At 36.8% G+C, this 922,746-nt stretch carries 862 protein-coding genes, 14 tRNA genes, 3 rRNA genes, 6 pseudogenes and 1 riboswitch (2 of these 886 only partly in view); of the genes and pseudogenes, 449 read left to right on the top strand and 436 right to left on the bottom strand.

What is annotated here, in order from left to right; all coding sequences use genetic code 11:
* The 4 genes from FORMB_RS10005 to FORMB_RS09990 all read right to left on the bottom strand — a co-directional run.
* Positions 1-328, bottom strand: partial view of a M20/M25/M40 family metallo-hydrolase gene (locus tag FORMB_RS10005; protein WP_069677320.1) — the beginning only. The gene continues 1,076 nt to the left of window position 1, outside the view; only the first 328 of its 1,404 coding nucleotides appear in the window; it begins with the start codon at positions 326-328; its stop codon lies off the left edge, out of view.
* A gap of 71 nt (positions 329-399) precedes the next feature.
* Positions 400-1,563: a sigma-54-dependent transcriptional regulator gene (locus FORMB_RS10000; protein WP_069677319.1), complete on the bottom strand. Its 1,164-nt coding sequence runs from the start codon at positions 1,561-1,563 to the stop codon at positions 400-402.
* Positions 1,564-1,604: 41 nt separating this feature from the next.
* Positions 1,605-2,909, bottom strand: a complete 1,305-nt coding sequence (locus FORMB_RS09995; RefSeq protein WP_069677318.1) for an ABC transporter permease — start codon at positions 2,907-2,909, stop codon at positions 1,605-1,607.
* Positions 2,906-3,838, bottom strand: coding sequence for an ABC transporter ATP-binding protein (locus FORMB_RS09990; RefSeq protein ID WP_069677317.1), 933 nt, complete (start codon positions 3,836-3,838; stop codon positions 2,906-2,908). Before FORMB_RS09990 ends, FORMB_RS09995 begins: the two co-directional genes overlap by 4 nt.
* A 411-nt stretch (positions 3,839-4,249) precedes the next feature.
* Between FORMB_RS09990 and FORMB_RS09985 the strand changes: the two genes are divergently transcribed.
* The 4 genes from FORMB_RS09985 to FORMB_RS09970 all read left to right on the top strand — a co-directional run bounded on the left by FORMB_RS09985 (position 4,250) and on the right by FORMB_RS09970 (position 5,893).
* Positions 4,250-4,585 (top strand): hypothetical protein, encoded by a 336-nt coding sequence (locus FORMB_RS09985; protein WP_069677316.1) that lies wholly within the window; start codon positions 4,250-4,252, stop codon positions 4,583-4,585.
* Positions 4,586-4,599: 14 nt separating this feature from the next.
* On the top strand, positions 4,600-4,887 hold the full coding sequence (locus FORMB_RS09980) for a hypothetical protein (protein ID WP_069677315.1): 288 nt from the start codon (positions 4,600-4,602) through the stop codon (positions 4,885-4,887).
* Between the two features lie 152 nt (positions 4,888-5,039).
* Entirely contained in the window at positions 5,040-5,384 is a 345-nt protein-coding gene (locus FORMB_RS09975; RefSeq protein ID WP_069677314.1) for a hypothetical protein, read from the top strand.
* A gap of 119 nt (positions 5,385-5,503) precedes the next feature.
* On the top strand, positions 5,504-5,893 hold the full coding sequence (locus FORMB_RS09970) for a hypothetical protein (RefSeq protein WP_069677313.1): 390 nt from the start codon (positions 5,504-5,506) through the stop codon (positions 5,891-5,893).
* A 22-nt stretch (positions 5,894-5,915) separates the two neighbouring features.
* On the opposite strand, the gene FORMB_RS09965 is transcribed toward FORMB_RS09970, so the two are convergent.
* Positions 5,916-6,911: an IS110 family transposase gene (locus FORMB_RS09965; RefSeq protein ID WP_069677312.1), complete on the bottom strand. Its 996-nt coding sequence runs from the start codon at positions 6,909-6,911 to the stop codon at positions 5,916-5,918.
* Between the two features lie 620 nt (positions 6,912-7,531).
* Positions 7,532-8,602 carry a methyltransferase gene (locus FORMB_RS09960; RefSeq protein WP_069677311.1) on the bottom strand — a complete coding sequence of 357 codons (1,071 nt, stop codon included), beginning with the start codon at positions 8,600-8,602 and terminating at the stop codon, positions 7,532-7,534.
* 304 nt (positions 8,603-8,906) lie between these two features.
* On the opposite strand from FORMB_RS09960, the gene FORMB_RS09955 reads away from it, so the two are divergent.
* The 4 genes from FORMB_RS09955 to FORMB_RS09940 all read left to right on the top strand — a co-directional run bounded on the left by FORMB_RS09955 (position 8,907) and on the right by FORMB_RS09940 (position 12,222).
* Positions 8,907-9,374, top strand: coding sequence for a Dps family protein (locus FORMB_RS09955; RefSeq protein WP_069677310.1), 468 nt, complete (start codon positions 8,907-8,909; stop codon positions 9,372-9,374).
* 21 nt (positions 9,375-9,395) lie between these two features.
* Positions 9,396-10,373, top strand: coding sequence for a DUF6624 domain-containing protein (locus tag FORMB_RS09950; protein WP_069677309.1), 978 nt, complete (start codon positions 9,396-9,398; stop codon positions 10,371-10,373).
* A 190-nt stretch (positions 10,374-10,563) separates the two neighbouring features.
* Positions 10,564-11,391 carry a hypothetical protein gene (locus tag FORMB_RS09945; RefSeq protein WP_069677308.1) on the top strand — a complete coding sequence of 276 codons (828 nt, stop codon included), beginning with the start codon at positions 10,564-10,566 and terminating at the stop codon, positions 11,389-11,391.
* Between the two features lie 144 nt (positions 11,392-11,535).
* Complete coding sequence (locus FORMB_RS09940; protein ID WP_069677307.1) at positions 11,536-12,222, top strand: tetratricopeptide repeat protein; 687 nt, start codon at positions 11,536-11,538, stop codon at positions 12,220-12,222.
* On the opposite strand, the gene trhA is transcribed toward FORMB_RS09940, so the two are convergent.
* From trhA to FORMB_RS09910, 6 genes are all read right to left on the bottom strand, one after another.
* Positions 12,178-12,819 (bottom strand): PAQR family membrane homeostasis protein TrhA, encoded by a 642-nt coding sequence (trhA, locus tag FORMB_RS09935; protein WP_069677306.1) that lies wholly within the window; start codon positions 12,817-12,819, stop codon positions 12,178-12,180. The two genes, FORMB_RS09940 and trhA, sit on opposite strands and share 45 nt — an antisense overlap.
* A 21-nt stretch (positions 12,820-12,840) precedes the next feature.
* Entirely contained in the window at positions 12,841-13,956 is a 1,116-nt protein-coding gene (dnaJ, locus tag FORMB_RS09930) for a molecular chaperone DnaJ (RefSeq protein ID WP_069677305.1), read from the bottom strand.
* Between the two features lie 31 nt (positions 13,957-13,987).
* Positions 13,988-14,524, bottom strand: coding sequence for a nucleotide exchange factor GrpE (locus tag FORMB_RS09925; RefSeq protein ID WP_069677304.1), 537 nt, complete (start codon positions 14,522-14,524; stop codon positions 13,988-13,990).
* A 146-nt stretch (positions 14,525-14,670) separates the two neighbouring features.
* Positions 14,671-15,582: a TIGR01777 family oxidoreductase gene (locus FORMB_RS09920; RefSeq protein ID WP_069677303.1), complete on the bottom strand. Its 912-nt coding sequence runs from the start codon at positions 15,580-15,582 to the stop codon at positions 14,671-14,673.
* A gap of 93 nt (positions 15,583-15,675) precedes the next feature.
* Positions 15,676-16,359: a tRNA (5-methylaminomethyl-2-thiouridine)(34)-methyltransferase MnmD gene (gene mnmD, locus FORMB_RS09915; RefSeq protein ID WP_069677302.1), complete on the bottom strand. Its 684-nt coding sequence runs from the start codon at positions 16,357-16,359 to the stop codon at positions 15,676-15,678.
* A gap of 2 nt (positions 16,360-16,361) precedes the next feature.
* A complete protein-coding gene (locus FORMB_RS09910) occupies positions 16,362-16,859 on the bottom strand; it encodes a DUF4920 domain-containing protein (RefSeq protein ID WP_069677301.1) in 498 nt (165 codons plus the stop codon).
* A 113-nt stretch (positions 16,860-16,972) separates the two neighbouring features.
* Between FORMB_RS09910 and FORMB_RS09905 the strand changes: the two genes are divergently transcribed.
* Positions 16,973-18,025 carry a branched-chain amino acid aminotransferase gene (locus FORMB_RS09905; protein WP_069677300.1) on the top strand — a complete coding sequence of 351 codons (1,053 nt, stop codon included), beginning with the start codon at positions 16,973-16,975 and terminating at the stop codon, positions 18,023-18,025.
* Between the two features lie 3 nt (positions 18,026-18,028).
* Here the strand turns inward: FORMB_RS09905 and FORMB_RS09900 are convergent, their stop codons facing one another.
* Positions 18,029-18,415 (bottom strand): nucleoside triphosphate pyrophosphohydrolase family protein, encoded by a 387-nt coding sequence (locus FORMB_RS09900; RefSeq protein ID WP_069677299.1) that lies wholly within the window; start codon positions 18,413-18,415, stop codon positions 18,029-18,031.
* A 112-nt stretch (positions 18,416-18,527) separates the two neighbouring features.
* Between FORMB_RS09900 and FORMB_RS09895 the strand changes: the two genes are divergently transcribed.
* On the top strand, positions 18,528-18,716 hold the full coding sequence (locus FORMB_RS09895) for a hypothetical protein (protein ID WP_069677298.1): 189 nt from the start codon (positions 18,528-18,530) through the stop codon (positions 18,714-18,716).
* A 58-nt stretch (positions 18,717-18,774) separates the two neighbouring features.
* On the opposite strand, the gene FORMB_RS09890 is transcribed toward FORMB_RS09895, so the two are convergent.
* The gene (locus tag FORMB_RS09890; protein WP_069677297.1) at positions 18,775-20,826 is read right to left on the bottom strand and encodes a dipeptidyl-peptidase 3 family protein; all 2,052 of its coding nucleotides are present in this window, start codon (positions 20,824-20,826) and stop codon (positions 18,775-18,777) included.
* A 254-nt stretch (positions 20,827-21,080) separates the two neighbouring features.
* Here FORMB_RS09890 and crcB point away from each other — a divergent pair, with 254 nt between their 5' ends.
* Positions 21,081-21,452, top strand: a complete 372-nt coding sequence (gene crcB, locus FORMB_RS09885) for a fluoride efflux transporter CrcB (protein WP_069677296.1) — start codon at positions 21,081-21,083, stop codon at positions 21,450-21,452.
* Here the strand turns inward: crcB and FORMB_RS09880 are convergent.
* Both FORMB_RS09880 and FORMB_RS09875 read right to left on the bottom strand, forming a co-directional pair.
* Positions 21,449-22,060 carry a DUF1684 domain-containing protein gene (locus FORMB_RS09880; RefSeq protein ID WP_069677295.1) on the bottom strand — a complete coding sequence of 204 codons (612 nt, stop codon included), beginning with the start codon at positions 22,058-22,060 and terminating at the stop codon, positions 21,449-21,451. The two genes, crcB and FORMB_RS09880, sit on opposite strands and share 4 nt — an antisense overlap.
* A 41-nt stretch (positions 22,061-22,101) precedes the next feature.
* Complete coding sequence (locus FORMB_RS09875; protein ID WP_069677294.1) at positions 22,102-22,542, bottom strand: Lrp/AsnC family transcriptional regulator; 441 nt, start codon at positions 22,540-22,542, stop codon at positions 22,102-22,104.
* A 118-nt stretch (positions 22,543-22,660) separates the two neighbouring features.
* On the opposite strand from FORMB_RS09875, the gene FORMB_RS09870 reads away from it, so the two are divergent.
* Positions 22,661-23,053 carry a hypothetical protein gene (locus FORMB_RS09870; protein WP_069677293.1) on the top strand — a complete coding sequence of 131 codons (393 nt, stop codon included), beginning with the start codon at positions 22,661-22,663 and terminating at the stop codon, positions 23,051-23,053.
* Positions 23,054-23,065: 12 nt separating this feature from the next.
* Here FORMB_RS09870 and pyrF read toward each other — a convergent pair whose 3' ends face one another.
* The 4 genes from pyrF to FORMB_RS09850 all read right to left on the bottom strand — a co-directional run bounded on the left by pyrF (position 23,066) and on the right by FORMB_RS09850 (position 28,846).
* Positions 23,066-23,884, bottom strand: a complete 819-nt coding sequence (gene pyrF, locus FORMB_RS09865; protein ID WP_069677292.1) for an orotidine-5'-phosphate decarboxylase — start codon at positions 23,882-23,884, stop codon at positions 23,066-23,068.
* Between the two features lie 6 nt (positions 23,885-23,890).
* Complete coding sequence (gene prfA, locus FORMB_RS09860; protein ID WP_069677291.1) at positions 23,891-24,967, bottom strand: peptide chain release factor 1; 1,077 nt, start codon at positions 24,965-24,967, stop codon at positions 23,891-23,893.
* A gap of 65 nt (positions 24,968-25,032) precedes the next feature.
* On the bottom strand, positions 25,033-26,211 hold the full coding sequence (locus tag FORMB_RS09855; protein WP_069677290.1) for an AIR synthase related protein: 1,179 nt from the start codon (positions 26,209-26,211) through the stop codon (positions 25,033-25,035).
* Positions 26,212-26,659: 448 nt separating this feature from the next.
* Positions 26,660-28,846, bottom strand: coding sequence for a glutamine synthetase III family protein (locus FORMB_RS09850; protein ID WP_069677289.1), 2,187 nt, complete (start codon positions 28,844-28,846; stop codon positions 26,660-26,662).
* A gap of 253 nt (positions 28,847-29,099) precedes the next feature.
* On the opposite strand from FORMB_RS09850, the gene FORMB_RS09845 reads away from it, so the two are divergent.
* The 10 genes from FORMB_RS09845 (at position 29,100) to FORMB_RS09800 (ending at position 37,672) form a co-directional block, all read left to right on the top strand.
* The gene (locus tag FORMB_RS09845) at positions 29,100-30,122 is read left to right on the top strand and encodes a glutamine synthetase beta-grasp domain-containing protein (protein WP_069677288.1); all 1,023 of its coding nucleotides are present in this window, start codon (positions 29,100-29,102) and stop codon (positions 30,120-30,122) included.
* 241 nt (positions 30,123-30,363) lie between these two features.
* Positions 30,364-30,720 carry an RDD family protein gene (locus FORMB_RS09840; protein ID WP_069677287.1) on the top strand — a complete coding sequence of 119 codons (357 nt, stop codon included), beginning with the start codon at positions 30,364-30,366 and terminating at the stop codon, positions 30,718-30,720.
* A 24-nt stretch (positions 30,721-30,744) separates the two neighbouring features.
* Positions 30,745-30,972 (top strand): hypothetical protein, encoded by a 228-nt coding sequence (locus tag FORMB_RS09835; RefSeq protein ID WP_069677286.1) that lies wholly within the window; start codon positions 30,745-30,747, stop codon positions 30,970-30,972.
* 311 nt (positions 30,973-31,283) lie between these two features.
* Positions 31,284-32,132 carry a T9SS type A sorting domain-containing protein gene (locus FORMB_RS09825; protein WP_069677284.1) on the top strand — a complete coding sequence of 283 codons (849 nt, stop codon included), beginning with the start codon at positions 31,284-31,286 and terminating at the stop codon, positions 32,130-32,132.
* A 41-nt stretch (positions 32,133-32,173) separates the two neighbouring features.
* A complete protein-coding gene (locus FORMB_RS09820; protein WP_069677283.1) occupies positions 32,174-32,575 on the top strand; it encodes a hypothetical protein in 402 nt (133 codons plus the stop codon).
* A gap of 98 nt (positions 32,576-32,673) precedes the next feature.
* Positions 32,674-33,507, top strand: a complete 834-nt coding sequence (locus tag FORMB_RS09815) for a sulfurtransferase (protein WP_069677282.1) — start codon at positions 32,674-32,676, stop codon at positions 33,505-33,507.
* A 254-nt stretch (positions 33,508-33,761) separates the two neighbouring features.
* Positions 33,762-34,487: a LytR/AlgR family response regulator transcription factor gene (locus FORMB_RS09810; protein WP_069677281.1), complete on the top strand. Its 726-nt coding sequence runs from the start codon at positions 33,762-33,764 to the stop codon at positions 34,485-34,487.
* A 209-nt stretch (positions 34,488-34,696) separates the two neighbouring features.
* The gene (locus FORMB_RS13035; RefSeq protein ID WP_157498138.1) at positions 34,697-34,858 is read left to right on the top strand and encodes a hypothetical protein; all 162 of its coding nucleotides are present in this window, start codon (positions 34,697-34,699) and stop codon (positions 34,856-34,858) included.
* An 82-nt stretch (positions 34,859-34,940) separates the two neighbouring features.
* Entirely contained in the window at positions 34,941-36,977 is a 2,037-nt protein-coding gene (locus tag FORMB_RS09805) for a tetratricopeptide repeat-containing sensor histidine kinase (RefSeq protein WP_157498136.1), read from the top strand.
* A gap of 11 nt (positions 36,978-36,988) precedes the next feature.
* Positions 36,989-37,672, top strand: a complete 684-nt coding sequence (locus FORMB_RS09800) for a response regulator transcription factor (protein ID WP_069677279.1) — start codon at positions 36,989-36,991, stop codon at positions 37,670-37,672.
* A gap of 336 nt (positions 37,673-38,008) precedes the next feature.
* Here the strand turns inward: FORMB_RS09800 and FORMB_RS09790 are convergent, their stop codons facing one another.
* A complete protein-coding gene (locus FORMB_RS09790; protein WP_231925535.1) occupies positions 38,009-38,698 on the bottom strand; it encodes a GNAT family N-acetyltransferase in 690 nt (229 codons plus the stop codon).
* Positions 38,699-38,870: 172 nt separating this feature from the next.
* On the opposite strand from FORMB_RS09790, the gene FORMB_RS13170 reads away from it, so the two are divergent.
* Positions 38,871-39,047 carry a hypothetical protein gene (locus tag FORMB_RS13170; RefSeq protein WP_197493465.1) on the top strand — a complete coding sequence of 59 codons (177 nt, stop codon included), beginning with the start codon at positions 38,871-38,873 and terminating at the stop codon, positions 39,045-39,047.
* Positions 39,048-39,191: 144 nt separating this feature from the next.
* Positions 39,192-39,965: a CDP-alcohol phosphatidyltransferase family protein gene (locus FORMB_RS09785; RefSeq protein ID WP_069677276.1), complete on the top strand. Its 774-nt coding sequence runs from the start codon at positions 39,192-39,194 to the stop codon at positions 39,963-39,965.
* Here the strand turns inward: FORMB_RS09785 and hemL are convergent.
* The 3 genes from hemL to FORMB_RS09770 are packed head-to-tail and all read right to left on the bottom strand — an operon-like array spanning position 39,960 to position 42,899.
* Positions 39,960-41,246 (bottom strand): glutamate-1-semialdehyde 2,1-aminomutase, encoded by a 1,287-nt coding sequence (gene hemL / locus FORMB_RS09780; protein WP_069677275.1) that lies wholly within the window; start codon positions 41,244-41,246, stop codon positions 39,960-39,962. The genes FORMB_RS09785 and hemL overlap by 6 nt on opposite strands.
* Before the next feature lie 4 nt (positions 41,247-41,250).
* Positions 41,251-42,006: a glucosaminidase domain-containing protein gene (locus tag FORMB_RS09775; RefSeq protein ID WP_069677274.1), complete on the bottom strand. Its 756-nt coding sequence runs from the start codon at positions 42,004-42,006 to the stop codon at positions 41,251-41,253.
* 2 nt (positions 42,007-42,008) lie between these two features.
* On the bottom strand, positions 42,009-42,899 hold the full coding sequence (locus FORMB_RS09770) for a 1-aminocyclopropane-1-carboxylate deaminase/D-cysteine desulfhydrase (protein WP_069677273.1): 891 nt from the start codon (positions 42,897-42,899) through the stop codon (positions 42,009-42,011).
* 121 nt (positions 42,900-43,020) lie between these two features.
* On the opposite strand from FORMB_RS09770, the gene FORMB_RS13165 reads away from it, so the two are divergent.
* The 3 genes from FORMB_RS13165 to FORMB_RS09760 are packed head-to-tail and all read left to right on the top strand — an operon-like array spanning position 43,021 to position 45,746.
* The gene (locus FORMB_RS13165; RefSeq protein WP_197493464.1) at positions 43,021-43,191 is read left to right on the top strand and encodes a DUF5522 domain-containing protein; all 171 of its coding nucleotides are present in this window, start codon (positions 43,021-43,023) and stop codon (positions 43,189-43,191) included.
* Positions 43,188-45,188 (top strand): urocanate hydratase, encoded by a 2,001-nt coding sequence (locus FORMB_RS09765; protein ID WP_069677272.1) that lies wholly within the window; start codon positions 43,188-43,190, stop codon positions 45,186-45,188. The genes FORMB_RS13165 and FORMB_RS09765 overlap by 4 nt, the downstream gene beginning before the upstream one ends.
* A gap of 21 nt (positions 45,189-45,209) precedes the next feature.
* The gene (locus tag FORMB_RS09760; RefSeq protein ID WP_069677271.1) at positions 45,210-45,746 is read left to right on the top strand and encodes a DUF4136 domain-containing protein; all 537 of its coding nucleotides are present in this window, start codon (positions 45,210-45,212) and stop codon (positions 45,744-45,746) included.
* Here the strand turns inward: FORMB_RS09760 and FORMB_RS09755 are convergent.
* A complete protein-coding gene (locus tag FORMB_RS09755; RefSeq protein WP_069677270.1) occupies positions 45,743-46,831 on the bottom strand; it encodes an ABC transporter permease in 1,089 nt (362 codons plus the stop codon). The genes FORMB_RS09760 and FORMB_RS09755 overlap by 4 nt on opposite strands.
* 6 nt (positions 46,832-46,837) lie before the next feature.
* On the bottom strand, positions 46,838-48,943 hold the full coding sequence (locus FORMB_RS09750) for a carboxy terminal-processing peptidase (RefSeq protein WP_069677269.1): 2,106 nt from the start codon (positions 48,941-48,943) through the stop codon (positions 46,838-46,840).
* Positions 48,944-49,102: 159 nt separating this feature from the next.
* Between FORMB_RS09750 and surE the strand changes: the two genes are divergently transcribed.
* From surE to FORMB_RS09730, 4 genes are all read left to right on the top strand, one after another.
* Positions 49,103-49,879, top strand: a complete 777-nt coding sequence (gene surE / locus FORMB_RS09745; protein WP_069677268.1) for a 5'/3'-nucleotidase SurE — start codon at positions 49,103-49,105, stop codon at positions 49,877-49,879.
* The gene (locus FORMB_RS09740; protein WP_069677267.1) at positions 49,872-50,165 is read left to right on the top strand and encodes a hypothetical protein; all 294 of its coding nucleotides are present in this window, start codon (positions 49,872-49,874) and stop codon (positions 50,163-50,165) included. Before surE ends, FORMB_RS09740 begins: the two co-directional genes overlap by 8 nt.
* Positions 50,166-51,278 (top strand): lipid-A-disaccharide synthase, encoded by a 1,113-nt coding sequence (lpxB, locus tag FORMB_RS09735; RefSeq protein ID WP_069677266.1) that lies wholly within the window; start codon positions 50,166-50,168, stop codon positions 51,276-51,278.
* A gap of 143 nt (positions 51,279-51,421) precedes the next feature.
* A complete protein-coding gene (locus FORMB_RS09730) occupies positions 51,422-53,383 on the top strand; it encodes a ComEC/Rec2 family competence protein (protein ID WP_197493463.1) in 1,962 nt (653 codons plus the stop codon).
* Here the strand turns inward: FORMB_RS09730 and FORMB_RS09725 are convergent, their stop codons facing one another.
* The 5 genes from FORMB_RS09725 to FORMB_RS09705 all read right to left on the bottom strand — a co-directional run bounded on the left by FORMB_RS09725 (position 53,384) and on the right by FORMB_RS09705 (position 60,296).
* Positions 53,384-53,929 carry a thioredoxin family protein gene (locus FORMB_RS09725; protein WP_069677960.1) on the bottom strand — a complete coding sequence of 182 codons (546 nt, stop codon included), beginning with the start codon at positions 53,927-53,929 and terminating at the stop codon, positions 53,384-53,386.
* Positions 53,930-54,075: 146 nt separating this feature from the next.
* Positions 54,076-55,824 (bottom strand): peptide MFS transporter, encoded by a 1,749-nt coding sequence (locus tag FORMB_RS09720; protein ID WP_069677264.1) that lies wholly within the window; start codon positions 55,822-55,824, stop codon positions 54,076-54,078.
* 75 nt (positions 55,825-55,899) lie between these two features.
* Positions 55,900-56,454 (bottom strand): GNAT family N-acetyltransferase, encoded by a 555-nt coding sequence (locus tag FORMB_RS09715; protein WP_069677263.1) that lies wholly within the window; start codon positions 56,452-56,454, stop codon positions 55,900-55,902.
* 74 nt (positions 56,455-56,528) lie between these two features.
* Positions 56,529-58,067 (bottom strand): peptide MFS transporter, encoded by a 1,539-nt coding sequence (locus FORMB_RS09710; protein ID WP_069677262.1) that lies wholly within the window; start codon positions 58,065-58,067, stop codon positions 56,529-56,531.
* A gap of 39 nt (positions 58,068-58,106) precedes the next feature.
* Positions 58,107-60,296, bottom strand: a complete 2,190-nt coding sequence (locus FORMB_RS09705; RefSeq protein WP_069677261.1) for a S9 family peptidase — start codon at positions 60,294-60,296, stop codon at positions 58,107-58,109.
* Between the two features lie 150 nt (positions 60,297-60,446).
* Between FORMB_RS09705 and FORMB_RS09700 the strand changes: the two genes are divergently transcribed.
* Both FORMB_RS09700 and FORMB_RS09695 read left to right on the top strand, forming a co-directional pair.
* Positions 60,447-61,730 (top strand): hydroxymethylglutaryl-CoA reductase, degradative, encoded by a 1,284-nt coding sequence (locus tag FORMB_RS09700; RefSeq protein ID WP_069677260.1) that lies wholly within the window; start codon positions 60,447-60,449, stop codon positions 61,728-61,730.
* The gene (locus FORMB_RS09695; protein WP_069677259.1) at positions 61,730-62,638 is read left to right on the top strand and encodes a GYDIA family GHMP kinase; all 909 of its coding nucleotides are present in this window, start codon (positions 61,730-61,732) and stop codon (positions 62,636-62,638) included. The genes FORMB_RS09700 and FORMB_RS09695 overlap by 1 nt, the downstream gene beginning before the upstream one ends.
* Positions 62,639-62,848: 210 nt before the next feature.
* On the opposite strand, the gene FORMB_RS09690 is transcribed toward FORMB_RS09695, so the two are convergent.
* The 12 genes from FORMB_RS09690 to FORMB_RS09635 form a co-directional block, all read right to left on the bottom strand.
* Positions 62,849-63,139 (bottom strand): type II toxin-antitoxin system RelE/ParE family toxin, encoded by a 291-nt coding sequence (locus FORMB_RS09690; RefSeq protein ID WP_069677258.1) that lies wholly within the window; start codon positions 63,137-63,139, stop codon positions 62,849-62,851.
* Positions 63,139-63,372, bottom strand: coding sequence for a ribbon-helix-helix domain-containing protein (locus FORMB_RS09685; RefSeq protein ID WP_069677257.1), 234 nt, complete (start codon positions 63,370-63,372; stop codon positions 63,139-63,141). Before FORMB_RS09685 ends, FORMB_RS09690 begins: the two co-directional genes overlap by 1 nt.
* A gap of 287 nt (positions 63,373-63,659) precedes the next feature.
* The gene (locus FORMB_RS09680) at positions 63,660-64,700 is read right to left on the bottom strand and encodes a Fic family protein (protein ID WP_069677256.1); all 1,041 of its coding nucleotides are present in this window, start codon (positions 64,698-64,700) and stop codon (positions 63,660-63,662) included.
* Between the two features lie 252 nt (positions 64,701-64,952).
* Positions 64,953-65,432, bottom strand: a complete 480-nt coding sequence (locus tag FORMB_RS09675) for a hypothetical protein (protein WP_069677255.1) — start codon at positions 65,430-65,432, stop codon at positions 64,953-64,955.
* A 196-nt stretch (positions 65,433-65,628) separates the two neighbouring features.
* Positions 65,629-66,216: a porin family protein gene (locus tag FORMB_RS09670; RefSeq protein ID WP_069677254.1), complete on the bottom strand. Its 588-nt coding sequence runs from the start codon at positions 66,214-66,216 to the stop codon at positions 65,629-65,631.
* A 602-nt stretch (positions 66,217-66,818) separates the two neighbouring features.
* Positions 66,819-68,966: a peptidylprolyl isomerase gene (locus FORMB_RS09665; RefSeq protein ID WP_069677253.1), complete on the bottom strand. Its 2,148-nt coding sequence runs from the start codon at positions 68,964-68,966 to the stop codon at positions 66,819-66,821.
* 99 nt (positions 68,967-69,065) lie between these two features.
* Positions 69,066-70,355, bottom strand: a complete 1,290-nt coding sequence (locus FORMB_RS09660) for a hemolysin family protein (protein WP_069677252.1) — start codon at positions 70,353-70,355, stop codon at positions 69,066-69,068.
* Between the two features lie 2 nt (positions 70,356-70,357).
* The gene (locus tag FORMB_RS09655) at positions 70,358-70,549 is read right to left on the bottom strand and encodes a hypothetical protein (protein WP_069677251.1); all 192 of its coding nucleotides are present in this window, start codon (positions 70,547-70,549) and stop codon (positions 70,358-70,360) included.
* 49 nt (positions 70,550-70,598) lie between these two features.
* Positions 70,599-71,153: an LPS export ABC transporter periplasmic protein LptC gene (gene lptC / locus FORMB_RS09650; RefSeq protein WP_069677250.1), complete on the bottom strand. Its 555-nt coding sequence runs from the start codon at positions 71,151-71,153 to the stop codon at positions 70,599-70,601.
* Entirely contained in the window at positions 71,153-72,532 is a 1,380-nt protein-coding gene (locus tag FORMB_RS09645; RefSeq protein WP_069677249.1) for a tetratricopeptide repeat protein, read from the bottom strand. The genes lptC and FORMB_RS09645 overlap by 1 nt, the downstream gene beginning before the upstream one ends.
* Before the next feature lie 68 nt (positions 72,533-72,600).
* Positions 72,601-73,908 carry a hypothetical protein gene (locus tag FORMB_RS09640; RefSeq protein WP_069677248.1) on the bottom strand — a complete coding sequence of 436 codons (1,308 nt, stop codon included), beginning with the start codon at positions 73,906-73,908 and terminating at the stop codon, positions 72,601-72,603.
* Complete coding sequence (locus tag FORMB_RS09635; RefSeq protein WP_069677247.1) at positions 73,908-74,636, bottom strand: type III pantothenate kinase; 729 nt, start codon at positions 74,634-74,636, stop codon at positions 73,908-73,910. Before FORMB_RS09635 ends, FORMB_RS09640 begins: the two co-directional genes overlap by 1 nt.
* Positions 74,637-74,736: 100 nt before the next feature.
* Here FORMB_RS09635 and FORMB_RS09630 point away from each other — a divergent pair.
* The 4 genes from FORMB_RS09630 to FORMB_RS09615 all read left to right on the top strand — a co-directional run bounded on the left by FORMB_RS09630 (position 74,737) and on the right by FORMB_RS09615 (position 81,280).
* Positions 74,737-74,809 (top strand) — tRNA-Phe (locus FORMB_RS09630).
* A gap of 294 nt (positions 74,810-75,103) precedes the next feature.
* On the top strand, positions 75,104-75,637 hold the full coding sequence (locus FORMB_RS09625; RefSeq protein ID WP_069677246.1) for a hypothetical protein: 534 nt from the start codon (positions 75,104-75,106) through the stop codon (positions 75,635-75,637).
* A gap of 65 nt (positions 75,638-75,702) precedes the next feature.
* Positions 75,703-79,098 carry a T9SS type A sorting domain-containing protein gene (locus tag FORMB_RS09620; protein WP_069677245.1) on the top strand — a complete coding sequence of 1,132 codons (3,396 nt, stop codon included), beginning with the start codon at positions 75,703-75,705 and terminating at the stop codon, positions 79,096-79,098.
* A gap of 124 nt (positions 79,099-79,222) precedes the next feature.
* A complete protein-coding gene (locus tag FORMB_RS09615) occupies positions 79,223-81,280 on the top strand; it encodes a M13 family metallopeptidase (RefSeq protein ID WP_069677959.1) in 2,058 nt (685 codons plus the stop codon).
* A 181-nt stretch (positions 81,281-81,461) separates the two neighbouring features.
* Here FORMB_RS09615 and FORMB_RS09610 read toward each other — a convergent pair whose 3' ends face one another.
* Both FORMB_RS09610 and FORMB_RS09605 read right to left on the bottom strand, forming a co-directional pair.
* Positions 81,462-82,163, bottom strand: a complete 702-nt coding sequence (locus FORMB_RS09610; protein ID WP_069677244.1) for a hypothetical protein — start codon at positions 82,161-82,163, stop codon at positions 81,462-81,464.
* A gap of 642 nt (positions 82,164-82,805) precedes the next feature.
* Positions 82,806-83,153, bottom strand: a complete 348-nt coding sequence (locus FORMB_RS09605; RefSeq protein WP_069677243.1) for a hypothetical protein — start codon at positions 83,151-83,153, stop codon at positions 82,806-82,808.
* Between the two features lie 455 nt (positions 83,154-83,608).
* Between FORMB_RS09605 and FORMB_RS09600 the strand changes: the two genes are divergently transcribed.
* A complete protein-coding gene (locus FORMB_RS09600) occupies positions 83,609-83,947 on the top strand; it encodes a single-stranded DNA-binding protein (RefSeq protein ID WP_069677242.1) in 339 nt (112 codons plus the stop codon).
* Positions 83,948-84,158: 211 nt separating this feature from the next.
* Here FORMB_RS09600 and FORMB_RS09595 read toward each other — a convergent pair.
* Positions 84,159-84,955, bottom strand: a pseudogene (locus tag FORMB_RS09595) (virulence RhuM family protein).
* Between the two features lie 449 nt (positions 84,956-85,404).
* On the opposite strand from FORMB_RS09595, the gene FORMB_RS13160 reads away from it, so the two are divergent.
* On the top strand, positions 85,405-85,581 hold the full coding sequence (locus tag FORMB_RS13160) for a hypothetical protein (RefSeq protein ID WP_197493461.1): 177 nt from the start codon (positions 85,405-85,407) through the stop codon (positions 85,579-85,581).
* Positions 85,582-85,594: 13 nt separating this feature from the next.
* Here the strand turns inward: FORMB_RS13160 and FORMB_RS09585 are convergent, their stop codons facing one another.
* The 12 genes from FORMB_RS09585 to metG form a co-directional block, all read right to left on the bottom strand.
* Positions 85,595-86,593 (bottom strand): LacI family DNA-binding transcriptional regulator, encoded by a 999-nt coding sequence (locus FORMB_RS09585; protein ID WP_069677240.1) that lies wholly within the window; start codon positions 86,591-86,593, stop codon positions 85,595-85,597.
* Between the two features lie 301 nt (positions 86,594-86,894).
* Positions 86,895-87,047, bottom strand: a complete 153-nt coding sequence (locus FORMB_RS13030; RefSeq protein ID WP_157498134.1) for a hypothetical protein — start codon at positions 87,045-87,047, stop codon at positions 86,895-86,897.
* Positions 87,048-87,163: 116 nt separating this feature from the next.
* Complete coding sequence (locus tag FORMB_RS09580; protein ID WP_069677239.1) at positions 87,164-87,382, bottom strand: hypothetical protein; 219 nt, start codon at positions 87,380-87,382, stop codon at positions 87,164-87,166.
* A gap of 864 nt (positions 87,383-88,246) precedes the next feature.
* Complete coding sequence (locus FORMB_RS09575) at positions 88,247-88,546, bottom strand: GIY-YIG nuclease family protein (protein ID WP_069677238.1); 300 nt, start codon at positions 88,544-88,546, stop codon at positions 88,247-88,249.
* 614 nt (positions 88,547-89,160) lie between these two features.
* Positions 89,161-90,735, bottom strand: a complete 1,575-nt coding sequence (locus FORMB_RS09570; protein ID WP_083243949.1) for a sialate O-acetylesterase — start codon at positions 90,733-90,735, stop codon at positions 89,161-89,163.
* Positions 90,736-90,939: 204 nt separating this feature from the next.
* Positions 90,940-92,292 (bottom strand): peroxiredoxin family protein, encoded by a 1,353-nt coding sequence (locus tag FORMB_RS09565; protein WP_083243948.1) that lies wholly within the window; start codon positions 92,290-92,292, stop codon positions 90,940-90,942.
* Between the two features lie 441 nt (positions 92,293-92,733).
* Positions 92,734-93,564 carry an FISUMP domain-containing protein gene (locus FORMB_RS09560; RefSeq protein ID WP_083243947.1) on the bottom strand — a complete coding sequence of 277 codons (831 nt, stop codon included), beginning with the start codon at positions 93,562-93,564 and terminating at the stop codon, positions 92,734-92,736.
* A 52-nt stretch (positions 93,565-93,616) separates the two neighbouring features.
* Positions 93,617-94,600: a hypothetical protein gene (locus tag FORMB_RS09555; protein WP_069677234.1), complete on the bottom strand. Its 984-nt coding sequence runs from the start codon at positions 94,598-94,600 to the stop codon at positions 93,617-93,619.
* A gap of 176 nt (positions 94,601-94,776) precedes the next feature.
* Positions 94,777-95,385: a hypothetical protein gene (locus tag FORMB_RS09550; protein WP_069677233.1), complete on the bottom strand. Its 609-nt coding sequence runs from the start codon at positions 95,383-95,385 to the stop codon at positions 94,777-94,779.
* A gap of 885 nt (positions 95,386-96,270) precedes the next feature.
* Complete coding sequence (locus tag FORMB_RS09545; protein WP_069677232.1) at positions 96,271-96,579, bottom strand: type II toxin-antitoxin system RelE/ParE family toxin; 309 nt, start codon at positions 96,577-96,579, stop codon at positions 96,271-96,273.
* Complete coding sequence (locus FORMB_RS09540) at positions 96,579-96,812, bottom strand: type II toxin-antitoxin system ParD family antitoxin (RefSeq protein WP_069677231.1); 234 nt, start codon at positions 96,810-96,812, stop codon at positions 96,579-96,581. Before FORMB_RS09540 ends, FORMB_RS09545 begins: the two co-directional genes overlap by 1 nt.
* A 1,173-nt stretch (positions 96,813-97,985) precedes the next feature.
* Entirely contained in the window at positions 97,986-100,037 is a 2,052-nt protein-coding gene (gene metG, locus FORMB_RS09535) for a methionine--tRNA ligase (protein WP_069677230.1), read from the bottom strand.
* A gap of 161 nt (positions 100,038-100,198) precedes the next feature.
* On the opposite strand from metG, the gene FORMB_RS09530 reads away from it, so the two are divergent.
* From FORMB_RS09530 to FORMB_RS09510, 5 genes are all read left to right on the top strand, one after another.
* Positions 100,199-101,161, top strand: coding sequence for a S66 peptidase family protein (locus FORMB_RS09530; protein ID WP_231925534.1), 963 nt, complete (start codon positions 100,199-100,201; stop codon positions 101,159-101,161).
* Between the two features lie 7 nt (positions 101,162-101,168).
* Complete coding sequence (locus FORMB_RS09525) at positions 101,169-101,492, top strand: antibiotic biosynthesis monooxygenase family protein (RefSeq protein ID WP_197493460.1); 324 nt, start codon at positions 101,169-101,171, stop codon at positions 101,490-101,492.
* A gap of 199 nt (positions 101,493-101,691) precedes the next feature.
* Complete coding sequence (locus FORMB_RS09520) at positions 101,692-103,029, top strand: ATP-binding protein (protein WP_069677228.1); 1,338 nt, start codon at positions 101,692-101,694, stop codon at positions 103,027-103,029.
* A 144-nt stretch (positions 103,030-103,173) separates the two neighbouring features.
* Entirely contained in the window at positions 103,174-103,419 is a 246-nt protein-coding gene (locus FORMB_RS09515) for an antibiotic biosynthesis monooxygenase family protein (protein WP_157498132.1), read from the top strand.
* Positions 103,420-103,421: 2 nt separating this feature from the next.
* Positions 103,422-103,781, top strand: coding sequence for a YraN family protein (locus tag FORMB_RS09510; RefSeq protein WP_069677226.1), 360 nt, complete (start codon positions 103,422-103,424; stop codon positions 103,779-103,781).
* On the opposite strand, the gene FORMB_RS09505 is transcribed toward FORMB_RS09510, so the two are convergent.
* Entirely contained in the window at positions 103,772-105,097 is a 1,326-nt protein-coding gene (locus FORMB_RS09505) for a TlpA family protein disulfide reductase (protein ID WP_069677225.1), read from the bottom strand. The two genes, FORMB_RS09510 and FORMB_RS09505, sit on opposite strands and share 10 nt — an antisense overlap.
* Before the next feature lie 54 nt (positions 105,098-105,151).
* Positions 105,152-108,496 carry a transcription-repair coupling factor gene (gene mfd / locus FORMB_RS09500; RefSeq protein ID WP_069677224.1) on the bottom strand — a complete coding sequence of 1,115 codons (3,345 nt, stop codon included), beginning with the start codon at positions 108,494-108,496 and terminating at the stop codon, positions 105,152-105,154.
* 130 nt (positions 108,497-108,626) lie between these two features.
* Between mfd and FORMB_RS09495 the strand changes: the two genes are divergently transcribed.
* Complete coding sequence (locus FORMB_RS09495) at positions 108,627-109,055, top strand: TerB family tellurite resistance protein (RefSeq protein WP_069677223.1); 429 nt, start codon at positions 108,627-108,629, stop codon at positions 109,053-109,055.
* On the opposite strand, the gene FORMB_RS13280 is transcribed toward FORMB_RS09495, so the two are convergent.
* Positions 109,052-109,177, bottom strand: a complete 126-nt coding sequence (locus FORMB_RS13280) for a hypothetical protein (protein ID WP_257784852.1) — start codon at positions 109,175-109,177, stop codon at positions 109,052-109,054. The two genes, FORMB_RS09495 and FORMB_RS13280, sit on opposite strands and share 4 nt — an antisense overlap.
* Before the next feature lie 89 nt (positions 109,178-109,266).
* The gene (locus FORMB_RS09490; RefSeq protein ID WP_069677222.1) at positions 109,267-110,151 is read right to left on the bottom strand and encodes an acyl-CoA thioesterase; all 885 of its coding nucleotides are present in this window, start codon (positions 110,149-110,151) and stop codon (positions 109,267-109,269) included.
* Positions 110,152-110,268: 117 nt separating this feature from the next.
* Here FORMB_RS09490 and FORMB_RS09485 point away from each other — a divergent pair, with 117 nt between their 5' ends.
* A complete protein-coding gene (locus FORMB_RS09485) occupies positions 110,269-110,766 on the top strand; it encodes a DUF456 domain-containing protein (protein WP_069677221.1) in 498 nt (165 codons plus the stop codon).
* An 85-nt stretch (positions 110,767-110,851) separates the two neighbouring features.
* Positions 110,852-113,086, top strand: coding sequence for a M1 family metallopeptidase (locus FORMB_RS09480; protein ID WP_069677220.1), 2,235 nt, complete (start codon positions 110,852-110,854; stop codon positions 113,084-113,086).
* A 261-nt stretch (positions 113,087-113,347) separates the two neighbouring features.
* Here the strand turns inward: FORMB_RS09480 and FORMB_RS09475 are convergent, their stop codons facing one another.
* The 6 genes from FORMB_RS09475 to dnaE all read right to left on the bottom strand — a co-directional run bounded on the left by FORMB_RS09475 (position 113,348) and on the right by dnaE (position 122,582).
* Positions 113,348-114,421, bottom strand: coding sequence for a Fic family protein (locus FORMB_RS09475; protein ID WP_069677219.1), 1,074 nt, complete (start codon positions 114,419-114,421; stop codon positions 113,348-113,350).
* A gap of 243 nt (positions 114,422-114,664) precedes the next feature.
* Positions 114,665-116,209: a Fic family protein gene (locus tag FORMB_RS09470; protein WP_069677218.1), complete on the bottom strand. Its 1,545-nt coding sequence runs from the start codon at positions 116,207-116,209 to the stop codon at positions 114,665-114,667.
* Positions 116,210-116,602: 393 nt separating this feature from the next.
* A tRNA-Asp gene (locus FORMB_RS09465) sits at positions 116,603-116,676 on the bottom strand.
* 82 nt (positions 116,677-116,758) lie between these two features.
* Positions 116,759-117,688, bottom strand: coding sequence for a DUF58 domain-containing protein (locus tag FORMB_RS09460; protein WP_069677217.1), 930 nt, complete (start codon positions 117,686-117,688; stop codon positions 116,759-116,761).
* 66 nt (positions 117,689-117,754) lie between these two features.
* Positions 117,755-118,072: a thioredoxin gene (gene trxA / locus FORMB_RS09455; protein ID WP_069677216.1), complete on the bottom strand. Its 318-nt coding sequence runs from the start codon at positions 118,070-118,072 to the stop codon at positions 117,755-117,757.
* Between the two features lie 124 nt (positions 118,073-118,196).
* Positions 118,197-122,582, bottom strand: a complete 4,386-nt coding sequence (dnaE, locus tag FORMB_RS09450) for a DNA polymerase III subunit alpha (protein WP_069677215.1) — start codon at positions 122,580-122,582, stop codon at positions 118,197-118,199.
* Positions 122,583-123,308: 726 nt separating this feature from the next.
* Between dnaE and FORMB_RS09445 the strand changes: the two genes are divergently transcribed.
* Both FORMB_RS09445 and FORMB_RS09440 read left to right on the top strand, forming a co-directional pair.
* Positions 123,309-124,478 (top strand): ATP-binding protein, encoded by a 1,170-nt coding sequence (locus FORMB_RS09445; protein WP_069677214.1) that lies wholly within the window; start codon positions 123,309-123,311, stop codon positions 124,476-124,478.
* A 272-nt stretch (positions 124,479-124,750) separates the two neighbouring features.
* Positions 124,751-125,719, top strand: coding sequence for a class I SAM-dependent methyltransferase (locus tag FORMB_RS09440; protein WP_069677213.1), 969 nt, complete (start codon positions 124,751-124,753; stop codon positions 125,717-125,719).
* 81 nt (positions 125,720-125,800) lie between these two features.
* Here the strand turns inward: FORMB_RS09440 and FORMB_RS13275 are convergent, their stop codons facing one another.
* Positions 125,801-125,935 (bottom strand): hypothetical protein, encoded by a 135-nt coding sequence (locus tag FORMB_RS13275; protein ID WP_257784851.1) that lies wholly within the window; start codon positions 125,933-125,935, stop codon positions 125,801-125,803.
* Positions 125,936-126,063: 128 nt separating this feature from the next.
* Between FORMB_RS13275 and FORMB_RS09435 the strand changes: the two genes are divergently transcribed.
* Both FORMB_RS09435 and FORMB_RS09430 read left to right on the top strand, forming a co-directional pair.
* A complete protein-coding gene (locus FORMB_RS09435) occupies positions 126,064-126,432 on the top strand; it encodes a DUF2200 domain-containing protein (RefSeq protein ID WP_069677212.1) in 369 nt (122 codons plus the stop codon).
* A 14-nt stretch (positions 126,433-126,446) separates the two neighbouring features.
* Entirely contained in the window at positions 126,447-126,893 is a 447-nt protein-coding gene (locus FORMB_RS09430) for a DUF1801 domain-containing protein (protein ID WP_069677211.1), read from the top strand.
* A gap of 117 nt (positions 126,894-127,010) precedes the next feature.
* On the opposite strand, the gene FORMB_RS09425 is transcribed toward FORMB_RS09430, so the two are convergent.
* Positions 127,011-127,490: a DUF6252 family protein gene (locus tag FORMB_RS09425; RefSeq protein ID WP_069677210.1), complete on the bottom strand. Its 480-nt coding sequence runs from the start codon at positions 127,488-127,490 to the stop codon at positions 127,011-127,013.
* Between the two features lie 168 nt (positions 127,491-127,658).
* On the opposite strand from FORMB_RS09425, the gene FORMB_RS09420 reads away from it, so the two are divergent.
* From FORMB_RS09420 to FORMB_RS09400, 5 genes are all read left to right on the top strand, one after another.
* Positions 127,659-128,279 carry a 30S ribosomal protein S16 gene (locus FORMB_RS09420; protein ID WP_069677209.1) on the top strand — a complete coding sequence of 207 codons (621 nt, stop codon included), beginning with the start codon at positions 127,659-127,661 and terminating at the stop codon, positions 128,277-128,279.
* A gap of 68 nt (positions 128,280-128,347) precedes the next feature.
* Positions 128,348-128,875 (top strand): ribosome maturation factor RimM, encoded by a 528-nt coding sequence (gene rimM / locus FORMB_RS09415; protein WP_069677208.1) that lies wholly within the window; start codon positions 128,348-128,350, stop codon positions 128,873-128,875.
* Positions 128,875-129,588: a tRNA1(Val) (adenine(37)-N6)-methyltransferase gene (locus FORMB_RS09410; protein ID WP_069677207.1), complete on the top strand. Its 714-nt coding sequence runs from the start codon at positions 128,875-128,877 to the stop codon at positions 129,586-129,588. Before rimM ends, FORMB_RS09410 begins: the two co-directional genes overlap by 1 nt.
* 90 nt (positions 129,589-129,678) lie before the next feature.
* Complete coding sequence (locus FORMB_RS09405) at positions 129,679-130,857, top strand: acyl-CoA dehydrogenase family protein (protein ID WP_069677206.1); 1,179 nt, start codon at positions 129,679-129,681, stop codon at positions 130,855-130,857.
* A gap of 16 nt (positions 130,858-130,873) precedes the next feature.
* Entirely contained in the window at positions 130,874-131,608 is a 735-nt protein-coding gene (locus tag FORMB_RS09400; RefSeq protein WP_069677957.1) for an SGNH/GDSL hydrolase family protein, read from the top strand.
* 21 nt (positions 131,609-131,629) lie between these two features.
* Here the strand turns inward: FORMB_RS09400 and FORMB_RS09395 are convergent, their stop codons facing one another.
* The 9 genes from FORMB_RS09395 to FORMB_RS09355 form a co-directional block, all read right to left on the bottom strand.
* On the bottom strand, positions 131,630-131,962 hold the full coding sequence (locus FORMB_RS09395) for a 2Fe-2S iron-sulfur cluster-binding protein (RefSeq protein WP_069677205.1): 333 nt from the start codon (positions 131,960-131,962) through the stop codon (positions 131,630-131,632).
* Complete coding sequence (locus tag FORMB_RS09390) at positions 131,962-133,017, bottom strand: NAD(P)/FAD-dependent oxidoreductase (RefSeq protein WP_069677204.1); 1,056 nt, start codon at positions 133,015-133,017, stop codon at positions 131,962-131,964. Before FORMB_RS09390 ends, FORMB_RS09395 begins: the two co-directional genes overlap by 1 nt.
* A 3-nt stretch (positions 133,018-133,020) precedes the next feature.
* Entirely contained in the window at positions 133,021-133,263 is a 243-nt protein-coding gene (locus FORMB_RS09385; protein WP_069677203.1) for a NifU family protein, read from the bottom strand.
* Between the two features lie 5 nt (positions 133,264-133,268).
* Positions 133,269-134,402, bottom strand: a complete 1,134-nt coding sequence (locus FORMB_RS09380) for an Mrp/NBP35 family ATP-binding protein (RefSeq protein WP_069677202.1) — start codon at positions 134,400-134,402, stop codon at positions 133,269-133,271.
* 90 nt (positions 134,403-134,492) lie between these two features.
* Positions 134,493-134,819 (bottom strand): MGMT family protein, encoded by a 327-nt coding sequence (locus tag FORMB_RS09375; RefSeq protein ID WP_069677201.1) that lies wholly within the window; start codon positions 134,817-134,819, stop codon positions 134,493-134,495.
* Positions 134,820-134,824: 5 nt separating this feature from the next.
* Positions 134,825-135,454 carry a LysE family translocator gene (locus FORMB_RS09370; RefSeq protein ID WP_069677200.1) on the bottom strand — a complete coding sequence of 210 codons (630 nt, stop codon included), beginning with the start codon at positions 135,452-135,454 and terminating at the stop codon, positions 134,825-134,827.
* A gap of 3 nt (positions 135,455-135,457) precedes the next feature.
* Positions 135,458-136,132: a tRNA (guanosine(46)-N7)-methyltransferase TrmB gene (gene trmB, locus FORMB_RS09365; protein WP_069677956.1), complete on the bottom strand. Its 675-nt coding sequence runs from the start codon at positions 136,130-136,132 to the stop codon at positions 135,458-135,460.
* A gap of 40 nt (positions 136,133-136,172) precedes the next feature.
* On the bottom strand, positions 136,173-137,219 hold the full coding sequence (locus tag FORMB_RS09360) for a sensor histidine kinase (RefSeq protein WP_069677199.1): 1,047 nt from the start codon (positions 137,217-137,219) through the stop codon (positions 136,173-136,175).
* A complete protein-coding gene (locus FORMB_RS09355) occupies positions 137,219-137,908 on the bottom strand; it encodes a response regulator transcription factor (protein WP_069677198.1) in 690 nt (229 codons plus the stop codon). The genes FORMB_RS09360 and FORMB_RS09355 overlap by 1 nt, the downstream gene beginning before the upstream one ends.
* 225 nt (positions 137,909-138,133) lie before the next feature.
* Between FORMB_RS09355 and FORMB_RS09350 the strand changes: the two genes are divergently transcribed.
* The 3 genes from FORMB_RS09350 (at position 138,134) to FORMB_RS09340 (ending at position 142,863) form a co-directional block, all read left to right on the top strand.
* A complete protein-coding gene (locus FORMB_RS09350) occupies positions 138,134-139,846 on the top strand; it encodes a T9SS type A sorting domain-containing protein (RefSeq protein WP_157498130.1) in 1,713 nt (570 codons plus the stop codon).
* Between the two features lie 236 nt (positions 139,847-140,082).
* On the top strand, positions 140,083-141,795 hold the full coding sequence (locus FORMB_RS09345) for a T9SS type A sorting domain-containing protein (protein WP_069677196.1): 1,713 nt from the start codon (positions 140,083-140,085) through the stop codon (positions 141,793-141,795).
* 87 nt (positions 141,796-141,882) lie between these two features.
* Positions 141,883-142,863 (top strand): LuxE/PaaK family acyltransferase, encoded by a 981-nt coding sequence (locus FORMB_RS09340; protein ID WP_197493459.1) that lies wholly within the window; start codon positions 141,883-141,885, stop codon positions 142,861-142,863.
* Here the strand turns inward: FORMB_RS09340 and tyrS are convergent.
* Positions 142,860-144,155 (bottom strand): tyrosine--tRNA ligase, encoded by a 1,296-nt coding sequence (gene tyrS, locus FORMB_RS09335; RefSeq protein WP_069677195.1) that lies wholly within the window; start codon positions 144,153-144,155, stop codon positions 142,860-142,862. The genes FORMB_RS09340 and tyrS overlap by 4 nt on opposite strands.
* 74 nt (positions 144,156-144,229) lie before the next feature.
* Here tyrS and FORMB_RS09330 point away from each other — a divergent pair, with 74 nt between their 5' ends.
* Positions 144,230-145,240 carry an NAD-dependent epimerase/dehydratase family protein gene (locus FORMB_RS09330; RefSeq protein WP_069677194.1) on the top strand — a complete coding sequence of 337 codons (1,011 nt, stop codon included), beginning with the start codon at positions 144,230-144,232 and terminating at the stop codon, positions 145,238-145,240.
* Here FORMB_RS09330 and FORMB_RS09325 read toward each other — a convergent pair.
* From FORMB_RS09325 to FORMB_RS09315, 3 genes are read right to left on the bottom strand one after another with little or no spacing between them, the layout of a single operon-like run.
* Complete coding sequence (locus FORMB_RS09325) at positions 145,182-145,667, bottom strand: DUF4296 domain-containing protein (protein ID WP_069677193.1); 486 nt, start codon at positions 145,665-145,667, stop codon at positions 145,182-145,184. The two genes, FORMB_RS09330 and FORMB_RS09325, sit on opposite strands and share 59 nt — an antisense overlap.
* Positions 145,664-147,010 carry a dihydroorotase gene (locus FORMB_RS09320; RefSeq protein ID WP_069677192.1) on the bottom strand — a complete coding sequence of 449 codons (1,347 nt, stop codon included), beginning with the start codon at positions 147,008-147,010 and terminating at the stop codon, positions 145,664-145,666. The genes FORMB_RS09325 and FORMB_RS09320 overlap by 4 nt, the downstream gene beginning before the upstream one ends.
* Positions 147,011-147,736, bottom strand: coding sequence for a polyprenol monophosphomannose synthase (locus tag FORMB_RS09315; RefSeq protein WP_069677191.1), 726 nt, complete (start codon positions 147,734-147,736; stop codon positions 147,011-147,013). It lies immediately after the preceding gene.
* 75 nt (positions 147,737-147,811) lie between these two features.
* Here FORMB_RS09315 and FORMB_RS09310 point away from each other — a divergent pair, with 75 nt between their 5' ends.
* The 3 genes from FORMB_RS09310 to FORMB_RS09300 all read left to right on the top strand — a co-directional run bounded on the left by FORMB_RS09310 (position 147,812) and on the right by FORMB_RS09300 (position 150,259).
* On the top strand, positions 147,812-148,453 hold the full coding sequence (locus FORMB_RS09310; protein WP_069677190.1) for a DUF4271 domain-containing protein: 642 nt from the start codon (positions 147,812-147,814) through the stop codon (positions 148,451-148,453).
* 32 nt (positions 148,454-148,485) lie between these two features.
* The gene (locus FORMB_RS09305) at positions 148,486-149,232 is read left to right on the top strand and encodes a uroporphyrinogen-III synthase (protein WP_069677189.1); all 747 of its coding nucleotides are present in this window, start codon (positions 148,486-148,488) and stop codon (positions 149,230-149,232) included.
* Positions 149,233-149,386: 154 nt separating this feature from the next.
* A complete protein-coding gene (locus FORMB_RS09300; protein WP_069677188.1) occupies positions 149,387-150,259 on the top strand; it encodes a hypothetical protein in 873 nt (290 codons plus the stop codon).
* Between the two features lie 36 nt (positions 150,260-150,295).
* Here FORMB_RS09300 and FORMB_RS09295 read toward each other — a convergent pair whose 3' ends face one another.
* Positions 150,296-150,487 (bottom strand): hypothetical protein, encoded by a 192-nt coding sequence (locus tag FORMB_RS09295; protein WP_069677187.1) that lies wholly within the window; start codon positions 150,485-150,487, stop codon positions 150,296-150,298.
* Between the two features lie 44 nt (positions 150,488-150,531).
* Positions 150,532-151,467: a calcium/sodium antiporter gene (locus tag FORMB_RS09290; protein WP_069677186.1), complete on the bottom strand. Its 936-nt coding sequence runs from the start codon at positions 151,465-151,467 to the stop codon at positions 150,532-150,534.
* An 81-nt stretch (positions 151,468-151,548) separates the two neighbouring features.
* On the opposite strand from FORMB_RS09290, the gene FORMB_RS09285 reads away from it, so the two are divergent.
* Positions 151,549-151,704: an SsrA-binding protein gene (locus FORMB_RS09285; protein ID WP_069677185.1), complete on the top strand. Its 156-nt coding sequence runs from the start codon at positions 151,549-151,551 to the stop codon at positions 151,702-151,704.
* Here the strand turns inward: FORMB_RS09285 and FORMB_RS09280 are convergent.
* Positions 151,701-152,228 (bottom strand): adenine phosphoribosyltransferase, encoded by a 528-nt coding sequence (locus tag FORMB_RS09280; RefSeq protein ID WP_069677184.1) that lies wholly within the window; start codon positions 152,226-152,228, stop codon positions 151,701-151,703. The genes FORMB_RS09285 and FORMB_RS09280 overlap by 4 nt on opposite strands.
* Positions 152,229-152,256: 28 nt before the next feature.
* The gene (locus FORMB_RS09275; RefSeq protein WP_069677183.1) at positions 152,257-152,958 is read right to left on the bottom strand and encodes a Crp/Fnr family transcriptional regulator; all 702 of its coding nucleotides are present in this window, start codon (positions 152,956-152,958) and stop codon (positions 152,257-152,259) included.
* A gap of 173 nt (positions 152,959-153,131) precedes the next feature.
* Here FORMB_RS09275 and FORMB_RS09270 point away from each other — a divergent pair, with 173 nt between their 5' ends.
* The 9 genes from FORMB_RS09270 to FORMB_RS09230 all read left to right on the top strand — a co-directional run bounded on the left by FORMB_RS09270 (position 153,132) and on the right by FORMB_RS09230 (position 162,135).
* Entirely contained in the window at positions 153,132-155,552 is a 2,421-nt protein-coding gene (locus FORMB_RS09270) for a heavy metal translocating P-type ATPase (protein ID WP_069677182.1), read from the top strand.
* A gap of 97 nt (positions 155,553-155,649) precedes the next feature.
* Positions 155,650-155,859 (top strand): cbb3-type cytochrome oxidase assembly protein CcoS, encoded by a 210-nt coding sequence (gene ccoS, locus FORMB_RS09265; protein ID WP_069677181.1) that lies wholly within the window; start codon positions 155,650-155,652, stop codon positions 155,857-155,859.
* Positions 155,860-155,861: 2 nt separating this feature from the next.
* A complete protein-coding gene (gene ccoN, locus FORMB_RS09260; protein WP_069677180.1) occupies positions 155,862-158,066 on the top strand; it encodes a cytochrome-c oxidase, cbb3-type subunit I in 2,205 nt (734 codons plus the stop codon).
* A 3-nt stretch (positions 158,067-158,069) separates the two neighbouring features.
* Positions 158,070-158,267, top strand: coding sequence for a CcoQ/FixQ family Cbb3-type cytochrome c oxidase assembly chaperone (locus FORMB_RS09255; protein ID WP_069677179.1), 198 nt, complete (start codon positions 158,070-158,072; stop codon positions 158,265-158,267).
* Entirely contained in the window at positions 158,264-159,145 is an 882-nt protein-coding gene (locus FORMB_RS09250) for a cbb3-type cytochrome c oxidase N-terminal domain-containing protein (RefSeq protein WP_069677178.1), read from the top strand. The genes FORMB_RS09255 and FORMB_RS09250 overlap by 4 nt, the downstream gene beginning before the upstream one ends.
* 82 nt (positions 159,146-159,227) lie before the next feature.
* Entirely contained in the window at positions 159,228-159,545 is a 318-nt protein-coding gene (locus tag FORMB_RS09245; protein ID WP_231925533.1) for a hypothetical protein, read from the top strand.
* The gene (ccoG, locus tag FORMB_RS09240) at positions 159,545-160,966 is read left to right on the top strand and encodes a cytochrome c oxidase accessory protein CcoG (RefSeq protein ID WP_069677177.1); all 1,422 of its coding nucleotides are present in this window, start codon (positions 159,545-159,547) and stop codon (positions 160,964-160,966) included. The genes FORMB_RS09245 and ccoG overlap by 1 nt, the downstream gene beginning before the upstream one ends.
* Before the next feature lie 6 nt (positions 160,967-160,972).
* Positions 160,973-161,428, top strand: a complete 456-nt coding sequence (locus FORMB_RS09235; RefSeq protein WP_335583321.1) for a FixH family protein — start codon at positions 160,973-160,975, stop codon at positions 161,426-161,428.
* Positions 161,428-162,135, top strand: a complete 708-nt coding sequence (locus FORMB_RS09230; RefSeq protein WP_069677176.1) for a sulfite exporter TauE/SafE family protein — start codon at positions 161,428-161,430, stop codon at positions 162,133-162,135. Before FORMB_RS09235 ends, FORMB_RS09230 begins: the two co-directional genes overlap by 1 nt.
* 24 nt (positions 162,136-162,159) lie before the next feature.
* On the opposite strand, the gene galE is transcribed toward FORMB_RS09230, so the two are convergent.
* The 6 genes from galE to FORMB_RS09200 form a co-directional block, all read right to left on the bottom strand.
* Positions 162,160-163,188, bottom strand: a complete 1,029-nt coding sequence (galE, locus tag FORMB_RS09225; protein WP_069677175.1) for a UDP-glucose 4-epimerase GalE — start codon at positions 163,186-163,188, stop codon at positions 162,160-162,162.
* Between the two features lie 120 nt (positions 163,189-163,308).
* Positions 163,309-163,662, bottom strand: a complete 354-nt coding sequence (locus FORMB_RS09220) for a hypothetical protein (RefSeq protein ID WP_069677174.1) — start codon at positions 163,660-163,662, stop codon at positions 163,309-163,311.
* A gap of 770 nt (positions 163,663-164,432) precedes the next feature.
* Positions 164,433-165,800 carry an ATP-binding protein gene (locus FORMB_RS09210; protein ID WP_157498128.1) on the bottom strand — a complete coding sequence of 456 codons (1,368 nt, stop codon included), beginning with the start codon at positions 165,798-165,800 and terminating at the stop codon, positions 164,433-164,435.
* Between the two features lie 443 nt (positions 165,801-166,243).
* Entirely contained in the window at positions 166,244-166,375 is a 132-nt protein-coding gene (locus FORMB_RS13270; RefSeq protein ID WP_257784849.1) for a hypothetical protein, read from the bottom strand.
* Positions 166,372-166,827 carry a hypothetical protein gene (locus FORMB_RS09205; RefSeq protein ID WP_069677172.1) on the bottom strand — a complete coding sequence of 152 codons (456 nt, stop codon included), beginning with the start codon at positions 166,825-166,827 and terminating at the stop codon, positions 166,372-166,374. The genes FORMB_RS13270 and FORMB_RS09205 overlap by 4 nt, the downstream gene beginning before the upstream one ends.
* 29 nt (positions 166,828-166,856) lie before the next feature.
* The gene (locus tag FORMB_RS09200; RefSeq protein ID WP_157498126.1) at positions 166,857-167,138 is read right to left on the bottom strand and encodes a hypothetical protein; all 282 of its coding nucleotides are present in this window, start codon (positions 167,136-167,138) and stop codon (positions 166,857-166,859) included.
* A gap of 189 nt (positions 167,139-167,327) precedes the next feature.
* Between FORMB_RS09200 and FORMB_RS09195 the strand changes: the two genes are divergently transcribed.
* From FORMB_RS09195 to FORMB_RS08950, 52 genes are all read left to right on the top strand, one after another.
* Positions 167,328-167,597 carry a hypothetical protein gene (locus tag FORMB_RS09195; protein WP_069677170.1) on the top strand — a complete coding sequence of 90 codons (270 nt, stop codon included), beginning with the start codon at positions 167,328-167,330 and terminating at the stop codon, positions 167,595-167,597.
* A gap of 26 nt (positions 167,598-167,623) precedes the next feature.
* Positions 167,624-168,214 (top strand): helix-turn-helix transcriptional regulator, encoded by a 591-nt coding sequence (locus FORMB_RS09190; protein WP_069677169.1) that lies wholly within the window; start codon positions 167,624-167,626, stop codon positions 168,212-168,214.
* A gap of 206 nt (positions 168,215-168,420) precedes the next feature.
* Positions 168,421-168,624, top strand: coding sequence for a hypothetical protein (locus tag FORMB_RS13025; protein WP_157498124.1), 204 nt, complete (start codon positions 168,421-168,423; stop codon positions 168,622-168,624).
* The gene (locus FORMB_RS13020; RefSeq protein ID WP_157498122.1) at positions 168,615-168,779 is read left to right on the top strand and encodes a hypothetical protein; all 165 of its coding nucleotides are present in this window, start codon (positions 168,615-168,617) and stop codon (positions 168,777-168,779) included. Before FORMB_RS13025 ends, FORMB_RS13020 begins: the two co-directional genes overlap by 10 nt.
* The gene (locus FORMB_RS09185; RefSeq protein ID WP_069677168.1) at positions 168,779-168,982 is read left to right on the top strand and encodes a hypothetical protein; all 204 of its coding nucleotides are present in this window, start codon (positions 168,779-168,781) and stop codon (positions 168,980-168,982) included. Before FORMB_RS13020 ends, FORMB_RS09185 begins: the two co-directional genes overlap by 1 nt.
* Before the next feature lie 113 nt (positions 168,983-169,095).
* Positions 169,096-172,551 (top strand): DNA primase, encoded by a 3,456-nt coding sequence (gene dnaG / locus FORMB_RS09180; RefSeq protein WP_069677167.1) that lies wholly within the window; start codon positions 169,096-169,098, stop codon positions 172,549-172,551.
* Positions 172,548-172,805, top strand: a complete 258-nt coding sequence (locus FORMB_RS09175) for a hypothetical protein (RefSeq protein WP_069677166.1) — start codon at positions 172,548-172,550, stop codon at positions 172,803-172,805. The genes dnaG (FORMB_RS09180) and FORMB_RS09175 overlap by 4 nt, the downstream gene beginning before the upstream one ends.
* Positions 172,786-173,154: a hypothetical protein gene (locus FORMB_RS09170; RefSeq protein ID WP_069677165.1), complete on the top strand. Its 369-nt coding sequence runs from the start codon at positions 172,786-172,788 to the stop codon at positions 173,152-173,154. The genes FORMB_RS09175 and FORMB_RS09170 overlap by 20 nt, the downstream gene beginning before the upstream one ends.
* A 102-nt stretch (positions 173,155-173,256) precedes the next feature.
* A complete protein-coding gene (locus FORMB_RS09165) occupies positions 173,257-173,595 on the top strand; it encodes a hypothetical protein (RefSeq protein WP_069677164.1) in 339 nt (112 codons plus the stop codon).
* 225 nt (positions 173,596-173,820) lie between these two features.
* On the top strand, positions 173,821-174,261 hold the full coding sequence (locus tag FORMB_RS09160; protein ID WP_157498120.1) for a hypothetical protein: 441 nt from the start codon (positions 173,821-173,823) through the stop codon (positions 174,259-174,261).
* 62 nt (positions 174,262-174,323) lie between these two features.
* Positions 174,324-174,470, top strand: coding sequence for a hypothetical protein (locus FORMB_RS09155; protein ID WP_157498119.1), 147 nt, complete (start codon positions 174,324-174,326; stop codon positions 174,468-174,470).
* A gap of 31 nt (positions 174,471-174,501) precedes the next feature.
* Entirely contained in the window at positions 174,502-174,864 is a 363-nt protein-coding gene (locus tag FORMB_RS09150; RefSeq protein WP_197493458.1) for a hypothetical protein, read from the top strand.
* Between the two features lie 89 nt (positions 174,865-174,953).
* Positions 174,954-175,157 carry a hypothetical protein gene (locus tag FORMB_RS09145; RefSeq protein WP_069677161.1) on the top strand — a complete coding sequence of 68 codons (204 nt, stop codon included), beginning with the start codon at positions 174,954-174,956 and terminating at the stop codon, positions 175,155-175,157.
* Between the two features lie 411 nt (positions 175,158-175,568).
* On the top strand, positions 175,569-175,841 hold the full coding sequence (locus FORMB_RS09140; protein ID WP_069677160.1) for a hypothetical protein: 273 nt from the start codon (positions 175,569-175,571) through the stop codon (positions 175,839-175,841).
* A complete protein-coding gene (locus tag FORMB_RS09135) occupies positions 175,842-176,105 on the top strand; it encodes a helix-turn-helix domain-containing protein (RefSeq protein WP_069677159.1) in 264 nt (87 codons plus the stop codon). It begins immediately after the preceding gene.
* 113 nt (positions 176,106-176,218) lie between these two features.
* Complete coding sequence (locus tag FORMB_RS09130) at positions 176,219-176,440, top strand: hypothetical protein (RefSeq protein WP_069677158.1); 222 nt, start codon at positions 176,219-176,221, stop codon at positions 176,438-176,440.
* Positions 176,441-176,497: 57 nt separating this feature from the next.
* Positions 176,498-176,818, top strand: coding sequence for a hypothetical protein (locus FORMB_RS09125; RefSeq protein WP_069677157.1), 321 nt, complete (start codon positions 176,498-176,500; stop codon positions 176,816-176,818).
* Positions 176,819-176,937: 119 nt separating this feature from the next.
* Positions 176,938-177,426: a hypothetical protein gene (locus tag FORMB_RS09120; protein WP_157498118.1), complete on the top strand. Its 489-nt coding sequence runs from the start codon at positions 176,938-176,940 to the stop codon at positions 177,424-177,426.
* A gap of 76 nt (positions 177,427-177,502) precedes the next feature.
* A complete protein-coding gene (locus tag FORMB_RS09115; RefSeq protein WP_069677155.1) occupies positions 177,503-177,742 on the top strand; it encodes a hypothetical protein in 240 nt (79 codons plus the stop codon).
* 628 nt (positions 177,743-178,370) lie between these two features.
* Entirely contained in the window at positions 178,371-178,616 is a 246-nt protein-coding gene (locus FORMB_RS09110) for a hypothetical protein (protein ID WP_069677154.1), read from the top strand.
* A gap of 40 nt (positions 178,617-178,656) precedes the next feature.
* Positions 178,657-179,151 (top strand): hypothetical protein, encoded by a 495-nt coding sequence (locus tag FORMB_RS09105; RefSeq protein ID WP_069677153.1) that lies wholly within the window; start codon positions 178,657-178,659, stop codon positions 179,149-179,151.
* A gap of 74 nt (positions 179,152-179,225) precedes the next feature.
* The gene (locus tag FORMB_RS09100; protein WP_069677152.1) at positions 179,226-179,699 is read left to right on the top strand and encodes a hypothetical protein; all 474 of its coding nucleotides are present in this window, start codon (positions 179,226-179,228) and stop codon (positions 179,697-179,699) included.
* Between the two features lie 77 nt (positions 179,700-179,776).
* Positions 179,777-181,099 carry a S49 family peptidase gene (locus FORMB_RS09095; protein ID WP_069677151.1) on the top strand — a complete coding sequence of 441 codons (1,323 nt, stop codon included), beginning with the start codon at positions 179,777-179,779 and terminating at the stop codon, positions 181,097-181,099.
* An 18-nt stretch (positions 181,100-181,117) separates the two neighbouring features.
* Positions 181,118-182,071, top strand: a complete 954-nt coding sequence (locus tag FORMB_RS09090) for a hypothetical protein (RefSeq protein ID WP_069677150.1) — start codon at positions 181,118-181,120, stop codon at positions 182,069-182,071.
* Positions 182,072-182,095: 24 nt separating this feature from the next.
* Entirely contained in the window at positions 182,096-182,557 is a 462-nt protein-coding gene (locus FORMB_RS09085; protein ID WP_069677149.1) for a hypothetical protein, read from the top strand.
* A gap of 1 nt (position 182,558) precedes the next feature.
* Positions 182,559-183,125 (top strand): hypothetical protein, encoded by a 567-nt coding sequence (locus FORMB_RS09080; protein ID WP_069677148.1) that lies wholly within the window; start codon positions 182,559-182,561, stop codon positions 183,123-183,125.
* Positions 183,126-183,260: 135 nt separating this feature from the next.
* Positions 183,261-183,713 carry a hypothetical protein gene (locus tag FORMB_RS09075; protein ID WP_157498117.1) on the top strand — a complete coding sequence of 151 codons (453 nt, stop codon included), beginning with the start codon at positions 183,261-183,263 and terminating at the stop codon, positions 183,711-183,713.
* A gap of 92 nt (positions 183,714-183,805) precedes the next feature.
* Positions 183,806-184,522, top strand: a complete 717-nt coding sequence (locus FORMB_RS09070; protein WP_069677146.1) for a hypothetical protein — start codon at positions 183,806-183,808, stop codon at positions 184,520-184,522.
* A complete protein-coding gene (locus tag FORMB_RS09065; RefSeq protein ID WP_069677145.1) occupies positions 184,519-184,908 on the top strand; it encodes a ParB N-terminal domain-containing protein in 390 nt (129 codons plus the stop codon). The genes FORMB_RS09070 and FORMB_RS09065 overlap by 4 nt, the downstream gene beginning before the upstream one ends.
* A gap of 65 nt (positions 184,909-184,973) precedes the next feature.
* Entirely contained in the window at positions 184,974-185,543 is a 570-nt protein-coding gene (locus FORMB_RS09060) for a hypothetical protein (RefSeq protein ID WP_069677144.1), read from the top strand.
* Positions 185,536-187,053, top strand: a complete 1,518-nt coding sequence (locus tag FORMB_RS09055) for a hypothetical protein (RefSeq protein WP_069677950.1) — start codon at positions 185,536-185,538, stop codon at positions 187,051-187,053. Before FORMB_RS09060 ends, FORMB_RS09055 begins: the two co-directional genes overlap by 8 nt.
* 312 nt (positions 187,054-187,365) lie before the next feature.
* Positions 187,366-187,707: a hypothetical protein gene (locus FORMB_RS09050; RefSeq protein WP_069677143.1), complete on the top strand. Its 342-nt coding sequence runs from the start codon at positions 187,366-187,368 to the stop codon at positions 187,705-187,707.
* Positions 187,707-189,056: a hypothetical protein gene (locus tag FORMB_RS09045; RefSeq protein ID WP_069677142.1), complete on the top strand. Its 1,350-nt coding sequence runs from the start codon at positions 187,707-187,709 to the stop codon at positions 189,054-189,056. The genes FORMB_RS09050 and FORMB_RS09045 overlap by 1 nt, the downstream gene beginning before the upstream one ends.
* Entirely contained in the window at positions 189,053-190,006 is a 954-nt protein-coding gene (locus FORMB_RS09040; RefSeq protein ID WP_069677141.1) for a DUF6712 family protein, read from the top strand. Before FORMB_RS09045 ends, FORMB_RS09040 begins: the two co-directional genes overlap by 4 nt.
* A gap of 163 nt (positions 190,007-190,169) precedes the next feature.
* Positions 190,170-190,562, top strand: a complete 393-nt coding sequence (locus tag FORMB_RS09035) for a hypothetical protein (RefSeq protein WP_069677140.1) — start codon at positions 190,170-190,172, stop codon at positions 190,560-190,562.
* 12 nt (positions 190,563-190,574) lie between these two features.
* Entirely contained in the window at positions 190,575-191,033 is a 459-nt protein-coding gene (locus tag FORMB_RS09030; RefSeq protein WP_069677139.1) for a hypothetical protein, read from the top strand.
* A 19-nt stretch (positions 191,034-191,052) separates the two neighbouring features.
* Positions 191,053-193,923: a hypothetical protein gene (locus FORMB_RS09025; RefSeq protein WP_069677138.1), complete on the top strand. Its 2,871-nt coding sequence runs from the start codon at positions 191,053-191,055 to the stop codon at positions 193,921-193,923.
* Between the two features lie 19 nt (positions 193,924-193,942).
* Positions 193,943-195,319 carry a hypothetical protein gene (locus FORMB_RS09020; RefSeq protein ID WP_069677137.1) on the top strand — a complete coding sequence of 459 codons (1,377 nt, stop codon included), beginning with the start codon at positions 193,943-193,945 and terminating at the stop codon, positions 195,317-195,319.
* 12 nt (positions 195,320-195,331) lie between these two features.
* Positions 195,332-195,712: a hypothetical protein gene (locus FORMB_RS09015; protein WP_069677136.1), complete on the top strand. Its 381-nt coding sequence runs from the start codon at positions 195,332-195,334 to the stop codon at positions 195,710-195,712.
* Complete coding sequence (locus tag FORMB_RS09010) at positions 195,712-196,038, top strand: hypothetical protein (RefSeq protein ID WP_069677135.1); 327 nt, start codon at positions 195,712-195,714, stop codon at positions 196,036-196,038. Before FORMB_RS09015 ends, FORMB_RS09010 begins: the two co-directional genes overlap by 1 nt.
* Positions 196,039-196,473: a hypothetical protein gene (locus FORMB_RS09005; RefSeq protein WP_069677134.1), complete on the top strand. Its 435-nt coding sequence runs from the start codon at positions 196,039-196,041 to the stop codon at positions 196,471-196,473.
* Positions 196,470-196,925, top strand: a complete 456-nt coding sequence (locus FORMB_RS09000) for a hypothetical protein (RefSeq protein WP_069677133.1) — start codon at positions 196,470-196,472, stop codon at positions 196,923-196,925. The genes FORMB_RS09005 and FORMB_RS09000 overlap by 4 nt, the downstream gene beginning before the upstream one ends.
* Before the next feature lie 3 nt (positions 196,926-196,928).
* Positions 196,929-197,672 carry a hypothetical protein gene (locus tag FORMB_RS08995; protein WP_069677132.1) on the top strand — a complete coding sequence of 248 codons (744 nt, stop codon included), beginning with the start codon at positions 196,929-196,931 and terminating at the stop codon, positions 197,670-197,672.
* Entirely contained in the window at positions 197,665-198,183 is a 519-nt protein-coding gene (locus FORMB_RS08990) for a hypothetical protein (protein ID WP_069677131.1), read from the top strand. The genes FORMB_RS08995 and FORMB_RS08990 overlap by 8 nt, the downstream gene beginning before the upstream one ends.
* A gap of 377 nt (positions 198,184-198,560) precedes the next feature.
* Positions 198,561-198,746: a hypothetical protein gene (locus tag FORMB_RS08985; RefSeq protein WP_069677130.1), complete on the top strand. Its 186-nt coding sequence runs from the start codon at positions 198,561-198,563 to the stop codon at positions 198,744-198,746.
* A 71-nt stretch (positions 198,747-198,817) separates the two neighbouring features.
* Positions 198,818-199,552, top strand: coding sequence for a hypothetical protein (locus FORMB_RS08980; protein ID WP_069677129.1), 735 nt, complete (start codon positions 198,818-198,820; stop codon positions 199,550-199,552).
* 161 nt (positions 199,553-199,713) lie between these two features.
* On the top strand, positions 199,714-199,995 hold the full coding sequence (locus tag FORMB_RS08975; protein ID WP_069677128.1) for a hypothetical protein: 282 nt from the start codon (positions 199,714-199,716) through the stop codon (positions 199,993-199,995).
* The gene (locus FORMB_RS08970) at positions 199,988-200,173 is read left to right on the top strand and encodes a hypothetical protein (protein ID WP_069677127.1); all 186 of its coding nucleotides are present in this window, start codon (positions 199,988-199,990) and stop codon (positions 200,171-200,173) included. Before FORMB_RS08975 ends, FORMB_RS08970 begins: the two co-directional genes overlap by 8 nt.
* Before the next feature lie 88 nt (positions 200,174-200,261).
* A complete protein-coding gene (locus FORMB_RS08965; protein WP_069677126.1) occupies positions 200,262-200,636 on the top strand; it encodes a hypothetical protein in 375 nt (124 codons plus the stop codon).
* On the top strand, positions 200,636-203,413 hold the full coding sequence (locus FORMB_RS08960) for a hypothetical protein (protein WP_069677125.1): 2,778 nt from the start codon (positions 200,636-200,638) through the stop codon (positions 203,411-203,413). The genes FORMB_RS08965 and FORMB_RS08960 overlap by 1 nt, the downstream gene beginning before the upstream one ends.
* Positions 203,410-204,477 (top strand): hypothetical protein, encoded by a 1,068-nt coding sequence (locus FORMB_RS08955; protein ID WP_069677124.1) that lies wholly within the window; start codon positions 203,410-203,412, stop codon positions 204,475-204,477. Before FORMB_RS08960 ends, FORMB_RS08955 begins: the two co-directional genes overlap by 4 nt.
* A complete protein-coding gene (locus FORMB_RS08950) occupies positions 204,449-206,917 on the top strand; it encodes a hypothetical protein (protein WP_069677123.1) in 2,469 nt (822 codons plus the stop codon). Before FORMB_RS08955 ends, FORMB_RS08950 begins: the two co-directional genes overlap by 29 nt.
* Here FORMB_RS08950 and FORMB_RS08945 read toward each other — a convergent pair.
* Entirely contained in the window at positions 206,894-208,111 is a 1,218-nt protein-coding gene (locus FORMB_RS08945) for a site-specific integrase (RefSeq protein ID WP_069677122.1), read from the bottom strand. The two genes, FORMB_RS08950 and FORMB_RS08945, sit on opposite strands and share 24 nt — an antisense overlap.
* A 94-nt stretch (positions 208,112-208,205) precedes the next feature.
* A tRNA-Arg gene (locus tag FORMB_RS08940) sits at positions 208,206-208,279 on the bottom strand.
* 103 nt (positions 208,280-208,382) lie between these two features.
* On the opposite strand from FORMB_RS08940, the gene FORMB_RS08935 reads away from it, so the two are divergent.
* Positions 208,383-209,795: an MBL fold metallo-hydrolase gene (locus tag FORMB_RS08935; protein WP_069677121.1), complete on the top strand. Its 1,413-nt coding sequence runs from the start codon at positions 208,383-208,385 to the stop codon at positions 209,793-209,795.
* A 40-nt stretch (positions 209,796-209,835) separates the two neighbouring features.
* Positions 209,836-209,916, top strand: a pseudogene (locus FORMB_RS13360) (hypothetical protein); the annotation flags it as partial.
* Here FORMB_RS13360 and FORMB_RS08930 read toward each other — a convergent pair.
* From FORMB_RS08930 to FORMB_RS08900, 7 genes are read right to left on the bottom strand one after another with little or no spacing between them, the layout of a single operon-like run.
* A complete protein-coding gene (locus FORMB_RS08930) occupies positions 209,913-210,188 on the bottom strand; it encodes an ATP-dependent Clp protease adaptor ClpS (protein ID WP_069677120.1) in 276 nt (91 codons plus the stop codon). The pseudogene FORMB_RS13360 and the gene FORMB_RS08930 sit on opposite strands and share 4 nt — an antisense overlap.
* Positions 210,185-211,027, bottom strand: a complete 843-nt coding sequence (gene prmA / locus FORMB_RS08925; protein WP_069677119.1) for a 50S ribosomal protein L11 methyltransferase — start codon at positions 211,025-211,027, stop codon at positions 210,185-210,187. The genes FORMB_RS08930 and prmA overlap by 4 nt, the downstream gene beginning before the upstream one ends.
* Positions 211,028-211,029: 2 nt before the next feature.
* The gene (tpiA, locus tag FORMB_RS08920) at positions 211,030-211,779 is read right to left on the bottom strand and encodes a triose-phosphate isomerase (RefSeq protein ID WP_069677118.1); all 750 of its coding nucleotides are present in this window, start codon (positions 211,777-211,779) and stop codon (positions 211,030-211,032) included.
* A complete protein-coding gene (locus FORMB_RS08915) occupies positions 211,776-212,264 on the bottom strand; it encodes a TlpA family protein disulfide reductase (protein ID WP_069677117.1) in 489 nt (162 codons plus the stop codon). Before FORMB_RS08915 ends, tpiA begins: the two co-directional genes overlap by 4 nt.
* Positions 212,265-212,277: 13 nt before the next feature.
* Entirely contained in the window at positions 212,278-213,357 is a 1,080-nt protein-coding gene (locus FORMB_RS08910; protein ID WP_069677116.1) for an ABC transporter permease, read from the bottom strand.
* 5 nt (positions 213,358-213,362) lie between these two features.
* Positions 213,363-214,457: a BT_3928 family protein gene (locus FORMB_RS08905; protein WP_069677115.1), complete on the bottom strand. Its 1,095-nt coding sequence runs from the start codon at positions 214,455-214,457 to the stop codon at positions 213,363-213,365.
* A 1-nt stretch (position 214,458) separates the two neighbouring features.
* Positions 214,459-214,998, bottom strand: a complete 540-nt coding sequence (locus FORMB_RS08900) for a DUF1599 domain-containing protein (RefSeq protein ID WP_069677114.1) — start codon at positions 214,996-214,998, stop codon at positions 214,459-214,461.
* 105 nt (positions 214,999-215,103) lie between these two features.
* On the opposite strand from FORMB_RS08900, the gene folP reads away from it, so the two are divergent.
* Together folP and cdaA are read left to right on the top strand one after the other, a co-directional pair.
* On the top strand, positions 215,104-215,928 hold the full coding sequence (folP, locus tag FORMB_RS08895; RefSeq protein WP_069677949.1) for a dihydropteroate synthase: 825 nt from the start codon (positions 215,104-215,106) through the stop codon (positions 215,926-215,928).
* 53 nt (positions 215,929-215,981) lie between these two features.
* On the top strand, positions 215,982-216,767 hold the full coding sequence (cdaA, locus tag FORMB_RS08890; RefSeq protein WP_069677113.1) for a diadenylate cyclase CdaA: 786 nt from the start codon (positions 215,982-215,984) through the stop codon (positions 216,765-216,767).
* Between the two features lie 2 nt (positions 216,768-216,769).
* Here cdaA and FORMB_RS08885 read toward each other — a convergent pair whose 3' ends face one another.
* The gene (locus tag FORMB_RS08885) at positions 216,770-218,539 is read right to left on the bottom strand and encodes an ABC transporter ATP-binding protein (RefSeq protein ID WP_069677112.1); all 1,770 of its coding nucleotides are present in this window, start codon (positions 218,537-218,539) and stop codon (positions 216,770-216,772) included.
* Entirely contained in the window at positions 218,529-219,275 is a 747-nt protein-coding gene (gene truA / locus FORMB_RS08880; protein ID WP_069677111.1) for a tRNA pseudouridine(38-40) synthase TruA, read from the bottom strand. Before truA ends, FORMB_RS08885 begins: the two co-directional genes overlap by 11 nt.
* 80 nt (positions 219,276-219,355) lie before the next feature.
* Here truA and FORMB_RS08875 point away from each other — a divergent pair, with 80 nt between their 5' ends.
* Positions 219,356-219,853 carry a metallophosphoesterase family protein gene (locus FORMB_RS08875; RefSeq protein WP_069677110.1) on the top strand — a complete coding sequence of 166 codons (498 nt, stop codon included), beginning with the start codon at positions 219,356-219,358 and terminating at the stop codon, positions 219,851-219,853.
* Positions 219,854-219,905: 52 nt separating this feature from the next.
* Here the strand turns inward: FORMB_RS08875 and FORMB_RS08870 are convergent, their stop codons facing one another.
* Positions 219,906-220,313 (bottom strand): DUF4293 domain-containing protein, encoded by a 408-nt coding sequence (locus tag FORMB_RS08870; protein ID WP_069677948.1) that lies wholly within the window; start codon positions 220,311-220,313, stop codon positions 219,906-219,908.
* A 210-nt stretch (positions 220,314-220,523) separates the two neighbouring features.
* Here FORMB_RS08870 and rho point away from each other — a divergent pair, with 210 nt between their 5' ends.
* A complete protein-coding gene (gene rho, locus FORMB_RS08865; protein WP_069677109.1) occupies positions 220,524-222,269 on the top strand; it encodes a transcription termination factor Rho in 1,746 nt (581 codons plus the stop codon).
* A gap of 132 nt (positions 222,270-222,401) precedes the next feature.
* Here rho and FORMB_RS08860 read toward each other — a convergent pair whose 3' ends face one another.
* From FORMB_RS08860 to proS, 4 genes are all read right to left on the bottom strand, one after another.
* Positions 222,402-223,427 carry a glycoside hydrolase family 113 gene (locus tag FORMB_RS08860; RefSeq protein ID WP_069677108.1) on the bottom strand — a complete coding sequence of 342 codons (1,026 nt, stop codon included), beginning with the start codon at positions 223,425-223,427 and terminating at the stop codon, positions 222,402-222,404.
* Between the two features lie 823 nt (positions 223,428-224,250).
* Positions 224,251-224,502, bottom strand: coding sequence for a 30S ribosomal protein S20 (gene rpsT / locus FORMB_RS08855; RefSeq protein ID WP_069677107.1), 252 nt, complete (start codon positions 224,500-224,502; stop codon positions 224,251-224,253).
* A 31-nt stretch (positions 224,503-224,533) separates the two neighbouring features.
* Positions 224,534-224,605 (bottom strand) — tRNA-Glu (locus FORMB_RS08850).
* Between the two features lie 140 nt (positions 224,606-224,745).
* Positions 224,746-226,224: a proline--tRNA ligase gene (gene proS / locus FORMB_RS08845; RefSeq protein WP_069677106.1), complete on the bottom strand. Its 1,479-nt coding sequence runs from the start codon at positions 226,222-226,224 to the stop codon at positions 224,746-224,748.
* 103 nt (positions 226,225-226,327) lie between these two features.
* Here proS and FORMB_RS08840 point away from each other — a divergent pair, with 103 nt between their 5' ends.
* Complete coding sequence (locus FORMB_RS08840; RefSeq protein ID WP_069677105.1) at positions 226,328-227,329, top strand: hypothetical protein; 1,002 nt, start codon at positions 226,328-226,330, stop codon at positions 227,327-227,329.
* 17 nt (positions 227,330-227,346) lie between these two features.
* A complete protein-coding gene (locus FORMB_RS08835) occupies positions 227,347-228,861 on the top strand; it encodes an OmpP1/FadL family transporter (protein ID WP_069677104.1) in 1,515 nt (504 codons plus the stop codon).
* A 77-nt stretch (positions 228,862-228,938) separates the two neighbouring features.
* Here the strand turns inward: FORMB_RS08835 and FORMB_RS08830 are convergent, their stop codons facing one another.
* Together FORMB_RS08830 and FORMB_RS08825 are read right to left on the bottom strand one after the other, a co-directional pair.
* On the bottom strand, positions 228,939-235,103 hold the full coding sequence (locus FORMB_RS08830; protein WP_069677103.1) for a T9SS type B sorting domain-containing protein: 6,165 nt from the start codon (positions 235,101-235,103) through the stop codon (positions 228,939-228,941).
* A 3-nt stretch (positions 235,104-235,106) separates the two neighbouring features.
* A complete protein-coding gene (locus FORMB_RS08825) occupies positions 235,107-235,583 on the bottom strand; it encodes a hypothetical protein (protein WP_069677102.1) in 477 nt (158 codons plus the stop codon).
* A 240-nt stretch (positions 235,584-235,823) separates the two neighbouring features.
* Here FORMB_RS08825 and folE point away from each other — a divergent pair, with 240 nt between their 5' ends.
* The 4 genes from folE (at position 235,824) to lgt (ending at position 239,137) form a co-directional block, all read left to right on the top strand.
* Entirely contained in the window at positions 235,824-236,501 is a 678-nt protein-coding gene (gene folE, locus FORMB_RS08820; RefSeq protein WP_069677101.1) for a GTP cyclohydrolase I FolE, read from the top strand.
* Between the two features lie 11 nt (positions 236,502-236,512).
* Positions 236,513-237,994: a cysteine--tRNA ligase gene (cysS, locus tag FORMB_RS08815; protein WP_069677100.1), complete on the top strand. Its 1,482-nt coding sequence runs from the start codon at positions 236,513-236,515 to the stop codon at positions 237,992-237,994.
* 5 nt (positions 237,995-237,999) lie between these two features.
* On the top strand, positions 238,000-238,227 hold the full coding sequence (yidD, locus tag FORMB_RS12870; RefSeq protein WP_083243945.1) for a membrane protein insertion efficiency factor YidD: 228 nt from the start codon (positions 238,000-238,002) through the stop codon (positions 238,225-238,227).
* Positions 238,228-238,303: 76 nt separating this feature from the next.
* Positions 238,304-239,137 carry a prolipoprotein diacylglyceryl transferase gene (lgt, locus tag FORMB_RS08810; RefSeq protein WP_069677099.1) on the top strand — a complete coding sequence of 278 codons (834 nt, stop codon included), beginning with the start codon at positions 238,304-238,306 and terminating at the stop codon, positions 239,135-239,137.
* A gap of 71 nt (positions 239,138-239,208) precedes the next feature.
* Here lgt and FORMB_RS08805 read toward each other — a convergent pair whose 3' ends face one another.
* The 6 genes from FORMB_RS08805 to asnB all read right to left on the bottom strand — a co-directional run bounded on the left by FORMB_RS08805 (position 239,209) and on the right by asnB (position 249,481).
* The gene (locus tag FORMB_RS08805) at positions 239,209-240,279 is read right to left on the bottom strand and encodes a Fic family protein (RefSeq protein WP_069677098.1); all 1,071 of its coding nucleotides are present in this window, start codon (positions 240,277-240,279) and stop codon (positions 239,209-239,211) included.
* A gap of 157 nt (positions 240,280-240,436) precedes the next feature.
* Positions 240,437-243,430, bottom strand: coding sequence for a protein translocase subunit SecDF (secDF, locus tag FORMB_RS08800; RefSeq protein WP_069677097.1), 2,994 nt, complete (start codon positions 243,428-243,430; stop codon positions 240,437-240,439).
* A 150-nt stretch (positions 243,431-243,580) separates the two neighbouring features.
* On the bottom strand, positions 243,581-244,507 hold the full coding sequence (mdh, locus tag FORMB_RS08795; protein ID WP_069677096.1) for a malate dehydrogenase: 927 nt from the start codon (positions 244,505-244,507) through the stop codon (positions 243,581-243,583).
* A 28-nt stretch (positions 244,508-244,535) separates the two neighbouring features.
* Positions 244,536-245,588, bottom strand: coding sequence for a DUF6588 family protein (locus FORMB_RS08790; protein WP_069677095.1), 1,053 nt, complete (start codon positions 245,586-245,588; stop codon positions 244,536-244,538).
* A 24-nt stretch (positions 245,589-245,612) separates the two neighbouring features.
* Complete coding sequence (gyrB, locus tag FORMB_RS08785; protein ID WP_069677094.1) at positions 245,613-247,553, bottom strand: DNA topoisomerase (ATP-hydrolyzing) subunit B; 1,941 nt, start codon at positions 247,551-247,553, stop codon at positions 245,613-245,615.
* A gap of 260 nt (positions 247,554-247,813) precedes the next feature.
* Positions 247,814-249,481, bottom strand: coding sequence for an asparagine synthase B (gene asnB, locus FORMB_RS08780; RefSeq protein WP_069677093.1), 1,668 nt, complete (start codon positions 249,479-249,481; stop codon positions 247,814-247,816).
* A 568-nt stretch (positions 249,482-250,049) separates the two neighbouring features.
* Between asnB and FORMB_RS08775 the strand changes: the two genes are divergently transcribed.
* The 4 genes from FORMB_RS08775 (at position 250,050) to FORMB_RS08760 (ending at position 254,796) form a co-directional block, all read left to right on the top strand.
* Positions 250,050-252,029 carry a hypothetical protein gene (locus tag FORMB_RS08775; protein WP_069677092.1) on the top strand — a complete coding sequence of 660 codons (1,980 nt, stop codon included), beginning with the start codon at positions 250,050-250,052 and terminating at the stop codon, positions 252,027-252,029.
* 20 nt (positions 252,030-252,049) lie between these two features.
* Positions 252,050-252,721 carry a hypothetical protein gene (locus FORMB_RS08770; protein WP_069677091.1) on the top strand — a complete coding sequence of 224 codons (672 nt, stop codon included), beginning with the start codon at positions 252,050-252,052 and terminating at the stop codon, positions 252,719-252,721.
* 111 nt (positions 252,722-252,832) lie between these two features.
* Positions 252,833-254,005 (top strand): tetratricopeptide repeat protein, encoded by a 1,173-nt coding sequence (locus FORMB_RS08765; RefSeq protein ID WP_069677090.1) that lies wholly within the window; start codon positions 252,833-252,835, stop codon positions 254,003-254,005.
* 167 nt (positions 254,006-254,172) lie between these two features.
* Entirely contained in the window at positions 254,173-254,796 is a 624-nt protein-coding gene (locus FORMB_RS08760) for a hypothetical protein (protein ID WP_069677089.1), read from the top strand.
* A gap of 52 nt (positions 254,797-254,848) precedes the next feature.
* On the opposite strand, the gene FORMB_RS08755 is transcribed toward FORMB_RS08760, so the two are convergent.
* Positions 254,849-255,481 carry a 7-carboxy-7-deazaguanine synthase QueE gene (locus FORMB_RS08755; RefSeq protein ID WP_069677088.1) on the bottom strand — a complete coding sequence of 211 codons (633 nt, stop codon included), beginning with the start codon at positions 255,479-255,481 and terminating at the stop codon, positions 254,849-254,851.
* A gap of 79 nt (positions 255,482-255,560) precedes the next feature.
* Between FORMB_RS08755 and FORMB_RS08750 the strand changes: the two genes are divergently transcribed.
* The 5 genes from FORMB_RS08750 to FORMB_RS08730 are packed head-to-tail and all read left to right on the top strand — an operon-like array spanning position 255,561 to position 258,508.
* The gene (locus tag FORMB_RS08750; RefSeq protein ID WP_231925532.1) at positions 255,561-256,136 is read left to right on the top strand and encodes a hypothetical protein; all 576 of its coding nucleotides are present in this window, start codon (positions 255,561-255,563) and stop codon (positions 256,134-256,136) included.
* A 3-nt stretch (positions 256,137-256,139) separates the two neighbouring features.
* On the top strand, positions 256,140-256,505 hold the full coding sequence (locus FORMB_RS08745; protein ID WP_069677086.1) for a cupin domain-containing protein: 366 nt from the start codon (positions 256,140-256,142) through the stop codon (positions 256,503-256,505).
* A complete protein-coding gene (locus FORMB_RS08740) occupies positions 256,502-257,335 on the top strand; it encodes an alpha/beta hydrolase (protein WP_069677085.1) in 834 nt (277 codons plus the stop codon). Before FORMB_RS08745 ends, FORMB_RS08740 begins: the two co-directional genes overlap by 4 nt.
* A gap of 19 nt (positions 257,336-257,354) precedes the next feature.
* The gene (rluF, locus tag FORMB_RS08735) at positions 257,355-258,086 is read left to right on the top strand and encodes a 23S rRNA pseudouridine(2604) synthase RluF (RefSeq protein ID WP_069677084.1); all 732 of its coding nucleotides are present in this window, start codon (positions 257,355-257,357) and stop codon (positions 258,084-258,086) included.
* Positions 258,086-258,508, top strand: a complete 423-nt coding sequence (locus tag FORMB_RS08730; RefSeq protein WP_069677083.1) for a VOC family protein — start codon at positions 258,086-258,088, stop codon at positions 258,506-258,508. The genes rluF and FORMB_RS08730 overlap by 1 nt, the downstream gene beginning before the upstream one ends.
* On the opposite strand, the gene folD is transcribed toward FORMB_RS08730, so the two are convergent.
* The 5 genes from folD to FORMB_RS08705 all read right to left on the bottom strand — a co-directional run bounded on the left by folD (position 258,501) and on the right by FORMB_RS08705 (position 263,369).
* Entirely contained in the window at positions 258,501-259,391 is an 891-nt protein-coding gene (gene folD / locus FORMB_RS08725; RefSeq protein ID WP_069677082.1) for a bifunctional methylenetetrahydrofolate dehydrogenase/methenyltetrahydrofolate cyclohydrolase FolD, read from the bottom strand. The genes FORMB_RS08730 and folD overlap by 8 nt on opposite strands.
* A 24-nt stretch (positions 259,392-259,415) precedes the next feature.
* Entirely contained in the window at positions 259,416-260,747 is a 1,332-nt protein-coding gene (gene ffh, locus FORMB_RS08720; RefSeq protein ID WP_069677081.1) for a signal recognition particle protein, read from the bottom strand.
* Between the two features lie 108 nt (positions 260,748-260,855).
* Complete coding sequence (locus FORMB_RS08715; protein ID WP_069677080.1) at positions 260,856-261,545, bottom strand: SDR family NAD(P)-dependent oxidoreductase; 690 nt, start codon at positions 261,543-261,545, stop codon at positions 260,856-260,858.
* A 95-nt stretch (positions 261,546-261,640) separates the two neighbouring features.
* Positions 261,641-262,585, bottom strand: a complete 945-nt coding sequence (locus FORMB_RS08710; protein WP_069677947.1) for a M20/M25/M40 family metallo-hydrolase — start codon at positions 262,583-262,585, stop codon at positions 261,641-261,643.
* Between the two features lie 49 nt (positions 262,586-262,634).
* On the bottom strand, positions 262,635-263,369 hold the full coding sequence (locus FORMB_RS08705) for a YwaF family protein (protein WP_069677079.1): 735 nt from the start codon (positions 263,367-263,369) through the stop codon (positions 262,635-262,637).
* An 83-nt stretch (positions 263,370-263,452) separates the two neighbouring features.
* Between FORMB_RS08705 and FORMB_RS08700 the strand changes: the two genes are divergently transcribed.
* A tRNA-Val gene (locus FORMB_RS08700) sits at positions 263,453-263,527 on the top strand.
* 144 nt (positions 263,528-263,671) lie between these two features.
* Here FORMB_RS08700 and FORMB_RS08695 read toward each other — a convergent pair.
* Entirely contained in the window at positions 263,672-264,955 is a 1,284-nt protein-coding gene (locus FORMB_RS08695) for a UDP-N-acetylmuramoyl-tripeptide--D-alanyl-D-alanine ligase (protein WP_069677078.1), read from the bottom strand.
* 69 nt (positions 264,956-265,024) lie between these two features.
* Positions 265,025-266,692, bottom strand: coding sequence for a gliding motility lipoprotein GldJ (gene gldJ, locus FORMB_RS08690; RefSeq protein WP_069677077.1), 1,668 nt, complete (start codon positions 266,690-266,692; stop codon positions 265,025-265,027).
* Between the two features lie 194 nt (positions 266,693-266,886).
* On the opposite strand from gldJ, the gene porU reads away from it, so the two are divergent.
* The 9 genes from porU (at position 266,887) to FORMB_RS08645 (ending at position 280,089) form a co-directional block, all read left to right on the top strand.
* Positions 266,887-270,756 carry a type IX secretion system sortase PorU gene (porU, locus tag FORMB_RS08685; protein WP_231925531.1) on the top strand — a complete coding sequence of 1,290 codons (3,870 nt, stop codon included), beginning with the start codon at positions 266,887-266,889 and terminating at the stop codon, positions 270,754-270,756.
* Positions 270,757-270,797: 41 nt separating this feature from the next.
* Complete coding sequence (gene porV / locus FORMB_RS08680; RefSeq protein ID WP_069677076.1) at positions 270,798-272,060, top strand: type IX secretion system outer membrane channel protein PorV; 1,263 nt, start codon at positions 270,798-270,800, stop codon at positions 272,058-272,060.
* A gap of 110 nt (positions 272,061-272,170) precedes the next feature.
* Entirely contained in the window at positions 272,171-272,653 is a 483-nt protein-coding gene (locus FORMB_RS08675) for a cytidine deaminase (protein WP_069677075.1), read from the top strand.
* A 91-nt stretch (positions 272,654-272,744) separates the two neighbouring features.
* Positions 272,745-273,743, top strand: a complete 999-nt coding sequence (gene pdhA / locus FORMB_RS08670) for a pyruvate dehydrogenase (acetyl-transferring) E1 component subunit alpha (protein WP_069677074.1) — start codon at positions 272,745-272,747, stop codon at positions 273,741-273,743.
* Between the two features lie 3 nt (positions 273,744-273,746).
* Positions 273,747-275,363 (top strand): pyruvate dehydrogenase complex dihydrolipoamide acetyltransferase, encoded by a 1,617-nt coding sequence (locus FORMB_RS08665; RefSeq protein ID WP_069677073.1) that lies wholly within the window; start codon positions 273,747-273,749, stop codon positions 275,361-275,363.
* 176 nt (positions 275,364-275,539) lie between these two features.
* Positions 275,540-277,384: a hypothetical protein gene (locus FORMB_RS08660; RefSeq protein ID WP_157498116.1), complete on the top strand. Its 1,845-nt coding sequence runs from the start codon at positions 275,540-275,542 to the stop codon at positions 277,382-277,384.
* A gap of 375 nt (positions 277,385-277,759) precedes the next feature.
* A complete protein-coding gene (locus tag FORMB_RS08655) occupies positions 277,760-278,458 on the top strand; it encodes a T9SS type A sorting domain-containing protein (RefSeq protein WP_069677071.1) in 699 nt (232 codons plus the stop codon).
* Positions 278,455-279,630 (top strand): putative metal-binding motif-containing protein, encoded by a 1,176-nt coding sequence (locus FORMB_RS08650; RefSeq protein WP_069677070.1) that lies wholly within the window; start codon positions 278,455-278,457, stop codon positions 279,628-279,630. Before FORMB_RS08655 ends, FORMB_RS08650 begins: the two co-directional genes overlap by 4 nt.
* Positions 279,631-279,759: 129 nt before the next feature.
* Positions 279,760-280,089: a hypothetical protein gene (locus FORMB_RS08645; protein ID WP_069677069.1), complete on the top strand. Its 330-nt coding sequence runs from the start codon at positions 279,760-279,762 to the stop codon at positions 280,087-280,089.
* A gap of 371 nt (positions 280,090-280,460) precedes the next feature.
* Here the strand turns inward: FORMB_RS08645 and FORMB_RS08640 are convergent.
* From FORMB_RS08640 to FORMB_RS08610, 7 genes are all read right to left on the bottom strand, one after another.
* Positions 280,461-280,535, bottom strand: a tRNA-Val gene (locus tag FORMB_RS08640).
* A 61-nt stretch (positions 280,536-280,596) separates the two neighbouring features.
* Positions 280,597-281,814, bottom strand: a complete 1,218-nt coding sequence (locus FORMB_RS08635; RefSeq protein ID WP_069677068.1) for a bifunctional folylpolyglutamate synthase/dihydrofolate synthase — start codon at positions 281,812-281,814, stop codon at positions 280,597-280,599.
* Complete coding sequence (locus FORMB_RS08630; RefSeq protein ID WP_069677067.1) at positions 281,815-282,732, bottom strand: energy transducer TonB; 918 nt, start codon at positions 282,730-282,732, stop codon at positions 281,815-281,817.
* 1 nt (position 282,733) lies between these two features.
* Positions 282,734-283,126, bottom strand: coding sequence for an ExbD/TolR family protein (locus FORMB_RS08625; RefSeq protein WP_069677066.1), 393 nt, complete (start codon positions 283,124-283,126; stop codon positions 282,734-282,736).
* Between the two features lies 1 nt (position 283,127).
* Positions 283,128-283,820: a MotA/TolQ/ExbB proton channel family protein gene (locus FORMB_RS08620; RefSeq protein WP_197493457.1), complete on the bottom strand. Its 693-nt coding sequence runs from the start codon at positions 283,818-283,820 to the stop codon at positions 283,128-283,130.
* Positions 283,821-283,876: 56 nt separating this feature from the next.
* Positions 283,877-285,268, bottom strand: a complete 1,392-nt coding sequence (gene nhaD, locus FORMB_RS08615; protein ID WP_069677065.1) for a sodium:proton antiporter NhaD — start codon at positions 285,266-285,268, stop codon at positions 283,877-283,879.
* Positions 285,269-285,354: 86 nt separating this feature from the next.
* Positions 285,355-286,449, bottom strand: coding sequence for an anhydro-N-acetylmuramic acid kinase (locus FORMB_RS08610; protein WP_069677064.1), 1,095 nt, complete (start codon positions 286,447-286,449; stop codon positions 285,355-285,357).
* 74 nt (positions 286,450-286,523) lie between these two features.
* Between FORMB_RS08610 and FORMB_RS08605 the strand changes: the two genes are divergently transcribed.
* From FORMB_RS08605 to FORMB_RS08435, 34 genes and pseudogenes are all read left to right on the top strand, one after another.
* A complete protein-coding gene (locus FORMB_RS08605; protein WP_069677944.1) occupies positions 286,524-287,666 on the top strand; it encodes an acyl-CoA dehydrogenase in 1,143 nt (380 codons plus the stop codon).
* A 514-nt stretch (positions 287,667-288,180) separates the two neighbouring features.
* Positions 288,181-288,780: a hypothetical protein gene (locus FORMB_RS08600; protein WP_157498115.1), complete on the top strand. Its 600-nt coding sequence runs from the start codon at positions 288,181-288,183 to the stop codon at positions 288,778-288,780.
* Between the two features lie 69 nt (positions 288,781-288,849).
* Complete coding sequence (locus FORMB_RS08595) at positions 288,850-289,236, top strand: hypothetical protein (RefSeq protein WP_069677062.1); 387 nt, start codon at positions 288,850-288,852, stop codon at positions 289,234-289,236.
* A gap of 58 nt (positions 289,237-289,294) precedes the next feature.
* The gene (locus FORMB_RS08590) at positions 289,295-289,912 is read left to right on the top strand and encodes a hypothetical protein (RefSeq protein ID WP_069677061.1); all 618 of its coding nucleotides are present in this window, start codon (positions 289,295-289,297) and stop codon (positions 289,910-289,912) included.
* Between the two features lie 54 nt (positions 289,913-289,966).
* Positions 289,967-292,024 (top strand): DUF3857 domain-containing transglutaminase family protein, encoded by a 2,058-nt coding sequence (locus tag FORMB_RS08585; protein ID WP_069677060.1) that lies wholly within the window; start codon positions 289,967-289,969, stop codon positions 292,022-292,024.
* A gap of 30 nt (positions 292,025-292,054) precedes the next feature.
* Positions 292,055-292,912, top strand: a complete 858-nt coding sequence (locus tag FORMB_RS08580; RefSeq protein WP_069677059.1) for a bile acid:sodium symporter family protein — start codon at positions 292,055-292,057, stop codon at positions 292,910-292,912.
* Between the two features lie 126 nt (positions 292,913-293,038).
* On the top strand, positions 293,039-294,001 hold the full coding sequence (locus tag FORMB_RS08575) for a DUF6268 family outer membrane beta-barrel protein (protein ID WP_069677058.1): 963 nt from the start codon (positions 293,039-293,041) through the stop codon (positions 293,999-294,001).
* A gap of 21 nt (positions 294,002-294,022) precedes the next feature.
* Positions 294,023-295,075: an AI-2E family transporter gene (locus tag FORMB_RS08570; RefSeq protein ID WP_069677057.1), complete on the top strand. Its 1,053-nt coding sequence runs from the start codon at positions 294,023-294,025 to the stop codon at positions 295,073-295,075.
* Positions 295,076-295,209: 134 nt separating this feature from the next.
* Positions 295,210-295,908 (top strand): YARHG domain-containing protein, encoded by a 699-nt coding sequence (locus FORMB_RS08565; RefSeq protein ID WP_157498114.1) that lies wholly within the window; start codon positions 295,210-295,212, stop codon positions 295,906-295,908.
* 213 nt (positions 295,909-296,121) lie between these two features.
* Complete coding sequence (locus tag FORMB_RS08560; RefSeq protein ID WP_157498113.1) at positions 296,122-297,039, top strand: hypothetical protein; 918 nt, start codon at positions 296,122-296,124, stop codon at positions 297,037-297,039.
* 83 nt (positions 297,040-297,122) lie between these two features.
* A complete protein-coding gene (locus tag FORMB_RS08555) occupies positions 297,123-297,347 on the top strand; it encodes a hypothetical protein (protein WP_069677054.1) in 225 nt (74 codons plus the stop codon).
* 81 nt (positions 297,348-297,428) lie between these two features.
* A complete protein-coding gene (locus FORMB_RS08550) occupies positions 297,429-298,154 on the top strand; it encodes a diphthine--ammonia ligase (RefSeq protein ID WP_069677053.1) in 726 nt (241 codons plus the stop codon).
* 159 nt (positions 298,155-298,313) lie between these two features.
* The gene (locus FORMB_RS08545; RefSeq protein WP_069677052.1) at positions 298,314-299,435 is read left to right on the top strand and encodes an inorganic phosphate transporter; all 1,122 of its coding nucleotides are present in this window, start codon (positions 298,314-298,316) and stop codon (positions 299,433-299,435) included.
* Positions 299,436-299,476: 41 nt separating this feature from the next.
* A complete protein-coding gene (locus FORMB_RS08540; protein WP_069677051.1) occupies positions 299,477-300,541 on the top strand; it encodes a glycoside hydrolase family 113 in 1,065 nt (354 codons plus the stop codon).
* Between the two features lie 29 nt (positions 300,542-300,570).
* A pseudogene (locus FORMB_RS08535) lies at positions 300,571-300,951 on the top strand (DUF2200 domain-containing protein).
* A gap of 5 nt (positions 300,952-300,956) precedes the next feature.
* Positions 300,957-301,760: a type 1 glutamine amidotransferase domain-containing protein gene (locus FORMB_RS08530; protein ID WP_069677050.1), complete on the top strand. Its 804-nt coding sequence runs from the start codon at positions 300,957-300,959 to the stop codon at positions 301,758-301,760.
* Positions 301,753-302,514, top strand: a complete 762-nt coding sequence (locus FORMB_RS08525) for a DUF6090 family protein (RefSeq protein WP_069677049.1) — start codon at positions 301,753-301,755, stop codon at positions 302,512-302,514. The genes FORMB_RS08530 and FORMB_RS08525 overlap by 8 nt, the downstream gene beginning before the upstream one ends.
* 20 nt (positions 302,515-302,534) lie before the next feature.
* A complete protein-coding gene (locus tag FORMB_RS08520; RefSeq protein WP_069677048.1) occupies positions 302,535-302,966 on the top strand; it encodes a hypothetical protein in 432 nt (143 codons plus the stop codon).
* 47 nt (positions 302,967-303,013) lie between these two features.
* Entirely contained in the window at positions 303,014-304,516 is a 1,503-nt protein-coding gene (locus tag FORMB_RS08515) for a hypothetical protein (protein WP_157498112.1), read from the top strand.
* 58 nt (positions 304,517-304,574) lie between these two features.
* A complete protein-coding gene (locus tag FORMB_RS08510) occupies positions 304,575-305,834 on the top strand; it encodes a T9SS type A sorting domain-containing protein (protein ID WP_069677046.1) in 1,260 nt (419 codons plus the stop codon).
* A gap of 22 nt (positions 305,835-305,856) precedes the next feature.
* Complete coding sequence (locus FORMB_RS12865) at positions 305,857-306,348, top strand: VOC family protein (RefSeq protein ID WP_335583335.1); 492 nt, start codon at positions 305,857-305,859, stop codon at positions 306,346-306,348.
* Position 306,349: 1 nt separating this feature from the next.
* On the top strand, positions 306,350-308,110 hold the full coding sequence (locus tag FORMB_RS08500; protein ID WP_069677044.1) for an HSP90 family protein: 1,761 nt from the start codon (positions 306,350-306,352) through the stop codon (positions 308,108-308,110).
* Between the two features lie 6 nt (positions 308,111-308,116).
* Positions 308,117-309,205: a hypothetical protein gene (locus tag FORMB_RS08495; RefSeq protein WP_069677043.1), complete on the top strand. Its 1,089-nt coding sequence runs from the start codon at positions 308,117-308,119 to the stop codon at positions 309,203-309,205.
* A gap of 331 nt (positions 309,206-309,536) precedes the next feature.
* Positions 309,537-309,740 carry a hypothetical protein gene (locus tag FORMB_RS08485; protein ID WP_069677041.1) on the top strand — a complete coding sequence of 68 codons (204 nt, stop codon included), beginning with the start codon at positions 309,537-309,539 and terminating at the stop codon, positions 309,738-309,740.
* 73 nt (positions 309,741-309,813) lie between these two features.
* Positions 309,814-310,194, top strand: coding sequence for a hypothetical protein (locus FORMB_RS08480; protein WP_157498110.1), 381 nt, complete (start codon positions 309,814-309,816; stop codon positions 310,192-310,194).
* 92 nt (positions 310,195-310,286) lie between these two features.
* On the top strand, positions 310,287-311,036 hold the full coding sequence (locus FORMB_RS08475) for a phosphatase PAP2 family protein (RefSeq protein WP_069677039.1): 750 nt from the start codon (positions 310,287-310,289) through the stop codon (positions 311,034-311,036).
* 37 nt (positions 311,037-311,073) lie between these two features.
* Complete coding sequence (locus tag FORMB_RS08470; RefSeq protein ID WP_083243943.1) at positions 311,074-312,051, top strand: phosphatase PAP2 family protein; 978 nt, start codon at positions 311,074-311,076, stop codon at positions 312,049-312,051.
* Between the two features lie 147 nt (positions 312,052-312,198).
* On the top strand, positions 312,199-314,247 hold the full coding sequence (locus tag FORMB_RS08465) for a carboxy terminal-processing peptidase (RefSeq protein WP_069677038.1): 2,049 nt from the start codon (positions 312,199-312,201) through the stop codon (positions 314,245-314,247).
* 4 nt (positions 314,248-314,251) lie between these two features.
* Positions 314,252-315,286 (top strand): LIC11966 family surface protein, encoded by a 1,035-nt coding sequence (locus FORMB_RS08460; RefSeq protein WP_157498109.1) that lies wholly within the window; start codon positions 314,252-314,254, stop codon positions 315,284-315,286.
* A 75-nt stretch (positions 315,287-315,361) separates the two neighbouring features.
* Complete coding sequence (locus tag FORMB_RS08455) at positions 315,362-316,324, top strand: hypothetical protein (protein ID WP_069677036.1); 963 nt, start codon at positions 315,362-315,364, stop codon at positions 316,322-316,324.
* A gap of 209 nt (positions 316,325-316,533) precedes the next feature.
* Positions 316,534-318,375, top strand: coding sequence for a PLP-dependent transferase (locus tag FORMB_RS08450; protein WP_069677942.1), 1,842 nt, complete (start codon positions 316,534-316,536; stop codon positions 318,373-318,375).
* A 427-nt stretch (positions 318,376-318,802) separates the two neighbouring features.
* Positions 318,803-319,291: an RDD family protein gene (locus tag FORMB_RS08445; RefSeq protein ID WP_069677035.1), complete on the top strand. Its 489-nt coding sequence runs from the start codon at positions 318,803-318,805 to the stop codon at positions 319,289-319,291.
* Between the two features lie 101 nt (positions 319,292-319,392).
* Positions 319,393-319,971, top strand: a complete 579-nt coding sequence (locus FORMB_RS08440) for a hypothetical protein (protein WP_069677034.1) — start codon at positions 319,393-319,395, stop codon at positions 319,969-319,971.
* A 12-nt stretch (positions 319,972-319,983) separates the two neighbouring features.
* Positions 319,984-320,364: a DUF2750 domain-containing protein gene (locus tag FORMB_RS08435; RefSeq protein ID WP_069677033.1), complete on the top strand. Its 381-nt coding sequence runs from the start codon at positions 319,984-319,986 to the stop codon at positions 320,362-320,364.
* Between the two features lie 353 nt (positions 320,365-320,717).
* Here the strand turns inward: FORMB_RS08435 and rrf are convergent.
* The 6 genes from rrf to FORMB_RS08400 all read right to left on the bottom strand — a co-directional run bounded on the left by rrf (position 320,718) and on the right by FORMB_RS08400 (position 328,342).
* Positions 320,718-320,825, bottom strand: a 5S ribosomal RNA gene (rrf, locus tag FORMB_RS08430).
* A 138-nt stretch (positions 320,826-320,963) separates the two neighbouring features.
* Positions 320,964-323,796, bottom strand: a 23S ribosomal RNA gene (locus tag FORMB_RS08425).
* A gap of 177 nt (positions 323,797-323,973) precedes the next feature.
* Positions 323,974-324,047: transfer RNA gene (locus FORMB_RS08420), tRNA-Ala, on the bottom strand.
* A gap of 215 nt (positions 324,048-324,262) precedes the next feature.
* Positions 324,263-324,336, bottom strand: a tRNA-Ile gene (locus FORMB_RS08415).
* 92 nt (positions 324,337-324,428) lie between these two features.
* Positions 324,429-325,948, bottom strand: a 16S ribosomal RNA gene (locus tag FORMB_RS08410).
* Together the 16S, 23S and 5S rRNA genes with 2 tRNA genes alongside form the textbook arrangement of a ribosomal RNA operon.
* Positions 325,949-326,371: 423 nt before the next feature.
* Positions 326,372-328,342 (bottom strand): putative porin, encoded by a 1,971-nt coding sequence (locus FORMB_RS08400; protein WP_069677031.1) that lies wholly within the window; start codon positions 328,340-328,342, stop codon positions 326,372-326,374.
* 119 nt (positions 328,343-328,461) lie between these two features.
* Between FORMB_RS08400 and FORMB_RS08395 the strand changes: the two genes are divergently transcribed.
* Both FORMB_RS08395 and FORMB_RS08390 read left to right on the top strand, forming a co-directional pair.
* The gene (locus tag FORMB_RS08395) at positions 328,462-329,040 is read left to right on the top strand and encodes a ribonuclease HII (protein WP_069677030.1); all 579 of its coding nucleotides are present in this window, start codon (positions 328,462-328,464) and stop codon (positions 329,038-329,040) included.
* A gap of 58 nt (positions 329,041-329,098) precedes the next feature.
* Positions 329,099-331,423, top strand: coding sequence for a hypothetical protein (locus FORMB_RS08390; RefSeq protein ID WP_069677029.1), 2,325 nt, complete (start codon positions 329,099-329,101; stop codon positions 331,421-331,423).
* On the opposite strand, the gene lipB is transcribed toward FORMB_RS08390, so the two are convergent.
* Both lipB and FORMB_RS12860 read right to left on the bottom strand, forming a co-directional pair.
* Positions 331,420-332,118, bottom strand: coding sequence for a lipoyl(octanoyl) transferase LipB (lipB, locus tag FORMB_RS08385; RefSeq protein WP_069677028.1), 699 nt, complete (start codon positions 332,116-332,118; stop codon positions 331,420-331,422). The two genes, FORMB_RS08390 and lipB, sit on opposite strands and share 4 nt — an antisense overlap.
* A gap of 19 nt (positions 332,119-332,137) precedes the next feature.
* Complete coding sequence (locus FORMB_RS12860; RefSeq protein WP_083243942.1) at positions 332,138-332,296, bottom strand: YqaE/Pmp3 family membrane protein; 159 nt, start codon at positions 332,294-332,296, stop codon at positions 332,138-332,140.
* A 144-nt stretch (positions 332,297-332,440) separates the two neighbouring features.
* Here FORMB_RS12860 and lysS point away from each other — a divergent pair, with 144 nt between their 5' ends.
* The gene (gene lysS / locus FORMB_RS08375; RefSeq protein ID WP_069677026.1) at positions 332,441-334,138 is read left to right on the top strand and encodes a lysine--tRNA ligase; all 1,698 of its coding nucleotides are present in this window, start codon (positions 332,441-332,443) and stop codon (positions 334,136-334,138) included.
* A gap of 91 nt (positions 334,139-334,229) precedes the next feature.
* The gene (locus FORMB_RS08370; RefSeq protein WP_069677025.1) at positions 334,230-336,722 is read left to right on the top strand and encodes a zinc-dependent metalloprotease; all 2,493 of its coding nucleotides are present in this window, start codon (positions 334,230-334,232) and stop codon (positions 336,720-336,722) included.
* 181 nt (positions 336,723-336,903) lie between these two features.
* Here the strand turns inward: FORMB_RS08370 and FORMB_RS08365 are convergent, their stop codons facing one another.
* Complete coding sequence (locus FORMB_RS08365) at positions 336,904-337,797, bottom strand: hypothetical protein (protein WP_069677024.1); 894 nt, start codon at positions 337,795-337,797, stop codon at positions 336,904-336,906.
* A gap of 249 nt (positions 337,798-338,046) precedes the next feature.
* Here FORMB_RS08365 and FORMB_RS08360 point away from each other — a divergent pair, with 249 nt between their 5' ends.
* From FORMB_RS08360 to FORMB_RS08330, 7 genes are all read left to right on the top strand, one after another.
* Positions 338,047-338,682 (top strand): Crp/Fnr family transcriptional regulator, encoded by a 636-nt coding sequence (locus FORMB_RS08360; RefSeq protein WP_069677023.1) that lies wholly within the window; start codon positions 338,047-338,049, stop codon positions 338,680-338,682.
* A 14-nt stretch (positions 338,683-338,696) separates the two neighbouring features.
* Complete coding sequence (locus tag FORMB_RS08355; RefSeq protein ID WP_069677022.1) at positions 338,697-339,506, top strand: sulfite exporter TauE/SafE family protein; 810 nt, start codon at positions 338,697-338,699, stop codon at positions 339,504-339,506.
* An 88-nt stretch (positions 339,507-339,594) separates the two neighbouring features.
* Positions 339,595-341,004 (top strand): MBL fold metallo-hydrolase, encoded by a 1,410-nt coding sequence (locus tag FORMB_RS08350; RefSeq protein ID WP_069677021.1) that lies wholly within the window; start codon positions 339,595-339,597, stop codon positions 341,002-341,004.
* A gap of 83 nt (positions 341,005-341,087) precedes the next feature.
* Positions 341,088-341,645, top strand: a complete 558-nt coding sequence (locus FORMB_RS08345) for a YeeE/YedE family protein (RefSeq protein WP_069677020.1) — start codon at positions 341,088-341,090, stop codon at positions 341,643-341,645.
* Between the two features lie 3 nt (positions 341,646-341,648).
* Positions 341,649-342,062, top strand: a complete 414-nt coding sequence (locus FORMB_RS08340; RefSeq protein ID WP_069677019.1) for a DUF6691 family protein — start codon at positions 341,649-341,651, stop codon at positions 342,060-342,062.
* 79 nt (positions 342,063-342,141) lie between these two features.
* On the top strand, positions 342,142-343,083 hold the full coding sequence (locus tag FORMB_RS08335) for a DUF5011 domain-containing protein (RefSeq protein WP_069677018.1): 942 nt from the start codon (positions 342,142-342,144) through the stop codon (positions 343,081-343,083).
* 212 nt (positions 343,084-343,295) lie between these two features.
* On the top strand, positions 343,296-343,997 hold the full coding sequence (locus FORMB_RS08330) for a hypothetical protein (RefSeq protein ID WP_069677017.1): 702 nt from the start codon (positions 343,296-343,298) through the stop codon (positions 343,995-343,997).
* A gap of 100 nt (positions 343,998-344,097) precedes the next feature.
* Here the strand turns inward: FORMB_RS08330 and FORMB_RS08325 are convergent, their stop codons facing one another.
* Positions 344,098-345,657, bottom strand: a complete 1,560-nt coding sequence (locus tag FORMB_RS08325) for an NAD(P)/FAD-dependent oxidoreductase (protein WP_069677016.1) — start codon at positions 345,655-345,657, stop codon at positions 344,098-344,100.
* A gap of 249 nt (positions 345,658-345,906) precedes the next feature.
* Here FORMB_RS08325 and FORMB_RS13250 point away from each other — a divergent pair, with 249 nt between their 5' ends.
* The 4 genes from FORMB_RS13250 to FORMB_RS13355 all read left to right on the top strand — a co-directional run bounded on the left by FORMB_RS13250 (position 345,907) and on the right by FORMB_RS13355 (position 350,935).
* Entirely contained in the window at positions 345,907-349,626 is a 3,720-nt protein-coding gene (locus FORMB_RS13250) for an Eco57I restriction-modification methylase domain-containing protein (RefSeq protein ID WP_231925529.1), read from the top strand.
* A 133-nt stretch (positions 349,627-349,759) separates the two neighbouring features.
* Positions 349,760-350,194, top strand: a complete 435-nt coding sequence (locus FORMB_RS08315) for a winged helix-turn-helix transcriptional regulator (RefSeq protein ID WP_069677015.1) — start codon at positions 349,760-349,762, stop codon at positions 350,192-350,194.
* Positions 350,195-350,430: 236 nt separating this feature from the next.
* Complete coding sequence (locus tag FORMB_RS08310; protein WP_069677014.1) at positions 350,431-350,652, top strand: hypothetical protein; 222 nt, start codon at positions 350,431-350,433, stop codon at positions 350,650-350,652.
* A 31-nt stretch (positions 350,653-350,683) separates the two neighbouring features.
* Entirely contained in the window at positions 350,684-350,935 is a 252-nt protein-coding gene (locus tag FORMB_RS13355) for a type II toxin-antitoxin system RelE/ParE family toxin (RefSeq protein ID WP_083243941.1), read from the top strand.
* A gap of 212 nt (positions 350,936-351,147) precedes the next feature.
* Here FORMB_RS13355 and FORMB_RS08305 read toward each other — a convergent pair whose 3' ends face one another.
* The 6 genes from FORMB_RS08305 to FORMB_RS08285 all read right to left on the bottom strand — a co-directional run bounded on the left by FORMB_RS08305 (position 351,148) and on the right by FORMB_RS08285 (position 353,968).
* Positions 351,148-351,348 (bottom strand): helix-turn-helix transcriptional regulator, encoded by a 201-nt coding sequence (locus FORMB_RS08305; protein ID WP_069677013.1) that lies wholly within the window; start codon positions 351,346-351,348, stop codon positions 351,148-351,150.
* Positions 351,345-351,740, bottom strand: a complete 396-nt coding sequence (locus tag FORMB_RS08300; protein ID WP_231925528.1) for a hypothetical protein — start codon at positions 351,738-351,740, stop codon at positions 351,345-351,347. Before FORMB_RS08300 ends, FORMB_RS08305 begins: the two co-directional genes overlap by 4 nt.
* Before the next feature lies 1 nt (position 351,741).
* Complete coding sequence (locus tag FORMB_RS13155) at positions 351,742-351,894, bottom strand: hypothetical protein (RefSeq protein ID WP_197493456.1); 153 nt, start codon at positions 351,892-351,894, stop codon at positions 351,742-351,744.
* 265 nt (positions 351,895-352,159) lie between these two features.
* Positions 352,160-352,429 carry a hypothetical protein gene (locus FORMB_RS08295; protein ID WP_069677012.1) on the bottom strand — a complete coding sequence of 90 codons (270 nt, stop codon included), beginning with the start codon at positions 352,427-352,429 and terminating at the stop codon, positions 352,160-352,162.
* A gap of 321 nt (positions 352,430-352,750) precedes the next feature.
* Positions 352,751-353,284 (bottom strand): hypothetical protein, encoded by a 534-nt coding sequence (locus FORMB_RS08290; RefSeq protein ID WP_069677011.1) that lies wholly within the window; start codon positions 353,282-353,284, stop codon positions 352,751-352,753.
* A gap of 9 nt (positions 353,285-353,293) precedes the next feature.
* Positions 353,294-353,968: a helix-turn-helix domain-containing protein gene (locus tag FORMB_RS08285; RefSeq protein WP_069677010.1), complete on the bottom strand. Its 675-nt coding sequence runs from the start codon at positions 353,966-353,968 to the stop codon at positions 353,294-353,296.
* Between the two features lie 126 nt (positions 353,969-354,094).
* Here FORMB_RS08285 and FORMB_RS08280 point away from each other — a divergent pair, with 126 nt between their 5' ends.
* The 18 genes from FORMB_RS08280 (at position 354,095) to FORMB_RS08195 (ending at position 367,866) form a co-directional block, all read left to right on the top strand.
* The gene (locus tag FORMB_RS08280; protein ID WP_157498108.1) at positions 354,095-354,460 is read left to right on the top strand and encodes a hypothetical protein; all 366 of its coding nucleotides are present in this window, start codon (positions 354,095-354,097) and stop codon (positions 354,458-354,460) included.
* Between the two features lie 84 nt (positions 354,461-354,544).
* Positions 354,545-354,820, top strand: coding sequence for a hypothetical protein (locus tag FORMB_RS08275; protein WP_069677008.1), 276 nt, complete (start codon positions 354,545-354,547; stop codon positions 354,818-354,820).
* Between the two features lie 12 nt (positions 354,821-354,832).
* Positions 354,833-355,120, top strand: a complete 288-nt coding sequence (locus FORMB_RS08270; protein ID WP_069677007.1) for a hypothetical protein — start codon at positions 354,833-354,835, stop codon at positions 355,118-355,120.
* Positions 355,120-355,305 carry a hypothetical protein gene (locus FORMB_RS08265; RefSeq protein ID WP_069677006.1) on the top strand — a complete coding sequence of 62 codons (186 nt, stop codon included), beginning with the start codon at positions 355,120-355,122 and terminating at the stop codon, positions 355,303-355,305. The genes FORMB_RS08270 and FORMB_RS08265 overlap by 1 nt, the downstream gene beginning before the upstream one ends.
* Positions 355,306-355,514: 209 nt before the next feature.
* Positions 355,515-356,288 (top strand): Rad52/Rad22 family DNA repair protein, encoded by a 774-nt coding sequence (locus FORMB_RS08260; RefSeq protein WP_069677005.1) that lies wholly within the window; start codon positions 355,515-355,517, stop codon positions 356,286-356,288.
* A gap of 2 nt (positions 356,289-356,290) precedes the next feature.
* Complete coding sequence (locus tag FORMB_RS08255; RefSeq protein ID WP_069677004.1) at positions 356,291-356,734, top strand: hypothetical protein; 444 nt, start codon at positions 356,291-356,293, stop codon at positions 356,732-356,734.
* Positions 356,734-358,026, top strand: a complete 1,293-nt coding sequence (locus FORMB_RS08250) for a hypothetical protein (protein ID WP_069677003.1) — start codon at positions 356,734-356,736, stop codon at positions 358,024-358,026. Before FORMB_RS08255 ends, FORMB_RS08250 begins: the two co-directional genes overlap by 1 nt.
* On the top strand, positions 358,023-358,436 hold the full coding sequence (locus FORMB_RS08245; protein ID WP_069677002.1) for a DUF1367 family protein: 414 nt from the start codon (positions 358,023-358,025) through the stop codon (positions 358,434-358,436). The genes FORMB_RS08250 and FORMB_RS08245 overlap by 4 nt, the downstream gene beginning before the upstream one ends.
* Before the next feature lie 19 nt (positions 358,437-358,455).
* Positions 358,456-358,821, top strand: a complete 366-nt coding sequence (locus tag FORMB_RS08240) for a hypothetical protein (protein ID WP_069677001.1) — start codon at positions 358,456-358,458, stop codon at positions 358,819-358,821.
* Positions 358,822-359,027: 206 nt separating this feature from the next.
* The gene (locus FORMB_RS08235) at positions 359,028-359,282 is read left to right on the top strand and encodes a hypothetical protein (protein WP_069677000.1); all 255 of its coding nucleotides are present in this window, start codon (positions 359,028-359,030) and stop codon (positions 359,280-359,282) included.
* Entirely contained in the window at positions 359,279-359,665 is a 387-nt protein-coding gene (locus FORMB_RS08230; RefSeq protein WP_069676999.1) for a hypothetical protein, read from the top strand. Before FORMB_RS08235 ends, FORMB_RS08230 begins: the two co-directional genes overlap by 4 nt.
* A 3-nt stretch (positions 359,666-359,668) precedes the next feature.
* A complete protein-coding gene (locus FORMB_RS08225) occupies positions 359,669-360,220 on the top strand; it encodes a hypothetical protein (RefSeq protein ID WP_069676998.1) in 552 nt (183 codons plus the stop codon).
* Between the two features lie 15 nt (positions 360,221-360,235).
* A complete protein-coding gene (locus FORMB_RS08220; RefSeq protein WP_083243940.1) occupies positions 360,236-361,885 on the top strand; it encodes a DEAD/DEAH box helicase in 1,650 nt (549 codons plus the stop codon).
* A gap of 1 nt (position 361,886) precedes the next feature.
* Positions 361,887-362,534, top strand: coding sequence for a hypothetical protein (locus tag FORMB_RS08215; RefSeq protein WP_069676997.1), 648 nt, complete (start codon positions 361,887-361,889; stop codon positions 362,532-362,534).
* On the top strand, positions 362,531-364,309 hold the full coding sequence (locus tag FORMB_RS08210) for a toprim domain-containing protein (RefSeq protein ID WP_069676996.1): 1,779 nt from the start codon (positions 362,531-362,533) through the stop codon (positions 364,307-364,309). The genes FORMB_RS08215 and FORMB_RS08210 overlap by 4 nt, the downstream gene beginning before the upstream one ends.
* On the top strand, positions 364,306-364,581 hold the full coding sequence (locus FORMB_RS13150; protein WP_069676995.1) for a hypothetical protein: 276 nt from the start codon (positions 364,306-364,308) through the stop codon (positions 364,579-364,581). The genes FORMB_RS08210 and FORMB_RS13150 overlap by 4 nt, the downstream gene beginning before the upstream one ends.
* On the top strand, positions 364,559-367,084 hold the full coding sequence (locus tag FORMB_RS08200; protein ID WP_069676994.1) for a DNA methyltransferase: 2,526 nt from the start codon (positions 364,559-364,561) through the stop codon (positions 367,082-367,084). The genes FORMB_RS13150 and FORMB_RS08200 overlap by 23 nt, the downstream gene beginning before the upstream one ends.
* A gap of 2 nt (positions 367,085-367,086) precedes the next feature.
* Positions 367,087-367,866: a hypothetical protein gene (locus tag FORMB_RS08195; protein ID WP_069676993.1), complete on the top strand. Its 780-nt coding sequence runs from the start codon at positions 367,087-367,089 to the stop codon at positions 367,864-367,866.
* On the opposite strand, the gene FORMB_RS08190 is transcribed toward FORMB_RS08195, so the two are convergent.
* The gene (locus tag FORMB_RS08190) at positions 367,855-368,718 is read right to left on the bottom strand and encodes a PIN domain-containing protein (protein ID WP_069676992.1); all 864 of its coding nucleotides are present in this window, start codon (positions 368,716-368,718) and stop codon (positions 367,855-367,857) included. The two genes, FORMB_RS08195 and FORMB_RS08190, sit on opposite strands and share 12 nt — an antisense overlap.
* A 406-nt stretch (positions 368,719-369,124) precedes the next feature.
* Between FORMB_RS08190 and FORMB_RS08180 the strand changes: the two genes are divergently transcribed.
* The 24 genes from FORMB_RS08180 to FORMB_RS08060 all read left to right on the top strand — a co-directional run bounded on the left by FORMB_RS08180 (position 369,125) and on the right by FORMB_RS08060 (position 384,486).
* A complete protein-coding gene (locus FORMB_RS08180) occupies positions 369,125-369,562 on the top strand; it encodes a recombination protein NinG (protein WP_069676990.1) in 438 nt (145 codons plus the stop codon).
* Positions 369,559-370,167 carry a ParB/RepB/Spo0J family partition protein gene (locus FORMB_RS08175; RefSeq protein ID WP_069676989.1) on the top strand — a complete coding sequence of 203 codons (609 nt, stop codon included), beginning with the start codon at positions 369,559-369,561 and terminating at the stop codon, positions 370,165-370,167. The genes FORMB_RS08180 and FORMB_RS08175 overlap by 4 nt, the downstream gene beginning before the upstream one ends.
* Positions 370,151-370,846 carry a hypothetical protein gene (locus tag FORMB_RS08170; RefSeq protein WP_069676988.1) on the top strand — a complete coding sequence of 232 codons (696 nt, stop codon included), beginning with the start codon at positions 370,151-370,153 and terminating at the stop codon, positions 370,844-370,846. Before FORMB_RS08175 ends, FORMB_RS08170 begins: the two co-directional genes overlap by 17 nt.
* A complete protein-coding gene (locus FORMB_RS08165) occupies positions 370,843-371,646 on the top strand; it encodes a hypothetical protein (RefSeq protein WP_069676987.1) in 804 nt (267 codons plus the stop codon). The genes FORMB_RS08170 and FORMB_RS08165 overlap by 4 nt, the downstream gene beginning before the upstream one ends.
* 62 nt (positions 371,647-371,708) lie before the next feature.
* A complete protein-coding gene (locus FORMB_RS08160) occupies positions 371,709-371,903 on the top strand; it encodes a hypothetical protein (RefSeq protein WP_157498107.1) in 195 nt (64 codons plus the stop codon).
* Positions 371,904-371,958: 55 nt separating this feature from the next.
* Complete coding sequence (locus FORMB_RS08155; protein WP_069676985.1) at positions 371,959-372,372, top strand: DUF5681 domain-containing protein; 414 nt, start codon at positions 371,959-371,961, stop codon at positions 372,370-372,372.
* The gene (gene terL, locus FORMB_RS08150) at positions 372,356-374,875 is read left to right on the top strand and encodes a phage terminase large subunit (RefSeq protein WP_069676984.1); all 2,520 of its coding nucleotides are present in this window, start codon (positions 372,356-372,358) and stop codon (positions 374,873-374,875) included. The genes FORMB_RS08155 and terL overlap by 17 nt, the downstream gene beginning before the upstream one ends.
* Before the next feature lie 10 nt (positions 374,876-374,885).
* On the top strand, positions 374,886-376,265 hold the full coding sequence (locus tag FORMB_RS08145) for a phage portal protein (protein WP_069676983.1): 1,380 nt from the start codon (positions 374,886-374,888) through the stop codon (positions 376,263-376,265).
* Between the two features lie 178 nt (positions 376,266-376,443).
* A complete protein-coding gene (locus FORMB_RS08135; protein WP_069676981.1) occupies positions 376,444-376,656 on the top strand; it encodes a hypothetical protein in 213 nt (70 codons plus the stop codon).
* Positions 376,646-376,999: an NTF2-like N-terminal transpeptidase domain-containing protein gene (locus FORMB_RS08130; protein ID WP_069676980.1), complete on the top strand. Its 354-nt coding sequence runs from the start codon at positions 376,646-376,648 to the stop codon at positions 376,997-376,999. Before FORMB_RS08135 ends, FORMB_RS08130 begins: the two co-directional genes overlap by 11 nt.
* Positions 377,000-377,251: a hypothetical protein gene (locus FORMB_RS08125; RefSeq protein ID WP_069676979.1), complete on the top strand. Its 252-nt coding sequence runs from the start codon at positions 377,000-377,002 to the stop codon at positions 377,249-377,251.
* A 1-nt stretch (position 377,252) separates the two neighbouring features.
* Positions 377,253-377,531, top strand: a complete 279-nt coding sequence (locus FORMB_RS08120; protein ID WP_069676978.1) for a hypothetical protein — start codon at positions 377,253-377,255, stop codon at positions 377,529-377,531.
* The gene (locus FORMB_RS08115; protein ID WP_069676977.1) at positions 377,524-378,570 is read left to right on the top strand and encodes a hypothetical protein; all 1,047 of its coding nucleotides are present in this window, start codon (positions 377,524-377,526) and stop codon (positions 378,568-378,570) included. The genes FORMB_RS08120 and FORMB_RS08115 overlap by 8 nt, the downstream gene beginning before the upstream one ends.
* A complete protein-coding gene (locus FORMB_RS08110; RefSeq protein ID WP_069676976.1) occupies positions 378,554-378,892 on the top strand; it encodes a hypothetical protein in 339 nt (112 codons plus the stop codon). Before FORMB_RS08115 ends, FORMB_RS08110 begins: the two co-directional genes overlap by 17 nt.
* A gap of 72 nt (positions 378,893-378,964) precedes the next feature.
* Entirely contained in the window at positions 378,965-379,651 is a 687-nt protein-coding gene (locus FORMB_RS08105) for a hypothetical protein (RefSeq protein ID WP_069676975.1), read from the top strand.
* A gap of 16 nt (positions 379,652-379,667) precedes the next feature.
* A complete protein-coding gene (locus FORMB_RS08100; RefSeq protein ID WP_069676974.1) occupies positions 379,668-380,039 on the top strand; it encodes a hypothetical protein in 372 nt (123 codons plus the stop codon).
* Position 380,040: 1 nt separating this feature from the next.
* A complete protein-coding gene (locus FORMB_RS08095; RefSeq protein WP_069676973.1) occupies positions 380,041-381,339 on the top strand; it encodes a major capsid protein in 1,299 nt (432 codons plus the stop codon).
* Positions 381,339-381,665, top strand: coding sequence for a DUF6706 family protein (locus FORMB_RS08090; RefSeq protein ID WP_069676972.1), 327 nt, complete (start codon positions 381,339-381,341; stop codon positions 381,663-381,665). The genes FORMB_RS08095 and FORMB_RS08090 overlap by 1 nt, the downstream gene beginning before the upstream one ends.
* The gene (locus FORMB_RS08085; protein ID WP_069676971.1) at positions 381,658-381,939 is read left to right on the top strand and encodes a hypothetical protein; all 282 of its coding nucleotides are present in this window, start codon (positions 381,658-381,660) and stop codon (positions 381,937-381,939) included. Before FORMB_RS08090 ends, FORMB_RS08085 begins: the two co-directional genes overlap by 8 nt.
* Positions 381,927-382,355, top strand: coding sequence for a hypothetical protein (locus FORMB_RS08080; protein ID WP_083243937.1), 429 nt, complete (start codon positions 381,927-381,929; stop codon positions 382,353-382,355). Before FORMB_RS08085 ends, FORMB_RS08080 begins: the two co-directional genes overlap by 13 nt.
* The gene (locus FORMB_RS08075; RefSeq protein WP_157498105.1) at positions 382,345-382,731 is read left to right on the top strand and encodes a hypothetical protein; all 387 of its coding nucleotides are present in this window, start codon (positions 382,345-382,347) and stop codon (positions 382,729-382,731) included. Before FORMB_RS08080 ends, FORMB_RS08075 begins: the two co-directional genes overlap by 11 nt.
* A 3-nt stretch (positions 382,732-382,734) precedes the next feature.
* Entirely contained in the window at positions 382,735-383,244 is a 510-nt protein-coding gene (locus tag FORMB_RS08070; protein WP_069676969.1) for a hypothetical protein, read from the top strand.
* A 39-nt stretch (positions 383,245-383,283) separates the two neighbouring features.
* Positions 383,284-383,757: a hypothetical protein gene (locus tag FORMB_RS08065; protein ID WP_069676968.1), complete on the top strand. Its 474-nt coding sequence runs from the start codon at positions 383,284-383,286 to the stop codon at positions 383,755-383,757.
* Positions 383,758-383,916: 159 nt separating this feature from the next.
* A complete protein-coding gene (locus FORMB_RS08060; protein ID WP_069676967.1) occupies positions 383,917-384,486 on the top strand; it encodes a hypothetical protein in 570 nt (189 codons plus the stop codon).
* Here the strand turns inward: FORMB_RS08060 and FORMB_RS08055 are convergent.
* Positions 384,476-384,919 carry a hypothetical protein gene (locus FORMB_RS08055; protein ID WP_069676966.1) on the bottom strand — a complete coding sequence of 148 codons (444 nt, stop codon included), beginning with the start codon at positions 384,917-384,919 and terminating at the stop codon, positions 384,476-384,478. The two genes, FORMB_RS08060 and FORMB_RS08055, sit on opposite strands and share 11 nt — an antisense overlap.
* 86 nt (positions 384,920-385,005) lie before the next feature.
* Between FORMB_RS08055 and FORMB_RS08050 the strand changes: the two genes are divergently transcribed.
* From FORMB_RS08050 to FORMB_RS07990, 13 genes are all read left to right on the top strand, one after another.
* Complete coding sequence (locus tag FORMB_RS08050; protein ID WP_069676965.1) at positions 385,006-388,755, top strand: phage tail tape measure protein; 3,750 nt, start codon at positions 385,006-385,008, stop codon at positions 388,753-388,755.
* Between the two features lie 4 nt (positions 388,756-388,759).
* A complete protein-coding gene (locus FORMB_RS08045; protein WP_069676964.1) occupies positions 388,760-389,008 on the top strand; it encodes a hypothetical protein in 249 nt (82 codons plus the stop codon).
* Positions 389,008-389,814: a hypothetical protein gene (locus tag FORMB_RS08040; protein ID WP_069676963.1), complete on the top strand. Its 807-nt coding sequence runs from the start codon at positions 389,008-389,010 to the stop codon at positions 389,812-389,814. Before FORMB_RS08045 ends, FORMB_RS08040 begins: the two co-directional genes overlap by 1 nt.
* A 7-nt stretch (positions 389,815-389,821) precedes the next feature.
* The gene (locus FORMB_RS08035; protein WP_069676962.1) at positions 389,822-390,448 is read left to right on the top strand and encodes a hypothetical protein; all 627 of its coding nucleotides are present in this window, start codon (positions 389,822-389,824) and stop codon (positions 390,446-390,448) included.
* Entirely contained in the window at positions 390,445-390,954 is a 510-nt protein-coding gene (locus FORMB_RS08030) for a hypothetical protein (RefSeq protein ID WP_069676961.1), read from the top strand. The genes FORMB_RS08035 and FORMB_RS08030 overlap by 4 nt, the downstream gene beginning before the upstream one ends.
* Positions 390,954-394,601, top strand: coding sequence for a phage tail protein (locus FORMB_RS13145; RefSeq protein WP_069676960.1), 3,648 nt, complete (start codon positions 390,954-390,956; stop codon positions 394,599-394,601). The genes FORMB_RS08030 and FORMB_RS13145 overlap by 1 nt, the downstream gene beginning before the upstream one ends.
* Positions 394,598-394,912, top strand: a complete 315-nt coding sequence (locus tag FORMB_RS13245; protein ID WP_069676959.1) for a hypothetical protein — start codon at positions 394,598-394,600, stop codon at positions 394,910-394,912. The genes FORMB_RS13145 and FORMB_RS13245 overlap by 4 nt, the downstream gene beginning before the upstream one ends.
* A 93-nt stretch (positions 394,913-395,005) precedes the next feature.
* Positions 395,006-395,578, top strand: a complete 573-nt coding sequence (locus tag FORMB_RS08015) for a hypothetical protein (protein WP_069676958.1) — start codon at positions 395,006-395,008, stop codon at positions 395,576-395,578.
* Positions 395,578-395,967 (top strand): hypothetical protein, encoded by a 390-nt coding sequence (locus tag FORMB_RS08010; protein WP_069676957.1) that lies wholly within the window; start codon positions 395,578-395,580, stop codon positions 395,965-395,967. Before FORMB_RS08015 ends, FORMB_RS08010 begins: the two co-directional genes overlap by 1 nt.
* Entirely contained in the window at positions 395,948-396,313 is a 366-nt protein-coding gene (locus tag FORMB_RS08005) for a hypothetical protein (protein WP_157498104.1), read from the top strand. Before FORMB_RS08010 ends, FORMB_RS08005 begins: the two co-directional genes overlap by 20 nt.
* On the top strand, positions 396,297-396,884 hold the full coding sequence (locus FORMB_RS08000) for a hypothetical protein (RefSeq protein WP_069676955.1): 588 nt from the start codon (positions 396,297-396,299) through the stop codon (positions 396,882-396,884). Before FORMB_RS08005 ends, FORMB_RS08000 begins: the two co-directional genes overlap by 17 nt.
* A gap of 11 nt (positions 396,885-396,895) precedes the next feature.
* Positions 396,896-397,216, top strand: a complete 321-nt coding sequence (locus FORMB_RS07995; RefSeq protein ID WP_069676954.1) for a thioredoxin family protein — start codon at positions 396,896-396,898, stop codon at positions 397,214-397,216.
* Between the two features lie 2 nt (positions 397,217-397,218).
* A complete protein-coding gene (locus FORMB_RS07990) occupies positions 397,219-397,833 on the top strand; it encodes a hypothetical protein (RefSeq protein WP_069676953.1) in 615 nt (204 codons plus the stop codon).
* On the opposite strand, the gene FORMB_RS07985 is transcribed toward FORMB_RS07990, so the two are convergent.
* The 7 genes and pseudogenes from FORMB_RS07985 to FORMB_RS07955 form a co-directional block, all read right to left on the bottom strand.
* A complete protein-coding gene (locus FORMB_RS07985; protein WP_069676952.1) occupies positions 397,834-399,009 on the bottom strand; it encodes a helix-turn-helix domain-containing protein in 1,176 nt (391 codons plus the stop codon).
* Between the two features lie 2 nt (positions 399,010-399,011).
* Complete coding sequence (locus tag FORMB_RS07980; protein WP_069676951.1) at positions 399,012-400,301, bottom strand: tyrosine-type recombinase/integrase; 1,290 nt, start codon at positions 400,299-400,301, stop codon at positions 399,012-399,014.
* Positions 400,302-400,368: 67 nt separating this feature from the next.
* Positions 400,369-400,441: transfer RNA gene (locus FORMB_RS07975), tRNA-Met, on the bottom strand.
* Positions 400,442-400,648: 207 nt separating this feature from the next.
* Complete coding sequence (locus FORMB_RS07970) at positions 400,649-401,185, bottom strand: hypothetical protein (protein ID WP_069676950.1); 537 nt, start codon at positions 401,183-401,185, stop codon at positions 400,649-400,651.
* Between the two features lie 172 nt (positions 401,186-401,357).
* A pseudogene (locus FORMB_RS07965) lies at positions 401,358-401,492 on the bottom strand (transcriptional repressor); the annotation flags it as partial.
* A 5-nt stretch (positions 401,493-401,497) separates the two neighbouring features.
* Positions 401,498-403,657: a TonB-dependent receptor gene (locus FORMB_RS07960; protein WP_231925527.1), complete on the bottom strand. Its 2,160-nt coding sequence runs from the start codon at positions 403,655-403,657 to the stop codon at positions 401,498-401,500.
* Positions 403,658-403,732: 75 nt separating this feature from the next.
* Positions 403,733-404,050 carry a DUF6660 family protein gene (locus tag FORMB_RS07955; protein WP_069676948.1) on the bottom strand — a complete coding sequence of 106 codons (318 nt, stop codon included), beginning with the start codon at positions 404,048-404,050 and terminating at the stop codon, positions 403,733-403,735.
* A gap of 875 nt (positions 404,051-404,925) precedes the next feature.
* Here FORMB_RS07955 and FORMB_RS07950 point away from each other — a divergent pair.
* Positions 404,926-405,558 (top strand): recombinase family protein, encoded by a 633-nt coding sequence (locus FORMB_RS07950; protein WP_069676947.1) that lies wholly within the window; start codon positions 404,926-404,928, stop codon positions 405,556-405,558.
* A gap of 599 nt (positions 405,559-406,157) precedes the next feature.
* Here FORMB_RS07950 and FORMB_RS13005 read toward each other — a convergent pair.
* Positions 406,158-406,355 (bottom strand): hypothetical protein, encoded by a 198-nt coding sequence (locus FORMB_RS13005; protein WP_157498103.1) that lies wholly within the window; start codon positions 406,353-406,355, stop codon positions 406,158-406,160.
* 285 nt (positions 406,356-406,640) lie between these two features.
* Between FORMB_RS13005 and FORMB_RS07940 the strand changes: the two genes are divergently transcribed.
* The 4 genes from FORMB_RS07940 to FORMB_RS07920 all read left to right on the top strand — a co-directional run bounded on the left by FORMB_RS07940 (position 406,641) and on the right by FORMB_RS07920 (position 412,118).
* Complete coding sequence (locus FORMB_RS07940; RefSeq protein ID WP_157498102.1) at positions 406,641-407,264, top strand: hypothetical protein; 624 nt, start codon at positions 406,641-406,643, stop codon at positions 407,262-407,264.
* A 123-nt stretch (positions 407,265-407,387) separates the two neighbouring features.
* Positions 407,388-408,920, top strand: coding sequence for a DNA methyltransferase (locus FORMB_RS07935; RefSeq protein ID WP_069676944.1), 1,533 nt, complete (start codon positions 407,388-407,390; stop codon positions 408,918-408,920).
* A 12-nt stretch (positions 408,921-408,932) separates the two neighbouring features.
* Positions 408,933-410,483 carry a hypothetical protein gene (locus tag FORMB_RS07930; RefSeq protein WP_197493455.1) on the top strand — a complete coding sequence of 517 codons (1,551 nt, stop codon included), beginning with the start codon at positions 408,933-408,935 and terminating at the stop codon, positions 410,481-410,483.
* Between the two features lie 807 nt (positions 410,484-411,290).
* Positions 411,291-412,118: a tyrosine-type recombinase/integrase gene (locus FORMB_RS07920; RefSeq protein WP_197493454.1), complete on the top strand. Its 828-nt coding sequence runs from the start codon at positions 411,291-411,293 to the stop codon at positions 412,116-412,118.
* Positions 412,119-412,330: 212 nt separating this feature from the next.
* Here the strand turns inward: FORMB_RS07920 and FORMB_RS12840 are convergent, their stop codons facing one another.
* Together FORMB_RS12840 and FORMB_RS07915 are read right to left on the bottom strand one after the other, a co-directional pair.
* On the bottom strand, positions 412,331-412,513 hold the full coding sequence (locus tag FORMB_RS12840) for a CPXCG motif-containing cysteine-rich protein (RefSeq protein ID WP_083243935.1): 183 nt from the start codon (positions 412,511-412,513) through the stop codon (positions 412,331-412,333).
* The gene (locus FORMB_RS07915) at positions 412,513-414,426 is read right to left on the bottom strand and encodes an ABC-F family ATP-binding cassette domain-containing protein (protein ID WP_069676940.1); all 1,914 of its coding nucleotides are present in this window, start codon (positions 414,424-414,426) and stop codon (positions 412,513-412,515) included. The genes FORMB_RS12840 and FORMB_RS07915 overlap by 1 nt, the downstream gene beginning before the upstream one ends.
* A gap of 73 nt (positions 414,427-414,499) precedes the next feature.
* Between FORMB_RS07915 and FORMB_RS07910 the strand changes: the two genes are divergently transcribed.
* On the top strand, positions 414,500-414,886 hold the full coding sequence (locus FORMB_RS07910) for a DUF983 domain-containing protein (protein ID WP_069677938.1): 387 nt from the start codon (positions 414,500-414,502) through the stop codon (positions 414,884-414,886).
* Here FORMB_RS07910 and FORMB_RS07905 read toward each other — a convergent pair whose 3' ends face one another.
* The 8 genes from FORMB_RS07905 to FORMB_RS07870 all read right to left on the bottom strand — a co-directional run bounded on the left by FORMB_RS07905 (position 414,887) and on the right by FORMB_RS07870 (position 425,557).
* Positions 414,887-415,927 carry an NAD(P)/FAD-dependent oxidoreductase gene (locus FORMB_RS07905; protein WP_069676939.1) on the bottom strand — a complete coding sequence of 347 codons (1,041 nt, stop codon included), beginning with the start codon at positions 415,925-415,927 and terminating at the stop codon, positions 414,887-414,889.
* Positions 415,928-415,999: 72 nt separating this feature from the next.
* Entirely contained in the window at positions 416,000-417,217 is a 1,218-nt protein-coding gene (gene gldN, locus FORMB_RS13240; RefSeq protein ID WP_069676938.1) for a type IX secretion system ring protein PorN/GldN, read from the bottom strand.
* A gap of 7 nt (positions 417,218-417,224) precedes the next feature.
* Positions 417,225-418,805, bottom strand: a complete 1,581-nt coding sequence (gldM, locus tag FORMB_RS07895; RefSeq protein ID WP_069676937.1) for a type IX secretion system motor protein PorM/GldM — start codon at positions 418,803-418,805, stop codon at positions 417,225-417,227.
* Positions 418,806-418,858: 53 nt separating this feature from the next.
* Positions 418,859-419,488 carry a type IX secretion system motor protein PorL/GldL gene (gene gldL, locus FORMB_RS07890; RefSeq protein ID WP_069676936.1) on the bottom strand — a complete coding sequence of 210 codons (630 nt, stop codon included), beginning with the start codon at positions 419,486-419,488 and terminating at the stop codon, positions 418,859-418,861.
* A gap of 48 nt (positions 419,489-419,536) precedes the next feature.
* Positions 419,537-420,886, bottom strand: a complete 1,350-nt coding sequence (gene gldK, locus FORMB_RS07885; protein WP_069676935.1) for a type IX secretion system lipoprotein PorK/GldK — start codon at positions 420,884-420,886, stop codon at positions 419,537-419,539.
* Between the two features lie 132 nt (positions 420,887-421,018).
* Entirely contained in the window at positions 421,019-422,176 is a 1,158-nt protein-coding gene (locus tag FORMB_RS07880) for a formimidoylglutamase (RefSeq protein WP_069676934.1), read from the bottom strand.
* Complete coding sequence (gene topA, locus FORMB_RS07875) at positions 422,176-424,653, bottom strand: type I DNA topoisomerase (RefSeq protein WP_069676933.1); 2,478 nt, start codon at positions 424,651-424,653, stop codon at positions 422,176-422,178. The genes FORMB_RS07880 and topA overlap by 1 nt, the downstream gene beginning before the upstream one ends.
* Before the next feature lie 127 nt (positions 424,654-424,780).
* On the bottom strand, positions 424,781-425,557 hold the full coding sequence (locus tag FORMB_RS07870) for a hypothetical protein (RefSeq protein ID WP_069676932.1): 777 nt from the start codon (positions 425,555-425,557) through the stop codon (positions 424,781-424,783).
* Between the two features lie 152 nt (positions 425,558-425,709).
* On the opposite strand from FORMB_RS07870, the gene miaB reads away from it, so the two are divergent.
* From miaB to groL, 7 genes are all read left to right on the top strand, one after another.
* Positions 425,710-427,155 (top strand): tRNA (N6-isopentenyl adenosine(37)-C2)-methylthiotransferase MiaB, encoded by a 1,446-nt coding sequence (miaB, locus tag FORMB_RS07865; protein ID WP_069676931.1) that lies wholly within the window; start codon positions 425,710-425,712, stop codon positions 427,153-427,155.
* Between the two features lie 2 nt (positions 427,156-427,157).
* Positions 427,158-428,423: a sigma 54-interacting transcriptional regulator gene (locus FORMB_RS07860; RefSeq protein WP_069676930.1), complete on the top strand. Its 1,266-nt coding sequence runs from the start codon at positions 427,158-427,160 to the stop codon at positions 428,421-428,423.
* On the top strand, positions 428,413-428,925 hold the full coding sequence (locus FORMB_RS07855; protein WP_069676929.1) for an LptE family protein: 513 nt from the start codon (positions 428,413-428,415) through the stop codon (positions 428,923-428,925). Before FORMB_RS07860 ends, FORMB_RS07855 begins: the two co-directional genes overlap by 11 nt.
* A 4-nt stretch (positions 428,926-428,929) precedes the next feature.
* Complete coding sequence (locus FORMB_RS07850; protein WP_069676928.1) at positions 428,930-429,697, top strand: hypothetical protein; 768 nt, start codon at positions 428,930-428,932, stop codon at positions 429,695-429,697.
* On the top strand, positions 429,697-430,062 hold the full coding sequence (gene secG, locus FORMB_RS07845; RefSeq protein ID WP_069676927.1) for a preprotein translocase subunit SecG: 366 nt from the start codon (positions 429,697-429,699) through the stop codon (positions 430,060-430,062). The genes FORMB_RS07850 and secG overlap by 1 nt, the downstream gene beginning before the upstream one ends.
* A gap of 141 nt (positions 430,063-430,203) precedes the next feature.
* The gene (locus FORMB_RS07840) at positions 430,204-430,479 is read left to right on the top strand and encodes a co-chaperone GroES (protein WP_069676926.1); all 276 of its coding nucleotides are present in this window, start codon (positions 430,204-430,206) and stop codon (positions 430,477-430,479) included.
* A 19-nt stretch (positions 430,480-430,498) separates the two neighbouring features.
* On the top strand, positions 430,499-432,127 hold the full coding sequence (gene groL / locus FORMB_RS07835) for a chaperonin GroEL (RefSeq protein WP_069676925.1): 1,629 nt from the start codon (positions 430,499-430,501) through the stop codon (positions 432,125-432,127).
* Positions 432,128-432,381: 254 nt separating this feature from the next.
* Here the strand turns inward: groL and FORMB_RS07830 are convergent, their stop codons facing one another.
* The 6 genes from FORMB_RS07830 to FORMB_RS07805 all read right to left on the bottom strand — a co-directional run bounded on the left by FORMB_RS07830 (position 432,382) and on the right by FORMB_RS07805 (position 439,266).
* Positions 432,382-432,627, bottom strand: coding sequence for a hypothetical protein (locus FORMB_RS07830; RefSeq protein WP_069676924.1), 246 nt, complete (start codon positions 432,625-432,627; stop codon positions 432,382-432,384).
* Between the two features lie 110 nt (positions 432,628-432,737).
* Positions 432,738-433,091 (bottom strand): heavy-metal-associated domain-containing protein, encoded by a 354-nt coding sequence (locus tag FORMB_RS07825; protein WP_069676923.1) that lies wholly within the window; start codon positions 433,089-433,091, stop codon positions 432,738-432,740.
* Positions 433,092-433,111: 20 nt separating this feature from the next.
* Entirely contained in the window at positions 433,112-435,349 is a 2,238-nt protein-coding gene (locus tag FORMB_RS07820; RefSeq protein ID WP_069676922.1) for a TonB-dependent receptor, read from the bottom strand.
* 82 nt (positions 435,350-435,431) lie between these two features.
* On the bottom strand, positions 435,432-435,845 hold the full coding sequence (locus FORMB_RS07815) for an HYC_CC_PP family protein (protein ID WP_069676921.1): 414 nt from the start codon (positions 435,843-435,845) through the stop codon (positions 435,432-435,434).
* Between the two features lie 126 nt (positions 435,846-435,971).
* Entirely contained in the window at positions 435,972-437,288 is a 1,317-nt protein-coding gene (locus FORMB_RS07810; protein WP_069676920.1) for a hypothetical protein, read from the bottom strand.
* Between the two features lie 640 nt (positions 437,289-437,928).
* Positions 437,929-439,266, bottom strand: a complete 1,338-nt coding sequence (locus FORMB_RS07805; protein WP_157498100.1) for a hypothetical protein — start codon at positions 439,264-439,266, stop codon at positions 437,929-437,931.
* Positions 439,267-439,557: 291 nt separating this feature from the next.
* Here FORMB_RS07805 and FORMB_RS07795 point away from each other — a divergent pair, with 291 nt between their 5' ends.
* From FORMB_RS07795 to rodA, 7 genes are all read left to right on the top strand, one after another.
* The gene (locus tag FORMB_RS07795; protein WP_069677937.1) at positions 439,558-440,010 is read left to right on the top strand and encodes a GAF domain-containing protein; all 453 of its coding nucleotides are present in this window, start codon (positions 439,558-439,560) and stop codon (positions 440,008-440,010) included.
* Positions 440,011-440,121: 111 nt separating this feature from the next.
* Positions 440,122-441,654, top strand: a complete 1,533-nt coding sequence (gene purH / locus FORMB_RS07790) for a bifunctional phosphoribosylaminoimidazolecarboxamide formyltransferase/IMP cyclohydrolase (protein WP_069676917.1) — start codon at positions 440,122-440,124, stop codon at positions 441,652-441,654.
* Between the two features lie 98 nt (positions 441,655-441,752).
* Positions 441,753-442,781 carry a rod shape-determining protein gene (locus tag FORMB_RS07785; protein WP_069676916.1) on the top strand — a complete coding sequence of 343 codons (1,029 nt, stop codon included), beginning with the start codon at positions 441,753-441,755 and terminating at the stop codon, positions 442,779-442,781.
* Positions 442,782-442,791: 10 nt separating this feature from the next.
* Complete coding sequence (gene mreC / locus FORMB_RS07780) at positions 442,792-443,598, top strand: rod shape-determining protein MreC (protein WP_069676915.1); 807 nt, start codon at positions 442,792-442,794, stop codon at positions 443,596-443,598.
* Entirely contained in the window at positions 443,591-444,097 is a 507-nt protein-coding gene (mreD, locus tag FORMB_RS07775) for a rod shape-determining protein MreD (protein ID WP_069676914.1), read from the top strand. The genes mreC and mreD overlap by 8 nt, the downstream gene beginning before the upstream one ends.
* Entirely contained in the window at positions 444,094-445,959 is a 1,866-nt protein-coding gene (mrdA, locus tag FORMB_RS07770) for a penicillin-binding protein 2 (protein ID WP_069676913.1), read from the top strand. Before mreD ends, mrdA begins: the two co-directional genes overlap by 4 nt.
* Positions 445,956-447,236, top strand: coding sequence for a rod shape-determining protein RodA (rodA, locus tag FORMB_RS07765; protein WP_069676912.1), 1,281 nt, complete (start codon positions 445,956-445,958; stop codon positions 447,234-447,236). Before mrdA ends, rodA begins: the two co-directional genes overlap by 4 nt.
* A gap of 1 nt (position 447,237) precedes the next feature.
* Here the strand turns inward: rodA and gldC are convergent, their stop codons facing one another.
* Together gldC and gldB are read right to left on the bottom strand one after the other, a co-directional pair.
* Positions 447,238-447,573: a gliding motility protein GldC gene (gene gldC, locus FORMB_RS07760; protein WP_069676911.1), complete on the bottom strand. Its 336-nt coding sequence runs from the start codon at positions 447,571-447,573 to the stop codon at positions 447,238-447,240.
* Positions 447,573-448,565: a gliding motility lipoprotein GldB gene (gldB, locus tag FORMB_RS07755; protein WP_069676910.1), complete on the bottom strand. Its 993-nt coding sequence runs from the start codon at positions 448,563-448,565 to the stop codon at positions 447,573-447,575. The genes gldC and gldB overlap by 1 nt, the downstream gene beginning before the upstream one ends.
* Before the next feature lie 246 nt (positions 448,566-448,811).
* Here gldB and nadE point away from each other — a divergent pair, with 246 nt between their 5' ends.
* A complete protein-coding gene (gene nadE, locus FORMB_RS07750; protein WP_069676909.1) occupies positions 448,812-449,600 on the top strand; it encodes an NAD(+) synthase in 789 nt (262 codons plus the stop codon).
* A gap of 6 nt (positions 449,601-449,606) precedes the next feature.
* The gene (locus FORMB_RS07745) at positions 449,607-450,230 is read left to right on the top strand and encodes a response regulator (protein WP_069676908.1); all 624 of its coding nucleotides are present in this window, start codon (positions 449,607-449,609) and stop codon (positions 450,228-450,230) included.
* Between the two features lie 3 nt (positions 450,231-450,233).
* On the opposite strand, the gene dnaG (FORMB_RS07740) is transcribed toward FORMB_RS07745, so the two are convergent.
* Positions 450,234-452,186, bottom strand: a complete 1,953-nt coding sequence (gene dnaG / locus FORMB_RS07740; protein WP_069677936.1) for a DNA primase — start codon at positions 452,184-452,186, stop codon at positions 450,234-450,236.
* Between the two features lie 92 nt (positions 452,187-452,278).
* Between dnaG (FORMB_RS07740) and FORMB_RS07735 the strand changes: the two genes are divergently transcribed.
* Complete coding sequence (locus FORMB_RS07735) at positions 452,279-453,553, top strand: aryl-sulfate sulfotransferase (protein WP_069677935.1); 1,275 nt, start codon at positions 452,279-452,281, stop codon at positions 453,551-453,553.
* Positions 453,554-453,558: 5 nt separating this feature from the next.
* Here the strand turns inward: FORMB_RS07735 and FORMB_RS07730 are convergent, their stop codons facing one another.
* The gene (locus tag FORMB_RS07730; protein ID WP_069677934.1) at positions 453,559-454,536 is read right to left on the bottom strand and encodes a polyprenyl synthetase family protein; all 978 of its coding nucleotides are present in this window, start codon (positions 454,534-454,536) and stop codon (positions 453,559-453,561) included.
* A gap of 247 nt (positions 454,537-454,783) precedes the next feature.
* Between FORMB_RS07730 and FORMB_RS07725 the strand changes: the two genes are divergently transcribed.
* Entirely contained in the window at positions 454,784-455,629 is an 846-nt protein-coding gene (locus FORMB_RS07725) for a T9SS type A sorting domain-containing protein (protein ID WP_069676907.1), read from the top strand.
* 187 nt (positions 455,630-455,816) lie between these two features.
* On the opposite strand, the gene metF is transcribed toward FORMB_RS07725, so the two are convergent.
* The 15 genes from metF to FORMB_RS07650 form a co-directional block, all read right to left on the bottom strand.
* Positions 455,817-456,770: a methylenetetrahydrofolate reductase [NAD(P)H] gene (gene metF / locus FORMB_RS07720; RefSeq protein ID WP_069676906.1), complete on the bottom strand. Its 954-nt coding sequence runs from the start codon at positions 456,768-456,770 to the stop codon at positions 455,817-455,819.
* 10 nt (positions 456,771-456,780) lie between these two features.
* Positions 456,781-459,459 (bottom strand): methionine synthase, encoded by a 2,679-nt coding sequence (metH, locus tag FORMB_RS07715; protein WP_069676905.1) that lies wholly within the window; start codon positions 459,457-459,459, stop codon positions 456,781-456,783.
* Positions 459,460-459,461: 2 nt separating this feature from the next.
* Positions 459,462-460,460, bottom strand: a complete 999-nt coding sequence (locus tag FORMB_RS07710; protein WP_069676904.1) for a homocysteine S-methyltransferase family protein — start codon at positions 460,458-460,460, stop codon at positions 459,462-459,464.
* Between the two features lie 24 nt (positions 460,461-460,484).
* Positions 460,485-461,534 carry an NAD(P)/FAD-dependent oxidoreductase gene (locus FORMB_RS07705; RefSeq protein ID WP_069676903.1) on the bottom strand — a complete coding sequence of 350 codons (1,050 nt, stop codon included), beginning with the start codon at positions 461,532-461,534 and terminating at the stop codon, positions 460,485-460,487.
* Positions 461,535-461,539: 5 nt separating this feature from the next.
* Positions 461,540-462,121 (bottom strand): precorrin-2 dehydrogenase/sirohydrochlorin ferrochelatase family protein, encoded by a 582-nt coding sequence (locus FORMB_RS07700; protein WP_069676902.1) that lies wholly within the window; start codon positions 462,119-462,121, stop codon positions 461,540-461,542.
* Positions 462,111-462,923 carry a uroporphyrinogen-III C-methyltransferase gene (cobA, locus tag FORMB_RS07695; protein WP_069676901.1) on the bottom strand — a complete coding sequence of 271 codons (813 nt, stop codon included), beginning with the start codon at positions 462,921-462,923 and terminating at the stop codon, positions 462,111-462,113. The genes FORMB_RS07700 and cobA overlap by 11 nt, the downstream gene beginning before the upstream one ends.
* Positions 462,907-464,994, bottom strand: coding sequence for a HEPN domain-containing protein (locus tag FORMB_RS07690; protein ID WP_069676900.1), 2,088 nt, complete (start codon positions 464,992-464,994; stop codon positions 462,907-462,909). The genes cobA and FORMB_RS07690 overlap by 17 nt, the downstream gene beginning before the upstream one ends.
* A gap of 8 nt (positions 464,995-465,002) precedes the next feature.
* Positions 465,003-466,250: a sulfate adenylyltransferase subunit 1 gene (locus FORMB_RS07685; protein WP_069676899.1), complete on the bottom strand. Its 1,248-nt coding sequence runs from the start codon at positions 466,248-466,250 to the stop codon at positions 465,003-465,005.
* Between the two features lie 59 nt (positions 466,251-466,309).
* Positions 466,310-467,212: a sulfate adenylyltransferase subunit CysD gene (gene cysD, locus FORMB_RS07680; protein WP_069677933.1), complete on the bottom strand. Its 903-nt coding sequence runs from the start codon at positions 467,210-467,212 to the stop codon at positions 466,310-466,312.
* A gap of 11 nt (positions 467,213-467,223) precedes the next feature.
* Entirely contained in the window at positions 467,224-467,832 is a 609-nt protein-coding gene (locus FORMB_RS07675; RefSeq protein WP_069676898.1) for a phosphoadenosine phosphosulfate reductase domain-containing protein, read from the bottom strand.
* A gap of 9 nt (positions 467,833-467,841) precedes the next feature.
* Positions 467,842-468,084, bottom strand: a complete 243-nt coding sequence (locus FORMB_RS07670) for a DUF2061 domain-containing protein (protein ID WP_442856535.1) — start codon at positions 468,082-468,084, stop codon at positions 467,842-467,844.
* A gap of 54 nt (positions 468,085-468,138) precedes the next feature.
* The gene (locus FORMB_RS07665; protein WP_069676896.1) at positions 468,139-469,305 is read right to left on the bottom strand and encodes a trans-sulfuration enzyme family protein; all 1,167 of its coding nucleotides are present in this window, start codon (positions 469,303-469,305) and stop codon (positions 468,139-468,141) included.
* A gap of 27 nt (positions 469,306-469,332) precedes the next feature.
* Positions 469,333-470,313 carry an alpha/beta fold hydrolase gene (locus FORMB_RS07660; RefSeq protein WP_069676895.1) on the bottom strand — a complete coding sequence of 327 codons (981 nt, stop codon included), beginning with the start codon at positions 470,311-470,313 and terminating at the stop codon, positions 469,333-469,335.
* Between the two features lie 18 nt (positions 470,314-470,331).
* On the bottom strand, positions 470,332-471,621 hold the full coding sequence (locus FORMB_RS07655) for an O-acetylhomoserine aminocarboxypropyltransferase/cysteine synthase family protein (RefSeq protein ID WP_069676894.1): 1,290 nt from the start codon (positions 471,619-471,621) through the stop codon (positions 470,332-470,334).
* Between the two features lie 121 nt (positions 471,622-471,742).
* Positions 471,743-471,864, bottom strand: a riboswitch (SAM riboswitch).
* 77 nt (positions 471,865-471,941) lie between these two features.
* A complete protein-coding gene (locus FORMB_RS07650) occupies positions 471,942-473,492 on the bottom strand; it encodes a hypothetical protein (protein WP_069676893.1) in 1,551 nt (516 codons plus the stop codon).
* A 147-nt stretch (positions 473,493-473,639) separates the two neighbouring features.
* Here FORMB_RS07650 and FORMB_RS07645 point away from each other — a divergent pair, with 147 nt between their 5' ends.
* The 5 genes from FORMB_RS07645 to FORMB_RS07625 all read left to right on the top strand — a co-directional run bounded on the left by FORMB_RS07645 (position 473,640) and on the right by FORMB_RS07625 (position 478,745).
* The gene (locus tag FORMB_RS07645; RefSeq protein WP_083243934.1) at positions 473,640-474,800 is read left to right on the top strand and encodes a 2-isopropylmalate synthase; all 1,161 of its coding nucleotides are present in this window, start codon (positions 473,640-473,642) and stop codon (positions 474,798-474,800) included.
* Between the two features lie 17 nt (positions 474,801-474,817).
* Positions 474,818-476,200, top strand: a complete 1,383-nt coding sequence (gene leuC, locus FORMB_RS07640) for a 3-isopropylmalate dehydratase large subunit (protein ID WP_069676892.1) — start codon at positions 474,818-474,820, stop codon at positions 476,198-476,200.
* Positions 476,200-476,790, top strand: coding sequence for a 3-isopropylmalate dehydratase small subunit (gene leuD / locus FORMB_RS07635; protein ID WP_069676891.1), 591 nt, complete (start codon positions 476,200-476,202; stop codon positions 476,788-476,790). Before leuC ends, leuD begins: the two co-directional genes overlap by 1 nt.
* A 1-nt stretch (position 476,791) precedes the next feature.
* Complete coding sequence (gene leuB, locus FORMB_RS07630) at positions 476,792-477,910, top strand: 3-isopropylmalate dehydrogenase (RefSeq protein ID WP_069676890.1); 1,119 nt, start codon at positions 476,792-476,794, stop codon at positions 477,908-477,910.
* Positions 477,911-478,256: 346 nt separating this feature from the next.
* On the top strand, positions 478,257-478,745 hold the full coding sequence (locus tag FORMB_RS07625; protein ID WP_069676889.1) for a hypothetical protein: 489 nt from the start codon (positions 478,257-478,259) through the stop codon (positions 478,743-478,745).
* A gap of 121 nt (positions 478,746-478,866) precedes the next feature.
* Here the strand turns inward: FORMB_RS07625 and FORMB_RS07620 are convergent, their stop codons facing one another.
* Both FORMB_RS07620 and FORMB_RS07615 read right to left on the bottom strand, forming a co-directional pair.
* The gene (locus FORMB_RS07620) at positions 478,867-480,414 is read right to left on the bottom strand and encodes an Rne/Rng family ribonuclease (protein ID WP_069676888.1); all 1,548 of its coding nucleotides are present in this window, start codon (positions 480,412-480,414) and stop codon (positions 478,867-478,869) included.
* Positions 480,415-480,794: 380 nt separating this feature from the next.
* A complete protein-coding gene (locus tag FORMB_RS07615) occupies positions 480,795-481,085 on the bottom strand; it encodes an HU family DNA-binding protein (protein ID WP_069676887.1) in 291 nt (96 codons plus the stop codon).
* Between the two features lie 132 nt (positions 481,086-481,217).
* On the opposite strand from FORMB_RS07615, the gene mutY reads away from it, so the two are divergent.
* The 4 genes from mutY to gldD all read left to right on the top strand — a co-directional run bounded on the left by mutY (position 481,218) and on the right by gldD (position 484,682).
* Positions 481,218-482,258: an A/G-specific adenine glycosylase gene (gene mutY / locus FORMB_RS07610; protein WP_069676886.1), complete on the top strand. Its 1,041-nt coding sequence runs from the start codon at positions 481,218-481,220 to the stop codon at positions 482,256-482,258.
* Between the two features lie 78 nt (positions 482,259-482,336).
* On the top strand, positions 482,337-482,777 hold the full coding sequence (locus FORMB_RS07605) for a single-stranded DNA-binding protein (protein WP_069676885.1): 441 nt from the start codon (positions 482,337-482,339) through the stop codon (positions 482,775-482,777).
* A 22-nt stretch (positions 482,778-482,799) separates the two neighbouring features.
* The gene (gene gldE / locus FORMB_RS07600; protein WP_069676884.1) at positions 482,800-484,122 is read left to right on the top strand and encodes a gliding motility-associated protein GldE; all 1,323 of its coding nucleotides are present in this window, start codon (positions 482,800-482,802) and stop codon (positions 484,120-484,122) included.
* Positions 484,122-484,682, top strand: a complete 561-nt coding sequence (gene gldD / locus FORMB_RS07595; RefSeq protein ID WP_069676883.1) for a gliding motility lipoprotein GldD — start codon at positions 484,122-484,124, stop codon at positions 484,680-484,682. Before gldE ends, gldD begins: the two co-directional genes overlap by 1 nt.
* 3 nt (positions 484,683-484,685) lie before the next feature.
* On the opposite strand, the gene thiL is transcribed toward gldD, so the two are convergent.
* On the bottom strand, positions 484,686-485,744 hold the full coding sequence (gene thiL, locus FORMB_RS07590) for a thiamine-phosphate kinase (protein ID WP_069676882.1): 1,059 nt from the start codon (positions 485,742-485,744) through the stop codon (positions 484,686-484,688).
* 124 nt (positions 485,745-485,868) lie between these two features.
* On the opposite strand from thiL, the gene FORMB_RS07585 reads away from it, so the two are divergent.
* From FORMB_RS07585 to FORMB_RS07515, 15 genes are all read left to right on the top strand, one after another.
* A complete protein-coding gene (locus FORMB_RS07585; RefSeq protein ID WP_069676881.1) occupies positions 485,869-487,446 on the top strand; it encodes a choice-of-anchor B family protein in 1,578 nt (525 codons plus the stop codon).
* Between the two features lie 5 nt (positions 487,447-487,451).
* The gene (locus FORMB_RS07580) at positions 487,452-488,795 is read left to right on the top strand and encodes a hypothetical protein (RefSeq protein ID WP_069676880.1); all 1,344 of its coding nucleotides are present in this window, start codon (positions 487,452-487,454) and stop codon (positions 488,793-488,795) included.
* Positions 488,792-489,562: an MbnP family protein gene (locus tag FORMB_RS07575; RefSeq protein WP_069676879.1), complete on the top strand. Its 771-nt coding sequence runs from the start codon at positions 488,792-488,794 to the stop codon at positions 489,560-489,562. Before FORMB_RS07580 ends, FORMB_RS07575 begins: the two co-directional genes overlap by 4 nt.
* 6 nt (positions 489,563-489,568) lie before the next feature.
* Positions 489,569-490,645, top strand: coding sequence for a cytochrome-c peroxidase (locus FORMB_RS07570; protein WP_083243933.1), 1,077 nt, complete (start codon positions 489,569-489,571; stop codon positions 490,643-490,645).
* A 105-nt stretch (positions 490,646-490,750) separates the two neighbouring features.
* Positions 490,751-491,080 (top strand): HesB/IscA family protein, encoded by a 330-nt coding sequence (locus tag FORMB_RS07565; RefSeq protein ID WP_069676878.1) that lies wholly within the window; start codon positions 490,751-490,753, stop codon positions 491,078-491,080.
* Between the two features lie 18 nt (positions 491,081-491,098).
* Complete coding sequence (gene sufB / locus FORMB_RS07560) at positions 491,099-492,547, top strand: Fe-S cluster assembly protein SufB (RefSeq protein WP_069676877.1); 1,449 nt, start codon at positions 491,099-491,101, stop codon at positions 492,545-492,547.
* Between the two features lie 10 nt (positions 492,548-492,557).
* Positions 492,558-492,932 (top strand): hypothetical protein, encoded by a 375-nt coding sequence (locus tag FORMB_RS07555; RefSeq protein WP_157498097.1) that lies wholly within the window; start codon positions 492,558-492,560, stop codon positions 492,930-492,932.
* Positions 492,933-492,934: 2 nt separating this feature from the next.
* Positions 492,935-493,687, top strand: coding sequence for a Fe-S cluster assembly ATPase SufC (gene sufC, locus FORMB_RS07550; protein ID WP_069676875.1), 753 nt, complete (start codon positions 492,935-492,937; stop codon positions 493,685-493,687).
* A 17-nt stretch (positions 493,688-493,704) separates the two neighbouring features.
* Positions 493,705-495,021, top strand: coding sequence for a Fe-S cluster assembly protein SufD (gene sufD, locus FORMB_RS07545; protein WP_069676874.1), 1,317 nt, complete (start codon positions 493,705-493,707; stop codon positions 495,019-495,021).
* Positions 495,021-496,259, top strand: coding sequence for an aminotransferase class V-fold PLP-dependent enzyme (locus FORMB_RS07540; RefSeq protein ID WP_069676873.1), 1,239 nt, complete (start codon positions 495,021-495,023; stop codon positions 496,257-496,259). The genes sufD and FORMB_RS07540 overlap by 1 nt, the downstream gene beginning before the upstream one ends.
* Before the next feature lie 69 nt (positions 496,260-496,328).
* Complete coding sequence (locus FORMB_RS07535; RefSeq protein WP_069676872.1) at positions 496,329-496,784, top strand: hypothetical protein; 456 nt, start codon at positions 496,329-496,331, stop codon at positions 496,782-496,784.
* A 164-nt stretch (positions 496,785-496,948) separates the two neighbouring features.
* A complete protein-coding gene (locus tag FORMB_RS07530) occupies positions 496,949-497,374 on the top strand; it encodes a SufE family protein (protein WP_069676871.1) in 426 nt (141 codons plus the stop codon).
* The gene (locus FORMB_RS07525; protein WP_069676870.1) at positions 497,371-497,697 is read left to right on the top strand and encodes a DUF59 domain-containing protein; all 327 of its coding nucleotides are present in this window, start codon (positions 497,371-497,373) and stop codon (positions 497,695-497,697) included. Before FORMB_RS07530 ends, FORMB_RS07525 begins: the two co-directional genes overlap by 4 nt.
* 2 nt (positions 497,698-497,699) lie before the next feature.
* Complete coding sequence (locus FORMB_RS07520) at positions 497,700-498,206, top strand: DUF2480 family protein (RefSeq protein ID WP_069676869.1); 507 nt, start codon at positions 497,700-497,702, stop codon at positions 498,204-498,206.
* 86 nt (positions 498,207-498,292) lie between these two features.
* Entirely contained in the window at positions 498,293-499,147 is an 855-nt protein-coding gene (locus FORMB_RS07515; protein ID WP_069676868.1) for a DUF3078 domain-containing protein, read from the top strand.
* Positions 499,148-499,354: 207 nt separating this feature from the next.
* Here FORMB_RS07515 and hflX read toward each other — a convergent pair whose 3' ends face one another.
* The gene (gene hflX / locus FORMB_RS07510; protein WP_069676867.1) at positions 499,355-500,569 is read right to left on the bottom strand and encodes a GTPase HflX; all 1,215 of its coding nucleotides are present in this window, start codon (positions 500,567-500,569) and stop codon (positions 499,355-499,357) included.
* 190 nt (positions 500,570-500,759) lie between these two features.
* Here hflX and FORMB_RS07505 point away from each other — a divergent pair, with 190 nt between their 5' ends.
* From FORMB_RS07505 to FORMB_RS07455, 10 genes are all read left to right on the top strand, one after another.
* The gene (locus FORMB_RS07505; RefSeq protein ID WP_083243932.1) at positions 500,760-503,522 is read left to right on the top strand and encodes a fibronectin type III domain-containing protein; all 2,763 of its coding nucleotides are present in this window, start codon (positions 500,760-500,762) and stop codon (positions 503,520-503,522) included.
* A complete protein-coding gene (locus FORMB_RS07500) occupies positions 503,462-507,772 on the top strand; it encodes a gliding motility-associated C-terminal domain-containing protein (RefSeq protein WP_231925580.1) in 4,311 nt (1,436 codons plus the stop codon). The genes FORMB_RS07505 and FORMB_RS07500 overlap by 61 nt, the downstream gene beginning before the upstream one ends.
* A 21-nt stretch (positions 507,773-507,793) precedes the next feature.
* Positions 507,794-508,711 (top strand): PorP/SprF family type IX secretion system membrane protein, encoded by a 918-nt coding sequence (locus tag FORMB_RS07495; protein ID WP_069676864.1) that lies wholly within the window; start codon positions 507,794-507,796, stop codon positions 508,709-508,711.
* A gap of 20 nt (positions 508,712-508,731) precedes the next feature.
* Entirely contained in the window at positions 508,732-510,645 is a 1,914-nt protein-coding gene (locus tag FORMB_RS07490) for an OmpA family protein (protein WP_069676863.1), read from the top strand.
* A 534-nt stretch (positions 510,646-511,179) separates the two neighbouring features.
* Complete coding sequence (locus tag FORMB_RS07485; protein WP_069676862.1) at positions 511,180-512,760, top strand: hypothetical protein; 1,581 nt, start codon at positions 511,180-511,182, stop codon at positions 512,758-512,760.
* Positions 512,761-512,997: 237 nt separating this feature from the next.
* Entirely contained in the window at positions 512,998-513,645 is a 648-nt protein-coding gene (locus FORMB_RS07480; protein WP_069676861.1) for a hypothetical protein, read from the top strand.
* A 638-nt stretch (positions 513,646-514,283) separates the two neighbouring features.
* Entirely contained in the window at positions 514,284-514,508 is a 225-nt protein-coding gene (locus FORMB_RS07470; protein ID WP_069676859.1) for a hypothetical protein, read from the top strand.
* A gap of 59 nt (positions 514,509-514,567) precedes the next feature.
* The gene (locus FORMB_RS07465; protein ID WP_069676858.1) at positions 514,568-515,017 is read left to right on the top strand and encodes a protease complex subunit PrcB family protein; all 450 of its coding nucleotides are present in this window, start codon (positions 514,568-514,570) and stop codon (positions 515,015-515,017) included.
* 129 nt (positions 515,018-515,146) lie between these two features.
* Positions 515,147-515,599 carry a protease complex subunit PrcB family protein gene (locus tag FORMB_RS07460; protein WP_069676857.1) on the top strand — a complete coding sequence of 151 codons (453 nt, stop codon included), beginning with the start codon at positions 515,147-515,149 and terminating at the stop codon, positions 515,597-515,599.
* 38 nt (positions 515,600-515,637) lie between these two features.
* Complete coding sequence (locus tag FORMB_RS07455) at positions 515,638-516,030, top strand: hypothetical protein (protein WP_069676856.1); 393 nt, start codon at positions 515,638-515,640, stop codon at positions 516,028-516,030.
* A 122-nt stretch (positions 516,031-516,152) separates the two neighbouring features.
* Here the strand turns inward: FORMB_RS07455 and FORMB_RS07450 are convergent, their stop codons facing one another.
* Genes FORMB_RS07450 through FORMB_RS07440 form a run of 3 tightly spaced genes read right to left on the bottom strand, consistent with a single transcriptional unit; the run spans position 516,153 to position 520,781 of the window.
* A complete protein-coding gene (locus FORMB_RS07450) occupies positions 516,153-516,530 on the bottom strand; it encodes a hypothetical protein (RefSeq protein WP_069676855.1) in 378 nt (125 codons plus the stop codon).
* A 57-nt stretch (positions 516,531-516,587) separates the two neighbouring features.
* Positions 516,588-518,003: a DUF5689 domain-containing protein gene (locus FORMB_RS07445; RefSeq protein WP_069676854.1), complete on the bottom strand. Its 1,416-nt coding sequence runs from the start codon at positions 518,001-518,003 to the stop codon at positions 516,588-516,590.
* Positions 518,004-518,024: 21 nt separating this feature from the next.
* The gene (locus tag FORMB_RS07440; protein ID WP_157498096.1) at positions 518,025-520,781 is read right to left on the bottom strand and encodes a TonB-dependent receptor; all 2,757 of its coding nucleotides are present in this window, start codon (positions 520,779-520,781) and stop codon (positions 518,025-518,027) included.
* A gap of 112 nt (positions 520,782-520,893) precedes the next feature.
* Between FORMB_RS07440 and FORMB_RS07435 the strand changes: the two genes are divergently transcribed.
* From FORMB_RS07435 to FORMB_RS07420, 4 genes are all read left to right on the top strand, one after another.
* Positions 520,894-521,952 (top strand): endonuclease/exonuclease/phosphatase family protein, encoded by a 1,059-nt coding sequence (locus tag FORMB_RS07435; protein ID WP_069676853.1) that lies wholly within the window; start codon positions 520,894-520,896, stop codon positions 521,950-521,952.
* 284 nt (positions 521,953-522,236) lie between these two features.
* Positions 522,237-523,394 carry a helix-turn-helix domain-containing protein gene (locus FORMB_RS07430; protein WP_069676852.1) on the top strand — a complete coding sequence of 386 codons (1,158 nt, stop codon included), beginning with the start codon at positions 522,237-522,239 and terminating at the stop codon, positions 523,392-523,394.
* An 80-nt stretch (positions 523,395-523,474) separates the two neighbouring features.
* On the top strand, positions 523,475-525,295 hold the full coding sequence (locus tag FORMB_RS07425; RefSeq protein WP_069676851.1) for a hypothetical protein: 1,821 nt from the start codon (positions 523,475-523,477) through the stop codon (positions 525,293-525,295).
* 15 nt (positions 525,296-525,310) lie between these two features.
* Positions 525,311-525,772 carry a hypothetical protein gene (locus FORMB_RS07420; RefSeq protein ID WP_157498095.1) on the top strand — a complete coding sequence of 154 codons (462 nt, stop codon included), beginning with the start codon at positions 525,311-525,313 and terminating at the stop codon, positions 525,770-525,772.
* A gap of 68 nt (positions 525,773-525,840) precedes the next feature.
* Here FORMB_RS07420 and FORMB_RS07415 read toward each other — a convergent pair whose 3' ends face one another.
* From FORMB_RS07415 to uvrC, 10 genes are all read right to left on the bottom strand, one after another.
* The gene (locus FORMB_RS07415) at positions 525,841-526,272 is read right to left on the bottom strand and encodes a hypothetical protein (protein ID WP_069676849.1); all 432 of its coding nucleotides are present in this window, start codon (positions 526,270-526,272) and stop codon (positions 525,841-525,843) included.
* A gap of 42 nt (positions 526,273-526,314) precedes the next feature.
* Positions 526,315-527,679 carry an endonuclease gene (locus FORMB_RS07410; protein ID WP_069676848.1) on the bottom strand — a complete coding sequence of 455 codons (1,365 nt, stop codon included), beginning with the start codon at positions 527,677-527,679 and terminating at the stop codon, positions 526,315-526,317.
* A gap of 82 nt (positions 527,680-527,761) precedes the next feature.
* Complete coding sequence (locus FORMB_RS07405) at positions 527,762-528,871, bottom strand: hypothetical protein (RefSeq protein WP_069676847.1); 1,110 nt, start codon at positions 528,869-528,871, stop codon at positions 527,762-527,764.
* 11 nt (positions 528,872-528,882) lie between these two features.
* A complete protein-coding gene (locus FORMB_RS07400) occupies positions 528,883-531,432 on the bottom strand; it encodes a TonB-dependent receptor (RefSeq protein WP_069676846.1) in 2,550 nt (849 codons plus the stop codon).
* A 124-nt stretch (positions 531,433-531,556) separates the two neighbouring features.
* A complete protein-coding gene (gene pgi, locus FORMB_RS07395) occupies positions 531,557-533,176 on the bottom strand; it encodes a glucose-6-phosphate isomerase (RefSeq protein ID WP_069676845.1) in 1,620 nt (539 codons plus the stop codon).
* A 23-nt stretch (positions 533,177-533,199) separates the two neighbouring features.
* Positions 533,200-534,483, bottom strand: coding sequence for a peptidoglycan DD-metalloendopeptidase family protein (locus FORMB_RS07390; protein ID WP_231925526.1), 1,284 nt, complete (start codon positions 534,481-534,483; stop codon positions 533,200-533,202).
* Positions 534,449-535,384: a tryptophan 2,3-dioxygenase family protein gene (locus tag FORMB_RS07385; RefSeq protein ID WP_069676844.1), complete on the bottom strand. Its 936-nt coding sequence runs from the start codon at positions 535,382-535,384 to the stop codon at positions 534,449-534,451. Before FORMB_RS07385 ends, FORMB_RS07390 begins: the two co-directional genes overlap by 35 nt.
* Positions 535,385-535,390: 6 nt before the next feature.
* Positions 535,391-536,167 (bottom strand): DUF3108 domain-containing protein, encoded by a 777-nt coding sequence (locus FORMB_RS07380; protein ID WP_069676843.1) that lies wholly within the window; start codon positions 536,165-536,167, stop codon positions 535,391-535,393.
* Between the two features lie 127 nt (positions 536,168-536,294).
* Entirely contained in the window at positions 536,295-538,517 is a 2,223-nt protein-coding gene (locus tag FORMB_RS07375; protein WP_069676842.1) for a patatin-like phospholipase family protein, read from the bottom strand.
* On the bottom strand, positions 538,510-540,312 hold the full coding sequence (gene uvrC / locus FORMB_RS07370) for an excinuclease ABC subunit UvrC (protein WP_069676841.1): 1,803 nt from the start codon (positions 540,310-540,312) through the stop codon (positions 538,510-538,512). The genes FORMB_RS07375 and uvrC overlap by 8 nt, the downstream gene beginning before the upstream one ends.
* Before the next feature lie 85 nt (positions 540,313-540,397).
* On the opposite strand from uvrC, the gene rimK reads away from it, so the two are divergent.
* Positions 540,398-541,276, top strand: a complete 879-nt coding sequence (rimK, locus tag FORMB_RS07365) for a 30S ribosomal protein S6--L-glutamate ligase (protein WP_069676840.1) — start codon at positions 540,398-540,400, stop codon at positions 541,274-541,276.
* Positions 541,277-541,312: 36 nt separating this feature from the next.
* On the top strand, positions 541,313-541,876 hold the full coding sequence (locus FORMB_RS07360) for a 5-formyltetrahydrofolate cyclo-ligase (protein WP_069676839.1): 564 nt from the start codon (positions 541,313-541,315) through the stop codon (positions 541,874-541,876).
* Here FORMB_RS07360 and FORMB_RS07355 read toward each other — a convergent pair.
* The 3 genes from FORMB_RS07355 to ileS are packed head-to-tail and all read right to left on the bottom strand — an operon-like array spanning position 541,873 to position 546,294.
* Positions 541,873-542,499 carry a lipoprotein signal peptidase gene (locus FORMB_RS07355; protein ID WP_069676838.1) on the bottom strand — a complete coding sequence of 209 codons (627 nt, stop codon included), beginning with the start codon at positions 542,497-542,499 and terminating at the stop codon, positions 541,873-541,875. The two genes, FORMB_RS07360 and FORMB_RS07355, sit on opposite strands and share 4 nt — an antisense overlap.
* Positions 542,500-542,503: 4 nt before the next feature.
* The gene (locus FORMB_RS07350) at positions 542,504-542,884 is read right to left on the bottom strand and encodes a TraR/DksA family transcriptional regulator (RefSeq protein ID WP_069676837.1); all 381 of its coding nucleotides are present in this window, start codon (positions 542,882-542,884) and stop codon (positions 542,504-542,506) included.
* A 2-nt stretch (positions 542,885-542,886) separates the two neighbouring features.
* Positions 542,887-546,294, bottom strand: a complete 3,408-nt coding sequence (ileS, locus tag FORMB_RS07345; protein WP_069676836.1) for an isoleucine--tRNA ligase — start codon at positions 546,292-546,294, stop codon at positions 542,887-542,889.
* A 170-nt stretch (positions 546,295-546,464) separates the two neighbouring features.
* Here ileS and FORMB_RS07340 point away from each other — a divergent pair, with 170 nt between their 5' ends.
* Entirely contained in the window at positions 546,465-547,073 is a 609-nt protein-coding gene (locus FORMB_RS07340) for a hypothetical protein (RefSeq protein WP_069676835.1), read from the top strand.
* Here FORMB_RS07340 and FORMB_RS07335 read toward each other — a convergent pair.
* The 8 genes from FORMB_RS07335 to FORMB_RS07300 form a co-directional block, all read right to left on the bottom strand.
* Positions 547,068-547,751 (bottom strand): porin family protein, encoded by a 684-nt coding sequence (locus FORMB_RS07335; RefSeq protein ID WP_069676834.1) that lies wholly within the window; start codon positions 547,749-547,751, stop codon positions 547,068-547,070. The two genes, FORMB_RS07340 and FORMB_RS07335, sit on opposite strands and share 6 nt — an antisense overlap.
* A gap of 86 nt (positions 547,752-547,837) precedes the next feature.
* Complete coding sequence (locus tag FORMB_RS07330) at positions 547,838-548,317, bottom strand: ExbD/TolR family protein (protein WP_069676833.1); 480 nt, start codon at positions 548,315-548,317, stop codon at positions 547,838-547,840.
* Between the two features lie 25 nt (positions 548,318-548,342).
* Positions 548,343-548,948: an ExbD/TolR family protein gene (locus tag FORMB_RS07325; protein ID WP_069676832.1), complete on the bottom strand. Its 606-nt coding sequence runs from the start codon at positions 548,946-548,948 to the stop codon at positions 548,343-548,345.
* 1 nt (position 548,949) lies between these two features.
* On the bottom strand, positions 548,950-549,390 hold the full coding sequence (locus FORMB_RS07320) for a hypothetical protein (protein WP_069676831.1): 441 nt from the start codon (positions 549,388-549,390) through the stop codon (positions 548,950-548,952).
* A 28-nt stretch (positions 549,391-549,418) separates the two neighbouring features.
* On the bottom strand, positions 549,419-550,204 hold the full coding sequence (locus tag FORMB_RS07315) for a MotA/TolQ/ExbB proton channel family protein (RefSeq protein WP_069676830.1): 786 nt from the start codon (positions 550,202-550,204) through the stop codon (positions 549,419-549,421).
* Between the two features lie 189 nt (positions 550,205-550,393).
* Positions 550,394-550,478 (bottom strand) — tRNA-Ser (locus FORMB_RS07310).
* 68 nt (positions 550,479-550,546) lie between these two features.
* The gene (locus FORMB_RS07305; RefSeq protein WP_069676829.1) at positions 550,547-551,569 is read right to left on the bottom strand and encodes an asparaginase; all 1,023 of its coding nucleotides are present in this window, start codon (positions 551,567-551,569) and stop codon (positions 550,547-550,549) included.
* 5 nt (positions 551,570-551,574) lie between these two features.
* The gene (locus FORMB_RS07300) at positions 551,575-552,342 is read right to left on the bottom strand and encodes a TatD family hydrolase (protein ID WP_069676828.1); all 768 of its coding nucleotides are present in this window, start codon (positions 552,340-552,342) and stop codon (positions 551,575-551,577) included.
* 49 nt (positions 552,343-552,391) lie between these two features.
* On the opposite strand from FORMB_RS07300, the gene FORMB_RS07295 reads away from it, so the two are divergent.
* The gene (locus FORMB_RS07295; protein WP_069676827.1) at positions 552,392-552,847 is read left to right on the top strand and encodes a retropepsin-like aspartic protease; all 456 of its coding nucleotides are present in this window, start codon (positions 552,392-552,394) and stop codon (positions 552,845-552,847) included.
* A 67-nt stretch (positions 552,848-552,914) separates the two neighbouring features.
* Here the strand turns inward: FORMB_RS07295 and FORMB_RS07290 are convergent, their stop codons facing one another.
* The 21 genes and pseudogenes from FORMB_RS07290 to FORMB_RS07190 form a co-directional block, all read right to left on the bottom strand.
* On the bottom strand, positions 552,915-553,499 hold the full coding sequence (locus FORMB_RS07290; protein WP_157498094.1) for a hypothetical protein: 585 nt from the start codon (positions 553,497-553,499) through the stop codon (positions 552,915-552,917).
* A 36-nt stretch (positions 553,500-553,535) separates the two neighbouring features.
* The gene (locus FORMB_RS07285; protein WP_069676825.1) at positions 553,536-554,312 is read right to left on the bottom strand and encodes an energy transducer TonB; all 777 of its coding nucleotides are present in this window, start codon (positions 554,310-554,312) and stop codon (positions 553,536-553,538) included.
* 95 nt (positions 554,313-554,407) lie between these two features.
* Positions 554,408-555,154, bottom strand: a complete 747-nt coding sequence (locus FORMB_RS07280; RefSeq protein WP_069676824.1) for an energy transducer TonB — start codon at positions 555,152-555,154, stop codon at positions 554,408-554,410.
* 100 nt (positions 555,155-555,254) lie between these two features.
* Positions 555,255-555,971, bottom strand: a complete 717-nt coding sequence (locus FORMB_RS07275; RefSeq protein ID WP_069676823.1) for an energy transducer TonB — start codon at positions 555,969-555,971, stop codon at positions 555,255-555,257.
* Positions 555,972-556,030: 59 nt separating this feature from the next.
* Positions 556,031-556,387: a VanZ family protein gene (locus FORMB_RS07270; RefSeq protein WP_197493453.1), complete on the bottom strand. Its 357-nt coding sequence runs from the start codon at positions 556,385-556,387 to the stop codon at positions 556,031-556,033.
* Positions 556,388-556,394: 7 nt separating this feature from the next.
* Positions 556,395-556,775, bottom strand: a complete 381-nt coding sequence (gene gcvH, locus FORMB_RS07265) for a glycine cleavage system protein GcvH (protein WP_069676821.1) — start codon at positions 556,773-556,775, stop codon at positions 556,395-556,397.
* Between the two features lie 27 nt (positions 556,776-556,802).
* Positions 556,803-564,179 carry a cell surface protein SprA gene (gene sprA / locus FORMB_RS07260; RefSeq protein ID WP_442856534.1) on the bottom strand — a complete coding sequence of 2,459 codons (7,377 nt, stop codon included), beginning with the start codon at positions 564,177-564,179 and terminating at the stop codon, positions 556,803-556,805.
* Between the two features lie 11 nt (positions 564,180-564,190).
* Entirely contained in the window at positions 564,191-564,772 is a 582-nt protein-coding gene (ruvA, locus tag FORMB_RS07255) for a Holliday junction branch migration protein RuvA (protein ID WP_069676819.1), read from the bottom strand.
* 78 nt (positions 564,773-564,850) lie between these two features.
* Positions 564,851-567,133 (bottom strand): NADP-dependent malic enzyme, encoded by a 2,283-nt coding sequence (locus FORMB_RS07250; protein WP_069676818.1) that lies wholly within the window; start codon positions 567,131-567,133, stop codon positions 564,851-564,853.
* A 122-nt stretch (positions 567,134-567,255) separates the two neighbouring features.
* Positions 567,256-568,953, bottom strand: a complete 1,698-nt coding sequence (gene ggt, locus FORMB_RS07245) for a gamma-glutamyltransferase (protein ID WP_069677929.1) — start codon at positions 568,951-568,953, stop codon at positions 567,256-567,258.
* A 55-nt stretch (positions 568,954-569,008) separates the two neighbouring features.
* Entirely contained in the window at positions 569,009-569,932 is a 924-nt protein-coding gene (gene queG, locus FORMB_RS07240; protein ID WP_069676817.1) for a tRNA epoxyqueuosine(34) reductase QueG, read from the bottom strand.
* 178 nt (positions 569,933-570,110) lie between these two features.
* A pseudogene (locus FORMB_RS07235) lies at positions 570,111-570,423 on the bottom strand (GIY-YIG nuclease family protein).
* 57 nt (positions 570,424-570,480) lie between these two features.
* Positions 570,481-571,503: a Holliday junction branch migration DNA helicase RuvB gene (gene ruvB, locus FORMB_RS07230; RefSeq protein ID WP_069676816.1), complete on the bottom strand. Its 1,023-nt coding sequence runs from the start codon at positions 571,501-571,503 to the stop codon at positions 570,481-570,483.
* A 73-nt stretch (positions 571,504-571,576) separates the two neighbouring features.
* A complete protein-coding gene (locus FORMB_RS07225) occupies positions 571,577-573,370 on the bottom strand; it encodes a cytochrome c oxidase subunit I (RefSeq protein WP_069676815.1) in 1,794 nt (597 codons plus the stop codon).
* 28 nt (positions 573,371-573,398) lie between these two features.
* Entirely contained in the window at positions 573,399-574,469 is a 1,071-nt protein-coding gene (locus FORMB_RS07220) for a cytochrome c oxidase subunit II (RefSeq protein WP_069676814.1), read from the bottom strand.
* A 28-nt stretch (positions 574,470-574,497) separates the two neighbouring features.
* Positions 574,498-575,898 (bottom strand): quinol:cytochrome C oxidoreductase, encoded by a 1,401-nt coding sequence (locus FORMB_RS07215; protein WP_069676813.1) that lies wholly within the window; start codon positions 575,896-575,898, stop codon positions 574,498-574,500.
* A gap of 24 nt (positions 575,899-575,922) precedes the next feature.
* Positions 575,923-576,474, bottom strand: a complete 552-nt coding sequence (locus FORMB_RS07210; RefSeq protein ID WP_069676812.1) for a c-type cytochrome — start codon at positions 576,472-576,474, stop codon at positions 575,923-575,925.
* Between the two features lie 4 nt (positions 576,475-576,478).
* Entirely contained in the window at positions 576,479-577,012 is a 534-nt protein-coding gene (locus FORMB_RS07205; protein WP_069676811.1) for a DUF3341 domain-containing protein, read from the bottom strand.
* Between the two features lie 3 nt (positions 577,013-577,015).
* Complete coding sequence (gene nrfD / locus FORMB_RS07200; protein ID WP_069676810.1) at positions 577,016-578,482, bottom strand: NrfD/PsrC family molybdoenzyme membrane anchor subunit; 1,467 nt, start codon at positions 578,480-578,482, stop codon at positions 577,016-577,018.
* 26 nt (positions 578,483-578,508) lie between these two features.
* Positions 578,509-581,628, bottom strand: coding sequence for a TAT-variant-translocated molybdopterin oxidoreductase (locus FORMB_RS07195; protein WP_069676809.1), 3,120 nt, complete (start codon positions 581,626-581,628; stop codon positions 578,509-578,511).
* Between the two features lie 37 nt (positions 581,629-581,665).
* The gene (locus tag FORMB_RS07190) at positions 581,666-583,000 is read right to left on the bottom strand and encodes a c-type cytochrome (protein ID WP_157498093.1); all 1,335 of its coding nucleotides are present in this window, start codon (positions 582,998-583,000) and stop codon (positions 581,666-581,668) included.
* A 167-nt stretch (positions 583,001-583,167) separates the two neighbouring features.
* Between FORMB_RS07190 and FORMB_RS07185 the strand changes: the two genes are divergently transcribed.
* Positions 583,168-583,530: a hypothetical protein gene (locus FORMB_RS07185; protein ID WP_069676808.1), complete on the top strand. Its 363-nt coding sequence runs from the start codon at positions 583,168-583,170 to the stop codon at positions 583,528-583,530.
* Between the two features lie 16 nt (positions 583,531-583,546).
* On the opposite strand, the gene FORMB_RS07180 is transcribed toward FORMB_RS07185, so the two are convergent.
* From FORMB_RS07180 to FORMB_RS07155, 6 genes are all read right to left on the bottom strand, one after another.
* A complete protein-coding gene (locus FORMB_RS07180; protein ID WP_069676807.1) occupies positions 583,547-584,236 on the bottom strand; it encodes a T9SS type A sorting domain-containing protein in 690 nt (229 codons plus the stop codon).
* A 6-nt stretch (positions 584,237-584,242) separates the two neighbouring features.
* Positions 584,243-584,827, bottom strand: a complete 585-nt coding sequence (locus tag FORMB_RS07175) for a phage tail protein (protein ID WP_335583320.1) — start codon at positions 584,825-584,827, stop codon at positions 584,243-584,245.
* 218 nt (positions 584,828-585,045) lie between these two features.
* Positions 585,046-587,928: a translation initiation factor IF-2 gene (gene infB / locus FORMB_RS07170; RefSeq protein ID WP_069676806.1), complete on the bottom strand. Its 2,883-nt coding sequence runs from the start codon at positions 587,926-587,928 to the stop codon at positions 585,046-585,048.
* Positions 587,929-588,015: 87 nt separating this feature from the next.
* The gene (gene nusA, locus FORMB_RS07165) at positions 588,016-589,248 is read right to left on the bottom strand and encodes a transcription termination factor NusA (RefSeq protein WP_069676805.1); all 1,233 of its coding nucleotides are present in this window, start codon (positions 589,246-589,248) and stop codon (positions 588,016-588,018) included.
* Between the two features lie 15 nt (positions 589,249-589,263).
* Positions 589,264-589,728: a ribosome assembly cofactor RimP gene (gene rimP / locus FORMB_RS07160; protein WP_069676804.1), complete on the bottom strand. Its 465-nt coding sequence runs from the start codon at positions 589,726-589,728 to the stop codon at positions 589,264-589,266.
* 110 nt (positions 589,729-589,838) lie between these two features.
* Positions 589,839-589,911: transfer RNA gene (locus tag FORMB_RS07155), tRNA-Gln, on the bottom strand.
* Positions 589,912-590,039: 128 nt separating this feature from the next.
* On the opposite strand from FORMB_RS07155, the gene FORMB_RS07150 reads away from it, so the two are divergent.
* The 4 genes from FORMB_RS07150 to FORMB_RS07135 all read left to right on the top strand — a co-directional run bounded on the left by FORMB_RS07150 (position 590,040) and on the right by FORMB_RS07135 (position 594,668).
* A complete protein-coding gene (locus FORMB_RS07150; protein WP_069676803.1) occupies positions 590,040-590,609 on the top strand; it encodes a hypothetical protein in 570 nt (189 codons plus the stop codon).
* Complete coding sequence (locus FORMB_RS07145) at positions 590,602-590,892, top strand: winged helix-turn-helix domain-containing protein (RefSeq protein ID WP_069676802.1); 291 nt, start codon at positions 590,602-590,604, stop codon at positions 590,890-590,892. Before FORMB_RS07150 ends, FORMB_RS07145 begins: the two co-directional genes overlap by 8 nt.
* A 2-nt stretch (positions 590,893-590,894) precedes the next feature.
* The gene (locus tag FORMB_RS07140) at positions 590,895-591,281 is read left to right on the top strand and encodes a DUF2306 domain-containing protein (protein WP_069676801.1); all 387 of its coding nucleotides are present in this window, start codon (positions 590,895-590,897) and stop codon (positions 591,279-591,281) included.
* A gap of 102 nt (positions 591,282-591,383) precedes the next feature.
* Entirely contained in the window at positions 591,384-594,668 is a 3,285-nt protein-coding gene (locus FORMB_RS07135) for a glycosyltransferase family 117 protein (protein WP_069676800.1), read from the top strand.
* A gap of 25 nt (positions 594,669-594,693) precedes the next feature.
* Here FORMB_RS07135 and FORMB_RS07130 read toward each other — a convergent pair whose 3' ends face one another.
* Both FORMB_RS07130 and FORMB_RS07125 read right to left on the bottom strand, forming a co-directional pair.
* Entirely contained in the window at positions 594,694-594,990 is a 297-nt protein-coding gene (locus tag FORMB_RS07130) for a thioredoxin family protein (RefSeq protein ID WP_069676799.1), read from the bottom strand.
* A 108-nt stretch (positions 594,991-595,098) separates the two neighbouring features.
* Positions 595,099-596,331, bottom strand: a complete 1,233-nt coding sequence (locus tag FORMB_RS07125; RefSeq protein WP_069676798.1) for a metallophosphoesterase — start codon at positions 596,329-596,331, stop codon at positions 595,099-595,101.
* A gap of 152 nt (positions 596,332-596,483) precedes the next feature.
* Between FORMB_RS07125 and FORMB_RS07120 the strand changes: the two genes are divergently transcribed.
* From FORMB_RS07120 to FORMB_RS07090, 7 genes are all read left to right on the top strand, one after another.
* Entirely contained in the window at positions 596,484-598,157 is a 1,674-nt protein-coding gene (locus FORMB_RS07120; RefSeq protein WP_069676797.1) for an MFS transporter, read from the top strand.
* A gap of 1 nt (position 598,158) precedes the next feature.
* On the top strand, positions 598,159-599,157 hold the full coding sequence (locus FORMB_RS07115) for an isoaspartyl peptidase/L-asparaginase family protein (protein WP_069676796.1): 999 nt from the start codon (positions 598,159-598,161) through the stop codon (positions 599,155-599,157).
* An 11-nt stretch (positions 599,158-599,168) separates the two neighbouring features.
* Complete coding sequence (gene polA, locus FORMB_RS07110) at positions 599,169-602,009, top strand: DNA polymerase I (protein WP_069676795.1); 2,841 nt, start codon at positions 599,169-599,171, stop codon at positions 602,007-602,009.
* A gap of 418 nt (positions 602,010-602,427) precedes the next feature.
* Positions 602,428-602,727 carry an antibiotic biosynthesis monooxygenase family protein gene (locus tag FORMB_RS07105; protein WP_069676794.1) on the top strand — a complete coding sequence of 100 codons (300 nt, stop codon included), beginning with the start codon at positions 602,428-602,430 and terminating at the stop codon, positions 602,725-602,727.
* Positions 602,728-602,731: 4 nt separating this feature from the next.
* Positions 602,732-603,187: a VOC family protein gene (locus FORMB_RS07100; RefSeq protein WP_069676793.1), complete on the top strand. Its 456-nt coding sequence runs from the start codon at positions 602,732-602,734 to the stop codon at positions 603,185-603,187.
* Between the two features lie 94 nt (positions 603,188-603,281).
* Positions 603,282-603,548: a hypothetical protein gene (locus FORMB_RS07095; RefSeq protein ID WP_069676792.1), complete on the top strand. Its 267-nt coding sequence runs from the start codon at positions 603,282-603,284 to the stop codon at positions 603,546-603,548.
* A gap of 89 nt (positions 603,549-603,637) precedes the next feature.
* On the top strand, positions 603,638-604,165 hold the full coding sequence (locus FORMB_RS07090; RefSeq protein WP_231925524.1) for a hypothetical protein: 528 nt from the start codon (positions 603,638-603,640) through the stop codon (positions 604,163-604,165).
* Between the two features lie 61 nt (positions 604,166-604,226).
* Here FORMB_RS07090 and odhB read toward each other — a convergent pair whose 3' ends face one another.
* Entirely contained in the window at positions 604,227-605,438 is a 1,212-nt protein-coding gene (gene odhB, locus FORMB_RS07085) for a 2-oxoglutarate dehydrogenase complex dihydrolipoyllysine-residue succinyltransferase (protein ID WP_069676790.1), read from the bottom strand.
* Between the two features lie 7 nt (positions 605,439-605,445).
* Entirely contained in the window at positions 605,446-608,214 is a 2,769-nt protein-coding gene (locus FORMB_RS07080) for a 2-oxoglutarate dehydrogenase E1 component (RefSeq protein WP_069676789.1), read from the bottom strand.
* A 283-nt stretch (positions 608,215-608,497) separates the two neighbouring features.
* On the opposite strand from FORMB_RS07080, the gene nirK reads away from it, so the two are divergent.
* The 4 genes from nirK (at position 608,498) to FORMB_RS07060 (ending at position 612,774) form a co-directional block, all read left to right on the top strand.
* Entirely contained in the window at positions 608,498-609,937 is a 1,440-nt protein-coding gene (nirK, locus tag FORMB_RS07075; RefSeq protein WP_231925523.1) for a copper-containing nitrite reductase, read from the top strand.
* A gap of 83 nt (positions 609,938-610,020) precedes the next feature.
* Positions 610,021-610,719, top strand: coding sequence for a formylglycine-generating enzyme family protein (locus tag FORMB_RS07070; protein WP_083243927.1), 699 nt, complete (start codon positions 610,021-610,023; stop codon positions 610,717-610,719).
* Between the two features lie 6 nt (positions 610,720-610,725).
* Positions 610,726-611,451 carry an SCO family protein gene (locus tag FORMB_RS07065; RefSeq protein WP_069676786.1) on the top strand — a complete coding sequence of 242 codons (726 nt, stop codon included), beginning with the start codon at positions 610,726-610,728 and terminating at the stop codon, positions 611,449-611,451.
* A gap of 63 nt (positions 611,452-611,514) precedes the next feature.
* Positions 611,515-612,774, top strand: coding sequence for an alginate export family protein (locus FORMB_RS07060; protein WP_069676785.1), 1,260 nt, complete (start codon positions 611,515-611,517; stop codon positions 612,772-612,774).
* Positions 612,775-612,834: 60 nt separating this feature from the next.
* Here the strand turns inward: FORMB_RS07060 and FORMB_RS07055 are convergent, their stop codons facing one another.
* Together FORMB_RS07055 and FORMB_RS07050 are read right to left on the bottom strand one after the other, a co-directional pair.
* Positions 612,835-613,182: a hypothetical protein gene (locus tag FORMB_RS07055; RefSeq protein ID WP_069676784.1), complete on the bottom strand. Its 348-nt coding sequence runs from the start codon at positions 613,180-613,182 to the stop codon at positions 612,835-612,837.
* Positions 613,182-614,156 carry a polyprenyl synthetase family protein gene (locus tag FORMB_RS07050; RefSeq protein WP_069676783.1) on the bottom strand — a complete coding sequence of 325 codons (975 nt, stop codon included), beginning with the start codon at positions 614,154-614,156 and terminating at the stop codon, positions 613,182-613,184. Before FORMB_RS07050 ends, FORMB_RS07055 begins: the two co-directional genes overlap by 1 nt.
* A 125-nt stretch (positions 614,157-614,281) precedes the next feature.
* On the opposite strand from FORMB_RS07050, the gene FORMB_RS07045 reads away from it, so the two are divergent.
* The 6 genes from FORMB_RS07045 to FORMB_RS07020 are packed head-to-tail and all read left to right on the top strand — an operon-like array spanning position 614,282 to position 622,714.
* A complete protein-coding gene (locus tag FORMB_RS07045; protein WP_069676782.1) occupies positions 614,282-614,899 on the top strand; it encodes a TetR/AcrR family transcriptional regulator in 618 nt (205 codons plus the stop codon).
* Complete coding sequence (locus FORMB_RS07040) at positions 614,889-616,229, top strand: TolC family protein (RefSeq protein WP_069676781.1); 1,341 nt, start codon at positions 614,889-614,891, stop codon at positions 616,227-616,229. Before FORMB_RS07045 ends, FORMB_RS07040 begins: the two co-directional genes overlap by 11 nt.
* Positions 616,230-616,233: 4 nt before the next feature.
* Positions 616,234-617,391 (top strand): efflux RND transporter periplasmic adaptor subunit, encoded by a 1,158-nt coding sequence (locus FORMB_RS07035; protein WP_083243926.1) that lies wholly within the window; start codon positions 616,234-616,236, stop codon positions 617,389-617,391.
* A gap of 6 nt (positions 617,392-617,397) precedes the next feature.
* Complete coding sequence (locus FORMB_RS07030) at positions 617,398-620,658, top strand: efflux RND transporter permease subunit (protein WP_069676779.1); 3,261 nt, start codon at positions 617,398-617,400, stop codon at positions 620,656-620,658.
* 52 nt (positions 620,659-620,710) lie between these two features.
* On the top strand, positions 620,711-622,462 hold the full coding sequence (gene aspS / locus FORMB_RS07025) for an aspartate--tRNA ligase (RefSeq protein WP_069676778.1): 1,752 nt from the start codon (positions 620,711-620,713) through the stop codon (positions 622,460-622,462).
* 15 nt (positions 622,463-622,477) lie between these two features.
* Positions 622,478-622,714 carry a hypothetical protein gene (locus FORMB_RS07020; protein WP_069676777.1) on the top strand — a complete coding sequence of 79 codons (237 nt, stop codon included), beginning with the start codon at positions 622,478-622,480 and terminating at the stop codon, positions 622,712-622,714.
* A gap of 3 nt (positions 622,715-622,717) precedes the next feature.
* Here the strand turns inward: FORMB_RS07020 and FORMB_RS07015 are convergent, their stop codons facing one another.
* Positions 622,718-623,167 carry a nucleoside deaminase gene (locus FORMB_RS07015; RefSeq protein ID WP_069676776.1) on the bottom strand — a complete coding sequence of 150 codons (450 nt, stop codon included), beginning with the start codon at positions 623,165-623,167 and terminating at the stop codon, positions 622,718-622,720.
* 38 nt (positions 623,168-623,205) lie between these two features.
* Here FORMB_RS07015 and dxs point away from each other — a divergent pair, with 38 nt between their 5' ends.
* On the top strand, positions 623,206-624,960 hold the full coding sequence (dxs, locus tag FORMB_RS07010; RefSeq protein ID WP_069676775.1) for a 1-deoxy-D-xylulose-5-phosphate synthase: 1,755 nt from the start codon (positions 623,206-623,208) through the stop codon (positions 624,958-624,960).
* Positions 624,961-625,014: 54 nt separating this feature from the next.
* On the opposite strand, the gene FORMB_RS07005 is transcribed toward dxs, so the two are convergent.
* From FORMB_RS07005 to FORMB_RS06985, 5 genes are all read right to left on the bottom strand, one after another.
* On the bottom strand, positions 625,015-625,989 hold the full coding sequence (locus FORMB_RS07005; RefSeq protein WP_069676774.1) for a T9SS type A sorting domain-containing protein: 975 nt from the start codon (positions 625,987-625,989) through the stop codon (positions 625,015-625,017).
* A gap of 53 nt (positions 625,990-626,042) precedes the next feature.
* A complete protein-coding gene (locus tag FORMB_RS07000) occupies positions 626,043-628,175 on the bottom strand; it encodes a WD40/YVTN/BNR-like repeat-containing protein (protein WP_069676773.1) in 2,133 nt (710 codons plus the stop codon).
* Between the two features lie 159 nt (positions 628,176-628,334).
* Positions 628,335-628,826, bottom strand: coding sequence for a hypothetical protein (locus tag FORMB_RS06995; RefSeq protein ID WP_157498091.1), 492 nt, complete (start codon positions 628,824-628,826; stop codon positions 628,335-628,337).
* A 10-nt stretch (positions 628,827-628,836) separates the two neighbouring features.
* Positions 628,837-631,512 (bottom strand): T9SS type A sorting domain-containing protein, encoded by a 2,676-nt coding sequence (locus tag FORMB_RS13235; protein WP_069676771.1) that lies wholly within the window; start codon positions 631,510-631,512, stop codon positions 628,837-628,839.
* 55 nt (positions 631,513-631,567) lie between these two features.
* The gene (locus FORMB_RS06985) at positions 631,568-632,908 is read right to left on the bottom strand and encodes a deoxyguanosinetriphosphate triphosphohydrolase (protein ID WP_069676770.1); all 1,341 of its coding nucleotides are present in this window, start codon (positions 632,906-632,908) and stop codon (positions 631,568-631,570) included.
* A 185-nt stretch (positions 632,909-633,093) separates the two neighbouring features.
* Between FORMB_RS06985 and FORMB_RS06980 the strand changes: the two genes are divergently transcribed.
* Entirely contained in the window at positions 633,094-634,344 is a 1,251-nt protein-coding gene (locus tag FORMB_RS06980) for a hypothetical protein (protein WP_069676769.1), read from the top strand.
* Positions 634,345-634,421: 77 nt separating this feature from the next.
* Complete coding sequence (locus FORMB_RS06975; protein ID WP_069676768.1) at positions 634,422-637,256, top strand: TonB-dependent receptor; 2,835 nt, start codon at positions 634,422-634,424, stop codon at positions 637,254-637,256.
* A 73-nt stretch (positions 637,257-637,329) separates the two neighbouring features.
* Here FORMB_RS06975 and FORMB_RS06970 read toward each other — a convergent pair whose 3' ends face one another.
* Together FORMB_RS06970 and FORMB_RS13000 are read right to left on the bottom strand one after the other, a co-directional pair.
* Positions 637,330-637,689, bottom strand: coding sequence for a toxin-antitoxin system YwqK family antitoxin (locus tag FORMB_RS06970; protein WP_069676767.1), 360 nt, complete (start codon positions 637,687-637,689; stop codon positions 637,330-637,332).
* A 109-nt stretch (positions 637,690-637,798) separates the two neighbouring features.
* Positions 637,799-637,936 carry a hypothetical protein gene (locus FORMB_RS13000; protein ID WP_157498090.1) on the bottom strand — a complete coding sequence of 46 codons (138 nt, stop codon included), beginning with the start codon at positions 637,934-637,936 and terminating at the stop codon, positions 637,799-637,801.
* Between the two features lie 240 nt (positions 637,937-638,176).
* Here FORMB_RS13000 and FORMB_RS06965 point away from each other — a divergent pair, with 240 nt between their 5' ends.
* The 4 genes from FORMB_RS06965 to FORMB_RS06950 all read left to right on the top strand — a co-directional run bounded on the left by FORMB_RS06965 (position 638,177) and on the right by FORMB_RS06950 (position 643,826).
* The gene (locus FORMB_RS06965) at positions 638,177-639,382 is read left to right on the top strand and encodes a porin (protein ID WP_069676766.1); all 1,206 of its coding nucleotides are present in this window, start codon (positions 638,177-638,179) and stop codon (positions 639,380-639,382) included.
* A 69-nt stretch (positions 639,383-639,451) separates the two neighbouring features.
* The gene (locus FORMB_RS06960) at positions 639,452-641,752 is read left to right on the top strand and encodes an inorganic phosphate transporter (RefSeq protein ID WP_069676765.1); all 2,301 of its coding nucleotides are present in this window, start codon (positions 639,452-639,454) and stop codon (positions 641,750-641,752) included.
* Positions 641,753-642,161: 409 nt separating this feature from the next.
* Entirely contained in the window at positions 642,162-643,463 is a 1,302-nt protein-coding gene (locus FORMB_RS06955) for a Kelch repeat-containing protein (RefSeq protein ID WP_069676764.1), read from the top strand.
* Positions 643,464-643,616: 153 nt separating this feature from the next.
* Positions 643,617-643,826, top strand: a complete 210-nt coding sequence (locus FORMB_RS06950; RefSeq protein WP_069676763.1) for a hypothetical protein — start codon at positions 643,617-643,619, stop codon at positions 643,824-643,826.
* Positions 643,827-643,974: 148 nt separating this feature from the next.
* Here the strand turns inward: FORMB_RS06950 and FORMB_RS12995 are convergent, their stop codons facing one another.
* The 8 genes from FORMB_RS12995 to FORMB_RS06920 form a co-directional block, all read right to left on the bottom strand.
* Complete coding sequence (locus tag FORMB_RS12995; RefSeq protein WP_157498088.1) at positions 643,975-644,115, bottom strand: hypothetical protein; 141 nt, start codon at positions 644,113-644,115, stop codon at positions 643,975-643,977.
* Positions 644,116-644,348: 233 nt separating this feature from the next.
* The gene (locus FORMB_RS06945) at positions 644,349-644,915 is read right to left on the bottom strand and encodes a hypothetical protein (RefSeq protein WP_069676762.1); all 567 of its coding nucleotides are present in this window, start codon (positions 644,913-644,915) and stop codon (positions 644,349-644,351) included.
* A 21-nt stretch (positions 644,916-644,936) separates the two neighbouring features.
* On the bottom strand, positions 644,937-646,817 hold the full coding sequence (locus tag FORMB_RS06940) for an RHS repeat-associated core domain-containing protein (protein ID WP_157498089.1): 1,881 nt from the start codon (positions 646,815-646,817) through the stop codon (positions 644,937-644,939).
* An 81-nt stretch (positions 646,818-646,898) separates the two neighbouring features.
* The gene (locus FORMB_RS06935; RefSeq protein WP_069676760.1) at positions 646,899-647,117 is read right to left on the bottom strand and encodes a hypothetical protein; all 219 of its coding nucleotides are present in this window, start codon (positions 647,115-647,117) and stop codon (positions 646,899-646,901) included.
* A 223-nt stretch (positions 647,118-647,340) separates the two neighbouring features.
* Positions 647,341-647,481, bottom strand: coding sequence for a hypothetical protein (locus FORMB_RS12990; RefSeq protein ID WP_157498088.1), 141 nt, complete (start codon positions 647,479-647,481; stop codon positions 647,341-647,343).
* A gap of 207 nt (positions 647,482-647,688) precedes the next feature.
* Entirely contained in the window at positions 647,689-650,202 is a 2,514-nt protein-coding gene (locus FORMB_RS06930) for a ribonucleoside-diphosphate reductase subunit alpha (RefSeq protein ID WP_069676759.1), read from the bottom strand.
* Between the two features lie 190 nt (positions 650,203-650,392).
* Positions 650,393-651,373, bottom strand: a complete 981-nt coding sequence (locus FORMB_RS06925) for a ribonucleotide-diphosphate reductase subunit beta (protein ID WP_069676758.1) — start codon at positions 651,371-651,373, stop codon at positions 650,393-650,395.
* 313 nt (positions 651,374-651,686) lie between these two features.
* Positions 651,687-652,259: a DUF3109 family protein gene (locus FORMB_RS06920; protein ID WP_069676757.1), complete on the bottom strand. Its 573-nt coding sequence runs from the start codon at positions 652,257-652,259 to the stop codon at positions 651,687-651,689.
* 109 nt (positions 652,260-652,368) lie between these two features.
* Between FORMB_RS06920 and FORMB_RS06915 the strand changes: the two genes are divergently transcribed.
* Together FORMB_RS06915 and FORMB_RS06910 are read left to right on the top strand one after the other, a co-directional pair.
* Positions 652,369-652,947: a MarC family protein gene (locus FORMB_RS06915; RefSeq protein WP_069676756.1), complete on the top strand. Its 579-nt coding sequence runs from the start codon at positions 652,369-652,371 to the stop codon at positions 652,945-652,947.
* 1 nt (position 652,948) lies between these two features.
* Positions 652,949-653,152 carry a hypothetical protein gene (locus tag FORMB_RS06910; protein WP_069676755.1) on the top strand — a complete coding sequence of 68 codons (204 nt, stop codon included), beginning with the start codon at positions 652,949-652,951 and terminating at the stop codon, positions 653,150-653,152.
* Here the strand turns inward: FORMB_RS06910 and FORMB_RS06905 are convergent.
* The 8 genes from FORMB_RS06905 to FORMB_RS06870 form a co-directional block, all read right to left on the bottom strand.
* The gene (locus FORMB_RS06905) at positions 653,149-654,747 is read right to left on the bottom strand and encodes a S41 family peptidase (protein WP_069676754.1); all 1,599 of its coding nucleotides are present in this window, start codon (positions 654,745-654,747) and stop codon (positions 653,149-653,151) included. The two genes, FORMB_RS06910 and FORMB_RS06905, sit on opposite strands and share 4 nt — an antisense overlap.
* Positions 654,748-654,751: 4 nt before the next feature.
* Positions 654,752-655,174 (bottom strand): deoxycytidylate deaminase, encoded by a 423-nt coding sequence (locus FORMB_RS06900; protein ID WP_069676753.1) that lies wholly within the window; start codon positions 655,172-655,174, stop codon positions 654,752-654,754.
* Positions 655,175-655,194: 20 nt separating this feature from the next.
* Positions 655,195-655,785, bottom strand: a complete 591-nt coding sequence (locus FORMB_RS06895; protein WP_069676752.1) for a HupE/UreJ family protein — start codon at positions 655,783-655,785, stop codon at positions 655,195-655,197.
* Positions 655,786-655,848: 63 nt separating this feature from the next.
* Positions 655,849-657,879 carry a protein-disulfide reductase DsbD family protein gene (locus FORMB_RS06890; protein WP_069676751.1) on the bottom strand — a complete coding sequence of 677 codons (2,031 nt, stop codon included), beginning with the start codon at positions 657,877-657,879 and terminating at the stop codon, positions 655,849-655,851.
* A 173-nt stretch (positions 657,880-658,052) separates the two neighbouring features.
* Entirely contained in the window at positions 658,053-659,396 is a 1,344-nt protein-coding gene (locus FORMB_RS06885) for an MFS transporter (protein WP_069676750.1), read from the bottom strand.
* A gap of 164 nt (positions 659,397-659,560) precedes the next feature.
* A complete protein-coding gene (locus tag FORMB_RS06880) occupies positions 659,561-661,108 on the bottom strand; it encodes a RagB/SusD family nutrient uptake outer membrane protein (RefSeq protein ID WP_069676749.1) in 1,548 nt (515 codons plus the stop codon).
* Positions 661,109-661,114: 6 nt separating this feature from the next.
* On the bottom strand, positions 661,115-664,495 hold the full coding sequence (locus FORMB_RS06875) for a TonB-dependent receptor (protein WP_083243925.1): 3,381 nt from the start codon (positions 664,493-664,495) through the stop codon (positions 661,115-661,117).
* Between the two features lie 215 nt (positions 664,496-664,710).
* A complete protein-coding gene (locus tag FORMB_RS06870; RefSeq protein ID WP_069676748.1) occupies positions 664,711-665,853 on the bottom strand; it encodes a FecR family protein in 1,143 nt (380 codons plus the stop codon).
* A 116-nt stretch (positions 665,854-665,969) separates the two neighbouring features.
* On the opposite strand from FORMB_RS06870, the gene FORMB_RS06865 reads away from it, so the two are divergent.
* The 3 genes from FORMB_RS06865 to FORMB_RS06855 are packed head-to-tail and all read left to right on the top strand — an operon-like array spanning position 665,970 to position 667,884.
* Positions 665,970-666,551, top strand: coding sequence for an RNA polymerase sigma factor (locus FORMB_RS06865; protein WP_069676747.1), 582 nt, complete (start codon positions 665,970-665,972; stop codon positions 666,549-666,551).
* 29 nt (positions 666,552-666,580) lie between these two features.
* A complete protein-coding gene (locus tag FORMB_RS13140; protein WP_069676746.1) occupies positions 666,581-666,976 on the top strand; it encodes a transposase in 396 nt (131 codons plus the stop codon).
* The gene (locus FORMB_RS06855; RefSeq protein ID WP_197493510.1) at positions 666,976-667,884 is read left to right on the top strand and encodes an IS3 family transposase; all 909 of its coding nucleotides are present in this window, start codon (positions 666,976-666,978) and stop codon (positions 667,882-667,884) included. Before FORMB_RS13140 ends, FORMB_RS06855 begins: the two co-directional genes overlap by 1 nt.
* Positions 667,885-668,063: 179 nt before the next feature.
* On the opposite strand, the gene FORMB_RS06850 is transcribed toward FORMB_RS06855, so the two are convergent.
* The 7 genes from FORMB_RS06850 to FORMB_RS06820 form a co-directional block, all read right to left on the bottom strand.
* Positions 668,064-668,972: a nuclear transport factor 2 family protein gene (locus FORMB_RS06850; protein ID WP_069676744.1), complete on the bottom strand. Its 909-nt coding sequence runs from the start codon at positions 668,970-668,972 to the stop codon at positions 668,064-668,066.
* 73 nt (positions 668,973-669,045) lie between these two features.
* The gene (locus FORMB_RS06845) at positions 669,046-669,477 is read right to left on the bottom strand and encodes a winged helix-turn-helix transcriptional regulator (protein ID WP_069676743.1); all 432 of its coding nucleotides are present in this window, start codon (positions 669,475-669,477) and stop codon (positions 669,046-669,048) included.
* A gap of 126 nt (positions 669,478-669,603) precedes the next feature.
* Entirely contained in the window at positions 669,604-670,374 is a 771-nt protein-coding gene (locus FORMB_RS06840; RefSeq protein ID WP_069676742.1) for a hypothetical protein, read from the bottom strand.
* A gap of 31 nt (positions 670,375-670,405) precedes the next feature.
* On the bottom strand, positions 670,406-671,164 hold the full coding sequence (locus tag FORMB_RS06835; RefSeq protein WP_069676741.1) for a hypothetical protein: 759 nt from the start codon (positions 671,162-671,164) through the stop codon (positions 670,406-670,408).
* A gap of 94 nt (positions 671,165-671,258) precedes the next feature.
* Positions 671,259-671,333 (bottom strand) — tRNA-Pro (locus FORMB_RS06830).
* A gap of 16 nt (positions 671,334-671,349) precedes the next feature.
* Positions 671,350-672,537: a glycine C-acetyltransferase gene (gene kbl, locus FORMB_RS06825; protein WP_069676740.1), complete on the bottom strand. Its 1,188-nt coding sequence runs from the start codon at positions 672,535-672,537 to the stop codon at positions 671,350-671,352.
* A gap of 19 nt (positions 672,538-672,556) precedes the next feature.
* Complete coding sequence (locus tag FORMB_RS06820; protein WP_069676739.1) at positions 672,557-673,495, bottom strand: NAD-dependent epimerase/dehydratase family protein; 939 nt, start codon at positions 673,493-673,495, stop codon at positions 672,557-672,559.
* Positions 673,496-673,666: 171 nt separating this feature from the next.
* Between FORMB_RS06820 and FORMB_RS06815 the strand changes: the two genes are divergently transcribed.
* Positions 673,667-674,128, top strand: a complete 462-nt coding sequence (locus FORMB_RS06815; protein ID WP_069676738.1) for an Lrp/AsnC family transcriptional regulator — start codon at positions 673,667-673,669, stop codon at positions 674,126-674,128.
* Between the two features lie 337 nt (positions 674,129-674,465).
* Here FORMB_RS06815 and FORMB_RS06810 read toward each other — a convergent pair whose 3' ends face one another.
* Complete coding sequence (locus FORMB_RS06810) at positions 674,466-674,771, bottom strand: GIY-YIG nuclease family protein (RefSeq protein ID WP_069676737.1); 306 nt, start codon at positions 674,769-674,771, stop codon at positions 674,466-674,468.
* A 429-nt stretch (positions 674,772-675,200) separates the two neighbouring features.
* Between FORMB_RS06810 and purU the strand changes: the two genes are divergently transcribed.
* Both purU and FORMB_RS06800 read left to right on the top strand, forming a co-directional pair.
* Positions 675,201-676,055, top strand: coding sequence for a formyltetrahydrofolate deformylase (gene purU, locus FORMB_RS06805; RefSeq protein ID WP_069677925.1), 855 nt, complete (start codon positions 675,201-675,203; stop codon positions 676,053-676,055).
* A gap of 29 nt (positions 676,056-676,084) precedes the next feature.
* Positions 676,085-676,270 (top strand): CDGSH iron-sulfur domain-containing protein, encoded by a 186-nt coding sequence (locus FORMB_RS06800; protein ID WP_069676736.1) that lies wholly within the window; start codon positions 676,085-676,087, stop codon positions 676,268-676,270.
* A gap of 223 nt (positions 676,271-676,493) precedes the next feature.
* Here FORMB_RS06800 and FORMB_RS06795 read toward each other — a convergent pair whose 3' ends face one another.
* From FORMB_RS06795 to rseP, 13 genes are all read right to left on the bottom strand, one after another.
* A complete protein-coding gene (locus FORMB_RS06795; RefSeq protein WP_069676735.1) occupies positions 676,494-677,018 on the bottom strand; it encodes a hypothetical protein in 525 nt (174 codons plus the stop codon).
* 134 nt (positions 677,019-677,152) lie between these two features.
* Positions 677,153-677,656, bottom strand: coding sequence for an ester cyclase (locus FORMB_RS06790; protein ID WP_069677924.1), 504 nt, complete (start codon positions 677,654-677,656; stop codon positions 677,153-677,155).
* Between the two features lie 283 nt (positions 677,657-677,939).
* Positions 677,940-678,404 (bottom strand): CBS domain-containing protein, encoded by a 465-nt coding sequence (locus tag FORMB_RS06785; RefSeq protein WP_069677923.1) that lies wholly within the window; start codon positions 678,402-678,404, stop codon positions 677,940-677,942.
* Between the two features lie 176 nt (positions 678,405-678,580).
* Positions 678,581-678,991, bottom strand: coding sequence for a heavy-metal-associated domain-containing protein (locus FORMB_RS06780; RefSeq protein ID WP_069676734.1), 411 nt, complete (start codon positions 678,989-678,991; stop codon positions 678,581-678,583).
* A gap of 22 nt (positions 678,992-679,013) precedes the next feature.
* Entirely contained in the window at positions 679,014-680,777 is a 1,764-nt protein-coding gene (locus FORMB_RS06775) for an efflux RND transporter periplasmic adaptor subunit (protein WP_069676733.1), read from the bottom strand.
* 3 nt (positions 680,778-680,780) lie between these two features.
* Positions 680,781-683,270: a heavy metal translocating P-type ATPase gene (locus FORMB_RS06770; protein WP_069676732.1), complete on the bottom strand. Its 2,490-nt coding sequence runs from the start codon at positions 683,268-683,270 to the stop codon at positions 680,781-680,783.
* 77 nt (positions 683,271-683,347) lie between these two features.
* Positions 683,348-683,599, bottom strand: a complete 252-nt coding sequence (locus FORMB_RS06765) for a heavy metal-binding domain-containing protein (RefSeq protein ID WP_069676731.1) — start codon at positions 683,597-683,599, stop codon at positions 683,348-683,350.
* Positions 683,600-683,612: 13 nt separating this feature from the next.
* A complete protein-coding gene (locus FORMB_RS06760; RefSeq protein ID WP_231925522.1) occupies positions 683,613-684,989 on the bottom strand; it encodes a TolC family protein in 1,377 nt (458 codons plus the stop codon).
* Between the two features lie 31 nt (positions 684,990-685,020).
* Positions 685,021-685,374, bottom strand: a complete 354-nt coding sequence (locus FORMB_RS06755) for a four helix bundle protein (protein ID WP_069676730.1) — start codon at positions 685,372-685,374, stop codon at positions 685,021-685,023.
* Between the two features lie 48 nt (positions 685,375-685,422).
* Positions 685,423-689,181 carry an efflux RND transporter permease subunit gene (locus FORMB_RS06750; protein WP_069676729.1) on the bottom strand — a complete coding sequence of 1,253 codons (3,759 nt, stop codon included), beginning with the start codon at positions 689,179-689,181 and terminating at the stop codon, positions 685,423-685,425.
* Positions 689,182-689,282: 101 nt separating this feature from the next.
* Positions 689,283-689,699: an HYC_CC_PP family protein gene (locus tag FORMB_RS06745; protein ID WP_083243924.1), complete on the bottom strand. Its 417-nt coding sequence runs from the start codon at positions 689,697-689,699 to the stop codon at positions 689,283-689,285.
* Positions 689,700-689,901: 202 nt separating this feature from the next.
* Positions 689,902-689,975, bottom strand: a tRNA-Asn gene (locus tag FORMB_RS06740).
* A gap of 71 nt (positions 689,976-690,046) precedes the next feature.
* The gene (gene rseP, locus FORMB_RS06735; RefSeq protein WP_069676727.1) at positions 690,047-691,387 is read right to left on the bottom strand and encodes an RIP metalloprotease RseP; all 1,341 of its coding nucleotides are present in this window, start codon (positions 691,385-691,387) and stop codon (positions 690,047-690,049) included.
* 141 nt (positions 691,388-691,528) lie between these two features.
* On the opposite strand from rseP, the gene FORMB_RS06730 reads away from it, so the two are divergent.
* From FORMB_RS06730 to FORMB_RS12825, 4 genes are read left to right on the top strand one after another with little or no spacing between them, the layout of a single operon-like run.
* Positions 691,529-692,203 (top strand): SCO family protein, encoded by a 675-nt coding sequence (locus tag FORMB_RS06730; RefSeq protein ID WP_069676726.1) that lies wholly within the window; start codon positions 691,529-691,531, stop codon positions 692,201-692,203.
* A 43-nt stretch (positions 692,204-692,246) separates the two neighbouring features.
* Positions 692,247-692,480 (top strand): FeoA family protein, encoded by a 234-nt coding sequence (locus FORMB_RS06725; protein WP_069676725.1) that lies wholly within the window; start codon positions 692,247-692,249, stop codon positions 692,478-692,480.
* Positions 692,473-694,572 (top strand): ferrous iron transport protein B, encoded by a 2,100-nt coding sequence (feoB, locus tag FORMB_RS06720; protein WP_069676724.1) that lies wholly within the window; start codon positions 692,473-692,475, stop codon positions 694,570-694,572. Before FORMB_RS06725 ends, feoB begins: the two co-directional genes overlap by 8 nt.
* Before the next feature lie 4 nt (positions 694,573-694,576).
* Complete coding sequence (locus tag FORMB_RS12825; protein ID WP_083243923.1) at positions 694,577-694,708, top strand: FeoB-associated Cys-rich membrane protein; 132 nt, start codon at positions 694,577-694,579, stop codon at positions 694,706-694,708.
* Here FORMB_RS12825 and FORMB_RS06715 read toward each other — a convergent pair.
* Both FORMB_RS06715 and FORMB_RS06710 read right to left on the bottom strand, forming a co-directional pair.
* Positions 694,705-695,526 (bottom strand): ZIP family metal transporter, encoded by an 822-nt coding sequence (locus FORMB_RS06715; protein WP_069676723.1) that lies wholly within the window; start codon positions 695,524-695,526, stop codon positions 694,705-694,707. The genes FORMB_RS12825 and FORMB_RS06715 overlap by 4 nt on opposite strands.
* 26 nt (positions 695,527-695,552) lie before the next feature.
* The gene (locus FORMB_RS06710; protein ID WP_069676722.1) at positions 695,553-696,278 is read right to left on the bottom strand and encodes a TerB family tellurite resistance protein; all 726 of its coding nucleotides are present in this window, start codon (positions 696,276-696,278) and stop codon (positions 695,553-695,555) included.
* 176 nt (positions 696,279-696,454) lie between these two features.
* Here FORMB_RS06710 and FORMB_RS06705 point away from each other — a divergent pair, with 176 nt between their 5' ends.
* The gene (locus tag FORMB_RS06705) at positions 696,455-696,865 is read left to right on the top strand and encodes a BrxA/BrxB family bacilliredoxin (RefSeq protein ID WP_069676721.1); all 411 of its coding nucleotides are present in this window, start codon (positions 696,455-696,457) and stop codon (positions 696,863-696,865) included.
* A 127-nt stretch (positions 696,866-696,992) separates the two neighbouring features.
* On the opposite strand, the gene radA is transcribed toward FORMB_RS06705, so the two are convergent.
* Genes radA through panC form a run of 5 tightly spaced genes read right to left on the bottom strand, consistent with a single transcriptional unit; the run spans position 696,993 to position 701,751 of the window.
* A complete protein-coding gene (gene radA, locus FORMB_RS06700) occupies positions 696,993-698,354 on the bottom strand; it encodes a DNA repair protein RadA (protein WP_069676720.1) in 1,362 nt (453 codons plus the stop codon).
* Positions 698,354-699,499 (bottom strand): alpha/beta hydrolase, encoded by a 1,146-nt coding sequence (locus tag FORMB_RS06695; protein WP_069676719.1) that lies wholly within the window; start codon positions 699,497-699,499, stop codon positions 698,354-698,356. The genes radA and FORMB_RS06695 overlap by 1 nt, the downstream gene beginning before the upstream one ends.
* A 58-nt stretch (positions 699,500-699,557) precedes the next feature.
* On the bottom strand, positions 699,558-700,529 hold the full coding sequence (locus FORMB_RS06690; RefSeq protein WP_069676718.1) for a lysylphosphatidylglycerol synthase transmembrane domain-containing protein: 972 nt from the start codon (positions 700,527-700,529) through the stop codon (positions 699,558-699,560).
* Positions 700,530-700,533: 4 nt separating this feature from the next.
* On the bottom strand, positions 700,534-700,884 hold the full coding sequence (panD, locus tag FORMB_RS06685; RefSeq protein ID WP_069676717.1) for an aspartate 1-decarboxylase: 351 nt from the start codon (positions 700,882-700,884) through the stop codon (positions 700,534-700,536).
* A 15-nt stretch (positions 700,885-700,899) separates the two neighbouring features.
* Positions 700,900-701,751, bottom strand: a complete 852-nt coding sequence (panC, locus tag FORMB_RS06680) for a pantoate--beta-alanine ligase (RefSeq protein WP_069676716.1) — start codon at positions 701,749-701,751, stop codon at positions 700,900-700,902.
* 107 nt (positions 701,752-701,858) lie between these two features.
* On the opposite strand from panC, the gene FORMB_RS06675 reads away from it, so the two are divergent.
* From FORMB_RS06675 to glmS, 3 genes are read left to right on the top strand one after another with little or no spacing between them, the layout of a single operon-like run.
* Positions 701,859-702,677 carry a glycogen/starch synthase gene (locus FORMB_RS06675; RefSeq protein WP_069676715.1) on the top strand — a complete coding sequence of 273 codons (819 nt, stop codon included), beginning with the start codon at positions 701,859-701,861 and terminating at the stop codon, positions 702,675-702,677.
* A gap of 1 nt (position 702,678) precedes the next feature.
* The gene (locus tag FORMB_RS06670) at positions 702,679-704,367 is read left to right on the top strand and encodes a DUF4270 domain-containing protein (RefSeq protein ID WP_083243922.1); all 1,689 of its coding nucleotides are present in this window, start codon (positions 702,679-702,681) and stop codon (positions 704,365-704,367) included.
* Between the two features lie 5 nt (positions 704,368-704,372).
* Complete coding sequence (gene glmS, locus FORMB_RS06665; RefSeq protein ID WP_069676713.1) at positions 704,373-706,220, top strand: glutamine--fructose-6-phosphate transaminase (isomerizing); 1,848 nt, start codon at positions 704,373-704,375, stop codon at positions 706,218-706,220.
* 11 nt (positions 706,221-706,231) lie between these two features.
* Here the strand turns inward: glmS and FORMB_RS06660 are convergent, their stop codons facing one another.
* A complete protein-coding gene (locus FORMB_RS06660; protein WP_069676712.1) occupies positions 706,232-706,423 on the bottom strand; it encodes a helix-turn-helix transcriptional regulator in 192 nt (63 codons plus the stop codon).
* Positions 706,420-706,878: a hypothetical protein gene (locus tag FORMB_RS06655; RefSeq protein ID WP_069676711.1), complete on the bottom strand. Its 459-nt coding sequence runs from the start codon at positions 706,876-706,878 to the stop codon at positions 706,420-706,422. The genes FORMB_RS06660 and FORMB_RS06655 overlap by 4 nt, the downstream gene beginning before the upstream one ends.
* Before the next feature lie 328 nt (positions 706,879-707,206).
* Between FORMB_RS06655 and FORMB_RS06650 the strand changes: the two genes are divergently transcribed.
* The 4 genes from FORMB_RS06650 (at position 707,207) to FORMB_RS06635 (ending at position 713,497) form a co-directional block, all read left to right on the top strand.
* The gene (locus FORMB_RS06650; protein ID WP_069676710.1) at positions 707,207-709,987 is read left to right on the top strand and encodes a TonB-dependent receptor; all 2,781 of its coding nucleotides are present in this window, start codon (positions 707,207-707,209) and stop codon (positions 709,985-709,987) included.
* 11 nt (positions 709,988-709,998) lie between these two features.
* On the top strand, positions 709,999-711,525 hold the full coding sequence (locus FORMB_RS06645; protein WP_069676709.1) for a G-D-S-L family lipolytic protein: 1,527 nt from the start codon (positions 709,999-710,001) through the stop codon (positions 711,523-711,525).
* Between the two features lie 177 nt (positions 711,526-711,702).
* Positions 711,703-713,211: a F0F1 ATP synthase subunit beta gene (atpD, locus tag FORMB_RS06640; protein ID WP_069676708.1), complete on the top strand. Its 1,509-nt coding sequence runs from the start codon at positions 711,703-711,705 to the stop codon at positions 713,209-713,211.
* Between the two features lie 10 nt (positions 713,212-713,221).
* Positions 713,222-713,497, top strand: coding sequence for a FoF1 ATP synthase subunit delta/epsilon (locus tag FORMB_RS06635; RefSeq protein WP_069676707.1), 276 nt, complete (start codon positions 713,222-713,224; stop codon positions 713,495-713,497).
* Between the two features lie 112 nt (positions 713,498-713,609).
* On the opposite strand, the gene FORMB_RS06630 is transcribed toward FORMB_RS06635, so the two are convergent.
* The 8 genes from FORMB_RS06630 to FORMB_RS06595 form a co-directional block, all read right to left on the bottom strand.
* Positions 713,610-713,909 carry a helix-turn-helix domain-containing protein gene (locus FORMB_RS06630; protein ID WP_069676706.1) on the bottom strand — a complete coding sequence of 100 codons (300 nt, stop codon included), beginning with the start codon at positions 713,907-713,909 and terminating at the stop codon, positions 713,610-713,612.
* A 72-nt stretch (positions 713,910-713,981) separates the two neighbouring features.
* A complete protein-coding gene (locus FORMB_RS06625; RefSeq protein WP_157498087.1) occupies positions 713,982-714,248 on the bottom strand; it encodes a type II toxin-antitoxin system RelE/ParE family toxin in 267 nt (88 codons plus the stop codon).
* Positions 714,249-714,382: 134 nt separating this feature from the next.
* Positions 714,383-715,165, bottom strand: coding sequence for an enoyl-CoA hydratase/isomerase family protein (locus tag FORMB_RS06620; RefSeq protein WP_069676705.1), 783 nt, complete (start codon positions 715,163-715,165; stop codon positions 714,383-714,385).
* The gene (locus FORMB_RS06615) at positions 715,155-716,621 is read right to left on the bottom strand and encodes a sensor histidine kinase (RefSeq protein ID WP_231925521.1); all 1,467 of its coding nucleotides are present in this window, start codon (positions 716,619-716,621) and stop codon (positions 715,155-715,157) included. The genes FORMB_RS06620 and FORMB_RS06615 overlap by 11 nt, the downstream gene beginning before the upstream one ends.
* A gap of 53 nt (positions 716,622-716,674) precedes the next feature.
* Positions 716,675-717,211, bottom strand: a complete 537-nt coding sequence (locus FORMB_RS06610; RefSeq protein ID WP_069676704.1) for a CopD family protein — start codon at positions 717,209-717,211, stop codon at positions 716,675-716,677.
* 2 nt (positions 717,212-717,213) lie between these two features.
* The gene (locus FORMB_RS06605; RefSeq protein WP_069676703.1) at positions 717,214-718,563 is read right to left on the bottom strand and encodes an MATE family efflux transporter; all 1,350 of its coding nucleotides are present in this window, start codon (positions 718,561-718,563) and stop codon (positions 717,214-717,216) included.
* A gap of 10 nt (positions 718,564-718,573) precedes the next feature.
* Positions 718,574-719,590, bottom strand: a complete 1,017-nt coding sequence (gene hemH / locus FORMB_RS06600; RefSeq protein WP_069676702.1) for a ferrochelatase — start codon at positions 719,588-719,590, stop codon at positions 718,574-718,576.
* Positions 719,591-719,597: 7 nt separating this feature from the next.
* A complete protein-coding gene (locus FORMB_RS06595; protein ID WP_069677920.1) occupies positions 719,598-720,488 on the bottom strand; it encodes a helix-turn-helix transcriptional regulator in 891 nt (296 codons plus the stop codon).
* Between the two features lie 202 nt (positions 720,489-720,690).
* On the opposite strand from FORMB_RS06595, the gene hemA reads away from it, so the two are divergent.
* From hemA to FORMB_RS06545, 10 genes are all read left to right on the top strand, one after another.
* The gene (gene hemA / locus FORMB_RS06590) at positions 720,691-721,950 is read left to right on the top strand and encodes a glutamyl-tRNA reductase (protein WP_069676701.1); all 1,260 of its coding nucleotides are present in this window, start codon (positions 720,691-720,693) and stop codon (positions 721,948-721,950) included.
* Positions 721,943-723,517, top strand: coding sequence for a hydroxymethylbilane synthase (hemC, locus tag FORMB_RS06585; RefSeq protein ID WP_069676700.1), 1,575 nt, complete (start codon positions 721,943-721,945; stop codon positions 723,515-723,517). The genes hemA and hemC overlap by 8 nt, the downstream gene beginning before the upstream one ends.
* 5 nt (positions 723,518-723,522) lie before the next feature.
* Positions 723,523-724,548, top strand: coding sequence for a uroporphyrinogen decarboxylase (gene hemE, locus FORMB_RS06580; protein ID WP_069676699.1), 1,026 nt, complete (start codon positions 723,523-723,525; stop codon positions 724,546-724,548).
* A gap of 113 nt (positions 724,549-724,661) precedes the next feature.
* Positions 724,662-725,564, top strand: coding sequence for an oxygen-dependent coproporphyrinogen oxidase (gene hemF / locus FORMB_RS06575; protein WP_069677919.1), 903 nt, complete (start codon positions 724,662-724,664; stop codon positions 725,562-725,564).
* 2 nt (positions 725,565-725,566) lie between these two features.
* Positions 725,567-726,556, top strand: a complete 990-nt coding sequence (gene hemB / locus FORMB_RS06570) for a porphobilinogen synthase (RefSeq protein ID WP_069676698.1) — start codon at positions 725,567-725,569, stop codon at positions 726,554-726,556.
* 84 nt (positions 726,557-726,640) lie between these two features.
* Entirely contained in the window at positions 726,641-727,333 is a 693-nt protein-coding gene (locus tag FORMB_RS06565; protein WP_069676697.1) for an Ig-like domain-containing protein, read from the top strand.
* Positions 727,334-727,346: 13 nt separating this feature from the next.
* Positions 727,347-728,210 (top strand): hypothetical protein, encoded by an 864-nt coding sequence (locus FORMB_RS06560; protein ID WP_157498086.1) that lies wholly within the window; start codon positions 727,347-727,349, stop codon positions 728,208-728,210.
* A 56-nt stretch (positions 728,211-728,266) separates the two neighbouring features.
* Positions 728,267-729,427: a serine hydrolase domain-containing protein gene (locus FORMB_RS06555; protein WP_069676695.1), complete on the top strand. Its 1,161-nt coding sequence runs from the start codon at positions 728,267-728,269 to the stop codon at positions 729,425-729,427.
* Positions 729,405-730,118, top strand: a complete 714-nt coding sequence (locus FORMB_RS06550; RefSeq protein WP_069676694.1) for a 3'-5' exonuclease — start codon at positions 729,405-729,407, stop codon at positions 730,116-730,118. Before FORMB_RS06555 ends, FORMB_RS06550 begins: the two co-directional genes overlap by 23 nt.
* A 3-nt stretch (positions 730,119-730,121) precedes the next feature.
* Positions 730,122-731,813: an ABC transporter ATP-binding protein gene (locus FORMB_RS06545; RefSeq protein ID WP_069676693.1), complete on the top strand. Its 1,692-nt coding sequence runs from the start codon at positions 730,122-730,124 to the stop codon at positions 731,811-731,813.
* A gap of 288 nt (positions 731,814-732,101) precedes the next feature.
* Here the strand turns inward: FORMB_RS06545 and FORMB_RS06540 are convergent, their stop codons facing one another.
* From FORMB_RS06540 to trhO, 12 genes are all read right to left on the bottom strand, one after another.
* The gene (locus FORMB_RS06540; protein ID WP_069676692.1) at positions 732,102-732,989 is read right to left on the bottom strand and encodes a hypothetical protein; all 888 of its coding nucleotides are present in this window, start codon (positions 732,987-732,989) and stop codon (positions 732,102-732,104) included.
* Positions 732,990-733,014: 25 nt separating this feature from the next.
* Positions 733,015-735,027 carry a hypothetical protein gene (locus FORMB_RS06535; protein WP_069676691.1) on the bottom strand — a complete coding sequence of 671 codons (2,013 nt, stop codon included), beginning with the start codon at positions 735,025-735,027 and terminating at the stop codon, positions 733,015-733,017.
* Between the two features lie 19 nt (positions 735,028-735,046).
* Complete coding sequence (locus tag FORMB_RS06530; protein WP_069676690.1) at positions 735,047-736,531, bottom strand: RagB/SusD family nutrient uptake outer membrane protein; 1,485 nt, start codon at positions 736,529-736,531, stop codon at positions 735,047-735,049.
* Positions 736,532-736,540: 9 nt separating this feature from the next.
* A complete protein-coding gene (locus FORMB_RS06525; RefSeq protein ID WP_069676689.1) occupies positions 736,541-739,555 on the bottom strand; it encodes a SusC/RagA family TonB-linked outer membrane protein in 3,015 nt (1,004 codons plus the stop codon).
* A gap of 447 nt (positions 739,556-740,002) precedes the next feature.
* The gene (locus tag FORMB_RS13350) at positions 740,003-740,248 is read right to left on the bottom strand and encodes a type II toxin-antitoxin system RelE/ParE family toxin (protein WP_197493452.1); all 246 of its coding nucleotides are present in this window, start codon (positions 740,246-740,248) and stop codon (positions 740,003-740,005) included.
* Positions 740,249-740,300: 52 nt separating this feature from the next.
* The gene (locus FORMB_RS06515) at positions 740,301-740,531 is read right to left on the bottom strand and encodes a hypothetical protein (protein ID WP_069676688.1); all 231 of its coding nucleotides are present in this window, start codon (positions 740,529-740,531) and stop codon (positions 740,301-740,303) included.
* A 112-nt stretch (positions 740,532-740,643) separates the two neighbouring features.
* Positions 740,644-741,297 carry a 3-oxoacid CoA-transferase subunit B gene (locus FORMB_RS06510; protein ID WP_069676687.1) on the bottom strand — a complete coding sequence of 218 codons (654 nt, stop codon included), beginning with the start codon at positions 741,295-741,297 and terminating at the stop codon, positions 740,644-740,646.
* Positions 741,298-741,299: 2 nt separating this feature from the next.
* A complete protein-coding gene (locus FORMB_RS06505) occupies positions 741,300-742,001 on the bottom strand; it encodes a CoA transferase subunit A (protein WP_069676686.1) in 702 nt (233 codons plus the stop codon).
* Between the two features lie 56 nt (positions 742,002-742,057).
* Entirely contained in the window at positions 742,058-744,397 is a 2,340-nt protein-coding gene (locus FORMB_RS06500; RefSeq protein WP_069676685.1) for a penicillin-binding protein 1A, read from the bottom strand.
* A gap of 5 nt (positions 744,398-744,402) precedes the next feature.
* Positions 744,403-744,900, bottom strand: coding sequence for a gliding motility lipoprotein GldH (locus FORMB_RS06495; RefSeq protein ID WP_069676684.1), 498 nt, complete (start codon positions 744,898-744,900; stop codon positions 744,403-744,405).
* Positions 744,890-746,080, bottom strand: a complete 1,191-nt coding sequence (locus FORMB_RS06490) for a PSP1 domain-containing protein (protein ID WP_069676683.1) — start codon at positions 746,078-746,080, stop codon at positions 744,890-744,892. The genes FORMB_RS06495 and FORMB_RS06490 overlap by 11 nt, the downstream gene beginning before the upstream one ends.
* Before the next feature lie 162 nt (positions 746,081-746,242).
* Positions 746,243-747,310 (bottom strand): oxygen-dependent tRNA uridine(34) hydroxylase TrhO, encoded by a 1,068-nt coding sequence (gene trhO / locus FORMB_RS06485; protein WP_069676682.1) that lies wholly within the window; start codon positions 747,308-747,310, stop codon positions 746,243-746,245.
* Between the two features lie 181 nt (positions 747,311-747,491).
* Between trhO and recA the strand changes: the two genes are divergently transcribed.
* Positions 747,492-748,496 carry a recombinase RecA gene (recA, locus tag FORMB_RS06480; RefSeq protein ID WP_069676681.1) on the top strand — a complete coding sequence of 335 codons (1,005 nt, stop codon included), beginning with the start codon at positions 747,492-747,494 and terminating at the stop codon, positions 748,494-748,496.
* Positions 748,497-748,671: 175 nt separating this feature from the next.
* Here the strand turns inward: recA and FORMB_RS06475 are convergent, their stop codons facing one another.
* Positions 748,672-749,415 carry a lysophospholipid acyltransferase family protein gene (locus tag FORMB_RS06475; RefSeq protein ID WP_069676680.1) on the bottom strand — a complete coding sequence of 248 codons (744 nt, stop codon included), beginning with the start codon at positions 749,413-749,415 and terminating at the stop codon, positions 748,672-748,674.
* Between the two features lie 322 nt (positions 749,416-749,737).
* Here FORMB_RS06475 and FORMB_RS06470 point away from each other — a divergent pair, with 322 nt between their 5' ends.
* Positions 749,738-750,424 (top strand): hypothetical protein, encoded by a 687-nt coding sequence (locus FORMB_RS06470; protein WP_069676679.1) that lies wholly within the window; start codon positions 749,738-749,740, stop codon positions 750,422-750,424.
* Positions 750,425-750,555: 131 nt separating this feature from the next.
* On the opposite strand, the gene FORMB_RS06465 is transcribed toward FORMB_RS06470, so the two are convergent.
* Positions 750,556-751,719 (bottom strand): ATP-binding protein, encoded by a 1,164-nt coding sequence (locus tag FORMB_RS06465; RefSeq protein ID WP_069676678.1) that lies wholly within the window; start codon positions 751,717-751,719, stop codon positions 750,556-750,558.
* 305 nt (positions 751,720-752,024) lie between these two features.
* On the opposite strand from FORMB_RS06465, the gene FORMB_RS06460 reads away from it, so the two are divergent.
* From FORMB_RS06460 to trpS, 3 genes are all read left to right on the top strand, one after another.
* Complete coding sequence (locus tag FORMB_RS06460; protein ID WP_069676677.1) at positions 752,025-752,369, top strand: DUF3024 domain-containing protein; 345 nt, start codon at positions 752,025-752,027, stop codon at positions 752,367-752,369.
* The gene (locus FORMB_RS06455; RefSeq protein WP_069676676.1) at positions 752,362-752,796 is read left to right on the top strand and encodes a UPF0158 family protein; all 435 of its coding nucleotides are present in this window, start codon (positions 752,362-752,364) and stop codon (positions 752,794-752,796) included. The genes FORMB_RS06460 and FORMB_RS06455 overlap by 8 nt, the downstream gene beginning before the upstream one ends.
* Before the next feature lie 86 nt (positions 752,797-752,882).
* Complete coding sequence (gene trpS, locus FORMB_RS06450; protein WP_069676675.1) at positions 752,883-753,851, top strand: tryptophan--tRNA ligase; 969 nt, start codon at positions 752,883-752,885, stop codon at positions 753,849-753,851.
* On the opposite strand, the gene dprA is transcribed toward trpS, so the two are convergent.
* Complete coding sequence (gene dprA, locus FORMB_RS06445) at positions 753,848-754,948, bottom strand: DNA-processing protein DprA (protein WP_069676674.1); 1,101 nt, start codon at positions 754,946-754,948, stop codon at positions 753,848-753,850. The two genes, trpS and dprA, sit on opposite strands and share 4 nt — an antisense overlap.
* 166 nt (positions 754,949-755,114) lie before the next feature.
* Between dprA and FORMB_RS06440 the strand changes: the two genes are divergently transcribed.
* The 3 genes from FORMB_RS06440 to FORMB_RS06430 all read left to right on the top strand — a co-directional run bounded on the left by FORMB_RS06440 (position 755,115) and on the right by FORMB_RS06430 (position 757,425).
* Positions 755,115-755,846 (top strand): Bax inhibitor-1/YccA family protein, encoded by a 732-nt coding sequence (locus FORMB_RS06440; RefSeq protein WP_197493451.1) that lies wholly within the window; start codon positions 755,115-755,117, stop codon positions 755,844-755,846.
* A 61-nt stretch (positions 755,847-755,907) separates the two neighbouring features.
* The gene (locus tag FORMB_RS06435) at positions 755,908-756,843 is read left to right on the top strand and encodes an SPOR domain-containing protein (RefSeq protein ID WP_069676673.1); all 936 of its coding nucleotides are present in this window, start codon (positions 755,908-755,910) and stop codon (positions 756,841-756,843) included.
* Positions 756,844-756,915: 72 nt separating this feature from the next.
* The gene (locus FORMB_RS06430) at positions 756,916-757,425 is read left to right on the top strand and encodes an acyl-CoA thioesterase (protein WP_069676672.1); all 510 of its coding nucleotides are present in this window, start codon (positions 756,916-756,918) and stop codon (positions 757,423-757,425) included.
* 4 nt (positions 757,426-757,429) lie between these two features.
* Here FORMB_RS06430 and FORMB_RS06425 read toward each other — a convergent pair whose 3' ends face one another.
* The 7 genes from FORMB_RS06425 to FORMB_RS06395 all read right to left on the bottom strand — a co-directional run bounded on the left by FORMB_RS06425 (position 757,430) and on the right by FORMB_RS06395 (position 764,003).
* Positions 757,430-758,659: a murein hydrolase activator EnvC family protein gene (locus FORMB_RS06425; protein ID WP_069676671.1), complete on the bottom strand. Its 1,230-nt coding sequence runs from the start codon at positions 758,657-758,659 to the stop codon at positions 757,430-757,432.
* Positions 758,656-759,432, bottom strand: a complete 777-nt coding sequence (locus FORMB_RS06420) for a DUF4292 domain-containing protein (protein ID WP_069676670.1) — start codon at positions 759,430-759,432, stop codon at positions 758,656-758,658. The genes FORMB_RS06425 and FORMB_RS06420 overlap by 4 nt, the downstream gene beginning before the upstream one ends.
* Complete coding sequence (locus FORMB_RS06415) at positions 759,432-760,787, bottom strand: tetratricopeptide repeat protein (protein ID WP_069676669.1); 1,356 nt, start codon at positions 760,785-760,787, stop codon at positions 759,432-759,434. The genes FORMB_RS06420 and FORMB_RS06415 overlap by 1 nt, the downstream gene beginning before the upstream one ends.
* Positions 760,787-761,218 (bottom strand): dUTP diphosphatase, encoded by a 432-nt coding sequence (gene dut / locus FORMB_RS06410; RefSeq protein ID WP_069676668.1) that lies wholly within the window; start codon positions 761,216-761,218, stop codon positions 760,787-760,789. The genes FORMB_RS06415 and dut overlap by 1 nt, the downstream gene beginning before the upstream one ends.
* Complete coding sequence (locus FORMB_RS06405; protein ID WP_069676667.1) at positions 761,208-762,680, bottom strand: lipopolysaccharide biosynthesis protein; 1,473 nt, start codon at positions 762,678-762,680, stop codon at positions 761,208-761,210. Before FORMB_RS06405 ends, dut begins: the two co-directional genes overlap by 11 nt.
* Before the next feature lie 59 nt (positions 762,681-762,739).
* Complete coding sequence (locus FORMB_RS06400) at positions 762,740-763,243, bottom strand: hypothetical protein (RefSeq protein WP_069676666.1); 504 nt, start codon at positions 763,241-763,243, stop codon at positions 762,740-762,742.
* A 136-nt stretch (positions 763,244-763,379) separates the two neighbouring features.
* Entirely contained in the window at positions 763,380-764,003 is a 624-nt protein-coding gene (locus FORMB_RS06395) for an autotransporter domain-containing protein (RefSeq protein WP_069676665.1), read from the bottom strand.
* Positions 764,004-764,110: 107 nt separating this feature from the next.
* On the opposite strand from FORMB_RS06395, the gene FORMB_RS13345 reads away from it, so the two are divergent.
* From FORMB_RS13345 to FORMB_RS06355, 8 genes are all read left to right on the top strand, one after another.
* Positions 764,111-764,332: an HTH domain-containing protein gene (locus FORMB_RS13345; protein WP_083243920.1), complete on the top strand. Its 222-nt coding sequence runs from the start codon at positions 764,111-764,113 to the stop codon at positions 764,330-764,332.
* Between the two features lie 133 nt (positions 764,333-764,465).
* Positions 764,466-764,672, top strand: a complete 207-nt coding sequence (locus FORMB_RS06385; protein WP_069676664.1) for a hypothetical protein — start codon at positions 764,466-764,468, stop codon at positions 764,670-764,672.
* A 59-nt stretch (positions 764,673-764,731) separates the two neighbouring features.
* On the top strand, positions 764,732-765,325 hold the full coding sequence (locus FORMB_RS06380; RefSeq protein WP_069676663.1) for a CPBP family intramembrane glutamic endopeptidase: 594 nt from the start codon (positions 764,732-764,734) through the stop codon (positions 765,323-765,325).
* Positions 765,326-765,337: 12 nt separating this feature from the next.
* The gene (locus tag FORMB_RS06375) at positions 765,338-765,565 is read left to right on the top strand and encodes a hypothetical protein (protein WP_069676662.1); all 228 of its coding nucleotides are present in this window, start codon (positions 765,338-765,340) and stop codon (positions 765,563-765,565) included.
* Between the two features lie 121 nt (positions 765,566-765,686).
* On the top strand, positions 765,687-766,460 hold the full coding sequence (locus FORMB_RS06370) for a hypothetical protein (protein WP_157498085.1): 774 nt from the start codon (positions 765,687-765,689) through the stop codon (positions 766,458-766,460).
* Positions 766,453-767,262, top strand: a complete 810-nt coding sequence (locus FORMB_RS06365) for a tetratricopeptide repeat protein (protein ID WP_069676660.1) — start codon at positions 766,453-766,455, stop codon at positions 767,260-767,262. The genes FORMB_RS06370 and FORMB_RS06365 overlap by 8 nt, the downstream gene beginning before the upstream one ends.
* A gap of 57 nt (positions 767,263-767,319) precedes the next feature.
* On the top strand, positions 767,320-767,853 hold the full coding sequence (locus FORMB_RS06360) for a hypothetical protein (RefSeq protein ID WP_069676659.1): 534 nt from the start codon (positions 767,320-767,322) through the stop codon (positions 767,851-767,853).
* Between the two features lie 15 nt (positions 767,854-767,868).
* On the top strand, positions 767,869-768,435 hold the full coding sequence (locus tag FORMB_RS06355; RefSeq protein WP_069676658.1) for a hypothetical protein: 567 nt from the start codon (positions 767,869-767,871) through the stop codon (positions 768,433-768,435).
* A gap of 96 nt (positions 768,436-768,531) precedes the next feature.
* On the opposite strand, the gene atpG is transcribed toward FORMB_RS06355, so the two are convergent.
* The 11 genes from atpG to porW all read right to left on the bottom strand — a co-directional run bounded on the left by atpG (position 768,532) and on the right by porW (position 777,546).
* Entirely contained in the window at positions 768,532-769,386 is an 855-nt protein-coding gene (gene atpG / locus FORMB_RS06350; RefSeq protein WP_069676657.1) for an ATP synthase F1 subunit gamma, read from the bottom strand.
* Positions 769,387-769,408: 22 nt separating this feature from the next.
* Positions 769,409-769,633, bottom strand: a complete 225-nt coding sequence (locus FORMB_RS06345) for a four helix bundle protein (protein WP_335583319.1) — start codon at positions 769,631-769,633, stop codon at positions 769,409-769,411.
* A gap of 186 nt (positions 769,634-769,819) precedes the next feature.
* Positions 769,820-771,400, bottom strand: a complete 1,581-nt coding sequence (gene atpA, locus FORMB_RS06340) for a F0F1 ATP synthase subunit alpha (RefSeq protein ID WP_069676656.1) — start codon at positions 771,398-771,400, stop codon at positions 769,820-769,822.
* A 41-nt stretch (positions 771,401-771,441) separates the two neighbouring features.
* Positions 771,442-771,978, bottom strand: a complete 537-nt coding sequence (gene atpH, locus FORMB_RS06335) for an ATP synthase F1 subunit delta (RefSeq protein ID WP_069676655.1) — start codon at positions 771,976-771,978, stop codon at positions 771,442-771,444.
* Between the two features lie 6 nt (positions 771,979-771,984).
* The gene (locus tag FORMB_RS06330; RefSeq protein WP_069677916.1) at positions 771,985-772,479 is read right to left on the bottom strand and encodes a F0F1 ATP synthase subunit B; all 495 of its coding nucleotides are present in this window, start codon (positions 772,477-772,479) and stop codon (positions 771,985-771,987) included.
* A 77-nt stretch (positions 772,480-772,556) separates the two neighbouring features.
* A complete protein-coding gene (atpE, locus tag FORMB_RS06325) occupies positions 772,557-772,769 on the bottom strand; it encodes an ATP synthase F0 subunit C (protein WP_069676654.1) in 213 nt (70 codons plus the stop codon).
* A 19-nt stretch (positions 772,770-772,788) separates the two neighbouring features.
* Positions 772,789-773,865 carry a F0F1 ATP synthase subunit A gene (gene atpB / locus FORMB_RS06320; RefSeq protein WP_069677915.1) on the bottom strand — a complete coding sequence of 359 codons (1,077 nt, stop codon included), beginning with the start codon at positions 773,863-773,865 and terminating at the stop codon, positions 772,789-772,791.
* Positions 773,866-773,951: 86 nt separating this feature from the next.
* Positions 773,952-774,383, bottom strand: coding sequence for a hypothetical protein (locus FORMB_RS06315; protein WP_069676653.1), 432 nt, complete (start codon positions 774,381-774,383; stop codon positions 773,952-773,954).
* Entirely contained in the window at positions 774,384-774,599 is a 216-nt protein-coding gene (locus FORMB_RS06310) for an AtpZ/AtpI family protein (RefSeq protein ID WP_157498084.1), read from the bottom strand. It lies immediately after the preceding gene.
* Positions 774,583-775,008 (bottom strand): bactofilin family protein, encoded by a 426-nt coding sequence (locus tag FORMB_RS06305; protein ID WP_069676651.1) that lies wholly within the window; start codon positions 775,006-775,008, stop codon positions 774,583-774,585. Before FORMB_RS06305 ends, FORMB_RS06310 begins: the two co-directional genes overlap by 17 nt.
* Positions 775,009-775,020: 12 nt before the next feature.
* The gene (porW, locus tag FORMB_RS06300) at positions 775,021-777,546 is read right to left on the bottom strand and encodes a type IX secretion system periplasmic lipoprotein PorW/SprE (RefSeq protein ID WP_069676650.1); all 2,526 of its coding nucleotides are present in this window, start codon (positions 777,544-777,546) and stop codon (positions 775,021-775,023) included.
* A gap of 197 nt (positions 777,547-777,743) precedes the next feature.
* On the opposite strand from porW, the gene FORMB_RS06295 reads away from it, so the two are divergent.
* Entirely contained in the window at positions 777,744-778,796 is a 1,053-nt protein-coding gene (locus FORMB_RS06295; RefSeq protein WP_069676649.1) for a 2Fe-2S iron-sulfur cluster-binding protein, read from the top strand.
* Here FORMB_RS06295 and FORMB_RS06290 read toward each other — a convergent pair.
* The 3 genes from FORMB_RS06290 to FORMB_RS06280 are packed head-to-tail and all read right to left on the bottom strand — an operon-like array spanning position 778,793 to position 781,345.
* Positions 778,793-779,767 carry a glycosyltransferase family 9 protein gene (locus FORMB_RS06290; RefSeq protein WP_069676648.1) on the bottom strand — a complete coding sequence of 325 codons (975 nt, stop codon included), beginning with the start codon at positions 779,765-779,767 and terminating at the stop codon, positions 778,793-778,795. The genes FORMB_RS06295 and FORMB_RS06290 overlap by 4 nt on opposite strands.
* A 51-nt stretch (positions 779,768-779,818) precedes the next feature.
* Positions 779,819-780,427 carry a DUF4254 domain-containing protein gene (locus FORMB_RS06285; RefSeq protein ID WP_069676647.1) on the bottom strand — a complete coding sequence of 203 codons (609 nt, stop codon included), beginning with the start codon at positions 780,425-780,427 and terminating at the stop codon, positions 779,819-779,821.
* 42 nt (positions 780,428-780,469) lie between these two features.
* The gene (locus FORMB_RS06280; protein ID WP_157498083.1) at positions 780,470-781,345 is read right to left on the bottom strand and encodes a DUF6427 family protein; all 876 of its coding nucleotides are present in this window, start codon (positions 781,343-781,345) and stop codon (positions 780,470-780,472) included.
* A 181-nt stretch (positions 781,346-781,526) separates the two neighbouring features.
* On the opposite strand from FORMB_RS06280, the gene FORMB_RS06275 reads away from it, so the two are divergent.
* Positions 781,527-781,754: a DUF6341 family protein gene (locus tag FORMB_RS06275; protein ID WP_069676645.1), complete on the top strand. Its 228-nt coding sequence runs from the start codon at positions 781,527-781,529 to the stop codon at positions 781,752-781,754.
* On the opposite strand, the gene purD is transcribed toward FORMB_RS06275, so the two are convergent.
* From purD to FORMB_RS06140, 27 genes are all read right to left on the bottom strand, one after another.
* On the bottom strand, positions 781,749-783,020 hold the full coding sequence (gene purD, locus FORMB_RS06270; protein WP_069676644.1) for a phosphoribosylamine--glycine ligase: 1,272 nt from the start codon (positions 783,018-783,020) through the stop codon (positions 781,749-781,751). The genes FORMB_RS06275 and purD overlap by 6 nt on opposite strands.
* A gap of 13 nt (positions 783,021-783,033) precedes the next feature.
* Positions 783,034-784,326, bottom strand: a complete 1,293-nt coding sequence (locus FORMB_RS06265; RefSeq protein ID WP_335583334.1) for an exopolysaccharide biosynthesis polyprenyl glycosylphosphotransferase — start codon at positions 784,324-784,326, stop codon at positions 783,034-783,036.
* 66 nt (positions 784,327-784,392) lie between these two features.
* Entirely contained in the window at positions 784,393-785,382 is a 990-nt protein-coding gene (locus FORMB_RS06260) for a UDP-glucuronic acid decarboxylase family protein (RefSeq protein ID WP_069676642.1), read from the bottom strand.
* Between the two features lie 204 nt (positions 785,383-785,586).
* Positions 785,587-786,738, bottom strand: coding sequence for a glycosyltransferase (locus tag FORMB_RS06255; RefSeq protein ID WP_069676641.1), 1,152 nt, complete (start codon positions 786,736-786,738; stop codon positions 785,587-785,589).
* Position 786,739: 1 nt separating this feature from the next.
* A complete protein-coding gene (locus FORMB_RS06250) occupies positions 786,740-787,738 on the bottom strand; it encodes an NAD-dependent epimerase/dehydratase family protein (protein WP_069676640.1) in 999 nt (332 codons plus the stop codon).
* Between the two features lie 65 nt (positions 787,739-787,803).
* The gene (locus tag FORMB_RS06245) at positions 787,804-789,051 is read right to left on the bottom strand and encodes an O-antigen polymerase (RefSeq protein ID WP_069676639.1); all 1,248 of its coding nucleotides are present in this window, start codon (positions 789,049-789,051) and stop codon (positions 787,804-787,806) included.
* An 85-nt stretch (positions 789,052-789,136) separates the two neighbouring features.
* Positions 789,137-790,339, bottom strand: a complete 1,203-nt coding sequence (locus FORMB_RS06240) for an O-antigen ligase family protein (RefSeq protein ID WP_069676638.1) — start codon at positions 790,337-790,339, stop codon at positions 789,137-789,139.
* On the bottom strand, positions 790,332-791,543 hold the full coding sequence (locus tag FORMB_RS06235) for an O-antigen polymerase (protein ID WP_069676637.1): 1,212 nt from the start codon (positions 791,541-791,543) through the stop codon (positions 790,332-790,334). Before FORMB_RS06235 ends, FORMB_RS06240 begins: the two co-directional genes overlap by 8 nt.
* Before the next feature lie 6 nt (positions 791,544-791,549).
* Positions 791,550-792,584: a polysialyltransferase family glycosyltransferase gene (locus tag FORMB_RS06230; RefSeq protein WP_069676636.1), complete on the bottom strand. Its 1,035-nt coding sequence runs from the start codon at positions 792,582-792,584 to the stop codon at positions 791,550-791,552.
* Positions 792,581-793,825: an oligosaccharide flippase family protein gene (locus FORMB_RS06225; RefSeq protein ID WP_069676635.1), complete on the bottom strand. Its 1,245-nt coding sequence runs from the start codon at positions 793,823-793,825 to the stop codon at positions 792,581-792,583. The genes FORMB_RS06230 and FORMB_RS06225 overlap by 4 nt, the downstream gene beginning before the upstream one ends.
* Before the next feature lie 170 nt (positions 793,826-793,995).
* Positions 793,996-795,048, bottom strand: coding sequence for a pseudaminic acid synthase (gene pseI, locus FORMB_RS06220; RefSeq protein WP_069676634.1), 1,053 nt, complete (start codon positions 795,046-795,048; stop codon positions 793,996-793,998).
* Positions 795,049-795,051: 3 nt separating this feature from the next.
* Positions 795,052-795,990, bottom strand: coding sequence for an ATP-grasp domain-containing protein (locus FORMB_RS06215; protein ID WP_069676633.1), 939 nt, complete (start codon positions 795,988-795,990; stop codon positions 795,052-795,054).
* Positions 795,980-796,699, bottom strand: coding sequence for a metallophosphoesterase family protein (locus tag FORMB_RS06210; protein WP_069676632.1), 720 nt, complete (start codon positions 796,697-796,699; stop codon positions 795,980-795,982). Before FORMB_RS06210 ends, FORMB_RS06215 begins: the two co-directional genes overlap by 11 nt.
* A gap of 1 nt (position 796,700) precedes the next feature.
* Entirely contained in the window at positions 796,701-797,396 is a 696-nt protein-coding gene (locus FORMB_RS06205) for an SDR family NAD(P)-dependent oxidoreductase (protein ID WP_069676631.1), read from the bottom strand.
* A gap of 9 nt (positions 797,397-797,405) precedes the next feature.
* Positions 797,406-798,401 carry a PseG/SpsG family protein gene (locus FORMB_RS06200; RefSeq protein WP_069676630.1) on the bottom strand — a complete coding sequence of 332 codons (996 nt, stop codon included), beginning with the start codon at positions 798,399-798,401 and terminating at the stop codon, positions 797,406-797,408.
* On the bottom strand, positions 798,401-799,714 hold the full coding sequence (locus FORMB_RS13135) for an aminotransferase class III-fold pyridoxal phosphate-dependent enzyme (RefSeq protein ID WP_069676629.1): 1,314 nt from the start codon (positions 799,712-799,714) through the stop codon (positions 798,401-798,403). Before FORMB_RS13135 ends, FORMB_RS06200 begins: the two co-directional genes overlap by 1 nt.
* 33 nt (positions 799,715-799,747) lie before the next feature.
* On the bottom strand, positions 799,748-800,512 hold the full coding sequence (locus FORMB_RS13130; protein ID WP_069676628.1) for a cytidylyltransferase domain-containing protein: 765 nt from the start codon (positions 800,510-800,512) through the stop codon (positions 799,748-799,750).
* 1 nt (position 800,513) lies between these two features.
* Positions 800,514-801,389, bottom strand: coding sequence for an aldo/keto reductase (locus FORMB_RS06185; protein WP_069676627.1), 876 nt, complete (start codon positions 801,387-801,389; stop codon positions 800,514-800,516).
* The gene (locus FORMB_RS06180; RefSeq protein WP_069676626.1) at positions 801,382-801,906 is read right to left on the bottom strand and encodes a GNAT family N-acetyltransferase; all 525 of its coding nucleotides are present in this window, start codon (positions 801,904-801,906) and stop codon (positions 801,382-801,384) included. The genes FORMB_RS06185 and FORMB_RS06180 overlap by 8 nt, the downstream gene beginning before the upstream one ends.
* Positions 801,903-803,045 carry a UDP-4-amino-4,6-dideoxy-N-acetyl-beta-L-altrosamine transaminase gene (gene pseC, locus FORMB_RS06175; RefSeq protein WP_069676625.1) on the bottom strand — a complete coding sequence of 381 codons (1,143 nt, stop codon included), beginning with the start codon at positions 803,043-803,045 and terminating at the stop codon, positions 801,903-801,905. Before pseC ends, FORMB_RS06180 begins: the two co-directional genes overlap by 4 nt.
* Positions 803,045-804,073, bottom strand: coding sequence for a UDP-N-acetylglucosamine 4,6-dehydratase (inverting) (gene pseB / locus FORMB_RS06170; RefSeq protein ID WP_069676624.1), 1,029 nt, complete (start codon positions 804,071-804,073; stop codon positions 803,045-803,047). Before pseB ends, pseC begins: the two co-directional genes overlap by 1 nt.
* 10 nt (positions 804,074-804,083) lie before the next feature.
* Positions 804,084-804,947 (bottom strand): dTDP-4-dehydrorhamnose reductase, encoded by an 864-nt coding sequence (gene rfbD, locus FORMB_RS06165; protein WP_069676623.1) that lies wholly within the window; start codon positions 804,945-804,947, stop codon positions 804,084-804,086.
* Complete coding sequence (rfbC, locus tag FORMB_RS06160; RefSeq protein ID WP_069676622.1) at positions 804,944-805,489, bottom strand: dTDP-4-dehydrorhamnose 3,5-epimerase; 546 nt, start codon at positions 805,487-805,489, stop codon at positions 804,944-804,946. Before rfbC ends, rfbD begins: the two co-directional genes overlap by 4 nt.
* Positions 805,490-805,513: 24 nt before the next feature.
* Positions 805,514-806,602 (bottom strand): hypothetical protein, encoded by a 1,089-nt coding sequence (locus FORMB_RS06155; RefSeq protein ID WP_069676621.1) that lies wholly within the window; start codon positions 806,600-806,602, stop codon positions 805,514-805,516.
* Positions 806,603-806,611: 9 nt separating this feature from the next.
* Complete coding sequence (locus FORMB_RS06150; protein WP_069676620.1) at positions 806,612-808,297, bottom strand: DUF6909 family protein; 1,686 nt, start codon at positions 808,295-808,297, stop codon at positions 806,612-806,614.
* Positions 808,298-808,315: 18 nt separating this feature from the next.
* Positions 808,316-809,818: a GH3 auxin-responsive promoter family protein gene (locus FORMB_RS06145; RefSeq protein WP_069676619.1), complete on the bottom strand. Its 1,503-nt coding sequence runs from the start codon at positions 809,816-809,818 to the stop codon at positions 808,316-808,318.
* 11 nt (positions 809,819-809,829) lie between these two features.
* Positions 809,830-810,696 carry a M23 family metallopeptidase gene (locus tag FORMB_RS06140; protein ID WP_069676618.1) on the bottom strand — a complete coding sequence of 289 codons (867 nt, stop codon included), beginning with the start codon at positions 810,694-810,696 and terminating at the stop codon, positions 809,830-809,832.
* 117 nt (positions 810,697-810,813) lie between these two features.
* Between FORMB_RS06140 and FORMB_RS06135 the strand changes: the two genes are divergently transcribed.
* Complete coding sequence (locus FORMB_RS06135; RefSeq protein ID WP_069676617.1) at positions 810,814-811,008, top strand: Sec-independent protein translocase subunit TatA/TatB; 195 nt, start codon at positions 810,814-810,816, stop codon at positions 811,006-811,008.
* 38 nt (positions 811,009-811,046) lie between these two features.
* Here FORMB_RS06135 and FORMB_RS06130 read toward each other — a convergent pair whose 3' ends face one another.
* The 3 genes from FORMB_RS06130 to FORMB_RS06120 are packed head-to-tail and all read right to left on the bottom strand — an operon-like array spanning position 811,047 to position 814,760.
* Entirely contained in the window at positions 811,047-812,024 is a 978-nt protein-coding gene (locus tag FORMB_RS06130; RefSeq protein WP_069676616.1) for a DUF4837 family protein, read from the bottom strand.
* Positions 812,025-812,035: 11 nt separating this feature from the next.
* Complete coding sequence (locus FORMB_RS06125; protein ID WP_069676615.1) at positions 812,036-813,520, bottom strand: LysM peptidoglycan-binding domain-containing protein; 1,485 nt, start codon at positions 813,518-813,520, stop codon at positions 812,036-812,038.
* Positions 813,521-813,572: 52 nt separating this feature from the next.
* Entirely contained in the window at positions 813,573-814,760 is a 1,188-nt protein-coding gene (locus tag FORMB_RS06120) for a phosphoglycerate kinase (RefSeq protein WP_069676614.1), read from the bottom strand.
* 189 nt (positions 814,761-814,949) lie between these two features.
* Between FORMB_RS06120 and FORMB_RS06115 the strand changes: the two genes are divergently transcribed.
* On the top strand, positions 814,950-816,077 hold the full coding sequence (locus tag FORMB_RS06115; protein WP_069676613.1) for a DNA polymerase III subunit: 1,128 nt from the start codon (positions 814,950-814,952) through the stop codon (positions 816,075-816,077).
* Here FORMB_RS06115 and FORMB_RS06110 read toward each other — a convergent pair.
* From FORMB_RS06110 to FORMB_RS06090, 5 genes are all read right to left on the bottom strand, one after another.
* Positions 816,074-816,586: an OmpH family outer membrane protein gene (locus FORMB_RS06110; RefSeq protein WP_069676612.1), complete on the bottom strand. Its 513-nt coding sequence runs from the start codon at positions 816,584-816,586 to the stop codon at positions 816,074-816,076. The two genes, FORMB_RS06115 and FORMB_RS06110, sit on opposite strands and share 4 nt — an antisense overlap.
* Positions 816,587-816,812: 226 nt before the next feature.
* Positions 816,813-817,667: a class I SAM-dependent methyltransferase gene (locus FORMB_RS06105; RefSeq protein WP_069676611.1), complete on the bottom strand. Its 855-nt coding sequence runs from the start codon at positions 817,665-817,667 to the stop codon at positions 816,813-816,815.
* 30 nt (positions 817,668-817,697) lie between these two features.
* Positions 817,698-819,569: a tRNA uridine-5-carboxymethylaminomethyl(34) synthesis enzyme MnmG gene (gene mnmG / locus FORMB_RS06100; RefSeq protein WP_069676610.1), complete on the bottom strand. Its 1,872-nt coding sequence runs from the start codon at positions 819,567-819,569 to the stop codon at positions 817,698-817,700.
* 67 nt (positions 819,570-819,636) lie between these two features.
* Positions 819,637-820,050, bottom strand: a complete 414-nt coding sequence (gene ybeY / locus FORMB_RS06095) for an rRNA maturation RNase YbeY (protein WP_069676609.1) — start codon at positions 820,048-820,050, stop codon at positions 819,637-819,639.
* A complete protein-coding gene (locus tag FORMB_RS06090) occupies positions 820,043-823,477 on the bottom strand; it encodes a DUF4175 family protein (RefSeq protein ID WP_069676608.1) in 3,435 nt (1,144 codons plus the stop codon). Before FORMB_RS06090 ends, ybeY begins: the two co-directional genes overlap by 8 nt.
* Before the next feature lie 395 nt (positions 823,478-823,872).
* Between FORMB_RS06090 and FORMB_RS06085 the strand changes: the two genes are divergently transcribed.
* The 16 genes from FORMB_RS06085 (at position 823,873) to FORMB_RS06010 (ending at position 842,908) form a co-directional block, all read left to right on the top strand.
* Positions 823,873-824,880 carry a DUF4421 family protein gene (locus tag FORMB_RS06085; RefSeq protein ID WP_069676607.1) on the top strand — a complete coding sequence of 336 codons (1,008 nt, stop codon included), beginning with the start codon at positions 823,873-823,875 and terminating at the stop codon, positions 824,878-824,880.
* Between the two features lie 409 nt (positions 824,881-825,289).
* Positions 825,290-826,021: a T9SS type A sorting domain-containing protein gene (locus FORMB_RS06075; RefSeq protein ID WP_083243918.1), complete on the top strand. Its 732-nt coding sequence runs from the start codon at positions 825,290-825,292 to the stop codon at positions 826,019-826,021.
* A 187-nt stretch (positions 826,022-826,208) separates the two neighbouring features.
* Positions 826,209-826,349, top strand: coding sequence for a hypothetical protein (locus FORMB_RS12985; protein WP_157498082.1), 141 nt, complete (start codon positions 826,209-826,211; stop codon positions 826,347-826,349).
* A 19-nt stretch (positions 826,350-826,368) separates the two neighbouring features.
* Positions 826,369-826,860 carry a condensin complex protein MksE gene (locus FORMB_RS06070; protein WP_157498081.1) on the top strand — a complete coding sequence of 164 codons (492 nt, stop codon included), beginning with the start codon at positions 826,369-826,371 and terminating at the stop codon, positions 826,858-826,860.
* Positions 826,861-826,922: 62 nt separating this feature from the next.
* A complete protein-coding gene (locus FORMB_RS06065; RefSeq protein ID WP_069676603.1) occupies positions 826,923-827,654 on the top strand; it encodes a DUF6088 family protein in 732 nt (243 codons plus the stop codon).
* Positions 827,651-828,634 carry a nucleotidyl transferase AbiEii/AbiGii toxin family protein gene (locus FORMB_RS06060; RefSeq protein WP_069676602.1) on the top strand — a complete coding sequence of 328 codons (984 nt, stop codon included), beginning with the start codon at positions 827,651-827,653 and terminating at the stop codon, positions 828,632-828,634. Before FORMB_RS06065 ends, FORMB_RS06060 begins: the two co-directional genes overlap by 4 nt.
* 531 nt (positions 828,635-829,165) lie before the next feature.
* Complete coding sequence (gene gltX, locus FORMB_RS06055; RefSeq protein WP_069676601.1) at positions 829,166-830,683, top strand: glutamate--tRNA ligase; 1,518 nt, start codon at positions 829,166-829,168, stop codon at positions 830,681-830,683.
* Between the two features lie 71 nt (positions 830,684-830,754).
* Positions 830,755-832,551 (top strand): translation elongation factor 4, encoded by a 1,797-nt coding sequence (gene lepA, locus FORMB_RS06050; RefSeq protein ID WP_069676600.1) that lies wholly within the window; start codon positions 830,755-830,757, stop codon positions 832,549-832,551.
* Between the two features lie 70 nt (positions 832,552-832,621).
* Positions 832,622-833,470 (top strand): universal stress protein, encoded by an 849-nt coding sequence (locus tag FORMB_RS06045; RefSeq protein WP_069676599.1) that lies wholly within the window; start codon positions 832,622-832,624, stop codon positions 833,468-833,470.
* Positions 833,467-835,662 carry a SulP family inorganic anion transporter gene (locus FORMB_RS06040; protein ID WP_069676598.1) on the top strand — a complete coding sequence of 732 codons (2,196 nt, stop codon included), beginning with the start codon at positions 833,467-833,469 and terminating at the stop codon, positions 835,660-835,662. Before FORMB_RS06045 ends, FORMB_RS06040 begins: the two co-directional genes overlap by 4 nt.
* A 1-nt stretch (position 835,663) precedes the next feature.
* Complete coding sequence (locus FORMB_RS06035) at positions 835,664-836,521, top strand: MBL fold metallo-hydrolase (protein WP_069676597.1); 858 nt, start codon at positions 835,664-835,666, stop codon at positions 836,519-836,521.
* Between the two features lie 11 nt (positions 836,522-836,532).
* Entirely contained in the window at positions 836,533-838,146 is a 1,614-nt protein-coding gene (locus FORMB_RS06030) for a S8 family peptidase (RefSeq protein WP_069676596.1), read from the top strand.
* A gap of 96 nt (positions 838,147-838,242) precedes the next feature.
* Positions 838,243-840,069 (top strand): M1 family metallopeptidase, encoded by a 1,827-nt coding sequence (locus tag FORMB_RS06025; RefSeq protein WP_069676595.1) that lies wholly within the window; start codon positions 838,243-838,245, stop codon positions 840,067-840,069.
* Between the two features lie 3 nt (positions 840,070-840,072).
* Entirely contained in the window at positions 840,073-840,426 is a 354-nt protein-coding gene (gene rnpA / locus FORMB_RS06020) for a ribonuclease P protein component (protein ID WP_069676594.1), read from the top strand.
* Entirely contained in the window at positions 840,410-842,041 is a 1,632-nt protein-coding gene (locus tag FORMB_RS06015) for a S41 family peptidase (protein ID WP_069676593.1), read from the top strand. The genes rnpA and FORMB_RS06015 overlap by 17 nt, the downstream gene beginning before the upstream one ends.
* Positions 842,042-842,110: 69 nt before the next feature.
* Entirely contained in the window at positions 842,111-842,908 is a 798-nt protein-coding gene (locus FORMB_RS06010) for an OmpA family protein (protein WP_231925574.1), read from the top strand.
* Here FORMB_RS06010 and FORMB_RS06005 read toward each other — a convergent pair.
* From FORMB_RS06005 to rpiB, 3 genes are read right to left on the bottom strand one after another with little or no spacing between them, the layout of a single operon-like run.
* The gene (locus FORMB_RS06005; protein ID WP_069676591.1) at positions 842,905-843,348 is read right to left on the bottom strand and encodes a GNAT family N-acetyltransferase; all 444 of its coding nucleotides are present in this window, start codon (positions 843,346-843,348) and stop codon (positions 842,905-842,907) included. The two genes, FORMB_RS06010 and FORMB_RS06005, sit on opposite strands and share 4 nt — an antisense overlap.
* 3 nt (positions 843,349-843,351) lie before the next feature.
* Positions 843,352-844,254: a cation diffusion facilitator family transporter gene (locus FORMB_RS06000; protein ID WP_069676590.1), complete on the bottom strand. Its 903-nt coding sequence runs from the start codon at positions 844,252-844,254 to the stop codon at positions 843,352-843,354.
* 6 nt (positions 844,255-844,260) lie between these two features.
* The gene (gene rpiB, locus FORMB_RS05995) at positions 844,261-844,692 is read right to left on the bottom strand and encodes a ribose 5-phosphate isomerase B (RefSeq protein WP_069676589.1); all 432 of its coding nucleotides are present in this window, start codon (positions 844,690-844,692) and stop codon (positions 844,261-844,263) included.
* 544 nt (positions 844,693-845,236) lie between these two features.
* Between rpiB and rnr the strand changes: the two genes are divergently transcribed.
* The 3 genes from rnr (at position 845,237) to FORMB_RS05980 (ending at position 848,888) form a co-directional block, all read left to right on the top strand.
* Entirely contained in the window at positions 845,237-847,405 is a 2,169-nt protein-coding gene (rnr, locus tag FORMB_RS05990; RefSeq protein ID WP_069676588.1) for a ribonuclease R, read from the top strand.
* 112 nt (positions 847,406-847,517) lie between these two features.
* Positions 847,518-848,189 carry a head GIN domain-containing protein gene (locus tag FORMB_RS05985; protein ID WP_069676587.1) on the top strand — a complete coding sequence of 224 codons (672 nt, stop codon included), beginning with the start codon at positions 847,518-847,520 and terminating at the stop codon, positions 848,187-848,189.
* Positions 848,190-848,216: 27 nt separating this feature from the next.
* Positions 848,217-848,888, top strand: a complete 672-nt coding sequence (locus FORMB_RS05980) for a LysE family translocator (RefSeq protein WP_069676586.1) — start codon at positions 848,217-848,219, stop codon at positions 848,886-848,888.
* 39 nt (positions 848,889-848,927) lie between these two features.
* Here the strand turns inward: FORMB_RS05980 and FORMB_RS05975 are convergent.
* Positions 848,928-848,998: transfer RNA gene (locus FORMB_RS05975), tRNA-Cys, on the bottom strand.
* 136 nt (positions 848,999-849,134) lie between these two features.
* Complete coding sequence (gene folB, locus FORMB_RS05970) at positions 849,135-849,491, bottom strand: dihydroneopterin aldolase (RefSeq protein WP_069676585.1); 357 nt, start codon at positions 849,489-849,491, stop codon at positions 849,135-849,137.
* Positions 849,492-849,599: 108 nt separating this feature from the next.
* Here folB and FORMB_RS05965 point away from each other — a divergent pair, with 108 nt between their 5' ends.
* Positions 849,600-851,630: a glutamine--tRNA ligase/YqeY domain fusion protein gene (locus FORMB_RS05965; protein ID WP_069676584.1), complete on the top strand. Its 2,031-nt coding sequence runs from the start codon at positions 849,600-849,602 to the stop codon at positions 851,628-851,630.
* A 274-nt stretch (positions 851,631-851,904) separates the two neighbouring features.
* Positions 851,905-852,798, top strand: coding sequence for an anti-sigma factor (locus FORMB_RS05960; protein ID WP_069676583.1), 894 nt, complete (start codon positions 851,905-851,907; stop codon positions 852,796-852,798).
* A gap of 151 nt (positions 852,799-852,949) precedes the next feature.
* On the opposite strand, the gene FORMB_RS05955 is transcribed toward FORMB_RS05960, so the two are convergent.
* The 3 genes from FORMB_RS05955 to FORMB_RS05945 form a co-directional block, all read right to left on the bottom strand.
* On the bottom strand, positions 852,950-853,879 hold the full coding sequence (locus FORMB_RS05955) for an SPFH domain-containing protein (protein WP_069676582.1): 930 nt from the start codon (positions 853,877-853,879) through the stop codon (positions 852,950-852,952).
* 95 nt (positions 853,880-853,974) lie between these two features.
* Complete coding sequence (locus FORMB_RS05950) at positions 853,975-854,886, bottom strand: ABC transporter ATP-binding protein (RefSeq protein WP_069676581.1); 912 nt, start codon at positions 854,884-854,886, stop codon at positions 853,975-853,977.
* Positions 854,887-854,894: 8 nt separating this feature from the next.
* Positions 854,895-855,881, bottom strand: coding sequence for an aspartate-semialdehyde dehydrogenase (locus tag FORMB_RS05945; protein ID WP_069676580.1), 987 nt, complete (start codon positions 855,879-855,881; stop codon positions 854,895-854,897).
* 213 nt (positions 855,882-856,094) lie between these two features.
* Between FORMB_RS05945 and FORMB_RS05940 the strand changes: the two genes are divergently transcribed.
* Together FORMB_RS05940 and FORMB_RS05935 are read left to right on the top strand one after the other, a co-directional pair.
* The gene (locus FORMB_RS05940) at positions 856,095-856,337 is read left to right on the top strand and encodes a type II toxin-antitoxin system ParD family antitoxin (protein ID WP_069676579.1); all 243 of its coding nucleotides are present in this window, start codon (positions 856,095-856,097) and stop codon (positions 856,335-856,337) included.
* The gene (locus FORMB_RS05935) at positions 856,334-856,636 is read left to right on the top strand and encodes a type II toxin-antitoxin system RelE/ParE family toxin (RefSeq protein ID WP_069676578.1); all 303 of its coding nucleotides are present in this window, start codon (positions 856,334-856,336) and stop codon (positions 856,634-856,636) included. Before FORMB_RS05940 ends, FORMB_RS05935 begins: the two co-directional genes overlap by 4 nt.
* 18 nt (positions 856,637-856,654) lie before the next feature.
* On the opposite strand, the gene alr is transcribed toward FORMB_RS05935, so the two are convergent.
* Entirely contained in the window at positions 856,655-857,764 is a 1,110-nt protein-coding gene (alr, locus tag FORMB_RS05930) for an alanine racemase (protein WP_069677914.1), read from the bottom strand.
* Entirely contained in the window at positions 857,757-858,404 is a 648-nt protein-coding gene (locus FORMB_RS05925) for a thymidine kinase (RefSeq protein ID WP_069676577.1), read from the bottom strand. Before FORMB_RS05925 ends, alr begins: the two co-directional genes overlap by 8 nt.
* Positions 858,405-858,561: 157 nt before the next feature.
* Here FORMB_RS05925 and FORMB_RS05920 point away from each other — a divergent pair, with 157 nt between their 5' ends.
* Both FORMB_RS05920 and FORMB_RS05915 read left to right on the top strand, forming a co-directional pair.
* The gene (locus tag FORMB_RS05920; RefSeq protein WP_069676576.1) at positions 858,562-859,338 is read left to right on the top strand and encodes a hypothetical protein; all 777 of its coding nucleotides are present in this window, start codon (positions 858,562-858,564) and stop codon (positions 859,336-859,338) included.
* A 66-nt stretch (positions 859,339-859,404) separates the two neighbouring features.
* Entirely contained in the window at positions 859,405-860,406 is a 1,002-nt protein-coding gene (locus FORMB_RS05915) for an NAD(P)H-dependent glycerol-3-phosphate dehydrogenase (RefSeq protein WP_069676575.1), read from the top strand.
* Between the two features lie 2 nt (positions 860,407-860,408).
* On the opposite strand, the gene FORMB_RS05910 is transcribed toward FORMB_RS05915, so the two are convergent.
* From FORMB_RS05910 to FORMB_RS05900, 3 genes are read right to left on the bottom strand one after another with little or no spacing between them, the layout of a single operon-like run.
* Positions 860,409-860,804 carry a hypothetical protein gene (locus FORMB_RS05910; protein ID WP_069676574.1) on the bottom strand — a complete coding sequence of 132 codons (396 nt, stop codon included), beginning with the start codon at positions 860,802-860,804 and terminating at the stop codon, positions 860,409-860,411.
* A 9-nt stretch (positions 860,805-860,813) separates the two neighbouring features.
* Positions 860,814-861,833, bottom strand: coding sequence for a phenylalanine--tRNA ligase subunit alpha (pheS, locus tag FORMB_RS05905; protein ID WP_069676573.1), 1,020 nt, complete (start codon positions 861,831-861,833; stop codon positions 860,814-860,816).
* A gap of 34 nt (positions 861,834-861,867) precedes the next feature.
* The gene (locus tag FORMB_RS05900; protein WP_069676572.1) at positions 861,868-862,224 is read right to left on the bottom strand and encodes a hypothetical protein; all 357 of its coding nucleotides are present in this window, start codon (positions 862,222-862,224) and stop codon (positions 861,868-861,870) included.
* A 103-nt stretch (positions 862,225-862,327) separates the two neighbouring features.
* On the opposite strand from FORMB_RS05900, the gene FORMB_RS05895 reads away from it, so the two are divergent.
* Entirely contained in the window at positions 862,328-862,861 is a 534-nt protein-coding gene (locus FORMB_RS05895; RefSeq protein ID WP_069676571.1) for a CvpA family protein, read from the top strand.
* 8 nt (positions 862,862-862,869) lie between these two features.
* Here FORMB_RS05895 and FORMB_RS05890 read toward each other — a convergent pair whose 3' ends face one another.
* The 10 genes from FORMB_RS05890 to FORMB_RS05845 all read right to left on the bottom strand — a co-directional run bounded on the left by FORMB_RS05890 (position 862,870) and on the right by FORMB_RS05845 (position 874,169).
* Positions 862,870-864,711 (bottom strand): SulP family inorganic anion transporter, encoded by a 1,842-nt coding sequence (locus FORMB_RS05890; RefSeq protein WP_157498080.1) that lies wholly within the window; start codon positions 864,709-864,711, stop codon positions 862,870-862,872.
* Between the two features lie 63 nt (positions 864,712-864,774).
* Complete coding sequence (locus FORMB_RS05885) at positions 864,775-865,089, bottom strand: hypothetical protein (protein ID WP_069676569.1); 315 nt, start codon at positions 865,087-865,089, stop codon at positions 864,775-864,777.
* A 50-nt stretch (positions 865,090-865,139) separates the two neighbouring features.
* Positions 865,140-865,886, bottom strand: a complete 747-nt coding sequence (locus FORMB_RS05880) for a tetratricopeptide repeat protein (RefSeq protein ID WP_069676568.1) — start codon at positions 865,884-865,886, stop codon at positions 865,140-865,142.
* Between the two features lie 4 nt (positions 865,887-865,890).
* Positions 865,891-867,645: a BatD family protein gene (locus FORMB_RS05875; protein WP_069676567.1), complete on the bottom strand. Its 1,755-nt coding sequence runs from the start codon at positions 867,643-867,645 to the stop codon at positions 865,891-865,893.
* Positions 867,646-867,648: 3 nt separating this feature from the next.
* On the bottom strand, positions 867,649-868,527 hold the full coding sequence (locus FORMB_RS05870) for a tetratricopeptide repeat protein (RefSeq protein WP_231925573.1): 879 nt from the start codon (positions 868,525-868,527) through the stop codon (positions 867,649-867,651).
* Complete coding sequence (locus tag FORMB_RS05865) at positions 868,524-869,561, bottom strand: vWA domain-containing protein (RefSeq protein ID WP_069676565.1); 1,038 nt, start codon at positions 869,559-869,561, stop codon at positions 868,524-868,526. Before FORMB_RS05865 ends, FORMB_RS05870 begins: the two co-directional genes overlap by 4 nt.
* Complete coding sequence (locus tag FORMB_RS05860) at positions 869,562-870,560, bottom strand: vWA domain-containing protein (protein ID WP_069676564.1); 999 nt, start codon at positions 870,558-870,560, stop codon at positions 869,562-869,564.
* Complete coding sequence (locus FORMB_RS05855) at positions 870,560-872,230, bottom strand: hypothetical protein (protein ID WP_069676563.1); 1,671 nt, start codon at positions 872,228-872,230, stop codon at positions 870,560-870,562. The genes FORMB_RS05860 and FORMB_RS05855 overlap by 1 nt, the downstream gene beginning before the upstream one ends.
* Positions 872,231-872,237: 7 nt before the next feature.
* Positions 872,238-873,104 (bottom strand): DUF58 domain-containing protein, encoded by an 867-nt coding sequence (locus tag FORMB_RS05850; protein WP_069676562.1) that lies wholly within the window; start codon positions 873,102-873,104, stop codon positions 872,238-872,240.
* 60 nt (positions 873,105-873,164) lie between these two features.
* Positions 873,165-874,169: an AAA family ATPase gene (locus tag FORMB_RS05845; protein WP_069676561.1), complete on the bottom strand. Its 1,005-nt coding sequence runs from the start codon at positions 874,167-874,169 to the stop codon at positions 873,165-873,167.
* 157 nt (positions 874,170-874,326) lie between these two features.
* Here FORMB_RS05845 and FORMB_RS05840 point away from each other — a divergent pair, with 157 nt between their 5' ends.
* Positions 874,327-875,202 carry an aldo/keto reductase gene (locus FORMB_RS05840; protein WP_069676560.1) on the top strand — a complete coding sequence of 292 codons (876 nt, stop codon included), beginning with the start codon at positions 874,327-874,329 and terminating at the stop codon, positions 875,200-875,202.
* An 11-nt stretch (positions 875,203-875,213) separates the two neighbouring features.
* The gene (locus FORMB_RS05835; protein WP_069676559.1) at positions 875,214-876,353 is read left to right on the top strand and encodes an ATP-binding protein; all 1,140 of its coding nucleotides are present in this window, start codon (positions 875,214-875,216) and stop codon (positions 876,351-876,353) included.
* 43 nt (positions 876,354-876,396) lie between these two features.
* Here FORMB_RS05835 and FORMB_RS05830 read toward each other — a convergent pair whose 3' ends face one another.
* The 3 genes from FORMB_RS05830 to FORMB_RS05820 all read right to left on the bottom strand — a co-directional run bounded on the left by FORMB_RS05830 (position 876,397) and on the right by FORMB_RS05820 (position 878,043).
* Entirely contained in the window at positions 876,397-877,044 is a 648-nt protein-coding gene (locus tag FORMB_RS05830; RefSeq protein WP_069676558.1) for a nucleotidyl transferase AbiEii/AbiGii toxin family protein, read from the bottom strand.
* A gap of 4 nt (positions 877,045-877,048) precedes the next feature.
* Entirely contained in the window at positions 877,049-877,558 is a 510-nt protein-coding gene (locus FORMB_RS05825) for a HigA family addiction module antitoxin (protein ID WP_069676557.1), read from the bottom strand.
* Between the two features lie 284 nt (positions 877,559-877,842).
* On the bottom strand, positions 877,843-878,043 hold the full coding sequence (locus FORMB_RS05820) for a SymE family type I addiction module toxin (RefSeq protein ID WP_069676556.1): 201 nt from the start codon (positions 878,041-878,043) through the stop codon (positions 877,843-877,845).
* 53 nt (positions 878,044-878,096) lie between these two features.
* Here FORMB_RS05820 and FORMB_RS05815 point away from each other — a divergent pair, with 53 nt between their 5' ends.
* Positions 878,097-878,354: a helix-turn-helix domain-containing protein gene (locus tag FORMB_RS05815; RefSeq protein WP_231925572.1), complete on the top strand. Its 258-nt coding sequence runs from the start codon at positions 878,097-878,099 to the stop codon at positions 878,352-878,354.
* Here the strand turns inward: FORMB_RS05815 and FORMB_RS05810 are convergent.
* Together FORMB_RS05810 and FORMB_RS05805 are read right to left on the bottom strand one after the other, a co-directional pair.
* The gene (locus FORMB_RS05810; RefSeq protein ID WP_069676554.1) at positions 878,340-878,576 is read right to left on the bottom strand and encodes a hypothetical protein; all 237 of its coding nucleotides are present in this window, start codon (positions 878,574-878,576) and stop codon (positions 878,340-878,342) included. The genes FORMB_RS05815 and FORMB_RS05810 overlap by 15 nt on opposite strands.
* Before the next feature lie 3 nt (positions 878,577-878,579).
* Positions 878,580-878,906, bottom strand: a complete 327-nt coding sequence (locus FORMB_RS05805; RefSeq protein ID WP_069676553.1) for a hypothetical protein — start codon at positions 878,904-878,906, stop codon at positions 878,580-878,582.
* A gap of 137 nt (positions 878,907-879,043) precedes the next feature.
* Between FORMB_RS05805 and FORMB_RS05800 the strand changes: the two are divergent.
* A pseudogene (locus tag FORMB_RS05800) lies at positions 879,044-880,520 on the top strand (IS1182 family transposase); the annotation flags it as partial.
* Positions 880,521-880,946: 426 nt separating this feature from the next.
* Here the strand turns inward: FORMB_RS05800 and FORMB_RS05790 are convergent.
* From FORMB_RS05790 to FORMB_RS05745, 11 genes are all read right to left on the bottom strand, one after another.
* Complete coding sequence (locus FORMB_RS05790) at positions 880,947-881,435, bottom strand: hypothetical protein (protein ID WP_069676551.1); 489 nt, start codon at positions 881,433-881,435, stop codon at positions 880,947-880,949.
* 171 nt (positions 881,436-881,606) lie between these two features.
* Positions 881,607-881,837: an Imm53 family immunity protein gene (locus FORMB_RS13340; protein WP_442856533.1), complete on the bottom strand. Its 231-nt coding sequence runs from the start codon at positions 881,835-881,837 to the stop codon at positions 881,607-881,609.
* A 21-nt stretch (positions 881,838-881,858) separates the two neighbouring features.
* The gene (locus FORMB_RS05785) at positions 881,859-882,146 is read right to left on the bottom strand and encodes an Imm32 family immunity protein (RefSeq protein ID WP_069676550.1); all 288 of its coding nucleotides are present in this window, start codon (positions 882,144-882,146) and stop codon (positions 881,859-881,861) included.
* Between the two features lie 26 nt (positions 882,147-882,172).
* The gene (locus FORMB_RS05780; RefSeq protein WP_069676549.1) at positions 882,173-882,706 is read right to left on the bottom strand and encodes a hypothetical protein; all 534 of its coding nucleotides are present in this window, start codon (positions 882,704-882,706) and stop codon (positions 882,173-882,175) included.
* 158 nt (positions 882,707-882,864) lie between these two features.
* The gene (locus tag FORMB_RS05775; RefSeq protein WP_069676548.1) at positions 882,865-883,350 is read right to left on the bottom strand and encodes a hypothetical protein; all 486 of its coding nucleotides are present in this window, start codon (positions 883,348-883,350) and stop codon (positions 882,865-882,867) included.
* A 10-nt stretch (positions 883,351-883,360) separates the two neighbouring features.
* The gene (locus FORMB_RS05770) at positions 883,361-883,891 is read right to left on the bottom strand and encodes a hypothetical protein (protein WP_069676547.1); all 531 of its coding nucleotides are present in this window, start codon (positions 883,889-883,891) and stop codon (positions 883,361-883,363) included.
* Between the two features lie 10 nt (positions 883,892-883,901).
* Positions 883,902-884,504, bottom strand: a complete 603-nt coding sequence (locus FORMB_RS05765; RefSeq protein WP_197493507.1) for a DUF4240 domain-containing protein — start codon at positions 884,502-884,504, stop codon at positions 883,902-883,904.
* A gap of 353 nt (positions 884,505-884,857) precedes the next feature.
* Entirely contained in the window at positions 884,858-885,457 is a 600-nt protein-coding gene (locus tag FORMB_RS05760) for a hypothetical protein (protein ID WP_069676546.1), read from the bottom strand.
* A gap of 56 nt (positions 885,458-885,513) precedes the next feature.
* Positions 885,514-886,677, bottom strand: a complete 1,164-nt coding sequence (xerA, locus tag FORMB_RS05755) for a site-specific tyrosine recombinase/integron integrase (RefSeq protein WP_069676545.1) — start codon at positions 886,675-886,677, stop codon at positions 885,514-885,516.
* 102 nt (positions 886,678-886,779) lie between these two features.
* The gene (gene amaB / locus FORMB_RS05750; RefSeq protein ID WP_069677912.1) at positions 886,780-888,333 is read right to left on the bottom strand and encodes an L-piperidine-6-carboxylate dehydrogenase; all 1,554 of its coding nucleotides are present in this window, start codon (positions 888,331-888,333) and stop codon (positions 886,780-886,782) included.
* A gap of 73 nt (positions 888,334-888,406) precedes the next feature.
* Positions 888,407-888,877, bottom strand: coding sequence for a CYTH domain-containing protein (locus FORMB_RS05745; RefSeq protein ID WP_069676544.1), 471 nt, complete (start codon positions 888,875-888,877; stop codon positions 888,407-888,409).
* Between the two features lie 258 nt (positions 888,878-889,135).
* On the opposite strand from FORMB_RS05745, the gene FORMB_RS05740 reads away from it, so the two are divergent.
* The gene (locus tag FORMB_RS05740) at positions 889,136-891,715 is read left to right on the top strand and encodes a phosphoenolpyruvate carboxylase (protein ID WP_069676543.1); all 2,580 of its coding nucleotides are present in this window, start codon (positions 889,136-889,138) and stop codon (positions 891,713-891,715) included.
* 77 nt (positions 891,716-891,792) lie between these two features.
* On the opposite strand, the gene FORMB_RS05735 is transcribed toward FORMB_RS05740, so the two are convergent.
* From FORMB_RS05735 to FORMB_RS05720, 4 genes are all read right to left on the bottom strand, one after another.
* On the bottom strand, positions 891,793-893,034 hold the full coding sequence (locus FORMB_RS05735; protein ID WP_069676542.1) for an ammonium transporter: 1,242 nt from the start codon (positions 893,032-893,034) through the stop codon (positions 891,793-891,795).
* A 5-nt stretch (positions 893,035-893,039) separates the two neighbouring features.
* Positions 893,040-893,378 (bottom strand): P-II family nitrogen regulator, encoded by a 339-nt coding sequence (locus FORMB_RS05730; protein WP_069676541.1) that lies wholly within the window; start codon positions 893,376-893,378, stop codon positions 893,040-893,042.
* 259 nt (positions 893,379-893,637) lie between these two features.
* Complete coding sequence (locus tag FORMB_RS05725; protein WP_197493506.1) at positions 893,638-894,927, bottom strand: ammonium transporter; 1,290 nt, start codon at positions 894,925-894,927, stop codon at positions 893,638-893,640.
* Positions 894,928-894,959: 32 nt separating this feature from the next.
* Positions 894,960-895,937, bottom strand: a complete 978-nt coding sequence (locus FORMB_RS05720) for an outer membrane beta-barrel protein (protein ID WP_069676540.1) — start codon at positions 895,935-895,937, stop codon at positions 894,960-894,962.
* 410 nt (positions 895,938-896,347) lie between these two features.
* Between FORMB_RS05720 and gltB the strand changes: the two genes are divergently transcribed.
* The 7 genes from gltB (at position 896,348) to ilvA (ending at position 909,277) form a co-directional block, all read left to right on the top strand.
* Positions 896,348-900,844, top strand: a complete 4,497-nt coding sequence (gene gltB / locus FORMB_RS05715; protein ID WP_069676539.1) for a glutamate synthase large subunit — start codon at positions 896,348-896,350, stop codon at positions 900,842-900,844.
* A gap of 2 nt (positions 900,845-900,846) precedes the next feature.
* A complete protein-coding gene (locus tag FORMB_RS05710; protein ID WP_069676538.1) occupies positions 900,847-902,313 on the top strand; it encodes a glutamate synthase subunit beta in 1,467 nt (488 codons plus the stop codon).
* Positions 902,314-902,569: 256 nt separating this feature from the next.
* Complete coding sequence (gene ilvD, locus FORMB_RS05705; protein ID WP_069676537.1) at positions 902,570-904,249, top strand: dihydroxy-acid dehydratase; 1,680 nt, start codon at positions 902,570-902,572, stop codon at positions 904,247-904,249.
* A 9-nt stretch (positions 904,250-904,258) separates the two neighbouring features.
* Positions 904,259-905,992: a biosynthetic-type acetolactate synthase large subunit gene (ilvB, locus tag FORMB_RS05700; RefSeq protein ID WP_069676536.1), complete on the top strand. Its 1,734-nt coding sequence runs from the start codon at positions 904,259-904,261 to the stop codon at positions 905,990-905,992.
* Between the two features lie 2 nt (positions 905,993-905,994).
* Positions 905,995-906,525, top strand: a complete 531-nt coding sequence (gene ilvN, locus FORMB_RS05695) for an acetolactate synthase small subunit (protein ID WP_069676535.1) — start codon at positions 905,995-905,997, stop codon at positions 906,523-906,525.
* 5 nt (positions 906,526-906,530) lie between these two features.
* Entirely contained in the window at positions 906,531-908,009 is a 1,479-nt protein-coding gene (gene ilvC, locus FORMB_RS05690) for a ketol-acid reductoisomerase (RefSeq protein WP_069676534.1), read from the top strand.
* 5 nt (positions 908,010-908,014) lie between these two features.
* Positions 908,015-909,277 carry a threonine ammonia-lyase IlvA gene (gene ilvA, locus FORMB_RS05685; protein ID WP_069676533.1) on the top strand — a complete coding sequence of 421 codons (1,263 nt, stop codon included), beginning with the start codon at positions 908,015-908,017 and terminating at the stop codon, positions 909,275-909,277.
* Between the two features lie 24 nt (positions 909,278-909,301).
* On the opposite strand, the gene pyk is transcribed toward ilvA, so the two are convergent.
* The 5 genes from pyk to FORMB_RS05660 all read right to left on the bottom strand — a co-directional run bounded on the left by pyk (position 909,302) and on the right by FORMB_RS05660 (position 913,597).
* Complete coding sequence (pyk, locus tag FORMB_RS05680) at positions 909,302-910,750, bottom strand: pyruvate kinase (RefSeq protein WP_069676532.1); 1,449 nt, start codon at positions 910,748-910,750, stop codon at positions 909,302-909,304.
* The gene (locus FORMB_RS05675; RefSeq protein ID WP_069676531.1) at positions 910,750-911,232 is read right to left on the bottom strand and encodes an IPExxxVDY family protein; all 483 of its coding nucleotides are present in this window, start codon (positions 911,230-911,232) and stop codon (positions 910,750-910,752) included. Before FORMB_RS05675 ends, pyk begins: the two co-directional genes overlap by 1 nt.
* Before the next feature lie 117 nt (positions 911,233-911,349).
* Positions 911,350-912,090, bottom strand: a complete 741-nt coding sequence (locus FORMB_RS05670) for a ribonuclease III family protein (RefSeq protein ID WP_157498079.1) — start codon at positions 912,088-912,090, stop codon at positions 911,350-911,352.
* Positions 912,091-912,096: 6 nt separating this feature from the next.
* Positions 912,097-913,347, bottom strand: a complete 1,251-nt coding sequence (gene fabF / locus FORMB_RS05665; protein ID WP_069676530.1) for a beta-ketoacyl-ACP synthase II — start codon at positions 913,345-913,347, stop codon at positions 912,097-912,099.
* 16 nt (positions 913,348-913,363) lie between these two features.
* Positions 913,364-913,597, bottom strand: coding sequence for an acyl carrier protein (locus FORMB_RS05660; RefSeq protein ID WP_013869581.1), 234 nt, complete (start codon positions 913,595-913,597; stop codon positions 913,364-913,366).
* A 179-nt stretch (positions 913,598-913,776) separates the two neighbouring features.
* On the opposite strand from FORMB_RS05660, the gene purN reads away from it, so the two are divergent.
* From purN to FORMB_RS05640, 4 genes are all read left to right on the top strand, one after another.
* Positions 913,777-914,343 carry a phosphoribosylglycinamide formyltransferase gene (purN, locus tag FORMB_RS05655; protein WP_069676529.1) on the top strand — a complete coding sequence of 189 codons (567 nt, stop codon included), beginning with the start codon at positions 913,777-913,779 and terminating at the stop codon, positions 914,341-914,343.
* Positions 914,336-914,977, top strand: a complete 642-nt coding sequence (locus FORMB_RS05650; RefSeq protein ID WP_069676528.1) for a ribonuclease H1 domain-containing protein — start codon at positions 914,336-914,338, stop codon at positions 914,975-914,977. Before purN ends, FORMB_RS05650 begins: the two co-directional genes overlap by 8 nt.
* 81 nt (positions 914,978-915,058) lie before the next feature.
* A complete protein-coding gene (locus FORMB_RS05645; RefSeq protein WP_069676527.1) occupies positions 915,059-915,988 on the top strand; it encodes a PfkB family carbohydrate kinase in 930 nt (309 codons plus the stop codon).
* Between the two features lie 65 nt (positions 915,989-916,053).
* The gene (locus FORMB_RS05640; protein WP_069676526.1) at positions 916,054-917,952 is read left to right on the top strand and encodes an amidophosphoribosyltransferase; all 1,899 of its coding nucleotides are present in this window, start codon (positions 916,054-916,056) and stop codon (positions 917,950-917,952) included.
* Positions 917,953-918,126: 174 nt separating this feature from the next.
* On the opposite strand, the gene FORMB_RS05635 is transcribed toward FORMB_RS05640, so the two are convergent.
* Positions 918,127-918,735: a superoxide dismutase gene (locus FORMB_RS05635; protein WP_069676525.1), complete on the bottom strand. Its 609-nt coding sequence runs from the start codon at positions 918,733-918,735 to the stop codon at positions 918,127-918,129.
* A gap of 108 nt (positions 918,736-918,843) precedes the next feature.
* Between FORMB_RS05635 and FORMB_RS05630 the strand changes: the two genes are divergently transcribed.
* Together FORMB_RS05630 and FORMB_RS05625 are read left to right on the top strand one after the other, a co-directional pair.
* Positions 918,844-921,975 carry a UvrD-helicase domain-containing protein gene (locus FORMB_RS05630; RefSeq protein WP_069676524.1) on the top strand — a complete coding sequence of 1,044 codons (3,132 nt, stop codon included), beginning with the start codon at positions 918,844-918,846 and terminating at the stop codon, positions 921,973-921,975.
* A 146-nt stretch (positions 921,976-922,121) separates the two neighbouring features.
* Positions 922,122-922,746: the 5' end (the start) of an OmpA family protein gene (locus FORMB_RS05625; protein WP_069676523.1), read on the top strand. It continues 803 nt past the right edge of the window; 625 of the gene's 1,428 nt are visible here — the first part of the coding sequence; its start codon is at positions 922,122-922,124; the stop codon falls past the right edge of the window.

Genomic DNA, 922,746 nt, shown 5'->3' with positions numbered 1-922,746 from the left:
TATTCACAGAAATAGTTTTCCCAGGCGCCGTTTCTATATAGGCAAATTCAGGCGTACCTCGCACCCATTTTGGCACCATGACAGGTTGCAACCAAACACGGTCGAGGCCTAATTTTTCTAATTCTTCTTTGGTATATTCAACTGCCAATTCGGCATTTAAAGATCCTGATAAACGGCCTCCAATTTCGTTAGATAAATAATCTAACCATTGGTAACTTTGACCATTGGTTAAGGTGTTTTTATAGATTGTTTTGATATAATCTGCATCGGATTGCGCATTCAAACCGAGCGTTAAAAAACAGAAAATAATGAGTGCTAGGTATTTCATAATCTAAATTTTATAAAAGTAAAACTAAGCCATGTAAATGAATCTAGTGTTAAGATTGACACAAAACTTGATTATTTACTCACAAATGCCTTGACATCTGCAACGGTAACTTCCGCTTCTCCAAGAATAATAAGCCGTTCAACCACATTTCTTAACTCCCTGATATTTCCTGTCCAATCATAGGCTTTAAGCAATTTAAGCGCTTCTGCCGAAAAACTCTTTTTAGCGGTTCCTTGTTCCGAGGCAATTTTATTTGCAAAATAATCGACCAATACAGGAATGTCATCTCTACGATCGTTTAGTGGCGGTACTTTAATTAAAATAACTGCCAAACGGTGGTATAAGTCTTCACGGAAACGTCCTTCTGATATTTCTGTTTTAAGGTTTTTATTTGTAGCAGCAATCACCCGCACATCTACTTTGATGTCTTTATCACTCCCAACACGTTGGATGCGACTTTCTTGCAGAGCACGTAATACTTTTGCTTGCGCGGAGAGGCTCATATCCCCTATTTCATCAAGAAAAATAGTCCCTTTATTGGCGGCTTCAAACTTTCCTGCACGGTCTTTATGAGCGCTTGTAAATGCGCCTTTAATATGCCCAAACAATTCACTTTCAATTAGTTCACTAGGAATTGCCGCACAATTCACTTCAATCATAGGCCCTTTGGCGCGGTCACTTTTTTGGTGCAACCAATGGGCTACTAATTCTTTTCCAGTACCATTAGGTCCTGTCACCAATACGCGTGCTTCGGTAGGCGCTACTTTATCAATAATTGATTTGATGGTCTCAATTTCGGGGCTGTTACCAACCATTTCGTATTGTTTGCTGACTTTCCGTTTGAGACGTTTATTTTCGACCACCAATTGTTTGCGGTCCAGTGCATTTCGAATGGTATTCAGCAGACGGTTCAAGTCGGGTGGTTTTGAAATATAATCATAGGCACCCATGCGCATGGTGTTCACAGCCGTGTCTAAATCGCCATGCCCTGAAATCATCACCATCGGAATTTCTGGTTTGATTTTTTTGACTGCTTCCAGAACTTCAACTCCGTCCATTTTGGGCATTTTAATATCACACAATACCAAATCAAAATCGTCTTTTTTAATCATTTCGGTACCGACCAAGCCATCTTCGGCTTCAAACACTTGGTATTGAGCATTCTCTTCCGTCAGTATTTTGACAAGGACACGACGGATGGAGGCTTCATCTTCAATGATTAAAATTCTAGACATTTGGTGTTGATTTAGTATGCATTAATAACGTTTCATTCAAATTAATATTTCAACCATTTATAAAGTTCTTTATAGGTTGGCTTTTTGCCATGCATCAAGATTCCAATACGGTAGATTTTTGCGGCGAACCATACTGTAACTACAAAGCTCATTATCAAAATTAAAAGCGAGGCGATTTGTTCCCATAACGGAACACCAAACGGAATCCGCATCAACATCACCACAGGAGAGGTAAATGGTATAAATGAAAATACGGTTGAAATGGTGCCATGCGGATCTTCAATCACGGTAAACACTCCCACATAAACCCCTATAATCAAGGGTATCAATACGGGAATCATAAATTGTTGGGTGTCCGTTTCGTTGTCCACCGCAGCACCAATGGCCGCATATAACGAACTGTACAACAGATATCCTCCTATAAAAAATAAGATAAACGCCACTATTAAATTCCCAATTGGAAGGGCGCTAAATTCATTGACAATCATTTGAATTTTGTCGGTGGATTCTGGATTTGAAAGCGTTTCATTTACCATGTCTTGTTGCGGACTTTGAGACAAGTCAACTCCAAAAATGGCAGATGCTGAGAAAAGTAAAATAGCACCTAAAACAATCCAAGTGGTAACTTGTGTAATTCCTGCTAAAGAGGTCCCAATAATTTTCCCCATCATCAGTTGGATGGGTTTTACTGAGGAAATAATTACTTCGATAATACGGCTGGTTTTTTCTTCAATCACACTGCGCATGATCATGTTTCCATAGATAATGATAAACATAAATAACAAATAGCCAGCTGCACCGCCAAAGATCAATTTCATAACACTCCCCACCTTGGAAGTTTTTACGCCTTCAAAGCTTTCTTGATTGATTTCGATATTGGTTTTAGAGGATTCAATGAGTGCTAAATCAACTCCTTCATTTTGTAATTTTAGTTCGGATAATTTGTTTTCGATTTTCGATTCCAAAGAAGATATAAATGAAAGGGAAGGCGATTCTTCAGAATAAAACCGAATGGCGCTCGACACCGTTTCTAAAGGGGTGTTAGGAATGTGAAGCAAGCCATAAGCGCCTTCTTGATTGGCGAGTGTTTTGGCAGTTTCCAAATCAACTTCAGAAAGGTGGTTAAAAATTGTTTGATCGTTAGTTTTGAAGGATTCCGAAAGGAAATCCGTTTCGTCTAAAACATAGATGGTACGGACAGTATCGTTATTGACACTCGACAAATAGCCTACAAATAAAAACAGGGCTATCATAATGAGGGGCGTCAAAAATGTCATGAGTATAAACGATTTGTTGCGCACTTTAGTCAGATACTCACGTTTGATAATTAGTGGAAGGTGATTCATGACTTGTTATTTTGGATGGTTTGAATAAAAATATCACTCGCATTTGGAATTAATTCATTGAAATGGAGCACTTGTGCTTGCGACGTTAAAAACGTCAATAAATCATTGGAGGTCCCTTCTGACCCTAATGAAATATTCAGTTTTAAATCATCATGCAGGGATTTAAAATCTGCTGGAGTGACTTTAAATTTCGATTTAATGATTTGTTCTAATGCGCGTTTGTTGTCTGTCAGCAGCCCTACTTCAAAAGAATTTGTTTTATAATGTCGTTTGATGTCGTTTAGTTTGCCATCTAATATTTTTTTGGATTCATGAATTAGGGCGATATGATCACACAATTCTTCCACCGATTCCATTCGGTGGGTGGAGAAAATAACGGTTGCGCCTTCATCTCTCAATTGCAAAATTTCGTCTTTTATAAGATTGGCGTTGATGGGGTCAAATCCCGAAAACGGCTCGTCAAAAATCAACAGTTTGGGTTGGTGTAAAACGGTGACTACAAACTGAATTTTTTGCGCCATTCCTTTGGAGAGTTCTTCTACTTTTTTGTCCCACCAATGGCCTATTTCTAGTTTGTCAAACCAGTATTTTAAGCGCTTCTTCGCTTCCGAATACGACAAGCCTTTGAGTTGTGCCAAATACAAGGCTTGCTCCCCGACTTTCATGGATTTATACAGCCCACGTTCTTCTGGCAAATAGCCTATGTATTGCACATGGTGAGACTGTAAAGGTTCCCCATCTAAAAAAACCGATCCGGTGTCGGGCATGGTAATTTGATTGATGATTCTAATGAGGGTGGTTTTCCCGGCGCCATTGGGACCTAACAATCCAAAAATACTGTGTTTGGGTACTTGTATAGAGACGGCGTCCAAGGCTTGGAACTCACCGAAATATTTTGAAACTTCTTTGGTTTCTAAAAGGTTACTCATTTAATGTGTTTTGGTATAAGACGTAACAATATAAGAAAAGTTACACTGAAAAAGTAAAACTGTCACTATTAATTTAGGACTGTTAACATCACATATATTTTTGGATGTACGGATTTTATATATATATTTACAACGGACTTAGACCTCAAATCTGTTTCTTCATTTTAACCAATTCAACTTTTTAGTAAGATATTAGAGTGCTGTATTTATACAGTGTTGTGTGAGTATGTGATGTTTTTAAAAGTTAATTGAGCAGCATAGTTGTTGAATTAATTTCTATAAACTTAAGGTTATGAATACAAAAAATGAAAAATGATAAACGAGAACAAAAGTTCCTGTTATCCGGAAATAGAGACGTATAAATAGGAGGTTTGTTCTCCATATAACGAGTTAGCAACAAGCTTAAAAAACATGGGATACAAGAAAGTATGTTTAGATTGCAGAAAAGCTTTTAATCGACCAATAAACTTGGAGAAAGAAAATAAATCGATTTGTCCTCAATGTGAAAATCCAATGACTGAATTATATCATTTATTTCAACCACCGAAGCAAACTGAAAAAAAGAAATGGGAAGTTGTTAAGTATTTGGTGGAAAATGGATTTCGATATTACCACGTTTGGGAAACTATTAATAGGAATTCAAAAGGAGAGATAACCAGTTACCAGAATTATACAAAATATCCTGACAACATGAATGATGCAAAAGAGTTTGTTGAAAAATATCAAGATCAAGCTTTAAAACAATAAAGTCCTATTTTAATATGACAGAAGAAGAATTAAAGGAAATAGAGGAAAGGTGTCTATCTGGAACCAAAGGACCCTGGATACCTATGATTGAAGGAATTACTCATACTTGTGGTGACGACTTTATAATGATTGGCGTAAAAGATGCTGATGATTACGAAAATTTATCAAGAGGAAATGATCTTTATTTATCGGATGGAAATAATGAAGATTTGAATTTTGTAGCAAATGCGAAACAAGACATACCAAAACTGATTGCAGAAATAAGAAAATTAAAGGAGAAATTAAATAAAGTCAGTTGCTAACAGCACCTAATATCACATGGCCGCGTTAGGGTCATTAATGAAAAGATGTAGTAAATTTGAAAGTACAATAAATCAACATAAACTTGAGTAGCAAACGGCCACGTGCCATAGCTGCAACACGTTGTAAATAATACCCAAACTGACCGCAGAAAATGAATTTAGACGAGTTAGCAAATAACATTCGGAAAATTTCAAAAGAAGATTCCATTCAAAAACTAGCTGATAATTTAGAAGGCTGGAAAACTGACGAAAGAAATGCGATTGAATTAGGGGAAAATATCGAACGTTTTCTTGGAAATACTTGGATTATAAAGCTAACGGACTTTGATAAAGTTTATGGAATGTGGACTGAATTTAAAAACTCTGCAATTGATGGAATTGGTGGAATGACAATGAATGAAAGACTATATTGGTTCGGAGCATTTGACTTATTCGACAATGCAAAAACCGAATCCGAACGAAAAAAGATATATGGAAAATTAATGGCTGCAAAATGAAAGAAGAAATTAAATTGACTTTAGCGGCAGAACCCAGCTCCGCAAAGCCTCCTGACTTAGCGGGATAAAAAATGAATTCAAACTAAAAATTATCAATAAATATATATACATAAAAAACAATGGGGATTTTAGATAAACTTTTCGGAAGTAACAAGAATTCAGTTTCTAAAACAAATGAACAGAAAATTGAACACGCAGTTATTATTTATTTCAACAATGGAATTAAAGGAATGGATGAAATTTACGAATTAAGTGATGAACTCAGAACTATTATTGAGAAAAATAATTTGGGTGAATTTGATGGACACGAGGTTGCTATAGATAATAGTGATGGATCTTTATATATGTACGGGCCAAATGCAGAATTATTATTTAAGGGAATTAAATCTACATTAGAAAAAACCCGTTTTTTAAATGGAGCGGAAGCTGTATTAAGATTTGGACCTCCTGAAGAAGGAGTAAAAGAAATTACAGTTGAAATAAAACCCGCTGCGTATTCTATGACTTAAACAAATAAAATTTCAATTAATTTTAAGCTGCATATTTCATAAAATCAACGTAAGGTGAATTTCTTTTAATCACAGCAAACATTCTAGCTATTAGCTTATTTCTAATTATGTTAATAGTACTCATTTTGCTTTTACCAAGCTCTAATCTTCTTTCATAAAAGGTTTTTATTTCTAAGTTATATTGCAGGGATCCTTTAGCCCCTAAATCCAACAAGCTTTTCATCTTTTTGTTGGCTAGGTTGCTCACTTTTGTTTTCCCTCTGATACTGGTTCCTGAAACGTTTGGAAATGGAGCTACTCCGCAGTAGGAAGCAAATTGTCTGTGTGTTTTAAATTTTGTAAATCCTTCTGTTAAAACAATGGTATAAAGTGCTATCTGTGGGCCGACTCCCTTGATACTTGTTACTAATTCATATTGGTTTTTCAACCCTTGATCACTTTTAACAACTTTGTCCATTTCTTGCTCTATTTCAGAAATATATTTGGATAAACTTTTAATGCTTTTTTCTAAAATTTTAAATACAATTTCGTTGTCTTTTCTGATGTAAACTAACTTGTATTCCTTCAGTAAAGCTTTATCACCAGACCTTTGTTTTACTTTTGTTTCTCTTAATGCTAAAAGTGTTTTCAGTGATTTTAATTCTTTTGAGGGTAATTTACAGGGACTTATTTCATCTCTCAATCTATATCCATATCGGGCTATTGAGCGAGAGTCAACCCTGTCATCTTTTCCTCTTACAATTCCTAAAGAACGTTTTATTTCAAGACCAGGGACCATCGAAAAAGAAATATTCTCCTTGGTTAAATAAACAGCTAATCTGTGAGAATAAAGTCCGGTATGTTCAAAGACAAATAATACATTTTCAGGACTGAAAGGACTTTGTTTAAATACCCAGTTCACCATTTTTTTAAAATCTTTTACTGTGTTTTCAAACTTACAATAAGCCTTGTTTGAATGGACGGTCACATCAATAGTAAGCTTGCTAACATCAATGCCAATTGTTTCTTTAATTTTCATACTTTTGTTATTAAGTTAATAAAATGATTACATTGACTAAAACCTTTAATGAGGCTGATTGAAATTCTATTTGGTCCTTTTGTAATCGAAATAAAAGAATGGGGACTAATACGCAACATAGTTCTGTAGCTAGCAAAGTCTAAAGTTCACCCCATTCTTTTTTATTAACAAGATAATAGTTATTTTCTAAAATGTAAATCTAAAGGCAAAGTCTCCCGACTTCGCGCAACATAAATAAAAAAATATAGAGAATCCGTTTTGAATGCTAACAGAAAATTGAATACTGGAAACACTAAACAAACAACTCAAAGTCGGGAAATCGAAGATTCGACGAAGTCAAACTTTACGCAAATGGGGAATTAAATTTTTAAATATGAACAAGAAAAACATAAAAAATAGTTTTCTATGTGGAATAGGGTATGCTATTGGAATGTCAGCATTTCATTATTTTAAAAATGGTGAATTTAGTGTTTGGGATTTCCTATTTTATTTCACATTTTTTGGAACTAGTTTGTGGTTGATTAATCGAAATAAATATAAAAAACAGTAAACACAGTGTCTTAAAAATAGACCGTAAACGCCAGCTAGCGCCACGCTTTAGCGTGGTGACATAGAACAACCTACAAATGCCTCAACACCCACAGCTCTACTTCTTCGGACGCACGCCAATGTTGGTCGCGTTTGGTTTTGTCGGAAGCAACTTTAACAGGTCTTTTAAGACATTTTTCCAATTGAAATCTACCACCACTGGCAAGTTCTTTTTCAATAGGATGATCGGTTGTAGCCTTTGTAATTTGCGCTAAATTAGAAAATATCACAACCAATTTTCCATCTGAAGAGAGGCGTTGTTTGGCCGCCTCAAAAAACTTAGGAAAAAGCGTTTCGTTGTAATAAATGGCTTCGTCATTTTTATCTAAGTTATGAGCTGCTGGCAACCAAGGAGGATTAAAAACAATCAACTCGCTGGGTTTTTCCCATTTTCCAAAAAGAGATCCAAAATCGAGTTCTACTTTACGAGACAGCTTTGTGTCGCCCATAAATTCTTTGAGCCCTACAATCGCATTGGGATTGGTGTCGGTTCCAAATACTTTTTGGAAGCCGTGTTTCACCATCTGAAAGGACAAAACACCACTTCCAATTCCTACATCGATGGCGGATTTTTTAGGACCTTCGTACCGTTTTAGCCAATTGTCAAAAAGAATCAAATGGTCAAAACGGGTTGGGAAATACGTCCCGTAATAGGGATGTATTTTATTTCGCAATACGGGAACCGTAATCCCGTTTTGGTACCACTGCCACGCACTGTTCAATCCTTGAACTTTAGGGAAAGGCAACAAGAATTCACTGGCTTCTGGATAAAATGTTTCTAGCCAACCAATAGAAGGTGCTTTTTTAACGACCAATTTATGATCTGCAATTTCGATTAAAATAAGCTTGGACAATTTTCGATATGCATCTCTATAAGCACGTTGTTCTTTAAAAGAAGTTCCTGAGAATTTTCGTTTTAGATGGGTTTGCAACTCCTTCAAAAGTGTCAGTCCATTGCTGTAAAAGGCGGTAATCAATACGGGCCTTCCCGATTCTAAAGATCGAATCGTCCCTTTCACATCTGAAGAGCGATTGAACAACTCTAATTGTGCTTTTGAACTCGTAATGGGAGTTGGCTTATTTATATCGTTTATTGTAATCATGTGGCGTTTTTAGTAGCGTCGTATAAGAAAAATACAACTGCGACAAAGATACTTTTTTAAACTCCATTCTATAGCGATCTTCTAGAAGATCGAATCGTAGGAATTGAATTTAGCAAACGTTAAATTTCTGATTTAATTTGAAATACAATTTTATTTTCTTAAATTTATCTCAGATTTAGATCCCAAATCTATTTCTTCAGAACTAATTGAATCAAGAGTAAGATATTTTTATTGTAAATTTTAAACCGTTTTCAACGCTATTTAAGCGAGGATTAGAGGGATTTAACAAATTAAATATAAACACATGAAAAACATCATTGGATTAGACAAAGAAAAAGCGACTGAACTGAGTCGAGAATTAAATGACTTATTGGCAAACTACCAATTGTTTTACCAAAACCTAAGAGGATTGCACTGGAACATCAAAGGGAAAGAATTCTTCGAACTGCATGTTAAGTTTGAAGAATTTTACAATGATGCTGTACTAAAAGTAGATGAAATTGCAGAACGTATTTTAACACTTGAAGGAGAACCGTTTCACACCTATTCAGACTATCTACAAACGGCTGAAATAAAGGAAGAAAAAAACATTGTCAACGGAAAAAAAGGGGTTGAAATTATTATAAATAATTTTAAGATTTTGATCGCTAAGGAACGAGCCATTCTGTCCCTTGCCTCAAATACAGACGATGAAGGAACCGTCAGTTTAATGAGTGATTACATTTCTCAAACTGAAAAAACATTGTGGATGCTGAATTCTTATTTGAGTTAAAAAAACAATAAAAACAAAGACATGAAAACAAGAATTTTAATTACAGTCATTGGGCTTTTAATGTTTAATCAAACATTTGGTCAAGAGAAACAGACCTATTCTGAATTAATCAAAGAAGCATGGGATTTATACGACTCAAAAGAATATTTAAAATCGGGTGAAAAATATGCAGAAGCATTAGTTGGTATGAAAAGTACTGAAAAAGGAAGAGACCGATATAACGCTGCTTGTTCATGGGCTTTAGCAAATAACATTGATGCTTCATTTGTTCAATTATTTAAAATTGCTAAAAATGGTAACTACACCAATCTTGGACATATTACGACAGATTCAGATTTAAACTCACTGCATTCAGACAAAAGATGGGAAGAAGTCATCCGTATTGTTACAAAAAATAAAGAAATCGCAGAAAAAGATTTAGACAAACCTTTGGTTGCTACTCTTGACTTAATCTTCAAAGAAGATCAAAGCTATAGAAGGCAAATTGGAGAAATAAAAGAAAAATATGGCAGACAATCAGAAGAGATGAAAGCACATTGGAAAATTATAGGTGAGAAAGATTCTATAAATCTCATCAAAATTGAAAAAATCCTTAATGAAAGAGGTTGGTTAGGTACCGACATCATTGGTCGGCAAGGCAATAATACACTATTCTTGGTGATTCAACATTCTGACCTTGAAACTCAACTTAAATATTTACCAATGATGAGAGAAGCCGTCACTAAAGGAAATGCACGCGGAAGTAGTTTGGCTCTTTTAGAAGATAGAGTTGCATTAAGGCAAGGTAAACGACAAATTTATGGAAGTCAAATACATACAGATAAAGACACAAAAGAAAAATATGTAGCACCATTAATTGACCCAGAAAATGTAGATGTTAAACGCTCTGAAGTTGGACTTGGACCCCTTGCTGATTATGTGGGACGTTTTGGTTTTACATGGGATCTTGAAAAACATAAAGAGAGAGTCAAAAAAATGGAAGCTGAAAAAGAAAACTAACTAAGTTTATCTGTGGTTGCTAGCATAACACTTGCATGAATGGTACAAATTGAGAACACTAAAACCAGAAAGCACAAGCAAAATGCTTAGAAAAAAGAGTGACACAATACACGCTGATATAAGACGTATTGTGACCCTCGACAAAAAATATAAAGGATAAACAACACTAGTTGAAGTAAAGTAGAAAATAATGTTAGATAAAAAAGCAAAACAGATTTTATTTAAATCATTTTGGGAAAATGGTTGGGTTGACTCTAAAGATAGACAACTATCAAAAGAGGATTTTGAATATGCTAAATCAAAGGGCTTGATGTTTGAACCTTTAAACATTAGTCACAATGAATGCATAGAAAAAATTATACTCATTAAGGATAAAATTAGTATAGAAAACATTTCTAAAGCATTTCTAAGTAGCCTTTCTTCAAAAAGACTTGAGTTACGTTCTTCATTATCAACTTATTTTTTAGCTAATAAGTTTACAAAACACAAATATTCGCCAGTTATATCAGGAACTTCTTATGTGGATGGAAAGCCTAAATTTCATTCCTACACTTGTGAAATTTGTAAGGAAGTACAATATGGTGTTATTGGAGATGAAAAGTACGAAGAACAAGATTTAAACGTACTTAACTTTGAAAGGTTAAAGTGGGGAGGTATTCGACACGGAGATTTAGTATATATATTATTTGATTTACAACAGTTTGAAAGAGAACAAATTCAAGAACCGTTGAAAGAGGATGTTGATATTTTAAAAAACATTCTAAGAACTATTGAAACCTCTGGTGCAAATGATTATCCCGGAAAGTTAGAAACAAGACTAAAAGATACACTAAAATCAAGTAAAACGGAAAGGGAAGTTTTGATTGAAATTTTAGCAGCAATTGGAATACTAAAACCCAAAAGTTACGACAGACCCATTAGAGGAAAGAATGACTGGACTTTCGCTGAATATTGGAGAGGAGAAGATAAATATGATTTAGATACAGTAAATAAATATTTTGGTAGTTATCTGAAATAAAAACTGGTTACAACAATAGTAATCGTTGCACAAGCTAGCTCGAGCAAATACTCCAGAACATTTTAGATCTAAAAACTAAAACCACTAAACAAACGCTAGTAGAAGGTTTGGTAAATTTGACCGATAAATTTTAAATAAAACACTATGAATGAGTGGTTTAGAAGAAAAACGTGGACTGAAAAAGATGAAACAGAGTTTTTTGTTAAACTTAAAAGAGCTAGAAAAGATGGTCGAGCACAGTATTTGAAAATTCAGGCAATAGAACTAATACGAACAAAAGGCAAAAGACAACTTCAAGCAGCTGAAATTCTTTTGAATAAAATACTAACAGAATACCCTGATGATAAATTAAATAAAAGTCAAACCTTAAATTCATTAGGAGAAATTTATGCTTCCTATAAAAATTACGACAAGGCTATAGAATATTTTAACCAAGCCTTGAATTTTGAAAAAGAATTTCCTAACGTAAAAACGACTGCATATTTGAATTTTTCAGAAACTGTTGTACGAACAGAAAGGTACGATTTATATAGTGAAGTGGAAAATATACTTACACTAGAATTAAAAGAAAACGGAATATTTTTCCCAATACAAAAATATATAGCTTTCTCGGTTCTATCCGTTATTTATGAATATAAAGGAGACAGACTAAAATCTGAATTTTACAGCAATCTCGCTGAAGAAAATGCTACTGCTCAAACAAATGAACTTTGGAATCCAAGGAAACGAAAATATGGAGTTGTTAACGAAAGAAAAAAATGGCTAGACAAACTCATAAAAAAAAACCTAAACAACCCCCAAAACACTAAAAAAGTGACACACACTTCCTAGCACCACAAACACATGAAAAATAGCGTGGTTGTAGGGAAGTTTTTTTATGGAGTACAGGACTGCTCCAATCGTATAAAAGACGCCTCCTGCAAATAAGAGTTGTAAGCCTTCGGTTGTAAAACGTTCCATCAGCGGATTGATTACAAACATAATTTGCCAGCCCATCAAAAGATACAGAGCTGTGGAGAGTTTGTCAAACCGTCCTGTAAAAAACAGTTTTAAGATTATTCCGATAAGCGCAAACGTCCACGTGAACCCAAAAATAATCCAACCCAACGATCCTTCTAAAACGAGTATGGTAAAGGGTGTGTAAGTTCCTGCTATCAACACATAGATGGCTGCATGGTCAAAAATATTCAGTTTTCTTCTGAGGCGAGGGTCTTTAGCAGCATGGTAAAACGTGGAGGCTGCGTATAAAATAACTAAACTCAATCCGTAAATGACGAGACTCGCAGGTTTCCAAAAGCCCTCATAGTGAAAGGATTTAAGGATTAGAAAACACAATCCAACAACACTTAGCAAAAGTCCAAATGCATGGGTGATGACATTCAATCGTTCCTCTTTTTTAGAATAGTGGTGATTTAATTTTTCACTCATACGTGTCAGTGCTTAAATTCCCTAAGAAAACATATCCTTCACCTTTTCAAAAAACGATTTATCCGAGCTTTCTGGTTTTGGTGAAAAATGCTCATCCGTTTTCATTTTTTCGAAAAAGGATTTTTGTTCTTTACTCAAGGTTTTTGGTGTCCACACGTTGATATGCACCAACAAATCGCCACGGCTATAGCCATTGATATTTGGAATTCCTTTCCCTCTAAGACGTAGTATTTTACCAGACTGTACCCCTGCTTCAATTTTCAAACGGACTTTGCCAGTCACGGTATCAATTTCAATAGACGATCCTAAAATTGCATCAGGCAAACTCACATACAAATCATAATGCAAGTTATCCCCTTCACGCTGTAGGGTTGGATGGGTTTCTTCTGTAATAGCGACTAATAAATCGCCAGAAATCCCATTCCCAGGAGCGGCATTTCCTTTGCCTGTCACTTTTAGCTGCATGCCATCAACAACACCAGCCGGTATTTTTATGGAAACTGTTTCCTCTTCCACCACAAATCCTTGCGAATCTGAATTTGGAGGGCGTTTGTCGATACTTTGTCCCGTACCGCCACAAGCATTACATGGAGATGCGGTTTGCATACGTCCTAAAATGGTATTGGTGATTCGCGTCACTTGCCCTTGTCCATTACAAGTAGAACAGGTTCTGTACGTCACTCCTTTAGCTTGGGTTTTTCGTTTGACTTTGACTTTCTTTTCAACACCGTTCGCAATTTCTTCAAGGGTTAATTTCACACGAATACGAAGGTTACTGCCTTTCATCACTCGCTGACGTTGTCCGCCACCGAAACCTCCGAAACCACCTCCGCCACCACCGCCGAAAATATCGCCGAACTGACTAAAGATGTCATCCATATTCATGTGACCACCACCACCGCCGTGACCACCTTCAAACGCTCGATGACCATATTGATCAAAACGTGCTTTTTTGTCAGCATCACTTAATATTTCATAAGCTTCTGCAGCTTCTTTAAATTTATCTTCAGCTGTTTTATCATCTGGATTTTTATCCGGGTGATATTTGACTGCCATTTTTCGGTAAGCTTTTTTTATCTCTGCAGCAGAGGCACTTTTGTTAATGCCTAATATGTCGTAATAATCGCGTTTTGCCATTTCGGTATTGTACTTTTATATCTTAATTAAATTAGTTTCCAATCACTACTTTTGGAAAACGAATCACTTTATCCCCTAGCTTGTAACCTTTTTCAATCACATCAATGATTTTTCCTTTCATATCTTCTGTTGGAGCTGGAATTTGGGTGATTGCTTCATGGTTGTCTGCATTAAATACATCTCCAGAACGAACCTCAACAAGCTCCAACCCTTTTTGCTCAAGCGTCGAAGATAATTTGTTTTTAATCAGCTCTACGCCTTTTGAAAGTTCAGTCGCTTCACTTTTAGACATTTCTAACAAGGCACGGTCAAAATCATCTACTACGGGCAACAACGCCTTGATGACATCTTGGCTTGCCGTAGAAAATAATTCAATCCGCTCTTTTGTCGTACGTCGCTTGTAGTTTTCAAACTCGGCAAACAGACGTAAAAACTTGTCTTTTTCTTGTGCTAAATCGGCTGTCAATTGTTCCTCTACGGAAAGTTCAACAGTTGGTTCTGTAGCCGTTTCATTTGCTGTATTTTCTTCTGGAAGTTCTACTTCCACTTTGGTATCTTTTTTACTCATCGTATGTATAAACGCGTTGGGTGATTAATTTTTGTTTTATAACCAATGGCAAAAGTACTGCCATTATTAATAAAATGTCAAAATGTCACAAAGTATTTTTGTGATCTAAGCTTGTTTAAAATAGTATTTGTAATCAAACGACCGATTTAGGCAATCAAATCTTCTAAAGCGGGTTCAAGTTCTAGGTAGTTAAACTTAAAACCTGCCTCTTGAATTTTAGCGGCACAAACGCGTTGACTTTCCAATGCAATGGCACGCATTTCGCCCAACATGAGTTGGAGGGCAAACTCAGGAACATTGGGCAATACCAACGGACGCTGAAGGATTTTAGCGATTAATTTTGTGAGTTCTGTTTGTTGTACAGGATTTGGTGCCACGGCATTGTAAACCCCTTCTAATTTTGATTCCAATACAAACATAAATAAACGCACTAAATCATCAATATGGATCCAAGATTGCCATTGATCTCCAGAACCTAAAGCGGCACCGAAATAGTTTTTAATCGGCCCCATAATTTTAGGCAATGCACCTTCATGCGTATCCAATACAATTCCAATGCGCAAAGCCGTTGTTTTGACATCGAGAGACTGAAAAGGTTTTAAACTGCCTTCCCAAGACTTCACAACGCTTCGTAAAAAACTGGCGTCTGTTCCTTGAAATTTTTCGTCGTAATAACGTGTTTTAGAATCTGGATAGATTCCAATCGCACTTGCAGAAATGATATGTTTGACAGTAAATTTATGGGTTTCAATACTTGAATGCAACAAAGCCAATGCTTCTGTTCGGCTGGACAGAATAGATGCTTTGTTTGCATTGCTCCAACGTTGGGCAATGGAAGATCCTGCTAAATTAAGAATCACTTCTACCCCTTCAAAACAAGCAACATCGATTGTATCTTCTTGTGGATTCCAATAAAATCCTTTGTAGTTTGTTTGAGACTCCATCTTGGATTTCCGAGTGGTTAAATAATGTACCGTATAGCCATCGGCTAAGCATTGTTTTACCAACGCTTTTCCTACCAATCCAGTAGCTCCAGTAATTAATAGTGTTTGTCCCATCCTCACAAAATTAGTGATAACACCTTCTAAAAAAATGAATTGAGATAGGTTTAACAATACTTTAAGCTTCCTACCCTCATAATTAGGGAAACACTAACAACCTTCTGAAGGTTTGGTAGCTCTTAACATTTCCCGTTTTCCTGGGGGACCTTCCAAACGTTCAACCACAAATCCGACGGCCTGCATCGCACGACGCACACTGCCTTTGGCTGCATAAGTGACTAAAACACCGTTATTTTTTAAGGCATTAAACACGATTCTGAAAATAGGTTCTGTCCATAACTCCGGTTGAACCCGTGCACCAAACGCATCAAAATAAATGAGATCAAATGCATTTTCATCTTTTATATCTGTGAAAAACTGTTGTCGTTTTTTTAAGGAGAAATGAGAAATAACAGAATGTAATTCTTCCCAAGAAACCTCATGTAATGCATCAAAAACAGTTTGTTGATCTGGATCGATTAGAGATGCATAATTTAATTGCGACAATTCTTCTGCCAAAACAGGATATGCTTCGACCCCTTCATAGTGAATTTGAACGCCCTGCGTTTGCGCTTCTAAAGCCGTCACAAATGCATTGAGCCCAGTTCCAAATCCAATTTCAAGAATATGAACAGCTGTTGGCTTGTATGAATTCAGAAAATGATGCAATCCTGTTTTAATAAACACATGTTGCGATTCTTGAATGGCGCCATGAATGGAATGGTATTGCTCGTCCCAATCTTCAATTTGAATGGTTTTTGAACCATCTGAAGTGGTAATAATACTTCGTTTCAAAACTAATTTGCTAAAAGCACACCATCCGCTTCAAAACTATAGGTGAGTTCTGGAGCTACAATGGCTTCAATTTCCAATTCTGAGGCACCTGCATCTTCGGCATAATGCTTTAAATCTTCGACAGAAGTTTCTGAAATAGTAGCGAATCCATTGATAATTACATCTCCTTTCGCATCCAAAGGCATGAAAAATCCATAATCTTTAAAACGGACCATGAGGTCTTTTTCGTCGCCCAAATCAAGGGTCATCCAACAACCTTTTTTGGCACATACTTCTTTGATTGTCCCCTGTACTTTCGTGAACAAAGTATCTGTTTTTTTCATCGTTAAAAATGAAGTTGCTAATTCGTTCATTGGAAGTACCGATTGTGCATCCAAAGCAGCGCCGTACTCCTCATAGACGGTCGAGTCCACTTGTATGGGGGACTGTGCCGGTTCTGCCTTTTGCTTACAGGAATGTAATGAGAGGATTGCTATAAATATTAGAAGGTTGTTTTTCATTTGTTTGGTTTAAATTTTAAATAACGCATAAATATAAGAAGTTTTGAAAGAATGATATTGTCGAAACATTTATTTCTGTAAATTTGTAGGCACGAAATGTTTAAAGCCAACAAATGAATACAATCAAAGTAACTCCTACAACCACATCAAAAATCGATAGCATTGATTTTAAAAATCTTGGATTTGGAACCGTTTTTTCTGACCATATGTTGGTCTGTGATTATAAGAATGGTGCCTGGAGCACTCCTGAAATTGTACCTTTTCAACCGATTTCATTAATGCCTTCTGCAAAGATTTTTCATTACGGACAATCTATTTTTGAAGGAATGAAGGCTTATAAAGACACGGACAAAAAAACATGGTTGTTTCGTCCGGATGAAAACTTTAAACGTTTTAATATTTCTGCCAAACGTTTGTCAATTCCCGAATTACCAGAAGCGGTATTTATGGAAGGCTTAAAAGCATTGCTTAAGGTGGACGAACAATGGATTCCTACACAGGACGGAAGCTCACTATACATCAGACCTATCATTTTTGCTACAGGCGAAGGCTTCCATGCCTCTCCAGCAGATGCTTATAAATTTATGATTTGCACAGCCCCTTCGGGAGCCTATTTTGCAGGAAAAGTTAAAGTACTTATTGAACAAAATTATTCCCGTTCTGCAAATGGAGGTGTAGGATATGCAAAGGCAGGTGGTAATTATGCTGGGCAGTTTTACCCCACGCAATTAGCGATTGACAAAGGGTATGACCAAGTGATTTGGACGGATGACAATACGCATGAATATATTGAAGAAGCAGGCGCGATGAATATATTTGTTCGAATTAACGATACGCTTATCACAGGACCAACGAGTGACCGAATTTTGGATGGCATCACAAGAAAAAGTATTCTTGACATTGCCAAAGACGAAGGTATTAAGGTTGAAGTCCGAAAATTCACCGTCACCGAAATTGTCGAAGCCTCTAAAAACGGCAGTTTAAAAGAAATGTTTGGTGCAGGAACGGCCGCCGTTATTTCTCCAATTGCGACTTTTGGATTTAAAGATACCGATTACGACTTGCCAGAACTTGAAAACCCAGTGGCGTTGCAATTAAAAAAACGCATCATGGACATTCAAACAAACAAAGCGGAAGATTTATTTGGCTGGACTGTAAACGTATAAATTCTAAGACTCCAAAATCTCTTGGATATTGGGCTTAAAATAATGAGGACCTTTCAGTACTTTTCCGTCTTCGCGGTAAATAGGTTGACCATCCTCGCCTAATTTGCTCATATTGCTGCGTTGAATTTCCTCAAAAACAGCTTCTATTTTGTGCTGCATTCCATGCTCAATAATTGTCCCACAAAGAATATAAAGCATATCCCCTAAGGCATCGGCAACCTCTACCATATCGTTGTTATTGGCAGCTTCTAAATATTCTTCATTTTCTTCTTTCATTAGATCAAAACGAAGGGTGTTTTTCGCAGTGCCTAAATCGGCTTTTTGAATGGTACTATAGCCAATTTTGAAGGCTTCGTGGAATTCTTGAACTGCTTTTATTTTAGATTTCATATGTGTGTGTGTTATACATTTTAACGCCTCAAAGAAGAGGGATCAAACATGCTGTGATTCTTATAATTTTTTATAAATTTGACTGAATTTATAAGCCTAAAAATACACAATTATGTTCAGTCAAGGACAACTTACTTTCGGAATCCTATTTGCAATTGTTTTTATGGGTGTTATCATCTATGCTTACCGCAAAGATTTTAACCTTCATCAAAAATATTACAAAGGAAGTTTATGGGTTTTGTTGGCTTTTCTTGGTTTTATTACAGGCATTGCTGCTATCAAATTTATTTTAGGCTACTAAAAAAAGCCACTTACCTTTTAAGATAAGTGACTTTTCAATAGTATTGAACTAAATCTCCTTAGTTGACTTCTGGCAAAAAGCCGTAGTTCTCAGAGTAATACAACATCTGACCTACAAAACTCTCTACATACTTTACCTCAATTGAAGTAATCACACCCTCGGCATCTGTTTGTGGCACCAACACTGGATTCACAAAACCACCATAGGCTGCGGATTTAAATTGTTTGTTACGCTCTAAAACTTCTGCATGGATCACTTGGTTCACTTTCACGCCATACCCTTCTACTAAGTCTTGCACTGCTGCAAAATCACCTTCAGATTTGATACGCTGAGTTTCACGCAATAACTGACCGAATAAATCGTGTAGTTTTTCATAATCATTGATATTGAAATACGTCTTCCCATCACGGGTTACTTTTTCAATCACATTGTCCTTAAGTCCTTTTTCATACGCCCAAGCACTCACCCACTGACGGTTTCTCATGTGCGCTTCTTCTACATCATCTCCTAAGTTTAAACGAATCAATTGAGTCATTAAACCATTTCTGATATAGCCATCAAAAGCCGCCATTCCAACAGCTTTCCAATCCTCAACCAACCCTAACTCTTGTAGTTTTGGATTGTATAAGTAATAAAGACCTACTAAATCAGCACGTCCTTCTTCTAATGTGGACGCATAGTTTTTTAAGGTTTCTTTGGTTTCACCAACACCTGGGTTTAATTGTCCCGATGCATGCCCCACAACTTCGTGAAGTGCCGTGTGTAGCTTATCGCCTAGTTGACCGTATTTTTTCTCTAGCTCATATTCTTCATCGTCATGTACAAATTCTTTAAGTCTTCCAGAACTTCCAGAATTGTTATACGCATTTGTGATGTTTCCTAAAGAAACGGACTTACTTCCAACCTCAGCACGAATCCAGTTCGCATTTGGAAGGTTCACCCCAATCGGAGTCGTTGGCGAAGCATCTCCTGCTTCTCCTGCAACATTGACCGTTTTATAGCTCACGCCTACAACATTTTCCTTTTTATGTTCTGGAAATAACGGTGAGTTGTCCTCAAACCATTGTGCGTTTTTAGACAAGACTTCCATTTTTGCAGACATGTCGAAATCTTTAATTTGAACAATTGTTTCGTAAGAACCTCTGTACCCTAAAGGATCGTTATAAACTTCGATGAAACTATTGATATAATCAATATTACCTTCCGTTGCGGCAGTCCATGCCACATTATAATCGTCCCATGTTTGTAAATCGCCTGTATTGTAATATTTTATGAGCAACCCTAAAGCATCGCCTTGTGCTTGATTCTCTGCAACCCCTTTGGCCAATTCTAACCACTTGACAATTTCATCAATTGCTGCACCATACAATCCACCAGATTTATACACACGTTCTTGTAACTCACCATTGACTTTTACAAGCTGTGAATTTAAACCATGAGATAAAGGCTTTTTAGGATTTGGAGATTTTATTTTAGAATAAAACGATTCTACATCTGCGTTTGTCACACCAGGTCCGTAGAAGTTAACAGCAGAAGCTGCTACGTTGTCTACCCCTTTGGCTTGATTTACTTTCTTAGCATCTACATCATTAAAAATCACTTCAAAAGCTTCGCCTTTTAAAACCGTATTTGATTCGGCTAAAATAGAGGTTAGATATTCCGAAGAAAAATCAGGTTTCATTTTTGCATTGCTATAATGGTGATGAATTCCGTTACTGAACCAAACACGTTTCATATAAACTTCAAAAGCCATCCAATCTGCTGTGGTTTTATCCCCCTTAAAATTAGTATAAACACTTTCGAGGGCGGTACGAATGGTTAAATTATGTCGGTAATTTTGATCCCACATAATGTCACGACCTGACAAACCTGCTTTGGTTAAATAGTAAACAAGTTTTTGTTCTTTCAATGTTAAATTTTCCCACCCTGGGATTTGATAACGTAATACTTTTAGGTCTGCAAATTGCTCGACCATGACAGGAAAATTTTCTTCAGCACTTACTGTGATGAAGTTGGAATCCATAACTTCTGAGTTGTTCTCAGTTTTGCAAGACCAAAAAAATTGAGCTAATACAATCGAGCACAATGCGATTTTAGATAATAGTTTCATTTGATTTTAATTTTAAGTTTAATAGTTTGTTTGAGAGATAATTCAAATATCCACGAATATAATGTATTTTCATTAACTAATAAAAATCATTTTTGGTTGTTACTAAGAAATCTATTTTTAATTTAGCGGAAAGTATAAATAAATGAACCATCCATCACTTAATATTGATACCCAGGGAAATAATCAGATGGATATAACATACTTGCACTGAGCGCAGTCGAAGTGTGACCTTAAAAAACAATAAATAAAAACACATGAAGCAAGTTTTATTAGTCTTTATAGGCGGTGGCGTTGGAAGTGCACTGCGATATCTGGTCGGAAAATTTTTAAAGACTTCCGCTTCAGGGTTTCCTTGGGGTACTTTTTCTGTAAACTTGTTAGGCAGTCTGCTCATCGGAATCTTGATGGGGGTTGCCTTAAAAAACAGCAGTCTCTCCGAGAATCAAACCTTGCTTTTAATCACCGGATTTTGTGGTGGTTTCACCACCTTTTCAGCCTTTGCGTATGAAAATCAAGTGTTTCTAAAAGAAGGTGATTTTACCAGCTTTTTCATCTATACCTTGGGTTCTATTGGACTTGGACTTGCAGCCGTATTTATAGGACTTTTTATCTCCAAAAGTTTTTAATGATCTTTAAAGCGTTTGACACCTGCATTCATTTTTAGAGGAAGGTAATTTTCTCTCGGCACAATTGGGCAAGAGTATTTTTCATTGTACGCACAGTAGGGATTGTAAGATTTATTAAAATCAATTGTCAACTGGTTTCCTTCAGGAATAGTCAAATCAATATAGCGCCCACCACCATAGGTTTCCGTTCCGTTTGTGTCATCCAAAAAAGGAAGAAACAAATAGTCTGAATCAGCTTCATCATCTGGGTCTGGTGCGCCTTGATATACATTTAATTTATAAGACTCCTTATTAATAGTGAACGACAAAATTCCAAAAATGCGTTCTTTGGTCACTCGCTTAGTGGTAGTTTTCATATCAAAAAAAGGCGTGTTTGGCGTGCGCTTCAACTGCGCTTCTACAACAAACAGAGAATCAATTGGGAAAAACACAAGCCCTTCAAACGCTTTTAAATCTTTGGATTTTAAGGGCGATTTAGAGGCGTCTTTAAAAAAGCTGTTTTGTTGTGTTTGAAATTCCGACTGTGCTTTTAAAGGTCGTTTTTGAGATTGACAACCTACAAAAATTAAGAGTGCTACTGCACTGAAAAAAATAGATTTTGTTTTCATCTGGGTGTGTTTTTATTGTTTGTTTATGTATAAAAATACAATTACTTTTTTAATATGGGACGATTTGACACCACATTTGAGAGAATAATTTGAGTTTTGGTTTCTCCGTATGTAATCAGTTGGTCAATCAGTTTTTCGAGGTGACGTTGATTTTGAAGCACCACTTCCATCACAATGTTTTCATTTCCAGTAATGCGGTAACAGTTAATGACTTCGTCCAAGGTTTTCACTTTGTGTAAAAAGGGTTGAAGTCGTCCCATAAATGCCCGGACAGTAATCAGGGCTCTGAAATCATAGCCTAACTCAAAATGAGAGACTTTGGCATAATAGCCATCTATAATACCTGCATCTTCCAATTTTTTGATACGTTCTGTAACCGCAGGGGACGTTATTCCAACTTGGTTGGCGATGGATGTATTAGAAACGCGTGCATTGCATTGCAGTTGTTCTAAAATTTTGGAATGTAAAGCATCTAACTTCATATTTAAAGTATTTCTGATAAAAATATTAAAAATTAAATAAATAAACACATATTACTTTAAATATTAAATATAGACTCCTCTTTTTTGCTCTAATTTTGAGGTAATTATTATTTTAATTATGACGTTTCAAAGTTCTTCAGAATTGAATACAGCTTTTTATAAAAAAGCAGTGGAAATAGGATCTCTTTCTAAAGTAATCTCAGATTATTTGAGAGCCGATCTTTCAGTTTTGAAATCCAACGGACGCGAAGATACCAACATCTATTTTTCAGGCGATATCATTCGTCAATCAGATTCATTAGCCCCTGAGATTATGAAAGCCGCACAAGAGCCGTTTTCAGAACAGAAACATAAGCATGCCGAAACCTTAAAATGGCTCACCAACGGATTGTTTGTCAACTGCCGTCGTTTGGAAAAATGCAATAGTGATGGGCGTGAGTTTATGTCCATTCTCAATAGAGAATTAAAAAAATTCAAGAAACTTCAGAAAACTTGGATGCTGACTATTTAAGAAAGTTTGTGTTTAATTTTCAGGCATTAAGGCTGCCATTTCCAATTGTAGGGTTTTCGCTTTTTGAGCTGCTTGTGTCGCAAAGTCACGATCCGAACACGCATAAATAATCCCTCTGGAAGAATTTACTAAAAGTCCAATATCAGAATTCATTCCGTATTTGCAGACCTCAGCCAAACTACCGCCTTGCGCACCAACGCCTGGTACTAATAAAAAACTATTGGGGACTATCTTTCTGATTTCAGCAAAATAAGATGCTTTGGTCGCACCCACTACATACATTAAGTTTTTGGAGTTCTTCCACCCTTTTGAGGTTTCTAGTACGGATTGATAAAGCGGTTTCCCATCTGTTGTAAGCGTTTGAAAATCATAAGCACCGGCATTGGATGTTAAGGCCAGCATAATGGTATGCTTATCTTGAAATTCTAAAAAAGGTTCAATCGAATCTTTGCCCATATAAGGTGCAACTGTGACACTGTCAAACGCTAAATCTTCAAAAAAGGCCTTGGCGTACATGCTGCTAGTATTTCCAATATCGCCGCGTTTGGCGTCGGCAATTGTAAAAATCTCAGGGTAATTCGTATTCAGATAGGTAATTGTTTTTTGAAGCGACTTCCAACCTTTTAAGCCATAGGCTTCATAAAACGCCGTATTCGGTTTATAAGCCACACACAACTGATGGGTAGCATCTATAATTGCTTTATTAAACTCAAAAATAGGGTCTTCTAATTCTAATAAATGAGTTGGTATTTTAGACAAATCGACGTCCAACCCGATACAAAGAAAGGATTGCTTTTTTTTGATTTCAGAAACAAGTGTTTGAGTCGTCATATACAATTAGATTGCGCCAGTATCTGCTTTGAGTTTTTCGGTGTTTTCTGCCATCATGAGTTCACTGATGATTTTCTGGATATCGCCGTTAATAATGTTTGACAAATCATACAATGTCAATCCAATACGGTGTTCAGTAACGCGTCCTTGCGGATAGTTGTAAGTTCTAATTTTGGCACTTCGATCCCCTGAAGATACCATGCTCATTCGTTTCTCAGAATCTGCGGCTTGTTTTTTAGCCAATTCCATTTCATACAAACGAGACCTTAATACTTTCAGTGCTTTTTCTAAATTTTTATGAGATGATTTTTGATCTTGACAACTTACAATCATACCCGTTGGTTCGTGGTGTAATTTGATCGCTGAATAGGTGGTATTAACCGACTGACCCCCAGGCCCTGTAGAAGTGGTACGCTCAATTCTGACTTCTGTCATGTCGAGTTGTACATCAAATTCTTCTGCTTCTGGCAATACAATCACGGAGGCTGCACTTGTATGCACACGTCCTTGGGTTTCTGTTTGTGGTACACGTTGCACACGGTGTACGCCTGCTTCAAATTTTAGAGTGCCATATACATCTTCACCGCTGACTTCAAAAATAACTTCTTTAAAACCGCCGGATGTTCCGTGGTTAAAATCTACAATATCAACTCTCCAACCTTTAGACTCACAATATTTTGTGTACATACGATGCAGGTCTCCAGCAAAAATACTGGCTTCATCTCCACCGGCTCCAGCACGAATTTCCATCACTACATTTTTAGCGTCATCTGGATCTTTTGGAATTAAAAGCACTCTCATTTCTTCTTCAAGGGCAGGAATTTGAGCCTTGGCTTCTTCCATTTGCATCTTGGCCATTTCAACCATTTCAGCATCACTCCCATCCGATATGATTTCTTGAGCTTCTTCGACATTAGACATTAAGGCCTCATAAACAAGACCTTTGTCAACCATCTTTTTTAAATCTTTGTATTCTTTATTTAGCTGCACATAGCGTTTCTGATCCGATATAATATCCGGCTGGATGATCAAATCATTTATTTCATCGAAACGTTGCTTAACTATTTGTATTTTTTCTAACATCTACTTGGAGAATTATGTTGCAAAAGTACTGTTTTTTATGGATTCAGAGGGGTTGAATTGCGTCCCTAATACTCAAACGTCCCAAACGCACTTTGAATGGTCAGTTTTTTGGTGTCTGCAGCTTCAACACGACCTATTATTTGAGCGTCCACATTGTATGATTTTGAGATGGCTATAATGGCATCTGCAATGTCAGGTTGTACATAGAGTTCCATGCGGTGGCCACAATTAAATACTTGATACATTTCTTTCCAATCGGTATTGGATTGTTCTTGTATCAGCTTAAACAGTGGTGGCACTGCAAACATATTGTCTTTAATAATATGTAAGTCTTCTACAAAATGAAGAATTTTAGTTTGAGCTCCTCCACTACAATGCACCATTCCGTGAATTGAATCGGAAGTATAACGCTCTAAAATTGTTTTGATAATCGGTGCATAGGTTCGTGTTGGCGACAATACTAACTTCCCTGCATCAATAGGAGAATCTTCAACGGCATCGGTTAACTTTACCTGTCCAGAATACACCAATTCTTTAGGAACCGCCGCATCATAACTTTCGGGATATTTGTCTGCTAAATAGTGTCCAAATACATCATGCCTTGCAGAAGTCAATCCATTACTTCCCATGCCTCCATTATAGGTTGTTTCATAGGTTGCTTGACCAAAAGAAGCCAGACCAACAATCACATCGCCGGGCTGTATATTCGCATTGTCAATAACTTTGTTTCGGGGCATTCTGGCAGTCACTGTGGAATCGACAATGATAGTTCTGACCAAATCTCCAACATCTGCTGTTTCACCACCAGTAGCGTGAATGGTCACTCCAAACCCCTTAAGGTCTTCTATGAGTTCTTCAGTACCATTGATAATGGCTGAAAGCACCCCGCCTGGAATGACATTTTTATTACGTCCTATAGTGGAAGATAGCATGATATGATCGGTAGCACCGACACATAACAAATCATCGATATTCATAATGAGCGCATCTTGAGCGATGCCTTTCCAAACCGAAATATCACCGGTTTCTTTCCAATACATATAGGCTAAAGAACTTTTGGTCCCCGCACCATCGGCGTGCATAATGAGACAATAATCTTCGTCGTTTGTTAAATGATCGGGCACAATTTTACAAAAGGCTTGTGGGAACAATCCTTTGTCTATATTTTTAATCGCGTTATGTACATCTTCTTTGGATGCCGAAACCCCTCGTTGTGCATAGCGTTTACTTATCTCGTTGCCCATAAAAATTATTTGTTATGCAAAAATAAGAAAGTATTTAAGAAAAAGGCTAAAGAGAAAAGAAAATAGAGTAAAGAGAATAGAATAGAGAGGAAAGAAAAAAGAGTCAAGATGCAGGATGCAATATGAGTAGTAACTTAATTCTTTGCTCATAATTTTTTTTTAGTTTTCTGCACTTCGACTGCGCCTAACTTCGACAGGCTCAGTGTGATGTTAGATATTCGAAATAGTCTGTTCTCATAAAACAGATTGCCGCGCTTTAACAATGTAAAACACAAAGAAGACTACACGCATAACAAGGGGCTTAAGCCCCTTGAGACCCAATACTGAGAACACTTAGCTTTCGTTTTAATTCTTAATACTTTGTTACTTTATACTTAATACTCATTTTTCTATACTCTCTTCTCTTTTTTCTCAATACTTTGTACTCCCTACTTAATACTCATTTGTCTTACTTCGTAAAAAGCAATTCACGGTACTTGGCTAACGGCCATAATTCGTCATCGATCAAGAGTTCTAACTTGTCACAATGGTATCGAATATCATCAAACAGTGGCTTCACTTGGTTACAATAAATCGCTGCTTTTTTGGTCGTATCTTTAACAGTATTGGCTTTTTTACGCGCGTTGGTCATGGTGGTTACACCCGAGTTAATCGCTTCGATTCGTTGGGATATATCTGCAATTAACACCAACTGTTCGCTGGCATATTTCTTAAAGTCTTTACCGAAAATATCTTTTAGTCCTTTGACATTATCAATCAGAATATTTTGATATTTAACCGCTGTTGGAATCACATGATTTCGGGCTATATCTCCTAAGGTTCGCCCTTCGATTTGAATAATATGTACGTATTCTTCAATTTCTATCTCGTAACGTGCTTCGATCTCGACCTTATTCATGACATTTAAGCCTTCATAAAGTGCGATGGTTTTAGGATCAATTTTGATTTTAAGTGCCTCTGGCGTATTTTTATTATTACTCAAACCTCTTTTTTCGGCTTCAGCTTGCCAGTCATCGCCATACCCATTTCCTTCAAAAAGAATATTTCGAGAGGTTTTAATGTATTCTCTTAAAACATTAAATATGGCTTCATCTTTTTTCAATCCTTTTGTTGCAATGAGCGCATCTGCTTCGGATTTAAAATCAATGAGTTGACGTGCCACAATCGAATTTAAAACGGTCATCGGATTGGCGCAATTAGCGGTGGAACCTACGGCACGAAATTCGAATTTATTACCAGTAAACGCAAATGAAGAGGTTCGATTCCGATCGGTATTATCTAATAAAATCTCAGGGATTTTTCCAACTACATTCAGTTTTAAATCTGTTTTTTCTTCTGGAGATAATTTTCCTTTGGTGACTCCTTCCAATTCATGAAGTACTTTAGAAAGTTGGGCTCCTATAAATACAGACATAATTGCTGGCGGTGCTTCATTGGCTCCAAGACGGTGGTCGTTGGTGGCTGAAGCAATCGATGCGCGAAGCAATTCTTCATTGTCGTGAACCGCTTTAATGGTATTGACAAAAAATGTAAGAAACTGCAAATTGCTCATCGGCGTTTTTCCAGGGGCTAATAAATTAATTCCTGTATCGGTGCTTAAACTCCAGTTGTTATGTTTCCCAGATCCATTGACACCAGCAAATGGCTTTTCATGAAATAGGACTTTAAAATGATGACGGTCGGCAACTTTTTGCATGACGTCCATGACTAGTGAGTTGTGGTCAACTGCTAAGTTAGCTTCTTCATAAATGGGTGCCAACTCAAATTGGTTGGGTGCAACTTCATTATGGCGTGTTTTTACGGGAATACCTAGCAACATAGATTCTGTTTCTAAGTCACGCATAAAGTTTAAGGCACGTGCTGGGATGGTTCCAAAATAATGGTCATCCAGTTGTTGATCTTTTGCAGAGCTATGTCCTAAAAGTGTACGCCCCGTCATTTCTATATCTGGACGAGAGGCCACTAAAGCTTTATCAATCAAAAAATATTCTTGTTCCCATCCTAAAGAGGCAGTTACTTTTTTGACCGTTTTATCAAAATAACGAGCGACGTCAGTCGCTGCATGATCGACGGCATTCAGTGCGCGTAATAAAGGTGTTTTATAATCCAAAGCTTCTCCTGTGTACGCTACAAAAACAGTCGGAATACAAAGTGTGGTTCCAAAAATAAAGGCTGGAGAGGTTGGGTCCCAAGCGGTATAACCACGGGCTTCAAACGTATTTCGAATGCCTCCATTAGGAAAGGAAGATGCGTCTGGTTCTTGTTGAACGAGTTGATTTCCTTCAAAACGCTCAAGGGATTCGCCATTGCCTAGGGTTTCAAAAAAGGCATCGTGTTTTTCGGCAGTAGCTCCTGTCAAAGGTTGAAACCAGTGTGTATAATGTGTGACGCCTTTGGCCATGGCCCAATCTTTCATAGAAGAGGCAATCTGATCGGCGATGGGACGGTTGATTTTATCTCCTTTATTAATTGCCAACATAAGACTGTTCAGCGCTTCTTTGGTCAAAAATTGACGCATGGTTTTAAATCCAAAAACATTGGCTCCGAAAATTTCGGATTGTTTGGCTTCTTTAGCAACTAAGGTTGGGGGGCGGTCTAAAGACTGTTTGAGAGCATGAAATCTAAGTGTTGACATAAGTAACTGGTTTTAAGTGAAAATCTTAGTACAAAAATAAAATATTAGCGGCAGAAATAAGCGTTCGGCAAAATATTTATTAACAAATATAAAATTTATCTAGTCTTAAAATATGAAAAATATAATGAAACCCTTAAAAATATAGGGTATTCAATAAAAATATATAAGTGTTAATAAAATCTACCCTTAAAAAAATAGAGTAACTATCATTAGTTTTATATTTGTTGTGATTATTTTAAACATTTAAAAAATTATGGCAAAAATTAAATTAGAATATATTTGGTTAGATGGATATTATCCAACTCAGAATATGAGAAGTAAAACTAAAGTTGAAGAACATGAAAACTTTCAGGGAACTATAGAGGAATTAGAGAATTGGTCTTTTGATGGTTCATCAACAAGGCAAGCCTCTGGTGGTGCTTCTGATTGTTTGTTAAAACCGGTTGCAATCTATCCAGATCCTGCAAGAATTAATGGTTTTTTGGTCATGACTGAAGTTTTGAATGCAGATGGTACGCCTCACGTTTCTAACGGCAGAGCTACTATTGAGGATGAAGACAATGATTTCTGGTTTGGTTTTGAGCAAGAGTATTTTATCATGGATACAAAAACACAATTGCCATTAGGATTCCCAATTGGAGGCTACCCTGCACCACAAGGAATGTACTATTGTTCAGTTGGTGGATTACATACACACGGAAGAAATTTAGTCGAAGAACATGCTGATTTATGTATTGATGCTGGCTTAAATTTTGAAGGAATAAATCAAGAAGTAGCATCCGGACAATGGGAATTCCAATTGTTTGCTAAAGGAGCTAAACAAGCGGGTGATGAAATTTGGATTGCTCGTTACTTACTAGATCGTTTAACAGAAAAGTATGGTTACTATATTGATTACCATCCAAAACCATTAGGAAAAGACATGGATTGGAATGGTTCCGGAATGCATGCAAACTTCTCAAATACAATTTTAAGAACTTGTGGAGATAAAGAGGTATATGCTAAAATTTGTGAAGCATTTAGACCTGTTGTAAAAGAACATATCGAAGTTTATGGTGAGTTTAACGACCAACGTTTAACTGGTTTACACGAAACGGCTGCAATCACCGATTTCTCTTGGGGAGTTTCAGATAGAGGCGCTTCAATTCGTATTCCAATTATTGCTGTTGAAAAAGGCTGGAAAGGCTGGTTAGAAGACAGAAGACCGGCTTCAAATGGAGATCCTTATAAGATTGCAGGACGTATCATTAAAACGGTAAAGTCTGCTAAGATTTAATCACTCCTTCTTTTACTTACTTATAAAACGCTTGCATAATTTGCAAGCGTTTTTTTTTTGATTGATTTTTTTATTATATTTATGAAATATTATAACCAATTTAACTAACTGTCATTCTTTATGAATTACAGTTAATCAGTAGTCCTCATTTTATAAGTTTAAACCTAGTCCTATAGCTCTGCTACAGATCGTTTTGAACATTCAAAAACCTAAATGAGTACCTAACTATAATTTGAAAGTTATGAAAAAACGCGTCCGTTTATACAATTTCCTTATTGACTCTGCACTGTTTTTTGTGGTCGTAATAATTTTTTCAGCCCTATTAAAGGACTATGTTGCAGAGGAATATTTGAAATATGTCATGATCCCACTGTACTACCTGTATTATTTCATTATGGAGTGGACTACAGGGCAAACCGTTGGTAAAATGATCACCAAATCAAAAGTCGTAAACTGTGGCACGGATGAAAAACCTAAATTTTCAAGCATCCTTATAAGAACCCTATGTCGCTTAATCCCTATTGATTTCTTCTCCTATTTATTTATACCCATGGGGATTCATGATCGGGTATCCAAAACAGAATTAAAACAATTTTAACCATAACTATTAAATTACATTGAAATGAAAAAAATGAAAAATGTTGCTGCAATCGGACTCGTTGCACTAATGATGACAAGTTGTGCTACCGTTTTTGGCGGAAAAGTAACGGCACATCAAAAAACAAAGCCTGCTGCAGGTGAAGAACAAAGAGAAATTAGAGTAGGTGCATTAATTGCCGATCTTTTACTTTTTTGGCCAGGAACAATCGTTGATTTTGCAACGGGTGCGATCTACAGACCAAAAAACTAAATTTACGAGCTTGTCATCGACAAGTGGGCACAACGTTTCTTTTAAAAGATTCTCAGTTGCCTTGTGAATTTTAACTCAATTTTTAAAAACGCTTGCAGCAATTGCAAGCGTTTTTTTTGTGGTAATTATTTTTTTACTACATTTATAGCAGACTTAGACCCCAAATCCAATTCTTCAAAACAAATAAAAAACTGTGTAAGCGATTATTTGACTGTAACTATTAACCCTAAAGTGGGATCTATTGGGAGCTATTTGAGTATAGAAACCAACATGCAATTATGACATTAAAATAAACCTTAAAATCAAATATTATGAAAACAAAAATAGTAGCAATGATAATACTCTCCTCTGTCATGGGACATTATTTAGCAACCGGACAATGTGCAAACAGCTCAAATGTGGACTCATTTGTATATAATGGACAAACGTATGAAGTCATTAAAGAACCTAAAAATTGGGCTGATGCAGCGAGTTGTGCAGTACAAAGAGGTGGTGTTTTGGCAGAAATTAATAATGCTTCTGAACAGAGTGCCATTTATACAGCGCTAAATTCAAATACGAGCATCACTTTAAGCAGTACAACTGCACAAGATGGCGGTGGCAAAGCTTATGTTTGGATTGGAGGAAATGATATAACTACTGAGGGCAACTGGGTTTTGAATGGCAACAACGACGCTAGCAGTACTCAGTTTTGGATGGGCACAACTTCTGGAAATGCTGTAAATGGGCTTTATAATCATTGGGGATCTGCTGGATCTTCTGAACCTGACGATTACAATAATAACCAAGATGCACTTGGCCTCTCTTTGGAGGCATGGCCAAATGGTAATGCTGGAGAATGGAATGATTTAAACCAAGCCAATACATTGTATTATCTCGTAGAACATTCATCGATACTTGGAGTAAACGACCGAGAATTTAATACTAGAACCAAACTGTTTCCAAATCCAGTTATCGATGCTTTAACCATCGTAACAGATGGATTAGATCTACTTGATGTGGTGGTTATCAATCCATTGGGACAAGAACTACTCACTCTAAATATGGAAGAAAAAATGAATGCAACAAAAATTGATTTTTCAACATTTAGCAATGGTATGTACCTAGTTAAAATGCGTTTAAAAAACGGAAACACTCTTATAAAGCAAGTGGTTAAATAATGTAATGTATCAATAACGCAACTAAAATTAAAAAATAAAACATGGAAAATTTAAATGAAAATAAAAACAATCCAAAACAAAGACATGGATGCGTAACTGCTTGGTTAATTTTAATCATTATTGGATCTTCACTTTCATCTCTTGTATATCTTTTTGCTGGTAATAAGGTGGCTCAAAGTTACCCTGATGGAATATCTAGTTCAATGTTGATTCTTTTAGCTGTACTGGGAATAGGGAATGTGATTTTTGCTATCCTTTTATTTAAATGGAAAAAAATTGGGTTTTGGGGATTTGTTTCAAATAGTATTGCTGCGTCATTCATTAATGTTAGCATTGGACTGAACATTGGACAATCATTTATTGGACTTATAGGTATCGCTGTTTTATATGGTGTTTTGCAAATTAAAAAAGACGATTTAGCTGCATGGAAAAATCTAGAATAAGCTAGATAATCAAGTAAACTTGTTGCTAACTCATAACAAAAATTTAAAAAGAACCACTCATAATTTACCCGGAATTGAATTTTAACTGAATTCCCAAAATGAACGAAATCGTATCCATCGAATGGTTGCATCAGAACTTGAATCACCCCGATTTAATTGTACTGGATGCGAGTCTTCAAACGACTGCTGAAGGGAATATTGCACACATTCATTTAAAAACCATTCTAGGAGCGCGCTACTTTGATCTCAAAAATAACTTTTCTGACCCTAACAGTTCACTTCCCAATACTCTCCCAAATGAAACACAGTTTGAGACTGAATGCCAAAAATTAGGCATCCGTCGGAATTCAAAAATTGTGGTGTTTGATTCTTTAGGAATCTATTCGAGTCCACGCGTTTGGTGGCTATTTAAGTTGATGGGGCATCACGAAATCTCTGTGTTAGACGGTGGACTTCCCGCTTGGATTGATAGTGGTTATTCAACAGAAACCAGAAGACCTAAACACCATGAACTTGGCGATTTTAAAGCGGCACTTCAAACTAAATATATCAAAAACTATCAAGATGTATTCGACAATGTACACACAAAAACATTCACTATTGTGGATGCGCGTTCAGAAGGACGATTTAATGGCAGTGCTGATGAACCTCGAAAACATTTGAAAAGCGGACACATCCCTGACTCGATTAATATTCCTTATGGTGAAGTGCTTGCGAATGGGAAATTCAAAACCGCATCTGAATTACAAACAGTGTTTAACAGAAAATGTGACGACCAAAAAGAATTGGTTTTTAGTTGTGGCTCTGGGCTTACCGCTTGTATTGTGATGCTCGCCAATGTGATTGCATTTAATAAAAGCAGGACTATTTATGACGGCTCATGGACGGAATGGGCAGAGCGTCAAAATCTAAAAACTGACGTTTTGCGGTAGTTGATTTTTGCTTTAAAAAGGTGTTTTTGACTAATTCAAACAACTAAAAATATACAATCGGAATGTTATTAGAACTTAAAAAGGCTTATGTAAAATTAGAAACCTCTTCGAGAAAAGGCGTTAATTACAACATTTATTTTTAGCACAAATAAGGCTTTTTAACGATTTACAAAAAGTAAGGTTTTCCCTTACTTTTTGTAAGGCATAATTGAATGCTTATTTCATTTTGAGTGATTAAATTGCATGTTAAAGTTATGGCAATAGAATGTTTAGTTATTGAAGATGATAAAAGCATGGTTGATCTTATACTAACCGTGGGGAACGATTTTGACCAAACCTCATTTAATTATGTGGGTGAAGAACAAGAAACAGCCTTAAATATGATTTTAGAAATCAAGCCCAAGATTATTTTCATAAACATTGAATCCGTTAAAATTAATTTTCTGGAGTTTTTTTATGAAATATCCCAGTATGTAAAAGACATGCCCAAACTTATAGCACTCGCTACAACCAAAGAAAGTGCGTATGATGCTTTTCAATATAATTTCTCGCTTTACCTATTAAAACCATTGACCGAGTACACGATTAGAAAGAATCTTTTGTCAATTCTTGAAAAGATCCCTACAAAAAAAGCTGAATCTCTTTGCTTAAAATCAAATAAAGATTTTCATTACTTAGACATTTCTAACATTCTTTATCTAAAAGCCGATAACAATACAACCGACTTTTTTATGAACGATGGCAAAGTGATCAATTCCTATAAAACTCTGAAAGTTTTTGAGCAATCACTGCCTGAAAATTTTTACAGAATACATAAAAGTTACATTATTAATATAGACAGCATTTCCAGAGTTCATTTTGGAAAATCGATGTGCATTATTAAAAATCAACATAAAATCCCCTTTACGAAAACCTTTATAGACAACATCAACACGATGAATAAAGTACTGTCAGACAGTGCCATGTTTACATTAAAGTAATTTCCCTATACAAAATAAAGATTTCCCTAATAAGTATAAGACAGTTACTAAAACCTTGTAAAATATATATTTAACTCGAAAATATAATTTTATATTTGTATCAGGATAGTCCTATAAGTCCAATTAATACGCGATTAATTGTGAATTATTTTACAAAACCCATGCCGTAATTACGGCACAAAAAAAAACTTAACCCTAAAATTTATATTATGAAAACTTTAAAAGTAATTTTCTCTCTATTTGCACTGACTCTTTTTTTATCTTCTTGCACACCACAAGCTTTAGACGACGACCAAAACACCAATGCTGTTGAAGACATCCAAGCAACAGGTGGTGAAAACACTAGCACTCATAACGGCAGCAAAGGATAATTCATAGAACTTCATAGAAAAAAGCCTTTAATAGATGGATCTATTAGAGGTTTTTTAGTAATTTGCACCAAAGCCCCCTCTTTTGAACCTAAAACGCGTATCTCTATTTTTTGCTCTTTGCTTTGTCTTCGTGCTGGTGGTGCGGTTCTGCGGGAATCCGCCTAAGACAGCAGATTCTCCTTTATCCCCTTCAAAAAACGACAGTGTTGCCACTTGGATCCGTGCATCCAAAAATGACTCCTATGCTTTACAAGAGCGAAAACAATTTTTAATAAAAGCCTACCACATTGTTAAAGCATCACAAATTGATACGGTACAGACACGGAAGTTAACGACGATTGCCTATCAGAACTTAAAGTTGGGCGACACCACATTGTTTAAAAACCGAACCAACGAAGCATTGGCTCTCGCCACCCGAATTAACGATTCGTTTGCCATGGGAGATGCCCACTGGAATTACGCAAGCTATTATACAAATAGAGCTATTTATGACAGTGCCTATCAACACTTTGATACTGCAAATAAATATTTTGACAAAAGCGGCTATGTTTATGAATCGGCAAATATGCAGTATGGTATGGCATTTATCAAAGGGCGCTTCAAAGATTATTCTGGCAGCGAGGTACTGACCTTTATGGCGATTAAAAAATTTAAACAAATAGAAGATTATAAATCTTTGTATTCATGCTATGATCATTTAGGGCAATTGCAAAACGATATTTACGAATATGACAAAGCCCTGTATTATTATGATAGAGCTTCAGAATATTTAGAGGAATTTGATAATAATCAAACCCAATTCCAAGCCAGCCTAAACAACATAGGCATTACATATCTGAAAAAAGAAGAGTATTCCAGAGCTTTACAAAATTTTAATACCCTCTTAGAAAACGATCGTTTAAAGCTAGACAATAAAGATTCCTATGCCCGCGCCCTGGACAACCAAGCCTATTGCAAACTGTTAATGAAAGACACCCTTCATATTGCAAAACAGCTCAACGAGGCCTTGCACATTAGAGATAGTCTAGATGATAAATCTGGAATTCTCATTAGTAAAATACATTTAGTACGTTATTACACCTATGCCCAAGACAGCGTGAAAGCTATTGCAGTTGCTAAAGAAGCCAATCGATTGGCAGAGGAAATCAGAAACAGCAGAGACTATTTGGAGTCCTTATCGATTTTAGCAAATTTAGACCCAAAAAATTCCGCTGTCTATTTAAAAAGACACATTGATTACAGCGATAGCTTGCAAATTATAGAGCGAAAAATTCAAAATAAATTTACCCGAATAGCATTTGAAACCGATGAATATATCCAAGAAACCGAACGTCTTGAAGGACAAAAAGTATGGATTTCAATCATAAGTTCTGTGGTTATGTTAGTAATAGCGTTGTTATTTTTAATTTGGCGGCAAAAGGTAAGACATAGTTTGTTGTTGTTTGAAAATGAACAACAACAAGTGAATGAACAGATTTACTTAATCAGCTTAAAACAACAAGAAAAATTAGAAAACGAAAAAATAAAAGAGCGCAATCGGATTTCAGAAGAATTGCATGATGGTGTGTTGGGTAAATTATTTGGAACACGAATGAACCTTGGGTTTTTAGCAATTGAAGGCGATAAAAAAACATTAAAACAACATCAATTATATATAGATGAGTTACAAACAATCGAAAAAGAAATACGCGATGTGTCTCATGAATTAAGTGACAATTTTGACAACTCTCAAATTAATTTTTTGATTATTATTAATGAGGTCTTAGAAACAAATAGCAAACTAGGTGACTTTAAATTTGAGCTCAATCCTGACGAATCAATTGATTGGATACAGGTCAACCAAATCATTAAAATAAACCTATACCGGATTTTACAAGAGGCCTTACAAAACATCATTAAACACGCGCAAGCTAAAAATGTAATTATATCCTTTGATACTGATGAGAGCAAAATAATTATGAAAATTAAAGATGATGGGGTTGGTTTCGATTGCAAAAAAAAACGAAAAGGAATCGGCATGAAAAATATGACATCCAGAATAAAAAAATTAAAGGGGGTATTCACAGTTTTATCTGAACCCACTAAAGGCACGCTACTGACAATCCAAATTCCTATATAAATCTTATAAATATGAAATCAAAAAAATATTTTGTACTCATCATAGATGACCATCCCTTGATAACAGAGGCATACATCACGGCTTTAGATTATTACAGCAAACACAATGAGACCGTCGATTTTTCAATTAAAACAGCGAATGATTGTGACAGTGGACGTTTACTAATAAAGAGGGCTCTGAAATCAGAGGAGCACAAATACATAGTGTTTTTAGATATAAAGTTACCACCATCAAGGGATGGTGAAATTCTCTCAGGTGAAGATTTGGGATTGCTCATAAGAGACCAATTACCGAATCCAAGAATCATAGTTTCTACCACATTTAACGACAATTTTCGTGTACATAATATTCTTAAAAACATCAACCCCGAAGGGCTTTTAATAAAAAATGACATTACACCTCTTGAGCTTTTAGAAACCATTCGCATTGTAATCAACGACCCTCCTTACTATAGCAAAACAGTGTTAAAGTTACTTCGCGATCAAGTTGTAAATGATTTTATTCTGGACAATTATGATCGTAAAATATTGTATGAGCTATCGATTGGCACACGAATGAAAGACCTTCCAAATATATTACCACTTTCAATCGCAAGCATAGAAAAAAGAAAACGTAACCTTAAAAGTATGTTCAATGTGAAAAAACTAGATGATAGACAACTCATAGTTTCGGCTAGAGAGAAAGGGTTTATATAGGGAGGGCTTTTAATAAAAAATGACATTACACCTCTTGAGCTTTTAGAAACCATTCGCATTGTAATCAACGACCCTCCTTACTATAGCAAAACAGTGTTAAAGTTACTTCGCGATCAAGTTGTAAATGATTTTATTCTGGACAATTATGATCGTAAAATATTGTATGAGCTATCGATTGGCACACGAATGAAAGACCTTCCAAATATATTACCACTTTCAATCGCAAGCATAGAAAAAAGAAAACGTAACCTTAAAAGTATGTTCAATGTGAAAAAACTAGATGATAGACAACTCATAGTTTCGGCTAGAGAGAAAGGGTTTATATAGGGAATGAAATCATTTGCTACAATAAAGCCACCAATTCATATCACGACTAATTTTATAACCTAATTTTTCATAAAGCGGTATGGCCGTATTTCCTTTATCAGTATGCAAAACAGGAAGTTTGTGCTGTTTTAAAATTTCTTTTGTGGTATGTGCAACCAGCTGTTTTGCAAACCCTCTTCTTTTATAATCGGGATGTGTAACCACTGCACTGACCTCAATAAAATCATCTGACTGCATACGTTGACCCGAAATTGAAACAAGCTTTTGATCCTTAAATATCCCAAAAAAACTACCCATATCAAAAGATTTTTTTTGATAATACCCTGGCATCACCAACCATATTAATTCATAAATCTCGTCGATGTGTTGTTCTGTTAATGGAACAATGTTTTCTGTGATTTCAATAGCGACTAAATTCTCTAAAACCATCTGGCAGCCATCAATTTTTTTTTCTAGAAATACGGTATTGCTATCTATTAGCGGCGTTTCATGTTCTGAAACTAAAAAGAAATTTTTAGATAATTTTGAATATTCATTTAAGGCCTTAGCAGTTTTGGTAACATCCGTAAAAGCCCCAAATGTACAGACATCTGGATGGTAAAAATGAACACCATCATATTCAATAATAAACTTGTTATGAGTCTCCTTTAAGGAGAACCACACAGGGTTTTTTAATTTTTTCTCTAAAGACGTCATCATAAATATAAAAACTTGCAAAAACTGCAGACCTACAAATATATAGCTTTTTAAAAACAACTAATGCTAACATGGGGATTGTATTTGGGGGATTGAGAATAGAATAAAAGAGAAAGATTCTTCTAGTTCTATTTCATTACCTACTTTAGCAGTTAAATTTTACAAACACTTACACATGAAACCCGAAAAAAAAACAACATTAGGGGCTGCTTACGGAGTCGCTTTTGGAGTTATCATTGGCGCACTGACAGATAATATTGGGTTATGGCTAAGTTTAGGTATCGCAATTGGCTGTGGAATAGGTAGTTATTTAGATCAACAAGAGAAGGGAAATACGAACGACCCCAAATAGTAACCTTCTTAAAACAGTCGCACAACTAAACAGTGCTCATTTATTTTAAGCCGCATTAGACTGGTATATTTGTAAAATAAAAGTCCAAAAAATGATTGTACATTTGGGAGCTTATATAATTAACCAATTTACAACCGGCTAGGCATGGCAAAACTTCCAAAACAATACCAGTTTTTAGACTTATCCGACTACGGTCGTACTGCAGGCAATTGGATTGCGAGCCAACTTAAAAACACGAGAGCGACGCCAATTCATGTGACAACACTTTTTATTGTTGCAGGGCTCATTGCTATTTGGTGTATGCTCAATGGACACTACAAAACAGCTGCCTTTTTTATCATCTTAAAATCTATTTTGGACGCCGCCGACGGAGAGTTGTCTCGACTAAAAAATACGCCATCTTATACAGGGCGCTACTACGACTCTATTGCCGATTTTGTTCTTAATTTTTGTTTCTTACTCGCCTTTTGGCACATCACAGAAGGCTCTATAATCTATATGTTAATTGCCTTTTTTGGAATTCAATTACAAGGTACGGTGTACAACTATTATTATGTGATTTTAAGAAACGCCGTAGAAGGCGATTCCACCAGTCGGATTTTTGAAGATGCAGCACCAAAAGCACTCAAAGGCGAAAGCCAACGCACGGTGAATATATTTTATAAAATCTACGATATTCTATACATCACCTTTGACAAGATCATGTATTATATGGATAAAAACGCCAGTGACAGTCCTCCTTTTCCAAAGTGGTTTATGACACTCGTATCAATGTACGGCCTTGGATTTCAACTTTTGTTTATGGCAGTCATGCTAGCCTTTCAACTAGAAGCTTATGTGATTCCCTTTTTTATTGGCTACTCCGCCTTGATAATCGTATTTGTCGGTATTCGAAAGTTAGTGTTGAAACCCTTATAAGTTCGGAGCAATTTTGGTAACCGCCGCAATCGTTTCGTCCAAATCTTCGTAGGTTAATGCATCTGTAATAAACCAGGTTTCAAAAGCACTGGGTGCAATATAAATTCCCGCGTCAAGAAGCCCATGAAAAAAGGTTTTAAAACGTTCATTGTTTCCTTCTGCAGCCGTTTCAAAATCGACCACTGGAGTTTCAGAAAAATGAATCGAAATCATAGATCCTATTCGGTTAATTGTATGTGTGATGTTATGAGCCGTTAAACTCGCTGCAATCCCTTTATGTAAGTATTCTGTTTTCTGAGCTAAGCGTTCAAAAACTTCCGCATCAGACTCTAAAGCCTGCAACATGGCATAACCTGCCGCCATAGCTAAGGGATTCCCACTCAAAGTTCCTGCTTGATACACAGGACCTAAAGGAGCTAAATGACTCATAATTTCGTGGCGTGCTGCAAAAGCACCAACGGGCAATCCACCCCCAATCACTTTTCCAAAACACACAATATCCGCATTCACGCCATACAGTTCTTGAACCCCACCGCGTGCCAAACGAAAACCGGTCATCACCTCATCAAATACTAAAACAGAACCATGTGCATCACACAAGGCACGAAGACCTTCTAAAAATCCCGAATCTGGCGGAATACAACCCATATTTCCTGCAACAGGTTCCACAATGATACACGCGATTTCAGAAGGGTTGGCCTCAAAAATAGCAGCAACGGCTTCTAAATTATTATAAGGTGCTAGAAGCGTGTCTTTGGCAGTGCCTTCCGTCACCCCTGGACTGTTAGGACTTCCAAAAGTAACCGCACCACTCCCCGCTTGAATCAAAAAAGAATCTGAATGACCATGGTAACAGCCTGCAAATTTGATGATTTTTTCTTTTCCTGAGAATCCACGCGCCAAACGCACGGCACTCATACAGGCCTCAGTTCCTGAATTCACAAATCGAATTTGATCAATATTGGGCACCATTGACACTGCCAATTCCGCTATTTTAGTTTCAATTTCTGTAGGCATTCCAAAAGAAGTTCCCAATTGGGCTTTCTCTATGACCGCCTCAATGACAGGTGGAAATGCATGCCCCAAAACCATCGGCCCCCAAGAATTGATATAATCAATAAGTCGGTTGCCATCGGCATCATACAAATAAGCACCCTTCGCTTTGTTTACAAAAATAGGCGTTCCACCAACGGCTTTAAAAGCACGTACTGGAGAATTAACACCCCCCGGAATCACCTCCGAAGCGGCTCTGAATAATTGACTACTGCGTTGGTATTTCATGAAATTAGTTTGAAGTAATGATAAGTTTTTGCCCAATGGTTAAATCTGTTGACTTGAGATTATTTTGTCGTTTGATCGCATCCACTGTCGTATTGTATAATTTAGAAATGGAATACAACGTATCGCCCTTTCTGATCGTATGACGTTTTTTTGTGGTTTTGGAAGTCGTCTGTTTTTTGGAACGTGAATTTTTTGACTTTGTATCAAATTTATAAAGCTCATAACGCTCAATTAAAGAAATGAGTTTTTGAGGGTATTTTGGATCGGTTGCATAGCCCGCTTTCCGGAGACCTCTCGCCCATCCTTTATAATCATCTTTTCTTAATTTGAACAATGCAGCATAGCGCTTACGATAGGCTAAAAATTCCGAATGGTCTCTAAAAGATTGACTCGGGTCTTTGTATTTCCTGAAACATTCTTGATCTTTATCATCATCATGGTAAACGCGAGCGCCGGTCCAATCGTGGCATTTGATCCCAAAATGATTATTTGCCAATCGTGCCAAACGTCCTTTTCCAGATCCAGATTCTAAAATTCCTTGTGCCAAAGTGATACTCGCTGGAATATCAAATAATTGCATTTCTTTGACAGCAGCTTGTTTGAAATACGCAATGTATTCCAAAGTATTATTGATAACAGGCGTTTTTTTAGAAGCCTTGACCACCACTTTTGGAGGAGTTGGTCGGTCTTTCACCTTTTTGCGCGACCCACAACTGGTAACTAAAAATCCTAATAAAATAAAAGTTATAATGCGGTTCATATCTAAATTATTGTTTCTAATTGTTTTTGTTTCAATCTTAAATTCATTCCCTCTATGCCTTGCAATCCTCCCGTATGAATTGCCAAAACTTTGGCGTCTTTTGGGATTTCACCCGTGTGAATCGCATCAAAAATACCATACATCATTTTAGCGGTATAAACAGGGTCTAAAGGAATCTTGAAAGTGGTTTTAAAGTGGTTCATAAATGTTATTAATTTAGAATCCACTTTGGCATAGCCTCCAAAATGATAGGCTTCCCACAATTCCCAATTAGACTGTGTGGCAAATTTACAAATATCTTCGTTTAAAAAACCGCCTTTAAGGGCTGGAAATCCAATAATTTTTTGGGTGGGTAAACTCGAGTTTATAAGCCCTGCGATGGTACCGCCCGTTCCTACGGCACAACAAATGGTATCAAAAGCATGATCTTCTTCTGTTAAAATTTCTTCACAGCCTTTAATAGCGAGCGCATTAGTGCCCCCTTCAGGTATGATATAGAAATTCTCAAAGCTTTCTAAAAGCGTCTTTAAATACGCTGGATCTGTTTTTTGTTTATAAACCGATCGTGAGACAAACTCTAAATGCATCCCGCAAGATTGTGCATATTTCAAGGTCGAATTCAAATCGATTTTTGAGGCTAACTCATCCCCTCTAATAATCCCTACCGTAGGAATTTTTAAGGCCAGACCTGCTGCCGCTGTGGCCGCAATATGATTTGAAAATGCGCCACCAAAGGTGAGAATACCTTTATAATTCTCGGATTGGGCTTTCTGTAAATTATACTTTAGCTTTCTATATTTATTTCCCGACACTGTAGGGTGAATCAAATAATCTGGCTTCAATGAAACCTGAGTATTTAAACGGATATTTTCTAACGTTTTGATAGAGAGCATTGCTGTAAAAACTGAAATGTAAAAATACTAAATACTTTAATGATAGTGTTCAGCATAGAACTAATAAAGCAAAAAACCGTCAAAAATTGTGTGTCTAAAATTTAGATTATCTTTGTTAACTATGAAAAAATACATCCCTATAGAAACAGACGATTACTACCTCACAGCAGAAGGGTATCGTTGTTTTACAGCTCAATACCACCTCAAACGCGGCTATTGCTGTGAGAGTGGATGCAAGCATTGCCCCTATGGATATAACACCCAAACGAACACACAAAATCTAACAAAATGAACGCGATAGAACTTACATTTAAAGAGGAGGTTTTAGAAGGAATTCCAGCGACGTTGCCCCAAAAAAGGACGTATGACAGCAGCTATAACCATGCTCCGAAACGAAAATCGATTTTAAGTGCGGAAGAAACTAAACTGGCTTTGAAAAATGCGTTGCGTTATTTTGATAAAAAACACCATGCAATTCTTATTGAAGAATTCAAAAACGAATTGGAGACGTATGGGCGTATTTATATGTACCGCTTCCGCCCTACCCATAAAATAGTGGCGCGTCCCATTGACGACTATCCCGCCAATAGCAAACAAGCCGCCGCCATCATGTTGATGATTCAAAATAATTTGGATGATGCCATCGCACAACACCCGCACGAATTGATTACTTACGGAGGCAATGGCAGCGTGTTTTCAAATTGGGCACAATACCGACTGACAATGCAGTATTTGTCACAAATGACCGACACCCAAACATTGGTTATGTATTCTGGGCATCCCATGGGATTATTCCCGTCTCACTCAGAAGCACCAAGAGTGGTGGTCACCAACGGTATGATGATTCCTAACTATTCAAAACCTGATGACTGGGAGAAATTTAATGCCTTAGGCGTGTCTCAATACGGTCAAATGACCGCTGGTAGTTATATGTACATTGGTCCTCAAGGCATTGTTCATGGCACTACAATTACAGTATTGAATGCTTTTAGAAAAATAAAAAAATCACCTCTTGGAAATATCTTTTTGACCGCAGGTTTAGGAGGCATGAGTGGTGCGCAACCAAAAGCAGGAAACATTGCAGGCTGTATTACCGTCTGTGCTGAAGTAAACGAGAAAGCAATTTACACCCGCCATTCACAAGGTTGGGTTGATGAAGTTTTTACCGATTTAGAAGTGCTCGTTCAACGCGTTCGCAAAGCAAAAAGTGATAAAGAAATTGTATCTCTTGCGTATTTAGGAAATGTGATTGATGTGTGGGAAGGATTTTACGAATCTGACATTCATGTAGATTTAGGAAGCGATCAAACGTCCTTACACAATCCGTGGGCTGGAGGCTATTACCCTGCCGGAATGGGTTATGAGGAAGCCAATATATTGATGGGGACAGACCCAGAATTGTTTAAAGAAAAGGTAAAAGCATCCTTAAGACGTCATGCTGCCATTGTTCAAAAACATACGGATAAGGGTACGTATTTCTTTGATTATGGAAATGCGTTTTTATTAGAAGCTTCGCGTGCGGGCGCAGATATTATGGCGGAAAACGGGATTGATTTTAAGTATCCGAGTTATGTTCAGGACATTATGGGCCCGATGTGTTTTGATTATGGATTTGGGCCTTTTCGATGGGTATGTGCTTCAGGAACTCCAGAAGATCTCGCGAAAACGGATGCCATCGCGTGTCGTGTTTTAGAGGAACTTAAGAAAAAAGCTCCGCAGGAAATTCAACAACAAATGACGGACAATATCCAGTGGATCAAAGGGGCGCAAGACCATAAACTGGTTGTTGGATCGCAAGCACGGATTTTATATGCCGATGCTGAAGGGCGTATGAAAATTGCAGAAGCCTTTAATACAGCCATTGCCAACAAAGAAATTGGCACGGTCATATTGGGACGTGATCACCACGATGTGTCAGGAACGGATTCCCCTTATAGAGAAACGAGTAATATTTATGATGGCTCTCAATTCACGGCAGACATGGCCATTCAAAATGTGATAGGCGATAGTTTTCGGGGTGCCACCTGGGTAAGCATCCATAATGGCGGCGGTGTTGGCTGGGGCGAAGTGATCAATGGCGGCTTTGGTATGGTTCTTGATGGTACTGCAGAAGCAGACAGGCGTTTAAAATCCATGTTGTTCTGGGATGTCAATAATGGCATTGCACGACGGAACTGGGCTCGAAATGAAGGCGCCATCTTTGCGATTAAACGGGCGATGGAAACTGAACCACTTTTAAAAATAACAATCCCAAACAGTGTAGATGAATCACTTTTGGAAAAACTATAAATAACCAATAAACATAAAGACATGAAAACTAAAACACTCTCTTTTGTAATCGCCCTCCTCTTTCTAACCTCTTGTCAGTCGGTACGTGTGGTGACGGATTATGATAAAGTAGCTCCTTTCAAAACCTATAAAACCTTTGGCTTTCATAAAGAAGGTGTGGACCGTGCAGAAATTAGCGATTTAGACAAACGTCGTATTTTAGGTGCTATTGAAACGGCACTTCTTGAAAAAGGCTTTACAAAATCAGACACACCCGACTTGCTTGTCAACTTTTTTACGAAAGAAAAACAAGAAATTAATATCTATAATAACAACTACAATTCTTTTGGGTATGGTTGGGGTTGGGCTCGCGGCCCTTATTTAGGAACACATTACAATGTTTCAAATTCGACTCAAGGCACCTTGTATATTGATTTGATTGATACGACGCGAAAAGAACTCATTTGGCAAGGAATTGGACGTGGGAATTTAACATCCAGTGTGAAGCATAAAGACGAACGTATCAATACTTTTGTGACTTCAATTTTGTGTAGCTATCCTCCCGAAATAGAACTTTAAGATTTTACATCCAAAGCATCTCTCAAAGAGTTTCCGATCAGCATAAACGCCATGACTAAACTCATGATGCAAAGCCCCGGAATGAGTGCTAAATAGGGTTTCCCTAAAATGATATAGTTATAATGATCTTTGATCATCGCACCCCAACTAGACATGGGAGGTTGTGCCCCAATGCCTAAAAAACTGAGTCCACTTTCAATCAGAATAGCCGCTGCAAAATTAGCTGCCGAAATGACAATAACAGGGGCTAATATGTTTGGTAAAATATGTTTTAATATAATTCTGAAATCTGTGTAGCCTAATGCACGTGCTGCAGTGACGTATTGCATTTCTTTGACGCTCATCACCTGCCCTCTTACAATTCTGGCCACCTCCACCCACATGGTAAGTCCAACTGCAATAAACACTTGCCAAAACCCTTTCCCCAAAGCCAACGTAATTGCAATGACCAAAAGCAGCGTAGGGATTGACCAAGTCACATTAATGATCCACATAATCAGTTTGTCCCATTTACCTCCAAAATAACCTGCAATACTTCCGAGTAAAATTCCGATAAGAAGCGAAATAAAAACGGCCACAAAACCAATTGAAAATGAAATTCGAGCACCAACTAAAATTCGACTCAAAAGATCCCGTCCATACTTGTCGGTTCCAAAATAGAATGTTTTTTGAGTGACAAAAGGGCGTAGTGAAGCTTCAATATCAGACGGAATATTCACCGTTTTCTCTAAACCCTCAAGGCCTTCTGAGGCGTATTCCACATATTTTATTTGATGGGGTTCAGATTCATAAGATGTAATCGGAATTTCCGAAGATGGATTTGTGCTACCAAAAAAAACACGGTTCAAAAAACCTTGATCGTTCTTTAAGGTGTTTGGAACCACAAGCATTTCTACTGTAAACCCCGGTTGTTTCGAGTGGATCGATAAATGCATTTGATTGGCAAACTGAGAATTGTCTGGGGCTAACACATAAGCAAAAACAGAAATGAATGCCAGAAAAATAATAAACCAAAAACTAAAAACACCCCAAAAACTTTTTTTGAATTTCTGGAGTGCTAACGTTGTTAATCCTTGTTTTTTCATGCTCAATTAATCTTTAACCTGTGATAGTTTATCGATTTTATAAGAACTTTTTAAATCACTTAGTACATTAATCGCTTCTTCCATATAAATGTCTTTGCTAAGATTTTCATGCCAACGTGTGCGATTGATTTTGAAAACAGAATCCTGCTCCATTAAAGGACGCTCGTAGGGTAACGACTCAAATGTTAAATCTGTTTGGTATTCTGATAAGACATCATAACGTTTTGCCTCTGTTTCATTCAATTCAATATCTTGTGAATATTTTGAAAAATTGAGTGGATAAACCGATTGATCTCTCATGGTTTTGATCCAACGCGCATTGTCATCAATAAGCTTAATTTCTGAACTCGAATTCATGCGGTTTTTACTGTTTTGAATCGTCGTCTCATAGTCAAAAGTACTTTCCAACACCTTATAATTTGCGGGTGCAATTTCGTCCCATTCAAGTGGATTGTCTTGATCTTTTTCTCCAATATCGATGTAACTGTAACGGTCTGGAACGACCACATCACTTTTAACACCTTCTAGCTGGGTTGAGCCTCCATTAATTCGGTAGTATTTTTGAGTTGTAAATTTGAAAGCGCCCATGTCTCCATTGGTATTACTTCGAATCATACGGTTTAAATCAACAATGTTTTGAACCGTGCCTTTTCCGTAGGTTTGTTTGCTCCCAATCACAATGGCACGTTTATAGTCTTGCATGGCTGCGGCTAAAATTTCCGAAGCAGAAGCGGATAACTCATTGACTAAAATAACAAGAGGCCCATCCCATTCAATGGATCGATCTGTATCTTTTAGAACTTCTTTGTCTTCCCCCGTAGAACGCACCTGAACGATTGGACCTTCATCTATAAATAAGCCTCCCATATCAACGACCGTTTTTAAAGAACCGCCACCGTTATTTCTTAAATCTAAGACCAGCCCTTGCATGCCCTCAGCCTTCAATCGTTCAATTTCTTTTTTTACGTCCGTTGCAGCATTTCTACTGTTAATATCTTCAAAATCTATATAGAATTTGGGGAGATTTATAACACCAAATTTAGCACCCTCTTTTTCAACGATGGTCGATTTTGCATAGGTTTCTTCAAGTTCAATTTCGTCTCTTGGGATACTTAAGTCTTCAACGGTGCCATCCACTTTTTTAAGCGTGAGAATCACATTCGTTCCTTTTGGACCTTTGATGAGTTTGACAGCATCATCCAATCGCATCCCCACCACATTCACGGCTTCTAGCTCATCTTCTTGACGGACTTTCAAAATGATATCTCCAACTTCTAGTTTGTTCTGACGCCATGCAGAGCCTCCAGAAATAAGTTCTGTAATACTAATTTCATCCATTCGTTTTTGAAGACGCGCCCCAATTCCTTCGTATTTTCCAGACATTTGAGCATCAAAACGGTCCTTGTCTTTAGGAGCGAAATAAAACGTGTGTGGATCAAATTCTTCAGCAATCGCATTGATATACATTGACAACCAATCTTCACGTCTCAGATCATCGATATAACTAGCAGTTTCATTTAAGGATTTCAAAGTGGTTTCTCTTGCTTCAACTTCTAATTCTGTATTAGATTTTTTTGTTTCTTTTTCATCAGTGACTAAATCGTGATAATTTGAAAGTGTAGAAAATTTAAGCTGTTTTCGCCAGTTGTCTTTCATTTCAGATTTGGAAGCCGCATAGGATTTATTCTCATAATCGGTATTGAAGGTTTCCTCTAAATCATAATCAAAAGGCGTGTCTAAAACTTGGCTGTAAACCTTTCTAGATTCTTCAATTCGTGTCAATAAGCGTTTATACACAAGATTGAAAAAACTCACATCATGGTTTAAAATTTGATTATCTAAATCGGTTTTATAGCTTTCAAATTCATTAATATCAGATTGATAAAAATAATTCTTGAACGGATCCACTTGATTTAAAAAGCTCATATAAAGACCTTCCGAAAAGGCATCGTTTATATCCTTTGGCTCAAAATGACCTTCTTCTAATAGATAGGTAATCAGTTGCATTAAAAGCTTGTCTTTGTCAGGGTCATCAAAAGATTTTGACGTAAAGCTACAAGACGCAAATGCGATAAGAATGGAGACTAAAAAAATATTGATATTTCGCTTCATGTGGATAAACTGTTTTTAGGGACTCATAAATAATATTCTAAAATATAAGAAAAAATTATGCCAACCTTATGGAATGGTAATAATTTTTTGTTAAAGCGTCTAAAATCATCAAATAAGCTACAAATTACTTACTTTTGTAGGAACTTAAACGCAACATAAATGACAAAAAGACCTTTGATTTTGGTCACCAATGATGATGGCATCACTGCACCGGGAATACGTACTTTGATAAAAGTCATGAATACGATTGGAGACGTTATCGTTGTGGCACCTGACAGTCCACAAAGTGCCATGGGACACGCGATCACTATTAACGATACTTTGTATTGTAAAAGAGAACGGATTGATAAGGGGCCTCAAACAGAATACAGTACTTCAGGAACGCCTGCGGATTGTGTGAAGTTAGCGGTGCATGAACTCTTGGACCGCAAACCAGACTTATGTGTTTCAGGCGTGAACCACGGATCAAATTCTTCTGTGAATGTGATTTATTCAGGGACTATGAGTGCCGCAATTGAAGCGGGTATGGAAGGGATTCCTGCGATTGGATTTTCACTTTTAGATTATAAATGGGAAGCCGATTTTAGTCAAATTGAGTCGTTTATAAAAACCGTCTCTTTACAGGTTTTAAACCAAGGATTACAAAAAGGCATTATTCTAAATGTGAACTTTCCAAAACTTTTAGAAAACGAGATAAAAGGCATCCGCGTGTGCCGACAAGCCAATGCGAATTGGATTGAAAAATTTGACAAACGTCAGACTCCTTTGGGTCGGGATTATTACTGGCTGACTGGTGAGTTTAATAACCTAGATAAAGGAGAGGATACTGACGAATGGGCGTTAGAAAACGGCTTTGTTTCTGTGGTACCTGTCCACTATGATTTGACCGCACATCACTACATTCAAGAATTAAATAAATGGGATTTCAATGAATAAAAAAGAACTTTTACAAGGGTTTATAGTAGGCCTTTTCGCAAATATAATTGGGCTCGTAATAGCAGCCGTTGTCTTGGGTAAATTATCGGGGCGTTCAGATACTATTCTTAAAGTTTTAGAGACTGCTCAAACCGAGGGGTTCATGGGTAAACTCATTAGTTTAGGTGCCATTCTGAATTTAATTTGTTTCTTTTATTTTATTCGTAAACGGCAGGATGCTCGAGCAGGAGGCGTTTTGACAGCTACTATTATAATTGCACTCGCAACCTTTTTAATTAGATCTTAAATGAAGTATTACATTATTGCTGGAGAAGCCTCAGGAGATTTGCATGCTGCAAACCTGATGAAAGCCCTTAAAAAAACAGATGTGAATGCAGAATTCAGGTTTTGGGGTGGTGACTTGATGCAAAATGTAGGGGGCACCTTGGTGAAGCATTACAAAGAATTGGCTTTTATGGGCTTTTTTGAAGTGGTGATGAACCTAAGAACAATCACCAAAAATTTATCCTTTTGTAAAAAAGACATTGAGTACTACCAACCCGATTGTCTGATCTTTATTGATTACCCAGGGTTCAATATGCGCATTGCGAAGTGGGCAAAAATTGAAGGCTTTAAAACTCATTATTATATTTCTCCACAAATTTGGGCTTGGAAAGAAAATCGGATCACTGCCATCAAGCGCGATGTCGATAAAATGTATGTCATTCTCCCTTTTGAAAAAGAGTTTTATGAAGACAAACACGGCATGCCTGTCACATTTGTAGGGCACCCACTTATCGATGCCATTGCCGACAGAACTCCTGTGGATGAAACGGCGTTTCGCAAAACACATCAACTCAACGAAAAACCCATTATTGCGCTCTTACCAGGCAGTCGAAAACAAGAAATTAACAAGATGCTCGCGGGGATGCTGAGCATTGTAAAAACCTTTAGTGACTATCAATTTGTAATTGCAGGAGCGCCGAGTCAGGATCCTGAATTTTACAGCTCGTTTATTGCAAACGAAAACGTGTATTTTGTGGAAAACTGCACTTACGATTTATTAAGCGTCTCTCATGCTGCCTTGGTGACTTCAGGAACCGCTACTTTAGAAACTGCCTTGTTTAAAGTGCCAGAAGTGGTTTGCTATAAGTCGAGTTGGATTTCGTATCAGATTGGAAGACAGTTGGTGAAATTGAAATTTATTTCCTTGGTGAATTTGATTTTAAATAAAGAGGTTGTGACCGAATTAATTCAAGGGGATTTTAACTCAGAACGGATTGCAAAAGAGCTTTCTTCTATTTTGGAAGGCCCTGTTCGTGAGGCTCAATTTGAGGCCTATCATGAACTTGAAACAAAACTTGGAGGACCAGGTGCCAGTAAAAATGTTGCAGAATTAATTTATAATTCGTTAAATTAGAGGTTTAAAATTAAACCCTAATCTAAACCTGCTTCGAATCCATTCATAATGGTTCGGCTTTTTTTCGTACAATGAAGGCCTTTCATTACCCCCTATTAAAACTTACCATTTTTCTCGCGATTGGCATTCTAATCAGCGATTATATGGTTGTTCCCATACCTCTAATTTTAGGAGGGATCGGCTTCATTCTCTTTGTATTAATCGGAATACATTTTTATTGTAAAAAGCACCGCAAAACATTGTATTGGCCATCGCTGATGGTACTTATAATGATGGTATTACTTGGTGTATTTGTCTCTAAAATACATTCCTCAAAATTCTCTAAAACTCATTATTCCCATCTAGAAACCATCGCGGAAGAGCATTTACACCAACTTGAATTTATAGTCAAAAAACGATTAAAACCGAACACTTATAACCACCGCTATTATGTGGAACTTTTAAAAGTTAATTCCACTCTGGCATCAGGAACACTGTTGATTAATTTGAGTAAGGAATCAAACACAGCAAACTTTAATGTGAATGAAAAAATTTTAACCACAGCATCTCTTAAAGAGGTGAACGCACCTCTAAACCCCTATCAATTTGATTATAAAAACTATCTGAAGCGCCTGGGGATTTACCGTCAAGTGTTTCTGAAAGACCAAATTGTTTTAGCCATTCCACAATCGCCAACTACCATTACAGCCTATGCTGAAACCATTCGTGAAGCGTTGAACAAACGCCTCAAAGAGCTGCCTTTCAAACCGATTGAACGCGCCTTTATAAAGGCCTTACTTTTGGGGCAACGCCAAGATATTACTTCTGATGTGTACGAGGCTTACTCGAAAGCGGGAGCCATTCACATTCTTGCCATTTCAGGACTTCACATTGGGATTCTGTTGTTAATTCTTCAATTTATACTGAATCCTTTACTGTATTTTGGACAAGGAGAATTTGTGCGTTTGCTTATCGTTCTTTGTGTTTTGTGGAGCTTTGCTGTGATGGCGGGCTTGTCCCCTTCAGTAGTCAGAGCGGTGACGATGTTTAGTTTGTTTGCAATCGTAAGGGGATTAAAACGGTCTTCAAATTCGTTAAACATCTTAGCTGTGTCAGCATTTATACTTTTATTGGTACGGCCTGGATTTTGTTTTGATGTGGGATTTCAACTCAGTTATGCAGCGGTCGCCTCCATTATCATTGTGAAGCCTGTTTTAGATTCGTGGGGGAGTTTTAAAAACCGGGTTGGCAATTGGTTTCTTGATTTACTCAAAGTATCCATCGCCGCTCAAATAGGTGTTTTGCCCTTGAGTCTCTATTATTTTCATCAATTTCCGGGCTTATTTTTTGTGACCAATATGGTCGTCGTTCCCTGTCTGATCGTTATACTTGGTTTGGGAATTGCAACCATGATTTTAGCCGTAGTTTACAAACCTCCAGAATTTTTAGTACACACTTTAGCATGGATTATTCAATCGATGAATCGGTTTGTGGAATGGGTGGCATCTAAAGAAACCTTTCTGTTTGAACAAATTTCATTTGATTTAACCGCTCTTGTGATTAGTTACCTCATCCTGTTTTTACTTGGTATTTTTTATCATAAAAAAACGTTTAAAAACCTTCTGATTTTGGGAATCTGCATCCTCAGTTTTCAAGTCTTTGTAAAACAGATCCCGGCACTGATATCTAAAAATTCATTTGTTGTTTTTCATAAATCCAGACACAGCGTTTTTGGATTGCAGTCCAACCAACATCTTGAGATTCATCACGATTTAGACAGCATAAACAATCAGCGTATGATAGATAATTATAAAATTGGTGCCGGGATTAAAACCCAATCTACAGATTCCATTCAACGTCTCTATAAAATTGACGACAAGCTGCTGTTGGTAGTGGACAGTCTTGGGGTTTATACTGTTAAAAGTATCAAGCCGCAGTGGGTTTTATTGAGACAATCTCCAAAAATAAACTTAAACCGTTTGATTGACAGCCTGCAGCCTGAATTAATTATTTGGGATGGGAGTAATTACAGAACCTATCAAGAGCGCTGGAAGTTGACGTGTGAAGCAAAAAAAATCCCGTTTCATCAAACAAGTGAAAAGGGATTTTTTAGAGTTGATTATTAACTAAGGCATAAAAGAAGGCACAAACGCTTTGTAGTAGCCATTAAATGCCTCTTGGTTGTTCATCTCTTTATAGGTATCGTCTTTAAATAATTTCAAATACAATTCCAGTTGCTGTGCTGTTTGATATCCGGGAATTGGAGCGAGTAATTCTGCATCTAAGCCTAAAAACACCATGGTTGGATAGGCGTTGACTCCTAAAAAGCGCGTCAGTTCGTGTTGGCTATTTCGGCGTTTGGCCATCTCAGGTTTATAATTTGGATTTGAAAATTTTTGATCTTTAAAATTGACAACCTCATTCCCTTCTGCATTGAATTTAACTGCGTAATAATGTTCGTTGACAAAAGCAATCAAGTCTTTATTGGTGAAGGTATTTCTATCCAACATTTTGCAAGGTCCACACCAAGAGGTGTACATATCAATCAGAATTTTTTTAGGTGCTTTTTGTTGCAATGCAAGGGCTTCGTCCATACTTACCCAATTGATAGTTTGTGCAAAAAGTGTTGTAGTCCCCAATAAGAGAACTACAACTATGATACATTTTTTCATCTGTTTATTTTTATTGTTTTTAACGGTCACATGTGCCTGCCTGCCGCAGGCAGATTCGCTATTAATCATTTCCCTAAATGACAACACTTTAACATGCTCGGTTCATTTTTATATTTTTTTAATAGGTAACAAATATAATACCAAAATTAACGAACACCATGCATTAATTTCTTAATTACAGGATATAGTAGCGCAGACAGTACTCCGAGTCCAACAGCGACTGCTGTTAAAATCCAGAAGAAATAGCTCAAACCTTCAGATTGGGCAATGCCTTCAGACGCTTCTCCAAACACTCCGGCTAACTTCATTCCAATTGCAACAGCTAAATACCAGATTCCAAACATCATGGCAATCATGCGGCCTGGAACTAATTTACTGACGTAAGACAAGGCAACTGGTGAAATACACAATTCGCCCATGGTATGAAAGAAGTACACCATAATCAACCAAATCATACTGACAGAAGCTGTTTTTGCTCCGGGCTCAATAGACGATGCGCCAATGGCAACACAGGCCATTCCGATTCCTAATAAAACCATTCCTATCGCATATTTCATGTTGGCATTTGGATTGTATTTACTTTCCCACCACCTCGAAAATAAGGGTGCAAACGCAATGATGAACAAGGAGTTTAAAACCCCAAACCAAGAGGCGGGTACTTCTGCAATTTCTTTTCCGAATTCAACGGATAGCATCCAAAGGGCGATGGCCCAAATGATGATAAAACTAACCGCTAAAAAGATATTTGAGAGTGCATATTTTGAAAATGTTTTTTTGAATAGTAACCATAAAACCCCAGTGATAATCCCCAAAGGAATGACGGTCATAAGGGTATTGACAATTTTAAAAATAAAGGCTGAATTTCCTTCTAGGATGCGCTGGGTATAATCCCGTGCAAAAATGGTTAAGGAACTTGGTGCTTGTTCAAAAATAGCCCAAAAGAAAATCGTGATAAAGGCGAAAAACATCACGGCCAACATACGGTCGCGTGTGATTCTGTCGTACTTAGGAATTCGGATCACTAACAGCAACACAAACAGCCCTAAAGCGGATAGAATTGCGAGGTTAGAACCTTCCATTCCAAACATGCTAAAATCAAATAAATTATAAGCGCCTTCTGATATTTTAGAGATGGGATCGTTAAAAATCCACGAGATCCCCAAAAGTCCTGCGACTGCTATCAATACTAATTGAAGCTGTGTAAACGGGTTGAGCTTCGGCTCGTCTGCACTGAGCTCTATCGCTGCAGTATCCACCTTTACAGGTTTTGTTCCGATATCGCCAAAAATGTTTTGAGCAAACCAAAATTGAAGGAGTCCAAACAACATGAAAATTCCTGCCAAGCCAAAGCCCCAACGCCAGCCTACTTGTTCACCTAGATATCCACACAACAGAATTCCTAAAAAAGCACCTGCATTGACACCCATATAAAAAATGGTGTAAGCTCCATCTTTTTTCTCGTCTTTTCCTTTGTACATTTCAGAGATGATTGAGGTCATGTTTGGTTTAAAAAACCCACTTCCAAAGACTAATAAGGTCAGCCCTAAATAGATGAAAAACGGTGTTTCAATTGCCATGGCGCCGTGGCCCAATGTCATGAGTAATGCACCGATGACAACGGCGTAGCGATAGCCAATTTTTTTATCTGCAAAATAGCCTCCTAATAGGGTCGATAAATAGACCAGTGAGGTGTAAGTACCAAAAATTGCATAGGCATGCTCACGAGGCCAGCCCCAGCCACCATCAAGGAGTGATGCGGTGAAAAACATAACGAGCAAGGCTCGCATTCCGTAGTAGGAAAAACGTTCCCACATCTCGGTAAAAAATAATACAAAAAGTCCCGCTGGATGCCCCAAGACTTTGTCTTTGAACATGTCATTAATATCAATACTCATAATTGGTTAATTGGTTAATTGGTTAATTGGTTAATTTACTAAATTCGATTCACTATTAGACACTTTGAATAAAATTTATTTTTTCTTTCTTTCGTCAGTTTCAAGGATTGAATATTCAAAATTATCCGACCACCCTGATTTCAAAGGCAATACTTGTCTTAGGCGTCCTTCTCGTATCATTCCTGCTTTCTCTAAAACTTTAAAAGAGGCTGTATTATCTACTGCACAGCCGGCTTCAATGCGGTGTAATTTGAGCGTCTCAAAACCAAAATTTAGGATTGCTTTTAACGATTCTGTTGCGTAGCCTTTGTTCCAATAATCTGAATGTATTTTATACCAGACCTCAGCTCTTTTGTATTTCTTATTGCCGAGTTTTAGTCCAAACAAACCCATGAATGTTCCGTTTGATTTGTTGTCAATTGCAAACGTATAATTTTTTATTTCATTCAATTGATTCTCTAAAATCCACGGTTCGATTATGGACTTGGTTTCTTCAATATTTTCTGGAATTCCCAACGCATTATAGGCATCTGTTTCTGGCAAAGAATGTAGATTGTGGATTGACTCTAAATCTAATACGTCGATCAATCTTAATTTTATTCTTTCAGTAAGTATTTCGGTTTTGTCCATGTATTTAAATTACGAACGACTTTGCAAAAAAAAACCTCATAGAAAATGATCTATGAGGTTTGTAATGTTTTATGTTATTCTGCGATTGAAGCGTCTAACAGTCTTTCGTTGTCTTCGGCACCATGCGTTAAACGTTTTAATGGTTTCAGTAATGCAATTACTAATAATCCAAAGGCTACTGTAAAGATTACAATTCCAGTAAAGATAGTGTACTCTCCAAAGTGTTCTGATTTCTCACCTAAAATACCTGCAACTTTACCTCCAAGTCCAGTGGCTGCAAAATACAGTCCCATCATTAAAGATGCATATTTAACGGGTGCTAGTTTGGTTACGAATGATAAGGATACAGGAGAAGAACACAACTCTCCAATGGTATGGAATAAATAAGCTAGAACCAACCATTGCATTCCAGAACTTCCGTTCGCATCGTATTCTCTTACGGCTAAAATCATAAATACAAACCCTAAGCCCATAATTATTGTTCCCGTTGCCATTTTAAATAAAGAGGAGGCTTCTTTGTTTTTAAGTTTTCGTTTTGCCCAAATGTTTGCGACCCAAACGGCCAGTAATATGATAAATCCAGCATTTAAACCTTGAAACATTGGCGTTGGTATTAAGTAGCCAAGTAGCATTCTATCTGTTTTTGTTTCTGTGTAAACACTCATTAATCCACCTGCTTGCTCAAAAGCGCCCCAGAAAACAATGACTAATAAAAAAGAAAGTAATAAGACTAAAAAACGGTCTTTTAATATTTGTGTTTCTAAACTTTTAAAAATCATCATTAATAATCCTACAACAAATGAAAGGAAGATAAACAAAGCTCCATAACCCCAATGGTCAACGCCTTCAAAAGTAAATCCTGAGTATAGAGACAGTGCTAATAAAATGACTAGAACTGCTAATTGAGCAGGTGATTTAAAAATATTTGAGAATATTTTAACTAAAGAAACATCATTTTTCATTTCTTCAACTGTAGGTTTATTTCCTACATGACTAATGTATTTTTGTCCCCAAACATACACCAGTAAACCTAATAACATTGCAATTCCGGCTAAACCAAAACCAGCATGCCATCCCCATTTGGCTACAACAAGTCCGATAACGGACGTTGCTAATAAAGAACCTAAATTAATTCCGATATAGAAAATACTAAACCCTTTATCACGTCTTATGTCCCCTTTTTTATAAAGACCTCCAACCATTGTGGAGATATTAGGTTTTAAACAACCGACTCCTAAAATAATCAAACTCAAACCTGTAAAGAATGCCCATTCGGCCTCAATAGCTAAGGTTCCATGACCTAAACATAAAATGACAGCGCCAAGCATAACCGTTTTTCTCTGACCCAAGACTTTATCGGCTAAAATACCTCCAGGAATTGATATTACATATACCAACATAACATACCAACCATACAGTTGATACGCTTCAAGTTTTGACCAACTCAATCCAGGGCCATCTATGTGAGAGGCTTCAGCAATCATATAAATAACCAAGATAGCGCGCATTCCATAGTAAGAAAACCGTTCCCACATCTCCGTGAAAAATAGTACATATAATCCAACGGGGTGTCCCCAGAGTTCTTTTTGATTTGCAGTAGTTGTAGTTGACATAAATTTAATGTTAGTTAGTAAATTGTTTATTGGTTAATTTTAGTTCATTCGTTTATCGCCTAATTTTTCATGTAAAAAATTGGTCATCTTAGTGTATAAATGCATGGTGGTATTTCCGCCATAGATGCCGTGGTTTTTATCGGGATAAATGGCCCAATCAAATTGTTTGTCCGCTTGAATCAAAGCTTCTACCATGCGCATCGTGTGTTGTACATGCACGTTGTCATCACCCGAGCCATGCACTAAAAGGTAATCGCCTTTTAACAATTCTGGATAATTAAATGGAGAGTTTTCATCGTATCCATTTGGATTTTCTTGAGGCGTTCGCATAAAACGTTCAGTATAAATAGTGTCGTAAAAACGCCAGCTTGTCACCGGAGCAACCGCAATGGCCATTTTAAAAACATCGTTCCCTTTCAGTAAACAATTGGTACTCATATGACCGCCGTAACTCCACCCCCAAATTCCAATGCGACTTTCGTCTATATAGGATAACTCTGAAATTTGTTTTGCGGCTTGAATTTGATCTTCAGTTTCGTATTTGACTAGATTTAAATAGGTCATTTTTTTGAAATCGGCTCCTTTGAAGCCTGTTCCTCGTCCATCTACACAAGCCACAATATAACCTTGTTGGGCTAAATATTGATGCCAATAATCGCGTGAACTGTACCATCTGTTAGCTACTTGTTGCGACCCCGGCCCTGAGTATTGAAACATTAAAAGTGGGTAGGATTTTGACGGATCAAAATCGGCGGGTTTGAGCATCCACATATTCAAATCGTTTCCATTGACGTTAATGGTACTGAATTCTTTGTTAGAAAACTTATAAGTCCCTAGTGTTTCTAAAAGTGCCGAATTGTCTTTGATATTTTTAACCAGTCTGCCGGATTTAGAATCGTTTAATGTAAATTTTTGAGGCGTGGTAGCATTGGAATAGGTTTTGATAAAGTAGGTGAAATCTGCACTAAAAGAAGCATCATTTGTTCCTTCCTCTAAAGAGAGTCGTTTTTTGTTTTTACCATTCAATCGGATTGAATAGATATCTCGATTGATAGAACCATTTTCTACCGATTGATAATAAATAGTTTTAGCTGATTCATTGTACCCATAATAGGCAGTGACTTCCCAGTTGCCTTTTGTGACTTGATTTTTTAACTTCCCTTCTTTGGTGTAGTGATAAATATGATTGTACCCATCTTTTTCGCTGGTCCAGATAAAGCTGTAGTCTTTTAGAAACGTCAAATTATCCGTCACATCCACATAGGCGTCGTCTTTTTCAGAAAGCACTAAATCGGCTTTGTTCGTTGTTGGATTGATCATCCAAAGGTCCAAAGTATTTTGATGCCTGTTCATATATTGAGCGGACAGAATATTTGCATCTTTTGTCCATTTAATTCGAGGAATATAAAAATCGTTATAGTCCTTAGACAATGCAACCGTTGAAATTTGATCCGCGCTTAAATCGTAGAAATGAAGTGATACTTCAGCATTTTTCTCCCCTGCTTTCGGGTACTTGAATACTTCTTGAGTTTGATACAAGTCAGTCCCATAAATATCCATTGAAAATTCAGGAACTTCGGTTTCGTCAAAACGAATAAACGCAATTTTATTGCTGGAAGCATTCCACTCAAAAGCCCTTACGAAAGCAAATTCTTCCTCGTAAACCCAATCCGTAATTCCATTAATGATTTTGTTTTTCTCTCCATCAAAGGTGATTTGTTTTGTGGTTCCAGAGATAAGGTCTTTTATAAATATATTGTTCTTTCGTCCATAAGCGACTTTGGTGCCATCTGGAGAAAAAGCAGGTTCTTGAATTTTATCTTCAGAAATTTTTTCGAGACTTTCAGAATTGATATTATATACATAAAAAATTCCGAAAGCAGAATACCGAAATATAGGTTCTGTTTCGGTTTCTAAAATCACTTGACGCTCATCGTCACTAAACGTGTAATTTGTGAAATACGGAATTGCATCCATCGATTGAGAGCTTGCAATGGTTTTTACTTTGGATAAAGTTTTGTAATCGTATAAATCAATGGAAGTCGATCGTGCCGATCTGTCAAAATTCAAAACTGAATATTGCTGTCCATTGTTCATCGAATGCAAAGCGGTCATGCCCTGCGTTCTGAAAGTGCCATCCCAAATTTGATCCAATGAAATGGTTTTCTTTTGAGCGGTCGCTGTCAAAATAAACAGACAACTGAGTAGGTAGATAAAAGGAGATTTCATTTTTTAGAGAATTTTTGATAATATTAGGTCAAGTTTACTAAAAAATTAGCAGAAAACCTGAGATAATAACAGATAAATACGCAATTAGAATAATTGCAGCTCCATAATAATATGAAGAATAGTATCTTTGTGTTTCTAAAACAGACACACATGGAGAATTCCGTTTCTGGATTTTCAAAGTTTACAAAAGCTGAAAAAATTGATTGGTTGATCGCAAATCATTTTCAAAATAATCCAAAAGCGAAAGCCGATTTGGAACGGTATTGGAATACGGATGAAGTGCTCCAAAAGCTTCATGACGAGTTTACTGAAAATACAATTTCTAATTTCTACCTGCCTTTTGGAGTGGCTCCAAATTTTTTGATTAACGATAAAATGTACGTCATTCCAATGACGATCGAAGAAAGTTCGGTAGTTGCGGCGGCAAGTAATGCTGCAAAATTTTGGATGGAACGCGGGGGCTTCAAAGCAGAAGTGCTATCGACTACCAAAGTAGGTCAGGTTCATTTTATGTTTCATGGAGCATTTTCTGAATTGGAAGCTCTTTTTAAAACGATAAAACCACAACTTTTCGAAGAAACGAAAGCCATCACCAAAAACATGGAGGCGCGTGGCGGTGGTATTTTAGACATCGCATTGATGGACAAAACAGAAAAACTTTCAGGCTACTACCAGTTGCATACCACCTTTGAAACGAAAGATGCCATGGGAGCAAATTTCATCAATTCTTGTTTGGAGCAAATTGCAACGACCTTCAAAAGTTGTTCTAAAGACATTCAGGTGGTGATGAGTATTTTATCCAATTATGTGCCGGATTGCTTGGTACGTGCTGAAGTGAGTTGCAAGGTAGATGCGCTCGCAACAAACACCTATACAGGTCAAGAATTTGCAGATACTTTTCTGCAAGCCGTACGCATAGCCGAAATAGAACCTTACCGTGCAGTGACGCATAACAAAGGAATTATGAACGGCGTAGATTCGGTGGTCTTAGCCACAGGAAATGACTTTAGAGCAGTGGAAGCGGGCGTACATGCATACGCGGCACGCTCGGGAAGTTATTCGAGTTTAACGCATGCTTCTATAGAAGATGGGGCGTTTAAATTTTGGATTGAATTGCCGCTGGCGCTCGGTACTGTGGGTGGGCTGACAGGTTTGCATCCACTGGTAAAAACAGCCTTGGAATTATTAGGAAAACCTTCCGCTAAAGAATTAATGGAGATTGTTGCCGTGGCTGGATTGGCTCAAAATTTTGCGGCTTTAAAATCCCTCACGACGACGGGCATTCAACAAGGACATATGAAAATGCACTTGCTTAATATATTGAATCAATTTGAAGCGAATGCTACTGAAAAGATACACTTAATCGAACATTTCAAAACCCATACGGTGACCCACAGTGCGGTGGTGGAAGCAATTGAAAATTTAAGAGCCTAATGCAAACGTTTTACAGTCATGGGAAATTATTGATCAGTGCAGAATATGCGGTCTTAGATGGTGCTTTGGCTCTGGCATTGCCTACTAAATTTGGGCAATCCTTATCAGTTGAATCGACTTCTGAAAATACAATCCTTTGGAAAAGCATTTCCAATGAAGGCACTGTTTGGTTTGAAGCAAAATTCACGATTGATGCTGCTTTAAAAATATCCACAACAGATACTTCAGACATTGCCGTTCGTCTCGTGCAAGTTTTGGACGCTTTACAACAGTTGAACCCTTTGCTTTTTGAAACGCATAAAGGCTATGCATTAACTTCTACCTTAGAATTTCCTGAAAATTGGGGATTGGGGTCTTCCTCTACTTTAATTAATAATTTAGCAAAATGGGCAAAAGTAGATGCTTTTGAATTACTGGCACTGACTTTTGGTGGCAGTGGATTTGACATTGCTTGCGCACAACAGGAAACAGGTGTTTTATATCAGTTAGAAAAAGGAAAACCAACGGTCAAACCAGTGGAGTTTTTACCTCCATTTTCAGATGCTTTATTTTTTGTGCATCGGAATCAAAAACAAAACAGTAGAGATGGGATTCAAGCCTATAAAACACTGACTGCAAATCAATCCCTTGATTTTTCGGCACTGAATGGCTTGACTTTAGACCTCTTAAATTGTACAGACTTAAAAACCTTTGAATCGCTGATTGAACAGCATGAAGGTTATATCTCTACGCTCATCCAACAACCGCCTTTAAAAGAGGCCTTGTTTTCGGATTATGAGGGCGCTATTAAGAGTTTGGGCGCTTGGGGTGGTGACTTCTTCCTAGCAACCGGAAACGCAGCTGCTATAGAGTATTTTAAGGCCAAAGGTTATACGACGGTTGTTGGGTATTCAGAAATGATTTTGTAAAAAAAGAGGGCGTTTTTGAGTTCTTTTATATCGTTGTTGTATATGTTTTGTTTTTTAAGCATCTAATGACGCAAAATACAACCGAAACCTGTCTGCCGCAGGCAAGGTAGCAAATCCGACCTGCCACGCTTTAATTTAGAGGACTTTCGCTAATAGGCAAAAAGCCAGCAATAAAGTTTATACGGAATTGGCAACTGTAATTTTTCCGCGTTATAAAATATTCTTTAAATCTTGTTTTCCAATTATTGACATAATTTCAACACTATTATTATCACCTATTTTGTAATAAATACTATCAGAACCACAAACACACCGTCTATAATCAGTCTTTATGTACTCGACTGATTCAAATGAAAATGGATTTTTTGATATACTATCAAAATATTCAAAGAATGAATCAAAATATTTATCAGCTTGAGTCATTCCAAATTTGTCAACTCCATATCGGTGAATTCTTATTAAGTCTTCTTTCGCTAAATTACTTAGTTTATAATTTGCCATTAAATCACGGATTTCGATTCCGCTAATATTTGTTCTTTACTCAAATTCGTAAATCCGCTATTTTCAGCTTTCTCCAATTTAGCACTTATCCAATCAATTTTCCTTTGCTGTTTTCTTGCTTGCCTAATTAAATCGTTCACCAATTCACTTTTAGTAGAATATTCTTTTTTGTCCACTTGACTTTTTAACCACTCGTCATTTGGTTCAGTGAAAGAAATACTTTGCCTTGCCATACTGTTTTGTTTTGGTGCTAATATGCACCAAAAAAGTTAATTTAGCAAATTAATCTTCAATTTAAGCCTTGGTTTTTATAGTTGCCAACGTGTTTGTATATGGTTTGTTGCGGTTAGCCTAAGCTGGGGTCACGCTGTTGGCATGATACCGTTAACAAATTCATTAGTATATGTTCTACTCATTTATTTCTCTTTACTCGTTTTGTTTCGCATAGTGGGAATTGGCGGTGTTGCAACAGCGAGTCGCAGTACAAATGACACTTTGTTAAAGCTCGTTTTTTATCATTCTAAAAATAAGTATTCACTGCAAATTCAAATTGATTGATAAATATCTCTTTAAAACTTGAAATATTATTCTGTTCATAAAATATCAACATTGCTTTTTTATAATCAATCGAGTCAACAGTCCTGAACGACAAAGGACAATAACTTTCATTCATCAGGATTGCATTACTTACGATTCTTGCTGTTCTTTTATTTCCGTCCATAAATGGCTGGATGTACGAAATCAGCACCAATGAAATTAATGCTTTTTCAAATACATTTTCTTTTATGTTTATCACATCACATGCATTCCTTAAAGCTTCTAATATTTGAAATTCATTGTCTAGCGGTCGATAGTTAGTTCCAGAAATACCTACCCGTCTTTTTCTGAGATTTCGTTCTACGGCAAGTTCTTTTATTAATATACTGTGTATATCTTCAATTTTTGAAACAGATAGAGGAAGTAAATAATCTGGATTATCTGTAATGAAATCCAAAGCATCCTTATGATTTAAAAGCATTGTTGCCTCTTCTCTTGTTTTGCCCGATGCAGTTTCTTTTTCCTTTAACAATCTTTCTGTTTCTAAAAGAGAATAAGTATTGCCTTCAATTTGAGAAGATTTCCAGCTTAAGTCTATCGCCAATCTTTCTAGCTCATTTTTGTACTCAATGTTTGAAAGTTGCGCAATATTATATTTATAATCGTTATGAAGTAATGATAGTTTTTCCAGTTCATTTTTAGTGAATACACTATGTCTTTTTAGTACTTGATTTATAACTTCAAAATTGAAATTTTGTTTTATTTCACGTTGGTCAATCTCTTTTTTGTAATATTTTTCAACATCAACAGGTTGAATCAGCTCATATACCGGTGAAATTAGATATTTAGTTCCTTTACCTTTTCCTTTGGTTATAATGTAATTTTCAGAAACTAATTTTGATAAAGCCCTTTTTAGAGTAGCATAACTCAATTCCACAGAGATACTATCAAACACCTCTTTTGATGAACATTCTACTCTTGATTTTATAGTTGCAATTATTTCTGTCTCTCTTGATGTAATCATGATTTACTTATTTAGCTCATAAAGATAGTGTTTTTAGCTCAATTTTAATTAACACTTGAGCTTTATAGTTTATCTAAATGAGCTATAACGTCCGAAATAAGGCGTCTCGCTTGTGCCGTTAACAAATTCATTAGTATATGTTCTACTCATTTATTTCTCTTTGCTCGTTTTGTTTCGCTTACTGGGCACCACGCTAAAGCGTGGCTCGAGGGGGTTTTTTTGTAGCTCAGTTCTTTGTTCTGTTTAGTGTTTTTAATATCTAACTTTAAATTTATTTCCATTTTCCAAACCAAAAATAGATTTTAAAATTCTGATTAATTCTTTATGAATAAATTCAATTTCATTTATTGTTGTCAAGTTATACCATTTTGTATAATTAGGCGAAACATTTCCGTCATTATCTTTTTCGTTCGGTTTTGAAAACTCAAGATTTAAAATTTCCTCAATTTGATTTTCGGAGTATTTTTTAGTTTCATTCAGAAATTCATTACTCACAATTTCTGAATAAAATTCCTTACTATTTACAAAACCTTTATATTGGATATAATAAGAGTCAAATTCAATAATCAAATGTTCCAAATTCGGGTTTTTCGATAATATTTGTATGAAATCTTTCTCAAATTTTTCTTTTTCAGTTTCCCATTTATAGGTTTTTAATTTTCCGAAATTGCGCTTTTTAAATATCGCTAAAATTCCGATTATAACTATTAAAACTCCAATTATTATTTTCACTTTCTGTTCGTTTTTTGCATTACACACAAGTTTTGTATATGGTTTGTGGCGGTTAGCCTAAGCTGGCGTCACGCTGTTGGCGTGATGCCGTTAACAAATTCATTAGTATATGTTCTACTCATTTATTTCTCTTTGCTCGTTTTGTTTCGCTTACTGGGCATGAGCAAAAGCGTGGCGCAAGCGGGGTTACAAAACGTTATTTATTCAACAGTTTTTCTAAATTCAAATTCAGAGCTAAAATTCCGCAAAATATTTTTCTGTCATTTCCTAGAACATCATATAAAGCTGTCAATCCATAATCAAGTCGTAATTCCAATTCTAAAAATTCGTAAATTGAAGTTCCAGCTCCAAGTTGTAATCCAATATTACTGTTTTCAAAATTATCCTTAACATCTTCACCGTCAAATTCGGCATTTAGTAAAAATGAGAACCTTGGTCCAAAAAGAAGATAAAATCCATCACTGTAATTATCTCCAAAACTGTATTTGAAGCTTGTGCTAATATCTAAAAATCCAAAATCTACAACTTCTCCAACAGCTAAAGTTTTTTGGTTAAAAGCTATTAGTGCTTTTGCTCCAATATTTTCAGTAAATCCATAATCAGCAAATCCGCCTAAATAAAGTTTGAATTTCTTTGTTCCTGCTTCATTACGTATTGTGCTATTCAAAGCACTATTAGAGTATATTTCATTAATATTTCCACCTAATGTTATTCCATAAATCAGTTCTTGGGCTTGTGAAATTAAAGCAGTAAAAAGTAGGATTCCTGTAATAATTTTTTTCATAAAATTTGGTTTTAATGTTTTGTAACTTGTAAATATCCGCACTCCTTTCGATAGACTCAAGGAACGTGCCTTTATTTCTTTTACATATCAGTGTCTTATTTTATTTGCAAAATATTTTTGCTCAGACAACTATAAACCTCTGTAGTTTATAAAACGTATTTCAATAAAATTAGATCTAAAACTTCGGTTAAATTGCGTATTGAAGATTTAGATTTGGGGTCCAATGTTATCAAATTTACACGATTTTTTGAGATAACAAAAAAATAGGGTCTAATTTTAATAGATGAATCTAAAATGGTTTTATAAAAACTAAGCTTTTTCTGTATTCTCAATTACTATTCGCCAAGAAATAAATATTTCTAACTATCGAAACTAAGACTATAGGAAAGGGGGTTGCTTTGTCAATCTGAATTTATTTCAGATTCTAAAACAAAATAAATTTCAAAAAATTGAGATTCTGAAATAAATCCAGAATGACAGATTTTCTACTTTTTAGACAGCTTAAAAATTACCTATGTGGCTAGACTCTCTACTAGATTTTAAAGCATAAAAAAAAGGACCCATTTCTGAGTCCTCTTATATCTAGTATTTTAATGTGCTACTTAGTAAAACGTCGCTCTGTTATCTTCGATATCAGATGCTTCCTTCAGTGCATTGTAAAGTTGTGTATTGACAGCACTTGACTTGGCTTGACCTACACGGTTTGCAGATGCTTGATAATTTGGCAACGGCTCAGCAGGTGTTAACTTTGTCAATTGAATTGCATAGACGCCGTTGGCACCAACGATTAATTTTGAGGTGGCTCCTTCTGCTAAACCAAAAGCCGTTCCGATGACTTTAGGCTCTCTTCCTGCTCCTGAAAGCGTTGGATTTTTCATGTTTACAGCCAGGGCTGTTTTAACCGTCTGTCCTTCGTCAGAAGCAATCGCTTCTAAAGTGGTTGCAGTAATACGGTCTTTGATAAGTTCCGCTTTCTTTTCTTTTCTGATTTCTGGAAGTGCTGTAATGGATGCTTTTTCAACACTCATTAATCCGGCTTCATTGACAGCTGTTACCTTAGCAACTACAAAACCACCTCCTGATGTATTGAAACTTTTAAAGTCTCCTACTTCAACACCCTCTTCAAAAGACCATCTTACAATAGCTCTCTGAACACCAAGACCTGGAATTGTTTCGTCCAATTCTTTAATGCTGCTTACTGGGGATGTTGTATAGTTATTTTCTTTTGCAACTTCATTGAAATCCGCATTGGCAACCGCGATTTCAAATTTAGATTTATCTGTAAAGACGCCATCTATTGTTTTAATTGATGGCTCAATCTCTTGTACGATCGTTGCGATTTTAAATGCTTCTTGTTTTTTTCCTTGATCTAAGATTTCAATAATATGATATCCAAAGTCTGTTTTTACAACGCCTAAACTTCCTTTAGGGTTCTCAAAAGCATAGGCTTTAAATTCTTCTGCAAATGCGTCTGTATAAGCAAATTCAATAACGCCTTCTTTTTCGTTGCTCACTTTATCAGATGATAAAGACAGTAAATTTTTGAATTTAGAACGTTTAGAACGAATCACTTTATAAATACTATCGGCAGTCGTTTTTGCTTGTGCATCTGTTTTGGTAACTGAGGCATCTGCACGAACCGTCCCAACAAATGGAATCAGGATGTGACGAACTTTCGTAGAATCTGACATCATTTTTTTAGCCACTTGTTTTGACAACTTGTACGCTGCTCCATCTTTATAAGGTCCAAAAACTTCATTTGATTTCAACCCTGTGATTTGATCTGCAACAGTCGTTGGAAAGCTAGATGCAAACACATATGCATCGTTATATTTAACTGATGAATTGGCATTTACAAAGGCTTTTACATCTGTTGTATTTTGAAAGCCTACCACTGTTTCGTTGGCTTTGGCAGCTTCATTAAATTCTACTTTATCAGCAATAAGGGCTGTTAAATCCGCTTGGATTTGCTGCTCATCTTCTAAAGAAGCTACTTCTTTAAACTGAACATAGACTAAATCTCTTGAAGCTTCAACCTTGTATTTGCTTGGATTTGCTTTGACATAGCTTGCAACTTCCGATTTCTTAACCGACACTAAACTGTCTGCAATAGACGTAAAAGGAATTTGAACATATTTAATATCTGCTTTGTCATTTTCTAACACATACTCTAACTCACCTTCTGTAAGGGTTCCAATAACACCTGCTTTCACAAGGTTAAAATACGTTTGTTGAACGCCTGTTTGAGAAATACTTTGTTCAAAATCAGTCCATGCTTTATAGTTCACAGCACTTCCGTTCAGCGTGGTTGTTTCTGGAGCTATGGCTTTTAGGTTTGCAATAAATTCGTTGAGCTTGTCTTCATCAAATAAACCAGCTTCATTTTTGAATTCTTCAAAAGATCCTAAGTTTTGTTTTAACAATTGACGCATATAGTCTCTTTCAATGGAGATTCCAACAGCATCGTATTGCGTTTGCATGACTTTGTTTCTTACTTCTTGATCCCAAACGCGGTTCATTGCTTGGGTGTTTGATACAGAACCACCAGACTGGCGTTGGATGTTTTCAACTTGATTCATGAATGCATCCCGTTCAATGTCTTCGCCATTAATCGTTGCGACAACGGTTTGCGATTTACCTGAAGACCCTAGGTTTTGAAATATATCTCCAATAATGAATGAAAATAATGCAAGAGCGATGATAATGATCAAGAATATAGAGCGTTGTCTAATTTTATTTAAAACTGCCATTTGTAGTGTGTGTTATTTTTTTAATATAGTGGACGAAAATACCAATTTCTTTGAAATAATAAAAGGAGAAAAGAATATAATTCAACGAAGGGGGTTAAATTAAATTTCTTCTAAGATTTCAAGCTGTACTAATTCGATTTTAGTATTGGATACTTCCTTGATGGTGAAATGAAATTGTTCAATTCTAATTTCTTGATTTTTCTCTGGTATTTCTTCGGTATGATTGACAATAAACCCTCCGAGAGTTTCGTAGTTTTCACTTTCGGGAAGTTCAAGTTTGTAGGTTTCATTGATATGATCCACTTCTATCCGTGCTGAGAATATGTAGGTGTTCTCATTCGTTTTTTCTTCAATAAGCTCGAACGTATCGTGCTCATCTTCAATTTCACCAACTAATTCTTCAATAACATCTTCCACAGTCATAATCCCCGAAGTTCCGCCATATTCATCTAAAACAACGGCTAGACTCTTGCGTTTTTTAATTAAGACGTTCAACACATCTTTTGCGAACATGGTTTCCGGCACATATTCTACTGGCCTTAACATTGATTTTATATTTTTTGGATCTTTAAATAAATCAAATGAATGAACGTAACCCAAAATATCGTCAATGGTTGTTTTGTACACCAGTATTTTTGAATGGCCTGTTTGGGTAAACAATTCGTTAAGATTATTGATAGAATCATGAATTTCGATGGCAGTCAACTCTGTACGAGGGACCATGACCTCTCTGGATTTTACTTCCGAAAATTCAAGGGCATTTTGAAAAATCTGAATTTCACTATCGATCGTATCGTGGGCTTCTACGGACTCCATTTGTTCGCTAATATAATTGCCCAGCTCTACTTTGGTAAATGCTAATTGAACCTGATCTCCTTCTGTTTTAAATAGATATTTTAGGATGACATCTGAAATCCATATTACAAAATCGGATACAAAAGAAAATAGAACATAAAACAGATACGCAGGAACCGCAAATAACTTTAGTAATGAGTTGGCATAAACCTGAAAAAATACCTTTGGCAGAAACTCCGCAGTCACCAATATAATAAGGGTTGAAATGACGGTTTGCGTCAGTAAGCTTAACTCCGTAAAGAGATAGTTAATAAGTGTACTAGAAGATGGCAAATAGGATGCAAACCACTCTACGAGCATATCTCCCATATAAAATCCATAAATCACAAGGGCTATATTGTTTCCAATAAGCATGGTTGCTATAAACTTGGACGGTTTTGCTGTGATTTTGGTTAATAATGTTGACAGTAACCCCCCTTGTTTTTTCTCAATTTCAATATGAATTTTGTTTGAGGAGACATACGCAATTTCCATTCCTGAAAAGAAAGCAGATAAAATCAAACTAAAAACAATAATCAAGAGGTCTCCGGTCATGACTACAATTTACCGCGATCTTGAAATCGCTTCTTAAATTTTTTACGAAAGAAAAACATCGCGACAGCTAACACAGAAAAGAACAAAGATATATAGGCTGCATTTCGGTCGTTGTTCCATTTGTCAATGGCATCAAAAAGAAACAAGGCAGCAAACCCTAAATATAGATACTGTAGAATTGAAAGAATTTTCATTTTTATAGAGTTAAGTTAACGACCAAAATTAGTGGAGTAAATATACGAATTATTCATCAATAAAGATGCGCCCATTCACTTCAAGGACTTGCGCGTTGGTGAAATTTTTGTTGGAATCAAATCCAATTCCGTTGGTGATATAGTCTTTGGTTCTGAATTTTACAGGTTGATTGGTAAATAGCCATTCCTTTTTTTGATCGTAGAAAAGTTGTTCTGTAAATAGGGTATCGTTGGTGGATGTTGTCAAAACCACATTGCCTTTCAGATCGATTAGATCGGTTTTCTCATACACAATCGCATGGTCAGAAGTTACCGTATTTTTATTTTGGTCATCATCAAAAAGAGTGAGGTCGATGCCCTCTGGAAATTTATAAAACGGAAACTCACGGTTTGTAAAGTTGACCATTTTTGGACTCACCAAAATGACTGTGAGGCGGCCTGAGTCTGTGTATTTTGTGTTGATGTCCTGAGCGATCGACAGTGGGGCGTAAGTGGCAATATCAAGCCCCTGTACTTCTTTTAGGGTATTGTTACAAGAAAAAAACATCGCTACCACAGCAAGTGGAACGCTATTTTTTAATAGTATGTTAGAATCAAATTTCATTAAAGCGAAGGTACCGTTACCGAACGTTGAATCCAACATCCAACTTTGATGACTTGACTTGCACGGCCCGAAGAAAATATTTCACTTTTTGTCGGTGCCTTGGCTTCATAATTTGCAATAGATTTTGCAGCATTTTTCTTCATTGTTGGGTCTATGCGTCCTGCTTTCGCAGCTTCTTTAGCGGCTAACCAATAGACAGCTCTTTTTGAAAAATTATCCGTTCCACAATTATTGGCACTTTTAGCATACATCGCTGCAATGGCAAGGTGGGCTCTTCCCATACTTGGGTTTGCTCTTAGGGCTTTCATAAAGTAAGTTCTTGCCTGACCGTAACGCCCTTTCTTTTTGAAATTTGTAGCGATTTTATATAAGATTCTTGACTTCTCAAAGTTATCAGATTCCAGCTCAACAGCTTGGTTGTAGTAACTCAAAGCTTCTGAGCTCTTTCCTGCTTTGTCTTTTAAGATTCCTAAATAAAATGCGGTATCCGCATTTGGTTCTAATGCATTTTTTTGTTCTACAATCTTCACAAACAACGGATCGTCGTTACATTCTTTTGCATACATTCTGTTCATGGCACGCTGCAACCAAACTCCGTCATTTTTAAATTCTTCAAAATCTCTTTGATACAATGGAATCAAGTTTTCGCAATTGGCTCTGGCACCCAATTTGGTGTCAATACTCCCCGCAATTTTATCATAAGCTCTTAAATAGCTATCATACGATTTAAGTTTACGTGCGTCTTTTTTACTCAATTCTTTAACCACACCTTCTTCATCTAAATATGCGTTTCGCTTATTGGTATAGTTTTTAACTTCAAACTCAATTTTTTCGCTAATGTCATCGTACTTGGAAAACAATTGCTGTGCCGTTTTTGCTTCGGAATCGTAAAGGTCCACCATCAATGAAAAGTAAGTGTACAGACTCTTTGGGTTTGTAAACGTTTTGGCATCGGTCGTATAAGCAGTGTCAAAACCAGTATAAAGCGCTTCGTTTGTTTTGTTTAAAATTTTTCTGTAATCATATTCCATCTGGCAGGCTTTTGCCATGTAGGCACCAGTTGGAGTGACGTTTGGAAAAACAGCTTTACGCTCTTCCCAAAGTTTCAACATATCGTTGACGAAGCTAATTTTCTCTTCGCCTTCAGAATTGTCAATCTTATAATCTAGGATACGTTCTCCATAAACAAAAATTGCTTTGTTAAATTTTGGATTTCGTTTTCTAATTTCCATCCATGGCGTGTATGCCGCTGTGTAGTTTTTAGACTTGGCTAATTCACTAAAAATAGAAAGGGTTTCTATATCCTGCTCGTTCTGTGCAGAGATTGTAGTGATGCTTAAAAAAAGGAATGCGATTAAAAGGGTGATTTTCGTTTTCATTAGGCTGTTTTTATATTTATTTCAGATACTTTGGGCTATTTTATAAAGCCATTTGGTTGTATTCTTGATTAATTAAATTTTCGTTTTTCAAACCAGCGATCGTTTAAAGATAAGCTCATCTGAAATTTTACAAAATTTTCTTTCACTAAATTGGCGGTATTAACTCCGCGTGTACCAATCTCAAAACCAACATTTGCATTTGAGAATATACGTCCAACTGGAAGTCCTACTCCAAAAGATATGCCAAACTCTTTGATGTCTTCATTATTTATCCGCAACCCTGTATCTTCAAAACGAATCCCTGTTCTGTAAACGATCCGTTTCCAGTAGCGATTAAAAGAATCAAATTTTGGAATATAAAACCCTCCTACAGCAATTGTGGAGGCATCTTCATAAGTTGCATTGTCAATAGATAGAAGTCGATTGGAAAATTGACTTGCTTTGAGGAAGGTGTATTCAACCCCTGCAAACCATTTTCTGGGGGTTCCTACCCCTAAACCAAAAGATGTTTTAGAAGGTAATGTCAATTTAGTGGTCTCTAAATTAAAAACAGACAAATCAACTTCTGATATATTAATTGTAAATTCTTGTTGCGTTGTAGGATCAATTACGATTGTTGAATAGGCTCGGCTATTGGCTGAAGTCAGTTCGGAGCTTGGCGAATAAGTTGCCGAAGCGGTCACCTCTAAGTTTGGCTTTATGAGTTTTGAGAAGATCAATCCAAAGTTGTAAGTAAGCCCGCCTAAATCTGATCTATTCTGTTCTCTTGACTGATACTGTAACAACTCACCTTGTGTATTATACCCAAAAGCAATATTCGTATTTTTTATATTTCCAAAATTATAACTGGCATCTACTCCCAATCTAAAATCTTCAGACAGTTGGTATCCAAATCCTAAAAAGACTCTATTTAATCCCCCTTCACCTCTGTATTTATATTGAAGAACATCGTCAGCATCCGTTGACTGTAATTTATAACCTACGGAAGAATGAGGCAAGACACCAAATCCTGCTCCAAATTTCCCAAGCGGAACGGCTATTGCCAAATAATCCAACGAAGATGTACTTGACTTATCAGTTTGTGAACCGCTAGAAAGCTTTACCTCAGAATGACTTCCCCCTATTGTATATTTTATAGGTTTGGCTTCATTATTAAAAGACTTTAAATTTTTACCAGCAAAGGAAGCTGGATTTCGAAGGTTGATATGGATACTGTCAGAATACACGCTTAATCCTCCCATGGACTGGTTTTCTACTGTGCCCTTAAATTTTAAACTTCCGATGCCATAAAATGAATAAGGAGAACTTGAACCCTGTTGTGCAAAAGATAGACTTGAAAAAACAACCGTTATAAGTATTAAAAACTTTTTTATCATTAGTTTGAATTAAATTCTAGTAAAAAATTAAGCCCTTCTAAAAGAAAATTTGAATTCGCAAATATGCTAATTTTAAATTGCTTACACAAGAAATCTGTGTCTCCGCCTGTTAAAATAACTGTTAAATCTGGATATTTATTTTGATACACCTTAATAGTACTCTCTATTTCATGTAAGACTCCATGGACAACTCCAGAGTGAATCGAGGCTTCGGTAGAGCTCCCAATGCGTTGATTGGGGATGGTTTTTTGGAGGGATGGTAAGTTTGACGTAAATGCTTCTAGTGATTTATAACGCATCTCTACTCCAGGTGAAATAGCGCCGCCTAGATAGTTTTGGTCGGCATCCATAAAATCATAGGTAATGCAACTCCCGGCATCGATCACCAAAACGTTCTTATTAGGAGACTGTTTGACCACCGCTGCCATAAGGGCTAAACGGTCCACACCCAAAGTGAGTGGCGTATCGTAGCAGTTTTTAAAAGGCACCTTAAAAGAAGCCTCTAAAATTTTGATGGGTAGCAACTTTTGGAGCGTCTCCACCTCCAAATTGTCCATAGTTTTTACCGTTGACAGCAGACCATGTTTGATTTCAGAGAACTTTTCAAGTAATTTTTCAACCTCCATAACCACCTCTTTAGTGGAAATCGTTTGAACCTCTATTATTTTATCTAATTGAAAAACAGCCAGTTTGGTTGTTGTATTTCCAATGTCAATTATCAAATTCATCTTTCTCATTTAGACTGTAAATCTACAAAACCATTTTTTATAAAATTTTACTTTGCGAATATTAAAATTGCGTTATATTTGCAACCGCATTATGCGAGGAGGTGCCTTAGCTCAGTTGGTAGAGCAATGGACTGAAAATCCATGTGTCCCTGGTTCGATTCCTGGAGGCACCACTTTTAAAACTCATAACAATCTATTTTATAGAAAGTTGTGAGTTTTTTGTTTTTAATAGATGCTTACCAAGGTGCTTATAAAAACTTTAAAGAAAAATTATCTGATTTTGACAACAGGAAACCAGAACAACTTCTTTTACAAATAGCCTATCAAAAATCTACTTAAATCCTATCACAAATGATAGGGTTTCTGTGAAATAATCTACAACGCTATTTTATATTCAATATCCATATTATGTATTTCAATTATTTAGTTGGATATTTGTGATGGATATTAAACCTTAACAAAGCGTAGTGATTTTACAATTTAAAAAAAACAGAGTTCTTTATTCCATTCTAAGCTTTTGTGCACTTCTGTGGATTCAAAGCTGTAAAGAAGCACCTGCTAAATCACCTGCACTACCTCAGGTTAATAGAGTACTCGATACGCTAGAAGAAGCTCCAGAACAAGATACTCCTGTTTCAAACAGTTCAGTGCCCGAAGAATTTTCGGACTGGCCCAACTACCCCCTTTTAGATACCGCCATAAAAAACCTTAAAAATGGCGATCCTATCTTTTTCAAACAACCCATTGAAGATATAAATCAACTGTTTTTAGACATTAAAAAAAGCGTCCCTAAATCCTTAAAAACAAACAGTATTTTGGCACGTGTTAAAGTCACCGAAACCTTAGCTCGTAAATTACACGAACTTTACAGTGTGGAGGATACAGACTTAAAGGAAGCCGAACAGACAAAAGTCAATCTCATTAAATCACATACCAATTTAATATTTCAAATAAATAAAACGCGCGAAAAAGAAGCGCAACGCATTACAAAACCAATTTAATTTTTTACACTAAACCGTATTCTTAAAAAGAAGACAAACTATATTAACCAACCAATTTAACTATTATGAGAACTCTTCTTATTGTACTCTGTACCTTTTACTGTCTTTTTTCCAATGCGCAAGTCGATTCTGGAACGCCTTGGATGAAAGGCCTGAAAAACACCAAAGCCAATCCTTTAACATTCAAAGAAATTGTCGATGCCGGAAACACCTATTGGGAAACCCGTGACACAGACGTTAAAGGAAGTGGATACAAACCCTTCAAACGTTGGGAGTCCTTTTGGCAAAATTATGTGAATGCCGGTGGGTTTTTACCAACCTCTCAAGAATTGTGGGACGTATGGGAAGCTAAAAATTCTCAGAAATCACAACGACGTTCAACGGCTGTAAGAACCGATGAAAGTGATTGGGAATCTATGGGGCCCACTGATTTTTTAAATCGATCGACTAACAGTGCAAACCTTGGTCGTGTCAATACCATCATTGTGGATCCAGACAATTCAGATGTTATTTATGTTGGATCGCCTGCAGGTGGGATTTGGAAATCCACAGATGCGGGGGCTACGTACATTCCTTTGACGGACTTCTTACCTCAAATTGGGGTTTCTGGAATCGCTATCGATCCAAGCAATACAGACATTCTTTACATCGCCACTGGCGATGATGACTATAACAGTTCTACAAGTGTAGGAATTTGGAAATCAACAGATGCAGGTGCCAATTGGCAGCAAACAGGAATGAATCCTACGAACACGCCATACAGAACCTCTGAAATCTATATAAACCCAGACAATACCAACATGCTTTGGGTTGCAACCAGTAATGGGATTTTTAAATCTGTAAATGGTGGTGATGACTGGACAAACAAACAATCTGGTAGTTTTAGAGACCTCAAAGTAAAACCTAATAATTCAAATATCATTTATGCAACTACGAATGATGAATTTTACAAATCCACAGATGCAGGGGAAACGTTTACACAAATTACAGAGGGACTGCCAACGACTTCAGGACGTCTTTTTATTGATATCACGCCAGCGAATGGCAACCTTGTTTATATGGTGGCATCAAATTCAGATAGCACCTACCAAGGAATTTACAAATCATCTGACAGTGGTACAACTTTTACACAAATGGAGAACACTGTTAATATCTTTGAAGGAGATCAATCCTGGTATGATTTAGCCATTGCTGTTTCTAACACCAATGAAAATGAAATTTATGTGGGCTGTTTAAATGTCTGGAAATCGAGTGATGGAGGGGATTCATTTTCACAACTTAATCAGTGGTACAGCCGAACCGAATCATACACCCACGCTGACATTCATTTCATCCGCGCTTTTAATGGTAGCATATTTGTAGGCTCCGATGGAGGTATTTTTGAATCGACAGATGCAGGTAGCACATTTACGGATTTGTCTCCAGGATTGGGAATTAGTCAGTTTTATAGAATTTCTGTATCCAAACAAGATTCAAATAAAATGGCAGGAGGACTTCAGGACAATGGAGGTTTTGGACGGGATCAACAATGGAGTAATTACCATGGAGGAGATGGGATGGAAGGAGTGGTTGATCCTAACAACGATAACATCTATTATGGTTTTACGCAGCGCGGTGGTAGTCTAAACATAAACACTAATTCAGGTCAAAATGGAAGTACGAATGGTTATGGAGCTCCCACTAATGAAGTAGGAAACTGGATTACTCCACTTTCAATAAACAAAGACAGTGAATTGTATGCCGGCTATGGCAGCGTTTACAACTTTGGTTCAGCCGGTTGGACCAAAATCTCAGATACTTTTGAAGCTAATATTGAGGTTTTAGAACTCGACCCTATCAACTCAGATATTATGTATGTAAGTTTTTCTTATTATGACGATGTGAATAGTAGCGTACATCATGAACTTCATAAAAGTGTAAATCATGGTGTTACATTTTCACTGATTCAAGATTTTACAAGTAATATCACGTCCATTGAAGTTAATAACAATGACAATACCATCCTTTACATCACCACAAGCGGAGGTGATGGAAAGGTTTATAGATCTACGGATCAAGGGAGTAATTTTACAGACATCACAGGAACGCTTCCTAATGTTACAAAAAACATTATCAAACACCAGCCTTTCTCCCCAACTAATGCGCTATACCTTGGGACAAGCTTAGGCGTTTACAGATACGACGACACTACAAACGATTGGGGTCTTTTTGAAACAAACCTTCCAAATACTGATGTCAGAGATTTAAGTATCAACATCCCAGACTATAATATTACTGCGGCAACTCACGGACGTGGCATTTGGCGAAGTGATTTGCAGACCGAAGCTTTAGCAGCTAACGATATTTTTTTAATTGCTATTGAGAACCCAATAAGTATGCAACTCAATTGCGGAGCAGTCGCTCCACAATTAAGGGTACTAAATAATGGACAAAATAGCATAAACACTGTTGACATTACCTATACTCTTGACGGTGGAAATGAGATACCACTCTCATGGTTTGGAGCCATCGCCTCCCAAGCGACCGCTATTTTGGACTTAGGTGACATGACTTTAGCCGCAGGAATCCATACGCTATCTGCGACAACTACCATTAACAATGATTCTTTCACCAACAACAACAGTGCTGAAATTACGTTTTATGTGAATGAAACTAGCGAAACTGGAACAGTAAATATGTTTGAAAATACCAGTGACGAACTTATTGTTATTAATGAGTCTGGAGATGTTTGGCAACGTGGAACTCCTACCGGAACTCTACTTAATGAAACGGCATCCGGAACAAATGTCTATGCCACTAACTTGAGTGGCAATTATGCAGACAACTCAAAAGGCTACCTTGTGTCTAATTGTTACGACTTGACTACCATTGCGAATCCAGAATTGAATTTTCAAATGGCGTTCGATTTAGAATCAGACTACGACGTCGCCTATGTTCAGTATTCAACAAACCAAGGAGTTGATTGGAATGTACTAGGAACCGCAGAAGATTTTAACTGGTACAATAGCAGTTTAGCTAATTGTGCTAACTGTGTTGGCGAACAATGGACTGGAACCGATAGCACTCTCACACCATACTCTTACGACCTAGCAGCTTTTAGCTCAGAATCTAATATGATTTTTAGAATGGTATTTCATTCAGACCAAATGGTGAATAATGAAGGCGTTGTTATCGATGACTTGTTTGTGTATGGCACTACATTGGATGCTGATAATTTTCAAATCGACCAAATTTCAGTATATCCAAATCCATCCAAAGATGTGTTTTATGTTAAATTAAATAACAGCACTCCTTTTGATCTTCGTGTCACGGACATCACTGGAAAAGTCGTGTACACTAAAAAACAAATTAATTCTGGAGCGCCATTTCCATTGCAAATGGAAGCCTACTCCAGTGGGATCTATTTTTTACAAATTGAAGCAAACAACCAACAAACCACTCGAAAGCTCATCTTAAATTAGTCCTAAAAAATATACTATACAGCATTTTGTAAAATTAAACTTATGTTAATTGTTTTGTTTAACTGTAACATTTTTAGTTATTTGGGAGACTACTATGTATAACGATCACTTAAAAAGTAAACACATGAACTTAAAACACCTAACCGTACTCTGTGCATTTGGCCTCTTGAGCTTCCATGCCTGCAAGAACGAACCGAAAAATCAGTTCTCAGAAGCTGAAAAAATTCCTGGAATCATCTTGGAAAACATGGACACCTCTGTGAATCCAAAAGACAACTTTTATGACTATGTCAATGGAAATTGGATGAAAACCAATACCATTCCGGATGACGAATCGCGATGGGGTGGTTTTGGAGTGCTTCGGAAATCAACACGTAAAGATGTGCTTGATATTATAAAAACCTCTAAAGAACTCGGTACTTATGAAGAAGGCTCCGATCAGAAGAAAGCCTTGTTAATGTTTGAATCAGAACTGGATTCTGTCGCCAGAACAACAACGGGCATCACTCCTATTGTTCCCCTTTTAGAGGCGATTAACAGCATTCAAAACATCGCAGACATGCAAACCGTCTATGCAAAAACAATCGGGGTTTCAGCCCCTTTTGCAGGCATTGGTGCTGAAGCAGACCTGAACGATAGCAGTATGAATACCGCTTGGGTATTTCCTGGAGGCTTAGGACTGCAACGCGACTACTATTTAGATCAAGATTCAAAAACAAAAGAAATTAGAGGCCAATATTTAGATCATGTTGCCCGTATGTTTCAATTTATAAATTATGATGAAGCCACTGCTCAAGCAGCAGCAGAACGCGTACTTGCTTTAGAAACACAACTGGCAGAACCTCGTTTGGACAAGGTACAAAGGCGTGACATTCGTAACTTTAACAATCCACGTTCTATAGAAGAGTTGAGTACCATCACTCCAGAAATCGATTGGAACAAGTTCATTAAGGACATGGGAGTTACGCAAGCTTTAGACACTGTTTTAGTGATGCAACCAACCTATATGAAAGCTTTAAACACCTTCCTTAGCACCACGCCTATTGAAGACGTTAAAACCTTAATGATTTGGAGCACTCTAGACAATGCAGCGGGCTATTTAAGTCCAGAGATTGAAACTGCCAATTGGGAATTTTACAGCAAAACATTGAGTGGATCCAAAGCACAACGCGCCGCAGAAGAACGTGCCCTCGGAACCGTTAACGGATCTGTAGGAGAAGCCATTGGAAAACTGTATGTGGAAGCTAAATTCCCACCAGAAGCCAAAGCAAAAGCTGAAAAAATGATTGCGAATGTCATCAAGGCATTTCAAAATAGAATACAAGTATTGGATTGGATGAGTGATGAAACCAAAGCCAAAGCCGTTGAAAAACTCGATAAATTCACCGTTAAAATCGCCTACCCAGACGAGTGGGAAGATTATTCTGAATTGCAAATCAAAGAAGGCAATAGCTACGCCGAAAATATGATGGCTGTTTCTCAATGGAGTGTGAATAAAAATATTTCTGAAATTGGGCAGCCCGTTGACAAATCGGAATGGGGCATGCCTCCACAAACAGTGAATGCCTATTTCAATCCTTTAAACAATGAAATTGTATTTCCAGCAGCTATTTTACAGCCTCCATTCTATAATTATACCGCTGATGAAGCCGTTAATTATGGTGGTATTGGAGCCGTAATTGGACATGAAATTTCACATGCGTTTGATGATTCTGGTGCGCGATTTGATGGCGATGGAAACGTGAACAACTGGTGGACAGACAAAGATTTAACCGAATTTGAAAAACGTGGCAATGCCTTGGCAGAACAGTACAGTGCCATTCAAGTAATGGACAGTGTGTATATCAATGGGAAATTTACTTTGGGTGAAAACATTGGAGATTTAGGAGGCGTACTTGGTGCCTATGACGGACTTCAACTCTTTTTTGATGCCAATGGACGACCAGAAGACATTGATGGATTTACAGCAGAACAACGCTTCTTTATGTCTTGGGCAACCGTTTGGAGAACCTTGACGCGTGAAGATGCTTTAAGACGACAAATAAAAACCGATCCCCATTCGCCAGGGATTCAGCGCGCAACGCAGCCGCTAAAAAATATTGATGCTTTTTATGAGGCTTTCGATATCAAAGAAGGTGATAAAATGTACCTACCCGAAGAACAACGCGTTCGGATTTGGTAATTTTTAATACCACAAAAAAAACAGGCTGTCTGAAAAGACTTTGTTTTGTCAATCTGAACTTGTTTCAGATTGACAAAACAAATTGATTTCCAATACTCTGAGATTCTGAAATAAATTCAGAATGACAGGTTTATTTACTTTTCAGACAGCCTCTTTTTTTATGCTTATTTTTTAAAAAAACTTACTCTGTTTTTGGAGCTTCTTTTTGTGCGCGTATCGCATCAATAGCTAAGTTTGCCATATTAAAATTAGGCGCTAATTGTAAGGCTTCATTTAAGATTAAAATAGAAGCATCGTGATTTGTTTCTGGATTCTCTCTAAATTTAGCGATCGCTTTTAAATACATAAACCCTGCCAAAACTGGTACTTGATACGGCGTTTGTGTTTCATAGTAAGGCTTCATCATATCGGTTGTAGCATTGGCTATTCCGTAGGTTATGTTTAAAGATGCCCCTGTAAGATCATCCGTTTGGATTTTCAAATCCGCTAATTCATAAGCAAGAGAAACAGTTCGTTTTTGCTTGTAAAGAACTTCATAGTGTTCAATGGCACGTTTGGGCTCGTTGAGAGATTTCAAACTAACGGCTTTCACTTCAGTTGCTAAATTGGTGTCTGATTCTAACAGTTCAACTCCAATTAGATTTAAAGCTTGTACATACTTCCCTTCGTTCATATAAAGCGCTGCTAACGTATCTTTACGTTTTACGTTGGGTTCTAATAAAACGAGGTGAGTCATCGCATTAATCACACCTTGGATATCGCCTTGTTGTTGCATCTGAGCATAAAAGGCCTTGTAATGAGCTACTAAGGTCGTCTGGTTTTGTGCCTGAATTTGCATTGAAAAACAAAGGGCTAGTAAGATTGTGTATTTTAATTGTTTCATTTTTATAAAATTTTGATTCAAAAGTAATCGATTTTTTGAAAGTAAGTTGATTTTTCATTCGCTTTTAAGCAAAAAAAAACACCACGAGGGTGGTGTTTTTCCAAAATTAACCAATTTAACTTTTTAGTAATAAGTAGATATTACGTTCACCAAATATATATAACCTTTACAGTTCTTACAACCGTCATGTACCGAACGGACGTTTAACGTAATAAACGGGCGTATTTAATGTATAAACGGAATGCGTGTTCGCTTTTAAGAAAAAAAAAACACCACGAATGTGGTGTTTTTCAAAATTAACCAATTTAACTTTTAATAATATAAAGATATTATACACTTCAAATATACATACCCTTTACAGTTCTTACAATCACTATGTAACGAACGGACAATTCATGTAATAAACGGACGTATTTAATGTATAAACGGAACGTGTGTTCGTTTTAAAACAAAAAAAACATCACGAATGTGATGTTTTTTCAAAATTAACCAATTTAACTTTTAAGTAAGATATTAAATTACATACGTCAAATATATACAGCCTTTAAACTCCTCGCAACGCTCATGTAACCAACGGTCAAATGACGTAACAAACGGGGGTTTTGGGGGGGTAAACGGAATAATGAATCGTTTTGAACTACACTATTCTCGTTTCACCAACGCATAATAATGGTTTTCTAAGGGCAAATAACCTTGGTCGTACACAAAATAGTAAACCGTCCCTGACTTTGTTGTATAAATACTGGTGAAATAATTAAAGTCAAACCCTGCTGAAATAAGTTTATCCCGTGTCGATTTTGTTTTTTGATGCGGATTCAGAGCTTCCAGAATACGCCAATTTTTTCGCAATCGGTTGTTGATATTTCGGATCAGGTTTTTCTGGTCTTTATTCACACGGTTGTTATAGCTATTGCGACAGCCATCACTACAAAATTTCTTGTCCGTTCGTCCAATAATTGGATCGTTACACTCTGGGCATTGCTTTTTCATGTATATCTATTTATTGTTTTTTAAAGGTCACATGGTGCATCCATTTTAAGCATTTTTATTGAGTATCAAGTTTTAGTGATGGATGGTTCATGTATATCTATTTATTGTTTTTCAAAGGTCACATGGTGCATCCATTTTAAGCATTTTTATTGAATATCAAATTTTAGTAATGGATGGTTCATGTATATCTATTTATTGTTTTTCAAAGGTCACATGGTGCATCCATTTTAAGCATTTTTATTGAGTATCAAGTTTTAGTGATGGATGGTTCATGTCAATTGATTTCTGGTTACAGACCCGAAATATACTAAAAATTTATTCAATTACAAACGACTACAAGTAATTACAAACGAAATTAAATAGGTAATTACCGACTAACATTTGGATAGCATCACATCTTTGCAGTGTCGAATCGTTCGATAGTAAAACTGTTATAACCTTAAAATTATTTTATCATGAACACACTCAGAAACAAAGTACAGTTAATTGGAAACTTGGGAAATGACCCAGAAATTATCACTTTAGACAGTGGAAAAAAATTAGCAAAATTTTCATTAGCAACAAACGAGTATTACAAAGATGCCGATGGACAAAAACAAACCAAAACAGATTGGCATAATCTCGTTGCATGGAACAAAACTGCTGAAATCATTGAAAACTACGTCACCAAAGGCAAAGAAATTGCGGTTGAAGGCAAATTAACTTCCAGAAGCTATGAAACCAAAGAAGGCGAAAAACGTTACATCACAGAAGTGGTGGTGAATGAAGTTCTAATGTTGGGAAACAAACAGTAAGAAAGTTTACTTCTGATAAGAAAAAGAGAGTTCCACTGGGACTCTCTTTTTAATTTTATAACACATAAGAACACAGTCAGAGTAACAAAACAACATATCATGACAATTAAAAAAGAATTATCTGATTTAGAGGCTAAAGTTACTATAGGGTGAAAATATTTAGTATTCTCTTTAAAGCACTTCATTAAACGATCCTTATACAAAAGAAAGTTTATTTTTTCTTTAACTGTTTTGTTGTAGCATCTATTTGTTTGATAAAATGTTCCTCTACCTTACTTAAAGCTTCTTTAGCCTTTTGTTTAAATTTTTCATACTCGCCATGTGCTTTATCAATGGCTTTTTTATGACTAACACTCCCTGCATTATCAAGCACCTTATTTCCTGTCATTTTTAAAAAATCATCAAGACGTACAATCCAATCGTGCATATACATAGGCTTGCGATTCAAAGCTTGTAACTCTGCGATTTCAAGATATGCAGTAACAATTCGATTTAAGACATCGAGTTCTTCATTATTAAGATAATTTTTTGCAATTTCCGTTTACTTTTAATTGGTTTTTCTCCTTTGTAATTGGTTAATCCTAGTTGCTTGGCATTGGCATTTACTCGTTTATAAATAATTTCGGATGCAGTATTGCCATGGACTGCCCAGTGCATTTTATTTTGAATGGTCTTAAAAAAAGTTTTTGACTCTTCTACTTGTGAATCGTAGTCAATACTGGTTGCATAGATATCTAATACCTTACGCCAAAATACTTTTTCAGATGAGCGAATATCTCTGATTCGTTCTAGCAACTCATCAAAATAATTACCTCCTCCTGCTTCTTTTAATAGGTCATCATTCATTGTAAAACCTTTGATGATATATTCTTTAAGTCGTGCGGTTGCCCATTTACGAAACTGTACTCCCCTGTGAGATTTTACACGATAGCCTACTGAAATAATCACATCAAGGTTGTATATATTGGTTGGTTTGGTAGAAAAATCGGAAATTCCGATTTTTCTCATTGAAGCTTCTTTTTCAAGTTCTCCTTCCTTAAAAATGTTTAAAATATGTTCATTAATGGTAGAACGTGATTTTTGAAATAATTCACTCAATTGTTCTATGGTGAGCCATACCGTTTCATTATCTAAACGTGTTTGTATTTTAGTTTGCCCATCTTCAGTTTGATAAATGATAATTTCTGATTGCATAAGTTTATTATTCTTAAGTTATTATCTTTCCATAAGATAAAGATAGTCTATGTTTTATTGTATCAAATATAGGATTTTGTGAGAAGTAAAGCCCTCGTATAAATAACAATTTTTGTAATCATAGAATACTCGAAAACAAAAAGTTTTTTTAGAATGAATTTATCAATTTCTACTTCGTCTCTAAAGTGCATTTGCTAACGAAATATAGATTTTTTATATTTACAACAACTAAGAACACAATCAGAGTAACAAAACAACATATCATGACAATTAAAAAAGAATTATCTGATTTAGAGGCTAAAGTTACTAAAGGGTTGAAGATTGCGCATACAAAAATGATTGAATTTAAGAAGTTTAAAAAAACGCCCATAGTAATTTCCCAGAATGGAAAAGTAATTGAAGTTACTCCCGAAGAAATGGCATTAGAAACTGAAAAATGAAATATCCTGTTTTTTAAGACGAATCGCGTACCGACAAAGTAGAACTGATCACCACTTGCTGAATCTCCTTAGATTTGGTTCTGATGGACTCCACAATCATGCGTGCTGCTGCATTCCCAATCGTATAACTGTGTTGATTGATCGTCGTTAATTCTGGCGTAAGGTTGTGTGCCATACGCTCGCTAACATAACCAATCACCGCCACATCCTTTGGAATTTGCTTTCCAGAAATTTTCACCGCTTTTAAGGCCGCCAAAGACGCATCGGTGTCCAATGCAATAATGGCATCAACAGGGTGGGCATTTAAATACTCCACCATCACGGCACCTGCCTGCTGTTCGTCCGACTCCAAAACAGTAGGCGTAAAACCAGCCGCTTTCATCGCTTTCAAATAGCCTTGTGTCCGTTGTTTTCCAACGTTCAACTTATGAATTGTAGAGAGTAACACAATGTTTTTTCGATCCGAACTAATCAGTTTTTGAGTGGCTTCGGACAAAGCTGTAAAATCATTGGTGGTCACTTTTCCGCAGTTTACAGAATCAATCACGCGGTCAAACATCACAACCGATTTGCCATTTTCCATCACATTCGTAAAATGATCGTAATTTTGTAAACTCTGTGTTTCTTCACAAACCGCCACTATAAAACCATCCACAACACCATTGGACAACATATTAAATGTTTCCACTTCCTTGGCATGGGATTCTTTGGTGAGACACACAATAATATTAAAATTAGTTTCCGAAATCAGACTTTCAATGCCATACAAAGCCCGTGCAAAAAAACTATTTTGAACACTCGGAATCACCACCGCAATGGTATTGGTTTTTCCAGATTTAAGACCCACTGCAATTTTATTTGGCTGATAGTTGTGCAACTTTGCCATCTCCACAATGCGTTTTTTGGTCACATCACTGATCTCATGGCTGTCATTCAACGCTTTGGAAATGGTTGAAATAGACACCCCTAAGATAGATGACAATTGTTTTAAGGTAATGTTTGATCCCGCCATAAAAGCATTTTAAATAATGAAGGCTAAGGTAGTATAACCAAAAGTAGCAACAAAATTTAAAACTATAGAAAAAAACTGATAAGTGGAAAGCGGAAAGTGAAAAATCTTGAACCCTGGTTCATTACTTTATTATTATTTAAAAGGTCAGACATGTAAGCCTTAATACGCATTCATCTTACGTCCTACGTCCCTTTTCGTCTTAAGTCATATTCCACTTTTAACTTTCCACTTACTACTTCCCATTTTTCACTTTTAACTTTTAACTTTTAACTTTGTGCTTACTACTTCCCATTTTTCACTTTTAACTTTTAACTTTTAACTTTGTGCTTACTACTTCCCATTTTTCACTTTTAACTTTTAACTTTGTGCTTACTACTTCCCATTTTTCACTTTTATCTTCATCACTTCCCATTATTAACTTTTCACTTTCCATTTTCCATTTACTAATTCCCATTTTTCACTTCTCCATTTACCACGCTTTAGCGTGGCGTTCACTTTTTTCAAAAGCAGGCAGTGCCGATTCTCCATTATAATCAAATATTTTGAATCGGCTTTCGAAACAGGGTCTAGTCAGTCTATTCCCGCTCCCGCGGTACAGAGGACTTGCCCCATAGTTCCTGCTTCATTATTTTTATCATTCATAAATTCATCTATTTGTGTAAATCCCGTAACAGCGCGTTTTAGAGTTGGTTGGGTTAAATGTTCCATCTGAAAATTCAGAGTGTCACCATACATGGAAGGAATTTTAACAAACACCTCAAATGCATGGCTTTCTCCGTCTCTAAACATCAAAACTTAATACTGTTTAAAATTTAACTATTATACTACATCAAAATAATTTCTAATTCTAGCACTCTTTTGGTCTATTTCTTAATATAACTTTTCTATAACCATGGAGTTAAAAGAAATAATTTATTTATATTTTGTTAATTTTTATGTTAATTTTCTTAAACAAAGAAAGCTATAAAACCAGACCCCTAAAAGCGTCATGTAACAAACGGCACATTGACGTAACCTAGGTACTGTTTCGTGTAAGGAACGGGAATTTGAGATAAAACCAAGACGAAGTAACACACTGCCGTCATTACGAGGACGAAGGACGAAGTAACACACTCCCGTCATTACGAGGAGGTACGACGAAGTAATCTGTTGAACACATACAACTACTTTTGAACAGATTGCCGCACTTCGTTCGCAATGACAATACACTCCCGTCATTACGAGGACGAAGGACGAAGTAACACACTGCCGTCATTACGAGGACGAAGGACGAAGTAATCTGTTGAACACATACAACTACTTTTGAACAGATTGCCGTACTTCGTTCGCAATGACAATACACTCCCGTCATTACGAGGACGCAGGACGAAGTAATCTGTTGAACACATACAACTCCTTATAAACAGATTGCCGCACTTCGTTCGCAATGACAATACACACCCGTCATTACGAGGAGGTACGACGAAGTAATCTGTTGAACACATACAACTCCTTATAAACAGATTGCCGCACTTCGTTCGCAATGACAATACACTCCCGTCATTACGAGGAGGTACGACGAAGTAATCTGTTGAACATCGAACTCCTTTTGAACAGATTGCCGCGCTGCGCTCGCAATGACAATACACAAAAGACGCAATGACAATACACGCGTTAATCAAAACAGAACACCCAACCCTCACTTAAATCCAACCAATCTGGATTCTCTAAATTTATCAATGCTTCTTTACGTTTTCGGTTTCCTGCTTTTAGTTGTTTCTCTCTACCGATTGCTTCTACAATACTATCAAAAGCCTCAACATAGACCAGTTGATCACAATTGTATCTGGAAGTAAAGCCCTTATATACTTTCGTTTTGTGTTGGTAGATTCGTTTTAATAAATAGCTTGTAACACCAATATAAATGACCGTATGATTCTTGTTTGTTAAAAAATATACATGTGATTTTTGCATTTTTATTGATTTTATAAATAGATTGCCGCACTTCGTTCGCAATGACAATACACACCCGTCATTACGAGGAGGTACGACGAAGTAATCTGTTGAACATCGAACTCCTAATAAACAGATTGCCGCACTTCGTTCGCAATGACAATACACTCCCGTCATTACGAGGATGCAGGACGAAGTAATCTGTTGAACACATACAACTCCTTATAAACAGATTGCCGCACTTCGTTCGCAATGACAATACACTCCCGTCATTACGAGGACGCAGGACGAAGTAATCTGTTGAACACTTACGAGTCCTTTTAATGAGCTTACCTACCGAAGGTAGGATTGCAGCGTTGGCTTGCCCCAAAAAGGCTTCCATATTAAATTTCCCAACAGTATTTTGGAATGGGCTGCGGGTAATAGGTGTAGGTCATAATGTTTGGTAAAGGTTTTTAAAAACATAACATTTTGAGGTTATAGGTTGCTGTAAAATAGACCGCTAAGGGCTGGGGTATAAAACACCCCCCCAGAAGGGGGTCCGTTTGGTATACTTATTTTTTTTATCCGTTCATTTCGAGTTTTTTCATGAAATTGCAATTGCAAAATTTATCAATATACAATATACTTTATTTCTAAAAATTACCTATTAAAACATCTTTAAAACTTAACATTCCATTGTTGTTTTGGTTAAAAATATATGGCACTGTTGCCTGAGACTCTCCTAAATAAGTCAGTTTAGCGTTACTTTCTGTTGCTGCTGTTGAGAGGGTTAACGTCACTAAATTACCACTAAGACTTATGCTTGTTACGGTTGAACTACTATTTTCTATTAAAAAGTCATCTTCCATACCACTTCCCATGGTATATGTATCAGATGCAGGTACCAGCTGAAATGTAATCGTTGTTTTACTCGCATCACCGAATTTCACATTGCTCACATTGGGAGAATAGATTCCAGCGCTTGATGTAGCGTCGTAATATTTAAAATCTAAAATATCATACAAACGATCTGCCAAAACCTCATATCCATTGGTGTTGTAATAATGACAATTATCGGAACCTTGTAAAGCCCCATTAGTAGAAATCGTTGTTAGGTTACTATACGTGTTTTGCAAACCTCTATGTGCTTCTGGTATCTGTGATGTAATTGAAACACCACATCCTTTATGCACCTGAAAAACATAATAGCTATCCGGGTTGTAATCTTCTTCCCAATCTTGGTACAAGGCATCAAATAAATTGGTATAGTAACTTAAACTTTGATAACCATCACTTTCACCTTGATACCAAACAATAGAAGTGACATCTGTGGGGTCATAACCCGCGTACTTATACCGAGTTAATAATTGACCATAATTGGTAGCAGTATTATCGGGATCACTATCGTTTCTTTGGAAGAACGATATAGGTCTTCCTCCTTCACCGCCATTTAAGACCAACACAGGGATGTTCTCATTCGTAACAATCTGTTCTGCAAACCAATACCCGATGCCACCAAGTGCAGCAGGGCGTATTACTGTAATGGTACTTGTAAAATTGTTAGGACTAGCAAAAGTTCTTATGTAGGGGTTGGTAAATGGAAAGGTTCCAACACTAGAACTATGAGTTACGATATTAGATTGCCCAGTTACTATATAGATGTCTCCTGAAGCGATGTTATCTGCTTGCTTTAGGATTTGACCTGTATTCGATTTTACAACAAATTTATAACTTGCCAGTTCTGCATTAATCGTTGGGCTAAAGCTAAATGTATAATTACCAAAATTATCTGTATTGCTAAGAACTTCTGTTGTTGTAGAAAGCAATGAATTGTTCCTGAACACTTCTAATGAAATACTGCTAATACTAGACGACGAAGCAATTCTCCCAGATATTGGCACTACAGATGAATTAAGAGCCTTGTCTCTTTTATAAATCTTATTATTTATTGGAAAAGCAGTAAATACAAAAACGGATGACAATTGATATGAACCAGAAAGACTCATAAAAGAAAAACCATTAAATATATAAATCGACTTCGGGGAACAATCTGTACAATATACCATTGACCCTTCTGTAGGAGTTAAGGCCTCTATTTGTACTTTTGTCACAAGTGGTAGAATCAGCGTTGTATTTACTTGTAGGTTGTCTATTTTTTTCACTTGTGCAAAACCAAAGACCGTCATTGCCATAAGGCAAAGTGTTAAAAATAAGTTCTTGTTTTTCATTATTTTAATTATTGTTTTTACTCGGTTTAAAATAACTCCTAATAAACAGATTGCCGCACTGCGCCTACCTACCGGTAGGTAAACCTACCTTCGGCAGGAAATCTCGCAATGACAGGTTCTATTTTCTTTTCACTCACAACTCATCACTCATCACTCATCACTCATCACTCATCACTCATCACTCATCACTCATCACTCATCACTTTAAAACTTAGTATCTATCCACGCATTGGCATGTCCTACCGAATTGGGATGCACCAAAATTTTGTTGTTTTCATCTAACAAAAAATAGGTGGGAGTCCCCGAAATACAATACGCTTTTGCAGCTTCTGTGTCCCAACCCTTAAAATCGCAAAACGTTTGCCAGGGCGCATTTTTATAGGCGGTTTCAAAAGCAGCTTTGTCTGTATCTATACTGATATAAATAATTTCCACATTTTTGGTTTTCCAAGCAGCATAGTGTTTTAGTAGTTCTAAAGCATCGGTTTTACAAGAAGGACACCAACTCGCACCAAACACTACTAATTTATTGGTTTTCAAATCGCTTAACTTTTGTTTATTTTCAAAAGTAATATCGGGTGCTGTAGCTCCCACTTTTAGCTTGCGATAGCGTTCTAATTTCAACACTAAATTGGCGTCTAAAACCCCATAGGAATTATTTAATAAATACAGCGATACATATTCTGAAGCTTTAAACAAACTACGTTTTTCAAAATAATTAAATAAATTATTAGATACTGTATTTAACAAACTATCATTTTCTTGTAAGTTGTCTATAAGGTATTTAGAACTTAAATTCATTTGCACATTAATACTATCTATGGATTGCCCCATATTTTCTAGTAAGAAATAGTGCCCTTCTATCAGCTCTTTAAACAAACCAGATGTTTTAAAATTTGGGTGCTTAAAATCGATACTTCTAAACTGTTGGATGTTTTGTGGTATGCGTTCTGTGTATTTGTTGTAGGTTTTTGGCATTTCATTTACCAGCGTACGCATAGGTATAAACCAACGCAAATAACTATCTGCATCTAATTGCTTTAAAAAATCGGTGTCTTTTTGCTCCAAGCGTGCAATTTCTGTAGTTATTCGGTTTGCCAACTGGGTTTGGTTTTGCAATTCTTTTTGGTCTTGGTAAAGTGGTTGCAAATACTTTAAAGCTACCCAAGCCGCTTCTCTAATACCACGTGCTTTGGCATAGTTTAAAAACAAGGTGTTGTTGTTACTATTGCGATACACCAAACTGTCTGACTCTGTTATATGAGTGCCTTTTAGTTGTATGCTTGGTTCTGTAAGCATCAGTACCAAACTATTATTATCTTGGGTATTTAGAACCCCCATTCCTTTATAGTCTTTTGGGTACTCAAGTACAAAATTTCCTGTACTATCCGCAACAGTTGTTGCCAATTCTAACCTTTCATCATAATTAAATCCTGTTAAGCGGATCTGTTGCCCTGCATGCGCTGTAAGGGTAGCGCTTATGGATTGCGATTGAACACTACCGCTTGTAGTTACCACCATTAGTAACAGCATCATTTGTTTCTTCATCATTTTCATTTTAATATCGTTTTAAATTCGTGTTCTTTTCTATTTTCTATGCTCTATGCTCTTTTTTCTTAATACTTAATACTTAGTACTCATTACTTTTTAGTCTTACGTCTTGTAACTCTTAACTCATAACTCATAACTCTTAACTTTTAACTCTTCACTTTTAACTCTTCACTTTTAACTCATAACTCTTAACTCTTCACTTTTCACTTTTCACTTTTAACTCTTAACTTTTAACTCATAACTCTTAACTCTTCACTTTTCACTTTTCACTTTTCACTTTTAACTTTTAACTTTCCACTTTCCACTTTCCACTTTCCACTTTCATCTTAATACTTTTTAAACAAAAACCACCGCAACTCAATGCGATGGTCTTTAATTTTAGTACTTAAGACTGCTGAGTCTTTTTTTAGTCTTGACTCTTGACTCTTGACTCTTGTCTCTTTTTTATTAATCCTTAATGCAACGTACACTAAAGCCGTAAGCACGAGGGAGACTGTACATGGTGGCATCACTGCTACTGAAGCCTAGGCGGCGAGCGTAAGTACCACTAACCGTACTTGACCAATAGCCGCCGGTGCTACCCAAGTTGCCGAGCGCACCATTAATGAAGTGGCGGTAACCAGCAACTGGAAGTTTAAGTGCGGTAAAAGCACCTGCATTATTTTTTGTTGCCCAAGTATTACGTTCTGCTTGCCACTCAGAACCACTAGGTACTCTATAGCCTGCAGGACAAGGGTCGTTTACAGAAAGTTCTCCATACCAACGGTTACCATCTTGTGTAGATAACCAATCATTAGGAATGGTGATACTGGTAATAAAATTTGCACCTTCTGCACCCGCAGCTACAGGGCCAGCAGCAGTTGCGCTAGTACGTATTTGGTGCCCATCATCTTTTCTACCCCATTGGTATAAATCTCCATAAGAGGCTGCATCTGAAGAACTTGTTGCTACAGAAGCTGCACCAAGGTTTTTGTCCATCCATATTTTACCGGTAGGCGAAAATATCTCACCCGCTGCAAGGATAACTCCTGCAGTTAGCCCTCCTCCTATAGTTGCAAAGCTAGATCCATCAGCCACATAAAGCCATTTTGGAGAACAATCCGTACAATACACCATCAAGCCTGCTGTGGGAGTTAAGGCATCCATTTGTACTTTAGTCACAACGGGTGGAGTCATCGTTGTATTTACTTGTAGGTTGTCTATTTTTTGCACTTGTGCAAAACTAAAGACCGTCATTGCCATAAGGCAAAGGGTTAAAAATAAGTTCTTGTTTTTCATGGTTTAAATTATTAATTATTAATTCTTTATTGTTTTTATTGGGTTTAAAAATTTAGTTGACTACCGTATAAAGGATCTTCCCACCAGAAGCGGGTGTGGCTGCAAATTGTACTGTAAAAGAACCTGCTGCAATCGCCGTAATGGCGTGGTTAATAATTTCGTTGCTACTATTTTGGTAGCTGACGGTGACAACAGAAGTTGCACTAATATTGGTATTGCTAATTGTAAATGCGGCATTGGTACCATCGGTTGCTTGTGTGCCTTTTAATACAGAGGCTACTGCAAACCCAAAGTCTAACACAGCAGCGGCTGTGGTGCCTGAGTTGGAAACAGTGGGCGTGGCGCCTGCTGCTAATGTAGATACAGTACCTACCGCGACTGTTGCGGCTGCTCCGGCTGTTCCGGCTGGACCTGTGGCTCCTGTAACCACACTCACATTGGCGGTTGGAAATACGTAGTTAAGAAATCCTGCGGCATCGGGTGTGGCTGCAAAAGTCACATCAAAGGAAGTACCCGCAGTTCGGTTGTTAATGTTTACAGAAGTAACATTCCCTGCAGCATCTTCATAGGTTGCTAATATAGGAGAACCTGCTGCACTTGGCGTGTTAGAATCGGTAACGGTATAAACGCCGTTGGCTCCTGCAGTAATACTGCTGATAGCAACACGATTGGCAACCAATCCAGCTGATGAAGCGCTTCCACCACCAATTGACTTCCATACAGGAACTGTACTGTCATAATAGTAATAACCAGCTGCAGTCACATTGATCGTTTTAGCCGTGGATGTTCCGACGGCTGCTGTTACATAGACAATGGCTCCGTTTTGATCTGTGGTGTACACAGCATCTTTGGCTTTCAGCTGATCACCTGTAAGGCGTGGCGCTATGATACCATCTACGCTTGTGGCAGTAGCTGCATCACCACTAACATCTAGTGAGGCTTTGGGATCGGTGGTGCCTACCCCTACTTGCGCAAAGGACATCAGCCCTGATGCTACAAACAGCACCATTAATAGTTGTTGTTTTAAATGTTTCATTATAATTATTGTTTTATGGTTAAGTATGAAGTTTTGGACTTCGGGTTAAAAAATTGTTTGTTTTTTTTGGTTGTTGTTCAATACACACGCACTTCAGATTCTCATTTATCATTTGAGGCGTTTTACGTGACATAAAGAATTAGATTTGCTTAATACTGACTCCCTAATTCTTGCTATTAAACCGCTTTTGGTGGAGGGGTGGAGGGTTTAAAGTTCCAATTATAATTAGTGTGTATGAAGGTTACAAAGTTGGAACGCTGTATAAAGTCCAACACTACAGAATTGGTAGTTGGAGGTGTTTTGGGTTCTATAAATTGTAAGAAGGGTTGTATGTTCAGAAACGCCAAAGGATTTGAAGTTTCAAATTGGGTGTTGTACACCAATGGTCCTTGTGGCGTTGTAAGAATTCCTGCAGACTGACCTAAAACAAGCGACGTAGGATTTGGAAGTGTTATGGGGTGAAGCAGTGTCAGTTGTCCGTGGGCAACGTGCAGTTGGTTTTGAATGTTGAAGGCGGTTTGGAGTTGTACCAAATCGGCGTTTTCAATATGCAGTGTTGGAAGTTCCAAAACATCTTGGCTACTGGTCAGACGTTGTTTGGATGCACTGTTGAGTATAAGTGCGCCCTCACCAAGGAATGGGGCATTAATTTGATTGCTAGATTCTTGAGAACTGAGAACGGCTTGTGGACTTCCCAAACTGAGGGTCGTGCCTTCCTGCACATACAACTGTGCAAAACCATAAAGACTGAATAAAACCAAAAGTAAGGTAAAGTTTTGACGCATGTAATATTTATGTTTCTTTGACAAAGAAAATGAGAAGCCCTAGCAGTTCAAAACACCATGTAACAAACGGCACATTGACGTAATAAGCGGTTCAAAAGGCGTAAGGAACGGGATTTAAGAGGTGTTAAAATGAGCGGTTTTTAAAGGGAAAAAGCAGTTCAAAAGAAGAAAAACCTCAGAGAAGGTAAGGGAAATCCTTACTAAAAGTCTGTTTTTGCCTTACTTTTAGTAAGGGAGATGTATGGATTTAAGAAGTGGACGCCACGCTAAAGCGTGGTAAATGGAAAACGAGAAGTGAGAAGTGAGAAAAAAGAGAATAGAAAATAGACAACACACACGTCATTACTAAGGATTTCGATTCTGATCGAACAACAATCAGACCAATGACATAGTTACCAAAAGTCCATAAAAAAAAGCCCATCCAAATAAATGAACAGACTTTTTTCCTTTGAGTACTAAATTCGAACCTACTTAATTGAACGAATTATGACAAATAAAGTTATTAATCTCCTAAACTAAAAACATCATGTAACAAACGGCACATTGACGTAATAAAACAAGGCAATGGTGTAAGGAACGGGAATTTGAGGCAAAACGGATAAGTTAAAAGTGATAAGTGATAAGTGATAAGTGATAAGTGATAAGTGATAAGTGATAAGTGATAAGTGATAAGTGATAAGTGATAAATGATAAGTTAAAAGTGAAGAGTTATGAGTTATGAGTTATGAGTTATGAGTTACGAGTTACAAGAATCAAGACGTAAGACGTAAGACTAAAGGGACGTAAGACTAAAGAGTATTAAGTATTAAGACGAAGTAATCTGTTGAATCTAAAACTTGTGCTGAACAGATTGCCGCGCTGTACGAACAATGACGTAACAAAATATTATTTTTTAAAATGTTTGGGGATCTCTTTTTGTCCGTGAAGCACTCTTACAATTCTAATACAAGTCTCCATAATTCTATAAAACACACTACGGGATTGTTCTGAAATACTATAGAGACCCCTCTTTATTTCAGGGCGTTTTCTTCCTATTTCTGGATTTAAAACCAATGTATTAAAAAGAATTTCTAATGCGTTAAGATATTCTACAGCTTGATTAAATCCATGAGCTTTCTCAGTATACTCAAAAATTTCATCTAAATCAATATCGGCTTCTTGAGACAGTTGATAATGAGTTATCTTGCTTCTCATTAGCGTACTTTTTTCTGACGTTTTTCATTAATTATATCTGTAACCGTACGCTTGCTTGTGGGACCATTCCACCCCTTTTCAATTTCAGCTCTTAAATCCATAATAACACGGTGTCTATAGACTTCATGTAAACGCAAAGCATCTCGAACGAGTTCACTTGCATTTTGAAAATCTCCAGATTCTACTTGATTTGAGATATAATCTTTTTGTTTTTGTGTGAGACTTACATTCATTTTATTTCATTTTAGCGATGTATCAAATATAATAAAAATATCTATATATGCCAAATATGGACATCCTATCGAACAACGTCCCTCAGCATAAGACTTGAGCTGATGACTAAATTCTTAAACCATTACAAGGGGCTTAAGCCACTTGACAAGCCCCCCTGCTAATTTTTGCGACTCTTTCATCCAACAGAATCCACAAAAAAAGCTCCTCCAAATTAATGGAGAGACTTTTTTATCTGAAATGAATTTACCTTACAAATTCAAGTACAATTAAGCAATTAAATCCAAAATATAAAAACACTATGTAACAAACGGCTGATTGACGTAACAAACGGTCATATAGTGTAAGGAACGGGATTTTTTTGTTTTCAAACCCCTGATTTTAAGCGTTTTATTACCTTACTTTTGGTAAGGGAAACGCATGAGCTACGGAGGTCTGGGGTGGTAAATGGAAAACGAAAAGTTAAAAATGAAGAATTTTGAGGAGGAAAGAAAATAGAGTAAAGTGTACTAAGTATCGAGTATGAAGATGAAAATGGAAAGAACAAAGAATCAAGAATCAAGAACAAAGAAAATAGAAAATAGAAAAGAGAGAATAGAAAAGAGAGAATAGAAAAGAGAGAATAGAAAAGAGAGTAAAGACTAAAGAGTACTAAGTATCGAGTATGAAGATGAAAATGGAAAGAACAAAGAAAATAGAAAATAGAAAAGAGAGAATAGAAAAGAGAGAATAGAAAAGAGAGTAAAGACTAAAGAGTACTAAGTATCGAGTATGAAGTATGAAGATGAAAATGGAAAGAACAAAGAATCAAGACTAAAGAGAGCTAGAGCGTAAGACTGATGTTAATTTTTGCGACTCTTTCTCCAAACGGAATCCACAAAAAAAGCCCCTCCAAATTAATGGAGAGACTTTTTTATCTGAAATGAATTTACCTTACAAATTCAAGTACAATTAAGCAATTAAATCCAAAATATAAAAACACTATGTAACAAACAGCTGATTGACGTAATAAACGGGCAAATAATGGACGGAACGGGATTTTTTTGTTTTCAAACCCCTGATTTTAAGCGTTTTATTACCTTACTTTTGGTAAGGGAAACGCATGAGCTACGGAGGTCTGGGGTGGTGAAAAAAGTGAACGCCACGCTAAAGCGTGGCGTTCACTTTAAACTTCCCTAACTAATCTTCAACCCATTCGCAGTTTCCTGTGCTACATCTGGATTGACAAAAACAAGTTTTCCTTCGGGGGTTTCGGTCATTAAAATCATTCCCTGACTTTCGACGCCACGCAACGCACGCGGGGCGAGATTCACCAAAACAGTGACACGTTTCCCGATCACAGATTCCGCAGTGAAACTCTCGGCAATCCCTGAAACAATGGTCCGCACATCAATGCCTGTATCCACTTGAAGTACCAATAATTTTTTGGCTTTAGGCATTTTTTCAGCCGAAATAATGGTTCCCACACGGAGGTCTAACTTTGAAAAATCTTCAAAAGCAACCGTCTCTTTTTGAGGCTCTACCACTTTATTGGCAATGGTGTTTGCTAATTTACTTTGAGCTAATTTTTCTAACTGCTGCTCAATCTCAGCATCTTCAATTTTAGCAAACAACAGTTCTGCTTTTCCTATTTGGTGAGTAGGTTCTAAAAGAGGTTCCCCACTTTGTACCATTGCCCAAGAGTGAGGTGGCAACTGAAGCATTGTTTTTAGTTTTTGAGACGATGCTGGTAAAAATGGTTCGGACACCACGGCCAAAGCTGCCGAAATCTGAAGCGCGACATACATAATGGTTTGCACACGTTCCGGATCGGTTTTAATGACTTTCCACGGCTCTTCATCCGCCAAATATTTATTTCCCAGTCGGGCAAGGTTCATCAATTCTTGACTTGCTTCTCTAAAACGGTAACGCTCTATCGATTTTGAGAGCGTTGCAGGAAAGGCTTTTACTTTTTCTAAAGTTTCGGTATCAATTTCAGAAAACGCCTTTGGACTTGGCACACTGCCTTCATAATATTTATTGGTCAATACAAGAACTCTATTAATGAAGTTTCCAAAAATAGCCACCAGCTCGTTATTATTACGTGCTTGAAAATCTTTCCACGTAAAGTCGTTGTCTTTTGTTTCGGGTGCCGTAGCCGTTAATACATACCGCAGCACATCCTGTTTTTCAGGAAAATCTTTTAAATAGTCGGGCAACCACACCGCCCAGTTTTTGGAGGTGGATAGTTTTTGACCTTCGAGGTTTAAAAATTCGTTGGCAGGCACATTTTTGGGAAGGATATAACTCCCTTCCGCTTTGAGCATTGCTGGAAACATAATACAGTGAAATACAATATTATCCTTTCCTATAAAATGAACCAGTGTAGTGTCTTTATCTTTCCAATACGGTTCCCAATCCTTACCTTCGCGTTGGGCCCATTCTTTGGTAGAAGAGATGTATCCGATAGGCGCATCAAACCACACATACAACACTTTTCCGTTGCCACCCTCCACAGGAACAGGAATGCCCCAGTCCAAATCGCGAGTCACGGCACGCGGGCGCAAACCATCGTCAATCCATGATTTGCATTGCCCATAAACATTGGGTTTCCAGTCGGCTTTATGCCTGTCTAAAATCCATTCTTTTAAAAAAGCTTCGTGTTTGTCTAGTGGTAAAAACCAGTGTTTTGTTTCTTTTAAAGAGGGAACTGCACCCGTGATGGCGGATTTTGGGTTGATTAAATCCGTGGCATTGTGGGTTGTTCCACACGCCTCACACTGATCGCCATAACTTTCTTCATTGCCACATTTTGGGCAAGTCCCAACCACAAAGCGATCGGCCAAAAACTGATTGGCTTCCGCATCGTATAATTGAGCAGTGGTTTCTTCAATAAAATCGCCTTTATCATACAGCGTTTTAAAAAATTCAGAAGCCGTCTCGTGATGAATTTTCCCAGAAGTTCTGGAGTAATTATCAAACGAAATTCCAAAATCTTCAAAAGAGGTTTTGATATTCGCATGAAAACGATCGACAATATCTTGTGGGGTCACGCCTTCCTTTTTAGCCTTAATGGTAATGGGTACACCGTGCTCATCACTTCCACAAATAAAAGCCACATCGTGCCCTTGTAAGCGTAAGTAACGTGCATAGATATCCGCAGGCACATACACCCCCGCCAAATGGCCGATATGAATGGGTCCATTCGTGTAAGGTAAAGCGGCAGTAATGGTAAAACGTTTTGACATTGTATCTGAATTATTCGTACAAAAATACATATAATTACGTCCAATTTGAAACAGAATTTTATAGAAATTCCTATCTTTACAAAAAGCCCTTCAAAATGATGCTTAATACTTTAATGTGGTGCCTTTTAATACTGATCCATTCAGAACCAAACAAGACGCTTATGAACTCCTCAAACACATCCTCTTTTACTTCTCATAAATCCTTAGAAATGATTCGCCCTTCCTATTTAAAATCAGGAGACACGGTTGCCGTGCTTGCGCCAGCAGGTATTTTAAAACAAGATGCCGAAGTGATTCAAAAAACCAAAACCCTCTTAAATAGTTGGGGATTGGAAGTCGTTTTTGGAGACCACCTCCAAACAAAATCACATCATTTTGCAGGAACCGACGCCCAACGCTGCAGCGACATGCAAACCGCCTTGGACAACCCAAACATCAAAGCCATTTGGTGTGCACGCGGCGGCTATGGTACTTTACGAATTATAGATAATTTGGATTTTGAAGGTTTTAAAATCCATCCCAAATGGATCGTTGGCTATTCAGATGTAACGGTATTGCACAATGCTTTAAACAACATGGGATATGAGAGTCTGCACGCTATGATGTGCATCAACCTCACCGATGATGCTACCGCCATAAAACACTCTGTTTCGACCTTAAAATCTGCACTTTTTGGAACTCTAAAAAGTTATGAAATTGAAGGATATTCTGACAACAAATCAGGAGATGCAATGGGGCCACTTGTAGGCGGAAATTTATCTTTATTAACCGCCGCCTTAGGAAGTGACACACAACTTGATACCAAAGGAAAAATTATTTTTATCGAGGAAATTGGCGAACACAAATACCATATCGATCGACAGTTACAAAGCTTGAAACGTGCGGGTTATTTTAAGCACTGTGCCGGTGTGATTATTGGCGATATGAGTCAACTGAAAACCAACAATCCTGCTTGGGGACAATCCATTGAAGCTTTGATTTTGGAGGTACTCAAAGATACGGATATACCCGTCGCCTTTGGATTTCCTGCAGGACATGAATTTGAAAATCGTGCCCTCTATTTTGGACGTAAAATTCAACTCCATGTGACCAAATCAAAAACGCGGGTCTTATTTGTAGAGTAAACTTTTTATGATGATTTCAAACACACCCCCACCCCCCTATTACGCCGTTATTTTCACTTCTGTAAGAACAAATGACAACGAAGGCTATGCCGAAACGGATGCGCTTATGAGTGAACTCGCTCTTCAACAAGACGGTTTTTTGGGCATGGAACATGCCAGTTCCGAGATTGGAATCACCATATCCTATTGGCGCGATGTAGAATCCATCAAACACTGGAAAGACAATTTGGACCATCAAAAAGCACAGATTAAAGGACAAAAAACATGGTATAGCCAGTACAAAGTGCGTATTGCCAAAGTAGAACGCGACTATGATTTTCTAAAAAAATAACAATGTCTGATTCTTACAATCGTGGTATTTCTGGAGAAGGCATGGCGGTGCAACTTCTACGACTCTTTTACGCTAAGCTGTCCCTTATAACGGATGTGTTGTTACCACGCTAAAAACGATGAACAAATGCAGTTTATATTTTATGTTTAAAAATTATCATACCTTTGATTTTAAAGATGGATTCTATTAGGATAAGAACATGCCTGAACAACAAAACATAGAATGGAAACAATCGTGGCGAGATGAATATCTGCAATGGATTAGTGGATTTGCTAATGCCAATGGTGGTGTTTTATATGTAGGTAAAGATGACAATGGAAATGTAGTTGGAGTTGATAAGTATAAAAAACTTATGGACGAGTTGCCTAACAAAATTAAAGATACGACTGGTATTGTTTGTGATGTGAATTTACATGAAGAAAACGATAACTATTTTATTGAAATAGCAGTTGAATCATTTTCCTCTCCTGTGTCATATAAAGGGAAATTCTACTTAAGAAGCGGTAGTACGAATCAATTATTAAATAGTACCGCTTTAGAAGATTTTTTGTTGAAGAAAAAGAACCTGACGTGGGATGCTGTCACTATGGATAACGCATCTATTGAAGATATTAATCTTGAGGCTGTCGAATCCTTTAAAAAGAAAGCCATTGATACCGGAAGATTACCCTCGATTGGTTACGATACCGATACAGAAACTGTTTTGAGAAAACTTGAATTAGTTAACCAAAGTGGTAGGTATACCAGAGCTGCATTGTTATTGTTCGGGAAAAATCCACAACGATATTACACTACTGCCTATTTGAAAATAGGTAAGTTCGGCAATTCACCGTCAGATTTAATTACTCAAGACGTTGTTGAAACCAATGCTTTTGAATTGGCGGACAAGACACTTGAACTACTCAATTCGAAATACATTTTTAGAAATATTAAATATGAAGGGCTTAGCAGAAAAGAACCGCCAGAGTATCCATACGATGCCATTCGAGAAATTTTATTTAACGCAATCATACACAAAAAATACGGAATCTCTCCGATAACTGTAAAGGTTTATAATGATAGAATTTCTATTTCAAATTTTGGAGAACTGCCAGAAAGTTTGACTCTTGATGACTTGTGGAAAGACCATCGTTCAATTCCTAGAAATAGATTGATGGCAAATGTGTTTTATAAAGGAGGGCATATTGAAGCTTGGGGTCGTGGCACATTGAAAATAATTGAAGAATGCAAAAACTATGGACTGTTAGAGCCACTTATTGAAGAGCGGCAAGGTGGTGTAACTGTAACCCTATTTAAGGATATTTACAACGAACACTATTTATCGAAATTAGACCTCAATGAGAGGCAAGTAAAAGCGATTCGATATATTAAGGAAAATAAAGTTATAACAAATAAGACTTATAGAGAGATGTTTGATATTACAGACAGGACTGTGTTAAGGGATATTGAAGAACTTGTTGAATTTAAAATGTTTAAAAAAATTGGTAATGGAAGGGCTACGAAGTATGTTATTAATGTAGAAGGCTATGAATATTAAACGGTTAAAAAAATAGGTATTAAAATGTCGGGATTAGTGTCGGGATTAAACCCTTGTTTATTAGGGGTTAAGTCTAGAGTTATCGAAATTAATGTCGGGTAAATGTCGGGTTTAATAATTCTTAAAAAGATGAAAAAATATTAATTGAGTTGTCTAAAATCACATATTGAATCTGTACCAAATTTAAGGTTGGCATACTCAAAAAAAGAGAGAAAGCCCTTAAAAAAGAGGTGGACACTATCCTATTGGCGCGATGTAGAATCCATCAAACACTGGAAAGACAATTTGGACCATCAAAAAGCACAGATTAAAGGACAAAAAACATGGTATAGCCAGTACAAAGTGCGTATTGCCAAAGTAGAACGCGACTATGATTTTCTAAAAAAATAACAATGTCTGATTCTTACAATCGTGGTATTTCTGGAGAAGGCATGGCGGTGGAGTATCTGATCTCTAAAGGCTATCGGATTTTAGCGCAAAACTTTCGCTATCTAAAAGGCGAGGTGGATATTTTGGCACAAAAAGACAACTGTTTGGCAGCGGTAGAAGTCAAAACCCGGAGTACTTCCGACTTTGGAGCGCCCGAAGAATTTCTGAAACCTGCACAAATACAACGCATTATCAAAACAGTGGATTATTTTGTGACGTCCAGAGATTTAGAAGTTGAAGTGCGTTTTGATATCATCGCGATTGTACTCACAGATCAAGGTTCTGAATTGGAGCATATTGAAAATGCATTTTATCACTTTTGATCCAACACTGCTTTCAAATCTTTCAATAAATAGGGCTTCGCTGTAATGACTTTAGAAGCATCCAACACAAAATAGGTTGGAGTTGCCTGAATGTCATAGCTTTTTGTGATGGCATGCGCCCATTTTCCTTCGGCAATACTGTGTGTGAATTTCGACCAAGGCTGGATGGTTTCTGTCCATTGTTTCGGACCTGCCTCGATCCCAATGGCAACCACTTCGATGTTTTTTTCAGGGTGATTGGAAATATACGCATGGACTTCGGGAAGTTCGTTTAAACAATGGGGACAATCGCTACTCCAAAAAATCAACAGATAAGTCGTTGCACCCTCTATGTCATAAAGAGTCGTTTTTGACATGACCGAAGGATTTTCTATTATAAAATCAGGTGCTTTCTCCCCTATCGCAATCTGTATAAACGTTTCTAAAGACGTAATCAATTCCGTGTCATTTGCTTGTTTCGCCAAAGGCAGCACATAAATTTTGGTGAGATACACTGCCAAAGCATCGTGTCCCGCCGTGATGAGAGCTTCTCTCAAAGTATTTAGGGTTGTCAATTGGTAGGACACATCGGTTGTTCCTAAGTCCTTAAAAACCGCATCAATATTGGCTTGATATCCCTGAAATGAAGGTGTTCCAGAAAGATGCATTCGGAGTATATAATCCAGTGATTTATCGACTATAAAATTAGAACTTTGGAGGATGGTATCTTGAAAATCAATGGCTTTAAAATAATTCGCTTTCACATTTGAAATATAGGTGTTTGCTGTTTCTACCGTGTTAGGAATATAGGGCTTGCTGGCGGCTATAAAATGTGCAGCGATCGTTCCTTTGGACAGCGCTTCGTACGAATTTTGAAGGCTGTCTATTTTTTGAACGCGGTGTTTATAAATCAAAGCATCCATGGTCGGTTGTGCGTACAGTTGCATTAATTCGTTATGAGCAAAAGCCATTGATTGAGTATAGCCTTGCAGTAGCTGATTTTCTTTGGAATTGGTAAATACAACTCCTGTTTCGTTATCAAAATTAAATTCAACCGCTTCGGTTCCGTTGTATATAAACTCAAAATTATGTTCGGATTGTGGGAGGGCATAGACCAACTTATAAAGCCCCGCAGGAACAGATGCGCCAAGGTCAATTTGCATTTCGCCTTGTGCGTTCACGCTGCCATAACTCACATAGGTCGCATTGCCCGCCGAAAGCTGATACAACATGGTCGCTTTGAATTTACTGGCAGGCGAAAAAACGCCTTTGACCTGTTGTTGTGCCATCCCTAAAAAAGGACTGATAAGACTGAAATAAAGAAGGTATTTAAACATAGGGCTTACTATTTATAAGCTCAAATATAATCATCTTCCGACAAAAACCAAGTGTTATGTCAAGATTGGTTTTAAGGCTTCTAGCCCTTGTTGCACCGAATTGATCTTAGAAAAACTCATCAACAAACGCAGCCCGAGACGCATTTGTTTTTCTTTCACAGTACAGGTTTCTGGATGTGCTTGAACGTATTGCAATACTTTTGAAAAATGAATGCTTTGGTAAAAACGACTTTCTTGATCACTGATAAAATAGCCCACTAATTTGTGGTTTTTCATGACAATTTTCTCGAAGCCTAAAGTCGTTGCCAACCACTTGATACGCACACTGTCTAAAAGGTCTACTACCTGCGTTGGAAGTGCGCCAAATCGATCGATTAAATCCCGTTCAAAGAGTTGTAAATCAGCTTCGTTTTTCAAGGTATTTAGTTGGGTGTACAAACTTAAACGCTCGGTAATATTGTTGATGTAATCATCTGGAAATAACAAAGAAAAGTCGGTGTCAATAGTGACATCTCTTACAAATTCCTTGGTGTTTATATCTTCATTATAAAGCGACTTGAACTCGGTTTCTTTGAGTTCTTCAATGGCTTCATTCAGTATTTTTTGATAGGTTTCAAATCCAATATCATTGATAAATCCACTTTGCTCGCCTCCCAACAAATCGCCAGCGCCTCGAATTTCCAAATCTTTCATGGCAATATTAAATCCACTTCCAAGAGCAGTGTATTGCTCAAGAGCTGAAATACGTTTGCGCGCCTCATCCGTCATGGCATGAAAATCGGGTGTAATAAAATAACAAAACGCTTTCTTGTTACTTCGACCGACACGGCCCCGCATTTGGTGTAAATCACTCAGTCCAAAATTATTGGCATTGTTAATGAAAATCGTATTGGCATTGGGTACATCCAAACCACTTTCGACAATGGTGGTACTGACCAAAACATCAAACTCTCCACTCATAAAATCGAGCATGAGTTGTTCCAACTTCCGCCCTTCCATTTGACCATGCCCCACACGGATTTTGGCATCGGGCACCAGACGTTGTAAAAGCCCAGCGACTTCTTTAATGTTCTCAATACGGTTGTGAATAAAATAAACTTGTCCCGCCCGTTGAATTTCATATTGAATCGCATCCCGAATAACTTCTTCATTCAAACGAATAACAATACTGTCAATCGGAAAACGGTTGGGTGGTGGCGTTGTAATAACCGATAAATCCCGTGCTGCCATCAAACTAAATTGAAGCGTTCGAGGAATTGGGGTCGCAGTGAGCGTGAGCACATCTACATTGTCTTTAAGGGTTTTGAGTTTTTCTTTGACTGCCACTCCAAATTTTTGCTCCTCATCGACAATTAACAACCCTAAATCTTTAAATTTCACGGATTTATTGACCAATTGATGCGTGCCAATAATGATGTCCAAACTCCCAGATTCTAACTGTTCTAAGGTCTCTTTGCGTTGTTTGGTGGTTTTGAAACGGTTGATATAATCAACTCTGACAGGAAAATCTTTCAAACGTGCCTTAAAGGTTTTGGCATGCTGAAACGCCAGAATGGTGGTCGGCACCAAAATGGCAACTTGTTTTCCATTGTCAACAGCTTTAAAAGCGGCTCTCAGAGCAACTTCGGTTTTTCCAAACCCTACATCGCCACAAATCAAACGGTCCATAGGGCGTTCGCTTTCCATATCCGCTTTGATATCGGCTGTGGCAGTAATTTGATCGGGCGTATCCTCAAACACAAAAGAGGCTTCCAATTCAAGCTGCATCGAAGTATCTGGGTTGTATCTAAAACCCGTTTCTAACTTGCGCTTGGCATAGAGTTTTATCAGATTGAAAGCAATTTCTTTAACCCTTGATTTGGTTTTTTGCTTCAATACTTTCCAGGCCTTACTACCTAGCTTATAAATTTTAGGAGACTTTCCGTCTTTCCCATTAAATTTTGTGATTTTATGAAGGGCGTGAATGCTTAAATATAAGATGTCACGTTCGCCATAAAACAGTTTGATGGCTTCTTGTTTTTTGCCTTCTACATCAATTTTTTGCAAGCCTCCAAACTTTCCAATCCCATGGTCAATATGGGTGATGTAATCCCCGATTTCGAGTTTGGTTAATTCTTGAAGAGTAATGGATTGCTTTTTGGAAAACCCGTTTTTGAGGTGAAATTTATGGTAACGTTCAAAAATCTGATGATCGGTATAACAGACCATTTTTTTATCGTGATCGATAAATCCTTGGTACAAAGACAACACAATGGTTTGACACTGCACATCTTCATCTACGGTTTCAAAAATATCATAAAACCGCTGGGCTTGTTGGGCATTGGAACAACAAATATAATTTTGATACCCCATATCGTGATGGGTATTTAAATCTTCAATAATCAGATTAAACTGTTTATTAAATGAGGGTTGAGGACTGACTTGAACCTCCAATTGCTGTTCCTTTTTAGTTGCTAAAACAGCGGTCGTTCCAAATTCAACCACCGAGAAATCCAACAACTGCGATTTGAAATTAGCAGACGTGCAAAACAAATCTTCCGGTCGGCTGTGCTTAAGGGTCGCCGACAATTCATTATACGCCTCGGAAGCTTTTTCTTGAAGCGTATCTGTTGCTGCTAAAAATGCAGGAATATTTTTAGTAAACACCACCGTATTTGAAGCAATATATTCTAAAAACCCTTGGCGTGTTTCATTGAGCAATTTATGCTCGATATTGGGAATGATTTGAAGTTTTTTAATTGGTTTTATCGAGAGTTGCGATTCAATATCAAACGTTCGAACACTGTCCACTTCGTCGCCGAAAAATTCAATTCGGTAGGGCTCGTCATGCGAAAATGAAAACACATCTACAATCCCACCCCGCACAGAGAATTCGCCTGGCTCCGTGACAAAATCAACGCGTTTAAACTGGTATTCAAAAAGGACTTCGTTGAAAAAATCTAAACTCAATTCTTCACCCACCGCTACCTTAAACGTTGATTTTTCAAGTTCTTTTCTGGACAACACTTTTTCAAAAAGCGCTTCGGGATAGGTAACAATGAGTGCTGGTTTTTTTTGAGAATTGATACGGTTCAATACCTCAGCGCGCAACAACACATTGGCGTTGTCTGTCTCCTCAATTTGATAGGGTCTGCGATAGCTTCCTGGATAGAACAAGACTTCTTTGTCATCGAGTAACACCTCCAAATCGTTCAAGTAATAGGCCGCTTCTTCCTTGGTATCAAAAATTAACAAAAAGGGGTGCTTGGCGGTTTTAAACACACTGGCTATTGTGAAGGACAACGAAGAGCCTAAAGCGCCTTTTAAATGTGTTTTTTCTTTGGACTTGGATATGGCAGTGCTCAGATTTTGATGAATCAAAGACTGTTCAAACTTTTGAGAAAGAATGGTTTTACTCAATTAGAAAATTTTTGCAAAGATATAATAATAGTCTTTGAATTTGATTTTTATTAAGAGTTAATCCTTTTAAAAAATCAAACTAAAATTCAAAAAAAACATGTAAGTTTGTGTACCTAAATTTATATAACCTATGTCCTTTTCAGACCTATTTAATAGTGGTTTCACCACTCGAAATCAAGATCATTTTGCTTCCATTGTGAGAGTCGCTTTTAGTGACAACATCATAAGCCAAGAAGAAAAAGATTTTTTAGACCGCCTTGCTCACAACTTAGGTATCTCAAAAGAAACCTATTTAAGCATTTTTAAAAATTACAAATTGCACCCCATCAATCCCCCAATATCGCAAGCGTCACGCATTGAGCGCTTGTATGATTTGGCACGGATGGTGTATGCCGATGACATCAAAGATGCGCACGAAGTGACGATGCTTCGCAAAATAGCCATTGGACTGGGATTTCAGACGGAGACGGTTTCAGAAGTCGTCAATACTTCCTTAAAATTGATAGCTGACAAGGTCGACTTTGAGACGTTTCAAAAAGAAATGAAGCGAGTTTTTTAAATATACAATTCTTTTAAATCTACAAAGTCAGCATATCCCTCTTGTTTATGTTGATGCCAGGCCTCGAGTTCTTGAGGCTTTAAATCTTCAATAGAAATTTTTACTAAAATTGTAGTCATCATTCTAAATTTTATACCCAAAGTTACAAAAAATCTATTAAAAAACCCAAATAGAAATATCCTTCTAAAGACAAAAAAGTAAAGTATTTAAATTAAATAGTCCCAACTTTCGACCCTTGATCCAAGATCCGCATCAAGCCTTCTTGAGCAACGGAGGCAATTAAATTTCCTTTGGAGTCAAAAATACTCCCTCTTGAAAACCCTCTCGAATTAGAAGCACTCGGACTGTCGATGGCGTACAAAAGCCATTCACTGATATCAAAATCGCGGTGGAACCACAACGCATGATCTAAGCTGGTATAAAACACTTCTTTAGAGTTTAAAAATTCGCGATGCGGCATGGATGCAGGACGTAAAATATTATAGTCCGAAGCATAGGCCAACAACTGGTGTTGAAGCGGAATATTGGTCGCGAGTTCTTCACAAGTCTTGAACCAGATATTGTCATAAGGCGGACTGTTTTTAACCAATTTGGTAAGCATATTATCAACGGGCTTAAATTCAAATACTTTGGGTAAAAAGGCCTTGTAACGCTTGTAGGTATCTGGAATGACCTCCTTAAATTGTTCTATTTGTTTATGGCTATCCATCAATTCTTCTGGAGGAAATACATTGGGCATCGAAATTTGATGGTCAACTCCTTCTTGTTTTAATTGAAAGGATGCAGACATATTAAAGATTGCCTTTTCATTTTGAAAAGCAACCACACGACGGGTGGTGAAACTGCCACCATCTCTGATGATATCAACTTCATATTTTATGGGAATATCAATGTTTCCACCCAAAATAAAATAGCCGTGCATGGAATGTGCATAGCGATCTTCAGGAACGGTTTGATAGGCGGCATGCAGAGATTGTGCCAACACTTGACCCCCAAAAACACGGCCCCACGGCGCTTGATAATTTTTTCCGATATAGGTGTTGCTGTTGATTTTTTCAAGCGTTAACAACTCAATAAGTTCCTTAAGGGATTCCATAGTTTAATATTTGCTGCAAAAATAGTCATTTGTGTATAAAATGACTTTTAAATTCTTTTAACAAACTGTTAAATTTTGTAACATTGGAGCACCCTTAGAGTCTAATAAATAAAACGTATGGATATTTTCTTAATTATAGTCGCTGCCTCCTTAATGGTTCTAGGAATCGTTGGAAGCTTTTTGCCTGTTTTACCAGGGCCTTTTACAAGTTGGATCGGGCTTTTGGTGTTGTACTTAATGCCCGAAATTGAGGTCAGTGTTGTAACGCTTATTATAACGCTGATTGTGGCTGTTTTAATCTGGATTTTAGATTACATCATTCCAGCCATCGGCACGAAGAAATTTGGCGGCACCAGAGCAGGAATGATTGGTACTACCCTTGGACTCATCATTGGCTTGCTGGCTCCAATTCCTGGCGGTATTATTATCGGACCTTTTGTAGGTGCTTTCGTTGGAGAATTGATAAACAAAGCCGATTCCAGAACCGCCTTGAAAGCTGCCTTTGGAAGTTTGTTAGGATTCTTAACCTCTGCGTTTATTAAATTCGTGGTGGCTATCATCTATTTAGGTGTTTTTATCTCTATAATTTGGGAGCATCGATCCGTCGTATTTTAACATCCAATCGCTTTTAACAAAATTTTTAATCAATATTTTATAAATTATATTAAATTCACCATCTAATAACACAAATTTTATTACTATGAACAAGTATTTTTCTATTCTACTTTGTGGTTTATTTCTCTTGTCGTCATCCCTGATAGCACAAGAAAAAGAACCTTCTAACTACAACTATAACGATGCTTTTGGGCATGATTTTTATAGTAAAAATGGGACTGCAACGCGTTCAGCGAGCGGAAAACCAGGACATGCCTATTGGCAAAACAGCGCCGATTACAGTATCGACGTGAACTTAAACGAAACTACGAAAGAAATTTCGGGGTCGGAAACCATTACTTACACAAACAACAGTCCAGATGCATTGGATTTTTTGTGGATGCAATTGGATCAAAATTTATTTAAACTCGATTCTCGTGGAAAGGCGATTGTTCCCTTACGTGGAAGCCGAAATGGCGACAAGGGTCAAGATTTTGATGGGGGTTACGGCATCAACACCATCAAACTTATTTACAATAAAGGACGGCGTTCTACAGAAGTGAATACTACTTACACAATTGTAGATACACGTATGAAAGTCAATCTTCCTACTGCCTTAGAAGCGAATGGCGGAACCGTTGGAATCAAAATCGATTTCTCATTTACGTCTCCTGATTATGGATCGGATCGAATGGGTGTTTTAGAAACCAAAAATGGCCGTATTTTCACTTTGGCACAATGGTATCCTAGAATGAGTGTTTATGACGATGTGAGTGGATGGAACACACTTCCGTACTTAGGTGCAGGTGAGTTCTATTTGGAATACGGAACTTTTGATGTCAACATTACAGCACCCGCAACTCACTTGGTAGTATGTTCAGGAGCGCTTTTAAATCCTTCTGAAGTCTATACTGCTGAACAGCAAAATAGATTAAAAACAGCAGAAGCAAGCGATGCGACTGTGATGATTCGATCGGAATCGGAAGTGACGCAACCAAGCTCACGACCATCCAATACAGCGACCCTCACATGGAAGTTTAGAATTGAAAATGCGAGAGATGTCGCTTGGGCGTCTTCTGCTTCTTTTATTTTAGATGCTGCACGTATCAACTTACCGAGCGGAAAGAAAACCATCGCCATGTCTGCATACCCTGTAGAAAGTGTAGGAGAAGATGCTTGGACACGTTCTACAGAATACACGAAAGCTTCTATTGAGCATTACTCTGAGAAATGGCTTGAATATCCTTACCCTGCAGCGATTAACGTTGCTGGAAACGAAGGCGGTATGGAATACCCAGGAATTGTATTTTGTAATTTTGAATCAAAAACAGAGCGTTTATGGGGTGTGACGGATCATGAATTTGGACACATTTGGTTTCCAATGATTGTCGGATCTAACGAACGTTTACACGCTTGGATGGATGAAGGGTTCAATACCTTTATTAATTCTCTAAGTACCGCAGCATTTAATAACGGAGAATATGAAGAGCCTAAATCAAATATGCACCGTATGTCTAGTGTGTTTGTGAATGACAGACTCGAACCGATTTACACATCTCCAGATAACTTAAAAGAACGAAACTTAGGTATTTTGGCCTACTACAAGCCAGGTACAGGACTGGTACTATTGCGTGAGCAAATCCTAGGCCCTGAACGTTTTGATGAAGCCTTTACGGCCTATATCGATCGTTGGGCTTACAAACACCCGACGCCAGATGATTTCTTTAGAACCATGGAAAATGTATCAGGAGAAGACTTAAGGTGGTTTTGGAGGTCTTGGTTCATTAACAGCTGGAAATTAGATCAAGCGGTGACTGAGGTTAAATATGTTAAAAATGACCCAACGCAAGGTGCGATCATTACGATTGAAAATTTAGAGAAAATGCCGATGCCGGTGGTTATTGAAATCAAAACTAAAAGCGGAACAGTGACCCGAAAAACACTGCCTGTTGAGATTTGGAAACGCAATGTGTCTTGGTCCTTTAAAGTAGATACAACAGAAGAGTTGTCAAGAGTGGTGATTGATCCCGACTTTGCATTGCCAGATTCAAATACAAAAAATAACAAATGGAAATCCACAGATGGCACTGCTAGTGTAGAGATTTTAACGGACTATTTAGGGGATTATACGGCTCCAGGTTTCCCGATGAAAGTAACTGCTGTTGAAGCAAATGGAATCCTTGAATTACACCTTGAAGGCGAAGAACCTTTACCTTTAGAAAGTGAAGGTAATGGTGAATTTTCTGTGGGTGAAGCTGGAATTAAAGTTCAATTTAATGCTGAGAAAACTGGGTTTAAATTGGATCTCGGTGGTCAAGTTTTTGAGTTTACAAAGAGCTAAGATTTATAAAACAATTTATTAAAAAAAAGACTGTCTGAAAAGGCAGTCTTTTTTTTGCGTTTATTTGGTAATGACGCTAATATTTTTAACTTTATATATCTACTTGTTTAACGGATTTGTGTATGATTGGTTGCGTATTTCAAGTACCTAATTTAGTAAACACAAACCGAACCTGCCTGCCGCAGGCAAGGTAGAAAATCCGGTAGGATTTTCGTAAGTAAGCTGGAACAAAAGCAATTAATTGTACACGGCTTGTTGTACTTAGTGCTTTTTCAATATTTCTATCAATTTTGTGTTTACGTAGACGTTTTCTCTTCCAATTTTTTGAGAAGCTAATATTCCAATTTCTTCCATTTTTTTTAAATATCTTGAAGCAGCTTTTCTCTCAACGTTTAATCTTTCTACTACAAACTCTATTTTAGAATACGGTTGTTCAAATAGTAATTCAATTAATTCTTTTCTATAAATTTTCGGTTCTTTTTCTTGTGCAAATAGTATAGTTTCATCTAATAGTATTTTTATAGAATTTATTTTCTCAATAGTTCTGTTTGATGTTACTTCAACAGCTTTCAGCATATAAATTATATATTCAGACCATTCGTTTGTGTTATTAACTGTATTTAGCAAACGGTAATAATCTGCTTTATTTTCGTTGATATATGAACTTAAATATACAATAGGAATGTCTAAAAGATCGTTTATAATTAAGTATAGAATGTTTAGAATTCTTCCTGTCCTTCCATTTCCATCATAAAAAGGGTGAATACTTTCAAACTGATAATGTAAAATTGCTAAATTAATTAATGGGTTTAAATCATTCTGTTTAACATTAAAATGTTCTAAGAAATTACCTAATAAATCTAAAATTTCGTCTTTTTCTTGTGGTGGAGTATAGACAATTTTTCCAGTTTTATCATTTTTTAATACAGTTCCAGCCATTGAGCGAATTCCTGCATTATTTTCGATAATGGTTTTTTGAATTGTTTCAATATCCTTTAACTTTAAAAACCCTTGTTTTTTCATTAACTCGAAACCTGAAAAAATGGCACTCCTATAATTTATAACCTCTTTAATTTGAGTTGGTTGTTTTGTGTTTGTTGCTAGAGCTTTGTATAGTTCATCTTGAGTTGTAATAATATTTTCTATTTCTGAACTATCTTTAGCTTCCTGTAAAACAACTGCATTAATTAACATTTCCTGATTAGGAATAGTTTTAGCAATTCCTTTTAATTCTCCTAATGAATTTGAAGATTTACTCAATTGACGAAGAATTTCAATTGTTTCTACTTTCTCTCTTTTTGGAGGAAGTTTTACAAGTTTCTTGTTATCGGACATTTTATCTCTAATGACTATTATGTGTACCAAAAATACAAAAAATAGTTCAAATAAAAGTAATATGTGACTTTTTGTCCCGCATTAAGTACAACTATAGAGTATGTAGACTTGGGAAAGGGCTGAACATAAAAAAAAGCTCCATTTTCAGGAAAGCTTCTCACCGGCTTGTCGCGAAATACATGTAATCGTTTTATTGTCAATACACTACTTCTTATTTACTATTTGTACTTTTTTAACTTAGACCTACTTAGCTATTGGCTCACCCTTTAATCCAGCACCCACCAAATAGGCCAAGTATTCAGCAAATGGTTTTATATCTTGACCAAAACTAGCATGCTCTAGAGCATTCATATATCTATCCCGTTCTTCAACTGGGATTACAGTCCAAGGGTAGCCTCCAGAAGCAAGCATAGTATTCATTAAAAACCTCCCCATACGTCCGTTACCATCCATATATGGATGTGTATATACAAAAATAAAATGCCCTAATACGGCTCTTACGCTCGCCTCTTTTTCATTTTCCAATAATTCAAAGAGCAACGGCATGACATCACGGACACCTTCTTTGTTTATGGGTGTGTGTTTGGATTGGCTTATATAAACCTGTCCATTTCTGTATCCAGCTAAATCTGAAACTTTCAGTAAACCAACTGCGACGCTAGGAGAAAACAATTCTCGATACCAATCTCCATGATCTCTATCAACTACTGTTCCTGAATTTTCAGCTGTTAAAATTTGAATTACACTTTCTTTTACAGCCTTAAATGCCTGCCAATAACCCCGTGCAGCCATGGCATCTTTTTGTTTACGATCTGCTTCATTCTCTTTTGCATCCCACGCACCGCTTCTCACGCGTTCAATTAATTCAATGCTTACGGTATATCGTTCTATAGATAAAGAATGGTAAGCATCTGTTGTGTAGATTTCCTCTATACCCTTCATATAGGCATTCGCATCTTTCGACATCCCCGTAGCTTTTGGAAATACGTCTATGACATCTTTTCTCATGGCTTCCCACATCAATTTAATGCGATTCACATAAGGTGAACGCTCCCTTAAATCAAGCTTAATTGGTGTAGATGTTCCAAATGGATCCGTTTCCCTAACATCATAGTCAGCCGATTTCATGGTTTTTAAAATAGTGTCCGCAATCTTTTCATGTCCTATATTTCTATAAGCACCAACCAATCTGCCTGCAATAGTAGAATGTCCCCCATCAAGTAGAATAGTTAATAGTTCAGAAGCATCTTTAATCATTAGTAATGCTGTTCGCACTTCTATCGCTTGTCTGGTAAATATTGAAGGTGTAGAATGTACTATAGATGATGGCAGGTTCACAATTCTAATACCGTGCTTTTCTTCTATTTCAGCAATATTTGGTAAAGGCGATTTCATGACAAATAAAGAGGTGCCAAATAATAAAGAAGTGGGTGAATTATTTCCTTTTGAGGAGCGTATGATTAGTTGTGTTGGGACAGCGTTATTTCCGGCATGAAGCAAAAGAGATTGTTCCGCTGACACACAGTAATCATCCCCATAACGATCTTCTAAATATCTTGAACAAAACCCCCAAAAAGAAGAGTACCAGAAAGTCGTATCTCCTTTTTGTGTATCATGAGGAGCTACAAGATACCACCCTTTAATGACCTCTCGAATAAATCCATTTTTAACCAACCGCTCTCTATGTCCTCTGGTTAAATCAGATGCTTTTATCGCAATCAAACCTCGATCTTGTATCGCCTTTAGTTTTTCTAATGATTTTGCTAATTTCTCTCCTGGAGTTGCCATTTTTTTTAAATTAAATTCGTGACAATATTATTAATTACTGTTGTGTGATTATTATTATTTGATGTTGTGTTATAGTTATTAATTAACGCTGTGTGATTATTATTAATTAGTGCAAATATATAATATATCGTTGTAAACCCAATATAAATAATGCTAAATTTCACGGAGAGGATCTCTCAATAGACTAAAATTCATCTATAATATAAGCATACTACTTCGAAGATTGTAAAATGGAAATAGACATTATTTCACTGTACAAAGACTGTACAAAATAAAAAAAGCCCTCCATTTTCAGGAAAGCTTCTCACTGGTTTGTCACAAACCACGGATAATCATTTGATTATCACAACACAACGTCTTATTTACTATATGCATCTTTTGAAAGATACTTAGCGGTCTGGACGGGACTCGAACCCGCGACCCCCTGCGTGACAGGCAGGTATTCTAACCAACTGAACTACCAAACCGTTGCGTTATTGCGGTTGCAAATATACACTGCATTTTTCATTACACAACTATTTTTGACTTTATTTTCAACTAAAATGAAAATTAAATAAATTTCTGTCGCTCCACCATATACGTGGTCAGGATTTTGTCGAATCCTTCTTGAATATCGACCCCTACATAATTGATTTTATACTGCCCACACTTCAAACGTAAGTCCTTGAAATAGGACGCTATAGCAGCCTCGTAATTGGCTTGAACTGATTCTGGATACAAATCCACAGACCCGCCAGTTTCCACATCCACAAAGCGCTTGGGTGCATTGTCAAATTTAAAATTATACTCCGTGGCTTTGTCATAAACATGAAATAACACCAATTCGTGCTTGTTATATTTTAAATGACGCAGCGCTTCAAACAGTTGTTCCTGCTCCTGATCAGACTGAAACATATCTGTAAACAAAAAAATCAAGGAACGGCGGTGAAGCTTTTCAGCAATTTCATGCAAGACCTCGTATGTTTTGGTGCCTACTTCCTTTTGAGGGCTACTCACCGTGGTGTTTAAACGGTCCATAAGCATTTGATGGTGGCGTTCACTCCCTTTTTCTGGGGCGTAGTAGTCAATGGCATCTGAATAGACGCTCAGACCCACCGCATCGCGTTGTTTTTTTAGAAGCTGCATCATCGCCGCAGCCGCCAAAGCTGAAAAACTAACTTTATTTAATTGGTTGATGGAGGGTTGATTGCATTTCGGATAATGCATAGAGCTGCTATTATCGACAATCAAATGACAACGCAAGTTGGTTTCTTCGTCATAGCGTTTGGTGTACAGTTTGTCGGTTTTGGCAAACAACTTCCAATCGATATGGCGCGTACTTTCGCCATTGTTGTAAATTTTATGCTCGGCAAATTCCGCCGAAAACCCATGAAAAGGACTTTTATGCATGCCAGAAATAAAGCCCTCTACAATGGATTTAGCTAATAAATCAAAGTTTAAAAACCCGGAGGCTTCTTGTAATTCCTTTTGAATATCCATAGGCTCTAAACTAAAAAAGGTTTGCCAATAAGACAAACCTTTTTAATATTCTTTTTAAAAGATGTTTTACAACAAGGCATCAATCGCTTCAGTATAAACGTTTTTTGGAGAAACCCCTACTTGACGCCCTACAACTTCACCGTTTTGAAATACCAACACCGTTGGAATATTTCGCACGCCATATTTAGCTGCAAATTCTTGGTTTGCATCGACATCTACTTTTCCTACAACAGCTTTGTCGCCATATTCTGTACTGATTTCTTCGATGATAGGCCCTACCATTCGACAAGGACCGCACCATGCTGCCCAAAAATCAACCAAGACAGGTTTTGTACTTTTTAAAACTGTTTCTTCAAAATTCGCGTCTGTGATTTCTAATGCCATAATATTATTATTTTAAATGATAGTTATTAATTACTGAGTCACAAAATTAATTAAAAATATAACTAAATCACAGCGGGGCACGATTTGTTTTACTTATGATTGGATTGTAGATTGCTATAAACCCTTAATTTAATTTATAAAACACCTCTTGCGCTTTCAATTCTTCCAACAATTCTTGCGATATTTTAATTTTTTGTAAGCGACTGCTCATTTCTAATTTCAACTCCTCCTCATCGTCATAAACTACAAATTTCAGGTTGTGATTTCCCGAGTGCATTTGTAGAAGTTCTTTAATGCTTTGAATTTTTTCTTCGGAGATTTCTTTTATATTTAATTGGATGGATAGTTTTTTAGCATAGGACTCCATGATGTCATGAAGCAGCTGAAAACTATTGAATTGCAAGCGCGGATCGCCCTTAGCCCCCGTATCCCGATTGGTCCAACCTTCTTTAATTAAGGCGCGCACAAACACAAAATTATTATGCATCAAAAAGTGTTTAAATTTCAAATACTCTTCCCCAAAGATTCGAAATTCGTGGGTGTTCATATAATCTTCTATGACAAACGTGCCCCAGCCTTTTCCTTGTTTGCTCACACGGTGCTGCACATCGGTCACCACACCTCCAAAAGAAATTTCTTTATTTATAAAAGTTGGCATGTCACGAAACACAGAAATATCGCCATTACAGAAATTTTGCATTTCGAGTTTAAAATCATCCAAAGGATGTCCAGAAATATAAATTCCTACGACTTCTTTTTCTCGGGCGAGTTTTTCCATCGTTCCCCATGTTTCACAAGGCGGAATTTCGGGTTCTTCTATCTGAACATCGCTCGATTCTCCAAACAAACTGACTTGCGCCGAGTTTTTATTTTCTTGATAGCGATTGGCATATTTAATGGTTTTTTCTAAGAAGGTCACTCCATCTCCTTCGTCCTGAAAATACTGTGCTCGATGGGTGTTTGGAAAACAATCAAATCCGCCAGCATTGGCTAAGTTTTCAAATGCTTTTTTATTGGCTGCTCTTAAATCGATGCGTTTTGCCAAATCAAAAATAGACTTGTACGGCCCTTCATTTTTACGTTCTTCCACAATGGTTTTTACTGCTCCATGACCCACGCCTTTTATGGCACCCATTCCAAAACGTACTGCATTGTCTTGATTTACTGAAAATTTATAATAACTCTCATTGACATCCGGCCCCAATACATTTAATTTCATACGTTTACATTCTTCCATAAAGAAGGTCACTTGCTTGATATCGTTCATATTATTGGACAAGACCGCTGCCATGTATTCCGCAGGGTAATGCGCTTTTAAGTACGCCGTTTGATAGGCAATCCACGCATAACAAGTGGAGTGAGATTTATTAAAGGCATAACTGGCAAATTTTTCCCAATCCGTCCAAATTTTCTCTAATTTATCGGCAGCCATCCCTTTGGCGGCAGCTTGGTTGATAAACTTCGGTTTCATTTTATCGAGTACCGAAATTTGCTTTTTACCCATGGCTTTACGCAAGACATCGGCTTCACCCTTTGTGAAGTCAGCTAGCTTTTGCGACAAAAGCATTACTTGCTCTTGGTACACCGTAATCCCATAAGTTTCTTTCAGGTATTCTTCCATTTCTGGAAGGTCATAGCTAATCTCTTCATCGCCTTGTTTCCGACGAATAAAACTAGGAATGTATTCAATTGGACCCGGTCGATACAAGGCATTCATTGCAATTAAATCTGCAAAAACAGTGGGTTTCAAGTCTCGCATGTGCTTTTGCATTCCCGGAGATTCATACTGAAATACACCGACAGTCTCCCCGCGTTGGAATAATTCATAAGTCAATTCGTCATCCAACGGAAAATGATCGGGATCCAGTGTGATGTCGTGTTTTGCTTTGACAATTTTAACAGTGTCTTTTATAAGTGTTAAGGTTTTTAAGCCTAAGAAATCCATTTTTAACAGTCCTGCATCTTCTACCACGGAGTTGTCAAACTGGGTCACGTAAAGATCGGAATCTTTGGCGGTGGCAATGGGTACGTAATTGGTAATATCTCCGGGCGTAATAATCACCCCACAAGCATGAATTCCTGTATTTCTAAGCGAACCTTCCAACACTTGCGCCTGATTGATCGTTTCAGCTTCCAAGTCGTCGCCATCGGACAAATTGAGCAACTGATTGATCAGCTCCATATCTTCGGATCTGAATTTCGCTTTCAACTCCTTTTCAGGGGTGTTAAAAATTTTGTGCAGCTTCGCCATATTGGGAATCAACTTCGCAATACGATCGGCATCTCCTAATGGTAAATCCAATACTCGAGCGGTATCTCTAATAGACGATTTGGCAGCCATCGTACCATACGTAATAATTTGAGCCACTTGACTCGATCCATATTTTTGGATGACATAATCCATGACGCGACCACGGCCTTCATCGTCAAAATCAATATCGATATCGGGCATGCTCACACGATCTGGATTTAAGAAACGCTCAAAAAGTAAATCGTATTTGATGGGGTCAATATTGGTGATCCAAAGGCAATAGGCAACCACAGAACCTGCTGCCGATCCACGGCCGGGTCCTACCGATACATCCATGGAACGTGCCACCCGAATAAAATCTTCTACAATTAGAAAATACCCTGGATAGCCGGTGTTTTCAATGGTTTTTAACTCAAAATCAAGACGTTCTTTTATGTCATCTGTGAGTTCTCCATAGCGTTTTTCGGCCCCTATATAAGTCAAATGTCTTAAATACGCATTTTCACCAAAGTTACTGCCATCCACAGCATCCGCTGGATTGACGAATTCTTGAGGAATGTCGAACTTCGGTAGTAAAACATCCCGTGCCAATTCATAAGGTTCAATTTTATCGACCACTTCTTGAATGTTCACAATCGCCTCGGGAACATCTTTAAAAAGTGACTTCATTTCCTCCGAAGATTTGAAATAATACTCTTGATTTGGCAATCCATAACGGTATCCACGACCACGACCTATGGGGGTGGCTTGCTTTTCGCCATCTTTTACACACAACAAAATATCATGCGCATTGGCATCTTCTTGATTGATGTAATAGGTGTTATTGGTTGCTACTAATTTGATGGCATGTTTTTGGGCGAGACTGATCAAAACAGGATTGACACGGTCTTCATCTTCTTGTTTGTGGCGCATGAGCTCCACATACAAATCCGCTCCAAATTTCTCTTTCCACCACAAGAGGGCTTCTTCGGCTTGACGCTCGCCAACATTTAATATTTTGGATGGCACTTCGCCGTATAAGTTTCCCGTCAGAACAATTAAATCTTCTTTGTAGGTTTCGACGATAGTTCGGTCAATTCTTGGTAAATAATAAAAACCATCGGTATAGGCCTTGGACGACATTTTTACTAAGTTGTGATAGCCTTTTTTGGTTTTTGCTAAAAAGACGACTTGGTAGCCATTGTCTTTTTGAGATTTGTTGGTATGGTCTTCACAGACGAAAAATTCACAGCCTACAATTCCTTTAATTTCTTGTGCATCCGCAGGTTCATTAGCTTCTAAGGCAAGTTTATTTTTTTCGCGAATGTCTCTGTTATAGTTGCCTATTTCTTTGACAAAATGAAAGGCTCCCATCATGTTTCCATGATCGGTAAGGGCGACGGCTGGCATCTCATTATCCGATGCTGCGGCAACTAAATTCTTGATACTGATGGTCGATTGTAAGACTGAAAACTGAGAATGGTTATGCAAATGTACCACTTCCGCATCGTTGAGGATTTCCGGAACTTCCGTCGTAATTTTTTGAGGAGTTACCGACTCTTTTTCTTGTTGGATTCGCGCCGCAATTTTAGCGGATTCTTGTTTGAGGTTGACATGTTTTAAACCAATCGGAGTGATCTCCTCTGGATTTTCTAACTGAAAGCGCTCGTAATAATCGTTGGTTGCTTGCAGCTTGTCAATCGTAAATTCTTTACGTCGAATCAATTCTAAAAAACAACGGGTAGTGGCTTCTACATCAGCGGTGGCATTGTGCGCCTCTCCAAAGGGTTTATGAAATAAAAACTGGTGCAATTCCGTCAGCGTTGGCAATTTGAACTTCCCTCCGCGTCCGCCAGGAATCTGACACATGGACGCGGTTTTTTCGGTACAAGTATCTAAAACGGGCAGCTCACTCAAAGGCGATGCAACTTGCAGTCGGTGAAACTCACAGCCCATAATGTTCAAATCAAAACCTAAATTTTGACCTACCACAAAGGTGGTTTTGGAGAGTGCGACATTGAATAATTCCAACACTTCGGAAAGTGCCAAACCTTGCTCGGTTGCTAATTCTGTGGAGATGCCGTGAATTTTTTCGGCATCGTAAGGGATATTGAAGCCGTCGGGGCGTATTAAATAATCTTGATGCTCGATACAGTTTCCGAGGTCGTCATGCAATTGCCATGCAATCTGGATGCAGCGAGGCCAATTATCAACGTCGTTAATGGGCGCATTCCAACGCTTTGGCAAGCCGGTAGTTTCGGTATCAAAAATTAAATACATAGGTGTGTTATAAGCTATAAACGGAATCCTAAATATAAAACTATTTAGGGGTTTGTGTGGCCCTACCAACTAATAATTATGAACAAATTCATACAGGCTTATTGTGAACATAAAGACGATAAAATATTGTAACATAATTCACTCTTGTTTCATGATTTAAAACATAAATTGAACACAATCAATTATTTATGTTAAAATTTGATGTTTTTTTGGGTGTTTGATATTTATTTTATAGGTTTAACTGATTTTAGTCCCCAAATCTGAATCTTCATAAAAGCCATTTGACCAAAAGTAAGATGAGGGGCCACTGACAATTGCACCTCTTTGTAGAGTCTCTTTATTTTTAAATGGGACTCTCACTAGCGAAGCTGTGGGCAGTTTGCAGGAAAGTACAGGTTTAAAATTAGTGAAAGTTGAATGAAAAATATACTAATAAGACCGCATAAATTCAAAATCCAGAACGTCACTGCGTATAGCGCGGGGATAAACTAAAAAAGGCTGAAAACATCACGGGGAAGTTCTAAAGAAAGTGGCTCATTTTTTTGGTGCTAAAAATAGTTCAAAAGGAAAATATACCACACTAATAAGTTTGACGTTTATTATTTTCTTGTCATTGACAATCCAAGTAAAAAAACAATTAATTGCACTTCTGTTTGAGCATTAATTAAAATAATTGTTGATTTCGATGTGCATTTTGTATCTTTGTGAACTATAACTTGCGAAGCCATGAGAATACTTTATCAGAAATTTGAAACACTTTTACAAAATACAACCACAGATTTTAAACGTTATCTGTACGAGAAAATTTCTTGGGATAGTCGTATGGTCGGAATTATTGGTCCTCGTGGAGTTGGTAAAACGACCATGATTCTTCAATATATCAAAGAAAATTTAGACAATAAAAAAGCATTGTATGTATCTGCAGATGACATGTATTTCAGTGAAAATAAACTTACTGAATTGGCTGATGACTTCTATAAAAATGCAGGTGAGTATTTATTCATCGATGAAATACACAAATACAATGATTGGTCGCGTGAATTAAAAAATATTTATGATTCATATCCTACTTTAAAGGTTGTATTTACAGGCTCGTCGGTTCTTGATATACTAAAAGGTTCAGCAGACTTAAGTCGCCGTGCTTTAATTTACAAATTACAAGGTCTCTCATTTCGGGAATATTTAAACTATTTTCATAATTACGAAATAGGAGTTTATTCGTTAGAACAAATAATCAATAACGAAGTGAAACTTGAAAACATTAAACACCCGCTACCATTATTTAATGACTATCTACTAAATGGATACTATCCTTTTGGAAATGAAAGTGAGATGAATTTACGTTTAGGACAAATCATTGTACAAACCTTAGAAACAGATATTCCACAATATGCAAACCTTAATGTTGGAACAAGTCGTAAGCTAAAACAATTGCTTTCTATTATTGCTGAAAGTGTACCATTTAAACCTAATTTTTCCAAGATTTCAAAAATCATTAATGTAAGTAGAAATTCTTTAGACGATTATTTCTCTTATATGGAAAAGGCGGGACTTATAGGGCAGTTGAGAAATGACACAAGTGGTATTCGTGGATTGGGAAAAGTTGATAAAGTTTATTTAGATAATACTAATATCATTTTTAATTTGGCTGGAGAAAAATCAAATGCAGGAAATTTACGAGAAACCTTTTTCTTTAATCAAATGCGACTTAAAAATGATGTGATTTCTTCAAAAAAAGCTGATTTTTCCATTGATAATTATACGTTTGAAGTTGGAGGTAAAAACAAACACCAAAAACAAATTGAGAAAGATGGAAAATCATTTGTAGTAAAGGATGATATTGAATTTGGGTACTTAAACGTAATTCCTCTATGGGCATTTGGATTAAATTACTAAAAGAACAAAGCTTATGAGAATGCCAGGAGTTAACACAAGCTACGCTTCATCGCCGCGCTCTACCAAATAGCGGTCGTTGTAGGAGTTAGGTAAATAGCTATTTATTACCTTGAGGTAGTATCGAACAAAACAGTGCATATCAAGTCGCTACAACGTAATTTGATACTATTTTTTGTCTTTTTAATTAATCGCATCAAAGATGCATAAATTCAAAAACCAGAACGTCACTGCGTATAGCACGGCGTTACCACACATACAAACAGACAAGCTATATGGATAACAAACATTTTCAGAAAGAAGATAATTTATTAAACGATTTAATTAGCATTAAAAACGTTTTTAATTTGAATTCCTTTAAAAAACAAAAAATTGATGATTCAATAATTAAGAAATACTATAAATATAGTAGCTTAGCCTTCAGTCTCTTTCATTCAAAAGAAGGGTCTGTTCATATGGCTATAAATTATGATGGAATTTATAATATTGAAGGGTATTATACACAAGCAGTTGAAATTAGTCACTTAGTAAAAAAAAATAATAAAGTTCTAGAACTTGGGTGCGGAAAAGGATTTAACTCGAAAATATTAGCAGAAAAGCACAACTTTTCTAAGTTTTATGGTATTGATATTTCAGAAACACAGCTAAATTATGCGAAGAAAAAAGAGAAACAATTTGATAATTTAAATTTTAATTATGGAAGTTTTCAAGATATTCCATTTAATGATAATTCCTTTGATATAGTTTTTGCAGTGGAAACTCTTTGTCATTCTGAAAATATAGAAATTTTGATGAAAGAAGTTAACAGAATTCTTAAAAAAGGAGGTAAGTTTATTATCTATGATGCTTTTAGAGTTACAGATATTGAAGGTAAGAGTCATTTAATGAAAGAAAGTGTGTCATTATGTGAAAAAGCTCTCGCTGTAAATAAATTTCATAAGATTTCATATTGGATAGAAGTCTCTAAAATAAAAGGTTTTGAAATAAACACCAATGAAGATAAATCATTAGCAATTATGCCAAATCTTAAAAGACTTTATAAAGGTTCTAAAAAATATTTGAAAAATAAATTTTTAGCTAAAATGATTCTTTTATGCCTGCCTTCTTATTTGGTTAGAAATTCTATTTCTGGAATTATAATGCCCTATACAATTATGAAAAAAACACATAGTTATAACAAAATAATAATGACTAAGACGTGTGATAACAACGGTAACCGTTGTACAAGTCCTCTAAAAAAGTGAAAAATCTTCCTTTTCAAGTCGATGTATGAGATGCCTTACTAAAAAATGAGTGTACTGTATTGTTTTTTCGAAGGGCTTACGCTAGACCAAAACACCTTTATAAAGAGGGGTATTTCTAAAAAAAACAAAAGCAAGTGATTTTGCCTCACTTCTTACCAGTTTCTGAGTGAGCGTTCCAAAAACAGGTTCTACGGTGCTTTGACGTTTTCGCTTCATATAACGTCCTTGTTTGCTGTGCACTCGGGCATTGTTTCGCTCATATTCGTGATGCCTTTAACTCAAAACCCAAAACGTCGCGGCGTATAACGCGGCGTTAGCACCAAATAAGTCAAAATCAAATAAAGATGAAAGTAACAGCCGAAAAAAATGAAAAAGTTGCAAAAATGATATTTGCATCTATTTATCCACTTTACCTGAATAGATTGGTAAAAAATGGAAGAACCAAGGATGAACTAAACCAAGTAATCGAATGGTTAACTGGATTTGATGAAGGTAAATTACAAGCACTTATCGACGATAAAGTAACTTTTAGAACATTTTTTCAAAAAGCTAAAATACATCCAAACGCACACTTGATTAAAGGAGTCGTTTGTGGGTATCGAATTGAAGAAATAGAGGATGAATTTGAATTGTATAAACAATGCAGACGTATGGAAAAGCTAATTGATGAATTGGCAAAAGGTAGAAAGATGGAAAAAATTTTAAGGCAATAATCAAAATCGGAATTATGGCCAAAACAAAGACAACTTACACAGGAGAAAACGTCACTGATTTCATAAACTCATACGTTGATAACGAACAGAAAAAAGTGGATAGTTTTCGTTTGATCGAATTGATGCAGGAATGGTCTAATGCTGAACCCAAAATGTGGGGGCCGACAATTATCGGATTCGACAACTACCATTACAAATATGCAAGCGGACACGAAGGCGATGCGCCAGTTCTTGGATTTTCACCGAGAAAAGTAGCGTTCTCGCTCTACGTTTATTCTGATACAAAAAAAAGTGAATTATTATTAGCTGAACTCGGTAAATTCAAAATGGGAAAGGCTTGTGTTTATGTGAAAAGACTTTCTGACATCAATATTTCGGTTTTAAAAGAACTCTGCATAGAATCAATTAAATACATTAACGAGCATCACGAATGTTCTTGCAGAATAAAACAAACCAGTTAACGCCCGTTCATGCACGAAATCGAAGATTCGACGAAGTCTATCCCTTCGTGTGACACCAATTTCTTGCAAAGTTTGACTGCGTCGAATCTTCGATTTCCCGACTTAGCGAAATACCCCCTACAACGTTCCTTCCGTAACAGGCAATTTATAAATCACCCCTTCTGAAAAATTCATAACGCGTTCGCCGTCGGCAGTGTAAGCATTAAAATAAAAAGTACCTGTAACGGTTCCTGTGACTGTATTTAGTTCGTCAATAATGATCGCACCATCACTCACATACACAATGCTTGCATTGCCGTTATTGTTGGTGGAATATGAAAATTCATCTTCAGAATACGTCACTAAAGCCGTGGTATTTTCCCCTAAAGGAAACGTTCCTAAAGCCACAGTAGGGATTTGAAGCGTCATGGTTCCATACCCATCCGATCCCGTGAATGTAAGTGTACCATCGGCAGCTACCACCACTGTAGATGCGGAAGACCGCCATGTGAAATCACCGTTTTTTAAACCTTGCAAAGCAGGTAAACTCGATTGGATATTATCTTGACACCCAAAAAGGGTCAATACTATAAGTAGGGACATGAGGAGTTTTTTCATAACTAAAGTTCTTTTTTAAAAAGGGACAGAATTCATCAATAATCGGTCACTTTGATATCTGGATTCAAAAGTATAAAAAAAATAAACAAAAGATTGTAGAAAGTAAAAATATAGTATATTTGCGCTCTCATTAATAACCGAGGTCGAGAACCTCACAAATTAATTATTATGCCAGTAAAAATTAGATTACAAAGACACGGTAAAAAAGGAAAACCTTTTTACTGGATCGTAGCAGCCGATGCTCGTTCAAAAAGAGATGGTAAATACCTTGAGAAATTAGGAACTTACAATCCAAACTTCAACCCTGCACAAATTGAACTTGATATTGACGGGACTGTAAAATGGCTTCAAAATGGAGCACAACCTACAGATACTGCAAAGTCAATTTTATCTTACAGAGGTGCAATGTTGAAAAATCACCTTGTTGGTGGTGTTCGTAAAGGCGCTTTAACTGAAGAGCAAGCAGAAGCTAAGTTTCAAGCTTGGGTAGATGATAAAACATCTAAAGTAGATGCTAAGAAAAGTGATTTAGAAAAAGCTAAAGACGCTGAAGTTACTAGAATATTTGAAGCTGAAAAAGCAACCAATGAAGCACGTATTGCTGCTGCTGCACCTGTTGTAGAAGAAGTAATTGAAGAAGCGGCTCCTATTGTTGAAGAAGCTGCACCTGAAGTTGTTGCCGAGGAAGCTCCAGCTGTTGAGGCTGCTGCTGAAGAAGCTCCAGCTGTTGAAGTGGCTCCTGCAACTGAAGAAGCGACTCCAGAAGCACCAGCTACTGAAGAAAAATAAAAAAATAAAATTTTTTTATACCTTTAAAACCTGGCAATTTTTGTCAGGTTTTTTTTATGCATTAAATCATGACAAAAGAAGACTGTTTTTATTTAGGGAAAATCGTGAAAAAGTATAGTTTCAAAGGAGAACTCCTCGCAAAACTAGACACCGATCAACCCGACATTTACGAAAACTTAGATGCTATTTTCATCGAAGTGAATGGAACTTTGATTCCTTTTTTTATTGAAAAATCGCAACTGCATAAATCGGATTTACTCCGACTTAAGTTTGACGACGTTACTAACGAAGCCGACGCAGATGCCTTAATGAAATGCGATCTCTACTTGCCTTTAGATTTGCTACCAAAACTGGACGGCACGAAGTTTTATTTTCATGAAATTATTGGCTATCAATTGAACGATGAGAGTTTTGGGCCTGTAGGCACCGTCAAAGGTGTGAATGATTCTACCTCTCAAGCCTTGTTTGAAGTGGACCGAGAAGGGATTGAAATCTTGATTCCTATGAATGACGATTTTATTAAAAACCTAGATCGCGAAGCCAAAACAATTACGGTCAACACCCCTCCGGGTTTGATTGAATTATACTTAGAATAATGTCGAAGCCCTTTCGATTCAAACAGTTCAGCGTTTCACAAGAATACTGTGCGATGAAAATTGGGACGGATTCCGTCTTATTAGGTGCTTGGGCACGTTTGGACTCACAACCCAATTCCATCTTAGATATTGGTGCTGGTACAGGCGTTTTAGCATTGATGCTGGCACAACGAAGCGGAGCCGAACTTATCGACGCAATCGAAATTGACGATGCCGCCTACGAGCAATGTGTTGGAAATTTTGAAGCCTCCGATTGGGGCGATCGTTTGTTTTGTTACCATGCATCACTGGATGAATTTACAGAAGAAATCGAAGATCAATATGACTTGATTATTTCAAACCCACCTTTCTATACAGACACCTTTAAAACAGAAAATGAGGAACGCAACAAGGCACGTTTTGAAGATGCCATGCCTTTCACTGAACTTCTAAAATCGGTTTCTAAATTACTATCCCCTACGGGACAGTTCAATCTGGTGATTCCGTTTAGTGAAGAAAATTCGTTTATTGAGTTGGCAGCAAAAGAAGGTTTATACCCCTCTCATATCTTACAAGTCAGAGGACAAGAATCAAGCCCTGTAAAGCGCAGTTTGATTTGTTTTACGTTTGAAAAACAAACCATCAAAACACAGGAACTCATTATTGAGATCGCCCGTCATCAGTACACAAAAGAATATACCAATCTGACCAAAGATTTTTATTTAAAATTGTAGAATTTTCAAGTGGAATAAGTATTTTTGTATATATATTATCTAATTCTCATTTTTGAATATCTAAAATTGAATTAAAAACAAAAAGTACCGATGAAAGCAGATTTATTTGAAGCACCTGACTATTACAATATAGATGATTTATTATCTGAAGAGCACAAACTCGTAAGAAGTGCAGCTCGTGACTGGGTCAAAAGAGATGTCTCTCCTATTATAGAAGAGTATGCGCAACGCGCAGAATTTCCAACTCAGATTATTGGAGGTTTAGCAGAAATTGGTGCCTTTGGACCTTACATCCCCACAGAATATGGTGGTGCAGGCTTGGATCAAATTTCTTATGGATTGATCATGCAAGAAATCGAACGTGGTGATTCTGGTGTACGAAGTACCGCATCCGTGCAATCGTCCTTAGTCATGTATCCTATCTGGAAATATGGAAATGAAGAACAGCGTCAAAAATATTTGCCAAAACTTGCAAGTGGCGAGTGGATTGGTTGTTTTGGATTGACGGAACCCGATCACGGAAGTAACCCTGGCGGAATGACCACTAATTTTAAAGATATGGGCGACCATTATCTTTTAAATGGTGCGAAGATGTGGATTTCAAACTCTCCAATTGCGAACGTCGCAGTTGTCTGGGCAAAAAATGAAGAAGGCCGTATTCACGGACTGATTGTAGAACGGGATATGGAAGGGTTTACAACTCCTGAAACGCACAACAAATGGTCGTTACGTGCAAGCTCAACAGGCGAGCTTATTTTTGATAATGTTAAAATTCCAAAAGAAAACTTATTACCTAATAAATCTGGACTCGGCGCACCACTCGGTTGCTTGGATTCAGCGCGTTACGGAATCGCTTGGGGTGCCATTGGTGCCGCAATGGACTGTTACGATACCGCTTTAAGATATAGCAAAGAACGCATTCAATTTGGCAAACCAATTGGTCAATTTCAGTTGCAACAAAAGAAACTTTCGGAGATGATTACCGAAATTACCAAAGCACAATTATTAACATGGCGTTTGGGCGTATTGAGAAATGAAGACCGTGCAACGACCGCACAAATCTCAATGGCAAAACGAAACAATGTGGACATGGCTATAAAAATTGCACGCGAAGCCCGACAAATGTTAGGCGGCATGGGCATTAGCGGCGAATACAGTATTATGCGTCATTCTATGAACCTAGAAAGTGTGATCACTTATGAAGGGACACATGATATCCATTTATTAATCACAGGATTTGACATCACAGGTTTGAATGCCTTTAAATAAATTTATTTTTATAAATATGCGTCTAAAAACAATTGTACTCACACTGATAGTAGGACTTGCGTTTTTGGGATGTAATTCATGTACGGACTCCCCCACCCCTGCTGAGAGTTCTGACCCAGAAATTCAAACTCCAGCGGATCCCCAAAACTTCAAACTCATTGCGCTTGGCGACAGTTATACCATTGGGCAAAGTGTTTGTGAAAGCTGTCGGTTTCCAGCACAGTTAAAAGACAGTTTACAAGAACGCTTTACAGTACTTGATACTTTTAATCTTGAAATCATAGCACAAACAGGTTGGACTACCAGCAACCTGAAAAACGCCATTTCTACAGCTGAACCTCCAACTGATTTTGATTTGGCCACGCTTTTGATAGGCGTTAATAATCAATATCAAAACAAACCGTTTGAACTTTACGAAACTGAATTTGTAGAACTTGTGACTACCGCCATTTCACTCATTGGAGGCGATGCTTCAAAACTAATAGTAGTCTCGATTCCAGATTATGCATACACGCCATTCGGTCAAGGCAGCAACGCCCTAAACATTAGCACTCAACTCGAATTGTACAACTCATTTGCACAAACCTATTGTACGGACAACAACTTAAAATACGTGTACATCACTGATATTACGCAGGAAGGATTGAACAATCCAGCACTGGTTGCTTCAGATAACCTACATCCCTCAGCACTTGCTTATACCAAATTCGTAGAGCGGATTTTGCCCTTAGCATTGGATATTTTAGAATAAATTTTGTTTGAAAAACGAGAGTTAATCTTCGGGAGCTAACTCAATTTCAAGACCTTCCATTTCTGGGGTGATTTGAATCTGGCATCCCAAACGGCTGTTCGGTTTAACATTAAAAGCTTCACTTAGCATGGCTTCTTCTTCATCTTGCATTTCACGAAGGGAATGCTCCGTTAAAACATAGCATTGGCAAGAGGCGCACATCGCCATCCCTCCACAAATTCCGATAGTGCCTTCAGGCGCTAATTCATACAACCGAACCACTTCCATCAAGTTTAAAGCCATATCAACTGGGGCGGCGATTTCATGTAATTGTCCATCACGATCTGTGATTTTTATTTGTACATCTTGATCCATTAATTTATTGATTTTACAACGGCTTTTGGGGCTTCTTTACGAGTCCCATCAAAACCATCAATTCCACTTACAGTGGTGTATTTTAAAACATAGCGCTTCCCAGGGTTTATAATCTGATAAGCTGCCTGACACATGAGGGTGGCCTCGTGGAAACCACAGAGGATAAGTTTTAGTTTTCCGGGGTAGGTATTGACATCTCCTATAGCAAAAACACCCGGTATATTTGTTTGATAATCAAGGGCATTATTCACCTTGATTGCATTTTTTTCAATTTCTAAACCCCAATCGCCAATAGGTCCCAATTTTGGAGACAGTCCAAATAAGGGGATAAAGCTATCCGTTTCTATTCGGATAGGCGCTTCTCCAGACTTGGTTACTTCGATTGCTTCCAGCTGGGTGTCTCCATATAAAGCAGTCACTTCCGCAGGCGTAATCATATTGATCTTAGCTGAATTTTTTAATTCTTGAACTTTATCAACTGAATCTAAAGCCCCTCGGAATTCATTCCGTCGGTGAATTAAAGTGACTTCACTTGCAACCTCACTTAAAAAAATACTCCAATCCAAAGCAGAGTCACCCCCACCCGAAATGACTACTTTTTTATTTCGATAGACTTCAGGGTCTTTGATCATATAAGCGACGCCTTTATCTTCGTAAAACTCTATGTTTTCAAGCTTTGGTTTGCGGGGTTCAAAACTACCAAGCCCCCCTGCAATCGCTACTACGGGCGCCTTGTGTTGCGTTCCTTTGTTAGTGGTGACAACAAAGGAACCATCGGCTTGCTTTTCGATGGTCTCAGCGCGTTCGCCCAACGTAAAACCGGGCTCAAATTGTTTGCATTGCTCCAATAATTTATCGGTGAGATCGCCCGCCAAAATTTCGGGATATGCTGGAATGTCGTATATCGGTTTTTTGGGATAAATTTCAGAACACTGTCCGCCAGCTTGTGGCAAGGCATCAATTAAATGACACTTCATTTTTAGAAGTCCTGCTTCAAACACTGTAAACAACCCTGTAGGCCCTGCACCTATAATTAAAATATCCGTTTCAATCATTTTTTAATCTTCAATATTTATGACCGACTGAATTTGTGGTGCATATTTTTTTATGGTCATTTCAACGCCAGACTTGAGGGTCATTTGATTGACACTGCAAGAAGAACAAGCACCGACTAACTGCACTTTGACCACTTCATCATTTTCGATGGCAATGAGATTGATATTACCGCCATCATTTTCAAGATATGGACGGATTTCATCTAAAGCTTTTTGAACATTTAGTCTAATTTCTTCTGAACTCATAGCCTTTATTTTTTGACCGCAGAACAGCCTGCCATCGTGGTTATTTTAATTGCATCTGTAGGAGGCAATGCTGTATTTCTACGCACTACTTCTTGCGCTACATTTTGAGTGATTGTATTGAAAGCTGCTTCAATAGGAGTGTGCTCTTGCATGGCGGCTGGTCGGCCTAAATCTCCTGCTTCTCTGACACTCTGTACCAAAGGAATTTCTCCTAAAAATGGAATCTTTAAATCTTCGGCCAAATGCTTCGCACCTTCTTTTCCGAATAAAAAATATTTGTTATCCGGCAATTCTTCTGGAGTGAAATAGGCCATATTTTCAATGATTCCTAAAACGGGCACATTGATACTTTCTTGTTGAAACATGGCAACGCCTTTTTTGGCATCGGCAAGTGCCACGGTTTGTGGAGTACTTACCACGACCGCGCCTGTGATTGGTAGGGATTGCATAATACTCAAATGAATGTCTCCTGTTCCCGGAGGTAAATCAATAAGAAGAAAATCCAATTCTCCCCAAGCTGCATCAAAAATCATTTGATTCAATGCTTTTGAAGCCATCGGCCCTCTCCAAACAACCGCTTGATCGGACTTTGTGAAAAATCCTATGGATAAAATTTTAACACCGTAACTTTCAACAGGTTTCATTTTTGATTTTCCATCAACATTGACCGCAAGAGGTTTTTCGTTTTGGACATCAAACATAATAGGAATGGATGGCCCATAAATATCGGCATCTAAAATCCCTACTTTGAATCCCATTTTGGAAAGTGTCACTGCAAGGTTCGAAGTCACGGTCGATTTACCAACGCCTCCTTTTCCAGAAGCAACGGCGACTATATTCTGAATTCCAGGAATGGTCTTCCCTTTGATTTCATTTTTAGGTTGAGTTACTGCTTCCACTTTTACATTCACTTGAATTTTTGCTTTGGCATATACCAACTCATGAATGGTTTTGAGGATGTCAACTTCCGTTCGTTTTTTGGCTTGTAGGCTTGGATTGGAAATGGTGATGTCCACAATGACCTCATCTGCAAAAACCATTATATTTTTGACAGCTTTGCTTTCGATCATATTTTGACCTTCGCCTGGAACTGTGATCGTTTTGAGCGCTTGCTCAATATCTTGTTTGTTAAATTTCAAAGTTTCTAATTTAGATGGATTCTAAAGTACAAATATACAGTGAAATGTTTTAAAACAGAAGTGGATTTTAGGAAATGATACACTATAAAACTAGAGTTCTTTTGCAGGATCCCAAAACACAGCTTCAAATTCTTGAATTTGGTTGTCTATAATCTGTAAGCCTTCGTTTTCTAATAATTGCTGCATCAGGTTGGTGCCTTCAAAATGGTGTTTTCCAGTCAATAGACCTATTCGGTTCACCACTCGATGTGCGGGGACATCTTTCCCGTGAGAAGCCGTCATGGCATAACCAACCATGCGTGCACTTCGCGCAGCCCCAAGGTAAGTGGCAATGGCACCATAACTAGTGACTCGACCATAAGGAATTTGGCGCGCTACCTCGTAACATTTATCAAAAAAATGAGGTTCTGTGTGCATATAAACTAGGGGGTCTTTAGGATGTTTATCAAGGTCGTAATCGAGACGATTGCGGTAATAATTCCAATGCTATAATTCATCCGCTTGGGCGATGTGATTTTTGAACTTTTAATTTTATCAAAAAATAATATGTAAATATAAAGGGCTATAAAAGTTCCTGAAGTTGCGCCTGCAATATAGGATCCTATAGAGAGATTGTCCAATGAAAGTAATTGGTATGACAACAATGTTGTGACGATATACGCTTGATAGGGAATCGGAAATACATTAAGGGCAGACATCAATATACCTTGAAAAAAGCGACTTTTTTTGCTTTTAAAAGTGTCAACTTCTTGGGGGGTTGCATTGCTTTTGGCTAGGAGAAAAAAGTAGATTGAAATTAAAATAAAAAGAACCAATGCAACTCGTTTTAGAACATCAATCACATCGGGGTGTTGGTTCAAGTATTTGGCAAATATCAATGCTAAATAGGTTTGAACGCCTACAATGACACAAACACCAATCGAGAACACAAAGCCTCGGACGTGCCCTTCTTTTAGGCTGATTTTGGCCGCCGACATATTGAGCATTCCGGGAGGAATGACTCCGACAAAAGCGAACGAAAGACCCAAAAGAAATACAATAGATATATCCAAAATTTAATTGATTTTAAATCTAATATACGTAATTGCTTTTTGAGTGGCTAAATACTGGTTTTCATAAAAGGTTTGAATGGCAGTCACTTCTTCGGGGCTGCCTTCTTGGCGGTACACATCGTGGTTGGCATATTGCACCTCATGTCCTTGTCCATGCAAAAGCCCTAAGGTATAGCCGTGCATGAATTCGCTGTCTGTTTTTAGATGCACGATCCCATCATCGTTTAGGATATTTTTATAACGTTTCAAAAACGCATCGTTGGTCATTCTGTGTTTGGTACGCTTGTATTTTATTTGTGGGTCTGGAAATGTAATCCAGATTTCATCGACCTCATTTGTCGCGAACAGTTGTTCTACCAATTCTATTTGCGCACGAATAAAAGCCACATTGGGAAGCTCGTTTTCAATGGCGGTTTTGGCGCCTCTCCAAAATCGGGCGCCTTTAATATCGATTCCAATAAAATTTTTATTGGGATAGCGTTCCGCAAGTCCCACGGTATATTCGCCTTTTCCACATCCGAGTTCTAAGACCAACGGATTGTTGTTTTTAAAAAATTGCTGATTCCATTGTCCCTTAAGCGGATAGACCGCATCGACTAAATCTTCGCGTTTGGGTTGAAATACATTGTGAAATGTATCGTTTTCATTGAATCGTTTGAGTTTATTTTTACTGCCCACTTCTAATAATTTTTGGCAAAAATACGGAAAGTAATCTGGATTACTCGTTTTGTTTTTGAAGTGTAAAGGAGAATTCACTTCCAATCCCAAATTTGCTTTCCACATAGATCTTTTCCTCGTGGGCTTCAATGATGTGTTTTACGATGGACAAGCCAAGACCAGAACCGCCTTCTTCTCGAGAGCCACTTTTATCGACGCGATAAAAACGCTCAAACAGCCGCGTTAAATGGCTACTTTCGACGCCTTCGCCATTATCAGTCACTCGAACAATGAGTTTGTCCGAATTTAAATTTTCTACACTAATTTCGGTGGTACCATTTTGATGTCCGTATTTAATAGAGTTGACCACCAAATTGGTAAGCACCTGCTGGATGCGTTGACGATCGGCAGTCACCAAAATAGGGACTGGATAATTTGTATCTAATAATAAGGAGATGTTTTTCTTTTCTGCTTTAATTTCGAGCAAATCAAACACATTGGTGATGGATTCAATGATGTTGAATGTTTCAAGGGTGAGGTTCGCATCGCCCACTTCTAGTTTGGTAATCATGTCTAAATCCTTCACAATATAGATCAATCGGTCGACGCCTTTATCAGCCCGTTTGAGATATTTATCTCTAATTTTTGGGTCGTCTGCTGCGCCATCAATCAGTGTTGAAATATACCCTTGCACTGTAAAAAGCGGGGTTTTCAGTTCGTGAGACACATTGCCTATAAATTCTTTTCGGTATTCTTCTCGGATTTTTAAGGCCTCTAATTCTAATTTTTTGTTCTTGGCATAGGTGTCAATTTCTTTAGACAAGCTTTCCATATCGGTAGTGATTGGACTGGTATTAAAAGAAGCTGCATCTAAAAGTGTTAGATCTCTGTAGATGTTTTTGATACTATTAAAGACATAAGTTTCAAGTCGTAAATGAAGGATTAGATAAGTCAACATAAACGAACAGAGGAACCAGAATAAAAGAAAAGACGCTTCTACGTGGGAAAAGCTAAACAAAAAAACACCCAATAAGAGCGTTTGTGTAACCGTTATGAACAACGCTGTTAGTATAGAAAATTTATGAGAGTTTTTAATTTTAGTGTCCATCAAGATTGAAACTTATACCCTACTCCTTTGATTGTTTTAAAAGAATCATCTCCAATTTTTTCGCGCAGTTTTCGGATGTGTACATCAATGGTTCGCCCACCAACAACGACTTCATTTCCCCATACTTTATCGAGAATTTCGTCTCTTTTAAATACTTTCCCAGGTTTGGATGCGAGCAAAGATAACAATTCAAATTCTTTTCGTGGCAACACAATTTCGACGCCTTTAGAAATGATTTTATAAGCTTCTCTGTCGATGGTTAAATCACCTATGTTCATCACTTCTGAATTTACTTCGGGCGCAGCATCGTTCAGACGTCTGAGTAACGATTTGATTTTACTGACCAACACTTTTGGTTTGATGGGTTTTGTAATGTAATCATCGGCTCCTGCTTCAAATCCAGCGACTTGGGAATAATCTTCGCCACGCGCGGTTAAAAAAGTGATAATGGTATTTTTTAGTTCGGGAAGGGTTCGGATTTTTTCACAGGCTTCGATGCCATCCATTTCGGGCATCATCACATCCATAATAATCAGATGCGGTTGGTGTTTTTTAGCTTTTTTCACGGCTTCGATACCATTAAAAGCTGTTGAAATGTGATAACCTTCCGCTGATAGATTATAACTTAAAATCTCTAAGATATCTGGCTCATCATCAACCAACAGGATTTTTATAGACGCGTTACTCATTTATTTAAAGTATCATATTTTTTATAAAGATAGGAAAATTACGTGCCGTAACGAAACATATAAATTTAATAACACTTTAGTAACAACATGATAATGTTAATATAACGAACCGAGAATCTCATAAATTGTTGATAATAAATTGTTAAGTAATTAGGAAACTATTTAATATTTGTTTAATCTTTTCTATATTTGAGTCAACAAAATTTAACCAAAAACTTTTTAATTATGAAAAAAATTTACATTTTATTATTAGCGCTTACAATTTCGACCCTGTCTTTTGGGCAAGAAATAATGCTCAACGGCGATTTTGAATCTTGGGACGATGCAAACACTCCAACAAGTTTTACGAAAATAGAGAACACAGAACAAGAAACAGTAGAATTCCACGGAGGTGCTAACTCTGCAAAACATACTGGAGGAACAAAAGATCTTGGACAAACAATTACCGGTATAATTCCTGGTGCTTCTTACACGATCTCACTTTGGTACAAAGTTGCTTCTGGAGATGAGACTACCGCTAGAATTTGGAGTTACTGGAAAGCTGCTGGAGAAAGTATAAATGACAATGCTAGTGAATTACGAGGTCCAAATGATGCTTATTTTAGTAATAATGCTGGTGCATGGACACAGTACACAACCACTGTAACTGCTCCTGCGGCAGCGGACGGTTTCTATTTTGAAGTCAGAACTTACTCTGGTGGTGTCGTTTATTGGGATGATTTCTCAGTATTTAAAGAATCGGTAGCCAATCCTGCTTTATCCATTGTATCTCCAGGATCTGGAGATTATGCTGAAGGTGAAGATGTGGACGTTACTTTAAGTATTCAAAATTTTAATGTCGCTAATGGCACTGGTGATGGACATATTAATTACTCCGTTGATGGCGGTGCTAGTGTGACTCAATATGACACAACCCCTATTGCTTTAACTGGATTGTCTTATGGATCTCACAGTATATCTGTAGAACTTGTGGATAATAGTGATGCTTCACTTTCAACGCCTGTAACTGCAACTTCAACGTTTACTACTTACCAAAGTCAACTACTTCCATTTGTAGAAAGTTTCACATATACAGCAGGAGAAAATTTAGGAGATCAACAAGTTTGGACCAACTACTTTTCTGGTGATGAGGTATTAACAGAAAATGGCAGCCTTTCTTACTTAGGAACTGCAGGGCTTGCAGGTTCAATTTCATTTGATGGTACAGGAAAAGATCCTGTTGTACATTACACTCCTACGAGTACAGGTTCAATATATGCTAGTTTTTTACTTAAAGTGACTGCTTTTGATGCCGCTGCAGTTGATGGGTATTTTGGTGTTTTAAGAACGGATAGCGGAAGTTATATTTCTAGACTTTGGATTTCTCCAACAAGCGCAACTAGCTATAGAATTGGAATCAGTGCTGGTGGTGCTTTAACTCAAGTAGATGCACCTACAACTGATTACGCATTGAACGAAACGATCTTAGTCGTATTTAGTTATGACCTTGATAACAACACTACAAGTGCATGGATAAACAAAGGGGACGAAGTAGAGCCAACTGCTGATATTACTGAAGTTTCAACTTCTACTAACAACACGCTAAGTCAGTTTATGGTTCGTCAGGATTCAGCAACTGAAACACCTTCAATCGTTATGGATGAGTTAAGATTAGGAACTTCATGGGATGATGTTTATAACGTATTATCAACAGAGACTCCTAAGGCTCTAAACGCATTCAACTTGTATCCTAACCCAGCCAAGAGTGGTTTTGTAAACATCTCTTCAACTGGATCGGAAACTGTACAAGCGAATGTATTTGACATTCTTGGAAAACAAGTTCTTAATGCTTCTGTAGCAAATGGACGCTTAAATGTATCAACTCTTAACACAGGAGTTTACATTGTGAAGCTGACACAAGGGGCTGCAACAACTACTAAAAAATTGATTATTCAGTAATCTAAATTTTTTAAATACTTTTAAAGAGCGTTGCCAGTTGGCAACGCTCTTTTTGTTTTAGGTATTTTTTGTTTTAATTATTTATAAATACTTTAAACACTATGTCGAGGTATCTAAACTCAATGGCGCTAAAACCCCATAAGTCACTGATAATAAATTGTTAACGAATTATTAAAAAATTTGAGAATTTGGGATCATTTTTTAATTTCGGGAAATCCTTTTTAAAATCTATCCGCATGAACCAGTTCTACACCCTGATCTTATCACTTATAATGACGACCCTGTCTTTTGGACAAGTGATCAACGAGGTAGATACTGACACTCCTGGGACGGATACTGCTGAGTTTATTGAAATTAAACACACTCCTAACACAGCCCTTGACGGTCTTGTGGTGGTTTTATACAACGGAAGTAACGACTCCAGTTATGCCGCTTATGATTTGGATGGGAAATCTACGGGTGCTAACGGCTTATTTATTCTAGCAAACACTGCTCTTGCTACAGCTTCTGATATTGATTTAGGGACTTCAAATAAGATTCAAAACGGTGCCGATGCCGTCGCCATATATACAGGGAATGCCAGTGATTTCCCAAATGGAACCGCAGTAACTAATGCAAACTTATTGAGTGGTGTTGTATATGATACCGCTGACGCAGATGACACTGGTTTATTGGCTGTTATTGGAGGTGTTCAATACAACGAAAAAGAAAATGCTTCAAGCGTTACCCAATCTGTTCAAAGAAAACCGGATGGCACTTATGAAGTCAAGAATATCACATTCAGACAAGATAATAATGCTACTACTTGTGACTTAAATTTAACAAGCATCAATACCACTTGCGACGCTGTCACTTCAGGGACTGACTCCTATACCGCTAAGGTCGCTTTTATCGGAGGCGGAACGTCTTCCTATACGGTCATGTCGAGTGCTGGGTCTGTCGATTTGACAAGTGGGAACCCAACATCGGATGCAACTGGAACAATTACAATCACAGGCATCAGTGAAGGGGTGGACATTGTGTTAAGCGTTCAAGACGGAGCTATCTGTAATTTGAGTTCTAGTATCTCTTCACCCGTTTGTGTGCCCGCACTCCCCTTACCTATTTCAGAAAACTTTACGTATATTGATGGAAGCCTTGTTGGAAACAGTAGCTGGAAAACGAGCGGAGGTACCGCTAGAGACCTTTTGGTGAACTCTGGAAAAGCAGTCGTACAACACGGGACACCAAGTGAAGATGTTGTACTGCCAATTATAGCTGTTTCGGGTACAATTTATTTTGGATTTGATTTTTCTGTCATTTTTCAAATGGCACCAATATCGGGAGCAGACAATGAGTATTTTGCACTATTGAAAGGCTCTAGCTTCAGAGCTAAAGTGGATATTGTTCCTCCATCCAGCACAGGTGATTTCTCTGTTGGAATTGCAACAGTTGCCAATACAGCAAATTCCGTTTGGGCGACCGATCTTAGTTTTGATACAGACTATAGGATCATTGTAAAATATGACCAAGATCTTAATATTGCAACGCTATGGATTGATGCCGCTTCTGAAGGAGACACGTCTATACTGGGGGAAGATGCTGCAGATCCAGGTACATCAATAAGTTCCTTTGGACTTAGACAATCTGATTCCAGTACAAATGAGGGTGTTTTGATTGATAACTTAAAAATCTCTGAGACTTTTGCAGGAGTAACATTGGCATCAACTAAATTCGAGACAAATGAATTCAACCTATACCCAAACCCCACAAAAGGGAGTTCTGTAAACATAACTTCAAATAACCCTGGAGCCATTCAAGCAACAGTGTTTAATGTCCTTGGAAAGCGAGTCCTTAATGCTTTGGTCGTGAATGATCGCTTGAATGTATCAACGCTTAACAAAGGGATGTACGTTATAAAGCTAACTCAAAATGAAACAAGCAGTACCAAAAAATTGATTATTCAATAATTCATTTTTAAAATAATTTAAAAGAGCGTTGCCCGATGGTAACGCTCTTTAATTTTTAGCTATTTTTGTTTTGGAATATTAATGTACATGAACATCAACAATTCAATTTTCAACATCCAATCCGAAGCCGATTTTAAAGCCATCGCTTTAGACGTGTTCAAATTTCAATTTGAACATAATTCGGTCTATCGCTCGTTTTGTGATTTACTTTATATACACCCAAGTGAAGTCAACTCTGTAGAACAGATTCCCTTTTTACCGATTGAATTTTTCAAAACCCATACCATTGTATCCACTAACAAAGCAGCGGAAGCCACGTTTACAAGCAGTGGCACCACAGGGAGTGTGTTGAGCAAACACCATGTGAGTGATTTGGAGGTTTACAAACAAAGTTTTAGAAGTGGGTTCAAATCGTTTTATGGAAACATTGAAAACTACACTGTATTAGCACTGTTACCTTCTTATTTGGAGCGCGAAGGCTCGTCTTTGGTCTATATGGCTAATGACATGATTGAACAGTCCAAACAGCCTGAAAGTGGATTTTATCTGCACGATTTAGAAGCCCTGAAAAATACCTTAATTGCCCTAGAAGCTAAAGGTCAAAAAACCTTGCTCATGGGGGTTTCTTATGCGTTATTAGATTTGATTGAAGCGCATTCATTCAAATTAAAACACACCATCATCATGGAAACGGGTGGTATGAAAGGCCAACGAAAAGAACTTGTGAAATCGGAATTACATGAAATTTTGAAACAAGGATTTGGCGTGGACAGCATTCATAGCGAATACGGAATGACGGAGTTGTTGTCGCAAGCCTACTCTAAAGGAAATGGTGTTTTTGACACACCACCATGGATGAAAATTCTGACAAGAGATCCAGAAGATGCACTGACCATTCAACCAATTGGAAAATCAGGTGGGGTGAATATTGTTGACTTGGCTAACATCAATTCCTGTGCGTTTATTGCCACTCAAGATTTAGGTAAAATGAAGCCCGATGGCAGTTTTGAAATTTTAGGTCGCTTTGATCAGTCCGACATTAGAGGCTGTAATTTGATGGTGCTTTAAACCACTCGAATGATAAAGGTGCTGCGTTTCCCACGATTGATAATCACATAGGTATCGTTAATCAAATCAGAACTTGAAATCTTATAGTCCTCTCCTACTTTTTCTTTATTCACCGAAATTGAATTTTCTTTTAATGCCCGACGCGCTTCGCCATTGGAGGCTAAAAAATTTGTTTCTGCGGAGAGTGCAGCGATCATATCTAAACCAGATTCTAAAAGTGTTTTTGAAACATCCGCCGTTGGAACGCCTTCAAATACATCTAAAAAAGTGGCTTCATCCAAAGTTTGAATGTCTGCTTTAAACGATTTACTGTATAAAATAGTAGAGGCTTTTTCAGCATTTTCAAAATCAGCTTGACTGTGCACCATCGTAGTGATTTCTTGTGCCAAACGTTTTTGGAGTTGTCTTAAATGGGGTTGTTCTTTATGTGCTTCAATGAGCGATTTAATCTCTTCTTCTTCTAAAAACGTAAATATTTTAATGTATTTTTCGGCATCATCATCACTGGAATTTAACCAATATTGATAAAATTTATAAGGCGAAGTTCGTTTGGCATCTAACCATACATTTCCACCTTCACTTTTTCCAAATTTTGAACCGTCTGATTTTGTGATCAAAGGACAGGTAATTGCAAATCCTTTTCCATTTCCTACACGTCTGATGAGTTCCGTACCTGTGGTAATATTTCCCCATTGGTCGCTACCGCCCATCTGAATGGTACAGTCGTGTGCCTTAAATAAATGAAGGAAATCATAGCCTTGTACCAATTGATAGGTGAACTCTGTAAAACTCATCCCATCGGAACTTTCTGCTGAAATTCTGTTTTTCACAGAATCTTTCGCCATCATGTAGTTGACTGTAATATGCTTTCCTACATCTCTAATAAAAGCTAAAAATGAAAAGTCTTTCATCCAGTCGTAATTATTGACAAGGACGGCGGCATTTTTTTCACCGCTATCAAAATCTAAAAAATGAGCAAGTTGACTTTTTATGGCTTCTTGGTTGTGACGCAGTGTTTTTTCGTCTAGAAAATTTCGTTCCGTCGATTTCCCTGAAGGATCTCCAATCATTCCAGTAGCTCCTCCAACCAAGGCAAATGGCTTGTGTCCACATTGTTGGTAGTGCGCCAACAGCATGATTGGTACAAGGTTTCCTATGTGTAGAGAGTCCGCAGTGGGGTCAAAACCGACATAAGCACTTCTCATTTGTTCTAACAAATGTTCTTCTGCTCCGGGCATAACATCATGGATCATTCCTCTCCAACCTAAGACTTCAATAAAATTACTGGCCATTCTAATAAATTTAATTAAGACAAAGATAACAGATTCATTAGCGACGAGAAAAGAAAAAATAGTAATTTAGTGGTATGATATTAGTCACGGGAGGTACAGGATTGGTCGGAAGTCATTTGTTGTTTGAACTTACAAAGTCTCAACAAAAGATTTGCGCCCTCTATCGTAGCCAAAAAACTATTGAAAAGGTGAAGCACATCTTCTCTTATTACACAGATTCTGTTGATGCTCAGTTTGATAGAATTGAGTGGGTCCAGTCTGATTTAAATGACCTTCCAAAACTTGCTGAAGCTTTTAAAGGCGTAACGCATGTGTACCATTGTGCCGCCTTAATTTCATTTGACCCAAACGATTATTATAAATTACGAGAAACAAATATTTCAGGAACCGCAAACATTGTAAATCTGAGTGTTATTAACGGCATTCAGAAATTGTGCTATGTGAGTTCTGTCGCCACGATGGGGTATGATCCTGTGAAAATAACGGAAGAAACGACATGGAATCCAGAAGACCATCAAAGTGTGTATGCGATTACAAAGTATGAAGCTGAAATGGAAGTTTGGCGTGGTATTCAAGAAGGTGTTCCAAGTGTGATTGTGAACCCTGGCGTGATTTTAGGCCCTGGGTTTTTTCGTTCTGGAAGTGGTGGTTTGTTTAAGCGTGTTTACAAGGGACTTCGCTATGTCACAGAAGGCGTTTCTGGCTATGTGGGTGTCACTGATGTTATAAAAGGAATGGTTTCTTTAATGAATAGCGACCGCAAAAATGAACGTTATATTATGGTTGCAGAGAACCTTTCTTTTTTAGATTTCACAACATTAATTTCAAACGCTTTCAAACTAGCGCCTCCCAAAAAGATAGCGCGTAAATGGATGCTCTCTTTCGCATGGCGACTGGATTGGTTGAAACATAAATTAAGAGGTAAAAAAAGACTCCTTACTAAAAATCTGAGTAAAACTTTAAGGAGTAAAAGCTATTACAGTTCAAATAAATTTTTAGAGTCTGAAACCGAGTTTAAATTTAATCCTATTTCTTCGGTCGTTTCTGAAGTGTGTCAAATTTTTTCGAAGGACGTTTCAGTTTAGATTCAAATTTCATTTGACGCTCACTATTCAAGGGGTCAATTTTAGTTTTCTTACGCTCTCTAATGGAATCCTTAATACGTTTTTTCTCTTCAAGCAGCGCTTCGTATTCCGTTTTTTGAGTTGTTAGTTTCAACTCTAACTTCTCATATATAGATTTATAAGTATCACTTTTAAAGGTGTAATAAGCGTTGCTTTCTGCAAACTGAAGACTGTCAATATTATGTTTTTCATAAACATAGGCTTGAGGGTTATTGATGTTCTTTTGTAGTAATTGTTTATTCACTCCTTTTGCAGAATTGATAAGCACTACATCATATAGTATTTCAACCATTTGATCTTCCGAAATCAAATTAGACGGTTTTTTCATATCTAAGTTTTCACAGGACATAAAAAACAAAATACTGATTGCTAAAAGGACTGTTTTCATCTGTTAAATGTTAAACGCATGGCTGCATTATGGTTTGTAAAATTTGCATTTTCATACACAACCGTCCCGTTGAGGATGGTGTGTGTGACACGAGACTTAAAGGTTGAACCTTCAAAAGGCGACCACCCACATTTGTATAGACAATTATCTTTAGTTACTGTCCAAGGATTGTTTGGGTTCACAAGTACTAAATCGGCAAAATACCCTTCTTTAATATAGCCTCTTTTTTCAATTTGAAATAATATTGCAGGATTATGGCACATTTTCTCCACCATTTTTTCAATCGAGATCCGTCCGTTGTGATGGGCTTCCATCATGGCTACTAGCGCATGTTGTACAAGCGGCCCGCCAGAAGGTGCTTTGGTATAGGTGTTTGATTTTTCTTCAAGGGTATGCGGTGCATGATCGGATGCAATCACATCAATTTTATCGTTCAAAAGGGCTTTCCACAATGCATCTCTATCGTTGGCTGATTTTACGGCAGGATTCCATTTGATAAAAGTGCCTTTTTTGTCATAATCTTCATCTGAAAACCACAGGTGATGTACACAAACCTCAGCGGTGATTTTTTTATCTTTTAGTGGTTTTTTGTTTGAAAACAAAGCCGTTTCTTTTGCTGTTGAAAGATGAAACACGTGCAAGCGAGCCCCTGTTTTTTTTGCCAAGGCAATCGCTTTTGACGATGAAATATAACAGGCTTCTGCACTTCTAATTTCTGGATGACAGTTGATAGGAATGTCTTCGCCATAGCGCTCCAAATAAAGAGCCGTATTTTTTTTGATGGTGTCTTCGTCCTCACAATGAACGGATATCAATAAGTCGGTGCTTTTAAATATTTTTTCTAAAACTTCTGAATTGTCAACAAGCATATTCCCTGTTGAGGATCCTAAGAACAATTTAAGCCCTGCGACTTTAAGCGGATCTACTTTTAATATTTCGTCCAAGTTATCATTCGTGCCACCAAACATAAATGAGTAGTTTGCAGACGATGTATTTGCAGCAATCTGAAACTTGTCTTCTAATTTCTCAATGGTAGTGGCTTGCGGATTGGTGTTTGGCATCTCAATAAAAGAGGTGATCCCGCCTGCAATTGCTGCTCTGGATTCTGTTTCAATCGTGGCTTTGTGTGTCAAACCGGGCTCTCTAAAGTGTACTTGATCGTCAATAACCCCTGGAATAAGATAATTATTTTCTGCATCAATAACCGTGATATTGGAGTTTTTAACACTGATGGAGCTTGAAATTTCTTTGATATATTGATCCTCAATTAACACATCGCCCTCGAAGATCTCACCTTCGTTGACAATACGCGCATTTTTTATGAGTATAGATTTTTTGTGCATTTATGATGTTCCTAAAATTGTTTTTAATCGCATTTTGATGACTCCTAGAATAGCTTCTTTTATGATGCCTTTGTTCAGCTTAGAAACTCCATAGCGTCGGTCGGTAAAGATAATTGGGATTTCTTTGATACTAAAGTTTTTTTTGTACGCAGTATATTTCATTTCAATTTGAAATGCGTAACCAATAAATTTTATAGCCTCCAAATCGATGGTCTCAAGAACCTTTCGTTTGTAACACACAAAACCTGCAGTGGGATCGAGGACTTTCATCCCTGTAATAATGCGAACATAGAGTGAGGCACCATAGGAAAGTAAGACTCTTGCTAAAGGCCAATTGACAACATTCACCCCTTTGATGTAACGCGACCCTACAGCCACATCTGCATTCTGTAACTTACAGGCGTCATAAAGTCGTTGAAGATCCTGAGGGTTGTGAGAAAAATCGGCATCCATCTCAAAAATAAATTCATAGGAACGACTCAAACACCATTTAAATCCTTCAATATAGGCAGTGCCTAATCCCTGTTTTCCACTTCGTTTTAGTAAAAAAAGACGGTCAGCATAAGTACCTTGAAGCGCTTCTACTTTTTGAGCCGTTTGATCTGGTGAATTATCATCTACAACCAACACATGAACCTCTTTATATTGAGAAAACACAGCCGCTAGGATGCCCTCAATATTTTCAATTTCGTTATAGGTAGGTATGATGACAATGGCGTCTTGCATTCAGTAGAAAAATTTTAGCAAAAGTAAGATATTTTTAGCGGACTCTTTTTATAAATATTCTTCATAGATTTGTGTATGCTTAGAGAGGTTCTATTTAACGATTTATATACTACAATTATTGTATTTAGTCTTGCTATTATTGTAAGTGCTAAGCTTTTAAATTTCAATCGATTTACAGACTTTTTAAGACTCTTTGGGAACTCCAATTATTTGAGAATCTATTTCAAGGATCATAAGTTTTTGGATCCTTTTGACATCGTATTGTTTATAAATTTCTGCATCAACGGTTCGCTTATCGGGATACTTACCTACAGGCATTTCGTACAGAATCTAGAAATAGACGCCCTACTGTTTCTAAAACTCGCAGGCATACTAGGAGCTGGAGCACTGCTCAAGATTTTGTTAGAATTAGGAATTGGTTATTTATTTAACATTCCAAAATTGTTTCATAGTTATGTATTTCAACAAATTAGTTTTTTAAACTTTTTGGGGGTTGTGTTACTTCCTCTCAATTCCTTATTAATATTTGGAGTCCCAAACAACCACACATTGTTAGTCCTGATATTGGTGATTTCTGGGTTAATTCTATTGATAGGATTGATAAAATCGATTAAAACGCATCAAAAACTACTTATCAATAATTTATTTTATTTTATTTTGTATCTTTGCACTCTCGAAATTGGGCCATACATACTATTGTGTAAGCTATTTTCGTAAGATATAAATTAACCTTTTAGAGTAATTGATCTATGAAAGTAAAAACAATTTTGGTGTCTCAACCCGAACCAAAAGTAGAAAACTCTCCTTACTTCGATTTGCAAGACAGGCAAAAAGTAAAAATTGATTTCCGTCCCTTTATTCATGTGGAAGGGGTCACAGCTAAAGAAGTGCGATTACAAAAAGTTGATTTTTCAAGTTATACTGCAATCATTATGACGAGCAGAAATGCTATAGATCATTTCTTTAGAGTTGCTGAAGAAATGCGTTTTAAAGTGCCAGATAGCATGAAATATTTCTGCCAATCGGAAGCAGTTGCTTTTTATTTACAAAAATATGTAGTGTATCGTAAGCGTAAAATTTATGTTGGTACACGTAATTTTCAGGACCTTTCTCCACTCATCAAAAAATACAAAGAAGAGAAATTTTTATTACCCTCTTCTGATAAACTAAAACCGATCGTTCCAATAATGCTGAACGAACTTGGAGTGAAGTGGAAACAAGCCGTGTTTTATAATACCGTCATCAGTGATTTATCTGATTTAGCAGATGTGTATTATGACATCTTGGTGTTTTTCAGTCCTTCTGGAATTGATTCTTTATTTCACAACTTTCCAAACTTCAAACAAAATGATACGCGAATCGCTGTGTTTGGCAATACGACCGTAAAAGCGGTTGAAAATAAAGGCCTTCGTGTGGATATTTCTGCACCAACTACCGAAATGCCTTCAATGACAATGGCCTTGAATAAATACATTCAAAACGTTAATAAAAAATAAATTCTTTATCCTTACAATTTTTAAAAACCTGCTCTACGAGTGGGTTTTTTGTTTTTAAGAAGTATTCATTATATCAATTTAAAATAGCAGAAGATTTTTTTTAAGATTTCTTGTTTTGATTTTTTTTCTATATTTACATCAAATTCAAAGCGTTATGAGCCCTCTAAAACCTATTTTATTTTTATTTGTATTAAGTATTTTTAGTTGTTCAAATGAAACCTACGACGAAGGTGAAGATCCAGACATCGAAGTGACAGATCCTGATCCAGACCCAGATCCTTTAAATTATACGCCAACCACACTAGGAGATTATTGGATTTATGACGTGGAAAGCACGAGTGCTGACACTCCTGCAATGAATTTCACAGGAACGGATTCTTTATATATAGCAACCTCAACGGCGAGTTCTTTTACATACCAAGCAAACAGTGGCATGGCTGCACTTGGTACAATGAATACTCTTTTAGTCAACGGAAGTTTGTCTAAAACCGCAACTACCTTAAAATACACGGGAACATTAGATATTCCTCTTGACATTCCTCTCACTCAAATGCCTGCAATTAATGACCTGACGATTTTAGACTTAGACGCTTCTGACGGGGAAGTCCTATCCGATATGTCAAATAGTTTTTCTGAAATTATTGACATCCAAGGCACCATGGTTCCGATTGAAATAAGTTATTCCTTAACCACTAAAAAAGAGAATTTCTACCCAACGACCTCCGTGAATGGCATGACGTACACAAATGTGTATGAGGCGACCTTAAAACTTAACATATCAGTCACAGGTACAGTTATAATTTTTGGAACGAGCCAAACCATCAACGTTATCCAACCTCAAGATGTTTTAACCGTTCGTTATTATTATGGCGGCGATATTGGTCTTCTTCGTACTGAAAGCACACAAGGATTTCAGCTGAGTAATGAAGTCATTTTACTGATCCAACAATTAGGTGCAACGGGCACAGTTGCAACTTCATCAACCACAACGAGTACAGAAGAATTAAGTAGTTATATGATTAATTAATCTTTTCTAAGTGATTTTATTAAAATCTACTTGTCATTAAAGATTACAACTCATATCCGCACCACAACACATTGGCGACTTGATTTTACCCTCACACTTTGGACATTTAGACACTTGAACTTGTGAACCATCTGGAAGATCAATCATTCCGTTTTCTAAAGGTACATCACAGTTTCCACAGCTCGCTTTGACAGCCATTCCACATTCTTTACATTCATAAGTATTCATAGTATTTTATTTTAAATTATTGTTTTATTAAATTAATTTTAAGCTTAAGAAAATACGGCATAAATAAAAACACCATACAGAAAGACCAGTAAAAACCCTTCTATTTTTTTAATTTCATGCCCTTTAAAAATCAATGCTAATGGGAATAAAAGCCCGGCAAATACGAGCATCCAAATAATATCTCTTGAAAGAATTTCAGCATCTTCAACTACTATCGGTTTGATCATCGCTGTCAGTCCAAGAACAGAACCAATATTAAAAATATTAGAGCCTATTAAATTCCCTAAAGAAATTGCTTTTTCTTTTCGAAGCACGGCAATCACAGAAGCTGCAAGTTCAGGAATACTCGTGCCGACCGCAATGACGGAGACCGAAATTACCGCCTCACTCACTCCTATTTTTTGAGCGATCACAACAGCACCGTCAACCAACCATTTGGCGCCAAAATACAAGGCAACACCACCAATAATTAACCATATTACGATTTTGAAATTAGAGATCATCGTCAAGGCATCCATAGAATCATCGGCTTCAATTCCTTCTGATCTTTTAAGCGAATAGGCAATAAAAAGAAGTAAACTAAGAAACAAAACTGCGCCTTCAACGGCGTCTAATTTTAGGTCGTTACTTAAGAAATAATAAAAAGCAAACGAAAAAACCATCAGTGCAGGCCAGTTGATTTTATAAAATGTTTTATCCACATAAATCGTTCCTATCAAAGCGGTAATTCCAAGAACCAATCCAATATTGGCAATATTGGAACCAATAACATTATTAATCGCAATAGATGGGGACTCATTTAAGGCGGCGTTTAAACTGACTAGAAGTTCTGGAAGCGAGGTGGCGAAAGATACGACGGTGAGTCCAATCACCATTTTAGAAATATTGAGCTTAAACGACAAGGCAACAGATGCACGTACCAAAAATTCACCCCCTATAACCAGAAGACCAAATCCAAACAGCATCCAAACAACATCCATACGTTTATTTATTTTTTACGAAGATAAATCTAAGATATGAAATTTGTGTAAAATTAGAAGAAGAATTTCTATTTTTGGAGTATGAATTCAAAAGCAGTTTTTAAAACCCTCGCAAAAGTCAATAAATGGATCCTTCCAAGTTTGACTAAAAAACGAATTGATCTTAGCAAAGCAACAAAATTACAAATGGCGTTATTTGGTTGGCGGCTGTATGTGACCAAAAAAGCGTTGGATTAATAACGCATCGCAGCAAAGACAGGGTAAGCTCCTATTTTTTTAGAGCCTTCAAGAAAATCAAGTTTCATGATAAAATTACATTGAACAATCTGACCGCCTAAAGATTCTACCATTTTACACACCGCTTCAGCAGTGCCTCCAGTGGCGAAGACGTCATCATGAATTAAAATTTTATCTCCCGATTGTATCGCATCCTCATGCAGTTCCAATACATCCGACCCATATTCTAAATCAAAAGATTGAGTAATCACTTTACGAGGCAATTTCCCTGGTTTTCGAACGGGCACAAACGGCACGTTTAGGGACTGAGCTAACAGCATTCCAAAGAAAAAACCGCGTGCTTCAATAGCCACAACTTTGTCTATTTGTTTATTTTTTAGCTCCGACAGAAGCGACTCTAGGCAGAGACTTACGCCTTCTGGACTTTCGAGTAACGAAGTGATGTCTTTAAATATAATTCCCTTTTTCGGAAAATCGGGAACATCCGTGATGTATGATTTTAAATCTTGTGTGTGGTCTTTCATTAATGAAGTGAGTGTTGAATTTTAATATCTATCTATTTTCTGCGAGTTTCAAAAGCGCATTATGGTCTTCTATTTTAATGCGTTTACCTTCTGTAAAAATCCATCCTTGTTTTTTGAAGCTCGTCAATGTTCGAATACAGGTTTCTTTGGCGGTTCCTACAATATTTGCAATATCCTCTCTAGTCAGTGTCATTGCGATAAAGCCATTAGCATCGACTCCAAAATTTTCATCAAGGTATAGTATCGCCTCAGCCAAACGCTGTTTGACGGTTTTTTGAGCAATATTGACAATCACATTATCCGCAAACTTAAGGTCTTTTGCCATTTGAAGAAGGATTGCTTTTGCAAAACCAGGATTGTCATTAATACTTTCCAGTAGATGAACTTTAGGAATAAAGCAGACTTCCATATCGTTGACAGCAAAAGCACTTAGATTCGTTTTTTCTTCTGTAATAACGGAGCGTTGTCCTAAGACCTCCCCACGAGTAGCTATTTTGATGATGGTGTCTTTTCCATTATCGCTCATTTTAGAAAGCTTGGACACGCCATTACGAACACAAAAAACACCATTTAGCTTTTCACCTTCCTCAAATATAGCCTCTCCTTTTTTTATGGACTTAGAAATTTTACTGTCTGAAATACGCTTTAATTGATCCTTATTAAGAGACTTCTGCGCGTTTAATTGCCTTACTAGGCAATTCTCACATCGGTCATCTTTATAGTTTTCCATGTAATAAAAGTAACATTATTAATATAATTTGGAAGAAAAAAGTGTTAAATTTTTAAAATAAATAGAATTTACAGGGAGGGTCTTCAAATATAAAAGGGTGACTAAAGTCATCTTTTTTAAAGATGCTTATCTACATATTTGTAAATGAATTTATAACCTAACTTAGATATCCTATGGATGTGTGTTTCCATTGCGGCGATGAATGTACAATCACTGCCATCATGCATCAAGACCATTGTTTTTGTTGTTATGGCTGCAAAACCGTTTTTGATATTTTAAACGAAAACGACCTGTCGTATTATTACGAATTGGAAACATCACCAGGAAGTATTCCCTCAAAATTTGATGGCAAGTTTGATTATCTGAAAAATGAAACAATTGCTAAAAAGCTTCTAGAGTTTGACGAGCTCTCTACAAAAATAGTCTCGTTTGTCATTCCATCCATCCACTGCAGTTCTTGTATTTGGATCCTCGAAAATTTAAATAAATTAAACCCTGATATAAAAACCACACAAGTAAATTTTCCTAAGAAAAAGGTTCGGGTTAGCTTCGACTCAGAAAAATTAACGCTTCACCAACTTGTTCTTATACTCTGTAAAATTGGCTACGAACCTAATATATCCCTAAACGATTCCGACGCCAAAACACCTGCCATCAATCGGAGTCTTATTTATAAATTAGGGGCCGCTGGTTTTGCGTTTGGGAACATTATGTTTTTGTCGTTTCCTGAATATTTTGAAGTATCCGAGTTTTGGTTGGACCGCTATAAACCTGTGTTTAGATGGCTGATTTTAATATTTTCAATTCCTGTCGCATTCTATTCAGGGAGTGATTATTTAGTTTCGGCCTACAAAAGTATCCGCTCTAAACTCTTAAATATCGACGTTCCTATTGCCATCGGTATTTTGGTGCTTTTCATACGCTCAGCTGTTGAGATTACAATGAACTGGGGTTCTGGATTTTTGGACAGTATGGCTGGATTGGTGTTTTTCTTATTGTTGGGTAAGTTTTTTCAACAAAAAACCTATGCCTTTCTCTCTTTCGAAAGGGATTACAAATCTTACTTTCCGATTGCGGTCACCCGATTGACAAAAAACAATACTTCTAAAGATCACAAAGGTTCTCAAGAAGAGCAAGCACAAGTTTATGATTTAGTGGCGGGCGATAGAATCATCATTAGAAATAACGAATTGATTCCTGTGGATGGCGTCTTAATTAGGGGAACTGTTTTAATAGATTACAGCTTTGTTACCGGCGAGGCTGACCTGGTTTCTAAACAACCCGGAGAACACTTATTTGCTGGCGGACGACAGCAAAGTGGCGTGATCGAAATGGACGTCTTAAAATCTGTTGAACAAAGTTATCTCACCCAACTGTGGTCCAATGAAATTTTTAGTAAAAACGGCAAAAGTAGTTTTCAAACCTTCACAAATCAAATAAGCAAACGGTTTACGATAAGCATTCTGAGTATTGCTCTTTTAGCAACTCTCTTTTGGTTGATTTACAACCCTTCACTAGCACTGACTGTTTTTACGGCCGTACTCATTGTTGCCTGCCCTTGTGCCATTGCACTTGCAGCTCCTTTTACACTTGGAAATCTGTTACGCATTTTTGGAACCCATAAATGTTACGTCAAAAACAGTGGTGTGATTGAACAACTTGCGAATGTTGACACCGTTGTCTTTGACAAAACAGGCACACTTACTACAAACTATAAAAATGTAATTACCTATGAAGGCATCGAACTTACAGAAGAAGAGCAGTCCTTACTGACCTCCACCCTTCGTGCCTCCAACCATCCTTTGAGTCGCTCCTTATACCATTTACTTCTGGAACATAACATTCACACCCTCGATGATTTTCAGGAAGAAATCGGACAAGGAATTATTGGAGTTCTCGATCAAAATAAAATCAAAGTTGGTTCCTATGCGTTTGTGGCGAGTGACCAATCTGAATGTAATCAAGCAACACAAAATCAAACCACCGTACATATCAGTACAAACGATACTTATAAAGGTTGCTATATTTTCTATAACGACTATCGCAAAGGCATGCAAAACGTGTTTCAATCACTGGCGAAAAACTGTAAACTTGCGGTACTTTCTGGAGATAATGAAGGCGAAAAAAACCATTTAAATGAGATACTTCCTCCACATACTGATCTTGTTTTCAATCAGAAACCAATCGATAAACTCAATTATATAAAAGCACTGCAAGCAAAGGGCCAAAATGTACTGATGGTTGGTGATGGTTTAAATGACGCGGGTGCACTTGCGCAAAGCGATGTTGGGCTGGTAATTTCAGAAAATATCAATGTATTTTCACCTGCTTGTGACGGTATTTTAGAGGCCACTCGCTTTAAAGACATTCCAGCATTTATCACACTGTCCCGAAAAGGAAAAAAGGTCATTATGTATGCCTTTATTTTCTCATTGTGCTACAACCTTATCGGCTTGGGCTTTGCGGTTTCAGGACATCTAGAACCGATTGTTGCCGCTATTCTGATGCCTTTAAGTTCCATAAGTATTGTCCTATTTACCACCATTTACACATACAGCCTTGGAAGGAAATTTAATCGAAACACAAACGAATGACATTTGAAACTATTTTATAAATAAATACCAAAGCTGACAAAAGTCATCTTTTAAAAAAATCATCAATGGTAATTTCGCATCCTAATTTAAAACAACTATGAGTATTATTTATTTACTTCTAGCAATAAGTGTGATTGTCGCCCTCCTCTTTTTTGTCGCCTTTATCATATCGGTAAAAAGCGGTCAGTATGACGACACTTACACCCCCTCTGTGCGCATGCTTTTTGAAGATGAAGTCATCAAAGAAAAGCCTCAAATCGCTCCCAAAACCAACGAACAAACACTAATGACTGACCAACTAAAGTAACTATGGAATTACAGAAATTTTATTACGACAACAAGATTGTAAGTAAATTTATCATCGCCACCATGCTCTGGGGCATTGTAGGGATGAGTATTGGGCTTCTTTTGGCCTTTATGTTTTTATTTCCCAATCTCACAGATGGCATATCATGGCTGAGTTTTGGACGTTTGCGTCCCTTACATACCAACGCCGTGATTTTCGCATTTGTTGGAAACGCCATTTTTGCGGGCGTCTATTATTCTTCCCAACGTTTGCTTAAAGCCCGAATGTGGAAAGACTGGTTAAGCAATTTAAATTTTTGGGGATGGCAAGCCATTATCGTCGGCGCAGCAATTACACTGCCGTTAGGCTATACAACTTCCAAAGAATATGCAGAATTAGAATGGCCCTTTGACATTGCGATTGCATTAATTTGGGTGGCTTTTGGTGCCAATTTAATAGGAACAATTTTAAAAAGAAGACAGCGACACTTGTACGTTGCTATCTGGTTTTATTTAGGAACCTTTGTAACGGTTGCCGTATTACACATCGTTAACAGTATGGAGATTCCTGTCAGTGCGCTCAAAAGTTATTCGATGTATGCGGGCGTACAAGATGCGTTGGTACAATGGTGGTATGGACACAATGCGGTGGCATTCTTTTTAACCACCCCATTTCTTGGATTGATGTATTATTTTGTACCGAAGGCTGCCAACAGACCTGTATATTCCTATAAATTATCCATCGTTCACTTCTGGTCCTTAATATTCATTTATATATGGGCAGGACCCCATCACCTTCTCTATTCTACCCTACCCGATTGGGCACAAAACCTTGGGGTTGCTTTTTCAATCATGCTAATTGCGCCGTCTTGGGGTGGGATGATTAATGGACTCCTCACCTTGCGAGGGGCGTGGGACAAAGTCCGTACCGATCCTGTTTTAAAATTTATGGTGGTTGCCATCACTGGCTATGGAATGGCCACTTTTGAAGGGCCGATGCTCTCTCTTAAAAATGTAAACGCTATTGCGCACTTTAGCGATTGGGTGATTGCACACGTTCATGTGGGAGCATTGGCATGGAACGGCTTCTTAATATTTGGAATGGTTTATTGGATGGTTCCCAAATTATTCAAAACAACACTGTGGTCCACCAAACTTGCGAACTGGCATTTTTGGATCGGGACGTTAGGAATTATTATGTACGCTTTACCAATGTATGTGGCAGGATTTATTCAGGCTTCTATGTGGAAACAATTCAATCCAGATGGAACGCTTACGTATGGTAATTTTTTAGAAACAGTCACGGAAATCATTCCAATGTATTGGATGCGAGCTATTGGCGGTACCATGTTTATTGTAGGCGCGTTAATAGGTGTTTACAATATTATAAAAACCGCTAGAGCAGGCTCTAAAGTCACCGATGAACTTGCCGAAGCAGCATCACTTCAAAAAGTCACGAAGAAGCGAACTTCAAAAGAAGCGTACCACACTTGGTTGGAAAGACGCCCTGTGAAATTAACCATTTTTGCAACCATCGCCATTCTCATTGGTGGGGTAGTACAAATCATACCTTCCTTAATTGTGGATGATTACATCCCTGTAATTTCGAGTGTTAAACCTTATACACCTTTAGAGTTAGAAGGTCGAGATATTTATATCCGAGAGGGTTGTGTGGGCTGTCACTCTCAAATGGTACGTCCTTTCAGAAGTGAAGTCGAACGCTATGGCGAATATGCCAAAGCGGGCGAGTTTGTGTACGACCACCCCTTTCTTTGGGGAAGCAAACGGACGGGGCCTGACCTCTTACGTATCGGTGGGAAATACAGTGACAACTGGCATTTGAACCATTTCTACGACCCACAAACGACCTCATCAGGTTCTATTATGCCCGCTTATAAATGGCTTATTAATAGTGAATTAGATAAAAGCGATACGGAAGCGAAAATGGAAGCGATGGTCTCACTTGGGGTTCCATATACAGAAGAAGAAATAGAAGGGGCTCAACAATGGATGCTAGAACAAGGCACTGAAATAGAGCGAAATTTATACAACGATCCCGATTTTGCAAAAACCTATGAAGCGGACAAGAAATATGCACAACAAAATGATGAAGATTTTATTGAAATGCGCAACCGTGAAGTGGTCGCATTGATAGCATATTTGCAACGTCTTGGAACCGATATAAAAATACAAACGGGTGCTACATCCCTAATAGATTTAAATAAATAAGCTATGTTAAAATATGTAAAAGGAAACCTAGAGAACATTGATGGCGTACAAATTTACCCCATGATTTCATTACTTATATTCTTCATTTTTTTTGTGGTGCTATTCTGGTGGGTGGCTACCGCAAATAAAGCACATATTGAAGAAGTGAGTAACCTCCCTTTAAATGACGATACTATCAACCCAAATCAATCACTGTTATGAAAACAACCGCATCATTTTTAAGGGTTTTTGGAGTCGCCCTCATTGGATTTCTATTTTTGAACTGGATTGGCACTACCGATGAAACCTCTTCCTTTATTGAACAACCTTGGCTGTGGGGGATCTATGGGTTTATCATTTTTGTGCATATTGCAGGAGAAATATGTGTGGGTGCTTTGCAAAGGATTCTATACCAAACGCTATCACCCGAAGCCAAAAAGAGATATGACGAAAAAGCTGCCTTAAAAAAAGCAAACCAATTCACATGGTTCAAAGAAACATACAAAGCTGCTTTAGGCAGCAAAGCCGTCGAAGAAGAGTTTGAAATTATTTTAGATCACAACTACGATGGCATCCGAGAATTGGACAACAAATTACCGCCGTGGTGGGTCTATGGTTTTTATGGCACTATTTTATTTGCCGTTGTGTATCTCGTACGTTTTGAAGTATTGAACGATTACAATCAAATTGAAGAATACGAAATTGCGGTTGCTGACGCAAAAATAGAAGTTGAAAAATGGAAAAAAACTGCTAAAAATCTAGTGGATGCAAGTACCGTCACCCTGCTCACAGAAAGTGGAGATTTAAAAGCGGGTAAAACTATTTTTACAACGAACTGTGCGGTGTGTCACAAAGCAGATGGCGGTGGCGGAATTGGCTCTAACCTAGCCGATGAACACTGGATATTAGGAGGCGGTATTAAAAACATTTTTAATACCATTTCAGAAGGAGGCCGAAGTGGAAAAGGAATGATTGCTTGGAAAAACGAATTAAAACCTTTGGAAAGAGCGCAAGTAGCCAGTTATGTATTGAGTTTTCAAGGAACCACGCCTGCCGAACCTAAAGACGCTGAAGGCGAATTATGGGTGGATCCAGAGTGAGGAAAATCAATGATAATAAAATTAAAGAAATCGTATTTGACACTATAAACTTAAAATTGTGATGAGAATTTAAAACAACCCGATGCTAGTCATAAATGAAATATCCGAATCGCTCTCAAAAAGCAAAAAACCGCTTATCAAGCAAATCTATGATAAAGCGGACAAAACACTCCTTGTCATCGGGTTGCGGAGGGGTGTTGAATTGCCAGAAAATCTAACCACTTCTAAAGCAAAAATCATGGTGGTACAAGGGGAAATCGATTTTAATACGGCAACGTCTAGTTATCGACTGGAACGCTTCGATTCTTTTGAGATTCCTCCAGACACAAAGCATTCGGTAGTCGGAGTTTTTGATGCCATTTTCCTACTCCTTTTAAGAAAATCGAACAAGACCCCATAATGGCAGAACAAGGACAAGATAATTTCAGAGATACAATTGGAACCTTAAACACCGAAGGGAAACGCGCTTGGGTATTTCCTAAAAAACCAGATGGAAAGTGGTATGACTACCGCAAATATGTAAGCTATGTTTTACTTGTATTTTTATTTGCGGCACCCTTTGTCAAAATAGGTGGCAATCAATTTTTGATGTTTAATGTGCTAGAGCGGCGATTTAATATTTTCGGGATTCCATTTTGGCCACAAGACTTTCACCTCTTTGTGATTATGATGATTGTTGGGGTGGTATTTGTCATTTTATTTACGGTCGCCTTTGGGCGTATATTTTGCGGTTGGATTTGCCCTCAAACCATTTTTATGGAAATGGTTTTTAGAAGAATTGAATACTGGATTGATGGAGATAGAGGCAAACAAATCCGCTTATCAAAAATGCCCTGGAACGCTGAAAAAATAAAAAAAAGGGTGCTCAAATGGATCGTATTTTTTATCATCTCCTTCCTAATTGCTAATGTGTTTCTTGCCTATCTCATAGGGAGCGACGAACTGTTAGGCTACATATCAGATGGACCTTTAAAACATCAAAGCACACTTATTTCTCTCCTTATTTTCACTGCTGTTTTCTACTTTATTTTTGCTTGGTTTCGAGAACAAGTGTGTATAATTGTGTGTCCGTATGGACGCTTGCAAGGGGTGTTGCTAGACAACAAATCCATTGTAGTTGCATACGACCATAAACGGGGTGAAAAAGAAGCGGGACGGGCGAAGTTTAAAAAAAACGAAGAGCGACCCGAAACGGGCAAAGGCGATTGTATTGATTGTTTTGCATGTGTGCACGTCTGCCCCACTGGCATTGACATTCGGAATGGCACGCAGTTAGAGTGCATCAATTGTACCGCCTGTATTGATGCTTGCGACTATATGATGGAAGCAGTTGATTTGCCCAAAGGACTCATTCGGTACGACAGTGAAGACGCAATTGAAAAGAAAGAAGAGTTCAGTTTTACGCCACGCCTCAAAGGCTATACGGCAGTCTTGGCGATTGTCACAGTAGTACTCATTGGGATGCTTTTTTTGCGCAATGATGTAGAAGCACAGTTTCTTAGATTGCCTGGGGAATTGTATGAACACAAAGAAAATAATATCATCAGTAATGTCTATACCTATAAAATTTTCAATAAAACCGTTGCGGATATCGATGGAATTCGGTTTGAATTGCTATCCCATAAAGGGACTATAAAACTAGTGTCTCACAGTGATTTTACAATAGAAAAAGAAAAATTTGCCGAAGGCACATTGTTTATAGAAATAAATGCCGCCGCCTTAACGGGCGACAAAGACCGATTGAAAATAGGGATTTATAGTGGTGAGCGGCTGATTGAAACCATCACCACCGCCTTTTTAGGACCTAGAAGTTATAAATAAAAACAGATGAAAAAAATGAAATGGAATTGGGGAACAGGAATTGTATTTGTAATGCTGGGGTTTATTAGCTTTATTCTCTACTTTGTAATTACAATGAGTACGGATGAAAAATTCAGTCATGATCTGGTCACAGAGGATTATTATGCCAAAGAAATGGCGTATCAAAACGAGATCGATGCGGAAACAAATACGCAAAATCTTATCGAAAAAATAGAGAGTAAAAAAGTACCAACTGGATGGCTGATTGTATTCCCTACAGAATTTGATACCTCAAAAATTAAAGGAACCATTGCGCTCTACAGACCTTCTAATCAGCAGTTGGATTTTGAATTACCACTCATTTTTAAGGATCGTAAACTACACATTCCAGATAAAAATTTGATAGGTGGCCGTTGGAACATTACCATTGACTGGATTTATCAAGATAAAGCGTTTATGTATAAAGAAAAAATCGTGTATTAATGTTGTGGTCAGCACTTGTCCTCGGGTTGTTAGGAAGTTTCCATTGTATTGGAATGTGTGGCCCAATTGCGTTTTTATTACCTCTTGATCGCACAAACAGAAGCAAGCGCATTTTTCAATTACTAAGCTATCATATAGGACGATTGTTCACCTATGGACTGCTGGGTTTTGTGTTTGGACTGCTAGGAAAAAGTCTGAATTTATTTGGCATTCAACAGCAATTATCCATTTTTATTGGCGTGAGTATGATTGTGATGATTTTAATCCCTTCAAAAATATTCAGTCAATATAATTTTTCAAAGCCATTGTATGCGCTCGTCGCAAAATTGAAAAGTGCGATGGGTGTACATTTGAAAAAAAAGAGTTCTAAAACCTTTTTTGTATTGGGGTTTTTAAACGGTTTGTTGCCTTGTGGATTGGTTTATATGGCGGTGTTTGGTTCCTTGGCAAGTGGTGGCGCGACGTATGGTGCCTTGTATCTTGTGCTGTTTGGACTGGGTACCGTTCCGTTGATGACGGTTGCAATTTATCTAGGGAATTTTTTAAAAGGAAAAGCAAAACAAAACATCTTAAAAGCCATTCCCGTGTTTGTCGTGGTTATTGGCTTATTATTTATTCTGCGCGGAATGGGGCTGGGGATTAAATACATATCGCCTTCAGAAATGGTCACAGAACAACAAATCGATTCACAATACGACTGCCATTAACTCTTAAAATAGTTGTGTAAATTATTAAAGCTCGTTTCTAAGGTTTTGTTCCCAAGTCCATGAAGACTGAATCATCTCTTGTAAACCACGGGTTGCTTCCCAATTCAGCACCTGTTTCGCCAAGGCTGTAGATGCAAACATTTCGGGGACATCGCCAGGTCTTCGCTCTGTGATTTCATAGTTTAATGGGCTTCCACTCACCGCTTCAAAAGCTTTGATCATTTCGAGTACCGAGTACCCTTTTCCTGTTCCCAAATTAAAAACTTCTAGGGGTTGAGTGGACGATGGATCGAGGAGTCTTTGGAGTGCTTTTAAATGAGCGTCTGCTAAATCCACCACGTGGATGTAATCTCTAATGGGCGTGCCATCTTTGGTTGGATAATCATTTCCGAATACCATTAGTTTTTCTCTCACACCTGCAGCTGTTTGTGTGATATAAGGCATTAAATTATTTGGGATTCCTGTGGGGAACTCCCCTATTTGTCCGGATTCATGCGCTCCAATAGGATTAAAATAACGCAATGAAATGACGGATATCTCTGATTGTGAATTGGTGAAATCTTCTAGAATTTCTTCTGCAATTTTTTTAGTATTTCCATAAGGAGAAAATGAACGTTGGGTAGGGGCATCTTCGGTAATGGGCATTGTGGAAGGGTTTCCATAAACGGTTGCCGAAGACGAGAAAATAAGGTGATTGATGCCATTATCTTGCTGCGCTTTCAATGTATTGATTAATGAAAAAAGATTGTTTTGATAATACATCAACGGATTTTGAATGGATTCCGCCACTGCTTTATGGGCTGCAAAATGAATGACTGCCTTTGCATCTTTATGGGTTTTAAAAACAGCTTGGGTTGCTTCAGAAGATTTCAAATCGACCTGTTCAAAATGAGGTCTAACGCCTGTAATTTTTTCAATTCGATCTAAAATTTGAACATTGGAATTTGACAAATCATCAAGGATCACCACCTCATAATTGTGGTTAATCAATGTGATGACTGTATGGGACCCAATGTAACCACAACCGCCTGTAACAATAATTTTTTCTTGCATCTGTATATTAAAACTCAAAGATAGTTAACTGGTTTTATATTTTGAAGGAAAATATCAAATCGTGTGGATTTGTAAAAAAAAATGTTTGATAGTGGAGAAACATTTGACTTAATCAGAAACTTATTGATCCGTTTTTTTTAAGTTCTCGATGCTTTCTTGCAAAGATTTATTTTTGGTCTTTAATATTAAGTTTTTTTCAATTTGGTCGTAAAGCATTTCTTTAACCTCTTTTCCGTAATTTGAATGAGGTTCATTTACAATATTTGTGTCCGATAAAAGCATATCGCCTTCATCAAAAAGCAACCATTTCACGTTTAAATCTTTATAATTATCTAAAATAATAGCTAATTTGTCCGTCCCAAAAGACTTTCCAGAGTCTAAAAAGCCATTAGAAAATTTACAAGTCCTACAAAACCAAGTGGGCTTTATATTCTTATAATTAAGATATTGCAATATTTTTTCTTTATGCGTCATTAAATAATTAGATAATTATTTTTATTTTTTAGATATTTATATTATATTTGCAACAGTAATACATCAGTAAAGTAACAGAAAAAAATGAAATAAAAAAATAGAATTTTTCTATGATTAATAAGTCGGACAGAGAATCAATAAAGAGCGTTATCGGACATCCATATGCATCTCTCATTCAAAAGGAATTAATTGATAGTAACGAATTTAATAAAGTTGGTGCGCCCTACTCTAAAGGACATATCACTAATGTAATGAACGGTGAAAAACATAAGATCATTGAAGCGGCTATTTACAGAGTTGTCAAAAAGTGTTTGAAAATTCAAAAAAAAAGAAGATTCCTAATCAATAAAAAAAACGCGGATGTAACTGCAATCTCGAAACTTTAAATTATTCGCAAAAAATTAAATCTATGGTTAACTATTACAAAATTACAACTTTTAGTCCTTATCCGCAAATCAATGAATTTAGGACTCAGGCGTTAAGGTTTTTGAGATTCATAAAACGATAAATTAAGACACATGATAATAATTATTTATATTGTACTACTTATGGGCTACGGCACTTTAATAAGCATCTATTATCAAGATAAAAAGTATAAAACTGCAGCTATATGGGCTTTAATGTTTTTATGTGTTATTTATTTAATGATCGAAACATATATCAAAGGCTACTCTCTGGACTTTATATGAAATCAACACCTTTACAAATTCAAAAATGCAAGCTCATTATTTTGAGCTTGCTTTGTTTTTAAATGACCTAGGTCGGATTAATTATGTTTTAGATAATTGATAGTTTTTTATAAAATAGGTGACATAGTGAGGAATTAGGCTTCCTAAATAGTAAGGTAGATTCATCAGTAAGTATGGGGTTCCGCTGGGTGTTTTTGTTTCTTGTATTGAAAACTCCCCTGCAAACATCCTAATAGCATAGGGATGATTTGTGCGTTCTATAAATTGATGAAGTGATTTTAATGAGCCCGTACTTCCTGATTTAATTTCAATTGGAATTAGCTTTCCATCCATCGCAAAGACCAAATCCACCTCAGATGATGCTTGCTTTTTTTCTCTTACCCAAAAACTAGGTAATTCGGACTTATTACTTTGGATAGAAATGATTTCCTGAGTTACAATATGTGGTACAATAGCACCTTTATAACTTTGGCTTAAATCTTCTAAAACCAACATCTCTGCTCGAATACCTAAAATATGATTAAGTATGCCCGTATCCAAAAATTGCAGTCTAGGTGATTTTTTTAAATCTGGTATTATAGGAAGTTCGGTAGCAGTCGTTGGATAAATAAGTTGAATAACCTTTGCTTGATGTAAATTCCGCATTGCTTCGCCAACCTCTCTTGAGCGATAGTTAGAATTGCCAAAATTTTGGAATTTAATTCGCTCATCAACAGCATATGCCGCTGATGACATAATATGCTTAATCACATTTTTGGCCGTTGTATTCGTTGTATATTTTTCTGAATCACTAATGTAGGAACTCCAAATACTCTCATAAATAGAGGAGAGATCGACGATACTGTTACTTTTGGCAAATTGACTAACTACTTCTGGCATTCCACCTATAATGGTGTATTTATTGAACAAATCGAGTAACGTTTTATGAGCAACGTTATTTATAGGAATATTATTTAGTTGTTCTAGACCTGTACTGTGATCAATTGCTTCTAAATATTCTATAAAATTAAAAGGATATAGATATAAAAACTCAACTCTTCCTACAGGGAAACTTTTAACATTTTTAAGTGCAAATTCGAGTAAAGAACCTGCTGCTATAACATGAAGATCAGGAGCCTCTTCATAAAAATATCGCAAAAGCTGTATTGCTTTTGGCTGTTCTTGTATCTCATCAATGAAAAGTATTGTATTACCGATATCTTTCGAAATGATGTTATTTGAAATAAATAGAGCTTCAATGATTGTATTTACATTATCCGTTTGTTCAAAGTACTGGCTATCTGCTTTTTTCTCTAAGTTAAGGTATAAGCGATTTTTATAAGTTTTTGAAAAGGCATTGATCAAAGTAGTTTTCCCAACTTGTCTTGCACCTCTAACAATTAAAGGTTTTCGATTGGATTTGATTTTCCATTTATGCAATTGTGCTGTAAGATGTCTTTTTAAAATCAAAATATACTATGTTATAAAGTAAGTGCAAATATAATATATTTTGTAACAAAGTAAGGGTTGTTTTTTAGTCTTTTTGTATCAAAGTAAATAGTGATCTTTATTTGAGCGGTCATATATTACACCCATTTTAATCATTTTATTGAGTATCAAGTGTGACCTCGGCAAGAGTATTCCATGATCTTGACAAAGCTCCGTAGTCTAAATAGAAAGCCAAAAATCATAGATTTTTATTTTTGTTTCTGCTTGAAAACTCTAATAAAAAAACAAGCTCTTTATTTTTACTTCTAAGGAACTTAACAAGATTATTCCATGATCTTGACAAAGCTCCGCTTTGAGAATAGTACAAACAAAAAAACACTCAAGCAAGCTTGGTGTTTTTTTTGTTTGTACTATTCATTCGTGACCTCGGCAAGGTTATAATGTACCATTTTTGATATTGACTATCAGTTAGTTATATTCTCATTGGGAATCTGTTGGGACAAACGCTCTTTTTTGAGTAGTTTCTCGATGGCTAAAGAAAGTCCGTCGTCTTCGTTTTCGGTGATCTTAAATGATATTGAATTCTCGTTTTTCATTTCTTTTTTTTCTTTTTACCAAATAACTTAATTACTTTCCTTTTTGTTAGCCAGCCCGAGAGACCAGATATACCATTTTTAGAGAAATCCATATTCATATTTACAATTCCAACTGCTTTAATAAAATGGAGCTTTAAAACACCTTCAGGCAATTCTATAAAAACGTCATCTTTTGGTGGTTTATTAAATCCTTCAATTATTAGGTTATATAAATTTTCAAAAGCATTGTCTATATCGTCAAATTCAAAAGATTTGTATTCCGTTAAATGGGTGTAATTTATATCTCTAAAAGTAAATCTATAAGTGTTATTTGCCTTCTCACAAAAAAATTCTGTAACAGCAAAGTTACCAACTTTGCCAATTCTTGTTGGTTTGGTGACTTCTATTTTTTTAATTTGAGCATAACCAAAACTCATAAAAAGTAAAAGGACGGCTGTAATTGTGTTTCTCATAATAAGTAGGTATTAAATTAGGGGGTTATTTATTCATTTTTAATTAATAATTGTTTTTTTAAGGTTTTCAGTTCCTGTCTTAACTCGGAATTTTCATTATTAAGTATCATGTAATTTTCTACGACATCTAAGTATTTCGCTTTAAAATCGGGCGTATTGGACGACTCATGAACCGCATTTGTGGGGGTTTTCACTTGGCCAGTGATTAACCATTCTAAATTAATGTCTGGAAAATGAGTATATAATTTTACTATTGCGTCAGAATTTATGGGCCTATCTATGGCAGAACCTTTAAAACTTCCGTCTGTCATTTGAATTATTTTATATAATTTCTCATAGCTAATGTTCTTGTCTTTAGCTATTTGACGTATTCTTTTTTTAATATTAGTAAAATTATTTACCATAAATTTGGATACTAGTATATTTATATGCTATATTTGTGTCAGTAATACGTCAGTAAAGTAAAAGAAAAAAACGAAACAAACAAATAGGGTTTTTCCATGATAACAGCCACAGACAAAGAATCGATTAAAAACATCATAGGGTATCGATGCGCTCCTTTGATTCAAGAAGAATTGAATACTTCTAAAGAGTTTAACAAGGGCGGTCAGTCCTACTCAACCAGTCATATTACAAATGTGATGAATGGTGAAAGCCATGATGTAATTGAGGCAGCTATATATAGAGTCGTTGATAAACGATTAGCACTACAACAAAAAAGAGAAAACTTATTGCATAAAAAATCCGCAGCTGGAACTGCGGATGTTTAATTTTTATTAATCAAATTCTTAAACCTATGATTAACAATGTCAAAATTACAAATTTTAAAGCTTACCCACAAATTGCTGGGCTCATGCCTAATGATTCAAACCTTGAATTTATTGGCGTCCGAAAAACAAAGCAAGTCCTTTGGATGCAAAATGGGAATAATCACTACTTCAGTGATTTGCCTTTGTACTATTATACACTTCTAAAAAACGCGTATTTAAAAGACCATACGGCCATTGCTTTTTTGTCCGAAGTGTCTGATAAGTTACGTACACAAGTAGAATTGTACACTTATTATATGTACGGAAGCCTCGACGCAACTCCAGACATCAAAAACGGGAAACTAGCCCCATCCGAAAACTTTAGAGACTCCCGGAACTGTCCTAGCTTGTTATGGGATTCAAAAAATATAAACATCAAAAATCATGTTTTCACACCTCGCCAATTGGTGATCGTTGATTTTATAGCCGATAACCTCCCAGACAAAGCCATTGCGGCCGCGCTTGGGGTGACTACCAAAACACTAGACTTTCATAAGTCTCGACTGTTTAGGGCCCTTGGGGTGACGACTAAAACGGAATTACTCTATTTATCAATTCAGTATAAAATTATAGCATGATGGGCAATTGTATAATGTGTAATAGTAATAATTTAGAGCAAGTTGCAAATCATTGTTCTGATGGATATAACAGCTTTAGTTGTCATGACTGCGGAGCATCGTTTGCAAATTAATATAACCAAAAAGGCTAAAAAAAGTTAACCAATTTGGGGCAGATAGGGAGTTTATAAGCCTTCTCTCTATCATCCCAAATAAAAATAAAAATCATGAACCACCTATTTATATTTATTGTACTTCAAATTATTTGGATTGCGATGCTTGTTTTTTATGCCATTCAGTTTATAAATCATTTTAAAAGAAATGAAAAAAAATGGTTGGTGATCTGGGGTGTACCGGGGATTGCTATCGGGGTTTTTACGTGCTATAATGCATACTGTTTGTATCAAGAAATACTTCAATTATGGTCATAGAAATTAAAAAAACAGGCGACGACACCTACTCCATCAATGGAAAGGAAGTGTACAGAGACAGTAATTCTAATTTAATCACCAGAACGCCCAATGAATTCAAACCTTCTGAAGTGAAAGCTTTTAGCGCGTTTCTGAAAAGTGAAACTAAAAAATAATGAGCATAATCACGTATATAAACAACCGCATCGACGAGCTGAAGCATCAGATGAGTTTGACCGACCAAGACAAGAATATTAGCTCTAAAGACAAAAAAGGGTTAAATGATTATTATAGAACTAAACTAAACCGCTATGTCAACATACAAAAGAAACTTACAAAAACGATTGAAGTTAAGGCGGAAATTCTCAACCCCGATTGAAAACAAAATTGAGAAGCGTTTAAAATTATCCGTCTTTAATACCACTCAAAAAGCGGTGTTTTTACCTAAGATGAACGTCCAAGAATATTATAATACACTAGTAAAATCAAAGAATGAGTTATAGCAACGCATCCATAGACAGAGTTAGAGAATCCGACATCGTAAAAACGATTGCTAATTTTGTGGAATTAAAAAAAGCCGGAAGTAATTATAAATGCAAGTCTCCTTTTGCAACAGAAAAAACAGCTTCGTTTGTGGTATCTCCAGTAAAACAGATTTTTAAATGCTATTCCACTGGCTTTGGTGGTGATGGGATTGCATTTGTCATGCAACATGAATCTGTAGATTTTTTGGATGCGGTGAGAATCATTTCTAAAATTCACAACATTTTTTTGGATGAAGAAGCTGTGACTCCAGAAGTTCAACGACAAAGGGATATTAAAACAGAAATGTACACGCTTACAAAACAAGCAAATCGCAGTTTTGTGAACGCGTTCCGAAAATTGAAACCGTCGCACTGGGCAAAGCAAATGATAGCCGATCGAGGTTTTGACGAGGACAGTCTTATCAATTTTGAAATAGGGTACAGTTGCGACCAAAACAAGCTGACTAAATGGGCGATTGAAAAAGCCACTGTTGGGACGGCCAAAGAATTAGGGTTGATAAAAACAAAAGAATCTTCTACCTACGATTTTTTTAGAAGCCGCCTCATGTTTCCAATCCACAACGAAAAAGGATCCGTTGTTGGTTTTGGCGGCCGTCAGTCGAACGATCCAAAACTTGACTCGAGTTATAAATATTTGAATTCAAAGGAAAATCCAATATATGACAAATCTTCGATTTTATACGGGTTGTACCAAGCAAAGCGAACGATTAACAAGCTCGGTGCGGTCATTCTAACGGAGGGTTATACGGATGTAATTGCCATGCACCAGCACAATTGCGAAAACACGGTAGCATCGTGCGGTACGGCTCTGACAACGAAACATGTGCAGCTTTTAAAAAAATATGCTGAAGAAGTTATTTTATTGCGCGATGGTGACCCAGCAGGCTTACGGACGATGCTCAAAAAAGATGGTGATATTGATTTGTGTCTGTCTTATGGATTGAATGTATCGATCTGCATCCTCCCGGATGGAGAAGATCCAGACAGCTTTGCACGGATTCAGTTAGATATGCATACTTGGATCAACGACAACAAACAGGATGCCGTGTTGTATAAAGCGTCTCAATTTGAAATGATTCGCGATCGGTATCAAGCAGATTTGGACTCAACTACAAAACAGTTTGATTTGTTGATTGAAGAAGAATTGAATGTTAAAATTGATTTAACGGATTTGAAAGGCGATGAACTGAAAGCCGCCAAAGAAACAAACAAAGATGTTTCCAAAAATATTAGACAACTGAAAGCCCAAAAAACACAAGAATTAAGTGAGGTACAAAAAATTGATCCTTACAAAAAAGCGAAGGCGGTGACGGATGTGGCTGAAACCTTATTTTTAATAAAGCATGAGGTAAAACGGACGGAGTATGTGAAGCAAGTTGCAAAATTATTGCAAATTGGAGCCACTACGCTCAAGGCTGAAATTGGAAAGTTTGAAGTAAAATCCACGGAGGTCAAAGAAACTGAAGGCGGCAAGCTTTCGATGCGTGGGGTTCGTTTGCCTGATGGTGCAGATAAAGATGAATATATGGAAGGTCATGGATTTGTAACGGTTGGCAATTCTTACCATTTCCAAAGAACCACAAACACCACCTTTTTTCAAGGGACTACTTTTAAGATGGAACCCCTGTTCCATATACAAGGAGATAAGGAAAACAAACGCCTTTGTGAAATCACTAATTTAAGAGGCAAAAAGAAACTGATTGATTTTGATAGTGATATGCTTGCAAATTTCAATGATTTTAGAAAATACCTTTTTCGTATTGGCGGTTTCATGTTTTTGACTCATAATGGTGTACGAACAGAACATTTTGACAAATTTGTGTATCGATTTGAAGAAGAATTTGAACCGGCACTCGAGCTGCTGACGATGGGATGGAATACCAAAGGTTTTTATGCCTTTGCGAATGGGGTGTTTTGGGAAGGGAAATTCAGATCGGTTAATAAATACGGCATCATGAATTTAGAAGGAATTGATGCGGTTGAAAACGAATATAATCAAAAAATAGATAATTATTATTCTCCGGCATTTTCAGTGATGCATCAAGACAACCAACAGGGCGATGACAAGTACGAGAATGACCGGTATTTTGTTTATAAGGAGTCTGGTATTACGTTAGAGGATTGGCAGAAACAAATGATTCTTGTTTTTAAAGAGAAAGGCATTACTGGTATTCTCTTTAATTTTGGGGCGTTGTTTCGGGATCTCTTTTTGGCGCATTACGATTTTTTCCCTTTGTTGGGTGGTTTTGGTGAAAAGGATTCTGGAAAATCGGGGTTTGGAAAGATCCTGCAAAACTTCTTTTATTATCGGTTGCCAGCTCTGGATTTGACACAAGCCACACACGTTGGGTTGTCTCGGAGGCTCACCCGGACTACGAATGCAGTTAATTTTTGTGACGAATATAAGGATAAGGCGGTACGTCCGGAGGTTGCGGATCTATTGATGGGGGTTTGGAATGGAAACGGACGGGAGAAAGGAAACGGCGTTGGAACGAACCGAAGTTCGATTGACAAAATTAATTCTGCGGTTTATTATGCCGGACAGTTTATGCCAACGTATAATGAAAATGCACTGGCTACTCGAACTATATCGCAGTTGTTTTTGTTGGACAAAGTAAAAGGTTTTACTGCTGAAGAGAAGTCTGAATATAATAAATTATTGAACTGGAGTAATTCTGGGATCAGTAGTTTGGTGGTTAAAATTGTGAAGCATCGATCGTATTTTGAGCAAAGGTTGCCATTGGTCCACGCTGAAACGGAGCGGCATTTAAAAAAGCTTCTAAGCTCAGAAACGTATCAGGAGCGTATGTTCGGAAATGTTTCGATGCTTTATACCACTTATGCTATTTTAAAGGATAAAATAAAATTTCCATTTACGGAAGCTGAAGTTGAAACGCTTTGTGTGAAATTGATTATTGATAATTCTGAATTGATTTCGGATAGTAATGGACTCACTGAATTCTGGAACATTGTGACATATATGTTTGAACACGGAATGATTAATGATAAAAAAGATTTTAAAATTGATACAGATCCGACTTTTAATCTTACTGAAAACAGAAGAAAGGTTGAGTACAAAAACAGCAACGGCGATCAAATTTTGTATTTGCGCTTAAAGACCGTTTATCAAGACTATAACAAAGAAGCAACCAAGCGCGAAGGAATTGATGTGATTGGACAGACCACGCTGCGCAGTTATTTTAAATCGCGCCCTTATTTTATTGGTCTGGTTCCTTCCAAACATTTTGGGGCGGCAGGATCTCAGAGTTGTTATGCTTTCAATTACACTATGATGCGTAAAAATGGACTGGTCACGTTGGAACAAAATACGGACAGAGACCCCGAGGACGAAGATCCCGGGTTGTTTAGTAAAGAATTAACAGACATAAAAGCAGATATATGAATCTCCAACAAAGTCAACGTATGGCGTTTTGTAACGCTTTAGGCATCCGCATTTACCCAGTGCCTTGCGGCGTGTTCTATTTTTTAGTGGTTGAGTTCAATGAGCTTAAAGATTTCTCGTTAGGGGCTTCTAAAATCATTGAAGGTAAAAAAATGTACCACTCTAAAGGCACGGAATGGACTGAAAAAATACACGAAGGATATGCGCATTATTTTGATGCTCAAAAGAAAATTGATGAACAAAAAAACATCTAAAATGAAATATACAGATCAAGAACTCAACGAACAGCTTGAATTCATTAGCAATATACAAGATGAATTAATTCAAGGTTTCAGATATAAACAAAACAGGTCCCTAGATTATTATGCTATTGCTGGATTGAAACGTAAGGGATTTGAGTTTAAGACTCCTTTGGAATTTAGTGATTTTATCAAAGAACGCTGTAAATGCGTTGACTATGCCTCTGTAAAAAAACGGTTTTATTCTGTGGATGGAGTGCCTTTTTTATTGCACAGATATAAAACAGAACTAATTACGGACCCAACGATTACTGGAGACCCTTATACGGTGGTTGCTAATTTTGGGAGTTTTAAGTTTTTATAACGAAAAGCATATAAAAAGTAGCGTGTTAAAGCACGGAAATTAATAAATATAAACAGGCCATCCTCACTTTATTTTTTTGAAGCGTTGGCCATAAAACCAAAAATGATGAATAAAATTGAATTAAAACCGAAGTATGTGGCCGAGAAATTTAACAACCAAAAGGAATTTGACCAATGGTTGGCCAAGACAACTTTTAAAGAACTGATACTTGCAGATTTAGGCCACGATATGCAAAAAATTTGGGTGGCCGAAAGTGGGGAAATATTACATTGTGACTTTCACTCTAGGTTGTATAATGGCAAATTTGTTAATATGGTCGAACTATCTGAATTTTGCCCACTTGAAATTTTAGAAGATGGCCAATGGATTAGAAAGATGGGTTTATTAGTTGACGAAATTAAAAGCGTTGGCCAAGAAAATAAAGTACTGGCCGAAAGTTGATTAAAAAGTAATGGCCAAGCTATTTTTTATATGCAGTGTTGTGAACTGGCCGCCCTTTTCACAACACTTGCGTATAGATTGGCGGCTTGTTTACAACTACCGTATATGCCAACAAAAGTCCGTATTAACGGATCTATGTGTGGGGATAACACAACTTTTATCGACAAAGCTTTTAATTACTTTAAATCAGTCGTATATTACTGGTATAACCTTAAAACATATACTATGAAAACTAAATTAACATTTAGCAACAGAGAATTAGCAGGAGAATACAAAGCCACTTTAATTGATGAAGTAAAAAAGGTGTCAAATAACAACAAAATGAAATTAGAAGAGCAAGTATGTAATGCCGAATTTGCGAAAGAATTGAAAGAATTAGGTGTAAAACAAGAATCAAAGTTTTATTGGGAACACGGTGAAGATGCTCCCGAACCTTATTTAATTACAGATGAAAGCGAACTGCAACTTGAAGATGGCTATAATGTAGAAAACTCCTCTGCTTTTACAGTTGCCGAACTTGGTGTATTGCTATTGGAAAAAGTAGAAAAATATTCTGTTTATGTGTTCCCTGAAAATCTTTGGAATGGTAGAGATGAAAATGGAACGGCAGAAGGAAGTAATGAGGCGAATTTGCGAGCAATAATGTTGATTAGAGCTTTATCGTAGCCTTGCAGTTAACGGTGCGCAGATATGGGTTGATTATTTACGGATTTAAAAAGACTAAACAAATGGAATTTACAAAACAAGAAAAAAGTGCTTTAGAATGGTTATTCATTAAAGGAATGGAGATAACTAACAGCGATAAAAAGTATGAGGTATTTGATAAAATGTACGAAAGATTAGTAAATAATTTGCCTATATCCGGCCAAGTATAAAAATCTGGCCGCCACGACAAACGCTGAAATTATGCACTGGCTTTTCAGCGGCTTGTTTTTATACATTGTTGTAGCCAGTGCCTTAAACGAAAATTTAATTATGAAAACTGGAATTGAATTAATTGCCGAAGAAAGGCAGCGACAAATTGAAAAAGAAGGCTGGACACCCGAACACGATGCACAGCACAATACTGGTGATTTAGCACACGCAGCAGCAGCTTATGCTTCTGCTGAACTTTACAGGAGAACCACATCAGAAGGTTATGACAGCACACCACATATTTGGCCATTTGAAAGAAAGTGGTGGAAACCGACACCTGAAGATCGTATTCGTGAACTTCAAAAAGCTGGTGCGTTGATAGCTGCCGAGATTGATAGACTTAAAGCTCTTTAGGCATTAGCTACAACGCTAAATCTATAATGCGTTTCAATGCATTTATAGATAATGTTAGCAACTGATGAACGGATTAAAAAAAACGAAATATGAAATCAAAAGAAATAGATAAAGGATGGGTAATAGCTTCCATGAACGGAACATTTATATTACCATACACATTTGAAAGAACAAGAACCGCTTCAATTGAAAAGTGGATGAAGCTATGGAATGGTGAAAGATGTTCTTGGCTAAAATTTAAACGAGAAGGTTACAAGTGTATAAAAGCCAAACAAACCACCGAAATTGAGTGAATTTGTGGCTAACTACCGTATATGCGTACTAAAAGGTGTCTTAACGGGTATATATCACGGGATAACACAACTTTTATCGAGTGTTTCAAGGCTTGGAATATAAACAAAAAAGCAAAACACCTATTTTAAAACATGAAAACATTGATCACACTTTTTACAATAGAAATGATAGCTCTAATCATCTTCATAGGAACGAGATGGACAAAAAAAGAGTAAAAACCTTTAAATAATATTCAATAAAACATCTTATTTATTGATAATTCCATAAAAAGCATTAAAATACTAAAGTTTTTTCAAATAAAACTTGTATATATTTAAGTTAACACGTATCTTCGAAGTGTTGCAAGGAAGCAACTACCTTAAATTAAATGTAATAATTATTAAAAAAAATAACCCAAAAACCCAAAAATTATGAAAAATTACAAATTAGTGTGGAGAAACGAAAATTCACAAGAACTAGACTTAAATTATGGTAACGCAAAAATCAAAACAGAATTTGACGACTTAAAAGACGCTTACAATGCTTTTAAAAAACTAGATGTAAATAGTTTTGATTTTAAAGAGGGACATGAGTATGAGCTATGTAAGATTGTTGATGGCGAACATACAGATTGGAGCGATGAAGAGTTGAAATCAATTAATCAACCTCTGAATACTTGGATAACAAAAACTAAAAAAGCATAAATGAAAAACTACAAGCAAGCATCAAAAGTAGGGCAGCAGCTAATCATGTCCTACTTAAAAAAAAGAATGAAGGAAAAAAAAGTAACCATCAGAAAGCTCGTGGTGATCCTAGAAGTAAGCGAGCCTACTTTGATAGGTTATTTCAAAATCAAAACACCAATGCCGCTAGGTGTGTACTTAGAGATATGTGGGGCTTTAGACTTAAGACCTTATCTCATTCCATCGGAAAGTGACAACACCGAAATGAAAAGAATGTTTTTTTAGTTAAATATTTTGATTACTCTATAAGAATCACCCGCTCCGCAAAGTATCCCGACTTAGCGAAGTAACGGAATTGTATATGAAATGTGCGGAAAATAAGCACGAAATTTAATAAAATGAAACAGACCATCATAAAATATTTAATGCGCCAATTAAACCACAACCAAGATTGTGCAGGCAGTAATGTTTGTGGCATAAACAACCCTGAATTAGATACAATAGAAAAGAAGCAATACGCTGAAGATTTAAAGCAGAACATTGCAGAAATTGAAGAACTTATAAAATGCATTAAATATTTACAACCTAAACCTCGCAAAAAAGCAATAACCAAAGCATAGTTTATAACGGTGCGCAGATATGGGTTGATTATTTACGGATTTAAAAAGACTAAACAAATGGAATTTACAAAACAAGAAAAAAGTGCTTTAGAATGGTTATTCATTAAAGGAATGGAGATAACTAACAGCGATAAAAAGTATGAGGTATTTGATAAAATGTACGAAAGATTAGTAAATAATTTGCCTATATCCGATGTTATAAAACCGTTACCGTTGGTTGAAGAAGGCGAGAAATTAGAATACTGTTGTTTAGGTTTTCCAAATGATTGGTACGACATCCCAGTTGGGATTACAAACATGAAACACTTTGACCCCTTAAAAATAAGGAAAAGAAAACCGAATGGTGAAACAGAAACCGTATATGACACTACCAAATAAGGTAATGTTTTATAACGGCTCTGGGCTATGATTTCGTGCCTATACAAAACGAACTATCAAATTAAATACTAACATTAGCAAGGGATGAATTATAGCCCTTGCTAGCAACTTTTAAAATTATGGGTAATTACCTAGATGGCATAGGAAAAGAATTTTGTTTGCATTGTAAAAAGCACCGAACACCAGAAGGTCACGATGGGTGTATTGGCACTTTAAAAAATGTTATGAACGCTTGTTGTGGACACGGAGAAACTAAAGTGGCGTATGTGCAGTTTAATCACGAAAGATATAAAGAACAACCAAACAAAATTAGGATAGATGGCAAAGAAGCACTTGCTTATATCGAAGCAAACAAGATAGTAGTACTAAGCTTAATTAGAAACGAAATGAAACAAAAAGAATATACAGGTGTAAAAACTAGAGATAATAAAAAAATATATGTTGGCGATAAAGTAGATACGGTTCAAGGCTCTGTATTTACCGTAGTAAAATTGGAACATATTAGCGGAATAAAATATGCCTTGCACGATGGTAAACGACCTTATGATTTAGAGCCTTTTATGTCTCCTAATCTCTGGTTGGTAGAAGAAGGTAGTGCTTGTAGTTAACGGATGGTGGTATGGTTAGTTGGGGATTAGATACCGACAACCTACAGATTTAGTAGAAATTTAATAAATATAACAAATGATGAATAACGCAGAAAAACCCCAATTAACTATACCACGTGTTAAGCACTGGCTCTTAACTCGAAAATGGTTATGGAAAAAAGTAGTGTTTGACAATGGAATAGTAGGAGGAAATTATCACAGACACGACCATAAATTATTACCATACTGTCAAGGGATGGGAGATAATGGCAAACACGGGGATGTTAATACAGCAATAAAATGGACAATCGAAGCACTCAATAGAGCTTGTGCTTAACTACCGTATATGTCAACAAAAGTCCGTATTAACGGAGCTATGTGTCGGGATAATACAGCTTTTATCGATCGCTAACAATGAATTAAAAATCCTTTTCAAAACCGCCCTCGGGCGGTTTTTTTAGTTAGAGATCCTATGAACCCATAAACCAGTGGCGCGTGCTGTGGTCCTATTTATATCCCTTCCATCCCATCCATTCAATTCCATCCAAAAACCCAAACCCCCACACCCCCATATTTAAAAAAACTAGTAAAACTAAAAACCATTGGGATTAACCGTTCATTTGTTCATTTGTTCCAAGATTGTATTTATTATTTACTATAACTATTTAATTATTAAGTAGTTAAGTATGTATTTAATCTATTAATTTTATATTAAAAATCTTGGAACAAAATGAACAGCGTTTTTATTGTTCCAAGATTTCTTGGAACATGGATTGTGTCGTTCATTATGTTCCAAGATAAAAATAAAGGCGTTCATAGGTGTAACTGTTTTATTATCAGTATTTTAAGTAGAATCTTGGAACAAATGAACGGTTTGCTTTGAAAATGAGCCCTACTCAAAAAACTGTCCTATTTTATTTTTTTGGAGCGAAGTATGTTTGTAAGAACTTAAAAAAATATACAAAATGGCAACTGAAAAATTAGTAACAGTCAAAAAAAGAGTCTCAAAATTGGTGAAAAAGGTACCGACTCTGGTTTTGGTGGATGTGAAAACCGATGGTACTTTAGCTGCTTCTTTAAAAATTATTGAAACTTTAAAAAAACAAGGCGTTTCTTATTTTGAAGTGCAATATCCTACTACTGGAACAAAAAGGACATTTAAAAAACTCATTTCTGGGAAAAGTTATGAGATAAAAAGTACAGGAATTTAGTAGAATTTCGTATCTTAATAGCTTATAAATCAGATTGTTTATGAGTAAATTAGTAACGCTTCACGTTCCTGTAAAATCGTATTTAAAAAAATATTTGACGGCAAAATATGGGACTGAGCATTGTGTGAGTCGAAAATCTTGGCTTGGTAGGTATTTGGTTAATTTGTTGGACAAACAATACAGAAAATCAAAGGAACACATTCCCGGATTGGATTTTTATTCGCTCGGGATTCCATCTTCCATAGTGAAAGATGTCGGGTTTGATATTAATGGTCTTAAATTAAAGGACCTTGCAGAAATGATTCATAAGGTGTTTTTGAATGATTTATATGGTTATATCGAAGTCTCTGTTGGTAGTGGTTTGAAGTTTTTTAATTCCGACCACGATTCTATCAATAAACAAAATACGGTGCGTGCGATCTCTCAGTTTTTGAGACATTACGACATTCACGAGGATGAAATTAGTGCTGATACTTTATATAAAGGATTTTACAGGGATCGTAAAATGGACAAAAATGATAATAAAGAGCTTTAAAAACAGATATGTACAAAGGAAAACGGGTCGGACATTTTTCGGTAAACTTTTTTTTGTCCTAAAATTAAATTGAAATGGCAGATATAAATACCTCTTTAAACGAACAGCCAGGCGGTTGGTTTAGTTTTAATATATATGAAATTGACCATGTAACGAGTTGCCCTGACTTGCTGACCAATGCCAATGCCTCCAGTATTGTTATTAATCCTCCTACGGATCACATTGATATTTTGCCCGTCCGAGAGTCTATAAAAATCCGAGAAACATCCAAAAAAACAAAGGCTGGAGTTGTCTATAATATTAAAGGAGAATTTACGTGTCAAATTCAGACGAAAGAATTGGATACGTATTTGAATAAACGAATACATAAAAAAGTGATTTTGGTTGGGATTAAGCATTTTGGACAACAAAAAATATATGGTTCTAAAAAGTGTCCGTTGGCTTTGGAATATCAATTGGTTAATGGAATTAAGTACGAGGATGGCTCTGCAATTAAAGTGCTTGTATCTGGAAAAATTCCACAGAAACCCGTGTTTATCAATGATTAAAGTCCCTCTTATTTTTGTGTCCTATTTTAAAAAGTAGGGTGAAGCTATGTTTGTAACGTGCAAAAAGCATGTTATAAATGAATTTAAATAATTTACATTCTTTAGTTGGTGGTCGTTGGTTTATAAATGAATCCTACGGACATACATTGTTACCTTCTCTATATTCCATTTTAAGTGGAAAAATGCCAGCTTCAAATAAAGAAGATTTTATTTCTGAAGAATTTATAGTGCAAGGATCTGTTTCTGTTTCTGCTCAAACATTTAATAACCAAACCAATAAAGATGGTTATGTTTTAGTCGTTTCTTTAAAAAATCCAATTTTTAAATACAATCAAGAATGTGGTCCTAATGGGACTAAGACCAAACAGCAAATAATGGCTCGACACGAGTCGGATCCGAATTGTAAGGGTGTTGTTTTAGATATTGATAGCGGTGGCGGTCAAGTTTCAGGAACGCCTGAATTTCACGATTTTATTAAAAACTATTCAAAACCTGTTGTTTCTTATACCGATGGTTTGATGTGTAGTGCTGCTTATTATATAGGCAGTGCTGCGAGTCATGTTGTTGCCAATAAACGTGCTGATTCTATTGGCAGTATTGGAGCGATGACAAGTTTTGTTAATATGAAAGGCTTCTATGAAAAAAAAGGAGCTAAGGTGATTACAGAATATGCTACAAAATCAACTGACAAAAATAAAGACTTTGAGGACTTATTGAACGGTGACCCTAAAGGTTATATAAAAAATGTTTTAGATCCTATTGTCGACACATTTCATAACGATATGACTTCAGTTAGAAGTAATTTAAACGAATCCGTTTTGTCCGGTGGCGTTTATAATGCTGAAGATTCATTGTCAAACGGTCTAATCGACCAGATTGGAACCTTACAAACTGCAATTGATAAAGTTTTTGAACTGTCAAAAACGACTCCAAATAATTCAAATAAAAATAACTCTAAAAAAAATACAATGAGCGATTTAAAAGTGCCTTTAATAGAGGCAGTCATCGGAAGTTCTTTTGCTGAAGGAGAAACCGAACAGGGCATCATTTTGACGGATGCACAAGCCACTGCGCTTGAAAACCGATTGTCTGAAAATGACACGGCAATAGCTACGGCGGCGACTGAAGCCACTGCTTTAGATGAAAAAATAACAGGCTTAACCGCTACGAGTACAACGGTTACAACAGCGATCCAAAATGCTTTGGCAACTGCTGAAGTAGAAGGTGCTGCTACAATGAGCAACGAACAAGGTGTTGCAGCCCTCTCTGCATTGGTTGCAGAATATGGTGCTGCGGATGGTGCTAAGCCATCAACGAGTTTAGATGGTCCTGAAAATGCAGACGACGACAATCCGAATGTAATCGAAGGGATGGACATCTCTGCAGATATGAATTATTAATCTCAAAAAAAAAATAAAATGGGAATAACAAAAACAGCAATAGTGACTCAGTTTGGGTCTTACTATATTCCAGAAGGACAAAACGAAAAACGATTAATGACGCAATTGCGCCAGAAATCAAAAACGACCAGTTATGCAAAACCCATTGTATATGATGGTGAAGTGTATCGATTTGCCAACACTCGATTGGGTGAAATTGTTCAACAGTTTCAAAAGAATTTTACGGCCAAAGGGACGTTGGAATTTTTACCAAACGAAATTCGTTTGCGCAATTTAAAAATTGATTTAGAATTATTTCCAGACGATGTAAAAGGGTCTTGGTTAGGATTCTTAGGTTCTATTGACGAAGCTGAGCGCAAGAACTGGCCAATTGTCCGTTACATGTTAGAAAATGATGTCATTCCACAGATGGCTGAGGACCTGGAGTTGAAAGCTTATTTTAAAGGAACGTATGCCGCTGCGACTGTTGGTACTGCTGGTGCTGCAGTTGCTACTTTGGACGGGGTTAAGAAATTATTGGTTGATGGTTTGGCAAATACAACTCAACCAATGCAGTCGGTAGCTCTGAGTGCTGCTATTACTCAAGCAAATGCTTTTGATGTGATCGAAGAGTTTACGGATAGTTTTGACAATGCATTGGCTGGCACAAAAATGCGCGTTTATATGGATCCGAAGATTTTGAAATGGTATAACCGAGATAAGCGTAATACGCACGGAATGGATATTAATTACGATCCAAACAAACCAACGATTGATTTTACTACCTGTGAATTGGTTGGATTGCCGTCTATGGCTGGTGAAAAATACTTATGGGCGACGCCTGTTGATAATTTCTTGTACCTAAGACGTACTAATGGAATGAACAAACCAAAAGTTGAAGAGAGCAAAAGAGAAGTCTTTTTGATGACGGATTGGTGGGAAGGCCTTGGATTTGGCTATAACGAACTCGTTTACGTAAGTAGCTGGGTATAGCATAACCTTTAAAATTTAGAAACTATGAATAAAGAACAATTATTAGCACGTTCGGCGGAACTTGAAATTCAAGTTCCGGAAGGTGCTACAAATACGGAAATAAGCAATTTGATTAAGGTTGCAGAGCATCCTATTATTAATGGACAGCTTGCCAAAACACAAGAAGCTCTGGAAGTTTCCAATACTAAAAACAATACGCTTACTGTTGACTTAACGGCTGAAAAGACAAAAGTTCAAACAGGTAAAGAAGCTTTGAAGGCTTCTGAAGGTGTTGTTGAATTGCTTCGTGCTGAGTTGGCTGAAAAAGCTGAAACAACAGACGATAGCGAAGGGGCTGTTTATGAGTCTGGCAATAAAACCTATCAATTTGGCGTGAACGCGTTCCGATTTAAGGGGGATAAGTACGAAGCTTCTGAAGCTGTGAAGGATAAGTCTCTTATGGCTGATTTGATTAAGTCTAAATTTAACCTTTTAAAAGAGATATAGCATGGCAATAATAAAAGTAGAAGCAATAGGCGGCGCAGGGGATTGTGAAGTTACTGGAGGTTTTTCGCACACGGAAGTTTACGTTGGATTTTTAGAGAATTTTGCATCGCTGACAGAACCGAGTCCACGTTGTGGTACTGGTGCTGCAACGACTTTGGAAGGTTTGGTTGAAATTGCGGCCGATCATACTTTCAACGCTGGTTTTGGGTTTACCAAAATTAAAGCGATCTCGGAAACGGTTGGTTTGGAAACGGCTCAGATTGGAAGTCCAACAATGTCTCCGGCACAAGAAAATAAATTGACGGTTCAAATTTTAGGATCCAAAGCTGAGATCTTAGGATTTAAGCGTTTGTGTAAAGGTCGAGACTTAATTGTTTTGGCACCAGAATTTGGAAACGGTCAAGTGAGACAGATTGGATCTGCAAAATATGCAGGGCGTTTATTGGAGTCTTCAAGTAAGATTGAAGCCACTACGGAAGGTGAAAACACAACTACGCTTGTTTTTCAAGATAAGCAGTTGTATGATGCCCCTATTTATAAGGGTGCTATTACGGTTCAAGCTCCGTAATACAAAACAAATTTTAGTTAGATTTGGTGGGAAAAGTCACTCTTTTAGGGAGTGGCTTTTTTTTGTCCTATTTTAAAATTTTGGAAATTGTCAATTTTGGTACTCAATAAATTATTAATCTTAAAATTCATTTCTATGAAAAATTTATTTAGCCTATTACTCGTATTTTTCGGGTTCTTATCAATTGCCAGTGCTAGCGTGGCCACGGTTCCTATTTTTGTTGATTCCCACAATGATGTGTTTCAAGACGTTCCTATTGTTCTGACTGTTTCAGATACAAGTACGGTAACGGATTCAACAATTCTTTTAGAGTGTTCGGTGTTTCAGTTTACGGAAGCTCCAGATGTATCGACACCTATTTTTGAAACTTACTTTTTAACTTCAAATTCCAGTCCGGATAGTTACTCGTTTATGGACCCCGGAAGTCCTATTGGTGATCTGAATTTAATTTATAATCAAAAATTAAATGAGTCGATTGATTTACAGAACCATGCGATTAGATATAGGATTCAACCGTATTGTAGTTTTAAAGATTCTGTATCAAATAACTTAAAAAATGAATTTTGGACTGGTAATTATCTGGTATAGAATTTGACTTTCAAATAAAAATTAAAACCACTCTAAACAGTGGTTTTTTTTATGTCCTATTCTAAAAAGTTGACAATTGTCAATTTTACGCTATGAAAATTAATAATTGGTTTGATGGCGGATGTCAATACAACGAAGGTGTTTTATTGTATGCGTCCATAAAAGGGCATAGTGCCAATTTGGTTCGGTTGTTTTTGCGAAAAGAAAGCCTTGCCAATGCTGAGAAGTTGGCGTATGAGCTTGGGAAGTTTCGGGAGGCTGAAGATCCTAGTGTTAAAGATCAAGAGCCTATAACCAAGATTCAGACGCCAACGCCTGTGGTGACCAAACATAGTTCTGGAGGATTTTATAGGATTAATGAAATGCCAATAGGATTGCATCCGATGTTGATTGAACAAAGCACTAATTATAAACGTGCCTGTTCTTTGCATTTGCAGCTTACTGCGCTCCATCCGGACGAAGAAGGGGCGGCTTTGAAGTTGTGTATTATGATTGAAGATCTGTTTGATGCGATTGAAACGTCTCAAAAAGTATTGGATTATTACAAGAAACACAAGGTTGTTTTGAATATCAAGCCTCGGAGTTTTGAGGATTTGACGCCAGCTCAGTTGATTCAAACTCGAGGGAATAAAAAAGCGACAATTTCTAAGCATAAAAAGAAGGTTGAAGTCCTTAAAAAACAGTTTGGACAAAAATTGTCCAAATCGGATTCTACAAAATTAAAAATTGCTTTTGAAAAGGCGGAGCGCACGTTGCTCCAGCATGAGTATGAAGCGCAACAATTAACTAATTTAATAAATGAGAAATGAGTGAAACATTAGCGCCTTTAGAATGGCACACGGAACAACGAAAGGTTAAGGACTTGGTTCCTTACAATTACAATCCTCGAAAAATTACTCCAGAACGTCTGGAAAAACTTAAAAAAAGTTTGAAACGTTACAATTTGGCTGAAATCCCGGTAGTTAATACGGATCTGACTATCATAGCCGGTCACCAACGTGTTAAGGTGCTGATGGACTTAGGACGGGGCGAGGAGCTTATTGATGTGCGACTTCCAAACCGCACACTTTCGGAACAGGAGTTTAAGGAATATAATATTGTTTCGAACGTTTCGGTTGGTTTTTGGGATACTGATATTTTAGATGAAGTTTTTGGAGATATTATACTAAATTTTTTAGTTATGATTGAAAATTAAACTACTTCTAAAGGTAGTTTTTTTTTGTCCTATTCTAAAAAGTTGACAATTGCCAGTTTTGTATTATGGCAATATCAAAACTACCAACAATAAAAACAGGCGATTCTACTTTTGACAAGCTTTTTGCGTATTACAAGGATTCTACAAAATACCCACTGACCGCCAACCAAACAGAAATAAAAGACCGTTGGTTGGCGGCATTTGCATTGCGTCAAAATTTCCACTCCAGAGAGCAATCGACCAACGTTTTAATGGAAAAATACGAAATCAGTCGCGCGCAAGCCTATCGGGATCTTCGGGATGCAGAGCGGTTGTTTGGTAATGTGATGAAAGCGGATCGAGATGGCACTTTGTCAATCTTGTATGAATATTCGCATAAGTATTTATTGATGGCTATTAAGGCAAAGGACCTGAAAGCCATAGGAACGGCTTTGACTTTGTTGGGTAAATACTCAGATATTGACAATGAAAATGCCATTAATTACAACCCTGAAAAACTAGACAATAAGCCTGTTAAGATGTCTATTCCTAAAGAGGTGACGGATGCGATTATAAGCCATTTGACAACGGGTGTTTTAGACTTCAACGACATGACGGTAGATGCTGAATTTCAAGAAGTGGAAGAGGATGAGTAAAGTAAGCAAGTACTTAGATATTGTTTTGAATGCGGCGCAGTTGGCGGCTGTCTTGGCGGTTACTGTTTTGGGAAAAACGAAGATATATCTTGAATGGGGTCGAGGCACGGGTAAATCGTTTATTCTGGCATTTTTCATGAAGGAAATGGTAAAGCAAATGCCTGGTGCTTCGTTTGCTTTGGTTGGTTCTACGTATCAACAGATTTTGTCCCGGACACTTCCATCAACAAAAAACGGTTTGGCAGCTCTGGGGATTTATGAAGGTTATGATTATGTTGTTGGGAAAAAAGGTGCTAAACTTGGATTTGCTGAGCCTATCTATGCGCCTGACAAATGGGATAACATTATACATTTTTCGAATGGTTCTGTTTTTCAATTGGTATCGCTCGATAGTCCGAATAGTGGACGTGGTTTGAATTCATTTGGTATTTTAGGAGATGAAGCTTCTTTGTTTGATCCAGAGAAACTATTTACGAATGTAAAAACTACCAACAGAGCTAAAGAAGCCCGTTTTGAAAATTGTTCTTTGCTCGGTGCTGAGATTTATGCCTCTTCTACTCCTTTAACTAAGAAAGGGCGCTGGTTTACGGATATTGAGAAAGTGGCTAAAAAGAAGCCTGAGAAATATGCCTTTATCAAAGCGAGTGCTTTAATCAATAAGTTTAATTTACGGGAAGAATGGTTTGAAGAGATGAAGGACGAATCACCATCGGATTTATATTACAATGCTGAAATATTAAATATACGGCCTAAGGAGATTCTTAATGGATTTTATCCTCAACTTAAAAAGAGTCATTATTATACCGATTATAATAACGATTATCTGGAGGGAATTACCGCTAATTATACAGAGAAGTCTTTCAATTGTAAACAGGACAATGACATTGATAAGGGGCGTCCTCTTATCCTTTCGATCGATTGGGGGGTATTTATCTCTGCTGTGATTAGTCAATCTTTGCCTAATCAATACAAAGTACTTAAATCCATGTGGGCGTCTCAGTCTAGTGAGACACGAGACCTCGAGGATCTCGTTAATAACTTTGTGGAATACTATGCGCCGCTGCCTAACAAGGTCCTTCACCTCTATTATGGTCACGATGGTAACGCCCGAGTCAAGAAGGGTACGAACGACACCTATGGCGATGTCCTCGTGCGGCTACTGGAATCGAAGGGGTGGACGGTGTATGATAAGAGTAAAGGTAAGCCTGTGGCCCCTCACAATGGGAAATATATACTCATGAACATGATGCTGAAGGCTACCAGTTCACGTTATCCATCCATCGCAATCAACGAACAAAACAACCCGGATCTTATCATTGGACTCGAGCGCGCTGAAGCTGCTGAGGATAAGAATGGCATTCAGAAGGTCAAGAAGGACGAACGTAACCAGAGCATGAAGCAACAGCACACCACTCACCTACCGGATGCATTCGACATCCCTATCTGGGACATCTACAAAGATTTATTGAAGGAAGACAAGGAACACTGGACGCTTCCTCTATTTATTTGATTTTCGTAACCTAAAATTCATATATCCCTAGTTTTCGATACAGGCAATTGTCATTTATCTAAGGATGCGGCGTTGGGAACTGTCAAAAAAGAGATTTGAGAGGGTAAAAAAAGTACATAAAAATTTGAAAATCAATAATTTAATAAAAAAAATATGAGATTTTAACAGTAAAACTGGCACGGAATAAACAATTTATTAATGTAATTCAGAAAAAAACAGATGTTTTGATTTAAAATAATGAAGTTCTCATTCAAATTCTCACAAAATTTTTATGTCCTATTTTAAAAATTGCAATGCTCCTAATTTAGCATTATGAAAAATAGATTTGATTTTAAATCTGCCGTCGCAATTATAGACAGAGTCGATCATGAAGGGAACGCAATTCCTTTTGATGTGACGTTTAGAACTTATCAAAAATTTTCAAAAACAGGAGGCAAGCATTTAGAATATAATCAAGTCAAAAAATTACGCTCCAAAAAATCCACACCTTCAATGGCTTCTATGTTGGTTGCATTGCAATCACCAACAGGAGTGAAACGAAACCCACGGCATTACGAAAACCGAACCAGAAATTTAGAACTTCAAAACGGAGAAACTAAAAAAATTCATATCCGATTAATCACCTCGATTAATGGAAAAAAAACACACTACTAATGAGCACACAATTTTACGGCAATGATGTAGCCGTTACAGGTGGCAATGTAAAAGCGGTCGTTTCTTTTGCTTCGAGTAAAAAAACAGATGCACAAGTAACCACGGTTATTTTACACACCGATGACGAAGACGGTAAAGTTGCAGCTTGGGGTGCTAACAATGACTATCCTCAAAAAGTTCTTAAAAAAATTAGAGGTGCTGGTTCCTTGCGTTCTGGTTTGCGAACCAACAGGAAAGCCCATTACGGTTCGGGCTTTATAATCGCCTCAGAATCACACGAAGACGACAAACGGATTATTCAACAAAAATGTATTCACCAATATCCAGATATACATGAATTTTGGAAGCGCAACCAGATGAAGCGTTTTTTTAAAGAAATAATTGCAGATTTAGAATTTTGGCATTTAGGATGCCCAGAGTATATTTTGTCAAACGATTTCAAAACCATCAACCGAGTTAAGAGACAACAAACAGCCAATTGCCGTTACGAGCTCATGGATGAAAACACGCGTTCCATTAAAAATATGTACATATCTTCCAAATGGGAAGAAGGCGTTGATGTGGCTTCAAAGTATGTAACCAAAGTACCATTGATTGACAGCTATTGGAGTGCTGAAGAAGTCAAAGAACACTGCAAAAAATATAAAATACGGAACTTTATACGTCCGATATTTTACCCACTTATCAACGAAAATTATTATCCAGATCCAGAGTGGCAATCTATTGATAGCAGTGGATGGTTAGACATTATCAATTCGATTCCAAAATTCAAAAAAGCCTTTTTAGAGGATAAAATGAATGTTAATTTTCACGTCGAAGTCTTCGATGAATATTTTGAACGCACTTACAAAGAAGATTGGAAAACATTCACCCCAGCCAAACGTCAAGAGATTCGCTCTCAGTTTGTAGAAAACTTAGATAACTCACTTAGAGGAGTTGAGAACGGTGGTAAGTCCATCATGTCTATGATTTATAAAGACGACAACGGTACGCCACAGCCCGGACTAAAAATCACCGAAATTGAAAAAGGAACGAATGACGGCGCATACTTAGACGATACAAGTGCTGGTATCCAAGCTGCATTAACCGCTGCTGGAGTCGATCCCTCATTAATTGGTGCAGGCATTCCCGGTGCTAGTATTGGCGCGGGCTCTGGATCCGACAAGCGAGAAGCGTGGTTTATACTTTCTGCGCTCATGAAAAGCAATAGAGACACCACCTTAGAACCCTTTGAATTTATTCAAGACTATAACGGATGGGATGCCACCCTCGTTGGTGGTTTTGAAGACACCGTATTAACAACGCTTGATAAAAACCCAACAGGAACACAAAAAGCCGCGCAATTATGATAATCAAAAACACCGATACACTCCTTGAATATTTAACCGTCAATAATTCTGTTTCTATTGAAACCTTGGCGCCTTATATCAAAAAAGCAGAACGCAATTTTTTAAAGCCGCTAATTGGTGCAGCACAATTTGCAATCTTTGATGCGACCGCGCCAATCACAGACCCTATCACACTGTCTGGACAACAACTCGCACAGGAAGCTGTTGCAAATTTTGCGTATTATTTAGGGCTTCCAGTTTTGGCAGTACAGATAAATGATTCTGGAATACACGTTGTTGATTCAGAACACACAAAAACGGCTTCAGACAAACAATTCAAAGAGCTGCAACGATCCTTTAAAAAGTCCGGACACGAAGCACTCGACGAACTTCTGGAGCTCATGGAAGAAAAACCAACGAAGTTTGATCCGTGGATTCAATCTGATAACTACACCGTTTACAAAGGATTATTGGTCAATAAAACATCAATTTTTAATTCCTACTACCATATTTTCAACAGTCGTCAAACTTTTGTGGCCATGCGTCCAAATATTAAAGTTTGTGAAGATCAATTTATAGAACCTGTTATTGGATCGGAATTATTAATCGCTTTAAAAACCAAGCAAACAAACGCTCACCGAATCGAAGTCAAAAAAATATTACAACAATCCATTGTTGCCTTTACCATTATGAAAACAGTCGACAACGGAATGTTTGTCCTCGATGCTCAAGGCATTCACATGAAATTCGACGTATTGCCCTATGAAAAAAACGTGACGAATGTCAATTTAAAAATCAATGATTTTCTTACTCGCACCAAAGAAAACAAACGCATCGAAGGAGAAGAATATTTAAAAATAGCACTAGGGGTTATCACGGCCAATGCTACCGACTTCTCAGAATACACCGTAAAAAAAACACCAGACCACGTACATCTCACAGATACAAAGTCAATTGTAGGGGTCTTATAATTTATGTCCTATTTTAAAAAGTAGGGTGAAGCTATGTTTGTAACATGATAACAGCATTCAGTGTAATTAAAAAAATTGTCCAATCGCTCTTTGGGTCTTTTAAAAGCGACTCGGAAATAATTACGTGCGACAGCGAAGATATAACCTGTGATATAGATTAGATATGGCATTCACTGCAACAATAAATACGGGGACCACTCCCAATAACAATCAAGGCGCAGGCTTACGGACCAACATGCGAATCCTAATTGCGAACGATGTTGATTTAAAAGCTACAAAAGTTGATAAAGTAACAGGAAAAGATTTGTCAACAAATGATTTTACAACCCTTGAAAAACAAAAATTAGCAAATCTTTCACCTCGAAAAACACACATTGTCGAAGGTGTCGTTTTTGATTATATACCCGTTTATGGAAGTGATGGATCAACATTTCAAGATGGAGATTTGATTGCGAATGGCAGAAAAAGCGCAACGGAATTTTGGGTTTTCGCAGAATATAATGGACCCGGAAATGCTGATTTTTTTGCTGCATGGACACCTATCTCGCAACTTTAAAACAAAATAATCATGGCAATATTCAAATCCGTTTCAGATTCTCACTTCGAGCTCGATGGCGTATTATATCCAAAAATTTACGATGTAAAAAAAGAAAGTACAACAATAAGTCTTTTTAACGTGCATTCAGAAAAATGGTTGAACGGCGGATCTTTTCATATTTCTGACATTACAATTGAGACCTTAGTCCGTGCAGATTTTGCTACGGAAATTTTATTTTTAAACGAGCTCAAAAAAACGGTTTTTAAAAAAGGCGGGGGCAACGGCATGGGGTTGCAAGGGAGTAACACTCTTTATTTCGATGATGCGACCTATGTCTATATATCAGGACTTCGTTCCAATGGCGACTGGTATGTAAATAGAAATACTATTGCTGATAATACACAAACAACAGCAACGGAAACTAATAATGGAGGACAAACAACACAGCCTTTAACTTTGGTGATTTGTCAAGGTTTGAGTTATTCTTAATTTTTAATATAATAACACTATGGCATTTAAAAATTCACTACAAAATATTGAAAACTTATTGAAACATAAGGAATTAGTGTTTGCTCAAAATCAAGAAATAAATTCTCTTATTTATCCAGGCTATAAAGAAGAGGATAATTTCTATGGCGATTTAAAAGATATAAGAACCCTACGTTTCATTGCAGGACAATACACATTATTAGATGTTAAAGAACTTGATTACTTATTATCTTTAAATGATGAAGAAATAAATAATGAAGTAGCCAGATACCAGAGAGAACTAACAGAAAAGCAAATTGAAAAATACAGTTTAAACAAGTCTCTTGTCTATTTTTATAAGTCTATGAGAAAGGACGGTTCTTACGCAATTTCAAAAGAGTTTTACACAACAAAAATAAAACCTTTTGTTGATTGGGAATATCTTTGTGATGTAGAAGGGTTAAAAATCACAGTAGATTTACTGAAAAGTAAAAAGAGTCATAAGATAAACCTTGTGAAGTGTGAGAATATATTGAAGAAAGTTATAGAACCAGTGCCCTTTCCTTTTGTTGCTCCGTATCGTACAGAAAAGGAAAAAGCAGTAATAAATATCAAGATTCAAGAGATTATAGAAAAAAATGCAACAGATATAAATAAATATTTATCTCGATGTATCAGTTCAACTTTTACCCTCGCAGGGGTAGCTATTACACAATCAGGAACAGACACTAACCTATCTGGTCTTTCTGTTATAACAGGAGTTACCTCCAAGCTAATGGGTGGGGCTACTTTATATGATTTAAACAATCTTATTTTGGTTGTAGCAGGAACATTGAGTTATGATGCCATAACAGAAAAATTAGCTTTTGGTTTAGCATCAGGCTTTCTTTCTCTAACTACTAATGCAGGAGGAAGTATAACTGTAAACGGAACTAAAGTTTATGGCACACACACGGAATATACAAAAGAAATAGGCATTTACATAGAAAGAGCTGGTTCAGACTTTGATCCAGCACAAAGTTGGTTATTAAATAATGGAAGTTTCACTTTAAACGGAGCAGGGGTGGAATGTGATGGGGTCTTTGAATTTGCAGCAGCTGGAACATTTACAGCAACAAATGCTTTGATTCGTAGTCGTGCTGTTTTGGCAAATATGCGTATGTGGGGGACCAATACGAATGTAAACGGATTAGACCTATATAATGTTAACCCTACTTACCTTCTCACAGAACCAACAGCGTTTAATGGGGTGCGGTTATTCGGAGGTCGTATGATTTTTGTTTCATTACCACCAACAACATCAACAACACCGAGAACCTTTGAAGACCTTGGAGCAATAGGAGCAGTAGGAAATGTCGGGGTCTTCGGGAATCCAGCTGAGGGACAGTTTTTTGAACTAAAAAATTATTTAGACCAAAAAGGATTTTTACTTGGGCAAAATAATACATCTAATACAAGTTTTAGATTTACGAAAGGAATAGATGCAACAATAGAAGACTCTACGGGAAGTCCTATTGAAGGAGCTGTAGTGTTTTCAGAAGATGTTGATAATGGGAATAGAGATTCCGATTATTCGGCAGATGAAAATGCTGTGGGGACGACAAATGCGAGTGGGATTGCCAGTGTTGATAAGGTCGTAAGTATTGCATATCGTAATACAAGCACAGGAGGCGGGGCAGCAGGTGCTACACCTACTTTTGACTTTAAAAACACGGATAATAATAATACTGGGGATGATACAGTTTATTTTTATAGTTATAATCATCAAATATCACAAACCGCCGTAAATCTTTTAGGTAACGGCAATTTAGATTTAAGGTGGACTTTGTTTGATGATAATAATATTTCCCAAATCATCAAAGCGACAGTTGATGCTTATACTACCATCGACAACCTCGATCAACTGTATGATAGAGCCAAGTCTTGGAAAGTAGATAGTGCGAATGTGGAAGTTCCAAGTCTTAGTGATTTGCTTTTTACAGGAAATGGAACAGAACTTATTTTAGAAACTGGGTGGAATATTTTAGTATATGACAAAGCAGGAAGTGTCTTTGCGGTAGATACAGGAACAAAAACTATCACAATAAAAGCGAGTGATTTAGATGAAGGAACTAAATTCAAAACATTGAAATTACAAGGAACAGGAACAATATCAGTAACAGCTTCTGAAACTATTTCAATGCCTTATGAAGACGCTAATGGAATGATTGTAAAAATATCTGCTCCTGCTAACTTCACAATCAAAGGAACAAGTATTGCATATACTCAGGGTGTAACATCAATAACAACACAAGTTGCAATTGGGACAGTAGTTGAATATGCTATTTGGAGTTTAGGTAAAAAAATAGTGTATATAACTCAAACAATTAATGAACCAACTACTATAGATATAAATTATGAAAGTGAAGCTTTTGTAAACACTGCACTGGATGTTTCTACACAAGTTGCGAACATAGATGCAAGTAATGTAGGGGGAATCCTTACATATAAGTTTGGAGAAATGGAGCTTACCCTTGAACAGGCAAAAGCAGTGTCTCATAGAATATTTGAAGATGAAATAGCTCTTGATTTAGTTCTGACAAGTAACGCAACAGGGGCAGTGGACTTGTTACAAGATAGTATAAGAATTAATGCACCAGTTGTACACTTGGAAAGAAAAGATGCTCTGACAATATCTCAAGAAGTTAATTTGAGGTCTTATATTGATATAACAAATGCAGTAGCAATAAATCCAGCATATATACTTACTCCTGCTGATACAGATGGATTAAGAGTTATCTACTATAAAGACCCTATTGCTATTGATTATGACCAAATAGAAAACAAAGTTTGGAATGGTACAGATGGAACTCTTATAAAAGCACAACAAAAAAATCAATTAACAGAAATTTCTAAAGTCTCTAATCCATAAAAATATAAAAACAAAAAATATGAAAACTATATTAAAAGTACTGCTTTTTATTACCTCCTTAAGTTTAGGAGCGCAATCCGGAACTCCAATACAACATTCCACTGGTGCTAAATTTCCAAACGCCACAGAGGTCACAACAGCGGTGAAAATTCCTTTATTGGACACGAATTTAAAAATGAATACTTGGATCAGTGCAGCTAATTTGTTGGCTCAAATCCAACTGGAAACGTTTACAGAAAGTGGAACACGGGCAGGTGGTGATGCTATAACCATTGTTGGCGATCATGATGACACTTCAAACGGTACAAAAATAAAAATAGATGATGCCACCGAAAAAATAACTTTGCTTTCTAAAAAAATATCCATTGGAACAACAGATACTCACACACTAAACTCAACGGTTTTTCAAAAAATAATTGAAAACCCATTACTTGGAGGAGCGATGGCTAATGAAGTAAAAATATTAGAAAGAACCCATAATCCAACTGGAACGGGTTATTATCACGGGGAACACAAGACTATTACACGTTCTGGAACGGATAATGAAACGGGAACGAAAGGGGTACAATTAATAGTTGAGAAAACTGGTGATTTTGATTCATTAGTTTTATATGGAAGAGATTTAGAAGTTAATTTAGATGGAGAAGGCACTACAACATTTCTCATTGGAGAAGCAATGGATGTGAGGGCGAGAGGTACTAAAGTGCAAAGTATAAATGGAGTAGGGAGAGGTACTAGCATAACATTGTTAGCTGATAATCCAAATGTGACTGGTTATTTCCAGACTTCACATCCCGTTTTAGATTTAAAGCAAGGACATATTACTGGCGGAGAGACTATATTCATGGATTTCGACATAGATCACAGTAATCCCAATTTAGATGTTCAAGGAGATTTAACTTATTTAGCAGGAGGAGGAGGTTCTGATGTTGCCGCCATGAAAACTAAACTAGAAGCTATTAACAAAAAGTTCAGATTTATACACAACCAAGGAGAAACTGAATCAGATTTTGGAGGAATATTAAATTATACAGGCAGTGTTTCTAATATTGAAAACGCAAGCAATAAAGTGTTGATTAACAAAGAGTATTTAGAATCATTAAATTACATAGATGGCACAGGAACAGCTAATTATTTATCTAAATTCACTGATTCAGACACTGAGGCAGATAGTCAAATATTCGACAACGGAACAAATGTAGGTATAGGAACAGCAACGCCAAGCGCTTCAGCAAAGCTACAATTAGACAGCACATCACAAGGCTTTTTACCACCACGTATGACGGAAGTACAACGAGATGCTATTATAAGCCCAGAAGAAGGGCTAATGATTTATCAAACAGACGCAACGAAGGGTTGGTATGGTTATAACGGCACAGCTTGGATTCAATTATAATTAAATAAGAAAATGAAAATTAAAGCACTATTTGCCTTTACTAACTTTATATACATCAACGTAGCCGCAGGCTTGACTGATTATTTTTTTAACAAAGAAAATCTAACAGCAATGGGGCTTTTGATTGGGCTTTACTTATTTGCTTTTGCGGTTGGTGACTTATTTGGTGAATCCAATTCATTTTCAAAAAAAGACGTTGTAAGCGGTTTGGTGCTGAGTATTTTCTTAGGAGTGCTAGGCTCAGTTATAGTGTATCATAGCTCTAAGATACCTCCAATTGCAGTGTATGTATCCTTTGCAGTCGTATCTATTGCGCCTCATCAAATTATAGCGTTTATACGCAATAATGTTACAGGAATTCTTGATAAAATCAAAAATAAAATTTTTAAATAATGGACTTAATTTTTTTACTGTCACAAAACGAATACACATTATGGCTGTTTATTGCTTCGCTCGTCATCGACGTTTGGGCACTCCGGCGCGTATATAATCATGTTCACGACATGAAGCTTTTAAAGTCATTGATCATTGACATTTTAACAGGTGTTATAGGGTCGTTGATATTTTTTGCTTACGGAGGATTATTTAATTTTTGGCTGTTTGTAATCGTCGCACAGGTTTTGATTCGGTGTAATGCACTTGTGGACATACACGAGAAAAGAGAGGCTGAATTGAAAAAAGCTTTAGAAAAAATAAATGAACAATTAAAAAATAAATAAATGTACATCCCAAAAAACTACAACATACATGAGTTGGCGCATCCTCAAATCATAAAGGCAATTGGAGAAAAACACACATGGAGACGCCTCGATGCTGAATGTTTACTTGATTTGCAAACCATCCGAGATGAGTGGTATAAAGTGTACGGCTCAGGGATCTATGTAAATCGTTTAAATCACGGACTAGACTCCAGAGGATTACGCCCACCAAACGATAAAGACGGGTCGTTTTATTCCACACACAAACAAGGCACTACATTTGATTTAGAGCCTGTAAATGGACTGTTACGAGAATTGTATAATTTCATTATTGAATTAATAAAATCAGGGAAACTAAAAAAAATAAACACACTCGAAAATTTTGAAGACACCTTAAAATGGGTGCATGTTGGGTATATGAACACAACAGAAAAACCTCTAATTATTTACTTATGAAACCAAAGAAAAAATTTAAAGACACCACGGTAGGCAAATTGTTGCTTGGAGCTGTATCCATGATTTCACCACCATTAGGCAGTATTTTGGAAGGTCTTTCAACACCCGAAGAAGCAATCGAAGCGATTGCGCAAAGTCAAATTTCTAATGAAGATAAAATCAAACTTCAGACACTCATCTATGACCAACAAAACAAGGAAATGGAATCAATTACCGCTCGTTGGAAATCGGGTCAATTAAGTGATAGTTGGATGTCCAAAAACGTTAGACCCATGGTTCTGATTTGGTGCGTTGTTATTTTTACGCTTTGCGGTATTTTAGACAGTATTGACGGCATTGGGTTCACTATCAATCCACTTTGGAATGACACGTTTGAAAAGGTTATGATGACCGTTGTATTGGCGTATTTTGGCGGCCGTACTTTTGAAAAAATTAAATCGTTACTAAAGTAAAATATGACCATTAACTTAAAAATACCAACATCGTGGAATGATTTAAATATCTGGCAACTCAAAAAAATTGCCAGATATTCGCATTCCAATTTGTCTGGAATTATTTTTGATTACAAAATATTTTTGGTTTTGCTCAATGTGAGGTGGTGGCACTTTCGTAAAAAATGGAAAGTCCAAAAAACATTGTTAAATGTCACGCTCTCAAATTTAAAAAAAGAATACAGTTGGTTGCAGTCCGGACTGGATCTCACAACCTTTATCCCATGCATCAAAATCAAATCCCAAAAATGGTTCGCGCCATCCGATCGGATCAATAACCTAACCGTGGATGAGTTTGCACACGCTGAAGACCTCTATTTAGGATGGTTCAACGATAAAGACTTCGAATACCTTCGTTATTTAGTGGCAGTCCTCTATCGGGAGTTGGACGCCAATGGCAAACGAAAACCCTTTGACAAAACCGAATTGGACGCCCGAGCGCGGCATTTATCAAAACTCAATCAAGAAACTCTGCTGGCCATCCTACTAAGCTACCAAGGATCTCGAACGCATTTGTTCAAACAATTTCCAACCGTATTTCCAAAACCAAAAGAAAATGCAAAAACACCAAAATCAAGCGGTTTTGGAAAATTAGTACTTCATTTTTCTGGTGGGAAATTCGGCACTCACAACGAAACCAAAGACACCAACGTCTATGTATTTATGTCTGAATTTGAAAACCAACTAAAAAACAAGCCCTATGCCTAGAACTTCATTTTTAGATATTGTCACCTATTTAGAAGATTTAGCTACCAAACATGCAGATATTAACGAATCGTACAGATGGAACGTTCTCGATGCTTCCGGTGCCATGCGGTCTGGGATAAACACCCCTCTTATGCTCATTGATGCTATTGAAACCCAAACCACCGGAGGACCCGGCAAAACCATCCATAAAAACACCACCGCCATTACCATACTGGGAAAGCCAAACACGCCCACCGCTCATGCAGATGCCTACCAATCTCAAAACGAAGTCCTGGACCATTGCCAAAAAATTTGTTTTGAAATAGAGGCGCGCATCATTCACGATTCCAAACAAACAGTGGACGCCAGTGGCAACAAAAATTGGATGTATGGATTGGTGGACAGATCAAGTTTTCATTTTTTTAAAGTAGGTCCTATTTTTTCGGACAGATTATTTGGGTACCGTTGCGAGCTGACGTTAAAAAATACTGTACCCGACTGTCCGGATAAAACAAAATGGAGCGATTTGTAAAAATTTTACTTCTTATTTGGGTTATTTCTGTTTAATTATTTTTAAAAAATGTTAAACATTCTATTTAGTTGTAGTATATTGCACTTTCGTAAGTCCCAAAGCCTATGATTATTAGAACCAAATTTTTAACAACAACAAAAGAGTTAGCGCCCAGAAATGTGCCACAATTATTTTTGGTTTTGGGATTCTACAAGCTCTTTTGCTTAAACCAAATCCATTATGAAAAACCCCAAACCAAAACACCCGTTTCTTGTTAACTTCATAAACCGAGAAGATGTCCTCGAAATGTTTCCAGAAAAAAAAATCTGATCCATTACCAATCGACCGTCTTACATCACCATAAGATTTAAAGAAGACGATTTTAAAGACGTTGAATTATGAGTAACATACACGAACATTTCAAAGCCAAAGCTTATGAAGAATTAAAAGCACTTCACAAAAGCGGCAAACTATCCTCAGAAGCCATGCTGTTTTTTTTTGAGTGCAGCGCGCACCAGTACCGTTTTGAAAAAGACACCACTGGAATCAAAACCAAAAAAGTAAGGAAGTTTTGTTTAAACTAACATTTATAACCACTCCCAAAAAGAGTGGTTTTTTTTTTTTGTACATTTCGCAAACCTTAAATCTTAAACCTATGAATTTTTTAAAAAAATTGTTTGGTCCCAAAACACCAAAAAAACCTCAAATCAAATCAAATTTTAAAATTTTAGATGATTTGGACAATCTTCCAAACTTTAAAGCTGGAGCAGAAGTCAGGGCGATGTATAAGGATGGCTATGAAAAAGAAAAATACATAAAGTGTAAAGAAAAATCTAGATCAACTAAATATGATGCTGTCATTATATCGGTTATAAATAAGTCAGATCCTTATAAATTAGTGTTTAAATATTGTGAATGGAAATACAATAAAATAAATTTTTCAGATGAAGTTTATACTACTATTAAAAATAAAATAAATGAAATCGACCCTAATAAATACGACTTGCCCGAGTTGTATAAATGGATCAGTTATAATGAGATTTATCTATTTCAAGATGTCTATAATAACGTTATTTATAGGATTTTTGAATTGCAAGAAAAAACATTCATTCCAGAGTTATTTAAAACCACCCCGCCCAAAGCATCTCAATTTTTAAATGCTCGAAAAAAAGAATATAAACCTTTTTTCTCTTTAAAATTAGATAAAGCAATTGAGGATTTAAAAACACTCGAAGGGTACGAAGCGTTGAGAAAAGAGAAAATTAAAATTGCACCAAACGTATCAAAAAATATAAAATCAGGGAATGTTGAAAAGCTAGAGATTTATGAAAAGAAGATGAGAGATGTCAATGATCGTATTTCTGAATTGATAAAAAACTACTTTAATTAATTTTTCTTATATTTGAACCATCAAAAGAAACAGAACAATGATTATTAACAACATTTTTCTAACAATACAGCAGGAGTTCGGTAGCGGTAACGCCCGACAGCTCTCATTACTTCGGTTCTGTTTCGGCTGGATAGCTCCTGTTATTTTTAATCCTTTCTATTATGTTATCAAACGAAACAGAACAAGAACCCTTAACAGCTGAGGCTGAATTCAAAAAATTCCTAAAAACCGAAAACCTCCCATACCTATTGGAGGTGCTTCAGGATGCCCACACGGCCTATGTGCTAAAGGCAGAGGACGAAACCAACTACGCTGTCAACAAAGAGGAGTTCATGGAAGCAAAATCACAAATCTTTGATTCTGTCAGAAGATTTGAAACCCTTATTTTTCTGGTCGTAAAATTAATTAAATTACAAACCTCAAAAACCGAAAAACATGGGTAGTTTACACGAACATTTCCGAGCCGTGGCTTATGAAGAGCTCAAAGCCTTGCACAAACAAAAAAAACTATCGTCCGAAGCGATGCTATTTTTCTTTGAATGCAGTTCCCACCAGTACAAATTTGAAAAAAACAACGGCATTAAAAACCCCAAAAAAATATACCGCTTTTGTTTAAATTAAATTTTTTAAACCGCTGTTAACGTAGCGGTTTTTTTATGTCCTATTCTAAAAATGGGGGGCGTGCTAAATTGCCGGTAAATTAGTAGGAATGGGAGTCACAAATTTTGCACAACTAGAAAAACAAGCCGGACAAAAAGCAGCGTTGCTACTTCGCAAGTCGCTAAAAAATCTTATAAAAAACAGATTTGAAACCACGTCCGGGAACAGCGCACTTTTAAAAAGCACGGTGCTTGGCAGAATGAACGGCCCCGAACTCCAACGATTAATCATTAAGATGCCACATTACGGCTTCAAAAATCATTTTGGATTTGAGGGCGTAAAATCCAACGGAATCAAAATGCGACTTCTAAGCAATCAAGGCTTTTTGTCTGAAGCTATGGAGGCTAACAATGCCTTGGAAACTCTGGCCACCGAAATCGGAAACATACGAGGCGATGAAGTCATTTCTAAAATCAATTTCTAATGGCAGATAAAAAAATAACCCGACAACTGTCCATCTTCATCAATGGAAAAGAAATCAAAAACAGTCTTGGCGGTATTGGTCGTGAAATAGGGATCATAAAAAAGAAACTCAAAGAAGCCAACGATCCTAAAGACATCAAAAAATACAAAGCTGAGCTAGACAAACTAGGCAAAGCCTATGGGAAAGTAAAAACAGAAATATATGGCGTTAACAAAACGCTAAAGGACGGAAAAACAAGCGTCCTGGGTTATGTCAAAGCATTTGCCGGTGGTTTCATTATTGCAGACGTTTTAAAAGCCGGGTTCAGGGCAGCCCGAGAATTTGTGAACGAATCCATCCAATTGGCAGAAGAAGCCAAAGGGGTTGAATTTGCGTTTAAACAAATCGAAGGCAGTTCAGAAATATTGGAGCGCGCTCGTACCGCAACTCGTGGATTAATTACGAATTTGGACATTAAAAAAGCCGCCAATGTCTTCAAAAACTTCAAAATAGACATGGAGCCCTTTCCAGAATTGTTGGAGTTTGTATCTACCAGAGCGGCCCAAACTGGTGAAAACTTTGACGGAATGCTCAATAGTTTAGTTGAGGGGCTGTCCAAAGAATCGAAGTTGCGAATTGACAATCTTGGGATCTCTCAAAAAGATTTGAATGCAGAGCTAGAAAAAACGCCCAACTTTGTACAAGCGGTTGCTAATATTGCCAAAAAAGAATTGACCAGTGCCGGGAGCATCTTAGACGATGCCGCCAATTCCAGTTTAAAATGGAATGTATCTTTAGAGAATTTGCAGCTCAGAATCGGTAAATTAGCATTGAAGTCCGGGCTTATAAAAGATATTAAAAGTGCCGGAGCATCTTTTTTAGATGCTATTGCGCCTGCTGATCGTTTCAGTGAGAAATTGCGCCAGCAGCAATTTGAAACTAATTCTTTGGTGACTGCAATTACAAGAGCCAATCAATCGCAAAAAATAAGACAAACTTTAATTAATGAGTTGCAAACTAAATATCCTAATTTCTTAAAAAATTTAGATATTGAAAAAGTAACCAACAAACAGTTACGGGATCGATTGAAGGAGGTTAATATCGAATACCGAGAACGTATAAAGTTAGAAGCACTAAAAGAAATCTCCGCAGACAAACAAAAAGAAGGCGTCGAAGCATTTAGAAAAGAATACGAACTCAATAAGGAAATAGGAGAATTACGTGTCAAAAGTAAAGTTGAAATAGCTAAAACAGATGCGGATATTTTGGAGTTTTACAATAATGAGGGCGGTAATAAAATAGTAGGAGCGACAAGCGATCATTTGAAAACGTTGATTTCTATTGGTGGAAAATTGAATGAAATAAATTCTTTAAAAGAAAAACAAGCCAAAATTAGTGAAGAGCTTCAGGCTTTAGATGAAAAAGCCAGTGAGTTTGTGGTGACTCCAACATACACCGAAGGCGGTGAAGGCGTAACACCCACTGGTAATGAATCCGATTTAACTGAAGAAGAAAAAAAGCGAATTGCCACTCTAAAAGACCTTTACAAAAAAGGTCAAAAGGAACTCAATGACCTTATTAAAAAAGGAAATGAAGACCGTCTTCTCAACCAAAAACAAGGCATTGAAAAAGAGTTGTTGGCCATAGATCAAAAATACGCCAGACTCAAAGAAAAATTTATTCTATCCGAAGAAGAGAAAAAGGCACTTTCTGTAACTGAATTAGCTGCACGCGAAGATGCTCTGACCGAATTGGACGACCAAAAAGCCCGGGAAAAACAAGAGTTAAAAATTCAAAGGGATGCAGAATTTAAAGAGGAGTTGGACGCTATTAAGGCAGAGAATAAGCTTTTAGAAGACGAGGCAAAATTAGAATTAGAAATTGAAAAAGCCACGACTGAAGAAGAACGTCAGTTGGCTGTAATTGATAAGGCTCAATATGTTGCAAACGTTTTATTAGAAATTGAAAAAAATAAACTATTAAAAGAATATAAGCTCAAAAATGCGACTGCATCGCAAATAGCAGCCTTAGAAACTCAATTTGCTCTAAAAAAAGCTGCGGCCACAAAAGTATTTGATAAGCAACGCGAAAAAGCCAATAAAGATGGTGCTGAACAGGAAAAAGCAACTATTAATGAACGTCGTCAAGCCTATGCAGATCTGTTTGGCAATATTGCTCAATTACTAGGAGAGAACACCGCAGCAGGTAAAGCCGCGGCAATTGCACAAGCCACCATTAACACCTATCAAGGGGTTACGGAGGTTTGGCGTGCAAAATCAATACTTCCAGAACCTTTTGGCACGGCTGCAAAGGTGGTAAGTACCGGGGTTGTTTTGGCTAGTGGATTAAAATCTGTCGGTGTTATAAAAGGGACTGGCACAGGCTTCTACGACGGTGGTCCCACAGGCGACAAAGCCATTTATAAGGATGAGTTTGGCGCGGTGACAGGTGTTGTTCATGAGAACGAGTGGGTCGCTCCAGAATGGATGAACAAAAGCCCACGCTATGCTCCTACGATTAATTGGCTAGAGAAAGAACGTAAAAAAGAAATGGGGCAATTTTTTGATGGCGGCAATACGTCTGAGCCATCCTCTATTGAAACCGCCACAGAAACAGACACCGAAACCGCCGATCCAAACGCTATGAATTTTGCGTTGATGCAAATGCTTGAAAAGTTTTCTGCAAAACTAGATGAAGGCATCAAAGCCTACACCGTTCGCGATTATGACGACTTTATAGAGCGCAAAGAAATAGACCAGGAGCACAACGAAATTTTTGAAAATACACGTCACTCATGATATATACCGGAGATTATACAGCAGCAAACATTTACGGAACTTCTAAGGGTTTCAAAATAAAAGCCACGACTACTGATACAGATACTTTTTTGTCTGTAAAACTGACCGTTAATTTTAACGGAGAACAATGGATACATACGTTTGAAGTTCCATTTTTCCAGAACAAAGCTGAATTGTATATTGAAAATTACATTCACAGTATTATCACTCAAAAATTTTCTGTCCCTAGTTTTTTTGTGAACGATTATAAAATTAATAGTTACGATCTTGCAACGGTGAAAATGGAACTTTCAGAAATGAAGGCAACCGTTTCGGTTAGTGCTCACGTATCTACTTTTTATATGGTTCTTGGAAACTTCGTTACCGTAAGCCAAAGCGCTTTAACTAGTGGAAATATATACACATTGCCTTCAAATCAATCCAATTATGTGTCTGAAAATGGCATGTTATCGTTTACGTTTCTGTCCTTGACACTTCCGGACACCCTCACCGTTAACGATGGCGTGACCAGTTCAATTAAAACACTGCCAACCGTCACGTCTTCTAAAAAATTGCACACGTTGACGGTTCCTGTTGAAAAAATAAAGAGTGGGGCTTCCGATTCTTTGTTGTTAAGGTTAAATTTTGGATCTAATAGCTACGCTGAATTAGGAACGTTTAATATTCAGTATGAAGGCATTGATCACAATTTGATTGCTTATCAAAACGAGTTTGGAACCCTGTCCGTTATGGAATTAACCGGAGAACTCCAAACCGACGAGCAATACAAGGAATCTGTTTTTAGACACTCAAATAACAAAAAAGTAAGCTTGACACCTACGAAAATTGAGATAAAAAAAATGTACGCCATCAATACTGGCTATATGCGTGATGATAGTAAATATGAGATGCTTAGGTCTCTTTTAAAATCCTTCAATCGGTATATTTTTGATAGTGGTTTTAAAAGAATTATACTAAGTAGCGCGCAAAAAATAAAGCCGTTCAAATCGGATTATTACTTAAACAACGAAACTTTAAAATTCAAACTTTCAGAAAATGACGATATTTACTACCGACCTTTTTAGACTCAATCTTTCGCATCTAAATATTAAGTTCTCTGAAGAAAATTCTTTTTTTGAAAAGGACATAATCAAACAACAGTCGTTCCCGTTTAAGGTTCCACGAGAGCGCAGTTTTTTATCGTTCTTTGATTTTATCGAATCTCATAACAGTACGGAGTCTAATAAATATGTCAAAGGAATCCTGTTTAGAAATGACAAGTTTTACGATGCTGAGTTGATGGTGATTCGGATTGCTAAAGAAATTGAAGCCGTATTTTATTACAAGGCTGATAATCTGACTATTTTTGATAAAAACCTCAGGGATTTACCTTGGGGCACAATTGATGTAGGGGATAGTATTTTTGATTATGCAAAACAAACCATCGCAAAAGATTATCCTGAAACTAAGGTTAATTTTCCAAGAATTTATGCTCCAGAATTATATAAAGACTATGGTTTTGGGTCGCACACTGGTTATATAAATGAAGTTGTTGGGGGTGATTTTTCTGAGACGTTTCCAAATCCTTTCAATTTGCCTGTTCGTTTTTATAAAATGAATGAGATTAGGCCCTTCATGTATTTAAGGGAAATTTTAAAAGGTATTTTTGATGAAATTGGTTATACAATTTCTGGGGACTTTATAACCAATGCGAGTCTTGAAAAGTGTTTGCTGTACAATCAAACTTCAGTTTTTTACACAAATGAAGATACTTCTATAAGTGACTCCTTAAATCTTTCGTTGACACAATCCAATGTGCTTTCCGGTTCTGCTGTAACACATAATGAATATTCTGAAAATATTGAGATGACCAGTTATGGTTCTTTTGCTACAAAAATAAATATCGAAGGCGTGTTGCCGAATGTTAATGGCGGTTCATTTCGTGTCACTTGTTTATTTAATAATGTCATCAAACAGGTTCAAATTATCAATTCATCAACGGATAACACGGAAATTAATTTTAATAGAACTTTAGAATTCGAATTTGATGTTGATAAGAATCAAATAGGAAGTTTTCTACAAATAAAAGTTGTTTGTATTGCATCTGTCAAGCCTACTATAAAAGGAGATTATGAATTGAATGGAACAAAGCGACCTTTGTATGAAAATATAATTTCTAAAAGTGATTTGCTTCCAGATATTTCGGTAGGTAGTTTTATAATTGCTTTAGAAAAATCGATAAACATTGGTTCTGTATTTGATCCACCTTCAAAAAATGTTAATTTTAGTCTGTTTAATAATTTTATTGCTAATAAACCGTCGTTGGATCTGTCTGAGTACGGTCAGACATTAGTGCCTAGAAAATTAAACAAATCCATTGGCTATAAAATTTCATTTGCAGATGATGAAGTCTTATATTTTGATAAGGAAGGAAATTATATTGAATCGGCCACTGACTTTAAAGAGTATTCAATTCCCATAGAGCCGCTCAAAACGTCCTATGTAAATGGTGTTCCAAATGTGTCGCATCAGGAAGGACTTTCAATGTTGTTTTTTAAAGCCAATACAAATGCAAATCCCTTAGTTATTGATGCAGGTGTTTCTTATTCTCGTAAAGGTTTTATTGATCTATTTCTTAAAAATTGGATGTTTCAAAAATTAAATTCTGAAGAGTATAATTTAACGATCAATTTACCTTTATACCTGTCTTGTCAATTAGACTTGGAGCGCAAGCTTTGGATTTATAATAACAATTTTTTAATTCACTCTTTGAAACGAGTAAACATAAATTCGTTGTTTGAAAAAATAAATTTAAAACTCTTTAAGTTGAATAATAAAGCCCCGGCCGTTCAGACTTTTTTACCTCCAGTAATTAAAACCACCGCCGCATCGAATGTTAGTGGACAATTGCCGCATGAGACTAGTTTTTCAACGTCAGTAAATCCAGCCGTGGTTTCGAATCCACCTTATTTTTTAACTAAAATATATGCTAATGGTAGTACAGATCCGCAAGGTCTCGATTTGTCTTATGCTTGGGAATTAATAAGTTCTCCTACATCGTCACCGACTCCGTCTTTATCTTCTGAAAATTCAGACGATTCCATTCTTGTGTTTTCAAACACGGGATTGTTCAATTTAGATGGTGATTACGTAGTGAGAATTACAGTCACCAATTCTGAAGGGATGTCAAGCACTGAAGATTTAACGGTGACTGTGACTGATAACACCAGTAATCCACCAGTGAATCGTATTGTTTTGACTAAGTTAGATATAACTGAAATTGTAGCACCTTCAGGAAAATTTACTATTTCTTTTGTAGATATAAGTCCAACGAGTGTTCAGATGAGTTTACAAAAAATAACTCTGGCCACAGGTTTTCCAATTGGTGCGCCAATAATTTCAACGATTACAAATTTCACGCTTGCACATCATGAGATTGCTTTTCCTACGTCTGGATCTTGGAGAATTAGCGCAACTGCTGGAGTTGAAACGTCCAATTCCTTAGACTGGACCCGTTTCTTTTAAAATCCCATCCATCAGTCGGAGATCGTCATTCATCATGCTTTCAACTACGTGCGTGTAAATCATGGTCGTTTCAATACTCGAGTGATTTAATAATTGTTGAAGGTTTTGGATTTGCCCTCCTTGGATCAAAAAATTAGTTGCGAACGTATGGCGGCTGCTATGGTAGTGCAATCTTTTTTTAATGCCACACACTTTCGCAATGTTTTTCAACTCTCTATTGATATGCTCTCGGGTGTAGGCTCCTTCAAATACTTGTGGCATTTCAATGAGGTTTAAGGCTGTCTGGTTTAATTTCTGTCTTGTGATTTTTCCCGTTTTTTGAGCGGTGTAAACTAAATAGTCTTCTAAAAAATTGTCTTCCGTGATTTTTTCAATGTCTCCAATTCGCAATCCTGTAAAGCAACTGAATAAATAACGCTGCAAAATATGCTTCCATGTCCCATTGATAAACGGTGAGCCATAAAAATCATGTAATTTTTTGACTTCATCGGGCAATAAAAAAACAAAGTCCCCAACCATTGATTTTACTTGAATATCGCTGAATTTTAGCTCCGTCTTAATGTTTGCAGTATTGGCTTTGTGTAGAAATTTTTTGAAATTCTTAATCGTACTTTCAACGGTTGTTGGCTTATTTTTTAGCGTATTTTTTAGGTAGCTTTTAAACCGATCCAAAAAAGCTTGGTCAATGTCTATAAACAATAACGGTGATTTGTATCGTTTGATTTTATTTAGGCATCCCTTTTGTTGACGATAGGTTGTTGGACTAATTATTTTATTTTCAAATTGAAATTCCAAGGTTTTTTCTGCAAATAAATTAAAGTCAACCCGGAGTGATGGGTTTTGCAAATCTTCCAGAACCTTCACCAGAGAAATTCTTTCGTTGCTTAATCGATAGCTCACTTCAATTGCATTGAGATCCGCAAGTGTTTTTTCTATGATTAAATTATAATCTAACGAAAATTTAAAATTCTTTTTTACGCGTTGTGTTTTGGTATCGAATGAAGCCACAGGAACGGCTATGTCTAATGGTAACCGTTTGCGCTTACCATTGTAATAAATACTTAAAAAAAGAGCGCTGGTTCCATCCTCCCGGATGTAATCGTCCTTAATTCTGATTTTGTATGAAAGTTTCCCATTCATCTTTTGTGGGACAATTTGTGGGACAAAACTTGTCGGGTTTTCAAAATAATACATATATATAAGCGTTTTAAGGTTATCCGTAAACCAGTAAGAGCGAAGCAGTTAACAGCTTTTTGACTGTTAAATACTTCGCTTATTTTTGGCTTTGTGACCTCGGCAAGATTCAAACTTGCAACCTCTTGAGCCGTAATCAAGTGCACTATTCAGTTATGCTACGAGGCCATTTTGAGGGTGCAAATATAAGCTAATAATCTTTTTATCAAAAGAATATTGTATCAATTTCAAAAAACTTACTTTTGTGACTATACTTTAATTATTTTTAGTCATGAAAATAGAACAAATCTACACCAGTTGCTTGGCCCAGGGCGCCTACTATATCGAGTCCAATGGCGAAGTTGCAATCATCGATCCACTTCGAGAAACACAACATTATGTGGATAAAGCTACTGCCAATAATGCAAAAATAAAATTCATTTTTGAAACCCATATTCATGCCGATTTTGTGTCCGGTCATGTGGACTTGGCTAAAAAAACAGGAGCGACGATTGTCTTTGGTCCAAATGCCAAAACAACCTTCAATTCTTACAATGCCTCCGATAATGAAGAATTTAAAGTTGGAAACATTACCATTAAAGTATTACATACCCCTGGTCATACACTAGAATCTGTGACGTATTTACTCATTGATGAAAACGGGCAACACCATGCCGTGTTTACAGGCGATACGCTGTTTTTAGGAGATGTTGGACGTCCAGATTTGGCTGTTAAATCAGACCTCACTGAAAAAGATTTGGCGGGAATGTTGTTTCAATCCTTGCGATCAAAAATTATGACTTTAGACGATGCTGTGATTGTATATCCTGCACATGGAGCTGGATCGGCTTGCGGGAAAAATTTAAGTAAAGAAACGGTTGGCACCATTGGAGATCAAAAAAACACCAATTACGCCCTACGTTCCGATATGACCAAAGAAGAGTTTGTCACAGAAGTCCTAGACGGCATCAGTCCACCTCCACAATATTTTGCCAAAAATGCCAAAATGAATCAAAGTGGGTATTCCAATTTGGAACAAGTATTATCTAATGGTGACACCCCCCTTTCTGCGCAAGTGTTTGAACAATTGGCAAAATCCGAAGAGGCACTTATTTTAGATGTTCGTACACAACAAGACTTTATAAAAAATCACATTCCAGGGTCTATTTTTATTGGACTTAATGGCGGCTTTGCCCCCTGGGTTGGCGCGCTCATTACAGACATCAATCAACCCATCCTATTAGTCGTTCCTGAAGGGAAGTCAGAAGAAGCTGTGATCCGTTTAGCCCGCGTTGGCTATGACAACACGCTTGGCTATTTAGAAGGCGGGATGGACGCTTGGATCGCTTCGGGAAAAACAACCGATCAAATAATTTCTATTTCAGCAAAAGAGTTTTCAACAAAAACAAGAGAGAACAACCTCCATGTTTTGGATGTTCGTAAGGATGGCGAATATAACTCGATGCATTTGAAATTGGACGATCTGCAGCATTTCGCATTGGATTACATCAACCATCAAATGGATCAAATTGATGCCAACAAAACCTATTACATTCATTGTGCTGGTGGCTTCCGCTCTGTGATTGCGGCATCCATTTTAAAAGCACGTGGCTTTCGTAACATCGTTGATATCGCTGGTGGATTTACAGCGCTTAAAAAGACCGATTTATCACTATCTGAATTTGTATGCCCATCCACAATTTAATTGCTTTGACTATGACCACAACTCTTGAAATCTTAAATGTGGTGGATGTGCCCATACCATTATCACTAAACTCAATGATTTAGAAGGCATTCAAAATGTGAGTGTGGATACAGAATCTTAAACGATTTCAGCGCTTAAGCCTGCTTTTAGAAGTTGAGTACATTGAGGTTCCAACTCCTCATACACCCCCGTTTTAACGGTACATTTTCCTTTATAATGAACCAGTAACGAACATTGTTCTGCCTGTTCGTAGGAATGCTTACAAACATCAACTAGGGTTTCTATCACATGGTCAAAAGTATTGACCTCGTCGTTGAACAAGACAATTTCATTTAAATGTCCTTCTTCAACTGAAACCTCTACATCTTCTTTAATTTTTTCTTTTGTACTCATAATGACTTAACGAATTTCAGGGCGACCCAATTGTTTCGTGTTAATTTTTTCTCAAGTTTCAAATCGAGTTCGTTGCAAGTTGCCTCAATCAACTCACAATCGCTGTCGTAAAAACCACTTAAAAATAAGGAACCATTTTCATTTAAACAAGTAACATATGTACTTAAGTCATTCAACAGAATGTTTCGATTAATGTTTGCGATGACAACATCAAAACGTTTTCCTTCAAGTAAGGACGCATCCCCTTCTAAAACCTTGATGTGGTGACAATCATTTCGTGAGATATTTTCTAAACTATTTAAATAACACCAATTATCAATATCAATGGCTTCTAAAGATGTAGCCCCTTTTTTTTCGGCCAAAATAGCTAGCACACCGGTTCCACAACCCATATCCAAAACAGATTTGTTGGTAAAATCAAATGCTAAAATATGTTGAATCATCATGTACGTGGTTTCATGATGTCCGGTTCCAAAGCTCATTTTGGGTTCAATAATAATGTCATATTCAACATCAAATACTTCATGAAAAGGCGCACGAATCGCACAGCGATCTTCGACAACAATGGGGTTGAAATTCTTTTCCCATTCGGCATTCCAATTGGTTTGCGCAATGGTTTCAAATTCATAACTGATGACAAACTCCTCAGAATTTAAAATCTGAATTGAGTCTAAAATGATGTCAAAATGATCTGCTTCTTGAATATAAGCAATGACCCCATCGGGGGTTTCTACAAAGCTTTCGAAACCAGAAAAGCCAAGCTCCGCAATCAAAATTTCGGTACCTGGCTGAACGGGTTGAACTTTAAATGTGTAGCCTATATAGATAGAATCTCCCAAATTTAAAATGCGTTTATGATGGCTGTAAATTGCTCTACATCCAATGCTGCGCCGCCAATTAGACCGCCATCAACATCTGTTTTTGAAAAAATTTCTTTTGCATTTGCGGGCTTCACACTTCCACCATACAAAATAGAAACCTCAGCTGCTAAGTCCGCTGAATATTGGTTCGCAATGGTTTGACGTATAAAAGCATGCATGTCTTGTGCTTGTTGTGGAGATGCTGTTTCCCCTGTTCCAATGGCCCAAACTGGCTCATAAGCCAATACAATATGCTCCCAGGCAGATGCTGGCAAATGAAATAAGGCATTCTTAATTTGTCCTTCGACAATCGTTTCTTCATTTCCCGATTTACGATCTTCCAATTCTTCTCCAAAACAGAATATCGCACGCATATTGTGAGCTAATGCCGTATCTACTTTTTTAGCTAAAAGGGCATCGGTTTCATTAAAATACGCACGACGCTCACTGTGTCCTAAAATAACCGTTTTAACGCCAACACTTTGAAGCATTGCTGCACTGATCTCACCTGTATAAGCTCCGTTTTCTGCAAAATGCATGTTTTGAGCAGCCACTATAACTCGACTGCCTTTAACTGAGTTTGAAGATGCTAAAAGACTCGTAAATGGGGGTGCAATAATAACTTCTGCTTTACTGTGTTTCAATTCCTTCAGCAGTTTAGAAACGAATAATTCTGAATCAACATAGTCGTTATTCATTTTCCAATTTCCTGCTACAATTTGTTTTCTCATTTTAAATTATTTATTAGTGTTATATCTGATGTTTTAATGGCATTAAAAACTTTAATCGTTCCTTGTTTGTCAATAATCATATAGCGAGGAATCCAATCCAAATCTAAAAATGTGCCCATGGCTCCTTTCCATCCAGATTGCATCAAGTAATGATCGCCTTTAATTTCTAATCTATCGACCCCTTTTCTCCAAGCCTTTTGCGTTTTATCTAAAGATAAATACACAAAATCAACTTCGGAATGCTTCGCCTGAAGTGCTTTCACACTTGGCAAGCCTTCCAAACAATCTTTACACCAAGAGGCCCAAACATCTATAAAAACAGTGTTGCCTTGGTGGTTTTCCAAAATGGTTTTAAATAAAATAGAATCTCCATTTAGTGTCACAAACGCATCGTTTAAAGCGGCCTCTGAAAATTCAGTTTCGACGCGATTTTGACAACTTAACAGTGTACTAACGAAGAGTGATACTAAAAATATGTGTTTCATTTTGAAATTTTATTTAAGAGTCTAATTTAATTTTTGGATCTAAATAGGTGTAAATAATATCAACAAAAATATTGATCAGCACAAAAGTAAGGGCAATTATTAAAACAGCCCCCATAATTACGGGTAAATCTAAGGTGTTTAGTGCATTTACGATTTCTTTACCCAATCCATTCCATGCAAATATATATTCTACAAAAACAGCGCCAGCCAACAGAGAGGCAAACCAACCTGAGATCGCAGTAACCACGGGATTGAGCGCATTTTTCATCGCGTGTTTGGTAATAATTTGAAATTCACTCAAGCCTTTGGCACGTGCGGTGCGAATATAATCTTGATTAAAGACTTCTAACAATGAGTTACGCATCAGTTGTGTAACAACCGCCAACGGACGGATTCCTAGAACCAAGGCGGGTAATATTAAGTTTTTTAGTTTTAATTGATAGACCTCTCCAAAGTCATCCAATTCATAAAGACTCCCCGTCATTTCCAATCCCGTGTAGTGGTGTAATAAAAATCCAAAAATCCAAGCGGCCAAAATAGCACTAAAAAAAGAAGGCAAACTCATCCCAAAAGTACTGACTACCAAAATTGTTTTATCGACCCAATGGTCTTTATACAATGCGGAAATCACTCCTAAAAATAGCCCCAATACCAACGCCACACAAATAGAAGCAACCGCCAGAATAATGGTGTTTGGAAGTGTTTCTTTAAGTATTTGACTGACTTTTTTTCCTTGCTTGGTGAAGGACGTACGAAGGTATGGATATTTTAAAACGACGGTGGTATTGACGGTTTTAAACAAGGATTGAAAACTGTAAGGATGGGATTCTAAAAAGGTGTAATCTTCATCGGAATTTGAATGAAATGACAAGGGTGATAAATCATTTAGATAGTACAAATATTGTGTAAGTACAGGCTGATCAAATCCATATTTTTGTTTTACGATTGCCAATTGTGCTTGGTCTTCATTTTGACCTAGCATCATTTGTGCCGGATCGCCGGGCAAGACATTGAATAGAAAAAATATAGTGGTGACAACTCCTAAAAGTGTCCAAAATGAATGCTGTATTTTTTTTAATATATATCTCCCCAAAAGGTTTAAAGATCTAAATTATCAATGTCATTCCAGTGTACTTTTTGTTGGACCGTACCTTTATTTAATTCCAAGACACCTGGGTTGGAACGCACCACGGTTTTGAGAGCTTTTTCATCACATAGATAAAACTCAAAATTAAGTCCGTAGGTTTCATTTATTTTGGAAATTGCATCTTCTCCAGAAGCACTTAACCCAATAACAGTATAGCCTTTCGCCTGTGCATTTTCCGATAAGGCTTTCAGGTTTTGCAAGCCTTCTTTTTCTGCGGTGTCCAAATTATAAGATACAATCATGATGAGTTTTTCTTCGTTAAGAAAAGCGTTGGTCAAATCTTCATCCTCAGATTCTATCGAGAAATCCAAAATGGAGGGCTGATAGCCTTCGTCAATAACTTCCGTTTCTACACTCACGTAATCACCCTCAACATTGGGATAAGACCCATCGGTTACAATTGTTTTTTCTTCTCCATTTACATTAAAAACCCATGTAAATTCTTGAACGGCTTTAGGCGCATCTACAGGGGTACTCATGTTTTTAATGAGGTTATCCCCTATTTTGTAAGCTCTAAAATCAATACTCGGTAAATGCATCAACACATGGTATCCAAAAGCAAGACTGGCTATAAAACTCAGAAGTGCAAGAATAGTGTTTGGTAACGGCTTAAATATAGGAGTGATGTACGATTTTCCAAAAAACAAAATCAATACAAACGCCAATAAGACCACATCTTTTGTGAAGCTTTCCCAAGGGGTTAATTTTAAAGCATCGCCAAAACATCCACAATCCTTCACTTTATCAAAGTATGCAGAATAAAAGGTGAGAAACGTAAAAAACACAATCATGAGCAACAAGCTCCATACGGTGAATTTTGGCTTGTATCCAATCAATAAAAACACGCCAAGAACGACTTCAAAAACCACCACCAAAACAGAAATGATAAGCGCATAGGGTTCCAAAAAAGGAATATTTAAAACCTCTGCACTAAAATATTCTTGAAGTTTATAAGAAAACCCCAAAGGATCATTGAGTTTTATAAAGCCTGAAATTATAAATAAAATTCCAACAAAAATACGAGAGAAAGGAACTAAGATTTTCATATTAAGATTCGTTTAAGTGAATTAAAGCAAAGATGGCATAATTGATCATATCCTGATAATTGGCGTCAATTCCCTCGCTAACAAGGGTGTGGCCGGCATTGTCTTCTATTTGTTTGACCCGTAATAATTTTTGTAAAATCAAATCGGTCAAGGAACTCACACGCATATCGCGCCAGGCTTCGCCATAATCGTGATTTTTATCCAGCATCAACTGTTTGGTGACCGCAATTTTGTCTTCATACAACGCTACCGCTTCCTCAAATGACAAGTCGGGCTGCTCCACAACTCCCTTTTCAATTTGAATGAGTGCCATGACGCAATAATTAATGATCCCCACAAACTCACTTGCAGCGCCCTCCTCTACCTTTTGAATGGCGTTTTGCTGAAGTCCTCTAATGCGCTGTGCCTTGATGAAAATCTGGTCTGTTAACGAAGGTAATCTAAGAATTCGCCATGCGCATCCATAGTCTTTCATCTTTTTACTAAACAGATCTTGGCAGACTTGTACAACGGCATCGTATTCTTTTGAAGTATTTTGCATGAAATAAATCGAATTTTCCGTAAATTTCGCTTAAAATATTCAAAACATCAAGATTTATGGTTTAAAGTTTTAAATCTTGACAAAAACAACCAACAATACCTTTTTATGACTCTCAATTGTAACGGCCAACTAATTGACCTCAACACTCCTAAAGTGATGGGTATTTTGAATGTGACTCCCAACTCATTTTATGATGGTGGACGCTTTAAAGACAAAAAAAGTATGTTAACACAAGTTGAAAAATTACTGAAGGAAGGGGCTACTTTTATCGATATTGGTGCTTATAGCTCGCAACCAGGCGCTGATTTTGTTTCGGAAGAGGAAGAATTAAAACGACTTATTCCCATTGTGAACTCCGTTGTCAAGACCTTTCCTGAGAGCCGTATTTCGATTGATAGTTTTAGAAGCCGTGTTATTAAAACATCCATTGAAGCTGGTGCCGCAATGGTCAATGATATTTCTGGGGGTCAATTAGATCCCTTAATGTTTGAAACGGTTGGAACGCTCGGTGTCCCTTATATTATGATGCACATGCGCGGCACACCGCAAACGATGCAAAAAATGACCAACTATTCGGATGTGGTAAAAGAGGTTTATACTTATTTTACTGAACGGATTCAATTGGCAAGAACACACCAACTAAAAGATATCATTTTAGATCTTGGGTTTGGCTTCTCGAAAACTATTGAACAGAATTTTGAACTTTTAGCGATGTTCGATTATTACAACAACTTAAACCTCCCTCTTTTGGCGGGAGTTTCTAGAAAATCGATGATTTATAAAACCTTAAATACGACAGCAAACCAAGCGCTTAACGGCAGTACAGCACTGCATATGGTGGCACTTCAAAAAGGTGCGAAACTCTTAAGGGTTCACGATGTGAAAGAAGCCATGGAATGCATTCAACTTCATAAGGCGCTTCAAAAATAGCGTTCATTTTATATTTATTATATTTATTATATTTATTAAAATTTTCAGACCAAGTGGACATATTCAAAGACTTATTAAACTTCAATATATTAGACCTTATCGACATTGCTTTAGTCGCATTTTTGCTGTACTATGTCTATAAATTGATCAAAGGCACCGTTGCCATCAATATCTTTTTTGGGATTGTAATTTTTTACCTCTTTTATTTATTGGTAGATGTGTTACAGATGCGCATGCTAAGCAAAATCTTAGGCGGTTTTATGAGTGTTGGAATCATTGCTTTAATTGTAGTGTTTCAACCAGAAATTCGTAAGTTTTTATTAATGATTGGCTCCACAAATTTGAGCAAAAGCGGTTCCTTTATGAAACGTTTTAGTTTTGTAAAAGCACAACAGAATACGGCTTCTGATGCTGAAGTCATTGTAAAATCCTGCACCAAAATGGGCAGCAGCAAAACTGGGGCATTGATTGTGATTGAACGCAATAATAATTTAGATTTTTTGGTAGAAACGGGAGATGACATGAAAATTACCGTGACGCAACCTATTCTGGAAAGTATCTTTTTTAAGAACAGTCCCCTTCATGATGGGGCTATTATAATTTCAGAAAACGTAATCAAGGCTACACGAGTAATTCTCCCTGTTAATAACGAGAAAAACATCCCTTCCCGCTTTGGACTACGCCACCGTGCTGCGATTGGAATTACTGAAAAAACAGATGCACTGGCTCTTGTGGTGAGTGAGGAAACTGGACAGCTTTCCTATGTAAATAACGGAGAGTTTGTGATCTATACAGATACGCAAGATTTGATCGAGAAAATCAAAGCCGATTTATCTTAACGTTAACTATTTTTAGTTAAAAACTGAGCATCGTATAAATTTCGGTAATGCCCCTCTTTATTTTTCAACAAGTCTGCATGGGTGCCTTTTTCAACGATTTCACCCGCATCCAACACAATAATTGTATCTGCTTTTTTGACGGTTGCCAAGCGATGCGCAATGACGATCGACGTACGTCCGTGTGTGATTTTCTGAGTCGCCTTTTGAATGAGTTGTTCGGCATAAGAATCTATCGAAGCGGTGGCTTCATCCAATATTAAAATTTTTGGATTGGTCACGTAGGCTCTTAAAAATGAGATTAATTGACGCTGCCCCGAAGACAACATCACGCCTCTTTCTTTGACATTGTAATGATAGCCTTTCGGTAAACTCATGATGAAATCATGAATACCAATTTCTTTAGCGGCGGCTACCACTTCCGCTTCACTGATATCGAGATTTTTGAGGGTGATATTATTCAGGATGGTATCGGCAAACAAAAACACATCTTGTAGTACGACTGCTATATTTTGTCTTAAATTTTTAACTGAAATTGTTTTGATGTCTTTAGAATCAATCGTGATGGTTCCAGAATTGATATCATACAAACGGTTCAACAGATTGATAATGGTTGATTTTCCAGCACCTGTTGCCCCTACGATGGCGATCGTTTCTCCAGCAGTCACTTTAAAAGACACCCCTTTTAGAACGGGTTCATTTTCGACATAAGCGAATTTAACATCTTTAAATTCTAAGTCCCCTTTTAAATTTTTAAGAACGCCCTCGCCACGATCTTGAATATTTGATGTTGTGTCCAATACTTTAAAAACACGATCGGCAGCCACCATCCCCATTTGAAGGGTATTGAATTTATTTGCAATTTGATTCAGGGGTCTAAAAATCATTGGCACCATCATTATAAACGCTGTTAAATCGCCAATAGAAGCCGTTTGATCGAGTACTGTATTAAGGCCTCCAAGCCAAATCACTGTTCCTAAAGTCACAGACGATAAAAGGTCTGCAATGGGGAAAAACACAGAATTATACCATACGGTTTTGATCCACCCCTTTTTGTGGCGCTCGTTGATGGCGCTAAAATTTTCGGATTCAATTTTTTCTCTTGCAAATATTTGAACAATTTTCATACCCGTGATGCGCTCTTGTACAAAAGAGTTTAGGTTAGACACTTCGGTTCGCACATCTTCAAATGCTTTTTTCATGTACCGCTGAAAAACTTTGGTGGCTATCAAAACGATTGGAAGCGTACAAAAGACAATGACACTGAGTCGCCAGTTCATATAAAACATCACCCCACCTACTACACTCATTTTTAAAATGTCGCTAAAAATCATAAACAGTCCTTCTCCGAAAATATCGGCAATGCGCTCCATATCGGTCACTGTTCGAGTGATCAAAACACCCACCGAGGAGTTGTCAAAATACTTCATTTTAAACCCAAGGATATGTTTAAAAAGCTTAATCCGAATGTCTCTTACCACGGACTGCCCTAACCAACTTGCATAATAAATAAACAATAAATTACACGTAACTTCAAGGACCAAGAGCCCTAACATTAAAAAAATATAGTTTAAAAACCCAGGTTCAAATTTTTGTTCAATATTTTGATCAATGGCCAATTGCAACACCTTAGGACGTAGGGCTCCAAAAACTGCCAACCCAATGACGGTGGTCAACGCAAGAATAAAAAACCCTGTGTAGGGCTTGATATAATGCAGCAGCCTTTTGAATAACTGCGCATCAAAAACTTTGCTTTTAGGTTTCTTATTGGACATAAATTGATTTTGGATATTCTATATTAATTAAATACAGTCCGTGAGCGGGCGCCGAAGTGCCTGCATTAGACCTGTTTTTTGAGTCGATAATTGCTCGAAATTCTTCGAGTGTTCTTTTTTTAGCCCCCACTTCAATCATGGTACCTACAATGGCGCGCACCATATTTCTAAGAAAACGATCGGCTTTGATTGTGAAATTAAGCGTGTTTTTGTCAAGTTCCCAATGCGCTTCCATAATCGTGCAATCGTAGGTTTTTACATCTGTTTTCACTTTAGAAAAACATTGGAAATCGGTGTATTTAAACAAAATTTTAGCCGCTTGATTCATTAAATCTACATCTAACGGAAGCGTATAGGTATGTTCATTTTGATATTTGAACGCATTTTTTGTTCTCGAAATTTTATAAATATAAGTCCGACTTAATGCTTCAAAACGGGCATGGATTTCTGGTTGGACTTCTTTAATGGTATTTATATGAATGTCTTTCGGGAGGAATACATTCAGTTTATAGGCAATATCCTTAACGTCAATTTTTGTGTCAATATCAAAATGAGCGATCATTTGTTCTGCATGCACTCCCGTATCGGTTCGGCCAGCGCCCATACAATCCAATGGCGCTTGCAACACTGTACTGAGCGCATGATTGAGCTCCGATTGTACCGTATTTACATCGGGTTGAATTTGCCATCCATGATAGGCACGGCCATTATAAGATAAATCAATAAAATATCTCAAGCTAATTTGATACTTTTGTGGTTAGAAAGACAAAGATAAATAGACTTTGTCATTAATAGCTTTCACATTAACATTTTCTAATGACAAAAATTTTATTACTCTCGGATACTCATAGTTATATGGGAGAAGACATCCTTAAATATGTGAAACAGGCGGATGAAGTTTGGCATGCGGGCGATATTGGAGACCTAAAAGTAACGGATGCCATAAAAAAGCTAAAACCTTTACGGGCTGTTTTTGGTAATATCGACAATGTTGAAGCCCGCTTGGAATTTCCCGAGCATTTGAAATTTAGATGTGAAGGGGTGAAAGTATGGATCACACACATTGGTGGCTATCCCGGACGTTATTCACTAGCTGTCAGAGATATGATTAAAGTGCAGACTCCTAACCTATTTATTTGTGGTCACTCACACATCTTAAAAGTAATGAATGACAAAAAACTCAACCTCTTACACATGAACCCAGGAGCTGTGGGCACGTATGGAATTCACAAAGTCAGAACGATGCTGCGGTTTGAAATTTCAGGTGAAAAGATTCAAAACTTAGAAGTGATCGAGTTTAAAAGAAAGGCATAAAAAAACCCTGAGAAATCTCAAGGTTTTTTTCGCACTCTTATACTAACGTTATTTATCTCAGCCGATCCACTGATTTTACAAGCGCCTCATCCTTTTTTATGGCCTTATTGGCAAACACCAATAATACGATAGACAAAATAGGAAGTAGCAGCCCAATACCTTTCTCAGAATTCGCAGTTTCTCCAGATACAGTTAGCAATCGATATATAAATAATCCTAGTAAAATTAAGTTTAGTATGATATTCAAACGTCCCAAAACAAATTGGGTCTGTCTTGTTTTAAATAAAAAAATAGAGATCAACGACAGCAAGGCTGAGGCTGAAAATAAAATTATATATTCTAATGAATCAATCGCAAATTCGATATACCCTTCTGTTTCTCGCAAAGACAGGATTTGTGAGAGTCCGCCAGAACAAATAGCGGCAAATAATAAATATACTGTTTGAATTCTCTGAAGCATTCTTAGTTTAATGAGTAGCAAAAATAATAGTTTATTTTTTATTACATCTATAAAAAGTTTAAAAATAAAGTTGTATAATTGCATATATAACGGCGAAATCATACTTAATTCGCTTCATTCAATTTACCATAAAAATTACTTCTTCATAAAATCATTCCAATAATTAGGACTTTAATTTATTAAAGGATTTAAAATTAACTCTCATACATAATGTTTGAAATTTCACAATTAAAAGAAAAAAAACTCCCTGAATTACAAGAAATTGCCAAAAAGCTCAACGTTCCTAAATTCAAAAGTTTAAAAAAATTAGATCTCGTATATCAAATACTAGACTTGCAGGCTGCCAACCCAACAATGGTGACACCAAATGTGACCCCAGCATCAGCATCAAAGACACCAAGACCAAGAAGAGAACGCATTTCTAAAACCACTAAAGATCCTAATATAAAGCCAACGGCTCCTAACACTGCTACTGCGGAAAAACCAGAAGCAAGTCCTGCTGTAAAAGCAGTACCAAAAAAGGAAGTTTCTGAAAACAGACCGCCAAAGGTGAAAATTGAAACCAAAGCAGCAGTCAGAACAGAACCTAGTTCAGAAGCTAAAGTGGAATCTAAGGTCGCACCTAAAATTAACCCAAGGCCTCAAAAACAAAAAAATCCGAATCAGAATCCAAATCAGAATCCGAATTCGAAACAGAATCCAAATCAAAACCCGAATTCGAAGCAGAATCCGAATCAGAATCCAAATCAAAAACAGAATCCAAACCAAAACCCGAATCAAAAACAGGGCAATAACGGGAATAAAGACACTCGAAACCGCTATAAAGAACCTGATTTTGAATTTGACGCCATCATTGAAAGTGAAGGCGTATTGGATGTCATGCAAGATGGCTATGGCTTCTTAAGATCTTCTGATTATAATTATTTAGCATCTCCTGACGATATTTATGTGTCTCAATCTCAAATCCGTTTGTTCGGATTGAAAAATGGAGATACCGTTTTAGGACATGTGCGTCCACCAAAAGAAGGAGAAAAGTATTTTCCACTTATTAGAGTGAGTAAAATTAATGGACTCGACCCAAAAGCGGTGAGAGATCGTGTCGCATTTGAACACTTAACGCCTCTTTTTCCAAAGCAAAAATTTAATATTGCTGAAAAACAAAGTACAATTTCTACTCGAATTATGGACTTGTTTTCTCCAATCGGAAAAGGCCAACGTGGGATGATTGTATCACAACCAAAAACGGGTAAAACAATGCTTCTTAAAGATGTTGCCAACGGGATTGCGGCAAACCATCCAGAAGTGTATCAAATGATTTTATTGATTGACGAACGTCCTGAAGAAGTTACTGACATGCAACGTAATGTGCGTGGCGAAGTGATTGCTTCTACGTTTGACAAAGAAGCACATGAGCACGTAAAAATTGCGAACATCGTTTTAGAAAAAGCAAAACGTCTTGTAGAATGTGGTTATGATGTTGTGATACTGTTAGATTCGATCACACGTCTGGCACGTGCTTACAACACGGTTCAGCCAGCTTCTGGAAAGATTTTAAGTGGTGGTGTGGATGCGAATGCACTTCACAAACCAAAACGTTTCTTCGGAGCGGCTCGAAATATAGAAAATGGAGGGTCTTTAACAATTATCGCAACAGCATTGACCGAAACAGGTTCTAAGATGGACGAGGTGATCTTTGAAGAATTCAAAGGAACAGGAAACATGGAACTTCAGTTAGATCGTAAGATTTCGAACCGTCGTATTTTCCCTGCTATTGACCTGACCTCATCAAGCACACGTAGAGACGACTTGTTGTTAGATGAGAAAACAATCAAACGTATGTGGGTGATGCGAAAGTACCTTGCAGATATGAACCCTGTGGAAGCGATGGAGTTTATCAACGACCGTTTCAAACAAACACGCAACAACGAGGAGTTTTTAATCTCGATGAATGGATAATTAAGTATTCATTTTTTAATTTACAAAGAAAGCCTTTCGATATCGAGAGGCTTTTTTTATGTTCTGCGAAGTCAGAGACTTTGCTGAGCTGGGTAATTTAAACTATGGAAATATTGCTATGGAAGCACGATTCTAATCATTATAGTAGTGAGCTATAATACTTTCAGCAGGTTTAAAGTTTGGATCCCAATGATTTAATAACATTGGATTGGTTGATAGCTCTGTTTTGAAAAGATTCCATATCCATAAAAACCCTCCAGCGACCCAAGGTTCATCCCAAAAACTTTTATAGAACGCTTCATACCCATTGGACTGTACAGCAAAATTATACGTAGTGGCTACGGCAGTGCCTGGTAATTCCCACGATTTCCACGCAGCATAATCGATACTTCTAAAACCATACTCGGTAAATACTATTTTTTTATTGTGTTGACAGCTGAAATTACGGATGTTGTTTTTGATAGGACTGTAAGCCGCTATTAATTCTTCAACCGTTGGTGTAGGCTTGTTGACCAGAGGAAAGTAACTATCGATTCCTATATAGTCCATTTCTTCCCAAAACGGAAATGCTTCATAATCATCCCAATTTGCAGCATAAATTAATTTAAGCTCAGGATACTCCTCTTTTAAGGTCTCAATTAAGCTTTCCCAAAAGAGAGGTCTTCTCTTAACAAACTCTCTTAATTCTGTGCCAATACACAACAAATCTATAGGGTGAGTGTTTGATAATTCGGCTATTTTTAAAATGAGTTTTTTGTAAGAGTTTTCAAAAATCTGCCAATGTACTTCTGTTTCTAAATAAAAATCACCTCTATATGGAATTCCTCCGAAATCAACCAAAGGACGTAACATAATCAAAGTAATAGGTAATGTATTTTCTAAACCTTGTTTATAATTTGTAATCGATTCGTCTATTTGATAATCTTTAATTTCAAAGGAATGATTAAAATAGTCTTTTGAGGCAGATAAAATTCCTACTAAAGAAATACTATTCCCTAGGACATTTGTATTATTTGTTGAGTTTAATTGAGCACTGTAAATGTTTAGACCGTTTAGTTTTGAGGTGTTTTCGAAACTATTTTGACATGTTAAATCAATGTGATCTCTCTCACAAGAGAGCATCAAAAGTGTTAAAATGATGGAATATAAATATTTCATATTGAAAAATGATAGGGGTTAAAACAAAAGCCTGTGTTCTTTATAAATAGTTTAGTTTTCTACTTTCTCAAAAATCATAGTTATCCCTTGCTGCCGCACGATTCCTATCGTGTGGCTTACAAAGTTTATTTGGAACGCGAATGGATTCGCGCACCAGCATAGAAAGTTATCATAAATATTTTAAATAAAATTTTCATAATTAAATAATTTATAAATTTAGGTTAAGAATAAATTATTAAGTCGTTATTCTTCATTGTGGACTTTCCACGTGGTGGACTTTTTGACATTTATTTTTCACTTTCTTAGAGAATAAACTCCTGTTTTTTAATTTCCGTAAGCCGGATGGTCTTGAGTTTGTCTTGTAGAATCGGTTCTAATAGACATCTGTACTCTACATTTGAACTTAAATTCTGACATCCAAAAAAGTATGGATACCTAAAAAAGTCCCTATGTTATTTACAGTAAATTAATATCTTAAGCACGGTTAAATTGCTTACAAAGAATTAGATTTGAGGTATAATTTTTGTAAACATAATAAATTGAAATAAATAATGAAGTGATTTTTCCCTTACTAAAAGTAAGGGAAAACCTTACTTTTAAAAATTCCCTTCTTAAAACAAGGAATATTTTTTTAAAAAAAATAGGATTTTGAAAGTTTTAAGCACCTAATAGTGCTTTTCTTAAGTAGTTCTGCGTGGTCAAACACACCTTCTAAAAACAAGTTTAAACACAAAAAATCCTTTGAAGCGCGCTTCAAAGGATTTTTAAATTTTATAGAATTCCTAAAGTCAACCTATGTAATTAGGACGACACAGTGTATTCGTTAAAGAGTTGCAACAAATTTTGATAAACCAGACTTTAGGTTTGCCGCTTTGTTATCGTGAATGATATTGTTTTTGGCTAAACGATCAATCATTGAAGAAACAGAAGAAAGCATTTTTTGAGCTTCTTTCTTATCCGTTGTTTCACGCAAGTTCTTAATTGCGTTACGCGTTGTTTTGTGCTGATACTTGTTCAGCACGCGCTTTGACTCGTTACTTCTAATTCTTTTTAAAGCTGACTTATGATTTGCCATAATTCTTAATTTTATTATTATTAAATAATTGTAGCCCGTAGGGGAATCGAACCCCTCTTACATGGATGAAAACCATGCGTCCTAGCCGATAGACGAACGGGCCATTTTTTATAACCAAAAACACAATCTTGATAATTCTGTTTTTATTTCAAATAGCGTGCATTATTTCTAATGCGGTTGCAAAAATACAACTATTTTTAAATGTTACAACTTCTTACTAACTTTTTTTGAAAAAAGTTAAAGTTAATAAGCTTTCGCAAATAAAACGCGCTGTTTGGAAGGTTTCCCAGAAAATACACAGACCCCATCTTCCAGTTCCGAATCTATTGGAATACAACGGATTGTCGCTTTTGTGATTTCTTTTATTTTGTCTTCTGTTTCTGTACTGCCATCCCAATGTGCCGAAATAAATCCTGCTTTTTCTTCTAAAACCGTTTTAAACGCCTCAAATGTTTCCACTTTTGTGATGTGATCCGCTCTAAAATCCAGCGCTTTTTGAAATAAGCCTGTTTGAATCTCCGTAATTAAGGTCTTTATGGTGTCTGTTAAACTTTCTAAAGCCACCACTTGTTTGGTTAATGTGTCTCTTCGAGCCAACTCTACTGTGCCACTTTCCAAATCTTTTGGTCCAATCGCCAGTCTTAAAGGAACCCCTTGCAATTCGTGTTGTGCAAATTTAGCTCCCGGTCGTTGGGTGGTTCTATGGTCGTATTTTACAGTAATATTCTCTGCTCTCAAAGCAGTCATGATCGTCTCGGCTTGCGTGGTTATCTCAGCCAATTGCTCATCATTCCTGTATATAGGAACAATTACAACTTGGTAAGGTGCTAGGTTTGGAGGCAATACCAATCCTTTATCGTCACTGTGGGTCATAATTAAGGCACCCATCAAACGTGTGGAAACACCCCATGAGGTTGCCCAAACGTAATCTTGTTTTCCTTCGCTGTTTGCAAATTTAACATCAAATGCTTTTGCGAAATTCTGTCCTAAAAAGTGAGAGGTTCCCGCTTGTAACGCTTTTCCATCTTGCATTAAAGCTTCGATACAATAGGTTTCTTCGGCACCTGCAAAACGTTCGCTTTCCGTTTTGACCCCTTGAATTACAGGAATCGCCATAAAATTTTCAGCAAAATTTGCGTAGATATTATTCATAAGCTTGGCTTCTGAGATGGCTTCGCTTTTGGTGGCATGCGCAGTATGTCCTTCTTGCCATAAAAATTCAGCGGTTCTTAAAAACAAACGCGTTCGCATTTCCCATCGCACCACATTGGCCCATTGGTTAATTAAAAGCGGTAAATCTCTATAAGATTGAATCCATCCTTTAAAGGTACTCCATATAATCGCTTCACTGGTTGGTCGTACGACCAACTCTTCTTCAAGTTTTGCATTTGGGTCCACACGAAGTTTCCCAGGATTGTCAGGGTCATTTTGCAAACGGTAATGTGTTACTACGGCACATTCTTTTGCAAAGCCTTCGGCATTTTTTTCTTCCGCTTCAAAAAGACTTTTTGGTACAAATAATGGGAAATAGGCATTTTGATGGCCTGTTTCTTTAAACATACGATCTAATTCTGCTTGCATTTTTTCCCAAATAGCATAGCCGTATGGCTTAATAACCATACAACCTCTGACCGCAGAATTTTCAGCCAAATCGGCTTTCACTACAAGTTCATTGTACCATTTTGAATAATCTTCGGATCTTGTTGTAAGATTTTTACTCATAATTTCGTAATTTGGCACAACTATTGTTAGTAATGCTGTATATCTAATTAGTTTGACAAAACTAAGTATTTTTGTGACGTTCAACAATTTAATTTAAACACTTATGAAATTTATTACTTTCTTAAAGAAACAAATGGCACTCGCCTATGTAGTTGGAGTTCTTTTAAGTTTTACTTCTTGTGGATCTTTCCAATATTCTGGAATTTATGACGATGGAATTTATGCCGATTCTAACCCTACAGAACAAGTACAGGAGACTGTTGACAATACGTCTACTTCATCTGATTACTATAAAAATTATTTCAAAGAAAAATCGCTTCAGCTTGAGGATGAAAACACTGTTTTTACAGATGTTGATTCCTATGAAGGAACCTATGAAGACGACTCTGTAGAAGTGGATAATTACGCGGGTTGGGGAGAAAACAACAACAGCGAAGTGATTATCAATGTTTACGACAACGGCCCTTATTATGGAAATGGATGGGGCTACAATTATCGCAACAACTGGGGATGGAATCTCGGTTGGAACAATTGGGGCTACAGCTTTTGGCAACCAAACTATTACAATTCATGGTACAACCCTTATTGTTACTACGGGTGTAACAACTACGGATACAACAATTATGGTTATAACAACTACGGCTACAATAATTATAGAGGACGTTCTTATTCATACATTAACGGACAAAGAAGGGGAAGATATAGAAACTCAAGTTTGAGCAGTCGAAGTATTTTAAGTGCTACAACTCGAAGCGCAGCCGTTACACGTGCCAACACACGATCTGCCACTCGAAGCAGAGTTAATTCTCGCTCAAATACAAGAACCACAACGCGAAGTAGAGCGACTACACGTCCAAACACACGATCGATTACAAGAACTAGAACAACCACGCGACCAACCACAAAATCGACGCGAAGCAATTCAACAACACGACCTACAACACGTCCTACGAATCGTACAACACGCCCTAATACAACAAGATCAACGCGCTCTTCGACACGTACGAGCACACCCTCGACAACAAGATCAAGATCAAGCTCCACAACACGAAGCAGCAGAAGTAGCGGCGGCAGTAGCAGCTCTACACGAAGAAGAAATAATTAGGCATAAAAAACACACAGATGAAAAATTTAATTTTAACTCTAATGGGGGTTGCCTCCATGGTAAATTCCTATGGCCAAGACCTAACAGATGCTTTAAGATATTCAACTGGAACTACAGAAGGGACGGCACGATTTAAATCTATGAGCGGGGCTTTTGGAGCGCTTGGTGGCGACATGTCTGCAGTGAGTATGAATCCCGCAGGATCCGCCATTTTTAATTTGAGCCATGGTTCCTTAACGCTTTCAAGTCTTAAGGTTTCAAATGATGTAGCTTATGGATCTAATACACAAGCTTTAAAAGACAACTCTTTTGATATGAATCAAATTGGGGCGGCGTTTGTTTTTAACAATAGAAACACTGAATCAACATGGAATAAATTTGTGGTCAGTCTTTTTTACGAACAACTTCAAAATTATGACAACCAATTTTCAGCAGCAGGTACAACGCAGAACAGTATTGGAAGTTATTTTACCGATTATGCAAACGGGCTCCGACTTGATGAGATTACGGCACTGCCAGGAGAGAATATTTCTCAGGCTTACAGCGGAATAGGGTCAGAATTCGGAAGCAGCTATCAACAAGCCTATTTAGGTTATGAAAGTTTTATTTTAGAACCCGCCGATGATACCGACAATGAAAATACCGCCTACGCCTCTAATATAGCTGCTGGCGATTTCTATCAAAAATACAGCTACGCTTCCACGGGGTACAATGGTAAATTTTCTGCAAACCTTGGGTTTCAATATGATAAAAACATCTATTTTGGAATCAACCTAAACTCTCATTTTCTTAACTACGAAAGAAGTACTTTATTCTATGAAGACAACACTAATACGGGTTCTACAATAAATGAAGTCCATTTTAAAAACACCCTTTTAACAACAGGTGAAGGTTTTTCGTTACAACTTGGTAGCATTGTTAAAGTGAACGATTTTATAAGATTAGGGCTCACATACGACAGTCCAACTTGGATGCGATTAAGAGAAGAAACGACACAGTATCTCTATACATTTGAAGACGCCACAAGTCTTGAAGCGGAAGTTGATCCCGCCGTTATTAATGTGTTTCCAGAATATCATTTACGAACACCGGCACAAATCACCGGAAGTGCTGCTTTTATTATTGGGGATACGGGACTGATCAGTATTGATTACTCTAGAAAAGACTACAGCACTACTGAGTTCAGATCGAATAGTGGAGGTAATTTTTCACAGCAAAATTCTGTGATTAGCAATACCTTAAAAGCGGCGAATACCGTACGTATTGGTGGCGAACTAAGACATAAGAAATTTAGTTACCGAGGCGGTTATAAAATGGAACAAAGCCCTTATAAAGACACTGCTGCTTATGGCGATCTTAAAGGATTCTCGCTTGGATTGGGATATGATTTTGGGGGCTCTCGATTGGATTTAGCTTATGAAAATTCTAAACGCAAAATGGACCACCGATTCTTTAATGCAGGTAATTTAGACACAGCTAGAATAAATACAACAAACTCTAATGTGTCTCTTACATTAAGTATGAGTTTATAGGAATATACTAAACTATTAAAACAAGAAAGCCTGTAACTTAGTTACGGGCTTTCTTATTTGTATTCAAAACGTATGCGTTATCTTTTCAGTGTAAAATGCGCATTTAACAGCGTCGGTTCTCCTGTGACGAGCTGGTTATAACTCAATACAAACCAGTAATCACTTGAAGGAAGTAAGGCTCCATTATAAGTACCATCCCAACCATCTCCACTGGACGGACGAATTTCTTTTAGCAGCTTACCATATCGATCAAATATTTGAATTTTCGAATTGAATTGGTCTGAAACACCAACGATGTTCCATGTGTCGTGGTATCCATCTCCATTTGGAGTGAAGTATTTTGGATAGTCAATGACATAAACTATTGCTTGTCCGACTCCACACCCATTTAAATCCCGTACATTCACAACGCGTTCTCCTGGATTTACTCCTACAAATAGACCTATATCTTGCCATGGACCTTGATCGATGTTGTATTCATAATCTCCTAGACCCGTAGCGGTCGCTTGGATAATATGTGTATTTGCAAACGCTTGTGTGGTTACCACTGCGGTTACGGTTGGTGGTGAGCTTTCGATCACTGTGAATACTTCGATTGGAGCTGCACATTGAGTGGCCTGAAGCGCATCAAAAACCTCTAAAGTATAAACCCCTCCTTGAGTTGGAACATAGCTGGATGCGGTTTCAACAATGGTTCCATAGTCATCTCTCCAAATAAAGATAAATTCCAAATCCGATAATCCTGTCTCAATTTCTAAAGGTCCTAAAACCTCCGTGCCATTGGTATCCACACACAATACATACTCATCCTCTATATCTACAAAAGGTAACGGATTCACCATTAAAATTAAAGGCGCTGTTTCGTAACATACGGAGCTATCAACCAAAGTCCCCGTCTGATCTATTACTTGGGTATTATTATCAACTCGTGCAAAAATTACCTGTGGGTTTACCGCATTCTGATAGATGCTTGGTAATTCAAATTGGTCCTGATCGGCATCTATCTGACTTGCAAAATAACGAACTAAGTAATTTGAAGGGTCTTGACCGTTTAATACCTCTGTGTCTTGTGTGGTTAAATCAAACAGCACACTGTCATTTGTTGGATCATTATCCGTTTCTACATTGTCATCACACAGTGCATAAGGTTCTGCAGGAGAAGTCGCTTGAGCGGCTTCGAGAACTTCTACATCAAATTCTACTGTTGTGTTTTGACAGCCCGTAATTGAATTGGTTACATTCACATAAAGGGTCTGAGGATTGCTGGTGTTCATATAAGGACTTACCAAGGAATTAACCCCAGAGATCGCATCAGTGGACGTTTCATGGTAAGTAACTAAATAGATAGATGAACTCTGAGCCCCTCGAATCAAATCACTTTGAACCTCTAAATCAAACGCATATATTTCGTCTGTGTTGAGCTCGCAAGCAATTAAGGTGGGAACGGGAGTTGCCTCTGGTAATGTATTTACAATCACATCAAAATTCACAATAGCGAAACAGCCTGTTGTATCATTTGTTACACGCACATATAGTGTCTGAAGAGGAATGTCCGTATTCGTATAGTTGGTTGGGTATGCAATCGCATTGATGCCCTGCTCGGCTTCTGTCAGTATTTCATGATAGGTTGGTGTAACACCTAACTCACCGTTGAGAATGAATGTTTCATTGGTGGTTAAATCAAAAACTCCCTGACCATTTCCACTTCCATTATCATCACATGCTTCTAAATTAGCAGGCGTATTTGGAATTGGAATTGGCAACACTTCAAGGTTTAAGGTTGTAAAATCATAACAGCCAGTGGCTGGGTTTGATACACGGACAAAAACCGTTTGAGGGTTGCTAATGTTTGTATAAGGACTCACAAGAGTGTAATCATTTGCTTCCGCATCTAACTGGGTCAAGTGGTAACTTACATCCAGTCCGGTTTGTCCATTAAGGATCTGATTTTCTCTGTCTTCTAATGTAAAGGCTTCTTGTTCATTTCCGGGTGCATTGTCATCACATAACAGTAACGGATTGGGAGCCACCAATACTGGAAGTGGGTTGACAATCAATTCTAAACTTGTGATCTTTTCACAGCCTGTAGCGTTGTAGGCAACCCGAATCCAAACTGTTTGAGGGTTGACTAGATTTGTATAGTCTGTTGGAAGTGGTATCTCATTTGTTTCATTTTCAGCATCCACTTGTGTTTCATAATAACTAATATTTACCTCTAGTGGTGGAACGCCATTTAAAAACTCGGCTTCCTTCGATGTTAAATTAAACTGTGCGAATTCATCTGTATCATCATCACAAACCTCTAAAGGAGTCGGATCAACTAATTGAGGGGTTGGGTTTACGACCAATACCAATTCTACAATGGTGGCACAAAGTGTGGATATTGTTGGGTTTTCTACACGTGCAAAAACCGTTTGTGTGTTGATGTCTATATTAACATAAGGACTTGCTAAAGGATTGACTTCATTTTCAGCATCCGACAACGTCTCGTGATAACTGATTGTTACGCCTGCAACACCGCCTGAAATATCAAGGTCTCTATCTGTTAATGTGAAGACACCAAAACCATCACTGTCTGGATCACAATTGGTCAATTCTGGAGGCGTGTTTGCAAGAGGAGCTGGTGCGACATTCAAGTCCAAAGCGACTGTAGTATAGCAACCTGTATTTACATCCTGTCCTCGTGCAATCACAGTTTGAGGGTTGCTAATGTTTGTATATGGAATTGCCAACGGATTGGTTTCCGAATCTGCATCTGTCTGTGTTAAATAATAACTGATTGTATAATTTACATTTCCACCTTGAATTTCTCCATCTTTTTCTGTTAAATCTATCTGAGTAAGTCCATCAGGAGTTCCATCATCACAAATTTCTAGTTCTGTTGGAACAATCAATTGAGGCAACGGATTTACGATAAGTATAAAACTTCCCGTCGCACGACAACCCGTGGTTAAATCTGTGAGTGCTACATAAAGTGTTTCTGGGTTTGAAGTATTCTGGTAAAAATCCGTCAAAACATATTGGTCATTGGTGGCGTCAGACTGTGTTTCGTAATAACTTACGCTTACATTTTGACCATTGATGATCTCTAGATCCTTGCTACTTAAATCAAATAATTCTTGTAAATCGCCCGCATTCGTGTCATCACACAATTCAAAATCTATAATGGCAGGAATGACTGGTAAAGGGTCTACTAACAATCCTAAAGTGGTAGTGTCGTGACAGCCTGTATCGGTGTTTTCTAAACGAATGTAAAGTGTTTGTGCATCTGCTATAATACTTATATAAGGACTTGTTACAGGAGATGTATTTGTGTCTGCATCCGATTGAGTTTCGTGGTAACTCACAACCATTCCAACTTGAGATCCTATAACGGTCAAATCAATGCCTGTAAAATTAAAACTCGCTAAGCCATCATAGTCGTCATCACAAACAGTTTGCGTTGATACTGCATTGGCAATGGGTAGTGGGTCAACGCGCAGCTCTAAAGGCATAGTACTAAAACATGTTGATGACGTATTTTCTAAGCGTATGAAAATCGTTTGGGAATCTGCTGTGGTATTTGTGTAAGGACTCGTCAATGGAGACTCATTCAGTTCTGCTTTTGCTAAAGTTGCATGATAACTTACAGTGATTCCTGTTTGTCCTCCTAATGCTTCAGCATCCATAGAGGTGAGCATAAACGCTCCAGCTCCATCGGTATCATCATCACAAGTGGGTAAAATAGACATTGCGATTGTGGATGGCAATGAGTTCACAATGACATCAAACTGCGTTGTTTCATAACACGACTCTAAGCCAATTTCTTCAACTCGCACATAAATTGTTTGTTGATTTGCGGTTGTATTTGCAAAAGGGCTTGTTAATAAATTTATATTTGAATCTGTATCGGCTGGTGTTTCATGATAGGTAACTCTAAAATCTGAAGGGATTTGAGACCCTAAAACGATGGCTGTTTGAGCTTCTAAATCAAAAGTCATCACGCCATCTGAGTCGTCATCGCAAGTTTCAAGGTTTGTAAGTGCAGAAGCAGTCGCTTTGTGATTCACCACCAAATTGAATACAGGATTTGGAGACACAATATAACAGCCTGCTCCCCCATTTGCTTCTATACGAACATAGATAGGTTCTGGTGAAGAATCATTAATATGTGGACTCGACAAATTATTGGTTCCTGCATCGGCATCCGCAAAACTTGTGTAATAGGTGACCGTATAACTTCCAGGAGCTTGCGTACCTAAAATATCGAGGGTTTTACTTGATAAATCAAATGATTCCGAGCCATCATTGCTAATATCATCACAAACTATCATATCAATTACCGAAGTAATTACTGGTTGATCAAGAAGGTTCAGCGTAAACGAAACGGTCTCATAACACTCTGTTGTTTGATGTTCAAAACGGACATAAATAATTTGACCATCTGTCCCTGAAAAAGCGGCTGCATCAGTTGCTGAAATTGCACTGGAACCCGAATCCGCCTGTGCTTGAGTTCTGTGGTATGTTAAAACAAAATCCGCAGGGCTTGGGGTGGGGCCATACATTATAGCATCATTTCCCGTTAAATCAAAAACACTGGACGTCGCCCCTGTATTACATACAAATAAATCAATGGGAGCCGCATAGATCAATTCTGGTGCAACATCAATACAAACTTCTGTTGAATATTCACATCCAAAGTCATCCGTGGCACGATACGTATAACAATACTGACCTTCTGATGGAGGCTGTACTGTAATTACATTCCCATCTGTACTAATTATAGTACTATCTGCATCCCATTCTTCAGAAATAATTATTGGTGTAAAAGAAAGATCTGGAGGTTGGATTGTAGGGTCAAAATTTAAAACCCATGCAAATATATACCCATTATCTGCACCAATATTATCTGTAATTCGAATGGTCCAACTTCCGTTTAGGGAAGAACCAATAAGACCGTTTAGAGAGTTTACAGATGCGTAAGTCCCTGCTGGCACAAATGAATCCGTATACGTACCTGGGCCATCACCACTCACAAACGTCTCATTTGGTTGTATACCACCTACTAAAGTAGGGTTTGTTGTACCTGGCACAAAGCAATACTGAAAACCTACACCTTCGGTCAAATTATTACTTTCTCCATCAACACCCCCTGTAGCCCAAGGGATTCCTAAATTTGCAGACCCACCTCCTTGATCGTGAAGTCGCACAAGCTCCCCTGTTGGTGAAATGATTTCTATATCTAAATCGCCTAAATAGGAGTGCTCCATGACTAAGCAAATTTCAAGTAACTGAGCAATATCATCTAAAGTTTGGTCCGATTCAAAACAATCTACAATAATAGATGTTTCATAAACCTGTCCACTTCCATCCGGTAAAAAGGTGACATCACTCTCTGGCGGTGTACATTCATTTAGAAACGGCACAACCGTTGCAACGCCATTAATGGTGGTGGATTCTCCAAAACAGAGGGCTGAATCTGCTGCTGCATTTCCAGTTCCCGTGAAATCCGTAGGCAATGCCACTTGAATCACTTGGTTTATTAAATTTGTATTCTTACACCCATCTGGATCCACACTTGTATTGGTATCCGTAATGTTTAGGTTTACTAAATATACGCCAGGAGTATCATAAGAAAATACCGCCGTTTGACCAGCTTGAGTTGTGCCATCCCCAAGATCCCATTCGTAAGTTGCTCCAGCACCACTCGTACTAAACTGCCCACTCCCTGTTAAGGTAATATCCTCAAATGGACATACACGTATATAGCCATCCTCATTGGATGACGGACTTGCAGAGTCCAGTACAGAAACAATGGTCTGACAGGGCTCAAAACATGAAATATCCGCTACCCAGCCAGGATCATTCACACCACCACTAGACGTAAACACTATAGTGATACAACCTGAGGGGTTGTCTTGCGTGGCAGACACAAAACCAGGACTATTTGCCGATGCAGTACCTGAGAAATCTCCAAAAGAGGTCGCCGGATCCGTTGCATTGTCTGCATTGTAAATTGTCATAACATCTGCTCCAGCTTGGGTTGCAAACGCTGAAAATTGTAACTGCACCAATTGTCCTGCGTTCTCTGGACAAATTGTGTAGGTAAAGGATTCATTCGCGGAATAAGGACCACTGTCTCCCCCTGTATCTACAAAAACCCCTGTACAAGTATTGATGGTCACTCCATCTTCAATAACAAACACTTGTGCCGTTAATGAAACTGAAAAAAGTATGCTAAGAAGTAAAACTAATTTTTTCATCTCTTATCTGTTGTTAGAATGTTGTGACTTAACTATTATGAAGTAATCTGTCCCATCGACTCGATACATATGTTCGCCTCGACTGTAAAAGGAAAATGCGTACTTAAGAGGGTTAAATTCTTGAGAGTTAAAAACGGAATCTCTTTGAAGCGTTGAAACAAAAGCATCAAAAAGAGGCACTTCCGATAATAAGGTGCATTTTTTTTGATCTTTTGGCTTTGATCTGTTTTCAATTACAATTCGATTCCGAAGTAAATTCTTCATCGCAAGAACTCGGTTTGGACGGCTTAAAATTTCTTTATCTAAAGAGGCTCCATACACCTCATTTAACTGAGATAGTTCAGTTACTGAAAAAGGAGCGTTTACATTAGTGTTATACTGAATAACCTCAAGAGGCAAATAAAGACGCGTTGAGTTTTGAGAATTGCAATTGTAGCTAAAAAGCCCAATAAAAAAAATATGTAAAATATATGTTTTCATCCTGTGTATAAAAGAGTTAGTATTCAATTTTATAAAAATAATAACTGCTTCTTTTAAAAAGCAGGACTAGTAGGGTAGTTGTCTAAGATTTAAGGAGAAAGCTTAGACGTAAAGTTACTAAAAAATTTAAAGGAATTAGTGAAAAAAAGGAATTATTAATCTAAAAAAAAAAGTATCCAACAGTGAAATTAAGTATCTTTGTACTTACAAAACATTGAAAACTTTATTACGGATATTAGAATGGGACTGAAAAATAATACTGAAAAATTTGACACGATTGGCGACAATCATATAGGGACTTCAACTGAAACTCCTATGCGATCTGATGCTTTTAAATTAAGCTCCGACGAGAAAATTGACATCATAAAGGATGATGTTCAGCACATTATGGAAACTCTTGGTTTAGACTTGAGTGACGACAGTTTAAAAGGGACTCCTAATCGCGTTGCAAAAATGTTTGTCAATGAGATTTTTGGAGGGCTAGACCCCACTAAAAAACCAAAAGCTTCGACCTTTGACAACAAGTATCAGTATGGTGAAATGTTGGTTGAAAAAAACATCACACTCTACTCTACTTGTGAGCATCATTTCCTCCCAATTGTAGGGAGAGCGCATGTAGCCTATATTTCAAACGGGACGGTAGTAGGACTTTCAAAAATGAATCGTATTGTGGATCATTTTTCAAAACGCCCACAAGTTCAAGAGCGTTTGACTATACAAATTGTTGAAGAATTACAGAAAGTATTAAACACAAAAGACGTAGCTTGCGTCATTGATGCCAAGCATTTATGTGTGAATTCTCGTGGCATAAGAGACATCGAAAGTAGTACCGTAACAAGTGAATTTGGTGGCAAATTCAAAGAAAAAGATACCAAAAGAGAATTCCTAGACTACATACAATTAGAGACTAAATTTTAATTCTATAAACTATGGGCAAACACAGCACAAATACCCTCCATATTTACAACTCACTTTCAGGAAAAAAAGAAATTTTTAATCCTATTAATGAAGGTGCCATTGGAATGTATGTTTGCGGTCCAACAGTGTATAGCAATGTGCATTTAGGAAATGTCCGAACGTTCATGTCGTTTGATATGATTTTTAGATATTTCAAACACCTCGATTATAAAGTACGTTATGTCCGTAATATTACAGATGCGGGTCATTTAGAAAATGATGCCGATCAAGGAGAAGATCGCATTGCAAAAAAAGCGCGTCTCGAGCAAATTGAACCCATGGAAGTGGTGCAGCGCTACACGGTTGATTTTCATAACATCCTAAATACGTTTAATTTTTTACCTCCAAGTATTGAACCTACGGCGACGGGACACATCGTAGAACAAATAGAAATCATCAAATCAATTCTAGAGAAAGGCTTTGCTTATGAAGCAAATGGCTCTATTTATTTTGATGTTTTAAAATATAATGAATCCCATCATTACGGGATTTTAAGTGGTCGGAATATCGAAGATATGATTCATAACACCAGAGTGCTTGAAGGACAAACGGATAAAAAAAATCCACAAGATTTTGCACTTTGGAAAAAAGCAGAACCCAAACACATCATGCGTTGGCCTTCGCCTTGGAGCGATGGTTTTCCGGGGTGGCATTTAGAATGTACCGCGATGAGCACCAAATATCTAGGCGAGCGTTTTGACATTCATGGGGGTGGAATGGATTTGAAATTTCCGCACCACGAGTGTGAAATTGCACAAGCCAAAGCTTGGCACAGCCATACGCCTGTCAATTATTGGATGCATGCAAATATGCTGACACTCAACGGGCAAAAAATGGCGAAATCAACGGGTAACAATATTTTACCTAGCGAAATTTTGACAGGAGAGACCTCTAAATTAACCAAAGGATTCTCTGCATCAGTGGTTCGATTTTTTATGATGCAAGCGCACTACCGTAGTATTTTAGATTTCAGTAACGATGCGTTGTTAGCTTCTGAAAAAGGGTATATGAAACTCATGGAAGCCGTCTCTACATTGGACAAACTTGAAGCTACTTCAGACGCCAATGAATTTGACATTTCAGCATGGAAGTCCAATTGTTACACGGCAATGAATGATGATTTTAACACCCCTATTCTGATTGCAGAATTGTTCAGTGCTGTGAAATACATCAACCAAATTAAAGACAGAAAAGCCACTGTTAGCTCTGAGAATTTAGCCTTGCTAACAGAAGTAATGCATCAATTTGTGTTTGACATTCTAGGTCTTAAAAATACTACATCTAACAACCAAGATCAAAAACTTGGAGATACGGTTGAACTTCTCATCAGAATGCGAAACGATGCGAGAGCCCAAAAAGATTTTGCACTTTCGGATAAAATAAGAGACGAGTTACTGGCCATCGGAATACAACTGAAAGATGGCAAAGACGGCACTACATTCATCTTAGATTAATACTCATGAAAACTATTTTGATTGCGCCTTTTTTGTTTTTAATCAAGCTGTATCAAAATTTCATTTCACCTTTAACACCTTCGAGTTGTCGGTTTCAACCCACTTGCTCACAATACACCAAAGAAGCTTTGCAGTCTCACGGATTATTTAAAGGAGGATTCCTGAGCGTGAAACGCATTTTAAGCTGCCACCCATGGGGCGGTTCAGGGCACGATCCTGTCCCGAAGAAGTAATACGCTTATTTATTAAAAACGCATTACCCCAAAGTTTGGTGTCAATTTTCTATATTTACATTCTAAATAAACGACTATGTATTTTTTACAGATTATATGGGATCCTACTTCTGATGGCATCGCTCTTTTTGGAGATTTTAAAATTCATTATTACAGCCTTATGTGGATGGCGGCTTTTATCGCAGGCTGGTATCTCACAAAAAAGATTTATAAAAACGAAGGTCAATCTGAAGACAAACTAGACGGACTGTTCATGTATTCTGTCTTGGGAATTATGATTGGTGCGCGTTTGGGTCATGTTATTTTTTATCAACCTGAATTATTCAAAGACGACTTTTTTAGTGTTTTTCTTCCTTTCCGTTTTAGTGGTGGATTTGAATTTACAGGGTTTAGAGGCTTGGCAAGTCATGGCGCTGCTATAGGAATGATTTTATCTATGTGGCTCTACAATAAAAAGGTGTTGAAAAAATCAGTGCTTTGGATTCTGGATCGCGTAGTCATTGCCTGTGCATTAGGAGCTGTGTTTATAAGAATCGGTAATTTCTTTAATTCTGAAATGATCGGAAAAGCTGCTGGAGAAGGTTTCCCTTTAGCGATCATTTTTAAACAACTTGATACCATTCCCAGACATCCTGGGCAATTGTACGAAGCTTTTGGCTATGTATTTGTGTTTCTTATCTTATTCTTTTTATACTGGAAAACAAAGAAAAGCACGCAAACAGGTTTTCTGTTTGGCTTGTTTTTAGTCCTCTTAATGTCAGTAAGACTTGTGGTAGAACAATTCAAAATTGCACAAATAGACAGTCGTGAGGATTGGATTTTTGGCTTGAATACCGGTCAAGTATTGAGCGTTCCTTTTGTGTTGTGTGGCTTGTATTTTATGTTTATTTATAAGCCTAAAACAACTTAGGTACAGTTGTTTTTGAAAGAATATTGAGTGGTTTTTTAGAACTAATTTTAAAAGACCATTGATCTGTTGTTTTATAACTCCTCTTCTTTACAGTGGTATTTAACGCCGCTACCAGAACCTGTTGCTAGAATCAATCCTTCTTTTACTAAGTACTGTAAATCCTTTTTTAACGTATTTCGAGAATATTGTAAGTTTTCTTCTAAGTCTTTAACTTGAATAATTCTGTGCTGCTTTATATATTCCAGTACTTCTTTTTGTCGCGCATTCAAGCTGATTTTTAAAGTATTATAAACCTCATATTTACCTTTTAATTTCTGAACAAGTGTCGTTAAACAATTTAAAAAGAAAATAACCCATTTATCTAATAGTTCTTGGTCGGTGCCTCTGTGTTTTTGGGTTTCCATAAGCGCCTTATAATACATATCTTTCCTCTCCTCTATGACGTGTTCAAAAGATACATACTCAACAAAATTATAATTCTGTTTCATCAACAAGAAAGTAGTAAGCAATCTTGACATTCGTCCATTCCCATCTTGATAAGGATGGATAGACAAGAACTCATATACAAATACAGCAGTTATTAAAACGGGATGTAAAACCTTTGTTTCTAGCTGAATGTTTGTCCAATCGATCAACTGCTGCATTTCATTAGAAGTTAAATGAGGAGCCGTTGTTTTGAATATTATTTTTTGTTTTCCATCTAGATAGTTTGCAACGACTTGGTTTGATAAATTTTTATACTGTCCTTTGTGACGCTGGTCTTTATCACTATATTTTAGAAGAATAGAATGCAATTGATGCAGGTAACGTTCTGATAAGTCAATCTCTCCATAATGCTCCAGAATGGTTTCTAGTACTTCATAATACCCAATTACTTCTTGCTCGTCACGTTTATCAAGTTTATTGATTTTAACAGATTTCAGAAGTTGTTTGACTTCCTGATCATTTAATGTTGCTCCTTCGATTCTTGTTGAAGAACCTATACTTTGAATCGTAGCAATCTCACGCAATTCTTTTAAGTATTTTGTTTCTTTTGTTTCAAATGAATCCCAATTCCCTTTAAACAAATCTATCTCGCTCAGCTTCGTTATGATTTCTTGAAACATCCTAGGGTTGAAAGCTGTTTTTTTTGATATATCCATTTTGTATCCAATTGTATCCAATTACAAATATAGATAAAATAGTTTCAAAAATATCCATTCTGTATCCAATTGTATCCAATTAGAAATTAACACATTCAAAATTAAACCAAAAAAAGCCGCTCAATGAGCGGCTTTTTTGATATATAACAAATAGTTATTAGTCTTCTTTTTTGTCTAAACGCTTCAGTGTATCGTGCATGATTGGCGTTGCAATGAATAAGGAAGAGTAGGTTCCTACAAGCACCCCTACAATAAGGGCAAACAACAATCCTCTTAAGGAATCTGCTCCAAATGTAAACATCGCTAATAACACCACTAAAGTTGTTAAGGAAGTGTTTAAAGTACGACTTAAAGTACTACTCAATGCACTGTTGACCACTTTTTCAAATTTCCAACTTGTATGCTCATTTAAGTATTCTCTAATTCTATCAAATACAACCACGGTATCATTTAAGGAGTAACCAATCACCGTCAAAATCGCCGCAATAAATGCTTGATCGATTTCCATACTGAAAGGTAAGAATCTCCAAGAAATTGAGAAGATCCCTAGCACGATTAAGACATCATGAAATACTGCTGCTACGGCGCCTAATGAAAATTGCCATTTTTTGAATCGGATTAAGATATAAAGGAATACTACAATTAAAGATCCTAAAACTGCCCACACAGAAGATTTTTTAATATCATCCGCAATGGTTGGACTTACTTTACTTGCATACATTTTACCAACATTATTATCGGCATCTATAAACTGCTTATAAGTGGTTCCGTCTGGTAAAAATGGTACCAAAGCTCCGTATAATTTTTCTTGAATTTCTTGATCTACTTCTGCTGAATTTTCGTCAACCTTGTATTTCGTAGAAATTTTTAATTGATTCGCACTACCGATTGTTTTGACCTCAGCACTATTAAAGACGTCATTCAATGCCGTTTTAACTTCTTCCGTGTTCATGTCTTGTGCAAAACGAACGGTATATGTTCTTCCTCCCACAAAATCAATACCCTGATCTAATCCTGTTGTGAATAACGACCCAAGTCCTGCAATGATAATTGTTCCAGAAATTAAATAGGCTATTTTACGTTTCTTAAGAAATTCAATATTAATAGAACGGAATAGACCTTTGGTCATTCCTGTTGAGAATTCTAATTTTCCACCACGGTTCAAATGCCAGTCGATCAATAATCTTGAGATAAAAATCGCTGTAAATAAAGAGGTTAAAATACCAATTAAAAGAGTCGTTGCAAACCCTTTGATCGGCCCTGTTCCAAATACATATAAAATTAAGGCTGTTAATCCTGTGGTGATATTGGCATCTAAAATGGAAGACAGGGCGTTATTAAATCCATCTTTGATAGATTCTTTTTGACCTTTTCCTTTAAATAACTCTTCTCGAACACGTTCGTAAATAAGAACGTTTGCATCTACCGCAATACCAATGGTTAATACAATACCTGCAATTCCAGGCAATGTTAAAACAGCACCCAATCCAGAAAGAATTCCGAAGATTAAAATAATGTTTAATACCAATGCGATGTCAGAGTAAATTCCTGCTTTTCCGTAGTAAAACACCATCCATAAAAGAACCAATGCCAAAGCAATTAAGAATGATTTCATTCCACTGTCAATCGCTTCTTGACCTAAAGAAGGCCCTACTTCTTCTGCTTGTACGATATCTGCAGACGCTGGAAGTTTACCCGCACGTAATACGTTTGCTAAATCGACTGCTTCATTTAAGGTGAATGAACCTGATATTTCAGAGTTTCCTCCAGAAATAGGCCCTGTAGTCACTCCTGGTGCAGAATATACAATTTCATCTAAAACAATGGCGATCTGACCTGCAGTATTAAACGCATTGCCTGTCATATCTTCCCATACTTTAGCCCCTTTGAGGTTCATTTGCATGGACACACTTGGGTTTCCGTTTTGTTGGTAGGCTTGACTTGCATCTGTAATAACGGCTCCACTCAATGGTGGTTCGTTGTCTCTGTTTCCTTTTAAGGCGTATAACTCAACCAATTCAATACTTTGAGAGTCTTCTCCTGTGGTTTGTTGAACTTGAGGAATTCCCCATACAAATTTTGCGTAACGTTGTTCTGGTGATAAGAGCGCACGAACTTGTGGGTTGTTTAAGTAGTCTGTAACGAGTTGTTTGTCTTTTCGATCAAAAGAAGCGATGACGGGTCCGCCATTATAGCCTGGTGAACGAATTAAATCGATCAACGGGTTTACTTCTCCTGTATCTCCTGTTTCAGCATCGGTATCTCCAATGATATCAGAAATTGCATCGTCAGTTGTTTCAGTGGCATTGGATTCAACTTCTGTTGTAGAAGTTTCCACAATTTCTTTTAAAGTTTCATTGGCTTGAAAAATAAAAGTTCCAAACTCTTCTCCTTTAAAGGCATCCCAAAACTCTAACTGAGCTGTACTTTGTAACAATCCTTTGACACGTTCTTTATCTTTGGCTCCTGGCAATTCAACCAGAATACGTCCAGTATTTCCAATTCGCTGAATGTTTGGTTGGGTGACTCCAAACTTATCAATACGTTTACGAAGGACTTCAAAAGCCGATACAATCGATTCGTCTATTTTGAGTGACAATACAGGCTTGACCTCATCATCTGTCATGTCAAACGTAATCACTTCGCTTAAGGTACGATTCGCGAAAATATCTGGAGATGCCAATTTGGTGTCGCCTTGAATCGCTTCAAACGCTACAAAAAAGTCTTCTAAATAGGTGTCTTGACTGTCCTTCTGAAGTTCTTCGGCATCACTCAATGCTTTTCTAAACACAGGGTCTTTACTATTGTTTGCCAATCCAACAAGAATATCTTTTACAGAAATCTGAAGAATGACACTGATACCTCCTTTAAGATCCAAACCAAGATTCATGGCTTTTTCTTTTACTTCATCAAAATTATACTGAGCAATTCCGATGTTATAAACTTCCTCATTTTTCAACGAGTCTAAATACGTGACTTGTGCAAGCGCGCGTTTAGCGTCATAATCGGTTTCAGTATCTGCTACATTTTCGATAGCAAACTGCTTAGCATTATCTTCTATTTGATTTGCTTTAAAACTAAATGATAATTGGTAAATACTTACCAAGCCAAATAGAAGCGCAAATAATTTTACGAGTCCTTTATTTTGCATTGTGAATTAATTTAATCTGTATTAATTTTTATAACCGAGCAAATATATGATTTACGATGTGAATTGACAATAGATTCTTTTCTTTTCAATAAAAAGAGTATTTTAAGACCCCTTTATTCGTCAAAAACACAATTCACACCATCGATATACCTACACGTCTAGTAATGAATTTGTTTTTTTAACCCCTTCGGCGCTGGTATGTAAATGGGCTTTTTCGCTATCGCTTAGTTTAATTTCAACGATTTTTTCAATACCATTGGCTCCTAAAACAACGGGCACACCAATACACAAATCAGACAAACCGAACTCCCCATCTAATAATACAGAACATGGGAATATTTTTTTCTGATCACAAGCAATCGCTTGTACCAATCCACTCACGGCGGCACCAGGTGCATACCAAGCGGAGGTTCCTAAAAGTTTCGTTAAGGTTGCTCCACCAACTTTGGTGTCTTCTTTAACTTGCTCTAAGCGTTCGTTTGAAATGAATTCTGAAACTTTGATACTGTTTCGTGTTGCATGCGACGTCAAAGGCACCATTCCAACATCACTATGACCACCGATAACCATACCATCTACATCGCTAATTGGAGCGCCTAAAGCTTCAGCCAATCTGTATTTGAAACGTGCTGAGTCCAATGCCCCACCCATTCCAATAATTTTATGCTTCGGCAATCCTGTCACTTTATGTGCAAGATAGGTCATGGTATCCATTGGATTGCTCACAACAATTAGCACGGTATTTGGAGAGTGCTCTACCAAACTTGTGGAGACTGTTTTTACAATCCCAGCATTGATTCCTATGAGTTCTTCACGGGTCATTCCTGGTTTTCTTGGAATTCCTGATGTGATGACACAAATATCACTATTTGCTGTTTTACTGTAATCATTGGTAGAACCCGTGATTTTTGTGTCAAAACCATTGAGTGATGCACATTGCATCAAGTCCATCGCTTTTCCTTCGGCATAGCCTTCTTTGATATCTAATAAAACAACTTCGGAAGCAAAATTTTTAATGGCGATGTATTCTGCGCAACTTGCTCCAACTGCGCCAGCACCTACTACTGTTATTTTCATTTTAATTTATTTTTTATTATTACTATAATTATCTAAAACTAAAAGCAAACCCAAGGGTCGCAGTATTGTATTCTTGTAAAGTGTAATCCGCAAAAATCTTAAAAAAGGTAAGATTTAAACGGGCTCCAAGTGTAGCACGCGTTCCCGTCGATTTGAATTTCAGACTAATAGGGTCTGAAATGGATTCCGTGTTAGTTGTTCCTTGATCTAACCTAGAAGAAGATACTTCCTGATATGTGAGATCATAATCTCCATTGACTTTAAATGTGGACGTTCCGCCATTGAAACCAATCCCTCCATAAAGGGTCACGATTTGAAAATCTAAAGATCCTAATGCTTGTACTGTCCACGTTTTTACTTTAAACTGAGCCAGTCCGTTTGTTACAGAAACCTGATTTGATAAATCCCCATTTTGAATCGTATAATCAATCGTTGCCGATGTATATGCTCCTAAAAGAGAGACAGAAAACGGAAGTTTTCCTATGAGTCCAAGGTATTGTGTGAGATCATGCTGAAGTCCTACCCCAATTAAATTGGCGTTCACTTTTGAAGCAAAACCGGTTTTGGGAACATACCTTAATTTAATGGTTGTTTTAAAAGGCAGTCCGAGTCCAACTTGAACAAAAGGGGCTGGAACAGCACTGGCTGGCAAATCTTTTGCGATGCCACCAGGCAATTCAAATGTCCCCGATTTAAAGTTACCCCCTTGGTAAGGAATAGACACATTGAACGCTGTGTTCGTATTGTCTTTTCCTAAAACGGTTGGAATGCTTGTGCTTCCTCCATCCACAAGAGATATAAAATTATAGTCATCGGCTATAAATTCAAACACCTTGTCTTTGTCTGGCGTGAAAGACGCATTGAGTCCGAAGGTAATATCAAACCCGAGTTTTTTGTGTGTTTTTGCTGTGGAATACCAACCGCCATTCATACTACTCATCAACCCTTTCATTGCTGGGCTGAGGTAATTTTGAAGTAAGGTACTGGCATCGTCCGATCCGAGTATGACATCTCCAAGATTCTGAGCACTTGACACATTCACTCCAAAAAGGAATGCACAAAAAATAATTATTCTTTTCATATAAATAGGATTTGGGGTTGCTTCTTAAGCATCGATATTGGCATAAATTGCATTTTTCTCGATGAATTCTCTTCTTGGCGGCACATCGTCTCCCATCAACATTGAGAAGATACGATCGGCTTCGGTTCCATTGTCAATTTGAATTTGACGTAAGGTTCTAAACTCTGGATTCATGGTGGTGTCCCAAAGTTGTATGGCATTCATTTCTCCAAGACCTTTATAACGTTGAATTTTTGCACCATCGCCATATTGCTCCATCAGCGCCAAACGCTCTTCATCATTCCATGCATATTCTTTTTTGGCTCCTTTCTTCACTAAAAACAAAGGAGGCGTGGCGATGTAAATATGACCGTTTTCGATCAATTCTTTCATGTATCTAAAAAAGAAGGTCAAAATAAGTGTTTCAATGTGGCTACCATCAATATCGGCATCACACATAATCACAATTTTATGGTATCTTAATTTTGAAAGGTTCAGCGCTCTGGGATCTTCTTCGGTTCCAATGGTCACCCCTAAAGCCGTGAATATGTTTTTGATTTCTTCATTTTCAAACACCTTATGAGTCATTGCTTTTTCGACGTTCAAAATCTTACCTCTTAATGGCAAAATCGCTTGAAAAGCTCTATCCCGTCCCATTTTTGCGGTTCCACCTGCCGAATCTCCCTCAACTAGATAAATTTCACATTTTGTAGGATCTTGTTCTGAACAGTCACTCAGTTTCCCAGGCAAGCCTCCAATACTCATAACGGATTTACGTTGCACCATGTCACGTGCCTTTTGGGCTGCATGACGGGCTTGCGCTGCAAGGATCACTTTTTGAACAATGATTTTAGCATCGTCCGGATTTTCCTCTAAATAGTTGGTCAGCATTTCTGAAACGGCCTGACTCACGGAAGCAGATACTTCTCTGTTTCCTAACTTGGTTTTGGTCTGTCCTTCAAATTGTGGTTCTTGAACTTTTACAGAAATAATAGCAGTCAATCCTTCACGGAAATCATCCCCTGCAATGTCAAACTTAAGCTTGTCTAACATCCCCGATTCATCGGCATATTTTTTTAATGTATGGGTCAGTCCCCGACGGAAACCAGATAAGTGGGTTCCTCCTTCATGGGTATTAATATTATTTACATAGGAATGTAAATTCTCCGCATAAGAGGTGTTATAAATCATCGCAACTTCTACAGGAACTCCGTTTTTCTCCCCTTCAAAAGCAATGACGCTTTTCATGATCGGATCACGGTTGCTGTCCAAATATTTGATAAACTCTGAAAGTCCTTCGGTAGAATGAAACGTCTCACCCACAAATTCGCCTTTTTCGTCTTTTTCTCTTTCATCAACAAGCACAACGGTAATGCCTTTATTCAAAAACGCCAACTCTCTTAAACGACTCGCTAAGGTATCATATACATATACTAAAGTCTGTGTAAATATTTGAGGATCGGGTCTAAAAGTAACCGTCGTTCCTCTTCTATCAGTTTCCCCGACTTGCTTCACAGGATACATCGCTTTACCGCGTTCGTATTCTTGCTCATAAACTTTTCCATCTCTGAAAACCGTTGCTTTTAAATGCTCAGAGAGTGCATTCACACAACTGACACCAACTCCGTGTAAACCCCCAGAAACTTTATAAGAATCTTTATCAAATTTACCACCAGCCCCAATCTTAGTCATCACAACTTCCAAAGCAGAAACGCCTTCTTTTTTGTGAATATCTACAGGGATACCACGACCATTATCTTCCGTTGTGATGGAATTATCTTCATTGATAATCACGGTAATTTTATCACAGTGACCTGCCAAAGCTTCATCGATCGAGTTGTCAATCACCTCATACACCAAGTGGTGCAATCCTCTCAAACCTACATCTCCAATATACATGGACGGACGCATACGCACATGTTCCATTCCTTCTAAGGCCTGAATACTATCTGCCGAATAACTACTTTTATTAACTTCTTCGCTCATTGTGTTGAATGTGTTATTTAGTTTAAATTAAATGCCGCAAAAACCGCATTTAGCCACACAAAGATAATTAATCTCTCATCGAATTTAAAGCGATTTTTAAGTGATTTAAGTGGAATTATTAACAATCGGCTGTTTTTCTAAAACGCGCTTAAATCCACTAAAAACGCCCTTAAATCAAATTTAAGGGCGTTGTGATATTAAAATAAATTAAAAAAATATAAAAAGGACTTCAGAAGCCTTTATTTGCGTTTATAAATTTTCTAGTCGTAAGCTTTGTCATGCACATTTAGAATTGCTCTTCCAGAAGGTTCGTTCATGTTTTTAAAGGCTTCATCCCATTCTAGAGCAATAGCTGTACTACAAGCGACACTTGCCTCTTGCGGCACACTTAAAGCAGCGGCATCACTTGGAAAATGTTCTTCGAAAATGGAACGGTAATAAAATTCTTCTTTGTTTTGTGGGGTTTGAATTGGAAACCTGAATTTAGCATTTGCCAATTGTTCATCAGAAACCTGTTTATCAACTACTTCTTTTAAGGTATCAATCCAGCTATAGCCAACGCCATCGCTAAATTGTTCTTTTTGACGCCATGCTACACTTTCGGGCAACATATCTTCAAAGGCTTTTCTAATGACCCATTTTTCCATGCGTTCGCCATTGATCATTTTATCTTGTGGGTTGATGCGCATTGCGACATCCATAAATTCTTTGTCTAAAAATGGTACACGTCCTTCAATGCCCCAAGCCGCTAAACTTTTGTTGGCGCGCAAACAATCGTACATGTGTAACTTATCTAATTTACGAACTGTTTCTTCATGAAATTCTTGACCATTAGGGGCTTTATGAAAATACAAATAGCCTCCAAAAATCTCATCGGCTCCTTCACCAGACAATACCATCTTAATTCCCATAGACTTAATAACTCTTGCCATTAAATACATTGGCGTTGAAGAACGAATGGTGGTAATATCGTACGTTTCTATATTATAAATCACATCTTTAATGGCATCCAATCCTTCTTGAATGGTGAATTTAATTTCATGATGTACGGTTCCAATATGATCTGCAACCACTTGTGCCGCTGCCAAATCTGGAGAGCCTTCTAATCCTACCGCAAAGGAGTGTGTTTGCGGATACCAAGCATCCGTTTCATCACCAGATTCCACACGCTTTTGAGCATATTTTTTTGCTATTGCAGATACCACGGACGAATCCAAACCACCGGATAGCAACACACCATAAGGCACATCACTCATTAATTGTCTGTGCACCGCTGCTTCTAATGCTTCTTTAATTATCGCAATACTTGTTTCGTTTTCTTTTACGGCATCATATTCTCTCCAATCTCTTTTGTACCATTGTACAAATTTCCCGTCTTTACTAGACATATAATGTCCGGGTGGAAACAACTCAATTTTAGAACAGGTTCCTTCCAAGGCTTTTAATTCTGAAGCCACATAAAAGGTGCCATTTTGATCCCAGCCTATATACAAAGGAATGATTCCCATGTGGTCACGAGCAATAAAGTATTCGTCTTTTTCGACATCGTAAATCGCAAAGCCAAAAATTCCGTTCAGGTCGTCCACAAAATCGACGCCTTTGTCTTTATAAAGTGCCAAGATGACTTCACAATCACTTTGGGTTTGAAAATTGTATTTACCTTCGTATTGTTTCCGGATGTCTTGATGGTTATAAATCTCACCATTGGCAGCCAAAACAAGTTTTTTGTCTTCACTGAGCAACGGTTGTTTCCCAGACGCAGGATCCACAATTGCCAAACGCTCGTGCGACATCACGGTTTTTTCATCGCTATAAATACCGCTCCAGTCCGGTCCACGGTGTCTTATTTTTTTTGACATCTCAAGGACTTGAGGTCTTAAAATTTCTGATTTTTGTTTTAAATCAAATGCACAAACAATTCCACACATAATAGTTTCTTATTTATTAGATTGCAAATATGCATCTAAACTTATATATTATAAATACATATTGTATAAATGCTAATAAATTGAAACTAAAAATTGACAATACATATTATACTGTAATTAAAAAGACTTAAAAAAGTGTAAAAGGTAAAATAACCAAAGTATTTGAATTGAAATTATTTGGGACTGTTTTTTGAAAACAGCAACCTTTGTTTTAAGAAGGGAATTTTTAAAAGTAAGGTTTTCCCTTACTTTTAGTAAGGGAAATGCAGTATTCTCATTTTTATGATACTTTACTGTTAGTTTTCTGATAGTTTTCTGTTATTTTACTGATAGTTTTAAATTATCTTTATGAAAATATCATTTTTTATTTGGATACTGTATTTCATATTATTACATTTACAAACACTTAGACATCAAATCTAATTTTTCATAACCTTTTCATAACCAATTTTTCTTTTAAGTGAATGCGCGTAGACTGTAACTCAGGATACCTGTAGTGTAACTTATTTGAGGGGTTTCAGTCGGGTGTTCATTAAAAAAAATGATTTAAACCTAAAAACTCTTAGTTATGAAAACAACACAAAAAAACACCTTCAAACGAATTGTCTATGTTGTCTTTATGGCACTTTTAATTACCTCTTGCGAAAGAGATGACACTGAATTCACAGACAGCTCACAAACCGAAACAAAAGGGTTTACCGTAAAATCGGTCACTCTAAATGAAGTGAAAGGGAATACGTTGATAAAAAAATCTTTGGATTTAATCGATTCTCAATTTGATTTCAATAAGTTCAATACAACAATGGCTTCTAAAAATCAGGGCACTTATTCTAGGGCTACATCGGCAGACCCCATAACAAGCAATGACAACAGCTTTACCATATTGACGGATGAAATTTTGGAAGTAAGCACAGACACCACAAAAGTGTATACCTTTAGGATTGAAACCCCTACGAAACCCGAATCCCATTTTGAAAATTTTGTAATACACAAAAAAAGCAATGATTCTATTGAATACTATATTTACAGATACCAAAAAATTGGACTTGGTCTTAAAGACTTAAATATGTCCAAAGAACAGGTAAGCAGCGATCAGATTAATGCAAGTGATTTTGATGACTATACACAAAGCAAAATGTTTTATGACTATGCCAACAACTGCTGGATTAGCGTTTCTGTCGTAAATGGTATATTGATTATAGACGCATCGGACTGCTTTATTGCAAGCAGTGGCGATGGATCTGGAACAGGAAGTGGTTTTAGCTTTGGACCCTGGGCAATTACCGGAGTAACAGAAAATGACATCTGTATAATATCAAGAGCATTACTTGATGCTTATGGAAATGTTCGATATGACCAAGATGGAGACCCTATGTATCAAACGGCATTTGTAGACTGTCCAGACTCAGGAACGTCTTCATCTGATTTAGATCAAGACAATCCTTGGGGGAATTCAAATACCGACCCCAACTACGACCCACTACACAATTCTTCGGGCGGCGGCGGATCCTCCTCAGGGAACGCCAACGGAGATGACCCACTCGAAAATATCATAATAGCTGTATTACCTAGCAGATTGGACCGCGAAACAGACGCCTTTTTTGACAACCTCACAGACGAACAAAAAGAATGTTTAAACCCCAATTCAGGACAAGCTCACTATTCAACAGTAAAAGACATTACCGCTTATTTTGAAAACAACCAAGCAACTGGAGGCACAGGCTATGACGACCCAGTCATAAACCCGCAAGCTACAACTCTTGCTACAGCGGCTATTGATGCAATGTGTAATGGTGTCGGTGAAAATTTTCAAGAAGCTCTTGATATTGTTATTTCCTTAATTATTGAAGATGAAATTGTTGATGCAAATTTAGACGACTGCTCTAAAGGAATTTTAGGCGAACTTAAAACCCTGCAATCTACTGACATTGCAGAAGTAATCAAAAGGTTTGGAGACCTGAACGCTCCTTATGATTGGGAAATTAAAACAGAAACGCCTACAAATCCAAACCATGCTGCTGAAACAAATTGGGTTCTGGATTCAAATGGGCAGGGAACACCCTATGACTACTTAACGGTAATTGACCCTACTTATAAAAACCAAGCCACAAAAATTGCCGTTGCAAGAACTATTTTACATGAGGCGATACATGCTTATATATTAAGTTATGTAGACGATGTTATTGAAAACAATACCGACTCAACAATTATTAACAATTTTCAAGATAATTTTCCAGCTGTATGGAACTTCTATGTTGCTCAGGAAAATGGTGTTGCTGTTGGCAATATTGAGGATGCCCATCATGAACAAATGGCAGCTTCTTTTATTGAAATAATTGGCGATGCTTTAGCTGAATACGATAATAATCAACAAGACAGTACTTATTATGAACACCTTGCATGGGGGGCTTTATATAACACGGACGCTTGGATTAGTGCGCAAGGTCCTGGAGGCTATATAGATTTCAATGAAGCCGAAGCTATAGTTATCGCTAACAATCAAGAAGACACTAATGGGGCAGCTGCTAATGGCAGCCCATGTCCTTAAAATAAATAATATATAAAGTCATGAAACACATAAGTCTATTTTACATTTTATTATTTAGTCTGTTTTGCACAGCACAAAAAGATAATGATTCTAACCAGTTAAGAGAAAATCATTATGAAATTTTAAATGCTTTTATTAATCAGAAATACAATCATGAAAAGACTATCTATATTAATAAAAATATTGTGCAGAAAAAATATTCAAGTAATTTTAAAATAAAATACAACAAATTATTGAATATCTATAAAAATGCAGATAGTATTTGCAATAGTAGTTTAGACACATTGAGCATGAGAATCAACTGTAAAAAGGCGTATTTTAATGAAAAATACGTTGGTCTTTTAGAAGACACTGATTTGGATTTTTTCGAAAAAACTTCTAATCGAAATTTCAAAGAAAGACAAGTAATTGACACCAAAAAGTTAATTGATATAAGTTCAAAGATAATTAATCATACAGAAAAATTTTATAAAGAAGAACATAAAAATTTGAATTTCAAAGAAACACCAAGTCTTAAAATACATGGATTTTATTTTTCTGAAAACAAAAACCTTGTATTAATAGCTTATATGATGTTTCCTTTAAGCTTGCGAAACGGCTTAGAATATGGAATCTTAAAAAAAGAAAAAGGGATTTGGTGGAGATTTATTGGGTCAGTAGGAATAGATAAAACAATAATCTCTCATCAATAGTGAAAATGTCATGATTAATAGATTGAAAATTAGCGATTGGGTCAGCTCTGCGAAGTTTGACAACGTCGAATCTTTGATTTCCCGACTTAGCAAAACATAAAAAAGGCAAGAATGAAGAACAAAATTATTATAGCATTAATTAGTTTTACAGGGTTTTTCGGCAACACTCAAGAAGAGTTGATAAAAACGTTGTTTGAAAACAAACAATATGATCAGATTATATCTGAGCATTCAGCTAAGGTAAAAGACTATTCCGCAAAAGCTATTTATTATGTTGGCATGGCATATTATTCTAAAGCTTATCATAATAAACCCTATTATAAAGAGTTCTTGAAATTAATGAATTTGTCAATAAAAAAAGATAAAACAAATCCTAGGCCTCATTTCATTAAAGGAAGTTATTTTAATTACATAGGGAGGTTCCGTAGCGCCATTAAATCATTAAAAAAAGCGATTAAATTAAACCCAAATAACAGCTACTATTTAAATGAACTTGGTAATTCGCATTTGTTTATAGGCAATAATGATAAAGCGATTAAGCTTTATAAACATGCCCTACAGAAGGATGACCCTCCCGATTACTTATTTACACAGATTGCTCAGGTTTATTTGATAAAAAACGATATTAAAAATGCACTCAAATCCTTTTATGTAGCAAAAAATAATATCTCGAAAGAAACACAACTTTACATTTCTGTTCTTGAAAATATTGCAAAACACGAACGATCAACTAAACACTTAGATAAAGCACTAATTGCGTTTAAAGAATTAAATAAATTAGACCCTACAAATATTAAATATTACGCTGAAATCATACAAGTGTATAACGCTAAAAAGGATTACGAAAAAGCTGAACTCCACAAACAGAAATTATATGAAAACTACGCCAAAGACACTGTAAGTGAATACCCTCGCACATTCTTTTGTTTTGATAAATTTATTTTGAAAGGAAAAAGAGTACATGGTTTGGAGCAATTTAAAGCAACAAAAGACAAAAATTATAAGCATATGTTTCTCCAGATTAATGAAAATGGAAAACCTGAAATTATAATTAGGACAACAATTTTATCTGATTCTCTGAAATCAGGAAGTCCAAAATATGTACTTGAAATGGAAAAGAACAAAATTCATACAATTTTTCCGTACAAATTTGTGGAAAACTTCAACTATAATGACTTAAAAAAAACAGTAATTTTAATTTTTAATAAACAAATCAAGCGAAAAAAAATAAAGGTGAGTAATAGGAGACTCTTTACCATACGCCCTACCTTAATATATAATTAGCTATCATAAACAGATTAACAATATAAAGAACGAAATAAATGATCGTATTAAAAAATAAGTAATTGAATTATTTAAAACAAAGTCATTCAACTAAAACACCAGTTCCGCAAAGTCTCCTGACTTCGCGGAACTTAAAAATGAAAACATAAAAAAAAACCTTTAAGCATATGAAACCATTATTATTAATTCTATACTTATTTTTTGGAGTAACGACCTACGCTCAAACTTATAAATTTGACCTGATAGCTACCTACACCCAAAAAGTAAGTGGCAGGGAACGTACACGAATTGTTTGCTCAAACGCAACCAATGATCATTATTTTCTAACCATAGGTACTTTTACATCTTCTTCAACAGCGTTTTTGTCTGATTTTAAAAAACAAATCTACCATACCTACGAAATAGTAGAAACGAATATGAATTATACTTTCAAACACCTATCTACCTCTAAAATTGAATCGACCAAAGCCTATTTAAATCATGAATTTGTTTTTGAGGAAATCGAATCTGACAGCCTGTTCAGAAAAGTAAAGGTGTTAATTTATAAAAATGCAAAAAGAAAAAGACCGGTAACCTCTCGAACAGTTGTACTTGAAAAAAGTGATCACGATCTTTTTTCACTATATCGCGTAGCGTGTTTACATCCCTGGGAAAAATTAGATAAAATGAAATATCCAGGAAAATACAAAGTAGTAAGTGGGAAAGGTAAAACCTCTGGTGGATATAAAATTGAAACTAAGTTAGTATCCATAAAACCTATTAATTTAATAATGAACATACCACGTGAGTAGAATCTTAGAGACGCCGAGTTAAACAAATAGTAAAATGATTCGATTGAAACCTCTAAGGAATATTCAAATACTTATGCGTCTGAAGTGACACCTTCCATTTGGGGTGTTTCATCACATACTCAACGATAGAAGGCGTGACTTTATCGCGCTTGCTCCACTCCGGTTGGAGGTACAAAATACAGTTGGAATTTACTTTAGCGGCCTGTTCTTCCGCAAATTTTAAATCGTCCAAATTGTAAACAATCACTTTCAGTTCGTGTGCTTTTTGATACACCTCATCTAAAGGGCCTTTTAATTTTTTAGGAGACAAACATATCCAATCCCAGTCGCCAGTAAGCTTATACGCCCCAGACGTTTCGATATGCGTTTGCATCCCCTTTGATTTTAATTCGGCGGTCAATGGATTCATGTCCCACATCAAAGGCTCACCACCCGTAACCACAATGGTTTGACTGTCTTTCGCCGCATCCTTAGCAATGTCCGAAATTGCAGTCGGCGGATGTAAATCGGCATTCCAGCTTTCTTTGACATCGCACCAATGGCAACCCACATCACAGCCCCCTATTCTTATAAAATAAGCAGCGGTTCCTTTGTGGAATCCTTCCCCTTGAATGGTATAGAATGCCTCCATAAGTGGCAGCATTTTACCAGCGTTTACAAGCGATTTAATTTCGGTTTTTAACATAATGGGCAAAAATAGTTTACTGTTTTTGGTTTAAGTCATAAAACTTCATTTATTTTTACTCGAAATTAAAAAATTAGCATTGAACAATACAACATCAACCATGAGAAACTATTTATTGATCGGATTACTATTAGGCCTTTTTGTGGCTTGTGAAACAAAAACAGATTCCTTTGCCATTACCAACCACAGTGTTGGAATGCTCACCGACTCCACAAAAGTGAACGCCCTAAAAGTGGTGTTTGCTAACGACTCTATCAGCAAATACATTGGAGGTGATGAATTCACAGGCAGCACCAACACCATCAGTATTTTCGAAAAAGGAACGGGAATCTTGTTACTCGAATTAGACCCTAATTATTCTTTAGATTCGTTGTCCACCATCCGAACGGTGCGTATTATGGACGCGCGTTTTAAAAACAAAGACGGTCTGAATACACTGAGCACTTTTGGAGACATCAATTCTAAATACACCGTTTCCAGCATTCAAAACACACTGCGAAGTTTGATTATTTCTGTGGATGAAATCAATGCGTATTTCACGCTAAACAAAACGGAATTACCAGAAGAAATGCGCTACGATATGAATCAAAAAATAGAGGCGATTTCCATTCCTGAAACGGCTAAAATAAAGGACTTTTACATGCAATGGTATTAAACGATGGCAGCTTATAAAATTCAAAAATCCCCCTTTGTTGTTCCAACAACAGATGGCAAACTGATTGAAGAACATTTTGGGAAAGCAACGGACGGCAACTCCGCTCTGAGTATTGCCCACATGGTAGCTCCTCCAGGTTGGAGTGAACCCTTCCAAACGCCTGAATTTGAAGAATACACCTTTATCATCAAAGGAAAAAAACAATTCATTATTGAGGGCGAAACCCTCATTTTAGAACAAGGACAGTCCATTAAAATTGAAAAAAATACACGAGTTCAATATTCAAATCCCTTTGACGCCCCTTGTGAATATATAGCAATCTGCACACCCGCATTTTCAATAGAAAACGTACATAGAGAAGAACAATGATAAAAACAATCATCCCAAAACTTATCGGAGGAATTATAAACTTCATTGGATTTTTTAATTCGGCATACGCCTCCAATCTTGCCTTAAAATTATTTTCAAAGCCGAGAGATGGTCAACTGACTTCTTATGCGAATTCATTTTTAGAAACTGCGACGACGAAAACAACTTTGCACTACAACAGCTTGCCCATTCAAACCTATCACTGGGAAGGCACCAAAGAAACTGTGTTATTGGCACACGGTTGGGAAAGCAATTCTGGACGCTGGCGCCATAAAATTCAAAAACTACAAAAAGAAGGGTATAATGTGATCGCGCTGGATGGTCCTGCACATGGCGGGTCTGGAAGCGACACTTTTAATGCGATCCTCTATTCAGAATTCATCAATGTTGTCAGTGAAGAATTTAAACCCACTTCATTTATTGGACATTCTGTAGGAGCGATGGCTTTGGTTATTTTTCTTCAAAAACAAACCTATACGCACGCTAGAAAAATTGTACTTCTTGGAGCACCCTCAGCATTTATAGGCATCATGAAACGCTATAAAGAAATGATGGGCTATAGCCAACAAATTTATAAAGGGATAGATACTCAGATTGAGCTTAAATTTGGCAACCCACCGAGCTATTTTTCAACGGCTGACTTTGCGAGAAATATTGCTGCTGAAGGCTTACTAATTCACGATAAAAACGATCGCATCATCCCTTATCAAGATGCGCTTGACATTGATGCTCAGTTCAAAAACGCCAAACTAATCTCGACTGAAGGACTTGGCCACTCTCTAAAAGGGGATTTTATTTCTGATGAAATAATTAAATTTTTGAGCCACTAAACTTTTGTAAATTCGCCACATGGAACCAACTTCAACAAGACTGAATAAATATTTAAGCGAAGCCGGGCATTGCTCGCGTCGTGCTGCTGACAAACTGATCGACGAAGGGCGTGTGACCATTAACGGAGTCGTTCCAGAAATGGGTACCAAGGTTTTAGAAGGCGACGAAGTAAAAGTCGATGGAACAACCATTCTTAATGAAGCCAAAAAACGAACCTATATCGCGTTCAACAAACCTGTTGGAATCGTTTGTACGACCGATACGGGCGTTGAAAAAGACAATATTATTGATTACATCAAATACCCAACTCGGATTTTCCCGATTGGACGTTTGGACAAAGATAGTGAAGGCTTGATTTTATTGACAGATGATGGCGATATCGTGAATAAAATTCTTCGTGCCAGTAACAACCATGAGAAAGAATACATCGTGACGGTGGACAAACCGATCTCTCAAACATTCGTACAACGCATGTCTGCAGGCATTCCATTAGAAGAACTCGGTAAAACCACCAAGTCCTGTAATGTAGAAAAGCTAAGTACTTATGAGTTTAAAATAGTGTTAACACAAGGCCTCAACCGTCAAATTCGTCGCATGTGCGAATACCTGAATTATGAAGTACAATCGTTGAAACGTACCCGCATCATGAACATTCATCAACAATGTGAAGTTGGTGCTTACCGCGATTTAACAGAGGATGAATTGAATACTTTAAACGAAACTTTGAAACACTCTAAAAAAACACTCTAATGTCTGTAGCCCCTTTTCATTTAGCCATCCCCGTTTGGAATTTAGAAACGTGTCGTATCTTTTATAGAGATATTTTAGGTTGCGTAGAAGGCCGCCACAGCGATCATTGGGTGGATTTTAATTTTTTTGGACACCAACTCGTGATTCATTTCAAACCAAAAGAAGAAGCAACGGATCTTCATGTCAGTAAGGTCGATGGAAAACAGGTGCCCGTTCCTCATTTTGGGGTGATTCTTCCTTGGGAAAAATTTGAAAGTTTTTCAGAACATTTGAAAACTCAAAAAATCAATTTTATTATTGAACCTTACATCCGTTTTGAAGGACAGGTTGGCGAACAAGCCACGATGTTTTTCTATGATCCCGCAGGGAATGCTTTAGAGTTTAAAGCCTTTAAAGATACGTCTCAGATTTTTGCTAAATAAATGAATTCGCAGCATGACGTTCGCAAGCGAGCAGTGTGTTTTTCAGTAACATCGCAATGGTCATTGGTCCTACCCCACCAGGTACTGGTGTGATATAACTTGCTTTTTCAGCAACACTTTCAAAATGCACATCTCCTGCAATTCGATACCCTCTTTTCTTCGTTTCATCGGGGACTCTTGTAATTCCCACATCAATAATAACAGCTCCTGGCTTTACCATTTCAGCGGTTAAAAATTCTGGAATTCCCAAAGCAGCAACCACAATATCTGCCTCTAAAGTCAGCTCTGCTAAATTGGTTGTGCGACTGTGTGCGATGGTGACGGTAGCATCGCCGGCTGGACGCTTCTGACTCATCAAAATACTCATGGGGCGTCCCACAATGTGGCTTCTCCCGATGACGACAACTTGCTTTCCAGAGGTTGGTATTTTATAACGTTCTAAAAGTTCCATGATGCCGTAGGGAGTTGCAGGTAAAAAGGTTGGCAAGTCCAACGCCATACGTCCTACATTCATGGGATGAAAGCCATCGACATCTTTATCTGGATGTACGGCCATCAACACTTTTTGTTCGTCGATATGTTTTGGTAATGGAAGCTGTACAATAAATCCATCAATTGCTGGATTGTCGTTTAGAGTATGTATTTGAGCTAATAGGGTTTCTTCTGTGGTTTCAACGGGCAAATCAATCAGAGTGGAATCAAATCCGACAAGTTCGCAGGCTTTGACTTTGGCGCCTACATAGGTCATACTAGCACCATTAGTTCCTACGAGAATGGCTGCTAAGTGTGGCGCACGTTTTCCTTGGTTTTTAATTTCTGAAACCGCCGCAGCGATTTCAACTTTTATATCTGCACTTGTTTGTTTTCCGTCTAGTAAAATCATTGTAATCGGGTCGTTAGTTTAAAGCTATCGTGGCATGTTTTTCATCATTTGCATCATTTTTTTTCCGCCACCACCTTGCATCATTTTCATCATTTTACTCATTTGATCGAATTGTTTCATCAATTGATTCACTTGTTGAATGCTGGTTCCTGATCCTGCACCAATCCGTTTTTTACGACTGGCATTCAAAAGGGTTGGCTTGGTACGTTCTTCGGGAGTCATCGAATGAATAATGGCTTCGATGTACTTAAACGAATCGTCATCCACATCCACATTTTTCATCATTTTTCCAGCCCCAGGGATCATTCCCATGAGGTCTTTCATATTCCCCATTTTTTTAACCTGCTGAATCTGAGATAAAAAATCATCAAACCCAAATTGGTTTTTGGCGATTTTCTTTTGAATTTTTCGAGCTTCTTGCTCATCGAATTGTTCTTGTGCGCGTTCTACTAAGGACACCACATCTCCCATACCCAAAATTCGTTCGGCCATACGTGCAGGATAGAACACGTCAATGGCTTCCATTTTTTCACCTGTACCAATAAACTTGATCGGTTTATTGACGACTGATTTTATGGATATGGCAGCTCCACCTCGGGTATCTCCATCTAATTTTGTAAGAATAACTCCATCAAAATTCAGAATGTCATTAAAGGCTTTGGCGGTATTTACAGCATCTTGCCCTGTCATCGCATCCACTACAAACAGTGTTTCTTGTGGCTGAATTGCTTTGTGAATGTTTGCGATTTCACTCATCATGGCTTCATCGACTGCCAAACGACCGGCGGTATCAATAATCACCACATTACACCCCTTGGCTTTGGCTTCGGCAATACCTGCTTTGGCAATGGCAACAGGATCGTTATTTCCAAGGTCGCTATAAACCTCAACGCCGACTTGTTCTCCAACAATCTGCAACTGATCGATGGCCGCTGGACGGTACACGTCACAGGCGACTAACATTGGTTTTTTGGATTTTTTTGTTTTTAAATAATTGGCAAGTTTTCCAGAGAAGGTGGTTTTACCCGACCCTTGTAAACCCGACATCAAAATGACACTTGGAGTGGCCGATAAATTAATACCTTCGACATCGCCTCCCATTAAGGTGGTCAGCTCGTCTTTTACAATTTTGACCATTAATTGACCCGGCTGAAGCGTGGTCAAAACGTTTTGACCTAATGCTTTTTCCTTGACCCGATTGGTAAATTCTTTGGCGATTTTATAATTCACATCGGCATCCAACAACGCACGTCGCACTTCTTTGAGTGTTTCGGCAACATTGATTTCTGAGATGCTCCCATGTCCCTTGAGGACGTGAAGGGCTTTATCTAATTTTTCACTTAAATTATTGAACATAAAATGCGGTTTTTATCAATTTACAAAAGTAAAGAAATATTTTATTTTAAAACCGTTAATAAGCTGTTAAACCCACGGCTGTATTTTTTAAAAAGAATCGAAATCGAGTTAAGGGGTAGAACTAGAAATCTGCAATAATTTACCGTTATAAAACTGATGGCTATTTTTTGCAAATTCAAAAATATAGTTGGCCATTTCAGTCGCGGTTGTGGGGGCTTCATAGCCTGGAAACGCTTCGGCTAGCATTTCAGTTTGCACAGCACCCAATGCCAAGACATTAAAAGAGGGACCTGTTTCTTTGTATTCTTCTGCCCAAAGTTCGGTGAGGGTAATGACAGCACCTTTACTAGAACTGTATGCAGACAACCCTGGGAATTTTACAGAGCCTTGCACGCCACCCATGGAGCTTATGGTGACCACGTGTCCTTTTTTGGGCATGAATGGAATCATACGTCGGGTAAGTTCGGCAACGCCAAAAACATTGGTGCTATAGACTTGTTGAAAATCTTCAAAAGTGGTGTCGGCAAATGGCTTATTTAAAAGTGTTCCTGCATTGTTAATCAGAATATCAACCTGTGACCATTCTTTTTTAACAAAGGCTTCTACGCGATCGTAATCTTCGGATTTACTCAAATCAAAAGACAAGGCAGTAATGTTATCGAAATTTAAATTAGAAACAGGCTTTGCGTTTCTGGACAGTGCCAAAACCTCGTAGCCAGCATTGGCAAAAAGATGGACGAGTTCAAAACCGATGCCACGGCTGGTTCCTGTAATTATAACTGTTTTAGTTCGGTTCATGCGTGTTTTATTTATTGTTTTTTATCGGTCACACTTCGACTACGCTCAGTGCAGGTATGGAGTATCCATATAATCATTTTCCTTGGGTATCAAGCTCAAGGTATGGAGGGTGCATACATTTGAATTTCTTTGGTATCTGTATTGCAAATTTGCACGATGCCAGGTATTAATTTATTAATAGTGGTCGCCATAAAAGCGAAATCTAATTGGTCTATTTCATCATCGACATGGTGATAAAAATCAAAATTAGTCAAATCGCAAGAAGAAATGGTATGACTTGGTACTTTAAATTCATTGTAAAACGAATAATTATCGGATCGCTTGAAAAGATTGTGTTTTTTAGCAACATCTGAGATCCCAACCATGGTTGTATTGGTATAGGTGTTTAGTTTTTCACCCAAGTCAGACAATTCATAACCGGTTAAGAAAATGTCATAATCACGATCTATAAAAGGCACGCCGATCATTTCAAAATTCAGCATGGTATATAAATCAATGTCTTGTTCGTTTAATTTTTTAGCCAAGGCTTTTGAGCCTAATAATCCTTTTTCTTCTCCTGAAAATAATGCAACTATGATGGATCGTTTATTCGTTCCTGAATGTGCCAGACGGTTGGCAATTGCCAAGACGGCAGCAGTGCCTGAAGCATTGTCATTGGCACCATTGGCAATGGAATCGTTTTCCACTGTTTCGCCAAATCCTATATGGTCATAATGCGCGCCTAACAGCACAATTTCATTTTTTAATTTAGAATCATTTCCTTCTATATACCCAACGACATTCACGCCTTTAAAACCTTTGGATTCAAAGGCATCAAAATAGGTTTCGAAATAGGGTTTGATGCCAGCTTCGATAAATTTTGATTTGATAAATTGTGCAGCCACCAATTCACCTTCAGTGGCGGTTTCGCGACCTTTGAGTTCGTCGGAGGCTAGAAACTCAACAAAGTCACGAATTTCTTGAGGCTTTACTTCATCGTCTTGATTTGAAATACACGATTGAACAATGAGAGTGGCTAGCAGTAGAATTTTGAATTTCATGGGGTTTGTTTGTTTATTCGTTTTAAGAGCGAAGATACTAAAGTGCCCATTAATCACTAATTAGTTGTTTTTTTAGATTAAATTTTAAGGTGGAAAGCTTATAAAAAACAGACATCAAGACCACAATAAAAACTTCAAACCATAACAAATAATAGGGCCATTGACCGATGACCAAAGGATTATTCACTTGTGGCGGTTCTGCCAAATACATATAATTAGACCCTAAATAAAAGTTTAAAGGCATGATGAATACCAATAACACATTAATGATAATAAAGGACGTAAGGACTGAATATTTAGAGAGTTTGATGTTTAAATTTTGAAGCATGTAGAGGGGTAATAAAAAGATCGTTACGTGTCTTACATAGTATTCTAAATACGCAAAATCACTGCCGTCAAAGCCATTCATTTGAGGGGTGAGCACGGACATGATGCCGCCAATAACACCCGTGTAAAACACAAAATCAAACAAAACTTGTTTCCGTTTCAAAAAGGGCAGAAAAGAACAGATCAACCCTGAAATTCCGCACAAATGAAGCGGCAGATCAGTAACTATATTCCAGTGTCCATTTAAAACCGTCCGTAAGGGGGTCACCACCGATGTGAAAAACATAATGCCTCCCATGAGGTAAGTGACATTCACATTCTGTTGTCGCGACAAAAAACGACCCAGTCCCAAGATAAAAATAACAACCACTAACACAGCACAATTATTCACGATCCATTCATCGGACATAAATTTGATAATATAGTTAGGAAATGTTTGATTGGTTATAAGTATCAAGGTTCTAAATATTAGTTAATTATAATTTAAAAAATAAAGATACATAATTAAAAGATATTAGTATTTTTACATCCTCACAAAAAGGGTCATTAACTCAGTTGGTTCAGAGTGTTACCTTGACAGGGTAGAAGTCACTGGTTCGAATCCAGTATGACCCACAAAATAAAGCTGTGTTTTGTCAATCTGAACCTGCCTACCGCCAGGCAGGCTTGTTTCAGGTTCTGAAACAAATTAAATTTAAGTTAATTGAGATTCTGAAATAAATTCAGAATGACAGATTTCTTGCTTTTAGACAGTCTTTTTTAAATGAATTCCAATACCCGCTCCAAAGCCATCCCACGCGATCCTTTTATTAAGATGCTGGTATTTGAAATGGTTGTTTTTTCTAAATGTATTTGAAGGTCTTGAAAGGTTTCAAAAAATAGGAGGTTTGGATGGTGTATTTTCTGCTCAAAGAAATGAGACCCTACAAAGTAAAAACTACAGTCCTTGGTTAAAATTGCTTGGTTTACGACTGCTAAATGTTCTTTGGCGCTGGTAGTTCCAAGCTCAAACATATCTCCTAAAATGGCGAGCTTGTGTTGGTTTTGAATGCCTTTAAAATTTTCCAACGCAACGTCCATACTGCTCGGATTGGCGTTGTAAGCATCTAATAATATTTCATTGGAGATTTTCTGAATGATTTGCGATCGGTTATTTTCCGGCACATAGGCTTCAATTCCATTTTTTAGCTGTAAGGGTGATAACTTGAAATAGATTCCAATAGTCAAAGCCGCTGCTACATTGCAGAAATTATAAGCCCCAACAAGGTTGGTTTTAATGGTTGTGTTTTTTAGTGCGACATTCAAAAAGGGTTGTGTCGCCGTAAGCTTCACATTTAGAGACGTTTCCAGAGATTGAGAAAAGGTATAAACGTTATCGTAAGTCCCAACTTGCGCGACTTGTTTTCCATCATCAGAATTCAAAATAATCAAGCCTGTGTTCGCCTTGAGGAAATCATACAACTCACTTTTGGCTTTTACGACCCCTTCTTCTGATCTAAAGCCTTCTAAATGGGCTTTCCCAAAATTGGTGATATAGCCCATGTTTGGTTGTGCAATTTCACAAAGCATCGCAATTTCTTTTGCGTGGTTCGCTCCCATTTCTACAATGCCAATTTCGGTATCAGCAGTCATGCTTAAAAGCGTTAAAGGCACGCCTATGTGGTTGTTTAGGTTTCCAACGGTCGCCACGGTTTTGAAGTGTAGTTTCAATACGGCGTGAATCAATTCTTTAGTGGTGGTTTTTCCGTTGCTTCCTGTCAGGGCAATAATGGGCAACCCGAGGTGATTTCTATGAAAACTAGCGAGTGCTTGCAGCGTTTCTAAAACGTCATCAACCAAAATAAAACGTTCGTCTGTGGGATGCACGACCTGATCAATCACGGCATAGTTTGCGCCGCTTTCAAGCGCTTGGTGTGCAAATGTATTCCCATTAAAGTTCGCGCCTTTTAAGGCGAAAAATAGAGAGTCCTGTTTGATGTTTCGCGTGTCGGTAGAAGTGCCTGAGCTCTTCAAAAATAAGTGATGAATTTGGTTTAATTCCATATCCTAAAAATAAAAAAAAGTCCTAACAATTAAAATTGATAGGACTTAAAATTATGTAAAGTAAAAAAATTAATTTTTTCGTTTCTTTTTTGAAAGTGATTTAGACCCTACTCTAGACATTGCACATCTAAATCCGATATAGTCTGTTGCCATATCTTCTGGGTAATAACGTCTTTGAGCTGGATCGAGCCAGTATTCTCTGTCTTTCCAAGATCCACCTTTGTAGACTCTTACTTCGTCATTGATAAGTGATGTTCTCACATCTGACTTATCATATTGTCTATTTATCCCTGAGTCATTTGCAGACACCTTGTGGTTTGGAGAGTTGTACATTTTACGCGTCACGGCATCATTATCAGAATCGTCTTCTTCAAAATCATCAAAGAATCTTGAAGATCTTGCATCACCGTCCCGGTAGTTAATATTGTTACTTTCATCGAAATTGGTACGTAAATAGGTTTCATTTTCGTCCACCGGTACTTGACTAATTTGACCTGGAAGGCCTGTGGCAATTACTTTTCCATTTGAAAGTGTGTCATATTCAATGTCATCAATCCCAATCACTGAAACACCACCATCTTCTCCAATAGCATTTTTGGTATATACATTACCTCTATAGTATCCGAAGTCACTAAACTCATCATCTACAATAGGTCTGTAAACATCCGCAACCCATTCCGCAACGTTCCCCGCCATGTCATAGATTCCAAAATTATTGGGCTCGTAAGACATCACTTCGTTTGTAATATCGGCTCCATCATCAGACCATCCAGCAATTCCGCCATAATCTCCTTTGCCTTGTTTGAAATTTGCTAATTGATCTCCTCTTGTTTTACGATCTCCAGATCGAGAGTATTGACCATCCCAAGGATATTTTTTACGTCCTCTGTAAACGTTGTAACTTCTAAGCTCTGTAAGTCCCAATGCTGCATATTCCCATTCTGCTTCTGTTGGGAGACGGTATTTTAAGGGGATAGCGCCTGTTTCACGAGTGGCATAGACATTTATTTCATTGCCCTCTTCATCAGTTTTAATCTTTCGTTTTCCACCTTTAATAACTTCTTCATTCCCTCCAAAAGTACTTGTTGGAGTGTTTACGTAGGTGTCTATATTGAAATTACTTTCTGCAGAGGTATCTAGAATATTGGAATCTCTTTTAAGATAGCCTTCTTCTTGTAAGCCCATTTCTGCAACTCTATCGGATCTCCAGTTTGCAAATTCAACGGCTTGCATCCAACTCACTCCAACCACTGGGTAATCTTTATAAGCGGGATGACGAAGGTAATTTTCGACCATCACTTCACTGTAACCCAAACGGTTTCTCCATACGAGTGTGTCTGGGACGGCTCCGTTATAAATAGATCTGTAATCTGGATTGTCTGGTGGATACACCCGCTTAATCCAATCTAAATACTCCAAATACATCATGTTGGTAACTTCTGTCTCGTCCATATAGAAGGACTGAACGTGCTGTTGGTTGGGCGAATTGTTCCAGTCGTGCATGACATCGTCTTGCACTTTTCCCATGGTGAAGGTTCCCCCTTCCACAAAGACCAATCCTGGTGCAGTTTCTTGTTCTTTGAAATTTGTGTTGTATTGAAAACCACCTTCTTTGGCGTTAATTTGCCAACCTGTCCCTCTTGAAGAGTTTCCAGATTTTGATGATTTGCTACATCCTACTAAAGATGTGGACAATGCTACTAGAAGTAATATTCGTATTGTTATCATTTTTTTCATATTCAACTTATAATTGGTAAAACGCAATTGAATTAAGTCCCGCAATATACTAATTATAGATTATTATGCAATAAAAAAGCAGAGGGATTTATTCTATTTTTTTGATTTATTTATTTGGATTACTTTGATTAAAAACGCTGAATTTTATGATTTATTATTGTAATTTTGAAATTAGCTTTTATTTATCGATACTAATGACCATAACATTGCGTTTCTTTACTATGAAAAGATTGTTGCCTTTTATAGCCTTATTTTGTTTTTATTTTGGAACCGCTCAAACTCAAAGTTTTGACATCAACTGGGGCGGATCAATCACTTTAAGCACTGGCGACAGCTCTATTGAACTCCCTTCTTTTGACTCAAAATACTATACATTTTCGCTCAAAAATGGCATTACTTTTTCAGCCCAATGGAATCTGAACGGACGCTTAGATGAACGTTCGGCGGCACTAGAATCCGTTGAAAGTATTGAGATTTCCAAAACAGATTTAAAACAATTGCCACTATCTTCCATTCCAAATACGCCCTCCTTAAAGGTTGAGAATGCAGTTTATAGAGATAACTCAAAAGGCCATGTAGAAATTTCGCCTATTTATTATGAAAATGGGGTTCTTAAAAAAATGACACGATTTACGATTTCATACCGAATGAATGCGCAAAACAGAAGGACTTCTAGCACCGCTTCCATCAGCAGCTCTAATTTAAAATCAGGAGATTGGTACCGATTTGCCGTCGATACCACGGGGGTTCACAAACTAAACCGAAATTTTCTGAATAGCTTGGGCATCAACACCAGTTCCATAAACCCTAAAAATATTAAGATTTATGGTCATGGTGGGAAATCGCTTCCTTTACTGAACTCGGATACCGTTTCTAACGATTTGATCGAAAACACCATCCAAGTGGTTGGCGAAGAAGATGGTGTTTTTAATGACAGTGACTACATTTTGATGTATGCCATTGGACCTAAAAAGTACAACTCCGACAACAATTCACACGTTAATCCTTACAGTGATAAAAGTTATTATTATGTAAATATCAGCCTTGGAAATGGCGCCAGAATGTCCACAGCAATAGAACCCACTGGCGAAGCAGATGTGACGTATAACAGTTTTCATAACTATAAATTTGTAGAATCTGACACCTATAATATTGCCAAAATGGGAAGGCGCTGGTTTGGGCATCGTTTCTATGTGGAAAACGTAAGAGCGTTTAGTTTCGACTTCCCAAATTTAATCACAAGCAGCCCTGTGGCCTTGAGAGTTTATACGGCCGCAGCATCCGAGTCTGACACTTCAATGCAGCTCAACGTGAATGGATCTGAAGTTGATAATTTTACTTATGAAGCAATTGACAAAGACATTCTCGCAAGAGCAGATTTTTTTAGCGGAGCTGTTTCCTCTAGCTCAGAAACTATCAATGTAGAATTATCTTACAACAATAATGGCAATCCGTCTGCGACGGCATATTTAGATTATATATCGATAGAAGCCGAATGTGCGTTGACGAGCCTCGGAACTCAATTTGAATTCAAACATAATGGCACCTCAACACAATTAGGGATTGGTCAGTTTGAGATTTCAAATGCCGCTACCATCTCTCAAGTTTGGGACATCAGCAATCCGTATCAAATTCAATTTTACACCAATACGGATGCCGCATCTGAATTTAGTTTCAAAACGAGTTTAGGAACCTTAAAAACCTACCAAGCAGTGGGGCCTGATTTTTATGTCCCCAGAAAAACCAACAACACCAATGTACCCAATCAAGACATTAAAGGGACGGTATTTTTGGACGCCCAAGGAGAATTTAAAGATATTGACTATCTAATCGTCGCACCCAATTATTTAAGAGCGCAAGCGGAACGTCTGGCACAAATTAATCGGACTCAACACAATTTGAACGTCAAAGTATATGCTTTAGAATCCATTTACCAAGAGTTTAGTTCTGGAATGCAAGACATTGGAGGCATTCGAAATTTTGTAAAATATGTATATGACAATGCCAGTACACCTTCCAAAAAACTAAAATACTTGTGTTTATTTGGCGATGCTTCTTTTGATTACAAAGACCGTATTTCTAACAACACCAATATTGTTCCCTCTTGGTATTCCACAGAAAGTTTTAGTTTGACAACTTCTTTTATATCTGATGACTATTTTGGCATGATGGATTCCAATGAAGGCACCATGTCTAACAACAACATACTAGACATTGCAGTGGGACGGATTTTGGCCGAAAACACCCAACGTGCCAAAGAAATGGTAGATAAAGTAGAGTCTTATTATATGCCCGAAACTTATGGAAGTTGGCGAAATAATTTTTTACTCATCTCGGATGATGTAGATGATGTATCAGACCGCATCATTCAATCCACAACTGAAATTATTGCAGAGGATGTCAAAGCAGAAAAACCCTTTATGAATGTCAAAAAAATTCATGCAGATTCCTACGTTCAAGAAACCTCATCAGGAGGCGCACGATATTCTCTCGTAAACAAAGCTATTTTTGATGCGCTAGAAGTCGGAGCGCTTGTGGTTAATTATTTTGGACACGGCGGGGAAGATGGCTTAGCTAACGAACGTATTTTTGACAAAATAAATGCACAAGAGCTTAACAACCCCTGCAAGCTTAACTGCTTTGTAACCGTCACTTGTGAATACACCAAATTTGACAACCCGCTGAGAGAAACGGCTGGCGAGTATTTATTTTGGAATAAAAAAGGAGGTGCCATTAGCTTGATCACCACCACGCGGAAAATTTATGTGAATGCTGGCACCGCTTTTAATAAAACCTTAAGTCAATATTTATTTTCATACGGAAGTGACCAAACCTTGAGTATTGGTGAAGCACTGAGGCGTACTAAAAACGATCCTGCGATTTCCAGCAAACCTCAGCGTCGCTTGGTTTTTAACATTGGAGATCCTGCCATTAAACTTCCCATTGCAAAACCAGACATTAGAGTTACAAAAATAAATGACGAAGACGTGAACAACAGCACCCAAGTTCTAAAAGCTTTGGGTCCTGCCAAAATCGAAGGGAATGTCACCGATGCACAGGGAACTGTTTTAAATAACTACAACGGCGTACTCACCGCAACTATTTACGACAAAGACCTTCAGCGTTCTACCCTTGGAAACGACGGCGTAGAAGATGCGGCGGATAATTTGATTCTAATGAACTTTGATGCGTTGGGAGAAGTGATTTTTAGAGGACAAGCAAGTGTGACCAATGGACAATTTGCATTTGAATTTATTGTCCCTAGAGATATTACAGTCACAGAAGGGAATGGAAAAATAAGTTTGTATTCTAAATCCGAAGCTCCTCTATCCGACAATAGGGGGTATAATTACGACATTAAAATTGGAGGGGTCAACCTCAATGCGCCAGAAGACAATATAGGACCGACCATCAACCTATATATGAACGATGAAAATTTTGTTTCTGGGGGCATCACCAATGAAGAGCCGACGCTTTTAGCAAATTTATATGACGAAAATGGCATCAATACCGCCAGTGGGATTGGACATGACATTACCGGTATTTTAGATGGAGATGAAACCAATGTTTACAAATTAAACGACTATTATGTCGCAGCCATCGATGATTACAAAAGAGGTTCTTTGAGTTATCCTCTGAGAGATTTAAGCCCTGGTTTACACACTTTGACTCTTAAAGCATGGGATGTGTACAACAATGCTTCTACACAGGACATTCAATTTATCGTCTTTGATAAAGACGTTAGTTTAGAGCTTACCAATGTGTTGAATTACCCCAATCCATTTGTGAATTACACAGAATTTTGGTTCAACCACAATAGTTCGGATGTATTAGACGTTTCTATTCAGATATTCACCGTTTCGGGTAAATTGATAAAAACCATTAATGGACAAACCAATGCCGGCTCTAAAACAACAAGTTCTGTCTCTCGAGATATCACTTGGGATGGCACCGACGATTTTGGCAGCAAAATTGGAAAAGGAGTTTATGTCTATAAATTAAAAGTACGTTCATCAAGCACAGGAATGCAAGCAGAAAAAATTGAAAAACTTGTAATCCTTTAATATTACATTATATTTGTTAATTCATAACACCAAAATTAAAAATGATTCCAACTCAAAAAAACCAAAAATTAACATCCATTTGTGTGCTGTTTTTAGTCGCGCTATTTTCAACCAAAGCAGTGGCTCAGACTACTATCATAGCCGACCCAGACTCGCGAGTGATTACAACGGGAGTCCCGTTTATTCTAATTGCTTCCGATGCACGTGCCGCAAGTATGGGAGACATGGGAGTCGCAACCTCTGTAGATGCCTACTCTCAACAATGGAATCCTTCAAAATACGCCTTTTCAGAAGCAAAAGCTGGGATTGGGTTTAGCTACACCCCTTATTTGAGGAAATTAGTAAATGACATCTTTTTAGGAAGTCTTACCTATTTCAACAGACTTAACGAACGGAGTGCATTTGCTGTCAGTCTTAAGTATTTTTCGCTTGGAGAAATTGAACTCCGTGAAGATGAATTTTCGACGCCTTTAATTGAAAGCCCCAACGAATTAACATTCGATGCCTCTTACTCTTTGAGACTTTCTGATCAGTTTTCAATGGCAGTTGCCCTGCGTTATTTGCGTTCAGATTTGAAAATTCAAGCAATCGACGTGAATGCCAAAGCGGCAAGTTCGTTTGGTGTGGACATTACAGGGTATTACCAAAGTGAAGAAGAAGCCTACAACGAATTTAATGGCCGTTGGAGAGGTGGATTTGCCATTCAAAATTTAGGGCCAAAAATTAAATATGACGAAGGTGGAAGAGAAAATTTCTTACCAACCAATTTAAGATTGGGTGGTGGATTTGACTTTATCTTTGACCAATACAACAGAGTCAATGTCACCGCTGAAGTTACTAAACTATTGGTGCCAACACCGCCAGTAACAGGAAAAGAATACAACTATACCGATACCAATGGCGATGGCGTTTATAACCCTGATGACGGAGATGTTAGAGGAACTCTTGTGGGTAACGTAATTCTTGAAGGACAAGATCCGGACGTTGGATTTATGTCAGGTGTATTTCAATCGTTTAACGATGCGCCTGGTGGGTTCAGCGAAGAGCTCGATGAGTTCACTTGGGCCTTAGGCGCCGAGTACGTTTACCAAGACTCATTTGCTTTTAGACTCGGATATTTCAATGAAAATGAATTCAAAGGAGCTCGTAAGTTTTTCGCGATGGGTGCCGGGTTCAAATACACCGCAATTAATATTGATCTATCGTATTTAATCTCAGCTTCCAAAGTACAAAGTCCTCTAGAAAATACCTTGCGTTTTTCTTTATCCGTTAATTTTGGAGACGGCGAATACAGCGAATACTAAGCAATCGCTTTGATAAAACACTAATAAAAACTATTGCGCACTGCAATAGTTTTTTTGTCTATACCAATTATGAAATCTCTAAATTGTAAAAGGCACTAAAAAATAAACCAATGAAAAAAGTAAAAATTGAGACCTCTTTTGATGTGTACGATGCAATTGAAGAATTTGACATACCCATTCAAAACCTGATACATAAAGCAGCAGAAGCCCGTAAAAAAGCCTATGCACCTTACTCTAAATTTTTAGTGGGTGCCGCTTTAGAACTAGAAAATGGAGAAATTATTTCTGGAAATAACCAAGAAAATGCCTCCTACCCTTCTGGATTGTGTGCAGAACGCACTGCTGTGTATTATGCGGGAGCTGAATTTCCAAATCAAAAAATACTTCGCATGGCAATTGTGGCAGGATCTACCCTTAATCCAACCACCAAACCAATTCCTCCTTGTGGTGCCTGCAGACAGGCGCTGTCCGAATATGAAGTGAAGCAAAACGCCCCTATGGAACTCTATTTTATGGGGACTTCTGGGCAAATAGCCGTCTCAAATTCCGTCGAAAACATCCTTCCTTGGATCTTTGACAAAACCGTACTATAACGTTTTTTTAAAAAATTAACCCCTACTCTTTTTAGGTTATCAATCAAAGTATTACTTTTGTGTTTACAATAAAAACAATTACTGTAAACGCATGCAGAAGATAACTAAAGAAGTCTACCTTGATTGGTATGAGAATATGATGCTCTGGCGAAAGTTTGAAGACAAACTTGCGGCCGTATATATCCAACAAAAAGTAAGAGGATTTCTCCACTTGTACAACGGTCAAGAAGCCGTACTTGCAGGCGCTTTACATGCGATGGATTTATCCAAAGACAAAATGATCACTGCCTATCGAAATCACGTGCAACCCATTGGGATGGGCGTTGATCCTCGACGTGTGATGGCAGAGCTTTTTGGAAAAGCCACTGGAACGTCTCAAGGATTGGGAGGTTCGATGCATATTTTCTCTAAAGAAAAAGGATTTTATGGCGGTCATGGAATCGTTGGTGGACAAATACCTTTAGGCGCTGGAATGGCGTTTGGAGATAAATACAACGAAACTGGTGCAGTCACCCTTTGTTATTTTGGCGATGGTGCAGCCCGTCAAGGCTCGTTACACGAAACTTTTAACATGGCGATGAACTGGAAACTTCCAGTCGTTTTTGTTTGTGAAAACAATGGCTATGCCATGGGAACGTCTGTAGACAGAACGGCCAACCATTCCGATATTTGGAAATTAGGTTTGGGGTATGAAATGCCTTGTGGACCTGTAGATGGAATGAATCCAATCAAAGTCGCAGAAGCTTTTGACGAAGCCATTCAACGTGCCAGAAGAGGTGATGGTCCAACATTCTTAGAAATGAAAACCTACCGTTACAGAGGACATTCGATGAGTGATGCACAACACTACCGAACCAAAGACGAGGTTAAAGAATACAAAAAAATTGATCCAATTACACAAGTCTTAGATGTGATTCTTCGTGAAGAATATGCTACTGAAGACGATATTAAAGTGATTGATAAACGCGTGAAAGAGCTGGTAGCTGAATGTGAAAAATTCGCTGACGAATCGCCATACCCAGAAAAAAGTTTGATGTACGATGTCGTATACGAACAAGAAGATTATCCATTTTTACAACATAAATTATAAGTTATGGCAATCATAGTTAATATGCCCCGACTAAGCGACACCATGGAAGAAGGAACCGTGGCGAGCTGGTTGAAAAAAGTAGGAGACAAAATTGAAGAAGGTGATATTCTTGCGGAAATCGAAACCGATAAAGCAACGATGGAATTTGAATCCTTTAATGAAGGAACCTTGCTTCATATTGGTGTTCAAGAAGGGGAAACGACCATGGTCGATGAGCTTCTTGCCATTATTGGAGATGAAGGCGAAGACATATCGGCACTGTTGAATCCAACGGCTGCCGTAGAAGAAACAACTACAGAAGAAACAGAGGCTCCATTAGAAGCCGCTGCTGCCGTTGTGGAACCAAGTACAGCAAGCATTCCTGATGGTGTGATTGTGGTGACTATGCCGCGCTTAAGCGACACCATGGAAGAAGGGACTGTTGCGAGCTGGCTCAAACAAGTTGGGGATGTGATCGAAGAAGGCGATATTTTAGCTGAAATCGAAACGGATAAAGCAACCATGGAGTTTGAATCCTTTAATGAAGGCACCTTATTATACATTGGACTCCAAGAAGGCGACTCTGCAAAAGTAGACGATCTTTTAGCGATTATTGGCCCTGCAGGAACGGATGTTTCAGCGGTTGCTGCTAACTTTTCGACGACTGCAACAGCCGTTGTAGAAGCAGACCTCACAGAGACACCCAAAGTACCTGCTGCCGAAGTTAAAGAAACACCCAAAGCAGCCGCTGCACCCGTTGCAGTCGCTATACCCAATACAACAGGGCGTTTGCATATTTCGCCACTCGCGCGAAAAATGGCGGACGACAAAGGCATTGCCTTGAACCAATTGGTTGGAAGTGGTGAAAACGGACGCATCATCAAACGCGATGTTGAAAACTTCACCCCCGCAGCAGCAAGTTCTGCCGCAAGTGCAGCGAAGTTTGTACCGACAGGTCAAGAAGACTTTGAAGAAATCAAAAACTCGCAAATGCGTAAAACCATTGCGAAACGTTTGGGCGAATCTAAATTCTCTGCACCTCATTATTACTTGAATGTAGAGTTTGACATGGACAATGCCATGGCGTTTAGAGCACAATACAATACGGTTCCAGATACTAAAATATCATTTAACGACATCATTGTCAAAGCCTGTGCATTGGCATTGCGTTTGCACCCTCAAGTGAATTCACAATGGTTTGCAGATCGCATGAAACTCAACAACCATGTACACGTTGGTGTGGCGGTGGCGGTTGAAGATGGTTTGGTCGTTCCTGTAGTGCGTTTTGCCAATGAGCAAAGCTTGCCACAAATAGGCGCTGCAGTTAGAGATTTTGCGGGACGTGCACGAAATAAAAAATTAACCCCTCAAGAAATGGACGACAGTACATTTACCGTGTCTAACTTAGGAATGTTTGGAATTGAAAGCTTTACGTCGATTATCAACCAACCCAACTCAGCAATTTTATCGGTGGGAGCGATTGTTCAAAAACCGGTGGTTAAAAACGGACAGATTGTTGTTGGAAATACCATCAATCTCACCCTCGCTTGCGATCACCGAACGGTAGATGGCGCAACGGGCGCACAGTTCTTACAAACCTTAAAAGGCTTTATTGAAAATCCTGTGACGATGTTGGTTTAAGGCGTTTTATTAAAAAATATATTATCTAAAAAGACTGTCCGAAAAGGCAGTCTTTTTTTGTTTAAACAATACTCATACCCTCCGTTCCATTTAGAAACGCTGAACACCTAATTAATTGCAAAATAAAAGTTTTATATATAATTTTGTATATTTATTGAATTATTAACCAATTTAAAATGAAGATGATCACATTTAAAAGATTCGTAAATCTCAGAAATTTATTCGCACTCATAATTTTCTTTTGCTTTGTAAGCTGTAATGATGAACCCGCTGGTGGATCGACAGAACCCAACACACCGTCGCCATCCGTCACATTAATAGAAAGCTTTGGAAGTCTAACTGATAGCGATTTTATGGGCCGTATTGTCGACCTACAAAACAATCCTGTGAGCGGAGCCATGGTTCAAATTGGAAACAGCACAACGGATTCCGATATCAATGGTGTTTTTATTATAAAAAACGCACAAGTCTATGAGAAATTTGCTTTTATCAAAGTAGAAAAAGCAGGCTTCCTACACGGTTCAAGATCTGTAGTCCCAACAGCAGGGATCAATCAAGTTCAAATAATGTTATTACCACAAACAGTGACTCAAACAGTGAGTTCTGGAACTGCCGCAACTGTGAATTTAAGCAATGGTGCCGCGGTTGATCTCTCTGGGTCTTATAGCCTTTCCGATGGAAGTGAATACACAGGAGATGTAAAAGTCACTTTGCATTTTCTAAACCCAACCGATGAAGACATGCCACAGCAAATGCCCGGGATGCTGTTAGCTGAAAATTTACAAAATGAGGCAAGAATGCTTGAAACTCTTGGCATGCTCGCCGTAGAATTGCGCAGTGAAACTGGAGAGAAATTGAATCTTTCTGAGGGCACCACTGCAACCCTATCCGTCCCATTAGATTCTGAAACATTAGTAGGGGCACCCAATGAAATTCCACTTTGGTATTTTGATGAAGAAAACGGCTATTGGGTTGAAGAGGGCAGTGCCACACTCCAAGGAACAAAATATGTTGGAACGGTCAGTCATTTCTCCTTTTGGAATTGTGATATCCCTGTCGAATACATCAACTTATGTATAAATATTAGTGATGTTAACAACACTCCATTGAGCAGTCTTATGGTAAGTATTGAAAGTGAATTTAATGGCAGTGGCTCAGGAATCACCAATAACAATGGAGAAGTTTGTGGTATTGTCCCAGCCAACCAAGTTTTAAACTTACAATATATTTTGTATAATATTTGTAATAACTTAGAAATCCCTAATTCATCTGAAAGCATTGGACCTTTTAGTCAAGACACCACGCTTGACATCGTTCTTGATGCTCCTGAAGTTGAAGAATATCAAGAAACTATCACGGGTGTTTTCAATACATGTGATGGTAGTGCAGTGGCTAATGGATATGTCGAAGGCCGTATTGAAGATGGTGCTGCGTTTTATAGTTTAGTCACGGACGGTGTGTTTGATATCAATGTACTTAATTGTAATGAAAACGCTGCGATTAGCATTACGGGGTATGATTACGATAACCTGCAAAGCACGGGTGAAATTAATTACACATTGACAAGTCCTTTAACAAACCTAGGGGTATTGACAGCTTGTAATAGTTTAGAAGAGTTTATACAGTATACTATTGATGACAATGGAGAAACGTTGTATTTCTTTGAAAATATTGATGTAAATTTTGGATCAGACAGCAATCCACCATCACTTACTATTTATGGTTCAAATAACACTAATACTAGTCAAGGTTGTTTTTATCTTTATGGAGTACTTGACACAACTTTCCCCAACTACGAAGGTGTTTACAGCAACATAGATTGGAATTCCACATCTGCTGGATTTAATTTGAATGAATGTCAAGATATTAGCAACGTGAATAATTTTATCGAATACAATCTAAGTGCATTTGGCTCAGCTATCGGGGAGTACATTGACCTTAATTTCAGTGGCGATTACGAGGATAACCAAGGAGTTTCACATACAATCTCTGGAGTGATTCATGTGAAGCGCGATAATTAATTTTAATTGAATCAAAAGAGACTGTCCGAAAAGACAGTCTCTTTTTTTTTTGCATTTTTTTGGTAATGACATTAATATTTTTAACTTTACATATCTACTTGTTTAATTATAGAGTGTGTAGACTTGGGGTCAATTAGTTAAAGTTTTAACTAATTATAAATATACCTATAGTTAAGCAAAACAAAAAGAGACTGTCCGAAAAGGCAGTCTTTTTTGTTTGCGCCAATAGTATACATGAGATGCAACTCATATTTAACCACACTTTTAGCAAAGCATTAGAAACACCAGATCAAGGTCTCTATTAACTTGTAAATAAAAAGTATTAAACATCCATTTGACCAGAGACTTTGTATCTTTGTATAAAATTAACCAATTATGAAAAAATATATCTTAGGACTCCTATGCCTTCCAGGCATGTTGTTCAGTCAAATTTTAACCGTTTCAGACGGCGCTTCAATTTCCATTGAAAACACAGCCTCCCTAAATTTAGGCGGCTTAACATTAGCACCCAGTGACACCTATGTCATTAGCGACGCCAATGAAGTTTCAATTACAAACACGCCTGTAGTGGTCGAAGGCAACACGAGTATCAACAGAGTGTACGACGCTACAACGGCTTTGAGTGGTTTTACTGGCACAATTACTTTTGCCTACGCAGACGGCGAACTCAATGATATTCCTGAAGACGATTTGGTTTTAGAAACTCTAAGTACTGAGGGCATTTGGACGAATCATCCCGCAATTGTGAACGATACCAACAACACTTTAAGCTATGCTTTTGCGGAGGCTTTAGAATTTACACGCATCACAGCCAGTTCGGCTAATGCGAGTCTTACGATCGTAGAAATTGCTGCAAATGATTTTGTAAAAGTCTATCCAAATCCAACGACAGACAAACTGATCATTGTGTCAAAAAATCTTCAAAAATCTATTTTATACAATGTCTCTGGACAAAAGGTATTAGAATCTGACCGCAACGAATTGAATGTGTCTGAACTTCCAACAGGAGTTTATTTACTACATACAACCAATAACCAAAACCAATTGTCAACTTTTAAAATTATTAAGAAATGAAAAAACTATTAATACTTAGTATTGCTATTTTTAGCATGGGCTTAACGGCTCAAGTAGGAATTAACACGCCCGTAATAGATGCTTCGGCAGCTTTGGAAATTACTTCTACAGAAGGCGGTATTTTGATTCCACGAATGACAGAAACCGAACGTGATGAAATTATAGCTGCAGCAGATGGCTTAATGATTTACCAAACTGATGCAACTGCAGGATTTTATTATTACAATGGAACCGCTTGGACGGCTCTTGCTGGTGCGGGTTCTGGCTCTTGGGATCATGTAGCGACTCAAAACATTAGCTTACAAGATTTTTGGATTAACAATGATGGTGGAGCAGCCAAAGGCTTACAAATAGATAATGACGGTTTATTGTATGGAACTGGAGCATCGGCGGCTCTAGAACAATGGAGTGTAGACGAAGATAATGGCCCAGGAGCTTTAAATATACTTGCTGAAAACAATACAGGAGACAACATTGCTGTACGAATTCTTGGTAATAACCCCGACGATTATTACAGTGGGGGTAAATTAGTTTTTGGTGACTATCTTTCAGGAGAGTACGGACCTTATATTGCAGAATCCTCAGATGAAGATTTAGAAATTGTTTTGCCTGACGGAACATTGGACATTAATGTGAATGAGGATGTCAACGTTTCTGCAGACAATTTGAGTGTGACTGCTGTATTAAATATGAATTCCAATCCAGTCCAAAATGTAGCAGACCCTACAGAGGCGCAAGATGTTGCAACAAAAAACTATGTAGATAGTTTTATAGGTTCTGGTACTGAAGGTCAAGTTTTAACCATGGTTGGTGGCGTAGCCACTTGGATAGACCCTTGTGTGAGCAGTCTTTTTTACGCAGATACTGACAGTGACGGTTATGGCGATAACAGTGTTTTAACTGTCGCTTGTGCTCAACCTGTGGGTTATGTGAGTAATGCTGATGATTGTGACGACTCTGATGCTAACATAGGTGCTGCCACTGTATGGTACCTAGATGCAGATAGTGACGGCTATGGAGATGATTTCACTTCTATCACTGCTTGTGTTCAACCAAATGGCTATGTGACTGTTGGTTTCGATTGTAACGACTCTGATGCTTCAACAAACCCCGGGGCAGAAGAAGTCAATGATGGTTATGACAATAATTGTGATGGAAATATAGACGATTAGCCAGAACCTCCTACTTTACTCTCTGGATATGCAGACGCACATACGTTCCCAGAAGGTCATGATGAGAATTATTCAACAGTCAATATTGGGTCAGACGCACAACCTCAAATATTAGTTGCTAGCACACAAATGACTAAAGTTATTATTTACCCATTAACTACAACAACAGGTGCCACTGTAATTCCTTTTCTTGTGGATGCTGATTATAATGTGATTGTTGTAGGAGAGACCTACACAATTAACACTACCGCAGGTGCAGCTTATGAAATTGTATTTGACTCCACATTATCAGCTAGTGAACCGTTTTATTTTGGAACTTATGAATCCATTGGGACTTCGCATGATAGTAACTACGGAAATGAAAAATACCTATGGGAAAGTGGTACACCTCAATTAAATAGCACTATTAGTGGTACTAATGCCAACAGTGCCAGAAGTACTCAAGGGTATGGGTTTTAAATTAAGTTTAAAATAATGTGACGTCCTGAAATAGTGTTACAGAATTAATAATTATAAAGAGCCTTCTAATTTGAAAAGGCTCTTTTTTTTGCATTTATTTGGTAATAACGCTAATATTTTTAACTTTACATATCTACTTGTTTAATTATAGAGTGTGTAGACTTGGGATCAGTTAGTTAAAGTTTTAACTAATTATAAATATACCTATAGTTAAGCAAAACAAAAAGAGACTGCCCGAAAAGGCAGTCTTTTTTGTTTTAGAAAACTATCAATTTAAAAGAACTCCTCATTTATATGGGGAGTTTTTAGTTATGAATGGTTCATGTATTAACAAAAAAAATCCACTCAAATGAGTGGATTTTCATGTTCTGTGGGCGCAGAGGGATTCGAACCCCCGACCCCCTGGGTGTAAACCAGGTGCTCTGAACCAACTGAGCTATGCGCCCTAATTATTGGATTGCAAATATAGTCTAGTTTTTCAATTCACAAAAGATTTTTAATAAAAAGTTAAATTATTTCCGCCACCACAAAAGTACTGCCGCCAACATAGATCAAATCGTCGTGGGATGCGCTTTGTTTGGCGGCTTTTAAAGCGTCTTTAACAGACCGATATACACTTCCTTCAAAACCATGTTCTGTGAAAATCTGTGCGAGTTCAGACGCCTCTAGCCCCCTAGGAACATTGGGTTTGCAAAAGTAATACTGTGCCTCCTTTGGAAATAGCTCTAAAAGCGACAGGATGTCTTTATCATTCACCATGCCCAACACCACATGTAAGTGTTGAAATTTTTTGGTTAAGAGTTGTTTAAACACCAGACTTAGCCCTTCCCTATTGTGTGCGGTATCGCAAATGATTGTTGGAAAACTGCCCAAAACCTCCCAACGGCCACGAAGCCCTGTGTTTTCGGTGACTTTTAATAGGCCTTGTTGCACTGCTTCTGTAGGGATTGGAAACGCCCCACTATTTAAGATTTCAATAGTTTGAAGTACCGTCCGTACATTATGAATTTGATAAGCACCTTTTAAACTTGTGGGAGGTGTAGTTTCTATACGTTGATCGGCAAAATAAATCGGTGCCTGTTCTTTAGTGGCTTTGGTTCTAAAAACGACTTCGGTTTCTAACTGTGTTTCACCAATTACGATGGGCGTGTTTGGTTTTATAATCCCTGCCTTCTCCCCTGCAATGGCTTCTAGAGTCGTACCTAAAAATTGGGTGTGGTCCAAACCAATATTGGTAATGACCGACACTTCGGAGTTTAGGATGTTGGTGGAATCCAAGCGACCGCCAAGACCGACCTCAACCACCGCAATATCGACTTGTTCATCTGCAAAATAGGCAAATGCCATTCCCACAGACATTTCAAAAAATGACAATGCATTGGTTTCAAAAAAGGATTTGTTATGCGCGACAAAATCAACCACAAAATCTTCGCTGATCGTAGCACCGTTTATACGGATGCGTTCGCGGTAGTCTTTTAAATGGGGCGATGTATATAGACCCACTTTATAACCTGCCTCTTGCAATACCGATGCGAGCATGTGTGCTGTGGAGCCTTTGCCGTTGGTGCCTCCAACATGAATGGATTTGAATTGATGTTCTGGATGATTGAGTTGTTTGGCGAGTTTCAGGGTTTGACTTAAATCGGCTTTATAAGCTGATTTCCCCACATTCTGATAGAGTGGTAATTGAGAAAAAAGCCATTGCGTGGTTTCTGAATAATTCATTTATTGGCGGACGCTAAAATCGACAATCACAAAACCAATTTGTTTGGCAGGTGCTTTGGAATCTGCAGGCCATTTGTGGGTAAGGGCTGTTTTTTTAGCGGCCTCGTACAAACAGATATCGCCCGTCGTACCGCGTTTTCCGGGGATGGCTTTGACCACATTCCCTTTTTGGTTGACATGAATTTCAACCACCACTTTACCTTCTTCATCACAGTCGGGAATGACTTTCGTTTTGGACGGACGCCCACGGCCATTCAGTCCATAGCCAACGCCGCCGTTTCCACTTCCCGGAGATCCAAAATAACTGGGCGCATAGGGATCGCCGTTCAATTGACCTTTATCACCTGGAGTATCATCATCACCTTCAGAACCTGTGTCGGTACCGTCGTCTGTTCCGATGCCGCCCATCAAAGCATCTAATTCTTGTTTCTTTTTCGCTTTTATATCGGCCTCTTTTTTGAGACGTTCTTCCTCTGCTTTCGCTTCAGCATCTGCTTTGGCTTTCGCCTCTGCCTGCGCTTTTGCGGTAGCCTCAGTTTCTGCCTTCACTTTGGCATCTGCGTCTGCCTTCAGCTTGGCGGTTTCGGCTTCTGCTTTTTTGATGGCAATGGATTCTAAATCTTCGGAGGTAAGCACCTCTTCTGCTGCGGCAGGTTCGCTGGACTCAACGGGCGGTGCTGCTTTTACAGGTTCTACGACCGGTTCAGAAACGGGGGTGGATTGCGACGCCAACGGTTTTTTGGGTTGTATTGCTCCGCTTCCAGTGTCCGTGGTTCCAAAATTAACCGCAACACCATATTCCAAAGGTGGATCCATATAACCAGGGCCCACTATAAATAGGAGCAAGATCAATAACAGCATGATGACAGTGGTCAATCGTGCGGAATGTTTTTGATGTTTGGTTTTAAAGTAGCCCATCTTAATTTGGGTTTACAGCTAATATGATTTTGAATTTATTCCGATTGGCTATGTCCATCACTTTGACGACATAGTCCACAGGAACGGATTTTTCAGCTCTCAACACAAGGGTTGGTGCGGTTTCTTTTTGGAGTAATTGAAGTAATTCAGCTTCTAAATTTTGAACCTCAACCTTCGATTGATCGATATAAAAGGTCAAATCTTTTTTTATACTGACGGCAATCGATTTTTTATTTTCTGTTTTTCCACTGGCTGTTGGCAATAATATATCAATCGCATTGGTGGTGACCAAAGTGGATGCTATCATGAAGAAAATCAACAATAGAAACACAATGTCCGTCATGGACGACATATTAAACTCTGGACTGATTTTATTTCGACCTCTAATATTCATATTAAATAGGTTCGTTGAGTAAATCCAAAAACTCTACCGAATTGGCTTCCATTTGATAGACCACTTTGTTGGTGCGTCCGACAATATGGTTAAACGCAATGTAGGCGACAATCCCAACGACCAAACCGGCAACGGTGGTAGTCATGGCGGTGTAGAGTCCATCGGCCAATAATTTAATATCGATTTGACCGCCGGAGTTGGCGATTTCAAAAATGGATAAAATCATCCCGATGACGGTTCCTAAAAACCCAATCATGGGGGCTGCTCCAGAAATGGTTGCGAGCACGCTTACGTTTTTCTCCAAGCTATAGACTTCTAATTTCCCAGCATTTTCAATGGCTGAATTGATATCGGCGAGTGGACGTCCGATTCTAGAAATCCCTTTATCAATCAATCGTGATACGGGAGAATTGACTTGTGCACAGACTGCCTTAGCGGCGTCAATTTTTCCGTTGACCACATGGTCTTTTATTTGGTTCATAAAATTCGGATCGACTTTAGAAGCGGCTTTTATGGTGAACAAGCGTTCAAAATAAATATATAAAGCGACTACAAGGAGTACGGTTAAAAGAGCTATAATGAGCTGCCCCGCGAGGCCTCCACTTTTAATCAATTCGACTATGGACAATGTTTTTTCGACGGATTCCGCGTCCAGTTGGATTGCGATTTCATCTTGAATACGGGTGGTGATCATATATGTTTAAGTATTACTTTGAATTTTAAAACGTAAAAATGTGAACTAAAGTATTTTTAAAAAAGTGTTCTTGTAAAGAAAAATACAACTGCTCCTGCTAAAAACCCGATTAAGGCCAACCAAGAGATTTTTTTTAAGTACCAGAAAAAGTTGATTTTCTCCATACCCATGGCTACGACTCCAGCCGCCGATCCAATGATAAGCATGCTTCCTCCCGTTCCTGCGGAATAGGCAATAAAATGCCAAAGTTGATCGTCCAAAGGTTGAGAAAACATTCCTAAAGAGGCTGCTACCAACGGAACATTATCAATCACCGCAGAGCCTACGCCTAATAGCAACACCACTAAATCAGATATTTCTGCTCCAGCAATTTCGGTTCCCAAAGCGGGTGTTGACTCTTTAAGCCAATCTGCAAAACCAAATAAAATTCCTAAAGATTCCAAGGCGGCAACCGCCATTAAAATCCCTAAAAAGAATAGAATGCTCGGCAATTCTATTTTTGTCAATGCAACGTGTACGGGGCTGTGAATAACGTGGCCTTCTGCGTTTTCTTTATCTAAATCTTTCAAACTAAATTTTGAAGAACTGTATAGTTCTGCAAAGATGGCGACAACTCCTAATGAAAGCATCATTCCCACATAAGGAGGTAGATGCGTTGCCATTTTAAAAATAGGTACAAAAATAATGGCAGCTAAACCTAAATAAAGCATAGTGCCACTAAAACGCCCTGTGGGTTCCGACTCGCCTGTTTCCAATTCTAAAGAGCCTTTAAAAACAGACAATCTAGACGCTATGAAGGTTGGTACAACCATACACACAATGGAAGGTAAAAGCAAGTATCCAAACAAATGTCCTGTACTTACTTTATTGGCAATCCATAACATGGTGGTGGTGACGTCTCCAATTGGAGAAAAAGCACCGCCCGCATTGGCTGCAACAACAATAAGTCCCGCAAACCAAAGGCGCATTTTTCGGTCGTGAATTATTTTCTGAAGTAATGAAATCAAAACAATCGTTGCCGTTAAATTATCAATAATTGCGGATAGCACAAACGCTAGCACCGCAAAAATCCAGAGTAACTTTGTTTTCTTTTTGGTTTTAATAAAGTTCTTTATAGTCGAGAATCCATTGAAATAGGCAATAATTTCAACGATGGTCATTGCGCCAATTAAAAAGACGAGTATTTCTGCTGTTTTCCCTAAGTGGTGTAATAAGGTTTCTTCGAGAATGTGCATTTTTTCTGTATGACCAAACGCCTCAAAGTTGCTAAGAAGGGCATGTTTTCCAGAATCAAACCAGGTATTAAAGTCATCAATTCCAAAAGAAATCAACGCCCAACTAAAGGCCATCATGACCAAGGCTGGAATTAATTTGTCTATTTTTAAACTGTGTTCGAGGGTGATGGCTAAATAGCCGGTAATAAATACAATAATAATAACCGCTTCCATATATAAGTTGTTCAAGGTTTAGGTACAGTCTTCATTTGTAGGAACTGCGAAACAAATATAAAAAACTAAACAGGTTTTTTATAAATTTAAATCTTTTTTTCAGGGAAATAAATATATCCTCCGCTATGATCTCTGGAAGCGCCCGTGACAGATCGAAGACAATTGGGTTCATTTCGCAATCTCAAAACGCCTAAAAACCCAAATACCAAGGCTTCTTTAAAGTCGATAATTAGAGGCTGTGTTGGTTGTAAGTGGTCTCCAGATAACTCTGAAATGCGTTGCATTAAAAAGGTATTAAACACACCGCCTCCCGTTATCAATCCCTTTTTCAACTGATGTGTTTTTAAAACACTTGAAAGTTGTACGGCGCAGTGTTCGATCACGGTTCTTAGAACCATTGGGACTTCTAAATTATAACTTTCTATCAATGGAAAAATTTCGCTTTGCACCCACTCCAATCCCAATGATTTTGGAGGTTGTCGTTTGTAAAACTCCAATGCATTCAAGACCTCTAACAAGGGTTTGCAAACGGTTCCTTTGGCTGCTATTTGACCTTCGGAGTCATAGGCCATTCCCAAAGTTGCCACATAGTGGTTGAGTACAATATTGACAGGACAGACGTCGAAAGCAATCCGTTCGGAATTTTGTTCAAAAGAAATATTGGCAAAGCCTCCTAAATTTAGACAGTAGTCATGCTCCGAAAATAAGAGCGCATCGCCAATGGGTACCAAAGGTGCACCTTGACCACCTAAAGCGACGTCTTGCGTACGGAAATCACAAACCACAGTTTGATTCAAATAGGTTGCCAAAACGGGTAAATTCCCGATTTGAAGCGTTTTTCCAAGGTTGGGTTCATGAAAAACGGTGTGCCCATGACTGCAAACGGCATCTATTTTTGTACCGCTATGCGCCTTCATAAACGTTTGAATCACGTCGGCTAAAAACCGAGTGTAATCTGCATTCAAAATTTCTAATTCTTTTGAGTTTAAATCGATGGCGGTTCTTAAACGTTGTTTCCATATTTCAGAGTATTCCACCGTTTCGGCAGCGCTGATTTGAAACTTCCAAGAGGTTCCATATTCAAAGTTTGAAAGGCATAAATCGATCCCGTCGAGCGAGGTTCCCGACATGACTCCTATAACATTGTATTTTGATTTTTTATTAAAATTTGAATGGATCATACTTAATATTTATGCTTATTTACTATGCATGCATAGTAAATTTTTTATATATTTGGATCACAAATACACTTTTTATGAATTTTTCTTTATCTGAAGAACACCTTATGGTTCGTGACGCTGCGCGTGATTTTGCACAAACAGAATTACGTCCCGGCGTTATTAAACGAGATACTCTCCAAGAATTTCCCGACAATTTAGTAAAAAAAATGGGAGCACTTGGTTTTATGGGCATCATGGTGGATCCAAAATATGGCGGAAGCGGCATGGACACCATTTCGTATGTGCTGATTATGGAAGAACTCTCGAAAGTAGATGCGTCGGCATCTGTGATTGTATCAGTCAATAATTCTTTGGTTTGTTACGGCATTGAGACGTATGGATCGGAAGCTCAGAAAGAAAAATACCTCCCAAAATTAGCAAGTGGCGAACATGTGGGTGCCTTTTGTTTGAGCGAACCCGAAGCGGGCAGTGATGCCACTTCCCAACAAACCACGGCGATCGATCAAGGGGATCATTATGTGATTAATGGGACTAAAAACTGGATTACCAATGGCGGCCGATCGGATGTATATATTGTGATTGCACAAACGGATCGCAGTAAAGGGTCTAAAGGAATCAATGCGTTTATCATCGAGAAAGGGATGGCTGGTTTTGAGATTGGACCCAAAGAAGACAAGCTCGGAATTCGTGGAAGCGATACACATACGCTACAATTTAACGATGTAAAAGTGCCCAAAGAAAACCGTATTGGCGTGGATGGATTTGGATTTAAATTTGCAATGAAAACTTTGTCTGGTGGGCGGATTGGAATTGCGTCTCAGGCATTAGGGATTGCTTCTGGCGCTTATGAATTGGCGTTGGCATACTCCAAACAACGCAAGGCTTTTGGCACCGAAATTTGCAACCACCAAGCGATTGCTTTTAAATTGGCGGATATGGCTACGGATATTGAAGCAGCACGCCACATGGTGATGAAAGCGGCATGGGAAAAAGACCAGAAGGTTTCTTATGACACGTCGAGTGCGATGGCAAAACTGTTTGCATCGAGAATCGCCATGGAACATACAGTGGAAGCGGTACAAATTCACGGTGGAAATGGGTTTGTAAAAGACTACCATGTAGAGCGTTTGATGCGGGATGCCAAGATTACTCAAATCTATGAGGGGACGTCTGAAATTCAAAAAATGGTGATTTCGAGAGCGGTGCTTAAAGATTAGTTTGATTATAATCGAAGGCGAATTACAATGGTTGCCTTTTTTTTATTATATTTATTCTCGAATTAAAACCCCAAACGTTTTTCTTCACGACCAATGGTACGAAAGTAAGTTTAAATTACCCTTTTTAGAAGGGCTTTAGTCGTTGCACCAATTCCTAAAGCTGTTTTTAGTGATTTTCATTTTAAAAAAAACGGGACTCATTGTGGCGAAGCCGTGGGCGGTTGGGAGAGAAAGTTCTACAGAACATTGAATTTAAAAGGGATAAACATACTTGAAGGGGTCGTTGTATACAATTGAAAAAATGAATTACCTTGCTCTAAATCGGGGGACTTTGCCTTTAGATTTGTATTTACTAAAGTTAAGTGCTTCAGCATGCAACAAAATTATACACAAACACGACGGCAATAATTAGTAATAAACTATGAACATACGATTTCTAATTTTTTCATTGTTAATTTATTGCAATATCTATTCTCAAAATTTAGAAAACGAGAATCCGATAAGTGTTATGTTAATGAATTGCTACGAAAGAAGTGGAATGGATGAAACTAAGATTGATTTTTCTGATTACTTCGCAGTTTATGAAAAAGAAAAATATAATCTCACTAATTTTAACATTAAAAAATACAATTCTGACAGTAGTATTCAACCGAAATTTATAATTAAAGGATTGAATTCTATAAAAGATTCAACAATTGGAAGATGGATAAATAGAAAAATGTATCCTGGAGAAACCATAATGTTTTCCGTTCCAAACTCTGAAAACGAAGAAAAGAGCAGAGGCTATTCGATTTACACAAAAGGTAAATTAATCGAAACTAAAAATAATGAATTTCCATATTTTAAGAAAATAGAAAATTATGAATTAAGAGTTGCTTGTGGGAAAACTAATAAAAGTATTGTAAAAATGGATATTCCTTCCTTTTCCTCCGGTGGTTTTGAAGGTGGAATTTACCTTTATTGGATTGGTGATTTAAATGGTGATAATCGTCTTGATATGTTGGTTGGAACTTCAACTCATTTGGCAGGAATAGGCTTGTCGTTATTTTTATCTGACAAAAGTGATAATCAATTATTTATAGAGAATAAAGTTGGAAGTTGTTCATCGTGTTAAAAAACAAATACTGCCAAACGCCGCAACTAACCATACACGAAGAGGTTGCGGAAATACTCACCAATTTTTATGAATAAAAACATAGCATTGAAATCATTCATCGTATTTATGACTTTTACCATTTACAGTTGTAGAAATTCCGAAACTAAAAAAACGGATTTGATTTACAAGAATGGAAATCAAAAAGTAGAAATACAAATACTGAACGGAAATGATTATTTGGAATATGATAAGCCAACTGAAATAAACTTTGTACTAACTAATATAGAACCAAATACTTTCTCTGTTTACGGGGCTGGAATTCGCGTGCTTGGAACAAAAGGCGGAACGATAAGAACAGAAATTAAAGTTTCAAATAATCATCTTGAAACAGACACTTTGAAAGTAAAAGTTAGATTTGGAGAAAAACGAAAAGAAAAGCACGAATTTAACATCCCAATGAAAATAAAGGAGTAAAACATTTTAGGCAACTTCTAGTCGCTCCACAACAGCTCAGAAAATCTAAATAACTGTAATGACAAAAAACATATTTTTAATTTTAACGTTTTTTATCTTTTTTTCAGTTCACGCCCAATACGAATGGACTCCTGCAAAAGTAGTCTTAAAGAATGGCTCTTCGTTTAGAGGCTTGGTGAAATTCCCATTACACTCTGGCGGACTAATATCAATAGGAAGTACCGATTTTAAATATCGGAAAAATAGAAAATCCCCTAGGAAAAAATTTGGAAGCGATACTGTCGAAGAAGTCATTTTTGGAGATGAAGACTTTACGACACTACATTACGTATTCGTTCCTATAAAAAAGAAGAAATATGTATTAATGGAACTAGTTGTTCGCGGAAAAGTAAACTTATACACAAGAAGTGTTTTAAAAAGTCATAGCATGTTTAATGCAGACCCAAACTTTCACTCGATAACAACTTATTACGAAGATTCTCAATTTTATCTCAAAAGAAATAATGAGCAAATAGCAAAATTAATAAGTGGCCCAAATAGTTTTGGGAGTTTTATTTCTAGAGCAAAAAAATATTTTTCTGACTGCGGCAAAATTGTTTATTATTTAGAAAATAAATTATATAACTCAAATAATTTAATAGAATTAGTTGACGATTATAACCTGTTTTGTGAATAGAAAACGTATCAAAAAAATAGAAGTCTAATTCCGCTTAAAAAAAAAACCATAAGTATGCATTTTTTAAAACTAAAAAAATTCATTCCCCATTTATTAGCCATTTTTTTTATTTGCTGTGCATATAGTCAAAACACTGTAAACGTTTCTAAGTACCCATCGTGGGTGGATTTTCAGGATTACAACACACATCCAGAAGTAGACGAAGATGAAATTACAGAAGGCACATTAACCCTTTTAGCTGATTATCAAACTAATGTATTTAAAGAGGAAGTATATTTTAGGTTCGTAACTAAAATAACAGACAAAACAGGTGTGCAATCAAGCTCCAACATTAATGCCGTCTACGATCCGTTATATCAAAAGTTAACATTTCATTCTATTAACATTATTAGAGATGGAAAAGTAATCAATAAATTGAATCCAAATCATTTTCAAGTAATAAAACGAGAGCTAAATGCAGAAAATTATCTTTATGATGGGTCGCTTTCTGCAATGCTAAATTTGACAGATGTTCGCGCTGGAGATATTATTGATTTAAGCTATACTGTCAAAGGGTTTAACCCAATTCATTATGGAAAATTTTCTAATGCTTTTATTCTAAATGACTACATGCCTATTGGGAAAATTAATGTAACTATTAAAACGAAAAACGACCTTAATTACAAGACTTTTAATACAACACTTCAACCAAAAATAAGTAAAAAAAAGAAAGTTACGACTTATAATTGGAGCGTTGAAACACCTGAACCCTTTGAATACGAATCAAGTATTCCATCGTGGAAAATAGTAATGCCCACAATTTTTGTAAGTGATTATTTCTCTTTGGAAGAGGTTGTAAACTGGGCCACTACTATTTACGCGCAAAACGAACCATTAAGTCCGGCCGTGAAAATGAAAATATCCGAAATTAATGCAGCCTATAATACAGAAGGTGAAAAAATAAAAGCAATTCTTAATTTTGTTCAAGACGACATTAGATATTTAGGTTTAGAATATGGCGTGAATAGTTACAAGCCTAATTTCCCTAATAAAGTCTTTGAGCAGCGGTATGGAGATTGTAAAGACAAGAGCCTGCTAATGGTGCAAATGCTTAAAGAAATCAACGTAGAAGCATACCCAATGCTTCTTAATACCACAATGAAAAATACCATTACAGAATTACCCCCATCCCCAAGTTTTTTTGACCATTGTGTGGTAAAAGTAATTGATGAAGATAAATGGGAGTTATATTATGACCCTACAATCTATAATCAAGGGGGGACCTATAAAAACACTCACTTCCCTAATTATGAGTATGGACTCGTTGTTCAAAAAAACAATGTGGCTTATGACACTATAACATCCTCTTCTAATAACAAAATAACCACTTTAGAAGAATTTGTCATAAAAGAAGTCAATGGCGGAGCTACATTAAAAGTAACTACTATTTATACAGATTCTGAGGCGGACAGAATGCGTAATTATTTTAAAGACAATAGCAAAAGTAGCATCCTAAAAGAATATAAAAATTATTATGCAAACTCCTATTCTAAAATAAAAATAGTAGATGAACCCTCTGTAAATGATAATGTATCCCAAAATGAATTTACCGTTAAAGAGTCTTACGTTATAGATAGTATTTGGGAGCCAATGAGCCTAAAACCAGGCTTTATCTCTATTACTTTTACACCTAGTACTTTAACCGATATTTTCTATGTACCTAACAAGGGAACAAGAAAAAATGAAATGAGCTTACCATACCCTGTTTCTAGAGAGCACAAAACAAATATTGTTTTACCAAGTGCATGGCAAATTGAAAATAATAATGACGTCGTTAGTAATGATGTTTTTTACTACGACTTTAATATAGATTACGATAAAAAGAAAAATGAGGTACAACTAAATAGTTACCTGAAAATTCAAAAACCTTCAGTTACTCCCGATGAATTTACAATATATTATAATGATATAACTGAAGTAGAAAAAACGTTCGGCTACACTATTTTCATCCCTGAAAACACAAACAACTTTCCGATAAAAAATTTAATTTTAAGCTTAGGTAAAATTGCTTTATTTGTGTTTTTGATTATTATTTTAGTAATTTTTATTGTTTGGAGATTCTCAAAAAAATAAAATAAAACCTATTTAAAACCCCAGAACCCTATGGATACAGGAACAATTATTCTCGCAATTGCATTAATCATCATCATGTTTGGCATGGGCTTATCGCTTGTGAAAGATGATTTTATTCGCTTGTTTCAACACCCAAAAGCAGTCATTGTTGGGCTTGTAAATCAGATTATTTTGCTACCGGTTATTGCCTACGTATTAATTTCTTTATTAAATGTAGAAACAGACATTGCAATTGGAATCATGATACTCGCGGCCTGCCCTGGCGGACCCACATCGAACCTCATCACCTATTTAGCAAAAGGAGACATTGGCTTATCCATTTCATTAACAACCGTCAATAGCTTGATTACTATTTTCACCATTCCCTTTGTGATAGACTTTGCGCTAAACCAATTTTTAGAAGCGGACGAAATGGTTCAAATCAACAAATTGCAAACGGTGATTCAAATTTTTGTAATCGTTATTATTCCTGTTTCTCTTGGGATGGCTCTAAAAAACGCCAAACCTATTTTTGCAGATAAAATGAATAAACCTGTGAAAATTGCTTCGGGCGCAGTCTTATTTTTAGTCATCATTGGATTGGTTATAAAAAAGAAAGAAGAGCTGATTCCTTACCTAAAACAAGCAGGATTGACAGCCTTAGTATTAAATATTGCAACCATGCTTGTCGGTTTGGCTACAGCGAAAATTGCGAAATTAAGTTTAGCACAATCACGAACAATTTCGATAGAATCTGGAATTCAAAATGGCACCATGGCCATTGCGATTGCCTCCGGAGTTCTAATGAATGACAACTATGCCATCGCCCCCGCTGTTTACAGTCTTATTATGTTTTTTACTGGAGGTGTTATCATCGCTTTTGCAATGAATACTTCAAGTCAAAAATAAAAAAAAACTACGATAAAATTCCTGTGAAATATATTGTTAAATAACGTAAATAATCTCATACAAACACGTTATTTGCAATTAGAATAGGATAAGAAAAATAATATAATTAAGCTTAAAATAAAACTCTTGAAAAAAACACCTTTTATTATTGCTTTGCTTATTTGGACAGCTACGGCCCCCGCTCAGGACTATATAGACCTTGCCACGTTTGACTACGCTATTACTCCTGTAAATACTTTTGACACAACAGATGCCACAACGACACTGCAGGAAATAAACGGAAATCTGACCGCCCCTATTGTCATTAATGACCGTTTTACTTTCCTAACAGGCATCATTTACGAAAACATTTCCGCCGCTTTTGACCCTGGACGAAAAGAAGAATCGGTAACGGGGCTGACCTTAAAGCTAGGAGCCAATATTAACCACAATTCGAAATGGAGCGGCACCTATATGCTCCTCCCTAAAATCTCTTCCGACTTCAATAAAATTTCTAATCGTGATTTTCAGCTAGGAGGCGTTGTATTGATGAAGTATATTAAAACAGACCGATTGAACTACAAGTTTGGGGTGTATGCAAACAGTGAGTCGTTTGGCCCTTTTATTGTTCCCTTGTTTGGTTTTTATTACTTGAATCCTACTGAAAAAATTGAAGTGAAAGTACTTCTGCCTCTTTCTGTAGATCTCAATTACTCCATTACCAAAAACGTTCGACTTGGACTAAACTTCAAAGGGCAAACTAGGAGTTACCATCTAAATTCGCCTGCGGAAACAGAAGTAGATCGTTATTTGGTTAAATTCTCTCAAGATCTATACACCTATTTCCAATACGGAACAAAAAATGGTTTTAATTTTCAACTGGGGCTAGGACGCTCTCTTGGGAGGTCCTATCGTATTTATGATGAGAAAATTTCATTGGGACTTCCGCTCTTAAATTTTGGTGATAATCGCACCCAACTGAACACTGATTTCTCAGACAGTTGGCTATTTAAGGTTTCCGTTTTTTACCGTTTAAAATTAAAAAAACTAAAGGGATCAGCTCAAATAAATAAATTTATAAAAATTGGGCACCGTCCAAACACCTATTAAACACACAAGAATACTCTGAAAATGAACGAAAGAAGAACAACAAATATCTTATTATTAATAATTGCTATGCCCGTAGTTTTTTACGTACTAAAACTATTGTCTTTTATATTTATCCCACTTGTTTTTTCAATGTTTATAGCATTACTTTTCTGGCCTTTAGTGCGTTGGTTACGAAAGAAAAATACGCCTAAAACAATTAGTATTTTGATTGTCATCCTAATTATTAGTGTGTTCATTAAAATGTCCGTTGAAGTCATTCAACTCTCGAGTCAAGAAATTTTAGCATCCCAAAATAATTGGATTGAAAATGCAGAGTCGAAGTTAAAACACTTAATATTTCCTGTAGAAAATTATTTTGGGATTGAACGCATCGAAGGCAAAAGTATTATTCTACATTACATTCAGGAAATAGATTTAAGTAAAACATTTGGCTCCACAATTGATTTAATTAGTACCACCACAACAATGACTTTGATGACCTTTTTCTTTGCAATATTACTGCTGTCAGAATCCTTGAATATTCAGAAAATATTACACAACCTTGTGATTCGTCAACAATTTTCATCTGTGAAGGTTTTCATGCGAATTGAAAAAGACCTGATAAAATTTATTAAAGTTAAATTTATCATCAGTTTATTTACAGGTTTAGGCTTTACACTTGCCTGCTATGCCTTTGATGTAAGTTTCCCTATTTTTTGGGGATTATTTGCGTTTGTAATTAATTTTGTTCAAATGATAGGCTCTGTGATTTCAGTGGTCTGCTTGTCCTTATTTGCTTTTATAGAATTAGACCCAACAGGAATGTTATTGTTTTTTATTCTTATAATAACGCTTGTTCAGCTCATAATGGGTGGTGTTTTAGAACCTATCTTTATGGGCAAATCGTTTTCTATTAATGTGATTACCATTTTGGTGATGCTCATGTTTTGGGGGTTTCTTTGGGGTGTACCCGGAATGATCCTTTGTATTCCAATTACCGTGTTTATCAAAATACTACTGGAACAATTCCCAAAAACGAAGGTCATTGCTAATTTAATGGCCGGTCCTGAACCCATACAATTTAAGAGAAAATAGTTGAGAAAACCACACTCAACTACTTGTAAAATTATTTAGTTTTTAAAACACTCACATATACCAAACGGCAAGTTCAATCTCAAAATTGAACTCAGCTTATACACACCCTATTTAACCCACTAAATAACCTACTTGTGAAACCATTTGCAGTCCTCTTATTTATTTCCAATTTGGCTTTTGCACAATATTGGGAAGGACAAAAAATTAATGAATCTAGCATATCCCCCTGGGTTCCAAAATTTGAAATTGCATATGAAGGAACCTATCATTTTGGAGAAGGAAAAAGTGAATCTGACTTAAATTTATTCTTTTGTGGCGACAACTTGATAGGTCAAGTAAAGAGTACCTACTGGGAAAAAAACACAGGAACTCGGAAATTCCATTTTAAAAACTTGAAAACCATTAAAATTGACAAGACAGGGAAAATCACTAGCGACCAACATACTGGACAATTTGTAATCTATACCGATAAGAATGGAAAGTCTCACAAAAGCTTAAAAATTGACAATCCTTGGTCGAGTTCAGTTGATGGTCGTGAATTTGAAATTGGAAGGCGGAAAAAAATGACATTTGAAAACAGCTATCCTGGAAAGTACAAAACAGCCTCATTTAAAAAATTAGAAGTTAGCAAAATAGAAAAAATGAGCACTAAGAAATTGATGCTAATGAAAAATGAAATATATGCACGGTATGGCTATATTTTTATGGAAGATGCTAAAATGGATACGTATTTTAAAAAACAATCATGGTACCAAGCGCAACATGAAAATGTAGATGAATTTCTAACTAAAATTGAGTTCTATAACATCCGATTAATTGATGAAATTAAATAAAAAATAACGAACAACTCGGTCTGAAAATAATTATGTAATTTAGTACTTTAACTGCCGCTCAACTATACATAAAGTACCCTTAATTAAAACTTGACACCCAAGAAAATGATTAAATAGATGTACCAAACTTGCAATGAGCCTGCCTATCGGCATACAGGCTTGCCTACCCAAGGTAGGCGCAGTTGAAGTGTGACCCTTAAAAACAATAAACACATGAAAAACAATATTCTTAAAATACTGCTCCTACTCTGTCTTGTTACATTTATGTCTTGTTTAGAAAACAACAAAACTATTGAAAACAATAAGGTAGAAAAATCGATAGAAAAAGTGATTACCGCAAAGCAGAAGCCGCATAATTATGGGGGTTGGTATTGCCCTGATAATCTTAATGGATTTCCAGCAGTAAACATTCGCAACTGGAAAAATGTAAACGTAGTAAATGGACGTTTACCAAGCAAAGAAGAAACTCAAAATGGGACGTCCTTAATTTTTGTTGATCAAAAAAAACATCCAAACGCAAAACCTTTGGATATGAAGATGCCTAAATTGGGGCGATACTACAATGAAAATTCAAAAAAAGAAGAGCTTATAATTGTAATACAAGCGGTGAAAATTGCAGAAGATTCTGTTGTTGGGTTTAGATATTTAAATGGCGGAAATGGAAGTGCGCGCTTAAATGAGGTTCGATTTCTTTTGGATGCTGAGATTGAATCTCTATCTCCTACCCGCTTTGTAATGCAGTCTGTCCAAATAGATGCTCCTCAAAATAAAATTTGGGAGGTGCTTACCAATCCCCAATATTACGAAGTTTTGGAAGTGATCTTTGATAAAGATCATACGCCAATACCCAGTTGGAATGATTCATCAAAAGTTAATTTTAGATATCTGAATGGCGGAGTGATCACTTCAGAATTCGCAGCAAATTTATATGGCAATCATTACATTCAAATTGATTCTGAATTAGGCGATTCTCAATATGTTGCAAAATTTCTTCTGTTAGATAATGAACAATCAAAATCGACAGAATTAAAAATTGTTTGTGGTCCATACTCTAATGATGATTTTGAAACTCAAAAAGATATATTAAATAGTTGGGCTCTGAAAGTGAAAGAATTGAGTGAAAAAAAATAATATTTCAATAGTTCAAACAAGTGCCAATCGTCTATTAGAAATAATTACGTAATTTAGTGCTTTATCAAAAGTTAGATTAAATTATGAAATTAAACTTATTATCTTGTGATGCTCAGAGACCAGACCGAAGAGCAATTGCCAAATGTATTGCAGAAATTTCATCTGACATTAGTGGTTCCTTAGCGAATGAACTTACAGGTATAATTCTTGAAGGAGACGCTGTAGATATAGAGGTCGACGATAAAAATTCTGGCTCTGCTTTAAGAGCTTTGCGTAAACTAAGTATTGACTACGAAATTATAGAATAGCCAATCTACTGTATTGTTTCGTTATTCACATTAGATAGGTGCTACCACCAAAAACCGAAATCACTTTAGGTCGCTACCCCCATGACTCAAAAGCTAAAAACATATTTTAATTGGAGCTCTGGAAAAGATGCCTCTTTGGCATTTTATCACATGCAAAGGGAAGGAATCTATTCGATTGAAAGATTACTTACCTCTATAAATGCGCATCATGATCGAGTGACCATGCATGGACTCCGACGGGAATTATTGGAGCAACAAATTAAATCTATTGGAATTCCTGTAACAACTGTTGAACTGCCAGAAGAACCTTCAATGGAAGATTATAACCAGATCATGAGTTGTACGGTCATGAAATTAAAATCTGACGGGTATTCCGATTGCGGTTTTGGCGATATCTATTTGGAAGATCTTAGAATTTTTAGGGAGGAAAAATTAAAACCGTTTGGCATTCGCTGTCATTTCCCTCTTTGGAAAAGAGATACAAAAACAATAATCAATGAATTCATAAAACTTGGTTTCAAGGCTATTGTCATTTGTATTAAATCTGATTTGTTAGACAAGTCATTCGTAGGAAGAGAAATCGACGAAGATTTCATAAACGACCTACCTAAAAACGTTGATCCCTGTGGTGAAAATGGGGAGTTTCATACATTTTGTTATGACGGACCAATTTTCAAAAAACCAATAAAATTTAATATAGGTGATAAAATTCTCAGAGAATATAAAGCACCTAAACAAGATGATCAGCTTACTGATAATGGCACAATTGGGTTCTGGTTTTGTGACTTATTACCCATCGCAGAATAGAAGAAGACTACAAAACCAAAACTATATCTAAATCCTTGACTCGTATTGCCCAAATATGAGTCACAGTTCCGACTCGCAGCTCTGATATGTTCATACCCAAAGGGTGTGGTACTACCTGCGTTTTAATCTAATTCAAACCCTCATTCTTAAATATACCTTATGATTTTAATTATTCTTTTTATAGCCGCTTGTTTTCTGGCTTATAGCAATGGTGCAAATGACAACTTTAAAGGCGTTGCAACCTTGTTTGGCAGTGGTACAACTAATTATAAAAAGGCAATAGCTTGGGCAACAGTCACCACTTTTGCTGGGTCGATTGCAGCTATTTTTTTAGCAGGCAAACTTGTTAAGAATTTCTCTGGGAAAGGATTGGTTCCAGACACTTTAATTCAATCTCCTGAATTTGCGATTTCAATCGCTTTAGGAGCCGCTCTAACAGTGTTTATCGCTACAAAAATTGGAATGCCTATCTCAACAACGCACGCATTGGTAGGCGCTTTGTTTGGCAGTGGTTTGGTTGCCGTAGGAACCGCATTTAATTTTGCTAAATTAGGGAGTACGTTTTTAATGCCTTTAATTGTCAGTCCACTTATGGCGGCAATACTAAGCTTATTAGCCTACCTTCTTTTTCGGAAACTAAGAGTTGCGCTAGGCGTCACCAAACAGAGCTGCATTTGTATTGGATCCGAAAAAATTCCCGTTGTAAAAACTGTAAATACAAATGAGTTCTTGACTGTAGGGTCAGAGCCTCAAAAGACTATAAAAATCTTGAATGAAAAGGAATGCATGGAAACTTACAGTGGGGAATTCATTGGGATAAATTCGCAAAAAATGTTAGACTTCGCACATTACATAAGTGCAGGAATTGTAAGTTTTGCTAGAGGATTAAATGACACTCCAAAGATTGTGGGACTCCTCATCGTCATAAACACCTTAGATATTAAATGGGGAATGAGTGCTGTTGCAATTACCATGGCGCTAGGCGGATTATTAAACGCCAAAAAAGTAGGAGAACTCATGAGTAAAAAGATCACTCCAATGAATAGTGGACAAGGATTTACAGCCAATTTGATTACGGGGCTGTTGGTCACGACTGCCAGTATTCACGGACTGCCCGTTTCAACAACACACGTATCTGTAGGCTCCATTTTTGGCATAGGAACTGTGACAAAAAAAGCAGACTTTAAAGTGGTGAAAAACATTCTATTATCATGGTTGTTAACGTTGCCAATTGCAGCCATTTTGAGTGCCACTGTTTACTGGATTCTTTTGAACTCCTAAAGGTGAAAAATACACAAATATTGTAATAAAATTAATCTAAAATGAAACGCAAAAACGTAAAACAATCACAATTTAGAACCCTTTTGCAAATCGCAATCGCAGGGTTTTTAATAGTGTTTTCAATCGGTTTCATTTCCAGCTCAGATCAGTCCAATGACAAACAAAAAGGGGCGCATGTGTTTGGGTCTCTTAATGCTACAAACTTACAGCCTTTTGTGAAAAATAATTACAATTGGATTACGATAGTTCCGTACAGTGGACAAAAAAACGAGGACAGTCCTAATCTCGTTTATCATAGAGGAAACCGTTTGGAACTCGATCGTAGAGATTCGGTTTGGAGTCATCAAATACAGGTTGCACATGCACTGGGGTTAAAGGTGTTTCTGAAACCCCACATTTGGATGCACAACCCCTCGGAAGGAAAATGGCGTTCTGATATTTTTCCAACCAATGAAGACAATTGGGATTTGTGGCAAAAGAATTATCGAAAGTTTATATTATTCTATGCTAAAATTGCTAAAAAAAACAATGTCGAATTGTTTTGTATTGGGACAGAATTGTCACGCTTAACCGCAGAGAAATCTGAATTTTGGGAGACTCTTATAAAAGATATCAGACACATATATTCTGGCAAACTCACCTATGCTGCTAACTGGAGAAACGAGTTTGAAAAAATTACGTTTTGGAAAGACTTAGATTACATCGGAATTCAAGCGTATTTTCCATTGACAAAAAACACCTATCCGAGTGTGGAACAAATCTCTGAAGGATGGCAAAAACACCTCCTTTCTATAGAACAGGTTCATAAAAAATACAATCGAAAGATTCTCTTTACAGAGATGGGGTATAAAAGTACTGCGGACAGTGCCATAAAACCATGGGAGTGGATAGAAAATTATTCCAACCCTAAAGACCTCGTTTCTTATGAGACACAAGCCAATTGCTACAAAGCATTTTTTAGTCAAGTTTGGGACAAAGACTGGTTTGAAGGCGTCCATATTTGGCAATTAAGAAGTGATTATTCAGAGAGTGATAGTACTCTGAATTTAGATTTTACACCCCAAGGAAAACTCGCAGAAGGGGTGATTTCAAAAGGCTTTGAATAGACGTAAATATAACTAGTAAAACAAACGGCATGAGTACAACAAGCCATCATGATGCACGGATTGCAAACATGATTTTTGCCTCCGTATATCCTCATTATGTTACAAAAGTTGAAAAAAAAAAGAAGAACCAAAGAAGAGTTGCATCAGGTGATTACTTGGTTGACAGGATATGATGAACCTAGAATAGAAACGCTCATAAAAGAAAAGGTGACTTTTGAAGATTTCTTTCAGAACGCTTCTTTAAACCCAAATGCACAACTGATCAGGGGCGCGATTTGTGGTTACAGAATTGAAGAAATCGAAAATCCATTAACACAAAAGTGCGGTATTTAGACAAGCTAGTCGATGAATTAGCGAGAGGCCGTAAGATGGAGACGGTTTTACGAGTGGAAAAAAACAATAAAAATTAAAACACATGAAATTACCACACAAATCGAATGTGAGTAGAAAAGCGTATAACTTAAAAGGTTATAAAGCGGTCATCATCACAACAAGCCAAGCCACACTAGATAAGATTGACCAAAAAACCGCTACATTATTAAAGGTAGGAAAGCCCACTGGCGTGTATGCCTCAGAAATGACCGAGGCTTATTATACATTTTTAGACGCCCAGATGGAGGTGGACATTTCAAGTATAAAAGGAGGCAAAATACCGATAGAAAAACTATCCCTACAACCCCTCGTCCGCACCAAAGAAGACCGTCGGTTTTTGAAAGACCCTGTGTTTCAGGAAAAGGTGAGCCATTCAAAATCTATTTCGGAGATCAATATAGAGGATTATGATATTGTGTTTTTATCGGGAGGTTGGGGTGCCGCTTATGACTTTGCACAATCTGATAAATTAGGATTTATCATTAGTCAAGCTTACGCCTCCAAAACAGTCTTAGGAGCCGTTTGTCATGGAGCATTGGGTTTTATTGGCGCCACAAAACCAGATGGGTCTGCGCTGGTTGAAAATGTAAACATCACAGCAGTGACAAATAAACAATTAAAAGAACTAATGGTCGGAAATACACCAAAACACCCTGAAACAGAATTGAAAAATGCAAATGCAAACTATGAATATAAAAGTGGGCTGATTGATATGTTCAAAAGTCACATCGTCGTCGATAAAAAGCATCTCATTGTAACAGGACAAAATCAAAAAGGAGGTATCGAAGCGGCGCAAAGTGCCTTGGTTTTATTAAAACAAAAAATATCTAGAAAAGCAAATGACTAAAATTCTTAGAAAAGCACGACAAAAACTGGTCTCTGAAAATAAAGTTTCAAACTATATTATTTATGCGATAGGAGAAATTATATTACTTGTAATTGGTATATTAATTGCCCTACAAATAAATAATATAAATGAAAAAAACAAAACAGAGGAAAGGGAACAAGAATATTTGATTTCAATTAAAAATGAACTCACGAATAATCTCAAAATCATTGAGCTGGAAAAGAAAAAATTGACCCTTTCTTTAGAAGGGCAAAGAAATCTTGTTAGGTTAATTAATAGAGAATTTCATCTGTTGGATGAAAAAAAACTTTCTCATTTATTGAATCAAGCATTTTCTAACGAGATTGTATTGAATTACGAAAATGGAGTGTTTACTGAATTATTAAACTCCGGCGGGATCATCGATATTTCAAGTAAAAAAATAAAAAATAAAATTTCATCTTGGGATGGAATTATGACGAATGTAAGGAGGGAAGAACAGGAATTTCACTCCATAAGGCAAGCAATTAAAAATTGTATTCTAGAACATGGTGACATCAGGACTTTAATGGATGACGAAGGACTCTCAGAATGGGCAAAAGCTATTACGTCTAAAAAAAACAACAGCAACAAATTACTTTTAAAATCTCAACATTTTGAAAATTTGTTGATCATATATTTAGTAACTGGAAGCACACTCCATGAGGAAATTTACGTTGAATTGGAAAAAAATATTCACGTATTGTTAGAAATGGTTGAGAAAGACTTGAGATAAAAACAATAAAAACAAAAACTATGAAAAAAATGAAAACAAATGTATTACTCGTCATTATTCTGATCCTCTCATCTGGATTAGGAGCCCAAGAATTAACATCAGAAACCCGTTCTTCTGTTAATGTAGAACAACTCCCAGAGTACATTGTGGTTACGTCTGAAAACACAAAACTTTTAGGAGGAATTGACATTTCAATTGATTACAAAAAATCTAAGTATGCTGATGTTTTAAGCGAATTGGAATCATTACTTCAAAATAGAAAAAAACTTAAAATAAGAAATCAGACGGATTTACTGAATGCAATGTCTAAACTAGGCTTTGAATATGTAGATTCTTATAATGCATCCGCTGGATCTCTTGGCGTGGGTGGAGGTGACGACATAGAAGTTTTTGGAAGTCAAGCTAAATACAGAATAAATATGGTATTTAGAAAAAAAGAAGAAATGAGGTAACAAAAGTTCAAAACGGAAATACATACCCTCTAAATAAACATAAACTCATGAAAAAACTATTCATCATTTGTGTATTGACAATTTCAAATTATGTCTTAGCACAATCCGCCACTAACCTAAAAGTAAGCGAAAGCGCAGAATACAAAGACAAAGTTAAATCTGACGAGGTGATTGCTATCTATACTTCAGACTCTGGAAAAACAGCAATTGTTAGAAGTAGTAAAAGAAATTTTCTATTTGACATTTTTGATGTCAAGCTCAAAAAAACAGACTCAAAAGATGTGAAAATTGACCGAAAGGAAAAACATGTAGGCGATTTGTTTTACAACAATCAACTCAAATTATTTACTGTGTATGCACCAAAAAAAGACGAGCGTATCCTGTACTGCCATACCTTAAATTTAGACTCAAAAGCTTATACTAAAACTGTTGTCTTTAAAACCAATGTTGAAAAAAAACAAAGTTTATTTGGCTCAAGAAAAAACCATAACACCAGTTTTTCCTTATCCCCTAACGGTAATTATTTTGCTATTGCAACCGATAACATTCGAAAAAATAAAAACTCCTATACCATTCGAGTATTTGATGCAAAAACCGAAAAACTAATTTTCAAAAAAGCCTATCAAGAAGGCGTAAAACGCGTTTTTGAACACAACGATTTATATGTAGATAACGACGCAAACGTGTACTCCTTAGGTAAGTTATTTATAAAAGGGAGAGGAGAGAAAAAGGGAGGCAAAGCTAATTATCAGTTTATATTAAACAAAATAACGAAAATTAAAAACACCCCACTGAAACTTAATTTAAAGAAAATACATATTAAATCTTTAAGCATTTCTAATATCAATAATGAACTGCATTTAATCGGTTTTTATTCAGAATTAAATGTGGGCAGGATCAAAGGGGGGTGTAATTTTCTGATTGATACCGATAACTTTAGTGTGAAAACAAAAAAATCAGAAGACTTACCAAAGCAAGTCTATGAAGATCTGTATGGTTACAGAACGGCGCAGCGAAAAAATAAAAAAAAGAAAGAGCTCTTTAATTTTGACATAGACTATGTGCTAAAAAATAGCAATGGGGACACTTACTTAATTGCCGAAGAGTTTTACGTCACACAACATTATGTGCATTCAGCTGGACCAATGATGACAGGTGGTCACACTCAAAGAGTGTATCATTATGACGATATTTTGATTTTAAAATTTAATTCTGATGGCGATTTAGCTTGGGGCAGAAGTGTGTTTAAAAGAGCAAACTCCCCTTCCTATAATGTGTTTTTAAAAAACGATCAACTACACGTTATTTTAAATTCTGGGAAGAACTTAACTAAGAAGAATGATGGCAGAACAAAAGTATCAAAAGGATGGTTTGAGTCCTCATCATTGTATGATATTGAATATGCGGTTAATGGTGATGTGTCCTACAACAAAATACAAAACAACAAGGGCAACGCCTATTATTATCCCTATTACGGAACTTACAAAAGCAACAAATTTATTATGATGAGCTCTGGAAAAAGAAAAAAAACATTCATGATTTTGGAGTAGCTAATTATTATCAAACCGACATGACAGTCAATTCTAACCCCCTATTAAAACTCAAACTATGAAAACAAAACTCTCTAAAACACTCGTTATAAGTATGCTCGTTATATTAGGCTGGAACAACAAAACTAATTCACAATCTCAGTGGACACAGACAACCACACCGCCAGGAGGAAGTATTTGGGCAATGGAAACTATAGGAGCTAGTCTTTTTGCTGGGACGGTAAGTGATGGTGTTTATTTCTCAAGTGATGACGGTACTACATGGGTACAAAGAAATGGTGCATTTCCTAATATGCAAATCATGTCTATGGTTGTAAATGGGTCTGATATTTTTGTAGGCACAGACAATGGTCACATCTATAAAACCTCTGATAATGGTTTGAATTGGACGGATGTTTCCCCGAGTGGAATTAGCCCATCTTCAAATATACGTTTAGCTCATAATGGAATAACTATTTTTGCAGGTACTGCTGGTGATGGCGTATTCGCGTCCCCATTAAGTACCCTAAGTACCACAAGTTGGACTTCTTTTAACACTGGCCTGACTGTATCTTCAAACTTGTTAGATACTGTGTCTTTAAAAATAAAAGGAACTACAATTTACGCAGGAACTTACGCTGAAGGTGTTTGGAGTTCACCAACCAACAGTCCAAACTGGAGTTTGACCTCATCAACAATGCCAACTTCTTCGGACTATATTAATGCATTAGATGTAGGCGGTTCTACTATTTATGCAGGAAATACTTCAGGTCTTCCTGTCTTGTATCGTTCAATAAATAATGGAGTCAATTGGATTCAATCAAACACAAGTGTTTTTGCAAACAAACCTGTCTATGTTGTTTTTAACGATGGAAACACTGTTTTTGCTGGAACTGAAGGACAAGGAATATTAGTGTCGAGCGATAACGGCATAACCTGGTCTTCATTTAATCAAGGGTTTCAAGATAGTTCAGGGAATTGGTTTTGCAACCAAATCAATGTTCGTTCATTGGCTTTTACTTCCACCAAAATGTTTGCAGGAACCGATTGCGGAGTTTGGAAAAGGGATATAATTACGTTAGGGGAAAATGATTTTGTGGATAAGAATCAATTTGTATTGTATCCAAATCCAAATAATGGAAAATTTAAAATTAATTATAATACCACCAACAGAACCGATATAGAAATTTTCAATATACTTGGCGAAAAAATACTTACTAAAACAAACTCAATACAAACTACAAACGAAATAGACATTTCCAATGTTCAAAAAGGAATTTATTTTGTAAAAATTGGAGATGGTAATTCAGTACATACTAAAAAAATCATTGTTCGATAATAACCTACAAAACCCCTCGTAAATAAAACAAATAAACTTCGATAGAACAGGTATCATACTGTACACCATTAACTATCAAAAATGTGTGAGATTCTACCAAAATATTCTTGAACTGAATGTCCTCTTTAAAACAAATACCCTCACTTGTTTTGAGTTTGGAAGTGCCTATTTAATGGTTGAAATTAAGGATGAAAATCCGTTGGAATCTTGTGAAAATAGACGAACACGAACGTGCTTGAGAATGAATGTCACAAACGTTAAAGCGTACGTAAATACTTTGGAAAATCATCATATAGAAGTGGATTGTCAAGAGCACGAATGGGGAACAGTCGCCAAGTTTTTGGACCCCGATGGAAACCTTTGTGCTTTTAAGGATACGGACAAATTTGAACGTCAAGTTTTAGACTGGAAATCATCCATAAAGAAAACGAAAGGGTATGAAAGATCAAAAAATCGTAATCCTAAAAAGAGTTCAAATAGAATTGAACAGAACCTAAAGAAGAAAAAAAGTTAATATGAAACATACATTTCAAGTAGATTTAGGAGGAATGATTGACATCCTTGGCAATCATTTGTATAGTGAAGAAAAGGTGTTTATCCGAGAATTAATTCAAAACGGAGTAGATGCCATTCAGATGCGTAAAAACTCTGAAAACATTCAAGGGCATATACATTTTGAGATTTTTGAAGACGATCAACATCCTCAAATTTGTATAGAAGATAATGGTCAGGGACTTACCGAAGATGAAATCCATCAATTCTTGGCAAAAATAGGGTCTTCATTAAAACGAAATCAAAAAAAAATTGATTTTGAACGTAATGATTATATCGGGCAATTTGGCATCGGGATTCTCTCTTGCTTTATGGTAACTGATGAAATTGTTCTAATCACACAATCCGCAAAAGGAGGAGACGCATTAGAGTGGCACGGAAAAAATGATGGCACTTACACCCTTAAAAAAATAAAGCAAAAGATAAAAACAGGAACAAAAGTATATTTGAAAGCGAAAGAGCCTTCGTCCTTTTTTGAAATAGATTCATTAACAGAAATTGTTCGCCACTACGGACAATTCCTCCCAACTACGCTTAGTGTTGGGACTAAATCTAATAAAATAAATGCCGAGATCAATCCTTTTGCGAATAATACCCCCAAAGAAAAATTACTAGAATTGGGGGCTAAGCATTTTGAGATCGATTTTTTTGATGCCGTGCCACTTTATAACCCTGATAATAGCAACGCAGGGGTTGCTTATATCTTACCCTATTCAACAGGGATATCCTCAAAAAAAAACCACCTCATTTATTTAAAAAATATGTTGGTAGTCGAAAGTGGAGCCAGCATACTACCTGACTGGGCGGTATTTGCCTATTGCATCATCAATACAAACACTCTAAAACCCACAGCCTCTCGCGAATCGTTTTATGAGGATGATAACTTAATGCAAACAAAAGAATATTTTGGAGAGCAACTCAAAAGTTATTTGAAAGAACTTTCAAAACACAGTCCCGAAAAACTCAATAAACTCATCAGTATTCATCACAATCCCATTAAGATGCTCGCCATTGAAAATGAAGATTTTTTCCGATTGATGATTAATTTTATAGAGTTTCCTAGCACATTGGGATACATAACGCTTCCTACATTTTTTGAATCACAAAAATATATAGATTTTGTTGACAACGTTGATGAATTCAGGCAGCTCATTCCTATTGCAATTGCTCAAAACAAACATCTAATCAATGCCGGTTATGCCTATTGTATTGAACTGTTAGAAAAAGCAAGTGTCTGTTTCCCAGAATGGCCTGTACGTTCCGTAAGTGCCAATGATATGATTCAAATTTTTGAAGAATTAAGTCTTGAGGAACGAAATGAATTCTTCGATTTTGTCGATTTGGGCAATGAGACCTTACTGCCCTATAATTGTACTTTTCAATTGAAAAAATTTGCTCCCGATGATATTCCGTGTTTGTTTCATATTAATGACCAAATGAAAATACTAAGAGATATGCAGGAAACCGAAGAAGATACGCCGTGGAAAAATATTATGGATAATTTGAGCAAAGAAATAGAACCTGTTGCAATAGCACAATTGGTGTTAAATTATAACAATTCATTGGTCCAAAAATTAACACGCCAGAAGAAAGCTGAATTGACAAAAACATTTATCAAGATCCTTTATGTTCAATCACTAATGATGGGACATCATCCTATTACAAAAAAAGAATTAAACATTATTGGAGAAAGTATGGTTCGTTTAATTGACCTTAAATCATAAACACCAATGAAAACAGATTTAAATAAACTTTTGGGTGAAGCTTCTCATTACAAAGATGAGTCGACTCGTAGAACGGAACTTTTACAGAAAGCCTATGCATTAACACAATCTATGAAAGATTTAGAACTGCAATTAGAAGTAGGTTCCGATTTAATTAAAGCAGCTCAATGGTCAGGAAATACATTGATTTCTATTTCAATCTTTCCACAACTATTATCTTTATTAGACAAACATCCAGAATATTCAGATGACCATTCTTTATTGTGGAAATACAAATGGGTTATCATGGATTTACCAGATTTTCCAAACATTACTAAAACACAAATTTTCGATGCAGTTAAAGACATGGAAAAGCGATATTTAAAAGAAGGCCATTCAAAAAAAGTAATTTATGAATACAAGTCTAGAGTCTATTTGGAGTTAGGAATGCTTGAAGAAGCCAAAGGGTTTTACAAACGTGCCACTAAGATTCAAACCACAAACAATATGTCTGATTGTAAAGCTTGTAGGATATATGCTAAGTTCAAGCTTTATTGTCATACCGAACTTTTAGAAACAGCATTAAAAGTTGGTGAACCCCTATTCACTAAAAAACACACCTGTAGCTCTGTACCTATAGGAGCTTACGCTTACGTGCTCCCTTTTTTGATGAAATCAGATAACATCAAATTAGCAAAAAAAATGTTTGAAAAATATATTAAAGAAAAGGAAAAAGATTCAGATTCTTATCATGAACCGATTCTGTATTGTATTAAAGCAAGACAGTTTACAAAAGCTTTGGCTTTATTGGAAGAAGATACCGATAGATTTCTCAAACCGAGTTCAGAAGACTATAGCCCTCTAGAACTAAGTAGTGATTTTTACTTTGCCCTAACTTATTGGTATTTATGTGATTGTTTACAGAAGGAAAATAAAGGGCAGATTAAAATTCGTTTTCATCGAGATTTTGTGTTATATAAAGCTTCAAATATGTATAAAGTTGCTGAACTCAAACATTATTTTAAAGATTATACATTGACCATAGCGAAGGTTTTTGACCAACGCAATGAAAACAATTTTATCAGTAGTAAAATTACTGAAACATTTAGCTATTAATACTTTTATTTGATTGGAAAGTAGTTGAAAATAAAGCTCGAAAATTAATTAGTGAATTAAAAAAAACGAAACTTTCAACCCCCTTTTTTATAATGGATGATAGGAGAATTAATTTGAGTAGTGATGAGTCGGCACCGTTTCCCGGCATGCAAGTGGGGCTGGATGCGGCGAAACAAATTATATATAGATAAATTTGTAACCACTTATTGCAGAAATATTTACGATGGAATACCAGACAATGTTCCGACGGCCTGTATTATTGACGGACAAAAAAACAAAACTGCCATCTACAGTAAAGCTTTCCAACTAATGAAAAAACTATATGTACTGTTTGAATTATACAATTAAAGAGATTCCTTTTGGTTCAAGACCTCAAATCCTTGATTTTAATGATTTAGGGGAAATAAACTATTCGATTGGGAAAGGAAAAAACAAAATTTATATAAAAAGAAGAAAACTTGAGTTGATTACAAGCTCAGGTAAAAGAGCTCTTGAATACGAGACATTAGAGTTAATTAAACTTAAAACTACTTAACCCTTCTCATCTAAACAAATAACATTTGAAAAATAAAATAAGCCTAATTTTTATCGGAGTATTTGCCTTCATCATGCTTGCACTAACGAGTATGGGTAATTATAAATCCAAGAAGTTATTATTTGAAGACCCAATCTATGGTTGGAAGATATATTATGTGACGGAAAACCGTTTTCCTGTTGGTAAACGAAATTTTTATGAAGTCTATCATCAAGACAAATTATTAGTCATCCCAAAAAACATTGCAGGGACTAAAGAATTATCGAGGTTTGCAGCAGCTTTTGGATATGCACCTTTAGACCCCAATTATACGATATATAGTGGTACTGTGGCTATCGTATTCAATTACACTGAACGAAATGAAAAAGATGGCTTCTTAAATTCTTGGACTGTTATGGTGAGAGTGAAGTATGATGCTATTGAAAAGAAATTTCTTTTTAAGTACATATGTTAAATAAAATTTAGAGACTAGAAACACACCAATAGATAATTTACGCCTAAATATACCCCAGCGTCATCCCCCGCTGCGACTAATCAAATCGAAAAATGAATAGAATTAAAGCACTCATTATTGTGAGCCTACTCACAACTTCCCTCTTTGGACAGAGTAAAGAAACCGATACACTCTCAAAAAAGCAGATCCCAAAGTTTAATTATAAATCCCTCATTATCCCAACCGCTCTCATTGGATATGGGGTCATAGGACTTGAAAATAAGGGGATCAAAAACTTTAATTCTGAGATAAAAAAAGAATTAAATGGCCATGTAAATGAAGAATTTTCGGTGGGCGATATGGTTCAGTACACCCCTGCCCTTTCTGTTTATGGTTTAAATGCCCTCGGAATTAAAGGCAAACATAATTTAAAAGATCGAACCATCATTTTAGGAACTGCCTTTATAATTATGGGAACAACTGTTTTCGGAATGAAAAAACTAACACAAGTGAATCGGCCCGATGACTCCAACATCACCTCCTTTCCTTCCGGGCATACTGCCACCGCTTTTATGGGCGCCGAATTTTTATATCAGGAATATAAAGATGTTTCTATCTGGTATGGCGTTTCAGGATATTTGGTGGCTTCTGGTGTTGCCTATTTAAGAATTTATAATAACAGGCATTGGTTTACGGACGTGGTTGCCGGAGCAGGCTTTGGAATTATAAGCACCAAAGTTGCCTATTGGATGTACCCGTTTATGAAAAGAACGTTTTTTAAGGATAAAAAAGACAGGGATGGAATCGTGATGCCATTCTACAACGGGAAGGAATATGGTATTGGTTTTTCCATGTCCTTCTGAAAACAAAAAAACCATTTTTAAATCTAAAATTTAGTACATGAAATTGAAAATGAAAATTCTAATGTTGATGTGTGTTGTATTCTCTAGCGTGCGAGGACAACAAAAAGACAGTCTTTCCTACAAAAGTATGTACACGATAAATGAAAACTTACAATTTGAATATTCAAAAACCACCTTTTTTGAAATGTTTAAAAACATTCCTGATAATGTTTACCAATTTGGAAAATACACCATACAAAGTGAAAACTTATTACAAGTCGGGGCTGCGGTAGGAAGCACCTTAGTGCTGCTTCCGTTAGATCAAAAGATCATTGAAAACTCCACCGAATTGGGTGAAAAAATAGGTTGGGTTGGCGACGGGTCTTATGTGAAAGCTTCTGGAGTGAGGCTCTTTCCGAAGGATATCAATACAGCGGTTTACTATGTTGGCAATGGCGGCTTTTCACTATTGATCGGCGGTGGCTTGTATGCTTTCGGAAAAATAAACAAAGATTACAGGGCTGTGAGCACTGCCAGTCAAATCGTAGAGTCCCTATTATCCGTGGGGGTTTTGACCCAAACCATCAAACGTATTTCGGGGAGAGAAACCCCAAACACAGCGGAGATCAGTGGGGTTAATGGCGGAAACTGGAGACCGTTTCCTAGTTTTAGTGAATACCAATCAAATACGCCCATTTATGATGCGATGCCCTCAGGGCACGTGGCTACTTTTATGGCTACTTTTACCGTCTTGACTCAAAACTACCCAGAAATAAAATGGATTAAACCTGTTGGATACACACTGATGACCGCCCTAGCATTTCAGATGATGAGCAGCAAAGTACATTGGGCATCCGATTATCCAATTGCTGTATTGATAGGCTATGTCATCGGGAAAACTACCGCCAACAGACGCATCAAAAAACACGACAGCCGAACCACCACTTTTGGTGAAAAACGAACGGCTTATGACTTCAATTATAACTTTTCAAAAATTGGAAACTATACCTTGGTAGGTGTGAATATTAGGTTCTAATTGTAGGAGCAATTCCTATTTTTCATACATTCGTACTCACGAAGCGAAGCCCCAAACGTTTTTCTTCACACTAATCTGTTTACTTAAATAATATACACTTCTGTGAATGGGTCTTGGTTTAATATATGTGTCCCTAACATTTAAAAAATGAACAAACCCCAATCCCTACTGACCTCCCTTACGATTTGTGTACTCGCAATACAAACTCTATCCTGTCAGCAAGAACCTCGTTTTTGTGAGCAAATCGCGGCTCTAAATACCACTTTAGAAGAAAATCATTACAACGCTAAACCCATTGATGATGATTTCTCAAGAGGCGTTTTTGAGTTATTTATCACGTCTTTAGACTACGAGAAAGTTATATTCACAAAAAAGGACATTGAAACTTTCAATACAGAAAAAGACAGTTTAGATGATTTTATAAATCAAAACAACTGTTCATTTATTGATAGGTACAGTACTGTTTTAAAGACTAAAATACAAAGTAGAATTACATTTTTATCAGAACTAAAAACAGAAAAGCTAGACTACGAATCTTTAGACAGCATCTCTTACCGTCGTGATAAAGAATACACTTACGCTAAAAACAGCAAAAGATTAGATAAATTTTGGACTAAAAAAATTCGTTTAAACATCCTAAATAAAATCTATGAGAAAGACTCGACCTTGACGTATTTGAAAGCTAATTTCTCTGAATTTGAACCTCAAATTAAGGATGCTATTATTACAAAAGAAATCTGTCTTTTAGAAGACCTTTTAAGTCAAGATATTGATCTGCTCACCAAGGAACGGTTTTTGAATTCCATCACTCAATACCAAGACCCGAATTCGTCTTTTTTTAATTATTCCGAAAAAGAGAGCTTTGTAAATTCGCTCTCTAGTAACAGTCTATCCTTTGGAATTGTAACCGACAAAAACGAAAAAGGGGATATTATTGTGGCTTACATTCAACCTGGAGGTGCTGCGTTTTTAGACCAAAGAATGGAGGCCAATGATATTGTCTTAGGTTTATCCTCTAAAAAAGAAACGCTGGATCTAAATTGTGTTTCAAACGAACATATTACAGGATTCATAAGTGAGCACGAAACCATTGTTTTTAAGGTTAAAAAGAACAGTGGGAAAATTCTAGATATAAAGCTGACTAAAACAGTGTCTAAAGTGGAAGAAAATTCAGTGCGTGGATTTGTAATCAATAATGAATTCGGGTATGTAAAAATCTCAAGTTTTTATACAAGTTTTGAATCTACCAACAAACAAGGACTTGCAAATGATGTCGCTAAAGAAATCTATAAATTAAAAAAAGAACACATTAAAGGTCTAATTTTAGACTTGCGATTTAACGGTGGAGGATCCATTGGTGAGGCCTTAGATTTGGTTGGAATGTTTATTGATAGAGGCCCCATTACAATTCTAAAACAAAAAGCAACGGATGCAGAAACTGTAAAAGATTTTAACAGAGGAAGCATTTTTACAAAACCAATCGTCGTGATTGTAAACAGTTTCAGCGCCTCTGCTTCCGAGTTATTTGCGGCAGCGATGCAGGATTATAACCGAGCCATTATTGTGGGCACCAACTCCTTTGGCAAAGCAACGGGGCAAGTTATTCTCCCCATAAGTGAGAATGACGAAGCACTGGGTTACACCAAAGTAACAATCGAGAAGTTTTATAGAGTATCTGGCAAAAGTCATCAATCTACGGGAGTGGTACCAGATGTTATATTCCCTTCGTTTTATGACGATTTTGAAATTGGAGAACAGTACAGTCCCCACACTCTAAAAACCGATTCCATTCCTTTTTCTTTAAAACATCGACCGCTAGAATTTAAAAATAAAGACACCATTTTAGCCAACGCTCAAAACAGAGTAATCGCTTCTGAAGGACTCCAGTTTTTGAAAAAAATGAATGCCTTTTATTTAAAAAATAACCTTCATAAAAACACTTCTTTCAGCTTAAATATAGAAGGTGTTTATAATCATAATGACAAACTTGTTAGAGGCTGGGAAGACTTAGAAATGACTTTTAACAAACTAGAAAAAACAGATACTTTAGCAGTCACCAACTCCAAATCTACCCAACAAATTATTCAATTTAATGAAGAGGACAGCACTCACAACACTCTTATTTTAGACGAAATCGCTACCGACTTCTACATCAAAGAAGCCACAAACATACTTACAGACCCCTTAAACAACTAACAATATGAAACATTTAAAAATTGCACTCTCAGTATTCCTACTCATCCAAATGACAGCACTCCATGCGCAATCCCATAAAACGGCTTTAGAGTATCTAAATTTTGTGAGTGACAACCAGTTAAAAATCACAAAAAGCATGTGGAGTTACACCAAAGCCATGGCACACAGCAAAAGTGATCGAACGATTGACAGACGGAGAAGTGCCCTTATAAAAACTGTTGACAAAGCCATTTTAAAAATTAGCAAGGCAAAAGGGTTTGGAGGAAACGGATTTAAAACCAAAGTATTGGATCATTTGAAATTGAACAGAAGTTTATTGAAAAATGAATATGCTAAAATTATTGACATGAAAGCCGTTTCTGAGCAATCCTACGATTATATGGAAGCGTATTTTTTAGCACAGGAATTAGCCGATAAAAAAATGGAAGAGTCACAAATGGAATACGAAATAGATTACTATGCGTTTGCAGCTAAAAACAACATTGAAATTATTGAAAGTGAATCGGATTTAAGTAAAAAAATGAAGATTTCGAATGAGGTTTTTAAGCATTACAAAGAAATGTATCTCATCTTTTTTAAAGTGAGTATCAATGAATCCCACTTGATGGATGCCATACAAACCAACGATGTAAACGCAATTCAGCAAAATTCGAATGCGTTAAATCAATTAGCAAAGGAAGGACTGGAAATTTTAAAACCTGTTGAGCTGTATAAAAACGATGCTTCGCTTATTAAAATCACACAAAAACTGTTTGAGTTTTATATTGAGGAGACCGAAAATGAAATTACTGAAATCACAGATTTCATCATTCTGAATGAAGATTTTGAGAGCATTAAAAACACCTTCGACAAAACACCTCAAAGAAAAAGAACCAAAAAACAAGTAAATGCTTTCAATAGTAAAGTTAAAGAAGTAAACAAAGGTGTAAAAAATTACAATGCGACAAACAATAAATTGAACGGCAAACGAAGTAAATTAATTAACGGACTAAACGATGCTAACTCCCGGTTTTTAGCAAAACACATTCCGAAGGAATAGGGATTATTTCTGATTTAAAAAACAACACTCCTATTTACATGAGGCTGGCTTGATACGAAACTATAAAATTAAAAAATGAATTGGATAGATATATTAAACGATTCTGATGAATGGTCTGGAATGAGAGTTGATGGTAATGAAGACATTTTTCCTAAATTCCAACTAGAGTCTGGTATTAACTGTCGATTCAAATTATACAACCAAAAGCAAGCAATTTTGTGGGGTACTTTTGGTTCAGAATATTGGGGAGTATGGGTTCTAAATAATAAAATGGATTGGGAATTAAGTGATATGCCGGTGAGTCCAATAAACGCTCCAAACGTTGAGAAATCAAAAAAATCAATGTATTATAAATATTGGGCTCGATTTTTTACAAAAGAATTGAGTAGTGAAAAATCTGGCTTTTTATCAAAAGGCCTGTGGACTATAACAATAGGATCTTCGTTAGAGAACAAAACAGAAAACGCTTCAGAATTTATTAATAACAGTGATACTGTGTTTGATAGAGAAAACCCAAGATGGGTGGAATGGGATTTTGGAAGAGGTGGAAGTCTTATCGCTTTAAAAGAAAAACCAAGGACAGATAATGGAAGAGTAAAATGGTTCCGTAAACTCTTACGTGAAAACTCCTGCCCCCCTGTACTTATCTGGTATTTAAGTTGTATTGATGGATATGTAGTGCTTGATGGACATTGTAGACTGATGGCATTTCAACTCGAGTCCAGTCCAGTAAAATTCTTAATACTAAACTCCGTTAGGGAAGAAGAAGAAACTAAAGACCCTAAAATTCAAAAAAACATATTATTAAGTCTTGAAAAAAGGCAGAGTCATCCAATAAAGCCGAAAATGAATGTTGAGGAAGTCAATAGACTTTTGATATCAGCATTTGACACAAGACCCTACTATCGCCCAATTACTAATGCCAAAGCGAGAAGAGATTACGAAAAAAAATGGACAAAAGAAGTTAGAGAATTGGGCTTGACAAAGAATATAGAATCAAATAAAATAGAAGATATGATTAAACGAATAGAGTATTAAAGATGCCAAAATAAAAAACACTCTAAAACACATCCCGAAAGAATAGGGTTCTTTCTGATTTAAAAACAAAACCAAGCCCCATTGCTACAACAGCTTTGGGGTTTTTTGTATTACAGAAACAGCTAGATATCGTTTAGAGATTTCATGAGAACCCTTTCAAAAATAAATCGGATTGATGTATCTTGCTACTCTATTTGAAGATGAAAATTATGGAAGGGAATAAAATGCTAAACTATCTAAAAGAAGTCTTAGAAAATTTACCAATCGATTGGTTGAATCTAACCACCCATCGACTGGATATTTACGATGAAAAAGGTGCCAAAACTCAGTTTTTAGAACAGTTTGAAACCTTGTATAAAACTCATAATTCTGATCCATCGGCACTCCAATCCTTGCCCACCGCTTACGACTACATCCGACTAGGACATCCTTTGTCCTGTGTATTGGAATGGACCATTGCCAATTTAAATCAACTCAACCCAGAAAACGTTATCAGTTTTTCATCACAGACCGTTCCTGTTTTGGCAATTTTAAGAACTAATTTATTAGCCCATAAAAACACCCAAATTGTTTATACAGGGGAGTTGCCAGCCACTTTTGATGCCGAAGTCTTAAAACGTGTCTATGGCTATAAATTTGAATTAAAACAAGTTGAAAATGCAACAGTCGTATCTGAATTTGAAGGCAGCACTGTTTTTATCTCACAACAAAAAGAACTTTGGAAGGTGGAGCATTCTCCAAACATCGATTTTTACCTCCAAACCAGTGCAGCGCTTGGAAGTGTGTTACTCGTAAATGGAAACCAAAATAAAGGCTACATATCCGACATTCAGCATGTACGACGAAGAGAAACCATCGCCATGACACCCGTCAATTGCTTGACAGCATTATCGACTCTAGTGGGATCTACTTCAGATGAAACAAATAGCACTCTAAAAACCAGCAAAGCACAGGTTTTAGAAAGCATTACAACCATTACCCACAGTCCTACAAAACCCCTTGTGGGCTCTAGTGGACTTTCCGTTCAATACGCGATTATGATGGGGCTCATTCACCATGCTCAAGAAAAGCATCCCAAAAAAGCGATCAAATTTATTGTACCTCCCAACTGTTATGGTGGTACTAATGACCAAGCACGACGCGTGGCGGCCTGTATTGAAAATGTGGAAGTGGTCGATTTACCCGTAGATGGCGACAACGAAATGGTACAAAGTATTGAAACCATCTTAGCTAAAATTGCGAGCGAAGACGCCATCCCTTACATCATTGCAGAAATTCCTACCAACCCCAGAGTGGAAGTGCCTGATTTGATACAATTAAAAAATGCATTAAGTACCGTCCGTAAAACCAAAACAGGCGACATTGCAATCGATCCTGTGTTTATTTTAGACCAAACTTTTTGTCCAAACGTTCTCTTTTTAGGAGCGGATGACTTGCTTTCTTCCGTTCGTACCCTATCGTATGCCAGTGGGTCCAAATTTCCGAGTGGTGGAAAATGTACGGCGGGCTACGTTGTTGGCAATAAAAAATCCGAAGCCTTGATGGGCAAGATTGAGTTGCACCTCCAACTTTGTGATAACGAAGCAACAGCACTTCAATATAAAATTTTGGCCTCCCAATTGCCGTCCATGAATCAACGCATTCAGGACGCCTATAAAAACACGCGAGACTTTGTCAACTTCATAAAAGAGACTTTACCAAGTGCAAAAATCAATTTTGTGTCTGAAGATTTGGCAGCGCAAGGCTTTACCCCTTCTGTGTTTTCACTAGACCTCCCCACCAAAGGGACTACTAGTGCAGAAAGAGAAACGAACAAGAGAGGTTTAAATCTTAAATTAATTAATTTAATGATTAGCAAAATCCCAAACGAAAGTAAATTTTGTGTGAGTTATGGACAGTTACAAGGGTGCTATTGGACCATTCCCGCCACCTCTACCCAAGGCACCACAAAAGAAGGTGACAAAGATTATATTGTACGTATTTCATTGTCTCCTACGATGGATTTAGAATTACATAAAAAAGTGTTTTTGGAGTTTGTAGCCAGTATTTAATTGGGGCACTACAACACCCCTCTTTTGTGCTATAAATCAAGCAGTTAATACGTTGCAGTGAAAAATTTACACCGCAAATCTGACCAGACACCACGGGCTTACAACGACCTTTGTAAGCAGTTCAACAATTTTTAGTACATTTATCCCAGACTTAGACCTCATATCTGATTCTTCATTTTAACCAATTCAACTTTAGAGTAAGATATTATAGGACTGTGATTAACGCAGTGGTATGTGGGTATGTGATGTTTTTAAAAGTTAATTGAGCAGCATAGTTGTTGAATTAATTTCTATAAACTTAAGGTTATGAATACAAAAAATGAAAAATGATAAACGAGAACAAAAGTTCCTGTTATCCGGAAATAGAGACGTATAAACAGGAGGTTTGTTCTCCATATAACGAGTTACCATACATTTGAGAAAAACGATGAACGAAACAAACTTAACTACTAAATTTAAAACTGAACCAAATATTGGAGACCGAATTTTAGCAGGAATTGTTGACTACGTTATAATCTTTGCTTTCTTTTTTTACTTTGGCTATTCTTTTGGAGAACCAAACGGTGAAGGTGGATTTTCTTTAAATGGTCTTCCTGCATTAATTCCAATGCTATTTTGGGGAATAATGACTATCGGATTTGAGCAATGGTTCGGAGCAACACTTGGGAATTTATTAGTTGGACTAAAACCTGTGTCTATCCGAAAATCATCTGACGATACAACTTTTAGCGGAACGGACGAAAAACTGACTTTTGGACAATCTTTTAAAAGACATTTACTTGACCCAATCGATATGTTCTTTTTTGGACTAATCGGATTCATAACAATAAAAAACACAGATAAAAATCAACGGTTAGGAGATATTTGGGGAAATACAATTGTTGTAAAAAAATCAGAATTAAAAAAAATGGAATAAAAAACGTATGGTAACAACGTATATAATTTATTGCTAGTTATCGCTTACTTGGAAAATTCCTGCGGATTTTCTATTCGGTTTGTATTTGCTAAATTAGGTACTTGAAACACGCAACAAACTATATACAAAAACGTTACCACACATTGCCGAAAATGACGAAAAAACAACGAAAAATATTTTATCCTACTATTTTTATTTTGGGTTTATTTTTAATGGTTTGGCAGACAATTATTTATCGAAACACAATTATTGATGTAAATATTTTAATTGGAATTGTTTTAACTATTGGAATTATTAGTTTTATAATTGACTTCAAAAATTATAGAAAAACTTATGAATATAGTGGAATTGGACTTTACATTTATTCATTGATGCATTATATCTGTGGTTTTGGTTTTATAGTTTGTTCAATTTTTATACTTACAAACTATTATTTTGCGGAACAGAATGTAGAAAAAAAATCTTATGAAATAATTAGGAGAACTTGGATAAAAGGTGGATCAAAATATTCGACAGGCGAAAAACAACCAGTTTTTACAATAAACTATGAAGGAAAAAATAAGGAATTAGTATTTTATGCTAAATTTTATGAAAAAATGAATTCTTATAAAACTGTTGAATTTGAAACTCAAAAAGGATTTTTTGGTTTTGAAATTTTGAAAAATAAAAAACTGAATTGAAAACTAATTTTTATGCATATTAAACAATTACAAAGTGTGTTCAAACTTGAGTCCAAAGAACGGTATGGATATCTCATAAGAAAAGTTGCAGATTTTGAGCAGATTTTTCTGATTGCGGACAAAAAAGGGAATTATGTCACTTGTGGAACTGATGACGAAATGATTATTCCAATCTGGCCAGAATTGGAATTCGCACAAGAATTAATTAAAACTGAATGGAAAAATTGTATCGTGAAAATGGTTGAACTAAAAGAGTTTCTAAAATGGATGGATAAATTGGAATCTGAAAAATATCTCGTTGGTGGATTTCCAAATCAAAAACTGAATTCTATTGTTGTTAAACCAATCGAAATTAAGAATCACTTAATATTTGAATGTCAACAATATGAATAAATATAAACAGTATAATAAACTGAAAGAAAAAAACGTGTGGTAACACCGTACAAAATTAATTGCTTGCTTTTTGCTTACTTACGAAAATCCTCGCGGATTTTCTTTGTCTGTAATTATTTACTAACTTTATTGCTTAAACAAAGCAACCAATCTTATACAATCACGTAGCAAATTCAGCTAAAGCTGACCAAAAAACCGCTAGCGCGGACATGTAGTCCGTGCTCCATTGCCGCCACGCTTTAGCGTGGTAGTGAGGGTTTAAAAAACAAGTGAGTATGTGATTTTTAATTACCGTTAGTTTCCAAGCTTCCATAAAACAAAAAATCCCTAACATTTCTGTTAGGGATTCTCAAAAAAGGCGGTGACCTACTCTTCCACAAATGTAGTACCATCGGCGCTAATGGGCTTAACTGCTCTGTTCGGGATGGAAAGAGGTGAGCCCCATTGCAATAACCACCTTAGGGTTATTTGTAACTTACTACTATTTGTAGGGTCGTTACAGTATTCAGCCTTCTGACTGAACAATTTCTTAACATATTGAAAATAAATACATGATGTCTTAGTAAATAATGAGTAAACGTAATATAAAAAAACGTCCGTGCAATAAGCCTATGGATTATTAGTACTACTCGGCTATGACATTACTGCCTTTACACCTGTAGCCTATCAACGTGGTAATCTCCCACGATCCTTTAAAGAAATCTCATCTTGTGGTGGGTTTCGCGCTTATATGCTTTCAGCGCTTATCCCTTCCCAACGTAGCTACCCAGCAATGCTCCTGGCGGAACAACTGGTACACCAGAGGTTAGTCCATTCCGGTCCTCTCGTACTAGGAACAGATCCACTCAAATTTCTAACGCCCACTGTAGATAGAGACCGAACTGTCTCACGACGTTCTGAACCCAGCTCGCGTGCCACTTTAATGGGCGAACAGCCCAACCCTTGGGACCTTCTCCAGCCCCAGGATGTGACGAGCCGACATCGAGGTGCCAAACCCCCCCGTCGATGTGAGCTCTTGGGGGAGATCAGCCTGTTATCCCCGGCGTACCTTTTATCCTTTGAGCGATGGCCCTTCCATACGGAACCACCGGATCACTATGCTCTACTTTCGTACCTGATCGACCTGTATGTCTCTCAGTCAAGCGCCCTTATGCCATTGCACTCTACGCACGGTTACCAAGCGTGCTGAGGGCACCTTTAGAAGCCTCCGTTACTCTTTTGGAGGCGACCACCCCAGTCAAACTACCCACCAAGCACTGTCCCCCGCAAAGCGGGGTTAGACTCTAGATAAGCAAAGGGTGGTATTTCAACAATGACTCCACAACGCCTAGCGACGCCGCTTCAAAGTCTCCCACCTATCCTACACATTACTTATCCAAAACCAATACTAAGCTATAGTAAAGGTGCACGGGGTCTTTTCGTCCCACAGCGGGTAATCGGCATCTTCACCGATACTACAATTTCACCGAGCTCATGGCTGAGACAGTGTCCAGATCGTTGCACCATTCGTGCAGGTCGGAACTTACCCGACAAGGAATTTCGCTACCTTAGGACCGTTATAGTTACGGCCGCCGTTTACTGGGGCTTCATTTCAGAGCGTCGCCGAAGCTAACCCCTCCACTTAACCTTCCAGCACCGGGCAGGTGTCAGGCCCTATACATCATCTTTCGATTTAGCAGAGCCCTGTGTTTTTGATAAACAGTCGCCTGGACCTCTTCACTGCGGCCCCCGCCGAAGCGGGGGCGACCCTTCTCCCGAAGTTACGGGTCGATTTTGCCTAGTTCCTTAGCCATGAATCTCTCGAGCACCTTAGAATTCTCATCCCAACTACCTGTGTCGGTTTAGGGTACGGGCTGCTTCACTTGCTTTTCTTGGAAGTCGATTTGCTAGATTATCACCGCTGCCGAAGCTTTGGTGTACTATCGCCGTGTTACCACTGGCTTCAACGCACAATTCCGTCTGTGCGCACTAACTTTTCGCCTCCGTCACTTTTAGCGTGAGCAGGTACAGGAATATTAACCTGTTGTCCATCCACTACCCCTTTCGGGTTCGCGTTAGGTCCCGACTAACCCTCAGCTGATTAGCATAGCTGAGGAAACCTTAGTCTTTCGGTGTGCGGGTTTCTCGCCCGCATTATCGTTACTTATGCCTACATTTTCTTTTGTAGCTTCTCCAGCAAAGCTCACGCTTCACCTTCGACGACACTACAATGCTCCCCTACCACTCTCGTCCCGAGGACGGAGTCCATAGCTTCGGTAGTATGTTTATGCCCGATTATTATCCATGCCGGATCGCTCGACTAGTGAGCTGTTACGCACTCTTTAAATGAATGGCTGCTTCCAAGCCAACATCCTAGCTGTCTATGCAATCCAACCTCGTTTTTTCAACTTAACATACATTTTGGGACCTTAGCTGATGGTCTGGGTTCTTTCCCTCTCGGACATGGACCTTAGCACCCATGCCCTCACTGCATTACATCATTTTATAGCATTCGGAGTTTGTCAGGAATTGGTAGGCGGTGAAGCCCCCGCATCCAATCAGTAGCTCTACCTCTATAAAACTAATAATACGCTGCACCTAAATGCATTTCGGGGAGTACGAGCTATTTCCGAGTTTGATTGGCCTTTCACCCCTACCCACAGGTCATCCCAAGACTTTTCAACGTCAACGGGTTCGGTCCTCCACTGTATGTTACTACAGCTTCAACCTGCCCATGGGTAGATCACACGGTTTCGCGTCTACCGCCACTAACTATACGCCCTATTCAGACTCGCTTTCGCTACGGATCCGCACCTGAAGTGCTTAACCTTGCTAGAAACGGTAACTCGTAGGCTCATTATGCAAAAGGCACGCCGTCACCCAAAAGGGCTCCGACCGCTTGTAAGCGTATGGTTTCAGGATCTATTTCACTCCGTTATTCACGGTTCTTTTCACCTTTCCCTCACGGTACTAGTTCACTATCGGTCTCTCAGGAGTATTTAGCCTTACCGGATGGTCCCGGCAAATTCATACAGGATTACACGTGTCCCGCACTACTCAGGATACCACTATGATTTATGCTCTTTACTTATACGGGACTATCACCCTCTACGGTTCTGATTTCCAACAGATTCTAATTCATTACACAATCAACAGCGTGGTCCTACAACCCCAATCTTGCCGTAACAAGACTGGTTTGGGCTAATCCGCGTTCGCTCGCCGCTACTTACGGAATCACTTTTGTTTTCTTCTCCTCCAGGTACTTAGATGTTTCAGTTCCCTGGGTTTGCTCACCTTACGGTGTACTATATCTTCAATATAGTGGGTTGCCCCATTCGGATATTTGCGGATCAATTTGTATGTGCCAATCCCCGCAACTTTTCGCAGCTTATCACGTCCTTCATCGCCTCTGAGAGCCTAGGCATTCCCCATACGCCCTTATTTAGCTTATTGCACTTTTGTCTTTTTAATGAGTTTACTCTAATTATTGCTAGCTCGCAACAATTTTAATTTACTTTTTCTATTAAATATATATAAAATATATCTAATGTTTCATGTATCTTTTTCAATATGTCAATGATCGTGTGGCGTATCACCACTGATAAATAATATCAGTAACAATAACCGTTGTGGAGAATATCGGAGTCGAACCGATGACCTCCTGCGTGCAAGGCAGGCGCTCTAGCCAGCTGAGCTAATCCCCCATTTCTTTAAGTTATGAGTTATTAGTTATGAGTTTTGAGTAAAAACTCGCAACTAACCCAACTTCTAGATTTTCCATTATATAAAAAAATTAGTAGTCTCCACGCCTGCGTCGTGGCAAGCCAGGCAAATCTCTCTGCCCTTGGTGAAAACTAGTAGTCTCCACGCCTGCGTCGTGGCAAGCCAGGCAAATCTCTCTGCCCTTGGTGAAAACTAGTAGTCTCAGGCAGACTCGAACTGCCGACCTCTACATTATCAGTGTAGCGCTCTAACCAGCTGAGCTATGAGACTCTACTTTTTTTATTGGTATCTTTTTTAATTAACAGCTATGAGAACAAACAATTTCTTTCCTTCACAATTTACCTTTAGTCGTCTTTCTCTAGAAAGGAGGTGTTCCAGCCGCACCTTCCGGTACGGCTACCTTGTTACGACTTAGCCCTAGTTATCGACTTTACCCTAGGCCGCTCCTTGCGGTGACGGACTTCAGGCACTTCCAACTTCCATGGCTTGACGGGCGGTGTGTACAAGGCCCGGGAACGTATTCACCGGATCATGGCTGATATCCGATTACTAGCGATTCCAGCTTCACGGAGTCGAGTTGCAGACTCCGATCCGAACTGTGATAGGGTTTATAGATTCGCTCCTGGTCGCCCAGTGGCTGCTCTCTGTCCCTACCATTGTAGCACGTGTGTAGCCCAGGACGTAAGGGCCGTGATGATTTGACGTCATCCCCACCTTCCTCACAGTTTGCACTGGCAGTCTTGTTAGAGTTCCCGACATGACTCGCTGGCAACTAACAACAGGGGTTGCGCTCGTTATAGGACTTAACCTGACACCTCACGGCACGAGCTGACGACAACCATGCAGCACCTTGTAAGTGGTCCGAAGAAATAGCTATCTCTAACTAATGCAACTTACATTTAAGCCCTGGTAAGGTTCCTCGCGTATCATCGAATTAAACCACATGCTCCACCGCTTGTGCGGGCCCCCGTCAATTCCTTTGAGTTTCATTCTTGCGAACGTACTCCCCAGGTGGGTTACTTATCACTTTCGCTTAGCCACTCAGACCGAAGTCCAAACAGCTAGTAACCATCGTTTACGGCGTGGACTACCAGGGTATCTAATCCTGTTCGCTACCCACGCTTTCGTCCATCAGTGTCAGTTGATTATTAGTAATCTGCCTTCGCAATTGGTATTCTATGTAATATCTATGCATTTCACCGCTACACTACATATTCTAACTACTTCATAATAACTCAAGATAACCAGTTTCAAAGGCAATTTTACAGTTGAGCTGCAAGATTTCACCTCTGACTTAATTATCCACCTACGGACCCTTTAAACCCAATGATTCCGGATAACGCTTGGATCCTCCGTATTACCGCGGCTGCTGGCACGGAGTTAGCCGATCCTTATTCTTACAGTACCGTCAAGCCTCTACACGTAGAGGTGTTTCTTCCTGTATAAAAGTAGTTTACAACCCATAGGGCAGTCATCCTACACGCGGCATGGCTGGATCAGAGTTGCCTCCATTGTCCAATATTCCTCACTGCTGCCTCCCGTAGGAGTCTGGTCCGTGTCTCAGTACCAGTGTGGGGGATCCCCCTCTCAGGGCCCCTATCTATCGTAGTCTTGGTAAGCCGTTACCTCACCAACAAACTAATAGAACGCATACTCATCTTATACCGTAACCTTTACTCTAAATGTGATGCCACTCTTAGAGACTATGGGGGGTTAATCTTCATTTCTAAAGGCTATACCCCAGTATAAGGTAGATTGTATACGCGTTACGCACCCGTGCGCCGGTCGTCAGCAGTAGCAAGCTACTCTGTTACCCCTCGACTTGCATGTGTTAAGCCTGCCGCTAGCGTTCATCCTGAGCCAGGATCAAACTCTTCATCGTTAATTTTTAAAGTTTCTCTTAAGAAACCTGTACTCTTAACAACTAAAGGAAATTTAATGTGTTGTACTCAAAATGGTTTATTCTCTGTATTAAATTAATCGTTTCCAATTAATTCTTTACGCTGTCAATCAATATGTTTAATGAACTTTTTATCTTTTTCGCAGATCCCTAAGAACCTAAGCGGCTGCAAATATAAAACCTTTTTTGGTTATCGCAATGCTTTTTGAAAATAAAATTATCTTTTTTTTCAAACCTTATAACACCACAATTAATCAAAGAACTTTTAATAATCTACTACCGTTTTTTAGCGGCTGCAAACATACAACCTTTTTTACCCTAAACAAGATTTATTTTTTGTGTTTTTTTGTTTATTTTTTTTACCCGTTTCTATCTGCTGAATTACAAGTGGTTAGAGCAAGGGGGTTATAGAAAGAAATTCCACACAATTCCGAAGCGTACTACGAAATCTCGGTAAGGATAGTTAGGAGCGGAGTAGAAATTATAGCCTGTAAAGGACGAATTGAGGTGTTCGGCCTTTAAAAAGAGGCGTGTTTGGCGGATTTTGGCATTGATAAAAAAGTCAATCCGTGGGAAATCGCCCACTTCTGTGGTGTTTTGTACATAGAATTCTGCAAGTAATGGATCGTATCGGTTCATATAATAGCTAGAAAAATAACTAAACGTGACTCCTGTTTGTAGGAATAAAGCCTTTTTGAAGAACTCGTTTGTATAGTATAAGGAGTGTCGCGTGACTATTTGAGGGACATTATACACCTCTTCACCCTCCATGACACTTTGATATAGGACGGTATTGTTTAAAGAAAAGTTCCGAAAGCTTATTTCATTTGACAACTTCGCTCTTATATAGTTTACGGTTTTATCAAACTGAAAGGGCTTGACGCCGCCGTTTATGGCTGCGTCTTTAGTGAAATACAAGTAATTATCTAGCGTATTGTAATCTAATTGGAGGGTTCCGAATTTTTTTGAGTGAAGAGTGAACGCTAATTGTTTTGTATTTTGATTCTTAAAATTGTTTTGCCAGTTGTAGTTTAGATAGTCACTTTGAAACAGCTGAAAGTTAAAATCAGGGGCTTTAGAGTTTGAATTGATGCTCGCACGCATATCCATGTCCTCATTAAAGGCGTAAGCTGCTTCTACATTTAGGGAATTTCCTTTTAAATCTCCCGTAAGGTTTAAACCCACATCACCTTTTAAAGCAAAGGCCCCGATGGTTTTTTCGTAGGTTCCCCCAAATGAAACGACAGAACCCAAAAGTCGGTTGGTGATTCTTTGATTGTTTAGGATCACAACAGAGTTATATCCATAATTATAGTTCGTATAGCCTGCATTCACTTTAAAAGCCCCTAAAGTCTTATTGGAATAGCGGGCGTTAAATTCTGCATAAAAGGTTTCAAGAGTGACTTTATCTGAAACTTTGGACGAAATAAAGGCATCTCCAAAATAGCTGTTGCTCGTCGCTTGTGTGAAGTGGTAATATTTATCTTCTAAGGAAAGGATATTCCCTACGGATATTTTGTTAGAATTTAGAGAATCTCGCTCCTTTAGTATATAGGAGTGGTCCAAGTAAAATCGTTTGCCTTCCAAACTACTTTGAGCATCTTGAAATACAGGGTCAAATATGGGGCGGTCTAAGAATTCTTTTACGCCAGATTCAAAATTTAGGAGGTCCTCGTCTGAAAGTCCCCCATTTTCTTCGTTCAAAATATCTTGCATGACAATGTGCGTGCGCACAACGTATCGGTTGTTTTTGGTTTTATAATTTGTTGTAAACCTAAAGTTACCTGTGCTAGATAAAATATGCTCGTACTTACCTAAAGATCGCATGCCTTTGTAAGCAATTGAAAAATTAAATTGTTTAGAGGTGTTAACGGTAAATAAGGCATCTAACAAATGACCTTGTTCAAAACCACTCTTATATAGTAACTCTGTAAGTGGCGTGGGCACGTGGTAGTAATTAATATCATCCACTTCCATATAGTTGAAGTGTTTGGCGTGTGCACCAAATGATGGCTGAAGCTCATTTGATTTGAAGTTTTCTGATAAGGTGTTATAGGTTTGCCCCATATTACTGAACGGCAAAAGCTCAAAATCATCCTTTCGGAGGTAATTAAATTTATACTCCTTATATATAGACAAGGTTGTGTCCAACTGGATGGTGTCGTTTTTACGGGAAATAATCAAATAATCCTTAATGTTCGCTTTTTCATTTTTGACCACCTTTTTAGACGGTCGGTCGGATATAGAATCTCGTCCCTGTCGATTGGGTTCAAAGTTTTTAGGCAACCCTTTTGACTTCTTCGGAATGAATTTTTCTTGAGAGAACGCAGTAGTTCCAAGGAGCAAACAGAAAAGAATTAAGACTAATTTATACATATATAAGGTTCTAACAGCAAATTATTGTTGGCACAAAAATAGCAAATATCTAATCTATTTTGTTTTTTTACAGCATAAAGACTGATTTTTACAATCAATTTAACTTTAAGAGGCGATTTATGTTGGACTTAAATGTTTCAAATTTAGAATTTGAGTGCGGTACAGACGAAGCAGGTCGGGGGTGTTTGGCGGGCCCTGTAACGGCGGCGGCTGTTGTTTTACCCTTGGATTTTTCGAATGAAATTCTGAACGATTCCAAACAACTTTCGCATACAAAACGAAATTTTCTAAAGCCCATCATTGAAACCCAAGCCGTTTCTTATGGGGTTGCACACATATACCCTAAAAAAATTGACAAGATAAACATCCTAAACGCCTCTATTTTGGCGATGCATCATGCGATTGCAAAATTAGAAAAAGTGGAGTTTATCAGTGTGGATGGCAATCGGTTCAAGGCATTCAAAAAAGTACCCCACCAGACGGTGATTAAAGGGGATGGCAAGTATCAAAATATTGCTGCGGCTTCAGTATTGGCAAAAACCTACAGAGATGCGTATATGGAAAAAATTCATGAGGAATTTCCGATGTACAATTGGAAACAAAACAAGGGCTATCCGACGAAAGAACACCGCGCAGCGATTCGTAAATATGGGACGACCAAATACCACCGGCTTTCTTTTAGACTTTTACCAGAATAACTTCCTTTTGAATTATAAGTCTTATCTTTGTTTGGAGTCGAATAAAGGATAACAGCCAATGCATAAGTTTTTATATTTTTTAGTGATTATTTTAACGATTTTTAGTTGTAATTACACTCAGAAATCAACGCGTTCCATCGAGGACTTGGTTCCAAAAAATGCTTCTGTTGTGCTCTCTATAAATTCTCTTGAAGGTTTTCAAAGCGCCATTAACAACAATGCTTTGATTTCTAAAACTGGCGTTTTTAAACTCTTGAAAAAAGCACTCATCCCATTGGACAGCCTCAAAAGTTTGAGTCCACTTTTGGTATGTGTAAATAAAGAGGCCAAGTCACAAGTGTTTACCTTTATTACGCATCAAAGAAATTTGAATTCAACTGATACTCTTTTAATTCCTTACATCACCTTAGACAGTATTTTGGTGGCTTCAACTTCTGCTGTGATTCTTGAATCTGTGAAAATGCAATCGACTTCTGAGTATTCCAAATTATCCAAACTACAACAAACGTCAAATACATTTTCGGTGTATTGTAAAACGTTTCCCGAACTAAAATCAATTCCGTTATTAAATTCTCAATCTGTGTATTTTGGATTTAACATTACTCCTGAAAGTATTGCGATGAATGGTACGATCTTAGATCAAAAATCTCAAAATAAATGGTTTACTCTTTTTGAAACTTTGGAACCTCAACCCCAGAGTTTGCAAACGATTATCCCTGCCGAAAGCACACGGATTAATTCCTTCAATTATACCGATTTTGAGCAACTCACACGAAATATTGATTCCGCAGGTTTTGTGTCAAAAGCATCAACTCTGGCAAAAGCATTTTTTAGTACCACTAAAGAAATTGGCAGCTTTGAAACTTCTGAGGGAACTGGAATTGCTCTAAAATCTATCGATATAAATGCAACCTATGAAGCCTTGAGCAGCTTCCAAAATGAGCTGAGTAGTTTTCGCTCGGTACCGCTGTTTGAGTTTACAGAACCTACTTTGTTCACAGATGCTTTTGGGCCGTTACTAACCACAATCAACCCCACTAAATTTATCATTCTCGATGATTATTTGGTGTTTTCAGGCTCTGAAAAGGTGTTGCAATTTGTGATTTCAAATTATCTGAACAAAAATACGCTTGAAACCAATTATGCTTATGAAACAATTCAAAACGCATTGAGCGACGAAGCCTCCTTTCAAACTTATTTTGACACTAAAGCGTTGGGAACTGTTTTAAACGAACTCTTCGATACAACAATTAAGGAAAAAGATTTAAGCGCCTATAAACTTTCTGCCTTACAATTGGTCAAAGACGATCATATCGTTCATGTGAATAGCATCCTCCAAAAATCAAAATCGAAACAATCAAAAACACAAATTAGCGAAGCATTTAGTTTGACGCTTTCAAACGACATTTTGATGGATCCTGTATTTGTCACCAATCACAGAACCAAAAAGAAAGATATTCTGGTTCAGGATATTGACCATAATTTATATCTCATTTCAAATAAAGGGGTCATTTTCTGGAAAAAGAAACTGAAAGGGGCTATTTTAGGAAAGGTGGAGCAGGTGGATTTGTATAGAAACGGCCGCTTGCAACTGGCATTTGCAACCCTAAACAGACTGTATATTATCGATCGGAATGGGAAAAATGTTGACCAATTTCCGTTGATGTTCAAGGATGAGATTACGCAACCATTAGCAGTATTTGATTATGACAAACAACGAAACTATCGTTTTTTGATCACACAAAACAAAAATCTTTTGATGTATGATTCTAAAGGGAAAGCTGTGAAAGGATTTAAATATAAAGCTGCACAGTCCATCGGCAGCCAACCCAAACATTTTCGAATTCGGGGGAAAGACTATATTGTATTCAGCTCGGGGAATCAACTCAAACTATTGGATCGACGTGGAGCGATTCGCGTGAAGGTAAAAGAGTCGATTGATTTTTCCGGAGAAGCTATTTACTTGTACAATTCTCTGTTTACCACCACTAATACGAAGGGTAATTTAATTCAGGTGAACTCCAAAGGAACCGTTAGCCGTCTATCATTGGGGCTTGACTCAAAGCACGACATGACAAGTTCTTCGAAAACATTGGTGACTCGAAGCGAGAATACATTGACTATAAAATCCTATACTGTAGATTTGGAATACGGAAGCTACTCCCCTCCTAGTTTGTTTTATTTAAGGGATAAAATTTATATTTCGATTACAGATATACAAGCTCAAAAAATTTGGTTGTTTGACAGTCAGGCCAAACCGCTTGCAAGCGTTCCTGTGTTTGGAACGAGTGCTATTGATTTAGCAAATGCAGATGCAGACAGACCCCTTGAGTTTGTAACCAAAGGAGATTCTAACAGCTTAATAATGTATCAGCTGTACTAGACTTCCGTCGCCTCAAAAAGTTTTAGAAAATGTTTTAAAAGTTTGACTTTTACCTCCGCCTCATCGACCTTGGTTTGTCCGAGTTCGACATGCAAAGACGTGACAGCTTTTCCGCGAATTCCACAAGGAATGATGTTATCAAAATAACCTAAATCGGCATTAACATTTAAAGCAAACCCGTGCATGGTCACCCAACGGCTTGCACGCACACCCATCGCGCATATTTTTCGTGCAAAAGGGGTTCCAACATCTAACCACACCCCTGTTTCGCCGGGGCTTCGTTCGGCTTTGAGGCCGTACTCTTCTAAGGTTAAAATAATGGTGTCTTCTAAAAAACGGAGAAATTTATGAATGTCTGTGAAAAAGTTTTCTAGATCTAAAATCGGATAGCCCACCACTTGACCGGGGCCATGATAAGTAATATCGCCGCCACGGTTGATTTTATAAAAAGTAGCCCCTTTGGATTCTAACTGAGCTTCGGACAACAAAAGATTGGACATGTCACCACTTTTACCCAAAGTATAGACATGCGGATGACTGACAAACAACAAATGGTTTGGAGTGCTTAAACCCGCAGATTCGCGACGGTTTTTAATTTTAATATCAATGGTCTCCTTAAATAAGGTCTCTTGATAATCCCAAGCTTCCTTGTAATCTTTGAGTCCCAGATCCTGTATGTTGACGCCTTTATTCATAGGCGGCAAATATACAGATTTATGACTTAGGATTGTTTAAAATTACCAGTGCTGCAATCACGCCAGGTACCCACCCACAAAGGGTTAATAAAAATACGATGACTATGGAACCACAGCCTTTGTCAAACACGGCTAAGGGTGGGAATAAAATAGAGACTATAACGCGCCAAATACTCATAAAAAAAGAGGGTTAAATTAAGTTATACCTATAAGACGTATCTTTTAATAGAACGTTACAAAAGCAATGGAGGATTTATACCGCTTTAATTGAAATCCTAAGCAATAGTCGTTATCTTTGTGTCTTAAATTTTATCAGAGTATTATGTCGCAGCTTTCAGAACAAGAAATTGTCCGTCGAGAAAAACTATCAAAATTACGTGCGTTAGGAATCAATCCTTATCCCGCTGATTTATTCCCCGTAACCCACAGCAGTGCTAAGGTCAAATCTGATTTTTCAGAAGGTACTAAAGTGGTTTTGGCCGGACGTTTGATGCGAAAAAAGATACAAGGAAAAGCGGCATTTGCGGAACTTCAAGACAGTGAAGGCCGTATCCAGATTTACATCAACAGAGATGAAGTTTGTCCTGATGAAGATAAAAGTCTCTATAACGATGTCTTTAAAAAATTGCTCGATTTGGGTGATTTTATTGGGATTGAAGGTGAACTTTTTACCACACAAGTAGGCGAAAAAACAGTGTTGGTAAAACACTTCAAACTGTTATCCAAAGCATTGAAACCCTTACCGCTTCCAAAAACAGATGCGGAAGGCAATACATACGATGAGTTTAATGATCCCGAAATGCGCTACCGTCAGCGGTATGCCGATTTGGTGGTCAACCCTCATGTCAAAGAAGTTTTTGTAAAACGAACTAAACTTTTCAATGCCATGCGTAGTTTCTTTAACGAGGCTGGTTATTTTGAGGTAGAAACGCCCATTTTACAACCGATTGCTGGAGGTGCTGCGGCACGTCCGTTTATGACACATCACAACAGTTTGGACATTCCATTGTACATGCGAATTGCCAATGAATTGTATTTAAAACGATTGATTGTCGGTGGATTTGATGGGGTCTATGAGTTTTCTAAAAACTTCAGAAATGAAGGGATGGACCGTACTCACAATCCAGAGTTTACAGCGATGGAAATTTATGTGGCTTACAAAGATTACAATTGGATGATGGAATTTTGTGAGCAATTGCTAGAACATTGTTCCATCGCCGTGAATGGCACCACAAAAACGACTTTTGGCGAGCATGAAATCGATTTTAAAGCGCCTTATGCTAGAATCACCATGGCGGATTCTATAAAGGAATTTACTGGTTTTGATATCGCTGGAAAAACAGAAGATGAGATTCGCGCAGCGGCTAAAGATTTAGGCGTTGAAGTGGACAACACCATGGGGAAAGGCAAATTGATTGATGAGATTTTTGGAGAAAAATGTGAAGGGAATTACATACAACCGACGTACATCACAGACTATCCAAAAGAGATGAGTCCTTTGTGTAAAGAACATCGCGAAAACCCTGAGCTTACAGAACGTTTTGAATTAATGGTTTGTGGGAAAGAAATTGCGAATGCATACTCAGAATTAAACGATCCTATTGACCAACGCGAACGTTTTGAGCACCAACTAAAATTGGCGCAAAAAGGAGATGATGAAGCAACGGAGTTTATTGATGAAGACTTTTTAAGAGCGCTCGAATACGGCATGCCGCCAACTTCAGGGATGGGCATCGGGATGGACCGTTTGATTATGTTTCTAACCAATAATGCATCGATTCAAGAAGTGTTATTTTTTCCACAAATGAAACCAGAGAAACAAGCATTGGTTTTAAGTGATAACGAAAAAGCGGTTTTTGAGGTCTTAAAATCCAATTCTGGTATTCAATTAGCAGACTTAAAAACACAGTCTGGACTGAGTAATAAAGGTTGGGATAAAGGCATCAAAGGACTGACATCAAAAGAACTCGCAAAAGTCTATAAGACTGATGATGTGCTAGTTGTTGAGTTTTTAGGCTAAATTAATTTTGACTTTACAAGGGTAGGCTTGTTGTTTTGGTTAAAGAATTATTATATTCACTTTTTAATTCACAAACTAAAAGAATAATTAAATGAAAAAGTTAATTTTATTCACCCTTTTGCTACTTGCATTCGTCTCTATTGAGTCGTGTATCAGCATCAAATCAACGTCTAAAAGAAAGGCAGAAGCTGCCAAAGCAGCTAAAAAACCAGATCCAAAACCTAAAAAAGACGCTATCAAGCCTTATGCAAAGGTGATCACTAAAGACGCACAATCAGATGAAGGATTGTTTACGGTTCATAAAATAGACGATAGCTTTTTTTATGAAATCCCTGACACACTTTTTGACAAAGAAATGTTGATGGTAACGCGTATCTCCAAAACAGCTTCAGGCGTTGGATTTGGTGGTGGAAAACAAAACACACAAGTTTTAAGATGGCAAAAGAAAGACAAAAAAGTAATTTTAAGAGTTGTTTCTTATGAAGTTTTTGCAGCCGATTCCCTCCCCGTTCATGAGGCGGTCGTCAATTCAAATTTTGAACCTGTTTTATATACCTTTCCTATAAAAGCATTTAGTGTTGACTCTACTGCGACGGTGATTGATGTGACTGATTTATTTAATAAAGATGTCAAAGCACTCGGACTGTCTTCCCGTTCCAGAAAACGCTATAAAGCGACCCGTTTAGAAAGTGAGAAATCCTTTATAGAAAGTGTAAAAAGTTACCCTAAAAATATTGAAGCGCGCCACGTTAAAACCTATGCGGCGACCAATGCTCCTTCAAATTCTAGTACAGGAACCATTTCTATAGAGATTAATAATTCTATGATTTTATTGCCTGAAAAGTTGATGAAACGTCGCTATTTTGACAAGCGTGTGGGTTGGTTTGCAAGGGGTCAAGTGGATTATGGCTTGGACGATCACCGCAGTAAAGAGGTGACCTTTTTGGACCGTTGGAGACTGGAAGTTAAAGAGGAAGACTTAGAGAAATTCAAAGCAGGTGAGCTTGTAGAACCTAAAAAAAAGATTGTATATTATGTGGACCGTGCGACGCCTGAAAAATGGCGTATATACATCAAACAAGGGATTGAGGATTGGCAAGTTGCTTTTGAAGCGGCTGGTTTTAAAAACGCCATCATTGCAGCCGATCCACCAACCCCAGAAGAAGATCCTGAATGGAGCCCAGAAGATGTTCGTTATTCGGTGGTGCGCTACCTCGCCTCTCCAATTCCGAATGCCAATGGCCCTCATGTAAGTGACCCACGAACAGGTGAGATTTTAGAAAGTGATATCAATTGGTATCACAATGTGATGACCTTATTAAGACGTTGGTTTTTTGTGCAAACATCGGCTATCAATCCGGAAGCACGAATGCCAGAATTTAAAGATGAAGTGATGGGACGTTTGATCCGATTTGTATCGGCTCACGAAGTTGGTCATACCTTGGGACTGCCTCACAATATGGGAAGTAGTTGTGCCTATAAAGTCGAAGATTTACGCAACGCTGCTTTTACTCAAAAATATGGAACGGCACCTTCCATTATGGATTATGCCCGTTTCAATTACATCGCGCAACCCGAAGATACAGGCGTGGCCTTGATGCCAGATGTTGGAGTGTATGACAAGTATGCCATTGCTTGGGGGTATAAACCCATTTTAGATACGACTGCCGAAGCCGAAAAAGAGACGCTTAACAGTTGGATTTTGGAACATGCTGGCGATCCGATGTACCGTTTTGGTCATCAACAAGTGGGGGATGTCGTAGATCCAAGTTCACAAACAGAAGACCTTGGAGATGACGCTATTTTAGCAAGTACCTATGGGATTAAAAATTTAAAACGTATTGTTCCAAACCTCATCGAGTGGACGACGGAAACAGGAGAAGATTACTCTGATTTAAATGATATGTACGGGCAATTGCTCTCTCAATTTAGTCGTTATATGGGCCATGTTGCCAACAATATAGGGGGTGTTTATGAGCAGTACAAAACTGCCGATCAAGCAGGCGCAGTCTATACTTATGTAGATAAGGAACATCAAAAAAATGCGTTGAAATTTATCAACGCACAATTATTCCAAACTCCGGAATGGTTGATTGACCCAACCATTTTTGAACGTATTGAATATTCCGGTTCCATTGAGCGCATCCGAAGACTGCAAGAACGAACCTTAAAAACAATTTTGAGTTTAGGGAAGATGGCGCGCATGATTGAAAATGAAACCATGAATGGTTCTGATGCATATACCCTCCGAAGTATGACGCGGGATTTGAGAACAGGCATTTGGAGTGAGTTGTACTCAGGACGAAAAATAGACACGTACCGACGGAATTTACAACGGGCTCATATGGATCGATTGGCATATTTGATGACTGTCGAAAATCAGAGCAAACGACGGGGCAGTGATTATGTGAAATCGACGGCTGTCAATACCAGTCAATCTGATATTCGTGCGATAGTAAGAGCAGAATTGAAAACCTTGAGAAACCTGATCAGCTCGAGCATTTCAAAAACTTCGAATGGCATGAATAAAATTCACTTGAGGGATGCTGTGGAACGGATCAATTTAATTTTAGACCCGAAATAAGAAAAAGAGGCTGTCTAAAAAACAAATAAACATGTCATTCTGAATTTATTTCAGAATCTCGAAGAATTGAAAATCAATAACTATGAGAAGCTGAAACAAGCCTACTTTCGGTAGGTAAACTTGCCTGACGGTAGGCAGGTTCAGCTTGACAAGAAAAAGACTTTTTGAACGGCTTTTTTAGTTATACAGGTTTAATGTTTTTTTCAAAGCGGTTGTGTATCCATAAAATCAGGAGTCCAAACCCGATCGATCCAATAATCAAACAATTATTCAGTAGTCCATCTACAGAGAAGGACAAACGAATAAGAATGGTTGAAATGATAAACCCTGAGTTTCTTATGACTTTATGAAATTGATCGGTATAGAAAAATGAAAAGAGCAACAGGAATACATCGACAATTATTAGAATCGCGAAAAATTCATCAAAGAAAATACTGTTGACATCTTTTAAGGCGAGGGACAAATTTTCGGGTGTATTTTGAAAAACCCAACTTCCAAAGGTGACCAGTCCAATCCCAATAAAAATGGGCACTAAAATTGTTGCCATAAACTTTTTGATGGCTATAAATTGTTCAATTTGAGCAGGTTCTAGCGTATTTACTTTATTTGATATGTGTAATTTTTGACGTTCTAATGAGAACAAATAGATCATAAAAAACAGCAATAATGCGGTGATAATATCATAGGTGAAATTAAGATCGTTTTTGATGTCAAACCAATCTGAATTGAGCTCTAAATTGGCCAAATCTTTGAAAATACGTCGGATGACAATCAGTGTAATAATCTCATATTGCTTGCCAATATAGGTGGTGATCGACCGCGGCAAATAGAAAATTAACAGATAAACTTCATAGATCAGGATAAAAGAAAAGGGGGTGTAAATCGCTGCGATTGGAGAATCAAAAAAATTGAGCCCTTCAGGAATCACAATCAGCTGGTTTTGCACCAAATAAATAGTGATAAGGTGTGCTAAAAAACTGAGGATAGCAATAATAAGAATAAACTGTTCTACCTTATTTTTTACAGTTTCAGACAGCACTGAATTGTAAAAAAGTGCATTTAATTTTGAGATCATGACTAGTTGATTTAAAATTGGTTAAGTGTAGAAAGGATACTAAATTTACGAAAAACAAATGAGCTTTCGTAGAATCTGCTTCATTATATTGTGGTTTTCATAAAAATGGGTTAGTTTTAAAACAATTGGACCAGACGATTTAAGAAGTCCTAAATGTAACCTATGTTACAACAAAGAAGGTTTTTAAGTTCTAGTTTTGTAAAAAATAAAAAGCACTGATTTAGTTATTATATACAAAAGTTAAAAAACATGATTCAAGAGTTAAAAGCAAGTTACGGACATCAATTTGAAGAGGCATTACTTGAAGAAATTTCACAAGTAGGCACTTTTAAGGACGTTCCGGCTGGCTATAAGATGATAGAAATCGGAGACTACATCAAAGGGATGCCTTTATTACTATCCGGTGCTATTAAAGTCTTAAGAGACGATTCTGACGGTGACGAGTTACTGCTCTATTATCTGGAAAAAGGAGATACCTGTTCCATGACCATGAGTTGTTGTCTGGGACAAGCCAAAAGTGAAATCAGAGCGATTGCTGAAATGGACACAAAACTCATCATGGTTCCCGTTATAAAGATGGAAGAATGGGCTGCAAAATACAAGTCTTGGAGAAACTTTGTGTTTGAAAGCTACCATAAACGCCTCAACGAATTGCTACAAACAGTGGACGCCATTGCATTCACAAAAATGGACGAACGGGTATTGAATTTTTTAAAAGAAAAAGCCCGCATCACTAACAACACTTCCATATATAACACACACCAAGAAATTGCTTACGAACTTCACAGCTCAAGGGTGGTGATTTCAAGACTTCTAAAAAAATTAGAGAATTTAGGAAAAATTGAGTTGAAACGAAACCACATTCAAATCATTGATTTAAATTAAAAACAACCTTTATTATGGAACTCTTAGAACTTTTTGGATTCATTTGCGCGTTGATTATCGGAATTTCACTAGGGCTGATTGGTGGTGGGGGCTCTATATTGGCCGTCCCTGTTTTGGCATATTTATTTTCGTTTGATGAACGCATAGCAACCTCCTATTCCTTGTTTATAGTTGGAATGAGTGCTTTAATCGGTGGACTGAAACAACATTTTAAAGGGTATGTCGATTGGAAAACGGCCATCATTTTTGGTTTGCCTGCTATTGTAGGCGTGAGTCTGGTGCGGCATTTTTTAGTGCCAATTCTTCCGGATGAATTGTTTCATATTGGTACGTTTATTTTCACCCGTCGAATGGGCATGTTTGGACTCTTTGCAATCCTCATGTTTCCCGCTGCATTTTCTATGTTGAAACAACAAAAAGTAACCACATTAGAAAAGAAAGAAACAGTCTCCTACAATTACCCCTTAATTTTAATAGAGGGATTACTCGTTGGAGGAATTACAGGTCTCATTGGAGCCGGCGGTGGTTTTTTAATCATACCCGCATTGGTAATTTTAGCAAATATAGAAATGAAAGTCGCCATTGGAACCTCTTTAGTTATCATTGCTTTTAAGTCCCTTCTAGGCTTCTTTATTGGCGACGCGACAAAGATGGAAATCGATTGGGAATTTCTATTCACTTTTACAGGGATTGCTATTGTAGGAATTTATATTGGCAGCTATTTGAGTAATTTTATAGATGGAGGAAAACTCAAAAAAGCATTTGGGTATTTCATTTTTATAATGGCCTTATTTATCTTTTATATGGAGTTCCTTTTGAACTGATCTAAAAAACAGTCTTCAATGTAACATAGGTTACTGTACGGCTTGTTCTCCCTTCATAAATTTACAGCATCAAACAAAAGATGCCACCATGAAAATAGAACAAATTTATACAGGCTGCCTTTCTCAAGGCGCTTATTATATTGAAAGCAACGGAGAAGTTGCAATCATTGACCCTTTAAGAGAAGTGAAACCTTACCTCAACCGAGCGAAACAAGACAATGCAACAATAAAATATATATTTGAAACACACTTCCATGCCGATTTTGTAAGCGGTCATGTGACGCTTTCAAAAGAAACGAACGCACCCATCATTTACGGTCCAAACGCAAACCCAAAATTTGAAGCTACCATCGCAACCGATGGACAAGAATTTAAATTAGGGAATCTTACAATTATAGCCCTTCATACACCAGGCCATACGATGGAGAGTACGACCTATCTTTTAAGAGATGAAAACGGAAAAGACCATGCAATTTTTAGTGGAGACACCCTTTTTTTAGGAGATGTTGGAAGGCCCGATTTGGCACAAAAAATTGGAGATTTAACCATCGAAGACTTGGCAGGCTTTCTTTTTGACAGTTTACGCCAAAAAATTATGATTCTTGCAGATGATGTTGTGGTGTATCCCGCACATGGAGCCGGCTCTGCTTGTGGTAAAAATATGATGAAAGAAACTGTGGACAGCTTGGGAAATCAAAAAAAGATGAATTATGCGCTCCGTGCTGATATGACCAAAAAAGAATTTATTTCTGAAGTCACACAAGGACTTTTGCCACCTCCAGACTATTTCCCAGCAAATGTAAAATTAAATATAGAAGGCTATGATGATTTTGATACGGTTCTAAAAAGGGGCACTCAAGCCTTATCGCCTCGCGCTTTTGAAGCCGCAGCGAATGAAACCTCAGCCATTGTTTTAGATGTTCGGCAGCAAGATGCTTATGAAAAAGGTCACATTCCCAGTTCCATTTTTATTGGGCTGGACGGGGAGTTTGCTCCTTGGGTAGGCGCACTAATTGCCGATGTGAAACAACCGCTGTTATTAGTCACAGAAAAAGGCCAGGAAGAAGAAGCCATCACACGTTTATCACGCGTTGGTTTTGACCAAACACTTGGATATCTCGAGGGTGGTTTTGAAGCATGGAAAAATGCATCTATGGAATACGATACGGTTAGCTCCATCACAGCTGAGGCGTTTAAAACAACTTATGAAAATCAAAAAACCAACGTATTTGATATGCGCAGGGAATCTGAGTTTTTATCGGAACATATCCTAGAAGCTCATAATACTCCACTGAATTTTATAAACGACCATCTTGCGGAATTCAAGAGAAATCAACCCTTTTATATCCATTGTGCTGGAGGCTACAGAAGCATGATTGCAGCTTCGATTCTTAAAAGTCGTGGGATTCATAATTTAATTAATATCAAAGGAGGGTTTGTAGCGATTAAAAAAGCTGGTGTTCAAGTCTCAGACTTTGTGTGTCCCACAACCCTGTAGTATCTAACAGAAAAAATGCCCCTCAAAACATAACTAAATAAAAATGGCTGAATTCCAGCCTTCACTTAAATAAGATATTAAATATGATTTCAATTTACGAACCCTGGCCGTGGTATGTTTCTGGCCTTATGATTGCCCTTGTAATGTTTTTACTTTTAATGGTCGGCAAAAACTTCGGGATGTCTTCCAACCTTCGAACACTCTGCACCCTTTGTGGTGCCGGTAACGCTTCTGATTTTTTTAAATTTGATTGGAAAACGCAAAAGTGGAATTTAGTTGTCATTTTGGGAGCTGTAATTGGCGGCTATATAGGCGCCCACTTTCTGTCCTCAGAGTTGACAGTTGCGATGCATCCAGAAACCGTCAAAGATCTAAAAGCAATGGGCTTTGAAAGTGCTGGAAGTGCTTACCTCCCAAACGAACTGTTTGGACTCACGGCTCTGACCAATATTAAATCACTCCTTGTTTTATCTATTGGAGGGCTATTCGTTGGTTTTGGTGCTCGATATGCAGGAGGCTGCACTTCTGGGCATGCAATTTCTGGTTTGAGTAACCTTCAACTCCCTTCATTAATTGCCGTGATTGGTTTTTTTATTGGAGGACTCACCATGATTCATTTAATTTTCCCTTTAATTTTTTAAACTATGAGAACACTTATATATCTTTTTATCGGCATCCTTTTGGGCATTACTATGTTTAAATCAGAAGCGGCCTCTTGGTTTCGTATTTATGAAATGTTTAAATTTGAATCCTTCCATATGTATGGCATTATTGGCACTGCTTTAGCGGTGGGTCTGTTGGTGGTACAAGTGATCAAACGTTACAAAATAAAGTCTTTTTACGGCGAACCCATTACATTTTTTCCTAAAGAAAAAAGCATCCGTCGGTACTTGATTGGGGGTATTATATTTGGATTAGGCTGGGCCTTAGCAGGTGCGTGCCCAGGTCCTATGTTTACTTTAGCAGGAGCAGGATATGCGCCCATTCTTGTGGTTATTGTGGCATCACTTTTAGGAACCTTCCTATATGGACTGTTAAAGGATAAGCTGCCGCATTAAATGTAGTGTTTCAAAAAAAACGGTTTCACTAATAATGTTTGCATATTAATCACTAACTTAACAGGAAACCAATTTAATTATGAAAAATTTACTGATTGTATTTACAATTTTCAGTCTAACAGCCTGTACGTCTTCAGACGACGATGCTGCGACTACTGCTGACACGACTGCACCAATAATTACATTACTTGGAACAAATCCTGAGACTGCTTTTGTTGGAGAAACTTATACAGATGCTGGAGCTTCGGCTACTGATGCTGAAGATGGAAATATGACAGCCAGTATAGAAACCGTTAATTCTGTTGACACTTCTACTGCGGGAACTTACTCCGTAACCTATAATGTATCGGATGCAAGTGGAAACGCCGCAACGGAAGTAACACGCACAGTGAATGTTACTTCAGCTGAACAACTAATTATTGGCAACTGGACTTCAACATCTACAGATTCTGAAGGGTCTTATAACAGTCGAGTTACTATTATTGAATCCGGAGAAATGTCTGTATATGTAGAAATCACACTCACAACGGGTACCGTAATGCAATCTGTGGAAGGGATGACTTGGACTCTGAATGGGAATCAATTTACAACAACGGACACCTTTTTTTATAATGATGACGATGATGATGTAGTAGATACGGCGACAATTACGGTCATCAATCAAAACTCCTTTTCTTTTTTGAGTGACAATGGTGAAACCTTAACGCTTAATAGAGATTCAGACTATGAATCTACAATCGTTGGAACCTGGCTAGATGTGTTTTTGGAAAACGGATGTCAATATACTATTGAATACGATTTTTCAAACTCAAACGAGTTTACAGGATCTAACATAAACGATTGCAACGACGACGCGACAACTGTTTCAGGTCCCTATACGACGACTGGTATTCTTAGCGGTGCGATCTATGCTGGAGATGAAGAGCCTGACTCTGAACAAACTTACTTTGCAGTTCAAGGAGATAAGTTTTATCTTTATGTTGAAGAAGGAAATAATGGTAATGTGTTTACTAAACAATAATACAAAAGAGGCGGCTTGAAAAAACTTTACTTTGTCGATTTGAACCTGCCTACCGACAGGGAAATTCAGATTGACAGATTTTATACTTTTAACCCAGCTTTTTTTTGGTTTTAAGAAAACACTTCAGGTTTGATATGACTTGCAATTAAAAATAAATAAGTTGTATTTTACCATTAATTTTAATTAGTTTTGCATTTAAAACCAATTTAACCATGAAAAATTTACTATTATTATTTACAATTTTCAGCCTTACAGCTTGTACGTCTTCGGACGATGATTCTTCTGCTGACACGACTACACCGCCAACAGCTGCAGAAACCATTATTGGCAACTGGACTACACAATTTACAGAGTCTGAAGGAACTACTACCGGTCGAATTACTTTTATTGAATCGGGTGAAATGTCTATATGTATACAAGTAACCCCAACGGGAAGTGATGAGACAATTTCTTCTGTTGAGGGGAAAACTTGGACGCTAGACGGCGATCAATTTACGACGACGGATACTCTGGAAGATGAAACTGACACGGATACATTGACAATAAACAACCAAGATTCCATTTCTATTTCTAGGACCGACGGCGAAACATTGAACCTCACTAGAGTTGACGCGTATGAAACATCACTTATTGGCGATTGGGAAGGGACCGATACAGAGAATTGTATTAGTACTGTTCAAGTCAGCTTTACAAATTCAAACACCTATAGCTCTATTGTAACTAACATGGATTGTGAAAACGAGGTGACCAACGTTGGAGGGACTTTTACTAGAAATAGTGGCACTCTTAGTGGTACGCTATCATTCGTAGATGAAATAAGCAATGAAACTAACAATGCATATTATGCCGTACAGGGAAATGCGATGCTCCTGTTTTTCGAAGGCAGTGACGATGGCTTCGTGCTATTCAAATAATAATATTTCCAAAAAAATACTCTTAGCAACTAGTATCGCTAAATAATATCAAAAAGACGGTCTGAAAAGACGGTCTTTTTTATTGGTATAAAGTGAATGTTTAGAGTCTGGTGAGTTTCGCACTTATCGCATCTACGCAATTAATCCCATCAATAGCGGCAGAAATAATACCACCTGCATACCCTGCGCCTTCGCCACACGGATACAAGCCTTTGACGTTGACATGCTCTAAGGTTTCTAAATTTCTAGGAATGGATATGGGTGAGGATGTCCGACTTTCTGGCGCATGCAATACGGCTTCATTAGTGAAATAGCCTTTCATTTTTTTTCCATATACAGAAAATGCTTTTCGCAACCGTTTAGAAATCATTGGAGGTAAAACTGTATTAAGGTCTACCGAAACGATGCCGGGTTGGTAAGACGTTTTTGGGAAGTCTTTCGATAATTTTCCTTCCACAAAATCGATCATGCGTTGTGCAGGTACTTGCTGTGTTTTTCCAGCCACTTCCCAACAATCACGTTCCACTTTTTTCTGAAAATCAAGACATACAAAAGGATCTTTTTCTGAATAGTTGGGTAAATCTTTAGGTTCTACACTCACCACAATCCCCGAATTTGCATAGGGATTATTTCGCTTGCTTGGGCTCCATCCGTTGGTGACTACTTCTTCTTGAGCCGTGGCACAAGGCGCAATAATTCCACCCGGACACATACAAAACGAATAGACGCCCTTCCCGTCAATTTGATCGACCAGACTGTAAGAGGCTGGAGGCAAATACGGATTTTCAACATCCCCGTGGTATTGAATTTTATCAATTAAATGTTGAGGATGCTCCACCCGAACGCCCAACGCAAATGCTTTCGCTTGTAAGTGCACCCCTTTTTTATGGAGTAAATAAAATATATCTCTGGCAGAATGCCCCGTCGCTAAGACGACATTTTCAAAGGGTTTCCATTCAGTGTCATTAATTTTTAGATCTTTGATGGCGTTGTCTTCAATTTGAATATCGGTCAGTTTGGCGTTGAAATGTACCTCCCCGCCTGCTTCGATAATCGCTTCCCGCATGGCGGTAATAATGGCCGGTAATTTATTGGTTCCTATATGTGGATGGGCTTCCACCAAAATGTCTTCCGACGCTCCAAAATGCACAAACCATTCGAGGGCTTTGAGGACATTGCCCCGTTTTTTGGAGCGTGTATATAATTTTCCGTCAGAGTAAGTCCCTGCGCCACCTTCTCCAAAACAATAGTTTGATTCGGGGTTGACAATCTGTTCTTTGTTGATCGCTGCTAAATCGCGACGTCTGGCACGCACATCTTTTCCGCGCTCAAATACTATGGGTTTCAAGCCTGCTTCGATAGCACGCAAAGCGGCATAGAGCCCTGCAGGCCCTGCACCTATGATCGCAATTTGGGGTTTTGAGTGCACCGCTTGTGGTACAAAAGATTGGGGTTGTGTTCGGGTTTCACCAAGCAACCAAAATTCGATTTGTAAGTTGAGTTTAATCGTTGCCTTTCGGGCATCAATCGAACGTTTTCGGATGCGCCAATCGACAATATCTGCTGAACGCAGTTTGGCCTTAAAAAGACTCGATTTTAGTATAAAATCGGTGTCTTTTTGTTGTGCTGGTTTTATGGTAATTTGTACGAATACACTCATTGTGGCAAAGGTAACTAAAGTTTCCTTGGAATTGTTTAAAAGGCAATTGAACACAAAAACAATTCAACTAAACGCTGTATCAAACTCTGGTTTGATTTTTAATTTTGAGAGAAAAATACAGTATCTGTAGAGAGTACCGCACACACTGACAGTAGGTTGGATGAAAATAATTTCATTTTTATTAGAAGAAAAAACGATAAGTCCAGTTCTTTTTTTAAATTTGAATACCCAGATTGCTAATAACCTACTATGCCCCTATTTCAAAATACGGTTGTCACTAGACAGCTCAAGACTCAAAATAAGACCCTCATTTCAGAAAAATGGATCGCTTATAAAGCCCATTTTTTTAATCCTGAAATCCAAGAAAATATTCGGAATGCTAAAGAGGAACAGTACCAAGAAGGTTTTTTAAGAGATCTGTTTGTCACTATTTTTGGATACACCCTAAACCCCGAAACCAATTTCAATCTTACCACTGAACTTAAAAATGCCAAAGACAGCAAAAAAGCAGATGGTGGAATTATTATTGATGGCACCGTTGTGGGTGTTATCGAACTCAAAGGCACCAACACCACGGATTTAGCAAAAGTAGAACCCCAAGCGTTTGGGTATAAAAACAATCAGCAAGATTGTGTGTATGTCATAACTTCTAACTTTGAGAAACTCCGATTTTACATCGATAATGCGATTGAACATATAGAGTTTAATCTGTTTACGCTTAGCGAAGAAGTGTTTCAACTCTTGTATGTATGCATCGCTTTTGAGAATATTAAAAACAACCTTCCTAAAAAATTAAAAGAAGAGTCTTTAAGTCAAGAAGAAAACATCACCAAACAGTTGTATAAAGATTACTCTCTGTTTAAACGAGAGTTGTTTCAAAATTTAACTCACCTCAATCCCCAATTTGAAGCCTTAGAATTATTTAAAAAATCTCAAAAATTATTAGATCGATTTTTGTTTTTATTCTTTTCTGAAGACCGGAATTTACTGCCTCCAAATTCTGTAAGACTTATTTTAGAGCAATGGAAAAAGTTAAAAGATTTAGATGCCTACACACCTTTATACGATCGTTTTAAAAAATACTTTGGGTATCTAAACACGGGCTTTAAAGGGAAACAATACGATGTGTTTGCATACAACGGCGGGCTTTTTAAACCCGATACAATTTTAGCCAATATTACGATTGATGATGCGTTGCTTTACAACCATACTCTAAAACTCTCAGAATATGATTTTGAAAGTGAAGTGGACGTCAATATTTTAGGTCATATTTTTGAAAATTCCCTCAATGAACTGGATGAAGTGAAAGCCCAATTAGAAGGGCAATCGGTTGATAAAACGACCACCAAACGCAAAAAAGACGGTGTGTTTTATACCCCAAAATACATCACCAAATACATTGTAGAAAACACGGTAGGCAAACTTTGTACGGAGAAAAAAATAGAGCTGGACATTAGCGATGAGACCTATCAACACGCCAAACAACGAAGTAGAAAACGACTGGAAACACTGAACGATTACAGGACGTGGTTGTTACAACTGACCATTTGTGATCCTGCTTGTGGCTCGGGAGCATTTCTAAACGAAGCCCTTAATTTTCTGATTGCAGAACATCGGTATGTGGATGAACTGTCTGCTAAGTACAATAATGACACCTTAATGCTCAGTGATGTAGAAAATAGCATCCTAGAAAATAATTTATTTGGAGTGGATCTGAATGAAGAATCTGTAGAGATTGCCAAACTCTCGTTGTGGTTGCGAACGGCGCAACCCAACCGTAAACTTAACAGCCTGAATCACAATATAAAATGTGGCAATTCTTTGATTGACGATCCCAAAGTTGCGGGCGACAAAGCTTTTAAATGGGAAGAGGAATTTCCAAGTATTTTTAAAGAAAAACATAAAAAACCATACCATATTACAACAACGATCCACGACAGTCGGACTTCAAAAAGAATGGAGAAGTACAAAGTTAGAGAACGACGGGAAGGAAGCACAAAACCTCATGTGATTTATTTTACTCCTGAAGATGATGTGCAGATGACCCAAATCATTGCGGATGTTGCAAAAGAGAACCAACTCAATATACTTGCCTATAACATTTGTGGGGACCATATCCATTTGTTATTGGTGTGCGCTATAGAGGAGATTCCTGCGATTATGCAAAAGATAAAAGGACGGACTTCGTATTTTCACAAGAGGGGTTACAAGGGGCCTTACAAGGGGCTTAAGCCCCTTGAGAAAGTAGATGGGAAAAACAAACCGTTGTGGCAACAAAAATACAGTCCCCCAAAAGAAGTTAGCAGTACGGAACAGTTATTGAATACCCTAAAATACATTCAGACGAACAGAAATAAGCACGAATTGCCGCCGCATCCCAAAGCCTTACAAAATACCATTAACGCGCTCTGTTGCTCAGAAGCACACGCCTTCCGTACCGAATATGCTGGTGGGTTTGATGTGGTGATTGGGAATCCGCCGTATGTGAGAAAACAGGGATTGATAAAACATTACCCTGAAATGTGCGATTATTATGAAGAAAAATATCAATCTGCGACTGCTAATTATGATATTTATGCGCTTTTTATGCAAAGGAGTTTTGATTTAATTCATGCCAAAGGAGTTGTCTCTTATATTTTGCCTCATAAATTTTTGGTTACCGATTTTGGTGCTGGGATAAGACAGTTTTTTAAAGAGAATTCTGCTGTTGAAAGCATCTTACATTTTGGTTCTGAAATGGTTTTTACGGATGCATCCACTTATACATGTATTATAAATTTAGATAAGTCTGAAAAAGATAAAGTACGGTTTAAAAAAATAAAACCTATGGAGATTAATAATCCATTTGATTGGGATTATATCCTGAGTGAAAATCTAAATGAGGACAATTGGGATTTGCAAAGCCAAAAAACATTTGATACTATTGATAAATTAAAGCAACAACCATTTACTATAAATGATGTGTTTTATAGAATATTTGTTGGGATGCAAACAAGTTTAGATGCTGTGTATGTTTTTGAAGGCATTGATAAAGGGAGTTCTATTGAAGCCTACAATCCTAAATATGATTATCATTTTGAAATAGAAAAAGAATTAGTAAAACCGTTTATTAAAGGGAATGAAATTTCAAAATACAAAAAGCTTAGTAACAATTATTATGTACTATTCCCTTATGGGGAAAATGGAACTGGAATTAGTGAAGAATATATAAAATCAAATTTACCAAAAACATATTTATACCTTAAACACTTTGAAAAAGAAATAAAAGGTAGAGAAAATGGTAAGATGAATGTTGAAAAAGGATGGTATTTATATATATATCAAAAAAATCATGAGAAATTCCCTCATCCAAAAATAATGACCCAAGAAATTTCATTAGGATGTAATATGACTTATGATGAAAAAGGAGAATTCTATCATCCAACTACAATCTATTCATTTGTAAAAAATAAAAAATTTAAAGTAGATGAAAAGTTTTATTTAGGGATTTTAAATTCTAAAGTAATGTGGTTTTTTCTAAAAAATACAGGAACAGAATTAAGAGGTGGTTATTTCAGGTTTAAAACTAATTACTTAAAACCATTCCCACTACCCGAAATTCCAGAGAACCCAAACCTTATTATTGATCGTACAAACCAAATGCTGTCACTAAACAAAGACTTGCAAGAGCTGTCTCAAAAATTCCAAAGAACTTTGCTCAGAGAATATGAATCCCTCGATAAGCTCTCTAAAAAACTAGAAACTTGGTTTGCACTCTCCTATGCAGACTTTTTAAAGGAGCTGCAAAAGAAAAAAGTGGTATTGTCCTTATCCAAAAAAGCAGAGTTGGAAGCTTACTTTTTAGAAGAACAGCAAAAAGCCGTGGCGCTTAAAACACAAATTGACCAAACAGACAAAGAAATAGATGCGATGGTGTATGCACTCTATGGATTAACGGAAGCGGAAATTGCAATCGTTGAGAGTTGTTGACGGAGTGAAAAAAAATGTAATCAATAGTGTAGGGAACACACAGTGGCACAATAGTTTAGATATATTACAATTGTGAAATAAACAATACCATTCTGTTAAAACAAAAATTATTCACAGTACCTTTGCAAAAACTATGAAAACAATAGAACGTACATGTGCCATTGCGTATTCAATTAATCTTTTAGGAGACAAATGGTCTCTTTTGATATTAAGGGATGTCATTTTACACAAAAAATCTAAGTTTAAGGAGTTCCTAGATTCTAAAGAAAAAATTGCGACCAACATTCTTACCAACAGATTAAAGTTTTTGGTTGAGGAAGGGTTTCTGGAACTCTTAGATCCTGAAGGCTTCAAAAAAAACAAGCAATATATCGCAACGGATAGAGGGCTTTCGGCACTGCCTATTATCATGGAATTATATTTGTTTTCTATTGACTCCATTGAGGAGTCTGTCTTAAATGCCTCTCAAATTAAAATTAAAAAGCAGGTCACTAACAATCGCAAGGCTTTCGAAAGAAAACGAAAAACGAACTATCTTAAGTTTGTTGAAACGTTGAGAGATAGTTAGTAGCGGCTATCCCATTTTATTCGTAAAAGATATATAAGGCTTTATAGATAACTTTAAACGCCCAACAATTCAAAACATCTTAATTTTCAGGATGATTCCCAAAAGGTCGGGCTTTCCGATTCAATCCCTAACGCAAGAAATAACCTCTTTGAGAAAAAATTAAAACCGATGACAGCACTAGTTATTACACAAAAATTTATTGATTTTTTTGTATATTTGAATATACTATCATTGCTATGACAACAATAATTATTGATAAGGATTTAAATTTTTCTAAAACTCATTTTAGAAATATTGAGGAATTACAAATGGAAATTTTGTTGATGAATGAGCGTTCAGAACTTTCTCCTGAACATATCCGAGTTTTAAAAGAACGAGAAGCAGAAGCAGATAATGCGACTGATGATGGTTTCACATTTGAAGAATTAAAAGCCAGTATTCGTCGTAAAAATGGCTAATTTTTATACTCGTCCCCTTGCCTAACAAGATATTCAAGAAGTTGTCGATTATTATGATGAGTTAAATCCAAAACTTGCCGATTCTTTTTTAGCTGAACTAGAGCAATGTTACAACAAAATAAAGCAAGTCCCCGAAGGTTACCATAAGCGATTAGGCAATATCCGAGCTGCTTTTCTTAAAAAATTTCCGTTTGGTGTGTACTATAAGATTTATGGTGAAAAAATTGTTGTTATTGCAATTTTACACACGAGCAGGAATCCTTCCATTTGGAAAAAACGGTGAGATTTCAACAAAATAGAAATAATCCATTTCCCAAAATTTTACCTAACATTTGCAAAATCAATTATTTCTAAAGAAACGGACAAAACACATTCTAAAATTTTGGACCTAAAAAAACCTCTTGATTTCTCAAGAGGTTTTACTAGTAGATAACTCCACTGAAATATCGAACATTCGTTTTATCCCAAGAAATTTTTTTGACCTATATAAATTAATTATTTAGACCTCTCAAAAAAGAAGAATTCCTCAATAGGTATTTCAAACAATTTTGACATTTTGAATGCAGTAGGTAAACTTGGGTCAAATTTCTCTTTCTCAATAGCATTTATTGTTTGTCTTGAAACGCCTATTATTTCTCCCAACTGCTCCTGCGTAAGTTCTCTTTGTTTTCTGAGGTCACGAACTATATTCTTCATAGATATCTTTTTCTATTAATCAACAAGGTTATGAAGTAGGTAACAGACATGAACATGATAAGGTAACTGATCTCAGCATTTGATGTGATTAGGTTGGTTTGATCCAAAAGTGAATAACTCAAGCCTACTACAACTGTTGCGCCAAGAGTTAAACCCATTGATTCAAGGTGAATTTTGCGTTCAAGTTCATCATAATGGTTAAATAATGATCTGTTTGCCAAAATCATTAAAACTCCATTAAGAAGATTAATGCATATTGCCAAAGTTGTCCATAGTGTACTGTTTTCCCAAATGAATTTTGGTCCAAATGTAGCAACGGCCAATGTGGCGACCCAAGTCCAGGTCCAAATTGCTAATCGAATCGTTCTTTTTTTTCTTTCTTCTTTCATCATATTATTTTAATTCATTAACCTCATCTTTTAAGGTTTCTACAATTTTTTTTAATTTAAGTACTTGAGCTAACGCTGCTAATCCAAAGATAAATCCCATAATTCCCAAAGCTTCCATATTAGTTTTATTTAAATTTATGTAAAGTTTATTTGACAAAAGTAGTCAAAATAAATTAAAATGTAAAGTTTTATTTACAAAAAATATGTTTTGATAAAAAAACGGCTACACTTTATAAAAGTATAACCGTTTTATTGTTTTAGTAGATAACTCTATTGAAATATCGAACATTAGTCTAACTCCAAAAGACTTAATCAACACTCATCACATAATGACTCTTATTATGAAAAGTTGAACTAATATGATTTTTATTTCCCCTCACCCTATTATTCAAAGCTGGAGCAAAACTGAAGCGATTGTTTACTTAACTACCTGCAAAAGGAGTTCCAAAAAGACCTACTGCCAACTCTGCCCATATTAACATAAATATTATAACCAATATTCCAATGTATAGGACTCGATTTTTTAAATTCTTTGCACGATTACTCGCAAAATTAATTCCAATACTAAGGAGAATTAGTAGAGAACCCATAATAATGAAATCAAATGGACTCCAGTTAATTTCATCAGTGATAGTCATTCCAATTAAAGGAATTAATAACAAAAAAAGAGGATAAAAAATTCTTTTTGACATGCTCAAATATAAAAAAACGGCTACACTTTATAAAAGTATAACCGTTTTATTGTTTTAGTAGCGGGAACTGGACTCATTTCGACTCCGCTCAGTGTAAACTTCTCGTCCTTTAAAACCTTAGTGTTTTTAACAAAAAAAGTCAAAACAATTAAGCTTTGACTTTCTATTTAGTAGCGGGAACTGGACTCGAACCAGTGACCTTCGGGTTATGAGTTTAAAATATCGCTATTTCAAAAATCAAAAAACCAGTAAAATCAACCATTACCGCTTTTAAAAAAGCCCATCAAATCAAAAATCGTGTACCGATTTCTGTACTAATTATTATTTAACTATTAACTTTAAATTCTTAACAAGACCAACAGCAGCTTTACTCTTAACCTTTTTTTCAAAATAACCTTCATCTGTGTAAACTCTCACTTTAGATACTTTATTTGTTATTAATTTTTCAATATCATCATTACTATCAAAAACATAGGTCACTTCTGCACCATAAATACTTGAACCAAAAACACCATCATTTGCACCACCTTGCCTTGATACAACATGCTTATTTGACTTTACCACTACAGTATCTCCATTATCAAGTTTAAAAATTACTCTAAACCCCTTGCCTATTGCAAATACTGTCTTACCTGCATTTACTCTAATTCTACCAATAAAAAAAACAGAATCCTTTTCTTTTAAAATGCTATATTTTAAAATAGTAGGCTGTAGTCCTTTAGAGATAAGCTTCTCCCATTTTGTTCTTTCAATACTTCTTCCTGTAAATTCATCAGTTTCTTTTATTAATTCTTGTGAAAAAATAGAACCAACACAAAACACTATAAATGAAAAAGTCAATATTAGTCTTCTCATATTATTTGATTAAAATGTTCTTTTAATTACTTTGTAAATCGAATGCACCTCATTTAAACTTATAGGGAATTCTGGAAACTCTGGAGATTTGTTTCTTGAAACACAAGTTATATCCCCTTTTTCATCTGGACCTTTAATGTCTTTATGAAAGATTCCAGTTTCACAAATTATAATCCAACCATATTGAGTTGAATTAAAGCCATCTCTCCAATGTTGCTTTCCAAGTTCTCTAGCTAAAACTTGTGCACCTGAAGGAGTATCATCTAACATTCCACCATTCATACTATCATTCTTTACAGTAAACGCTATATAATTGCCTTTACCAATTTTATCTACTGTAAAGTATGTTGTTTCAAATTTGCTTTTTACTTTATATTCATCTTCATAGACTTCTAGAAAAGATGCATAAGCATTAAATGGAACTAATGGCACTTGAATCATTAAAGATCCATCTGGAAGTTCAGTGAATTTATTTCCATTTTTATTTTCAAATTCGTTTTCTTTTAAATTTTCTGTGTGTTTTTTGTATGTTTCTTTTATTAAAAAAACCATACTAGGGCTTGGATTTCTCTTTTCTGTCTCCCATAATTGAACAGAGTTTTTAGAAACTCCTAATAATTTAGCAAACTCAGCTTGTGTTTTACCTAACTCTTTTCTAATATTTCTAATCTCTAAAGCTTTCATAATCAGTTGAATATTGTTTTAATTAATCAATACGTGTGTTTTTTGTGTGTTTTTATTTTGTAAAAACAAACTTTGTATGTATTTTTGTATTGTAAAATCAAAACAATTACACAAATCTACGAAATTATGCACACAATCAAAGTAAAATTTAAGTGGACTGAGTTATTAAGAGTAACAGAAACCAACTCATCTTTCAAAACAGTTCAAACTGATGTACAGGATTACACCTTTGAACAATTAGAGCAAATACATGCTAGAAACTACAAAGGGAATGGAGCTGTTTACAGAAACTACGCCTATTTAACTGATGATTGGGGGCATTCTTCACAAAGAATTGATTTAGAAACTTTAAAAACTAAAGTAGAAAACAGAGATGTAGTCTATGAGGTTGAACTTGACTATGCATGGTTAAGATTAACTCCTAAAGTAAAAAAGGAAGCTGAATTAATAGCCTTTGCAAATGCTGTTAGGGGTTGTGGAAGTTTGGATTAAAAAAAGCCCTCAAAAGAGGGCGGTGTAAATCAAAACAACCCACTATTCTACGAAAAACAATGAATTGAATTAAAAAACAAAAGTATGAAATTAATTTTTATGAAACCCGATTTAACAATCTATTTCGCTGCAATGCCATTAATAGGTATTTGGTTAAAGAGCGATTACGAAAAAGCCAATTCAGCCGAAGATTTAATAAACCTAATGCATAAATGGTTTAACGAAGCTGAAAGAACAGATAACACTACAAGGGCTCATGCTCATCAATCTGTAGCACAATATTTATACACCCTATTAACTGGAAAATCATTTGAAAGTAAGGGATTAGAAGCATTAATAAACGAGTTCAATAATAACTAAAATCAATAAGTGATGAATTTTAAAATATCAGAACCGATACCTAAAGATTTAAGAGATGCAATGAATGATGTTCTTGAAAAAAGAGATTATTCAATTATTTCAGTAAAAGATGGCATGGCATCAGAATCTACAATTAGAGATTTACTTGCTGGTGTTACAATAAAAAGCGAAAAAAGTGTAGACACAGTTGTTGAGTTGGTTCGCCATTCCGTATCAAAATGCGATGATCTAATAAGCACCTATGAAGGACTTAAAAGCACAATCAAAGTTTATAACACCAAAATATCTAAAGTAGGATAATGACTGCTGAAACAGCATATCATGTGATACAGGCTTTACCTAAAAAGGAAATGCCAAGGCTATTTAAAATGCTTGGTGTTAATGTTCCTAAAGAGGAAGTTGAAACACCAACTAAAAAGCCATTAATCACGGATGCTGAAGCTACAGAATACCTATTAAAAAAACTAAAAAAGAAAAAACGATGAATGCTTTATTTGAATTTATGGATAACAATGAAGAAGTGACTTTGATAATATCTGCGCTAACAGGCTTGGTGTGCTATTTATGGTTGAGACTTCAATGTTACAAACAAGAAAACAAACAATTCAAAAAAGATTATCAAGAAAAATAAAAAGCCACTACGCTAATAGTGGCAATTATCTAAACCGAAGTTTAATTATAACAATGTAAAATTATGAAAGATTTATTAGAAAAGCTAAAAGAACCTTTAAAAATAGAAGATGTAGACTTTCGTGTACAATCTATAAATAAAGGCGGTTATGCTACAATCCTAGCCTATAAAGATGCTAGAGTGGATATGAACAGACTTGATGAAGTTTGTGGACCTAATTGGCAGGACAAATATGAGTTGATTGATGGTCAATTATTCTGTTCTATTGGAATTAAGATTGATGATGAATGGATTTGGAGACAAGATGTTGGTACCGAAAGCATGACTGAAAAAACCAAAGGGCGTGCATCTGATGCATTTAAACGTGCAGGGTTTCGTTGGGGAATTGGTCGTGAGCTTTATGACTATCCTTTAATACAATTAAAATTAAACTCTAATGAGTTTAAACTTGAAGGCAATAAAGCAAAACAAACTTGGAATTTAAAACTTAAAGATTGGATTTGGTATTCGGAATTTAAAAATGGAAAAGTAATAAAACTTACTGCAAAGGATGAAAATGGAAGATTAAGATTTGATTCTTCAAGTAAAACCCAAACACCATCTTCAACTTCTACTAGTAATAATTCAAGTACAAGTACTCAAGGTTCTACACAAACTGATAAGTCTTGGTTAAATATTACAGATAAGGCAAAAAACTTTACTAAAGAGTGGCTGAATGTTACTGATGCCATTAATAAAGGCAAAATATCCAGCATACAAGATGTTAGAAAACACTATGCAGTAAGCAAATCTGTTGAAACAAAAATTAATGAATTATTAAACTTTCAAAACGCATAATCATGGGAGCAATGTCAGAATTACATATAAAAATGCAGGATGAAATGATGAATGCAATTCATCGTGCAAAAGAAGGCGAAATAACTACACTAGATGCGCTTATCTATCTAGAAAAGGAACGTAAAAATTTAGAAAACTCATTAGCTATTGTTAAGTCCTTCAAAGATGAACATCTAGAAAATATCTCTAATGAAGCTTCTGATTATAAAGATGGTTACAAGGGCTTTATGATTGAAGTTAGAAATGGTGGCAGAACCTTTAAATACAACCACATTAAAGAATGGCAAGAAGCCGAAGCATCAAAAAAAGCTATTGAAGAAAAATCTAAACAAGCTTTTATATCAAAAGAAAAAGGATTACTAACGGCTACAGAAGATGGCGAAGAAATTGAATTGCCTGAAATCACATATAGAAAATCATCAGTAATTCTAAAAGAAAAAAGGTAATGAAATATTTAAGAATTTCTAACAAAGGAATAATCAATGTAGAAGCACTTACACTTTTAGGTGCTTCTACTAAAAGAGGATTAAACGGTAAAATAGGAATGTTTGGTAGTGGAAATAAATACGCTCTAGCATTTTTATTAAGAAATGGTTTCGAGGTTTCAATCTATGCAGGGAATGAAAAAATTGAAATTGGTACAGAAAAAGCACAATTTAGAGATAATGATTTTGAGGTAATTACAATTAATAGCACTAAAACAAGCATTACTACTGAATTTGGTAAGGATTGGAAGCTTTGGCAAGCAATAAGAGAGTTATACTGTAATGCAATAGATGAAGGACATCCATCTTTAGAATATGTAAGTGATATAGGTCCAGTTGAAGATGAAACTCATTTTTATATCAGAAACAGAAAGGAGATAGCATCATTTGTTGGAGACTTTGACAAATATTTTTCCGAAAACAGAAAAGTTCTATTTGAATGTAAGCATGGAAAGATTTTAGAGAAAGCTACAGAAGGATTCAACTTATTTAGAAGAGGCATCAAATGCTTTAATTCCAATAAAAATTCTGTCTATGATTATGATCTAGTCAATATTGATATTGATGAAAATAGACTGGTGAAATATGGTTGGGAAGTTCCATCAAAAATATGGAATGTCATTTATCAATGTACAGATAAGGAAATCATTAAAAATATACTCTTTAATTGTTCTGATTCCGAATATATAGAGTGCATATCATCAGACTTTGCTGTATTGAACTCTGAACTAATGTCAGATGAATACATAGAAATCTTGAATGAGATAAAAATAGCCCCTAAGGGACTAAGTGGGCTTTTAAATATTGATGAAGTAGGAAATACTACTGTGCTTCCAAGTTTAGTCTTTAATCAAGCTAAAACTAAAGTTAGCAATGATAATCTAGCATCTAAATTCAAGATTTATCAAAATGAGTTGTATCGTGAAATTCCAATGAATGAACTTCAAATTAGCACTTTAAATAAGGCTAAAGACTTTTTTAAAGAATGTAACTATGATGAACCAATATCTTATCCAATTAGCTATGCTGTATTTGAAAATAAAGAGGTTTTAGGATTAGCAAATTTAGAGGAAAAGAAAATTATTCTATCTGAATTATGTGTTTCAAAAGGCACTCAATCTGTTATAGAAACAATTATTGAGGAATACGTTCATCTGCAGTATGAAGTTGGAGATGAAACACGAAGGTTTCAAGATGCAGTCATCTCTGAGTTTGTTGTCATGCTAAAAAAGAAAAACGCCTATTTAGTATGAAACTATTCCTTGTAAAACAGCTTAATAACACATTAAAGGTTGCCTACAATTCTGATTATGACAAAATCAAGAAACTTAAAGTTGGCGAAGAATACCAATGTGAGGTAAAGCAACCTAGAAACTTAAAATTTCATAGAAAGTTCTTTTCACTAATCAATATGCTTTTTGATAACCAGGAGCGATACAGTAATTCAGACCGTATGCGTAAGGATCTAATTATTGAGGCTGGATTTTATGATGAGTGGGTAGACTTTCAAGGTGTAATTCAAAGAGAAGCCAAGAGCATCAGTTTTGCAAGTATGACAGAAGATGATTTTAGCGACCTCTATTCAAAAGTAATTGATGTCATAGTACAATACTTCAATTTCGATAAACAAGACATTATAGACAACGTAGAACAGTATTACTAATAATTTAAAAATAAAATCCATGGGTAACATTTCAACAAAAATCAATTTAAGACAATTAAAAAACATTGTAAAAACAATGAAGCGTAAAGATGGTTCAGAAGTAGAATGCTTAATCATTCCTATTGAATCGAACCATTTATTTAAAAGTGAAAAAGGCGTGTATTTAGATTTAATAGGCTTCGGTTTTGATAATAAGATTGAAGACAGCAAAGACACACATTTGGTTAAGCAAAGTTTGCCAAAAGAGTTGTTTGATAAAATGAATGAGGAAGATAAAAAGGCGATGCCAATTTTAGGTAATCACATTGTATGGGGGCGTTCAGAACCTGAGCCACAAAATGCACAAATAGAGGAAGGCGAAGTACCAGACGATTTACCATTCTAAGATATTAAATGAGGGTGTGCCTGACATAAACTCGGATTTCTTCGAGTTCGAAGCATCACTTGTCGAAAGCAATTTATCCCTAACAGCTTATTAGAGTGATTATTTGGATTGCTGGCAGATTAAAGCAGAGGCGCAGGAAAGTTTCATACTGCAAAAGTGTTGAAAGAATGACAGCTCGGAAAAACGAGCTTTTTTAAACTGAATAAATGGAAATAATAGGAATAATAGAACAAATATTGGATAAAAGCAAACCGCCTTTTAAGAAGCGAGTTGCTATCGTTTCTGATTCCATAAACAAAAAGAATAAATGGGGTGTTGAATTTAGAAAGCAACTAGCAGAAACTGCAAAAACGCTACGTCCTGGTGATTACATAAAAGTTACTTGCTATAACGATTTTAAGATTGACAATCATAACAATTATTACAACAATGTTGTAGCAGAAAAAGTAGAAAGGCTATGAATATTCTTGAAAGCATAAAAGAAATAGTTGAAGGATCATGCAAGGTAGATTTATCAAAAACCACTAGGGTTAGAAACGTAATGGATGCTAGGAGAATATTCTCTGCCCTATCTGTAAAACTAACATCAGAAACCTATTGCAATATAGGAGATGTAATAGACAGAACTCATTGCTCAATTGTTCATCATGTAAAAACCACAAAAGATCTTTTAAAAACAGATAAATGTTTTGCTGAAAAATATAATCAATGCAGCACTCAAGTTTCTGACTTCATAAACAAAGATGAGCGAATTGTAAGAGGTAAGTACTTGTATCATTTACAGGAAGCTAGAAAATATGCAAATGCAATTAAGAAAATAAGAATTAACAATTTAAATCAATAAATAATGAACACAATCACAATTACATCCGGAACACTTAAAGGAGCTTACTCATTAGACTACTCCTATGTTCAAAAAACAGACGTTGGCGAAAACAATGTAAAAATGTCGTGCAATGCTCCAATTCACGAAGACTTAAAAACTGCCTTTGAAAACCTTATTCCTCATTTAGCAATGATCTGTGAAGAAGTAACTAAAAAGGAAGTTAAAAACGTAATAGATAATGGGTTTCCTGAAATTGAAGAAGGAGATAGTGAGCATCCTATCAAAGAAAAATTTAATGTTCACGCCTTTAAAATTACTGGCAACGGAGACAGTGAAGGCGTAGCAATTTCAGGTACTAAGCTCTTAAAAATTGGTAAAGCTGTAAATATCACTACTCCAAAATTACGTTGGGATGAAGATTATGCATTTATAGATGAATTATCCGAAGCTATCGAACAATGCAAAATTGAAGTGAACGAATATCTAAATGGAAAGCACGCTCCAGACAATCAAGTTGACATGTTCGAAGGCTATGAGGTAGAAGCAGAAGTAATAACATCAAAGTCAGCTTAAAAAAAAGGATAATTCATGCAAATTTTAGAACGAAATACAGAGTTTCACATAACTATTCCTTTCAATAACTGGGCTAAAAGAAATCTAGCCCAAGTTAAGGCTCTTTCTTACCGTAGATGGGATCCTATAAAAAAAGTATGGATTGTTCCAATTAATAAAAGAATTGAGGTTTTACAGTTGGCTAAAATGTGCCGTGCTGAATTCATCAAAATAGATACTTCTATTGCCGAAGAAGTTGGAGAAATAGCACCACTTCCTGAATTAGAAATTAAGTTGCCAATTACAGCCACTTTAAGACCATATCAAGAAAATGGTATTGCACAAGCAATGAAACTTAAACGCTGCATAATTGGTGACGAACAAGGCTTAGGAAAGACATTAATTAGTCTATCAACTGTCATAGGTGTAGATGCCTTTCCTTGTTTGGTTATTGCTCCATCTTCTACAAAGGTTAATTGGCAAAGAGAGTGGGAAAAGTTCAGTAATAAAAAGGCAATGATTTTAGATGATAAAAACAAAAACAGTTGGCATAACTATTATCAAATGGGTGTTGCTGATGTTTTTATTACAAACTATGAAAGCCTTAAAAAGTTCTTTGTTGATTTTATGCCACCAAAAGGCAAATTGAGAAAAAGTACAGATATTAAAATGAACGATAAAATTAATTTGTTCAAATCTGTAATTGTAGATGAATCCCATAGATGTAAAGATACAAGTACTCAACAATCAAAATTAGTATTAAGAATTTGCCAAGGTAAAGAATATGTGTATTTGCTTACTGGAACACCAGTAGTAAATAAGCCTATTGATTTATTTCCGCAGTTGGCCATAATGAACCAACATGCAAATTTTGGAGGTCGTAAAGGGTTTCTATCTCGATATTGTGAAGGTGGCTCTGGAGCAGATAATCTAAAAGAACTCAATTACAAACTAAATAAGTATTGCTTCTTTAGACGTGAAAAAAAGGATGTTGCAAAGGACCTTCCAGAAAAGCAAAGACAAACTATACTTTGTGATATAACTACTCGCAAAGAATACAATAAAGCATTCCATGAATTTGAAAGTTATCTAAAGAGCCAAGGTTGTAGCGATAAAGATATTGCTAGAAAACTACGAGGTGAGATTATGGTAAAAATGGGAGCGCTAAAGCGTATTTCAGCACTTGGAAAACTTAATGAAGTAAATGAGTTTATACATGAAGTTACAGATAGTGGCGAAAAACTAATTGTATTCTGTGTACTTCATTCAATTGTAGATGAATTAAAAAAGGAATTTCCAAATGCTGTTACTGTAACTGGTAGAGATAATCAGGACCAAAAACAAGCTTCTATTGATGCCTTTCAAAATAACCCTAATACAAAACTCATCATCTGCAATATTAAAGCTGCAGGAGTTGGCATAACACTTACAGCTTCATCTAGAGTTGCCTTTGTAGAATATCCATGGACTTATGCCGATTGTGTACAATGTGAAGATAGAGCGCATCGTATAGGGCAAACTAATAATGTGATGTGTACTTACTTTTTAGGTAACAGAACAATTGATGAGGATTTATACAAAATGATTCAAAACAAAAGACATACGGCTAATACAATAACTGGAGCTTCTGATAAGATGGAAATGAGTTTTGTTGATGGTGTATTAGACATATTTAAAATTAAATAAGATGGCAAAATTAGGATATACATGGTACCCAAAAGATTGGGGTAATTCTGAAAGTGTTTTTGAGTTGAACCTATCTGAAAGAGGATTGTACAGAGAGCTTATAGATTTAGCAATGTTCAATGATAATAAAACCGATGTTAAAATATCTGTTTGGAGTAGAAAATTTAATATCTCTAAAACGGACTTAAATGTGATTTTAGACAAACTTTCAAAATTAAAATTGATAAAAATAACTAATGATAAATTATTTATTCCAAGCTGTGAAAATCGTTTAAAATTAGTGCGTGGAGGTAGAAAAGGTGGTAGTAAAAGTAAGCCTACAGTAAAGCCTACACCGAAGCCTATTGTTAAGCCTTTACCAAAGCCTACACCGAAGCAAAGAGAAACTAAAAGAGAAAGAGAAAAAGAAAATAAAGAGAAAGTATATAGAAAATTTGCCCATCTGTCTTTGTCTGAAATTGAATTTGAAAAATTAAGAAAAACCTATTCCAAAGAGCAAATAGATGGCATACTAGATTCTGTTGAAAACTGGAAGAAAAACACAAACTACAAATCTCTTTATCAAACGGCAATAAAATGGCTTAAAAAAGAATATCCAAATCCATTAAATAATCAATCAACACCTCAAAGACCTAGAATTTCAGTATGATCAATTGGAACGACATAAACCTTAAGAACAGATCTAACGGCAAAGTAAAAACAGTTTGTCCTGCATGTTCTCACAATAGAAAAAACAAGAAAGACCCTTGTTTGTCTGTAAGCATAGACCAAGGTTTGGCAAATTGCTGGAATTGTGGTGAAGTATCTGTCCGTGATTTAAAAAAGAAGGATGATTACAAGCTTCCAAATCAACAATGGACCAACTATACTAAAATTTCTGATAAGCTTGTAAAATGGTTCAAGGATGAACGCAATATATCTCAACAAACGATTATTGATTGTAAAATAACCGAAGAAGAGTATTATCAACCTGCATTATCTAAAAAAGTAAACAATATTGTTTTCAACTACTTTGAAGGTACAGTCCTGGTCAATAAAAAATATCGATCTGGAAATAAGAAATTCACACAAACAGCAGGAACTCGAAAAATATTATTTGGTTTAAACCACATTATCGGATGTGATGAGATTTACATAGTTGAAGGCGAAATGGATAAACTTGCTTTTTGGGAAGCAGGATATAAAAATTGCGTTAGTGTACCTAATGGCGCTAAAGATTTAAGCGATTATTTTGAAGAATGCGAAGCGTATTTAAAAGACGTAAAGAAAGTATTTATAGCAGTAGATACTGATGAAGATGGTAAAAATTTAGAACGTGAATTAATAAAACGGTTTGGAAAATGGCGATCTGCTAGAATTGAATTTGATGGCGAAAAGGATGCTAATGATTTACTAAAAAAAGGCATTCTAAGTCTTCAAAAAGCTATTGAAAATCCAAATCACTATCCAGTAGATGGCACTTTTACTGCAGAAGATATTAAAGATGATCTTTTAGATTATTACGATAATGGAATGGAGGAATGTCCAGCTCCTAAATCTCCAAACTTCGCTGAATTAAACAAAGTATTTAAAATTATGATGGGGCAACTTACAGTTGTTACTGGAATACCATCACATGGGAAATCAAACTTTATTGAAGATTATGTAATAAACATTATCCACGATTATAAATACAAAGCTTCTTTCTATTCGCCTGAACATTTTCCAATGAAACTACATCATGGAGTATTGGCTGAAAAAGTGATTGGAAAACCTTTTGAGCATGCATTCAGAGATAATCCAAGAATGACAAAAGAAGATATTGATACTTACATCAAATGGTCTAAAGATAAAATTTACATCACATATCCTGAAAAAGGCGAAACAGTAAACTGGAAATGGTTACTAGACAAGTTTAAAGAGCAGTTATTCCGCTATGGTATTGACATTTTTGTAATAGATGCATTTAACAAGGTTAAGAGAAACAAGCCTGATAGTCTTGGCGAAATCAATGATGTCCTTTCAGATTTATGCCAGTTCGCACAGGCGTATAATGTTCATGTCTTTTTAATAGCGCATCCTGTCAAAATGCAGAAGGATAATAAGACTGGATTGTATGCAGCACCTACACTTTATGATGTAAAAGGCTCAGGAGATTTCAGAGATCAAGCGCATAATGGATTATGTGTGTATAGATATTTTGATAATGGTTCAAAAGACGGATTTACTGAGGTTATAAATCTAAAAACAAAATTCAAAAATCAAGGTAAAATAACTGGTTCGGCATATTTCAAATATGATTATACCAATGGCAGATACTATGATAAAAACGGTGTGCCTGATAGATTGAATTTATTTGATGAAAAGCGAAAAGAAATTCAGGCAACACAAATATCTGTTGAACCTGAAATAGAAGAATTTGAATACGATGATTTACCATTTTGACACGAGAAGAAGCAAAATATATGTCTGAGTGCCATAAAGCAGGAATACGAATATATCCTATTCCAAAATATGGCGATTACTATCTCGAAGTAGAGTTTAATAAGACCTCAATGTTTCTACCTAAAGATATAAAGAAAATCATCAAAGGGAAAGAGCGCTATAAGTCAAAAGGAAATGAATGGGTGCAAAAAATACACGAATTGTACAAACACTTTTACGAAAAACAAATACAACCAAACAGCGAAAAAAATGAATTACGAAAAGTTTCTTAAAAGTAAAATTATAATATCAGAATCATTTGGATTTGAACCAACTTGGATTCCAGAGATAGCAATGCCACATCAAAAGGATATTTGCGACTGGACCTTGAGAGGTGGTCGTAGAGCAATATTTGCATCTTTTGGTTTAGGTAAAACATTTATGCAGCTAATCAATGCAGTAAACTGTATAAAAAAGGAGAACAAACCATTTCTAATAGCTTGTCCGCTAGGTGTGGTTGGTGAGTTTAAGCGTGATAATGGCAAATTAAATACAGGCTATGAGATAGAGTACATTACAGATACAGACAATATTGAAAACTACGAAAACAAGATATATTTAACCAATTATGAGCGCATCCGCAAAGGTGATATAGATCCTTCTAAATTCTCTGGAGTATCATTTGATGAAGCTTCTATACTTCGGAATTTAAAAACACAAACTACCGATTTCATTCTTCAATATTTCAAGAAAGTTCCATATCGTTTTGTCGCTACTGCTACTCCATCGCCAAATGATTTTATTGAGTTATTAAACTATGCTGATTATTTAGGTGTAGCAGATAGAGGTCATTTATTAACTCGCTTTTTCAAACGTAATTCAACCAAAGCAGGAGATTTACAATTACTAGAATCTAAAAAGAAAGAGTTTTGGCAATGGGTATCTACTTGGGCTGTATTTATTAATAAACCATCTGATTTAGGTTATGAAGATACTGGCTATGATTTACCAAAACTAAACATCATTGAACATCGAGTAGATAATATTCAAGATGGACCTGTAATTGATAAGCACGGAAAAATAGTTTTATTCAAGGATAATTCTAAAAGTCTTATTGATACCTCAAGAGAAAAACGTGAAAGTATTGATGTGCGAGTGCAAAAAGCATTCGACATTATTCAACAGGAAGCAAAATACTCTGACTGGATATTATGGCATCACTTAGAGGCTGAAAGAACTGCAATTGAGACCAAGTTTAAAGAAGATAATAATATCGTCTTAAAATCGGTATATGGCTCTCAAAAAAATCAATTAAAAGAAAAACTACTAATTGATTTTAGTGAAGGTCGCTACCAAATACTATCTACAAAACCTAAAATCGCAGGCTCAGGGTGTAATTTCCAAGAGCATTGTAGTAGAGCTGTTTTTGTTGGTATTGATTATAAATTCAATGACTTCATACAAGCTACGCACAGAATACTTCGCTATGGCCAAGACAAAGAAGTGGCTATTCATATCATTTATACACAAAACGAGGCTCACGTATTACGAGCTCTTATGAAGAAATGGAAAAAGCATAATGAACTTCAAAAAGAAATGATTGCCTTAGTACGTGAATATGGCTTAAACACTAATCAAATAAAATCACAAATGGAAAGACAATTATTTAAAAACGGAGATAAAATACAAATAGGCGATGCCACTTGTTATAACAATGATAGCACAATCATATTCGCAGATAAAAAAGAGATAGATGATGATTCTGTTGGGTTGATAGTTACCTCAATTCCATTCGGAGACCATTACGAATATTCAGATAACTACAATGATTACGGACACAATGATGGTAACCAAGCCTTTTTTAAACAAATGGATTATTTGACTCCAAATTTATTGAGAGTACTTAAACCAGGACACGTTGCTGCAATTCATGTAAAAGATAGGATCCGTTATTCGTATCAAAATGGAACATCTTTTACAACCATTGAAGATTTTAGCGGACAAACCGTAGCGCATTTTGAAAAGCATGGTTTTTACTTAATGGGAAAAGTAACAGTTACTACCGATGTTGTTGCAGAAAATAATCAAACATACAGATTAGGTTGGAGCGAACAATGCAAGGATGCTACAAAAATGGGAGTTGGTTTACCTGAATATGTTTTGCTATTTAGAAAACCACCAACGCATATGAATAATGCTTATGCTGATGAGCCTGTAACCAAAACAAAAGAAGGTTATTCAGTTGATTTATGGCAACTAGATGCGCATGCTTATTGGAAATCATCAGGTAATAAATTGATGTCAATTTCAGAACTTCTAAAACATAACATGAAGCAAGTTCATAAAGTTTGGAAACAATACCAAAAAGAAGGCTTATACGATTTTCAGTTGCATAAAGATTTGTCAAAGGCATTAGATGAAAATGGAAAATTAAGTCGAAAATATATGACCGTTCCGCCTGTATCTAATAGCGAATTTGTTTGGGATGATATCTCAAGAACAAAAACACTAAATGCAAAGCAAGTATCTAGTAAAAAAGAGAAACACATTTGCCCTCTGCAGTTAGATATTTTGGAAAGAATAATCAATCGCTTTTCAAATGAAGGAGATATAGTAGCAGATCCTTTCGGTGGTTTATTCTCAACAGCTTATCAATCTCTAAAAATGAAACGCAAGGCTATTGTTTGCGAATTAAAAACAGAATACTACAAAGACGGGCTTTTCTATGTGAAGGCAATTAATAACGAAATGACAATGCCGACATTATTTGACGTATTGGAAAAAACAGCAGTTTAATTATGAACGAACCAACAATATACTGGATAGATTTATTTTGCGGTGCAGGTGGTACCACAACAGGAATACATTTAGCAGAAGCTAATGCAGAAGTTATTACAGAGTTTGAAAAAGCAAAAACATACTATTTCGGCACAGGTAAGAAAACATCAAAAAACAAATCAAGAGAAGGCTTTGATTATTATGCTACTCCTGAACCATTAGGACTTAAAATGGTTGAATGGTTAAATCTTCAACCAGGAGAAAGAGCATTAGAACCAAGTGCAGGGCATGGTGCCATAGGTAGGTTTTTTCCTGAAAACACAAATAACACATTTATTGAACCAAGCTACGAGTTATCATCTAAACTATCTATCAATGCAAATGGTGAAGTGAAAATTGAACAGTTTGAAAATCATACTATTTGGAATAAGTATGAAGGAATTGCAATGAATCCTCCTTTTGGTAAAAGCGGAAAAACAGCTATGCAGCACATTGAAAAAGCTACAAAGCATTTATCTTATCATCAAAATTCAAAATTAATAGCTATCATTCCTAATGGTACTGCAATGCAGAAAAGGTTAGATGCTTTCTTTGAAGATAAAAAGAATAGAGAGTTCTATTTATCAACTGAAATATCATTGCCATCAGTAGTTTTTGAAAGAGCAGGAACGAAAATTTACACTAAAATAATAGTAATAGAGAAATTGACAGAGGATAATCATTATAAAAACGAAATTGATTTGTCACACATTACTGATATAAATGAATTCTTTAATGAAATAGAATGCCTAACTATTTAAATCATCGGTGTCAAATATCGTCAAGTTGGCTAGTTGAGCTTTATTTTGAAAATTCATATCAGAAGAGACAAATATTAAATTGTTTGATGGTTTATTAATCTGCAATTCAAGAGCATTAGCAATTATTCTATCATCATTATTATTTGGATCTAGCCAATTCAATGTTTTTTCAAAATTAGGTTCTGTAGCTATCATTTTTAAAGTGACTGTTTTATTTACAGTCACGCCCTTTAGGACATCTCCTTGTTTTCTATAACCTTTAAGCCTCTTTATAACTGACTTTACCTTTTTACGAAAATCTTCATTTCTGTGAGAAATTTTAAGCTTATCTAATTCAGATAATACAGTTGGTAGAATTACAAAATCAAACTCACTTGAATTAGCAATATTTTTATAACTAATTGGATCAGGGTATTGTATTATAGAATTAGTGTCAGGGATAATCATTGTTGCAGTTTCTTCATCTTGTAAAAGTTCTAGAAACTCTTTAAAAACCTTAGTGTATTTTAAAAAATTATTTTTCCCTGATTCTATATTTACAGGAACTTTAGTTTGCTCAATTAGATTTATAATATTGGTTTTGGCTTTATCAATTTTTTTCAAATTATTAGGAGTAGCCTTATCCAAGAGCAACTCAAAGTTATTATAAAACTTATCAAATTCCTGTCTAGCTTTTATTTGATTCTTTTCATCTTTTCTGCTATAACGATGTTTGCTAAATCCAACAACTATTAATCTTGGATTAATCCTTTGCTTATACTCATCAAAAAATATAGATGAATTATCAAGCATTAAATTTACAATGGGTTGAACTAAATCAATTTGAGCTATTAGCTTATCTATGAATGTCATATAGGATAATTAAATTAAAACAAATCTACACAAATAAATGTGTGAATATCTAAAATTACCTATATTAAGTTTTCAAATATTTATATGGCAGAGTTCTGTACTAAATGCGAAATCAATCTAGGTATGAAACCTAGCTATGAAAAGCCAACATTATGTGAAGGTTGCGGAAAGACTTTTACCATATCTCCTTTAGAAAGTATTATTGATAATTCTCGATTGATACTAGCCATAGCAACTGCTGTCATTGCAATTGCATTCATTTCAGCAATAATCTATTCTTTTTTCAAGGAATTTTAGCTATATTTGCTTATCGATTCAAAGCCCTATACTCATAGGTACAATAGATTCAAGTCCCTTTTAGGGCATAGCTAACAAGCTATTACAGATTCCTAATTTAGATTTTCCTTTGGATTCTAAAACTATACAGAAGTATAGAGATAAATCTGTATCTCAGCTTTTAAAAATAGCAACCACACATTTCAACAAATACATTAGGTATCGTGATACTGATGCTAATGGGTTTGGTAGATGTATTTCTAGTGGTCAACCTCTACAAGTGCCATCTAGCAATGCGCATGCAGGACACTTCTATAGTGGTGGTAAATTTCCACAACTAAAATTCAATGAAGATAATGTACATCTTCAAGGCAAATCAGACAATTACTTCAATGGCGGTAACCAACTTCAATATCGAAAAAACCTTATTAAGAAAATAGGACTTAAAAGAGTTGAAGAACTTGATATGCTCGCAGACATAAGTAAACGCAGTTCATTTAAATGGGATAGATTCTCCTTAATAGAAATTATCGAAACCTATAAAGAAAAATTTAAAGCTGTAGCATGAGTAAAGTAGATCACATAGAAATTCCTATTGATGAAATAATTCTTTTAGATAAGAATCCAAGAACTGTAACTGAAGATGAGCTACAGAAGCTTTGCGATGATATAGAGAAGGATCCTGCATTTCTACTTCAAAGACCGCCTTTAATCAATAAAGTGGATGGTAAATATTATTGCTATGCGGGAACACAACGTATAAAAGCCTGTAGAAAACTAGGCAAAACATCTGTCAAATGTTTCATTGAAGAAAACGTATCAAGCAAAGTTCAAGATGAGCGTATGGTTAAAGATAACCTACATCGTGGCGAATGGGATTTTGATAAGCTATTAGAACTCGATTTTGAATTAACGGAATTAGAAAGTTTTGGTTTTGAAGATTTCGAGATAGGTCTTGATATAGGTCATGAACCTGAAATAGATCCTAACATTGTAAAGGAAAAGTTCGAAAGATATCAAAACAACAACATCAAGCAAATAGTACTTTACTATGAGCAAAATATTTATGCTGATATTTTAGAAAGACTTCATAAAGTAGCTGAAAAAGAAGGACTAGAAGATAATAGTTCAGTAGTTATAAAACTGTTAGAGAAGTATGAAGCAGGAAAATAACATACTGATAACTGTAATTAGTTCTGGTAGGGCTAATAAAATACCAAATTCTTATAACAAAGATTGGACTTTCATTGTAGGTACAGGAGAAAAAGAAGCTTATAAAAAACAAGGTTTTATCAATGTTATTGAAGGTGGTAGTCTAATTGATTCTCGAAATAAAGCATTACAACTAGGTGATGAGCAAAACAAGATAACACTACAGCTGTCAGATGACTGCGGAAAGTGTTTTATAAAAAGCCAAGAAGGCAACATACATGATGTTATTGATTACATCTACAAATGGTTTTCTACATCAGAATTGGAGCTCACAGGAATAGGTCCAGTATTCAATAAGTTCTATCAAAAAAACACAATCACATCAGGGTTTATTATTGGCGATTTTACAATGACAAAGCCTAACACTGGAATTCGATATGATAATAATTTAAGACTAAAGGAAGATTACGATTTCACTCTGCAGTATTTAAAAAAGTATGGTAGAACAGCAAAGCATAATTACATCATTTGTGATTTTAAACATTATTCAAATAAAGGTGGTGCAGTAGCCTATAGAAATGATGAGTTGGAAAAGGAAACAGTTAACTACTTACTAAAAAAATGGAATGGCGCTTTAGCCTTAAACCCTAAACGAGAGAATGAAATTTTACTAAAAAGAGATTGGTATAAGTTCCTATGAAAACAATAGAGGCACATAAAAGAGAAATCAACTTAAAAGACTACAAGCGTAGGTCAGCTTTAGAAGAAGACTGTACAATGCTTATAGACGAAGATTGTATCATAACAGACAATGGCGAACCAATAATTTATTATAGTAAAACCAAAGTAGATACATCTGCCCTACGTTGGGCTGTAAATACTGTAAAATATAATAAGGATGAAAGAACAGCAGGATTAGTAAGTCATTCAACTGTATTTGGATATATGCCTCGTAGAGTACTTCTAGCAGACTTCTGTCATGCAGCACTTATGGCAACTGAATTTCCTAAACAGCATTACATCATTACCAATTTTGTAAAGGACCTAGAGCAAATCTACATCGATTACTTTCCAGAAACTTACGAAAAGCATAAGGCGATTATCAAAGAGCGTATCAAAGAAGAATGGAAAATCGAAAACAGCGTATTTACCTCTGGAATCGTAAATAAAGACAATCCACTAAAATACCATCACGATAGAGGAAACTTTAAAGGCGTGTTATCAAATATGGTTTGCTTTAAGAAAGGCATAAAAGGTGGTCGTCTATCCATTCCAGAATATGATATCAAATTAGAAATAGCAGATGATACACTTGTAATATTCAATGGTCAAGAAATATTACATGGTGTAACACCTATAAAGAAAACACATCCCAAAGGATATAGATATACAGTTGTCTATTATTCCATGGAACAGATGTGGAAGTGCGATTCCTTAAATGAAGAAACAGATCGTATTAGAAAGAAGAAAAAGGAACGAGAGTTTAAAAGATTGAATTAACAACAAATTCCTATATTCGTGGCATATCTACAAATATAGGGATGAAATACAAAAATAAAATCATGGCTTTGTTAGAAGTACTGAAAAGTAGATTGTCCCGTCATAAGGAAAAGCGCAAGGATATAGAAATCCTGGTAAACAAAAGTGCAGCTTCTCCTAACCAAAAGCAACAATATGTTGAGCTCAAAGCAAAAGAAGATGAGCTAGAAAACATAATTGATATTGCTGAAGGTCTTATCGAATCTGACGATAAATAGAACACTCTACATTTTAGTATTCTGATGTAAGCCGTAAAATCGGTAAATATCGGCAATGGGAAAAGGTAATCCAAATTTAGCAGAAGATGGTAAAGCAACTCGTTTTAGCTCAACCAATCAGCCTAAAAACAGAGGTAAGAAAGGCAAATCTATATCTGAATTTTTAAGAGAGTTTGGCGAAGCTAAAAGCGTGGAGTATGAAATCAAAGTTACCAAAGGTGGTGAAACAAAAACCAAGAAAGGTAAAATTGAAAGCGAAACTACTTTGAATGAGGTTGTGGCTACTACTTTATTGTCAAAAGCTATGAATGGAGATTTAAGAGCGATTAACATCGTCTTAGACAGAATTGAGGGCAAACCTAAACAATCTTTAGAAGTTGAGCTACCGCAGTTTCCTGATATGACAAAAGAGGAAAGAGCTAAAAGATTAAAAGAGTTATTAGAAAAAGCAAATGAGCCTGAGCAATGAAGAAATATATGAACTTGAACAACTGCTATACCAGGAAGATGTAGATAATAGTAAAGATGATTTATTCAAGTTCACTCAAACAACATTTAAAAAGTTTAAGCCCGAGTGGTTTCATAAAACGTTCTATGACATATTAAATCGGTTTGCACATAAGGAAATAAAAAACCTTATAGTAACAATGCCACCGCAACACGGGAAAAAAATTATTGACTCTGTCTTGGTTTTAACAACAAAAGGATTTAAACAGCACGGAAATCTAAAAAGAGGTGATTTTGTTTTTGATAGATTTGGAAAACCAACCAAAGTGTTAAATGTTTTAAACAAGAGCGATAAACCAGATTGTGAATTTTTAATAACCTTTACAGATGGGCAAAAAATACAATGTCATGCCCAACATGAATGGGTTGTTTTTGATAGATCTAAAGGAAGAGAAATAAAATGCGAAACACAATATTTATTTTCGCAAAAATATTTTTCAGGAACTTTCAAAAAGAGATGTAGATTTCAAGTAGATTCAAATTATTTGGTCTTATTTGATAAAAAGGAATTGACAATACACCCCTATTTTTTAGGGCTATGGCTTGGAGATGGTCAAGTTTCGGCACCAACAATAACACATCATTTTGATGATTATAAATCAATTGATAAAATTATTTCTTTAGGCTATAAGAAAACATCGTTTTCAGTTCATAAAGATACAGGTGTAATAACTAGTAGATTTTTTGGAGATACATTTCAATCTTTTAAAAAAATCAATTTTGCGCATCCAAAAGGAGATATTAAGCACATTCCTTTAGAATACAAACTATCAACAGTAAATGATAGACTAGAATTGTTAGCGGGATTGATTGATAGTGATGGATACGTTTACCTAAACAATGGAAGGGTAACGTTTTCAAATATAAACAAAAGGCTAATATATGATGTGAAAGATATTTGTGTAAGTCTAGGGTTTAGAACTACAATATGCGAGTTTGAACCAATTGTTAGCACTAGTGGAATTATTGGAAGAAATAAAGTTTATCAATTATCTTTTAATCCAGACATTGAAATACCTACGGCAATTGACAGAAAGAAAATAATATTAAAAAATCCTTTAAAAAGAAAACGAGGTATTATTTCTATTGAAAAAGTGAAACCTAAAAAAGGCAAATGTATTACTGTTGAAGGTGGTGTTTATTTGGTGGGTAGGAATTTAATTCCTACTCATAATAGTGAAGGTAGTACTCGAAGATTACCGTCATTTTTAGCAGGATATAGACCTGATGATAAAATAGCAGTAGTTAGTTATGCAGCAACAAAGGCACAGAAGTTTGGTAGAGAGATAATGACCATAATGCGTGAAAAGGAGTATAAAGATATATTTCCTAACACCAAATACCCTGAAAGAGGATATACAGGCGCAAAATCTAACACCAACATAGAAAGGGAATCTATCAATTCTGATGGTTCTATGAAGTTTGTAGGTGTAGATGGTCCATTAACTGGAGATACTGTTGATGTATTAATTCTTGATGATCTATACAAAGGCTGGAAAGATGCTAATTCGCCAGTAACTCAAAGGTCTGTATGGGATTGGTATTTAACAGTAGCAGATTCAAGATTGCATAATGATTCTCAACAGCTTATCACATTTACACGTTGGAGTGACCAAGATGTTATTGCGAAACTAATTGAATTAGGGTTGGTAGTTGTTTATGATGGTACCGAAGACTTAGAAGAAGTTATTAAGAATTTAGATGATAAGTTTTTGCTTATAAATTTTCAAGCCTTAAAAGAAGGTAAACTATCAGAGTTTGACCCAAGAAAGGAAGGCGATGCGCTATGGCCAGATAAACATTCCAAGAAAAAACATGAAAGCTCAAGAGTAAAAGACCCTGATAAGTTTGATTGTTTGTATCAAGGTAATCCGCAAAATAAAGAGGGGCTTCTTTATAGTAATAATTTTAAAACTTACAAGGATTTACCAGACTTGAAAATTATTAAGAATTATACTGATACAGCAGATTCAGGCAAAGATTATCTATGTAGCATTGTGTATGGTGTTCCATTGGCTAGTACAGATCCTCACAAGTATGTGATTGATGTATTGTACACTCAAAAAGGAATGGAAATCACAGAGCCTTTGACTGCTAAAATGTTAAACCGAAATAATGTCAACAAAGTCAATATTGAAAGTAATGGCGGCGGTAGAGGATTTGCAAGAAATTTAGAGAAGCTTGTAAACAAAGGAGTAAATATATTTTGGTTTCATCAATCGAATAATAAGGAGGCTAGAATATATAGCAATAGTGCAAGTGTGAATAATGAGGTGGTGTTTCCTAGTGATTGGCATATTAGATGGCCAGTATTTTATAAACACGTAACCAAGTATAAAAAAATATTTAGTGCAAATGATTTTGATGATGCTCAAGACACATTAACTGGAATAATCGAAATCGAAGAAAACACAGAAGTAGTACACGAAACAGAAGCAAACGCAGACGATTTAGGTCTGTTTTAAACATAATAAAATGAAATTCTTAGAATTAATTAAATCCGGAAGTATTAAAGAAGCATACGAACTTCTAACGCCTAAAAAAGGTGTAGAAAATAATGCTAAAGAGTTTAATAATAATCGTGAGATTAGAGAAACTCAAGTAGGTAAACGACCAATAAAAACCACTAAGGATGGAGATGTAAGAGTCTCTAGAATTCCTATTCCTTTTCAAAGGCAGATTGTTAAAACAGCAGCAACCTTTTTATTTGGTAGTTCAGTAAAGTTGGTTGAAAGAAAATCAAAAGAAGATACCACAGAAGATGGCGAAGCTTTCAAAGCTATTTCAGATTTATGGGATGATTTAAGAATAGACCCTATGCTATTAAAATTTTGTAAAGCTGTTAAGTCAGAAACAGAAGCATCAATTATTTTCTATCCTGTAAAAAAGGAAGGCGATACTGAAACGAAAATAAAGGCTAGGCTAATTACAAGTGAAAACGGAAAGGTATATCCTGTATTTGATGCCTTTGGCGATATGGTCGCCTTTGGTTGGGAATATTTAACAAAGGAAGATGATAAGGATGTTTCGTATCTGTACATTTTCACAGCAGAAACGAATTATGTTTTTAGAAAAGAATCTAAGGAGTGGGAAGTATCAGAAGGCTATCCGAAGCCTAATCTATTTAAAAAGATTCCAGTTGTTTATTTATCACAGAAGCATCCTGAATGGTGGGAAGTACAAGAAATGATAGATACGTTTGAGATGTCCTTTTCAAAATTTGTAGACACCAATGGTTATTTCGCATCTCCAATGTATAAAGCTACTGGAGCATTGAAGTCTTTTCCAAAGAAAGATGATACAGGTAAGTTAGTAAAACTTGACATCATTGAAACTGATAAAGGTAATGTGATACAATCTGACCTTGATGTGATTAGTTGGGATAGAGCTCCTGAAGCATTGAAGTTAGAATTTGAAACAAACAAAGGTCTTATCTACGGTCTAACAGACACTCCAGACTTATCCTTTGACAATGTTAAGGGTATAGGAAATATATCGGGCATAGCCTTAAAACTTATGTTTTTAGGACCTATTCTAAACGCTAAAGAAGGTGAAGGTGATTATCAAATTGCTATTAGTAGAATAATCAATCTTATGAAAACTGGTATTACTAATATCACAAATACTGGATTATCTAAAAAGCTTGAAGATTTACGCATCGATGTAACATTTACGAGTGTGTTGCCTGAAAATATTAAGGAAGTAATTGAGATACTATCTGAGGCTACAGGTGGCAAACCAATAATGAGCCAAAAAACAGCTACAGCACAAAATCCTTTAGTTGAAGATGTTGAAGAAGAGATGTCAAATATTGAAGAAGAATCTGTTTTAGAATTAGGCGATACAGTAGAATAGTTATGAAATGGATTAAAATAATATTTATAAAACTTAAATGGGTTTTGTTTGGTAAAAAGCCTTTAAAGAAGGTATTCAACGAAATAAACAAAGAGAGAGGTTTGAAGATAGTTTACAGAAAGAAGTTTAAGTACAATGGAAGAAAAACATACGCTTCTACCAAAAGATGTAAAATGAAATGAAAGAATTAAAAATCCCTTTTAGCATTGGTCAAACAGTATTTTTTAAAACTGATGAAGAGCAAAAGAAACATATTGTTACTGGAATTATTATTAGAAGTACAGGAATAGTAATTGAGGTTTCAAGTAATGGTTATGAGGTTAGCGCCTATGACTTTGAATTAACTACAAAACAAAATGTACTAGTAAAATTAGGCATAGATGAAGGATAAAGCTAAAGCAATAATAGAACACTTTCTAAATACTTGGAAGTCTAACAACTTTACTGGAATGTATGAATTAACACAACAAACGTGGAAATCCAAGCATTCCAAAAAACAGTTTAAAAAACTTCTTACAATCAAAGGAAGTAATCCTAGTAGGCTAAAGTCTTTCAAGGTTACTGAAATAAAAGAATTCATGCCAACCGTTTATGATGCTGATATAGTGCTGATGATTGGCGGTAATAGAAAAAAGGTAACTGCTAGGCTAGTATGTGAAACAGAACCTTATAAGCCATCTGTCGATGGAGAGTTTGGAGTTAATCCGATAAGTTTAATTAAAAATCTTTACTAAATGAAACCTAAAAAATTTAAACAAGCTACAATCGAACTAAAAAAGCCAACATCAATGACTGATGAAGAATGCGGAAGTCTATATGTTTTGCAAACAGAAAGAGGCGAATGTATTTCATTATGGACCACATCCTTTTGGGAAAGACTTAAATTTCTTTTTCACGGAAAATTATGGCTAGGTGTACATAGTGGCGAAACACAACCTCCAGTATGGCTAGATTGTACAAAATCAATATTCATAAAATCAAAATAAAATGGACACTAAACAGGAAAACAAAAAAACGGTAAAAGAGAACAAAAACGAAAAAGCCATCGCTACTATTTTAAAAAATAGAGGCTTCGATTCTCATGTAGTAATCAACAAAACAGATGACGTATTATTAGTAGCCTATGGTTATAAAAATCACAAGCTATCGGAATTAATTAAGCACGATTTTAAAGCAAAAACAAATGATACAACTATTGTAAATGGTGAGTTAGGTTTTAATGAATTTGTAGAAAGAGTAAAAGCACTTCATTCATTACATGCCTAATCACAAAGAACTACTTCAATTACTCATTAAACAAGATAGGTCATTAAGCCGTATCTATTCTGCTATGGCAAGAGAGCTTGCTATTGTGCTAAAAAAGTACAAGGTGCATAACAATTCAAAACTCTGGTTTAAAAATGTAGCAGTTAGAAAAGAAGTTGATGTAGTTCTTAAAAAGTATCAAAAAGTTGTACTTGGTTATATTTCCAATAATGTGAAAGATGCTTGGGATTTATCCAACAATCATAATGATGCGTTTGTTGATGGTTATTTAAAAGGAATTGAAATTACTGATAAAGACATTTTTTACCAACGAAATATACAAGCTTTAACCTCATTTATTCAACGAGGTAAAAATGGATTTCAATTATCTGATAGAGTTTGGAATTTAACTGCCAAGACACGAGAGCAGTTGGAATACTTTATAGCCGAAGGATTAACAGAAGGTCGGTCAGCTGTCAAATTAGCAACTGACATAAAAAGATATTTAAGAGAACCCGAAAAAAGGTTTCGCAGGATCCGTGATAAAGAAACAGGAAAACTAAAATTAAGTAATCCTGCAAAAGATTACCGTCCTGGTCGTGGTGTTTATAGAAGTAGCTATAAGAATGCTTTGAGGTTAGCTAGAAATGAAATAAATATCGCTTATCGAACAGCAGATAATGAACGTAGAAAGCAACTGTCTTTTGTAACTGGTGTTGAAGTGCACCTATCCCCTGCACATCCGCAGTATGATATATGTGACGAATTGCAAGGCGAATACCCTAAAGAATTTGTCTTTACTGGTTGGCACCCTAACTGTTTGTGTTTTACCACTTCTAAATTATTACCAAAAGAGGAATTTATAAAGCAATTGCGAGGTGAAAAGATAAGCGCTAAGAGAACAGTTAAATCAATTCCAAAAAGAGCAAAAAAGTATTTGAAAAAAGATTTTCAAAAATTGAGTAAACTAAAAAGTAAACCATATTTCATAGAAGATAATTTTAAGCAAACCAAAGACGGTTACATTTTAAAACAGGCATTAATTGAGACTAAAGAGTAACATAATTGAAAAGGCAGAAAGTTATATTGAAAAAAATGATTTAGGTATTTCTCCTGAAGAAATGTTTATTGAATTTCAAGAGATGTATCAGTTACATATCGAGTTTGATAATTACGTAAAAGAGAATGGACTGAATAAAAAATTGGAACAGATGCAAAGAAATAAAAGACTATTAGAAAAAAGAAAACTATTTGTTGAATGGTATTTTGTAAAAACTCAAGATGACCTCTCAGTAAAAGAAGCTTTTATAAATCTTTCAGAAATGATATTTGCATCTACAAAAACAGTTCAAAAAGACTTATTAAAGGAAGCTACGGACTAAACTATTGTAATTCCTTTATCACTTTACAGAGCATATATACTTTTATCACTAACAATAATAAAATTAAGTATTATGCTAAAAAAGAAACTCAAAAAAGCACTCAAAAAAGCAGGGCTTAACGAGGGGCTTGCAGAATTAATCAACATTACTTCGGAAGACCAAATCGATGACATTGTTAATCAATTGCAAACATCTCAATCATCAGACGATGATGTACTGGACTTCGAGGAAATATTAAAATCAGAAGCATTTGAAGAGTTTGTTCAAGAAAGTGGGTTTGATAAAGTTTTAGACTTTTCAAAAACATTACAAAGTGAACATGATCGAAAAGTTACCAAAGGTATTGCAACTGGTTTAGATAACTTCCTTAAAAAGAAAGGTGGGAAATCAAAAAAAGAGGGTGGTAAAGAATCAAACTCTGCAGAAGATGATAACACACCTGATTATGCTAAAGCTATATTAGAAAGGCTTGAAAAAATTGAAAACGGTAACAAGAAATCAGAGTTTTCTGAAAAAGTTACCGAAGCTTTAAAGGATTCTAAATTACCAGATAGTTTAAAAACTAAATGGGCATCTAGAGTTATTGAAGGTGATGTCTCAATTGAAAAGCAAGTTAAGGCTTTAGAAGAAGAGCAACAGGAGTTGTACAAAACATTTGTCGGAGAAAACGCAGGAAGTGGACTACCATCAGGCGGTCCTTCTGATAAAAAAGTATCAGACGAAGAAGTTGGTGAATTAGTAGAAGGCTTAGGAATTTAACATTAAAATTTAAAAAATGGCAACAGCAAATTTAAGTAAAAACAATGGTACAGTTAACACTACAAATGATAGTGTTGTAATTGTGCAAAATTTAGATGGCTTGCCAGGAGGTAGAACTTTAAATGTTACAGGATTCCCAGATAGTGAGATATCGGCAGGTCATGTAATTATTAAAGAAACTGCAACTGGCAAATACAAGCCCTTACCTGTGGACGGCACAAAGCCAGCAGGACATGACTATGCAGGGTATTTAGTAGCTTCTTTAAGTGTTGAAAATGCACAAGCAGCTATTATGTACGCAGGAACTGTAAACGAAGCTTATTGTAAATATCCAATACCTACAGAAGCGAAAACGAGTATTAACCGAGTAACAATTATAAACGAATAAGATGGTAGCTTCAATATTTCAAGGATTAATTGCTAAATATTTTCCAAGTTTAGCAAAGAAAATCACAGAAAAAGTAAATGATAAATCTGAGGAAATTCAGTACGAACACAAAAAGTATCTGAAAAAGGATTTTTCAACAGACATGAAGTGGCAATCTCTTTCAACTAATACGAATGTAGTTGCTGCAGATGTAGTCTCTTTAGACTCACCTCTTTCACCTAAAAAACGTGGTTCTTACGGTTCTGCTGAAGGTGAAGTACCAAAATTAGGGATGTTAAAGTCTCTTAATGAAAGTATGTTACAGGCTTTAAAGAACCTGAAAGCACGAGGTAAGAAAGAATCTGAAATGGTTAAAAAGCTATTTCAAGATGCTGCAGATGGTATCAAAGGTGTGTATGAGCGTTTAGACATAATGTTCTTACAAGCCTTATCTACTGGCGTAACTGTAATTGATGATGAAAATAATACTGGAACTGGTATTCGTATCGACTTTGGTATTTCAGAAAAAAATCAATTTGGAGTTAAAGCTGCATGGAATAAAGCAACTGCAACACCAATAGATGATATTGAGAACATCTTAACCAACGCTAGAAACGCAGGCCATGTTCTTAAATACATTTGGATAGATAAGGTTACTTATAATGCTTTTAAAGCCAATGAACAGGTTAAAAAAGCATTTGCCGGATTCTTAAAAACAAATTCAGATTACATCTTTAGAGTTACAAGAGAAGAGTTGCAAAACTTTATTTCTGAGGAATTTGGCTTAACAATTATCATTATTGATAAAGTGGTTCAAATTGAAAAAGGAGGTAAACGTGTAGCTGTAGAACCTTGGCAACGAGGAAATGTAACATTTACAACTTCAACAGATCTAGGCACATTAACATATGGTGAATTAGCCGAAGTGGACCATCCTGTTAAAGATGTCGAATATAGCACAGTAGATGACTTTATTTTAGTTTCATTATTCCGTACAAATAATCCATTAAAAGAGAATACAAGTGTACAAGCATTAGCTATTCCTGTTCTTGATAATGTGGATTCAATATTTATTATGGACACAAATGAAGCCGAAGAATTAGACGCTACTGATGATGAAACACAAGGCGGTAGCGGTACAGATGCTAATATTACTATTTGGGGTCAATCTTTAGTGAAAGCTACAGTTATATCCAAATATAATGAGTTAGTAGATGAAGATGTATCTGCTGATATTACTGATGCTGATTTGATTGATGAAATCAATGAGCTTTCAGATGAAGAAGTAGAATTACTAAAAGATGAATTAGGCATTGCTTAATGACGATTTTAGAAGCCATACAAGCTAATCCTGTTTTTACAGATGTATCTGTAAATCATATCCAATCTGTTTTAGGTAGCCGTTCCATTGATGGGTCGGCTACTTATTCAGAAAGTTCTTTGAAAGATGTTGAATTGGCTACAGCTGATTTATATTCTGCCATGGCATTAATTCCTGACTTTAAAGAAGGTCAATTATCCCTAAAGTATAATCCTGCTTTATTGAAAGAAAGAGCAAAGGCTTTATACTACAAGTATAATGATCCTAAAGTAGAGGAATTAGAACCTAAACCAATTAATGTAGGTATTTCCTCAGAAGATGTTTAACAGATATCCTCATACTGGAAAAATTGTTATTAGTAAAGAAACTGATAACGGTACTGGAATACCTGAATTAACCGATACAGAAATCGAAATAATTGGAAGGTATGAGCCATCAGGACAAAACAAGGCTTTAGATTATTCGGCAAAGTTTTATTGTAAATCTAATGACATTAGTCAATTTGAAGTAGATGGTAAAATATTCCTATACCAGGATAAGCAATTTAAAATTGTACAGCTACATAATTATCAATCACATTGTGAGATATGGCTGGAATAAGAGGCTTAAGGGCTTTATTTACTGGTAGACAATTTCAAAATGTATTTGACCAATTTCAACAAGAGGTTGATAGAAAAACATTAGAAGCTTATCAGTTTATTGGTGAAACATTTGTGAATGAAGCACGAATAAGTGGTAATTACACAGACCGAACTGGGAATCTAAGAAGTTCAATAGGCTACATTATTTTACTTAATGGTAAAGTAGTTGAGCAAAACTTTGAAGGTAATTCAAAAGGGCAAAGTCAAGGAAAGAAAGTAGCCGAAGAAGTTGCAAATCAATATCCTGATGGGTATGTATTGATAGGGGTTGCAGGAATGCAATATGCAGCTTATGTGGAAGCTAAAAACTTTGACGTAATAACAGGGTCGGCACCTGAAAAAGAACTATTAATATCAATATTAAGTGAAATCTAGTTTTGACATATTATCAGCGTTGTATCAAATACTAAATGTATCTGAAGTTAATGACAATCTTTCAGGTAAGATTTACATAGGCGATATTCCAGATACTGACCAAAAGGAAGATATATCTATAAAGACTTTAAGTAATCCTAATAGATACCTTCAAAATGGTTTTATAAACTTGAATATTCACGTAAAAGAGATAAGCTCAGGAAGGGCAAATTTGGCAAAGTTCAAACAAATAATAAATGCTGTTATTCCTTTGGTAAAAGATGTAAAGCATCTAGGTTATTCATTTCAAATAGATGATGACAAAGGTGTATTCAAGGACCAAGATAGAGACAGTATTTATTTCTATAATTTAAAATTAAAATTTCAAACATTATAAAAAATGGCAAAAGAAGACAATATTAGAGGCGTTGAAAAAATCGAAATCGGTTTACCTGGAGACGGGGTAGTAGGCGCATCTTTAACGGAATTCAAAGCGGTTGTTTTAAATTCTCTATCCTTAACAGGTAGTGAAGCAAACGAAGAAACTATTAAAACAGAGCAAGATGATAGTTACCTATCTATAAATACTGATTCTACTCCTGCAACTTCAACATTCAAATTGTATGAAGTTACTGGTGCAAGTGCAGTAATGCTTATGGGTGGTTCTTGGGATGCAGGATCTAAAACTTGGAGCGCACCAAAGACAGCTCCTAATAAATACCTTTCAGTAGTAATTACTGATATTGCAGGAAACAAGATTACGTTTCCATACGCAAAGGTTTCTGCAAAATTTGAAGGTAATATCACTAAAGGCGAATTGCTTTCAGTAGACATTACTATAACTGCTAATACTCCTATATCATCAACAGATGTAGAAGGTGCTCCTTATGAGGTTGCATTTGCAGCATAATCAACAAAATTAAGGGGCTTAAATGCCCCTTTTTTAGATATGGATAAACAGAAACAGGATTTACTACAGGCTTTAATTGAGAAACCATCAACTTACGAAATTCAGGTTTCAGATAATTCTATGCTTCCAGATAATATTAAGAAGCGTAAAACATTATCATTCACAATAAAACCACCTACTATAGAGATATTAGCAAAATGTGCATTACCTGCACTTAAAATACCTGAGAGTATTCGAGAATCCAAAGAATTAAAATTGGACGAAGCTATTGAATATAGAAATGAGATGGCAGAAGTTTTTGCTATTTTGGCACACGGTAAAGCAACGGATTTTCCTAGTTGGTATGTGCCTTTCGTTTTGAATAATTTGACACCAAAAGAACTGTATATGCTGTTTTATGAAAGTGTCTTAAAGTTGCAGACCGATTTTTTTTTAAACTCTTTCCAAATTGCAAATCAGAACAATCCGATGATGATGAACCAAATAAACGATTCAATCCCTACCAATTCATAGGTAGCGTTTGTAATTATTATCATTTCAGTTATGACTTTGCATTTAAAGAGATATCGTTTCAGAACTTGCTAATGCTATCTGCAAGTGTGCCTAAATACAAGTCAAAAAAGGATAAAAAGAAGAAAAAACCACAAACATTAACTGAAATACTTAAAAGCCATGGAAGGTAAATTTAAGGTTGTACTCAAAAGACTAAAGGATGCTAAATTAGATGAGAATATTTTATGCTCTAAATTTTGGCGCAGGATAATTGCTTTATCTAAAAATTTCAATGAAAAGGATTGCTGGTCCATTATGGTTGATAATATAGAGTGGCTTCTAAATACAGGCACAATGACATCAGATGATCTAGTTTCGTGGTTTACAGAAAAGCAATTAAACGAACATGGTATTTATAGCACAGGAACTCATAAAATAGTTGATAGAATTGCTATTGGAATAAAAGATGCTAAATTTGAAGCTTCTGGCCATAGCCGTATTGCTCTTTTTGGTAATGCGTTTTGTGAAGCTTTTGATACAACATTTGTAACTGGATTTCAAAATAGTTCATTTGAAATCAAAAACTGCACAGGCGAAGCATTTGGAAATTGTAAAGTGGTCGCTAGAGATTTTTCAAAAGTAGAAGCTTGGGATAATTCAACAGTAAAAGCAGAAACCTATTCTTTTGTATTGGCACATGGTAATGCACAGGTCCAGAATTCAGAGAATAGCCATACTATTATTGTTTAGAAATAATATCGCCAATACTGTATTTGTCAACGAAATCGTAGAGGTCTTTATCCTTTAATTCAAAATCAACACATTCATTTTTACTCTTTAAAAAGAATCGATTTCCTTCACGCTTATAGTATTTGAATTTAGTGTCGGAAGGCTGTAAATCTAAGGTGTCTAAAACAGATTTAAGATTTGATTTTCGTTTTAAATCTGCTAGAAACATAAATCTATATGGTTCTACTTCTTTGTCTTTATAATAGGCTTTAGTGTTTTTCCATTGCAGTACATTAAGCCTAAAAAGAGGAAACCATTTTGTATAGGCACTCATTTCTTCATTGGTTTCTAGCTTAATTTCTTTACCATCATAAACGCCACCAAGAGATAATGCGCATTCAAGTGCTTTACTAAAGTTCTTTGATTTGCTTTTGCCTATAATGAGTGTGTACATACAATCGTTGGAAACTACGGATATAAGCCACTAAAATACTTCATTTATAAAGCCTCTACAAATACTTTTAATGAAAATATAAACAGATGGGTATTGTTAGAGGAGATAATTCTTTATTTTTTGCTACAGCTTTAGATAATTCAGGTTTACAACGTGGAAGTTTAGATGCTGTAAATATAATTCAAGGTTTAGGTAATAAAATATCTAAAATAAATCCTTGGGCTGCATTAGCTGTAGCAGCTGTCGCTGCATTTACTGTTATTGCAAATGAAGGTTATAAAATGGCAAAAAGTTTTGAATCTGCTATGGCAGAAGTAAAGACTATTGCCAATGTTTCAGATAAGGATTTCAAAAAGTTAGAAAAAAATGTCTTTGACATATATAAGCAACTAGGAACAGAACCGCCAGATAAACTCGCAAATGGTTTATATGAGATAATAGGTGCAGGGTTTGAAGCAGGAGATGCTTTAAAAATACTAGAAATATCATCTAAAGCTGCAACTGCAGGTGTTACAGAAACAGCAGTAGCATCAGATGGGCTTACCACTATTTTAAACGCTTTCAAACTTACTGCAGAAGATGCACAAGCAGTAGCAGATGTTATGTTTGCTACCGTAGACCGTGGTAAAATTTCATTTGAAGAATTATCAAGTCAAATAGCTATAGTTGCTCCAATAGCAGCCGCAAGTAATATTTCCTTTCAAGAAATAGGTGCAGCCATATCTACACTTACCAAACAAGGAACTCCTGCTAGTGTAGCAATGACCCAAATTAGAAGTGCTATTATATCTACAAATGAAGTTTTAGGAGATGGTGCATTTAAAACGCTTTCACTACAAGAGGGTTTTCAGAAAATGTATGAATCTGCGGATGGTAGCCAAAACAAACTAAAAGAACTTGCAGGAAGAATAGAAGCTGTAAATGGTATCATTGGTATTGCAGGACCAAATCTGAAAGGTGCAACTGGAGATTTAGATGCTATGGCTAAGTCGGCAGGAAGTGTTGATAGGTCTTTTAAAACTATTACATCTACTACTGCAAATCAATGGGAAATATTTGGCAATAAAATTAAAGCATCTACTAAAGGTATTGGTGATACTATCCTTGCTATGAGTAATGGTGTTGCTAGAGGGCTAAATAAATTAATAGATGGTAATGAATCCGTAGTTGATTCTCTTAGAGAGCATAGAAAAAAATTAAACGATTTAACTTTTGAATACAATGACCACAATACCTCAGTAGAAAGAAAAAGGGAAATTTTAGAAGAGCTTAAAAAGATTAATCCTGCTATTGTTAGCGGTCTTGGTAAAGAAGGTGATGAGTATGTATTATTGAACAATCAACTTAGCGCTTACAATGAGTTATTGACTTCAAGAATTGGTTTAGAAAAAGAACTAAATAAAATCAAAGAACTTAATGAAACCAAAGATGCTCTAAAAAATTCTGTAATTGATTTAGAGACAAGAGCAAAAGATATTATTAGAAGTTTAAGTGCTTCATTCAATAACGGTCAGATTGACTCTTCCGGATTTAGCGATGTATTAAATACAAAGTTTGAAAGCAATATTCAAAAATTAAATGAACTACGTAAAGTAATCAATAAAGAAAGTAATAGAACAAATGAAATTATTTTTGATTCCACTACAAAAGGTTTTGCATTTTCAGCAGCCGAAAGAGATCTTGAGCGTTATAAAAAAAGAATAAAAGAAACTTCTAACGAAATTAGTGAAGAGCAGGCTAGAATTAATAATAAGCTTGTAACTGCAATAGAAGTTGATGATGATAAAAAAAATCAAGTTTTAGAACTTCTTAAAGCTTATAAAGACATTGGTAAAGTATCAAATCAATTAGGTGGCAATGGTTTTGATGTTAGATTGGTAGATGATGCAGAAATTCAAAAACAAATTAAATTAATTGATGGTGTTAATAATGAAATCAAAAAGATAAAAGAAATAACATCAGTAGAATACAAAAAAGATAAAGCAATATTAGATGAATATTTGAACTCTAAAAATTCAAGAATAAAAGAAGCTGCAGAAAAACAAAAAGATTTTTTTGAATTTAAAATACCTACAACAGGTAAAGATGATAGAACTGATATTGAAAGATTTGAAGACTTACTTAATGAGCGAAAAAAGGAATATGAAAGTTACAATAATTTTGTTAATCAATTAGGCAAAGAAGCTGCAGATAAGGAATTTGAAACCTTATTAAAGCAAGGTGATAACTATACTGAATATTTAAGAAATCAGTTAAAGGAATTTCAAGACAATGAAATCAAAAAGAAAACTATTGTTGATGTTGCATCAAATAGTGATGTTAGATTAACTCCACGTGAAAAAATAGAGCCTATTAATTTTATTAAGCCAGCGCCAATTGTTCTTGATGTTAAAATAGACACCACTTCTATAAATGCAATAAATAGAAGATTAAATAAATTAACACGAGATGCTGAAAAGGCTCAAACAGATGCCGAAAGAAGATTAATAGCTGTTAAAATAGATGCTGAAAAAGAAAAATTAAAAGCTGCTAGAAGACATATAGATGGCGAAGAAGATTTATACGAAAACTTAACTCGTACTATTGAAAGTCTTTCTTTTAAAGAACTACGCACAAGAATAGCTAATAAAAAACGAGAATTAGCAGAAAAACTTAAAGATGAGAAAAAGTATGCTCAAGAAATAATAAAACTTCAAGGTGAAATCGCAGAAGCTGAACAGGAAATAGGTAACAAAACATCGGATTTTATAAGTGATATTACAGGGGTTTTAGGAGAAGCATCAGCCTTATTCAGAAAGTTTGGCGATGAAGATACAGCTCAACTACTAGATCAGTTAGCAGGAGTTGCAGAAGGCGCAGGAAAAATAGCAGAAGGTTTTGCATCTGGAAACCCTTTAGCAATTCTACAAGGTGGTTTAAAGGTTCTTAATTCAGCACTAACTGTAGAAATTGTATCAGATACTGCCAAGTTTGAAGAAGCTATAAAAGAACTTGAAAAAGCCATTGATAAACTAGATTATGTAATCTCAAAAAGTGTAGGAAACGATAAAATCACAGGAAGAAAACAAGCTATTGATGACCTTAAAGAACTTGAAAAACAAGCCGATTTAGCCAAACAAGCTGAACTAGAAGCAAGAAAAGAAGTCAAATTTTTAGGTATTCGTATTGGTAAAAAAGGAAAAGGAAGTGGAACGGATCCTGCCAAGTTAGAAGAACTTGAACAAAAAGCAGAAGAAGCTCGTAGAAAAGCCCAAGAACTTAGAGAACAATTAGACGAACTTTATACAGGCACTACACAGGCAACTATTGTAGACAGTATTATATCTGGTCTTAAAGAAGGCAAACGAACAGTAGCTGACTTTGCAAATAATTTTAAGGACCTAATGCAAGATGCAATGTTACAAGCTTTCCAAATAAAATACCTAGAGAAAGAGATTGAAAAGTTTTACGATGCCTTTGCAGATGCAGGTTCGGACAGCAACTATACTGCAGATGAAATAGATGCATTACGTAACCTTTACAATCAAATGATACAAGGTGCTCAAGATGATTTAGATGCTATCAATCAAATATTAGAAGATAGTGGTATTGGTAGTTTAGGAAGTGAAGATAACCAACAACCAGGATTAGCAGGTGCAATATCTAATATAACAGAAGACCAAGCAAATATTATGGCTGGTACTTTAAACAGTATGAGAATTGACATTCAAAATGGTTTGGAAGCAGCTCAACAAAGCCTAGTCTACTTATCACAGATAGCACAAAATACATCATACAACCATCACTTAGAGGTAATGGAATTAAGATTAACAAGTATTGAAACATTATTATCATAATACTATGAAATTAATACAAGAAACTCCAACAGCTAAAATCTATTTAGGAAAATTCCAAGGAAAACCATGTAGATATATTGAAGACAAAAAAACAGGAGAAAGAACTTTGAGTTTAGAGGATGTAGCAAAATGTTTAGGCTTTAAAAATAGTCAAGAAATGTTTTCAAATGATAAAATGCTTGATGCATTAGGAAAAGCTTTAAAAAAAGACCCAAAGGCAATTCGAGATACTATCTACATTGATAAGGAATAATGGAAAAATTAAACAACAAGCTGTTAAGTTACTATGGTCTTATTCTAGTCGGATATAATGGCATTTTAGATATGCCTTCAAGATTAGGCGATACTTTCTATGACTGGGGTGATTGGCAACAGCCTTTAGTGGATGATGAAGATATATTTTGGAAGTCTAAAGAATTTAGTTTGAATGTTGTTTTTGATGAAAGGCGAACCAATAAAACATTAAAATCAATTGTAAATGAAATATCAAATTTACCTGAATGTTTACTAGAATCTAAATATGGAAATTTCCAAGTAAAAGTAAAAGCTATTCAAAAAGTAAATTCTTATGAGAATATTACAAAGCTTTCAATACTATTTAATGAACGCATACCACAATTAAATGCAACCTTATTAGGTCCAGTAGGTGGCAATGGTTTACTGATAGATGGATATGATTTTAAAAAGGACTTTGGTATAGTAATCCGTAAGGTAAAGCCATTAGATTATGTACCAATTACAAAGCAATTATCAACAACTGTTTTTAATACATCGCAAATACTATCTGACCATAGAAATTTTAAAGTTTTTGAATTGGATTGTGCAATGGCATATTCTAGTGCGAGTGAATTAAAGGAAACTACGGATAAATTTAAAAAATTACTATCACTAGGTGGCTACCGTGTAATAACTTTCGAGAATGAAAGCTACAACTGTTTTTTAACAGAAGGTTTTAAGGTTGTATTTGTAGGTGAGAATGTAATTAAATTCAAATTACTACTAAATATAACTGCCAATTTTGTTGATAGTGGATTTGTAGCATCAGGATTTGTAAACTAAAGAAAAAATGAATCAAAATAATATACGCCAACATAACGGAACAACTTTTACAGTACCTGAAGCTGCTGCATGGTTAAAGGAATTAGACGACAGAACAAAGTCTAGTGAAACAGGTTATAATTCTATTAATGAGTTAGCTGCCAAAGTAAAAACCAATGAGGCTATTTACAAAAATGGTATAACAACTCTAACTCCATTAGACGCACGAAATGTTTTTAGCGGAGGTGTTACAGGGTCAATAAAAATAACACTTCCTAATTCTTGGACTAACACAATGATAAAATTGTATGTAGAAATATATGACTATACAACAAATGAATCCATAAGTTTAATTGTATCGGGATATACTCCTACGGCAGCATCATGGTATAATACTTCGGTGCAAATCATCGCTTCTAAATTAGACAGAAATTTTACTGTTAGATTTGGGCATGATGGAACTAAATGTTGCTTTTATATCGGAGAACTCAATTCTACATGGAGTTACCCTAAAGTGGTTATAAAAGAATCTCTATTTTCTCATTACACCTATACTGCGCCTTATTGGTTAACAGGATGGAATGTTGCTCTTGAGACTTCAGCCTTTCAAAATATTACAAAAATACATACTAACAATTTACCTGTAGCACAATGAAATTAGTACAATTAAATAACAGTTATTCAAATCCTATTACAGGAGAAGCATTTAAAGACACATTTATAACAGATGGTGTATCTGCTGATGATTTTGATAGTAAAGAACTAAAAATATCTTTTCGTCTTAAACAAAAGATTATTGAAAAACAAATAACTCCTACAGAAGGAGGATTTGAAGAGAAAGATGTAGAGGTAATAAAAAAACTAGCTGAAACTACTTTAGTATTTGATGGCTCAGATACGCCTACTTACATTACCATTGATGGAGAAACTAAAGATTTGTTTGCTTACTTGGGTAATGGAGGAAAACTAAAAGGTGATGAATTAATCGAAGTTGGTTATCCCAATTATAATTCAGCCCAAAAGTATTTTACTGATAAAATAGGGGAGCCTGTCGATATTAATCCAGAGCTTGATGAAATGGGTCAATTACTTGTAAAAACATTTATTTTACAAAAGGTTATTATTAATGGCGAACCAATTGGTAAGCAATTTAAGTTTTAATGAAAGTCTACAGAGGCACATCCGAAATCATAGATGTTGTCATTGATAATAAAACTCAATTAAAACAGACTTTACAAGGCGAAGACTTTATCCAATGTAATTTTACAATGGATATTTTTTTCAACTTTAAAATTGGGGATTATGTCAATTGGCGTAATAAGCGCTATACTATTTTCAAACAACCATCTGAAAAAAAAGTACAATCAAATCAATTTCAATATAGTATTGATTTTGAAAGCGACCAGTATCGATTGATTAACTCAATGTATTTATTGGATGGTCAAGGAGAATTTTATTTGGTTGGCGATTTACAAAAGTTTACCAATTTAATTATTGTTAATCTTAATAGACTTGCAGGAGATGGGTATTATCAACTTGCTACAATGCCATCTACAGATGCTAAAAATCTAAACTTTACAAATAATAATTGTCTTAATGTCCTTCAAAATATAAGTAAAGAATTTAATAAGGAATTCTACTTTTCTGATGATGGCAAAACGATACATTTTGCAGATAAAATAGGTAGTGATTTAGGGCTTTCATTTGAGTTTAAAAATGGACTTCGAAATATTGAACGCCAAAAATTAACAGATCAAAACCTTGTAACTCGTCTTTACGCATTTGGTGGCACTAGAAATGTTACCAACGAGTATGGTAGTAAGCGATTAAAATTACCAAATTCGGATGGTTACATTGAGCAAAATACTAGCCTTTTTGGAATGATAGAGGGCGTTGTAAACTTTGAAGATGTTTATCCACATAGAGAAGGTACTGTAACCGCTTTAGGTGATGATATTTTCAAGTTTAATGATAATACTATTGATTTTGATGTAAACAATCAACTCATAGATGGTGTTACTGCAAAACTGACTTTTAATACTGGATTATTAGCAGGATATGAATTTGAGATAACTCAATTCACAAACTCATCTAAAGAATTTGTAATAATTCAATATGAAGATACAAATGGATTAGTATTGCCAAATGATGATTTAAAACCACAAGTAGACGATAAGTATGTGTTGCATGATATCGAAATGCCACAATCATATATTGATAATGCAGAACAGGAATTATTAACCAAGGCAAATGAATACTTAAGCGAAAATAGCTTGCCAAATGTCATTTACAATATAGTTCCAGATTATCCATTCTTGAGAAAGAATTTAATACAGCTAAATATTGGCGATATAATTGAGGTTTCTGATGCCGATTTTGGAGTATCATTTGAAACTAGAGTAATAAGTTTTACGCAAAGCATTGCTAACCCTTACCTATATTCTATGAAGGTTGGTGATAAAGTTTCAGTTGGCTACATTACTAGAGTGCTTTCTAATCAGTTAGAATTACAAAATTCAATAGCAATAGAGCGTTTTGATAGAACCGTACAGTATAATCAAATTCGTAGAAATCTGCGAAACATTGACGAGTTAAGAGATTCTTTGTTTGACCCTGACGGCTATTTTGATACAGACAACATAAGACCTTTAAGCATCGAAACCAGTATGCTCACAGTTGGCTCAAAAGGTCAACAATTTATAATTCGTAATCTTCTTATTGAAGCAAATTATGAAAGCAATCCAAATAAGGTTAGATGTGGCAATGGTACATTAGTTCATTTTACTATTAATGATGATAGTGTGAAAGAATGGAATCTTACAGGAAATATAGTTGTATTAGATACTCCGGAAACTCACTATTATATTTATGCTAAATGTGTAAAAGATGGTAATAATGGACTGTTTGAAATTTCAACTACCCAATACAATACAGAAGAATCTGATTATTACTACTTTTTAATAGGTGTAGTTCATTCCGTTGTAGATGATGTTAGAGGAATTAGTTTGACTTATGGTCAGACTACAATAAATGGAAAATTCATAACAACTGGTCGAGTTCAATCGATAGATGGCTTAAACTATTTTGATTTAGATTCTAATCAATTAAAAATAGGTAATAGTCAAGTTGGTATGGATTGGAATGTAACTAATCCTGACAAATTAACTATTCGAGGTGGTTTAGTTCAAAGCCCTGCAGGAGATGTATTTCCTATTGCAGTTTATCGTGGAGAATACGACCCTGCTGAATATTATTATTTAGGCGACCAAGTGAGCTACAATGGAAGCACTTATATATTTTCTAGTGAAACGCCACAAGTAGGCAAAGCACCTACAAATACAGATTACTGGGATGTTTCTGCAGAAGCAGGAGCATCAGGAGATAGTATTGCAATTCAATATTCTATTGATGGTACCAATTGGCATAACCCACCTTTTCAGGCTACTGATATTTATATGCGCCAAAGAGTTGGTAGTGGCTCATGGTCAGCAGCTATACAAATTGTTGGAGAAGATGGTTCTGATGGTTCTGCAGGAACGACTGGCAACTATATTGATTATGTTTTTAGGCGTTATCCTGTAAACTTTGTAGAAGATGGTTTTATAGCCGTAAGTTTTATAAACAACATCTATACTCTAACTGGAAATAATCCTGTTGGATGGTTTGATGCACCATCTGAAGGAACAGATCCTTTGTGGATGTCAAAAGCATTAAAAGATGCCGACGGAAATCTTTTAGAAAGTTGGTCTACTCCTGTTAGAATATCAGGTAATAATGGAGATAATGGCGAAGACGGACAGGATGGTCAAGATGGTGCTAATGGTCAAGACGGAAATGATGGACCAGGAATAGTTTATCGAGGTGTATTTAATCAAAGTACTTTATACTATAACAATGATATTCGTAGAGATGTAGTAAAATATAATGATGTTTATTATTTATACAATGGAACTAATGGAGTAGCCTTAGCATGGTCTGATGCAAACTGGGAAACGTTTGGTGCTCAATTTGAAAGTGTAGCCACAAACTTATTATTGGCAGAAAACGCCAACATTGCTGATTGGATTATTAAAGACGGTAAGATTACCTCACAAAACGAGTATAATGGAACTCCAAGAGCTCAATTTGATGGTGCTAACGGAAAGTTAACACTTGTTTCGCCAATGACTACTTATACAAATTCAGGAGGCACAAGAACTTACGAGCATACTTTAAAACTCGATAGTACTCAAGGTCGATTAGAGGCTAGACATACAGGCGATTCTTATCAAAATTCAGGTGTTTCTTATGTAGATAGCGAAGGTGTATTTGCCAATTTTGCAGGAACTCAAGCTTTACCTGCTAGTTCAGGAGTTGAAATAAAAGGAGCTGTCGTTGGACTTGGTTTTGGTAAATTAAATAGATCAGCTTATGGCGGTAATAATGCAATAGCAGGTGTTGTAGGTAGGGCTTCAAATTCAGCAAGTGACCCTGCTCCAGCTTATGGCGGATTATTCTTTGGATTAAAAACCTATGGACTATTCCTAAATGTAAAAACAGTAACAGGGTCTAGTCATACAATAAGTGGCACAGAAGATTATATTTCTTGCTACTATAACGGAACTACAAATGTTTATTTACCTACATCTAGTAGACATATTGGTAGAATGATTTATGTAAAGCGCATTAATGGAGGTGTAACTGTTCATGCAAATGGAGTAAATATTTTAACTCACACACAGGTAAGTAGTGTAGGTATTGCAGATGGAGATTGTTGGTTCTTTGTCTATGATGGTTCGTATTGGTGTGGTCAAAAATTAGTAAGATGATAATAGTAAGTAAATTTATAGTTAGAAAAGGGTATGCAGCAATGGCTATATTTCCTTTTATATTTTTCAAAAAGAAGGAATATATCAATCCTGTTAGATTAAACCACGAAAGAATACATTTAAGACAGCAATTAGAATTGCTTCTTATTTTCTTTTACTTATGGTACCTAATTGATTTCATAGTAAAATATGCGAAATATAGAAACTGGAAAACTGCATATAGAAATATCATTTTTGAAAGAGAAGCATACTCATTTGAAAAGGATCTGAATTATCTCAAAAAACGCAAGTTTTATAACTTCATTAGATAAAGAAGAGAACCTACGGATTTATCAAGCAATTCCATAATTAAAGCACTCATTTAATTTAGAAATTAGCATCTGAACATATTAAGGTGCTTGATAATGAGTGTAAATAACTTTTTTCATAAAGACATAAGTTTTCTATCTGAACATAGAAAATGGCTAATTAATTATTTAAAATTATACAATAGACCTCAATCAATAATTGATGTGTATTTATGGGCTTACGATTATTGTGTTCAGAATCCAGATAGTTATGATGGTGCCACGATGACCGAAGATTTAGCTTTTCATGGGCTTGAACCTGAAGCTATGCTACATGATGTTTTGTATGTCGCTTTAAATGTGGCAGGAAACTTCAAACACCAGTACATCGCAGATTTGATTATCAAAAAGGAAATGGAAGCTCACAAAAAGAGTTCTATTGAAACTGGTAAACGATTCTATTTGTTGCTACTTAAAATTCCATTATTCGTTCCATATGCTTATATAATTAAGAATAGAAAAATGAGCATAGATGATAAAAAAGAAATGCAAAATCTAAAAGAATTATTTCTTAAAGACTATAAGGTTAACTGGAAAAGAGAGCTTAAATGGGTTGCTGTAGTTATTATAATCATTTTGATTGTATTGTTTAGAGTTGATGTAAACAATCTGATAAAACTGTTTTTCTAATGGATGATTTTTTCAGCACCATAGCGCAGCTTATAATAGATAACGATTTATCAATAAAAAGGCACTCATACCTTTATATGATTCCTTGTGCAATTACAGTTTTATCATTCATTATACACTTACGTAGAGCTGTCATTAAATCTCCTTATGTGTTTACAAAAGTGTTTTGTCAATTCATTGTTTTTGGACTCGTATTCGAGAACATTGGAAACATAAAATACATTATTGATGTATGGAATAAAGAAAAGCTTATTGATGGAGTAAATATAATGTGGGTAACAATTATGCTCATTAGCGGAATAATTCAACTCGTAGCTCCATTATTTATAAAAGCTGCTGAAAAGTTTTACCTAAATAAATTAAATGAGAATGAATTTAGAAAATATTAAATTTTTACTAATAGGTACTGCTGTAGCTTTTGCAGGTGGCTTATTACGTGTTCTGATATCTATTCAGAACAAAGAGAAAAAACGTCCATGGGAACACCTTGTAACCTTGCTAATTGTAGTAATCGTTGGACTTACTATAAGTTACGCTTTACATCGAGCAAAACTCCATAACGAATGGTATTCGATGGGAATTCTATTTGTTCTTGGTTATGGCTATGATAAATTTCTAAAGATGATTACAACAAATGTTCCTAATTGGATTGATGTTGCAATGAAAGGTTATTTAGAAAAGCGCTATGGTGTAGATATGGATAAAAAAGAAAAGGAAGATGAAGACCAATATTAAATCATATACAGACAATCAGCTTCTTGAACAAGTTGAACGTATAGGTGGTACAATCCCAAATAGAGGAAAGTATCTAATAATTGGCGTGCAATCCCAAGAAGATGCCTTTAATGTGTTTGATGATAAATTCTATGTCTTTGATGGTCTTGATTTCAAACAAGTAAGTTCTGGAACTACCAATGCAGGAAAAACGGCATTATATTTTTATGACCAATACAATCTTCCTGGTGCTGCTATTTGGAAAACAGATGTATTCTATCCTAACCTATTTAAACGTGGTTATCATAAAGGCAGAATGAGAGCTTTACGCCAAAACAAGCCAATCTATTATTATAGAGATTCCGATAAAGACAAATTTTCAGAAGAGCAAGGAGAATTACACTTTGAAATCATCTATGCAAATATGCACGGAGTTGATTACAACCCTTATAGCGTAGCAAAAAAAGACTTTATAAATGGATGGTCTTTTGCGTGTCAAGTATGGAATAGAATGGGCGATTATCGTCAAATGGTTAATGCTGTTTGGAAACGGAATAAGCTTGTTGATTATGCATTATTAAAAGAATTTTAAACCTAAATAAGATGAAAGAATTAAAGCAATCAGATTACCCGAAACTTTTAAAGAATAAAGTATGTGCTATACTTTTTACAAATCCTACACCTTGTAGCAGATGTGATGAAGTAAAAGCCTTAATGCCAAAAGTTGAGCAAAAGTTACCTAATATACCTATAGTATATTTTTCAGCAGCTGCAGATGTTTATCCTGTAAATGAATTGAGCAAAGAATTGAGCTTTAAAACGGTACCTACTTTTGTTATTTTCAAAGACGGCAAACCAGTTAGTGTGATTAAAAGTGTACAAACGCCAAAGACCTACATACAGGCTTTGCAAAATCAGTTCTAGTCGTGAATAATCTAAACAGGAAATTTAGTATCGATGTTAAGGATATCGCTCTTATTGCATTGATTTTATTTGGCACATATCAGTTTTTATTAAAACCTGAAAGAGAGGTCGTAACTGAAAAAGAAACTACTACTATTGATATAAAAAAAGTAGTAGAAGAAGCTATTAATAATAAGTTGCAATTACAACAGCCTATTCAACAGCCTACTATAATTTACAAAGATCGAGTAGTTCCGGTTTATAAAGATACTCCCATTCCTAAAGGAGATGAAGATTTGGTTAAAAACTTAAATAAGTATCAAGACACTACTCATTTGGAGAATGCTAAGATTTATAGCGAGATACTTTCAGATGGCACCGTATATCAAAATAAGGTTACTGCAGAAGTTGATGTAAAAACTATTACCAATACTATTGAAAAAAAGATTGTTAAGTATGGCTCAGGGTTCTATCTTTCTCCTGGTGTAAATTTAAGCCCTATTCGAGGTATTGAAAGCGTAGAGGCTTCAATTAACTATATCAATAAAGGCGACTTTGGGTTTGGTGTTGGCGCTCAATATAATTTGATTACAAAAGACATCAGTTATGGCGTAAAGGTCCATAAAAAGATATTTTAGTTAGTCTTCAATATTTAGAATGTGGCTTCTGTATAGTTTATGAAACTCCATAAACCATTGATATTTTCTGTAATATGATTTCTCTGATAATTCATCTTCAAATAGTGATTCAACAAAGAAATTTCCATCATCTTGAAGTTTGTCTACAATAGCTTTTGGAAAACAATTATATGTGTGAATTAATTTAGAATCTTCTTCACTTATTATTCTTCCATAAACATTATGCGAGTATTTGTCGTAAATCTTTTTCAATTCATTGAGAAGGTCTACAACATAGCCAGTCTCTCTAAAATATTCATCATGATTCCAAAAAGCATAATTAGAATATTTAGCAATAATGCCAATTTTATAATCTGTAAACTTGAACAGGAATGACAAATTCATATTGTTAGGCTCAACACAAATAATCACTTTCTGAACTGATCTACCTTGCTTAATAAGGTCGTAAACATTAGTATTGAATAAATCATATATAGAAAGCTTAGAATACTTTTTTCCGGTACCGTGTTTTATCCAATCGATATTTACATCAGTAAGTTTTGATACCTCTAGAATAAGTTCACTTGAACACTCTAAAACATTGTTTTCAATATTCTCTAGTTCTTTTTCGCTTTTAATATCAACTAATTCTATAAACTGACTTTTTGAAATTTCACGCTCTACTCTTATAGATTTGATACGGTGTCCGCAGTCAAATAGTTTAAAAGAAATTTCTTCTTGATAATCAATACCTAAATGATTGATGAGGATGTTTTTATATTTTAGAGAGAGGTCTGTTAGTCGGTCTAACGATAATACCTCGTATTTACAACCAATCTCCTTAACGAAACTTTCGTATTCATATCTTTCTTCTCCTACTGGATGATTAGTACAGGTAACATACTTGTAAATTAAATTGGTTGGTATTTTTCCATTAAGAGTATCGTTAATGTCCTTAATGATTTTGCTTTTTCCTTCAATAGTATGATTGAAAATAAAATACTTGTTTTCTTTCTCCCAAAATATATGAGCATCTGGTTTGGATTTTCTTTGGTTACCTTCCTTATTAACCATAGTTTCCAATGTGCCAAATTGAAAATACTCTCGTCTCAGAATATCATTGGCAAAATTCTCAAAACGTTCATTTCTTAATTTGCCTATTGCTTTACGAATTTTATCTCTTAATTTTAGATTCATACTTATTTAATCAAATTAGAGTAATCTTCAGGTAATTCGGCATCAATATCACGCAAATACTTTTCAAGAGCTGTCATAGTGCTATGGCCAGTAATTAACATTAACTTACTTTTCGTTTCAAAAGGTGTCATTTCTTTTCGTATCTCACGGTATAGCTTGGTTATAAAAGTGTGCCTAAACGAATAAATATTATACTCAATCCCAAGCTTAAAGTACTTATCATCTGTTTTGGACTTCTTTGAAAAAAAGTCTTTTAAGGATTTGAAACGTTTAGTAAAATGATCTCTTCTATTATCATCAGTAGCATCCCATTTACCAGGAGAACGGCTATAAGAAAAAATAAAATCATCTTTACTATATTCAGATAAGTCAGGCAACTGATCGAGTAATATTTTAGGAATTATTTTTTGCTTTAATGGTTTGTTTTTAGCCTTTACTGTAAGTGTTTTTTCTTTTATATTAATATCACCAACTCGTAGCCTACACACTTCAACAGGGCGCAAGAAATTATATGAAACGAACTTAATGAAAAGAAGTAATTGAGGATCCTTTTCTGCTAAATACTCATAGATGAGTTCAAGTTTATCATTCGAATAAGTTTTATTCCTTTTTGGTGGTGCTTTTAAAACATTGATTTTAGAAACAAAATTTAAAGGAATGATATCGTTATCTTCTAACACTTGAAACAATGAACTTATATCTGTACGAGTATTATTTCTATTTCTTGGACTGGAAGTATCTAAAACGTGGTTCAGGTACTTCATCACTATTTTTTTATCGACTGAGGTCATAAACCGATGCGAATATCCATTTTCAAATAAATATGTCTTAAATCGATTAATTCTAGATTTAAATCTGATATATGAATTTTCTGCAGTAGTCTTTCTTTTAATATCTAAGGCAAATTCAATAGCATTCTCAACTGACATTATTTCTTCAACATCTTTGGTATCATCAAAAGGATTGTAACCTTGTTTTAATAATCGAGATAAATTCCTTTTAAGTGTTTCTAAAAATTCTAAACGTTCCTCTTTAGTCTTGTAGTAATTACCATCCTTTATATTATCCTGTCTTTCTAGCTTACCTGTTTCCGGATTACGATAAGAATAATATAGGTACCATTGTTTTGACAAGGCTTTTTTTTGTTCCTCTTTAGATAATTTATTCCATTTAGAAACATCTACACCTCCAGTGTAAATCTTAGGTTCTGAATATTTTCTCTTTGGTTTCACTTTGTCAAAATCGTGTACCGTACCGTGTACCGTTTTTAAAATATCGACTAATCTAGGCATAAAAAATGCGGTTTCCAAGTAATCAGAAACCGCATTATCATTGACTTAATGGCTTTTTAGCCTTTTGTAGCGGGAACTGGACTCGAACCAGTGACCTTCGGGTTATGAGCCCGACGAGCTACCTACTGCTCTATCCCGCGATTTAGACTGCAAATATAAGATAGTTTTTAAGTTCTACAAGGTTTATTTGAATATAAATTAAAAAAAGGAAGGTGTTTTTAGTTCTAACACAAAACCTGCATTTAATGGTAATTCATAGGATTTTGTAGCACAAAAATCTAACACAGACTCGAGATTTATTTTTGTAAATTTCAATCAAACTTGTTATCATTAATATTTCTGAATTATTAAGAATCAATTTCTTTAAAACCTTTGAAAAATCCAATTGTAAAGTCTACAATCCATTTAATGGATAAAAAACCAAACCACAAAAAAGAGATGAAAATGTGCCAAAATACTTTAATGAAATTAACAAAGAGAATGATCACCATGTAGATCATTTGAAAAGTAGCAGCGTTTTTTCCTCTTACTTGAACACCACCTAATTTGAAACTGGAATAATTGGGTTTGAAGATGTTATAGGAACCTCGTTTATTTTTTAAGGATGTACTTAATCCGTTTTTTGAGACATTGAAATTGAATGGGCCACTTTTATACCTCCCAATAAACTGAAAGTTACCGTTTTGGAAACCCATTCTTGCACCCTTAAATAATCGTTTGTGAAGACGAAGTCCGTGTTTGGTGTTTATGGTAGCACCAATTCCATCACCCTTAAATGTTTTCGTTGCAGAAACACCTCCTGTTCTTGAAACTCGGACATTTTTCCCTCGGTATTCAATTCTTTTTGAAGGTTTGTCTTTATCTTTTGAATTAGTGCTTGACATGAGTCAAAATTAAGAAATTAAAATAAGGAGGTTGAGATGTTTGAATTTTGATTTCCCCTCCCCCTATTGACAGAAGTTGCAGCTCAATTTCTTCTTTTGACGATCCACTTAACTTGGACGATATACAATTCTCCTTCCTTTAAAATACTTAAGTAACGAGTGTAAGTTAGACTGCTTTTTCGAAAGCATTTTCTATATCGCTTAATGTTACAGCAACTTGTTTTTCGGCAAGAAACTTATAAATCAATAATCGCATTGCTGTAACTCTAATATTTTTTGAGTCTAAAAATTGTTCTATTTTTTGCATAATTTTTAATGTTCTTCGTTACCAAATGGTTTAATAATAATTCCTACGCTAAAAATAAAGCCGTCTGTTGGTGCATAAATTTCTGGAAATTCTGGATTTTCGTGTGGTGGTAAAACCAAAGGCGAAAACCTACTTTGTCGTCTGTCTGTGAAATTTTCAAAATTCACAAAAGCACTACCAAATTTAAAGTTTCGCATTAACAATAATCCCATTGTGACAAAATCTGTCGTTTCAGTTCCGTTTGATAAAAACTGCTTTCCTGTATAAAATGTCTCGTAACCAATTCGCCATTTATCAGATTCGTACATTAATACACTTCCTGCGTTATGTTTTGCTGTCAATGGTTTTTGTGGATTTCCTGCCAAATAGTTCAGTTTCGTGTCTATAAGTGCATAATTTAAAAACCATCTAAAATCTTTATAAGTAAACTTAATATTTGTTTCTGCTCCTTTGCTTAAAATTTCGTCAGTTGCATTTTCAAATGCAAACAAACCGTTATTTGTACTATTTAATAACAATCCGTTATTAATCGCTGTAACATAAAAAAGTTGATTAATGGAAAAACCAATGGTTTCAAATAAACGTGTTTGATAATTGAAATCAAGATTTACACCATAAGAACGTTCTGCTTTTAATGAAGATTTATCAATGCCAATTACATTTTCAAAATTGATAAATTCAGCCTCTTCTGTAAAAATATCTGGAATTTTGTAGCCTAAACCACCACCAATTCTGCATGAAAATCCGCTATCATTTTTATAAAGCAAAGAAATTTTTGGAAGTGGAAAAATACCGAAATCAGTATTGTAATCTGCTCGCAATCCAGTTTCTAAAATCCAATTATCTGAAATATCAAGAATGCTGTTTGCAAACATTCCATAAGTTATATCTGTTTGGTCACGTTGTAAAGTTGCATTATTATTTTCATCAAAGTTTGAAGTGTATAAGTTTGCTCCAAAAATCCAATCTGTTTTTAAAGAAGTTTTTTTATAGGTAACTTCTGTAAACGTATTGAATTGTTTACCATCAAAACTAAAACCTGGAATAGTAAGATTTCTATCGAAAAATGAAATACTATTTTTTATATTTAATGAGCTTATTGAATCTATTTGCGTTTTATAAACTGCTTGACTGCTTACTCTTTTTGATATGTTTTCTTCTGTATATTGATGAATTCCATTTTCTCCGCTTTCAATTTTTGTTACATCTCCACCAATTCTGTCATCGTAAGTTCCATTTAAACCAAACCAAAACGTTGTTTTTTCTGATGGATAATAAAAGAATTTTGGGTTGAATGAAATTGATGTAGTTTTTGGTAAATTACTAAAACCATCATTTTCTGGGTCGTAAACTTTTTGAGAATGACCAGAAGCGTAAAGTGAAACACCAAATTTCTCATTTCGTTTGCTGTAGAATACATTTGCTGTACTTCCTAATGCTTGGGTTTGTGTTAGCATAATATCCAAAGCTGGTTCTTCATCTGGTGTTTTTGAAACCATATTTATTAAACCTGCAATTGCTCCACCACCATAAAGTGTTGATGAACTTCCTTTAATAATTTCAAATTGTTGTAAATCTAATGGTGGAATTTGTAATATGCTCAAGCCACTTGAAAAACCGCCATAAAGTGGAAATCCATCTCTTAAAAGTTGCGTATAGCGTCCGTCAAGTCCTTGAATTCTGATATTTGTATTTCCACTACTTAAAGAAGTTTGTTGCATTTGTATTCCTGTACTTTCACGAAGAACCATCGAAATGTTTGTTGGGTTCATAATTGCTTTTTCTCCCAATTCTTCTGTGCCAATAAACTCTATTCTTGTGGGAATTTTCTTAACTGTTCTTGTGCTTCGTGAAGATTGTAACACAATTTCGTCTAATTGGTTTCCACTATTTTTTAATTTGAAAATTAAAGTTGAATTTATTGGTGCTTGAATAGTTGTTTTGAGAGTTTCAAAACCTAAATAAGAAATTATTGCGATATGTTTTCCGTTTGGAATTTTGGTAAAAGTTACAATTCCATCAAAGTCGGTTACTGCTCCTTTTTCTAACTCCTCAAAATAAACTGTTGCGCCAAATAAAGGCTCGTTTTCGGATTCTGAAATTACTTTTATTTTTAAATAAGATGTTTGTGCTTTTATTGAAAAGCAGGTAATAACTGTGAGCATTATGCTCAATATATATTTATTCATTGAAAATGTAAAAATTGATTAATTTAATTTTTTTGACTTTGAGTCTAAAATTTAACTAATCAATTGTGGCGGTTGCCAAATATTTGAGTGAAAATCAAATCTGTATGTTGATTGATAAACAAATAATATTTCTGTAGAAATTCGGTTTTTTAATCCCAAATCAAGAGTTTTAATTACTTGATAAGTAATAGATGTTCCGCAACAATTGCAAATACAAGTTACAGGACAAGTATCATCACTATCATTTTGGTGATTATGATTAGCACTTATTTCGTCTTGGTGTTTGTCTTCGGCATTATTTCCGTCAGAACAAGGTTTCATTGACAAAGCAAGTATTAATAATGATAATATGATAGTAGTAAATTTCATTATCACAAAGATAGATAATTTTCAATGCAATGTGCAAAGTTTTTTCTTAATTCGGTTTCTGCATTATGCACAACTCGTTATATGTAGAACAAACGGCCTGTTTATAGATCTGTGTTTCCGGATAACAGGATCTTTGTTCTCGTTTATTTTAATTCAAATATAATGAAATAGACTATAAAGATGCATTAAACTTTTTTTCAATACTATTTTGGACTGGTCTTATAATCACTGGGAGATCTTCTCTTAATCTTTGAGGGTGTTTGAACGAAGTCTTTTAATTAAAAAACGGCTACACTATAATAGTATAAACACTGCATCCAATACTTTTCTTTCTATGGTAAATGGAACATTTCAGGGTGATGCAGAAGAAACAAGGAGACAACTCCTGGAGTACTGTAAGTTAGACACCTTCGCGATGGTCAAAATTATGGAGAAACTACTTAAAGTATAAAAGGTCAATTTTCTGAAAAAAATCTGAAAATTTTATTTATGAAGTAACCCCCCCTAACCCATTTTTTTGGAAAAAAATTTCATTCGAAGTACTGAGCCCCCTGTGGCAAAGTCGAAATACCCATTTTTAAGAGGGGGCTTGGCTGCAGGAAGTCCTGCAGGGGGGACCGCCATGGGGTAGTATAGTAGGTGTGTGGATAATAATCCCACCTGTGGACCGTCGAGTAGATCAAGTACCGTTTGGGTGTGCGGATAACAACGATTATGATCAACCCGTGACGGTGATCCTTCACGAAATATTATCCGCACACAAAAAGTGTCTCAAAACAATTATTGTAGCAAAAATTTAGCATTTATTATTCCGGTACCCCATTAATCCGCTGTATCATAGCATCACAGAAACCCAAAGGATTAAATTGATACATATGATTAAGACTGTAATTTACTCAAGAGTTAGTTCAGAGTCAGAAAGACAGGACACAGAGAGACAAACAAAGGAACTGCAACAATATGCTAAGAGAATGAACTATGAGGTAGTTGAAGTTTTTGAAGAAAAGGTAAGTGGATTCAAAAAGAACGATCAAAGACCAGTTTTTTCCAAGATGTTGGAACTGGCGAAAGAGGGATCAATTGATAAAATATTAGTTTGGGAGTTAAGTCGAATAGGAAGGTCGGTACTTCAGTCCCTTCAAAACATACAACTCCTACATGATTTAAAAGTCGGACTTTATATAAAGAATTTTAATCTTGAGACGCTCAACGAGGATAAGACACCAAATAGTTTATCAATGTTTATGGTCCAAATATTGTTCAGCGTTGCAAATATGGAAAGTAAGATGACGCTATCTCGATTACAGTCAGGTTACCGCAATCATATCAAGAAAAATGGAAAGAAAAGTGTAGGAAGAAAAAAAGGAGATATTGATAGTGATGAAAAAGTATTAAATCGTCACTCGGATGTTGTTCGGTTAATAAATAGAGGGCTGTCAATCCGAAATATTAGTGCAATAACAAATAAGTCCACCAATACTGTAATGAAAGTAAAAAGGATTCTGTAGTGGATACTTTTTTTAAATGGTATTTCATTATAGTTGGAGTGTTGTTCTTATTGAATCTGATTTGTAAAATAATTAGATTTATAAAACCTGATGGTGAAGACTGTCAATTGCATTTGGCAGACGATGTATTAAGCTGGTGCCTTCATCTTTATCCAATACGTAAACAAAAACCACTACTGACTTTAGTTGAAGGTAAATCTCATCTTGCGGGAGAGTATTGTTTCTATAACAATACAATTACAATATACAGGGATAACAATCTAATACGACGAGAACTCATCAATACCGTTATCCATGAATATTTCCATTACTACCTAATTACATCAGAAACTAAATCTAAACTCTATCAGGATCAATTGGAACAATTCTCATTGGCGCACCACCCACAGGAAATTCTATGTAACACAATGGGGGAAACACTTACAAAACTGTATTTGAAAAATAAATAAAAACGGTCCTTATTTCACAAATGGCTCAATATTCCAACCAATCGTGCCGATAATAATTTAATGTAATACATTGATCAAAATCAGGGATTCAACAGATGAAATCGAGAATTGTTTTCTGCGCCAGTTGGTATTTTAAGGTTTTTAACTTGATTATTTTTTACGACAAAAACTTACCAATTCATTCAAGAAAATTACCTTTTCAGGGTCTAATTCATGTTCTTGAGGAATATTTAATCGTTCTTTAAAAAAATCATTTAATAACTCCATTTCGCTTATGTCGTTATATCCACAATTCTTTAAATATCGATTGAAATATTCATAATCTAAATTATTTCTTCCTGTTAGCATCTTCTTTTATTTTATTTAATTTTTCGATTACAGATTCTCTGATTAGATCAGAAGCTGTATATCTACTTTTATTTTCGTTGATCACACAATCCATCAAATTTTTGAACTGATTCTCAGTTATCCGAACGATTACCCTTTTAGATTTTTTATCTTTCATACAAGTGTTTCCCTATAAATATGTCATACAACTGAAAAAGACATGGAGTCATAAATTATTTTTTGTAGGGGGGTGTAGTTGAGTTTTACCACCGTAAATAATTTACTTCTTGCCGAAATTGCAAAAAGTTGAAAAAAAATTTTGTGCATAAAATAATTGTGTCTATATTTGTGCCACAAAATATAAAGACACAAATGAAAAACGACTTTTACAATAAAAATTGGAATTATATATTCAAGTTTGAGGATTGGATCGATGATCATAAACCAAAGAACAAACAAAATAGTGATTTTTGGGACGAGGTTAACTTGGAGTTCGAGGAGGTTAAGGCAGAATTCAAAAACTTATTGTCTACCACAGAAGATATTACTGATAAAGATGGCAATAAACTTGCACCAATCAATTTGTATAATTTAATTGACCAATATAAAATTCGAATTGAAAAACTATTATTGATTTTCAATGTAAGACTCTATAAGACACTAAATAAAAATAAGAAATCTGGTGTAAAGTATATTGTAATGAGAGCATTTTGGATTGACCACTTTGGAAAAAAAGTGCGTTGGTTTTCAAGAAATATTGGACCTGAGAATAAGGTATTAGTCAATGGCAATATACCATTACATCAGTTAGAAGAAATAGAAAAACATATCCTTTATTTGATGTGGGACCAGTACTGTATCGAATATCTTGGAGCTGATGGTGAAACAGGAATTGATTTGGATGGGAATAGAGTGATAGTTAACTTTTAATTAAAAGTTCTTTATAGATACAAAATGGACGTAAAACTCCATTTTTTTTAACAAAAATTATTGGATAAAATATTCTTATCCAAACAAAAAAGACATAACTTTTTAACTTAAAATAAATAAAAAATGGAAACAACAAGAGTAAAATTAAGTGAAATACGAATTCACCCGTTGGTATTGAAAATCAAAAAATACCAACCCAACCCATTCATTACATTCTCAATGAAACACTTTCCTAAAAAGACAGCGGTGATTGTTGTATTGAGGGATGGTATCTATTACATTATTGACGGCGGTCATCGCTATTATTCCGCTATTGAAGCTGGAAATTTTGAATCTCTCGATTGTATTGTACTTGACATTCCTGATTCAGAAATATTAAATACTCGTATTACTTATAATTTAAAGACGAAGGTGCACCTATCTGAAAAATGTTTCAACATTGAACATATCTTAGGGCTAATAGGCACTAACCAAGGCAAAAGAAATGACTTGCTTGGAATGGATAAATTGGATAATGAAAACGAATTTGGGACCGCAGGTAAGAACAGATTTGAAATTGCTTGTATGCTTTCAGGACTTAATTTTTCAAGTAGAACATTACGCAAGTTAATGTCTGTGTATGATTACGAAAAAACCGATAATAGCCTTGGTTTAATTGATGGTATTGATAACGGCACGTACAAAATTGATGCAGCATACAAATTAATGATGAGTAGCAGAGATAAAGACGACAAAAAGCGTACTAAAGAGAAAATCAAAGCCGAAGCAGTAAATAAAGATGTTTGGTTTAAGGTGTTTAATCAAAGTAGCGTGGACTTATCAAATCTTAAAAAGTATCGACCTCATATCGCAATGTTCTCCCCAACGTATAGGACGATGAAAAAATATCGAAACCAAGGTGAAATGAAATATGGTCAGGAAGCTACAGTAGAAGAGTACATTGATAACAGTAAAAAATTCATTGAAGCACTAATCGACATTATGGATGAAAATGGAGTTATCGTTATTATAATTGGGGAGTCATATTCGGGTGGTTATAAAAGTGTAATTACCCGTTACGAAATGATGTTACTTGAATCAGGAGTTGAAATCATTGGAAAAAGTCCTTGGATCAAAAGCAACTCAACTCCTGTAATACTAAAAGACTTTTTCAGACCAGTGGATGAGACGATATTGGTGTGTAAAATGAAAGGTGCGAAAGTGAATTTCAATCCCAAAATGAAAAAGACAAAGGAAGGGAAAAAAATGGTTAAGAAAAGTCACAAAGCAAAAGATGGAACAAATAGATTTTTTGTTCAAGCAGAAGAAACTGTTGTCTCAAATGTCATTATTACTCCTGTAGTTAACGATTCCGAATACAAAAAATACGACCCTGATTTCACCCACGATGCACCAGCACCTATGGATGTATATCAACAATTTGTAGAATCATACACTTTGCCAGGAATGACTTGTATTGATATTTTTTGTGGTGCGGGTCAGGGACTTGAGGTTTTTGCCCGTAACGGATGTAACGCAATTGGAGTTGACATCGACCCTGTATCAGTTGAATTCTGTAATAAGAGAATGAATATGGTATTAGGAGAAAGAACTGAATCTGAATTACAACAAGCACTCATCATTGAGAGTGAGGATCGATTAACCGCTGCGGCATAACACCACAAGAATATGAAAGTTAATATTCCAATGTCGATCAATCAAGTGGATTTTAGTCAATACGTAACGGGAAGATCACAGCGCAAGAAATCCATTTGTGACGCTGCTTATTATGTCTTATCGTGTATAACACCCCCAATATACAATTCAAAAGACTATCAATATTTGAGGGGTTTTAAACCTCTTTCAAGTAAAGTTGTAAACAGAATGACTCGTAATAGATTTAATGAGGTTAAAACCATCCTAATGGACTCAAATGTGACCGAAAATGGTCCCATTGTCCTATCAGATAACTTAACTATCCCTGGTGTTAAACACACTGGATATAAACTCAATCAATGGGTGCTTGAGGGGAATGATTTTGTTGAAGTTGAAATTGACGGTAAGTATGACACTCGAAAAGAAAAACTTAAAAATGAATGGGAATTGGACATGAAATGTTTTGATGACAGATACATTCACATCAAAGAGGCTATGGATCAATCTCAAATTACCATAGATGCAGCAGCTGCTGAAAATTACCTGAAAGAATTGAAAAAAAGGGTATTGTCAAAGGTGGTAAAGGAAAATAAAACACAGGTAAAGAAATACTTCAAAAAATCACATAAAGTAATTGAGAACATCGAAAAAGAGGAATTTAATTATTCTGTATCTAAAAGTAATCATAGAGTCAATTCGGTATTCACTTCTATTAAGAGGGAATTACGATATTTTTTAAGGACAAATGGAAAACAGATGGTTGAAGTAGATATAACTACATCACATCCATTTACCCTTGCCACCATTCTCACAGAAAAATTTTTCACTGAGACCAAAGGTGGATATAATCTCTATTCAATTTTCCCCCAATATTACAAATCCTTTAAGTATTCATGTGATTCTATGGAGTATCAAGATTTTTTAGAAAAATTTACTGGACATATGGTTATAGAGTCTAATGTTATTAATAATAACTACATAGAATATATTACATATCAAGGTAATGTATTAACTAATATAAAATATCCTATACTGGATACATTCATATCATATATGTGTGGCAGGTTTTGGAGAAAGAGAGGAATCCAAAAATATCGGGCATTAAGCTTTAAAGATGACATCTATAAAACCATTGGTGATGATATTGGGATGACCCGTGAGAAGGTAAAAGATCAATTTCAACTCTACATTAATTTTTCAGACAAAAATAGGAGGGTCAATGTAGAACTCATTAAACACATGGAAAGAAAATTTAAGGATGTAAGTAAACTCATTCAATTCATGTCCAATGTAAATCATTTAAAAAGTCCATTTTCATATCTAATCCAACGATGTGAGTCCTATTTATTTTTGAGGCATGGTTGTTTGGAACTGAGTAAAAATAATATCCCATACATCACCATTCACGATAGCGTATTGTGTCAAAAAGAGAAGATGTATGAGGTACAATATCTGTTAACTGATTCTATAAGTAAACAAACGGGATTAACACCTGGAATCAAATTCAAAGAATTGGAGGATCCTTTTCCATCATTGGATGAAGCAGCAGCAAAAATAGTAGAGTCAATTAATTCAAATAAATAAACGATATCATCAAAATAATTTTAAGGCAATGAATAATAACTCTACTAATCGCATAAACCTACATCAAGTTGGTCAATATATAAATCGAAAGGACAACCGTTCGATCAAAAAGTGGCTTAGGGATCATCACATCCACATCCACAAAGATGGAAGGGAATATGTTTTTCGGATACAGGTCGAACAAGAGGTCTGGAGACCTTTTGCTGAAGATTTAGTAAAAAGATATCCAAATTCATGGAAACCACGTTTAGAATCAATCTATGGTGATCAGAAAGAACTACATCAACTCCTCTACCATGATTGTTTGGAATTTGACACTGGATTTGTGCCTTACCATTTTAATCTGGACATTAGCTCTAATAAGGAGCATGAATCCATCTTTCAAGAACTTTATCAATAATGAAATTACCAAATAATTCACATTCGGGAATCAAAATCTACTGTAAAAAATGTAGACAAAATAACAGGGGTTGTCGTCACAACGACCACCATGTGTTCCGGATGTGTTTTATTGATCGAGTTACTGGTAAACACCGAAGTAAACTCCTAAAATCAAAGGTATACGCTGATGCTGTAGTTGAGGGTATTGAATTTAGAAGGAGAATCGAGAATGGTGCGGAGGAAACGGTTCCTGATCGATCTAAAATGAATATTGCTGAAGCACTCGTTTATTTTGATCAATATCTTAAGGGAGATACACAATATGCACATTTAAAAAAGGAGGTATCAGATAAACATCGTAAGGAGTTAATTAAGTATTGTACGCTTTTTGCTAAATCTTTGAAAAACAACCACAATCTCAGGAAGATGAAACCGGGGAATGTCAGAAATAATGATGTTTCTATTTTCTACAGACAATTGGAGATTAAATACCCTCACCCCAAAACCTTCAACAAGGTTTTAACGAGCATAACTTCTTTCTATAAGTTCTTGATCGAAATCGAAGAGTTAGACATCAAGAATCCATTTAAAAATTGTGTTAGAAAACAAGTGCTTACAGGTGATAATTTGATTTTAACCAAAGATGAGTTTGAGAAAATTATAGCAGCGGTAGAATCAAAGTCTTCATTTCAACAAACAAGAACCAATGGAAGAAGAGATTACGTGTATGCTACTTGGATGACTAACGCATTTAAACTCTTTCTACTTGTTGGTGGACGTAGAGAGGAAGTACTCAGTCTAAAATGGAGTGATATTATCCAAGGCAATAACGGAGTGCTATTCTTTCAATTTAGAAACCTGAAGGTTGAACGATTAGGGAATAAGAATACTCCAAAGAAGTACTCCCCTATTAATGAAGATCTATTGAAACTTTTAAAAGAAATGGGATATGATCAAATGAAAGGTAAAAATGTCAAACTCATCGATCCTGAGAATACGTACACAATTAATACCATCATGGAGAAAGTTTCTCGATCGTTCACCCATTTTAGAAAATCTGCAGGTATCGAAACTCCTTTTACTCTAAAACATCTGAGAAAAACATACCTTACTTGGGTATTTCATACCATGGGAAGTGATACCAGATTATTGTCATCTCACACTTCAATGAAGGTATTAGAAAACCACTACATCAATCCACTTTTATTAAACGTTGAAGAAGAGAAATTAATGAAGGTTAAAGTCTTTGGATAATTCGTATTTTATCTAACACAAGAGTCTAGCACGTATAACACAAGTAGGATTATATATTTGTAACTACTTGAAAATGAGTTAATAAAATTAGTTGAAATTGGGTGGTGAGGAGTGTTATGAGCCCGACGAGCTACCTACTGCTCTATCCCGCGATATAGGACGACAAATATACAACCTTTTTGTAATTCTAAAAGAAAAATTGAAAATATATCTTACTGTTCTATGCTATTTACTTCGAAAGAAGACAGAGTGTGGTCTAAGATACTAATGTTGAACTGTATAGGATTGCAGCACACTTCGCAATCCTCAATATAATTTTGAGACGCTTGTGAAAAATCAATTAAAATTGAGACCTCTTCCCAACAATGGGGGCATTGATAAAAGTGTTCTTCCATTATCCCAGTTTTTCAAGCGACTCTGTAATCCCTTCCCAATCGGACATGAGTTGATCCAATTGATCTTTTTTGGCTTGGTAACTTTCAAAAAAACCAGGCTTGGCAACCGTTTGATCGTAATTGAGTTCCATTTCTACATCAATTTTTTTGATGTCTTTCTCCAAATTGGCAATTGAAGCTTCCGCTTTACTCAATCGGTTATTAAGCGACTTCAGTTGCTTTTGATCTTCATAGGACTGTTTTGGAGCTGCTGTTTTTTGAGGTGTTTTTATTTGAGTGCGTTTTTCAACTTCACGTAAGTTTTCAACCTGACGTTGTTCTAAATAAAAATCGATATCACCCAAGTATTGTTTTAGTTTTTGATCTTTAAATTCATAAACAGTTGACGTCAATCCTTGTAAAAAATCCCTATCGTGAGACACTAAAATTAGAGTACCTTCAAATTGCTGAAGTGCCGTTTTTAGAACGTTTTTAGATTTAATATCCAAGTGGTTGGTAGGCTCATCCATGATGAGTACATTCAACGGCTGAAGCAATAATTTTGCCAGTGCCAAACGGTTACGCTCCCCTCCAGATAGGACTCTGACATACTTTTCAGCAGCATCCCCTCTAAACAAAAAGGACCCTAAAATATCACGGACTTTCGAACGGTTGGTTTCATTGGCGGCATCAATCATGGTGTCTAAAACGGTTTTACTCCCATCCAAATACTCCGCTTGATTTTGCGCAAAATAGCCAATCTGAACGTTGTGACCGAGCTTGACATCACCCTTAGCTTCTAAATCGCCTACTATAATTTTGGCGAGCGTGGATTTTCCTTGTCCATTTTGACCTACAAAGGCTATTTTACTTCCACGATCGACCATTAAATCAATGTGCTGAAGTACTTTTAAATCGCCATATTCTTTAGAGATTTGAGAGGCTTCAACAACGACCTTTCCTGGGATGGTGGACACAGGAAACTTAAGTGTCATCACACTGTTGTCGTCCTCATCTACGGCGATGCGTTCAATTTTATCTAATTTTTTAATCAGCGATTGCGCCATGGTGGCTTTGGACGCTTTGGCTCTAAATTTTTCGATGAGCTTCTCCGTTTGTTCAATCTGTTTTTGCTGATTTTTTTGAGAGGCTAATTGTAAGGTTTTTTGTTCTTCTCGTAAGACTAAATATTTAGTGTATGCTCGTGGATAATCATATATTTTACCGAGTACAATTTCAATGGTTCGATTGGTCACATTGTCCAAAAACATCTTATCGTGCGACACAATCACCACGGCTCCAGAATAGTTATTTAAAAATTGTTCCAACCAGATAATTGACTCAATATCCAAGTGATTTGTTGGCTCATCTAAAAGCAAAATGTCATTGGTTTGCAACAATAGTTTTGCCAATTCAATTCGCATACGCCATCCCCCTGAAAAGGTGTCGGTGAGTTTATTAAAATCTTCACGTTTAAATCCTAAACCAATAAGTATTTTTTCAGTTTCTCCTTGGTAGTTATACCCCCCAAGAATTTCGTATTGTTCCTGAACCTCATTCAAGCCCACCATCAAATCATGATAGCCTTGACTTTCATAATCCGTACGCTCCGCCAATTGAGTGTTAATATCTTCGAGTTGAAGTTCTAACGCTTTAATCTCCACAAAGGCTTGATAGGCTTCTTCAAGAATGGTGCGTCCCAAAACAAAATCAATGTCTTGTTTTAGAAATCCAATTTTGAGATCTTTCTTTTCTTGAGCCACTTGACCTTCGGTATATTCTAATTCTCCCGAAAGTAGTTTTAGAAGTGTTGATTTTCCAGCTCCATTTTTTCCAATTAAACCCACACGATCGCCACCACGCAGTCGAAAGGAAATATTTTCAAATAAATAATCGCCTTGGAATGATACGGATAACTTATGGATGTTTAACATTTAAAAATTGTAAAAGGGAATAATTATAAATAGTTTAGCTTTTCTTAACAAGTTGCAAAAATAGTGAATTATGATATTAAAAAAAGGAAATAAGCTGTATAGTATTTTGACAGGGAAATGTCCTAAATGTCATCTTGAATTAATGTATGAAACGAAAAACGCCTATCAGCTTTCACAAACCTTAAAAATGCACGAACGCTGTGGCCATTGTCAAACAAAATACAAAATTGAACCTTCCTTTTTTTATGGTTCCATGTATGTCAGTTACGGAGTTGGAATTGCATTTTCGATGGCAGCTTTCTTATTAACATTCATCCTTTTTGAAAGTTCGTTAGCGGAGTCGTTTATTGCCATTGTGTGTACACTTATAGGGTTTATGCCCATTATCATGCGACTGTCTCGAAATATTTGGATCAACCTTTTTATGAGTTACGATGCTGAATTGGTTGAAAAAAAATAACTATGCAAACCGATTGATATCGATTTCTTCAGCCAGAGGCGTATTTTTTTCTATAGAATCATAAAGAGCTTCTGCCATGGAAGGCGCCACCAAAACACCACGGGTGCCTAGTCCATTTAACACATACATGCTTTTATGATTGGGGTGCTGCCCTACTAACGGACGGCGATCGACGACGGTTGGACGAATGCCTGCGCGCTGGTCAATGACTTCAAATTCACAATCAATGAGGCGTTCCAGTTTTTCTAAAAGTTCCGTTTTTGCTGCTTCGGTTGGGTCATTTGTTTTATCAGTCCATTCATAGGTAGAGCCAACAAGATAGCGGTCTTCCACCATAGGAATCACAAATATGCTGGATTTCAAAATAGACTCCAATTTGAGAGCTGGCGCATGAATGGTAATAAGTTCGCCTTTGGTGCCTTCTAGCTGTAGGTGCTTAAAAAAAGGGTTTTTATGAATTCCAAAACCTTCGGTGAATACAATGTGATGCGCTTTTATAGAGTGATACTCCACCCCTTCAGTAGTTTCGATTAAATCATTATGCTCAAACGTTTCCTCTTTAAATTGGTTTAAGTTAATTAAAAAATCGCGATAGGCTTCTATAAGAGCTTGGGTGTCGATCCGTCCGGTATGGTTTACTGCGCCAAAACCAAAAGGGGCTTTGACAGATGGATTTGCATTGTTTACCAACTTAGGGTTTAAGAATTCCGTAAGCAGGGGTTTGTCACAAGCTAAAAACCAGTTGTTTTGTTCTTTGACCGAATTAAACACCCGATGAATTGGAAGCACGTAGTCGAGTTTAAGCCCTAATAGCTGCTCTAAGGCGGCATATTTAGGAATTGCTGACTCCAAGTGAATGGCGGCATTCCAAGTGACTGTAAAGCGTTTTAAAACAACGGGGTTGTACAATCCGCTTGCAACTACAGAGGCTTGTTGAGAACGGTTGCTGATGACGAGAAATGATTTATTGTGGAGCCGTAATTGTTCGGCAAACATAATGCTTGCCAAGCCCGACCCTACAATGATGTAATCATATTTCATTTGGCAAAGGTATTAAAATACAAAACGCTTATCGAATAGATAAGCGTTTTGTTGTAGTGGTAAGATTGTGAATTAATAACTCCACATGTCTTGTTCCTTGTTTCTGATTTTTTCTTTGATACGATCTGACTCTAAGAGTTGCATCAATGCATTTTTACTGATATAATCTCTAATGTCTCTATCTTGATACACATTCGCTTCTTTGTATATCGTCGCAGAGAAACGTCTTGAGTTAATTAATCGGTCAAAAGAAAAAGGTTTTGACATATTTTTTTGGTTGAAGGCATAGGCCTGACTAAGAACTTCTCTTGCTTCTGGATAGAACACCCAGAACATTGGTGTATATTCTTTGTCAGAATCGACTGCTGGCTCATCACTCATTGAAGCAAAACTATCTGTTTCAGAATCTTCTTCTGCAACTTCTTCTTCAGCAACTTCCTCTTCTGGCTCGTCATCAAAGAAAGCTCCAAAACCACCATCATCCCCAGAATCATCTGCACTGCCTGTGTCATCATTTGTTTGTGCAAATTTATCTTCAGCACTCAATGCAACAGGTCCAATAGCGATGGGTCTGAATTTAAGTTCTGTAGCGATTCTATCGAAATACCAAACTCCTTTAATGATGTATTTTCTTACATCACTGTACTCAAATTCAGCAGAGTTAAAATCGGTGTCAGGCATCAAAGAAGCCGCAACTGCGTTCCATTTTCTTTGGTACTCGTCTACCTTAAGGTTGTCTTCTAATTCTAAGAATTCTGTTGATGAAGGATCGTAAGTGACCCATTCTTCTTCAGGGAATTCATAACCAAGCGATTCTAAATGCGCTCTCCATGAACCTGCAATGTCAAAATGTTCCTTTCCTTCAGTAATACCATCGGCATCAACACCTGGTTTTAAAACTTTATAAACTTGAATATTTTCAAATTCTTCATCTGATATTTCTTCAGTGAAAGTGTCATTAAAATAGGCTGGAAACTCAAAAGACCTTACACCATCTATTAGATAATGAATTAGTGGTTTTCTGTCTGGAGTCACCGAGTAAATATCGATCGGATACAGGAACGGAAAGTTGACACGCTCATTTAAGTCCATCACTTCCCAAGTTGTGTAAGAAAATACAATATCTTCATCGCTCACTTTTGCGTAATCCAAAGGCTTGAATTCCGCACCTTCTTCTATCTTAGAAACCGTTTCAAGTTCATAAGATGATTTCGTATTTAAAAGGTTCGCTTGAGAAAACCCAATAGATAGATTCAAAAGTAATACTAATAAAAAAACAGACTTTCTCATGTTTAATTTAATTTATGGTTATTGAGGGTCCCGATTCTTTTTGACCGGCGGTGATCCCTGCATAATTAATTTTCTTAAAACTAACATCAAACCCTTTTGGTGCTTTTTTCAAAGCGGATTTTGCTTTTGCACTTAAAGCATTTCCTGTACAATCAAAAGCTTTTGGTCCAATTTTTACGGTGAATGATCTTACTCTAACTGTAGATTCTAAGCCATAAGCTGGGTCATAAATGGCACTCATTGATCCGCTTACCATAGAGCTTCTTGACATAGAACCTCCTTCTTTACCATTAAATAAAATATTTGGCACTGGAGCTCTTCTTATCTGAAAAGTTTCAGATGAACTGAATGTAGAATCATCCGGAAGTTCAGCAGAAATCTTTAACACGAGTTCTTGTCCCTTTTGAGGTTTGATCGTGTATAATCCATCCCCTTTGCTAGTGACTCCAGGTCCCGAAGCAGTTACTAAGTTTGCAGCAACGCCTGGTACGGATACTTTTACCAAGTTGTCAAAGTTTCTGAATAATGTGTTTCTTCCCATTACTTGTACAGAAGCAGTGTTTGGCTTAGAAATCACTTCGTAATTGGAAAAAACAGGGATTTCAATTGGCTCCCCATCTCCTTCTTCAAACGTGATTGTACCCACAATTTCTCTAGTACCCACAGCCCCCACTGGGAAATCAAGTACAATTGCTCCTTCAGAATTTAAAGATTCAATTGGATCTATCTCTGAATCGTTGATTTTAATTGCTGTCGGTTGCAAGTTTTCAGATTTTTTACCTAAAACTATTGTACCAGAAAATTTAGATCCGGGAAAATAAGCGGCTTTATCTGAAACCACATAGGCATCAAAATTGGCTAGAGTGGCATTGATTTTATATTGACCACCAATCATCGCAGATAGTAGTTCTGCTTGAAACCCAAGAACATTGGCTTTCATTACTGTAAGCTTTGTGTTTGTCGCTACTTCAGGAAACCCAAAATAGTTATACTCAATCCATGTTGTTTTGGCTCCTGATCTATTGATCACTTCAGACTCCGTATCAAATACATCTATAACATCATTGATTAGGTTGACATAGTTTTCGTCACTTTTTCCAGTCTTGAGCGAATCTACAACCGCAACAAAGTCCCTTTTAAATGCTTTAATCTTATCTAGAAACTCTTGACCTTCTGGTTTTAAAACGCCTTGACTTCCAATAAAGAATTTATTGTCAAAATAGTCTGGTTTGTCCATCACTTCGTAATCGTTAATTGGATCTTTTAATCCCTTAACTTCTTTTTGTGGTGGTGTTTGTTGAAGATTCGTAAGATAGGTTAGGAAATTGGTTGTAATTTCATGTACCTGATCTTTCGCTAGCTTTTTTTCTTTCCAGATTTTATCTTCTTTTTCAAAATTGCTATCTATAGATGTTTCAAATGTAATAATACGTTCTTGTAAAGAAATATTATTTTCTGTCACTTGCTCTGAAATCATTCCAAAAGCACTTAATACTTCTTTAGACATATTTAATGCTAGCATTGATATAAATACTAAGTACATCAAATTAATCATTTTTTGCCTTGGACTTTCTTTTGCTCCTCCCATTGTTAATTAGTTTTTTAAATTGTTAAATAAATTTTAGTTGTTAAAAAAACTAATTAATTTTTGTTCATTGCAGATAACATTCCACCATAGACTCCATTTAATGAAGATAAGTTAGATGCTAAAGATTCCATTTGTTCTTTGAGTTTCGTTGCGTTCTCGATAGACTCTTGGTTGATATCAGCCTGACGACCTGCACTTTCTAGTTGTGCTTTGTAAAGACTGTTGATAGATTCCATTTGAGCGGCTGCTTTAGCCATTTCTTCACTGTATTTCTGAGAAGCTCCCATAGACCCGCCCATACCTGAAGCGGTAGAATTTAGGTTTCTGATACTGTCTCCTAAGCTTGTGACTAAGGCACCATCAATTTTGGCTTCTTTTAATAAGCTGTCTAATTTCTTAGTAAGCACACCTTCTGGAGTTTCTTCTTTTGCTCCTTTAGCTTTCGCTTTTCCACCCGCTAATTCTGGGTAGGCTTTTGTCCAGTCTAATTCTTCGTCTGGAGCATCAAATGCAGAGAGTGCAAAAATTAAGGCTTCCGTTACAAGACCGATTGTCAGTAACATACTTCCTGTTAATGGACCTAAATCTTTGTGAATAATTTTCATTAATGCACCAATAATTACTACTGCTGCTCCAAGGCCGTAGGCCATATTCATTACTTTCTTGTTTATTTTAAATGCCATAATTGATGTTTTTAAATTTATTATTTGATGTTAATTGGTTATTTAATATTAATTAGTTGCTTGATTTGCTGTTACGTCGGTACCCATATAATCCTGAACGGTTCTAAAACCTATGTAACTTCGTTGAATTGTATCTACTTCGTAATCTCTTGAGCTTACTTGTAAGTAATAAGCGACATCTTTCCATGAACCTCCACGAACTACTTTACGATTTAAAGTATCGTCGTTTACATTTGGATTGATCGTAGATGAAAACTCGTAAGACGAAGAGTCGTAGGATGACATCGTCCATTCAGCGACATTACCAGCCATGTTATATAAGTTATAATCATTTGGCTCATAAGAATCCGCCTCTACAGTATATAGCGCTTGATCGGCTGCATAATTTCCTCTTAAAGGTTTGAAGTTTGCCATAAAACAACCACGGTCATTTTTCGCATAAGGACCTCCCCATGGGAACGTACCTCCTTGAAGGCCACCACGCGCAGCATATTCCCACTCAGCTTCAGACGGCAATCGGAATGAATTCACAAATTGTTGTCCTTTATCTTTTTTGTAAGTGTTTTTAATTAAAGTACGCCATTGACAAAATGCTTTGGCTTGTTCCCAGCTAATTCCAACTACTGGATAGTCTCCATAAGCTTGGTGCCAAAAATAGTCGTTGTGCATTGGTTCATTATAAGAATACTCAAAATCTCTAATCCAAACGGTAGTGTCTGGGTAAATTTTGACTGCTTCTTTTCTAATAACATCGGAACGCGAAAGATTTCTGTTATTCGCGGCTCTTTGAATGTCCATGTAAGAGTATTCAAACTCAAATTGGCTCACATCCCAAGTACGTTGTCCATTGTACGATTCCTCTAATGGTAGGTACATATTATCCATCACTTCAGAATATAACTCATCTGGATAGTCTTCGGTTTCAAAAATAAGATCTACATCATTATTGATTTTTCGTTGTTCATCTCCGTAAGTATCGAGCATGTATTTTTCGTAGGGTGTCATATCTTCCTCCTCAGAAGATAGGTATGCAAACTCACCAATCCCTTCATCGTCTTCTGAAGTTAAACCTTCTAAGTCAGCCATTTCAGCAAGATTGAATCTTAAAATTGAATCTCGTACCCAAAACACAAACTGTCGGTACTCACTGTTGGTGATTTCAGTTTCGTCCATATAAAAGGAGCGTACAGAAACTGTTTTGGTAGGGGCATCTTGAATTCCAGTGAGATCGTCATCTGATTTTCCCATTACAAAAGCACCTCCAGGTATCAAACTCATTCCGTAAGGCTTCTCTGGATGCCATTTTTTTCCTTTTACGCCAACCAATTCTCCTTTGTCTTTTGATCCACAACTAGTGATAAAAGCGAAGACTAATGTTATTAATACAATTTTTTTCATAAGTATATAAATTCAAGGAATAAACTCCTAAAAACTTCAGGCTGTAAACTTATCCATATATTTCTTAAAAAACAACTTTTTTTTAGTTGAATACTAATTCAAAATATATAAACAATTTTACACCTTTATAATCTAATTTTTTTTGTAAGCCTTATACCAACGCTCAGGAATCAATCCCTTTGTAGCACTGATATAATCCTCATGTGTACAGGCTAATAACGGATGTTGTTTTAATTTAGTATTTGAATACTCTAAAAAAGGTATTTCAATCCACCATCTTCCTGTTTTTTTACTCTTAAAGAACACCAGTTCTTCTGACTCCACTAGAACCGTGAATTTTAGGTAACTATTTGAATCACTGAAGTCATCATCTTTAATTCTGCAATTCACTCCTTCTATAAAGTACCACATGATCTGAGCAACAAGCATCGCCGTTGCTTCGTCATTTTGTGAAGGATTGTACTCGTAAATCCCAAAAGAAGTGACTTTATTACTAATTCCCGCATACCTTGAAATGGCACAAATTTCGCGGCCATTAAACCCATTTGGTGAATATTTTTGTTTAAGACTTACTTCAGAAGACTTAACAGAGTTAATATCCAAGGTGACAATATCAGCATCTCTAAGAACCGGTTCTACTACACTAATTGCGTGCGTAATAGCTCCCAATCGGTACGATTCGAAGTATAGTTTCTCCATTAAATCAATCTCTTCTTGAGAATTAAAATACGTTTGAAACCCTAATGCGGTATAATTAAATAGATTATAAGGCTGTTCTAAAATGATTTTCCCTAGATAACTGCCATTATTGATCGGCTTGCTAGAATCCCCTAAATCAAAGCTTTTATCAACATTCACAATATTGATCATCGAGCTGATTTTGTCGTATGCACGGTAATTGGCATAGGTTAGATCTTGACTTCCGCCAATAATAATCGGAATAATCTTCGCTTTTATTAAACTAGACACAACTTGAATCAGTGCAGAATAGGAGTCTTCAACGGTTTCACCTCTTTGGATATCGCCCAAATCGGCAATGTCATGCGACCAATTTCCTGGAAACAGCTTGTAAAATGCTTTTCTAATTTCAGTAAATTGGAATTCTTCACCTATATAGTCAACCGAATTTCGGGACTCCAAAACCCCTACAATAGCCATTTTTACACCTTCTAAACTTGGCTCTAGTGTCCTGCTATGAATCCTTAGTTTTTTTCCTATAGTCTGGTCATGTAGTAACTCTAATTCGTCTAAAAGCTGATCTTGAACAGGAGAAAGGAAACTATAATCCATTACTTTTTCTTTTTAGCACGTGTTTTTTTCTTGGGAGCATTTTTGGCAATAATCCCTTTCACTTCTTCAAAAGTTAGTTTTGTAGCATCCACTGTTTTTGGAAGCTCAATCTTGGTTTTTCCCTGAATGATGTTGTGTCGTCCCCATCGTGCTTTTTCAACGCGAATACCATCTTCTTCCCAATCATGAATCAGTTTGTCAATTTCCTTTTGGATTTTATCCTTAATTAAAGTCTCAATATCATCGTTAGAAAGATCGTCCCAGTCGTATTTTTTATTGACATTAATAAACATATTGTTCCATTTGATAAACGGTCCAAATCGCCCTTTACCTTTCTGAACTGGCAAGCCATCGTACTCGTATATTGGAGCATCTGCAGCTTCTTTTTCTTTGATTAATTCAATGGCATCTTCCATTTCAACACGCATTGGATCTGCGCCTTTAGGAAGGGATATAAATTTATCACCAAATTTCACATAAGGTCCAAAACGACCGTTATTTACAATAAGGTCTTCTCCTTTATAAGTACCTAAATCTTTTGGAAGTTTAAATAATTCCAACGCTTCGTCAAAAGTAATGGCTGCTAATTGAAAATTAGGAGGCACACTTGCAAAGACTTGTTTTTCTTCTTCATCGGCTTTTCCTATCTGAACTATCGGTCCAAATTTCCCTAAACGCACGCTTAATTGACGTCCCGATTTTGGATCGACACCTAAAATTCGTTCTCCGGATTCACGTTCTGCATTTTGACTGACGTCTTCAACTTTTGGATGGAACTCTTTATAAAATGACTTCATCATTTTAGTCCAATCTTCTTTTCCACTGGCGATTAAATCAAAATCCGCTTCAACTTTGGCCGTGAAATTATAATCTAAAATGGCTTCAAAATGATTCACTAAAAAATCAGTGACAATCATTCCGATATCTGTAGGAACTAATTTCCCTTTATCAGAACCAAACTTTTCAGTCAATTTTTTTCCTGTCAATTCTCCCTCAGACAAGGTCCATAATGAATAGCTTCGTTCTGCTCCATCAACAGCACCTTTCTCAACATATTTTCTGTTTTGAATGGTTGAAATTGTAGGCGCATAGGTAGAAGGTCTTCCAATACCTAATTCTTCTAATTTCTTTACTAAAGAGGCTTCTGTATATCTGTATGGCGGTCTCGAAAAACGTTCGGTCGCCGTAATGTAGTTGTTTCCTAAGGCCTCTTTCAGCGTCATGGCTGGCAACATGCCTTCTTGCTCTAAATTCTCTTCATCCGTTCCTTCAAGATATACTTTTAAAAACCCATCAAATTTAATAACCTCCCCGTTAGCCGTAAATGTTTCGTTATGGTTTGGTGTGTTTATTTTGACGTTGGTACGTTCCAATTGTGCATCGCTCATTTGAGAGGCGATGGCGCGTTTCCAAATAAGATCGTATAGTCGTGCTTGATCTCTTTCGATATTTACCGAATGGGTTGAAAAATTGGTAGGACGAATCGCCTCATGCGCTTCTTGTGCTCCTTTTGATTTTCCTTTAAAATTTCGAGGCTTGCTATACGTATCTCCGTAAGAAGACGAAATTTCTTGAGCCGCTGTATTTCGTGCTTCTTGTGAAAGATTTACACTGTCGGTTCTCATGTATGTAATTAGACCCGCTTCATAAAGACGCTGGGCCATATTCATTGTTTTGCTTACTGAAAAATATAATTTTCGAGCCGCCTCTTGTTGTAATGTAGAGGTTGTAAATGGGGGGGCTGGTGATTTCTTTGCGGGCTTTTTCTCAAGACTTGAAACTGAGAAAGCAGCATCGCTATTTTTATCTAAAAACGCTTTTGCGTCAGCTTCGCTGTTAAATGCCTTTGGAAGCTTTGCTTTAAACACCTGCCCTTTTGCAGTTGTAAATTCAGCATCAATTCTAAAAGTGGCTTCCGTTTGGAATTTTTGTATTTCGCGTTCACGCTCTACAATCAATCGAACCGAAACCGATTGTACACGTCCCGCCGAAAGGCCTCCCTTTACTTTTCGCCACAAGACTGGAGACAATTCGTATCCTACAATTCGATCCAAAACACGTCGCGCTTGTTGGGCATCGACTAAGTTATAATCAATCCCACGAGGATTTTTTACTGCTTTCTCAATCGCTGATTTTGTAATCTCATGAAAAACAATACGTTTGGTTTTAGCTTTGTCTAATTTTAAAGTTTCCGCTAAATGCCATGCAATTGCCTCTCCTTCTCTATCTTCATCACTTGCCAACCAAACTATTTCTGCCTTTTTAGCGGCCGCTTTTAGTTTGCTAACAACTGCTTTTTTGTCGCTTGAAACTTCATATTTGGGTTTAAAATCACCCTCAACATCTACTCCCAATTCTTTGGAAGGTAAATCCGCAATGTGCCCAAAACTAGACTCGACTTTAAAGTCTTTACCTAGAAATTTTTCTATAGTTTTTGCCTTAGCAGGGGACTCAACAATCACTAAATTCTTAGCCATATCTTATTTTTAGAGAGGTACAAATGTAGAGGATTTTTTTTATTTCTTTCTTTTATTTTTTTAACAAAGCAAAAAACAACTGCAAAATGCAGTCGTTTTTAATCCTTATTCGGTTTGATTTAAAAACTTATAAATCAATTGATTGAGTTGTTGATTTCTGGCTGTCAAATCCTATTACTTTTTTATAAATAATATATTGCGGAAGGTATAAAAAACAGCTAATAAACAAGGCTCCTAGGCCACAAGTAACTAAAGAAACGACATAGAATAAAATCATATTTAACATGAGAGTTAAAAAGGTAATGCCCCATTTTTTGTTTCCAAGTGCAAATGCGACCTTAATAATTTCAGAGGTTGACAAATGGGAGTTGTATGCAAATACAGGAAGCATAAACATCAAAGGAATCATGGCGTAGATCAAAGGAAAGAAGCAAAGCAAGGCTGCTAAAATGGCGATCCCTGTATAGGCCAATAGCAAGACGATCGCTTTCCCTAAAACTGGACTCTTAAAAAAATAGAAGAAATCAGACATAACAAAGGAATTTCCATGATCCATTTCTTTTACAATTCTATAAAATCCTAAATATAAAAGAGAGGATACGATACTCACTATAAACATCAACAAATAAATCCATATCAAAGAAGCCCCATACTCTTCTATAAGAGCCTTGCTCAACTGCGTGGAGCCCAAGGTTTGATTTAATCCACCATCAAGTGCAAGTGTGAAATACGGTAAATAGAGACTTATTATAAAAGGGAGCATAATGAGGATGGAAAACAATTGTAGCAACAAGCCTTGAACCCATACTTTTTTGAACACGCCTAGCGACTCGTTGAATAAATCTCCAAAATCTATAGATTTAGAGGCTTGAATTTTGCTTAATAACGTTTGAACTGCATACATACTATAAAATTTTGAAATCTAGTGAACCCCAAATAAAGAGGATTGTATTGTGAAATCAAAATAAAAAATGAAAATCATGACACTTTGTCATAAAAAACAAAATTATTGTATCTTTGCATGCTTATTGTCCCTCATTGGATATTGAAACTATTATGGAGAAAACAATTGATGAAACGGCTCAGGGCTCAAAATTAGCCATTGAACCTAAGCTAGAAAATACCAAAAAGCTGTTCATAGAAAGTTATGGCTGTGCTATGAATTTTAGCGACAGTGAAATTGTTGCATCTATCCTTTCAAAAGAAGGCTATAACACCACCCAAGTTCTAGAAGAAGCCGATCTGGTATTGGTGAATACTTGCTCTATTCGTGACAAAGCAGAGCAAACCGTCCGCAAACGACTTGAAAAATACAATGCCGTCAAACGCATCAATCCAAAAATGAAAGTAGGTGTTTTGGGCTGTATGGCGGAACGCCTTAAAAGTAAATTTTTAGAAGAAGAAAAAATTGTGGATCTTGTTGTAGGACCTGATGCTTATAAAGACCTTCCCAACCTGATTTCTGAAGTGAATGAAGGTCGAAGTGCCGTGAATGTAATTCTTTCTAAAGATGAAACCTATGGCGATATTTCTCCTGTAAGATTGAACACAAACGGCGTTACTGCTTTTGTATCCATCACAAGAGGCTGCGATAATATGTGTACGTTTTGTGTAGTGCCATTTACAAGAGGGCGCGAACGCAGTAGAGACCCTCAAAGCATCCTAGAAGAAATTAGTGATTTATGGAACAAAGGTTTTAAAGAAGTGACCCTTTTAGGGCAAAATGTAGATAGCTATTTATGGTATGGCGGTGGACTTAAAAAAGATTTTACGAAGGCAACGGACCTGCAAAAAGCCACGGCAGTTGACTTTGCAGTGCTCTTAGACCTGTGCGCAAAAGCGTATCCAAAAATGCGGATTCGATTTTCGACCTCCAACCCGCAAGACATGTCCTTAGATGTAATACGGTCGATGGCAAAACATCAAAACATTTGCAATCACGTGCACCTTCCAGTGCAAAGTGGAAGCAATCGAATTTTAAAGGAAATGAACCGTCAGCACACGCGCGAAGAATATATTGAACTGATCAACAACATTAAAGCCATCCTCCCAAATTGTACCATTTCTCAAGATATAATTTGTGGATTCCCAACCGAAACGGAAGAAGACCATCAAGACACCTTGAGTTTGATGGATGTTGTTAAGTATAGTTTTGGGTATATGTATGCCTATTCCGAACGCCCAGGAACCATGGCCGAAAGAAAACTCGAAGACGACGTTCCTTTTGAAACCAAAAAAAGACGCCTGGCAGAAGTGGTGGAGCAACAACGCGCTCATGGTCTTATCAGAACAGAAGAATTTCTAAACCAAACGGTGGAGGTATTGATTGAAAAAGAATCTAAAAAATCTGCTTCAGAATGGTCTGGAAGAAGTGCACAAAACACAGTTGCCGTGTTCCCTAAAGAAGACTATAAAATCGGAAATTTTGTAAACGTTAAAATAAACAGTTGCACAAGTGCAACTCTCATTGGAGAAGCCATTGGTTTATCTGAAAATAATTAATTATGGAAACAGTTCAATCTATAAAACAACGGTTTAGTATCATTGGAAATGATACAGGTTTGAATCGTGCTATAGAAAAAGCCGTGCAGGTAGCACCAACAGATATTTCGGTTTTGGTGACTGGAGAAAGTGGTGTTGGAAAAGAGAGTATTCCTAAAATTATTCATCAACTTTCGCATCGAAAACACGGAAAATATATTGCCGTCAATTGTGGTGCCATTCCAGAAGGCACTATTGATAGTGAACTTTTTGGACATGAAAAAGGCGCTTTTACGGGAGCCACTCAAAGCCGTTCGGGCTACTTTGAAGTTGCCAATGGAGGCACTATCTTTTTGGATGAAGTCGGGGAACTTCCCCTAACGACGCAAGTTCGATTGCTAAGGGTTTTAGAAAATGGTGAGTTTATAAAAGTAGGCTCAAGTGCTGTTTTAAAAACAGATGTTAGGATTGTAGCAGCTACCAACGTCAATATGTTTGAGGCCATTGAAAAAGAAAAATTTCGTGAAGACCTCTATTACAGACTGAGTACGGTTGAAATTTTATTGCCTTCGCTTCGGGATCGAAAAGACGACATTCATTTGTTGTTTAGAAAATTTGCAAGTGATTTTGCCTTAAAATATAAAATGCCAACCATCCGACTTGAAGAGCAAGCGATTGAAGCCCTCATCAATTATAGATGGAGTGGAAATGTGAGACAGCTCAGAAATGTTGCTGAGCAAATCTCCGTGTTAGAGTCTTCAAGAATGATTGATATATTGACCTTGAAAACGTATTTACCAAATATGGGAGGTAATTTTCCAACAGTACAAGGAAAAGATAAAAATCAGAGTGATTTTAGTACCGAAAGAGAAATTTTATACAAGGTTTTATTTGACATGAAAAGTGATTTGAACGATCTCAAAAAACTGACCATGGAATTGATGAAAAACGAAAATCACAGTGATGTTCAGAAAAACAACGAAAGTTTAATTGAAAAAATATATAATAAAGACGAAACCTTAGAACCCAAAAAAGAATCCGAATTTTTAGCCCTTCCTGCAAAGCCACAAGAAGAAAATACCGTTGAAATCGTAAAGGATCATGAGGAAAAATACACCTATATTGATGCGATTGAAGAGGAAGAAGAAACGCTATCTCTACACGATAAAGAATTAGAACTTATTAAAAAATCCCTTGAACGTCACAAAGGAAAGCGTAAATTAGCAGCAGATGAATTGGGAATTAGCGAACGTACTTTATATCGAAAAATAAAACAATATGACCTTTAACGTTTTAAAATACAGCTTAGTAATCAGTGCTTTCACCCTTGTTTTGGGTTGTGGTGCTTACTCTTTTACAGGCATTTCTTTAAGTGCCGACACAAAGACCTTTCAGGTGAATTATTTTCAAAATACCGCAGCTCTTATTGAGCCAGGTATAGAACGTGACTTTACTATAGCGCTTCAAGATTTGATATTAAATCAAACCAATTTAGTTCTTGTTAATTCGAATGGAGACATTGTTTACGAAGGTGAAATTGTTGAGTACAGAATTTCCCCCACGACTGCCACTTCTAGCAATACAGCCGCACAAAACAGATTGACAATTAGTGTTAATGTGATTTTCACGAATACAAATGAAGAGGAATCTGATTTTGAAAAACGGTTTTCGTTTTTTTATGATTATGCAGGCAGCGCACAACTTATAGGTTCCCAAAAAACAACGGCGATAGAAGAAATTTTTGAACGCATCACCCAGGATGTCATAAATGCATCCCTAGCCAATTGGTAAGTTTATGAACACATTAGATTTTACATATCTCTTACACCACCCTTCGGCTTTAAACAAAGATCAAGTCAGCCATGTGTCTGCTATTATTGAGGAGTTTCCCTATTTTCAATCAGCCAGAGCCATCTATTTAAAAGGCTTAAAAGACCTGGGAAGTTTTAAGTACAATCAAGAGCTCAAAACAACGGCTGCTCATACAACCGATCGCACGGTATTGTTTGATTTTATTACTTCTGAAGTATTTTTACAGAATGATATTTCGACACATATCAAACAAAATTTTGATCAAATCAAAACAATTAAAGTTGAAGAATTTCAAGATATTTCTTCTCACACTTCTTTGATCGTGGACGATTCTGAATCGAAATTAGAACTCGGAAAACCTTTAGAGTTTGATAAAACCGAAACCTTTTCGTTTTCTGAATGGCTTCGAGTGGCACAAAAAAAGCCGATTGACCGCTCTGAATCATCTGAACCTGAAGAAGAGTCAAACCGCGATAAAAAGTTTGCGCTTATTGATGCGTTTATCACAAATAAGCCCAAACTAAAACCTCTTGACAAAAACTCGAAACTCATCAATATTGCGGAGGATTCTGCCTTTGAAACAGAGGATTTAATGACCGAAACTTTAGCAAGAATCTACGTGGAGCAAAAAAACTATGATAAAGCAATACAGTCTTACCGTATTTTAAGTTTGAAATATCCAGAAAAAAGTAGTTTATTTGCAGACCAAATTCAAGCAATAAAAGTCTTACAAGAAAAAAATAATTTATAATGAGTACATTTTCTATATTTCTAGTCCTTATCGTCATCGTAGCTTTTCTACTAGTCGTTGTTATTATGGTTCAAAATCCTAAAGGTGGAGGATTGTCTTCTTCATTTGGAGGTGGTGGAACACAACAAGTTGGTGGTGTTAAAAAAACATCCGACTTTTTGGACAAAAGCACATGGGCACTCGCAACATTATTGTTGGCCTTAATTTTACTATCTAATATTGCTATTGTAGGTCCTAGCAACAGTCAAGAATCTAAAGCTCTTGATTTAGATGCAGCACCAACAACAACTCAACCTGTAGCAGTCCCTGTTCAAGAGACAACTACTGAAGAGAGTTCAACGCCAGAAGCAACGGATTCAGAGTAAAACAAATGCTTTATAAAAATTACAAAATGTCAACGCCAACACGTTGACATTTTTTGTTTCTGAAAGTTTGTCAGTTCAATGGGCTTGGCACACTTTTAGAAAGTATAAATACGAATTTAACAACACTAAAAATTAAAATATATGGCTTTAAATATCAAACCATTAGCTGACAGAGTTCTTGTAGAACCACAGCAGGCTGAAACAACAACCGCTTCTGGAATTATCATCCCTGATAATGCGAAAGAGAAACCTCAAAAAGGCACCGTGGTTGCTGTGGGTAAAGGCACTAAAGATGAGCCTACAACTGTAAAGGTTGGCGATGCAGTACTTTACGGAAAATATGCTGGAACAGAGCTTAAACTAGAAGGAACTGATTATCTAATCATGCGAGAAAGTGATATTCTTGCAATTGTTTAATTTTTAAAAAATAAAAGAAATGGCAAAAGATATAAAATTTGATATAGATGCACGTGACGGATTGAAACGTGGCGTTGATGCACTCGCAAATGCAGTAAAAGTAACTTTAGGACCTAAAGGTCGTAATGTGATTATTGGCAAAAGTTTTGGTGCACCACAAGTGACTAAAGATGGTGTTTCAGTAGCAAAAGAAGTTGAATTGGAAGATGCTCTAGAAAATATGGGTGCTCAAATGGTTAAAGAAGTTGCTTCTAAAACCAACGATTTAGCTGGAGATGGTACCACAACAGCAACCGTTTTAGCACAAGCAATTGTAAAAGAAGGTTTGAAAAATGTAGCTGCTGGTGCGAATCCAATGGATTTGAAACGTGGAATTGATAAAGCAGTCACATCCATCATCACGGATTTAGAAAAGCAAGCAAAGAAAGTTGGAAATTCTTCTGAGAAAATTCAACAAATTGCATCTGTTTCTGCCAATAACGATAATACTATCGGAGAACTTATTGCCTTGGCATTTGGGAAAGTTGGTAAAGAAGGTGTCATCACAGTAGAGGAAGCCAAAGGAATGGACACTTATGTAGATGTGGTTGAAGGAATGCAATTTGACAGAGGGTATTTAAGTCCTTATTTTGTGACCGATGCCGATAAAATGATTGCTGATTTAGAAAATCCTTATATTTTATTATTTGATAAAAAGATTTCAAACCTTCAGGAAGTGCTTCCAATTTTGGAGCCTGTAGCACAATCTGGACGTCCACTTTTAATTATTGCTGAAGATGTAGATGGCCAAGCCTTAGCTACTTTAGTGGTCAATAAATTAAGAGGTGGTCTTAAAATCGCTGCAGTGAAAGCACCTGGATTTGGAGACCGTCGTAAAGCAATGCTCGAAGATATCGCCATCCTTACAGGTGGTACCGTGATTTCAGAAGAACGTGGATTTTCTTTAGAGAATGCAGACTTAAGTATGTTAGGAACTGCCGAAACAGTGACTATTGACAAAGACAATTCAACGATTGTCAATGGAGCTGGAAAAGCGGATGATATCAAGGCGCGTGTGAATCAAATCAAGGCGCAGATAGAAACAACGACTAGCGACTATGACAAAGAGAAACTACAAGAACGCTTGGCGAAGTTAGCTGGGGGTGTTGCAGTCCTTTATGTAGGCGCTGCTAGTGAGATTGAAATGAAAGAAAAGAAAGACCGCGTAGATGATGCACTTCATGCGACGAGAGCCGCTGTTGAAGAAGGCATTGTTGCTGGTGGAGGTGTTGCGCTTGTAAGAGCTCAAAAAACACTCGAAAAACTAACCGCAGCCAATTTGGATGAAGTTACCGGAATTCAAATCGTGTCTAAAGCGATTGAAGCTCCCTTACGTACCATTGTAGAAAATGCTGGTGGCGAAGGAAGTGTAGTGATCAATAAAATCCTAGAAGGTAAAGGCGATTTTGGTTACGATGCCAAAAATGATGTCTATGTAGACATGCTTAAAGCTGGAATTATTGATCCTAAAAAAGTAACGCGTGTGGCTTTGGAAAATGCTGCTTCTGTAGCAGGTATGATCCTCACAACAGAATGTGCTTTAATTGACATTAAAGAAGACGCTGCTGCAATGCCTCCTATGGGTGGCGGGATGCCAGGGATGATGTAAATCTCCACATACAATAACAATCAAAAAAAGCTCCTGAAATTACATTCAGGAGCTTTTTTTGTGATTTAATAACTAGGTGTCACAAATTGTGATACCTAATATTATTTTATAAATCACACACTATTATTCACTTTGAAACCCTTTTAAAAATTTTTCAACTTCTCTAACAGTGTGAAATTTATTTATTCTGTCAAGTTCATCGAAATAAGAGTGTTTAGCTTTTGCTCCCCAAATCACATCCATCATAAAAATCTTTATTCTGAAATGTTAAATTTCTTCCTAGCTTCAGACGTCACTTCTTCGTGAGTAAAAAAGTCTCCGTTTTTTATGCTTTCTCTACTTTCTATTAGGAGCTCTTGTATTTCTTTTGGCAACTCCTCAAAAAAGTCAACTTGGTCTTTTGAATACGTTTCATATAAAGCATCCACCATACGCAAAAAACGATCATCAACCTTCCCGATCGCTTCTTTCCATTTATTTCTTAATTCTACTGTTCCCATAATAATATTGGTTACGATATAAACAAATATAGCTAATTATATCCAAATTTAATTTGAGTTATGCTTGCCTCTCCGTATTCTGTGACCGATCGGACATAAACTCACTAAAACTATTTATGTTCCTCTACAACCTCATCTTCTCTGTACTTACAACACGGGTGGACACTGTTATAAGCTTCGTCAGTTGCTTTCAGTTCTTTAGTGTCATGACCAACACCTGCAATGTTTTTTTGGATGGTCGTGAGGTCGGTTTTGTTTTCATCAAAAATGAGTCTTAACTCGTGACTTTCTACGTTCCAAACAGCAGATTTAACCCCTTTTGTTTTAAGGCTCGCTTTTTCAATACGATTTTTACACATCATACAAACACCGTCCACTTCAAAAGACGCTCTCGCATTTTTATTTTGAGCAAAACTCAACGTGGTCATGCATAGGATGGTGAGTGATAAGAAAACTGTTTTCATAATGTTTGTGTTTATATTTATTAATTTAATTTATAGCGTAAGCCCGTGTAATAAGTGCTCCCAAATATGGGACCATATACAAATGTAGTATCAAAATTTGAGCCAAATGGGTTTTCAGAGCTTAAAATTGGATTTTTTTGAGTGGCATTGGTAATGTTTTCTGCACCCACATAGAGTTCAAAGGAGTCCGAAAACACCTTGGTTATTTGTGCGTTTAGGGTAGATATGGTTGGAGAATAGGTTGGCAACTGATAGGCTTCTGGACTGGAAGCGGTCGATGAAAAACGCTGTTTTCCAAACCAATTAAATGTGGTGTCAAATTTCCATACACCTCCTTTATCGGTTTTAGGAGTTTCAAAAGAGAGATTAGCAAACACACGGTGTTGAGACGTTAACGGTCTCTTGAGGTTTCCAGACTTGTATTGAGTTTTAACATCGTAAAACTTGTAAGCTGTTTTTAAATCCAATCGCTCCAAAATATTCAAACTAAACTCCGCTTGAAAACTATTGGCAAAACTAGAACCTTCTAAGTTATAGAAGTTGACTTCATAAGGATTTTCATAATCTACAACTACTTGATTTTGAAAATCGGTTCGATAAAAATCTAAGGTAAGATCTGCTTTTCGGTCAAACAACTTAAATCCTTGTAAAAAAGATATACCATAATTCCAAGCAATTTCAGGTTCTAAACCATAAATATTTCCGCCAGTACTTTGGATATTAATCGTTCTTGAGGTTGCGAATAATTTTTGATTTTCAGCAAAAATATTCGCTGCACGTTTTCCGCGTCCAAACGACACTCTAAAGGCCGATTTTTCCCATGGTGTGTAGCGCGCATGCACCCTTGGAGTGATAAAAGTTCCTAATAAATTGTGGTGATCCACACGGATTCCTGCCGTTAAATTAAGGGCTTCTAAATTGTCAAAACTGTATTCAAAAAACCCACCAATAGAGCGTTCATTTCTGTCGTATAATTCTGAATTGACCGTCTCCCTATAGTCATCATAAGTCGCGTTCAAACCTGTTTTTATTCTATGTCTTGAATCGCTAATAATAGAATTATAAACCAAGTTGGAGTATATGCTTTTATGACGTATATCGTATTGATTTAATCCAAAATAAGATGTTTGGTCGTGATCGCTGTAGGACAATTGAAGTCCTAAACTTTGATACGGAATCTCGGGATTGACATAACCAAATTTCGAAGAAACCTCAAAACGTTTGGTGGCGATTTCACTTCCCCAAACGGTGCTTGAAAGTCGATCTGTTTCAGGATCAAAATCGAGTTGACCCGCTTGCTTTTCATCTGTTAAGTAGCGTATATTCAAAAAGCTAATCAATCCTTTTTGAAGGTTAGAATATTGCCAACGGTTCATAATATTGAGTTGTTTCGCCAAAGGCATATCTAGAAATGAATCGTTATTTCTGTCAAATTTTTGTGATCTGTTATTTGCATGCACATACAGTCCTGTGCTCCACTTCTCAGAAAGCGTGGTGTTAAAATGCGTATTGAATTCTGTCCGACCATTCAAAGATCCATAGGCATTGACAAAAACCGTATTATCCGTGGTGGGTTTCACCAACTCTGCATTGATTTGTCCCGCAATACTTTCAAACCCGTTGACAACACTTCCACCTCCTTTTGTAATTTGGATACTCTCTACCCAAGTCCCAGGGATAAAACTCAAGCCGTAGGCTTGCGACGCGCCACGAATTGAGGGAATATTTTCAGTGGTAATTAAAATATAAGGACTCGTGAGACCGAGCATTTTAATTTGCTTTGTCCCCGATATGGCGTCCGTAAAATTGACATCAATAGAGGGGTTGGTTTCAAAACTTTCGGACAAATTACAACAAGCAGCTTTCAAAAGCTCTTTACTACTTATGGTAGAAATATTCTGAGATGAGAGATAAGAGGTTGCCGAGGATTTTTTTCTCGCAGACACGGTTACTTCTCCCAAATCATCAGAGGCTTCTAACAAATGACGAATCATTTTTAGACTGTCGACCCTAAGCGTGTCTGTTTTAAAGCCAACAAAACTAATCACTAGTTTTTTGTAAGAGGGCTTATAAGGCAGCTTGAACGTTCCTTCCTCTGAAGTAATGGTTCCAATGGATGTGTTGAGCCAAAACACATTGGCTCCGAGCAAAGGAATCTGCTGGTTTTGGGAATTTAATTCCATGATTTTTCCTTTGATTTCACTTTGTGAAAAAACAAAAAATGGAAAGAAAATGATAAGATATAATATAGATTTCATTGTGATTTAATTTATAAGAATACTACAAAAAGGCATTTAACAAGCGTGATGTAAGCCTAAGAATGTGTCTATAGTACTAAAATCAAATCAGAAAAACTTGATGTTCAATTTGAGAGTCCACTATCAAATCGGGTGAAAAATAATTGGGGTCATAACCAACAACTAAAGAAATGAATAAAGTCTGATGACTATTGAATTTTGAAAGCGATTGAAAAACCTTTGCAAGCTGTAGCTCATCCATAGATGAAACAACATTTAATTCCTTTAAACCATCAAAAGAAACAACCTTGTTTGTGCAGCAGCTGATTTTGGAAAACTGAATTTTAGAATTGGTGTCTAATGTAGCGCTACAACACGATGTAACCTTCGAAAAGACTGCAACATCTACAATTTTTGGTCCACAAAAATGAGCTTCAATTTTAAATGAAAATGTGGACAAAAGCACTAAAAGCGCCAGCGTCATTGAAAAAACTTTATGAGTCAAGGTTTTTTGCATTTGTCAAATTTAATGAAACGCGGGCTATTTATACCATTGGTTAACAAAAAAATAGCAGAATAAAGCTCGTATTAAAATATTGCTTCCTTCTACTATTTTTAAATAAAATGGTAACTTTAATTTTTACTAATCAAATGGGTAAAATCCATTTAGGGTCTTTTTAATACGCCATCTGTTTCCTGTATTATAAAATTTTGGTTTTATAAATATATTTTCGCTCCCCCCATACGATGAATACATTACACTATAAGCAAGATAATACGTGTCAATTTCAGTCATATCGTAAGCAAGGTCATCAAAATGGAACGCTCCTAAGGTGTGTCCAATTACGTGCACGAATGGGATCGCAGTACTAACTACTACCCCCAGGTGATATTCGTCAGGAGTTTCACGGGAAACTGCCATCCCTAATCTGTTACCAGAAAAAGGTCTCCCATTTTCTTTTAAATATATGTAAATATTATTCCCGTCTTTTGGTTCAAAAACTTCATTCTCTAAGTACGACGTAATATCACGAATTAGTGATTCGGCATGATTATTAAACTCTAGTCTATGTGGTGCTTGAATATATGATATATATAAATGTACGGGCATATCATTAGAATTAGATTTTAAAAGAGGAATATGCCCAGATTGATCGCTACCAATATACACTACCTCTGAAGACAATGATTTAAAAGATTTTATTAGTAAATCAATGTTACTAGAAACATTTGTGTACATACGTCTTTTATATATTTTGAGATTCCAAGAAGGTCTTGGCCTAATTGGGCTCCCATCACTTCCATTTTCTATTAATACGTCAACCTCATCCTCATGTTCATTTACCATAGAGCATGTAAGACCTGTAGTGCGCCGCATACTTAAAAGGTCCTGCTCGTTTGTTGTTGTTACGATTGCTTTTCCTATTACAAAAGATGTCTCTGTAGATTTAAAATGGAGTTTTTCATTAAATTTATTTGAGACGTTTTTAGACGACCTATTTTGTCTTAACAAATCAATATTATATTCTTTTGTTTTTAGTAAGCCCGCTAAAAGTTTAGGATCTTCATACCCATATAAGGTGTAGTTTATTTCATTAGCGTTATCTGTATATCTAACATAAATAGATCTTACATTATTGTCAACAATTATAGTTCTATCACCTATTTCATCTTCAAGAATTATAGTGTTCTCCACATCCAAACCTTCAACGGGTTTCATGTTTCTCATCTCAAAATTCATCTCTCCTATGGTGAAATCTAAATTATTATGAGATTGAATGTCTCGTCTCAACTGACTGTAATTACTTCCAACAGAATTCATGTCAATTTTTTTAACTGAACTTTGGGGAGCCAAATTATCGTTTTCCATACTCTCTTCTTCACTACAAGATAAGATTGAAATAACAATCAAAAATAAAGCTGTGAACTTCATTAATTTCATTGATTTCATTGATTTCATTGATTTATATTTTAATTATGCCTACTCTCTGTTTAAAGTCCTTTTTTCAGCTTATTCTGACTCTTAAAATAGTAATTAGTCAAAAATAGCTCTTGAAACTAATTAAAAATGATTGAATATTGTCCAATATCAATACTATCTAATCTAATTTGTCTAAGGTTTAAATTTGTTGTTTGAAAGGGTCATTATCAATCGGGGGAGAAGTAATTAGGATCGTAATCAACAACTAAAGACATGAAAAGCGCCTGATTACTTTTGAATTTTGAAAGCGATTGAAAAACTTTTACAAGGGGTGATTTATCCATAGATGAAACAACGTTAAATTGATTTAAGCCATCGACAGAAACAACTCTGTTTGTAAAGCATATGATTTTGGTAAATAAAATTCCGTATTGGTGTTCTCCGCTGGATTACAGCACGATTCAACCTTCAAGAAGATAGCAATATCTACAATTTTAAATGAAAATGTTGACAAAAGCACTCAAAGAGCTAATGTCATTGAAAAAACTTTATGTGTCACAGTTTTTAAATTCGGTTAACAAAAAAATAGTAGAATAAAGCTCGTATTAAAACATTGCTTATTTCTACTATTTTTTAAATAAAACGACAAATTTAATCTCTTATACCTCTTCAGTTATTTCTATCTTAATAAACGCGCTTTGACTCCATCCCTGTTGAGTGACCCATAAAATTTTTCTTTTTTAAATAACTCAGGGAATCCCCCATACGTTGAATACATTACACTATAAGCAAGATAATACGTGTCAGTTTCAGTCATATCGTAAGCAAAGTTATCAAAATGTTTTGCTCCAAAGCAATGCCCAACTTCGTGTGCAAAAGTAGATGAAACATTTGCTGACAGTCCAAAGCGATATTTATGACGAGGACTTTCATAAGTTGCCAGGCCATTTATTCCATCCTTAAATGGTGTACTTTCAGAATTTAAATACATATAAAAATGACGCGCCCTTGCTTTTCGTTCTCCTTGACTGGCCAAGTAGTTTTCAAATCTAATAAATAACTCATCAGAATCATAATGATATAAATTACTTGGTGCCTGCTTATATTTTACGCCTAATTCTATATACATTTTATTAGAATTAGATTTTAAAAGAGGAACAAACCCATATTGATCGCTACCAAAATACTCTACATCTGAATTCAATGATTTAAAAATGTTATTTAGTGCGTCAATAATAGGAGCCGTATTTGTGGTCATATCTCTTTTGTACATGACGAGAAACCAAACAGGTTGCACCTGTGCTGTTCTGTCTACTGTAGCGTTCTCAAATGGAATAACTTCACTTTCAGAACATTTCACACCCAGGCTACCTTGTTGTATATTCAAAAGGTCATACTCTTCTTTTGTTGTTACGATTACTTTTCCTAAAACAAAAGATGTCTCTGTAGATTTAAAATGGAGTTTTTCATTAAATTTATTTGAGACATTTTTAGACGACCTATTTTGTCTTAACAAATCAATATTATATTCTTTTGTTTTTAGCAGATCCGCTAAAAGTTTAGGATCTTCATACCCATATAAGGTATAGTTCATTTTATTAGCGTTATCTGTATATCTAACATAAATAGATCTTACAATATTGTCAACAATTATAGTTCTATCACCTATTTCATCTTCAAGAATTATAGTGTTCTCCACATCCAAACCTTCAACGGGTTTCATGTTTCTCATCTCAAAATTCATCTCTCCTATGGTAAAATCTAAATTATTATGAGATTGAATGTCTTTCACCAATTGATCATAATTACTTCCAACAGAATTCATGTCAATTTTCTTAAATGAATTTTGGGGAGCCAAATTATCGTTTTCCATACTCTCTTCTTCACTACAAGATAAGATTGAAATGACAATCAAAAATAAAGCTGTGAACTTCATTAATTTCATTAATTTCATTGATTTCATTGATTTCATTGATTTCATTGATTTCATTGATTTCATTGATTTCATTGATTTCATTGATTTATATTTTAATTATGCCTACTCTCTGTTTAAAGTCCTTTTTTCAGCTTATTCTGACTCTTAAAATAGTAATTAGTCAAAAATAGCTCTTGAAACTAATTAAAAATGATTGAATATTATCCAATATCAATACTATCTAATCTAATTTGTCTAAGGTTTAAATTTGTTGTTTGAAAGAATCCAATGGTTATTGTTATAAGATTATGAATAATTACCTGAGTACAGAAAAATTAATTCAATTTAATAGGATTAAACGCAGAAATGGTATTTTTACAAAAATTATTTTTCATGACTTTTGATGTTTTAAAACCTAAAATAACAGCCATAATTTCAGATTCTAGTTCAAAGGATCACAGCTTGCAATTGATCTGTGATTTATTAAAAACGGAAATACCTCATTATGATTGGGTTGGGTTTTATTTTAAAAATGGAGACAAGGAAGAGTTGAAACTTGGTCCTTATTCAGGAACTCCTACAGACCATACAATCATCCCGTTTGGTAAAGGGATTTGCGGGCAAGTCGCCCTAAGCAATGAAAATTTTGTGGTTCCCGATGTGAAAGCACAGGATAATTATATTGCTTGTAACATCAATGTGAAATCTGAAATTGTAGTCCCTTTGTTTGTCAATGGTCAAAACATAGGGCAAATAGATATTGATTCTAGTACAGCTGACCCATTTACAGATGCTGATGAACATTTCTTAGAATTTGTGTGCCAATCGGTTGCTACGCTTATGTAGTTGTTAACAACTCTAGGGATTCGTTAAAAAAAACCTTTTTTTTAGAGGAATTTCGACTCCATTTTTCTGTGATAATTGCCTACTTTTGTTTTTTAATTTTTAGACTTCCAAATGAGCCAAAGCAAAACAATCAAATCCGCCTTAATATCCGTATTTAGCAAAGAGGGACTCGCACCCATTGTTGAAAAACTCAACGCACAAGGTGTGACCATCTACTCCACTGGAGGCACTCAAAAATTTATTAACGACTTAGGAATTAAGGTCGTACCCGCAGAAGAGATCACAGACTACCCTTCTATTCTTGGAGGACGTGTAAAAACCTTGCATCCAAAAATATTTGGTGGGATCTTAAACCGTCAAGACAATGCACAAGATGTGGAAGAAATGAATTCGTTTTCAATTCCTCAAATCGATGCTGTTATTGTGGATCTGTATCCATTTGAAAAAACAGTCGCATCAGGTGCTAGCAATGACGATATTATTGAAAAAATTGACATCGGTGGGATTTCATTAATTCGTGCCGCCGCCAAAAATTATAAAGATGTAATCTGTGTATCGTCTGTAGACGATTATGCTGAATTCTTAGGACTCATTTCTGAGGACGAAGGACGCATTTCAATTGAAGACCGCAAACGCTTTGCTACCAAATCCTTTAATGTGTCATCGCATTACGACAGTTCTATTTTTAATTATTTCAATAGCGAAAAAGAAGAGGTTGTTTTAAAAATTAGTGAAACCGAAGGCAAAGTACTTCGTTACGGAGAAAACCCACATCAAAAAGGCTATTTCTTTGGCGATTTTGAAGCCATGTTTACGAAGCTTCACGGAAAAGAATTGAGCTACAACAACCTATTGGATGTGGATGCCGCTGTGAACCTAATGAATGAATTTCATGATGAAAAACCAACGTTTGCCATTTTAAAACACAACAATGCCTGTGGTGTTGCACAACGAGAGACCATCCATCAAGCGTATGTAGATGCCTTGGCAGGAGATCCTGTATCGGCTTTTGGTGGTGTCTTAATTTCTAACAGCGAGATTGACTTGGCGACTGCTGAGGAAATTCACGGTTTATTTTGTGAAGTGGTCATTGCACCTTCTTTCAGTACAGAAGCAGAAACGCTTTTAAAAGGAAAAAAGAATAGAATTTTATTAATTCAAAATACGGTTGATTTACCCGAAACTGGTGTAAGAAGTTGTTTGAATGGTGTCTTAGTTCAGGAGAAAAACATGATTACCGATGAGCGAAAGATCTTGGAAAACGCAACTACTGCGACCCCAATTGAAAGTGAGATTGAAGATTTATTATTCGCTTCTAAAATATGCAAACACACCAAGTCAAATACTATTGTTTTAGCCAAAAACAAACAATTATTTGCGAGTGGAACGGGACAAACAAGTCGTGTCGATGCTTTAAATCAAGCCATCCATAAAGCGAATTCATTTGATTTCAAATTGAACGGTGCCGTGATGGCAAGTGATGCTTTTTTCCCATTTCCTGATTGTGTGGAAATTGCAAAAAATGCAGGAATTACAGCCGTCATCCAACCGGGAGGCTCCATTAAAGATCAGTTGAGTATTGATTATTGCAACGCCAACAATGTAGCGATGGTGTTTACAAAAACACGTCATTTTAAACACTAAATTATTTACGTAAAAGCTATTTTCAAACTCAAGTTTATTTTAGTACATTTACAAAACAGCATATTACTTTAATATTTTTGATAAATTTTTTATAGCATATGGGATTTTTTGACTTCTTGACAGAAGAAATAGCCATCGATTTAGGCACCGCCAACACTTTAATTATTCACAATGACAAAGTTGTGATTGACAGCCCTTCCATTGTTGCTAGAGACCGTGTCTCTGGAAAAATTATTGCGGTCGGTAAAGAAGCCAACTTGATGCAAGGAAAAACGCATGAAAACATCAAAACAATTCGCCCCCTGAAAGATGGTGTTATTGCAGATTTTGATGCGTCTGAACAAATGATAAGTTTGTTTATCAAAAGTATTCCAGCACTAAAGAATAAATTATTCACACCCTCTCTGAGAATGGTGATTTGTATTCCTTCGGGGATTACCGAAGTAGAAATGCGTGCGGTAAAAGAATCGGCTGAACGTGTGAACGGTAAAGAAGTGTATTTAATTCATGAACCAATGGCTGCGGCTATTGGGATTGGAGTGGATATCATGCAACCAAAAGGAAATATGATTGTGGACATTGGTGGTGGAACTACCGAAATTGCTGTGATTGCTCTCGGAGGTATTGTCTGTGACAAATCCGTAAAAGTAGCAGGAGATGTCTTTACAAATGATATCATATATTATATGCGTACACAACATAACCTATATGTTGGAGATCGCACCGCAGAAAAAATAAAAATACAAATTGGTGCCGCGACGGAAGATTTAGAAATTCCGCCAGATGAAATGAACGTTCAAGGGCGAGATTTGTTGACAGGAAAACCAAAACAGGTTCAAATTACGCACCGAGAAATTTCGAAAGCATTGGACAAATCGATTCTTAGAATTGAAGATTCCGTGATGGAAACCCTCTCACAAACACCTCCAGAACTGGCGGCTGATATTTACAACACAGGCATCTATCTTGCAGGTGGTGGATCGATGTTAAGAGGTTTGGACAAACGATTGTCTCAAAAAACAGACTTGCCTGTTTATATTGCGGAAGATCCGCTAAGAGCCGTTGTTAGAGGAACTGGAATTGTTCTAAAAAATATTGCGAAGTATAAAAGTGTCTTGATAAAATAGAACTTAAGTAATGCAACAACTTTTTAATTTCTTCATTAAAAACAAAACATTTGTCTTGTTTTTGTTGTTGTTTTCTTATGCCTTTTCACTCACGATTCAATCGCATGAGTATCACCGCAGTAAATTCCTGAATTCTTCCAATCAAATAACCGGGAGTATCTACGGCACGTTTCATGGCGTCACTCAATATTTCAATTTAAAAAAGGAGAACCAATTACTTCTAGAGGAAAATAGCCGCTTGAAAATGATGGTTTTTAGTCATGAGGATTCTGTTCCCGTCGATTCTGTTTTGGAATACAAATACGACTTGCACCCAAGTCTGGTTTATAAAAACAGCTTTTCTCTTCCCAATAATTATTTAACTCTTAACAAAGGGCGAAGCGACAGTATTAAAGAAGATTATGGCGTGATTACTTCCAAAGGTATTGTGGGAATCATTGACGCTACCTCTAAAAACTATTCTAGGGTGTTATCAATTTTAAATACAAACAGTCGGATTAATGTGAAATTACAAAAAACAAATTATTTTGGGATTTTGAGTTGGGATGGTAAATCTCCAGAAATAGCACAACTAAAAGACGTACAAGACCTTGTAGAATTGACTGTCGGAGATACGATTGTCACTAGTGGATACTCCTCAACCTTCCCTCCTAACATTCCTGTTGGAAGCATTAATTCTTACCGGCTCAATGATACAGAAGACCTTTATATTATTGATGTCAAATTGTTTAATGACATGAAAAATCTGGAGCATGTTTACATTATAAAAAATACAGATATTAACGAGCTAGAAGCCTTAAATCTTTCCGATGAATAATAGTGTATTGAAAACTATTTTAAGTTTTATAGGACTGGTTATATTTCAGGTCGTTGTCTGTAGTAATATCAATTTTTTAGGAGACCTGAATCCTTATGTCTATGTCATTTTTATATTGTTATACCCCATTGTAAACAATCGCTTGTTGTTTATTTTCGTGAGCTTTTTGTTAGGATTGTCTATCGATATATTTTTAGATTCTGGAGGAATGCACGCAGCAGCAAGTGTGGCTATTGCCTACATCCGACCACTTTTTCTGAAGTTTTCATTTGGAGCAGCGTATGATTATCAAGCAATAAAATTTAGCAACACTGGCTTTAGTCAACGCTTGGTTTACTTTTTATTCCTCATCGTAATTCATCATTTCATTTTATTTTCTCTTGTTTTGTTTGATGAAAATAAAATAGCATTAATCATTGAACAAGCCTTGTATTCCAGCATTTTTACATTGATACTTTGTTTACTCTTTTCATCACTATTTAGCAAAAAAGAAACATGAGAAAAGTACTGCTTTTTGGATTGGTTATTCTAACGGGGATTAGCTTTGTTGGACGTTTGTTTTATTTGCAAATTTACACTGCCGATGCCTTCGATATGGATAATGACAACGCCATTCGCAAAGTGTTTCATTACCCAAAACGCGGCTATATCTACGATCGAAATGACAGTCTTTTGGTGGCCAATCAACCGAGTTATGACGTGATGGTGATTCCTAGAGAAGTCGAGACTTTAGATACGCTTATGTTTTGTAAGCTTTTAAAAATTGACAAGCCCAATTTTCTTAAATATTACAACCGCGCCAAGCGCTATTCGCCCCGATTACCGTCGGTGTTTTTAGCACACCTTTCAAAAGAAGACTATGCTTTTCTCTCTGAAAAATTAAGAAAATTCAAAGGGTTTTATATTCAAAAAAGGTCCGTAAGAGATTATCAAACCTCCATTGGTGCCAATGTATTAGGCTACATCGCTGAGGCAAATACGAGTGAAATTGCAAAGGATTCCTACTACCGTCTTGGTGATTTGATTGGAAAGCAAGGCGTCGAAATTTCTTATGAAAAAATACTCAGAGGGATTAAAGGGGTGAAATACATCCAAAAAGATATTTACAACAGAGATATTGGCGCCTATAAAGACGAGGCGTTTGACACACTTCCAGTGCCTGGAAAAGACATTAAAATTACCATTGATTCTGAGCTTCAGGCCTATGGGGAATTACTGATGCAAAACAAAATTGGAGGGATTGTTGCCATTGAACCAAGTACAGGCGAAATATTAAGTCTTGTCTCCGCACCTTCTTACAATCCAAACTTATTAGTCGGCCGCCAACGCTCCAAAAACTACACCAAGCTATATTTAGATTCCATTCATCGGCCTTTAATCGATAAAGGTCTCACAAGAATGCATGTCCCAGGGTCGCCTTTTAAATTGTTAGTGGCATTAACCGCTTTACAAGAAAATGCTATCACTCCAAAAACAAATATTATTTGTTCGGGAAAATACATCTATGGAAAAAACAAACGCGTCATGCAGTGCCATTGTGGGGGTGGATTCAGAAATCTAGATTCTGGAATTAGTTATTCGTGTAACTCTTATTTTGCGATGGCTTTCAGAACGACTGTTGAAAAATATAGTGATGCTTCTGAGTCCATGGACATCTGGAGCAGTCATATAAAAAGTTTCGGTTTAGGGAATTTTTTGGGAAATGATTTATCGGTAGGAAAAAAAGGAAACATTCCTGATGGAAATTATTATGACCAATGGTATCCCGATTTTCAATGGGGTGCTACCACCATCATTTCTAATGCGATTGGTCAGGGTGAGATTTTAGTGACGCCCATTCAATTGGCAAATATGACTGCCGCCATTGCGAATAAAGGCTATTATTACACCCCTCACATCCTAAAATCTATTGAGGGTGAAGAGATGAATCCTAACTTTACAACCCCCAAACAAACGTCCATTAATCCTGGCTATTTTGATCCTATTATTGAAGGAATGCACGATGTCTATAAAAAAGGAACTGCCAGTTTTCTGAAAGTTCCGGGAATAGAAATTTGCGGTAAAACAGGCACCGCCGAAAATTTCACCAAAATTGACGGAGTACGGCAACAACTCACAGACCATTCCATATTTGTGGCTTTTGCTCCAAAAGATAATCCTAAAATTGCGATTGCCATTCTGGTTGAAAACGGATATTACGGTTCCCGTTGGGCAGGACGTATAGCCAGTTTGATGATTGAAAAATACATAAAAGGAGAAGTCACCTTAAAACGCATGGAAAAATTGGTTCTCGAAAAAAGTTTAGAAGACGAATACCTTAAACCTTACAGCGGCAAACCTTTTAAAATAAATGATAAATGAACCTGAATCGCGCCAATAGTTTTCAATTAGATTGGATGGCTGTAATTATTTTTACAGCACTGGTTATATTTGGGTATTTCAATATTTTATCCGCCTCTGCGGCGGGTGAGTTTACATCCTACTTTGACATTAGCAAGCCCTACGGCAAACAACTGATTTTTATCATAGGTTCTATTATCTTAATTATATTGATTTTATCCGTCGATGCTAAGTTTTACGAACGCTTTGCGAGCATCATTTACCTCGGATCCATTCTTTCTCTAATCGGTTTATTTATTTTCGGAAAGCAAATTAATGGGGCGATCTCTTGGTATGATTTTGGGGGGATGACTTTACAGCCAAGTGAATTTGCCAAATTCGCCACGGCCTTGGCCCTAGCAAAGTATATTAGCGACCTGCAAACCAACATCAAAGAACAAAAAGACCAGATAAGAGCAGCCTTCTTAGTCGGTATCCCAGCAGGTTTAATTCTGTTACAAAATGATGCGGGAAGCACCCTCGTTTTTGGAAGTTTATTTTTTGTGTTTTACAGAGAAGGCATTCCTCAGTACTACCTATTATTTGCAGTGTTTGTAGCATTTTTAGGCATTGCGACTTTAAAGTTTTCTGCAACAGCAGTATGTCTCTCAATGGCGGTACTACTTTTCATATATCAGCTATTTTTTAAACGTAAAAAGAAAAAAATAGGAGGTGTACTGGCGGTATTAATCTGTAGTATTGGATTGAGTTTTGGGGTGCAATGGGCCTATAATAACGTTCTTCAAAACCACCAACAAGATCGTATTGGACTTTGGCTTCGCTTGGAAAAAGATCCCGAAAAACTGCAAGCCATGAAGCGCAATATTTCTTACAACCTAAATGAGTCGGAGAAAGCAATTCGATCTGGAGGCACGTTTGGAAAAGGTTTTATGGATGGCACACGTACCAAAGGAAAATTTGTGCCAGAACAACACACCGATTATATCTTTAGTACCGTTGGTGAAGAATGGGGATTCTTTGGAAGTAGTGCCGTTATTCTACTATTTGTGTTGTTGATTCTACGCATTGTATATCTATCAGAACAGCAGAAATCACAATTTAGCAGGGTCTATGGCTACAGCGTCGCAAGTATTCTGTTTGTCCACTTTTTAATTAATATTGGGATGGTAATGGGACTCATTCCGACCATTGGAATTCCCTTACCCTTTTTTAGTTATGGAGGGTCAGGACTTTGGGCGTTTACAATCTTGGTTTTTATCTTTTTAAAACTAGATTCCAACCGCTTAAATGAATGGTAATTTACTTCTTTACAAGTTCTAATTTCTCAGCGAAATAATCACAGAAATCTTTCATCGTAGCGGTCATTTTCTCATCTTGAGTCGCACGTAAATAGGTGTCACTCATGGTCACCAATGTTTGATGAAAAAATAATTTCATTTCATCCACTGGCATGTCTTTGGTCCACAAATCAATACGAAGGGTTTCCTGTTTTTTTTGATCCCACACAGACAACATCATGGCCTTGGCTTCTTCATTAGCAACTCCTCCATCTTGAGCCGTCCAAAATAAATTTTCTGGCACGCGATTTTCGTCTAATTCTACGGTCATTTCTATCTTTGAAGTATGGGTTGCCATTATTTTTTTGGTTTAAATTTTGCGTTGTTAAAAATCTCTGTTGCTTCCATTTGAAGCATTTGAAGTAAAGGGGTTTCGTTGTTTTCCATATAGGATTTTACAATTTGCCATCCTATATATTGACCGAGCCGACCTGGCGACTCACTGTCCAATTCCAAATTAAATCGAGAAAAAGGAGCGGGTATGATAAACCGTGACAGTAATTTTCGATCCGTTTCATACAACAATTCCTTTTCAACAAAGTACTGCCATATATAAAACTCATTCTCTTCTGCCCATTCATATTGCGCTGAAGAATAACCTATTTTTTGATTGTTATCTTTAAATGGAATCAAAAGATCTTTCAAATACAATTGCTTCCCATAGTAAATCATTTCTTCTAGAAACGTGGCCCGTTTGGGTTGGTAAATCAATTGCTCTGCATAAGCCGTTGCCAAGTCTGAAACAATTTGATCCTTATTTAAATTTTGTTTGATGTAATCATAAAAACTTGCATAAAATTCATGCTCTGCTCCAAGATAAGTGTCTAATGCAATAAGCACAATAGAATCTGTAACGACCACTTTATTACGGTAATCAACATCAGAAAGTACCGTAATTAGCCGTGGTGTTTTGAGTGCTTTGTTATAATATTTAAGGTGCTGATAAAAGCTTATTATTTCAGATTCAATACTAGAGAAATCTTCAAAAACACTGTCTACCGCTTTATTTTGAAGCTGCTGAATTGGATCGCTCATACGTTGAACCCATACAGAGTCTGCATATCTTTTGGAAAATAAAAACGGATAGTTTTGTTTTAAAGCTGGAAGCTCCGAAGGTGCTGAAGTCGCAAACAACTGATCGAATCGTTCAATGTTTAAATTCAGAACAATTCCAGATATTTCTTTTTCAACTTTTGATGAATTTTGACATGAAAATACACAAATAACCAACAAAAAAACAATGGTTTTTAAGACCGAGAATGAGGTTGATTGCGTACTGTTGAATTTCAAATTATAAGTTTAATACCAATTGAATGGCAAAAGTAATTAATCTATTTTGGATAAGGGGTTTGATTATATTAAAAATTAAAGGCGCATCATCAATCTCTCACTTTTAAACATAGCGAATAACTTCACTAAATTAACAAACGAAAAACTAACCAATGAATTGTCTTTTAAGTGTATTATCTTTACCTAGATAAAAATAAATTATCTAGAATAGTTTACTTTTGTGTCACTATCAAAAAAATGAAATCTATGAACACAAAATCAGTGACACCCCATATTGTAGAATGGTTAAAAACCTATGCCGAAAACGCAAAGGTCAGTGGTTTTGTGGTTGGCGTTTCTGGCGGGGTGGATTCTGCAGTGACCTCAACACTTTGTGCCCTCACGGGACTGGATGTGATGTGTTTAGAAATGCCCATTCACCAAACAGAAAGTCATGTGTCAAGAGCTCAGGAACACATCGAACAACTGAAAAATAGGTTTCCAAATGTACAGTCCACTCGGGTTGATTTAACACCCGTTTTTGAAAGTTTTAAATCTGAAATTGATTTGGAAGGCAGCACAATCATGGTCGATATGGCATTGGCAAATTCGAGAGCACGGTTGCGAATGACCACTCTTTATTACTATGCGGGACTTTTAGGAAAACTAGTGGCTGGAACCGGAAATAAAGTGGAAGATTTTGGCGTTGGATTTTATACAAAATATGGAGATGGCGGCGTGGACCTCAGCCCAATTGCAGACCTCTTAAAATCGGAAGTGTACGATTTAGGAAGGGCTTTAGAAATCCCTGAAAGCATCTTAACCGCAGCACCAAGTGATGGTTTGTTTGGGGACTCCCGAAGTGACGAAGACCAAATTGGGGCTTCGTATCCCGAATTGGAATGGGCTATGAAGGAGGTTGAAAACGGAAAAACAGTGGACGATTTTGAAGGCAGAGAACGTACGGTTCTTGAAATTTATTCACGCTACAATGCGGCCAATAAACATAAAATGAACCCCATCCCTGTCTGTGAAATTCCTCAAAACTTAAAATAAAATAACATGATTCGAGTCCTCGTTGCAGATCATCAACCCATTGTAAGCTATGGGATTCGTGTGTTGTTTGAGAACTCAGCAGATATTAAAATTGTAAACACCGCAAACTCTGCAAAGCAACTTTTAGACTATCTCAAAAAATCCAATACAGACATCGTTCTCATGACTATGGACCTTCCGGACATCAATGGAATCACGGTGCTTCGTACGATAAAAAAAGAATTTAACGATGTAAGTGTGATTATTTTTAGCACACATCCAGAGGATATTTATGCGATCAGCGCGATCAAAGCAGGGGCTTCTGGTTATCTCTCTAAAACGGTGACCACCTCTACCATCAAACGCGCCATTCTAAAGGTGTTTAAAGGAGGTATTTATGTCAGTAAGGAACTTGCGGAGAGTCTTACCTTTGAAAAAAATAATCTCGGAACCATGAATTTGTACAAGAAACTTTCGACCCGTGAAGTGGAAGTTTTGAAGCTCATATCTTCTGGGAAAAGAAACAAAGACATTGCGGATCAATTGAACATCAATGAAAAAACCGTGAGTACTTATAAACTGCGTTTGATGAAAAAATTAAATGTTTCAAATCTTGTCGAATTGATCGATCACGGACGTCAGAACAAATAACGTTTAGAGGACGCGACTCAGTTTTCTGGATAACAACATTTTTAAATTGGAGTAATTCAACACATCTTCCAAAAGCGTTCTGTGGTCCACTTCATCCTGCGTATCTTGTTTGATTTCATCCACTTTTCGGTCGATTAAAAAACAACGCAAAGTCAAAATTGTTTCACTGACCAACTGCGCAATACTCACATCTTTTTGTTTTGGAAAAATATTATTTTTCTCCCAATTATGAAGATTGTAGCGTTCTTCATTCATCAAAATATCAGTCACATCGGATGCTAACACAGGATCTAAATGATTCACAAAAGATTCAATCACAAAATCTTCTGTCTGGTTTAAACTGTCGATAATCGTATAATAAAGCGTTTTGAAATTCTCATTGGTAAACTGCATTTCATCCTCTTGTAAATCCAGAAATATTTTCTCAAAAACTTTAACCTCATGAATGACGGGTTCGAGCGCCAATGCTCCTTTGTCGTTTTCTTTCAAAATTAAATCTTCGAAAGACTCTTTTCGACTTCCGTATAAGAGTAATATTTCAATGATTTTTTGTTCCAGCTCGTACTGAATGTCCACTTTTATGGGTGCTGCTGTGGATTTGACAACTTCAAATGCTTTTTGTTTTTGATTGTAAGATTTGTTGGCGTCATTCTCCGCTTTTTTTCCCATCTGCGCCAGTGTACTAAAAAGCACTCCTTCGCTAATGTCCATAATACGAGAACACTCCCGCACATAAATTTCACGTTGAATGTTATCGGTCACTTTAGAAATACTGGTGACCATGTCCCGAATCAAATTGGCTTTTGCCACTGGATCATTTTGCGCTTCTTCCATCAACAAAGATGCTTTATAAGCAATAAAATCCTTTGCGTTTTCTTTTAGATAGGCTTGTAATTCTTCAAGCGTATTTTGTTTTGCAAAACTGTCCGGATCTTCACCTTCTGGAAAGGTGCAAATTTTGACATTCATGCCTTGCTCCAAAATCAAATCGATCCCACGAAGTGCGGCTCTTATTCCTGCGGGATCGCCATCAAACAGGACTGTAATGTTTTTTGTCAAGCGATTGATCAATCGAATTTGGTCAGGCGTCAAAGCAGTTCCCGAAGAGGACACCACATTTTTAATCCCTTTCTGATGGAATTGAATCACATCGGTATAGCCTTCTACCAAATAACAATTATCTTCTTTGGCGATCGTTTGTTTGGCATAGTAAATTCCATATAAGACTTTACTTTTGTGATAAATATCACTCTCTGGAGAGTTGAGATATTTGGCTGCTTTTTCGTTCTTAGCCAAAATTCTTCCACCAAATCCAAGTACCCGTCCAGACATGCTATGAATGGGAAACATCACCCGCCCTTTGAAACGGTCAAACTGTTTGGTTTCTTTCACAATCGAAAGACCCGTGCTTTCTAAATATTTTAACTGATACCCTTTTTTAAGCGCTGAATCTGTCAATCCACTCCAAGCATCCGTAGAATACCCCAACTGAAAATCTTTGATCGTCTCTTCAGTAAATCCACGTTCCTTAAAATAACTAAGGCCAATCGCTTTTCCAGCATCGGTTTTAAGCAGTGTATTATGAAAATAGGTTCTCGCGTACTCACTGACCAAATACATACTTTCACGTTCTCCGGCGGCTTCTTTATCAGAATCCGACTGTACGGTTTCCTCAATTTCAATGTTATATTTTCGAGCTAAATATTTGATGGCTTCAGGATAGGTGAAATGCTCATGTTCCATTAAGAATGAAACGGAGGTTCCTCCTTTTCCTGTTGAAAAATCTTTCCAAATTTGTTTTACAGGAGACACCATAAAACTTGGGGTGCGTTCTTCACTAAAAGGGCTTAAACCTTTAAAGTTACTTCCCGATTTTTTTAATTGCACAAAATCGCCGATCACTTCCTCTACACGGGCAGTGTCAAATACTTGATCTATGGTGGCTTTTGATATCAAATTAAATGCTTTTTTTAAAAGATTTTTTTCGGGCTCATAAAAATACAAGAATTAAGTTAGATACATTACACATTTTTGTTTATTTTTGGATCATGAAATGTAAAGCCCCAATTACTTTTCTGTTTATCCTCTTGAGTTTTAGCTGTAAAGACGACACAGAAATTACGCCCCCTGAACCCGAAGTTATTTTAACGGATAACGTTCTAGTGTATGATTCCGAAAAAATTCATGACCATCTAAGTTTACTTGTTAAAAGCGGAAGAACAACATCCCTTTTAGTAGACAAACAAGGGAATACGCTTTATGAATGGAACTTTGAAACAAATCTTGGAAACGATTTTGAACTGTTACCCGATGGAAAAAGCATTGGAATGTTTAAACGATCCGATCCGGTTGTTAACTTTGGAGGCTATGGAGGTGTTGTCAAAATTTTTGACGAAGCTGGAACTGAAGCCTGGAGTTACGATTACGTCAACGGAAACGACATCGGACACCATGACGTTGAAATGTTGCCAAATGGAAATGTGATTTTTTTAGTCTGGGAGGAAATTGATGCTGCTGAAGTACAAGCTGCTGGAGTCGATTTTGATTCAAACGTTTATGTAGAAACATTAATCGAAGTCAATCCCAATACCAATCAAGTGGAATGGGAATGGCGCAGCTGGGATCATATTGTTCAAGAACATGATTCCAATGCCCCTAATTACGGCGCAATATCAGACAACCCACAACGCATCAATATCAACTATAATTTAAAGCCTAGCGGAGACTTTATGCATGCTAATGGCCTCAGTTACGACGCTGTCAAAGATGTTGTCTATATAAGTGTCAATTTCTTTAGTGAGGTGTGGGCTGTCGACCACAGCACCACAATCAATGAAGCAAGCAGTAACTCCGGTGGAAATTACAACAAAGGCGGCGATTTGCTGTACCGTTTTGGAAACCCTATGGCCTATAACAATTCATCTGGAACGCGAACGTTTTACAGCAATCACTTTCCTAATTTATTAAAAAACGGAGTCCCTGGAGCAGGCAATATGTTGATTTATGGTAATTCCGGTCCTGACGGATTGCAACAATCTACTGTTTATGAAATGAGGCTTCCTGAACCTTATTCATTGCTGCCTAATACCAACAACGAACCCACAACTGTATGGAGCTTTACGGATGAAGAACTGCACTTTGTAAGAATTTCGGGAGCGGACCGATTGGGCAATGGAAACACGCTCATTTGTGAAGGTGATTTTGGAATGTGGGAAGTCACCCCTGATGGCGATGTTGTTTGGAAGTATGAAAGCGAACCCAGTTCATGGAGGGCTTATGGCTATGAATTTGGAAGTCCCGCAGTAAAACACCTAGGGCTTTAGTCCCCTTACTTATTTCTTTCAATGACGTAGTTCACCATCAAAATCAGAGATTTTTTGTAAGGCGATTCTGGGAACGGTTCGAGTAATTTTAAAGCCTGCTCCTGAAATGCTTTCATCTTTGACACCGCATAGTCCAAACCGCCATTGTCTTTTACAAAAGCAATCACTTCTTTCACACGTTTGGAGTCTTTGTTGTGATTTTTAACAGAGTTAATTAACCAACTTTTTTCTTTTTTAGAACAGTGGTTCAACACATATATAAGTGGAAGCGTCATTTTCTGTTCTTTGATATCAATTCCCGTAGGTTTCCCAATTTGTTGGGTACCGTAATCAAACAAGTCATCTTTTATTTGAAACGCCATTCCAATAAGCTCTCCAAATTTACGCATCGTTTCCACCTCTTCAGAAAGGGGTTTCACGGAGGCGGCACCCAAACTACAACAGGCGGCAATAAGCGTGGCTGTTTTTTGACGAATTATTTCGTAATAGATGGCTTCGGTAATGTCTAGGTTTCTGGCTTTTTCGATTTGCAACAACTCGCCTTCGCTCATTTCACGAACGGCTACTGAGATTATTTTTAAGAGGTCAAAATCATTATTATCAATACACAACAAAAGCCCTTTTGATAATAAAAAATCGCCTACCAAAACGGCAATCTTATTTTTCCAAAGCGCATTTATGGAGAAAAAACCACGGCGACGGTCGCTTTCATCCACCACATCGTCATGCACCAAAGTAGCGGTGTGAATCAATTCAAGCACGGATGCTCCTCTGTAGGTGCGTTCGCTCACTTCCCCATTGGAAATCATCTTAGCCGTCAAAAACACAAACATAGGACGCATTTGTTTTCCCTTGCGGTTGACAATATAATGCGTAATACGGTTCAGAAGTGCCACCCGACTGGACATGGACAATCGAAATTTCTTTTCGAAAAGCTCCATCTCATAAGTGATTGGTTTTTTTATGGTTTCAATTTTCTTCAAACAGTCTTCATTGAAATCCAAAATTACACATATAAAACGTATTGTTTCTTAGAAATACGTTAAATAATTGAAACTGCGAAATGCTGATTATTGAATCTTTATGTTTAATAGAACATTATTAATTTAATAGATCAAAACTGCTATTTATTTAACAAAAACCTCAAAACGAAAGCCTTAATGTTACATTATTTTTGTTTTATTTATTTATTTTGTTTAACTTTACTCCTTAATCAATAAACAAAATATTATGAAAAAAATTACTTTATTAGCCCTATTAGTAGGGTTTTTTAGCTATTCACAAGACCCATTATGGTCTACAGATTGTGATGATTATGCAACAGCGGACTATCTAGTTATTGATGCTGACGGGGATACTTTTGGTTTCCAAGCCATGAATGCAGCCGAAAGTGAGCTTGACCCAGTTACGATAGCGTTTTTCTCAGAATCATTTCACAATGATACTCTTACAGCATTAACACCTGACAATTGGATTTTTAGTCCTGAAATGACTATTCCTGCCAATACAGAAAGTGTTACTATATCTGTTGATGTGTATGCAGCAGATTCCTCTTGGGCCGGAGAAAAATTTTCTATTGGACTGTATGAATCAGTAGGAACTGAAGATGCTCAATCTTTACCTTTTCATACTGAAATATTAACGAGTGCTGCAAGTGTGGATTCTCCAAAAACCGTTTCTATTACAATTGAGAACGTCGACGCCGTGACAAATTTTTCTAACCTAACCGTAAGAATGTTTGTTAGACACTGGGATTGCACAGATATGTTTCGGTTAGTGATAGATAATATGTCCGTAACTGTTAACTCTAGCCTTTCTGTTGAAGGTTTTAATACATCAGACGTAGAACTTTATCCAAATCCAACAAACGGGTTAATTAATATCGCAGGTACTGACATTAGAAATATCAAAGAAATTTCAATTTTCAATCAACTTGGACAGAAGGTTATGAATCTTAATGCATCTCAACTTAACAACAATTCATTTGATATCTCTGATTTGAATAAGGGTATTTATTTTGTTCAACTTAAAGACAACTCAAACAATAGTAAGACAATGAAAATCGTCAAAGAATAAGGCTTAATTACTACAATATAAAGAGGTCGTCTAAAAAGTAGAAAACCTGTCATTCTGAATTTATTTCAGAATCTCAAAATGTTGAAAATCAATAATTATGAGAAGCTGAAACGAGTTCAGCTTGACAAGAAAAAGACTTTTCAGACAGCCTCTTTTTTATTATACAGAATTCTGGGAGGTTCACCACTTAAAACAACTGGGAAGCAATGGCTTTGATATTATCACTTTTTCCCATCGAATAATAATGCAATACCGGCACGCCAAAGTCCAGTAATTCTTTGGACTGCTGAATGGTCCACTCCACGCCTACTTGTCGTATTTGTGCGTTTGTGTCACATTTATTCACTTCTTTGATGAGCGCTTCTGGCAAGTCTATTTTAAAAACTTGTGGTAGTAATTGTAAATGTTTTTCAATAGCCAAGGGCTTAATCCCTGGGATGATGGGAACAGTAATCCCCATTTCTCTCGCCATTTTTACAAATTCAAAATACCGTTGGTTATCAAAAAACATTTGAGTCACCACATAATCTGCGCCTGCATCGACTTTTTCTTTTAAGCGCAACAAATCCGAATGCAAGGAAGGCGATTCAATGTGTTTTTCGGGATAGCCCGCAACACCAATGCAAAAATCAGGTTTGTTGTCAACTTCTTCAACATCGTGTAAATACTGTCCTTTGTTTAATTTATGTATTTGCTGCACCAAATCTGTTGCATAGTTATGTCCGCCTTTGGTCTGTTCAAAATATTTTTGATGCGGCATCGTATCGCCTCGAAGTGCCATCACATTGTCAATTCCCAAATAATGACAATCGACCAACAGATACTCTGTTTCTTCTTTGGTGAACCCGCCACAAAGTACGTGCGGAATGGTATCCACCTCGTATTTGTGTTTGATGGCGGCGCAAATTCCCAAAGTTCCGGGGCGCATTCTGGTGATTTTCCGATCAAACAAGCCCTTTTTTTCTATATAGATATACTCCTCTCTTGACGTGGTCACGTCAATAAAAGGTGGATTGAATTCCATCAATGGATCGATGTTATTATACAACTCCTGAATATTTTTTCCTTTTTTAGGGGGAATAATTTCAAATGAAAATAAAGTCTTTCCGTTGGCGTTTTTTAAATGGTCTGTAACTTTCATAATTGGCTGTTTAGTTTGCTAAATTTGGGTTTAACCATTTTTGAGCATCTTCGATACTAATGTCTCTTCGTTTTGAATAATCAATCAATTGATCTTCTGTAATTTTTCCCAAACCAAAATACTTGGCTTCAGGATTTCCAAAATAATACCCACTGACACTGGCGGCTGGCCACATGGCCAAACTTTCGGTGAGCTCCACTCCTATCTGTTGTTCGACTTCCAAAAGTTTCCAAATCGTTTGTTTCTCCAAATGGTCTGGACAGGCAGGATAGCCGGGCGCGGGACGAATGCCTTTGTACGTTTCTTTGATTAAATCGGTATTGGAAAGGGCTTCATCCGCAGCGTAGCCCCAATGATTGACCCGTACTTCTTTGTGTAAGTATTCCGCAAAAGCTTCTGCCAATCGATCGGCGAGGGCTTTGATCATAATGGAGTTATAATCGTCATGATCTGCTTCAAATGCTTCGGCAAGTGCTTTGGTTCCAAAACCTGTACTCACACAAAAACAACCCATATAATCGGTTTGCCCAGTTGACTTCGGGGCAATAAAATCAGACAGTGCGATATTGGGAACTTCCGCTCGTTTTTTGAGTTGCTGACGAAGCGTTAAAAAGGTATGTTGTATATCTCCGTTTTCGTCATAAATTTCAATGTCATCATCATTGATTGTATTGGCTGGAAACAATCCAAAAATGGCTTTGGCTCCCAATAATTTCTCTGAAAAAATACGTTGCAACAATTCTTGAGCATCTTTAAACAATTCGGTAGCTTGTTCTCCTACAACCTCATCTGTTAATATGTTGGGATATTTCCCATGAAGGTCCCAACTTCTAAAAAACGGACTCCAATCAATGAATTCTTCAAGTTTTGTAATGTCAAACTCTTGAATCACTTGAATCCCTAATTTTTTAGGTTTGACAATGGTCGTTTGTTCCCAGTTAATTTTATATTTTTTGGAGCGGGCTTCCTCTATAGAAATGTATTCCTTTTGCTTGGTTCTGCTTAAAAATTGCTCTCTAAATACATCGTAAGACGTTCTTAAATCGCTAAGGTGTTGTTGGTTGTCTTTTTTGAGTAAATCACCTACCACAGTCACAGCTCTAGACGCATCGTTGACATGAATGACTGTATGGCTATAGTGGGGCGCAATCTTCACCGCAGAATGCGCTTTGGAGGTCGTCGCCCCACCAATCATTAGAGGGATTTTGAACCCTTGCTTTTCCATTTCTTTGGATACATAGACCATCTCGTCTAAAGAGGGCGTAATGAGCCCACTGAGCCCAATAATATCCACTTGTTCTTTGATGGCGGTTTCTATGATTTTTTCAGGCGGCACCATCACGCCTAAATCTACAATCTCATAATTATTACAACCTAAAACAACACTCACAATATTTTTTCCAATATCATGCACATCGCCCTTGACGGTTGCCATTAAAATTTTACCAGCAAATTCAATTTTTCCGTCTTTTTCGGCCTCAATAAAGGGTTGTAAATGTGCCACGGCGCGTTTCATCACACGGGCGGATTTGACCACTTGTGGCAAAAACATTTTACCACTGCCAAATAAATCGCCCACCACATTCATCCCGATCATTAGATTGCCTTCAATAACCTCAATGGGTTTTTGAGCTAATACGCGCGCTTCTTCTACATCTTCTACAATGAAGGCATCGATTCCTTTGACCAAACCATGAGTGATGCGCTCTTGTAAGGGTTTATTTCGCCATTCTAAAACAGCGACCTCAACATCGTTTTTTTGTCCTTTTAAGGTTTCTGCCAAGTCCAAAAGGCGTTCGGTAGCATCGTCTTTTCGATCAAACAAAACATCCTCCACACACTCCAATAAATCTTTAGGAATTTCATCGTAAATCTCCAACATGGTTGGATTGACAATGCCTATGTTCATGCCGTTTTTAATCGCGTGGTAGAGGAAAGCCGAGTTGATGGCTTCTCTAGCAATATTATTTCCACGAAATGAAAATGACACATTACTCACCCCTCCAGAAACATTGGCATAAGGTAAGTTGGTACGAATCCATTTGGTGGCTTGAAAAAAGTCTAAAGCATTTTTACGGTGTTCGTCCATTCCAGTAGCCACAGGAAATATATTGGGGTCAAAAATGATGTCTTGGGGTGCAAATTTGACAACCTCCACTAAAATATCATACGAACGCTTGCAAATATCGATGCGGCGTTGGTAGGTATCTGCTTGCCCTGTTTCATCAAAAGCCATCACAATCACAGCAGCGCCATAGCGTTTGACTAATTTGGCTTGACGGATAAATTCTTGTTCGCCTTCTTTAAGACTGATGGAATTGACCACACATTTTCCCTGTACGACTTTCAGTCCGGCTTCGATGATTTCCCATTTAGAGCTATCGATCATAACAGGCACTCTGGAAATATCAGGTTCGGATGCGATGAGATTCAAAAAAGTGGTCATCGCATAGACGCCGTCCAACATCCCTTCGTCCATATTGACATCAATGATTTGCGCACCTCCATCCACTTGATCTCTAGCAACGGATAAAGCTTCTTCGTATTTTTCTTCTTTGATTAACCTCAAAAATTTTCTTGATCCCGTCACGTTGGTACGTTCACCGACGTTTACAAAATTAGATTCTGGAGTGACGACTAAAGGCTCGAGTCCAGAAAGGGTCAGGTATTTTTTACAGTCACTCTCCATAACTAGTTGTGTTTTAATTGACGTGGTTGGTAGTTTTGAGAGGCTTCAAAAATTGACTTGATATGCGCTGGATTGGTGCCGCAGCAACCGCCAATCACATTGATTAAATCGTCTTTAAAATAGGCCTCAATAAAGGCGGTCATTTCTTCTGGAGTTTCGTCATATTCTCCAAAAGCATTAGGCAACCCTGCATTGGGATGTGCCGAGGTATAAAAGTTAGTTTCGTTGGAAAGGCGTTGTAAATACGGACGCAGTTGATCGGCTCCCAAAGCACAATTAAACCCAACACTCAATAGGGGAATGTGTGAAATGGAAGTCAAAAAAGCTTCGACCGTTTGCCCTGAAAGCGTGCGCCCCGAAGCGTCTGTAATGGTTCCCGATACCATGATCGGAATGTCTGTGTTGCGTTCTTCTTTCACCTCTTCGATAGCGAACAAAGCTGCCTTGGCATTTAAGGTATCAAAGATGGTTTCTACCAACAGTAAATCGACGCCGCCATCCATGAGTGCTTCGACTTGAAGTTTATACGAAATGCGTAATTCATCAAACGTAATGGCGCGGTATTCCGGTCGGTTGACATCTGGGGATAAGCTGGCTGTTTTGTTTGTCGGCCCAATACTTCCGGCAACAAACCGGGGTTTGTGAGGCTCGGATTTGGTGAATGTATCTGCAACACGTTTGGCTATTTTGGCGGATTCGTAATTCAGCTCATAAACCAAATTTTCCATGTTGTAATCTGCCATCGCAATAGACGTTCCTGAAAAAGTATTGGTCTCGACGATATCGGCTCCGGCTTCAAAATATTTATGATGAATTTCGGCAATCGCATCGGGTTGTGTCAAACTTAACAAATCGTTGTTTCCTTTTAAAGAAGTAGGATAATCCTTAAAACGCTCGCCTCTATAATCTTCTTCAGAAAAATCATAGTCTTGAAGCATGGTTCCCATGGCTCCATCTAAAATCAAGATTCGTTTTTGTAGTTCGTTATAAATGTTTGACATCCTAAATTGAGTTTTTCTAATTAGTTATGCAAGTGCTTTGACCACCGCTTTTGGGGCTTCTTTCCGACTGCCGTCAAATCCGTCAATGCCACTTACGGTGGTGTATTTTAAAACGTATTTCTTCCCCGGGTTGATGATTTTATAGGCGGCTTGACACATCAGTGTTGCTTCGTGAAATCCACAAAGAATCAGCTTTAATTTCCCCGGATAGGTGTTGACATCTCCAATCGCAAATATACCTGGGATGTTTGTTTGATAATCCAAGGTATCCACTTTGATGGCGTTTTTTTCGATTTCTAAACCCCAATTGCCAATGGGTCCTAATTTTGGCGATAATCCAAATAAGGGGATAAAATAATCCGTATCGATCCTAAGTTCTTCGCCTTCTTTGGAAACCACTACGTTTTCGATGTGATCTTCCCCACCAATTTTGGTAACCACGGCAGGCGTGATTAAATTAATTTTTCCTGAAGCTGTCAAATCTTGAACTTTTTCTAAAGAATCCAAGGCACCTCTGAACTCGTTTCGTCGATGAATCAAAGTAACTTCTTTTGCGACATCTGCCAAAAAGATACTCCAGTCTAAGGCTGAATCGCCCCCTCCAGAAATCACAACCCGCTTATCGCGGTACACTTCGGGGTCTTTAATGAAATAATTAAGTCCTCTATTTTCATAAAAATCACGGTGTTCTAAATCTGGTTTTCTCGGTTCAAAAGAACCTAAACCTCCTGCAATGGCAACAATAGGCGCCGCATGTTTGGTGCCTTTATTGGTGGTGACAATAAAACTACCGTCTTCTAGTTTTTCAATGGTTTCAGCACGTTCTCCAAGGGTAAACCCTGGTTCAAATTGTTTGCCTTGCTCTAACAAGTTTTCGGTAAGATCGCCTGCTAATATTTCAGGAAATCCTGGAATATCATAAATCGGTTTTTTGGGGTATATTTCTGAGCACTGCCCACCTGCTTGTGGAAGTGCATCTATAATATGACATCTCAGTTTCAGCAATCCTGCTTCAAAAACGGTAAAAAGCCCTGTGGGTCCTGCGCCTATTATTAAAATATCTGTTTGAATCATTCTATTTATTTTTTACTAATTAATCCTTTTGTAAATTCGTTAAGGGTTTGAACTTTCTGTTCAAAATCACCTTTAATTGTTTTTCTAAATTCATTTAAATTTTGAACCAAATCATCCACATTCTCTGGGATGACATCTTCAAAAAATTGACGCAAGCGTTTGGCTGTGGTGGGCGATTGTCCATTGGTTGAAATGGCTATTTTAACATGCCCTTTGGTCACAATGCCTCCCATATAAAAATCACAATAAGGCGGATTGTCCGCTACATTGACGAGAATATGCCGCGCTTTGCAATCGTTGTAAACCTCCACATTGACCTCGGGAATGTCGGTGGTGGCAATCACTAAATGTTTCCCTTTTAAGTAGGAGTTATTATAGGTGTCGTAAATCAACTCTACATCAAAAGAGTTTGCCAAAGCCAAGGTGCCCTCTCTAAACATTGGGGAAACGATGGTGACTTTCGCATCTGGGCTTGATTTTAACAAGAAATGTAATTTCTCTTCCGCCACATTTCCACCGCCAATAATAAGCACATGAAGTGCCTTAGCTTTTAGAAAAATCGGGTACAGGTTGTTTCTAGATTCCATGAGTTTGATATAAAGAATCGGTTTGTACTTCTTTTGAAATGGAGGCTAGTTGAACTCTGTTGGCAACGACGTCTCCAATCACAATGATGGCTGGAGAGCTTAATTGTTTTTCAGCCACCACATGTTCAATAGTTTCAATCGTTCCAAAGCCAGATTTTTCGTGATCCGTTGTTCCGTTTTGAATGATGGCTACAGGCGTTTGTTCTTTGCCTGCTTGAGAAAAGACGTCCACAATTTCGCTTAATTTCCCCATCCCCATTAAGATGACAATGGTTGCGGTTGATTGTGCTGCAATTTTAATGTCCGAAGAAAGTTGATGCATTTTGGTGGTTCCCGTAATGACCCAAAAACTTTCAGATACATGGCGCATGGTGAGTGGAATTCCTTGTCCTGCGGGCACTGCCAAGGCCGAAGATATCCCAGGCACCACTTCCGTTTGTAGGTTGTTTTGTTGTGCAAACTCAATTTCTTCTGAGCCACGTCCAAACACAAAAGAATCGCCTCCTTTCAGTCGCACCACATGCCCATAACGATTGGCTTTTGCGACAATCAAATCATTAATTTGTTCTTGTTGATAGGAATAACAGCCGCGGCGTTTTCCTACAAAAATCTTCTCAGCGATAGACGATGCATATTTTAATAGTTCACTATTCACAAGTGCATCGTATAAAATAACATTGGCCGTACTGATGGCTTTGATCGCTTTCAGTGTGATGAGTTCTGGATCGCCTGGGCCTGCGCCTACAACCGTCAATTTTGGGCGACGAGACACCCGTTCTATAGATTTAAGTGTCCAGATCATTTTTTCTAAATTCTTTTACGGTTGTTAAAAATTCATTGGCCATTTGAATGTAATTTTCAGCAAATGATGCCGAAGGTTCATTTTTGTTAATTTGATATATAAGCTCCGAAAATGTAGATCCTAGAGAAACTAAATTGGTAGAAACAAAAACCTCATCAAATTGATTGATAATTGATGCCTGCGTATTTGTAGAGTGGTCTTTTGACAACAATAATGCTTTGGCAGAATTGACCATAGAACTGTACGCAAAATAGATGGCATTATTATAAGATTTTGATTCAAAATCGGCGCGTGCATCCGTGATTTTTTCATCACTTTCTAAAAAGAGTGTAGAGATTAAATCGATGACTACCCCAGCACATTCTCCAACTCCAATGGCTTTTTTATAAGATTCCTTAGATCCCCAATCTATATACTCATCATCCGCTAAATTGCTGCTGTCTGACAAACTTTTTAATAGGTTGTAAAAATATTTTTCTCCTTGAACGGTATAATAATCGTAAAATGTTTTTTGATCGGAATTCAGCTGATAATCGTCGAGAATGACTCGTAAAGCTTGTGGTCCTCGCTTGCTCGGGACTTTGATGACTTTGTCCGCAAACCGGCCGATTCCGTTTCCTGAATTTCCTCCGCCCAACAGTACTTGAAGAGCAGGAGCGACGAGGTTGTTTTTCGTTTTTATGGACATTCCTTGAAAACCAATATTGGCCATGTTGTGTTGTCCACAAGCATTCATACAGCCACTGATTTTGATGACTAAATCTTTGTTATTGAGATATTCTGGATATTCAGTTTTAATAACCGTTTCCAATTCACGGGCAATGCCTGTACTGCTTGAAATTCCTAAATTACAGGTATCTGTTCCTGGACACGCCGTGATGTCAACGGCTTTATTATAGCCAAGCTCCGTAAATCCTAATTTTTCTAATTCGGTATAAAAAACAGGAATTAAATCTTCTCTTACAAAAGGAATTACGATGTTTTGACGCAAAGTCAAACGCAGTTCGCCCGCTGCATAGGTTTCGACCAAGTCTGCCAATGCTCTTGCTTTGTCGGTATAAAAATCGCCAAGTAATACTTTGACTCCAATGGCTTTATAGCCAGCTTGTTTTTGTGGAATTAAATTGGTTAACTTCCATTGCTCATAAGTTTTCTTATCTTTTATTTCAACTTTCGGTGCTTCAATTTCAACAGGACTAGAGAGTGGAAAAGAGTTACTATCAATCGGGACACTTTGTTGTTCAATGGCTTTTTGCTCTGTTTCAATAAGTGTTCTGAATGCTTCCAAACCAATCGATTTAAGAAGGAATTTCATGCGGGCTTTTGAGCGACTTTTACGCTCGCCATGGCGATCAAAAACACGTAAGACGCCTTCCATTAAAGGAATGATTTGATCGGTTGGTAAAAAGCTATAAAGCGTGTCGGCATGGCGCGGTTGAGACCCCAATCCGCCACCAATCATGACTTTAAATCCTCGAATGTTATTTTCAATTTTAGCAATAAAACCAAGATCATGAATGTAAGACAAGCCCGTATCTTCATCGGAAGCCGAAAAAGAAACTTTGAATTTTCGTCCCATTTCTTGACAAATCGGGTTTCTCAAAAAGAATTTAAAAAGTGCATCGGCATACGGCGATACATCAAACGGTTCATCGATATCAAAACCCGCTGTTTCGGATGCGGTGACATTTCTGACCGTATTTCCACAGGCTTCTCTTAAGGTCACATTATCGCGTTCCAATTCTGCCCACAGTTCGGGAGTGCGGTTCAAATCGACATAATGAATCTGAACGTCTTGACGGGTTGTAATGTGAAGGCGTCCACGAGAATACTCGTCAGAAACTTCGGAAATACGGCGCAATTGATGGCTCGAAATTTTTCCGTACGGAATTTTAATTCGAATCATTTGCACTCCCTGTTGGCGTTGTCCATAAACGCCTCTCGCGAGACGAAGGCTTCTGAATTTTTCTTCGTCGAGTTTTCCCTCTTTAAATTGCTCAATTTTTTGAGCTAATTCGATGATGTCTTTTTCGACAATTGGATTTTCTATTTCGGTTCTAAAACTTTGCATTTGTTTGCTTATTGAATGAATCCTGCGCCAGCAGTGGTATTTGTTTGTGGGTCAATGATGATAAAAGAGCCATTGGTTCTATGGTTTTTAAAGGCATCGTAAAAAACAGGTTTGTTGAGTTTGAAAGAAACGAGGGCGATATCGTTTAAATCTAACTGGGCAACACCTTCAGTAATACCTGAAAAATCTGTTTTGATGGTATGATGAATGCGATCTACTTTCGCCAACACTTTATTGACGCCGTGTTGAATTACATATTTAGTTCCGACATTTAAAGGTTCCTGATCCATCCACGCTATTTTTGCTGTGAATTGTTTGTCAACCACAGGAGGATTGTCGGTCTTTGTAATCATGTCGCCCCGACTGATATTGATTTCATCTTCTAAAGTGATGGTAACCGAGGACCTTCTGGAAGCTGTTTGCACTTCTTGATCGTAAAAATAAATTGATTTGATTTTGGTTTTTATTTTAGAAGGCAGTGCCAAAACCGTATCGCCAATGCTGAGTTCTCCACCATACACTTTTCCTGCATAGCCTCTAAAGTCGTGAAATTCCGCTGTTTTTGGACGGATCACAGATTGTACAGGAAACCGTGGCGTTCCTACATTGTAAATGTCTTTAAAGTCTAGGGCTTCTAAATGTTCCAAAAGCGTTTCGCCTTTGTACCAAGTCATCGTTTCAGAGTGATGAACGATGTTATCTCCTTTTAAAGCACTGACTGGAATGAAAGTAATTCGCTGATCTTGATAATCGCGTTCTTTCAACAATTGCTGAAAATCTGATTTTATGGTGTTGTACGTTTCTTCAGAAAAATCTACTAAATCCATTTTATTAATTGCGACTACGACTTCTTTGACACGCAATAAATTATTGATAAAAAAGTGGCGTTTGGTTTGCTCAATCACGCCTTTTCTGGCATCAATAAGAATGATGGCCGCTTGAGATGTGGATGCACCTGTAATCATGTTTCGTGTGTACTCTACATGGCCAGGAGTGTCTGCAATGATGTAACTTTTATTGGCGGTCGAAAAATAAATATGCGCCACATCAATCGTGATACCTTGTTCTCTTTCGGCCACAAGTCCGTCCGTAGCAAGCGAAAAATCTAAGTAGTCATAGCCTTTTTGTTTGCTCGTTTTTTCGATGGCTTCAATTTTATCACTGGTCAGTGATTTGGTGTCGTACAGGAGCCTTCCGATTAGAGTGCTTTTGCCGTCATCGACACTTCCTGCTGTTGCAATTTTTAAAACTTCCATATATTATTTATAACTCCTAAGGAGTCCTATTTTCTAGTTAATTATTCTTTGAGGTGCGGTTAAAAATAACCCTGTTGTTTTCGTTTTTCCATGGCGGCTTCGGAGCGTTTGTCGTCAATTCGTGCGCCGCGTTCTGAAATAGTGGATTCTCTGATTTCTTGAACTACCGAGGAGATGTCACTGGCTGCCGACAGCACTGCCGCCGTACAACTCATGTCTCCAACAGTTCTGAATCGGATCAGACGTTCTTGGACGACCTCTTCTTCATCTCTAAAAACAATGGCATCGTCGTTGGTCCAAATCATGCCGTCTCTAATAAATGTTTTTCTAAGGTGTGCAAAATAGATCGATGGGATTTCGATTTGTTCACGTTCGATGTACGACCAAACGTCTAGTTCGGTCCAATTTGAAATTGGAAACACCCGTACATTTTGACCCAATTCAATTTGACCATTGAGCATATCAAAAAGTTCTGGACGTTGATTTTTTTCATCCCACTGCCCAAAATCGTCACGAATTGAAAATACACGTTCTTTGGCTCTGGCTTTTTCTTCATCGCGTCTCGCACCTCCTATACACGCATCAAATTTGAATTCTTCTATTGCTTCAAGCAGTGTGGTGGTTTGTAAAACATTCCGACTCGAATAGCGTCCGGATTCTTCTTTTACTTTCCCCTGATCTATGGCATCTTGTACATTTCTCACAATTAATTCCAACCCTAATTCTTTGGTCAATCGGTCTCTGAACTCAATGGTTTCTGGAAAATTGTGACCTGTATCAATATGAAGTAATGGAAAAGGGATTTTAGATGGATAAAAGGCTTTTTGAGCCAATCGGACTAAAGTGATGGAATCTTTTCCTCCAGAAAATAGCAACACAGGGTTTTCAAACTGCGCAACCACTTCCCTAAAAATATAGATGGCTTCATTTTCGAGCGGATTAATATGGGATGTATTTTTCATTTTGTTTTTTTTTAGTTGTGTAAACCACATTCTCTAGTGTCTAGTTGTTTGGTTGGATCAAAGTAATTGAATTCATTTGGCAGGTTGTGTTCTTTAAGGTATTGGTCTAAATCTTTATCTGAAAAATGATAAAATGGACTGATTTTTAAAACGCCGTCCGCACTGCGAGACACGATCCCAATACTGTTCCTAAAAGCGGTTTGTCCTTTTCTTAGGTTGGTGAACCAAACATCGGGTTGGTGTGCTGCCATCGCTCGTTTGAAAGGTTCTAGTTTTACTTGTTCCGTAAATAGTGAATGCTTTGGATCGTCAACTTGTGGAATTCCCAACACCACATCGCGGTGGGCTGCCGTTTGTTTTGGGATGTATAACTGTATGTTTAATGCCAAGGATTCCATCAATTCAGCCGCATGTTTATAGGTGCTGGACGTATTGTAACCTGTATCGCACCAAATGACTTTAATAGCAGGATCGACCTTAGTAACCAGATGTAAAATAGCCGATTCATAGGGTCTGAAATTTGTGGTCACTATGGGAGATTGCCCATGTATAAGTGCCCATTGTACAATTTCAATCGGTGTCTTCGTGGCAAGTTCTGTATTGATTTGTTCTATATCCATAATCGGTTGTTATCTTCCCCAGTTAATTTTATTCCAAGCACGTTCATGAAAAAAATAAAGCACCATTTTGGTGACTAGCTCTACAAATCCTATTGAGAATGCTAAGCTTAAGGTGCCTGTAATTGCCCAAGAGATTAAGATGGTATCAAGCGTGCCTATAATCCTCCAGCTGATGGTTTTTAACAGGCTCCTTTTTACATTATCTGCAACGCCTTCGGATTGATTTGTTGGGGTTGATTTGGGTTTAAAAATTTTATTTATAATCACTTTATACTGTTTTATCTATTTACTAATTAGCGGAGGTAATTAACCCAATGCTTGATTTAAATCACTGATGATATCTTTATGATGTTCCAGTCCTACAGAAACTCTAATGAGTCCATTTGTAATGCTGGCTTCGAGTCGGTCTTCTTCGGACAATTTACTGTGCGTTGTGGAAGAAGGGTGTGTCACAATTGTTCTGGAATCACCTAGGTTGGCAGAAAGCGAACACAGTTTGATTTTATTCAAAAAAGTTTGTCCTGCTTTGATGCCTCCTACAATTTCAAAGGAGACGACGTTGCCGCCTTTGCGCATCTGTTTTTTGGCAATTTTATACTGCGGATGCGACTTTAAAAAGGGATATTTCACCACGCTTACATTCGGATGTTTTTCCAGAAATTTGGCCACTTTTAATGCATTCTTACAATGACGATCGACACGAACGCCTAAGGTTTCTAAACTTTTAGAAAGCACCCATGCATTAAACGGAGACAGTGCTGGCCCAGTATTTCTTGAAAACAAATATATCTGATGCATCAATTCGGCACTTCCAACGGTAATCCCTCCCAACACTCTTCCCTGACCGTCCATCAATTTAGTGGCGGAATGGATGACTAAATCCGCTCCAAATTTAATAGGATTTTGTAAATAGGGCGATGCAAAACAATTGTCGATAATGAGTATTAAATTGTGTTTTTTAGCGATTTTACCCAGAGCTTCTAAATCTAAAATATCGACTGCTGGATTTGTAGGACTTTCGGCATAAATAACTTTGGTATTAGGCTGAATCAAACTTTCAAGTCTGTCTAATTGATCGACTTTAAAATAGGAAGTTTCAATGTTCCATTTCGGAAAAAACTTTGTAAACAACGAATGTGTAGAACCAAAAACAGATTGGCAAGACACGATGTGATCTCCTGAATTTAACAAGGCTGCAAAGGTTGAAAAAACGGCTGCCATTCCAGAAGCAAAAGCAAACCCTGCTTCGGCACCTTCCATAGTCACAACTTTATCTATAAACTCTGAGGTATTTGGATTTGAAAATCGACTGTAAATATTTTGATCGTTTTCTTCAGCAAAGGATGCGCGCATGTGTTCTGCATCCTCAAACACAAAACTGGAAGTTAAAAATAAAGGCGTCGAGTGTTCTCCGTAGTCGGTACGATCCAATTGTTGGCGAATGGCATTGGTTTCAAAATATTTAGGGGTCATAACTTTTTATTTTTTTATCTATCTATATCAGTACACTTCTTGTGGTTTAAAAACCGACTCTAATATGGTTTCTAATTGTTCGTATTCCATTAAAAAGGCATCATGTCCGTGAATCGATTGAATTTCTGATATTGAGACATTGTCTTTGTGTGATTTCAAATCCACATAGGTATCCCAATTTTCTTTGGCTTTAAAAAACAAATCCGAGTTGATGGTCACAATATGGATGTTGGATTTTATATTTGAAGCCACTTCAATAAAATCACGGCTACCTTGGGTGATGTCAATCGTTTTTAATACTTGATTCATCATCTTATAAGCGGCCAATTGAAACCGATCGTTGAGTACGTTTCCGTGGTAATTTAACCAGCTTTCAACCGCAAATACATTGTCTTCTTTTTGTAAAATGCGATCAAATTTTGCCTTAAACGATTCTGGTGTTCGATAGAGCGACATGGCGTGCATACGCGCATCGATCAAAGGCTGTGACGAATTATTTAATAGTTGTTCTTGTATATAGCAATTTGCGATGAGCCAGTCTGTTGACTTCCAATCCGAAGCCACGGGGATAAGGTGTTCAATTAAAGCTGGCTTAAGGGCTGCAAGCTCCCATGCCAATCCACCTCCTACGGAACCTCCTATGACGGCAAAAAGCTGTTTGATTTTTAAATGCTCCAGAGCAATTGCAAAAATTTCAGCGATATCGCGGGCGGTAAAATCTTTATAGTTTTCAATCAAACTGCTTGGCAGTTGATCGTGCCCATTTCCTGGAATGTTAAACGCCAATACCGTAAACGCATTGGTGTCTATGACTTTATTTGGTCCCACAATTGGGTTCCACCACCCACCTTCCCCTGTGACATTGGAATTGCCCGTGAGTGCATGATTGATCATCACAATAGGCGCCTCATGTAAGGGCTTTCCAAATAGCTGGTAAGACAACGCTATTGCAGTCGTCTTACCAGATTTGGTTGTATAATTAAAATTTATATTTTGTAGTGTACTCATTGGGGAGTCCTAAATAAATTATGCAAAAACAGTTTTAACGACTTTAAACGCTTCTATCAAATCCGATTTCAAATCATCGATATTTTCAAGTCCAACAGATAAACGAATTAAATCTTTAGTAACACCCGTTGTTTCTTGTGCGGCATCGTCTAATTGTTGATGCGTTGTACTTGCTGGATGTATAATGAGTGATTTTGTATCCCCAATGTTCGCTAATAACGAAAACAACTTGGTGGTATCTGCAATGGTTTTAGCCGCTTCAAAGCCTCCTTTGACTCCGAAAGTCACAATACCACTTTGACCGTTTGGTAAATATTTATCGGCTAATGCTTTATAAGGACTTGATTCCAATCCTGGATAATTGACCCATTCCACATCTTCTTGTTTTTGTAACCATTGGGCGAGTTCTAGCGCATTTTGACTGTGCTTCTGAATTCTGATTTCTAGGGTTTCTAATCCTTGAATAATTTGAAATGCATTAAAAGGGCTTAAGGCTGCACCGTAATCTCTTAATCCTTCAATTCTCACTTTAGCAATAAAAGAGGCTGCACCAATGACCTCGTTATAAACGAGTCCGTGGTATCCTGCAGAAGGCTCTGTAAATTCGGGGAATTTTCCACTGCCCCAATCAAAGGTTCCTGCATCAATGATTGCACCACCCAAAGCGGTTCCATTTCCATTGATGTACTTTGTAAGGGATTGAATTACGATATTCGCCCCATAAGCGATCGGATTTAATAAGTAAGGAGTTGCCACTGTATTGTCCACAATTAAAGGGACTTTATAAGCTTTCGCTTCTTTAGAAATTGCTTCGATATCTAAAACATCTAGTTTTGGATTTCCAAGAGATTCAATAAAAAAGGCGCGTGTATTTTCTTGTGCAGCGGTTTTAAAATTTTCTGGATTCGATGGATCTACAAAAGTAGTGGTAATTCCATGTCGTGGAAGTGTGACACTTAATAAATTGTAGGTCCCTCCGTATAAACTGCTCGACGCTACAATATGGTCGCCGGCTTTGAGTAAGGTCAACAAACTGGTTGCAATGGCTGCTGTTCCTGAGGCAGTCACCACTGCGGCAATACCGCCTTCCAAAGCTGCTAAACGCTGCTCTAGAATATCGTTTGTAGGGTTATTTATACGTGTATAAATATTCCCTGGTTCTGCCAATGCAAATAAATTAGCAGCATGGTCTGAGCTGTTAAATACATACGCAGTCGATTGATAAATTGGAACGGCTCTTGTGCCTCCATTTTCTGACACATTGTGTCCGGCGTGCAACGCTTGGGTTGCGAATTTTTGAGTACTCATTTTTCTAGTTTTTTTGAGTTAATACATTAATTAAACCAAAAGCCAAATGCACTTTGTGAAAAGTGTACTTATTAGAAAAATGTTATAAAGAAATTCTAATTACAGAACTGTAATTAGGTTTAAGTTATCTATCTAATTTTTGATAAATGAATCAAAAATCAAGTAGAATTTAGCACCTTCTTTATGAATAAAGGGTTGCTAAGGCTTCAGCGGGTCTAATCCCTCCACCTTTCTTGATAACATCTCAGTAAGCTATTGAACTTTGTTGGTGCAAATATTCAATAATAAAATTGTAATAACCAAATTATTTTCGGTAAATATTAATTATTTTTATTTAAAGATAAAAATTTTCGTCTAATAATGGATTCTACCGATTTATTTTCTATTCTACTTTCAAGCCACGATAAAACATCCAAGTATAAAAAGGCACGTTTTTCATAAGGATCGTCTTCAAACACCTTAAGTTTGGCATGTAACTCCTTAAATGCGGCTTTTATTTCTTGCGGATAGATGTCTCCTAATTTCTTTAAAAACGTGATCATCTCTTTCTGTACTAAATACAAATCTTCCATTTTAATCAAAAACTTGTAGGTACTTTTAATGAGTACCTCCAAATTATAATCCAAACCAGCTTCGTAATGCGCCACCAGATTTAAAATTCGAGAAAAACACAACAGATCTTCACGCATTTGAAGGGATTTATTGCTGATAATTTTATCTAAAAAATCAATGCATTTTTGATGCTCTCCAATTCCAAAATACAAACTCGCAATTTTATAATAAAAGACCATGACGTGGTGTTCGTCAATCCGTGTTTTATGTTTGCGAATTCCCTCTAAAACTTCGGGGATTAAGTGAAGTCCTTCTTTAAAAGTGCCTTCCATAAAATGTGCATTAAACTTATTGGAGCCCACATACAAAAAGGTAAGACTCTGAACATTATCGTCTTTTGGAAACCAATCTTCATTGGTAACTTCAATCAAACTTGTGAGTGTTTGCTTGAACTTATCGTGTTGTTTTATAAAAAACAAGGCTTCTAATAAATTTTGATAGCCGTTCAGGAAAAAAACAGGATTTAGCTTAATCATCCCTGAGTGTTCATGGAAAAGATTCACCCATTTTTTTGAATATTTATAACAGCCTAAAAAATCTTGAATAAGAAAACTGTACCATAGATAAGACTTGTAGAGCCATAATTTTTCTCTAAATCCAAGCTCAGAAATTTTATATACGGGCAATCGATCGTTAAAATATTTAGTGATTTTTTCGTGTTCGGAGGCTTGTTTTACAAAACCCGTTTTTAGAAATACGCCATACAATTGAAGTGATAAATTAGACAGCTTACTCGCCAATAAATTTTGTTGACTTAACTCTTTGGCCTGAATTGTTAATTCATCAGCCCTATTACTAATACTTCGAGTGATGTATTGGCCTTCAATCACTTTTTCCAATTCAATGATTTCGTAGGCAATGTTTTTTTCTTCATTTGCAATCGCCAAAGACTTGGCTTTGTCCAGTATTTTTAAACTTTGTGTATAAAGCCCTTTGTGGTATAAAATAGTGGCGAAATCCAATTGCTCTCGAATCTGAATTCTGATGTTTTGATGGGATGGATTTAATCGTAAACTGATTAATATCTGCTTATACAAATGCGCTTTTAAATTTGATAATTGCTCTTTTTTCACAAAGCCATGGTTCAAAATCGCGACTTCATTATAGACTTTTAGTTTCTGTAAAACCGTAAAGAGCAATAAAAATTTAGAATCCTCATTTACGCCTAAACGGCCGACGTAAAGCTTAAATTGTCTTTTCTCAGATTTGGACAACGACTTTATTAGCACAAATAAATTATCTTTTTGCTCTTTAGTCATAGTATAAATATTGACACATATTGTTGTATATTAGCTGCTTAATTGACATATTGTGGAGTTATACATCGTAATAGAATGTGATCAACGCCTCATTTGAAAGAACCAAAATATAAATTCGTAGTACAATACAAAAATATATTCTAATAAATGTCTGACACACAAATCCAAATCTTTGACACAACACTTCGCGATGGCGAGCAAGTGCCTGGCTGTAAGCTCAATACACCGCAGAAAATAATTATCGCCAAACAACTCGATTTATTAGGGGTTGACGTTATTGAAGCAGGGTTTCCGGTTTCAAGCCCAGGAGACTTTAAATCGGTCGAAGAAATTTCGAAAATCGTTAAAAACGCCACTGTTTGTGGATTGACACGGTCGGTAGAAAACGATATTAAAGTGGCTGCTGAAGCGCTTAAATATGCGAAAAAACCTAGAATCCATACAGGTATTGGGACTTCAGATTCTCATATTATTCATAAATTCAAATCAAATAAAGAGGCGATTATTGAACGTGCCGTAAGAGCCGTTTCTTATGCTAAATCTTTTGTAGAAGATGTTGAGTTTTATGCGGAAGATGCTGGACGTACCGACAACGAATATTTGGCTCGCGTGTGTGAAGCCGTGATCAAAGCGGGTGCAACGGTCTTAAATATTCCAGATACCACAGGCTATTGTTTACCACAGGAATATGGAGCTAAAATCAAGTATCTAAAAGAAAATGTAAAAGGAATTGACAAGGCGATTATCTCTTGTCATTGTCATAACGATTTAGGACTGGCTACTGCCAATTCTATCGAAGGAATCATTAACGGTGCCCGACAAATAGAATGTACGATCAATGGTATTGGAGAGCGTGCTGGAAATACGGCTTTGGAAGAAGTGGTCATGATTTTGAAACAGCATCCGTATTTAAACTTAGACACCAATATTAACACGACGATGTTATACGGCATCAGTCAATTGGTATCCGAAAGCATGGGAATTTATACCCAACCAAACAAAGCCATTGTAGGCGCCAATGCGTTTGCGCACAGTTCTGGAATCCATCAAGATGGGGTGATTAAAAATCGTGAGACTTATGAAATCATCGATCCTAAAGATGTTGGAGTGACCGAATCCGCTATTGTACTTACCGCCAGAAGTGGTCGTGCAGCCTTGGCTTACCGAGCTAAAAACGTTGGTTTTGAACTCACAAAACTTGAATTGGATATTGTATATGCAGAATTCTTAACTTTTGCAGATACCAAAAAAGAAGTGATCGATTCTGATATTCATCAAATTATAGAAACTAGTAAGATTTACAAATAAATAGAATCCTTATAGTTATGAAAAAAACCTTATTTGATAAAGTTTGGGACGCTCACGTCGTTGATACAGTTCAAGACGGCCCCCAAGTTTTATACATAGACAAGCACTTGATACACGAAGTGACCAGTCCACAAGCGTTTAATGAATTGGTTGAAAGAGACATTCCTGTGTTTAGACCGAATCAGATTGTAGCAACGGCCGATCACAACACACCAACCTTGGACCAGCACTTGCCAATCAAAGATGAGCTATCGAGAAAACAACTCGCACAGCTGTCTGAAAACTGCAAAGACAATAATATTACGCTTTACGAATTAGGCCATAAATACAATGGCATTGTTCATGTGATGGCACCTGAATTGGGCATCACCCAACCGGGGATGACCATGGTTTGTGGCGACAGTCACACTTCCACACACGGCGCTTTTGGAACCATCGCTTTTGGGATTGGAACCAGTCAGGTGGCACAAGTGTTTGCAAGTCAATGTTTGTTGTTATCCAAACCAAAAAGCTTACGTGTCACCGTCAATGGTACACTTAAAAATGGCGTGCTTTCAAAAGATGTCATCTTATATATCATTTCTAAATTGGGTACCAACTCTGGAACTGGTTATTTTTGTGAATATGCTGGAGATGTCTTTGAAAATATGAGTATGGAAGGTCGGATGACCGTCTGTAATATGAGTATTGAAATGGGCGCTCGAGGTGGAATGATTGCACCAGACGAGACTACTTTTGACTATGTTAAAGACCGTGAGTTTGCTCCTAAAGACGCCGCTTTTGACGCCAAAGTTGCCTATTGGAAAACACTTCCAACAGATGAGGGCGCGGCATTTGATAAAGAATATTATTTTGATGCGGAGGATATTGAACCGATGGTGACTTACGGTACCAACCCAGGAATGGGCATAAAAATTTCGGAAACAATTCCGGTTGTAAACGATCCTTCTTTTAAGAAATCATTAGAGTATATGAATTTTGAAGCAGGCAAATCACTGATTGATACGCCTATAAATTTTGTATTTATTGGAAGTTGTACGAATTCAAGAATTGAAGATTTTAGAGTGGCTGCCGATTATATCAAAGGCAAACGAAAAGCCGATAATGTCACGGCATGGTTGGTTCCTGGTAGCAAGCAAGTCGAAACTCAAATTATTGCCGAAGGATTGAAAGACATTTTTAACGACGCTGGTTTTGAATTGAGACAGCCCGGATGTTCTGCCTGTTTGGCAATGAATGACGATAAAATTCCACAAAACGAATATTGCGTTTCCACCTCGAATCGAAATTTTGAAGGACGTCAAGGTCAAGGGTCAAGAACCATTTTGGCAAGCCCCTTAGTGGCTGCCGCAACCGCGATTGAAGGAAAAATTATAGACATCACAAAACAATTAAATTAATGGAAAAATTTACCACACACACTGCACAAGCAATTCCATTAAACATTGCAAATGTAGATACCGATCAAATCATCCCTGCACGTTTTTTAAAAGCAACAAATAAAAAAGGATTTGGAGACAATGTATTTAGAGATTGGCGTTTTGACAAACTCGGAAATTCGAATGCAGAATTCACACTAAACAACCCCATTTACTCTGGAAGTATTCTCATTGCAGGCGATAATTTTGGCTGTGGCTCCAGTCGTGAACATGCCGCTTGGGCCCTTGTTGGCTTTGGATTCAAAGTCATTGTATCCAGTTTTTTTGCGGATATTTTTAAAGGAAATGCTTTAAATAATGGCTTGTTACCCGTTCAAGTTTCTGAAGGGTTTTTAAGCCAACTCTTTGCAGCGATTGAAACCGATGCAAACACTCAGTTTGAAGTCAATTTAGAAACACAAACCATCAGCATCAAAGGAACCGACTTAAGCGAAGGTTTTGAGATTGATCCTTACAAAAAAACATGTATGATTAATGGCTATGATGACATTGATTATTTATTAAGTAAAAAAGAACTTATCGAAGCTTTTGAGCTTCAAAAAACCTATTGATATGAACTTAAAAATCGCTGTATTATCAGGAGATGGTATTGGACCGGAAGTGACGGAACAAGCTGTAAAAGTATTGAAAGCCATTGCGGTCAACTTTGATCACAATTTTAAATTTACCCCTGCGCCCGTGGGTGCCATGGCTATTGACCTCGTTGGTGATCCGCTTCCAGAAAGCACACTGGATATTTGTAAAGCCAACGACTCCATCTTATTTGGTGCGATTGGACATCCAAAGTACGACAATGATCCTACGGCAAAAGTACGCCCGGAACAGGGACTTCTAAAACTTCGTAAAGAATTGGGCTTATACGCAAATGTAAGACCGGTGAAAGCATACGATACTTTGCTGAACAAATCGCCTCTGAAGAAAGACAGAATTCAAGGAACGGATATCAGTATTTACAGAGAGTTAACGGGAGGTATTTATTTTGGTGAAAAGAAACTCAGTGCCGATGGAAACACGGCTTCTGATTTGTGTGAGTACTCACGCTATGAAATAGAACGCATTGCGCATTTGGCTTTTGTTGCAGCCAAATCAAGACGCCAAAAAGTGACTTTGATTGACAAAGCAAATGTGCTAGAAACGTCGCGATTATGGCGTAAAGTCGTTGGTGAACTCGCGAAGGAATATCCAGAAATTGAATTGGATTTCTTGTTTGTGGACAATGCCGCCATGCAAATGATTTTGAACCCCACACAGTTTGACGTGATCCTAACCGAGAACTTGTTTGGAGACGTGATTAGCGACGAAGCGAGTGTTATTGGAGGTTCTATAGGCTTGTTGGCGTCAGCGTCTGTTGGTGACGTGCATTCGATGTTTGAGCCCATCCATGGCTCGTATCCACAAGCGGAAGGTAAAGGGATCGCAAATCCAATTGCGTCGATCTTATCTGCTGCGATGATGCTGGATCATTTTGAGCTTTTTAAAGAGGCTGAATTGATACGAACGGCGGTTGAAAAATCTTTGCAACTCAACATTACAACACCGGATTTGAATACTAAATTTGATAATATCACGACTTCTAAAGTGGGTGATTTTATTGAGGATTACATTAACAACCCGGACGATTCCAATCTGAATTTTACAAATATGCATTTGGGACAGTCAACGATTATATAAGTCTGAGTTTTTCTATTGCAGTTGACCGCAATAAGCATTAAAACAAATAAACGCCTGTGAGGTTTGCTTCACAGGCGTTTTTTTGTGTGCGAAATTTTGAGGGTTTTCCACCTCAATAATTTATTTATTTCAAAAAGTAAGTAATTAACTGTCAGCTGTTTAAATTGAAATTTGCCGCCTATTTTTTGGGGGATTTAAAAATATGTCATAAGTTTGAGTGATGAAGACCCCGCTCTTCGAAGTCTCCTGACTTCGCAAGAAATAAAAAGATAAGATTGGTTTACAAACTGAAAAACATGAAGTTTATTTTCCATATAACATATTGGCAACAATTAAAAAACTGAATATGAAAAACATAATAGGAGTTTTATTATTTTTGGTAACACTAAACATTTCATCGCAAGAAATTACAAAAAATGAAATAATTGGGAAATGGAATTTCATAAACATGATTGATACAACTGGAAAAATTATTACGGAAAGAAAGTTTAAACTCTCTCCTCAAATGAAATCTTTGGGGTTAAGTGGAATTGAAAAAATACAAAGGCCTGATATGTTTCTTGGAGAAAATGGTGAATATATTAATTACTTAAAAGGAAAAGAATCTGAATCTGGATTTTGGGAAATTAATGAAAATAACCTTCGGTTAAGAATGAGAATTTCTCCAAATGACAAACATTTAAAATCGCTTAAAAAATACAAAGTAATTTCAAAAAAATCTAAAGACGGATTTTACTATCAAAAACCCATTAAAAAGGAAATTAAGTTTATGCAAAATGACTCATTAGTGATAAATGAAAATACTGGATATCTCTTAATTTATAAAAGAGAATAAAATAACCGCTGGTGCGCGAAATCGAAGATTCGACGAAGTCAACCCGCTCTGCGAAGTCTCCTGACTTCTCAGTACATAAAAAAAATCCAAAAAAAAAAGTCCCGCAAATTGCGGGACTTTTTTACAGTTTAATGGTTTTGCCATTTTCATTTTTAAAATGAAATTCCAGATATGTGTAAGCATCTCTTGGCATTACTTTAACCCATTTTTTATGTTCAAAATACCATTTCGAACGTATGGATGGGAAGCCTTTTGTAATAAAGGCTGCTATAAAAGGGTGTGTGTTTAAAGTCACTTTTTTATAGCCTTTTTTCATAATTTGGTCCAGCTGGTGATTAATTTTATCAATCAGAACAATTGGTGCTTCCACTTCAGCGCCATTAGTACCATTAGGATTCGCTTCCTTGGTCTTAATGTTCATTTCTGGTCGAACACGTTGTCTTGTGATTTGAATTAACCCAAACTTGCTTGGAGGTAATATTTTGTGTTTGGCTCTATCGTCTTTCATCTCATCTCTAAGATGATCGAAGAGTTTTTTGCGATTCTCTGCTCTGTTCATGTCAATAAAATCCACTACAATAATACCGCCCATATCACGCAATCTAAATTGGCGTGCGAGTTCGGTTGCAGCAAGGATATTGACTTCTAAAGCAGTCGCTTCTTGGTTTCTTTCTTTACTTGAACGGTTTCCGCTATTGACATCTACCACGTGAAGGGCTTCTGTGTGCTCTATAATTAAATAGGCACCACGCGCCATTGAAACGGTTTTTCCAAATGAAGTTTTGATTTGTCTTTCGATCCCAAATTTTTCAAAAATGGGTGTTTTTGGATTGTGATACTTCACAATCGCCTCTTTGTGAGGTGCAATTTCATGAACATAATCTTTAATTTGATTAAAAAGCAAATCGTCATCGACCGTAATACCTGTAAAGGTATCATTGAAAATGTCTCTAAGAATAGAGGACGCTTTATTCATTTCACCGAGTACTTTACTTGGTGTATGGGCGCGCGGTATCGCTTTACAAATAGATTCCCATTTTGTGTATAAGTCTTGAAGGTCTTTATCTAGTTCTGCAACTTTTTTATCCGTAGCTACAGTGCGTATGATGACTCCAAATCCTTTGGGAGTAATGCTTCTTACAAGGCGCTTTAGGCGTTCTTTTTCGGATCTACTTTCAATTTTTTGAGAAATTGAGATGCGATCTGAAAACGGAACAAGTACCAAATAGCGGCCAGCAAGTGAAATTTCGGAACTAATTCTAGGTCCCTTTGTTGAGATTGGTTCTTTTGCAATTTGAACCAAAATAGATTGGTTTGACTTTATAATTTCGTCAATACTACCATCTTTTTTAATGTCTTCTTCAAAAGTAAAGTTTTTTAAAGAGTAATCTTTTAATTTACCTGTGCTTACACGTTTCATGAATTTCATCAATGTTGGAAGCTTAGGCCCTAAATCATGGTAATGCAAAAATGCATCTTTATGATACCCTACATTTACAAATGCAGCGTTGAGACCCGGAACAGACTTTCTTACTTTGGCTAAAAACACATCGCCAACAGAAAATTTGCTATTATCTTCGTCATTTTGAAATTCAACTAGTTTTCCATCTTTTAATAAGGCAAAATCAACATTGTCTGAATTGGATCGAATTATTAATTCTTTATTCATAGTGTTAATTTGTATCCATACACGAATGTACAGATGGATTATAAAATATTTTTCTTGATTCATTCCCGCAGATTACTGCAGGAGTATAACCTTAGGTATTTTAAACACAACTAAGTGTGTTTCAATACTAAGGTTTGACAGGATTTAATCCAGTAAATTCATGTATTCAGCAAGGTGTAACTGAATTTTAGCACGAATTTGATATCAAAGAACGTTCTGATAATAACCCGAAAAAGTAGCTGTGCTACTTTTTCAAATTACTTCTTCTTGTGACGGTTAGCGCGACGTCTTTTTTTACGCTTATGCGTTGCTACCTTATGTCTTTTACGTTTTTTACCGCTTGGCATAAATGAGATTTTTTAAAATTAGTTTATAAATAATTAGTTTACTTTAACCTTCGATTTTACACCTTCAATAAATACTTTTGAAGGCTTAAACGCAGGTATGTTGTGTGCTGGTATTTTGATTGAAGTATTTTTAGAAATATTTCTCCCAATTTTTTCAGCTCTAGTCTTGATAATGAAACTTCCAAATCCTCTTAAATAAACATTTTCTCCAGTCTCTAACGATCCTTTAACTTCGCTCATAAAAGATTCAACAGTTGCCAATACATCTCCTTTTTCAATTCCTAAATCGTTGGAAATTTTAGCTACAATTTCAGCTTTAGTCATTTTTATTTTATTTAAAATTAATATTTTTTAATAGGCTTGCAAATATATGTATTTTATATTCAATATTTCAAGCCTAAAGAATTAAAATTAAATATATTAAAAGATTATTTTTGCCATTCAACCAATTTCAAAATGAATTTTCACTCAACACTAACTAACTGGTATTCAGTAAACAAAAGGAATCTGCCTTGGCGCACCTCTAAGAATCCGTATAATATCTGGTTGTCAGAGATTATTTTACAGCAAACACAGATCAAACAAGGGCAACCTTATTATGAAGCTTTTTTAGCAAATTACCCGTCTGTGCAGGCACTTGCAGCCGCTTCTGAAACAGCGGTTTTAAACCTGTGGCAAGGGCTGGGCTATTATTCCCGTGCTCGAAACTTGCACTTTACAGCCAAACACATTGCAGAAAATTTAAATGGTGAATTCCCAAAAGACTATAAGTCGCTTCTTGAACTAAAAGGCGTTGGCGATTACACAGCCAGTGCCATCGCTTCCATCTGTTATGAAGAATCCGTAGCTGTCGTCGATGGAAATGTGTACCGCGTTTTGGCTCGGTATTTTGGGATTGACACTCCTATTAATAGTACGGAAGGCATCAAACAGTTTAAAACATTAGCAGAGTCCTTATTGCCTTTATCTAATTTTGGAGATTACAACCAAGCGATTATGGAGTTTGGGTCGCGACAGTGCAAACCCCAATCGCCCAACTGTGATATCTGTCCGCTGGCATCGACTTGCAAAGCTTATGCTACGGGATCTATTAAAGTATTGCCAGTTAAACTCAAAAAAACGAAAGTCACTAAAAAGTATTTTAATTTTTTAGTGATGGATTCCGACGATCACAAAACTTATCTGGAACAACGTACGGAAAAAGGAATTTGGCAACAACTGTATCAATTTCCCCTCATTGAAACCCCCACTGCGGTGTCTAAAGAAGAGCTTTTGCCCTACCTTGAAGTATCAGACAAAATTAAGATGCCTTACAAAAATATCACACTTTTTAACACTTCGGATATTATTCACAAACTATCCCATCGTGAATTGCATGTCAAGTTTTGGATTATAAAAACAAAAAACGCTCCTGAAAATGCAATAGCATGGTCTAATATCGCAACCTATCCAGTCCCAGCTGTCATCGAACGGTTTATAAATAATTTTCATATTTAAGTATGAGCTTTTACATTTTTTAGATATCTTTATAACATTAATTTTGTTTCAAATTTATGCACTCAAAAATCAACTATTATGTCAGGAACTTTAAATAAAGTGATGCTTATTGGACATCTTGGAGATGCCGTGAAAATGCATTATTTTGATGATAAAAACTGTGTGGGACGTTTTCCATTGGCGACCAATGAAACCTATACAAACAAGCAAACCAATGAAAAGGTGACCAATACGGAATGGCACAATATTGTGGTCCGAAATAAAGGAGCCGAAATTTGTGAGAAATACCTCAGCAAAGGAGATAAAGTATATATTGAAGGGCGTTTAAAAACAAGAAAATGGCAAGACGACAAAGGAAACGACCGGTATTCGACCGAAATCCAATGTGTTGATTTTACATTTTTGACAGCCAAAAGTGACAGTTCATCCTCCTCAGAAAATTCCTCAAAACAAACCCCACAATCAGCGGCTGCAAAACCCCCTGAAAACAACGAAGAACCAAACGATTTACCATTTTAATTAGTTTATAAAACACACATAATTGGACCCTGAACCCTCTAGTTTCACCCCTCTTTTTGACAGCACATTGATCATTGGCATCCTTGGATTACTGGTGCTTTTAATCTGTTCTGCACTTATATCGGGCGCTGAAGTCGCTCTTTTTTCGCTGACACAAAAAGATTTAGATGAGGCAAAAGACAGCAAGTCAAAATCGTTTGAGATTATTATTGAACTCTTAAAACATCCAAAAAAATTATTGGCATCTATATTGGTCGCCAATAACTTCATAAATATCGCCATCGTCATATTGTTTGCCTCTCTAAGCGAAACTTTATTTAGCAGTGTACAATCAGAATTAGATTTAGGATTTTTCAAAATTGACCTCGTTTTCTTTATTGAAGTAATTCTGATTACTTTTTTAATTTTACTGATTGGAGAAATCTTACCCAAAGTATATGCCAACCGAAACAACTTAAAGTTTTCAAAGTTTATGGCCTATCCTTTAAAAGTATTGGATGTGGTCATTTCGCCCATTAGCATTCCGATGCAAAAAGTAACTTTAGGAATTCATAAAAAATTAGGAAGACAAAAATCCAACCTTAATGTCGATTATCTTTCCCAAGCACTGGAGCTTGCTAGTGAAGATGACACTACCCAACAAGAGCAAAAAATTCTACAAGGCATTGTGTCGTTTGGAAATACAGACACCAAACAAGTGATGCGTCCGCGCATCGATATATTTGCTTTGGATCAATCGGTGGACTACAAAAAAATTATTCCGGAAATCGTAAAAAACGGCTATTCTCGTATTCCTGTTTACAATGAAAGTATTGATACGGTTGTCGGAATACTATACGTAAAAGACTTATTACCGCACCTTCAAAAGAAAGAATTTGACTGGACGACCTTAATAAGAGCACCCTTTTTTGTACCTGAAAATAAAAAGCTAGATGATTTGATGGTCGAGTTTCAGGAGAAAAAAATTCACTTGGCCATCGTAGTCGATGAGTATGGCGGAACTTCTGGAGTGGTGTCTTTAGAAGATATCATTGAAGAAATTGTGGGAGATATTAGTGATGAGTTTGACGACGATGATTTGATTTACTCAAAACTCGATGCGCATAATTATGTTTTTGAAGGCAAAACAACACTTAAAGATTTTTATAGAATTATCAAATTGGATGATGAATCTGTTTTTGAAGATGAAAAAGGAGAAGCAGAAACCCTCGCTGGATTTGTGCTTGAAATATCTAAAAGCTTTCCAAAAGTAAACAGTAAAATTGGATTTAAAACCTATACATTTACTGTGGAGGCACTCAACAATAAACGCATCAAACAACTCAAAGTAACACTTAAAAAATAATGAAATCGTTCGCTGTTCTTTTATGTATTTTTATGTGTTTCTCTTGTGATGAAATTCCGGTGCCAAAACCAAAAGCCTTTTTGAGTTTGGATTATCCAAAAGCGGCTTACCATAAAAGCTTGCTGGAGTTGCCTTTTGAATTTGAAAAAAACAAACTTGCCCAGCTGAATGTTTCTAAAAAAAACAACACTCTTGAAGGGATTATTCTTCGCTATCCCGCACTAAAAGCCTCTGTTTTTATCAATTATAAAAAAGTAGATAACAACCTCGAAAAATATATTTCGGACGCAAGGGCAAGGACTCAAAAACACCTTCAAGTGGCGGATGAAATTTCAGAACGGATGTATGAAAACGACCCACAAAATTTATACGGTATGTTTTATGACCTAAAGGGAAATGTAGCGTCACAATCCCAGTTTTATGTAACCGACAGTACAAAGCATTTTATATCTGGAGCGCTTTATTTTGAGACCAAACCCAACTACGATTCCATTTTACCAGCCATCAACTATATTCAAAAGGATATGATGCATCTTATCGAAAGTTTGCGCTGGAAATAAACACTATGCTTCTGAATCTGAACTTATCGGATTCCATCCTTGAGCTGTTAACTGAATTTTAGTTTCGCCACGTGTCACCAAGTTCATTCCGACACTCGGCTCGGTCATATAGCCAATAACCGTTAAGTTTGGATTGGCTTTAATTTTAGGAAAATCTTCTTGCGAAATGGTCATGAGAAGTTCATAATCCTCCCCCCCATTCAGTGCGACAGTCGTGCTGTCCATATTAAACTCTTCACAAGTTGAAATGACCTGCGGGTCTAAAGGGATTTTATCTTCATATAAATCACATCCTACTTCACTTTGTTTGCATAAATGAATGATTTCTGAGGACAAGCCATCGCTAATATCAATCATAGACGTTGGTACTACCTCTAAATCTTTCAAAAGTTTCACGATGTCCTTTCGGGCTTCGGGTTTCAATTGACGTTCTATAATATAGGTGTACCCATCCAAATCTGGTTGATTGTTCGGGTTCACTTTAAAAACTTCTTTTTCACGTTCTAAAACTTGAAGACCTAAATAAGCCCCACCAAGATCGCCACTCACCACTAATAAATCGTTTGGTTGCGCACCACTTCGTTTGACAACCGTGTCTAAATCAACTTCACCAAGAGCGGTTACAGAAATCATCAAACCTGTTGTAGAAGAGGTGGTATCGCCACCAACTACATCAACGCCATACACCTCAGCGGCTTTGTGAATTCCTTCGTACAATGCATCCAATGCTTCCAAAGAAAACCGATTGGAAACCGCCACAGAAACCGTAATTTGTGTGGCATTTGCATTCATGGCATATACATCAGAAAGATTAACCATCACTGCTTTATACCCCAAATGTTTTAAGGGCATATAACTTAAATCGAAATGAACGCCTTCAACCAATAAATCAGTAGTCAGCACCACCGATTTATTTTTAAAATCTAATATCGCAGCATCATCCCCAATCCCTTTAACAGTGGAACTATTTTTATCGGTAAATCGTTTGGTTAAATGGTCTATTAGTCCAAATTCACCTAAACTACTTAGGGGCGTATTTTCTTGATTTTTATCTTCTATCATGCTGCAAAAATAAGACGCTTTTGGTAAATTTCTTATACAAAAGATACATAATTCAACTGATTTTCATTTATATATAATTTTTTGACGTAAATTACGTTCCCTGAACATACCTAAATCCAATATTATGAAAACTAATTTTTTAAAATTATTGTGCATTTTTATAGGAATTGGACTCGCAACTTCCTGTAATTCCGAACCAACGGGCGCTGTGTCCACAGATGCCGATGGAGATGGAATTATGAATTCTATTGATAATTGCCCTCAAATTGCCAATCCCAATCAAGAAGATGCAGATGGAGACGGCATTGGCGATGCCTGTGATTTGACAGATAGTACAGATACAGATGGCGATACTATCATTGACTCAGAAGACAACTGTCCCGAAGTCGCAAACCTAGACCAACTAGATGCAGATGGCGATGGCATTGGTGATGCTTGCGAACCAATAGATAATACAGATACGGATGGAGACACCATAATTGACTCCGAAGACAACTGTCCCGAAGTCGCAAACCTAGACCAACTCGATTCCGATGGAGATGGTATTGGCGATGTTTGTGACCCATTGGCACCTTGCGATAATGGGATGGCGGACATATACCCTTGCGATGGTTATGACCTTATGAGTTATATGTCTCTAGACGATTTGACTCCCGGTACGGGTGGAGGAAGTCTTTCTGGAAATGACTCTTGGGGCTGGACCGACCCAACAACGAATAAAGAATATGCACTTGTAGGACTCAATTCTCATGCGGCTTTTGTGGACATCAGCAATCCCATTGCTCCTATACTTGTAGGGATCCTTCCCACGGCAACCGTGAATAGCTTGTGGAGAGATATCAAAGTGTATCAAAATCATGCCTTTATTGTAAGTGAAGCTTCTGGGCATGGCATGCAGGTTTTTGATTTGACTCGTTTACGATCTGTTACAAACGCACCCGAAACGTTTACTGCCGACACCCATTTTACAGAATTTGGGAGTGCCCATAATATTTTTATTAACGAGACTTCTGGATATGCCTATGTCGTAGGAACAAGTCGTGGTGGCCCTTTTTCTGGAGGTGCCTTATTTATAAACATCCAAAACCCAACTTCGCCCGTTTCTGAAGGCGGCTTTGCTGCTGGTGGCTATTCTCACGATGTTCAGGTGATTACCTATACGGGACCAGACAGCGACCACACTGGAAAAGAAATATTAGTTGGCAGTAACGAAAATGAAATTGTAATTGCGGATGTTTCAGATAAAGCAAATCCAACAATTTTATCAACCATTACATATTCTAATACTCACTACACCCACCAAGGATGGTTTACAGAAGATTTGAGGTATTTTATTGTAGGTGACGAACTTGATGAACAGAGAGTTGGGAATAATACCCGAACTTTAGTGTTTGATTTATCAGACTTAGACACTCCTCTTTATGACTTTGATTATTTAGGTCCTACACTTGCCATCGATCATAACGGCTACACCAAAGGAAATGAATACTTTTTGGCCAATTATCGAGCAGGCGTTCGAATCCTTGATGTGTCTCAAATAGGAAGTGATGCCCTAACTGAAATTGGGTTTTTTGACACCTATCCAGAAAGTGACAGTGCTGCATTTAACGGCGTTTGGAATGTATATCCCTATTTTACAAGTGGAAACATTATTATTAGTGATATTGATAGAGGCCTGTTTATCATTAAAAAAAGTAATTAATCTCCATGTATAAAAAATCTTTATACCATTTACTAGGTGTGTTTTTTATAACTTCATGTTTAATAAACTGCTCTGAAGACAATGACAACTCGACTCCTCAAAAGTCGGGCGTAGAGATCGATTTTATAACAAGCTTAGGCGGTTCAAAAAATGAAAGTGCTCAAGCCGTTATCAAAACAACGGACGGCGGTTACGCCATTTTAGGGCACGCCCAAAGTATGGACGGAGATATTACTAATAAATCCAACGAATCTTATGATTATTGGCTCCTAAAATATGATGCTGCAAATCAATTACAGTGGCAAAAAACATACGGAGGAAGCGATGACGATCGGGGTGCTGATTTAATTCAAACTTCAGATGGCGGTTATGCCGTGATTGGAAAAAGTAAAAGCAGTGATCTAGATGTTTCTGAAAACACAGGCTTTGAGGATTTTTGGGTTTCGAAACTGGACAGCAGTGGCTCCATTTCTTGGGAATACACTTTTGGATTTGCAGGAAGTGACTCCCCCTATTCTATCATTCAAACCAATGACAATGGTTACTTATTGACGGGCGTTTTGGATGTCTCCGCTTCCAATGGCCAAGGCGATCGAAACTCGATTGTCAGTCGGCATGCAGGAGGCGATTATTGGGCGATTAAATTAAACGCAAGTGGCGTCAAACAATGGAGCAACTACTATGGCGGAAGCTATACCGACACGGCCTACGACGCCATTCAAACCGAAGATGGTGGTTATATTATTATTGGCTCTTCGGATAGTGATGATGTGGATATCTCAAACAACCGAGGAACTTATGATTTTTGGGCGATTAAAATCTCTGACACTGGCGCCTTAGTTTGGGAGAAATCTTTTGGAGGCAGTGAAATTGATGAAGCGCATGCCATCAGTCAAACAACAGATGGAAACTATCTAATCGTCGGAGATACCAGAAGTAACGATTTGGACATTTCTCAGAGCAATGGCGCGGCGGATTTATGGGTCATTAAAATCACCCCCGAAGGCACTTTGCTTTGGGAAAAAACATTGGGCGGTAGTAATTTTGATGTGGGACGGTCCATTTCAAAAACACAAGACAACGGTTTTTTGATTTCTGGAAGTTCACGAAGTACCGATGGAAACCTCACAACCAACAAAGGACAAAATGACGCTTGGGTCGTAAAGATCAATAGCAGTGGCGACTTAGAATGGCAAAAAACAATTGGCGGCAGTGAAGTCGATTTTTTTTATGACGCGACTGAACTCAACGATCAAACAATTGTGGCTGTTGGAGACTCTAGTAGTTCCAACGAAGATATTTCTGAAAACAACGGGTTTACTGACCTCTTAATACTCAAATTAAAATGAAACAACTCTACACTTTATTAACTCTTAGCTTACTGATTTTATTTGGATGCAGCTCTGACTCCGATGACGTTGTTGCTCCTGTAAATACAACCCTAACCTTTTCTCATTATTGGGATGAAACCCAAATAACGAATTCCGATTTTAATACGTTAAATTTTACAAATGCTCACGGCGAACTTTTAAGCATTGAACGCTTGCGCTATTTAATTTCAGATATTACATTCACCAAAACAGATGGGCAAACCATTTTATTAGAAGGCTACAACCTAGTGGATGTCACCAATCAAACAAACCTGTCTTTTACCCCCAATCAAAAAATTGCTCAAGGAACTTACAGCAACGTCTCTTTTGTATTTGGACTGATTAATGAAAAAAACACAGATGGTGCTTACAACGATTTGAATACTGCATCTTGGAATGTTCCTTCGTTGTTAGGCGGCGGTTACCACTATATGCAATTAGATGGAAAATTTATAACTTCGAATAATGTAACCCAAGGATATAATTACCACGCCATCCGAGCGAATGACAATGCCGGACCCAATCCAACCTTTCCACAAGACACCTTTTTTCGAGTGGACTTAGGGGCGATTACGGTTGCGGCGGATATAGAAATCAACGTTGCAATGCATATTGAAGAATGGTTCAAAAACCCGTATTCATGGGATCTTAACGTATATAATCAAATGCTAATGCCAAATTCTGCGGCTCAAATTTTGATGCATGAAAATGGGCAAAGTGTATTTACTTTGAAAGGTATTAACTAGATAGAAATGACACATAAAACATCTTATTTTTATATATTTATGTTTGCCTTGTGTGTCGCATCCTGCAACGAAGACTCCGAAAAGCCTTATGTCAATGTGCCTACGGCGAGTCCACTACAAATTCCTCAATTATTTCAAGACCTCATCCTAGATCCTGTGATTCCGTCAAACAACCCACAAACAGAAGAGGGAATCTCTTTAGGGAAAAAACTGTTTTTCGACCCCATTTTATCCGCAGACAACACCCTAGCATGTGCCGGTTGTCACAGTACGACCAACGCATTTACCGATGAGACCCGCTTTAGCGATGGAATTGACGGGCTGTTTGGAAACCGAAACTCCATGCCTTTATTTAATTTAGCGTGGAATTATGACAATAAATTCTTTTGGGACGGACGCGAATCTGGACTTGAAAACCAAGCGTTTGAACCTGTTACCAATCCGATCGAAATGCACACCACTTGGGCGGCTGTCACAGAAAAACTACAACAACATTCAGAATATCCTGAACTATTTAATGCGGCATTTGGCACAGCGACTGTTGACTCTGTTTTGGTTTCTAAAGCCATCGCTCAGTTTGAGAGAACACTCATTTCGGCGAATTCAAAATTTGACAAACACCTCTTAGGAACCGCCTCCTTAACTCCTGAAGAAACGAATGGGTTTAACATCTTTATGGACGAATCAAAAGGCGATTGCTTTCATTGCCACGGCAGTGATAATAATCCACTTTGGACGGATAATAAGTTTCACAATAATGGTTTAGATACTGCATTTTCAGATCTCGGATTTGGAACTGTGACTGGAGACCCTGCTGACAATGGTAAATTCAGATCTCCTTCCTTAAGAAATCTTGCTTTTACAGCGCCTTATATGCACGATGGTAGATTTGAAACGCTTGAAGATGTCATCAATCATTACAGTGAAGGCTTGCAAGATTCTCCTACCATTGACCCCTTGATGAAAAAAGTAGATCAAGGAGGCGTGCAACTCAGCCCTCAAGAAAAAGCCGATTTGAAGGCATTTCTTTTAAGCTTATCGGACCTAGATTTCATAAATAACCCGAGCTTTTCAAATCCATAGGCTAATCCTATAAACCCATCTATTAATATAATGTAAGGATGCATGGAAATCCCCTCTGTATGTTGTATATTTGTGCCCTATTTAGAAAGTATCTATATAAGCGTTATGATAAAAGTATCTGAAACAGCAAAAAGTAAAGTCTTGCAATTAATGCAAGATGACGGATTTGATCCTACCAATGACTATGTCCGAGTGGGTGTTAAAAGTGGGGGATGCTCAGGGTTATCTTATGATTTGAAATTTGACAAATCTCAGATTGAAGGTGATAAATTATTTGAAGACAACGGTGTGAAAATCGTGGTTGATACGAAGAGTTTTTTGTATCTAATTGGAACAACTTTAGAATATTCTGGTGGCCTAAACGGTGCTGGATTTGTGTTTAATAACCCCAATGCAAACCGTACTTGTGGGTGTGGAGAATCTTTTTCTTTATAGTATAATTTTATAAGTGGTATGAGTAAGTACACCGAAGATGATTTAAGAGAAGAATTAAAAACCAAAGAATACGAATATGGTTTTTATACAGATATAGATTCTGAAACCTTTCCTATTGGTTTGGATGAATCCATTGTGAGAGCCATTTCAAAAAAGAAAGAAGAGCCGGAATGGATGACCGAATGGCGTTTAGAAGCTTTCAAAGTTTGGAAAACTATGGAAGAGCCAGACTGGGCGAATGTAAAATATAAAAAGCCAGATTTTCAGGCGATTGCTTATTATTCTGCACCAGCCTCTATCGATCCAAATAAAACCCTCGACGATGTCGATCCAGACTTATTGGCAATGTATAAAAAGTTAGGAATTTCGATTGATGAACAGAAGAAGATGAACAATGTCGCTATGGATATTGTTGTTGACTCTGTGTCTGTTGCGACCACATTTAAAAAGACGCTTGGTGAGAAAGGTATCATTTTTATGAGTATTTCTGAAGCCATCAAAGAACATCCAGAACTCGTTAAAAAATACATGGGAACCGTGGTTCCAACAACTGACAATTACTATGCGGCCTTAAACAGTGCTGTGTTTAGTGATGGTAGTTTTTGCTACATTCCTAAAGGTGTTAGATGTCCAATGGAACTCTCTACCTATTTTAGAATTAATCAAGGAGGTACAGGTCAATTTGAACGCACCCTGTTGATTGCAGATGAAGGAAGTTATGTAAGTTACCTCGAAGGTTGTACGGCTCCAAGTAGAGACGAAAACCAATTGCACGCCGCCGTTGTAGAACTGATTGCTATGGATGCTGCTGAAATTAAATACTCCACCGTTCAAAACTGGTACCCTGGAAATGCCGAAGGTGTTGGAGGGGTTTATAATTTTGTAACCAAACGTGGGATCTGTGAAAAAGACGCCAAAATTTCTTGGACACAAGTTGAAACCGGAAGTGCTGTGACTTGGAAATACCCTTCATGCATCTTGAAAGGTGATAATTCTGTAGGGGAATTTTATTCCATCGCGGTGACCAATAATTACCAGCAAGCGGATACAGGAACCAAAATGATTCACTTGGGAAAAAACACAAAATCAACCATCATTAGTAAAGGTATTTCCGCAGGGAAATCGCAAAATAGTTACAGAGGATTGGTTCAAATAAGTTCGAGAGCAGACAATGCTCGGAATTTTTCTCAATGTGATAGTTTGTTAATGGGGAATGAATGTGGCGCACACACTTTTCCATATATCGAAGTTAAAAACAAATCAGCTCAAATAGAGCATGAAGCGACCACAAGTAAAATTGGGGAAGATCAAATATTTTATTGTAATCAAAGAGGGATCGAAACCGAAAAGGCCATTGCACTCATTGTGAATGGATTTAGCAAAGAAGTCCTCAATAAACTCCCTATGGAATTTGCCGTGGAAGCTCAAAAATTACTAGAAATAAGTCTCGAAGGCTCCGTAGGATAAAATTTAAACTATGAAAAATCTATTAATGTTCGTTTTTGTAATCACCGTTTTAGGATGCAAAAACAATTCGAAAACCACAACTGAAACGACTGATGACACTACAATCATTAAAGGGAATTACATCTATTTTGAGGATGCCGCCGTCTTGCAAAATGACGTCGAAATTTATGGTGTGTTTTTAAATGATTTAGCAAAAGAATTAAATGAAAAAGCAGCCCCTCTTAAAACCAACGAAACCGACATGGTGAATGTGGAAGTGAGAGGCATTATATCTTCAAAAGAAGACCCTAAAATTTTATGGGAAAAGAAATTAGAAATTGTTGAAATTATCAGCATTTCTGCAGCAAAAGAAACAGAGAATATATTAAAATTAGGCACAGAATAACTATGTTAAAAATAATCGATTTACATGCAAACATTGACGATAAGTCAATTCTTAAAGGCATCAATCTAGAAATAAAACCAGGTGAGGTTCATGCAATTATGGGGCCTAACGGTTCTGGTAAAAGCACCTTGGCTGCTGTCGTCGCTGGAAAAGAAGAATACGAAGTTGAAAAAGGAAAAATTACTTTTGAGGATCAAGATATTGACGAACTTTCTGTCGAAGAACGTGCTCACAAAGGCATCTTTTTATCTTTTCAATACCCCGTTGAAATACCTGGCGTAACGGTCACCAACTTCATGAAAACATCGCTCAACGAAATGCGCAAAGCAAAAGGTTTAGAAGATATGCCTGCAAAAGAAATGCTTAAAATGATTCGTGAAAAATCTGAGTTATTAGAAATCGATCGAAAGTTTTTATCGCGTTCTTTAAATCAAGGATTTTCAGGTGGTGAGAAAAAACGAAATGAGATTTTTCAAATGGCGATGTTGGAACCAAAACTAGCCATCCTAGATGAAACCGATTCAGGACTGGATATTGATGCACTTCGCATCGTAGCCAATGGCGTTAACAAACTAAAAACAAAAGATAATGCCGTAGTCGTTATTACGCATTACCAACGTCTGTTGGATTATATCGTACCAGATTTTGTACATGTACTTCACAACGGAAAAATAGTAAAATCTGGAACCAAAGAACTTGCATTTGAATTGGAAGAAAAAGGGTACGACTGGATCAAACAAGAAGCTGAAAATTAAAAGAACGCATTGCCTTTATGGAACTTAAAGAAAAATTAGTATCCTCTTTTATTGCTTTTGAAAATCAGATTTCATTAGACAACACTTTTGTACATGATATTCGCACAGAGGCGATAAAGCGCTTTGAATCTGAAGGCTTCCCTGCCAAGAAAGATGAGGCTTGGAAATACACTTCCTTAGGGAAAGTCTTGAAACAAGATTTTAGTGTGTTTGTAAAAACAGAATTCGCTGTTGAATATAAAGATGTTCAACCCTATTTTATACATGACATTGACAGTTACAAAATTGTATTTGTCGATGGAAAATATGCATCACATCTCTCAGAAACTACACATGAAGGCATCGATATTTGTTTGATGTCTGCTGCTTTCAGCAAGCCTAAATACCGTGTGGTCATCGAAAACTATTTTAATAAAATAGCTGAGAAAGATAGCTTGACATCCTTGAATACTGCGTTTTCAAATGAAGGAGCTTACATTCATATCACTAAAAATAAATTGGTTGAAAAACCAATTCAAATCATTCATTTTTCAACGGGGAGTGAAGCAGCACTTTTGCTTCAACCCAGAAACTTAATTGTGGTAGATGAAAATGCACATGTTCAGATTATAGAACGCCACCAAAGTCTTACAGACAATCCAACATTGACCAACAGTGTCACCGAAATTTTTGCTGCAAAACGTGGAATTGTTGATTATTATAAAGTTCAAAACGACAAAGAAAACGCATCACTCATCGATAGCACTTTTATAGACCAAGCAAGAGAAAGTCATGTTTCGGTACACACCTTTAGTTTTGGAGGAAAATTAACTCGAAATAATTTGAACTTTTATCAAAACGGGGAATACATTGACTCCACTTTAAATGGAGTTACCATTATTGGAAACAAACAACATGTCGATCACAACACGTTGGTACATCATATTGAGCCCAATTGTGAAAGCCATCAAGATTATAAAGGTATTTTTGGCGACAGCTCTACTGGAGTTTTTAATGGAAAAGTACTCGTTAATAGAGAAGCTCAAAAAACAAATGCATTTCAGTCCAACAATAACTTGCTTATCAGTGACAAAGCGAGCATCAACACCAAGCCTCAGCTAGAGATTTTTGCGGATGATGTAAAGTGTTCTCACGGTTGTACGATTGGACAGTTGGATGAAGATGCACTATTTTATTTACGTGCCAGAGGGATTCCTGAAAAAGAAGCCAAGGCCCTTTTGATGTATGCTTTTGCGAATAACGTTTTGGAAAGTGTGAAAATTCCACAACTAAAAAATAGAATAAACGCCTTAATTGCCGAAAAATTAGGAGTTAATATAGGATTTGATTTATAATGAATAACCTAAATTCAAATACCCCTTTTGATGTAGAAACGATTCGAAAGGATTTTCCAATTCTCTCAAGAACCGTTAATGGGAAACCATTAATTTATCTTGATAATGCCGCTACATCACAAACCCCACAACAGGTCATTGATGTCATTGTCGATTATTATTCTAATTACAATTCCAATATTCATAGAGGAGTTCATACCTTAAGTCAGGAAGCAACTGACAAATATGAAGGCGCACGCCACACCATTCAAAAGCATTTTAATGCGGCGCATGCACATGAAATTATTTTTACCTCAGGAACAACCCACAGTATTAATTTAGTGGCCAATGGATTTGCAAGTTTTCTAAACGAAAATGATACCATTCTGGTCTCGGCACTCGAGCACCACAGTAATATTGTACCCTGGCAAATGCTTTGCGAAAAAACCAAGGCCACCTTAAAAGTAATTCCGATGACTTCAGAAGGTGCCTTAGATATGGCTGCTTATGATGACTTGTTACTTTTAAATCCAAAATTGGTATTTGTCAATCATATTTCCAATGCCTTAGGAACCATTAACCCTATTGAGGAAATGATTCAAAAAGCACATTCAGTAGGCGCTGCCATATTGGTTGATGGTGCACAAGCTTGCCCACACATCAAGCCAGATGTACAAGCCTTGGATGTTGATTTTTACGTGACCTCAGGTCATAAAATGTGTGGCCCAACAGGTGTAGGAATGCTGTATGCAAAAGAATCGTGGTTGCATAAATTACCACCTTATCAAGGGGGTGGCGAAATGATTTCTGAAGTGACCTTTGAAAAAACAACCTATGCAGGTCTGCCTCATAAATTTGAAGCGGGAACTCCAAACATTTGTGGAGGCATTGCTTTTGGAGCTGCGATTGACTATATGAATTCGATTGGTTTTGATGCAATTGCCGCTTATGAACACGAACTTTTAGAGTATGCCACTGAAAAATTAAATGCGATTGAAGGCATGCAAATCTATGGTCCAAAAACGGATAAAACCTCGGTTATTTCTTTTAATATAGAGGGCGTTCATGCTTATGACTTAGGTACTATCGTTGATAAACTGGGGATTGCCATTCGTACGGGTCAACACTGTGCGCAACCCATTATGGATTTCTTTAAAGTCTCTGGAACTGCGAGAGCTTCGTTTTGTTTTTATAACACCAAAGAAGAAGTAGACACTTTTGTAGCGGGCGTTAAAAAGGCAGCCATGATGTTGCGTTAGTTTAGGTTTTAGTACATTTATAAAAATAAACACGCTTGAATTTATAAATAAAATATTAAATATTGATTTATGAAACTACTTGTCACTTGTTTTACATTGATCGTTTTTGCAACCAACTGTAATTCAAATAAAAAGGTGCTTACCCAAAATAACGAAAACACTTCAACGCAAAGTCAGGTTACGATTTCTTACAGTGCGAACACCCGTGGATTTTTTCAAGAATTTATTCTAAAAGAAAACAGCCTTATAGAATTCAAAGATCGTGAAAAATTAAACACCATTTCGAGCGATTTAAAAGCAAAGGACTGGAAGGAGTGTTTAAGGTTACTAGATCAAATCGACCTGAAAAACTTACCAAATTTAAAATCCCCAACCAATTACAGACAGTATGATGGTGCTGCATTTGCACAATTAACAGTCATTCAAAAAGGAGACACCATTCAATCGAGTGGCTTTGATCATAAATATCCACCTGTCGAAATAAAGCCATTGGTAGAATACATATTATCTATCTCAGAAAATTAAAATTCCCATTTAAGAATTGTATTTTTGCATTGTAAAACATCCATAACCAAAACTTGATACCCAAGAAAATGATTAAATGGATGTACTATACTTGCACTGAGCCTGCCTATCGGCAGATAGGCGCAGTCGAAGTGTAATCTTTGAAAAACAATAAATATAAACACATGAATATTGAAACGATACAAGCGGATTTAATAGATGAGTTTTCCATGTTTGACGATTGGATGGAGCGGTATGAACACATGATCGATTTGGGAAAATCATTACCTCTCATCGATTCAAAATTCAAAACGGAAGACAATATCATCAAAGGCTGCCAGAGTAAAGTTTGGCTTCATGCCGATTTGGAAAGTGAAAAAGTCGTGTTTTCTGCCGACAGTGATGCCATTATCACAAAAGGCATTGTTGCGATTTTAATACGTGTATTTTCAAACCAAAGTCCTGATACTATCTTAAATACCTCAACCGATTTTATTGACGAAATTGGACTTAAAGAACACTTGTCTCCTACCCGAGCAAACGGATTGGTGAGTATGGTAAAAAAAATAAAAATGTATGCGCTTGCATATCAAACACAAATAGGATTATGAGTACCGAAAAAATTGACGTAAATGCTTTGGGAGAAAAAATAGTACGTGTTATAAAAACCATTTTTGATCCAGAAATTCCGGTAGATATTTATGAATTAGGATTGATTTACGACGTGTTCGTAAATGAAGACTATGAAGTAAAAATCTTGATGACCTTGACCACGCCCAACTGTCCTGTAGCAGAAACCCTTCCTTTGGAAGTAGAGGAAAAAGTTAAATCTTTGGATGCTGTGAAAGATGCGGAAGTCGAAATTACGTTTGACCCACCATGGACACAAGAGTTGATGAGTGAAGAAGCGAAACTTGAACTTGGAATGTTATAGCAATGGCGACTGGTGAAATTGTAAATCGTGTTGCCAACAGTGTACTTGTCACTCTTGATTTAGAGGACTATTATCCTAAGGGAGCACGTGTATGTTTTGACATTAAAGACTGGCTTTACGAAGGCTTGGTACTTCGAGAAAAAGAATTCAGGGCGTTTGTAAACACCCATGATTGGTCGGTCTATACAAATCAATTTGTTGCTCTGCATTGCACTTCTGACGCCATCATTCCTGGCTGGGCTTATATGTTGGTTCGACTCAAACTTTCAGGCGTTGCTACGCAAGTTGTGGTGGGTGATTTAGAAGTTTTAGAAACATCCCTATATCAAACGATCATTGAAGATTTAGATCTTGATTTCTGTAAAAATAAGCCTGTTATTATCAAAGGCTGCTCTAACAAACCCGTGCCACAAAATGCTTATCTTTTTCTGATAGATAAATTACAGCCAATCGCAAAATCCATTATGTATGGCGAAGCCTGTTCGTCGGTACCTTTGTTTAAAAAATAAATAAGGATTCTTTTCCTTTAGATTTATCAATTTATTTCAATTTTATATATTTGCACTTAATTTAAAACCCCTATACCTACAATCACATGAAAAAATTTATTTTAGTATTCGCTCTCATTACTCAATTCCACAGTCTGTACGCGCAAGAGGAGCCCACAACGGAAACTACCGAAAAACCCGTTTGGACTAGAGGTGGTAGCTTTACATTTTTATTAAACCAGTCTGCATTTGAAAACTGGGTTGCCGGAGGAGTTAGTAGTATTTCTGGAACTGTTGGCATCAACTATGATATTAATTATCTTAAAGGCGATTGGTCTTGGGACAATAAAATCATTGCGTCTTTTGGAATTACGAAGATTAAAGAGCAAGACATTAAAAAATCGGATGACCGTTTGGAATGGAATTCTGTGTTAGGAAAAAAAGCAAAAGGCTATTGGTTCTACTCTGCATTCGTCAATTTTAAAACACAATTTACAGATGATTTAGACAGTGATACGGAAGGTCCTACCAAGTTTTTATCTCCTGGATATTTACAGATAGGTCCTGGTATGCTTTGGAAAAAAAGCGAAAATTTAAAGGTGAATATCGCCCCTGCCACCACCAAATTAATTGTTGTCGATAAAAACCTTACCCTTCCAGACGCTGCTTATTTTGGCGTGGAAGAAGGAAAAAGCACCCGTTTTGAGTTTGGTGCTTCTGTAGGTGCCTATTATAAATTTGATTTGATGAAAAACATTTCCATGGAAAACACCTTGAATCTTTATTCAAATTATTTGGAAGACCCACAAAATGTCGATCTTGACTATACCATGAATTTAGTCATGAACATTAACAAATACATCTCAACTACTCTGGCATATCAAACCATTTATGATGACAATGCTTTTGAAGGTTTACAAACCCGACAAGTGTTTGGATTGGGAGTCAATTATAATTTCTAAGGAATAATCGCTTCGAAGAGGCTGTCTGGAAAATAGCAAACCTGTCATTCTGAATTTATTTCAGAATCTCCATTAACTGAAATTCAATTTGTTTTAGAATCTGAAACGAGCCTACCTTCGGTAGGTAAACTTGTCTGCCGACAGGCAGGACTGCCTGACGGTAGTCAGATTCAGATTGACAAGAAAAAAACTTTTCAGACCCCTCTTTTACTCTATAATATCTTCATAATCGGGGTACAAGAATCGATTGTAAGGAAAACGTTTCACATGAATTTCACGAACCGTATCGTACACCCGTTTTCTAAAATCTTCTAAGTTCTCTTTGTTGAGTGCAGAAATAAACAGTGAATTTTCACCAATTTTTGACATCCATGTGGACTTCCATTCGTCTAAAGAATAATGAGCTTCGGTACGAACCGCAATCAAATCCGTGTCATCAAAAGGTTCTGCTTCGTAAGCATCAATCTTATTGAACACCATGAGCGTGGGTTTGTCTAACGCATTAATTTCTCCTAAAATCAGGTTGACAGATGCAATATGATCTTCAAAATTGGGATGCGAAATATCCACCACATGCAGGAGCAAATCCGATTCTCGAACCTCATCTAAGGTACTCTTAAACGAATCGACCAATTGCGTGGGCAATTTTCTAATAAACCCAACAGTATCACTCATCAGAAAAGGCAGGTTTTTTACCACCACTTTCCGAACTGTTGTATCCAGGGTTGCAAATAATTTATTTTCTGCAAACACATCCGACTTGCTAATGACATTCATCAACGTCGATTTCCCAACGTTGGTATAGCCCACCAAAGCCACCCGAACCATGGCGCCTCTGTTGCTTCGTTGAACGGACATTTGCTTGTCAATTTTTTTTATCTTAGCTTTTAAAAGGGCAATTTTCTCTCTTACAATACGACGGTCCGTTTCAATTTCCGTTTCCCCTGGTCCGCGCATTCCAATACCTCCTTTTTGACGTTCAAGGTGTGTCCACATTCCTTTTAATCGGGGTAATAAATATTCGCACTGTGCCAATTCTACCTGAGTACGGGCATAACTTGTTTGTGCACGTTGTGCAAAAATATCCAGTATAAGGTTGGTACGGTCTAAGACTTTACAGTTTAATATTTTACTAATATTACGTTCTTGAGCGGACGATAACTCGTCATCAAAAATGGCAGTTCCTACTTTATGCTCCTCTATATAGAGACGCAACTCTTCCATTTTACCCGTTCCAATAAAGGTTTTGGGATTCGGCTTGTCCATTTTTTGAGTGAAACGTCTGAGCACTTCCCCACCAGCTGTATAGGTCAGAAATTCAAGTTCCTCTAAGTATTCTTCGGACTTAGTTTCATCTTGTAATTTTGTAATTACTCCTATTAAAACAGCTTTTTCTAAGCCGATAACTTTTTTCTCAATCATATAAACGTATTGGTCAAAGGTAAAAATTAATAGCTAGACTGAATCATCCAAAATTTAAATATTTAGGGAAGTTCGGAATTCGGTTTTATGTGCTTAATCGATTTTATATGTGTTTAATCGATTTTATTAGATTGAATTAAATGTAACTTAAAAAAAACAACTAACTTCACTGTCTAACCAATTTAACATTATGAAAGATATTACTTACGCATTAGCGGTCTTTTTCTGCACGCTAATTTCTTTTGGTCAATGCGACTACTCACTAAAAATGATTGATTCTTACGGAGATGGATGGAACGGAAACACTATGAATGTTTCGGTTAATGGCGCTCTTGTACTTACTGGAGTAACCATCCCAGCTGGTGGCTCAGAACTCATTTTACCTTTTGCGGTAACCGATGGAGCTGATGTCACTACAGAATGGCTTGGTGGCGGAGGGTTCGCATATGAAACTAGTTATGAAATTCTTGATTCAACAGGAACCTTTGTTTTATCTGGAGCTGAATCTTCTATTACAACTGGCACAATTACGGCATCTTGCCCAAGTTGTGTAGCGCCTACAGCACTTACTGTTGACAGTACTACTGATGTCGGAGCCACAATCTCTTGGACAGCTGAAGCCGGAGATGCAGCATGGCAATATGAATTGGTTCTTACGGGTGAGACTCCTACAGAAACAGGGACTGACACTACAGACAATCCACTAACAATTACAGGCTGTTATGCAAATACTGGCTATGACTTATATATTAGAACCGATTGTGGAGACACCGAAAGTACTTGGGGGATGGTTAGTTTTACAACCCTTCCAGTACCCTTTACGATGCCCGGATGTTTTGATTTTGAAACGGGTGCTTTAGGTGCAAATGCAGGTTTATCGTCCGATATATATTCGGATGCAAGCTTAGACGCTGGAGCGGCGGCCTTTGCTTCCGATTTTGGAATTCTTTTAACTGGTGGTGATTCCGGAACTGGATGGACTGGTGGAAGTTCTGATACCACAGAAACAGAAGCATGGGTTGACAACGTTACACACCAATCGGCAGTGAGTATTACTGTAGATGCAACTGCAGAAACCGTTGTTGTTCTGACTTTTGATTTAAAACAAACCTATAGCTATGGTGCTAAGTACTCTAACTTTAGAGTCACGGCAAATGGCACGCAAATTGGTGGAACTTTAAATCCTACTACAGCAGGTGCAGATTCTTTTGTCAATCAATACTACGATTTAAGTGCCTATGCAGGAACGAGTTTTAATTTAAAACTAGAACACAGTGGTAAATATAACGCAGCTTACTCCGCACCAGGAGATCAATCTCTAATTGACAATATATGTATTACGGCACCAAGTTGTACGCAGCCTAGTGCAGCGACCGCGACCGCTGTTACAGCATCGTCGGCAGATATGAGCTGGACACTAGGTGCTACTGAAACCACCTGGAATATTGAATATGGTCCTGCTGGATTTACACAAGGAACAGGTACTACAGGTACTGTAACAACGACAGCCTATAACTTAACTGGACTGGATTCCAATACAACCTATCACTTTTATGTGCAAGCAGATTGTGGGGATTCTACAAGTAATTGGGTAGGCCCTGTAGAATTCACGACAAGTCCTGGTTGTGGAGATACGCTTTATGATTCTGGAGGCGCTACTGGAGATTATGCAAGTAATGAATTAACAACCGTCACCATTTACCCTGATACTACAGGAGATCTTGTGACCTTTACCTTCCTAAGTTTTGAAACAGAAGCTAATTGGGATTTCTTAACTGTTTATGATGGACCCGATGTGAGCGCAACTGAAGTAGGTGTATATGACGGTGCCACTGTACCAGACGCCATCACCTCCTCACACCCAACAGGGGCTTTGACTTTTGTGTTTGATAGTGATGGGTCTGCAAATCGTTCTGGATATGAAATTTTAATCTCTTGCTCCCCAGCACCTTCTTGTCTTCAAGTAAGTGATTTGGTGGTGTCAACAGCTACGGGAAGTACCGCTGATATTTCATGGACTGCAAATAATGGAGAAACTGCTTGGGAGTATGTGATACAAGCTCAAGGCACTGGTGAACCAACCACTGCAGGAATTGCAATCACAACAAATCCTTTTACAATTACTGGATTGAACTCTGCAACAGATTATGAAGTATTTGTAAGAGCCATTTGTGATGCCACTGATTCAAGTCCTTGGAGAGGGCCTGTAAACTTTACAACAAGTCCTGCATGTGGAGACACACTATATGACTCTGGTGGTGCTACTGGAGATTATGCAAGTAATGAATTAACAACCGTCACCGTATATCCTGACAATGCAGGAGATCTTGTGACCTTTACCTTCCTAAGTTTTGAAACAGAAGCTAATTGGGATTTCTTAACTGTTTATGATGGACCCGATGTGAGCGCAACTGAAGTAGGTGTATATGACGGTGCCACTGTACCAGACGCCATCACCTCCTCACACCCAACAGGGGCTTTGACTTTTGTGTTTGATAGTGATGGGTCTGCAAATCGTTCTGGATATGAAATTTTAATCTCTTGCTCCCCAGCACCTTCTTGTCTTCAAGTAAGTGATTTGGTGGTGTCAACAGCTACGGGAAGTACCGCTGATATTTCATGGACTGCAAATAATGGAGAAACTGCTTGGGAGTATGTGATACAAGCTCAAGGTACTGGTGAACCAACCACTGCAGGAATTGCAATCACAACAAATCCTTTTACAATTACTGGATTGAACTCTGCAACAGATTATGAAGTATTTGTAAGAGCCATTTGTGACGGTACGGAACCAAGTGATTGGAGAGGTCCTGTAGCGTTCGCAACATCGTATCTTTGTGGAGACACTATGTACGATTCTGGAGGGGCTACTGGAAATTATGCAAGTAATGAATTCACAACCGTCACCATTACCCTGATAATGCAGGAGATCTTGTCACGTTTACCTTCCTAAGTTTTGAAACAGAAGCTAATTGGGATTTCTTAACTGTTTATGATGGACCCGATGTGAGCGCAACTGAAGTAGGTGTATATGACGGTGCCACTGTACCAGACGCCATCACCTCCTCACACCCAACAGGGGCTTTGACTTTTGTGTTTGATAGTGATGGTTCTGTAAATGATCCTGGATATGAAATTTTAATCTCTTGCTCACCAGCACCTACTTGTCTTCAAGTAAGTGATGTGACCGCTACAAATGCAACAACAACTACAGTAGATCTAGGCTGGACTGCTTACAACTCTGAAGTCCTTTGGAATATAGAGTATGGTCCTGCTGATTTTGTACAAGGCGCAGGAACTACTACTGTAGCAAATTCAAATCCTTTTACATTAACTGGATTAGACAACAACGCTACTTATGATTTTTATGTCCAAGCCGATTGTGGCGATGGAGACACAAGTGCATGGGTAGGTCCTTTGAGCTTTACAACACTTCCGGTTCCCTTTACGATGCCGGGATGTTTTGATTTTGAAGATGGTGTTTTAGGAGCCAATGCAGCTTTATCTTCAGAGATTTATGCGGATGCTAGTTTGGATGCTGGAGCGGCGGCGTTTGCCTCCGATTTTGGAATTCTTTTAACTGGTGGTGATTCCGGAACTGGATGGACTGGTGGAAGTACTAGTACAACAGAAACAGAAGCATGGGTTGAAAACATTACACACCAATCAGCCGTAAATATAACTGTAGATGCAACTGCCGAAACAATTGTTGTTTTGACCTTTGATTTAAAACAAACTTATAGCTATGGTCCCAACTACTCTAACTTTAGAGTGACTGTGGATGGTGCACAAATAGGAGCCACTTTAAATCCAACGACTGAAAGTTCAGATCCATTTGTCAATCAATACTACGATTTAAGTGCTTATGCAGGCACAAGTTTTGATTTAAGACTTGAACACAGTGGGAAATATGACGCAGATTACTCGGCACCAGGAGATCAATCTCTTATTGACAATATTTGTATTACGGCACCCACTTGTACGCAGCCTGGAGCAGCAATTGCAGAAGCGATTACCACTTCATCCGCAGACATTAGCTGGACACTGGGAGATGCTGAAACTGCTTGGAATATTGAATATGGTCCTGTTGGATTTACACAAGGAACAGGGACAACAGATACGACTGTAGCAATGGCTTATGACTTGAGTGGTTTAGAGTCCAATACGACTTATCACTTTTATGTACAAGCAGACTGTGGCAATGGAAACACAAGCAATTGGGTAGGTCCACTGGCCTTCACCACAGCTCCTGGTTGTGGAGATACTCTTTTTGATTCTGGAGGCGCTACTGGAGATTATTCAGGTAATGAATCGATAACTGTCACTATATACCCTGAAACTGCAGGAGATCTTGTGACTTTGACCTTCATCAGTTTTGAAACGGAAGCAAATTGGGATTTCTTTACGGTTTACAATGGACCAGATGCAACCTCAGATGTATTAGGAAGCTTTAGTGGAGCAAATGTTCCAGATCCTGTTTCATCAACAGATGCTACAGGCGCCTTGACTTTTGTGTTTGAAAGTGATGGGTTTGCTAATGATCCTGGATATGAAATTTTAATCTCTTGTGCACCCGCACCAAGTTGTTATCCTCCAACAGCACTGACCATTTCTAATATTTCTGGTTCGACAGCTGATTTTGATTGGACTGGAGCAACAGGAAATAGTTCTTGGGAATATATCATAGTTCCAACAGGCGATCCTGCACCCACTGGAAGTGGGTCTGCAGCAACTGTGACCTCTACACAATTTACAGGCTTGGATTTTGAAACGACCTACGATGTATATGTACGTGCCGATTGTGGTGCAGTAGATGGTTTTTCTACATGGTCTGGACCCGTAACCTTTACAACCACACAACAAACAAATTATACTGTGGACTGTGCATCCGGAGTTCCCGTAAACATAAATTATTGTTATGAAAATAACGACACCATGTTTTGGGTATTCACCTCTACAACTGGATTTCCATTAAAATTAACTTTTAATGCGGGTACAATTGAAGGAAATTACGATGACATTACGATATACGATGGACTTGATAACACAGGAACGGTGTTGTTTAACAACAATACAAACAACATGGATGATCTTGCAGGTCTGGTTATTGAATCGACCTCAACATCCATATATGTAGAAGTAGATTCAGACGGCTCTAGCAGTTGTGATGCAAGTACTTTCTATACCCCGTGGGATTTTGATGTGAGTTGTAAAACCTGTATCACACAAACTGTTTCTTATGATATCATAGGCGACTGTGAAGTCAGTCAAGAATTCTTTATTGAAGTTGATATTTCAGATTTAGGAAGTGCAACATCAGTGGTTGTTTCTGACAACCTCGCAAGTGCAGCTCAGACGGTGACAAGCACAGGCGTCATTACTTTTGGCCCTTACACAGCAGGCTTCAATGTGATAATCTCATCTGTAAATAACGATGATGACTCTTGTCTGGTGAATAGTGGTGCAATGACCTTTTTATGTCCACCACCACCAAACGATTGTTCAATTATATATGCTGGAGAAGACACTACTTTTTGTGAAGGCACCAGTACTAATTTAACAGCCGCTTACCATATTTTAGGACAAGACACTACGGCTTACGAAGTCAATTTACAACAATCGTGTCCAATGCCAGCACTTGAGGGTGGGACGCCAACAAGTGTGGATACTGATGATACTTGGTCTGACATTATTGATTTAGGGTTTGAGTTTTGTTTCTTTGGAGAAACTTACAGTCAAATTTTAATAGGATCAAATGGCGTACTGTCTTTTGAATTTGAGAATGCAGGAGGTGGTAATGGATACAGTTTAGATCCAGGAGACACTTTACCGAACTCTTCAAATTCAACCTTATCAGAAGCAAATATATTTGGAGTTGGTCACGATATTGATCCTTCCGTTTGTGGAGACATCAATTATGTCATATTAGGCGCATCGCCATCAAGACAATTTGTTGTCAACTATTCTGAAGTCTGTCATTTTGGATCTTCTTGTGGGGATAACAAATCAAGCTCACAGATTATTCTTTACGAATCGTCTAACGCGATTGATGTGAATATTTATGACAAACCAACGTGTACGGCTTGGAATGATGGCAACGCTGTTGTTGGAGTTCAAAACGTACCAGGAACAGTTGCATTTACACCGCCTGGAAGAAACACTGGCGTTTGGGATGCTACAGATGAATTTTGGAGATTTACTCCTTCATTAGGAGATCCTGATTTCACAATTGAATGGTTTGATGGCACAACGTCTGTAGGAACTGGTGAAACTGTAACGGTAGCACCTTCTGTAACAACTACGTACACCGCAGCAATTACATATACCCTTTGTACTGGTGGAACAGCTACCATAACAGATGATGTAGAAGTAGGTATTAACCCAACCCCAGAACCAATCGCAACTGAAAGCAACATTTACCGTTGTTCAGGTGAAGAAAGTATTTTGGAGGTAACGGTTACGAATTCGGATGTCTTAGCGACGATGACGTATTATTGGACGTATGATGGCGTTGATGTACAAGCGGGACCTGATAATACCTATACAGTCCCAGCAGATTCAGATCAAACTGGCGAGTATTTTGTTACTGTAATTGATGAAAGAGACTGTTTTGGTGAAACCACCATTACTTTGGTTGCAGGCGTAACACCTCAACTTGAAGAGGATACCATTTTTACAAAATGTATGAATGAGGATACGGATCTTTCTGTAAACGTTCTAAATATGGATCTTTTAGGAAGCGATCTTGAATATGTTTGGTATATTGGCGGAACTGAAGTTCAATCTGGCTCAGATTATACTTACACCCATGTTGCAGGAGAAGCACTCGGATTTGTGGAGGTAGTCGTTATAGATTTTAATACGACCTGTCAATCATCCACAACAATTGAAGTCGCTGGCTTTATGAACGCGGACTGTGTGGACATCCCTCAGGGACTTTCACCAAATGGCGATGGTGTAAATGACTGTCTTGTTTTAGATCATTTAGAAGCATCTGATGATATTGTCAAAGCTGAAATCTATAACAGATACGGAGTCAAAGTATTTGAGTTGAATGATTATACAAGCCAATGGTGTGGACAAGATGCGAGTTCTGGAAATTCAAATTCTAACGACTTATTACCCGTTGGAACTTATTTCTATGTGATTCAATTTAACTCTGGAAGAGCACCGATTACAAGCTGGATATACCTAAATTACTAACCAAAATAACAATAAACAATAATGAAAAATTTAGTAATAATTTTATTTACACTACTGTGTGCCTCTCAGGTGAATGCACAACAGGATCCACAGTACACGCAGTATATGTACAATATGAATATTATCAATCCAGCTTATACAGGATCCACCGAAGGCTTGGCCGTTGGCGCCTTGTACCGTAGCCAATGGGTGGGACTCGATGGAGGGCCAGAAACCTTTACATTTAACATCCACTCCCCTGTTGGGAAACGAGTTGGCTTGGGATTGTCTATAATCGCAGATCAAATTGGCCCTGTTAAGGAAACCAATGCGTATGTAGATTTCTCTTACACCATTCCAGTCGGAACGGTGACCAAATTAGCATTTGGTGTGAAGGGTGGTTTTACCTTTCATGATATAGGGATTGCAGAAAGTCAAATTACACTGATAGATCAAGGCGATCCATTTTTTGCAAATGCCATCAACGAAACCACTCCTAACATAGGAGCTGGAGCCTATTTCTATAAGCCAAGCAAGTACTATATTTCGGTATCAATCCCAAACATTTTAAATGGGGTGCATTTAGATGCGAACGGGACAAAAATTGGTTCGGAGTCCGAACACTTTTTTGCAGCTGCAGGGTATGTGTTTGATCTTTCAGAAAACTTTAAATTAAAGCCACATACACTTATAAAATATGCGTTTGATGCGCCTGTGAGTTACGATATAAATGCAAATGTATTTATGTTTGATGTTGTAGAAGTAGGTGTCGGCTATCGATTGGAAGATTCTTTTAGTGGGATGGTAAATTTTCAGGTTATGGACAATCTAAGAATTGGATATGCGTATGATGCGATTCAATCGGATTTGGACATTGTGACCAGTTCATCGCATGAAATTTTTATTAATTTTGACCTTAATTTCTCAACTAAAGTTTCACGGTCTCCACGTTATTTCTAATCTAAGTTAATCATTACACTATGAAAAATATTATATCAATTTTTATCATCACTTTAATGAGTAGTTTTTGCTTAACTGCTCAAAGTAATGCCACAAAAAAAGCGGACAAGCATTTTAACAAATATCAATTTGTTGAAGCAGCTGAAGATTACTTAAAATTAGCAACCGACGGCGACGCAGATGCTTATGTCTATGGACAACTGGCAGAATGCTATTACAATGTATTCAAAACTGTAGAGGCAGAAATGTGGTATGCCAAAGCATTGGAAACTTCTTCTAGCCCAGAGATGATTTACAATTACTCTCAAATGCTAAAAGCAAACGGGAAATATGAAGAGTCTAACATACAGTTAGATAAATTTGCTTCCATGCGCCCAGCAGATCACAGAGCCACAGCATTTAGAGCCAACCCTAATTATTTGCCTAAAATTTTAGAGAAAGGCAAAAAATTCAATGTTCAGAATTTACCGATCAACTCTGAGGTTTCAGATTTTGGAGGCACACTTCAAGATGGGAAACTTTACATTACTTCTGCTAGAAATAACAATCGAAAAACCTACGGATGGAATGAAGAGCCTTTTTTGGATATCTACACTTCCACAGTAGATAGTGACGGTGCTTTTCAAATGCCTGCCATTATTAAGGAAAACATCAATACAAAATACCACGAAGGAACCGTAAGTTTTTCTCCAGATGGAAATACGATGTATTTTTCTCGTGAAAGTTATTACGATAAAGTTTTTGAAAGAGATTCGTTGACAAAATACAAAATCAGTGTTTTGAACCTCTATAAGAGCGTGAAGCAAGAAGACCAATGGTCGGAAGCAGAAGCCTTGTCTTTAAATGGAGACAGCTATTCTGTTAAAAACCCAACAGTCAGTGCGGACGGCAGTACCTTATATTTTGCTTCGGACAAAACAGGGGGTTACGGTCAATTTGACATTTACAGTGCGCCTATTGATGCAGATGGATCCGTAGGTGAAGCCACTAATATGGGGCAAAAATTAAATACAGAGGGACAAGAAATGTTTCCGTTTATCAGCTCAAATAATACACTCTATTTTTCTTCTAATGGCCATTTAGGGCTTGGAGGTATGGATGTGTATTTTGCAAAGGTAGTGGATGGAAAAGTAGGCCCTGTACGAAATATAGGAATTCCTGTGAATGGAAATGCCGATGATTTTGCGTTTAGCATGAATGAAGAAACCGAAGAAGGGTTTGTGTCTTCTAACAGAGAAGGCGGAAAAGGAAGCGATGATATCTATGCCATCAAGAAACTGCAACCGATTTGCGATGTGTTAATGACCGTTACCGTAAAAGACAGCAAAACAGGCTTGATTTTAGAAGGTGCAAGAGTTGACATTAAAGATGCTGAAGGCACTGTTTTTGGAACGAAAGTATCAAACGCTGAAGGCATTGTTGAATACATCATTGAATGTGATATAGATACGATACTAACAGGGTCTAAAGTCGATTACGAAAGTGGCATGACAACCGTTGCGGGAACCAGTGAAGAAGAAGTTTCTGCGGAACTACTCTTAACTCCAATTGATGAAATTATCCTTGCAAACAAAGTCATTTTAAATCCTATTTACTTTGATTTTGACAAATCGAACATCACGGCACAGGCAGCTTTTGAGTTGGATAAACTCGTACAATTGATGACTAAATACGAATCGATTGTGATCAGTGCAGAGTCGCATACAGATTCTCGTGGATCAGCCTCCTATAACTTATCGTTGTCAGACAGACGTGCCAAAACAACGGCTCAGTATGTGATTTCTAAAGGGATTGATGCCAGTAGAATTACTGGAACAGGCAAAGGAGAAATGACTCCTAATGTAGATTGTGGTAGCAAGTGTACAGAAGACGAACACCAACTAAACAGACGTTCTGAGTTCTTTATCTTGGAAGGAAATCCAAATGATGAGTAAGTTTTAAAACACTTTTTTTATATATAAACAGCCTCGCATTTGCGGGGCTTTTTTGTGGGAAAAATGTATTGAGGGAGCCTTCAAATCAATTTTTTTAAAAAAATAATCCCTTGTTTTAAGAAGGGAATTTTTAAAAGTAAGGTTTTCCCTTACTTTTAGTAAGGGAGAAATCACCTCATTATTTATTTTATTTTATTACGTTTACAAAAATTAGAACTCAAATCTAATTCTTTGTAAGCAGTTTAACCGACGCGTAAGATATTATTTTACTGTAAATAACATAGGGACTTTTTTCAGGTATCCATACGTTTTTGGATGTCAGAATTTAAGTTCAAATGTAGAGTACAGGTGTCTATTAGAACCGATTCTACAGGATAAACTCAAGACCATCCGGCTTACGGGAATTAAAAATTAGGAGTTTACCCTCTAAGAAAGTGAAAAATAGGTGTCAAAAAGTCGAACCTGTGGAAAGCCCACAACGAAGAATAACGACTTAATAATTTATTTTTCACCTAAATTGATAAATTAAATATTATGAAAAATGTAATTAATATTATTTATTTAATGATTATTTTTTGCTTAGTTTATTCTTGCTCAGTTGATGATTATAAAGAAGCACCAGCGCCTGCACTTGATGTTAATGAAGTTGTTTTAGATGATTTAGATTTTAATTATGATAATCTTTCCAATCAAGACAAAATAAAAGTTGTTGTTGGAGAGGCAATCAGTAGTTTTTTAATTAACAATCCTACATTCAATGACAAACTATTCTCAAAATTAATTAATCCAGAAAATAAAACAACAGAGATCCTTTATATTAAGCAAAAAGATAATCTATTTTCAGACGGAAAATCTTTGAAGGACTTGCTTTTAGAATTTCACTCAAAAAATGAGGATAAAAAAAATCTTATCACCAATATTAATACCTTATTACCTAATCTAGCAATTAAAATACCCCAATGGACAGAAGCTGTTTTAGGGAATAATGAGTTAGAGCTAGAGTTTGCTGTTTATCCTTGTTTAACTAAGTATAAAAAAAAAGTCGTTTACTTTAAGAACGGTACACAAAACTTAGCAAATAGGTCGGTTAGTAATTCAAATGTTATTTCTAATTATTTACCCATACAAATAGAAGAAAGTGAGCGTTTAATCCCAGTTAAAAAAAACACGAGTACTACATTTTGGGGAGATGATTTTTATGATGATAATTTTCCATTACTTTCTGCTTGTTCAGAGTTCAATAGACAAGACTACACTATTCACTCAAATGAAAGCTACGATTTTGTAGATAAAATAACACTTAATGAAGATTTGATTAATGCTCGATTGTGTGCTATTCTACTACCCGATAGTTCAGAAAGTATGAACTGTAATATTGTATATGAAAGAGATTGTAGAACTGAAAAAAACGTAATTGAAGGATTTAAATTAACAAATTTATCAACCTTCATAGGATTAAATAATCAACCAGGTGGAGAAGATGTTATGTCGCTACATTATCAATTTTCTGTTGCCTCAATGTGTGGCAATTTGATGCAGAATGAATTTTGCCCACCATCCGATTGGAAATTTGTTTTCTTTGGCACATTTTTTAATTTTTTTGAAATACAAACTCATTATGGTTCTCCCTTACAATCTGAAATGCCAGATGTCATTTTTAATGGCAATGGGTTTTATCTAAAAGCCTTTCCTATTTATTACGATATACCAATAAGTTTATCAGAAGAGGGAATTTATTCTCAAGCTAGATATCTACCTTTAAGTCCTAATGGAACATGGGATGGCAATGAATATGGTAGTGCAATTAGTATGGCTATCTATGAACATGATGACATTACAGTTGACGTTTCTCAGACGAACTCTATTAGTATAACTAATACAACCAAAGTTTCTGCAAGTTTAAGTATAGGTGAGAATTTTGAAGCTGGCGCAGACTTCAGTAACTCTGTAACTCGAACTTCAAGTACAACGATTAACATAGACGCTTCCAAGGATGTGGAATTGGGTAAAACAGCTATAAATTATTATCAGCAGAATTTTACTAATCCAAATATTGGGTTTGGATATAATGTCACAACTGGAGCTGTTAATACTCATTTTGCATTTTATTATTAATAGCTCGCAAGCTCTGTAAAGTCTCCCGACTTCGCAGAACATAAAAAATATAAAATGAAATGTAAATTATGAAGTATTAAAATGAATTTTTAACGGAAAAGTTATGAAAGTTATATAAGCTCAAAGTCGGGAGACTTTGCGCAGCAGGGAGACTTTGCGCAGCAGGGTGATTTCCCTGCTTTTTATGCTAAGTTAAAATATTTAAATACAGTTCATGATTTAAGAAATGAAACAAATTTGAGTAGAGTTAGTGAAAATTCTTTAAATAGAGACTATGACGAAGGTAGCTGTCAATACATAGGAATTTGTGAAGGTAATTCTTCAGGTGAATGTCCTTTTTTATCCTTTGCATGTACAAGTGGGCACTGTGAATTTAGGGAGGAAGATATTATTGACAGTAGTATTGAAGATATAAGTTTATATGAAAATGGTGATGTTTTATTAAATGAAATTCTTAATAATGGGGAATCTAATATATTTAATACGAATGAAGCAACCCAAAGATTAATTGGTGACGATACGTTAAGACATAATTTCAAAAGTCTATTACATAATTCAGAAAAAGGAAGAAAATATATTGATTTTTATTACGCTCTAAGTGCTTCTTTAGATAAAACTGAATTCAATACTATTGTTGGAATATCAATTTTAAAAATGCTTCCAACAACAGATCTTAAAATAAAATCCTTTCTATCAGATGAAACTACTCCTAGAGAAATTATTTTAGACATTGATTTTGGAAATAAAGTTGAATCCATTTTGAAAACACTAAAAAACAATGTCTCTGATACAAATTCTAAGGCTCTATTAGATGACTTAATAAATGATTTAAATAGCTATAAAGGGCTATCAAAACAAATGTTGCTAAATGAAATATCTGATTAAATTTATATTTATAATTATTGCTTTTGTGTTTAGCTCAATTTCATTAGTGATAATGTCGGTTAGCACAAATAAAATTATTCATACTTATTTCGAAGTTAGTCTAGAAAACGCCTATTTATTTAGTGTAGTTCGATATGGATTAGAATTAACTTTCGTTATGGCTGTTTATTGGATATACCTTTTTTGTAAACCAATAAATAAAAATCTAAACTATGTTTTTGTTTCCTTAATTTCAATAGGATTTATCTCTGAATTATATTTTACATATAACTTCCTATACAGTAAAACTCATGATTTAGAATTGTGTTATGATTTTGTAAAGGATTTAGATAAACTGTGGATATTATTAATTTGTAAAATATTCGTTTTGTTTATTTCATTTAGAATTATAAAAAAGATACTGAAAGAGGATAAAAATTATTTACATTTACTTGTTATTTCAGTAATTATGTTCCCCATTTTATTGATTTTGATTTACAATTAACGCAACATAACAATGTTGAAAAAAATAAGAAAAACACTTTAACATAAACCCATAAAAAAGGCCCGTATCTCGAGTCTTTTTTTGTTTTATTTATTCAAGATCAATTCTTGGTACACACACGTTACCACATTCTATTTAAATCGCTACGTATTCTATGACTAATGAAATTCAAGTGAGTTATATCCTAAATGGGGTAACCTCTGCCTATCTAATGGTTATAGGTCAGTACGGCTCAGATGGAACGTCTAACAATTATGTTTTAGATACCGAAAGCACCCAAACAATCCTAAACCTTTCCGGCTATTCCAACGGGTTTTACACGGTTGCGTTGGTCTGTGATGGCACAATTGTTGATGCTAAAACGTTAATTAAACAATAATATTTTTAAAGCCCATGACATACATGGGCTTTAATCCTAACCTTTTAAATTTTTAAATCATGAAAACAATAACTCTAATTTTAAGCTTATTTCTTTCTTTAGGTTGTAATAATAGTGACCCTCAAACGCCATTTCAATCTACTGAAATAACACCAATACTGATTAGTAAAGGAGAACTATTTAACGGAAATTACAATCCTACACGACATATTGAAACATTTGATAATTCAACTTCATGGAATACTTTTGTTGCCGATGTTTGGTCAATAGCAGCAATACCCGATGAAGCAATTGTAAATTTTGACGAGCATATCGTTATTGCTGCTTTTGATATGCCACAACCGACTGGAGGTCATAGTATCGATATTGTTTCTATCACTGAAAATGCCGAAAACATAGTAGTTGTAATTGATAAACTAAATAATGGAGATGCTACACAAATGCCTACACGCCCATATCACTTTGTTAAAATACCCAAAACAACTAAAGAAATAGTTACGGAGCAATAAATTTGTAGGGCTTTTCTAACCTTTTAAATTTTTTAAATCATGAAACGTCCATAACTAAAACTTGATACCCAAGGAAAATGATCAAATGGATGTAACATGTGACCAATTAGAAACAATAAATACAAAGACATGAAAACAATAACTCTAATTTTAAGCTTATTTCTTTCTTTAGGTTGTAATAATAGTGACCCTCAAACGCCATTTCAATCTACTGAAATTACTTTTACTGAAATTGGTAAAGGAGCGTTGTTTGGAAATGGTGTTGAAAACATCTCACAAACAAGCCTTCTGATTAATAACCAAACAGAATGGCAAAATCTTATGAATCAAATGGACTCCGTAAACAATATTTCTGATACTTTCCCTGAAACTAATATTGATTTTGAAACCTATTCGATTGTTGCAGTATTTTTAGAAATCAAAAGCAATGGTTGGGAGGTCGTCATTAATACCATAATAGAAAATGAAGATAACATTACCATATCAACTCAGGAAACAGAATTTTTTAGTACAGTAATAACTCAGCCTTTTCATATTGTTAAAATACCCAAAACAACTAAAGAAATAGTTACGGAGCAATAAATTTGTAGGGCTTTTCTAACCTTTTAAATTTTTAAATCATGAAAACAATACTTTTAATTTTAAGTCTGGTTGTTATTACAAGCTGTAATAGAAATGAGGAATCAAGAGAAGAAACGAATGATTTGGTTGGTCGCTGGTCGCTAATGTCATTACATCCAGGATTAGGACAACCACATGCTTACGATAATGGAGACATCATTTGGACCTTTAACTCAGACAATACAATAGATGTTACATTATTAGTTACTCCATTAAACAATTTATTGCCTCTTAACCAAAATGGTTCTTATTCTTATAATATCATTTCAGATGACTCTTTATCCGTTGATAGTAGGGACTATAAATACGAATTTGAAGATCAGGTATTACGATTATTAGACAATCCCGAGTCAGATGGGAAAACTATAATTTTTCAAAAAATTGAAAACTAAACTATTTATGCCCCCCGGCTGTTGGTGCGCGAAATCGAAGATTCGACGAAGTCAATCCATTCGCGTTCCAAATAAATTTTGTAAGCCACACGATAGGAATCGGTAGCAAGGGCTTTTTTTATTTAAACCGCTTTATAAAACAAAACGGATAAGGCAATAATGGCGATGGGCAATACAATAAGAATAAACGTGGAATAGCCCAAGTCTTTTTTGTTGGACAGTTTGGCGTTTAACACACGGCGTTTGCGACCGCTGTAATTCACCCAGTTTTTAAAGTGGATAAACACCGCTGTCAAGACAAAAAGAATCCATGTATTGGAACTGGACATGACCACAACTTTCATTTGTTCTAAGAACTTAATAAAGAACACGCCACCTAGAAACAACAGCGCGATTTGTAACACCGAAGTATAGAACAAGGCTATCGTATTCGCTTTTTGTTTGTAACGGCCTTTAAAACGGTTAAAAACGGTCAGATAAAGTTGATTGAAAAAATTCATAGTTGCCAATATAGAAAAAACCCTGTGATTTCAACCCTTATTTTGAGATATAAAATACTAATTCTGAGTGATGACTTGAAAGTTGTCAATTTCAAAAGTACCACTGTTATTGGTCCCCCCACCAGTGTATTTAAAAGCAATAAAGGCCGTTCCAGAATAAGCACTTAAATCTATATAGCTAGAGTCAATCCAGTTCTGATAAGATTCTGAATCCGAAACTATAATTCCTGGCAGGGCTGACCATGTCGCTGAAATAACTCCTGAGTTGGTGGCATTCCAGTCTGTTGAAATTAGCAATTCCAAATTGCTATTGTCACTAAAACTGTTGGATGATTGAAAGTTGATAAACTCTATTGATTGTGAGTCCAAGTTAATAGGTGGCGAAATTAACCAAGCAATATTAGAAGGGTCTCCAGAATTATAGGCTCCTATTTGAGCGATTTTACTTCCTTGATTTTGACTGTCAGTTGTTGTTTTAATTTTCCATTTTTTGCTTCCGGCTTCTATAAAATTGTTCCAAACACCCGTTATTGACGAATTATTTGGATAGGACTCAAAATCATCTTCAAAAATAACTGAAAACTCATTCGAATCTGATAGAGTACAACGAGATGAATTTAATTCTACATCCTCTGTAGTATTTAAAACTAAAACCAATTCTGAACCGTTGTAGGTTTTAGACACAATCCCAGAAATGGAGCCGCCTCCATCAGTTATAACTTCGTTCTTAAAACTTGCAAATGAACTCGTTTCTAATATAAAATTGTAATACGAAAAGCCTGAACAACGTTGAACGTTTTTATGACTGTCATAATCATCTGCTGGATCAACAAAAGGCTGACCTACAGAGCTGATTGGAAACTCGACCTTGTCGAAAGTAACGAAAACCCCTATATCCTTGCTTTCAAGTATGGACACTGATTTTGGAATAATCATTTCTGTACTTGCAGATCTAAAAATATGAGATGGATACCTGTTTGAGGTCAAGGTCTCAACTTCACCGTCCTTAGTATTTCCTCCAATCGTATATACACCATCTCCGCTTTTTACCTCTCCTAAAAACAATCCTTTTAAGTAAATATAAATTTCTCTACCCTTATTAAACCGATTGTATGAATTGACTTGATTTAATGAGATTTTAATTGCATCTGTTGCATTTTCTGTTGAATTTTGAATAAAAAATTCTTTATAAAAATTCCCTGTTAAATCCGATGAAGAAACAAAGCCTTTAATGGCTATTTCTGAAGAAATTAAAGTGGCATCTTCTCCTGAGTAAAACTGACTTTTTAATTGTTCGATTGTAATTAACTGGACGTGTCCAGTTTCAATGCGCTCTAAAAGAGTCTTTAAATTTTTGTTTTCTTCATCCCCTAAACTTTCTGGGACCGAAAAATCGTCGTCTTGTACACAAGACACAATAGCAACACTCGCGAAGAGTGCTCGTAGATAGTTTTTGAAATTAATTGTTTTCATGTGTTTATATTTTTTGTGTTATTAGAATCTAAGATTAAGGTTTATGAAGTAAGTGGTCCCACGACCAAACCAGTATTTCGGTCCAAAACGTCGTTTTGGGGCACTCGTATCTTCTTTTAAAGATTGAAAATTAGCGTTACGCCCTTGCTCGAATCCACCCGTTTTAAATTGGGTATTCAAAATGTTGTTTAAACTTACAAACAGACTGATGTACTTGTTACCCACTTTCCAAGACTTCCCTCCTACGGCATTCCATAGCATATAAGAATCAAATTTTTCTTGTCTTAGCAACTCTTTTGCAAGTGTTGGATCGTAGTCTGGAAATGGAATCCCATCCGTATCCAGATAAAAATTCTCAGTACGCGTTAAAGGAGACACATCAACATAAGCATTGGACATAAAGTTTGCCGTGGTACCAAACCACCAGTAGTTAGGGTCGCGGTATTCAAAACCTAAAGAAGCAGCCCGTTGTGGGCCTCCTGCAATTTTATAATTTTCCAAGTTCGCTTCCCCGAAATTTAATCCATCAATAAAGTCACTAGAAGTTAATAATAAATTTGGATTGTTGTCATAGGTATATTGACCTACAGAAGCAACTCCTGTTAATTTAATGGTTGGCGTCACTTGCGCTTCAATCCCAAATTCGATTCCTAAATGTCTTTTGTCAATTCCTTCAAGAACTTCTTGTACAAAAGCAGTGCCTGAATCCACTCCACTAATTCCATCTGCATAATAAAACGAAACTTCATTCGCATCTTGCATCTTGGTGAAATACCCCGTCAATCTTGTTTTGACAATCGGAGATTTATAAATATAGTTCAGATCAAACGTGCTGATTTTTTCTTCGTTAATACCAAAGCCCGATTGGTCTCCTACAATGGTATGGTTATCTCTTGAACTAGAAAAGGTATTACGAATGGTTGGTGCCTTTGTTAAATAACCCACATTGGCAACTAATAAATGCTTTCCAGAAAATTTATACGTGAATCCACCTTTAGTACCGATGCCTGTAAACTCTACTTTTTCGCCTTTACCTAGTGAGTTGTCTGCATAAACTTCACTTTGATACAGGCCTTCTCTTTGGTAACTCGTTTTAGTATTGCTGACCGCCAAGAAAAAGTCTACCTTATTGTATGTAAACTGAGCTTGTGCAAACATGCTAAGTATGTTCGCCTCTAAGTTGTAGTTATATCTAAAGGTGTCGCCTTCGCCAACAATTTGGTTTGGGTTTTGCAAGTCAAACTGAACTTGGTCAAAAGAATCTATATTTAAATAGCCTGTAGTACTTCCTAACATGTCAATGATTTCTGCAAAATTATGCGACTTTAGACGTTTGTAGTTGATGGCTGCATTTAAGGTTACATGTTCAGAGATTTCTGAGTTAATGATGGTATTCACCGATAATTGTGTGTCGTCACTACGGTCTTCATACAACACATAGGCCGCATTATCCCCTGTAATATTGTTGGTGACGTTGGCGTCGTAAAGACGGTTCCAATCTAATTGACCTTCTTCCGTGAAATTTTGGTAAGCGTCATAAGCACCCGCTAAATCAGGTCCGTCCGTGTCTGCCAAAAAATAACTTGGCAAGCCTTGGTAATAAGAAGGACTTGGATTGGCACCACCGGCATAATCCAAACGGCTATTTCCGAGCTCTCCAAATTGGTAAGCAATATTGGTGTTTAGACTTGTTTTATCTGTGAAGTCCCAGTAATGGTTCAACATCAAAACAGGCTCTGCAATCCGTTTGACACGCGAGTTGCGTTTTTCACCATCTTGGTAACCCCAATATTCGTTGTACTTAATATTTTTTAGATCGTACACTTCTTGCGTATTTGGAGATGATTTTCCACGCTTGTTTGGTGTATAAAATCCTGTAAAGTTTAAGCTATGCTTATCGTTTACTTTCTTTTCAACTGCTACAAAAAATGAATTTGCATTGTAAAATGTTCCATCTTGATAGCCTTCATTACCCCAACGTCTTCCTAAAGAAAATGCATAAGACCAGTCCCCTTTCACCACCCCAGAAGCATGGGTTGCCATGACTCTGTTGGTGTAACTTCTGTTAGAAGATGAATAGGTGACACGAGAACCACTTTGGTATTCAGATGCTCTTAGGTTAATATTGGTGGTTCCTAAGATCCCTCCAAAATTATAAGAGGAAGGCGCTAGACCTGTGGTTAACTCTTGGTTTCTAAGGATGTCATTTAAACCTCCCCAGTTGCTCCATTGTGGTCTTCCATTGTATATTTTATTCATTTCGATACCGTTCATCAACACAGTTCCATTATCGGAATTGAGTCCACGAACTCTAAAAAAGGAGGAACTAAATTCAAAGGCTGCTGCGCGTTGAAATATGTCCTGAGAGGAGGCTAACAATCCGGTAATATTGTCTGCACCGCTCGTATCAGAATTTAACTCATCATCTGATAATGTAATCGTAAACAAATCGTCATCTGAATTGTCTACTTCAAGCATCATGTCTTGAATGTCCAATATTTGTCCTTCTGAGACAATAATAGGATAGCGTGCAACTAGATAGCCGACTCTCTTTAGAGAAAGAAATTGTTCTCCAAGAGGAACATTTGAAGAAAACTTAAATTCGCCTAATGCGTCGGTGAGCGTATTAAGTTGCGTGTGTTCAAAATGCACTAATACCCCTTCAAGGGGTTGGTCTGTTAGCATATCTTTAATACTCCCCTGCACTATTGTTTGCTGAGCGAACGAAAAGAAAATATTAAAAAACACAAACAGACCGCATAAATTGGGTGTGTTCATATTAATAAATTTGGGTTAAAAAATTATATGTCTAAAACAAAAATATACTTCTTGTTTTAATTTCTTTACTTTTGTGAACAACTTAAAAACCAATTTTCTTTAAACTAAAACTATGACTCAAAAATTTATTTCAAATACACTGCTGTTTTTCAGCCTGTTGTGTCTTACAATAGGCCAGGCGCAAGAAAAAAGAAAATTTAAAATTCATACGGTTGCGTTTTATAATGTTGAAAACCTCTTTGACACGATCAATGACCCCAATAAATATGATGAGGCTAGCCCTATTATGAAGCTTAAAACTAATTTGGAGGGAGTTTATAAAAAGAAGGTCCAAAATATGGCGAAGGTTATTTCTCAAATAGGAAGTGAAGGGTCTAAAAATTCGCCTGCAATCATTGGACTATCGGAAGTAGAAAACAGGTCTGTTGTAGAAGATTTAGCCAATGATCCTGCTTTACTATCAAAAGATTATGGGATTGTACATTTTGATTCTCCAGACGAGCGTGGAATTGATGTCGCATTAATGTATCAAAAAACATTATTTACACCATTAAGTTCAAGCACTCACGAGCTAATACTCATGGATGACAGCAAAGACAAAAGAGATTACACAAGAGATCAACTGCTGGTCAGCGGGTATTTAGAGGGTGATTTGATCCATGTGATTGTAAACCACTGGCCTTCTAGAAGTGGTGGAGAAGCCAAAAGTCGTTCCAAACGTGTGGCAGCAGCAGCCCTTAATAAGCGTTTGATTGATTCTCTTCAATCCAACGATCCCTATGCCAAAATATTTACGATGGGAGATCTTAATGACAATCCTGATAATGATAGTGTAAAGAAAATCCTAGAAGCTGAAGGGGATAAAAGTCTCGTAGGATTCAAGGGGATTTACAACCCAATGGAAGCGATCTATAAAACAGGGATTGGAACCAATGCGTACAAAGGGGTTTGGTTTCTATTTGATCAGATTTTGGTGAGCAAACCGCTGCTAGATGACGATTATAGTTCGTTTAGGTTCTACAAAGCTGGCATCTTTAATGCACCTTATTTAATTAATAAAAAAGGAAAATACAAAGGCTATCCTTTTCGAAGCTTTACCTATAGTGGATTTATTGGGGGCTATAGTGATCACCTTCCTGTGTATGTGCACGTTATTAAAGAAGTGGAGTAATTCGACTTACCTATATTCATAAAAGAGGCTGTCTGAAAAGACTTTGTTTTGTCAATCTGAACTTGTTTCAGATTCTAGAACAAATTGATTTCCAATATTCTGAGATTCTGAAACAAGTTCAGAATGACAGATTTGTTTGATTTTCAGACAGCCTCTTTTATAAGTACTATACTGGCCACGAATTCCATGGAATAAACAAACAACTTCTTGTAAAGGAAAAAACTCGCTCGAAATTTTTGATTGTATGTTTATTTTTCACAACTTTAACCAGTAATAAGTTATTTATGAATTCACTTAACCTCAATTTCTACAATATTTTAATTGTACTAGGTATAGTGCATGGGATAATTTTTAGCTTCATATTATTTTTCAACCCTAAACTAAAGTCTAAAACAAATATTTTTTTAGCTCTTACTATTCTAGCATTGTGTTTTAGTAATCTACAATATTGGCTTTTAGATGTTGGCTTGTCTCCAGGTTATGAAAACAACAATCTAATATTTATTCCATTTGAGTTCCTAATGGTTCCGATGTTTTTTTTATTTGTGAAAAGTTATTTAAAAAATGATTTCAAAAAACATCATATATTTTTATTATTAGTTCCATTTTCTTCTGCTATTTTCTATCAAATACTGACTGATTTAGCTAGGGTTAACTCAAAAGTTATTGAGTTTTTTAATCTTGTGATTGAGTATGGCTCTCTGTTGTTCTCATTAGTAATCATCTTTTTAGTTTTTAAAAACATAAGAGATTATGAAAAGAAAGTAGCGAACGACTCTTTTAATGAAATTCCAATCACAGTTACTTGGCTTAAACGGATTCTAATCTTTGGTTTTTTTCTTTGCATATTGTGGTTGCTTTCACTTACTGTTTTTGAATCTTATTTTCCCAGTGGATATTATCAATACTATCCTTTATGGATTGGTATTTCTGTACTTATTTATTGGATTGCTTATACTTCAATTTTTCAAAATAGTATTTATGAGGAGCGTGGAGAAATCCGAAATAGAATTATAAAAAGTAGAATCACTAAAGATCAAGACACTTCAAAAAATCAAAATAAATTATTAGAAATTGATGAGCTCTCAGAAAATATCAACCCCAATAAGTTTTCGGAAATTAATAATCTCATTTTAAAGCGTAGGTTATACCTTAAGCCAAAATTAAGTCTTAAAATGATTTCTAAACAGACCAACTTGAGCGAAGGGTATTTATCTCAAATAATAAATTCTAATACAGATAATAACTTTAATGAATATATTAATAATATGCGTGTTGAAAATGCTATAAAATTATTATTAGATGATGATTATTTCAAATACACCATAACTGCAATTGGACTTGAATCTGGTTTTAATACAAAGACAAGTTTTTATAATGCTTTTAAAAAAATCACAGGACATACTCCAAATAACTATAAAAAATTAGTCCAAAATCATTAACAAGTTAATAATTCTGGACTTTAAGATTGTTTTGTTTTTATAATATTGAATCATATAAATTTTTAAAACCCTAAATTATTATGAAAACAACACTAAAAAACAATTTATCAAATTTCAGTCTAGTATTTTTATTAACCCTTCTCTCTTTTAATTCCTGTAGTAAAGATGAGACTATTTCAACAACTCAAAAACAAGGACAAATTAAAGTTGAAATCAAAGAAAGTATAAATAATGTTGATTTAAAAAATCAAGTGGAGAAAAACCTATCAAAAATTAAACAAATATTTGAGATTGCACCACCAAAGAGCATGAGGAAATCTAGTGGAAAAGGGACTGAAAATGATCCTATAAACCTTGAAGACATCCAAATAAAAACAGAAGCTTATAATAGTATAAAAAATGAAAATGGTAAGGTTTCATATACTTTTGAAGTAGATTTCCCTACCGATAACACTAATCTTCATGAAATTATTAATTTACACACCTATTATGACGAAAACAACCAATTGAAGAGTCAATTAATAAAATATGAACTAACAAACGAAGAGTTACTGGTTGCTACTAATAATCAAAGTTTTGATGGCTTTTGGGATAAAATATCCTACCTTGATTTAGAAACGACAGACATAGATTCTAATTCTAAAAAGAATACTTCAGCAAGAAGTGGAGATACATGTTCATGTGAAGATGACGGTCCCGCTACAGTTATATGGGTGCCATATTCTAATAATAGTGGCTATGGAGGTCCTTCAGCATCTGGAGTAGGGTATGCGTTACCTCCTTTAAACTCCTTACCACCTAATGTTATGGCTGCTTTGCAAGCGGCAGGGGTTTTTGTAGGTATAAATTATAACAATTTCGCACCATATGGATATGGTCATAACTATACAACTCCGGTACAGTACTTTTCAACAAATGACTTAACAATACCTGCCTATAACCCTTCAAGTTCTGCGAGTCCATTTAATAATTATTATGCCTATTATTTTTCTGGAATAAAGAATGTTATTAAAGATTACTATGAAAAGGTATATGTGTCACAGATAAATTCTTATGTTACTTCGTCACAAACCACTTTAGTAGACCATATCGTAAAACAAAAAATAATATATGATTTTTTCCAGTTTACTTTTACCCTATATGCTCAAAATAGAACACAATTTTATTATTTGTCATCTGATCACGAATTGACAGAAAACATATTTTATTTTTTAGCCGAAAAAAACAACGGTTCTTTTTATGAGTACACTCAAGCTAAAACCTTTGCTGAAAACACTATTGAGGCGATGATGGATACAACCAGTGACATTGATAGTTTTAATGATATTGTACTTGTTGATGGACCCGAAAATCCTATTACAGATTTAACTGATTTTTTTGAATGTTTTGACGCCACTCAAGACGCTGTAGTTACTGTTTATGCCAAGGAGCCTATTCCGGGATCAGGAGATGCAAACGACGGTAGTTATGTTGGTCATTCTTTTGTGTCTATTTCTCAAGGAGTTAATACGAGTGTTTTTGGTTATTACCCGGTTTCAGACTGGATAAGTCCATTAAACACATCTGGAACAGCCGTTTTAGGAAATGACGGAAGTGGGAATGAAAATTTTACGGCTAGTATTTCAACTAGCATAACAGGAGCTCAACTTCAACAAATAATTAATGCATCAATTAATTTTACATCAACTTATAATTTGAATAACTACAACTGTACTGATTTTGGTATAGAGATTGGAAATCTAGGCGGTCTTGGTCTTCCAGCTGCAAACGGCACATGGCCGGGCGGCAGTGGCTCTAACCCTGGAGCACTTGGATTATATATCAGAAATTTAACCCCTCCAGCTGGGGTTACAACAAATACGACTGCAGGAAATGCACCTGCTACTCATAAAGGATGTTAATTTAAAACAGCAAAAATGAAAAAGATGAAACTAATATTATTATTGACTATAGTGACTTTTAGTTGTAAAACTGAAGATGTAAAAAAAGAGTTGATTTCAGAATTTATTGAAAAAGTGATTTTAGATAAATCATATAATATTGATAACATAAATGAATATTTGGATTTAGAAAAAGATTCTTTAATTCCAGATTCTGAACTATTAAAATTTCTTAATTTTAATATTGACTTCTTAAGAGGTGAAATAAAAGATATGAAACAGCTTGATATTATGTCTTATAAAGACTTTATTGATAACGAAAAATTTAGTTCATATAATATAAATTACCCTAAAAGCGAGGATGTCTTTTTCGTTGTTAAAAAAAACAAGTTAATTACTTCAATTATCGTTAGTGATGATACTAAAATTTTATCTTTTTTTACTGGATTAATTAAACATAAAGATAATATAAACCCGTACATGATAAATAAACGCTGAAATTAGCTTAAAATAATAGCATCTTTTAAATAAAAAAAGCAGCCAAATGGCTGCTTTTTCTATAAGTACTACACTGGCCACGAATTCCATGGAATTCTAGAGAGAATCAAAATTAAGGCGACGGTATAAAAAATCGCGATGGTTTTGTATTTAGGCCCTGATATTAATTTTTTCTTGTGTTTAGAATAACCAATCGTTATCAAAGCAACCGCTAAGATATTAATAATTGGATGTTCTACAAGGTATAAGCGTATGTCTGCATTCTTCATAACTTCCCCAACCCCTAAGTTGCTCCACTGTCCAAAACGCTCAGAGGTGAAATACAACAGCAGTCCAATAAGCAATTGAATGTGTGAAACAATCAAGGTAAATAGGGATACTCGAAATGCTTTGGCATCGTAGTCTTTTTTTCCGAAGTAGCCTATAAGGGCTTTAGAAACTGCCAATATAAGTACTGCGAGTACTAAATAGGCCCAATAGGAATGAACTGTTTTGATCATGAGATTTTGGTTTTATGAGTTTTAAAATGTAAAGATACCTGTTTAATTCCATTTATTTTCTGCATCATCACCACCCCAAATCAGAGTCGCCAAATAAGGGTTGTCTATAAAAGGGTTTCTATTGCCTTGAGCAGAGTATATAACAGTATTTCTTTGGTTCTCAAATTCTGATACTGGATCTTCAATGTTCCAAGTTATAAAGAGGTCCAAATCCCCTACCGAGTCAAAACTCTCCCCATATCGTATATTTAAATACAAGATCATACGTGCAACATCGCCACGCCATTCGTCGCCAGGATACCATCCGTTAGATGATGTCAAGTAATTGCCTCCACTTCCATCTGCAAACGCTTTGTTGCTCCGTGTTGAATTAACATCATCATCGCACACTCTTAGGTGATGTAAATCGGTTAAAGCAATATTAGAGCCTAATAAAGATTGTGGATAAACGTGTTCCGTATTAAATGTCTGAGGTGAATGGGAGTTTGAACCAGAAGTATATTCTTGCCAATAGCGCGTTTCTCCAGTATACATCAAAACAACATTATTTGTATTTGTTAAATCGGCATCCGCATCATATAAATAGTCATGACGTTGTGTGTACGATAATATTGTGGTATGGTTCTCAGATGTATGGTTTGCTAATTCAGCATACATTAAATCTGGGTCTGCAACAAACTGAATTCCTGTATAATAACCGATTAAATCGCCTGGAATATTAAAAGAAAAGGAATCTAATACTGTAATTGATACCACAGCCGATGAACAGGTATTGTTTGGAGTATCGTCATCACAAATACTATACATAAAACTATCCGTACCCAAGTAATTTGTTGGTGGTGTGTATTCTACTGAACCATCAGAGTTCAACACAACAACGCCCAAGGTTTGGGAAGAATCTATTGAAGAAAGGACCGCTTCATCAATGACAGTGTCGTTTTCTAATAGATTGGTAATTATTTTAGAAGTGTTTTGAGAAACATTATGAGCATCGTCTTCCGCAACTGGATTCCCTTGGTCTGCAACGATGATCGTCACTGTTGCTGTAGAGCAATCGGCTGGCGAGTCGTTATCACAGAGTGTATAAGTAAAAGAATCTTCTCCAATAAAATTAACGGCTGGAGTATAGATATACGTATCATCTCTATTGTCAACTATGGTTCCGCCTTCCACTGTGGTTTCATCAAAGGAGGTTATGACCGCATTGTCCTCAACGGTATCATTTGATAATAAGTTTTCAATAATAAAGTCGGTGTCTTCTAGGGCGTCAAAGGAGTCGTCAACTGCTATAGACTGACCTGTATTATTATTATTGTTTGTATCTGGGTTGCTTGATCCGGAATCATCTCCCGAACTACAATTAATAAACAAACTAGTAAAAAGGAAAATTGGTATAATTTTTTTCATTCTCAAATATATTAAAATTAAAACATAAAGCCATCTATAAAATAGATGGCTTTTGTGATGTTAAAAAAAATGTATAGGGGTATTAGTTAACAACCCACATTCCGTCCGTTTTAATAAGACTCATGATTTCGTTTCCTGTTGCACCAGTATAGACAACAAATTTAAGAACATATTTTTGTCCTTCCTCAGCAGAAGCATCCATATCATCTAATAATACATTGAATGCTTCAAGTAACATACTGTCTGACCAGTAATTAGAGCTTGAAGTTCTTCTGTCAAAACTTTCAAAATATCCGACGTTATCAGCAGGACCAGGGTATTGATCTATAAATGCACTTGATATCAAAGCAACATCATCTGAAGTTAGATCATACTTGATTGTATTGTCTGGAACCCAGCTTTCTCCATCATGACCAAACTGAACTGTTTCTACAATTTCGTTTTCATAGGGATGAAATGCTACTCCGTCAAAGATATATGCTGCCGTAAAACTTTTCGTAACTCCACTGCCCATATATAATTCATACATAGATAACACAACATCGCCAGGACTTCTTGGGTCAAATTGATATACGTCTAACAAAGCAACAGGAATTTTAATGTCTGCTTCATCTGAACTTGAAAAGTTAGGATAACCTTCTCCCATTGCAGAGTACTGATCTTCTGTAAATCCAGTAAACTTTTTCCAATTTCCGTTTTCATAAGAAAAACCATTTGTGAGCGTACTTACGCTTCCAGAATAGTAATCATATCTTAAAGAAACAAAATCACCTTCAGTTGGGCTAGGGTAAGTAGCATCTAAGTAATCATATACATGTCCACTGTCTGAAAAGTTTCCATATGATTGACCTGTGATTGCATTACATTCTGCTGATGAAAGCTCATAAACTTCAGCGTCATATGTAGAAATTGGATTGTATATATTAAATGATACTAAAGCACTTGAACCAAGTCCCCAAACAGGAAATATATCTGACAATAACGCTGGAATCATATCCTTGGCATCTTCTGTTGAATTAAAATTGCCATAGTTTAAACTTAAAGCATCGTAATCATCATCTGTGAGCGTATAAACGGCGTCACCAACAATTGGACTTGCTTGTGCATCTAATTCGTTATAGATGTCTTCATTAGGGTTACAACTCATCATTGTTGTTCCTAAAATTGCTAAACAATAAATTATTTTTTTCATTTTGTTTTTTTTTAGAAATTAAGTTTTGCGCCAAGGCTGAATGTTCTTCCGTAACCATAATACACCAAAGCAGTGCTAGATACAGATCCAGATCCATCTCTAGCATCTGAAATATATTCCGTGTCAAACGCATTGTTCATGCGAGCCGTCATAGTCGTTTCAAAAGGTCCTAAGTCGAAAGTATGACTGATTACTGTGTCAAACAAGCCGTAATCAGGCATTTTCCATGCGTCTGGAGCTCCTTGAGTTCCTCTATCACTTGGATCAAAATCAGCATAAATATTAGCATAGTAATTGTAATCAACAATAAACTTTGTTTTTGGAGTTAATTTATAATTAATTCCTAAAGCCATTGTTGTTTGAGCTGCATCAGCAACATGTAAATCTTTTATAAATAAGTTTACATTGTCAACAACTTCTTGATCTTCATTTACAATTTGAACATTTTCTACATCGCTATCCCATCTCCAATCACCAAATGAAGCCATTCCTGTGATTTTTAATTTTTCTGTAGCTCTGTAAACAAAATCTAATTCAAGTCCTTGGTGAACAGCATCCACACCTAAAATATTAGCAACAGCATTCGTATTGTCTGGCTGTCTGAAACTTTGAGTTTCTGTTCTGTCTCTCCATGCAGTATAGTATACATTTACATTCGCAGACAACTTACCTGATCTGTATCCGTACCCTAATTCAAAACTAGTAATTTTTTGATTTTCTGCATCTGCATTAATCGTCTCATTATTGAAGTTCAAGAATACTGCATCAAAACCTGCAGCTTTTTCAAAGTATCCAATGTTTACAAAAACATTGTTTTTAGCATCAATTCTGTAGTTAGCACCCCCTTTAGCACTGTAGCCTACGAAATTGTAAGTATCTGTAGTTTGTAATGCATCAGAATCTAAGTAATTGAAATAATCAACTCTTTGGTACGATGTATTTGATAATGCTAAAGAAACAAATGTGTTGAAGTTTTCATTCACATCATACTCTAACTGAGCAAATGCTCCTAACCAACCTACATTACCGTCATTATAATAACTTCTTTTATCTCCTACTTGCAATGCTGCATTAGGATTGTTTTCGTTATTGTTATCTAGGAAGTACTGTCCTCCTAAAAGATCTGTAACTGTTTGATAGTGCTTACCTGTGTAGCTTCTAACATCTAATCCAGTTAACAAAACAAGATCGTCTGAAAAATCTGTTTTGAAAGTCGATAACGCTCCAAACCAATTGTGGTCGTTGTGAGATGCTCTCAAAACTGTTTCTGATCCGAGTGCTCCTCTTGCGATGTTTTCGTCAACAATTTGATCGAAATCTATAGTTCCATATAAACCATTTCTGTAATCACTGTAACCTGAACCGTCAAAAATAAATTTATTCTCACCTGCAGTTCCTCCTCCGCCACCAGAGCCAAAAGAAGCATACAATACAGTAGATAAACTAGACTTTTCACTAATTGTCCAGTAGTGATTTAATGACATTTGTGGTTTGTTGTAGAAGTTATCCTCTTGATGAGTAACTTCTCCATTTTTGTAACCCCAATCTGAATTGAATTTTCTGCCTCTTTCTGAGTTTTTGAACGTTTCAATTAACTGTCTGTTTTGTCTTTGTCCATGACGTTGTTTAGCTCCAAACACTGAGAATGATATTTTATGAGCGTCATTGATTTCTTTAGATAAGTTTAAGAAATAAGATACACCATTAAATTCCGTACCATCAACATAGCCATTTCCTCTTGTTCTCGCTGCAGAAACTGTAGCGGCAAGACCATTATCCATAACCCCTGTAGAGTAAGTTGCACCTAGTTTTTCATATCCATCATTTGCAATTGACGAAAACACATTACCCCCAGTTTCAACATCCGTTGTTTTAGTGATAATATTAATGGTTCCTCCAATAGAAGGTACTGCTACTCGAGAAGCTCCAAGACCTCTTTGAACCTGCATAGAAGAAGTAACATCTCCGAGTCCAGCCCAGTTACTCCAGTATACACGACCATTTTCCATGTCATTGACTGGAATACCATTTATAAGTACGGCAACATTTTCTGAGTTAAACCCTCTAAGGTTAATTCTACCATCACCATATCCACCTCCAGCTTTTGTCGCATAGACACCTGGAGTTGATTTTAAAATTTCAGGAAATTCTTGTGTTCCTAATTTAAGTTCAATTTCAGCCGCTCTGATTGTTGAAACTGCTACGGGTGTTTTTCTGTCCACTGCAACAGAAGCAAAAATTTGAACTTCTTCTAAACCGAATTCACTTGCTTCTAGTGAAACGGATCCGAGGTCCATATTCCCAGTAAAAGAAATTGTTTTAGACACAAAGCCAACATAGGAAATTACGACCTCACCAGTTGAGCTTGAAGAGTTAATCGTAAAGTTTCCATCGAAATCAGAAGATACGCCATTTGACGTTCCTTTCTCTACAACAGTAGCTCCTGGTAAAGGCGCTTGTTGTCCAGCGTCAATGATTGTACCTGTCACAGTGCTTTGAGCAGCAACTGATAACGTACACACCATCAAGGCGAAAGATAATAATTGTGTAATCTTTTTCATAATTTTAATTATGTTTAATAATTGGTTAAATTTATTAAACAAAAGTAAGGATTATTAAACAGATTACAATTATCTTATTATTAACAATATGAGTTTGATTGTTAACAAAAAATTAATAGCTCTTTTAGCTGTTCTTCTTGTAGTGCCTTAAAAGATTGATAGTAGAAGCGTCGTGGTTCGTTACAGAACCCGTGTTAATTTCATCTAAAATTTTGGTCGCTAATTGTTTACCTAATTCGACTCCAAATTGATCATAACTAAAGACATTCCACACCACTCCTTGAACAAATATTTTGTGTTCATACATCGCAATTAATTTCCCTAAACTTTCAGGAGTGAGTTGTTTGATAAAAATGGTATTGGTTGGTTTGTTGCCTTCAAATACTTTAAAAGGAACAATTTCTGCGGAGGTGCCTTCTGTCTGTACCTCAGCTTCTGTTTTACCATTTAACAGTGCTTCTGTTTGTGCAAAAAAGTTAGAAATCAGTTTATCTTGGTGGTCTTTATTGCCGTGTAATGATTTTGTAAACCCAATAAAATCCGCAGGAATCAATTTTGTTCCTTGGTGGATTAATTGGAAAAAGGCATGTTGCGAATTGGTGCCAGGCTCTCCCCAAACTAAATTCCCTGTTTGGTAGTCCACTTGCTTCCCAGATCGGTCAATGCTTTTCCCATTACTTTCCATAATGGCTTGCTGAAGGTAAGTGGCAAATTGATTCAAATATTGCGTGTAAGGGATGACTGCTTCACTTTCTGCTTTGAAAAAATTATTATACCAAATGCTTAAAAAAGCCAAGACGGTTGGAATGTTTGTTTCAAATTCTTCTTCTTTAAAATGGGTATCCATTTTATGGGCTCCTTCTAAAAGTGCCTCAAAGTTCTCATATCCAACAGACAAACTAATGCTTAATCCGACGGCACTCCAAAGCGAAAAACGACCGCCTACCCAATCCCACATAGGAAAGATGTTGGAAGGCTCAATGCCAAAGGCTTGTACCTTCGCAGTATTGGTGGACACTGCTACAAAATGCTTGGCGACATCGTCTTGAGTGGCATAGTTTAAAAACCACTCTCTAATGGTGTTTGCATTTGATAGTGTTTCTTGAGTGGTGAATGTTTTAGAGACAATTACAAAAAGCGTGGTTTCTGGATTGAGTGTTTTTAAGACTTCGTTGACGTGATCGCCATCCACATTACTCACAAAATGAGGTGTGAGATGATTGCCGTAAAAAGCCAAAGAATCCACCACCATAGCAGGTCCTAAATCTGAACCGCCTATTCCGATATTCACAATATCGGTAAATGCTTTATTTGTGTATCCTTTTTTAGTACCATTGATAATGGCCTCCGAAAAGTTTTTTATTAAAGTTTTTGCCTTATATATTTCTGGCATCACATTTTCGCCATCGACTAAAACATTAGTGTCTTCAGGCGCTCTCAGTGCGGTATGAAGTACAGCTCTGCCTTCAGTGTGATTGATCACATCGCCTTCAAAATATTTTGAAATGGCATCTTTTAGTTGAAGTTCCTCAGCCAATTCTTTAAAAAGTGTCATGGTTTCAGAATTGATTCTGTTTTTTGAAAAATCAACATAAAAATCGTCCCATTGTATGGTGAATTCATCTGCACGGCCTGGGTTTTCAGCAAACCATGTTTTCATGTGCTGATCCTTGATTGTTTCAAAGTGAACTTTTAATTTTGCCCACGTTTTTGTTTCAGTTGGATTTATTGATTGTAATGCCATCAGTTAATTTTAAATATATAATATTAGTTTATTGAATCGAGTTGTTGTCTTAAAGGCGCGATAAATTCCTCAAAGTTAGATTTTAAATGTGCTGGTAATGCTTTTGCATCTGGTAATTTTTGACGAAAGGGATCTACTTGCTTTCCGTTTTTCCAAAAACGATAGCATACATGGGGACCGCCCGTATTTCCAGTCATGCCTACTTTGCCAATTACGTCGCCTTGTTTGACGTAGTCCCCAACCTTCACCAAGCGTCTGCTCATGTGCAGATACTGAGTGCTAAAGGTAGCGTTATGTCTAATCTTTACATAGTTTCCATTGCCTCCTTTTCGTCTCGATTCAATGACGGTTCCGTTGGCGGTTGCTAAAATAGGTGTGCCAATTGGGGCTGCAAAATCGGTTCCTTTATGAGGTTTTACACGGTTTCCGTAATAAGCAATTCTTCTTTTTAGATTGTATCTAGAGGAAATGCGACTGAATTGTAAGGGTGCTTTCAAAAAGGCTTTACGAAGACTTTTGGCGTTTTCATCAAAATAATCGGTGTTGTTTTTCGACTCTTGATTCATATAATTGAAGGCATAAAATGCCTCGCCTTTGTGTTCAAAATATGCTGCTTTGATACTTTCAATCCCTGCATATACAGAGTCGTCCACAAAACGTTCGTTATAAATCACTTTAAAATTATCGCCTTTTTGGAGTCTCGAAAAATCGATGGTCCAAGCATAAATATCATCAGACATATCATAAATCAATTGGGTAGGCAGTCCTTGATTTTCCATCGTTTCAGAAAGTGTACTTTCTATGACACCAAAGGATTCCTTTTCAATGATTTTAACGGGCTTTCTTTCAATACTCGCAATAATTGAATCACAAAATTCAACGACTAGGTATTCTATTTTACTAGGCTGATATATGAAAACCAAGGGGGCCTTAGTCTCTTCTTTCGAAAACAAAACCGTGTAAGGTTTCCCAATTCTCAGGCGGCGTACATCAAAAACCTCTTTTGTTTTTTCTGAGATATGATGGATTTTCGGATAAAATAACTGATGTTTTTCGAGCAGTACGCCAAAACTATCTCCACTTCTCACAGTGTCGTTTATAACCTGATAATTATTGAGGTTGTAACCGAATTTAAAATTATCTGGTTGAATCGTTACCTCCTCTATTACTTCTTCAACCAAAGTGTCTTTCGAACAACTTTTAAAAATACTGTAAAGGCTGATTGCAACAAATCCGTAAAGGAAAAATTTTACATTAAAATACTTTTTATACTTACTCAACGTCATGTCCCCAATTATCTTTTTCATCTTGGCTCCAAAGTTCAGGAAAAAATATTCGTTTTTGGTATTTTGGATGCATATATTTTTGCCAATCGCTTCCGCCGGTAGCTTCTCCATCGCCATCTTTTCCTAAAATATAGTGTTTAGCGGCGTTATAGTGCGCCATCACCCATGTGATGTTAACGGTATAATCATAATGCCTCATAGCCTCCACAAGACTCTTTTTTTGTTGGGCTTCAAGGGGTAATTCTTTGAAACGTGTCCAAATATTTTTGGTGTTATAGACCTTCATAAAGGTGATAAATTCTTCTTTATAACGATTTTCAAAGTTGGATAATAAGGTAGATTTCTGACCTGTTTTGTAATCTTTCCCAGCAGCTTGCCAATACAAATGTTCAAAGGCGTGCTCAAAAGGAGTCTCTCGATCAATATTGCCACGAAAACGCACATCAATCAGATTAATAAGTTCTGTAGAAGCAAATTCAATTTTACGATATTGTGCACTTTGAAACCCACTCGCAGGGGTTAGTGTATGTCTGAATTTATTATACTGAGCGACATCCATCCCTTCTCTCATGATATTGAAAGAGGTGGTTAACATATCAAAATAACGACTGATTCGCATGAGTTTGTCTTGAAAAAAATTGACTTCTAAAGAAGACGAATCGGAAACTTGTTTAATTTCCCAAAGAATCATTTTAAAAATCAATTCATTAATTTGATGGTAAGCAATAAATACCATTTCGTCAGGAAGATTGGTCCGTTGAATTTGCAAGCCTAATAACGCATCTGTATGTATATAGTCCCAGTAGGTTATGGAGTTACTGTGCAATAATCCTTCGAGATGCACTTCACGATCTTGATGTATCGCACTGTATTTATCATCAAGAAGATTTAATAATTCTTCAGTAGTCGGTTTTTTTGTCATCGCTTTTTATAGTTGGATTTCAAAGGGGTGCTTAAGTCCTTTTAAGGCTTCTAAATCGGCTCTTAATGAGCCAACTTGTAAATCTGCTTTTATTTTAATGGGCACTTTATTTTTGTCGGCGCTCACCCATAATGTTAAACTTTCTTCTTCTTTAAAAACGCGTCCAGCCATGACATAAGGTCTGAATTTTATACACTTAATTTTTCCAAACTCCGTATCAATCGTTTCTCGACCCAAATATTTTAGTTTAAATAAAAACGTTTCACCGTCAAAAAATATATTAAGCTCTACGACATCTCCTTCTTGGATGGTATCTGTATTGTAATTATTTCTCAAATAATAATATGCCGACACTAAATCTTGGATGTTTTGCTCAATATCAACCGTTGAATGTGTGTTGTCTTTCAAATCATTTATCAGTGCTTTATTTTGCACATGATCAAAATCTACAATTCTATTTTTGGTATAGCCACCTTCGTCAATATTTCTAACAAACTTATAAGGCTGACCAGTTACTTTATCAAAATGACTTTCGTAATGGTCTTCAACTTTAAAAACCCACTTCACAGGACCTGTTGTCCAGCCTTTTCCAACGACTTTATAGACAGGAATGTTTTTGTAAATACTTTCAGTTACTTCGAGAGTGGCGTTGCCTGCTTTCATCCACCCACTATAGCTGAGTTTAAATCGGAGCCATTCTCCTGCTTGAAAAGAAGAGGACTCTTGAGCGCCTAAGAACTGGAAGCTTATAAATAAAAGGAGTATTAATACTGATTTTTTCATTAAAATATATGATAGATCATGAGTTCAACGTATTATAATGGTGGTTACAAATTTGCAATTATTATTCCAAACTATAAAATGAATGCCTCTTAAGTCCATAATATTTTTTTGTTGGGGCTTATAAAGCTTAAAACCAGTAACCGACATTCACATAAAAACCCGACTCGTTTGACCCTCCAGACCAGTTGTATTTTAACTCTATAGGTCCAAAAATTGTTTCTAATCCATACCCAACTGAATACCCTCCATAAGAAGGTGATTCAAACCATTTGCTGTTTAAAAAAATATCATCACCAATATTAGCGAAATTGGCTGAAAAATTAAAATGATGGTTGTTTATAAACTCATAATCAAGTGTCGAAGCTATTTTTACAAAACTATTTCCATTAAGCGAAAAATAATCATATCCATAAAACGTAGAATAGTTATTAAAATAATTAGACCCATAGCCTCCAAGTCCAAAATGAAGTATCTTAGTATCGCTACTTCCAACCTTAAACCCGCCTTCAGTGCTTACATTCATAGAAAGTTTGTCTGCGATTTTAAATGCTTTTGATATTTGGGATTTAAAGGTTGTTAATTCGTTGAAATCATCCCTGAAGTCTGAGGATGCAAAATAAAATTTAAAATTACCTTCAAAAAGGAACCCGCTTGTGGGGAAAAATTTATTGTCGATGGTATCAATCTTTAGTGACCCGAAAAGGCTATAGAATTCTCCATCCTCAATCCTATATTCTGTGGTGTCAAAAACGGATAAAAACACATTATCATTCGTGGTGATTTTTAAATCCTTCAACTCCACTCCAATTTTTAGTGCTAAGTCTTTTTTAATCAACGTTTCTGCAAAAATTTGGTGCGTAAACTCACTGAAAGTCATCTGAATTTTATCGATTTCTGGATACATACCTTCGTCAATGAGTCCCGCTGGATTAGTGAAATTATCAAACCCTATATATTTAGAGTTTATCCCCACACTCCAATAAAAACCCTTATCAATATAATAGTCAAAATTGTAGCGGGTGTTATCTCCTAGAATAAAATCCAACGATACCACATCATTTTTAAAAATCAATTGTTTTTTAGTTAAGTTGAGTAGTGCTGCGCTTTTATACAACGGATCGTAGTGTACTCCAAACTTTATAAAGGCCGTATTTTTTGCCTCTGTAACTTTCGCACTGAAATTATACCCTTGATCAGCAGGAGAAAATTTATATAAAAAACTGTCAAAATTATTTGTGGCTACTAAATTGTTTACCCCTTTACTAAAGTCGTCAAAACTAATTGTTTCACCAGTTCTAAATCTCAATTTTCCTCTCACGTACGCAGCGGTATATTTATTTAGGCCAGAAATTGAAATGTCATTAATTTTAATTTTTTGAATTTCGGGGATACTCGCCTCTGTTTTTGTGAAATTTTGTGCCTTAGCAATCGTTTTTAATCCCTCTAGATGTGGAGATACTGCTGTTTGTCCTTTCCGAATAATTTCGTCACCGTCTTTAAAAGAAACAATCGAATATTCAGACACTTTGGGTTTGATGTATATATCAGTTAATTTGGACTTCCCTACCATCTCTTCAGCTACTCTAAAGTTACTAATTTGAATCAAAATATTAGATACCGATTCCAACTTATTAATTGTAAGAAGACCATCTTGCACATCAACTCCAATAATGATGTCTAAGTCTTTTGATTCTAACCCTATTATAGGATAATTATTCACGATGCCTCCATCCATTAATAATTTATTATCCAATGTTACGGGCTGATAAAGGGTTGGCAAGGCGCTGCTCGCTGCAATTGCTTGTGCTAAATTTCCATGGTCTAAAACAACTTCTTGACCCGTTTGCATATCCGTTGCAATACAATAAAATGGAACTGGAAGTTTACTAAAATCTTTAACCCCACTGACATTTAAAGTTAATTTTGAAAGTAAATTGAATACGTTTTGCCCTCTCGAAATAGAAGACGGCAAGTGAATCTTAAAGTTGCTAAAAGGGAGTGATAGCGCATATTTTTCTGCGTTTTTTCGTTCATAAAACGTCTTAGATTTTCTTGGTACTGCATCCGTTATAAGAAGATCAAAATTGGCTGCACTAATAATAGAATCCAATTGCTTTCCTGAATATCCAGCCGCATACAAGCCTCCAATGACAGCCCCCATACTTGTGCCCGCAACGTAATCGACACGAACACCTAAGCTGTCCAAAGTTTTTAGCACTCCTATATGTGCAAATCCTTTGGCGCCCCCACCACTAAGAACTAAGCCAACTCTTGGATTTTTTCGCTCAGATTCTTGAGAAAAACTCCAATGAAAAAAGAATAGAAAAAATAAGATTAATAGGTTACGCATGGGGTTTATTTTGATAGTAATTATAAATAATATGAGCTTTTGACACTCCAATAACTTGCTCTAATTCATCTAAGGCTGCAAATGAAACACGTTGTGCAGACTTGAAATTTTTTAATAACTCTAAAATTGTTTTGTCTCCAATACCAACTATAGATTCCAACTCCGAGTTTAAGGCCGTTTTACTTCGTTTGTTTCGATGATGCTCAATTCCAAATCGATGCGCTTCATTCCGGAGTTGCTGTATAATTTTTAGTGTTTCGCTTTTTTTGTCTAAATATAAGGGAATTGGATCATTTGGATAGAATAATTCTTCCAAACGTTTTGCAATTCCGATGATTGCAATTTTTCCACGCAGCTCTAAATCGTCCAAACTCTTTAAAGCAGCAGATAATTGCCCTTTCCCTCCATCAATGATTATTAACTGTGGCAAGGGCAGTTTTTCCTCTAGCAAGCGTTTATAGCGTCGGTAAACCACCTCGGTCATAGAAGCATAATCATCAGGACCTTCGACTGTTTTAATATTAAAATTACGGTATTCTTTTTTGCTCGGTTTTCCGTTTTTAAAAACAACACAAGCGGCTACGGGGTGTGTTCCTTGAATATTTGAATTGTCAAAACATTCAATATGGGTTGGTGCTTCTGAAAGTCTCAAGTCTGATTTCATCTGCGCCATGATCCGATCTACATGACGGTCGGGATCTGTTATTTTAACCTGCTTTAATTGTTCCAGGCGTTGGTACTTCGCATTCCGTAGCGACAGATCAATCAACTGTTTTTTATCCCCTACTTTGGGAATAGTGATCCTGAAATCTGGCCCTAAATTGACTTCAAAAGGCACATAAATATCTTTGGATTCGAGCGCAAAACGTTGACGCATTTCTGTAATGGCAAGTTCTAACAACGCTTGATCGCTTTCTTGAAGTTTCTTTTTCAGCTCCATGGTATGCGACCGAATGATCGCTCCATAAGAAAGTTGTAAAAAGTTGACATAGGCATAACTTTCATCGCTCACAATTGAAAACACATCTACATTGCTAATTTTAGGATTCACAATGGTTGATTTTGCTTGATAATTTTCAAGAACTTGTAATTTTTCTTTCAAGGATTGTGCCGCTTCAAACTCTAAATTTTCTGCAAATGTTTTCATTTGAGATTTAAAAACAGAGATTGAATTTTTAAAATTTCCTTTTAAGATTTCGCGAATCGTAGCAATGTTTTCTAAATAGGAGGCTTCGGCTTCTCTGGCTTCACAAGCCCCTTTACAGTTGCCTAAATGGTACTCCAAACATACTTTATATTTCTGATTGTGAATTTTTTCTTTAGATAAATCGTACTTACAGGTACGAAGAGGAAACAGACCTTTTATCAGATCTAAAAGCGTATATACCGTTTTGATACTGGTATAGGGTCCAAAATATTCAGACCCATCTTTAATCATACGTCGAGTTTGAAACACTCTCGGAAAAGGTTCTTTTTTAATGCAAATCCAAGGGTAGGATTTATCATCTTTTAAGAGCACATTATAGCGAGGCTGGTATTTTTTTATCAGATTATTTTCAAGCAATAAGGCATCCGTTTCCGTCTCTACGACAATGTGCTTAATCTCAACAATTTTTTTAACAAGCACATTTGTTTTTCCGTAGTCATGCACTTTATTAAAATACGAGCGCACCCGATTTTTTAAATTTTTTGCTTTACCTACATAGATGACCACGCCTGCAGCGTCATAAAATTGATAGACGCCAGGCGTGTTGGGCAAGGTTTTTAATTGAAGCTCTATGTTGGAATTACTCATTAATTCAAAGATATATTAATTCCAACGATTGTAAAAATTGAATTTGCATTTTTAGTATCTTGCAAGGGTATAACCATCCGATATCATGAATATTGTAATATTATCGCGTAATAAAGATCTATACTCAACTCAAAGACTTGTTGAGGAAGGAGAACGTCGGAATCACCTAGTAGAAGTGATTGACCCTTTGGAATGCGATTTGATTATTGAAAAAGAAAAACCAACGGTTTCTCATAACGATAAATATCTGGATTATGTAGATGCGATCATTCCGCGCATTGGCGCTTCTGTAACCTATTATGGTTGTGCAGTGGTCCGACAGTTTGAAATGATGAATGTGTTTTCGACCGTTTCCTCAGATGCTATTATCCGTTCTAGAGACAAACTAAGGAGTTTTCAACACCTTTCCAAAGCGGGTGTAGATATGCCTAAAACTGTATTTACCAATTATTCTTTTGATGTAGAAAAAGTGATTTCTCATGTCGGCGGAACTCCTGTGGTCATCAAATTGTTGGAAGGTACGCAAGGGATTGGTGTGGTTTTGGCAGAAACCAAAAACGCAGCTGAGTCTGTACTAGAAGCTTTTAACGGATTGGAAGCGAGAGCACTTGTACAAGAGTATATTGCAGAAGCTAAGGGCAGCGATTTACGTGCCTTGATTGTAGATAATCAGGTGGTAGGCGGTATGAAACGCCAAGGAAAAGAGGGCGAATTTAGATCTAATCTTCACAGAGGGGGAACTTATACCTATCACAAACTCAACGAAGAAGAAATTAAGCTTGCTTTGAAAGCGGCTCAAAAATTGAAATTACCCATTTGTGGGGTCGATATTTTACAATCGAACCGTGGACCTTTAATTATGGAAATCAATTCAACCCCAGGGCTCGAAGGGATTGAAGGGGCATCGAAAAAAAATATCGCACAAGCTATTATAACTTATATTGAAAGAAATAGACACTCATAGTGGTGTGCTTATTTATGTTTCAACAAAAACTATAGAGTGAAAAAATCAGAATTAAGAACACACTACAAAAAACTTCGAAAGAAACTAAGTTCCAAACAGATGAACGATTTGAGTCTTCAAATCGCAAACTCAGTCCTTGAACTTCCAATATGGAAATATTCATTTTTTCATGTATTTTTAACAATTGAATCTTTAAAAGAAGTCCTCACGGAACCAATCTTATCGATTCTATCAGGGAAGGACAAACACATTGTGGTGTCTAAAAGCGACTTTAAAACCCGAACCATGTCGCATGTGTTATTACAAGACAATACCATTCTTAAACCAAATTCGTGGAACATACCAGAACCTGAAAATGGCATCCCTATTAGTAATGAACAAATAGAGGTCGTGTTTATTCCTTTAGTGGCTTTTGATGTAAAAGGAAATCGTATTGGGTATGGAAAAGGGTTTTATGATGAGTTTTTAAAAAACTGTTCAAAAGATACTTTAAAAATTGGACTTTCATTTTTTGAAGCTGAGGCAGCCATAGACGGAATTGAACCGCATGACATCCCTTTAGATTATTGTGTGACTCCAGAAAAAATTTATACGTTTTAAGTCGTTAAGGACTTTGGGAATACTTTTTTATTAAACACTAAAAGCAATCCAACGCCCGTACTAATCGCTATATCTGCAACGTTAAAAACAGGGTCAAAAAAGGAGAAGTAATTCCCTCCGACAAATGGAATCCATTCGGGGAAATAGCCTTTAAATAAAGGAAAATAAAGCATGTCCACTACTTTGCCATGAAATAGATCTCCATAGCCTTCCGAGGCAAATAAGGTCGCCGTTTGTCCCAAACTTCCATCGAAAATAATACCGTAAAAAACGGAGTCGATAATATTTCCCAACGCTCCCGAAAAAACCAATGCTAACGCCACAGTCAGAGTTTTGGAAGTCATTTTCTGGAGGCTTTGATTCAGCCAATAACCAATGCCACAAACAGCAAAAATTCTAAAAATGGTTAAAAATAATTTGGCACTCGAATCGGATATATAAGAAGAAATATCACTGAGTTTGGCGCCCCACGCCATGCCTTCATTTTCAATAAAAAATATTCTGAATCCTTCAAAAACCCTCAGTTCTTGCCCTAGCTCAAAGTGGGTTTTGATGTATATTTTTGAGGCTTGATCTATAAAAAGAATCACCGCGACTAATAAAAGTGTCTGTTTTTTAGACATTTTATTATTGCATATTCTTTGCTTCAATACTTAAAGTCGCGTGTGGAACTAACAACAAACGATTTTTGTTGATGAGTTTTTTAGTCACTCTACAAACACCATACGTCTTGTTTTCAATTCTGTTCAAGGCGTTTTTCAGGTCTCTAATAAACTTCTCTTGACGGATGGCCAATTGCGAATTTGATTCTTTACTCATCACTTGACTGCCTTCATCAAAAGCTTTAAACGTTGGCGACGTATCTTCAGTGCCGTTGTTTAAATCATTCATATAAGCACTTTTAATAAGGTCTAAATCGTGCTGTGCCTTCTCGATTTTTTTAAGAATGAGTATTTTGAATTCTTCTAAATCGTTATCCGAATATCTACTTGTATTTTCAATGGACATAATTATATGGATTTTTGGATATACAACTTGGTGTTAATCGCATCAAAAGAAATGTCAACACCCTTATCTAGTTGTGCTACTAAGTGTAGCTCTTCCGTTAATGTTTCTAGTTTAATATATTCTAAATTTTGTTTTACAGCGTTATCGATAGCAACTTCTGATTGTAAATAAACCTCAATTCGATCGGTGAGTTCAAATCCAGAATCTTTTCTTAAATTTTGAATTCTATTGACCAATTCTCTCGCGATTCCTTCCTCTTTTAAAGCTTCCGAAATGGTAACATCCAAAGCGACCGTTACGGCTCCTTGATTGGCTACCAACCATCCTTCGATATCTTGAGAGGTAATCTCTACATCATTGCGCTCCAAATTAATACTTTTTCCATTAATTTCAATACCTAACTCTCCTTTTTCTTCAATTTCCTTGATGTCTTCGGGTTTTAGGTTTTGAATGGCATTGGCAATTAACTTCATGTCCTTTCCAAATCGTGGGCCCAAAGCTTTAAAATTTGGCTTGATTTGTTTCACCAAAATATCGGATGCATCTTCTAACAATTCAACTTCTTTCACATTGACTTCGTGTTTTACCAAGTCGGCAATCGCTAAAATATCTTCTTTTTGAATGGTGGAATTCACCGGAATCATGATTTTTTGTAAAGGCTGTCGAACTTTGATTTTTTCTTTTGCGCGTAAAGACAAGACTAAGGATGAAATTGTTTGTGCTTGCTCCATTTTACGCTCTAAATTTTTATCGATGAGCGTTGTGTCTGCCGATGGGAAATCTGCTAAATGGATACTTTCAAAGGTTTCTTTGTGTGTTGCTGAATTCAAATCTAAATACAAACGATCCATAAAGAAAGGCGCGATAGGAGCTCCCAACTTCGCAATGGTTAACATACAGGTGTATAAGGTTTGATAAGCGGATATTTTATCGGTTTGATACTCCCCTTTCCAGAAGCGTCTTCTACTGAGGCGGACATACCAGTTGCTTAAATATTCTTGTGTAAATTCTGAAATAACACGGGCTGCTTTTGTGGGCTCATAGTCCGCATAATAGGCATCCACTTTCTCAATTAATGAGTTTAATTCTGATAAAATCCAGCGGTCAATTTCTGGACGGTCTTCAGTTGAAATGTCCGCCTCCGCATAGCTGAATTTATCAATATTTGCATAGAGAGTGAAAAATGTATAAGTATTGTATAAGGTTCCGAAAAACTTACGTTTCACTTCTTCAATACCTTCACTATCAAATTTTAAATTATCCCACGGATTCGCATTGCTAATCATATACCAGCGTGTTGTATCTGCGCCGTAAATGGATAAAGTTTCAAAAGGATCGGTTGCATTGCCCAAACGTTTGGACATTTTCTGTCCGTTTTTGTCTAAAACTAAGCCGTTAGAAACCACATTTTTATAAGCCACAGAATCAAAAACCATGGTTGCGATCGCATGAAGCGTATAAAACCAACCTCGTGTTTGATCGACACCTTCCGCAATAAAATCTGCTGGAAATGCTTTGTTTTGATCAATAAGGTCTTTGTTTTCAAATGGATAATGCCATTGAGCATACGGCATACTTCCAGAGTCAAACCATACATCAATCAAATCACTTTCGCGGTGCATTGGCTTTCCAGAAGGAGACACTAAGGTAATGGCATCCACAATATTTTTATGCAAATCGATTTTGGAGTAATTTTCAAGCGATTGATCGCCGACTACAAAATCTTCAAAAATGTCATTTTCTAAAACTCCTGCTTGCACTGCTTTTTGCATTTCTGCTTTGAGTTCTTCCACAGAACCAATACATATTTCTTCTTTTCCGTCTTCAGTCCTCCATATTGGAAGGGGAATTCCCCAATAGCGAGAGCGTGACAAATTCCAGTCATTTGCATTTGCTAACCAGTTGCCAAAACGACCTTCGCCCGTACTTTTTGGCTTCCAATTGATCGTTTGATTCAGATCAAACATGCGATCCTTGACGTCGGTTACTTTTATAAACCAAGAGTCTAATGGGTAATATAAAATAGGCTTATCGGTTCTCCAACAATTTGGATAACTGTGCTTATATTTTTCAACCTTAAAGGCTTTATTTTCAATTTTTAACTTAATTGCCAGCTCGACATCCACCGATTTTTCGGGGGCTTCGCCTTCTGGATAGTATTCGTTTTTCACAAAACGTCCTGCAAATTCTGCAACTTCAGGTCTGAAACGTCCTTGTAAATCTACAAGTGGTACTAAATTACCGTCCGCATCTTTTACCAATAATGGTGGGATTTCAGGAATTGCTTGCTTGGCAACAATCGCATCATCAGCCCCAAATGTAGGCGCAGTATGTACAATTCCAGTTCCATCTTCAGTGGTTACAAAATCACCTGAAATAATTCGGAATGCATTTTCTGGGTTGTCGTTTGGTAATGCGTAATCTAACAATTGCTCATAAGAAATTCCTACAAGGTCTTTTCCTATAAACGATTTTACAATGTAAAATGGGATGGTTTTGCTTGAAGACTGATAGCCTTCCAGACCTTCTGCATTTTCTACTTCTTTGAACTTTCCATTAAATTGTTCCCCAACCAAAGCTTTTGCGACCACCACATTGGTCGCTTCAAAGGTGTATTGATTATAGGTCTTTACGAGTACATATTCAATTTTTGGCCCTACGGTTAAAGCCGTATTACTCGGCAAGGTCCACGGAGTTGTGGTCCATGCTAAAAATAAAACAGGCCCTTCGTTCTGTAAGAATTCTGGGAGGGATGCTTCGTTTGCTTTAAATTGTGCTACAATGGTGGTGTCTGTAACATCTTGATACGTCCCTGGTTGATTCAGCTCGTGGGAGCTTAAACCTGTGCCCGCTTTTGGCGAATAGGGTTGAATGGTATAGCCTTTATAAATAAGGTTCTTGTTGTAAATTTGTTTTAGAAGCCACCATACACTTTCCATGTATTTTGGATCGTAAGTAACATAAGGGTCGTCCATATTGACCCAGTAACCCATTTTTTGGGTAAGGTCATTCCAGATGTCTGTGTAACGCATCACCGCGGTTCTACAGGCAGCGTTATAGTCTTCTACAGAGATGGTTTTACCGATGTCTTCTTTGGTAATTCCCAATTCTTTTTCAACACCCAACTCGATAGGGAGTCCGTGCGTGTCCCAACCGGCTTTACGCTTTACTTGAAACCCTTTCATGGTTTTATAACGCGGAAAAATATCTTTTATAGCACGTGCCAAAACATGATGTACCCCTGGCAATCCATTGGCGGATGGAGGGCCTTCAAAAAAAACATAAGGAGGTTTCCCTTCTCGAGTGGTAATGCTTTTGTCAAAAATATCATGTTCCTCCCAAAACTTCAGCATCTCGTCTGCTACGTTTGGTAAGTTAAGTCCTTTATACTCAGGAAATGTCGCGCTCATTATTCATTGCTATTAAGGTCGCAAAATTAAGAAATTTAAACAAAAAGCCACCGAATAACGCAGGTCATTTTGCGTTTAGGTAGGATTCTTAAAATTATAGGTTTGTTTTTCGTCTTACAGGTCCCATAAATACTTTTTTTTTAGTAATATTACGTGAACGAATCCTACCTATGTTAACTTCCTTTTTAAAAAGCATCTCTTATATTTTACATCCCTTGCTAATGCCGTGGATGGGTGCTGTGTATTTTTTTACAGTAACACCACTTCAATACCATCCTATTAAAATCAGTTTTTGGTTGCTTTCAATTATTCTTTGGAGTCTTGTAGTGCCTCTAGTTTTGTATTTTATTTTGAAAAAATTAAACACCGTCCAGAGTATTGATCTGAAAACCTCCAAAGAACGCATTTGGCCCTTACTATTAAATAGTATAATTTTAGGATACCTAAGTTTTGGTGTTTTACCAGAACCTATCTGTGTCGAATTGCATTATTTATTCTTAGGAGCTATGATGACAGCGATTTCAGGAATGGTGTTGGCGTTATTGAAGTTTAAAACAAGTATTCACATGATGAGTACTGGTGGTGCTTTCTTTTTTATGGTACTAGTTAATTTGCATTATGGGTATTCTTTTAGCAATGCGTTTGCACTCTTTATCATTGTAATGGGAGCGATGGCGAGTTCTCGATTGCATTTAAATGCACATACCGTCAAAGAACTTGTGGCAGGACTTGTTATTGGAGTGGTGCCTCAGTTGCTGCTATTAAATCACTGGCTATAATAGATAGAAAATTAAGCCGATTTTCAACGCATTCATGTCTATAGATTGAAAATTTGTCGAAGAAACAGAATCAAAAATCGGGTTCAAACCATAATAGATATAACCGTTCCAAGTGTTATAACCCACACTCAAGGTTAATCCGTACTGCCATGGGTTCATTCCTTTCAAGCCTCTGTGTGTTTCATCCCCTGGTTCTCCTTTGTAAACAGATTTAGAAACCAACACATAGCCTAATTTTACGCCTGTATATATTCGCCAAAACTTATAAGTCTCTGCATTAGATGTTCGCCAGCGAAATTCTAAAGGAACTTCTAAAAGGTGTTGCGAAAAATTGTTTTTGGAATGATCTATCCCCTCTAAAATGGTATAGGTCGTTGGTGTTGTTGTGCTAATTCTAATGTTTTGATTAAAAGTATTGATCGAATAACCAAGCCCTAAACCGATGGCTAGATTGCGGCGTGTGTTAATAGGGAAATCTCTAATAACGCCTAAATGAAACCCCGTGGAGAAACTGCTTTGAGAGACGCCATTGGGTAAATTCATGAGTGCATTATAGGTCACGCCAATGTAAATTTGATCTTCTCTATATAAACTATCCGATTCGGTTGCTTTGTTGGATTGCGCGAATGCATCCACAAAACAGGTCAAAAATAGCAGTAAAAATATACGAGGTTTCATAAAGGGTGTCCTTATTTATGGTACTAAATTAAATAAAAAAAGGCATTCTGAGTAGAATGCCTTTTTAAATATTTCAGAATCGTTTATTATTCCATATTTTTCATCGCATCACCTACCCCTGTGGTATAGTTGATTTTGAGTGCGTTTACTTTTCTAAGTTCTTGCTTGACATCGCCTACAATTCCCATGTTGGCTTCTTTATCGACTTTAAGGGCAACGGTAAGAAATGGAATTAATTCCTCTCTTAAAGCGGCTCTTTCAGCTCCAATAAATGCGCCAACTTCTGAAAGTTCTGCAAATTGATCGTTGAGTTGAATTCTTGATTCTGTGCCATATTTTTCGAAACCGTCACTTGGTTTGCCCATATAAATATAACTCACTGGGTTTTTCTTGTCGAGTTTCTCTACTTGATTGGCAACAGGAAGTGCGTTTTTAATTTTGAGTGAATTTTCACGCATCACGGTAGCTACCATAAAAAAGAACAGCAACATAAATACAATATCTGGAAGCGAAGCCGTGGAAATCGCTGGTATGCCTCCGTCAGTTTTCTTTTTAAATTTTGACATTTTGTTTCTTTACTTTTAGGTTAAACTACTGAACTTCAGAAAGTTTTTGTGGATACTCCACTTTTATCTGATCAATCACTTCTTTCAACTTGGTTTTGTTACCTACAAAACGAGCATCTTTATAATTCCTTTGCATTTGTACAAAATTCATATCTAAAAATCCTTGTTGAGAACCTAGTTCAAGCGCTCTTCTGTTTCGAAGTACATTATACGCCGCTACCAATTCGTTTTGAACCGATATATAAGCCGCATAAGATGTTTCACGTTCGTTTTTTAACGATATGATTGCTTTGTCTGGATAATCTGAGGAGGATGTATCTTTGGCACCTTTACAATAGGTACAGGTTCCATCGCCATTATTATCTAAAAACTCAACAGCCGCAGCTCTCAAATCTTTGAGTTCCATCAGCTCATCTTCCACAAGCAATTGATCCTTACCATTCAAGAGTACTGTGAAAATGTTTTTTTGCTTTATGATAACGTCTTCTTCAGTATCTTCTATAGGAGGGAGCTTCCGGTTGATCCCAGAATCCTTTTCTATGGTGGTTGTTACCAAGAAAAATATTAACAGTAAGAAGGCAATGTCGGCCATTGAGCCAGCATTCACTTCAGGTGCAGATCGCTTAGCCATATTATTTTACCATTTTTTTGATTCCAAAGCCTAACATTATTCCTCCAGCAATAAGTGCTAAGAAATAGAACAAGTACAAGCCTGCGCCTACCAATCTTGAACCACTTTCAGACAGCAAGTCACCATCTTTAAGGGTTGTTTCTACGCCATTGGCAAAACCATAGTAGCATAGTAAGAATAGGACTGCAAAAGCGCCAACACCCATAAGGGTATTTTTTAAGCCTGCAGTATTAGAAACTAAGTTGAGTACTGTAAACGCTAATACTATAAGTACTGCAATCCCTAGGATTACGTAAGATACGTTCATAAATATATCAATTGTCCCACTAGATTCGCCTGCTTTTATAGCTTCATCCCCTGTAGATATAATACTTCCTAGGAAAAAGATTGAAATCACACCGATGACAATAGCTACAATCTTCAATAATTTTTGTAAATCCATAATTATCTGATTTAGTATTGAGGTGTTATTATTTTTTGTTTTTAACCAATATATCCATTAAAGATATAGAGGAATCTTCCATATCGTTTACAATACTATCAATTTTAGAAATGATATAATTATAAAAGACTTGTAATATAATAGCAACAATCAGACCAAATACGGTTGTTAAAAGGGCTACTTTAATACCCCCAGCAACAAGTGATGGTTGCATATCTCCTGCAGCTTCAATTTTATCAAAGGCTTGAATCATTCCGATTACAGTTCCCATAAACCCTAACATAGGTGCTAAAGCGATAAATAATGAGATCCAAGATACATTTTTCTCTAACTGTCCCATTTGAACACCACCATAGGCAACCACTGCTTTTTCAGCGGAGTCTAAGTCTTCGTTCGCACGGTCTAATCCTTGGTAAAAGATGGATGCGATAGGGCCTTTTGTATTTCTACAAACTTCCTTAGCGGCGTCTAAACCTCCAGATGCTAATGCACCTTCTACTTCGTCAATCAATTTTTTTGAATTGGTTGTTGAAAGGTTTAAGAAAATAATTCTTTCAATTGCAATTGCAAGTCCTAATATAAGACATAACAAAACGATGCCCATAAATCCTGGACCTCCTTCGATAAATCGTTTTTTAAGTTCTTGGTGAAACCCTAAAGATTCTTCTGCATCAGCCGAGGCTGCGTCGTCTTGAACTGGGTTTACAATTGTAGTTACAATAGAGTTCATGTTAATGTTCGTGTATGAAGTCGCACTTACAGACCCGAATGCCATTACAAATGCAATAGCTAGAATTGGAATTAGTCTTTTCATTGTTCTATTCTTGATTTTTATTAAAATAATATTATTTGTTAAGGTGTTAAAGATATAAAAAAAATGTAATTACCAAAATAAAAACGACAAAATTCGGTAAATTTTTAATTGAAAACAATAATACTCATTTCAAAAGAAAAGTAATTCCTAGCTCCTGAAAATGATAAGTCATTAACACAAAGGCAATTGCAGAGAGGAAGGGATTCGAACCCTCGATACGTTGCCGTATACACGCTTTCCAAGCGTGCGCCTTAAGCCACTCGGCCACCTCTCTAGTTTGCTTTTTTAGCAGCCCAAATAAAGAAAAAATAGTTTGATTGGTGAAATTTTTGAGTCCTAATTTTAGGATATTTCTCCACGGAGACTTGTTTCAAAAACGGTTTTGAACATATTTTTTGGCGTTTGAAGCCCCAACATGAACATTAATTTTGTGATTGCAGACTCCGTGGTCATGTCCTTTCCAGAAATGACACCCGACTTTTCAAGGAGTTTCCCGGTCTGATATTGATTCATCTGGACACTGCCTCCAGCGCATTGGGTGACATTAATTATATTGACTCCTTTATATAGAGCCTTTTCAATCGCTTCTAAAAACCAGTCTTCTGTGGTGGCATTGCCACTTCCATAAGTTTCAATCACAACGGCTTTAAGACTTGGGATTTCTAAAATTGATTTTAAAACAACAGGCGTGATACCTGGAAATAGCTTTATCAGAACAATATTTGCATCCAATTTCTTGTGAACAACCAATTGAGCCTGTGTATAGTTTTTGTGCAACAACTCATGGTTGACCTTTAAATGTACCCCAGAAGTGACAAGTGCTGGGAAATTTAAGGACGCAAACGCCTGAAAATGCTCCGCATTGATTTTGGTGGTGCGATTCCCTCTGTACAGTTTATATTCAAAATACAGTCCGACTTCTTTCACCACCGCTTTATTGTTATTTTGCAGTGCTGCAATCTGTATGGAAGTAATAAGATTTTCTTTGGCATCCGTTCGCAAATCGCCAATAGGCAACTGTGAGCCCGTAAGGATGACAGGTTTTGAAAGATTTTCCAGCATAAAACTAAGCGCCGAGGCAGTGTAACTCATGGTGTCACTTCCGTGGAGCACAACAAAACCATCATGTGTTTGGTAGTTGTCTTCGATAATAGTCGCAATTGAAATCCAATGAGATGGATTCATATTGGAAGAATCGATTGGTGTGTCAAAAGAAACGGTATGAATGTCGCAATCCAATAAATTCAATTCTGGAATTTTTTCTATAAGGGATGCAAAATCAAACGCCTGTAAGGTTGCTGTGATTGGATCTTTGATCATCCCAATAGTACCGCCTGTGTATATTAATAGTATTTGAGGTTTCATTTGATTTATAGTTTAAAAACAGCTTTTGAATTCTGAGTCGTAATCTCTGCAATATAATCATTTGAGACCCCATAAATATTAGACAATTTTTCTAAAACATTCAAAATGTAACTGCTTTCATTGCGTTTTCCTCTGTAAGGCACGGGCGACAAATAAGGTGCATCGGTTTCTAAAACAATGTGTTTCAAATCAATCTGATTTAAAAACTGATCTATTTTACCGTTTTTAAAAGTTACTACCCCTCCTATTCCAAGTTTCATGTTGTACGAAATTGCTTGTTGCGCTTGCTCAAAAGTCCCCGTAAAACAGTGAAAGATCCCAAATAAATCAGGCCCTTTTTCTTCTTCTAAGATTTCAAAAACTTCATCAAAAGCATCTCGACAGTGAATGACAATAGGTAATTGGTATTGCTTTGCCAATTGAATTTGGGCTCTAAACATGTCTTGCTGCGCCTTTAAACTACTTTGATCCCAGAAAAGGTCAATGCCAATCTCTCCAATGGCCACAAATTTCCGAGATGCCAATTGCTCTTTCACATGCGCCAATTCTTCTAAATAATCATCTTTCACATGCGTTGGGTGCAGCCCCATCATCAAAAATACATTGTTAGGGTAACTGGTTTCTAGTGCATACATGGCCTCTGAATAGGTAGAATCAATGGCAGGAATAAAAAATCGGGTGACGCCAGCAACGAGTGCACGCTCAATAACTTCGGTTCGGTCGGCATCAAATGCTTCGCTATATAGGTGGGTATGTGTATCTGTGATTGTCATAGTGCAAAAGTAAGATTTTGAATAGTATCTTTGTTAAAAATAATTTGCTTTGAATACACCCCCGCTCACGTTGTCTGAATTTCTATTACATAAGTCTTATTTTAAGATTAAAATGCATCCGATTGTGTCTAATCATTTTAAAATTATAGCTAAAGTAAATGGTGTCAAAGGGGTTTTTATTTTGGATACGGGCGCTTCCACAACCTTTATAGACCTAAAACTCGAAGAGAAATTTAAACTGACAACACAGCCCTCAATCGTTAAGGCGAGTGGCGCAGGCCCTGATAAGATTGATACGCTTCTCTCTAAGAACAACACACTTTCAATTGGTGGATGGGTGAAAACCCGTTTTCCTATAGCTTTAATAGATTTGAGTTATGTGAACGATGCCTTTGAATCTATTAACACACCTGCCGTTGATGGCATCATTGGAGCGGACATTCTCAAAAAAGGATTTGCGGTGATTGATTATGAAAAACGCTATTTGTATTTGAAAAATGCTTGACCCTATAAAAAATAAAATCGTCTAAAAATTGCTTTTTAGACGACTTCATTTTATAAAACCTTCGTTGTTAAAGGACTTCAAAAGAAATACTAGGGTTTATTTCAATTGATGAAACGTGTTCATAATAACGACAGTTATCCCCTGAGTTATTTGGCCGATTCCCTAAAAGAAGGGTAAAATCAAAATCTTCTAAAGTATAGACCCTTTCCGTTAAAAATGTAACTTCTAGTTCTAAAACATATTTATTTAGGTCTGGATGGTATTTGAGCGCATACCCAAAATTATGTTCTTCTCCATAATTAATTTTAATAGTGTTAATTGGACTTGAAATTAAATGTGCTAAATCTTCATAATTTTGAACACCTCGAATAACAGCTCTATTTTCACCACTTTCTTCAAAAATATTAAAATCTTTACTGGAATCTGATTGAAGTTTGGCTAAATTATCGACTATAAATGAAACGGTAATTTTATCACCAACATTATAAACCGCATTTAATGGCACTATAGAAAACGTGTCATTCACACCAACAGATGTATTTATAGGAGTATCACAAGGCTCAGGGTCTAAAACTGGAATGCAAGACATACATCCCAAAACGAAAACGAAGGACACTAAATAACAAAAACTCTTTAAACTGTTTTTAATCATAACTCTATGAATTAATGTTTATAAAAAATAAATGACTTACTCCTGCACTTGAAAAGTTATAGGTAAAAAATAAGGCACCACCACTGCTTTTCCACGCTGGCGGCCGGGTTTCATTTTTGGCAACAGATTAATCACACGGGCGGCTTCTTGCTCTAAGTCTGGGTGGGGTGCTCTAGAACGGACTCCTATTATACTTCCGTTTTTATCAATTTTAAAGACCACACTGATCTTTTGTTTTCCAGTCAAACCTAAATCGTTTGCCAAATCAGTGTTGAATTTACGTTGTACAAATTTTGCGATTTTCTTGGACATACATTTACGCTTTACTGCGTTGGTGCCTTTCTCGCAACCTGGATACTCGGGTACATGCTCTACAACCGTAAATATAACTTCCAAATCTTCTACAGGGGGTTGAACTACAATACTGCTTACAGGAACTGGTGTGTCACCAGAGTCAATCGGTTGATCTATAAATGTTGGAGCCTCAATTATAGGGTCCTCTGAAATAATTGGATCTTTAGCTACGGAGGTGCGTTGTTTTTTAACAATCACTTTTTCTTTTTCTACAACATAGCTAACATAATCATAGATAATAGGATTTTCACATAGAGGTGGCTGAGTTGTGATTGAGATCTGATTTTTAACTTTAAAATTCATTTCAAACAAACTATAGGTTGAAAACAAAGTAATCGCTAATCCAATTAAAAAATAAACTGTAGGGTTGTACTTTAAATTAGCGTCTTTCTTCTTTGGTTTAGGGTGTTCATTTGAAGAATTGTTTTGGTTGACTAACTGTTTTTTTGAAGTGTCCATACGAATTGTTTTAAAGGTTACCCTTTTGAGTATTCAATAAATATGCCAAAAAAAATCCCGCAACTGCGGGATTTGAATGTTAAGAAATAAAAATATTATTCTTGCACTAAAAAGGTAATAGGCAACGTATAAGAGACAACTACCGACCGTCCACGTTGACGTCCTGGTTTCATTTTTGGCAACATGTTGATAACGCGTGCTGCTTCTTTCTCTAATCGGGGGTGTGGTGCTCTAGAGCGAACTCCCGTCACATTCCCTTTTTTATCAATTTTGAAGATCACACTAATACGTTGTTTTCCTGTCAACCCTAAATCACCTGCTAAATCTGTATTGAACTTTCTTTGCACAAATTTTGTGATTTTATCGGACATACATTTTCGTTTTTTGGCGTTTGAGCCTTTTTCACAGCCTGGGTATTCAGGTACATTTTCGATGACCGTAAAGTGTACTTCAACATCTTCTTCGACTTCTTCAACCTCCACCTCTTCAATTTCAATTTCATCATCTTGATCTACCTCCGTAGATTCAATAACTGTTTCTTCGACCTCCTCTTCATCCTCAACGACTTCAATGACCTGAGGAGCAACCGGTGGTGGTGGTGGTGGTGGTGGTGGCAACTTCAGGTCAATAATTGGAATTTCTTCTTCAATTTCTTTCTCGAGGTCTAAAGATCCAATATCAATATCAGATTTATCGTACGACTTATAATTAATCAGTTGATTGGAAATAAATAGCATTAAAACTAGTCCGACAGCAAAATAGATAGAACTGTTTCGACTGACATCAGCCTTCGTAGTTTTTTTTGGTAAACGGTTTTGGTATTCGTCTGGAGGCGATTTCATGATGTTATATTTTAGGGTTTATAAATTTATACACCACAAAAAACATACCAAAAAATCCCGCCGAGGCGGGATTCATAAAATTTTACATCATTAAAAGGTCTTAATCTTGGACTTGAAACGTAATAGGTAAAGAGTAAGGAACGACCACTGCTTTTCCACGTTGACGTCCTGGTTTCATTTTTGGCAACATGTTGATAACGCGTGCTGCTTCTTTCTCTAATCGTGGGTGTGGTGCTCTAGAGCGAACTCCCGTGACATTCCCTTTTTTATCAATTTTGAAGATCACACTAATACGTTGTCTTCCTGACAATCCTAAATCACCTGCTAAATCTGTATTAAATTTGCGTTGCACAAATTTTGCGATTTTAGCGGACATACATTTTCTTTTTTCGGTATTAGAACCTTTTTCACAGCCAGGATATTCGGGCACATTTTCGATCACCGAAAACGGAACCTCAACATCTTCATAAATCTCTTCTACTTCAATTTCCTCTACTTCAATTTCTTCATCTTGATCCATTTCGGTAGACTCAATGACCGTTTCTTCAATCTCTTCTTCATCCTCAACGATCTCAATCACCTCGGGTGCTGCTGGCGGTGGCGGCGGTGGCGGCGGTGGGGTTAACTGATCTGTTAAAGGAATTTCTTCATCGAGTTCTGCATCTAAATCCAACTTTCCGATATCAATTAACGACTTGTCATAAGTCTTATAATTTATAGTGTTGTATGTTAAAAACAACATAAGTGCTAAACCGACTGCGAAATAGACAGATCCATTTCTACTAACGTCTGCTTTTAAGTTTTTCTTTGATTCCATTTTTGGTGTTATTTTTCCGAGCGTTAAATTAGTTAAAAATTTAATAAATACACAAAGGTTTATAGCTTTTTAACAATAACTTCTTTTTTAGTGTAAATAATAAGAGCCATTATAAGAACTCCTAGGCAATTTGCGACAAGATCAAAGATGTCCGCTGTTCTATATATAGAGACGACTCCTTGTAAAACTTCAATGACAGCGCCAAAGACAATGGACAGCAGAGATGCTATTAGTAAACTTGATTTTATTTTAAAAACATGTAAGCTCATAAACCAAAATAAACAAAGTCCCGCATATAAGATGAAATGTGCTATTTTATCATCAAAACCCGTGTTGAGTTCTGGCAACTCTGTAAGATGTGCCAAGCTTAAAACAGCAATTGCAATTGTATATATAACAGTGACGCTATGTATCAAAGTGTTTTTAAGCACCTATGATTGCTTTATAATCGTCTGCACTCAAAAGCGTTTCTAAATCTGCTGTATTTGCAACCTTTATTTTGATCATCCAGCCGTCGCCATAAGGGTCGTCATTTACTTTTTCAGGTTCTTCTTCTAGTGATTCATTAAATTCAATGATTTCACCGGCGATTGGCAAAAACAAATCTGATACGGTTTTGACGGCTTCGACAGTTCCAAAAACGGCATCCACTTCTAATGTCTCTTCTAGTGATTCTACTTCAACGTAAACAATATCTCCTAATTCACCTTGTGCAAAATCGGTAATTCCAACGGTGACAGTATCGCCGTCAATTTTTACCCATTCGTGGTCTTTTGTGTATTTTAAGTCAGTAGGTACATTCATAATTATATAGTATTAATGTGGTTTGTATTAATTTCCAAAGTTGTAACGCAAGGTAAATCCTGAACGAATGGTCGTTTGAGGAAAGGCTGTTGAAATCGCATATTCTGAGAACGCATAGTCAAAGTAGAAGATGGCTGTTAAGTTTTTACTGAAGGCATAATCCGCGGCATAACGCATGCTCCATATCGTTTGACCCGCACTCACTTGATTGTTGTCTAAGTCCAAATACCGAATGATGGTTTTGTTATTTCTCATAGAAATATCGGCTTTCATATTCAAATCACTTTTAATGATTCTACGAGATCCCGCTAATTTCGAACGAATTCTTAAGTCTTTAATTCGATAACCGAGTCCAAAAATATATTCGTTTCCGTGAATTTCGGTCAGTAGGTTGTTGTCAAAACTTAACGACAAACTTCGATCTTTTTTAATTTCGCCAGAGACCTTGACGGAATTTTTCATTTCAAAATCAATCTTCACCAAAGGACTGAACTGCTCCACTAAATTGATGTTGCTGTATAGATCTTTAGCTTTAAAGTTATCTGATTGATCTAAGGTGTTACTGTTTTTTTGTGTTTCAAAATCCAAGGTTGGATTTGCAGCTTTGTAATCAAGATTTGATCTGAACTGGTTGATGGTGTAGGATGCATTGTAACCATGGGTTAAAGAGAACCTTCTAAAGCGCTTTTTGAACCATTTGTTTTTCATAAACCCTGTGTACTTCAAAGTCCAGTTAGGAAGTGGAATGTCTCTAAAAGCATCCAAACTAATTTTATTTGATTTTTTTCCAGAGTAGGCCGCTAAGAAGGAAGGTAACAATACGGCTTGACTGTTTTTACCAAAGCCTTCAGGGTAGCCTTCTGCATCTGTAGTATATCCATTGGCTCCGTAAAAGTTTTGAGCCAGACGGTTGGCAATCACCAAACGGTTGGTTTTAAATTCTTCAAATGGAACCGATTTATTTTCGTCGCTTTGACTGAAAGCGGTTTTAATTAAGATGGTTGATATATTGAAGTTCCCAAAGGTGTTTGGGATTAATAGATTGTACCTATTCCCTACTGCATTAAAAGTTTCTGTAAGGTTGGTTGCATAGGTTTTACCCCCATTCAAATCTATTTTCAGATCGGAGATTGGCTCCATATTAATATTAAAATCTATGTTTTGGGTATGAGTTTCGGTGTACTGCTGATTGAATTGAGCATAGGTTGTAAGCCATCCGTTTTCAGCAGAAATTCTTCTGATGTCACGCTGACTTCCAAAGGTGTATCCAGCCGTTGGCCTAAGGGTTCCTAAAAAGCCTGGCGTTGGAAGGTAGCCCGGTAAAAAAGAGCTATTTCCTTCGGAATAATTAATTTGCATGCGGTTGATACTCGTTAACAATCCAATTCCAAAATCCTTCAAATTGAGTTTTTTAGATTTTGAGGATGCTTTAGCATTCGATTTTACAGCTCTATTTCTTCTTGATGATTTTTTTATTCCTAGATAACGGTACAGTTTGCGCATGTCAAACGAAGTGTTCAAGTTATGCTGATTGGCATTCGAAATAGAATTTCCAAGAGATGTATCTGAATCACCAACCAACAGGTCAGACCCTTTGTTCCATTGAAAATCGCCTGTGTAAGAATAACTAGAGGTCACAAAGCTCAACGCCGGAAATTTATTTAACGGCAATTCATAATTGATCCCTAGTTGTTGGGTGTGTCTGTTTGGATCTCCAAAATCAAAGAAGCGGTCCCAGACACCAAGTTCCGGATCTTGATCGCCATTTAATTCATCATTTTTAAAATAATTTCTTACAATATTATTGGTGGAGGAAGTGAAGTTCAATCGTAAACCCTTTGTAAGGTCGTAATTGATGGTGTATTGAAAATCGAAGGTGTAGTTTCTTCTAATCAATTCATCAACCGTAATGTTTCCAGCACCTAATCCGGCATCTCTAAATTTCTGACTGTTGAATTGTCGTACAAAATCTGAATTCACCGAAAGACTTGAAGGCAATAAGTTTAAATTAAAATCCTTTATGAGTTTCCAATATTTATTCATAAATAGAGAATCGTTTTTCTTGAAGGGCTCCAGTTTTATTGGGGTGAAACTATAATTGTAATTGGCACCTACTCTTGCATTTTGATCCAAAGAGTTTTCAATTTCAAAATCTCGGTGTTTGATTTGATTGAAAGAATAGTTCATCGTTAAATTCTCGACGTCGTACACTCTTGGTTTGGCATCGCCCGTACGCTGTTTTCGAACGCCTATAAAATTGATGCTTTGACGTTTTGTATAATCTTCTGATTGGGTTTTGATGCGTTCGCGATCTTCCGAAGTTTCGGCGGCATCCATTAGGCTTTGAAGTTTTAAATCTTTGAATTGCTGGTCGTACTCAGGAGTGATGAGTTCTTCACTTTGTCCATAATTAAAAGGAATTTCCAAGCCCCATTTTTTTGGTAACAACTGACCAAGATTCATGTTGGTAACCACATCGTATTGTTTCAAGTCTTCACGACTTCGCTCGTTTGGCCCTTGTTCTAAACTTCCAAAACCAGTGGTACTTCGTTTTGCGGTGGCATTGATGTTCATGAAATCGGCGATGTTGGTATCCACACTCATAATCGCAGCCCAGCCTCCTTTGTTGTCCATGTCTGCAAGACGCAATTCATTGAACCATACTTCCGCACATTGTGAATTTCCGCTAATGTTTTTGACTCCCACCATTAGGGTTCTAATGTCTCCAAAATTTGGATTTCCTTTGATGGCAATCCGTTGTTCTACAGGATCGGTATCTAAATCAGAACCAGCATTTAACGAGAATGGTGCAAATTCTAAACTTCCAACCAGGTTTTCTTGTAATTCCCCATCAATCACATTGTAAAAGGTCGGAGCTTCGTTCCCTAAGGTACCTTGACCTATGCCCAAGGCTTTTATTTTTTCAAGAAATTCTAAGGGAATATTTATCTCATTGTATTCAGGCCAAACCTTTTTCACTTGTTCATCATCATCTGGGTTAGTAACGGCTCCAGAAGATTTCCGTAAAGGAACCTCTATTTGGTAATAATTTTGTGTGAAATCGTTCCCCATTCGAATGAATCCCACTAAGCTTCCTTGTTCAAAACTGTCGGTTTCACCGTCCTCAGCATGGATGAACATTTTCAGATTTTTGTACTGACGCATGTCCACATTGATGTTTTTGAAAACACCTCTTGCATCTTTTGATTCCAACGCACAAACATCCACCACTAAGGATTGTTCGTTTTGAGGCACAATAGTATTGTTGTTGTTTAATTGTTCCCGTTCAACTCCTGGAGGGGATACATAGCCACCGTCATTTTCTTGAATGCCTACAATACCAACACTAAAATCGGTGCCTTCTAATTGCGTAGCCTCATTCGAGTCGTCATCAAGGGATAGTTGATAACGACGCCAATCGCTTCGTACTAAATCCAAAGTTCCAAATCGAAATACGGTTCTTTCTGAGAAATTTTTTAAATATATACGTGCAAATCGAATGGATCTAAAATCTGATATTTCTCCAATGTTATTCGTGAATTCAGACACTGGAATTCGATACTGATACCAATTGATCGTTCCTGACGAAGAACCGTTTGGTAAGGTTATGTTTGAAACGGACTTACGATCGACAATATAGGAATTGCTAGCGTCATTTAAATCTGAAGTAGAGATGTCTATTTCATATTCGTAATAACTGTCTATGGTATTCATCGTGTTATCTCTATTGATATCTTCCACATCTGGGAGCGTTGTAGAACCGCGATTGGTATCTGAGACTGCATCTGGAGAATTCCCTTCGAGTCCATTATATCTTTTGTAACGCTCAAAGATATCACCTTCGGTATTGAGGTAATAATTATAGTTGTCATTGGCTGGATCTTCAAGTCCTGCAAAAGGTCTAAATTGTGCATCACTCGTGCCTTCTTCAGAATCGTCATAACCATCCAGTCCAACATCCTGGTTGTTACGGTCATCCCCTTGCGATGAAAATGCATAGATCAAGGATTGATTTTGAGGCGTGACGGTTTTCCAAAGGGATTGTGATAAAATACTAATATCTCCATCTTCAGGCAGTCCGTTTTCGTATTGTTTTTCACCATCTTTAATCACATCTTCAGAAATGTTCCCTAAATTAAAAACTAGTTTTCCCCCAGGATTAGAAGGATTGTCCAAAAAGGGATCCATGAGCCAAAACTCAATATACTCTACATTAGATTGCTCAAAATCTGTGGAGGTGAGTTGTCTTGTAATCCCAGCCCAACTGTTTTGAGGTGTTTCTAAAATACCATCGACTGCGTCTAGCTTATAATTATACGGCCCTCTTTCTTCAGGTTCATATACTAAATCTAAGGTGTTGATAACAGAGTATTGTCCTGTGACGACCGTTACTTGAGGGAACAGCTCTTTAATAAAAATTCGTCTTGCGTAGAGGTCAGAAACATCATCATCTGTAATGCCTCCAGGGCGTTGACCACTGTAAAAAATAGGATCGACGGAGTACCAGTTCAAGTGGGCTCTGTCAAATCCATTTTGATAACCCGCAACATCTTCAGCACCTTCTGCATACACACGTCCGAGGTTTTTAGGTCGACTTGATAAAAACCATGATTGTGGACTTAATAAACTGATGCCATTTTGGGAGCCTTCAAAATCATCGACATAAGAAGTTGCTTCACTGTCAAAATCGGTGCCTTTTGGGGCTCCTGGTCTTAGATACGCAAACTCTCCTCGAAGGGATAGATTGGATTCAACATCAGTGTCTATGTTTGGTAATTTGTTCGCCAATCGGGTGAGGAATGGCACTTCGGTGGAGTAGTTTCCATTAAACCCAAAAATAGTATTGTTGATTGATTCGCTCCCATAATTCGCTTTCTGAGTAATGGGACGTTCATTTAAGTTTAAGACGGTGGCGCCTAACACAAAATTTTCGTTGAATTGGTGCTCTACATTAATTCCTGAAAAGCGTTTTGTTTGTTGTCCAAAAACCGCATTGTTTTCAACCGACACCTGAATGGGAGTGTTGGAAGCTTGCAGGGATGGATCTAAAATTTGGACGGTTCCAATCTGATAATTCACGGTATAGTCAACGCCTTCTACAAGTACACGCCCTCCTGCAGTTACTTTTACAGAGCCTCGTGGTACATTAAAAGCGCCAATCGGAATGCCCGAACCTCCAGAAGATTTATAGCGTCCCCGCATCAAAAATTTATTTTTATCACTGTCCTGTAAAGCCGCTGTTTTGGTGTTTTTATAGAGCGATCTGTAAACGTATTTTGCTTGATTTGGATTATAAAACCCTAGTATTGATTCATCACCTTCATAGTTTTCTGAACCAGTTGTTCTAAGAGTTTCAAATAGAAAACTTCCAAAAGGTTCCACTTTGGTGAATATGATTTTTCCGTTTTGAGGGATGACGGTCACCCCTGGAACAAAATCAAAAAATCCATCTCCTTTGTTCTGAGGATCGTTATTAAAGTTCAATCTATCAAAATTAAACAATCGGATTAAAGGGGTTTCCTCTATGGGGTCATTATTTCCTATTGGTGCTGGAAATGGTGTGCCACTTACGGGGGTTATAAAGTTGAGTGCTGATGTTTCGTTATAGAAAATATTTAATCTAAAATCGTCTTGAGACAATTGATAAGCCCCTGTATTATAAATATTTTTCATCATCAAATCCCAAGTAGGAAGGTTGACGTTGGTGACTGCACTTTTTAGCATTTTCAGAACTAAACTCTGATTGGTAACGGTTTGGTTGCCTGTACTCAGATCTACCTCAACATCCGTTGCAGCGAGTCCGTCATTGGCAAATTCCCCAACTTGATACACTTTATCTCCGATCGTATATTGATACGCAACCGCAAGAACCTCATCATTCTGAAGCCGTTGATTTAAAGAAATATAACCTAATTGTGTGTCTACAGAAAACTCATTGCCTTCTGTTAATTTACGTGCATTTTCAAGTTTGCCATAATCAAATCCCTCGTTGACTCCAGGGATTAGAAATCCGGATTGTACCGTGGCAATATCACGAATAGCGTCTGAAAGCAGAGAGCCAGGCCCACCAATCTTTGTAGGGTCAAATTTATTATTTTTATTATCCGGATACGCTTCAGCCTCTTGATTGACGAAGCCTCCAGGAATGGATGTTAACCCAATCACTGAAGACTCCCCTAAATCTTGTAAGGCAACAATGTTTCGGACATTTTGAATTTGATTGGTTCTGTTGGTGACCCAAACCTCTACCCTTGTAATTTGAACTTGGGAGTTGATAAATGGATAGTTTTTAAGTGCATCATCGTATTCAGATCTAAAGTATTGAGCAAGAAAAAAGTGTCTATTTTCATCGTAATCCAAGCCAAAAAACTCAAAGTCTTCTAAAGTGCCTCCGCCTTGTGCTGTGACCGAACGTGTTTCGGATTGTTGCTCCGAAAATACGGCTGTCACTCTGGTCTTACCAAACTGTAGTTCTGTTTTTACACCAAATAAACTTTGCGCTCCTGTGATAAGAGAACTGTTGAGAGGCATACTTACATTACCCAATTCGAGTTTTTGTAAAATTGAATCTTCGTTATCTGAATTCAGTTTGTTTAATTCCTTTTGCGCAAGGCCTTTTGCTGCCCCTGTTGGGTCAGAAAGTAATTGTCGTCCTTGATCCTCTAATTGCCTTCCTTTGTTCAACAGTTCTTTTCCTTGGCCAAGCAATTCCCTTCCTCTTTCGCCAAGCAGTTCTTCTGGATTGTTAAGCGGTGTGTATTCAATTTTAAATAAGTTCTGAAAATCAAACGTGGATTGGGTGTCATAATTGGCATTGACTTTTAATCGTGTCCCAACTTTACCTGTCAAACTTAAGCTAATTCGTTGATCGAAGTCAAACGTAAAATTACTTTGATTTCTTGGTGAAAACGCAGGGTTTTCTTGTTTGGTGTACATTACTCCGAGGTCCATTTCGACAGACCCTTGTGGAACTACGGAGATTACATTGCTCCCAAATATGGTTTCAAAAAATTTGGAGTTGATATATAAATCTGGAATTAGGTTTTTCTTAGCTTCTTCAGAGCCTTCTTTTTTTCCGTCAAGCGCATCTAGTTTTTCTTTGTAATAGGCTTTCAAGCTTTCTTTGACCACTAAGTCTTGAAATTCTTTTGGCGTTAATATGACTGGGTAATTAATGTTAAAATCTCCAACAGTTGAGGTGTAGAAATACCTATCTGTGAGTGGATCGTAGGTGTATTTACTTTCGATACTCGCTGGATCTGGGATGTCTAGTTTTCCAAATGAAAATGTGGTAGATGTAGAGTCTCTAACAGTCGCAGGTTCTTGTGCAAATAAGACTGAGTTGAAACTCAGTAATAGAACTCCAAGAAAGAGTCTTTTAAAACAAGATTTATGGCTAGTAATTTTCAAATGAGTTACAGGTTTTTAAGCGCTTCCTTAATAATAAATTCTACGGTGGCATCCGGCGTAGATATTACGATCTTTTCGACAATGCGTTCGGATTGTTTTTTCATAAAACCCAAAACTTCTAAAGCAGATAACGCTTCATCTTTGTTTGTATTGTTTTGAGACAAGGAAGTTTCATCAATATCGTAAATTTTAAGAACTTTATCTTTTAAATCGATGATGACTCTTTGTGCTGTTTTAAGGCCAATGCCTTTAACCGATTGTATCAAAGCAACGTCTCCAACGGCAATTCCTTCTCTAATTTGTTTGGGTGTGAGCGACGAAAGCATGGTGCGCGCTGTGTTTGCTCCAATTCCACTGACAGAAATTAACAGTCTGAAAATTTCTCGTTCCGCAGAACTAATAAACCCGTACAGCGTGTGAGAATCTTCTTTCACTTGAAGGTGTGTAAAGACTTTAATCGCCTCTTGATCTGGTATTTGAGAAAACGTATGAAGTGAAATGTTGACAAAATAGCCAATGCCATTACAATCTATAATGACGTGTGTGGGTGTTTTTTGAACTAATTTACCTTGAATGTGTGTAATCATATCTTCACTTCCTTTGAACTTCAAATGTACTAAAATTATACAATATTTTAAGAAGAAAAAAGAAAGTGATTTAGAGGGTTAATTCACCGCTTTTCCTTTTTGCTGTGCATCCACGACTGCAACGGCAGTCATATTCACAATTTCATCGACGCTAGCCCCTAATTGTAAAATATGAACAGGCTTGCGTAATCCCATCATGATGGGCCCAATAGATTCTGCTTTATTGAGTTCTTTTAATAATTTATAGGTGATATTCGCCGATTCTAAATTTGGAAAAATAAGCGTATTTACTTTTTTGTTTGCAAGTTTAGAAAACGGAAAATTCGCTTTTAACATTTCACTGTTCAATGCAAAATCCGTTTGTAATTCACCATCCACTAACAAATCTGGATGTCTTCGATGCAGGTACGATACCGCTTCTCTTACTTTAGTCGCCGTTTTATCCTTTGATGATCCAAAGTTAGAATAGGATATCATCGCCATCACAGGTTCTATACCAAACATTTTAACCACACCAGATGTCATCTGAGCAATTTTTATCAAATCGTCTGCGGAAGGGTTTATGTTGATGGCTGTATCACTCAAAAACATAGGTCCTCTTTGTGTAATCATCACATTGGTGGTCGCAATTCGTGTGGAACCAGGTGCCAGCCCAATTAAATTTAACATTGGTTTTAAGACAGACCCATAATTACTGGAGTACCCGGAAATAAGGGCATCCGCATCGCCTTGATTGACCATCATTGCCGCAAAATAGTTGCGTTCACGCATTAATTTTTGAGCGGCTAAGAGTGTCACCCCTTTTCGCTGTTGTTGTTTCCAATATATTTCTGCGTATTTATTTTTCTGGAGAGTGCTTTCATCGGCTTTAGGGTCGATGATTAACACTTCTTCATCAAATTCTAATTCTTCCATAAGACGTTCTATTTCGTCCCGTCGTCCTAATAAAATAGGGGTTGCTACGCCTTCTTCTAAAACAATTTGGGCCGCTTTAAGAACATTTAACTGATCGGCTTCTGCAAAAACAACACGTTTCGGGTTTAGCTTCGCTCGGTTAAATAAGAGCCTTACAATTTTATTATCGGAACCCATACGCTCCAAAAGGGTGTCTTCGTAGTGTTCCCAATCTGTAATTGGTGCCAAGGCCACACCGCTTTCTATCGCTGCTTTTGCCACGGCTGGTGGAATCGCTGCAATGAGGCGGGGATCAAATGGTTTTGGAATGATATAATCTTTTCCAAAAGTCAAACGCGTTTCGCCATAGGCAATGTTTACTTGCTCTGGAACCGGTTCTTTTGCTAAGTCTGCTAAGGCAATGACTGCCGCTTTTTTCATTTCTTCATTAATGGAGGTCGCTCTCACATCTAAGGCACCTCTAAAAATAAATGGAAAACCAAGTACATTATTAACTTGATTAGGTGTGTCACTTCGTCCCGTTGCCATGATAATATCGTCACGTGTTTTGACCGCGAGATTGTATTTTATTTCTGGGTCTGGGTTTGCCATTGCAAAGACAATTGGATTGTTTGCCATTGACAACAGCATCTTAGGGTTCACAATATCAGAAGTTGAAAGTCCAATAAACACATCGGCATCTTTCATTGCTTCTTCTAGCGTATCAATTTTTCTGTGGGTCGCAAACTCTGCTTTTTGAGAAGTTAAATTTTCACGGTCATTTCTAATCACCCCTTTACTATCCAGCATGACAATATTTTCGCGCTTCGCACCAAATGATTGGTACAAACGTGTACAGGAAATGGCGGCGGCACCAGCACCACTCACTACAATTTGTACGTCTTGAATATTTTTTTCTGCAATTTCTAAGGCATTCAACAAGGCTGCTGCAGATATAATCGCCGTTCCATGCTGATCGTCATGCATCACAGGGATATCAAGTTCTTCTTTCAGTCGTTTTTCGATTTCAAAGGCTTCTGGCGCTTTGATGTCTTCTAAATTAATGCCTCCAAAAGTGGGTGCTATATTTTTAACGGTTTGAATAAATTCTTCTACATTTTCAGTATTCACTTCGATGTCAAACACATCGATATCAGCAAATATTTTAAAGAGCAAGCCTTTTCCTTCCATCACTGGTTTGGAGGCTTCCGCGCCAATATTTCCCAATCCTAAAACAGCGGTTCCGTTGGTAATCACAGCCACTAGATTTCCTTTTGCTGTATATTTATAAGCATCGGAGGGGGTTTTTTCTATGGCCAAACAAGGCGCCGCAACACCAGGAGAATAGGCCAATGCCAAGTCTCTTTGGGTGGCATATTTTTTAGTAGGAACTACTTGAATTTTTCCGGGAGACGGTTTTTCGTGATAAGCTAAAGCTTCTAAATCGTGTTTACTCAGTTTTGACATCTTGGTGGTTTGATATGCAAAGTTAGACAGTTCAGTTTAATAATGAAATTTTAGAGCTATTCTTTTAGAAACTTGATACCCCGCCTGAGCTTAAGATAGATACTTGCTCTGCAAAATATAGATTAAAACCCTGCAGCCGTATCGTCGCCTCTCGGGTCTGCACCTCCTTCTAAGCTGCCGTCAGGCAATACCAAAATAGCATCTACTTTTCCTATGATTGGTGAATTCGTCTGGTCTATGGCGTAGCCTAATTTTTTAAGTGACTTAAAAACAAGTGTATCAAAAGAGGTTTCAAATTTGATGTTATCTGGCAACCATTGGTGGTGAAATCGGGGTGTGGAAACTGATTCTTGCATGCTCATATCGTACTCCAATACATTTAGAATATTTTGCATCACAGAGGTGATAATGGTAGAGCCTCCAGGCGAGCCTACCACCATTTTGAGTTGTCCATTTTTTTCAACAATGGTTGGCGACATGGAGCTTAACATTCGTTTTTTGGGTGCGATTGCATTGGCTTCAGCTCCGACCAAACCATACATGTTTGGTTCTCCAGGTTTTGCACTAAAGTCATCCATTTCATTATTTAAAAAGAAGCCACCTTCTTCTACATAAACTTTAGATCCATAAGCAGCATTTAGGGTGGTGGTCACAGAAACACTGTTTCCAAAGGGGTCGACGATTGAATAATGGGTGGTTTCATTACTTTCATATCCAGGAATAGAACCTCGTGAGAGTGTGCTCGACTTTGTGGCTTTTTCCCAATTAAAATCACTCATTCTTCTGGAAAGATAGTTTTCAGATGTCAGACTGTCTGTGGGTATATTGACAAAATCTGGGTCACCTAAAAAATAGGATCGATCGGCATAAGCTCTCCGTTCTGCTTCTGCTATGAGTTGGATGTACTGAGTTGAATTGTGTGGATACTGTTCTATGTTAAACGGCGCTATGCTTTTTAAAATTTGAGCAAGACAGATGCCTCCGCTAGAAGGGGGTGGCATGGAAATAATTTTATGCCCTTTGTACATAAATGTGATTGGGTCTCTCCATTTGACTTCATAACTGGCTAAATCTTCTTTGGTCATAATACCGCCCAGTTCTTGAACCTGATCTACTATAATATTAGCGGTTTCCCCTTTATAAAATTCGTTCCTCCCATTGGCTTTAATGCGCTTTAATGTTTCGGCTAACTTTGGGTATCTAATCGTATCACCCGTTTTCCAATCCTTGTCTAAAAGAATCGTTCTTTTGTTCGCCTCCCTGAATTTGGACTTAAAACGGTTTAATTGTTTGGCTTGTTTTTCTGTCACAACAACTCCGTTAAGAGCCAACTGAATGGCGGGTTCTATCAATTTTTCAAAAGGGAGTGACCCGAATTTTTGATGCACTTCAAATAAGCCTGCAATCGTTCCGGGGACTCCCACGGCAAGTGCGCCTATTTTACTTGCATCCGAATTTACATTTCCATCTGAATCAAGGTACATGTTTTTTGTGGCTGCTAAAGGTGCTTTTTCTCTAAAATCTAAGCTACCCGTCGTGCCGTCATTCATTCTAAAAACCATAAAACCACCGCCACCAATATTACCTGCTACGGGATATGACACTAACAATGCTAAATCGGTCGCAATCATGGCATCAAAAGCATTACCGCCTTGCTTCATAATTTCGACTCCAATTTTGGAAGCTTCTTCTCTAGCGGAAACTACCATGGCTTTTTCTGCAATAAGACCATGGGGTTTGTCAACTTGGGGCGTTTCACCTTTTGTGTTACACTGAATGCATAGAGTGGACGTGACGAGTAGTATGAGGGCTTTTTTCATGATTTTTTTTGTACGGTCCATGGATGTAATATAGGTTTTATAAAATTAAAGAAAATTATTTTAAAAATTCGATATTTCTTTTTAACCCTGAAAACTTTGTGCGTTTTACTGCTGAATGTTGAAATACTTTAGAGAAGGTGTCTTGGGTAATTTCTTCCCAATCTTGTTTGGTCATGGACAACAATTCTGGTTTTGGATTGAATAAGGGTTCAGAGTGTTCTTTTGAAAACCGATTCCATGGGCATACATCTTGGCATATATCACATCCAAACATCCAGTTGTCAAATTGACCTTTCATTTCTGACGGAATTTGTTCTTTGAGCTCAATGGTGAAGTAGGAAATACACTTGCTACCATCGACTCCATGTTCTGGAGAAATAGCTTCTGTTGGGCAGGCATCTATACAAGCTGTGCATGTGCCACAGTGGTCAGTCACAGGGCTATCATAATCTAATTCTAAATCAATAATAAGCTCTGCAATAAAATAGAAAGACCCCACTTGTTGCGTTAGTAAATTGCTGTGTTTTCCAATCCATCCTAGCCCTGCTTTCTTCGCCCAAGCTTTTTCCAAAATTGGTGCGGAGTCCACAAATGCACGCCCGTGAACTTCGCCTATTTCTTCTTTTATAAATTCTAAAAGTTGTTTGAGTTTGTCTTTTATGACAAAGTGATAGTCCCTGCCATAGGCATATTTACTAATTTTTGGGGCTTCTGGATCGTGTTGGGTTTCTTCAGGGAAATAATTATATATAAGAGAGACAACACTCTTGGAATCCTCTACTAACAACGTGGGATCAAGGCGTTTGTCAAAATGGTTTTCCATGTACTGCATTTTACCATGGCTGTTTTTTTTGAGCCACGACTCCAAACGCGGGGCTTCTTCTTCTAAAAAACCCGCCTTACTCATACCACAAGACAAAAAACCGAGGCGTTTGGCTTCTGCTTTTATTAAACTTGAATAGTGGTTTTTTAAATTCATTTGGTTGTCACACTGAGCCTACCTATCGGTAGGCAGGAGCGGTTGAAGTGCTAAATTAAGTAATTCATGTTAAATTCATTTGGTTGTCACACTGAGCGCAGTCGAAGTACTAAACTAACTAATTCTTTTATTAAATTTATTTAGATGTCACACTGAGCACAGTCGAAGTGCAAAATTACTAGTCTTTATATTTATAATGCGTTGCATTCCTACATTCTGAAAGGATTTGTAACATATCAAAATCTCCATTTATTAAGGCAAGTTTTTTTCAACCTTGTCCATCCTTTAATTTTCTTTTCAAAATAAATCGCTTGTAAAACATCATTAAATTCTTGATGAAACTCTAACGTCAATGGTCGTCTATTGTAGGTATATGAACCTTTGTTAAATCCAAACTGATGCTGTTTAAACCTTTTCTCTAAATTGTTTGTTACTCCTGTATAATACGATTCGTCAGAGCATTTAAGAATGTATACGTAATAAAAATACATGATAAAAACTTTTATGGGCTTCGACTGCGCTCAGCCTGACATTATTATGAAATCAACCTAAAACAGTCCTCCTTGAATATCGCCTTTAATGCGTCCTAAATGTTTGTATGCAAGATCGGTGACTTCACGACCTCTGGGTGTTCGCATGATAAATCCTTGTTGAATCAAAAAAGGTTCGTAAACTTCTTCGATTGTTTCTGGACTTTCACTCACTGCGGTTGCGATGGTGGTGACACCAACGGGCCCGCCTTTGAATTTATCAATAATAGTGGTCAAAATTTTATTGTCCATTTCATCAAGCCCATGCGCATCTACATTCAGGGCTTTCAATCCGAATTTGGCGATTTCAATGTCGATTTTTCCGTTGCCTTTGATTTGTGCAAAATCTCTTACACGACGTAATAAGGCGTTTGCAATACGAGGGGTTCCTCGACTTCGTCCCGCAATTTCTACTGCGGACTCAAAACTGATGGGAACTTTTAGTATTTCAGCACTTCTTTCGAGGATGGTTGAAAGTAGTTCTGTTGTATAATATTGTAAACGGCTACTGATTCCAAATCGGGCACGCATGGGTGCGGTTAACAGTCCTGATCTGGTGGTTGCACCGACTAATGTAAATGGGTTTAAGTTGATTTGAACCGTTCGGGCATTGGGCCCAGATTCAATCATTATGTCAATTTTATAATCTTCCATTGCGGAGTATAAATATTCCTCTACAATAGGACTCAAACGGTGAATTTCATCAATGAATAAGACATCCCGTTCTTCAAGGTTGGTGAGCAATCCTGCCAAGTCTCCGGGCTTATCCAGTACAGGACCTGAAGTGACTTTAATGCCTACGCCAAGTTCATTGGCGAGTATGTGTGCAAGGGTGGTTTTTCCAAGTCCTGGAGGGCCATGAAACAAGGTATGATCCAAGGCTTCGTCGCGTTCTACGGCGGCTTCTACAAATATCTGAAGATTTTCAAGGACTTGATCTTGTCCCGCAAAGTCATCGAATGAAAGGGGTCTTAACACCTTTTCTATGTCTTGTTCTTCTGGTGTGAAGTGATCGTCGTTAGGGTTAAGGTTTTCATTCATATACACAAATATAAAGAAAAAGCCTTTCTTGTTTTAAGAAAGGCTTTTAAATATACTATTAAGTTATGAGCATTTAGTGTTGCAGCTCTTCTTCGCCTTCTTTTAAAGGGACGTTTTGTGGTACAAAGTCGTCGTCGTGACCTGGTTTGCTGTAGTCATAAGACCAACGGTGTACATGAGGAATCTCTCCTGGCCAGTTTCCGTGGATATGCTCTACAGGTGTTGTCCACTCTAATGTGTTAGACCTCCAAGGATTCTGTTCTGCTTTTTTACCGAAGAATATGCTGTGAAAGAAGTTCCATATAAAGACCAATTGAAACGCTCCTCCGATAAGTGCAAATACGGTAATTAGTATTTGAACATTTGAAGTGTCATCAAATAATGGGAAGTTACTGTTGGTGTAATAACGTCTTGGCAATCCTGCCATCCCAATAAAGTGCATTGGGAAAAATACGCCATAAGCACAAATAGCCGTGACCCAGAAGTGAATGTATCCTAAGTTTTTGTTAAGCATACGTCCAAACATTTTTGGGAACCAATGGTAAACTCCTGCAAACAATCCGTAGAGTGCTGATATTCCCATTACTAAATGGAAGTGTGCCACTACAAAATACGTATCATGCACATTGATATCTAAAGCACTGTCTCCAAGAATAATTCCGGTAAGTCCTCCTGTAATGAAGGTTGAAACAAATCCAATAGAAAACAGCATTGCTGGGTTCAGTTGTATATTTCCTTTCCAAAGGGTGGTAATCCAATTAAAGGCTTTTACTGCGGATGGAATGGCTATTAATAGAGTGGTGAATGTAAATACCGATCCTAAAAATGGATTCATTCCTGAAATAAACATATGGTGTCCCCATACAATGGTTGACAAAAATGCAATCGCCAAAACAGAGGCTATCATGGCACGGTATCCAAAAATTGGTTTACGCGAATTGGTTGCTAGTATTTCTGATACTAAGCCCATAGCCGGTAGAATAACTATATATACTTCAGGATGTCCTAAGAACCAGAATAAGTGTTCAAATAATACAGGAGATCCACCTTGGTAGTGTAATACTTCTCCTTGAATAAATATATCCGATAAGAAGAAAGAGGTTCCAAAACTACGGTCCATAATTAACAACAATGCTGCCGATAATAGGACTGGAAACGATACCACACCAATGACAGCGGTGATGAAAAACGTCCATATAGTTAATGGTAATCTTGTCATTGACATTCCTTTTGTTCTGAGGTTTAAAACAGTTACGATGTAATTTAAAGATCCTAATAAAGAGGAGGCGATAAAGATTGCCATGGATACTAACCACAAAGTCATTCCTGCACCTGATCCACCTTGTGCCATAGGCAATGCGCTTAATGGAGGGTAAATTGTCCAACCTGCTGCTGCGGGCCCTGCTTCTACAAAAAAGGAAGCAACCATAATCACACTAGACAAAAAGAATAACCAGTAAGAAATCATATTAAGAAATCCAGAGGCCATATCTCGTGCTCCAATTTGCAAAGGAATTAATAAGTTACTAAAGGTTCCACTCAAGCCAGCCGTTAATACAAAGAATACCATGATGGTTCCATGAATGGTGACTAAGGCTAGATAGATATCTGCATCCATCACACCTCCTGGTGCCCATTTGCCTAAAAGAGCTTCAAAAATTACATTTGGCTCTGTAGGCCATGCGATTTGCATACGCATTAAAAGAGACATTAATACCCCAATAATACCCATAATAAGCCCCGTAATCAAATACTGTTTAGCGATCATCTTGTGATCTTGACAAAAGATATACTTTGTTATAAAAGTTTCTTTGGGATGATGTCCGTGATCGTCTTGGTGTGCGTGAGTATCTACCTGTGCTGACATAATCTTATGTTGTTATTTCTTTAATTTTTTAATTTTGAACTAGGGAGTTCTTGAATAATTTTTGCTCTTGTAACCATGCCTTGTAGTCTTCTTCCGATTCTACAATGATTTTCATTTGCATGTTATAGTGTGATTTTCCACATATTTTATTACAAAGTAATAGGTAGTCAAACTCATAGCTATCTAAAGGTTCTTCGCCTTTTGCTTGTAGTTTTTTACTTTTATTAACTCTGATTTTATTGATGTTTCTTACTTTTTCATAGATGTCAGGATTCAATCGCATTTCTTCCGTGGTTACGGTTGGAGTGAATGCAAACTGTGTAATCATTCCAGGAACACAATTCATTTGTGCTCTAAAGTGAGGCATATAGGCGGAGTGTAACACATCTTGTGAACGCATTTTGAATAATACTGGTACGCCTACAGGAAGGTGCAATTCAGTGGTAATGACATCGTCTTGCGCATTTGGATCTGCTTCATCTAAACCTAAAATATTGGCGTTGTCAAGATTAATGAGTCGCACATTGGCTTTTCCTAAAACATTGTCTTCACCAGCATAGCGTGCTTTCCAGTTGAATTGTTGAGCGTATAACTCAATGACCAATGGATCCTCGTCTTCGTCAACATACATGATGTCTGTCCATGTGAACAACCCATACATGATAAGTCCTGCTAATACAATGACAGGGATGATAGTCCAGAGAAACTCTAGCTTGTCATTGTCTGCATAAAATAATGCTTTACGTCCTTTTTCACCTTTATATTTAAAAGCGAAGTAGTGTAATAAAAACTGTGTAATCGTTTGCACGACAAAAATCACTGCCATCGAAATGATCATTAATCGGTCAATTTCAGGGCCGTGTTCAGATGCCGAATTAGAGGTTAATGGTAAATCGCCCCAAAGTACAAATGACACAATTGTGATTCCGTATATAAAGCCTAAAAAGCCCAACATAAGGTATCCTTGCGTTTTGTTGTCACCGTCGTTTGCAACTTGAGTTATATCTTTATTTACTTGTGCTAAATCAAAGATTTTGACCATTTGCCAAATTGCAATTGTGATCCCTAATAAAATTAATATTGTTAATAAGCCAGTCATCGTTATATGTTGTCTTTTTAAATTTTAATTAATAATGAAAGTGTTCGCTTTCCTTGATAAAAGGATTTCCTTTTGCTAATAATGGTGCTTTTGAAAGCGCATAAAAAACAATGAATAAGAATAATCCTAAGAACAATACTATGGCACTAATTTCAGGAACCCCAATAAACCATCGGTCTCCTACTGTTGCCGGCATAATCATATTGAAAATATCTATATAATGACCGAATAAAATCACAATACCTGCCATTACTATAAACCATGGCACACGCTTGTAATCGCTGTTCATGAGTACTAGGAATGGGAAAATAAAGTTTAATATAATCATTCCAAAGAATGGTAAGTTGTAGTCTTCAATACGGGTTACAAAATAGGTGACCTCTTCAGGAATGTTTGCATACCAGATAAGCATGAATTGTGAGAACCATAAATAGGTCCAGAACACACTAATCGCAAACATAAATTTTGCCAAATCATGTAAATGACTGTCGTTTACAAACTCCATCAATCCTTTAGATTTTAGATAAATTGTAATCAATGCAATTACTGTGATTCCACTGACAAACATACTTGCAAATACATACCATCCAAATAAGGTACTGAACCAGTGTGGGTCAACACTCATGATCCAATCCCAAGACATCATGGATTCTGTGTAGATGTAAAATACTAAGAATGCTGCTGAAATTCTAAAGTTCTTTTTAAAGAAACTGTTGTCATTTATATCTGCTTGATCTTGTGCTAGTGAGAATTTACGTGAGAAATAACGGTATAAACTCCATCCTGTGATAAAGATCAATCCTCTTACTGCAAACCATGTTTTATCTAACCAACCTGCTTTTGCTTGAATCAGTGCGTCATGTGCAACGACTTCTGGATCCATCCATATAAAGATGTGATGATCTGCCCATAATGCGATACATAAAACAATTAAACCTCCAGGTAATACGTAATACGTAATGGCTTCCATGACTCTAAATAGTACTGGTGACCACCCTGCTTGTGCTGCATATTGAATACCGTAAAACGCAAGTACCCCTAAGGATATCATAAAAAAGAAGAATGCTGCTACATATAAAGCTGCATAAGGTCTGTTGTGCATTTGGTGCAATACATGCTCTGCGTGCGCATCATCATTGTGCGCTTCCGATCCGTGTGCATCTTCTGCATGCGTGTCAGAATCGTGTGTGGAATGCATCATTGCAGCATGCGCCTCCGCGTCTGTTTGAACGTCATGATGCATTGCTTCTGTCGTTTCTTCGCCATGAGAAGCGTCTGCTCCATGGTGCGAATTTTCTTCTGCTAATAGTACTTTAACATCATCGAGGGTGAGCCCGTGTGTTGCTACATAGCTTGTGCCCCATCCTATTGCACCAATGACAAACAGTGCGAGGGAAACAATTTTAAGTCTTTTTGAAAACGTGTACATGTTGATATAAATGTTTTACTTTTCTTATTTTTTTAATTCTGCTCTAAGGGTTTCTACGTAAGCAGTCACTTGCCAACGTTCTTCCTCATTCAATAAATTTGCGTAAGATCCCATAGTGTTTTTACCGTAATAGATAACGTGGTAAATACTTCCTTCAGTAATGGCTCTATCTGCATAACTTGGAACTCCAAGAATTTTTTCTCTTTTCACAAGCTTTCCTTGACCAGCGCCTTTGTTTCCATGACAAATACCACAGTAAATCTCATACAGCTCTTTTCCTCTTTTAGCGTCTAATTCAGCAGATGCTATGGGAGATTTTAAATCTGAAAGCGCTGCTGCATAACCTTCGTTACTGTTTTCAAATTCATATAAAGAATGACCTCTAGAGATCGTTCCTTCAACAGGCAATAATGCCTCTTGGGAGTTTGGAAAAACATCGTACTCGCCATAAGCTTCATAGCCTATAGGTGCATACATGTTTGGGAAGTATTGGTAGTTTGGACTGTTATCATTTTGACATGAAAAAACAGTGACAAGGACCAATGCTAAGACGATTATTTTTGATACACTTTTCATAATACTAATGTGCTTCTTTTTCAACGATATGAACCTCTACTGCTCCTGTTTGGGTCAGCAAGGTTTTTAATTCATTTTCATTATCATGAACAGAGATTTCCATTAAAAAATGGTCATCTGTTGTTCTTGGATCCGGGTTTTCTGCATTTTTAAATGGCCACATTCTACTTCTTAGGTAAAAGGTAATCACCATTAAGTGAGCCGCAAAAAAGACGGTTAACTCAAACATAATTGGCACGAATGCCGGCATGTTTTCGATATAGCTAAAACTCGGTTTTCCACCAATGTTTTGAGGCCAGTCTTCGATCATGATGTAATTCATCATGACAGTCGCTACAATCAAACCAACACAGCCATACATAAAGGCAGCGATGGCAATACGAGTGGGTTCTAATCCCATTGCTTTGTCTAATCCGTGTACTGGGAAAGGCGTGAATATCTCCTCGATATGATGCTTTTCGGAACGTACGGACTTGACTGCAGATAATAATACATCATCATCTGTATATAGTGCGTGAATAACTTTTGAAGATCCCATAGGCTACTCTTTTTCTTTTTTAGGTGTTTGGGCTGGTTTTGTCATAGCATCTGTACGTTCATCTGAACCTGTACCGACTAGGCTACCACCTGCTTCTCTAATGTTTTTATAACGTTGTCCTGAAGACTTTAATATTGTTTTGACTTCAGCTTGTGCAATCACTGGGAACGTTCGAGCGTACAATAAGAATAATACAAAGAAGAATCCAATGGTTCCGATGAAAATTCCGATATCTACAAACGTTGGTGAGAACATGGTCCATGAAGATGGTAAGTAATCTCTGTGAAGAGAGGTTACAATAATCACAAAACGTTCAAACCACATTCCAATGTTTACGACAATGGAGATAAAGAATGAGAACATGATACTTGTTCTAAGTCTTTTGAACCACATAAATTGTGGCGAAAATACATTACATGACATCATTGCCCAGTAGGCCCAAGCATAAGGTCCTGTTGCTCTGTTTAAGAATGCATATTGTTCGTATTCAACTCCTGAATACCAAGCGATAAATAATTCCGTCATATACGCAACCCCAACAATGGATCCCGTAATCATGATGACGATGTTCATCAATTCGATATGTTGAACAGTAATGTAATCTTCAAGACTACATACTTTACGCATGATGATCAATAAGGTATTTACCATGGCGAAGCCAGAGAAAATTGCACCTGCTACAAAGTAGGGTGGAAAAATAGTTGTATGCCATCCCGGAATCACCGAGGTTGCGAAATCAAAAGATACAATGGTGTGTACGGATAATACTAAAGGGGTTGCAAGTCCTGCAAGTACCAAAGATACTTCTTCAAAACGTTGCCAGTCTTTTGCACGTCCACTCCATCCAAAGCTTAATAATGAATAGATTTTCTTTTGGAAAGGTCTTACCGCACGATCTCGAATCATTGCGAAATCTGGTAATAATCCTGTCCACCAGAATACAAGTGATACAGATAGATATGTAGAAATTGCAAATACATCCCACAATAAAGGCGAGTTAAAGTTGACCCATAACGACCCAAATTGATTTGGAATAGGCAATACCCAGTATGCTAACCATGGACGACCCATGTGAATAATTGGAAACAATCCTGCTTGAATTACAGAGAAAATAGTCATGGCTTCCGCAGAACGGTTAATTGCCATACGCCATTTCTGTCTGAATAATAAGAGTACTGCTGAAATCAGGGTACCTGCATGTCCAATACCAACCCACCAAACGAAGTTCGTAATATCCCAAGCCCAACCAACGGTTTTGTTGAGACCCCAAGTACCAATCCCCGTAGAGACGGTATAAATCATACACCCTATTCCCCAGCTAAAAGCTGCAAGTGCAATAGAAAATACTATCCACCATAGTTTGTTTGCTTTTCCTTCAACAGGTGCAACAACGTCCAAGGTTACATCATGATATGATTTTTCCCCAGTAACTAATGGTCTTCTGATAGGTGCTTCGTAATGAGACGCCATAATCCTTTTATATTATTTCTTATTATTTATGCTTCGTTTGTGTTTCTTACTTTAACTTGATAGACGACGTTTGGTTTTGTACCAACGTGATCTAATAAATGATAAGCACGCTCATCATCTTTAAGTTCGGTAATCGCACTTTTCTTATTATTTATATCTCCAAACGCAATGGCGCCTGAGTCACATGCAGACGAACAAGCGGTTTTGAACTCATCTGGATTGACTTCTCTTCCGTCGCGTTTCGCGTCCAAAATTGTTTTCTGTGTCATTTGAATACACATCGAACATTTTTCCATCACACCTCTAGAACGTACTGTTACGTCTGGATTGATGACCATACGACCTAAGTCGTTATTCATGTGGTAATCAAATTCATCGTTCTCATTGTATAAGAACCAGTTGAATCGACGTACTTTATAAGGACAGTTGTTAGCGCAATAACGCGTTCCAACACATCTGTTATAAGCCATGTGATTCTGACCTTGACGACCGTGAGAGGAGGCTGCTACTGGACAAACCGTTTCACAGGGTGCATGGTTACAGTGCTGACACATGATTGGTTGGAAAGCAACTTGTGGGTTTTCAGATGGAATTTCCATCTCTCCAAAAGTACTTAATGAACTTCCTAAACCTTGAATATCATCTTTGGTGGTGTTATCACCTTCAAACGTATCATCTGAAGAATAATATCTATCAATACGTAGCCAGTGCATATCGCGACTTCTACGAATTTCTTCTTTTCCTACAACTGGAACGTTGTTTTCTGCATGACATGCAATCACACAAGCTCCACATCCTGTACAGGAGTTTAAGTCAATTGACAGGTTGAAATGATGTCCAATCGAACGGTCAAATTCATCCCATAAATCTACATCTGGAGAATCAACTGGTGTTTCTTCATGGTTCAATGACACCATAGTCATTGGGTTCCAATCCGCAGCAGATTCAGTATTGAATATCTCCAAAGTCGTTTCTTTGATGATATCTCCTCTACCCATTAATGTATTGTGCAACTGAACACAAGCAAATTCATGCTTCCCATCCGTTAACTCTACAGTAGCGGTTTGTACGGTGTTAAAATCGTTATATAAAGGATAGGCGTTGACACCTGTTTGCATTTCTGTTTTGAGACCTTCGGTTCGACCATATCCAAAGGACATTCCTACCGTACCTCTTGCTTGTCCTGGTTGAATGATCACCGGAACTTTTACAGTGACACCATTTACGGTGACGTTTGCATATTTCCCGTTCAATCCACCATCGGCATCATGACTGTTTTCACTGAAAAAAGTACTTGTTTCTAAAAAGAATCCTAATGCTTTACCATCAAATTCAGATACTGTTAAGTAGTTATCCCAAGTCGTTCTTGTCAATGGATCTGGAAATTCTTGTAACCAAGGGTTGTTGGCTTGTTGACCATCTCCCATTCCTGTTTTTGGATACAGCGTCAGCTCCATACCAGAAGTGGATGTTGCAGCAAGTGCAGTGACTGCAGCTCCTAATCCTGAAATTGTACTGCTATCAAAAGCATCTGCAGTTTCTACCGTTGCAGAGTTTGATGAAACATACACACCATCGTGTAAACTGTCATTCCAAGAAGCCCCTTTTAATACATTGCTGTTCCAATAGGACTTTACAAAATCGTGGTAAGACCCTGAAGTCCCCACCAATTCTAATAATAGGTCTTGAAATTGTTTGGTGTCAAATAAAGGACGAATGGTTGGCTGCATGAGCCCGTAATGTCCTTTTTTAGTTTCTAAATCGCCCCACGATTCTAAATAATGAGAAGTAGCAGCAACATATTGTGATACAGAAGCTGTTTCATCATTTTTCATGGTGAAGGCTACTGATAATTCTGTTTGTTTTAATCCTTCTACAAATGCAGAAGCATTTGGAAGTGTGTACGCTGGGTTCACACCGGCCATGATGACAGCACCTACAGTGCCCGCATTCATATCTGTTACTAATTGAGCAACCGCTTTATCATTCCCTTGACGGGTTAAGATTGGATTGTTAGGATCAAACGCTTTACTGTTAAGTTTTTCGTTGATGGCCAACACAATGTTTTGTGCATTGACGTCTTGAATTCCTGAAAGTACAACTGCGTTAGAACCTGCTTTCAATAATTCAGAAGCTGCATTGTTTACAGCCGTTTCTAAGTGTGCTGGAAGATCGCCTCCAACTGCGGTTCCAAATAATTTTCCGTAAAGTTTTGCAAGGGCTACTTTTTGTTGAGACGGTTTGATTGCGACACGTTTATCAGCATTTGCTCCTGATAAGCTCATGTTTGCTTCAAACTGAATATGACGCGACATTTTTCCGTTTTTAGGAATACGTCCTTGTGCATAAGCAGCATCAAAACCACCCCCTTGCCAGTCGCCTAAAAAGTCAGCGCCTATAGATACAATGGTTTGGGCTTTTGAAAAATCGTAATTAGCCAATCCTCTTGAGCCATATTTGTTTTGGAACGCATCTGCGGCAGCCGATTCTGATATCGCATCATAAACGACGTGGCTTACATTCCCATATTTTTGTTTAAAATCAGAGATCAATTTTGAAGTCGATGGGCTTGCAAAGGTTTGTGTTAATAACACAATTGATTTATCCGATCCTTTTAATGCTTCTAATTTTTGAGCCACTTCTGCTGTCAACTCTCCCCAACTCGTTTCTTGACCCTCTTTTTGTGGGCCTACAACTCTTTGGTTATCATATAAATCTAATACAGAAGCTTGCACTCTGGCGTTGATCCCACCGTTTGCTTTTGCAAGACTGTTAGACTCGACCTTGATAGGACGGCCTTCTCTGGTTTTAATTAAAACACTTGCAAAATCATATCCATTAGCAATGGCCGTTGCATAATAATTTGCAACACCAGGGATAATTTGTTCTGGCTGAACCACGTAAGGAATTGATTTGATGACCGGTCCTTCACAGGCTGCTAAAGATGCTGCAGCAGTACTGAACCCTACATATTTTAAGAAATCACGACGCGTTGTACTCGATGACTCTAGGGTTTCTTTATCGCCTAGAAATTCATCTACAGGAATTTCTTGTGTAAATTCCTTTTGTTTAAGCGTCTCAACAGCGGAGCTATGACTCGGATTTAGCTCCTCAACACTTTTCCAGTATTTCTTATTTGATGACATATATCTAATGTTACTTGTTGATCGTTTTATTTAATTTCTAATAATGACATTTTCCACATTCTAAACCACCCATTTGGGCTGCGGTCAATTGCTCTACACCGTATTTCTTGGTGAGTGCTTCGTGGATTTTATCATAATAGCCGTTGTCTTGAACTTTTACATTTGTTTCTCTGTGACAATTGATACACCAGCCCATCGTTAATGGAGAGAACTGATACATAATTTCCATTTCTTCTACAGGTCCGTGACATGTTTGACATTCCAATCCAGCCACCACAACGTGTTGCGAGTGATTGAAATAGGCGAAATCAGGCAGGTTGTGAATACGCACCCATTTGACTGGTTTCGTGTTTCCTGTATATTTCTGTTCGGCATCATCCCAACCTACAGCATCGTATAATTTTTTGATTTCTCCGTCATAAAATTCTTTCGTGTACTCGTCCGTTGCCGTTTCTGGTGACACTTCGTAAATAGACTTGTGACAGTTCATACACACATTCAGCGCTGGAATTCCAGAGTGCTTACTCACACGTGCAGAAGAGTGACAGTATTTACAATCAATTCCATTGTCACCGGCGTGAATTTTATGAGAGTAATGTATCGGTTGAATCGGTTGGTATCCTTGGTCAACACCCACCTGCATAAAGTAGCCATATACAAAATAGGCACTTGATAACAAGAAGAAGATCGCCACAACCAACATTAAAAATTGGTTTTGAATAAAGGCTTTCCAAAGTGATTTTTTCTTAACCGCTTCAGCAATTTCAACATTGTTTGCAGAAGCGAAACGACGTAATGTGTTGTTTACTAAAAACAATCCTAAAGCTAGCAATCCAAAAAGAATGGCGAGAGCCGCTAAAACAAGTTCTTGAGAAACACCGCCTTCAGCTTGCCCACCTTGCACAGCAGTTGCAACAGCAGCTACAGGAGTTGCTTTTTCTTGAGCCGTATAGGCTAAGATGTTTGTGATATCATCATCTGAAAACCCTGGAAAAGCAGTCATTGCAGATCCGTTGTATTCAGCGTAAATTTTGTTTGCATACGCATCTCCAGACTTGATTAAGGCTGAACTGTTGCGAATCCAAGCGTTGAGCCAGACTCTGTCCAAACCTTCCTCTTCACTGAGTCGTGTTTCGACATTTCGAAGCGCAGGCCCGGTCATTTTCTTGTCTAACTGATGACAAGCGGCACAGTTGGCGTTAAATAAAGATTTCCCCTTAACAGGATCTCCATCTTGAGCGTATAGCGATGTGAATGTAATTGAGAAAAATAAAAGCCCCGAGAATAGTATTTTCGAAAGCGTGTAAAAGTTAAATCCCTGTTTCATAGCGTTGATAGAAGTCATTTCTAAACTTTGATTCGATTTTATCATGCAAATAGGCAATATTCGTTTATAAAAATCTTCCGCAAAAGTAACATTTAATGTCCGTTTTTGAAATGTTAGATATGCGTAAATTTCTAATTTATAAACGTTCTAAATAAGTATTTTTTATAACTTTTAATTTTATTCGTTTACATTTGTAGAAGCAATACTATACTATGAACTTATTTAATTGGAAATTAATTGTTATAAGTGTCTTATTTTCAGGCACCGTTTTGGCTCAAGAAGGCGTCGTAAGCATTGAGAAAAGCTTGGAAATTGATCGGGTGCTGACGCTTAAAAAAGAACTGAATAAAGACCAAACATATATAAAAATTCAAATTTATAGTGGAAACCGACTTGGCGCAGAAACAGCCTTAGAAAGTTTTAAAACTGATTTTCCAAAACAAACTGTAGAAATGAAATACGAAACTCCCAACTATAAAATTTGGGTTGGAAAATTTAGAACACAACTGGAGGCAGATCGAGAACTGATTGTTGTGAGAAAAAAGTTTCCAAATGCATTTTCTCTTAAACCTTAAAAAAATTTACAGCATTTTATTGAACCACAATTTTTCTAACATATTGCTGGTCGTTGATTTCAAATTTAGCAATGTAAAAACCCGTTTGAAGCGGGCGAACATCGATGCTATTTTGGTCAATTTTTGAAGCACTTAGTACTGATTTTCCTCTAAGGTCAAAGAGCTGAATATTGGAAACTTCATAAACCGATTCAATGGTAATTTGACGTGAACTTGGATTGGGAAATAGTTTAAATACATCCGCAAATTCTTCTTTGAAATTGCCCAATACTTCACTTTGAACATCGCCAGTGAGTGTTTCAATAGTTGAATCGCCATCCCCTCCACAAAGCGAAGTGTCTGTCGTTGAATTCTCAACCCAAACACCCAAGGTTGCATCTGGGGGATTTGGTGTTGATTGCGCAGTATTATAATAAATTAAATAGGTTTCAGAAAAATCACCATTGCCATCATCTGCTCGGAGTTCCCATCGACTATCCGTATCATTATAAGCGATTTGAAATTCACAGACTCCAATGCCGCTACAAGGCTGATCGCCTGTGATTGGTGTGGTTTCAAAAATAGCTCTCCCCGTATCGTCGGAACCCGTTTGTGTGAATATAAATTCTTGATCATCGAACAACTCTTGACAAGCATTGAGCGTGATTTGAGCAAAGCCATTGAAACTGATACTTGTAAAAATAAAGAATTGAATAAGTAATTTCATCTGTCTTTAATCTCTTGGTGGATAAATGCCTTGGGTAGCAATAATATAAGTAACTGTAAGATAGGGTTGCATATTATTAACAGCTTGTCCTCCACCTGTGTTGCTTACCATTGCAGAATTCATAGTCGTTGTGGCTGTGGCATCGGAGTATTCCTTGTCCAGTAGTTTGGTGCCTGCTGGCAAATTGCCACCTGGGACGGATGTATTGCCGTCTGCAGTAACCGCATTGATGGAATGATTATGAGAAGGTAAATTAGCGACCACTAGCAAATTTGTTTCCGCTCCCCCGGATTGTGCCTGTGTATATGAAGATAACCCAGGTCCAGATCCATAATGCATGGGCACCCGACCTCTTAAGTCTGGCAACCCAAAAGTAGAGCTGCCATCGCCGCCATACATAGTTCCTAGTATTGAAAATAATGCCGTATTACTGGAAATCGCCAGTAATTGACCTTCGCATTTTGCCCAACCTCGTGGTGCAAAATTTCCTGCAAACATTCTGATTTCTCCAATAAAAGGGTCTTGAGCATTGGCGGATTCACTAAAAATAAAACAGCAAAACAGTAGTAACGTTACAATTGATTTTTTCATCCTATAAATTAAATTGGTAACTCAAATATACGTAAACTAATTAAAACAATGGAGGGTCTTTTAAATTATAAAATAATAATTGTATTGCATTACAATTTTGTATAATGCTTGAATTCTATAAAATGGTGAACAAAATCAGTATGTTGAATACAAAAAACCGCATGCCTTTTGGACATACGGTTTTTAAAAATTTATGTATATATAAACTAAATACTGTTTTATTTAAGTGTTTTCTTAACCTCTACCTCACGGAAGGCTTCAAGAATATCACCTTCGCGGATATCGTTGTAGTTTTTCACTTGCATACCACAGTCGTATCCTTTAGCAACTTCTTTCGCATCGTCTTTGAAACGTTTTAAAGAGCTTAATTCACCTGTATATACTACCACACCTTCTCTGATCAATCGAATTCCAGCGCTTCTGTATATTTTACCATTGGTAACCATACATCCTGCAATCGTTCCGATTTTAGAGATTTTAAAGGTTTCTCTAATTTCTGCGGTTCCTGTAATTTCTTCTTTAAACTCAGGAGACAACATGCCTTCCATCGCGTCTTTAAGATCGTTAATCGCATCGTAAATAATAGAGTACATTCGGATGTCGATTTCTTCCTTATCAGCAATTTGACGGGCATTCCCCATTGGTCGCACATTAAATCCGATAATAATCGCATCGGATGCTGTTGCAAGTAACACATCACTTTCTGTAATGGCTCCAACTCCTTTATGAATAATATTCACCTGAATTTCTTCGGTCGATAATTTCTGGAACGAATCTGTTAGGGCTTCAACGGATCCATCAACATCTCCTTTCAAGATGATGTTTAATTCCTTAAAGTCACCTAAAGCAATACGTCTTCCAATTTCATCAAGCGTAATATGACGTTGTGTTCTTACAGATTGCTCACGTTGTAGTTGTGTACGTTTGGCAGCAATTTGCTTCGCTTCACGCTCATCTTTAAAGACGGTAAATTTATCTCCTGCCTGAGGTGCGCCGTCCAATCCTAAAATAGAGATGGGCGTTGAAGGTCCTGCAACAAGCAAGTCGTTTCCGCGTTCGTCATGCATGGCTCTAACTTTACCACTGTTTTTTCCTGCCAAGACATAATCGCCAATTTTCAGCGTTCCTGCTTGTACTAAGATGGTAGAAACATACCCACGACCTTTATCTAAAAAGGCTTCAACTACGGTTCCTAAAGCGGGTTTATTTGGATTTGCTTGCAGCTCTAATAATTCAGCTTCTAGCAATACTTTTTCTAATAATTCTTTGACACCGTCTCCTTTTAATGCAGAAACATCATGCGATTGGATTTTCCCTCCCCAGTCTTCTACTAATAAATTCATATTGGCCAAGGCTTCCTTAATTTTTTCAGGATTTGCCGCTGGTCTGTCTATTTTATTAATTGCAAAGATGATTGGTACGCCTGCTGCTTGTGCATGGGCAATGGCTTCTTTTGTTTGAGGCATGATATCATCATCCGCTGCAATGACGATAATAGCAATATCCGTGACTTGCGCACCACGTGCACGCATCGCCGTAAAGGCCTCGTGACCGGGTGTATCTAAAAAGGCTATTTTTTGTCCTGTTCCAAGGGTCACTCCGTAAGCTCCAATATGTTGGGTGATGCCTCCAGATTCACCTGCAATTACATTTTCTTCCCGTATATAATCTAGTAAAGATGTTTTACCGTGATCGACATGTCCCATGACCGTTACGATCGGAGCTCGTGTTTCTAAATCTTCGGCAGTATCTACTACGATTTCAATTGCTTCGTCAATATCAGCGGTTACAAATTCAACCGTAAATCCAAATTCTTCAGCAACAATGGTTAAAGTTTCAGCATCTAATCGCTGATTCATGGTCACCATCATTCCAAGAGACATACAGGCAGAAATAATTTGAGTCACCGAAACATCCATCATGGTAGCGACTTCGCTTGCGGTTACAAATTCAGTAACTTTAACTACTTTATTTTCTAGTTCTTGTTGTTCTTGATCTTTTTCAGTTTGTTGACGGTGCTGATCTCTTTTGTCTTTTCTGTACTTCGCACCTTTTTTACCTTTGTTTGATTTCCCTTGTAATTTTTCAAGGGTTTCTCTTACCTGCTTTTGTACTTCTTCCGCTGTTGGCTCTACTTTTGGAACTTGCGTTCTAGCTTGTGGCGGTCGGTTTCTAAAGTTTCCTCTAGGCTGCGAAGGATTGCTTCCAACTTTACTTATTCTACGACGTTTTTTTCTGGCATCGGCAGAATTGGTTCCAGCTGCTGGTGTAACTGGCTTCGCTTTTTTGGGTTTATTAAATTGGGTTAAATCTATCTTTTGTCCAGTAGATTTTGGCCCTGAAAGTTTTTGATAATTGGTGGTTTCAACTTTTTGTTCTCCTGAGGCTATTGGTTCCTCATTAGCGGTAGCTGCTGGCGCAACTGGTGTTGCTGGAGGTGTTGTCTCAGTAGTTGTTGAAACAACTGGTGTTTCTTTTTTATCTGCGACTGGTAAAGGAGCGGGTGCTGTTTTTGTAGCAGGCTTTACTTTTGGTGTGGACTCAACCTTAGGCGTTGCTGCTTCTTTTGGGGCTGGCACTACTTTTGGAGTGGGTGCGGCTTTTGGAGTGGCAACCTCTACTTTAGGCGCTGCTGCTTCTTTTGGTGTTGGCGCTGCTTTGGGAGCGGCAACCTCTACTTTAGGGACTACTTCTTTTGGAGCAACTGCAGGCTTTACGGCTTCAGGCTGTTTTTCAGCTGCTTTTTTAGAGCCATCTAAATCGATTTTACCGACTTTTTTGGGACCTTGAAGGACCTGTTTGGCTTTAAAAACTGTTTTAGCGGCTTCGGCTTTTTGAAGTTTCAGCTCTATTTCTTGTTCACGTTGAACACGTAAGGCTTCTTTTTCTTTTAGCTTAGCTTCACCAACTTCTTTAGAAGCGACTTTCTTATTTGCATCCGTTTGAAACTCTCCTGCAAGAAGATCGTACACTTCCGAAGTGATTTTGGTCGTAGGGCGTTTTTCTATTTCAACGTTTTTTGTTTCCAAAAAATCGACCGCTCGATCGAGAGAAATATTCAATTCCCTTAACACTTTATTTAATCTAATAATTTCAGCCATAAATTGCCTTTGATATTTTTTAACAGTATTTCTTACGCGTAATCGTGTGGTAATCCGGTCTTACAGGCTACCAATATAATTAAAATTTTACTCTTCAAACTCTTCTTTCAAAATACGAACTACATCTTCGATGGTTTCTAACTCTAAATCGGTACGCTTTACAAGATCTACAATCTCTTGTTCAAGGATACTTTTTGCAGTGTCTAAACCTGCTTTTGCAAATTCAGCAATGATCCATGCTTCGATTTCATCAGAGAATTCAGAAAGCTCTACATCCTCTTCTACACCTTCTCTAAATACATCAATTTCATAGCCTGTCAAACGACCGGCCAAACGAATGTTGTGACCACCTCTACCAATCGCTTTACTCACTTCTTCAGGTTTTAAAATAACCTCAGCACGCTTGGTTTCTTCGTTTATTTTGATCGATGTCACTCTTGCTGGACTCAACGCTCTTGTGATATAAAGTTGCAAGTTGGTTGTATAATTGATCACATCAATGTTTTCATTTCCTAGTTCACGAACAATTCCGTGGATTCTAGAACCTTTCATTCCAACACAAGCTCCTACAGGATCTATTCGATCGTCATAAGAATCAACCGCTACTTTGGCTTTTTCTCCTGGAATTCTTACAACATTTTTAACAGATATTAAACCGTCAAAAACTTCTGGAATTTCTTGTTCAAATAATTTTTCAAGAAAAACAGGGGCTGTTCTTGATAATACAATAGACGGTTTGTTTCCTTTTAAATCAACACTTTCAATGATACCTCTTACATTTTCTCCTTTTCTGAAAAAATCAGAAGGAATTTGTTTGTCTTTTGGAAGGATCAATTCATTGCCATCGTCATCCAATAAAATCACCGCTCGGTGGCGAATGTGATGAACCTCAGCTGTGTATATTTCACCTACTAAGTCTTTAAAGTGCTTGTAGATATTTGTGTTATCGTGCTCATGAATTTTAGAAATTAAATTCTGACGCAGTGCTAAAATAGAACGACGTCCTAAGTCAACCAGCTTCACTTCTTCGGATACATCTTCACCAACTTCAAAATCTGGTTCGATTTTTTGAGCATCTGTTAAAGAGATTTCTTGGTTTTCTTCTTCAACCTCACCATCTGCTACAACGACTCTATTTCTCCATATTTCTAAATCGCCTTTATCGGGATTGATAATGATATCAAAGTTATCATCATCTCCAAACTTCTTTTTTAATGTATTTCTAAACACATCTTCTAAGATTGACATTAAGGTAACTCTATCAATTAGCTTTTCATCTTTGAATTCTGAAAACGAATCAATTAACGCTAAATTTTCCATAATTTTAGTCTTGTATTAAAATAATATTTTCACTTTTGCTTCACTTATATCTGTGTACAGAAGGGTTGCTTTTTTCTGAACGGTGACCTTTCCTTTTCCGATCGGCTTTGGTTCTCTTGCTTTCCATTCAAGTACAATATCTTCTTTGTTGGCGGCGGTAAGGACAGCTTCAATTTTTTGATTTTCTGTAGCCCTGACTTCTAATGTTCTGCCGATGTGTTTTTGAAATTGACGCGGGTGTGTCAATGGAGTGGTGGCTCCAGACGATGATACTTCCAATGCAAAATCGTGCTCTTCCCTGTCTATATTGTGTTCGATACCGCGACTGACAAACATACAGTCTTCTACAAGGACCCCTTTGTCCCCGTCAATTACGATTCTAATTTTATTGCCTTCTAAGATTTCGAAATCAATCAAAAACAAATCCTGTCTTTGTGCAAGGCAATCCTCTAATAATTCTTTTACTATATCTCTAAACATCTGGTATAAAAAGAGGGGACTTTATGTCCCCTCGCTTTTTCATTTATCATTCTATGCGGCAAATATACGACATAAAAATTGAATTTAACAAGTGTTTACACTTGTTTTAGTTGGCCCACTAGGGCTCGAACCTAGACTCTTCGGTACCAAAAACCAACGTGTTGCCAGTTACACCATGGGCCAATCTCTTAATGAGGCTGCAAATTTATAATAAAGTTTTGTTTAGGCAAACATTTTTAAATTTATTTCTTGTTGATTTTTTGGTTTATAATATAAACTAGTTTACATTTGCTATTCTAAATCTTATAATCATGCAAACACAAGAACAAATTCAGCTTATTAATGACACCATTAATAAAACAAAAGAAAATTTAAAATCGAGTGCTCCCAACTTTATTTTCTGGGGTGCATTAATTGCAGTCTTAAGCTTTTTTCATTACAGTTTCCCTGAAATTGTTCAGCAAACAAACTACTCAAACCTACTCTATTGGGTGTTAATTCCAGCGCTTGGAATGGTCGTTACAGTTCTTTATAATGTTAAAAAACGCAAACAAACGGGCTATGAAACCCATATGGGGCGTGTATTAAAAATAATTTGGGGAGTATTTAACTTCTCTTGGATTCTTTTAATATTTATTTCAGCACAAAAAAACCAAAATCCAACCGAGTCTATTTTATTCTTACTAGGAGTGATGATTCTTATAACGGGACTTTTAATTCGCTTCAAACCGATCTCTTTTGGAGGCATCTCTGTTATTATTTGCAGTATGGTATGTGTTTATACTCCAAATAATTCTTGGTTGTTTATTAATGGCATCGCCTCTATTTTAGGGCTGCTTGTTCCTGGAATTGTGCTTTATTACAGCAAATCAAATGTTTAGACCCTTAGATAAATTATTGGTAAACCCAACACGTCTGATGATTGTGGCTGTGTTGGCTAAAGTGGAGAATTGTGATTTTAATTATTTAAAAAAAATTACGGAAACCACGCAGGGAAATCTGAGCATACAGCTAAAAAAATTAAAAGAAAGCGGCTATATTTCCATCCACAAAAGTTTTGAAAACAACTATCCAAAAACAAGTTGTTCCATCACAAAAGCAGGCATCAAAGCGTTTGAGGATCATTTCACAAATTTAAAAAATTATCAAGATTTAAAGCTTTAAGTATGTATGAGTTTATAAGAGACTTGCATTTATACACCATCGCGCCTTGCCTTCCGCTAGGGTTTTATCTCATCGTGGTATCAGGAAAAGGTGGCGTTTTACATAAAAAAATTGGCTCTGTATATATGCTTCTTATTTTTTTCTCGACGATCGTTTCCTTGTTTTTGAAAGCCTATGTAGGCCCCACATTTCTGAATCATTTTGGATGGATTCATTTATTAAGCCTTCTAACAATTTGGACGGTTCCTCGCAGTTTAATTGCTGTGAAAAAAGGAAATATACAAAGACATAAACGCTCTATGAAATTACTGTATTGGACCGGCCTCCTCCTTGCAGGATTATTCACACTCATGCCAGGTCGGTATCTACATGGCGTGTTTTTTGAATGATGTATTTCATTCGTTTTGACCAAAAACTATTAAGCTTTACTTAAAAGTTTTTAGCCCTTGCATAATTATTGCTAAATTCGCTTCGAACTTCAATTTTACAGCATGGCAGATTTTAATTTTAAAAAATGGAACCTCATCTTAGGATGGCTTGCGTTTTTAATAGCGTTCATTACTTACAGCCTCACTGTTGAACCAACGGTTAGTTTTTGGGATGCTGGAGAATATATATTGACTTCTTCCAAGTTGCAAGTGGGACACCCCCCAGGAGCACCATTTTTTCAAATGATGGGAGCCTTCTTTTCGATTTTTGCTTCTGAACCAAGCCAAATAGGTTTGATGATTAATATGATGAGCACCACCGCCAGTGCCTTCACTATTTTATTCATGTTTTGGTCCATTGTATTGCTCATCAAACAAGTTGCTAAATATGACAACGAATCCTCAAAAGATCAAAACATGGCTGTTTTAGGTGCTGCGTTTGTAGGGAGTTTATCCTTTGCATTTACGGATTCCTTTTGGTTCAATGCCGTTGAAACCGAAGTCTATGCCATGGCAACATTAATCATGGCTGTCTTATTTTATTTAGGGTTGCGCTGGGAAAATGAGATGTTTACACCAAGAGGCAACAAATGGCTCATTCTTATTTCTTTTGTGGTTGGCTTGTCGTTTGGCGTGCACTTTATGGGACTGTTGACCATTCCAGCAATCAGTCTTATCTACTTTTTTAAAAATTACAAAACGGTTACGATTAAGAATTTTATTTTGGCAAATATCGCTGGCGTTGCCATTTTATTATTTGTCTTTAAACTCTTAGCTCCTAATATTCTTAGATACTTCAGTGCCTTAGAAATCTTTTTTGTGAACTCGGTTGGAATGCCGTTTAATTCAGGTTCTATCATTGCATTTATTCTGTTGGTTGGATTCATTTTTTGGGGACTCAATTACACCCGAAAAAAAGGGTATATCCACCTCAACACAGGACTCCTTTGCATCACATTTATAGTCATCGGATTTTCATCCTGGTTAATGCTTCCTATTCGTGCGAATGCGAATGTAACGGTGAATGAAAACAACCCCTCAAGTGCCAGAGAACTCCTCGCTTATTACAACTTAGAACAGTACCCAAAAACACATTTGTTTTATGGACCTCAGTTTACAAATCAATATGTTGGTTTGGACGAAAACCAACCTTATGTCGATGACAAGCCAAAATACGAAAAAGATGAAGTCGCTGAAAAATATGTGATTGTCAACGATTATAAAGATGGATTGCAAAACTACAACACAGAACACGCTTCTTTTTTACCGAGGATGTGGAGTGATGAGCATGCCGAAAATTACATGATGTATTCTGGGTTTTTGGAGTTTTCAATCAAAACGGAGTATCAAATGCAAAACGACTTACGTTCGGTTGTGAATAGCTTCAAGGATTCTGTAGCCCAAGGGGATGTTGATTATGAGGATTATCATGCCTTTCTGAAAAAATATGGACGTTATATTGACATTCAAAAACCTTCGCTACTTCAGAACATATACTACCTTTTTGATTATCAAATAGGATATATGTATTGGCGTTACTTTATGTGGAATTTTACAGGACGCCAAGATGATGTTCAAGGTCGGCTTGACCTTCACGGCAATTGGATCAGTGGAATTGAGGCTGTGGACTCCTACGTTTTAGACATTTCTCAAGACAATCTTCCAAGCGATGTTTTAAATAATAAAGCTCGAAATACCTACTACTTTTTACCGCTGTTATTAGGGTTGATTGGTTTGTTTTTTCTTTTTAATAGAGATAAAAAACTCTTTTGGACCATGCTGGTCTTTTTCTTGTTTACAGGAATTGCCATACAAGTTTATACCAATGTGCGACCGTTTGAACCCCGCGAGCGCGATTATTCGTTGGTGGGCTCTTTTTATGTATTTGCACTCTGGATCGGGTTTGGAGTCTTTGCTATTTATGAAAAATTAAGCACTTATTCCAAAACAAGTTTGTTAGCACCCATCGTAAGTTTGGTGTGTTTGATTGCTGTTCCTGGAGTCTTAATAAGTCAAAATTGGGACGATCACGACCGCTCTAAAAGAAAAACTGCAAATGCCATGGCACTGCAATATTTAGAATCTTGTGATCCAAATGCCATCCTTTTTACCATCGGTGACAACGATACCTTTCCACTTTGGTATGCCCAAGAAATTGAAGGCATTCGTCGCGATGTACGCGTTGTTTGTACGAGCTTATTAAATGTCGATTGGTACATTGATCAGATGAAACGAAAAGCGTATGACAGTGATCCCATTCCATCAAGTTTGACACACGATCAATATAAATGGGGCACAAGAGATTATGTCATTAAAGAAGTAGTGACAGAAGACACATTAGGCCTTAATCAGGTTTTAGGGTTTATTACGAGTGACGACCCGCGCACTAAATACAAACACATCCTAGACGAACAGGGGTATGACACTAGTGGACAACGCAGGCAAGATTTGAATGCTAATTACTTGCCTACAGAACACATCAGAATTCCAGTAGACACAGAGTCCGTCTTAAGAAATGGAATTGTAAAAGCCAAAGATTCTGCTTCCATTGTGCCTTATATCGATATTAGAATCAAAAATTCTGCGATTTATAAAAACCGTTTATTAATGTTGGACATTATTGCCAATAACAATTGGGAGCGTCCGATCTATTTTTCAGGAGGTGCCTTTGGAGACGACGATTATATTTGGATGAAAGACTATTTGCAACTCGATGGCTTGGTCTATAAGTTAGTTCCTATAAAAACAGCGGTTGCGAAAGACAACCCGTTTGATATGGGGCGTATTGATACTGATAAAATGTACGACATGGTGACCAATTGGGATTGGGGAAATAATGGCGACCCAACAATGTACCATGATATTGAAACCCGTAAAAACAGTTTGACCTACAGAGGAAACTTAGCACGATTGATTGAAACTTTAATTCAAGAAGGGGAACTGGAAAAAGCAGAGGAAATTGCGGATTTGGCGATGGCAAAAATGCCGGTGGATCTCTTTGGGTTTTATACACTGCTTGAGCCATACATTGGTGCTTATTATGAATTAGAGGCGACCGAAAAGGCACGGAATTTATTTATGGAAGTGAGTCAGAAATACCAAGAAAGCTTAATTTATTACAGCTCCCTGTCTGAGTATAACCAATCAAAGCATATTCAAAATATTTACACCGATATTGAACGTTATAGAGGGTTGGTAGATGTCACTGCTTTTTATGAAACGGACGCCTTTATTAAGGCTGAAATGGAAAAATTCAACAATTACCTTAGACTGTTTACTGGGGAATTAGAGGAAGATGAAGAAGTTGAAGAAGCCGAAATAGAAGACGAGGTCTTGGATATCCTTTAAGAGCTAATTTGTAATTGTAAAAAAATTACACATATTCTTGAATCCGACCAATAATTGTATTGGCGTCCAGCTCTCCGCTTTGGCGCCATTTCATGTCGCCTGACTTGTAAATAATGAGTGTTGGCAGCCCTTTTATGCGCAGTGCTTCTGCAAGGTCTTGATTTTTTTCAACGTCAATTTTTATCACACGAGCCTTGTCGCCCATTGCGGCAGCAACATGTCTGAGCACATCATGCATGGCCTCAGATTCGTCGCTCCACTCTGTAAAGAACTCGAACAATACAGGGATTTCAACGTCTATTAACTCTCCAAATTTTGACATATCAAGGGGTTTTATGTATCAAACTTCAATGATAATGATACTTACTTATAAGCTTACCACCTATAAATATAAGTATTATTTTGGGGTAAATATAACGTTTTCTGAAGTTTATGTGTTATTAATCCGTTTTTTAAGCGTTATAACGGTAATTTCAGGCCAAATACCAACCCGCCCAGGGAAGGCTAAAAAGCCAAATCCACGGTTCACATTGATGTACTGACCGGCCTTTTCGTAGATGCCAGCCCAATATTTGTAGCGCCATTTAATAGGACTCCATTTGATGATTCCAGGAATCTCAATACCAAACTGCATCCCATGAGTGTGCCCACTTAACGTTAGGTGGTAATGCGTTGGATCTTTCACAACTTCGTACTGCCAATGTGAAGGATCATGACTCAAAAGTATCTTAAAATCGTTCGGTTCCACTTTGGAAGATGCAAGCGATAAATCGCCTTTTTGCTTGAATCCTTTCCCCCAATTTTCGACACCAATAACAGCCAAACGATCGCCTTCTTTTTCAATAAATCGACTTTCATTCCTCAACAAATCAAAACCCATCTCTTTTTGAATGTCTAATAACTCTTGAAAATTCTCTGCTTTCGCCTCGTCGGAAGGCCAACGCGTATAATCGCCATAATCATGATTTCCCAAAATAGAAAACACACCGTCTTTTGCTGTTAATTTTGAAAAGGTCGATTTCCATGGACGCATTTCTTTAGACTTACTATTCACTAAATCGCCCGTAAACATAATTACATCCGAAGCTTGCTGATTCACAAGATCAACCGCATATTCTATTTTTTCTTTATTGTCAAAACTCCCACTGTGAATGTCACTTATTTGAGTAACCTGATAGCCGTCAAAAGCAGCAGGTAAATCATCGAATTCTAATGTGTATTTTAAAACTTTAAAATTGTATTTTCCTTTCGTAATTCCATAGAGAATGGACAAAAATGGGATGGCTGCAATGCCCAAGGCGAGTTGTCCAATGAATTTTCGTCTAGAATTAAATAAGCCCGAGCTTTCATCTGATTTAGAAACAAAATAATTAACACCAGCTTCAAACAAACGAAACACATCTTCCCCAAACATAAAAATTAAGAGCACTAATTTGGGCACATAAACCAATACAAACAAGGCAAAGGCTAAATAAAATCCGGAGTTTACTCCTGAGCCTCTTTCAAATGTAAACCCTTGATAGACGATATTTCCAAATACGACCAAAGAAATAACCACATATCCGTAAGTGACCCACGGATTTCGAACCACGCTTCTAAAACTTTGAAGGGCATAAAAATCTAATGCTAAAACAAGAACTATAAAAATTATTAATCGAATCATATCAGGACAAAGTCAACCACAAAAGTAAAACAAAAGCAAATGATAATTGAGTTAATATTTTTATTTAACGATACTTTTAGATTTGTAATTTTTTAGTATATTTCTAATCTTTAAATATCTTTCATTTTTAAAATTAACTAACCACGAACAACATGAGTACAAAAAACAACAATTCAGCATTAACAACCTTAGTCACTGTCTTCTTTTTCTGGGGATTTATTGCCGCCTCTAACGGAGTTTTCATACCCTTTTGCAAAACCTATTTTAGTATTGATCAATTTCAATCGCAGCTTGTTGACTTTGCCTTTTACGGTGCTTATTATTTGGGAGCCCTATTGCTGTTTGTAATATCAAGTTCTGTAAAAAAAGACATTCTTAATAATTGGGGCTACAAAAATGGTATTGTATATGGACTCTTAATTTCGGCACTTGGCGCCTTGTTAATGTACCCTTTTGTAGATGGAGCTCAACAAGGAGACACCTCAGTGTTTTATTTGGTGCTATTAGCCTTATTCATTGTAGGACTTGGATTTTCGCTTCAACAAACCGCGGCAAACCCCTTTGCGATTGCACTAGGCGATCCAGAAACAGGGTCACATCGATTGAACCTTGCAGGCGGTGTCAACTCGTTTGGAACCACCATTGGACCCATCGTCATTGCGTTTATCATTTTTGGATCTACACCATTATCTGGGGATGAGTTGAATCAAATGATTGAAAATAACGAGATAAAACTAACCACCATTCAATACCTCTATTTGGGTGTTGGTGCCTTGTTTTTAGCCGCAGCAGCCTTGTTTCATTTTTCTAAAAAGTTGCCGAACACAAAAACAAATGAAGTGTTTGAACCTGCCAATAAAGCAAAAAATATGTTGATTGCTTTAACCGTCGTGATTTTTGTTTGTTTTGGATTGATCTTCAATACTTATGCTGGAGGAGAAGTTACAACGGAAGCCCTCGAAAACAAACGGCTTTATTTACTGTTGATCGCTTTATTTGCGGTTGTTGTAAGTGTATTTTTCGCCAATACACGTGCCTCAAAATCACCTGAAGGTTGGGGCGCTATGAAATACCCACAATTGATTTTAGGGATGCTCGCCATATTTATGTATGTAGGAGTCGAAGTGACCATTCAAAGTAATCTCGGTGAACTCTTAAAATCGGTAGCTGATAAAATCAACAACCTAAATCCTTTAGGTTTAAAAGTGATGAATGATGCTGAGATCGCGCCCTTCATTTCCTTATATTGGGGCGGAATGATGATTGGCCGTTGGGTCGGTGCGATCACTGTGTTTAACCCGAGTAAAGGCCTTAAGAAATGGTTGCTTATTTTGGTGCCTTATGTCGCCTTTGGCGTGATTCTATTGGTTAATTTTGGTAGCTACTCAAGCTCAGAAATTTTATTGTTTAGTGTGTGTGTTGCCATCCAAATCGGTGGTTTCTTTCTCGCAAAAGACAACCCTATTAAAACCTTGAAAATCTTTAGCACCTTAGGCGTTATTGGAGTCCTCATTGGCATTTTTGCATCAGGACAATTGGCGTTATATGCATTACTTTCAGGAGGTTTATTTTGCTCCATCATGTGGCCTTGTATATTTACACTAAGTATTTCTGGATTGGGAAAATATACCTCTCAAGGGTCTGCATTCTTAATTATGATGATTTTAGGAGGGGCAATTATTCCACCATTACAAGGGAAATTAGCAGATATTTTTAGCATTCAATCTTCGTATTGGATTGCTGTATTCTGTTTTATATATCTATTATTTTATGCGTTCAAAACAAAGAGTGTCTTGAAAAATCAAGGGATTTCACTTAGTGAATAAAATGAAGCGAAGAAATTTTTTAAAAAACGCTTCCCTTTCGGGGATCGGTTTAGCACTTGGAAAGAGCTTGACCAGTTGCGCAGAAACCCCATCTTCAGAAGTTGTTGGCACTTTGGAGGCGGCTTCACTTCCACTCGTTATTGCCACTTGGGATGTGAAAAATTCCACTGCAAAAGCTTGGGAGATTTTACAAAATGGAGGTACTGCACTTGATGCAGTCGAGCAAGGCTGTCGTGTAGAAGAAGCCAATGAAAAAGGCCAATCTGTTGGTAAAGGAGGACTCCCCGACCGAGATGGAAATGTGACTCTCGATGCCTGTGTTATGAATCAAAATGGCGACTGTGGATCGGTTGTGTTTTTACACAATATTACCCATGCCGTTTCTGTCGCTCGAAAAGTAATGGAGGACACACCACACGTGATGCTCGCTGGAAGTGGTGCTGAAAAATTTGCACTTCAAAAAGGATTCAAAAAAGAAAACTTACTCACCGAAGATTCCAAAAAAAGCTGGGAAGCTTGGAAAATTAAAAGTGAATACAGCCCCATCATTAACATCGAAAACCACGACACTATTGGAATGCTGGCGATCGACAAAGACGGAAACCTTTCGGGGGCTTGTACCACAAGCGGATTGGCCTATAAACTAAATGGACGGGTGGGCGACTCTCCAATCATTGGGGCTGGGCTGTTTGTAGATAATGAAATTGGTGCTGCTGTGGCCACAGGGTTGGGCGAAGAAGTCGTGAAAACCGTCGGGAGTTTTTTAGTCGTAGAATTGATGCGACAAGGAAAAACACCTCAAGAAGCTTGTGAAATCGCCATCCAACGAATTGTAGATAAACCCAACAGCAATTACAAGAATTTTCAAGTCGGGTATATTGCGATCAATAAACAAGGACAGACAGGATCCTTTTCGATCCATCAATGGTTTAGTATGACCAAATTCCAAAAGGGAGTCAACGAAACAATACAATCAAACTATTTTAATAAAAACGCTTAAAACCACCACCAATGGCTGAACAAAAACGCTTATTTCTTCTCGATGCTTATGCTCTCATTTTTAGAGGCTATTATGCGTTTATCAAAAACCCACGGATCAATTCCAAAGGGCTTGATACTTCCGCCATCCTCGGATTTACAAACTCTTTATTAGATGTTATAAAAAGAGAGCGTCCAGACCACTTGGCGGTTTGTTTTGACAAAGGCGGCAGTAAAGACCGTGTTGAAATTTTTAAGGAATACAAGGCCAACAGGGATGCAACTCCAGAAGGTATCAAACTAGCCGTGCCTTATATCTATCAAATTTTGGAAGCTATGAATATCCCAGCGGTTGTCAAAGAAGGATTTGAAGCCGATGACATCATTGGAACACTTGCTAAAAAAGCCGAAAAAGAAGGCTATAAAACCTTTATGGTCACACCCGATAAAGATTTCGCACAACTGGTCAGTGAAAACATTTTTATGTACCGCCCTGTGTTTGGAGGCGGCTATGAAACTTGGGGTGTGGAAGAAATTAAAGCAAAATTTGAAATTGAAGACCCCCTTCAAGTCATTGATTTTTTAGGGATGAAAGGCGATGCCTCTGATAACATTCCCGGACTACCTGGCGTGGGGGATAAAACGGCCAAAAAACTACTTGCACAATATGGAAGCATGGAAAATTTATTAGCAAACACCCATGAGCTCAAAGGAAAAATGAAAGAAAAGATTGAAGCCAATGCTGAGCTTGGACTCCTTTCAAAAAAATTAGCTACGATTTTATTGGACGTTCCGGTGGAATTTGATGCCAAAAGTTTTGAACTCACGGCACCCGACTCTGAAAAAGTCGGTGCTATTTTTCAAGACTTGGAATTCAAACGTTTGATTGATAATTTTAATAAAACATTTGCTGTAAAACCGCCTGAGGGTGCGACACCAGAGCCAACAACTTCGACGCCTAAACCCGCCGCAAACCCCACAGCTGAAGCAGGAGCGGGACAATTTTCATTGTTTGGAGGAGATGAACCTTCAGCGCCTGTTGCTACACTCAACTACGGAAGAGAAACGGCAACTTCAGTCCCTCACTTTTACCAAAATGTATCGGGTGATTTAGGGTTAAAACTCTTTATCAAGCAGCTCATGAGCAAAACATCGGTTTGTTTTGATACCGAAACAACAGGACTCAATCCGCTGAAAGCAGAGCTGGTAGGAATTGCCTTTTCGTGGGAAGCACACAAAGGATTTTACATTCCGTTTCCAGAGTCTTTTGAGGAAGCCCAAGAATTGATCGAATTATTTCGACCGTTTTTTGAGGCCACCCATATTGAGAAAATTGGACAGAATTTAAAATACGATTTAAAAGTATTACACAAATATAAAATAGAGGTCAAAGGCCCATTGTTTGATACTATGATTGCGCATTATTTGATCAATGCCGATATGCGTCATAATATGGAGGTGCTTGCAGAAACCTATTTAAATTATACGCCTATTTCCATTACGGATCTCATCGGTAAAAAAGGAAAAAATCAACTTTCAATGCGCGATGTGTCACTTGAGAAATTGACCGAATATGCGGTTGAAGATGCAGACATCACCTATCAATTGGCAAGTCATTTCAAAAAAGAATTGACGGATGCCGATACCTTAAAATTATTTAATGAGATTGAAATCCCCTTGGTCAAAGTATTAGCATCGATGGAATTAGAAGGGATCAAACTTGATACTGACTTTTTAAACTCGCTTTCGGAAGATTTAAACAATGATATTGAGAGACTCCAAACAGAAATATTTGAAGCTGCTGGAGAGACCTTTAATATTGCCTCGCCAAAACAATTAGGGGTGATTTTGTTTGAAAAAATGAAGCTGGTCGATAAACCTAAAAAAACCAAAACTGGTCAGTACAGTACGGCGGAAGATGTGTTGTCCTATTTAGCAAAAGATCATGACATCATTCAAAAAGTATTGGATTACAGAGGACTCGCCAAACTGAAAAGCACCTATGTAGATGCGCTGCCCGAACAGGTCTTGGACCTCACAGGACACATCCATACGGAGTATATGCAAACGGTGGCTTCCACAGGACGCTTGAGTAGTACGAATCCAAATCTTCAGAACATTCCGATCCGAACAGAACGCGGGCGTCAAGTGCGAAAGGCGTTCATTCCAAGAAATGAAGATTACATCCTTTTAGCGGCGGATTATTCTCAAATAGAATTGCGTGTTATTGCGGCAATGAGCGAAGAGGAAACCATGATGGAGGCGTTTAAAAACGGTGAAGATATTCATGCGTCCACCGCTTCGAAAGTCTTTAATGTACCTTTGGAAGAAGTGACGAGAGAACAGCGTGGAAATGCCAAAACGGTCAACTTCGGAATTATTTACGGCGTGTCTGCTTTTGGGCTCAGCAATCAAACGGATTTAAGTAGAACCGAGGCCAAAGAATTGATTGAAACTTATTACGAAACTTATCCGAAACTCCGAAAATACATGAGTTCACAGGTCGATTTCGCAAGAGATCATGGCTATGTGACAACCGTCTCCAACCGACGTCGTTATCTGAAAGACATCAACTCACGAAATGCGATTGTAAGAGGAGCTGCGGAACGAAATGCAGTGAATGCGCCCATCCAAGGAAGTGCAGCGGATGTGATCAAAATTGCGATGATTAACATCTATAACAAACTGGAAGCCGGTGGGTTTAAAACCAAAATGCTCTTGCAGGTGCATGATGAATTGGTCTTTGATGTTTACAAACCCGAACTGGAAACTATGAAAGTATTAATCAAGGAAGAAATGGAGAACGCCTATACTTTAAGTGTTCCCTTAGATGTTGAAATGGACATGGGTGTCAATTGGCTAGAAGCGCATTAGATTTATAGTTTTAAGGCGTATTATTGTCAAGCTGAACTTGTTTCAGCTTCTCATACATACTGGTTTTCAATACTAAAAGATTCTGAAATAAACCTGCCTGTCGGCAGACAGGTTCAGAATGACAGCTTTGTTTACCTTTCAAACAGTCTCGTTCTGTTTGACTCTAAAATGTTAAAATTTCAGTTTTTCTCGAAACATTCCATTTATTTTAGTAAGTTTAACCTTGATTTAACCCCCCAGATCTAAATCTTCAATAAGTAATTTAACCGAAGTTTTAGATATTATTTTATAAAATAGAAAGTTCAACAATACACGCCAATTTGGGATGTATTGTTGAACAAAGCACTTAATATAATGGAAATATGCACACCTAAAGGATATATACACACTAGTTGTATGGCATTGAAGGAAACGAAAAATGATAGCAGTAATTATAAAGTTTAAAGTAAAACCTAACCAAGAAAAAGTGTTTGTGGAAAATTGGAAGCAATTGACCAAGTTCATTTATGAATACGAAAATAGTTTAGGCTCAAGGTTGCATAAAGAAGATGGTTTAAATTTTATAGCTTACGCTCAATGGCCTGATAAGGAAACATTGCATAATACAGATTCTAAATTACCTGAAGAAGCATTAGAGGTTAGAAAACGAATGAGAGATGCCTGCGAAAAAGTTGAAAAACTTTATGAACTAGAATTGACCGAAGATTTATTAAAATAAGACTATGATTAAAGGACTTTATGAAACGCATTTATTTGTAGAAAATCTTGAACGTTCAATTGATTTTTATTCAATAAAAATGGAATTAGAACAATGCCATTATGAAGAAGAAAGACGAGCCGCATTTTTTTGGATTGGAAAACCTAAGCAATTTATGTTAGGAATTTGGGAAAAGCCCAAAGAGGAAATTGACATTAGACATTTTGCTTTTGAATGTGAGCCTAATTGGGTGCTGAATGAATCTGTTGATTATTTAAAGAAACGGAATATTAAGTGTCGGAATTTCCTAAATGATGGAACTGAAAGACCAATGGTTTTTGCTTGGATGCCTGCAATATCGATATATTTTGAAGACCCAGACGGACATTCACTTGAATATATTGGGGTTTTGGATGGAAAAGGAAAGCCTGATAATGGAATCATAACCTATGAAAAGTGGTTAGAATTAGAAAACAAATAAATAATAACGCCATACAACACTGTATAACAAATCATAGCCGCCTATCGGCAGGCTACGCTTGTTATACTAAACGTTGTAGCACATTAGAAAAAAAATGAACACAATAACAAAAATTAATCTTTCTAATTTAAAAAAATGTAATCAAATTTGGGCTGATATGTCCCCGCTAGCGCGAGCATCTTTTGCTCGTGCCCAGTATGCAAAAGAAAACGTGAAGAAAATGAATGAAAAATACAAGAATTGTTTGAGTTTGTTTGTAGGCACAAGCGAGACGCTTGCGCCAGCTAAGGACTTAAAGCAAATTAAAAAATCAAAACTTATGAAATTCAATTTGAAAAGAAAAAAAGGTTTAAAAACTTAGTAGTTATTTCAATCCTCTCTATTAGTTTCTTATGTGTTTCTTGCAAAGAAACATCTGACCCTTCAAAAAACACAGAAAGTGAATTGATCATGAAAATCAATGCTGTACAAGAACAGGTGATGGCGCAAGGAAATATGACTAAAGAAGAAGAACAGGCAATGTTAAGTTTATGCAGCATTATGTCACATGATGACGGTTTAGCAAATTATCCCCCTGGTAAGAGGATGATCTTAAAAGATGCAGAAATCGCGCCTGTCTATAATGGTTGTGAGGAACTTTCTGTAGAAGAAACAATGAAATGTTTTAATACTAAAGTATCGACATTTATAAAGCGGGAGTTTAATTTGAGTGTCTCTAAAGATTTAAATCTTTCAGATCCAAAGCAGGTAGAAGCTTTTTTTATAATCAACGAAAACGGGAATTTGACCGGTTTGAAAGTTAGAAATTCAGAGGTCACCATTCAAGCAGAAATTTTGAGAGTGCTTAGAAAAATACCTGTGATGAAACCTGCTATTCACAATGGAAAAAGTGTTTCTGTATTGTGTTCAATTATAGTATCCTATGAAAATGAAATAGAAATTGATGTGGTTTACATTCCTGAAAGACCAGATGATTAAAAGTTGAATCACCCAACTCCACAAAGTCTCCCGATTTCGCGGAACCTAAAAAAAATATATATTAAAGCTCTAACGCCTTTTTAACATCGGCATCCATCAAAAATTCTTGTGGATTTTCGAGGGCTTCTTTCACCGCTACAAGGAATCCAACCGATTCTCTTCCGTCAATGATTCTATGGTCATAAGATAGCGCAACGTACATAATCGGACGAATGACGACCTCTCCATTAATGGCTACTGGACGTTCTACAATATTGTGCATTCCAAGAATGGCACTTTGAGGCGGGTTGATAATCGGTGTTGAAAGCATACTTCCAAATACCCCACCATTGGTAATTGTAAAAGTTCCGCCTGTCATTTCATCCACTGTAATTTGTCCATCACGCGCAAGAATTGCCAAGCGCTTTACTTCCGATTCTACGCCTCTAAAAGATAAATCTTCAGCGTTTCTTATGACGGGCACCATAAGTCCTTTAGGCCCTGAAACGGCGATACTGATATCACAGAAATCATAGGAAATCATTTCTTTTCCATCGATCATAGAATTGACCGAAGGAAATAATTTTAATGCACGCACCACGGCGAGCGTAAAGAAACTCATAAACCCAAGTCCTACCCCGTGCTTTTCTTTAAAGGTTTCTTTGTATTGTTTTCTCAATTCGAAAATTGGAGACATGTCAACTTCGTTAAAGGTCGTTAGCATTGCAGTTTCATTTTTGACAGCCACCAAACGTTCTGCTACTTTTCGACGCAACATAGACAGTTTAGACCGTGACACACCACGCCCTTCTACATTCGTCTGTTCTCCCATCGCTGGAACGGCCTTGACCGCATCTTCTTTCGTAATGCGTCCGTCTTTTCCGGTGCCTGCAATTGCAGTGGCTTCAATACCTTTTTCGGAAAGTATTTTTTTAGCTGCAGGGCTCGCTGATCCTGTAGCATAGGTAGTGTTCGCCGGCGTTTCAACTTTTGGTGTTGCAACAACTTCTGGCGTGGCTACTGTCGCTTTGGGAGCGGCATCACCTTCTGGTTTTGCAGCGCTTGTATCAATGAGACAAACAACGGCTCCAACGTCCACAGCATCGCCTACTTCTGCTTTTAAAGAAATGGTTCCGCTCGCTTCTGCTGGCAACTCTAAAGTTGCTTTATCGCTGTCCACTTCTGCAATGGCTTGATCTTTTTCTACATAATCGCCTTCTTGAACTAACCATTCTGCAATTTCTACTTCTGTGATTGATTCGCCTGGTGAAGGCACTTTCATTTCTAAAATCATTGTGTGTTTATTTTAGTTTTCTTCTTTGATTATCTTTTGTTTTATCAAAAACAAAATCGATTACTTCTTGATGTCTTTTTTTGGAACGGGTGGAACTTCCAGCCGCAGGTGCGCTGTAACTTCGTCTTGAAGCCACACGCCAATTTCTAGCATCTTCTATATGCATTAATATGTGTGCATAAGCGCCCATATTCCTTGGTTCTTCTTGTGCCCAGACGATATCATCTGCATTTTTGTATTTTGAAATCAATACCTCCATTTCATCCTCTGGAAGTGGGAATAATTGTTCTACACGTACCAAGGCAACATCAGTTCTTCCTAAATTTTCTTGCGCTTCTAGTAAATCATAATAGAATTTACCGGTGACAAAAACCAATGTTTTAATGGTTTCAGCCTGTGATAACTTGTCATCAATCAACATTTGAAAACTTCCGTTTGCAAATTCATCAACCGTAGAAACTACTTTTGGATGGCGCAATAAACTTTTTGGAGTGAATACAATTAAAGGCTTTCTGAAATCTGCTTTTAGTTGACGTCTTAATAAATGATACATATTTGCCGGCGTGGTACAATCGGCAATAAACATATTGTCTTTTCCACAAAGCTGGAGGTAACGCTCCATACGGCCCGAAGAATGCTCCGCCCCTTGTCCTTCGTAACCATGCGGTAATAACAGGACGATGCCATTGGGTGTTTTCCATTTATCTTCTCCACATGAAATGTATTGATCAATCATGATTTGAGCGCCATTACTGAAGTCTCCAAATTGAGCTTCCCAAATTGTAAGGGTGTTTGGACTTGCCATGGCATAGCCATAATCAAATCCTACCACTCCGTATTCGGATAATAAGGAGTTGTAAATATTAAACTGTCCTTGGTTTGGACTTATGTTTTTGAGAAGAACAACTTCTTCTTCACTGTCTTCAACTTTTACCACTGCATGGCGGTGAGAGAAGGTTCCTCGTTCTACATCTTGTCCTGAAATACGCACATCAAACCCTTCTTCTAAAAGAGATCCATAAGCTAAATGTTCGGCCATGGACCAATCCAGTTTATCCCCTTCAAACATTTGTTTTCGAGCTTCGATCAAACGAGAAATCTTGCGTATAAATTTTTTATCTTCAGGAAGCGAGGATATGATTTTCGCAATTGAAGCTAGTTTTTCTTTTGGGTAGGTGGTATCTACCGTGGCTCGCATTTTATTTGCCTTAGCTCTCGGGAAATTCTCCCAAGCCTCTTGCATAAATGGCGTGATGACAGTTTTATCTTCTTTTCTGGACGTTTTTAATTCCGTTTCTAAAGAAGCCTTATAGTCTTGCTCAAGTTTTGAAACATAATTGGAATCAATAATGCCTTCATCCATTAGTTTTTGTGCATATATATTGCGCGGATTGTCATGGCTGGCAATGGCTTTATACAGTTTTGGCTGTGTAAAACGCGGTTCATCTCCTTCGTTATGACCATATTTTCGATAGCCTAACAAATCGATAAACACATCACGCTTAAACTGCATTCTGAAATCTAAGGCGAATAAAATGGAGTGTACCACGGCTTCAGCATCATCGGCATTGACATGCAATACTGGCGACAGTGTCACTTTTGCAACGTCGGTACAATAAGTGGACGAACGTGCATCGAGGTAATTTGTGGTAAATCCAATTTGATTATTCACCACTATGTGAATGGTTCCATTGGTTTTATAACCGTCTAGCTGTGCCATTTGAACCACTTCATAAACGAGTCCTTGTCCTGCGATGGCGGCATCACCGTGTACCACAATTGGCAACACTTTGCTCGCATCTTCGGATTTCAGTTTGTCTTGTTTTGCTCTTGTAATCCCTTCAACAACTGCACCGACTGTTTCGAGGTGCGAAGGGTTGGGTGCAATACTCAAATTAATTCGATTGCCATTATCTGTCAAACGGTCACTCGTCCAACCAAGATGGTATTTTACATCGCCATCAAATACTTCTTCTTCATAATCTTTTCCATCAAATTCGCTAAAAATATCACTGGCCGATTTTCCGAAAATATTGGTCAGCGTACTCAAACGACCCCTGTGGGCCATTCCCATGACAAATTCTTTGACGCCATAAGCAGCGGCTTTTTCAATAAGCGCATCAATGGCAGGAATTAATGATTCATTTCCTTCTAATGAAAATCGTTTTTGACCGACATATTTTGTGTGCAAAAAGGTTTCAAACGAAACAGCTTCATTTAGTTTTTTGAGGATATGTTTTTTTTGATCAGCAGTAAAATTACCCTGATTATCGTTACTGTTCAATTTATCTTGAATCCATTGACGCTCATTCGGTCGGCGGATGTACATGTATTCTACCCCAATCGCATCGCAATAAATAGCCTCCAGATGCTTTTGAATTTCACGTAAACTTTGAGGACCAATCCCAATAATATCACCTGCATTAAAAACCGTATCTAAATCTGCTGATGACAGCCCAAAGTTGCTAATTTCCAGAGAAGGTGTGTATTGTCTTCGGTCTCTAACAGGATTGGTTTTGGTAAATAAATGCCCACGAGTACGGTAATCATCAATGAGTTTTACAACCTGAAACTCTTTTTGTACATGCTCTGGGATTTGTGTGTTAACCCCCTCCACAATTTCGTCAGAAGCTTCACTGCTGTCGCTTCCAAAATCATAGCCTTGAAAGAAAGCTTTCCAGCTTGGCTCAACGCTGTCTGGGTCTTGTTGATATTGTTCGTATAAATCCGCAAAATAAGCGGTATGGGCGGCGTTTAAAAAAGAATACTTATCCATGAATTAATAATTCTATTTTTTCTTTAGAAAAATATAGCCCAAAAATACGATTTTTCAGGAATATGAGATGTGAAAATGCTATAAATGTGAAGATATTGCGATTTATTAAAAAGTAAGAAGGGGACAGTTTACTTTTTAATATTTAAAGACTAAAATGTAATTATTTCTTATAACTGACAAAAGTCATCTTTTTAAAGCTTGTTTAGAGATATTTTTGATGTAGAATAAAAATGTATAACCCCTAACAAACTAATACCCAATGATTATGACCACAAAACAAAAAATGAAAACATCATTCGTAGCGTTTACGATGATAACACTGCTTTTTTCGGGCTGTAAAGACTCCGACAAAACTGAAAAAGAAAGCACTGCAGACATCCCTGTAAGCAGGGAAATGACCGCGGAATTAACATCGCCTCCCAATGTACCTACACCCGTAGGAAGACGAAAAGCTAAAAAACTCATTGTGAACATGGAAGTTCTTGAGCAAGAAGGCACTATGACCGATGGAACAACCTATGTATATTGGACCTTTGGTGGTTCTGTTCCTGGAAGTTTTATTCGTACCAGAGTTGGTGATGAAGTGGAATTCACGCTGTCTAATCATCCAGACAACAAGTTGCCGCATAACATCGATTTGCATGCTGTAACAGGTCCTGGAGGTGGCGCAACCTCTTCTTTTGTAGCTCCGGGTCATGAAAAAAAATTCAACTTTAAAACATTAAACCCTGGTTTGTATGTTTACCACTGTGCAACGGCACCTGTTGGAATGCACATTGCAAATGGAATGTATGGCCTCATTCTAGTAGAACCAAAAGGTGGATTGCCTTTAGTTGACAAAGAATACTATGTAATGCAGGGCGATTTCTATACAAAAGGAGAACACGGAGATCCAGGCTTACAGTCCTTTGACATGCAAAAAGCGGTAGATGAAGACGCCGATTATGTGGTGTTCAATGGTAAAGTAGGTTCATTAACTGGCGATAATGCTATTACTGCAAAAGTTGGTGAAACAGTGCGTTTATACGTTGGAAATGGCGGACCAAATTTAGTGTCCTCATTTCACGTGATAGGCGAAATCTTTGACAAAGTAATGGTTGAAGGTGGTAGCATGATTAATGAAAATGTGCAAACGACATTAATCCCAGCCGGAGGTGCCGCAATTGTAGAATTTAAAGTGGACGTTCCTGGAACTTTCATCATCGTTGACCACTCCATTTTTAGAGCTTTCAACAAAGGTGCTTTAGGCATGCTGAAAGTAGAAGGCGAAGAAAACAAAACAATCTATTCTGGTGTCGTTCAAGAAGGAATCTACCATCCAGAAGGCGGTGGAATCCAAGAAATGCCAGAAGGCGAAAAGAAAGTTGAAGTTGCAAGTTCAAACAAAACCCTCGCAATGAAAATGGAAACAGGAAAGCAAATTTATACACAAACCTGTTTTGCGTGTCACCAAGCTGAAGGACAAGGAATCCCAAATGCATTTCCACCATTGGCAAAGTCAGATTACTTAAATGCTGATGTAAACCGTGCTATTAAAATTATTCTCAAAGGAAAATCTGGAGAGATTACTGTGAACGGTGAAAAATACAACAGCGTTATGACAAGACAAGCAATAAGTAATGATGAAATTGCTGATGTGCTGACATATGTCTATAACTCATGGGGCAACAACAAAACAAATGTTACAAAATCCCAAGTTGACGCCGTAAAACGCGGACACTAATTAAGAGGCCTATGAACCCCATTCAAAGATTGACAATTTGTTTGATACTGCTCTTTTGCTTGACTGCAAATTGTCAATCTAAAATGGTTTTGATAAAAGGAGGTACATACACGCCGCTTTATGGGAGAGACTCCCTAAAAGTAACCGTCTCAGATTTTAAGATGGATGTATATCCCGTGACTAATAAGCTGTTTTTAGAGTTTATAAAAAAGAATCCTCAATGGAAACGATCTGTCATAAAAAAGCTATTTGCAGATAAGAATTATCTTGTGGATTGGAAATCAGATGTTGCGCTTGGAGATCATCAACCTTTAAAGGCTCCCATAACCAACGTCTCTTGGTTTGTTGCAAAAGATTATTGCAAAAATCAAGGTAAAAGGCTGCCAACCATAGATGAATGGGAATATGTAGCAATGGCAAATAAAACTCTGCCAGATGCACGGCAACTAAAAACCTATAATGAACACATTTTGAGTTGGTATGAAAAACCTAAAACGTTTAATAATGAAATAGGATCTACCTTTAAAAACTATTGGGGCATCCATGATTTGCACGGACTGGTTTGGGAATGGACCTTAGATTTTAATTCGGTTCTTATTTCTGGAGAATCTAGAAAAGATGTTGACAAGGACTCCAATCTATTCTGCGGAAGTGCCGCTATTGGTGCTACAGATTTAATGAACTACGCAGCCTTTATGCGTTACGCAATACGCGGAAGTGTAAAAGCAAAATACGCTCTAAAAACCCTTGGGTTTAGATGCGTTAAAACGATTAGCAACTAAAACGATATGAAAAATTTAAAATCAATATTCATAGTATTAATAGCCATGCTGTCATTTGCATCGTGTAAAAACAACAAGGCGAATACCGCTTCTAACGAATTGACCACGTATGACTGTCCTATGAAATGTGAGGCCGATAAAACCTATAAAGAATCTGGGAGTTGTCCGGTTTGTAAAATGGATTTAATCGCCCAAACTCAGGAGGCTTCAAAACGTTTAAAGGAAGGTGAGATTTCAGATGAATCAATTTTTCATTTAACTAGCCTTTGGAATACCGAAGAGGGTGAAACCATCCAACTTGAAGATTTAAAAGGAAAGACTTTGGTCATGGTGATGATCTATACAACATGCAAAGCGGCCTGTCCACGCTTGGTTGCAGATATGCGAAATATTGAAGCTCAAATTCCGAAACCTAACTTAGAAAATATTCGTTTTGTGTTGGTCAGTATCGATCCAAAAAATGACACTCCAGAACGTTTAAAAGCGTTTGCACTAGAAAACAAAATGGATGAAGACCAATGGGTGTTTTTACAAGGAACAGAAAGTAGTGTAAGGGAATTTGCAAATGTTTTAGCCGTAAAATACAAGCAAATTTCACCTCTAGATTTCTCACATTCAAACATTATCAGTGTGTTTAATAGGGGCGGTGAATTAATCCATCAACAAGAAGGTTTGGGCGTTGATAATAAAGAAACCATTCAAACTATTCTTGAACTAACAACTAAAAATTAAATACTAAATCATCCCTCAACTCAAAAAAATAAAAAGAAACGGGTATTATAAAAAAGATTAAAAATGAAAAAAAACTTATTTACTTCGGTCATTGCCTCACTAATCGTATTTATTGCTTTTGGACAACAGTTTGACTTATCCGCAGAGTTAAGACCGCGTTACGAAAACAGACATGGTTTTAAATCATTATTAGATACAATCTCAGAGGGTTCAAACTTTGTATCCCAACGAACACGTCTAAATTTTGGATTTAAAAATGAAAGATTAAAATTAAAAATTGTGATGCAAAATGTAAGAGTTTGGGGGGATGTTGGCACCTTATCAAGCGACGATAAAACATCCTCTTTGCACGAAGCTTGGGCAGAAGCGATTATTAACACCAAAACTTCCTTTAAGTTAGGGCGTCAAGAAATAAATTATGACGATCAACGAATTTTTGGGAGCGTCGGCTGGGCACAACAAGCAAGAAGTCACGATGCACTGCTGTTTAAATACACCCCAAATGCCAACAACAAATTAGACATTGGAGTTGCATTAAATGCCGATTCGCAATCTAATATAGATAATTTATACAGCAACGCTGCAGGCTATAAATCCTTACAGTATGCTTGGTACCACGGAGATTTCAACACCCTTGGGGTGAGTTTTTTGTTGCTAAATACCGGTATTGAATATTTAGATGTGAACGACAACCAAACCATCGATTATATGCAAACTATTGGCCCGAGACTTACTTATAAATCGGGTAACTTTAATGCCAATGCTGCTGCCTATTTCCAAACTGGAAAATCAAAAAACGCAAAGGTTAAAGCCTCTTATTTTGCTGGAAACATTGGGTATAAGGTTTCAAAAGAGTGGTCGTTAGGTTTGGGCATAGAACAGCTTTCTGGAACTAATTCTAATGCGAGCAGTACAGACATAAAATCGTTTGCTCCCTTGTTTGGCACGAACCACAAGTTTAATGGTTTTATGGATTATTTTTATGTGGGCAACCACGCAAATAGTGTTGGATTGACAGACATCAATATGACACTAGGCTATTCTAAAAATAAATTTTCTGCAAAATTAATGCCTCATTTATTTTCAGCGGCAGCGGACGTATTTGATGGCACAACCAAAATGGATGCGAGTCTAGGAACAGAGATCGATTTTACGATTGGCTATAAAGTGGCTAAAGATATCAACCTGAATGCAGGCTATTCAAAAATGTTTGCAACAAAAACGCTAGAACTTTTAAAAGGGGGCGATAAAGATAAAAACAATTCTTGGGCATGGGTGATGATTACATTTAAACCAAGCCTGTTTTCTCATAAGGCAAATTAAAAATTGCTGACTAATTCAAAAGTTGGTTTTTAGGTATCTCCTTAAAAACCAACTTTCGATTTAATATTTATTCCTAAACCAAACTTTTTGCCACTCGCGTTTTAAAATAAGAAAAGACACGGCTTCGGCTAGTTGCAGAGGATCACTCCCATCCAGAGCTTTTACTTGTTTTTCTGAGACATCAATTAAATAAAGTAAGTTTAAGTAGTCCGCAAATTTTTCTTGGATCAGCGTATATACCGTTTCGTAAAGCACTAATTTCAAGCTTGTTGGCAATACTTCTTCATGGAAATTTAAGTCCACATTGGCGCGTAAAAAATCTTTATTAAGTTGAAGAACTAATTTTTTGTATAAATCTAACTGATTTACTTCGGCAATTAAATCTTCAAAATTAGAGGGTAAATTCATTACACGGTTCTGTCCATAAGGCTGGTCCCAAATGTTTTTAGCAACTGCTTTTTATCTTCTGAAATCGTTAATAATTCCAAGACAGAAAATGCTTTTGAGGTATAGTGTTGAATCGCCTTTTTGGTAGCCTCTGAAGAACCTGAGGCTGTAAAGATTTGCTTTACAATCTCTACTTTGTCTTTTGTATCGTTGCCTTCTGTACTAAATAATTGTTTCAATTGTTGCTGATCCTTTTCAGAGGAAAACTCCAAAGCCTTTAAATATAAATAGGTTTTTTTATTCTCAATAATATCACCTCCCACTTGTTTTCCAAACGTTTCAGGGTTTCCAAAAGCGTCTAAATAATCGTCTTGTAATTGAAAAGCAATTCCTAAATTTCTTCCAAATTCATAACAACGATTTTGATCTGCTTCAGATGCATTGACAATTATAGCCCCCATTTTCATGGCAGCTCCAACCAAGACCGCTGTTTTGTACTCAATCATTTTTAGATACTCCGCAATTGAAACTGCATCGCGTGTTTCAAAATCAATATCGTATTGTTGACCTTCACAAACTTCTAAGGCGGTTTTACTAAAGAGTATGGCAAGTTTTTGGAAGACGTCTGGTGGGTAATTCTCAAACAGTTGATATGCCATAATCAACATCGCATCACCAGAAAGAATCCCTGTATTTAAATCCCATTTTTCATGCACAGTTTCATGGCCACGTCGCAAGGGTGCAGCGTCCATAATGTCATCGTGAATAAGTGAGAAATTATGAAAAACTTCCACTGCCAAAGCAGCGTCTAGTGCGTTGTTTACATCCCCTTCAAAACAATCCGCAGTCATAAGGGTCAATACAGGTCGTAAGCGCTTTCCTCCTAAATTCAATATGTACTCAATAGGTTCGTAAAGGTTTTTAGGCTCCCGTGTTGTTTTGTAATCCTTTAGATATTCTATAAATTGTTTTTGGTACGTTTCAATGGCTTTCATGAGACAAAAATAAGTGAATTCCTAAAACTATGTTACAAAGCGAAACTAATAAATGTTAAAAAATTGTAAAACTTTGGAAACTTTAATTGTTTTTTAAGTTTCCTGTTGTAAATTTGCAGCTCACTATGAAAGAGAAAATTATATCAAAATCAGAAGAATTATTCTTCTCTTTAGGATTTAAGAGTGTCACAATGGATGACATCGCAAATGCTATGGGGATTTCGAAGAAAACCATTTACGCTCATTTTTCAAATAAAACAGAGCTTGTAGAGGTGGTCACTTTTTCTGTCCTCGATCATATTTCGGAAGGAATCGATAGGATAAACGCAGCGTCCATCAACCCTATTGAAGAACTGTATGACATTAAAATGTTTGTGATTAATTACTTAAAAAGTGTAAAGGTCTCACCACAACATCAGCTTAAAAAATATTATCCACAAATTTATGAGCGCTTACAAATCAAACAATTTGAAAAAATGCACTCTTCCTTTGAAAACAGTTTAAAAATGGGAATGAATACTGGATTGTTTAGACCTGATATTGATGTTAATTTTATATCAAGGTTATATTTTAATGGGGTGACTGCAATTCGTGATATTAGTGTTTTTCCAGAATCTGATTTCGACAAAAATTATCTTTTTGAAAGTTACCTCGAATACCACTTGAGAGCTATTACAACCCTAAAAGGTCTAAACCTGCTTAACAATTTTACAAAATCAAACTTATCATCTAATGCTTCATAAACTTACGCTCTTTTTATTAATCTCTACTTCGGTGTTTTCTCAGCAAGAAATCTCTCGGTTTTCATTAAAAGAAGCCGTTGATTTTGCTCTTGAGAATAATTCTATAAGCAAAAATGCCACTCGTGATGTAGAGATTGCAAAACTCCAAAAATGGGAAACAACGTCCACAGGATTGCCACAAATCAAAGCAGCTATTTCCTACAATAACTGGTTAAAACAACAAATTTCGTTGATCCCAGCAGAATTTTTTGGTGGAGCTCCAGGGCAGTTTGCCGAAATTGCTTTTGGAACCAAACAAACGATGAACGGAACCGTCACCATTACGCAAAAAATATTTGACGGCTCCTATCTAGTAGGTCTTCAAGCTGCTAAAGTATATCTCGAAATTTCAGAAAATGCCAAAGAAAAAACAGAAATCGAGCTTCGTAAAATGGTCGCTTATGCCTATGGAAATGTATTACTCTCTGAAGAAAATTTAAAAATTGTAAATTCAAACATCACATTGTTAGAAAACAACGTGAGAGACCTTACCAAAGTGTACGAAAATGGCTTAATTGAAGAGGAAAGTGTTCAACAACTACAACTGACTTTGTCAAGTTTGAAAAGCAATCAAAGCTACGTCAAACGCTTAAAAACAATAGCGTATCAACTGTTCAATAATGCCCTTGGCTTAGAGCTAAATACCCCGATCGAACTCACGGACGACCTTGATAGACTGATTGCGATATACACCTCACTCGCTCCCTTAGAATCTATTCTTGAGGCAGAAAATGTTGTGGATTATAAAATTGCTTTTAATGATTTACAAGGTAAAGAACTCTTACTGAAATTAGAAAAAAGCAAAGCTTTACCCACTATAGAAGCATTTTTGAACGGCAGCTATTCTGGAAACAGTGAGCAATTTAATTTTTTAGATGATTCTCAAAACTGGTTTGGTGCCTCTCTGTTTGGCGTCACTATGAAAGTTCCTATTTTCAGTTCTTTTGGACGCAGTGCTTCTACAAAAAAAGCACGCCTCAATTTAGAGAAATCTAAATCATTATTAAAAGATACTTCAGATAAAATTAAGTTAGAAATCTCACGAGCAAGAAGTGATTATGAGTTTGCAGTAGAAAATCTGGTCATCAAAAAAGAAGCCCTTAAACTTTCAGAAAATATCGCTCAAAAAAATGAAATTAAATTTTTTGAAGGACTGACCACTAGTTTTGATTTGTCTCAAGCACAACGCCAATTATATACTGCTCAGCAAGACTATTTGCAATCAATGCTCAACATTCTCATTAAAAGAATTGATTTAGAAGCGCTCATTAACCCACCTCTTAAAAACTAAACAAATGAAACACCACCATAATATTACTCCGATGAAACATCTATTTTTACTGTTTACTTTAACCCTTGTACTATCCTGTGACACGGCGGTTAAAGAATCTCAATCCCTGACAGACCTAAAAGCAAAAAAGACAGCTCTTATAGAACAGATGGATCGAATCGGTACAGAACTGAAAGATGTTGAGATGGCTATTTCAGAATTAGATACCCTGAAAAAACTAATGACCGTGACTTCTTATAAAGCAGAAGTCAAGGATTTCAATCATTACATAGAAGTACAAGGAACGGTCAAAGCGGATCAAACTATTGAGCTTCATGCAGAAATGGGCGGCACCGTAACGGCTATTTTGACAAAAGAAGGTCAAAACGTTTCAAAAGGACAAATTTTAGCAACTTTGGACAGCGACGTCATCGACAATTCTGTTTTACAACTAAACACCCAACTCGCTTTGGCAACAACGACCTTTGAACGTCAAGCCAGACTTTGGGAACAAAATATTGGAAGTGAAATTCAATACCTGCAAGCAAAAGCACAAAAAGACGGTCTTGAAAACAGTATGAAAAGTTTGAGAGCACAAGCACGGAAAATGAAAGTAATCGCCCCATTTTCAGGGATTATTGATCAGATTTTCGCAAAAACTGGAGAGATGACCTCACCGCAAATGCCATTCTTAAGACTTGTGAATCTAAGCAACGTGTATGTGGAGAGCGAAATCACTGAAACCTATTTGAAATCGATCAAAAAAGATACCGAAGTTTTACTCTATTTTAGTTCTATTGGAACCTCGGTTGAAGCCTCCATTTCTCAAGTTGGAAACTTTATCAATCCAAATAATAGAAGTTTTAAAACCCGTATCGATCTAAAAAACCCCAACAATGAGTTAAAAGCAAACTTGCTTGCGGACATTAAAATAAACGATTTTAAAGCCAATGGGATTGTCATTCCATCGCGGTTGGTTCAAAAAGACCGTAATGACAAAACTTTTGTTTATACCATTGAACCACAAGAAAACAATCACAGCGTTGTAAAAACCTATGTAACTGAAGCGATGAGTTACGATAATCTTTCGTTCATTTCTGAAGGGCTTTCTGAAAACTCAATGTTAGTTGATAAAGGCGCACGACTTGTGAATAATAATGAAGATGTAAAACTTGTACACTAGTAAACTATGAGCACAAAAAAAATTAAAGAATTTAAACTTTCAAGCTGGGCGATTTCAAATCGCATGACCGTTTCTGTCATTACGTTTATCATTGTATTAAGTGGATTACTTTCTTATACAGGGATGGCGCGTGAAAATTTTCCAGAAATTATTATTCCGCAAATTTACGTTGCGACTCCCTACCCTGGGAATTCTGCTTTGGACGTTGAGAAACTAATCACCAAACGCTTAGAAAAAGAAATAAATTCCATCACAGGAGTTGATAAAATTACGTCGAATTCGATTCAAGGCTATTCCAGTATTGTGGTAGAATTTAGCTTTGATTTTACGCCTGCTGAAGCACTTCAAAAAGTAAAAGACAAAGTCGATGTTGCGATGGCTGATCCTGATTTTCCTAAAGACTTACCCTCGGAACCAAGTGTTTCAGAAATGAATTTTAGTGAACGAATCCCCATCATGAATATTAATTTGTCTGGCGAATTCTCGATGGACCAACTTAAAGAATATGCCGAATATTTGGAAGATGAAATAGAGGAACTTTCTGAAATTTCGAGTGTTGACATTCGCGGTGTTCAAGAAAAAGAACTTGAAATTGCGGTGGATTTATATAAAATGGAAGCGTCTAAAATTAGCTTCAACGACATTGAAAATGCAGTCGCTTTTGAAAATATGAGTGTTTCTGGAGGAGATATTCTGGAAAATGGCATCCGAAGAACGGTACGTGTTTTAGGGGAATTTGAAGACCCCTTGGCTGTGAGAGATATTATCGTCAAAAAAGAAAAAGGAAACATCGTTTATCTGAGAGATATCGCTGATGTGGATTTCAAAGAACAGGAAAAAGAAAGTTTTGCGCGCGAGTATCTGCAGCCGGTCGTAATGTTAGACGTTAAGAAAAGAGGGGGGCAAAACCTTCTTAAAGCGTCCACAAAAATTGATGCTATTCTGGAAGATGCCGCAGCAAATGTGTTTCCTCAAAATTTAATAATCTCGAAAACAAACGACCAATCTAATGATACCCGCACCATGGTTTCAGACCTTGAGAACAGCATCATCTTGGGCGTTATTTTAGTCGTTACAGTACTCTACTTCTTCTTGGGTTTTCGAAATGCTTTGTTTGTTGGAATTGCGATTCCTTTGTCAATGTTTTTATCGTTTACGATTTTGAGTTTTATGGGAGTCACCCTTAACACAATGGTATTGTTTTCTTTAGTAATTGCCCTTGGAATGTTGGTGGATAACGGAATTGTGGTGGTCGAAAACGTGTATCGATTGATGGACGAAGGCTACCCGAGAGTTGAAGCTGCAAAGCTAGGCGTTGGAGAAGTGGCGATGCCAATTATCGCATCGACCGCCACAACTTTAGCTGCCTTTTTACCCTTGATTTTATGGGAAGGCATTATGGGAGAATTTATGAAATGGCTTCCAATTACGCTGATTATTGTATTGAGTTCCTCCTTGTTTGTTGCCCTCATTATAAATCCAATGCTGATTTCTGTGTACATGAAAGTAGCTCCTAAAAAAGAAGCTAAAGTCACTTTTATTTCAAAGTTAGAAAACCTCTATGAACGCTTTTTGAGCTACGCACTAAAAGGGAAAAAACCTGGAAGCATTATTGTTGGAACGTTTGGGTTATTAATTCTTGCAGGGTTTTTAATGGCGACATTCCCACCAAAAATATTATTTTTTCCAAATACAGATGCCAAACAAGTCTTTGTCTATATTGAATATCCGATTGGGACGGACATCGAAGAAACAAATCTTATTTCAATGGAAATTGAAAAAGATATAGAAGAGTATTTAAAAAAATATGAGGTCAATGGCAAAAACTTTCTCATCACTTCTGTCATTGGGCAAGTCGGTGAAGGGACTGCCGATCCGTCTCGTGGTCAACAAGGAGGGAAATCGCCTAACAAAGCTCGAATCACGGTTGATTTTGTAAAATATCAAGACCGTCAAGGCGTAGGTACCGAAACCGTTCTTAAAGACATTCGAAACTTACTACAGGGCTACCCTGGGGTCAGTATTGTGGTGGACAAGCCAGCGGATGGCCCCCCAACCGGTGCTCCTATAAACATTGAAGTAAAAGGCGATGATTATGTTTTAATTTTGGAAACTGCAAATCGACTAAAATCATTTATAAATAACTCTAATATTGCAGGTATTGAAGAATTGAAATTAGATATCGATCAGGGAAAACCAGAATTATTGATTTCTGTGGACCGCCAAAAAGCAAGACGATTGGGCGTTTCAACAGGTCAAATTGGAGCTAACTTACGAACCGCATTGTATGGTAAAGAAATATCAACCTATAAAAATGCAGAGGATGATTATCCTATAAATCTACGACTCAAAGATGAGATGCGCTACAACAAATCGGCTTTATTAGATCAAAAAATTACGTTTAGAAATCAAAGTGATGGACAGATAAAACAAGTGCCTATTTCGGCAGTAGCGACAACCGAAAACCAGTCGTCCTTTAGTGCCATCAAACGGATTGATTTGGATAGAGTCGTCACGATTTTTTCCAATGTCTTAAATGATTATAACCCCACAGAAGTCAACGATAAAATTAGAGGCATTGCCGAAAAATTTGAGGCTCCAAAAAACATATCAATTAGCTTTACAGGCGAACAAGAAAAACAGGCCAAAGAAATGGCATTCCTTAGTAGAGCTCTCTTAATTGCGGTGCTGTTGATTTTCTTAATCTTAGTAGCCCAATTCAATTCTGCCACAACCCCTATTATTATTTCGATCTCTGTATTTCTAAGTTTGATTGGGGTGCTCTTTGGACTGCTCATTTTTAGAATGGATTTTGTAGTCCTTATGACCATGATTGGGATCATTTCACTCGCAGGGATTGTAGTGAATAATGCCATTGTTTTAATCGATTACATCAACCTCACCATCATTCGGAAACGACGCGAACTGGAATTAGAAGAAACGGATAAACTAACACCCGCCCTTCTTGTCGAATGTGTGGTTGAAGCTGGACGCACGCGTTTAAGACCTGTTTTACTGACCGCCATCACCACCATTTTAGGATTACTCCCACTCGCACTTGGGATCAATATTAACTTTAGAACTTTACTCACCGAACTGAATCCGAACTTTTATATTGGTGGAGAAAACGTTGCATTCTGGGGTCCAATGGGTTGGGCGATTATCTTTGGTTTGTCGTTTGCGACATTTTTAACCTTGGTCGTGGTTCCTATCTTATTTTATTTAATTAATAAATTGAAAACAAAAAAGGTTAAAGTCGTTTCCTAAGCCTCTCGATTTTAATTTTTAAATGTTAAATTTGTCCAACTAATTTAGTCTTATGTACAGAAGTCATCATTGTGGTCAGTTAAGAACCTCGAATATCAACGAAGAAGTAACCCTTTCGGGTTGGGTACAAAAATCCCGAGATAAAGGATTTGTAATCTGGGTAGATTTAAGAGATCGCTACGGCATTACACAACTTATTTTTGATGCGGATCGGACTCCAGAGGCGATGGTATCCATGGCTAAAAGTTTAGGACGTGAATTTGTCATTCAAGTGACAGGTACTGTCATTGAACGCAGCTCAAAAAATCCAAATTTAGAAACAGGGGATATTGAAATTTTAGTTTCAAAACTGACCGTTTTAAATGAAGCCATCGTACCCCCTTTCACCATTGAAGATCAAACGGATGGTGGCGAGGAACTTCGTATGAAATACCGCTATTTGGACATTCGAAGAAACCCTGTAAAAAACAATTTAATTTTTAGACATAAGGTCACACAAGAAGTGCGTTCGTTTTTGTCTTCTCAAGATTTTATAGAAGTAGAAACGCCTTACTTAATCAAATCAACACCCGAAGGTGCCCGTGATTTTGTAGTCCCAAGCCGAATGAATGAAGGTCAATTTTACGCCCTTCCACAATCGCCACAAACGTTTAAACAACTGTTGATGGTTGGGGGCATGGATAAGTATTTCCAGATTGTAAAGTGTTTTAGAGATGAAGATTTAAGAGCCGACAGACAACCTGAATTTACGCAGATTGATTGTGAAATGGCTTTTGTGGAACAAGAAGATATATTGAATATTTTTGAAGGGTTGACACGTCACCTTATTAAATCCATTCATGGAAAAGAACTTAGTTCCTTCCCAAGAATGACTTATGACGATGCCCTTAAAACTTACGGAAATGACAAGCCAGACATTCGTTTTGGAATGCAATTTGGCGAATTAAATGCCGTGGCTCAACATAAAGATTTTGGCGTTTTCAACGCTGCAGAATTGGTCGTTGGAATTGCCGTTCCGGGAGGAAATAGCTTTACACGTAAAGAAATTGATGGCATTATCAACTGGTTAAAACGCCCACAAATTGGTGCGTTAGGAATGATTTATTCACGATGTAATGACGATGGAACTTATAAATCCTCTGTCGATAAATTTTACGATCAAGACGATTTAGGACAGTGGGCAAAAATTACAGGAGCAAATCCAGGAGATTTAGTTTGTGTACTTTCTGGCCCTACCGATAAAGTGAGAGCGCAATTGAGTGCCCTTCGAATGGAACTTGCTGAACGTTTAGGACTTCGAGATCCTAAGGAATTTGCACCGCTATGGGTGACTGACTTTCCATTGTTAGAATGGGATGAAGATAGCAAGCGTTACCATGCGATGCACCACCCATTTACTGCACCAAAACCAGATCAAATTAAGTTATTAGATACCGATCCAGGTGCGGTAAAAGCAAATGCTTATGACTTGGTTTTAAATGGAAATGAAATTGGAGGTGGCTCGATTCGTATCCACGACAAAGCCACACAAGCGTTGATGTTTGACCATCTTGGATTTACACCAGAAGAGGCAAAAGAGCAGTTTGGATTTTTGATGAATGCCTTTGAATATGGCGCACCACCACACGGTGGATTGGCGTTTGGATTGGACCGTTTGGTAGCCATCTTAGGAGGGCAAGAAACCATCCGTGATTTTATCGCCTTTCCAAAAAACAATTCTGGACGTGATGTGATGATTGATGCACCATCTGCCATAGATGAAACACAATTAAAGGAGTTACACTTAAAAGTAAACTTAAAATAATACGACATTCATAAAATGAAATACTTGATTTGGGTTTTATTTATTGCAACGATGATCAGTATGTTCACAGGACTGATTGTGGACTTCCCTTATTCAAAAAAACTGGTGGGATTTGGTGTGATTGGGTTGTGTGCCGTGGTATTTCCATTGTTTTCTTATTACCGCTGGAAAGATAAAAAGGTGGCGGATTATATGCTCACTCAAGAGAATCTAGACAAAATGCGAGAATTTAATGACTCTAAAAAGTCTTAGTCGTTAGTTCAAATTTCGTCTTTCAATAAAAAATCGTTTCATCAATTCCGACGCTTCATTGGCTAAAACACCGCCTCTTAAGATGGTTCTTGGATGTAGTTTTGTACCCATCACACCACATCCCCGATGTTCGTCTTTTGCACCATATACGATGGTTGAAATTTGACTCCAATACAAAGCCCCTGCACACATTTGACAGGGTTCTAGAGTCACATATAGAGTGCAATTAGTTAGATACTTTCCCCCTAAAAAATTAGCAGCAGCCGTGATAGCCTGCATTTCTGCATGCGCAGTCACATCATTCAAAAGTTCTGTAAGATTGTGGGCTCGTGCAATGATTCTGTTATCAACCACAATCACCGCTCCTACTGGAATTTCTCCTTTATCAAAAGCTGCTTCCGCTTCTTGAAGTGCCTTTAGCATAAAATAATCGTCGTCAAAAATAGCATTCATAAGTCAAAAATACGATTTCAATCTTGTACTTTTGCTATGTGTTAAAAAATTTACTAGAACATATCAATTCCCCATCGGATTTACGTCGGCTTTCAGCAGATGATTTACGGCAGCTTGCAACAGAATTAAGGCAGTTTATTATAGAGATTGTTGCGACTAAAGAAGGGCATTTAGGCGCAAGTCTTGGCGTGGTAGAACTTACCATTGCATTGCATTATGTGTTTAACACTCCTGATGATTTATTGATTTGGGATGTAGGCCATCAAGCTTATGGGCATAAAATTTTGACCGGACGTAAAGCGGAGTTTCATACCAACCGACAATATAAAGGGCTTAGTGGGTTTCCAAAACGTGAAGAAAGTGTGTATGACACGTTTGGCACTGGACATTCATCCACCTCTATTTCTGCGGCTTTAGGAATGGCGATTGCCTCTCAATTAAAAGGTGAAAACAGACAGCACATTGCCGTGATTGGCGATGCCTCTATCGCAAGTGGAATGGCGTTTGAAGGACTGAATCATGCTGGGGTCACTTCAGCTAATTTATTGGTTATTTTAAATGATAATGCCATTGGAATCGATCCAAGTGTGGGTGCTTTGAAACAGTATTTAACGAATGTAAAAAAAGGCACTCAAAAACAAGATAATATATTTGAAGCTCTGAATTTTGAATATTCTGGCCCTGTTGACGGCCACGACATGGAAGCTCTTATTAAAGAATTAGATCGCCTAAAAACCATCAAAGGCCCTAAGTTCTTACATATAATTACCACCAAAGGAAAGGGGTTAAAGCAGGCTGAAAAGGATCAAGTAAAATACCATGCGCCAGGAAAATTTGACGCAACTACAGGCGATTTAATTTCTAAGAACAGTAAAGACCTTCCTCCGAAATATCAAGATGTATTTGGATTAACACTTGTCGAATTGGCAAGAGAAAATAAGGCGATTGTTGGCATCACTCCTGCGATGCCAACGGGAAGTTCGCTTAAGTATATGATGGAGGCACTTCCGGAACGTGCGTTTGATGTGGGCATTGCGGAACAACACGCCGTCACAATGGCTGCAGGGATGGCAACGCAAGGATTGATTCCGTTTTGTAACATCTATTCAACTTTTTTACAACGGGCGTATGATCAAATCATTCATGATGTTGCGCTGCAAAACTTAGCTGTTATTTTTTGTATTGATCGTGCTGGACTGGTTGGCGAAGATGGTGCCACTCACCATGGGGTGTTTGATTTGGCTTATCTACGCTGTATTCCAAACCTCATCATTGTTGCTCCAAGGAATGAGGAAGAATTACGGAACATCATGTATACGGCACAAAAAGGGCTGAAACATCCGATTGCAATTCGATACCCGAGAGGTAGAGGGGTGACGCCAGATTGGAAATCAGAGTTTGAATCTATTGAGATTGGAACTGGGGTTCAATTAGAACAAGGAGATGAGCTTGCTATTTTAAGTGTAGGGACGGTTTCTAATACGGTTTCAAAGGCCATCAATGGACTCAATTGTGCGCACTATGATATGCGCTTTGTAAAACCATTGGATGAACCATTGTTGCATTCTATCTTTAAGAGCCATTCAACTCTGATAACCCTAGAGGACGGTGTAGTAAGCGGCGGTTTTGGGACTGCTGTTTTAGAGTTTGCAGCTACTCACAGTTATAAAAATGATGTAATTGTAAAAGGGATTCCAGATGCGTTTATAGAGCATGGATCTGTAAGTCTCTTGCATAAAACGTTAAATCTGGACACTGATAGTTTGAGGAAATATATCCAATCAAAATTATAAGGCAAAAAAAAAGGAAAGCGATGCTTTCCTTTTTTAAATAATATCTGTCGATTATTACTGAATGATGATCCGTTTGGTGGTCTCAAAATTAGATCCTTTCAACTTAACTAAATACATCCCCGGATTTAAATTCAGATCAAATTCTTTTCTTAAACCTTGTTGTATATCAACCTTGGTCTCATAGACGTTCTTTCCTGCAATGGAATAGATATCCACTTGCGTTGATCCAACGGTTTTGGTAGATATTAGGGTGAATTGTCCGCTAGAAATTGTTGGGAATAGTTTGATTGCATTCGCAAATACATCTTCTTCATTGACACTAAGCGGTGCTGCAGTAAACATCCCAGAAAAAACGCCTCTTCCATAGGTGGCTGCAAAAACCATATTATCATTTCTAACATCCAGATCCAATACTTTTACATTCCTCATTCCATTAAAAGAGGAAGACCATCTAGGAGATGCCGATGAGAAATTATTCGTGTACCAAACTCCTAGTTCTGTGCCTATAATGACTTCTTCTGAGTTCAATGGGTTTTGTAAAATAGATTTCACAGGCATATCTGGCAGATTTCCTTCTTTTGCTACCCAAGAGGTTCCACCGTTGTTTGTGTACCAAATACTTTCTACGCCATAGTTATGAATGGTTACAAAAATTTCATTTTCTGAAGCTCCTACTTCAATATCAGAGATACTCCCAACGATGACATTTTGCAATTCTATTTCAGTCCAAATAGGAGTTGTATTGGCATTGGTGATTTTAAAAACATCCCCAAGAACCGTTCCTACAAACAAGGTCGAAGAAGTAGTCGTATGTGGCGAAACAGTAAAGGCTGTTGGTCGGTTATCAAAGCTTGCATCCGATAAAGTGGTTTTAGTAAGTGTCCACTGCGTTTTAATTCCAGAATACCTTCTAATTAAATTTCCATTTGCGGTTGTACTGTAATTGGTATATAAGATATCCAAATTAGAGTCTAATGCACCAGGGTTGATGAAGGAACCATTATTTGTGCCTTCACTATTAATGGTCACGTTTGCACCGTCAAAATTATATAAATTAATTCCTTGATTAAATACATAGTTTCTTATAAAATAGCGGTCGGCGCCATCTTGATCAAAGAAGGTGTAAGCCCCGTCGCCACCATAAGGTTCGGTAGTGCTATCTGGTCCAGTAGTTGATGCATTTTGAAATAACTGGGTGCCATTATCTTGTAAGCCTCCTGAAAGACATCCCCAGTAGGGAACGCCGTGGTAGGTCCTACGCCTACCGTGTAAAACTGACCGGTAATAAGTCCTTTATTTCTTTCCGAAATAGTTGTGCCGCCATTACTCGAGTAAAATACGCCTCCATCATTAGAAAACAACATTTTATTATTGTCATTAGGTGCAAAGGTTGCTGCATGTTGATCGGCGTGCATATCCTGGAATCCAAATCCCCCATACCAATGAGTTAATTGATCCCAAGTAATCCCTTGATTCGAAGATTTAAAGGCATCGATTCCACCTGCAAAAACAATGTCATCATTGGTTGGATCCACTTCAAGCATTAAGTCATAAAATGCTTGCCCCCTTGTGAAATCTGCTGCAGAAATCCCAGTATCTGCATCATTTGGAGGGGTGATATTTACGACGGTAGATGCGGGTACAAAACCCGTTGTTGTTCGTCTCATTGTAACCCCTGTCGAAGTTTCCGCTAAAACGTACACTTTATTTGCTGTGGTACTAGAAACTGCTATTTGTGTTCGGTCTGCATCTGGAACCGTATAAGCTGTTGTAAAGGTAACTCCATCCGTTGAGGAAAATATTACTCCTCCGCCTTCCTCAAATAAAGCACTTTCTGTTGTAGATACCCAAATCTTATTGTCGGAAGCAATCTCTATATCATTCGGGCAATGCTTTCGGTTGTTAGCCGTTAACGGCATTGAAACTTCAGACCAATTTGCACCTCCATCAACGGACTTGTAGAGTCCATACTCAGGGCCGCCGAGATATGTGGTCGCATTGGCAGTCCCATAAAAAGTGTCCCCAGCTGCAACGTACAACTCAGAAACGCCTGAATTGTTCCTGATTTTCATGTCATTAATATGTTGGATCCCTGGAACTAAATTCCCAGTGAAAGTTCCGGCTGCAAGATTTAGAGACCCATTCACCGTTCCTGCATTTAAGGCGGTTTCTAAAATATCTCCGTCCGCTTTTGAAATCATGACGGATGAAATTGTAATTGTAGAGTCTGTCCCTCCCATTGGAACGGGAGCACCATCTACATTATTCATCATAATAACGCCAATAGCTCCTGAGTTTTGAGCATTTTTCACTTTATCAGTAAAATTACAATTACCTCTTCGTATGACGGCAATTTTTCCAGTTACCGTGGCTCCAAAAGCGTTACAAGCTTCTGTAGCAACCCCAGTAGGGTCGTTTGCTAAAATCAGATCTGCGGTAAGAGTAGCTGTAATAGTTGGTCCAAATGCTGTGGTTGGAAATGATTGGTAATTTCCTGCAATTCCAGCGGGTGAATTTACTGTAATATCAGATGCCGACTGAAAACTAGTGGCGCCTGAAATACCTCCGAATATTTTAGTCCAAGTCGCACCTGAATCAGAAGATTTCCATACACCATCCCCGTTTACATCGCCCGCAACATACGATTCTCCAGTACCTATATAAAATGTAGTCGAGCTGTTAGGGTCTGAAATGATCGTAGAAATGTTTAAGTTTTCAGGGATGTTAACACGAGTCCAAGTTGAGTTTGCATTGGAAATGTTTGTGTTTTTCCAAAGACCTCCACTCACACCTCCTGCAAAAACAGTTTCATTTGTGGCGTCGTTTGGATCAAACATAATGGCTCTGGTTCTACCACCTACGTTGTCTGGACCTCTTGAGATCCAATTATTGTCGGCTGCATCTCCTGGGACTCTTTCAGACATCTCTGCATTAAGCTGCTCGCGTATGTCCTCTAAATTTTCAGGAGTTGGACGTCCCTTTTCGGGATTCATTGTAAGCTCCCACTCTTCTTCAAAATAAGCATTGGGCGGTAAGCTTTTCGCTTTTCGCTGTGTTTTAGTAAGTCCTTTGGTCTCTTTAAAGGGACTGTTGTCTAAAAATGTTTTGTGTTTGACTCTCACTGTCTCGGCAGTGGTTGTGTTATTGTTGAGTAAAAAGCATCCTAAAGAAACTAAGAATGCTAAAATAAATACTAGTGTGTAGTGCTTTTTCATAAGATTTAGTTTTTATTACAAAAGCAAATTGGTTAGGTGCAAGCTACAAAAAAAAAAAATGACTCTAGAAAAAATTGTGTTCAAATACCCTGTAAATTCCTAATTGATTGATAACCACGAAAAAAATCGTCTAAAATTACTTTTTAGACGATACCTTTTTTAAAAACTATTATTGTTATACATAGGAAATACTAAAGTTTCCTTTTTATGAAGTCCTATTTTAATATATTTCAGAGCATTTTTGACTTTATAAACGATTACCGCTTCTTGATCTGTCAGTTTGAATGGAATGTCCTCGTTAACGGCTTCTTTATCCGAGGGGGGACTCATTCCTTCATCCATTTCAAAAGTATTGGTGCTGGCTTTTTTTTTTATAAATCCCTGATAAAAACGCGGTTTTTGATATTTGAGAGCACTGTATTTATCTTGAAAATAGATCCCTTGAATTTCAATTTGTTTGGTATTTAAATCCAGTTTTTCATCTAAAACGATGTAGGTCGAATACCCAGAACCTCCGTCTCTAACAGGGGAGCTCCATTCCGTATAATACGACTCTTTTGTATTTATTATGGTGTTTGGTTCAAGGTTGTATTTACTAGCACAGCCCATAATCATGATGAAAAAAATAAATCTTAGAGCAACCCTTTGCATAAAAAAATATTTAGTTTTTAATGAATTTTAGTGTGTGATTCGTGTTTGCAGCTCTGAGGTTCACGAAATGGATGCCTGAATTCAATCTACTGACATCTATTTTTTTATTGTTTAAGGTTCCTTTTAAAACAGACTTGCCAGTAAGACTGTAAATCTCATAGGCAATCTCCTTACTAAAATCGATGGTAGAGCTTCTAAAGTTCAACACATCTAGTGTAGGAGTTGGAAACGAATACAAGTCCGTATTTTTATTGAAGTTCTTTGTGGATAAGGACCCTTCAACAGTGGTCTCAAACATCCCATTTCCATGTGTACCAATCAATAGTTTTTTATCTGAAGGTCTGTATGCAAGGCTGCTGACGACTGCCAATCCGATGGTATTAGCGCCTTCAAGATCCCAATTATTATTTACTGGGTCTGAGTTGCTATAAAGACCTCTCGCCGTTCCGACAAAGTATATAATTTCTGTACCCACGGTCGTAATGGCTGCGGATCGAATAGAGTGCGCAGGTAAGTTTTTCTCTACCAGAGTCCAAGTCGGACTAGCCGCAGTAGCATTCGTAGTTAGAAAAATACTATTAATTCCGTAGTTTGCATAAACCGCCAATACAATGTCTGGATTCGTTGGATGAATCGCCAAGCCACTTACAATAGAGCCGCTTGATGATGTACTCGGTGTGATGTTCACAGCTGCACTTAAACTTGCTGTGTTGGCTGGATCATCAAATCTAAAAACACTCCCATTATTACCGCCAATTAACATATAACTACTTGCTGCACTGTAAGTACCTCTTGTTGTTGCAAAGGTTCTTAAATTTTCGTTTGTATTTAGAGTGCCAGCATTGGTCCAAGTTGTTGGTGTAACAGTAGTGGCGCTATTTGTTTTGTATAGTGTTTGATTTCCTGCATAATAAAGATTATTATTATTATCCGGATCTAAATAAAAATAAGTCACAAATTGACTGTTTGAATTCGCTGGAGCAATGTCAGTATATCCATTATTATCCCTGTAGAAAATCCCCTGCTGAGCTCCAACATATAATTGATAATTGGTAAGAGTGCTTAATCTTCCTATTGCGACGGCAACACCATCTCCTGAAAAGACGGATTGCATTGTCGTATTGTCAGCTAAACCTGCGTCCGTACCACCTCTTGTCGTTCCGTTGTCTTGTGCGCCACCAATTACTATATTACTTCCTGATTGGGGGTCTAAAGCTACATGGTAATATTGATAGGTCACATAACCATTATTTAAGCTTTGCCATGGGATCGTCGCAGCGGAAATGTCAACCGTTTTATGAACCCCCCCATCTGTGCCACTATAAAGTATATCATCGTTGTTAGGATCAAATTCTAACGCATGAATGTCTGAATGGTGATTGACACCTCCAACGCTATAAAGAGCATACCCATTATTGTTGGCATAACCCCCAATTCTTACAAAAGTGGCATCATTTACAATGTTTTCAATTTTATAAACATTGGTCCCTCCAATGACTACAAAGTTTTCATTGTCTGGTTTTACCGACACCACTAAATCATAGCCTCCTTGGATCGCAAAAGGATCATTACCTGGTGAATCATTTCCTGGTTCGTCTGGAAGTTTGGCAGAATAATTGGTCCATGTAGTGGTGCTTAAATCGTATTTCCATAAGTCTGCTTCAATAGCGTTGGAATTTCCATTTTCGTAGAGCGCATAAATAATATTGGTATTGGAGGGGGCTTCTGCCAGGACAATTCTACCTGTTGATGCCCAAGCTGTAGGCGTTCCATTTTGTGCAATCCGTGTCCAAGAACCATTCCCTGTTGGGGAGGTCCATACGCCAGACCCTTCTAAACTTGCATAAACTCTGCCCGTGGTAGCAATAATAACATCAGTCCAACCTGAAGATTGTTGTTCACGTGTGAAATTAGTGCCATCGTATCTGTAAATACTACCTACTGTTGCTATAAATAAATGACCACTTACAGGATTTACTTCTAAAGCATTAATAAAGTCAAAATCACTATCATAACTTTCAAAAACAGAACTGGTTACCGCTAATTGTGCCCATGTAAGACCGTTATCAGAAGAGTGCCATACACCACGCCCATTATAACTTGCCCCTAAAGAGGCAGAATTTCCTGTCCATTCCCCGGTTCCGTAGTACCAATTATTTTGAAACCCAGCCCTAGGGTCTTGAGTCAAGGCAGTGACATTATGAATTTCATCATTAGCAGATACTTTCGTCCAACTAGTTCCGCCGTTGGTGGATCTAAACAAACCGCTACTCACACCTCCAGACAATAGTGTATTACTAGTTGCGTCTGTCAAATCCACCGCAAAGGCTCTTGTTCTGCCTCCTAAATTTGAAGGGCCTCTAGAAACATAAGTACTCGAAGTGGTTCTGTTTGATCGCCCCTCTTGTTTTATTGAAAGCGTGTTGTCAAACTCACGCTGTTTTTCTTCCATTGGAATGGTTCCTGAAAGTGGATTTTTTTGCATGTTAAATTCATGCAACAATCGGTCTTGAGCAAAAAGTTGCCTTGAGTTTTTGGGCTTAACTTTAGACTTTAAAGTTTCTGAATTTTCGGAGGTCAGTGAAATTGGTTTGTTTGATGTTTCAATGCCCTCATTTTGGTTGTAATACCAAAAAATAGACAAGAGTAAAACGAAGGGTAATAGGAATTTGTAGTGCTTTTTCATAAGATTTGGGTTTCTTAAAAAGCAAAATTGGCTATACAAATATAAGAAAATGATACTAAAAAGCCAAGCCCTTAATTTTTTTATACGTTAATACCGCTTTTGTATCGGAAAATAAGGATACAAAATAGCAAACATTTAGCATCCTTGTGTAAAGGCTGTCATTATGAACGTCTATCTCGTCTGGAAGAAGTTTCAACAACAGTTTGTCATAAGCTGTAGGCGCATTCTCATAATTATTATTAACTGCTAAAATAAATCGATCCAAAAGCTGATTTAAAATTTCAAAGCCTGAGATTTCTTTGTCGATAACTTCGTCGGAATTGTATATTTTCTCTACACTGAGTTTTATGATGTCATTTATTTGTGCTTGGTATTTGCTTTTATCAAGTATAGAAACATGAAATTTCCCTGCTAAAATCTCTTTTTCATGCGCCATAAATATGTGAACCGCATCCTCAATCAGGGTACTAATTGCTAAAGCTCTTAAATAACTTACCCGTTCTTTTGTAGAAGGAAGTGCGCTGTATTTTTCGGTATTGATGGTGCCTCTTACTAAATTAATCAAATACTCGAGGGCATAATCTTCCTCAATTAATCCAAGATTAATCCCATCTTCAAAATCAATAATGGTATAACAAATATCATCGGCTGCTTCGACTAAAAAGGCCAATGGGTGTCTAGAAAATTGTGCGTTTTCAGTGCTAAGTGTGTTTAAGCCTAACTCGGTTGCAACATCTAAAAAGCTGGTTTTTTCAGTTTGAAAAAAGCCGTATTTTTTAGAAGCAATATGTGCATTTGGCTTTACAGGGAGTGATTCTTTAGGATACTTTGTAAAGGCGCCCAAAGTGGCGTAGCTCAATCTTAGCCCTCCTTTTGTTCCTTGTTTGTCTTGCGTTAAGACTTTGAATCCATTCGCATTTCCTTCAAAATCACATAAATCTTGATATTCTTTTGGCTTGAGTTGGTCTTTAAATTTTTGACCTGGTCCATTTTTAAAATAGTGCCCAATGGATTTTTCACCAGAATGACCAAAAGGGGGATTCCCAATGTCATGTGCCAATGCCGCTGCAGCAACAATGGCTCCAAAATCATTCGCTTTATACCCATGCACTTCTTTGAGATAGGGATGCTTTTCTAAAATTTTCACCCCTGCTTTTCTCCCTAAAGAACGTGCCACCACACTCACTTCAAGACTGTGTGTGAGTCGTGTATGCACAAAGTCTGTTGAAGAAAGCGGCACGACTTGCGTCTTATCTTGAAGACTTCTAAATTCAGGTGAAAAAATAATGCGATCGTAGTCAACATCAAATCCTAAACGGGTTTCATCCTGCTCATTTCTAAGTCGTTTGTTGGTGTCTCCTTGACGCTTTAAAGAAAGTAATTGTTCCCAATTCATGTTATCTGGTATTGACCTGCAAGATAGTAATTTCAATGTTAATTAATTGTTTCTAAAATTCAGAATAAGGAATCACATCCTAACATTTTGTTAATGGTTATGTAAACGTGATGTAACTTCATTAAGCGCTCTAAGCTTTTAATTTGTGCTAACAATAATTAACTAAAATATTAATAAAAATTAAAATGAAAAAAACAATTTTTACTTTATCAGCAATTATAGGACTTGCGTTTACTGGATGTATGAACGATGAAGCTCCGCCAATTCTTCAAGACCCTGATAACCCAGTCAATCCAGGAGACAATATCGTGTCCGTTTCTGGAATGATTTCTGAAAGCACGACTTGGACAAGTAACAATATATACGTGCTTAACCAAAAAGTCGTGGTATCAAGCGGAGTTGTATTAACAATACAAGCTGGAACTATAATTAAGGGTACTGAAGGAACTGGTTCTTTAGCGTCTGCACTTATTGTTGCTCAAGGCGGGAAATTAAATGCTGTAGGTACAGCAACAGAACCTATAATTTTCACATCCATAAATGATAATATTGAAATTGGACAAACTGCTGGAACAAATTTAGACGAAACAAATTCTGGACTTTGGGGAGGGTTAATCGTGTTAGGTTATGCTCCATCTTCGTTTTCTGGTGATGTAGAGGTCGTACAAATTGAGGGAATTCCTGCAGATGACACTTTCGGTCTTTATGGTGGTACTGATGCTTCTGATAACTCAGGAGTCTATCAATATATTTCCATTCGTCATGGGGGTGCTCTAATTGGAGAAGGAAATGAAATCAATGGCTTAACGCTTGGTGGCGTTGGATCTGGTACTATAATCGAAAATATCGAAGTGGTAGCAAATGTTGATGATGGTATTGAGTTTTTTGGAGGTACGGTAAATGCTTCTAACCTATTGGTTTGGGCGCAAGGCGATGATGCTTTAGATATTGACCAAGCTTATTCTGGAACTATTGATAATGCGGTTGTTATATTGGGAGCTAACTCTGATCATGCATTTGAGATAGATGGTCCTGAAGGAACTACAACAGGTTCATTTACATTAAAAAATGCAACGATCGTTGGGAACTCTGTCACTGAAAATGGTGAATACGCAGATTATCGATCTGGTGCTATGGGAAGAACAGAAAATATTTATGCTTACGGTTTTAAAGATTCTTCAGATGTAGAATTAGACAACGATGGGGTTGCTACAAACTATAACGATGGATTATTAACTTTTGGAGCATGGGAAATTGTATTGCCTGCTGGTGTTTCTGAGGTTACGGACATATTTGTAAATAAAGCTGCTTCAGTTGAAGTTAATGGATTTGGCTCTACAGCTACCGCTGTGGCGCAAGGTGCAGGTACTGTTGGAGCTACAACCTCATTGCTCAGTTGGACTTATGCAAATACTAAAGCAGAATTAGGATTCTAATTAAAAATAAAAATTAGTCAACTTTACAATTGCTTGTGTTCATTCACGGGCAATTGTTTGTTGTTTAAACACACACTATGAAAATACACAAACTAACATCATTTTTGCTCACAACTTTTCTTGCGCTTCAACTCACAGCTCAATCTGGAAAAATCGTAGGATCAATTACCGACGGTGATTATAATGAACCTATGGCATTTGCAAATGTGCTCGTCAAAAACACCACAACGGGAACTACTTCAGATTTTGATGGCAAGTATCAACTTGAAGTTTCTGAAGGAATTTACACTATTATTTTCTCTTATATTGGCTATCAATCTATTGAAATATCTGACGTAAACGTTGCGCCAAATTCTGAGGTGATTGTAGATGTAACGCTTAACACAAACTCATTAGATGCCATTGTTATAACAACTACTATAAGAAAAAATACAGAGTCTGCAGTATTAGACTTACAGAAAAAGTCGATCACATTATTAGACGGACTTTCGGCTCAGAGTATTAAAAGTAGTGGTGCGAGTAATATCGCCAGTGCTGTTAAAAGTGTTCCTGGGGTCTCAATTCAGGGTGGCAAATATGTGTATGTTAGAGGGTTGGGAGATCGTTATACTAAATCCATATTAAATGGTGTGGACATCCCAGGCTTAGATCCAGACAGAAACACAATTCAAATGGATATCTTCCCTACTAATATTTTAGAAAATGTGATTGTAATTAAATCTGCTGCAGCCGAATATCCTGCAGATTTCACAGGGGGTGTTATTGATATTGTTACCAAAGATTACCCAAGCAAAGAATCCTATGCGTTTTCAATAGGAACATCCTACAATCCTAATATGCATTTAAACTCAAATTACTTGAGCTACAGTGGGAGTAATACCGATTGGCTTGGCTTTGATGATGGCATGAGAAAAAGACCGATAAACAGGTATCAACCCATTCCTGGTACATTTGCAAATTCGTCTGTTTTAACAGCGCTTACGGAAGCGTTCAATAAAGAATTAACAGCAAAAAGATCAGAAAGTGGAGTTAATTACGACTTTGGATTTACAGCGGGAAATCAATATGAAGTTGGAGACAATAAACTGGGGTATCAACTGTCCTTTTCTTATAAGAACAAAACGGAGTTCTATGATAATAGAGTGGATGGAACCTATATGAGAGATCAAAATAATGCCTCTAACAATGACCTCTTGGCAACGCGTACGACTTTGGGAGAAGTTGGGGTTAATTCGGTATTGTTAAATGTGCTTACTGGACTTGTATACAAGCGTGAAAATTCAAAATACAAATTAAACTTCCTTCATATACAAAATGGTGAAAGCACCGCTGGAAAATATGAACAGCAACTCGCACAAGCAGGGGGTGGAAGTGGTTTTGAACCAATTACAAAGGATGCTCTCCTTTACACCGAAAGATCAATTTCAAATATTTTATTAGCAGGAACACATTCCTTTAGAGACAGTGGGTGGCAAATGGACTGGAAACTATCACCATCCCTATCCAGAGTGTACGACAAAGATCACCGAATTACACCCTTACAGTTGACTCAGGAAGGGACCTCTTTTATCAGTCCAAGTGCCTCCAGCTATCCCATAAGAATCTGGAGAACTCTTGAAGAGATTAACCTTGTTGGGAAACTAGATATCAATAAAAAATATACGCTTTTTGACAACCCTGCAAAAGTTAAATTTGGTGGTGGTTATACCTATAAATTTAGAGATTTCAAAATAGACGATTATACGTTTACAGTCACAAATCCATTAACAGGTCTTTCCGTAGAAAATGGAGATGCAGATACTTTACTGACTGAAAATAACTTATGGACACCAGAAACTGGCGTTGGAACACATTTGGTGACAGGAGATCTTTTTGAACAAGCTAATGCCTATGAAGGGGAGCAACGAATCACGGCAATGTATGCGTCAAATGAATTTAGTTTAACAGAAAAACTAAAAACAGTGTTGGGCATACGTACAGAATTATTTCAGACCTTTTATACAGGGCAAAACCAGGCAGCTACAGACGTGTACAAAAATTCTAAAATAATAGATACGTTTGATGTATTCCCGTCTGCTAATATTATTTACAGCCTTACAGATGAACAAAACTTAAGGGGGTCTTATTCAAGAACAACAGCACGTCCTTCATTTAAGGAAGCTTCAAAAAGTCAAATTTTTGATGCCATTACAAACCGTCTTTTTATTGGAAATATTGATTTGACGCCATCCTATATTAATAATTTTGATGTCCGTTTTGAAAAATTTGGAGAGGGCAGTGAAATGTTTGCTTTTAGTGCCTTTTACAAAGACTTCACAGATCCGATAGAATTAACTTTTTACGAGTCAGCTCCGGATCAAATAACCCCTAAAAACTTGGGTTCTGCAAAGGTTTATGGAATTGAGTTTGAATTTAGAAAATCATTAGGATTTATTTTGGAAAGCTTAGATAAACTTAAGTTTAACATCAACGCATCCTATATTAATTCAGAATTAACAATGAACATAGACGAATATAACAGACGTGTATTAGCGGCAAGAGATGGAGAGTCTATTGAAGACACAAGAGATTTACAAGGCCAATCCCCATTCCTTATTAATACAGGGCTAAACTATACCAACTCGGATACAGGACTTCAAACTGGGTTGTTTTTTAATGTCCAAGGCAAAACATTGGAAGTGGTAGGAACTGGAATTGTTCCAGATGTATATACAAAACCGTTTAGCAGCCTCAACTTTACGCTTAACAAAAGTTTTGGCCAAGACAAAAAATCAACTATCGATGTAAAGGTCTCTAATATTCTTAACAGTAAAAGAGAAAGCGTTTATGAATCTTACAAGACTGCTTCAAAAACTTTTTCTAGCTTCCAACCTGGCACAGAAGTATCTATAGGGTATTCTTATAAATTTTAATTGAATTAGTCACTTGATTATAACACAAAAAAGCACCCCTGTGGGTGCTTTTTTTGTTTTATATAATGGGATTTTAGTTCATGCTTACTGCAAGTTCCGATTTAAGATTCCATTCATTGACATTCATAATCTTTGAATTTACAAAATCGACCCCTTTTAAAGAATTTTCAGTCCAGAAAAACCATTTCCCTGTTTTAATTCCATTACTATAATTACCTTGAGATAATTTATTCCCTTTAAAATCATAACTGGTCCAAAGGCCTTCTAGTTTACCCTTTTTATCAAAGGTTCCTTCTTGTTGAATGGCGCCGTTTTCATAAAAATAGGTCGCTAATGTCACATCGCCTTTGGCTTCTAGTTTTGGTTGGTTTGTGTTTTGAGCATAAGCCAATGTTCCAATAAAAACAAGTCCTATAAGTATATATTTTTTCATAATAAAGTGTATTGAAGTTCTAAATTAGATTATAAATATACAAAAATTTACACAAAATCAACAATTTGTTTACATTAAATTAACATGAGGGTTTACGAATTGACGCGCTTTAATCAAAAACACCAGTGTAAGGATACCATTTAGAACCTCTTTTACAACAGCTTGATGGTAAACTATTAAAAATAAAGAAGCCCAACAATCCTATAAAATTTGATTTTAAATCCACCGATTCATCTATCCATTTCATAGGTTTAATGATTCCTTAACGTTTCCCTTACACTAGATTCATGATTAATTATAATATTTACAGAGTCTAGACAACCAATTAGTATCATTGTAATGTATTAGTTTTTGTCGACTACAAAAATGATGATTTCTAATAAGCTGCCCTTGGCCAGGCAGCTTTTTTTCATTCTATCTTAATCTTTAGGAAACATTAAGATAACATTAGTTTAAGTTATTTGCATCGACAAAAACTAATACTCTAATGAAATTCAGAATTCTATCTGTGGCAATCGTTCTTATTGCAATTACAACCGTTCAATCTCAAGAAATCAGTGATACTACCTTTGGAAAAGGGCTGATCAATTTCGTAGCAAAAGACAGCACATTTAGTGTGAAATTTGCACCACGCTTTCAAGTGCGTTCTATGTCCTCATGGGATCACGACGGAAACCAATTTGTAAGTCCAGAGCATAATTTTATTGTTCGTCGTTCACGTTTAAAATTTGACGGTTTTGCTTACAGCCCAAAATTAAGATACAAACTAGAGTTAGGGTTATCAAATAGAGATATTTCTGGGGCAAATCAATTTAACAGAAACACACCCAGATATATTTTAGATGCTGTAATTATGTGGGAGTTTTCAAAAAACTGGGAGCTATGGGCAGGTCAAACAAAACTTCCAGGTAATGTGGAACGTGTAGTATCTTCTGCTAATTTGCAGTTAATTGATCGTTCTTTATTAAATAGTCGATTTAATATTGACCGTGATTTAGGAATCCAAATCCGTCACAAATCTAACTTAGGTGGTAACTTTTTAATGCGCGAAAAATTTGCCATATCACAAGGCGAAGGTCGTAACGTCACTGAAGGAAATGAAGGTGGGCTACAGTACACTGCTCGACTGGAGTTTTTACCCTTTGGAGCCTTTAAATCTAAAGGAGATTACAGCCAGTCAGATCTAAAAAGAGAAGGGACATCGAAACTAATGGTGGGGGTTACTTACAACTTTAATGAAAATGCAGTTCGTGAACGCGGTTTTGCAGGGGACTACATGATTAGAACTGATGAAACTATTTTTGAAACCAACCAAACAACTGTTTTTGTAGATGCAATGTTTAAATACAATGGAGTTTCATTTATGGCTGAATATGCCAAACGTACGGCGGACAATGTTATAGCTACAGAAGCAGATGGAATTACTCCAACGGGCGATATTGTACTGACAGGAAATGCTTTAAACCTACAGGCTGGATATTTATTTAAAAACAACTACGAGATTGCAGGACGTTTTACAACACTAGATTACGAATCAATTACAGAAACACTTCCTTCTAAACAATATACATTAGGATTCAATAGATTTCTTGTTGGACATAAGCTGAAGGTTCAAAGTGATATAAGCTATACAACCTTGGACGGTCAAGAAGATAATATCACTTTTAGACTCGGGTTCGATATTCATTTCTAAAACATAACATTAACTTAACTTTACAAACCGAAAGTCTTAAGAAATTAGCCAAATAATAGAAACTATATTATGGAAAATATTTATTTATATATGATTATCGCTTTGGCCTTTTTGGCTATTGCTGACTTGGTCGTTGGAATTAGTAATGACGCTGTGAATTTTTTAAATTCAGCGATTGGTTCCAAGGCAATTTCGTTCAAGACCATCATGATTGTGGCCAGTGTTGGGGTCGCTGTTGGTGCGATTTTCTCGAGTGGAATGATGGAAGTAGCGCGAAAAGGAATTTTTAATCCGAGTGAATTTATGTTCAACGAGATTATGATTATTTTCATGGCTGTCATGATCACAGATATTTTGCTTCTGGATTTCTTTAATTCCCTAGGGATGCCAACCTCAACAACGGTTTCTATTGTCTTTGAATTATTAGGGGCAGCCGTCGCAATGGCATTGATTAAAATTGGCGCAAATGGCGGTGATTTTAGCGAAGTCGTAAATTATATAAATACGTCAAAAGCTTCTCAAATTATATTCGGAATCCTCCTTTCGGTAGTGGTTGCATTCTCTATTGGAGCACTCGTGCAATGGGTGTCTAGGCTCTTATTATCCTATAATTTCGAAAGAAAAGCACATTGGGTAGGCGCTCTTTTTAGTGGAATTGCACTGACTGCGATTACCTATTTTATCTTTATGAAAGGTTTGAAAGGAACTTCATACGCCAAACAATCTTTTGATATCCTTGGTGGGGAAACAATGAAAGATTTCTTAGAAATGCAAGTCTTAACTATTGTATTGATTAGTTCAGTGATCTGGTCTTTATTGTCTTATGTACTGATTGCTTTTGCAAAAGTGAATATTTATAAGCTCATTATTATTGTTGGAACGTTTGCATTGGCATTGGCCTTTGCGGGTAATGACCTTGTGAACTTTATTGGTGTTCCCGTAGCTGCTTATAATGCATTTATAGAATGGTCGGCATCTGGCGTTTCAGCCTCTGAATTTCCAATGGATGTATTGGCCTCTAAAGTTCCTACCAACAACTGGTTGTTGTTTGGCGCTGGAATGGTGATGGTGGTGACCTTATGGTTTTCTACGAAGGCAAAAGATGTTGTTAAGACGTCTTTAGATTTGTCTAGTCAAGGGGAAACAAAAGAGCGTTTTCAACCCAATACATTATCCCGTGGTTTTGTGAGGTTTGCAATGGGCGCTTCAAAATTCTCAGCTTATGTTTTACCGACATCCTGGCAAGAAAAAATTGAACAACAATTTGAACAACCGGTCATAAAATTAACTCAAAACAAGGTGCATGAATTGCCTGCTTTTGATTTGGTCAGAGCGGCTGTAAACCTTATGGTAGCGGCTGTTTTAATATCTATTGCAACTTCCTACAAATTACCACTCTCAACAACCTACGTGACCTTTATGGTTGCGATGGGAACTTCCTTAGCCGATAGAGCTTGGGGGTCAGAAAGTGCTGTATATCGTGTAGCAGGAGTGCTTAATGTTATTGGCGGTTGGTTCTTTACGGCCTTTAGTGCTTTTAGTGCCGCGGCTTTGGTTGCCTACTTGCTAAACTTGAACTTAGAAGTGATGTTTCCAATTCTTCTTTTAACTGCGATTTCTTTACTTATTAGAAGCTCCATCGTTCATAGAAAAAAGACCCAAGAGATTGCATCGGATGACCGTTTGAAAAAAACAGAAAGTAGTTCTGTTCAGGGGGTGATTATTGAGAGTGCAGAAAATATTGGAAACGTTCTAAATCGTGGTAAGAAAATTTATGCAGCTGCTTTCAACGGCCTTGCTCAACAAAATTTAGACTCCCTTAAAAAGAACAAAAAGCAAATTATTAAGCTCTCGGATGAAGTGGATGAATTGAGAGATAATATCTTTTACTTTATTAAAAACTTAGATGAATCGAGTATCGGGGCCAGTAATTTTTACATTCTTATTTTAGGGTACCTTCAGGACATGGCGCAATCCTTGACTTATATTACTAAAGTGAGTCATAAGCACGTTCATAACAATCACAAAAAACTGAAGTTCAATCAAATTAAAGAGTTGAGTCAAATCAATGATGCCATACAACAATTATTCTCTGAAGCGATTGTGGTTTTTAACTCCGAATCCTTCGAAAAAATAGGATCGATTATTGAGCAGAAAAATGAGATTTCAGGGATTCTTAAATCTAATATTGAGGCCCAAGTACAACGAACCCGTACCGAGGAATCGAGTCCGAAAAATACGACGCTTTACTTTAGCTTGTTACTAGAAACCAAAGACTTGTTGAATGCTACAACAGGCTTGTTAGAAGAATACCACACAGAATATGACAGTAGCGTAAAACCTGCTAAAATCAGTGATGAGAATGAGTAAACACTAATTTATTTGACTACGTAAAAAAGCACCTAATTTGAACTAGGTGCTTTTTTGATTTTAAACCTTACTAAGACCCGCACATCAGGCAGTCATCGCCTTCAGCTTCTTTTGCTTATTGAACCAGCGCTTCCTCAATCACTACCAGTACAAACCCCTTATTCGGGACAGCTTAGTGTAAAAGAGTCGTAGAGATTGCAGGGACTACCCCCTTAAATCCGTAAGTCTGCATATAAACTAACCGTAAACCTTAAGCACTAAAGTGTTTACCGTTTTTAGTGTTTTCACATAACTTGGTGTTACACAAAGCACTAATTATAAAATCACTAAAATCATCACACATAAATCCATTTGGAGGGTTAAATTTTGTTTTAAAAGCTTTAATTTAGTAATATAATTCAATTTAACTATGTTCAAAATTGCAACTTTACTTCTCATCAACCTAGTAAGTATCCCTGAACTGATTAGTGACCAATATATTGCATTTCAAAAAGGCGACTATTTTTATCTTGTTGATAGTGAAAAGATATATAAAACTAAAAATGGTCAAAATTTTGAAGTGATCAAACATAATACGACATTTCCACATTTTAATTTTGACTATTTAAATACTAATAAAAAAACTTATCTAATCTCAAAGGGGATCGGCTTGGTGTTTTCTTTTGAAAATCATACATTTAAGAGGCTTGATCGTTCTTTTGATCATAGAAATAAATACCAGTCCTCGTTATTTGAGTACCAAGAAAAGGTTTACTCTTTTGGAGGGTATGGGCTTTTTAATAATACAAATAATCTGATATATTTTGATAACGATGTTAAAGAATGGTATGAGTTTAATTATTTTTCAGATGAAAATCATCCAGAACCGAGACGTTTAGCAATTGCTAGTGTAAAAGATTCCAGCCTGTATATTTTTGGTGGTTTTCGTAAAAACACAGACGGTCAATTAAAAGTTTCTACAAAGCTTTTGCAAGATGTCTGGACGTTAGATCTAAATTCACATTCCTGGCAGTATCTTGGCGAAACGAACATCAGTGAGATCGTTGAACCCAATTTGATACTTAGCTTTGTGAAAATAGTCCCGTATAATGGAAAGTATTTAATCATCACACAACAAAATTGTTTACTCATAGATATTGAAAATAATAAGATCCAAAAGTTCGAAGGTTTTAATTCTGAACTCGTATGGGGAGCATCGTCAATTACATACAATCCGGCATCAAATCAATTTATGGTGGTTTCCAATAACCATATAAACGGGAAGGAGAAACCTGTTTTTTTTGCTAAAAAGGAATTTCTAACTAATAATGTAAAGACCTATGACTTGTTTACAGCAACGAATTCACTTTTTAACTTTTTAATTTTTGGTGGTTTAATTTTGTTGATTTTAGTATGTTTCATTTTGAGAAAGACTGAAGATACTAAAGATAAAATTCTTAAGAATATTGATGCTATAAGGGAGGAACTAAACGAAAATGAAAACTATATTTTGGATGAATTATTGAAAACTAAAAATAAGGGGCTTGAAAATCCCTACATTCTAAATTTCTATGAGCCCACTATGTCCTACGAATCCAAATCCAAAAAACTACGATCTAGTTTAAAAAACATGAATAAGGTGATTTCAAAAAATATCGGCTCAAAAAAAGAGGTCATTGTTAAAGAAAACAGCAAGCACGACAAACGAATTCGAATCATAAAAATAATATAATAGCCAAGTTAATTTCCTTCATCAAACAGCGCCCCATATTAAAACTCTATTCATCTTGTGATATAGGATGACTTATGGTTTCCTATAATTAAAAGCTTAACTGCACTGCATTTTTCTAATTTTGTACCGAACCTCTTTAAAATTTTAGAAAACATGAACTCAAGACTTAAAACGGCTGGTGTTAATTTCACAATTGCAGGTACTTTGCTTTTAGCTTCTCGCATGGCTAGGATTCTACCTATTTTATATAATTGGCATCCCGAGGATATTGTTACCGCAGCAGAAGTTTCTCTAGTATTTTGTATTCTTGGATTTATTATTTTAATTACTGCTGGTAGTAATTTAATTAAAGCTTCTAAATGATTTTTGGTTCAGGCTTCTGGGAATGACAAGCTGCAGTTATATTTACAGAACAATGACGAAAACAATGGTAAATTAAAACAATAAGCTTATGGTTATCTTCCTTAAAACTCTAAAAACGCTTTATACTTTCTCCTTTACTATTACCCCGCTACCGCACGAATCCTTTCGTGTGGTGATTTAACATTCTAAAAACCAGCACATCATCTATAAATCCTTTTTGATCTGCATAATCAACGGCACTACTATAAACATATTCTTCTGGATTATGAAACTTATAATTTCTACTCATCTAACCTCCTTCTTAAATTTAAAATACAATTCTTTGTTTTTATCAAACTCGTTACTTTTCTTTATGACCACACGAAAGGATTCGTGCGGCAGCGAGGGATTTTGTTCTACCCTAATAGGGTTTTCAACTTTTTCTCTAACTTGAGTTTCTCTAGCAGGTATTAGTATCCAATAATTAAACTCATCAGTAATATCATTATTAAGGTCTTCATATGGCTAGAATTAATTTTATATTTATTTTTTAATCAAATACCATCTCTGGTTAATTTTTTCTGCTTTTAAAATTTCAGTTTTCCAATATGAATTATAAATTTCAGAAGGAATATTTACATGAATTAGTATGTAATTATCCTTCAGGAAAAAAATCAAACAATCACCTATTTTAGAATCACTAAGAACCTGACTTACTCTAAGTTTTTCAAACTCCCTAATGATTTTTTTTGTGTAATCTCCAATAAAAATATTAGCCTTTTCTTTTGACACATTATTTTCATATGCAAAATCAATTGGATCAGAACCTACCTCAGTAGCCTTTTCTAAACATTTAAAATCTCCAAAATCACATCCATAATAAGAAGCATTTGGTAAAAAATAATTTCGGTTATTTAGTTGTTTTGTGAAAAATGGAGCTTGATGTATGCCATCTTTAATATATCTTGATTCAATTCTTACACCTTCAAATAATTCAAAATTTGAGTTCTGAATTATTGAAATCTTCTTATCTAAATGCTGATTTGTGTTTTTGCAAGAACAAAATAATGTTAACAAAATCAACAATAAAATTTTAACTCTCGTATTCATTTTTTTACTTTTTTTATGATGTTATTCACCCCTAGGAGAACTTGTTAATGGATCCTTATAAATTGGAACTCCATTAGGGTAATAATATCCGGCTCGTATAGCTCTTTGATCTGCTTCTGAATCACGTATTCCTGTTTTCATTCCACCATTATCTGAATTACCATTAAAAGCATTATTAAGGTGTGCACCGAATTGTAATGTAGTAATACCTAAATTAAGGGCTTTTCCAGACCTTCCCCAAATAAAGTTTCCAAAATCTTTATAATTATAACCTGTTCCATCCCTCGAAGAGCCGTTTCCTTTAATAAGTGTCAAAGCACCGATGCCATTTTGCACTAACTTGCTTGTTGAAACTCCATCAAGTTTTCCCGTACTTATTCCTGAAAATATTGATTCATCACCTGGAGGTCTACTTTCTCTTTCAATGTACTTAAATGCTGATTCACCTCTTGCTACTGTTAAAGCTGAACCGTTTTTCACTATTTCGTCTCCAATTTCATTTTGAGTAACCATTCTGACTTTATTTATTTTACCAGAATTAATATCTACTACATCATTTGGGTCGTTAAAATTATATTTTCCTTGAATTTCTTGAGTTTTAGAGTTTTCAATTACAATTTTATCTGGCTTATTATTAATATCTCTCCTAACATAATCTCCATTTTCATTGAACACATAGTCATCTGGTGGAACAGCAGCCATTCCATCTGGATCAATAAAGTATATTGGATTATTAAACGCATAAGTATATGGTGACCAATCTGAAAACTCTTCTGCTAATGGGTCTGGATTAAACCATCTACCAATTGCAGGGTCGTAATTTCTAGCAGATACATCATACCAATCAAGACCGAGTTCGTCTTGTAGTTCTTTACCTCCAAAACCAAATTTCCGAGCCACACTATTGGCGTTAGCTGATACAATATTATTATACCCTTTGTGTTTAAGTCCAAAAGGATAGTAGTTATTTTCTTCTACAATCACCAACTCATCTTCTCCCATTGTGATTTCTATGTCGTCTACATTAAAGTACGTTTGTGTGCCCACATCACTACTTGTGGGGTCTTTAGCGATTAACAAATGAAAATCTCCTGTGGTGGTGGGGGTATAAGTGATGTTGTTAGAGCCTTCGGTCAAATCAGAGAGATTGCCTTGAGAAAATTCATTAAGTACTACTTTATCTGTGGTGCCTTTGTCTAAATTTAAACGGATATGAATGGGTTCTCCTGCCGTTACGGACAGTGTTTTATAAACTCCAAACCCTCCACCTGATACACTTACTTTCAGGGAGTTATTTACATTTGAAATGGTTGATGCATACGCACCCCAACTGCCTGTTGTACCATCATTAAAATCATCTATAACCGATTCTAAACCTTCTTGTTTGTAGCTCAACCGAATGTTGCCCAAATGGTCTTTGTATTGGTATATGTAGTCAAAACCACCAGTTGCGTTTGGTTCTATATAACCTTCGGGTTGAGAGATGAATTCTAATTTAAATTCGTATGTTGGGGGATTGGGGTTATTAACCACAGGAACCGTTTTCTTATAAATATGATTCCCAGCATATTGAGTAAAAGTCGTTCCTGAACCAACCTGTGAAACGCTTTTTTCTATTTTAACTCCCGTAGCATCATACACATAAGAAATTGTACCGTCGGTTAAAGGAGACGTATTGTCAAACTGTATTTGTTTTGGTAAATTCAAATAATTGTAGGTTATACTTGTAATGTTTTTGTTTTTATCCACGGTCATGTTGCCATTGGTGTCGTAGGCATAATCTACTGGGGTGGTGTTTCCATCCTTAAATCCGCCCATGCTGTTGGCGGTGGTATTGTTATAGTGGTCCTTTACTCCTGTCAGTTGGTTGCCGTCGTCATAGGTATATTTTAAATAGTCCATGCCTCTAGATTGCGAGTTGTTGTTTGGGTTTTGACCATAACGCACCAATTGTCCAATGTTGCCATTGCGTAGTTATTATTTTTAATAGTAAACATTCGGAACCAAAACTTTTAATATTTCTAACGGAATATCGGATTCTAAAACTCTAATTTCTTTATCTAAATCATAACTAGATCCATATATTTCAGATATTCCAATGAAAGTAAAATCTTTATCTAAATACAAAACCTTACTAATTCCATCTGTCTCTTTTTGAACGTATTCAATTTTATAAACATTTTTAAATTTATCGAAATTCACTTTACCTTTGTAACAAAGCTCAACATTTCCATGTAGAGGATGGAAATACGTATAGCAAGAATTTATATTTAATGGATAAAAATACGGGGTAGAAACTCTTTTATTTTCGTTTCTTATTACTATGTCTAACCCATTATTATTTTTTATAAAAGTTCTATTAGTTTTCTCTAAATTTATTTTTTTCTTGTTTATTACTCTCGTTTTTTCTTTAATAGTGTCCCCGCTACCGCACGAATCCTTTCGTGTGGTGATTTAACATTCTAAAAACCAGCACATCATCTATAAATCCTTTTTGATCTGCATAATCAACGGCACTACTATAAACATATTCTTCTGGATTATGAAACTTATAATTTCTACTCATCTAACCTCCTTCTTAAATTTAAAATACAATTCTTTGTTTTTATCAAACTCGTTACTTTTCTTTATGACCACACGAAAGGATTCGTGCGGCAGCGAGGGGCGGCTTAGCGTAAAAAGGTCGTAGAGACTGCACGGCTATGAAACTGTACGGCGCAAAAAAAACCTCCTAAGTTTCATTAGGAGGTTAGATATAATATTTAAACTTGTATTAAGACCCGCACATCAGGCAGTCATCGCCTTCAGCTTCTTTTGCTTGTTGAACCAGCGCTTTCATTTCTTCAGCAGACATGGGTGCTACGTCAACGGTTGTTTCTTGAGAAAATTTGGCGGCAGTGTTGGCTGCTTTTTCTTGTTGCTTTTCCAAAACCGCTGTTTCCACAACGGGAGTTTCTATAACTGCTGTTTCTACTGCGGCTGCAACTTCAACCGTTTCTGGCTGTGGTGCTTCCTTTTTCTTATTATCTAAAGTAAATTTAATGGCATCGACTGCACTCTTTGTTCTTAAGTAGTACATCCCTGTTTTCAATCCACTTTTCCAAGCATAGAAATGCATAGACGTGAGTTTAGCCATTGTGGCCCCTTCCATAAATAAATTTAAAGATTGTGATTGATCGATAAAGTAACCACGCTGACGCGACATGTCAATAATATCTTTCATGCTCAATTCCCAAACCGTTTTATACAATTCTTTAATGTCTTGTGGAATCACATCCACATGTTGTATGGATCCGTTCGCACGCATGATATCCTGCTTTAAACCTTCGTTCCACAGTCCTAGTTCCACTAAGTCTTCCAAAAGGTGCTTGTTAACCACAATGAATTCTCCAGACAGTACGCGACGGGTATAGATGTTTGAAGTGTAAGGCTCAAAACATTCGTTGTTTCCAAGAATTTGAGAGGTACTTGCCGTTGGCATTGGTGCCACTAAAAGAGAGTTACACACCCCATTTTCTAGTACTTGCTTGCGCAATGTTCCCCAATCCCAAAGACCGCTTAAATCTTCATCTTTAAGACCCCATAAATTGTGTTGGAATTTTCCTTCACTAATTGGAGAACCTTCATAAGTTTGATACGGCCCGTCTTCGGTCGCTTCTTCCATAGAAGCAGTCACGGCGGCATAGTAAATTGTTTCAAAAATATCTTGATTCAATTGTTTTGCTTCGTCACTTGTAAAAGGCATTCTCAGTTTGATAAACGTATCTGCCAATCCTTGCACACCGATTCCAATTGGACGGTGTCTCATATTTGAATTTTCGGCTTCAACTACTGGGTAATAATTTCGGTCGATCACTTTGTTTAGATTTCGCGTCACACGTTTGGTGATTGTATATAATTCTTGATGATCAAATTTGCCATCTTTGATAAACATTGGCAACGCAATGGACGCAAGGTTACAAACAGCCACTTCATCTGGTGAAGTGTACTCAATAATTTCTGTACAAAGGTTGGACGAACGAATCGTTCCTAAGTTTTTTTGGTTTGATTTACTGTTGGCCGCATCTTTATAAAGCATATAAGGCGTTCCTGTTTCTATCTGAGATTCGGTGATTTTCTCCCAAAGCTCTCTTGCTTTTATGGTTTTACGTCCTTTGCCTAATTCTTCATATTTCAGGTAAAGTGTTTCGAATTCTTCACTGTGAACGTCTGGCAATCCAGGGCACTCGTTCGGACACATTAAGGTCCAAAACGAATCTTCTTGCACACGCTTCATAAATAAATCTGGAATCCACATGGCATAGAATAAATCTCTTGCACGCATTTCTTCTTTCCCGTGATTTTTCTTTAAATCAAGAAAATCAAAAATATCAGCATGCCATGGCTCTAGGTAAATCGCAAAACTTCCTTTTCGTTTTCCACCACCTTGATCGACGTAACGTGCCGTGTCATTAAAAACACGCAGCATTGGAACAATTCCGTTACTGGTACCATTGGTCCCCGCAATATAACTTCCAGTCGCTCTAATGTTGTGCATTGCCAAACCAATACCTCCAGCAGATTGTGAGATTTTAGCCGTTTGTTTTAGAGTGTCATAAATCCCATCAATACTATCGTCTTTTGCAGTTAATAAAAAGCAAGACGACATTTGTGGTTTTGGAGTCCCTGAGTTAAATAAGGTAGGCGTTGCATGGGTGAAAAACTTTTTGGACATCAATTCGTAAGTTTCGATGGCAGAATCCAAATCGTTTAAATGTATCCCAATAGAAACACGCATCAACATGTGTTGAGGGCGTTCTGCAATGATACCATTTAACTTTAAAAGATAGGAACGCTCTAAGGTTTTAAACCCAAAGTAATCGTATCCAAAATCTCTATTGTATATAATTGTAGAATCTAATTTTTCTTTGTTTTCTATAATTACGTTGTAAACCTCATCAGATAATAAAGGGGCATCTTTTCCTGTTCTTGGGTTGACATAGGTATATAAATCGTGCATGACTTCGCTAAAAGTCTTTTTTGTGTTTTTATGTAAGTTAGAAACAGATACCCGCGCTGCAAGTCTTGCATAATCAGGGTGTGCCGTGGTCATTGTTGCGGCTACTTCTGCGGCAAGATTGTCCAATTCACTGGTCGTCACACCGTCATACAGCCCTTCAATAACGCGCATGGCAACTTTTAAAGGATCGACCAATTCATTTAAACCATAACAGAGTTTTCTAACTCTTGCTGTGATTTTGTCAAACATGATTTCTTCTTTTCTGCCGTCTCTTTTTAGTACATACATTTTTTTTGGTCTTTTTTGCTTTTTTGATACTGCTTCAAAAAAGCGGTTAGTTAGTTAGCCTAGACGTATTGGAGTTGCCTCAAATACTTAGTTGTTTTTTGTGTTTGGTTGCCATTTAAGAAAACCAAAAGGTTGATTTATGAAAAACGAATTGTATAATTCGTTTTAAGTTCTTCTTCTAGGTGTTGTTCTAGAATTCAGAATCGAAACTGTATTTATCGGCACCCTCTTCTTCTTTGTTGAGGACCCCCGCCTTTTGATATTCAGCCACTCTTTTTTCAAAGAAATTTGTTTTTCCTTGAAGCGAAATCATGTCCATAAAATCAAATGGGTTTGATGTGTTGTATTCTTTTTCGCAATCTAATTCTTGTAATAAGCGATCGGTTACAAATTCTAAATACTGAGACATCAATTTTGAATTCATACCAATCAAACTTGCTGGTAGAGATTCAGTAATAAATTCTCTTTCAATCGTTAAAGCGTCCAATAAGATTTCTCTGATGCGCTCTTTAGGAACTTTATTGATAAGGTGTTTGTTGTGGAGGTGGACTGCAAAGTCTGCATGCACGCCTTCATCTCTAGAAATCAACTCATTTGAGAACGTCAATCCCGGCATCAAGCCACGTTTCTTTAACCAGAAAATTGAACAAAATGCGCCTGAAAAGAAAATCCCTTCCACGGCTGCAAATGCAATCAAACGCTCTGCAAAACTTGGAGACTCTATCCACTTAAGAGCCCAATCTGCTTTTTTCTTAATAGCTGGAAAATTATCGATCGCATTGAATAATTTGTCTTTTTCAACCTCATCCTTTACATAGGTATCTATTAATAGAGAATAGGTTTCACTATGAATATTTTCCATCATGATTTGGAATCCGTAGAAGAATTTTGCTTCACTGTATTGCACTTCGTTTACAAAATTTTCTGCTAAATTTTCATTTACAATCCCGTCACTCGCTGCGAAAAATGCTAATATATGCTTGATAAAATAACGCTCATCGTCATTCAGCTTCGTCGCCCAGTCCGTTAAATCTTGATGTAAATCAATTTCTTCAGCCGTCCAAAAACTTGCTTCTGATTTTTTATACCATTCCCATATATCATGGTGTTGGATTGGAAAAATGACAAATCGGTCTTTGTTTTCTTGTAAAATCGGTTCTACTTGTGACATCTAAATTAAAATTCTGGGTTAAAAAAAAATACGCGTTTGAGCGGTTAACAAAGGTTCAAAATAGTTGCCTTAAATGAAAGCCATTTTTATAAACATTGCCTATGAGTTTTTAACAACGAGTAGCTTTTTTCCTACAAAAATAATTTAAGATTAAAAAGGTAAAATACTTGTTTAGAGATGCTTAACTCGACCCTCTCTCTTACAGAAATATTAAGCAGTAAGTTGAATTAAAAACACTTCGTTTAATAAAATTGATAAAAATATTTGAAAAGAGGATGGATTTTGCACCACCACCTTAAGCACTGCGCTAATACTATTTTTGACTGTGTTTGGCAGCGACTTGTTCTAATTCGGCGTACCAATCGGCTCCAAATTTTCGAATCAAGGCTTCTTTGACAAATTTATAGACGGGCACTTGTAGTTCTTTACCTAAGGTACAAGCGGCATCACAGATCTCCCAATTGTCATAATTGACGGCAGAAAACTCACTGTAGTCTTTGATACGCACTGGATATAAATGACAGGACACTGGTTTTTTCCAATCGACTTCTCCTTGATTGTAAGCTTCTTCAATAGCACATAAAGCGGTGTTTTTATCATCAAAAATCACATAGGCACAATCGGCTCCGTTAATTAAAGGGGTTTCTAGTTCCCCCTCTTCGGTGACCACATGGGTGCCTTGCGCTTCAATCGCATCGATACTCTCTTTTCTAAGGTAGGGCTTTATAATGGGATAGATGTTTTCTAGTATCGTTGCCTCGGCAGCTTCTAGCGGCGCACCTGCATCACCATCTACACAACAGGCCCCTTTACAAGCGCTCAGGTTGCATAAAAAATCTTTCTCAATAATGTCTTCGGACACAATGGTTTTTCCTATTTGAAACATGCGCCAAATATACTGTTAATTGTGAACATTTTAAGCCTAAATAATCGCTCAAAATAAACTTGTGATTATAATTATTTATTCGACCTTTGCATAAAAATAATTTGTAATCATGAATTTCAATTTTAAAGAAGTTTTAACGGCATTTATGGTGCTTTTCGCGGTGATTGACATTGTGGGAAACATCCCTATTATTATTGACTTGCGCAAGAAAGCTGGGCATATTCAAAGTGAAAAGGCCTCGGTTATTGCGGGCATTATTATGATCATCTTTTTGTTTTTGGGTGACAGTATCCTAAATCTTATTGGTATTGATGTGCATTCATTTGCAGTTGCGGGTGCGTTCATATTATTTTTTATTGCCCTCGAAATGATCCTAGGAATTACCCTCTATAAACAAGAAGAAGGTACCAGTATGAACGCTTCCGTGTTTCCATTGGCATTTCCATTGATTGCAGGGCCTGGAAGCCTCACAACCCTGCTGTCTTTAAAATCTGAATTTCACACAGAAAACATCATCGTTGCAGTCATCGTGAATGTGGTTGTGATTTTTATCGTCCTTAAAACCTCGAATCGAATCGAACGGTTTATTGGACAAAATGGGATCGATATCATACGAAAAGTGTTTGGCGTTGTCCTCTTGGCAATTGCCGTAAAACTATTTACTTCTAATATTAAATTTTTATTATAATATGCGAATCTTAACTTATTTATTATCGGTAGTGGCTCTTGGGATTATTGCATTCAACCTCACAAAAATAAACTTTGATGCGCCCTTTGAAAAGGAAAGTTATACAGCCATCATCACCGCATTGGCAGGTGGATGCGCCATTCTGTTATTCACAATATGGAGGATTGTTAAAAAGATAGATCGTACGGTAAAAGAAAAGTCTTAATTTACAATTAGGGCTTCTAAATCGTTTACTTTTTGCAACATGGGATCAAATGAGCTCAAAATTTTTGCGGCTGTATTGTCTCCAAAAAGTTGTTTTGCGAAAGCAGATTTCAAAAGCGTTTTTATAGAACTTTTATAAATGTCGAACGCATCATTTTCTAGTTTTGTAGTCTCTGTGAAATAGGCTACAAATTGCTGATAAATCGCCTCCGAAATTTCGAAGCTGTTTGAAAATTCCACCTCCGAAGGTTCTGAATACTGCGCACGCTGACCGTCTAAATGTTCAAAGACAAAAAAGTCCATAACGCCCGTAGTTTTTAAGAATTCGACAATGTCGTTATTAAAATTTACATCATAAGGCACATAAACATCTGGAATAATTCCACCACCACCATATACGATTTTCCCTTTGGGAGTTGTAAATTGAAGACTGTCGGCGATCCCTTTTGATTGCAGTGTGTCCACCGCTCTGTCGTCTATGCGCTCATAGTAGTCGTCGTAATAAGATTCTGAACCCTTGGCATACGACCGCTGTATAGAACGCCCTGTTGGGGTGTAATATCTAGAGGTCGTCAACCGGATGGCACTGCCGTCGCCCAAATCCATTTCTTGTTGAACCAATCCTTTTCCGAAAGAACGGCGCCCAACAATAGTACCTTTGTCATTGTCTTGAAGTGCCCCTGCAACAATCTCGCTGGCAGACGCAGAATTTTCATTGATCAGCACATACACCTCAGCCTGTTCAAAACGTCCTTTTGAGGTCGCAAAACTTTCAACAGTTTCATTGGTTTTGTTTTTCGTAAATAAAATGAGTTTTCCATCTTCTAAAAATTCATCCGCAATTTGTTCGGCGATTTGTAAAAACCCCCCTGGATTGTCCCGCAAATCCAATACTAAATTTGAGGCGCCTTTAGAAAGTAAATCCTCAACTGTTTTTTCAAATTCTAAATAGGTGCTTTCAGCAAACCGATTAATTTTAATATAGCCAAGCGTTGGATTGATCATATAAGAAGTGACCACACTTTTGATGGGCACTTCGGCGCGAATGATTTCGAAACTCAATAAACTATCAACACCTGCACGTTTGATTGTTAATTGAACTTTAGAATTTTTTTCACCTCGAAGTCTATCGATGACTTTGTCTTGACCCCAATTCTGACCGTGAATTGTGTCATCATCTGCCATTAAAATACGATCGCCTGCCAGAATCCCAGCACGAAAACTCGGCCCGCCCTCAATAGGTCGAATGACTGTGATGGTGTCTTTATAATTATAAAAACGGACACCAATCCCAATAAAGTCGCCTTTCATGTTTTCAGTAACCGAGGCTAAATCTTGTTTTGGAATGTATGAAGAATGTGGATCGAGATTCTGTAAAACGGTCTCAATAAAACCTTCCACAATGCTGTCTGTATCCACAGGGTCAACATACTCATATTCTAAATAATCAATGAGTCGATTTAATTTTTGTTTGCTGATGTTTTTAGTGCTTGCAAAAGGACTTGGGATGTTAGTGCTTAATTTTGAGCCGATATAAATGCCTATCGCCAAAAGAGCTGCAACAAAAAATGGTAGGTGTTTTTGATTTAAGGACATCAAATTACAGGGTTAGTAATTCAACTTGAATGCCTGCTTTTTCAAGAAACTCAACTCCCGAAAGGTCTTTATAGGCTTGGCTATAAACCACTCGAGTAATCCCCGCTTGATGAATTAATTTACTGCAACTTTGACAAGGTGATAAGGTAATGTATAAGGTGGAACCATGACACGATTGTGTGGAGGCAGCGACCTTTAAAATGGCATTGGCTTCTGCATGCAAAACATACCATTTGGTGTAGCCTTCTTCGTCTTCACAAAAATTTTCAAAACCCGTAGGGGTTCCATTATAGCCGTCAGAAATAATCATGCGATCTTTGACAATTATCGCGCCTACTTGTTTGCGTTTACAGTACGACAATTTTCCCCATTCAGAAGCCATTCTAAGATAAGCTTTGTCGTATTTAAGTTGCTTTTGTGTGGTCATAAAAAGGGGTGATTATTTACTTAAGAAAAAAGGGGACTGTTAAAAATCAAAGGGAGCATAAGACCAATCACAACGGCCGAAAGAACCATCACCCAATCCCGAACAGAGAATCTAAATATAGTTTGTCCTAAGAATCCGAAAAACAAGATACAGAAGACAATTACAAATTGTCCAATCTCAATTCCTAATGCAAATTCCAATACGGATAATAAGGTGCTTTCATTCGCAGTTACCATCGATTCAAAAGCGTTGGCAAACCCTAAACCGTGAATGAATCCAAAAAATAAAACAAGACTAAATATAATGATCGGGTTGGATTGTTTAGATGCTTTCCCGGCGGTAAACACATTATAAAGTGCCATGATAATGATGGTAAACGGAATCAACCACTCGATCACATTGCTCTTTAAGTTTATGATGTCATAAACTCCTAACAACAAACTAAGCGTGTGCCCTAAGGTAAAAGAGGATATTAATAACAGCAAGCGTTTCCAGTCTTTAAAAAGATAGGGGATCGATAAGACCACTAAAAATAAAATATGGTCATAGCCTTTGAAGCTTACAATATGATAAAGTCCTAATTCTAAAAATTTAAAAAAGCTATCTAGCATTGGTTCGTTGTTAAATTTATTTCAAAGTTACTAAAAATTAATGTTTTGATTTAAACTAATCTATTAAAGCGTTTCAAAAACCTCAAGTCCGCAATCCAAAAAGGCTTTGTAATCTTCTTCATCTGGCGTGTAGCCAACTGGCTCGTTTAACACCTGTTTCCCATTCGAATCTAGTAACACGTAGTAGGGTTGAGAATTGGATTGGAAAAACTGTGTTTGAAAATGCGCCCATTTATGACCGTAATTTTCTAAAACACGTGTGCCGCCTCCAAGACGTTCGACCGTTAATTTTTGATCTTCTGGCAATTCTTTTTTATCATCTACATAAAGAGAAATCAATACATAGTCATTTTCAAAATAAGGCTTGATAGAGGCTTTTGGCCAAATATGTTCTTCCATTTTACGACAATTTACACAGGCATATCCGGTGAAATCAAGTAAGATGGGTTTGTTTACTTTTTGAGCGTAAGCAACGCCTTCTTTTAAATCTTTGAAACATTCAAAATTATTAGGACAGTCGTTTGGATACAAAAAGCTGTAGCCAACAGGCGGTGCCAATCCACTTAATAATGTGAGTGGTGTGAATGTTTGCGTTTCTTTATTGACCCTAAACCCGGATCCTAAATAGACCACAAAAGCAAAAACCAAGACTCCAGAAGCGATTCTGAAAAAGGATAGTTTTTTTAATGGAGAATCGTGTGGGAATTTTAATTTTCCTAAAATATAGAGTGCCAATCCTGCAAACACAACAATCCAAATCCCTAAAAAGACTTCAATTTTAAGGAGTCCCCAGTGTTTTACTAAATCGGCGTTGGAGAGAAATTTAAAGGCCAAAGCGAGTTCTAAAAACCCTAAAATAACTTTAGTTGTATTGAGCCATCCCCCAGATTTTGGAAGGGCTTTTAGCATGTTTGGAAACATCGCAAATAATGCAAAGGGCAACCCTAGTGCCACCCCAAAACCTGCCATTCCAGCGGTCAGTTGCCAAGCGCCACCATCTGCCGAAAGGGAGCCTGCAAGCAAGGAACCAAGAATAGGGCCTGTACATGAAAAGGACACAATTGATAAGGTCAACGCCATAAAAAAGACACCTAAGATCCCACCAATTCCTTCGCCTTTGCTCGTGGAATTTGTCCAAGTGGATGGCAAGGTTAATTCGTAATAGCCAAAAAATGAAAATGCGAAAAATATAAAGATGACAAAGAAAATGACATTTAACCAAACATTGGTGGAAATTTCATTTAAAATATCGGGGTTAACAGAGTCTAATAAGTGAAATGGAATGCTGAGTGCTAGGTAAACCAGTACGATGAAAAAACCATATAAGATAGCTTTGGAGACGCCGCCTTTTTGAGTGCCATCCCCCCCTTTTTTGGTGAAAAAACTGACCGTTAAAGGAATCATTGGAAATACACAAGGGGTTAAAAGTGCTAATAATCCGCCAAGGAAACCCAATCCAAAAATCTTCCAGAGGGAGTTGTTGGACGCTTTGATATCTTGCGATAGCGAGGTTAATTGTGTACTACATTTTACCAAGGCTTTTGAGATGGAGTCGATCGACATTCCATATAAAATCTGATCGGCATTCTCAGAAACTTCCGAATCGGATACTGGCGTCCCTCCTACAATTACAAAACCAGCTTCAGCAGAATAGTTAAATGTAAATGGATTGTCTGGTAAATAGGTGCATTGTGTGTCGTCGCAGGTCATGAAATCAATATTCCCACTGATACTAAATTCGGGAGATTTTACGTTGATGCGTTGCTTAAAAATGGCTTTGTCATAATATTTTGAAACGATCATGTCAAACACAGGGTCGTGTTGCGTCACTTTGTTTGCCTCTAATTCCTTCACCTTTTCAATGAGCTCAAAACCAGGAGCTGGTTGAAATGAAAAAACGGTTGGTAAAGGCCCCCCCTCTTCTACAAATTGTGAGTAAAGTGCCCAATGGGATTCAATCTTAGCTACGAATATAAGATCGTACTCTGTTTCTGAAATTTTCTCCGAGCCAAATTCCCATTTGACAGAATTTATGATCTGAGAGAACCCAGAAAAACTGATTAAAAACAATAAAAGTGTTGCGAGCTTTTTCATAATTTTAGTAGGATTTTAATGTGCAATTTAATGAAAAAATTAAATTACTGTCTAATAAGTAAATGTTAATATTCAAATTCATTAGTAGAGCACAAAAAAACCCAACTGTTTAGGGTTGGGCTTTGTATTTTAAAACTAGAGTTTTTAAGTTTGAAACGAATCGATTTACGTGATTATGAATGCCCCTTTTCTTTTTTGTAAGTCATTAGTACTAAAATCAAACACAGAACTGATGATAATGCACAGACTCCATACATCGCCATCCACCCAAAAGATTCCGTTATGTAAGCCAATCCTATTCCTGAAAAGGTAGCCCCTACGTAACCGAAAAAACCTGTCATTCCGCAGGCTGCAGAAATGGCCTGTTTGACTGTGACTCTGGAGGCTTGCACCCCACTTATTAAGTTTTGAGGTCCATCGATGAGGAAGCCAATTAGCAACAAAAAGACCCCCGTTAGAATAATGTTATTAGGTCCTGAATAAAAATAAAAAACAACGATGCTAAATGTTAACAACACAAGGTAAATAACGTTAATAGGAACACAGCGTCCATTCCAAAATTTATCGGCCAAATAACCTGCTACTATGCCTCCTGGGATTCCTGCCAAAGGCATTAATGTCCAAAAAATGGCTACTTGTACCTGATCAATCCCTTTTATATCATACAAGAATATTGTTGCCCAGTCTAAAGTTCCAAAACGAATGATATAAATGAACATGTTGGCCAAACTTAACAGCCAAATATATTTATTGGTAAAAATATGTTTTTTTAATAGCTCCCAATGCGATTTTGATTTTTCGATCAACTCTACTATGGGTCTCTCGTTCTTATGGTCTTCAATTGGAGGCAACCCTAAGGAAACAGGACGATCCCGCAATGTAATAAACAAAAATATAGCGGTTAAACACCCTATAATGCCTGGTACATAGAAAACAGCTTCCCAGCCTACAACTCCTTTGTTGTACAGGTTGATAATTCCAGCAACTAGGAGTCCAATTCCAAAGGTACCTGCCGTATGTGAAGAGGATAAGATAGTCCATTTCGTTGCTCTTTCTCGTGGTGAAAACCAGTGGACTAAACCTTTCGCAATTGGCGGAAACCCCATGGATTGAAAGGCTCCATTGAGTCCCCAAAAGAAAACAATTAGATATAAACTATCTAAAAATCCAATAAACAAATGTATGAGGGATGCTAGAAAAAGCCCAATGGCCATAAACATTCTGATATTTGCTCTGTCTGCTAAGAGTCCACTAATGAACTTTCCAATACCATAAACCACATAAAAAACACTGCTTAATATCCCTAATTGAATAATGTCAATATCTAGTTTTTCGCTAATTAAAGGCAATGCAGGAGATATGTTTTTCCGTGTGAAATAAAAAATAGTGTACCCTATATACATCCCAATAAACATGCGCCACCTCCAATGTTTATATTTTTTAGAAACAAGATGTTCTGGTATTTTATCTTTTGAAGGAAGTACTTGTGATAAAGGTGGGAATTTGGAGAAGTTCATATTGATTTTTTAAAAAAATTAAAATAAGTTCTGAAACTCGTTAAAATGAATGAGAGATGTTATTTCTTAATTCAAAATAAAATAAGTGCATTCTATTAAGAATGCACTTATCAAATCATGAATTGATTTTGACTAATTTAAACCCTGATAAATAATGTAAAGAATTATCTTTCGTTTTGTTTTATAAGACCTAAGCTGCTATCAATAACATTCGGAGGAATGGGCCATACACGATGTTTCACTAAATCAAAATTACTTCGTTCTGACCAAACTTCTATTATACTAAATCCAGAGTCAGGATCTTCTTTGTCGTCATGTTGTCTGCCGCTCAATGCTTTCTTAATCTCAGCGACATCTCCCCAGCGGCATAAGTCGTAAAAACGACCATCTACACCCTCTCCAGCAAATTCAGCTCTGCGTTCGTATTTAACATGTTCAAGCGTTGCTCCTGTTATAGGGGAAAGACCCGCCCGAACCCTGACTCTGTTTAAGTCTGGATCTCCGTTTTGACCAAGCATGATTTTGGCTTCAGCCCGCATTAGAAGTACTGTTGCTAAACGCATCAAGGATGGATTTAAGTCCGTTGTTGGATGATCTCCATTACCATTCAGATGTATTCCATCAGGATAGCTGTAAGGCTCCATATACTTTTTAAGTTGGAATCCTGTTAGACTCCTAGTAGACCAATATTTTCTAGTTTCTCCAAAGAACACAAACTCATTTGCAAAAGCCAATAAGGTTGCATCTCTTCTTAAGTCTCCAACTTGGTACGACTCGTACAAATCAAGCGTTGGTGCAAAATAGCCCCATCCATTGTATTTACCCCAACCCTTATTCTCTAAAGAAGCTCCTGGTAAAATACTCCCTCCAGTAGTGTTGCTTGAAATAGACCAGATGTACTCTATCCCCCAATTGTTGGAAATTTTAAAAATGTCTTCATAATTAGGTTCCAATACATCTTGGGTAGCGGTCACAGCATTACAAGCATCAATTACTTTCTGCCAAGAATCACTGTCAAATTCAGCATTGTGCAAATGTGCGGCTGCTAAATAGGAATAGGCTGCATTTTTATGGGCTGTCCCATAATTCGAAGGTAAAAGCTCACTAAATAATGGCAATAATGCAGCAGCTTTGGTGAAGTCTTTAGCGGCAAATTCATAAGTAACTGTTACGCTTTCAGGTCTGGAAATATAAAAATCCGTTGTAAATTCATCAACAATAGGAATCCCTGCCCGATCGTCTCCATAAACTATACCTAACTGATAATATGCCAAGCCACGCATGAAATGTGCATTTCCTAAAGCTAAATTCTTTACCTCATCTGAAACGCCTTCAATACCAGGGACATTATTAATAATGTCATTTGCTCTTTTTATCACTTGATAATGTTTTGACCAAATATCTCTAGTGTAGGAGCCTGATCCCGTAGTCACAAAGTTTTTTATATCTTCAATTTGGGCTTTGGATTTTCCAACCACAAAATCATCACTTGCGATTAAAGAATATAAAAACATTCCCCTGCCATAAATGCCTTGAAAATCATTCATTAAATACAAGGCATTGATCGCTCTAGTAACGTCCGTTTCTGTTTTGAAAAAAGTAGCTGCCGTTTGGGCACCTTTTGGTTCAACTTCTAAAAATTCTTCTGAACAGCTGCTCGTAAACAATACAACAAGCGTTATGAGACTTAATAAATATTTAATTTTTTTCATGTTGTTTTATTTTAAAGTTAGATTAAATCCTAAAGTAAATGTTCTGGCAACAGGGTACTGTCCGCCATCAACCCCACGGTTGGAAACTTCTGGATCTAAACCAGAATAGTCTGTCCAAGTCAGTACGTTTTGTCCCGTAACATAGATTCGTAATTTTTGAAAATAAGGGCTTTCTGGCAAGGTGTAGCCGATAGATAGGTTTTTCAAACGCAGATAATCTGTATCCTCTAACCAAAAGTCAGAGGCTTGGAGGTTTTTATTGGGATCATCGATTGATAATCTTGGATTGGAAGCGTTTGGATTTCCTGGATGCCAAGTGTCTAAGGCCATATCTAACAGATTAGCTCCAGAAACTGATGTATTCACGGGATAGATTCCTAATGCTTTATAGCCATTATATGCCACACCACCTTTTGTGCCTTGTAAAAATAACGAAAAGTCTAATTTCTTGTAATTTGCCGAAAAGTTTAATCCATAAGACACGGTTGGAAATGCGCTCCCTTTAAAAACTCGATCGTCATCGTCTATCACACCATCTTTATTTTTATCTATAAAACGAAGGTCTCCTAATTGGGCATTGGGTTGTCCATTAGCCCTTGCGTCAGTTACTGCTGCATCGGTTCTTAATAAACCATCTGATTCAATTAAATAATAAGAAAAAAGAGGTTGACCCACTGCATTTGCAAGTGGATAAAGAGCTGCGACTTGCGTAATATCGTCCACAATAATGTCAAACTTAGGTGCTAATTCAAGAACTTCATTTTTGATAAAGGATACATTCCCTGAAACATTGTAGGTGAAATCCCCTTCATTTTTATTGTACCCTAAAGCAAGTTCCAAACCATTATTTCGGATTTTCCCAGAGTTCACAAATGGAGAAGTCCCAATTCCCTCTAAGGAACTCACAGGCGTTCGGTTAAGCCATCTATTTGTGTCTTTAATAAAATAATCTGCTGTTAAATTCCATTTATTATTTTCAGAAGTAAAATCCAAACCAAAGTTTGTCGTTTCCGAAATTTCCCAATTGATGTTAGGATTGGAACGCCCATCAAGGACAATGCCTGTTTGATATCCATTTAATCCTAGGATTATATTTTCATCTGATAATGGTAAATTTGTTGGATAAGACGATAAGCTTTCAATATTACCTACCCGCCCCCAACTGGCTCTTAACTTTAAATTGCTTGCAAAGTCAGATTTAAAAAAGTCTTCTTCAGAGAGTGCCCACCCAACTGCAACAGATGGAAAATTTTCCCAACGTCTGTCTTGAGCTAACTTTGAGGAGCCATCTCTTCGAATACTGGCAGAAAAGAAATATTTTTTATCATAATCGTAAAGTACTCTTGAAAAAAATGAAATCAAGTTATTTTCGAAAAATGAATAGGTTATATCTTTGATCTCCTCCGCCAATGGTAAGAATAAAAATTTTGGATCCTCATTTTCAAAACCCTCAGCTACAATCCCATTTAATTCTCGCTCTTGGTGTTGTAAGGAGTAGCCTCCTAATAACTGAAACGCATGTGCATCATTAAATTTGGTTGTATAATTTAATGTGTTTTCCCAAGACCAATTTATTTCATTGGCCTGAATTTGAGTTAAGGTGTTGGTGGTCTTGCTCAACTTTGAAGCTTCTGCTACACGAGGGTCAAATTCTTTATAAAATTCATCAGAGTAATTGATCGCATAACTCGATTTTAGAGTAAGTTTTTCTGTTGGTTTATATTCCAAGAAAAGATTTCCAAACGTATTTCTTTCTGGATTGTCTATATTAATACGTTCTAAGGTGCCTAGAGGGTGAATCACGTCTCCGTTTTGTCCGTCCGAAACATCGCTGTAAACGCCCTCTGAGTTATACACCGGCACAAAGGGTGGTGCTTTGATTGCCGCCGCAATAACACCGTTGTAATTAGTTCCTCCATCTGCTGTTTGCGTCCCTGTAAATGCAGATTGGCCATTGGTAAGGGTGTAGGAGAAGTTTTCGCCGATTTTAATTTTATCACTTAACTTAATGGCGGAGTTGTATCGGAAACTTATACGGTCGGCATAGGTATTGATAAGAATTCCTTCTTTTTTGTTGTATCCTAAAGAAGATGAAAAGGAATACTTTTCTGAACCACCACGCAATCCAATGTCATAGTTTTGAATAATTCCACTTCTAAAAATCTCGTCAACCCAATTGGTTCTTTGCATCAATCTGTCAGGGTTAGTGTTGCCATTAAAATAATCTAATCGTGGGATTCCAGAATTATCGTACGCAATATTATACATGTCGGTATATTGTTGTGCATTTAATGCTACAGGTTTCTCATACACGCTTTGAACGCCCGTAAAGGCTCCAAAATCGACTTGAATCTTCCCTTGCTTTCCTTTTTTAGTCGTCACTAAAATGACGCCTGCTGCTGCACGAACTCCATATATTGAGGCAGAGGCTGCATCTTTTAAGACGGTGAGTGACTCAATATCAAATGGGTTGATGGGGCCTCCATAATAAGGGACACCATCAACGATCCACAACGGTTTTTCTGCTGAAGAGGTTCCCAGTCCTCTAATTTTAATTGTTGGTGTGCTTGTGGGATCTCCGCCGTCGGCTAAGACCGTAACTCCTGACACGTTTCCTTGCAGTGCTTCTTGTACATTGGTAACCGCACGGTCTTCAATGTTACCTGCAGTGGCAACAGCACCTGTTAATTCTTTTTTTGCAACACTTCCGTATCCGATTAAAATAACCTCATCCAATGCAGAATCCGCTACTAATTGAATGTTTATTTCAGTTTGACCGTTTACAGTTATTTCCTGAGTCGTAAAACCAATATAAGACACTAAAAGTACGGCATCTTCGTCGTCTATTTGTAAGATGAACTTGCCATCAAAATCGGTTGTAGTCCCTGTAGAAGTTCCTTTTATTATAATGGTAGCGCCCGGTAAAGGTTGGCCTGTATCGTCGGTTATCGTTCCGCTAATTTGATTTTGCTGTTTCTTGATAGTCGTCAAAGGCATATCCAAATGATCGCTTTTATCAATAACCATTTTATGTTTAAGAATGATTTGTGTTTCTCTTAATATTTGATAGGCTGTGGATGTATTATTAAATAAGCTGCTAAGTACTGTTTCAATACTTGCATCTTTTAGTTGTATTGAAACTATCCGATTTAAATCAACAAATTTAGTGTTGTAAATAAATTTGTACTCTGACATAGCTTCAATTTTGTCAATTACTTTAACTATCGAAGTGTTTTCTTCATTTAAAGTGAGTGTCTGGGAATACCCTGTATTGCTTGCAAGCATACTAAAAAATGTAGCGAAGACAAAAAGGGTTGTTAATTTCATTTTTAAATCAAATTTTATAAAAGGTAGAGATTTACCTTTCATTTCATGAAGTTTTTTCATATTTTTAAAGTGTTTAAATAGTGAATGACTGATTTTAGTTGATCACTTATAAATACCGGGGAATGTTACAGCATTTTCCGGTTTTTTTATTCTATTTTTCAAGAAGACAAAGTGATTTTGTTGTTTTAGATTGAGGTTTTTTGTTTTTATTTCATCTGTTTATATTTATTGTTTTTTATCGGTTACATGGATGTTTCATCTTTTTTAGTTTAAGTTTAATCTATATAAATGGTATTTTTTTCTATTTTATATTCGAGATTGTAACTGTTTTGGAAATAAATCAAGATCACTTCTATAGTATCTTCATTGAAGCTTGCATTAAAAACCTCTTTATTGAGTTGTTCATTTGTGTTTATTATTTTCACGTTATAATGACGCTCCAGTTTTTTAGAAATCGTTTCAAAACTGCTATTTCTAAAAATCAAACCGCCCTTCATCCATTGTGTATAAAGCTCTGTATCTACTTTTTCGGTAGTAATATTGCTTTGTTTTTTTATAAGAGAACCCTTTGTTCCAGGCACAATAGTAATGCCCTCTTTTAACGTTTTATTTTCATTATAAAGCGCCACAGATCCTTCGACCAAAACAACATCCGTAGAGGAATCTTCTGGATATGCCGACACATTAAACGCCGTTCCAAAGACTTCTACATTTAAATCCTCAGCGTTCACAACAAATGGAGCCTGCTTATTTGACGTTACATCAAAAAATGCTTCTCCTTCCAAAAACACGTGACGATTGGCTCCTTCTATGAACTTAACCGGGTATTTTAAGGAGGTACCCGAATTCAAATGAACCTTTGTCCCATCCGATAACTGAAGTTCAAAGCGTTTCCCATAAGGCACCGTTAGTGTATTAAATGCCAATTCTTCTTTTGCATGAGGACTGCTATATACTAATTGTGTGCCGTTTTGAGTACCAATCACACGGCCTTGAGCATCCTGTACTTTACTAGAATCGTCTTCATGAATGACTTTAATGCCCCCATTTTCTAATTGAAGTGTAATACTATCCGAAGGGATCACAAATTCAGGTGCTGTCGAAAAATAGTTGTTTTGATATAAATACCCAATTCCCAAAAAGGTTATGAGTAGAGCCGCATATTTAGATAGGTTTCGGATTTTACGCAATTGACGAATTCGGCGTTCTTTACTAATAAATTTCTGCAATTCTTTTTTTGATCTAGCAGCATCAAATTGTTTCATATTGAAATCAATCGCATAGTTAAGCTTGATGTAGTTTATAAACTCCTTCTCATTTTTGGGGTTTTCAAGCCATGTAGAGAGCGCTTCTAACTCAACAAAAGAAGCTTGCTTTGTAAGGAATTGTATAATTAATTTTTGACTTTTTTTGGACATTACTTAATCTTTAATACACTACTAAGACGTAAGTATTTTAAATAACCCTTACTTTTTTGGTGATTTTTTTTATATTTTCGCAATTATAACGACCTACTTATAGCATACCCCTTATTATGCCTACTATCTTTATAAATCAAATTTCTTTTCTGAAATCTCTAAAAAAAGGAGAGCCAAAAGCGTATACTTTTTTAATAGACAGCTACCATCATAAACTTTGTCTTTATGCGTTTAGCCTTACAAATGACCATGATTTATCTGAAGATATTGTTCAGAATGTATTTATCAGAATTTGGAAAATACGTCAAAAACTTAAAGATGATTTTAATTTTAAAAGCTATTTATATAAATCTGTTTACAATGAATTTATTGATCAATATAGAAAACAAAAAAACGTTTTAGCCTTAGAAAAAAAACACATCGATGCCTTGAGTTTCATTGTGGAGGAAGAAGATGAAAAATCATTGGAGCGGTTAATAAAGCTCGTTAAAAAAGAAATTCAAAACCTGCCTCCTAAATGTAAGGAAACCTTTTTATTAAGTAAGTATGAAGGACTCACCAATATAGAAATTGCAGACTATTTAAATATTTCCACAAAATCTGTAGAAGGTCATATTACAAAAGCATTTTCTATACTAAGGAAAACTCTTGGTGACAAAATAAATGGTCTTTTGTTTTTACTTTTTGTCCCGTCCTAAAATAGCGTTACACCTAACACTATTTAATTATGGAAACACAAGGTTCAACTTACAAAAAGCGAACACAGAAAGATTACAGTTTAAGCTTAAAACTACAAATTGTACAAGAAATTGAGCAAGGATTATTAACCACAACAGGTGCTTTAGACAGGTATGGAATTCAAGCAGCTTCTACAGTTCGGAATTGGTTAAAAAAATATGGTAACTTTGATTATCAATATACAATTCAACAAGGTATGTCTAAAACACCAGAACAACGTATTTTAGAATTAGAACAACAAGTTAAATTGCTTGAGAAGCAAAAAAACAGGGCGGAATATTTAGCAGAAAGAGCGGATAAGAAAGCTATTTTGTTTGATATGATGATAGATATTGCAGAAAAAGAGTTCAATATTCCTATCAGAAAAAAGCAAGAACCCAAGTAATAAAAGACTTCTCGAGTCAACACAAACAAAGCATAACAGCTACCTGTGAGTTACTTGGGGTTCATAGACAGGTTTATTATCGATCTATTAAATCCACCAAAGAAAAACTTCAATTAAGTTTTAAAGTGATAGAATTAGTGAAATCAAAACGTATTATCATGCCAAAAATTGGTACAAGGAAATTGTATTATTTATTAAAAGAAGACTTAAAAGAGCTTGGAGTTGGCAGAGATAAATTATTTAAAATACTAAGAGCAAATCGGTTATTGATTAAGCCTAAAAAGAAATATCACATTACCACAAACTCTCATCATCGATTTAGAAAACATAAAAATCAGATTAAAAAATTAGAGTTTATACGTCCAGAACAGGTTTGGGTAAGTGATATTACTTATATAGGAAATAGGAGGAATCCAAGTTATTTATCATTAATAACAGATGCGTATTCCAAGAAAATCATGGGTTATAATGTGTCCGATAGTTTAAGTGTTAAAGGGTCTTTAAATGCTTTAGAGATGGCACTAAAAAACAGAAACTATACGAAAGAACCTATTATTCATCATTCTGATAGAGGACTACAGTATTGTTCAAATGAATATCAAAAAACACTAGATGTAAACAATATTAAACCAAGTATGACTGAGAAATATGACCCTTATGAAAATGCAATTGCAGAGCGTGTAAATGGTATTTTAAAGCAGGAATTTGATATTGATAAATACGATACTAACCTTGAAACTAAAGGTAAATTGGTGCAAAATTCAATAAAAATATATAATGATTTTAGACCCCATTTATCAAATTATATGTTAACGCCTAAACAAATGCATAAACAAAATACAATCAAAAGAAAACAATATAAAAACAAAAAAGGCAGTGATAAAAAATCACTACCTTTAATTTATTAATTTTGTAACGCTATTTCAGGACGTCACATTTTAGCGTAAAAAATAAAGGAGTCGTTTAGTGCATTTCCATTTTGGTTGTGAAATAAGTAGGTGTTCTGACATACAACCTATATGGTGAATTGGGTTTATATAAGTTAAAATTTTATTTATTTTCTAAGATTTATAAAAAATTAAATCCCTTATTCTTTTGGCAAGCTTCTTTCGTATTGTGTTGCTCTAGCAATTTTTCCTTCTTTATTGAAATAGAACCATTCTACGAGTTCCTTTTCCCAAACAGTACCGTCTGTATGAACTCTTCTTTCTCTTGAAAAAACAGTCACTCCAGATTCTGTATCTGTATTTTGAATTTTTAATGGAACGATTGATTTCACTTCCCATGACAATTCTGTAAAGCTTGTAAACATAGAATCCCAAAGTTCAGTGTTTAACGTCATTTTATTTCCTTCTGAATCCAAAAACTCTGCGCCTTCAGCAAAGACTGCATTACAGGCTTCTGCGTCCCTGTTATTATAAGCCGCAACTAATGTTTCGATCGCTTCAACTTCGCCTCTGTTTGAAAATACCAAAGGTCTTCCAGACCATTCTGAAGTACCGTCTCCGATGAATTTCCCACCGTAGTTCAAGCCAAAGTTACTTGTTTCCAACCTTTGAACCCATTGAGAAAATGCTGTCACTTTGTTGTCTTTGTCAACTGTAAAGATTTCCATGAGGTCTAAATCTTCTTTTGAACCGTCTTTAAAATCTCTGTCTTCAGTAGACCACGTTAACACCATTGTGTTTTCTGAGCCTTCCATTTTCACAGGGACAATCATATAAGGATCCATCGTAATTGTTTCCATAGAACCCAACCAATCTACTGACCAGTCCATTGCTTTTTCTGAAAATTCTTTTGTGTAATTAGTCATTAGCGCAGCAACATCTTTGGAGTTGTAATCTTTCGCTGTTTTTTGTATGGCTTCAACAGATGCATCGCTTCCGATTGTAAACGATTTTCCATTGTCTTCACCTTCTCCTAAAAATACGCCTGCAGTTTGCGCCGTTAAAAATAAGCTTGAGCAAAAAGTTAATGTGTAAAGTAATTTTTTCATGTTGGTTTTTTATTAAATTGGTTTATGAATACTTGCTAAACGCAATTTAATAAAAAGAAGCGAATAAAAAACTTTATACGTTTAAAAACTCATTTCTAGCCTCAGTGTATTTAGATTGGGTTTTTTTAATAAACGTTTTCGAGGACACCCTTTTAGAGTTTTTAAAAAACTGAATACCGAGTGGGCCATATTCTTCGTCTAAATTTCGCTTGCTCCAATACATCATTTCATAAAGAATTGGATACAAATCAATCCCTTTATCGGTTAGGTAGTAAATTTTTGTTTTTTTATCGTATGGAAGTTTAATCACCTTTAGTAGTCCGTGATTAATTAAAAATTCTAAGCGGTTGCTCAAAATATTTGAGGCAAATTTTTCTGGAGAATTCATGAATTCAGTAAATGTTTTCTTTCCTAAAAACAAGTCTCTAATAATGATTAAAGTCCATTTGTCTCCTACGATGTCAAGAACATTTACCAAAGGGCATTGGGATCTGTTGGCTCTCATAATTGATAGATTTGAGTGAATTACAAACTTATTATGTTTAATTACAAATACATCAATTTTAACAAATTTTTGACATAAAAAAAGGAAGGGAATGCCCCTTCCTTATAAATTATAAAATACAGTAAATTAGAATGTTAATTCTAAAATACGATTCCATGTAAACTCACTAATTATCGACCATTGACTGATTGAAAGCTCGCCTACCAATGCTTTGTACTCCGCACTTTGTTCTCTAATTTCTGTACGTTTTTCCCAGTTGCTAAAGTATTCGAATTGAGATTTATCGATACACATCACCATATAATCTGCGTCCTTAGCTCCAAATACAGATTTGAAGATCGCATAATGATAGCTGATGCCTAATTTTTTATCAAGAGCATTCATTTTTTTGTTCCAATCTTCATAAGCATTGTCTGCATTCATCTTCACATTGACAAATTGGATACGTCTGTAAAACTGTTCGTCTTTTTCTGCTCTGGAAAGAATGGTCCAAGTTTCAGGAGTGGTGCTTAGTTCTGGCATGAATTCCCAAACAGAGGACTCTTTAAAGCTGGTTACATCATTAAACGCATCCACTGTTCCTTCTGGAAGTGGTTCCATGCTTTGTAAAGTGTTCCATATTTTTTCTTGATTTTCATCTTGTCTATTTCTGTACGCAACCATTTCGGTCAGCGATTCGTGAAATTGTAGAAACTGAATCTTTTTGGTTCCTGGTTCTGCAAATGTGTACGTCTTGGCATCCTCAATTTCTAGCGTTGTTTTGATGGCCTCCATCCATTGCGTCACCATAGTTGAGAAATTTTCTGAAGATTCCGTTTCTATTTCATTCACAACCATAATTTGAGCGTTTAAGCCCGTTGTTGCTGCGACTAAAAGTGTAAAAATTAATTTTTTCATTCTATTATATATTTAAAAGTTATTGGTTTCATTAGTTCATCATTCCAGAAGAAAGCGCTGGCATGAGTTGAAGTGTTTCTACTTTTTCGCCATACATTTCAAGAGAGGCGTCAAAATTAGCGATGTCTTCTGACCATGAGCCCCAACCAAATAATTTGTTGTAGTCTTCTTCCCAAGTCGTTTCACTTGATTTCATCATACGCTCATAACTCGAAAAGCCAACAACTCTTACAAATTGATTTCTACTTCCACCGCTCACAAGTCTGAAGAAAAGTACATTGACATCCATTTCTCTTAACGTCAGGATTTCAGTGATTCTTGACATAAATCTTCTAAAGTGCATTATTTTATCGGCTTTTACATCATACACCGTTCTGGTGATGTATTTTGATGGAGTTCCCGTTTCAGGATCAAAATTATAGGACCCATTTTTTAGACGTTGCCATCTTTTTTGACCTTGTTCCTTTGCAATGTATTTAGCGACATTTTTGTCCCAATACGCACCTTCAACTGAACGGTCCACATCGTAATCCGCAGGTTTTTTGTTGGCTTCTACTCTTTCGTAAGTCCCATTGTTTGGGCCTGTGATAACTTTATAAGTGAAAATCCCTAACTCAGGACTTGAATTAAATGTTTTTGTTTTGAGTGCTACAGCAGATTCAAATTTCTGAACCATATCCGTTTTTGGAGTAAAACGCCATGTGTTCCAGTATTCTTGTTTAGAATTTCGTTGTCCAAAAACGACTGTTGATAGACAAAATGTTAAAATAATAAGGAGTTGTTTTTTCATCTTAAAAAATTAAATTGGTTGAGCGAACAAGATAAAACTTATACTTGTAAAACGCAAGTTAATTATATAAAATGAAAAAGACTACAATTTTTTGTCGGGATGACAGGATTTGAACCTGCGACCACACGACCCCCAGCCGTGTACGCTAACCGGACTGCGCCACATCCCGAATAAATTGCAATATATTAAATAACTTTTAATTTTTTTCCAACTTTAATAAATGCATTGATGGCTTTTTGAATGTGTTGTTTTTCATGCGCTGCAGACAGTTGTACTCTAATTCTAGCTTTGTCTTTTGGCACAACTGGAAAGAAAAAACCAATCACATAAATGCCTTCTTCCAAGAGTTTCTCCGAAAATTCTTGAGCCAAGGATGCATCATACAACATAATGGGTACAATGGGATGAATGCCTGGCACAATATCAAATCCTGCCGCCGTCATTTCTGTGCGAAAAAAGGTGGTGTTTGCTTCTAATTTGTCTCTCAATTCATTGGAGTCAGAAATCATATCTAAAACCTGAAGTGTGGCTCCAACAATGGCGGGCGCTAGTGTATTTGAAAATAAGTAAGGTCGAGAATGTTGTCTTAGGATATCCACGATTTCTTTTCGAGCTGCTGTAAACCCACCCGAAGCTCCACCCAGTGCTTTTCCATACGTCCCTGTGATTATATCAACGCGGTCTATAACGTTGTGATGTTCGTGTACGCCTCTACCAGTCGCTCCAAGAAACCCTGTTGAGTGACACTCATCGATCATGACGAGAGCATTGTACTTGTCTGCCAAATCACAAATTTTATCCAATTGCGCTACGGTGCCGTCCATAGAAAAAGACCCGTCCGTCACAATTAATTTACGTCGAGAAGAAGACGCTTGTATGAGTTGTTCTTCAAGAGATTCCATATTGTTATGGGTATATCTAAAACGCTTCGCTTTACAAAGACGGATTCCATCAATTATGGATGCATGATTTAGTGCATCGGAAATCACGGCATCTTCTGCCCCAAGCAAGGGTTCAAAAAGCCCCCCGTTGGCATCAAAAGCAGCAGCGTACAAAATGCAATCTTCCATGCCTAAATAGTGTGCTGTTTTTTCTTCTAATTCTTTATGGATGTCCTGAGTTCCACAAATAAATCGTACGGACGAAAGTCCAAAACCGTGTGTGTTTAGTGCATCGATACCTGCTTGAATGACTTTGGGATGTGCCGAAAGTCCTAAATAATTATTCGCACAAAAATTTAATACATTTGATTGCGATGTGGTATTTATTTCGGGTCCTTGCTTTGAAGTCAATACTCTTTCAGCTTTATAAAGTCCACTTGATTTTATAGCATCAATATCCTTTTGAAAATCGTTTTTAATGGTTCCGTACATGGTTCTTTTCTGTATTAAATTACTGTTTTAATTTTAAATTTTTAATCATACTCTCGGTCATGGCTTCCAAATCGTATTTAGGTTTCCAACCCCAATCATTGGCAGCTTTTGAATCGTCAATGCTGTTTGGCCAAGTGTCCGCGATCTGTTGTCTGAAATCTGGCTTGTAATTGATTTTGAATTCAGGGTATGTGTTTCTAATCCTCAAAAATAGTTGATTTGGATTAAAACTCATGCCTGCTAAATTATAAGAAGATCGAATTGTGATGTTTTCTTTAGGCGCGTCCATGAGTTCTATGGTGGCTCGGATTGCATCGTCCATATAAATCATTGGCAACAGAGTTGATGCACTCAAAAAACATTCAAAAGGTTTGTTGTCAATGGCTTTGTGAAATATATCAACTGCATAATCTGTGGTGCCCCCACCAGGCAAAGATTCGTGTCCTATCACGCCGGGGTATCTTAACGATCTTACGTCCAATCTGTATTTTTGGTGGTAATAATTTGCCCAATTTTCGCCAGCAGCTTTACTCACTCCGTAAATAGTGGAGGGTAATAAAAACTGATCTTGAGCGGTATTGTCTTTTAGTGCATTTGCTCCAAAAACTGCTATGGAGCTTGGGAAAAAAACTTTATTGACTTCATGAATTCTTGAAACTTCTAAGACGTTGATAAGCGTCTTCATGTTTAAGTCCCAAGTCATGGTTGGAGTCTTTTCTCCACTGGCGGATAAAATTGCTGCTAGGTGATAAATTTGCGTGATGTTATGCTTAATGACGATGGATTCTAATTTCTGAAAATCCGTCGCATCTAAAGTTTCAAAGTGTCCACTAAATCCAACCTTGGAATAAAGATCGGTTGCAATGACATGATCTACCCCAAACTTTTCTTGGAGTTTCAATGTTAGAACAAATCCTAATTGCCCCCCAGCCCCCGTTATTAATATTTTTTCTTGCATCTAATTACAGAATTGAATCCGATCAAAACTATACATTAAGAGTACATAATGGTTAAAAAATCTTCAAAATATAATAATATAAGTGTTTTTAACTTCTATTAATAATAATTGTATTTATATTTACTTTAAACAACAGTCTTAAACTAATTTTAAAGTAATATCTTCTGTACAATGGAAAAACTAGACGAGGTCGATCTCAAAATATTAAGAATTTTACAAAAAGATTCAAAAAAAACAACAAAGGAAATTGCCAAAGAACTCCATCTTACGGCATCCCCCGTTTATGAACGCATTCGACGACTGGAGAAAAAAAAGTACATAAAAAAATACGTTGCTTTAATAGATAAAAAATTGGTAAGCCAACCCATTACCGCCATTTGTATGGTTTCTTTACGTTATCACGATGAAGGGTTTATTGATACGTTTGATCGGCAAATTAGGGCTTTAAGTGAGGTGCAAGAGTGTTATCACATGGCTGGAAAAGTGGACTTTTTTTTAAAAATCAACCTTCAGAGTTTAGATGCTTACCACGAGTTTGTAAGGCTTAAACTTTCTAAGATTGATAACATTGGCGTTTTGGAGAGTTCGTTTGTTTTAAAAGAAATTTTTCATAGTACGGAGTATAATATTTAACACTGAGACCCTGAAACAAGTTCAGGGTGACTAGTCGGGGTTCTGAGAGGTAAACAGTAACTACATCATGACTCCGAGGATCGAGCCACAAAAACTATTCAAAAAAAATTGTCGAGGATGTCTGGAAAATAGCAAATCTGTCATTCTGAACTTGTTTCAGAATCTCAATTAACTGAAATTTAATGCTTCAACTGAGACCCTGAAACAAGTTCAGGGTGACAAGTCGGGGTTCTGAGAGTGAGCCACTAAAACTATTTAGAAAAATTTATCATTCCGAACCTGACTACGGTCAGGCAAGTTTACCTACCGAAGGTAGGCTTGTTTCGGAACCTAATAATTAAAACCCTAAGGGCTTCCACAAATTAGCCCAATCAGGATTTTCACTTTCTATTAAATTAATTTTCCATTCCCTATGCCAATTTTTTAATTGTTTTTCTCTGGCGATCGCGTCAAATATGTATTGAAACTCTTCATAATACACCAATCGTTTTAAATTATACTTCGCAGTAAATTTGCTACCTTCTTTTTTTATATGACGCTCCATACGATCGTCTATCCCACCAGTTACACCAATATATAAAGTGCCTCTTGGTTTGTTGGTTAGAATATAAACCCAGTAGTTATGATATACACGTTTTGGCATTGTAGATTAGGTTTAAGGTGGATAAATATAAGAAAATTGGGGAAATATAGAAACATGGCACTGAGACCCTGAAACAAGCTCAGGGTGACTAGTCGGGGTTCTGAGAGGTAAACAGTAACTACATCATGACTCTGAGGATCGAGCTACAAAAACTATTCAAAAAAAATTGTCGAGGATGTCTGGAAAATAGCAAATCTGTCATTCTGAACTTGTTTCAGAATCTCAATTAACTGAAATTAAACACCTCAACTCCTTCAACTGAGACCCTGAAACAAGTTCAGGGTGACTAGTCGGGGTTCTTTTCTCTATTCTCTTTTCTCTATTCTCTCTTCTCTTTTGTATTCGTTCTTTTATTTTTTGCTTAAATTTACACTTATGAACTGAGCGTGTTAAAATAGATGCCCAAAGAGAATGATTAATAGTGAACAAATGAAAAAGATTACAATACTCATCCATTGCAAGGACCAATCGGGGATCATTGCGGCGGTGACCAATTTTATAGCTTCCAAAAACGGAAACATTGTGTATATCGATCAGCATGTGGATCAAGAACAGTCCGTTTTTTTTATGCGGTTGGAAGGAGAGTTTGACGATTCCTCTTATAATAATTCAGATTTTAATGCTGAATTTCAAAAAGAAATTGCTCTTAAATTTGACATGAGTTGGGAACTTTACACGGCGGCTTATCGCCCAAAAATGGCGTTGTTTGTATCTAAATATGAACATTGTTTGTACGATATTTTAGGACGTTATAAGTCGGGAGAATTGGCTTTAGAAATTCCTTTGATTGTCAGTAACCATTTAGATTTAAAGCCCATTGCCGATAGTTTTGGGATTCCCTTTTATCATGTGCCGGTGACCAAAGACAACAAGCCGGAAGCAGAAGCCAAGCATTTGTCCCTTTTGTCTAAACACAACATTGACTTTATTGTATTAGCACGCTATATGCAAATTATTCCTGAGGAACTCATAAATGAATACCCACATAAAATCATCAATATACACCACTCCTTTCTTCCTGCGTTTGTGGGAGCGAAGCCTTACCATTCTGCCTATAAAAGAGGGGTTAAAATTATTGGTGCGACGTCTCATTATGTGACTGTAGAGTTGGATGCTGGGCCTATTATCGAGCAAGATGTGACGCGCGTATCACACACCCACTCTATTTCTGATTTGGTCTCAAAAGGGCGGGATTTAGAAAAAATAGTGTTGTCAACGGGAATCAAATTACATCTGGATCGCAAAGTGATGGTATATAATAATAAGACCGTCATTTTTTCATAAAAAACCAATTAACTTATAACTATAATATCATGGAACAAAACACATCACCCACTATTCAAGTAACGGCTTCTGGAAAAGTTGTGGTTACCAATGCAAAAGACATCGTTTTATTGGATGGCGAAGGAAATCCAATCGCTAAACGCAACCGATTTGCACTGTGCAATTGCGGAAAAACTCAAGATGGGCCTTTCTGCGACGGCGCACATAAAGAGTAATAATTCCTCTTTCTTGTCAAGCTGAATTTATTTTTACAAAAGAGGCTGTCTGAAAAGTCTTTTTCTTGTCAAGCTGAACCTGCCTACGGTTAGGCAGGCTCGTTTCAGCTTCTCATAATTATTGATTTTCAACATTTTGAGATTCTGAAATAAATTCAGAATGACAGGTTTTCTACTTTTTAGACGACCTCAGATATAATATGTGATTTTGTAAACTACTTAACTATTCACCTTCTGCAAGGATACGCTCTGTTACATAAAACATTTGAATTTTTCCGTCTACAATAAGTGCATCGTGGACTTGACCAAGCTTGACTTCTTCACCATCGACTGTTAAAGTCACACCATGTCCAGAAGTTACCCACTGACGTAATTCGCCTTTCTTGTTGGTGAATTCGTTTTCAATAAGATAGCTTGTTTTCCATTTTGGATTGGTAGCCTCAAACCAAGTGGTTAAAAACTCTATATGCGCCTCTGACCCTTCAAATACCACTCCGGTTGGTCCATATACTTTAAAGTCTTTTTCTGCATTTAAACTGCTAATGGTTTCCAAATCACGCTCGTTATGTGCAGTGATGTAGGTTTCCCAAATGGCTACGTTTGATAGATCGCCGCTATACAATGGAATTTTAACGCCGTCATCGCCCATTTCATATCCAATTGCTTTTGGAGCCACCTCTACTTGTGGTGTTGTGTTGCAAGCCGCAAACGTTACTGTGATCAGTCCTAATAAGATTAATTTTTTCATTTTAAATTGGTTTTAAGTTAATAATAATTGCATAACAAAAGTAATATAAATTAAACAAAAAAGCACCTCTATTTCTATAAGTGCTTTCTAATTTGTTTTTTGAATCTAATGGATTCACAGCTGGGTAAATTTGACTACAGCAATCCTAACTGAGTTAAAAATGAATGGTTGTCAAAATAATCTTGTTCTTTTAATATCTTTCCATCTTTCATCCAAATGAGTGTTGTTCCACTGATGTCAACCTTGTTGTTAGTGGCTGGAATTCCAAACATTTCACCATCGTGAGTACCTTTAAACGTCCAGTGTTTAACCATTTTATCTCCTTGTCCAAATATATCAACGATTTCAAATTGAGCATCCGAAAATCCTGATAAATAATTATTGTAATAGGCTCTAAACGCATCGATCCCAACAATGTCTCCTTGTGCTGTTACCACGGTTGCTTGAGGGTCAAAACTATCAATATTGATAAGCTCTATATCTCTTTTCTCAAACAGGGTTTCCCATACCGAAACATACATTTCTATGTTTTTTTCAAGATTTACATTTGCGGTTTCCAGTGTTTGACACTCTTGACTTGGTTGTTGAGAACAGCTCAGGATAACGAGTGAAAGCAGTAAAATTATTGATTTTTTCATTTTTATGTTTTTTAAATTTTGAGTGTAAATATACATATTATAGATTGTTTTTTGAAAGTAAAAAACGTTAATATGTAAAACAACTTATTTGCTAAGGTTTAGAAGTTTCAAAATGGACAAAGAGGGTCTTCTACAGAAAACGAATTCTAATGGAGTTGCGCTTGTATTTGAGGTCGAAGTACACGCCTTCATACGTTATTGAACTACACACATTAAGAAATCTATTCCACATAGGACTGTTTTAGGTAAAATTAGAGAAGGTAAATGACGACACAGCCGGGAATTATTTCCAGTTTTGTCCTTTCATTTGCATGGCTGCTTTCAATATGTCTTTCTGGCTGATCTGCCCAACTAACTTGCCGTTTTCCACAATTGGAAATCGACGTCTTTTGGCTTCTAAAAATTTATTGGCGGCATCAAAAATATTCATGTTTCCATCAATGGTATCTACATTTCTAGCCATGTGTTTTTCAATCGTTTGGTCTTGCATTGGCATATTGTAGTAGCGACTTTCACTGATTTGCTTTATACAATCCCCTTCCGAAATAATGCCTATCAATTCTTTTTTAGCATTCACAACAGGACCCCCAGAAATGCGATGTTTAATTAACAATTCCATCACACTTTCAATCGATTGGTCGGGCGTGAATGTGATCAAATTTGTAGTCATATAATCACTAACTTTTAGCGATTTAACTTCCTCTTTTGAGGGTTCCCGTCTGGCACCTTGAAAACTTTTTATGGGCATAAGATCTGATTTAGTGAATTCTAAATATAGGAAAAAAAACAAGGCTTTCCTAAAATAGGGGGTTTTATTCGTCATCACGAGGCGTGGGAATCCAAACACAAAAAAGCCCTTATATCTCTGTAAAGGCTTTGTAACTGAGCTTCTGATTAATACTTAGAGGCAATCGGATTCTTAATTCACTCCGCTGATTTATTGATTGCCATTTCATGGTCATATTGGCAACAACCTGGCAAGTCTTTGTAGGCGTCTTCATTTCCAGCAACCTTTTCGGTGTCATAGCCCGAAGCCGCAATGGCATTATGAATTGCCATCTCATTGGTTTTTGTTTCATCAAAAGAAACATCAATTTTCTTTTTTTCAACGTCCCAATTGACATTTGAAATTCCTTCAAGGCTGTTGACTGCTTTTTCAATGGTGTTTTTACACATCCCGCAGTTGCCTCGCACGCCAAAACTAAGGTCTGTCATTTGCATTTCGTTGGAAACAACTGTAGTTTTTACTGATTCTACTTCTTTGTTCGCTGCTTTTTTAAAGCTAGTTAATCCGATAGCTGCAATCACAGCCAAACTTAAAATTACTTTTTTCATGGTGTTAAAATTTAATTATTATTTATTTGATTACTTGTTTTACTTCGCCACATTTCAGCATGGATTGACCAAAATAAGGATTGATTACTTTTTCTTTTTTACTTAACCAATGAGCGCCCTTGTTGTTGTCTGCCATAGGACAAAATTGTTGGTATATTTCGGCGTTAATTCCAAATAATTCTATCGCAGTTGTTAAGTGTTTGGAGAGCTGTTTAAATTGCTTTCTTTGTGCGACGATATCACTTGAAATTGAATTTACGGCCTTTTTAAGTGCTTTTTCTAAAGGCATCCAATTAGAGTGCGCATCCATATTCAATAATTTCATATCCACTTTACTTAAATCTGAAAGTAATTTTTTAGCGTCCTTTACAACCTCTTCTGAATTATCTTCTATCAAACTATTCTTTAAAGTGATATAACGATCAAATACCTTTTTTAGCTGGTTTTGAAACTCCTTTGACACCTTCATTCTCTCATTCATATTGAAATGAGTGTCCATACTGGACATTGGCTCCATCATCCCAAGATGTCCTTCGTGTCCCGTCATTGTTTTACCACCTTCTTTATTCATCATCGATTTTTTGCCTTGCAATTGTGCAGCGGCATCCACTGTAAAGGTACCATTGGTTACAATTTCATCTCCACTATTTAACCCCTCTATAACTTCGTAATAACCTCCGAGTTTAGTGCCCAATACAATTTCTTTCATTTCAAAAACGGGTTCATTGGCAGTGGATTTCACATACACTACCGATCGAACACCTGTCCATAAAACAGCTGAAGCAGGAATTTTTAACAGCATTTTCATTGAAGAAAGCCCCCTTCTTTTAAGGACCCCTTTCACAAACATTCCTGGTTTAAAAGTGTTATTTGTATTGTTTAAAACAGCTCTTAATTTTACGGTTCGAGTGTTTGCATCTAAAATGGGATCTATAAAATCAACCTTCGCTTTAAACTTCTTTTTAGGATAGGCGTTTGTTGTTATAGAAATATTTTGACCTTTTTTAAATAAATCAATTTGATTTTCATAAACATCAAAATTTGCCCACACCGTATTGAGATTGGAAATTTTTAACAACGGTTGCCCTTGTTTTATATAGTCGCCTTGTTCTACTAGTTTTTTTGAAACCGTCCCCGACACTGTTGCGTATATTGGTACATTTTCTTGAACTTTTCTGCTCGTCTCAATTTGATTGATTTGACTATCGGAAAGTTTCCATAATTTTAGTTTATTTCGTACCGCTTTATATAAGGCTGGTTGGGATTCTTTTAAGGAGATTGCTGTGATTAATTCTTGCTGAGCGGCATACAGTTCTGGCGAATAAACGGTGGCTAATAATTGTCCTTTGCGTATTTTTTCTCCTGTAAAATTTACATTCAGTTTTTCTATTCTTCCCGAAAAATAACTGACTTGAACGGCATTGGCTTCTTCATTTTCTACAATTTTCCCTGATAATTTAATGCCACTGTTTTCCATAACGGATTCTCCAACCACAGAAGTTTGGATGTTTGCCAATGCGATCGCATTATCGGTTAACTTAAACTGATCTGCGGACAATCCCATTGCAGTTGTTTCAGCTGGAATTAAATCCATCCCACAAATAGGGCAATCGCCAGCTTCAGGAAGCATAATTTGCGGATGCATAGAACAGGTCCATATTTGATTTGTTTTCGCCATTTCAGAGTGATTGTGTTCTGTTTTTTCGTTGGAGGAATTTCCAAAAAGAAACCAGCCCAATACTAATCCAACAACTACCAATCCGATGTAAATTATATATTTTTTCATTGTTTATATTTTAATATTTCTTAATCTTAAAGCATTTGCAATCACGGATACAGAACTAAAACTCATAGCTAAAGCTGCAATCATTGGCGATAATAGTATTCCAAATACTGGGTACAAAACACCTGCAGCAATTGGCACTCCAAAGACATTGTAAACAAATGCAAAAAACAAATTTTGTTTTATATTTTTAACAACCGCATGACTTAACTTTTTAGCTTTTACGATGCCCTGTAAATCGCCTTTAACCAATGTTATGGATGCACTTTCGATGGCAACATCTGTTCCTGTACCCATTGCAATACCGACGTCAGATTGTGCTAATGCAGGTGCGTCGTTAATACCATCACCTGCCATTGCAACAATTTTACCTTGTTGTTGGAGCATTTTTATTTCGTTGAGTTTATCTTCTGGAAGGCATTCAGCTTTGTACTGTTTTAGGTTTAACTGTTCTGCGACTGCTTTTGCCGTATTTTCATTATCGCCCGTTAACATTATCACCGCAACACCACTTTTTTGTAATTCTAAAATAGCATTTTGACTTGTTGTTTTAATGGCATCAAAAATAGTAACGTACCCAACGGCTTCATTTTCTACGCTTATGTAGGATACTGTTTTACCTTGTTCCTGTTCAGTCACAACCTTCTTGATTAAATCGTCTGAAATTGAAATAGAGAATTGTTCTAAGAGCTTCACATTACCCAAGGCTATTTTTTTGTTATCTACCGTCCCAATAACCCCTTTTCCTGCCACTGCTTCAAAATCATCTACTTTAGAAAGTGAGACGTTTTTGGTCTTTCCAAAGTTTACAATAGCTTCAGCTAATGGATGCTCACTGTATTGGTTTAAAGATGCGATGTATTTAAGTAATAAATTTCCCTCTATTTCATTTATAGAAATCACTTTTTCAACAGAGGGTTTTCCTTCTGTAATCGTTCCTGTTTTATCTACAATAAGTGTATCTACGGTATTCATTTTTTCCAACGCTTCAGCATTTTTTATCAATACCCCCGATTGTGCGCCTCTACCAACACCCACCATAACGGACATTGGTGTTGCCAAACCCAAGGCACAAGGACACGCAATGATCAATACTGCTATGGCATTTATAAACGCAAAAACATACGCAGGTTCTGGACCAAAAATCGACCAAACACTAAATGTAGTCACTGAAACAAGGAATACAATGGGTACAAAGTATTTAGCGATTCTATCGGCTAATTTCTGAATTGGTGCTTTAGAACGACTTGCATTATTTACCATTTGAATGATTTGAGAAAGTAAGGTTTCTGAACCTACTTTTTCTGCTTTCATAACAAAGGACTTTGTGCCGTTGATCGTTCCTGAACTTACTTTATCATCAATATTTTTATCCACAGGAATAGGTTCGCCTGTTATCATTGATTCATCAATGCTACTATGTCCTTCGACAATACGTCCATCTACAGGAATTTTTTCGCCAGGTTTTACACGCAGTAAATTACCTTGTTCGATTTTATCAATAGCAATTATTTGGTCTATTCCCTCCACAACTAATAGTGCTGTTGATGGGACTAATTTTAGTAATTCTTTTATTGCTCCACTTGTTTGACTATGCGCTTTTGCTTCTAATAACTGTCCTAATAATACTAATGTGAGAATGACGGTTGCTGCTTCAAAATATACAAATACGTTGCCATCAGAAGTTTTAAAATCTGCTGGAAATACCTCTGGAAATAGCATGGCAAATACGCTAAACACCCAAGCGATGCCAGAGCCAATGCCAACAAGTGTAAACATATTTAGATGCATCGTTTTTATAGATGTCCAAGCACGTTTGAAGAACATCCAAGTGGCGTAGAATACAACAGGAACTGACAATAAAAATTGAATCCAATTCCAATTTTTTTGTTCTAAAATATTATACAATGGATTATTGCTGATCATTTCAGACATTGCTATTAGAAATATGGGAATCGTAAAGGCAACTGCAATCCAAAACTTCTTTAATAATTTTTTATAGGTTTTATCTTCTTCTGAAAGATCTGCTTCGAGGGGTACTAAATCCATACCGCAAATAGGGCACGACCCTGCTTCATCCGTTATAATTTCAGGATGCATCGGACAGGTAAATTGTGTGTTTGTAGCAATTAAACTTCTTTCTTCAACCAAATCCATCCCGCAGACAGGACAATCGCCTGCTTTGTCATAGGTTTTATCCCCTTCGCAATGCATTGGACAATAAAAAATACCCGTTCCTTTACCTTTTGGTTTTTCTTCTTTTTTATTGATATGAAGATGTTCTCCTAAATTATGAATGCTATAGCGACCACCATCATTTTTTAAGGCGTGTTGAAACTGTTCGATAGGAATGTGTGATTCCATTTCAATAGTTGCCTCTGCCTTTTCTAAATCAACCGATGCTTTAGAAATGCCTTTTACTTTTGAAAGCGTTTCTTCAACGTGACTGCGGCAACCGTTACAGGTCATTCCGTCTATGTGATAGGTATGTTTCATTTTTATATTTTAAAATTCAAAAGATCGTTAACTACATATACTCAAAGCAGTATAAGTGTTGCCACATTCTGTGTTAATTAATGCTTATGACCGTTTGCCTTATGGTCTTCATTTTTTACATAATCCATATTGCAAGTTGGACATTTTCCTGCTTTATCACTACCACTTCCTTTACAGTGCATTGGACATACATAAGCTGAGTCTTGCTCTTTCTTTTTCGATTGTTCTGTTTTTGTAGTCGTACCCTCTTTTTTAGCCTCTTTACACGATGCTGTTGTTAGCATTAATCCTAATACTAAAACTCCTAAAATTGTTTTTACTGTTTTCATTTTTAATTAAATTTTAATTTGTTAAATAGTTAATAATTGTTGTTTGTAAATAATATGTTTTAATCGATTCTACCTGATTCATTTGAAACTTTAATTGCAACTCTTGAATATCGAGAACGTCGTTAAAATCTATGGTTCCTGTTTCATAGCTTTTTACTAAAATGGTTTCAGCATCCTTTGCCTGTTTTAAGTTCTTTGTTTGCGTGTCGTAACTTATTCTTGCGGAAGTACGCTTTTTTACAGCCTTGTCCAATAAGGTTTCTAATCGGTTTCGTTTATCTTGCTTTTGAAAATTTATCTCTTTTTGATGTAACTCGTTTTGTTTAGTTTTTGATTTGTATTTAGTATTGAAAATCGGAATTGAAATACGAACCATTGGCATTACAATATCTTTTCCGTTATCGTTAAAATTTACATTTGGTCGTTCTGAAACTGCGATATAATCCAATCCAAATCCAAACATTGGATTGCCTTCTTTTTGATTTAATAATTCGGATTTTTCAACGGATTCGTAGAGCTTTTCGTATTTCAATAATTCAGGGTGTAATGCTAAGTTCTCTGAATTGATTTGAATGTTTTCAAGAGGTATTGTTAATTCACTATCCATAGATATCTCAATATAGCTATCTCGATTTAATAACTTGTTTAGGGCCGTTTGTTCTGCTAAATAATCTTGTTCTAAAACTTGTTCTAATTGCTGTAATTCATTTTGCCGCATTTGTAATCGCAAAACATCTACTGCGGATGCTTTTCCAACCTCAACAGACGTTAATGCCAATTCTTCATAAGTTTTTAGTAGGCTTCTATTTTCAACTAAAATAATTTGTTTCGCTTTTAACGCATATAAATTATAGTAAGATTGCGATATGGATGCTACCAATTTTCTTTTTACAATAACAACATCTTCATAAACAGCATCTGCCAAAGAAGCTACATAGTTTTCTCTTGCGGTGATTGAACCAAATGAAGGTAACATTTGTTTCGCAGAAACCTTAAAGCGTTGCGCTCCTGTACGAGTTTCGGGTTCACTCACAAAATATCCAACCCCTATTTGCGTGTTTGGTAGGGTGTTTACCTCGTTTACTTTTTCTTTTGCAACTTGATATCTAAATTCAAAGATTTGAATTTTCGGGTTGTTTGCTAATCCTTCTTCAATGAATGTTTGTAATTGCTGGCCGCTTACTGAGTGAAAAGTTAAAAGTGAAAAAATAAAAATCAGAGCTCCTTTTAAATGAAAAATGAAAAATGAAAAGTGAAAAACGGATTGTTTTTTCGTTCTTTCTAACTCCTTAGTTTGCCCTTTTAGCGTTTCACTATTCACTTTTAGCTTTCCACTTATCATTTCTAGTTTTTCACTTTCCACTTTTAGTTTCCCACTTTTAACTTTCAACTTTTCACTTTTAACTTTCAACTGTTTCATACTACATTCTTGATTTTGTGGTTTTAATTGAACTTACAAGCATTGCCACTAATTCTTTATTTAAACCTAAATGAATCTGATGCTCATTTTCATTGATATAATCGGTATCTTTTAGTAAATCCAACCAATACAATGATTCATTGGCTTCTTTAAGAGAAATACTCATTTTATGAATAAAATCCATTTTACTTTGAGCAAATTCTGCTTCACGGATAAGAGCTCCAATAGCAGTGCCGCTTCTTAAAAGTTGTTTACTTAAAACGTATTCTTTTTTATCAGAAACTAATCGTTGAGACAGCTTTACGACCATAATTGCAAACGCATAACTTTTATCTTTTAAAATACTCTTACCCATAACTTTCCACTTTTAGTTTTCCACTTTTAGTTTTTCACTTTAAACTTCTCACTTCTCACTTCTCACTTTCCACTTTAAACTTCTCACTTTCAATTCCTGCTTCCAACTATACAACACTGGAACCACAAACAATGTGATTAACGCAATAAGCATGCCTCCAAAGCTTGGGATTGCCATTGGAATCATTATATCACTTCCTCGACCTGTGGATGTTAAAATGGGTAACAATGCTAAAATGGTGGTAGCGGTTGTCATTAAACAGGGTCTGATTCGTTTTTCTCCAGCTTCTACAATTGCCGCTCGAATTTCCTTTTTATTTTCAGGTTTGTTTTTATCAAATGTTTGTGTTAGATAAGTTGCCATCACAACGCCGTCATCAGTCGCAATTCCGAAAAGTGCTATAAATCCGACCCAAACTGCGACACTCAAATTAATAGAATGCATCTGGAATAAATCGCGAAGGTTTTCACCAAAGACATTGACGTTTAAAAACCAGTCTTGACCATACAGCCAAATCATGATAAAACCACCTGCAAATGCAACCGCAATTCCTGAAAACACCATGAGGGATGTCGCTACCGAACGAAACTGAAAATATAAAATCAAGAAAATAACAAGCAGGGCTAAGGGCACAACGACGGATAAGGTTTTTTCCGCTCGCAGCTGATTTTCATAAGTCCCCGTGAATTGATAATTGATTCCTTTCGGAACAATCAACGCACCAGAATCAATCTTTTGCTGGATGAGTGCTTGCGCATTTTCAACCACATTCACCTCAGCAAATCCATCTAACTTATCAAATAACACATAGCCTACTAAAAAAGTGTCTTCACTTTTGATGACCTGTGGTCCTTGTTCATACCGAATAGTCGCTAATTCACTTAAAGGCACTGGATTTCCTTTTTTTACGGGAATGTATATTTGCTTCAAATCGGCGGGGTTTGCGCGTAATTCTCTTGGGTAACGCACCCGAATACCATAGCGTTCCCGCCCTTCAACGGTTTGGGTAAGTACCATGCCACCCACAGCAACTTTAAGTACATTTTGTACCTGTTGAATTGAAATTCCATAGCGTGCAATTTTCTCCCTGTCTATATCTATAAGCAAATAGGGTTTGCCCACAATTCGATCTGCATAAACAGCTTGTTTCTTAACGCCTTCTACTTGTTTTAAGAGGGCTTCTAATTGCAACCCAAAAGCTTCAATTTCTTTCAAACTTTGCCCTTTTACTTTAATACCCATGGGTGCTCTCATGCCTGTTTGTAGCATTACCAATCGGGTTTCAATAGGTTGTAATTTAGGAGCTGAAGTAACTCCAGGTAGTTTGGTGACTTTTATAATTTCATTCCAAATATCATCTGGGGAGTTAATCTCGGGACGCCAATTGCGGTAAAACTCCCCATCCTTGTCTGGAATAAGTTGTTCTTCTGCATTTATAGATAGCCACTCTTCACGCTGGTCTGCTTGCAATGACATTCCATTTTTTAATAGATAACTCCCATTATCATTCACCTTATACCGTTGACGCTTGCCGTGTTCATTCAGCATATATTCTGATTTATATTGAATGATATTTTCATACATTGACAAAGGTGCTGGGTCTAAAGCAGATTCGGTGCGACCCGCTTTTCCAACAACTGTTTTTATTTCTGGAATACTGGCGACCGCCATGTCTAATTGCTGTAAAACCCGTTTGTTTTCTTCCACTCCAGAGTGTGGCATTGAGGTAGGCATTAATAGAAAAGAACCTTCATTTAAGGAGGGCATAAATTCTTTACCCGTGTTTTTCATGATAAAAAATCCTGCGATGACAATGAATGTAGGAATGGATAAAAACAATGCTTTGTGCTCTAAACACCAGCCTAAAATTCGAGTGTAATATTTTTTGAATACTGAGAAAATACCTAACAATCCAAAGCAAATAACACTCACAAAAATGAGATTCAAAAAGAGACTTTTATCGACTCCTAAGGGACGCCAATAGGTTGCTAAAAGAGCGATGATTGCTAACGCAGAAATGATGATATTAAGAAGTGAAAAACTGAAAGTGAAAAATTGAAAGTGAATCTTCCCATCATTATAATAGTTCTTTACAATACCTGTAATTCCAAAAGCTATAAGAATAAACCCGAGCCAATACCCATAAATTAGTGCTGTTATTCCTAACAGAATGAGAACGGTATTAATTACAAAACTCAAGCCTTTTTTGATCCTTTGCTTTCTAAATAAATAGGCTGCAAACGGGGGGATTATAAACAACGCAACGATAATAGAAGCTGTTAAGGCAAAGGTTTTTGTAAAAGCCAGGGGTCTGAATAATTTTCCTTCGGCACCCATCATTGTAAACACAGGAATAAAACTGATAATAGTGGTCATCACTGCTGTTACAATCGCACCAGAGACTTCTGTAGTCGCATTGTAAACCACCTCATTTATCGTTAACCTCTCACTTTCCACTCCCAACTTCTCACTTTCATCCAAATGCCTAATAATATTTTCGGAAAGAATCACGCCGACATCCACCATGGTTCCAATGGCGATAGCGATTCCTGAAAGGGCTACAATATTCGCATCCACTCCAAAAATTTTCATGGCGATAAATACCATTAGAACCGCAACAGGTAACAAGCCTGAAATAAGGACCGAAGCACGCAAATTGAAGACCATAATAATAATGACCAAAATGGTAATTAAAATCTCCAATAATAAGGCTTCATTAAGGGTTCCTAAGGTTTCTTGAATTAACTCTGTTCGGTCATAAAAAGGAATAATCGTGACTTGTGACGTACGTCCATCCTTCAATACTTTTGAAGGCAAACCGGCACTGAGTTCGTTAATTTTATCCTTTACATTATTGATTACTTCCATCGGATTGGCTCCGAATCTGGCAACCACCACGGCACCGACAACTTCCGCACCTTCTTTGTCCAATACCCCTCTTCGTGTTGCAGGACCTAAGGATACGTTGCCAATGTCTTTAATTTTGATGGACGTAAAATCCTCAGAAGTGACGACTGCGTTTTCTATATCTGAAATGGATTTTACATAACCCAATCCACGCACTAAATACTCCACTTTGTTAATTTCTAAAGTCTGCGCACCAATGTCTGTATTGCTTTCTTTAATCGCTTTTACAACATGATGCAAGCCAATTTTATATTGACGCATCAACTCTGGATCCACATCCACTTGATATTCTTGAACGTAGCCACCAATGGAAGCCACTTCAGAAACGCCACTCGCTGAGGATAACGCATATTTTACATAATAGTCTTGAATGCTTCGCAATTCTTGTAAATCCCAACCACCTGTGACGTTCCCGTTTTCGTCACGACCCTCAAGGGTGTACCAAAAAATTTGTCCCAAGCCCGTCGCATCAGGACCCAAAGCTGGATTCACATCTTTAGGAAGCAATCCATTTGGGAGAGAGTTTAGTTTTTCGAGAATGCGACTCCGACTCCAATAAAATTCAATATCTTCTTCAAAAATGACATAGATACTGGAAAAGCCAAACATGGAGGAGCTTCGAATGGTTTTAACCCCCGGAATTCCTAAAAGAGAAGTCGTTAATGGATAGGTAATTTGATCCTCTATATCTTGAGGCGAACGGCCTTCCCATTTTGTAAATACGATTTGTTGATTTTCGCCAATATCTGGAATGGCATCCACAGCAACGGGGTTTCTTGGTAAAAACTCTAAATCCCAATTAAACGGTGCATTGACGGTTCCCCATCCGATAAAAAGAACGAGCATTAAAACTGCTACGAGTTTGTTTTCTATTAAAAATTTGATGCTTTTATTTAGCATTGATTTGAGTTTTAAGTATTAAGTACAAAGAATTAAGTACAAAGTCTTTAGACGTTATGACGCAAACTATTTTGCGTTACAACTCATTACTAAAAAAAAAATCAAATTAAATACGTCTCGTCAAGCTTGAAGATTTGCCTTATGACGCGTGGTGGTTTGTATGCTTCGAAAGAGGATGAATTACAATCTAAACCTTCAAAAAGGGTGCTATAAGTGTAAACCAAAGCAACCACAAATTGTTGTTGTTCAAAAGAAAGGCTGTCAAAAGACAGTTGCAATTCATTTTGACCCTCAATCACTAATTGTTTGTCGTTACAACAATTCTTTTTAGAAATAGTACATCCATCAGTAGTAGGTGGGTTTTGTATTTCCATTCCGCAGGTTTTTGCCTTTTGAAATAGGGCGGTATCTACTAAAGTTTCGCCACAAAAGTGCATGTCAACCGTAAATGACAGTGTAGAAAATAAGACTACAAAAGCCATTAATAAGGACGCTATTTTATGGAATGCATGTTTCATAATAAATTAAAGGTACTAAATTCTGATTGCTAAACTATTTTTTAACAGAATTTTAGAAGTCTGTGCGTTTGAAAAAAGGGAGAGTCAATCTAAAAACAGTGTTTTTCTACGTTCTTCCAAAGTGTGATTTTTTCAGCAAAATTTAGGGGCGTGTACGCACCAAAAAAAAGCCCTTACATTTCTGTAAAGGCTTTATAACTTGCTCCTCCTCTTAGGCTCGAACTAAGGACCCTCTGATTAACAGTCAGATGCTCTAACCAACTGAGCTAAGGAGGAGTGTTTTTTCGCTATTGCGAGCGCAAATATATAGTATTTTTTATTCTATACAAATAGAATTTTAATAATATTTAACCAAATACCGCTTTAAAAATATCATTTCCATTGGCAAACAACACTAAGGCAATCAAAATAAAGAATCCAGCCGTTTGTGCATACTCCATAAACTTGTCGCTTGGCTTACGCCCAGAAACCATTTCGTAAAGTAAAAACATCACGTGTCCACCGTCCAAAGCAGGAATAGGCAATAAGTTCAACACCCCTAACATAATCGATAAAAAGGCCGTAATACTCCAAAATGCTTCCCAACTCCAAGTGTCTGGAAAAATATCGAAGATGGCTTTAAATCCACCAACCCCTTTATAAGCTCCTGTACTCGGTGAGAAAATAAGTTTTAACTGCATCCAATATGCCGACATCTGTGAGGTAAAACGATTCAGACCAACCCCAATACTTTCACCAAATGTATATTCGTTTTCAACAATTTTATAGTAACCCAGTTCTTGTATCGCAGAATAACTAGCTCCTGTGATAATTCCTAACTTCCCATCGGCATCAATCTGAAGAGTTTTGTTAAGGGATTCCCCAGCTCTTAAAACAGTAACGTTCACAGTTTGCCCTTTGTAGTCTGAAGCCAAAGCTTCAAATTCATCAAAATATTTAAGAGGCTTCCCGTCAACACTCGTCAACACATCGCCTTTCTGTAAATCTTGGTCTTTATTTAAGGAGGTTTCCTGTATTTCACTTACCATAAATGGTTGTCTCAATTCAAAAAAGGAACGGCTTTTGCTGCTGCTCAGTTGACCTAAAAAGTCTTCAGGAAACGTCACCGTCATTGGCACGCCGTTACGCTCGAAACTCACGAGTTGCGCCGCCAAAAGGTTCTTTTTTAAATCTGAATAATTCACAATCTCTTGGTCATTAATCGCTGTAATATTATCGCCCGTTTGTAATCCGAGTTCGATCAGTAAAGGGTTTGTAATCATATACCCATCTTTGATGCTTTTTGCATCAATATCAGAATCGCCATACGAAAACGCCATAAAAACATAAATAACCGCAGCCAATATAAAATTAACGGTCACACCACCCAACATGATAATCAATCGTTGCCAAGACGGCTTAGAGCGGAATTCCCAAGGCTGTGGCTCTTGTGCCATTTGCTCTTTGTCCATGCTCTCGTCAATCATCCCTGAAATCTTCACATAGCCACCCAAAGGCAACCAACCAATCCCGTAAACAGTATCGCCAATTTTCTTTTTAAACAAAGAATATTTGACATCGAAAAAGAGGTAAAACTTTTCAACGCGGGTTTTAAATAATTTAGCCGGAATAAAATGGCCTAATTCGTGCAGCACAATCAGTAAGGAGAGGCTCAATAAAAACTGTGATATTTTGATAACAAATTCCATGTAGTATGTGTAGGATTAAGTGAACAAATGTAAAGTTTTCAGTTTAGATACAAAAACTTTATTGAGACGCTTAATTTATAGGAAGATATATTCAAAGTTCTCTGTTCTGTATTGTACTTTTGCAAACACAATGACAACCCTATGAATTCCTTTTTAAAAAAATACAAACTGTTCATTACCACCCTCTTTGTGCTGTCCTGCATTATTATCACTCTGTTTTACAACATCCTGAATCCTGTAAAAGCACTGCCTATTTACCAGCCGGCACAAGTGAATTATGAATTGGTAGACAGCACCATTCAACATCAAAAAAAATACCACCGCATCGCAGATTTTAGCTTGATCAATCAAAATGGAGAAACGATTACACATGAATTTTATAAAAATAAAATCTATGTAGCCGATTTTTTCTTCACCACCTGCCAGACCATCTGCCCCATTATGACGGATCACATGTACGACATTCAAAAGAAAACCATTAGTGATCCTGAAATTTTACTCCTATCCCATTCCGTAACGCCCGAAATTGACTCCGTTGCCCAACTCAAACGCTACGCCAAAAAAAAATTGGTGAATGCCTCCAAATGGAACTTGGTCACAGGCGACAAAAAACAAATTTATGAACTCGCACGCAAATCCTATCTGGCAGTGAAAGATGCAGGCGACGGCGGCCCCTTTGACATGATTCATACCGAGAATTTTATGTTGATTGATAAAAAACGGCAAATCCGTGGGTTTTACGATGGAACCGATCCTGAGGAAATTGACCGCCTTCTTGAAGAGATAAAAATTTTAAAAGCATCGTATAAAAACTAATCTTTTTAGTACTTTTGCTTCTTTAAAATGAATCTAAATAAGCATGCGCTTTACCATTGCAGATCTTAAAAAAGGAGAAAAAGGCATTATTACCGACAGCTCTTCAGAAGACATCCCTCTAAAATTACTAGAAATGGGATGCCTCCCTGGGAATGAAGTGCATTTACTTCAACTGGCCCCCTTTTCCGACCCGATGTACCTGAATGTAAACGATAGCTTTTTGGCCATAAGAAAAGAAACAGCCTCCCTGATTGTAATCGAAAAAATAGATGAGTAAACAGCTAAACGTTGCGCTAATTGGAAACCCTAACACCGGAAAAACTTCGGTGTTTAATGCGTTGACAGGCCTCAATCAAAAGGTGGGGAATTATCCTGGCATTACCGTCGATAAAAAGCAAGGGATTTGTAAATTATCTCGTGGCGTCAAAGCCCATGTGTTGGACCTCCCAGGCACCTACAGCCTCAACGCCTCTTCTTTGGATGAAAATGTGGTGATCGAATTATTGCTCAATAAAAACGATAAAGACTACCCCGATGTCGCAATAATTGTCAGTGATGTTGAAAACTTAAAACGAAATTTACTCTTATTTACACAAATTAAAGACCTCAAAATCCCCACTATTTTGGTGATTAACATGAGTGATTTGATGAACCGCAAAGGCATCTCCTTGGATATCGGATTGTTAGAAGCCAAGCTTCATACCAAAATAGCACTTGTCAGTACCCGAAAAAATCGAGGCATTGATGAACTCAAACAGCTCATTGAGAATTATAAAACCATTTCTACGGAACCCTGTTTGGACACCTCCACAATTGACGCAACTTATTTTCAAAGTTTACAAAAAGCGTTTCCTAATCAGGATGTTTACAAATTATGGTTGGTGATTACTCAAGATGCAAATTTTGGAAAAATCACCCGTCAGGAATTAGATATATCAAAATTTAAAACAAAATCGAATCAGGAATTAAAGCGATTGCAGCAAAAAGAAGCCATCAAACGCTACCAATTTATCAATGCGATTTTAAAAGAAGGACAAACCATTGACCGCTCCAAGGCCACTGGCTTACGAAGTAAATTGGACCGTTTACTCATTCATAAAGTATGGGGATATGTGATCTTTTTCTTGATTTTATTAACCATTTTTCAAGCAATCTATGACTGGGCAACCTTCCCTATGGACCTCATCGATACCACCTTTGCAAGCTTGGCAGAATGGGTTAAAAACACCTTTCCCGGTGGCGGAATGTTAACCGATTTAGTTGCGGAAGGCATTGTCTCCGGAATTGGAGGGATTGTGATTTTTATCCCACAAATTGCCTTTTTGTTTTTGTTTATTTCGATTTTAGAAGAAAGTGGTTATATGAGTCGTGTGGTCTTTTTGATGGACCGCGTGATGCGTCGATTTGGATTGAGTGGGAAAAGTTTAGTGCCCTTAATTTCTGGAACGGCTTGTGCCATTCCAGCCGTCATGGCCACCCGAAATATTGAAAACTGGAAAGAACGCCTCATTACCATATTAGTCGTCCCTTTTACCACCTGTTCGGCACGTTTGCCCGTGTACCTCATCATCATCGCCTTGGTAATCCCAGAAGGCTCTATTATTGGACTCAGCTACCAAGCACTCACCTTAATGGCCTTGTACCTCGTTGGATTTGGAATGGCCATCTTTTCGGCTTACATCCTCGATAGAATTTTAAAAACAAAGCACAAGACCTTTTTTGTGGTTGAGATGCCCAACTATAAATTGCCCTTACTGAAAAACGTCATTATTACGGTCATTGAAAAAACAAAAACCTTTGTGTTTGAAGCCGGGAAAATCATTTTAGCCATCTCCATTATTCTTTGGGTAATGGCGTCTTTTGGTCCTGGTGATAAATTCAAAAATGCCGAGTCTTATGTGGAAACAACCGCCACGCAAACCACTTATGAACGAAACGATCAAATTGCAGCTTTTAAGCTAGAACACTCTTATATAGGCATCGTTGGAAAAACCATTGAACCCCTGATCAAACCTTTGGGATATGATTGGAAAGTGGGTATTGGATTGGTTGCCTCTTTTGCAGCTCGAGAAGTATTTGTAGGAACTTTGGCAACAATTTACAGTGTAGGAAGCGCCAGTGAAGGTGAAAACATAGAGACTATCAAAACCAAAATGGCGAACGAAACGTATGCCGATGGTACCAAAGTATTCACACTTGCTTCGGGGATTTCTTTACTCTTGTTTTATGCGTTTGCCATGCAATGCATGAGTACATTGGCAATTGTAAAACGAGAAACAAAAAGCTGGAAGTGGCCAATACTTCAGCTCATTGGAATGACAGCCATCGCTTATATTTGTGCTTTAATTGCGTTTCAATTTTTAAAATAAGGACATGAACGAAACCTTTCAAACAGTTGTAATCGCTTCCATTTTAATTTTGGCGCTTGCTTATCTGTTCCGTAAACAGCTCTGGAAGTCCAAAAAAAAGGATGGTGATTGTGGCAACGGCAGTTGTGGATGCTAACCTAAAGCAACATCTAAGGTCATCATCACAATAAACCCTCCAATAAATCCAAGAGTTGCAATGTCGGTATATTTATCGCGCTGTGTTTCTGGAATCACTTCTTCAACGACTACAAAAATCATAGCCCCCGCTGCAAATGCCAAAGCATAAGGTAAAATGGGAGTGAAAAAGGTCACTGCCACTGCACCAATAACGGCGGCGATCGGTTCAACAATGGCAGACAATTGTCCGTACCAAAAACTTTTAAACTTTGTGACGCCTTGTCGTCTGAGTGGCATGGAAACCGCCAGTCCTTCTGGGAAATTTTGAATTCCAATTCCAATGGCCAATGCCACAGCACCGCCAATAGTCGCTTCAGGAATTCCCGCAGCAACGCCTCCAAAGAGAACGCCAACGGCCAAGCCTTCTGGAATGTTATGAAGTGTGATGGCAAGTACCAATAATGTCGTACGATGCCAAGGCGATTTGACACCTTCTTTTTCACTTTCTTTAAAATTAATATGTAAATGAGGAAGCACCTTGTCCAGTCCAAAAAGAAACAATGCCCCCAATCCAAATCCAACTGCTGCTGGAAATACCTTTACAAAACCTTCGCCAGGACTCATTTCAATGCTTGGCGCCAATAGACTCCAAAAACTAGCCGCCACCATAACACCGCCTGTAAAACCGAGCATCCCATCTAAAAGCCCCCGATTCATGCCTTTGAAGAAAAATACAAGAGACGCTCCTAAAGCCGTGACAATCCACGTAAATAATGACGCATACAGAGCCGCTAAAATAGGGTCGATACTACTGAGATAGGAAATAATTTGATCCATGGATAGTTGAAATTTTGTGCAAGTTACTAAATCCCTTTCTCTTTTTGAAGTTGTTCGTAAGCTTCTTGAACCTTTCTAAACTTTTCTTCTGCCCCTTTTTGATGTTCTTTTCCTAAATGCAAGACTTTATCGGGGTGGTATTTTTTGGCCATTTTTCTGTAAGCCGTTTTAATTTCGGACATGGTGGCATTTGTGTCAAGTTCTAAAATTTTATACGCACTATCCGAACTCTTATAAAACATGGCTTGAATACTCTCAAAATCTCTAGGATTGATCCCCAAATAAGAGGCGATAAGAGAAATTGCATCCACCTCCGAATCGGCCACATGACCATCTGCTTTTGCAATGCCAAACAAGAAGTGAATCAGCTGAAGTCGCGAGGCATGGTCCATCATTTGACGAATCTGCAAACAGACTTGTCGCGTGGAAATATTGGTTTGTTTGGAAATTTCTTTAAATAAATTAAAGGCCTGATTGGCGCGATCTTTCCCATACATTTGAACAAACTGTGCACGGACAAAATCCAACTCGCGCTGGTCTTGCTTTCCATCTGCTTTGATGACAATCGATGCCAATATCAATAAACTCACTTCAAAATCTCCCGAGCGTGTTGCCGATTGATTTTGAGTTCTCACGCTGCCACCTTTAGAAGATGCGTCTAGCATACTGCCCACTGCCATTCCTATAATAGCCCCAATGGGCCCTCCAAATGACCATCCAATTGTAGCACCTATCCATTTTGAAAATCCCATATATATCTGTAAAAATTAAATTAAAAATCAAACCTACAAAAAAAGAATAGTAACCGATGACAACCGCTGAGATTTCTGAACTAATTTATAGTCAATTTAACATTTGACATTCTTAAAAATGAATCTAATTGCCCGACAAATGTGTATCTTTGTACCTTAATTAAAAATAAATACACATGTATCCAGCAGAATTAGTAAAACCCATGCGTGAACATTTAACACAAGTAGGTTTTGAAGAATTACATACCGCCGAAGCTGTGGACACTGCTTTAGCACAATCTGGCACGACTTTAATCGTAGTCAATTCCGTTTGTGGTTGTGCAGCTGCCAACGCGCGCCCAGGTGCCATCATGAGTTTAGAAAATGACAAACGTCCCGTTCAATCCGTTACGGTATTTGCAGGCGTTGATAAAGAAGCGGTTGATAAAGCGAGAGCACATATGGTTCCGTTTCCTCCAAGCTCGCCTTGTATGGCCTTGTTTAAAGATGGTGAATTGGTGCACATGCTTGAGCGTCATCATATCGAAGGACGCCCTGCAGAATTGATTGCAGAAAACTTAATGGATGCGTATAACGAGCACTGTTAATCGCAATCGGTATTTCACAAGAGTCTGTCTAGAAAAGTAAAAGATCTGTCAATCTGACCCTGCCTGACGGTAGGCAGGTTCAGATTGACAAAGAAAAACTTTTTTTGACAGCTTTTTTTGGTTTCAACTAGCCTATAATCTGAACCAGGTCCTCGATTTTGGTGAGCAGCTGAACTTTGATTGCGGTGTTTTTAAGTCCTATTTTATTGTGTTTTGAAACAAATATAATTTCAAAGCCTAATTTTTCAGCTTCTAAAATTCGTTGGTCCACACGCTGAACAGGTCGGATTTCTCCAGACAAACCAACTTCACCGGCAAAACAAAAATTCTTGGCCAAGGCCTCATCGTCATTAGACGATAAAATGGCTGCGACCACTGCTAAATCTATCGCGGGATCGTCCACATTAATACCTCCTGTAATATTTAAAAATACATCTTTTGCGCCGAGTCTAAAGCCGGCACGTTTTTCTAAAACTGCCAACAACATATTGAGACGTTTGGCGTTAAAACCTGTTGCACTGCGTTGTGGGGTTCCATAAACCGCGGTACTGACCAGTGCTTGAACTTCAATGAGTAAGGGGCGAACTCCTTCGAGTGTAACCGCAATAGCGTTGCCTGATAAGGCTTCGTCTTTTTTGGAAATGAGAATTTCTGAGGGATTGGTAACTTCCCGCAAGCCTGTTCCTAGCATTTCATAAATCCCCAATTCGTGGGTGGATCCAAAACGGTTTTTGTGGGCTCTTAAAATTCTAAACACATGATTTCTATCGCCTTCAAACTGAAGCACGGTATCTACCATATGCTCTAATATTTTTGGTCCTGCAATAGAACCGTCTTTGGTGATGTGTCCTATTAAAATAACAGGCGTTGCTGTTTCTTTTGCAAATTTAATGAGCTCCGTTGTGCATTCTTTTATTTGAGATACGCTTCCAGCAGAAGCTTCAAGGTAATCACTTTGTAAAGTTTGAATCGAATCAATAATCACCACATCGGGTTGAAGTGCTTCAATTTGTTTGAATATAAGTTGAGTTTTTGTTTCGGTTAAAATGTAGCAAGTATCATTCAGTGGTTGAATGCGTTCTGCACGTAATTTGATTTGTTTTTGACTTTCTTCCCCTGAAACGTACAGCGTTTTATAGGGTAGTTTTAAAGATACTTGAAGCATCAGTGTGCTTTTTCCTATGCCCGGCTCTCCTCCCAAAAGGGTGAGAGACCCAGGGACAATCCCGCCTCCTAAAACGCGATTTAACTCCCCATCAGCCGTATCCATTCGAACGGTTTTGGTAGTGTCAATTTCAGAGATTTTTAAAGGTTTCGAGACCCGGTTTGGGGCGCTTTGATTCCCCGTTTTCCAATCTTTTTTATCGGGTTTCTGAACCAATTCTTCTACAATCGTATTCCAAGATTTACAGGAGGTACATTGTCCTTGCCATTTGGCAGATTGAGCCCCACAGCTCTGACAAAAAAAGGTGGTTTTTACTTTAGCCATTAGAGTCCGAATTCTTGTTTAATTTCATCTGCTCTTTCAAGCATTTCATCTTTTGTGTAGCCTTCAACCTCTTCAAGAGTGTAGGCCGATCTATAGATGTCCATTGCTTTTTCTGGCTTCCCAATTTCTTCAAAATACCGCGCCATAAAGAAGCTTCCTAAAACCGTATTGGGGCGCTGATCTCTAGCAATTTTCCCTAAGTCTTTATAGTAATCAAATTGTTTTGTTTTTTGGATGGCTGCTGCAATGGCTCTAAAATCATTTATGAGTATTTGCTTTTCGATACCAAATAAGGTTTCGATCGTATCATATTTTTCAAGGAGATAATCTACAGGCGAGGTCTCTAAAGTTAAGATGTGTTCCTTATACTCCGCCTTGCTAATCGGTTGAAATACTAAAAATATACTTTGTAACGCTTTTGGAATGGATTGGGCTGCAAGTGAATAATGATTTGCGTCGTCAAAATTGTCAAATGCATAGAGGAGGTTTTTGTTTTCTAAAGCAGAAATCTTGGTGTGAAGTGCCTCAATTTCTTTCTTATTTCGCTTGATATCTAAAGCAGCCGTCGATAGGTAATAAAACGTTTTGGAATCACTTTCAAGACCGAGTCTTCTTGTGAGATTTTCTTCCATATTAGGAGACAAGCTCGGACTCAAAGCAACAAACGCATTAAAAATAGGGCGGGTATTAAACAAAAAGTGATTCATGAAATTTGCCGTTTTACCGTGCCCTACAGCGACTCGGAAGTTGAGACTGCGGTAATTTTCACTCATAAAAGTAAGGAGTTCGTTTTCAATAAAATCATAAAATTGAGCTCCTGTTTTGGAAGGAGAGTAATCTTCTACTGAAATATTACAATCTTCTGATCTTGAATCGTCTTGATTCACCCCTACCACAATGGCTTCCGGCATGTCTTCCCAATAGGAATAATAATCTACATTTCCAGCCACGACTTCAAAAAGGTAGTCCCCATCAAAAACAACAATTAAGGGATAGTGTTTTTCAGTGTTTTCTTCGTAGTTCCGTGGAAGTTGTATTTTTAATTCGCGTGAGGTTCCTAAGGATTCGGATTCCATCGATTCATAAACCGTCTGAGCTAGGGTTAGATTAAAACATAGGAAGGCTGAGAGGACAAAAAATTTCATATAAACAAGTTAAATATTTGTGTTGCCAAGTTAAGAAAATAACCGAAAACGAAATATATTATTCCGAAGTTTGTTTTGGATAAAGTCTGTTGTAGATCGGTAAAAAGAGGAGCGAGGCACCTCCTAATACGATGATCATTACGGTTTGTGAAGTCCACATAACCCATCCAAATGCAATACTCGAATCTTCAGGAATGTTGAACATAGAGAAGGCTGCAAAAATAGCGAGTGGATAGGACCCAATTCCGCCATTGGTTGCTGCAATGCTGAAACTTGCAAAAATAAAACCAATGAGAATCGCAGAAAACGGAAGCTGACTTGTTTCGACGATAGAAAAAGAGGTGATATAAAACATTAGTACGTACATGCCCCAAATGAATAGTGTATGAAAAATAAAGGCCCATTTCTTTTTCATTTTCAAAATGCTTGTAATCCCCTCAACAAGACCTGACAAGAGGGTTTTAATTTTTAAAACAAAAGGATGATTTGATTTTTTAAAAAGCTGATATCCGAGAACGAGTGTTAAGATTCCAACGAGGGCTAAAACAATCAGTTTGGTAGGGTCAATCGCGGTAACTAGATAATTGTAAATGATATCAAACTCCAATATTAAACTTATACTGATAATACAAAGCATGACTGCTAAATCGGCGACGCGTTCGGCAATGATGGTTCCAAATCCTTTCTCAAAAGGAACGCCTTCATAATTCGTTAAAATGGTCGCTCGTGAAACTTCGCCAGCTCTTGGAATGGTGTAATTTACAATATAGGTTGTAAAAACCGCCATGATACTGTTTGGAAAACGCAAGGTGTAACCCATGGGTTCAATGATGAATTTCCAACGGTAGGCGCGCGATAAATGACTTAGCAGTCCAAAAAAAACTCCTAGCCCAATCCAGAAATAATCGGCATTTTTAAAATACCCTAACAATACAGGAATCGAAATTTTAGACAATGAATACCAAACCAACACCCCTCCTAGCAAAAGCGGAAGGCTAATTTTAAGAGCTGATTTGAGTTTCTCGTTCAAGAAATTAGTTTAAAAGGTTATTGGCTTCATTCGGAAACACTAAAGACGGCTTGAATATTTTAGCGGCTTCCACATCCATAAACGCATAGGTGATTAAAATCAGGACATCGCCTATAGAGACTTTATGTGCCGCAGCACCATTAAGCGTAATTTCACCTGAGTTTCGAGGGCCAGGAATCACGTAGGTGTCTAGGCGTTCGCCGTTGTTATTGTTAACCACTTGGATTTTTTCGCCTTGAATAATATTTGCGGCATCCATTAAGTCTTCATCAATGGTAATGCTGCCAATATAATCAAGGTCTGCCCCTGTTACTTTTACACGATGAATTTTAGATTTTACGACTTGTATTTGCATAGTTGTCAAAGGTAATTAATTTAAAGCGATATTGTCAATTAATCGGACATCTCCTGCAAAAACTGCAATAAATGCGCGGTATATTTTAGTTTGATTTTTTTGTTGAATGGGCGCTAAGTTTTCACTCTCTGAAATCTGAAAATATTCCAACTCAAATAAAGGGTGGTTGCTAAATTGAGTGCTTACCCAATCGGAAATAACTGTATGGTTTTCGGATTGAAATTTTTCTTTAACGGTTTGGAGCGTTTTATAAATTAAGCCTGATTTTTCTATTTCTTCGGCAGACAAACGGCTGTTTCGTGAACTCATAGCGAGTCCATTGGACTCACGCTCAATTGGACAGCCAGTGATTGTGACTGGGAGCTTGGTAATCTCAACCATCTTTTTGATAATTTGTAATTGCTGAAAATCTTTTTCACCAAAATAAGCAAAGTTGGGTTTTACAATTTCAAACAGATGTTTTACAATGGTTCCAACCCCATCAAAATGGCCAGTTCTAAATTTACCTTCCATTTCAAATTCCAGACCTCCAAAATCAAAATGATCGGCGTTCATTTCAGATCCATAGACATCGCTAACGGTTGGGGCATAGACTAAAATCTGTGTTTCAGAAAGTGTTTCTAATAACTGAACATCTTCGGTCAACGTACGTGGATATGAGCTTAAATCATTTGGATTGTCAAACTGGGTGGGGTTTACAAAAATACTGACAACCACCAGCGTGTTTTCAGCCAAAGCAGCTTTCACTAAAGACAGATGCCCCACGTGGAGTGCGCCCATCGTTGGCACAAATCCCAATGAAAAAGCAGTGTTTTTTTCCTTGCTAATGAAGGTGCGCAACTCGGCTTTAGATGTGTAAACTCGCATTTAGTAAATATTTAACAACGTGCAAACTTAAGGTATTACTGTTAATCTGCATAAAATTTTGTATTTTTGCGTGTTTTTTGTTGATAAACGCTAAAACCATAAAACTTATGAAAGATAAGAGAATATTATACGTTTCGTCCGAGGTTGTACCCTATTTACCTGAAACGGAGATTTCCTCCATGTCGTTTGAAGCGCCTAGAATGGTGAATAAACAAGGGGGGCAGATACGAATATTCATGCCGCGTTATGGGAATATCAACGAGAGAAGGCATCAGTTACATGAGGTGATTCGCTTGTCGGGAATCAACTTAGTGATTAATGATTTAGACATGCCTTTAATCATAAAAGTAGCTTCGATTCCAAAGGAACGCATTCAAGTATATTTTATTGATAACGAAGAGTATTTTAGACGTAAAGCAACGTTTACCGATGAAAACGGTGAATTATTTGATGACAATGATGAACGTGCTATATTTTTTGCTAAAGGGGTTATAGAAACTGTAAAGAAATTAAATTGGGCTCCCGACATTATTCATGTGCATGGGTGGCTGGCCTCTTTATTGCCATTATATTTGAAGCAATACTATAAAGACGAACCGCTTTTCAAAGAAAGTAAAATTGTAACCTCTATATATAACCAGAGTTTTGACAAGACGCTTAATATGGGCATGGTTGACAAAATTAAGTTTGATGAAATTGAGGATACACACATCAACAAGTTAAAAACACCTTCCTATACTAACTTAATGAAAGTCGCAGTTGATTTTTCAGATGGATTGATAAGAGGGTCTCAAGACCTCCCAAAAGAATTAGACGATTACCTTGCTGATTGTGAAAAACCTGTTTTGGACTACCAATACCCTGAAGCTTTTGCAGAGGCTTACACTGAATTTTACAATACACAAATCTTAAAACTAGTCCCTTAATATGAAAAACCTAAACTCCGTATTGTTTAAATCCGTTTGTTGTTTATCTCTGATTTTTATGATTCAGGCTTGTGACAATGAGTTTTCTGAAATTGGAACCGGAATTGTGGGAACGCCCGATTTTGAAATTAAAAACGGTACATATCCTGTAAAAACTTACAATAAAAAAATGAAGCCATTTCAGTCCAATGGCCTCTCTGAAAACCTTTTGGGCTACTATTACGATCCTGTATTTGGAGATTCAAAAGTTGATTTTGTAGGGCAACTAACACCTAAAACCTTTGCGCCTGATTTTGGAGACGATACTATTTTAGACTCTGTGGTCTTAACCGTTCCTTACAAAAGCACTATAGATACTGAGACAATGACTTATACACTTGATTATTTATATGGAAGCGATCCCATTAAACTATCAATTTTTAAAAACAATTATTACCTAAGAACGTTTGATCCGAACGCAGACTTAGATGCGCCTCAAAATTATTATTCCAACGGAACTTTGGCTCAAGGTGAACTAATGGGAACCACCGATCTTGAAGGGCAATTAATTTATCAAGATAACAGCTATTTTCCAAGTGCAGATTCTATAGATTTGTGGGAAGATAATGAGGAAACTGACGTTTTTGAAGTCGCATCTACGTTACAACCAAGCTTAAGAGTGCACTTATTCAGTCCCACTGGTCAAAACTCAAATCCTATTGCAGCATTTTGGGACGACTTGATCTTTTCAAAAGAAGAGGATGAAGTCCTGAGTAGCTCCAGTAATTTTTACGAGTATTTTAGAGGCCTCTACTTTAAGGCAGAGTCTATTACTCCGATGGGTGGAAACCTAATGCAATTGGACTTTTCTTCGACGGATGCAAGTGTAACCATCTATTACACCTACGAGGAAACTGTTACCGTAAATGGGGAGACCTCAACCATTACATCTCAAGGCGAATATGAAATGAATTTCACAGGGAATCGCGTGAATATTTTTGACAATACCTTTAATGCTTCCGTAACCAATATTATCGATGATACCACTACAGATGCAGAAGGTGATGATTACCTTTATTTAAAAGGCGGCGAAGGCTCTATGGCTATTGTTGAATTGTTTGCAGACGAAGCTGGAAACTCTGAAGAGGACCAACTGAATGAGTTTAGAGAAGTGGACAACAACGGCTTGGTATCCGTAAAGCGCTTGATCAACGAAGCTTATTTAGAATTTTATATCGATGAAACCCAACTAAATACGGATCATCCTAACAGAGTCTATCTTTATGATTTAGATAATAATATTCCTATGACTGATTTCTTTTTAGATCAAACAGTCAATACGGCTTCGGCGGATTCTAAATTCACACATTTGGTGCCTTTAAGCACCGAAACAAGTGCGGATGGTACGGAACAAAAGAAATATAAAATTAGACTGACAGAGCATTTGAATAACATCATTATTGACGATTCTACAAATGTGAAGCTTGGTCTTGTTGTTTCTTCCAATGTAGGGTCAGCCTCCCCAAGAGGGTTTCAAACGAGTATTGATGTAGGTATTGGTTTAGATATTACAACTATAGAAGGCGTTCCTACAGGAACTGTTTTATCTCCCAAAAGTGTTGTTCTACACGGAAGTAACTCTCCAAATGTCGCCAAAAGAGTAAAACTTAATATTTATTATACCGAACCAAGAACCGAACCTAGTAACTAAAATATATGTGTGGAATTGTAGGATACATTGGCCATCGAGACGCCTATCCAGTAATACTAAAAGGACTTCAACGTTTAGAATATAGAGGTTACGACAGTGCCGGAATTGCACTTTATGATGGTTCTGAAATTAAACTCTCAAAGACCAAAGGGAAAGTCGCCGATTTAGAGGCTAAAGTTTCTGAACAAATCAATCCAGTTGGTAGTTTAGGAATTGGACACACCCGTTGGGCAACCCACGGCGTTCCAAACGATGTCAATTCACATCCTCATTTTTCTAATTCTGGAGATTTAGTGATCATCCATAATGGGATTATCGAAAACTATGCGACTCTTAAAGAGGAACTCATTAAAAGAGGTTACAAATTTTCATCAGATACAGATACAGAAGTTTTAGTAAACCTGATTGAAGACATTCAAAAAAATAGCGATTTAAAACTTGGAAAAGCTGTGCAAGTCGCACTCAACCAAGTGGTTGGTGCTTACGCAATTGCGGTGTTTGACATCAAAAAACCAAATGAAATTGTAGTGGCGCGCTTAGGAAGCCCACTTGCAATTGGTGTTGGCGAAAATGAATTTTTTATTGCGAGTGACGCCTCTCCTTTTATAGAGTACACCAACAATGCCGTCTATTTAGAGGACGAAGAAATGGCGGTCATTAGATTGCACAAGCCATTAAATGTACGGAATATTAAAGACGACAGAATCGTCAGCCCCTACGTTCAAGAACTGAAAATAAATCTTGAGCAAATTGAAAAAGGCGGTTATGATCATTTTATGCTAAAAGAAATTTTTGAGCAACCAAACGCCATTAAAGATACTTATAGAGGTCGATTATTAATAGACGAAGGCATCATCAAAATGGCAGGTGTAGAAGATAATATGGGCAAGTTTTTGAACGCCAACCGTATTATTATTATCGCCTGTGGAACGTCTTGGCATGCCGGATTAGTTGCAGAATATATTATTGAAGACTTGGTACGCATCCCTGTGGAGGTTGAATATGCTTCAGAATTTCGATACCGAAATCCTGTGATTAACGAAAATGATGTGGTTATCGCTATTTCTCAATCTGGAGAAACAGCCGATACCCTTGCCGCCATCAAACTCGCTAAAGAAAAAGGTGCGTTTGTATTTGGAGTCTGTAATGTGGTGGGATCCTCAATTTCAAGAGAAACCCATGCTGGGGCTTATACCCATGCAGGACCCGAAATTGGAGTGGCTTCTACCAAAGCATTTACCACACAAATTACAGTGCTTACACTGATTGCATTGCGATTGGCAAAAGCCAAAGGCACCATGTCTAACACGGACTTTAGAAGACACCTCGTAGAATTAGAGACCATCCCAGAAAAAGTAGCAGCAACCCTTAAATCAGATGCACTCGCCAAAGAAATTGCGGCTATCTATAAAGATGCTAAAAACTTTTTATACTTGGGTCGAGGGTTTAATTTCCCTGTCGCACTAGAAGGCGCTTTGAAACTTAAAGAAATATCTTACATTCATGCCGAAGGGTATCCAGCAGCAGAAATGAAGCACGGACCCATCGCACTTATAGATGAAAATATGCCCATCGCAGTCATTGCGACCAAATATGGACATTACGAAAAAGTGGTGAGTAACATTCAAGAAATCAAATCTAGAAAAGGGAAGATTATTGCTGTCGTCACTAAAGGGGACACACAAGTTAGAGATATTGCAGACCATGTGATTGAAGTTCCGGAAACTTTAGAGTTGCTTTCTCCACTTCTGACGACCATTCCTTTACAATTGTTATCGTATCATATCGCTGTGATGTTGGACAGAAATGTAGATCAACCCAGAAATCTTGCGAAGTCTGTGACAGTGGAGTAATGTTGAGGTATTTATTCTAAACTAAATAAATCATCTACTTTACATTCTAGTTCCTTAGAAAGTTTCAAACACAATAGTATTGAAGGATGAAATCTGTTATTTTCAATGGAATTAATTGTTTGTCTAGAAACTCCTATTTTTTTTGAAATATCTTCTTGTGTATATCCAGATTTTGTTCGATATAACTTTAAATTGTTTTTCATGAGTTATAGTGTTTGGACAGTCTGAATTTAAATATTAGATTAAATAACAGAATTATTAAAAATAAATTGGATACTAATACATACATATAGTTAATACTATACACTAAAAAAGTAGACACAATTATTAAACCAAAACTAATAAAAAGAGATAAGGACAAACTTTCTAATCTAGTCCTAGAAATTAATTCATCTTCTATTTTTTCTCTACAAAAAGAGTTTACTAATCCGGAGATAATAATTAACAAAGTAAAAACTTCATCTCCTAAACCATTTTCTATCCACCCAAAACCTGTTGGTTCTGACCCAACCCATTCATGTGAAAAAATTGAAAAAACATTAACAACAAAAATATCTTGTATTCTTTCTGTTAACATCAAAAATAATCCGACAGGTAACGATAAGTAAAACACCCAACCACTAACTTTCTTAAACTTATTACTAAATAAATAATTCATACTATGTCTATTTTAATTTTCTTCAAATGTAAAGTATTTTTTACATAATGACAAAAATACTTTACATTTTTTATGTAGTTGAAATTAAAGTCATTTAAAGGATTAAGAACAACCTCTCCACAGAATTATATCATGAAAGTTGAGCGTAACCATCAAGATAGTTTGTTAAATTATTGGTTTTCAGATAAATATAATATAAAAGAGATTTGTATAGAGATTATCCAAGAGTGTGATTAATAATATTTGTATCGAAATTTAAGAATTGTTTAATATTTATACTTAAATTTGATATTACTATAACCATTTAAGATTTTAAACAATTTAATTTATGAAAACAATTTTAAAGACTTTTGTCTTACTTTTCTGTGTTGCATCTTTTGCACAAACAACAGTGAAAGGAACTGTCAACGATGCCAGTGGATTACCATTACCAGGTGCCAACATTATTGTAGTTGGAACTTCTACAGGAGTCGTTACTGACTTTGATGGTAACTTTACGTTAACCGTTAGCCAGAACCCTCCTTTCTCAATTCAAGTGAGTAGTGTAGGTTTTGAAACACTTTCGCAAGAAATTACAAAAAACAATGAAACATTAGCAATCACTTTAAATGAAGGAAGTTTCCTTGACGAAGTTATTGTTTCTGCATCTCGAACTCCAGAACGTATTTTTGAATCTCCTGTAACAGTGGAGCGTTTTGGGATTAAAGATATTAAGACTTCTGCATCTGCTGATTTTTACGGTGGTTTAGAAAACTTAAAAGGCGTAGATGTGAACACCAACAGTTTAACATTTAAATCTGTAAACACACGTGGATTTGCAACCTTTGCAAACACTCGTTTTATGCAGCTCGTTGATGGAATGGACAATTCAACTCCAGCACTTAACTTCCCAATCGGAAACTTAGTGGGTATGATTGAAACCGATGTACAAAGCGTAGAATTACTGCCTGGAGCATCCTCTGCACTTTATGGAGCAAATGCTTTTAACGGTGTCTTATTTATGACCAGTAAAAATCCTTTTGATACTGATGGAATCAGTACAAGCTTAAAAAGAGGAATGACTTCTCAAGAAGCCGCTGGCGACAACACTTACACCGATTTCGGAATCCGAATGGCTCACAAATTTAGCAATAAGTTTGCTGCCAAAGTTAACTTTGGATGGCTGAAAGGAACCGACTGGGCTGCAACAAGCGAAGTTGATAGTGATATGATTGGTGGCACAAGAGCAACCAACTTAAATTATAACGGAATTAATGTTTATGGAGATGAAGTCTCTACAGGGATTAAAGAAGTTGCTGTAGCACTAGAAGCTTTGGGCGTATTGCCTGCAGGCGCTAATGCTTTGGTTCCAAACGTAGCAGTGAGTAGAACAGGTTACAACGAAAGAGATTTGACAAATTACAATGCAGAAAGTATCAAAGCTGACTGGGGACTGTATTACAGACCTTTTGAAAATGACTTTGAAATCTCATACATTGGAAAAGTAGGAACAGGTTCTACAATATACCAAGGAATCAACCGATATGCGATTAACAACTTTTTTCAAGAACAGCATAAATTAGAAGTTAAGAACGATAACTTCTATGTAAGAGGATATGTTGTTTCGGATGACGCTGGTGATTCTTACGATATGGTCTTTACAGGGATTAACATCAACAGAGCATGGAAAGACGATAAAACATGGTTTGGTGAATATGCAGGAACGTATGTACAGTCTACTTTAGGCGGTGCTACAGATGCACAAGCACATGCCAATGCAAGAGCTGTTGCCGATACCGGTCGCTTTTTACCAGGTTCTGCTGGATTTCAAAGTGCTTACAATACAAGTATCAACGATCCTGACCTAACTACAGGATCTAAATTTCAAGATGCATCTAAATACTACCATGCAGATGGTAACTATAATTTTGCGCATTTAACTGATGTTGTTGACATTCAAGTTGGTGGATCATTTAGACAATACAGCTTAAATTCTTCAGGAACTATTTATACAGATTATGACGGTGCTATCAACTACTCTGAATTTGGAGCTTATACACAAATCCAAAAAGAGCTAGAATTGAGCGCTGACGCAAAATTAAAATTAACAGGATCTGTGCGTTATGACAAATCAGAATTTTTCGATGGCTTCTTTTCACCTAGATTATCTGCGGGTGTAACTGTCAACAGAAACCACAACTTTAGAGCCTCTGCACAAACAGGTTTTAGAAACCCAACAACACAAGATTTATTTATTGGTCTTGATGCGGGGCGTGCCTTACTTGTAGGGTCTGCACCAAACAACTTGGAGCGTTATTCTAATGTGTTTAATGTTTCTCAAACAGGACAAGCTGCTTTTGGACAACCTAGTACGATCACACAAACCGGATCTGCTGCTTATAACAGTTCTTATACTGCGAGTTCAGTTGGAATGTTAGGAGTCACTGGAAATCCAGCTGATTTAGTAGTTGCAAATCCAGATGTCGTAAAACCAGAACAAGTAACAGCTTTCGAAGTAGGGTACCGTGGTAAATTTGACAATTTAATTGTTGATTTCAGTGCTTACCATAATACATACAAGGACTTTATTTCTACAGAAATTGTAGTAGCACCTTTATATGGTGTTGCTGGTGATGGCGGACTTTCAGTTGCTTCTATTGCCAATGGCGATTATACAGCCTATAGTGCGTATACAAACTCAAGAGCGGAGATTAAATCGTATGGTGCTTCTATTGGATTGTCAACAAAAGTGTTTAGTGATTTCGATTTAAGCGGTAGTTATACCTATGCTAAATTGGATGAAGATAAAAACTTTCCTGATTTCAATACAAACTTTAATACACCAGAACACAAATTCAAGGCCTCTTTTGGAAATACAGCCTTATTTGAAAACTTTGGATTTAATGTCTCTTACAGATTTAGCGATGATTATTTCTGGGAAGCTTCTTTTGGAAATGGTGTCGTAGAACAATTTCATACTGTGGATGCACAAATCAACTACTCTGTACCAAGTATAAAGTCAACGTTCAAAGCAGGTGCTACCAATTTATTAGGAACTGAATACAATACGGCATTCGGAACTGGAAACATTGGATCGATTTACTTCTTATCATGGACTATTAACAACTAATAATCAAAATTATGAAACATATTAAATATTTATTACTTAGTACGGTAGTTCTTGGATTTACGGCCTGTAATGACGTAGAAGACGTGCTTGAAGCTAATGGAGAAACCGTAGAAACAGAGACACCAATAGCATTAACTGCTGGGGACTTAGATTTATCTAATTATGTCGCTGTAGGCCCTTCGTTTACGGCTGGATATACAGACGGAGCCGTATTTAAAGCAGGACAAGAAAATTCGTACCCTAATATCTTATCAAAAGAATTTGCTAAAGCAGGAGGTGGAGCATTCACTCAACCTTTAGTAAGCGATAATATTGGTGGATTGCTCTTAGGAGGAACTCAAATAGCAGAACCAAGATTATTCTTTAACGGAGCTACACCTGAGCGTTTAGGTGCAACACCAACAACAGAAGCGGGCATTATACTAACTGGACCTTTTAATAACATGGGCGTACCGGGTGCAAAAAGTTTTCACTTATTAGCTCCTGGATATGGAAATCTTGCTGGAGTTCCACTAGGATTGGCTAACCCTTATTTTGCAAGAATGGCTTCGAGTCCAAACGCGACTGTTTTGGGAGATGCTTTGGCTCAAAACCCATCATTTTTCACACTTTCATTAATGGGTGGAAATGACGTTTTAAGTTATGCTCTTTCTGGCGGTACTGGTGTAGATCAAACAGGAAATCCTGATGTTGCATCTTATGGAGGCAACGATATTACAGATCCGGCTGCATTTGGTCAGATCTTTGGATTGATGGTTTCTCAATTAACAGCAAATGGTGCTAAAGGCGTGGTCACAAACGTTCCTGACGTCACTAAAGTGCCGTTCTTTAATACTGTACCTCATAACCCAGTTCCTTTAGATGCTGCCACAGCAGGTGTTTTGAATAGCGCTGGTGCTTATGGTGCTTACAACGCAGGAGTTGCAGCTGCATTTGGTTATCTGGTCAGCGTTAATGTTGTAACCCAAGAAGATGCAGACATGGAAATCGCAAAAAGAACGATTACTTTTACTGAAGGTGAGGGTAATGCGCTTGTAATCATGGATGAATACCTTACGGACTTAACAGCTATTAATCCTGCATTAGTAAGCATGAGACAAGCAACTTCAGAGGATTTAATTTTACTGACTGCTTCAACCTTGATTCCTTTAGGAACTGGAGTCGCTGTCCCTATGGGAGATGAGTTGGTTTTAACACCTCAAGAAATCACTAACATACAAACAGCAACAGACGCTTATAATATGTCTATTGAAACTGTTAGAACTGGTGCTGGACTGGGAATTGTAGATCTAAAAATGATTTTAGATCAAGCAACTTCAACTGGATGGTCTGAAGGAGACTTCGTTTTGACAGCAAACTTAGTAACTGGCGGCGCTATTAGTTTAGACGGAATTCATATGACAGCACGTGGTTATGCCGCTTTAGCAAATTGCTATTTAAGAGCAGCTGATGCAACTTATGGTTCTAATTTTGAAGCTTCTGGGAACCTAGTAAATATAGGAACGTATCCTACTAATTACTCCCCGATGTTGCAATAACAAAACATTAAAAACATTAAAAACGCCTTCATTCCGAACCTTCGGATGGAGGCGTTTTTTTATGCATAAAAAAGCTGCAAAAACAACTTTTAGTTTAAATTAAATCTCCTATCTTTGCAGCGCGAAAACCGATGTTTTTCGCATCATTTTAGCTAAAAATAAAAAATCATAAAAGTAATGTCAAAAGTTACAGGTAAAGTTGCTCAAATTGTAGGTCCAGTGATCGATGTCGAATTCGCATCTGGAGCAGATCTTCCAAAAATTTACGATTCCTTAGAAATCAACAGACCTGATGGGTCTATTTTGGTTCTTGAAGTTCAATCTCATATTGGTGAAAATTCTGTGCGAACCATCGCTATGGATTCTTCAGATGGATTGAGTCGTGGAACTGAAGTCAACGCCACTGGCGCACCAATTCAGGTGCCTGTTGGTGAAGACGTTTACGGTCGTTTATTTAATGTGATTGGAGATGCCATTGACGGTTTAGGAAACTTACCAAAAGCAGGCACTGCTGGATTACCAATCCACAGACAAGCACCAAAATTTGAAGAACTTTCGACCTCTACTGAAGTTTTATTTACAGGAATCAAAGTCATCGATTTAATTGAGCCTTATGCAAAAGGGGGTAAAATTGGATTATTTGGTGGTGCTGGTGTCGGTAAAACAGTATTGATACAAGAATTAATTAATAATATCGCCAAAGGCCATGGAGGTCTTTCGGTATTTGCCGGCGTAGGAGAGCGTACTCGTGAAGGAAATGATTTACTTCGTGAAATGCTCGAATCTGGTATTATAAAATATGGAGATGATTTTATGCACTCCATGGAAGAAGGCGGATGGGACCTTCAAAAGGTTGATAAATCAATCATGAAAGAATCCAAAGCAACCTTTGTATTTGGACAAATGAATGAGCCACCGGGAGCACGTGCACGTGTTGCTTTATCTGGATTGACAATTGCGGAATACTTTCGTGATGGTGCTGGAGATGGCCAAGGAAAAGATGTGTTATTCTTTGTGGATAATATTTTCCGATTCACACAAGCAGGTTCAGAAGTGTCTGCACTTCTAGGACGTATGCCTTCTGCCGTAGGATACCAACCAACATTAGCAACCGAAATGGGTGCGATGCAAGAACGTATTACTTCAACTAAAAAAGGATCTATTACATCTGTACAAGCGGTTTACGTACCTGCAGATGATTTAACAGATCCTGCACCAGCAACAACCTTTGCTCACTTAGATGCAACAACCGTATTGTCTCGTAAAATTGCTGAACTTGGAATTTACCCAGCGGTAGATCCTTTGGATTCTACATCAAGAATTTTGACAGCCGATATTTTAGGTGATGAGCATTATGACTGTGCACAACGCGTTAAAGAGTTGTTACAACGTTATAAAGAACTACAAGATATTATTGCCATTCTTGGAATGGAAGAATTATCAGAAGAAGATAAATTAGCTGTTGGACGCGCACGTCGTGTACAACGTTTCTTATCGCAACCGTTCCACGTTGCTGAACAATTTACAGGCCTGAAAGGTGTGTTGGTTGATATTAAAGAAACCATCAAAGGATTTAATATGATTATGGATGGGGAGTTAGATCGCCTTCCAGAAGCAGCCTTTAACCTAAAAGGAACCATTGAAGAAGCGATTGAAGCTGGTGACAAAATGTTAGCTGAAGCCTAAAAAATAAACTATGTATTTAGAAATTGTAACTCCAGAAGCAACCATATTCAAAGGCCATGTAGACAGTGTCTCTGTCCCTGGTGTGAATGGTGATTTTGAAATGCTAAATAATCACGCCGCTATTGTGTCGATCCTTAAAGAAGGACATGTAAAAATCGCAGGAGACATTACCCTCGATGATTCTAACAAAACACAATTTGAGCAAAAGGGAAAAGGCTATTGGTTTGCCATTGATTCTGGCGCTATTGAAATGAACGCTAATAAAATTATAATCTTAGCCGATTAACAAAGTCTTGATTGAATAAAATTGAAAAGCCCAGACGTATGTTTGGGCTTTTTTTATTCCCAAAATCTTTGGGTTATTAACTATATACGCGGTTGGGCAGTCGTTAGTTTTTTTAAAGAAATGTTAATCCAATGCGTTTGTTTAACCCGTGTTCGAAAATTCGGATTAAGGTAGAAAGCTGAATATTTCCTTTTGCATTTTCTAATTTGGAGATATAGCTTTTTTTTGTACCCGCTTTATCAGCTAGTTGTTCTTGCGTCATTTTCGCTTCTTTACGGGCATTCTTTAACATTTCTGAAATAATAAACATGTGTGCATTTTCTTCATATTTATTTCTGTTTTCAGTTCCAATTTTGCCGTGTTCAACCTCAATCAGTTCTTCGTAGTTTGTAATGTTTTTGTATTTATCCATTTCTGTTGTCTTTATGTTCAAAATATGAGGTCATCAATTTTTTAGCCTTGTCAAGTTCTTTTTTGGTGTTTTTTAAGTTTTCTTTTGAAAACCGTTAAAAAGCACTACTAATTTACCTTGGTCAAAACAGCAAAATATTCGGTAAATATTTGACTGGTAATCAATACGGATTTCATAGAGTCCGTTTGAACCTGTCAAGTGTTTGAGAAATTTTTCAGGTACTCGATCTACTTGTTTAAGTAGTTCAAAAACATACTGAATTTTTCCCTTTACTTTTGCGTTTTGTTTTTGATAAAATTCAATAAAGTGTGTTTCAAAGAATATTATTTCCCTAACCATGGCACAAAGTTAACTTAAAAGATAACTTTTTCCAAATTTTAAAGTGTCTTTTTAATTAAAACACAATACACTTAAAGTTGTTTGAGTCTGTACTAGAGTCGTTTAAGCCTCACCTTAAACCATTTTGTTGTGTTTTACCTCCCCGTAAACTTAGATTTTCGTTTTTCCAAAAAAGCAGTCGTTCCTTCTTCAAAATCTTCAGTTTCAAAACACTTTCCAAATTCAGAGATTTCGACGTCATACCCATTCATTCCATCTGTATAATTCGCATTGACCGCTTTGATGGCAGCACTGATTGCTAAAGAAGAATTAGATTTAATTTTATCTGCTAAGGCATAACATTTTGGCAATAACTCTTCCTGAGGAACCACATAATTCACCAAACCATAAGCAAGTGCTTTTTCCGCATCAATCATACTCGCCGTCATAATCAATTCCATGGCGCGCCCCTTCCCTATCAACTGTGTCAAGCGTTGCGTTCCACCATACCCCGGAATCAATCCTAAAGACACTTCTGGCAAGCCCATACGCGCGTTTGTACTGGCCAATCGGAAGTGTGCAGACATGGCCAACTCCAATCCACCACCAAGCGAAAATCCATTAACCGCCGCAATTACTGGCGTTGATAAATTTTCAACCACATCAAACAACAAATCCTGACCTTCTTTGGACAGTGCACGCCCCTCTTCTCCATCAAAGTCAGCAAACTCGCTGATGTCCGCCCCAGCTACAAACGCCTTTTCGCCACTGCCCGTAAGGATGATGACTTTGGTGTCAACATCAGATTCAGCAGCCTTAAAAGCGGTGTGCAGTTCAAAAATAGTAGCTTTGTTTAACGCGTTTAATTTTGTAGGTCTGTTGATGGTAATGGTTGTAATTCCATTACTAAAATCGTTTAAAATTGTATTATAATTCATCTTGAAAATATTTAGGAAAACGCACCGTAAATTGACTTCCTTCATCTATAATAGAAGAGAAAGTAATACTGCCGTTATACGTATCGATCATGTTTTTTATCATTGGCAAGCCCAGGCCCATCCCACTTGTTTTGGTGGTGAACTTGGGCTCAAAAATTCGGTCTTCAATTGCTTTTGTAATCCCAGCGCCATTGTCTTTGACTTTGATTACAACGTCCGTGTCGTCAGAAAATAGGTGGACACTAATTTGAGGCGCACGGCCCTCCGGAATGGATTGAACTGCATTCTTTACTAAATTCGTAATAATTCGAATCAGTTGAGAACGGTCAAAATTAGCAATAATTTCAGATTCATTTGAAATGAATTTAATGTCACTTACCGGAAAAATATCTAGGGACAACTCGACAACTTCAACCACGTTTAAAACTTCAAGTTTTTGAGCTGGCATTTTAGCAAAATCGGAAAAAGCCGACGCTATCGAGCTCATGGTATCTATTTGTTGGATCAAGGTTTTTGTATATTCATCTACTTTTTTGTGAATGTCTGGATCTTGTGGATCAAATTTGCGCTGAAAGCTTTGCACACTTAAACGCATGGGCGTCAATGGGTTTTTGATTTCATGAGCCACTTGTTTTGCCATTTCACGCCACGCTTGTTCCCGTTCGCTGGTGGCTAATTTTTTGACACTGTCTTCCAACTCATCAATCATACTATTATAAGATTCTACCAAAGCAGAAACTTCTAAGCTCGCCCCTTTGAGCTCAATTTTTTGGTTGCGCTTCTGTAAACGGGTCCCCTTCATTTTTTCTCGAATCGTTTGAAGTGATTTTGTAATGTATTTAGATACAAAATACGCGAAGGCTATAGCGACTAAAATCATGATGATATACGCATAACTCAATCGGATTAAAAACGTCTTAAGCTCTCCATAATTTAAAGAATCGTCATCAAAATAAGGGACGTTCAGTACACCCAACGGTTTAGCGTTGTTATCTGTAAATATCATATACGAAGAGCGATAGTCCTCTCCAAAGCGTTTGATTTTTTCAACAAATCGTTTGGACACACTTTGATTGAGCTTGTCTAAAATATCGATGGACAACTGGGTCTCAATCGTATTGTTTTCAAAATTAGGTTTCGACATTTTAACCAAGTCACCCTTTAAATCGTAGAGGTTAAAATTGACATTGTGAATATTCGCAATCTCGTATATTTTGTCTTTAAAAATTAGGGGCAAATTCTCTGTTTTAACTTCCCAAGTCGTTTCTTTTAAAACATAATTTATACTCGAAATAAGTTGAGCTTCCTTACGTTCCAAACGCAAACGGTGGTAATCCTGAGACTGCTCACTATATTGATAGATGGTCACCCCTGCAATAAGGATAGATGCGAGTACGACCAACATGATCATGTAAATAAAAATACGAGAGCTTAAAGACAACTTACGTTTGGCCATAAAAATAGACTTTTGTTAAATATAGAAAAAAAAACGAGTCCAACACATAATGATTACTCAGAACGTCTGCGTTTGTATAATTTAATGCCCAACATCAAAAGAATCGCCAGTCCAACAAGCCCCAACATTCCATAAGCCATATCAAGTGTGCTTTTTAATATCACTAAAAATACAACGGCGAAAAGAATGAGTGTCGCGCCTTCATTCCAAATCCGCATAAAATTGGAAGTATAGTTAATTTGATCGTTTTGAAGCTGCTTAAAAATAAGGTGGGTTTTGATGTGATACACAATAAGTAACACTACAAATCCTAATTTGGCATGCATCCAAGACTGCTCAAACCAGTGAGGTGCTAAGGCTAAAAGCCAGATTCCAAATAGAATCGCCAGAATCGCAGACGGCCAAGTAATAATATACCACAAGCGTTTGGCCATTATTTTTAATTGAGTCGCTAATATTTCTTTTTCTGGAGATGCCTTTTGAGACGCTTCAATGTGGTATATAAAAATACGAGGAATGTAGAACAATCCTGCAAACCATGTGATTACAAAAATCAAATGAAGCGATTTAATGTAGTTGTAAAAATCCATAATTATGTTTTTGAGATTAATTTCGTCTTGACTTCTTTATATAAAATAACGGCGGTGACTAGAGTAGAAAGTACGTCTGAAACTGGAAACGCCATCCAAACCCCGAGTTCGCCATACCATAAAGGAAGTATAAAAATAAGAGGAATAAAGAAAAATCCTTGTCGAGAAAGCGTCAATAACAGTGCCGGTACTGCTTTTCCTACGGCCTGAAAATAGGCGGACCCAATCAGTTGAATTGCTATAATAGGAGTGGCTGCAAACACCCAACGCATCGCCGTAGGTGTTTTTTCGATCACCAACGGATCCGTCGTAAACATCCGTGTAATCAGTTCTGGAAATCCAATCAACAGCACAAAAATTAGAGAGGCCATCGCTATTGAATATATAATCGCAATTCGAATGGTTTGTTTGACCCGATCATAATTATGTGCCCCGTAGTTGTAGCCCGCAATGGGTACAAATCCCTGTGTAATTCCAAAAATTGGAAACAATGCAAACATCAACATTCGAGATACAATTGCGTAGGAAGTCACCGAAGTTTCACCACCAAAATCGAATAAAATATTGTTCATCAACAAATAGGTAACACTTACAATCGCTTGTCGCGATAGCGTGACCAATCCTAAATTACTAATTTCAGACACAATCGATTTTTGTAATTTGAAATGCGGCCATGAAATTTTCATTTCAGAATTCTTAGAACTAAAAAACCAAAAAATAAATGCAAAACAAAGCACATAGGAACCCGTCGTCGCCCAGGCAGCACCCATCATCCCCAAATCCAGAACGTTTATAAAAAGAACATCCATTAATAAGTTTGACACCGATGGAATCATCATGGCATACATCGCAAATTTGGGTTTCCCTTCGGCTCTGATCACCGTATTCCCCATCATAGAAAGTGCTAGAAAAGGAACGCCGTAGAGTACAATTCTATAGTATATTTTTGCAGGTTCAAAAATGGTCCCCTTGCCACCAAAGGCTGGAATAAGATTATCAATATAAAACAATCCAAAAAACACAAGTACAACCGTCAACACGAGTGTCATTGTGATTTGATTCCCAAATGTTTTAAAAGCTTTTGGAACCTCCTTTGCCCCGAGGGCTCTCGAAATAATAGAGGAGCCGCCAATCCCAATTGACATCCCTAAGGCGGCAATAAAAAACGAAACAGGCAACACCACATTAATGGCAGCAATGGCTTGCGAACCAATCCAATGCCCCACAAAAATAGTATCCACTAAAATATTAAGCGACATGACTAAAATTCCGATTGATGCCGGAACCGCCTGTTTGATTAATAATTTACCAATGGTTTCAGTACCAAAGTCTTGTGAAGTGGATTTATGCATGCAATCTAAATTATTTTGAAGACCATTCTGTGACCCATTTCGCAAGAAGTGACACCCAAGCCGGATCGTCATTCAAACAGGGAATGGTTGTGAAATCTTTCCCTCCAACTTCATGAAAAATTTCTTCCCCTTCCATGGCAATTTCTTCAAGCGTCTCAAGGCAATCACTCACAAAAGCGGGCGTTGCAATGGCCATCGATTTTGTGCCTTCTTTCCCTAAACGTTCAATCGTTCGATCGGTATAAGGTTGTAACCATGGGTCAAACCCTAAACGCGATTGAAACGAAGTAGAATACACGGCATCCTCAAGTCCTAATTCTTCGCCCACCAAACGAGTCACTTCGAGACATTGATGTTTATAGCAATACGCATGTGCTTCAGAAGGTGTCACACAACATGACTTGTCAATCTTACAATGTGACTTAGTAATGTCACTTTTACGAATGTGACGTTCTGGAATTCCGTGGTAGGAAAATAATAAATGTTCGTACGTTTTTCCTTTTAAAGATTCTTTAATTGTATTGGACAGGACTTTAATATACTCTGGATTGTTATAAAATGGCGGTAAATCAGAGAGCGTCAATTGCGGAAAATGAGCATCTCTTAATTCCTTGGCAAGCACCAAAATTGTTTCGGTCGTGGCCATCGCAAATTGTGGATATAAAGGAATGATTAAAACCTCATCAACCCCTTGATCGACTAGTTTTTGAAGTCCATTTTTAATGGTCATCTTGCCATAACGCATGGCGAGCGCTGTGGGCAATTCGACTTCTTGTTTTAGTTTATTTTCTAAACGCTCTGATAAAACAATGAGTGGAGAACCTTCTTCCCACCATATTTTTTTATACGCTTTTGCCGAAATTTTCGGACGGGTATTTAAGATGATTCCTTTGACTAAAAGCGTTCGCGCCCATAAGGGGACATCGATCACGCGTTCGTCCATCAAAAATTCGCCTAAATATTTTTTTACATCTTTTGGGGTGGGGCTGTCTGGAGACCCGAGGTTGACTAATAAAACGCCTTTCATATTTTGGTTAATTAAGAGATTGAATGTATTTTTTGGGAGTGGTCCCGTATTGTTTTTTAAATGCTGAAATAAAATGACTGGCGGTGCTGTAACCAACTTTAAGTCCTACTTCATTGACGTTGTGAGCGCCTGATTCTAATAATTTTCGAGCGAGCTCCATTTTGTAATCAAACAAAAATCCATAGACCGTCGTGCCATAAATTTGCTTAAACCCTTCTTTGAGTTTTTTGAGGCTTAAATCAATTTCAACCGCTAAGGCCGTTAAGGTTGGTGGCTCCGAAAGACGGTTAATGATAATGTCTTTTGCTTGCCTGATTTTTACCACATTTGAGTCATCGACCAAAAAAGGACACTGTTCAATGTTTGCTTCTTCGCCTCTGTTAAAATACAAACTCAGCAACTCATACGCTTTCCCTTTGAAGTATAAAGACTTGATGGTGGAGTTTAAATTGTAATTAATAAGTTGATTTAAAACGATGGCCATAGAAGGGGAAATATGTCCATCTTTATAATATTTTTTATCCTGATTATCTTGGCTTAAGAATGTGATATAATTTGCTTCATGCGAAAATAATCCGTGAAATTTTTTAATCGAAATTAATAAGGACACAACCCAAGACGAAGGGTCAACTTCTAAATGAATAGGTAAGTCTCTTTGGGGATTGTAAAGCAATAATGAATTTTCTTCAGAAATGTTAAGGCTATAAGTGCCATTATTAAACACAAACTTACACTCCCCTTTCACACAAAAGTGAAATTGAATAAAAGAGCTATCTATTTCCTTTTCAAGGAGTTGAACTTCAGAAGTTTCATTCTGATATGTCATGACAGTAAACCCCGCCTCAACCGCTGTTTCTGAAAAAGACCCTTGAGCGGTGTTTTTTGGAGGAGACTGCATACTTTCTGAGCGGTCTTTATTTAGATTCATTATAAATAAAAATTAAGATTCGTGTTCGTTTTCATCTGCAAAAATACAAATTTTAACAAAAATAACTAAATAATAGATGCAAACCTCTAAACGACATATAAAGTTCTTCTAGCGTTATTTTTTACAAATCAAAGCGGTTATTTTTGTCGTGAAATATATTCCAAATACATTAATGGAGCAATTCAACAAATCTGCAAGTACCTATTTCTATGTGATTGGCCTCAGCTACAAAAAAGCAGATGCGAAAATGCGTGGGGAATTTAGTTTGGACCAAAACGCCAAAACAAACTTAATGCTGCAAGCCAAAGCGAGCGGTATTGAAAGTTTGGTCGCAACCTCAACCTGTAACCGTACGGAAATTTACGGTTTTGCCAGACATCCATTTGAACTTATTAAATTGCTTTGTGACAATACGCAAGGCACTGTTGAAGATTTTCAAAGTGTGGCTTATGTTTATAAAAACAGCGACGCCATTCAACACATGTTTAAGGTTGGTGCTGGGTTAGACAGTCAGATTTTGGGTGATTTTGAAATTATTAGCCAACTGAAACTCAGTGCTAAGATTTCTAAAAAACACCAATTGCTCAATGCTTATTTAGAACGGTTGATCAATGCAGTAATTCAAGCGAGCAAACGCATCAAAACAGAAACGGAATTATCTTCAGGAGCAACCTCCGTCTCTTTTGCCTCTGTACACTATATCAAAAAAACAGTAGAAGAAATTTCTACCAAAAATATTTTACTTTTTGGAACTGGAAAAATAGGACGAAACACTTGTGAGAACCTCATCAAACATACCAAAAACGAACACATTACGCTTATAAATCGCACACGCGACAGAGCAGATAAAGTGGCTGGAAAATTTAAACTTCTAGTCAAAGACTACAGTCAGTTGCAAGAAGAAATTGGAAACACCGATATTTTAATTGTAGCGACTGGAGCGCAAAACCCAACAATCGATAAGCACCTTATTCAAAATAAAAAACCATTACTCATTCTCGATTTATCCATCCCTAAAAATGTGAATGAAAATGTAAAGGAATTACCAATGGTGACCTTGGTGCATTTGGATCATTTATCGCAAATGACGGATGAAACATTAGAAAAAAGAAAGCAATATATTCCCGTAGCTGAAGGTATTATTAGCGATATAAAAACGGAGTTTGAAGCATGGGTGGACAACCGAAAGTTTGCACCCACCATCAAAGCACTCAAAGAGAAATTACAAGTATTTGCCACGGCTGAAGTGGATACCCAACGAAAAAAAATAAATGAATTTAATGAAGCACAAGCGGAATTAATCAGTGCCAACCTAGTTCAAAAAATAACCAACCACTTTGCACACCATCTGAAGGACGAAACGATCTCAAAAAATGAAAGTCTCGAACTCATCAAAAAGGTGTTTCAATTAGATTCTAAAAAACATGTCTAAAATTATTCGAATCGGTACGCGTGACAGTGCGCTTGCTCTTTGGCAAGCCAAAACCGTACAATCACAACTCCAACATTTAGGGCATGAAACGGTATTAGTCCCCGTAAAATCTACAGGAGATTTGGTCTTAAACAAGCCCATTTACGAGCTTGGTGTTACAGGCGTTTTTACACGAACTTTAGACATCGCTTTGTTAAATGAAGAGATTGATATTGCGGTTCACTCTTTAAAAGATGTGCCAACCGTGATGCCAGAAGGCATCGTTCAAGCAGCCGTTTTGAAACGTGGAAACATCAGAGATACACTCGTTTTTAAAACCAATGAAGAGTTTTTAGCACAGAAAGATGCGGTGATTGCAACCGGTAGTTTGAGACGAAAAGCACAATGGCTCAACCGCTATCCTACACATAGTATTGTAGGCATAAGAGGAAATGTAAACACCCGATTGGATAAATTAGAAAATAGCGATTGGAATGGCGCCATTTTTGCGGCAGCCGGATTGGGACGTCTTGAATTGACCCCCGAAGATTCTGTGAATTTAGAATGGATGGTACCCGCACCAGCACAAGGAGCGGTAATGATTGCGTCTCTAAGTTCAAATGTAGAAGCCATGGAAGCTTGTGCACCACTGAACCATGAAGAAACCGCAATTTCAACAAAAATTGAACGCGAATTTTTAAATAAACTAGAAGGCGGTTGTAGCGCTCCCATTGGAGCCCTCGCCTATATAAAAGAAGAAGAGATTCATTTCCATGGGATTGTTTTAAGTACCGATGGAACTAAAAAAATTGAAGCCAAACGCACCGCAAAACTCGGAGAACATTACACCCTTGTTGATGATTGCGTAGAATTTATTTTGAGTCGGGGTGGTAAAACCTTGATTGGAACCACAGCGATAGACAACGGGCCAACCACTATTTTTTCATCGAAATTATTAAGTAGAGGACAAAAAGATTTATTTAACAACGCACTTAAAGTTGAAAGTTCTGACTTTATCAAAACAGCGGCGAATAGAATCAAACCCATTCATTTAAAAGCAGCGCATAAAAATGTAATTATTACGAGTAAAAACGGCGTGGAAGCCATCTTAAATAACTGTCCTGTTGAGGACTTAAATTTTGAAACGATTTACTGTGTTGGCAGACGTACCAAACGCCTGATCGAACAGAAAATTGGACCTGTAAAACATTCAGAGAAAAATGCCAAGGCTTTGGCAAATTATCTGGTAGATTTTATTGAAGGTTCTGAAGCCACCTACTTTTGTAGCGACATTCGGATGGATGACCTGCCTACTATTTTAGGAGACAGTAACATTAAGGTTAAAGAAATTGAAGCCTACAGCACCAAGTTGGAAGCGCCTAAACTGGAGAAATCTATAGAGGGTGTTATGTTTTACAGCCCTTCTACAATTCAAAGTTTTTTACAAAAAAACACCCCAGACTGTATCGCATATTGTATCGGCGAAAGCACAGCGAAGGAAGCAAAAAAATATTTTAAAGATGTACGCGTAGCGAAAATTCCTACGGTAGAAAGTGTCATCGATCTTGTGAATCAAAATTATATTTAGACGTTATGATTAAAAACGATTTATTTTTAAAAGCATTGAGAGGCGAAACGGTTGAACGTCCACCAGTTTGGATGATGCGTCAAGCGGGACGTTATTTACCAGAATTCATCGCCATTAGAGAAAAATACGATTTCTTTACCCGCTGTCGTACGCCGGAACTCGCAAGTGAAATCACGGTGCAACCAATCCGACGCTATGGAATGGACGCTGCCATTTTGTTTTGTGACATCCTCGTGATTCCACAAGCAATGAATATTGAGGTGGAGATGAAACCTAATTTTGGACCTTATTTACCAAATCCTGTACGAACTCAAAAAGACGTTGACAATGTCATCGTTCCAGATGTGACCGTAGAATTGGACTATGTATATCAAGCGATTAAAGCGACCAAAGAATTGTTGAATGACGACATTCCTCTGATTGGTTTTGCGGGATCGCCTTGGACTATTTTATGCTACTGTGTACAAGGACAGGGCAGTAAAAACTTTGACAAAGCCAAAGAATTTTGTTTTACAAACCCAATGGCGGCGCATCAATTATTACAAAAAATTACAGATACAACAATTGCCTATCTTAAAGAAAAAGTCAAAGCCGGTGTCAATGCCGTTCAAATATTTGATTCTTGGGGTGGCATGCTTTCACCAACGGATTACCAAGAATTTTCATGGCAGTATATCAATCAAATTATAGAAGCTTTAAAAGACGATGCCCCCGTAATTGCTTTTGGAAAAGGATGTTGGTTTGCTTTGGGTGACATGGCAAAATCAAATGCTTCAGCCTTGGGAATTGACTGGACCTGTTCGGCTCGAAATGCGCGTTATTTAACGGGTGGAAATGTAACGCTTCAAGGGAATTTTGACCCTTCGAGATTGTTATCCCCTCCTGCTGAAATCAAAAAAATGGTGCATCAAATGATTAATGAATTTGGGAAAGATAAATACATTGTAAATTTAGGACATGGGATTTTACCAAATATCCCTATTGATCATGCGAAAGCATTTATTGACGCTGTAAAAGAATATAAGAGTTAATAGGTGATTGCTGAATTCAACCTAATATATAGTAAAATACATTTAAAACTACAAGAGAACGTCCATTGGACATGGAGTTATACGAATTATATCATCAAATTAAATCCCTTAAAATGAAAGATAAATTCTTTAAATACATCGAAAATTTACAAGACAGCATCACTTCAAAACTTGAAGAAATTGATGGCAGTGTATCCTTCAAAGAAGATATTTGGGAACGTCCCGAAGGGGGTGGCGGACGTACCCGAGTGATCGAAAATGGTGCGGTCTTTGAAAAAGGCGGCGTTAATATTTCTGGTGTTCATGGAAAATTACCAGCCTCTATGCAAGCTTATTTTAAGGTGGGCGATGTTGATTTTTTTGCCTGTGGTCTAAGCTTGGTCTTGCACCCAAAAAATCCGATGGCTCCCACAGTACATGCAAATTGGCGTTATTTTGAAATGTACAACGATCAAGGGGACGTCATTGATCAGTGGTTTGGTGGCGGACAAGATTTGACCCCTTATTATCTGTTTGAAGACGATGCCATTCATTTTCATCAAACCTGTAAAAATGCCTGTGACAAACACAATCCCGAGTTTTATTCCACTTATAAAAAACGCTGTGATGAGTATTTTCACAACAGCCATCGCGACGAAGCACGTGGAATTGGCGGCCTGTTTTTTGACTATTGCAAGGCCACAGAAGACATGAGTATGGAGCAGTGGTTTGATTTTGTGAGTGAAGTCGGCGATAGCTTTTTGGAAGCCTACGTCCCTATTTTAGAAAAAAGAATCCATTTACCCTATACCCCTGAAGAACGCAACTGGCAAGAAATTCGAAGAGGGCGCTATGTAGAATTTAATTTAGTACACGACAAAGGCACTCTTTTTGGCTTAAAAACAAATGGAAGAATCGAAAGTATTCTTATGAGTTTACCTCCCCATGTACAGTGGGTGTACGACCATCATCCAGAGCCAAACAGTAGAGAAGAACAATTAATGCGGGTGTTAAAAGCCCCTAAAAACTGGGTTTAATTATGTATCCAATCAAAAGAAATAGACGCTTACGGACCAATGAATCAATCCGTAGTTTGGTAAGAGAAACCATTCTTACACCAAATGATTTTTTAGTGCCTTTATTTGTTGTAGAAGGCAAAGGCATCAAGTCTGAAATCCCTTCCATGCCCAACTATTTCAGGTTTAGTTTGGATACTCTCGAAGCCGAAGTAAAACTGCTTTGGAGTTTAGGATTAAAGTCGGTACTTGTATTTGTGAAAGTGGCAGACGCACTGAAAGACAACAAAGGTACGGAAGCTTTGAACTCAAACGGTTTGATGCAACGCGCTGTAAAAACCATCAAAAATGTCTGTCCAGAAATGTTGGTCATGACCGATGTAGCACTCGATCCGTATTCTATTTATGGACACGATGGAATTGTTTCTGAGGGGATTATTCAAAATGATGATACGGTTGAAATTTTAACAGGAATGAGTTTGTCTCATATGGAGGCGGGGGCTGATTTTGTGGCTCCTAGTGATATGATGGATGGACGTATTTCGAGCATTCGTGAAGCCTTTGAAGATGATGGCTATGTTGATGCCGGCATCATGAGTTACAGTGCTAAATATGCTTCTTCATTTTATGGCCCTTTTAGAGATGCTTTGGATTCAGCTCCCGTAGATTCTAAAAACATTCCTAAGGATAAAAAAACCTATCAAATGGATTATGCCAACCGTTTTGAAGCGATGAGAGAAACCGAAATGGACATCGATGAAGGAGCCGATATTGTGATGGTCAAACCAGGCTTGGCGTATTTAGACATTCTCCGTGAAATTAAAAATGAATTTGATGTGCCTGTGGCGGCTTACCAAGTGAGTGGCGAATATGCCATGATCAAAGCGGCAAGTGAAAAAGGATGGCTCAATCACGATGCCGCAGTTTTAGAAACCACCATGGCGTTTAAGCGTGCTGGAGCAGATATTATTGCAAGTTATTTTGCTAAAGACATTGTGAAGCTCATAAGCTAACACCCTCTTTTTTTACTAAAATACGTTAATTGTTGTTTTTTATTTAGGTTTTTATTAGCTTTACAAAACCCTTAAATATCTATTATGAAAAAAACAATTCTCATGGTGGTGTGTATCCTACCGTTATTTTCCTGTGTAAAAACAGATTATAAAAACGATCGTGTTGATCCTAAAATATTCATTTCAAATCCTTTAATAACATTAGAAAATGGTGGCACCCATCCATTTGAGGTGAACTATTTTAATTATGTGGGGAAAGAGATTCAGAATCCTAATGTAAGCTGGAGCAGTAGTGATGCTGCTGTTTTAACAATCTCAGAAAATGGACTCGCTACTGGAATGAGTCTCGGTATGGCAACCGTTACTGCTACCCTGACGACTCCAGAAGAAACACTGACAATTACCAATAAAGACGTTGTGACTGTATCGACAGCTACATTAACAGAATCCATAGAATTCTTAGGAACGGTAGTCACTACAAGTAACTACGAGCTTGGAGGAAGCTATGTTTTAAAAGTACATGAGGATGAAAATGACATCCTGAGACTTTCGCTAGGCGATGATTATGTAGCCTCTACAAGTTTACCCGGGTTGTATATCTATCTTGGAAACAATCCAAACTCCATTGCAGATGCCTACGAAATTGGCCCTGTGACTGTTTTTCAAGGTGCTCATTTCTACGACTTGCCCTCAACCATTAGTATATATGATTATAGTTACATCTTATACTGGTGCAAACCCTTTGGCGTAAAAGTCGGAGAAGGTCAAATTCAATAACCCCCCCCATATTATGAAGAAATCAATTGTTTTAAGCCTACTATTCGTGTTTACCTGTCAATTTTTCACCCATGCACAATGGTTAGAAAAAAAAGGAAATGGCTATTTTAAGCTGAGTGCTTGGTCACTTGAAGCAGACCAACATTACACCAATTCTGGAAAGATAGACCCCAACGCCACACGAGGTATTTTTAATTTAAACCTGTATGGAAAATATGGTCTCTCCGATAACTGGAATGTGATTGCCTACATTCCGTTTTTTGTAAAGTCATACCAAAACCATCAAGTGTCTAGTGTCACCAATGAAACACTGCTAGAAGGCGAAGCATTTAACAGCTTTGGAGATATGGATTTGGGGATTGAATACCGCTTATTTAAAAAATCGAAGCACGCCTTTTCTACGACGCTAACCCTAGGAATTCCTTCGGGGGATAGCAAAGGGGGCAGCGATGGAAGTTATCAAACGGGTGATGGCGAATTTAACCAGCAACTTCGGTTCAATGCCGGAACGTCCTTTTCACTTTTTAAGCATTCTTTTTATGGCAAAGGGTACCTAGGTTTTAACAATAAAACTAATAATTTTTCAGATGAAGTCAAAGCTGGACTTGAGGTGGGCACTAGTTTTGTTGGAAGTAAATTATTGCTTTTACTCCGTTCCAATATGGTAAAGTCTTTGAAAAACGGCTCCTTAAACGCTTCCAACAATAATGGGAGTATTTTTGCAAACAATGTAGAGTTCATCAGTATTGGTGGCGAAGTCGCTTGGAAATTCACTAAAAAATTAGGGGTTAGCTTGGGCTACCATTCTGCCATCTCTGGAAAGGTTATTTATGCGGCTCCAAGTTATGAGGCTGGACTATTTTATTTACTAAAATAAGACGTTTGAGTGTGTCTTATTTATATTTATATTTACCGTAATCTAAACACACATAAATGAAGAAGTTCATCACACGCTTATTTATTCTCATTGCAGTGCTCATCGCGGCACTTTACATCACAGATACCGATTACCTTATAAAGGCTGTGCGTACGATATATGCCAAGGGCTACAGCACCGCATATCTCGAAGATTATAAAGAATTTGACAATGAAGTTGTTGAAAATGGGATGCCTCAACCATGGCCAAGTCATGAAGCTTATAACAGCGTCAAAGAAACGGATGCCTTAGTCGATTATCATAAATCCACAGGAACTGTTGCCTATGTAATCATAAAAAATGACAGTGTTTGGTTTGAAAACTATTACGATGGATTTGATAAAAATTCTAAAACCAATTCATTTTCAATGGCCAAAAGTTATGTGTCAGGCCTTTTAGGAAAAGCGATTAGCGATGGATACATCAAAAGTTTAGATCAGCCGGTTGGAGAATTCTTTCCTGAGTTTAGTGAAGGCTTAGCCGCTCAAATGACCGTAGGAGATTTATCCTCTATGGCTTCAGGAACCAATTGGGATGAGAAATATTATTCGCCACTGTCCATTACAACACGTGCCTATTTTGATGATGATTTAGAAAAAGTAATTTTAGGACTCAAGGTGGTAAATGAACCTGGGCAGTCGTATAAATATGCAAGTGGAGACACCCAATTATTGGCAATGGTGATAGAAAAAGCGACGGGTAAAAAACTATACGATTATCTTACAGAAAGTTTCTGGAAGCCCTTAGGGAGTGAAAATTCGACACTCTGGCAAGTAGATAGCGAAGCACACGATTTAGTGAAAGCCTACTGCTGCATTGCGAGTAACGCAAAAGACTTTGCACGCTTTGGAAAACTTTATAAAGACCATGGAAAATGGAATGGCAAACAAGTGCTAGATTCTGCGTTTGTAGCCAAATCTTTAATCCCACGATTTGCAGAAAGTCCGCAATATGGGTATGGATGGTGGCTTCAAAAACGGGGTGATAAATCCTTTTTTATGATGCGAGGCCATTTGGGACAATATGTAATTGTGGAGCCAACTGACAATGTGATTATTGTAAGGCTCGGTCATCAAAAATCTCCTGATGCTGACACACAAATTTTCTCTGATGATATTTCAGTTTACATCGAAGAAGCTTATAAAATGTTATCCGATGCTCCAAAAACTCAACCTTGAAAATCTACTATTTTTAGACATTGAAACGGTTCCAGAAACCGCTCAATTTTCAGAGCTCTCAGAAGAAAAACAACTGCTTTGGGAACAAAAATCAAAATACCAACGCAAAGAAGAGTACAGTCCCGAAGCGTTTTATGATCGTGCCGGAATTTGGGCAGAGTTTGGAAAGATTGTCTGTATTTCTGTTGGCTATTTTGCCTTTGTAAATTCGGAACGTCGGTTTAGAATCACCTCATTTTATGGCGAAGAACGCAGCCTTCTTTTAGAGTTTAAAACACTTATTGAAACGCATTTTTCAAAACCAAAACATTTGCTCTGTGCGCATAATGGAAAGGAATTTGATTTCCCTTACATCGCGCGAAGAATGATCATCCATAACATAGCATTGCCTCCAAAACTAAATTTATTCGGGAAAAAACCTTGGGAAGTGCCCCACCTTGACACCCTTGAATTGTGGAAGTTTGGAGATTATAAACATTATACTTCCCTGAAATTATTGACCAGTGTGTTGGGAATCCCCTCTCCAAAAGATGACATTGATGGCAGTGAAATATTTCGGGTGTACTATGAGGATAATGATGTTGAGCGGATTGTGACCTATTGTCAAAAAGACACCATAGCCGTGGCACAAATTATTTTAAGACTCCGTGGAGAGGCCTTATTAGAAACGGATGAAATTGCTTATATTTAAGCAATGAAACAAACACCTGTTTTAAGTATTCAAAACCTTAGCGTCGCTTTTAAATCCAATACGGGTTTAAACGAAGTTTTGCATGGCATATCCTACGATTTGTTTCCAAATGAAATTCTTGGAATTGTAGGCGAATCTGGAAGTGGAAAATCGGTGGCGTCCCTCGCGATTATGGGCTTATTGCCTCCTAAAAATAGTGTGATTAGTTCTGGTGAAATTACATTTAAAAATGAAGACATTCTTCAATACTCGCAGACACAATTAGAGAGTCTTCGTGGTCAAAAAATAGCAATGATATTTCAAGAGCCTATGAGTGCTCTAAACCCTTCTATGTGTTGCGGGAAACAAGTTGAAGAAATCTTGTTACAGCACTCCTCCATCGCGCAAAAGGAGGCAAAGAACGAAGTGATGCGTTTGTTTAATGATGTAAAAATCCCAACACCTGACGAAACTTTTAACAAATATCCGCATGAAATTTCTGGAGGGCAACAACAGCGTGTGATGATTGCCATGGCAATTGCATGTAAACCTGATATTCTGATCGCTGACGAACCCACAACGGCCTTGGATGTGACGGTTCAAAAAGACATTATTGCGCTCTTAAAAAGTCTGCAAAAAGAATCCAAAATGAGTGTGATTTTTATCAGTCACGATTTGGCTTTGGTCTCTGAAATTGCCGATCGCATCCTAGTGATGTATAAAGGAAACATTGTAGAAAGTGGCACTACAAAATCCGTTTTTAAAACCCCCAAAGAAGATTATACAAAAGCACTTATTGGCGCACGCCCAACCCTCAAATCACGTTTAAAACGACTGCCCACCATCAGTGATTTTTTATCTGACACCATTTCAAAAACGGTCATTTCAAAAAGTACTCGGGCTAAAAAACATAAAGAAATTTATAGCCAAGCACCCCTATTAGAAGTAATAAATCTTGAAAAAACATATTTTTCAAAAGCTTCCTTTTTTGGAACAAGAACTGCTTTTAAGGCGGTAGATGCCGTAAATTTTAAGGTCTATGCAGGAGAAACAATGGGACTTGTGGGCGAGTCTGGTTGTGGGAAATCAACCCTTGGAAAGGCCATTTTACAACTCGACAAAGCCACGGCTGGCACTCTAAAGTATAAAGGCAACGACATTACAAACCTCAACAAAAAAGAGTTGCGTTCGTTACGTAAAGAAATTCAGATTATTTTTCAAGATCCCTATGCCTCTCTCAATCCACGCCTAACGGTGGGAAAAGCGATTATGGAGCCCATGAGAGTTCATAAGCTGTTTAGCTCCGACGCAGAACGCAAAGCAAAAACTATTGAAATTTTAGAAAAGGTAGGACTAGAAGCATCCCATTTTGACCGCTATCCGCACGAGTTTTCTGGAGGACAACGGCAACGGATTGGCATTGCCCGGACCATCGCGGTTGAGCCGAAATTAATTATCTGTGATGAATCGGTATCTGCGCTAGATATTTCGGTTCAAGCACAAGTACTGAATTTGTTAAATGCACTAAAAGAAGATTATGGATTTACCTATATTTTCATCTCCCACGATTTGTCTGTAGTAAAGTTTATGTCCGATCAATTGATGGTGATGAATAAAGGAAAAATAGAGGAGCTTGGCGAAGCAGATGCTATTTATGAATCGCCTCAAAAGGCATATACCAAAGCGTTGATAGCGGCCATTCCGAAAGGGATGTGAGTTGTACTGAGGCTTATTTGATTTTATTGGGTTATTTGTTGGTGGATATCAAAACCTCTAATACCATAAACGCTTGAATTGCCTTCAGGATAAGTAGTTTTAGGGACTAAAAATATTTTGTGCTTTAGCTATTAGTTAAAAAATGAGGCTGTCTGGAAAGTAGAAAATTTGTCATTCTAAATTTATTTCAGAATGACAATTAACTGAAATTCAACTTTTTTTAGAATCTGAAACGAGTTCAGATTGACAAAGCAAAGCTTTTTCAGACAACCTCATATATCCTTAATTTTACTCAGGAATAAGCGTAAACCACCAATCAAACTCAACGTTTCCATCGGTTGTTTTAATTATCATTTCATTTGCTGAACGGCTGTGAATTTCATATTTATGATTTCCTCCAGCGTAATATCCAACAAAACCAAGGCCACTTAGATTTATAGTTTCTACGGCCCCGGGCGCTGTTAACGAATAATTAGCGTCGTAAGAACCAAATACATATTGTTCTATATCTGCACCGTTGACAATGCCACCAGACCCCCCTAGTTCATCAATTAAAACCTCGCGACCAAACACAAACCCATCTGGACCTACATCGTGGGTGAAGGTGCCATCTGCATTAAACGTATATCTATCGTCATACATACCTGTATCCACTTTATCTCCTGGTCCTGCGCCATACCATTCAGCATTGGCTGTTCCTCCGACAGGTCCTAATCCAAAATGCTTATCAACTTCAGAAGCTATTTTCCAAGTTCTTGAACTATTTGCGTGGAGCATTTCAAGCAAATCTACTGGCGGGTCATAAAGTGACAAAACCTCAACTTCCATGGTTCTACTTGTAGAGACTCCTCCTGTTCCATAAGCAATTACAGTAACCGCATACGTATTTGTCCCCAGTAACGTAAAACTATGTGATAGAACTCCATCTGTTTGAAGCGCCTTTACTCCTTGTATTACAAAGTGAAATGCAGTTGCATTGGTTGCTGAAGCCGTAAATTCTACAACGCCACTTCCCAATCCAGGAGCAGCAGATGCCGTTCCATCATCAATATAAGTTGCAGATATTTCAATGTTGCTCGGTGCTTTAATTTCTCCTATGGTACGATCATCTTCTTGACAGCTCATCAGAAGTGCCAAAGAAAGAAAAAGGCTTAATACGTTTTTTATGTTTTTCATAATTCTTTATTTTAAAAATTTGAATTTAATTATTTGAAATGTCATCCACATATATGGTATAATCTGCAGATCCATCTCCATTAGTCCCGTTGTCCATTATTAATACGAGGTTTAAGTAATCCACAGTTGGATTTACTCCTGTAAGTACAAATGTTAATTCTTCCCATGCATTCGCTACTGTAGTCGTCGCAGTGATTTCATCGGTTGCAACTGTGTTAGGCCAAGCTTGTGCATCTTCAAACTTTAGTAGTAATTTTAAACCTACTCTTGGAGACCATACTTTTAAAGTTATTGTGGTTGAATTAACAATAGGGAAAGGGGTGTCTATAGTGATTTTAGAACCCGCCCAAGTTTGTCCTGTTCCTTTGACCATTTTAGCCACCATTCCTGATGCGTTGCCATTTGTATCTGGATTAGCTACAACTGATATTTCTCCTCCATCAAATGAACTTAATTCTTGAAGTGCTTCAAAATCTAAAAACGAAACAACAGAAATATCATCGACAAAAATCTTAAAGTTATCTGATCCGTCACCACTCGTCCCATTGTCCATTATGAATACAAGATTAAAGTAATCCACAGTTGGACCTACTCCTGTTATTACAAATGTTAATTCTTCCCAAGCATTCGCTACCGTAGTCGTCGCAGTGATTTCATCGGTTGCAATTGTGTTGGGCCATGCTTGTGCATCTTCAAACTTCATTAGTAAATTTAAACCTACTCTTGGAGACCATACTTTTGCAGTGACTGTTAAGTTTTCTTGTAAGCTAAATGGATTGTCAATTGTGATTTTTGAGCCCGCCCATGTTTGCCCTGCTCCTTTTATCAATTGTGCAACGGTGCTTGATGCGTTGCCATTTGTATCTGGATTAGCTACAACTGATATTTCTCCTCCATCGAATGAACTTAATTGATAAGGAGGTTCAAAATTTATTGGAAATACGGATGGGCCTGGTGCAACTTGTTTAATATTATCTACATAAAAAGTCCAATCTGCACTTCCATCTCCCACAGTTCCAATATCAAAGAACCATACTAATTTTTGATACGATTGTGAGACATCAATATCGCTAAAATCAATTAAAACTTCTTCCCAAGCACTATTTCCTACGAGAGTCACTTCTTTTTCAATGAATATATTTGAAGTCGTATCATCTAAATCTTCAATTTTAAACAACAGCTTTCCACCTGGTCGTGGCGACCATACATCTAGCTTAATTATTTTTTTAGTACTAAAGTCTATCGGTGCAGAGGTCGTAATCACATTTCCGGCCCAAGGTTCTGGAGTTCCTTTAATAACTTGACCTACTTTAGACGAAATGTTTCCATTAGGGTCTGGATTATCTACAACAGCTGCTGAAGCGCCACCAAAACCAATATAGGTCGTAGAATCAAAAATTTCAAAATCAATAGGAAGTTGGGTTGGTGTAGAGATTGTAACAATTTCTGTTGCCTCAGTGACTTCTGTACCACCACTTAAAGCGACCACTTTAAGTGTATAGTCGCCTACTAAAGGGTATTCAAAACTTACTGTGCCGTCTAACATCAAAGGTGTTGGAACTTCAGCTGTATTTGAGGTGTCAAAGTACACCAAAAACGATGCTGCATAATCCGCGGTTGCAGATACATTTACTGCAAATGGGTTAGAAGCATCTATGTCGGCAGTGATTACTAAATTCTCTGGGGCTCGAAACGAAACAACGAGTTCTTGCGAAACCAAGGTTTTTAGTCCCGTAATACCCACGGCTTCAGTGGTAATCGTATATGTGCCTTCGGCATACGTATTCTCAATGTTTTCTCCTTGGTCAACAGTTACAGGCTCTGTTGTAGCATCTCCAAGGGTGATGTTGTAGAAAACGCCTCCATCAGAATTAGGTGTTATTGTCACCAATCCTGTGTTGTCTTGAGTGATGAGAAACTGGGCAGACACATTGGTTGGTGCTGCCACCTTATCAAGATAGCTCAAATCATTATCGTCTTTAGCGCAACCTATACCGAGGACTAAAGTTAAACTAAGTATATATTTTAATATTTTCATATTTATTATTTTTTAAATTTTAATATCCTGGATTATTATCCCATCGATTTCCAGACAATACGATCTCTTCAATAGGGATTGGGAAAAGTTCATTTTTTCCAGCTTGGAATCCATCGATTTCTGCAGCTGCTCTCCCTGTTCTTACCAAATCAAAGAAACGGTGTCCTTCGCCTACTAACTCTACGCGACGTTCTTTGTAAATGTCATTGGTAAGATTAGATCCTGATGATGCAGCATCAGGTAACATAGCTCTAGTGCGAACTTCATTTAAATAGCCCAAGGCTCTGGCGTCACTAATACTTCCTCTGTTTAAAGCTTCTGCTGCCATTAATAACACATCTGCATATCTAATGGCTCGGTAATTATCAGGGTTTGTAAGCGCGGCATCTCCTATGTTTAAGTCCCCTTTTCTAGCCATTATTTTTCTATTAAAATAACCTGTTTGTTCATACCCTTGATTTGCAGCATAAGAAGACCCTGGGTTATTTGCTATATATTGTTGAATGTCTAAAATTGATGTTTCTAAACGAAGATCTCCGGCTTCAAAAGCGTCAACAACTTCTTGAGTTGGCACGTTAAAACTATAGCCAGCATCAAATTTTCCAGTAGAATCTACAAATCCTCTTGGCCCATTAAAATATGAAGCGTAATTCCCTTCAAGACATTGGAAACAGTCAAAGCTTCCGCCATCAACATCAGAGTACTGAACCTCGAAAACTGATTCTATATTGTTTTCCCAATCACGTTCAAACATATTAGGATATTCTGTAGGGGTCAATAATCGATGTGGTCCATTGTTAATCAAACTTTCTAAGACTGTAGCTGCATCCGTAAATTTATCTTGATACAAATAGGCTTTCCCTAACAATGCTTCGGCAGCACCTTTGGTCGCTCTCCCAGTTTGACTTTGAACATAGGGCAGGTTGGCAGCCGCAAAAATTAAATCTTGTTCAATTAATGCATAAACTTCTGCTTTTGGTGTTCGGTCAATAGTGTATTGACCTCCAAGTCGGATGCGCTGATCAACCAACATAGGGACATCGCCCCACCATTTTACCAAGATGAAATTATAGTAAGCTCTTAAAAACCTCGTTTGAGCAATGACACTTGTTTTATTTGGAAAATCTGTTTTGTCTTGAAACTCCATAATATAATTACAACGGTTGACGGCTTCATACATCCATTGCCACATGGTCCGTAATCCTCCATCCCCCTGACCAACAGCAGAATGAATCATATCATCAATTTGCTGAATGTAAGGAGAGTCTATTGCGCTTTCGCCTCCACACAAGGTATTGTCTGATGCTATTTCTGCAAATTGAACAAATTTTGAGGTTGTTTGTAAGTAGTCATAGGCTGCAACTAGTGCATCTTGATAATCTTGTTCTGAGTTAAAAAAGGATTCAGAACTTGGGTCTTGTGGGTCCACATTTACAAAATCATCACTGCAAGAAAGCATGATAAAAATTGTAAAGAGGCTATAAATAATTTTTAAATTTTTCATAATTATTAATTAAAATTTTACGTTAACACCTAATAAAATTGTGCGAGCAGTTGGGTAAAACCCCTGGTCGATTCCGCCTCCAATAGGGGCTCCTGTACCAGCAGTTGGATCGTAACCACTGTACTTGGTCAATGTCAGCAAATTGCTTCCGGATATATAGATTCGGAGCTTGTCTAGCTTCGTGGTTTCGTCATTACTCGTAAACGTGTAGCCTATTTGGGCATTCTGTAGGCGAACAAACGAACCATCTTCTACATAAAAATCAGAAAAAGAGGTGTTTGAAGTTGCTCCCGTTGTGACTCTAGGTGAGCTATTGCTGGTGCCTGGGCCCGTCCAACGGTCTAAATACGTATTGGGTTTATTTACCAATTGCTGATTCCGTTCGTAATTACGGACGATCTCATTTCCTAAGGATGCAAAGGTGTAAGCTGCAAAATCCCAATTCTTATAATCGAACGATATATTAAGTCCCATCGTTGCCACGGGCAAGGGATTCCCTAAATCGACTCTATCATCTAAATTAATAACGCCATCTCCATTTTGATCTACAAACTTAAAATCTCCAGGTTGCGGTGCCACAGCGGTCACAGCTGAATTGTTTATTTCGGCTTGTGTTTGAAAAATTCCGTCTGTTTGGTATCCAATAAAATAACCCAACGGGAATCCTGCTTCCATTCTTGATATAGCGGGTTGCGATATTCCAAAAAAGCCCCCTTCAAGATATTCACCTTCTCCACTTACAGAAACCACTTCATTTTTTATGGCCGTCACATTGTATTTGATATTGAATTTAAAATCTTCACTAAAATTGTCTGAGTACCCGACAGCAAATTCAATACCTTCGTTTTCAACGATTCCAGCATTTACAACCGGAGCTGCTCCAGTCCCTAACAGTCCTGAGACTTGAGATTGTACCAACAAATCTTCTGTTCTTCTTTTAAAATAATCGGTTGTAATGTCCACTTTTCCATTTAAAAATCGCAGATCCAATCCTATATCCAAGGTTTTTTGTTTTTCCCACTTAATTGCTGGATTCGATATGGGGCCGCTAGCAGTTCCTATATATTCTTGATTATTAAAAAAATAAACGCCCTCTCCGTTCAATAAGGATGTGTATCTGAAATTTGGAATTCTGTCATTTCCTAAAACTCCATAAGAGGCTCTCACTTTTAATAAATCAAAAAAGTTGTTTTCGCCCATGAATTCTTCATCGGACGCAACCCAACCAATGGATGCGGAAGGAAAATATCCAAACTTATTCTCTGGACCAAACTTTGTGGACCCATCTCTACGCAGTACAGCTGAGAATAAATACTTGCCTTTATAATCGTATTGCACTCTCGTAAAATAAGATAATAATCTGGAGTCAAACGTTACGTTTCGTCCTAGGTCTTTAAATCTATCTTCAACATCAATAGCTTGGTTGATGTTTGCATTTGCAATGTTATTATCAATAATTTCAAAGCCTATTTTACCTGTAAGCTCACCTGTAGTTTTATTAATAGACGTTCCTAGAAGGACATTTAATTTATGTACATCGTTAAACGTATTTTCGTACTTTACAAAGGCATCGAAGGTGTAATCATGATAGAAGTCCAAAAGCTCTTGAACGATACTTCTCTGGGTATTAAAAACTTTTCCTATACCATAATTGTCAATTGGATCAAATATTTTATTTTCTACTTCAGCATAGCTAAATTGAATGTTTGCAGATGCCGTAAAATGATCTAAAAAATCATAGGACAATCCTCCAAACCCCAAAATTTTCATCACCTTGGTTCGATTGTATGTGTTCTCCATTTGAGCGAGGGGATTAATGACCTCAGCCCCTAAACCGTCGGCTAAGGAATAGTCGCCATTTTCATCTCTTACCGATAAATTGGGTGCCATGTTTAAGGCGTTAAAAAGGACAGACCCTAAAGTGTTTTCTATGAGGTTTCGTTTATTAGTCCTTGTTAAAGTAATCCCAGACTTAAATTTAAAATTGTCTAAGAAGTCTAAATTATAGCTTGCACTGTTTGTGAAACGGGTAAAATTGGATTTACTCCCTCCAACAATTCCATCTTGTGTTAAAAATGAACCACTATAAGAATAAGACGACTTTTCTGTACCTCCTTTAAATGCAATATTGTGATTGTGTATCGCGGCTGATTGAAAGACCTCATCTTGCCAATTGGTACCAACTCCAAAGTCAGATATATCAGTAAATGGTGGTGTACTCCCCCCATTGGCATAAGCTTCATTCACTATGAAGGCATACTCCGTCGCATTTAATACAGGTATTTTTCGAGTCGTTTCTTGAAACCCCGTATAAGCACTGTATTCAACTTTCAAAGGCATATTTTTACGCCCAGTTTTAGTGGTTATTAGAATCACTCCATTTGCAGCCCTTACTCCATAAATCCCTGCAGTCGCATCTTTAAGGATGTTCATGCTTTCAATGTCATTCGGATTTATAACACTCAGGTCTTCCACAACATTTCCATCGACTAAAATTAATGGGCGGCTATCACCGTTAGTGGAGACCCCTCTAATACTTATTGTTGAAGCCCCTCCAGGAGACCCTGAATTGGTAGTAATATTTACACCGGCCACTTGACCTTGTAAGGCTTGCTCAATACGCGTTGGCTTCAGCTTTTCAATTGTAGCATTAGACACAACGCTCACGGCGCCTGTGACTTCTTTTTTCCTCTGCGTTCCATAACCAATCACAACGATTTCGTCTAGTTGCGCCAAGTCTTCTTCTAATTGAATTGTCAATTTTGAATTATCGGTTACCACAATTTCTTTGGTTATATATCCAATATAACTGACCGTAATTGTTGAACCAATTTCAACACCCGAGATAATAAAATTACCATCAAAATCGGTAATCGCTCCCTTACTCGTGTTTTTCACAATAACATTTGCACCAGGGATGGGAATCCCCGCATTGTCATTTACATTTCCACTAACATCTATAGTTTGTGCGCTCGTAAAAGCCACAAAAAACAGTGCTAGGATTTTTAAGAACATTTTCCTCATAAGTAGTTTAGTTTTAGGTTGCAATAAATCTACATAGGAATCATTGTGTTGTGTAAATTTTTACCTATACAAAAAATATACAACGAGAAAAAAACTTCAATTGGTAAAGATAATTGAATCTAAAATACTGAATGAAAGGTACTTAAAATTTAAGACAGGTGTCTTAAGCGGTTTTGGAAACGCCTTGTGTGTAGAGACGTTGTTGAGGTGGAAAATCGTCATGTAGTGTTCTTCTATATTTCAAATGTATTGTTAAAAAGCTGATGTTCTAGAAAATTACATCAAAAATAACCTCTGAATTATTTCTATACGCTTTGTTTTCAGCACTTAAAAATGAAGCCTTGTGAGTAGCCATATTTAAAATCATAATTAATAATATTAAATTTATGTATGAGTGTAAGTATTATGGGAGGCTTTTGAGTTAAACGATGCTATAAAAATAATGTCTTAGTTATTTCTTAATAGCTTCAATAATTTTTTAGGATTTCTTCTATTATCCCAAAAAGAAATTATGATAATTTTATTTTTAGCTATTTCATAGAACAAACTAAAATGTTCAATAGAAATGACTCTAATATTCTCAAAGTCAACTTTTTTACCCATTTCCGGAAAAATTAGTAATCTATTTGCTCGGTCTTTTATCTCCCGTGAAAGTCGTTTAGAATATAAGTTACTATTGTTTTTTTTTTCCAAAACTTGAATGTATCTGTACGTTGTTTTAAAGCAGTTTCTGTCCAAAACAATTCTAGCCTAGCCATTCAGCATCCATTTTATCAACCTCAGATTGTGGAATCATGCGCCCATTAACAATATCATCTTTACCCATTTGCAACATCTCTTTCTGCTCTTTTGTTAATTGTATGAAATCTTCCGATTTTGATTCTAAAATCTTATTAAATGCAGATAGTAACTCTTCACTGTTAATCGAGAGTAGTTTATCTATAATACTTTGTCTAATTTCTTCTATATGTGTCATAATCAAAAACTATTTATATTGTAAATATAATAAAACTACATCAAAAATAATGTTTGGATTATTACTAGACGTTTTATTTTCATCATCGTAATTCAATCTAACTCCAAATAACCTACAACTCCATCTCCGGGACCACCCCATCAATAATAAGATGTCCTTCGGTCGCTTTTTGAATGGTTTCTACAGAAATTCCTGGTGCACGTTCTAAAAGTTTAAAACCGTCTTTTGTGACTTCTAAAACTGCTAAGTTGGTGACGATTTTTTTAACACATCCAACGCCCGTCAACGGAAGCGAACAACGTTTCAGAAGCTTCGACTCTCCTTTTTTATTGGTGTGCATCATCGCTACAATAATATTTTCGGCACTGGCAACCAAATCCATCGCACCGCCCATCCCTTTGACCATATAGCCTGGGATTTTCCAATTGGCAATGTCTCCATTTTCTGAAACTTCCATCGCCCCTAAAATTGTGAGGTGTACATGCTTTCCACGAATCATAGAAAAACTGGTGGCGGAATCAAAAAAACTAGCGCCGTCAAGGGTCGTAATGGTTTGTTTTCCTGCGTTGATCAGATCGGCATCTTCTTCTCCTTCAAAAGGAAAGGGTCCCATCCCTAGGACACCATTTTCACTTTGAAACTCAACTTCAATATCCTCGCGAACAAAGTTGGCAACGAGTGTTGGAATCCCAATACCAAGATTTACATAATATCCGTTTTGGACTTCTTGTGCGATGCGTTTAGCAATACCATTTTTGTCTAACATGCTTATGATTTTTGTCTTAGAGTTCGTTTTTCAATGCGTTTTTCGTAATCTTTTCCTTGGAAAATGCGTTGTACAAAAATTCCAGGAATGTGAATTTGATTGGGATCGAGAGATCCAACGGGTACTAATTCTTCAACCTCAGCTACCGTAATGGTCGCCGCTCCACACATGTTTGGATTAAAATTTCTTGCGGTGCCTTTAAATATTAAATTCCCTGCGGCATCGCCTTTCCATGCTTTCACAAAAGAAAATTCGGCCTTAAAAGCAGTCTCTAAAACATACATCTTTCCATCAAACTCGCGGGTCTCTTTGCCTTCGGCAACTTCGGTTCCATAACCTGCTGGTGTATAAATGGCTGGAAACCCTGCTTGTGCAGCACGGCAGCGTTCTGCCAAAGTACCTTGTGGAATCAGTTCTACATCCAATTCGCCTGAAAGCATTTGGCGTTCAAACTCGTCATTTTCGCCAACATAGGACGAAATCATTTTCTTAATTTGGTGTTTTTGGAGTAATAATCCAAGTCCAAAATCATCAACTCCTGCATTGTTTGAAATACAGGTGAGGTCCTTAATGTCCATGGCGACTAGTTCAGAAATTGCGTTTTCAGGTATTCCACACAATCCAAAACCACCGAGCATTAAGGTCATTCCGTTGGAGACGCCGTCGAGGGCTTCTTTTACGTCTGCTACTTGTTTATTTATCATGGTTTTAATTTAGGATAAAAAAGTACAAAAAATATTTTATTAATTGAACGATTTCACTAGAAATCGATGTCTGGCGTAATTGTAGTGGTGTCAACAGGGATCGGATCGCCCTCTTCAAGGATGGGCTCACACTCTACTTCAATGGTGAGGTCCTCGGGCGCCACAAAATCTTCTATTGAAATTCCTAATTCCTCAACTGTATAACAGCTTCGCATGTAATTTGCCCAGATAGGAAGTGCCATAGCAGCACCCTGTCCATAAGTGATTGATTTAAAATGAGTGGCTCGGTCTTCTCCACCTACCCATACACCAGTGACCAAATTGGGAACCATTCCCATAAACCAGCCATCACTTTGATTTTGTGTAGTCCCTGTTTTTCCAGCAATTGGATTTGTAAATTCATAAGGGTAACCTGTGACAATTTCTTTATAGACCGGTACATTTTTAAGCGCCGAATGGCGCAAACGTTGCCCGGAACCAAATTGTGTGACTCCTTCCATCAATTTAACCGTCACATACGCCACTTCTTTACTAAGAACATCTTTTGTTTCTGGAGCGTATTGGTAAAGTATCGTTCCGTTTTTATCTTCTATTTGAGTGACCATAACGGGAGTCGTATAAACGCCTTGATTTGCAAAGGTGGAGTATGCTGCCACCATTTCGTACACACTTAAGTCAGGGGTTCCGAGTGCAATTGAAGGCACTGCGGGAATGTTTTGTTCTACTCCTAAACTGCGGGCTAAATTGATGACGGGTTGTGGCCCAATTTCGTTCATCAAGCGTGCTGTAATGGTATTTCTAGAATTTGCCAAAGCCGACTTCAGAGTTTCAAATCCTCCATAGTTACCCCCTGAGTTTTTAGGCGACCACGGCTTCATGTTTCCATATTTCATGGCTTCAATCGTGATTTGAGATTTTGGAAAGGTATCACAAGGAGACAAGTGCAATTGATCAATGGCGGCTGCATACACAAAAGGCTTAAAGGTGGATCCTACTTGACGCTTGCCTTGTTTGGCCATGTCGTATTGGAAGTGCTTGTAATTCACGCCTCCAACCCATGCTTTTACGTGCCCTGTTTGAGGTTCCATGGACAACATTCCTGTTCTTAAAATGGACTTATAATAACGCATCGAATCTATGGGCGTCATGATGGTATCTATTTCATTGGTTTTAGCGGTCCATGAAAATATTTTCATGGGAACAGGTTTCTTAAAGGAGGCTTTAATTTCCTCAGTAGATTTTTTTAGATCGTACTTCATTTTACGCCACCGTTCGGAACGGCGCATACTTGTCTCTAACAGGCTCTTAATTTCTTCTGGTTCTAAATCCAGAAAGGGGGCGGTTCGATTTCGTCTTGGCGTATTTTGAACAAAAAACTCCGCTTGTAAATTGGCCATATGCTCCTTAGTCGCGGTTTCTGCAAAAGTCTGCATACGCGCGTCTATTGTGGTATAAATTTTCAGACCGTCTTTATAGATGTTATATTTATCTCCATTGGGTTTTGTGTTTTGTGGGGTGTTGACCCATTCTTTCATGAATCCTCGAAGGTAGGCTCTAAAATAGGTAGCAATCCCTTCCCGATGTGATTCTGGAGAATAGTTGAGTCCTAAAGGCAATTGTTGTAACGAGTCTTTAATGGTTTCTTCAAGAAATCCGTATTTAGCCATTTGGCTTAACACGACGTTTCGGCGGTTTTTGGTGCCTACAGGGTTGGATGTTGGACGCGGATTATAAAGCGATGAATTTTTAAACATTCCCACTAACATCGCAGATTCGTTAAGTGTTAAATCTATAGGTTCTTTTCCAAAATAAATTCTAGATGCCGATCGAATTCCGTCGGCTTGGTTTCCGAAATCATAGATGTTAAAATATTGAGCAATAATTTCTTCTTTGGTGTATTGGCGTTCTAAGCGTGTGGCAATCACCCACTCTTTGATTTTTTGAATCGCCGTTTCTAGTTTGTTTTTAGACCTGACGCCTACAAATAATTGACGTGCTAATTGTTGGGAAATTGTACTCGCGCCGCCGCGTTTCCCTAAAAATGCAAACGCTCGTAAAGTGCCTCGCGCATCAATTCCTGCATGGTCAAAATACCGCACATCCTCGGTCGCAATAAGAGCATCTACAAGATGCTTGGGCAATTCACTAAATGCGACAGGCGTTCTGTTGTCTTCATAATAAAACTTACCAAGGGTTTGCCCATCCGATGAAATGATTTCAGTGGCTAAATTGGTTCGTGGGTTTTCTAAGGCAGTGGTGTCTGGCATGTCGCCAAAAAGCCCAAAAGAGGCCGAAAGAAAAATGAGGGCAATCCCTAAAACAGCTGCTAAAAAACACATCCAAAACCAACGAATGGGTTTTGAAAAATCAAGAGATGCTGCCTTTTTTTTTGCCATAATATCTATTTATTTGGAGATTCAATACTAAAACCGACATCAATAATTCCTTCGAGTTGAGCAACTCCATTCGGCTCTCCCCGATGGCGCATTGCTTGTTGAATCTGTATTTTATAGCTGCCTTCTTCACTAAACACAAAAGAATCGTCAAAACCTTTGAACCAAAGTTTATGTTCTTTTACAGATGTAAATCCAGAACCTAGAAGTTCCCCGTTTGGTTTCGCCATGAGATACTCTAAAGTGTCTTTTGTCACTTTTCCGTTTGGGTAATCTAACTCGACGATCAAGAATAAATTACTAAATTTATAATCAGTGGTCGTTCTTAAATTAACGAATAAGTTATAAGGGTTTATAGTGTCGGGGGCTATAAAATCGTAACTAATTACTTGTTGTTTATCCCAACGGTCTGAAATAGATGTATAGCGGTCAAACGCTTTGTTTTGCTGACATGAGAATGCTACAAAAGCAAAAAGAAGGACCCATAATACTGATTTACTTTGCATTGTTATTTTGAGGTCTAGGTTTTCTGTTATTTCTATTGTTCCGGTTGTTGTTTTTACGTCTGTTGTTGTTTTTACGCTTTTGATTTTTAGGGGCGTCAAATCGTGTTAAACTGTCTTGACCTACAACGTTTTCAAAATCTGCTTTAGTATCTTCAACTAATTCGACTGCATAATCTTCTAAACTCGCAACCTTTTGGTTTTTAGTATTCAGAGCAATAATCTCGTTGGCCTGAGTGGTGGTTAGTTTGTGCCAATTCATCCATTCTCCTTCGTAAGCATACCACATATGTCCTTTGAAAATATCTGTTTTTTGACAAACAGCGGTCCCTTTTTCTGTTCTTAGTTTGACTTCTGTTTTTGGAAATGCTTTTAAAGCATCTAAATAGGAGTCCAATTCATAGTTTAAACAACACTTTAATTTCCCACACTGCCCTGCTAATTTTAAAGGGTTTAAGGACAGTTGTTGGTAACGCGCTGCGGAGGTGTTTACCGATCTAAAATCGGTCAACCACGTTGAGCAACATAATTCGCGCCCACAAGACCCAATGCCTCCAAGTCGCGCTGCTTCTTGTCGCAAGCCTACTTGTTTCATTTCGATGCGGGTTCTGAATTCTCTTGCAAATAATTTGATGAGTTCTCTAAAATCTACCCGTTCATCGGCTGTATAATAAAAGGTCGCCTTGCTGGCATCCCCTTGAAATTCAATGTCAGAAATTTTCATTTTTAACCTAAGGTCAATCGCAAATTGTCTTGCTTTGACTTTCATGGCATCTTCTTTGTCTCTGGCTTCAATCCAGATGTCAATATCTCTTTGAGAAGCTTTTCGGTAAATTTTAAAAACTTCTTCTGGGTTTTCAGAAATTTTCTTTCGTTTCATTTGAACCTTTACCAATTCACCCGAAAGGGTCACCATGCCAATATCATGTCCAGAAGCGGCTTGAGTTGCCACTACATCTCCGATACTTAGGGTTAAATTTTCGGTGTTTTTATAATATACTTTCCGTCCATTTTTAAAACGAACCTCTACCCAATTAAAAGGAGTTGCGCCATTGGGGAGGGTCATGTTCGCAAGCCAATCAAAAACCGTTAGCTTATTGCAGCTATCTGTTCCACATGTTCCATTATTTTTACAGCCTTTTGGCTGACCGTCTTTCCCTGTTGAACAGCTTGTACATCCCATAATTTATATATATTGAATTTGTCAATGCATGAGCATTACAAATGCGTGTTAACTCTATGATCTAAAACGTAAATATAAGATTATTTAAGGACTTAAAAAATGAGGTGAGCGCTATTTTCTGAACTTATGAAAACTTAAGCGGTTCTCTTAAATTTAAGAATGCTAGGGCTTAGCGAGTGTCGCAAAAATATTTCTCAAATCTTTTTTGTAAGGCAAATGATCTGCACGGCCTTTTTTGAAAATATCATTGCTATTGCCTTGTCCTTTTCGGAGTGCTTTTTGCTCTTCATACGACATGTGGATGGTGGCTATACAATTCGAAGAACAGCAGTTTTCCATGCTTTCTTTACAAGAATCACATTGAATAAAAAGTAAATGACAGGCATCATTGGCACAATTCACATGAATGTCTGCGGGTGCGCCACACTGGTGACAGCTCGCAATGACATCGTCCGAGATTTTTTCGGCACGGCGCTGATCAAACACAAAATTCTTTCCAATAAACTTATTTTCAATTTTTGCATTCCCAACTTGTCGGGCATAGTTAATAATCCCACCTTCCAATTGGTATACATTTTTAAAGCCTTTATGCTTGTAATAGGCACTGGCTTTTTCACAACGGATTCCTCCAGTACAGTACATCACCAATTTTTTGGTTTCTTTATGATCCTTGAGGTCTTCTTCTATTAAATCCAAAGATTCTCTAAAGGTATCCACGTCAGGAGTGACGGCATTTTTAAAATGACCGATTTCACTTTCATAGTGGTTTCGCATGTCCACTACCACCGTGTTTTCATCTTCAATCAATGCATTGAATTCTGAAGCGTTCACGTGTATCCCTATGTCTGAAGGGTCAAAAGTGTCGTCGTTCAAACCGTCTGAAACAATCTTATCACGCACTTTGACTTTTAGTTTTAAAAACGAAAATAAGTCGTGTTCAATCGCGACGTTCAGACGGACATTTTCTAGAAAATCAATGGTGTCTAAATGGGTTTTAAACGCCTCAAAGTTATCGGCAGGAACTGAAAGCTGTGCGTTAATCCCTTCTTGTGCGACATAAATCCGCCCTAAGACATCCATACGATTCCAAGATAGAAATAAGTGGTTTCTTAACAACTCGGTGTTGTTGATTTTCGAATATTTGTAGAAAGAGATCGTCAAGCGTTCTTTGCCTGCCTGTTGGATGAGGTCCGCTCTTTCAATATTGCTTAACGTATTGTACAGTTGCATGCTATACTAATTTTTAAGTTTATACTAATTGAACTGCAAAGGTACTCATTTTTAGAATACCTCAGTAAAAGAGGGTTAGAAAGCGTTTCATAAATATTACAAAAAGGTTCGTTAAAATTTTCAAACTTTCCAAAAGATATCTTATTTTAGCAAGAAGAAAGAACTAGATACAAAAAGACTTATGAGCAGCGAAAAAGATGCAAAATTAAAAGCCCTCCAGCTTACGTTAGACAAACTTGACAAAGCGTATGGCAAAGGCACCGTAATGAGAATGAGTGACGCCCCTGTGGTGGATGTGGAGGTTACCTCTTCAGGATCTTTAGGATTGGACATCGCCTTGGGCGTTGGAGGTTATCCAAGAGGTCGTGTGATTGAGATCTATGGTCCTGAGTCTTCAGGTAAAACAACCATGACCTTACATGCAATTGCTGAGACCCAAAAAGCGGGTGGTATTGCAGCTTTTATTGATGCAGAACACGCCTTTGACCGTTTTTACGCTCAAAACTTAGGAATTGATATTGACAACCTTATTATTTCTCAGCCCGATAATGGCGAGCAAGCTCTTGAAATCGCCGATAATTTAGTGCGTTCTGGAGCCATTGATATGGTGGTGATTGATTCTGTAGCGGCATTGACTCCAAAAAGTGAAATTGAAGGAGAAATGGGCGATTCTAAAATGGGACTTCATGCCCGTTTGATGTCTCAAGCTTTAAGAAAACTAACAGGGTCTATTAGTAAAACTAAATGTACGATGATTTTTATTAACCAATTGCGTGAAAAGATTGGTGTGATGTTCGGGAATCCTGAAACGACTACGGGTGGTAACGCCTTAAAGTTTTATGCTTCTATTCGTTTAGACATTCGTCGTTCGACACAAATAAAGGACAGTGATGGAAATGTTTTAGGAAATAAAACACGTGTGAAAGTTGTGAAAAACAAAGTGGCACCGCCGTTCCGATTGGCAGAATTTGACATTATGTATGGTCAAGGCGTTTCTAAAGTAGGAGAGATTTTAGATGTGGCTGTAGAACATGAGATTGTTAAGAAAAGTGGCTCATGGTTTAGTTATGAAGATACAAAACTGGGGCAAGGTCGTGATGCTGTAAAGCAAATGATCAAAGACAATCCAGAATTGATGGATGAGCTAGAAGCTAAGATAAAAGTAGTTTTGAAAGGAGAGGCTTAAAAAAAATAGCTTAATTTAAGGAGGCTGTATAAAAAGTAGAAAAACTGTCATTCTGAACCTGCCTGACGGTAGGCAGGTTTATTTCAGAATCTCAAAATGTTGAAAAACAATAATGATGAGAAGCTGAAACGAGTTCAGCTTGACAAGAAAAAAAACTTTTCAGACAGCCTCTTTTTTATGCCTTTAAATCTGCTTCCAAAGAATTTGAAATGAGACTAAAAACTTCTTCGCTTAGTTCCTTAGTGTCCTCAATTTCTAAGTGTTCTGTAGAGATGGTTGGGTGTACTTGTACCCGCATTTTTCCAGGACTTCCACTAAAAAAAGTATAAGACAAGCGTTTTTTATTGTCAAAAAATGTCATGGGTACTAAAGGTACTTTGTGATTGATTGCCAATCGGAATGCCCCTGCTTTAAAGCGGTCTAAAACAACGGACTCTTCTGGTACGCCTCCTTCTGGAAAAATACAAATACTAGAGCCTTGTTTGATGCGGTTTTGAGCACGTATAAAAACTGCTTTTCGGCTTTCTGGACTGCTGCGATCGACTAAAATACAGGTGCGTTTGTAAAAGAATCCAAAAATTGGAATTTTAGCCAATTCTTTTTTACCTATAAACACAAAGGGGTGGTTCTTAAACGCTACCAACATCAGCATGATGTCTGCCATGGAGGTGTGGTTGGCTACAAACACATAACTCTGCCCTTTGACGAGGGGCTCTGAGTGTTTCACGGTCCAAAAATACCCCATTCCGACAAGGATGCACTTGGCCCAAATGCGCGCAAGCCTGAAAAACATGGGGTACCATTTTTGTTTTAATACGGACAAAAACAAAAAAGGAAACATGATGAGAATTGGCAATGTGACTAGCATATAGAACCAAATTCTGTACAAAACCCATAACGGATATTTTATAATTTTCATGAAATTCAAAACTACTAAAAAAATTGAGCCGTTGGACAAAAAAATGATTTTACTGCTATTCAGAAAAAACAGAACGCTAATTTAGGGATGTTTTCAGTTAAAATTGACGCCTATCTAGCCGCAATTAAATAATTTTTGCTACATTTATCTCGGATTTAGACCTCAAATCTGATTCTTCTATTAACCAATTCAACTTTCAAGTAAGATATTAAGTGACTGTAGTTACGCAGCGGTGTATGTATGCGGTGTTTTTAAAAATGAAACGTTTTGCGATTCAGCCTAAATAGACTATATAGAAACCATTTTTTTTAAATAAAGTGAAATGAAAATTCATGAGAAATACACAGAAGCTTTAAAAACATTTACCGGATTTATAACTGTTTTCGAATGGGCGCAGAGAGTAAGTGAACTTTATCCCGATTTGTTGGTAAAAGCTGAAAAAGAAGCTCAAGCTCAGAAACAAAATACAACGGGTTTACGCGAAATTGCTGCAAGAATTTCATCACGTTTATCATCGGGTAATTTTAAAAATGTATTAATCGATGATGGCGAACGTCCACGCAAAGTGAAATACATAACTGTTGAAGAACAGCAAAGCAATCAAGAAAAAGAATTAAATGATGATATTGAGCCAATAACACGTATTGAAATAATCAATCAAGCTAAAGACAAGTTGAAAATTTTTGAGATTTACCGTTTAGATGAATTTAAAAATATTCAAAAAGCTTTTAAAGATTATTTTAGTTTAGACTTCGAACTTGACCATGCAAAAGCACTTTTGGGTAAAGAAAATCAAGGTAGTCATCATCCTGACAATATTCAATTATTGTTGAAATACCATAATGGTAAAAAGAATAATAATTCATGGGAACGCTTCGACCTTGAAGCGCAAGAAAACTATATCAAAGATTCTATTAAGTTGCAAAGTAACGTGGCCGATAGCTTTGATATTAAATTAGACAACACAATACTTTCTCAACTTTTAAGCCGCTTAAAAGCTGTATTTTAACGAGCCCATCTCCGTAAAGTTTGACTGCGTCGAATCTTTGATTTCCTGACTTAGCGGGACATAAAAAAATATTAAATACGTGGCTCAAAGTCGGAGACTTTGCAACTGGGGGGACTTTGCAAATCGAAAAATCAATCCATATCAATTTTGTTTAGATGCTTCCAACTCATTAAGTTACCATAGGCTAAATGATCGCTTTCATTCCCCGCATACACTAAATAGGAATTCTCTTTTGAATTGTCCGATAATTTATTCCAATAATTCATGTGTTTAAAGTGTTCCTTTTGATAGGTTTTACTGGATTTTATTTCAATAGGAATTAGCGAATTTGCTTTTTCTATAATGCAGTCTATTTCTTTGCCATGATGATCTCTCCAAAAATAAAGATTGGAGGTTTTTGCATTATTGAAACGCTTTTTTAGGAGTTCCGTTAGAATAAAATTTTCAAATAAATTCCCTTTTGCAAAGTGCATGTCTAATTCATTCACAGAGTTTATTTGCAATAAATTACAGGCCAAACCCGTATCGTAAAAATAAAGTTTTGGGCGTTTGACGAGGCGTTTATTGAAATTTTTATGATGTGGTTTTAGGGTATAAATAATATAACTTGCTTCTAAAATAGACAGCCATTCTTTTGCTGTATTGCTGGCAATACCTACATCCGATGCTAAAGAATCAATATTTAGAAGCTGCCCAATTCTACCAGCACATAAGCTTAAAAAACGACTAAAATTTGATAAGTTCCCTATGTTTTTGATGCTTCTGACGTCTCTCTCTACATAGGTTTGTATGTAATCTGAGTAGAATAGTTCTGGGGGAATGCCTCTGTCATAAATTCTTGGATACATTCCTTTAAACACAAATTCTAACGGATTTTCATTCCAATGGTTAGAGTCTTTCAATTCATCGGTAGAAAAGGGTAGTAATTTTAGAATGCCCGTTCTGCCAGCCAAGGTTTGATTTACTTTTTCTAACAACAAAAAATTTTGAGAACCTGAAAGCACAAATTTTATAGCGCTGTTTTCGTCGATTATTCCCTGTAGATATGAAAACAGTTCTGGGACGTTTTGTATTTCATCAAAAATGGCGCCTTTAGAATAGTTGCTTAAAAAACTTTTGGGGTCCTCTTGTGCTCTTTGTCTAATATCTGGCGTTTCTAATAATACATAAGGCAACTCTTTAAAAACATCTTTTATTAAGGTTGTTTTACCAGATTGTCTAGGGCCCGTAACTGTTATAATCTGATAATAGTTACTAATCTCTAAAAGTTTCTTTGTGATTTCTCTTTGTATCATGCAGCAAAGTTACAAAAAACTGTACAATTATGCAATTGAATTGCAAAACTGTACAGTTTTGGATGTGTTGTTTTTCTTTTGTTGATGGTGTTGGCAAGTAAAAAAGCGCTAAACCGTTACACGAATCACAAAATTTTAGAAGCACCTTTTTTGAAGTTATTATAAAAGTTTGTACATTGAACTGAAATTTAGACCCCCAAATCGCAATCTTCACAATCAATAGAACCGAGAAAGCGATTATCCCTGATCCACAAAGTTTGACTGCGTAGAATCTTCGATTTACTGACTTAACAGAACATAAAAAAATGACAAATAAAACGATTGATATAAATGAATTCATAATAAGAAAATATGTGGAATCACTGCGGTCAGAAAATATTGATATTCGAGAACAAATTGATATTGGATACTCCTATGATGGAAAAATAGTAATCCTAAATGAAATTAGACCTGTCTGGAATGACCCAAAAAAGAAAGAGCAATTTGGATTTGCAAAAATTCGATATTACAAATCAAGAAATAAATGGAGTTTATTTTGGATGAGAGCAAGTGGAAAATGGGAGATTTACGAGCCATTTCCAGAATCTTCTCACTTAGAAAAAATAATAGAAATTATAAAAGAAGATAAATACAGTTGCTTTTTTGGATGATCCTAAACAAAATATCGTTAAAAATATCGCACAAGAATTAGATTGTGGATTTGACTGCTATTACAATTCAAAAACAAATGAAATTATAGCAATCCCAAGCTTTTCGCAATTTTTGGACGAGGAGCATTTTAAAGAAGCTTTTCAAACCGATTTACAAAAAATTAAAAAGAGTCCGTCGGATTTTATAAAATTTGAAGCCTTGAGAGGTTTTGAGTCATTTAAAATTATGGAATTATTTGTTGGTCAGATAACTGATAAAAAACTTAAAACAGAGTTGAAAACTATTTTGACGAGTAAGAAGCCATTTCAGAATTTTAAACATAAAATCGACCAGTCTAATTTCAGACAAAGTTGGTTTGAATTTAAACAAAATGTGCTGGAACAAATAGTAGAGCGTCAATTAGACAGTGGCATAGCACCTAGATAGAACCCCCACACTCAAAACTCCTAAAAATATTGAGGGATTGCCTCAAAAAAAGTACCTTTGCTTTTCATTCGGATAAAAAATAGAAAATGGCAAGAATTTTAACAGGCGTACAGAGTACAGGCACCCCGCACTTAGGAAATATTTTAGGTGCAATTGTTCCTGCAATTGAAATGAGTAACGACCCAAAAAACGATTCTTATCTATTTATTGCCGATATGCATTCGCTCACTCAAATTAAAGATGCGAACACACTGCGACAAAACACCTATGCCACGGCCGCTACTTGGTTGGCGTTTGGCTTGGACATCCAAAAAACAGTCTTTTACAGACAAAGCGATGTACCGCAAGTCACGGAGTTGTCTTGGTATTTAAGCTGCTTTTTTCCGTTTTCTCGATTGGAATTAGCCCACAGTTTCAAAGACAAGGCAGACCGCTTGGAAGATGTGAATGGCGGGTTGTTCACCTACCCAATGTTGATGGCTGCAGACATCTTGCTGTACGATGCCAATATTATTCCTGTGGGGAAAGACCAGCTCCAACACATTGAAATGACCCGAGATGTGGCCTCTAGAGTGCACTCTAAAATAGGCGAGGTTTTTGTCATCCCTGAAGCTAAAATTCAAAAAGAAAACATGCTCATCCCAGGACTGGATGGACAAAAAATGAGCAAGAGTAAAGGCAATGTCATTGATATTTTTCAAACGGATAAAGCCTTGCGAAAACAAATCATGTCCATTCAAACCGATAGCACAGCGCTTGAAGCTCCAAAAGATTGGGCAAGCTGTAATTGTTTTGCCATTTATAAGCTCGTAGCTTCAGAGGCGCAAATAACGGAGATGAAACAAAACTACGAAGCAGGTGGTTATGGCTATGGCCATGCAAAACAGGCGTTGTTTGAACTGATATGTGAGCGATTCTCCGAACCAAGAGAGCGTTTCAATTATTATATGTCCAACCTAGAAGAAATAGACCAAGCCCTCTCCATAGGCGCTAAAAAAGCCGCCGCTGTGGCTGATGCTGTTTTAGCACGTGTTCGTGAGAAAATAGGCTACTAAACCAACTCAAATTGTTTTCCGGGCAGGGGTCGAGAAACACCTTTTAATTCCAGATTTAATAATAAATAAGCCGCTTTAGAGGTGGGCATTTCGCATGCGATCGCTATAATATCCAAGACAGAGGTTCCTTCTTTTTTTAAATAGTTATAAATAATTTTCTCGTCGGAATCGAGTTCTACAAACAACTTTTTTTGGATCACTTTTTTTTGGGTTTCGAGCGACCAGTTTAGGATATAAGGAATGTCTGCTGGATTAGAAACCAAATGTGCGTTTTTAGTTTTAATCAAATTCAGACAGCCTTGACTTTGACTGTCCGTAATGCGTCCGGGAAGCGCAAACACCTCTCTATTGTAATCAAGAGCCATCGTCGCTGTAGCCAAACTCCCTCCTTTCTCAGCAGATTCAATCACAATTGTGGCCTCACTCAATCCTGCAATAAGACGGTTGCGTTTTAAAAAATTAGAAGGATCCATCATCGCTGTACTCCAAAAATCGGTTACAAACCCGCCTTGGTTTTCTATCAAATTTCGATATTTGAGATGTTGTTTTGGATACGTATTTTGAAGGCCTTGCGCCATACAGCCCACCGTTTGCAGTTGGTGTTTTAATGCTGCTTTATGCGCCGCAATATCTGTTCCATACGCAAATCCAGATACAATAATGGGGTTGAAAACCGCGAGGGTTTCAATTATTTTTTCACACTGCGCCAGCCCATAAGTCGTGATTTTTCGGGTGCCAACAACACTAATAATGGGCTGTTTGTCCCAGTCAATACTTCCTTTTTGAAACAACACAATGGGGCCATCAATACAGTGTTTTAGTTTAAACGGATAGTTAGAATCTTCAAAATACAACCCTTGAATCGATTGTTTTTCTATAAAATCAAGCTCTTTTTCGGCCGCTTTGAGATATTTGGAGACACTGATATTTTTGATGGTATGCGTGCCGATGCCTTCAATTTTCAAAAGGTTGACTTTGGATTCTTTAAAAACCGCTTCGGGGCTTCCACAGTGATGAATCAGTTTTTTGGCGGTAATATCACCAATATTGGGCACGGCCTGCAAGGCGAGGGCGTACAGTAATTGAGGCGTGTTCATAGCATTTTCGATTTGAGCTTTTGGGCAATAAGCTGTTCAAAAGTAATGAATTTTTCATTTCATTGGTTGCCTTAAATTCAAGCTTTAACAGACTCCCTTTTTTATTTTGTTATTTTTCTATAAATTTGTTAGAAGAAAAACGAATTATACATTAATCAAGCCCACAATGATAAAATCAGGAAATCCCGCCCTCAGCAAAAAAAGTTTTGAAAACTTAAAATCTACCTCAAATGAAGTGATGACCCTTGATGGTGCCGTAAATAAAACCGCTATTAGTATGGGAATCTTATTGTTTGCGGCCTATTATACCTATAGCAATGCGATTATGGATTATGTGCTTATTGGCTCTATTGGAGGCTTGGTCGTCGCGATTGTAACGATCTTTAAAAAAGAATGGTCACCGATTACGGTTCCAATCTATGCGGTTTTAGAAGGATTGGCACTTGGTGGAATTTCTAAAATGTATGCAGATGCATTTGAACCTGGCATTGTTCCTCAAGCCATTTCACTTACTTTAGGAATTTTGTTTGCGCTTTTATTCGCTTACAAAACAAAAATAATCCGAGCAACAGAGAATTTTAAATTAGGCGTATTTGCAGCAACCGCTGGGATTGGTGTGGTCTATTTAATTAGTTTTTTAATGAGTATGTTTGGAGGGAGCGGTTTGCCAATTATGGATCCTACAAATGCCTCCATGTTAAGCATTGGTTTTTCTCTTTTTGTGGTCGTTATCGCCTCCTTAAATTTAGTGATGGATTTTGACTTCATTGAACAAGGCGCGGCGAATGGCGCTCCAAAATACATGGAATGGTATGGAGCGTTTGGGTTGTTGGTAACACTTATCTGGTTGTACCTTGAAATACTCAAATTGCTTGGAAAACTGAGCTCTCGAAAATAAAAACTTTGATATTATAAAAAAAAGACTTTTTTATGATGAAAAATTTTCTAACTTTGAATTTATGCAACTAAGTCAGTACATCAGCGATTTACTATACCGCTATGAATGCGTTACACTCCCTCACTTTGGAGCGTTTTTATCGCATCCAATATCGGCGAGAATTAATGAGGCTACGAGTGATTTTTATCCGCCACAGAAACAGTTGTCATTTAATGGACAGCTTCAATCTAATGACGGCCTTCTGGCTTCCTATATTTCTGATGTAGAAAACATTAGTTTTGAAGGTGCTACTCACAAAATTGAGCAACAAGTTTCTCAATTAAAATCACGTTTAGAAAAAGGAGACACTGTTGAGTTCAATCATATTGGAGAATTAACCGCTTCTGAAGAAGGCAAAATCTTGTTTGTACCGGCTGACAGTCTCAATTATATGACCGAGTCTTTTGGCTTGGCTTCTTTTGTATCCCCTTCTGTAGAACGACAAGCGCATCAAGCGGTTGTTCAGAAACTAGAAGCTTCGGGTGCGATTGCCTTGGCTCCTAGACGTAAGTCTGGATTATACATGAAATATGCAGCCATTGCAGTACTGGCACTTGGCTTGGGTGGATCTATTGGATCTAATATATACCTTTCTCAAATTGAGCAGCAAAACAATGTAGCACAATCTACCGCCAATGCAACCTTAGACACTAAAATACAAGAAGCTACTTTTGTAATTGACAATCCATTGCCTGCTGTCATGGTGAGTTTAAAAAAACAAAGTGGCGATTTTCATATCGTAGCTGGAGCGTTTAGAGTGAAAGCAAATAGCGAACGAAAATTACAACAACTGAAAGCTTTGGGCTATAATGCACGTTTGATCGGTGTCAATAGATACGGTTTACATCAGGTTGTGTATGAAAGCTTTGAAACTCGAAAAGACGCTGAAAAAGCATTGTTCAAAATTAGAAAGGCAGAAAATCGTGCCGCATGGTTGTTGATAAAAGACATTCCGTAATACACTTCAATTTTATTAATATTCAATTCCGTACAGCCTTCTGTACTTTACACCCTTATACATTTTAACTCTATGGAATCTAAACATCCTAAAGACTCAAAAACAACCATGACCGACTTGGTACTGCCAAGCGAAACAAATGCAATTCACACCCTGTTTGGAGGCGAATTGTTAGCGCGAATGGACCGTGCGGCCAGCATTGCTGCGGAGCGTCATTCCGGTGAAATTGTAGTGACAGCTTCTGTGAATCATGTAGCATTTAAACATGCCGTTCCTTTGGGAAGTATCGTAACCGTTGCAGCCAAAGTCACACGTGCATTTAAAAGTTCGATGGAAGTGTACATTGATGTTTGGGTAGATGACAAGAAGACTGAAACATCTGTAAAAGTAAACGAAGCTATTTTCACGTTTGTGGCTGTAGATGGTCACGGAGTTCCTGTTTCAATTCCACAATTGGTGCCTGAGACGAAAGAAGAAATTCAACGTTTTGAAGGTGCTTTGAGACGCAAACAATTGAGTTTGGTCTTAGCCGGAAAAATGAAGGCACAAGAGGCAACGGAACTAAAAGCCCTTTTTAGCTAAGAGCTTATAAACGGTAAATCCACTGTGAAGGGTTTTGTATCGAACTGTCCTTATAGATCCCAAAACTAAGAATGGATTCCCCTGAGGCTTTGTTGGTAATCACCTCTCCAATCACTTGTTTTGTGGTCACCTTATCTCCTTTTTGAACATAAAATTTAGACAGGTTTTTATAGACGGTAATGTAATTTCCGTGTCTAATCATGATGGTGTTGTTTCCGTTTTTTGGGGTCATAATACCCTGTACAACGCCTTCAAACACGGCACGGACTTCCTCGCCTATATTAGTTGCAATTCGGACGCCATTACTTTTAATCGTTAAAGATCGATCGATCGGAGACGGATTATTTCCATACCTTAATTTGACCACTCCATTGGCAACAGGCCATGGAAGCTTGCCTTTATTAGAGGTGAAATTTGCAGCTAAAATCTTTTGCTCAGGAGTCAATGAAAACACTTTTGATTTTGAAGATTTCCCTGCTTTTTTATTGGAAGCTGCGATAGCGGCTTGAATAATTTTCCGAATTTCTTTATCAATCTTATTCGATTCCCGTTGTTTGGTTTTTATCTGCGCCGTAAACTTGGATAAATTATTTTTAATGTCTTTAATCAAGGTGTTTTGCTGTGTGCGTTCTTTGTCAAAAATCGACTTAGCCATTTTATTCTCTTCAATAAGCGTTTGCTTGTTCTTTTTTTGAGTGACAAGTTCAATGTTTAGCTGTTGCATTTTAGCCGTTTCTGTCTTGATCAACTCCGCTTGAAGCTTTTGATAATTGGCGTATTGTTTTATATACTGTAAGCGTTTATAAGCTTGTTGAAAATTGGCGGACGACAGTAAAAACATAAGCTTACTTTGATCGGCTCGGCTCTTATAGGACTTGACAATCATTTTCGCGTAATCAGCTTTCAAAGCTTTGAGCTTCGCTCTTAGTTTCGTGATTTTTGTTTGATTGCTGTTAATTTCTCGCGTTAATAAATTGGCTTGTTGGTTGGTAATACTGATAAGATTTTTTCTCACTTTAATCTTAAAATCCAAATCTTCCACAACCGATAGCACCGATTTTTGTTCCTTTTTACCTTCAAACAACAAGGCACCTATTTGTTGAATCTCACGGGTCAGTTCGCGGCGGCGTTCTTCTAATTCTTGCTGCTTCTTACTTTGAGAAAAGCCACTAAAATGCAGCATTAACGTCAGTAAAAGGATGCTTAAGGTAAAACGTGCGCTGGTTGGTTTCATTTTAATTCAATAGCTTTAAATCCTTTTGGGATGTTAAAAGGAAATCGTAATGGTTGATCCAAACTTACGGATTTTATATTCAAATTTAAGGTCGTTTGTTCATTCGTATTGGTTGCCGTGATCGCCATATTTTCAGGAAGAACCAATCCCGCTACTTTCTGATAGGATTGGTACTGAATTTTTAAGACGTTTTGTTTCAATGATTGACTTAATAACTGAGCATCCAATTTAAAATACGTGGGGTTGATTAAATATAACAAATCAAAAAGTGCATTGGGCTGTTTGGGTGTTAGCATATACGAATTTGGATGGGTCTTCTTTTTGAATTCCTTGGGTTTCAAATTAAAAATGGCTTCGCCTAAAAGTAAATTTTGAAGATTTTCAAACTGAAGGTCGGCTCCTAAAAACTCACTAATTAAGGCATAGTCACCATCAAAATAGGTGTTGTCTAATTTGTTGTAAAAACGCACACGGTCTGGGGTTATTTTAACCCGTACCATATTCAGAAATGCATTGACCCAAATGGTCTTATCATTCTCCATTCGCAGTGTCAAGGTGTGTGTTTCAGAACGGTCGCCTTGGATGTACTCCACTTTTAATCGGCCCTGTAAGGTGTTAAATTTAGACTGAAGTTTATTGTGGTTTTTAACGATTTGCTTCACGGACATCTTTGAATCCAAGGTCTCAGAAGACTGAACTATTTTCGTGCTTTTACACCCCAAAAAAAGAAGGGTTAAAACGATGCTGTATGTAAAATTTTTCAACTGTTTCATTAATTATTTTCTAATGCCATTGCTTTTTTAGTAAACGCTTCTGACTCTTCAATATTACCTTGTAGCTCAAAGGCAGTGCTGAGTTGTTTGTAAAAATCGTGTTCAAGTTTTTTATTATCGAACAAATAATCCAATCCTGTGGTGAGGGATTCAACCGCCAAATCTAAGTTGTTAAGCTGTCTGTTTGCAGTGCCATTGACTAAATATAATAGAGGTTGAGAAGGGTATAACTCCATCTGATCATCGGTGAATAAGACGGCCGTTTCAAATTGATTGGTTTCCAAATATAGCAGAGCTAGGTTTTTAATAATTGTAAAATTATCAGGGTCAAATTCCAAGGCTTTTGAATACGAAGAAATTGCTTTTAAATAGGCTTTTTGATTGTAATAATAATCCGCCCATTCTAAGTCGGAGCGGCTCGGGGTGTTTTCACTGACGGTATTGGTAACGTCTGCCAAAGCGAATTCATACTCTGGAAACTCGGCTATAAACCGCATAAAATCATTCAACACTTTCACTTTAAGACTGGGCACCACAACGGTACTGGTCGTGACAATTTTCATGGAGGCGATCGCCTTATCATACTCTTTCGCATCTAAATAAAATTTATACAAGGCCACATGAACCAAATGAGATTTTGGATGTTGTTTCAAAAATTCCAGAGCGGTTTCAAACGCTTCCTTTTTTTGATCTAACTTGCTATAGGCGTAAATGAGATTCAAAAAATTAGTGGGTTCTTCGGGTGTTTCTTGCAAGCGTTTTTGAAGGTGCGCAATCCGCTTGTCTTCAGCCCCGCTTAAATCGTATAGCTCCTTTCGGATTTGATCTCTAGATGCCTTTATTCCTAGTGTATTATCTAAATCATCCAAAACGGTGAGTGCGTCGTCGTAACGTCCCGCTTCTAGGTAGAGATTCACTAAATCTTGTTTATAATCTGGATGGCGCGACAGCATTGGTTGGAGCGCTAAAATAGCCTCATCAAAACGTTTTTGATCTATATACAAATGGTACAAACTTTCTCTATACCAAAAATTATCAGCATCTAATGCGATGGCTTTTTGGAAATTATATTCGGCACTTTCGTATTGTTTCAACTTGAAATAATTAATACCCAACTCATGAAACACCACCGATTCCGTTGGTTTTAAGGACTTACAAATTATTAATTCATCAATCGCTTTGGAATAATTTTCAAGTGCTTTTTGTTTCATCGCATCATAAAAATGATTTTGAAATTTGACATGGGTACTGTCGTTTGAAACTGACAAAAGATTGTCTGTCTCAGCTTGTGCTTGTATCCCAAACGAACTTATCAGGATACAAAAAACTACAAAACCATGTCGTGTTCTCTTCATTATTTTCCAGTGCTTCCAAATCCACCTTGGCCACGAGCGGTTTCGGTGAGTTGTTCTACTTCGAGCCAATCTGCCCGTTCGTGTTTTGCGATGACCAATTGCGCGATGCGTTCACCATTTTCTATTTTGAAATCTGTATTGGATAGGTTCACTAAAATAACGCCTATTTCACCACGGTAATCTGCATCCACAGTGCCAGGGCTGTTCAGGACTGTTAAGCCATGTTTTGCTGCCAGACCACTTCTGGGTCGCACTTGTGCTTCGAACCCCACAGGGAGCTCTATAAACAAGCCTGTTTTGATAATTGCACGGGCTAATGGTTTTAAAATAACCGCTTCTAAAATATTCGCGCGAAGGTCCATTCCTGCGGATGCGCCTGTTTCGTATTCAGGAAGTTGATGGGCTGATTTGTTTATAATTTTAATGGTCATGGGAGGGTTTTAAAAATTGTTTAATAGTCGCTTTTTCATTGGACCAGATAATAAGTACTAAAATTCCTATCAAGGCAGACCCGATGAAATACTGGGCTCTGAATTGATAAAACGACAGGGCTGATAAACTGATGGCAAGGACTAAATAGATGCCTATTTTTTTTATGTTGTAAGGTATCGGGTAATGCTTGCGTCCAAAATAATATGATAATACGGTCATTGAAACATACGCCACTAAGGTGGCTATGGCAGAAGCCATATAACTAAACGAAGGGATGAAAATTAGATTGACTAAAAGGGTGATTCCCGCACCAATCACCGATATATAAGCCCCAAACTTGGTGCGGTCTGTGATTTTGTACCACACAGATAAATTATGATATATCCCAAGAAAAAGATACGCCAATAATAAAATCGGCACGACTTTCATGGCTTCCCAGTAATCTTCATTTGGAATGAGAATGAGTTTTAAAACATCGACAAACACCACAACAACGAGCAAAATAAGAGCGCCACAGATGACAAAAAATTCCAATATTTTTGCATAGTTTTTGGTAGCGTCTTTTGTTTTGGATTGACTGAAAAAGAAAGGTTCTATTCCCAAGCGGTAGGCGGTTGCAAACAACATCATAAAAAGGGCGAGCTTGTAACAGCCGGAGTACATTCCTACGGCCGTTTTGGCAATGGACTCCGGAAGGAGACGCTCCAATAACACCCGATCAAAGGTTTCGTTGATGGAAAATGCGACCCCAGCCACCAAGACTGGCAAGGCATACCGCAGCATTTTTTTCCAAAGAACGGTATCTATTTTATAATTGATTTTAAAATAAAACGGCAACAGAATCAACAAAGTAACTCCACTCGCGACTAGATTGGCGATGAAAATATAACTCACTTCAAAATTAGCGATATAGATGGAATCCCAGAGACTGTTGTCAACCGACAGTGCTTTTAAATACACGAGTAAGAAAACATTTAAAGCCAGATTGACCACTACATTGGTGAGTTTTACCGCTGTATATTTCACCGGCTTTCCTTGCGCTCTCAAATAGGCAAAGGGAATAATGACCATGGCATCAAAAAACAGAGTCCACACAACGAGGGTGATGTAGTTGACATGGATATGTGTGAGATCGGCGATCTGTTGTTGAAACAGCAAACCGAGTGCTAAAAATCCTAAAGAGGATCCTAAAATTGAAATTGTGGCAGTACTGAGCACTTTGGCTTTGGAAGGTTCTTTATTGAAAAAACGGAAAAAAGCGGTTTCCATTCCATAAGCAAGCACCACGTTAAACAGCACAAAATAGGCAAATACGATAGATACTTCGCCGTAGTCGGAGACGTTTTCTAACACCGATTTATCGGTATGCAAACGCACCAAAAGAAAGCTCAACATTCTGGGAACCACCGTTGCCAGTCCGTAAATGAAGGTTTGTTTATATACTGTTTTTAGGACGCTCACGACTCTCTTATTTTATCCTATAAAAATACACATTTTAACGAACAATCTATAATTGTTGTTTAGCGGTTTTTTGGAGGTGCAGAAGGATAGGCAATCACTTCCCCTTTTTTGAGGTTTGAAATCTTATAATAAAGACGTTTTCCGTTGACACTGTAACTGATAACACACTCGTTTTGAGTGAGCTTAAAAGGAGAGGTGTCTCGTATCAAGACCCGCTTGTTGTTGTATTCGTCTTGTGGATTGGAGCTCATTATGATGTCTTTTTTCTGATTGGTAGAATGTCTAAACCGACCAATAATCAATTTATCTCTTGTTTCTACGGCAGACTTTTCACCTCTAAAATGAAGACTGTCAACGACAATGTTTCCATTTTCTTTGAGGGGTAAAAACACATTGGTCCCCGAGCCGCCTCCTTGAACCCCCGCAACCCAAGAGTTGTAATAGGGTGCTGTGATTCCTAAAGGCGCAGTGGATTGGAATTGTAATACCGGCTCTTGTGAGGTCTTACAATTGACAATGCTTAAAAAAACGAGTCCTAAAATATGGGGGGTAGTGAGTTTCATTTGGATTGAGTTTAGATTTATAAACATACGGATTTTAATTGAGTTTGAAATTAAAGCCTAAAAATACGGCAACCCCTGAAGCCACTGATTCGTTGATGGTGCTATTTTGAGTAGATTTTATACCCTTAAAGACATTCTAAAATTGATAAGAAATTCCCCCATTTAAGATCCCTTTATAACCAAACCCGATTTCTGCGAAGGCCGCTAATTTCTTTCCTACTCGAAAACCAAGCGCTGTCACATGAAATGTAAAATAATTAATTTTATAATCAGTCTTGTTCTTATCTTTAAACTCCAAATTAGCGTCTTCTAAGGTAAATGATGATTTCCCAAAAGCATAGCCTGCACCTAAACCAGAATACATTTGAAATATTGGATTTGAAATGTAGCGGTAATTTGTTTCGATCCCAAAAGAATAGACTGCACTTGAACTTTTCCCTGATTCTTTATTGTCTAAAAATAACTTTCGATTTACGGTTTGGTATGCTAATGAGGCTCCTAACATCCATCGATCCTTTACTGCGTAACCATAGTGAGCCGTATATCCTGTTAATCTACCTCCATCGGAGTAAGTTAATTCTTGTCCAGAAATTACAGTCGTCACTATCGAGGATACAACATCGTCAAGTGCAACTCTAAAGTCCTCAAAAGTTGCGACCCCCAAACTCACATTAATTTCGGATGTTCCTTGAGTTTGCGAAAATGATATGTTTGAAAATAAGATAAGAGAACCAATAATTAATCTTTTGTAGGTATTCATAGTTTTGGATTTGTTTTTCTTCTACAAGTTTTATGCCATAAAAAAAGCCGATTTGAAAAAATTTCTTACTTTGCATTAAGAATTGACTCCCAAATCTATTCTACACCATGAAAATATACACGCACATAGAAAGAATAAAATGCCTTCATTCATTGATCCAAAGGGAAGCAACTGGTACGCCTTTACAATTAGCTGAAAAATTGAATGTTTCTGTTGCCACTGTTTACAGGCTGATCGCTGAATTAAGAGATCGGGGCGCACCCATCCTATATTGTAAACATTCTCAGTGTTATATATATACAGAGGCAGGTTACAATTTTGAGATTTAATTATAAAAAATAGACAATGTCATAAAATGAGATTGAGATGTTTTTATTTTGTAATTGGTTGGTTAGGAAAAGCTTATTGACTAGTGGTCGCCGAAAAACTAAAGAGTAGGCACTAAATAAAATTTATTATGTTGTGAGTAAATTATCATTAGACGCTCTCAAAGAAAGAGCTGGAGCAGTAGCTTCAGAAGAATTATTGAACACCATTTCTGGTGGAACAGCAAACGATTGTCATCCTTGTAGTCACCAAAATGCAGACACTAGTGCACCAGGAGATGGAATGGCTTCTTCGTGGCTAAAACTTGGTAATGCAATAGCCCATTATTTTCAATGTATGTAGATAAGTTAAATAAAAAGATGGTTTTTTATTAAATCATCTTTTTTTATAAAAACATTTATATGAAATTGTCTTTTAAAATATTGACACTATGCTTACTACTTCCATTTCTAAGTGTTTTGAGTGTCCTTTTAAGTGTTCATTTTGGCAATGAAAACATAAAAACAACAAATTTATTATCTTATTTCGGGGTTATAATTTCTCATATTATTGTGTTCTATATAGCTTTTAAAATAAATATTTTTAAATTAGAAAGTAACAAAATCAGTTTCAATGAAATCCTTTTTTCCCTTGGTATAAGTGTAGTGTTGTTTTTTAGTTACTATTCAGAATTTCATCTTTTTAAACCATTAGAAAAACCAACCTTTGATTTTTCAAGGCTTATTTATGTTTTATTTGCGGTTCCAATTATAGAAGAGATTTTTAATAAAAAAATTGTCTTTAAAAACCTTTTGCAACTTAAGTTAAAGCCATATTTGGCTATTTTACTGTCAGCATCATATTTTGCTATATCTCATCTACCTGATATTTATATTACCCATTTTGTGTTTGGATTGGTAACTACTTTTATTTATTTCAGAAATAAAAATTTAATTCAGACGATTCTAATTCACTCATTTTATAATATGTCGATAATTGTGTTTAATTTAATTTAAGGATTAAAAAAAATGAAAAATAGAGACGAAATTATTAATACCATTAAACTGTTATTATATAAAGAGAATACAAGTGTTTTTAAAAAACTAAATTTTGATGATGATGAAGTTTTTTTAGAGCCATTATTATTTGCTTATTTTAACTCAAAAAGCTACAATTCGTACCCTAAAGAAGCTCTAGAGGAGATGCTACAGGGCTATTTTATAAAAAAAGAAGAAATTAACCCATTCATACAGTAGGGATGGGATAGCTTATGTGCCAAATATTGGATATTTTAAAGTTAATGAATCTATTCCATTTGAGAAAATAAAATTCATAGCACATACCAACATTGAACTGATACAATACCCTATAATCTACTTGAAATATATTTTCAGAGATTTTAATGAACAGCCAATTGAGGAACGTAAAATAACTATATCAAAGGAATTAGTAGAAGTTCACGAAGAGTCCTTAACAATTGCCTTGTCATATATAAAAAAATACTCCTCCAATCATTATAATTTAATTGAACAATGTTGTAAAAAAATACTCCTATTTAAAACAGACCCAAAAAATACAAATTCATTTGCTACTATTAATGCCCATGGCATGGCTTTTTTAAATGTATTTCAAAAAGAGTATGATGAAGTTTTTTTTGTGGATGACATTGCGCATCAAACCGGTCATATTATTATGACCACTATTACCTTTAAAAGAAAAGACTATTTTCTAATTGATGAAAATTTAAATATTAAAAGCATCGTAAACAACCCCAAAGAATATAGAAGTTTCTATATTCTTTTTCATGCCCTATATACGTACTACACCACTATTCTCTGTTTAGATAATTGTATTTCTAATAACTGTTTTGATAAGCGACAAGCACATGAAGCAATAGGGAGAATTGGCTTTTATTTAATAAAATACAACTTAGATATAAACACTTTTAATAATGTTATAAAACACTATGGTGGTATAGAAAAGGTGTTAACTAAAAACAGTATTTCTGTTTTTGAAACGATCAGTGATATGTGTGTTAGAAGTTGCAAAAAATATGGCTATACGTTTACAGAATTTTCATACCGAAATCAACCCTATAATTTTACTTACAAAGAATTCACCAAATTAAACCCACTCAAAACTAATGAATAAATTAACACTAATTATCCTGTCCTTTATTTTTATGCAATGTGAAGGGCAAAAGGATTCTCATACTGAAACCGCAAAAGAAAAAGAATTACGACAAGAAGGACTCATTGAAAAATATGTTTACAATTGTGCTGAAAAATTCAACTATAATTATCAGATGCAGGAGTGGCAAAATTGCTTAGATGAGGGAATCAAAGTCGATAGTACTGTCGCTTATTTTTGGCAGCAAAAAGCAATGCCTTATTTTAAAGCAAGAAAGTATGAAGTTGGTATGGCATATTTAGATAAAGCCGTTTTTTATAAGCCAGAACGCTGGTTAAGCTATAGAGCATTTATCAAGTGTATTTTTTCTAAACAGTATAAAGAAGCTCTTAAAGATTTTGAGTTATGTGTTCAAATGGATGGCTATAGCTATGTGCAGGATCACACCTATCAATTTCATATTGCACTGTGCTATTTACAGTTAAATGAATACAAAAAGGCAGAAGCTATTTTTAAAACGGACATTATAGCGCAAGAAAAACAATGGGGAGAGGCGCATTTTTTAGATATTTTCTATTATGGTATAAGTATGTATGAACAAGGGATGTGGGAGGACGCTATATTTCAGTTTGATAAATCCCTTGAACAGTACCCTAATTTTTCCGATGCGAAATATTATAAAGCAATTTGCTTGATGCGTTTGGAAAAATATAAAGAATCAAAAACAACTATGGAAGCGGCTAAACGCGATGCTCAACTGGGCAATACTATAAATGAAGCCAACGAAATTTATGAACCCTATCCTTATCAAGTACGATGGTGAAATCTAAATCGTTATCTTACTTTGCATTAAGAATTGATCCCAAATCTATTCTACGTCATGAAAACCGTATATCTCTTATTTTTAATTTTCCCTTCCCTTTGTCTCTCTCAAGGTGAAGCGAATCAAAGCGTGTTTACGAACACAACCACCTTAGAGATTTTTGCCAATAAAGAAAGTAATTACTCCAACCAAGCCATCGTTGTCAATGAAGGATTTGGTATTGAATTAAGTACATTCAATGGTGTATTTGTTTTTAAGACGCTCAGTATTTCTCTGGGGGTTGGCATCGCTTTTAATGTTAAAGACGACTATAAGTCCATCCCAATTGTTGGAGATGTAAAATGGTATTTGAAAGAATATGGGATCAACAGTCCTTATGTTTTATTAAACGCAGGGAAAAGCTTGAATATAAGTGGATTCTCAAAAGGATACAGCTCAAAATTAGGGATTGGCTATACTTTTGAAAGTGATTATCGTGTTCAATATGTGGTTGAAGCCTTTGTGAAAAGCAAGGAGTTTTTAATGATCGAGGAAACAAATTCAAATTATCTCATCTCTAGTATCGGACTGTCACTAGGGTTTAAATTATAACTAAAATACAAACACATGAAACATCTATATCTAATACTTTCTGTAATTCTATTTTCAGTTACAACAGAAGCACAAAAAAATGCCAGTGTTGAAAAATCAATTAATGGAATTCAAACAGGGTTTTTCGGTGTTTGGATTCATAATGAAACAAGACTGTCCAATAGCATCGCTTTAAGAAGTGAAATAGGCTTAGATACCGGTCTTTTTGGAGGTGATTATTATAAGAATGTAAATTTTATTTTGTTTCCAACGTTGAATTTAGAACCTCGGTTCTATTACAATTTGAATAAACGCTTCAATAACGACCAATCGATTTTAAAGAACTCAGGGAATTTCTTAAGTTTAAAATTAAATTACACGCCTGATGCGTTTGTGATTTCAAGCATTGAAAGCGTTTCTATAGCTGAAAATTTTTCATTAATCCCTAAGTGGGGAATTAAAAGAACTGTTGGGAACCATTTCACTTATGAGTTGGGCATTGGAATCGGTTTTAGGAAGTATTTCTTAAAACAATATGGATTTACTTCTAATAAAACTGAAACGGCTTTGGACCTCCATTTAAGGGTTGGGTATACTTTTTAATGTTCGTTATAAACAAAACATGGGAAGCTGAAACGAGTTCAGCTTGACAAGTACAAGGCTTTTTAGGCGACTTGTTTATAAGTATAAATTAAACCACTAGCCATTCAAAGCTTCCGCCCCACCAACAATTTCTAAAATCTCATTGGTAATGGATGCTTGACGTGCTTTGTTGTACGTCAATTTAAGCTGATCTCTGAGCTCCGTAGCATTGTCGGTTGCTTTGTGCATCGCAGTCATTCGGGCGCCGTGCTCGCTTGCAAAACTGTCACGTATGGACTTGTACAATTGTGTCTTTAACGACTTTGGAATTAAGGTCTCTACAATCTCTTCTTTAGACGGTTCAAAAATATAATCGAGGTTTCCATTGGTATCCCCTTCTAAGGGCTCAATTGGCAAAAACTGCTCGGTCATGATTTCTTGAGTCGCTGCATTTTTGAATTTATTATAAATAACTTCAATCTTGTCAAATGCTTTGGATTCAAATTGCTCCATGAGCATCTCTGCAATTGCAGCAACATTGTCAAATGTTAAATCGTCATAAACAGGACTCTGATTGGAAATGATCTCAAAGTTTTTTGAGAGGGCATCATTCGCTTTTTTTCCAATGGCTACCACAGATACATTGGCATCGTAACTTTCCGCTACTGCCGTTGCTCTCTTGATAATATTGGAATTGAACGCACCACACAACCCTCTGTTGGAAGTAATGGCTACAATAAGCACGTTTTTGATTTCGCGTTGTTCTGAATATTTACTACCAGAATCGGCGTCCAAAGTGGCACTTAGGTTTTGTAAAAGCTCCGTTAATTTATTAGCATAAGGACGCATCGCTGTGATGGCATCTTGTGCTTTTTTCAACTTAGCAGCCGATACCATTTTCATGGCACTTGTAATCTGCATCGTTGAAGATACGGATGCTATTCTATTTCGGATTTCTTTTAAATTTGCCATGTTTCAAGTTATGAGTGCAGAGTTATGAGTTTTTAATGATTGCTACTAAAATTCTTATTAACTCTTCACACTTATTCATCATTTCTGTTGGAACTTCTCTTCCTGTAGCTTCAAGAATTTCTAACCAATATTTGGTCTCATCAGCTTCCTTTAAAGCAATTCCAAATTTATTTTTAAAGTCCTTTTTACTAACTCCTCTTTGAGCTTCTCTTGTATTGGCTCCAATACTCGTTCCGCTTTTTAGCAATTGAGAAGCTAACTCAAAATCCTTATTTTTTTTAATTTATCCGTAAAATGAACAATCTCACAAGCAAACTAAAAACTCTTTACTCGTATAGGACTGTTATTTAAAGACATTTTTTTTAAGCTATTAATATGAAGTTAAAGAAATGAGCTTATAACTCTGAACTCATCACTCTAAACTCCTAACTATTTAATCTTTATACTTTCCTGATAATTCTTTTGCAACTGCTGTTAACGTATCTGTAACTTCGTCTGTTAATTTACCTGATTTTAAGGTTGCTAACACATCGCTGTGCTTGGCTCTTAAAAACTCGATGTATTCCGTTTCAAATTCTTTTACTTTGTTGACAGGCACGGCTCTTAACAAGTTTTTAGATCCTGCAAAAATAATTGCAACTTGATCTTCTACTTTGAAAGGATCGTTTTGTGCTTGCTTCAAAATTTCAACGTTACGTCTTCCTTTTTCAATCACATTTAAAGTGACGGCATCTAAATCAGATCCAAACTTAGCAAAGGCTTCCAATTCACGGAATTGAGCCTGGTCTAATTTTAAGGTTCCAGATACTTTTTTCATCGCTTTAATCTGTGCATTTCCACCCACACGAGATACCGAAATACCGACGTTAATTGCTGGACGAACACCAGAATTAAACAAATCACCATCTAAGAAAATCTGACCATCCGTAATCGAAATTACGTTGGTTGGAATATAAGCAGATACATCGCCTGCTTGTGTTTCAATAATTGGAAGGGCTGTTAAAGAACCTCCTCCTTTTACAATTGGCTTTAAGGAGTCTGGTAAGTCGTTCATGTCTTTTGCAATTTCATCGTTGTTGATGACTTTTGCTGCACGCTCTAATAAACGGGAGTGTAAGTAAAATACATCTCCTGGATACGCCTCACGTCCCGGAGGACGACGTAATAAAAGTGATACTTCACGGTAAGCAACGGCTTGTTTTGATAAATCGTCATAGACAATCAATGCTGGACGACCCGTATCTCTGAAAAATTCACCAATAGCGGCGCCTGCAAAGGGTGCATATACTTGCATTGGTGCTGGATCCGAAGCATTTGCTGCGACAATTGTCGTGTATGCTAAGGCTCCTTTTTCTTCCAATGTTTTAGCAATCAATGCCACTGTTGACGCTTTTTGTCCAACAGCTACATAGATACAATATACAGGTTCCCCTGCATCGTAAAATTCTTTTTGATTTAAGATGGTATCAATACAAACGGCCGTTTTACCGGTTTGTCTGTCACCAATCACCAACTCACGTTGTCCACGTCCTACTGGGATCATGGCGTCAATGGATTTGATACCTGTTTGTAAAGGCTCAGTTACAGGCTCACGAAAAATAACCCCGGGTGCTTTACGCTCTAAAGGCATTTCGTAAAGTTTCCCTTCAATAGGGCCTTTACCGTCAATCGGTGCACCAAGTGTATCTACCACACGGCCAACAATTCCTTCACCAACATTGATGGAAGCAATACGTCCGGTACGTTTTACAATAGAACCTTCTTTTATGACGTTAGAAGCGCCTAAAAGTACGATACCAACATTGTCTTCTTCAAGGTTTAATACAATCCCTTCAAGATCGCCTTCAAATTGTACAAGTTCGCCATATTCTGCATTGGAAAGTCCGTATGCACGCACAATACCATCCCCTACAGTTAATACAGTTCCTACCTCATCTAAGGAAGCTGTTGCTTCGAAACCTGAAAGTTGTTGTTTTAAAATTGCTGATATTTCAGCTGCTTTTACTTCTGCCATCTTAATTTATTTTATACCTCTGATTGAATCTCAGTATAGTTTTAGTTAATTGTAAATTTACGTTTTAACGTATTTAATTGATTCGAAACACTCGCATCGTATTGTTGATCTCCAACTCGTAAAATGAACCCACCAAGGATGTTTTCATCTACAGAATTGCTAAGGGTCACTTCCTTTGTGGTTAAGGTTTTAAGCTTTGCCATGACTTTGGCTTCTAATTCAGAAGTCATCGGGATGGCGGTGGTTACAAAGGCATTTTCTTTATTGTTTGCTAGATCGTATAGAATCCCGAATTGGGTAGCTACTTGACCTAGAATATCGACTCTTTTGTTGGTTACAAGAATATTAAACAACGATTTACTTTCTGAACTTACAGAAGGAAATACAGCTTTCAATACATCTGCTTTTTCAGATAGTTTGACCACAGGGCTTTTGAGCGCTGCTTCCAAAGAAGCATTGTCTGCAATTGCTTGACCGATAAGGGTCATATCTGCCTGGACTGCCGCTGCTTGTTTGTTATCTGATGCTAAGCTTAATACGGCTTTTGCATATCTTATTGCTGCTCTTGTTCCTGCCATGATTAATTAGTTTAGGGTAGCGTTTTCCAACATTGATTCCACTAATTTTTCTTGTTTCGCTTTGTCTGAAAGCTCTTCACGAACCACTGCTTCTGCAATAGAAATTGAAAGTTCTGCAACCACTGATTTTAAATCGGCAATAGCGGCTTTCTTTTCAGATTCGATAGCGGCTTGTGCTTGTGCTACTAATTTATTAGCTTCTTCTTTTGCTTCTGTTTTTGCAGATTCAATCATACTGCTTTTTAACTCACGTGCTTCTTTAAGCATGGCTTGACGTTCGGCACGGGCTTCTTGCAAAATACGGTCGTTATCTGCAGTAAGATTCTCCATTTCTTTACGCGCATTTTCAGCAGATGCTAGAGCGGTTTTGATACCTTCTTCACGCTCGCTAACAGCTCCTAAAATTGGATTCCAAGCAAATTTTCTTAAAATCACTAATAGAATAATGAACGTTATTGCCGTCCAAAATACCAATCCAAATTCCGGTGTAATTAAATCCATTTCTTTGTTTTTTTTAAATAACTTAAATTTAAAAAATACTGAAGCAACCAACCGTCACTTCAGTATTCTTTGTGTTTTTACCCTTGTAAAAAAGCAACAACAACTCCAAAGAGTGCTACCGCCTCTACGAAGGCTGCTAAAATTAATGCAGAAGATTGAATTTTTCCGTGCATTTCTGGTTGACGTGCCATAGCATCCATGGCAGATCCACCAATTTTACCAATACCAACACCAGCTCCAATAGCTGCTAAACCAGCTCCAATAGCTGCAATTCCTGTAATAGTAGTCATAGTTATAAATTTAAATTAATTAATGTTCTTCTTCTGTTGCCATTCCAAAATAGAGGGCTGACAATATTGTAAATATATACGCTTGTATTGCTGTAACAATAATTTCGATTACTGTAATAAATAACGAAAACGCTACAGAGACGGGAGCAATCGCAACCGACTTAAATACAAATATTAATGACATCAATGCCAATATGATAACGTGTCCTGCTGTAATGTTGGCAAACAAACGAATCATTAACGAGATTGGTTTGACGAACATTCCAATAATCTCAATAGGCATTAAAAATATTTTCATTGGCACAGGAACTCCTGGCATCCAAAAGATGTGTTTCCAGTAATTTTTGTTACCACTAAACGTTGTAATTATAAATGTAAACATTGCGAGTGTAAACGTAAAGGCTATGTTACCACTTAAGTTGGCTCCATTTAAAATTGGAATCAACCCAAAAATGTTATTGATCCAAATAAAGAAAAAGATGGTTAACAAATAAGGCATGTATTTTTTATACTTGTGCTCACCAATCATTGGTTTGCCAATTTCATCTCTTACAAATACAATTAAGGGCTCCATAAATCCAGCAATCCCTGTTGGGACACCATCTTTAGACTTTTTGTAGCTTCTTGCAGTTGTTAAGAATATCAATAATAGCAGTGCCACAGAAACCCACATCATAAATACGTTTCTGGTAATTGAAAAATTTAGAGGTTTATGTGCATTTGTTGGGTGGTGTTCTGCATCATAAGCGACGGCAGTAGCGCCGGCCTCTAATTGATAAATTTTTTCGTGTAATTTAACAAAGCTCCCACCGTTTGCTTGCACAATTGTTTTACCTTCATCATCATGGTGAAATTGACTTGAAGAAAATGTTGTTATCCCATTGTCTGTCCACAATATAATTGGTAATGATAGTGATACAGGGGTTCCTTTCCAGTCCCATAAATGAAACTCATGCGCATCCTTTACGTGATGTAAAATCATCGCTTTTGGATCAAAAGGCGCATCATCTTGAGTTGGTTCGTTTTCCTTGGCAAAACCCACAAAAGAAATTGCTAAAAATAATGTTGAGAATAATACGGTTCTAAAGGAGTTCAATACGCTGCTTTTAATTAAAAATACCTTGATTAATTTTGCTGCAAATGTACACACATTTAATGAAATGACAAATAATATTTAAATGATTATTTGTCGCCTTTTGGAGTGGTATCAAGTGGTTCGTTTTTTTGAAGAAATTCCGTCACAGAATACACTTCAAAAGCCAATAAAATAAAATATGGAACGAAAAAGTTCGTTAAATCATATCCTTGTTGTTCAGGCTTAGATAAAAGCCATGGCAATAGAAAAACAATAACTAGAATCATTTTTAAAAGCATCCCAAGCATAAAGACATTAAACACTTCTGTTTTTCCTATGGAGTCGCGGTAATTTATGAAAGAATAAATCAACAAAACGGTCACCACATGAAATAAATAAATATGCCAGAGTGGGAAAAAAAGTAAGATATCTTGTGCGAAATGGTAATTTAGATAGCTATGCACTCCAAAGAGCAATATACTTATTACCGACAATTTAATGAGAAAGTCTAATTCTCTTTTTTTAAAGAGTGTATTCATTTATTTATCATCTTTTGAAGCCGAAATAACACGTCTTATCACAAAATAAATTGATAGGATTACTGAAAATAAAGTGCCTATTAACGTAAAAAGATTAGTGTCGTTAGGGTGTTTTTCATCGAGCTTGACCCCTACAAATGTCCCTACAGCAATGATTGCTGCCATCTGAACACCTATCGCAGATAGAATTCCGAGTTGTTTAAGCGGATTGTCCACTTTTTGAATTGTTTTGAGATGTGTCTACTTTTGTTTCGTTTTTCAATTCTTTTACAGAACCTTTCATAAGACAGCTTGCGTTAAAGGTTGCACCAGGCTCCACAGATAGTTTCCCTATTTGCACTTCCCCATCTATATATGCAGAAGAACGTAAGTTAAGCGTGTCGGAAACGTTTAACGTCCCTTTGAACTTCCCTTCCACATCCGCATTAGCACAAGTTAAAAAGCCTTCAACCGAACCTGTTTTCCCGATGACAACTTTCCCTGAAGTATTCAATGATCCGTTGATAATCCCTTCGATACGAAAGTCGCCTTCGCTGATTAAATCGCCCGTAAAGGTGGTCCCTTGAGCGATGGTATTTTGTTGCGAAAATGTATTCGAATTTGATTTTTTGTTCTCTGTAAACATAGCTGTCGTGTTTTAATTAATGGTTTCTAGGTAGGCTTCTAGGTTTTTATGTATTTGAACGGTTTGATAATTTTTGGAAGAAATTCCAAAAAATGGTTTAGATATTATAAAGTCATTTTTGTTTTTTAATATTTCAGCAAATCCAAAGGCACCTTGGACACTTTTTAGTCCATGAACCACTACAAATATAGTGTTTGTATCGTAACGGTCTTTTGAAATGCTCAATTTAAAATAGTCAATATCTTCAATAGCAGTGCTTAAGGATTCATCAAACGCCTTGATTTCATCGGTTTCTGACGCTTCAAATTTAAAAATAGTTTTGAAATTCGTTTGGGTTGAGTCCTGAACAAACTCCACACTTTCTAGCTGTGGAATGACTGTTTCGTACATTTGAGCGGCTTTTTTCCCTTCGATGCTGCTTGGGTAGTTTAAGGCTACAAAGTTGAGTCCTTCTTTATAAGCCTCAAAACCAAACAACCGAGCTTTGGAGGTTACTTTTAAAAGTTCTAGCTTGGGTACAATTTGATCGCCATCAAGTCTAATAATTTGTAGATCGCACCCATCAATGACCTGTTGGTATTCTCCCAACTCAAACTGCGCATATAAATTATTGTAAAGTGTTTCGGGGCTATTTTCGTTATTTAACAAGGCTGATTCTGGGTTTAACAAAATTTCAGCATATCGAGAATCTGGGAAGTTCTCAATAATATCGCTTTTGGCAAGTGCTTGCAAGCGCTTCAAATCTAACAGCGCATATAATTTGTAGAGGTTGTATTTTGCTGGCAACACAAGGCGCTCTTCAGGGTTTTGTTTCAATAAGTATTCGAGCTTATTCTGTGCGCGTTTATACTCCTTAAACTTGTCTTTATATATAAGTCCCAATTGGTAATAGGCAAAATTGCGTTCTTTAGCGATGCTGTCCAATACTTTTTCTTCGGTTGGGATTTGCGCTAGATAATAATCCACTGAATAACGTTTTTGTTCTTCCTCTTCCGCGGCTTCTGCAGCCTTTTCTATTTCATCCGTTGTTTCTGTGTCAGATTGTGCAGATTTACTAGACCAACGCCAATTGGTTTCTAAAGCGCGATCGCCCCATATTCTAATAAATTCATTTTTGCCAAATGCCACAGTTGTTGGGTTGTAAAAATAAAAGGATTTTCCCTTTTTTGTGACTGCATTTTGAGAGGCTCCAAAAGAATTTCCAGTGGAAGCAGCTACTTTTTCTGATACTTCTTCTTCTAGTTTTAAGGTCTCAATATAGGATTGGAAGTACACTTCTTTATCAGCGTCTGACATGGCTACAACACTTAAAATACTGTCATTATCTTGAGCAATGGATTCGTAATAAATGACATCCTCTAAATTCTCTCGTTTACGTTTAATGGCGCGAAACGATTTGCTGTTTTCTTTAAGGCTTAATAAGGTGCTGTCATAATAAGATCCTGCCAAACTGTACTCCGAATAATCAAAGTTTAAATCTCCTAAGGTTTGATAGTTTACCGCTTTCAAATAGTCATCTTCGGAATTGGTTCGCAGCGATTTATTGAAATAGGATATGGCTGTTGAATCCGATTCGTTCTGAAGTTGATACTTCGCGATTTGATGGTAGATTTTATCTAAGAAAGGTCTGTTTTCTCTGTTGGTTTCCAAATCTTCTAACAGCTCTTGAAGTTCAAGTTTATCACCGTTTTTGAGGTCAAAATTTTTGACTTTCTCTAAATGCGCACTAATCATATAGGCTCTTGGTGATCTCCGATTGAGGTCAATCACTTTATCAAACGCAAGGTTGGCACTGTCTTTTTTCCCTAAAGCGGAATAGAGCTGACCTTCTATAAAATGTAAACGCCCACGTTGTTCGTTATTTTTCGTCAGCTGCGATGCCACTTGTAACTGGGTAATCGCACTGTCCAAGGCTTTGGTTGTAATGTAAGCTTGTGCTAAGGTCGAGGATGCTTCAACGATATCGTATTTGGACAAGTCTTCTAATTCAATAAGTCTCTTCAGGTTTTTAATCGCTATGTCTTCGTTTTGGAGGCGAAGATTGGTTTTGGCTCGCCAAATTTTTGCTAAGTTAATATTGTTACTTGCAGGGTATTTAAACAAAATATAATTAAACGCCTCTAATGCGGGAATAAAACGATTGTCGAAATAACGGGCTTTGCCCAATAACATAAAAGCTTCATCAATTTGAGGATTTTTTTCTTTTCCCTTAATATTCATCCCGTGTTTTTGGATGGCTTTCACGGCTTTTACTTCCGCAAGTTCAATGCTTAGGTTTTTTGCTTTGTTCCTGAAATCAATGTCATCGGTGATTTGTAAACGCTCCACAGGAAGAATTTCCCAATAATTGTCTTTATATGCAGCAATGACAGAAGTTTTTCCCGATTCCAAAGCTACATTCCCATTATAGAGGATATTGTACTTTGTGTTTACGGAATGCCAAGCACGGTTCAGGAATCTATCTTTTTTCCTAGAACAACTTGTAACAGTTAAGACTATTATAATCCCAACAACTATATAATTAAAAATGTTTTTCAACAGAGATGTCTTTGTTTATTCATAACTAAAAGATAGCACATTATCGTATGCAAGGTTGTAAAAATAACCATCTTTTTGTACAAAACTAACAAAATATAGTGATTTGCCTAAAATTATAGTAATAACCGTTCTAATTTTGGGGAAGTCTTAACAGATGATTATCTTAAATCTTTCTTATTTTTGTTGAAAAAACTTTCATGGCTCAATTTCATTCTTTAAAAATAAAATCCATTTTAAGGCAAACCGATAAAGCGGTGAGCATCACTTTTGAGGTTCCAACGACCTTAAAAACTGAATATACTTTTACGGCCGGTCAATACATTACCTTAAAAACAGTGATTGATGCTAAAGAAGTTCGAAGGGATTATTCTTTAAGTTCAAGTCCTCAAAGTGAATCACTGACGGTGACTGTTAAGGAAATTGAAGGTGGTGTGTTTTCGTCCCATGCCAATAGACAGTTAAAAACTGGCGATACTCTAGAGGTTGGCACCCCTAACGGACGTTTTGTTTATGACTCAGAAACCAATAAGGCAAATACTATTGTAGCCTTTGCTGCAGGAAGTGGAATTACGCCGATAATGAGTATTGCTAGAACCGTCTTGGAAACGAAGACCGACAGCACGTTTGTGTTGATTTACGGAAATAAGAGCCCTAAAGAAACTATTTTCCACGAAGAAATTTTAAAACTACAAACACTTTATACCGACCGTTTTAAGGTACAATTTATTTATAGTGAAACCGATGAAGAGGGTGCATTATTTGGTCGTATTGATAGCGGCAACGTTAATTATATTCTTAAAAACAATATTACTGTTGATGATTCTCAGAAGTTTTATTTGTGTGGCCCCGAAGGAATGATCAACTCCGTAAATAGTATTCTAACTGAAAAAGGGATTGAAGCTTCTCAAATTCTATTTGAATTGTTTACAGCTTCCGCGGTAAAATCAACCAGTACAAGTACGAATGAAGGGGAGTCAGAAGTCACGATTCTTGTAGATGAGGAAGAAATGACTTTAGTAATGTCTCAAAAACAAACCATTTTAGAAGCGGCACTCGCCAATGATATTGATGTGCCTTATTCGTGTCAAGGGGGTGTTTGTAGTAGTTGTATCTGTCGGGTGACTGAAGGGACTGCTACGATGCGACAAAATAACATTTTAACAGATAATGAAGTTGCGGAAGGACTGGTTTTAAGCTGTCAAGCAGAGCCAACCTCATCGACGATCAAAGTTGATTTTGACGATATTTAAAGCGTGTCTTGAACCGTTTTTATAATACTCTCAACTGAAATGGTTTGCATCGCTAACTCATACCCTTCTGGATAGTTGTTTCCGTAAATTGATGTTGGGATTTTAGGATATTTTCCTAAATCGGATAGTAGGTTATGGGTCGCCAATTGATGAAACGGTGCAAATCCCGCAAAGGGATGTGTGACTCCCCAAAGCGTCACTACTTTTACCCCAAGCATTGCTGCCATGTGTCCATTACTAGAATCCATAGAGAGCATTACTTTTAAATTAGAAATAATATCTAATTCTTGATCTAAGCTGAACTTCCCCGCCACACAACCTACGTTTGAATATTTAGACGCGATGGTTTCTAATTGTTTGGTTTCAGTTGGTCCCCCTCCGAATAATAAAATTTTCGACTCTTTTTGGAGTTCAAAAATGACTTTGTCCATTTTTGAAATGGGATAGGTTTTGGAAGCATAGGCCGCAAAAGGCGCAATTCCAATAACGGGTTTTGAAAAATCTCCAAGTACTTTTGTGATTTCAGTATCTAATGGTTTGGGGGTGGGAAAAGAAGGGGTGTCTATTTCAAATTCAAAACCTAGATTTCTAAAAACATCCGCATAGCGTTGTGGCGTTGTGCGTAATGGCGTGCTTATTTTTCCTGTGATTAATGCCTTTTTTTCAGCGCGGCCTTTGTCTATTTGAGTAAACTTAAGACCTGGCAAAAAGAGTTTTAGAACCTTTGTTCGCAATACGTTGTGCAAGTCTGCAACAGCGTCTATGTGGGTGTTTCGCACTGTTTTTGAAAGTCGATATAATCCAAGAACTCCTTTGTGAGTGGTGTTAAAATCTGCAGAAAGAACGGTCACCATTTTCAAATCTTTAAACAGTGGTGTAAACTGTTTTTTGGTCAACACCGTGAGTTTAATAGTGGGATTTGCGTTTGAGAAAGCGGTCAGTACCGGAACGGTCATTGCAACATCTCCCATGGAGGAGAGTCTTATGACAAGTATGTGTTTGAGATCCGACACTAAAATAAATTATTTAATTCCTCTTAAAACGGGGTTTAGTTCATCGTCATTATACATTTTCATTTGCTTATAAACCTTCATGTATTTGTCGCCGTTGGCAATGTCTTCTAGCAAATCGTCAATGGCAGTAGACAAGTCCGTACGTTGTTCTAAAAGTGTATTTAGCTTTGTTTGACAGCTTTGTTTATGGGCTTCCGTGGCATCCTCACGAACTGTTTCAAGCTGCATGTGGTAAATCTTAAGGGCTAAAATCGATAAGCGATCGATTACCCATGCTGGACTTTCAGAGTTGATTTTGGCCGTTGGTTTCGCCTGAACGTTTTTGTAGGTCTCTAAAAAATAACTGTCGATAAACTCAACGGTGTCTGTTCTATCTTGGTTAGAAGCATCAATCTTTCGTTTTAATTTTAAGGCTGCTACAGGATCAATATTTGGATCTCTAATAATATCTTCATAAGCCCATTGAACGGTATCAATCCAACTTTTTCTATAGAGTAAATGTCCGATAAGGTCTTCGCCTTTATCGTGTTTATTCTGAAACGGTTGATCAACTGAATTTAAAACTTTATAGGTTGCTATAACGTCTTGAAAAATGGAATTGGCTTTGTTTGAAAACATGCTATTTTATTTATGTGGCAAATATAAGAGTAATTCTTTAGTTTAGTTTAGCGGAAATGGAATATTCAGCCCAACTTGAAACAGCACTGCAAAAAGCAACACTCCTAAAACAAATTCTGATAACCAACGATATTTGGTCGTTTCAGAAAAATTTGCCAACACAATCGCGGAAGGTGCAAACGCAAACAAATAACCTGCAAGACCGTGATTCGAACTTAGAAACACAATGGTAATTCCTGTAAGAATTGCTAAAATAAGTACTGAAAAACTAGGGTTCACTACTCTGTTTTTAAGAAATCCTTTTGCAATAAAACTGCCAATCCCAAATAAAACAAAGGCTAGGAATAGAAGGGACTGTGCCTCTATTATTGTGTTATTGAATGAAAAGGTGTCAAAGCTAATGGTGGGTAAATATTCGATAAGGTTTGGAAACATATTTTTTGTGAGTAATCGATAGCAGGTCAAAAGTATTCCAACGGCTAAAATCCCACAAAAAGGAATGACGGTGTTTTTTGTTTGAGCAACGGAGTAAAATACCATCCCCAAAAATAAGACTGCAAAGAACAAAATAGCCCAAGGTTCATAAATAGCTGCTAGACAAATCCACATAGAAGCATCTAATAGTTTCTTTTTGATGTTTGAATTGGTTTTTAAACTCACGATTCTTCGAAGTGAGAGCAGTATAAAAAAGTTTGAAATGAGTACAGAATTCGTTTCTAGGCAAGATGGCATGAGTCCAATAAACAAACAAAAGTAAAGTGCGGCGTAACTATTGTTGTGGGTTAAGTTGTTTTTGGTGACGATAAAAATTAAGGTAAAAAAAGACGCCAAGAGTATTGAAAGATAGCCTACTTCCCTTAGAGTGTTGGAGAGATTTACTTCGTAATCAACTGTAATAATTCGTTGAAATACAAACATACAAATCAGTACAACTAAGAAAATTATATAGTGAATTGGTTTAGATGTTTTAAAAAAGCTTGTAATCATATAAAGTGTTGACTATATTTGCCACGTAAATATAAGGTTATTATAAAAATGTTTTGTCAAGGAACAGTATCATTTGACATTTTATAACCCAAAAACTTTAAACTAAAGACCGATGAAAGATTTTTTTAATGCCATTCAAGACCTTTTCGAAACTGTATTGTTAGCACCCTTTGATGCTTTAAGAGTCCTTGAGGTAGAAAACTGGTTTGGCGCCAACATTATGTCTTGGATATTTATGAGTATTGGATTGGTTGCCTTTGTGTATTGGATGTTACAATTGAAGTCTTTTAGTGACAATAATGAAGAAGATAAAAGTATCTCTTCCCATTCTTATCTATAGATCGAATCCAATATCTTTTCGATAGTTCATGCCGTCAAATTTGATGTGTTCTATTGATTTATAAGAGGTGTTTAAAGCCGATTTAAAATCCGCTCCAAAAGATGTGACAGCCATCACGCGCCCTCCTGAAGTTACAATTTTTCCATCTTTATTATTTGCTCCCGCATGGAATACAATCGAGTTTTCAACTTTGTCTAGACCTGTGATTTCCTTTCCTTTTTCGTAGGCTTCTGGATACCCCCCCGAAACTAACATGACTGTTACTGCGGTTTGAGGGTCTATTTCAATATCAACTTCATTCAAACATTGTTTGTCGATGGCTTGGAATATCTCAACTAGGTCTGTTTTTAGTCTTGGTAAAACAGCTTCGGTTTCTGGATCGCCCATTCGAACGTTATACTCGATCACAATGGGTTCTGAGTCCACCATAATAAGCCCAATAAAAATAAATCCTTTATACGGCAATTGATCTTTTAGAAGGCCGTCAACCGTTGGTTTCACGATTCTGTCTTCTATCTTTTTTAACAACACCTCATCGGCAAAAGGAACGGGGGAAATGGCGCCCATACCTCCTGTATTTAAGCCTGTATCGCCCTCTCCTATTCGCTTGTAATCTTTGGCGGTAGGTAGTAGTTTGTAATGTTTTCCATCGGTTAAAACAAAACAACTTAATTCAATGCCATCTAAAAACTCCTCGATGACAACCTTAGAGCTTGCAGCACCAAATTTAGAATCTACCAGCATGTTTTTAAGCTCTTGCTTCGCTTCATTTATATCTGACAAGATGAGTACGCCTTTCCCTGCAGCGAGACCATCTGCTTTAAGTACATACGGAGGTTTTAGGGTTTCAAGGAATGCATAGCCTGCCTCAAGATTGTCTTTTGTAAAACTTTCATAAGCAGCTGTTGGGATGTTGTGTCGATATAAAAATTCTTTTGCAAACTCTTTGCTACCTTCAAGTTGCGCAGCGGCTTTTTGAGGGCCAATCACAGCGACGTGCTGTAATTCTGTATCGTCCATAAAGAAATCATAAATTCCATTTACCAATGGGTCTTCTGGACCTACAACAACCATTGAAATGGCGTGTGCAAGAACTTGTTTTTTAATGCCTTCAAAATCGGTGACTGAAACATCTAAATTGGTGGCTAAGGATGCTGTACCAGAATTTCCTGGCGCGACAAATAACGCATTACACAATGGGCTTTGGGATACTTTCCAGGCAAAGGTATGTTCTCTACCTCCTGAACCTAATATTAAAATATTCATGATACTGTTTGAATTAATATGCTTTTTCTTCTCCTTTGATCGTATTGAAAAGTGTTTGAAAAATAATTTTTAAATCTAAGAAGAAGGACCAGTTTTCGATATAAAAAATATCGTGTTGCACACGTCCTATGATGTCATTATCAGTTTCTACCTCACCTCTAAATCCACTCACTTGAGCCAAACCAGTGATTCCAGGTTTCACAAAATGTCGCACCATAAATTTATCTATTTTTTTGGCGTACATATCTGTATGGCTCAACATATGAGGTCGTGGCCCCACTACTGACATGTCTCCTACAAGTACATTGAAAAACTGTGGCATCTCGTCCATACTTGTTTTACGTAATAGTTGTCCAAATCTAGTAATACGATCATCCCCGCGGGTGACTTGTTCTAAGTCTGCCCTTGGATTGGTAACCATGGATCTAAACTTGAAACAATTGAAAGATTTGAAATTATATCCATTTCTTAGTTGCGTAAAAAACACGGGGCCTTTGGATTCTACTTTAATGACAAGTGCGATCAGTGGAGTAAGCCAAGACAAAATTAATACAATTACTGCCAAAGAAAATACGATATCAAATGCTCGCTTTAGGAGTGAACTCAAGGGGTCGTCAAGAGGAATCGTCCTGAAGGTTAGGATTGGAATGATTCCATAGTAATCATGTTGCAATTTTTTGGACAATACTTTGGTTCTATCTGGAATAAACTTAACGACTTTAAGGTTGTTGTCTGCGTAGTTTACGACTGCTAAAAGATCTTCATTGTTAAGTTCTGATATTGAACAAAAAATCTCATCAATTTCTTCGTTTGTAATGTAATCAAAAGTGGCTTCTAAGTCTAGTTTGGATCGGTCTTTGAAACAAACAATTTTTTTATTTAGAAAGCCATAGGCAGGGGTCTCTATAAGAAATTTTTCCAGCGATTTAGACTGAGGGGTTTCACCTAAAATAATCGTTTTACGAATATTTCCTTTAAAAATTGATCGATACCTTTTTAGTAAGAAAAACATTAGATATTTGAAAATCGCAATGCAAAAAAACGATGCTAAAATATATTTAATGATAAGTGTCGGACTAAGATTAAGATTGAAGTTAATCCCTGAATACGCAAACATTAATAAGCTAAAAAGGAGAATTTGTCTAAAAAGTAATTTAGCTATTCTTATAACGGTAGAATATCTATGAACTTCATAAAAACCAGATACAAAAGTCGTTACAAGCCACCCAAAAGAAAGAAATAATATAAAGTTTAGAGGGGGGATCTCTGTGAAAAAACAAAAAATCCCAAGCGCATTTATAAGCACCAAATCGGCTGCGTATGAAATGGGTTTTATAAATCCTGAATATCGACCTTGCTTAAATAAACTCACTTACTGTTTTATATGTTTCGAGAAATCTTTATGATCAATCTTGGTTAATTTTTCATCGGATAAGTTCTGAAAATAATTAAAAGTTATCTTCATTCCCTCTTTTCGGGCTATTTGAGGTGACCAATTTAACACTTTTTTAGCTAATGTAATATCCGGTTGTCGTTTTAAGGGGTCATCCTCTGGTAAAGTTTTGAAACTTATTTTTTGATCAGAGTTTGTTAATTTTAAAATTTCATCTGCAAATTCAATAATTGTAATTTCATCTGGGTTTCCTAAATTGACAGGATTTGAATAGTCACTAAATAACAATCGATAAATCCCTTCAACTAAATCGTCCACATAACAAAAGGAACGTGTTTGGGCTCCTTTTCCAAATACGGAGAGATCTTCACCTCTAAGTGCTTGCCCCATAAAGGCTGGAATGACACGTCCATCGTTCAGACGCATCCGAGGACCATACGTATTAAATATGCGGGCAATGCGTGTTTCCAATCCGTGAAATCGGTGATACGCCATTGTGATGGCTTCTTGGAATCGTTTGGCTTCATCGTAAACACCACGAGGTCCAATAGAATTCACATTTCCAAAATAATCCTCAGATTGTGGATGTACCAATGGATCTCCATAAACCTCAGACGTTGAGGCAATGAGAATACGTGCCTTTTTAGCCTTTGCCAACCCTAGTAGGTTATGAGTTCCCAGAGAGCCAACCTTAAGGGTTTGAATGGGGATTTTTAGATAATCAATGGGACTGGCTGGAGAAGCAAAGTGTAAAATATAGTCTATGGGTTCTTCAATATCTATATGAACCGTCACATCGTGTTCTATAAAATGAAAGTTAGAGTGGTCAAATAAATGTTGGATATTATCCTTATCGCCCGTGATGAAGTTATCTACCCCTAAAACCCTGAATCCTTCGCCAATAAAGCGATCACATAAATGGGATCCTAAAAATCCTGCAGCTCCGGTAATAAGTATGGTTTTGGGCATAAAATTAGTTACATAGTTTGCAAAGGTAAGCAAATATTGTTCCAAGATTGAAATGACTTTAAAAAAGAAAGATTACTAGCTTTAAAAATGAAGCGATAATAGCTTAGTATCTTATCACAAGTAATAAACAACCAAATTAGAAAAAACCCTACTTTGGTTTTAGATTGGTTAAATTGATTACTGCCAATTTTAGGTTAAAGGTTGTTAATTTTTTTGTGCCTTGTATTTTTCTATTATCTCAGCAAAGGTTCTTTTGATATTGTCTTTAAATATATTTTTATCAAATGTTAAAGCAAACTCTCTAATTTTAATCGGGTTGAACTTGGTGTAATTTTCTTCAAAATAATAAATAGCATCCGTCAATGAATCAATATTTTGTTTATCAAAATAAACCCCTGTGTCATTGGCTTCAATGGATTGGGTTATAAACTTCCCTTTAACCGTTTCTAATGACCCTCCTTTCCCAAAGGCAATCACGGGCGTTCCACACGCTTGCGCTTCAATAGGAATAATTCCAAAATCTTCTTCAGCTGCAAAAACAAAAGCCTTTGCTCTTTGCATATAGTCTTTAAGCACCTCAAATTCCTGATGGCCCAAAACTTTAACATTCGTACCTGCTTTACTTTTAATCTTTTTAGACTCGGGGCCATCCCCAATAACTACTAATTTTTTATTTGGCATTTTGGAGAATGCATCAACTATAAGATCAATTTTCTTGTAGGGTACGAGCCGTGATGCAGCCAAGTAAAAATCCTCTTTATCTTCATTTAATGTGAAATCATAAACAGCTACAGGCGGATAAATTACTTTATAAGATTCTCTTCTATAGGTGCGCCATACTCTTTTTTTAATATAGTTTGAATTTGGTATAAATTCATCAACACCATTAGCTGTACCAAGATCCCATCTTCTTATGTAGTGCAAAATACCTTTTGCAAAAACCCCTTTAATACCTTTTGCTAAATTGGATTCTTTTATATACTGATGATATAAATCCCATGCATATCTGATTGGGGAATGAATGTAACATATATGTATTTGACTTGCGTTAGTTATTACGCCTTTGGCAACTGAGTGTGATGAAGAAATTATTACATCATACTCACTTAAATCAAACTGCTCAATAGCGTATGGGAAAAGCGGTAGATAGTTTTTCCATTTCGTTTTTGCTTTAGGGAGTTTTTGCACAAAAGAATTAGTAACTCTAGACGGGTCTATATTTAATTTCTCTAAGCTTTTTTCATCAGAAACTAAAAGAAATATATCTGCGTCAGGATATATCTCAGTAAACTCCTTAAAACAACTTTCAGAGCCTGCAATAACAGTCACCCATTCGTGTACAATTGCAATTTTCATATTATTCAAAATCTTTAGGTGAAACTTTCCTCCAATGCTTTAATGATTCTTGAAATTCATATTTAAACTTGAACCCATTATCTATCAAATATTGAGGTTTAATATTCGTAGGAAACCCAGCTTTCCTAACTCGGACAGGGTGGATGTCACTTTTCTTTCCTATAAGTTTAAATCCTATTTGAAAGACACCTGCAATGATTGCTAATAACCATACCGGTAATTTTAAAGTCGGTTTCTTTATGTTTAATTCTTTTTTTACAACAGTTGTCATTTTATGCAAAGGGATTACAGGGTTTTCTGCATAATTATAAATAATCATATGGTTCTTTTGTTCAATTGTAAACAACATGCTTTCTATGAGCCCATAAATATACCCATAAGACTTAATCACCTTTCCTCCATCAGGCAAAACAAATGTTCCTTTTTTCAAGGCCTTTATCATTCTATAAACATTACCTGGATCCTTCGGTCCATAAATCACACTGGGTCTAACAATTATTAATCTTCTGTCATTATCTTCAGCTAGCCATTGTTGGTGTGTTTTTTCGGCAAATGCTTTTGATATGCCGTAAGGAGTTTCTGGGTATAAAGCTGATTGTTCTGTTCTTTGCTCCATGGATTTCCCATAGGGAGCTATACTGCTTGTGAAAAAAATATTCTTTATTCCTGTACGTCGAGCAAAGTCATTTACATTTTCCGTGCCAGAGACATTGGTGTCAAAATACTCATAGTAATTGTGCCCTGGCTCTCTGTGAATGGCTGCAAAATTAAAAATCCAACTTGTTGCACCATTGATATCGTTTATTTTAATATCAATGTTATTTCTTACATCTAATTGCAAATACTCAACTTTGCCTTTCTTAATTTCGTCTTCAAAACTAACTAATGGTTTGATGTCACATATAAAATATTTTTCGAATGCTTTTTTTTCTATTAAAAACTTAAGGAGATTTGTCCCAATGTATCCGGCACCTCCAAAAATTATAGCTATTTTATTCATTAATTGATCCCTAAAATATTAAAACTCAAATTTACTATATTATTTTGAATTGACTTCAATAATAATTATTCACTTTGAATGCTCCTTAATTTTAAAAATATTTGAAGAATAATTAAAAACAATAAATACACTCCTATTGCCAACAATAGATTAGCTCTGATGAAATTAAATATTAATAAAAATATATTTGCAAAAAGGAAGATAACAATTAAGGGTTCTACAAGAAAGTTTCTTTTACGCAGTATAAATAATTGTCTTTGAATCCACCCTAGTAAAAACATTGCGATCAAGGAAAACCATCCAAAGTCGTTAAATAGTCCGCCAAAAAAAGTGATGTATGTAATCCTTCCCGTTGGATTGTTGAGGTTGTCTAAATCGACTTTTGTTATTCCTAGTTTATTAAAAAACTTTATTAAAAGATAAAAGTTGAACATACCATAGGTGTGCTTATCATGCTTAGAAACCATATAATCCATTTCATAAACGCCATGAACAATATATTGTCCTACATGAATTTCTGTAAACAAAGCTTTTTTTAACAAAGAGTTTTCACTCTCTTCAAAACATCTTAGAGCAGTTCTGTTTGGAGGCACAAAATCATTGTATTGAGAGGTAATTATTTTTTTGTAAAACTCATTTGGAGATTCAAAATCAGTCCTGCCTTGAACAACGAAAAAAGAAAAACCAATAAAAATTATTACTATTGGCAAAGATATCACGTAGATCTTAAGTGATCTAAAATTAATCTTTTTTGATAAAATTAAAATCAAAAACAAGAGCCCTAAAGATTCAAATATTATTCGTCTTGAGCCCCTTAAATAACCCTCTATTAATGGCAACAAAAAAAGAAAAAAACACAATACCAATAGTCTCTTTTCTTTAATTTTTCCACTATAATAATATATCAGTGGTACAAAGTATATAACACGAAAAGTGGATAATAAATTAAATAAAAAAGAAAAGTGATTACCTGCATTAGCGTTATTTACTTTAATGGAGTTCCAAAAGCTCAAATTTCTATTGTAGAATAAATCCCAATATCTAAATACAAAAGAAATTAAAATTAGTGCAATAAGTGTTTCTAGTACCTTCAATTTATTTATTTTTATCCATTCAGTGTTCTTAAAAACACTTATTGGAAATAAGGGTAGCGCAAAACCAAAAACTAAAGCTAAATAGTTTAAAATAATAAAAGAGGTAATGAAGGAAGACAATTCATTTTTAACCTCTATTGGAGTAATTATAAAAAAGAATAGCCATAAAAGAATCCCTAATATAATAGACCCATAAAATAACACATACACCTTTTTCATATATAAATTTAAATAATTAACGTAAAAAGAATTTCTTAAAGTTCATCAACAACCATACTTGTATCATTTTTATTAAGCAAATAAATTATGTCTTATATTTTTCATGAAACATACTAAACAATGAGCTGAAAATAGTGAATATAATTATCCCTTTTATTACTGTAAAAAAAGGTTCTAAAGTAGATGCAAAAAGAGTTAGTAATACTATCGCTAATAATGGCAATGAATATGATTTTTTACGAAACATTAGAATAATAACAGGCTTTACATATAAGTAAAGTAAAACAATTACCCCTACAATTCCTGTTTCTAAGAGCATTGTTAAATATTGATTATGAATTTCAACGCCGGTGTAGTCAATCCTAGTGTCTTCAGAGCTTTTTAAAATATTGGCTATGAAATCTCCACTTAACCCTAGCCCTTCTCCAAAAAATAAATGGTTTGGTTTTATATTGTCATAAACCATGTTCCACAAGAAAAATCTATCATCTGTCAAAACTAATTTTATCTTATACTCAAGAAAAGGGAAGTTATAATATGCTGTTATAATAAATAAGAAAAACAAAAAAAGCACGCCTGTTATAATTTTATAACTTTTGTAATAATTGAATAAATAAACTATACTTATTACAATAAAGATTAATAATGGAAGTCTTGCCGCTAAATAAAACAAATTGACAATAAACAATATTAATAAAACAATTACTGTCTGTTTTTTAAAAATCGAGTTAAAATATTTATTACTAAATAATATTATAACTGCCACTAGCATTAAATAGCTCCAATATGAAGGGTGCACATCCCACATCAGGTGAGGGTATTTAAATTGTACGTATGTATCGTTCTCATTCACTCCTCGCATTACTTCAATCCAATCTGAATAAACATTAACAAACCAGATTAGCTTAAAGACTGAAAAGATGGAAATAATTAGTAGCGATAAAACAAAAGACTTTAAAAGGAAGCGATATCTTTTTTCGCTAAAATTAGTCGAGAAAATAATAATTGGAACTACAATTAAAGAAATATACCGTTCCAACGTTTTTATCGAAACATGAATATCTTTTGATATTATTGTCGAGACAATACAAAAAATCACAAAAACTAAATAAGGCTTAAAAAACATTTTATACCCTTTCAATGCATTAACTTTATTTTTTTCAAATAGATAAATAAAACCAATGCAAAAAAGAAACAACGAAAGAAATTTAGCGGAAGCAAATACTGCCACAATAGGTGTAATTGATATTAAAAAAGGAAGGAGATATTCTTTAATTTTATCAATCATTTATCGGTTTTTTAATAATAAGGTGGTTTTGTCTCAAAAATAAAACTAAAAACATAGAATAAATCCACCCTGCTTGGGCTGAAAAAATCATTGGATTAACTAAAAGTTCTAATTGAAAAAATACAAATAATCCAAATAATACAATCCTATCTCTATTTCTATTTTTCAAAAACTTTAACAGAATCACAACTAATAAAACAATATATAAAAAGGTTAAAATAATACCATTTCTATATAAAATATCTAATATCACTAAATGAGAAGTCTCGAATTTCTGTCCTGTTTCTGGAATTACAAAATCCATACTGCCGTTACCACGTCCAAAAAGAAATTGAAATAAAGAAGAATCCATGAAATCAGTAAACACATAAGAAATTAACGTACCCCTTCCTGTAAAAAATTTATCAATAGTGATATTCTCATCAAAAAAACTAAAAAATCTTTGACTAATTAACTCAATAATCCCTTCCATTTTACCCGTAAAGATTAAAACTAAAACACCTACTAGTAGTATATAAAAAGTGTATTTGATTAGATCTCTAAAGGTCTCTCTTCTTGTGTCATAAAGAGCAGTAATAAAAACAGTTAAAATAACAGCCAATAATGCGCCTCTTGACATCGTTAGAATAATCATAATAATAAATACAATACAAAGAGAGAGCTTCAAAACCTTATTCTTTAAGTAAAAAAAAGAAATAGTAAAAGCTAAACCATTAAACAAAGCAAATGTATTAACACCTGCTACAAATTTGGATTCAATTCTTTCTTCCCAATAAACACTTAGCATGAAGATATGGTCTGGCTCTTCGATATAAACCCTAATTATGCTAATTAAAATTATAACTAAAAACAACTTAAAGAAATAATCTACGTCTAATGATTTTATAAAATAGGTCATTAATATAATTGATAAAATATTCTGAAAATAAATAACTGTTTGTTTCAATTGTACAATTACTAATTCAGAATCGATCAAAACATTAAATACCGTGCTGATTAGCGTAATCACAAAGACAGCTATTGCTGCTATTGCTGTAATATTACTAACTAACTTTTTACCAACAAGTGAAAATAGAATTGCGAACTGAACAAGAACAACAATTGTTGAGAGGTATATATTTCCTACTCCACTAATTGCTATAAAGTTAAACGGAAGAGATAACAGTAAAAGAGTTAATGATGTTTTTGTTATATCTATTTTCATAGGGATTTATCCTTTGCTATTACAGTCCAATTCAAATATAGAAATACCTGCCTTAAAAAACATGGTTTCTTGCTCATTATTAATTGGAAAAACAGAGCTTCTTAATAAATACACCCTACTTACTACTTTTTCTGGCAAAATTAATTTCAAATTAAGAGAAGCTGTTGAGCCAAAAGAAATAACAACTGAAGGTTTTATTTCAGCAACTAACATATGAATAGGAGTATTATCTTCAATAATATTTAATTTTTCACCAAGTTTTTTTTGTAAAAATTTATTAGCTAATTTGTTTTTTCCATGGTGATGTGGTTTGTAATAAAATTTATAATCTTTAAAATCAATTAAACTATCATCTATTACATTACACAACGAATTTAGATAACTAGTAACAGTAATTAAGCCTACAATAGGTTCTTGGCCTAAGATTAAGACTCTGTCAATCAAATCATATGATAACTTCTTAAAAGGAATTTGGATACTTTTCTTTGGTGTAAATGCTAAATCAGGAAAATAAACATACTGCCCATTTACTACATCCATCTCAACGCCAGTAATATCTCCTTTGAATTTTCTTGAGGGGAGTCCTATATAATTGAGAAAAGTATTAGTGTTTTTCTTGTCTAACATTTTATTCTTCAATGTCACCTTATAATAATTTAACAGCCCATCTTCCATAACATACATGTTGACTATTTTGTTGAATCCAAAAAAAATAGAATTGCTTAAAACATGTGCCAAGTCAACATAATAAAAGTCTAAAGAGCTATTCTTAAGGCTTTTTATTTGCTTGTATATTTTTAAAAAGGTTATTATTTGCCATGAAAAATTAATATATCTTTCAACTTTTTTATCACTTACCTTTCTAGAAGCTGAACCTATATAAACTTCGTCCCAATAATCTTTATTGAAATTAAGACCATGGGGGTTTATCAGAATATTCTTTCTGCTTTTCCTGTTGTCATGAGTTTGGGCCGCTATTATACGTTCAGATATAGATAGTGTATAAGGGGTAATAGGTAAAAACATATTAATCTTTATCATATGCTAAAATTTAATTTCCTTAAGGAGCCAAGTTTCAAAACCATTATTAACAAAAAGCTTACAAAGGTAGCAATAGCAGCACCGACCATTCCAAAAATAGGTAATAAAATAAAATTTAATACTACATTTATTAAACAAGCAAAAACAACAGGAGTAATAATTTCTCTGTCTTTATGCAGAGCATATAATACAACATGGGGAATTAATGAAATATTAAAAAATACATTTGCCATTAATAATACCCAAAAAGTGGTAAGGTTTGAAAAGTATTCTTCTCTGCCAATCCAATTCAATAAAGGTTTCAAAAATAAAATAAGTAAAATAACCGCTATAATCAAAAAAATAAACATTTCCTTCTTGTAAGCTTTAATAAGTGTCGGGATGTTTTTTTTGTCTTTCTTTTTAAAAGCTAATAAAATTTTAGGGTATATCATGATTACCACTGTTGTATTAATCACAACATTTAAACTATTAGAAATATTGGAATAAAAAGAATAAATTCCTACTTCCGTGCTTGAATAGAAATAGTTTATTATAAATCTATCTGAAAGTTCTATGATTTTTAAAGTAATTGTACTCAATAAGAATGGAATGCTTACATAAAGTCCTTGTTTTATCCAGCTTAAATCAATTTTCATTTTATTGAATACAAGGTCATCTAAACTAAAACAGTATAAAATTGTGAAAACAACTAGTAAGCTATTTCCTATAGCCCAGCTTATTAAAATGTTTTGTGTATCAATTTTTATTCCATAAAAGTTATTTGCTAAAAGTAAAGCTAGAACCCAAAAACTAGACCTAAAAAACAATATTATATTTGCTAAAACAGGCTTAGAAAAAACAATTAACAAACGGTAAACTTCTTGCCCAAAATACTCAGAAAACAATAATATAATCGCTACTGAAAAAAACGGCAGATCATTATAACTCATAACCCAATAAAAAATAGGGGTTAAAATGATAAATAACAGAAAATTGAAAACAAACTGGTTAAGTAGCTTAGATGCTATTAAACTTCTTGAATTATTAATAAAATCCCTATGAGCATAATTGTAAAAGTCAAATCCAACCAAGAAAATAAAAAATGTAATGGTTGTTATAAGTAAACTAATGTTTCCATAATCTTCAACTGACATTTTTTTAGGAAGTATTATAGAGAAAAAAACAAACTTAATTCCCATTGACCCTGCTTTCAAAAACAAGACAAACCCTTTAGTAATAAGTTTTTTAGGTAAATTCATTAAATAATTATGCTGTTTTTAAAAACATCAATTTGAGCTTGTATCGATATATTTAAAAGAGAAATAAAACTGATAACTGCTACTTTCATGTGTTTTTATTGGTCACATAGTACATCCATATAATCATTTTACTTGGGTATCAAGTTTTGGTTATAGATGTTTCACGTGAATTATTTAATGTGTTTAAAATCTAGTGGCGTGGCAAAACTTGCGTCTTTCGCGAATTTTTTACCTAATATTTCTTTGTAGTGCTTTGGGTGAATTCCATTTCCAGGGCGAACCGAACGAATATTTTCTTCCGTAATAAGGTCTCCCTTTTTTACATCTTTAGTAATAAACAATGAGCGCGAGGCTAGTTTAGATAAATTGGTTGCTTTGCTTCCAATATTGTATGACACTTGTCCTATCGCTTTTTCTGCGTCTCTTACGGATTTAACCATTTGAGTAAATTCCTCAACATCTAAAGAAAATGCAGCATCAGCTCCGCCAACAGATTTGTCTAATATAAAATGTTTTTCAATAACTTTCGCTCCTAATGCAACTGAAACGGTTGGCGCTATTGTTCCTAAGGTATGATCTGAAAGGCCTGGAATAACATGAAATGTCTCAGCAAAATTGTTTATTGTTTTTAGATTCGCATCTTCAATTGGAGCAGGGTAAGACGTTGTACATTTTAACAACACAATTTGGTTGTTTCCTACATTCCTACAAGTATTAATTGCCAAATCAATATCGGCAATGGTGGCAATTCCTGTGCTTATTATTATTGGCTTGCCGGTTTTGGCACATTTTTCAATTAATGGGATGTCTAAAATTTCAGGGGATGCAATTTTATATGCAGGGGTATTCAACGTTTCTAAAAAGTCTACTGCAGTCAAATCAAATGGGGATGAAAAACAGACCAAACCTTCTTCCTTTGCTACTTTAAACAGTCTTTCATGCCATTCCCAAGGCAAATACGTTTCATTATATAGTTCGTGTAAATACTTACCGTCCCACTGCGTCCCATGGTTAATTAAGAAGGCTTCATTTTTGGCATCTAATGTAATTGTGTCTGGAGTGAAGGTTTGCAACTTAATCGCATCTGCTCCTGTTTTTTTAGCGGCCCGAATCGTTTCAATGGCTATATTAATATCTTTTCCATGATTGGCAGAAAGCTCCGCAATAATAAAGCATGGATTATCTCCTCCTATTTCCGTATTTCCTATGTGTATGTTTTTCATTTTTTAACTTATAAACTCGTTAAATCCTTTATAAAATGTTTGCCCTGCTTTAGCAGCCTCATAAGGTTCTAATTCTATATTTAGCTTGTCTTGAATTGACCATTCTAGATCTTTAAAACCAAACATGTGTCTAAATAAAACAGTGCTTGAAAACCTTGGGTTTATTTCAAAAACAACGGGACCTTTTTTTGTTAACCTTAATTGTACATTTATAGAACCATCGAGGTTGATTTTGTTTGCTAAATTACATAACAAATTATTAATTTGCTCATTATTAATAATTTCTCCATAACCACTGTAGCCGCTCGTTAGTTCTCTTTTAAAAGCAAGTGTTCTTATTTCTTGGTTTTTACTTCTAAAAACACCACAGGTAAATTCTCCCTGACTGTCTTCTAAAAACTCTTGTGCAATAAAATCTGAATGTTTCGATTTGATATAATTATAGTCCTCTAAATTTTCAACCTTATATATAGCAGAGCTTCCTGATCCTGTTCTTGATTTTAAGATCACTGGAAAGTTAGGAGTACTTTCATTGGCAACTAATACCGTTTCTGGAAACGGCAGATTGTTGGATTTTAAAAAATTAACGGTCGCCAGTTTATCAAACCCAATACTTAAGGCTTCAGACGAGGCTGTAAGCATTTTAGCCCTTCCAATCGCTTTTAAATTATCCGTATCTGAGAAATACCTCAACTCTGGTTCTGACATTGGAATGATGTAATCAATTTTATTGTCTTCAACAAAGAACTCTAAATTAGAAAGATAGTTTGGGTCTTTATATGGTAATCCTATAAAAAAGTTTGAATAAATAAACTTGCCCGCGTTCTTGTCTGAAATATCACAGCCATATAATTCATTCACAAATGCACTTTTGTTTAGTATTTTACCTATACTTTGTCCAATATCTCCTCCACAACCCGTGACTAATACATTAATTTTCATAATTCTTGTTATTTCTTTTTAACACCTTAAACAGGTACTCTTTTTCCTCGTTAAACTCTTTTAACTCACTTACAACGTCCTCTACTTTATAAGGAGTGTTTTGAGGTTCATAAACCCCGTTTGTGGTATTTATAATTCCCCAGTTCGCAATCCCACCAACCGTTCGAGATTGTCCTACAGAGCCAACATTTATTAGAAAGGAATTCTTGCCTTTATACATCATAGGATAATGTGTGTGACCGTTAAATACATAGTCTATGTTTTCTGTGTCATTTGCGTTTAAAACCTCTAAAGAAGCGTCAGGATATATGTATTGATCCTTATCCGATGGCGAGCCGTGACATAGAAGAAAAGACATCCGGTCTTTTGTTACAGTCTTTTGTTCTGGCAATTGTTTTATTTCGTTTATAAGTGTTTCCGAAAACTGTGTTTCGTAGTGCGAAAAACAAGAACCATACTTCTTATTGATTTCGTTTTTACGTCCTTCTGAAGCGCTTAAGTATTCTAAAAAAAGGCGTTCATGGTTGCCGGAAATCATATCAAAAGACCATTCTTTAATAAGCTTAAAAACTTCTATAGCACGATAAAAATAGCCCAGCTGATCGCCTAGTATAAATAAATGATCTACGTGCTGTCTTTTTGCTTCTTCAAGCACTGTGTGCAACGCAATGTAATTTCCATGTATGTCTGATAATACTGCTATTTTCATACTATAAAAGGTTATAGGTGCTTACAATATCTAATGCAACTTCCTGTGCTGATTTCAATTGTTCTGTTTTGTGATATTCTTTAAAGAGTTCCACATTTGGCATTTCATTTTCTGATTTACTTCTTATATTTTTTTGCATATCTGTATCCATGACTCCAGGATCTAGATTATGTACTTCAATATTTTTATTGTTTTCTTCTTGAAGCTTTAGTGTATTAAAAAACATCTCATTAGCCGATTTTGTACTACAATAAATGCTCCATCCAATTATTGGTCTTTTGGCGGCTCCGCTAGATATATTGATTATTCTAACACGTTTTGATCTGTTGCTTTTAACAATATTATTGGTCAATAATAATGGTGCAATTGTATTGAGTTGAACGGCTTTTACAATCGCTTCATTGTCAAAATTTCCGATCGCTTCGATAGGGTTGATACTTGCGGCGTTATTAATAAAAATGACTTCTTTATATTGATCCGTGTAATACGCATTCAATTTTAGTTCTTCTTCTACATTATTGAGTTCGGATAGGTCTTTTTCTATAAAAATAACACGCTTATTCTTTATTGTTTTTTGTTCGTTATTAAAATTTCTTGAAATAGCTATCATGGTAATGGATTCCTCTTTTAAAAATAAATTAAAAAAAGCATGACCTAACCCTTTATTTACACCCGTTATAATAACTAATTTTTTCATAAAATTCTTTTATAATAACGCAAGAAAACGTTTTTTTTGTTCTCCGTCTATTATTGATTTTTGGTTTTTAATTTGATTTCCTATTTTTTCTTCTGTTAATACTTCAATTTTACTTGGGAGCGTATCAAAATTAAAATTACGTAAATCATTCATTCCAAAAAAGACTTCCTTAGCCTTTATTCCATTATAAAAATCTATTTGATTCTGAACAAAAAAACCTGTAAAGATTGGCATTTTTATCGTGATGGCTTCATATAATATTGTACTTGCTGAAACAAAAGAAATATTAGATTTATTCATGAGGTCATTTAGTGCTTTTTCATTTAAGTTTTTGTGCACCTCTATCTTATTAAATTTACTCGCAATTTCATAAATTTCTTCATGGTTATAGGCGCCGCCAACAACGACATTTATCTTTTTAATTTTTTCTGTTTTTAATAGTGCCTCCACTGTTTTGAAGGTGAAATCAAAGTAATCCGAACCCCCGTAACAAACAAAAGCAGTATCTATAGTAGAAAGTTTTTTTTCTTGTTTTGCCGAAGCTAAAAAGCTTGGTCTCAATATTGCATAATCCGCACCTAATCCAAAAACTGTGTACGGTTCATTACTAAACGTCTCCTTATTTACGTTTGGTGAATGATTCACAACAATATCTGCATACATATGCTCAACCGCTAAATCATCTATATAAATTAAAAAATATCCAAGTTCTTTTATTTTTTTTTGATAAGTACTTGTAAATTGATACCCATCTGATACCATAATGTACTCATTATGTGAAAAATTCTTATCTATCCAAAGAGGTTCCTTATTTATGTCTATATCCTCAGGAATTATTTTTAATGTATAATCACTTGGTATGATACTTAAAACAGAGCTTTTCTTCGTTAAAAAAACAAAATCAAATTGTTCTTTATAAATCTCTACTAGGGCAAATAAGCGGTATAAATGTCCTAGACCTGATTCTGCTGTTCCATCGGCTCTAAAAAGTATCTTTTTTGTCATTAATTTAGACGCTTAAATCCTGAATGACAAACGGGGCCTTCTAGCAATTCATCAATGTCTTTGACGCCATTATTACACTCTGAAATCGTTTTATAAATACCGTCTAAGGCATCAAAATAGTCTGTTATATGTTGATCCTTATGCTCTGTACATGCATAGAAATTTGTACTTGCTAGGAAGCCTTTTTTAAGCATTTCTTGAGTTACAAATGTTTTGTACTTCATGGCGTCTTTAGCATTAAAACTATAGGTGCATAACGACGGAATCCCTCCCAAAGAAATTGATAAATCATGTGTTTCCGCCAATGATTTCCATCCGTTTTGTATTTTCTTTCCTTGCGCTGTTATAATATCCCATGAGTTCATTTGCTCCATCACTTCAAGTGTTTTTAGCGCTGCGGTTGGACCAATACGTTCGGTCCAAAAGGTACTGCTAATAAAGGTTGTTTGAGCTGCTTCCATAACAGACCTTCTTCCAACGACTGCTGTGAGTGCATACCCATTACCTATCGTTTTTCCGTACATGGCCATATCGGGTTCTACATTGAATTTCTGATAGATTCCGCCATAGGTTTCTCTAAAGCCAGAAGTACATTCATCAAAAATCAATACAATATTTCGGGCTGTTGCCAAATCTCTTACTTTTTGAAGGAAATTATCCTCAGGACCAACATTTCGCATGACTTCCATTTTTATAACCCCAATATCTTTGCTTTTAACAATTTCGAGGAGCTCTTCAAAGTCATTATAATGAAAAGGAAATACTGAGTTTTTTAAATTTTTAGGAACACCATTGGGACTCAACCCAGGTATTAAATGTCCTGATAAATCATCGCCTCCATTATGATTGGCAGATAAATACCAGTCGTGCCATCCATGATATCCACATATAGCTACATTATCTTTCCCAGACGCTGCTCTTGCGATTCTAATCGCAATTGAATTTGCCTCTCCACCACTTCTTGCAAATCGGACCATATCTGCCCATGGATTGATTTCGACTAATTTTTCTGCAAGCGCAACTTCTTCTGGACAATTTAAAGTGCTCATATTACCGCTTTTTACGGTCTCTATAACAGCATTATCTACTTCCTCATTTCCATAGCCTAAGGTGTTTGTGCCAATACCCATGATGCACATATCTGTATATTCTTTTCCGTCAAGATCCCAGACTTTACACCCTTTGGCCTTAGAGTAGTAAGATGGCCAGTTGTCTGGTAAAAACATCTCTGGACGCTTGGATAATAACATGGTTCCTCCCGGAATTAACGTTTTTGCTTTTTTGTAAAGGTCTTGACCTGTTTTTTTGCTCATAGTTTCAAAAAAATAGTTATGGATGCTAAGTTACTAATTGTTTTTGTCTTGGTTGATGGATTTCTGATAACCTTCGTTTCTAATAACAGCACTGTTAAGGGCTTTTATTTCGGGGTTGTTTAAGTAGTAATCTGTATAGGTTTTCCAGTCTTTGTCAAAGCCTAGAGTTTCAACAATCTTTTTTATCACTTCAAAATCTTGAGGTTCATCAACTGTTAATCGCACATGATTATAATTTTGTTCTAAACCGTGGTTATCGGACTTAAAGAGCACGCCTCCTTTGTAAGAGGAATTGTTTCTAATATAAGGCGTGACGTGTTCCCGGTCAGACTTAAGAGTCGTTTCATTCCATGCTTTTTCAAGTGCAGAAAATTTAAACACCTCTATATCTTGTCCGTCCGGATAGCGTTCTTCAAAAACATTGGAATAATAATCAAGGTTTTGTTGTTTTGCTTGCGTGATGACTTCATCTAAAAGTTTTGGGTCAATCAAAGGGCAATCAGAAGTTAAACGGACAATAAACGTGGGGTTGATATTTTTTACAGTTTGATAAAACCTATCAAGGACATCGTCTTCACTTCCCCTTGAATGTTTTACGTTTAAAGCATTTGCTAATTCAACAATGACATCATCTGTTTTTTTAATAGTAGTGGCAATATAGATGTCATCAACTTCTTGCGCTTGCTTTATGCGATCTATATGAATTTGCAGCAGTGTTTTGCCTTGAATTTTTTTTAAGACTTTGTTAGGTAATCTTGAAGATCCTGATCTTGCTTGGGTGACAACAATAACATCCATATTAACTCCAGTTTGAAGGGTTTAACAGTTCTATTTCTTTTACATCAATTGCATCAATTAAATGATGAGGAATTGTCTGTTCTATCTTACAATTAGTTATATTATCAACTAGCTGTTTTGCGGTTTCTACTCCGATCAAAACGTGGTCTATATATATTTTTTGTAAAACGTATTGCAAAGCTAATGTTTGTGTGTTAATTGACGTAGAATTTTTTATGTTTTCCAGTGTAGCCAAATACGTTATCAGGGGTTGTAACTTTGCTGATATCTTACTTTTGGGTTTAAAAAAAAGACCTTGTAAAAACACAGATCGCGTGTGTACTTCAACACCCTTTCGCTTTGCCTCTTTTAAAAGAGCACTTCTTTTAGAATCATTGTCAAACAAGTTAAATGGTATTTGGATAAAATCAAAACCATCATAGTTGTTTAACACATCTTCTATTTCATTATTACCATAAAGTGAAATTCCTGCTTTTGAAACAAGTCCTTCTTTTTTTGCTAATAATAATTTATCATACAACCCTTCTCTAGCTTTAAAGCTTGGGTAGTTATGAAACATATACCCAAAAAGTTGATCGCTATTTAAAATTTTACAATTTTGAGCGATATGTTCAATAAATTTTTTGGGAGCAATTTCTGTATTGCTAGCAAGTTTCGTGATAATTTGAAACTTTTTGTTGGGCTGTTCTTTTTGGAATTTCCCTATAATTTCTTGAGAATTCCCATAGGCTTCAGCAGTATCAAGGGTCTTTATTCCGTTATCAAAGGCAACCTCTAAAATTTCAAACGCTTGTTCTAATGAAGGTTTTCCATGTTGATTATTGACCCCATAATCTAGCCCTAGCTGAACTGTTCCTAATACAATTTTTTCAATCATTTCTTTTTACCATTCGTATAGAGTTACACATCTTGTTGTCGTAAACTCCTGAGTTTTCAATGATAGATTCTGTTGCGAACCCTAATTTCTCATATAGTTTTACAGCATTCTTGTTTTCGTCAATGACTCCTAATGTAATTTTAGAGAATTTTAGAGTCTTAAAGCAATAATCTATAATGGCTACAGAAGCTTCTTTGGCATAACCCTTGCCCCATTCGTTACAATCGCCCATCAATATTCCGTATTCCCCAGAATTATTATCTAAGTTTATGGGGTCAATTTTTATATTCCCAATATGCTTTTTAGACTCTTTAATGTGAATCGCCCAAAACAAAATATTTTTTTGTTCTTGTTCATTTAAAAACGATTCTAGTTTATTTAATGTATAATCGCCACCAGACTCTAAGTATTTATTTACTCTCGTATCGTTGAGCCAATTCACATAGACTTCCGAAAGGTGTTTTGAGGAAAGTGCTTCAAAATAAAGCCTTTTGGACTCTAAATATTTTGATTTCATTTCACAAAAGTTAACACTTTTTCAATAACAAATGCTTGTTCTTCATCTGTTAGAGTCGGATACATTGGCAAACTAATGCATTTAGAATAATAGGCTTCAGAGTTGCTTAAATCTGCACTTTTATACCCTATTTCTTTATAATAGGGCAACGTATGTACGGGGATATAATGTATTTGAGCAAAAATTTGATGCGTTCTTAAAAAGTCGTATAACCCTTTTCTATCTTCAACCTCTATGACAAATAAATGATGTGCATTTAAATCACCTTCTTGTAAGTTTTGAAATTTCACAATTCCTTTAAAAGCGTGTTTGTAAGTTTTTGCTATGTCGTTTCTTCTCGCTACACCAGCGTTATTTTTTGCAAGTTGTGTAATCCCTAAGGCTGATTGTATATCTGTTAGCCTGTAGTTAAACCCTAACTCTTGCATTTCATAAAACCAACCACCATGGTTTTCAGCCATGTGATCTTTGGTGATCCCATGTGATCTTAAGGATGCTAGCTTTTTATACAGTGTTTCGGAATTTGTAGTAATCATCCCGCCTTCTCCACACGCGATATGTTTTACTGGGTGGAATGAAAATATCCCTATATCTGCATAATTTCCGTTACCACACAGTTGTTTTTTACTTTTTGAATCTGTAAAATAACCTCCTGGTGCATGGCAGGCATCTTCAATGATCCATAAATCATGTTTGTCGGCCAAGGCTCTAAATGCTTCTAAATCTACTGGAAGCCCCGCAAAATCAACAGGTATTATGCCTTTAAAAAAACCTTTTGGCTTGCTCTCAATAAGCTTTCTAGTGCTTTCTAAACATAATGTGTATGAATCTTTGTCAATATCTGCAAACCAAACTTTGCCGCCCGCGTATCGAACACAGTTCGCCGATGCAGCAAAGGTAATAGGCGTTGTAATAACACGTTCTCCTTTTTTTAAACCGAGTGCCAAAACTGCTAAGTGCAGTCCTGAAGTAGCATTGTTTACAGCAACTGCAAATCTTGCACCTACATAGGTCGCAAACTTTTCTTCAAACTCTTTAACCTTTGGTCCTTGCGTTAAAAAATCTGCAGAAAGCGTTTTTACAACCGTATCAATATCGTCTTGGTCTATATGTTGTCTTCCGTAAGGGATCACTTTCATTATACTTTAAAGTTATAATCTACATGTTCTTTTATTAAATTTCTAAGACTTTCTACGGTTTCCCAATCATCATTATCACCTGAATTATAACTAAACCCATGAGGTGCTTTTTTGGCATCAAAAGTGTCTAAAAAGTCCCTTAACTTCCACATATGTGTTGCGGGCAATATTACATAATATTTTCCTAAGTCGTAGGTGTAAAAAGAATCTGAAGGGGTAATCATCTCTTCATGAACTTTTTCGCCTGGTCTAATTCCCACTAAGGGTTTCTCACAGTCTGGGCCAATAGCGTTTGCAACATCCATGATTTTATAAGACGGTATTTTAGGAACAAATAATTCCCCTCCCCAAGCGTGCTCAAGCGCATGCATCACCATATCAACTCCTCCCTGAAGAGAAATATTAAATCGGGTCATATTGGGGTCGGTAATAGGAAGTTTATTCTCTTCTTTCTTTTTATTAATAAAAAATGGAATTACAGAACCATTAGAGCCCATAACGTTCCCATATCGAACTACGGAAAAACGAATGGGATTGTCTCCTTTTATATTATTAGCTGCTATAAATAATTTATCAGAAGTAAGCTTCGTGGCGCCATATAAATTTATGGGGGCACAGGCTTTATCAGTAGATAAGGCTACTACACGTTGAACCTTCGTTTGAAGGCAGGCTTCAACCACATTTTCAGCGCCGCCTATATTGGTTTTAATACACTCTCCTGGATTGTATTCTGCAATATGAACGTGTTTCATGGCAGCTGCATGAATCACATAATCAACGTCTTGAAAGGCTCTTGTTAGACGGTCCTTGTCTCTAACATCTCCAATAAAATAACGTATTTGTGGATATTTATGTACAGGAAATTCTTGAGCCATTTGAAACTGCTTTTGCTCATCTCTAGAATAAATAATGAGTTTTCGAGTTTCGGGATATGTAGCAAGAATATGACTTGTAAGTGCTTTCCCAAGAGAACCTGTCCCTCCAGTAATTAATATAGATTTTCCTTTTAATTCAAACTTTTTATTCATTTTTTTATATTTAATCTTCTGATAAATAATTTACACTGTTGCTTATTGTTTCTCTCCAATGAGGGATTTCGATTTCCATAGTACTTTTAATTTTAGACTTATCCATCACACTATAAACAGGTCGCTTCGCTGTGGTTGGATATACGGCTGTTTCAATTGGGTTTATCTTTATTTCTTTTTTTGATTCTTCAAAAATAGCTTTTGTGAAATCATACCAACTAGCCACACCCTCACTACTATAGTGATACAATCCAAAACTCTTATTACTAGAATTAATGATATTTAATATCACTTCTGCTAAATCTCCTGCATACGTTGGCGATCCTATTTGATCGCTGACTACATTTATTTGATCGCTTGTATCGGCAAGTTTTAACATGGTTTTCATGAAATTATTTCCGTACGCAGAATATAACCAAGAAGTTCTAATTATAAAATAATTTTCTAATGTTTTTTGTATCTCAACTTCGCCCTGCAATTTAGAAGCTCCATATACATTAATTGGATTCGGGATGTCTAATTCTTTGTAGGGTTTTGCCTTTTGCCCATCAAACACAAAATCGGTGGAAATCTGGATTAAAATCGTGTTATGTTCGCTACAAACGATCGCTAAGTTTTTTGGCCCTGTTGCGTTAATTTCAAATACTTTATCAACTTCTGTTTCTGCTTTATCAACAGCTGTATAGGCCGCGCAATTAATACAATAATCAATTTTCGGATTGGATTTAAAAAACGCATCTACCCGGTTTAAATCGCAAATATCTAGTTCTTGGCGATCGGTGTAAATAATACTTAAACCTTCATACAGTTTTTCTATTTCCTTTATACAGCTTGCTAATTGTCCGTTTGCTCCGGTTACCAAAATATTTCTCATAGAAACTTATTTGAAAAGGTTGGCAGTGTTAAATCTTTTTCCGAGATCAAAAACTCTTTTTCATCTAATTGCCAGTCAATATTTAAGTCTTTATCGTTATAAATAATTCCTTCTTCGTGAGCACTGTTATAAAAATTATCACATTTGTAAGAAAAGATGGCCGTATCACTAAGAACTATAAACCCGTGTGCAAATCCTCTTGGAATAAAAAGTTGTGTTTTATTTTCTTCTGATAATTCAATTGAGAAGTGTTTAGAAAATGAAGACGAATTTTTTCGAAGATCTACGACGACATCTAAAACCCTCCCCTGTATAACCCTGATAAGTTTTGCCTGAGCATAAATGCCTGTCTGGTAATGCAAACCCCTCAAAGTTCCTTTTTTCGAAAACGATTCATTGTCCTGAACAAAATTAACTTCATAACCTAAAGCAGTGTTTAGTTTATCTTGACGATACGTTTCAGAAAAATAACCGCGACTGTCATTATGAATTTGAAGAGAAATGGTCTTACAATCGATAAGGCTGGTATCACTAATTTTCATGTTTTACAACTTAAGGGACGCCTGTTAATTGTTGGTTTTCTTATTAAACTTTTCTATAAACTTTAAAAACTCTATCCCAAATAAAACAGCCATAGCAACTAAAAGTGCTAAAACACCTAGAAACAGGGTCGTGTTCAATTCTATTCCAAAAAGTGTATTTGTAGTGCTCGCAGACCCCGAGTCCTGTTTGTTCGAAATCATTTCAACAATGTATTGCTTGTCTAACAGATCTCTTTCTATTTGTACCAATTGACTTCTCAATTCTAAATCACTCTGGTATAAATCATATTCTTTGGTTTTATCAGTTTCACTAGAACCTTCAAAAGTGATTCCAATTTCAGAAGTTTTGGAGGTTTCATCAGCATCTAGGCCTTGTTCCAAAACCCTCTTGTAGGTGTCTTGAAGAGATTCCGACTTATCCAATGCAAGCTCTAAAGCTTCTTTGGTGTTGTTGAGTTCTACAATATCTTTACGCTGCTCATTTAGGAAAAATGGATTTAAATTAATCGACTTAACAATATTTTCAAAAACAGATTTAAAACTATTTCGCTCAGAAGACTCTATACGAATTTGTTGATATTTATGCGTATGGTCTTCATTGTTATCTAAGAAATCTTCATATTCGATTTTAGTCGCTGCTAAAGAATCCAATTGCTTAACATATTTATTAAAAGCAAGGAGTTTTTCGTTATCACTAACAACTGGCTCCACATCAAAAGTTAATATAGATTTCGTTCTTTCGAGGTCTAAATTTAAAACTATGCCCAGTGTCTCGAAATCTTTTTGTTTTAATAAGTCATTGTAGTAACCTACGGAGTTGTATAGATTCTCACCCGTTGGGTAATTTTGCACCACGGTCACTGAAGACTCATATTTAGCAGCGACGGTTTTTTTGCTTAAAGCCCCAATGATAAGTCCAGAAATCGTTGCTAAGGTAAGAATAATGATCCGTTTCTTTACAAGGAGGATGACCCACACAAACGCCAAAAAAAGATTCTTGAAAATACGAAGTATAAAATTAAAAAAACGATCAAAAATAGTTCCGATAAGCTTAAAAAGTTGTCCTAAATCAACTTCTTCGGAATTGTTAGGGGTGTTAGAATTTGTGCTCATAATGTATTATTAATTAAATATCTGATGTAAAATTTGTTTCGTAATTATATAGGTTGGTTTGACGCCAGTTGAACCAAGTCCCCCTGATGCCAAAGTACTGCCCGTTTCAAGGGGGTTATCACTCGCATAATAAGCGTATCGAACCTTAACGTTAGGATTGATACTATGTCGAACCCTTGAGGCTGCTTGTATCGCTTTTTGATAATGCGCACCTTCCATCTCAAGACCAATAACATTCCATGTAGAATCATGGAAAAACTTTAAAAGGTCTTTATTTTGAAGCGACGTGCCCAAAACGGTCACCATTGTCCCTTCAAAAACCTTCAGGTCTTTTGTGTCAAAATCTGCAAGTGTTAGCTCATTTTTAAAAGGATAATTATCAGCGGTTCCTTCAAAAATATGTGCCGATGGAATCATAATATCTCCTTTAGAGCCTTCTAAGATTCCTGCTTTTCCCATTATAGAAATAGAATCCACATTAAGATGAATGTTGTTTTCAGTCGTTTTAAACGGCTTTAGCAATTCATCGATCGTTTCGTAAGCTTGCTCTCCAAAAGCATAGTCCATAACGATAATTACGGGTGCGTTTTTTGTAGATTCAAACTCGAATTCCGTATTAGAAAAATCAATTTTAGACGCATCAAAAATTTGAACGTCTATGTTGGTTCCCGACTTGTCTTCTATAAAGATCATACCTTCTTGCAACGCTACTTGTTTGGTTTTATTGCGAAGGGCTTTATTTTCTTCCTTACTCAACAATTCATATACCGTAAAAATTTCGTGCTTCGCACACAAGTCTTTTAGCGCTTTGGGTGCATGAAGCGTATTCATCACACTGTGTAAGTTTGCGGAGATAATATGAATTGGTCGATTAATTAATTGATGCTTCTGGAGGGTGTCTTTAATGGTATTCGCCCAGACTTCTCCGTGAATATGATGCCCCAACCGTTCTCTTAAGACAGGACTAAAGCTGATGGTTCGTTTAGAATTGTCTACAATTTCTTCAATCGCTCGTTTTCCTAACCAATAAATCAGATGTAAAAAATGATCCGGTTGTTTTGGGGTTGCAAACTGGTCATAAACCTCTAGAATTTCCTCAAAAGTTCTACCCAGAATATTCCCTGTATGAGTGATGGCTAACTCCCGCTCTTTTTGATTTAGCTTTTTCTTAGAAAGTACGGCGGCTTCTAACTTTATCCAATCTCTTGTAGTTGCTCCTTTGTCATCAATAACAACACGTTTTGCGATTTTATGAGACTCGATAAACATAAATGTTAAATGCGTCAAAATATCATAAATCTCAGAACGTCCACGAGTGATTTCGATGTTCATTTGCTCAAAATCAATTCGATAACAATTACGACGCCTTTTAGAGGGAACAATCACTTCAAAATGAGAATTTCCAAAACCTTCAGCACTGGTTAAGTTTATCAGAACACACTCTTCAATCCCAACGGGTAAACGGTCAACCACATAAAGTAAGCCTTCCAACTCCGTTTTATCACCCCCTATAGAGCCATATATTTCGGGACGTAATTGCAGTAATGCTTGACGCAAGGTCTCACCAGAAACACCCATTGGCTTATAAAATCCTCGGTTAAATAAATGACGCATTGTCAAATACATGCGCTCTATGGCATGAGAACTTTCTTGAGCACGGCTACGATTTATATTTTTTATTTGAGATTTCTGCATAAGTACTACAAATATACGTTAATTAGTCTGAATATTTTGAGTCAAAACATCTGCGATTTTTCGATCGTTCGATAATCGTGGGGTTTTGTTTTGTCCACCCAACTTTCCAATGGTTTTCATATAGTTTTGAAAACCGCCTTTTTGAACCTGCGTAATTTTTAAAGACCGCAGTACTTTTCCTTCTATTAAATCCAAATAGTAACTATTTTGAAGTTTCATTGCAGCATCAATTTGAGTCGCAAATGCTTCTATATCTGAAGGTGGGTTTTCAAATTCAATAAACCATTCGTGGTACGGCAACCCTTCAGTTGGCGCTATTTGAGGCGCGACTGTAAATTCGCTTACGCTCACATCTGTTGTTTTTAAAGCACTTAAAAGTGCGTGCTCAACTTCTTTTGCTATGACGTGTTCGCCAAACGCAGAAATAAAGTGTTTGATGCGTCCGCTCACAATCACCCTAAACGGTGCTACCGATGTAAACTGTATGGTGTCGCCAATGTTATAAGCCCAAAGACCCGCATTTGTTGAAATAATGATGACATAGTTCACACCAATTTCAACATCTTTCAAAGTCAGTCGATTAGGAGAAGCATCAAAAAAAGTATCTGCTATTATAAATTCATAAAACATTCCCGAGTCTAATTGAAGCAACATTCCGGGTTGATTTTGCCGATCTTGAAATGCGAAAAACCCTTCACTAGCAGGATAAAGCTCTACGCTGTCTACTTTTCTTCCAATTAAACTTTCAAATTTGGAACGGTACGGTTCATAATTTACACCGCCAAAAATAAAAAGACTGAAATTTTTAAATATATGCCCAACCTTTTGTCCCTTTTCTTCAATGAGTTTTTCAAAATACATTTGAACCCATGACGGAATGCCCGCAATTACAGACATGTCTTCGTTCAATGTCTCATGGACAATCGTATTCACCTTGGTTTCCCAGTCTTCAATACAGTTGGTTTCCCAGGTAGGCAATCGATTTTTTTGAAGGTATTTAGGAACATAGTGTGCTACAATCCCCGACAAACGCCCGAGTTGTATGCCGTTTTTGGTTTCTAGAACTGGACTTCCCTGTAAGAAAATCATTTTTCTAGTCACAATTTTGGTGTTTCCAGTTTCATGAATGTAAAGTAAAATGGCATTTTTAGCTGCTTCAATATGGCTCGGCATGCTTTCTTTTGTGATCGGAATGTACTTCGCCCCTGAGGTTGTTCCAGATGTTTTTGCAAAATACAGAGGCTTTCCTTTCCATAGAATATCTTCTTCACCTGCAACCATTTTTTCTACATAAGATTTCAAAGCCTCATAATCACGCACAGGAACGTGTTTTACAAAATCTGCATGCGTCTTTATGTTTTTAAAATTGTGATCCCTTCCAAATTGAGTGTCTGAAGCATCAGAAATCAACGATTGAAAAACCCGTTCTTGAGTCTCAATAGGGTTGGAGGCCCACCTATTTATTTTATTATAAATTCTAGCCGCATAAAGTTTTGCGACAAACGCTTTAATTGATGGCATTTTAATTGGTTTTAAAAGTCAATAAAGGTAGATGGATTCAGGGGGATTCCATTATTCCAAAGTTCGAAATGTAAATGTGGCCCTGTACTCAACTCACCTGAAGATCCAGAAATTGCGATGACTTCTCTTGATTTTACAAAATCTCCTTGAGATTTTGTAAGAGATGAGTTGTGTTTATACACAGAAATCAATTCATCACCATGATCTATAATGATCACATAACTGGCGTCTGAAGTCCATGAAGCAAACAAGACTCGTCCGTCGGCAGTGGCCTTTACAGGGGTGTTTTTTGGAATGACAATATCAACGGCATAATGCTTTTCATTTGTATCAAATCCGGCACTTATAGATCCGTTAACAGGAGGGAAAAACACAAAATCTGTAGCGGTCGTAGCCGTTTCAAATAAATTATATTTATCCTCATTGCTCACCTTCGCTCTTAATATAGAATCCGCTTTTGAAGGGTTTAAATCTAAAATATCTGTATCAGCTTGAGCGGCTTTGAAAATAGAATCTTTATTAATGACAACCGCGCTCACTTCGCCTCGTAATACGCTTTTAACGGAAGTAATGTAAGCATCATTCATATTAATCACCTCTAGTAACGAATCCGTTTTAAAATCCAGTTCCAATGCTTGCTTTTGAAGCGCAGTTGAAGAATAGCCAGGAATGTATTCTCGAACAGGCGTAAACGCAATAAAAACCGTGGTGATCGCCACCAATAAAATTGCAATTAAAGAGCCCAAAACAAAGACATTGAGACGAGTTAACTTGAACGCTAATCGCTCTTCAAAAGTGTCTTCATTTAATACCACTAGGCGGTATTTGTGAAGCAACTTCTTTTTGAGTTTCTTTTTATTTGTTTTTTTTCTGGTCATTACAAGACAAAATTAATTAAAAATTAAGCGATTCGTGTGTTTATAACAGACTAAAGTTTGAAATAACTCTTTATTTAAAGGATAATTATTAACTTTGTAATCTAAATTTATGACATCATGAACATATATATGTTACCATTAGCGATCGGTGCGCCACAAATTATTTTAATTGTGGTGGTAGTTCTTTTGTTGTTTGGCGGTAAAAAAATTCCTGAACTTATGAAAGGTTTAGGGGGCGGAATTAAAGAGTTCAAAAAAGCCAGTCAAGAAGAAAAAAAAGACAGTGAAAATATTGAAGATAAAAAAGATTAAATAAGGCTGACTAAAAAGTCTTTTGCTTGTCAAACGCCTTATTGTTTTATCGTTATCGATTGTATAATCGCTTCTAATTCAAAAATATAATCACGTTTTCCAACGGAAGGCGCATACACAAATCCTTCTGCAATCAAGTAGCGGTTATTTGCCTTGTCTTCTATCCAGTAATTAATAAAAGGTCCCGACATAAAAGCGTCTTTTACCTGCCAAATACTTTTGGTTTCAAAACTAGTTAAATTCGCCACTTTGGTATCCCCAAAAAAGGGCGTGTACGCCTTTTCTGTAGTCATATAACTCCCATCTACAGGTCCTTGAATGTGTTGTTTTCCAATAGAATCGCGCACTGTAATCACCCGTTCTGCCAGAGCTTCTTTTGTAAGAGTCTCATCAAAAGGAAGTGTATATATCAATAAATTGACTGTCCCCGTTTTAATATCTCTTCGGATCCAGAAAAAATCTTCGGCTTGTTTTGCAATGCGATAAATAGATGGAAACTGAATGTTGATCCCAAACTGCTTGGTAACGGCGGTTGAATTGAATAGAGATTTTCTAGTTCGACGTTGCTTTTCTTGGATCTCTTGCGCTTTAAATGCCTTGACAATCTTATCTTGATTTGCTATAAATTGATCGCTAATTTCCTGATTGGTCATTCCGCTAACCGTAACCATCCGTTGAGGCGAAGCATAGGGGTCTTTATAAAATTTTGTGGTGGCGGCTAGACCTTTTTTTATTTTTAAAATGAGACGTGTATTTTTCACAAAGCCCGTAAAAACTGAAGTGGGTATTTGTCGCAATGTAAGCTGCGGCTCGTCTTGAGGCAGTCCATATAAAGGCCCTCCAACCGTCGATCGAATCGTTTCACCAACCGATGTGTCCCATAAATCATTATCAATTACCACTGATAAATTATTGATGTTTCCGGAGGATTGTGGCTTATAAACTTTTTTAGAATTCGAATCATCACATGCAGAAAAAAGGAATACTAAACAGAACGCTTTCAAATAAAGTCTCATCGATTTGTGTTTTAGTTAGAAATAATCAAGGTCATCCCTGGTTTTAAATGACTGTCCCAAATATCATTCCATTCTTTAAGGTTTTGGATAGAAATTCCTGTTAATTTATTTGAGATGCTCCAAAGAGAGTCGCCTGACTTCACCAAATAGGTCGATTTATTGGCTGTATTTTTAGAACTTTTAGTGACTGATTTTGAATTATTAACAGTGTGTGCTGTAGGGTTTCGAGAATAGATGGTCAACCGTTGTCCTATTTTTAAATCATTTGTTCGCAATCCGTTCCATTTTTTGATTTGACTCACTCTGACTCTGAATTTTCGTGCAATCTTTCCTAAATAGTCGCCCGATCTTACTTTATATCTGATTTTAGAATCAATTTCGAAAAACTGAGGCAAGGGTTTCTCACGTGCTTCAAACTCAGCTTTTGCAGCCGCATAAATTTGTGTTTCATTTTGAACGAAATCACCAATTTTAGCAAGTGGAAGTCTAAGGGTATAGTTCTTATTATCTAAAACAGGAATAATATCTAACTTATAAGAAGGATTTAGATGTTGGAGTGTTTCAATTTTAGTATCTGTAAGCTCTGCAACTTGATCTAAAGAAATCATTTGTTTGATATGAATTGTATCGGTTGCAACGCTTGGAAGTTGGTTTTTCTCAACTTGAAATCCATGTGCATCGGCGTATTCAAAAAGGTAAAGCGTTGCTAGAAAAGCGGGGAGATACCCTGCAGTTTCACGTGGTAGAAACGATCGGATGTTCCAATAATTTTGATATCCCCCAGATCTCCGAATTGCTTTTGTAACATTTCCAGGGCCAGAATTATAGGCTGCTAGCGCAAGGTCCCAATCTCCAAATGTTTTGTACAGCGATGCTAAGTATTTAGCGGCGGCATTGGTAGAGCGTAAAGGATCACAGCGTTCATCGACGTAACTGCTGACTTCAAGCCCATACTGTTTGCCTGTCGCAAACATAAACTGCCAAAGTCCTGTAGCACCCACACGTGATTTTGCGCACGGTTTTAAAGCTGATTCAACCACTGCCAAATATTTAATTTCTAACGGAAGGTTGTGTTTGTCTAAAACTTCCTCAAACATTGGAAAATAATACTGACTACGATTAATGAGCGTTTCAGTAGAGCGTTTACGGTTTTTTAAATAGCTCTTTATAACGCTTTCCAAAGAAGTGTTGTAGGCTATGTTAAAAGGTGTTTTGGCATCAAGAATCGCCAATCGTTTTTTGAGTGTATCCGTTGGTAATTCTGGATAGTAAATTGCCTCATAGGACTGGTTGGAAACAACATTCGTAAGCGTGTCATACAGCGAATTATTGTACACTTCATTATGCCAGCGTTCTTCAATTTTCTGAACGTTCGCAAGATTCAATGGAATAGAATCAATGGTTGGAGTAGGAACCACAGCTAAACTGTCAACACTTTGACTGTGTAAAAGACCACAGCTCAATACTCCAAAAAATAAAAAGATTTTAAATTTCATTCTATAAAATCATTGTTAATTTCACACCCTATTCAACACCACAAGCAGCTAATTATTCAGAAATAGCAGCAATCCCTGGAAGGGTTTTTCCCTCTAAACTTTCAAGCATGGCACCACCGCCAGTACTTACATAGCTCACTTTGTTTTCAAACCCAAACTGCTTTACGGCTGCCACAGAATCGCCACCACCAACAAGTGAAAAAGCACCGTTTTTAGTTGCTTCTGCAATAGAATCTCCTAAGGCGATCGTTCCACTAGAAAATGTTTCCATCTCAAAAACACCTAAAGGCCCGTTCCATAAAATCGTTTTACATTTCTGAACCACGTCATGAAAGATTGCTTTTGATTTTGGACCACAATCTAAACCTTGCCAGTTTTTAGGAATCTCACGCACGTCTACAATTTGTGTGTTTGCATCGTTGCTAAAATCATTGGCTGCCAATACATCCACAGGAATGTGAATTTGAACATTTTTAACTTTTGCTTTTTCAAGAATTTCAAGTGCTAATTCCATTTTGTCATCCTCACAAATAGAATCTCCAACATGGCCGCCTTGTGCTTTTACAAACGTAAAAGTCATTCCACCACCAATAATTAAATGATCTACTTTATCTAAAATATTATCTATAATTGTAATTTTTGAAGAGACTTTAGCACCTCCCAAAATTGCCAATACTGGCTTTTCTCCCGTTTGCATTACTTTGTCAATACTTTCAATTTCTTGAGCAAGCAAGCTTCCAAAACATTTATTTACTGGAAAAAATTGAGCGATAATGGTCGTTGAAGCATGAGCTCTGTGCGCCGTTCCAAAAGCATCATTGATATAAAAATCACCTAACTTAGAAAGTGCCTCTGCAAAACCAAGATCACCTTTTGTTTCTTCAGAATGGTACCTTAAGTTTTCTAACAACAAAACCTGACCTGGTTGTAAATTGTCTGCTGCGGTTTGTGCTTCTTCGCCAATACAGTCACTTGAAAACAGCACTTGAACACCTAAAACAGTTTCAAGCGTACTTACAATATGACGCAATGAAAATTCCGACTCTTGAGCTTTTGGTCGTCCCAAATGAGACATTAAGATACAGCTGCCGCCATCTTCCAAAACCTTTAAAATGGTTGGTTTTGCTGAAACAATTCTCGTGTTGTCAGTAACTTCGAATTGCGCATTTAAAGGCACATTAAAATCTACACGTATTAATGCTTTTGTATTTTTAAAATTTACGTTCTGTATGGTTTTCATTTCTTCGAGATAATATGGATTGATTTATAAAATTCAAAGGTAAGAATTTCTTTTAGCCTATGGCAAGGAGCGTTTAAGAAAGTTGTAGCGAAGCCTTGAAAAGTTTATCTCGCTGAGGTTTGTTGTTTTGAGTTCAGAGGACGTCTCGATTTCATGAGGAGATTCAATTAAATCTGCTATCTTTGTTTCATGACTTTTGAGGATATTATAGGGCAATCTTTTTTAAAAACACACTTAACGCAGAGCGTCAATTCTGGACGTATTCCACACGCACAACTTTACGTCGGAAAACGTGGAGTCGGTGCGCTCCCAATGGCGATTGCGTATGCCGATTATTTAATGAAGCATCAAGAGGGTGGAGTTGGAGCGATGAGCCCACTCACACATCCTAACATCCATTTTGTATATCCTGTCACCACAAGTGATAAGGTGAAGTCTAAACCCATTTCATCTAATTACCTTACAGAGTGGCGTTCTTTTATAGAAACAAATCCGTATGGATCGATAAACGATTGGTATGATGTGGTTGGTGTGGGCAATAAACAGGGAAATATTGGGGTCGAAGAAGCACATGATGTGGTGTCAAAAATGTCTTTGAAGGCGTTTAACGGTGGTTATAAAGTAATGATTGTGTGGATGGCTGAAAAGATGAATTCCATGTGTGCCAATAAATTACTCAAATTAATTGAAGAACCGGCAGATAAAACAGTGATCATTCTGGTGACAGAAGATGAAGAGCAACTGATTAATACCATTCGATCGCGATGTCAAGTCGTGCATTTAAATCCACTTTCGGAAGAAACGATAAAAAACACACTTATTACAGCTCATAGTACAGAAGCAGGTTTGGCGCAAAACATTGCTCATCAATCGGAGGGGAGCTATAGCAGAGCGTTGGATTTATTAAGTCAGGAACCCGAAGATCTCCAGTTTGAAGCTTGGTTTATCGCGTGGGTGCGAACGGCATTTCAAGCGAAAAGTAACAAGCAGTCCATCAACAGTCTGATGGCTTGGAGTGATGAAATTTCCAAGGCAGGTCGCGAAATACAAAAACAATTTTTAGACTATAGTTTGCGCTTTTTTAGGCAAGCACTCCTTTATAATTACGGGGCTAAAGATTTGGTTTTCATGAAGTTAAATGATAAGTCGTTTAAATTGGAGAACTTTGCGCCATTTATAGACGCTTCCAACATTATTGAAATTTCAAAAGAAATCGAATTGGCAAACTACCATATTGAACGCAATGCCAATCCAAAGATTGTTTTGACCGATTTATCCATCAAGCTAACGCGTTTGTTACACCTAAAAAAAGCTTAGTCTTTCGTGTAGCTTTCGTTTAATGCCTTTAAAATTTCTTGTGTTAGGTCCGAGGCATCTTCACCATACAAAACACTTCCTGCTTCGTTACTTCCTAAGATGAAATTATAGCTGTTTGATTTACCAAAAGTTTGAACAAAATCTTTGACCTTATTAATGATAGAGTCATTGAGTGTTTGACTTTCTTGGGCGATTTGCTGTTGCTCAAATTGAACTCTTTGAGACAAGACTTGTTCTTTTTGTTGAAGTTCTTGTGAAAGTTTCTGAATGTCAGATTGTGACATTTTTCTTGCTTTTAATTCTGCTTCTTTTATTTCCAATTCAAAAGCAGATCGTAAACTGTCTGTCCGCATTTTGAAAGCGTCAATTTTAGTTTGAAGTTTTGCTTCAATATCTACACGCTCTTGGTACTCGTTAATAAGAATTCCATTGTCAACAAAACCAATTTTTTGTTGTTGGCAGGCTGTAAGGGTAATAATTGTTAAAAATACAATTGCTATTTTTTTCATGACAGTTTAATTTGTTTGTGGATGCAAAAGTAAAAAAAGTAATTGCAATATTGTAAAAATAAGTGTCGGAGTTGCATTATAAGTAAAAACTATCAATCTAACTAAGTGTAATTGTAAAAAACTATTTTATTAAGCCTCTTTAAACACCTCTTAAATTAAGAAATATAAATGCCGAATGGCACATTAGATGTTTCACGTGAAACAACCTCTAAAAGGTCTTAAAACGCTAATTCTTGTTTTTGAGGATATAAATAAGCGAGGAGTACTCTCCGGACTTTGCTGCCTTTAAATTTGAAAGAAATCCAACCCACAAACTATTTAAAATTCGATGAGACCCTGTTTTAAGTTTATTGGAAAGCAAACTAACGTAATACGCGTCCATCATTAAAGGGTGAGTCGATTCTAATTTCATTTGAACCTTAGAAAACACTTTTGAGATCGACTGTTGGGAAAAATGCCATAGGTGCCTTGGAACATCATAAGCCGCCCAAAAGTCTTTAAAGTAAGCTGCGTCAAAGCTTTTAAAATTTGGCACTGCCACCACAATGCGACCGTTTGGTTTTAGAAGTTTCTGGAATGTTTTTAGGTCGTCCTCTAAATTTGGAAGGTGTTCTAATACATGCCAAAGGGTAATCACATCAAACGACCTTTCGGGGAGCGTGCCCAAGGTTTCGGTGTCAAAAACAGTATTGGGCGCTTTTGAATTTGCAAGGTTTCGCGCCGAGGGGTTGGGTTCAATTCCGGTAACAGTCCAACCTCTTTTTTTAGCAGCTCTTAAGAAAAACCCAGTGCCGGCACCTACATCCAATAGTGCGCCTTGTTTTGGCTGAAAGGATTTTAAAAGTCTGAATTTTCTTATAACAGAAACAGATCGAACTAGATGGTATAAAAGATCGAATAAAGATTTCCGCTGGTTGGTATGGGAGATATAATTCGTGTCAGGGTAGTAGCTTGACAATTTCTCTTCTGATGGTTTGGGGTGCGTATAAAGCAACTCTCTAGACGGGTCATAAAGGAGTTCAAAGGAGTCTCCGCTTAAGGAATGGTCTTTAAGTTTTAGATGGCTCTTGTGTGTTTCCATATCACGTTCCACGTGGAACAATTAGATTAATTAACGCCCCATATACACCAGTAGCACAGAAATATCATTAGGGGACACCCCGCTGATGCGTGACGCTTGAGCAACCGTTGTGGGTTGTATTTTCTTTAGTTTTTCACGTGCTTCATAACTCATGGATTTGATTTGAGAGTAGTCATAACCACTAGGGATTTTGACATATTCTAAACGTGTGAGTTTGTCAGCATTCAGTTTTTCTTTGGCTATATACCCAGAATACTTCACCTGTATTTCGGCTTGTTCAATGACTTCATTATCCAAATCATTGGATTGTATATAGGCTTCGACTGCCTCAAATTTACGAACATCTTCAATGCCTATATTAGGCCTGGAAAATATCTTAAACATTTTATCAGACTGGCGAATCGGTTGGGAATCTTTACTTTCTAAAACTGGATTTGCTTCCTCAGGCTTCACACTTTGTGTTCTAAAGAACCCAACAAAAGCTTCGGCTTTGGACAGCTTTTCTTCCATCCGCTTGAGGCGCTTTTCGCTCGCAATCCCCAATTCGTACCCTTTGGGTGTCAAACGAATGTCGGCGTTATCTTGCCTTAAAAGCGTGCGGTATTCCGCACGTGACGTAAACATTCGATAAGGCTCGTCAGTACCTTTGGTGATTAAATCATCAATCAAAACTCCTATATAAGCTTCGTTCCGTTTGAGTATAAATGGCTCTTTTTCTTGTACTTTTAAACTGGCATTAATTCCTGCCATTAACCCTTGAGAGGCTGCTTCTTCATAGCCTGTAGTTCCATTAATTTGTCCTGCAAAATACAAGCCTTTAACGAGCTTGGTTTCTAAAGAGTGTGTCAGTTGCGTAGGAGGGAAGTAGTCGTATTCAATCGCATATCCCGGTCTGAAAAACTTAACGTTTTCAAATCCTTTCACGGCACTCAACGCCTTAAACTGAACGTCTTCGGGCAAAGAGGTTGAAAAGCCATTGATATAATACTCAACGGTATTCCAACCCTCAGGTTCTACAAAAATCTGGTGACGGTCCTTGTCCGCAAAACGATTTATTTTATCTTCAATAGAGGGACAATAACGCGGCCCTAAACTTTGGATGCGACCATTAAACATGGGCGATCGGTCAAAGCCTTCTCTTAATAAATTATGAACTTCTAAACTTGTATAAGACATGTGGCAAGGACGCTGTGTTGTGAGCGGCTTGGTGATATCTGAATAGGAGAATTTTTCTGGTACTGCATCGCCCGGTTGTTCGATCATTTTAGAAAAATCTAAAGAACGCCCATCCACTCTAGGCGGAGTTCCTGTTTTCATTCGACCGGATTCAAACCCTAAATCAACGAGTTGCTCTGTGATGCCTGTGGCTGCTTTCTCTCCAGCACGACCACCACCAAAATTCTTATTGCCAATGTGTATTAATCCATTTAAAAACGTACCGTTGGTAAGCACAACCGTCTTGGCTCGAATCTCTAATCCTAAGGACGTTTTTACGCCTGTGACTTCATCACCTTTAATCACAAGTCCTGTGACCATTTCTTGATAAAAATCTAGGTTTTTGGTTTGCTCCAATAGCAGTCTCCAATCTTCTGCAAACCGCATTCGGTCACTCTGCACACGTGGACTCCACATGGCAGGGCCTTTAGACTTGTTGAGCATTTTGAATTGGATCGCAGAGGTGTCACTTACGATTCCACTGTAGCCTCCAAGGGCGTCAATCTCACGAACGATTTGCCCTTTGGCAATACCGCCCATTGCTGGGTTGCATGACATTTGCGCTATGTTTTGAAGGTTCATTGTAACTAGCAAAGTACTGCTCCCCATGTTGGCAGCTGCTGCTGCTGCCTCACTTCCGGCGTGTCCTCCACCAACTACAATTACATCGTAAATTTTATCAAACATTGGTTACATTTTTAATGTTCCACGTGGAACAAATCATTTGCAGCTGCAAATATAAGGCTTTAGAAAATTAATCGGCACGTTGTTGAAGATAGAACTCTTCTTTAGATCGCATAGCGGCGGCTTCTGATTCAGATTTGTCTTTATAACCACAGTAGTGCAGAATGCCATGCGCCATGACTCTCGCTAGTTCCGTATCGAAACTTTGATTGAATTCGTTGGCGTTTTCTTTTACGCGTTCAATAGAAATAAATATTTCTCCATGAATTTCTTTCCCCATAGAGTAATCGAAACTAATCACATCGGTTAGGGTGTCATGATCTAAGAATTCAACATTAAGTTTGTGTAGAAATTCATCATCACAAAACACAATGGAAACCTCGCCCTCGTTATAATCTTCTTGGGAAATAATGGCACCGAGCCATGAGGCTGTAGTGTCAGCATTGGAAATTTCGAAGGGGACTTCTGAGCTAAAACTAATCATTTTTTATCTTAAAATATTCTTGAACTTTTTGCTTAAATTCTTGACGTAAAGGTAGGCTTTGTCGGTTCAATATCTCAGTCGTATTAAAATATTGTTTGATCGTTTCCGCGCTAGGAATTGGCGGTTGTGACCGCTCCGCTTTGCTGGTGTTGGAAACGCGCTTGGTGTCTTCGCCCTGCTGTTGTACGGCCTTTTCTAGTTTTAAGAGCTGATGCTTAAGGTTTTGCATTGCTTGTAAAGATTTTTCTGTAAGACCTTGATTAATAAGGTTTTGTTCGATTTTTTCCATAGAATCAAGCAGCTTTTGACCGTTGTCTCCAATGCCATTTTTGTCTAATAAATCTTGTAAAGCATTCCGCAACTCTTGTTGTTTTTTAAAGATCTCGAACAATTCGCCATTGTCCCCTTCTGAGCCTTCGCCTTCACCACCTTGATTTCCCTGTTGTCCTTGCTGACCTTGTTTGCCGTTTTGGCCTTCTTTTCCTTCTCCACCTTCTTGGCCCTCTTGGCCTTGCTCTCCTTTTTTGGAACCCTCACCTTCCTTCTTTGGCTCCCCATCTCCTTTTTCAGAACCTTCTTGTTCGCCCTCAGATTTTTCACCCTTTTTACCAAGCTCTTTTTCCATTTTCTTACTGAGTGCCTCTTGACTCATGATAATGTCTGGCAGTTGCATTTCGCCCTCGCCTTGTCCAGGAGACATCTGCATCTGCATTTCCATATTGTCCAGTGTGTTGCTGAGCATATCCGCTAATTTGTTGGTGGCTGTAATGGCAAATTGTTGCGCACCAATGGCTTCTCTAAAACTGTTTTCGGAGAGGAGTTCGAGACTTTTATCAATATTAAAAAAGACTTCTGTTATTTCTTTGTTGATAGATTCCGAAATCATGGGCTGGCGTAAGGATAGCGAAAACAAACTGTCATCGACATGCTCAAAGTGTTCGCGCAAATTACTTTGCCTCACAAGACGCTTGGCGTGCCCGGTGGTGTTTGTGGTGGATTCCTGAAAACGCTTCATGAGCAATTCTTGATCAAAAGAAAAGAGAAGCAAATTATCCAGAATTTGACGCAGCAAGTCAATGTCTTCACTCATTTGCTGACCGCCACCGCTGCTCATTTGCTGTGCCATTTTTTGACTCATTTGCTGCATTTTCTGAGCAGCCTTCTTTTGACTTTTTTGAGCCTTGTTTAGTTTCTCTTTTTGCTCCTGAGGGTCGGGAGATTGTTCTTTTTCGCCTAACTCATCACTTGCGTTTTCCTGATCTTTTTCAATCGATTCTTCAAGATTTGGGTCGTCTGGCAATTCAAGAGGTTTTGCAAGAGCGTCGTTATCTTTTCTTAAATCGTCTAGTTCTTTTGTAAGCTCCTTGAATTCTTCATTTAATTTTTCTTGGGCTTCTTTGGTGTTTTGTTCTTCGGATTCCTCCGCCAACTGCATCTGCTCTTTAGATAATTCATTCAAATTATCTAAAAGCTGTTCGGATTTTTTGGTTACATAATAGCGTTTTGTAAGCTCTAACAACTGCTCTAAACTGAGTTGTTTGTTTTTGTTCTTCTTCGCCATTTTTTCCAGTTTATCGGCGAGTTCTTCTTTGTTAATTTTATCGGTGATTTTCTTTAGCTCTTCTAATAATTTCTCATCCTTTTCGAGCGCTTCTTGCTGTGCTTCCAATCGTTTTTCAAGTTGTTCTTTAAACGGATCTTCCTCTTTTGATTTTTCAAACTGATTTAGATTGTCCTGCATTTTTTTATTGAACTCCTTCAACATCTTGTCTTGGGCCTGTTGTCGCTCTAAAAAAGATTTTAATTTTTGTTGATCGCTAAAATTAAGCTGTTCCTTTTCTTTTTGATTTTGAGATATTTCATTCAAATTTTTGTCTTGTTCGGACAGGGTGTTCAATGCCTTTTGAAAAGCAGTGGTCAATTCGCTTTGTTCCTCAAGTTGAATTTCTTGAATGGTGTTTTCACTTTTAGAATTGTAATTAAAAACACGGCTTCTAGTGGTTTTGGTTTTGTGGAAGGGGTCGTTGTCGGAAACCTCAAAGTAAAGCGCGTAGGGAGTGTCATCCATCAATTCTAAGCCAGAAGGAAACGCATGTGTGAACTCCTGAAAGGTAGTGGTGTTGGACGGCAAGCTTAGTTCGTTGATGTTAGACGCATCTGCCACTGGATAATAATAGAGTTTCAAATCTTTAATTCCATAATCGTCGGAGATTTGACCATAAAAATAAAGAGAAGCTTGGTAGGTAGAATCTTGTTTCATTTCCACCTTAATAGCTGGCGACTGGTCTGTGATGGTTTGTAATGAAAAGGCAAGATTTTCGTAGTTTTTAAGCTTGGAGTTGCTTGTTTGAATTGTATAATTCAAAGATTCAAAAACTTGTTTACTGAATTGAAATTTTTGATCGTTATGGTCAAAAAAAGCGATTGTATTTTTATAAGAAAAGGAAACGGTATCAGTGGACTTGGTACGCAACTCCCATTTCAACTTTGTGCCTTCTGGGATGGTGGCATTTCCGTTGTTGGCAATTTTTTCATCTGATTTTCCTGTATATGTTGGATAGTCTAAATACATGTCAAAACTGAGCAAAACAGGAATGGGCAACACCTCTAAACGGTAGGGCTTGGAAACCACCTCAGTAGTGACTAATTTAAAATCAATAGGGGAATTGGGATGTGAAAACTCATATTCAAAAACGCCCAATTCGGTTTGATTTAATATATAAACCTCATCGTTATAAACAATCTGAACGGATTCTGGAACGAACTTTCCAACGGTTTTAGCAACCAACGTAAAAGAGGTGTTTTCGATAGCCTCCAGATTGGTATTCATTATAAAAAACTCAAAAGGAGCGGGAGGTGCATAGGCGGTATTATAATTGACAACGCGTTTGAGGCTGTCTGTGAACACGGCTTGTTTCCCAAAAAGAATAAACAGAAATACAATAAGAATGGGGAGTAAAGCGTACCTAATATATTTAAGGTTTTCCTTAAAACTGACCGCACTTTTAAAAGGGACTAAGCTTAGGTTGTTCGATTTTTGTTCGATGCTTGCTAATAGAAACTCGGTGTGTTCGGATTGTTGGTTGAGTTGAAGGACATTTAAAAGCTTGTCTTTCACTTCTGGGAAATGATCGCCGACAATCTTGGAGGCGGTTTCAAGATCAATGCCTTTTTGGATCTTAAAATATTTTGCTAAGGGGATGAAAATAAACCCATAAAAAAGAAGGGCTTCAAAACCTAAAACGCAGTAAAATAAAAACAAGCGACCGGAAGAACCCAGCCAGAAAAAATGCTCAATACTCAACAGTAGCAGTACATAGAGCAATCCAATAGCGAAAAACAACAGAAGACCTTTCAATAAGGCGCTTAAATAATAACGTCTTATGAAATGCTCTAGTTTTTGTTCTATGTTGTGAAAACCGTCCAATTGATGATAAGTTTTGAGAGAATAAAATTACAATAATAATCCATATAGGGAGGCACTTTTTTGAATATGTGTGTAAATAGCGATGGGCGAGAAGCGAAACTAAGCCAATAACGAGGAATGAAAAACTGTTAAAACCACATTTATTTTTGGATACAACTGAGTTTTTTTATAAGTTTAACCATGATTTTGACCCAAATCTAAATCTTCATAAGCAGCTTAACCGAAGTTTAAGATATTATTTTAGTGTGAATTATCAGTGTGCACAGGTGTAAAGATTCAGGTGTGCTAACTGATGTTTTGGATAATAATAACATATTATCCAGAAATAAGAACTTATAAACAGGAGGTTTAATCTCCATATAACACGTTGACATTAATTTTAAACTGAATATCAAATGAATAAAATAAGCTTTTTAATAATCCTTCTTTTGAACATTTCAAATGCTGTAAGTCAAAATAAAGGGAATACAGATTCTACGTCTATACTGTCCTTCACAGATAAAATTATTATAAAAGCAAATATCGATACGCAAACCGACTCATATTCTATTCAATCAGAAAATGATTCAAACTTTCGCCTTTCTGCAAATAATCAATTTAGACTGGTATTATCACTAGATTATGAATTTATTGGTGCGAGCATTGGGTTTTCTCCAGAATTTCTCCCAGGAAACAATGACAATAATTTAAAAGGTAAATCAACTTATAAAGACTATAGTTTTCGTTTTTTTCTTGGAAACTGGACTCAAGGAATTAAATATAAAAAAGTACAAAGCTTTTATGTTGAAAACACAAATGATTTTATTTCAAACTGGATTGATGGACAAGATTTGTATATTCAATTTCCCGATCTTAAAACTATTTTTTGGGGCGGCTCTACCTCTTACGTTTTAAATCCAAACTTTTCATTAAGGAATGTAGCGTACAACACAGAGTGGCAACGAAAAAGTGCTGGGAGTTTTATTCCGACTTTGCGTTATGGGTATACTCATTTATCTGGGACTACAGGGGGTACTAAATTCTTTGAAAATAGTTTTGATATTGGTATTGCTCCTGAATACTATTATACTGCAGTAATTCACAAAAATTGGTTTGTTTCATTATATGCATCACCTTCTTTTGGTATTCGGTTTTCAAAGAGTGGAGAAAACGAAACAGATTTTATCGACAATAATGTGTACTGGCCTTTATCTTTTGACGGAGGGTTACAAATTGGCTATAGCTCTAGAAAGTATATTTATGGAGCCAATCTTAAATTTGAAACCACTTGGTACAATGAAGATAGCATGACCAATATTACGAATGATCTGTTTTTTATTAAAATTTATTTTGGGTATAGATTTAATGCTCCAAAAAAAGTTGAAAAAATTTTTAAAAAGATAAATAAAAGAATTGGTCTATAAAATAATACCAGCAAAGAACTGAGCTAAAAACAACTCTTTTCTTGATAAATTTTGTGCAATAATTTTCTAGGCATAATTTCACAATTAAGCTTATTTTGTTCTTTATTTTTTAGATGTCTATTGAAATAGACAATATCGCCTGTTGCTACATTCTATTTTTAAGCAATCTCACTCCAACTGTTAAAATTTTTAATTTTTTGGAAGCTTTCAATTTTTTTAGTAAGTTTATCCTTGATTTCGACCCCAAGTCTAAATCTTCAAGAAGCAACTTAACCGAAGTTTTAGATATTATTTACTGAGAGGAGCCCATTGATATAAAAGTGGGAGCGCGAGCAATGTGGTTAATAGCAGAGAAGAAATAAACACATCATTAAGATGATATATCCGTATCACTTTAAATATATTTAAAATGAAAAATACCATCCTAATTCTTTTCCTCGGAATGTCGCTAAGTTGCTTAGCGCAAGATTCACAATTGTTTCAAAACACTTGGTATTTACACAACCTAAACATTAATACCCAAAATAATGTACCTCCAATTAATAGTGAAGTAATGTCTATTTCTTTAACTTTAAACACGAACAATTTAAACACGAACAACTATAACTATTTTTCAAGTTGGGTATGCGAAAGCTTAGGTGGTGAAGTTGATTACGATGATGTGAATCAAAATTTTATGTTTACTAGTTTAGCTCAAACCCTAGGAGGGGGGTGTTATCAAACATCAAATGCTAATTATGAATCCCTGTATTTCAACTACTACTTCAACAATGTAAACAACCCTTTTGAGTATTCTATTTTAAGTAATAGTGATGGTAGCAAGACTTTAACCGTTAGCAATTCCTCTGGAGATAAAACGGTTTATGGGAGTGTGGTATTATCCACACATGAGTATTCAGTAAACAGGTTTTCTGTGTCTCCGAACCCTGTATTAGATGAATTGTTTATTTCCGAAATAGCAGGATTAAGCAACTTTAGTATCGCTATTTTTAATATAAATGGGAAACGGGTTTTATCATTAAACCGTTCAAATTTAAAAACGGAATCTTTTAATGTAGAAAAACTGTCAAAGGGGCTGTATTTTATTTTGTTTGAAGATAAGCTAGGACGGATTGAAATGAAAAAATTTATAAAGAAGTGAAAAGTAAAGAAATAATGAAGAAGATGTATTTATTGAAGAAGAAACTGATATTGTAGAGCAATGGATTTTCAATAAAAGTGAATACAAATCTCAACTAAACTTAAAACTTCCTGTTGATGACTTTTTTACTTGGTGCAAAACATCATTAGAAAACGAAAACAAGAAATTCGATTTTGACAACTATTTTATGGTTACAAGTTTAATCTTTGAAGTAGATTATGAAGTTCTGCAAGACAAAGAGAACCGAAATATTTCTTTTAAAACAGAACAAGGAGAGTTGATAATGCCAAAACTAAAAATCACTAAAAAAGAAAATGTATCCAAATAAACATAAAGTTACATCTTTAATGGATGGAAGATTTATAACAATTGATGATTCTTACTTCGATATTATAAAGGAATATCAAGATTTTTATATTGAGTTTTTCGAGAAGTCTTTTGGTTTCGAATTAAAAAACACACAAGAATTTTATTACCTAATTTCCGAAGAAACAAACGAAAACACTTCTCGTGACATAAGTATCTTTTTCTCAATATTTTGCTACGAACTAGACAAAGACGGAAAGAATTTTATGGATGAATTGGGATTTTCGGACTTTCATATTGAAGAAATAATAGAATACATAAAAAACAGTACTTGGTCTGATATTGTAAAATCAAATAAACAATTAAATGATGCTGATAGTATTAAAAGGTTAGTTGGTTCTACTATGGTGAAAAGGAACATTGCGATTAAACATCCAGACGATAAATATTCTTTTACCAAAGCATATAAATTATTCATCGACTTTGCACGAGAATTAATAAAATCTGAACCGAACCAAGAGCAATCGAACTAAATGTCAAGTATTATGCTTCGTTTACTTGATAAATAACTAAAATATTGTACTTTTGTTTCACAATGAAAGTAGCTCAAAAAATAGAAAATAAAATTAAAACGTTAAAAGAAGGTACTACTTTCAAGTACCAACAACTTTCTATTGAATCAAACGAATATAGTGCAGCTGCGAAAGCAATTGAACGTTTAATTGAAAAAGGAATTATCAAAAGAGTTTCTACAGGAGTTTTTTATAAACCTAAACAAACCATTTTTGGAGAGTTAAAACCCAATGAAGAAGAGTTATTGAAACCCTATTTATTCCAAAACAACAAAAGAATTGCTTACATAACAGGTGTTTCTTTATACAACCGAATGGGTTTAACAACTCAAGTACCAAGAAATATAAAAATTGCAAGTAGAGACAAACGAATAACAGTATCAGTTGGAAATATTAAAGGAAATCCAGTAAAAAGTTATGTAGATGTTACAGATAAAAATTTCTCTCTGCTAGAAACTTTAGATGCTCTCAAAGATTTTAAAAAAATACCAGATTTAGACAAGAATTCAGGAATCAAAATTATTTCGAATCAACTAAAAAAACTGAACACAAAAGAGATAAAACAACTCATTGACTATGCTTTATCTTATCCACCCAGAGTGAGGGCTTTTTTAGGTGCTTTATTAGAACAAATAAACTTTTTTATTGACTCTGAATTAAAAACATTAATAAAGAGTCTTAATCCACTTTCCGAATATAATTACGGAATTGATAAAAAAATACTACCAACTATAACCAATTGGAATATTATATGAAGCTACACGAAAATAAAGAACTATTCCAAGATGCGATAACTGCGACTTCTCAACAAAAGGGAATTCCAGAAATCTATATTGAAAAAGATTATTGGGTAACAATTGCTTTACACGCTATTTTCAACAGTGAGATTGGAAAAGAAACTGTTTTTAAAGGAGGTACTGCCCTATCTAAATGTAATCAGCTAATTGACCGATTTTCAGAAGATATTGATTTAGTAGTTTTAAGAAAAGATGGAGAGACAAACAATCAACTTAAATCTAAAATTAAAAAAATTTCAAAATGCGTTACGAAAGTAATTCCTGAGATAGAAGTTGAAGGAATAACTCACAAAATGGGAATGATACGTAAAACTGCTCACAGTTATGAAAAGAGTTTTAATGGAGATTTTGGACAAGTAAGAGACAATATTATTGTAGAATCTACTTGGCTTGGGCATTTTGAGCCATACACTACAGGAACAATATCGTCTTACATTTATGAAATGATGTTGAAGGCTAACCAACAAGATATAATTAATCAATACGAAATGAATCCTTTTGATGTTTTAGTATTAAGAACTGAAAGAACGCTATGTGAAAAGCTGATGAGTTTGGTTCGTTTTTCTCAAACAGAACAACCAATAACTGATTTGAGCAATAAGATTAGACACACATACGATATTCATATGATGTTAAAAGACGATGAACTTAAATCCTTTTTCAATTCAAAAGAATTTGATGTAATGCTTTTAAAGGTCGCAAAAGATGATGTGATAAGTTTTAAAAACAATAATAGTTGGTTATCAAACCATCCAATAAACACAATACTGTTTTCAGAAACTGAAAATACTTGGAATCAAGTCAAAGACACTTATGAAACCAGTTTTAAGGAATTAGTTTTTGGCGAATTTCCGTCGGAGAATAAAATAATGAAAACGTTAAAAGTAGTAGCTGAAAGATTAAAAAAAATTAAGTGGAATATAGAAACGGAAGAATAGCCAACGCAAAGCCATACACATTTACAGTCGCTACAGCCAGCTCAACGCCAAAACTGTAAAAGAGTATGTCTTCGCCAACGCTAGCCTGTTTGTGGAAAGAAAAGCCAGACAGGTAATAACTAAGTATTCGTGTTGGCGATAGCTCAAACATGAATACTATGTTGACTAACCCGGTTGCTGGCTATGGGGAAATCGGCAAGTTGAGTGAGGATAATTGTAAAAATTAAATGGCTTTAGAACAAAAAAAAATTGTGGAAAAACAAAAAATATGCTTTAGTTTCTATCTTTAAAATGAAACGTTGCTATGGAAATGGTTTTACATCTCTTTACAGAAATAATCATGGAACTTGGGGGAAAATAATGGAATTTAATCAAGTTAGTTCTACAACTATTTCGACTCATCTCAGATGACTCGATATTAAAATGGTTGACTATGATTAATTATCCCTAAAACAACCGAATCAAAAACACCACCTATTTCTTTGGGGAATGCCTTCAGCAATTCTATCTTTGTGGCACTAATACAAGACCATGAACACTTCCATTCGCGTACGATTTGCACCAAGCCCCACAGGGCCACTCCATATTGGAGGTGTGCGAACCGCTCTATTTAATTATTTATTCGCCAAAAAACACGGAGGTACTTTTGTGCTGCGTGTCGAAGATACCGACCAAAAACGTTATGTGGATGGCGCCGAAGACTATATGGTAAACGCACTGGACTGGTGCAACATTCCGTTTGATGAAGGCCCCGGAAAAGACGGCGGTTTTGGCCCGTACCGACAAAGTGAACGCAAGCATCTGTACAAACAATATGTGGATTTACTGATCGAAACCAACAAGGCTTATTATGCCTTTGACACGGCGGAAGCCCTAGACGGAGAGCGTAAAAATCACGAGGCAAAAGGCAAAACTTTCATTTACAATTGGCACAACAGAACCCGAGGTCGACTGGTTAATTCTTTGGTCTTATCCAAAGAAGAGGTAGATGTTAAAATAGCAAATGGCGATGCCTATGTGGTACGTTTTTTAGCCCCACAAGATGAAACGCTTGCGCTTACAGACCTCATCAGAGGCGACATAAAAATTGACACCAACACACTGGATGATAAGGTATTGTTCAAATCGGACGGCATGCCTACCTACCACCTTGCCAATGTGGTGGACGATTATTTAATGAAAATAACACACGTCATTCGTGGAGAAGAGTGGTTACCCTCCTTGGCATTGCACCAATTGCTTTACAACGCATTTGGATGGAAAGCCCCTGAATTTGCACACTTACCCCTAATCTTAAAACCAACAGGAAAAGGAAAACTGAGCAAACGCGACGGTGATAAACTCGGTTTTCCGGTATTTCCATTGAACTGGGAAGACCCCTCAACCAATAGCGTCTCAAAAGGCTATAAAGAAAGTGGTTACTTTTCGGAAGCCGTCATCAATTTCTTGGCATTCTTAGGCTGGAACCCCGGCACGGAACAAGAGATTTTTAGCTTAGAAGAACTTGTAAAAGCGTTTGATTTGAAAAACGTTCATAAAGCAGGCGCACGATTTGACCCAGACAAAACAAAATGGTTCAACCACCAATACATGCAAAAGGCAGAAAATGAAGACTTGGCAACAGCCTTTGTAAACACCACGTCAGAAATTGCAGCGATGGACCTTGGCTATGTAGAGCTTGTGGTAGCGCACATCAAAGAACGGGCAACCTTTCCTTCAGAATTTTGGGGACTAAGTCATTACTTTTTTAAAGCACCCGAAAATTACGCAGAAGCAGCCCTTAAAAAAGCGTGGAAAGAACATTCCAAAGACCTGATGCAACAATTAATTGTAGTACTTGAAACCGCCGACGACAGTACTGTTGAAACGCTTCAAACCACTGTAAAAGGATGGATTACTCAAAACGAAATAGGCTTTGGAAAAATCATGATGCCGCTAAGAGTCGCACTTGTTGGTGCATTGGAAGGAGCAGACGTATTTGACATCGTATATCTCATTGGGAAAACCGAAACAATCAAACGGATTCAAACACTGATCGACCGTCACTAATTAATCTAAATGTTGTGTAAGAAATTTGATTACTTTTGCCTTCGCATACAACGCATCCTGAAATAGAGTAAATGAAGTATATAAGAAACTTTTGTATCATCGCACACATTGACCACGGTAAAAGTACTTTGGCAGATCGCTTATTGGATTTTACGGGCGCCGTAACAGAGCGTGAAAAACAAAGCCAATTACTCGACAGTATGGATTTGGAGCGCGAGCGTGGTATTACCATCAAATCGCATGCGATTCAAATGGATTACACCTATAAAGGGCAAGAGTATGTTTTAAACTTAATTGACACCCCCGGTCATGTCGATTTTAGTTACGAGGTCTCTCGGTCCATCGCCGCCTGTGAAGGCGCACTATTGATTGTAGATGCTGCACAAAGCATTCAAGCACAAACCATTTCAAATTTATATTTAGCACTCGAGAATGATTTAGAAATTATTCCCGTTTTAAATAAAGTCGATTTACCAAGCGCAAATCCAGAAGAAGTCACCGATGATATCGTTGATTTACTCGGTTGTGATGCAGCCGATGTAATTCCTGCAAGTGCAAAAACAGGTATTGGTATTGAGGCGATTCTAACCGCAATTATAGAAAATATACCTCCTCCAAAAGGAGATCCAGAAGCACCGCTACAAGCGCTTGTTTTTGATTCTGTTTACAACTCTTTTAGAGGCGTTGAAACCTATTTTAAAATCAAAAACGGAAGCATTAAAAAAAACCAACAGGTAAAGTTTATTGCGACTGGAAAAGTATATGGTGCAGATGAGGTTGGTACGCTCAACCTGACGCAAACCCCTAAAAAAGAAATAAAAACAGGCGATGTTGGCTACTTAATTACGGGGATAAAAGATGCTCGCGATGTCAAAGTAGGAGACACCATTACAGATGCCAACTTCCCAACAACCGAAGCCGTTGAAGGGTTTGAAGATGTAAAACCAATGGTTTTTGCAGGACTCTATCCTGTAGATACTGAAGAATATGAAGAGCTGCGCGCTTCCATGGAAAAACTCCAATTGAATGATGCCTCTTTAGTCTTTCAAGCAGAAAGTTCTGCGGCTTTAGGCTTTGGATTTCGATGTGGGTTTTTAGGAATGCTGCACTTAGAAATCATACAAGAACGTTTAGAGCGCGAATTTAATATGACGGTCATTACAACCGTTCCCAATGTGTCTTACCACGCTTTTACGCGTAAAGACCCCGATACCGTTGTGATACTTAACAACCCAACCGATTTGCCTGATCCTTCTGGATTGGACCGTGTGGAAGAGCCTTACATTAAAGCGTCCATCATTACAAAATCTGATTTTGTTGGAAACGTCATGTCCTTGTGTATCGAAAAACGGGGGCAAATTACAAGTCAAACCTATTTGACGCCCGAGCGTGTAGAATTAACATTTGATATGCCTTTGGCTGAAATTGTATTTGACTTTTATGACCGATTGAAAACCGTTTCTAAAGGCTATGCCTCGTTCGATTATTCACCAATTGGGATGCGAGTTTCAAAATTAGTAAGAGTCGATGTGTTGCTTAACGGTCAAACGGTAGATGCACTTTCTGCATTAATTCACATCGATAACTCGGTAAACATTGGTAAAAAAATGTGTGCCAAACTAAAGGAACTCATTCCAAGGCAACAATTTGACATTCCTATTCAGGCCGCAATTGGTGCAAAAATCATTTCGAGAGAAACCGTTAAAGCGGTACGAAAAGATGTGACCGCCAAGTGTTATGGAGGAGATATTTCGAGAAAACGAAAACTTTTAGAAAATCAGAAAAAGGGTAAAAAACGAATGCGACAAGTTGGAAATGTAGAAATTCCGCAAGAGGCATTTATGGCTGTTTTGAAGCTCAACGATTAATCTCATTTTCAGTTTTTATATTTTTAAAGAAAGTCTTATATTTCAGGATAAACTTTAAACATAAAACCGATTGAATACTATTGCTTTTAAAACGATTGGAATTGGAGTTACTTTTTCCCCAAATCTAGAGGCCAATATTAATGAAGCCGCACGACTGGCTTTGTGTTTTGGTAGCAAATTAGTATTGATTCATGTCGGGGAATCTTCTGATAAAAAATCAAAAACATTTTTAAAATTCTTAAAACCCTTTGAAAATGACGGTTTAGAATTTGAGATTTTATTCAAGTCTGGTGATCCTGTAGATGTCATTCTGTCCTCAACCGTAGAAAAAAACGTGGACCTCCTTATCATTGGAGCCCTCAAAAAAGAAAACTTTTTAAAATACTACCTAGGGTCTATTGCACGAAAAATCACACGACAAGCAAGTTGTTCCGTGTTGCTTTTAATCAATCCTTCCAAAGAGCGGGTACCCTGTAAACACATTGTGGTTAATGGCTTGAAAGATCCAAAAACAAAAGAAACTGTCAATACGGCCTTTTTTGTTGGTCACCATTTAGGGGCTGATAAAATTACGGTCGTTGAAGAAATTGACCAAGAAGAAGTAAGTGTAAAAGTTGATGATGACAAATCCCTTAGAAAATCAACCATCATTAAAGAACGTTTGCGTTTAAGAGAAGAGGCGCGCGTTAAAAAAATATTAGACACAATTCCTGCGGATTACACAAAAGATTTGGCGATAAAATCTCAGCCTATTTTTGGAAAACGCGGGTATTCAATAGGGCATTATGCACAAGTCGCCAGAGCCGATTTATTAGTGATGAATGCTCCAGCGAAAATGACCTTTTGGGACCGTTTATTTCCACACGATATCGAACATATTTTAACTGAATTACCAACCGATGTATTAATTGTCCAATGAGAACCAAAGAAAATTCATTTGTTGGGTTTATAAAAGCCTTACCTAAAAATATGTTTTCTGGCTTAGTGGTCAGTCTTATTGCACTGCCCCTTGGGTTGGGATTGGCAATGGCGAGTGAGGCACCTCCAATTGCAGGAGTCATTACCGCAATCGTTGGCGGTGTAATCGTCTCAATTTTGGGCGGAAGCTTTGTTACCATTTCTGGGCCTGGAAACGGCTTGGTAGGCGTTGTTTTAGTCGCCATTACAACACTGGGGTTAACGGCTACCTATGCAGCCATTATTTGCTCGGGAATCATCTTAGTCATTCTTGGGTTTTTAAGACTCGGAAAATTGGCAGACTATTTTCCGTCCTCAGCAATTCAGGGAATGTTAGCAGCTATTGGACTTATTATTTTAGGCAAACAGTTCCACATCATGCTTGGCAATAAAATTGTCAGAGACAGTGGAATTGACTACCTGTTAGAAATTCCAAACACCATTATTACCGTCTTTCAGTTTGAGGATAAAAGCTTAATTTATGCCGCTGTGGCAGGGATTCTAAGCTTGGCAATTATGGTCTTTTATTCAAAGATTCGAAACAAATACCTTCAGTTGATTCCTGCGCCCATGTGGATTGTCATTCTATCTGTTGGATTTAGTTATTATTATGAGTTAATCCTGAAAACACCAAACCCCATTTCAAGTGCTTATATGATTCCGGGGATTCCAAATATTCAGGAAATAATAACGGACATCCCAACGCCAAACTTTGAAATGGTAGGGACACTTTCCTTTTGGTCAAGCGTCATTGCACTGACCTTAATTGCCAGTATTGAATCCTTATTAAGCATCAAAGCCGTTGATAAATTAGACGTCCGTAAAAGACGATCCAACGTCAATAAAGACATTAAGGCCCTCGGACTGGCAACGGTTGTAAGTGGGTTTTTAGGAGGGTTAAATGTCGTAACCGTCATTGCAAGAAGTTCGGTAAACGTGAACAACGGCGGAAGCAATCGCTCTTCAAATTTATTTCATGCCTTGTTTCTGGTCGTGTTTATTGTTCTGTTTAGTAAGGAGTTGACCCGAATTCCACTCACCGCCTTGATGGCAATTCTTGTATATACAGGCTATAAGCTCGCATCCCCTGACGTGGTGCGTCGTATTTTTACCATTGGAAAAGAACAACTCATCATCTTCTTTGCAACCCTGTTTGTCACCCTTAAAGTGGGATTGATTTCTGGAATTGTTGCGGGATTAATTGCCACTTTTATCATTCATATTGTAGTCACAAAAAGTTTAAGTTTATTTATAAAAAATATTCTAAAACCAAATGTGCTCATGTTTAAGGAAGAAGATGGAAGTTATTTTTTGAGTATAAAGCATTTCTGTAGTTTTTTAAATTTTAACATCCTCAAAAACAAACTAGAGGCCATTCCCGAACAAAGTGATGTGATTGTTGATTTTTCATTGTGTGGTTTTGTGGACCATTCCGTCATGGAAAACATCCATGATTATCAAGAATTATTTCATAAAAAAGGGGGGAATATTGGTGTCATTGGATTGGACATCTTAGGTACAAAGTCAGAACACCCGTTTGCATTGAGACGCTTGTTACCGCTTCAAAATATCATCCCTGACAACAAAACAAAACGTCAAAATAATCTTGAACTCGTCGCAGCGGATTTTAAATTGACTTATGATCCTCTAAAGCGTAGAAACACTGTGTTTTTAGAAAACTTCATCTATTTTAAAACAAAAAAGGTGGAGCATGTTTTTAATCAACTATCAAGGAAAAACGACCCTTATCGTTTGTTTGATATCACCTTTTCGGAAGGGGAATTTATCGCCAAGGAAGTTGTCCGATCCACCATGCTTTATATCAAAACCTCCCCAAATGTTCCTGTGTTTACATTGGACCGAGAGGGCTTGTTAGAACGGTTTTACACCTTAGCTGGCTATAGAGATATTGAGATTAAAAACCACGCTGATTTCTCAAAACGATTTTATTTAAGAGGCGAAAATGCTCAGGAAATTAGATCCCTTTTTACAGACGAACTCGTGCGGTTTTTTGAAAGCAACGCCTATTATCATATCGAATCTAGTAAAGACGGGTTATTGATTTTTAATAAAGAACGCATCGCAAGCATAAAGGAAATCAAAGCCTTGTTGGACTTTGGGGTTCGGTTAAATGCAATCATAAACAAGGTTTAAGATGAGGCTATACCCTATCAATGTTGGTAATTTTAAATTAGACGGGGGGGCAATGTTTGGTGTTGTACCAAAAGCGATCTGGAACAAAACAAACCCTGCGGACGAAAACAACATGATTGATATTGCGTCTCGCTGTTTGTTGATCGAAGACGGAAACCGTTTAATTTTAATTGATACGGGGATGGGAACCAAACAAAGTGATAAATTTTTTAATTACTATTACCGTTGGGGAACGCATTCGTTGGACGGCGCGCTTGCTTCACACGGGTTTTGTAGAGACGACGTCACAGATGTGTTTTTGACCCACTTACATTTTGATCATTGTGGGGGTTGCGTGCAATGGAATTCTGATAGAACGGGCTATGAAATTGCCTTTAAAAATGCTACTTTTTGGAGTAACGAGGACCATTGGCAATGGGCTCTAAATCCCAATAAACGGGAGCGTGCTTCTTTTTTGACAGAGAATATTATGCCAATCGAAGCAAGTGGACACTTAAAACATATCCCCGTTCCGGACGGAGATATACTGCGAAATACGAGTTTGGGGTTTGATGTGTTTTTTGCAAACGGACATACAGATAAACAGATGATACCGATGATTTCCTATAAAGGAAAAACCATTTGTTTTATGGCTGATTTGTTGCCAACCGTAGGACATATCTCTCTGCCTTTTGTCATGGGATACGACACAAGACCGCTGCTAACTTTAGACGAAAAAGATCGTTTTTTAAAACTGGCTGCGGATCAAAATTATTTTTTACTTTTGGAACATGACGCTCATAACGAATTAATTACCGTCAAGCATACCGAAAAAGGGGTGCGCCTGAACGATACTTACGCCTTTAATAATCTATTTTAAAACTCAAAAAAATGAACTCAAACCTACACAAACTACTTCAAAGAATCACCTATCTTTTGGGTGTCTTCTTTATTTTAAGCTGCGGATCAACTGCCCCCATCGTATCAACCCCCATTGAAAATATTGATTTAATTCCACTTAAAGCAGTAGATCTTACAGACGCCGAAGAAAAAGAATGGAGTCATTTAGACCTCAAAACAGATACAGTCCCTGGGATAAGCTTACATAAAGCCTATAAAAAATTGGTGAAACCAAAGAGTAAAACAGTGATTGTAGCGGTTATTGACTCTGGAATCGACATTCATCACGAAGATTTAAAAGATACTATTTGGGTCAATGCTGATGAAATTCCTAACAATGGAAAAGACGATGACAACAACGGGTACATAGACGATGTGAATGGTTGGAATTTCCTTGGGGAATCCAACAACGAACAGTTAGAATATGTGCGACTAATAGCAAGTGGCGATACAACCCACCCTCGCTATGCAGAGGCAAAAGAATTGCTTACAAAAGAGCGGGAGAGCACAAGCCGTCTAAAAAGACAATACGATGGAATTATAGGGAAATTAAGCACTGCGGATGCTGCGGTAGCAGACTATTTAAAAAACCCTAATTATACAAAAGAAGATGTGGAAGGCATCTCTACAACAGATAAGGCGTTATTAAAACATCTGAATATTATCAAACAATCCTATGGGTTTGGATTTGAGAGTATGGATGCGATGATGAAAGATATGAAGCGAGGGCTTAAATCTTTCAACGATCGTTTAGATTATAGTTTAAATGTGGACTTTGATGGAAGAAGTATTGTTGGAGATAACCCTAACGATTTGAACGATCGCTCTTATGGTGATAATGATGTAAGACCAAAAAATGGCCGCAGTCATGGAACTCATGTTTCTGGTATTATAGCCGCCGAACGCAACAATGGAATTGGAATGAATGGGGTGGCTAATAATGTAAAAATTATGGCGATCCGCAACACACCTAATGGCGATGAATACGACAAGGATGTGGCTTTAGGGGTGTATTACGCCGTTGATAATGGTGCTAAAGTTATTAATATGAGTTTTGGTAAAAAGTTTTCGCCTCATAGTGATTGGGTGAGAGACGCCATTGCTTATGCAGCTAAAAAAGATGTGTTGATTGTGGCTGGATCTGGAAATGATGGCAAAAACACCGATGAAAATAATTATTTCCCGAACGATCAAATCGACAATGGAGCTGAGGTGGCTAACAATTTTGTTAAGGTCGGATCAAACGGTCCAAAATACGGCTCAACATTGGCTGCTAGCTATTCCAATTATGGGGAAAACACGGTAGATGTGTTTGCGCCAGGTTCTCAAATTTATTCAACCTATCCTAAAAATAGCTACGAATTTGCAAGCGGAACTTCCATGGCTTCCCCAATGGTGGCAGGTGTGGCAGCTTTGATATTTTCGCAATATCCAAACTTAAGTGCGGCACAAGTAAAACAAATACTAATGACCTCTGGGATTGCTATTAATAAAAAAGTATCTTTAGAAAATGGTACTGTGGTGCCCTTTTCTGATCTGTCAAAATCAGGAAGAATCGTCAACGTTTATAACGCATTACTAATGGCGTCAAAGCTGTCTAAATGATTCTAAAACCATGAACCATTGATAACTAAAACTAGGCAACCAGCAAAACTAGTTAATAGATGTTATATTTGAACAAAAACCAATAAACACAAACAAATGAAACATACTTCTTATGTGCTTGCTTTTTTAATCGGAATCACTTCTGTGGACAGTCAAAACAATTTTGAATACTGGCAACAACGAGTGGACTACACTATGGACGTGAAAATGGATGTGAATACCTTCAATTACGGAGGGACTCAAAAACTAGTTTACACCAACAATTCTCCAGATAATTTAGGGCGCGTGTTTTATCATTTATTTTTCAATGCCTTTCAACCCGGAAGTGAAATGGATGTCCGTTCCATTACAATTGCAGATGCAGATTCACGAGTCGGAGATCGAATTAGTAAGCTTCAAAAAGAAGATTTTGGATTTCTAAACGTTGTTAGTTTGACCCAAAACAGTGTCCCTTTAGAGTATACTGTGGTTGGAACGGTGTTGGAAGTTCAATTAAACACACCTATCAAATCGGGAGAGTCGGCCCTATTTGAAATGACTTTTGAAGGACAGGTACCGCCTGTGATTCGTCGCTCTGGAAAAAACAGTAAAGAAGGAGTAGCGCTTTCTATGGCACAATGGTATCCAAAAATGGCAGAATATGATTTTGAAGGCTGGCATGCGGACCCTTATATTGGAAGAGAGTTTCATGGCGTGTGGGGTGATTTTGATGTAAAGCTAACCCTTGATAAAGACTATACGGTTGGCGGAACAGGTTACTTACAAAACCCAAATGAAATTGGACATGGATATGGAACCAAAGAGACAAAAGAAGATTCAGATGTGCTAACATGGCATTTTGTAGCACCCAACGTTCATGATTTTACATGGGCCGCTGATCCAAATTTTATTCACGATACCTTACAAGTTCCCGATGGACCGCTGTTGCATTTTTTATATAAAAAGTCCTTAAAGCGTAAATACAAAAAACGCTGGAGAGACTTACAAGTCCCAACAAGTGAAATCATGCAATACTATAGCAGTGCGGTTGGAAAATATCCCTATGAGCAATACTCTGTGATTCAGGGGGGCGATGGTGGTATGGAATACGGCATGTGTACCCTGATTACAGGAGAGCGCAGTTTTGAGAGTTTGGTGGGCGTGACTGCACACGAAATTGGACATACATGGTTTCAGTTTTTGATGGCTTCTAACGAAAGTAAACACCCCTGGTTAGATGAAGGGTTTGCGGAGTACACTTGTACATTTATTGAAAATACCATATTTGGCGTAGAGACTGCTGAACCAATGAAACGTAATTACGATCGCTATTACAGGCTCGTGCAAAGTGGCAAAGAACAACCCATGAGCACACATTCAGATCGGTTTGCGTATAACGCTTCTTATAGCGTCTCAACTTATAGTAAAGGTGCCTTGGTATTGGCGCAATTGCGATATATTATTGGAGAGGAAAATTTTGAAAAGACCTTAAAAGAATATTTTAACGACTGGGCGTTTAAACACCCAACGCCAAATGATTTTATCCGTTGTGCCGAAAAGACGTCTGGTTTAGAATTGGAATGGTTTTTGACGGATTGGACACAGACGACAAATACGATTGATTACGGAGTGAAAAGTGCCGTTGCTTTAGAAGGTAAAACCAATATTACGCTTGAACGCATTGGGTTAATGCCAATGCCAGTAGAGGTTCAGGTTCTTATGAAGGATGGAAGTGTAAAAAATTATTACATCCCTTTGCAGATGATGCGAGGTGAAAAACCACTTCTGGTTGGAGAGGTGTTGTTAAAAGATTGGGCTTGGGCATATCCAGAATATAGTTTTTCTGTAGATATGAATCCTTCAGAAATTGATACCATTACCGTAGATGTAAACAAAGCAACAGCAGACATAAACAAAGAAAATAATAAGCTTAAAGTATTATAAACTATGGAGCGTTTAAAAGGAAAAAAGCAAATAGAGCAGTTGTTCGTAACTGGTAATTCAGTTGGTGCATTTCCTTTGAGAATGGTCTATTTAGAAACCACTGACAAACATTTGGTCGGGGTTTCTGTCAGTAAAAAATATTTTAAAAGTGCTGTAGATCGGAATCGGATCAAACGCCTTTTGAGGGTGGCTGTAGAAAAACAACTTTCAGTAGCGCTCGATACATTGGATTCAAAATACTGCTTGATGGTCTTGTATGTTGGAAAGGAAATGCCCGAATCGGGGCAACTAAAAGAACAGTTTGAATTTTTAATAAAGCGTTTTAATAAAAGAGAATTGAATGAAGTTGTATCGTAAAAAAAGAGGAGTGTTACTGGGAGTTCTGGTGTTGATTTTTATTTCGACAACGGCCTATAAAAATGATTATTTTGAAATTGCGAAGCAGTTGGATATTTTCACCACGCTCTTTAAAGAAGTCAACATGAATTATGTGGATGAGACGAATCCTGCTGATTTGATGCAAGCAAGCGTCAAACAGATGCTGAAAGAATTAGATCCCTACACCACTTACTTGAACGAACAAGATGTAGAGAAAGCTCGAATCTATCAATCGGGTGCCTATGTTGGAATTGGGGCAACCATCAACACTTCTAAAAATAAATTAGTCGTTGTGGAAGTTTATAAGGGTTTACCCGCTGACAAGGCTGGCTTGAAACCTGGAGATGAAATTATTAAAATTGATGGGCTGGATGTAAGTGATTTGCAAGAAAGTGCAACCCAGTTTTTGAATGGTAAAAAAAACACAACGGTTGCCTTAACTTACCTTCGAAATGGAAAAACCGTAGAAGTGATTGTGTCGCGAGGAGATGTAAAACCAAAAGCAGTTCCAGTGTCTAAACTGTTACCAGATGGTATTGGCTATATTGCGCTAGATCGTTTTACAAAAACAGCTTCCAAAGAAGTAGAGAGCGCACTTAAATTGATGCTTATAGATGAGGCAAAAGGAATTATTTTAGATTTAAGAAACAACCCGGGCGGATTGCTTCATGAAGCGGTTAAAATTGTAAACTTATTTGTCCCAAAAGGGCAGTTGGTGGTATCAACAAAATCGAACGTAGATAATTACAACCAAACTTTTGAAACCCAAAAACAACCGCTAAGTTTAGAAATTCCGTTGGTGGTGTTAATAAATCAAAACAGTGCTTCTGCAAGTGAAATTGTTGCAGGTGCTTTGCAAGACTTGGACCGTGCTGTTGTTGTTGGAAAAAGGAGTTTTGGAAAAGGATTGGTTCAGCGGCCTAAACCCTTGCCTTACGGATCGCAAATAAAGGTCACAATCTCTCGTTACTACACGCCGTCGGGGCGCTGTATTCAGGCATTGGACTATAGAAATAGAAAAAAAGATGGATCCGCTGTTCGGTATGAAGAAAACCAATACACAGCCTTTAAAACAAAAAATGGGCGAACAGTATATGACGGTGGTGGAATTAATCCGGATATTCTTGTTGGGAATGAAAATCCAAATAAGTTTATAGAGAAACTCTTAAAAAGTGCGTTAGTATTTGATTATTCCAACCAATATTTTCACAACAATACCGTTGAAGGTTTAGAGGGTTTTCGTTTAGATAAAAAAGATTTTGAGCGTTTTAAAAAGATGAGTACCGAAAAAAAATACAATACAATTGGTCAAACACAAGAAGATATTAATCATTTAAAAACGCTGCTAATTGAAGAGGGATTCGGAACGATGGAGACTAGTTTTGAGGGGTTAGAACGCTCGCTTCTTGAAGAAAAATTAAAATTAGTGGAGACCTTTAAAATAGAAATTATAACTGCTTTGGAGGGGGAAATAATAAAACGCTATTTTTACAGAGAAGGAATGTATGCGTATTTTCTTTCGGAAAACGCCGAAGTATTTAAGGCCCAAGAAATTATAAATGACATACCGGTTTATCAAAATATATTGAAATAAACAAATGTTTAGTTACATTTGAGATTTGAAGAAAAGATGAGGAAGATTGTTTTTTTACTGTTTTTACTAATGAATTTGTCTCAAGCACAGACGGGTAACACGCATGTGGTCTATTTTGAAACGGGGCAATTTGATGTGCCTCAAATAGAAACAAACCGCCTTGTGTTATTTATTCAAAGTTTAAAAGATGTTGAAATAGAGCGCATCGCTATTTATGGGTTTTGTGACGATCGTGGAAGTGATTTGTATAATTTGGAGCTCTCTCAAAACAGAGCGGATGCGATTAAAAAAATATTTTCTGGTTTCGGTGTCGATGATAACCTTATAAGCAACGTAGATGGAAAAGGAGAAGTGTTGCTACGTGTGATTTCCTCTGATAACCTAAATATTATAAGAGGATTGAACCGAAAAGTTGAGATCAATGTGGTGTATAAAATTACGGAGCCAGAAGTGGTTGTTAAAGAAAAAGAAGAATATCGTTTTTTAAAGAAAAAATTAGCGGTTGGGGATAAAATAACGCTTGACAATATTCTCTTTAAAACGGGCTATAGTTACATCGTAAAAGAATCCATTCCCGTTCTAGAAATGATGGCGGATGCATTGCGAGAAAGAGACGATATCTATTTTACGATAGAAGGACATGTCTGTTGCACAAAAAATGCAAGAGATGCTGTAGACCGAAAGACCGGTAAACGAAATTTATCGTTAGCCAGAGCTAAGTATATCTATGATTATTTAGTTAAAAATGGCGTTAAGAGAACCCGAATGCGCTATGTGGGTTTAAAGAATAAATACCCGTTAGGAAAAGCAACAAAGTACGATAAACGTGTAGAAATTAAAATCACCTCTATTTCTAAAAGAAATTAATTTTTCACCATGGCAATGTGTGGAATTCCATCTTCTAAATAAGGTTCGCCAATTGTTTTAAATCCTAAATTGGTATAGAACTTTTCTAGATATTTTTGTGCAGAGAGTTTGATTTTCTTTGTATAAAAAGACGTTTCAATAGCCTTTATAGAAGCAAGCATTAATTGATGACCGTACTTTAAATGACGCTCTTTTTCTGAAACAACCACACGTCCTATACTCGCTTCTTTAAAATAGTCGCCTGCTTTAAAAATACGTGTATAAGCTATAATCCTATTGTCTTTTTTTCCAATAACGTGCAAGGCGTTTTGATCCTTTCCATCCACGTCTTGATAGACGCAATCTTGCTCCACTACAAAGACCTCACTTCTTAACTGTAATAAATAATAAAGCTCCTCTAAAGAAAGTTGGTTAAACGTTTTAATAGAAATATCTAGCATAAATTAATCTTGAATAATTATAGATTTAGGGTCTGAATTCCCAAATTCTGGTTGAATGTTAAAGTGGTTTATTTTAAACTTTGTAAAAAGAGTGGCTTCTAGTCTTTTAAGAATTATATTAAATTCCGAAAATTTTAAATCTACATTAAAATCTATATGTGCTTCTAAATGAATTTCGGTTTCATTCAACTGCCACACATGAATATGATGAATGTTATTTATCTGATCGACCTTAATAACTTCTTCAACAATCTCCTCAATTTTGATGTCTTTTGGAGTGAACAACATAAGAATGTAAAACGACTCTTTAAGTAAACTATACCCCACAATGATGAGGTACAACGCAATGGCGATTGTGAGCGCAGCATCTACCCAAAAAATTTGATAAAACTTCATTAGAAGTCCTCCAATTAACACTGCAATACTGGCAAGCATGTCCGTTAATAAATGTAGATATGCTGAGCGTATATTAATGCTATGAGCACTGTCTTTTTTTAATAATAAAACACTGAGTCCATTAAAAACAATCCCTAAAATAGAAAGCCATATTACTAAATCGGGTTCAATAGTTTGCGGATTAAAAAAGCGCTTAACCGCTTCAAACATTAAATAAATAGCAATAATAATTAGAGAGGATGCATTTATAAACGCAGCAATAATCTCGGCACGTTTATATCCAAACGTTCTAGAAATAGTGGCTTTTCTTTTAGATAAACTAGAAGCAACATAAGAAATAACAAGTGAAATTACATCTGTTAAATTATGTAGCGCATCACTTAAAAGTGCAAGACTTCCAGATAAAAACCCACCAATAATTTGGGCAAGGGTAATGACACTATTTAATAAAATAGAAAGAAGAAGATTCCGACCTGTACGGTCGGGGGCGTGTTTATGAGAATGTCCCATTACTAGTTAACAAGGTTGTATTTTATTAATCCTATTTTGATGACGACCGCCTTCAAAGTCTGTATTTAAAAAGGTGTCAACCATTTCTAAAACACCCTCTATTTCAGTGAAACGTGCGGGAATACAAAGAATATTTGCATTATTATGTTGACGTATAAGAGAAACAATTTCATTGGTCCAACATATCCCAGCTCTTATATTAGCGTATTTATTAGCTGTCATCGCAACTCCGTTGGCGCTCCCACAAATTAAAATCCCATAAGTGGATTTTTTGGATTCCACATCTTTTGCAACAGGATGTACAAAATCTGGGTAATCTACACTAGAATCAGAGTCTGTTCCGTAATTTATAACTTCTATATGTTTAGATTTAAGAAATTCTATAATTCTAAATTTATAATCCGTTCCTGCGTGATCATTTCCTATTGATATATTCATTTGGTATAACTTTTATTATTAGTAAATTTACAAAAAAGAGTGGTACTTAAATTAAATTGTTTATAGCCTTTTTAATTAGTTGTTAATAATTAATGAACGATTATGAAAACTAAATTTTTATATATCGATTAATTTTATCAACCGCCAACTTAAAGTTATAAAACTAATTAAGTTATCTTTTTTGGTTACTTACTTATCAATATCAAAAGTATGTTTATAAACAAAAAACACTAAATTACTTATGAGTCATTCTATGTGAATAGAGGTTATTAACAACACATAACATATACAATTAAATTATTATAAATCAGATAATTAATTATAATATAGTTGTTAATTATATGTTTATAAAATGTATATAAAGAAGAAAACTACGTATTCTAAATAAACTTATATAACCTATTCACACACTATAATAAACACCATTAGTTTTTAAATAATTTAATAAAAAATTAATATGATTATATTAAATGTGGATAAAGTTGAAAAAGAGATGAGCCTTGGTTGAATTAAAGTGGTAGCTTTGCTTAATTACATACCTTAAATGAAAAGAAAAAAGAATAACAAACAATCGGTACAAAATTACAGTCAGAGTATCTTAACAATTCTGAAAGCCGATAGAAAAAAGTCATACAATCACAAGCAGATTGCTGCAAAACTAGAGGTTAACGACGCTAGCAGTCGCAACCAAATTATAAAAAATCTTCACAAACTTGCAGGTCAAAAAGAAATTGAAGAAGTAGAACGTGGTAAATTTCAAATCATTACGTCCTCAGAATATTTTGTAGGAAAAGTAGATATGGCTGCAAGAGGCAATGCTTACATCATTAGTGATGCCTTTGAAGACGATGTGTTTATAGCCTCTAATAATATGCATAAAGCCTTGCATGGTGATACGGTAGAATTATATATTTATAACCGTAAGAAAAACGGAAAACAAGAAGGAGAAATAACTCAAATTATAGAACGAGCACGCACAGAATATGTAGGTGTGGTACAGTTAAATGAAAAATTTGCATTCGTTGTTCCTGATAGTAATAAAATGCCTGTGGATGTTTTTGTGCCTTTATCAAAAACGATGAAAGCTGAAGATGGTGATAAAGTTCTTGTAAGTTTAGAAGAATGGCCCGACAAAGCAGAATGTCCAAATGGAGCAATTATTAAGATTCTTGGGAAACCAGGTGATCACAATACAGAAATTCATTCCATACTAGCGGAATACGGACTGCCTTATGAATTTCCTGCCGAAGTTGAAGCTTTTGCAAATAACATAGATACCTCGATTACAGAAGGTGAAATTGTAAAACGTCGCGATATGCGATCGACACTTACGTTTACAATAGATCCAAAAGATGCAAAGGATTTTGATGATGCATTATCTTTTAAACAACTTAAAAATGGAAACTATGAAATTGGAATTCATATAGCCGATGTATCTCATTATTTACAGGAAGGAACTATTTTAGATGATGAAGCTTACGAACGTGCTACTTCTGTTTATTTAGTAGATAGAGTGGTTCCGATGCTGCCAGAAGTCCTATCAAATAATGCTTGTTCTCTAAGACCTTTAGAAGAAAAATTTACCTTTTCTGCTGTTTTTGAAATTAACAACAAATCAGGTATCGAAAATCAGTGGTTTGGAAGAACAGTAACTTATAGCGATGCACGTTTTGCTTATGAAGAAGCACAGCATATGATAGAAACTAAAGACTGTGCCATTCCTGCAGAAATATCCATTACCGACGAAGCCTACACTGCTGATAAAGCCATCAAAGACGCTATTTTAAAATTAGATGAATTGGCAAAAATAATGCGTTCAAAACGCATGAAAGATGGTGCCATCTCTTTTGATAAAGCTGAAGTTAAATTTAACCTTGATGAATCTAATAACCCTGTAGGCGTATTTTTTAAAACATCTAAAGATGCAAATAAACTTATTGAAGAGTTTATGTTATTAGCGAACAGAAAAGTTTCTGAGTTTATTGGAAAACAATCACCACAAAAAACATTTATCTACAGAGTTCATGATGAACCAGACGATCAAAAATTAGCTGGGCTTCAAAGAATTGTTTCTCAATTTGGGCATCAATTAAATTTTAAAAGTAGAGAAACCACCACACATTCTTTAAATACCCTACTAAAAAATGTAAAAGGGACCAAAGAACAAAATCTTGTAGATACACTCACCATTCGTTGTATGAGTAAAGCAGTTTATACCACCAAAAATATAGGACATTACGGACTTGCCTTTAACCATTATAGCCACTTTACATCACCTATTCGTCGCTACCCAGATGTTATGGCACACCGTTTGCTACAATATTATTTGGACGGCAACAAATCAACAAGTGAAGGTGTTTATGAAGAAAAATGTAAACATTCTTCTAATATGGAATATCTTGCAACAAAAGCAGAGCGCGATTCTATAAAATACATGCAAGTTAAATACATGCAAGACCACAAAGAAGACACTTTTTTAGGCGTTATTTCTGGTGTGACTGAATGGGGCATGTATGTCGAAATCATAGAAAATAAATGCGAAGGTATGATCAGAATCAGAGATATCAAAGGAGATTTTTATAGATTTGATGCTGAAGAGTTTGCTTTAATTGGCGAAAGAACTAAAACCAAATACCAGTTAGGTGATGAAGTTGAGGTTCGTGTCAAAAAAGCGGATTTAGTCAAAAAACATTTAGACTTTATATTAACTTAAATTATATTTTTAAATACCAACACATGACACAACCATAACTCTAACTTGATACTCAAGTAAATGATTAAATGGATATCGCATGTGACCTATAAAAATCAATAAATATCAACAAATGAAACCGTACATTTTATTTTTCCTCTTTTCTAGTTTTTTAGTAAGCTCTCAAACTCCAATTAGTAAAACTTTAGGCGAATTTTCAGAACTCAAAGTTTACGACCTCATAAATATTGAGCTTGTTCAGTCTACTGAAAATAAAATTGAAATTACAGGGGAGGACACTTCCAACGTTTTTATCGTTCAAAAGAATGATCTTCTTAAAATTAAAATGGATCTTAATAAGTCCTTTAATGGCAATAAAACGTTTGTAAAACTCTTTTATACCAAAATCGATATTATCGATGTTAATGAAGGTGCCAAAGTAGCTTCACAATCAACATTTAAACAATACGAGCTGGAATTAAAAGCCCAAGAGGGTGGCGAAATTTCTGTCATTACCGACACAAAACTATTATCAATTAAAAGTGTGACAGGTGGTATTATCAAAGTAAGCGGTACCACTGAATCCCAGAATATAAAGATAAGAACAGGCGGTATTTATGAAGGTGCTTCATTACAAGCAATAAATTCCGAAATAAAAATAAAGGCCGGAGGCGAAGCGGAAGTAAAAAGTTCTGAGGTTATTGAAGTTAGAATAGTTGCTGGCGGAGATTTGATAATTCACGGGAACCCCAAAACCGTAAAACAAATTAATATGATTGGTGGAAGAGTTATTTATAAAGATTAACATCCATCTCCTTAAAATTAAAGTACTATGATAGATGATATCCAGGCTGCCATACCACTTGGTTTTTTCTTAGCTTTTATGATTGGCCCCGTCTTTTTTGTGTTGATAGAAACGAGCGTTACCAAAGGATTTCGCGCTGCAGTTGCTTTTGATGCGGGCGTTATAATTGCAGATATTATTTTTATTGGATTGGCCTATTTTAGCAGCTTTCAACTCTTAGAAAACTTAAGCAACCAACCTGGTTTGTATGTGTTTGGAGGTACCATTTTAACGGTTTACGGTCTAATTGTTTTTCTAAAAAAACCAAACCGAAACGACCTTAAAGCACAGCTATCCAACGCATTTAAGGTGAATTACATCGAACTATTTATTAAAGGTTTTTTACTCAACTTTATAAATGTTGGCGTACTGATTTTTTGGTTGGGCATTATCATCGTTACAGGACCAAGTTTAGAAAATGACATCAATCGATTTTATGTATTTTTTGGATCACTGATCTTAGCGTATTTTATAACAGATTTATTTAAAATAGTGTTAGCCAAGCAGCTAAAAAAACAATTGACTCCTGTGATCATTTTAAAAATTAAAAAACTACTTGGAATTATTTTAATTATTTGTGGATTGGTTCTAATTACGAAAGGCTTTTTGCCAAAAGACAAATTAAACCCACAAACCATCATTGAAGAAATAGGGCAATAAAAAACCACAACCGATAAACGTTGTGGTCTTCATAACTTGAGGCGTCTAGCGGATTCGAACCGCTGTAGAAGGTTTTGCAGACCTCTGCCTAGCCACTCGGCCAAGACGCCTAAAAAGGAATGCAAATTTAAGCAAATTTAAACGTTACACAAGATAAAAGAAAAGAATCCATCAAAAAGAGGCTCTTAACAATCCCTGTAATTACCACCCCTAAAATATAAATTCCATTATCTATAAAAAATTATTTTAACGTGATTCGCTCAGAACAATCGTTACTTTTTCTACATCACCGCCAATTGGAGGGTTAATTTTAGAAACCGACGCCGATACCGACACCACTGTTTTACAATTTTCAAACACCCGATTGATGATGCGCTTCGCTACCGCTTCCAATAATTTTGCAGGAATACGCATTTCTTCTACCACAATAGCGTTTAAAGTGACATAGTCAACCGTGTCGTTTAAAGCGTCTGTCACAGACGATTTTTCTAAATCCGCCTCTACACTCACATCAACTCTGTAATCACTGCCAATCGTGGTCTCCTCACTCAGACATCCATGATACGCATACACTCTTATGTTTTCAACCTTAATAACTCCCATGTTCTCTTTTTTTATTTCGATAAAAATAATAATTATACCGAAGATATATCTATAAACTTTTTATTTGATTAATTTTGCTATGTATTTATCCAAGAAATACACTTTATTATGTCAGAAACGCACAAACCGCTTAACTTTTTAGAGCAAATAGTAGAAGAAGATTTAAAAAATGGCTTGCCACAAAACAAGCTGCGCTTTCGGTTTCCACCAGAACCCAACGGCTACCTCCACATAGGACACACAAAAGCCATCGGAATTAGTTTTGGTTTGGGTGAAACCTATAAGGCACCTGTCAATTTACGTTTTGATGATACCAACCCCACAAAGGAAGATCAGGAATATGTAGACGCCATCAAAGAAGATATTTCTTGGCTGGGTTACAAATGGGATAAAGAAGTATACTCGTCAGACTACTTTGAGCAATTACACGCCTGGGCGATAGAAATGATCAAAGACGGTAAAGCCTATGTCGATTCGCAATCCAGTGAAGACATGGCGACTCAAAAAGGAACGCCCACCCAACCCGGAGAAGATGGCCCGTTTAGAAACCGCTCTGTCGAAGAAAATTTAGCGCTTTTTAACCAAATGAAAAATGGCGAATTTAAAGCAGGAACCCATGTGTTAAGAGCTAAAATAGACATGAAACATGTCAATATGCTAATGCGTGATCCTTTAATGTATCGCATACTACACGCCGATCACCACCGCACAGGATCCACTTGGTGTATTTATCCCATGTATGATTGGACCCACGGAGAAAGCGACTATTTAGAACAGATTTCACACTCCTTATGTTCATTAGAATTCAAGCCTCACAGAGATTTATACGATTGGTTTAAAAACATCGTCTCTAATTATAAAAACAACTCTTTGCCTTTAGTTCCAAAGCAACGTGAGTTTGCACGCTTAAACTTAAGCTACACCATTATGAGTAAGCGAAAGTTATTAAAACTGGTTGAGGATAATACAGTAAACGGGTGGGATGACCCGCGAATGCCTACCATTTCAGGATTAAGACGTCGCGGTTACACACCAACGTCCATTCGTAATTTTGTAGATAAGGTTGGTGTTGCCAAACGCGATAACATAATCGATGTATCCCTTTTAGAGTTTTGTGTACGGGAAGACCTCAACAAAAAAGCAGCTCGAATTATGGCTGTTTTAGACCCGATCAAATTGGTAATTCAAAACTACACCGAAGGAAAAGAAGAATGGTTGGAGGCAGAAAACAATCCAGAAGATGAAGGCACAGGCTCTCGAACGGTACCCTTTTCAAGAACGCTCTATATAGAACGTGATGATTTTAAAGAAGAAGCCAACAGTAAATATTTTAGACTTTCCCTTGGAAAAGAAGTGCGACTCAAAAACGCCTTTATTATAAAAGCAGAAAGCGTTGTAAAAGACGCTAATGGCGCAATCTTAGAAATCCACTGTACTTATGATCCAAAAAGTTTAAGCGGCAGCGGAACCCCCGAAAGTCTCCGTAAGGTTAAAGGAACCTTGCACTGGGTGTCCACTGCGCATGCTGTGGAAGCAGAAGTACGAGAATATGACCGTTTGTTTTTGCACGAAGCACCCGACGGCCAAACAGAAGATTTTTCAACTTTTGTGAATCCAGAATCCTTAAAAGTTAGAAAAGCATTTATCGAACCACATATTAAAAATGCAACTGTTGGAGAACAATTTCAATTTCAACGCATTGGCTATTTCAATGTAGATAAAGACAGCACGGAAACAAACTTGGTGTTTAATAAAACGGTAGGCTTAAGAGACGCCTGGACCAAAAAAGAACCAAAGCAAACCCAATCCACCAATCTGCAACCGACCTCCCAAGCTCCAAAACGAAAAGCAATTGATGTTATTAAACAGCTCGGAAAAAAGTACACAAACCTTCCAGAAGCGAAACAACCAAAAGTAAAAGCAGAGATTCAATTGCTAGCTAAAGAAGTGTCTTATGAAGATTTAGAGCCTTTATTTAATACAGCAGCCAAAAAAGTAGGAACCCGCATAGCGGTAGCACTTACGTTAAAAGTACTTTTAGATAACGGCCTAGAAAAAAATGATCAAATAAACACTTTTATAGCGACCTCAAAGACAGACGCTCATCCCTTGTTAAGCGAGGCTGCAGGCCAAATTTAAATATCTATTTTTAATACCCCTATTTTCTAATTTCATAAAACACAACCCTCTTCGGTTGTGTTTTGTCAATTCTACTCACCATTGTTTTAAATAATAAGATCTATCTGATTTTCTCTAAATAAAGGTTTTTGGCACGGTAATTGATTTAGTAGTGAAACGTTTAATTAAACGTGCTCTAAATTTATTCATTTTAAACCAAATAGTTCCGTCGAACCAAGCCGAAAAAAGACGATTAAACAGGAGTAGGCATTACTTAACTTAATACTTAATACTTATGAGAAACAAGACACTTTATTTTTTAATGCTCATCTTCGGATTTACAACCGTAATTAGTTGTAGTTCTAACGATGATGACGACACCAAAAATTTGACACTAAACCTTACAGGCCTTGAAGATTTAGGATCTGGTTATGTTTACGAAAGCTGGCTTATTTTGGAAAGTGGACCTGTTTCAGCAGGCACGTTTTCTGTAAATGCTTCTGGTGTATTATCCAAAACAAGCTTTTCTGTGAACACAAACACGCTTTCTAATGCCCTTTCTTATGTACTTACAATTGAGCCAAATCCCGATCCAAATACAGCTCCAAGTAGTGTGCATATTTTAGCAGGCGATTTCACCAATAACGCCACTTCGGCGACTGTTTCTACAAATCACCAGTCAGCATTGGGGACTGACTTTACAGGGGCAACAGGAAAATATTTCCTTGCCTCACCAACGGATATGGATTCCACAAATGAGAAAAGTGGTGTTTGGTGGGTACAATTTCCAGCCCCAATGATGCCAGCGCCAGGACTAACACTTCCAACTTTGCCAACAGGCTGGAAATATGAAGGTTGGGCAGTTATCGGAACAACACCTGTTTCTACAGGAAAGTTCACCACTGTTACGGGAGCAGATGATTTTAGTGGCTTTAGTGGAATGGAGACAGCGCCTCCAGTTCCAGGAGAAGATTTTTTAATAGGAGCCCCCGCAGGACTTACGTTTCCTACAGATTTGTCAGGACAAAAAGTGGTCATTTCTGTAGAGCCTGACCCAGATAACAGTCCAAATCCATTTTTGCTAAAACCGTTAGTCGCAATGATTCCGGCTAATGCAATGCAACACACCTCACTTTCAATGGGAAACAATGCTGCAGCATCTAACCCTAGTGGTTCAGTGATGAGATAAATGCGTTAGAGCGATTTATTCCTAATAAAAAAGAGGCTGTCTAAAAAGTATGAAAACCTGTCATTCTGAATTTATTTCAGAATCTGAAACTAGTTCAGATTGACAAAATGTAGCTTTTTAGACAGCCTCTTTTTAATATCTAAAAGACAAATTATTTCTTAGGAAGAATTTTCTTAGGTCCATTTTTCATGGCTTCACCAATTTGGTTGCTTGCCGTAAAACTCGCTACCATATCGTTCAACATATTACTGCCTGCTTGTGGAGAATTTGGTAATAATATAAGGTTACTGTTTGTTTCTTGTCCGATTGATTGAAGGGTGTCATAATGCTGTGTTACAACAATTAAAGCAGATGCTTCTTGAGAATTGATTCCCACTTTATTTAAGACCTCAACAGACTCTTCTAAACCACGTGCAATTTCACGACGCTGATCAGCAATTCCTTGACCTTGAAGACGTTTGCTTTCAGCTTCCGCTTTTGCTTTTTCAACAATCAAAATACGGGCGGCATCTCCTTCAAATTGAGCGGCTATTTTTTCACGTTCAGAGGCATTAATTCGGTTCATCGCTTCCTTAACTTGAGCATCTGGATCAATGTCCGTTACCAAGGTTTTTATGATGTCATACCCATAATCCATCATGGCTTGGTTTAGCTCTGATTTGACAGCAATGGCAATATCATCTTTTTTAACAAAGACATCATCGAGCTTCATTTTTGGCACTTCTGCTCTTACCACATCAAATACATACGAAGTGATTTGATCGTGGGCATAATCTAACTTATAAAAAGCATCATATACTTTTTCACGAATTACTTTAAATTGAACAGAAACCTTGAGGCGCACAAATACGTCATCCAATGTTTTGGTTTCAATTAAGACATCCAGCTGTTGGATTTTTAAACTTAAACGACCAGAAATACGGTCAATTAAAGGAATTTTTAAATGGAGACCAGATTGTCGAATGCTGTGAAATTTTCCAAAACGTTCAATAATGGCAGCGGTTTGTTGCTTGACCGTGAAAAATGCGGCAAACAAAATAATTAATCCTAAAATAACAAAGGGGAGTAAAAAGAATGACATAGTTTAAAATTTTAATTAGACTTAATTAGACTTAGAGTTGTAATTTAATATTTTAAATTGATAAACCGAAATGTTCCAGAGTTAAAATAACCTCCTTAACGCTTTAACGTTAATGAAACCACCGAACCTTCTTTGAGAGCGGTCGCATTTTTAAAACAAACGAGCACTCCGTTGAGGTCTGCTTCAATCAAGTAATAATGCCCCTTATAGAAGCTGTGTTTGACAGTTGCTTTAAGAAGACTATCGTCCACCAAAGTGATTTGATGTGCATAATAGAATTCGCCGTTAATGTTGCTGTATTCGCCAAAAAAAGCAGCAACTAGCGGATGCCTTGGGTCGGAATAGATATTGCTTGGGCTCTCTGTGACCAAAACACTCCCGCCATGAAGTACCATCATTTGATCTGCAAACGAAAGCACATCATTTTTATCATGTGTTGCCAACACACAAGCGATATTATTTGTTTTTAAATAGTCAAATAAATTACGCCTTAACGATTGTTTTTTGAAATTATCGATATGACTAAAAGGTTCGTCCAAAAGAATAATTTCAGGGCGTTTTGCAATAGCCCTTGCCAAGGCAACACGTTGTTTTTGACCTCCACTCAAAAACTGCACTTTTGTGTTTTCAAACCCTTCTAATTCTACCACCTCAATCAATTCTTTGACCCGTGCTTTTTTTTCATCTGGATAAAAATTAGAAAGATGATCGCCGATGTTTTCGAAAACACTTGTATAGGGCATCAAGTCAAATTCCTGTGCCACATACTTCATAAAATCATGCCCTACAACAAGTTTGTTTTTAGGCCCTAAAATAGCTTGGTCTTTCCAGAAGATTGTACCACCATCGACATCCATTTGACCAAAGATAAGCTTAAGAAGCGTACTTTTTCCAGAGCCACTTTCTCCTACAATAGCCAAACAATCTCCGCTATGAACGCGGGCAGAAACGGCATTTAAGACCGCACGTTCATTATACCGAAAAGAGACATTGGTGATTGAAAGCATCTAAGTCGCTATAAAATATGAGCCACTAAATATTCTGCAATTTGAATGGTATTTGTCGCAGCACCTTTTCGTAAATTGTCTGAAACAATCCATAGATTCAAGGAGTTTTCTTGTGTTTCATCACGTCGGATACGTCCCACAAAAACATCATCTTTTCCGTTTGCGTATATAGGCATTGGGTACGTATTTGTATCGGTATTATCTTGAACCGTCACCCCGTCTGATTGACTCAGAATGGCGCGGACTTCTTGAAGTTCAAAATCGGTTTCAAACTGCACATTTACAGATTCAGAGTGCCCACCTGCGGTAGGAATTCGAACCGCTGTGGCTGTAATTGCAAAGGAGTGATCGTCTAATATTTTTTGTGGCTCCATTGCCAATTTCATTTCTTCTTTTGTATATCCATTTTCAAGGAACACATCACAGTGTGGCAAGGCATTTCTTCCTATGGGGTAAGGATATGCCATTTCGCCTTTAACACCATTGATTTCGTTTTCTAACTGCTGAACAGCTTTGGCACCCGACCCAGAAACAGATTGGTAGGTAGAAATAACCACGCGTTTCATTTTATATTTATCATGGAGTGGCGATAATGCCATCACCAATTGAATTGTTGAACAGTTTGGGTTGGCTATAATTTTATCGTCCGCTGTTAAAATGGAGGCGTTAATTTCTGGAACAATTAATTTTTTTGTGGGATCCATTCGCCAGGCAGAAGAGTTATCGATAACCATCGTTCCAGCCTCAGCAAATTTTGGAGCCCATTCAAGAGAAGTCTCTCCACCTGCAGAAAAAATAGCGATGTCCGGACGCATTTCAACAGCCGTCGCAAGCCCCACAATCGTGTGGTCAACTCCTTTATAGCTTATTTTTTTACCAACACTACGCTCCGAAGCTACAAGAATAAGTTCCGTAAGTGGAAACTGACGTTCTTCGAGTAATTTTAACATAACGGCACCTACCATTCCGGTAGCTCCTACAACTGCAATTTTCATAATTTCAGGTCTTTAATTAAGACGATAAAATTAGTAAATAAACCGAGAATAAAAGAAGTAAAATTAAAAAAGAAGAACGAATTTATTTGTCTTTGTGAATTTCGTTAAAAAGGTCTATTTTTTTAGTAAATCCCTAATGCATTGTAGATTAAAACTATTTGCAATTTGGCGGTGTTACCAAGATTAGGTATATTTAATTAAATTATAAGTCAAATGGGAAAAAACACATCCATATCACTCGGAAATCATTTTGAAGAATTTATAAATGGTGAAGTAAAATCTGGCAGGTACAGTTCTGTAAGCGAGGTTATTCGTTCCGCATTACGAATGTTGGAATCAGAAGATAGAAAAGAAAGAGAATTGATTAAGGCTCTTGAAATAGGAGAACAAAGTGGGTTTGTAGATGATTTTGATTCAAATCAAAATTTAACCGAATTACATCGGCAACATTTATGAGCACTACCAAATACCGAATTAGCAAACAAGCCATTGAGGATTTGAATGCGAGATGGATTTATACACTTCGTAAATGGTCTAAAAAGCAAGCGGATCGATATTATGACTTGATAATCGAAGAGATTGAATTTATTGCTGATAACTATTTGATTGGAAAACCGTCGGAGCAAACCAGAAAAAATTACAGAGTGACGAAAATTAAATCCCATCTAATTTTTTACAGAAAATTTGAAAATGAAATTGTTGAAATCGTCAGAATTCTACATCAAAGAATGGATGTAAAGAAACGATTGAAATAAAAAACGATTCCGTACTTCTTATACGTCCAAGACCTCACGCTTCACACGCTGAGAGATTCCTGTAATGAGTTCGTAAGAAATGGTGTTTGCTGCCGCGGCACTTGTTTCCGCTGAGAATTCAGGGCCAAAGAACACCACCTCATCCCCTTCGTTACACTCAATATCTGACACATCCACCATAATCATATCCATACACACATTTCCCACAATAGGCGCTTTTTTAGAACCAATCTCCACAATGCCTACGCCATGACCAAAATGCCTTCCAATTCCGTCGGCATGACCAATAGGAATGGTTGCAATTTTTGAACCTTCAGGACTTATAAAGCCTCGGTTATATCCCACACTTTTCCCTTTTGTAACAAGGTGTATTTGTGAAATCACAGATTTTAAGGTCGCTATTGGTTGGAAATTTTGAGCCTCTTTATCAGTGTTGCCATACCCATATAAGCCAATTCCACAACGCACCATGTCAAAATGTGCTTCGGGATAATTGAGTACCCCCGAGGTATTACACAAATGCCGGATAACGGGGCATCCTAGCTTTTCAATAAAGCTTGTAGAAAGGGATTTATAAAGATTAATCTGACCTAAAGTAAATGCCTTTTCTTCTAAATCTTCACTTGCCGCTAAATGAGAAAATACGGATTTCACTTTTAAAGTGCTGGTTTTCGATAACTCTTCTACAACCAAATCGAGTTCATTTGCTTCAAACCCGAGACGATTTAAACCGGTATTAAATTTAATATGAACAGGATAATTTTTTTGATTGCGTTGATGCGCCACACGCTCAAACGCTTGCAGTATTTTTAAGGTATATAAGCTAGGCTCTAAACAATGTTCTATAGCGAGATTCAGATTACTCACCTGAGGATGCAGCACTAAAATAGGGGTTGTGATTCCTGCTTTTCTCAGCGCAACTCCTTCATTGATATAGGCGACTGCAAAATAATCTACCTCCAATTTTTGAAGACACTTAGCGACCACCACAGCGTCACTGCCGTAAGCAAATGCTTTGACGACTGCCAAAAATAGTGTGTTATTTTGGAGTTTTGATTTTAGGAATTCAAAATTATGCTTTAAAGCAGCCAAGTTAATTTCTAAAGTGGTTTCTGTGACTTTAGGCATTTGAGTTATTTTTGTTGGTGTCAACATCGGTTGGGTTTACAACATCCATGTCTTGCAACTTTTCTTTTAGGAGTGCTTTATAGTAAGCGGCTCGACTGAGTGGCTCATATTCATCAACTTCGCCCAAAAGAACCAGATTGTCATTTTTAGATTTACGATGGCTGTACTGGGCTAAATTTCCTGTATGCGTACACACAGCGTGCACTTTGGTAACATATTCTGCGGTTGCCATCAAATTTGGCATCGGCCCAAAAGGGTTTCCTTTAAAGTCCATATCCAGACCCGCAACAATCACCCGAATGCCTTTATTGGCAAGGGCGTTACACACGTTTACAATTTCATCATCAAAAAATTGCGCTTCATCAATACCAACCACATCGCATCCATCTGCTAAAAGCGGGATGTTGGAAGCGGAAGGTACGGGCGTAGAACGAATTTCATTGGCATCGTGAGACACCACCATTTCATCGTCGTAACGCACATCAATGGCAGGCTTAAAAATCTCAACTTTTTGCTTGGCAAATTGAGCCCGTCGTAAGCGACGAATTAATTCTTCAGTCTTTCCAGAAAACATCGATCCGCAGATGACTTCGATCCAACCAAATTGTTCTTTAGGGTTTACTGTATTTTCGAGAAACATTTTGTAATTTTAACACCAAACGAAATTTACTTTCGTTTTTATAAAGGTGACATAAATTTATTAAAAATCAAAAGTATAAATTTAAAAGTTATAAAATGTCATTAATATAGAGTTTACAAGCACTTAAAAACGGGTATAAACAAATTAATAGAACATCATGAAAAAGAAACTAGAGTCGGAATTAATAAGTATCGCTCATAGAATCCTTAAACTTACAGGGAGAGAAGACCTTGAAAAAATGCAATCTGAAATTGCGTTGTTGTATCAAAAAATCACCATTTTAAAGTTTATAGAAAATAATCATGATGGTGAAGCACCAGATTTGGTTGGAATGGACGCTTCATTTTTCAACTCACTTGAAGGGGCGTTTAATAATACCGTTACAGATTCAGTTGAGGTTGCCGACAAAACATTTGTGAACATAGATACCGAGGAAGAGGAGTCTATTATGGAGCCAGCGATCGAAAAAATTAAAGACATGGTCGCTCAAATGCCAGAAGAAACCATAGAAGTTGACACAATTATAGACGCTATAAATGAACCAAAGGAGCCAGAGGAAGAAGTACAGGAACCAGAACCAGAAGATCCGCAAGAAGCGATTGAATTCGATCTAAATGAGTTGTCACCAAGTTATGCGCAGCTTCCAATTTTTGATGCTGTGGAGCCCGAGCCAGCACAAGCCTCTTTAAATGATCAACTAAAAACACAAGGATTTCAAATCGGTTTAAACGACCGACTCGCCTTTGTTAAAAATTTATTTGAAAATAGCAATGAAGATTATGAGCGGGTGTTGTCTCAATTGAGCACCTTAGATTCGTATGAGGAGGCAACACACTTATTAGACTCCATCATCAAGCCAGACTATAAGAACTGGGAGGACCAAGAAGAAATGGAAGCCCGATTTTTGGAAATTATAGAAAATAAATTTAAGTAAGCCTTATCGCATCACAGCTGAGAACGTATTATTTTTAGTACTTTTGACCGCTAAAACACTATCTAAATGTCTTCAGATTTAAAATACGCAGTTTTTGGAAGTGGAAGTTGGGCCACAGCAATTGTGAAAATGCTTTGTGAAAACCGTGAGCAAGTAGGGTGGTATGTACGAAAACAACAAACCATTGACCATATTCTCTCCGAAGAGCACAATCCTTCTTATTTGAGCTCTGTCGAATTTAATACCGATCAACTTTATATTGATGCCGATATCAATAAAATGGCCGACTATGCCGATGTATTAATCTTTGCGATTCCATCCGCATTTATAGAAAGTGAACTTCAAAAATTAACGATTGATATTTCTTCTAAAATAATTATGTCAGCCGTCAAGGGAATTATTCCGGAATCTGGACTTTTAGTAGGCGAACATTTTCATCGGAAACACGGTGTTGATTTAAATAATATTGTTGTTTTAGCAGGGCCCTGCCATGCTGAGGAAGTTGCTTTAGAGCGTCTTTCTTACATTACAATTGCTTGCGCAGACCTTGACATCGCGAGTACTATTGCCGATCAGTTTTCGAGTAACTACATAAGAACGAGTACAAATGACGATGTTGTGGGCGCAGAATTTGCGGCCATGCTCAAAAATATTTATGCCATTGCCGCTGGAATGGCGCACGGCTTAGGATACGGAGATAATTTTCAAAGTGTATTAATGAGCAACGCCACACGCGAGATGAAACGATTCATTAAAAAAGCCCATAAAATGAAACGGAACATTAATGAGACGGTTTATTTGGGGGATCTATTGGTGACGTGCTACTCCTTGTTTTCTAGAAATAGAATGTTTGGAAACATGATCGGCAAAGGCTACACCGTAAAATCTGCACAAATGGAAATGAGCATGATTGCCGAAGGGTATTATGCTACAAAAAGTGCTTATGAGATCAATCAAGGTAAGGAAACACCGGCTCAAACCCCAATTATTGATACCGTTTATGAAGTCTTATACATGCACAAAAACCCCAAAAAAGCGTTTAAAAAACTAACAGAAAAACTGAGTTAGGTTTAAGATTTTAAAACCCCTTTTAGCTTCATGAGTGGAATTTGTTGAAGTGCGTTTTCGTTAATCGTGTTTTTTCTGAATTCAAATGCTTTTTCAAACAGTTTATTATCTTCAAAAAATGAGACATTAAAAAGGTTGTTTATTGACAAAACATCTTCTAGAAGCATCTCAATTTTTGTGTAACTTTTAGCGGGAAGTGCCTCAATTTTTTTTCTAAAAGTGGCCGTTTTTTTGTCTTCAGAATAACCTTTGGTTACAATAATCACCATTTCTAAATCTACGGATTTATCGTTGATGATGTACGCATTCCAATCATAGACCTTGTAGGTGTCATTATACTCATGCACAACGGCGATATATACGTCTTTTACTTCTGGAATCAGGATATCTTTTTTCAAAATAAAAGTTTACAAAGCACTTTTAAATTGCTCTAAAAAGCGCATATTATTTTCACTTAACAATCGGATATCGCTAATTTGGTGTAAGAGCAATGCGATTCTATCGATTCCCATACCAAAGGCAAAACCAGAATATTCTTTGGAGTCAATGCCACAATTTTCAAGCACATTCGGATCTACCATTCCACAGCCCATAATTTCTAACCAGCCAGTTCCTTTGGTCATTTTGTAGTCTGTTTCGGTTTCTAACCCCCAGTACACATCCACCTCTGCACTCGGTTCTGTAAACGGAAAATAAGAAGGTCGTAGTCTGATTTTTGATTTCCCAAAAAGCTCCGTTGTAAAATATTGGAGTGTTTGCTTCAGGTCTGCAAAGCTGACATTTTTGTCAATATACAAGCCCTCTACTTGGTGGAAAAAACAGTGTGAACGCCCCGAAATAGCTTCATTTCTATAGACCCTTCCCGGAGAAATGGTACGAATGGGCGGTTGGTTATTTTCCATATAACGCACTTGTACCGAACTGGTATGCGTTCGTAATAATACATCTGGATCTGTTTGTATAAAAAACGTGTCCTGCATATCTCTTGCGGGATGATGCTCCGGTAAGTTTAGTGCTGTAAAATTATGCCAATCATCTTCAACTTCTGGTCCCTCACTTACATTAAATCCAACTCTCGAGAAAATATCAATAATTTGATTTTTTACCAATGAAATTGGATGTCTAGCACCAATATTAAAAGGCTCGCCGGGACGTGACAAATCGCCAAAAAGAGATGCATCACTTGTGGTGTTTTCTAAGGACGCCTTTAAGGAATTTACCTTTTCTTGTGCAGCACTCTTTAATTTATTGATGGCCTGTCCAAAGTCCTTTTTTTGTTCATTTGGAACCTCTTTAAAGCTTGCAAACAAATCATTCAAAAGTCCTTTTTTCCCAAGAAACTTAATACGAAATACTTCTAGTTCTTCTAAAGATTGTGTCGAAAACGCTTCAGCCTCTTCTATAAGTTTATGGATCTTTTCTATCATGATAAAATTAAATAATGGCCAAATTTAAGAAAACTTAACTAATAAACTCCGCCTCAATAAAATAGTTTACAATCGCATCCTTCATCAGAATACTTTGTTCGCCAGCCTTTAGATTTGGCAAGGCTTCTTTTATGGTATAATGTGGCCAACCTTGTTCATCGAAATAGTCAAACACATAGTAGCCGTAGGGCTCTAAAAGTCGACAGATTGCAATGTGCATCAGGTTGAGTTTTTCATCTTTTTTAAAGGTTCGGTGTAGCTGCCCAAGTTCCTGTACACCAATGAGATAGATAATCCCATCTAGGTCTAAAGGATCGCCATCCGCAAATTGAGAGGACAGTTTTTCAACCACCTCTTCCCATCGTTTTTTAAGTTCTTCGTCTCGAGCCATAATTATTTCGTAAATTTAGGGTGTATTAAAATAGAAACGAAACATTTGAGTTGTTAAGTTAGGAATCATTGTTAATTTTGAAAAATCAATTAAATTAAACACCATGGCGATCATTGATATTATTTTAGGCGCATTTATTCTTTACGGATTAATCAAAGGGCTCTCTAAAGGTTTTTTTGTGGAGGTCACTTCTTTACTCGCATTATTAGTGGGGGTGTATGGTGCCGTACATTTTAGTAATTATGCAGCGGAATTTTTATCTGACCGTTTTGAATGGGGCGAAAAAACAATAAACATCACAGCTTTCGCGATTACATTTGTGGTGATTGTATTGGTGATCTCACTTGCAGGTAAAGCACTGACCAAGCTTGCCGATTTTGCATCCTTAGGAATTCTAAACAAATTACTAGGAGGCCTTTTTGGAGGTTTAAAAATTGCTTTAATCCTCAGCATCCTTTTGTTGATTTTTAACACTTTAAATAAAACCATACCTTTTGTCTCCGATGAAGAGATCGAAACGTCCATACTTTACAACCCAGTAAAGTCGTTAGCTCCCATGATTTTTCCAAATTTTATAAATGAAGAAATACCACTAGAGCTCCCGAATATTCTTAATTCTCCTGAAGAGGCGAAGTGATTTTAAGCCTAAGACAACTCGTTAATACAGGCTTCAAAACTATCATAAATATGTGCTTCCGGAATAAAATCTGGGATGATGTCAATCCGTTCCATCATATAGCGAGGTTGTTTTAATAGGTTTACAAACAGTACTTCTACCTTCTTTGTTTGCAGCTCCTGAATCATGTCCTCCATGGCATAAAGCCCAGATTGATCCATATACTGCATACGTTCCAAACGCAAAATTACAGTCCTTGCAGAGTCTGGAATCTGTTTGTACAATTGCTGAAAATCAGAGGTCGATCCAAAAAACAAAGGTCCTTTGATGTGTTTGATAAACACAGACTCTTTTAAGTGCTCTGGAAAGTTTTTCTCATCTGGCCACGATTTTTCTTTTAAGACCTTCACATCGGAATACTCCGAAGTCAAATCGCCAATTTTTTTCATAAACATTAAACAAGCGATAATCAAGCCAATTCCCACAGCGAAAATCAAATCCCAAAACGTAGAGAGTAACAATACTACGAGCATGATTAATACCTCAGAACTTAATTTGAACGGCCCAAACGACAGGTCTCTTGGTAAGGAAGGAATTGCTTTCAGACCTTTATAGTCCATCACACCAATCCCTACGGTTATTAAAATCCCAGAGAGTACTGCGGTAGGAATTTTGGAAGCGATAGGACCTAAGGCCAATAAAACAAATAACAACATTACGCCGGCGATCATACCAGAGAGTTTTGTTTTCCCCCCAGAGTTTATGTTTACAACCGTTCTGATGGTGGCTCCTGCGCCTGGAATCCCTCCAAACATAGACGCAATACTGTTTCCAATTCCCTGCCCAATAAGCTCCTTGTTTGGGTTGTGCTTTGTTTTGGTCATATTATCCGCTACGATACTAGTAAGTAAGGAGTCAATAGCACCTAACAGCGCGAGCGTAAACCCTGTGAAAATATAAGGCGTAATGGTCGCTAATTTAAATTTAGTAAAAATTTCATATTGAAGAATGGGCAATCCGCTAGGAATTTCTTCGATGGGTTTATAATTCAATCCAAAGACGATGGCGATTCCAGACATGACCACCAAAGCGACCAGCGTACTAGGGACTACGGTTGTAATGCGTTTAAAGCCATAAATAATAAGAATCGTACCCAAAGCCAGCAACAGCTCCAACCAATTGATATCCTGAAGTGCTCTTGGCATTAATTTTAGCGCACCGATTGTTCCCGAGGCACTCTTAGCAGCTAATATTTCAGATTCTTTTTGGATATCGTCTTGCGATATTAAAGAAGCACGATCGATGGTTTCTGTGAAATCTTCTAACACTAAGATGCCGTCTCCAGCTTCATCTTTTAAAATATTTTCAAGAATCACTTCTTCGGCTTGTGCCTTAAATTGATTCACATATTGCAAGTCTTCTTTTGGGTTGTAACCAAGCGAGGGTAAAATTTGAGTTAGTAAAATAATAACCCCAATGGCCGTCATGAAGCCAGAAACTACGGGGTAAGGAATGTATTTAATGTACTTCCCTAATCCCAAAACTCCTAGGCCAATTTGAGAAAGTCCCGCGATTAAAAACACAGTTAATATGGCAGGGAGAGCAATTGATAAATCGCCATCATTCGCGGCGATAATTCCAGAAATGACGACCATACTCACGGCGGTCATTGGTGCCGTAGGGCCTGATATTTGAGTGTTGGTACCGCCAAAAAGGGCTGCAAAAAAGCTAATAAAAATTGCGCCGTAAAGACCTGCGCTAGGACCTAATCCAGAAGAGACTCCAAAAGCTAATGCTAATGGTAATGCGACGACTCCTGCGGTGATGCCACCAAAAGCATCGCCTTTTATGTTTGAAAAAAATTGTTTCATTGTAATAATATTAGATTGAAATTCACAAAGAGAAGCTCTTTGTTTGTAGATACAGAATGTAATCTATATAAATTTTGGAGGGGGTGATGTGTTTTCTAAATGAGTTTCTCTTAGAGCCTTATTATAAAATACAAAGGATAACGATTGCTGTGTTATAAATGAATGCGCATCTTGAGAGTGCGTTTTATTAAAATCAAGCTCCGTAAACTCCTTAACATCTTCGATGTCTTTTGTTTCAGTTTCTTGTTCTAGTGAAATGACAACCGTTGACACCTCATCATTTGAATTCAGAAGTACAAGTGTTGGACCTATGATATTAAGTAGAAAAAACAGAGAACAGAAAAAAGAAAAATATTTTGTGATATTCATTAATTTCATAGATAATTGTAAAGATAGAATAAAAAATGAAATGAAATTTTATATTTTTATTAGAGCGCTTTTAACTCCGAACTCGCCATCCAACCCGTTTCGCCATTGAGTAATTTTATTTTTGACCAGTCTTCATTATAATCCTCAATCACCAAAACCTTGGTGCCTTCATGGAGAGTAAAGGACGTTTCTGCTCTAAGGTTTGGCTCCGCTCTCACTTCTGTCTCCTTGGCAAAAACAATCGCTGGATGGGTGCTGTTGTCAAAGCTGTCTTTTTTAAATAATAAACTTAGAGATATAAATAGTAAGATTAAAACCAGACTGCTTGAAATAAAAAATACACGTTTTTTAGCCTCTGAGTGAGAAAGGTAGTACCCTAAAAATAAAAACACAAAAAGAAAGACCAAGCCTACGCTTCGGGTAGCCCAACCGTCCACACTTAAGCTGTTGAGGGTTTTATTTAAAAATTTTGAAACCCCACTTTCAGGAACTTCTTGAATGGCGTCAATGGACATTTTTTGCGCATAGCCCAAGTTGTTTATAATGTCCGTATCGTCTGGAGACAGCTGTAGCGCTTTTTCATAATAAAAGATACTCGGGCCAATTTCATTTAATTTATAATAACAGTTGGCAAGATTAAAATAGAGCTCCGCAGAATGCTGATTCGATTCTAATATAGAGTCATACCGATCGATGGCTTCTTTATAGTAGCCAGAATTGTAAAGGTCATTGGCTTGCTTAAACGACTCTGTAGTTTGTGAAAAACCAACGAAACACATCAACCAAAAAATAAGAAATTTCTTCATCTGTTTAATTTAATTGTTTGTCTAAAGCATTAATTACACTGGCGGCTTTTCCATAATCATTTTGCATGTCAACCGTAGAAAGCGGGGTGTATCTTGCCAGCTCGCAAGAAGTTAAAAGAGACATAAACCCCTCTAAGGTGTCACTGTTTACACTTTTATCTCCCAGCAATTCTTCGATCTTTTCTTTATTAAACTCACTGGTTTCTAAGCGTAATTTTGATTTCAAATAATTGTGAAGCGCCCGTTCAAGTGCGTTATAAAACTGTTCTTTTTTACCTAAGGATTTTTTTGCGGCACTTAAATATTTTCGTGCCAATCGATTTGTTTTCCGAATTTTATTTCCACTCACATCCAAGGCGCGTGTCATTCGGTTTCTAACCAATAACATAATAAGTGGAATTAATAAGAAAGGGGCTAACAATAAGAGCCAAAACAAGTTGGAGTTAAAAAAAGGCTTGGACTGAATCGGCAGCAAAGTGGTCGTTGTTTTGAAGGAACTAAATTGATTCAAATTTTGAGTAATGACATTTTCTGTGACGACTCCTGAAGTATTATTATTTGCGCTCACTGGGCCTTCATTGACCTCTATAATGAGCCGTTCTGAAGTTAATGTTTTATAGCGTTTTGTTTTTAAATCAAAATAAGAAAAAGAGACGTTAGGAATCGGATAACTTCCTTGATAGTTGGGTACGACCGTATAGGTGTCGCTAATGCTTCCTTGCATGCCCGAGGTTCTCGTTTTTACGTTTTCGGAATGCTCAGGCTCATAGACTTCTAGTGCGCTAGGAAGTACCAATTTTGGAAGTCTGAAGAGTTTTAAATTGCCTTTTCCTGAGACACTAACTTTTAATTCAAGCGCTTCGGTAGCCTTTAGTGTTTGTTTATTGGTTGTTAGTTTAAAATTAAAACTTCCAACGGCTCCAGAAAAATCTTCTGGTTTTCCATTTTCAGGGAGGGGTTTTACATTAATCGTTCGATTCCCACTTGCGACGGTTCTATTCACCGTGCTCATAAAACTTCTTCCAAAAACATCACGCCTTTGTGATGGAACTTCAACAGTTACATCAAGAGGTAACGGCTCAATAGTTAATTTTCCTGTTTTTTGAGGGTACAAAACGGTTTTTCTAAGGATCACATAGCGGTACTCCTCCCCTTTATAAGTGCCGTTCTGAATGTTCACGCTCTTCACATCAATGTTTTGACTCCAAAAATCACCGTACCTCGGATTGTCTATTTCTCGCCAGTTTCTTACACCAGTGTTCTGAGCGACATAAAGTTTGTAAACCACCGTTATTGCTTCGTTTAAATACGGATTTGTGTTTGAAACCTCAGCGACCAAGTGAATTTTTTCTGAAGCAATATAGTCAGGGTCGTTGGGATCCTTAGGCTTGTCAATTGCGGCGGTGACCGTAATTTTTATTGGAAGGGTTTTATAGATTTTTCCATCAATTTCAATGGTGGCCTGACCAATAGTAAAATCTCCTCGTTTTTTGGGTGCTAAAAAATAACTATAACTTTTTGAAAACGACCGCGTTCCATTTATCCAAGAATTATTGATGGATTGACTGGGCCCACCAACCACTGTAAAGTTTTGAAAACTGGGCGGTTCAAAATCATCCCCGTCTGTGTTCATAGTAAAATCGACTCGAAGACGCTCATTGATCCCGAGTTGTTTTTTACTCACTTTTGCATCAAAGGATACCTGTGCCGAAAGTATTCCGGACACGAAAAATGTAAGTAAAAATAGTTTCAGTTTCATTCCTTACCAGTCTTTTTCTGTTTTAACTTTAACGCCTTTTGTTTTAGAAGCATTCATTTTTTCTTGCACTTTTTTCTCTTCATTATTCATCGCTTCAAGTAAATTTTTTACTTGTTGTGGAGATAGTTTTCCAGGCTGTTGCTGCGGTTGACCCTTGTCATCTTTAGGGTCTTTATTTTTCTGATCTCCTTTGTCGTCTTTGGGTTTTCCGTCTTCATCTTCCTTATCGTCTCCTTCGTTTTTGTCTTCGTCTTCGCCCCCTTTGTCTTTGTTTTTCTCGTCCTTATCTTTTTTCTCGTCGCTGTCGTCTTTCTCGTCTTTGTTCTCGTCCTTATCTTTATCCTTGTCCTCGTCGTCACCATCGCCGTCGCCTTGTTCTTTGGCACATTCTTGAGCAAGCGCTAAATTATAGCGACTTTCATCGTCTGAAGGGTTATTTCTTAAGGCATTTTTAAAAGCTGAAACGGCTTCTTTGCATTGTTTTTGTTGCATTAAAATATTACCAATATTATGATACGCCTTGTGTTTTTCAGTTTTTGAACTGCTGTTCTCTACAGCTTCTAAATGGCGCAGCAGTGCTTCGTCATAAAGCTCAGAATTGTAATAGGCATTTCCTAAGTTAAAAGAGCCTGTGGCGTTATTTTGTTTTGTTGAAACTGCCAAGCGGTATTTTTTTTCGGCTTCTATAAAATCTTCCTCCACGATTGAATTTCCTTCAAATACATAATCATTGGATTCAGACAATTGAAGATCTACTTCTTGAGCAGAACCGGTAAATGTCAACAGAAAAAACAATAATACGAAGGCGTAAGAACTCAAAACGGGCATCGATTGACGGGGTTCAAACCCCAGATTTTTCAGTATGTTATTTAAGTACTTCATAGGTTTTCGTTAAATAAATTGAGGCGTTTCAGCCAAGCTGTTTTTCGTTCTAAAAATAAAATATCCAAAATTAAAAAAAACAAGCCAAATCCTAAAAACCATTGAAATTGATCTTTGTATTCAGCAAATTCTTTGGCTTCAAACTCTTTTTTGTCCATCTTATTCAAAATGTCACGAATTTGTTCCACCACTGCCGCAGTGGTGTTGCCGTCTATATATTCTCCTTTTGCCTCTGCAGCAACTAGCTTCAAGGTTTCCGTATTAAGTTTTGTAATAACTGTCTCGTTATTTTTATCCTTTTTATAACTCATTACCACCCCATTTCGTTTCAGTGGAATTGGCCCTCCTTTTTCACTTCCAACTCCAATGGTGTATATTTTGATACCTTCTTCAGAAGCTGCTTCAGCAACCTCTACGCTGAGGTCGTTATGATCCTCTCCATCAGAAATGATGACCAATACTCTATTGGTTTGTTCTTCATCATCAAAATAATTTCGCGACAACTGAATGGCTTCATCAATCGCAGTTCCTTGCGAGGAGAGCATATCGGTATTCATGCTTTGCAAAAACATTTTTGCCGTGCCATAATCTGTTGTAATCGGCAGTTGCGGGAATGCTTTTCCAGCGTATGCAATAATCCCAATGCGATCACTTGCCAAATTATTTATAATTTGTGTAACCAACTGTTTGGATTTTTCCAATCGATTGGGTGCCACATCTTCCGCAAGCATACTTTTTGAAACGTCAATAGCAAAAACAATATCGACGCCTTCGCGTTTGATGGTCTCAAGTTTTGTGCCAATTTTTGGATTTACCAAAGCAATCACAAAACACCCTATAGAAAGGGACAGTACACAAAATTTAAGTACCGATTTAAATACGGACTGATCTGGACTGAGCCGTTTGAGGGTACTTGTGTTTCCAAACTTTTTCTGAACGCGTTTTTTCCAGAGAAGTGTCCACAGAAATACCACCACCATCACGGGGATGATGAGCAGCAGCCAAAACCATATTTTTTCTTCTAATTGATACATCTAAATAAAACTTCTAAATATTGTAAATCGCAATAAAAACTCAAACAACAATACACCTAGGGCGATCCAAATTAAAGGTCTAAATTTTTCTTCATAATTATAAAACTTAAATTCTTCTACTTCCGTTTTTTCGAGCTTGTCAATCTCTTTATAAATTTCCTTTAATTTCCGATTGTTGTTTGCTCTAAAGTATTTTCCGCCAGTGACCTCCGCAATTTCTTTTAAGAGTTCTTCATCAATTTCCACTTGAACTTTTCCGTACTGAAACACCCCATTTCGAATGGCAATTGGAGACAACGCCATCCCATTAGTTCCCAATCCGATGGTGTATGTTTTAATGCCATATTCAACCGCTAATTCACTGGCCGTTTGAGGGTCTATAAACCCAGCGTTGTTCACGCCATCTGTCAAAAGAATGATTATTTTACTTTTTGCCTTGCTGTCTTTGATGCGATTTACGGCGGTTGCAAGCCCCATTCCAATGGCGGTCCCCCCCGTGATTATGGTATTGTATTTTATATCTCTTAACGATTGAAGCACAATACTCTTGTCGCTAGTAATCGGTGTTTTTGTGTAGCTTTCACCCGCATATTCTACAAGCCCAATTCGGTCGTTGGGACGCCCTTTGATAAAGTCAGCAGCCACATTTTTTAGGGCTTCAAGCCGATTGGGCTTTAAATCTTTTGCCAACATACTCGCAGAAACATCTATCGCCATGACGATGTCAATGCCTCGGGTTGTTTTTGTTTTGGAAGACACATCAACCGTTTGAGGTCGCGCAAGGCCCAAAACCACCAAAACAATCGCTGCCATTCTGAGTCCAAATAAAGTATGTTTTAGCGTACTCCAAATGGTATTTCTTTGAAAACCCTGCACACTTGAAATGCTTAATTGAGCCGTCTGTTTTTTGAGTTTCAGTACATACCAAAAGACCAAGACAGGGACTAATAGCAGCAGCCATAAAAATTCTTTTTGAGTAAAATCGATTCCGTTAAACATTACTTTTCGTCTTCTGTTAGTTTAATTAGTTCGATAGAATTTAGAATACGCTCTATCATTTGATCAGCATATACATCCTCCTCTTTCCAAGTCAATATCACTTGTTGTAATAAATTGGGTGTCGAAAATCCTAAAATGATGTATTCCCCTTTTATCAGTTTGTCCTCTATAAGAAACTCTGCGGTTCCAAAGGTTTTAACTCCCTCCTGCCCGTTGGGTGTTATAAACTGTTCGTTGCGTGTGGTTATGTTTTTCGTGCCCTTTTCTTCAAAGGTATCCAAGACCCCTTCTGCCACTTTTAGGACATCAATGGGAACTTCTTTTTCTTCGCCGTTTTCATCTGGTTTTGCAGCAAACTTAGAACTGTTTACAACCACATCTATCGGTTTGTCGATTCCAGCGTATGCAAAGGCGATCATTTGAACTTTACCTTTCATTTCTTCAGGCAGTTCAACAGTCTGACGTTCTAAAACTTCGGGTGTTGAAAGGGTAATACCTGGCGCGCCATATTCACTGGTTACCCAAGGAGTTTTTTCTAACAATAGTTTACTAGGATTTCTCAAGACCGTGTCTTTGACTTTTGTAAAACCAGAGCGGATCACAAGTGCTGTTAGTGTGATTAAAAGGACTCCAACAACGATGGCTACAATTTGTTTGATTCTTTTGCGCTTTTGTTGACGCGCGAGTGCCTCACGGTATTCCAAATCTTTCAGTAACTCTTCTTCGGTAGGCTCCGGAAGCCCGTCTTTTACATGATCAATTTCTAGTTCGATGGTACTTTTGTCGAGTTTTGCGAGTTGAAAATCGGGTTTGGATTTGGCGAATTTCACCAAATCGGCACGTTTCAAAATGGTTTCTATATTCCGAATGGTATCTTTACTTAGCGTGATTTGATTGGCGGCCTCCAGTGTTTTTAAACGTGTCACCAATTCGTCTGTTGTACTTTCAAGTGATTGTTCGTACACCTTTTCATCGAGGTACTGTCTCAAAATTAAAGTCAGATCGGAATAGTACGTTTTAACCTCTTCATTTTCAAAATAACGCTCTTCATCTAATTTTTCAAGGGCTAGTTTGGCACGCTCATAAGGTGGGAGCGCTGCAATTTTTTCGGCTTCGGTCAATGGTTTTTTGCGCCAAATAAACCAGTATAATACACCGCCGACGAGTGATAATATAAGTAGAATAAGCGCAAGCGTCCCCCATATACCCGAGCGATGTTTTTCAACTGCGATAAGTGGTTTGATATCAAAAAGCTTTTGCTTAGTCGTATCGACTATCACCGTATTTACTTGTACTTGTAAAGAATCTGTAAAAAAGACCTTGTCTCCAATAATGATTTTTTGTTTTGGAATGGTATAAACTCCAGAATCAAATTGAGTCAGACCATAAGTCTTTGTCAGTTGATAATACCCCTCTTTTTTGGTAGTATCAATTGCGTAACTGTTGATCATTTCAAGGGGCTGAAACGTTTGTTCTTCTGAGAATACCACGAGTGTGGTGGAGTCTGTTTTTACTTGTATTTTATAAAATAATTCAGCACCAATTTTTATAGCAGTCGAATCGATACTAGAGTACACTTGCCCATAGCCCACAAGAGAAAAGAGCATACAGCAAACACTCAAAAGTAAATTTTGAATGGAGCGGTGTTTTATGGTGATATCTATCTTCATGTATTGCTTATCCACGTTGTTTAAAATAGCCTAATAATTTTTTCACATAACTTTCATCCACTCTGCAGTCGAGAGCGCCTGCGCCCGATTTTTTAAAGCTATCTGAGAAATAATGAAGCTTGGTTTGGTAATTCGCTTGGTAGTTTTTACGCACCGTTTTTGAGGCGGTATTGACTAAAAATGAGGCGCCCGTTTCTTGATCTTCCATTTGTACCATTCCTAAATTCGGAATTTCAGCTTCGTATTTGTCATAAACGCGGATCCCGGTGATGTCGTGTTTTCCAGAAGCGATTTTTAAATTGTGTTGATATTCTTCCGTCATAAAATCAGAAAGTAAAAAGACAATGGCTTTCTTTTTCATCACATTCGACAAAAACTTTAAAGCTTCCGCGATGTTCGTAAGTTTACTTTTAGGTTCAAACTCAATCAATTCTCTAATAATCCTCAATACATGAGAACGTCCTTTTTTAGGAGGGATGTACAATTCAATTCCATCCGAGAATAAAATCAATCCAATTTTATCATTATTTTGTGTGGCTGAAAAGGCCAGCGTTGCAGCAATTTCAGTTACAATTTCATTTTTAAATTGCGCTTCAGTTCCAAATAATTTGGATCCCGACACATCCACCATTAACATCATGGTCAGTTCACGCTCTTCTTCAAACACCTTAATGTGCGGTTCGTTGCAGCGGGCTGTGACATTCCAGTCAATATTTCTTACATCATCACCATATTGATAGGGCCTTACTTCAGAAAAGGTCATTCCACGGCCTTTGAAAGTCGAGTGGTACTCACCCCCAAACACATGGTCGGACAACCGCCGTGTTTTGATCTCTATTTTCCGAACTTTTTTAAGTAATTCCTTGGTATCCATTTGATAAGTGTGCTGTTAGTTGTGTGTGATTTGTAAATCAAACAATAAAGTCACTACGAATTAAGGCACCTTAATGACATTGACAATTTTACTAATAATGTCTTCGGATGTTACATTTTCCGCTTCCGCTTCATAGGTGATTCCGATACGATGACGCAGTACATCATAGACGATTGCACGCACATCTTCGGGGATGACATAGCCACGATGTTTGATAAATGCATAGCATTTGGCTGCCGTTGCCAAGTTAATACTTCCCCTTGGAGAAGCCCCAAAAGAAATTAAGGGTTTGAGTTCCGCCAAGCGGTATTTTTCAGGATAACGCGTCGCAAATACGATGTCTAAAATATATTTTTCAATTTTTTCATCCATATAAACCTCTCTGACGGCGGCCTGTGCACTCAAAATTTGAGCGACAGTGACGACGGGTTTTATTTTTTCGAACGCGCCTTTTAGATTTGCTCTCACAATTTGCTGTTCGTCTTCAATTTTTGGATAATCAATGATTGTTTTTAACATGAAACGATCTACTTGTGCTTCAGGAAGAGGATAGGTTCCTTCTTGTTCCACAGGATTTTGGGTTGCCATCACAAGGAATGGTTTGTCCAAAATAAAGGTTTCATCGCCAATGGTGACTTGTTTTTCTTGCATGGCCTCTAGGAGTGCAGACTGCACTTTAGCAGGCGCACGGTTGATTTCATCCGCCAGTACAAAGTTGGCAAAAATTGGTCCTTTTTTAATGGTAAAATCATTGGCCTTGATGTTGTAAATCATGGTTCCTACCACATCGGCAGGTAGGAGGTCGGGTGTGAATTGAATCCGACTGAAACTTCCCGCAACCGCTTGTGATAAGGTGTTGATGGCGAGTGTTTTGGCTAGCCCAGGAACACCTTCTAAAAGAATGTGACCTTGACCTAAAAGCCCAATAAGTAAACGTTCAACCATGTGTTTTTGCCCGACGATTACTTTGCCCATTTCTAGTGTAAGTAAATCTACAAAAGCACTCTCTTTTTCAATTTTTTTATTTATTGACGCAATGTCAACAGTGGTATTATTTTCTTCCATTGTGATAATTTAAAAAATTGTATTTGGGTTCAAAAAATTATGTTACGCAATTTGTTAAAATATTTTCGTTCTCCTTGTTAATAATTGGTTAAAACTTAAGTTCATTTTATAGGATATTGAATGATTGTTTGTTAATTTTAGATCCCAAACTATAAAAATGAATAAAAGTAACTTTTCAAAAATTATTGCAGGCACCATGTCTTGGGGTGCTTGGGGCAAAAAGTTCAATCCAAATCAGATGCAACGCATGATTGAAACTATAGTCGATTTAGGCATCAGCACTTTTGACCATGCAGATATTTATGGAGGCTATACGACGGAGTCTGCTTTTGGAACGGCGTTTTCTAAAACGGCGATTGAACGCTCAAAAGTTCAATTTATTTCTAAATGCGGAATTCAATTGATGGGTTCAAACCGCCCAAACGAACTCAAACATTACGATTGTTCAAAAGACTATATCATTTTTTCTGCGGAGGCGTCGTTGAAGCATTTGAACACGGAGTATTTAGATTTGCTTTTACTTCACCGCCCCAGTCCGTTGATGCATCCTTATGAGGTTATGGAAGCTGTTGAGCAATTAAAAAAAGAAGGTAAAATCATTAGCTTTGGGGTGTCTAATTTTACACCTTCACAGGTTGATCTTTTGTCAAGCGAAGTGGTGGTTGATGTGAATCAAATTGAGTTTTCGGCAGTGCAACATCAAGCACTGTTTGATGGACGTTTGGAGCAGATGCTAACACATAAAATTACTCCGATGGCCTGGGCGCCTTTAGGAGCTGTTTTTAGTACTAAAACGACATCTCAAAAAAAACGTATTTTAGACCAAACACAAAAGTTGACAACCAAATACAACGCCTCTCCAGGTCAGTTGTTATTGGCTTGGATTTTAAAACATCCTTCGGGGATTCACCCTGTGATCGGGAGTACAAATTTAAAACACATCAAAGCAGCTTCGAAAGCTGTTTCTATACATTTAACAATCCAAGATTGGTTTAAAATATTAGAGGCCAGCCAAGGTTACGAAGTCCTCTAAAACTCTGAAAAATGATTAATAAACGACTGCTTATCAAAAACCTTCTTGCGCATAATGACGAGAGTAGTTTTTATGATAAAAAGTTAAAAATTAATATTAGCAGTAAAGAGGGTAAAGCGAAGTTTTTGAAACATATTTGTGCGCTATCCAATAGCAATCCGAATAACAATTCATACATCGTGATTGGGGTGGACGATCAGTACAGTCACATTATTGGGGTTGATTTTTTTGATGATAGTAAAATTCAAAACTTGGTTAATGCCTATCTAAGTCACCCACCAATTATTCAGTATGAAAACATTCCGTTTCCGCATTTGAACGATGATAAGGTGGTGGGGTTGGTAACGATTCGCCCCAAAGACCCCCAAGAGATTACCTCGCTTCGTAAAAATATTTGGAAGTATTATGGCGGCAATGTGTTTTTTAGAGAAGGCAGTATGAGTATGCCCAAAGTGTTTGACATTGAATTGACGGATTCTAATTCTGAAATTGTGTCGTCTATTGAGGCACATTCTCAAAACAACATTCAATATACGTTGGACGGGGTGTTTGATTTTATGGCGAAACGGAACGATTACGATCCAAAATACAAGGTTTTTAAAGAATATTTTGTGATGTGTTGGTCTGGACAGAAAAAGACACTTAAAACCCAAACCTTTTATTCGCGAGTGGATATTGAGTTGATTAACGAGCAGGTGCGCTTGTTTTATTCGACTTTGGATGCCGTTGAGATTTCCTATGACAATGATTCTTTTAAGATTATTGAGTATGTGAATCTTGGTCTAAACGGTCAAAATACGTATTATGAATTAGAAGAAACCACGATTACTTTTGGAAACAATGCGATTTATAACATTGACTCTCAATTGCTTTTTAAGCCGCCTCAATACGATAAAAAGATTCTACACCATATTTTTAATGCGAACAACGCACTTATGGACCGACTTAAACAAGGGACTGAGCTAACAGCGGCGCAGCTCAAAGATTTAAAAAATGTTCCTGCGACCTATTTAATCTGTTATTTTAATGGTTTTGAAGAAGCACTGACACAACTCCAAGCCGCAAAGTCGTTGTTGTATAAACACAGCGACGAAGTGTATGCGCTTTATAAAGAAAGTATGCGGATCTTGAGGAAGGCGAAGTATAGTTAGGAGTGTTTTGGTTCCACCAAATCTCTAATTTATTGACTTTGATTCATATAATTTTATCGGTTTTAACTTCAAAATCTAACTTAATTAATTCCCAGACTTTTCCTCTAAGGCAGTTTGGTGTAAAATCGTCTTCTGCATCAGAAAAATCAACGACTTTCAGGAGTAATTCATCTTTTGAATAACCATATGGACTTCTTTTGAGATAAAAGTCTATCATTTCATCTAACGTGTAAGTTTCTAATAGTTCGTGGACATCCCAAAAATCTTTTTTCCTGCCACCATTAGCAATTACTTCAAATTTCATTGCCGCAACTTCTTCAATACTTGCAAACCTAACTCCTTGTTCCAGAATACAAGGGAAAACAAAAGGATCTGTGTAAAATAAATCTAATTTTACACATTCATTTTCATTGTTGCCAATAAAATACGACTTGCCCATTCCTACCAAATCAACGGGTGATATATCTACATAAGGAAAGGTTTTAGTCAATTTAGTTTCAAGTAAAGAAAACGCGATACTATCATAATCAGCATCTGTAAATAAATCGATGTCAACGGACTCTCTATGACCTAGTTGAAGACTTAATGAGGTGCCTCCAACAATTCTAAAACTATTAAAGACCTCCATTGACATTAATTGTTTTAGAGAATTCCAAAGCAAATCGGAAACAGTATTTAAGAATAACTCCATTTTGTTATTTCAAATTATGCTCTATAATATTCTTCTCAAAAGAAGGTAAGTGGCTTTTCTTTATTGATTTAATTTCCTTGGAAATCGTTTTTCTTCCATAGAATAAAATGAGTTCATTTATTTCAGTTTTATTCCCTCTTTCTAAAATTCTCTGTATGACGGCTTTTTTATTTTTGTTCCAATCAATGTTATTAAAATTAGTATCCCAAAAAAGCACTTTCCTTATATTATTGAGATTTGGTGTGTTTTTTATTTCAGATTCCGCTACTAATTTTACGTCATAACTTGCTTGTAATAACATGAAGTAATCGTTGTCTGTTTTAAACTCTTTTGATAACTTAATAGAAAGACTTGGGTTTATGGCCCTCCTTTTATTAAGAATAGCACTTATGGTTTGTTTATGCTCGCCAATCGCATCCGCTAATTCACTGCCTTTTAGATTTCGGTTATTTAATTCCCACCTTAACAGTGTGCCTGGGTGTATTCCTTTAATTTTATTTAATCTTGGTAACATGATTCCGCTGTTTCATGTAAACATATAAAATATTTAATTAGTAAACAAAAACGTTTACTAAAAAATAAAAATAATAGCAGAATTTATATTTATAAACTAGCTGTTTTTCAACGTCTACGTATAAGAAACGTAGGGCGGTTAAAAGCACTTTCGTTACGAATTGGTACTTAGCCAAATATAATATTTTGCTTTTATCTTTTTTGTCTTAAACGTCAAATTTTATATTTGGCGGACTTAGTATTATTCACTGACCTTTCGGGTTTGCAGAAATGCCCTATGTTTTTTTATACAGTGTTATGCTCTTTTTCTTTCTTCACAGTTATTATCAACTTATTCTTTTTCTGTTCAATTAACACTTCATTTCCTTGCTCAAATCCGAGTTTCTCAAGCCATCTTCCTTCAAGTCTTATTTCAGGTACAGTTGTATTGTCCCACGTTCGATAACGGAACTTACTGTATATTTTTAAAATCCTGAATTTACTCAATTGTCAACTATTTATATGACAAACATAGTAATTCAAATTGAGTTGTCAAACTTTTGTATGACAAAAATGTCATATTATTAGATGACATTTGTTTTGTGGATAAAGAACAACTTAAAAAGAAAGTCGGTCAGCGTATTATTGAGTTAAGAAGTCAGAAGGGCTGGAGTCAGTCAGATTTGGCTCGTGCTTGCAATAAAGATAGACAGGCATTAGAAAAGTTGGAGAATGGAAAAGTCAACCCAACAATCTATTCACTTTTGGAAATCGCTAAAGCTTTGGAAGTTCCTTTGAAAAAGTTAGTTGATTTCTGATATAGAGTTACAGCTGGAACACCACCAATATTCTTTCTCTTCATCTTTCAATCTACTTTCTGTTTTCTTTTCACAATTACTACAGATTCTTTCTTTAGATTCGTCTTCGTATGCTCCATATTTACATTCGTAGCATCCCCAGTATGTTAAAGGAGATTCTTCTTCATCTATGCTCCAAGTAAATGAATCTTTTTTGCAGTTAGGACAGATTTGAGTAGCCATTTATTATTCAGTGATTTGGTCAAAAATAGATTCAAACTCTTTTTCTTTGATAAGGTGTTCAATAATTTCTACAACTTCCTTTCTATTAATTCTTTCAATAATTATCATATCAGAAGCCCAGAAAAATCGTCCATCTAGACATTCACCAGTTTGTCTATTCTTCTGTCTTAGATACTCGATATTATCGTAGGTAAAGAATGTAGCAACATATTTACTTTTATCATCAAAAGTCACAATTACATCAGAATTGTCATTTATTTCCTCAGTTCCGCCAATAATTGCTCCTTTGTCTTCACTCTCAATCCATATATTTTTTATTGGTCTTTGCATTTAATTGAGCATAACGGTTTGGCTATGCGCAGTGTCCCGAAGGGCATTGCGTATAGGTGTTGTGCCTGTTGCACAACTATTTATGATAAAACTACAAAATAAGTTTTAAATTTTCATAAAAATTCTTAAATTTATGGATGCAAGGAAAAAAGACCTACCAAGAAAAGCTGTTTGCTTGCTTTAGTTTGAGCGAACGGATACCAAAAGATAATTTTTATCGCCAGTTAGGAAACGTTTTAGAATTAGAATATTTGTATCGCTTGACGCGTTCTTATTATGGGACAAGTGGACAAAAAAGCGTAGATCCCGTAGTTTTTTTCAAACTGTGTTTGGTCGGATATTTAGAAAACATCATTAGCGATCGCAAATTGATATCCCATTGCAGTATGCGTATGGATATTTTGTATTTCCTCGGCTATGACATCGATGATGAACTTCCATGGCATTCAACGATCAGTCGTACACGTCAGTTGTTTCCCGAAAGCCTGTTTTAAGAGGCCTTTACCAAAGTGTTAGAATTATGTATTTCCAAAGGCATGGTCAGCGGTCACACCCAAACCATCGACTCAGCCCCAGTAAAAGCCAATGCATCCATGGACAGTTTAGAGCTCAAAGTTCCCAAAGAAGACTTAGAAACACACTTGCATCAGCTCCGTCATATCAGCCGAATGGATAAGCCCCATCGTCAAGCCAAAGACAATAAAGCCCCTAAAACCCAACAAACCCTTAGTGCCAATAAGCAAGAACTAGGCGCAATAAAGAGTCGCAACAAGAAATGGTCAAACGACCAAGACCAGCGACCCGGTGCAGGGAACAAAGGCAGTAAATACACCAGTAATAAGACCCATTACAGTCCCACCGACCCCGATGCCCGAATCAGTGTAAAACCAGGCAAAGCCAGAAAGCTCAATTATATGAGTCAACTTAGTGTGGACACCGCCCATCATGTCATCACCGACATCCAAGCCTACCATGCCGATAAGAAAGACAATCAATACTTGCAAGATATCGTAAAACGATTAGACAAGCGTTTATGGAAACAAGGATTACTATGGCAAAACTGTGTCGCCGACACAGGATATAGCAGTGGCGAGAACTATGCCTTTTTAGAAGGCGTCAACAAACAAAGTTTCATTCCTCCGCATGGCACCTACAAAGGTGGTCCCGAGGGATTTGTTTACCATAAAAAAGAGGATCATTACGTATGTCCACAAGGGGAAGTGATTCCCTTCAAAAAAGTATTTAACGATTATAGAACCCACACGAGAAAGAAAGAATACCGCGGTTCGACCAAACAATGCAAAGGCTGTCCAATAGCACTCCAATGCTTGGGGAAAACAGCCAAAGAAAAGAAGTTTTCAGTGACCTATTACCGAGAGGAATATGAGCGAAACAATGCCCGAGTGCACAGCAAACAAGGACGCTTTATGAAACGCAAACGTCAAAGCACCGTAGAACCTGTTTTTGGAACACTCACTCAGTTTATGGGCCTGAGAAAGATCAACACCCTTGGCATACAACAAGCCAACAAAGTCATGCACTTATCTGCGATGGCTTACAACCTGAAAAAGTATCTAAAATTCACTCAGAAACTGGCAAGAAGTGAGGCGAAATCACTTGGGGTTGTTTTTTTAGAAATAACCCTCTTTATAAAGGTGTTTTGGTCTTGTGTAAGCCCCTCAAAAAAACAAAATAGCACACTCATTTTTTAATAATACATCCTGTAAATCGGCTTAAAAAGGAAGGTTTTTTACTTTTTTAGAGGGCTTGTGCAACGGTTACCGGTGTTGTGCGCCGTTATTCCTTCATCTCATGTGATATAAATAAATCGCAAAATTCAAAATACTTTTCATATCCGACTCGTTAATCTTATGGTAAATATCTAAATAATCCGTAGTCATTTTCTCGAATTTGAAATCCGCTAAATCTGCAAAATTAGACTTTGATTTACTAAAATATTTTGATTTTGTCTGTAACCCTATTTCTTGGTACAAACCTTTCAATCTTAATGAAAGATAAATAACCCTCTATTTAAAAAATTCAATCCCTCTCAACCTCTATTCCATTGACTATTTTCATGATTTTCCAGGCAATCACAGTAACGTTAACTAGCGAATTATCTGCGAATGGTTCGAAATATTCGCATCGATTCTGAAATTCGTCAAAATAAATTCCAGGCTGTACGTCGTCACCAAAGCAGTGGTTGAGGAAAACATCAATCTTATCAGTTTCAAGAGTAAATTGATGCTCAAACCCAATAGTTGGCTCCCAGTTATTTCTTAGCACCATGCAGGGAGGCATCAACAAATCGCCTTTGTTGATCTCAAACTTCTCATTCTTGTGATTCAATACAATATTATATATGTATATCAAGAAACATGGAGTGCTGCCATATTTCATGTCATCCTTGGCTACCATCCCTGGTATGTGCCCAACACCATCAATGTTAATGAAAAATATATCTCCTTTTTTGGGTTTTAATCTTCGTTTTCCGCCATTCATTTTAGAATGTAATTCACTTAGTTTCATAGATGTTAAAATTATTATTTATAAGTTATTCCATAAATTTTTTTGTTGAGTGATACAAGCAGCATATCAAAATAGTTTGAATCATAAAATTCATCCCAAGGATACAAACCAAAACAAGCTGGACTACCTACTAAATATAGCAATAATCTTACGTTAGTTAATATGAATTTTTTAACCAAGTTTTTGTTCTTCTATTATATTCTTAAAACATTGAATTAGTTCGATTAGGTTTAATGGTCCACAAGCACCTTCGAATATTTTATTTTCAATCTTACAATGAATCCAGTCATCTTTATTATCTATGTTACCTCTTTCAAAAATTTTTATTTTAATATTTTTGTACTGAGTATCTTCTAAATTTATTTTAATAAGCCAACCTAGGTTATATAAAGACTCTCGAATATGTGTAATGAGTTGTTTTGTTTATTTTTCATTAGTTTTTTTCTCAAGAGATTTTTTTGGATTTGACGTATCGTAATCTATGTGAGCAATAATATCAGCATGCTTCTTCGATGAAAAATTAGCTATTGAATCCTGAAGATGCATATGATCAAAGTCATTGACCTCCATCTCATAAGCAGCATTAATCAGAAATACGGCGATTTCTCTTAATGTTTGAGGGCTTGCAATAATTACAATTTCTTCTAGTGGCTGTTGCTTTTTACTATTCACAGCAGTACCAAGTATTTTAAATGGGTCGATTTTTTTCATAATCTGAATATTAATTTTAACATAAATTACAATTCTTTAACTTTATAAACTCCTACACCTCGGAGGTTTAATTCATTTAAGTTTCCATTGTATTGAGGTTTTTTATCAGACTTAGTAAATACAAATTCAAAGGTGGGGGTTTCTTTAACCAGCCCTCCATAAATAGATACTTCGTACCAGCCTTTAGGAAGGTTTGCATTACAAAGCTTTGGATGGTCTGAGTCCCACTTAAGTAAAAGAGAAATACTCGAAAAAATTAATTCTCCAGTAGAAAAAAATATCCATCCTTGTGAGGAGAAAGCTCTCTTGGTGTCTTCTATATAACTTGCTTCTGCTTTATCATGAATAATTATATCATAATAATCAGCTTCAACTTCCAAAATAGGAATGATAATACCCTCTTCAGTTACTTTATCCCCTAAGTCTGAATTGGAGTAAATTTCTAGAAGGTTTTTACCTTCTATACCAAAATCATGAAAAGTTGACAGTTTTTTAGGACTCATCAGAAAGAAACCAAAATGCTCTGGGAAAACATCTTTGAATTGTATTGTTTTGAACATGCTTGTTTATAGGTTTTAGAAATTATTCGTTTTTCTATCAGACTCATCTAAATAAATAGTATTAAAGTTTAACATATATCGAGCTCTTTTAAGTTCATAAAATTTTCTTTGAGCAATTTTTGCATCTCACATCAGTCATTTTACGGAAAAATTACCAATCAGCCGGGGTAGTATGGGTCAACCTCTCCTGTACGCATTCTTTCGACCACACTTTCCGGGGAGAAAATAAGGCCATACTCAGTCTTTCGATATTGATCTGTAAGATTTCCTATGCGATAAATTTTACCACTTACTCCCCATACTCTCCAAAAGTTAGATTGCTCTACTCCATGTCCGTAGTCATCTGTGTGTTTAAAAATTAAATTATCTAACCGCCCTAATTCATCACTTCTTCCTATTTTTACCCAATCCAGCCATTTTACCCCTGCGCTAACTGTTGTATGTGTATAGAAATCCATTCTATCTGAAGTGATTAAATCAATTGATGGTTTTTCGTCGAAACGATATTTTGTTTCAAAAACACAAATAACATCACTATTTAATTGATGGCTATCTATGGCAACCAATTGAATATATTTTTTATAACCCTCTTCGATTACTACTTCAAAAATATCACCGACTTTTGTAACAGTTCTTTTGTTCATGATTTGAATGTTAATTTTGACAAAAATATTTTAATTTATCTTTAAGCCAGCGAACTCCATCTCCTTTGGGATTTCTGCTTATAAGTTTCTTAAGACCATCAGCTCTGGAGCTGATAGCTAAGCATTCTAGTGCTACGGCGATGGATTCTTGCGCACCACGTTCTTCTGGAACACTAATTTCAGAATCTGAAAGAGTCTGATCATAAAGATTTAATAATAGCTCCCAAAGTTCATCGTTGCTTGAAAGCTCAGCAACTGCCAATGACCTCGCCAATCCAGCTAGTATTTTAGGGTGATGCTTAGCCTTCAAATGATTTATTAAAATAGGCACTGCGCCTAAATAGTAATTATCAGAATTAACAAAATCCCAAACCGATCGAACTGGATAGCCCGATTTACTTAATTCGGCAACTAATTTACGCTCATCTTCAGTATAAATTTTTTCTAAATTAGCAAATTTCTCATCTTGCCTTTTTTTCTTATCTAGATACTCTTTATTGTTTGCTAATTCAGCCATTAGCTCAGCAGCTGTCTTGCTCATGTTATTTTACTTAAACTAATTTGAAATTCCAAAACTTTTCAAATAACTTGGGGCATATAGACTTCATGGTTTCAGGTTTTTCTTCTTCCCAATTAAATTCAAATTGAGGATAATTTCCTTCATTTGTTTTAAAGTCATCTGATATATAATCATATAATTCTTTTCCTGTTTTGTTTTCAAATGCAGTTAATGCAACATACCAAAAACTTTCAAAATCATATTCATATTCATCTTCATCTGCTATTTCACTGATTAGTGAATCAGAATTATTTTTAGCATTATAATAAGTATCTTTTCCTCTTGAAATAACCCAATTTCTAAAATATTCAAACCCATCATCGGAACAACCTCCGTTCATCAAATATCCTGCGCACCACATTTCTGAGTTATAAGTGTCATATAACAATTTATCAGTCCTGAGTCTAAAACCAATTATTTCTTCTGGACTTAACTTTTGAATTTCTTTAACTAAAAAAATTTCTTGACTATCTTTATTATTTGTATTTTTTAAAGACAAATCAATGATATCCCAAAATACATTCTCATCTAACATTTTACTTGTTTTTTCAAGCATATATTTTTTTTCAAAAAACTTATTAAAAATATTTATCATAGTAATTAAGGTTAAAAATTAAAAATTTATAAAATTATTCATTTCGAAGCGGTAGCGGAGAAATCTATTATCCCTCCTTCTTTTGTTTTAGAAAAAATCAAATCTATTTCCCCTTTAGAAAGTCTATCATTGTTTTATCTCTTAGGAAAATATTTTTTGAATTGGGTATAACGTTTAGTATAAGGCATGTAGGGCAGTAGAAAGTGATAAACTTTCAAGTTTGCACTGAGCCAAAGCGTTGTATTTTGTTTTTAATTTATTCATTTTAAAAGCCAAATCAACGATTTGGTGGTGTTGGTAAATAGCAATGAACTCTCGTAAACCACCGAACGCCCTATTTGCTATATACAGTGTTACCCAACGTTTTTAATGTCTTCTTCTATCAATTCCATTACTTTCATAAACTTCCATTTATAGCCATCATCGATTCCATAAGAACTGAATTTTTTAACAGCCCAATCAAACACTGTTATTCCTTGTCCTGTTTCAGGGTTGACAACAATTGAATGAAAATATGGATATGAATAAAGCCATTTAAATTTTCCAGTTTGGACGAATAAGTCACCAAGAGCCAAACCGAATTCACAAACAGTAACTAAGTACCCGTTTCCGAAATCTTTAGGGTCACTCATTTTGATGAGCTCTTTTACTTCTTTTTTATCAAATGCTTTGTCAACTGAATCTATTACGTCCAAATCCAGTTCTTTGAATTCTTTGAAATTTTGAAAGTCTCTTTGATAGGATTCTCTCATGGTATTAAAAATATCTTTTGTCTCCTTTAAGCCTTCTTTGGTTAGATATTGGATTTTGTCAATGTCCAAGGTTTTGTCTTCATACCCTGATATTACACACATATCCGGACGAGTCATTTTTGGTCTCTCGTTTTCTGGATACCAAGGACTGAGAAACTTCTCAAATAATTTATCGCAATGTGGAAGTTTATTCCAAATCATAGTTTTTTTTAATGATGGGTAACTAGTTATATGTCAACAAAAGGGTGTGTTAACGGTTATATATTACGGGATAACACAACTTTTTGTTTGTTATTATTTATTTTATTTAATTTTTGTAATGCCACATCCAAAGGATTTTGTATTTCCATTAAATCTTTTCTTTGTACATGGGTATAAATCATAGTAGTTTCGGGTTTTGAATGACCCAATAAAGATTGTATGTATCTTAAATCTACTCCATTTTCTAACAAATGTGTAGCATAACTATGCCTTAATGTATGTGGTGTTACAGGCTTTTTTATACCTGCCTTTTTACAGCTTTTTCTTAAAAAACTTCGAATACTTTCAGCACTATACTTACCTCCATTTTGTCCTTCAACAAAATAGATTGTTGGTTTATAAGAAGAATAATAGTTAGATAACAACGGGAGAAAACTATCTGCTAGACTTACAAACCTGTCTTTTCTGCCTTTTCCTTCTTTTACAATAAGTTGCTTTCTTTCAATATGAAAATCAACTAATTTTAAATTGATAAGCTCTCCTATTCGCAATCCACAAGAATATATTAAAGTTAAAATAGCCCTATGCTTTATGTTTTGTGTGTATTGTATAATTCTTATCACCTCTTCTTGAGACAATATATTAGGAAGTATTCTAGATTTTTTTGGTCGCTCTAAAGACAAATCATTAATCTTTGTTTGCGGACAAAAAGTAGTAAATATCTTTAAGGCACTTATAAATTGTCTTTGCGAACTAACAGAATACTTTCGTTCTATAAAAACGGTTTCTATAAATAGTTCTACATCTCTGTTTGTAAGTTCTTCTATGGGTGTCTTTGTATGAAAATTTATAAAGTCTGCTATAAAAAAAGTATAGGTTTGTATGGTGCTTTTGCTGTACCGTTTACCTTTCAAGAATAAATAAAAAGCATTTAACAATTTTCTTTGTGATTCTGTTAAGTTTCTTTTGAAGTGTGTTTTTTTGATAACTTTTGAGGTATCTACCTTAGTAACACCTTTAAATAATTCTAAAATAAGTGATAAATTCTCTTCGGAATTTTTAAGGTACCAAGCATTCATGGTTTTACTCCAATGAGTGCCTCTTATAGATTTAATAAGCCCTATTAACGTGTTGTCAAAAGAAAATTTCAGTAAAAGCTGACTTTCTTTTTTGTGCGTTTTTTGTTCAAGATAAATAGTAGGATATTGTATCAGATTCATGGCGTTTGCAAACTACAAAAAAAAAATGAAACAAAAAAGCCACCCGTGAAAACTGGTGGCTTTTGTCATTGAATAGTTTAACGTTTATTCGTAAATCGGAAGTTACAAATCGAACTTAATCCCTTGTGCCAAAGGCAATTCATCCGAATAATTAATGGTATTTGTTTGACGTCGCATATACACTTTCCATGCATCAGAACCAGACTCACGTCCGCCTCCTGTTTCTTTTTCACCACCAAAAGCACCGCCAATTTCTGCTCCAGAAGTTCCAATATTTACATTGGCAATTCCACAGTCAGAACCTGCATAAGACAAGAACTTTTCAGCCTCTTTAAGCTCGTTGGTCATAATCGCAGAAGACAAGCCTTGCGCAACACCGTTTTGTTTTTGGATGGCATTTTCTACCGCCCCAGAATATTTCATTAAATATAAGATAGGCGCAAACGTTTCATGCTGTACAATCTCAAAATGGTTTTCAGCTTCAATAATCGCTGGCTTCACATAACAGCCACTTTCATAACCTTCACCTTCTAAAACACCACCATCAACCAATACAGTACCGCCTTCAGCTTTTGCTTTTTCAATAGCCGCTAAATATGTATTTACAGAATCATGATCGATCAAGGGCCCAATATGGTTTTTTTCATCCAAAGGATTTCCAATGGTTAACTGCCCATAAGCACCCACAATCGCATCCCTTACTTTATCATATACAGACTCGTGAATAATGAGTCGTCGTGTAGAAGTACAACGTTGTCCGCAAGTTCCTACCGCACCAAAAATAGCACCAGGCACCACCACTTTTAAATCGGCGGTTGGCGTGATAATAATCGCATTATTTCCTCCTAATTCCAACAACGATTTTCCAAAGCGTTGAGCAACCGTGGCACCAACAATTCTTCCCATTCTTGTAGAACCGGTCGCAGACACTAAAGGCACTCTCGTGTCCGTCGTCATCATTTCACCCACTTTGTAATCGCCATTGATGATTGAAGAAATTCCTTCAGGCAAGTTATTTTCTTTTAAAATTTCAGCAATAATATTCTGACAGGCAATAGAGCATAAAGGCGCTTTTTCAGAACCTTTCCACACACATACATCGCCACAGATCCAAGCCAAAGCCGTATTCCAAGCCCAAACAGCCACTGGAAAATTAAACGCAGAGATAATACCCACCACACCAATCGGATGCCATTGCTCTCGCATCACGTGGCCAGGACGCTCAGAAGGAATCGTCTGTCCGTTTAACTGTCGAGACAATCCAACCGCAAAATCACAGATATCAATCATTTCTTGAACCTCTCCATAGCCTTCCTGAAGGGATTTCCCCATTTCATAAGACACCAATTTCCCAAGGGGTTCTTTTAAATCTCTTAGCTTGTTTCCAAACTGACGCACAATTTCGCCACGTTGAGGTGCAGGCATGGTTCGCCACTCTGGGTATGCAGCCGTTGCCGCTGCCATCACTGCTTCATAATCTTCTTGAGAAGTGCAAACCACACTTCCAATTCTTTTACCATCTACAGGAGAAAAACTGTCGATACTAGGCCCGTTAGAAAAACTATTTGCGCCCGTGGACGTTCCTAAATTTATGTCTTTTACACCAAGAGCATCCAGTGCTTCTTGGATTTTAAAATCAGTTGAGTTTGTGTTCATTTGTGTCGTTTTTAAAGTCGTTTCAAGTTGCGAATATAATAATTTTACCCCCACTTTTATGCTAATTATTCAATCATTTCCAATTGCAAAAGGGGGCGTTACTGAGATTGGAATTATAATATTTTAGGTCACCCGTCACTTCTTCCCCGAGCCAATCGGGTTTGGAGAATTTTTCATCCTCTGAGCCAAGCTCCACTTCAGCCATTACCAAGCCTTTGTTGTCTCCCAAAAACTCATCGACTTCAAACAGTTGATTTCCTACCGCGACCTCGTAACGGATTTTGCTAATAATGGTTTTTTCACAAAGTTTAAGAAGTGCTTCCGCCTCTGTTTTAGAAATTTCTTTTTCCCACTCAAACCGACTGAGACCGCTTTCATTGCTTTTTCCTTTGACAGTAATAAAACCACTTTGATCCGTGAGTCGAATCCTGACAGACCGTTCGGGATCGGAATTTAGATACCCTTGGGTCATCGTGATTACTGAGGTCGCTTGTGCACGATAGGCGTCTGAGCTTACCAAAAATTTACGTTCGATTTCAATCATAAAAAAATAGATAGGAATTAGAAACCCTAAATTTACAGTAAGTCAAACGATTTATCAATACCAAAAAGCAAACAACTTTTTTAAATTCTTAAATACCGTTGTAGAAATGTCTAGAAAATATGGAAGGATTTCTCTGGTTTGCTAAGATTTCACCCTGAGAAGTCAGTCAATATATAAATATTCGTAAAAATTACAGTTTGATAGAGGACTATTGGTGGTGCTTTAGTAATTTTGGGCGCAATTAAATGTATTTAAGCAATGTCCACACAGCCAAAAATTACCAGGTTCAATCAAAACGTATTATCCAAATATCAAATATACAACAGTATATTTATGACCTTGCCGTTTGATTCCATTACCAAAACAGGCGCGTTGTTGCCACTTTTTTTTGAGACCTGTCAAAAAGGATTTGCGAATAATGAAGACCCTACCACAATTGTAAACTCATTTTTTAAAAAATACCAAGCCCGACGCTCGCCTAAAAGTCAAATCAATTTACTGTTTCGTTTTATACAGTACATAGAACGTCAAGTGGTGTTGTTTGATGCCATTGAAGATGCTGCGTTTCCTATTGTAAACAATATGGACGGAATTGGAACCTTGAGAAGTTTAAAAGAAACCGCTACCTCTGAAAATAAATTAGAAATTCTACAAAAATATTTAGAAGAATTTAAAGTGCGTATTGTGCTCACGGCGCATCCCACGCAATTTTACCCCGGCTCTGTATTGGGGATCATCACCGATTTAACGGAAGCCATCCGCGAAAATGATTTATTTCGCATCAACGAACTGTTAGCACAACTCGGTAAAACACCTTTTTTCAAACAAACCAAACCAACACCCTACGATGAAGCGGTCAGTCTAATTTGGTATTTAGAGCATGTATTTTACAAGTCTTTTGGAACCGTTTATGATTACATTCAACAAAATATTTTTGATGGGAAGCATATTGATAACGATATTATTAACATTGGTTTTTGGCCCGGAGGCGACAGAGATGGCAATCCTTTTGTGACCCCAGAAATCACGCTCAAAGTGGCGGCGAGACTTCGTGAAACGATCATTAAAAATTACTACCGAGACATCCGCGGACTAAAAAGAAAATTATCTTTTGCGGGCGTCGAAGAGCGTATAACAGCATTGGAAGTCGAGCTTTACAAGATTATAACACATAAAAAGTCGAGCTTAACAGTCGAGTATTTAACCGCAGAGTTAAAAGAAATTAAAGAGGCTATTATTGAAAAACACCAGTCGCTCTATGTTTCTGAAGTGAACAGTCTGTTAAATAAGATTCATTTATTTGGATTTCATTTTTCTACTCTAGACATCCGTCAAGACAGTCGCGAACACGCCAAAGTGTTTAATGACATGGTAAATGTGTCGATTGAAAGTGGTAGCGATGTATTTCCTAAAAACTACCACAGCTTAGCAGAAAAAGATCAAATTAAAATTCTTTCGACAATTAAAGGCTCAGTAGATTTGTCATTAATTTCAGACAAAGATACATTGAAGGCTCTCAAGACAATGGAGGCCATAAAAACCATTCAACAAACCAATGGAGAGAAGGCAGCCAACCGCTATATTATAAGCAACAACCAGACAACACTTCATGTGATGCAATTGTATGCCATGCTTAAGTTGGTCGCTTTTCACGACAAACTAACGGTTGATGTGGCGCCTCTTTTTGAAACGATCACCGATTTAGAAAATGCACCTTCCGTAATGGAAGATTTGTATTCGAATCCTAATTATATGGCACATCTAAAAGCACGTGGCAACAGACAAACCATAATGCTTGGGTTTAGTGACGGTACAAAAGATGGTGGCTATTTAATGGCCAATTGGGCTATTTATAAAGCAAAAGAATTGCTAACGGAGATGTCTAGAAAATTTGACATCACCGTAATTTTCTTTGACGGTCGAGGCGGCCCGCCTGCAAGAGGGGGTGGAAAAACACATAATTTTTATGCGTCTTTAGGACCTACAATCGAGGATAAAGAAGTGCAGCTTACCATACAAGGGCAAACGATCAGTTCAAATTTTGGAACCTTAGACTCCTCACAATACAATCTTGAACAATTGATCAGCTCTGGAATTCATAACAGTCTTAGTGATAAAGACCTTAGAATGACGCCTGAAAATAGAGAGGTCATGGCGCAGTTGTCTAAATTGAGTTATGAGGCCTATGTAGATTTTAAAGCGCATCCTAAGTTTATTTCTTACTTAGAACACATGAGTACTTTGAAGTTTTATGCGAAAACCAATATTGGGAGTCGTCCTTCAAAACGTGGAAAAGCAGAAGGCTTGGTGTTTGAAGATTTACGCGCCATTCCATTTGTAGGTTCTTGGAGTCAGTTGAAACAAAATGTCCCTGGATTCTTTGGCGTTGGAACCGCCCTCAAACATTATGAAGACATTGGCGAGTTTGACAAAGCACAACACTTGTTTCAAACCTCAGATTTTTTCAAAACACTGATTGAAAATAGCATGATGTCCTTGTCTAAATCCTTCTTTGATTTGACAAAGTACATGTCTGAAGACCCTGAATACGGTGCTTTTTGGAATCTCATTTATAGCGAATACATCACCACAAAACGATTGTTATTAAAACTAACCGGTTATGAGGAGTTGATGGAAGAGGAACCTGCTGGAAAGGCTTCTATCTCCGTTAGAGAATCGATTGTATTGCCGTTATTAACGATCCAACAATATGCCTTAAAGAAAATTCAGGAACTTGAAAAAGAAGAGCCTAGAGACGAAGCTCAGATAGAAACGTACGAGAAAATTGTCATGCGCTCTTTATTTGGGAATATCAATGCGAGTCGAAACTCTGCATAAAATCAAAATTTACATCAAATTAAAAAGCCTCTAAAATTATTTTAGAGGCTTTTTGTTGACTAATTTGAAATAAGTGGTTAGTGCTCATTTAACCTGAAATCGGGGTAAGCATCCATTTTATGTTCGTGTGCATCAAGCCCTTCGAGCTCTTCACGCTCCGAAACTCTAATACCCACTGTTTTCTTTAAGGTGTATATAATAATAAAAGAGGTTGCGACACAAAATACGCCGTAACACAGAACCCCTACAAGTTGAACTAGAAATTGATCAAAGCCTGCTTTGGCTCCAAAAAGACCCACCGCTAAGGTTCCCCAAATTCCACAAATAAGGTGTACCGCAATGGCACCTACGGGATCGTCTAACTTTATTTTATCGACCAAGCTCACGGCAAATACAATAAGTGCTCCAGCGATCGCTCCAATCAGAATTGCATCTCCTGGACTCATCTGATCGGCACCCGCCGTAATTCCTACAAGACCTCCTAAAATTCCATTCAGGAACATTGTTAAATCTAAGTTTTTGTATAAAAGTGTTGAGGTAATCATTGCGATGACACCACCCGCAGCAGCAGCCAAACAAGTCGTTACCAACGTTAAGGACGTTGCTTCTGGATCAGCAGAGAGTACAGATCCTCCGTTAAAACCAAACCATCCTAACCAAAGAATAAGAACCCCAGCCGTTGCTAATGGAATGCTGTGCCCAGGAATAGCCTGTGGCTTTCCGTTGTTAAATTTCCCAATACGTGAACCGAGAAGGTAAACAGCCACCAAAGCAGCCCATCCACCCACAGAGTGTACAAGTGTAGATCCTGCAAAGTCATAAAAGCCTTCGGCTTCTCCAATAGTTAATGAGGATAAAAATCCACCACCCCATTGCCAAGATCCCGCAATTGGATACACGAATCCTACATAGAAGACCGTGAAAATCATAAAAGCACCAATTTTCATGCGCTCTGCGACAGCACCTGAAACAATGGTAGCAGCCGTTGCGGCAAACATACCTTGGAATAAAAAGTCAGTCCAATAGGTATAGCCTTCGCTATATGCTAAATCAAAAGCTCCGTCTGCTAAAGGTGCATCCAATCCAAAACCTGCAAATCCAAGGACGCCATTAAAATCACCTGGGTACATTAAGTTAAAGCCGACGACATAATAAAGTAAAAGTCCTGCCGTGATAATAAAGATGTTTTTAAATAAAATATTAATCGTGTTTTTTTGACGTGTGAGTCCGATTTCGAGAAACGCAAATCCGGTATGCATAAAAAAGACGAGTGCCGTACAGATCATCATCCATACGTTATTGATAGTAAGTAATTCCATTGTTGTTATTTTAATGTGTTTCCGCCTTTTTCGCCGGTTCTAATTCTATATACTTCATCGACCTGTGATACAAAAATTTTCCCATCGCCAACCTCACCTGTTGAGGCAGCTGTTAGGATGGCTTTGATCGTTGCCTCTTCAAAATCATCGTTCACGACAATAGATAAATAACGTCTTTGAATATCACTCGTGCTATAAGAAACACCCCTGTACACATGGCCTTCTTTTTCGTTTCCTAGGCCAGTAACGTCCCAATAGGAAAAGAAATTGACACCGACTTCGTGCAGTGCTTTTTTGACACCAGAAAACTTAGATTTTCTAATGATTGCCTCTACTTTTTTCATTGAATTAATTTTTAGTTTGTCCTCAAAAGTAATTAAAAACAAAGATCCCCCTAATAAATAGAGGGGTGTGTGTAATATTTTTATGATATTAATAAAATTAACCCATTTATCATGAAGGTATGTCAGGTTTGTTGTCTAAAATAATTAAAAAATAAAAACCCCAGAAGCGCGAGCCCCTAGGGTTTTTAACACAAACTAAAAATCACAAACTTATTTTTAATTTTTTGAGAGCATTTAAACGCTCAATACTATATTGAAGTTAGTCTTGACCTCTTTCTCTTTTTCCAGGATATGCAATAGATCCGTGTTCAGAGATATCAAGTCCAGCAACTTCTTCTTCTTCAGTAACTCTTAATCCAACAGTGTACTTAAGGATTCCAAACACTACAAAAGAAAGAACAACAGCCCATACAGCATATGCCAATCCTCCAGTCAGTTGTGCAACAAGTTGTGCAGATCCACCACCGTTGAAGATTCCAAGTCCAGCGTCTCCGTCAACACCCCAAAGTCCAATCACGATTGTTCCCCAGAATCCAACGATTCCGTGAACAGAAGCAGCACCAATAGCATCATCAATTTTAAGTTTCTTTTCGATAAATTCGATAGAGAACACCACAATGATACCACCAATGAGTCCGGCCAATACAGCACCACCAGCTGTCATGTTTCCACAACCTGCAGTAATACTCACCAATCCAGCTAACGCTCCATTTAAAGATTGCGCTAAATTTGGCTTACCGTACCAGATCCAAGTCGTAATAAGCGCGCCTAACGCACCTGCAGCAGCAGCAAGATTCGTGATCAACACCACTGTTGAAGCGGCAACCGCATCGTCTCCACCCCAAGCAAGTTGAGATCCACCGTTAAAACCAAACCATCCCAACCAAAGGATAAACACCCCTAAGGTTGCTAATATCTGGTTGTGTCCTGGAATAGGCATTACTTTTCCGTTTACGTATTTTCCAATTCTAGGACCTACCATATAAGCAGCCACTAAAGCAGCAAAACCACCGACGGCATGCACGATTGAAGAACCAGCGAAGTCAATAAAACCGAGCTCAGTCAACCAACCTGATCCTTGCCATTGCCATCCACCTGCAATTGGGTAGATAATAGCAGTCATTACGATTGAAAAGATAATGTACGTTGAGTACTTTGTTCTTCCAGCAATTGCTCCAGAAACAATCGTTGCAGCAGTGGCGGCAAACATTGTTTGGAAGAATAAATCAGCACCTTCACCTTGCATAATTCCACTCCAGAAGAACCAACCATTGGTTGTGTCTCCGTACATGAGAGAGTATCCTACAAACCAGTAGGTAAGAGATCCTACAGCAATATCAAGCAAGTTTTTCATTGCGATATTCACTGCATTTTTTGAACGTGTCATTCCTGATTCTACTAAAGTAAAACCTGCTTGCATGAAGAATACTAAGATACCTGCAATAAGCATCCATAACATCCCCATATCGTCTTTGATAGCACTAGCAAGATTCTCAACCGCAGCGGCATCTTGAATTACTAGAGGTAAGTTGTTAATTAAATGTGACATAAATTATATATTTTGATTGGTTAATATTGACCTTAGAAAGAATAAATAGCGGCAACAGTAAATGCTGCTAAGCTCTTAGAAGCAACACCGTCAGTATCAACATAAGGCTCGTCATTAGACCATGAATCTAATCTTACTTCTGGTTTAATTGTTAAGTTTTCAACTGTGTAACTTCCAGTTAAGGTCGTAGCAAAAACACTTGGTAAATCATCAACATCTTTTGCATGAAGTCCAAAAAGTTCACCTCTTAATCCTATAGAAAAAGATTCAGATGTTGCTAACTGTGGGTAAAGTGCAGCGCCGTAAAAACCAGCATCGTCACTAACTTGGTAAGCACCATTGATTCCTAAGAAAAAAGATTCAGATAAATCAAACCCACCTGTATAGTCAATTTCGAAACCTAATACAGAATCATTGTCATAATAAAGGTTTAAATATTGACCAGCATAACCCAATTGAGCACCTAACCCATAATCTCCAGTTGCGTTGTTGTTTACATCTGTAGGATTCATGACGGCTAACATCAAGCTAAAATCTTCACCTAAAGCAAAATCAGCTTTTAACCCAACATGAGAAAAAGGACCGCTTGAGAATAAGTAAGACGTACTGTAGTTAAAATTTCCAGCAGCTGAAATGACTTCATAGCCTAAGAAAGTATTAAAACGACCCACTGTTAAGGTTGTGTTTTCACTTACATTCCAGTAAGCATACAATTGGTTGAGGTTGTAACCTCCAACAGCAGCATCAGCTCTTGGGCCGAAAACGACATCAGCAACAACTCCAGTTTTTTCACCTTCATAGCTAAGAACAACATTGGCCATTCCTAAAGCAAATCCAGTTTCATCAGCAAACGAGGTTCCAAAAGAACCAGATGCATCATCTGAAGCAGTCAAGTAACTTTGGTAATAAGCATCAACAGTACCCGATATGGATAATTTAGGGGCTTCATCCTGTGCGTTTAGAGACAAAGCTCCGATGAATGCAACAGCACTTAAAATAATTTTTTTCATAATAGTTAATTTTAGTAGTTAATAATTTTAGTTAACGGCTCAAAACTAATAATAAATGACATACCCCCCTTAAAAAATAAGGGTATTAGCGTCATTTTTATGTAATAATTATTTTAACCCCCTTTATTTTGGGGGTATTGTAATTATATTTATAATATTTTTGATATTTCAATAGTGCGTTGCTTTTGTATCATTACTTTTTGTGGTTTGGAACCCCTAGGTTCGCGGGAAAGAAAAACCACCAATTTCCCCGTTGATTATTCGATAGTCTAACATGCCTTTCATTGTTCAAAATGCATTTATAGGTAATCTAAATTGGAATTTCGAAAAAGTGACTTGGCTTTTTTCTAAATAGACTTTTACCAATTATATTACATGCTTATTAAGGTTAACCAGAAACAATTTTAAGTATGTTAAAAAAGCAAGGACTTTATTTACCCGAATTTGAACACGATAATTGTGGTGCAGGATTTATATGTAGTTTGACGGGGAAGCGTTCGAATGATATCATTCACAAAGCATTAGAAATTTTAGTAAAACTAGAACATAGAGGTGCGGTGAGTTCCGATGGAGTAACTGGTGATGGTGCCGGAATTTTGATCGACATTCCTCATAAATTTTTCAAAACATTCTGTGAATTTGAATTGCCAGAAGCTGGAGACTATGCAGTGAGTAATGTATTTTTACCTCGAAAAGAAAACCAAAGAACCTACTGTATAGAGATTTTTGAAGCCGAAATTAAAAAGCAAGGATTACATGTTTTAGGCTGGAGAGATGTCCCTGTTAATAGCGCTGTTTTAGGAGAAATTGCCAAAACAACTGAGCCTTTTGTAAAGCAAGTATTTATAGGCAAATCAGACTCAAAACAAACAGAGTTTGATTTTAACCTCAAATTGTTCGCTGCACGAAAAATATCAGAACATACAATATATGACTCAAAGTTATCGGAGTCAAAATTCTTTTACCTTCCAAGTCTTTCCACCAAAATTATCATATTCAAAGGCTTGCTAAAACCAGAGCATATCAATGAATATTATCTGGATCTTTTTAATACGGACTTAGACACCCGATTGGCATTGGTACATCAACGTTTTTCAACCAATACCTTTCCGACTTGGGATTTGGCACAGCCATTCCGATATATATGTCACAATGGAGAAATCAATACCTTAAGAGGAAATGTTTCTCGTATGTTTTCGAGAGAAGAAATCATAAAAAGTGATGCCTTTGGCGATGACATCAAAAAAATAATCCCTACAATTCTGAAAGGGAAATCCGATTCAGCAACCTTAGACATGGTCGTTGAATTATTATTAATGACGGGACGTTCACTTCCTGAAGTGATGATGATGTTAGTCCCTGAAGCTTGGGAGAAAAATCCAGACATGTCCGATTCTAAAAAGGCATTCTACGAATACAACTCCTGTCAAATGGAACCGTGGGATGGCCCTGCGTCTATACCCTTCACCGATGGAAATTTCATTGGAGCCGTATTAGACCGAAATGGCTTGAGACCCTCCCGCTATACAGTAACTAAAGACGGAAATGTCATCATGTCTTCTGAAACAGGGGTGGTTGATATTGAACCAGAAGAAGTAGAATTTCACGGACGACTTGAGCCAGGGAAAATGTTTTTGGTAGATATGAATGAAGGACGCATCGTCAATGATGAAGAAATCAAAGAAAAGATTGCCGCCAAACAACCCTATAGAAAATGGTTGAACGAAAACTTAGTACACTTAAAAGACATCTCAGCTAAAAAAGGTCCTATTGAATATGAGGAAGTAGATTTAAAGAAACGAGAAGTTGCTTTCGGCTATACCAAAGAGGATATAAACACTATTATCCGCCCAATGGCTCAGCTCGGAAAAGAACCGATTGGTTCTATGGGAAGCGATACGCCAATCGCTATTTTGTCTGAACGACCTCAACTGATTTACAATTATTTCAAGCAAATATTCGCGCAAGTCACCAACCCTCCTTTGGACGGAATTCGCGAAGAATTAATCACCGATATTAGTTTAACACTAGGGAGCGACACCAATATTTTTGATTGCAACTCCGAGGCCTGTAAAAAGCTTAAAATTCAAAACCCTGTAATTTCAAAACACGATTTAGATAAAATCAGAAATTACGACACCAACCCGAACTTCAAAGTAGAATCCATTTCTATGTTGTACGAAGTCAATCGAGGATTAAACGAATTAGAAAGTGCCCTCGAAGCCTTGGTTGACAAAGCATCTAAAGCAATTGACGAAGGAGCCAACATCATCATTCTATCCGATCGATTTGTAGATGAAAATCACGCACCAATTCCAGCACTTTTGGCCTGTTCCTACGTGAACCATGCACTGCATAAACTCAACAAACGTTCAAGAATTAGTTTGATAATTGAATCCGCAGAACCAAGAGAAGTGCATCATTTTGCCCTCTTATTTGGTTTTGGAGCCAGCGCAGTGAACCCATACATCGTCAATGAAATTGTTGAAAAACAAATCAAAGACTCTGACATTACAGATTTAGAATACCTCACAGCCATCAAGAACTATAACAAAGCCATCGGAAAAGGCATCTTGAAAGTGATGAATAAAATCGGAATTTCTACCTTAAACTCCTACCGTGGGTCTCAACTATTTGAGTGTGTTGGAATCAATACGAATACTGTTGAAAAATATTTCCCAAACACGCCTACCAGAATTCAAGGAATTGGTTTGATGGAAATTGAAAAAGAAATTGTCAAACGTCACAAAAAAGCATTCAACCCAAACATTGAATCGGACATTGAAATTGGCGGCGAATATAGATGGCGTCGTGGTCAGGAAAAACACATGTTTAATCCACTGACCGTCGCGAAGCTTCAAGAATCGGTTCGTACCAATAAAGCATCCACGTTTAAAGAATACTCAGAGCTTGTTGACGATCAGTCAAAACGCTTGATGACCATTAGAGGTCTGTTTGAATTTGATCAATTTGATCCTATTTCGATTGATGAGGTAGAACCTTGGACCGAAATCGTAAAACGATTCAAAACAGGCGCCATGTCTTATGGATCTATTAGTAAAGAAGCCCATGAAAACTTAGCGGTAGCTATGAATAGAATTGGTGGAAAAAGTAATTCAGGTGAAGGCGGAGAAGACGAAGATCGCTTCTACAAAAATGCACAAGGCGATTGGAGAAATTCGGCCATTAAACAAGTCGCTTCCGGACGATTTGGAGTCACCTCCAACTACCTTACAAGCGCCAATGAAATTCAAATAAAAATTGCGCAAGGTGCTAAACCCGGTGAAGGCGGTCAATTGCCCGGTCCAAAAGTAAATCGTGAAATCGCGAAAACAAGAAATTCAACACCTTATGTTGGATTGATATCTCCACCACCACACCACGATATTTATTCGATCGAAGATTTATCACAACTCATATACGACGTAAAATCAGCCAACAGAGCGGCGCGAATTAATGTGAAATTAGTCTCTGAAATTGGCGTAGGAACCGTTGCTGCAGGAGTCGCAAAAGCCAAAGCAGATGTTATATTGGTTTCTGGTTTTGATGGAGGAACAGGTGCTTCGCCACTCACCTCTTTGAAACACTGTGGACTTCCTTGGGAACTTGGAATTGCAGAAGCACAACAAACACTGGTGATGAACAATCTGAGAAATCGAATTGTTTTGGAATGTGATGGCCAGTTAAAAACCGGTCGTGATGTCGCGATTGCATGTCTCTTAGGAGCTGAAGAATTTGGTTTTGCAACCGCACCTTTAGTCGCTTCGGGTTGTATTATGATGCGTGTCTGTCATTTGAATACATGCCCCGTAGGAATTGCAACTCAAAACCCAGAGCTGCGTAAAAAATTCAAAGGCAAACCAGAACATGTTGTGAACTATATGTATTTCGTTGCACAAGAATTGCGTGAGATCATGGCGCAACTAGGGTTTAAAACCGTGGATGAAATGGTAGGTCAGGTTCAAAAATTAAACCGCAACAAAGCGATTGAGCATTACAAAGCATCAGGCATTGATTTAACACCAATCTTACATAAAGTAGATGTAGCAGAAGATGTAAAATTATACAACACTGAGCAACAAGATCACAACCTCGATGTCCATTTAGATTTCAAAATAATCAAACAAGCACATCAAGGAATTTTCAGAAGACAACGTACACATTTGAAACTTCCAATCACCAATATTGACAGAGCAGTAGGCGCGGTTTTAAGTAATGAAATTTCTAAAATTTACGGTGCCGATGGCTTGCCTCAAGACACCATAAACATCGACTTTAACGGATCTGCAGGACAAAGTTTTGGAGCCTTTACTACTAAAGGAGTGACCATGACGGTTCATGGAAATACAAACGATTATCTCGGAAAAGGATTGTCGGGTGCAAAATTAATCATCAAAGTTCCTGAAACAAGTACCATTGTTCCAGAAGATAACATCATCACAGGGAATGTAACGCTTTATGGTGCGACGTCTGGAGAGGTTTATATCAACGGAAAAGCAGGCGAACGTTTTTGTGTACGTAACTCAGGAGCCAAAGCCGTTGTAGAAGGCATTGGCGACCACGGTTGTGAGTACATGACTGGTGGTGTTGCGGTGATTCTTGGAAGTGTCGGAAGAAATTTTGGAGCTGGAATGAGTGGTGGTGTTGCCTATGTTTTAGATGCAGACAATACATTCACTAAAAATTGTAATGGTGAAGATTTGAATATCGACCCGATCGAACTTCAGGAAGATGTGAATCAATTACGAACATTAATCGAAAATCATTTTGTGGCGACGTCAAGTCCTTTAGCAAAACGCATTTTAGAAAACTGGGAGGCAACGCTTCCTAAATTCAAAAAAGTACTGCCAGAAGAATACAGACAGGCGTTATTAAGATTAGAAAAAGAACAACTAGAAACAGTTTAAGGATGGGAAAGATCACAGGATTTTTAGAGTTTGAGCGTCAGGATGAAACCTATGAAGCGCCAAAAGAAAGAATAAAAAATTACAAGGAATTTACAATTCCATTAGAAGAATCAAAGTTAAAAGACCAAGGTGCACGATGTATGGATTGCGGAATTCCGTTTTGTCATAGCGGCTGTCCTTTGGGGAATTTAATTCCAGATTTTAACGATAAAGTTTACAAAGGCAAATGGAAAGAAGCCGCTGAAATTTTACATTCCACCAATAATTTTCCAGAATTTACAGGGAGATTATGTCCAGCACCTTGCGAAGAAGCGTGTGTTTTAGGAATCAATGAAGATCCGGTAAGCATCGAAAATATCGAAAAAAATATTGTTGAAACCGCCTTTACAGAAGGTTGGATTACAGCAAAACCACCCAAAGTAAGAACCGACAAAACCGTTGCTGTTATTGGATCGGGCCCTGCGGGACTCGCGGCAGCTCAACAACTAAATAGAGCTGGTCATACCGTCACTGTTTTTGAACGTGATAAAAAAGTGGGTGGGTTATTGCGCTATGGAATTCCGGATTTTAAGATGGAAAAAAATGTTATCGACCGTCGTGTGAACGTTTTAAAGGAAGAAGGCATTGTCTTTAAAACCGACGCGCATGTAGGTAAAAATTTAGATGCAAATCAATTAAAAGCCGATTTTGATGCCGTGGTATTATGTGGGGGTGCAACCGTCAAACGAAACATTCCAATTCCAGGTGCGGATCTCAAAGGTGTATATCAAGCCATGGAATTTTTAAAACTAAACAATCAATATGTGGATGGTTTAGTAGATTTTAAAGACATCCTTTCTGCTGAAGGAAAAAATGTGATTGTCATTGGTGGAGGAGATACAGGCTCCGATTGTATTGGAACGTCCAACCGTCATGGCGCAACCTCTGTCACGAATTTCGAAATTTTAACGAAACCATCTGAAGGACGTCCTGCAAATCAACCTTGGCCTTATTGGCCGATGAAGCTTAAAACAACCTCTTCTCACCAAGAAGGCGTAGAACGATTTTTTAGTATTTCTACCAAAGAATTTATTGGAGATGATAAAGGAAACTTAAAAGCATTAAAAACCGTTGAGGTCGAATGGATTTTTAGAAAAGGCGAACGTCCAGAATTAAAAGAAGTTCCCAACTCCGAAAAACTTTGGGACTGTGACTTGGTATTATTAGCACTCGGATTTACTGGAGCTGAAAAAACATTGGCAGATCAATTTGGTTTAGAAATGGATTTTAGAACTAATATCAAAGCCACCACAAAAGATTATGTAACTAATGTGCCTGGCATATTTGCAGCTGGAGACATGCGTCGCGGACAATCTTTAATTGTGTGGGCTATATCTGAGGGAAGACAGGCAGCGCACCATGTAGATACGTATTTGATGGGCAGTTCGGCATTGCCTTTAAAAGATGACAGTGATTTACCACGAGTTTAATATTATTTTTGTGCACTGAACATCATACAATTTGGGGGGTAATTATCTAAAAAACAAAGATTTAACGTCAACTCTAAACAGTTGAGTTTAGACCATTTAAAGAGATACTCTCCACGCTAAATATGTAAAAATATAATTTCGATACTTCTAAGGTATAAAAACGATAATGAAACGAGCATACTAAAATTATTATCACCCAATGGAATGACTAAAAGCGATCAGCATGTGACCTTTTAAAAATAATAGATATAGACACATGAAACAACTAAATAAATACAGCCGAGCAGTCACTCAAGACCCAACGCAACCTGCAGCACAAGCCATGCTACATGCGATCGGACTGACCAAAGAGGACTTTGAAAAACCCTTGGTTGGGATTGCCAGTACAGGCTATGAAGGCAACCCCTGTAATATGCACCTTAACGACTTAGCGAAGCTGGTCAAAGAAGGCACGCTAAACAAAGAAGTTATAGGACTTATTTTCAATACAATTGGAGTGAGTGACGGAATTTCAATGGGAACCCCAGGGATGCGTTTTTCCTTACCCTCTCGAGATATTATTGCAGATTCCATGGAAACTGTCGTTCAAGCGATGAGCTATGACGGATTGATTACAGTTGTTGGTTGTGATAAAAATATGCCAGGCGCTTTAATGGCAATGATTCGTGTGGACAAACCATCTATTTTGGTCTATGGAGGCACCATTGATTCAGGTTGTCACAATGGAAAAAAATTAGATGTTGTTTCAGCATTTGAAGCTTGGGGAAGTAAAGTCGCAGGCACCATGTCTGAGTCTGAATTTGACCAAATTGTGGAGAAAGCCTGTCCAGGAGCCGGTGCTTGTGGAGGTATGTACACTGCCAATACAATGGCATCAGCCATTGAAGCACTCGGAATGACCCTCCCTTTTAATTCTTCCAATCCAGCAACGGGTGAAGAAAAAAAGAAGGAAGCCGTCAAAGCAGGTGAAGCCATGCGCTTATTACTAGAAAAAGATATCAAACCCTCAGATGTCATCACAAAAAAATCGCTTGAAAACGCCATTCGACTTGTGACAATTCTTGGAGGCTCTACCAATGCAGTTTTGCATTTTTTAGCGATTGCAAGAGCGGCTCAAATAAAATTCACACTTGAAGATTTTCAGAGAATCAGTGACAGCACACCTTTTTTAGCCGACTTGAAACCAAGTGGGAAATACTTAATGGAAGATGTGCACCACGTTGGTGGAATTCCAGCAGTGATGAAATATTTATTAAATAAAGGCTTACTTCACGGAGACTGTTTAACGGTAACCGGAAAAACAATTGCTGAAAATTTAGCAGAAGTACAAGATTTATCAGAAGGTCAAGATGTGATCAGAACCATTGAAGAACCTATCAAAACCTCAGGACACTTACGCATGCTTTATGGAAATTTAGCCACGGAAGGAAGTGTTGCTAAAATTACAGGAAAAGAAGGGTTAAAATTTAGAGGTCCAGCCAAAGTTTTTGAAGGCGAATACAATGCCAATGACGGTATTAGAGATGGTAAAGTCAATAAAGGAGATGTCGTTGTCATTCGTTACGAAGGTCCTAAAGGAGGTCCTGGAATGCCAGAAATGTTAAAACCAACTGCCGCTATTATGGGCGCTGGTTTAGGAAAAGATGTGGCTTTGATCACCGACGGACGTTTTTCAGGAGGGACACACGGATTTGTTGTAGGTCATATCACGCCTGAAGCACAAGAAGGTGGCGCAATTGCTTTGGTAAAAGATGGGGATATAATCACCATCGACGCTGAAACAAACTCAATACTTTTGGAAGTTTCTGATACAGAGCTTCAAGAACGAAAAACACAGTGGAACGCACCCGCCTTAAAAGTATCAAGAGGCGTACTATATAAATATGCAAGAACGGTTTCATCGGCATCTGAAGGATGTGTAACCGATGAATTTTAAATTATAATTATGGAAATATTAACCTCCAAACAAAAGCAATACTTGGAGCAACCGAAAGAACGTATTTCAGGAAGCGAAGCCATTGTAAGATGTTTATTAGCCGAAGGTGTAGAGATCTTATATGGCTACCCTGGTGGGGCTATTATGCCAGTTTATGATGAGCTCTATAAATATGAAGGGGAAATAAATCATGTCCTTACAAGACACGAACAATGTGCAGCTCATGCCGCTCAAGGCTATGCACGTATTTCTGGAAAAGTAGGTGTTGCCATGGCCACTTCAGGACCTGGCGCAACCAATCTAATAACAGGAATAGCAGATGCACAAATAGATTCAACACCCATTGTATGTATCACAGGGCAAGTGCCCTCTCATTTATTGGGAAGTGATGCATTTCAAGAAACCGACATTGTTGGAATTTCGACACCCGTCACCAAGTGGAATCACCAAATTACAAAAGCATCTCAAATTCCTGAAATCATCGCGCGTGCATTTTACATTGCAAGAAGCGGACGTCCAGGACCTGTTTTAGTCGACATCACAAAAGATGCTCAGTTTGAAGAATTTGATTTTCAATACAAAAAATGTACAGGTGTTCGTAGTTATGTGCCAGTTCCAGAAACCGAAGAGGGCTCTGTCGCTGCTGCTGCTGCCATTATTAATGCCGCTAAAAAACCTATGATTGTTTGGGGTCAAGGAGTGATTCTTAGTAAAGCCGAAGAAGTATTAAAGGCTGTGGTAGAAAAAACAGGAATCCCTGCAGCATGGACTATTTTGGGTGCTTCTGCAATTCCAACGTCACACCCATTAAATATTGGAATGGTAGGAATGCATGGAAATTATGCTCCCAATGTGCTCACCAATGAATGCGATGTATTGATTGCGATTGGAATGCGATTTGACGATCGTGTGACAGGAAAATTGGACGAGTATGCGACCCAAGCCAAAATCATTCATTTTGAAATTGATCCGTCAGAAATAGACAAAAACGTAAAAACAGACGTCGCAGTTTTAGGCGATGCCAAAACGAGTTTGACAAAATTATTGACCTTACTAAATACCAATTCACATCCAGAATGGTTGCAGAAATTTAAGGATCTATATACCATTGAATACAATAAAGTCATCAAAAATGACCTTCATCCAACCACTGAAGGCCTTACCATGGGCGAGGTGCTTAAAGAAATAAACATTCAAACCAAAGGTGAAGCAGCCATTGTTTCTGATGTGGGACAACACCAAATGATTGCCTGTCGTTATGCCGACTTTAACGTGAGTAAAAGTAACATCACATCTGGTGGACTTGGCACTATGGGCTTTGCATTACCCGCGGCGATTGGCGCGAAGATGGCGGCTCCAGACAGAGAGGTCGTTGCGATTATTGGCGATGGCGGTTATCAAATGACCATCCAAGAATTAGGCACTATTTTTCAGAACAAAGTACCTGTAAAAATAGTCGTTTTAAACAATGAATTTTTAGGAATGGTGCGTCAATGGCAGCAATTGTTTTTTGACAAGCGTTATGCCTCTACCGAAATGGTAAATCCTAATTTTGTAGCCATCGCACAAGGCTATTATATAGAAGCACAAAAAGTAACCAAACGAGAAGACCTTGCATTGGCAGTAAAAGAAATGATTGCCAGTGATGAACCGTATTTCTTAGAGGTTTGTGTAGAAAAAGAAAACAATGTATTTCCAATGGTTCCTTCGGGAGCTTCGGTTTCAGACATAAGATTAGAATAAGAATGGGAACAGAAAAACAACTTTATACGATTTCGATATATACCGAAAATAATATCGGATTGCTCAATCGAATTTCAGCAATTTTTCAGAGAAGACACATCAATATTGAAAGTATCAATACCTCTGTATCTGAAATTGAAGGCGTATCACGATTCACTATTTTGGTGAATATGGACGAAGACCAAATCAAAAAAATTCTAGGTCAAATTGAAAAACAAGTGGAGGTCATAAAAGCCTATTACCACACCGATGATGATACGATTTATCAAGAATCATGCTTGTTCAAAATTAAATCAGATTTATTATTTGAAGAGCGTCAAATTCAAAACATCATCAAAGAAAGCAATGCGCGAATCGTTACTGTAAATAAAGAGTTTTTTGTACTCGAAAAATCAGGACGTCGCAGTGAATTAGAACTTTTACACAGAGAATTAAATGCCTTCGGGATCATGCAATTTGTACGATCGGGACGCATCGCAATAACTAAAGAAAAACTAAAAATAACTGAAATGCTAAACGCATTCAAAAACTAACTAAAATGGCAAATTATTTTAACACCTTATCACTAAGTCAAAAATTGAATCAACTCTCGAAATGTAGATTCATGGAATCTTCTGAGTTTGAAGAAGGTGTAACCGCTTTACTTGGAAAAACGATTGTAATTGTAGGTTGTGGTGCGCAAGGACTGAATCAAGGACTCAACATGAGAGATTCTGGATTGAACATTTCTTATGCATTACGTCAACAAGCGATCGACGATCAACGTCAATCGTTTAAAAATGCATCTTCAAACGGCTTCACCGTTGGAACGTATGAAGAGCTCATTCCGACGGCAGATTTGGTTTTAAACCTCACTCCAGATAAGCAACACTCAAATGTGGTGGATACGATTATGCCAATCATGAAACAAGGCGCAACCCTAGCGTATTCTCATGGCTTTAATATTGTAGAAGAAGGAAAACAAATTCGTGAAGATTTAACGGTTATTATGGTTGCACCAAAATGTCCTGGAAGTGAAGTTCGCGAAGAATATTTAAGAGGATTTGGCGTGCCAACACTCACAGCGGTTCACCCCGAAAATGATCCAGAAGGAAAAGGATGGGCACAAGCCAAAGCCTATGCAGCGGCGACTGGAGGTCACAAAGCGGGGGTTTTAGAATCGTCATTTGTAGCGGAGGTTAAAAGTGATTTAATGGGCGAGCAAACGATTTTATGTGGGGTGTTGCAAACAGCCTCTATTTTATCATTTGACAAAATGGTCGAAAAAGGAATCGACGCCAGCTATGCATCTAAACTGATTCAATACGGTTGGGAAACCATCACGGAAGCGTTGAAACACGGAGGCATCACCACAATGATGGACCGTTTATCAAATCCAGCGAAGATTAAAGCGTTTGAATTATCTGAAACGTTGAAAGTGATTATGAAGCCCTTGTTTGAAAAACACATGGACGATATTATGTCTGGACATTTCTCAAAAACAATGATGGAAGATTGGGCAAATGACGATGTAAACTTATTACAATGGCGTGCTGCAACAGGTGAAACGGCGTTTGAAAAAACAACAGCTACCGCAGACCAAATTTCTGAACAAGAGTATTTCGATCACGGTGTGTTGATGGTTGCATTTGTAAGAGCAGGCGTTGAATTGGCATTTGAAACAATGGTAAATTCAGGAATTGTTGAAGAGTCGGCTTACTACGAATCGCTTCATGAATTGCCATTAATTGCAAACACAGTTGCACGAAAAAAATTATTCGAAATGAATCGAATTATTTCTGATACGGCAGAATACGGATGTTATTTATTTGACCATGCGTGCAAGCCATTATTAGTAGACTTTATGAAAACGGTTGAAACCGATGTGATCGGAACGTCTTTTGCAACAAGCAACGATGTGGACAACCAAGAGTTGATTAAGGTCAATGATGCGATCAGAAATCACCCGATAGAAGCTACGGGGAAAGTACTACGTTCTGCAATGACGGCGATGAAAGTTATAAAAACAGACGCCTAAAACGAATGTCTGAAACACTTACTTATTTTCCAACGATCGAAGCAGTTGAAGCTGCTGCTAAAAACTTAGAAGGCGTTGCCAACGTGACGCCTTTAATTCCAAATGTGCAGTATTCATCAGTGTATGATTGTAACATTAGTTTTAAACGCGAAGATTTGCAAGTCGTTCGTTCCTATAAAATTAGAGGTGCTTATAACAAAATGTCTTCTTTATCTGAAGAAAAATTGGATAACGGCGTGGTCTGTGCGAGTGCTGGAAATCACGCTCAAGGAGTCGCATTGTCTTGTAAATTATTAAAAATACAAGGCACTATTTTTATGCCAACCACGACACCCAATCAAAAAATTGAACGGGCCAAAATGTTTGGGGAGCATTATGTCAAAATTATATTGACTGGCGACAGTTTTGATGATGCCTATAATGCCGCCATGAAAGATTGTACGGAGCGCCAGAAAACGTTTATACACCCTTTTAATGACGAAAAGGTCATAGAGGGTCAGGCAACATTAGGATTAGAGTTGATCCATCAAACAGCGGCCCCCATCGATTATATTTTTGTAGCTGTTGGCGGCGGCGGACTCGCTTCGGGGATGTCCACGGTTTTTAAACTGCTGTCTCCAAATACTAAGATCATTGGCGTGGAACCGGAAGGAGCTCCCTCAATGAAGTCGGCGTTTCAAAAAGGAAAAGTTGTAGAATTAGAATCTATTGATAATTTTGTAGATGGTGCAGCGGTCAAGCGTGTTGGTGACAAAAACTTTGCGATTTGTCAAAAAAACCTACATGACATGATCACGATTCATGAGGGCAACGCCTGTCAAACAATCTTAGATTTATATAACAAGGAAGCCATTATAGCCGAACCTGCTGGCGCACTAAGTGTGTCTGCTTTGGAAGCGTATAAAGATAAAATCAAAGGCAAAAACGTCGTTTGTATTATTAGCGGAGGTAATAATGACATTACAAGAACAGCTGAGATCAAAGAGCGTGCTTTGCTCTACTCGAACCTAAAACATTACTTCATCATTACGTTTCCTCAACGGGCGGGTGCTTTGCGAGAATTTGTAGTGGATATATTAGGACCGAATGATGACATCACACATTTTGAATACACCAAAAAGGTGAACAGAGAAAATGATGTTGCAGTTGTGGGGATTCAGATTAAATCGCCAGAGGATTTAGAACCCTTGATTGCAAAGATGAAAGAGCAAAATTTTTATGGAAATTATCTAAACGAAAAACCAGAGTTGTTTCAGTTTTTAGTTTAGATAATTCCTATATTTAATATCGACTTATTCTTTCGAGTAGTCTTTTACTTCAGAGACTCTTAGCGTATTCACCATCCCTTTGTCTTTCATTGGCATGGCAGCCAAGCTAATGACCATATCGTCTTTTTCAACATAGCCCTTTTCATAAGCAATTTTATTCACGTCGTTAATCGTTTGGTCAGTGGACGCAAATTTGTCATAGTAAAACGCACGGACTCCCCACAGTAAATTCAACTGAGAAATAATACGTTTGTTAGATGAAAATACAAGAATATGAGCATCAGGACGCCAAGCCGAAATTTGGAAAGCCGTATATCCACTATTCGTTAATGTTGAGATTGCACGCGCATTAATTTCGTTGGCCATATTTGCAGCATGGTAGCAAATAGATTTTGTAATGTAGCGCTTGGTACGAATGTGCGGTGGGTTTTGAGGTACATTAATCAATTCTGAATTTTCAACAGTTTTAATAATGTCCGACATTTTTTCAATCACCTGAACAGGGTATTGTCCTACTGATGTTTCACCAGAAAGCATCACGGCATCTGCGCCGTCCATTACAGAGTTGGCAACATCATTTACCTCCGCACGCGAGGGTGTAAGGCTGTCAATCATGGACTCCATCATTTGGGTCGCAATAATAACCGGAATTCGTGCTTGCTTGGCTTTTAAAACCAATTGTTTTTGAATTAATGGAACTTGATGAGCAGGAATTTCAACACCCAAATCGCCTCTGGCAACCATCAGTCCATCACAATACGCCACAATTTTATCAATATTTTCTACCGCCTCTGGTTTTTCTATTTTGGCGATAATTGGAATTTTATAAGAACTGTGTTCAGCTATTAAATCTTGCAATTCCATTAGATCTTCAGGATGTCTTACAAACGAAAGTGCCATCCAATCCACTTCTTGTTGGATTGCAAACAACGCATCTTCTTTATCTTTTTCGGTCAATGCTGGCTGTGAAATATCAGTATTAGGTAAATTAACACCTTTCTTAGATTTCAAAGGCCCTCCTTGAATGACTTTGGCCTTCACCTCGTCTTTTTGGTTGCTTGAAATTACTTCAAAAAGAAGTTTTCCATCATCCAATAAAATACGCTCTCCAGGATTGGTATCTAACGGAAAACGCTCATACGTCATATATACGCGCTCTTTGGTGCCTTCAAAACGTTCGCCTGTCGCAAAAATAATTTCATCGCCTGGGTTTACAACTACATCGTCCTTCATGACGCCAACACGGAGTTTAGGGCCTTGTAAATCCGCTAAAATGGAAGCATTGTAACCATGCTCTTCATTGATGTCTCGAATGTCTTTGATGCGGGTTTTTACATCCTCATAGTCTGCATGAGAAAAATTAATTCTAAATACATTGACGCCGGCGGCAACCATTTTTAGGAGCATCTCCTTCGAACTAATTGCTGGGCCTAAAGTGGCGACTATTTTTGTTTTCTTTCTTCTGTGTGACATTAATTAAATATTAAATGTTCTTTTGATTTTAGTTGTAAAACATCCACACTATAAGCCGTGGATATTTTGGATATGTTTTGAATCGTGTTCAAGATTTCTTTTTCGTTTATAAATCCACCACCATTATTGATTTTTAAAAAATAATCAACCGATGAATGGTCTGATAGCAAGGAATGCACGATCCAAGCGTGATCTTTACTTTCTGCAAATAAGCCCGTCGAAATGGGCGCAACATTTTCTACAAGGCAATTGTTTTTAATGAGATGCCAAGCTGTTTGTAAAGGTTTATTATTCCATTCAAAAACGGGAAAGGAAGCTGTTGAATTTGTAAAGTCTAAATCTTCTTTTGTGCGCACCAACCGTGTTGCTAAATTTTGGTTTAAAAAGTATGCCAAGCGATAGTCTTCAATATCGCAATGAATCGCTAATAGCGAGTAATTTGCATCTTCAAAATCATCAACAAGAAGTTTGTGTACTGCCATGTGTCTTAATAAACATTTTGTAAATATAAGATATTAACACAATAGTTGACTTCGTATTGGCGCTTCTTAGGGCTAATTTATTACGAAAACGTTATAGTCTTGCAGAAAATATTTTGATTAAGATGTTTTATCAATCTTTCCTTGCAAGACGAAATACGCGCGTTTTGAAACTTTTTCTTCTGCCTTTTTTTTAGAAGTTGCGCGTGCTTTTGCGATGGTTTTTCCATCAATGAGAAGTTTTACAGAAAAATGTTTAAGAATATCTTGACCTACATCTTTTAGGCTTTCAAAGTTAAAATGTTTCTTTTCCTTTTGACACCATTCAATAATAAGGCTTTTGTAACTGATCACTTTTCCTTCCAAAAGATCAATATCTACATGAGGAGTAATCAATCTTTTGTAAATAAATTTTTCACAAGCGACGTATCCTTTATCTAAAAAAACAGCTCCAATTAAGGCTTCTAACAAATTTCCATGAATGTTATCCCCAAATTGAGTGATTGGAATTTTTGTACGCATAAAAGATGAAAGACCTAATTCTTTTCCAATTTCGTTAAGGTGTTCTCTACTGACAATTTTAGAACGCATTTTTGTTAAATAACCCTCGTCGCCTTCAAGAACCTTTTCAAACAAATAATGCGCGATGACGGCACTTAATACAGCGTCACCCACATATTCTAAGCGCTCGTAGCTTATTGGATTTCCAAAAGAATCCTTTTGATTTGTTGAGCCATGCGTAAAGGCTTTTATGTAGTAATATAATTTTTTAGGGCTATATCCAACTACTTGTTTTATGGAAGCCGCTAGTGCAGTGTTTTTTGGAGTATTTGGTTTGAATATGTTTCGAAAAGAAATCAACAGAAGTTAATCTAATTTCTTGAATACAACACAGGCGTTATGACCACCAAAACCAAACGTATTACTCATGGCGATTTTAACGTCTCGCTTTTGAGCCTTGTTTAAGGTAAGATTTAATTCAGGGTCAATATTTTCGTCTGGAGTAACGTGGTTGATCGTTGGAGGTACAATGCCATGCTCTATCGATAAAATAGCGGCAATAGCTTCAATTGCTCCAGCGGCACCAAGTAAGTGTCCAGTCATGGATTTTGTAGAATTTATATTTATGTTTTTGGCATGCGCTCCAAAAACTTCCGATATCGCTTTCAATTCTGCGACATCTCCTAGAGGTGTAGAAGTTCCATGCGTATTAATAGCATCTACGTTCTCTGGTTTAATTCCTGCATTTTCTAAACAGTTTTTCATCACTGCAATCACGCCAATCCCATCGGGATGTGGTGCGGTCATATGGTAGGCATCCGAAGAGAGTCCGCCACCGATAAGTTCTGCATATATTTTTGCGCCTCTTGCTTTGGCGTGGTCGTAATCCTCTAAAATAAGAGCTCCTGCACCTTCACCTAAAACAAAACCATCTCTGGTACCGTCAAAAGGTCTCGAAGCAGTTTCTGGGCTTTCATTTCTTGTAGACAATGCATGCATTGCATTAAAGCCACCCATTCCTGATTGGTTGATGGTCGCTTCACTTCCGCCAGTGACAATAACATCACAATGCCCAAGACGAATTAAATTTAAAGCGTCAAAGATCGCATTGGCTGAGGATGCACAAGCAGATACAGTTGTATAGTTTGGTCCCATAAACCCATGTTTGATAGAAATATTACCAGGGGCAATATCTGCAATCATTTTGGGAATAAAAAAGGGATTAAATCTCGGGGTTCCATTACCATTGGCAAAGTTCATCACTTCGTTTTGGAAGGTTTCAATTCCGCCAATTCCAGCACCCCAAATAACGCCGACTCTAAATTTGTTTAAGGCGTCTAAATCTAGTTTGGCATCTATGATGGCTTCGTCAGAAGCCACCATAGCATATTGCGCAAACCGATCCATTTTTCGGGCTTCTTTTCGGTCAAAGAAGTCCGATACATCGAAATTTTTTAATTCACAAGCAAACTTTGTTTTGAAATGTTCGGTATCAAAATAAGTCACAGGGGCACAACCACTTTTACCACTTATCAGGGCTTCCCAATAAGTGTCTATGTTATTGCCAATAGGAGTCAATGCTCCTAAACCTGTTACTACAACGCGCTTTAGTTCCATAAAAAATTAAAAGGTATTATTTTGCAGCTTCAATATATGAAACAGCTTGACCTACAGTCGCAATGTTTTCTGCTTGGTCATCTGGGATTTGAATGTCGAATTCTTTTTCAAATTCCATTATAAGCTCTACAGTATCTAACGAATCTGCGCCTAGGTCGTTTGTGAAGCTAGCTTCTGTAACCACTTCGTTTTCATCAACGCCCAATTTGTCTACGATAATCGCTTTTACTCTTGATGCAATGTCTGACATAATCTTTAATTTTAAGTTTTAATTAGGATGCAAAAGTAAAAAACTTTACATTAAAAAACATAAATAGTTTAAAAATGTGTACTTATTTGTGTAGAAATCGATGATGTGTTGCTGTTTTACTTCTCAATGTGAATTCTTTTTCTTTTTTTTGTAGAACAATCCCAACCTAAAAATTTTTAATGAAACGAATTGCAATTTTTGCTTCTGGATCTGGATCGAACGCCGAAAATATAATTAGATATTTTCAAAACAACAAAAAAGCGGAGGTGGTTTTGGTTCTTTCAAACAATCCAAACGCTCTAGTTTTAGAGCGCGCTACGAAGTTGGGCGTTAAGAATTTGACATTTGGCAAAGAACAATTGAACGATTCTAAATGGGCGGTTGAAAATTTAAAAAATCTTGATTTAATTGTTTTAGCAGGATTTTTATGGAAATTTCCGGAACACTTATTAGAAACTTACAAAAACAAAGTGGTGAACGTGCATCCCGCTTTATTGCCAAAATATGGCGGAAAAGGCATGTATGGCATGCATGTGCACAAAGCCGTGGTTGAAAATAACGAAGCTGAATCAGGCATTACAATTCATTATGTGAACGAACATTATGACGAAGGTGCCATTATTTTTCAAGCAAAATGCTCCATTAATAAAAAAGACACCCCCAACGATGTCGCCGCTAAAATTCATGAATTAGAAATGAAATACTTCCCAGAGGTCGTTCAGCAGATACTTTCGACAGATGGCTAAACCCAAAAAAAAATATTACACGGTTTGGAAAGGACACCACACAGGGGTTTTTGAGACTTGGAACGATTGCAAAGCACAAATCGCAAATTTTGAAGGGGCGCAATACAAATCATTTCCAACCTTTGAATTGGCAAAAACGGCTCTGAATGGAAATTATAGAGACTACATCGGGAAAACCAAAAAGTTTTCAAGCGGTTTGTCTGAAACCCGATTAAAGCTCATAGGTCAGCCGAACTACGACTCAATTGCGGTGGATGCTGCTTCCAGTGGAAACCCGGGCATTATGGAGTATAGAGGGGTGGATACCCAGTCCAAAAAACAATTGTTTCACAAAGGCCCTTACGAGCAAGGAACTAACAATGTCGGTGAGTTTTTGGCGCTTGTACATGGATTGGCATTTTTAAAACAAAATAACAGCAACCGAATTCTTTATACCGATTCAAGAACCGCGATGAGTTGGGTCAAAAAAAAACAATGCAATACAAAGTTAGAGCGTTCAGAAAGGAATGTAGCTTTATTTAATCTTGTAGACCGTGCTGTGGTATGGTTAAAAAACAACGCTTACACGACCGTAATTGTCAAGTGGGAAACCAAGGCTTGGGGTGAAATCCCTGCCGATTTTGGACGGAAATAAATTAAGTCATTAGGGCGCAGTTTATTGTTTTATAAAGACTAAAAAATACGTAACTTTGCTCTTTAATTTTTAAAATATTCTATGAGTAAATTGGTAATTGTTGGAACCGTTGCATTTGATGCTGTTGAAACTCCTTTTGGAAAGACTGATAAAATACTCGGTGGATCCGCTTCTTATATAGGGCTTTCTGCCGCACAATTTGAAGTTGACAGTGCTATCGTCTCTGTTGTGGGCGGCGATTTTCCTCAAGACTATTTAGATCTTTTTGTAAAAAGAGACATCGATACTTCAAGTATTGAAATTATAAAAGAAGGCAAAACATTTTTCTGGAGTGGACGCTATCACAACGATATGAATACGCGTGATACCTTGGCAACAGAGCTGAATGTATTAGAAAATTTTCAACCCATAGTTCCCGATGCTTATAAAGATGCTAAGATCTTAGTGTTAGGAAACCTACACCCGATAGTTCAATCGAGTGTTTTAGATCAAATGACAGATCCTTCAACATTGGTTATTTTGGATACGATGAATTTTTGGATGGATCATGCATTGAATGACCTCTTAGAGGTAATCAAGCGTGTGGATATCATTACCATTAATGACGAAGAAGCTCGTCAACTTACAGGAGAACACTCTTTAGTAGCTGCGGCAAAAAAAATACATACTATGGGTCCTGAGTATGTAGTCATTAAAAAAGGAGAACATGGGGCGTTATTATTTAACGACTCCAATGTGTTCTTTGCACCCGCATTGCCATTAGAATCTGTTTTTGACCCTACGGGGGCAGGCGATACTTTTGCAGGAGGGTTCGCAGGATTTTTAGCACAGACAGAAAACATATCCTTTGAGAATATGAAAAAAGCGGTCATACACGGATCCGCGCTCGCATCGTTTTGTGTAGAGAAATTTGGCACCGACCGATTAGAGTCTTTACAACCCGAAGAGATTCACACGCGTCTCAAGGCTTTTAAGGATCTGACACGATTTGAAATAGAATTAACAACATAATAAAACGCGCCAATTTGGCGCGTTTCTTTTTTAATATATATTAATTATTTAATTAGGACACTTAAATGAGCGATGCTATAAAACACGAATGTGGAATTGCACACATCAGACTTTTAAAACCCTTAGAGTTTTATAAAAAGAAATACGGAACGGCTTTTTACGGCATCAATAAGATGTACCTCATTATGGAAAAGCAGCACAACCGTGGTCAGGATGGCGCGGGTTTTGCAAGTATTAAATTAGATATGCAACCTGGAGAGCGTTATATAAGTCGTGTCCGTTCGATAGCACAGCAGCCAATTCAAGATATTTTTGATCAGATCAACAATCGAATTAATGATGTTTTGGCAGAGCATCCGGAAGTCGCAGAGGATGCGGAGGCACAAAAAAAGGTAGTACCTTATTTAGGAGAAGTGATGTTGGGGCATGTTCGTTATGGGACATTTGGAAAAAACAGTGTTGAAAGCGTCCACCCCTTTTTAAGACAAAACAATTGGATGCATCGAAATGTAATATTAGCAGGAAACTTTAACATGACCAATGTTAAAAGTTTGTTTAAAAACCTTGTTGAGATTGGACAGCACCCTAAAGAGTATACGGACACCATCACCATTATGGAGAAAATTGGACATTTTCTGGATGATGCGGTTTCAAAACTTTACAAAAAACTCAAAAAAGAAGGGTACACCAAAATGGAGTGTTCGCCATTGATTGCGGAACGTTTAAACCTTAAAAAAATATTAAAAAAAGCGGCTAAAAGCTGGGATGGCGGTTATGCTATGGCGGGACTTTTAGGGCATGGAGACTCTTTTGTATTGAGAGATCCTTCAGGAATTCGACCGGCCTATTATTATATGGACGACGAAGTTGTGGTTGTTGCTTCTGAACGTCCAGTAATTCAAACCGTTTTTAATGTCGATTATGATGCGGTTCACGAATTGCCACCAGGGAGTGCTATTATTACTAAAAAATCGGGAGAAACTTCGATCGATCAAATTTTGGAACCTTTAGAGCGGAAGGCTTGTTCGTTTGAACGTATTTATTTTTCCAGAGGAAGTGATGCTGAAATTTACCAAGAACGTAAATTACTCGGAAAACTTATTGTTCCCGAAGTCTTGAAGCACGTGGATTATGATATAAAAAATACGGTGTTTTCATACATTCCTAATACGGCTGAAACGTCGTTTTTTGGGATGATTGAAAATGTTGAGGAGTATTTGAACAAAAAGAAAACAGAACAAATATTGAAAGGGACTCGTTCGCTTTCTGCCGAAAAAGTGACTCAAATTCTTTCGGAACATACACGTGTCGAAAAAATTGCTATTAAAGACGTCAAACTAAGAACCTTTATTACAGAAGACAGCAGTCGCGATGATTTAGTGGCGCATGTGTACGATGTGACTTATGGTGTGATCAAGCCAGAAGATAACCTTGTTATCATTGATGATAGTATTGTTCGCGGGACGACTTTAAAGAAAAGTATTCTAAAAATGGTGGACCGATTGTCACCTAAACGGATTGTGGTGGTGTCTTCAGCTCCACAAATTCGCTATCCAGATTGTTATGGAATTGACATGGCAAACCTTGAAGGATTGGTGGCGTTTAGAGCGGCATTATCTCTGTTAAAAGATGCGAACAAGTACCATATTGTTGAAGATATCTACGCACGCTGTAAAGCACAAGAAAATTTAATAGACACAGAAGTTCAAAATTTTGTGAAAGAAATTTATGCACCCTTTACTCCAGAACAAGTGTCGGATAAAATAGCGGAGCTGCTGAGTGAAGACGGGATCAACGCTGAGGTTAAAATCATATTTCAATCCATAGAAAACTTACATAAAGCCTGTCCGAAAAACTTAGGAGACTGGTATTTCACAGGAAATTATCCAACTCCAGGAGGTAATCGAGTGGTGAATCGGGCGTATATCAACTTTTTTGAAGAGAATAATGAAAGAGCTTACTGATGTAAAGTACAGTTTATCTAATAAATACGCAGTTCGTCTAAAATAAATTTTCACTATGTATTAAACTGCTATCTTTGACTCACCATAACATAAGTAGGTTAAGTTCATGGTAGATTTGGGGCAAAAAAGGTGAACGCAAGTTCACCTTTTTTATTTTCCATTGTTTTTTAAAACTTATTTTGCAGCAGCAAAACGTGTTTCAACCTCTTTCCAATTAATAACATTAAAGAACGCTTCAATATAATCTGGACGACGGTTTTGGTAGTTTAAGTAATAAGCATGTTCCCAAACATCTAATCCTAAGATTGGAGTTCCTTCACATGATACACCTGGCATTAATGGGTTGTCTTGGTTTGGTGTAGAACATACTTCTACTTTCCCCCCTTTATGAACACATAACCAAGCCCATCCAGACCCAAACTGTGTTGCAGCAGCTTTACTGAAAGCGGTTTTAAAATCTTCGAAAGAACCGTAAGCGGCAAGAATCGCCTCTTTAAGCTCTCCAGAAAGTGCTTCTTTTCCTTCAGGATTCATAACGTTCCAGAAAAGTGAATGGTTGTAAAATCCACCACCGTTATTTCGGACAGCCTTGTTAGACATATCCAAGTTTCCAAGAATTGTTTCAATTGATTTGTTTTCTAAATCAGTTCCTGCAATTGCAGCGTTTAGATTGTTTGTATACCCATTATGATGCTTAGAATGGTGGATTTCCATTGTTCGTGCATCAATATTAGGCTCGAGCGCATCGTAAGCATAATTTAATTTTGGTAATTCAAAAGCCATAAGAATTTATTTTAAGTGTTTAAATAATTATTTCAAATTTACAATATTCAAATAAAAATTACGAGCATATATAATTAAGATTGTTTATTTTGGTATAAATTTTATTTAGTGAGCGCATCAACATTCAATATCTATAATGCTTCGGCTGGAAGTGGGAAAACATTTACCTTAGTCAAAGACTATTTAAAAATAGTTCTGACTTCTAAAGAATTCTTACCGCATCGGCATGTTTTGGCGATTACTTTTACCAATAAGGCTGTGGATGAAATGAAAACGCGGATTGTAGAAGCATTGATGACATTTGCGGCGCCCTCTATTTTAAGTCAATCAGATTCCTTGTTTGAGCAAGTTGTGAGTGAATTGGGAAGTTCCCCAAAAGAAATCCACCTGAAATCCAAACAACTTCTCAGTAAAATACTGCATAATTATGCTGCCTTTGACATCTCTACGATTGATAAGTTTACTCAAAAGTTGATTCGCACCTTTGCCTTTGATTTAAAACTCCCGATGAATTTTGAGGTCGAATTGGACACTGATCTTTTACTCCAAAAAGCCGTCAGTCGTTTGCTCTCCAAAGCGGGAAAAAACAAGGCACTCACAAAAGTGTTGGTTGAATTTGCGATAGAAAAAGCGGACGACGATAAAAGTTGGAACATTGCTTTAGACCTAGCAAAAACAGCCAAGCTGTTAACAAGGGAGACGGATGCACCATTTTTAGAGGTGCTTTCGCAACGTTCATTACAGGAATTTGGCGCGTTGAAATCAACCTTAACAAAAGACATTAGTGAAACAGAAATACAAGTTGTAGAGCTGTCCACCCAAATTTTAGATGTGATTACAGCCAATGGTATTGAGTTTTCAGATTTTACACGAGGGTCTTTGCCAAAACACTTTAAGGACTTAGCCTCCGGAAAATTTGACATTAAATATGTAGCCGTATGGCAACAATCTATAGAAACGACCTCGCTGTACACTAAAAAAGCACCGCCGCACGTTGCCGCTGCTATTGACGGGCTTCGTCCTCAGCTTGTAGAAGTATTCCATAAAACAAAAGAAGCGGTTTATAGAATTCGGTATTTAAAAAATATTCGAAAAAACACCACTCCACTATCGGTTCTGAATTTAATACACCAAGAGATAAAAACAATCAAAGACGAGGAAAACTTATTGATGATTTCTGAATTTAATACCATCATAAGTCAGCAAATAAAAGACCAGCCAGCGCCTTTTATTTATGAGCGCATCGGAGAAAAGTTTAATCACTTTTTTATTGATGAGTTTCAAGACACTTCCGAATTGCAATGGGAAAATTTAGTGCCCTTATTAACAAACACTTTGGCGGAAGAAAATGGGAGCGCTATGTTGGTGGGCGATGCCAAACAGGCCATTTATCGTTGGAGAGGTGGAAAGGCAGAGCAGTTCATCAATTTACACAACAATGCAACCGAATTCCCTTTTGATGCATCGCTTTCTCACCTTCCAACAAATTATAGAAGTTGCAGACAGGTGGTCAATTTTAATAATAATTTTTTCAAACACCTCTCGACGGTTGTGTTCTCAAATGAGACTTATAAGTCCTTATACCAATCACCTCCTCAATTGGAATTTAATGACAAAACGGGTTATGTAAATATTTCCTTTTTAGAGTTTGAAAAGGGTGAAGACAAATCGCTTTTATATGCAGAAAAAGTTCTAAAAATCATTAGATCTTATTTAGAATCAAGCGAGGATGCTGCCTTGAAAGATATTTGTGTCTTGGTCCGAAAACGAAAAGACGGTGTTGCGGTGGCAAATTTATTAAGCCAGTCAAAAATTGATATTGTTTCAAGCGAGACGCTTTTAGTGGCGCAATCTCCAGAGGTAAAACACATTATGAGCGTGTTGGAGTATGTCCATGAACCGTCTAATATGGAAGCCAAATTGGAGGTGATCAATTATATCGCATCCCACGTAGATGTCGGCGACCCGCACTTGTTCCGTGTAAAGTGTATTCCATTAAATCGCGCCACGTTTTTTAAAGTCCTAGAGCCTTTAGGGTTGATCTTTTCTCCTAAAACTGCTTTACAGCTTTCTATTTATGAATCTGTAGAATATATCATTAGTAGCTTTCAATTGGCAAAAACATCGAATGCTTACATTCAATTTTTCTTGGACTTTGTGGTCGAATTTACTCAAAAACCAACGTCGAGTATCCGTCAATTTATAGACCACTTCAACCTCAAAAAAGACAGTCTAAGCGTTGTGACCCCGAAAGGCATTAATGCCGTTCAAATTATGACGGTTCATAAATCGAAAGGGTTGGAGTTTCCAGTTGTTATTTTTCCTTTTGCAGAATTGGACATTTATAAAGAATTGGAGCCAAAAGAATGGATGCCAATGGATGCCTCTTATGCTCCTTTCCCACATTTTTTATTAAACTACAATAAAGATTTTGAGTCATTTGGCTCGGAAGGGGCTGCTATTTTTAAAGATCATCAATCAAAATTAGAGCTTGATAATATCAACCTATTATATGTAGCGCTCACTAGGGCGGTTGAACAATTATATATTGTAGGAAATGCAGCGGTTGCCAAAAACGGAGCAGAAAATCTAAAAACATATTCAGGGCTTCTGATCAATTATCTAAAATCATCGGGGCGATGGGAAGATGGAACGGTGGAATACGAGTTTGGATCGTTTGAGAGCATAGACGCTCCAAAATCCGCAAAATACCCGACAGTTTTTCAGCGCGAATTTATATCCACACCAAAAGAACACCTCAACGTGTCAATGGCCACCAACGCAGGGTATTTATGGGATACGACACAAAAAGAAGCGCTTGAGAAGGGTAATTTGATTCATTTATTAATGTCAAAAATTTACACCAAAGTAGATATTGAAATTACGCTGAATGATTTTTTTAATGCAGGTGTAATCTCATCGACTCAAAGTGATGAACTTTCGGGCACTTTAAACGCGATTGTTAGCCACCCATTACTAGCTTCCTATTATAGCTCAGATGTAGAGGTTTATAACGAAAGAGAAATTATGACTTCCAGCGGAAAAATCATTATTCCAGATCGATTGGTCGTTTTTAAGGACGCAACAGCCGTAGTTATTGATTATAAGACAGGAGATCCTTACGACAAATACGAAGCCCAGCTGGCAAATTATTCGGAAATTATTGAAGAAATGGGGTATAAGGTTGTCAAAAAAATACTCGTGTACATAAATGCAAGTTTACAGGTTAAAGTGTGCTAGTTTTAACATGTTTTAGATAAAAAAATAACATTAATCTCAAGTCTTTTTGGAAATTAATATTGTTTTTTTATATATTATATTTGTTTTGTAAGAATAACATCTTATTTTTGCGTTTACTTAACTTAATAAATTAAAATCACGAACACATGAAAAATCTTAACAGATTAATTCTAACAACATTACTAGTCTTCGCGATTGGCAATGTAAATGCACAAGACGAAAACAACCCATGGCAACTTACAATTGGTGTAAATGCTGTAGATGTATTTCCTGTCGGTGAAGACGCTCCTCAAGGAGATTATTTCCAAGAATTCTATAACGTAGAAGAAAACTGGAGTATTCTTCCCTCAATTTCTTTAATTTCTTTACAAAAATATGTTGAAGATGGTTTCTCTGTAGGGTTTTCAGGGTCTATAAACAGACTGGACAAATGGGGACAAACTCAAGATGGGACACCTGTTTCTGTAAACAATCTAATGTATTATGCAGTTGATGGAAACGTGAAATACAGCCTTTCAGGATTGTTGAATACAAAAAAACTAGAGCCATTTGTTGGTATCGGTGGTGGATATACTTGGATCGAAGAAGGTGCTTTTAATAGCAACTCTGGTGCAGGGGGCTCCGCTTTAGTGGGAGCTGGAACTTTAAATGGAACTGTTGGTTTGGCGTATTGGTTTTCTGACAACGTTGGAATCACAGCGCAGTCTACATACAAGCATTCTTTTAAAGATTACTTAACAAAACATTTCCAACATTCTGTAGGAGTTGCTT

The sequence above is a fragment of the Formosa sp. Hel1_33_131 genome (genome assembly GCF_001735745.1).
In the GTDB taxonomy this organism is placed as follows: Bacteria; Bacteroidota; Bacteroidia; order Flavobacteriales; family Flavobacteriaceae; genus Hel1-33-131.
Note: the sequence above shows the minus strand (reverse complement) of the source record. Positions and strands in the feature narration are given on the sequence as shown.

Bases quoted from the DNA above. Each gene is read 5' to 3' on its own strand.
- FORMB_RS07535 (WP_069676872.1), top strand. From the start codon at position 496,329: ATGAAACTACTTGTCACTTGTTTTACATTGATCGTTTTTGCAACCAAC.
- FORMB_RS09425 (WP_069677210.1), bottom strand. From the start codon at position 127,490: ATGAAAAAACTCCTCATGTCCCTACTTATAGTATTGACCCTTTTTGGG.
- ilvA (WP_069676533.1), top strand. From the start codon at position 908,015: ATGTCTGAAACACTTACTTATTTTCCAACGATCGAAGCAGTTGAAGCT.
- FORMB_RS09165 (WP_069677164.1), top strand. From the start codon at position 173,257: ATGATGAATAAAATTGAATTAAAACCGAAGTATGTGGCCGAGAAATTT.
- glmS (WP_069676713.1), top strand. From the start codon at position 704,373: ATGTGTGGAATTGTAGGATACATTGGCCATCGAGACGCCTATCCAGTA.
- FORMB_RS12985 (WP_157498082.1), top strand. From the start codon at position 826,209: ATGGTTACAAGTTTAATCTTTGAAGTAGATTATGAAGTTCTGCAAGAC.
- FORMB_RS09135 (WP_069677159.1), top strand. From the start codon at position 175,842: ATGAAAAACTACAAGCAAGCATCAAAAGTAGGGCAGCAGCTAATCATG.
- FORMB_RS08470 (WP_083243943.1), top strand. From the start codon at position 311,074: ATGAAATTGAAAATGAAAATTCTAATGTTGATGTGTGTTGTATTCTCT.
- FORMB_RS09660 (WP_069677252.1), bottom strand. From the start codon at position 70,355: ATGACCGGAGACCTCTTGATTATTGTTTTTAGTTTGATTTTATCTGCT.
- FORMB_RS06075 (WP_083243918.1), top strand. From the start codon at position 825,290: ATGAAAAATACCATCCTAATTCTTTTCCTCGGAATGTCGCTAAGTTGC.
- FORMB_RS08170 (WP_069676988.1), top strand. From the start codon at position 370,151: ATGAAGCAGGAAAATAACATACTGATAACTGTAATTAGTTCTGGTAGG.
- FORMB_RS08595 (WP_069677062.1), top strand. From the start codon at position 288,850: ATGAATAAAAACATAGCATTGAAATCATTCATCGTATTTATGACTTTT.
- FORMB_RS07565 (WP_069676878.1), top strand. From the start codon at position 490,751: ATGATAAAAGTATCTGAAACAGCAAAAAGTAAAGTCTTGCAATTAATG.
- FORMB_RS09880 (WP_069677295.1), bottom strand. From the start codon at position 22,060: ATGAAAACAAAATCTATTTTTTTCAGTGCAGTAGCACTCTTAATTTTT.
- FORMB_RS09045 (WP_069677142.1), top strand. From the start codon at position 187,707: ATGAGCACACAATTTTACGGCAATGATGTAGCCGTTACAGGTGGCAAT.
- FORMB_RS06885 (WP_069676750.1), bottom strand. From the start codon at position 659,396: ATGAACTTCTCCAAATTCCCACCTTTATCACAAGTACTTCCTTCAAAA.
- FORMB_RS09790 (WP_231925535.1), bottom strand. From the start codon at position 38,698: ATGATGACGTCTTTAGAGAAAAAATTAAAAAACCCTGTGTGGTTCTCC.
- FORMB_RS09985 (WP_069677316.1), top strand. From the start codon at position 4,250: ATGGGATACAAGAAAGTATGTTTAGATTGCAGAAAAGCTTTTAATCGA.
- FORMB_RS07830 (WP_069676924.1), bottom strand. From the start codon at position 432,627: ATGGGAACAGTAGAATTAAGAAATAAATGGAAAGAAGCGATCGGGAAG.
- FORMB_RS07860 (WP_069676930.1), top strand. From the start codon at position 427,158: ATGGAAACAGTTCAATCTATAAAACAACGGTTTAGTATCATTGGAAAT.
- FORMB_RS06780 (WP_069676734.1), bottom strand. From the start codon at position 678,991: ATGAAAAAAGTAATTTTAAGTTTGGCTGTGATTGCAGCTATCGGATTA.
- FORMB_RS08445 (WP_069677035.1), top strand. From the start codon at position 318,803: ATGAACGAAACAAACTTAACTACTAAATTTAAAACTGAACCAAATATT.
- secDF (WP_069677097.1), bottom strand. From the start codon at position 243,430: ATGCAAAATAAAGGACTCGTAAAATTATTTGCGCTTCTATTTGGCTTG.
- FORMB_RS06430 (WP_069676672.1), top strand. From the start codon at position 756,916: ATGGAATCTAAACATCCTAAAGACTCAAAAACAACCATGACCGACTTG.
- FORMB_RS06275 (WP_069676645.1), top strand. From the start codon at position 781,527: ATGAAAGATTTTTTTAATGCCATTCAAGACCTTTTCGAAACTGTATTG.
- FORMB_RS06565 (WP_069676697.1), top strand. From the start codon at position 726,641: ATGAAAAAAACAATTCTCATGGTGGTGTGTATCCTACCGTTATTTTCC.
- FORMB_RS08740 (WP_069677085.1), top strand. From the start codon at position 256,502: ATGATAAAAACAATCATCCCAAAACTTATCGGAGGAATTATAAACTTC.
- FORMB_RS06030 (WP_069676596.1), top strand. From the start codon at position 836,533: ATGAACTCAAACCTACACAAACTACTTCAAAGAATCACCTATCTTTTG.
- FORMB_RS07015 (WP_069676776.1), bottom strand. From the start codon at position 623,167: ATGAATGCTATTTTTGACGACGATTATTTTATGCTAAAGGCACTTCAA.
- amaB (WP_069677912.1), bottom strand. From the start codon at position 888,333: ATGAACACAAACTCAACTGATTTTAAAATCCAAGAAGCACTGGATGCT.
- FORMB_RS08805 (WP_069677098.1), bottom strand. From the start codon at position 240,279: ATGGATATATCAAAAAAAACAGCTTTCAACCCTAGGATGTTTCAAGAA.
- FORMB_RS09410 (WP_069677207.1), top strand. From the start codon at position 128,875: ATGTCGAAGCCCTTTCGATTCAAACAGTTCAGCGTTTCACAAGAATAC.
- mreC (WP_069676915.1), top strand. From the start codon at position 442,792: ATGCAACAACTTTTTAATTTCTTCATTAAAAACAAAACATTTGTCTTG.
- FORMB_RS08635 (WP_069677068.1), bottom strand. From the start codon at position 281,814: ATGAATTATTCAGAAACCACGCAATGGCTTTTTTCTCAATTACCACTC.
- FORMB_RS07575 (WP_069676879.1), top strand. From the start codon at position 488,792: ATGAAACAACTCTACACTTTATTAACTCTTAGCTTACTGATTTTATTT.
- FORMB_RS07505 (WP_083243932.1), top strand. From the start codon at position 500,760: ATGAAAGATATTACTTACGCATTAGCGGTCTTTTTCTGCACGCTAATT.
- FORMB_RS09555 (WP_069677234.1), bottom strand. From the start codon at position 94,600: ATGAAACATTTAAAACAACAACTATTAATGGTGCTGTTTGTAGCATCA.
- gldL (WP_069676936.1), bottom strand. From the start codon at position 419,488: ATGGCATTTAAAATAAACAAGAAAGTAATGAATATGGCCTACGGCCTT.
- FORMB_RS07400 (WP_069676846.1), bottom strand. From the start codon at position 531,432: ATGAAAAAGATTACACAATTATTATCTTTCGCCTTGATGGTGTGTACG.
- FORMB_RS08435 (WP_069677033.1), top strand. From the start codon at position 319,984: ATGCATATTAAACAATTACAAAGTGTGTTCAAACTTGAGTCCAAAGAA.
- aspS (WP_069676778.1), top strand. From the start codon at position 620,711: ATGTACAGAAGTCATCATTGTGGTCAGTTAAGAACCTCGAATATCAAC.
- FORMB_RS07125 (WP_069676798.1), bottom strand. From the start codon at position 596,331: ATGATTCGATTAATAATTTTTATAGTTCTTGTTTTAGCATTAGATTTT.
- nrfD (WP_069676810.1), bottom strand. From the start codon at position 578,482: ATGGCGTCTCATTACGAAGCACCTATCAGAAGACCATTAGTTACTGGG.
- metH (WP_069676905.1), bottom strand. From the start codon at position 459,459: ATGGAGAGTGACTGTAAAAAATACCTGACCCTTTCTGGACTCGAGCCT.
- FORMB_RS08465 (WP_069677038.1), top strand. From the start codon at position 312,199: ATGAACAAACCCCAATCCCTACTGACCTCCCTTACGATTTGTGTACTC.
- fabF (WP_069676530.1), bottom strand. From the start codon at position 913,347: ATGGAACTAAAGCGCGTTGTAGTAACAGGTTTAGGAGCATTGACTCCT.
- FORMB_RS09330 (WP_069677194.1), top strand. From the start codon at position 144,230: ATGATATTAGTCACGGGAGGTACAGGATTGGTCGGAAGTCATTTGTTG.
- FORMB_RS09910 (WP_069677301.1), bottom strand. From the start codon at position 16,859: ATGAAAAACAACCTTCTAATATTTATAGCAATCCTCTCATTACATTCC.
- miaB (WP_069676931.1), top strand. From the start codon at position 425,710: ATGGAGAAAACAATTGATGAAACGGCTCAGGGCTCAAAATTAGCCATT.
- FORMB_RS08790 (WP_069677095.1), bottom strand. From the start codon at position 245,588: ATGAAAAGAATAATTATTTTTTGTGCATTCCTTTTTGGAGTGAATGTG.
- FORMB_RS09990 (WP_069677317.1), bottom strand. From the start codon at position 3,838: ATGAGTAACCTTTTAGAAACCAAAGAAGTTTCAAAATATTTCGGTGAG.
- rimK (WP_069676840.1), top strand. From the start codon at position 540,398: ATGAATATTGTAATATTATCGCGTAATAAAGATCTATACTCAACTCAA.
- FORMB_RS07415 (WP_069676849.1), bottom strand. From the start codon at position 526,272: ATGATCAAAACAGTTCATTCCTATTGGGCCTATTTAGTACTCGCAGTA.
- FORMB_RS09920 (WP_069677303.1), bottom strand. From the start codon at position 15,582: ATGGGACAAACACTATTAATTACTGGAGCTACTGGATTGGTAGGAAAA.
- FORMB_RS08765 (WP_069677090.1), top strand. From the start codon at position 252,833: ATGAAGAACAAAATTATTATAGCATTAATTAGTTTTACAGGGTTTTTC.
- FORMB_RS07825 (WP_069676923.1), bottom strand. From the start codon at position 433,091: ATGAAAACAGTTTTCTTATCACTCACCATCCTATGCATGACCACGTTG.
- tpiA (WP_069677118.1), bottom strand. From the start codon at position 211,779: ATGAGAAAACAAATTGTAGCAGGAAATTGGAAAATGAATAACGACTAT.
- FORMB_RS06530 (WP_069676690.1), bottom strand. From the start codon at position 736,531: ATGAAAAATTTAAAAATTATTTATAGCCTCTTTACAATTTTTATCATG.
- cobA (WP_069676901.1), bottom strand. From the start codon at position 462,923: ATGATCTGGACACTTAAATCTATAGAACGGGTGTCTCGTCGCCCAAAA.
- FORMB_RS13005 (WP_157498103.1), bottom strand. From the start codon at position 406,355: ATGCTAACAGGAAGAAATAATTTAGATTATGAATATTTCAATCGATAT.
- FORMB_RS06000 (WP_069676590.1), bottom strand. From the start codon at position 844,254: ATGGGACATTCTCATAAACACGCCCCCGACCGTACAGGTCGGAATCTT.
- FORMB_RS09600 (WP_069677242.1), top strand. From the start codon at position 83,609: ATGAACACACTCAGAAACAAAGTACAGTTAATTGGAAACTTGGGAAAT.
- ccoN (WP_069677180.1), top strand. From the start codon at position 155,862: ATGGAATTACAGAAATTTTATTACGACAACAAGATTGTAAGTAAATTT.
- FORMB_RS06140 (WP_069676618.1), bottom strand. From the start codon at position 810,696: ATGACCAGAAAAAAAACAAATAAAAAGAAACTCAAAAAGAAGTTGCTT.
- FORMB_RS05885 (WP_069676569.1), bottom strand. From the start codon at position 865,089: ATGAAATTAATGAATATCACAAAATATTTTTCTTTTTTCTGTTCTCTG.
- folP (WP_069677949.1), top strand. From the start codon at position 215,104: ATGACTCTCAATTGTAACGGCCAACTAATTGACCTCAACACTCCTAAA.
- uvrC (WP_069676841.1), bottom strand. From the start codon at position 540,312: ATGAGTAATTCCAACATAGAGCTTCAATTAAAAACCTTGCCCAACACG.
- FORMB_RS09000 (WP_069677133.1), top strand. From the start codon at position 196,470: ATGAAACCAAAGAAAAAATTTAAAGACACCACGGTAGGCAAATTGTTG.
- FORMB_RS08130 (WP_069676980.1), top strand. From the start codon at position 376,646: ATGAAGGATAAAGCTAAAGCAATAATAGAACACTTTCTAAATACTTGG.
- FORMB_RS06965 (WP_069676766.1), top strand. From the start codon at position 638,177: ATGAAATTCAGAATTCTATCTGTGGCAATCGTTCTTATTGCAATTACA.
- dnaG (WP_069677167.1), top strand. From the start codon at position 169,096: ATGAGTTATAGCAACGCATCCATAGACAGAGTTAGAGAATCCGACATC.
- rimM (WP_069677208.1), top strand. From the start codon at position 128,348: ATGACAAAAGAAGACTGTTTTTATTTAGGGAAAATCGTGAAAAAGTAT.
- hemA (WP_069676701.1), top strand. From the start codon at position 720,691: ATGGAGCAATTCAACAAATCTGCAAGTACCTATTTCTATGTGATTGGC.
- FORMB_RS06730 (WP_069676726.1), top strand. From the start codon at position 691,529: ATGAATTCCTTTTTAAAAAAATACAAACTGTTCATTACCACCCTCTTT.
- FORMB_RS06705 (WP_069676721.1), top strand. From the start codon at position 696,455: ATGTATCCAGCAGAATTAGTAAAACCCATGCGTGAACATTTAACACAA.
- FORMB_RS06630 (WP_069676706.1), bottom strand. From the start codon at position 713,909: ATGGATAAATACAAAAACATTACAAACTACGAAGAACTGATTGAGGTT.
- FORMB_RS13245 (WP_069676959.1), top strand. From the start codon at position 394,598: ATGATAATAGTAAGTAAATTTATAGTTAGAAAAGGGTATGCAGCAATG.
- FORMB_RS08300 (WP_231925528.1), bottom strand. From the start codon at position 351,740: ATGATGAAAGAAGAAAGAAAAAAAAGAACGATTCGATTAGCAATTTGG.
- gldD (WP_069676883.1), top strand. From the start codon at position 484,122: ATGAAATCGTTCGCTGTTCTTTTATGTATTTTTATGTGTTTCTCTTGT.
- FORMB_RS07450 (WP_069676855.1), bottom strand. From the start codon at position 516,530: ATGAATTTTTTCAATCAACTTTATCTGACCGTTTTTAACCGTTTTAAA.
- pseC (WP_069676625.1), bottom strand. From the start codon at position 803,045: ATGAAAGTGATCCCTTACGGAAGACAACATATAGACCAAGACGATATT.
- FORMB_RS08390 (WP_069677029.1), top strand. From the start codon at position 329,099: ATGCATAAGTTTTTATATTTTTTAGTGATTATTTTAACGATTTTTAGT.
- FORMB_RS05950 (WP_069676581.1), bottom strand. From the start codon at position 854,886: ATGCTTTCAATCACCAATGTCTCTTTTCGGTATAATGAACGTGCGGTC.
- FORMB_RS05790 (WP_069676551.1), bottom strand. From the start codon at position 881,435: ATGAAACTAAGTGAATTACATTCTAAAATGAATGGCGGAAAACGAAGA.
- FORMB_RS07315 (WP_069676830.1), bottom strand. From the start codon at position 550,204: ATGAAAAGACTAATTCCAATTCTAGCTATTGCATTTGTAATGGCATTC.
- lgt (WP_069677099.1), top strand. From the start codon at position 238,304: ATGTATTTTTTACAGATTATATGGGATCCTACTTCTGATGGCATCGCT.
- FORMB_RS09040 (WP_069677141.1), top strand. From the start codon at position 189,053: ATGATAATCAAAAACACCGATACACTCCTTGAATATTTAACCGTCAAT.
- FORMB_RS06490 (WP_069676683.1), bottom strand. From the start codon at position 746,080: ATGGGATGTACAAGCTGTTCAACAGGGAAAGACGGTCAGCCAAAAGGC.
- FORMB_RS08460 (WP_157498109.1), top strand. From the start codon at position 314,252: ATGAAACATTTAAAAATTGCACTCTCAGTATTCCTACTCATCCAAATG.
- FORMB_RS06065 (WP_069676603.1), top strand. From the start codon at position 826,923: ATGAAAGTAGCTCAAAAAATAGAAAATAAAATTAAAACGTTAAAAGAA.
- tyrS (WP_069677195.1), bottom strand. From the start codon at position 144,155: ATGGCCAGTAATTTTATTGAAGTCTTAGGTTGGAGAGGAATGATCCAT.
- FORMB_RS08710 (WP_069677947.1), bottom strand. From the start codon at position 262,585: ATGAAATTCAAAATTCTACTGCTAGCCACTCTCATTGTTCAATCGTGT.
- ileS (WP_069676836.1), bottom strand. From the start codon at position 546,294: ATGAGCGCGACATTTCCTGAGTATAAAGGACTTAACTTACCAAACGTA.
- FORMB_RS09760 (WP_069677271.1), top strand. From the start codon at position 45,210: ATGAAAACTAAAACACTCTCTTTTGTAATCGCCCTCCTCTTTCTAACC.
- FORMB_RS09250 (WP_069677178.1), top strand. From the start codon at position 158,264: ATGAAAACAACCGCATCATTTTTAAGGGTTTTTGGAGTCGCCCTCATT.
- folD (WP_069677082.1), bottom strand. From the start codon at position 259,391: ATGATTTTACTAGACGGAAAACAAACAAGTGCAGATATAAAAGTTGAA.
- FORMB_RS09750 (WP_069677269.1), bottom strand. From the start codon at position 48,943: ATGAAGCGAAATATCAATATTTTTTTAGTCTCCATTCTTATCGCATTT.
- FORMB_RS05855 (WP_069676563.1), bottom strand. From the start codon at position 872,230: ATGAAGATAGATATCACCATAAAACACCGCTCCATTCAAAATTTACTT.
- FORMB_RS09175 (WP_069677166.1), top strand. From the start codon at position 172,548: ATGAATCTCCAACAAAGTCAACGTATGGCGTTTTGTAACGCTTTAGGC.
- FORMB_RS08475 (WP_069677039.1), top strand. From the start codon at position 310,287: ATGAATAGAATTAAAGCACTCATTATTGTGAGCCTACTCACAACTTCC.
- FORMB_RS08450 (WP_069677942.1), top strand. From the start codon at position 316,534: ATGGAAGGGAATAAAATGCTAAACTATCTAAAAGAAGTCTTAGAAAAT.
- FORMB_RS08455 (WP_069677036.1), top strand. From the start codon at position 315,362: ATGAATTGGATAGATATATTAAACGATTCTGATGAATGGTCTGGAATG.
- FORMB_RS09305 (WP_069677189.1), top strand. From the start codon at position 148,486: ATGAAAGTAAAAACAATTTTGGTGTCTCAACCCGAACCAAAAGTAGAA.
- FORMB_RS12995 (WP_157498088.1), bottom strand. From the start codon at position 644,115: ATGAGTAGAAATTATAAGTTTCATAATCCAGAAGAATATGTTTATAGT.
- FORMB_RS07985 (WP_069676952.1), bottom strand. From the start codon at position 399,009: ATGAATCTAAAATTAAGAGATAAAATTCGTAAAGCAATAGGCAAATTA.
- ilvN (WP_069676535.1), top strand. From the start codon at position 905,995: ATGGGAACAGAAAAACAACTTTATACGATTTCGATATATACCGAAAAT.
- FORMB_RS09995 (WP_069677318.1), bottom strand. From the start codon at position 2,909: ATGAATCACCTTCCACTAATTATCAAACGTGAGTATCTGACTAAAGTG.
- FORMB_RS06815 (WP_069676738.1), top strand. From the start codon at position 673,667: ATGGAAAAACTAGACGAGGTCGATCTCAAAATATTAAGAATTTTACAA.
- FORMB_RS08655 (WP_069677071.1), top strand. From the start codon at position 277,760: ATGAAAAAATATATCTTAGGACTCCTATGCCTTCCAGGCATGTTGTTC.
- FORMB_RS06155 (WP_069676621.1), bottom strand. From the start codon at position 806,602: ATGAGCACAAATTCTAACACCCCTAACAATTCCGAAGAAGTTGATTTA.
- FORMB_RS08550 (WP_069677053.1), top strand. From the start codon at position 297,429: ATGACTCAAAAGCTAAAAACATATTTTAATTGGAGCTCTGGAAAAGAT.
- FORMB_RS07090 (WP_231925524.1), top strand. From the start codon at position 603,638: ATGAAAATCAATGCTGTACAAGAACAGGTGATGGCGCAAGGAAATATG.
- FORMB_RS09435 (WP_069677212.1), top strand. From the start codon at position 126,064: ATGAAAGTAACAGCCGAAAAAAATGAAAAAGTTGCAAAAATGATATTT.
- rnr (WP_069676588.1), top strand. From the start codon at position 845,237: ATGAAAAGAAAAAAGAATAACAAACAATCGGTACAAAATTACAGTCAG.
- hemL (WP_069677275.1), bottom strand. From the start codon at position 41,246: ATGAAATACCAACGCAGTAGTCAATTATTCAGAGCCGCTTCGGAGGTG.
- FORMB_RS08835 (WP_069677104.1), top strand. From the start codon at position 227,347: ATGAAAAATTTAATTTTAACTCTAATGGGGGTTGCCTCCATGGTAAAT.
- FORMB_RS08070 (WP_069676969.1), top strand. From the start codon at position 382,735: ATGGCAAAAGAAGACAATATTAGAGGCGTTGAAAAAATCGAAATCGGT.
- dnaE (WP_069677215.1), bottom strand. From the start codon at position 122,582: ATGTATTTAATTTTTGATACCGAAACTACCGGCTTGCCAAAGCGTTGG.
- FORMB_RS09325 (WP_069677193.1), bottom strand. From the start codon at position 145,667: ATGAAAACAGTCCTTTTAGCAATCAGTATTTTGTTTTTTATGTCCTGT.
- FORMB_RS08625 (WP_069677066.1), bottom strand. From the start codon at position 283,126: ATGAATATTAGAGGTCGAAATAAAATCAGTCCAGAGTTTAATATGTCG.
- hemC (WP_069676700.1), top strand. From the start codon at position 721,943: ATGTCTAAAATTATTCGAATCGGTACGCGTGACAGTGCGCTTGCTCTT.
- FORMB_RS08585 (WP_069677060.1), top strand. From the start codon at position 289,967: ATGCATTTTTTAAAACTAAAAAAATTCATTCCCCATTTATTAGCCATT.
- FORMB_RS07250 (WP_069676818.1), bottom strand. From the start codon at position 567,133: ATGTCAAAACTGAGTAAACACGATTTAGAAGCTTTAGCTTATCACGAA.
- trhO (WP_069676682.1), bottom strand. From the start codon at position 747,310: ATGCAACTGTACAATACGTTAAGCAATATTGAAAGAGCGGACCTCATC.
- FORMB_RS06650 (WP_069676710.1), top strand. From the start codon at position 707,207: ATGAAAACAATTTTAAAGACTTTTGTCTTACTTTTCTGTGTTGCATCT.
- folE (WP_069677101.1), top strand. From the start codon at position 235,824: ATGGGACTGAAAAATAATACTGAAAAATTTGACACGATTGGCGACAAT.
- FORMB_RS05835 (WP_069676559.1), top strand. From the start codon at position 875,214: ATGATTAATAAACGACTGCTTATCAAAAACCTTCTTGCGCATAATGAC.
- thiL (WP_069676882.1), bottom strand. From the start codon at position 485,744: ATGATAGAAGATAAAAATCAAGAAAATACGCCCCTAAGTAGTTTAGGT.
- FORMB_RS06225 (WP_069676635.1), bottom strand. From the start codon at position 793,825: ATGAATTTACCTAAAAAACTTATTACTAAAGGGTTTGTCTTGTTTTTG.
- FORMB_RS07280 (WP_069676824.1), bottom strand. From the start codon at position 555,154: ATGAAATCGCCTCCAGACGAATACCAAAACCGTTTACCAAAAAAAACT.
- FORMB_RS07195 (WP_069676809.1), bottom strand. From the start codon at position 581,628: ATGTCATCAAATAAGAAATACTGGAAAAGTGTTGAGGAGCTAAATCCG.
- leuB (WP_069676890.1), top strand. From the start codon at position 476,792: ATGAACTTAAAAATCGCTGTATTATCAGGAGATGGTATTGGACCGGAA.
- FORMB_RS09300 (WP_069677188.1), top strand. From the start codon at position 149,387: ATGAGCCCTCTAAAACCTATTTTATTTTTATTTGTATTAAGTATTTTT.
- FORMB_RS07115 (WP_069676796.1), top strand. From the start codon at position 598,159: ATGAAGCGAAGAAATTTTTTAAAAAACGCTTCCCTTTCGGGGATCGGT.
- FORMB_RS05900 (WP_069676572.1), bottom strand. From the start codon at position 862,224: ATGGCTCGAGACGAAGAACTTAAAAAACGATGGGAAGAGGTGGTTGAA.
- FORMB_RS08945 (WP_069677122.1), bottom strand. From the start codon at position 208,111: ATGTATTATTTTGAAAACCCGACAAGTTTTGTCCCACAAATTGTCCCA.
- FORMB_RS07710 (WP_069676904.1), bottom strand. From the start codon at position 460,460: ATGTCAAACATTTATAACGAACTACAAAAACGAATCTTGATTTTAGAT.
- FORMB_RS08660 (WP_157498116.1), top strand. From the start codon at position 275,540: ATGAAGATGATCACATTTAAAAGATTCGTAAATCTCAGAAATTTATTC.
- FORMB_RS08610 (WP_069677064.1), bottom strand. From the start codon at position 286,449: ATGATCCATTCAAATTTTAATAAAAAATCAAAATACAATGTTATAGGA.
- FORMB_RS07100 (WP_069676793.1), top strand. From the start codon at position 602,732: ATGATTAAAGGACTTTATGAAACGCATTTATTTGTAGAAAATCTTGAA.
- sufD (WP_069676874.1), top strand. From the start codon at position 493,705: ATGGAACTTAAAGAAAAATTAGTATCCTCTTTTATTGCTTTTGAAAAT.
- hemH (WP_069676702.1), bottom strand. From the start codon at position 719,590: ATGAAAGGCGTTTTATTAGTCAACCTCGGGTCTCCAGACAGCCCCACC.
- FORMB_RS08960 (WP_069677125.1), top strand. From the start codon at position 200,636: ATGGCAGATAAAAAAATAACCCGACAACTGTCCATCTTCATCAATGGA.
- FORMB_RS09610 (WP_069677244.1), bottom strand. From the start codon at position 82,163: ATGAAACAATTAAAATACACAATCTTACTAGCCCTTTGTTTTTCAATG.
- FORMB_RS07340 (WP_069676835.1), top strand. From the start codon at position 546,465: ATGTTAACTTCCTTTTTAAAAAGCATCTCTTATATTTTACATCCCTTG.
- FORMB_RS07300 (WP_069676828.1), bottom strand. From the start codon at position 552,342: ATGACAATCACAGATACACATACCCACCTATATAGCGAAGCATTTGAT.
- panD (WP_069676717.1), bottom strand. From the start codon at position 700,884: ATGCAAATACAAGTCGTAAAATCTAAAATTCATCGTGTAAAAGTAACA.
- FORMB_RS09575 (WP_069677238.1), bottom strand. From the start codon at position 88,546: ATGCAAAAATCACATGTATATTTTTTAACAAACAAGAATCATACGGTC.
- FORMB_RS09730 (WP_197493463.1), top strand. From the start codon at position 51,422: ATGGTTGTTCCCATACCTCTAATTTTAGGAGGGATCGGCTTCATTCTC.
- queG (WP_069676817.1), bottom strand. From the start codon at position 569,932: ATGAATTTAAAAAACCACTATTCAAGTTTAATAAAAGCAGAAGCCAAA.
- FORMB_RS06555 (WP_069676695.1), top strand. From the start codon at position 728,267: ATGAAGAAGTTCATCACACGCTTATTTATTCTCATTGCAGTGCTCATC.
- FORMB_RS09420 (WP_069677209.1), top strand. From the start codon at position 127,659: ATGCCAGTAAAAATTAGATTACAAAGACACGGTAAAAAAGGAAAACCT.
- FORMB_RS06240 (WP_069676638.1), bottom strand. From the start codon at position 790,339: ATGATTGATAAAATTAAAGAATATCTCCTTCCTTTTTTAATATCAATT.
- FORMB_RS06145 (WP_069676619.1), bottom strand. From the start codon at position 809,818: ATGCCATCAATTAAAGCGTTTGTCGCAAAACTTTATGCGGCTAGAATT.
- purH (WP_069676917.1), top strand. From the start codon at position 440,122: ATGAGCCAAAGCAAAACAATCAAATCCGCCTTAATATCCGTATTTAGC.
- FORMB_RS08310 (WP_069677014.1), top strand. From the start codon at position 350,431: ATGACAACAATAATTATTGATAAGGATTTAAATTTTTCTAAAACTCAT.
- FORMB_RS06425 (WP_069676671.1), bottom strand. From the start codon at position 758,659: ATGAAACCAACCAGCGCACGTTTTACCTTAAGCATCCTTTTACTGACG.
- rimP (WP_069676804.1), bottom strand. From the start codon at position 589,728: ATGTTTAGAGATATAGTAAAAGAATTATTAGAGGATTGCCTTGCACAA.
- ruvA (WP_069676819.1), bottom strand. From the start codon at position 564,772: ATGATTACACACATTCAAGGTAAATTAGTTCAAAAAACACCCACACAC.
- FORMB_RS08290 (WP_069677011.1), bottom strand. From the start codon at position 353,284: ATGAGAAGACTAATATTGACTTTTTCATTTATAGTGTTTTGTGTTGGT.
- gltB (WP_069676539.1), top strand. From the start codon at position 896,348: ATGTTAAAAAAGCAAGGACTTTATTTACCCGAATTTGAACACGATAAT.
- FORMB_RS13165 (WP_197493464.1), top strand. From the start codon at position 43,021: ATGAAAAAATACATCCCTATAGAAACAGACGATTACTACCTCACAGCA.
- FORMB_RS06795 (WP_069676735.1), bottom strand. From the start codon at position 677,018: ATGAAAAAATTAATCTTATTAGGACTGATCACAGTAACGTTTGCGGCT.
- FORMB_RS05830 (WP_069676558.1), bottom strand. From the start codon at position 877,044: ATGGAGTTATTCTTAAATACTGTTTCCGATTTGCTTTGGAATTCTCTA.
- FORMB_RS08770 (WP_069677091.1), top strand. From the start codon at position 252,050: ATGAAACACATAAGTCTATTTTACATTTTATTATTTAGTCTGTTTTGC.
- FORMB_RS09725 (WP_069677960.1), bottom strand. From the start codon at position 53,929: ATGAAAAAATGTATCATAGTTGTAGTTCTCTTATTGGGGACTACAACA.
- FORMB_RS07440 (WP_157498096.1), bottom strand. From the start codon at position 520,781: ATGAACACACCCAATTTATGCGGTCTGTTTGTGTTTTTTAATATTTTC.
- FORMB_RS09385 (WP_069677203.1), bottom strand. From the start codon at position 133,263: ATGAGTTCAGAAGAAATTAGACTAAATGTTCAAAAAGCTTTAGATGAA.
- FORMB_RS09205 (WP_069677172.1), bottom strand. From the start codon at position 166,827: ATGAGAAACACAATTACAGCCGTCCTTTTACTTTTTATGAGTTTTGGT.
- dprA (WP_069676674.1), bottom strand. From the start codon at position 754,948: ATGAACACGCCTCAATTACTGTACGCCCTCGCCTTGCAGGCCGTGCCC.
- FORMB_RS09755 (WP_069677270.1), bottom strand. From the start codon at position 46,831: ATGAAAAAACAAGGATTAACAACGTTAGCACTCCAGAAATTCAAAAAA.
- atpA (WP_069676656.1), bottom strand. From the start codon at position 771,400: ATGGCAGAAGTAAAAGCAGCTGAAATATCAGCAATTTTAAAACAACAA.
- FORMB_RS09290 (WP_069677186.1), bottom strand. From the start codon at position 151,467: ATGGATGTTGTTTGGATGCTGTTTGGATTTGGTCTTCTGGTTATAGGG.
- FORMB_RS08860 (WP_069677108.1), bottom strand. From the start codon at position 223,427: ATGAAATATTTATATTCCATCATTTTAACACTTTTGATGCTCTCTTGT.
- FORMB_RS09670 (WP_069677254.1), bottom strand. From the start codon at position 66,216: ATGAAAAAAATTATTACAGGAATCCTACTTTTTACTGCTTTAATTTCA.
- feoB (WP_069676724.1), top strand. From the start codon at position 692,473: ATGAGTAAACAGCTAAACGTTGCGCTAATTGGAAACCCTAACACCGGA.
- FORMB_RS07570 (WP_083243933.1), top strand. From the start codon at position 489,569: ATGACACATAAAACATCTTATTTTTATATATTTATGTTTGCCTTGTGT.
- gltX (WP_069676601.1), top strand. From the start codon at position 829,166: ATGAACACTTCCATTCGCGTACGATTTGCACCAAGCCCCACAGGGCCA.
- FORMB_RS09075 (WP_157498117.1), top strand. From the start codon at position 183,261: ATGAAAAATTTATTTAGCCTATTACTCGTATTTTTCGGGTTCTTATCA.
- FORMB_RS06670 (WP_083243922.1), top strand. From the start codon at position 702,679: ATGAAAAACCTAAACTCCGTATTGTTTAAATCCGTTTGTTGTTTATCT.
- FORMB_RS06280 (WP_157498083.1), bottom strand. From the start codon at position 781,345: ATGTTTGTATTTCAACGAATTATTACAGTTGATTACGAAGTAAATCTC.
- FORMB_RS06040 (WP_069676598.1), top strand. From the start codon at position 833,467: ATGAGAACCAAAGAAAATTCATTTGTTGGGTTTATAAAAGCCTTACCT.
- FORMB_RS06745 (WP_083243924.1), bottom strand. From the start codon at position 689,699: ATGAAACATGCATTCCATAAAATAGCGTCCTTATTAATGGCTTTTGTA.
- pdhA (WP_069677074.1), top strand. From the start codon at position 272,745: ATGCAGAAGATAACTAAAGAAGTCTACCTTGATTGGTATGAGAATATG.
- FORMB_RS06940 (WP_157498089.1), bottom strand. From the start codon at position 646,817: ATGGACTATTTAAAATATACCTATGACGACGGCAACCAACTGACAGGA.
- FORMB_RS07380 (WP_069676843.1), bottom strand. From the start codon at position 536,167: ATGAAAAAATCAGTATTAATACTCCTTTTATTTATAAGCTTCCAGTTC.
- cysD (WP_069677933.1), bottom strand. From the start codon at position 467,212: ATGAAAAATACATCCCATATTAATCCGCTCGAAAATGAAGCCATCTAT.
- porV (WP_069677076.1), top strand. From the start codon at position 270,798: ATGATTCCAACTCAAAAAAACCAAAAATTAACATCCATTTGTGTGCTG.
- FORMB_RS08605 (WP_069677944.1), top strand. From the start codon at position 286,524: ATGAATTTTTCTTTATCTGAAGAACACCTTATGGTTCGTGACGCTGCG.
- FORMB_RS08395 (WP_069677030.1), top strand. From the start codon at position 328,462: ATGTTGGACTTAAATGTTTCAAATTTAGAATTTGAGTGCGGTACAGAC.
- gcvH (WP_069676821.1), bottom strand. From the start codon at position 556,775: ATGAATGTACCTACTGACTTAAAATACACAAAAGACCACGAATGGGTA.
- FORMB_RS06870 (WP_069676748.1), bottom strand. From the start codon at position 665,853: ATGTCCAAAAAAAGTCAAAAATTAATTATACAATTCCTTACAAAGCAA.
- FORMB_RS09100 (WP_069677152.1), top strand. From the start codon at position 179,226: ATGGCAGATATAAATACCTCTTTAAACGAACAGCCAGGCGGTTGGTTT.
- infB (WP_069676806.1), bottom strand. From the start codon at position 587,928: ATGGCTGAAATTATTAGATTAAATAAAGTGTTAAGGGAATTGAATATT.
- FORMB_RS06375 (WP_069676662.1), top strand. From the start codon at position 765,338: ATGAAAAATAGAGACGAAATTATTAATACCATTAAACTGTTATTATAT.
- FORMB_RS06610 (WP_069676704.1), bottom strand. From the start codon at position 717,211: ATGGATTTTTACAACTACATTAAATCGCTTCATTTGATTTTTGTAATC.
- FORMB_RS08370 (WP_069677025.1), top strand. From the start codon at position 334,230: ATGAAAAAGTTAATTTTATTCACCCTTTTGCTACTTGCATTCGTCTCT.
- FORMB_RS07785 (WP_069676916.1), top strand. From the start codon at position 441,753: ATGGGATTTTTTGACTTCTTGACAGAAGAAATAGCCATCGATTTAGGC.
- ilvD (WP_069676537.1), top strand. From the start codon at position 902,570: ATGAAACAACTAAATAAATACAGCCGAGCAGTCACTCAAGACCCAACG.
- FORMB_RS09315 (WP_069677191.1), bottom strand. From the start codon at position 147,736: ATGCAAGACGCCATTGTCATCATACCTACCTATAACGAAATTGAAAAT.
- FORMB_RS09875 (WP_069677294.1), bottom strand. From the start codon at position 22,542: ATGAAGTTAGATGCTTTACATTCCAAAATTTTAGAACAACTGCAATGC.
- FORMB_RS09825 (WP_069677284.1), top strand. From the start codon at position 31,284: ATGAAAACAAAAATAGTAGCAATGATAATACTCTCCTCTGTCATGGGA.
- gldJ (WP_069677077.1), bottom strand. From the start codon at position 266,692: ATGAAAAAAATGATAACAATACGAATATTACTTCTAGTAGCATTGTCC.
- FORMB_RS07040 (WP_069676781.1), top strand. From the start codon at position 614,889: ATGCTTCATAAACTTACGCTCTTTTTATTAATCTCTACTTCGGTGTTT.
- leuC (WP_069676892.1), top strand. From the start codon at position 474,818: ATGAAAAAAACCTTATTTGATAAAGTTTGGGACGCTCACGTCGTTGAT.
- FORMB_RS08085 (WP_069676971.1), top strand. From the start codon at position 381,658: ATGTTTAACAGATATCCTCATACTGGAAAAATTGTTATTAGTAAAGAA.
- FORMB_RS08730 (WP_069677083.1), top strand. From the start codon at position 258,086: ATGTCTGTAGCCCCTTTTCATTTAGCCATCCCCGTTTGGAATTTAGAA.
- FORMB_RS08400 (WP_069677031.1), bottom strand. From the start codon at position 328,342: ATGTATAAATTAGTCTTAATTCTTTTCTGTTTGCTCCTTGGAACTACT.
- FORMB_RS09955 (WP_069677310.1), top strand. From the start codon at position 8,907: ATGAAAAACATCATTGGATTAGACAAAGAAAAAGCGACTGAACTGAGT.
- FORMB_RS08965 (WP_069677126.1), top strand. From the start codon at position 200,262: ATGGGAGTCACAAATTTTGCACAACTAGAAAAACAAGCCGGACAAAAA.
- FORMB_RS09965 (WP_069677312.1), bottom strand. From the start codon at position 6,911: ATGAAAATTAAAGAAACAATTGGCATTGATGTTAGCAAGCTTACTATT.
- atpG (WP_069676657.1), bottom strand. From the start codon at position 769,386: ATGGCAAATTTAAAAGAAATCCGAAATAGAATAGCATCCGTATCTTCA.
- FORMB_RS08510 (WP_069677046.1), top strand. From the start codon at position 304,575: ATGAAAACAAAACTCTCTAAAACACTCGTTATAAGTATGCTCGTTATA.
- mutY (WP_069676886.1), top strand. From the start codon at position 481,218: ATGAATTTTCACTCAACACTAACTAACTGGTATTCAGTAAACAAAAGG.
- FORMB_RS09490 (WP_069677222.1), bottom strand. From the start codon at position 110,151: ATGGAATCCCTTAAGGAACTTATTGAGTTGTTAACGCTTGAAAAAATC.
- FORMB_RS07850 (WP_069676928.1), top strand. From the start codon at position 428,930: ATGAACACATTAGATTTTACATATCTCTTACACCACCCTTCGGCTTTA.
- FORMB_RS08030 (WP_069676961.1), top strand. From the start codon at position 390,445: ATGAAATTAGTACAATTAAATAACAGTTATTCAAATCCTATTACAGGA.
- FORMB_RS06415 (WP_069676669.1), bottom strand. From the start codon at position 760,787: ATGAAGAGAACACGACATGGTTTTGTAGTTTTTTGTATCCTGATAAGT.
- FORMB_RS13130 (WP_069676628.1), bottom strand. From the start codon at position 800,512: ATGGATGTTATTGTTGTCACCCAAGCAAGATCAGGATCTTCAAGATTA.
- crcB (WP_069677296.1), top strand. From the start codon at position 21,081: ATGAAGCAAGTTTTATTAGTCTTTATAGGCGGTGGCGTTGGAAGTGCA.
- FORMB_RS09620 (WP_069677245.1), top strand. From the start codon at position 75,703: ATGAGAACTCTTCTTATTGTACTCTGTACCTTTTACTGTCTTTTTTCC.
- FORMB_RS07745 (WP_069676908.1), top strand. From the start codon at position 449,607: ATGATTCGAGTCCTCGTTGCAGATCATCAACCCATTGTAAGCTATGGG.
- FORMB_RS07930 (WP_197493455.1), top strand. From the start codon at position 408,933: ATGAAAGTTAATATTCCAATGTCGATCAATCAAGTGGATTTTAGTCAA.
- FORMB_RS07000 (WP_069676773.1), bottom strand. From the start codon at position 628,175: ATGAAAAAGCACTACACACTAGTATTTATTTTAGCATTCTTAGTTTCT.
- FORMB_RS08650 (WP_069677070.1), top strand. From the start codon at position 278,455: ATGAAAAAACTATTAATACTTAGTATTGCTATTTTTAGCATGGGCTTA.
- FORMB_RS09980 (WP_069677315.1), top strand. From the start codon at position 4,600: ATGACAGAAGAAGAATTAAAGGAAATAGAGGAAAGGTGTCTATCTGGA.
- FORMB_RS09375 (WP_069677201.1), bottom strand. From the start codon at position 134,819: ATGCACACAGAACCTCATTTTTTTGATAAATGTTACGAGGTAGCGCGC.
- FORMB_RS05725 (WP_197493506.1), bottom strand. From the start codon at position 894,927: ATGTCACATTTAATTAACAACTTACCTCTAGTAATTCAAGATGCCGCT.
- FORMB_RS08955 (WP_069677124.1), top strand. From the start codon at position 203,410: ATGATATATACCGGAGATTATACAGCAGCAAACATTTACGGAACTTCT.
- FORMB_RS09870 (WP_069677293.1), top strand. From the start codon at position 22,661: ATGACGTTTCAAAGTTCTTCAGAATTGAATACAGCTTTTTATAAAAAA.
- FORMB_RS06620 (WP_069676705.1), bottom strand. From the start codon at position 715,165: ATGAATTATAATACAATTTTAAACGATTTTAGTAATGGAATTACAACC.
- FORMB_RS09275 (WP_069677183.1), bottom strand. From the start codon at position 152,958: ATGGAAAACTATAAAGATGACCGATGTGAGAATTGCCTAGTAAGGCAA.
- FORMB_RS07580 (WP_069676880.1), top strand. From the start codon at position 487,452: ATGTATAAAAAATCTTTATACCATTTACTAGGTGTGTTTTTTATAACT.
- FORMB_RS06560 (WP_157498086.1), top strand. From the start codon at position 727,347: ATGAAGAAATCAATTGTTTTAAGCCTACTATTCGTGTTTACCTGTCAA.
- FORMB_RS09715 (WP_069677263.1), bottom strand. From the start codon at position 56,454: ATGGACAAAACCGAAATACTTACTGAAAGAATAAAATTAAGATTGATC.
- FORMB_RS06635 (WP_069676707.1), top strand. From the start codon at position 713,222: ATGTATTTAGAAATTGTAACTCCAGAAGCAACCATATTCAAAGGCCAT.
- FORMB_RS06835 (WP_069676741.1), bottom strand. From the start codon at position 671,164: ATGAAAAAACAACTCCTTATTATTTTAACATTTTGTCTATCAACAGTC.
- FORMB_RS12840 (WP_083243935.1), bottom strand. From the start codon at position 412,513: ATGGAAGAACACTTTTATCAATGCCCCCATTGTTGGGAAGAGGTCTCA.
- FORMB_RS08555 (WP_069677054.1), top strand. From the start codon at position 297,123: ATGAAATTAAACTTATTATCTTGTGATGCTCAGAGACCAGACCGAAGA.
- FORMB_RS08930 (WP_069677120.1), bottom strand. From the start codon at position 210,188: ATGAGTACAAAAGAAAAAATTAAAGAAGATGTAGAGGTTTCAGTTGAA.
- FORMB_RS09835 (WP_069677286.1), top strand. From the start codon at position 30,745: ATGAAAAAAATGAAAAATGTTGCTGCAATCGGACTCGTTGCACTAATG.
- rho (WP_069677109.1), top strand. From the start codon at position 220,524: ATGTTTGAAATTTCACAATTAAAAGAAAAAAAACTCCCTGAATTACAA.
- FORMB_RS05720 (WP_069676540.1), bottom strand. From the start codon at position 895,937: ATGAAAAAAATTATTTTAAGTGCTGTTGCATTCATCGGAGCTTTGTCT.
- FORMB_RS08580 (WP_069677059.1), top strand. From the start codon at position 292,055: ATGGATACAGGAACAATTATTCTCGCAATTGCATTAATCATCATCATG.
- sufB (WP_069676877.1), top strand. From the start codon at position 491,099: ATGAGTAAGTACACCGAAGATGATTTAAGAGAAGAATTAAAAACCAAA.
- FORMB_RS09570 (WP_083243949.1), bottom strand. From the start codon at position 90,735: ATGAAAAACAAGAACTTATTTTTAACACTTTGCCTTATGGCAATGACG.
- FORMB_RS07880 (WP_069676934.1), bottom strand. From the start codon at position 422,176: ATGGATTATAGTTTCCTTTCTCCTGTTCAAGATCAGCTTTTAGACGAA.
- FORMB_RS08120 (WP_069676978.1), top strand. From the start codon at position 377,253: ATGGACACTAAACAGGAAAACAAAAAAACGGTAAAAGAGAACAAAAAC.
- FORMB_RS07455 (WP_069676856.1), top strand. From the start codon at position 515,638: ATGAAAACAATACTTTTAATTTTAAGTCTGGTTGTTATTACAAGCTGT.
- FORMB_RS06880 (WP_069676749.1), bottom strand. From the start codon at position 661,108: ATGAAAAAAATTAAATATTTATTAAGTCTCATAACGCTTGTTGTATTG.
- FORMB_RS08335 (WP_069677018.1), top strand. From the start codon at position 342,142: ATGAAAAATTTACTGATTGTATTTACAATTTTCAGTCTAACAGCCTGT.
- FORMB_RS07130 (WP_069676799.1), bottom strand. From the start codon at position 594,990: ATGTCAAAATTTGGAGAGTTAATAGACGTTGAAATCCCTGTATTGTTC.
- FORMB_RS09785 (WP_069677276.1), top strand. From the start codon at position 39,192: ATGGCAAAACTTCCAAAACAATACCAGTTTTTAGACTTATCCGACTAC.
- FORMB_RS07055 (WP_069676784.1), bottom strand. From the start codon at position 613,182: ATGAATTTACCCTCTAATTTTGAAGATTTAATTGCCGAAGTAAATCAG.
- FORMB_RS08210 (WP_069676996.1), top strand. From the start codon at position 362,531: ATGATCAATTGGAACGACATAAACCTTAAGAACAGATCTAACGGCAAA.
- FORMB_RS06710 (WP_069676722.1), bottom strand. From the start codon at position 696,278: ATGGGATTTTCAAAATGGATAGGTGCTACAATTGGATGGTCATTTGGA.
- FORMB_RS07555 (WP_157498097.1), top strand. From the start codon at position 492,558: ATGAAAAATCTATTAATGTTCGTTTTTGTAATCACCGTTTTAGGATGC.
- FORMB_RS08755 (WP_069677088.1), bottom strand. From the start codon at position 255,481: ATGTTAAAAACCGAAATTAAATCGCTTGTAAACGCTGGTAAAATGCTG.
- ccoS (WP_069677181.1), top strand. From the start codon at position 155,650: ATGAGTATTATTTATTTACTTCTAGCAATAAGTGTGATTGTCGCCCTC.
- FORMB_RS09775 (WP_069677274.1), bottom strand. From the start codon at position 42,006: ATGAACCGCATTATAACTTTTATTTTATTAGGATTTTTAGTTACCAGT.
- FORMB_RS09195 (WP_069677170.1), top strand. From the start codon at position 167,328: ATGATAACAGCCACAGACAAAGAATCGATTAAAAACATCATAGGGTAT.
- FORMB_RS06060 (WP_069676602.1), top strand. From the start codon at position 827,651: ATGAAGCTACACGAAAATAAAGAACTATTCCAAGATGCGATAACTGCG.
- FORMB_RS08215 (WP_069676997.1), top strand. From the start codon at position 361,887: ATGGCAAAATTAGGATATACATGGTACCCAAAAGATTGGGGTAATTCT.
- FORMB_RS09130 (WP_069677158.1), top strand. From the start codon at position 176,219: ATGAAACAGACCATCATAAAATATTTAATGCGCCAATTAAACCACAAC.
- FORMB_RS08080 (WP_083243937.1), top strand. From the start codon at position 381,927: ATGGCTGGAATAAGAGGCTTAAGGGCTTTATTTACTGGTAGACAATTT.
- FORMB_RS06110 (WP_069676612.1), bottom strand. From the start codon at position 816,586: ATGAAAAAAATAGCAATTGTATTTTTAACAATTATTACCCTTACAGCC.
- FORMB_RS07120 (WP_069676797.1), top strand. From the start codon at position 596,484: ATGAGTACAAAAAACAACAATTCAGCATTAACAACCTTAGTCACTGTC.
- FORMB_RS07470 (WP_069676859.1), top strand. From the start codon at position 514,284: ATGACTAATGAAATTCAAGTGAGTTATATCCTAAATGGGGTAACCTCT.
- FORMB_RS05765 (WP_197493507.1), bottom strand. From the start codon at position 884,504: ATGATAAATATTTTTAATAAGTTTTTTGAAAAAAAATATATGCTTGAA.
- FORMB_RS13145 (WP_069676960.1), top strand. From the start codon at position 390,954: ATGAAAGTCTACAGAGGCACATCCGAAATCATAGATGTTGTCATTGAT.
- FORMB_RS09690 (WP_069677258.1), bottom strand. From the start codon at position 63,139: ATGGCAAATTATAAACTAAGTAATTTAGCGAAAGAAGACTTAATAAGA.
- FORMB_RS09945 (WP_069677308.1), top strand. From the start codon at position 10,564: ATGTTAGATAAAAAAGCAAAACAGATTTTATTTAAATCATTTTGGGAA.
- FORMB_RS09700 (WP_069677260.1), top strand. From the start codon at position 60,447: ATGGAGAATTCCGTTTCTGGATTTTCAAAGTTTACAAAAGCTGAAAAA.
- FORMB_RS05870 (WP_231925573.1), bottom strand. From the start codon at position 868,527: ATGAAGTACTTAAATAACATACTGAAAAATCTGGGGTTTGAACCCCGT.
- FORMB_RS07210 (WP_069676812.1), bottom strand. From the start codon at position 576,474: ATGAAAAGTGTATCAAAAATAATCGTCTTAGCATTGGTCCTTGTCACT.
- sufC (WP_069676875.1), top strand. From the start codon at position 492,935: ATGTTAAAAATAATCGATTTACATGCAAACATTGACGATAAGTCAATT.
- FORMB_RS09940 (WP_069677307.1), top strand. From the start codon at position 11,536: ATGAATGAGTGGTTTAGAAGAAAAACGTGGACTGAAAAAGATGAAACA.
- FORMB_RS06865 (WP_069676747.1), top strand. From the start codon at position 665,970: ATGCCTACTATCTTTATAAATCAAATTTCTTTTCTGAAATCTCTAAAA.
- FORMB_RS07515 (WP_069676868.1), top strand. From the start codon at position 498,293: ATGAAAAAATTTATTTTAGTATTCGCTCTCATTACTCAATTCCACAGT.
- FORMB_RS06305 (WP_069676651.1), bottom strand. From the start codon at position 775,008: ATGTTTACAGAGAACAAAAAATCAAATTCGAATACATTTTCGCAACAA.
- FORMB_RS06355 (WP_069676658.1), top strand. From the start codon at position 767,869: ATGAAACATCTATATCTAATACTTTCTGTAATTCTATTTTCAGTTACA.
- FORMB_RS07215 (WP_069676813.1), bottom strand. From the start codon at position 575,898: ATGTACACGTTTTCAAAAAGACTTAAAATTGTTTCCCTCGCACTGTTT.
- FORMB_RS09120 (WP_157498118.1), top strand. From the start codon at position 176,938: ATGGGTAATTACCTAGATGGCATAGGAAAAGAATTTTGTTTGCATTGT.
- metF (WP_069676906.1), bottom strand. From the start codon at position 456,770: ATGAAAGTTACAGACCATTTAAAAAACGCCAACGGAAAGACTTTATTT.
- FORMB_RS12860 (WP_083243942.1), bottom strand. From the start codon at position 332,296: ATGAGTATTTGGCGCGTTATAGTCTCTATTTTATTCCCACCCTTAGCC.
- FORMB_RS07810 (WP_069676920.1), bottom strand. From the start codon at position 437,288: ATGAAATCAATGAAATCAATGAAATTAATGAAGTTCACAGCTTTATTT.
- FORMB_RS09350 (WP_157498130.1), top strand. From the start codon at position 138,134: ATGAAAAAAATTTACATTTTATTATTAGCGCTTACAATTTCGACCCTG.
- FORMB_RS07585 (WP_069676881.1), top strand. From the start codon at position 485,869: ATGAAAACTAATTTTTTAAAATTATTGTGCATTTTTATAGGAATTGGA.
- FORMB_RS09320 (WP_069677192.1), bottom strand. From the start codon at position 147,010: ATGCACAAAAAATCTATACTCATAAAAAATGCGCGTATTGTCAACGAA.
- FORMB_RS08915 (WP_069677117.1), bottom strand. From the start codon at position 212,264: ATGAAACACATATTTTTAGTATCACTCTTCGTTAGTACACTGTTAAGT.
- FORMB_RS09150 (WP_197493458.1), top strand. From the start codon at position 174,502: ATGCACTGGCTTTTCAGCGGCTTGTTTTTATACATTGTTGTAGCCAGT.
- FORMB_RS08010 (WP_069676957.1), top strand. From the start codon at position 395,578: ATGGATGATTTTTTCAGCACCATAGCGCAGCTTATAATAGATAACGAT.
- FORMB_RS05955 (WP_069676582.1), bottom strand. From the start codon at position 853,879: ATGTCATTCTTTTTACTCCCCTTTGTTATTTTAGGATTAATTATTTTG.
- FORMB_RS09645 (WP_069677249.1), bottom strand. From the start codon at position 72,532: ATGAAAACGAAAATCACCCTTTTAATCGCATTCCTTTTTTTAAGCATC.
- FORMB_RS09710 (WP_069677262.1), bottom strand. From the start codon at position 58,067: ATGTCAACTACAACTACTGCAAATCAAAAAGAACTCTGGGGACACCCC.
- FORMB_RS08160 (WP_157498107.1), top strand. From the start codon at position 371,709: ATGGCTTTGTTAGAAGTACTGAAAAGTAGATTGTCCCGTCATAAGGAA.
- galE (WP_069677175.1), bottom strand. From the start codon at position 163,188: ATGCAAGAAAAAATTATTGTTACAGGCGGTTGTGGTTACATTGGGTCC.
- FORMB_RS08630 (WP_069677067.1), bottom strand. From the start codon at position 282,732: ATGGGCTACTTTAAAACCAAACATCAAAAACATTCCGCACGATTGACC.
- FORMB_RS08745 (WP_069677086.1), top strand. From the start codon at position 256,140: ATGGCAGCTTATAAAATTCAAAAATCCCCCTTTGTTGTTCCAACAACA.
- FORMB_RS06540 (WP_069676692.1), bottom strand. From the start codon at position 732,989: ATGAAAAACATAAAAAACGTATTAAGCCTTTTTCTTTCTTTGGCACTT.
- FORMB_RS06365 (WP_069676660.1), top strand. From the start codon at position 766,453: ATGAATAAATTAACACTAATTATCCTGTCCTTTATTTTTATGCAATGT.
- FORMB_RS09765 (WP_069677272.1), top strand. From the start codon at position 43,188: ATGAACGCGATAGAACTTACATTTAAAGAGGAGGTTTTAGAAGGAATT.
- FORMB_RS07320 (WP_069676831.1), bottom strand. From the start codon at position 549,390: ATGGATTTACAAAAATTATTGAAGATTGTAGCTATTGTCATCGGTGTG.
- FORMB_RS08500 (WP_069677044.1), top strand. From the start codon at position 306,350: ATGAAACATACATTTCAAGTAGATTTAGGAGGAATGATTGACATCCTT.
- FORMB_RS07920 (WP_197493454.1), top strand. From the start codon at position 411,291: ATGAAACCGGGGAATGTCAGAAATAATGATGTTTCTATTTTCTACAGA.
- dnaJ (WP_069677305.1), bottom strand. From the start codon at position 13,956: ATGGCAAAACGCGATTATTACGACATATTAGGCATTAACAAAAGTGCC.
- FORMB_RS09345 (WP_069677196.1), top strand. From the start codon at position 140,083: ATGAACCAGTTCTACACCCTGATCTTATCACTTATAATGACGACCCTG.
- FORMB_RS07410 (WP_069676848.1), bottom strand. From the start codon at position 527,679: ATGAAAAAAATTATACCAATTTTCCTTTTTACTAGTTTGTTTATTAAT.
- FORMB_RS07185 (WP_069676808.1), top strand. From the start codon at position 583,168: ATGAACTTATTTAATTGGAAATTAATTGTTATAAGTGTCTTATTTTCA.
- rfbD (WP_069676623.1), bottom strand. From the start codon at position 804,947: ATGAGAAATATTTTGGTAACCGGAGCAAACGGACAATTAGCAAGCTGT.
- FORMB_RS05770 (WP_069676547.1), bottom strand. From the start codon at position 883,891: ATGAGCAAGACAGCTGCTGAGCTAATGGCTGAATTAGCAAACAATAAA.
- FORMB_RS07205 (WP_069676811.1), bottom strand. From the start codon at position 577,012: ATGGGATCTTCAAAAGTTATTCACGCACTATATACAGATGATGATGTA.
- lpxB (WP_069677266.1), top strand. From the start codon at position 50,166: ATGAAGTATTACATTATTGCTGGAGAAGCCTCAGGAGATTTGCATGCT.
- FORMB_RS06015 (WP_069676593.1), top strand. From the start codon at position 840,410: ATGAAGTTGTATCGTAAAAAAAGAGGAGTGTTACTGGGAGTTCTGGTG.
- FORMB_RS05735 (WP_069676542.1), bottom strand. From the start codon at position 893,034: ATGGAATTACTTACTATCAATAACGTATGGATGATGATCTGTACGGCA.
- FORMB_RS09125 (WP_069677157.1), top strand. From the start codon at position 176,498: ATGGAATTTACAAAACAAGAAAAAAGTGCTTTAGAATGGTTATTCATT.
- FORMB_RS09055 (WP_069677950.1), top strand. From the start codon at position 185,536: ATGAGTAAAGTAAGCAAGTACTTAGATATTGTTTTGAATGCGGCGCAG.
- FORMB_RS09255 (WP_069677179.1), top strand. From the start codon at position 158,070: ATGTTAAAATATGTAAAAGGAAACCTAGAGAACATTGATGGCGTACAA.
- rpsT (WP_069677107.1), bottom strand. From the start codon at position 224,502: ATGGCAAATCATAAGTCAGCTTTAAAAAGAATTAGAAGTAACGAGTCA.
- FORMB_RS06070 (WP_157498081.1), top strand. From the start codon at position 826,369: ATGGATGGAAGATTTATAACAATTGATGATTCTTACTTCGATATTATA.
- FORMB_RS06750 (WP_069676729.1), bottom strand. From the start codon at position 689,181: ATGCTAAATAAAAGCATCAAATTTTTAATAGAAAACAAACTCGTAGCA.
- FORMB_RS06930 (WP_069676759.1), bottom strand. From the start codon at position 650,202: ATGTATGTACTAAAAAGAGACGGCAGAAAAGAAGAAATCATGTTTGAC.
- FORMB_RS06010 (WP_231925574.1), top strand. From the start codon at position 842,111: ATGAATTTGTCTCAAGCACAGACGGGTAACACGCATGTGGTCTATTTT.
- FORMB_RS09230 (WP_069677176.1), top strand. From the start codon at position 161,428: ATGTTGTGGTCAGCACTTGTCCTCGGGTTGTTAGGAAGTTTCCATTGT.
- FORMB_RS06925 (WP_069676758.1), bottom strand. From the start codon at position 651,373: ATGTCACAAGTAGAACCGATTTTACAAGAAAACAAAGACCGATTTGTC.
- nhaD (WP_069677065.1), bottom strand. From the start codon at position 285,268: ATGGAAGCGGTTATTATTATTGTATTTATTACCGGCTATTTAGCCATC.
- FORMB_RS08360 (WP_069677023.1), top strand. From the start codon at position 338,047: ATGATTCAAGAGTTAAAAGCAAGTTACGGACATCAATTTGAAGAGGCA.
- FORMB_RS09155 (WP_157498119.1), top strand. From the start codon at position 174,324: ATGGAATTTACAAAACAAGAAAAAAGTGCTTTAGAATGGTTATTCATT.
- FORMB_RS13235 (WP_069676771.1), bottom strand. From the start codon at position 631,512: ATGAAAAAGCACTACAAATTCCTATTACCCTTCGTTTTACTCTTGTCT.
- FORMB_RS06655 (WP_069676711.1), bottom strand. From the start codon at position 706,878: ATGAATTATTTATTTAGTAATAAGTTTAAGAAAGTTAGTGGTTGGGTG.
- FORMB_RS08840 (WP_069677105.1), top strand. From the start codon at position 226,328: ATGAAATTTATTACTTTCTTAAAGAAACAAATGGCACTCGCCTATGTA.
- FORMB_RS08125 (WP_069676979.1), top strand. From the start codon at position 377,000: ATGAAACCTAAAAAATTTAAACAAGCTACAATCGAACTAAAAAAGCCA.
- FORMB_RS08875 (WP_069677110.1), top strand. From the start codon at position 219,356: ATGACAAAAATTTTATTACTCTCGGATACTCATAGTTATATGGGAGAA.
- FORMB_RS07445 (WP_069676854.1), bottom strand. From the start codon at position 518,003: ATGAAAACAATTAATTTCAAAAACTATCTACGAGCACTCTTCGCGAGT.
- FORMB_RS08220 (WP_083243940.1), top strand. From the start codon at position 360,236: ATGCAAATTTTAGAACGAAATACAGAGTTTCACATAACTATTCCTTTC.
- FORMB_RS07350 (WP_069676837.1), bottom strand. From the start codon at position 542,884: ATGTCCATTGAAAATACAAGTAGATATTCGGATAACGATTTAGAAGAA.
- FORMB_RS13000 (WP_157498090.1), bottom strand. From the start codon at position 637,936: ATGAAATGGATAGATGAATCGGTGGATTTAAAATCAAATTTTATAGGA.
- FORMB_RS09015 (WP_069677136.1), top strand. From the start codon at position 195,332: ATGAAAATTAAAGCACTATTTGCCTTTACTAACTTTATATACATCAAC.
- FORMB_RS09405 (WP_069677206.1), top strand. From the start codon at position 129,679: ATGAAAGCAGATTTATTTGAAGCACCTGACTATTACAATATAGATGAT.
- FORMB_RS06845 (WP_069676743.1), bottom strand. From the start codon at position 669,477: ATGAGAGCCAACAGATCCCAATGCCCTTTGGTAAATGTTCTTGACATC.
- FORMB_RS07520 (WP_069676869.1), top strand. From the start codon at position 497,700: ATGGCGACTGGTGAAATTGTAAATCGTGTTGCCAACAGTGTACTTGTC.
- FORMB_RS06800 (WP_069676736.1), top strand. From the start codon at position 676,085: ATGGAACAAAACACATCACCCACTATTCAAGTAACGGCTTCTGGAAAA.
- FORMB_RS09270 (WP_069677182.1), top strand. From the start codon at position 153,132: ATGGATGTGTGTTTCCATTGCGGCGATGAATGTACAATCACTGCCATC.
- FORMB_RS08050 (WP_069676965.1), top strand. From the start codon at position 385,006: ATGGGTATTGTTAGAGGAGATAATTCTTTATTTTTTGCTACAGCTTTA.
- topA (WP_069676933.1), bottom strand. From the start codon at position 424,653: ATGGCTAAGAATTTAGTGATTGTTGAGTCCCCTGCTAAGGCAAAAACT.
- FORMB_RS06465 (WP_069676678.1), bottom strand. From the start codon at position 751,719: ATGATACAAAGAGAAATCACAAAGAAACTTTTAGAGATTAGTAACTAT.
- FORMB_RS08055 (WP_069676966.1), bottom strand. From the start codon at position 384,919: ATGTACACACTCATTATAGGCAAAAGCAAATCAAAGAACTTTAGTAAA.
- FORMB_RS07435 (WP_069676853.1), top strand. From the start codon at position 520,894: ATGACTCAAAAATTTATTTCAAATACACTGCTGTTTTTCAGCCTGTTG.
- FORMB_RS05675 (WP_069676531.1), bottom strand. From the start codon at position 911,232: ATGGCAGTACACAAACTTCTTGTTGATGATTTTGAAGATGCAAATTAC.
- surE (WP_069677268.1), top strand. From the start codon at position 49,103: ATGACAAAAAGACCTTTGATTTTGGTCACCAATGATGATGGCATCACT.
- FORMB_RS06770 (WP_069676732.1), bottom strand. From the start codon at position 683,270: ATGAAACATACCTATCACATAGACGGAATGACCTGTAACGGTTGCCGC.
- FORMB_RS05985 (WP_069676587.1), top strand. From the start codon at position 847,518: ATGAAACCGTACATTTTATTTTTCCTCTTTTCTAGTTTTTTAGTAAGC.
- FORMB_RS09235 (WP_335583321.1), top strand. From the start codon at position 160,973: ATGAAAAAAATGAAATGGAATTGGGGAACAGGAATTGTATTTGTAATG.
- FORMB_RS06645 (WP_069676709.1), top strand. From the start codon at position 709,999: ATGAAACATATTAAATATTTATTACTTAGTACGGTAGTTCTTGGATTT.
- FORMB_RS09685 (WP_069677257.1), bottom strand. From the start codon at position 63,372: ATGGCAAGGCAAAGTATTTCTTTCACTGAACCAAATGACGAGTGGTTA.
- FORMB_RS06960 (WP_069676765.1), top strand. From the start codon at position 639,452: ATGGAAAATATTTATTTATATATGATTATCGCTTTGGCCTTTTTGGCT.
- gldM (WP_069676937.1), bottom strand. From the start codon at position 418,805: ATGGGAGGAGCAAAAGAAAGTCCAAGGCAAAAAATGATTAATTTGATG.
- FORMB_RS05920 (WP_069676576.1), top strand. From the start codon at position 858,562: ATGAAAAAGAAACTAGAGTCGGAATTAATAAGTATCGCTCATAGAATC.
- FORMB_RS09820 (WP_069677283.1), top strand. From the start codon at position 32,174: ATGGAAAATTTAAATGAAAATAAAAACAATCCAAAACAAAGACATGGA.
- FORMB_RS08520 (WP_069677048.1), top strand. From the start codon at position 302,535: ATGAAAAAAATGAAAACAAATGTATTACTCGTCATTATTCTGATCCTC.
- FORMB_RS07820 (WP_069676922.1), bottom strand. From the start codon at position 435,349: ATGAAATCTATATTATATCTTATCATTTTCTTTCCATTTTTTGTTTTT.
- FORMB_RS09565 (WP_083243948.1), bottom strand. From the start codon at position 92,292: ATGAAAATGATGAAGAAACAAATGATGCTGTTACTAATGGTGGTAACT.
- FORMB_RS08255 (WP_069677004.1), top strand. From the start codon at position 356,291: ATGGGAGCAATGTCAGAATTACATATAAAAATGCAGGATGAAATGATG.
- FORMB_RS06245 (WP_069676639.1), bottom strand. From the start codon at position 789,051: ATGAAAAAGGTGTATGTGTTATTTTATGGGTCTATTATATTAGGGATT.
- FORMB_RS06535 (WP_069676691.1), bottom strand. From the start codon at position 735,027: ATGAAAATATTAAAATATATACTTAGTTTAACTTTAGTCCTCGGTATA.
- pseI (WP_069676634.1), bottom strand. From the start codon at position 795,048: ATGAAAAACATACACATAGGAAATACGGAAATAGGAGGAGATAATCCA.
- FORMB_RS07935 (WP_069676944.1), top strand. From the start codon at position 407,388: ATGGAAACAACAAGAGTAAAATTAAGTGAAATACGAATTCACCCGTTG.
- FORMB_RS07675 (WP_069676898.1), bottom strand. From the start codon at position 467,832: ATGGATATAGAACAAATCAATACAGAACTTGCCACGAAGACACCGATT.
- FORMB_RS07065 (WP_069676786.1), top strand. From the start codon at position 610,726: ATGAAAAATTTAAAATCAATATTCATAGTATTAATAGCCATGCTGTCA.
- FORMB_RS09485 (WP_069677221.1), top strand. From the start codon at position 110,269: ATGGATATTTTCTTAATTATAGTCGCTGCCTCCTTAATGGTTCTAGGA.
- FORMB_RS05875 (WP_069676567.1), bottom strand. From the start codon at position 867,645: ATGAAACTGAAACTATTTTTACTTACATTTTTCGTGTCCGGAATACTT.
- FORMB_RS06995 (WP_157498091.1), bottom strand. From the start codon at position 628,826: ATGCAAAGGGTTGCTCTAAGATTTATTTTTTTCATCATGATTATGGGC.
- FORMB_RS05810 (WP_069676554.1), bottom strand. From the start codon at position 878,576: ATGGCTACTCAAATCTGTCCTAACTGCAAAAAAGATTCATTTACTTGG.
- FORMB_RS05925 (WP_069676577.1), bottom strand. From the start codon at position 858,404: ATGTTTCTCGAAAATACAGTAAACCCTAAAGAACAATTTGGTTGGATC.
- FORMB_RS09280 (WP_069677184.1), bottom strand. From the start codon at position 152,228: ATGAAAGACCACACACAAGATTTAAAATCATACATCACGGATGTTCCC.
- FORMB_RS08545 (WP_069677052.1), top strand. From the start codon at position 298,314: ATGATTTTAATTATTCTTTTTATAGCCGCTTGTTTTCTGGCTTATAGC.
- FORMB_RS09170 (WP_069677165.1), top strand. From the start codon at position 172,786: ATGAACAAAAAAACATCTAAAATGAAATATACAGATCAAGAACTCAAC.
- atpE (WP_069676654.1), bottom strand. From the start codon at position 772,769: ATGACTACTATTACAGGAATTGCAGCTATTGGAGCTGGTTTAGCAGCT.
- FORMB_RS09395 (WP_069677205.1), bottom strand. From the start codon at position 131,962: ATGGATCAAGATGTACAAATAAAAATCACAGATCGTGATGGACAATTA.
- FORMB_RS05775 (WP_069676548.1), bottom strand. From the start codon at position 883,350: ATGAACAAAAGAACTGTTACAAAAGTCGGTGATATTTTTGAAGTAGTA.
- FORMB_RS08305 (WP_069677013.1), bottom strand. From the start codon at position 351,348: ATGAAGAATATAGTTCGTGACCTCAGAAAACAAAGAGAACTTACGCAG.
- recA (WP_069676681.1), top strand. From the start codon at position 747,492: ATGAGCAGCGAAAAAGATGCAAAATTAAAAGCCCTCCAGCTTACGTTA.
- FORMB_RS06475 (WP_069676680.1), bottom strand. From the start codon at position 749,415: ATGAAAATTATAAAATATCCGTTATGGGTTTTGTACAGAATTTGGTTC.
- FORMB_RS09480 (WP_069677220.1), top strand. From the start codon at position 110,852: ATGAACAAGTATTTTTCTATTCTACTTTGTGGTTTATTTCTCTTGTCG.
- FORMB_RS07035 (WP_083243926.1), top strand. From the start codon at position 616,234: ATGAAACACCACCATAATATTACTCCGATGAAACATCTATTTTTACTG.
- FORMB_RS05785 (WP_069676550.1), bottom strand. From the start codon at position 882,146: ATGAAAAAAATCGACCCATTTAAAATACTTGGTACTGCTGTGAATAGT.
- mreD (WP_069676914.1), top strand. From the start codon at position 443,591: ATGAATAATAGTGTATTGAAAACTATTTTAAGTTTTATAGGACTGGTT.
- FORMB_RS09050 (WP_069677143.1), top strand. From the start codon at position 187,366: ATGAAAAATAGATTTGATTTTAAATCTGCCGTCGCAATTATAGACAGA.
- FORMB_RS06970 (WP_069676767.1), bottom strand. From the start codon at position 637,689: ATGAAAAAATATATACTTATAGGACTTGTTTTTATTGGAACATTGGCT.
- FORMB_RS06915 (WP_069676756.1), top strand. From the start codon at position 652,369: ATGAATTTCAATTTTAAAGAAGTTTTAACGGCATTTATGGTGCTTTTC.
- FORMB_RS08775 (WP_069677092.1), top strand. From the start codon at position 250,050: ATGAAAACAACACAAAAAAACACCTTCAAACGAATTGTCTATGTTGTC.
- FORMB_RS08645 (WP_069677069.1), top strand. From the start codon at position 279,760: ATGACTAAAGTTATTATTTACCCATTAACTACAACAACAGGTGCCACT.
- FORMB_RS08230 (WP_069676999.1), top strand. From the start codon at position 359,279: ATGAATATTCTTGAAAGCATAAAAGAAATAGTTGAAGGATCATGCAAG.
- FORMB_RS07375 (WP_069676842.1), bottom strand. From the start codon at position 538,517: ATGCGTAACCTATTAATCTTATTTTTTCTATTCTTTTTTCATTGGAGT.
- metG (WP_069677230.1), bottom strand. From the start codon at position 100,037: ATGTCAAAACGTTTTACCATTACTGCCGCTTTACCTTACACGAATGGA.
- FORMB_RS06775 (WP_069676733.1), bottom strand. From the start codon at position 680,777: ATGAAAAAATATATAATTTACATCGGATTGGTAGTTGTTGGATTAGTA.
- FORMB_RS09640 (WP_069677248.1), bottom strand. From the start codon at position 73,908: ATGATAAAAAAGTTTTTAATACTTATAACGGTTGTTTTTTCAAGTCTA.
- FORMB_RS13270 (WP_257784849.1), bottom strand. From the start codon at position 166,375: ATGAAAAACGAGAATTCAATATCATTTAAGATCACCGAAAACGAAGAC.
- FORMB_RS07955 (WP_069676948.1), bottom strand. From the start codon at position 404,050: ATGAAATTTACTACTATCATATTATCATTATTAATACTTGCTTTGTCA.
- FORMB_RS07620 (WP_069676888.1), bottom strand. From the start codon at position 480,414: ATGAATAAAGAATTAATAATTCGATCCAATTCAGACAATGTTGATTTT.
- FORMB_RS06980 (WP_069676769.1), top strand. From the start codon at position 633,094: ATGAAAAAAACAATTTTTACTTTATCAGCAATTATAGGACTTGCGTTT.
- FORMB_RS08695 (WP_069677078.1), bottom strand. From the start codon at position 264,955: ATGGAATTAAACCAAATTCATCACTTATTTTTGAAGAGCTCAGGCACT.
- FORMB_RS06550 (WP_069676694.1), top strand. From the start codon at position 729,405: ATGCTCCAAAAACTCAACCTTGAAAATCTACTATTTTTAGACATTGAA.
- FORMB_RS06285 (WP_069676647.1), bottom strand. From the start codon at position 780,427: ATGTTTTCAAACAAAGCCAATTCCATTTTTCAAGACGTTATAGCAACC.
- odhB (WP_069676790.1), bottom strand. From the start codon at position 605,438: ATGATTTTAGAAATGAAAGTGCCTTCACCAGGCGAATCAATCACAGAA.
- FORMB_RS05640 (WP_069676526.1), top strand. From the start codon at position 916,054: ATGAGCGATGCTATAAAACACGAATGTGGAATTGCACACATCAGACTT.
- ilvC (WP_069676534.1), top strand. From the start codon at position 906,531: ATGGCAAATTATTTTAACACCTTATCACTAAGTCAAAAATTGAATCAA.
- FORMB_RS09140 (WP_069677160.1), top strand. From the start codon at position 175,569: ATGAAAAATTACAAATTAGTGTGGAGAAACGAAAATTCACAAGAACTA.
- FORMB_RS08015 (WP_069676958.1), top strand. From the start codon at position 395,006: ATGAGTGTAAATAACTTTTTTCATAAAGACATAAGTTTTCTATCTGAA.
- FORMB_RS09950 (WP_069677309.1), top strand. From the start codon at position 9,396: ATGAAAACAAGAATTTTAATTACAGTCATTGGGCTTTTAATGTTTAAT.
- FORMB_RS06250 (WP_069676640.1), bottom strand. From the start codon at position 787,738: ATGAATAAAATAGCTATAATTTTTGGAGGTGCCGGATACATTGGGACA.
- FORMB_RS07330 (WP_069676833.1), bottom strand. From the start codon at position 548,317: ATGTCAAAATTTAAAAAGAAAACTGACGGAGGCATACCAGCGATTTCC.
- FORMB_RS07325 (WP_069676832.1), bottom strand. From the start codon at position 548,948: ATGGCTAAGCGATCTGCACCTGAAGTGAATGCTGGCTCAATGGCCGAC.
- FORMB_RS07285 (WP_069676825.1), bottom strand. From the start codon at position 554,312: ATGGACACTTCAAAAAAACAGTTAGTCAACCAAAACAATTCTTCAAAT.
- rnpA (WP_069676594.1), top strand. From the start codon at position 840,073: ATGGAGCGTTTAAAAGGAAAAAAGCAAATAGAGCAGTTGTTCGTAACT.
- FORMB_RS09245 (WP_231925533.1), top strand. From the start codon at position 159,228: ATGCTAGTCATAAATGAAATATCCGAATCGCTCTCAAAAAGCAAAAAA.
- FORMB_RS09145 (WP_069677161.1), top strand. From the start codon at position 174,954: ATGAAATCAAAAGAAATAGATAAAGGATGGGTAATAGCTTCCATGAAC.
- FORMB_RS08525 (WP_069677049.1), top strand. From the start codon at position 301,753: ATGACTAAAATTCTTAGAAAAGCACGACAAAAACTGGTCTCTGAAAAT.
- FORMB_RS06460 (WP_069676677.1), top strand. From the start codon at position 752,025: ATGACAAATAAAACGATTGATATAAATGAATTCATAATAAGAAAATAT.
- FORMB_RS06185 (WP_069676627.1), bottom strand. From the start codon at position 801,389: ATGATTGAAAAAATTGTATTAGGAACAGTTCAGCTAGGGCTAGATTAT.
- FORMB_RS07135 (WP_069676800.1), top strand. From the start codon at position 591,384: ATGGCAGATTTTAATTTTAAAAAATGGAACCTCATCTTAGGATGGCTT.
- FORMB_RS09695 (WP_069677259.1), top strand. From the start codon at position 61,730: ATGCAAACGTTTTACAGTCATGGGAAATTATTGATCAGTGCAGAATAT.
- FORMB_RS07645 (WP_083243934.1), top strand. From the start codon at position 473,640: ATGTCTGACACACAAATCCAAATCTTTGACACAACACTTCGCGATGGC.
- FORMB_RS06395 (WP_069676665.1), bottom strand. From the start codon at position 764,003: ATGAATACCTACAAAAGATTAATTATTGGTTCTCTTATCTTATTTTCA.
- ggt (WP_069677929.1), bottom strand. From the start codon at position 568,953: ATGAAAAAAGCCCTCATACTACTCGTCACGTCCACTCTATGCATTCAG.
- FORMB_RS07805 (WP_157498100.1), bottom strand. From the start codon at position 439,266: ATGAAATCAATGAAATCAATGAAATCAATGAAATCAATGAAATCAATG.
- FORMB_RS08245 (WP_069677002.1), top strand. From the start codon at position 358,023: ATGAAACTATTCCTTGTAAAACAGCTTAATAACACATTAAAGGTTGCC.
- pgi (WP_069676845.1), bottom strand. From the start codon at position 533,176: ATGGCATTACAATCAATAAATCCAACTGAAACAAAAACGTGGGCAAAA.
- FORMB_RS09390 (WP_069677204.1), bottom strand. From the start codon at position 133,017: ATGATTGAAACGGATATTTTAATTATAGGTGCAGGGCCTACAGGGTTG.
- porU (WP_231925531.1), top strand. From the start codon at position 266,887: ATGACCATAACATTGCGTTTCTTTACTATGAAAAGATTGTTGCCTTTT.
- FORMB_RS09615 (WP_069677959.1), top strand. From the start codon at position 79,223: ATGAACTTAAAACACCTAACCGTACTCTGTGCATTTGGCCTCTTGAGC.
- mdh (WP_069677096.1), bottom strand. From the start codon at position 244,507: ATGAAAATAACAGTAGTAGGTGCTGGCGCAGTTGGAGCAAGTTGCGCA.
- FORMB_RS06500 (WP_069676685.1), bottom strand. From the start codon at position 744,397: ATGGCAAAAAAAAAGGCAGCATCTCTTGATTTTTCAAAACCCATTCGT.
- FORMB_RS09460 (WP_069677217.1), bottom strand. From the start codon at position 117,688: ATGGATATTCAAAAGGAATTACAAGAAGCCTCCGGGTTTTTAAACTTT.
- FORMB_RS06790 (WP_069677924.1), bottom strand. From the start codon at position 677,656: ATGAAAAAATCAATAATTTTACTGCTTTCACTCGTTATCCTGAGCTGT.
- FORMB_RS08175 (WP_069676989.1), top strand. From the start codon at position 369,559: ATGAGTAAAGTAGATCACATAGAAATTCCTATTGATGAAATAATTCTT.
- FORMB_RS13020 (WP_157498122.1), top strand. From the start codon at position 168,615: ATGGTCATAGAAATTAAAAAAACAGGCGACGACACCTACTCCATCAAT.
- FORMB_RS08295 (WP_069677012.1), bottom strand. From the start codon at position 352,429: ATGTCAAAAAGAATTTTTTATCCTCTTTTTTTGTTATTAATTCCTTTA.
- FORMB_RS07220 (WP_069676814.1), bottom strand. From the start codon at position 574,469: ATGACTGGCTTATTAACAATATTAATTTTATTAGGGATCACAATTGCA.
- FORMB_RS07655 (WP_069676894.1), bottom strand. From the start codon at position 471,621: ATGAGTACTCAAAAATTCGCAACCCAAGCGTTGCACGCCGGACACAAT.
- pheS (WP_069676573.1), bottom strand. From the start codon at position 861,833: ATGATAGAAAAGATCCATAAACTTATAGAAGAGGCTGAAGCGTTTTCG.
- FORMB_RS06035 (WP_069676597.1), top strand. From the start codon at position 835,664: ATGAGGCTATACCCTATCAATGTTGGTAATTTTAAATTAGACGGGGGG.
- FORMB_RS07725 (WP_069676907.1), top strand. From the start codon at position 454,784: ATGAAAAAAATTACTTTATTAGCCCTATTAGTAGGGTTTTTTAGCTAT.
- FORMB_RS06360 (WP_069676659.1), top strand. From the start codon at position 767,320: ATGAAAACCGTATATCTCTTATTTTTAATTTTCCCTTCCCTTTGTCTC.
- FORMB_RS06150 (WP_069676620.1), bottom strand. From the start codon at position 808,297: ATGCAGAAATCTCAAATAAAAAATATAAATCGTAGCCGTGCTCAAGAA.
- FORMB_RS06505 (WP_069676686.1), bottom strand. From the start codon at position 742,001: ATGATAAATAAACAAGTAGCAGACGTAAAAGAAGCCCTCGACGGCGTC.
- FORMB_RS05935 (WP_069676578.1), top strand. From the start codon at position 856,334: ATGAGCACTACCAAATACCGAATTAGCAAACAAGCCATTGAGGATTTG.
- FORMB_RS09505 (WP_069677225.1), bottom strand. From the start codon at position 105,097: ATGTTTAAATACCTTCTTTATTTCAGTCTTATCAGTCCTTTTTTAGGG.
- proS (WP_069677106.1), bottom strand. From the start codon at position 226,224: ATGAGTAAAAATCTTACAACAAGATCCGAAGATTATTCAAAATGGTAC.
- FORMB_RS13345 (WP_083243920.1), top strand. From the start codon at position 764,111: ATGAAAATATACACGCACATAGAAAGAATAAAATGCCTTCATTCATTG.
- FORMB_RS08000 (WP_069676955.1), top strand. From the start codon at position 396,297: ATGAAGACCAATATTAAATCATATACAGACAATCAGCTTCTTGAACAA.
- FORMB_RS06695 (WP_069676719.1), bottom strand. From the start codon at position 699,499: ATGAAATTTTTTGTCCTCTCAGCCTTCCTATGTTTTAATCTAACCCTA.
- FORMB_RS09030 (WP_069677139.1), top strand. From the start codon at position 190,575: ATGGCAATATTCAAATCCGTTTCAGATTCTCACTTCGAGCTCGATGGC.
- ccoG (WP_069677177.1), top strand. From the start codon at position 159,545: ATGGCAGAACAAGGACAAGATAATTTCAGAGATACAATTGGAACCTTA.
- FORMB_RS07915 (WP_069676940.1), bottom strand. From the start codon at position 414,426: ATGTTAAACATCCATAAGTTATCCGTATCATTCCAAGGCGATTATTTA.
- lipB (WP_069677028.1), bottom strand. From the start codon at position 332,118: ATGAATAAAGGCGTCAACATACAGGATCTGGGACTCAAAGATTACAAG.
- FORMB_RS07605 (WP_069676885.1), top strand. From the start codon at position 482,337: ATGTCAGGAACTTTAAATAAAGTGATGCTTATTGGACATCTTGGAGAT.
- FORMB_RS07840 (WP_069676926.1), top strand. From the start codon at position 430,204: ATGGCTTTAAATATCAAACCATTAGCTGACAGAGTTCTTGTAGAACCA.
- FORMB_RS09960 (WP_069677311.1), bottom strand. From the start codon at position 8,602: ATGATTACAATAAACGATATAAATAAGCCAACTCCCATTACGAGTTCA.
- purN (WP_069676529.1), top strand. From the start codon at position 913,777: ATGAAACGAATTGCAATTTTTGCTTCTGGATCTGGATCGAACGCCGAA.
- FORMB_RS09665 (WP_069677253.1), bottom strand. From the start codon at position 68,966: ATGGCAGTTTTAAATAAAATTAGACAACGCTCTATATTCTTGATCATT.
- FORMB_RS07485 (WP_069676862.1), top strand. From the start codon at position 511,180: ATGAAAAATGTAATTAATATTATTTATTTAATGATTATTTTTTGCTTA.
- FORMB_RS07795 (WP_069677937.1), top strand. From the start codon at position 439,558: ATGACTTTTGATGTTTTAAAACCTAAAATAACAGCCATAATTTCAGAT.
- FORMB_RS06605 (WP_069676703.1), bottom strand. From the start codon at position 718,563: ATGCATAAATCCACTTCACAAGACTTTGGTACTGAAACCATTGGTAAA.
- FORMB_RS07465 (WP_069676858.1), top strand. From the start codon at position 514,568: ATGAAAACAATAACTCTAATTTTAAGCTTATTTCTTTCTTTAGGTTGT.
- FORMB_RS07995 (WP_069676954.1), top strand. From the start codon at position 396,896: ATGAAAGAATTAAAGCAATCAGATTACCCGAAACTTTTAAAGAATAAA.
- FORMB_RS09115 (WP_069677155.1), top strand. From the start codon at position 177,503: ATGATGAATAACGCAGAAAAACCCCAATTAACTATACCACGTGTTAAG.
- FORMB_RS06105 (WP_069676611.1), bottom strand. From the start codon at position 817,667: ATGGAAACACACAAGAGCCATCTAAAACTTAAAGACCATTCCTTAAGC.
- FORMB_RS07020 (WP_069676777.1), top strand. From the start codon at position 622,478: ATGAAATACTTGATTTGGGTTTTATTTATTGCAACGATGATCAGTATG.
- FORMB_RS08165 (WP_069676987.1), top strand. From the start codon at position 370,843: ATGAAAACAATAGAGGCACATAAAAGAGAAATCAACTTAAAAGACTAC.
- FORMB_RS09005 (WP_069677134.1), top strand. From the start codon at position 196,039: ATGTACATCCCAAAAAACTACAACATACATGAGTTGGCGCATCCTCAA.
- FORMB_RS05760 (WP_069676546.1), bottom strand. From the start codon at position 885,457: ATGATTTGGAATAAACTTCCACATTGCGATAAATTATTTGAGAAGTTT.
- FORMB_RS05860 (WP_069676564.1), bottom strand. From the start codon at position 870,560: ATGTTTAACGGAATCGATTTTACTCAAAAAGAATTTTTATGGCTGCTG.
- FORMB_RS07225 (WP_069676815.1), bottom strand. From the start codon at position 573,370: ATGTCAGCACAGGTAGATACTCACGCACACCAAGACGATCACGGACAT.
- FORMB_RS06215 (WP_069676633.1), bottom strand. From the start codon at position 795,990: ATGAAAATTAATGTATTAGTCACGGGTTGTGGAGGAGATATTGGACAA.
- FORMB_RS09065 (WP_069677145.1), top strand. From the start codon at position 184,519: ATGAGTGAAACATTAGCGCCTTTAGAATGGCACACGGAACAACGAAAG.
- FORMB_RS08260 (WP_069677005.1), top strand. From the start codon at position 355,515: ATGAAAGATTTATTAGAAAAGCTAAAAGAACCTTTAAAAATAGAAGAT.
- FORMB_RS09850 (WP_069677289.1), bottom strand. From the start codon at position 28,846: ATGTCAACACTTAGATTTCATGCTCTCAAACAGTCTTTAGACCGCCCC.
- FORMB_RS08935 (WP_069677121.1), top strand. From the start codon at position 208,383: ATGAAAATAGAACAAATCTACACCAGTTGCTTGGCCCAGGGCGCCTAC.
- FORMB_RS07305 (WP_069676829.1), bottom strand. From the start codon at position 551,569: ATGAAACCTCAAATACTATTAATATACACAGGCGGTACTATTGGGATG.
- gyrB (WP_069677094.1), bottom strand. From the start codon at position 247,553: ATGAGCGAAGAAGTTAATAAAAGTAGTTATTCGGCAGATAGTATTCAG.
- FORMB_RS09900 (WP_069677299.1), bottom strand. From the start codon at position 18,415: ATGAAATCTAAAATAAAAGCAGTTCAAGAATTCCACGAAGCCTTCAAA.
- FORMB_RS09220 (WP_069677174.1), bottom strand. From the start codon at position 163,662: ATGACGCATAAAGAAAAAATATTGCAATATCTTAATTATAAGAATATA.
- FORMB_RS07540 (WP_069676873.1), top strand. From the start codon at position 495,021: ATGAATAACCTAAATTCAAATACCCCTTTTGATGTAGAAACGATTCGA.
- FORMB_RS07980 (WP_069676951.1), bottom strand. From the start codon at position 400,301: ATGCCTAGATTAGTCGATATTTTAAAAACGGTACACGGTACGGTACAC.
- FORMB_RS06295 (WP_069676649.1), top strand. From the start codon at position 777,744: ATGGCTCAATTTCATTCTTTAAAAATAAAATCCATTTTAAGGCAAACC.
- FORMB_RS08900 (WP_069677114.1), bottom strand. From the start codon at position 214,998: ATGCAAAATACTTCAAAAGAATACGATGCCGTTGTACAAGTCTGCCAA.
- FORMB_RS13035 (WP_157498138.1), top strand. From the start codon at position 34,697: ATGAAAACTTTAAAAGTAATTTTCTCTCTATTTGCACTGACTCTTTTT.
- FORMB_RS09340 (WP_197493459.1), top strand. From the start codon at position 141,883: ATGAACATCAACAATTCAATTTTCAACATCCAATCCGAAGCCGATTTT.
- FORMB_RS07950 (WP_069676947.1), top strand. From the start codon at position 404,926: ATGATTAAGACTGTAATTTACTCAAGAGTTAGTTCAGAGTCAGAAAGA.
- FORMB_RS06945 (WP_069676762.1), bottom strand. From the start codon at position 644,915: ATGAATACGAGAGTTAAAATTTTATTGTTGATTTTGTTAACATTATTT.
- FORMB_RS06440 (WP_197493451.1), top strand. From the start codon at position 755,115: ATGATAAAATCAGGAAATCCCGCCCTCAGCAAAAAAAGTTTTGAAAAC.
- FORMB_RS06290 (WP_069676648.1), bottom strand. From the start codon at position 779,767: ATGGGAGATGTTGCAATGACCGTTCCGGTACTGACCGCTTTCTCAAAC.
- FORMB_RS07095 (WP_069676792.1), top strand. From the start codon at position 603,282: ATGAACACAATAACAAAAATTAATCTTTCTAATTTAAAAAAATGTAAT.
- FORMB_RS08265 (WP_069677006.1), top strand. From the start codon at position 355,120: ATGACTGCTGAAACAGCATATCATGTGATACAGGCTTTACCTAAAAAG.
- FORMB_RS12825 (WP_083243923.1), top strand. From the start codon at position 694,577: ATGAACGAAACCTTTCAAACAGTTGTAATCGCTTCCATTTTAATTTTG.
- FORMB_RS08005 (WP_157498104.1), top strand. From the start codon at position 395,948: ATGAATTTAGAAAATATTAAATTTTTACTAATAGGTACTGCTGTAGCT.
- FORMB_RS13170 (WP_197493465.1), top strand. From the start codon at position 38,871: ATGAAACCCGAAAAAAAAACAACATTAGGGGCTGCTTACGGAGTCGCT.
- FORMB_RS13030 (WP_157498134.1), bottom strand. From the start codon at position 87,047: ATGGGAATTAGTAAATGGAAAATGGAAAGTGAAAAGTTAATAATGGGA.
- FORMB_RS05740 (WP_069676543.1), top strand. From the start codon at position 889,136: ATGTCCACACAGCCAAAAATTACCAGGTTCAATCAAAACGTATTATCC.
- FORMB_RS05960 (WP_069676583.1), top strand. From the start codon at position 851,905: ATGAGAAACAAGACACTTTATTTTTTAATGCTCATCTTCGGATTTACA.
- FORMB_RS13140 (WP_069676746.1), top strand. From the start codon at position 666,581: ATGGAAACACAAGGTTCAACTTACAAAAAGCGAACACAGAAAGATTAC.
- FORMB_RS08100 (WP_069676974.1), top strand. From the start codon at position 379,668: ATGGCAACAGCAAATTTAAGTAAAAACAATGGTACAGTTAACACTACA.
- FORMB_RS09035 (WP_069677140.1), top strand. From the start codon at position 190,170: ATGGCATTCACTGCAACAATAAATACGGGGACCACTCCCAATAACAAT.
- FORMB_RS09840 (WP_069677287.1), top strand. From the start codon at position 30,364: ATGAAAAAACGCGTCCGTTTATACAATTTCCTTATTGACTCTGCACTG.
- panC (WP_069676716.1), bottom strand. From the start codon at position 701,751: ATGCGAGTTTACACATCTAAAGCCGAGTTGCGCACCTTCATTAGCAAG.
- FORMB_RS09800 (WP_069677279.1), top strand. From the start codon at position 36,989: ATGAAATCAAAAAAATATTTTGTACTCATCATAGATGACCATCCCTTG.
- FORMB_RS09855 (WP_069677290.1), bottom strand. From the start codon at position 26,211: ATGGGCAACGAGATAAGTAAACGCTATGCACAACGAGGGGTTTCGGCA.
- FORMB_RS09400 (WP_069677957.1), top strand. From the start codon at position 130,874: ATGCGTCTAAAAACAATTGTACTCACACTGATAGTAGGACTTGCGTTT.
- FORMB_RS09080 (WP_069677148.1), top strand. From the start codon at position 182,559: ATGGCAATAATAAAAGTAGAAGCAATAGGCGGCGCAGGGGATTGTGAA.
- FORMB_RS09810 (WP_069677281.1), top strand. From the start codon at position 33,762: ATGGCAATAGAATGTTTAGTTATTGAAGATGATAAAAGCATGGTTGAT.
- FORMB_RS09090 (WP_069677150.1), top strand. From the start codon at position 181,118: ATGGGAATAACAAAAACAGCAATAGTGACTCAGTTTGGGTCTTACTAT.
- FORMB_RS07700 (WP_069676902.1), bottom strand. From the start codon at position 462,121: ATGGAATCTAGAAACAACCTGTACCCGATTTTTCTAAAAGCTAAGGCA.
- FORMB_RS07815 (WP_069676921.1), bottom strand. From the start codon at position 435,845: ATGCAAAAAACCTTGACTCATAAAGTTTTTTCAATGACGCTGGCGCTT.
- FORMB_RS08330 (WP_069677017.1), top strand. From the start codon at position 343,296: ATGAAAAATTTACTATTATTATTTACAATTTTCAGCCTTACAGCTTGT.
- FORMB_RS08340 (WP_069677019.1), top strand. From the start codon at position 341,649: ATGAGAACACTTATATATCTTTTTATCGGCATCCTTTTGGGCATTACT.
- FORMB_RS06235 (WP_069676637.1), bottom strand. From the start codon at position 791,543: ATGAAAATAGATATAACAAAAACATCATTAACTCTTTTACTGTTATCT.
- FORMB_RS06180 (WP_069676626.1), bottom strand. From the start codon at position 801,906: ATGAAATCAAAATATTTAGAGTCCAAAAGGCTTTATTTTGAAGCACTT.
- FORMB_RS09770 (WP_069677273.1), bottom strand. From the start codon at position 42,899: ATGCTCTCTATCAAAACGTTAGAAAATATCCGTTTAAATACTCAGGTT.
- FORMB_RS08495 (WP_069677043.1), top strand. From the start codon at position 308,117: ATGAAAACAGATTTAAATAAACTTTTGGGTGAAGCTTCTCATTACAAA.
- FORMB_RS09635 (WP_069677247.1), bottom strand. From the start codon at position 74,636: ATGAATTTGATAATTGACATTGGAAATACAACAACCAAACTGGCTGTT.
- FORMB_RS06905 (WP_069676754.1), bottom strand. From the start codon at position 654,747: ATGTCCTTAAATCAAAAACACCTACCATTTTTTGTTGCAGCTCTTTTG.
- FORMB_RS07420 (WP_157498095.1), top strand. From the start codon at position 525,311: ATGAAAAAGATGAAACTAATATTATTATTGACTATAGTGACTTTTAGT.
- FORMB_RS09010 (WP_069677135.1), top strand. From the start codon at position 195,712: ATGGACTTAATTTTTTTACTGTCACAAAACGAATACACATTATGGCTG.
- polA (WP_069676795.1), top strand. From the start codon at position 599,169: ATGGCTGAACAAAAACGCTTATTTCTTCTCGATGCTTATGCTCTCATT.
- FORMB_RS09060 (WP_069677144.1), top strand. From the start codon at position 184,974: ATGGCAATATCAAAACTACCAACAATAAAAACAGGCGATTCTACTTTT.
- FORMB_RS05650 (WP_069676528.1), top strand. From the start codon at position 914,336: ATGGCTAAACCCAAAAAAAAATATTACACGGTTTGGAAAGGACACCAC.
- FORMB_RS05840 (WP_069676560.1), top strand. From the start codon at position 874,327: ATGAATAAAAGTAACTTTTCAAAAATTATTGCAGGCACCATGTCTTGG.
- FORMB_RS06920 (WP_069676757.1), bottom strand. From the start codon at position 652,259: ATGTTTCAAATAGGAAAAACCATTGTGTCCGAAGACATTATTGAGAAA.
- FORMB_RS06315 (WP_069676653.1), bottom strand. From the start codon at position 774,383: ATGAATACACTCTTTAAAAAAAGAGAATTAGACTTTCTCATTAAATTG.
- FORMB_RS13025 (WP_157498124.1), top strand. From the start codon at position 168,421: ATGAACCACCTATTTATATTTATTGTACTTCAAATTATTTGGATTGCG.
- FORMB_RS08280 (WP_157498108.1), top strand. From the start codon at position 354,095: ATGCACACAATCAAAGTAAAATTTAAGTGGACTGAGTTATTAAGAGTA.
- FORMB_RS06890 (WP_069676751.1), bottom strand. From the start codon at position 657,879: ATGAAAAAGCTCGCAACACTTTTATTGTTTTTAATCAGTTTTTCTGGG.
- ruvB (WP_069676816.1), bottom strand. From the start codon at position 571,503: ATGAATGAAAACCTTAACCCTAACGACGATCACTTCACACCAGAAGAA.
- FORMB_RS08365 (WP_069677024.1), bottom strand. From the start codon at position 337,797: ATGATCTCAAAATTAAATGCACTTTTTTACAATTCAGTGCTGTCTGAA.
- FORMB_RS08325 (WP_069677016.1), bottom strand. From the start codon at position 345,657: ATGAGTGTATTCGTACAAATTACCATAAAACCAGCACAACAAAAAGAC.
- FORMB_RS07390 (WP_231925526.1), bottom strand. From the start codon at position 534,483: ATGAAAAAGATAATTGGGGACATGACGTTGAGTAAGTATAAAAAGTAT.
- FORMB_RS08195 (WP_069676993.1), top strand. From the start codon at position 367,087: ATGAACGAACCAACAATATACTGGATAGATTTATTTTGCGGTGCAGGT.
- FORMB_RS09430 (WP_069677211.1), top strand. From the start codon at position 126,447: ATGGCCAAAACAAAGACAACTTACACAGGAGAAAACGTCACTGATTTC.
- FORMB_RS06515 (WP_069676688.1), bottom strand. From the start codon at position 740,531: ATGACACATATAGAAGAAATTAGACAAAGTATTATAGATAAACTACTC.
- FORMB_RS09470 (WP_069677218.1), bottom strand. From the start codon at position 116,209: ATGGCAACTCCAGGAGAGAAATTAGCAAAATCATTAGAAAAACTAAAG.
- FORMB_RS06470 (WP_069676679.1), top strand. From the start codon at position 749,738: ATGAAAATTCATGAGAAATACACAGAAGCTTTAAAAACATTTACCGGA.
- nirK (WP_231925523.1), top strand. From the start codon at position 608,498: ATGAAAACATCATTCGTAGCGTTTACGATGATAACACTGCTTTTTTCG.
- FORMB_RS06435 (WP_069676673.1), top strand. From the start codon at position 755,908: ATGCAACTAAGTCAGTACATCAGCGATTTACTATACCGCTATGAATGC.
- FORMB_RS06510 (WP_069676687.1), bottom strand. From the start codon at position 741,297: ATGTTAGACAAAAATGGTATTGCTAAACGCATCGCACAAGAAGTCCAA.
- FORMB_RS08570 (WP_069677057.1), top strand. From the start codon at position 294,023: ATGAACGAAAGAAGAACAACAAATATCTTATTATTAATAATTGCTATG.
- hemF (WP_069677919.1), top strand. From the start codon at position 724,662: ATGAAAGATAAATTCTTTAAATACATCGAAAATTTACAAGACAGCATC.
- nusA (WP_069676805.1), bottom strand. From the start codon at position 589,248: ATGGAAAATTTAGCGTTAATTGATTCGTTTTCAGAATTCAAAGATGAA.
- FORMB_RS08985 (WP_069677130.1), top strand. From the start codon at position 198,561: ATGAGTAACATACACGAACATTTCAAAGCCAAAGCTTATGAAGAATTA.
- FORMB_RS05915 (WP_069676575.1), top strand. From the start codon at position 859,405: ATGTCTTCAGATTTAAAATACGCAGTTTTTGGAAGTGGAAGTTGGGCC.
- FORMB_RS13280 (WP_257784852.1), bottom strand. From the start codon at position 109,177: ATGATGACTACAATTTTAGTAAAAATTTCTATTGAAGATTTAAAGCCT.
- FORMB_RS05645 (WP_069676527.1), top strand. From the start codon at position 915,059: ATGAGTAAATTGGTAATTGTTGGAACCGTTGCATTTGATGCTGTTGAA.
- FORMB_RS07070 (WP_083243927.1), top strand. From the start codon at position 610,021: ATGGTTTTGATAAAAGGAGGTACATACACGCCGCTTTATGGGAGAGAC.
- FORMB_RS06135 (WP_069676617.1), top strand. From the start codon at position 810,814: ATGAACATATATATGTTACCATTAGCGATCGGTGCGCCACAAATTATT.
- FORMB_RS08270 (WP_069677007.1), top strand. From the start codon at position 354,833: ATGAATTTTAAAATATCAGAACCGATACCTAAAGATTTAAGAGATGCA.
- FORMB_RS09510 (WP_069677226.1), top strand. From the start codon at position 103,422: ATGTCTGATTCTTACAATCGTGGTATTTCTGGAGAAGGCATGGCGGTG.
- FORMB_RS06115 (WP_069676613.1), top strand. From the start codon at position 814,950: ATGACTTTTGAGGATATTATAGGGCAATCTTTTTTAAAAACACACTTA.
- FORMB_RS07495 (WP_069676864.1), top strand. From the start codon at position 507,794: ATGAAAAATTTAGTAATAATTTTATTTACACTACTGTGTGCCTCTCAG.
- FORMB_RS06615 (WP_231925521.1), bottom strand. From the start codon at position 716,621: ATGGCCAAACGTAAGTTGTCTTTAAGCTCTCGTATTTTTATTTACATG.
- FORMB_RS09905 (WP_069677300.1), top strand. From the start codon at position 16,973: ATGAATACAATCAAAGTAACTCCTACAACCACATCAAAAATCGATAGC.
- FORMB_RS06125 (WP_069676615.1), bottom strand. From the start codon at position 813,520: ATGAAATTTAAAATCTTTTTATTTTTTGGAGTATTGAGCTGTGGTCTT.
- FORMB_RS05895 (WP_069676571.1), top strand. From the start codon at position 862,328: ATGGCGATCATTGATATTATTTTAGGCGCATTTATTCTTTACGGATTA.
- FORMB_RS09815 (WP_069677282.1), top strand. From the start codon at position 32,674: ATGAACGAAATCGTATCCATCGAATGGTTGCATCAGAACTTGAATCAC.
- FORMB_RS06545 (WP_069676693.1), top strand. From the start codon at position 730,122: ATGAAACAAACACCTGTTTTAAGTATTCAAAACCTTAGCGTCGCTTTT.
- rfbC (WP_069676622.1), bottom strand. From the start codon at position 805,489: ATGAAAATTAGTGATACCAGCCTTATCGATTGTAAGACCATTTCTCTT.
- FORMB_RS08095 (WP_069676973.1), top strand. From the start codon at position 380,041: ATGGTAGCTTCAATATTTCAAGGATTAATTGCTAAATATTTTCCAAGT.
- FORMB_RS06755 (WP_069676730.1), bottom strand. From the start codon at position 685,374: ATGGGTAAGAGTATTTTAAAAGATAAAAGTTATGCGTTTGCAATTATG.
- radA (WP_069676720.1), bottom strand. From the start codon at position 698,354: ATGGCTAAAGTAAAAACCACCTTTTTTTGTCAGAGCTGTGGGGCTCAA.
- FORMB_RS07685 (WP_069676899.1), bottom strand. From the start codon at position 466,250: ATGGAAGTTTTAAAAATTGCAACAGCAGGAAGTGTCGATGACGGCAAA.
- purD (WP_069676644.1), bottom strand. From the start codon at position 783,020: ATGAATATTTTAATATTAGGTTCAGGAGGTAGAGAACATACCTTTGCC.
- FORMB_RS05845 (WP_069676561.1), bottom strand. From the start codon at position 874,169: ATGGAAGAAAATAATACCACTGTTGACATTGCGTCAATAAATAAAAAA.
- FORMB_RS06120 (WP_069676614.1), bottom strand. From the start codon at position 814,760: ATGAAAACCATACAGAACGTAAATTTTAAAAATACAAAAGCATTAATA.
- hflX (WP_069676867.1), bottom strand. From the start codon at position 500,569: ATGATTGAGAAAAAAGTTATCGGCTTAGAAAAAGCTGTTTTAATAGGA.
- mnmG (WP_069676610.1), bottom strand. From the start codon at position 819,569: ATGTTTGATAAAATTTACGATGTAATTGTAGTTGGTGGAGGACACGCC.
- trpS (WP_069676675.1), top strand. From the start codon at position 752,883: ATGGCAAGAATTTTAACAGGCGTACAGAGTACAGGCACCCCGCACTTA.
- FORMB_RS07355 (WP_069676838.1), bottom strand. From the start codon at position 542,499: ATGTCTAAAAAACAGACACTTTTATTAGTCGCGGTGATTCTTTTTATA.
- rseP (WP_069676727.1), bottom strand. From the start codon at position 691,387: ATGGAATTTGTTATCAAAATATCACAGTTTTTATTGAGCCTCTCCTTA.
- FORMB_RS08560 (WP_157498113.1), top strand. From the start codon at position 296,122: ATGAAAAACAATATTCTTAAAATACTGCTCCTACTCTGTCTTGTTACA.
- FORMB_RS08145 (WP_069676983.1), top strand. From the start codon at position 374,886: ATGAAATTCTTAGAATTAATTAAATCCGGAAGTATTAAAGAAGCATAC.
- FORMB_RS07625 (WP_069676889.1), top strand. From the start codon at position 478,257: ATGAAAAACATAATAGGAGTTTTATTATTTTTGGTAACACTAAACATT.
- FORMB_RS09295 (WP_069677187.1), bottom strand. From the start codon at position 150,487: ATGAATACTTATGAATGTAAAGAATGTGGAATGGCTGTCAAAGCGAGC.
- FORMB_RS08035 (WP_069676962.1), top strand. From the start codon at position 389,822: ATGAATCAAAATAATATACGCCAACATAACGGAACAACTTTTACAGTA.
- FORMB_RS09705 (WP_069677261.1), bottom strand. From the start codon at position 60,296: ATGAAATCTCCTTTTATCTACCTACTCAGTTGTCTGTTTATTTTGACA.
- hemE (WP_069676699.1), top strand. From the start codon at position 723,523: ATGATTAAAAACGATTTATTTTTAAAAGCATTGAGAGGCGAAACGGTT.
- FORMB_RS06400 (WP_069676666.1), bottom strand. From the start codon at position 763,243: ATGAAACTCACTACCCCCCATATTTTAGGACTCGTTTTTTTAAGCATT.
- FORMB_RS09185 (WP_069677168.1), top strand. From the start codon at position 168,779: ATGAGCATAATCACGTATATAAACAACCGCATCGACGAGCTGAAGCAT.
- FORMB_RS07190 (WP_157498093.1), bottom strand. From the start codon at position 583,000: ATGATAAAATCGAATCAAAGTTTAGAAATGACTTCTATCAACGCTATG.
- FORMB_RS05890 (WP_157498080.1), bottom strand. From the start codon at position 864,711: ATGAAACAATTTTTTTCAAACATAAAAGGCGATGCTTTTGGTGGCATC.
- FORMB_RS06660 (WP_069676712.1), bottom strand. From the start codon at position 706,423: ATGAAAAACAATTTAAAGTTATATCGAACAAAATCTGGATATACACAA.
- FORMB_RS06910 (WP_069676755.1), top strand. From the start codon at position 652,949: ATGCGAATCTTAACTTATTTATTATCGGTAGTGGCTCTTGGGATTATT.
- FORMB_RS12990 (WP_157498088.1), bottom strand. From the start codon at position 647,481: ATGAGTAGAAATTATAAGTTTCATAATCCAGAAGAATATGTTTATAGT.
- FORMB_RS09925 (WP_069677304.1), bottom strand. From the start codon at position 14,524: ATGAGTAAAAAAGATACCAAAGTGGAAGTAGAACTTCCAGAAGAAAAT.
- FORMB_RS08250 (WP_069677003.1), top strand. From the start codon at position 356,734: ATGAAATATTTAAGAATTTCTAACAAAGGAATAATCAATGTAGAAGCA.
- FORMB_RS07050 (WP_069676783.1), bottom strand. From the start codon at position 614,156: ATGAAAGCCATTGAAACGTACCAAAAACAATTTATAGAATATCTAAAG.
- FORMB_RS08135 (WP_069676981.1), top strand. From the start codon at position 376,444: ATGAAAGAATTAAAAATCCCTTTTAGCATTGGTCAAACAGTATTTTTT.
- FORMB_RS08060 (WP_069676967.1), top strand. From the start codon at position 383,917: ATGGAAGGTAAATTTAAGGTTGTACTCAAAAGACTAAAGGATGCTAAA.
- FORMB_RS05660 (WP_013869581.1), bottom strand. From the start codon at position 913,597: ATGTCAGACATTGCATCAAGAGTAAAAGCGATTATCGTAGACAAATTG.
- FORMB_RS05980 (WP_069676586.1), top strand. From the start codon at position 848,217: ATGATAGATGATATCCAGGCTGCCATACCACTTGGTTTTTTCTTAGCT.
- FORMB_RS08825 (WP_069677102.1), bottom strand. From the start codon at position 235,583: ATGAAAACATATATTTTACATATTTTTTTTATTGGGCTTTTTAGCTAC.
- FORMB_RS08675 (WP_069677075.1), top strand. From the start codon at position 272,171: ATGAAAAAAGTAAAAATTGAGACCTCTTTTGATGTGTACGATGCAATT.
- terL (WP_069676984.1), top strand. From the start codon at position 372,356: ATGAGCCTGAGCAATGAAGAAATATATGAACTTGAACAACTGCTATAC.
- pyrF (WP_069677292.1), bottom strand. From the start codon at position 23,884: ATGACGACTCAAACACTTGTTTCTGAAATCAAAAAAAAGCAATCCTTT.
- FORMB_RS06850 (WP_069676744.1), bottom strand. From the start codon at position 668,972: ATGAAAAAATTACTTTACACATTAACTTTTTGCTCAAGCTTATTTTTA.
- ffh (WP_069677081.1), bottom strand. From the start codon at position 260,747: ATGTTCAATAATTTAAGTGAAAAATTAGATAAAGCCCTTCACGTCCTC.
- FORMB_RS06595 (WP_069677920.1), bottom strand. From the start codon at position 720,488: ATGCAGTCTCCTCCAAAAAACACCGCTCAAGGGTCTTTTTCAGAAACA.
- FORMB_RS05710 (WP_069676538.1), top strand. From the start codon at position 900,847: ATGGGAAAGATCACAGGATTTTTAGAGTTTGAGCGTCAGGATGAAACC.
- FORMB_RS06985 (WP_069676770.1), bottom strand. From the start codon at position 632,908: ATGAATTGGGAACAATTACTTTCTTTAAAGCGTCAAGGAGACACCAAC.
- FORMB_RS06525 (WP_069676689.1), bottom strand. From the start codon at position 739,555: ATGAGGAAAATGTTCTTAAAAATCCTAGCACTGTTTTTTGTGGCTTTT.
- FORMB_RS06625 (WP_157498087.1), bottom strand. From the start codon at position 714,248: ATGGTTAGGGAAATAATATTCTTTGAAACACACTTTATTGAATTTTAT.
- nadE (WP_069676909.1), top strand. From the start codon at position 448,812: ATGAACACAAAATCAGTGACACCCCATATTGTAGAATGGTTAAAAACC.
- FORMB_RS05745 (WP_069676544.1), bottom strand. From the start codon at position 888,877: ATGATTGAAATCGAACGTAAATTTTTGGTAAGCTCAGACGCCTATCGT.
- FORMB_RS07430 (WP_069676852.1), top strand. From the start codon at position 522,237: ATGAATTCACTTAACCTCAATTTCTACAATATTTTAATTGTACTAGGT.
- FORMB_RS09110 (WP_069677154.1), top strand. From the start codon at position 178,371: ATGGCAACTGAAAAATTAGTAACAGTCAAAAAAAGAGTCTCAAAATTG.
- FORMB_RS05635 (WP_069676525.1), bottom strand. From the start codon at position 918,735: ATGGCTTTTGAATTACCAAAATTAAATTATGCTTACGATGCGCTCGAG.
- FORMB_RS07460 (WP_069676857.1), top strand. From the start codon at position 515,147: ATGAAAACAATAACTCTAATTTTAAGCTTATTTCTTTCTTTAGGTTGT.
- FORMB_RS06900 (WP_069676753.1), bottom strand. From the start codon at position 655,174: ATGACCACACAAAAGCAACTTAAATACGACAAAGCTTATCTTAGAATG.
- FORMB_RS08540 (WP_069677051.1), top strand. From the start codon at position 299,477: ATGAAACGCAAAAACGTAAAACAATCACAATTTAGAACCCTTTTGCAA.
- mrdA (WP_069676913.1), top strand. From the start codon at position 444,094: ATGAGAAAAGTACTGCTTTTTGGATTGGTTATTCTAACGGGGATTAGC.
- FORMB_RS06675 (WP_069676715.1), top strand. From the start codon at position 701,859: ATGAAAGATAAGAGAATATTATACGTTTCGTCCGAGGTTGTACCCTAT.
- FORMB_RS08515 (WP_157498112.1), top strand. From the start codon at position 303,014: ATGAAAAAACTATTCATCATTTGTGTATTGACAATTTCAAATTATGTC.
- FORMB_RS06230 (WP_069676636.1), bottom strand. From the start codon at position 792,584: ATGATAAAGATTAATATGTTTTTACCTATTACCCCTTATACACTATCT.
- FORMB_RS05825 (WP_069676557.1), bottom strand. From the start codon at position 877,558: ATGTTACCAAGATTAAATAAAATTAAAGGAATACACCCAGGCACACTG.
- FORMB_RS06875 (WP_083243925.1), bottom strand. From the start codon at position 664,495: ATGAAAAAACTTCATGAAATGAAAGGTAAATCTCTACCTTTTATAAAA.
- FORMB_RS06840 (WP_069676742.1), bottom strand. From the start codon at position 670,374: ATGAAAAAATTAATTTTTACACTTTTAGTCGCAGCAACAACGGGCTTA.
- FORMB_RS08970 (WP_069677127.1), top strand. From the start codon at position 199,988: ATGGGTAGTTTACACGAACATTTCCGAGCCGTGGCTTATGAAGAGCTC.
- lysS (WP_069677026.1), top strand. From the start codon at position 332,441: ATGTCGCAGCTTTCAGAACAAGAAATTGTCCGTCGAGAAAAACTATCA.
- rluF (WP_069677084.1), top strand. From the start codon at position 257,355: ATGGAACCAACTTCAACAAGACTGAATAAATATTTAAGCGAAGCCGGG.
- FORMB_RS09585 (WP_069677240.1), bottom strand. From the start codon at position 86,593: ATGGCGGGATCAAACATTACCTTAAAACAATTGTCATCTATCTTAGGG.
- FORMB_RS09495 (WP_069677223.1), top strand. From the start codon at position 108,627: ATGTCCTTTTCAGACCTATTTAATAGTGGTTTCACCACTCGAAATCAA.
- FORMB_RS08590 (WP_069677061.1), top strand. From the start codon at position 289,295: ATGACAAAAAACATATTTTTAATTTTAACGTTTTTTATCTTTTTTTCA.
- FORMB_RS06765 (WP_069676731.1), bottom strand. From the start codon at position 683,599: ATGAAAACAGTAAAAACAATTTTAGGAGTTTTAGTATTAGGATTAATG.
- FORMB_RS06785 (WP_069677923.1), bottom strand. From the start codon at position 678,404: ATGCCCATAAAAAGTTTTCAAGGTGCCAGACGGGAACCCTCAAAAGAG.
- FORMB_RS06330 (WP_069677916.1), bottom strand. From the start codon at position 772,479: ATGGATTTAATTACACCGGAATTTGGATTGGTATTTTGGACGGCAATA.
- cysS (WP_069677100.1), top strand. From the start codon at position 236,513: ATGGGCAAACACAGCACAAATACCCTCCATATTTACAACTCACTTTCA.
- FORMB_RS08905 (WP_069677115.1), bottom strand. From the start codon at position 214,457: ATGAAAATCTTAGTTCCTTTCTCTCGTATTTTTGTTGGAATTTTATTT.
- FORMB_RS07615 (WP_069676887.1), bottom strand. From the start codon at position 481,085: ATGACTAAAGCTGAAATTGTAGCTAAAATTTCCAACGATTTAGGAATT.
- FORMB_RS08975 (WP_069677128.1), top strand. From the start codon at position 199,714: ATGTTATCAAACGAAACAGAACAAGAACCCTTAACAGCTGAGGCTGAA.
- FORMB_RS08045 (WP_069676964.1), top strand. From the start codon at position 388,760: ATGAAATTAATACAAGAAACTCCAACAGCTAAAATCTATTTAGGAAAA.
- FORMB_RS08240 (WP_069677001.1), top strand. From the start codon at position 358,456: ATGGGTAACATTTCAACAAAAATCAATTTAAGACAATTAAAAAACATT.
- FORMB_RS05805 (WP_069676553.1), bottom strand. From the start codon at position 878,906: ATGCAAAGACCAATAAAAAATATATGGATTGAGAGTGAAGACAAAGGA.
- FORMB_RS05850 (WP_069676562.1), bottom strand. From the start codon at position 873,104: ATGGATACCAAGGAATTACTTAAAAAAGTTCGGAAAATAGAGATCAAA.
- FORMB_RS06895 (WP_069676752.1), bottom strand. From the start codon at position 655,785: ATGCTAGATAGCTTTTTTAAATTTTTAGAATTAGGACTTTATCATATT.
- FORMB_RS07080 (WP_069676789.1), bottom strand. From the start codon at position 608,214: ATGGATAAGTATTCTTTTTTAAACGCCGCCCATACCGCTTATTTTGCG.
- folB (WP_069676585.1), bottom strand. From the start codon at position 849,491: ATGGGAGTTATTAAGGTTGAAAACATAAGAGTGTATGCGTATCATGGA.
- FORMB_RS05940 (WP_069676579.1), top strand. From the start codon at position 856,095: ATGGGAAAAAACACATCCATATCACTCGGAAATCATTTTGAAGAATTT.
- FORMB_RS08090 (WP_069676972.1), top strand. From the start codon at position 381,339: ATGACGATTTTAGAAGCCATACAAGCTAATCCTGTTTTTACAGATGTA.
- FORMB_RS07425 (WP_069676851.1), top strand. From the start codon at position 523,475: ATGAAAACAACACTAAAAAACAATTTATCAAATTTCAGTCTAGTATTT.
- FORMB_RS05965 (WP_069676584.1), top strand. From the start codon at position 849,600: ATGTCAGAAACGCACAAACCGCTTAACTTTTTAGAGCAAATAGTAGAA.
- FORMB_RS06820 (WP_069676739.1), bottom strand. From the start codon at position 673,495: ATGCAAGAAAAAATATTAATAACGGGGGCTGGGGGGCAATTAGGATTT.
- FORMB_RS09525 (WP_197493460.1), top strand. From the start codon at position 101,169: ATGATGATTTCAAACACACCCCCACCCCCCTATTACGCCGTTATTTTC.
- FORMB_RS09540 (WP_069677231.1), bottom strand. From the start codon at position 96,812: ATGAATGTAAGTCTCACACAAAAACAAAAAGATTATATCTCAAATCAA.
- groL (WP_069676925.1), top strand. From the start codon at position 430,499: ATGGCAAAAGATATAAAATTTGATATAGATGCACGTGACGGATTGAAA.
- hemB (WP_069676698.1), top strand. From the start codon at position 725,567: ATGTATCCAATCAAAAGAAATAGACGCTTACGGACCAATGAATCAATC.
- FORMB_RS09095 (WP_069677151.1), top strand. From the start codon at position 179,777: ATGAATTTAAATAATTTACATTCTTTAGTTGGTGGTCGTTGGTTTATA.
- gldK (WP_069676935.1), bottom strand. From the start codon at position 420,886: ATGAAAAAAATTGTATTAATAACATTAGTCTTCGCTTTTATCACTAGT.
- FORMB_RS06810 (WP_069676737.1), bottom strand. From the start codon at position 674,771: ATGCCAAAACGTGTATATCATAACTACTGGGTTTATATTCTAACCAAC.
- FORMB_RS08885 (WP_069677112.1), bottom strand. From the start codon at position 218,539: ATGTCCAATAAGAAACCTAAAAGCAAAGTTTTTGATGCGCAGTTATTC.
- FORMB_RS09545 (WP_069677232.1), bottom strand. From the start codon at position 96,579: ATGAGAAGCAAGATAACTCATTATCAACTGTCTCAAGAAGCCGATATT.
- FORMB_RS09605 (WP_069677243.1), bottom strand. From the start codon at position 83,153: ATGAAAAAGCAATGCCCAGAGTGTAACGATCCAATTATTGGACGAACG.
- FORMB_RS07660 (WP_069676895.1), bottom strand. From the start codon at position 470,313: ATGAGTACACTACAAAATATAAATTTTAATTATACAACCAAATCTGGT.
- FORMB_RS05780 (WP_069676549.1), bottom strand. From the start codon at position 882,706: ATGTTCAAAACAATACAATTCAAAGATGTTTTCCCAGAGCATTTTGGT.
- FORMB_RS09070 (WP_069677146.1), top strand. From the start codon at position 183,806: ATGAAAATTAATAATTGGTTTGATGGCGGATGTCAATACAACGAAGGT.
- FORMB_RS06025 (WP_069676595.1), top strand. From the start codon at position 838,243: ATGAAACATACTTCTTATGTGCTTGCTTTTTTAATCGGAATCACTTCT.
- FORMB_RS08990 (WP_069677131.1), top strand. From the start codon at position 197,665: ATGCCTAGAACTTCATTTTTAGATATTGTCACCTATTTAGAAGATTTA.
- FORMB_RS07735 (WP_069677935.1), top strand. From the start codon at position 452,279: ATGAAATGTAAAGCCCCAATTACTTTTCTGTTTATCCTCTTGAGTTTT.
- FORMB_RS08115 (WP_069676977.1), top strand. From the start codon at position 377,524: ATGCCTAATCACAAAGAACTACTTCAATTACTCATTAAACAAGATAGG.
- FORMB_RS08345 (WP_069677020.1), top strand. From the start codon at position 341,088: ATGATTTCAATTTACGAACCCTGGCCGTGGTATGTTTCTGGCCTTATG.
- FORMB_RS08235 (WP_069677000.1), top strand. From the start codon at position 359,028: ATGGAAATAATAGGAATAATAGAACAAATATTGGATAAAAGCAAACCG.
- FORMB_RS06495 (WP_069676684.1), bottom strand. From the start codon at position 744,900: ATGCAAAGTAAATCAGTATTATGGGTCCTTCTTTTTGCTTTTGTAGCA.
- FORMB_RS13250 (WP_231925529.1), top strand. From the start codon at position 345,907: ATGCCCCTATTTCAAAATACGGTTGTCACTAGACAGCTCAAGACTCAA.
- FORMB_RS07105 (WP_069676794.1), top strand. From the start codon at position 602,428: ATGATAGCAGTAATTATAAAGTTTAAAGTAAAACCTAACCAAGAAAAA.
- yidD (WP_083243945.1), top strand. From the start codon at position 238,000: ATGAAAACTATTTTGATTGCGCCTTTTTTGTTTTTAATCAAGCTGTAT.
- FORMB_RS06420 (WP_069676670.1), bottom strand. From the start codon at position 759,432: ATGAAACAGTTGAAAAATTTTACATACAGCATCGTTTTAACCCTTCTT.
- pyk (WP_069676532.1), bottom strand. From the start codon at position 910,750: ATGTCACACAGAAGAAAGAAAACAAAAATAGTCGCCACTTTAGGCCCA.
- rpiB (WP_069676589.1), bottom strand. From the start codon at position 844,692: ATGAATATATCAATAGGAAATGATCACGCAGGAACGGATTATAAATTT.
- FORMB_RS06085 (WP_069676607.1), top strand. From the start codon at position 823,873: ATGAATAAAATAAGCTTTTTAATAATCCTTCTTTTGAACATTTCAAAT.
- FORMB_RS08665 (WP_069677073.1), top strand. From the start codon at position 273,747: ATGGCAATCATAGTTAATATGCCCCGACTAAGCGACACCATGGAAGAA.
- gldN (WP_069676938.1), bottom strand. From the start codon at position 417,217: ATGAGAAAGTCTGTTTTTTTATTAGTATTACTTTTGAATCTATCTATT.
- prfA (WP_069677291.1), bottom strand. From the start codon at position 24,967: ATGTTAGAAAAAATACAAATAGTTAAGCAACGTTTCGATGAAATAAAT.
- FORMB_RS08225 (WP_069676998.1), top strand. From the start codon at position 359,669: ATGAACACAATCACAATTACATCCGGAACACTTAAAGGAGCTTACTCA.
- FORMB_RS08155 (WP_069676985.1), top strand. From the start codon at position 371,959: ATGGGAAAAGGTAATCCAAATTTAGCAGAAGATGGTAAAGCAACTCGT.
- gldC (WP_069676911.1), bottom strand. From the start codon at position 447,573: ATGGCAACCCATACTTCAAAGATAGAAATGACCGTAGAATTAGACGAA.
- FORMB_RS07970 (WP_069676950.1), bottom strand. From the start codon at position 401,185: ATGTCAAGCACTAATTCAAAAGATAAAGACAAACCTTCAAAAAGAATT.
- FORMB_RS09355 (WP_069677198.1), bottom strand. From the start codon at position 137,908: ATGAGTAACGCGTCTATAAAAATCCTGTTGGTTGATGATGAGCCAGAT.
- FORMB_RS09020 (WP_069677137.1), top strand. From the start codon at position 193,943: ATGAAAACTATATTAAAAGTACTGCTTTTTATTACCTCCTTAAGTTTA.
- FORMB_RS09445 (WP_069677214.1), top strand. From the start codon at position 123,309: ATGAGAATACTTTATCAGAAATTTGAAACACTTTTACAAAATACAACC.
- FORMB_RS07665 (WP_069676896.1), bottom strand. From the start codon at position 469,305: ATGACCCCTAAATATTTTGAAACCAATGCCATTCGCCAACAATTGGAT.
- FORMB_RS08200 (WP_069676994.1), top strand. From the start codon at position 364,559: ATGAATTACGAAAAGTTTCTTAAAAGTAAAATTATAATATCAGAATCA.
- FORMB_RS07525 (WP_069676870.1), top strand. From the start codon at position 497,371: ATGAGTACCGAAAAAATTGACGTAAATGCTTTGGGAGAAAAAATAGTA.
- FORMB_RS07905 (WP_069676939.1), bottom strand. From the start codon at position 415,927: ATGAAATATGATTACATCATTGTAGGGTCGGGCTTGGCAAGCATTATG.
- FORMB_RS06210 (WP_069676632.1), bottom strand. From the start codon at position 796,699: ATGAAAATAGCAGTATTATCAGACATACATGGAAATTACATTGCGTTG.
- FORMB_RS09360 (WP_069677199.1), bottom strand. From the start codon at position 137,219: ATGGACACTAAAATTAAAAACTCTCATAAATTTTCTATACTAACAGCG.
- FORMB_RS09160 (WP_157498120.1), top strand. From the start codon at position 173,821: ATGAAAACTAAATTAACATTTAGCAACAGAGAATTAGCAGGAGAATAC.
- FORMB_RS07145 (WP_069676802.1), top strand. From the start codon at position 590,602: ATGTTTAGACCCTTAGATAAATTATTGGTAAACCCAACACGTCTGATG.
- FORMB_RS08480 (WP_157498110.1), top strand. From the start codon at position 309,814: ATGCTTGCACTAACGAGTATGGGTAATTATAAATCCAAGAAGTTATTA.
- FORMB_RS08620 (WP_197493457.1), bottom strand. From the start codon at position 283,820: ATGATCACCACCCGTATTCAAGATGAAATCGCAATCCAACTGGACGCG.
- FORMB_RS08600 (WP_157498115.1), top strand. From the start codon at position 288,181: ATGAATTGCTACGAAAGAAGTGGAATGGATGAAACTAAGATTGATTTT.
- dut (WP_069676668.1), bottom strand. From the start codon at position 761,218: ATGACCATTAAAATTATAAACAAATCAGCCCATCAACTTCCTGAATAC.
- FORMB_RS06005 (WP_069676591.1), bottom strand. From the start codon at position 843,348: ATGCTAGATATTTCTATTAAAACGTTTAACCAACTTTCTTTAGAGGAG.
- FORMB_RS08350 (WP_069677021.1), top strand. From the start codon at position 339,595: ATGAAAATAGAACAAATTTATACAGGCTGCCTTTCTCAAGGCGCTTAT.
- FORMB_RS07060 (WP_069676785.1), top strand. From the start codon at position 611,515: ATGAAAAAAAACTTATTTACTTCGGTCATTGCCTCACTAATCGTATTT.
- trhA (WP_069677306.1), bottom strand. From the start codon at position 12,819: ATGAGTGAAAAATTAAATCACCACTATTCTAAAAAAGAGGAACGATTG.
- FORMB_RS07140 (WP_069676801.1), top strand. From the start codon at position 590,895: ATGTATGAGTTTATAAGAGACTTGCATTTATACACCATCGCGCCTTGC.
- FORMB_RS07030 (WP_069676779.1), top strand. From the start codon at position 617,398: ATGAGCACAAAAAAAATTAAAGAATTTAAACTTTCAAGCTGGGCGATT.
- FORMB_RS09550 (WP_069677233.1), bottom strand. From the start codon at position 95,385: ATGCGTCAAAACTTTACCTTACTTTTGGTTTTATTCAGTCTTTATGGT.
- FORMB_RS07175 (WP_335583320.1), bottom strand. From the start codon at position 584,827: ATGAAAAAATCAATTGTAACGTTACTACTGTTTTGCTGTTTTATTTTT.
- FORMB_RS08315 (WP_069677015.1), top strand. From the start codon at position 349,760: ATGAAAACAATAGAACGTACATGTGCCATTGCGTATTCAATTAATCTT.
- FORMB_RS06200 (WP_069676630.1), bottom strand. From the start codon at position 798,401: ATGACAAAAAAGATACTTTTTAGAGCCGATGGAACAGCAGAATCAGGT.
- FORMB_RS07275 (WP_069676823.1), bottom strand. From the start codon at position 555,971: ATGGAATCAAAGAAAAACTTAAAAGCAGACGTTAGTAGAAATGGATCT.
- FORMB_RS09190 (WP_069677169.1), top strand. From the start codon at position 167,624: ATGATTAACAATGTCAAAATTACAAATTTTAAAGCTTACCCACAAATT.
- rodA (WP_069676912.1), top strand. From the start codon at position 445,956: ATGAACCTGAATCGCGCCAATAGTTTTCAATTAGATTGGATGGCTGTA.
- FORMB_RS09890 (WP_069677297.1), bottom strand. From the start codon at position 20,826: ATGAAACTATTATCTAAAATCGCATTGTGCTCGATTGTATTAGCTCAA.
- FORMB_RS08980 (WP_069677129.1), top strand. From the start codon at position 198,818: ATGAATTTTTTAAAAAAATTGTTTGGTCCCAAAACACCAAAAAAACCT.
- FORMB_RS07650 (WP_069676893.1), bottom strand. From the start codon at position 473,492: ATGACTAAAGAGCAAAAAGATAATTTATTTGTGCTAATAAAGTCGTTG.
- FORMB_RS07045 (WP_069676782.1), top strand. From the start codon at position 614,282: ATGAAAGAGAAAATTATATCAAAATCAGAAGAATTATTCTTCTCTTTA.
- trxA (WP_069677216.1), bottom strand. From the start codon at position 118,072: ATGGCATTAGAAATCACAGACGCGAATTTTGAAGAAACAGTTTTAAAA.
- FORMB_RS07290 (WP_157498094.1), bottom strand. From the start codon at position 553,499: ATGATTAAAAACAGTTTAAAGAGTTTTTGTTATTTAGTGTCCTTCGTT.
- FORMB_RS08715 (WP_069677080.1), bottom strand. From the start codon at position 261,545: ATGAACCGAACTAAAACAGTTATAATTACAGGAACCAGCCGTGGCATC.
- FORMB_RS05730 (WP_069676541.1), bottom strand. From the start codon at position 893,378: ATGAAAAAAGTAGAGGCAATCATTAGAAAATCTAAGTTTTCTGGTGTC.
- FORMB_RS08530 (WP_069677050.1), top strand. From the start codon at position 300,957: ATGAAATTACCACACAAATCGAATGTGAGTAGAAAAGCGTATAACTTA.
- FORMB_RS09440 (WP_069677213.1), top strand. From the start codon at position 124,751: ATGGATAACAAACATTTTCAGAAAGAAGATAATTTATTAAACGATTTA.
- FORMB_RS10000 (WP_069677319.1), bottom strand. From the start codon at position 1,563: ATGTCTAGAATTTTAATCATTGAAGATGAAGCCTCCATCCGTCGTGTC.
- FORMB_RS05945 (WP_069676580.1), bottom strand. From the start codon at position 855,881: ATGAAAATTGCAGTTGTAGGAGCTACCGGAATGGTAGGTGCCGTTATG.
- atpD (WP_069676708.1), top strand. From the start codon at position 711,703: ATGTCAAAAGTTACAGGTAAAGTTGCTCAAATTGTAGGTCCAGTGATC.
- xerA (WP_069676545.1), bottom strand. From the start codon at position 886,677: ATGAATCTGATACAATATCCTACTATTTATCTTGAACAAAAAACGCAC.
- FORMB_RS13135 (WP_069676629.1), bottom strand. From the start codon at position 799,714: ATGAGCAAAAAAACAGGTCAAGACCTTTACAAAAAAGCAAAAACGTTA.
- FORMB_RS07870 (WP_069676932.1), bottom strand. From the start codon at position 425,557: ATGTATGCAGTTCAAACGTTATTAAGCAAAATTCAAGCCTCTAAATCT.
- FORMB_RS06205 (WP_069676631.1), bottom strand. From the start codon at position 797,396: ATGAAAAAATTAGTTATTATAACGGGTGTAAATAAAGGGTTAGGTCAT.
- FORMB_RS07490 (WP_069676863.1), top strand. From the start codon at position 508,732: ATGAAAAATATTATATCAATTTTTATCATCACTTTAATGAGTAGTTTT.
- ybeY (WP_069676609.1), bottom strand. From the start codon at position 820,050: ATGATTAGTTTTAGCTCAGAAGTCCCCTTCGAAATTTCCAATGCTGAC.
- atpH (WP_069676655.1), bottom strand. From the start codon at position 771,978: ATGGCAGGAACAAGAGCAGCAATAAGATATGCAAAAGCCGTATTAAGC.
- FORMB_RS07180 (WP_069676807.1), bottom strand. From the start codon at position 584,236: ATGAAATTACTTATTCAATTCTTTATTTTTACAAGTATCAGTTTCAAT.
- FORMB_RS08285 (WP_069677010.1), bottom strand. From the start codon at position 353,968: ATGAAAGCTTTAGAGATTAGAAATATTAGAAAAGAGTTAGGTAAAACA.
- FORMB_RS09200 (WP_157498126.1), bottom strand. From the start codon at position 167,138: ATGACAGACGGAAGTTTTAAAGGTTCTGCCATAGATAGGCCCATAAAT.
- FORMB_RS06955 (WP_069676764.1), top strand. From the start codon at position 642,162: ATGTTCAAAATTGCAACTTTACTTCTCATCAACCTAGTAAGTATCCCT.
- ilvB (WP_069676536.1), top strand. From the start codon at position 904,259: ATGGAAATATTAACCTCCAAACAAAAGCAATACTTGGAGCAACCGAAA.
- leuD (WP_069676891.1), top strand. From the start codon at position 476,200: ATGGAAAAATTTACCACACACACTGCACAAGCAATTCCATTAAACATT.
- FORMB_RS07690 (WP_069676900.1), bottom strand. From the start codon at position 464,994: ATGCAAAGTTTTAGAACCGAAATAGAAAATCCAATTGTCGAAAAAGAC.
- lepA (WP_069676600.1), top strand. From the start codon at position 830,755: ATGAAGTATATAAGAAACTTTTGTATCATCGCACACATTGACCACGGT.
- FORMB_RS08190 (WP_069676992.1), bottom strand. From the start codon at position 368,718: ATGACATTCATAGATAAGCTAATAGCTCAAATTGATTTAGTTCAACCC.
- FORMB_RS09105 (WP_069677153.1), top strand. From the start codon at position 178,657: ATGAGTAAATTAGTAACGCTTCACGTTCCTGTAAAATCGTATTTAAAA.
- FORMB_RS09310 (WP_069677190.1), top strand. From the start codon at position 147,812: ATGCTTAGAGAGGTTCTATTTAACGATTTATATACTACAATTATTGTA.
- FORMB_RS05880 (WP_069676568.1), bottom strand. From the start codon at position 865,886: ATGAAGAAATTTCTTATTTTTTGGTTGATGTGTTTCGTTGGTTTTTCA.
- FORMB_RS07705 (WP_069676903.1), bottom strand. From the start codon at position 461,534: ATGATTCAAACAGATATTTTAATAATAGGCGCAGGACCCACAGGGCTT.
- FORMB_RS06130 (WP_069676616.1), bottom strand. From the start codon at position 812,024: ATGAGACTTTATTTGAAAGCGTTCTGTTTAGTATTCCTTTTTTCTGCA.
- FORMB_RS08870 (WP_069677948.1), bottom strand. From the start codon at position 220,313: ATGCTTCAGAGAATTCAAACAGTATATTTATTATTTGCCGCTATTTGT.
- secG (WP_069676927.1), top strand. From the start codon at position 429,697: ATGAGTACATTTTCTATATTTCTAGTCCTTATCGTCATCGTAGCTTTT.
- FORMB_RS09655 (WP_069677251.1), bottom strand. From the start codon at position 70,549: ATGAAAATTCTTTCAATTCTACAGTATCTATATTTAGGGTTTGCTGCC.
- FORMB_RS09720 (WP_069677264.1), bottom strand. From the start codon at position 55,824: ATGAGTATTGATATTAATGACATGTTCAAAGACAAAGTCTTGGGGCAT.
- FORMB_RS08830 (WP_069677103.1), bottom strand. From the start codon at position 235,103: ATGAAAAAATTAGTTTTACTTCTTAGCATACTTTTTTCAGTTTCATTA.
- lptC (WP_069677250.1), bottom strand. From the start codon at position 71,153: ATGAAATTTGATTCTAACATACTATTAAAAAATAGCGTTCCACTTGCT.
- FORMB_RS09285 (WP_069677185.1), top strand. From the start codon at position 151,549: ATGAATTCAAAAGCAGTTTTTAAAACCCTCGCAAAAGTCAATAAATGG.
- FORMB_RS07855 (WP_069676929.1), top strand. From the start codon at position 428,413: ATGACCTTTAACGTTTTAAAATACAGCTTAGTAATCAGTGCTTTCACC.
- FORMB_RS09740 (WP_069677267.1), top strand. From the start codon at position 49,872: ATGAATAAAAAAGAACTTTTACAAGGGTTTATAGTAGGCCTTTTCGCA.
- FORMB_RS08355 (WP_069677022.1), top strand. From the start codon at position 338,697: ATGGAACTCTTAGAACTTTTTGGATTCATTTGCGCGTTGATTATCGGA.
- FORMB_RS05865 (WP_069676565.1), bottom strand. From the start codon at position 869,561: ATGTATCAATTAGAAGAAAAAATATGGTTTTGGCTGCTGCTCATCATC.
- FORMB_RS09520 (WP_069677228.1), top strand. From the start codon at position 101,692: ATGCCTGAACAACAAAACATAGAATGGAAACAATCGTGGCGAGATGAA.
- alr (WP_069677914.1), bottom strand. From the start codon at position 857,764: ATGCCTAAAGTCACAGAAACCACTTTAGAAATTAACTTGGCTGCTTTA.
- FORMB_RS09975 (WP_069677314.1), top strand. From the start codon at position 5,040: ATGAATTTAGACGAGTTAGCAAATAACATTCGGAAAATTTCAAAAGAA.
- FORMB_RS09895 (WP_069677298.1), top strand. From the start codon at position 18,528: ATGTTCAGTCAAGGACAACTTACTTTCGGAATCCTATTTGCAATTGTT.
- FORMB_RS08040 (WP_069676963.1), top strand. From the start codon at position 389,008: ATGGAAAAATTAAACAACAAGCTGTTAAGTTACTATGGTCTTATTCTA.
- FORMB_RS08760 (WP_069677089.1), top strand. From the start codon at position 254,173: ATGAAACCATTATTATTAATTCTATACTTATTTTTTGGAGTAACGACC.
- FORMB_RS09560 (WP_083243947.1), bottom strand. From the start codon at position 93,564: ATGAAAAACAAGAACTTATTTTTAACCCTTTGCCTTATGGCAATGACG.
- FORMB_RS06380 (WP_069676663.1), top strand. From the start codon at position 764,732: ATGAAATTGTCTTTTAAAATATTGACACTATGCTTACTACTTCCATTT.
- FORMB_RS09970 (WP_069677313.1), top strand. From the start codon at position 5,504: ATGGGGATTTTAGATAAACTTTTCGGAAGTAACAAGAATTCAGTTTCT.
- purU (WP_069677925.1), top strand. From the start codon at position 675,201: ATGAAAAAGATTACAATACTCATCCATTGCAAGGACCAATCGGGGATC.
- FORMB_RS08065 (WP_069676968.1), top strand. From the start codon at position 383,284: ATGGATAAACAGAAACAGGATTTACTACAGGCTTTAATTGAGAAACCA.
- FORMB_RS13160 (WP_197493461.1), top strand. From the start codon at position 85,405: ATGACAATTAAAAAAGAATTATCTGATTTAGAGGCTAAAGTTACTAAA.
- FORMB_RS07150 (WP_069676803.1), top strand. From the start codon at position 590,040: ATGCAAACACAAGAACAAATTCAGCTTATTAATGACACCATTAATAAA.
- FORMB_RS09085 (WP_069677149.1), top strand. From the start codon at position 182,096: ATGAATAAAGAACAATTATTAGCACGTTCGGCGGAACTTGAAATTCAA.
- FORMB_RS09845 (WP_069677288.1), top strand. From the start codon at position 29,100: ATGGCAAAAATTAAATTAGAATATATTTGGTTAGATGGATATTATCCA.
- FORMB_RS07405 (WP_069676847.1), bottom strand. From the start codon at position 528,871: ATGAAAAAAATAATTTATTGTTTAGCAATTTTAGGAACAACAATGATG.
- FORMB_RS09475 (WP_069677219.1), bottom strand. From the start codon at position 114,421: ATGTCCGATAACAAGAAACTTGTAAAACTTCCTCCAAAAAGAGAGAAA.
- FORMB_RS06725 (WP_069676725.1), top strand. From the start codon at position 692,247: ATGCGCTTTACCATTGCAGATCTTAAAAAAGGAGAAAAAGGCATTATT.
- FORMB_RS08105 (WP_069676975.1), top strand. From the start codon at position 378,965: ATGCTAAAAAAGAAACTCAAAAAAGCACTCAAAAAAGCAGGGCTTAAC.
- FORMB_RS09680 (WP_069677256.1), bottom strand. From the start codon at position 64,700: ATGATTACATCAAGAGAGACAGAAATAATTGCAACTATAAAATCAAGA.
- FORMB_RS07960 (WP_231925527.1), bottom strand. From the start codon at position 403,657: ATGCTCACAGTTATTACCTGCTTTTCAATAAAAGCACAAACATCTTAT.
- FORMB_RS09025 (WP_069677138.1), top strand. From the start codon at position 191,053: ATGGCATTTAAAAATTCACTACAAAATATTGAAAACTTATTGAAACAT.
- FORMB_RS06715 (WP_069676723.1), bottom strand. From the start codon at position 695,526: ATGGATCAAATTATTTCCTATCTCAGTAGTATCGACCCTATTTTAGCG.
- FORMB_RS08275 (WP_069677008.1), top strand. From the start codon at position 354,545: ATGAAATTAATTTTTATGAAACCCGATTTAACAATCTATTTCGCTGCA.
- kbl (WP_069676740.1), bottom strand. From the start codon at position 672,537: ATGTACGGAACCATTAAAAACGATTTTCAAAAGGATATTGATGCTATA.
- asnB (WP_069677093.1), bottom strand. From the start codon at position 249,481: ATGTGTGGAATTGTTTGTGCATTTGATTTAAAACAAAAATCAGAAATT.
- FORMB_RS07530 (WP_069676871.1), top strand. From the start codon at position 496,949: ATGAATATTGAAACGATACAAGCGGATTTAATAGATGAGTTTTCCATG.
- FORMB_RS13275 (WP_257784851.1), bottom strand. From the start codon at position 125,935: ATGAAGCGAAAACGTCAAAGCACCGTAGAACCTGTTTTTGGAACGCTC.
- FORMB_RS08950 (WP_069677123.1), top strand. From the start codon at position 204,449: ATGACGATATTTACTACCGACCTTTTTAGACTCAATCTTTCGCATCTA.
- FORMB_RS06975 (WP_069676768.1), top strand. From the start codon at position 634,422: ATGAAAATACACAAACTAACATCATTTTTGCTCACAACTTTTCTTGCG.
- FORMB_RS09580 (WP_069677239.1), bottom strand. From the start codon at position 87,382: ATGTTTAGAGACGGAGAAAGCCATGCATTTGAGGTGTTTGTTAAAATT.
- FORMB_RS06950 (WP_069676763.1), top strand. From the start codon at position 643,617: ATGAACTCAAGACTTAAAACGGCTGGTGTTAATTTCACAATTGCAGGT.
- FORMB_RS06260 (WP_069676642.1), bottom strand. From the start codon at position 785,382: ATGCCCAAAACCATACTTATTACCGGAGCTGCAGGATTTTTAGGATCC.
- FORMB_RS07385 (WP_069676844.1), bottom strand. From the start codon at position 535,384: ATGACAAAAAAACCGACTACTGAAGAATTATTAAATCTTCTTGATGAT.
- FORMB_RS07335 (WP_069676834.1), bottom strand. From the start codon at position 547,751: ATGAAACCTCGTATATTTTTACTGCTATTTTTGACCTGTTTTGTGGAT.
- pseB (WP_069676624.1), bottom strand. From the start codon at position 804,073: ATGAATAAAAAGTTTGAATTAAAAGGAAAATCTATATTAATTACTGGA.
- FORMB_RS06255 (WP_069676641.1), bottom strand. From the start codon at position 786,738: ATGAAAATTGCAATTGTACACGAATGGGTGACTGTTATTGCAGGCTCT.
- FORMB_RS08995 (WP_069677132.1), top strand. From the start codon at position 196,929: ATGACCATTAACTTAAAAATACCAACATCGTGGAATGATTTAAATATC.
- FORMB_RS09530 (WP_231925534.1), top strand. From the start codon at position 100,199: ATGAACTCCTCAAACACATCCTCTTTTACTTCTCATAAATCCTTAGAA.